The sequence below is a fragment of the Vibrio sp. CCB-PB317 genome (assembly GCF_022808245.1).
Taxonomy (GTDB): domain Bacteria; phylum Pseudomonadota; class Gammaproteobacteria; order Enterobacterales; family Vibrionaceae; genus Vibrio; species Vibrio diabolicus.
The window spans coordinates 57,672-980,417 of record NZ_JALGNU010000001.1 but is presented as its reverse complement, the minus strand read 5'-3'; the positions used below and the strand labels follow the sequence as shown (position 1 = coordinate 980,417).

811 protein-coding genes, 42 tRNA genes, 10 rRNA genes, 2 other RNA genes, 3 pseudogenes, 2 riboswitches and 2 other annotated features (1 of these 872 cut by a window edge) are annotated in these 922,746 nt (G+C 45.3%); of the genes and pseudogenes, 377 read left to right on the top strand and 491 right to left on the bottom strand.

Annotated elements, in window-relative coordinates:
• The 6 genes from flgE to MTR11_RS04600 form a co-directional block, all read right to left on the bottom strand.
• Window positions 1-715, bottom strand: partial view of a flagellar hook protein FlgE gene (gene flgE / locus MTR11_RS04625; protein ID WP_005393123.1) — the 5' portion only. 599 nt of this gene lie to the left of the window's left edge; the window shows 715 of its 1,314 coding nt (coding positions 1-715); it begins with the start codon at window positions 713-715; the stop codon falls past the left edge of the window.
• Window positions 716-745: 30 nt separating this feature from the next.
• Window positions 746-1,456 carry a flagellar hook assembly protein FlgD gene (flgD, locus tag MTR11_RS04620; protein ID WP_005393125.1) on the bottom strand — a complete coding sequence of 237 codons (711 nt, stop codon included), beginning with the start codon at window positions 1,454-1,456 and terminating at the stop codon, window positions 746-748.
• A 17-nt stretch (window positions 1,457-1,473) separates the two neighbouring features.
• Window positions 1,474-1,887: a flagellar basal body rod protein FlgC gene (flgC, locus tag MTR11_RS04615; protein WP_005393132.1), complete on the bottom strand. Its 414-nt coding sequence runs from the start codon at window positions 1,885-1,887 to the stop codon at window positions 1,474-1,476.
• A 5-nt stretch (window positions 1,888-1,892) separates the two neighbouring features.
• Window positions 1,893-2,288: a flagellar basal body rod protein FlgB gene (gene flgB, locus MTR11_RS04610; protein ID WP_005382026.1), complete on the bottom strand. Its 396-nt coding sequence runs from the start codon at window positions 2,286-2,288 to the stop codon at window positions 1,893-1,895.
• Window positions 2,289-2,595: 307 nt separating this feature from the next.
• Window positions 2,596-3,423, bottom strand: a complete 828-nt coding sequence (locus MTR11_RS04605; protein ID WP_005393137.1) for a protein-glutamate O-methyltransferase — start codon at window positions 3,421-3,423, stop codon at window positions 2,596-2,598.
• An 11-nt stretch (window positions 3,424-3,434) separates the two neighbouring features.
• Window positions 3,435-4,361, bottom strand: coding sequence for a chemotaxis protein CheV (locus MTR11_RS04600; protein WP_005382022.1), 927 nt, complete (start codon window positions 4,359-4,361; stop codon window positions 3,435-3,437).
• A gap of 76 nt (window positions 4,362-4,437) precedes the next feature.
• On the opposite strand from MTR11_RS04600, the gene flgA reads away from it, so the two are divergent.
• From flgA to MTR11_RS04585, 3 genes are all read left to right on the top strand, one after another.
• Window positions 4,438-5,184: a flagellar basal body P-ring formation chaperone FlgA gene (flgA, locus tag MTR11_RS04595; RefSeq protein WP_005393139.1), complete on the top strand. Its 747-nt coding sequence runs from the start codon at window positions 4,438-4,440 to the stop codon at window positions 5,182-5,184.
• Window positions 5,185-5,300: 116 nt separating this feature from the next.
• On the top strand, window positions 5,301-5,615 hold the full coding sequence (gene flgM, locus MTR11_RS04590) for a flagellar biosynthesis anti-sigma factor FlgM (RefSeq protein ID WP_243327068.1): 315 nt from the start codon (window positions 5,301-5,303) through the stop codon (window positions 5,613-5,615).
• A 27-nt stretch (window positions 5,616-5,642) separates the two neighbouring features.
• A complete protein-coding gene (locus MTR11_RS04585; RefSeq protein ID WP_046874280.1) occupies window positions 5,643-6,068 on the top strand; it encodes a flagella synthesis protein FlgN in 426 nt (141 codons plus the stop codon).
• A 112-nt stretch (window positions 6,069-6,180) separates the two neighbouring features.
• Here MTR11_RS04585 and flgP read toward each other — a convergent pair whose 3' ends face one another.
• Window positions 6,181-6,612 (bottom strand): flagellar assembly lipoprotein FlgP, encoded by a 432-nt coding sequence (gene flgP / locus MTR11_RS04580; RefSeq protein WP_005382014.1) that lies wholly within the window; start codon window positions 6,610-6,612, stop codon window positions 6,181-6,183.
• 9 nt (window positions 6,613-6,621) lie between these two features.
• Window positions 6,622-7,260, bottom strand: a complete 639-nt coding sequence (locus MTR11_RS04575; RefSeq protein ID WP_005382013.1) for a FlgO family outer membrane protein — start codon at window positions 7,258-7,260, stop codon at window positions 6,622-6,624.
• A gap of 169 nt (window positions 7,261-7,429) precedes the next feature.
• Here MTR11_RS04575 and MTR11_RS04570 point away from each other — a divergent pair, with 169 nt between their 5' ends.
• From MTR11_RS04570 to MTR11_RS04560, 3 genes are all read left to right on the top strand, one after another.
• The gene (locus MTR11_RS04570; RefSeq protein WP_048626114.1) at window positions 7,430-8,563 is read left to right on the top strand and encodes a flagellar assembly protein FlgT; all 1,134 of its coding nucleotides are present in this window, start codon (window positions 7,430-7,432) and stop codon (window positions 8,561-8,563) included.
• A gap of 177 nt (window positions 8,564-8,740) precedes the next feature.
• A tRNA-Arg gene (locus tag MTR11_RS04565) sits at window positions 8,741-8,817 on the top strand.
• A 277-nt stretch (window positions 8,818-9,094) separates the two neighbouring features.
• Window positions 9,095-9,601, top strand: coding sequence for a hypothetical protein (locus MTR11_RS04560; protein WP_031780328.1), 507 nt, complete (start codon window positions 9,095-9,097; stop codon window positions 9,599-9,601).
• A 113-nt stretch (window positions 9,602-9,714) separates the two neighbouring features.
• On the opposite strand, the gene MTR11_RS04555 is transcribed toward MTR11_RS04560, so the two are convergent.
• The 4 genes from MTR11_RS04555 to chiP form a co-directional block, all read right to left on the bottom strand.
• Window positions 9,715-10,677 (bottom strand): OmpA family protein, encoded by a 963-nt coding sequence (locus tag MTR11_RS04555; protein WP_006743033.1) that lies wholly within the window; start codon window positions 10,675-10,677, stop codon window positions 9,715-9,717.
• A 640-nt stretch (window positions 10,678-11,317) separates the two neighbouring features.
• Window positions 11,318-12,745 (bottom strand): glutamate--tRNA ligase, encoded by a 1,428-nt coding sequence (gltX, locus tag MTR11_RS04550; protein WP_046874282.1) that lies wholly within the window; start codon window positions 12,743-12,745, stop codon window positions 11,318-11,320.
• Window positions 12,746-12,923: 178 nt separating this feature from the next.
• The gene (locus MTR11_RS04545; protein ID WP_243327067.1) at window positions 12,924-13,517 is read right to left on the bottom strand and encodes a DUF2057 domain-containing protein; all 594 of its coding nucleotides are present in this window, start codon (window positions 13,515-13,517) and stop codon (window positions 12,924-12,926) included.
• 125 nt (window positions 13,518-13,642) lie between these two features.
• Window positions 13,643-14,764, bottom strand: a complete 1,122-nt coding sequence (chiP, locus tag MTR11_RS04540) for a chitoporin (protein ID WP_006743034.1) — start codon at window positions 14,762-14,764, stop codon at window positions 13,643-13,645.
• A 479-nt stretch (window positions 14,765-15,243) separates the two neighbouring features.
• Here chiP and MTR11_RS04535 point away from each other — a divergent pair, with 479 nt between their 5' ends.
• Window positions 15,244-17,973 (top strand): heavy metal translocating P-type ATPase, encoded by a 2,730-nt coding sequence (locus MTR11_RS04535; protein ID WP_243327066.1) that lies wholly within the window; start codon window positions 15,244-15,246, stop codon window positions 17,971-17,973.
• Between the two features lie 21 nt (window positions 17,974-17,994).
• Complete coding sequence (locus MTR11_RS04530; protein WP_243327065.1) at window positions 17,995-18,444, top strand: DUF411 domain-containing protein; 450 nt, start codon at window positions 17,995-17,997, stop codon at window positions 18,442-18,444.
• Between the two features lie 55 nt (window positions 18,445-18,499).
• On the opposite strand, the gene MTR11_RS04525 is transcribed toward MTR11_RS04530, so the two are convergent.
• Together MTR11_RS04525 and MTR11_RS04520 are read right to left on the bottom strand one after the other, a co-directional pair.
• Complete coding sequence (locus MTR11_RS04525; RefSeq protein WP_005382004.1) at window positions 18,500-19,192, bottom strand: oligogalacturonate-specific porin KdgM family protein; 693 nt, start codon at window positions 19,190-19,192, stop codon at window positions 18,500-18,502.
• A gap of 438 nt (window positions 19,193-19,630) precedes the next feature.
• Complete coding sequence (locus tag MTR11_RS04520; protein WP_243327064.1) at window positions 19,631-22,282, bottom strand: beta-N-acetylhexosaminidase; 2,652 nt, start codon at window positions 22,280-22,282, stop codon at window positions 19,631-19,633.
• Between the two features lie 495 nt (window positions 22,283-22,777).
• Between MTR11_RS04520 and MTR11_RS04515 the strand changes: the two genes are divergently transcribed.
• Together MTR11_RS04515 and MTR11_RS04510 are read left to right on the top strand one after the other, a co-directional pair.
• Window positions 22,778-23,650, top strand: coding sequence for a TraB/GumN family protein (locus MTR11_RS04515; protein ID WP_243327063.1), 873 nt, complete (start codon window positions 22,778-22,780; stop codon window positions 23,648-23,650).
• 127 nt (window positions 23,651-23,777) lie between these two features.
• Window positions 23,778-24,200 carry a hypothetical protein gene (locus MTR11_RS04510; RefSeq protein WP_065645201.1) on the top strand — a complete coding sequence of 141 codons (423 nt, stop codon included), beginning with the start codon at window positions 23,778-23,780 and terminating at the stop codon, window positions 24,198-24,200.
• Between the two features lie 303 nt (window positions 24,201-24,503).
• On the opposite strand, the gene MTR11_RS04505 is transcribed toward MTR11_RS04510, so the two are convergent.
• Window positions 24,504-24,580: transfer RNA gene (locus tag MTR11_RS04505), tRNA-Pro, on the bottom strand.
• Between the two features lie 260 nt (window positions 24,581-24,840).
• Between MTR11_RS04505 and MTR11_RS04500 the strand changes: the two genes are divergently transcribed.
• The 3 genes from MTR11_RS04500 (at window position 24,841) to rluF (ending at window position 26,927) form a co-directional block, all read left to right on the top strand.
• Window positions 24,841-24,981 (top strand): DUF3149 domain-containing protein, encoded by a 141-nt coding sequence (locus MTR11_RS04500; RefSeq protein WP_005382236.1) that lies wholly within the window; start codon window positions 24,841-24,843, stop codon window positions 24,979-24,981.
• 132 nt (window positions 24,982-25,113) lie between these two features.
• Complete coding sequence (gene smrA, locus MTR11_RS04495; RefSeq protein ID WP_005393162.1) at window positions 25,114-25,695, top strand: DNA endonuclease SmrA; 582 nt, start codon at window positions 25,114-25,116, stop codon at window positions 25,693-25,695.
• A 95-nt stretch (window positions 25,696-25,790) separates the two neighbouring features.
• Window positions 25,791-26,927, top strand: a complete 1,137-nt coding sequence (gene rluF / locus MTR11_RS04490) for a 23S rRNA pseudouridine(2604) synthase RluF (RefSeq protein ID WP_243327062.1) — start codon at window positions 25,791-25,793, stop codon at window positions 26,925-26,927.
• 63 nt (window positions 26,928-26,990) lie between these two features.
• Here the strand turns inward: rluF and ybaK are convergent, their stop codons facing one another.
• The 8 genes from ybaK to hemA all read right to left on the bottom strand — a co-directional run bounded on the left by ybaK (window position 26,991) and on the right by hemA (window position 34,778).
• A complete protein-coding gene (gene ybaK, locus MTR11_RS04485) occupies window positions 26,991-27,464 on the bottom strand; it encodes a Cys-tRNA(Pro) deacylase (protein WP_237308555.1) in 474 nt (157 codons plus the stop codon).
• A 102-nt stretch (window positions 27,465-27,566) separates the two neighbouring features.
• On the bottom strand, window positions 27,567-29,249 hold the full coding sequence (gene ushA, locus MTR11_RS04480) for a bifunctional UDP-sugar hydrolase/5'-nucleotidase UshA (protein WP_203346573.1): 1,683 nt from the start codon (window positions 29,247-29,249) through the stop codon (window positions 27,567-27,569).
• A gap of 151 nt (window positions 29,250-29,400) precedes the next feature.
• A complete protein-coding gene (kdsA, locus tag MTR11_RS04475; RefSeq protein WP_005384095.1) occupies window positions 29,401-30,252 on the bottom strand; it encodes a 3-deoxy-8-phosphooctulonate synthase in 852 nt (283 codons plus the stop codon).
• Between the two features lie 53 nt (window positions 30,253-30,305).
• Window positions 30,306-31,115: a SirB1 family protein gene (locus tag MTR11_RS04470; RefSeq protein ID WP_005384098.1), complete on the bottom strand. Its 810-nt coding sequence runs from the start codon at window positions 31,113-31,115 to the stop codon at window positions 30,306-30,308.
• 6 nt (window positions 31,116-31,121) lie between these two features.
• The gene (locus MTR11_RS04465) at window positions 31,122-31,505 is read right to left on the bottom strand and encodes a SirB2 family protein (RefSeq protein WP_005382225.1); all 384 of its coding nucleotides are present in this window, start codon (window positions 31,503-31,505) and stop codon (window positions 31,122-31,124) included.
• Window positions 31,506-31,545: 40 nt separating this feature from the next.
• On the bottom strand, window positions 31,546-32,400 hold the full coding sequence (prmC, locus tag MTR11_RS04460) for a peptide chain release factor N(5)-glutamine methyltransferase (RefSeq protein WP_074190989.1): 855 nt from the start codon (window positions 32,398-32,400) through the stop codon (window positions 31,546-31,548).
• 3 nt (window positions 32,401-32,403) lie between these two features.
• Window positions 32,404-33,492, bottom strand: a complete 1,089-nt coding sequence (gene prfA, locus MTR11_RS04455) for a peptide chain release factor 1 (protein ID WP_006743330.1) — start codon at window positions 33,490-33,492, stop codon at window positions 32,404-32,406.
• Window positions 33,493-33,521: 29 nt separating this feature from the next.
• Window positions 33,522-34,778 carry a glutamyl-tRNA reductase gene (hemA, locus tag MTR11_RS04450; RefSeq protein ID WP_005384104.1) on the bottom strand — a complete coding sequence of 419 codons (1,257 nt, stop codon included), beginning with the start codon at window positions 34,776-34,778 and terminating at the stop codon, window positions 33,522-33,524.
• Window positions 34,779-34,939: 161 nt separating this feature from the next.
• Between hemA and lolB the strand changes: the two genes are divergently transcribed.
• From lolB to MTR11_RS04325, 25 genes are all read left to right on the top strand, one after another.
• Window positions 34,940-35,551 (top strand): lipoprotein insertase outer membrane protein LolB, encoded by a 612-nt coding sequence (gene lolB, locus MTR11_RS04445; RefSeq protein ID WP_164666689.1) that lies wholly within the window; start codon window positions 34,940-34,942, stop codon window positions 35,549-35,551.
• On the top strand, window positions 35,548-36,420 hold the full coding sequence (gene ispE, locus MTR11_RS04440) for a 4-(cytidine 5'-diphospho)-2-C-methyl-D-erythritol kinase (RefSeq protein WP_042524125.1): 873 nt from the start codon (window positions 35,548-35,550) through the stop codon (window positions 36,418-36,420). Before lolB ends, ispE begins: the two co-directional genes overlap by 4 nt.
• 27 nt (window positions 36,421-36,447) lie before the next feature.
• Window positions 36,448-37,392, top strand: a complete 945-nt coding sequence (locus tag MTR11_RS04435; RefSeq protein WP_005393176.1) for a ribose-phosphate pyrophosphokinase — start codon at window positions 36,448-36,450, stop codon at window positions 37,390-37,392.
• Window positions 37,393-37,543: 151 nt separating this feature from the next.
• On the top strand, window positions 37,544-38,134 hold the full coding sequence (pth, locus tag MTR11_RS04430; protein ID WP_005384112.1) for an aminoacyl-tRNA hydrolase: 591 nt from the start codon (window positions 37,544-37,546) through the stop codon (window positions 38,132-38,134).
• A gap of 10 nt (window positions 38,135-38,144) precedes the next feature.
• Window positions 38,145-39,236 carry a redox-regulated ATPase YchF gene (ychF, locus tag MTR11_RS04425; protein WP_005393178.1) on the top strand — a complete coding sequence of 364 codons (1,092 nt, stop codon included), beginning with the start codon at window positions 38,145-38,147 and terminating at the stop codon, window positions 39,234-39,236.
• A gap of 284 nt (window positions 39,237-39,520) precedes the next feature.
• Window positions 39,521-39,597: transfer RNA gene (locus MTR11_RS04420), tRNA-Met, on the top strand.
• Window positions 39,598-39,637: 40 nt separating this feature from the next.
• A tRNA-Leu gene (locus MTR11_RS04415) sits at window positions 39,638-39,722 on the top strand.
• Window positions 39,723-39,754: 32 nt separating this feature from the next.
• Window positions 39,755-39,829 (top strand) — tRNA-Gln (locus tag MTR11_RS04410).
• Window positions 39,830-39,906: 77 nt separating this feature from the next.
• A tRNA-Met gene (locus MTR11_RS04405) sits at window positions 39,907-39,983 on the top strand.
• 54 nt (window positions 39,984-40,037) lie between these two features.
• A tRNA-Leu gene (locus MTR11_RS04400) sits at window positions 40,038-40,122 on the top strand.
• 31 nt (window positions 40,123-40,153) lie between these two features.
• Window positions 40,154-40,228 (top strand) — tRNA-Gln (locus MTR11_RS04395).
• 53 nt (window positions 40,229-40,281) lie between these two features.
• Window positions 40,282-40,366 (top strand) — tRNA-Leu (locus MTR11_RS04390).
• 30 nt (window positions 40,367-40,396) lie between these two features.
• Window positions 40,397-40,471, top strand: a tRNA-Gln gene (locus MTR11_RS04385).
• 69 nt (window positions 40,472-40,540) lie between these two features.
• A tRNA-Leu gene (locus MTR11_RS04380) sits at window positions 40,541-40,625 on the top strand.
• Between the two features lie 30 nt (window positions 40,626-40,655).
• Window positions 40,656-40,730, top strand: a tRNA-Gln gene (locus MTR11_RS04375).
• A 53-nt stretch (window positions 40,731-40,783) separates the two neighbouring features.
• Window positions 40,784-40,868, top strand: a tRNA-Leu gene (locus MTR11_RS04370).
• Between the two features lie 22 nt (window positions 40,869-40,890).
• Window positions 40,891-40,967 (top strand) — tRNA-Met (locus MTR11_RS04365).
• A 54-nt stretch (window positions 40,968-41,021) separates the two neighbouring features.
• A tRNA-Leu gene (locus MTR11_RS04360) sits at window positions 41,022-41,106 on the top strand.
• 30 nt (window positions 41,107-41,136) lie between these two features.
• Window positions 41,137-41,211: transfer RNA gene (locus tag MTR11_RS04355), tRNA-Gln, on the top strand.
• 53 nt (window positions 41,212-41,264) lie between these two features.
• A tRNA-Leu gene (locus MTR11_RS04350) sits at window positions 41,265-41,349 on the top strand.
• Window positions 41,350-41,371: 22 nt separating this feature from the next.
• Window positions 41,372-41,448, top strand: a tRNA-Met gene (locus MTR11_RS04345).
• Window positions 41,449-41,494: 46 nt separating this feature from the next.
• Window positions 41,495-41,579, top strand: a tRNA-Leu gene (locus MTR11_RS04340).
• Between the two features lie 29 nt (window positions 41,580-41,608).
• Window positions 41,609-41,693, top strand: a tRNA-Leu gene (locus tag MTR11_RS04335).
• Between the two features lie 50 nt (window positions 41,694-41,743).
• Window positions 41,744-41,818 (top strand) — tRNA-Gln (locus MTR11_RS04330).
• A 53-nt stretch (window positions 41,819-41,871) separates the two neighbouring features.
• Window positions 41,872-41,956 (top strand) — tRNA-Leu (locus MTR11_RS04325).
• Between the two features lie 135 nt (window positions 41,957-42,091).
• On the opposite strand, the gene MTR11_RS04320 is transcribed toward MTR11_RS04325, so the two are convergent.
• Entirely contained in the window at window positions 42,092-43,270 is a 1,179-nt protein-coding gene (locus MTR11_RS04320; protein WP_243327061.1) for a 2-octaprenyl-3-methyl-6-methoxy-1,4-benzoquinol hydroxylase, read from the bottom strand.
• 257 nt (window positions 43,271-43,527) lie between these two features.
• On the opposite strand from MTR11_RS04320, the gene miaB reads away from it, so the two are divergent.
• From miaB to lnt, 5 genes are all read left to right on the top strand, one after another.
• Window positions 43,528-44,952 (top strand): tRNA (N6-isopentenyl adenosine(37)-C2)-methylthiotransferase MiaB, encoded by a 1,425-nt coding sequence (miaB, locus tag MTR11_RS04315; protein WP_005391310.1) that lies wholly within the window; start codon window positions 43,528-43,530, stop codon window positions 44,950-44,952.
• A gap of 73 nt (window positions 44,953-45,025) precedes the next feature.
• Window positions 45,026-46,123, top strand: coding sequence for a PhoH family protein (locus MTR11_RS04310; RefSeq protein WP_005373033.1), 1,098 nt, complete (start codon window positions 45,026-45,028; stop codon window positions 46,121-46,123).
• A 2-nt stretch (window positions 46,124-46,125) separates the two neighbouring features.
• The gene (gene ybeY / locus MTR11_RS04305; protein ID WP_005391311.1) at window positions 46,126-46,590 is read left to right on the top strand and encodes an rRNA maturation RNase YbeY; all 465 of its coding nucleotides are present in this window, start codon (window positions 46,126-46,128) and stop codon (window positions 46,588-46,590) included.
• A gap of 105 nt (window positions 46,591-46,695) precedes the next feature.
• Complete coding sequence (corC, locus tag MTR11_RS04300; RefSeq protein ID WP_005384118.1) at window positions 46,696-47,595, top strand: CNNM family magnesium/cobalt transport protein CorC; 900 nt, start codon at window positions 46,696-46,698, stop codon at window positions 47,593-47,595.
• Window positions 47,596-47,628: 33 nt separating this feature from the next.
• A complete protein-coding gene (gene lnt, locus MTR11_RS04295; RefSeq protein WP_041852981.1) occupies window positions 47,629-49,146 on the top strand; it encodes an apolipoprotein N-acyltransferase in 1,518 nt (505 codons plus the stop codon).
• A gap of 84 nt (window positions 49,147-49,230) precedes the next feature.
• Here the strand turns inward: lnt and MTR11_RS04290 are convergent, their stop codons facing one another.
• Window positions 49,231-49,701, bottom strand: coding sequence for a zinc ribbon-containing protein (locus tag MTR11_RS04290; protein WP_005373024.1), 471 nt, complete (start codon window positions 49,699-49,701; stop codon window positions 49,231-49,233).
• A 153-nt stretch (window positions 49,702-49,854) separates the two neighbouring features.
• On the opposite strand from MTR11_RS04290, the gene leuS reads away from it, so the two are divergent.
• The 12 genes from leuS to lipA all read left to right on the top strand — a co-directional run bounded on the left by leuS (window position 49,855) and on the right by lipA (window position 62,387).
• The gene (gene leuS / locus MTR11_RS04285; RefSeq protein ID WP_243327060.1) at window positions 49,855-52,428 is read left to right on the top strand and encodes a leucine--tRNA ligase; all 2,574 of its coding nucleotides are present in this window, start codon (window positions 49,855-49,857) and stop codon (window positions 52,426-52,428) included.
• 152 nt (window positions 52,429-52,580) lie between these two features.
• Window positions 52,581-53,120, top strand: a complete 540-nt coding sequence (gene lptE / locus MTR11_RS04280; protein WP_005373019.1) for an LPS assembly lipoprotein LptE — start codon at window positions 52,581-52,583, stop codon at window positions 53,118-53,120.
• 5 nt (window positions 53,121-53,125) lie between these two features.
• Window positions 53,126-54,145: a DNA polymerase III subunit delta gene (gene holA / locus MTR11_RS04275; protein ID WP_243327059.1), complete on the top strand. Its 1,020-nt coding sequence runs from the start codon at window positions 53,126-53,128 to the stop codon at window positions 54,143-54,145.
• A gap of 88 nt (window positions 54,146-54,233) precedes the next feature.
• The gene (gene rsfS / locus MTR11_RS04270; RefSeq protein ID WP_243327058.1) at window positions 54,234-54,551 is read left to right on the top strand and encodes a ribosome silencing factor; all 318 of its coding nucleotides are present in this window, start codon (window positions 54,234-54,236) and stop codon (window positions 54,549-54,551) included.
• Between the two features lie 4 nt (window positions 54,552-54,555).
• Window positions 54,556-55,026: a 23S rRNA (pseudouridine(1915)-N(3))-methyltransferase RlmH gene (gene rlmH / locus MTR11_RS04265; RefSeq protein WP_017821762.1), complete on the top strand. Its 471-nt coding sequence runs from the start codon at window positions 54,556-54,558 to the stop codon at window positions 55,024-55,026.
• Between the two features lie 29 nt (window positions 55,027-55,055).
• Window positions 55,056-56,972, top strand: a complete 1,917-nt coding sequence (gene mrdA, locus MTR11_RS04260; protein ID WP_005391316.1) for a penicillin-binding protein 2 — start codon at window positions 55,056-55,058, stop codon at window positions 56,970-56,972.
• On the top strand, window positions 56,972-58,093 hold the full coding sequence (rodA, locus tag MTR11_RS04255; RefSeq protein ID WP_005391317.1) for a rod shape-determining protein RodA: 1,122 nt from the start codon (window positions 56,972-56,974) through the stop codon (window positions 58,091-58,093). The genes mrdA and rodA overlap by 1 nt, the downstream gene beginning before the upstream one ends.
• A gap of 2 nt (window positions 58,094-58,095) precedes the next feature.
• Entirely contained in the window at window positions 58,096-58,899 is an 804-nt protein-coding gene (locus tag MTR11_RS04250; protein WP_046874297.1) for a septal ring lytic transglycosylase RlpA family protein, read from the top strand.
• 90 nt (window positions 58,900-58,989) lie between these two features.
• A complete protein-coding gene (locus tag MTR11_RS04245; protein ID WP_012842069.1) occupies window positions 58,990-60,168 on the top strand; it encodes a serine hydrolase in 1,179 nt (392 codons plus the stop codon).
• 139 nt (window positions 60,169-60,307) lie between these two features.
• A complete protein-coding gene (ybeD, locus tag MTR11_RS04240) occupies window positions 60,308-60,586 on the top strand; it encodes a DUF493 family protein YbeD (protein WP_005384135.1) in 279 nt (92 codons plus the stop codon).
• A gap of 176 nt (window positions 60,587-60,762) precedes the next feature.
• A complete protein-coding gene (gene lipB, locus MTR11_RS04235; protein WP_005391320.1) occupies window positions 60,763-61,425 on the top strand; it encodes a lipoyl(octanoyl) transferase LipB in 663 nt (220 codons plus the stop codon).
• Window positions 61,422-62,387 carry a lipoyl synthase gene (gene lipA, locus MTR11_RS04230; protein WP_005391329.1) on the top strand — a complete coding sequence of 322 codons (966 nt, stop codon included), beginning with the start codon at window positions 61,422-61,424 and terminating at the stop codon, window positions 62,385-62,387. Before lipB ends, lipA begins: the two co-directional genes overlap by 4 nt.
• Before the next feature lie 446 nt (window positions 62,388-62,833).
• Here lipA and glyA read toward each other — a convergent pair whose 3' ends face one another.
• Window positions 62,834-64,084, bottom strand: a complete 1,251-nt coding sequence (glyA, locus tag MTR11_RS04225) for a serine hydroxymethyltransferase (RefSeq protein ID WP_005391333.1) — start codon at window positions 64,082-64,084, stop codon at window positions 62,834-62,836.
• A gap of 347 nt (window positions 64,085-64,431) precedes the next feature.
• Between glyA and MTR11_RS04220 the strand changes: the two genes are divergently transcribed.
• The 3 genes from MTR11_RS04220 to MTR11_RS04210 all read left to right on the top strand — a co-directional run bounded on the left by MTR11_RS04220 (window position 64,432) and on the right by MTR11_RS04210 (window position 67,676).
• Window positions 64,432-65,034: a YitT family protein gene (locus MTR11_RS04220; protein ID WP_031780204.1), complete on the top strand. Its 603-nt coding sequence runs from the start codon at window positions 64,432-64,434 to the stop codon at window positions 65,032-65,034.
• 90 nt (window positions 65,035-65,124) lie between these two features.
• A complete protein-coding gene (locus MTR11_RS04215) occupies window positions 65,125-66,645 on the top strand; it encodes a winged helix-turn-helix domain-containing protein (protein WP_243327057.1) in 1,521 nt (506 codons plus the stop codon).
• A gap of 131 nt (window positions 66,646-66,776) precedes the next feature.
• Complete coding sequence (locus MTR11_RS04210) at window positions 66,777-67,676, top strand: hypothetical protein (protein ID WP_243327056.1); 900 nt, start codon at window positions 66,777-66,779, stop codon at window positions 67,674-67,676.
• Window positions 67,677-67,777: 101 nt separating this feature from the next.
• On the opposite strand, the gene treC is transcribed toward MTR11_RS04210, so the two are convergent.
• The 4 genes from treC to gmhB all read right to left on the bottom strand — a co-directional run bounded on the left by treC (window position 67,778) and on the right by gmhB (window position 72,756).
• The gene (gene treC / locus MTR11_RS04205; RefSeq protein ID WP_243327055.1) at window positions 67,778-69,463 is read right to left on the bottom strand and encodes an alpha,alpha-phosphotrehalase; all 1,686 of its coding nucleotides are present in this window, start codon (window positions 69,461-69,463) and stop codon (window positions 67,778-67,780) included.
• 87 nt (window positions 69,464-69,550) lie between these two features.
• Complete coding sequence (gene treB / locus MTR11_RS04200; RefSeq protein ID WP_046874302.1) at window positions 69,551-70,975, bottom strand: PTS trehalose transporter subunit IIBC; 1,425 nt, start codon at window positions 70,973-70,975, stop codon at window positions 69,551-69,553.
• A 178-nt stretch (window positions 70,976-71,153) separates the two neighbouring features.
• Complete coding sequence (gene treR / locus MTR11_RS04195; RefSeq protein WP_170892518.1) at window positions 71,154-72,101, bottom strand: trehalose operon repressor TreR; 948 nt, start codon at window positions 72,099-72,101, stop codon at window positions 71,154-71,156.
• A 103-nt stretch (window positions 72,102-72,204) separates the two neighbouring features.
• Window positions 72,205-72,756 carry a D-glycero-beta-D-manno-heptose 1,7-bisphosphate 7-phosphatase gene (gene gmhB / locus MTR11_RS04190; protein WP_005391350.1) on the bottom strand — a complete coding sequence of 184 codons (552 nt, stop codon included), beginning with the start codon at window positions 72,754-72,756 and terminating at the stop codon, window positions 72,205-72,207.
• 341 nt (window positions 72,757-73,097) lie between these two features.
• On the opposite strand from gmhB, the gene metN reads away from it, so the two are divergent.
• Genes metN through MTR11_RS04175 form a run of 3 tightly spaced genes read left to right on the top strand, consistent with a single transcriptional unit; the run spans window position 73,098 to window position 75,641 of the window.
• Window positions 73,098-74,132, top strand: a complete 1,035-nt coding sequence (metN, locus tag MTR11_RS04185; RefSeq protein WP_150916396.1) for a methionine ABC transporter ATP-binding protein MetN — start codon at window positions 73,098-73,100, stop codon at window positions 74,130-74,132.
• The gene (locus MTR11_RS04180; protein ID WP_243327054.1) at window positions 74,122-74,799 is read left to right on the top strand and encodes a methionine ABC transporter permease; all 678 of its coding nucleotides are present in this window, start codon (window positions 74,122-74,124) and stop codon (window positions 74,797-74,799) included. The genes metN and MTR11_RS04180 overlap by 11 nt, the downstream gene beginning before the upstream one ends.
• A gap of 32 nt (window positions 74,800-74,831) precedes the next feature.
• Window positions 74,832-75,641, top strand: a complete 810-nt coding sequence (locus tag MTR11_RS04175) for a MetQ/NlpA family lipoprotein (RefSeq protein WP_005391357.1) — start codon at window positions 74,832-74,834, stop codon at window positions 75,639-75,641.
• A gap of 111 nt (window positions 75,642-75,752) precedes the next feature.
• On the opposite strand, the gene MTR11_RS04170 is transcribed toward MTR11_RS04175, so the two are convergent.
• Both MTR11_RS04170 and syd read right to left on the bottom strand, forming a co-directional pair.
• Window positions 75,753-76,529 carry a Zn-ribbon-containing protein gene (locus MTR11_RS04170; RefSeq protein WP_048626099.1) on the bottom strand — a complete coding sequence of 259 codons (777 nt, stop codon included), beginning with the start codon at window positions 76,527-76,529 and terminating at the stop codon, window positions 75,753-75,755.
• A gap of 2 nt (window positions 76,530-76,531) precedes the next feature.
• Window positions 76,532-77,077, bottom strand: coding sequence for a SecY-interacting protein (syd, locus tag MTR11_RS04165; protein WP_124008585.1), 546 nt, complete (start codon window positions 77,075-77,077; stop codon window positions 76,532-76,534).
• A gap of 108 nt (window positions 77,078-77,185) precedes the next feature.
• Between syd and queF the strand changes: the two genes are divergently transcribed.
• The 5 genes from queF to xni all read left to right on the top strand — a co-directional run bounded on the left by queF (window position 77,186) and on the right by xni (window position 84,651).
• Window positions 77,186-78,031 (top strand): NADPH-dependent 7-cyano-7-deazaguanine reductase QueF, encoded by an 846-nt coding sequence (gene queF, locus MTR11_RS04160; RefSeq protein WP_243327053.1) that lies wholly within the window; start codon window positions 77,186-77,188, stop codon window positions 78,029-78,031.
• Window positions 78,032-78,196: 165 nt separating this feature from the next.
• Window positions 78,197-80,479 carry a tetratricopeptide repeat protein gene (locus MTR11_RS04155; RefSeq protein WP_134647928.1) on the top strand — a complete coding sequence of 761 codons (2,283 nt, stop codon included), beginning with the start codon at window positions 78,197-78,199 and terminating at the stop codon, window positions 80,477-80,479.
• A 98-nt stretch (window positions 80,480-80,577) separates the two neighbouring features.
• A complete protein-coding gene (locus MTR11_RS04150; RefSeq protein WP_243327052.1) occupies window positions 80,578-82,143 on the top strand; it encodes a sensor domain-containing diguanylate cyclase in 1,566 nt (521 codons plus the stop codon).
• A 290-nt stretch (window positions 82,144-82,433) separates the two neighbouring features.
• A complete protein-coding gene (gene ppnN / locus MTR11_RS04145) occupies window positions 82,434-83,810 on the top strand; it encodes a nucleotide 5'-monophosphate nucleosidase PpnN (protein ID WP_005391372.1) in 1,377 nt (458 codons plus the stop codon).
• A 58-nt stretch (window positions 83,811-83,868) separates the two neighbouring features.
• Window positions 83,869-84,651, top strand: a complete 783-nt coding sequence (gene xni, locus MTR11_RS04140; RefSeq protein WP_005391374.1) for a flap endonuclease Xni — start codon at window positions 83,869-83,871, stop codon at window positions 84,649-84,651.
• A 108-nt stretch (window positions 84,652-84,759) separates the two neighbouring features.
• Here xni and rlmM read toward each other — a convergent pair whose 3' ends face one another.
• The 7 genes from rlmM to pomA all read right to left on the bottom strand — a co-directional run bounded on the left by rlmM (window position 84,760) and on the right by pomA (window position 91,655).
• On the bottom strand, window positions 84,760-85,851 hold the full coding sequence (gene rlmM / locus MTR11_RS04135; RefSeq protein WP_053808741.1) for a 23S rRNA (cytidine(2498)-2'-O)-methyltransferase RlmM: 1,092 nt from the start codon (window positions 85,849-85,851) through the stop codon (window positions 84,760-84,762).
• The gene (locus tag MTR11_RS04130; protein WP_005391376.1) at window positions 85,848-86,246 is read right to left on the bottom strand and encodes a DUF423 domain-containing protein; all 399 of its coding nucleotides are present in this window, start codon (window positions 86,244-86,246) and stop codon (window positions 85,848-85,850) included. The genes rlmM and MTR11_RS04130 overlap by 4 nt, the downstream gene beginning before the upstream one ends.
• Entirely contained in the window at window positions 86,236-86,859 is a 624-nt protein-coding gene (locus MTR11_RS04125) for an alpha/beta fold hydrolase (RefSeq protein ID WP_243327051.1), read from the bottom strand. The genes MTR11_RS04130 and MTR11_RS04125 overlap by 11 nt, the downstream gene beginning before the upstream one ends.
• Complete coding sequence (locus tag MTR11_RS04120) at window positions 86,840-87,760, bottom strand: transcriptional regulator GcvA (RefSeq protein ID WP_005391378.1); 921 nt, start codon at window positions 87,758-87,760, stop codon at window positions 86,840-86,842. Before MTR11_RS04120 ends, MTR11_RS04125 begins: the two co-directional genes overlap by 20 nt.
• 511 nt (window positions 87,761-88,271) lie before the next feature.
• Entirely contained in the window at window positions 88,272-89,720 is a 1,449-nt protein-coding gene (gene thiI, locus MTR11_RS04115) for a tRNA uracil 4-sulfurtransferase ThiI (RefSeq protein WP_031780206.1), read from the bottom strand.
• A gap of 211 nt (window positions 89,721-89,931) precedes the next feature.
• On the bottom strand, window positions 89,932-90,879 hold the full coding sequence (locus MTR11_RS04110) for a flagellar motor protein MotB (RefSeq protein ID WP_006741833.1): 948 nt from the start codon (window positions 90,877-90,879) through the stop codon (window positions 89,932-89,934).
• A 14-nt stretch (window positions 90,880-90,893) separates the two neighbouring features.
• Entirely contained in the window at window positions 90,894-91,655 is a 762-nt protein-coding gene (gene pomA, locus MTR11_RS04105; RefSeq protein WP_005381564.1) for a flagellar motor protein PomA, read from the bottom strand.
• 263 nt (window positions 91,656-91,918) lie between these two features.
• Here pomA and xseB point away from each other — a divergent pair, with 263 nt between their 5' ends.
• From xseB to dxs, 3 genes are read left to right on the top strand one after another with little or no spacing between them, the layout of a single operon-like run.
• Entirely contained in the window at window positions 91,919-92,161 is a 243-nt protein-coding gene (gene xseB, locus MTR11_RS04100) for an exodeoxyribonuclease VII small subunit (RefSeq protein ID WP_005381566.1), read from the top strand.
• 21 nt (window positions 92,162-92,182) lie between these two features.
• On the top strand, window positions 92,183-93,067 hold the full coding sequence (gene ispA, locus MTR11_RS04095; RefSeq protein ID WP_005391389.1) for a (2E,6E)-farnesyl diphosphate synthase: 885 nt from the start codon (window positions 92,183-92,185) through the stop codon (window positions 93,065-93,067).
• Window positions 93,068-93,087: 20 nt separating this feature from the next.
• The gene (gene dxs / locus MTR11_RS04090; RefSeq protein WP_047010153.1) at window positions 93,088-94,953 is read left to right on the top strand and encodes a 1-deoxy-D-xylulose-5-phosphate synthase; all 1,866 of its coding nucleotides are present in this window, start codon (window positions 93,088-93,090) and stop codon (window positions 94,951-94,953) included.
• A 46-nt stretch (window positions 94,954-94,999) separates the two neighbouring features.
• Here the strand turns inward: dxs and pgpA are convergent, their stop codons facing one another.
• The 14 genes from pgpA to MTR11_RS04020 all read right to left on the bottom strand — a co-directional run bounded on the left by pgpA (window position 95,000) and on the right by MTR11_RS04020 (window position 107,877).
• Window positions 95,000-95,506 carry a phosphatidylglycerophosphatase A gene (gene pgpA, locus MTR11_RS04085; protein ID WP_243327050.1) on the bottom strand — a complete coding sequence of 169 codons (507 nt, stop codon included), beginning with the start codon at window positions 95,504-95,506 and terminating at the stop codon, window positions 95,000-95,002.
• A 91-nt stretch (window positions 95,507-95,597) separates the two neighbouring features.
• Window positions 95,598-96,563, bottom strand: a complete 966-nt coding sequence (gene thiL / locus MTR11_RS04080) for a thiamine-phosphate kinase (RefSeq protein WP_176320457.1) — start codon at window positions 96,561-96,563, stop codon at window positions 95,598-95,600.
• Between the two features lie 78 nt (window positions 96,564-96,641).
• Window positions 96,642-97,109, bottom strand: coding sequence for a transcription antitermination factor NusB (nusB, locus tag MTR11_RS04075; protein WP_005381571.1), 468 nt, complete (start codon window positions 97,107-97,109; stop codon window positions 96,642-96,644).
• On the bottom strand, window positions 97,109-97,579 hold the full coding sequence (ribE, locus tag MTR11_RS04070) for a 6,7-dimethyl-8-ribityllumazine synthase (protein ID WP_005381572.1): 471 nt from the start codon (window positions 97,577-97,579) through the stop codon (window positions 97,109-97,111). The genes nusB and ribE overlap by 1 nt, the downstream gene beginning before the upstream one ends.
• A 169-nt stretch (window positions 97,580-97,748) precedes the next feature.
• Entirely contained in the window at window positions 97,749-98,858 is a 1,110-nt protein-coding gene (ribBA, locus tag MTR11_RS04065) for a bifunctional 3,4-dihydroxy-2-butanone-4-phosphate synthase/GTP cyclohydrolase II (protein ID WP_114323819.1), read from the bottom strand.
• A gap of 173 nt (window positions 98,859-99,031) precedes the next feature.
• Entirely contained in the window at window positions 99,032-99,685 is a 654-nt protein-coding gene (locus tag MTR11_RS04060) for a riboflavin synthase (protein WP_053811835.1), read from the bottom strand.
• A gap of 8 nt (window positions 99,686-99,693) precedes the next feature.
• Window positions 99,694-100,821 carry a bifunctional diaminohydroxyphosphoribosylaminopyrimidine deaminase/5-amino-6-(5-phosphoribosylamino)uracil reductase RibD gene (gene ribD / locus MTR11_RS04055; RefSeq protein WP_243327049.1) on the bottom strand — a complete coding sequence of 376 codons (1,128 nt, stop codon included), beginning with the start codon at window positions 100,819-100,821 and terminating at the stop codon, window positions 99,694-99,696.
• Between the two features lie 7 nt (window positions 100,822-100,828).
• Window positions 100,829-101,278 carry a transcriptional regulator NrdR gene (gene nrdR, locus MTR11_RS04050; RefSeq protein ID WP_005381578.1) on the bottom strand — a complete coding sequence of 150 codons (450 nt, stop codon included), beginning with the start codon at window positions 101,276-101,278 and terminating at the stop codon, window positions 100,829-100,831.
• Between the two features lie 206 nt (window positions 101,279-101,484).
• Window positions 101,485-102,735, bottom strand: coding sequence for a glutamate-5-semialdehyde dehydrogenase (locus MTR11_RS04045; protein ID WP_124008578.1), 1,251 nt, complete (start codon window positions 102,733-102,735; stop codon window positions 101,485-101,487).
• Between the two features lie 17 nt (window positions 102,736-102,752).
• Window positions 102,753-103,892, bottom strand: coding sequence for a glutamate 5-kinase (gene proB, locus MTR11_RS04040; protein WP_005391413.1), 1,140 nt, complete (start codon window positions 103,890-103,892; stop codon window positions 102,753-102,755).
• Between the two features lie 121 nt (window positions 103,893-104,013).
• Window positions 104,014-104,403 (bottom strand): sigma factor-binding protein Crl, encoded by a 390-nt coding sequence (crl, locus tag MTR11_RS04035; RefSeq protein WP_005391414.1) that lies wholly within the window; start codon window positions 104,401-104,403, stop codon window positions 104,014-104,016.
• A gap of 115 nt (window positions 104,404-104,518) precedes the next feature.
• A complete protein-coding gene (frsA, locus tag MTR11_RS04030) occupies window positions 104,519-105,766 on the bottom strand; it encodes an esterase FrsA (RefSeq protein ID WP_005391416.1) in 1,248 nt (415 codons plus the stop codon).
• A gap of 91 nt (window positions 105,767-105,857) precedes the next feature.
• Entirely contained in the window at window positions 105,858-106,322 is a 465-nt protein-coding gene (gene tet(34) / locus MTR11_RS04025) for an oxytetracycline resistance phosphoribosyltransferase domain-containing protein Tet(34) (RefSeq protein WP_005391418.1), read from the bottom strand.
• Between the two features lie 265 nt (window positions 106,323-106,587).
• Window positions 106,588-107,877: an NCS2 family permease gene (locus MTR11_RS04020; RefSeq protein WP_006741838.1), complete on the bottom strand. Its 1,290-nt coding sequence runs from the start codon at window positions 107,875-107,877 to the stop codon at window positions 106,588-106,590.
• A 1,025-nt stretch (window positions 107,878-108,902) separates the two neighbouring features.
• Here MTR11_RS04020 and MTR11_RS04015 point away from each other — a divergent pair.
• Window positions 108,903-110,375, top strand: a complete 1,473-nt coding sequence (locus MTR11_RS04015; RefSeq protein ID WP_145532397.1) for an aminoacyl-histidine dipeptidase — start codon at window positions 108,903-108,905, stop codon at window positions 110,373-110,375.
• A 62-nt stretch (window positions 110,376-110,437) separates the two neighbouring features.
• Here MTR11_RS04015 and MTR11_RS04010 read toward each other — a convergent pair whose 3' ends face one another.
• Entirely contained in the window at window positions 110,438-110,977 is a 540-nt protein-coding gene (locus MTR11_RS04010; protein WP_005391424.1) for a DUF3332 domain-containing protein, read from the bottom strand.
• A gap of 329 nt (window positions 110,978-111,306) precedes the next feature.
• On the opposite strand from MTR11_RS04010, the gene MTR11_RS04005 reads away from it, so the two are divergent.
• The 3 genes from MTR11_RS04005 to MTR11_RS03995 all read left to right on the top strand — a co-directional run bounded on the left by MTR11_RS04005 (window position 111,307) and on the right by MTR11_RS03995 (window position 115,384).
• The gene (locus MTR11_RS04005) at window positions 111,307-112,374 is read left to right on the top strand and encodes a succinylglutamate desuccinylase/aspartoacylase family protein (protein ID WP_005391426.1); all 1,068 of its coding nucleotides are present in this window, start codon (window positions 111,307-111,309) and stop codon (window positions 112,372-112,374) included.
• Between the two features lie 264 nt (window positions 112,375-112,638).
• Entirely contained in the window at window positions 112,639-114,825 is a 2,187-nt protein-coding gene (locus MTR11_RS04000; RefSeq protein ID WP_243327048.1) for a TonB-dependent receptor domain-containing protein, read from the top strand.
• Window positions 114,826-114,943: 118 nt separating this feature from the next.
• A complete protein-coding gene (locus MTR11_RS03995; protein WP_176320252.1) occupies window positions 114,944-115,384 on the top strand; it encodes a DNA-directed RNA polymerase subunit beta in 441 nt (146 codons plus the stop codon).
• Window positions 115,385-115,474: 90 nt separating this feature from the next.
• On the opposite strand, the gene MTR11_RS03990 is transcribed toward MTR11_RS03995, so the two are convergent.
• Window positions 115,475-115,783 (bottom strand): DUF3622 domain-containing protein, encoded by a 309-nt coding sequence (locus tag MTR11_RS03990; RefSeq protein ID WP_005391432.1) that lies wholly within the window; start codon window positions 115,781-115,783, stop codon window positions 115,475-115,477.
• 295 nt (window positions 115,784-116,078) lie between these two features.
• Complete coding sequence (gene purL / locus MTR11_RS03985) at window positions 116,079-119,972, bottom strand: phosphoribosylformylglycinamidine synthase (protein WP_243327356.1); 3,894 nt, start codon at window positions 119,970-119,972, stop codon at window positions 116,079-116,081.
• A gap of 299 nt (window positions 119,973-120,271) precedes the next feature.
• Between purL and mltF the strand changes: the two genes are divergently transcribed.
• The gene (mltF, locus tag MTR11_RS03980) at window positions 120,272-121,849 is read left to right on the top strand and encodes a membrane-bound lytic murein transglycosylase MltF (RefSeq protein WP_012842083.1); all 1,578 of its coding nucleotides are present in this window, start codon (window positions 120,272-120,274) and stop codon (window positions 121,847-121,849) included.
• A gap of 586 nt (window positions 121,850-122,435) precedes the next feature.
• Here the strand turns inward: mltF and tadA are convergent.
• From tadA to MTR11_RS03950, 6 genes are all read right to left on the bottom strand, one after another.
• On the bottom strand, window positions 122,436-122,945 hold the full coding sequence (gene tadA / locus MTR11_RS03975) for a tRNA adenosine(34) deaminase TadA (RefSeq protein ID WP_373925403.1): 510 nt from the start codon (window positions 122,943-122,945) through the stop codon (window positions 122,436-122,438).
• A 239-nt stretch (window positions 122,946-123,184) separates the two neighbouring features.
• Window positions 123,185-124,744, bottom strand: coding sequence for an AbgT family transporter (locus tag MTR11_RS03970; protein ID WP_243327047.1), 1,560 nt, complete (start codon window positions 124,742-124,744; stop codon window positions 123,185-123,187).
• Window positions 124,745-125,032: 288 nt separating this feature from the next.
• Window positions 125,033-125,443, bottom strand: coding sequence for a prepilin-type N-terminal cleavage/methylation domain-containing protein (locus MTR11_RS03965; RefSeq protein ID WP_005381606.1), 411 nt, complete (start codon window positions 125,441-125,443; stop codon window positions 125,033-125,035).
• The gene (locus MTR11_RS03960; RefSeq protein ID WP_243327046.1) at window positions 125,433-126,686 is read right to left on the bottom strand and encodes a hypothetical protein; all 1,254 of its coding nucleotides are present in this window, start codon (window positions 126,684-126,686) and stop codon (window positions 125,433-125,435) included. The genes MTR11_RS03965 and MTR11_RS03960 overlap by 11 nt, the downstream gene beginning before the upstream one ends.
• Window positions 126,683-127,300: a PilW family protein gene (locus MTR11_RS03955; RefSeq protein ID WP_074190963.1), complete on the bottom strand. Its 618-nt coding sequence runs from the start codon at window positions 127,298-127,300 to the stop codon at window positions 126,683-126,685. The genes MTR11_RS03960 and MTR11_RS03955 overlap by 4 nt, the downstream gene beginning before the upstream one ends.
• Entirely contained in the window at window positions 127,281-127,790 is a 510-nt protein-coding gene (locus tag MTR11_RS03950; RefSeq protein WP_047010169.1) for a GspH/FimT family pseudopilin, read from the bottom strand. The genes MTR11_RS03955 and MTR11_RS03950 overlap by 20 nt, the downstream gene beginning before the upstream one ends.
• 103 nt (window positions 127,791-127,893) lie before the next feature.
• Here MTR11_RS03950 and MTR11_RS03945 point away from each other — a divergent pair, with 103 nt between their 5' ends.
• Window positions 127,894-128,325: a type IV pilin protein gene (locus MTR11_RS03945; protein WP_176320256.1), complete on the top strand. Its 432-nt coding sequence runs from the start codon at window positions 127,894-127,896 to the stop codon at window positions 128,323-128,325.
• Between the two features lie 69 nt (window positions 128,326-128,394).
• Here MTR11_RS03945 and dnaJ read toward each other — a convergent pair whose 3' ends face one another.
• The 4 genes from dnaJ to grpE all read right to left on the bottom strand — a co-directional run bounded on the left by dnaJ (window position 128,395) and on the right by grpE (window position 134,298).
• Complete coding sequence (gene dnaJ, locus MTR11_RS03940; RefSeq protein ID WP_005391453.1) at window positions 128,395-129,543, bottom strand: molecular chaperone DnaJ; 1,149 nt, start codon at window positions 129,541-129,543, stop codon at window positions 128,395-128,397.
• A gap of 204 nt (window positions 129,544-129,747) precedes the next feature.
• The gene (gene dnaK / locus MTR11_RS03935; RefSeq protein WP_048626076.1) at window positions 129,748-131,661 is read right to left on the bottom strand and encodes a molecular chaperone DnaK; all 1,914 of its coding nucleotides are present in this window, start codon (window positions 131,659-131,661) and stop codon (window positions 129,748-129,750) included.
• Between the two features lie 348 nt (window positions 131,662-132,009).
• Window positions 132,010-133,284 (bottom strand): dicarboxylate/amino acid:cation symporter, encoded by a 1,275-nt coding sequence (locus tag MTR11_RS03930; protein ID WP_012842090.1) that lies wholly within the window; start codon window positions 133,282-133,284, stop codon window positions 132,010-132,012.
• Between the two features lie 417 nt (window positions 133,285-133,701).
• Complete coding sequence (gene grpE / locus MTR11_RS03925; RefSeq protein ID WP_012842091.1) at window positions 133,702-134,298, bottom strand: nucleotide exchange factor GrpE; 597 nt, start codon at window positions 134,296-134,298, stop codon at window positions 133,702-133,704.
• A gap of 146 nt (window positions 134,299-134,444) precedes the next feature.
• On the opposite strand from grpE, the gene nadK reads away from it, so the two are divergent.
• The 4 genes from nadK (at window position 134,445) to bamE (ending at window position 139,307) form a co-directional block, all read left to right on the top strand.
• Window positions 134,445-135,329 carry an NAD(+) kinase gene (nadK, locus tag MTR11_RS03920; protein WP_005391462.1) on the top strand — a complete coding sequence of 295 codons (885 nt, stop codon included), beginning with the start codon at window positions 134,445-134,447 and terminating at the stop codon, window positions 135,327-135,329.
• Window positions 135,330-135,594: 265 nt separating this feature from the next.
• On the top strand, window positions 135,595-136,785 hold the full coding sequence (locus MTR11_RS03915) for a DUF3103 domain-containing protein (protein ID WP_243327045.1): 1,191 nt from the start codon (window positions 135,595-135,597) through the stop codon (window positions 136,783-136,785).
• 167 nt (window positions 136,786-136,952) lie between these two features.
• Window positions 136,953-138,617, top strand: a complete 1,665-nt coding sequence (recN, locus tag MTR11_RS03910) for a DNA repair protein RecN (protein ID WP_104969114.1) — start codon at window positions 136,953-136,955, stop codon at window positions 138,615-138,617.
• Between the two features lie 330 nt (window positions 138,618-138,947).
• The gene (gene bamE, locus MTR11_RS03905; protein ID WP_005391468.1) at window positions 138,948-139,307 is read left to right on the top strand and encodes an outer membrane protein assembly factor BamE; all 360 of its coding nucleotides are present in this window, start codon (window positions 138,948-138,950) and stop codon (window positions 139,305-139,307) included.
• Between the two features lie 105 nt (window positions 139,308-139,412).
• Here bamE and MTR11_RS03900 read toward each other — a convergent pair whose 3' ends face one another.
• Window positions 139,413-139,766, bottom strand: coding sequence for an RnfH family protein (locus MTR11_RS03900; protein ID WP_005391471.1), 354 nt, complete (start codon window positions 139,764-139,766; stop codon window positions 139,413-139,415).
• A complete protein-coding gene (locus MTR11_RS03895) occupies window positions 139,756-140,199 on the bottom strand; it encodes an SRPBCC family protein (RefSeq protein WP_005391473.1) in 444 nt (147 codons plus the stop codon). The genes MTR11_RS03900 and MTR11_RS03895 overlap by 11 nt, the downstream gene beginning before the upstream one ends.
• A 118-nt stretch (window positions 140,200-140,317) precedes the next feature.
• Between MTR11_RS03895 and smpB the strand changes: the two genes are divergently transcribed.
• The 5 genes from smpB (at window position 140,318) to MTR11_RS03870 (ending at window position 145,878) form a co-directional block, all read left to right on the top strand.
• On the top strand, window positions 140,318-140,803 hold the full coding sequence (gene smpB, locus MTR11_RS03890; RefSeq protein WP_005391476.1) for an SsrA-binding protein SmpB: 486 nt from the start codon (window positions 140,318-140,320) through the stop codon (window positions 140,801-140,803).
• A 66-nt stretch (window positions 140,804-140,869) separates the two neighbouring features.
• Window positions 140,870-141,237, top strand: a transfer-messenger RNA (tmRNA) gene (gene ssrA / locus MTR11_RS03885).
• 183 nt (window positions 141,238-141,420) lie between these two features.
• Window positions 141,421-142,647 (top strand): integrase domain-containing protein, encoded by a 1,227-nt coding sequence (locus tag MTR11_RS03880; RefSeq protein WP_243327044.1) that lies wholly within the window; start codon window positions 141,421-141,423, stop codon window positions 142,645-142,647.
• Window positions 142,648-143,044: 397 nt separating this feature from the next.
• Complete coding sequence (locus MTR11_RS03875; protein ID WP_000115789.1) at window positions 143,045-143,323, top strand: helix-turn-helix transcriptional regulator; 279 nt, start codon at window positions 143,045-143,047, stop codon at window positions 143,321-143,323.
• A gap of 137 nt (window positions 143,324-143,460) precedes the next feature.
• The gene (locus tag MTR11_RS03870) at window positions 143,461-145,878 is read left to right on the top strand and encodes a DEAD/DEAH box helicase (protein WP_140382952.1); all 2,418 of its coding nucleotides are present in this window, start codon (window positions 143,461-143,463) and stop codon (window positions 145,876-145,878) included.
• 53 nt (window positions 145,879-145,931) lie between these two features.
• On the opposite strand, the gene dcm is transcribed toward MTR11_RS03870, so the two are convergent.
• The gene (gene dcm / locus MTR11_RS03865; RefSeq protein WP_243327043.1) at window positions 145,932-147,644 is read right to left on the bottom strand and encodes a DNA (cytosine-5-)-methyltransferase; all 1,713 of its coding nucleotides are present in this window, start codon (window positions 147,642-147,644) and stop codon (window positions 145,932-145,934) included.
• Between the two features lie 154 nt (window positions 147,645-147,798).
• Between dcm and MTR11_RS03860 the strand changes: the two genes are divergently transcribed.
• Window positions 147,799-149,001, top strand: a complete 1,203-nt coding sequence (locus MTR11_RS03860; protein ID WP_140382950.1) for a type II restriction endonuclease — start codon at window positions 147,799-147,801, stop codon at window positions 148,999-149,001.
• A gap of 1,184 nt (window positions 149,002-150,185) precedes the next feature.
• On the opposite strand, the gene MTR11_RS03855 is transcribed toward MTR11_RS03860, so the two are convergent.
• Together MTR11_RS03855 and MTR11_RS03850 are read right to left on the bottom strand one after the other, a co-directional pair.
• Window positions 150,186-150,776: a recombinase family protein gene (locus tag MTR11_RS03855; RefSeq protein ID WP_243327355.1), complete on the bottom strand. Its 591-nt coding sequence runs from the start codon at window positions 150,774-150,776 to the stop codon at window positions 150,186-150,188.
• Between the two features lie 633 nt (window positions 150,777-151,409).
• The gene (locus MTR11_RS03850; protein ID WP_043854181.1) at window positions 151,410-151,697 is read right to left on the bottom strand and encodes a hypothetical protein; all 288 of its coding nucleotides are present in this window, start codon (window positions 151,695-151,697) and stop codon (window positions 151,410-151,412) included.
• A 686-nt stretch (window positions 151,698-152,383) separates the two neighbouring features.
• Between MTR11_RS03850 and abiEi the strand changes: the two genes are divergently transcribed.
• From abiEi to MTR11_RS03835, 3 genes are all read left to right on the top strand, one after another.
• Window positions 152,384-152,923: a type IV toxin-antitoxin system AbiEi family antitoxin gene (abiEi, locus tag MTR11_RS03845; protein ID WP_243327042.1), complete on the top strand. Its 540-nt coding sequence runs from the start codon at window positions 152,384-152,386 to the stop codon at window positions 152,921-152,923.
• A gap of 440 nt (window positions 152,924-153,363) precedes the next feature.
• Window positions 153,364-153,645, top strand: a complete 282-nt coding sequence (locus MTR11_RS03840) for a hypothetical protein (protein WP_140147544.1) — start codon at window positions 153,364-153,366, stop codon at window positions 153,643-153,645.
• Window positions 153,646-153,692: 47 nt separating this feature from the next.
• Window positions 153,693-154,637, top strand: coding sequence for a hypothetical protein (locus MTR11_RS03835; protein WP_203488658.1), 945 nt, complete (start codon window positions 153,693-153,695; stop codon window positions 154,635-154,637).
• Window positions 154,638-154,927: 290 nt separating this feature from the next.
• Here the strand turns inward: MTR11_RS03835 and MTR11_RS03830 are convergent, their stop codons facing one another.
• Window positions 154,928-157,525, bottom strand: a complete 2,598-nt coding sequence (locus MTR11_RS03830; protein ID WP_243327041.1) for a DEAD/DEAH box helicase — start codon at window positions 157,523-157,525, stop codon at window positions 154,928-154,930.
• Window positions 157,526-157,689: 164 nt separating this feature from the next.
• On the opposite strand from MTR11_RS03830, the gene MTR11_RS03825 reads away from it, so the two are divergent.
• Complete coding sequence (locus MTR11_RS03825) at window positions 157,690-158,076, top strand: transcriptional regulator (RefSeq protein WP_243327040.1); 387 nt, start codon at window positions 157,690-157,692, stop codon at window positions 158,074-158,076.
• 79 nt (window positions 158,077-158,155) lie between these two features.
• Here the strand turns inward: MTR11_RS03825 and MTR11_RS03820 are convergent, their stop codons facing one another.
• Window positions 158,156-158,377 (bottom strand): hypothetical protein, encoded by a 222-nt coding sequence (locus MTR11_RS03820; RefSeq protein WP_243327039.1) that lies wholly within the window; start codon window positions 158,375-158,377, stop codon window positions 158,156-158,158.
• A 319-nt stretch (window positions 158,378-158,696) separates the two neighbouring features.
• Between MTR11_RS03820 and MTR11_RS03815 the strand changes: the two genes are divergently transcribed.
• From MTR11_RS03815 to MTR11_RS03795, 5 genes are all read left to right on the top strand, one after another.
• The gene (locus MTR11_RS03815; protein ID WP_243327038.1) at window positions 158,697-159,479 is read left to right on the top strand and encodes a metallophosphoesterase; all 783 of its coding nucleotides are present in this window, start codon (window positions 158,697-158,699) and stop codon (window positions 159,477-159,479) included.
• Between the two features lie 457 nt (window positions 159,480-159,936).
• Entirely contained in the window at window positions 159,937-161,298 is a 1,362-nt protein-coding gene (locus MTR11_RS03810; RefSeq protein WP_062851242.1) for a type II toxin-antitoxin system HipA family toxin, read from the top strand.
• Window positions 161,283-161,765 (top strand): helix-turn-helix transcriptional regulator, encoded by a 483-nt coding sequence (locus MTR11_RS03805; protein ID WP_045604471.1) that lies wholly within the window; start codon window positions 161,283-161,285, stop codon window positions 161,763-161,765. Before MTR11_RS03810 ends, MTR11_RS03805 begins: the two co-directional genes overlap by 16 nt.
• 1,029 nt (window positions 161,766-162,794) lie before the next feature.
• The gene (locus MTR11_RS03800) at window positions 162,795-163,346 is read left to right on the top strand and encodes a DUF6795 domain-containing protein (RefSeq protein ID WP_225462117.1); all 552 of its coding nucleotides are present in this window, start codon (window positions 162,795-162,797) and stop codon (window positions 163,344-163,346) included.
• A 3-nt stretch (window positions 163,347-163,349) separates the two neighbouring features.
• A complete protein-coding gene (locus MTR11_RS03795; RefSeq protein ID WP_243327037.1) occupies window positions 163,350-164,489 on the top strand; it encodes a lipase family protein in 1,140 nt (379 codons plus the stop codon).
• Between the two features lie 121 nt (window positions 164,490-164,610).
• Here the strand turns inward: MTR11_RS03795 and MTR11_RS03790 are convergent, their stop codons facing one another.
• Window positions 164,611-165,174, bottom strand: a complete 564-nt coding sequence (locus tag MTR11_RS03790) for a porin family protein (protein WP_005391484.1) — start codon at window positions 165,172-165,174, stop codon at window positions 164,611-164,613.
• A gap of 424 nt (window positions 165,175-165,598) precedes the next feature.
• Between MTR11_RS03790 and MTR11_RS03785 the strand changes: the two genes are divergently transcribed.
• The 4 genes from MTR11_RS03785 to MTR11_RS03770 all read left to right on the top strand — a co-directional run bounded on the left by MTR11_RS03785 (window position 165,599) and on the right by MTR11_RS03770 (window position 170,476).
• Window positions 165,599-166,480 carry a LysR family transcriptional regulator gene (locus MTR11_RS03785; protein WP_243327036.1) on the top strand — a complete coding sequence of 294 codons (882 nt, stop codon included), beginning with the start codon at window positions 165,599-165,601 and terminating at the stop codon, window positions 166,478-166,480.
• Window positions 166,481-166,600: 120 nt separating this feature from the next.
• Window positions 166,601-168,136 (top strand): bifunctional GNAT family N-acetyltransferase/carbon-nitrogen hydrolase family protein, encoded by a 1,536-nt coding sequence (locus tag MTR11_RS03780; protein WP_005391488.1) that lies wholly within the window; start codon window positions 166,601-166,603, stop codon window positions 168,134-168,136.
• 204 nt (window positions 168,137-168,340) lie between these two features.
• Window positions 168,341-168,928, top strand: a complete 588-nt coding sequence (locus MTR11_RS03775) for a DedA family protein (RefSeq protein ID WP_005391489.1) — start codon at window positions 168,341-168,343, stop codon at window positions 168,926-168,928.
• Between the two features lie 180 nt (window positions 168,929-169,108).
• Complete coding sequence (locus MTR11_RS03770) at window positions 169,109-170,476, top strand: Na+/H+ antiporter NhaC family protein (RefSeq protein WP_243327354.1); 1,368 nt, start codon at window positions 169,109-169,111, stop codon at window positions 170,474-170,476.
• 79 nt (window positions 170,477-170,555) lie between these two features.
• Here MTR11_RS03770 and MTR11_RS03765 read toward each other — a convergent pair whose 3' ends face one another.
• The 3 genes from MTR11_RS03765 to MTR11_RS03755 form a co-directional block, all read right to left on the bottom strand.
• On the bottom strand, window positions 170,556-171,395 hold the full coding sequence (locus tag MTR11_RS03765) for a 3-keto-5-aminohexanoate cleavage protein (protein ID WP_243327035.1): 840 nt from the start codon (window positions 171,393-171,395) through the stop codon (window positions 170,556-170,558).
• Window positions 171,386-172,717: an aspartate aminotransferase family protein gene (locus MTR11_RS03760; protein WP_243327034.1), complete on the bottom strand. Its 1,332-nt coding sequence runs from the start codon at window positions 172,715-172,717 to the stop codon at window positions 171,386-171,388. Before MTR11_RS03760 ends, MTR11_RS03765 begins: the two co-directional genes overlap by 10 nt.
• A gap of 207 nt (window positions 172,718-172,924) precedes the next feature.
• Window positions 172,925-174,193, bottom strand: coding sequence for an O-acetylhomoserine aminocarboxypropyltransferase/cysteine synthase family protein (locus tag MTR11_RS03755; RefSeq protein ID WP_047010179.1), 1,269 nt, complete (start codon window positions 174,191-174,193; stop codon window positions 172,925-172,927).
• A 289-nt stretch (window positions 174,194-174,482) separates the two neighbouring features.
• On the opposite strand from MTR11_RS03755, the gene MTR11_RS03750 reads away from it, so the two are divergent.
• Window positions 174,483-176,228 carry an amidohydrolase gene (locus MTR11_RS03750; protein WP_243327033.1) on the top strand — a complete coding sequence of 582 codons (1,746 nt, stop codon included), beginning with the start codon at window positions 174,483-174,485 and terminating at the stop codon, window positions 176,226-176,228.
• 63 nt (window positions 176,229-176,291) lie between these two features.
• Here MTR11_RS03750 and MTR11_RS03745 read toward each other — a convergent pair whose 3' ends face one another.
• The gene (locus MTR11_RS03745) at window positions 176,292-177,209 is read right to left on the bottom strand and encodes a LysR substrate-binding domain-containing protein (protein ID WP_243327032.1); all 918 of its coding nucleotides are present in this window, start codon (window positions 177,207-177,209) and stop codon (window positions 176,292-176,294) included.
• A 106-nt stretch (window positions 177,210-177,315) separates the two neighbouring features.
• On the opposite strand from MTR11_RS03745, the gene MTR11_RS03740 reads away from it, so the two are divergent.
• Together MTR11_RS03740 and MTR11_RS03735 are read left to right on the top strand one after the other, a co-directional pair.
• Entirely contained in the window at window positions 177,316-178,572 is a 1,257-nt protein-coding gene (locus MTR11_RS03740) for a D-amino acid dehydrogenase (RefSeq protein WP_170892538.1), read from the top strand.
• Between the two features lie 307 nt (window positions 178,573-178,879).
• Entirely contained in the window at window positions 178,880-180,427 is a 1,548-nt protein-coding gene (locus tag MTR11_RS03735) for an alanine/glycine:cation symporter family protein (protein WP_012842106.1), read from the top strand.
• 99 nt (window positions 180,428-180,526) lie between these two features.
• Here MTR11_RS03735 and MTR11_RS03730 read toward each other — a convergent pair whose 3' ends face one another.
• From MTR11_RS03730 to guaB, 5 genes are all read right to left on the bottom strand, one after another.
• Window positions 180,527-181,117 carry an acetate uptake transporter gene (locus MTR11_RS03730; RefSeq protein ID WP_243327031.1) on the bottom strand — a complete coding sequence of 197 codons (591 nt, stop codon included), beginning with the start codon at window positions 181,115-181,117 and terminating at the stop codon, window positions 180,527-180,529.
• Between the two features lie 182 nt (window positions 181,118-181,299).
• A complete protein-coding gene (locus MTR11_RS03725; RefSeq protein WP_243327030.1) occupies window positions 181,300-183,003 on the bottom strand; it encodes a chitinase in 1,704 nt (567 codons plus the stop codon).
• Between the two features lie 212 nt (window positions 183,004-183,215).
• Window positions 183,216-184,739, bottom strand: a complete 1,524-nt coding sequence (locus MTR11_RS03720; RefSeq protein ID WP_243327029.1) for a Na+/H+ antiporter NhaC family protein — start codon at window positions 184,737-184,739, stop codon at window positions 183,216-183,218.
• Between the two features lie 165 nt (window positions 184,740-184,904).
• Window positions 184,905-186,458, bottom strand: a complete 1,554-nt coding sequence (gene guaA, locus MTR11_RS03715) for a glutamine-hydrolyzing GMP synthase (RefSeq protein ID WP_005391523.1) — start codon at window positions 186,456-186,458, stop codon at window positions 184,905-184,907.
• Window positions 186,459-186,557: 99 nt separating this feature from the next.
• On the bottom strand, window positions 186,558-188,024 hold the full coding sequence (gene guaB, locus MTR11_RS03710; protein WP_005391524.1) for an IMP dehydrogenase: 1,467 nt from the start codon (window positions 188,022-188,024) through the stop codon (window positions 186,558-186,560).
• A gap of 231 nt (window positions 188,025-188,255) precedes the next feature.
• Here guaB and xseA point away from each other — a divergent pair, with 231 nt between their 5' ends.
• Window positions 188,256-189,587 carry an exodeoxyribonuclease VII large subunit gene (xseA, locus tag MTR11_RS03705; RefSeq protein ID WP_243327028.1) on the top strand — a complete coding sequence of 444 codons (1,332 nt, stop codon included), beginning with the start codon at window positions 188,256-188,258 and terminating at the stop codon, window positions 189,585-189,587.
• A gap of 13 nt (window positions 189,588-189,600) precedes the next feature.
• On the opposite strand, the gene MTR11_RS03700 is transcribed toward xseA, so the two are convergent.
• The 20 genes from MTR11_RS03700 to trmJ all read right to left on the bottom strand — a co-directional run bounded on the left by MTR11_RS03700 (window position 189,601) and on the right by trmJ (window position 208,386).
• Window positions 189,601-189,825: a zinc ribbon domain-containing protein gene (locus tag MTR11_RS03700; RefSeq protein ID WP_047010185.1), complete on the bottom strand. Its 225-nt coding sequence runs from the start codon at window positions 189,823-189,825 to the stop codon at window positions 189,601-189,603.
• A gap of 309 nt (window positions 189,826-190,134) precedes the next feature.
• A complete protein-coding gene (locus tag MTR11_RS03695) occupies window positions 190,135-191,010 on the bottom strand; it encodes an alanyl-tRNA editing protein (protein ID WP_170903111.1) in 876 nt (291 codons plus the stop codon).
• A gap of 59 nt (window positions 191,011-191,069) precedes the next feature.
• On the bottom strand, window positions 191,070-192,566 hold the full coding sequence (gene der / locus MTR11_RS03690) for a ribosome biogenesis GTPase Der (protein ID WP_005391527.1): 1,497 nt from the start codon (window positions 192,564-192,566) through the stop codon (window positions 191,070-191,072).
• 167 nt (window positions 192,567-192,733) lie between these two features.
• Window positions 192,734-193,894 carry an outer membrane protein assembly factor BamB gene (gene bamB / locus MTR11_RS03685; protein WP_005391528.1) on the bottom strand — a complete coding sequence of 387 codons (1,161 nt, stop codon included), beginning with the start codon at window positions 193,892-193,894 and terminating at the stop codon, window positions 192,734-192,736.
• A gap of 12 nt (window positions 193,895-193,906) precedes the next feature.
• Window positions 193,907-194,521, bottom strand: coding sequence for a YfgM family protein (locus tag MTR11_RS03680; RefSeq protein ID WP_182036886.1), 615 nt, complete (start codon window positions 194,519-194,521; stop codon window positions 193,907-193,909).
• Window positions 194,522-194,647: 126 nt separating this feature from the next.
• On the bottom strand, window positions 194,648-195,916 hold the full coding sequence (hisS, locus tag MTR11_RS03675; RefSeq protein WP_046874336.1) for a histidine--tRNA ligase: 1,269 nt from the start codon (window positions 195,914-195,916) through the stop codon (window positions 194,648-194,650).
• A 26-nt stretch (window positions 195,917-195,942) separates the two neighbouring features.
• Window positions 195,943-197,061, bottom strand: coding sequence for a flavodoxin-dependent (E)-4-hydroxy-3-methylbut-2-enyl-diphosphate synthase (ispG, locus tag MTR11_RS03670; RefSeq protein ID WP_005391537.1), 1,119 nt, complete (start codon window positions 197,059-197,061; stop codon window positions 195,943-195,945).
• Window positions 197,062-197,067: 6 nt separating this feature from the next.
• Complete coding sequence (rodZ, locus tag MTR11_RS03665; RefSeq protein ID WP_243327027.1) at window positions 197,068-198,018, bottom strand: cytoskeleton protein RodZ; 951 nt, start codon at window positions 198,016-198,018, stop codon at window positions 197,068-197,070.
• A gap of 435 nt (window positions 198,019-198,453) precedes the next feature.
• Window positions 198,454-199,581 carry a bifunctional tRNA (adenosine(37)-C2)-methyltransferase TrmG/ribosomal RNA large subunit methyltransferase RlmN gene (locus tag MTR11_RS03660; RefSeq protein WP_005391540.1) on the bottom strand — a complete coding sequence of 376 codons (1,128 nt, stop codon included), beginning with the start codon at window positions 199,579-199,581 and terminating at the stop codon, window positions 198,454-198,456.
• Window positions 199,582-199,959: 378 nt separating this feature from the next.
• On the bottom strand, window positions 199,960-200,385 hold the full coding sequence (gene ndk, locus MTR11_RS03655) for a nucleoside-diphosphate kinase (protein WP_005391542.1): 426 nt from the start codon (window positions 200,383-200,385) through the stop codon (window positions 199,960-199,962).
• Between the two features lie 94 nt (window positions 200,386-200,479).
• Window positions 200,480-201,778 carry an aminopeptidase PepB gene (pepB, locus tag MTR11_RS03650; protein WP_005391544.1) on the bottom strand — a complete coding sequence of 433 codons (1,299 nt, stop codon included), beginning with the start codon at window positions 201,776-201,778 and terminating at the stop codon, window positions 200,480-200,482.
• A gap of 161 nt (window positions 201,779-201,939) precedes the next feature.
• On the bottom strand, window positions 201,940-202,134 hold the full coding sequence (iscX, locus tag MTR11_RS03645; RefSeq protein WP_005391546.1) for a Fe-S cluster assembly protein IscX: 195 nt from the start codon (window positions 202,132-202,134) through the stop codon (window positions 201,940-201,942).
• A gap of 43 nt (window positions 202,135-202,177) precedes the next feature.
• Complete coding sequence (gene fdx, locus MTR11_RS03640; protein WP_005391548.1) at window positions 202,178-202,516, bottom strand: ISC system 2Fe-2S type ferredoxin; 339 nt, start codon at window positions 202,514-202,516, stop codon at window positions 202,178-202,180.
• Window positions 202,517-202,529: 13 nt separating this feature from the next.
• Complete coding sequence (hscA, locus tag MTR11_RS03635) at window positions 202,530-204,383, bottom strand: Fe-S protein assembly chaperone HscA (RefSeq protein WP_243327026.1); 1,854 nt, start codon at window positions 204,381-204,383, stop codon at window positions 202,530-202,532.
• Window positions 204,384-204,404: 21 nt separating this feature from the next.
• Window positions 204,405-204,920 (bottom strand): co-chaperone HscB, encoded by a 516-nt coding sequence (hscB, locus tag MTR11_RS03630; RefSeq protein WP_012842113.1) that lies wholly within the window; start codon window positions 204,918-204,920, stop codon window positions 204,405-204,407.
• A 55-nt stretch (window positions 204,921-204,975) separates the two neighbouring features.
• Window positions 204,976-205,299, bottom strand: coding sequence for an iron-sulfur cluster assembly protein IscA (gene iscA, locus MTR11_RS03625; protein WP_005391554.1), 324 nt, complete (start codon window positions 205,297-205,299; stop codon window positions 204,976-204,978).
• Between the two features lie 70 nt (window positions 205,300-205,369).
• Window positions 205,370-205,753 carry a Fe-S cluster assembly scaffold IscU gene (gene iscU, locus MTR11_RS03620; protein ID WP_005381718.1) on the bottom strand — a complete coding sequence of 128 codons (384 nt, stop codon included), beginning with the start codon at window positions 205,751-205,753 and terminating at the stop codon, window positions 205,370-205,372.
• Between the two features lie 38 nt (window positions 205,754-205,791).
• Window positions 205,792-207,006 (bottom strand): IscS subfamily cysteine desulfurase, encoded by a 1,215-nt coding sequence (locus tag MTR11_RS03615; RefSeq protein WP_005391556.1) that lies wholly within the window; start codon window positions 207,004-207,006, stop codon window positions 205,792-205,794.
• A gap of 28 nt (window positions 207,007-207,034) precedes the next feature.
• On the bottom strand, window positions 207,035-207,541 hold the full coding sequence (iscR, locus tag MTR11_RS03610; protein ID WP_005381720.1) for a Fe-S cluster assembly transcriptional regulator IscR: 507 nt from the start codon (window positions 207,539-207,541) through the stop codon (window positions 207,035-207,037).
• 125 nt (window positions 207,542-207,666) lie between these two features.
• Window positions 207,667-208,386: a tRNA (cytosine(32)/uridine(32)-2'-O)-methyltransferase TrmJ gene (trmJ, locus tag MTR11_RS03605; RefSeq protein ID WP_006741887.1), complete on the bottom strand. Its 720-nt coding sequence runs from the start codon at window positions 208,384-208,386 to the stop codon at window positions 207,667-207,669.
• Between the two features lie 231 nt (window positions 208,387-208,617).
• Between trmJ and suhB the strand changes: the two genes are divergently transcribed.
• Window positions 208,618-209,421, top strand: a complete 804-nt coding sequence (gene suhB / locus MTR11_RS03600) for an inositol-1-monophosphatase (RefSeq protein ID WP_012842115.1) — start codon at window positions 208,618-208,620, stop codon at window positions 209,419-209,421.
• Between the two features lie 209 nt (window positions 209,422-209,630).
• Here the strand turns inward: suhB and secF are convergent, their stop codons facing one another.
• The 6 genes from secF to MTR11_RS03570 all read right to left on the bottom strand — a co-directional run bounded on the left by secF (window position 209,631) and on the right by MTR11_RS03570 (window position 216,755).
• On the bottom strand, window positions 209,631-210,578 hold the full coding sequence (gene secF / locus MTR11_RS03595; protein ID WP_005391572.1) for a protein translocase subunit SecF: 948 nt from the start codon (window positions 210,576-210,578) through the stop codon (window positions 209,631-209,633).
• A gap of 14 nt (window positions 210,579-210,592) precedes the next feature.
• The gene (secD, locus tag MTR11_RS03590; protein ID WP_006741889.1) at window positions 210,593-212,449 is read right to left on the bottom strand and encodes a protein translocase subunit SecD; all 1,857 of its coding nucleotides are present in this window, start codon (window positions 212,447-212,449) and stop codon (window positions 210,593-210,595) included.
• Window positions 212,450-212,470: 21 nt separating this feature from the next.
• Window positions 212,471-212,800 (bottom strand): preprotein translocase subunit YajC, encoded by a 330-nt coding sequence (gene yajC, locus MTR11_RS03585; protein ID WP_005381725.1) that lies wholly within the window; start codon window positions 212,798-212,800, stop codon window positions 212,471-212,473.
• Between the two features lie 166 nt (window positions 212,801-212,966).
• Window positions 212,967-214,115, bottom strand: a complete 1,149-nt coding sequence (tgt, locus tag MTR11_RS03580) for a tRNA guanosine(34) transglycosylase Tgt (protein ID WP_005391577.1) — start codon at window positions 214,113-214,115, stop codon at window positions 212,967-212,969.
• Between the two features lie 150 nt (window positions 214,116-214,265).
• Entirely contained in the window at window positions 214,266-215,318 is a 1,053-nt protein-coding gene (gene queA / locus MTR11_RS03575; RefSeq protein ID WP_046874341.1) for a tRNA preQ1(34) S-adenosylmethionine ribosyltransferase-isomerase QueA, read from the bottom strand.
• 270 nt (window positions 215,319-215,588) lie between these two features.
• Complete coding sequence (locus tag MTR11_RS03570) at window positions 215,589-216,755, bottom strand: S1 family peptidase (RefSeq protein ID WP_243327025.1); 1,167 nt, start codon at window positions 216,753-216,755, stop codon at window positions 215,589-215,591.
• A 323-nt stretch (window positions 216,756-217,078) separates the two neighbouring features.
• Here MTR11_RS03570 and MTR11_RS03565 point away from each other — a divergent pair, with 323 nt between their 5' ends.
• On the top strand, window positions 217,079-217,528 hold the full coding sequence (locus MTR11_RS03565; protein ID WP_005391583.1) for a CBS domain-containing protein: 450 nt from the start codon (window positions 217,079-217,081) through the stop codon (window positions 217,526-217,528).
• A 124-nt stretch (window positions 217,529-217,652) separates the two neighbouring features.
• On the opposite strand, the gene aceA is transcribed toward MTR11_RS03565, so the two are convergent.
• From aceA to MTR11_RS03550, 3 genes are all read right to left on the bottom strand, one after another.
• Window positions 217,653-218,966, bottom strand: coding sequence for an isocitrate lyase (gene aceA, locus MTR11_RS03560; protein ID WP_005391585.1), 1,314 nt, complete (start codon window positions 218,964-218,966; stop codon window positions 217,653-217,655).
• A gap of 120 nt (window positions 218,967-219,086) precedes the next feature.
• The gene (gene aceB / locus MTR11_RS03555) at window positions 219,087-220,715 is read right to left on the bottom strand and encodes a malate synthase A (protein WP_054868178.1); all 1,629 of its coding nucleotides are present in this window, start codon (window positions 220,713-220,715) and stop codon (window positions 219,087-219,089) included.
• A 606-nt stretch (window positions 220,716-221,321) separates the two neighbouring features.
• Window positions 221,322-222,227, bottom strand: coding sequence for a hydrogen peroxide-inducible genes activator (locus tag MTR11_RS03550; protein ID WP_005383681.1), 906 nt, complete (start codon window positions 222,225-222,227; stop codon window positions 221,322-221,324).
• A 199-nt stretch (window positions 222,228-222,426) separates the two neighbouring features.
• On the opposite strand from MTR11_RS03550, the gene MTR11_RS03545 reads away from it, so the two are divergent.
• The 3 genes from MTR11_RS03545 to ppk2 all read left to right on the top strand — a co-directional run bounded on the left by MTR11_RS03545 (window position 222,427) and on the right by ppk2 (window position 224,912).
• Window positions 222,427-223,038, top strand: coding sequence for a peroxiredoxin C (locus tag MTR11_RS03545; RefSeq protein ID WP_005381738.1), 612 nt, complete (start codon window positions 222,427-222,429; stop codon window positions 223,036-223,038).
• Between the two features lie 283 nt (window positions 223,039-223,321).
• Complete coding sequence (locus MTR11_RS03540) at window positions 223,322-224,065, top strand: copper homeostasis protein CutC (RefSeq protein ID WP_109170053.1); 744 nt, start codon at window positions 223,322-223,324, stop codon at window positions 224,063-224,065.
• A 70-nt stretch (window positions 224,066-224,135) separates the two neighbouring features.
• Entirely contained in the window at window positions 224,136-224,912 is a 777-nt protein-coding gene (ppk2, locus tag MTR11_RS03535) for a polyphosphate kinase 2 (protein ID WP_047010197.1), read from the top strand.
• A 62-nt stretch (window positions 224,913-224,974) separates the two neighbouring features.
• Here ppk2 and phoU read toward each other — a convergent pair whose 3' ends face one another.
• From phoU to MTR11_RS03515, 5 genes and pseudogenes are all read right to left on the bottom strand, one after another.
• Window positions 224,975-225,673 carry a phosphate signaling complex protein PhoU gene (gene phoU / locus MTR11_RS03530; protein WP_005381744.1) on the bottom strand — a complete coding sequence of 233 codons (699 nt, stop codon included), beginning with the start codon at window positions 225,671-225,673 and terminating at the stop codon, window positions 224,975-224,977.
• Window positions 225,674-225,703: 30 nt separating this feature from the next.
• Complete coding sequence (gene pstB / locus MTR11_RS03525) at window positions 225,704-226,522, bottom strand: phosphate ABC transporter ATP-binding protein PstB (RefSeq protein ID WP_005381745.1); 819 nt, start codon at window positions 226,520-226,522, stop codon at window positions 225,704-225,706.
• Window positions 226,523-226,524: 2 nt separating this feature from the next.
• Window positions 226,525-227,901, bottom strand: a pseudogene (pstA, locus tag MTR11_RS03520) (phosphate ABC transporter permease PstA); the annotation flags it as partial.
• Between the two features lie 65 nt (window positions 227,902-227,966).
• Window positions 227,967-228,198, bottom strand: a pseudogene (locus MTR11_RS24210) (phosphate ABC transporter, permease protein PstA); the annotation flags it as partial.
• 30 nt (window positions 228,199-228,228) lie between these two features.
• Window positions 228,229-230,433, bottom strand: coding sequence for an ABC transporter permease subunit (locus MTR11_RS03515; protein ID WP_243327023.1), 2,205 nt, complete (start codon window positions 230,431-230,433; stop codon window positions 228,229-228,231).
• Between the two features lie 207 nt (window positions 230,434-230,640).
• Between MTR11_RS03515 and ppk1 the strand changes: the two genes are divergently transcribed.
• Together ppk1 and ppx are read left to right on the top strand one after the other, a co-directional pair.
• On the top strand, window positions 230,641-232,731 hold the full coding sequence (gene ppk1, locus MTR11_RS03510; protein WP_243327022.1) for a polyphosphate kinase 1: 2,091 nt from the start codon (window positions 230,641-230,643) through the stop codon (window positions 232,729-232,731).
• A complete protein-coding gene (gene ppx, locus MTR11_RS03505; RefSeq protein ID WP_243327021.1) occupies window positions 232,715-234,220 on the top strand; it encodes an exopolyphosphatase in 1,506 nt (501 codons plus the stop codon). The genes ppk1 and ppx overlap by 17 nt, the downstream gene beginning before the upstream one ends.
• 34 nt (window positions 234,221-234,254) lie before the next feature.
• Here ppx and MTR11_RS03500 read toward each other — a convergent pair whose 3' ends face one another.
• The 3 genes from MTR11_RS03500 to phoB are packed head-to-tail and all read right to left on the bottom strand — an operon-like array spanning window position 234,255 to window position 237,242.
• Window positions 234,255-235,214, bottom strand: coding sequence for a PstS family phosphate ABC transporter substrate-binding protein (locus MTR11_RS03500; protein WP_237312538.1), 960 nt, complete (start codon window positions 235,212-235,214; stop codon window positions 234,255-234,257).
• Window positions 235,214-236,512 carry a phosphate regulon sensor histidine kinase PhoR gene (gene phoR, locus MTR11_RS03495; RefSeq protein WP_048626037.1) on the bottom strand — a complete coding sequence of 433 codons (1,299 nt, stop codon included), beginning with the start codon at window positions 236,510-236,512 and terminating at the stop codon, window positions 235,214-235,216. The genes MTR11_RS03500 and phoR overlap by 1 nt, the downstream gene beginning before the upstream one ends.
• Before the next feature lie 40 nt (window positions 236,513-236,552).
• On the bottom strand, window positions 236,553-237,242 hold the full coding sequence (gene phoB / locus MTR11_RS03490; protein WP_005381752.1) for a phosphate regulon transcriptional regulator PhoB: 690 nt from the start codon (window positions 237,240-237,242) through the stop codon (window positions 236,553-236,555).
• A 224-nt stretch (window positions 237,243-237,466) separates the two neighbouring features.
• Between phoB and rdgC the strand changes: the two genes are divergently transcribed.
• From rdgC to MTR11_RS03475, 3 genes are all read left to right on the top strand, one after another.
• The gene (rdgC, locus tag MTR11_RS03485) at window positions 237,467-238,381 is read left to right on the top strand and encodes a recombination-associated protein RdgC (RefSeq protein ID WP_005391604.1); all 915 of its coding nucleotides are present in this window, start codon (window positions 237,467-237,469) and stop codon (window positions 238,379-238,381) included.
• Between the two features lie 165 nt (window positions 238,382-238,546).
• Window positions 238,547-239,947 carry a tRNA 5-hydroxyuridine modification protein YegQ gene (gene yegQ / locus MTR11_RS03480; protein ID WP_006741904.1) on the top strand — a complete coding sequence of 467 codons (1,401 nt, stop codon included), beginning with the start codon at window positions 238,547-238,549 and terminating at the stop codon, window positions 239,945-239,947.
• A 2-nt stretch (window positions 239,948-239,949) separates the two neighbouring features.
• Window positions 239,950-240,204: a YfhL family 4Fe-4S dicluster ferredoxin gene (locus MTR11_RS03475; protein ID WP_031780214.1), complete on the top strand. Its 255-nt coding sequence runs from the start codon at window positions 239,950-239,952 to the stop codon at window positions 240,202-240,204.
• Between the two features lie 42 nt (window positions 240,205-240,246).
• Here the strand turns inward: MTR11_RS03475 and MTR11_RS03470 are convergent, their stop codons facing one another.
• From MTR11_RS03470 to rluD, 13 genes are all read right to left on the bottom strand, one after another.
• Window positions 240,247-240,555, bottom strand: coding sequence for a hypothetical protein (locus MTR11_RS03470; RefSeq protein WP_005391608.1), 309 nt, complete (start codon window positions 240,553-240,555; stop codon window positions 240,247-240,249).
• Window positions 240,556-240,877: 322 nt separating this feature from the next.
• Window positions 240,878-241,714 (bottom strand): penicillin-insensitive murein endopeptidase, encoded by an 837-nt coding sequence (gene mepA, locus MTR11_RS03465; protein ID WP_065646336.1) that lies wholly within the window; start codon window positions 241,712-241,714, stop codon window positions 240,878-240,880.
• Between the two features lie 12 nt (window positions 241,715-241,726).
• Window positions 241,727-242,059, bottom strand: a complete 333-nt coding sequence (locus MTR11_RS03460) for a DUF1904 domain-containing protein (RefSeq protein WP_005391613.1) — start codon at window positions 242,057-242,059, stop codon at window positions 241,727-241,729.
• 336 nt (window positions 242,060-242,395) lie between these two features.
• Window positions 242,396-242,472, bottom strand: a tRNA-Trp gene (locus tag MTR11_RS03455).
• Window positions 242,473-242,507: 35 nt separating this feature from the next.
• A tRNA-Asp gene (locus MTR11_RS03450) sits at window positions 242,508-242,584 on the bottom strand.
• Window positions 242,585-242,630: 46 nt separating this feature from the next.
• Window positions 242,631-242,747 (bottom strand): 5S ribosomal RNA (rrf, locus tag MTR11_RS03445).
• Between the two features lie 93 nt (window positions 242,748-242,840).
• A 23S ribosomal RNA gene (locus MTR11_RS03440) occupies window positions 242,841-245,730 on the bottom strand.
• A gap of 264 nt (window positions 245,731-245,994) precedes the next feature.
• Window positions 245,995-246,070 (bottom strand) — tRNA-Ala (locus tag MTR11_RS03435).
• 45 nt (window positions 246,071-246,115) lie between these two features.
• Window positions 246,116-246,192: transfer RNA gene (locus MTR11_RS03430), tRNA-Ile, on the bottom strand.
• A gap of 66 nt (window positions 246,193-246,258) precedes the next feature.
• A 16S ribosomal RNA gene (locus tag MTR11_RS03425) occupies window positions 246,259-247,811 on the bottom strand.
• A 520-nt stretch (window positions 247,812-248,331) separates the two neighbouring features.
• A complete protein-coding gene (clpB, locus tag MTR11_RS03420; RefSeq protein ID WP_005397478.1) occupies window positions 248,332-250,905 on the bottom strand; it encodes an ATP-dependent chaperone ClpB in 2,574 nt (857 codons plus the stop codon).
• A 144-nt stretch (window positions 250,906-251,049) separates the two neighbouring features.
• Window positions 251,050-251,778 carry a peptidoglycan editing factor PgeF gene (gene pgeF, locus MTR11_RS03415; protein ID WP_243327020.1) on the bottom strand — a complete coding sequence of 243 codons (729 nt, stop codon included), beginning with the start codon at window positions 251,776-251,778 and terminating at the stop codon, window positions 251,050-251,052.
• Between the two features lies 1 nt (window position 251,779).
• Window positions 251,780-252,757 (bottom strand): 23S rRNA pseudouridine(1911/1915/1917) synthase RluD, encoded by a 978-nt coding sequence (gene rluD, locus MTR11_RS03410; protein WP_005385913.1) that lies wholly within the window; start codon window positions 252,755-252,757, stop codon window positions 251,780-251,782.
• Between the two features lie 136 nt (window positions 252,758-252,893).
• On the opposite strand from rluD, the gene MTR11_RS03405 reads away from it, so the two are divergent.
• The 5 genes from MTR11_RS03405 to yjjX all read left to right on the top strand — a co-directional run bounded on the left by MTR11_RS03405 (window position 252,894) and on the right by yjjX (window position 257,879).
• Window positions 252,894-253,622, top strand: a complete 729-nt coding sequence (locus MTR11_RS03405; protein ID WP_006743118.1) for an outer membrane protein assembly factor BamD — start codon at window positions 252,894-252,896, stop codon at window positions 253,620-253,622.
• Between the two features lie 171 nt (window positions 253,623-253,793).
• A complete protein-coding gene (locus tag MTR11_RS03400; protein WP_243327353.1) occupies window positions 253,794-255,248 on the top strand; it encodes a lytic transglycosylase F in 1,455 nt (484 codons plus the stop codon).
• 325 nt (window positions 255,249-255,573) lie between these two features.
• Window positions 255,574-255,900: a ribosome hibernation-promoting factor, HPF/YfiA family gene (gene hpf, locus MTR11_RS03395; protein ID WP_005397484.1), complete on the top strand. Its 327-nt coding sequence runs from the start codon at window positions 255,574-255,576 to the stop codon at window positions 255,898-255,900.
• A gap of 108 nt (window positions 255,901-256,008) precedes the next feature.
• Window positions 256,009-256,130, top strand: a sequence feature (Phe leader region).
• Between the two features lie 12 nt (window positions 256,131-256,142).
• Entirely contained in the window at window positions 256,143-257,321 is a 1,179-nt protein-coding gene (gene pheA, locus MTR11_RS03390; protein WP_031781005.1) for a prephenate dehydratase, read from the top strand.
• Window positions 257,322-257,345: 24 nt separating this feature from the next.
• Window positions 257,346-257,879 (top strand): inosine/xanthosine triphosphatase, encoded by a 534-nt coding sequence (gene yjjX, locus MTR11_RS03385; RefSeq protein WP_243327019.1) that lies wholly within the window; start codon window positions 257,346-257,348, stop codon window positions 257,877-257,879.
• Between the two features lie 110 nt (window positions 257,880-257,989).
• Here yjjX and trpR read toward each other — a convergent pair whose 3' ends face one another.
• Both trpR and sltY read right to left on the bottom strand, forming a co-directional pair.
• Entirely contained in the window at window positions 257,990-258,298 is a 309-nt protein-coding gene (gene trpR, locus MTR11_RS03380) for a trp operon repressor (RefSeq protein ID WP_012842123.1), read from the bottom strand.
• A 13-nt stretch (window positions 258,299-258,311) separates the two neighbouring features.
• Window positions 258,312-260,258 carry a murein transglycosylase gene (gene sltY, locus MTR11_RS03375; RefSeq protein ID WP_413777591.1) on the bottom strand — a complete coding sequence of 649 codons (1,947 nt, stop codon included), beginning with the start codon at window positions 260,256-260,258 and terminating at the stop codon, window positions 258,312-258,314.
• Between the two features lie 364 nt (window positions 260,259-260,622).
• Here sltY and ettA point away from each other — a divergent pair, with 364 nt between their 5' ends.
• The 3 genes from ettA (at window position 260,623) to MTR11_RS03360 (ending at window position 263,920) form a co-directional block, all read left to right on the top strand.
• Window positions 260,623-262,290, top strand: coding sequence for an energy-dependent translational throttle protein EttA (gene ettA / locus MTR11_RS03370; protein WP_243327017.1), 1,668 nt, complete (start codon window positions 260,623-260,625; stop codon window positions 262,288-262,290).
• A gap of 231 nt (window positions 262,291-262,521) precedes the next feature.
• The gene (locus MTR11_RS03365; protein WP_053808612.1) at window positions 262,522-262,890 is read left to right on the top strand and encodes a PilZ domain-containing protein; all 369 of its coding nucleotides are present in this window, start codon (window positions 262,522-262,524) and stop codon (window positions 262,888-262,890) included.
• A gap of 28 nt (window positions 262,891-262,918) precedes the next feature.
• Window positions 262,919-263,920: a M23 family metallopeptidase gene (locus MTR11_RS03360; RefSeq protein WP_005397491.1), complete on the top strand. Its 1,002-nt coding sequence runs from the start codon at window positions 262,919-262,921 to the stop codon at window positions 263,918-263,920.
• Window positions 263,921-263,996: 76 nt separating this feature from the next.
• On the opposite strand, the gene tyrA is transcribed toward MTR11_RS03360, so the two are convergent.
• From tyrA to nagZ, 3 genes are all read right to left on the bottom strand, one after another.
• Complete coding sequence (gene tyrA, locus MTR11_RS03355) at window positions 263,997-265,124, bottom strand: bifunctional chorismate mutase/prephenate dehydrogenase (protein ID WP_225461799.1); 1,128 nt, start codon at window positions 265,122-265,124, stop codon at window positions 263,997-263,999.
• A gap of 21 nt (window positions 265,125-265,145) precedes the next feature.
• Complete coding sequence (locus MTR11_RS03350) at window positions 265,146-266,222, bottom strand: 3-deoxy-7-phosphoheptulonate synthase (RefSeq protein WP_005397501.1); 1,077 nt, start codon at window positions 266,220-266,222, stop codon at window positions 265,146-265,148.
• Between the two features lie 207 nt (window positions 266,223-266,429).
• Window positions 266,430-267,413 carry a beta-N-acetylhexosaminidase gene (gene nagZ, locus MTR11_RS03345; RefSeq protein ID WP_243327016.1) on the bottom strand — a complete coding sequence of 328 codons (984 nt, stop codon included), beginning with the start codon at window positions 267,411-267,413 and terminating at the stop codon, window positions 266,430-266,432.
• A gap of 99 nt (window positions 267,414-267,512) precedes the next feature.
• On the opposite strand from nagZ, the gene MTR11_RS03340 reads away from it, so the two are divergent.
• Window positions 267,513-268,625 (top strand): anhydro-N-acetylmuramic acid kinase, encoded by a 1,113-nt coding sequence (locus MTR11_RS03340; RefSeq protein WP_243327015.1) that lies wholly within the window; start codon window positions 267,513-267,515, stop codon window positions 268,623-268,625.
• A 20-nt stretch (window positions 268,626-268,645) separates the two neighbouring features.
• On the top strand, window positions 268,646-269,575 hold the full coding sequence (gene murQ / locus MTR11_RS03335; RefSeq protein ID WP_193447661.1) for an N-acetylmuramic acid 6-phosphate etherase: 930 nt from the start codon (window positions 268,646-268,648) through the stop codon (window positions 269,573-269,575).
• Window positions 269,576-269,626: 51 nt separating this feature from the next.
• Here the strand turns inward: murQ and MTR11_RS03330 are convergent, their stop codons facing one another.
• Both MTR11_RS03330 and MTR11_RS03325 read right to left on the bottom strand, forming a co-directional pair.
• Complete coding sequence (locus MTR11_RS03330; RefSeq protein ID WP_243327014.1) at window positions 269,627-269,899, bottom strand: hypothetical protein; 273 nt, start codon at window positions 269,897-269,899, stop codon at window positions 269,627-269,629.
• A 113-nt stretch (window positions 269,900-270,012) separates the two neighbouring features.
• Window positions 270,013-270,354 carry a DUF2799 domain-containing protein gene (locus MTR11_RS03325; RefSeq protein WP_243327013.1) on the bottom strand — a complete coding sequence of 114 codons (342 nt, stop codon included), beginning with the start codon at window positions 270,352-270,354 and terminating at the stop codon, window positions 270,013-270,015.
• 280 nt (window positions 270,355-270,634) lie between these two features.
• Here MTR11_RS03325 and MTR11_RS03320 point away from each other — a divergent pair, with 280 nt between their 5' ends.
• The 4 genes from MTR11_RS03320 (at window position 270,635) to MTR11_RS03305 (ending at window position 275,288) form a co-directional block, all read left to right on the top strand.
• The gene (locus MTR11_RS03320) at window positions 270,635-272,119 is read left to right on the top strand and encodes a carbon starvation protein A (protein WP_005381914.1); all 1,485 of its coding nucleotides are present in this window, start codon (window positions 270,635-270,637) and stop codon (window positions 272,117-272,119) included.
• A gap of 193 nt (window positions 272,120-272,312) precedes the next feature.
• A complete protein-coding gene (locus MTR11_RS03315) occupies window positions 272,313-273,983 on the top strand; it encodes a sensor histidine kinase (protein ID WP_046873944.1) in 1,671 nt (556 codons plus the stop codon).
• Window positions 273,984-274,014: 31 nt separating this feature from the next.
• Window positions 274,015-274,743 carry a two-component system response regulator BtsR gene (gene btsR, locus MTR11_RS03310; protein WP_006743107.1) on the top strand — a complete coding sequence of 243 codons (729 nt, stop codon included), beginning with the start codon at window positions 274,015-274,017 and terminating at the stop codon, window positions 274,741-274,743.
• Between the two features lie 71 nt (window positions 274,744-274,814).
• Window positions 274,815-275,288 (top strand): low molecular weight phosphatase family protein, encoded by a 474-nt coding sequence (locus MTR11_RS03305; RefSeq protein ID WP_193447659.1) that lies wholly within the window; start codon window positions 274,815-274,817, stop codon window positions 275,286-275,288.
• 46 nt (window positions 275,289-275,334) lie between these two features.
• Here MTR11_RS03305 and ispH read toward each other — a convergent pair whose 3' ends face one another.
• The 6 genes from ispH to murJ form a co-directional block, all read right to left on the bottom strand.
• Window positions 275,335-276,300: a 4-hydroxy-3-methylbut-2-enyl diphosphate reductase gene (gene ispH / locus MTR11_RS03300; RefSeq protein WP_047009110.1), complete on the bottom strand. Its 966-nt coding sequence runs from the start codon at window positions 276,298-276,300 to the stop codon at window positions 275,335-275,337.
• A gap of 23 nt (window positions 276,301-276,323) precedes the next feature.
• Window positions 276,324-276,755 (bottom strand): FKBP-type peptidyl-prolyl cis-trans isomerase, encoded by a 432-nt coding sequence (fkpB, locus tag MTR11_RS03295; RefSeq protein WP_012842130.1) that lies wholly within the window; start codon window positions 276,753-276,755, stop codon window positions 276,324-276,326.
• 156 nt (window positions 276,756-276,911) lie between these two features.
• Window positions 276,912-277,421: a signal peptidase II gene (gene lspA, locus MTR11_RS03290; protein WP_243327012.1), complete on the bottom strand. Its 510-nt coding sequence runs from the start codon at window positions 277,419-277,421 to the stop codon at window positions 276,912-276,914.
• Between the two features lie 73 nt (window positions 277,422-277,494).
• The gene (ileS, locus tag MTR11_RS03285; RefSeq protein WP_243327011.1) at window positions 277,495-280,323 is read right to left on the bottom strand and encodes an isoleucine--tRNA ligase; all 2,829 of its coding nucleotides are present in this window, start codon (window positions 280,321-280,323) and stop codon (window positions 277,495-277,497) included.
• A gap of 64 nt (window positions 280,324-280,387) precedes the next feature.
• Window positions 280,388-281,323, bottom strand: coding sequence for a bifunctional riboflavin kinase/FAD synthetase (ribF, locus tag MTR11_RS03280; protein ID WP_243327010.1), 936 nt, complete (start codon window positions 281,321-281,323; stop codon window positions 280,388-280,390).
• Window positions 281,324-281,393: 70 nt separating this feature from the next.
• Window positions 281,394-282,956, bottom strand: a complete 1,563-nt coding sequence (gene murJ, locus MTR11_RS03275; protein WP_074192056.1) for a murein biosynthesis integral membrane protein MurJ — start codon at window positions 282,954-282,956, stop codon at window positions 281,394-281,396.
• 305 nt (window positions 282,957-283,261) lie between these two features.
• Here murJ and rpsT point away from each other — a divergent pair, with 305 nt between their 5' ends.
• Window positions 283,262-283,522 carry a 30S ribosomal protein S20 gene (rpsT, locus tag MTR11_RS03270; protein ID WP_005381938.1) on the top strand — a complete coding sequence of 87 codons (261 nt, stop codon included), beginning with the start codon at window positions 283,262-283,264 and terminating at the stop codon, window positions 283,520-283,522.
• Window positions 283,523-283,827: 305 nt separating this feature from the next.
• On the opposite strand, the gene MTR11_RS03265 is transcribed toward rpsT, so the two are convergent.
• Together MTR11_RS03265 and nhaR are read right to left on the bottom strand one after the other, a co-directional pair.
• Complete coding sequence (locus MTR11_RS03265; protein ID WP_005397309.1) at window positions 283,828-284,130, bottom strand: ArsR/SmtB family transcription factor; 303 nt, start codon at window positions 284,128-284,130, stop codon at window positions 283,828-283,830.
• Window positions 284,131-284,419: 289 nt separating this feature from the next.
• Window positions 284,420-285,310: a transcriptional activator NhaR gene (gene nhaR, locus MTR11_RS03260; protein WP_005381942.1), complete on the bottom strand. Its 891-nt coding sequence runs from the start codon at window positions 285,308-285,310 to the stop codon at window positions 284,420-284,422.
• A 386-nt stretch (window positions 285,311-285,696) separates the two neighbouring features.
• On the opposite strand from nhaR, the gene MTR11_RS03255 reads away from it, so the two are divergent.
• Together MTR11_RS03255 and MTR11_RS03250 are read left to right on the top strand one after the other, a co-directional pair.
• The gene (locus MTR11_RS03255) at window positions 285,697-286,842 is read left to right on the top strand and encodes a Na/Pi symporter (protein WP_031780616.1); all 1,146 of its coding nucleotides are present in this window, start codon (window positions 285,697-285,699) and stop codon (window positions 286,840-286,842) included.
• Window positions 286,843-286,990: 148 nt separating this feature from the next.
• Window positions 286,991-288,133 (top strand): flavohemoglobin expression-modulating QEGLA motif protein, encoded by a 1,143-nt coding sequence (locus MTR11_RS03250; RefSeq protein ID WP_243327009.1) that lies wholly within the window; start codon window positions 286,991-286,993, stop codon window positions 288,131-288,133.
• A 71-nt stretch (window positions 288,134-288,204) separates the two neighbouring features.
• Here the strand turns inward: MTR11_RS03250 and MTR11_RS03245 are convergent, their stop codons facing one another.
• The 5 genes from MTR11_RS03245 to rppH all read right to left on the bottom strand — a co-directional run bounded on the left by MTR11_RS03245 (window position 288,205) and on the right by rppH (window position 293,543).
• A complete protein-coding gene (locus MTR11_RS03245) occupies window positions 288,205-289,056 on the bottom strand; it encodes a thymidylate synthase (RefSeq protein ID WP_158157243.1) in 852 nt (283 codons plus the stop codon).
• Between the two features lie 9 nt (window positions 289,057-289,065).
• A complete protein-coding gene (gene lgt / locus MTR11_RS03240) occupies window positions 289,066-289,887 on the bottom strand; it encodes a prolipoprotein diacylglyceryl transferase (RefSeq protein ID WP_005381948.1) in 822 nt (273 codons plus the stop codon).
• A gap of 87 nt (window positions 289,888-289,974) precedes the next feature.
• Window positions 289,975-290,766, bottom strand: a complete 792-nt coding sequence (locus MTR11_RS03235) for a sulfite exporter TauE/SafE family protein (RefSeq protein ID WP_006743341.1) — start codon at window positions 290,764-290,766, stop codon at window positions 289,975-289,977.
• Window positions 290,767-290,772: 6 nt separating this feature from the next.
• The gene (ptsP, locus tag MTR11_RS03230) at window positions 290,773-293,019 is read right to left on the bottom strand and encodes a phosphoenolpyruvate--protein phosphotransferase (RefSeq protein WP_243327008.1); all 2,247 of its coding nucleotides are present in this window, start codon (window positions 293,017-293,019) and stop codon (window positions 290,773-290,775) included.
• 2 nt (window positions 293,020-293,021) lie between these two features.
• On the bottom strand, window positions 293,022-293,543 hold the full coding sequence (gene rppH / locus MTR11_RS03225; RefSeq protein ID WP_005381953.1) for an RNA pyrophosphohydrolase: 522 nt from the start codon (window positions 293,541-293,543) through the stop codon (window positions 293,022-293,024).
• Between the two features lie 619 nt (window positions 293,544-294,162).
• Here rppH and mutH point away from each other — a divergent pair.
• Entirely contained in the window at window positions 294,163-294,843 is a 681-nt protein-coding gene (mutH, locus tag MTR11_RS03220) for a DNA mismatch repair endonuclease MutH (RefSeq protein ID WP_145473141.1), read from the top strand.
• 15 nt (window positions 294,844-294,858) lie between these two features.
• Here the strand turns inward: mutH and MTR11_RS03215 are convergent, their stop codons facing one another.
• Window positions 294,859-295,170, bottom strand: a complete 312-nt coding sequence (locus MTR11_RS03215; RefSeq protein WP_005397320.1) for a DUF6482 family protein — start codon at window positions 295,168-295,170, stop codon at window positions 294,859-294,861.
• Window positions 295,171-295,324: 154 nt separating this feature from the next.
• Here MTR11_RS03215 and MTR11_RS03210 point away from each other — a divergent pair, with 154 nt between their 5' ends.
• A complete protein-coding gene (locus tag MTR11_RS03210) occupies window positions 295,325-296,359 on the top strand; it encodes an NADP(H)-dependent aldo-keto reductase (protein ID WP_109168799.1) in 1,035 nt (344 codons plus the stop codon).
• 134 nt (window positions 296,360-296,493) lie between these two features.
• Here MTR11_RS03210 and MTR11_RS03205 read toward each other — a convergent pair whose 3' ends face one another.
• From MTR11_RS03205 to xerD, 7 genes are all read right to left on the bottom strand, one after another.
• On the bottom strand, window positions 296,494-296,745 hold the full coding sequence (locus MTR11_RS03205; protein WP_085343981.1) for a DUF1127 domain-containing protein: 252 nt from the start codon (window positions 296,743-296,745) through the stop codon (window positions 296,494-296,496).
• A 528-nt stretch (window positions 296,746-297,273) separates the two neighbouring features.
• Entirely contained in the window at window positions 297,274-298,608 is a 1,335-nt protein-coding gene (gene vpsR / locus MTR11_RS03200) for a cyclic-di-GMP-binding transcriptional regulator VpsR (protein WP_243327007.1), read from the bottom strand.
• A gap of 244 nt (window positions 298,609-298,852) precedes the next feature.
• Window positions 298,853-300,370, bottom strand: coding sequence for a lysine--tRNA ligase (gene lysS, locus MTR11_RS03195; RefSeq protein WP_005397328.1), 1,518 nt, complete (start codon window positions 300,368-300,370; stop codon window positions 298,853-298,855).
• Window positions 300,371-300,404: 34 nt separating this feature from the next.
• Window positions 300,405-301,503 (bottom strand): peptide chain release factor 2 gene (gene prfB, locus MTR11_RS03190; protein WP_100068604.1). Its coding sequence is split into 2 segments (ribosomal slippage): window positions 300,405-301,427 and window positions 301,429-301,503, totalling 1,098 coding nucleotides; the frame shifts between segments, so codons are not numbered across the junction.
• A gap of 173 nt (window positions 301,504-301,676) precedes the next feature.
• Window positions 301,677-303,416, bottom strand: coding sequence for a single-stranded-DNA-specific exonuclease RecJ (gene recJ / locus MTR11_RS03185; protein ID WP_243327006.1), 1,740 nt, complete (start codon window positions 303,414-303,416; stop codon window positions 301,677-301,679).
• Between the two features lie 44 nt (window positions 303,417-303,460).
• Window positions 303,461-304,249 (bottom strand): bifunctional protein-disulfide isomerase/oxidoreductase DsbC, encoded by a 789-nt coding sequence (gene dsbC, locus MTR11_RS03180; RefSeq protein ID WP_012842135.1) that lies wholly within the window; start codon window positions 304,247-304,249, stop codon window positions 303,461-303,463.
• A gap of 59 nt (window positions 304,250-304,308) precedes the next feature.
• On the bottom strand, window positions 304,309-305,226 hold the full coding sequence (gene xerD / locus MTR11_RS03175) for a site-specific tyrosine recombinase XerD (protein WP_005397336.1): 918 nt from the start codon (window positions 305,224-305,226) through the stop codon (window positions 304,309-304,311).
• Between the two features lie 158 nt (window positions 305,227-305,384).
• Between xerD and fldB the strand changes: the two genes are divergently transcribed.
• Entirely contained in the window at window positions 305,385-305,903 is a 519-nt protein-coding gene (gene fldB / locus MTR11_RS03170) for a flavodoxin FldB (protein WP_005397338.1), read from the top strand.
• A gap of 85 nt (window positions 305,904-305,988) precedes the next feature.
• On the opposite strand, the gene brnQ is transcribed toward fldB, so the two are convergent.
• Window positions 305,989-307,299: a branched-chain amino acid transport system II carrier protein gene (gene brnQ, locus MTR11_RS03165; protein WP_006742676.1), complete on the bottom strand. Its 1,311-nt coding sequence runs from the start codon at window positions 307,297-307,299 to the stop codon at window positions 305,989-305,991.
• 330 nt (window positions 307,300-307,629) lie between these two features.
• Between brnQ and MTR11_RS03160 the strand changes: the two genes are divergently transcribed.
• Window positions 307,630-308,349: a tRNA1(Val) (adenine(37)-N6)-methyltransferase gene (locus MTR11_RS03160; protein ID WP_243327005.1), complete on the top strand. Its 720-nt coding sequence runs from the start codon at window positions 307,630-307,632 to the stop codon at window positions 308,347-308,349.
• A gap of 107 nt (window positions 308,350-308,456) precedes the next feature.
• Window positions 308,457-309,680, top strand: a complete 1,224-nt coding sequence (gene srmB, locus MTR11_RS03155; protein ID WP_005396291.1) for an ATP-dependent RNA helicase SrmB — start codon at window positions 308,457-308,459, stop codon at window positions 309,678-309,680.
• A gap of 109 nt (window positions 309,681-309,789) precedes the next feature.
• Here the strand turns inward: srmB and yaaA are convergent, their stop codons facing one another.
• Window positions 309,790-310,566, bottom strand: coding sequence for a peroxide stress protein YaaA (gene yaaA, locus MTR11_RS03150; RefSeq protein ID WP_012842137.1), 777 nt, complete (start codon window positions 310,564-310,566; stop codon window positions 309,790-309,792).
• Between the two features lie 111 nt (window positions 310,567-310,677).
• Window positions 310,678-312,111 (bottom strand): alanine/glycine:cation symporter family protein, encoded by a 1,434-nt coding sequence (locus MTR11_RS03145; protein ID WP_005396293.1) that lies wholly within the window; start codon window positions 312,109-312,111, stop codon window positions 310,678-310,680.
• A 721-nt stretch (window positions 312,112-312,832) separates the two neighbouring features.
• On the opposite strand from MTR11_RS03145, the gene MTR11_RS03140 reads away from it, so the two are divergent.
• Complete coding sequence (locus tag MTR11_RS03140) at window positions 312,833-313,018, top strand: DUF3545 family protein (RefSeq protein WP_005396294.1); 186 nt, start codon at window positions 312,833-312,835, stop codon at window positions 313,016-313,018.
• Window positions 313,019-313,252: 234 nt separating this feature from the next.
• Here MTR11_RS03140 and MTR11_RS03135 read toward each other — a convergent pair whose 3' ends face one another.
• From MTR11_RS03135 to nfo, 3 genes are all read right to left on the bottom strand, one after another.
• Window positions 313,253-313,804: a hemerythrin domain-containing protein gene (locus MTR11_RS03135; RefSeq protein WP_005396296.1), complete on the bottom strand. Its 552-nt coding sequence runs from the start codon at window positions 313,802-313,804 to the stop codon at window positions 313,253-313,255.
• A 112-nt stretch (window positions 313,805-313,916) separates the two neighbouring features.
• Window positions 313,917-314,597, bottom strand: coding sequence for a uracil-DNA glycosylase (ung, locus tag MTR11_RS03130; RefSeq protein WP_005396298.1), 681 nt, complete (start codon window positions 314,595-314,597; stop codon window positions 313,917-313,919).
• A 283-nt stretch (window positions 314,598-314,880) separates the two neighbouring features.
• Window positions 314,881-315,768 (bottom strand): deoxyribonuclease IV, encoded by an 888-nt coding sequence (nfo, locus tag MTR11_RS03125; RefSeq protein WP_046873969.1) that lies wholly within the window; start codon window positions 315,766-315,768, stop codon window positions 314,881-314,883.
• 327 nt (window positions 315,769-316,095) lie between these two features.
• Here nfo and grcA point away from each other — a divergent pair, with 327 nt between their 5' ends.
• Window positions 316,096-316,473, top strand: coding sequence for an autonomous glycyl radical cofactor GrcA (gene grcA / locus MTR11_RS03120; protein ID WP_243327004.1), 378 nt, complete (start codon window positions 316,096-316,098; stop codon window positions 316,471-316,473).
• Window positions 316,474-316,565: 92 nt separating this feature from the next.
• Here grcA and MTR11_RS03115 read toward each other — a convergent pair whose 3' ends face one another.
• The 5 genes from MTR11_RS03115 to thrL all read right to left on the bottom strand — a co-directional run bounded on the left by MTR11_RS03115 (window position 316,566) and on the right by thrL (window position 322,240).
• A complete protein-coding gene (locus tag MTR11_RS03115; protein ID WP_243327003.1) occupies window positions 316,566-317,225 on the bottom strand; it encodes an NADPH-dependent FMN reductase in 660 nt (219 codons plus the stop codon).
• Window positions 317,226-317,340: 115 nt separating this feature from the next.
• Window positions 317,341-318,621 (bottom strand): threonine synthase, encoded by a 1,281-nt coding sequence (gene thrC, locus MTR11_RS03110; protein WP_243327002.1) that lies wholly within the window; start codon window positions 318,619-318,621, stop codon window positions 317,341-317,343.
• Window positions 318,618-319,574 (bottom strand): homoserine kinase, encoded by a 957-nt coding sequence (gene thrB, locus MTR11_RS03105; protein WP_243327352.1) that lies wholly within the window; start codon window positions 319,572-319,574, stop codon window positions 318,618-318,620. Before thrB ends, thrC begins: the two co-directional genes overlap by 4 nt.
• A 20-nt stretch (window positions 319,575-319,594) precedes the next feature.
• Complete coding sequence (gene thrA, locus MTR11_RS03100) at window positions 319,595-322,054, bottom strand: bifunctional aspartate kinase/homoserine dehydrogenase I (protein ID WP_074192050.1); 2,460 nt, start codon at window positions 322,052-322,054, stop codon at window positions 319,595-319,597.
• Window positions 322,055-322,107: 53 nt separating this feature from the next.
• Window positions 322,108-322,227: a sequence feature (Thr leader region), on the bottom strand.
• Window positions 322,163-322,240, bottom strand: coding sequence for a thr operon leader peptide (gene thrL / locus MTR11_RS03095; protein ID WP_074192076.1), 78 nt, complete (start codon window positions 322,238-322,240; stop codon window positions 322,163-322,165). Its footprint overlaps the feature before it by 65 nt.
• A gap of 425 nt (window positions 322,241-322,665) precedes the next feature.
• On the opposite strand from thrL, the gene MTR11_RS03090 reads away from it, so the two are divergent.
• A complete protein-coding gene (locus MTR11_RS03090) occupies window positions 322,666-323,136 on the top strand; it encodes a hypothetical protein (RefSeq protein ID WP_047009097.1) in 471 nt (156 codons plus the stop codon).
• On the opposite strand, the gene MTR11_RS03085 is transcribed toward MTR11_RS03090, so the two are convergent.
• Together MTR11_RS03085 and MTR11_RS03080 are read right to left on the bottom strand one after the other, a co-directional pair.
• Window positions 323,133-323,615 (bottom strand): putative 4-hydroxy-4-methyl-2-oxoglutarate aldolase, encoded by a 483-nt coding sequence (locus MTR11_RS03085; protein WP_243327001.1) that lies wholly within the window; start codon window positions 323,613-323,615, stop codon window positions 323,133-323,135. The two genes, MTR11_RS03090 and MTR11_RS03085, sit on opposite strands and share 4 nt — an antisense overlap.
• A gap of 55 nt (window positions 323,616-323,670) precedes the next feature.
• Window positions 323,671-324,078: a DUF3293 domain-containing protein gene (locus MTR11_RS03080; RefSeq protein ID WP_031780532.1), complete on the bottom strand. Its 408-nt coding sequence runs from the start codon at window positions 324,076-324,078 to the stop codon at window positions 323,671-323,673.
• A gap of 361 nt (window positions 324,079-324,439) precedes the next feature.
• Between MTR11_RS03080 and arcA the strand changes: the two genes are divergently transcribed.
• Entirely contained in the window at window positions 324,440-325,156 is a 717-nt protein-coding gene (arcA, locus tag MTR11_RS03075) for a two-component system response regulator ArcA (RefSeq protein WP_005381824.1), read from the top strand.
• An 83-nt stretch (window positions 325,157-325,239) separates the two neighbouring features.
• On the opposite strand, the gene MTR11_RS03070 is transcribed toward arcA, so the two are convergent.
• The 4 genes from MTR11_RS03070 to MTR11_RS03055 all read right to left on the bottom strand — a co-directional run bounded on the left by MTR11_RS03070 (window position 325,240) and on the right by MTR11_RS03055 (window position 331,030).
• Window positions 325,240-325,689 (bottom strand): hypothetical protein, encoded by a 450-nt coding sequence (locus tag MTR11_RS03070; RefSeq protein WP_006742686.1) that lies wholly within the window; start codon window positions 325,687-325,689, stop codon window positions 325,240-325,242.
• Window position 325,690: 1 nt separating this feature from the next.
• Window positions 325,691-328,045: an aerobic respiration two-component sensor histidine kinase ArcB gene (gene arcB, locus MTR11_RS03065; protein ID WP_005396314.1), complete on the bottom strand. Its 2,355-nt coding sequence runs from the start codon at window positions 328,043-328,045 to the stop codon at window positions 325,691-325,693.
• Window positions 328,046-328,286: 241 nt separating this feature from the next.
• The gene (locus MTR11_RS03060; RefSeq protein ID WP_243327000.1) at window positions 328,287-330,035 is read right to left on the bottom strand and encodes a diguanylate cyclase domain-containing protein; all 1,749 of its coding nucleotides are present in this window, start codon (window positions 330,033-330,035) and stop codon (window positions 328,287-328,289) included.
• Between the two features lie 35 nt (window positions 330,036-330,070).
• Window positions 330,071-331,030, bottom strand: a complete 960-nt coding sequence (locus tag MTR11_RS03055; RefSeq protein WP_134647764.1) for a TIGR01212 family radical SAM protein — start codon at window positions 331,028-331,030, stop codon at window positions 330,071-330,073.
• A 551-nt stretch (window positions 331,031-331,581) separates the two neighbouring features.
• Here MTR11_RS03055 and gltB (MTR11_RS03050) point away from each other — a divergent pair.
• From gltB (MTR11_RS03050) to MTR11_RS03005, 10 genes are all read left to right on the top strand, one after another.
• Window positions 331,582-336,132, top strand: coding sequence for a glutamate synthase large subunit (gene gltB, locus MTR11_RS03050; RefSeq protein WP_243326999.1), 4,551 nt, complete (start codon window positions 331,582-331,584; stop codon window positions 336,130-336,132).
• A complete protein-coding gene (locus MTR11_RS03045) occupies window positions 336,132-337,601 on the top strand; it encodes a glutamate synthase subunit beta (protein ID WP_243326998.1) in 1,470 nt (489 codons plus the stop codon). The genes gltB (MTR11_RS03050) and MTR11_RS03045 overlap by 1 nt, the downstream gene beginning before the upstream one ends.
• A gap of 450 nt (window positions 337,602-338,051) precedes the next feature.
• Window positions 338,052-342,515, top strand: a complete 4,464-nt coding sequence (gene gltB, locus MTR11_RS03040; protein WP_243326997.1) for a glutamate synthase large subunit — start codon at window positions 338,052-338,054, stop codon at window positions 342,513-342,515.
• A 20-nt stretch (window positions 342,516-342,535) separates the two neighbouring features.
• Complete coding sequence (locus MTR11_RS03035; RefSeq protein WP_005396322.1) at window positions 342,536-343,948, top strand: FAD-dependent oxidoreductase; 1,413 nt, start codon at window positions 342,536-342,538, stop codon at window positions 343,946-343,948.
• A gap of 91 nt (window positions 343,949-344,039) precedes the next feature.
• Window positions 344,040-344,468, top strand: coding sequence for a DUF1499 domain-containing protein (locus tag MTR11_RS03030; RefSeq protein WP_243326996.1), 429 nt, complete (start codon window positions 344,040-344,042; stop codon window positions 344,466-344,468).
• Window positions 344,469-344,531: 63 nt separating this feature from the next.
• The gene (mtnN, locus tag MTR11_RS03025) at window positions 344,532-345,227 is read left to right on the top strand and encodes a 5'-methylthioadenosine/S-adenosylhomocysteine nucleosidase (protein WP_005396324.1); all 696 of its coding nucleotides are present in this window, start codon (window positions 344,532-344,534) and stop codon (window positions 345,225-345,227) included.
• An 11-nt stretch (window positions 345,228-345,238) separates the two neighbouring features.
• On the top strand, window positions 345,239-346,192 hold the full coding sequence (locus MTR11_RS03020) for a cobalamin biosynthesis family protein (protein ID WP_243326995.1): 954 nt from the start codon (window positions 345,239-345,241) through the stop codon (window positions 346,190-346,192).
• A complete protein-coding gene (gene btuF, locus MTR11_RS03015; RefSeq protein WP_243327351.1) occupies window positions 346,192-347,016 on the top strand; it encodes a vitamin B12 ABC transporter substrate-binding protein BtuF in 825 nt (274 codons plus the stop codon). The genes MTR11_RS03020 and btuF overlap by 1 nt, the downstream gene beginning before the upstream one ends.
• A 69-nt stretch (window positions 347,017-347,085) precedes the next feature.
• Window positions 347,086-347,706, top strand: coding sequence for a TRIC cation channel family protein (locus tag MTR11_RS03010; protein ID WP_005387377.1), 621 nt, complete (start codon window positions 347,086-347,088; stop codon window positions 347,704-347,706).
• Window positions 347,707-347,835: 129 nt separating this feature from the next.
• Window positions 347,836-348,720, top strand: a complete 885-nt coding sequence (locus tag MTR11_RS03005) for a LysR family transcriptional regulator (protein WP_243326994.1) — start codon at window positions 347,836-347,838, stop codon at window positions 348,718-348,720.
• Window positions 348,721-348,752: 32 nt separating this feature from the next.
• On the opposite strand, the gene MTR11_RS03000 is transcribed toward MTR11_RS03005, so the two are convergent.
• From MTR11_RS03000 to carA, 5 genes are all read right to left on the bottom strand, one after another.
• The gene (locus tag MTR11_RS03000) at window positions 348,753-349,172 is read right to left on the bottom strand and encodes a hypothetical protein (protein ID WP_046873988.1); all 420 of its coding nucleotides are present in this window, start codon (window positions 349,170-349,172) and stop codon (window positions 348,753-348,755) included.
• Window positions 349,169-349,993 carry a hypothetical protein gene (locus MTR11_RS02995; protein WP_046873989.1) on the bottom strand — a complete coding sequence of 275 codons (825 nt, stop codon included), beginning with the start codon at window positions 349,991-349,993 and terminating at the stop codon, window positions 349,169-349,171. Before MTR11_RS02995 ends, MTR11_RS03000 begins: the two co-directional genes overlap by 4 nt.
• A gap of 136 nt (window positions 349,994-350,129) precedes the next feature.
• Complete coding sequence (locus MTR11_RS02990; RefSeq protein ID WP_005396424.1) at window positions 350,130-350,909, bottom strand: TSUP family transporter; 780 nt, start codon at window positions 350,907-350,909, stop codon at window positions 350,130-350,132.
• Between the two features lie 917 nt (window positions 350,910-351,826).
• A complete protein-coding gene (gene carB / locus MTR11_RS02985; protein ID WP_047009081.1) occupies window positions 351,827-355,060 on the bottom strand; it encodes a carbamoyl-phosphate synthase large subunit in 3,234 nt (1,077 codons plus the stop codon).
• A 16-nt stretch (window positions 355,061-355,076) separates the two neighbouring features.
• Entirely contained in the window at window positions 355,077-356,216 is a 1,140-nt protein-coding gene (carA, locus tag MTR11_RS02980; RefSeq protein WP_005396428.1) for a glutamine-hydrolyzing carbamoyl-phosphate synthase small subunit, read from the bottom strand.
• Between the two features lie 245 nt (window positions 356,217-356,461).
• On the opposite strand from carA, the gene MTR11_RS02975 reads away from it, so the two are divergent.
• Entirely contained in the window at window positions 356,462-356,689 is a 228-nt protein-coding gene (locus tag MTR11_RS02975; RefSeq protein WP_243326993.1) for a hypothetical protein, read from the top strand.
• A gap of 8 nt (window positions 356,690-356,697) precedes the next feature.
• Here MTR11_RS02975 and dapB read toward each other — a convergent pair whose 3' ends face one another.
• The 3 genes from dapB to secA form a co-directional block, all read right to left on the bottom strand.
• The gene (dapB, locus tag MTR11_RS02970; protein WP_006742699.1) at window positions 356,698-357,507 is read right to left on the bottom strand and encodes a 4-hydroxy-tetrahydrodipicolinate reductase; all 810 of its coding nucleotides are present in this window, start codon (window positions 357,505-357,507) and stop codon (window positions 356,698-356,700) included.
• 110 nt (window positions 357,508-357,617) lie between these two features.
• Complete coding sequence (mutT, locus tag MTR11_RS02965; RefSeq protein WP_005396433.1) at window positions 357,618-358,016, bottom strand: 8-oxo-dGTP diphosphatase MutT; 399 nt, start codon at window positions 358,014-358,016, stop codon at window positions 357,618-357,620.
• A gap of 166 nt (window positions 358,017-358,182) precedes the next feature.
• The gene (gene secA, locus MTR11_RS02960) at window positions 358,183-360,912 is read right to left on the bottom strand and encodes a preprotein translocase subunit SecA (protein WP_005396435.1); all 2,730 of its coding nucleotides are present in this window, start codon (window positions 360,910-360,912) and stop codon (window positions 358,183-358,185) included.
• Between the two features lie 408 nt (window positions 360,913-361,320).
• On the opposite strand from secA, the gene MTR11_RS02955 reads away from it, so the two are divergent.
• Window positions 361,321-361,779, top strand: a complete 459-nt coding sequence (locus MTR11_RS02955; protein WP_012842148.1) for a DUF721 domain-containing protein — start codon at window positions 361,321-361,323, stop codon at window positions 361,777-361,779.
• 113 nt (window positions 361,780-361,892) lie between these two features.
• Here MTR11_RS02955 and lpxC read toward each other — a convergent pair whose 3' ends face one another.
• The 16 genes from lpxC to rsmI form a co-directional block, all read right to left on the bottom strand.
• Window positions 361,893-362,810, bottom strand: coding sequence for a UDP-3-O-acyl-N-acetylglucosamine deacetylase (gene lpxC / locus MTR11_RS02950; protein ID WP_005381871.1), 918 nt, complete (start codon window positions 362,808-362,810; stop codon window positions 361,893-361,895).
• A 101-nt stretch (window positions 362,811-362,911) separates the two neighbouring features.
• A complete protein-coding gene (gene ftsZ, locus MTR11_RS02945) occupies window positions 362,912-364,150 on the bottom strand; it encodes a cell division protein FtsZ (protein WP_012842149.1) in 1,239 nt (412 codons plus the stop codon).
• Between the two features lie 30 nt (window positions 364,151-364,180).
• On the bottom strand, window positions 364,181-365,443 hold the full coding sequence (gene ftsA, locus MTR11_RS02940) for a cell division protein FtsA (protein WP_012842150.1): 1,263 nt from the start codon (window positions 365,441-365,443) through the stop codon (window positions 364,181-364,183).
• Window positions 365,436-366,218, bottom strand: a complete 783-nt coding sequence (locus MTR11_RS02935) for a cell division protein FtsQ/DivIB (protein ID WP_012842151.1) — start codon at window positions 366,216-366,218, stop codon at window positions 365,436-365,438. The genes ftsA and MTR11_RS02935 overlap by 8 nt, the downstream gene beginning before the upstream one ends.
• Window positions 366,219-366,410: 192 nt before the next feature.
• Window positions 366,411-367,868, bottom strand: a complete 1,458-nt coding sequence (gene murC, locus MTR11_RS02930; RefSeq protein ID WP_182019249.1) for a UDP-N-acetylmuramate--L-alanine ligase — start codon at window positions 367,866-367,868, stop codon at window positions 366,411-366,413.
• A gap of 22 nt (window positions 367,869-367,890) precedes the next feature.
• Entirely contained in the window at window positions 367,891-368,958 is a 1,068-nt protein-coding gene (murG, locus tag MTR11_RS02925) for an undecaprenyldiphospho-muramoylpentapeptide beta-N-acetylglucosaminyltransferase (protein WP_243326992.1), read from the bottom strand.
• Window positions 368,945-370,141, bottom strand: a complete 1,197-nt coding sequence (gene ftsW / locus MTR11_RS02920; protein ID WP_005396444.1) for a cell division protein FtsW — start codon at window positions 370,139-370,141, stop codon at window positions 368,945-368,947. The genes murG and ftsW overlap by 14 nt, the downstream gene beginning before the upstream one ends.
• 18 nt (window positions 370,142-370,159) lie before the next feature.
• Complete coding sequence (gene murD / locus MTR11_RS02915) at window positions 370,160-371,473, bottom strand: UDP-N-acetylmuramoyl-L-alanine--D-glutamate ligase (RefSeq protein ID WP_243326991.1); 1,314 nt, start codon at window positions 371,471-371,473, stop codon at window positions 370,160-370,162.
• 39 nt (window positions 371,474-371,512) lie between these two features.
• A complete protein-coding gene (gene mraY, locus MTR11_RS02910) occupies window positions 371,513-372,595 on the bottom strand; it encodes a phospho-N-acetylmuramoyl-pentapeptide-transferase (protein ID WP_005372931.1) in 1,083 nt (360 codons plus the stop codon).
• Window positions 372,595-373,959 carry a UDP-N-acetylmuramoyl-tripeptide--D-alanyl-D-alanine ligase gene (locus MTR11_RS02905; protein ID WP_243326990.1) on the bottom strand — a complete coding sequence of 455 codons (1,365 nt, stop codon included), beginning with the start codon at window positions 373,957-373,959 and terminating at the stop codon, window positions 372,595-372,597. The genes mraY and MTR11_RS02905 overlap by 1 nt, the downstream gene beginning before the upstream one ends.
• Window positions 373,956-375,437, bottom strand: coding sequence for a UDP-N-acetylmuramoyl-L-alanyl-D-glutamate--2,6-diaminopimelate ligase (gene murE, locus MTR11_RS02900; protein ID WP_243326989.1), 1,482 nt, complete (start codon window positions 375,435-375,437; stop codon window positions 373,956-373,958). Before murE ends, MTR11_RS02905 begins: the two co-directional genes overlap by 4 nt.
• Before the next feature lie 62 nt (window positions 375,438-375,499).
• Window positions 375,500-377,293: a penicillin-binding transpeptidase domain-containing protein gene (locus tag MTR11_RS02895; protein ID WP_006743237.1), complete on the bottom strand. Its 1,794-nt coding sequence runs from the start codon at window positions 377,291-377,293 to the stop codon at window positions 375,500-375,502.
• On the bottom strand, window positions 377,290-377,607 hold the full coding sequence (gene ftsL, locus MTR11_RS02890; RefSeq protein WP_012842154.1) for a cell division protein FtsL: 318 nt from the start codon (window positions 377,605-377,607) through the stop codon (window positions 377,290-377,292). Before ftsL ends, MTR11_RS02895 begins: the two co-directional genes overlap by 4 nt.
• A 5-nt stretch (window positions 377,608-377,612) precedes the next feature.
• Window positions 377,613-378,563 (bottom strand): 16S rRNA (cytosine(1402)-N(4))-methyltransferase RsmH, encoded by a 951-nt coding sequence (gene rsmH / locus MTR11_RS02885; RefSeq protein WP_005396452.1) that lies wholly within the window; start codon window positions 378,561-378,563, stop codon window positions 377,613-377,615.
• Window positions 378,564-378,792: 229 nt separating this feature from the next.
• An RNA gene (rnpB, locus tag MTR11_RS02880) (RNase P RNA component class A) lies at window positions 378,793-379,220 on the bottom strand.
• A 167-nt stretch (window positions 379,221-379,387) separates the two neighbouring features.
• Window positions 379,388-380,251 (bottom strand): 16S rRNA (cytidine(1402)-2'-O)-methyltransferase, encoded by an 864-nt coding sequence (gene rsmI / locus MTR11_RS02875; RefSeq protein ID WP_005396454.1) that lies wholly within the window; start codon window positions 380,249-380,251, stop codon window positions 379,388-379,390.
• A 68-nt stretch (window positions 380,252-380,319) separates the two neighbouring features.
• Between rsmI and MTR11_RS02870 the strand changes: the two genes are divergently transcribed.
• The 4 genes from MTR11_RS02870 to MTR11_RS02855 are packed head-to-tail and all read left to right on the top strand — an operon-like array spanning window position 380,320 to window position 383,767.
• Window positions 380,320-382,131 (top strand): penicillin-binding protein activator, encoded by a 1,812-nt coding sequence (locus MTR11_RS02870; RefSeq protein WP_237309078.1) that lies wholly within the window; start codon window positions 380,320-380,322, stop codon window positions 382,129-382,131.
• Window positions 382,118-382,486, top strand: coding sequence for a YraN family protein (locus MTR11_RS02865; RefSeq protein WP_046873997.1), 369 nt, complete (start codon window positions 382,118-382,120; stop codon window positions 382,484-382,486). Before MTR11_RS02870 ends, MTR11_RS02865 begins: the two co-directional genes overlap by 14 nt.
• Before the next feature lie 3 nt (window positions 382,487-382,489).
• On the top strand, window positions 382,490-383,080 hold the full coding sequence (locus MTR11_RS02860; protein WP_005372901.1) for a phosphoheptose isomerase: 591 nt from the start codon (window positions 382,490-382,492) through the stop codon (window positions 383,078-383,080).
• A 21-nt stretch (window positions 383,081-383,101) separates the two neighbouring features.
• Entirely contained in the window at window positions 383,102-383,767 is a 666-nt protein-coding gene (locus tag MTR11_RS02855) for a BON domain-containing protein (protein WP_243326988.1), read from the top strand.
• Between the two features lie 70 nt (window positions 383,768-383,837).
• On the opposite strand, the gene sspB is transcribed toward MTR11_RS02855, so the two are convergent.
• From sspB to zapE, 8 genes are all read right to left on the bottom strand, one after another.
• Entirely contained in the window at window positions 383,838-384,323 is a 486-nt protein-coding gene (gene sspB / locus MTR11_RS02850; RefSeq protein ID WP_031780550.1) for a ClpXP protease specificity-enhancing factor, read from the bottom strand.
• A 17-nt stretch (window positions 384,324-384,340) separates the two neighbouring features.
• Window positions 384,341-384,976, bottom strand: a complete 636-nt coding sequence (sspA, locus tag MTR11_RS02845; RefSeq protein WP_005372897.1) for a stringent starvation protein SspA — start codon at window positions 384,974-384,976, stop codon at window positions 384,341-384,343.
• Window positions 384,977-385,072: 96 nt separating this feature from the next.
• Window positions 385,073-385,810, bottom strand: coding sequence for a cytochrome c1 (locus tag MTR11_RS02840; RefSeq protein ID WP_005372881.1), 738 nt, complete (start codon window positions 385,808-385,810; stop codon window positions 385,073-385,075).
• The gene (locus MTR11_RS02835; protein WP_005372880.1) at window positions 385,807-387,072 is read right to left on the bottom strand and encodes a cytochrome b; all 1,266 of its coding nucleotides are present in this window, start codon (window positions 387,070-387,072) and stop codon (window positions 385,807-385,809) included. Before MTR11_RS02835 ends, MTR11_RS02840 begins: the two co-directional genes overlap by 4 nt.
• Window positions 387,072-387,662, bottom strand: a complete 591-nt coding sequence (gene petA / locus MTR11_RS02830) for a ubiquinol-cytochrome c reductase iron-sulfur subunit (protein ID WP_005396462.1) — start codon at window positions 387,660-387,662, stop codon at window positions 387,072-387,074. Before petA ends, MTR11_RS02835 begins: the two co-directional genes overlap by 1 nt.
• Window positions 387,663-388,280: 618 nt before the next feature.
• Complete coding sequence (gene rpsI, locus MTR11_RS02825; protein WP_005372876.1) at window positions 388,281-388,673, bottom strand: 30S ribosomal protein S9; 393 nt, start codon at window positions 388,671-388,673, stop codon at window positions 388,281-388,283.
• Between the two features lie 15 nt (window positions 388,674-388,688).
• Window positions 388,689-389,117 (bottom strand): 50S ribosomal protein L13, encoded by a 429-nt coding sequence (gene rplM / locus MTR11_RS02820; RefSeq protein WP_012842158.1) that lies wholly within the window; start codon window positions 389,115-389,117, stop codon window positions 388,689-388,691.
• A gap of 250 nt (window positions 389,118-389,367) precedes the next feature.
• The gene (gene zapE, locus MTR11_RS02815; protein ID WP_243326987.1) at window positions 389,368-390,471 is read right to left on the bottom strand and encodes a cell division protein ZapE; all 1,104 of its coding nucleotides are present in this window, start codon (window positions 390,469-390,471) and stop codon (window positions 389,368-389,370) included.
• 195 nt (window positions 390,472-390,666) lie between these two features.
• Here zapE and zapG point away from each other — a divergent pair, with 195 nt between their 5' ends.
• The 3 genes from zapG (at window position 390,667) to degS (ending at window position 393,935) form a co-directional block, all read left to right on the top strand.
• Entirely contained in the window at window positions 390,667-391,110 is a 444-nt protein-coding gene (gene zapG, locus MTR11_RS02810) for a Z-ring associated protein ZapG (protein ID WP_005395919.1), read from the top strand.
• A 203-nt stretch (window positions 391,111-391,313) separates the two neighbouring features.
• Entirely contained in the window at window positions 391,314-392,681 is a 1,368-nt protein-coding gene (locus MTR11_RS02805; RefSeq protein ID WP_005395920.1) for a Do family serine endopeptidase, read from the top strand.
• A gap of 189 nt (window positions 392,682-392,870) precedes the next feature.
• Complete coding sequence (gene degS, locus MTR11_RS02800; RefSeq protein ID WP_005395921.1) at window positions 392,871-393,935, top strand: outer membrane-stress sensor serine endopeptidase DegS; 1,065 nt, start codon at window positions 392,871-392,873, stop codon at window positions 393,933-393,935.
• A 38-nt stretch (window positions 393,936-393,973) separates the two neighbouring features.
• Here degS and parC read toward each other — a convergent pair whose 3' ends face one another.
• The 6 genes from parC to nudF form a co-directional block, all read right to left on the bottom strand.
• Window positions 393,974-396,259 carry a DNA topoisomerase IV subunit A gene (gene parC / locus MTR11_RS02795; protein ID WP_243326986.1) on the bottom strand — a complete coding sequence of 762 codons (2,286 nt, stop codon included), beginning with the start codon at window positions 396,257-396,259 and terminating at the stop codon, window positions 393,974-393,976.
• A gap of 3 nt (window positions 396,260-396,262) precedes the next feature.
• Window positions 396,263-398,143 carry a DNA topoisomerase IV subunit B gene (parE, locus tag MTR11_RS02790; protein ID WP_005395924.1) on the bottom strand — a complete coding sequence of 627 codons (1,881 nt, stop codon included), beginning with the start codon at window positions 398,141-398,143 and terminating at the stop codon, window positions 396,263-396,265.
• A gap of 249 nt (window positions 398,144-398,392) precedes the next feature.
• A complete protein-coding gene (gene yqiA / locus MTR11_RS02785) occupies window positions 398,393-398,977 on the bottom strand; it encodes an esterase YqiA (RefSeq protein ID WP_012842162.1) in 585 nt (194 codons plus the stop codon).
• 47 nt (window positions 398,978-399,024) lie between these two features.
• Window positions 399,025-399,831: a 3',5'-cyclic-AMP phosphodiesterase gene (cpdA, locus tag MTR11_RS02780; protein WP_243326985.1), complete on the bottom strand. Its 807-nt coding sequence runs from the start codon at window positions 399,829-399,831 to the stop codon at window positions 399,025-399,027.
• 61 nt (window positions 399,832-399,892) lie between these two features.
• Entirely contained in the window at window positions 399,893-400,336 is a 444-nt protein-coding gene (locus tag MTR11_RS02775) for a DUF1249 family protein (RefSeq protein WP_005395930.1), read from the bottom strand.
• Window positions 400,336-400,986 carry an ADP-ribose diphosphatase gene (gene nudF, locus MTR11_RS02770; protein ID WP_012842164.1) on the bottom strand — a complete coding sequence of 217 codons (651 nt, stop codon included), beginning with the start codon at window positions 400,984-400,986 and terminating at the stop codon, window positions 400,336-400,338. The genes MTR11_RS02775 and nudF overlap by 1 nt, the downstream gene beginning before the upstream one ends.
• Before the next feature lie 229 nt (window positions 400,987-401,215).
• On the opposite strand from nudF, the gene tolC reads away from it, so the two are divergent.
• Window positions 401,216-402,544, top strand: coding sequence for an outer membrane channel protein TolC (gene tolC / locus MTR11_RS02765; protein WP_243326984.1), 1,329 nt, complete (start codon window positions 401,216-401,218; stop codon window positions 402,542-402,544).
• 178 nt (window positions 402,545-402,722) lie between these two features.
• On the opposite strand, the gene hldE is transcribed toward tolC, so the two are convergent.
• From hldE to MTR11_RS02750, 3 genes are all read right to left on the bottom strand, one after another.
• Window positions 402,723-404,153 carry a bifunctional D-glycero-beta-D-manno-heptose-7-phosphate kinase/D-glycero-beta-D-manno-heptose 1-phosphate adenylyltransferase HldE gene (hldE, locus tag MTR11_RS02760; RefSeq protein ID WP_012842166.1) on the bottom strand — a complete coding sequence of 477 codons (1,431 nt, stop codon included), beginning with the start codon at window positions 404,151-404,153 and terminating at the stop codon, window positions 402,723-402,725.
• A gap of 67 nt (window positions 404,154-404,220) precedes the next feature.
• A complete protein-coding gene (gene glnE, locus MTR11_RS02755) occupies window positions 404,221-407,064 on the bottom strand; it encodes a bifunctional [glutamate--ammonia ligase]-adenylyl-L-tyrosine phosphorylase/[glutamate--ammonia-ligase] adenylyltransferase (RefSeq protein ID WP_104971252.1) in 2,844 nt (947 codons plus the stop codon).
• 113 nt (window positions 407,065-407,177) lie between these two features.
• Window positions 407,178-408,434 carry a methyl-accepting chemotaxis protein gene (locus MTR11_RS02750; RefSeq protein ID WP_243326983.1) on the bottom strand — a complete coding sequence of 419 codons (1,257 nt, stop codon included), beginning with the start codon at window positions 408,432-408,434 and terminating at the stop codon, window positions 407,178-407,180.
• Window positions 408,435-408,539: 105 nt separating this feature from the next.
• Between MTR11_RS02750 and MTR11_RS02745 the strand changes: the two genes are divergently transcribed.
• Window positions 408,540-409,313 carry a potassium channel family protein gene (locus MTR11_RS02745; protein WP_145533419.1) on the top strand — a complete coding sequence of 258 codons (774 nt, stop codon included), beginning with the start codon at window positions 408,540-408,542 and terminating at the stop codon, window positions 409,311-409,313.
• A gap of 40 nt (window positions 409,314-409,353) precedes the next feature.
• On the opposite strand, the gene MTR11_RS02740 is transcribed toward MTR11_RS02745, so the two are convergent.
• A complete protein-coding gene (locus MTR11_RS02740) occupies window positions 409,354-410,886 on the bottom strand; it encodes an inorganic triphosphatase (protein ID WP_005395946.1) in 1,533 nt (510 codons plus the stop codon).
• Between the two features lie 212 nt (window positions 410,887-411,098).
• Between MTR11_RS02740 and MTR11_RS02735 the strand changes: the two genes are divergently transcribed.
• The 3 genes from MTR11_RS02735 (at window position 411,099) to MTR11_RS02725 (ending at window position 413,960) form a co-directional block, all read left to right on the top strand.
• Window positions 411,099-411,779: a TIGR00153 family protein gene (locus MTR11_RS02735; protein WP_031780508.1), complete on the top strand. Its 681-nt coding sequence runs from the start codon at window positions 411,099-411,101 to the stop codon at window positions 411,777-411,779.
• Window positions 411,780-411,910: 131 nt separating this feature from the next.
• On the top strand, window positions 411,911-413,170 hold the full coding sequence (locus tag MTR11_RS02730; protein ID WP_005395948.1) for an inorganic phosphate transporter: 1,260 nt from the start codon (window positions 411,911-411,913) through the stop codon (window positions 413,168-413,170).
• 178 nt (window positions 413,171-413,348) lie between these two features.
• The gene (locus MTR11_RS02725) at window positions 413,349-413,960 is read left to right on the top strand and encodes a TIGR04211 family SH3 domain-containing protein (protein WP_031780509.1); all 612 of its coding nucleotides are present in this window, start codon (window positions 413,349-413,351) and stop codon (window positions 413,958-413,960) included.
• A 91-nt stretch (window positions 413,961-414,051) separates the two neighbouring features.
• On the opposite strand, the gene ggt (MTR11_RS02720) is transcribed toward MTR11_RS02725, so the two are convergent.
• The 3 genes from ggt (MTR11_RS02720) to MTR11_RS02710 form a co-directional block, all read right to left on the bottom strand.
• Window positions 414,052-415,782 carry a gamma-glutamyltransferase gene (gene ggt, locus MTR11_RS02720; protein WP_243326982.1) on the bottom strand — a complete coding sequence of 577 codons (1,731 nt, stop codon included), beginning with the start codon at window positions 415,780-415,782 and terminating at the stop codon, window positions 414,052-414,054.
• Between the two features lie 279 nt (window positions 415,783-416,061).
• The gene (locus MTR11_RS02715) at window positions 416,062-416,745 is read right to left on the bottom strand and encodes a general secretion pathway protein GspB (RefSeq protein ID WP_005395951.1); all 684 of its coding nucleotides are present in this window, start codon (window positions 416,743-416,745) and stop codon (window positions 416,062-416,064) included.
• Window positions 416,745-418,361: an ExeA family protein gene (locus MTR11_RS02710; RefSeq protein ID WP_243326981.1), complete on the bottom strand. Its 1,617-nt coding sequence runs from the start codon at window positions 418,359-418,361 to the stop codon at window positions 416,745-416,747. Before MTR11_RS02710 ends, MTR11_RS02715 begins: the two co-directional genes overlap by 1 nt.
• A gap of 138 nt (window positions 418,362-418,499) precedes the next feature.
• On the opposite strand from MTR11_RS02710, the gene MTR11_RS02705 reads away from it, so the two are divergent.
• Window positions 418,500-419,720: a multifunctional CCA addition/repair protein gene (locus tag MTR11_RS02705; protein WP_243326980.1), complete on the top strand. Its 1,221-nt coding sequence runs from the start codon at window positions 418,500-418,502 to the stop codon at window positions 419,718-419,720.
• A gap of 228 nt (window positions 419,721-419,948) precedes the next feature.
• Here the strand turns inward: MTR11_RS02705 and MTR11_RS02700 are convergent, their stop codons facing one another.
• From MTR11_RS02700 to folB, 3 genes are read right to left on the bottom strand one after another with little or no spacing between them, the layout of a single operon-like run.
• A complete protein-coding gene (locus MTR11_RS02700; RefSeq protein ID WP_006743204.1) occupies window positions 419,949-420,752 on the bottom strand; it encodes an undecaprenyl-diphosphate phosphatase in 804 nt (267 codons plus the stop codon).
• A gap of 9 nt (window positions 420,753-420,761) precedes the next feature.
• Complete coding sequence (gene folK / locus MTR11_RS02695) at window positions 420,762-421,250, bottom strand: 2-amino-4-hydroxy-6-hydroxymethyldihydropteridine diphosphokinase (protein ID WP_005395976.1); 489 nt, start codon at window positions 421,248-421,250, stop codon at window positions 420,762-420,764.
• On the bottom strand, window positions 421,247-421,606 hold the full coding sequence (gene folB, locus MTR11_RS02690) for a bifunctional dihydroneopterin aldolase/7,8-dihydroneopterin epimerase (RefSeq protein ID WP_005395977.1): 360 nt from the start codon (window positions 421,604-421,606) through the stop codon (window positions 421,247-421,249). Before folB ends, folK begins: the two co-directional genes overlap by 4 nt.
• 250 nt (window positions 421,607-421,856) lie before the next feature.
• Between folB and plsY the strand changes: the two genes are divergently transcribed.
• Window positions 421,857-422,468: a glycerol-3-phosphate 1-O-acyltransferase PlsY gene (gene plsY, locus MTR11_RS02685; protein ID WP_005379857.1), complete on the top strand. Its 612-nt coding sequence runs from the start codon at window positions 421,857-421,859 to the stop codon at window positions 422,466-422,468.
• Between the two features lie 34 nt (window positions 422,469-422,502).
• On the opposite strand, the gene MTR11_RS02680 is transcribed toward plsY, so the two are convergent.
• Both MTR11_RS02680 and tsaD read right to left on the bottom strand, forming a co-directional pair.
• Entirely contained in the window at window positions 422,503-423,318 is an 816-nt protein-coding gene (locus tag MTR11_RS02680; protein WP_124008970.1) for an alpha/beta fold hydrolase, read from the bottom strand.
• 175 nt (window positions 423,319-423,493) lie between these two features.
• Window positions 423,494-424,510 carry a tRNA (adenosine(37)-N6)-threonylcarbamoyltransferase complex transferase subunit TsaD gene (tsaD, locus tag MTR11_RS02675; protein WP_046874179.1) on the bottom strand — a complete coding sequence of 339 codons (1,017 nt, stop codon included), beginning with the start codon at window positions 424,508-424,510 and terminating at the stop codon, window positions 423,494-423,496.
• A gap of 230 nt (window positions 424,511-424,740) precedes the next feature.
• On the opposite strand from tsaD, the gene rpsU reads away from it, so the two are divergent.
• From rpsU to MTR11_RS02645, 6 genes are all read left to right on the top strand, one after another.
• The gene (gene rpsU / locus MTR11_RS02670; protein ID WP_001145625.1) at window positions 424,741-424,956 is read left to right on the top strand and encodes a 30S ribosomal protein S21; all 216 of its coding nucleotides are present in this window, start codon (window positions 424,741-424,743) and stop codon (window positions 424,954-424,956) included.
• Between the two features lie 27 nt (window positions 424,957-424,983).
• Window positions 424,984-425,427, top strand: coding sequence for a GatB/YqeY domain-containing protein (locus MTR11_RS02665; RefSeq protein ID WP_005395984.1), 444 nt, complete (start codon window positions 424,984-424,986; stop codon window positions 425,425-425,427).
• A 149-nt stretch (window positions 425,428-425,576) separates the two neighbouring features.
• Entirely contained in the window at window positions 425,577-427,343 is a 1,767-nt protein-coding gene (dnaG, locus tag MTR11_RS02660) for a DNA primase (protein ID WP_005379719.1), read from the top strand.
• 99 nt (window positions 427,344-427,442) lie between these two features.
• On the top strand, window positions 427,443-429,305 hold the full coding sequence (gene rpoD, locus MTR11_RS02655) for an RNA polymerase sigma factor RpoD (protein WP_005395986.1): 1,863 nt from the start codon (window positions 427,443-427,445) through the stop codon (window positions 429,303-429,305).
• 155 nt (window positions 429,306-429,460) lie between these two features.
• Window positions 429,461-429,536, top strand: a tRNA-Ile gene (locus MTR11_RS02650).
• A 283-nt stretch (window positions 429,537-429,819) separates the two neighbouring features.
• Complete coding sequence (locus MTR11_RS02645) at window positions 429,820-430,623, top strand: MetQ/NlpA family ABC transporter substrate-binding protein (protein ID WP_006742753.1); 804 nt, start codon at window positions 429,820-429,822, stop codon at window positions 430,621-430,623.
• 93 nt (window positions 430,624-430,716) lie between these two features.
• Here MTR11_RS02645 and MTR11_RS02640 read toward each other — a convergent pair whose 3' ends face one another.
• Entirely contained in the window at window positions 430,717-430,992 is a 276-nt protein-coding gene (locus tag MTR11_RS02640) for a hypothetical protein (protein WP_012841145.1), read from the bottom strand.
• Between the two features lie 229 nt (window positions 430,993-431,221).
• Between MTR11_RS02640 and MTR11_RS02635 the strand changes: the two genes are divergently transcribed.
• Window positions 431,222-432,271, top strand: a complete 1,050-nt coding sequence (locus MTR11_RS02635) for a DUF4382 domain-containing protein (protein ID WP_243326979.1) — start codon at window positions 431,222-431,224, stop codon at window positions 432,269-432,271.
• A 43-nt stretch (window positions 432,272-432,314) separates the two neighbouring features.
• Here MTR11_RS02635 and MTR11_RS02630 read toward each other — a convergent pair whose 3' ends face one another.
• Entirely contained in the window at window positions 432,315-433,034 is a 720-nt protein-coding gene (locus MTR11_RS02630) for an SIMPL domain-containing protein (protein ID WP_005392213.1), read from the bottom strand.
• A 163-nt stretch (window positions 433,035-433,197) separates the two neighbouring features.
• On the opposite strand from MTR11_RS02630, the gene MTR11_RS02625 reads away from it, so the two are divergent.
• From MTR11_RS02625 to dhaR, 6 genes are all read left to right on the top strand, one after another.
• On the top strand, window positions 433,198-433,464 hold the full coding sequence (locus MTR11_RS02625; protein ID WP_171058425.1) for a hypothetical protein: 267 nt from the start codon (window positions 433,198-433,200) through the stop codon (window positions 433,462-433,464).
• 137 nt (window positions 433,465-433,601) lie between these two features.
• On the top strand, window positions 433,602-435,350 hold the full coding sequence (locus tag MTR11_RS02620) for a lysophospholipid acyltransferase family protein (RefSeq protein WP_243326978.1): 1,749 nt from the start codon (window positions 433,602-433,604) through the stop codon (window positions 435,348-435,350).
• Between the two features lie 603 nt (window positions 435,351-435,953).
• Window positions 435,954-437,906, top strand: a complete 1,953-nt coding sequence (locus MTR11_RS02615) for a PTS mannitol transporter subunit IICBA (RefSeq protein WP_104971241.1) — start codon at window positions 435,954-435,956, stop codon at window positions 437,904-437,906.
• 112 nt (window positions 437,907-438,018) lie between these two features.
• On the top strand, window positions 438,019-439,167 hold the full coding sequence (locus MTR11_RS02610) for a mannitol-1-phosphate 5-dehydrogenase (protein ID WP_243326977.1): 1,149 nt from the start codon (window positions 438,019-438,021) through the stop codon (window positions 439,165-439,167).
• A gap of 57 nt (window positions 439,168-439,224) precedes the next feature.
• Window positions 439,225-439,755: an MltR family transcriptional regulator gene (locus tag MTR11_RS02605; RefSeq protein ID WP_012841150.1), complete on the top strand. Its 531-nt coding sequence runs from the start codon at window positions 439,225-439,227 to the stop codon at window positions 439,753-439,755.
• Between the two features lie 148 nt (window positions 439,756-439,903).
• Entirely contained in the window at window positions 439,904-441,829 is a 1,926-nt protein-coding gene (gene dhaR, locus MTR11_RS02600; protein WP_176319002.1) for a dihydroxyacetone kinase operon transcriptional regulator DhaR, read from the top strand.
• A gap of 78 nt (window positions 441,830-441,907) precedes the next feature.
• Here dhaR and ptsP (MTR11_RS02595) read toward each other — a convergent pair whose 3' ends face one another.
• The 3 genes from ptsP (MTR11_RS02595) to dhaK are packed head-to-tail and all read right to left on the bottom strand — an operon-like array spanning window position 441,908 to window position 446,018.
• Window positions 441,908-444,307, bottom strand: a complete 2,400-nt coding sequence (gene ptsP / locus MTR11_RS02595; protein WP_243326976.1) for a phosphoenolpyruvate--protein phosphotransferase — start codon at window positions 444,305-444,307, stop codon at window positions 441,908-441,910.
• Between the two features lies 1 nt (window position 444,308).
• Window positions 444,309-444,944: a dihydroxyacetone kinase subunit DhaL gene (gene dhaL, locus MTR11_RS02590; protein ID WP_005379705.1), complete on the bottom strand. Its 636-nt coding sequence runs from the start codon at window positions 444,942-444,944 to the stop codon at window positions 444,309-444,311.
• A gap of 15 nt (window positions 444,945-444,959) precedes the next feature.
• A complete protein-coding gene (dhaK, locus tag MTR11_RS02585) occupies window positions 444,960-446,018 on the bottom strand; it encodes a dihydroxyacetone kinase subunit DhaK (RefSeq protein ID WP_005383055.1) in 1,059 nt (352 codons plus the stop codon).
• A 353-nt stretch (window positions 446,019-446,371) separates the two neighbouring features.
• On the opposite strand from dhaK, the gene MTR11_RS02580 reads away from it, so the two are divergent.
• Window positions 446,372-447,454: a glycerol dehydrogenase gene (locus tag MTR11_RS02580; protein ID WP_006742744.1), complete on the top strand. Its 1,083-nt coding sequence runs from the start codon at window positions 446,372-446,374 to the stop codon at window positions 447,452-447,454.
• Between the two features lie 50 nt (window positions 447,455-447,504).
• On the opposite strand, the gene MTR11_RS02575 is transcribed toward MTR11_RS02580, so the two are convergent.
• From MTR11_RS02575 to MTR11_RS02555, 5 genes are all read right to left on the bottom strand, one after another.
• Window positions 447,505-448,890, bottom strand: a complete 1,386-nt coding sequence (locus MTR11_RS02575) for a heavy metal sensor histidine kinase (protein WP_243326975.1) — start codon at window positions 448,888-448,890, stop codon at window positions 447,505-447,507.
• Window positions 448,883-449,575 carry a heavy metal response regulator transcription factor gene (locus MTR11_RS02570; RefSeq protein ID WP_005392236.1) on the bottom strand — a complete coding sequence of 231 codons (693 nt, stop codon included), beginning with the start codon at window positions 449,573-449,575 and terminating at the stop codon, window positions 448,883-448,885. The genes MTR11_RS02575 and MTR11_RS02570 overlap by 8 nt, the downstream gene beginning before the upstream one ends.
• 102 nt (window positions 449,576-449,677) lie before the next feature.
• On the bottom strand, window positions 449,678-450,055 hold the full coding sequence (locus MTR11_RS02565; RefSeq protein WP_005496993.1) for a DUF3316 domain-containing protein: 378 nt from the start codon (window positions 450,053-450,055) through the stop codon (window positions 449,678-449,680).
• A gap of 204 nt (window positions 450,056-450,259) precedes the next feature.
• The gene (gene glmS / locus MTR11_RS02560; protein WP_005392238.1) at window positions 450,260-452,092 is read right to left on the bottom strand and encodes a glutamine--fructose-6-phosphate transaminase (isomerizing); all 1,833 of its coding nucleotides are present in this window, start codon (window positions 452,090-452,092) and stop codon (window positions 450,260-450,262) included.
• 114 nt (window positions 452,093-452,206) lie between these two features.
• Window positions 452,207-452,968 (bottom strand): DeoR/GlpR family DNA-binding transcription regulator, encoded by a 762-nt coding sequence (locus MTR11_RS02555; RefSeq protein WP_005392240.1) that lies wholly within the window; start codon window positions 452,966-452,968, stop codon window positions 452,207-452,209.
• A 433-nt stretch (window positions 452,969-453,401) separates the two neighbouring features.
• On the opposite strand from MTR11_RS02555, the gene pykF reads away from it, so the two are divergent.
• Complete coding sequence (gene pykF, locus MTR11_RS02550) at window positions 453,402-454,814, top strand: pyruvate kinase PykF (protein WP_005392243.1); 1,413 nt, start codon at window positions 453,402-453,404, stop codon at window positions 454,812-454,814.
• A gap of 157 nt (window positions 454,815-454,971) precedes the next feature.
• Window positions 454,972-455,658, top strand: a complete 687-nt coding sequence (locus MTR11_RS02545; protein ID WP_082240136.1) for a GntR family transcriptional regulator — start codon at window positions 454,972-454,974, stop codon at window positions 455,656-455,658.
• A 64-nt stretch (window positions 455,659-455,722) separates the two neighbouring features.
• Here the strand turns inward: MTR11_RS02545 and MTR11_RS02540 are convergent, their stop codons facing one another.
• From MTR11_RS02540 to MTR11_RS02505, 8 genes are all read right to left on the bottom strand, one after another.
• Window positions 455,723-457,603, bottom strand: a complete 1,881-nt coding sequence (locus MTR11_RS02540; protein ID WP_005392251.1) for a GGDEF domain-containing protein — start codon at window positions 457,601-457,603, stop codon at window positions 455,723-455,725.
• A gap of 109 nt (window positions 457,604-457,712) precedes the next feature.
• Complete coding sequence (gene ilvN, locus MTR11_RS02535) at window positions 457,713-458,207, bottom strand: acetolactate synthase small subunit (RefSeq protein WP_005392253.1); 495 nt, start codon at window positions 458,205-458,207, stop codon at window positions 457,713-457,715.
• A gap of 1 nt (window position 458,208) precedes the next feature.
• A complete protein-coding gene (locus tag MTR11_RS02530; RefSeq protein ID WP_005392255.1) occupies window positions 458,209-459,933 on the bottom strand; it encodes an acetolactate synthase 3 large subunit in 1,725 nt (574 codons plus the stop codon).
• A 449-nt stretch (window positions 459,934-460,382) separates the two neighbouring features.
• Entirely contained in the window at window positions 460,383-462,191 is a 1,809-nt protein-coding gene (locus tag MTR11_RS02525; protein WP_243326974.1) for an AMP-dependent synthetase/ligase, read from the bottom strand.
• Between the two features lie 295 nt (window positions 462,192-462,486).
• Window positions 462,487-463,446 carry a LysR family transcriptional regulator CalR gene (calR, locus tag MTR11_RS02520; protein ID WP_243326973.1) on the bottom strand — a complete coding sequence of 320 codons (960 nt, stop codon included), beginning with the start codon at window positions 463,444-463,446 and terminating at the stop codon, window positions 462,487-462,489.
• A gap of 556 nt (window positions 463,447-464,002) precedes the next feature.
• Window positions 464,003-465,049: an MJ1255/VC2487 family glycosyltransferase gene (locus MTR11_RS02515; RefSeq protein ID WP_243326972.1), complete on the bottom strand. Its 1,047-nt coding sequence runs from the start codon at window positions 465,047-465,049 to the stop codon at window positions 464,003-464,005.
• 3 nt (window positions 465,050-465,052) lie between these two features.
• Window positions 465,053-465,601 (bottom strand): phosphatase PAP2 family protein, encoded by a 549-nt coding sequence (locus tag MTR11_RS02510; protein WP_005379690.1) that lies wholly within the window; start codon window positions 465,599-465,601, stop codon window positions 465,053-465,055.
• 152 nt (window positions 465,602-465,753) lie between these two features.
• Window positions 465,754-466,551 (bottom strand): SH3 domain-containing protein, encoded by a 798-nt coding sequence (locus tag MTR11_RS02505; protein ID WP_047009047.1) that lies wholly within the window; start codon window positions 466,549-466,551, stop codon window positions 465,754-465,756.
• 514 nt (window positions 466,552-467,065) lie between these two features.
• On the opposite strand from MTR11_RS02505, the gene leuA reads away from it, so the two are divergent.
• From leuA to MTR11_RS02480, 5 genes are all read left to right on the top strand, one after another.
• Entirely contained in the window at window positions 467,066-468,613 is a 1,548-nt protein-coding gene (gene leuA, locus MTR11_RS02500; protein WP_006742733.1) for a 2-isopropylmalate synthase, read from the top strand.
• An 82-nt stretch (window positions 468,614-468,695) separates the two neighbouring features.
• The gene (gene leuB / locus MTR11_RS02495) at window positions 468,696-469,787 is read left to right on the top strand and encodes a 3-isopropylmalate dehydrogenase (protein WP_006742732.1); all 1,092 of its coding nucleotides are present in this window, start codon (window positions 468,696-468,698) and stop codon (window positions 469,785-469,787) included.
• 110 nt (window positions 469,788-469,897) lie between these two features.
• Window positions 469,898-471,298 (top strand): 3-isopropylmalate dehydratase large subunit, encoded by a 1,401-nt coding sequence (gene leuC, locus MTR11_RS02490; protein WP_243326971.1) that lies wholly within the window; start codon window positions 469,898-469,900, stop codon window positions 471,296-471,298.
• Between the two features lie 11 nt (window positions 471,299-471,309).
• Entirely contained in the window at window positions 471,310-471,912 is a 603-nt protein-coding gene (gene leuD / locus MTR11_RS02485; protein WP_005379679.1) for a 3-isopropylmalate dehydratase small subunit, read from the top strand.
• A 356-nt stretch (window positions 471,913-472,268) separates the two neighbouring features.
• A complete protein-coding gene (locus tag MTR11_RS02480; RefSeq protein WP_243326970.1) occupies window positions 472,269-473,051 on the top strand; it encodes a DUF547 domain-containing protein in 783 nt (260 codons plus the stop codon).
• A 100-nt stretch (window positions 473,052-473,151) separates the two neighbouring features.
• Here MTR11_RS02480 and djlA read toward each other — a convergent pair whose 3' ends face one another.
• Window positions 473,152-474,006, bottom strand: coding sequence for a co-chaperone DjlA (gene djlA, locus MTR11_RS02475; RefSeq protein WP_005383076.1), 855 nt, complete (start codon window positions 474,004-474,006; stop codon window positions 473,152-473,154).
• A gap of 266 nt (window positions 474,007-474,272) precedes the next feature.
• Here djlA and lptD point away from each other — a divergent pair, with 266 nt between their 5' ends.
• The 6 genes from lptD to MTR11_RS02445 all read left to right on the top strand — a co-directional run bounded on the left by lptD (window position 474,273) and on the right by MTR11_RS02445 (window position 481,034).
• Window positions 474,273-476,618 carry an LPS assembly protein LptD gene (gene lptD, locus MTR11_RS02470; RefSeq protein WP_006742729.1) on the top strand — a complete coding sequence of 782 codons (2,346 nt, stop codon included), beginning with the start codon at window positions 474,273-474,275 and terminating at the stop codon, window positions 476,616-476,618.
• Window positions 476,619-476,678: 60 nt separating this feature from the next.
• Window positions 476,679-477,962, top strand: a complete 1,284-nt coding sequence (surA, locus tag MTR11_RS02465; RefSeq protein WP_006742728.1) for a peptidylprolyl isomerase SurA — start codon at window positions 476,679-476,681, stop codon at window positions 477,960-477,962.
• Window positions 477,952-478,950, top strand: coding sequence for a 4-hydroxythreonine-4-phosphate dehydrogenase PdxA (gene pdxA, locus MTR11_RS02460; protein WP_193447942.1), 999 nt, complete (start codon window positions 477,952-477,954; stop codon window positions 478,948-478,950). Before surA ends, pdxA begins: the two co-directional genes overlap by 11 nt.
• Window positions 478,947-479,756, top strand: a complete 810-nt coding sequence (gene rsmA, locus MTR11_RS02455; protein ID WP_005379669.1) for a 16S rRNA (adenine(1518)-N(6)/adenine(1519)-N(6))-dimethyltransferase RsmA — start codon at window positions 478,947-478,949, stop codon at window positions 479,754-479,756. The genes pdxA and rsmA overlap by 4 nt, the downstream gene beginning before the upstream one ends.
• A 75-nt stretch (window positions 479,757-479,831) precedes the next feature.
• On the top strand, window positions 479,832-480,212 hold the full coding sequence (gene apaG, locus MTR11_RS02450; RefSeq protein WP_005379668.1) for a Co2+/Mg2+ efflux protein ApaG: 381 nt from the start codon (window positions 479,832-479,834) through the stop codon (window positions 480,210-480,212).
• 15 nt (window positions 480,213-480,227) lie between these two features.
• On the top strand, window positions 480,228-481,034 hold the full coding sequence (locus MTR11_RS02445; RefSeq protein ID WP_226421523.1) for a symmetrical bis(5'-nucleosyl)-tetraphosphatase: 807 nt from the start codon (window positions 480,228-480,230) through the stop codon (window positions 481,032-481,034).
• 268 nt (window positions 481,035-481,302) lie between these two features.
• Here the strand turns inward: MTR11_RS02445 and folA are convergent, their stop codons facing one another.
• The 6 genes from folA to rplU all read right to left on the bottom strand — a co-directional run bounded on the left by folA (window position 481,303) and on the right by rplU (window position 485,232).
• On the bottom strand, window positions 481,303-481,782 hold the full coding sequence (gene folA, locus MTR11_RS02440) for a type 3 dihydrofolate reductase (RefSeq protein WP_243326969.1): 480 nt from the start codon (window positions 481,780-481,782) through the stop codon (window positions 481,303-481,305).
• 9 nt (window positions 481,783-481,791) lie between these two features.
• Window positions 481,792-482,265: a threonine/serine exporter family protein gene (locus tag MTR11_RS02435; RefSeq protein WP_005392295.1), complete on the bottom strand. Its 474-nt coding sequence runs from the start codon at window positions 482,263-482,265 to the stop codon at window positions 481,792-481,794.
• Window positions 482,265-483,065: a threonine/serine exporter family protein gene (locus MTR11_RS02430; protein WP_005392296.1), complete on the bottom strand. Its 801-nt coding sequence runs from the start codon at window positions 483,063-483,065 to the stop codon at window positions 482,265-482,267. Before MTR11_RS02430 ends, MTR11_RS02435 begins: the two co-directional genes overlap by 1 nt.
• A gap of 195 nt (window positions 483,066-483,260) precedes the next feature.
• A complete protein-coding gene (gene cgtA / locus MTR11_RS02425) occupies window positions 483,261-484,436 on the bottom strand; it encodes an Obg family GTPase CgtA (protein ID WP_005383091.1) in 1,176 nt (391 codons plus the stop codon).
• Window positions 484,437-484,642: 206 nt separating this feature from the next.
• On the bottom strand, window positions 484,643-484,900 hold the full coding sequence (gene rpmA, locus MTR11_RS02420; protein ID WP_005383095.1) for a 50S ribosomal protein L27: 258 nt from the start codon (window positions 484,898-484,900) through the stop codon (window positions 484,643-484,645).
• A gap of 20 nt (window positions 484,901-484,920) precedes the next feature.
• Window positions 484,921-485,232, bottom strand: coding sequence for a 50S ribosomal protein L21 (gene rplU, locus MTR11_RS02415; RefSeq protein WP_005383096.1), 312 nt, complete (start codon window positions 485,230-485,232; stop codon window positions 484,921-484,923).
• 256 nt (window positions 485,233-485,488) lie between these two features.
• On the opposite strand from rplU, the gene ispB reads away from it, so the two are divergent.
• Window positions 485,489-486,460 (top strand): octaprenyl diphosphate synthase, encoded by a 972-nt coding sequence (ispB, locus tag MTR11_RS02410; RefSeq protein WP_005392297.1) that lies wholly within the window; start codon window positions 485,489-485,491, stop codon window positions 486,458-486,460.
• Between the two features lie 89 nt (window positions 486,461-486,549).
• On the opposite strand, the gene MTR11_RS02405 is transcribed toward ispB, so the two are convergent.
• Window positions 486,550-486,741, bottom strand: a complete 192-nt coding sequence (locus MTR11_RS02405; RefSeq protein ID WP_005392299.1) for a hypothetical protein — start codon at window positions 486,739-486,741, stop codon at window positions 486,550-486,552.
• A gap of 113 nt (window positions 486,742-486,854) precedes the next feature.
• Window positions 486,855-487,790: a malate dehydrogenase gene (gene mdh, locus MTR11_RS02400; protein ID WP_005392300.1), complete on the bottom strand. Its 936-nt coding sequence runs from the start codon at window positions 487,788-487,790 to the stop codon at window positions 486,855-486,857.
• A 359-nt stretch (window positions 487,791-488,149) separates the two neighbouring features.
• Between mdh and argR the strand changes: the two genes are divergently transcribed.
• The 4 genes from argR (at window position 488,150) to MTR11_RS02380 (ending at window position 493,349) form a co-directional block, all read left to right on the top strand.
• A complete protein-coding gene (gene argR / locus MTR11_RS02395; protein WP_031780246.1) occupies window positions 488,150-488,620 on the top strand; it encodes a transcriptional regulator ArgR in 471 nt (156 codons plus the stop codon).
• 405 nt (window positions 488,621-489,025) lie between these two features.
• Window positions 489,026-489,994 carry a TAXI family TRAP transporter solute-binding subunit gene (locus MTR11_RS02390; protein WP_005392302.1) on the top strand — a complete coding sequence of 323 codons (969 nt, stop codon included), beginning with the start codon at window positions 489,026-489,028 and terminating at the stop codon, window positions 489,992-489,994.
• 295 nt (window positions 489,995-490,289) lie between these two features.
• Window positions 490,290-492,869, top strand: a complete 2,580-nt coding sequence (locus MTR11_RS02385) for a TRAP transporter permease (RefSeq protein ID WP_243326968.1) — start codon at window positions 490,290-490,292, stop codon at window positions 492,867-492,869.
• Window positions 492,870-492,911: 42 nt separating this feature from the next.
• Window positions 492,912-493,349: a universal stress protein gene (locus MTR11_RS02380; protein WP_005392306.1), complete on the top strand. Its 438-nt coding sequence runs from the start codon at window positions 492,912-492,914 to the stop codon at window positions 493,347-493,349.
• 63 nt (window positions 493,350-493,412) lie between these two features.
• Here MTR11_RS02380 and MTR11_RS02375 read toward each other — a convergent pair whose 3' ends face one another.
• Window positions 493,413-494,489 carry an alkene reductase gene (locus MTR11_RS02375; RefSeq protein WP_005392308.1) on the bottom strand — a complete coding sequence of 359 codons (1,077 nt, stop codon included), beginning with the start codon at window positions 494,487-494,489 and terminating at the stop codon, window positions 493,413-493,415.
• A 92-nt stretch (window positions 494,490-494,581) separates the two neighbouring features.
• Here MTR11_RS02375 and MTR11_RS02370 point away from each other — a divergent pair, with 92 nt between their 5' ends.
• A complete protein-coding gene (locus tag MTR11_RS02370; protein ID WP_104974545.1) occupies window positions 494,582-495,529 on the top strand; it encodes a LysR family transcriptional regulator in 948 nt (315 codons plus the stop codon).
• A gap of 18 nt (window positions 495,530-495,547) precedes the next feature.
• Here the strand turns inward: MTR11_RS02370 and thiQ are convergent, their stop codons facing one another.
• The 5 genes from thiQ to mpl form a co-directional block, all read right to left on the bottom strand.
• Window positions 495,548-496,252, bottom strand: coding sequence for a thiamine ABC transporter ATP-binding protein (gene thiQ / locus MTR11_RS02365; protein WP_046874040.1), 705 nt, complete (start codon window positions 496,250-496,252; stop codon window positions 495,548-495,550).
• The gene (thiP, locus tag MTR11_RS02360; protein ID WP_104974546.1) at window positions 496,252-497,838 is read right to left on the bottom strand and encodes a thiamine/thiamine pyrophosphate ABC transporter permease ThiP; all 1,587 of its coding nucleotides are present in this window, start codon (window positions 497,836-497,838) and stop codon (window positions 496,252-496,254) included. The genes thiQ and thiP overlap by 1 nt, the downstream gene beginning before the upstream one ends.
• Before the next feature lie 41 nt (window positions 497,839-497,879).
• Window positions 497,880-498,872: a thiamine ABC transporter substrate binding subunit gene (thiB, locus tag MTR11_RS02355; protein WP_006742963.1), complete on the bottom strand. Its 993-nt coding sequence runs from the start codon at window positions 498,870-498,872 to the stop codon at window positions 497,880-497,882.
• Between the two features lie 71 nt (window positions 498,873-498,943).
• A riboswitch (TPP riboswitch) is annotated at window positions 498,944-499,080 on the bottom strand.
• 37 nt (window positions 499,081-499,117) lie between these two features.
• Window positions 499,118-499,753, bottom strand: coding sequence for a flavin prenyltransferase UbiX (locus tag MTR11_RS02350; RefSeq protein ID WP_006742964.1), 636 nt, complete (start codon window positions 499,751-499,753; stop codon window positions 499,118-499,120).
• Window positions 499,754-499,757: 4 nt separating this feature from the next.
• A complete protein-coding gene (gene mpl / locus MTR11_RS02345) occupies window positions 499,758-501,116 on the bottom strand; it encodes a UDP-N-acetylmuramate:L-alanyl-gamma-D-glutamyl-meso-diaminopimelate ligase (protein ID WP_124007403.1) in 1,359 nt (452 codons plus the stop codon).
• Between the two features lie 312 nt (window positions 501,117-501,428).
• Here mpl and fbp point away from each other — a divergent pair, with 312 nt between their 5' ends.
• Window positions 501,429-502,445 (top strand): class 1 fructose-bisphosphatase, encoded by a 1,017-nt coding sequence (fbp, locus tag MTR11_RS02340; RefSeq protein WP_005392321.1) that lies wholly within the window; start codon window positions 501,429-501,431, stop codon window positions 502,443-502,445.
• Between the two features lie 127 nt (window positions 502,446-502,572).
• The gene (gene ppa, locus MTR11_RS02335; protein ID WP_046874044.1) at window positions 502,573-503,103 is read left to right on the top strand and encodes an inorganic diphosphatase; all 531 of its coding nucleotides are present in this window, start codon (window positions 502,573-502,575) and stop codon (window positions 503,101-503,103) included.
• 74 nt (window positions 503,104-503,177) lie between these two features.
• On the opposite strand, the gene MTR11_RS02330 is transcribed toward ppa, so the two are convergent.
• Genes MTR11_RS02330 through MTR11_RS02315 form a run of 4 tightly spaced genes read right to left on the bottom strand, consistent with a single transcriptional unit; the run spans window position 503,178 to window position 509,456 of the window.
• Window positions 503,178-503,540, bottom strand: coding sequence for a DUF2799 domain-containing protein (locus MTR11_RS02330; protein ID WP_047009036.1), 363 nt, complete (start codon window positions 503,538-503,540; stop codon window positions 503,178-503,180).
• 49 nt (window positions 503,541-503,589) lie between these two features.
• The gene (locus MTR11_RS02325) at window positions 503,590-503,937 is read right to left on the bottom strand and encodes a gamma-glutamylcyclotransferase (RefSeq protein WP_012841162.1); all 348 of its coding nucleotides are present in this window, start codon (window positions 503,935-503,937) and stop codon (window positions 503,590-503,592) included.
• 45 nt (window positions 503,938-503,982) lie between these two features.
• Complete coding sequence (locus MTR11_RS02320; protein WP_243326967.1) at window positions 503,983-507,747, bottom strand: translocation/assembly module TamB domain-containing protein; 3,765 nt, start codon at window positions 507,745-507,747, stop codon at window positions 503,983-503,985.
• A complete protein-coding gene (locus tag MTR11_RS02315) occupies window positions 507,744-509,456 on the bottom strand; it encodes an autotransporter assembly complex protein TamA (protein WP_046874047.1) in 1,713 nt (570 codons plus the stop codon). The genes MTR11_RS02320 and MTR11_RS02315 overlap by 4 nt, the downstream gene beginning before the upstream one ends.
• Window positions 509,457-509,623: 167 nt before the next feature.
• Between MTR11_RS02315 and msrA the strand changes: the two genes are divergently transcribed.
• The gene (gene msrA, locus MTR11_RS02310; protein ID WP_243326966.1) at window positions 509,624-510,262 is read left to right on the top strand and encodes a peptide-methionine (S)-S-oxide reductase MsrA; all 639 of its coding nucleotides are present in this window, start codon (window positions 509,624-509,626) and stop codon (window positions 510,260-510,262) included.
• 86 nt (window positions 510,263-510,348) lie between these two features.
• On the opposite strand, the gene MTR11_RS02305 is transcribed toward msrA, so the two are convergent.
• Window positions 510,349-510,549: a DUF1107 domain-containing protein gene (locus MTR11_RS02305; RefSeq protein WP_012841164.1), complete on the bottom strand. Its 201-nt coding sequence runs from the start codon at window positions 510,547-510,549 to the stop codon at window positions 510,349-510,351.
• A gap of 214 nt (window positions 510,550-510,763) precedes the next feature.
• Between MTR11_RS02305 and MTR11_RS02300 the strand changes: the two genes are divergently transcribed.
• From MTR11_RS02300 to MTR11_RS02270, 7 genes are all read left to right on the top strand, one after another.
• Window positions 510,764-511,315 carry a YtfJ family protein gene (locus MTR11_RS02300; RefSeq protein ID WP_243326965.1) on the top strand — a complete coding sequence of 184 codons (552 nt, stop codon included), beginning with the start codon at window positions 510,764-510,766 and terminating at the stop codon, window positions 511,313-511,315.
• A gap of 236 nt (window positions 511,316-511,551) precedes the next feature.
• Entirely contained in the window at window positions 511,552-511,851 is a 300-nt protein-coding gene (locus tag MTR11_RS02295) for a DUF2607 family protein (protein WP_243326964.1), read from the top strand.
• 134 nt (window positions 511,852-511,985) lie between these two features.
• Complete coding sequence (gene zrgA, locus MTR11_RS02290) at window positions 511,986-512,663, top strand: zinc uptake protein ZrgA (protein ID WP_243326963.1); 678 nt, start codon at window positions 511,986-511,988, stop codon at window positions 512,661-512,663.
• 52 nt (window positions 512,664-512,715) lie between these two features.
• Window positions 512,716-513,444, top strand: a complete 729-nt coding sequence (locus tag MTR11_RS02285; RefSeq protein ID WP_139060154.1) for an ABC transporter ATP-binding protein — start codon at window positions 512,716-512,718, stop codon at window positions 513,442-513,444.
• On the top strand, window positions 513,441-514,700 hold the full coding sequence (locus tag MTR11_RS02280; RefSeq protein ID WP_047009029.1) for an ABC transporter permease: 1,260 nt from the start codon (window positions 513,441-513,443) through the stop codon (window positions 514,698-514,700). Before MTR11_RS02285 ends, MTR11_RS02280 begins: the two co-directional genes overlap by 4 nt.
• A gap of 4 nt (window positions 514,701-514,704) precedes the next feature.
• A complete protein-coding gene (locus tag MTR11_RS02275; RefSeq protein WP_206946795.1) occupies window positions 514,705-515,199 on the top strand; it encodes a DUF3299 domain-containing protein in 495 nt (164 codons plus the stop codon).
• Window positions 515,200-515,521: 322 nt separating this feature from the next.
• Window positions 515,522-516,427, top strand: a complete 906-nt coding sequence (locus MTR11_RS02270) for a TIGR03899 family protein (protein ID WP_243326962.1) — start codon at window positions 515,522-515,524, stop codon at window positions 516,425-516,427.
• Window positions 516,428-516,516: 89 nt separating this feature from the next.
• On the opposite strand, the gene cysC is transcribed toward MTR11_RS02270, so the two are convergent.
• The 5 genes from cysC to cobA all read right to left on the bottom strand — a co-directional run bounded on the left by cysC (window position 516,517) and on the right by cobA (window position 522,428).
• Window positions 516,517-517,134 (bottom strand): adenylyl-sulfate kinase, encoded by a 618-nt coding sequence (gene cysC / locus MTR11_RS02265; protein WP_005392350.1) that lies wholly within the window; start codon window positions 517,132-517,134, stop codon window positions 516,517-516,519.
• A 24-nt stretch (window positions 517,135-517,158) separates the two neighbouring features.
• Window positions 517,159-518,883, bottom strand: a complete 1,725-nt coding sequence (locus MTR11_RS02260) for an SLC13 family permease (protein ID WP_005392351.1) — start codon at window positions 518,881-518,883, stop codon at window positions 517,159-517,161.
• 252 nt (window positions 518,884-519,135) lie between these two features.
• Entirely contained in the window at window positions 519,136-520,566 is a 1,431-nt protein-coding gene (gene cysN / locus MTR11_RS02255) for a sulfate adenylyltransferase subunit CysN (RefSeq protein WP_046874053.1), read from the bottom strand.
• 18 nt (window positions 520,567-520,584) lie between these two features.
• A complete protein-coding gene (gene cysD / locus MTR11_RS02250) occupies window positions 520,585-521,493 on the bottom strand; it encodes a sulfate adenylyltransferase subunit CysD (RefSeq protein ID WP_005379592.1) in 909 nt (302 codons plus the stop codon).
• A 59-nt stretch (window positions 521,494-521,552) separates the two neighbouring features.
• Window positions 521,553-522,428, bottom strand: coding sequence for a uroporphyrinogen-III C-methyltransferase (gene cobA, locus MTR11_RS02245; RefSeq protein WP_048626585.1), 876 nt, complete (start codon window positions 522,426-522,428; stop codon window positions 521,553-521,555).
• Between the two features lie 275 nt (window positions 522,429-522,703).
• Between cobA and cpdB the strand changes: the two genes are divergently transcribed.
• Both cpdB and MTR11_RS02235 read left to right on the top strand, forming a co-directional pair.
• Window positions 522,704-524,665, top strand: a complete 1,962-nt coding sequence (gene cpdB, locus MTR11_RS02240; protein ID WP_243326961.1) for a 2',3'-cyclic-nucleotide 2'-phosphodiesterase — start codon at window positions 522,704-522,706, stop codon at window positions 524,663-524,665.
• 97 nt (window positions 524,666-524,762) lie between these two features.
• Window positions 524,763-525,341 carry a Crp/Fnr family transcriptional regulator gene (locus MTR11_RS02235; RefSeq protein WP_047009024.1) on the top strand — a complete coding sequence of 193 codons (579 nt, stop codon included), beginning with the start codon at window positions 524,763-524,765 and terminating at the stop codon, window positions 525,339-525,341.
• Window positions 525,342-525,384: 43 nt separating this feature from the next.
• Here the strand turns inward: MTR11_RS02235 and dbpA are convergent, their stop codons facing one another.
• On the bottom strand, window positions 525,385-526,764 hold the full coding sequence (gene dbpA, locus MTR11_RS02230; RefSeq protein ID WP_047009023.1) for an ATP-dependent RNA helicase DbpA: 1,380 nt from the start codon (window positions 526,762-526,764) through the stop codon (window positions 525,385-525,387).
• Between the two features lie 142 nt (window positions 526,765-526,906).
• Between dbpA and MTR11_RS02225 the strand changes: the two genes are divergently transcribed.
• Window positions 526,907-527,368 (top strand): GNAT family N-acetyltransferase, encoded by a 462-nt coding sequence (locus tag MTR11_RS02225; RefSeq protein ID WP_046874180.1) that lies wholly within the window; start codon window positions 526,907-526,909, stop codon window positions 527,366-527,368.
• An 81-nt stretch (window positions 527,369-527,449) separates the two neighbouring features.
• On the opposite strand, the gene MTR11_RS02220 is transcribed toward MTR11_RS02225, so the two are convergent.
• On the bottom strand, window positions 527,450-528,046 hold the full coding sequence (locus MTR11_RS02220) for a LysM-like peptidoglycan-binding domain-containing protein (protein ID WP_046874056.1): 597 nt from the start codon (window positions 528,044-528,046) through the stop codon (window positions 527,450-527,452).
• Between the two features lie 232 nt (window positions 528,047-528,278).
• On the opposite strand from MTR11_RS02220, the gene MTR11_RS02215 reads away from it, so the two are divergent.
• Both MTR11_RS02215 and MTR11_RS02210 read left to right on the top strand, forming a co-directional pair.
• Window positions 528,279-528,899 carry an FKBP-type peptidyl-prolyl cis-trans isomerase gene (locus MTR11_RS02215; protein ID WP_005392370.1) on the top strand — a complete coding sequence of 207 codons (621 nt, stop codon included), beginning with the start codon at window positions 528,279-528,281 and terminating at the stop codon, window positions 528,897-528,899.
• Between the two features lie 154 nt (window positions 528,900-529,053).
• The gene (locus tag MTR11_RS02210; protein ID WP_048626581.1) at window positions 529,054-529,533 is read left to right on the top strand and encodes a DUF2780 domain-containing protein; all 480 of its coding nucleotides are present in this window, start codon (window positions 529,054-529,056) and stop codon (window positions 529,531-529,533) included.
• A gap of 135 nt (window positions 529,534-529,668) precedes the next feature.
• Here the strand turns inward: MTR11_RS02210 and rplQ are convergent, their stop codons facing one another.
• From rplQ to rpmE, 29 genes are all read right to left on the bottom strand, one after another.
• Window positions 529,669-530,049: a 50S ribosomal protein L17 gene (rplQ, locus tag MTR11_RS02205; protein WP_005383141.1), complete on the bottom strand. Its 381-nt coding sequence runs from the start codon at window positions 530,047-530,049 to the stop codon at window positions 529,669-529,671.
• 26 nt (window positions 530,050-530,075) lie between these two features.
• On the bottom strand, window positions 530,076-531,068 hold the full coding sequence (locus MTR11_RS02200) for a DNA-directed RNA polymerase subunit alpha (RefSeq protein ID WP_005383143.1): 993 nt from the start codon (window positions 531,066-531,068) through the stop codon (window positions 530,076-530,078).
• 24 nt (window positions 531,069-531,092) lie between these two features.
• Window positions 531,093-531,713 carry a 30S ribosomal protein S4 gene (gene rpsD, locus MTR11_RS02195; RefSeq protein WP_005383146.1) on the bottom strand — a complete coding sequence of 207 codons (621 nt, stop codon included), beginning with the start codon at window positions 531,711-531,713 and terminating at the stop codon, window positions 531,093-531,095.
• A 27-nt stretch (window positions 531,714-531,740) separates the two neighbouring features.
• Window positions 531,741-532,130, bottom strand: coding sequence for a 30S ribosomal protein S11 (rpsK, locus tag MTR11_RS02190; protein WP_001118870.1), 390 nt, complete (start codon window positions 532,128-532,130; stop codon window positions 531,741-531,743).
• An 18-nt stretch (window positions 532,131-532,148) separates the two neighbouring features.
• On the bottom strand, window positions 532,149-532,505 hold the full coding sequence (gene rpsM / locus MTR11_RS02185; RefSeq protein ID WP_005383154.1) for a 30S ribosomal protein S13: 357 nt from the start codon (window positions 532,503-532,505) through the stop codon (window positions 532,149-532,151).
• A gap of 149 nt (window positions 532,506-532,654) precedes the next feature.
• A complete protein-coding gene (rpmJ, locus tag MTR11_RS02180) occupies window positions 532,655-532,768 on the bottom strand; it encodes a 50S ribosomal protein L36 (RefSeq protein WP_000868186.1) in 114 nt (37 codons plus the stop codon).
• 38 nt (window positions 532,769-532,806) lie between these two features.
• Window positions 532,807-534,141, bottom strand: a complete 1,335-nt coding sequence (gene secY, locus MTR11_RS02175; protein ID WP_005379562.1) for a preprotein translocase subunit SecY — start codon at window positions 534,139-534,141, stop codon at window positions 532,807-532,809.
• Window positions 534,142-534,161: 20 nt separating this feature from the next.
• Window positions 534,162-534,596: a 50S ribosomal protein L15 gene (gene rplO, locus MTR11_RS02170; RefSeq protein WP_005383155.1), complete on the bottom strand. Its 435-nt coding sequence runs from the start codon at window positions 534,594-534,596 to the stop codon at window positions 534,162-534,164.
• A 5-nt stretch (window positions 534,597-534,601) separates the two neighbouring features.
• Entirely contained in the window at window positions 534,602-534,778 is a 177-nt protein-coding gene (rpmD, locus tag MTR11_RS02165; protein WP_005379565.1) for a 50S ribosomal protein L30, read from the bottom strand.
• A 7-nt stretch (window positions 534,779-534,785) separates the two neighbouring features.
• A complete protein-coding gene (gene rpsE, locus MTR11_RS02160; protein WP_004745894.1) occupies window positions 534,786-535,289 on the bottom strand; it encodes a 30S ribosomal protein S5 in 504 nt (167 codons plus the stop codon).
• 14 nt (window positions 535,290-535,303) lie between these two features.
• The gene (gene rplR / locus MTR11_RS02155) at window positions 535,304-535,657 is read right to left on the bottom strand and encodes a 50S ribosomal protein L18 (protein WP_005379568.1); all 354 of its coding nucleotides are present in this window, start codon (window positions 535,655-535,657) and stop codon (window positions 535,304-535,306) included.
• A gap of 9 nt (window positions 535,658-535,666) precedes the next feature.
• Window positions 535,667-536,200: a 50S ribosomal protein L6 gene (gene rplF / locus MTR11_RS02150; protein WP_005392377.1), complete on the bottom strand. Its 534-nt coding sequence runs from the start codon at window positions 536,198-536,200 to the stop codon at window positions 535,667-535,669.
• 13 nt (window positions 536,201-536,213) lie between these two features.
• Window positions 536,214-536,606, bottom strand: a complete 393-nt coding sequence (gene rpsH / locus MTR11_RS02145) for a 30S ribosomal protein S8 (RefSeq protein ID WP_005379572.1) — start codon at window positions 536,604-536,606, stop codon at window positions 536,214-536,216.
• Between the two features lie 29 nt (window positions 536,607-536,635).
• Window positions 536,636-536,941: a 30S ribosomal protein S14 gene (gene rpsN / locus MTR11_RS02140; protein WP_012841173.1), complete on the bottom strand. Its 306-nt coding sequence runs from the start codon at window positions 536,939-536,941 to the stop codon at window positions 536,636-536,638.
• Window positions 536,942-536,958: 17 nt separating this feature from the next.
• A complete protein-coding gene (gene rplE, locus MTR11_RS02135) occupies window positions 536,959-537,498 on the bottom strand; it encodes a 50S ribosomal protein L5 (RefSeq protein WP_005379573.1) in 540 nt (179 codons plus the stop codon).
• Window positions 537,499-537,521: 23 nt separating this feature from the next.
• Entirely contained in the window at window positions 537,522-537,839 is a 318-nt protein-coding gene (gene rplX, locus MTR11_RS02130) for a 50S ribosomal protein L24 (RefSeq protein ID WP_005379574.1), read from the bottom strand.
• A gap of 13 nt (window positions 537,840-537,852) precedes the next feature.
• Window positions 537,853-538,224 carry a 50S ribosomal protein L14 gene (gene rplN, locus MTR11_RS02125; RefSeq protein ID WP_004410450.1) on the bottom strand — a complete coding sequence of 124 codons (372 nt, stop codon included), beginning with the start codon at window positions 538,222-538,224 and terminating at the stop codon, window positions 537,853-537,855.
• A gap of 162 nt (window positions 538,225-538,386) precedes the next feature.
• The gene (gene rpsQ / locus MTR11_RS02120) at window positions 538,387-538,641 is read right to left on the bottom strand and encodes a 30S ribosomal protein S17 (protein ID WP_005379575.1); all 255 of its coding nucleotides are present in this window, start codon (window positions 538,639-538,641) and stop codon (window positions 538,387-538,389) included.
• Window positions 538,641-538,832 carry a 50S ribosomal protein L29 gene (rpmC, locus tag MTR11_RS02115; RefSeq protein ID WP_005379576.1) on the bottom strand — a complete coding sequence of 64 codons (192 nt, stop codon included), beginning with the start codon at window positions 538,830-538,832 and terminating at the stop codon, window positions 538,641-538,643. Before rpmC ends, rpsQ begins: the two co-directional genes overlap by 1 nt.
• Window positions 538,832-539,242, bottom strand: coding sequence for a 50S ribosomal protein L16 (rplP, locus tag MTR11_RS02110; RefSeq protein ID WP_005379577.1), 411 nt, complete (start codon window positions 539,240-539,242; stop codon window positions 538,832-538,834). The genes rpmC and rplP overlap by 1 nt, the downstream gene beginning before the upstream one ends.
• Window positions 539,243-539,253: 11 nt before the next feature.
• Window positions 539,254-539,952, bottom strand: a complete 699-nt coding sequence (gene rpsC, locus MTR11_RS02105; RefSeq protein ID WP_005383161.1) for a 30S ribosomal protein S3 — start codon at window positions 539,950-539,952, stop codon at window positions 539,254-539,256.
• Between the two features lie 18 nt (window positions 539,953-539,970).
• Window positions 539,971-540,303, bottom strand: coding sequence for a 50S ribosomal protein L22 (gene rplV / locus MTR11_RS02100; RefSeq protein ID WP_005383164.1), 333 nt, complete (start codon window positions 540,301-540,303; stop codon window positions 539,971-539,973).
• 10 nt (window positions 540,304-540,313) lie between these two features.
• Window positions 540,314-540,592: a 30S ribosomal protein S19 gene (rpsS, locus tag MTR11_RS02095; protein ID WP_004394525.1), complete on the bottom strand. Its 279-nt coding sequence runs from the start codon at window positions 540,590-540,592 to the stop codon at window positions 540,314-540,316.
• A gap of 21 nt (window positions 540,593-540,613) precedes the next feature.
• A complete protein-coding gene (gene rplB / locus MTR11_RS02090) occupies window positions 540,614-541,438 on the bottom strand; it encodes a 50S ribosomal protein L2 (protein WP_005383168.1) in 825 nt (274 codons plus the stop codon).
• A gap of 15 nt (window positions 541,439-541,453) precedes the next feature.
• Complete coding sequence (rplW, locus tag MTR11_RS02085; protein WP_004398471.1) at window positions 541,454-541,756, bottom strand: 50S ribosomal protein L23; 303 nt, start codon at window positions 541,754-541,756, stop codon at window positions 541,454-541,456.
• Window positions 541,753-542,355 (bottom strand): 50S ribosomal protein L4, encoded by a 603-nt coding sequence (gene rplD / locus MTR11_RS02080; RefSeq protein WP_005379556.1) that lies wholly within the window; start codon window positions 542,353-542,355, stop codon window positions 541,753-541,755. The genes rplW and rplD overlap by 4 nt, the downstream gene beginning before the upstream one ends.
• Before the next feature lie 17 nt (window positions 542,356-542,372).
• On the bottom strand, window positions 542,373-543,002 hold the full coding sequence (gene rplC, locus MTR11_RS02075) for a 50S ribosomal protein L3 (protein WP_005379555.1): 630 nt from the start codon (window positions 543,000-543,002) through the stop codon (window positions 542,373-542,375).
• Between the two features lie 14 nt (window positions 543,003-543,016).
• Entirely contained in the window at window positions 543,017-543,328 is a 312-nt protein-coding gene (gene rpsJ / locus MTR11_RS02070) for a 30S ribosomal protein S10 (protein WP_004410492.1), read from the bottom strand.
• A 455-nt stretch (window positions 543,329-543,783) separates the two neighbouring features.
• The gene (gene rpmE / locus MTR11_RS02065) at window positions 543,784-544,005 is read right to left on the bottom strand and encodes a 50S ribosomal protein L31 (protein ID WP_005379546.1); all 222 of its coding nucleotides are present in this window, start codon (window positions 544,003-544,005) and stop codon (window positions 543,784-543,786) included.
• Window positions 544,006-544,300: 295 nt separating this feature from the next.
• Between rpmE and priA the strand changes: the two genes are divergently transcribed.
• The 7 genes from priA (at window position 544,301) to rraA (ending at window position 552,770) form a co-directional block, all read left to right on the top strand.
• Window positions 544,301-546,502, top strand: coding sequence for a primosomal protein N' (priA, locus tag MTR11_RS02060; protein ID WP_134647691.1), 2,202 nt, complete (start codon window positions 544,301-544,303; stop codon window positions 546,500-546,502).
• A gap of 304 nt (window positions 546,503-546,806) precedes the next feature.
• Window positions 546,807-547,835: a DNA-binding transcriptional regulator CytR gene (gene cytR, locus MTR11_RS02055; RefSeq protein ID WP_254901949.1), complete on the top strand. Its 1,029-nt coding sequence runs from the start codon at window positions 546,807-546,809 to the stop codon at window positions 547,833-547,835.
• A 224-nt stretch (window positions 547,836-548,059) separates the two neighbouring features.
• Window positions 548,060-548,608 (top strand): cell division protein FtsN, encoded by a 549-nt coding sequence (gene ftsN / locus MTR11_RS02050; protein WP_017820300.1) that lies wholly within the window; start codon window positions 548,060-548,062, stop codon window positions 548,606-548,608.
• A gap of 115 nt (window positions 548,609-548,723) precedes the next feature.
• Window positions 548,724-549,275, top strand: coding sequence for an ATP-dependent protease subunit HslV (gene hslV, locus MTR11_RS02045; protein ID WP_005383176.1), 552 nt, complete (start codon window positions 548,724-548,726; stop codon window positions 549,273-549,275).
• A 23-nt stretch (window positions 549,276-549,298) separates the two neighbouring features.
• Entirely contained in the window at window positions 549,299-550,630 is a 1,332-nt protein-coding gene (gene hslU / locus MTR11_RS02040) for an HslU--HslV peptidase ATPase subunit (protein ID WP_006742475.1), read from the top strand.
• 639 nt (window positions 550,631-551,269) lie between these two features.
• On the top strand, window positions 551,270-552,187 hold the full coding sequence (locus tag MTR11_RS02035) for a 1,4-dihydroxy-2-naphthoate polyprenyltransferase (protein WP_005397953.1): 918 nt from the start codon (window positions 551,270-551,272) through the stop codon (window positions 552,185-552,187).
• A 76-nt stretch (window positions 552,188-552,263) separates the two neighbouring features.
• Complete coding sequence (gene rraA, locus MTR11_RS02030) at window positions 552,264-552,770, top strand: ribonuclease E activity regulator RraA (RefSeq protein ID WP_005397954.1); 507 nt, start codon at window positions 552,264-552,266, stop codon at window positions 552,768-552,770.
• Between the two features lie 135 nt (window positions 552,771-552,905).
• Here the strand turns inward: rraA and zapB are convergent, their stop codons facing one another.
• A complete protein-coding gene (zapB, locus tag MTR11_RS02025) occupies window positions 552,906-553,148 on the bottom strand; it encodes a cell division protein ZapB (protein ID WP_005379536.1) in 243 nt (80 codons plus the stop codon).
• Window positions 553,149-553,496: 348 nt separating this feature from the next.
• On the opposite strand from zapB, the gene glpX reads away from it, so the two are divergent.
• The 3 genes from glpX (at window position 553,497) to MTR11_RS02010 (ending at window position 556,186) form a co-directional block, all read left to right on the top strand.
• On the top strand, window positions 553,497-554,504 hold the full coding sequence (gene glpX / locus MTR11_RS02020) for a class II fructose-bisphosphatase (RefSeq protein WP_005383180.1): 1,008 nt from the start codon (window positions 553,497-553,499) through the stop codon (window positions 554,502-554,504).
• 550 nt (window positions 554,505-555,054) lie between these two features.
• Window positions 555,055-555,675 carry a helix-turn-helix transcriptional regulator gene (locus MTR11_RS02015; RefSeq protein WP_048626579.1) on the top strand — a complete coding sequence of 207 codons (621 nt, stop codon included), beginning with the start codon at window positions 555,055-555,057 and terminating at the stop codon, window positions 555,673-555,675.
• 160 nt (window positions 555,676-555,835) lie between these two features.
• Entirely contained in the window at window positions 555,836-556,186 is a 351-nt protein-coding gene (locus tag MTR11_RS02010; protein WP_243326960.1) for a DUF3135 domain-containing protein, read from the top strand.
• On the opposite strand, the gene MTR11_RS02005 is transcribed toward MTR11_RS02010, so the two are convergent.
• From MTR11_RS02005 to MTR11_RS01995, 3 genes are all read right to left on the bottom strand, one after another.
• Window positions 556,180-556,446: a GIY-YIG nuclease family protein gene (locus MTR11_RS02005; RefSeq protein ID WP_371131107.1), complete on the bottom strand. Its 267-nt coding sequence runs from the start codon at window positions 556,444-556,446 to the stop codon at window positions 556,180-556,182. The genes MTR11_RS02010 and MTR11_RS02005 overlap by 7 nt on opposite strands.
• Window positions 556,447-557,524: 1,078 nt before the next feature.
• Complete coding sequence (locus tag MTR11_RS02000) at window positions 557,525-557,947, bottom strand: DUF805 domain-containing protein (protein WP_012841178.1); 423 nt, start codon at window positions 557,945-557,947, stop codon at window positions 557,525-557,527.
• A 205-nt stretch (window positions 557,948-558,152) separates the two neighbouring features.
• Window positions 558,153-558,500 carry a 5-carboxymethyl-2-hydroxymuconate Delta-isomerase gene (locus MTR11_RS01995; RefSeq protein WP_114323085.1) on the bottom strand — a complete coding sequence of 116 codons (348 nt, stop codon included), beginning with the start codon at window positions 558,498-558,500 and terminating at the stop codon, window positions 558,153-558,155.
• Window positions 558,501-558,769: 269 nt separating this feature from the next.
• On the opposite strand from MTR11_RS01995, the gene tpiA reads away from it, so the two are divergent.
• Window positions 558,770-559,540, top strand: a complete 771-nt coding sequence (gene tpiA, locus MTR11_RS01990; protein ID WP_005384863.1) for a triose-phosphate isomerase — start codon at window positions 558,770-558,772, stop codon at window positions 559,538-559,540.
• A gap of 100 nt (window positions 559,541-559,640) precedes the next feature.
• Here tpiA and galU read toward each other — a convergent pair whose 3' ends face one another.
• From galU to MTR11_RS01920, 14 genes are all read right to left on the bottom strand, one after another.
• Entirely contained in the window at window positions 559,641-560,519 is an 879-nt protein-coding gene (gene galU, locus MTR11_RS01985; RefSeq protein WP_005397961.1) for a UTP--glucose-1-phosphate uridylyltransferase GalU, read from the bottom strand.
• Window positions 560,520-560,587: 68 nt separating this feature from the next.
• A complete protein-coding gene (locus MTR11_RS01980) occupies window positions 560,588-561,754 on the bottom strand; it encodes a nucleotide sugar dehydrogenase (RefSeq protein ID WP_047732702.1) in 1,167 nt (388 codons plus the stop codon).
• Between the two features lie 177 nt (window positions 561,755-561,931).
• Window positions 561,932-564,034 carry a YjbH domain-containing protein gene (locus tag MTR11_RS01975; protein ID WP_243326959.1) on the bottom strand — a complete coding sequence of 701 codons (2,103 nt, stop codon included), beginning with the start codon at window positions 564,032-564,034 and terminating at the stop codon, window positions 561,932-561,934.
• 168 nt (window positions 564,035-564,202) lie between these two features.
• Complete coding sequence (locus MTR11_RS01970) at window positions 564,203-566,191, bottom strand: polysaccharide biosynthesis protein (RefSeq protein WP_199803671.1); 1,989 nt, start codon at window positions 566,189-566,191, stop codon at window positions 564,203-564,205.
• 280 nt (window positions 566,192-566,471) lie between these two features.
• Window positions 566,472-567,647: a DegT/DnrJ/EryC1/StrS family aminotransferase gene (locus tag MTR11_RS01965; protein ID WP_047009007.1), complete on the bottom strand. Its 1,176-nt coding sequence runs from the start codon at window positions 567,645-567,647 to the stop codon at window positions 566,472-566,474.
• Between the two features lie 15 nt (window positions 567,648-567,662).
• Window positions 567,663-568,667: an ATP-grasp domain-containing protein gene (locus tag MTR11_RS01960; protein ID WP_047732711.1), complete on the bottom strand. Its 1,005-nt coding sequence runs from the start codon at window positions 568,665-568,667 to the stop codon at window positions 567,663-567,665.
• Between the two features lie 2 nt (window positions 568,668-568,669).
• The gene (locus MTR11_RS01955) at window positions 568,670-569,194 is read right to left on the bottom strand and encodes a GNAT family N-acetyltransferase (RefSeq protein WP_069501351.1); all 525 of its coding nucleotides are present in this window, start codon (window positions 569,192-569,194) and stop codon (window positions 568,670-568,672) included.
• Window positions 569,187-570,107 carry a 1-aminocyclopropane-1-carboxylate deaminase/D-cysteine desulfhydrase gene (locus MTR11_RS01950; RefSeq protein WP_243326958.1) on the bottom strand — a complete coding sequence of 307 codons (921 nt, stop codon included), beginning with the start codon at window positions 570,105-570,107 and terminating at the stop codon, window positions 569,187-569,189. The genes MTR11_RS01955 and MTR11_RS01950 overlap by 8 nt, the downstream gene beginning before the upstream one ends.
• Complete coding sequence (locus MTR11_RS01945) at window positions 570,094-570,708, bottom strand: sugar transferase (protein WP_243326957.1); 615 nt, start codon at window positions 570,706-570,708, stop codon at window positions 570,094-570,096. Before MTR11_RS01945 ends, MTR11_RS01950 begins: the two co-directional genes overlap by 14 nt.
• Window positions 570,696-571,886 carry a glycosyltransferase family 4 protein gene (locus MTR11_RS01940; RefSeq protein ID WP_243326956.1) on the bottom strand — a complete coding sequence of 397 codons (1,191 nt, stop codon included), beginning with the start codon at window positions 571,884-571,886 and terminating at the stop codon, window positions 570,696-570,698. Before MTR11_RS01940 ends, MTR11_RS01945 begins: the two co-directional genes overlap by 13 nt.
• A gap of 10 nt (window positions 571,887-571,896) precedes the next feature.
• The gene (locus MTR11_RS01935) at window positions 571,897-572,985 is read right to left on the bottom strand and encodes a glycosyltransferase family 4 protein (RefSeq protein ID WP_243326955.1); all 1,089 of its coding nucleotides are present in this window, start codon (window positions 572,983-572,985) and stop codon (window positions 571,897-571,899) included.
• Window positions 572,982-574,136: an O-antigen ligase family protein gene (locus MTR11_RS01930; protein WP_243326954.1), complete on the bottom strand. Its 1,155-nt coding sequence runs from the start codon at window positions 574,134-574,136 to the stop codon at window positions 572,982-572,984. The genes MTR11_RS01935 and MTR11_RS01930 overlap by 4 nt, the downstream gene beginning before the upstream one ends.
• Window positions 574,133-575,368 (bottom strand): hypothetical protein, encoded by a 1,236-nt coding sequence (locus MTR11_RS01925; RefSeq protein ID WP_243326953.1) that lies wholly within the window; start codon window positions 575,366-575,368, stop codon window positions 574,133-574,135. The genes MTR11_RS01930 and MTR11_RS01925 overlap by 4 nt, the downstream gene beginning before the upstream one ends.
• A gap of 41 nt (window positions 575,369-575,409) precedes the next feature.
• Window positions 575,410-576,657, bottom strand: coding sequence for a nucleotide sugar dehydrogenase (locus MTR11_RS01920; RefSeq protein ID WP_243326952.1), 1,248 nt, complete (start codon window positions 576,655-576,657; stop codon window positions 575,410-575,412).
• Window positions 576,658-577,528: 871 nt separating this feature from the next.
• Between MTR11_RS01920 and MTR11_RS01915 the strand changes: the two genes are divergently transcribed.
• Both MTR11_RS01915 and wecA read left to right on the top strand, forming a co-directional pair.
• Window positions 577,529-578,854 carry an MBL fold metallo-hydrolase RNA specificity domain-containing protein gene (locus tag MTR11_RS01915; protein WP_243326951.1) on the top strand — a complete coding sequence of 442 codons (1,326 nt, stop codon included), beginning with the start codon at window positions 577,529-577,531 and terminating at the stop codon, window positions 578,852-578,854.
• Window positions 578,855-578,991: 137 nt separating this feature from the next.
• Window positions 578,992-580,089 (top strand): UDP-N-acetylglucosamine--undecaprenyl-phosphate N-acetylglucosaminephosphotransferase, encoded by a 1,098-nt coding sequence (wecA, locus tag MTR11_RS01910; RefSeq protein ID WP_243326950.1) that lies wholly within the window; start codon window positions 578,992-578,994, stop codon window positions 580,087-580,089.
• A gap of 340 nt (window positions 580,090-580,429) precedes the next feature.
• Here wecA and MTR11_RS24150 read toward each other — a convergent pair whose 3' ends face one another.
• The 11 genes from MTR11_RS24150 to MTR11_RS01855 form a co-directional block, all read right to left on the bottom strand.
• Window positions 580,430-582,313, bottom strand: a complete 1,884-nt coding sequence (locus MTR11_RS24150) for an acyltransferase family protein (RefSeq protein WP_243326949.1) — start codon at window positions 582,311-582,313, stop codon at window positions 580,430-580,432.
• Between the two features lie 115 nt (window positions 582,314-582,428).
• Window positions 582,429-583,550, bottom strand: coding sequence for a glycosyltransferase (locus tag MTR11_RS01900; protein WP_053057073.1), 1,122 nt, complete (start codon window positions 583,548-583,550; stop codon window positions 582,429-582,431).
• A gap of 3 nt (window positions 583,551-583,553) precedes the next feature.
• On the bottom strand, window positions 583,554-584,819 hold the full coding sequence (locus tag MTR11_RS01895; RefSeq protein ID WP_243326948.1) for an EpsG family protein: 1,266 nt from the start codon (window positions 584,817-584,819) through the stop codon (window positions 583,554-583,556).
• A 3-nt stretch (window positions 584,820-584,822) separates the two neighbouring features.
• A complete protein-coding gene (locus tag MTR11_RS01890; RefSeq protein ID WP_243326947.1) occupies window positions 584,823-585,698 on the bottom strand; it encodes a glycosyltransferase family 2 protein in 876 nt (291 codons plus the stop codon).
• An 80-nt stretch (window positions 585,699-585,778) separates the two neighbouring features.
• Window positions 585,779-586,561, bottom strand: a complete 783-nt coding sequence (locus MTR11_RS01885) for a glycosyltransferase family 2 protein (RefSeq protein WP_053057074.1) — start codon at window positions 586,559-586,561, stop codon at window positions 585,779-585,781.
• A gap of 44 nt (window positions 586,562-586,605) precedes the next feature.
• Window positions 586,606-587,736 carry a polysaccharide pyruvyl transferase family protein gene (locus MTR11_RS01880; RefSeq protein WP_243326946.1) on the bottom strand — a complete coding sequence of 377 codons (1,131 nt, stop codon included), beginning with the start codon at window positions 587,734-587,736 and terminating at the stop codon, window positions 586,606-586,608.
• Between the two features lies 1 nt (window position 587,737).
• Window positions 587,738-588,811 carry a nitroreductase family protein gene (locus MTR11_RS01875; RefSeq protein ID WP_243326945.1) on the bottom strand — a complete coding sequence of 358 codons (1,074 nt, stop codon included), beginning with the start codon at window positions 588,809-588,811 and terminating at the stop codon, window positions 587,738-587,740.
• 188 nt (window positions 588,812-588,999) lie between these two features.
• Window positions 589,000-589,965, bottom strand: coding sequence for a Wzz/FepE/Etk N-terminal domain-containing protein (locus MTR11_RS01870; protein ID WP_047732745.1), 966 nt, complete (start codon window positions 589,963-589,965; stop codon window positions 589,000-589,002).
• A 462-nt stretch (window positions 589,966-590,427) separates the two neighbouring features.
• Entirely contained in the window at window positions 590,428-591,723 is a 1,296-nt protein-coding gene (locus MTR11_RS01865; protein ID WP_140120142.1) for a flippase, read from the bottom strand.
• A gap of 390 nt (window positions 591,724-592,113) precedes the next feature.
• The gene (locus MTR11_RS01860; protein ID WP_243326944.1) at window positions 592,114-594,816 is read right to left on the bottom strand and encodes an SLBB domain-containing protein; all 2,703 of its coding nucleotides are present in this window, start codon (window positions 594,814-594,816) and stop codon (window positions 592,114-592,116) included.
• Window positions 594,817-594,880: 64 nt separating this feature from the next.
• The gene (locus MTR11_RS01855; protein WP_243326943.1) at window positions 594,881-595,399 is read right to left on the bottom strand and encodes an outer membrane beta-barrel protein; all 519 of its coding nucleotides are present in this window, start codon (window positions 595,397-595,399) and stop codon (window positions 594,881-594,883) included.
• A gap of 406 nt (window positions 595,400-595,805) precedes the next feature.
• On the opposite strand from MTR11_RS01855, the gene MTR11_RS01850 reads away from it, so the two are divergent.
• The 9 genes from MTR11_RS01850 (at window position 595,806) to MTR11_RS01810 (ending at window position 605,188) form a co-directional block, all read left to right on the top strand.
• Complete coding sequence (locus MTR11_RS01850) at window positions 595,806-596,027, top strand: hypothetical protein (RefSeq protein ID WP_005535462.1); 222 nt, start codon at window positions 595,806-595,808, stop codon at window positions 596,025-596,027.
• A gap of 68 nt (window positions 596,028-596,095) precedes the next feature.
• Entirely contained in the window at window positions 596,096-596,776 is a 681-nt protein-coding gene (locus tag MTR11_RS01845) for a YjbF family lipoprotein (RefSeq protein WP_243326942.1), read from the top strand.
• Window positions 596,773-597,531, top strand: a complete 759-nt coding sequence (locus MTR11_RS01840) for a capsule biosynthesis GfcC family protein (RefSeq protein ID WP_243326941.1) — start codon at window positions 596,773-596,775, stop codon at window positions 597,529-597,531. Before MTR11_RS01845 ends, MTR11_RS01840 begins: the two co-directional genes overlap by 4 nt.
• Complete coding sequence (locus MTR11_RS01835; RefSeq protein WP_243326940.1) at window positions 597,528-599,735, top strand: YjbH domain-containing protein; 2,208 nt, start codon at window positions 597,528-597,530, stop codon at window positions 599,733-599,735. Before MTR11_RS01840 ends, MTR11_RS01835 begins: the two co-directional genes overlap by 4 nt.
• Window positions 599,736-599,883: 148 nt before the next feature.
• A complete protein-coding gene (rfaD, locus tag MTR11_RS01830) occupies window positions 599,884-600,825 on the top strand; it encodes an ADP-glyceromanno-heptose 6-epimerase (protein WP_047732764.1) in 942 nt (313 codons plus the stop codon).
• 127 nt (window positions 600,826-600,952) lie between these two features.
• The gene (gene lpxM, locus MTR11_RS01825) at window positions 600,953-601,942 is read left to right on the top strand and encodes a lauroyl-Kdo(2)-lipid IV(A) myristoyltransferase (protein WP_047732767.1); all 990 of its coding nucleotides are present in this window, start codon (window positions 600,953-600,955) and stop codon (window positions 601,940-601,942) included.
• Window positions 601,939-602,997, top strand: coding sequence for a lipopolysaccharide heptosyltransferase II (gene waaF / locus MTR11_RS01820; protein ID WP_047732770.1), 1,059 nt, complete (start codon window positions 601,939-601,941; stop codon window positions 602,995-602,997). The genes lpxM and waaF overlap by 4 nt, the downstream gene beginning before the upstream one ends.
• A complete protein-coding gene (waaA, locus tag MTR11_RS01815) occupies window positions 602,991-604,256 on the top strand; it encodes a lipid IV(A) 3-deoxy-D-manno-octulosonic acid transferase (protein ID WP_047732773.1) in 1,266 nt (421 codons plus the stop codon). Before waaF ends, waaA begins: the two co-directional genes overlap by 7 nt.
• Window positions 604,256-605,188, top strand: a complete 933-nt coding sequence (locus MTR11_RS01810; protein WP_167427004.1) for a glycosyltransferase family 52 — start codon at window positions 604,256-604,258, stop codon at window positions 605,186-605,188. The genes waaA and MTR11_RS01810 overlap by 1 nt, the downstream gene beginning before the upstream one ends.
• 51 nt (window positions 605,189-605,239) lie before the next feature.
• On the opposite strand, the gene MTR11_RS01805 is transcribed toward MTR11_RS01810, so the two are convergent.
• From MTR11_RS01805 to MTR11_RS01740, 14 genes are all read right to left on the bottom strand, one after another.
• The gene (locus MTR11_RS01805; RefSeq protein ID WP_006742512.1) at window positions 605,240-605,932 is read right to left on the bottom strand and encodes a cytidylyltransferase domain-containing protein; all 693 of its coding nucleotides are present in this window, start codon (window positions 605,930-605,932) and stop codon (window positions 605,240-605,242) included.
• On the bottom strand, window positions 605,932-606,990 hold the full coding sequence (locus MTR11_RS01800) for a nucleotidyltransferase family protein (protein ID WP_243326939.1): 1,059 nt from the start codon (window positions 606,988-606,990) through the stop codon (window positions 605,932-605,934). Before MTR11_RS01800 ends, MTR11_RS01805 begins: the two co-directional genes overlap by 1 nt.
• Before the next feature lie 19 nt (window positions 606,991-607,009).
• Window positions 607,010-607,663, bottom strand: a complete 654-nt coding sequence (locus tag MTR11_RS01795) for an acetyltransferase (RefSeq protein ID WP_167427005.1) — start codon at window positions 607,661-607,663, stop codon at window positions 607,010-607,012.
• A complete protein-coding gene (neuB, locus tag MTR11_RS01790; protein ID WP_182033356.1) occupies window positions 607,656-608,729 on the bottom strand; it encodes an N-acetylneuraminate synthase in 1,074 nt (357 codons plus the stop codon). Before neuB ends, MTR11_RS01795 begins: the two co-directional genes overlap by 8 nt.
• A gap of 40 nt (window positions 608,730-608,769) precedes the next feature.
• Window positions 608,770-609,948, bottom strand: a complete 1,179-nt coding sequence (gene neuC / locus MTR11_RS01785; RefSeq protein WP_243326938.1) for a UDP-N-acetylglucosamine 2-epimerase — start codon at window positions 609,946-609,948, stop codon at window positions 608,770-608,772.
• A gap of 13 nt (window positions 609,949-609,961) precedes the next feature.
• Window positions 609,962-611,113, bottom strand: coding sequence for a LegC family aminotransferase (locus MTR11_RS01780; RefSeq protein WP_243327350.1), 1,152 nt, complete (start codon window positions 611,111-611,113; stop codon window positions 609,962-609,964).
• 12 nt (window positions 611,114-611,125) lie between these two features.
• The gene (locus tag MTR11_RS01775; protein WP_006742518.1) at window positions 611,126-612,316 is read right to left on the bottom strand and encodes a UDP-N-acetylglucosamine 4,6-dehydratase; all 1,191 of its coding nucleotides are present in this window, start codon (window positions 612,314-612,316) and stop codon (window positions 611,126-611,128) included.
• A gap of 27 nt (window positions 612,317-612,343) precedes the next feature.
• Complete coding sequence (locus MTR11_RS01770) at window positions 612,344-613,462, bottom strand: hypothetical protein (RefSeq protein WP_134647613.1); 1,119 nt, start codon at window positions 613,460-613,462, stop codon at window positions 612,344-612,346.
• A gap of 2 nt (window positions 613,463-613,464) precedes the next feature.
• The gene (rffA, locus tag MTR11_RS01765; protein ID WP_006742520.1) at window positions 613,465-614,607 is read right to left on the bottom strand and encodes a dTDP-4-amino-4,6-dideoxygalactose transaminase; all 1,143 of its coding nucleotides are present in this window, start codon (window positions 614,605-614,607) and stop codon (window positions 613,465-613,467) included.
• A gap of 24 nt (window positions 614,608-614,631) precedes the next feature.
• Window positions 614,632-615,525 (bottom strand): formyltransferase family protein, encoded by an 894-nt coding sequence (locus MTR11_RS01760; protein ID WP_031818724.1) that lies wholly within the window; start codon window positions 615,523-615,525, stop codon window positions 614,632-614,634.
• A 41-nt stretch (window positions 615,526-615,566) separates the two neighbouring features.
• On the bottom strand, window positions 615,567-616,448 hold the full coding sequence (gene rfbA, locus MTR11_RS01755) for a glucose-1-phosphate thymidylyltransferase RfbA (protein ID WP_243326937.1): 882 nt from the start codon (window positions 616,446-616,448) through the stop codon (window positions 615,567-615,569).
• On the bottom strand, window positions 616,448-617,512 hold the full coding sequence (gene rfbB, locus MTR11_RS01750) for a dTDP-glucose 4,6-dehydratase (protein WP_167427010.1): 1,065 nt from the start codon (window positions 617,510-617,512) through the stop codon (window positions 616,448-616,450). The genes rfbA and rfbB overlap by 1 nt, the downstream gene beginning before the upstream one ends.
• A 144-nt stretch (window positions 617,513-617,656) precedes the next feature.
• Window positions 617,657-618,367: a 3-deoxy-D-manno-octulosonic acid kinase gene (locus tag MTR11_RS01745; protein WP_243326936.1), complete on the bottom strand. Its 711-nt coding sequence runs from the start codon at window positions 618,365-618,367 to the stop codon at window positions 617,657-617,659.
• 11 nt (window positions 618,368-618,378) lie between these two features.
• On the bottom strand, window positions 618,379-618,786 hold the full coding sequence (locus MTR11_RS01740) for a diacylglycerol kinase (protein ID WP_243326935.1): 408 nt from the start codon (window positions 618,784-618,786) through the stop codon (window positions 618,379-618,381).
• A gap of 107 nt (window positions 618,787-618,893) precedes the next feature.
• Here MTR11_RS01740 and MTR11_RS01735 point away from each other — a divergent pair, with 107 nt between their 5' ends.
• Genes MTR11_RS01735 through MTR11_RS01715 form a run of 5 tightly spaced genes read left to right on the top strand, consistent with a single transcriptional unit; the run spans window position 618,894 to window position 622,974 of the window.
• Entirely contained in the window at window positions 618,894-619,949 is a 1,056-nt protein-coding gene (locus MTR11_RS01735) for a glycosyltransferase family 9 protein (RefSeq protein WP_243326934.1), read from the top strand.
• A 35-nt stretch (window positions 619,950-619,984) separates the two neighbouring features.
• The gene (locus MTR11_RS01730) at window positions 619,985-620,752 is read left to right on the top strand and encodes a glycosyltransferase family 2 protein (RefSeq protein ID WP_054867810.1); all 768 of its coding nucleotides are present in this window, start codon (window positions 619,985-619,987) and stop codon (window positions 620,750-620,752) included.
• Window positions 620,749-621,552 carry a glycosyltransferase family 2 protein gene (locus MTR11_RS01725; protein WP_054867809.1) on the top strand — a complete coding sequence of 268 codons (804 nt, stop codon included), beginning with the start codon at window positions 620,749-620,751 and terminating at the stop codon, window positions 621,550-621,552. Before MTR11_RS01730 ends, MTR11_RS01725 begins: the two co-directional genes overlap by 4 nt.
• The gene (gene coaD / locus MTR11_RS01720) at window positions 621,545-622,030 is read left to right on the top strand and encodes a pantetheine-phosphate adenylyltransferase (RefSeq protein WP_012841191.1); all 486 of its coding nucleotides are present in this window, start codon (window positions 621,545-621,547) and stop codon (window positions 622,028-622,030) included. The genes MTR11_RS01725 and coaD overlap by 8 nt, the downstream gene beginning before the upstream one ends.
• Window positions 622,027-622,974 carry a glycosyl transferase family 90 gene (locus MTR11_RS01715; protein ID WP_006742527.1) on the top strand — a complete coding sequence of 316 codons (948 nt, stop codon included), beginning with the start codon at window positions 622,027-622,029 and terminating at the stop codon, window positions 622,972-622,974. The genes coaD and MTR11_RS01715 overlap by 4 nt, the downstream gene beginning before the upstream one ends.
• A 24-nt stretch (window positions 622,975-622,998) precedes the next feature.
• On the opposite strand, the gene MTR11_RS01710 is transcribed toward MTR11_RS01715, so the two are convergent.
• The 7 genes from MTR11_RS01710 to MTR11_RS01680 all read right to left on the bottom strand — a co-directional run bounded on the left by MTR11_RS01710 (window position 622,999) and on the right by MTR11_RS01680 (window position 628,657).
• Entirely contained in the window at window positions 622,999-623,697 is a 699-nt protein-coding gene (locus tag MTR11_RS01710) for a glycosyltransferase family 25 protein (RefSeq protein WP_154647399.1), read from the bottom strand.
• 109 nt (window positions 623,698-623,806) lie between these two features.
• Complete coding sequence (gene mutM / locus MTR11_RS01705; protein ID WP_134647600.1) at window positions 623,807-624,616, bottom strand: bifunctional DNA-formamidopyrimidine glycosylase/DNA-(apurinic or apyrimidinic site) lyase; 810 nt, start codon at window positions 624,614-624,616, stop codon at window positions 623,807-623,809.
• 102 nt (window positions 624,617-624,718) lie between these two features.
• Window positions 624,719-625,195, bottom strand: coding sequence for a hypothetical protein (locus tag MTR11_RS01700; protein ID WP_243326933.1), 477 nt, complete (start codon window positions 625,193-625,195; stop codon window positions 624,719-624,721).
• A gap of 276 nt (window positions 625,196-625,471) precedes the next feature.
• On the bottom strand, window positions 625,472-625,642 hold the full coding sequence (gene rpmG / locus MTR11_RS01695; protein WP_004410866.1) for a 50S ribosomal protein L33: 171 nt from the start codon (window positions 625,640-625,642) through the stop codon (window positions 625,472-625,474).
• Window positions 625,643-625,655: 13 nt separating this feature from the next.
• On the bottom strand, window positions 625,656-625,892 hold the full coding sequence (gene rpmB, locus MTR11_RS01690; protein ID WP_005384783.1) for a 50S ribosomal protein L28: 237 nt from the start codon (window positions 625,890-625,892) through the stop codon (window positions 625,656-625,658).
• Between the two features lie 302 nt (window positions 625,893-626,194).
• The gene (gene radC / locus MTR11_RS01685; RefSeq protein WP_243326932.1) at window positions 626,195-626,869 is read right to left on the bottom strand and encodes a RadC family protein; all 675 of its coding nucleotides are present in this window, start codon (window positions 626,867-626,869) and stop codon (window positions 626,195-626,197) included.
• 114 nt (window positions 626,870-626,983) lie between these two features.
• Complete coding sequence (locus MTR11_RS01680; RefSeq protein WP_243326931.1) at window positions 626,984-628,657, bottom strand: methyl-accepting chemotaxis protein; 1,674 nt, start codon at window positions 628,655-628,657, stop codon at window positions 626,984-626,986.
• Window positions 628,658-628,850: 193 nt separating this feature from the next.
• Here MTR11_RS01680 and coaBC point away from each other — a divergent pair, with 193 nt between their 5' ends.
• From coaBC to MTR11_RS01665, 3 genes are all read left to right on the top strand, one after another.
• Window positions 628,851-630,050 carry a bifunctional phosphopantothenoylcysteine decarboxylase/phosphopantothenate--cysteine ligase CoaBC gene (gene coaBC / locus MTR11_RS01675; protein ID WP_243326930.1) on the top strand — a complete coding sequence of 400 codons (1,200 nt, stop codon included), beginning with the start codon at window positions 628,851-628,853 and terminating at the stop codon, window positions 630,048-630,050.
• 171 nt (window positions 630,051-630,221) lie between these two features.
• On the top strand, window positions 630,222-630,812 hold the full coding sequence (slmA, locus tag MTR11_RS01670; RefSeq protein ID WP_005395778.1) for a nucleoid occlusion factor SlmA: 591 nt from the start codon (window positions 630,222-630,224) through the stop codon (window positions 630,810-630,812).
• A gap of 6 nt (window positions 630,813-630,818) precedes the next feature.
• A complete protein-coding gene (locus MTR11_RS01665; protein ID WP_012841196.1) occupies window positions 630,819-631,769 on the top strand; it encodes a Kdo(2)-lipid IV(A) acyltransferase in 951 nt (316 codons plus the stop codon).
• Between the two features lie 84 nt (window positions 631,770-631,853).
• On the opposite strand, the gene pyrE is transcribed toward MTR11_RS01665, so the two are convergent.
• On the bottom strand, window positions 631,854-632,495 hold the full coding sequence (gene pyrE, locus MTR11_RS01660; protein ID WP_006741831.1) for an orotate phosphoribosyltransferase: 642 nt from the start codon (window positions 632,493-632,495) through the stop codon (window positions 631,854-631,856).
• 100 nt (window positions 632,496-632,595) lie between these two features.
• Complete coding sequence (rph, locus tag MTR11_RS01655; protein ID WP_064353526.1) at window positions 632,596-633,312, bottom strand: ribonuclease PH; 717 nt, start codon at window positions 633,310-633,312, stop codon at window positions 632,596-632,598.
• A gap of 184 nt (window positions 633,313-633,496) precedes the next feature.
• Here rph and MTR11_RS01650 point away from each other — a divergent pair, with 184 nt between their 5' ends.
• Window positions 633,497-634,363, top strand: a complete 867-nt coding sequence (locus tag MTR11_RS01650) for a YicC/YloC family endoribonuclease (RefSeq protein ID WP_005379378.1) — start codon at window positions 633,497-633,499, stop codon at window positions 634,361-634,363.
• A 224-nt stretch (window positions 634,364-634,587) separates the two neighbouring features.
• On the opposite strand, the gene MTR11_RS01645 is transcribed toward MTR11_RS01650, so the two are convergent.
• The 3 genes from MTR11_RS01645 to MTR11_RS01635 all read right to left on the bottom strand — a co-directional run bounded on the left by MTR11_RS01645 (window position 634,588) and on the right by MTR11_RS01635 (window position 638,491).
• Window positions 634,588-635,871 (bottom strand): NAD(P)/FAD-dependent oxidoreductase, encoded by a 1,284-nt coding sequence (locus MTR11_RS01645; protein ID WP_243326929.1) that lies wholly within the window; start codon window positions 635,869-635,871, stop codon window positions 634,588-634,590.
• 41 nt (window positions 635,872-635,912) lie between these two features.
• Window positions 635,913-637,397 (bottom strand): Na+/H+ antiporter NhaC, encoded by a 1,485-nt coding sequence (gene nhaC / locus MTR11_RS01640; RefSeq protein WP_243326928.1) that lies wholly within the window; start codon window positions 637,395-637,397, stop codon window positions 635,913-635,915.
• 134 nt (window positions 637,398-637,531) lie between these two features.
• Entirely contained in the window at window positions 637,532-638,491 is a 960-nt protein-coding gene (locus MTR11_RS01635; RefSeq protein ID WP_243326927.1) for an ornithine cyclodeaminase family protein, read from the bottom strand.
• A 168-nt stretch (window positions 638,492-638,659) separates the two neighbouring features.
• On the opposite strand from MTR11_RS01635, the gene MTR11_RS01630 reads away from it, so the two are divergent.
• A complete protein-coding gene (locus MTR11_RS01630) occupies window positions 638,660-639,442 on the top strand; it encodes an AraC family transcriptional regulator (RefSeq protein WP_243326926.1) in 783 nt (260 codons plus the stop codon).
• 40 nt (window positions 639,443-639,482) lie between these two features.
• Here the strand turns inward: MTR11_RS01630 and MTR11_RS01625 are convergent.
• From MTR11_RS01625 to MTR11_RS01595, 7 genes and pseudogenes are all read right to left on the bottom strand, one after another.
• Window positions 639,483-639,569 (bottom strand): annotated as a pseudogene (locus MTR11_RS01625) (transcription elongation factor GreB); the annotation flags it as partial.
• A 248-nt stretch (window positions 639,570-639,817) separates the two neighbouring features.
• The gene (locus MTR11_RS01620; RefSeq protein ID WP_243326925.1) at window positions 639,818-640,243 is read right to left on the bottom strand and encodes a phosphate-starvation-inducible protein PsiE; all 426 of its coding nucleotides are present in this window, start codon (window positions 640,241-640,243) and stop codon (window positions 639,818-639,820) included.
• A gap of 166 nt (window positions 640,244-640,409) precedes the next feature.
• Window positions 640,410-641,249, bottom strand: coding sequence for an ABC transporter ATP-binding protein (locus MTR11_RS01615; RefSeq protein ID WP_243326924.1), 840 nt, complete (start codon window positions 641,247-641,249; stop codon window positions 640,410-640,412).
• A 35-nt stretch (window positions 641,250-641,284) separates the two neighbouring features.
• Window positions 641,285-642,142 (bottom strand): ABC transporter ATP-binding protein, encoded by an 858-nt coding sequence (locus MTR11_RS01610; RefSeq protein ID WP_005394932.1) that lies wholly within the window; start codon window positions 642,140-642,142, stop codon window positions 641,285-641,287.
• 9 nt (window positions 642,143-642,151) lie between these two features.
• The gene (locus MTR11_RS01605) at window positions 642,152-643,978 is read right to left on the bottom strand and encodes an extracellular solute-binding protein (protein ID WP_005394933.1); all 1,827 of its coding nucleotides are present in this window, start codon (window positions 643,976-643,978) and stop codon (window positions 642,152-642,154) included.
• A gap of 38 nt (window positions 643,979-644,016) precedes the next feature.
• Window positions 644,017-645,060: an ABC transporter permease gene (locus MTR11_RS01600; protein WP_005394934.1), complete on the bottom strand. Its 1,044-nt coding sequence runs from the start codon at window positions 645,058-645,060 to the stop codon at window positions 644,017-644,019.
• Window position 645,061: 1 nt separating this feature from the next.
• Window positions 645,062-646,087, bottom strand: a complete 1,026-nt coding sequence (locus MTR11_RS01595) for an ABC transporter permease subunit (protein WP_005394935.1) — start codon at window positions 646,085-646,087, stop codon at window positions 645,062-645,064.
• An 820-nt stretch (window positions 646,088-646,907) separates the two neighbouring features.
• On the opposite strand from MTR11_RS01595, the gene MTR11_RS01590 reads away from it, so the two are divergent.
• The 13 genes from MTR11_RS01590 (at window position 646,908) to MTR11_RS01530 (ending at window position 662,759) form a co-directional block, all read left to right on the top strand.
• Window positions 646,908-649,508 (top strand): TonB-dependent receptor plug domain-containing protein, encoded by a 2,601-nt coding sequence (locus MTR11_RS01590; RefSeq protein ID WP_053808674.1) that lies wholly within the window; start codon window positions 646,908-646,910, stop codon window positions 649,506-649,508.
• 65 nt (window positions 649,509-649,573) lie between these two features.
• Window positions 649,574-650,338: a DUF3450 domain-containing protein gene (locus MTR11_RS01585; RefSeq protein WP_104971145.1), complete on the top strand. Its 765-nt coding sequence runs from the start codon at window positions 649,574-649,576 to the stop codon at window positions 650,336-650,338.
• 3 nt (window positions 650,339-650,341) lie between these two features.
• Window positions 650,342-651,703, top strand: coding sequence for a MotA/TolQ/ExbB proton channel family protein (locus tag MTR11_RS01580; protein WP_005394940.1), 1,362 nt, complete (start codon window positions 650,342-650,344; stop codon window positions 651,701-651,703).
• A gap of 9 nt (window positions 651,704-651,712) precedes the next feature.
• Window positions 651,713-652,240: a MotA/TolQ/ExbB proton channel family protein gene (locus tag MTR11_RS01575; protein ID WP_047103760.1), complete on the top strand. Its 528-nt coding sequence runs from the start codon at window positions 651,713-651,715 to the stop codon at window positions 652,238-652,240.
• A gap of 25 nt (window positions 652,241-652,265) precedes the next feature.
• Complete coding sequence (locus tag MTR11_RS01570; RefSeq protein WP_005379359.1) at window positions 652,266-652,673, top strand: ExbD/TolR family protein; 408 nt, start codon at window positions 652,266-652,268, stop codon at window positions 652,671-652,673.
• Window positions 652,674-652,677: 4 nt separating this feature from the next.
• Complete coding sequence (locus MTR11_RS01565) at window positions 652,678-653,310, top strand: energy transducer TonB (RefSeq protein WP_006741809.1); 633 nt, start codon at window positions 652,678-652,680, stop codon at window positions 653,308-653,310.
• A 9-nt stretch (window positions 653,311-653,319) separates the two neighbouring features.
• Window positions 653,320-654,543, top strand: coding sequence for a tetratricopeptide repeat protein (locus tag MTR11_RS01560; RefSeq protein ID WP_114323045.1), 1,224 nt, complete (start codon window positions 653,320-653,322; stop codon window positions 654,541-654,543).
• Window positions 654,544-654,828: 285 nt separating this feature from the next.
• Entirely contained in the window at window positions 654,829-655,452 is a 624-nt protein-coding gene (gene gmk, locus MTR11_RS01555) for a guanylate kinase (RefSeq protein WP_005394946.1), read from the top strand.
• 181 nt (window positions 655,453-655,633) lie between these two features.
• Window positions 655,634-655,906 carry a DNA-directed RNA polymerase subunit omega gene (gene rpoZ / locus MTR11_RS01550; protein ID WP_005379346.1) on the top strand — a complete coding sequence of 91 codons (273 nt, stop codon included), beginning with the start codon at window positions 655,634-655,636 and terminating at the stop codon, window positions 655,904-655,906.
• 39 nt (window positions 655,907-655,945) lie between these two features.
• Window positions 655,946-658,066: a bifunctional GTP diphosphokinase/guanosine-3',5'-bis pyrophosphate 3'-pyrophosphohydrolase gene (gene spoT, locus MTR11_RS01545; protein ID WP_005394948.1), complete on the top strand. Its 2,121-nt coding sequence runs from the start codon at window positions 655,946-655,948 to the stop codon at window positions 658,064-658,066.
• A gap of 52 nt (window positions 658,067-658,118) precedes the next feature.
• On the top strand, window positions 658,119-658,802 hold the full coding sequence (gene trmH / locus MTR11_RS01540) for a tRNA (guanosine(18)-2'-O)-methyltransferase TrmH (protein ID WP_243326923.1): 684 nt from the start codon (window positions 658,119-658,121) through the stop codon (window positions 658,800-658,802).
• Window positions 658,803-659,055: 253 nt separating this feature from the next.
• Entirely contained in the window at window positions 659,056-661,137 is a 2,082-nt protein-coding gene (recG, locus tag MTR11_RS01535; protein ID WP_243326922.1) for an ATP-dependent DNA helicase RecG, read from the top strand.
• A 233-nt stretch (window positions 661,138-661,370) separates the two neighbouring features.
• Window positions 661,371-662,759, top strand: a complete 1,389-nt coding sequence (locus MTR11_RS01530; protein ID WP_047009401.1) for a uracil-xanthine permease family protein — start codon at window positions 661,371-661,373, stop codon at window positions 662,757-662,759.
• 73 nt (window positions 662,760-662,832) lie between these two features.
• Here MTR11_RS01530 and envZ read toward each other — a convergent pair whose 3' ends face one another.
• From envZ to MTR11_RS01505, 5 genes are all read right to left on the bottom strand, one after another.
• Entirely contained in the window at window positions 662,833-664,125 is a 1,293-nt protein-coding gene (envZ, locus tag MTR11_RS01525; RefSeq protein ID WP_243326921.1) for a two-component system sensor histidine kinase EnvZ, read from the bottom strand.
• A 102-nt stretch (window positions 664,126-664,227) separates the two neighbouring features.
• Entirely contained in the window at window positions 664,228-664,947 is a 720-nt protein-coding gene (ompR, locus tag MTR11_RS01520) for a two-component system response regulator OmpR (RefSeq protein ID WP_005394960.1), read from the bottom strand.
• Window positions 664,948-665,076: 129 nt separating this feature from the next.
• Window positions 665,077-665,472, bottom strand: coding sequence for a DUF1090 domain-containing protein (locus MTR11_RS01515; protein ID WP_005394961.1), 396 nt, complete (start codon window positions 665,470-665,472; stop codon window positions 665,077-665,079).
• A gap of 105 nt (window positions 665,473-665,577) precedes the next feature.
• A complete protein-coding gene (greB, locus tag MTR11_RS01510) occupies window positions 665,578-666,069 on the bottom strand; it encodes a transcription elongation factor GreB (protein WP_005394962.1) in 492 nt (163 codons plus the stop codon).
• 117 nt (window positions 666,070-666,186) lie between these two features.
• Window positions 666,187-668,067: an ATP-dependent zinc protease gene (locus MTR11_RS01505; protein WP_104971142.1), complete on the bottom strand. Its 1,881-nt coding sequence runs from the start codon at window positions 668,065-668,067 to the stop codon at window positions 666,187-666,189.
• A 229-nt stretch (window positions 668,068-668,296) separates the two neighbouring features.
• Between MTR11_RS01505 and MTR11_RS01500 the strand changes: the two genes are divergently transcribed.
• Window positions 668,297-670,618: a Tex family protein gene (locus MTR11_RS01500; protein ID WP_074191898.1), complete on the top strand. Its 2,322-nt coding sequence runs from the start codon at window positions 668,297-668,299 to the stop codon at window positions 670,616-670,618.
• Between the two features lie 104 nt (window positions 670,619-670,722).
• Here MTR11_RS01500 and MTR11_RS01495 read toward each other — a convergent pair whose 3' ends face one another.
• Entirely contained in the window at window positions 670,723-671,187 is a 465-nt protein-coding gene (locus MTR11_RS01495) for a hypothetical protein (protein WP_005379316.1), read from the bottom strand.
• A gap of 124 nt (window positions 671,188-671,311) precedes the next feature.
• Entirely contained in the window at window positions 671,312-672,079 is a 768-nt protein-coding gene (gene bioH, locus MTR11_RS01490; RefSeq protein WP_182019147.1) for a pimeloyl-ACP methyl ester esterase BioH, read from the bottom strand.
• An 84-nt stretch (window positions 672,080-672,163) separates the two neighbouring features.
• Here bioH and MTR11_RS01485 point away from each other — a divergent pair, with 84 nt between their 5' ends.
• The 4 genes from MTR11_RS01485 (at window position 672,164) to cysQ (ending at window position 675,189) form a co-directional block, all read left to right on the top strand.
• Window positions 672,164-672,889: a ComF family protein gene (locus MTR11_RS01485; RefSeq protein ID WP_243326920.1), complete on the top strand. Its 726-nt coding sequence runs from the start codon at window positions 672,164-672,166 to the stop codon at window positions 672,887-672,889.
• Window positions 672,890-672,986: 97 nt separating this feature from the next.
• Window positions 672,987-673,571 carry a Fe-S biogenesis protein NfuA gene (gene nfuA / locus MTR11_RS01480; RefSeq protein WP_005394968.1) on the top strand — a complete coding sequence of 195 codons (585 nt, stop codon included), beginning with the start codon at window positions 672,987-672,989 and terminating at the stop codon, window positions 673,569-673,571.
• 176 nt (window positions 673,572-673,747) lie between these two features.
• Window positions 673,748-674,317, top strand: coding sequence for an ADP compounds hydrolase NudE (gene nudE / locus MTR11_RS01475; protein WP_005394971.1), 570 nt, complete (start codon window positions 673,748-673,750; stop codon window positions 674,315-674,317).
• Between the two features lie 44 nt (window positions 674,318-674,361).
• Complete coding sequence (gene cysQ / locus MTR11_RS01470) at window positions 674,362-675,189, top strand: 3'(2'),5'-bisphosphate nucleotidase CysQ (RefSeq protein ID WP_054867792.1); 828 nt, start codon at window positions 674,362-674,364, stop codon at window positions 675,187-675,189.
• A 301-nt stretch (window positions 675,190-675,490) separates the two neighbouring features.
• Here the strand turns inward: cysQ and MTR11_RS01465 are convergent, their stop codons facing one another.
• Genes MTR11_RS01465 through gspC form a run of 12 tightly spaced genes read right to left on the bottom strand, consistent with a single transcriptional unit; the run spans window position 675,491 to window position 686,800 of the window.
• Window positions 675,491-676,252, bottom strand: coding sequence for a type II secretion system protein N (locus MTR11_RS01465; RefSeq protein ID WP_054867791.1), 762 nt, complete (start codon window positions 676,250-676,252; stop codon window positions 675,491-675,493).
• 1 nt (window position 676,253) lies between these two features.
• On the bottom strand, window positions 676,254-676,745 hold the full coding sequence (locus MTR11_RS01460; protein ID WP_012841219.1) for a type II secretion system protein M: 492 nt from the start codon (window positions 676,743-676,745) through the stop codon (window positions 676,254-676,256).
• 7 nt (window positions 676,746-676,752) lie between these two features.
• Window positions 676,753-677,955, bottom strand: coding sequence for a type II secretion system protein GspL (gspL, locus tag MTR11_RS01455; RefSeq protein ID WP_243326919.1), 1,203 nt, complete (start codon window positions 677,953-677,955; stop codon window positions 676,753-676,755).
• Entirely contained in the window at window positions 677,924-678,934 is a 1,011-nt protein-coding gene (gspK, locus tag MTR11_RS01450) for a type II secretion system minor pseudopilin GspK (protein WP_243326917.1), read from the bottom strand. The genes gspL and gspK overlap by 32 nt, the downstream gene beginning before the upstream one ends.
• Window positions 678,927-679,604, bottom strand: a complete 678-nt coding sequence (gene gspJ, locus MTR11_RS01445; RefSeq protein WP_047009392.1) for a type II secretion system minor pseudopilin GspJ — start codon at window positions 679,602-679,604, stop codon at window positions 678,927-678,929. The genes gspK and gspJ overlap by 8 nt, the downstream gene beginning before the upstream one ends.
• A complete protein-coding gene (gene gspI / locus MTR11_RS01440; RefSeq protein WP_031780439.1) occupies window positions 679,591-679,986 on the bottom strand; it encodes a type II secretion system minor pseudopilin GspI in 396 nt (131 codons plus the stop codon). Before gspI ends, gspJ begins: the two co-directional genes overlap by 14 nt.
• On the bottom strand, window positions 679,967-680,569 hold the full coding sequence (gene gspH, locus MTR11_RS01435) for a type II secretion system minor pseudopilin GspH (protein ID WP_046874189.1): 603 nt from the start codon (window positions 680,567-680,569) through the stop codon (window positions 679,967-679,969). The genes gspI and gspH overlap by 20 nt, the downstream gene beginning before the upstream one ends.
• Window positions 680,570-680,599: 30 nt before the next feature.
• On the bottom strand, window positions 680,600-681,043 hold the full coding sequence (gene gspG / locus MTR11_RS01430) for a type II secretion system major pseudopilin GspG (RefSeq protein WP_005394985.1): 444 nt from the start codon (window positions 681,041-681,043) through the stop codon (window positions 680,600-680,602).
• Between the two features lie 59 nt (window positions 681,044-681,102).
• Entirely contained in the window at window positions 681,103-682,320 is a 1,218-nt protein-coding gene (gspF, locus tag MTR11_RS01425) for a type II secretion system inner membrane protein GspF (protein WP_005394987.1), read from the bottom strand.
• Window positions 682,320-683,822 (bottom strand): type II secretion system ATPase GspE, encoded by a 1,503-nt coding sequence (gspE, locus tag MTR11_RS01420; protein WP_005394994.1) that lies wholly within the window; start codon window positions 683,820-683,822, stop codon window positions 682,320-682,322. The genes gspF and gspE overlap by 1 nt, the downstream gene beginning before the upstream one ends.
• Entirely contained in the window at window positions 683,822-685,840 is a 2,019-nt protein-coding gene (gspD, locus tag MTR11_RS01415; RefSeq protein WP_005394995.1) for a type II secretion system secretin GspD, read from the bottom strand. The genes gspE and gspD overlap by 1 nt, the downstream gene beginning before the upstream one ends.
• A gap of 36 nt (window positions 685,841-685,876) precedes the next feature.
• Window positions 685,877-686,800: a type II secretion system protein GspC gene (gene gspC / locus MTR11_RS01410; protein WP_005394996.1), complete on the bottom strand. Its 924-nt coding sequence runs from the start codon at window positions 686,798-686,800 to the stop codon at window positions 685,877-685,879.
• A 253-nt stretch (window positions 686,801-687,053) separates the two neighbouring features.
• Here gspC and hslR point away from each other — a divergent pair, with 253 nt between their 5' ends.
• The 4 genes from hslR to MTR11_RS01390 all read left to right on the top strand — a co-directional run bounded on the left by hslR (window position 687,054) and on the right by MTR11_RS01390 (window position 692,600).
• A complete protein-coding gene (gene hslR / locus MTR11_RS01405) occupies window positions 687,054-687,440 on the top strand; it encodes a ribosome-associated heat shock protein Hsp15 (RefSeq protein WP_031780440.1) in 387 nt (128 codons plus the stop codon).
• Window positions 687,441-687,471: 31 nt separating this feature from the next.
• Entirely contained in the window at window positions 687,472-688,347 is an 876-nt protein-coding gene (gene hslO, locus MTR11_RS01400) for an Hsp33 family molecular chaperone HslO (protein ID WP_012841222.1), read from the top strand.
• 337 nt (window positions 688,348-688,684) lie between these two features.
• The gene (gene pckA, locus MTR11_RS01395) at window positions 688,685-690,313 is read left to right on the top strand and encodes a phosphoenolpyruvate carboxykinase (ATP) (protein ID WP_047009389.1); all 1,629 of its coding nucleotides are present in this window, start codon (window positions 688,685-688,687) and stop codon (window positions 690,311-690,313) included.
• Window positions 690,314-690,506: 193 nt separating this feature from the next.
• On the top strand, window positions 690,507-692,600 hold the full coding sequence (locus tag MTR11_RS01390; RefSeq protein ID WP_243326915.1) for an AsmA family protein: 2,094 nt from the start codon (window positions 690,507-690,509) through the stop codon (window positions 692,598-692,600).
• Between the two features lie 13 nt (window positions 692,601-692,613).
• On the opposite strand, the gene MTR11_RS01385 is transcribed toward MTR11_RS01390, so the two are convergent.
• The 3 genes from MTR11_RS01385 to MTR11_RS01375 form a co-directional block, all read right to left on the bottom strand.
• Window positions 692,614-693,531, bottom strand: coding sequence for a bifunctional GNAT family N-acetyltransferase/hotdog fold thioesterase (locus MTR11_RS01385; RefSeq protein WP_005395003.1), 918 nt, complete (start codon window positions 693,529-693,531; stop codon window positions 692,614-692,616).
• Window positions 693,532-693,637: 106 nt separating this feature from the next.
• Entirely contained in the window at window positions 693,638-694,072 is a 435-nt protein-coding gene (dtd, locus tag MTR11_RS01380) for a D-aminoacyl-tRNA deacylase (RefSeq protein WP_012841223.1), read from the bottom strand.
• Entirely contained in the window at window positions 694,044-694,988 is a 945-nt protein-coding gene (locus MTR11_RS01375; RefSeq protein WP_005379281.1) for a virulence factor BrkB family protein, read from the bottom strand. The genes dtd and MTR11_RS01375 overlap by 29 nt, the downstream gene beginning before the upstream one ends.
• A gap of 34 nt (window positions 694,989-695,022) precedes the next feature.
• Between MTR11_RS01375 and MTR11_RS01370 the strand changes: the two genes are divergently transcribed.
• Window positions 695,023-695,664 (top strand): DUF2959 domain-containing protein, encoded by a 642-nt coding sequence (locus MTR11_RS01370; protein ID WP_031780441.1) that lies wholly within the window; start codon window positions 695,023-695,025, stop codon window positions 695,662-695,664.
• A gap of 31 nt (window positions 695,665-695,695) precedes the next feature.
• Here MTR11_RS01370 and MTR11_RS01365 read toward each other — a convergent pair whose 3' ends face one another.
• Both MTR11_RS01365 and typA read right to left on the bottom strand, forming a co-directional pair.
• The gene (locus MTR11_RS01365) at window positions 695,696-696,238 is read right to left on the bottom strand and encodes an AAA family ATPase (protein WP_053808522.1); all 543 of its coding nucleotides are present in this window, start codon (window positions 696,236-696,238) and stop codon (window positions 695,696-695,698) included.
• A gap of 80 nt (window positions 696,239-696,318) precedes the next feature.
• A complete protein-coding gene (gene typA / locus MTR11_RS01360) occupies window positions 696,319-698,148 on the bottom strand; it encodes a translational GTPase TypA (protein ID WP_243326913.1) in 1,830 nt (609 codons plus the stop codon).
• Between the two features lie 531 nt (window positions 698,149-698,679).
• Between typA and glnA the strand changes: the two genes are divergently transcribed.
• The 6 genes from glnA (at window position 698,680) to add (ending at window position 707,309) form a co-directional block, all read left to right on the top strand.
• Window positions 698,680-700,089 carry a glutamate--ammonia ligase gene (gene glnA / locus MTR11_RS01355; RefSeq protein WP_005395023.1) on the top strand — a complete coding sequence of 470 codons (1,410 nt, stop codon included), beginning with the start codon at window positions 698,680-698,682 and terminating at the stop codon, window positions 700,087-700,089.
• A gap of 197 nt (window positions 700,090-700,286) precedes the next feature.
• Window positions 700,287-700,868 (top strand): DUF4124 domain-containing protein, encoded by a 582-nt coding sequence (locus MTR11_RS01350; RefSeq protein ID WP_243326912.1) that lies wholly within the window; start codon window positions 700,287-700,289, stop codon window positions 700,866-700,868.
• Between the two features lie 132 nt (window positions 700,869-701,000).
• Complete coding sequence (gene glnL / locus MTR11_RS01345; RefSeq protein ID WP_012841226.1) at window positions 701,001-702,047, top strand: nitrogen regulation protein NR(II); 1,047 nt, start codon at window positions 701,001-701,003, stop codon at window positions 702,045-702,047.
• A gap of 57 nt (window positions 702,048-702,104) precedes the next feature.
• The gene (gene glnG / locus MTR11_RS01340) at window positions 702,105-703,508 is read left to right on the top strand and encodes a nitrogen regulation protein NR(I) (protein ID WP_005395036.1); all 1,404 of its coding nucleotides are present in this window, start codon (window positions 702,105-702,107) and stop codon (window positions 703,506-703,508) included.
• A gap of 102 nt (window positions 703,509-703,610) precedes the next feature.
• Window positions 703,611-706,157, top strand: a complete 2,547-nt coding sequence (locus MTR11_RS01335) for an EAL domain-containing protein (protein WP_243326910.1) — start codon at window positions 703,611-703,613, stop codon at window positions 706,155-706,157.
• A 147-nt stretch (window positions 706,158-706,304) separates the two neighbouring features.
• Entirely contained in the window at window positions 706,305-707,309 is a 1,005-nt protein-coding gene (gene add, locus MTR11_RS01330; protein WP_005395038.1) for an adenosine deaminase, read from the top strand.
• A 70-nt stretch (window positions 707,310-707,379) separates the two neighbouring features.
• Here the strand turns inward: add and hemN are convergent, their stop codons facing one another.
• From hemN to MTR11_RS01305, 5 genes are all read right to left on the bottom strand, one after another.
• Window positions 707,380-708,771, bottom strand: a complete 1,392-nt coding sequence (gene hemN, locus MTR11_RS01325; RefSeq protein WP_005394456.1) for an oxygen-independent coproporphyrinogen III oxidase — start codon at window positions 708,769-708,771, stop codon at window positions 707,380-707,382.
• Between the two features lie 184 nt (window positions 708,772-708,955).
• On the bottom strand, window positions 708,956-709,444 hold the full coding sequence (locus MTR11_RS01320) for a DUF2489 domain-containing protein (RefSeq protein ID WP_005379254.1): 489 nt from the start codon (window positions 709,442-709,444) through the stop codon (window positions 708,956-708,958).
• A 7-nt stretch (window positions 709,445-709,451) separates the two neighbouring features.
• Window positions 709,452-709,994 (bottom strand): Der GTPase-activating protein YihI, encoded by a 543-nt coding sequence (yihI, locus tag MTR11_RS01315; protein WP_109168672.1) that lies wholly within the window; start codon window positions 709,992-709,994, stop codon window positions 709,452-709,454.
• A complete protein-coding gene (locus tag MTR11_RS01310; protein WP_170902479.1) occupies window positions 709,994-710,632 on the bottom strand; it encodes a class I SAM-dependent methyltransferase in 639 nt (212 codons plus the stop codon). The genes yihI and MTR11_RS01310 overlap by 1 nt, the downstream gene beginning before the upstream one ends.
• An 839-nt stretch (window positions 710,633-711,471) precedes the next feature.
• Entirely contained in the window at window positions 711,472-712,089 is a 618-nt protein-coding gene (locus tag MTR11_RS01305; RefSeq protein WP_005379248.1) for a c-type cytochrome, read from the bottom strand.
• 159 nt (window positions 712,090-712,248) lie between these two features.
• On the opposite strand from MTR11_RS01305, the gene yihA reads away from it, so the two are divergent.
• Window positions 712,249-712,908, top strand: coding sequence for a ribosome biogenesis GTP-binding protein YihA/YsxC (yihA, locus tag MTR11_RS01300; RefSeq protein ID WP_005394452.1), 660 nt, complete (start codon window positions 712,249-712,251; stop codon window positions 712,906-712,908).
• Window positions 712,909-713,656: 748 nt separating this feature from the next.
• Here yihA and polA read toward each other — a convergent pair.
• From polA to hemB, 3 genes are all read right to left on the bottom strand, one after another.
• Window positions 713,657-716,443, bottom strand: a complete 2,787-nt coding sequence (gene polA, locus MTR11_RS01295) for a DNA polymerase I (protein WP_006741776.1) — start codon at window positions 716,441-716,443, stop codon at window positions 713,657-713,659.
• A gap of 620 nt (window positions 716,444-717,063) precedes the next feature.
• Window positions 717,064-717,498, bottom strand: coding sequence for a GNAT family N-acetyltransferase (locus MTR11_RS01290; RefSeq protein WP_012841227.1), 435 nt, complete (start codon window positions 717,496-717,498; stop codon window positions 717,064-717,066).
• A gap of 127 nt (window positions 717,499-717,625) precedes the next feature.
• Window positions 717,626-718,687, bottom strand: a complete 1,062-nt coding sequence (gene hemB / locus MTR11_RS01285; RefSeq protein ID WP_031777176.1) for a porphobilinogen synthase — start codon at window positions 718,685-718,687, stop codon at window positions 717,626-717,628.
• 184 nt (window positions 718,688-718,871) lie between these two features.
• On the opposite strand from hemB, the gene MTR11_RS01280 reads away from it, so the two are divergent.
• Window positions 718,872-719,633: a TatD family hydrolase gene (locus tag MTR11_RS01280; RefSeq protein ID WP_006741775.1), complete on the top strand. Its 762-nt coding sequence runs from the start codon at window positions 718,872-718,874 to the stop codon at window positions 719,631-719,633.
• A gap of 461 nt (window positions 719,634-720,094) precedes the next feature.
• Here MTR11_RS01280 and tatC read toward each other — a convergent pair whose 3' ends face one another.
• From tatC to rmuC, 7 genes are all read right to left on the bottom strand, one after another.
• Window positions 720,095-720,841, bottom strand: coding sequence for a twin-arginine translocase subunit TatC (tatC, locus tag MTR11_RS01275; protein ID WP_243326909.1), 747 nt, complete (start codon window positions 720,839-720,841; stop codon window positions 720,095-720,097).
• Between the two features lie 68 nt (window positions 720,842-720,909).
• The gene (gene tatB, locus MTR11_RS01270) at window positions 720,910-721,308 is read right to left on the bottom strand and encodes a Sec-independent protein translocase protein TatB (RefSeq protein ID WP_005382959.1); all 399 of its coding nucleotides are present in this window, start codon (window positions 721,306-721,308) and stop codon (window positions 720,910-720,912) included.
• A gap of 3 nt (window positions 721,309-721,311) precedes the next feature.
• Window positions 721,312-721,557 carry a Sec-independent protein translocase subunit TatA gene (gene tatA / locus MTR11_RS01265; protein WP_005382958.1) on the bottom strand — a complete coding sequence of 82 codons (246 nt, stop codon included), beginning with the start codon at window positions 721,555-721,557 and terminating at the stop codon, window positions 721,312-721,314.
• A 52-nt stretch (window positions 721,558-721,609) separates the two neighbouring features.
• Window positions 721,610-723,244: a ubiquinone biosynthesis regulatory protein kinase UbiB gene (gene ubiB / locus MTR11_RS01260; protein WP_104974618.1), complete on the bottom strand. Its 1,635-nt coding sequence runs from the start codon at window positions 723,242-723,244 to the stop codon at window positions 721,610-721,612.
• Window positions 723,241-723,876, bottom strand: a complete 636-nt coding sequence (locus tag MTR11_RS01255; RefSeq protein WP_005394440.1) for an SCP2 domain-containing protein — start codon at window positions 723,874-723,876, stop codon at window positions 723,241-723,243. The genes ubiB and MTR11_RS01255 overlap by 4 nt, the downstream gene beginning before the upstream one ends.
• An 11-nt stretch (window positions 723,877-723,887) precedes the next feature.
• Window positions 723,888-724,667 carry a bifunctional demethylmenaquinone methyltransferase/2-methoxy-6-polyprenyl-1,4-benzoquinol methylase UbiE gene (ubiE, locus tag MTR11_RS01250; RefSeq protein WP_005394436.1) on the bottom strand — a complete coding sequence of 260 codons (780 nt, stop codon included), beginning with the start codon at window positions 724,665-724,667 and terminating at the stop codon, window positions 723,888-723,890.
• A gap of 78 nt (window positions 724,668-724,745) precedes the next feature.
• Window positions 724,746-726,278, bottom strand: a complete 1,533-nt coding sequence (gene rmuC / locus MTR11_RS01245; RefSeq protein ID WP_006741771.1) for a DNA recombination protein RmuC — start codon at window positions 726,276-726,278, stop codon at window positions 724,746-724,748.
• Between the two features lie 168 nt (window positions 726,279-726,446).
• Between rmuC and MTR11_RS01240 the strand changes: the two genes are divergently transcribed.
• The gene (locus MTR11_RS01240) at window positions 726,447-727,355 is read left to right on the top strand and encodes a DMT family transporter (RefSeq protein ID WP_170902480.1); all 909 of its coding nucleotides are present in this window, start codon (window positions 726,447-726,449) and stop codon (window positions 727,353-727,355) included.
• A 191-nt stretch (window positions 727,356-727,546) separates the two neighbouring features.
• A complete protein-coding gene (locus tag MTR11_RS01235; RefSeq protein WP_243326908.1) occupies window positions 727,547-729,994 on the top strand; it encodes a bifunctional diguanylate cyclase/phosphodiesterase in 2,448 nt (815 codons plus the stop codon).
• 18 nt (window positions 729,995-730,012) lie between these two features.
• On the opposite strand, the gene MTR11_RS01230 is transcribed toward MTR11_RS01235, so the two are convergent.
• From MTR11_RS01230 to MTR11_RS01215, 4 genes are read right to left on the bottom strand one after another with little or no spacing between them, the layout of a single operon-like run.
• On the bottom strand, window positions 730,013-731,083 hold the full coding sequence (locus tag MTR11_RS01230; protein ID WP_243326907.1) for an AI-2E family transporter: 1,071 nt from the start codon (window positions 731,081-731,083) through the stop codon (window positions 730,013-730,015).
• A gap of 43 nt (window positions 731,084-731,126) precedes the next feature.
• Window positions 731,127-731,522, bottom strand: a complete 396-nt coding sequence (locus MTR11_RS01225) for a hypothetical protein (RefSeq protein ID WP_225480720.1) — start codon at window positions 731,520-731,522, stop codon at window positions 731,127-731,129.
• A complete protein-coding gene (locus tag MTR11_RS01220; protein ID WP_104970021.1) occupies window positions 731,467-731,979 on the bottom strand; it encodes a hypothetical protein in 513 nt (170 codons plus the stop codon). Before MTR11_RS01220 ends, MTR11_RS01225 begins: the two co-directional genes overlap by 56 nt.
• A 46-nt stretch (window positions 731,980-732,025) precedes the next feature.
• Window positions 732,026-732,274, bottom strand: a complete 249-nt coding sequence (locus MTR11_RS01215) for a hypothetical protein (protein WP_005394426.1) — start codon at window positions 732,272-732,274, stop codon at window positions 732,026-732,028.
• Between the two features lie 363 nt (window positions 732,275-732,637).
• Here MTR11_RS01215 and MTR11_RS01210 point away from each other — a divergent pair, with 363 nt between their 5' ends.
• Window positions 732,638-733,075 (top strand): DUF2383 domain-containing protein, encoded by a 438-nt coding sequence (locus MTR11_RS01210; protein WP_243326906.1) that lies wholly within the window; start codon window positions 732,638-732,640, stop codon window positions 733,073-733,075.
• 155 nt (window positions 733,076-733,230) lie between these two features.
• The gene (locus tag MTR11_RS01205) at window positions 733,231-733,629 is read left to right on the top strand and encodes a hypothetical protein (protein WP_005379193.1); all 399 of its coding nucleotides are present in this window, start codon (window positions 733,231-733,233) and stop codon (window positions 733,627-733,629) included.
• Window positions 733,630-733,833: 204 nt separating this feature from the next.
• Here the strand turns inward: MTR11_RS01205 and MTR11_RS01200 are convergent, their stop codons facing one another.
• The 5 genes from MTR11_RS01200 to MTR11_RS01180 all read right to left on the bottom strand — a co-directional run bounded on the left by MTR11_RS01200 (window position 733,834) and on the right by MTR11_RS01180 (window position 737,149).
• The gene (locus tag MTR11_RS01200) at window positions 733,834-735,492 is read right to left on the bottom strand and encodes a diacylglycerol kinase family protein (protein ID WP_243326905.1); all 1,659 of its coding nucleotides are present in this window, start codon (window positions 735,490-735,492) and stop codon (window positions 733,834-733,836) included.
• Window positions 735,493-735,634: 142 nt separating this feature from the next.
• The gene (locus tag MTR11_RS01195) at window positions 735,635-736,066 is read right to left on the bottom strand and encodes a hemerythrin domain-containing protein (protein ID WP_193448006.1); all 432 of its coding nucleotides are present in this window, start codon (window positions 736,064-736,066) and stop codon (window positions 735,635-735,637) included.
• A 103-nt stretch (window positions 736,067-736,169) separates the two neighbouring features.
• Window positions 736,170-736,367: a hypothetical protein gene (locus MTR11_RS01190; RefSeq protein ID WP_048624594.1), complete on the bottom strand. Its 198-nt coding sequence runs from the start codon at window positions 736,365-736,367 to the stop codon at window positions 736,170-736,172.
• 8 nt (window positions 736,368-736,375) lie between these two features.
• Complete coding sequence (locus tag MTR11_RS01185; protein WP_012841233.1) at window positions 736,376-736,552, bottom strand: DUF1328 family protein; 177 nt, start codon at window positions 736,550-736,552, stop codon at window positions 736,376-736,378.
• Between the two features lie 45 nt (window positions 736,553-736,597).
• Window positions 736,598-737,149 (bottom strand): BON domain-containing protein, encoded by a 552-nt coding sequence (locus MTR11_RS01180; protein WP_047009372.1) that lies wholly within the window; start codon window positions 737,147-737,149, stop codon window positions 736,598-736,600.
• Window positions 737,150-737,584: 435 nt separating this feature from the next.
• On the opposite strand from MTR11_RS01180, the gene MTR11_RS01175 reads away from it, so the two are divergent.
• A complete protein-coding gene (locus MTR11_RS01175; protein ID WP_243326904.1) occupies window positions 737,585-738,928 on the top strand; it encodes a sigma-54 interaction domain-containing protein in 1,344 nt (447 codons plus the stop codon).
• 87 nt (window positions 738,929-739,015) lie between these two features.
• On the opposite strand, the gene MTR11_RS01170 is transcribed toward MTR11_RS01175, so the two are convergent.
• From MTR11_RS01170 to ftnA, 3 genes are all read right to left on the bottom strand, one after another.
• Window positions 739,016-740,209: an NAD(P)/FAD-dependent oxidoreductase gene (locus MTR11_RS01170; RefSeq protein ID WP_243326902.1), complete on the bottom strand. Its 1,194-nt coding sequence runs from the start codon at window positions 740,207-740,209 to the stop codon at window positions 739,016-739,018.
• A 180-nt stretch (window positions 740,210-740,389) separates the two neighbouring features.
• Complete coding sequence (gene uspB / locus MTR11_RS01165) at window positions 740,390-740,713, bottom strand: universal stress protein UspB (protein WP_005394407.1); 324 nt, start codon at window positions 740,711-740,713, stop codon at window positions 740,390-740,392.
• Window positions 740,714-740,804: 91 nt separating this feature from the next.
• Window positions 740,805-741,332 carry a non-heme ferritin gene (gene ftnA, locus MTR11_RS01160; protein WP_005379167.1) on the bottom strand — a complete coding sequence of 176 codons (528 nt, stop codon included), beginning with the start codon at window positions 741,330-741,332 and terminating at the stop codon, window positions 740,805-740,807.
• Window positions 741,333-741,613: 281 nt separating this feature from the next.
• On the opposite strand from ftnA, the gene uspA reads away from it, so the two are divergent.
• Together uspA and MTR11_RS01150 are read left to right on the top strand one after the other, a co-directional pair.
• Complete coding sequence (gene uspA, locus MTR11_RS01155; RefSeq protein WP_005379165.1) at window positions 741,614-742,039, top strand: universal stress protein UspA; 426 nt, start codon at window positions 741,614-741,616, stop codon at window positions 742,037-742,039.
• A gap of 64 nt (window positions 742,040-742,103) precedes the next feature.
• A complete protein-coding gene (locus MTR11_RS01150; protein WP_006741764.1) occupies window positions 742,104-742,982 on the top strand; it encodes a carboxylate/amino acid/amine transporter in 879 nt (292 codons plus the stop codon).
• Between the two features lie 72 nt (window positions 742,983-743,054).
• Here the strand turns inward: MTR11_RS01150 and MTR11_RS01145 are convergent, their stop codons facing one another.
• From MTR11_RS01145 to MTR11_RS01135, 3 genes are all read right to left on the bottom strand, one after another.
• Window positions 743,055-743,627, bottom strand: coding sequence for a hypothetical protein (locus tag MTR11_RS01145; RefSeq protein ID WP_243326900.1), 573 nt, complete (start codon window positions 743,625-743,627; stop codon window positions 743,055-743,057).
• 186 nt (window positions 743,628-743,813) lie between these two features.
• Window positions 743,814-744,593: a class I SAM-dependent methyltransferase gene (locus MTR11_RS01140; protein WP_243326899.1), complete on the bottom strand. Its 780-nt coding sequence runs from the start codon at window positions 744,591-744,593 to the stop codon at window positions 743,814-743,816.
• Window positions 744,594-744,683: 90 nt separating this feature from the next.
• Window positions 744,684-747,809 carry an EAL domain-containing protein gene (locus MTR11_RS01135; protein WP_243326898.1) on the bottom strand — a complete coding sequence of 1,042 codons (3,126 nt, stop codon included), beginning with the start codon at window positions 747,807-747,809 and terminating at the stop codon, window positions 744,684-744,686.
• A 113-nt stretch (window positions 747,810-747,922) separates the two neighbouring features.
• Between MTR11_RS01135 and asnC the strand changes: the two genes are divergently transcribed.
• Window positions 747,923-748,387: a transcriptional regulator AsnC gene (gene asnC, locus MTR11_RS01130; RefSeq protein WP_005394393.1), complete on the top strand. Its 465-nt coding sequence runs from the start codon at window positions 747,923-747,925 to the stop codon at window positions 748,385-748,387.
• 75 nt (window positions 748,388-748,462) lie between these two features.
• Here asnC and prlC read toward each other — a convergent pair whose 3' ends face one another.
• Window positions 748,463-750,505: an oligopeptidase A gene (gene prlC / locus MTR11_RS01125; protein WP_243326897.1), complete on the bottom strand. Its 2,043-nt coding sequence runs from the start codon at window positions 750,503-750,505 to the stop codon at window positions 748,463-748,465.
• Between the two features lie 395 nt (window positions 750,506-750,900).
• On the opposite strand from prlC, the gene MTR11_RS01120 reads away from it, so the two are divergent.
• Both MTR11_RS01120 and gorA read left to right on the top strand, forming a co-directional pair.
• Window positions 750,901-751,740 (top strand): 23S rRNA (adenine(2030)-N(6))-methyltransferase RlmJ, encoded by an 840-nt coding sequence (locus MTR11_RS01120; protein ID WP_243326896.1) that lies wholly within the window; start codon window positions 750,901-750,903, stop codon window positions 751,738-751,740.
• A 259-nt stretch (window positions 751,741-751,999) separates the two neighbouring features.
• A complete protein-coding gene (gene gorA / locus MTR11_RS01115; RefSeq protein ID WP_031818769.1) occupies window positions 752,000-753,355 on the top strand; it encodes a glutathione-disulfide reductase in 1,356 nt (451 codons plus the stop codon).
• 81 nt (window positions 753,356-753,436) lie between these two features.
• Here the strand turns inward: gorA and MTR11_RS01110 are convergent, their stop codons facing one another.
• Complete coding sequence (locus MTR11_RS01110; protein ID WP_025622053.1) at window positions 753,437-754,342, bottom strand: LysR family transcriptional regulator; 906 nt, start codon at window positions 754,340-754,342, stop codon at window positions 753,437-753,439.
• 120 nt (window positions 754,343-754,462) lie between these two features.
• Between MTR11_RS01110 and xapA the strand changes: the two genes are divergently transcribed.
• A complete protein-coding gene (xapA, locus tag MTR11_RS01105; protein WP_005379149.1) occupies window positions 754,463-755,287 on the top strand; it encodes a xanthosine phosphorylase in 825 nt (274 codons plus the stop codon).
• 105 nt (window positions 755,288-755,392) lie between these two features.
• Here the strand turns inward: xapA and MTR11_RS01100 are convergent, their stop codons facing one another.
• Together MTR11_RS01100 and MTR11_RS01095 are read right to left on the bottom strand one after the other, a co-directional pair.
• On the bottom strand, window positions 755,393-756,004 hold the full coding sequence (locus MTR11_RS01100; protein WP_005379148.1) for a bifunctional 4-hydroxy-2-oxoglutarate aldolase/2-dehydro-3-deoxy-phosphogluconate aldolase: 612 nt from the start codon (window positions 756,002-756,004) through the stop codon (window positions 755,393-755,395).
• Window positions 756,005-756,013: 9 nt separating this feature from the next.
• Window positions 756,014-757,390, bottom strand: a complete 1,377-nt coding sequence (locus MTR11_RS01095) for a GntP family permease (RefSeq protein ID WP_005478622.1) — start codon at window positions 757,388-757,390, stop codon at window positions 756,014-756,016.
• A 153-nt stretch (window positions 757,391-757,543) separates the two neighbouring features.
• On the opposite strand from MTR11_RS01095, the gene MTR11_RS01090 reads away from it, so the two are divergent.
• Together MTR11_RS01090 and edd are read left to right on the top strand one after the other, a co-directional pair.
• Window positions 757,544-758,068: a gluconokinase gene (locus MTR11_RS01090; RefSeq protein WP_005467756.1), complete on the top strand. Its 525-nt coding sequence runs from the start codon at window positions 757,544-757,546 to the stop codon at window positions 758,066-758,068.
• Window positions 758,068-759,864 carry a phosphogluconate dehydratase gene (gene edd / locus MTR11_RS01085; RefSeq protein ID WP_023583851.1) on the top strand — a complete coding sequence of 599 codons (1,797 nt, stop codon included), beginning with the start codon at window positions 758,068-758,070 and terminating at the stop codon, window positions 759,862-759,864. Before MTR11_RS01090 ends, edd begins: the two co-directional genes overlap by 1 nt.
• Window positions 759,865-760,406: 542 nt before the next feature.
• Here the strand turns inward: edd and MTR11_RS01080 are convergent.
• The 4 genes from MTR11_RS01080 to MTR11_RS01065 form a co-directional block, all read right to left on the bottom strand.
• Entirely contained in the window at window positions 760,407-760,736 is a 330-nt protein-coding gene (locus tag MTR11_RS01080) for an SMR family transporter (RefSeq protein WP_053807555.1), read from the bottom strand.
• Entirely contained in the window at window positions 760,733-761,137 is a 405-nt protein-coding gene (locus MTR11_RS01075; RefSeq protein WP_012841241.1) for an SMR family transporter, read from the bottom strand. Before MTR11_RS01075 ends, MTR11_RS01080 begins: the two co-directional genes overlap by 4 nt.
• A 271-nt stretch (window positions 761,138-761,408) precedes the next feature.
• Window positions 761,409-762,344, bottom strand: a complete 936-nt coding sequence (locus MTR11_RS01070) for a LysR family transcriptional regulator (RefSeq protein WP_048624586.1) — start codon at window positions 762,342-762,344, stop codon at window positions 761,409-761,411.
• A 55-nt stretch (window positions 762,345-762,399) separates the two neighbouring features.
• The gene (locus MTR11_RS01065) at window positions 762,400-763,407 is read right to left on the bottom strand and encodes a LacI family DNA-binding transcriptional regulator (RefSeq protein ID WP_005394370.1); all 1,008 of its coding nucleotides are present in this window, start codon (window positions 763,405-763,407) and stop codon (window positions 762,400-762,402) included.
• A 219-nt stretch (window positions 763,408-763,626) separates the two neighbouring features.
• Here MTR11_RS01065 and MTR11_RS01060 point away from each other — a divergent pair, with 219 nt between their 5' ends.
• From MTR11_RS01060 to MTR11_RS01035, 6 genes are all read left to right on the top strand, one after another.
• Window positions 763,627-764,979, top strand: a complete 1,353-nt coding sequence (locus MTR11_RS01060) for a serine/threonine-protein kinase (protein ID WP_053808533.1) — start codon at window positions 763,627-763,629, stop codon at window positions 764,977-764,979.
• 13 nt (window positions 764,980-764,992) lie between these two features.
• The gene (locus tag MTR11_RS01055) at window positions 764,993-766,465 is read left to right on the top strand and encodes a chromosome partitioning protein ParA (RefSeq protein ID WP_243326895.1); all 1,473 of its coding nucleotides are present in this window, start codon (window positions 764,993-764,995) and stop codon (window positions 766,463-766,465) included.
• A 2-nt stretch (window positions 766,466-766,467) separates the two neighbouring features.
• Window positions 766,468-767,040: a sigma-70 family RNA polymerase sigma factor gene (locus tag MTR11_RS01050; RefSeq protein ID WP_005394366.1), complete on the top strand. Its 573-nt coding sequence runs from the start codon at window positions 766,468-766,470 to the stop codon at window positions 767,038-767,040.
• Between the two features lie 2 nt (window positions 767,041-767,042).
• The gene (locus MTR11_RS01045) at window positions 767,043-768,602 is read left to right on the top strand and encodes a hypothetical protein (RefSeq protein ID WP_243327349.1); all 1,560 of its coding nucleotides are present in this window, start codon (window positions 767,043-767,045) and stop codon (window positions 768,600-768,602) included.
• A 262-nt stretch (window positions 768,603-768,864) separates the two neighbouring features.
• Window positions 768,865-771,186 (top strand): acid phosphatase, encoded by a 2,322-nt coding sequence (locus MTR11_RS01040; RefSeq protein ID WP_243326893.1) that lies wholly within the window; start codon window positions 768,865-768,867, stop codon window positions 771,184-771,186.
• Window positions 771,176-771,319 carry a hypothetical protein gene (locus tag MTR11_RS01035; protein ID WP_012841245.1) on the top strand — a complete coding sequence of 48 codons (144 nt, stop codon included), beginning with the start codon at window positions 771,176-771,178 and terminating at the stop codon, window positions 771,317-771,319. The genes MTR11_RS01040 and MTR11_RS01035 overlap by 11 nt, the downstream gene beginning before the upstream one ends.
• A 75-nt stretch (window positions 771,320-771,394) precedes the next feature.
• On the opposite strand, the gene MTR11_RS01030 is transcribed toward MTR11_RS01035, so the two are convergent.
• The 5 genes from MTR11_RS01030 to MTR11_RS01010 all read right to left on the bottom strand — a co-directional run bounded on the left by MTR11_RS01030 (window position 771,395) and on the right by MTR11_RS01010 (window position 778,009).
• The gene (locus MTR11_RS01030) at window positions 771,395-772,408 is read right to left on the bottom strand and encodes an SPOR domain-containing protein (protein WP_243326892.1); all 1,014 of its coding nucleotides are present in this window, start codon (window positions 772,406-772,408) and stop codon (window positions 771,395-771,397) included.
• Window positions 772,409-772,565: 157 nt separating this feature from the next.
• On the bottom strand, window positions 772,566-773,522 hold the full coding sequence (locus MTR11_RS01025) for an ABC transporter permease (protein ID WP_005394358.1): 957 nt from the start codon (window positions 773,520-773,522) through the stop codon (window positions 772,566-772,568).
• A 2-nt stretch (window positions 773,523-773,524) separates the two neighbouring features.
• Complete coding sequence (locus MTR11_RS01020) at window positions 773,525-774,502, bottom strand: ABC transporter permease (protein ID WP_031780394.1); 978 nt, start codon at window positions 774,500-774,502, stop codon at window positions 773,525-773,527.
• 145 nt (window positions 774,503-774,647) lie between these two features.
• Window positions 774,648-776,201, bottom strand: coding sequence for an ABC transporter substrate-binding protein (locus MTR11_RS01015; protein ID WP_243326891.1), 1,554 nt, complete (start codon window positions 776,199-776,201; stop codon window positions 774,648-774,650).
• Between the two features lie 92 nt (window positions 776,202-776,293).
• Window positions 776,294-778,009, bottom strand: a complete 1,716-nt coding sequence (locus MTR11_RS01010; RefSeq protein WP_005379108.1) for a dipeptide ABC transporter ATP-binding protein — start codon at window positions 778,007-778,009, stop codon at window positions 776,294-776,296.
• A gap of 662 nt (window positions 778,010-778,671) precedes the next feature.
• On the opposite strand from MTR11_RS01010, the gene MTR11_RS01005 reads away from it, so the two are divergent.
• On the top strand, window positions 778,672-779,397 hold the full coding sequence (locus tag MTR11_RS01005) for an HAD family hydrolase (RefSeq protein ID WP_109168650.1): 726 nt from the start codon (window positions 778,672-778,674) through the stop codon (window positions 779,395-779,397).
• Between the two features lie 338 nt (window positions 779,398-779,735).
• On the opposite strand, the gene MTR11_RS01000 is transcribed toward MTR11_RS01005, so the two are convergent.
• The 5 genes from MTR11_RS01000 to MTR11_RS00980 form a co-directional block, all read right to left on the bottom strand.
• Window positions 779,736-779,812 (bottom strand) — tRNA-Pro (locus MTR11_RS01000).
• A gap of 24 nt (window positions 779,813-779,836) precedes the next feature.
• Window positions 779,837-779,912, bottom strand: a tRNA-His gene (locus MTR11_RS00995).
• A gap of 46 nt (window positions 779,913-779,958) precedes the next feature.
• Window positions 779,959-780,035 (bottom strand) — tRNA-Pro (locus MTR11_RS00990).
• Window positions 780,036-780,104: 69 nt separating this feature from the next.
• A tRNA-His gene (locus MTR11_RS00985) sits at window positions 780,105-780,180 on the bottom strand.
• A 33-nt stretch (window positions 780,181-780,213) separates the two neighbouring features.
• Window positions 780,214-780,290 (bottom strand) — tRNA-Arg (locus tag MTR11_RS00980).
• A gap of 335 nt (window positions 780,291-780,625) precedes the next feature.
• Here MTR11_RS00980 and MTR11_RS00975 point away from each other — a divergent pair.
• Window positions 780,626-781,039, top strand: coding sequence for a c-type cytochrome (locus MTR11_RS00975; protein WP_012841248.1), 414 nt, complete (start codon window positions 780,626-780,628; stop codon window positions 781,037-781,039).
• Between the two features lie 73 nt (window positions 781,040-781,112).
• Here MTR11_RS00975 and rep read toward each other — a convergent pair whose 3' ends face one another.
• Window positions 781,113-783,128 (bottom strand): DNA helicase Rep, encoded by a 2,016-nt coding sequence (rep, locus tag MTR11_RS00970; RefSeq protein WP_005398170.1) that lies wholly within the window; start codon window positions 783,126-783,128, stop codon window positions 781,113-781,115.
• A 168-nt stretch (window positions 783,129-783,296) separates the two neighbouring features.
• Between rep and MTR11_RS00965 the strand changes: the two genes are divergently transcribed.
• From MTR11_RS00965 to ubiK, 4 genes are all read left to right on the top strand, one after another.
• Window positions 783,297-783,878 (top strand): TetR/AcrR family transcriptional regulator, encoded by a 582-nt coding sequence (locus tag MTR11_RS00965; protein ID WP_005398171.1) that lies wholly within the window; start codon window positions 783,297-783,299, stop codon window positions 783,876-783,878.
• Window positions 783,879-783,896: 18 nt separating this feature from the next.
• The gene (locus MTR11_RS00960) at window positions 783,897-785,000 is read left to right on the top strand and encodes an efflux RND transporter periplasmic adaptor subunit (RefSeq protein ID WP_243326890.1); all 1,104 of its coding nucleotides are present in this window, start codon (window positions 783,897-783,899) and stop codon (window positions 784,998-785,000) included.
• A 12-nt stretch (window positions 785,001-785,012) separates the two neighbouring features.
• Window positions 785,013-788,135, top strand: a complete 3,123-nt coding sequence (gene vmeD, locus MTR11_RS00955; RefSeq protein WP_006743289.1) for a multidrug efflux RND transporter permease subunit VmeD — start codon at window positions 785,013-785,015, stop codon at window positions 788,133-788,135.
• A 131-nt stretch (window positions 788,136-788,266) separates the two neighbouring features.
• Window positions 788,267-788,518: a ubiquinone biosynthesis accessory factor UbiK gene (gene ubiK / locus MTR11_RS00950; RefSeq protein WP_005398178.1), complete on the top strand. Its 252-nt coding sequence runs from the start codon at window positions 788,267-788,269 to the stop codon at window positions 788,516-788,518.
• Between the two features lie 182 nt (window positions 788,519-788,700).
• Here ubiK and ilvC read toward each other — a convergent pair whose 3' ends face one another.
• Window positions 788,701-790,185: a ketol-acid reductoisomerase gene (ilvC, locus tag MTR11_RS00945; RefSeq protein ID WP_005398179.1), complete on the bottom strand. Its 1,485-nt coding sequence runs from the start codon at window positions 790,183-790,185 to the stop codon at window positions 788,701-788,703.
• A 143-nt stretch (window positions 790,186-790,328) separates the two neighbouring features.
• Here ilvC and ilvY point away from each other — a divergent pair, with 143 nt between their 5' ends.
• Window positions 790,329-791,219 carry an HTH-type transcriptional activator IlvY gene (gene ilvY / locus MTR11_RS00940; RefSeq protein WP_243326889.1) on the top strand — a complete coding sequence of 297 codons (891 nt, stop codon included), beginning with the start codon at window positions 790,329-790,331 and terminating at the stop codon, window positions 791,217-791,219.
• Window positions 791,220-791,314: 95 nt separating this feature from the next.
• Here the strand turns inward: ilvY and rrf (MTR11_RS00935) are convergent.
• The 9 genes from rrf (MTR11_RS00935) to MTR11_RS00895 all read right to left on the bottom strand — a co-directional run bounded on the left by rrf (MTR11_RS00935) (window position 791,315) and on the right by MTR11_RS00895 (window position 799,765).
• Window positions 791,315-791,431 (bottom strand): 5S ribosomal RNA (rrf, locus tag MTR11_RS00935).
• 85 nt (window positions 791,432-791,516) lie between these two features.
• Window positions 791,517-794,406: ribosomal RNA gene (locus tag MTR11_RS00930) — 23S ribosomal RNA — on the bottom strand.
• A gap of 323 nt (window positions 794,407-794,729) precedes the next feature.
• Window positions 794,730-794,805 (bottom strand) — tRNA-Val (locus tag MTR11_RS00925).
• A 30-nt stretch (window positions 794,806-794,835) separates the two neighbouring features.
• Window positions 794,836-794,911, bottom strand: a tRNA-Lys gene (locus tag MTR11_RS00920).
• 2 nt (window positions 794,912-794,913) lie between these two features.
• Window positions 794,914-794,989: transfer RNA gene (locus MTR11_RS00915), tRNA-Glu, on the bottom strand.
• Window positions 794,990-795,079: 90 nt separating this feature from the next.
• Window positions 795,080-796,632: ribosomal RNA gene (locus MTR11_RS00910) — 16S ribosomal RNA — on the bottom strand.
• A gap of 468 nt (window positions 796,633-797,100) precedes the next feature.
• The gene (gene hemG, locus MTR11_RS00905) at window positions 797,101-797,628 is read right to left on the bottom strand and encodes a menaquinone-dependent protoporphyrinogen IX dehydrogenase (protein WP_012841253.1); all 528 of its coding nucleotides are present in this window, start codon (window positions 797,626-797,628) and stop codon (window positions 797,101-797,103) included.
• A gap of 9 nt (window positions 797,629-797,637) precedes the next feature.
• A complete protein-coding gene (locus MTR11_RS00900; protein ID WP_124008248.1) occupies window positions 797,638-799,095 on the bottom strand; it encodes a TrkH family potassium uptake protein in 1,458 nt (485 codons plus the stop codon).
• A 46-nt stretch (window positions 799,096-799,141) separates the two neighbouring features.
• Window positions 799,142-799,765, bottom strand: coding sequence for a YigZ family protein (locus MTR11_RS00895; protein ID WP_005378891.1), 624 nt, complete (start codon window positions 799,763-799,765; stop codon window positions 799,142-799,144).
• A gap of 261 nt (window positions 799,766-800,026) precedes the next feature.
• On the opposite strand from MTR11_RS00895, the gene fadB reads away from it, so the two are divergent.
• From fadB to MTR11_RS00880, 3 genes are all read left to right on the top strand, one after another.
• Window positions 800,027-802,198, top strand: a complete 2,172-nt coding sequence (gene fadB / locus MTR11_RS00890; protein WP_243326888.1) for a fatty acid oxidation complex subunit alpha FadB — start codon at window positions 800,027-800,029, stop codon at window positions 802,196-802,198.
• 14 nt (window positions 802,199-802,212) lie between these two features.
• Entirely contained in the window at window positions 802,213-803,388 is a 1,176-nt protein-coding gene (fadA, locus tag MTR11_RS00885; protein WP_006743176.1) for an acetyl-CoA C-acyltransferase FadA, read from the top strand.
• 281 nt (window positions 803,389-803,669) lie between these two features.
• Complete coding sequence (locus MTR11_RS00880) at window positions 803,670-804,650, top strand: MDR family oxidoreductase (protein ID WP_085344399.1); 981 nt, start codon at window positions 803,670-803,672, stop codon at window positions 804,648-804,650.
• A gap of 51 nt (window positions 804,651-804,701) precedes the next feature.
• Here the strand turns inward: MTR11_RS00880 and MTR11_RS00875 are convergent, their stop codons facing one another.
• Together MTR11_RS00875 and MTR11_RS00870 are read right to left on the bottom strand one after the other, a co-directional pair.
• On the bottom strand, window positions 804,702-805,646 hold the full coding sequence (locus MTR11_RS00875) for a LysR family transcriptional regulator (protein ID WP_005378881.1): 945 nt from the start codon (window positions 805,644-805,646) through the stop codon (window positions 804,702-804,704).
• 166 nt (window positions 805,647-805,812) lie between these two features.
• Window positions 805,813-805,995: a hypothetical protein gene (locus MTR11_RS00870; protein WP_005394131.1), complete on the bottom strand. Its 183-nt coding sequence runs from the start codon at window positions 805,993-805,995 to the stop codon at window positions 805,813-805,815.
• Window positions 805,996-806,128: 133 nt separating this feature from the next.
• On the opposite strand from MTR11_RS00870, the gene tusA reads away from it, so the two are divergent.
• Window positions 806,129-806,377: a sulfurtransferase TusA gene (gene tusA, locus MTR11_RS00865; protein WP_005394130.1), complete on the top strand. Its 249-nt coding sequence runs from the start codon at window positions 806,129-806,131 to the stop codon at window positions 806,375-806,377.
• A 42-nt stretch (window positions 806,378-806,419) separates the two neighbouring features.
• On the opposite strand, the gene MTR11_RS00860 is transcribed toward tusA, so the two are convergent.
• Together MTR11_RS00860 and MTR11_RS00855 are read right to left on the bottom strand one after the other, a co-directional pair.
• Entirely contained in the window at window positions 806,420-806,680 is a 261-nt protein-coding gene (locus MTR11_RS00860; RefSeq protein WP_031780377.1) for a hypothetical protein, read from the bottom strand.
• Between the two features lie 205 nt (window positions 806,681-806,885).
• Window positions 806,886-807,440, bottom strand: a complete 555-nt coding sequence (locus MTR11_RS00855) for a TMEM165/GDT1 family protein (RefSeq protein ID WP_012841256.1) — start codon at window positions 807,438-807,440, stop codon at window positions 806,886-806,888.
• Between the two features lie 484 nt (window positions 807,441-807,924).
• Here MTR11_RS00855 and glyQ point away from each other — a divergent pair, with 484 nt between their 5' ends.
• The 4 genes from glyQ to MTR11_RS00835 all read left to right on the top strand — a co-directional run bounded on the left by glyQ (window position 807,925) and on the right by MTR11_RS00835 (window position 814,699).
• A complete protein-coding gene (gene glyQ / locus MTR11_RS00850) occupies window positions 807,925-808,842 on the top strand; it encodes a glycine--tRNA ligase subunit alpha (protein WP_006743179.1) in 918 nt (305 codons plus the stop codon).
• Between the two features lie 12 nt (window positions 808,843-808,854).
• On the top strand, window positions 808,855-810,921 hold the full coding sequence (gene glyS / locus MTR11_RS00845; RefSeq protein WP_243326887.1) for a glycine--tRNA ligase subunit beta: 2,067 nt from the start codon (window positions 808,855-808,857) through the stop codon (window positions 810,919-810,921).
• Window positions 810,922-811,139: 218 nt separating this feature from the next.
• A complete protein-coding gene (locus MTR11_RS00840) occupies window positions 811,140-813,224 on the top strand; it encodes an alpha-amylase (RefSeq protein WP_193448139.1) in 2,085 nt (694 codons plus the stop codon).
• Between the two features lie 221 nt (window positions 813,225-813,445).
• On the top strand, window positions 813,446-814,699 hold the full coding sequence (locus MTR11_RS00835; protein ID WP_243326886.1) for a valine--pyruvate transaminase: 1,254 nt from the start codon (window positions 813,446-813,448) through the stop codon (window positions 814,697-814,699).
• A gap of 84 nt (window positions 814,700-814,783) precedes the next feature.
• Here the strand turns inward: MTR11_RS00835 and MTR11_RS00830 are convergent, their stop codons facing one another.
• From MTR11_RS00830 to dnaA, 6 genes are all read right to left on the bottom strand, one after another.
• Window positions 814,784-815,221 (bottom strand): Hsp20 family protein, encoded by a 438-nt coding sequence (locus MTR11_RS00830; protein WP_104969981.1) that lies wholly within the window; start codon window positions 815,219-815,221, stop codon window positions 814,784-814,786.
• Window positions 815,222-815,753: 532 nt separating this feature from the next.
• The gene (locus MTR11_RS00825) at window positions 815,754-816,170 is read right to left on the bottom strand and encodes a GreA/GreB family elongation factor (protein ID WP_025768940.1); all 417 of its coding nucleotides are present in this window, start codon (window positions 816,168-816,170) and stop codon (window positions 815,754-815,756) included.
• A 346-nt stretch (window positions 816,171-816,516) separates the two neighbouring features.
• Window positions 816,517-818,934, bottom strand: a complete 2,418-nt coding sequence (gene gyrB, locus MTR11_RS00820; protein ID WP_005394109.1) for a DNA topoisomerase (ATP-hydrolyzing) subunit B — start codon at window positions 818,932-818,934, stop codon at window positions 816,517-816,519.
• Between the two features lie 13 nt (window positions 818,935-818,947).
• Complete coding sequence (recF, locus tag MTR11_RS00815; protein ID WP_005394107.1) at window positions 818,948-820,027, bottom strand: DNA replication/repair protein RecF; 1,080 nt, start codon at window positions 820,025-820,027, stop codon at window positions 818,948-818,950.
• A 9-nt stretch (window positions 820,028-820,036) separates the two neighbouring features.
• Window positions 820,037-821,137 (bottom strand): DNA polymerase III subunit beta, encoded by a 1,101-nt coding sequence (gene dnaN, locus MTR11_RS00810; protein ID WP_005394106.1) that lies wholly within the window; start codon window positions 821,135-821,137, stop codon window positions 820,037-820,039.
• 63 nt (window positions 821,138-821,200) lie between these two features.
• Entirely contained in the window at window positions 821,201-822,607 is a 1,407-nt protein-coding gene (gene dnaA, locus MTR11_RS00805) for a chromosomal replication initiator protein DnaA (RefSeq protein ID WP_005378835.1), read from the bottom strand.
• Window positions 822,608-823,019: 412 nt separating this feature from the next.
• On the opposite strand from dnaA, the gene MTR11_RS00800 reads away from it, so the two are divergent.
• From MTR11_RS00800 to glmU, 23 genes are all read left to right on the top strand, one after another.
• Window positions 823,020-823,766 (top strand): amino acid ABC transporter substrate-binding protein, encoded by a 747-nt coding sequence (locus MTR11_RS00800; protein ID WP_005378831.1) that lies wholly within the window; start codon window positions 823,020-823,022, stop codon window positions 823,764-823,766.
• Between the two features lie 114 nt (window positions 823,767-823,880).
• Window positions 823,881-824,552 carry an amino acid ABC transporter permease gene (locus tag MTR11_RS00795; RefSeq protein ID WP_005378829.1) on the top strand — a complete coding sequence of 224 codons (672 nt, stop codon included), beginning with the start codon at window positions 823,881-823,883 and terminating at the stop codon, window positions 824,550-824,552.
• Window positions 824,549-825,286, top strand: coding sequence for an amino acid ABC transporter ATP-binding protein (locus tag MTR11_RS00790; RefSeq protein WP_046874587.1), 738 nt, complete (start codon window positions 824,549-824,551; stop codon window positions 825,284-825,286). The genes MTR11_RS00795 and MTR11_RS00790 overlap by 4 nt, the downstream gene beginning before the upstream one ends.
• A gap of 242 nt (window positions 825,287-825,528) precedes the next feature.
• Window positions 825,529-825,663, top strand: coding sequence for a 50S ribosomal protein L34 (gene rpmH / locus MTR11_RS00785; RefSeq protein WP_005378825.1), 135 nt, complete (start codon window positions 825,529-825,531; stop codon window positions 825,661-825,663).
• A 46-nt stretch (window positions 825,664-825,709) separates the two neighbouring features.
• On the top strand, window positions 825,710-826,033 hold the full coding sequence (gene rnpA / locus MTR11_RS00780) for a ribonuclease P protein component (protein ID WP_005394102.1): 324 nt from the start codon (window positions 825,710-825,712) through the stop codon (window positions 826,031-826,033).
• On the top strand, window positions 826,000-826,257 hold the full coding sequence (gene yidD / locus MTR11_RS00775) for a membrane protein insertion efficiency factor YidD (RefSeq protein WP_005378822.1): 258 nt from the start codon (window positions 826,000-826,002) through the stop codon (window positions 826,255-826,257). Before rnpA ends, yidD begins: the two co-directional genes overlap by 34 nt.
• A 2-nt stretch (window positions 826,258-826,259) precedes the next feature.
• Window positions 826,260-827,882, top strand: coding sequence for a membrane protein insertase YidC (yidC, locus tag MTR11_RS00770; RefSeq protein WP_243326885.1), 1,623 nt, complete (start codon window positions 826,260-826,262; stop codon window positions 827,880-827,882).
• A 117-nt stretch (window positions 827,883-827,999) separates the two neighbouring features.
• Complete coding sequence (mnmE, locus tag MTR11_RS00765) at window positions 828,000-829,361, top strand: tRNA uridine-5-carboxymethylaminomethyl(34) synthesis GTPase MnmE (protein WP_012841264.1); 1,362 nt, start codon at window positions 828,000-828,002, stop codon at window positions 829,359-829,361.
• A gap of 100 nt (window positions 829,362-829,461) precedes the next feature.
• Window positions 829,462-829,896: an FMN-binding protein MioC gene (mioC, locus tag MTR11_RS00760; RefSeq protein ID WP_065646893.1), complete on the top strand. Its 435-nt coding sequence runs from the start codon at window positions 829,462-829,464 to the stop codon at window positions 829,894-829,896.
• A 477-nt stretch (window positions 829,897-830,373) separates the two neighbouring features.
• Window positions 830,374-832,269, top strand: a complete 1,896-nt coding sequence (gene mnmG / locus MTR11_RS00755; RefSeq protein WP_047010278.1) for a tRNA uridine-5-carboxymethylaminomethyl(34) synthesis enzyme MnmG — start codon at window positions 830,374-830,376, stop codon at window positions 832,267-832,269.
• Window position 832,270: 1 nt separating this feature from the next.
• The gene (rsmG, locus tag MTR11_RS00750; protein ID WP_243326884.1) at window positions 832,271-832,906 is read left to right on the top strand and encodes a 16S rRNA (guanine(527)-N(7))-methyltransferase RsmG; all 636 of its coding nucleotides are present in this window, start codon (window positions 832,271-832,273) and stop codon (window positions 832,904-832,906) included.
• 10 nt (window positions 832,907-832,916) lie between these two features.
• A complete protein-coding gene (locus MTR11_RS00745; protein ID WP_005383838.1) occupies window positions 832,917-833,690 on the top strand; it encodes a ParA family protein in 774 nt (257 codons plus the stop codon).
• 24 nt (window positions 833,691-833,714) lie between these two features.
• On the top strand, window positions 833,715-834,596 hold the full coding sequence (locus tag MTR11_RS00740) for a ParB/RepB/Spo0J family partition protein (RefSeq protein WP_046874588.1): 882 nt from the start codon (window positions 833,715-833,717) through the stop codon (window positions 834,594-834,596).
• Window positions 834,597-834,785: 189 nt separating this feature from the next.
• Entirely contained in the window at window positions 834,786-835,175 is a 390-nt protein-coding gene (locus MTR11_RS00735; protein ID WP_005378921.1) for a F0F1 ATP synthase subunit I, read from the top strand.
• A gap of 8 nt (window positions 835,176-835,183) precedes the next feature.
• A complete protein-coding gene (gene atpB / locus MTR11_RS00730) occupies window positions 835,184-835,996 on the top strand; it encodes a F0F1 ATP synthase subunit A (RefSeq protein ID WP_005378922.1) in 813 nt (270 codons plus the stop codon).
• 58 nt (window positions 835,997-836,054) lie between these two features.
• The gene (gene atpE, locus MTR11_RS00725; RefSeq protein ID WP_002540812.1) at window positions 836,055-836,309 is read left to right on the top strand and encodes a F0F1 ATP synthase subunit C; all 255 of its coding nucleotides are present in this window, start codon (window positions 836,055-836,057) and stop codon (window positions 836,307-836,309) included.
• Between the two features lie 74 nt (window positions 836,310-836,383).
• On the top strand, window positions 836,384-836,854 hold the full coding sequence (gene atpF / locus MTR11_RS00720; protein ID WP_031780375.1) for a F0F1 ATP synthase subunit B: 471 nt from the start codon (window positions 836,384-836,386) through the stop codon (window positions 836,852-836,854).
• A gap of 14 nt (window positions 836,855-836,868) precedes the next feature.
• Window positions 836,869-837,402, top strand: coding sequence for a F0F1 ATP synthase subunit delta (gene atpH, locus MTR11_RS00715; RefSeq protein WP_005394085.1), 534 nt, complete (start codon window positions 836,869-836,871; stop codon window positions 837,400-837,402).
• A gap of 13 nt (window positions 837,403-837,415) precedes the next feature.
• Window positions 837,416-838,957: a F0F1 ATP synthase subunit alpha gene (gene atpA, locus MTR11_RS00710; RefSeq protein ID WP_005394084.1), complete on the top strand. Its 1,542-nt coding sequence runs from the start codon at window positions 837,416-837,418 to the stop codon at window positions 838,955-838,957.
• Between the two features lie 44 nt (window positions 838,958-839,001).
• A complete protein-coding gene (atpG, locus tag MTR11_RS00705) occupies window positions 839,002-839,868 on the top strand; it encodes a F0F1 ATP synthase subunit gamma (protein ID WP_005394082.1) in 867 nt (288 codons plus the stop codon).
• 35 nt (window positions 839,869-839,903) lie between these two features.
• Complete coding sequence (gene atpD, locus MTR11_RS00700; RefSeq protein WP_005383849.1) at window positions 839,904-841,307, top strand: F0F1 ATP synthase subunit beta; 1,404 nt, start codon at window positions 839,904-839,906, stop codon at window positions 841,305-841,307.
• Window positions 841,308-841,325: 18 nt separating this feature from the next.
• The gene (locus MTR11_RS00695; protein ID WP_005378937.1) at window positions 841,326-841,748 is read left to right on the top strand and encodes a F0F1 ATP synthase subunit epsilon; all 423 of its coding nucleotides are present in this window, start codon (window positions 841,326-841,328) and stop codon (window positions 841,746-841,748) included.
• A 149-nt stretch (window positions 841,749-841,897) separates the two neighbouring features.
• Window positions 841,898-843,259 (top strand): bifunctional UDP-N-acetylglucosamine diphosphorylase/glucosamine-1-phosphate N-acetyltransferase GlmU, encoded by a 1,362-nt coding sequence (gene glmU / locus MTR11_RS00690; RefSeq protein ID WP_005394079.1) that lies wholly within the window; start codon window positions 841,898-841,900, stop codon window positions 843,257-843,259.
• An 81-nt stretch (window positions 843,260-843,340) separates the two neighbouring features.
• On the opposite strand, the gene MTR11_RS00685 is transcribed toward glmU, so the two are convergent.
• Entirely contained in the window at window positions 843,341-844,081 is a 741-nt protein-coding gene (locus tag MTR11_RS00685; protein WP_243326883.1) for an amino acid ABC transporter permease, read from the bottom strand.
• A gap of 115 nt (window positions 844,082-844,196) precedes the next feature.
• Between MTR11_RS00685 and MTR11_RS00680 the strand changes: the two genes are divergently transcribed.
• Window positions 844,197-844,973 (top strand): transporter substrate-binding domain-containing protein, encoded by a 777-nt coding sequence (locus MTR11_RS00680; RefSeq protein WP_243326882.1) that lies wholly within the window; start codon window positions 844,197-844,199, stop codon window positions 844,971-844,973.
• 45 nt (window positions 844,974-845,018) lie between these two features.
• On the opposite strand, the gene punC is transcribed toward MTR11_RS00680, so the two are convergent.
• Complete coding sequence (punC, locus tag MTR11_RS00675) at window positions 845,019-846,224, bottom strand: purine nucleoside transporter PunC (RefSeq protein WP_031780373.1); 1,206 nt, start codon at window positions 846,222-846,224, stop codon at window positions 845,019-845,021.
• 152 nt (window positions 846,225-846,376) lie between these two features.
• Here punC and punR point away from each other — a divergent pair, with 152 nt between their 5' ends.
• Window positions 846,377-847,279, top strand: coding sequence for a DNA-binding transcriptional activator PunR (gene punR, locus MTR11_RS00670; protein ID WP_005394068.1), 903 nt, complete (start codon window positions 846,377-846,379; stop codon window positions 847,277-847,279).
• Window positions 847,280-847,334: 55 nt separating this feature from the next.
• Here punR and ilvA read toward each other — a convergent pair whose 3' ends face one another.
• The 5 genes from ilvA to ilvG are packed head-to-tail and all read right to left on the bottom strand — an operon-like array spanning window position 847,335 to window position 853,633.
• On the bottom strand, window positions 847,335-848,882 hold the full coding sequence (ilvA, locus tag MTR11_RS00665) for a threonine ammonia-lyase, biosynthetic (RefSeq protein ID WP_243326881.1): 1,548 nt from the start codon (window positions 848,880-848,882) through the stop codon (window positions 847,335-847,337).
• 2 nt (window positions 848,883-848,884) lie between these two features.
• Window positions 848,885-850,726 (bottom strand): dihydroxy-acid dehydratase, encoded by a 1,842-nt coding sequence (ilvD, locus tag MTR11_RS00660; RefSeq protein ID WP_005394064.1) that lies wholly within the window; start codon window positions 850,724-850,726, stop codon window positions 848,885-848,887.
• A 13-nt stretch (window positions 850,727-850,739) separates the two neighbouring features.
• A complete protein-coding gene (gene ilvE / locus MTR11_RS00655) occupies window positions 850,740-851,678 on the bottom strand; it encodes a branched-chain-amino-acid transaminase (RefSeq protein ID WP_005378953.1) in 939 nt (312 codons plus the stop codon).
• Between the two features lie 12 nt (window positions 851,679-851,690).
• Window positions 851,691-851,975, bottom strand: a complete 285-nt coding sequence (gene ilvM, locus MTR11_RS00650) for an acetolactate synthase 2 small subunit (RefSeq protein ID WP_005378958.1) — start codon at window positions 851,973-851,975, stop codon at window positions 851,691-851,693.
• Between the two features lie 11 nt (window positions 851,976-851,986).
• On the bottom strand, window positions 851,987-853,633 hold the full coding sequence (gene ilvG / locus MTR11_RS00645) for an acetolactate synthase 2 catalytic subunit (RefSeq protein WP_005394061.1): 1,647 nt from the start codon (window positions 853,631-853,633) through the stop codon (window positions 851,987-851,989).
• A gap of 464 nt (window positions 853,634-854,097) precedes the next feature.
• On the opposite strand from ilvG, the gene MTR11_RS00640 reads away from it, so the two are divergent.
• Entirely contained in the window at window positions 854,098-855,621 is a 1,524-nt protein-coding gene (locus MTR11_RS00640; protein ID WP_145533242.1) for a YifB family Mg chelatase-like AAA ATPase, read from the top strand.
• A 57-nt stretch (window positions 855,622-855,678) separates the two neighbouring features.
• Here the strand turns inward: MTR11_RS00640 and MTR11_RS00635 are convergent, their stop codons facing one another.
• Window positions 855,679-856,635, bottom strand: a complete 957-nt coding sequence (locus tag MTR11_RS00635; RefSeq protein WP_170892806.1) for a DUF2860 domain-containing protein — start codon at window positions 856,633-856,635, stop codon at window positions 855,679-855,681.
• Between the two features lie 149 nt (window positions 856,636-856,784).
• Here MTR11_RS00635 and MTR11_RS00630 point away from each other — a divergent pair, with 149 nt between their 5' ends.
• A complete protein-coding gene (locus tag MTR11_RS00630; protein WP_046874593.1) occupies window positions 856,785-857,663 on the top strand; it encodes an acyltransferase in 879 nt (292 codons plus the stop codon).
• 46 nt (window positions 857,664-857,709) lie between these two features.
• On the opposite strand, the gene MTR11_RS00625 is transcribed toward MTR11_RS00630, so the two are convergent.
• The 5 genes from MTR11_RS00625 to MTR11_RS00605 all read right to left on the bottom strand — a co-directional run bounded on the left by MTR11_RS00625 (window position 857,710) and on the right by MTR11_RS00605 (window position 861,722).
• Complete coding sequence (locus MTR11_RS00625) at window positions 857,710-858,312, bottom strand: thiol:disulfide interchange protein DsbA/DsbL (RefSeq protein ID WP_005379036.1); 603 nt, start codon at window positions 858,310-858,312, stop codon at window positions 857,710-857,712.
• A gap of 34 nt (window positions 858,313-858,346) precedes the next feature.
• Window positions 858,347-859,333, bottom strand: coding sequence for a serine/threonine protein kinase (locus MTR11_RS00620; protein ID WP_041853008.1), 987 nt, complete (start codon window positions 859,331-859,333; stop codon window positions 858,347-858,349).
• A gap of 53 nt (window positions 859,334-859,386) precedes the next feature.
• Window positions 859,387-860,808: a cytochrome c oxidase accessory protein CcoG gene (gene ccoG, locus MTR11_RS00615; RefSeq protein WP_243326880.1), complete on the bottom strand. Its 1,422-nt coding sequence runs from the start codon at window positions 860,806-860,808 to the stop codon at window positions 859,387-859,389.
• 313 nt (window positions 860,809-861,121) lie between these two features.
• Window positions 861,122-861,388, bottom strand: a complete 267-nt coding sequence (locus tag MTR11_RS00610) for a YihD family protein (protein WP_005394048.1) — start codon at window positions 861,386-861,388, stop codon at window positions 861,122-861,124.
• Between the two features lie 166 nt (window positions 861,389-861,554).
• Entirely contained in the window at window positions 861,555-861,722 is a 168-nt protein-coding gene (locus tag MTR11_RS00605; protein ID WP_005379043.1) for a hypothetical protein, read from the bottom strand.
• Between the two features lie 296 nt (window positions 861,723-862,018).
• On the opposite strand from MTR11_RS00605, the gene MTR11_RS00600 reads away from it, so the two are divergent.
• The gene (locus MTR11_RS00600) at window positions 862,019-862,825 is read left to right on the top strand and encodes a sporulation protein (RefSeq protein ID WP_243326879.1); all 807 of its coding nucleotides are present in this window, start codon (window positions 862,019-862,021) and stop codon (window positions 862,823-862,825) included.
• Window positions 862,826-862,895: 70 nt separating this feature from the next.
• On the top strand, window positions 862,896-863,549 hold the full coding sequence (gene trhA / locus MTR11_RS00595) for a PAQR family membrane homeostasis protein TrhA (protein ID WP_005394044.1): 654 nt from the start codon (window positions 862,896-862,898) through the stop codon (window positions 863,547-863,549).
• A 38-nt stretch (window positions 863,550-863,587) separates the two neighbouring features.
• Here trhA and MTR11_RS00590 read toward each other — a convergent pair whose 3' ends face one another.
• The 6 genes from MTR11_RS00590 to def all read right to left on the bottom strand — a co-directional run bounded on the left by MTR11_RS00590 (window position 863,588) and on the right by def (window position 869,957).
• On the bottom strand, window positions 863,588-864,172 hold the full coding sequence (locus tag MTR11_RS00590; RefSeq protein WP_243326878.1) for a DUF3157 family protein: 585 nt from the start codon (window positions 864,170-864,172) through the stop codon (window positions 863,588-863,590).
• A 25-nt stretch (window positions 864,173-864,197) separates the two neighbouring features.
• Window positions 864,198-865,643 carry a TrkH family potassium uptake protein gene (locus tag MTR11_RS00585; protein WP_006742925.1) on the bottom strand — a complete coding sequence of 482 codons (1,446 nt, stop codon included), beginning with the start codon at window positions 865,641-865,643 and terminating at the stop codon, window positions 864,198-864,200.
• A gap of 9 nt (window positions 865,644-865,652) precedes the next feature.
• Window positions 865,653-867,029: a Trk system potassium transporter TrkA gene (trkA, locus tag MTR11_RS00580; RefSeq protein WP_243326877.1), complete on the bottom strand. Its 1,377-nt coding sequence runs from the start codon at window positions 867,027-867,029 to the stop codon at window positions 865,653-865,655.
• 64 nt (window positions 867,030-867,093) lie between these two features.
• Entirely contained in the window at window positions 867,094-868,377 is a 1,284-nt protein-coding gene (gene rsmB / locus MTR11_RS00575; protein ID WP_225462369.1) for a 16S rRNA (cytosine(967)-C(5))-methyltransferase RsmB, read from the bottom strand.
• Between the two features lie 80 nt (window positions 868,378-868,457).
• Complete coding sequence (gene fmt / locus MTR11_RS00570; protein ID WP_243326876.1) at window positions 868,458-869,405, bottom strand: methionyl-tRNA formyltransferase; 948 nt, start codon at window positions 869,403-869,405, stop codon at window positions 868,458-868,460.
• Between the two features lie 33 nt (window positions 869,406-869,438).
• Window positions 869,439-869,957: a peptide deformylase gene (def, locus tag MTR11_RS00565; protein ID WP_005379068.1), complete on the bottom strand. Its 519-nt coding sequence runs from the start codon at window positions 869,955-869,957 to the stop codon at window positions 869,439-869,441.
• 138 nt (window positions 869,958-870,095) lie between these two features.
• Here def and MTR11_RS00560 point away from each other — a divergent pair, with 138 nt between their 5' ends.
• The 4 genes from MTR11_RS00560 to MTR11_RS00545 all read left to right on the top strand — a co-directional run bounded on the left by MTR11_RS00560 (window position 870,096) and on the right by MTR11_RS00545 (window position 873,413).
• On the top strand, window positions 870,096-871,190 hold the full coding sequence (locus MTR11_RS00560; protein ID WP_243326875.1) for a LysM peptidoglycan-binding domain-containing protein: 1,095 nt from the start codon (window positions 870,096-870,098) through the stop codon (window positions 871,188-871,190).
• Entirely contained in the window at window positions 871,174-872,283 is a 1,110-nt protein-coding gene (dprA, locus tag MTR11_RS00555; protein WP_145533255.1) for a DNA-processing protein DprA, read from the top strand. The genes MTR11_RS00560 and dprA overlap by 17 nt, the downstream gene beginning before the upstream one ends.
• Window positions 872,284-872,285: 2 nt before the next feature.
• Window positions 872,286-872,765: a DUF494 family protein gene (locus MTR11_RS00550; protein ID WP_005379074.1), complete on the top strand. Its 480-nt coding sequence runs from the start codon at window positions 872,286-872,288 to the stop codon at window positions 872,763-872,765.
• A 78-nt stretch (window positions 872,766-872,843) separates the two neighbouring features.
• Window positions 872,844-873,413 carry a type I DNA topoisomerase gene (locus tag MTR11_RS00545; protein WP_005386647.1) on the top strand — a complete coding sequence of 190 codons (570 nt, stop codon included), beginning with the start codon at window positions 872,844-872,846 and terminating at the stop codon, window positions 873,411-873,413.
• A gap of 69 nt (window positions 873,414-873,482) precedes the next feature.
• Here the strand turns inward: MTR11_RS00545 and MTR11_RS00540 are convergent, their stop codons facing one another.
• Window positions 873,483-874,610, bottom strand: coding sequence for a 5-(carboxyamino)imidazole ribonucleotide synthase (locus MTR11_RS00540; protein WP_243326874.1), 1,128 nt, complete (start codon window positions 874,608-874,610; stop codon window positions 873,483-873,485).
• A 4-nt stretch (window positions 874,611-874,614) separates the two neighbouring features.
• Window positions 874,615-875,100 carry a 5-(carboxyamino)imidazole ribonucleotide mutase gene (purE, locus tag MTR11_RS00535; RefSeq protein WP_046874601.1) on the bottom strand — a complete coding sequence of 162 codons (486 nt, stop codon included), beginning with the start codon at window positions 875,098-875,100 and terminating at the stop codon, window positions 874,615-874,617.
• 199 nt (window positions 875,101-875,299) lie between these two features.
• Between purE and MTR11_RS00530 the strand changes: the two genes are divergently transcribed.
• From MTR11_RS00530 to MTR11_RS00515, 4 genes are all read left to right on the top strand, one after another.
• On the top strand, window positions 875,300-875,857 hold the full coding sequence (locus MTR11_RS00530; RefSeq protein ID WP_005461456.1) for an L-threonylcarbamoyladenylate synthase: 558 nt from the start codon (window positions 875,300-875,302) through the stop codon (window positions 875,855-875,857).
• Between the two features lie 47 nt (window positions 875,858-875,904).
• Window positions 875,905-876,822, top strand: a complete 918-nt coding sequence (gene hemF, locus MTR11_RS00525; RefSeq protein WP_243326873.1) for an oxygen-dependent coproporphyrinogen oxidase — start codon at window positions 875,905-875,907, stop codon at window positions 876,820-876,822.
• A gap of 101 nt (window positions 876,823-876,923) precedes the next feature.
• The gene (gene aroE, locus MTR11_RS00520; protein WP_243326872.1) at window positions 876,924-877,757 is read left to right on the top strand and encodes a shikimate dehydrogenase; all 834 of its coding nucleotides are present in this window, start codon (window positions 876,924-876,926) and stop codon (window positions 877,755-877,757) included.
• A gap of 3 nt (window positions 877,758-877,760) precedes the next feature.
• The gene (locus MTR11_RS00515) at window positions 877,761-878,024 is read left to right on the top strand and encodes a DUF1488 domain-containing protein (protein WP_005461429.1); all 264 of its coding nucleotides are present in this window, start codon (window positions 877,761-877,763) and stop codon (window positions 878,022-878,024) included.
• A 7-nt stretch (window positions 878,025-878,031) separates the two neighbouring features.
• Here the strand turns inward: MTR11_RS00515 and MTR11_RS00510 are convergent, their stop codons facing one another.
• Window positions 878,032-878,580, bottom strand: a complete 549-nt coding sequence (locus tag MTR11_RS00510) for a gamma carbonic anhydrase family protein (RefSeq protein ID WP_005461433.1) — start codon at window positions 878,578-878,580, stop codon at window positions 878,032-878,034.
• 496 nt (window positions 878,581-879,076) lie between these two features.
• Here MTR11_RS00510 and MTR11_RS00505 point away from each other — a divergent pair.
• The 17 genes from MTR11_RS00505 (at window position 879,077) to thiH (ending at window position 893,483) form a co-directional block, all read left to right on the top strand.
• A 16S ribosomal RNA gene (locus tag MTR11_RS00505) occupies window positions 879,077-880,629 on the top strand.
• Between the two features lie 90 nt (window positions 880,630-880,719).
• Window positions 880,720-880,795: transfer RNA gene (locus tag MTR11_RS00500), tRNA-Glu, on the top strand.
• A 2-nt stretch (window positions 880,796-880,797) separates the two neighbouring features.
• A tRNA-Lys gene (locus tag MTR11_RS00495) sits at window positions 880,798-880,873 on the top strand.
• A gap of 32 nt (window positions 880,874-880,905) precedes the next feature.
• Window positions 880,906-880,981: transfer RNA gene (locus tag MTR11_RS00490), tRNA-Ala, on the top strand.
• Window positions 880,982-880,995: 14 nt separating this feature from the next.
• Window positions 880,996-881,071: transfer RNA gene (locus MTR11_RS00485), tRNA-Val, on the top strand.
• A gap of 263 nt (window positions 881,072-881,334) precedes the next feature.
• Window positions 881,335-884,224: ribosomal RNA gene (locus MTR11_RS00480) — 23S ribosomal RNA — on the top strand.
• Between the two features lie 93 nt (window positions 884,225-884,317).
• Window positions 884,318-884,434 (top strand): 5S ribosomal RNA (rrf, locus tag MTR11_RS00475).
• Window positions 884,435-884,480: 46 nt separating this feature from the next.
• Window positions 884,481-884,557 (top strand) — tRNA-Asp (locus tag MTR11_RS00470).
• A gap of 61 nt (window positions 884,558-884,618) precedes the next feature.
• Window positions 884,619-884,695 (top strand) — tRNA-Trp (locus MTR11_RS00465).
• A 248-nt stretch (window positions 884,696-884,943) separates the two neighbouring features.
• Complete coding sequence (locus tag MTR11_RS00460) at window positions 884,944-886,323, top strand: multicopper oxidase family protein (RefSeq protein WP_243326871.1); 1,380 nt, start codon at window positions 884,944-884,946, stop codon at window positions 886,321-886,323.
• A gap of 124 nt (window positions 886,324-886,447) precedes the next feature.
• Window positions 886,448-886,831, top strand: coding sequence for a fluoride efflux transporter CrcB (crcB, locus tag MTR11_RS00455; protein WP_182035053.1), 384 nt, complete (start codon window positions 886,448-886,450; stop codon window positions 886,829-886,831).
• A 60-nt stretch (window positions 886,832-886,891) separates the two neighbouring features.
• Window positions 886,892-886,990, top strand: a riboswitch (TPP riboswitch).
• Window positions 886,991-887,154: 164 nt separating this feature from the next.
• On the top strand, window positions 887,155-889,095 hold the full coding sequence (gene thiC, locus MTR11_RS00450) for a phosphomethylpyrimidine synthase ThiC (protein WP_243326870.1): 1,941 nt from the start codon (window positions 887,155-887,157) through the stop codon (window positions 889,093-889,095).
• The gene (locus tag MTR11_RS00445) at window positions 889,095-890,510 is read left to right on the top strand and encodes a thiamine phosphate synthase (RefSeq protein ID WP_243326869.1); all 1,416 of its coding nucleotides are present in this window, start codon (window positions 889,095-889,097) and stop codon (window positions 890,508-890,510) included. The genes thiC and MTR11_RS00445 overlap by 1 nt, the downstream gene beginning before the upstream one ends.
• Complete coding sequence (thiF, locus tag MTR11_RS00440; protein WP_243326868.1) at window positions 890,497-891,270, top strand: thiazole biosynthesis adenylyltransferase ThiF; 774 nt, start codon at window positions 890,497-890,499, stop codon at window positions 891,268-891,270. The genes MTR11_RS00445 and thiF overlap by 14 nt, the downstream gene beginning before the upstream one ends.
• Window positions 891,271-891,308: 38 nt before the next feature.
• Window positions 891,309-891,563 carry a sulfur carrier protein ThiS gene (thiS, locus tag MTR11_RS00435; protein WP_038868600.1) on the top strand — a complete coding sequence of 85 codons (255 nt, stop codon included), beginning with the start codon at window positions 891,309-891,311 and terminating at the stop codon, window positions 891,561-891,563.
• Window positions 891,564-891,568: 5 nt separating this feature from the next.
• Window positions 891,569-892,336, top strand: coding sequence for a thiazole synthase (locus MTR11_RS00430; protein WP_005397059.1), 768 nt, complete (start codon window positions 891,569-891,571; stop codon window positions 892,334-892,336).
• Window positions 892,337-892,370: 34 nt separating this feature from the next.
• On the top strand, window positions 892,371-893,483 hold the full coding sequence (gene thiH / locus MTR11_RS00425; protein WP_048626808.1) for a 2-iminoacetate synthase ThiH: 1,113 nt from the start codon (window positions 892,371-892,373) through the stop codon (window positions 893,481-893,483).
• A 120-nt stretch (window positions 893,484-893,603) separates the two neighbouring features.
• On the opposite strand, the gene MTR11_RS00420 is transcribed toward thiH, so the two are convergent.
• Window positions 893,604-895,394, bottom strand: a complete 1,791-nt coding sequence (locus tag MTR11_RS00420; RefSeq protein ID WP_243326867.1) for an aminopeptidase P family protein — start codon at window positions 895,392-895,394, stop codon at window positions 893,604-893,606.
• A 202-nt stretch (window positions 895,395-895,596) separates the two neighbouring features.
• A complete protein-coding gene (locus MTR11_RS00415) occupies window positions 895,597-896,538 on the bottom strand; it encodes a LysR family transcriptional regulator (protein ID WP_005397044.1) in 942 nt (313 codons plus the stop codon).
• Between the two features lie 140 nt (window positions 896,539-896,678).
• On the opposite strand from MTR11_RS00415, the gene MTR11_RS00410 reads away from it, so the two are divergent.
• Window positions 896,679-897,839 (top strand): multidrug effflux MFS transporter, encoded by a 1,161-nt coding sequence (locus tag MTR11_RS00410; protein ID WP_264762557.1) that lies wholly within the window; start codon window positions 896,679-896,681, stop codon window positions 897,837-897,839.
• Window positions 897,840-897,930: 91 nt separating this feature from the next.
• Window positions 897,931-898,215, top strand: coding sequence for a hypothetical protein (locus MTR11_RS00405; protein WP_005397034.1), 285 nt, complete (start codon window positions 897,931-897,933; stop codon window positions 898,213-898,215).
• A 27-nt stretch (window positions 898,216-898,242) separates the two neighbouring features.
• On the opposite strand, the gene MTR11_RS00400 is transcribed toward MTR11_RS00405, so the two are convergent.
• The 4 genes from MTR11_RS00400 to MTR11_RS00385 all read right to left on the bottom strand — a co-directional run bounded on the left by MTR11_RS00400 (window position 898,243) and on the right by MTR11_RS00385 (window position 900,676).
• Entirely contained in the window at window positions 898,243-898,698 is a 456-nt protein-coding gene (locus tag MTR11_RS00400) for a DoxX family protein (protein ID WP_012841278.1), read from the bottom strand.
• 10 nt (window positions 898,699-898,708) lie between these two features.
• On the bottom strand, window positions 898,709-899,467 hold the full coding sequence (locus tag MTR11_RS00395; RefSeq protein WP_243326865.1) for a DNA-binding domain-containing protein: 759 nt from the start codon (window positions 899,465-899,467) through the stop codon (window positions 898,709-898,711).
• The gene (locus MTR11_RS00390; RefSeq protein WP_237309980.1) at window positions 899,464-900,333 is read right to left on the bottom strand and encodes a DUF692 domain-containing protein; all 870 of its coding nucleotides are present in this window, start codon (window positions 900,331-900,333) and stop codon (window positions 899,464-899,466) included. Before MTR11_RS00390 ends, MTR11_RS00395 begins: the two co-directional genes overlap by 4 nt.
• A gap of 82 nt (window positions 900,334-900,415) precedes the next feature.
• Complete coding sequence (locus MTR11_RS00385; protein ID WP_031780600.1) at window positions 900,416-900,676, bottom strand: DUF2282 domain-containing protein; 261 nt, start codon at window positions 900,674-900,676, stop codon at window positions 900,416-900,418.
• A 280-nt stretch (window positions 900,677-900,956) separates the two neighbouring features.
• Here MTR11_RS00385 and uvrD point away from each other — a divergent pair, with 280 nt between their 5' ends.
• Window positions 900,957-903,131: a DNA helicase II gene (gene uvrD / locus MTR11_RS00380; RefSeq protein WP_046874565.1), complete on the top strand. Its 2,175-nt coding sequence runs from the start codon at window positions 900,957-900,959 to the stop codon at window positions 903,129-903,131.
• A 759-nt stretch (window positions 903,132-903,890) separates the two neighbouring features.
• Here the strand turns inward: uvrD and ggt (MTR11_RS00375) are convergent.
• From ggt (MTR11_RS00375) to rarD, 4 genes are all read right to left on the bottom strand, one after another.
• Window positions 903,891-905,657 carry a gamma-glutamyltransferase gene (gene ggt, locus MTR11_RS00375; RefSeq protein WP_243326864.1) on the bottom strand — a complete coding sequence of 589 codons (1,767 nt, stop codon included), beginning with the start codon at window positions 905,655-905,657 and terminating at the stop codon, window positions 903,891-903,893.
• Between the two features lie 98 nt (window positions 905,658-905,755).
• Window positions 905,756-906,427, bottom strand: a complete 672-nt coding sequence (locus tag MTR11_RS00370) for a LysE family translocator (protein ID WP_005397021.1) — start codon at window positions 906,425-906,427, stop codon at window positions 905,756-905,758.
• A gap of 101 nt (window positions 906,428-906,528) precedes the next feature.
• Entirely contained in the window at window positions 906,529-907,326 is a 798-nt protein-coding gene (locus MTR11_RS00365) for an AraC family transcriptional regulator (RefSeq protein ID WP_006743074.1), read from the bottom strand.
• 73 nt (window positions 907,327-907,399) lie between these two features.
• Window positions 907,400-908,317, bottom strand: a complete 918-nt coding sequence (gene rarD / locus MTR11_RS00360; protein WP_243326863.1) for an EamA family transporter RarD — start codon at window positions 908,315-908,317, stop codon at window positions 907,400-907,402.
• Window positions 908,318-908,491: 174 nt separating this feature from the next.
• On the opposite strand from rarD, the gene recQ reads away from it, so the two are divergent.
• The 3 genes from recQ (at window position 908,492) to MTR11_RS00345 (ending at window position 911,593) form a co-directional block, all read left to right on the top strand.
• The gene (gene recQ / locus MTR11_RS00355; protein ID WP_243326862.1) at window positions 908,492-910,327 is read left to right on the top strand and encodes an ATP-dependent DNA helicase RecQ; all 1,836 of its coding nucleotides are present in this window, start codon (window positions 908,492-908,494) and stop codon (window positions 910,325-910,327) included.
• A 9-nt stretch (window positions 910,328-910,336) separates the two neighbouring features.
• Window positions 910,337-910,642 (top strand): DUF3630 family protein, encoded by a 306-nt coding sequence (locus tag MTR11_RS00350; RefSeq protein ID WP_104969960.1) that lies wholly within the window; start codon window positions 910,337-910,339, stop codon window positions 910,640-910,642.
• Between the two features lie 282 nt (window positions 910,643-910,924).
• Window positions 910,925-911,593, top strand: coding sequence for a 7-cyano-7-deazaguanine/7-aminomethyl-7-deazaguanine transporter (locus tag MTR11_RS00345; protein WP_005397008.1), 669 nt, complete (start codon window positions 910,925-910,927; stop codon window positions 911,591-911,593).
• 180 nt (window positions 911,594-911,773) lie between these two features.
• Here the strand turns inward: MTR11_RS00345 and gppA are convergent, their stop codons facing one another.
• Together gppA and rhlB are read right to left on the bottom strand one after the other, a co-directional pair.
• Window positions 911,774-913,267: a guanosine-5'-triphosphate,3'-diphosphate diphosphatase gene (gene gppA / locus MTR11_RS00340; RefSeq protein ID WP_046874560.1), complete on the bottom strand. Its 1,494-nt coding sequence runs from the start codon at window positions 913,265-913,267 to the stop codon at window positions 911,774-911,776.
• A 19-nt stretch (window positions 913,268-913,286) separates the two neighbouring features.
• Window positions 913,287-914,606 carry an ATP-dependent RNA helicase RhlB gene (rhlB, locus tag MTR11_RS00335; RefSeq protein WP_005397003.1) on the bottom strand — a complete coding sequence of 440 codons (1,320 nt, stop codon included), beginning with the start codon at window positions 914,604-914,606 and terminating at the stop codon, window positions 913,287-913,289.
• 111 nt (window positions 914,607-914,717) lie between these two features.
• Between rhlB and trxA the strand changes: the two genes are divergently transcribed.
• The 8 genes from trxA (at window position 914,718) to MTR11_RS00295 (ending at window position 922,704) form a co-directional block, all read left to right on the top strand.
• Window positions 914,718-915,044: a thioredoxin TrxA gene (gene trxA, locus MTR11_RS00330; RefSeq protein ID WP_004745500.1), complete on the top strand. Its 327-nt coding sequence runs from the start codon at window positions 914,718-914,720 to the stop codon at window positions 915,042-915,044.
• Window positions 915,045-915,240: 196 nt separating this feature from the next.
• A complete protein-coding gene (gene rho, locus MTR11_RS00325) occupies window positions 915,241-916,500 on the top strand; it encodes a transcription termination factor Rho (protein ID WP_005378757.1) in 1,260 nt (419 codons plus the stop codon).
• A gap of 105 nt (window positions 916,501-916,605) precedes the next feature.
• Entirely contained in the window at window positions 916,606-917,598 is a 993-nt protein-coding gene (locus MTR11_RS00320) for a hypothetical protein (protein ID WP_243326861.1), read from the top strand.
• 92 nt (window positions 917,599-917,690) lie between these two features.
• The gene (ubiD, locus tag MTR11_RS00315) at window positions 917,691-919,544 is read left to right on the top strand and encodes a 4-hydroxy-3-polyprenylbenzoate decarboxylase (protein WP_243326860.1); all 1,854 of its coding nucleotides are present in this window, start codon (window positions 917,691-917,693) and stop codon (window positions 919,542-919,544) included.
• Window positions 919,541-919,810: a 2Fe-2S iron-sulfur cluster-binding protein gene (locus MTR11_RS00310; protein ID WP_012841284.1), complete on the top strand. Its 270-nt coding sequence runs from the start codon at window positions 919,541-919,543 to the stop codon at window positions 919,808-919,810. Before ubiD ends, MTR11_RS00310 begins: the two co-directional genes overlap by 4 nt.
• A gap of 14 nt (window positions 919,811-919,824) precedes the next feature.
• On the top strand, window positions 919,825-920,538 hold the full coding sequence (gene fre, locus MTR11_RS00305) for an NAD(P)H-flavin reductase (RefSeq protein WP_005398442.1): 714 nt from the start codon (window positions 919,825-919,827) through the stop codon (window positions 920,536-920,538).
• A 470-nt stretch (window positions 920,539-921,008) separates the two neighbouring features.
• Window positions 921,009-922,561: ribosomal RNA gene (locus tag MTR11_RS00300) — 16S ribosomal RNA — on the top strand.
• 66 nt (window positions 922,562-922,627) lie between these two features.
• Window positions 922,628-922,704: transfer RNA gene (locus tag MTR11_RS00295), tRNA-Ile, on the top strand.
• The last annotated feature ends 42 nt before the right edge of the window (window positions 922,705-922,746 follow it).

The window sequence follows — 922,746 nt, the reverse complement described above, 5'->3', positions numbered from 1 at the left end:
CACCTGCCGCAACATTTAAAGGCTTTTCGCCTTCTTTATCTGTCACGGTGTAGTAAGTGTTCCAAGTGTTTGGCTGAGTCTGATCTTTCAAGTAGTAGGTCGTTAGCTTGTAAGACTGACCCATCGAGTCATAAATAGTCGAAGAAGTTGAACGGTTGTATGTATCTGGGTCTGAAAAATCAAACTGAGTTGGATCTTTCAAATCGCCGTTTGCTGGCAAGTTCACGCCCACTTCAATGTTTGCTGTTTGCTTTGGCTTACCAAATTCAGCAGGAATATTGATAGGTTGTGGCTCGTATGAAGAAACCTCACCAGAGCTTGGATCAACTTGGTAACCTAATAAGAACTCATCGTTCGCGGTCACCATGTAGTTTTCTTTATTTAAATGGAATGCACCATTACGTGTCAGTTCATTCTGTTGTGGAGTCAGACGCTCCTTCGCCACGGCGAAGAAACCTGTACCCGAAACACGCAGATCCATTGGGTTGTTGGTGTAAATGCTTGAGCCTTCATGGAACTGCTGCGCCACTTGGCTTGCTTGCGCACCACCACCCGGTGTGGTTTTTGCGTTAGTAAATAAAGAGTTAGAGTAAACATCAGCAAACTCAGCACGGGACTCTTTAAAGCCGTACGTGTTGGCGTTCGCAATGTTGTTACTGGTGGTGTTCAAATCCAGTTGTGCGGCGGACAAACCGCTTAAAGATACATATGACATTCCAAAATCTCCTAATCTAGCGAGCTATGACTACGCTTTGCCAACTTCCAATACTTCTGCAAGTCGAACTGGCGATTCAAAACCAGCCAGATTGAGTAATACGTTTCCGTCACCTTTGCCGAGCAATACGCTATTTACGTTGGCATATGTCGATACTGGGAACTCTTGCGACTCCCCTTCAACCAAGCCAGACGCTTTCACTTTGTATTTGCCAGCAGGCAGTGGATTTCCGCTTTCATCTTTACCGTCCCAAAGCACACGCGTGTCGCCGGCTGGTTTCGCTCCTACCTCAAAAGTACGAACCAGTTGGCCAGCTTCATCCTCTACACGAACAAACAGATTATCGATAGATTGTGAAAGCTTAACCATTGCCGCCATTGGCGCGTCGTCCTGCTTCACACCTGCCGCTCCTGGGACCAATACGTCACGTCCTACCAAAGAGGAAGCTTGTAACGCTTGGTTTGATGTCATTGACGAATTCAAACTCTCAAACTGAGTGTTCATCTTGCCAATGCCATCAACGGTCGCAAATGAAGCCATTTGCGCAATCATCTGGTCATTACTTACCGGCTTAAAAGGGTCCTGTTGAGACAATTGCTTCGTGAGCAATGATAAGAAGTCTTCCTGCTTTAGGTCCTGCTTACCCGTGCTCTCTTCCGTCTTCTTGTTACTCTCTTGTAGACTTTTAAGCTGGTCGATATAGGACAAGCCGCTTTGACCAACGTTGTTAATTCCGGCCATACGCTACCTCCTTATCCTTATTGACCCATCTGCAGCGTACGCAGCAGCATTTGTTTACTAGAATCAGCCACTTGCACATTAGTTTGGTATGCGCGAGAAGCTGAAATCATGTTCGCCATTTCTTCCATTACATTCACGTTCGGCTTGTAGATGTAGCCTTCTTCGTTTGCAAGGGGATGGTCTGGGTTGTACTCCGCACTCAGCGGTTTATCGCTTTCTACAATACCCATCACTTTCACTGGCACCGTATCACCGCCACGCATGGCGTTACTTAACTCAGCACCAAACACAGCATGGCGCGCTTTATAAGTGTCTTTCGCAGAGCTGCTGACACTGTCGGCGTTCGCCAAGTTGCTTGAGGTAGTGTTCAGACGAACGGATTCAGCGCTCATTGCGGAACCTGTCACATTGAAAACGTTAAATAAGCTCATCTAAATTATTCCCCTTTGATTGCTTTGGTTAAGTTCTTGAATTTGCTGCCTAGAAAATCGAGTGATGCTTGGTGTCTGATTTGGTTTTGCATAAACAAGTTACGCTCTAAATCCAAGTCTACCGTGTTGCCATCACCCGTATCAGGCTGCGTAGGAAGACGATATAGCTTGTCCCCGACCAACGTTGTAGTGGCAGGAATATGCCGACCATCCGTACGACTAAGACCAATGCTTGCCCCAGATGTTGCCGCTTGCAATTCCTTCGCAAAGTCTAAACCTCTTGCTTTGTAACCAGGCGTGTTGGCTTGTGCAATGTTGGTGGAAATCACCTCAGCATTGCGCTCACGTACGCCCACCGTGTGCTGGTGGATGCCTAGTGCATTGTCAAAAGATATAGCCATGTTTGCCTCTACAATTAAGAACTGACCGTGATTGATAACCAAAAAGCAATTAGCATGCCAAAAACATAAAGCGCTCTATCTACTTAATAGCTATCACCCATTGGAATAGCAATAAGTGAGCCAAAGTGACTGGAATGTCATGTCGTTTCACTTTGTTCACTTAATAAAGATACACCGTGATGAGGGAACAAAGCAAAATCGCGCTTCAATTTAGCAAGTGAAAACGTGGAAACACTCGAAGTCAGGAAACCAGCAAACAAAAAAAGCCTGACACTAGGTCAGGCTTTTTATCAATGAAGAGATACCGCTATTTAAGCTTGTAAATGATACCCGGATTACAGCGCACCATTTCAAATTTATCAGTCAGACCAGTTAGCGACTCTGATGCCCCTAACAGCAGATAACCACCTGGGTTTAAGCTGCTCGCCATTTGGTTAAGCACTTTTGATTTCATTTCCGGTGAGAAGTAAATCAGCACGTTGCGACAAAAAATAATGTCGAACTTACCCATCAGTGCATAACTGTCCATCAAGTTTTGTGGACGAAAGTTCACCAAACGTTTGACGTTGTCTTTGACTTTCATACGGCCACCGTCCGCATCCTCAAAGAAGGTGCGGCGACGTTCAGGTGAAAGTCCGCGCCCTAGAGCCAAATTGTCATACACACCTGCACGACACATCTCGAGCATACTTGCTGAAATGTCTGTTGCTGTAATAGACACGTTTGGTAACAAACCCGGCTTGCGCTGTTGCGTTTCCAGAATCGTCATTGCAATAGAATACGGCTCTTGGCCCGATGAACTGGCTGCAGACCAGATCTTGATTGGGCGCTTGCTTGCCGCTACTTCTGGCAATAATTTGTCAGCTAAAACTGTGAACGGATAAGTATCTCGAAACCACAATGTTTCGTTAGTCGTCATCGCGTCCACAGCGGCCACTCGTAATTCACGATTACGCCCTGTAACAACATCACGTAGCAAATCTGATAACGATGCGAGCTTAAACTTCGTCACTAAAGGACTCAGTCGGCTACGCACAAGGTATTGCTTGCTATCACCTAACACGATGCCACATTGCGATTCTAGAAAACGGCTAAAGTCACGATACTCTTGATCACTGATTGTAATAGCAGTCATTAATGTCTCTTTTATTGTGTTAATGCAGATTTAACCGCGTTACCCAATTCATCTGGGTTAAATTTCGCAATGAAGGTATTGGCACCTACACGCTCAACCATAGCCTGGTTGAATACACCACTTAATGAAGAATGGAGGATAACATAAAGGTCTTTCAAATCGGCATGTCTGCGAATTTCAGCCGTTAAGGTATAGCCGTCCATTTCTGGCATTTCAATATCGGAAATAACCAACGAAATTTGATCGTAGATATTGCCTTCTTGAGCCATTTCAATCAACTTATTGTACGCTTCTTTGCCATCTTTGACAGATACGACCTCGAAACCGATTGATGTAATCGCACGCTCTACCTGTTTACGCGCGACAGTCGAGTCATCAGCAATCAATATACGGCGTACAATAGGCTTTTCTTGTTCTGCTTGCGCGATTTCTTCACCGATAGCGGAATCCATCGTTTCATCAACCGGCGCAATCTCTGCCAGGATTTTTTCAACGTCAAGGATTTCAACCAGCTCGTTGTCGATGTTTGTCACTGCGGTCAAGTAGTGCGCTTTACCCGCACCGTCTGGCGGTGGCAAAATCGCTTCCCAATGCATATTGATAATACGCTCAACCGATGATACCAAAAATGCTTGGATCGTACGGTTAAATTCTGCGATAACAACAAAACATTTATCCAGATCAGTGGTTGGGCGGCCACCAATTGCCAGGCTCAAATCAATAACGGACACGGTATGGCCGCGGATATGAGCGATACCTTTTACCAGCGGGTGTAGATTTGGCATTGAAGTCAGCTTAGGGCACTGCAGTACTTCTTTCACTTTGAATACGTTAATGCCGTAGCGCTGTCGGCCCATCAGTCGAAAGGTCAATAATTCCAATCGGTTCTGACCGACGAGTTGCGTACGCTGATTCACCGAGTCAAGAATCCCCGTCATATGCTCATCTCCATCTCAAACTTTTTGTTTTTAAATGATACTCTACCACTGGCAAGCACGATACCAGGGAGACAGTATGGCGTATTTCACTTTCACTTCGACACCATTGACTATGACAATATGTAGAGCGCTAATTACAAAGTACGCTAAGTCTATCGGCATTTTGCTCAGTATGTTTAGCTTTTTTGTTCATTCAGCTTCAGATAATCAGATCGAGCAAATAAAAACGGCAGCAGAACAACATATTCTTGCTACAGTTGATCAGCCTGATGGTGGCGAGCTATCTGTTAATGCGGCAGATATCGACTCGAGAATAAAAGCAACGGATTGCCCAGTGCCCCTGGATACGTCAGCTTCTTCCACCAGCAGTACTCGAAGCAACATCAATGTTCTAGTGGAATGCCCACCGGATGACTGGAAAGTCTATGTGCCTGTAAGGATCTCTGTATCGGTGCCAATGATCGTCGCAACACGAACACTAGGGAGAGGAGAAATCGTCAGCGCGTCGGATGTCACCACTTCTATGATCGAGCTGCAGCGCTTTCGCAAAGATGGCTTTTCTAACTACGATCAAGTGGTTGGCGCAAAGCTAAAACGCAACGTTCGCCTAGGTGATGTTGTTGAACGTAATGATGTCTGTGTCGTTTGCCGGAATGAAAAGGTCACAATTAAAGCGGTGAATTCTGGCATGACGATCACCACGCAAGGCACAGCATTGCAAGATGGTGCGGCTGGCGATCAAGTAAGAGTGAAAAATGACAAGTCACAGCGTATAATAGAAGGCATAGTGACTGGCATTGCGGAAATCACTGTTAATTTTTAATACCCACTGGTAGCGTGTTTAAACTGATCAATAAAAATGCAAAAAATGACTAAAGTTATTTTTGCACTGGTCGATAGTCTGGATACCAGTATTACGATACAAGGCAAAGGTTAAACATGGCAGGTATAGATAATATACGTTCAGGGCAAGTGATGACGACGACAAGTCGTGCACCTGCGCGTAACGATTCCAATGCTACCGGCACGACTGAATCGAAAAAAGCACCCGCACAACAAGACGCTGTATCACTCAGCCAGCAAAGCAAAGCCGTTAGCAAACTCCAAAAAGATATGGCAGCTTCTCCGGCCTATGACAGCGCCAAAGTGGCGGCAATCAAAGAAGCAATCACAAACGGTTCATACAAAGTCGATCCTGAAAAATTGGCCGACAACATGATTAAGTTTGAAAACGAATTGCAAGGCAAAAGCTAACTGACTTAGGCCGAAGGTAAGTATTTTATGGCAGCATTAGTCGATCTCGTCAATTTCCAACTAGAAAATGCTAAGGCACTTTCTGCTGTTTTGCGTCAAGAAACACAAGCGATAACTGCGCGTGTCTCTACCGAGATTGAGAGTATTGCCAAACAGAAGATGACACTCATTGATCAGCTTAGAACGACTGATCAGCGAATCGCCTCTCACCCGCACGTCAATCAACTTACTGAAGATGAGCACCTAAGTCAGGTTGTTGCTCAAATCCAATCGATCGTCCTCGACTGTCAACAAGTCAACAAAGTAAATGGTGAATCGCTTAGTCGCGCACAGCTGAGTTTCAATAAACTCAATAACATGCTTCAGCGAACTCATGGCAAAGTGGGCATGACCTACAATGCCGGTGGCAAAACCCATACTATTTCGACACTTGGCACCAATATAAAAGCCTAAACGTCACTCCTGTCCCACCATCTCCAGAATGTAGATATAAAAAAGCGACTCATTGTTGCCAATCAGCCGCGGGAAAGATTATCTGGTCTTCTGAAGTAATGCGCTTAGTGCATTAGAACAAGGTTTGTTGACGCTTCTCAGGCACCTGTTGAACTTCCCCGTAATCACGCAACTTATCCATTTTACGAATATCCAGACGCAGCTCTGTCACGTAACTGTCTTCAACAAGATAACTACGCACAACTTCTGCACCGCGAATCACACCATCAACCGCACCAGTGGTACTTTCAATACCCAAACGCTGGTCTTGCAGTTCGGCACGTCCACTAACGCGCATGCCATACACTTGTTCTGCGAGCTCACGGTACGCATCAATTTTTGATGCGCGCATCGCTCGTACACGCTTCTCTTCAACAGTACGACCTGTTTGCTCACTGACACTCGCATAACCCACTGCCACTAAGATTTCATCTTGACGCATCTGTTGTAATGGCTGACACCCCACCAATATCAGTGTGGCAACAATAAATAATAACTTCTTCATGCTTCTATCCTATGGACGCAGAATCACAGTGTACGGCTGACGAATGGTTGGGTCTGAGCGAATCAACACGCCATCTTGCGTACGGATACTGTTTAACGTATCTAAGTCACGACCAATACGGTCAGCCGGAAGGAAACCCTGCGCCGTTGCTACGACCACACGGCTCTGCATACCGACCACACGTGCATTGACCAGCACCCCGCCCTCTTGGCGAAGCATCGTGCCGGTCAGTACATACTGAATTTGTTGCTCTTGCGCCAGATCTTGCCAATCACGGCTTAAAGCAAAATCGCCCTGCTGCGTCACTTGGATAGAGCCCGTAGTTTTGAAATCAACCACTTTAAACCCTCGGCGCTGGAACTGATGGATAAAACCTTCCGAGACCGAGTTGCCTAACCAGTTTGTTGCATCCATATTTTGTAGATCAACAAACGAGGTAATCGCAATCGGTGTCCGCGCAGATACCGCCACGTTAGAAACCATCAGGTCTTCGGTCATGCTTTCAATGAAAAAGTCCATCGTATGACGCGGACTATCCATAAGCATGAACTGGCTTCCCGAGTACGGTTCTTTACCATTGTAAATCGGTGAGTACGCGCACGATGTCAGAAGCGTCATCATCGATGCGGCGACAAGCCACTTTTTCATGGTTTGATTCTCCAGATAATCTTAGGTGATACCGTTCTTGATTAATTCCTTTCTAAGAAAGTGAATATTGGAACAGTCTTTGCTTTTCTTTGTTTGCCTAACGAAGAAAAATCCACCAAACTTCACTGAAGTTGTTAAAGCAATATTTATACCCGAACGGTTGTAATCAATGAAAAAAATATTAAACAGTCTGTTTTCAATCACTTTAGTGATGCTTGTGCCTTTTAAAGTAATGGCATCTTGGTATGAAGTAACAGGCGTTGCCACTATCGTTTCTTCAGAAGAGACGGCAAGGCTCCATGCGTTGGAAGACGCGCTGTTCAAAGCCGTCAATTTTTCGGGCGCAGATATTGGCAGTATTAGCAATTTGATGCCGCTACTAGAAGAAAGCCGTAACGAGTACCAGTTTACCAACCATGAAGTCCGTTACATTTTGGTCGAGTCTGAACGTAAACGTAGAGGTAAAGTCGAGGTAAAAATTCGCGTCGATATTTATCCATCGGCAACGGGTTGCCACACCGATCAATACAAAAAGACGATCCTTGTCGGCAATATTGAGGTTGCCTCACCACAACAAGCGGTGATGGGACAGATTTACCAAGTGGGTGACGATTTTAGCCGCGTGGTGAATCGCCAGCTGGATCAAACCTCTCGCAGCTTTGTATCTGTGGGTACAACGGACTATTCAATTAGCAGTAACTATCCCGCTCGTACTCAAATGATTGCACAAGACAACGGCGCACAATACATCATTGGGGGAGTCATTACCGATCTCACAGCAACGGTCGAATCTCAACTACTGCAAGATGACATCATCAATCGTCAGTTTGCGTTAGAGATGAAAGTATTTGATGGTAAAACTGGCCATGAAGTCTTCAACAAAGCCTACCGTGAAGTGGCGCGTTGGCCATTTGCCAAAACGAGCCAAGTGGATACTCGCAGCGCGCGCTTTTGGGCGTCTACCTATGGCGAGATGATGCTACGCGTTAGTCGCAATATAATGCTGGATCTAGAGTCAGAGCTGTCTTGCAAAATTACGCTGCCAGAGGTCGTTGCTGTCTTCGGCAATACAGTAACGATGGATCTCGGCCGTATGCATGGCGTAAAAGAGGGAGACAAATTGCAGCTTTGGCACACCGCATCATTTATCGACCAAAACGGATTACCAAGAAATAAAGTATCGCAAAGTGAAATTACATTGACGGTATCTCGTATATACGAACACGAAGCCGAGCTGACGATTGATCAGCCAAATTTAGCCTCTAGTGTTCAAATTGGCGACGTAATGAACAAGATCCTATAAAAGCAAACATTAAGTCTTGAGATATGCTCACTTTTGAATATCATAGGCAGCGCATCTTATTTGATTATACCAATGACCGTAGTGAGTCGTTCAAAGTGATACTGATAAAGACCTAAACAAAGTTGCTAGGTTTGCATTCAGTAAAACGGTTCAATGAACTGCAACTATTGGTATTACGCCCCCATGGCACAGCTGGATAGCGCAGTCCCCTCCTAAGGGACAGGTCGTAGGTTCGAATCCTACTGGGGGCGCCATATCATAGCCTTAGCTCCCACTTGAGCTAAGGCTTTTTTGTATCCACTATTTCGAGCTTCACAGAGCGTTTCCAAGTAACGTGTGAAACAATTTCTTCAGTAATCAATATGATCGTCTCACTCCTTTACTCGACGAGATAAAACCTTTTACTGTTCCGACCTCTTCCCCTTGAAATCATTTCAACAAGCCCTATTTACAGTTTTGTATTTTATTACTTTAATTATCTATGAGTTTTGCTTACCCTTTTAGCTATTAATAAAATTATTAGTTAGCACTATGTCTAAGAGCAATTTAATAACTAACACTGGACACCGCTTTATTTCTAAAGGCAAGACTGCCTTTAAGATTCATATCCATACCCCCGAGGACACGGTACTGCACCGCTCGGTTGGGTTTGTTCGTATTGGAGAAAAGAAAGGCTTACAAAAAGCCATTAAGCTGAGAAACGAATTAGGCCGACAAATGTGGGGCAAATTTTGGCGACGTCTTTTGAAGGATCCTTACCTCATGACCAGACTCCCACACAGCGTTGAGCCAAAAATTGTTCACAAGCCTAACCCCACTCTTGAAAACCCAGATAACCGAGATACGTGTTACATCGCTAAGTGGCGAGAGTTCAATGATGACGGTGACTACAAATACAAAACGGTGGTTCGCTCTATTAGTAAATACGGCAAGCTTGCCGCCTACATGCAAACCAAAAAAGCGTTGCTAGAAGCACATAAAGACAACTTGGAAATTCTAACGTTCATGGGGCGCTTAAACAGCATTGACCTCAAGTGATGTTTACCGTTTTTAACTTTTCAGTCCGTTTCAAATAGAAATGAAAAAGCCCCAAAGAGCGAACTCTTTGGGGCTTTCAGCTTCAGTCTTCTATACTACGGTCGGATAGGAGCTTATTGCTGAACTTGGTATTCAAATTCTGGAACAACGATTTCTACGCGACGGTTTTGCTGACGACCTTCACGAGTGTCGTTTGAAGCGATTGGGTTGTTTTCACCTTCGCCACGCGCTTGAATACGTGATGAATCAATGCCTTTTTCAACAAGTGCGTTAGCTACAGATTCAGCGCGTTTCTCAGAAACTTTTAGGTTGTAAGCTGCTGGGCCAGAAGTATCTGTGTAACCTACAACTTCAACGTTCGCTTGTGGGTGCTCGTTTAGGAAAGCAACTAGGTTATCAAGTTTTGCAGCGCTCTCTGGTTTTAGAGTTGTGCTGTTTAGATCAAAGCTACCAGTGCCGATTGTTTGAGTTTCGAATGTTTTCGTTACAACTACTGGCTCTTCTACGACTTCTTCTACAACCACTTCTTCAACAACAACTGGCTCTTCTACGATTACTGGCTCATCGTTGCCACCGAATTTGAAAGAAACACCCAGTGTTGCTGTGTTACCTGTCGCACGAGTTACATCGTTGCTGATATCAGTCAGAGTTTGGTATTCCGCACGAGCAGTTACGTTTTGGCTTAGGTTGAACTCAAGGCCAGCTGCGCCTAGGTAAGAGTAATCATCTTTGCCATCAAACATTACGTAAGCGCCACCCACTTTACCGTAAAGTGCGATGTCTTCAGTGATTGGTAGGCTGAATTTAGGTGCAAGAGTGATTGCTTCTACATGGCCACCGAAAGAAGTTTGGTTAAAATCACCGATGTTGTCGAAACCTGCTTCTACTGCGAAGTATTTATTCATTTCGTAACCAACAAAAGCGCCAAGAGTAGAGTCGTCTTTGTCACAAGCCTGGCCCGCTACACACGCGTCTTCCATCCATGACTTACCCATCTTACCACCAACGTATACTTCTGCTTGTGCTGCTGAAGCCATAAGTAGAGACGCTGAAATTACCGCTGCTAATTTTTTCATTATTGATTCCTCTAAAGAAGTTCTTTTGTTAGATGCCGAAATGCGCCGTCTGACTGACGTTGTATTTCAATTCTTTTTATTCATTCCTTGAGTGAGATACTTAGTCAGCTTCTTTTTATGCACATGCATTTTTTTTATGGAAGCTACTTACGTACATTTCCTGTTCAGTGATACATATCGCCATCTCGGTATCACTGACGGGGTGAACTATAACGCTAAGAAATCGCGAGAAAAATCCCAATTCTGTCAATTTATTGTCATCAAAAATCTCAACAACATGTGATCTTAAGCAAAAAAATCCCCACACAATCACGACGCAAACGTTTGCTTTATTTTCTGGAACACTACAACTTAAGCAAAGTTTTTTCTTAAAAATGAGACAATAAAAATGGAACTTTAAGGAGAGTGGATAAAAATCAATCAGATATTTGATATATAATCGCTCGTTTTTTATTCATGCCAACGATATTTGGATTAAAAAATCTTATCCATACCTAGGTGAATTACGGTCCTAAATACCACATCCTTAACCGACATATGAGAAGGTTTCTCATTATCTAGGATTCAGATACAAAAAAGCCGCGGGTGTTTACCGCGGCTTTGTGACTATTTATTCAAAAGAACCTTTAGTTCAAAGCAATTATGCGTTTGCTTCACGCTCAGCAATGAACTCAAGCGCCATCTTAATACGAGCAACACAACGCTCTTTGCCAACCAGTTCCATTACTGCATCGACAGAAGGAGATTGACCGCCGCCTGTTACAGCAACACGTAATGGCATACCGATTTTGCCCATGCCAATTTCTAGCTCTTCACAGACTGCTGCGATAACGCCATCTTTGATGTTTGCTGTTGTCCACTCGGTCAGTGCTTCAGCTTTCGCTAGAGCAAGCTCTAGAGGCTCTTTAGCCACACCGCGTAAGTGTTTCTTCGCTGCGCCCGCTTCAAACTCAGAGAAATCTTCGTAGAAGTAACGGATTTGCTCAGCTAGCTCAACCAGCGTGTTGCAACGCTCACCAACTAGCTTGATCACGTCAGTGATAGCAGGACCATTCGTTACGTCTAGTTTTTGTTGATCTAGGTGCCATTGTAGGTGCTCTGCAACGTACGCAGGATCTGAGTTTTTGATGTAATGGTTGTTCAACCATTGCAGTTTGTCCGTGTTGAAGGCAGACGCTGACTTAGATACTGCATTTAGGCTGAATAGATTGATCATCTCTTCTTGAGAGAAGATTTCTTGGTCGCCATGAGACCAACCTAGACGCACTAAGTAGTTATTTAGTGCCGCAGGCAGGTAACCCATATCGCGATATTGCATGACCGATACAGCACCATGACGCTTAGACAGTTTCGCACCGTCATCACCCAAGATCATTGCACAGTGCGCAAACGTTGGTACTGGCGCACCTAGTGCTTCGTAGATGTTGATTTGACGAGGCGTATTGTTGATGTGGTCTTCACCACGAACAACGTGAGTGATACCCATGTCCCAGTCATCCACTACTACACAGAAGTTGTAAGTAGGTGAACCGTCAGTACGACGAATGATTAGGTCATCCATTTGATCGTTGCGGATTTCGATACGGCCACGGATTTGATCATCAAATACTACGCTGCCTTCTTTCGGGTTACGGAAACGGATAACACATGGATCGCCATCTTTTGCCGCTTCGTTTGCTGCTTTGATTTTTGGATGGTTAGCATCGTAGCGAGGCATTTCTTTATTTGCTTCTTGCTCTGCACGGATTTCATCTAGCAGCTCTTTAGACGCGTAACATTTGTAAGCTTTGTCTTCAGCAAGAAGCTTATCAACCATTTCGTTGTAACGATCAAAACGTTGAGTTTGGTAGTAAGGACCTTCATCCCACTCCAAGCCTAGCCATTCCATGCCTTCAAGAATTGCATCAACCGCTTCCTGAGAGTTACGCTCAAGGTCTGTATCTTCGATACGTAGAACGAATTCACCACCTTGGTTTTTAGCGTATAGCCAAGAGTAAAGTGCAGTACGCGCACCACCAACGTGTAGATAGCCAGTTGGGCTAGGAGCAAAACGAGTTTTAACCGTCATTTGAGTTCCTTAGGGGTAATGAGCAACGAGAGATCTCTCGTTGTAATGTCAAGGATAAAAGTGGCGACATTTTACCACCGTAAGTCAATTCTACAATCGGTTTGACACCAGAAATACAAACAGGGCAGCACCAATAAAGGTACTGCCCTCCTATTTACTGTTAAAGTGCAGAACGAAATTACTTCAGGTTACGCATCGCCCATTGCATAAATTCTTGCTGCTCTTCACGGCTTAACTCATTAAACGATGCTTTGATTGTTTTGGTTTCCGCCGGAGAAGACGCAATGCTTGCCTTGGTCGATTCTTTGTTCATTGCATTGTTATAGTCAGCCACTTCTCGCTCGTAATCACGAAAACCTTGCAAACCACCTTTACGAAGTTGAACCATAGAGAATGCCACTTCTTTTCCGTGTTTGTCTTTCAATACCACTTTTGGATCGAGTTCAAAAGCTTTCGCTTCTTCGATGGTACGGAACGCTTTGTAAGTCAGCGATAGTTCGGCGTCTTTTTCTGCTTCAAACTCTAATACCAGTGGCTGCGAATCGAACTTACGGCGCTTGCCATCTTCAAAGACAATTTGTCCAACCGTCACCGCCAACTGATTTTCCCCGTCCTTCAGCTCGATGCTGTTATTTTTGGAAATCCACTCAGGGTACACGAACTCACCGTTGAGAACGCGAGGAACCAGTTCAGCTTGCAGAGTCAGTTGAGCAGCAAAAGCAGGCGCAGAAAGCATTGCGCAAAGTCCGAGAAGTATCGTTGTTTTTTTCATCGTGGTTTCTCACTTTATACCAATTTAGATAAGCCTCTGAAACTTACAGGCCTGTCATTCCAAAGGCTTATTTGAATCAGTATCAAGACAAAAAGGGCGTTTCCGCCCTTTTAGCTGCTTCTTTATTAGAAGTAGTATTCAACACCCACAGAGAACTCATCGTAGTCCGCAGATTTCCAACGCGCTTCTGTTGGTTTATCCAGTTGATATGCACCGTCGCCAAAGTCTAGAGTACGAGCACGTACGTAAAGCACTGCCGATGGGTCTACGAAGTACATAACTTGTGCAGATAGTACATCGTCTGCTGTATCGTTAATGGTCTTACCGTCACGCTCTAGATCGAAGTTCGCTGCGTAAGCCAGTTTGTATTGCCAATCACCTGTGGTGTACATGATAGCGGCAGACATTGCGTCTTGCTTCTCACTCACGCCGTTGCTTGCGTCAGCTTCCATGTATTTGTATTGCGCGAAGAAAGAAATACCGTTATCAAACCAGCCTTGAGCACCCACCAAGTATGTGTTGTTTTCCCACGTTTGGCCTTCCATCTTAATGTTACGGTTACCCTCGTATGCGGCATCTAACTGAATTGGACCAATTTTGTAGTGCGCTGCGATACCACCCCAGTAGTCATCACCTTCACCCAGACCCGCTTTGTCACCTGCACCTGCCGCGATATCTAGAGAGAATTTGTCCGCATACATTGGCGAGTCCCAACGAATGGTGTTTGATTGACGGTCTTGATACTTAGCACCACCGATTGCACCACCCCAGTCGTAAACATCACCGAGACCCGGGTTAGATGCAGGCCAGTCAACCAATTCGTACATCGGTGTTAATACACGACCTAAACGAACTTGACCCCAAGATGCACTTTCAAAACCGACGAATGTGTCACGTTCACCAAGACCTGCACCCTCGCCGCCAAAGCTAGGGTCAACGTAACCACCTTCGATTTGCCAAATAAAAGTAGGACCGAAGTTAGCAAATTGTTTTTTACCACGGAAACCGATGCGAGATTCATTGTTTAGCTGCATGCCACCTAGATCATCGTCCGTTGCTTTGTTGCCAGAATCGTAATCGCGGTACGCGGCCTGCATCGCGATGATCCCGTAAACTTCATAAGAGAATGAATCTTTGGTTAGGAACTCTTTTGCTGCGTCACTGTTTGCACCATCAGCAAATGCAGCACCACTGAACATCATGCCTGTGATTGCCGTAGCAAGTAGGCTTTTCTTTAGGTAAGACATTTTTAACCCCTATATTTTTTAGTTTTTTCCATTTTCAAATTCGCTAACTAGGACATGGCAGGAACTTGAAACAATGTTTGGACGGGGCAAATATGACAAACTTCTTTCGCACTAAAAAACTTTCCCTACAGCAATCTGAGCGACTTCAAAATGAGAAGATCAAAAATAATATAATCAATTAAAAATCAAAAACTTAAATTTAAATATAAAAAATCAAAAACGTTAAAAGCACTTTTTGACACTGAACTGACATTGAGAGCATCTTAAAAGCGTGAGCGACTTCATTCATCTTTTAGGTGTTTTAACGGAACTTTATATTCAGAGAGAAAAAACCTTGAGATCACTCGCAAGTAAAATGGCAGTGAACTTGTGTGATTCAAGCGATTTTGACGAAATTGTTGAGAGCAAAAAATGGGTATTGACCTTACCCTTGCAGGAAGGTTTAAACTCAATATATCACTATTATTGAGGTGCAGATTATGTATCAGTTTGTTATACCTTTATCAGGGCTCAACTGCATGGGCTGTGCGAGAAAAGTTGAGAAGGCTTTACATGCGAATCACGATGTAGAGATCCTCACTTTGTCCCCAACGCAAGTCGAGGTCAAAACCGAGTCCTCGCTTAAAGAGCTTGTTTCATCAATTGAATCTCTTGGTTACCAAGCAGGAAATCAGTACGAGTTAAGCCTTTCAGGCTTAAGCTGTGGCGGCTGCGTGAAAAAACTCTCGTCTTTATTAGACTCTCATCAAGACGTTATTTCTTTCGAGGCTTCAACGACGCACTTAGAGATTCGTACCCTACTCTCCGAGCAACAAGTCATTGAGCTAGTTGCCAGCTTGGGCTATACGGCCAACAATAGCGCTGTTACTGATAACTCAGTTGCTGAAGAGCACAAGGCAATCACTCCCGATCAACGCCAAAGCCAGACACATCAAAGCGAAAAAGGCGACCAAGCAGCGCCTGACGAGCAACCAGCAGGCACGGCTCAACTACAGATGTTGATTCAAGGTATGACCTGTGCAAGCTGTGTCGCATCAGTAGAAAAAGCCCTTACTAATGTACAAGGGGTTGAAAAAGCTCAGGTAAACCTCGCAGAACAAAGCGCACTGGTGTTTGTGACTGAAGACTCAGATTCGTTACATCAATCTATTTTGCAATCTGTCAAACAAGCGGGTTACCAAGGCGAGGTTTTACAAGACGCCGCGACACAGCAAGAAAAGCAAGCGCAGCAACAACGTCAACAGCAAAAACGTTTTAAGTTGGATGCAATTGCTGGCCTTGTTGTGGGTGCCCCTTTGATGATTTGGGGTGTTGCTGGTGGCAACATGATGATTCGCAACACCAATGACCAATTGGTTTGGGGCGCGGTCGGTATTGTGTGTTTGCTGCTGCTTGCCACTGCCGGAAAGCAGTTCTTTAGTAACGCTTGGTTAGCGGCCACTCACAAGCGCGCCACGATGGATACCTTAGTTGCGCTCGGTACTGGCGCAGCGTGGTTCTATTCTATGCTTGTGGTGATTTTCCCAGATTGGTTCCCAATGGCATCTCGTCATGTTTACTTCGAAGCCAGCGCGATGATCATTGGTTTGATTTCACTTGGTCACTATATAGAAGCCAAAGCGAAAGCAAATACAACTCGCTCGCTTCAGGCTTTGGTGAACTTACAGCCTCAACAAGCGACCGTCATCACTGAGAAAGGTGATAAACAAATCGCGGTAGAAGAAATCACTCTAGGAATGAAGTTACGTATCAAGCCGGGAGAGAAAGTGCCCGTCGACGGTACGGTAATCAATGGTGAATCGTATATCGATGAGTCCATGCTAACTGGTGAACCCGTTCCTGTATTAAAAGCACAAGAGGCTCATGTATCCGCAGGGACATTGAATACCGACGGCTCTCTCACTATAGAGGCTACCGGAATCGGCGCTAATACGATGCTCGCACGTATTATTCGTATGGTGCGCAGCGCTCAGAGCAGTAAGCCTGCCATCGCGAAATTGGCAGACCAGATTTCATCGGTGTTTGTCCCTGTCGTTGTAGGCATAGCAATATTGGCAGCGCTTGTTTGGTTTGCCGTTGGCCCAGAGCCAAAAGCGAGCTATATGCTGGTGGTCACCACAACCGTACTTATCATCGCCTGCCCTTGTGCTCTAGGCTTAGCAACCCCACTTTCTGTCACGGTGGGAGTGGGTAAAGCCGCAGAACTCGGCATTTTGATCAAAGATGCTGATGCCCTGCAGCTAGCGAGTAAAATAGATACGGTTGTGTTCGATAAAACAGGCACGCTTACCCAAGGTAAACCGAGTGTGCAGCAAGTGTTTACTCAGACCACCAGCCAAGAAGAGCTGTTGGGGTTAGCGTACGCCGCCGAGCGTCAGTCAGAGCACCCACTAGCAAAAGCGGTATGCGATTTTGCTAATCAGCACGACACGCAAGAAGTGACCCTCGATAAATTTGAAAACGTTCGTGGACGCGGCATTTTGGCAACGTATCAAGGTAAACCGCTGCTTATTGGCTCGCTTCAATTTATGCAAGCGGAAAACGTTGCAACAGAGGCTCTTCAGGATGCAATTGACGAATGCGCTCAGAACGCATGGACTCCGGTTGCCGTTGCGCTCGATGGTGAGTTAGTCGGTCTGATCGCCATTGCTGACCCAATCAAATCAGATGCAAAACAAGCGCTCTCTGCATTAAAATCGCAAGGCATCAAAACGGTAATGCTAACGGGTGACAACCAACACGTAGCCAACGCTATCGGTCAAGAACTTGGTATTGATGAAGTAATCGCTCAAGTAATGCCAGATGAGAAAGCTCAGCACATTGAGCAACTTCAATCCCAAGGCCATGTCGTGGCAATGGTGGGGGATGGCATTAACGACGCCCCTGCTCTCGCGTTGGCCAACCTTGGTATTGCAATGGGTAGCGGCAGTAATGTCGCCATTGAAAGTTCGCAAATGACCATCCTGAACACGTCACCAATGGCGGTGGTACATGCGATTGAACTGTCGCGCGCTACACTTAAAAACATGAAGCAAAACCTATTTGGTGCCTTTGTTTATAACTCACTGGGGATCCCTGTTGCCGCAGGCGTACTTTATCCTGCATTTGGATTTTTGCTCAGCCCAGTTGTCGCAGGTGCGGCAATGGCGCTGTCATCTATTACTGTCGTTAGTAATGCAAATCGACTACGACTTTTTTCAGTAAAATAACCACTTATATTTGAGGCTATTATGAAGTTGAAATTATTGACCTTTGCAATGCTTGCGACCGCATCCGCCAACGTATTGGCAGCTGATGTCATTAACCACAAATCGCCATACTGCGGCTGCTGTGGTGAATGGACAAAACACATGGAAGAGAACGGATTTACGGTCGAAGAGAAATTGCACGATGACATGAACGCCATAAAACGCGATCTAGGCATCAAGAACGAACAGCTTTACTCTTGCCACACAGCAAAAATCAACGGCTATGTGTTCGAAGGTCACATTCCAGCCGAAGACATTAAAGCATTCTTAGAAAATCCACCACGTAACGCAAAAGGGCTCTCGGTACCGGGTATGCCAATGGGTTCCCCAGGTATGGAGTATGGCGATAAAAAAGACAGCTACACTGTTTACGCCTTTAACGAAAAAGGCCAAGTGTTCGAATATAGCCACCACGAAGGCAACGACAAATAACAAGAAAGCCCAGCAAATCAATTGCTGGGCTTTTTCTTAATGGACAAATATAAGATTAGAAGCCGTAAGAGGCACCAAATACAAACGCATTGTTAACTAGGCTATCACCACTTGCGTTTTCTGCACCGTGTGCTTGGCTACGGAACTCAAAGTAAGGCTGAACACCTTTACGTGTCCACGTTGCGCGAAGCTCGTGGTCCATGGTTTCCGCTTCAATCATGTAGACGTTGTTGTAGCTTAGCGTCACATCTTCATTCATCACGTAACCAATACGGTTATCCATGCGGTAATCTGTATCCGCATCTGCGTCTGTCGCATCAATATGCGCACGAGTACGGTTACTTAAGGAGATACCGTTATCGAAGTTGTAACCGATCTTAACCAATGGACGGTACTGTACGTTCTCGCCAGCAGAGAACAAATGTTGGTAACCCGCTGCAACCCATAAATGATCGGTAATGTTAAATGACTGCTCACCACCCACAGTGATTGCTGGTGTTGTGTTACCCGCGCCACCGTTTTCTGTTTCCAGTTTACCCAGCTGAATACCATCAAACTCGGTGTAAACCGTAAAGCCACCAAATTGGTTATCAAAAGTATGACCAGCTTCCAGTGTAGACGTAACGTCCGAACCATGGATTCGACCATCATCGTGGAATTGAACATTACCTGTTACGTAAGAAGAACCAGCAAAAGCGCTAGAAGCGAAAGCGAGAGAAAGAGCACTCAGTGCAAAAATGTTTTTCATAATTACTGCCTTTATTTATTCACGTTATGCGACGGTTTTAAAGGGCTTCTCTTCCCTTTTATCGCAAACTTTGGAATGTGCCTCCTTGGCGATCGCAATATTGTTCCAATTAATTCGCGATGGAAAATAAAACATTTTAAAAAGTGATCTTGTTCAAACCGACGCTCAACAATCCTGATAAAAGTATGGCAAATACAGGCACTTACCGTATTTTTCTATAATAATTCAAAAAATAGAAGTGTGATCATAAACAGGTAATTTATTGACATTTAGCAGATTAAGTCGATCCAGTTCACAATAACCCTGACCATTACAAGCTAAAACTTATTTATCAATGAAAAATAATCAGACATTGGTCACACTTAATTTCCCTTAAAAATAAAGAAACCCTCAACATGACATTGAGGGTTTGCTTAAATTTAGCTGAGAAGATTAAGGTTATTTCACGCTAGTTACGCGGCTTGCTCTTTCCCCTGTCGCCGATACAGAGCGGATAAACACTTCTCCTTTCACACTTGGACGAGCATTGTCTGCGTAAGTCAGCCAGTTTTGACCGTCTAACGAGTATTGCAGTTCAACGCCAGGGAACTGAACGTTCATAGCTAGCTTGCCGTTTTCTACTTTCGCACCAGGAATTGGAAGACGGTAGTCGATACCAGATTTTTCTAGCTTAGCCAGTTCACGTTGGCCAAGTACGTTCGCAAAGCGGTTGTAGTCTTGGTTTAGCGATGCTTTATCAACTAGGTTAGAGTTTTGCGAGTACTCAACACCGACTTTGTAGTCATTCTCCCAATCTGCACGGTGCCATGCACGCTCTGCGGCTGCTAGTACGCGAGGAAATACCATGTACTCGTATTGCTCGTCGTTACGTACTGTCTCAGACCAAAGCTGTGCTGATAGGCCGTAGAAAGGTTTCGCTTCGATTTCACCTTTACCAGTAAAGCCGTTGCCATCGCGGTCTACAGAGGTTTCTGCGTTCTGAGGCATGTTCTCTGGTGCAAAACCAAACATCTTACGAGTGTCTGTTGCACGTGTTGCCCAGTAGTAACCACGCTCTTTCGGATCAACTTCGTATGGCATGTCCATGTACACATAGTCAGGGTTAGAAACGATCACGTCGTAACCTTTCTCAGACCACTCGTACACTGATGATGTACCACCCCAGTAAAGAACGTCCCAGAAGTTAACACGCGTATTTTCTGTTGCGAATGCTTTCTCACCTTCGCTGTATTTCAAACCATCTTGCCATGCTTGGAAGTTTGGAATGCCTTTCTCAGCAACTAATTTTGATACTTCTTGTGCAAAATGACTCGGTAGGTGAGCAAAATCGCTCACTGTGCCGTCTGCGATTAACGCCTGACACTGTGGAGATTGCGCGAATGGCTTGTCTTGTTTCGACAGATCAATCGTGCCCTTCCAGCTAACTTTGTCTTGCGCGTTCACGTCTTGGAAACCAGCGCCAAGCTTGATGTTCTTCGCTTCATCGCCACCAAAGTGCCATGTCGTTAGCGGTGCCCCAGCTTCAGCGTGCATTGCTGCCACTTCTGAAATCACTTTATCTACAAAGCGAGTGGAAGATTCCATACACGGGTTGATAAAGCTTTGCTTATCGTAGAACTGAACCGTAGTGACATTAGAAGCATCTTGAGGATCCATCAGGCGGTATTTGTTCGCTTCAGCTTCCTTACCTTCTTCCATCAGGCGGTCGTAACGTGCTTCCATTGATACTACCGCTGCACGCGCGTGTGCTGGCATATCGATTTCGGGAATAACTTCAATGTTACGCGCTTTCGCGTATTTCAAGATTTCCACGTAGTCTGTTTTACTGAAGTAGCCAGAGCCAAAGTTGTCTGTCGTTGGACCGGAACCAAGCTGAGGCAGTACGCAGCTTTTCTCTTGTGTATCGAAACAACGATTAGCGCCAACCTCTGTCAACTCAGGTAGGCCTGGGATTTCTAAACGCCAGCCTTCATCATCGGTTAGGTGAAGGTGAAGTTTGTTCATCTTGTACGCTGCCATTTGGTCTAGCGTTGCAAGAATGGCGTCTTTAGAGTGGAAGTTACGAGCCACATCCACCATCACACCACGGTAATCAAAACGAGGTGCATCTTGAATAGACAGTTGTGGTAGAGAATCAGCATTTTGGCTATCTACCAGGCCAAAGATAGATTGTACTGCGTAGAAAGCACCTGCTTGGTCAAACGCTTTAATCGCAATACCATCGCCCTTGATGCTCATCTCGTAAGCACCAGATTTTGCCAGTTCACCGGTGAAGTCTGCAGGAACAACAGTGATGCTTACAGGAAGATCACCACGAACGTCCACACCTACCACTTCTGCACGATCTTGAATTGCTGCGAATTGAGTCGCATCGAATGCGTCTTTAGGCAGCGCAATACCCGCCGCGATATCTACTGTACCTTTGCCTGCTTCAACAGACATTGGCGTTGGTAGTAACGTGGTTGATACATCTTGTTTTGCTAGGTCTTCGTTCTTCTCGAAGCGAGACACAGCGTTTGCAAATACGTTGTTGTCATCTGGCGTACGTTTTAGGTTGTTACCCTCAAGGCCAGTCACGAAAGACGCAACGTCTTCTGTGTTAAGAGAAGCGATCATCTTAGGTTCTGTGTTTGGTGCAGCCACGAAAGCACCTGGCATAAAGTCGGTTTCAAATAACTGCCAGTATTCGCCAATTAGTGGAAGTACCACTTCTTCGCCCGCCGCAAAGCCATCAAACTTATCTGTTGGTTCCAGTTTGTGTAGGTCACCCGTTACACGAGAAATTTTGAACTGCTCATTATCTACATCCAAAATCAGACGAATGCTGTGGAAGTAGATAGCCCAATCTTTAGAGTTAACCGCTTCACCTTGGTTAACTAGCGTCATGTTCACCTTGTTACAAGAAGCCCACTCAGCCCCTAAATCCTGACAAGCAAGACCTTCGTTTGCACCGTGGTTAGTCAACACTTCATATTGGATATCAAGGTTATTAGCCAGTGAATTTACAGCTTGTTGCTCAGAGCTTTGCAGAGCAGAGCAACCTGCTAATGTGGTGATAACAGAAACAGCAATCAGACTAGGTTTAAACATCTTACTTCCCCAAAAAAGTCAGTGGTTCAAAACGACAATGATAAAAATCGCGGCTCCTCAAATGCGAGGGGCCTAACAGTTGCATTCAACATACAACCAGTTATTTCTAAGCGTAAAATAAATAGAAATAGGAAGTGATCTAGTTCAAAAAATGATACTCAGCAAAAACCATAAAAACTTAACTTTCATGGAGTTACAAGCTACGTCAAAATCGAATAACTTGTTTTGACGAGTTTGCTGCGATCTAGGTCACTCATATTCATGAGTTACGACTGATTTTGTAAGGTTTGGATCACGCCTAATTATTTTGTGAACCATTAGTAAGCGAATGACCTATTTATCTTTCGTGAAGTGACTCTCATTTATTCATCGTCAAAACTCGTCAATATTTTTAGAAATGACGATTTTGTCGAATATCCCCACTAGAGAAATTGCACTTAACCTCAAGCATTTTTGCGTATAAAGTTTAAAGGTATCTTACCTGAGGACCATTCTATGTTTCGTCTCTTGACACTCATATCATCCCTACTTGTTGCCTTTGCTCCCTTTTCCTCTTATGCAGAACCGCAACATTGGTTAGCAAAAAAAGGGGAAACCGAGCTGATGATCATTGGCTCTGTGCATGTGGGCGATAAAACGATGTACCCGCTCCCTAAAACTATTACTCAGCACTTAAGCCAAAGCGCTGGATTGATTATCGAAGCTGATGTCAGAAACTCTGAAGGCTTGGTTTACCCACAAACAACCATTCTTTCTAAAGATGTTTTAGACAAGGCTCAACGTCGCCACTTAGTCGAGATAGCACAAGATTTAGGGTTGCCAGAAACTCAACTTTTGAATTCTCCACCATGGACGGCTGCATTAACCATCCAACTCGCTTTAGTCAACAAACTGGGGTATGTCTCTGATAAAGGGGTCGACATGCACTTAATAGGACTCGCTGATAAAAAACAAATCCCGGTCATTCCACTGGAGTCCGTGCAATTCCAAATTGATTTAATAGCAGGTCAATCAGAAGGCGGTAAAGAGATGCTCCTCTCGTCAATTGAAGAATATGACGGTGGGGAAGAATTGGTTCAGTGTTTGATAGAAAGCTGGAAGAGCGGTGATGGTAGTATGTTGGTTGAGGCATCATTAACCGATCAAGCAACAGAAGATTTTAATCATGCTTTCTTATATGAGCGCAATCGAGATTGGGCAAAAAAACTTGATACTGGCAGTGTCCTACCTCAACGTTCGGGTCGCTATACCGTTGTTGTCGGCAGTTTGCATCTAGTTGGTAAAGATAATCTGATTGAGCTGCTTAAAAAAAGGGGCTTTGACATAAAACCACTCGGTAAAACCCGCCAAGCTAGGTGCCATATTTAGAAATTTATTTGAAGGCAGCCGGCCTCATCAATGATGAATAGCAAGGCATCACGCTAACACGATCACTGACAATGGTTTACTCCTCTGCTAAAACGACTCTAACCTATGCGGATACATAATAACTCATATGAAATTTAAAGCTTTATTCCTATGCGTGAGCAGCATGATGCTCACTTCATCGCTTGCTTATGCTAAACCGTCATGTAACGTAGAAAATTTTCAAGCTATTGATATAACCCCAGAAGCAAAAGGCGGGGTATTAGATAAAGAGAGTGGCCAGTTTCTTATTACCGAAAAACCAATGATGCGTTGTGCGAACATCACTTTTTCCACTAACCATACCCGAAATCGCGTCGCACATATGATGAATCAAGGCTTTGAAGCTGTTTACTTTGATGGAAGTACGAGCAAATCTCACTCTGTCACGTTTGATGAAGACGAACTAAAAGCAGGTTACATCAAAGTTGGTCCAAACCATCCAAAGACCGCTTATGTTTGCTTCACAACTTCTGAAACTCCTATCAGCACTATCTCGTGTGACATCAAGTAATAAATTTACTCGCTCTAAAAAATGAAAAGGCCCTACATCTCTGTAGAGCCTTCCTCTCAATACGTGTCGGTGAAGTGCCATATTCTAACGTCAGGTGAACCCATTTGGCTCGATACTATTGAAGTCTAAAATTACTAGCGCTAAAAACGACGAAAGCCTGCTCATTGAGCAGGCTTTCTAAAAGTGGTCGGTGAAGTAGGGATTCGATTGGACTGGCATTCCAGACCCCGACCCTCTGGCTCCAAATAAATATCACCAAATACGAAAAAGGCTCTACATTTCTGTAGAGCCTTTTTCTCAATATGGTCGGTGAAGAGGGATTCGAACCCCCGACCCTCTGGTCCCAAACCAGATGCGCTACCAAACTGCGCTATTCACCGAGATGTTTAACTGAGGACTTGTCCCCGTCAACGAATGCGTATATTACGGATTCTGGACTGTGACGCAAGTGCTTTTTACAAAAAAACCTTAGGTCTTAATTCGTTTGATGAATAACTGAACACTAGCACGTAAAATGTGACTGATAACTCACAACAAAATACAGTTTATTAACCTTAGCAACATAATTGATCCAGATCAGTGTGCAACAAGGCACTGCCATTTAGTTTTATGCCTGTCGGGAACATCTTGGAGGAAACGTATGGACTTTTGGCTTGATCTCCTATTTGGTAATGCAGTGGGTCTATCGTCAATGATAGTAATCTTTGGGGCAATTGGTCTGATGTTATTTTACGGCGGTTTCTTCATATACAAGATCATGAACGACAAATCTCCTCACTAGATCTCGCTTAGCTCTAGAAACGCTTTGCACCGGAGTCGGTTACTTGCCTACTCCGGTTTTTTATTTGATCTCAATGCACCACTCATTGATATAATCCTATTATTCCTCCCTGTTCTTAATGAGATTACTACTATGTCTCACGATGACGATTTTGATCTGTTCCAACAGATGATGGGCGATGTAAAGCCGATCACTCAAGACACCGCCGAACACAAAAAAGTACACCAAGTAACCGAAGCACAGCTCGCCAAGAGAGAAGCAGCAATCTGGCTAACAGAAGATGACCCAGAATACCTGTCACTTGATCACGCAGAAATGCTGAAACCAGAGGACTTTGTTGAGTTTAAACGTGATGGCGTACAAGACGGGGTTTACCGGAAGCTTCGTCTTGGCAAATATCCAATCCAAGCACGCCTAGATCTGCATCGTAAAACATTGAAAGAAGCTCGTGATGAAGTCGTAAAGTTTTTAAAACAGTGCCTATCAATGGACATACGAACGGTCGTTATTGTCCACGGCCGAGGAGAACGCTCAAATCCACCAGCACTAATGAAAAGTTTTGTTAGCAGCTGGCTACAACAAATCAGGGAAGTTCAGTGCGTGCATAGTGCGCAACGCTTTCACGGTGGAACCGGAGCCGTTTACGTTCTACTTAGAAAAAGTGCGGAAAAGAAATTAGAAACTCGCGAACGTCACCAAAAACGGTTGGGCTAAATTTCACCCTAATGCTAGAATGCCCGCCCTTATTCTTCCTTCCCTTTCACGGGAAGGAAACTTCATTCGCCGTTGTGAAACGTTAGGAGACAAAAATGTCACAAGACAACGCTAAACGATTAAATAAATTCATCAGTGAAACTGGCTTTTGTTCACGCCGTGAGGCAGACAGACTAATTGAACAAGGTCGTGTCACCATTAATGGAAACAAGCCTGAAATGGGTACAAAAGTGCTACCTGGTGATGATGTTTGTGTGGATGGTAAGCCAGTTGCAGCAAAAGAGAAGCCGATTTATATCGCTCTCAATAAACCAACAGGCATCACCTGTACAACAGAACGAGATGTACCTGGAAACATCGTTGATTTTATCGGTCACAAAAAACGTATCTTTCCGATCGGCCGCTTGGATAAACCCTCTGATGGTCTGATTTTTTTGACCAACGATGGCGACATCGTTAACAAAATCCTCCGTGCTGGCAACAGCCACGAAAAAGAGTACGTTGTGCGCGTGGACAAACCGATTACAGGTGAGTTTCTCAAACAGATGTCGAGCGGCGTTAAGATTCTCGATACCGTCACTCTACCTTGTAAGATAACGAAAGAGACTAAGTTCTCTTTCCGTATTGTGCTCACTCAAGGACTTAACCGCCAAATCCGTCGTATGTGTGAAGCACTAGGTTACGAAGTCTTTAAGCTTCGTCGTGTTCGAATCATGAATATCTCTCTTGACGGTATTCCGAACGGAAAATGGCGTTACTTAACTGACGATGAAGTCGCTGAGATTCTTGCTATGTGCGATGGTTCGGTGGGTACAGAAGAGGCATCTCGTGTTGACTCAAAAGGCCGCAATATTCGTAAAGCGACCGACGCGAAGTTATATGACAGCCGTGAAGAAAACCAAGACTCGGTATCTCGACGAAATCAAAAGCCACGTACCTACCGCGGAAATAACGCAGACGATTTTCGTCATGCTCCAAATTCGAAAAAAGGTCAACAAAAGCGCCGTCAGCGTGAAGACGAAGGCGGACGTCCAGCAAAAGAACATTACAAAACGAGACCGCAAGGCGAGCATGGTAAATCACACCGTAAACCAGATGCATCGAGCAATACGCACTCAGCAAACAAGCCTCAATCACCGAGTAAGCCTAAGCAGCATTACATGAACCCAAATGCCGCGAAGCCAAGCAAACCAGCTAAACGCACCGGTGGTACATTGAGCCTGAAGAAGTAACGCTTCACTGACAGGCAAGATCAAAAAGGACGCTCATGAGCGTCCTTTTTATTTGTCATGAGTTTACAAACAAAGAGGTGCAAACTGACCACGAGTTAATCCAAGCAAATCTCTCGGGGCGAGTTCAATCTCTAATCCTCTCTTCCCTGCGCTTACACAGATTGTGTCTTGCTCTGCTGCGCTTTCGTGCAAAAAAGTAGGTAAGGCTTTCTTCTGCCCCAGTGGGCTAATCCCACCAACAACATAACCTGTGATCTTTTGCGCGATTTCCGGATCAGCCATATCGGCCTTTTTGCCCTTCGCTGCTTTCGCTGCCAGTTTTAGGTTCAGCTTTTGATCAACAGGGATAATCGCAACCGCAAGGTTCTTTGGCTCGCCGTTCAAGCAGAACAGCAAGGTTTTAAATACTGTTTTCGGATCCTGCCCCAGTACTTCAGCAGCCTCCAAGCCATAACTATCGGCTCTAGGGTCGTGCTCATACTGATGAATCGTGTGTGGAATTTTTTTCTTTTTCGCAAGATTAATGGCCGGAGTCATCAAGATTCTCCTCATAAAAACAAAAAGCGCAGATTGAATTGGATCTGCGCTTTTAGTTAATGATATCAGCGAGTTTGAGTCAATCGCTTTTTCTCTGTTGGGTTACTGATCAATCGCCGTATCAACTAAATACGTGATTTCACCTGAAGGGGCATACTCATTAACATCAATAGGGCTGTGTGTTTCTAAATAATCCTTCAAAACCTCAGCATCGGTAAAACCTGTATTTACATACCCTGGATGATCGTCGATTTTAGGGTAACCATCACCACCAGCAGCATTATAGCTTGGTACGGTAAATCGGTAATTACCATCTAAGCGAAGTTGCTTATTACCAATGAACACATTGGTTACCTCACCATTATTGATACTCATCGCAATACCCGCAAACTGCGCGTAAGCTCCAGAGTCGACAGGCTTAGTTGCAACGACATTTAGGTAATCCAATACTTCTTTGCCCGTCATATCAACGTAAGAGACCATATTGCCAAATGGCTGAACAGTCAGCACATCTTTGTAGGTAATGTCACCTGCTGCAATCGAATCGCGAACGCCGCCAGAATTCATTACGGCGAAATCTGCTTTTGCACGTTCCATGTGAGCCGTTGCAATTAGTCGACCTAAGTTTGTTTGCTGGTAACGAACCACACTGCGGTCACCCTCAAGCTTACCGTTAGATTCTGCAATCTTCACATTTAGCTTGCCCTGACCTTTTTCTTGATAAGGACGAAGAAACTCAAGCATCGCTTCGTCTTGTTCAATCTCTTCTTGGATCAAAACTCGTTGAGACTGGCCATCAACTTTAATTTTCTTTTTCAAGTTTACTGGGATCAGATCGTAGCTCACCATCGAGAGTTCACCATTACGAAACTCGTAATCGGCGCGTCCCACATATTTCCCCCACTCATGTGCCTGAACAATATAAGCACCATTTTGTTGATCAGGCTGACATTCATCACCCGGTTTAAAGCTCTTTTTGATGACATTTGGACCTTCCATACAAACCGGCTCTTGTGAGTGACCACCAACAATCATATCCAGATCACCTTCATTCAAATAACGAGCTAACGCTACATCACCAGGTGCATTGATGCCTCTATTGCCATTCTCATAGTGTCCCATATGTGTGACAGCAAAAATAAGGTCTGGGTACTCCGTTTCTTTCAGCTCAGCAATTAGATTCTTGGCTTCTTCTTTTGGGTCACGGAAGTCAATTTGTTCAATGAATTCAGGGTTGCCAAGTTTCGCTGTATCTTCGGTTGTAAGACCAATTACTGCAATCTTAATACCCTGTTTGTTAAACATCGCGTACGGTTGGAATAGGCGCTTGCCAGTATTTTTATCGTAAATATTGGCAGACAACATCGGAAAACTTGCCCACTCTTGCTGCTTGAAAAGCACATCCAATGGATTATCAAACTCATGATTACCTAGCGCCATCGCATCGTAACCAATTTTGCTCATGCCTTTAAAATCTGGCTCGGCATCTTGTAAATCAGACTCAGGTACTCCAGTGTTGATGTCTCCACCAGAAAGCAGTAACACACTGCCCCCCTCTGCTTGTATTTCTTCACGCAAATCATCTATTAACGTTTTACGTGCCGCCATACCGTACTCGCCGTATCGATTTTGCCAAAAACGACCGTGATGATCGTTAGTGTGTAGCACGGTCAATTTATAGGTTGTATCTGCATTCCATTCTGGTGCAGGTTGCGTAGCACACCCAGCTAACGAGGCCAAAATAGCGGCACTCAACGCAGTTTTAATAATCAGACGCTGCTTCATTTATTTACCTTTTTTCTTATTGGGAGTCACTGATGCACATTCCCAGCGGCCTAGAGCCTTTACAGCAAGAAGCTGAGAATGATGCGCCATCTGATAAAAAAATAGCCAACACGAGGTTGGCTATTGCATTTGATCACCAGTCATCTGGCGTTTACTTGATATCGATATCTGCAAAGCTCTTGATCAGATCATCAAGAGATTTCATTTGCGCTAGGAACGGTTCTAACTTGTCTAGCGGCAGTGCAGATGGGCCATCACAGCGTGCTTGGTCTGGGTTTGGATGCGCCTCGATAAATAGACCTGCGATGCCTGTTGCTAGACCCGCTTTCGCAAGTTCAACTGTCTGCTCACGACGACCGCCAGATGCCGCACCTGACGGATCACGCATCTGTAGTGAGTGCGTTACGTCAAAGATGATTGGGCTGCCTTTCGATGCATTTTTCATCACACCAAAGCCAAGCATGTCTACGACGAGGTTATCGTAACCGTGGCAAGAGCCGCGCTCACATAGGATGATCTTGTCGTTACCGCATTCCGCGAACTTCTCAACGATGTTACCCACTTGACCTGGGCTCATAAATTGAGGTTTCTTCACGTTGATAACCGCACCTGTTTTGGCCATAGCTTCAACAAGGTCAGTTTGACGAGCTAGGAATGCAGGAAGCTGAATAACGTCTACCACGTCAGCGACAGGTTGAGCTTGCGCTTCAGTGTGAACGTCAGTGATGATCTTCACACCAAATGTGTCTTTTAGCTCTTGGAAGATTTTCATACCTTCTTCAAGGCCTGGGCCACGGTATGAATGAACAGAACTGCGGTTTGCTTTGTCAAACGACGCCTTAAATACGTAAGGAATGCCAAGTTTTTCCGTTACTTTTACGTAGTGCTCACAGATCTGCATCGCAAGATCACGAGACTCAAGAACGTTCATGCCTGCAAATAGGGTGAATGGCTTGTCGTTAGCAACCTGAATGTCGCCGATATTAACGATTTTCTGTTCCATTTTGATTCTCTTTTTCTGTCCACGATACGCCACAGTTCGGCACATCGATAAAATTAGTGAAGTGTGACGTGCGTTTCACTCATCACATTAACTTGTGATTTTAGTAGCTCAGAAGCCGGATCGTCAGGGCATTGGTCAATAAAGTACTGAAAATCTGACACCGCCACTTGAGGGCACTCTAGCTGTTGGAAAATAAAACCACGGTCACGAATCTCGTATGGGTCATCTGGCACAAAGGTTAACGCAAGGTTCGTACAACGCAACGCCAGCGTGTAGTGCTCTTCACGTAACATCGCGCTTTTGATCAACGCTAACCAGCGACCAATGATTGTTGGATTGTCAGCTTCTTCAAAGTGTTCTGGCTTTAACTGAGCCAACGGTCCTTCTTGGCCAATAAGCCAAGCTTGGAGAATTCTTTCCCCCACATACTCACCATTAAATGGGTTAATGTAGTCTGGCTTTTTATGCATCCAATCGACTTTTAGCAGAAACTGAGTAGGGAAAGTGACTCCCTTCAACGGGAAACCCAGCTTTTTGCCTAGATATAATAAAATCGAACCTAAACTAACCGGAATACCTTTTCGGCGCTCCAACACTTTATCGATAAAGCTGTTGTCCGAAATAAAGTATTCCTGCTCGTCGCCTTTGAATCCCCACTCATGGAAAAACAGTCGTAGGAATGCATCAAATCGTTGCTCTTCATCGGTTTCATGAACAAGCGTGGCTTCTGCATCTTTGTAAAGACGCTCTAACTCTTGTTTCGCCCAATGTACTTTGGTTTCTGGGTTGATCGCTTTGTTTAGCTCAAGCGCACCTTCCACCAACGGTATATTGTCAAAATCTTCGTCAAAAAACTCTAACATGACGTCTTATCCAAATAACGTAGGGCTCTTAGACACAGCAATGTTTGCAGCCATGACCAACCAACCTAATGCGCCGAAAAAGCCAAATATCTTCAGTAGGTTGTTTTTCGCAAGCTTCAACGAGAAGAAACCGAGTGCAATGTACGCCAGTACGCAGGTGATTTTGTTTGTTAACCACGGTGCGGCATCAGTAAACGGGATGAAACCAGTAATGAAAATAAGCGCGATACCTGACACTAGCAATGCAGTATCAACGATGTGGGGAAACACTTTCAAAAAGCGATTATTTCGCTTCGGTGAGTTCATCATCATTAACACGAATCGGATCGATAATAGTGTCGCGCTGAGCGCAATCGTCACTAAGTGTATGTGTTTTAGAGCTACGTACATTTTTCTTCTCTTTTTAGTTAGTGTTTGCTGACTTCCGTGATTAACAGGCAAAACAACCGAGCGTTACTCGATCGTTACCGCCGTAATCTTTTTCCGTGGCAACTTGTTGGTAACCAAAACCACGCATTATCTCACGTACGGCATCACCCTGATCATAACCATGTTCGAATGCCAGCCAACCGCCCACTTCAAGATACTGACGAGCAAGATCCGAGATATGGCGGATATCGGCTAAACCATTCTCCTTAGCAACTAATGCAGATTTTGGCTCAAAGCGCACATCACCTTGGGATAAATGTGGATCTTTTTCATCAATATACGGCGGATTGGAGACAATTAAAGCAAACTTCGTACCCTCTGCAATAGGCTCGAACCAACTGCCTTGAGCAAAGGTCACATTTTTGATGTTTAGCTGCTCAGCATTGTACTCTGCAAGTGCTTTCGCTTCTTGCTTGAGATCTACGCCCATCACTTGACGTTTTGGCATTTCAGATGCGAGTGCGATAGCAATTGCCCCCGTCCCCGTTCCAAGATCTAAAATAGGTCCTGTTTGCTCATAGGTCTTATCGAGTGCAACTTCGACCAAACGTTCTGTATCCGGTCTTGGGATCAAGGTGGAGGGAGAAACTTTGAACGGTAGAGACCAAAACTCTCGTTCACCAATAATATAAGCGACGGGTTCACCAGTTAAACGTCGTTCGAGTAGAGCGTCGAATTTTGCTTGTTGCTCTGCTTCTAATGCTTTTTCTGGCCAGGTCAGTAGATAAGTTCGTGGTTTGCCAAGGATATGGCAGAGGAGTACAGCTGCATCGAGAGAAGGCGACTCTTTGCCGCCTTCTGCCAGTTTCGCCGTCGCACTTTTCAGTGCTTGCTCAATTGATTGAACTTGGCTCATCGATTAGCCGTTCTCTGCGAGCGCCGCAAGTTGGTCTGCTTGGTGCTCTTGAATCACAGGATCAATCAAGCTCTGCAGGTCACCTTCCATCACTTCGTTCAAACGATAGATGGTTAGGTTGATACGATGATCAGACACACGACCTTGTGGGTAGTTGTAGGTACGAATACGGTCACTGCGGTCACCAGAACCTAGAAGGTTACGACGTGTATCAGACACTTCTGCGGCACGACGTTCTTCTTCCGCTTGAACGATACGAGCAGCAAGAACTGCCATCGCTTTCGCTTTGTTCTTGTGCTGTGAACGCTCGTCCTGACACTCTACTACCGTACCCGTTGGTAAGTGGGTAATACGGATTGCAGAATCCGTGGTGTTAACGTGCTGACCACCCGCGCCAGACGCACGGAACGTATCGATTTTCAGGTCTGCTGCTTTGATTTCTGGCAGATCCGCCTCTGGGATTTCCGCCATCACCGCTACGGTACATGCAGAAGTATGCACACGGCCTTGGGATTCAGTTGCAGGAACACGTTGCACACGGTGACCACCAGACTCAAACTTCAGTACGCCGTACGCACCGTCGCCGCTCACTTTTGCGATCATCTCTTTGTAACCACCGTGTTCAGCTTCGTTTGAAGACATCACCTCGATGCGCCAGCCACGCTTTTCTGCGTACTTGCTGTACATACGGAATAAGTCACCCGCGAAAATACCCGCTTCGTCGCCACCCGCACCTGCGCGAATTTCTAGGAAACAGTTACGATCATCGTTCGGATCTTTTGGCAGAAGAAGAATCTGTAGCTCATCAGTAAGACGCTCAATAGTCGCTTTCGCTTCTTTGATTTCTTCTTGCGCCATTTCACGCATTTCTTCGTCGTCTTCGTTTGCCATCTCTTCAGCGGCGACAAGATCTTCTTGCGCTTGTTGATAAGCTTGGAAGCACTTGGTTACTTCTTCTAGCTGAGAGTACTCTCTTGATAGAGCACGGAATTTGTCCTGATCTCCAATAACATCAGGATCACCAAGAAGATGTTGAACTTCTTCGTAACGTTCTACTAGCGTTTCTAGCTTAGTCAGAATAGAGGCTTTCATAGTGTCGTTTTCTTAATAAAAAGCGTGAGTTATAGATCATCCAAGCCGAGTGTCTGGCGGATAATCGTTAATTTTGCTGGTTCGCCTTGCTCTGCCGCACTTTGCAGTGCGCGAGTTGGGGCGTGAATCAGTTTGTTGGTGAGTTTATTACTCAGCTCGCGCAGCACTTTCTCCGGATCTGCGCCCGCCGCTAAAGATTGCAAACTTTTGCTCAGTAACTCTTCACGAATTTCGTTGGCTGATTTGCGATAGTCGCGAATACTATCGACGGCTTGCAGTGAACGCAACCATGTCATAAACGCAGCGCTTTCTTCACTAACAATCGCTTCAGCTTGAATCGCTTCGACTTTACGCTGCTCAATGTTGCTGTCGATGATAGATTGCAAGTCATCAACAGAATACAGATATGCGTCGTTCAGTTCACCGACTTCCGACTCTACATCTCGCGGCACCGCAATATCGACTAACAAGATAGGTTGATGTCGGCGCTGCTTCAGAGCCGTTTCGACCATACCTTTGCCAATAATAGGCAATGGGCTCGCCGTTGAGCTAATCACGATATCCGCTTTCGCCAAATGTTCAGGAATTTCGTTCAAACTGATCACTTCTGCGCCAAATTGATCCGCTAAGCCTTGCGCACGCTCTTTAGTGCGGTTCGCGACAATCATTTTTGTGCAGCCGTTGGATGCTAAATGCTTTGCGACCAGTTCAATCGTCTCTCCCGCACCAACCAAAAGCACGGTTGAATCAGATAACGACTCAAAAATATGTTTTGCCAATGTACATGCGGCATAAGCCACGGACACAGCATTACCGCCGATATCTGTTTCTGTTCTCACACGCTTGGCGACTGAGAACGTCTTTTGAAACAGTTTATCAATTGAAGCATCGACGGCTTGATGATCTCGCGAGTCAGAAAATGCTTGCTTTACCTGCCCCAAAATTTGAGGCTCACCCAACACCAGAGAGTCAAGGCCGCACGATACGCGCATCAAATGCTTTATTGCAGCTTGTTCTTCATGCACATACAAACTCGGCATTAAATCTTCGCGGCTCACTTGATGAAATTGAGCAAGCCAATCGATCAACTTGTTTCGCGCTCCTTGCTTAACATCGCAGTACAACTCAGTTCGGTTACAGGTTGAAACAATCACACTGCCGTTAACCGCTTCGTGCTCTCTAAGTTGCTCGAGTGCAGGGCCGAGTTTATCCGGACCAAACGCCACCTTCTCTCGCAAGTCGACAGACGCTGTATTGTGATTGATTCCAATAGCAAGCAAGGACATCTAACGTGGTATCTCTGGGATAGGTTATAAAATAGGTCCAGAATTTTACTGTAAGCACGCATTTATTGAAAGGGTAAGCCGGATTTGTTTTCCTAACTGCGACTTTTCAATGCTATAGTTGTGAGCGATTCCCGACGAAACTGATTAATAAGCCATCAAACATGACGTTACGCTCCTTTATTCTTTTTTTCTTGTCGAGCTTACTGCTCGCTGGTTGTTCCTCCGTTCCTGAAAGTGTTACCAGCGTTGAATGGCAAGCTCATGAGCAACGACTCGAGACCATCCAAGATTTTCAAGCAACGGGAAAACTTGGTTATATTGGCCCAGACCAAAGACAAAATTTAAATTTCTACTGGAAACATTCTTCAGCACTCAGTCAACTACGTTTAACTACGATTCTCGGACAAACGGCATTAAAGCTCACCATCACCCCACAAGGTGCCACAGTAGAAACTTACGACGATCAGGTCCTTTCCTCTCGCAGTGCAAACCAGCTAATTTACCGTCTTACGGGGTTAATGATGCCCGTTGAACACATGCCTGACTGGCTATTAGGCCTACCGACCGATGCCGACAAATTCCAATTGTCCTCAACCAATACACTGCAAGCGTTAAACAAACAAATTGGTTTAAATGATTGGAGTATTGCTTATCAACGGTATGGCGACGTTCAATGGCATGAGCAGTCTCTACCACTGCCAAATAAGCTGAAACTCACCACTGCTGACGTAAAAATAAATCTAGTGATCACAAAATGGAACATCACCCAATGATTGAACTTTCAACACGCTGGCCATCACCAGCGAAATTGAATCTCTTTCTATATATCAACGGTCGCACAGAAAATGGCTACCACGAGTTACAAACCTTATTCCAATTCGTCGATCACGGCGATGAGCTCACCATTCAAGCAAACCATTCTGGTGATATTACGATTTCTCCAGATATAGAAGGTGTGCCTCTTCAAGACAATTTAATTTGGAAAGCAGCAACCGCGCTTCAAGCTTACTCAAACTGCCCTTTTGGCGCGCATATTGAGCTACAGAAAGTGCTGCCTATGGGTGGGGGCATTGGTGGGGGCTCATCGAATGCAGCTACAGCACTAGTGGCACTGAACTACTTGTGGCAACTGAATCTAACTGACGATGAACTGGCTGAAATTGGTTTAAAGTTGGGCGCAGACGTGCCCGTATTTGTGCGCGGATTTGCAGCTTTCGCTGAAGGTGTTGGCGAGAAACTCTCCCCCGCTTATCCAGAAGAAAAGTGGTATTTAGTCGTCAGACCGAATGTTTCTATCGCAACCGTCGACGTTTTTTGTCATCCAGATCTAACGCGAAACACCCCAAAACGAGATCTAGAAACACTTTTAAATACGCCAAGCGTAAACGATTGCGAAAAAATTGTACGAATGCTCTACCCAGAGGTTGATAAGCAACTTTCTTGGCTGCTACAATACGCGCCGTCAAGATTGACGGGGACAGGATCTTGCGTTTTTGCTGAATTTTCGAGCAAATCTGAAGCAGAAACTATCCTTGCACAACTCTCTGATAAAGTCTCGGCATTTGTCGCTCAAGGGCGCAATATTTCGCCATTAAAAGAGACTTTGGCTGAATACCAATCAGCCTCACACCGACCTATTTAAACTGGACGCAAACCCGAGGTTTCCACCGTGCCTGATATGAAGCTATTTGCTGGTAACGCAACACCTGAACTAGCCCAACGTATTGCTGATCGTCTTTACATCTCTCTTGGTGATGCATCTGTTTCTCGCTTTTCTGATGGCGAAGTTGCAGTTCAAATCAATGAGAATGTTCGTGGTAGCGATGTTTTCATCATTCAATCCACTTGTGCACCGACTAACGACAACCTAATGGAATTGGTTGTTATGATTGATGCAATGCGCCGTGCTTCAGCAGGCCGTATCACTGCAGTTATCCCTTACTTCGGCTACGCTCGCCAAGACCGTCGTGTACGTTCTGCGCGTGTGCCAATTACTGCAAAAGTTGTTGCTGATTTCCTATCTAACGTTGGTGTTGACCGCGTTCTAACTATCGACCTACACGCAGAGCAAATTCAAGGCTTCTTCGATGTACCTGTAGACAACATCTTCGGCACGCCAGTGCTACTTGAAGATATGCAGGCTCGCGGTCTAGATAACCCTGTTGTGGTATCTCCTGACCTAGGTGGCGTTGTTCGTGCTCGCGCAACAGCAAAAGCACTAGGCGACATCGACATCGCAATCGTAGATAAGCGTCGTCCACGTGCAAACGTTTCTGAAGTAATGAACCTAATCGGTGATGTTGAAGGTCGTGACTGTGTGATCGTTGATGACATGATCGACACAGGTGGCACACTATGTAAAGCAGCTGAAGCACTAAAAGAGCGCGGTGCTAAGCGTGTATTCGCTTACGCTACTCACGCTGTATTCTCAGGCAACGCTGCGGACAACATCAAGAACTCAGTTCTTGACCAAGTTATCGTAACTGACTCTATCTCTCTATCTAAAGAGATGGCTGCAACAGGCAAAGTGACAACACTAAGCCTATCTCGCATGTTGGCTGAAGCGATTCGTCGTATCAGCAACGAAGAGTCAATCTCTGCAATGTTCAACTAATCCGAACATTTCAGTTACACTGATTTCAAAAGCACCCCTCTTTGGGGTGTTTTTTTATTTGTACTGATAACCAGAAAATCCCTTGGTCGCCCACTGTGAGAATTCTGTGCTATCATACTGCGCTTTTTGAGATTCCAGAGAGATCCTAACCTTGAGTCAACAAATCAAACTTCTTGTTGGTCTTGCTAATCCAGGACCAGAATACGCCAGAACTCGTCACAATGCGGGCGCTTGGGTTGTAGAAGAATTAGCACGCGTTCACAACGTTACACTGAAGAACGAACCAAAGTTTTTTGGTCTAACAGGACGCATTATGGTCAATGGCCAGGATCTCCGTTTGCTTATCCCAACCACCTTCATGAATCTATCAGGTAAATCGATCGCAGCGCTTGCGAAATTTTATCAAATTAAACCTGAAGAGATCATGGTTGCTCATGACGAGCTAGACTTACCGCCAGGTGTCGCTAAGTTTAAAAAAGGTGGGGGTCACGGTGGACACAATGGTCTGCGTGACACCATTAGCAAACTGGGCAATAACAAAGATTTTTATCGTCTTCGCATTGGCATTGGTCATCCGGGACACAAAGATAAAGTGGCGGGTTTTGTATTAGGTAAAGCGCCAGCTAAAGAGCAAGAGCTTTTAGATGCAGCAGCTGATGAGGCTGTTCGTTGTCTAGATATCCTGATTAAGGATGGCCTATCTAAAGCACAAAATCGCCTCCACACGTTCAAAGCTGAATAAGGTTACTATCATGGGTTTTAAATGTGGCATCGTTGGTCTACCTAACGTAGGTAAATCAACTCTGTTCAACGCACTAACTAAAGCGGGTATCGAAGCAGCAAACTTCCCGTTCTGTACCATTGAACCAAACACTGGTGTGGTTCCTGTGCCAGATCTACGTCTAGACGCACTAGCTAAGATCGTTAACCCACAGAGAGTTCTTCCAACGACGATGGAGTTCGTGGACATCGCTGGTCTTGTTGCTGGTGCATCACGTGGTGAAGGTTTAGGTAACAAATTCCTAGCTAACATCCGTGAAACAGACGCGATTGGCCACGTTGTACGTTGTTTTGAAAACGAAAACATTGTTCATGTTTCAGGTAAAGTTTCACCTATCGAAGATATCGAAGTGATCAACCTTGAACTTGCAATGGCTGACCTTGATTCTTGTGAGCGCGCGATTCAACGTAACGCGAAGAAGGCAAAAGGCGGCGATAAAGACGCCAAATTTGAACTAACAGTACTAGAAAAACTGTTACCAGTACTAACTGAAGGCGGCATGGCACGCACAGTTGAGCTATCTAAAGAAGAGTTAGCAGCAATCGGCTACCTAAACTTCCTTACACTGAAGCCAACTATGTACATTGCAAACGTAAACGAAGATGGTTTCGAAAATAACCCATATCTAGATGCGGTTCGCGAGTTCGCAGAAAAAGAAAACAACGTCGTTGTACCTGTATGTGCAGCTATCGAATCTGAACTATCTGAACTAGAAGATGAAGATCGCGAAGAATTCCTAGCGGATATGGGGATCGAAGAACCGGGGCTGAACCGTGTAATTCGCTCTGGTTACGAGCTACTGACTCTTCACACCTACTTCACGGCAGGTGTTAAAGAAGTACGTGCGTGGACAATCCCTGTTGGTGCAACTGCGCCTCAGGCTGCAGGTAAGATCCACACTGACTTCGAGAAAGGCTTTATTCGTGCAGAAGTAGTCGGTTACGACGATTTCATCCAATTCAATGGTGAAAATGGCGCAAAAGACGCAGGTAAATGGCGTCTAGAAGGTAAAGACTACATCGTAAAAGATGGTGATGTTGTACACTTCCGCTTCAATGTTTAATTAAATGAATGAATTTTAAACACTTCATTTACACTAAAAGCCAGCTGCTAAGCTGGCTTTTTTAATACCTTAAGTAAATGAGCAAAAATAAATTACCTAACTGCGAGCTAATTTATTTCCAGTTTTAGATCATAAACACGCCTCTTTGTTTAAAAAGGAAGCGAACGAGGTTTTTTCCGAAATTTATTAAAAAAAACTGTTGACGGATCTCACTCAACTTCGCATAATGCGCGCCGTTCCCAACGACAAGGCAACGAAGCGTTGAGAGCAAAAAATATGGTTTTGGCTACGTAGCTCAGCTGGTTAGAGCACATCACTCATAATGATGGGGTCACAGGTTCGAATCCCGTCGTAGCCACCATTCCTAAGTGTTCTTTTTATCAGAGCAATTAGGAATAGATGCGGAGGTGGCGGAATTGGTAGACGCACCAGATTTAGGTTCTGGCGCCGCAAGGTGTGAGAGTTCAAGTCTCTCCTTCCGCACCATATTTTGAATAGTCATTGTGACTATTGCCTGCAGGTCTATCGCCAAGCGGTAAGGCAGCGGCTTTTGATGCCGCCATTCCCTGGTTCGAATCCAGGTAGACCTGCCATTATTCAAGTGAGATTCCTTTATAAAAGGGGTTGTCACTGAGAGCGTGAAGGTTTATATTGTCTCGCTCCAAAAGATGGCTACGTAGCTCAGCTGGTTAGAGCACATCACTCATAATGATGGGGTCACAGGTTCGAATCCCGTCGTAGCCACCATGAACAACGTTATTTAGGTTTTTACCAATTACCTTGATAACTACAGAATAAGTTGCGGAAGTGGCGGAATTGGTAGACGCACCAGATTTAGGTTCTGGCGCCGCAAGGTGTGAGAGTTCAAGTCTCTCCTTCCGCACCATTATTTAAGTCTCTTTTATTAAGAGCAATGTAGGGCTATCGCCAAGCGGTAAGGCAGCGGCTTTTGATGCCGCCATTCCCTGGTTCGAATCCAGGTAGCCCTGCCATATACAATGATATTGAGATTTTACCAATTATCTTGATATCTACAGATCAAGTTGCGGAAGTGGCGGAATTGGTAGACGCACCAGATTTAGGTTCTGGCGCCGCAAGGTGTGAGAGTTCAAGTCTCTCCTTCCGCACCATTATTAAAGTCTCTTTTATTAGAGCAATGTAGGGCTATCGCCAAGCGGTAAGGCAGCGGCTTTTGATGCCGCCATTCCCTGGTTCGAATCCAGGTAGCCCTGCCATTATTTTCCTTGAAATAGAGGAACGATATTGAGATTTTACCAATTATCTTGATATCTACAGAATAAGTTGCGGAAGTGGCGGAATTGGTAGACGCACCAGATTTAGGTTCTGGCGCCGCAAGGTGTGAGAGTTCAAGTCTCTCCTTCCGCACCATTATTTAAGTCTCTTTTATTAGAGCAATGTAGGGCTATCGCCAAGCGGTAAGGCAGCGGCTTTTGATGCCGCCATTCCCTGGTTCGAATCCAGGTAGCCCTGCCATATACAATGACATTGAGATTTTACCAATTATCTTAATATCTACAGATCAAGTTGCGGAAGTGGCGGAATTGGTAGACGCACCAGATTTAGGTTCTGGCGCCGCAAGGTGTGAGAGTTCAAGTCTCTCCTTCCGCACCATTCTTGATCAAAAGTTTAAAATGGCTACGTAGCTCAGCTGGTTAGAGCACATCACTCATAATGATGGGGTCACAGGTTCGAATCCCGTCGTAGCCACCATAAACAACGTTATTTAGGTTTTTACCAATTACCTTGATAACTACAGAATAAGTTGCGGAAGTGGCGGAATTGGTAGACGCACCAGATTTAGGTTCTGGCGCCGCAAGGTGTGAGAGTTCAAGTCTCTCCTTCCGCACCATTATTGAAGTCTCTTTTATTAGAGCAATGTAGGGCTATCGCCAAGCGGTAAGGCAGCGGCTTTTGATGCCGCCATTCCCTGGTTCGAATCCAGGTAGCCCTGCCACATACAATGATATTAAGATTTTACCAATTATCTTGATATCTACAGATCAAGTTGCGGAAGTGGCGGAATTGGTAGACGCACCAGATTTAGGTTCTGGCGCCGCAAGGTGTGAGAGTTCAAGTCTCTCCTTCCGCACCATTCTTGGTCGAAGTTTTAAAATGGCTACGTAGCTCAGCTGGTTAGAGCACATCACTCATAATGATGGGGTCACAGGTTCGAATCCCGTCGTAGCCACCATTGATTGGATTGCTAGCATAAGCTATCAGTCACGTAGATTTAAGATGCGGAAGTGGCGGAATTGGTAGACGCACCAGATTTAGGTTCTGGCGCCGCAAGGTGTGAGAGTTCAAGTCTCTCCTTCCGCACCATCTTAAATTAATCTACACTATCAGAATACGCGGAAGTGGCGGAATTGGTAGACGCACCAGATTTAGGTTCTGGCGCCGTAAGGTGTGAGAGTTCAAGTCTCTCCTTCCGCACCATTCTTTCTCTCGATAAGAGAGCTTAAGTAGTCTTTGGCTATTTACACTGTAGGGCTATCGCCAAGCGGTAAGGCAGCGGCTTTTGATGCCGCCATTCCCTGGTTCGAATCCAGGTAGCCCTGCCATATACAACGATATTGAGATTTTACCAATTATCTTGACATCTATAGATTAAGTTGCGGAAGTGGCGGAATTGGTAGACGCACCAGATTTAGGTTCTGGCGCCGCAAGGTGTGAGAGTTCAAGTCTCTCCTTCCGCACCATTATCGGAAAACCCAGCATGACTTTGCTGGGTTTTTTCTTTTTTTGGTTCTGGACTCGGGAAATCATTAGATTTGCCGAATTAAAAAAGCGAGCTCATGGCTCGCTTTTTTTCTATCTGTGATTTGAGTAGCTTACTACATACCTAACGCGTATTTCAGTACTTGAGCCTTAATTGGCCCTGAGTTTTCAGCAAGCTTCAATGCAGCATTACGTACGAACTTCAATGGCCCAAGATCGTTGCTAAAACCTTTATAGAAAAAGTCCATGCCCGTCTGCATGAGTAAGTTGTCAGGTCGACGTGCGCGTTCGTATTTCGCGAGTAAGGTATCTTCCAGCTTTTCTTGGTGTTCTGTTACCGAAAGGAGAACGTCTACATCTTTGAAGCCTAAGTTTACCCCTTGCCCTGCAAGCGGGTTAATCGTATGGGCAGAGTCACCCACTAACACGCAATTTTTGCTTGAGTAGCTTTGCGCATGACGACGAGTGAGTGGGAATGAGCCAAACTGTAAAACTTCAATATCGCCCAATTCAGCAGGGAAATGACGTAAGATTTCTTCCCTTAGTTGAGGTTTACCCATCGCACACAGTTGTTTAATGCGTTTTGGCGAGTCATACCAAACCAACGAACCTTGGCCTACTTCTTGACCGTCTTCATTAGTCAAAGAGCACAAAGGTAAAAATGAACGCGGGCCTGAAGGAGTAAATTGTTGCCAAGTGATATCTTGCTGTGGCAATTCTGTTTTCACGTTAATCAACATGCAGTGTTGTCGGTAATCCCACGCAGTCACACCAATTCCAGCCAATTGACGAACTTTAGAGTTTGCACCATCAGCACCAATTACCCAGTTAGCTTCAAACTGCACCCCACTTTCTAGTGTCACAAGGTTTACATCTGCAAACTCAATGTCTTTTAATCGCTCGGGACACATCACGGTTAGATTGTCATACTGAGAGAAGACTTGCCAAAGACCTAATTGGATTAGGCGGTTTTCAACGATATAACCTAGCTGCTCCAATGACAGTTCATCAGAGTGAAAACGAGTACGGCACTCCGGGTGCTCCCAAGTTTCTAAACGCCGATAAGGGCAAACTCGCATACTTTTAATTTCTGACCATGCGCCGAGTGAATCAAGTAACTCCACCGACTGGTGCGAAATCGCAGATACGCGAATATCCATCGCCTGAGCGGCATCAAAAGCTTTGGGTTTTGCACCTTCAACCAAGACAACGCTTCTGCCCTGCTTGGCAAATCCAACAGCGACGGCTGCCCCAACCATACCGCCACCGATCACGGCGATGTCATACTTGTTCATTTTTTACTCTTCATCGTGCTGATTAATTGGCGTTTTTTATTGTACTTTCCATGGCTATTTTTACAAAATTGTTTAACAAAAAACCTTGTTCTGCATAGGGCGAAAAACTAGATTTCATCAGGCTTTGCAGAGAATTAGCCAGATCACTAGTCAGGTGCTTTTTAAAGCAGTACAATACGCCGCTTACCGCCGTGATGGCGGCTATAATTTGAGCAATAGCTCTCCAATTTAAGTACAACTGAACGAGCGAAAGTGAGATGAGTAAGAAACTGCTAATTAAAACCTGGGGCTGCCAGATGAACGAATACGATTCATCAAAAATGGCCGACCTGCTTAATGCTGCAAACGGCTACGAGCTGACGGAAGAGCCAGAGGAAGCAGACGTACTTCTACTTAACACCTGTTCGATCCGTGAAAAAGCGCAAGAGAAAGTTTTCCACCAGCTAGGCCGTTGGAAAACACTAAAAGATAAAAAACCTGGCGTAGTTATCGGTGTAGGTGGTTGTGTAGCAACGCAAGAAGGTGACCATATTCGTGAACGTGCACCATACGTCGACGTTATTTTTGGCCCACAAACTCTGCACCGCCTACCTGAGATGATCAAACAATCTCAGTCGGATGACGCACCAGTTATGGACATTTCGTTCCCAGAGATCGAAAAGTTCGACCGCCTACCAGAGCCTCGTGCGGAAGGCGCGACAGCATTCGTTTCTATTATGGAAGGCTGCTCGAAGTACTGTACTTACTGTGTCGTACCGTACACTCGTGGTGAAGAAGTAAGCCGTCCAATGGATGACGTGCTGTTCGAAATCGCACAGCTTGCTGAACAAGGCGTACGTGAAGTAAACCTACTGGGTCAAAACGTAAACGCGTACCGCGGTCCAACACACGACGGTGAAATCTGTTCATTTGCAGAACTGCTTCGTTTGGTTGCGTCCATCGATGGTATCGACCGTATTCGTTTCACAACGAGCCACCCGCTAGAATTCACTGACGACATCATCGCGGTTTACGAAGATACGCCTGAGCTTGTGAGTTTCCTGCACTTACCGGTGCAAAGTGGTAGTGACCGTATCCTAACTATGATGAAACGCCCTCACACCGCTATCGAGTACAAGTCGATCATCCGTAAACTGCGTAAAGCTCGTCCTGATATTCAAATCAGTTCAGACTTTATTGTTGGTTTCCCTGGTGAGACAGACAAAGACTTCCAAGACACAATGAAGCTAATCAAAGATGTAGACTTTGACATGAGCTTCAGCTTCATCTTCTCTCCACGTCCAGGTACGCCAGCAGCGGATTACCCTTGTGATGTATCAGAACAAGTGAAGAAAGAGCGCCTTTACGAACTACAGCAAACTATCAATGCTCAAGCGATGCGTTACTCTCGCTTAATGCTTGGCACAGAACAACGTGTTCTAGTTGAAGGTCCTTCGAAGAAAAACCTAATGGAACTGCGCGCTCGTACAGAAAACAACCGTGTAGTAAACTTTGAAGGTAGTGCAGACCTAATTGGTCAGTTCGTTGATGTGAAGATCGTAGACGTATTTGCGAACTCACTGCGTGGTGAGCTAGTACGTACTGAAAAAGACATGGATCTTCGTAGTGTGATTTCCCCAACGCAGATGATGGCGAAAACACGTCGCGAAGATGAGCTGGGTGTAGCTACTTTTACGCCATAAGCTCGTATAAATAGCCATGGAGAGCCTGGTCGTTATCAGGCTCTCATTAAGTGGCAAAAAATGAGAGGCAACATTGAGTAATAAAATCGTAACTCTAGAAATTAACCTAGAACCTTCCGACAACCGCCGACTTGCTAGCCTGTGCGGTCCATTCGATGACAACATCAAGCATTTAGAACGTCGTCTAGGCGTTGAAATTAACCACCGTAGTGACCATTTTACAATTGTCGGTAAACCTCATACCGCATCAGCTGCGCTGGATATCCTGAAAACTCTGTATGTTGATACCGCACCTGTACGAGGTGAGATCCCAGACATTGAGCCTGAACAGATCCATTTAGCGATTAAAGAGTCTGGTGTTCTTGAGCAGAATACTGAGTCTAATATCGAGCATGGTAAAGAAGTCTTCGTCAAAACCAAGAAAGGCGTGATCAAACCACGTACGCCAAACCAAGCTCAGTACTTGGTTAATATGGTCACGCATGATATTTCTTTTGGTATTGGCCCAGCTGGTACAGGTAAAACTTATCTTGCTGTTGCAGCAGCAGTTGACGCACTAGAGCGCCAAGAGATCCGTCGTATTCTATTGACGCGCCCTGCGGTTGAAGCCGGTGAGAAACTGGGCTTCCTACCTGGTGACTTAAGCCAGAAAGTCGACCCATACCTACGTCCGCTATACGATGCCCTATTTGAAATGTTGGGCTTTGAGCGCGTAGAGAAGCTGATTGAACGTAACGTGATTGAGGTAGCCCCTCTTGCTTACATGCGTGGTCGTACTCTAAACGACGCTTTCATCATTCTTGATGAGAGTCAGAACACCACGGTTGAGCAGATGAAGATGTTCCTAACGCGTATTGGTTTTAACTCTCGCGCAGTTATCACTGGTGACGTCACGCAAATCGACTTACCTCGTGGTGCAAAATCGGGTCTTCGTCATGCTATTGAAGTACTAAGCGAAGTCGACGACATCAGCTTTAACTTCTTTTTAGCAGACGACGTTGTACGTCACCCAGTGGTTGCTCGTATCGTTAACGCGTATGAGAAGTGGGAAGCACAAGACCAGAAAGAGCGTAAAGAGTTCGAGAAGCGTCGTCGTGAAGAACGCGATGCGAAGTTATTAGAAGCAGCGAAAGCCGAACTGAATGCACAAGTTGCTTCCACTAAGGAATAATCATGGCGATTGAACTTGATCTGCAACTGGCAGTCGAAAATGAAGAAGGGCTGCCTTCGCAGCAAGATTTCCAATTGTGGCTAGATAAGACGATTCCTCTCTTCCAGCCACAAGCCGAAGTCACCATTCGCATTGTGGATGAACAAGAAAGTCACACGCTTAACCATGAGTATCGTGGTAAAGATAAACCGACCAATGTGTTGTCTTTTCCATTTGAAGCCCCTCCAGGTATGGAAATAGATTTACTTGGCGACTTAATTATTTGCCGCCAAGTCGTTGAAAAAGAGGCAATTGAACAGAACAAGCCTCTGTTAGCACATTGGGCGCATATGGTTGTACATGGCAGCTTGCATCTGCTAGGTTATGATCATATTGAGGATGACGAAGCCGAAGAGATGGAGTCCCTCGAAACCGAAATCATGCAAGGTATGGGCTATGAAGACCCTTACATTGCTGAAAAAGAGTAGCCATTGGCTATTCAGCAGGGAAAGGCGAACCACCAAAATGATTCTCGTGTTCGCCTCTCTATGTGTGCTATCACACTTCTGATAGCGTTACTTAATTGAGAAACAATGAACGAAGATAATTCTCCCTCTTCTAACGAAGATAAGAAAGAAAAGGCAGAAGGTCCGAGTAGAAAGTCCTTCTTTGAACGTCTAGGTCAATTATTTCAGGGCGAACCAAAAGATCGCCAAGAGCTTGTGGATGTTATCCGTGACTCTGAAGTCAATGACCTGATTGACCATGACACCCGCGATATGCTTGAAGGTGTTATGGAAATCTCCGAAATGCGCGTGCGTGACATTATGATCCCGCGTTCGCAAATGGTTACGGTTGAGCGTACTCACGACCTTGATACCTTGGTTGCCTTGATTACCGATGCTCAACACTCTCGCTACCCTGTGATCAGCGAAGATAAAGACCATGTGGAAGGCATTCTTCTTGCGAAGGACTTACTTAAATACTTAGGCTCAGGCAGTAATCCATTTGATATCGAAGAAGTTATTCGACCAGCCGTTGTGGTACCGGAAAGTAAACGCGTTGATCGACTGCTGAAAGAGTTCCGTGAAGAACGTTATCATATGGCCATTGTTGTCGATGAATTCGGTGGTGTTTCTGGTCTTGTGACCATTGAAGATATCCTTGAAGAAATCGTCGGGGATATCGAAGATGAATTCGATGAAAGCGAAGAGACAGACATTCGTAAGCTTAGCAAGCATACGTTTGCTGTCAGAGCGCTGACAACCATCGAAGAGTTTAATGAGACATTTGGAACTAACTTCAGCGATGAGGAAGTAGATACCGTTGGTGGCATGGTCATGACTGCCTTTGGTCACTTACCTTCCCGTGGTGAACTGGTTGAAATTGAAGGTTACAACTTCAAAGTCACCGCTGCCGATAACCGTCGTGTCATTCAACTCCAAGTGACGATCCCAGACGAAGAAACCCTGGTTGAAGCCACTCAAGAGTAACGCGATACCCATTGGGAATCTCAGAAAATTATAATGATGAATGAACTCTTTCATCGCCTCAAGCGGCCCTTAGTGGCCGCTTTTGTTGGCGCCTCTACTACGCTCGCTTTTGCACCTTACCAGTTGTGGCCTGTTGCCATTCTTAGCCCAGCTATTCTACTGATTCTTCTTGCTAACCAAACTCCGAAACGTGCACTGTGGATTGGCTATGCTTGGGGGTTGGGTCAATTTGCAACTGGCGTTAGCTGGGTGTACGTCAGTATCTCCGGCTTTGGTGGCATGCCACTGATTGCCAATTTATTTTTAATGGGCTTGCTTGTCGCCTACTTGGCTGTTTATTCAGGCTTATTTGCTTGGCTTAACAACAAGCTATTTCCTCAATTCACACTCACAAAAGCGCTTCTCGCTGCGCCCGCTTTATGGCTAATCAGTGATTGGTTGCGTGGTTGGGTGATGACCGGCTTCCCGTGGCTATGGCTAGGCTACAGCCAGATTGATGCTCCACTAGCAAGCTTTGCGCCTATCGGTGGCGTGGAACTGCTCACTCTGTTTATCCTTATTAGTGCGGGGGCATTAGCCTATGCTTGGGTTCATAAACAGTGGCTGATGGTGATTATTCCTGCGGTACTACTCAGCACAGGCTTTGGGATTCGAAACTACGATTGGGTAACACCTCGGCCAGAAGACACGACTAAGCTCGCGCTGATTCAAGGTAACGTTGACCAAAACCTTAAGTGGCTGCCAAGCCAACGTTGGCCAACCATCATGAAATACGCCGATCTTACTCGTGAAAACTGGGACGCTGATATTATCGTCTGGCCAGAAGCTGCAATTCCTGCTTTTGAAATTGAAGTGCCTTCATTTTTGAGCAATATCGACAGTGCAGCAAAAATGAATAACAGCGCAATCATCACTGGTGTCGTCAACCAAGCTGAAGATCGACAGTTCTACAACAGTATCCTGTCCCTTGGCATCACACCATACGGTGACTACAGTTTCGACTTGAGCGAACGCTACCATAAGCATCACCTATTACCGTTTGGTGAGTTTGTACCATTTGAAGATATTTTGCGCCCATTAGCGCCATTCTTTAACTTACCGATGTCGTCGTTTAGCCGTGGGGCTTTTGTGCAGCCCAACATCGTTGCGAATGGCATGCACATGGCACCAGCGCTTTGCTATGAGATCATCTTTAATGAGCAAGTGCGTCAAAATGTGACTGACGAAACAGACTTCATTCTAACGCTATCGAACGACGCATGGTTTGGTCACTCTATCGGCCCTCTTCAGCATATGGAGATCGCCCGTATGCGTGCCTTAGAATTAGGTAAACCGCTCATCCGCTCGACTAACAACGGATTAACAGCGGTAACCGATCACAAGGGTAAAATCGTTGAGCAAGTACCGCAGTTTGAAACTGCAGTACTGCGCGCAGAGCTCACCCCAACCAATGGACAAACGCCATATCGAATCGTTGGTACTTGGCCATTGTATATTTGGGTTGGGTTAAGTTTAGCGCTGGCTTTCGGTTTAAGAAGAAAACAGAGCTGATAACAGCTTGAAAGTAGAAAAGACAAAAAAGAGGCGACCAAGCCTCTTTTTTATTCATAGCACTATACAGTCGTTACGCGCCATTTATGGCTTTAATGACTGACGAGTAAAGCCTTTGTGACCACATTTAATACACGGAATGATTACAGTTGGGTGGTTATACGTTGTCTTGTGGCCACACTCATCACAGACCAAGGTGCCTAAGCCTATCACCTCTCCTGCTTCATATAGCCCTTGATGCTCTAAGTCATCGAACAACTCAACCCACTCAACTTTAGTTCGGTCTGTAATCTCTAACAGCCCTTGCCATATCGAATCCGCAATCGTTAAGTAAAACGGGCCGCTTTTGCTATCCTCGTAACTCTCTGAAAACTCTTTTAAGTCTGCTTTAAGGTACGCTTTGATTAAAGCCAATTCATCTTTGGTCAAGTCATTAGCAGCATCCACCACTTTGCCTGACGTCTCAATCGCTTTGTTAACTTCTTCCGGACTGTGCTTCAAGGTTTCAATCACATCCTCGAGCATTTCCTCATAACCTGTTTTACGTTTAGGCATAACTGACCTCCATCTTTCTCCTACCTGCGTCACTTAAGGGCGCATGGGTACAGATTGGCTATTGTTGTGATCCCTAGCTTTAGGTATTCTATGACGATCTATTTAAGTCTGTTCTAACCGAACTCACAAATTCCAAGATAACGGATACCATCGATGCAAGAACAATACAACCCACAAGATATTGAACAAAAAGTTCAAAAGCACTGGGATGACAACAAAACCTTTGTTGTAAGTGAAGACCCAAATAAAGAAAAATTCTACTGTCTATCCATGTTCCCATACCCAAGTGGTCGACTGCACATGGGTCACGTGCGCAACTACACTATCGGTGATGTAGTATCTCGTTTCCAACGCCTACAAGGTAAAAACGTGATGCAACCAATCGGCTGGGACGCATTCGGTCTACCTGCAGAAAACGCAGCAGTAAAAAACAAAACTGCACCAGCACCTTGGACTTACGAAAACATCGAATACATGAAGAACCAACTTAAGCTTCTAGGCTTTGGTTACGATTGGAACCGTGAATTCGCAACATGTACGCCTGAGTACTACCGCTGGGAACAAGAGTTCTTCACTAAACTTTACGAGAAAGGTTTAGTTTACAAAAAGACTTCTTCTGTTAACTGGTGTCCTAACGACCAAACTGTTCTTGCAAACGAGCAGGTTGAAGACGGTTGCTGCTGGCGTTGTGATACGCCTGTAGAGCAAAAAGAAATCCCTCAATGGTTCATCAAAATCACTGAATACGCTCAAGAGCTACTAGACGACCTAGACAAGCTTGAAGGTTGGCCTGAAATGGTGAAAACCATGCAGCGCAACTGGATTGGCCGCTCTGAAGGCGTTGAGCTGAAGTTTGAAGTTAAGGGTCAACAAGACCTAGAAGTTTACACGACACGTCCAGATACGCTAATGGGTGTGACTTACGTGGGCATCGCAGCCGGCCACCCTCTTGCAGCTCTTGCTGCAGAGAACAACCCAGAGCTTGCAGCGTTTATCGACGAGTGCAAGAACAACAAGGTTGCAGAAGCTGAGCTAGCGACAATGGAGAAGAAAGGTATGGCAACTGGCCTTACTGCTATTCATCCATTGAACGGCCGTGAAGTACCAGTATACGTAGCAAACTTCGTATTGATGGACTACGGTACAGGCGCGGTAATGGCAGTACCTGCACACGACCAACGTGACTACGAGTTCGCAACGAAGTACGGTCTAGACATCGTGCCAGTTATCAAGCCTGCTGATGGCAGCGAGCTAGACATCTCTGAAGCGGCATACACAGAGAAAGGTGTACTGTTCGATTCAAGTGAATTCGACGGCCTAGAATTCCAAGCGGCGTTCGATGCAATTGCAGCGAAGCTAGAAGCAGAAGGCAAAGGCACTAAGACTGTAAACTTCCGTCTACGCGACTGGGGTGTATCTCGTCAACGTTACTGGGGCGCACCAATCCCAATGGTAACGACTGAAGACGGTGAAGTTCACCCAGTACCTGCTGACCAACTACCAGTGATTCTTCCAGAAGACGTGGTAATGGACGGCGTAACCAGCCCAATCAAAGCAGATAAAGAATGGGCGAAGACCACATTCAACGGCGAACCTGCTCTACGTGAGACAGATACGTTCGATACGTTCATGGAATCTTCTTGGTACTACGCGCGTTACTGTTCACCACAAGCAGACGACATCCTAGATCCAGAAAAAGCAAACTACTGGCTACCAGTAGACCAGTACATCGGCGGTATCGAGCACGCTTGTATGCACCTACTGTACTCACGCTTCTTCCACAAGTTGCTACGTGACGCGGGCTACGTAACGTCTGACGAACCGTTCAAGCAACTACTGTGTCAAGGCATGGTACTAGCTGATGCGTTCTACTTCGAGAACGAGAAAGGCGGCAAAGAGTGGGTAGCTCCAACAGACGTAGCCGTTGAACGTGATGGTAAAGGCCGCATTACTTCTGCTAAAGACACTGAAGGTCGCGATGTAACGCACTCAGGCATGATCAAGATGTCTAAGTCTAAGAACAACGGTATCGACCCTCAAGAAATGGTAGATAAGTACGGCGCTGACACAGTACGTTTATTCATGATGTTCGCGTCTCCAGCGGACATGACACTTGAATGGCAAGAGTCTGGCGTAGAAGGTGCGAACCGCTTCCTAAAACGTGTTTGGAAACTAGTGAAAGAGCACACAGCGAAAGGCGCAGCAGAAGCAGTAGATACCGCAGCGCTTTCTGGTGATCAAAAAGCACTTCGCCGTGACGTTCACAAAACTATCGCGAAAGTGACGGACGATATCGCTCGTCGTCAAACATTCAACACCGCGATCGCAGCGATCATGGAGCTGATGAACAAACTAGCGAAAGCGCCTCAAGAATCTGCGCAAGATCGTGCAATCCTTGACGAAGCACTGAAAGCTATTGTTGTCATGCTTTACCCTATCACTCCGCATATCTCATACGAGCTATGGGCAGCACTAGGTGAAACAGACATTGATAACGCAGCATGGCCGACGTTTGACGAAAAAGCGCTAGTTGAAGACGAAAAAACTATCGTTGTTCAAGTTAACGGTAAGCTACGTGCGAAGCTAACAGTCCCAGCGGATATCTCTAAAGACGATATCGAACAGCTTGGTCTAAACGACGAAAACGTGGTTAAGTTCACTGATGGCCTGACTATTCGTAAAGTCATTTACGTTCCAGGTAAACTGCTGAACATCGTTGCAAACTAATCACAGCTTGCAATTTGTCTCTGTTTAGCGAACTTATTTGTTAACCAAGAGTCATTAAACAGGGTAGTTCGCTACCCTGTTTATTTACCTCAAACCATTCACATGAGTGGTTTAAGGTAAATAACCCCTTCAATTTAGGATGAATACAATCAATGCGCTTTTTCTCTTTGATTAAACTACCAGTGGTATTGGTATTAGCGGGGCTTCTTTCTGCCTGTGGTTTTCACCTTCGCGGCGAGTATTCCGTACCGGAAGAGCTGCACACTATGTCTTTCTCCAGCTACGATGAATACAGTGAATTAACTCGCTATGTTCGCTCTCAACTCGAACTGAACAAAGTTGAACTTGTTCAACCATCATCGACTGTACCCAACCTTCATTTGACGGAAGCGACTATCGATGAGCGTACACTGTCTCTGTATCAAAATAGCCGTGCAGCAGAAAAAGAGCTGACATACGTAGTAAAATACCGTGTGACGATTCCTGGCTATGGCTCTAAAAACTTTACGACAACAGTAAACCGCAACTACCTAGACAACCCGTTGACGGCACTTGCAAAATCTGTTGAACGTGACGTAATTGAAGACGAGATGCGCTTGCAAGCTGCAAAACAGATGATGCGCCAGTTGGGCCGTATTCGTGCCGAATATGAAGCAGGACAAATCTCTGAGCCAGCGAACACAAACTCTTAATCACTATGCGAATTTATGCCGATAAATTAACGGATCATTTAACTAAACACGTTAAACAAGTTTACCTAATCTTTGGTAATGAGCCGTTACTGATTCAAGAGAGCCGCCAAGCAATCCAAAAGGCAGCGTTTCAACAAGGTTTTGAGGAAAAACACCGTTTTGCGGTAGACGCAAGTATCGACTGGAATCAAGTTTACGATTGCTTCCAAGCGATGAGCCTGTTCTCAAACCGTCAATTGCTCGAGCTTGAAATTCCAGAAAGTGGCGTGACAACCGCCGTCAGCAAAGAGCTGCAAACACTGTGTGATATGCTGCATGATGACATCATGCTCGTCATTGTTGGTAGCAAACTGACCAAAGCCCAAGAAAATGCGAAATGGTTCAAAGCATTAAGCTCAAAAGGCGACTGGGTAAGCTGTTTGTCGCCAGATCTACAACGCTTACCTATGTTCATTCAGGCACGTTGCCGCACGTTGGGCCTAAAACCCGATCAACAATCACTGCAAATGTTGGCTCAATGGCATGAAGGTAACCTCTTTGCATTGACACAAAGCTTAGAGAAATTGGCCCTACTCTACCCGGATGGTGAGCTGACCATCATACGTTTAGAGGAAGCCCTAAGTCGCCATAATCACTTTACTACGTTTAACTGGATCGACGCCTTACTGGCAGGTAAAACAAACCGTGCACAACGTATTCTTCGCCAACTTGAGGCGGAAGGGGTCGAGACCGTGATCTTGATTCGAAGTGTACAAAAAGAGTTGAGCCAACTTTTAAATATGCATCAAGACTTAACTCAAATGGGAATGAACCAGGTATTTGAGAAATATCGAGTTTGGCAAAACAAGCGTCCACTCTATAACGCAGCACTGACCCGCTTATCGGCGAGTCGTATTTGTGCATTGCTCTCCTTGTTGGCTCAAGCAGAGATAAAAGCCAAAACTCAATATGACGAGTCTGTATGGCCAACTATTCATCAGTTGAGCTTAGAAACCTGCTCTCCTGATATTAAGCTGGCAATTTAAAAATCAAAGCGTGATATAGTGCGCGACCTGTTTTGCAAGCAAGAATGTAAAACACTGTAGAGATAAGAGACAAACCGAGGAAAACCGAGTGCTTCGCGAAGAACTGAAAGACTTTTTAGCTGATAAAGCCGACGACATGAAAGCGGAAGACATTATCGTCCTAAACGTGGACGATAAATCAAGCGTGACAGATTACATGATCATCTGTACTGGCACATCCAAACGCCACGTTTCATCCATCGCTGACCACGTTGCAACAGAAGTGAAAAAAGCCGGTCTTGAGCCACTAGGAATGGAAGGTGAAAACGAAGGTGAATGGGTAGTCCTAGATATGGGCGACGCCATGCTTCACGTGATGCAAGAAGAGCACCGCGAACTCTACCAGCTAGAAAAACTCTGGGGTTAATCTTTTGAAAATTCAACTAATTGCTGTTGGCACAAAAATGCCAAAATGGGTTGAGGAAGGCTTTCAAGAATATCGTCGCCGTTTCCCACATGATATGCCATTGGAGTTGATTGAAATCTCTGCTGGCAAACGTGGAAAAAATGCCGATATCGCTCGCATCCTGCAAAAAGAAGGGGAAGCGATGCTCGCTGCGGTACCAAAAGGCAACCGTATCGTCACGTTAGATATCCCAGGTAAAAAATGGGACACTCCTCAACTTGCTGAGCAGTTAGAAGCTTGGAAATTAGATGGCCGTGATGTATCAATCTTAATCGGCGGTCCTGAAGGACTCGCTCCTGCATGCAAAGCTGCAGCAGACCAAAGCTGGTCATTGTCTGCCTTAACGCTACCCCACCCTTTAGTGCGTATCGTAATGGCAGAAAGCTTATACCGAGCGTGGAGCATCACCGCGAACCATCCTTACCACCGCGAATAATCGTTGTTTAACTTTAGAGCCAAGCGTTAATGATTCGTAAGCGCCGCAGTCAAATCCGAGATTATCAAGCCGAAGCGCGTCTGTTTGCCAGCCGCGCTATTGTCGCTTTTATCGGCATTGTTCTCTTGATGGGAGCTCTGGTCGCCAACATGTACAACATTCAGGTGAACCAGTTTCAAGATTATCAAACCCGCTCGAACGATAACCGTATCAAAGTGGTTCCTATCGCGCCCAACCGAGGTCTGATTTATGACCGAAATGGTGTTTTACTGGCAGAGAACCGTCCCGTCTTTAACTTAGAACTGACTCCAGAAAAAATTAAAGACATTGATGCAACCATCCAAGAACTACAAACCATTCTGGAAATTACCCCAGATCAGATTGAACGTTTCCACCAAGAGCGTAAACGGACTCGTCGATTTAAGTCAGTCCCACTGCTGACCCAACTGAACGAAAAACAAGTAGCGGTATTCTCCGTCAATCAGTACCGCTTTCCTGGTGTAGAAATAAGTGCGACCTTAAAGCGCTATTACCCTTTCAGCGAAGTCTTAACCCACGTGATTGGTTACGTTTCTCGAATCAATGATCGCGACATGCAGCGCCTGATCCGAGAAGAAAAAGATGCAAACTATCAAGCCACTCGCGACATTGGTAAGCTGGGTATCGAAAAATACTACGAAGACCTCTTACACGGTACGGCCGGATATCAAGAAGTCGAGGTAAACAGCCGCGGCCGAGTAATTCGTACGTTAAAGTACGTTCCACCTGTACCCGGAAAAGACATCGTTTTAAACCTTGATATCAACTTGCAGCTGTACGTACACCAATTATTGGATGGCCGCAGAGGCAGTGCTGTAGTGATCGATCCTAGAGACAACGGCGTACTGGCTATGGTTTCAAGCCCTAGCTACGATCCTAACTCGTTCGTGCACGGAATCTCAGGTAAAGACTATCGCGCCCTTTTGAACGATAAAAACCGTCCTTTGGTCAACCGTACCACACTTGGCATTTACCCACCTGCGTCTACCATCAAACCATTTATGGCAGTAGCCGCGCTACAAGAAGGTGTCGTCACACCGAACACTACGCGAAATGATCCAGGTTATTGGCGCATACCAAACTCCAACACTCGCCCATTCCGTGACTGGTTGCGTTGGGGACACGGACGCGTCGATATCATTAAGTCGATCGAAGAGTCTGTTGATACCTTCTACTATCAAATCGCTTATGACATGGGTATTGACCGTATTTCGAATTGGATGATGATGTTCGGTTTTGGTGATTACACTGGCATCGATATCTACGAAGAAAGTAAGGCGAATATGCCGACTCGTGACTGGAAAATGTCTCGCCATAAAACCCCGTGGTACAAAGGCGATACGATCCCTGTGGGTATCGGCCAAGGTTATTGGACAGCAACGCCAATGCAAATCGCCAAAGCGACCTCCGTATTAGTAAATGAGGGAGAAGTGATTGCACCTCACTTACTAAAAGCGACGATAGAGAACGGCAACGACTTCGAAGAACAACAAACAACAGAATACGTGACTTACCCGCCAATCAAGAATGTACCGAAAAAGTACTGGGATATGGCGAAAGAAGGCATGCGTCGTGTAAACCATGGCACGCGCGGAACAGCTCGCCGATCATTCTACAAAATGAGTTATCAAACAGCGGGTAAATCAGGTACTGCGCAAGTCTTCGGTCTGGGTGAAAACGAAGAGTACAACGCAGATGAGATCGCCGAGCACTTACGTGACCATGCGTTATTTACTGGCTTCGCACCATTTGATGATCCTAAAGTGGTCGTCACTGTAGTACTAGAAAACGCCGGCGGTGGTTCTAGCAACGGTGCCCCAGTAGTAAGGAAAATTTTTGACCGAGTCGTTCTTGGCCCAGAAGAAATTGAGCCTGAAAACAATGCGAAGAAAGAGGTAAAACAGTAATGAAGATGGATCCCTCTACAGGTAAAAATCGCGCCCTGTTTGAACGCTTCCATATCGACTTACCACTCCTACTTGGCATATTGGCCCTGATGGGGTTTGGCCTCGTGATCATGTACAGCGCTAGTGGCCAAAGTTTACTGATGATGGATCGCCAAGCTATGCGGATGGTGCTTTCACTCGTTGTGATGATCGTTCTTGCGCAGCTTTCTCCACGAACCTACGAGAGCCTGGCACCTTTGATGTTCGTCGGCGGCGTCATACTGCTCTTTGGCGTGCTGTTTTTCGGTGAAGCATCTAAAGGCGCACAGCGTTGGCTTAACCTCGGTTTTGTGCGCTTTCAACCTTCCGAGTTATTGAAGCTCGCGGTGCCATTAATGGTGGCACGCTATGTAGGTCGACAACCCCTTCCGCCAACGCTAAAAACACTCATCGTTGCACTGATTATGGTCTGCTTGCCAACCATCCTCATTGCAAAACAGCCTGACTTAGGGACCTCTATTCTAATCGCCGCTTCCGGTATTTTTGTTATCTTCCTCGCGGGCATTAGTTGGAAAATCATCGCTGGTGCTGCAATTGCACTGGGTGGTTTCATTCCGATTTTGTGGTTTTTCTTGATGCGTGAGTATCAAAAAGTACGAGTTCGTACTCTGTTTAATCCAGAGTCAGATCCGCTTGGTGCGGGCTACCACATTATTCAGAGTAAAATTGCGATTGGCTCCGGTGGTATTTCCGGTAAAGGCTGGTTGCAAGGTACTCAGTCACAACTGGAATTTCTTCCTGAACGACACACTGACTTTATCTTTGCAGTAATTGCTGAAGAATGGGGTATGATTGGCTTCCTTTGCCTTTTAGCCATCTATCTATTTATTATTGGACGAGGTTTATACCTCGCCAGCCAAGCGCAAACCGCATTTGGACGAATGATGGCAGGCAGTATTGTACTCAGCTTCTTCGTGTATATTTTTGTAAATATTGGCATGGTAAGTGGCATCCTACCTGTAGTAGGTGTACCGTTGCCACTCATTAGTTATGGCGGCACATCAATGGTAACCTTGATGGCTGGCTTTGGTATTCTGATGTCAATTCATACGCACCGAAAAGCATTCTCTAAGGCGACCTAGACATGCAAAAACGCGCTTTATATTCCTTGGTTTTCTCTGCTCTTATTTTGGCAGGCTGTTCATCAACTAGCCAAAAAGAACAAGAAGGCCGTTACGAACTCGAATCCGATGTTGCACCGGATACACCGCTTTCAGTCGAACACATCGAGGATGCGCACCCTAAATATGAACCGTACAGCCTAGGTGGGAACAAAGATTACCACTTGCGTGGCAAAGACTACAAAATAGTTCGCGATGCCAAAGGCTTTAAAGAAAAAGGCCGCGCATCTTGGTATGGGAAGAAGTTCCAAGGTCATTTGACTTCTAATGGCGAAATCTATGACATGTACTCAATGACAGCGGCTCATAAAACGCTACCGTTACCGAGTTACGTAAAAGTCACCAACACTGACAACGGCAAAACTACCGTAGTACGAGTTAATGACCGAGGTCCGTTTCACGATGGCCGTATTATCGATTTAAGCTATGCCGCAGCACATAAGTTAGATGTGATAAAAACAGGTACAGCTAACGTGGAAATTGAAGTAATCAGTATCAATCAGCCCACGGATAAAAAATCTTTAGAAGCGCACCCTAAGTACGTTATTCAGGTGGCATCATCAAAAAATGAAGAACGCGCACGAACTTTAGGGACAGAGCTTGGTCAAAAACTGGATACAGAAACTTTCCTAGAAAATGCGAAAGAGTCTTATCGCTTGTTGTTAGGGCCATTTACTGACTATTCCCTGACGCAAGCCACTCTAGATAAAGTAAAGTTGCTCGGCTATTCGTCTGCATTTATTAAAAAACACAACACTGCCAAATGACCTAGTGTCATGAATTTCTCCTCGATCCCCTCTTACATAGCTGGGGATTCTGATAAGATGTCCGCAGTTAACCCAAAAATTTGAATTACCATGAATAAAAATAAGTTTGTGAAATCTATTCTCGTTTCTTCGGTTGCCCTTTCTGCAACTTTCGCTCAATCTGCTCTTGCATCACCTATCGTTGTTCCAGATGCCCCTCAAATCGCTGCGAAGGGCTACGTTCTGATGGATTACCATTCAGGTAAAGTACTGGCAGAGAAAGAGATGAACACAAAGTTGTCTCCAGCCAGTCTGACTAAGATGATGACCAGCTACGTAATCGGCCAAGAACTAGCGCGTGGTAATATCTCAGAAGATGACGATGTCACCATCAGTAAAAATGCATGGGCGAAAAACTTCCCTGAATCATCAAAAATGTTCATTGAAGTGGGCACAACTGTAAAAGTACGTGACCTAAACCGCGGTATCATCGTCCAGTCTGGTAACGATGCCTGTGTAGCAATGGCTGAACACATTGCAGGCTCAGAAGATGCGTTTGTTGACCTAATGAACGCTTGGGCCAACACACTAGGTATGACGAACTCGCACTTTGCCAACGTTCATGGTCTAGATAACGCCGAGCTGTACTCGACACCATACGACATGGCATTGCTAGGTAAAGCCCTGATCCGTGACGTACCAAATGAGTACCGCGTGTACTCAGAGAAGAAATTTACTTACAACGGCATCACCCAATACAACCGTAACGGTCTACTTTGGGACAAGAGTATGAACGTTGATGGCATCAAAACGGGTCACACAAGCAATGCAGGTTACAGCCTAGTAAGTTCAGCAACTGAAGGCCAAATGCGTTTGGTTGCGGTCGTAATGGGCACTAAAGATGCCAATGCTCGTAAGTCAGAAAGCAAAAAGCTACTAAGCTACGGCTTCCGTTTCTTCGAAACAGTAGCGCCGCACAAAGCAGGTGAAACGTTCGTTGAAGAAAAAGTGTGGATGGGCAACAAAGACACTGTAGCGTTGGGCCTTGACCAAGATACTTACGTAACACTACCACGTGGTGAAGCGAAAAACCTAAAAGCCAGCTTCGTCCTTGAAAAAGAGCTAGAAGCCCCAATTAATAAAGGTGATGTAGTTGGTAAGCTATACTATCAGATCGATGGTGAAGATATTGCCGAATACCCACTAATGGCACTAGAAACCGTAGAGCAAGGTAGTCTATTTAGCCGCATGTGGGATTACATCGTATTGTTATTCAAGAGCTTCTTCTAAGAAGAACGTTAGAGTAGCAAACTTATTCGCAAAGCCGCCTGAAAGGGCGGCTTTTTAAGTTTGAGATCCTCGTCTTGAGTTCCCCCTAATTTGACTGTACTATTTCGCACCGCAACGAATATCTACTGGAGTTATCGATATGCTAACCATCAACTCTGATGCAAAATTAAAAGACCTGCTTGAGTTCCCTTGTTCATTTACTTACAAGGTAATGGGTCATGCAAAGCCTGAACTTCCAGAGCTTGTTCTTGAAGTTATTCAGCGCCATGCTCCAGGTGACTACAGCCCGACCGTTAAACCAAGTGCTAAGGGCAACTACCACTCGGTATCAATCAACATCACTGCAACGTCTATCGAGCAAGTTGAGACGCTATACAAAGAGTTAGGTGAAATTGACATCGTGCGCATGGTTCTATAATTTTTTGATAGATTAAATTTTTTTTGAAAGCAGCTTCGGCTGCTTTCTTTTTATTTATCAATCAGATAACAAAACTTTACATCGCTTTCAGTTAAAAATCTGTTACTCAGCGGTAGAGCATCAGGGTTATCCGGTTTATAATCCAAAAACTTTATATATTAGCAACAGGAATTCCCATGCAACACCAACTTGTTGTAAAACGACTTGGCCGCCAAGACTATGAGCCTGTATGGAAGGCGATGCATGAGTTCACCGACCAACGCACAGAAGAAACCCCTGATGAAGTCTGGTTGGTAGAACATAACCCAGTATTTACGCAAGGTCAGGCAGGTAAAGCTGAGCACCTTATTAACACTGGTGACATTCCTGTTGTACAAAGTGATCGCGGAGGCCAGGTTACGTATCATGGCCCTGGTCAGTTGGTCGCCTATTTCTTGATCAACTTACGCCGCAAAAAATTAGGTGTACGAGATCTCGTTACCACTATCGAGAACCTCGTGATCAACACGCTAAAAGCATACAATATCGATTCGGCCGCGCGACCTGACGCACCAGGCGTTTACGTTGACGGTAAAAAAATATGCTCTCTCGGTTTACGCATTCGTAAAGGATGCTCGTTTCATGGCTTAGCCTTGAACGTAAATATGGATTTAACACCGTTTCTGCGTATTAACCCTTGTGGTTATGAAGGTATGGAAATGGTTCAGGTCAGCCAATTTGGCGGCCCAGACAATGTAGAAGCCGTAGAAAAACAATTAATAGAAGAACTCGTTACTTTGCTCGACTATGAGCAAGTAGAATTCAGCACAGAAGCACCTTCTCAAGGTAATAAAGCATGAGCAAACCAATCCAGATGGAAAAAGGCGTTAAATATCGTGACGCCGATAAAATGGCATTGATTCCCGTAAAGAACATGCCTACAGAGCAGAAAGAAGTGCTGCGTAAGCCTGATTGGATGAAGATCAAGCTACCAGCCGACAGCCAACGAATTCAAGACATCAAGGCGGCGATGCGCAAGAATAAACTTCACTCCGTATGTGAAGAAGCATCTTGCCCTAACCTAGCGGAATGTTTTAACCACGGTACAGCTACCTTCATGATCTTAGGTGCTATTTGTACTCGTCGTTGTCCTTTCTGTGACGTTGCTCATGGCCGCCCATTACCACCGGAAGCAGAAGAGCCTCAAAAGCTGGCGAAAACCATCGCCGATATGAAGCTGAAATACGTAGTAATCACTTCTGTTGACCGTGACGATCTGCGTGATGGTGGTGCACAGCACTTTGCCGACTGTAACCGCGAGATCCGTGCATTAAACCCGCATATTAAGATTGAAACTCTGGTTCCTGACTTCCGAGGTCGTATGGATGTAGCGCTTGATCTAATGAAAGACAATCCGCCAGATGTCTTCAACCACAACTTAGAAACAGCACCACGTCTTTACCGTAAAGCTCGCCCAGGTGCGAACTACAAATGGTCACTTGAGCTTCTTAAGAAGTTCAAAGAGCAGCATCCAGATGTACCGACCAAATCTGGTTTGATGATGGGTCTTGGTGAAACCAAAGAAGAAATCATCGAAGTACTGAAAGATCTACGCGCACACGGCGTAACGATGCTGACTCTAGGTCAGTACTTAGCGCCAAGCCGTCACCACTTGCCAGTAGAGCGTTACGTTCCGCCATCAGAGTTTGACGAGCTAAAAGAAGTTGCACTAGAGCTTGGCTTCACGCACGCAGCGTGTGGTCCATTTGTTCGCTCTTCTTACCATGCCGATATGCAGGCTCAAGGCATCGAGATTAAATAAGCACTCGCTTATTTTGAAGAGAAAAGGTTGGCTCAGTGCCAACCTTTTTTGTATCTGTCAAATGGTGATAAAAAGCCATTCTACCTCCGTCATTCTGAACAGCGAGGAACGAGCGTGATTGAGAATCAGTTTCCAACGTACTGATGATTTTTTGGGAAACGCTGAGTAAAAGAGTGTGCCTCAACAAGATTCCTGATCTCGCCTAGGCTCGTCGGAATGACGCGGTTTGGATATATTGAAAGGGACAGTGTTGGTAGCCATCCCCTTATCACACACTCTCGCTATATCTCATTCCAAACGCCAGACAAACAAAAAGGCCCTCAATTGAGGACCTTTAGTATATCAATGTTCAAAATAGACGAGTCGAGTTCTAGGAGAACACACGGAGTTTGCGCGAGCAAATGAGTATGTTCGACACCGAAATCGACTCATTCTATGAAGAATAGTTAGGCGTAAACCGGTAGACGCTTACAAATTTCGAGCACTTTCTGTTTAGTCGCTTCGATAACTTCTTCGTTGCCGATGTTATCTAGAACGTCACACATCCAGTTTGCTAGCTCTTTTGCATCTTCTTCAGTGAAGCCACGGCGAGTGATCGCTGGCGTACCTACACGGATACCAGACGTTACGAATGGGCTGCGTGGGTCATTTGGTACCGAGTTTTTGTTCACTGTGATGTTTGCTGCACCTAGTGCCGCGTCTGCGTCTTTACCAGTGATGTCTTTGTCGATCAGGTCCACTAGGAACAAGTGGTTTTCTGTGCCGTTAGACACGATTTTGTAGCCACGCTCTTGGAATTGACCAACCATTGCTTTTGCGTTTTTCACTACGCGAGCTTGGTAAGCTTTGAACTCTGGCTCCATCGCCTCTTTGAACGCTACTGCTTTACCAGCGATAACGTGCATTAGAGGGCCACCTTGACCACCAGGGAACACTGCTGAGTTCAATTTCTTGTACATATCTTCGCCAGCATTTGACAAGATAAGACCACCGCGAGGACCTGCTAGTGTTTTGTGCGTCGTTGTTGTTACCACGTGAGCGTGTGGAACAGGTGTTGGGTATTCGCCTGCTGCGATAAGACCCGCTACGTGCGCCATATCAACGAAAAGGTAAGCATCTACTTTGTCAGCGATTTCACGCATGCGCTTCCAATCAACGATTTGCGAGTAAGCAGAGAAACCACCGATGATCATCTTAGGCTTGTGCTCAAGCGCTAGCTGTTCCATCTCATCGTAGTTAATTTGACCCGCTTCATCGATACCGTAAGGGATAACGTTGTAGTGCTTACCAGAGAAGTTAACTGGAGAACCGTGAGTCAGGTGACCACCGTGCGCTAGGCTCATGCCTAGAACTGTATCGCCTGGGTTAAGAAGCGCCATGTAAACCGCGCTGTTTGCTTGAGAACCTGAGTGAGGCTGTACGTTCGCGTATTCACAACCGAACAGTTTGCATGCACGGTCGATAGCAAGTTGTTCCGCTTTATCTACGTACTCACAACCGCCGTAGTAACGCTTGCCTGGGTAGCCTTCAGCGTATTTGTTCGTTAGCTGAGAACCTTGCGCCTCCATTACACGTGGGCTTGTGTAGTTTTCAGAAGCGATAAGTTCAATGTGTTCTTCCTGGCGAAGAGTTTCTTCCTGGATAGCTGCGAACAGTTCCGCATCGTAATCTGCGATGTTCATATCACGCTTAAGCATCTGTATCTCCTGACTCAGATTAGTACTGAAAGTTGCAAAAAAACTGTTGAATGACCCTACGCAAACGTTTTCGTCACCCTAATGGCGCGCATTCTACATAATTTGATCTGGGTCATAAAGAGAAATTTACAATTTTTCTCATGCAGTTTTTTCATGATGGCAAGCAATCTGTATCACGCCCGCATTGCAATTGCATAACGACGATCTATTGCCTGTCAATTTTGTGCTTTACACCCTGTAAAACAGCAATTACATAGGTTTACCGTAAATTTTACCCTCTAGCTACCGAAAAGATCATCTTTTTACTACTATGCACGCCTTATTTATCACTAATGACTGCAACATTGATGGAAAAACACTCATTAAAAGAAGACTGGATAGCGATTCTCACGGGTACTTTTTTGGTAGCTCAAGGCGTTTTCTTTCTCCAATCCGCAAACCTCCTAACAGGGGGGACGACAGGATTGGCTCTGCTTATTAGCCAATTTACACCTTTTACGTTTGGTGTGCTGTACTTTTTAGCAAACAGTCCCTTTTACTTGCTAGCATGGAAACGCTTCGGCCGTCATTTCGCCATTAATAGTGCCATTTCTGGCGCTTTGGTTTCTATCTTTGCCGATCATCTTTATTTGCTAATCTCGCTCGAATCGGTAAATGAAGTTTATTGTGCCGTCGCAGGTGGGCTTTTAATGGGACTCGGTATGCTGATCTTGTTCCGACATCGCTCCAGCTTAGGTGGCTTTAACGTGCTGTGTTTATTTATTCAGGACAAATTTGGCATTTCAGTTGGCAAAAGCCAAATGGCAATCGATGCGTGCATCCTGTTTGCGTCATTCTTCTTTGTCACTCCAGAAGTAATTGGTCTTTCGATTTTGGGCGCGTTTGCACTGAATGTCGTGTTAGCGATGAACCACAAGCCTCATCGCTACTCCGTGACCTACGGCTCATAAACTTTTGATGATAATTGGAGCGCAATTTATAAGATTTCGCGCTCCAATCGCTATATAATATTTCGCCATTTCCAAATAACGCGGTGCGGTATGCGCGATTTTTTGCAACAAGCCAAACAAACTCACAGTTGTATTACGATTGGCGAGTTGGTCTATAATCCGAAGACACAAACTCTTCATCAAGACACTGTCGCGATTGATCTCGAACCTCGTACCATTGAGTTATTAGAGCTGCTGCTAACCAGCGTGGGACATCCGCTTTCTGCCGATACCATTATCGAAACTATTTGGCAGAGCAAATTCATCTCTAAGAATGTACTCACTAACCGCATTAGCACCTTACGTGCGCTGCTACAACAGCATCTCCCCGAGTACGATGCGACTAAGCTCTTGGTCACTTATCCTCGCAAAGGTTACTTTCTAAACCCAGCGAATATCCGTTTAGTGCCACCAGCGAAAAACCATCGACGCGTTATCACAGCTCAAGTTACGAACCGTAAGAACATCAAGCTGATTTTTGCTTATAGCTTATGTGCCGTACTTACGGTTTGTAGCGTGACGCTCGCAAGCTTGTTATGGCAACGCCAAGAGATTTCAACGCAACAAACACGTCATCAGTTACTTATCCCCAAAGTCGAACTGCTGCTCAACCGTGTCGATGCGATTGGCTCCCAAGCAAGAAAGTATCGCATACTGGTCAAAGCCATCTTGCTGCAACAACAGGTCGAATATCCATACACCGACATCGCCAACCAAGACGCTCCCAGTTACTTTCTTGATCCTATCGGTCATACGCCGTATTTCCCTGGCGCGCGAAACATGCAGACCAGTGATTACGAACTCAACATAGAGTTAAAAGACGGCGCAGAGCAAGGCACCTTGAAAGCTCAGATGAACCTTATTTATCCTGCGACAGGGAAACTGGCGTTTCGCAACGAATACACACTGCGCTTATCCGACCTACAATCGGATATCTTCCAAATTCACTCAGATGTCGCGCAATACTTCAACTTGCCTGCACCTTCGGCAAGCACATGGCAGCTGTCAGACGTTCACCAAAAAATGCTGTTTGAGAATGTCTTTTCTAACCAACCTCTCCAACAAGCTGATGAGTTTGCAGCGATCACAACCGCAAGGCATCTCGCTTTGTACGAGCAAGAACCTCAAAAGCTGGAAGCGTATTTGACGCAAGTGCAGTCGTCGTTCGATGTTTTGCCAGATGAGCTAAGCCTCTGGTTGGGCGTATTGCATTTCAAACTAGGTAACCTAGACCGAGCAAAAGTTCTGCTGACCACTCCAGATGGCGACTCTCGTATTCAAAACGCGCTGATTTATACGTTTGTGTCTCACATCGCTTATAAACAAAACAAACTCGAACAGTTCCGTCTCAACTACATGGAATCACTGGTGGCACTGCTGCGCGTTTTACCGTCCGAGACATTGTTTGAACGTCTTTCTCAATCTGAATCGAAAGAGACTTGCCTTCAACCATGGAAAACGTTGCATGTCAGTTTGACCGATCAAGAAATTATCAGCCGATGGAAAGCGCTCATCAACGAGTATTGCACCAACGTAGCTAACGAAATAAGCCCAAATAAAACAAAGACCTAAATATAAAATTAAGCTTTCGTTAAGCCCTATTAGCTTTTGTTTTTTGCCCTTTTTAGCTCACTAAACTTAGCATGCTCGCATTCAAGCAACGGCCCAACATGAAGCGGCCTAATCAATCAGGAATGTAAACCATGCTAAACAAAATGACGCTTATCGCAGCAGCAACTCTGGCTCTTTACGGCTGTGGCGGCGGTTCATCTTCTGGCAGTGCTAATCCAAACAAAGTGCCTCAAGAAAGTTTCGACATCGCGATTCAAAACTCAATCTTCGCTCCCACGCCAAGCACACAACTAAACTACGCGTTTAGCCTGGATGGCCAACCTGAAGGCGAGATGAAACTGAGTTTCCAAGCGATGGATAACGAGCAATTGTTGGCAGCATTGGCACAAATCCCAAACAGCGAAGCAATGGTCCAGTTGGTTAATGACTTGGTGAACTACGGCGCCAAACAGTTCTACTATTCTGACGAACAGTACAACGACGATGAAGAGGGCAATACGCTTTATTTTGCAGGCTCTGATGGCGCACTTCATGAAGTCACCGACGCTTATTCCATTAACCAGCAGTTTGTTGCCATGCTGATGCACAGCAGCCCTATTTTCCGTCTCAACGGTGACGACGTAAAAGAGAAAAGCCCGAACATTGATATCGGTGAAGAGACCATATCTCTGCAAACCACTCTAACAGGCTACGCAGTTCACAACCTACTAGACAGTTTTGAAGATCATGAGTGGGTGCAAAACCTGCCAATGACAGCATCTTGCCAAGTGGTTTGGCAACAGCAAATCCGAGAGACTGGCGTACGTAAAACGTTCTCGATTTCAAGCAAGAAAATTGAAGCGGCGTACCTGACGGAAAAAAATACTTACAACCTAAACTGCGATGATATGGACTCAATGGAGTTCGCCACTTCGGCAGAACGTTGGTTTAACCCGAGCTTAGGTCTGATTGAGCAAATCGAGCTGCTAAAAGTACAACAAGTACAAATCAATGAAGAGAAAGTGCTGCTAACAGCAATTGAAACAAAATAAGCCTGTACTCCACAAGTATCTCGCATCTCAATAAAAAAGGCTTTGGGGAGCACACCAAAGCCTTTATCTCGAACATCAATCTTAGGGGGTGACACCCGAGTTTATTCTTCTATCAATAAAATACGAGTTTCGTAAGGTCGTAATACTTGATGGTTTGACGCGACTGCACTCGCTGAGTTTTGATAGTTGGATAGCAAGTTTTTCGCTTTATTCATATCAAAACGCTCTGGCAGAACGCATTCCTCCTCTTCAGCGTAGTAGTTGTTGATACACAGCAGCGTTTGTTTGTCGTTCTGGCGAGCGTAAGCAAAAATGCGTTTATGCTCTGGCAATAAATCTTCATAACGGCCATCGGTGATCACCGAAACCTGTTTACGTAGCTCAATCAAACGTTTGTAGAAGTAGAACACCGAGTTCAAATCAGCAACCGCTGCTTCTGCGTTGATTTCAGAGTAGTTCTGCGCCACTTCAAGCCACGGTGTGCCTTCGGTAAAACCAGCGTGCTTTTGGCTATTCCATTGCATTGGCGTACGTGAGTTATCACGCGACTTCTGCGCCAAAATCGCCATCATCTCCTCGTGTGATACGCCATCACGGTTGACCATGATGTCGTACATGTTGGTGCTTTCTACGTCGCGGTACTGGCTGATCTCAGTGTAACCTGGGTTGGTCATACCAATCTCTTCACCTTGGTAAACATACGGTGTGCCTTGCATCATGTGTACAGACGCCGCCAACATTTTGGCTGATTCGACGCGGTATTGTTTATCATCGCCTAAGCGGCTGACCACACGAGGTTGGTCGTGGTTACACCAGAACAGCGCCCCCCACCCTTTGCCATTTAAGCCCGTTTGCCAATGGTTGAAGATCTGCTTTAACTGAATGAAATCAAATGGCGCTTTGGTCCATTTTTCACCATTCGGATAATCGACTTTCAGATGATGAAAGTTGAACACCATGGATAGCTCTTTGCCGTCTAGCGAAGAGTATTGCTGGCAGTGATCTAGCGTGGTCGAAGACATTTCTCCCACCGTCACGCTGCCGTATTTTTGAAACACGGCTTCGCTAATCTCTTGCAGATATTCGTGCACGCGAGGACCATCAGTATAGAAACGACGGCCATCGCCAATATCATCGCTTGGGAAGTCTTGCTGTTTAGAAATCAGATTGATGACGTCGAGACGGAAACCATCCACGCCTTTGTCTGCCCAGAAGCTGATGACTTCTTTGACTTCTTCGCGCACCACTGGGTTTTCCCAGTTCAAATCCGCCTGCTCTTTAGCAAAAAGGTGCAAGTAGTACTGCCCTGTCGCTTCATCCAATTCCCAAGCATTGCCTCCAAACTTCGATTGCCAGTTGTTGGGCTCTGCGCCATCAATCGGATCTTTCCAGATGTAGTAATCACGGTAAGGGCTGTTTTTGTCCCCTAACGCCGATTGGAACCACTTGTGTTCTGTCGAAGTATGGTTGACCACGATGTCCATGATGATTCGAATGCCCAGCTGATGAGCCTCTGCCAACAGGGTATCGAAATCTTCCATAGTGCCGAACTCTGGATTGATCGCGTAGTAATCAGAGATATCGTAACCGTTATCAACCATTGGAGACTGATACACTGGCGTCAGCCAAATCGCATCCACACCGAGATGTTTTAGATAATCCAGTTTAGAAATGATCCCTTTAATATCGCCCGTGCCTTTACTGCCGCTGTCACAAAAGCTTTTTGGGTAAATTTGATAGATGGTTGCGGTTTTCCACCAGCTCTCATCATGCTTGGTCATAGCCATTTCTAACACTCACTTACCAGTAATCGGAAACTTAAAATTTGAAAAGAAAAATAAGAGGAGGCAGCCAAGTCACTGCCTCAAATTGAATTACGCGTTTGCCGCCTCAAGCTCACCTTTGGCTTGTGCACGCTTATAAAGAATTAATGTTAATGCGGCAGGTACCACCATCGCGACTAACATCGCCAGAGCAAAGATGCCCCAGAACTGCGGCTGGATAGATAAGATACCCGGCAAGCCGCCCACACCGATACCGTTCGCCATGACGCCCGCACTACCACAGATAGCAGCAGCACATGCACTACCGATCATCGCACTCAACATTGGGAACTTGTATTTCAAGTTGATGCCGTACATCGCCGGCTCTGTTACGCCAAGGTAGGCGGAAATCGCCGCAGGCACTGAGATTTCACGCTCATCCTGCTTTTTACTGATGATAATGATGCCAACCACTGCCGATGCTTGAGCAATGTTCGATAGTGCAATCAAAGGCCAAATCGGCGTACCACCCAATTCTTGCATCAACTGCAAGTCAACGGCGTTAGTTGTGTGGTGGATACCTGTGATCACAAGTGGCGCGTATAAGAAGCCGAAGATGGTTGAGCCAATCATCGCGAAGTCACCCGTCATGGCTGCTTTTGCTGCGAAAGCAACGCCGTCACCCAACATACGACCGAATGGGCCAATGATAGAGTGCGCAAGAATCACAGACACAATGATAGAAACAAACGGTACTACTACTAGGTAAAGGTAAGATGGAATGATGCGTTTTAAGCGTGTTTCGATAAACGCTAGTGCGATACCTGCTAACATCGCGGGAATCACCTGCGCTTGGTAACCGACTTTCTCAATCGCAAACAACCCAAAGTCCCACACTTCAGGTACTTGCTTACCAATCAGGTAGGCGTTCATTAACTGAGGCGAAACCAATGTCACGCCAAGCGTGATACCCAGAATCGGTGTACCACCGAGCTTTTTCACGGTCGACCAACACACACCAACGGGTAGGAAGAAGAAAATCGCTTCACCAATTAACCATAGGAATGAGTGAACAGTCGCCCAAAACTGACTGATTTCCGTTAGGGTTTGACCATCAAACATTTTGATGTCGCCAATCACATTACGGAAACCAAGAATCAAACCACCAGTAATGATCGCAGGCAACAGTGGTACAAAGATTTCTGCAAGGTGGGAAATACCACGCTCAACGATATTCATGTTTTGACGAGCAGCATTCTTGGATTCGTCTTTGCTCGCTTCACTTTTACCGCTTAGCTCGATCAGTACTTTGTAAACCTCATCAACTTCAGTGCCGATGACGACTTGGAATTGACCTGCGTTGGTAAAGCAGCCCTTCACCATCGGTAATGCTTCTAACTGTTTTGTGTCTGCTTTGTCCGTATCGTTTAGAACAAAACGCAAGCGAGTTAAACAGTGGCTTACACTGGCAATATTGTCCGGCCCCCCGACCAGCTCAATAAGACGCTCCACGTCTTTACGCGCAATCTTACTCATAACTTTGTCCACCCTGTATTGGATACATTCGATTCATCATTTTATTTTTTTATAAATGGGAACATTCCCATTTCTTAATTTTAATATTGCCACTCAAAGACAAAAAACAAAATGGGAACAGTCCCATTAATTGAGAATGATCACAGTATAATTCTAGAGCAAATCGTTATAGTGTGGATTAGCGGCAAATAGGTTGTTGAGTGAAGTGAACGACTTCTTCATCGCCATTTAATTGATTAATCAGCATTTTAGCGGACTTTTCACCCGCAAGGGTATAACCAGGATCGACACTAAATACTTTAGGGAAAAGGAAAGAAAGCAACTCGTTACCACCCACGCCTGTCACGACCACGTCTTCACGACCTAACTCTTGAAGACGCTTGATTACGCCCAATGCAATGGTATCGCTGGCACACACAATGGCTTGCGTGTCTGCTTTCAGAACGTGGTCCACCAGCTGATAAGCACTTTCATGGCTAAGCTTACCGGTTTGGAAGCAAGGCGTAAGTTGCTTGCGCTGACACCAAGCTTTGTAAGCATTTAAACGCGCTAAGCCTGTAGTTTTATCTTCGGGATCAACACCAATATAAGCAATCCGAGATAAAGATTGCTGCTCAAGGTGAGACAAAGCCATGTCTATCACACCTTGGTTGTCGTAGTTGATCGAAGAAACCATTTGCGTGTCCATCGCGATCACGACGATACGATTCCCCCACTCCGCCAATGCTTGCTCATCACATCCAGTAAAGCCAAACACGATCACCCCATCGACATTGCGACGTTTAAGCACATCCAAATGCTCATTAGTTTTATCGCGATCGAATTGGCTCTCCATGATCACCACGTCGTACCCTGCTGAGTACAAAGCGTTGAGCATGGTCCCAACAGCGCGGTTTTCTGATGGTGAATCTAAACGAGAGATGATCACGCCGATCACCTTTTGACTGCCACCGCGCATTGATTGCGCAGATTTGGACGGTACATAACCAGATTCACGAATGATTTGCTCTACTTTCTCTCGCGTTTGAGGTTTCACTTTTGGATCGTTGGTAAGCACACGGCTTACTGTTGATTTGCCAACGCCTGCCAATTTCGCGATATCAAGAATGGTGAGTTTTTTGCTCATAAGTGATCAAACTAGAATGGATGAATGCTTAGGTGACTGAACTTTAACAGTAATAAGAGAAAAGGGAAGCAAACGCTTCCCTTAAATATGCGAATTGTGCAGATTATTTCTTTAGATATGCAGGCACGTCAGCAACACTATCAAGCACAACCGTTGCTAATGCTTCACCTTGCTCGGTGATTGGCTTACCTGTGCGAACCAGAATCTTAGTGCCAACACCTGCGGCTTCTGCTGCCATCATGTCTTCGGCTTTATCACCAATCATCACTGATTTTTCCATGTCGATTTTCAAGAAGTCGCGAGCAGAGATAAACATACCAGGTTTAGGCTTGCGGCAATCACAATCTTGCTTGTAATCCCCAATGCCATGTTCAGGGTGATGTGGACAGTAGTAGATACCATCAAACTCAACACCATGATCAACAAAGTTCCAGTCCATCCATTGAGTCAGAGACAAGAAACGGTCTTCACTGAATTTACCACGTGCGATGCCCGATTGATTCGTCACTAGCACTAAGAGGTAACCTTGATCTTTCAGCGCTTTCGTCGCTTCAAACACACCATCAATGTACTCAAAATCATGTTCGTCATGAACGTAGCCGTGGTCAACGTTTATCACGCCATCACGATCGATAAAAACAGCAGGTTTTGCCAAAACGTATTTCTCTATTAACTCGGTTTAATCAGATTATTACATACCTTATAAACTTCAACACTATCTAATTCATTCTAGGCCTCGACAAAACAGTTGATTTGTTGGGCAAGAATCGGTAATTCTGAGTGGGCTCTCCACTTATCTTCTCCTCGTAACTTACTCCTCATTCTTTTCAAAACAGAACATCCATACATTTAGACGTCTAGACGTAAAAATATCTATTGACTTCATTCTGGTTAACTCATAGCATCAACTGAGAAGTGAGATAAAGCTCAACATTAAGTTCTGTCAAATGCCGTTTTTGACAGCGAAGTTCCCCGTATCTTTGGGCAGGTTGAAACATGATAGAAATAAAAAACGTTAATAAAGTGTTCTACCAAGGCAGTAAGGAAATCCTTGCCCTGAAAGACATTAACCTACACATCGCCAAGGGCACCATCTTCGGTGTTATCGGTTCATCTGGTGCTGGTAAAAGTACGCTGATCCGCTGCGTAAACATGTTAGAAGCACCAACATCTGGCTCCATCATCGTTGATGGCATTGATTTAACAAAACTCAGCAAAAAGCAGTTGGTCGAAACGCGCCGTAACATCGGCATGATCTTCCAGCATTTTAATCTGCTCTCGTCTCGTACTGTGTTTGATAACGTGGCGCTACCACTGGAACTGGCAGGCAAAGGCAAATCGCAAATCACAACAAAAGTCACTGAGTTACTAAAACTTGTTGGCTTAGCCGACAAACACGAAAGCTATCCGTCCAACCTAAGTGGCGGTCAAAAACAACGTGTGGCTATTGCTCGCGCATTGGCATCCGATCCAAGCGTACTACTGTGTGACGAAGCCACTAGCGCACTGGATCCTGCAACAACTCAATCTATCCTTGAGCTATTGAAAGAGATCAACCGCAAACTCAACATCACGATTCTACTGATCACCCACGAAATGGAAGTGGTAAAAAGCATCTGTCACGAAGTGGCGATCATCGGTGGTGGTGAGTTGGTGGAGAAAGGCACCGTTGGCGATATTTTCGCGCACCCTAAAACGGAGCTGGCGCACCAATTCATTCGCTCAACGCTGGATCTATCCATTCCTGAAGATTACCAAGCACGTCTGCAAGCAGAGCGTGTTGATGGCAGCTACCCGTTGGTTCGCTTAGAGTTTACTGGCGCAACCGTCGATGCACCGTTAATGTCGCAAATTTCTCGTAAATACAATATTGATGTGAGTATTTTGAGCTCCGATCTTGATTACGCTGGCGGCGTGAAATTCGGCATGATGGTCGCAGAGCTATTTGGTAACGAAGAAGATGATAACGCAGCATTGGAATACCTGCGTAAGCACAACGTAAAAGTAGAGGTACTTGGTTATGTCCTTTAACACAATTTCTGAATGGCTGAGTTTAAACAGCAAACTACTTTTAGGTGCAACGTGGGAAACGCTTTACATGGTTGCGGTTGCCGGATTAGTCGGCTTTGCCGTGGGTATTCCATTAGGCGTAATCCTCCATATTACTAAGAAAGGCGGCCTACTTGAAAACACCAAACTAAATAGCAGCTTAGGCGCTGTCGTTAACATTGGTCGTTCTGTGCCATTCCTCGTCCTGATGGTTGCGATTATTCCAGTGACAAAAATACTAGTTGGAACCTTTATCGGTACAACCGCAGCAATCGTCCCACTGACTATTGGTGCCATTCCGTTTGTTGCCCGTCTTATTGAAGGTGCTTTGTTAGAGGTACCAACAGGCTTGGTGGAAGCGGCGCAATCAATGGGGGCGACACCAACACAGATCATCACAAAAGTTCTACTACCTGAAGCAATGCCGACTATTGTTAACTCAGTAACGATCACCTTAGTCACTCTCGTTAGCTACTCGGCCATGGCGGGTACGGTAGGCGGCGGCGGCCTCGGCGACGTAGCCATCCGTTACGGTTTCCACCGCTACGATGTAACTATCATGGCTGTGACTGTCGTGATGCTGATTGTTCTAGTACAGATTATTCAGTCTATCGGTGACGCAGTGGTGCGCCGTGTAGACCACAGATAAGCATTGAAAATACAAATTATAAGGAGATAAAGATGAAATTTAGCCTTAAAGGTCTTTTGACTGTAGCAACGGCCGCTTCTGCTCTTGTTCTAGCGGGTTGTGGCGACAAAGAAGTAGACGTAAATAAAGTAAAAGTTGGCGTTATTGCTGGTGCTGAAGCACAAGTTGCCGAAGTTGCAGCTAAAGTAGCAAAAGAAAAGTACAACCTAGACGTTGAATTAGTAACATTTACCGATTACGTAACGCCAAATGCCGCTCTGGATGATGGTTCAGTAGACGCGAATGCGTTCCAACATAAACCATACCTAGACCAACAAGTGAAAGACCGCGGCTACAAACTGGCTATCGCGGGTAACTCATTCGTTTACCCTATTGCTGGTTACTCTAAGCAAGTGAAGTCAATCGATGAAATCCAAGATGGCGCACGCATCGCAGTTCCAAACGATCCAACGAACCTAGGTCGCTCACTACTGCTTCTTGAGCAACAAGGTTTGATTACGCTGCGTGATGGCGTTGGTCTACTCGCTACAGTACGTGACATCGTAGGCAACCCTAAAAATATCGAAATCATTGAGTTAGAAGCGCCACAACTTCCACGTTCATTGGATGACGTAACGCTATCTATCATCAACACCACTTACGCAAGCTCTATCGACCTATCGCCAGAGCGTGACGGTGTGTTTGTTGAAGATAAAGACTCACCATACGTAAACCTAATTGTTGCTCGCGAAGAAAATGTTAATGCGCAAAACGTACAAAACTTCGTAAAAGCTTACCAAACGGAAGAAGTTTACGAAGCGGCAAAAGAGCTATTCAAAGGCGGCGTAGTGAAAGGTTGGTAATCCCACTTTTCTAAACCGTACTGAAAATAATAGTCTGAACATAAAAGGGCTGATGTGAAAACATCAGCCCTTTTTATTTCTCTATCCACCCATTTAAGTAACTTCAATTCGCTACTTAAGGTGGTCCCAAGAGATGTTCGACACGATTCGGCAGTCATCACACTTAAAATGAAATATGTCATGTAGTGGCTCATCGAGTAGCCACTCTCCACCGCATTTTGGGCACTTGCGCGCTTTCTCGCTCTCCAGCGACTGACCGCCCACGCGATACTGGTAATAGTATGTTGGAACCTTGGTGATGTATTCGATACGACCTCGCAAATCCCAACCGCGGCGGAACAACACGCTGTCTACATCGCAAATCTCGTGCAGCGCCGCATGCTCTGCGCGGCACCCGCCAGCCATTTGGATTTCATCGCACGCTTGCCATTCTGTCTGCCATTTGATGACGGCTTTATGGTCACCATTTAGCGTCGGCTCATTGCGATACAAAGGAATCGGCAACAACGTTTCCCCACTGCGCAAAGGCGAACACGTATGAACATAAGTCGTGTACAACACTTGCCAGCTAGGTGTCTCTTCTTCGGCGGCTTGTTCTGAATTTAAATCACGGCCAAGCATACGCATTTTCGGTGCAAGCAAAGACGCGTCTGACAAACGGTTCATGCACACTTTGACAAAATCTGAGTGATAACGTGGATGCAAACTGTCTTGCTCTGGGCAAACGACACGAACATAAAACTCGCCATCTCCCATCACTATCGGGAATTCTCGGCCTAGTACTTGGCCGTTATAACGCAACGCATCCATCAAGCCATTAATAGCTTTGTCTACCGCGCTGACGGTGGTGTTATCAAAACACTCAAACTGCAACTCAACAACGTACATATTTAGACAGTGGCCTCTAACTTGCTCAAGAACTCAGCCAATGAATCCGCCAGAACATCACGTTTAGACGTACCTAAACGCTCTAAAATCACATTACCAGTGAGGTTACAAATCGAGATCACATCCATTTCCTCATCTGTCGCCGCGATAAATACCGTTGGTTTAAGTTTCAGGCGACGTTGCGTCACCAAATGACCAAGAATATTTTCTTGTAGGCGCACAAAATCATCATCGCTCCACACTTGCAGTAGCGTCAACGAATTACCTTGCCAAGTTGCCTCCATATCGGCGCTGTATTGAGAACCATAAAAGGCTTTTACATCATCTTGCAGTGACAACTCAATAGCATTTTCCACATTAGTGAAATCGGCCATTTCATCACGTGCGACCGCTTTCCAAAGCACCTTTCCATCACGCTTCTCTTCGACACAAGGAGAAACAAGATCTGCAAGCTCTTCACTGCTTGGCAACTCATTATATTTAGCTTGCCAAGCTTGTTGGTAGCGCAGGCTGAACTCTTGTAACGCCTGAGTAACGTTTTGGGTCATGAAGGTCTCCTCATTCCTTATTTATCAGATAGCCGTGTTTGCCGGATGGCAATTGACCAGCGGATTCAGTAAAATTCTCGCCATTCTAATCGAAAACGACCACAAAGTATGAGCAAATATTCTGACGCTAAAGAGCTTGCTGGCCTAACATTAGGTAAAAAGACCGAGTATGCGAACCAATACGACCCAAGCTTGCTGCAACCAGTTCCTCGTAGCCTAAACCGAGATGACCTTCAGTTAGGCGACAGCCTTCCTTTTATGGGCCACGACATTTGGACGCTGTACGAACTCTCTTGGTTAAATAGTAAAGGCTTACCACAAGTGGCCGTTGGCGAAGTATACATTCCAGCCACCAGTGCAAACTTGATTGAGTCGAAGTCTTTCAAACTGTACTTAAACAGCTATAACCAAACCCGCTTTGCAAGCTGGGAAGAAGTTGAAGAGCGTTTAACGCAAGACCTATCTGAATGTGCCGGTGAAAAGGTGTTGGTCGAGGTGAACCCGGTTACTCACTACACCAATCAGCCTATTGTGACAATGGAAGGCGAATGCATTGATGACCAAGACATTGACATCACCAGTTACGATTTTGATGCCGATTTGCTTGAAGGCGCAGCAGGTGAAGAGCAAGTGGAAGAAATCCTACATAGCCACCTATTGAAATCAAACTGTTTGATCACTAACCAACCTGACTGGGGCAGTGTAGAAATTCGCTACCAAGGTGCGAAAATAGATCGCGAGAAACTGCTGCGTTACTTGGTATCTTTCCGCGAGCACAACGAATTTCACGAACAGTGTGTTGAGCGTATTTTTACGGATCTAATGAAATACTGCCAACCAAACAAACTGACCGTATTTGCCCGCTACACACGCCGTGGTGGCTTGGACATCAACCCGTACCGCTCAACGGAACAAGACAAGCCAGATCACAACCACCGCATGGCTCGTCAGTAATCGCGTTAGTGACAGAAATAAGTTCGGTAATCTAAAGGGTTACCGGACGTTTTTATTGTCCAAGCATGTTACTATATCAAATGGCTTCAACCTGCATTTAAGGGGCTTGTTGAGGTCTTTTACCGTTATCCGCCATATCTAAAAACAGTTCGAGGGAACGAAAGGATGTTTTGGGACAGTTCGCGTCTATTCAAGTTGATTGGCTTTCTTTGCTTGCTGTTTGTACAGCCGCTTCATGCGACCATTTTATCGTCCGCGTTACTCAACGAAGCACAACAATTGGCGGAAATAGAGCCATCACAAGCAAAACAAGCGGCAACCAACTACTTGTCACAACGTGAGCTAACGGAACGCAAAGAGAGTGACAGCCCTTCTGCGATGTCTCGTGACGAGACCGATCGTAGCGTTCGCACACCAAGCAGCACCATCGAAGCACACAAGATTATCGCTCAGGCAGACTACGCCATGGGTAACGTTCGTTCGGCTATCGAACACCTAAACAAAGCCGAGCGCTTAGCGCAAGAATATCAATTGCCGTACATGGACTTAGATCTCCAGCTGATGCGCAACCAAATGATTTGGATGTACGACAAAAACTATTCAAAAGCGGAAGATACGCTTGACCAAATTGAGCAGCAACTCGATGAAGCTGATGCGGTATTGCAACGTACCGACAGCGTTCGCTATCGATTAGTGATGCAAAGAGCGCTCCTCGCTTCACATAGTGGCGATCTGATTAAAGCGGAAAGTTTGTATTCTCAAGCCAAAACTATGCTTGAAGACAGCCGATCTGACTTAGCCTTGATCGACTATTACACAGCCGTCGGCGAGTTTTATCTGAATAGCAAGAAATACAATTTGGCTTTGTCGGAACTGCTTTACGGTTATTGGCAATCTATTGAGAGTGACAGTGGCGCAAGGTTAGCAAAAGTTAATCGCCTGTTGGCGAGGCTCTTCCAAGAGCGCCGAGTTTACGACAAAGCGATCGAATACTTATCTCAAGCCGCAGACTTCTATGACTCCTACCCTAGCTCTCCCATCCTAGCGGATGTCCTTGAGCAAATGGGTGACATTTATTTTTACCAAGGCAAGTTTAACCTTGCCTTAGTGCACTACTTCAACGTGCTGGACCATGAAAGCACCAGTAAGAACATTAATCGGATCATTAAGATTCGCTTAAGCTTGGCGGCTACCTATCTGCAACTCTATAACTACGCGCTAGCTGAACAATACCTAGACCGTTCTAAAGAGCTTTTAGAATACACTGACATTCCTAAGCTTGAAGCAAAGGCAGCGTTGCTTCAGTCAGGTTTGGCTTATCATCAAAACGACAGTAAAAACGTCATTACCAATGCAAAGCTGGCGTTAGCACTTGCTGAAAAGTCACCTGAAAATAACAACTTCATTAAGCAGCAGTCTTACCGCTTACTCGGGCTTGGTTACGAACAGGCAGGCGAATACCAACTTTCTCTGCAGGCTTATAAGAAATACACCAACCTTGTGCGTTTAGAGCAAAAGCAGCTCAACCAAATCAGTGAGGATGCATTCCGCCAACAAAAAGAGTTTGCTGAACAAACCATCCACTATATCGGCCAATCGGAACGCCTTGAGCAAGTGGAAAGGGAACACCGCAAATTCCAGAAAATCTCATTCGCATTGTTTATTACTGTGTTGGTGATGTTTTTGTTCATTATGCGCCGCGGCGTGATCATGCAGCGCCAAGCAAGTGAAATCGAAAAACTGCGTAATGATCTCTTCACTCACTCTCGTTCCCGTTTACGTAACTTGCGTATGCTGAACGTGAAGCTGTCTCGCTCATTGAAAAAGTCGAGCGAAACTTTCGAGCAATGGCAAATGGGCGAATTGATCCACGAGCCACTTAACGATCGCCTGCGCTTTGTCATGATCGACTTGCCATTCCTACGAAGCATGTACGTCCACAACGGTTATAAAGCAGGCCTGGAGCTGGAGCGCGCATTTGGTGACTTCCTAGCGGAAAAGATAGAAAAACCGTCGCGTCTTTACCATTTCTCAGATGCAAACCTACTCTATATCGAGCCGAACGCTGACCGTGATGCTTCTGCCGAAGTCATGTTCGAGAAATTCCAGACTTGGGTGGATGAGTTCGCTCAGCAGCACAACGTCAACCGCATTATTCGCATGGGTATCAGCGATTATCCGTTCTTACCACGAGCCTACACTGCAATTAACGACGAGGAATTACTCGATCTGTTGCTGCTTGCGACTCACATTGCGCGAGAAGTCAGCTTGAAGGATAAGCAAAGCCACTGGGTTTTCTTGAAAGCCATCGATAACGCACCCGCCGCGAGCTTTGCAACGGGTAACATAAGAACCGCCTGTCAGCATGCCATTAGCCAAGGCCTGATTAAGATCCATTCGTCCTACAAGAATGAGGACGACATCAAGAAAATATTAAAAAATGGATAATTAAACGCCTGTTAGACATAATAACTAATGACGCTATAACGTTTTTTGTTATTATCGGATAATTGTCAGTAGTACATGGACTTAACCGTAGTCACTTCATGGGAATCTTGGAATCCGATATTCAGTCGCAGCTTCATCAGCTGAGTTGTCAACTTGACCAACTCAGACTGACACATCGTGATACTTCACTCAAATTCAAACGTGAACAACAAGTTCTTAAACGCGTTGTGGCATCATTGTCTTCAGCTTGCCAGGGTTCGAATACCCAGGTATCCAATTACCTGTTTGAAATCCAACAAGAGCTGCAACATCAAAAAGATATCAGTACTCTTATCCCACGTTTAGCGGTATTAGAGAGAATGCTCAAACAGCAGTCGAAGACGATGGACAAACAGAACGGCTACCTAGACGAACAAATCAAACACAGTGGTGAAACACTCCAACGTGTCACAGGTTTACCTGCGCAGTTAAAACGTGAACTACGGAACCTGATGAGTTTCTCTGAAGTGCACACCAGCAATAAAGCTGATCAAGCCACTAAGCTACTGAGTATTTACGAACGCGCTCTGAAAATCATCACTTCCAACTCGCGTTTGCATCTCAGTGAGTTTGAGAATAATCCTGATAAGTCTCAACTTGAGTGCTTAGCCAGCGATCTACAACATACCATCACCGAGCTGGATTTTGAGGGAGAAACGGGAGATAGGTTGCTTGATATTCGGGCTAAGCTGCTTCTTGGCGTGAGTGCAGAGTCTCTCATTGAGCTTACGCTCTCAACTCTGAAATTGGTTGTCGAAGCAACAAAGTTCGAGCGCGAAGCGTCTAGCCAATTCCTTGATCAGCTGAACACTTCTCTCGCAAGTAACCTAAAAACCGTTCATCAGAACGTCGACCAACATCATACCTACTTTGAGCACCGTCAAGAGCTCAACACAGAAATGAACAGTCTGGTTGAATTGAGTCAACTATCGCTCGACCAAGCTCAAGATCTAGCGGATGTAAAAAAAGAAGTCGCCCCGTTACTTGCGAAAATGGCGTCGCTGACAGAGCGACTTAAAATGACGGAAGAACGAGAACAAGCGCTGCAAGAGCGTTTGAATTACAGTAAGAACCAGCTCGAAGCCGTGTTTGAAACCACCCAAGACCATCGTCGACGCTTAGATGACCAAGCTCAGCGCATGTTGCTCGACCCTCTGACTAAAGTCTATAACCGCACCGCATTTAATGATCGACTGGAGCTAGAGTATCGCCGTTGGATTCGCTCTCAACAGAACCTGCGTGTAGTGTTGTTTGACGTTGATAACTTCAAAGCGGTGAATGACAGCTATGGCTATACGGCAGGTGATAAAGCGTTGAAGATCATCGCTCGCACCATTAATAAACGCGTATCAGAAACTGAAACGGTAGCTCGCTTTGGTGGCGAAGAGTTTATTTTACTCGTTCCAGAACAATCTGAAGAATACACACTGGATCTCATTAAACATATCCAGCGTGATATTAGCCAATTGCCATTTAAGTTCCGTGAGCAAAATATCATGATCACTCTAGCGGCTGTGTCGACCTCTTTTAAAGAGTCCGATACGCCAGAGTATGTACTCGATCGACTCGGCAAGATGCTTGCGGACGCTAAAAAACGTGGAACAAATCAGCTTAACTGGAGCTAGATTTCGTACAAAAAGCGAACAAACAAACCAGAATTGGCGCAATTTACGCTTTATAACCACCCATTTTCAACGAGTTATCACATTTCTTCCCTTTCAGTCTGCTAAGCTGTAAAAACCCAAGTCACTTCAAGATGATGCATTTACAGAACGCGAATGTACCATCTTGAGGTTGCTTGGGAGTCAATAACCATAAAACCAAATCGGCCAACTGCCTTTCATCAAACCATACGTATAACCCAAAAAGGTGAGTTGGTACTTTCCCTCAAAATAATGCAACACAAGGAGGCGTTATGATTACCCATATAAGCCCCGCTGGTAGCATGGACTTGCTATCTCAATTAGAAGTAGAGCGCTTAAAAAACACGGCCTCGAGTGAACTTTATCAACTGTACCGCAACTGCACGTTAGCGGTGTTGAACTCCGGCAGTCATACCGATAACTCGAAAGAGCTGCTCGATAAACACCAGTCGTTTGATGTCAACGTAGTGCGCCGCGAGCGTGGTATTAAGCTTGAGCTGACTAACCCACCTGAGCACGCCTTTGTCGATGGCGAGATAATTAAAGGTATCCAAGAGCATCTGTTCTCCGTGTTACGCGATATCGTTTATGTCAATATGCATTTAGCAGACGCACAACGACTCAACCTGACGAACCCAATTCACATCACTAACCTCGTGTTCGGTATTCTGCGTAATGCCAGAGCACTCACACCAGGTATCGAGCCAAACCTCGTCGTGTGTTGGGGTGGTCACTCTATCAATGGCGTGGAATATCAATACACACGTGAAGTCGGTAACGAGCTTGGCTTGCGTGAACTTAATATCTGCACGGGTTGTGGCCCTGGTGCGATGGAAGGACCAATGAAAGGTGCCGCTATCGGACATGCGAAGCAGCGTTATACTCAGCAACGTTATCTTGGTTTAACCGAGCCTTCGATTATTGCAGCCGAGCCACCAAACCCAATCGTGAATGAGCTGGTTATCATGCCGGACATCGAAAAGCGTTTGGAAGCCTTTGTACGTATGGCGCATGGCATTGTGATTTTCCCTGGTGGTCCGGGCACTGCAGAAGAGTTGCTGTATATTCTTGGCATTATGATGCACCCAGACAACGCCGATCAGCCAATGCCTATCGTGTTAACTGGACCAAAAGAGAGTGAAGAGTACTTCCGCTCTATCGACGAGTTTGTTCGCGATACACTTGGCGAAGAAGGTCAAAAGCATTACGAGATCGTCATTGACGATCCGGCAGAAGTGGCACGTATCATGAAGCGCTCAATGGACTCTGTACGCCTTCACCGAAAAGAAAAAGGCGATGCTTATAGCTTTAACTGGTCATTAAAAATCGAGCCTAACTTCCAGTTACCATTCGATCCAACTCATGAGTCGATGGAGCAATTGGATTTAAGCTTAGATCAAGAACCTCAAGTCTTAGCGGCCAACCTGCGCCAAGCCTTCTCCGGTATCGTGGCTGGTAACGTGAAAGCCGAAGGAATTCGAGAAATCGAACGTCGAGGCCCTTTCACCATTCACGGTGATCCTGTGCTAATGAAAAAGCTCGATAAGTTACTACAAGACTTTGTCGAACAACACCGAATGAAATTACCTGGCGGTTCAGACTACGAACCGTGTTATCGCATCGCTCACCCAGAAATTGGTGGTCGATAGTCAGGCTAGCATTCGTTACACTAGGGGCATTACGCCCCTTTTTTATTGCTAAGTCATTATGTCTATTCATCTTGTTATTATTGATGCCCTAAACCTGATCCGCCGTGTTCACTCTGCACAACCGGATCCAACCGACATAGCAAGAACCATCACCACGACACAAAGAACCCTCACTCGCATTCTGTCAGAAGCCAACCCGACACACATCATCGCGGTTTTCGATCACCATGAACAAGACAGAGGATGGCGAGCTGAGATTCTCCCAGACTATAAGCAAAATCGAAAACCAATGCCGGAACCGCTGATGCAAGGTCTAGATGCGATTCAGCAAGCATGGTGGGAACAAGGTATTGATTCATTGCTTTCTGAAGGCGATGAAGCGGACGACTTGGTTGCTACTCTCGCGACGAAAGTGGCCAGTCATGGTGAAAAAGTCACCATCGTTTCTACGGATAAAGGCTACTGTCAGCTGCTTTCTCCTACCCTACAGATCCGTGATTACTTCCAACATCGTTGGTTAGATGAACCGTTTATCGAAAAAGAGTTCGGCGTAAAACCGAGCCAACTGGCCGATTATTGGGGGTTAACGGGGATCAGCTCTAGCCAAGTGCCGGGGGTTCCGGGCATTGGACCAAAAGCGGCGAAAGAGATTCTTACTCAGTTTGAGAATATTGAAGCAGCCTACGCCAGTGAAGACCTCGCACCGAAATACCGTAAAAAATTAGACGAGCACATTGAGTCTGCACGCTTATGTAAACGCGTCGCGGCTTTAAAGTGCGACATTGAACTCGGCTTTAACTTACAGGACATTCGCTTTACAGGACCAAATAAAGCGGAATAGTGTCTGATGATGGTTTCAAACCATAAAGCTCTCAGACAATAAAAAAGCGCCATTTGAAGGCGCTTTTTTCTATTCTCGGGACTATCCCCAAATGACTCGGAGATAGAATTAGTACGGCGAAATGTTCGATAGACACTGGATATGAATCGTGATTTCTTCACGATCATGATACAAATGCTTAGCTTGTAGTCTGAACTTTACCTTATTATCAATCAGGAACTGCTTCAGGTTTTCAAGGTCTTGCAGCACCTCGTCATAGCGGCCTTTCATTGGCAGCTTAAGGTTAAAGATTGCCTCTTTCGCCCAACCTTTTAACAGCCACTGGCCCATAAGGTGAGCAACACGAGCTGGCTTTTCTACCATGTCACAAACAATCCATGTTACGTTCTTACGGTCTGGTTCGAATTTAAAACCATCCACCATATGATGCTTGATCTGGCCGGTTTCCATCAAGCTGTCTGCCATCATGCCGTTATCGACACAGTGAACGAACATCGAGCGCTTCACCAATTGGTACGTCCAACCGCCTGGACATGCCCCTAAATCGACCCCCCACATTCCTGGAGCCAAACGCTCATCCCACTCTTCACGTGGAATAAAGACGTGAAATGCTTCTTCCAGTTTAAGCGTTGAACGACTTGGGGCGTCTGCTGGGAACTTAAGGCGAGGAATACCCATGAAGAACTGAGAGTTATTGTCTGTGTAAGAATAACCGACATAACAGTGACCAGGCTCCACAAAACAAATGTGCAGTACTGGCTTCTTCGCGTTGTCTTTGTTCAACATTAAACCTTTACCGCGCAACGCTTGACGCATTGGGACAGTAAATTTACGGCAGAATTTCAGTAGTTCTTTCGCTTCATTCGTATCCGGAGTTTCAATTCTCAAATCCCCACAGCGAGGAAACGCTTCAATGTCTGCTAGCTCGTTCAAAATTGGGCTAATGCGGTCATCACTTGGCAGCGATTGAAACTCAGCCGCTACCGCAAACATTTGGCGAGCGAAGATTAACGACTTGAAGTCCAAACCTCTCGCAAGTTTGTCCGCATCTCCATCTTGGTAACACTCGAAGACAACATAACCTGAGTTTCTCTTCACACGAGGGAAGCCATACACTTCCAACTGTGTCGCTTTGTCCTGAATTTCACCAGCACACTCTTTCTCAAAGCCAGCACGGCAATAGAGCATTAGTTGTTTCACTTGGAGACCTCTTTGATATTGAACGCAGCAAAAAAGAACAGACACCAACCAATCATGAACAGCAATCCTCCCATTGGAGTAATCGGCCCAAACCACTTAATGCCTGTCAGCGCCAGCGCGTAAAGACTGCCGCTAAAACAAAAGATGCCGATGATAAAGCAAATCGCTGCAATGAAAAAATATTTTTGTGCTTTTTGTCCCAAATTCAATAGCAATAAAACCGCACAAAACACAATCGCCAGCGTGTGAATAAATTGGTACAACACTCCAGTCTCAAATACGCCAAGTAAATACGGAGCCAGCTGAGCTTTTAGCCCATGTGCAGCAAAGGCACCTAGAGCGACAGAAACCAGCCCAGACAGACCAGAAAATGAGAGTAACCACTTACTTTTCACGGTACACCTCTTTGATAAACGCCACTAACTGCTCTACCGCGAGCTCGATGTTACCCGCCTCGGTATGGCCTGAGCTCTTGCGCGGTTTAAAGCTGTGGTCACCATCGGGTAAAAAACTCACCTTAACTTGCGATGAAAGGACAAAGTCATCGAATTCCTCACGCTTACCAAAGGTGTCTCGCTCCCCTTGTAGAATCAGCGTAGGTTTCTCGATATTCGCTAAGTGATCGCCTTTGAACTTTTCTGGCTTTCCCGGTGGGTGAAATGGAAACCCTAAACAGGCAATGCCCGCCACCAGCTCATTTTCAGCCAGTAAACTCGACATGCGGCCACCCATTGACTTACCACCAATGACAATAGGTTGAGAGGTAAAGTGAGCAATCACTTCTTCATAGGCTTCCAGCAGTTTTGGCGCACGATCTGGTGGACGCTTTTTCCCATCTTCCGCTCGCTTAATCATATACGGGAAGTTAAATCGCACCACGCGAATTCCTTGCTCAACTAATCCTTTGGCAACGGCGGCCATGAAATCATGTTCCATCCCCGCTCCAGCGCCATGGGCAAAGATAAATAGAGGACCGCTTTCAGGTCCCTCAACTATCCATTGGCTCATCTAATACTTCCTCTTGCTCTTTTCTCGCGGTCGCTAACATCCAGTCTCTAAACGTTGCGATTCGGCCCATATCTGCCTGCTGTTCATGACACACCACGTAGAATGCATTCTTGGAGATCAACACCTCGTCGAATGGCGCGATGAGTCGTCCAGCTTCCATTTCTGGCTTGGCGAGTACATTGTTACCAAGCGCGACCCCCTGACCATGCGCAGCAGCCTGTAGCACCATCGTCGAGTGGCTGAAGATAGGACCGTGGTTTACATTGATACCTTCGATGTTGTAATGACGCGCAAACTGCTTCCAGTCTTTACGCGAAGTATCATGTAACAAAGTGTGTAATTTGAGGTCACTTAGAGATTCTAATGGTTTGTTGCCTAAAAGTAACGAAGGTGAACAAAGTGGGATCAGAAACTCTTGGTACAATTTATCCGCTCGCAAACCCGGCCAATTCCCACGGCCATAGTAGATAGCCACATCTACATCATCAGTCAGTGAACCTTCATCCATATCCACAGCTTTAATACGTACATCGATATCTGGCTCTTGAGCATTAAAATCGGCCAAACGAGGCACCAACCATTGGATAGCAAAACTCGGCGGTAGACTGATCGTCAATGCCCCTTTTTCACTACGTTCCAATACCTTATCTGTCGCCTCGGCAATCGAGGTGAAAATATCTTTGATGTCGAGAAAGTAACTTTGTCCTTCTTCTGTCAACAATAGCGAACGATTACGGCGACGAAAGAGCTTCAACGATAAGAACTCTTCGAGTGCTTTAATCTGGTGACTGACCGCGGCTTGAGTAACAAACAACTCTTCTGCCGCTCGCGTAAAACTGAGATGGCGAGCAGCCGCTTCGAAGACTCGAAGCGAATTTAATGGAGGCAATCTGCGAGACATATGGGACCTCAAATAGGATTAGTTTTTTTAATCTGAAACATTATAAAATGTCCGTTGTCGAACAGCCAGATAAATTCTATATTTCACCCCGCAACACGAGCCTGAACGGCTTGATTTCTTTGGAAATCAATTGGCTTCGTTGTTGCGATGTTGTGTTTGCAAACTCGTATTTCGAGTTAGGTAGATTTCTACCATAATGTTTTGTCCACACTCCCTGTGACAAAACATATACTTCCTGTATTTATTTTTGACCTGTCTGTCAAATTTGTTACACCGCCTAAATTAGGCGGTGTTTTTTTATCTATCGAAAATCTCATCCGTATATCTGGCAGCAACATCACTTTATTACTCTTCTTTCGGATTAATTATCGTTATATCAACACAAAGTGTATGGCTTTGCGATAAGCCTCAACATTATGCTAAGTAATGATTAGCTGTAACGCGATCAAAAACAAAAAAGGCGCAAATTGATGTCTCAATTTGCGCCTTTTAACGTCTTTTTATCAGTCAACTATGGGCGGTAAACTTTTACGTTATTGAAGCCTTGCTCTTGCAAGTAAAGTGCTTGCAGACGGCTCATCACACCACGGTCACAGTACAATAGATATGTCTTAGATTGGTCTAAATCACCAAACTGTGTACCCAACTTGTAGAATGGGATATGTTTCACATCCACACCTTCGATTTCGAGCGGGTTATCGTCTTCCTCTTCAGGACTACGAATATCTAGCACAACCGCGTGCTCTTCTACCGCTTCAACCTGCTCGACTTCTGGTGCTGCTTGCTCAGACTCTTTCGCGATATCACGAATGTCCATCATGCGTGCATCACGAACTACTTGCTCAAGAATGCTAAAGTCAAACTTCTCTTCTTCCGCTTCTAGCTTCGCTTTAATCGCTTTTACTGTCGGCTTCTTAGAAATAACACCACAATACTCTGGCATAGTCTTCGCAAAGTCTTCCGTGCCGATTTCGCGTGCTAGGTTAATGATGTCTTCTTTATCCCAGTTGATAAGTGGGCGCAGAATCAACGTGTCCGTTACGTTATCGATATGGCGGAGGTTAGTTAGCGTTTGGCTCGATACCTGACCGAGCGCTTCGCCTGTTACCAATGCTTCGATCTTCATCTTCTGAGCGATCATGCCTGCTGCACGCATGAACATACGCTTCAAGATAACCCCCATTTGGCCGTCATCGACTTTCTCTAGGATTTCCGCAACCACAGGTTCGAAATCAACTGAGATGAAACGTACTTTTGCTGAAGAGCCGTATTTGTTCCATAGGTAGTGAGAAACCTGCTTAACGCCGATTTCATGCGCTGGACCACCTAGGTTAAAGAAACAGTAGTGTACTTTTGAGCCACGTTTGATGTGTAGATAGCTAGAAACACCAGAGTCAAAACCACCAGAGATCAAGCTCAACACGTCTTCTTGCGTACCCAGTGGGAAGCCGCCTAGACCTTTATGACGAGCCAGCACTTGGTTTAGCTTATCGTTCGAGACTTCCACCTTGATCGTCACGTCTGGGTTTTGCAGCTTAACTCTTGCGCTCTCAATCGCTTGGTTTAAACCACCGCCGACATAACGCTCTAGTTCGATAGAGGTAAAGTCGTGCTTACCGCGACGCTTCGCACGTACAACAAAGGTTTTATTTTCGAGTGCAGAGCGATTTAGCTCCAGTACTTGTTCGAAGATATCGTGCAAATCTTTAAATTCGGTCTGCTTCACTTCCAGTACGTGGTGAATGCCTGGTGTATGAGTCAAAACCTCAAGAACTTCAGCGTGGAATTCGTTACTCTCAGAGGTCACTTCAATGTGATCACGACGGTTGAATACCGCGACAGATTCCGTGCGGCTCTTAATGATGTTACGAATGTTGCACTCTAAAATCTTTGTGAAGCGCTTACGCACAGATTCACTTTTTACAAAAATTTCTGGATGGGGCTTTACAATAAATTTCATAGTCTAATTCGCAGGTTAGTTTCGCAATCAACAAAGAGTGACACTCAACTTCAATACTTCATACGCAGTAAAACCGCGTTTCAGTCACAAAAAGTAGTCTGAGCTCACTTTTAAGGCGCAAGATTATACACCCAAGCGGATTGGAAAAACAAAAAAAGCGAGCAATCTGCTCGCTTTCTTATCTCTCTACTGACTTAAAACCAAAGTCTAGTTATTGAATTACAGGCACTTCTTCACTGTATAGTGGCTCGCCTTGCATGATGCTGATTTCAACCCGCCGGTTAAGCGCGCGATTTTCATCAGAATCATTCGGCAACAATGGTTCAGTATCTGCCATGCCTCGCACTCTCAAACGTTGATGAGAGAAACCTCTCACCTTCTCCATCTCTTGTGCGACCGATACGGCGCGCTGAGAGGAAAGATCCCAGTTAGAACGATAAAGCTCAGAGTCCAACGGTCGGTTGTCCGTATGACCAGATACTCGCACAATGCCTGGCACGTCTTTTACTAACTCTGCAATTTGTCGAACTAAAGGGCGGAATTTAGGCTGCAAGAAGGCCGAACCTTCAGGGAATGCACCTTTTTCACGCATGCGTATAACAATCTGTTGGCCAAGATTTTCAACTTCAATCGCACCTTGTTCAATCTCTCGCTCTAAAGCTTTCTTGATGCTTTCCATCAAGGTTTCCATCTCTTGCGACATCTCTTCAGATTGCTGCTGTTGCATGTCCGCTTCTGCAGATTGATTGTTTTGCGTTGACGTTTCTGGCGATTGACCACCGGTTAACTTGCCTTCATCACGCTTTGTGCCACCAGCTCGGTCAGACTCCCCTTCATGAAACTCGAGCGTCTGCTGAGTGATGTCCATGGTTTGCTGCATGATGACATCAATCGGCGTTGGTTCTGGTCGGCCCGGTCGAAACTCTTGAGCAATGATGCTAGTACCTTTGGGAATGTCTTTCACTTCAAGTTGATTTTGTACACCAAAGGCAAATTTCATTGATCCCGCAATCTGTTTGAACTTCAGTACGTCCATTTCAGAAAACGAGAGCAGAAGAACAAAGAAACACATCAGTAGAGACATTAAATCCGCGAATGTCCCCATCCATAACGGGAGACCGGGTGGCGGACAATCGCATTTGTTATCTTCATCATCCATCACTACTCTCCAAGTTACTCGTCAATCTCAAGGGCACGTTTACCTTCGTTGAGGTAGTTCTTCAAGTAACTATCAATCACTCGCGGGTTTTGACCATCTTGAATCGCTAATACACCATCCATGATCAAACGGCGGTTTAGCGTTTCTTGGTCACGGCGCAGAGAAAGCTTATCCGCAATAGGGAAAAACACCATATTGGACAGGATCGCGCCATACAATGTTGTTAAGAGTGCAACCGCCATTGCTGGTCCAATCGCTTTTGGATCATCCATGTTTGAAAGCATCGCAACAAGACCAACCAAGGTACCAATCATTCCCATCGCAGGAGCAACGTCACCAAAGGCGCGAAATACGCCAGTGCCTTGAGTATGTCGTTCATCCGTAAGCGCGATGTCTTTTTTTAAGGCTGCTCTTACCACGTCGGCATCATGGCCATCAACAAGCAAATCAATGCCTTTTTGCATAAAAGTGTTATTAATTTCCATCTCTTCAAGAGCAAGAAAACCACCTTTACGTGCCGCATCGGCCATTTCCACAATTTTTGCGATCAAGTCTTCCGGTTCATCCGCTTTAAACATGAAGGCTTTGCCTGCGATCTTTGTTGCACCAAAGAACTGTCCCATTGTGAACTTCATCAGTACTACAAATATTGAGCCACCAACGACAATAAGGATCGACGTGACATCGACAAACATGCCGATGCTGCCACCAAGCACCATCGCCATAATGACGAATGCAAAACCACCAATCAAACCTAATAGGGTTGCTAAATCCACAAAGCACTCCTCACGCTATACTCAAATACTGCCATTGGGCGGATTATTACCTGTATCGACAACTCGCGCAGAATTTTTAGAAAAATCTTAGCTAATGGATCACAAATTAGACTTAACAACCTTAACCAAAATATGGGGTTTCAGCGCTTAGGCTCGTTTAACGCTAATTTTGTGACAATTATATAAGGTTAAATTTGACCAAGTTACTAGGCTAAGGTAACTTTCGTGCATCTTCTCCAAGGCTTGATTAAGGCAGAAAAAAGATGGCGGTCAAGAAACCAGAAAACATGACCTTCGAAGCAACCATTGAAGAGCTTGATAGCTTGGTTGATCAATTAGAAAATGGCGATCTTGCCCTAGATGATGCTCTACGTAAGTTTGAACGAGGCATTGCCTTAGCTCGTGCCGGCCAAACTAAACTTAGCGACGCCGAACAGCGCGTAAGTATTCTTCTTAGCGAAGATGATGAAGCACCACTGAGTGACTTCAAACCAGATTCAGAATAACCATCAGTAGTGAGCAATGTGATGCAACAGACATTGACGTCTTTTCAACAAAGAAACAATCAGCAATTGAACTTGTGGCTCGATCAGCTTCCATATCAAGAGCAGCCATTGATTCAAGCAATGAAATACGGCCTTTTGCTAGGTGGAAAACGCGTTCGCCCTTTTCTTGTTTACATCACAGGTCAAATGCTCGGCTGTAAACCAGAAGACTTAGACACTCCTGCCGCTGCTATCGAATGTATACATGCCTACTCACTCATTCATGATGATCTGCCAGCCATGGACGATGATGAACTGCGTCGAGGTCAACCAACTTGTCACATTAAGTTTGATGAAGCAACCGCAATACTGACAGGTGATGCACTACAAACTCTCGCCTTCACCATTATTGCCGATGGTCAATTAAACCCGGCGGCAGAAACTCAACGCATCAACATGATCAAAGCGTTGGCGCATTCTTCTGGCGCCAACGGCATGTGTGTTGGACAAGCTTTAGATTTAGGCGCAGAAAATCGCCAAGTTTCTCTTGAAGAAATGGAAGAGATACACCGTAAAAAAACCGGAGCTCTGATTGATTGTGCGGTAAAATTAGGTGCATTAGCTGCTGGTGAGAAAGGTATCGAGGTTCTACCTCACTTGGAGCGCTACTCAAAAGCAATTGGTTTGGCGTTTCAGGTTCAAGACGATATTCTTGATATCATCAGTGACACAGAAACACTGGGTAAGCCTCAAGGTTCCGACCAAGGTCTGAATAAGAGCACTTATCCTTCCCTGCTGGGTTTAGAGGGAGCCATAGAGAAAGCTCACACTCTGTTACAGGAAGCACTTCAAGCATTGGAAGCTATCCCATACAATACTCAGTTACTCGAAGAGTTCGCCCGATATGTCATCGAGCGCAAAAATTAACACTATAAGCGCGCATTTATATGACTCTTGATATTTCAAAGTACCCAACACTGGCGTTAGCAAATACACCGGAAGAATTACGTCTCCTTCCGAAAGAAACATTACCAAATCTGTGTGATGAACTGCGAACGTATCTGCTAAATTCAGTGAGCCAATCTAGCGGACACTTAGCGTCTGGCTTAGGCACCGTGGAGCTAACTGTCGCTCTGCATTATGTTTACAACACCCCTATCGACAAATTGATCTGGGATGTTGGTCATCAGGCTTACCCGCATAAAATCCTCACCGGACGTCGCGATAAAATGCCAACAATTCGCCAAAAGGATGGTCTACACCCTTTCCCTTGGCGTGAAGAAAGTGAATATGACACCTTATCTGTCGGTCACTCTTCGACATCGATTAGTGCAGGTCTTGGCATGGCCATCAGCGCACAAAAAGAAGGCAAAGGTCGTAAAATTGTCAGTGTGATTGGCGATGGCGCAATTACAGCAGGCATGGCATTCGAAGCCATGAACCACGCTGGCGACGTTCATCCTGATATGTTGGTGATTTTGAACGACAACGAAATGTCGATTTCAGAAAACGTCGGCGCGCTGAATAACCACCTTGCTAAGGTACTTTCTGGCAGCTTGTACACTTCTATCCGTGAAGGCGGTAAGAAAGTGCTGTCTGGTGTTCCACCTATTAAAGAGTTGGTTCGCCGTACGGAAGAGCACCTCAAAGGCATGGTAGTGCCTGGTACTCTGTTCGAAGAGTTCGGCTTTAATTACATTGGCCCGATTGATGGGCACGACGTCAATGAACTCGTCAAAACGCTAAAAAACATGCGTGAGCTCAAAGGTCCTCAGTTCCTGCACATCATGACCAAGAAAGGCAAAGGTTATGAGCCTGCCGAGAAAGATCCTATCGGCTACCATGGTGTTCCTAAATTCGATCCAACGCATAACTGTCTACCGAAAAGCAGTGGCGGTAAGCCGACTTATTCAAAGATCTTTGGTGATTTTTTATGTGACATGGCGGCCCAAGATCCTAAGCTAATGGCAATTACGCCAGCGATGCGCGAAGGCTCGGGTATGGTGCGTTTCTCGAAAGAGTACCCAGACCAATACTTTGACGTGGCGATTGCTGAGCAACACGCTGTGACACTTGCAACAGGTATGGCAATTGCTGGCGATCATCCAATCGTAGCTATCTATTCGACTTTCTTGCAACGTGGTTATGACCAACTGATCCACGATATCGCGATCATGGATTTACCAGTAATGTTCGCTATCGACCGTGCAGGTCTCGTTGGCGCAGACGGCCAAACTCACCAAGGCGCATTCGATCTAAGCTTTATGCGCTGTATTCCGAACATGGTGATCATGGCGCCAAGTGACGAAAACGAATGTCGACAAATGCTTTACACTGGCCATAAACATACTGGCCCTAGTGCGGTTCGATACCCTCGCGGTAGCGGGATGGGCGTAGAAATCGAAACTGAGTTTACGGCGTTAGAAATCGGTAAAGGACGCATGGTTCGCCAAGGTGAAAAAGTTGCTATTCTGAACTTTGGTACTTTCTTGGGTAACGCGCTAGAAGCGGCAGAATACCTTAACGCCACTGTTGCTGATATGCGCTTTGTGAAGCCGCTCGATGAAGCATTAATTCGTCAATTAGCCGCAGATCATGACGTGCTCGTGACGTTAGAAGAAAATGTTATCGCAGGTGGTGCAGGTGCAGGTGTCGTTGAGTTCATGATGAAAGATAAAATCATTAAGCCAGTCTTAAACCTAGGCTTACCCGATGAGTTTATTCATCAAGGAACACAAGATGAACTGCATGAAGAGCTTGGTCTCGATGCAAAAGGGATTGAAAAATCCATCTTGGATTATTTAGCAAAATAGCATGTAAAAAGGGATGCTCATTGCATCCCTTTTTTACGTCCAACGTTTAATTCATCCAGCCGGCGTATTTTGCGACTAGAAACAGGGCCACACCAGCCATAATTCCCGCCACGATATCATCAACCATAATACCCAGCCCACCGTGAACTCGCTTATCTAGCCACCCAATTGGCCACGGTTTTACCATATCGAAAAAACGGAACAAGATGAAGCCAGTGAGCAACCACTTCCACTCGGTTAACGGAATATTTAGCGCAGGGACGATGCTCATCGTAATCCAAAAACCCGCAAATTCATCCCATACAATTGAACCATGATCATGTACTTTCATGTCTGCAGACGTCACTTGGCAGATTTGAATACCGATCACACACGAAATCAGAACAACAATGACATACGCCGTAAATGGCAATTGTGCCAACAACAAAAAGAGAGGCACGGCCGCCAGTGTGCCCATTGTTCCTGGGATAAACGGGGATAATCCGCTGCCAAAACCCGTCGCCAATAGATGCCACGGGTTCTTTAATGAAATCAGAGAAAGAGGGTTGGTCATATCCTTAAACCTATACTGCTAGTTTGGTTTCAATCGTCACGCCTGCGAGTTGCTCAATAGTGACAGGCTCTTGGCTAGAGCTTAGCTCAGATCATTTAAAGTGGTCGAAGCCACTTAAGTCCCAATCAAGTGGTTGATTGTTATCATGCAGCTCGAAAGTTCCATTTGGTCGGATTTGACCAATACATGTGACCTTACAGCCAGTATGAGATAAAGCGCTTTGTAACGAGCCTCGATTTTGCTCCGGCACGGTAAAACACAACTCGTATTCTTCGCCACTTGCTAAAGCATACTGCTGCGCGCTGATCTTATCATCTAAAAACTGGACTAATTCTGAAGAGATCGGTAACTGAGAGACATCAATACTCACCCCAACCTGAGATCGCTGTAAAATGTGCTTAATATCAGAGATTAAACCATCTGAGATATCAATCGCCGACGAGGCTAAGCCAACCAGAGCCTGACCAGCGAGCACACGAGGCGAACTAAGGTAATGAGCTCGCTCTAGTGCTTCCGCGCCAGCTCTGCTGCGTAGAGAGCCATCTAGAATCACATCTAAGCCAGCTTTTGCATCGCCAAGGTTCCCCGTTACATACACCCAGTCCCCTGGCTTTGCTCCGGAACGTGTGAGTGCTTTACCTTCAGGAACAAAACCTTGCACCGTCAGAGTCAGACACAATGGCCCTTTTGTGGTATCACCGCCTATTAACTGAATACCATAGTAATCAGCCAGTTCGAAAAATGCATCACAGAAAGGTGCAAGCCATTCTTCATCTGGCTCGGGCATCGTTAATGCAAAGCTCACCCACGCAGGCGTTGCGCCCATCGCAGCCAAATCACTGATGTTAGAAGCCAATGCTTTGTGTGCGACCCATGCTGGGTTCGCGTCGGCTAAGAAATGCGTTCCAGCTACCAATGTATCCATGCTAATCGCAATCTGAACATTAGCTGGCGCTTTGACCAAAGCGCAATCATCACCAGCGGCTAGATGGACATCTTTACGTTGGCTCTGACGACCGACGAAGTATTTGTCTATCAGATTAAATTCACCAGACATAATTCACTTACTTTTTGATGTAAAAGCTTTTGATACAAAAAAGGTCAGCATGTGCTGACCTTTTCATTGAAGAAATCGTTATTTCTTACGAATGTGAGGTGCTGCTTTATCAAGTACACCGTTCACAAACTTGTGGCTATCTTCTGCTGCGAAGACTTTTGCAAGTTCAATCGCTTCATTGATAACAACTTTGTAAGGAACATCTTCGCGACGAGTCATCTCGTACATAGCAAGGCGAAGAAGAGCAAGTTCCATCATATCTAAATCCTGCATAGGACGAGAGATGTATGGACGAATTTTGCTATCTAGCTCAGCGTGGCTAAGTACAACACCGCTTAGTAGTTCACGGAAGTAAGCTACGTCTGTTTCTGGAGCAGCAAGCGCTGGCTCAGATGCATGAAGTTCTTCTTCATCGTATTTGTCGCCAGACAAAAACTGTTCTTCAATCTTGGCAACATTCTCTTTAGTAATTTGCCATGAGTAGATCGCCTGTAGAGCGAATTGACGTGCGTTACGACGTGCGGCTGGTTTCACACTGGCCCCCATTAGGAATCAATTTCAGATAGTACATTAATCATTTCAAGTGCGCTTAGTGCAGCCTCTGCACCTTTATTACCAGCCTTGGTTCCTGCGCGTTCAATCGCTTGATCGATCGTATCAACAGTCAAAACACCAAATGCTACTGGAATGCTGAATTCCATAGACACTTGTGCTAGACCTTTGTTCATTTCACTACAAACATAGTCAAAGTGAGGCGTTCCACCGCGAATAACAGACCCTAGAGAAACAATAGCGTCGAATTTGCCAGTTTTAGCAACACGCTGAGCTACTAGAGGTAGTTCTACGGCACCTGGACAACGCACAACCGTGATGTTGTCTTCGCTTACTTGTCCGTGACGCTTTAGTGTATCGATCGCACCAGAAAGTAGGCTTTCGTTAATAAAACTGTTGAAACGAGAAATAACGATAGCAATTTTTGCATTTGGCGCTGGGAAGCCACCCTCGATCACTTTCATAAGCTTTCCTTTAACTCTATTTATAAGTGAAATATGTTCATCAAGTGAGAATCGCCGGATTCTAGCACAAATTTGTGAGCAATATCTAATGGAAATTGGAGGCAAATCACCGGTTCCTAGCCATTGACGAGTTGAGTGCGTAAAAGACTAGGAACTTATTGTTCGGTTGTTACTCGCAGACGTACTCAACCACGTTCAGACCAAAACCACCTAATGCGTGGTACTTTTTGTTGGTCGATGACAGAAGGCGCATATCATGTACACCGAGATCCGCAAGAATCTGTGAGCCCACACCAACACGGCGAGACGTGCCCTGTTTCTTAGCAAGCGTTGGTGCTTCACCTTTGTCTTGCGCTTCAAACATCTTCACACGATGAATAAGTAGATCGGTCGAATCTTCATGGCCAAGAACAACCAGCACACCACCTTCTTCACCAATGCGTTTCATTGCCTTATCTAGTGTCCAACTGCGCTCTGCGTTGCGATCGCTACGTAATAAATCAGTAAAGACATCTTGGAGGTGAACGCGAACCAATGGCGCTTTTTCTTTCAAATCGCCCTTGCACATTGCGTAATGCACTTGGTTATCAATGGTGTCTTTGTACGTGACTAACGTGAACTCGCCAAACTCTGTCGGTAACTTGCACTCTGCCACACGTTCAATCGTTGTCTCAGTGTTATTGCGGTACTCAATTAGGTCGGCAATAGTGCCCAATTTAATACCGTGCTTCTCTGCGAAGATCTCTAGATCAGGGCGACGAGCCATAGTGCCGTCGTCATTTAAGATCTCAACAATAACCGATGCTGGCTCTAAACCAGCAAGGCGAGCCAAATCACAGCCAGCTTCAGTGTGACCTGCGCGAGTCAGTACACCGCCGTCTTGAGCTGCGAGAGGGAAGATGTGACCAGGCTGCACCAAATCCGCAGCTTTGGCGTTTGGCGCGACTGCCGCTTGAACCGTACGTGCGCGATCCGCGGCTGAAATACCCGTCGTTACCCCTTCTGCCGCCTCAATAGAAACGGTAAAGTTGGTTGTGTATTGCGCATTATTGTCTTGCACCATTGGTGGCAGACCTAGGCTTTCGCAACGATCTTTGGTCATGGTTAAACAAATCAGGCCACGGCCATAGGTTGCCATAAAGTTGATGGCTTCCGGCGTAATATGCTCGGCAGCCATGATCAAGTCACCTTCATTCTCGCGGTCTTCATCATCCATTAGGATGACCATTTTGCCTGCGCGAATATCATCAATAATTTCTTGTGGCGTACTGATTGGCATAGTCTGTTATCCCGTTATTCTAAATTTGTTATTGCGACAGCAATGAAAAATCATGTTGCAGTGAATGCTAGTTAGGTCAATAGTTTGAGCTTTGCACCAAGCAAGTCAATGAATCTCGCGGTGTTCTGTGAGTCTGCTCTTTATCGCATGCCTCACGCAGCCACTCCCAAGACTTATGCAAAACCGTTTTGCTGTAAAAAGTCCATCGTGATACGAGACTCGGCCTTATCTTCTTGCTGTCCTTGCAGTAAACGCTCCATATAACGAGCAAGTACATCAACTTCTAAGTTTACTTTACGTCCCACTTGAAACTGGTCAATCGTAGTTTCTTCACTCGTATGAGGAACGATCGTCAGCTTAAAAGCATTTTTACGTAAGTCGTTGACGGTTAGGCTAATACCATCAACAGTAATCGAGCCTTTCTCTGCAACGTACTTGCTAATTTCCGCTGGCATTGCAACCCAAAACTCTATCGCACGGCCAACTAAATTGCGTTCGACAATTTCACCAACCCCATCGACATGGCCAGAAACGATATGTCCACCCAATCGCGTTGTTGGTAACATGGCTTTTTCTAGATTCACCTTATCGCCCACTTGGTATTCGGCAAACCCAGTTTTCTTCAAGGTTTCTAATGACAGATCAGCACTGTAATAGTGGCTTCCGAAGTCAACTACCGTTAAGCAAACACCATTGGTCGCAATGCTATCGCCTAACTTAACGTCTGACATATCAAGCGTCCCCGTTTCAACCGTGACGGTGATGTCTTCGCCCTTCGGCGTAATCGCAGCTAACTTGCCAACTGCTTCTACTATTCCTGTAAACATACTATTTCTTATCTAAGTTCATTACGTTTTATGGTGGCGGTGATGCGAATGTCTACCCCAACCATACGAACGTCTGTAATGTTTAAATCTATGACGTCAGCCATAGCGCTTAATCCTAAAGCACCGATAAGCCCCCAACCATCGCTGCCCATGAGTTTTGGCGCAAGGTAAACAATGAGCTCATCTACAAGATTAGCCTTTATCATCGCACTCGCTAGCGTAGCTCCAGCTTCAACCCATAAGTGATTGATGTGGTGCTCATCCGAGATACGCTTTAATGTTGTTGATAAGTCAATTTGGTCAGCGCTGTCCAATAGAGGGATACATTCTCCATCTGGGCTAACAATAACTCGCTCTCCATCGGTGTGGAACAGCTTGAGCGCATCCGTTAAATGGTTCTGACGGTCTAAGATTACACGTACTGGTTGACGAAGTTCTTCTCGTAAATACTGCGCTTGAACACTGGTAGGTAAGTCATCCCAACGCACATTGAGTGACGCATTATCATCAATCACCGTTTTGCTGGTAGAGAGAATGCCACCACTCATCGCTCTATAACGCTGCACATCTTGGCGGGCCGCAGGGGAGGTGATCCATTGGCTCTGCCCATTGCTAAGTGCACTTTGCCCATCCAAACTGGCCGCCATTTTTAATTGAACAAACGGCATGCCTGTACGCATATACTTTATAAAACCAGGGTTAAGGGCAAGGGCATCTTGCTCTAACAAGCCGATTTGTACTTCAACTCCGGCATCACGCAACATCTGGATGCCCCGCCCCGCAACTTTAGGGTTTGGGTCTACCATTGCGCAAACCACACGTGCCACTTTGGCTTTAATCAGCCCTTCGGCACATGGAGGTGTACGGCCGTAATGAGAGCAAGGTTCTAGCGTCACATAAGCGGTTGCACCAACTGCTTTTTCACCCGCCATGCGCATCGCGTGCACTTCGGCATGCGGCTCACCAGCGCGGTGGTGATAGCCCTCACCAACAATTTCTTCATCACGAACGATGACGCACCCCACATTTGGATTTGGGGCGGTGGTATAAATGCCACGTCTCGCTAACTTAATAGCTCGTGACATCATGGCGAAATCTAAATCAGAAAACGCTCTTTCAGGAGTATGTTGAGTCATGAGCTACTCAGTCTTCTAGGCGGGCAATCTCTTCGCCAAACTCGCGAATGTCTTCAAAGCTGCGGTAAACTGAGGCGAAACGGATATAAGCGACCTTGTCGAGCTCTTTGAGTTGGTCCATGACTAAATTACCAATCATTTCACTCGGAACCTCTCGCTCACCCGTCGCACGCAGTTGTGATTTGATCATACTGATCGCTAACTCTATAGAATCAGCACTCACTGGGCGTTTCTCTAAAGCGCGTTGAATACCGCCAACCATTTTATCTTCATCAAATGGTTCACGGTTGCCATTCGATTTGATCACTTTAGGCATCACTAACTCTGCGCTTTCAAACGTAGTAAAACGCTCGCTACACGCCAAGCACTGACGGCGACGTCGAACTTGATGGCCATCAGCCACTAAGCGGGAATCAATAACTTTGGTATCGTTCTCGGAACAAAAAGGACAATGCATATCACCTCCATATCTATACCAAAATAACCTCATGAGCAATCACGGATAACCACGCGTTCGTGGTTATACGAACTCTATTAAAGCTATTTGGGTATAACGCTTTCAAACCGAAATAAAAGCTCATGTAGTGTAGCGGAATTGGTATGTTAGACAAAACAAAAAGGGGCCCAAAGGCCCCTTTTTCACTCAAGATCTCGTTGAATGTGTTAACTGCGTGCTAAGTAATTCGCTTTACCAACCCACTTGTAGCTAGTTAGCTCTTCTAAGCCCATTGGACCACGGGCATGTAGCTTTTGCGTGGATACTGCGACTTCTGCGCCAAGGCCAAATTGCGCACCGTCTGTAAAGCGCGTTGAAGCATTCACATAAACCGCCGCCGAACCGACAGAATTGATGAACAGTTCTGAGTTTTCCAAACTATTGGTCATGATCGCATCTGAGTGGCTCGCGTTATGAACACGCATATGATCAATGGCATCTTTCACATCAGACACGACTTTTACACCAAGGGTGTAGCTCAACCATTCCGTATCAAAGTCACCTTCAACAGCATCGCGTACTTGTTTCGCTTGCTCCATGAGTTCTTTTGCTTTTGGCTCTGCCACGAACGTCACTTTTTCGTCCATACGCTCAACGATCATTGGTAGAAACTGTGCTGCAATTTTTTCATGCACGAGCAGCGTATCTAGTGAGTTACATGCTGATGGGCGTTGAACTTTCGAGTTTTCAACCACATTCAGGGATTTCTCTAGATCAGCGGATTCGTCGACAAAGATATGGCTAATACCAAAGCCGCCAATAATCACCGGAATCGTGCTGTTTTCTTTACACATTTTGTGTAGGCCAGCACCACCGCGTGGAATGATCATGTCGACGTAATCGTCCAGTTTAAGCAGTTGAGAGACTAGCTCACGATCTGGCTTTTCAATGTACTGAACCGAAGCGGCAGGAAGGTTCGCCTTTGCTAGCGCAGACTGAATAACCTTTACCAATTCCATATTCGAGAAAAATGTCTCTTTGCCGCCACGCAAAATGCTTGCGTTGCCGGTTTTCAAGCACAGCGCCGCAATATCAATAGTTACGTTAGGACGCGCTTCATAAATTACGCCCACAACACCCAGTGGTACGCGGCGGCGAGACAATGACATCCCATTTTCCAGTACCTTACTGTCGATTTCGCTGCCCACAGGATCGTTCAAGCTAATGACGTTGCGAACATCATTCGCAATTGCAGTCAATCGTTCTTCATTCAGCAAAAGGCGATCGAGCAGCGCATCGGTTAAACCCGCTTCACGGCCAAGTTCGATGTCTTTAGCGTTTGCCGCCAAAATAGCAGCGGAGTTTGCTTCTAGCTCATCAGCGATGATCGCTAAAGCTTGGTTCTTTTGCGCAGTTGACGCTGTCGCTAATTCGAAAGCTGCATCTTTAGCAGCTTTACCCATATTCGTTAAATCCACTTTGCTTCCCTCTAATTCTATTCCTGAATGACGACCAAATCATCGCGATGAATCACCTCAGAGCCATAATCATGCCCCAAAATAGAGATGATATCTTTACTGTGCTTACCAGTAATTTTAGTTAGGTCATCACTTGAGTAGGCGCTGATGCCACGAGCCACCAACTTACCGTGAGAATTTGTTACACGCGCCACTTCACCTCGAGCAAAGTCACCACTTACTTTGATTACCCCTTTAGCAAGTAGGCTACTGCCCTTACCGACCACAGCATTTACCGCACCGTCATCAATAATGATGTCGCCCGATGCCGCAGGTCCCGCCAGAATCCAGCGTTTACGGTTTTCTAAAGCTTCAGCGCAAGGTAGGAAGCGTGTGCCTTGTGGCTCTGCACTCAAAGAGTCAAAGATAACATTCGGTGCACTACCGGCAGCAATAATAACCTCGATACCAGCGCGGCGAGCGATGTCTGCGGCTTGCAGCTTCGTTGCCATACCGCCTGTACCCAATGTTGTACCACTTCCTCCTGCGATTTTACGCAGCGTATCGTCGATGGTTTTTACTTCCTTGATCAGCTCTGCGTTCGGGTCTTTACGAGGGTCAGCAGTAAACAGACCTTTTTGGTCAGTTAAAAGCAAGAGCTTATCTGCGCCACACAAAATGCCCACCAAAGCGGAAAGGTTGTCGTTATCGCCCACTTTAATCTCACTGGTCGCAACGGCATCATTTTCGTTTACGATAGGAATAATATCGTTCGCAACGAGCGCATTGATGGTGTCACGTGCGTTTAGGAATCGCTCGCGATCTTCTAAATCAGCACGAGTTAGTAGCATTTGGCCGATCTTGATACCGTAAATACCAAACAAAGACTCCCATGTTTGAATCAAGCGACTTTGCCCCACCGCCGCAAGTAATTGTTTACTCGCCATCTCGTTGGGCAATGCGGGGTAACCAAGATGCTCACGGCCTGCTGCAATAGCACCAGACGAAACCATTACCACTGAATGGCCTTGTTTTTTAAGCTCAGCACACTGGCGCGCTAACTCAACCATGTGAGCACGGTCGAGTGCCAGAGTGCCGCCTGTCAGCACACTTGTACCCAGTTTCACAACGACAGTTTGTGGTTGTGAAACAACTGCATTTTGTTGATTCGTTGTCATGATGTCTTCTGAAGTGAAAAACAAATAAAGAGAGGATGTTTTAACAATCAAAGAGGGAATTAACAAGAGAAAAGGTGCGTTTTCGCACCTTTTTGTTTGGTATTAAATGAAAACAACCAAATTAAGCGAAATCGAAAGACTCCGTGTGATATTCGACTTCTAATTTGAAGTGTTCTTCTAAAGTATCAACCAGCTTTTGATGGAATGTGCTCTGCGTCAGATACACTTCCTCTACCGCTTTTTTAGGCAGGGCTTCAGATACCCATTGCCCTTCTTTGTTGTACTTGCCGATATGATATTTGGCAGTAAAGCCTCCTTCGATGGATTCTAAATCCATCCACCAGCCCCAAAATTCACGCTTCTCAGGCGATTTTTTGTCGTCTACACAAACAGATAGACAATCAAAATAATAGCGCCCTTCTTGCGATTGTGGTTCGCGCAGGTAAGGCCCTATCGCCTTCAACTTTGACATCAAGCGAAAGTGAGTCGGGCCCTGAGTCGTCTCTGACATATGAATCTCCGTTTTCATAGTTAAAAGTAAACACCCAAGAATGATTATTATTTTTAATTATCATGAGCTTATTTTTTGCTCAGATATATCACTTTTAACTAATTTAGGAGAATTGTCACCCTAATAATTCATCTTCTAGCCACTTTATGGCTAAATCGAGGGATTGCTCATATCCTTTTGTAATCGTTTTGGAACTGATTTTTTTCGCTCTGCCATACTGGCTAAACAGCGCGACGAGTTGGTTATCACTGTGTGGAGACACCGGATCGCCTTCAAGGCTCAAAGCTAAAATAGGTACTTTAGTTTTTCTACTGCTCAAGAAGCCCTGAACCTTCAATGACCAGGCCATCATCTGGCCCGCCATGCTATTAATATCAACCGCGCTTTTCCCTAAGCGAGAAGCCAACAGATCCAGATACATCTTCGGCATTTTTTGCAGCTTCTCAGGGGAAGTAAAAATATCATGTACGGGTGCGCCGAGGGCTACACAAGCTTTGATCTTCTCTTGCTCAACAAAAGAGAGTCGGATCATGGCATTACCACCAAAACGAAATCCAACTAACCCCACTTTGTGATGATCCACCCAAGGCAATGAATACAGCTCATTTAGTACCGCTTGGTGCAGACAGCTTGAGTTCTCAGTCAAAGGCCAGTGAGAACTGTGCCCCACCGAAGGCATGTCGACCGTCAACATTGCAATATCTCGCGGTGCAAGATGATTGCGGAACAAACGCCACATGTCGGTTTGTAACGTATCGAGACCAGCGCTCACCATCACCACAGGCAGTTGCTTGTCGGTTCTTGGCAAATGAAGGTTCGCGATGATTTTGCGATTTTGGTAAGGCACTTCAATTTGCTTGATGGTGTACTTGGTCTTCTCTGCGCCGTCAGAGTACGCTTTGTTTGCCAGCACTTGAGCCTGCAAGGCCAAATTATCATTCTTCAGATGTGGGTAGCCTGCGATACTAAAACACAAAGAAGCAGTGAAGAGTTCATCGGCGGCCTCCTCACCTTGCATTTCATTTGAACGCTTCTGATGCTCCATGCCGAGCTTAATCCACTCAAATGTCCAGTTGCCGTTGTGGTATCCCATTACGGTGTCTAACCAATCATCATTGGTTCGAGAGTGGGAAGAAGAAGCGATTTTAGAAAGCACACCTTCCATCTCTATCGGAGACAACCCTTGCCAAGCCCATTGCAAGCGGCGCAAATGACGATACCAAGCACGATCACCCTGCGCCTCTCGCTCATCAAGTATTTTTTGACTGGTCGGCATGTACTGGGTAAGCGCAGAGGTTTCTTTTGCTTGCTTATGTTTCACGAACAAAGTTTCGGAAAGATTTTTACTGACGTCTTCAGACATAGGAAGAACCTTAGGCTATTAGCATGAGTTGTTATGATAATAAAAAAAATGCCCCTATACAGGGGCATTTCTCAATATTCTTTAATAGCGTTTATTTTTGCTTGCGGTTTACAGGCTCAGCGTACTGGATTGACATATCCCAAGGTTGTTCAATCCAAGTGTCTTGCGCGATATCTACCACATAATCATCTAGCAACGCTTTGCCTGAAGGTTTTGCACACACAGCGATCATCTTCGCTTTTGGATACATCTCACGTAGTTTGCGCGCCGTATCACCACTGTCTACTAGGTCTTCAACGATTAGGTAACCTTCACCATCGCCTTCAGGTGCTTTTAGTACCGTCATATCGCGCTGATGATCATGGTCGTAGCTTGAAATACAGATTGTATCAACGTAACGAATACCCAGTTCACGAGCCAAGATAGCGCCAGGAACCAAACCACCGCGGCTTACCGCCCAAATCCCTTTCCATTGCTCAGCTGGCATTTGTTTTTCAGCCAGTTCACGGCAGTAAGTCTGCATTGCATCCCAAGTGATAATGAATTTTTTACTCATTGTAATAACCTAATAATTTGAAAATATGCATCCTCAAAATCTAGTGAACTCACTCAAAAGCGGAATGCTCACTGACCTCTCCAAAAACGTATGGAGATGAGGATTTCAAGCTGCGCAAACGATTATTCTACCGAAACACACCGCTAATACCAACGGTGATATCAAAATTCTCTGCCTATTCCGCAGAAAAACCGTCTTAAGTGAACAACGTGAAAAAAGAAAAAGCCAGCGTGAATAAATCCACACTGGCTTTTTGCTCGAGAAATTAACCGACGAGGTATTTGACGATGAAGATGGCAGACATCACCCACACACTCATCGACACTTCACGGCCCTTGCCGCTGAATAATTTGATCGCCGAGTACGCGATAAAGCCTAACGTAATACCCTCTGCAATCGAGAACGTTAACGGCATCACCAAACAAGTCACAACAACTGGTGATGCTTCCGTTAGGTCACGCCAATCAATGCTTACCAGCCCAGACAACATCAAAATCGCGACATAGAACAGAGCGCCGGATGTTGCATAAGCAGGGATCATTCCTGCTAGTGGTGAAAACAATAGAGCAAGTAGGAAGAGCACACCAACAACCACTGCTGTTAGACCAGTACGACCACCAGCCGCCACACCAGAAACACTCTCAATGTAAGATGTGGTGTTTGAGGTACCAAGTAGTGCACCTACTGACGTTGCCGTTGAGTCTGCAAGTAACGCTTTGTTTAAACGCGGGATGTTGCCATTCTCATCCGTGAGGCCTGCTTTTTGAGAAACGCCAACTAGCGTACCTGCGGTATCAAACAAATCGACAAATAGGAAAGCAAACACAACGGAAATCATGCCAACTTCAAACAAACCAGAGAAATCCAGTTGCATGAAAGTGGGTGCAATGCTTGGTGGCGTTGACATAATGCCGCTCCACTGCACATCACCAAATAGAAGGCCAAGCGCTGTAACACCAAGAATGGCGATCATCACCGCACCTTTCACACCACGGTGAACAAGCGCGATAGTAAGGAAGAAACCAATCGCAGCCAATACAGATGGCAATGATGTGATGTCTCCCATAGAAACTAATGTCGCGGGGTTATCAACGACGATGCCTGCATTTTTTAATGCGATAAATGCTAAGAAAAGACCGATACCGGCTGAAATACCAGTTCGAAGAGAATGCGGGATCGAGTTAATAATCCACTCACGGATCTTAAATATACTCAAAAGAATAAACAGCAGGCCTGAAACAAACACCGCCGCTAACGCAACTTGCCACGTATAGCCCATTCCCAACACAACAGAGTAAGTGAAAAATGCGTTCAGCCCCATTCCTGGTGCTTGTGCAATTGGGTAGTTGGCAACAAATCCCATGATGAAACAGCCGATAGCGGCCGCAAGACAAGTTGCAACAAAAATGGCACCACGGTCCATACCGGTATCCGACAGGATCGCTGGGTTTACAAAAATAATGTAAGCCATGGTTAGGAAGGTGGTAACACCTGCAATGATCTCAGTGCGCACATTTGTGCCATTGTCACTGAGCTTAAAAAGCCTCTCGAGCATGATCGAATCCTGTAAAGGTAAAAAGTAAACGGTTGCGTAATCGATTGGCGGGAATTATAAAGTTATCAAATAGCAAATTCTAGATAGAATCTTCACTCTAATGCGATTTTTTTCTTTGGATATGAAACCCATTCGCTAATTCTTAAAAGCAAAACAGAAAATATATTCTTATAAAACAACAACTAATAATTATTGCTCAGAACCCAACAACAGAATAAAAACTGAACAATGTACTAAACTTTCAAATAGAAACTGGGCGTTTTAAGCGTCATATCTAGGTGGATTTGACGGGGAAGTCGATAAAACTGAAGAACAGAGAATAGAACCCAGCCTTGATGGCAGAAAATGTGTCAGAAAGAAAAAGTGGAGATAAAAAAACGCCACCCAATTTGGGTGGCGGCGAATCATGTCAGCACTATCACTGAAAAAAAATTCCAATTTATAGGGGTGAACAAACTGTTCGAGTCACATGCGTTGACTTCACTTAGTAGCCAAAGCTTGTTGGGTATACAAAGTTGCCGGTGTAAACAGACTTGCTATTCCAGAACATTGTACTTGGTAAACCTTTCATAACTATCACCTTTTAAATCAATTAAACATTCGTTGATTTCTCGGTTCCTTGGAGGCGATAAAACGGACTCATCCTTTGAGCATTTCATTCTTCTCTCAGAAGCTGGTTACAAATATACCACCAAGAAATTTAATTACAAGCATTTTAGTGACTAGAATCACAAAAAATATATAAATTGACCTTCATCAAAGTTTAAATGTAATTAAATTACAGCTTTGTGAATTAAAAAATAAAGCCACTTTCAGAATGTATGATAAAGAACACATAGTGCCTGTTATTGTGTTCACAAACTGTGACAGTTCTGAGAGAAATCCTTGTGCACGCGACTACTCGTACTCCTTATCTGGTGGTATGCTAAACGGCAATTTGAAGGCCAAATCGTCTAGCATTTAATGCTATCTCGACAATATTTTTACGGTATATATTTGGCAAAGCACATCAAAAGGAGTCCTCCGTGTCTGAGTTCCATTCTGAGATCAGTACCTTATCACCTGCTCCACTTTGGCAGTTTTTCGATAAGATTTGTTCTATCCCTCACCCATCTAAACATGAAGAAGCATTAGCACAGTACATTATCAACTGGGCAACAGAGCAAGGCTTTGACGTTCGCCGTGATCCAACCGGTAACGTGTTCATCAAAAAGCCCGCGACACCTGGAATGGAAAATAAGAAAGCTGTTGTACTTCAAGCACACATCGACATGGTGCCGCAGAAAAACGAAGACACCGAACACGACTTCACCAAAGATCCAATCCAACCTTACATCGATGGCGAATGGGTAACGGCGAAAGGCACGACGCTTGGTGCAGATAACGGGATTGGTATGGCTTCTTGCCTTGCTGTATTGGCATCTAAAGACATTAAGCACGGCCCAATCGAAGTTCTGCTGACGATTGATGAAGAAGCAGGCATGACTGGCGCATTTGGTCTTGAGGCTGGTTGGTTAGAAGGTGAGATCCTTCTAAACACAGACTCTGAACAAGAAGGCGAAGTCTACATGGGTTGCGCCGGTGGTGTTGATGGCACCATGACTTTCGATATTTCTCGAGAAGCAACACCTGCAGGTTTCGTAACACGCCAACTGACGCTGAAAGGCCTAAAAGGTGGTCACTCAGGTTGTGACATTCACACAGGTCGCGGTAATGCCAACAAATTACTTGGTCGTTTCCTCGCCGGTCATGCGCAAGAGCTTGATTTACGTTTGGTAGAATTCCGTGGTGGTAGCTTACGTAATGCAATCCCTCGCGAAGCGTTTGTCACTGTCGCTCTTCCTGCTGAAAACCAAGACAAACTTTCAGAGTTGTTCGATCACTACACTGATCTGCTTAAAACTGAGCTGGGTAAAATCGAAACAGGTATCGTAACCTTTAATGAATTGCTTGCTAGTGACGCACAAGTATTTTCAATCGCCGATCAGCAACGCTTCATTGCCGCACTTAACGCTTGTCCAAATGGTGTCATGCGCATGAGCGACGAAATTGAAGGTGTGGTCGAAACGTCACTGAACGTTGGCGTGATCACTACTGAAGAAAATAAAGTGACAGTTTTGTGTCTGATTCGCTCTTTGATTGACTCTGGCCGCAGCCAAGTTGAGAGTATGCTACGTTCAATTGCTGAATTAGCAGGCGCACAAATTCAGTTCTCAGGTGCTTACCCTGGCTGGAAGCCAGATGCAGATTCCGAGATCATGGCAATTTTCCGTGATATGTATGAAGGCATTTACGGTCATAAGCCGAACATCATGGTCATCCATGCTGGTCTTGAGTGTGGCCTATTTAAAGAACCATACCCACACATGGATATGGTTTCTTTCGGTCCAACAATAAAATTCCCTCACTCACCAGATGAGAAAGTGAAGATTGATACTGTTCAGTTGTACTGGGATCAGATGGTAGCGCTTCTAGAGGCAATTCCAGAGAAAGCGTAATTCAATCACGAAATACAACAAAGGGTGCTTTACGGCACCCTTTTTTGTTTGGCTGGACCAATTTACACGCGATTTTGCGTATAAGCAGCTAGCTCATCCATTGAGGTTTGTGCAACGACCTCGCCATCAATGTAGTAAGTGACAAACTCACCATCGCGCACACCCATGAGTGTCGCCTTCTCGCCGTTATTGTAAGTAATATCCATTTGAACAGTATTCTCATCGATTTGCTGCATATGGCCCTGCTCAATAACACGGTTATTCGCTAACGGTGCAATTGGCGCCGTCGTTAACGATTTATCTAACTGGTGGTTTACATCAATGTAAGTATCCATCTTTGTATCGAAGATATGTGGCTTACCATTTAAAGGGTTCTTACCCGTCCAAAACTCTAGAGAGTTAAACACGATGTAGTCCGCTGCGATTGCGACACCATAAACAGGTGCTAAAAGCATGTTTAGACCACCTCGAGCGTAACGGTTATCTACAGCTTTCAAGTTAAACCCCATGACATAACCTGTCACGGCATTACTGCCAACGCAACCTGAAAGTGAAACTGCTACAGCAGTCAATGCACCAATTTTAGCAATTGCCTTTTTCATCAAAACCTCTAGTTAGAAATGTTAGACCTCAAATTCGGCGCGGATATTATCGGATAAAAAGTAGGGTTAAAAGTCCGTTTTTTTGTCCCTCATTATCAGTATTATTTTTAATACAGTCACATTTTTTAAGCCTATGATTGCTCTTCCTTCTGTACCTCTCGTTATGTATTAAACTGATAGAAAAGATCATATTGAAAACAAAAACTTCACACATGCTGAGGTTTCGCGCATGACGATTAAAGTAATTTGTCGTGTCCTTAATGAGAATGATTAGTGCGATTTTGCAGCAATTGTTACATTGCTGATAACGCATTTGACAGAGATGGTTTATGGCCAGAAGTAAAAAAAGCAAAGTGTTTGAGCTCTTAGGGCATCAAATACAACCAGGACAACGATTAGAGATCGAATTTGAAGCAGCGAAGCTATACACACATTCGCCTTTATCTATTCCCGTGGAAATCATCCATGGGAAACAAGAAGGGCCTGTGTTAATGGTGAATGCTGCTATCCATGGTGATGAGCTTAATGGCGTAGAAATCGTTCGTCAGATCATTAACCAACTGGATCCACAAAAACTGAAAGGCACTGTCATTGCAGTACCTATCGTTAACGTTTTTGGTTTCATCCATAAATCACGGTACTTGCCCGATCGACGAGATCTCAACCGTTGTTTTCCTGGCAGTGAAAAAGGCGCGCTTGCATCTCGAATGGCACACGGCTTCTTTAACAACATAGCCAAACGTTGTGACTACATTTTGGATCTGCACACTGGGGCCATTCACCGCACGAACTTGCCACAGATTCGCGCAAACTTAAGCAACCCAGAAACTCTGCGTATTGCTCAGGCGTTTGCGACGCCAGTGATTGTTGATTCAGCATTGCGTGATGGCTCTTTACGCAGTGAAGCAGAAAAATGTGATATCCCCGTGCTAACCTACGAGGCTGGCGAAGCATTGCGTTTTGATCCACTGTCAATCAGCGCTGGTGTACTCGGGGTTCGGCGTGTAATGCAAGCCATTGGCATGCTGCGCGCTAGCCGAAAAAAGCTGCCTGAGCCTATCATAGCGAAGTCCACCAGCTGGGTTCGTGCGTCAGGTAACGGTATTTTGCGTACTGTCGTTAATCTGGGAGACAAAGTGGAACAGGGTGAAACTCTCGCCTATATCAGCTCTCCTCTTGGACATGATGAGGTAGAGCTCAAAGCGCCAAAGCGTGGCTTGGTGATCGGTCAACAAACTTTGCCACTGGTTAATGAAGGCGATGCGATCTTCCACCTCGCTTACTTCAACCAAGGTGATGATTCGGTAGAACAAGCCGTTGAAAGTTACATTGAAGGACTGACCGAGTTCGATGTCGAGCCACTGACTACCGGACAGATCCCGTTAGAAACTCAGTAATTCCTACCAAGTACGCACTTGATTAGCTCGAAAGGAGCAACAGTGCTCGCACCATCTTGTTTAAAAGCCAATGAGCTCAGCGTCCATGATGCTGGGCTTTTTGTTTTCTGTAAGCTAACGATACTCATCGTAGTTTCCACGAATGGATAAAAAACTTTACAAGCCATCGCAAAAACACATTTGATAATTAATCTCATTATCATTTATTAATCGTAATAATGTTCTTATAATCCGAGCTTCATAAAAACACTATAAATCATCAATATGAAACGATTAAAAAGTCATCCATTCAAAGTAAATCTCATTTCACTAACTTTGCTCTTCCCTCTTTATTCATATGCCGAGACAACGCCAAATGAAGAACTTGAAGTCATCGGTGTGCGTTATGCCAAACCTATTACCATTGCTGAGCCTGCGCAAACCACCATTGATTGGTCAGAGATTGAAGAGCAACAGTACTCTAATTTTGCCTCAATGATCGATGCCGTTCCGGGCGCATCATTAGATGGTGGCGGTCGTTCTGGTGGCGAACGTATTAACATTCGTGGTTTTGATGATCCAAGCGATATCGCCGTATTTGTCGATGGCGCTCCTATTGGCTTTCAACAATACCGCTACGGAACTTTCTTTTTTGATCCGTTCTTGATTGGTGAAGCAGAAATTATCAAGGGCGCGCACGACTATCGAGCACTCAACGGAAAGTTTGGTGGCTCAATTCGTATTAAAACCAAGAGTGTCGATGACCTACTGTACGGCAATAGAAACTTTGGTGCTCGCATCTCAAGTGCATATAACACCAACGGCGATGAGAATGCTTACACGCTAACACTCTATGGTAAAAACGATGCTGGTTTTTATTTTCTAGCGAATGGCTCTGTAAAAGATTCTGATGACATTAAAGTCGGTGGTGGTGAAACGCTGGATTACTCAGGTTACGAGCAAGAAAACATGCTCGTAAAAGTCGGTTATGAAAACAACGATCACGAGTTTGAAATTAGCCACACTCGCTACAAAGATGAAGGTCGTAAACCTTGGGCTAACCGCCGCGGAAAAATGCCTAACATCACTGAGTACAACATCAAGAAATACGGATCATTAGAAAAAGCCAAATACGCATACACCGTCGATAATAAATACACGGATAACACCACGACCATCTCTTACCACTACATGCCGACTAACCCGTATATTGATTTCAATATCAAAATGGCACGTTCTGAAAACGATCGTCACTGGGTTCGCCCTGACGTGGCATTCGAGAAAATGTTCGTTTCTGTTGGCAGTTACGGTCACGAGTCTTGGTTGAGTTACGAGCGTGACTATGTTGATGTGTTTAACCAAGCGCAGTTCGGAGACCACACTCTAGTGACAGGGCTTCAATATCAAAAAACCGATAGAGACTCATTAGTATTCAACGCATCATACGACAGTAATGAAGCCAAAAACTACGGTTGGTATACCCCTTACTACGAACCATCTGGCACTCAGTCAATTTATGCGGCTTACATTGCTGATCACTATCAAGCAACAGACCGTTTAACCATCACACCTTCTCTGCGTTACGAATACATCAAGAGTGAAGGAAAAGGGAACGCCGCGCCGGATTATAATGATCCAGCCGCCGGACATGACTACGGTGAAACGACGCATAAAGGCTTTAGCCCACGTTTGGATATCGACTTTGATGCGACCAATAATACGCGTTTAAACGCATCCTACGCCTACGCTTTAAAAGCACCAACCGTTGATAACATCTACTCAGTGCAATATGCGCGAGCTACCGCTACGGCTACTGCTTTGAATCTGGACGTGTCTCGTATCCATGCTTATCAAGCAAGCGTTATCAACTTAACGGAAGGGCTGGTGAACTCTCGCGATAACCTCGCAACAGAGTTAACTTTGTTCTATAACGATGTTAGCGACACAGTTGATATACGAACGGGCGAAAACCTCGACAAAAATACTACTGAGTTACAAAGCTGGAATACAAACCTAGATGGCTTTAAAAACTACGGCTTTGAGCTAATTTCACAATACCGGATTGAAGATTTCTACAGTAATTTCTCAGCAAGTTACATTCGCGGCAAAAACAAAGGCAGTCTATCTGACTCCACAGGTTCAGATGATGATCACCCTGATGTACCGCCATTAAACATTAATCTGGGTTTAGGTTACGAATGGATTCCTGGTTTACGTACTGGCTGGGAAGTCCGTTGGTATGATGCGCAAACCAAAACCAAGGCAAGCGGTAACAATTTAAAAGTGAAATCGCCAAGTGAGCAATACACGCTACAAAACGCTTACGTGGTTTGGGAAATACAACAAGTCGAAGGCTTGAGCGTTGGCGCGGTTGTGAAAAACTTAACTGATCGTTACTACGAAGCATACCTGTCTAATGGCGTGCCTTCGCCTGGTCGCGAAGTCAAACTGCACCTCACTTATCAATACTAACCATACCTAAAAGATGCAGGGCAGACATTAACTGCCCTGTTATATCGTATCCAATGGCCATAATTGCACGCCGTTTTATTTATCAGTATTATCATTTCCTTTTGCTTGCATACACATTATGAACAATCTAAAAACACGGCTTCTTCTGATTTGCCTCTTCCCTGTAGGTAGCCTAGCGCAAGCTTCTGAGAACATTGCAGACTACTTACAAGAACAAAGCAGGCACCAAGTTTCAGAAGATTTTTACGCACAGCCAACAGCAAATAACTTGAATCTAGATGCAAAAACTAACTCTTTAACTTGGCACGAAGATGGTAAGCTGGATCACTGCCGTTACGCCAAGCAGCCCAAAGACGTCGCAACACATTTCGACTACGGTGAAGCAAACGATCTATCTGACGGCTTACAACACTTTGATTTACCAGAGAGACATTCTGCAAAGGTCAAATCAACACATCGCACTTATGCTAATAACCCTCACCTTCTTCCTGGCAATAAACAATTTGCAGCCCCTGAAGACGGTACGTTTAGCCTGTCCGTATCGTCGGATTGTTTTTAAGTCGATACAATAAAAAATGCCCTGAGACAAAGCTCAGGGCATTTTCACTTTTTGTTTGATGGGTGACGTAACCATCTCACCGACTTGAATCTATTCTTCGTCAGCGTCTACTTCAGCGTCACGTGCTTTGCGGGCTTCTTCTTTACGAACTTTTGCCGCTAGTTGTTCTGCTTCACGCTCTTGACGTTGCGCTGCTTTACGCTCGTTACGAACCACTTGGTTTTGGATAAAACCAGCCAGTTCTTGTTCAGCCCAAGCTTGTGCTTTCTCTTCGCTGTCAAAGCCAGTTTCACGCTTTGATACTACAGTCTTACGAGATGTCACTTGGCGAGTGATTTCTGCGCTCCAGCCGTTACGTTTTTCAGTGACGCGGATAGCAAATTTTGGATTCTTAGACATTTCTTTCATTTCCTAAGGGATTTAGGGATCAATCAGGGATTCGGTCAACTTGATAACTCCATCTAAGCTGAGCTGTTTAACACCATCCCTTGGTAAGCGCGGTATTAGAGCATAAAAGTAATCTAAACGCTGCAAGTTTTTTATGCGAGATAATAGATGACAAAGAAGAGACAGAACAAAGCAACGTTTCGCCTAGTCACGAGAAAGAGCGACGAAGAAAAAAGAGTGATAAGAAAAAAGAAAGCGCTGGTCTCTCAACCAACGCTTTACTTAAGCTAGATTAACCTTTGGTTAATTAACCGATATTCTTACGGGCATTTTGGAACATACGCATCCAAGCGCCATTTTCACCCCAACCTTCCGGAGCCCAAGAGTTTGCAACTGTGCGGAATACGCGCTCTGGGTGAGGCATCATGATAGTTACGCGACCGTCTGCTGTTGTTAAACCGGTAATCGCGTTTGGCGAACCGTTCGGGTTGTTCGGGTATTGTTGTGTTGGGTTGCCGAGGTTATCCACGTAACGAACCGCAACCGTACCTGATGCCTCGATCGCTGCTAGGTGCTCTGCATCACGTACTTCTACACGCCCTTCTCCGTGGGAAACCGCGATTGGCATGCGCGAACCTGCCATACCGTCAAAGAATACAGAATCAGATTTCTGCACTTCAACTAGGCTAAATCGCGCTTCAAAACGCTCAGATTCGTTGCGCACAAAACGTGGCCACAAGTCTGCACCCGGGATAAGTTCTTTCAGGTTTGATAGCATCTGACAACCGTTACATACACCTAAAGAGAACGTCTCTTCACGGTTGAAGAAGGCTTGGAACTGTTCACGAGCTTGTGCGTTAAACAGGATAGACTTAGCCCAGCCTTCACCCGCACCTAGTACGTCGCCGTAAGAGAAGCCACCACAAGCTACTAGGCCATGGTATTCATCCAGAACGGCTTGACCCGTTAGGATATCACTCATATGAATGTCGGTTGCTTCAAAACCTGCGCGGTCAAACGCTGCTGCCATTTCAACGTGGGAGTTAACACCCTGCTCACGTAGAATCGCCATCTTAGGTTTAGCACCTTTCGCAATGTACGGTGCTGCAACGTCTTCATTTACGTCGAAGCTGAGCTTAACGTTTAGACCCGGGTCAGAGTTGTCTTTCTTAGCTTCGTGCTCTTGGTCAGCACACGCTGGGTTATCACGTAGACCTTGCATCTTATGCGTTGTTTCAGCCCAGATAACGCGTAGTTCGGTACGTGAGCGTTCAAGCACAACTGCATCACCAGAAGAGATAATAAAGTCGTCTGAAGCGTTAACTGAACCAATCACATGTGAACATGCCTCTAAGCCGTTTGCCGCCAGAGTAGATAGAACTGAATCCAGATCATCATTCTTAACTTGAACAACCGCACCTAGCTCTTCGTTAAATAGAACGGCTAGCGCATCATCACCCAGCTCTGCGATGTTCGCTTTTACGCCACAGTGACCCGCGAACGCCATCTCAGCCAGTGTAACAAATAGACCGCCGTCGCCCTTATCGTGGTAAGCCACTAGCTTGTCATCACGTACTAACGCTTGCATTGCATCAAAGAAGCCTTTTAGCTGCTCAGCGTTATCTACGTCAGCAGGTTTGTCACCCAGCTGTTTGTATACTTGTGCCAATGCTGTCGCACCTAAGCGGTTTTTGCCGTTACCCAAGTCAACAAGAACTAGAGAAGTATCGCCTTTGTCAGAGCGTAGTTGTGGAGTCACGGTCTTACGTACGTCTTCCACACGACCAAATGCCGTGATAACTAGCGACAGTGGAGAAGTGACTTCTTTACTCTCGCCGTTCTCTTCCCACTTGGTTTTCATCGACATGGAGTCTTTACCAACTGGGATAGTCAAACCTAATGCAGGACAGAGCTCTTCACCCACCGCTTTGACTGCTTCATAAAGACCTGCATCTTCACCTGGGTGACCCGCTGGCGACATCCAGTTCGCAGACAGTTTAATGTGTTTAATATCACCGATGTCTGTTGCCGCAATGTTCGTTAGTGACTCACCAACCGCTAGGCGAGCCGATGCACCAAAGTCTAGTAATGCCACTGGCGTGCGCTCACCCATCGACATTGCTTCGCCGTGGTAAGTGTCATAGCTTGCCGCTGTTACTGCACAGTTTGCTACTGGTACCTGCCAAGGGCCAACCATTTGATCACGAGCAACCAGACCCGTTACTGTTCGGTCACCGATAGTAATTAGGAATGTTTTTTCTGCAACCGCTGGAAGACGAAGTACGCGATCCACCGCTTCATTAAGCTCAATACCATCACGAACAATGGCAGGGCTTTCCACCTTTAGTGTGGTTGCGTCGCGGTGCATCTTCGGTGGCTTACCAAGCAGGATATCCATTGGCATATCGATTGGCGTATTGTCGAAGTGAGAATCTTCTAGCGTTAGATGACGCTCTTCAGTTGCCACACCCACCACTGCATATGGTGCGCGTTCACGCTTACAGATTGCATCGAATGCTTCCATGTTTTCTGGCGCTACCGCAAGAACGTAACGTTCCTGTGATTCATTACACCAAATTTCTAGCGGACTCATGCCCGGCTCATCGTTTGGTACATCGCGTAATTGGAACTGACCGCCACGCTCACCGTCGTCGACAAGTTCAGGCAATGCGTTAGAGATACCGCCCGCACCCACATCGTGGATAAATGCGATTGGGTTGTCGTCGCCTAGCTGCCAACAACGGTCGATCACTTCCTGACAGCGACGCTCCATCTCTGGGTTTTCACGCTGTACTGAAGCAAAGTCCAGATCTTCTGCTGACTGACCAGACGCCATTGAGGACGCCGCGCCACCACCAAGACCGATGTTCATTGCCGGACCACCAAGTACGATTAAACTCGCACCCACTGGAATTTCTTTCTTCTGCACGTGTTCGTCACGAATGTTACCCATACCACCAGCAATCATGATTGGTTTGTGGTAACCACGGATTTCTTCACCCGCGTGAGAGGTCACTTTTTCTTCGTAAGTACGGAAGTAACCCAATAGATTTGGACGACCAAATTCGTTGTTGAATGCCGCGCCGCCTAGAGGACCTTCAAGCATGATTTCTAGCGCGTTAACAATACGACCTGGCTTGCCAAAGTCAGTTTCCCACGGCTGTTCAAAACCAGGAATACGTAAGTTAGAGGTTGTAAAACCAACCAGACCCGCTTTTGGCTTACCGCCGATACCCGTCGCACCTTCGTCACGGATCTCACCGCCTGAACCAGTCGATGCGCCCGGCCATGGAGAGATTGCCGTTGGGTGGTTGTGCGTCTCTACCTTCATCAAGATGTGTGCATCTTCATGGTGGTAAGTGTATTGACGAGATTTAGGGTCTGGGAAGAAACGACCCGCTTTAGAGCCCGTCATAACGGCCGCGTTGTCTTTGTATGCAGACAGCACATAGTCAGGTGTCGTTTCGAACGTGTTTTTGATCATTTTGAACAGAGACTTAGGTTGATCTACCCCGTCGATAGTCCAATCTGCGTTAAAAATTTTGTGGCGACAGTGCTCTGAGTTCGCCTGAGCAAACATCATCAATTCAATGTCGTTTGGGTTACGCCCAAGCTTAGTAAAGTTCTCTACTAAGTAATCAATTTCATCTTCTGCGAGTGCCAAGCCAAGGGAAACGTTTGCTTCTTCAAGCGCAAGACGACCGCCCGCTAAGATATCAACATGCGCCACTGGCTTAGGCTCTGCGACTGTAAACAGCGCTGACGCAGCTTCAAATTCTGTAAAGACCGTTTCCATCATGCGGTCATGAATTAACGCTTTGACAGCGCCAACTTGAGCTTCTGATAGAACAACTGAAGATTCGACATAATAAGCCGTACCGCGCTCTAGACGTTTCACTTTATCCAAGCCACAGTTAACAGCGATATCGGTAGATTTAGAAGACCAAGGCGAGATAGTGCCTGGACGAGGCGTAACAAGAAGTAGAAGACCTTCTGGCTCATGCTCTTCGATGGTTGGGCCGTAAGTTAGTAACTTTTCAAGTTTTTCTAACTCTTGGTCATCAAGGTCAGACTTTAGATCGGCAAAGTGCATAAACTCGGCATAAATGCCAGTTACAGGCAGATCTTGTTCACGACAAAGTTCCAGTAGTTTATTAACACGAAACTCAGAAAGAGCTGGGGAGCCACGCAAAATTCTCATGTGCTTAGGTCTCTTATGCAATTGATTAAGGTGATATTGGAATAAATTCAGACACTTAAAATAAGCCCTGTCGAACCTATGCCGATTCCACCTCGTCATTGCGAGCGCATTATATAGCAATTGTTTTTGTGATGTAACATCAAAAGCAACCGTTTGCGTCATTTTTTTTGTCAAATTTGAATTACGACTAAAATGTCGATAAAACACACAATGTCACGCTATAAGTGTGTGATTCACTTTGCCCCATGAGCTCGCTTTGATATAAAGGCAAATAGAAATTTCCTAAGATGTACCTATTAATGCAAATAAGCCAGCTCAACCGACTCAAGCGCAGCGCCCTAATTTTTGTTTCTGTGCTACTACTCTCTGCCTGCCAGATTGAGTCGGAACCCAAAAGTGAATTCGAAAAAATTCAGGAACGTGGCGTGCTTCGTGTTGGCACGCTAAACAATCAGCTTTCCTATTATATTGGTCCCGATGGTCCCGCTGGGTTGGATTACGAATTGGCGCGTCAGTTTGCGGAGCAGCTCGGCGTCAAGCTCGAGATTAAACCTGCCTTTCGCCAAGCCGAGCTTTTTCCTGCTCTTAAGAAAGGAGATATTGATCTCATCGCTACGGGCTTAAATCAAACGTCACAAGCGGTAAAACGCTTTAGACCGGGCCCTGCTTATTATTATGTAAGCCAACAAGTTGTGTATAAAAAGGGGCAACTTCGACCACGTGATATCGAACAGCTGATTGAATACCAAGCATCGAAAGACAGCGAATCAGACGAAGATACAAATGCTGGCGCGCAAACATTAAAGATCGTCGAACAATCGCAATATGTTCCGACCCTAACCGCATTAAAGAAGCAATACCCAGAGCTGCAGTTTGAAATTGTTGGCGATGCTGACACGAGAGACTTACTTAAATATGTATCCACTGGTGAGTTGCGTTTTACTGTGACTGACTCTGTGGAGCTTTCCCTAGCTCAGCGCCTTTACCCCGATCTTGCGCTCGCGTTTGAACTTACAGAAGATCAACCAGTATCGTGGTTTACTCGACGCTCTGAAGACGAAAGTTTGTATGCGATGCTGATAGAGTTTTTCGGTAACATTAAACAATCAGGAGAACTGTCCACTCTCGAAGAGAAGTACATTGGTCATATTGAAGCATTTGACTACGTTGATACTCGCGCATTCATTCGAGCTCTGGATGACAAATTGCCTAAGTGGGCACCTTTATTCCAAAAATACAGCGAAGAGTTCGACTGGCGATTAATTGCAGCATTGGCGTATCAAGAATCACACTGGAAGCCAGCGGCAAAATCGCCAACAGGTGTTAGAGGGATGATGATGCTTACTCTGCCAACAGCGAAAAGCGTCGGGGTAACAAACCGTTTAGACCCTGAGCAATCTGTTCGTGGTGGTGTCGAGTACTTACGTCGCATTGTAGGTCGCGTGCCTGATAGCATCAACGAGCATGAAAAAATATGGTTTGCCCTGGCTTCATACAACATTGGCTACGGCCACATGATGGACGCACGGCGACTTACTAAAGCGCAAGGTGGCGATCCAAACGCTTGGGCAGATGTAAAAGACAGATTGCCTTTACTGCGTCAGAAGCGTTACTACAGTCAAACTCGCTATGGGTACGCCAGAGGTGATGAAGCGCGTAATTACGTAGAAAATATTCGACGTTATTATCAATCCATCATTGGTCATGTCAGCCAAAGACCAGCGATTGATGAGAATAGCGATGACTTACAAGTGATTCCGCCGCTCAACCCTGACATTTTGATATCAGGAGCAGTAGAGACCGTTGTAGAGCAAATATCTGGCGCTTCTGACGTCACGGTTGAAGAAGACACCGAACAAGAAAGCCTTGAAGAATAGACCCGCTGTAAACTAGAAAATGACGAGCTCATGAGCTCGTCATTTTTGTTGAGTCCTAGCGAAAACTTATCTAGAATCCAAGACTCTGAGTGACACCAACCACACTCAACCATTCCTTTGGTTGGTCGCCTTTTTTCACCGTTAGTTAAACTGATTGCTTTGTAACAGATTGCTTCGCAACCACATGGTTTAGCTCAGTTGATGAAGCGGCGCTATCGGCTACGCTCTGCCGAAATAACGTCACTCATATTATTAAGCACCGTATTGAAATTGTTTGCTGGCTCTGTGCAATGCAGAAGTCAAATGAAGAACGTTTAAACCATACAGCGTTTAGTGCGATTATCGAGTCTATTGTAAAGCATCGATGAACCGCTATTTACTGGTATAAGTCTTGTCTGCAGGAGGTTTTGAATATGAGAAGACGTAGAGTGCAGTCAAAGCGTTTAAATAACACAGTAGCTGCTATCCGACGTAAACGTAAACTGACATGTATGAAAAAGAAAGTAAGTTCACGTAATCGTGTTTTTGTACACTTAGTCAATCACTAGTACGTTCAGGCAAACATCTACCCCGTAGTAGATGTTTGCTAACTCTGACTATTTCCATAGTTTTGTCCACTCTCTCCATTTTCTAATGCTTTTTGTGCTTGTTTCTTCGCTTTAATTTCCTTTCGGCGACGCTTAAAAAACGCTTGTAGCTGAGTGCGGCACTCATCTTCTAGCAGCCCCTTTTCAACTAAGGCGTAATGGTAAGCGGCTTGGCTTTCAAACAAATTAAGCACTGTTCCTGCTGCTCCCGCTTTTAAGTCTGGCGCTCCAAAAACGACCCGCTTAACGCGGCTATGCAGTAAGGCTCCGGCACACATTGGACATGGCTCAAGTGTTACATACAAAGTCGTATCCAGAAGGCGGTAATTTTCTATCTTTTGGCCTGCTTTACGCAGTGTTTGAATCTCAGCATGTGCGGTAGCGTCATTAGTACCAATAGAGCGATTCCACCCCTCAGCGATAATTTCACCATCTTTGACAAGCACTGCGCCGACAGGTACTTCCCCCTCAGCTTCTGCTTGCTCAGCAAGCACCATCGCTCTGCGCATAAACAATTCATCTTGAGGGGTAAACGGATGGTTAGACAAAGGAGGCTCCAAAGAAACAAAAAACGATTGAAGTCAGGAATTTTATCACCAACTTCGGTTTCACTACAGCAACACATCACGAGACAAAGTTTGCAACTCCAAAAAACCTAGTTACAAGACCTATCGATGTTCGTTTTGCGAGAACAAAAAAGCGCAGATCGAAGACCTGCGCTTTTCGGCTGCCAATTACCTACACGTTTTTACATTGTGTAAGTGTAAGGAGCTTGAATGCCTAGCGGGATACCTACCATCCAATAAGCAACTAGGAAGATAGACCAACCGATCAACATTGCAATCGAGAATGGCATCATTAGTGACGCAAGCGTACCGATACCAGCCGACTTCACATAACGCTGACAGTAAACCACTACAAGAGGGAAAAATACCATTAGAGGAGAAATGATGTTCGATACAGAGTCACCCACACGGTAAGCCGCTTGAGACAGCTCAGGCGAGATACCAACCGCCATTAGCATTGGCACTAAGATTGGACCAATTAAAGCCCATTTTGCCGATGCCGAACCAATAAGTAGGTTTACAGACGCGGTTAGAAGGATCATACCGATGATGGTCACTTCACCTGGTAAGTTCATCGCTTTCAGACCTTCTGCGCCATATAGCGCCAGCATCGTACCAATGTTCGATTGAGCAAACGCAGACAAGAACTGGGCACAGAAGAATGACATCACAATGTAAGCGCCCATGGTTGACATGGTGTCAGCCATTGCTTTGATAATGTCGTTGCTGGTCTTGAACGTACCTGACACTTTACCGTAAACGTAACCAGGAATGATAAACAGAATAAAGATCAACGGCACGATAGACTTCATTATCGGTGCTGAGAAGGCCGTAATTTCACCTTCAGGCGAGCGAAGTGCTGATGTTTCTGGAATTAACGCTGCAACAAGTAAAGCAATACCCGCCATCATTGCCCAACCTGCATAACGGAATGCTTTTGATTCCAGTTCAGTAAATGAACCTAGGTTTGGCGCGGTTTCCGCATCGTCATCAATTGGCATTTTTGACAAACGAGGCTCGATGATTTTCTCTGTCACGTACCAACCAATCGCTACAATAATGATGGAAGATAGGCCAGTAAAGAAGATGTTCGCTAATGGGTTAACCACGTATTCAGGATCAAGAACCTGCGCCGCGGTTTGTGTAAAGCCAGCTAGTAGTGGATCGATACCTGAAGGAATAAAGTTTGCAGAGAAGCCACCAGATACACCTGCAAATGCTGCCGCAATACCCGCTAGAGGGTGACGACCTGCCGCATGGAAGATAATACCGCCTAGAGGAATAACCAGAACATAGCCTGCATCTGCCGCAGTATGCGACACAATAGCAACCAAAATCAGCATTGGAGTAAGAAGCTTAGCTGGCGTGAAGTTCAGCATCTTCTTAAGACCAGTCGTAATAAAGCCCGAAGAATCTGCAACACCCACACCTAGCATTGCGACAAGTACGATACCCAGTGGCGCAAAGCCAGTAAACGTCGTCACCATGTTAGCAAGGAAACTTGCTAGCGCTTCGCCCGTAAGTAAGTTGGTGACAGTAAGAGCTTCGCCCGTTCGAGGGTTTGGAAGATCGAATGATACATTCGATAAAAGTGCTGACGCCGCCCAAGTAATGATCAATGCCCAGAAGAACAAAATCGCAGGATCAGGGATTTTGTTACCTGTCCTCTCGATAAAGTTTAAAAAGCGCTCCATCCCGCTCGGCTTCGATGATGGTGCCTTATTTACAGCTTGGTTACTCATGGTAACTCCATAGTGAATGATGTTGGTGCCAAGGCCTATTTGAATAATTATAACGGCCTACTATCCAACGAGTATTCTAGTAAACACTAATGGAGAAAGCACAAGGTTCTATATTTTTTTTCATAATTGGAGACATATTTTGCAAAAACACCACTTCAATTAAACATAATAAAAACAGTAGCACATCAACTCAATTAACAGTTCAAAAACCATTTATTAACCGTGACAAATCCGGTATCAAACAGGAATTACACCCGCATTTGTCTCAGCCCATGTATGCAATTGAACTTAGTTTTCGAATTCACTGTATTGTGAGATCATCGTTTTAAGCTGAACTGATCGCGTCTCGCCGATTCTATCCTTCCAGCTAGAGGTAATAGTGATAGTTTTCAGTGTTCCTGAAACCGTGGCAGCTGGAACTTCCCACTCGACGACATAAGATCCAGTAACAGAAGAGCCTGTTGCAATAGAAGCAAAATTTGCAGGTGTGATGGTAGACATCGCCGCAGAAGCACCACGCGTCCGGAACCATTCGAGCTGGTTTTCTGCTAGACGCAGTGCTTCAATACTTTTTATGGCATATTCGGATTCGCGTTCGAGATACACGTTTAGCTTTGTTAAACCTAGAGCCCCAACACCGATAAGCAGAAAAGAAATTAGAACTTCAAGAAGGTTAAAACCTTTTTGTTTAGAGATCATTCCAAGAGCCCTTCTTCCATCTAGGAATTGCATGCGCATTCCTTGAATTGTCTATCACATCTTTATTGTATCTAAAGTCCAAAGAATCGAAGAAAACCGCTGCCTGATCTTCACTATCAAAATATTGACCACCAGATACCGTAAAAGAACCATGCTGATAATAAGAAGCTATTGTCCTGTATGAGTCTTCTACAACACTTGGCACATGATTTAGGTGAGCATTGGCTTCGAACCCAACCCAATCCGCTGTTGCCGGAGCATAGTCATGATTGAAATGAAACAAGACCCCTTTAAACTTATTTGATGTAGCGCCGGAGCTCGGTGATCCCATCACGGAGAAAAGACCATCATGAATGAGCACTGTTACGCCATTGGTCGATGACGTAGCATTCACCAAATCATTGTATTCCGATTGCTTGATTTCACAGCTCCCTTCAACCCATAAATGATGCTTCCCTGACTGAATTTCTGCTGTTAAAGCAGCACCACAATTAGGTATGCCACCAGCCACTGAGCCCGTCATAACATGAAATACACCATTATCTCGGACATCGTTATGCTCTTCAGCCTTTACTCCAAAGAAGGATTCAAATGGCTTTAAATCTGTATCTTGAGTAAAATCATCACCAGCACCAACCCCGCCAACACTAGATGAGAGATGACGGTTTGCCGTCGTGTTTGCACAATCTTTATTTGTAGGGTTGTTAAAATCGGCATAGGGAGACTCTCCATGAATTACGCCTTTATTATCAACTGAAGAGGAGTAAAAGCGCTTTTTATACCTTAACGCAATACACTCCCACCCATCGCTGCTCAATTCCCCTGGATCTGGAGTAGAAAACGTTGCACTAGAATGAAAATAAATGTCGGCACTAGACTGCATTGCACCATAGCTCAAGTTACCTCCCAAAATAATCTCCTTACTAATGCTTGTAAATCCAACATTAGAAGTAACCAAATACCCATTGGAAGTACTCGTAAAATTAGGAACCGTCCAAAGCCCTGAGCCACAATCTGTTATTACTGCAGGTACAATGTTACTAACTCTAAATTGCGCCCATGCACATTCAACACCTCCTTCAGCTAACCAATGTGCTTGTCGAGATTTTATTTCGTTTTGCGCAACTTTTATTTGAAAAAATACACCTTTGGATGATGCTAATGATGCAATTAAAGCAAGTAATAAAAGTATAGAAGTCACAAGCAAAGTGGTATAACCGGAATAGTTATATTTAGATGTCATTGCCAATTCCTTTGTTTGATAGAAAACTCCGCGACTTCACTAAAGACTCCATCAATCGTTTGCAAACCTAACTTAACGTTCGTGACCGAACTTACATTTCCTCCATTAGTCACTGTTTCTGAACTAACGGTGAATTGGGTAACTTGGAAAATATCATCATCAAATAGAGAACGACAAAAATCTATACCATCAAAAGATAATATTTGTGTTTGAGACACAACGCCTTTTTCACATATAAAAAACCGAGTATCTCTCTTCTCATACTTAATATTTCGATAGTCTTCATTGGCAGCTGAGTCTTCTTTAAAATACACAAAACCAACAGAAGAGGCGCCGCTCAGCATTATGGTTCCTGTAGCTCCGGATAATTTGAGTGAACTACCGTTCCCACCATCATAACCTGCTCTTTGAATATCTTCTTTCATAACAGATAAAGTGATATTAAGACCTTGCAATAAATTTAGCTCTAAGCTTTTTTCTTTTGCTGTTTTTTGTAAAGTCAAGAATATAGAGCCCACTACACTAAGAACAATTAACCCAATTAAAGAACTAATCATTAATTCAATTAAAGAGCTACCTATTTGATAGCGTTTGTTAGCACTGATGGTAATCATATAACTTCGCTCCAGAATTACTACAAATCTTAATCCTCCCAGGAGGGTTTGAGAGCTTTGCTTGTAGTTTTATGTTTTGAGCATTGGTTGGGAAAAACTCTATATTTCCTCCTTGGGGCCGTCCACGGACCTCATCGAAGCTTATTTTTTGATTATCGTAACTGTGCTTCAAAGATAATTCAGAGTATGCGGAGCCGGAAAGGTTTAAGATTACTCCCCCTGAGCCGCTAGATGAGTCAGTTAACTGTAGAGACCATGCACCTTGACTGACAACAACGTTTTTAGCCATTGAGAAATGTATATATAACTTTTGATTTCTCATTACCGCCTCTGACTTACTTTGGCTTAGAAAACCAGCTAATTCAGTTGCCAATCGCTGCATTTGCACAGTTTGTGAAACACGGCTAAAGCTTGGAGCTGCAAACGCCAATATAATACTCAGTACAGCAACAGTAATAAGAAGCTCCAACAACGTAAACCCGCGAGGCATTTCCCAAATTCCTATGTAAACGGCAAAAGGGCCGTAATTCATCTTGCACAGATGCTATCACCTGCCAAAAATAGGCGGAAAAGTGAAAAGGAAACTACTCGTGATGATTCGAATTTCTCGCTGTAACAGCTACAAAAAAAGATTGGGAGGGATGACATTGATCGAATTACTGATAGCCGTAGTGATTGTCGGGATCATTGCGGCTGTCGCCTACCCTTCTTACACCAATCATGTGCTCAAGTCTCATAGGACGGTTGCCTTGAGCGATCTTAGTCGAATTCAGCTAGAGCTAGAGACATCTTATGATGGTGGGTACGACTGGAGTCATATTATCTCTGGAGGCACATGCACTCTATGCGATTCAGACACAGATAGATTTTCTTTCAATATTGCGAGCTCTGCAAGTACGGCTTATACCATTACAGCAACAGCAAAATCGGCTCTGGGACAAGACGACGACGAGTGCTTGACTGGCGCTAAAACGATTACTTTAACGTCAAAAAATGTCGAAGAACCAAGTGATTGCTGGAATTAGAAAGAACACCGAGATGCAAAAAGGCCTGCATTTTAGCAGGCCTTTGTATTTGTGCTTTTCACTAACGTCTTAGCTGGTTAAATCATCAAAGAACTTTTTCACACCGTTGAAAAAGCCTTCTGATTTAGGCTTGTGCTTTGTCGCCGCTTCACCACCACAAGACTCTTCAAACTCTTTGAGCAGTTCTTTTTGGCGTGAGCTTAGGTTTACTGGTGTTTCAACAACCAACTTAACAATCAAGTCACCGATACCGCCACCGCGAACGCCTTTCACACCTTTACCACGCATGCGGAACATACGACCTGTTTGCGTTTCTGAAGGCACTTTTAGGCTTACGCGACCATCTAGAGTTGGCACTTCAACTTCACCACCTAGAGCCGCCATCGCAAAGCTTACAGGCACTTCACAGTATAGGTTGTTACCATCACGTTCGAAGATATGGTGCTCTTTCACGTGCACTTGTACATACAAGTCACCCGCTGGAGCTCCCATCTCTCCCGCTTCACCTTCGCCAGATAGACGAATACGGTCGCCTGTATCAACACCTGCAGGGATCTTAACGTTAAGTGTTTTGGTTTTCTGTTTACGACCTTGACCATGACACTCATTACAAGGGTCTTTAATGATCTTGCCTTTACCGTGACAGGTTGGACAGGTTTGTTGCACTGCGAAGAAGCCTTGGCGCATTTGTACTTGACCATGACCATGACAGGTACCACATGTTTCAGCAGATGAGCCTTTCTTCGCGCCACTACCATCGCAGGTATCACAGTGTACGAGTGTTGGTACTTCGATCTCTTTCGTTACACCACGAACCGCCTCTTCTAGCGTCAGTTCCATGTTGTAACGTAAGTCCGCACCACGTTGAGCACGGTGACCACCACCGCCACGACGACCACCACCAAAAATGTCGCCGAATACATCGCCAAAGATGTCGCCGAAATCAGCGCCGCCGCCGCCAAAGCCACCGCCACCGAAACCACCGCCGCCTTGTTCAAAAGCAGCATGACCGTACTGGTCGTACGCCGCTTTCTTCTGAGGGTCGGTCAGAACTTCGTACGCTTCTTTTACTTCTTTAAACTTGTCCGCCGCAGACTCATCACCCTGGTTTCGGTCTGGGTGGAATTTCATCGCTAGACGCTTATACGCCTTTTTGATATCGCGCTCTGAGGCATCACGGCTTACGCCTAATACTTCGTAAAAATCACGTTTTGACATGTTCTTCGTCACCAGTTAATTACTACAAACGGCATCGATTCACCGCTTGGTGTTTGTATCGTTCTAGGTAAGTGCACTTATCCGCAACATACTTAACTAGAAAGACAGCGTTTACAAACAGACGGGCGTAAGAGTTGCCCCAAACGCCCGCACACGAAGTCTTATCGACCCCAGATGGCTTTGCAGCCATCTGGTTAAGAAATATTATTTCTTGTCGTCTTTAACTTCTTCGAACTCAGCATCTACAACGTCGTCTTCTTTAGACTGTGCACCTGCGTCAGCACCTTGTGCTTGCTGCGCTTGAGCTTGTTGTTGAGCGATTTCCATCAGTTTTTGAGAAGCTGTCATTAGTGCTTGAACTTTAGCATCGATAGCTTCTTTGTCTTCGCCTTTGCGCGCTGTTTCTAGCTCAGAAATTGCTGCCTCAATCTTCTCTTTCTCTTCTGCAGGTAGTGCTTCACCAGCTTCTTCTACTTGCTTACGAGTACCGTGAATCATTTGGTCAGCTTGGTTACGTGCAGTCGCTAGCTCTTCGAACTTTTTGTCCGCTTCTTTGTTAGCTTCTGCTTCTTGAACCATTTTCTCGATGTCTTCATCGCTTAGACCGCCAGAAGCTTGGATAGTGATCTTCTGCTCTTTACCAGTCTGCTTGTCTTTCGCTGACACGTGTAGGATACCGTCCGCATCAAGGTCAAAAGTAACCTCGATTTGTGGCATACCACGTGGTGCAGGCTGGATGCCTTCTAGGTTGAATTGACCTAGAGACTTGTTGTACATCGCTTGCTTACGCTCACCTTGTAGAACGTGGATAGTAACCGCGCTCTGGTTGTCTTCCGCTGTAGAGAAAACTTGGTTCGCTTTAGTTGGGATAGTTGTGTTCTTCTCAACTAACTTAGTCATTACGCCACCCATTGTCTCGATACCTAGAGACAGTGGAGTTACGTCTAGTAGTAGTACGTCTTTAACGTCACCAGCAAGTACACCACCTTGAACTGCAGCACCCATTGCTACTGCTTCGTCAGGGTTTACGTCACGGCGCGCTTCTTTACCAAAGAACTCAGCAACTTTCGCTTGAACCATTGGCATACGAGTCTGACCACCAACTAGGATTACGTCAGTGATGTCGTTTACTGATAGATCAGCGTCAGCTAGAGCTACTTTTAGTGGCTCAAGAGAGCGTTGTACTAGGTCTTCAACTAGAGATTCTAGTTTTGCACGAGTCACTTTAATGTTCATGTGCTTAGGACCAGTTGCATCTGCAGTAACGTAAGGTAGGTTTACGTCAGTTTGAGAAGTAGAAGAAAGCTCGATTTTCGCTTTTTCTGCTGCTTCTTTAACACGCTGCATTGCTAGTGGATCGTTCTTAAGATCGATACCTTGCTCTTTCTTAAACTCGTCTACTAAGTAGTTGATTAGGCGGTTATCAAAGTCTTCACCACCAAGGTGGGTATCACCGTTAGTCGCTAGAACTTCGAATGTTTTCTCGCCTTCAACTTCATCGATTTCGATGATAGAGATATCGAATGTACCACCACCAAGGTCGTATACCGCGATAGTGCGATCGCCGCCTTTCTTATCAAGACCGTAAGCTAGCGCTGCTGCTGTTGGTTCGTTGATGATACGTTTAACTTCTAGACCTGCGATACGGCCAGCATCTTTTGTAGCTTGACGCTGAGCATCGTTAAAGTAAGCAGGTACTGTGATAACTGCGCCAGTTACTTCCTCACCAAGGAAATCTTCAGCAGTTTTCTTCATTTTCTTAAGAACTTCAGCAGAAACCTGAGGAGCCGCCATTTTTTGGCCTTTTGCTTCTACCCAAGCGTCACCGTTGTCAGCCTTAACAATTTTGTAAGGCATGATTTGGATGTCACGCTGAACTTCTTCGTCTTCAAAACGACGACCGATTAGACGCTTAATTGCAAATAGCGTGTTTTCTGGGTTAGTTACTGCTTGACGTTTCGCAGGTTGACCTACTAGCGTCTCACCGTCAGTGTAAGCAATAACCGATGCAGTAGTACGTTCGCCCTCTGCGTTTTCAATTACACGTGGTTTGTCGCCGTCTAATACAGCAACACATGAGTTAGTAGTACCTAAGTCAATACCAATGATTTTACCCATCTGGCTATCTCCGAATAAATTCTATTTTCGTTTGGTTATAACCCCAATGTGGGGGGAGGAGAATCGGGTTTCAACCCTTGCTCACAAACAAAAATAATCAATGTTTGCTTCTCTATGCCACATAGATAAGGGCGGCAAAATGCTTTTCAAGGGCAGAATTAAAAAAAAGCGTCTTTTTTCGAAATTTATGTGTTTCTTTCTGATTAGTTGGGAACTCGTCACACTGCTGTAGCGCAACAAAACACCATTTCTCAGGTAAATGTATTTATGCCCGACTCTTCCTAAACAAAAAAACGAGCTCATAAGAGCTCGTTTCAATATTAGGGTTAAAATAAATGATTCAAGGCATTAAGCGTTCGCTTGAGCAGGCTCAGCGTCAACGCCTTCTTCTTTACCAATCTCACCTTCTGTTTTTGCCACAATGGTGTTCACTGCCGTGTCGCCCACAACGTTTGAAGACGTACAGAACATGTCATTAATACGGTCAACCGCAGCAATAATTGCCAAGCCTTCAGGTGGTAAGCCTAGTTGGTGAAGCAAAACGCCTACCATTACCACGCCGCCTCCAGGAACGCCACCAGCACCAATAGATAATAGAAGAATAGTTAAACCAAGCGTGAAGATGTCTGCGGTGTTAATTGGCTGGCCAAAAGCGTTCGCAACAAACATCGTTGCTAGAGCAATATAGATAGACACACCAGACATGTTCATCGTTGCGCCCAGTGGTACACCGAAGCCAGCAACCGATTTAGAGACCTGAAGCTTTTCTGTCAGTGTACGCATCGTTACCGGGATAGTCGCGTTTGAGCTCGCGGTAGATAGAGAGAACAGAATCTGCTCACGAGTTGCACGTAGGAAAGTCTTTGGAGAGGTCCCTGTCGCAAGACTTACTGCCATTGGATAGAAGAAGAAGATCCAGAACACCAACATCGCAACCACCAAGGCCACATAACCAGCCACGGACATCAATGTATTGGCGTTTAGCGTTGCACCCAATTGAATCATTAGTGCGAACACACCATATGGCGCAAGACTCATCACTAACCCAACCAGTTTCATCATGATTTCATTTGCCATTTTGAACGTGCGGATGGCAGGACCACCACGAGAATCCAAAGCTTGAATTGCAAGACCTGTCAGAATTGCCATGAAGATGATTTGCAGCATGTCGCCGTTAGCAAACGCTTGTACTGGGTTGCTAGGAACAATGTTAACAACTAGAGAGAAAATGTCCGGCGTTTCTGTCGTCGTCAGCTGTACGGCCTCAGATACCGTTCCTGCCAGATTAGCACCCGCTCCTGGCTGGAAAATCAAACCAACAGTCAAAGCCGCCGTAATCGCAATGATGGTGTTAAGAATGTAGAGGGTAAAAGTTTTTCCACCAAGACGACCAAATGCACTGATGTCTTTCAAGTCAACAATGCCGCATACGATTGAAACGTAAACTAAAGGAACAACAAGCAATTTGATCAGCGAGACAAACATGCCGCCAACGCCTTCTGCTGCTCCAAGTAGGTATGTATCAAAAATCGCAATACCGCTAAATAAGTACTGAATTGCTGTTCCCAGCACAAGGCCGGCAAACAAGCCTATAAAAATCTTACTAGAAAGCGATTTATCCATTATAAATCTCCGATATGTTGTGTTTGCTATTTACATCTTTGTAGTTATATATGCTTACTTTTAAAGCATTAGTCGCAAATCATACACACGAAGGTTACAAAATAAAGTGACAATTTACATTTTTGTTAACGGAATTGTTGTAGAAAAAATGACTATCTTTACATTCCTATGCAGGAAAAACATTCACACAACGAATGATTACAATTACTTATAGCCCTCTTCGTTCATAAACACGCAGTGAGATGAGAAGAAATCTCCTATAGGAAAATAATTAACCAATAAGAAAAAATATGAAGGGGATCAAACTTCCATTTTATCGATATACAATGAAGCTCATTACAACAACTTACGTTTAAAACAAAAAAGCGCCCATCAAAAAATGATGGGCGCTTTATATTTGAAAACAGGCAGTTAAGGTTATTTAGCAACCATTACCATTGCCGGACGAATCACACGGCCGTTTAGTTCGTAGCCTTTTTGCATAACAAACATAACTGTGTTTGATTCATGATCAGGGCTCTCCTGAATCGACATCGCTTGATGGAACTCTGGGTTAAATGCTTCACCTTCAGGGTTGATTGCTTTCAAGCCAAATTTCGCTACAACGTCTACAAACGTTTTATGTGTTAACTCAACACCTTCTAGGAACGGCTTAACCGTTTCATTCTCTGTATCTGCCGCTTGAATTGCACGCTCTAGGTTATCAATAACAGGAAGCAACTCTTCGGCAAACTTGTTCAACGCAAACTTACGTGCTTTATCGATTTCTTGCTCGGTACGACGACGCATGTTTTCTACTTCAGCTTTAGAACGCAACACCGCATCTTGCTGCTCTTTTACTTTTGCCTCGCTAGACAATAGTGCCGCTTCTAGTTGAGCAATCTTAGCGTCTGTCTCATCACCAATTTCTTCAAGCTCAGCTTCTACTTCTTGTGCTTCAGCTTCTACTTTTTCAGCCTCTTCGATGATTTGATCAAGCTCTTCTTCTGTAACTTTGTTTTCTTCGTTGCTCATGATATCTCCAGAATTCAACATAATGCCCTTAAAGCCATGCGCGTTTTTGCGGGCTTTAACCACATAAAAATTCGCATATTTAGGTGACTTGCCATTATTATGGGGATGAAGATTCCTGATTCAAGCCTCTTTAATGCGGAAATGCTATGAAAAATCCATGTAACGTGATCGCGATTATCGGAAAACCAAGAGATCAACAAGCAATTCAAACTCATAAAGAGTTGTACCAATGGCTGACCTCTGAAGGCTATAAAGTATTTATTGACGATCGCCTTGCCGCAATACTGGATGATATCCCGCAGAGTCAATTTGCCAGTTTAGTTGAACTAGGAAAAAATGCCGATCTAGCCATTGTGGTTGGTGGGGATGGCAACATGCTAGGCGCGGCAAGAATTTTATCCCGATTTGATGTTCCAGTCATAGGGGTGAACCGTGGAAACCTAGGCTTCTTAACTGACTTAAACCCAGACGAGTTCCAAGCGTCTCTGCAAGCGGTACTCGACGGTGAGTATATTGAAGAAGAGCGCTTTCTCTTAGAAGCGGAAGTACACCGTCACGGGCAAATTAAAAGCCACAACGCTGCGCTAAATGAAGCTGTACTTCACCCAGGGCAAATTGCCCATATGATTGAATTTGAAGTGTACATTGATGAAAGCTTCGCCTTCTCTTTACGAGCAGATGGTTTGATTGTCTCTACACCAACGGGCTCGACCGCATATTCGCTTTCTGGCGGCGGTCCAATTCTTTCGCCGAGCTTGAATGCCATTTCACTCGTGCCAATGTTCCCTCATACCTTGTCGAGTCGACCTTTGGTGGTTGATGGAAAGCGTCGAATTAAATTGGTGGTGTCACCAGAAAACCGAGGAACACAAGAAGTTAGCTGTGATGGACAAGTGTCTCTCCCTGTTTCTCCAGGAGACGAAATCCACATCTATCAAAGTCCAAATGTGCTCAAACTCATCCATCCCAAAGACTACAGCTACTATCACGTTTTACGTAACAAGCTTGGTTGGTCTAGTAAATTATTCTAACACTTGTTACTCAGGGAAATGACTTCAATAAAAAAGCCAGCAGCTTAATTGCCACTGGCTTTTGGCTTTCTTAGACAAGAAATAGACACAAAGTAGTGAGGCGACACGATATTTGCTGTCATTAAAGAGAAGTTTATAAATTTTGATCCTGTGGGCAAAGTTTACACAAAAGATAGAAAAGCAAATTCAATGATCTATGTCCGGTGATATTCTCACCATGAATAGAGTATTAACTCTATTTCATAAAATCAATAAAGGACATATTATGAAGAAAACCATCATTCTGTCTGTTCTCAGTACATTAGCACTTATTGGCTGCCAATCAGAGGAAACGCAAGTCAACAGTGTATCCAACGCAAAAGCGGAAGATATCACTAAGACGAAGCGTGCCCTCGCTCAACAATTGAGTGAGAACTATGCTGCCATTGAACCCATGTTGAGAAGAGATATTACTCCACAACAGACTAGCGTCTCTGTATCAGCATTTGTTCAACAAAACCCCAACTCCGAGTTTAGCCGTCAGCTTGTACAAGCTGACACTCAAATTCGTAGCTGGAAAGGTATTTCTGAATACTCAGATCAGTTGCTGGAAGTTCGTTTAGCGAATGAGAGCATGATAACAGCATGGCAAAGTGGCGAGGTCGAGCCATTATTTGCATTTGAACCAAGTGGTGATGATGAGAATTGGCAATATATCGAAGCATTTGATGTGTATGGCAACATCCATCAACTCGATGTTTACCAACTCCCTGAGATACCTGTACTCGTTGTTGATAACAACAGCTCTGCAGAGCTAAAAGCAGGCTTGCAAGCTATGCAAGCTGAGATGAAAAAACTCGGTCAGCCAGCTTTAGTTCAACCATATATTGCTGATGAACAACGCCAAAATGCACCGCTATTGTCAAGTAGCACAGTGGGCGAAGCGGCTCCAATTCAAACAACGCAGTTGAAAAAGATCCGTCTAGCCGATGACAAAGAACCTTGGATCTCTGGCAAGGCAGAAATCTACGCTATCGTAACGGGCGTTAATCCAAGTCGTGATGAACCGACTCTCGATTTAGTAGAGCTTCCATACTTAGACTACGATAACCAAGATTACTACCCAAATCAGATCATTATTCACTGGTCTCGTTACCGCTGGGGCGCTGCGGATATCGTGCTCATGGAACAAGATGATGGTACAGACTATAAACAGTTGGCAAAACTCCTTGTTCAAGTTGCCGAAGAAGTATTGAAAGCGATTCCAGATCCAGAAGTTCAGGCTTACGCGATTATTCCGCAAATCACGAATAAGATCATCGACACTATCCCTGACGGCGTCCTAACGAATGATGATGACTTCGTCGACGTTTACTACACACTAATGCAAGACACATCATACGTGGATCATCCAGGTGCTGGTGTGAATGCAGTAGTCACATTAGAGCCGCTCACGATTAACCCAACTCGTCCGTAACCTGTTCAATTTTAATGAGTCGTTGTAATCACTTCGGCTCATTTTTCCCACTTCATCACAAAAAAGCACCCCACACAGAAATTTTTTCTCACCTGTCTTTACTGTATAAAGAAACAGTATATACTGTTCTCTTATACAGTGTTGTTCAGTTATACAGGTAAATAAAAATGCTGGCTCATCTAAGTGTTAATAATTTTGCGATTGTTAAGTCTTTACAACTCGAGCTGTCTAAGGGCATGACCACCATCACAGGTGAAACAGGCGCGGGTAAATCCATTGCTATCGATGCACTTGGGCTCTGCTTAGGCGGACGAGCCGAAGCTGGCATGGTTCGACAAGGTGAAGAAAAAACCGAAGTTAGTGCCGCTTTTTTACTGGACAACAACCTACATGCAACGCGTTGGCTAGAAGATAACGATCTGCTTGATGGCAGTGAATGTATTTTGCGTCGCATCATCACAAAAGAAGGTCGCTCAAGAGCCTTCATTAATGGCAGTCCTGTCCCACTATCACAACTCAAATCTCTAGGGCAACTGCTGATCAATATCCATGGGCAACACGCTCATCATCAATTGATGAAAAGCGAACACCAAATGGCTATGCTCGACCAATATGCAGGTCATCTGAACCTACTAAAAAGCACACGAAGTGCTTACCAACATTGGCGTCAGGCAGACAATAACCTCAAGCAACTAAAAGAAAATAGCCAGCAAAACCAGGCGCAAAAACAGTTGCTTGAATACCAAATCAAAGAACTAAATGAGTTATCGCTAGGTGAAGAAGAATTTGCAGAGCTCGAGCAAGAGCACAAACGACTATCCAATAGTGGTGAACTCGCCACTACCTGTCAGCAAGCCATCGAACTTATTTACGAAGGTGAAGAAGTCAATGCGCTTGGTATTTTGCAATCGGCCAATCACTCCCTAATTCAACTAGCTGAGTTAGATGAAAAGCTATCTGAGCTACCCAACATGTTGTCAGAAGCGATGATTCAACTGGAAGAAACGAAGAATGAATTACGCAGTTATCTAGATGGCATCGATGTGGATCCTGCTCGTATGGCTTATGTAGAAGAACGTTTTTCTAAAGTGATGTCTGTTGCTCGCAAACACCACGTGATGCCAGAAGAACTATACCAACATCACCAAGATCTTCTGGCCCAAGTAGAAGCGTTAGATTGCTCTGATGAACGTTTAGATGAACTCGCGCAAGAAGTGGAACAAAAGTACCAAAGCTTCCTAAACCAAGCAGAAAAACTACACAAATCACGCAGCCGTTACGCTAAAGAGCTGAATAAGCTGATCACGCAAAGCATGCACGAATTGAGCATGGAAAAAGCGGTATTCAATATCGAAGTCAGCAATGAAAACACACACCCATCACCACTTGGCATGGACAGTGTGTGCTTCTTAGTATCGACCAACCCAGGACAGCCATTGCAACCTATAGCAAAAGTTGCGTCAGGCGGTGAGCTATCACGCATCTCATTAGCTATCCAAGTGATTACCGCTCAGAAAGTGGATACACCAAGCTTGATCTTCGATGAGGTGGATGTCGGTATTAGTGGTCCAACAGCAGCTGTAGTCGGCAAAATGCTACGCAAGCTTGGCGAGTCTACTCAGGTATTGTGTGTCACTCACCTCCCTCAAGTTGCGGGTTGTGGCCATCAACAAATGTTCGTGGCTAAACAAACAAAAGCTGGCCAAACCGAAACACAAATGCACGCATTAGATGAACAACAACGTGTGGCAGAATTAGCTCGCCTACTTGGAGGTAGCCAAATTACAGATTCTACCCTTGCAAACGCCAAAGAGCTCCTCATCGCCGCTTAGCCATGCTCTTCCAAAGATAGAGTCACGAACACTGCTCCGTGACTCTACCTCCCCCATCACCATATCAAAGTGCTTGGGTGCTGATTCCCTTTCGAAATAATGGTCAGTGCCACCCCGTAGCTCAATAACTTGGCTATTTGTCATTAGTTACCGCTTAAACTGGATAGAAAACCGCTCATCGACATAAACATACATGTGAGAGAATCAATAAATGCAACTCAACTCAAAATTCGTTGTCAGATTTCCTATCATACGACGCATAGCTTTTTACATCTGCGTCGAGCTTGTTTATTATCAGCGCAGTATTTTAAAGGTTACTAAGAAATTATTATGCAATTAAAGAAGTGGTTAGTTGCCGTACCATTAGCAATGACATTGCTGACAGGATGTTCGGTATTGGAAAAACTGGTTTATCGCATTGATATCAACCAAGGCAACTATGTAGAACAAAGTGCGGTAGATAAATTAAAGTTTGGGATGACTAAAGCACAGGTTCGCTTCGTACTAGGGTCGCCAATGCTTATTGAAAACGGCTACCCAAACACTTGGTACTACATTTATCACCATACTCCTGGTCACGGTGATCCAGTGCAAAAAGACCTGATCGTTAACTTTAACGACCAAGGCACGCTCGCAGATATCAGTGGTGACTTCCCAAAAAGTGACGCATTTTACGAGCAGATTCAGTAAACGACTTTTGCAAAAAACCTCTCACATGAGAGGTTTTTTATTATCTAGATATCGCGCAATCACACTTTGAATCAATGACGCCATCCATTGGGATTGATATCAAGTCTACTTATTCTTACGTACAGAGCTAGGCTTACCACCGGTGACTGGGTCTGCATTCCCCTCGGCTTTAGCCTGCTCCGCCCGCTTACGACGAATCTCTTTCGGGTCTGCGAGTAACGGACGATATATCTCTATTCGATCTCGATCTCGAACGGTCGCATCTAACTTCACATTACGACTAAACACACCCACTTTATTCTTAGATAAATCAATTTCAGGGTATAACTCTAACACGCCAGATTGTCGAATGATCTCTTCTACCGTTGCGTGATTATTCACCACTAAATTAAATACACGCTGTTCATGAGGAAGAGCATAGACAACCTCTACGTGAATCATATCTGACTCAATACTCATAACACTCGTAGACCTGTTTTGCGCGTTTAGTGAATGCATTTACCATGTTACTGGTAAGCTCGTTAAAAACCTTACCGAAGGCCATCTCAATCATTTTACTTGAGAATTCAAACTCAAGCTTTAGCTCAACCTTGCAAGCTTGCTCATCTAGCGCGGTAAAAATCCAACCACCACGCAATGTCTTAAACGGACCATCCACCAAATTCATCATAATTGCTTGGCCTGGGATCAGCTCATTTGAAGTAGTAAACGTTTTGCTGATACCAGCCTTCGCCACATCGACAGAAGCCACCATACCATTACCCGAAGACTCAATGATTCTAGAGCCCGAGCAACCAGGCAGAAACTCAGGGTATTTAGCAACATCGTTAACCAGATTGAACATCTGTTCAGCACTAAAAGACACAAGCGCAGAACGGCTGACTTGCTTCATACATACTCCTATCGATACATGTACAGATTTAAAGCTCCTGCCAATTTTACTTTTATTCCACGATTGCGCAAATAAAAGGATTTCCTATCCGATATCCAACCCGTATAATGTCGCTATTATGGCAAAGAAAAAAACGAAACAAAAAGCGGGTAGCAATACTATCGCGCTGAATAAAAAAGCTCGCCACGAGTATTTCATCGATGATGAAATCGAAGCTGGCTTGGAGCTCCAAGGTTGGGAAGTGAAAGCCCTTCGCCAAGGTAAAGCCAATATTTCTGAAAGTTACGTATTTATGCGTGACGGTGAAGCCTTTGTGAGTGGCATGACAATCACTCCTTTAAATCAGGCATCGACACACGTTGTGGCGAACCCCACACGTGTGCGTAAACTACTAATGAGTCGTCGTGAACTAGACAACCTATTCGGACGTGTGAACCGTGAAGGTATGACATTAACGGCGCTCTCTCTGTACTGGTCTCGCTCTTGGGTGAAACTAAAAATTGGCGTAGCAAAAGGTAAAAAGCTGCACGATAAACGTACGGATTTAAAAGAAAAAGACTGGGCAAGAGAGAAAGCACGTGTAATGAAGAGTACACTGCGTTAATCTTGACCAATTAAACGCATAGTACTGGACAGTCAATGCTTTTCTGTTACTATGCGAATATTACCTGGGGCTGATTTAGGATTCGACGGGAATTCAGAAGTCTGAGGTGCATGCCGAGGTGCGGTAGGCCTCGTTAACAAACCGCAAAAAAATAGTCGCAAACGACGAAAACTACGCACTAGCAGCTTAATAACCTGCTCAGAGCTCTCTCGCCCTAGCTTCCGCACGTAAGACGGGGAATAACGAGGGATCAAACCCAAACGCGCTAGCCCGGATTCTCCCGCCTGAGAGATGAACGGCGAATTTTAATTCAGGCTAGTCATTCATTAGCGTGTCGGTTCGCAGGTGGGTGGCGAAATTAAAGATCGACTAAGCATGTAGTACCAATGATGAACGGTTTTCGGACGCGGGTTCAACTCCCGCCAGCTCCACCAATCACTAGTAACGGGACGTCTCAGGACGTCCCGTTTTATTTTCTAAACCCTTGTCCCATCTAGCTTTAAGTGGTTCAGGGCGTCTCATCAAGATTCACTTAATCTCAGTCATTTAGTAACATTCTGCGTAACACTAACCAATAACAACACAAATTGGTGTTACATCAGAAAGGAACCATTAAAATGGCTAAGCAAATCAAGCCTTTATCACCAACTCAAGTAACCAAAGCTAAGCCCTTAGAGAAAGAATATTCGCTTGCCGATGGCAACGGTCTGTACTTACGTATAAAGCCCAATGGCGCAAAACTTTGGATTTTCAACTACATCCACCCAACAACTAAAAAACGTAAGAACATCAGCCTTGGTGCATTTCCCGACATAACTCTCGCGTCCGCGAGAGAAAAAACAAGAGAGATGCGCCAACAGGTCGCTGAAGGTATTGATCCAAAAACTCACAGGGATAACCAACTCATTACCGCACAGATAGCTCAGTCATCAACTCTTAAATCAGTTGCCGAAGAATGGTTTGAAGTAAAAAAGCATGACGTTTCGGAAGACTATGCCAACGATATCTGGCGATCTCTGGAGCTACATATCTTTCCCAACCTCGGTAACATGCCGATAAGTGAGCTAACTGCCCCAATTGTGATTCAAGTTTTACGACCAGTAGAAGCAAAGGGCGCATTAGAGACAGTTAAACGAGTATGTCAGCGAATAAATGAAGTGATGAACTACGCAGTGAATTGCGGAAAGATTCAGTCCAACCCATTATTCGGGATAAAGCATGCATTTAAAAAGTCGAAAGCTGATCACATGAGTACTATCAGCCCAGACGAACTTCATACTCTTATGCAAGCGATGTCGTTAGCCAATATTAAGCTTGCTACCCGCTGCGCTTTTGAATTCCAACTCCACACCCTCACCCGTCCTGTTGAGTGTGCCGCTGCTGAATGGAGTGAAATTGATTTCGAAAACAAACTTTGGGTCATTGGCAAAGAGAAAATGAAAATGAAGCGCGACCACAGAATCCCTCTTTCAGATGCTTCTATTCAGCTTTTAAACTTTATGAAGCCCATCTCCTACGGACAACGCTATGTCTTCCCCAGTTCAAAGTCAGTTGACCAGCACATGAACAGTCAGAGCGTCAACGCAGCTCTAAAACGTGCAGGAATGAAAGGAAAGCTGGTAAGTCACGGTATGCGTTCCATCGGCAGTACAGCGCTCAACGAACAGGGCTTCAACAAAGATGCTATTGAGCTGTGTCTAGCACACGTAGACAAGAACACGATTCGTGACATCTACAACAATGCTGAATATCTGGAAGAGCGACGAAAGATCATGGATTGGTGGAGCAATTTCATACTTGATGCTTCTAAAAACGCCAACACTATAGCAAAATCCGAAACTTAAGTGACTAACATCACATTTTTAATGATGTGTGGGTGATTTTGTATTGACGATGAGAATCATCCACATTATTTTAAATCGCGTCTAAATATTTAATTTTCACTTAGGAAACAGACATTTAAAGTCCGCTCCGCGGCAACAGCCTTATGCTCGTTAAACTTCGGTTTAACTATTTTTTATTGTTTTAGCACTAACTTAATTTTCTGAGTCTTTTTTAAGACTTCTTTATTTTATTACATACACAACACCATCCCTCCTGTTGCGAAGGGTGAGGCTGTTACCAACATAAAGGTTTCAGTCCTAGGTTATTATTGCTTTGCTGAAGTTAAATTTCAGTGGGTCAGTGTAAGTATTAGAATATGAAGGCGGTGCTAGACATGAATTAACATAGGTTATCGTTATGTCTGTAAATACAACTCCTCTTCTAAAAATCGTACGTAAATCTGACGTTCTACAACGCGTACCCTTCTCAAGAGCGACTCTCCACCGCAAAATTAACGATGGAACATTCCCACCTTCAATTCCCCTTGGTGCAAACTCTGTTGGTTTCTTGTCTCATGAGGTCGATGCAATTATCGCAGCCATGGCACTAGGCAAAGATCTACAGCAAACTGTTTCTCATCTTGTTGAGCAAAGACAGTCTCTTTTCGACAACAGTCTCTATGCATTAGCCGCATAACTAAAAACTCTCACTAAGCACAAATAAATCAATTGTTTACTGCATGCTTTAGCATGCTGGTAAAAGTGCAGAGTTCTTTAGTTATATATATTACTTAGAAACTTTGCACTTTTACGTTCTACTAGGAATAAGAATAAATGAACGTTATCGCGCAATCTCAAGCCTCAGAACATACACTGGTTCGTTCAACAGAGTCCTGCTCAGTCGCCATTCTTAACGGCGAGTCTCTAAGCTTCGATCATGACAAGTACAGGGTCGTTGCTGTTCGCAACGACAAAAACAACCTGGCTGAAGTTATCCGCTATTACCGTGATGCTGGCTTCAATAACATCAAGTTAATCATTGATTCAAAAAAGCTCCCTGCTCAAGCTGTGGATTTCATGATGATTAATTATCGCGACGCTAGGTGTGATCTTTATGATTTAGCATCAAAGCGACTCTACAGTCTGAAAGACTACAACGATACAATCCAGTATCTATCTCTTTGCTATCAGTTGACGAATTGCGGCATGCTGGGTGACGAAATCATTGACTGGCTAGCTAAAAAATTAGTCCGTACAATTCCTCTGATCTGTTCCGATGCTCAATCATGCTTGAGGACTTACCGCCTCTATCTTCACAAAGACAGTAATTTCCTAAGCAAAGTTTTAGATTGCCTTGAACTACAGCTACACCACTACCATTCGTCAGTTCAAGATTTTATGAAGCTTAGAACGCCGACGAAAACAATCCGTACTTCAACTCTCGACTGTCCAGAAGTGTGCGAAGCGCTAGCCAATGAGCGAACCCTTGCGATTAAATCTGCAACAGGGACTGGTAAAACGAAACACGTCTTTGGCCCTATTACTCAGCTAGCTGAGCAAAACAATAAATCAGTGGTATATCTTTCTCACCTGATGGCTTTAGTAGAACAATACTGCATTCAAAATCATGCGGTCAGCTATACCACTCAAAACTTAACTCAGCTTGAACAGTCGAAAGCGATGGGATTAGTCGTCAATAGTGTGTGGAAAGCGCATATCCAAGCATATTGCCACAATGCTGATACCTTGATTATCGATGAGTTTGAGAAAGTAATTTCAACAGTTGTGTGCTCGGAGCATTCACTACAAATGCCCAAACAACGCGTCTTTCATTGCTTGTCTGATATTATTCGCTCCATTCCACAAGTCATTGTGGGGGATGCTGATCTTTCCGATATTAGTTTAGGCTTCTTGAAGGATTTACGAGGTGACGTGACTTTAATCCACTGCGACAAAAACCCATACATGGGAATTGAAGCAGTTATCACAGATAAAAATCAGTACCTTTATAGTCAGGGTGATCTCAAGTCCAAACTATTGGAGGACAAGGTGTTTCTTTTTGACTCACTAGTGACGCTTCGAGGCGTTGTTAAACAACTTGGTTATGAGGACAAGCAAGGTTTAGATAGTGAGACTGCGGCTCTAAACGATGGTGTGCTAGTCATTCACGGGGAGAATAAAGGAATGGACGCACAACGTGCTTTTCTGGCTAACCCGAATGAAGAAATCTCCAAATACAAAGCGATTATCGCTTCTCCCTGTCTAGGGTCAGGCTTCTCAATCGTCAAAGATTTCGCTAATAGAGTTATCGTATTCTGTGACAAAACACTAAATCCATTTGAACTAGTTAACTTCGCACGTCGATTCCGCAAAGCAAAGGAGATTTGGTTTACTGTAGATGCCCATCAAGACTTCTTCTGCCGACCGACAAGAGAAAGAGTCTACAATGCGAATATTCACTCAGCGCCCACAGACAACCTAGAGATTGCATTCGGTAACGTGAAATCACAGTTCACCGCACCTCTGGGACTACATCTATGGATCACATTGAAGGAACTCGGCTTTCATGTAGATTCGCTGCCATCCTCTGTGTACTCACAGAGCTGTGGGTCTAAAACGAACAAGCAATATTTAAAAGCTTACAGAGAGGCGTTAGTCAACGCCATTATGCAAGCTGTCGATTTAAACCAGCATGATATCAAACGGCTTATGAAGGCAGATAAGCGCACAGCTAGTGACAACGCAGCCATCTCGAAGCATACAATCAAAAGCTACTATCAGCTGACTGAAGTCACGAAAGAAGATGTCGAGTTTCATTTCCTGTTTTCTAAGAACAGAAAGCTCTTCGACAAGCTATTTTCTGTTCCAGCGCCGAACGAAGATAACAGCACACACTCAAAATATCGCCGCTTGGCGAATTTAATCAGTGAGAGTCTGTTCAACGGACATCAGTTTAATTCTCAATCTCCTTCTATCATGGTCCATAGGGAGCAGGTTTTAGGGTTTATTAATCTGATGATCGAGAGTCGGGACTTAGTCAATTGGACACTGCACAAAGATACTCACATCCCCCTATCACTCAACAAAAACAGCACGACAAATAAAAAGATGCTGTATTTTGGACAACTCATGAAGTCTCTGGGTTTTGAAATCGGTAGATTTAGCGGAACAACAAATAAAGCGAAGCTATCTCTTTCCCAAAGAACATCTAACTACGCAAAACTAGACGGCTTTAGAGACAGTGAAAGCTAAAGAATTGAGAATTGGCAGCATATATATGCTGCCAATTGGACTAACAATAGAAGTTATATGGCAAGCTTACTTTCAGTACACTCTTCTGGATTAGATTCCTTTTCTTGCATAATGAATGGAACTAATAGTTCAGCAACAGCTGTAAAGACAGGAACAACTACCGAGTTGCCAAACTGCTTATAAGCACTAGTATCTGCACATACAATATTGAAATCCACATCGCCTTCACAGCGCAGCTCTTCTGGCTTCTCAAACCCCATTAACCTTGCACACTCTTTAGGAGAAAGGCGTCTAGGTGTGCGATATTCTGGGTTAAACGAATCATAGCTAACATAACGCCCAAATCTTTCGTTATACTCTGACTCAGCTTCTTTTCTCAGTTCAGACAACTTTGCATTTGTTGCTTTAGGTTCACTCTGTAAATACTCAGTTACCTTCTTATCGACATATGCATGTCTTTCTTGTATTTTTTGGATACACTCTGCTTTTCTGCTTTCTAAATAACTGGTTTCCAAACCATTATGGTTTATAAGTATCTCAGAGCCATCTTTATGGTAACGCGCAGATAAAGTACGCGTTACTGCGCTTTCATCATTAGGATCAACTAAACCAAAACCAAAACCATTGCCTTGAGTTTGATGTTTAAGAGCATAGTTATACAAATAATTCCATAAATTTGGAGTAAGTTTATAACGATCTAACTCTTCAGGTGATAACTCGCATAAAACATCCCGCAGAGTTAAACGCTTTTGCGGTTTAGGTAAGTTAACCAGAGAAAATTGATCATAAGTTAAATCTAAATCTTTTCTAAACCCAACCAGAACAACCCTTTCTCTATGCTGAGGGAGAAAGTCAGCGCCATCTATAACTACAGGTTCTTTTTTCCTTTTACGAACCCTCTCTATGGCAGCCTCTATATCATCTCCTTCATTAGTGATGTCAGCAATCCAATATCCAAGCTTATCCAAAGCTCTGACAATTACTGCAAAAGTATTACCTTTATCATGACTTTTTAAGTTCTTTACATTCTCTAAAACGAAGAACTTTGGCTTTCTAGCTTCTAGTATTTTTTCTACATCAAAGAACAGTGTTCCTTGAGTATCACAATCGAATCCATGGGAACGTCCCATAGAATTCTTTTTTGAAACTCCAGCTATTGAAAAAGGTTGACAAGGAAAACCTGCAAGTAACACATCATGTGCAGGAATGTGCTTGCGAATATGAGAAATTTTCTCTTCTTCCGTAGCCATTTTGTCAGCACTTAGTGTTATGTTGGTTATGTCCATATATTTCTGATTTTTATCAGGGTTCTCGTCTTCACTATCAATAAAGTATGGGAGTTCACTCTCACCTACATAGTGATTGGCTAGATACGTCTTTCTTGCTTTATCATCCCACTCAGAGGTAAATACACACTTCCCACCAACCTGTTCAAACCCTTTTCTCAATCCACCGATTCCAGCAAAAAGATCAACAAAGGTAAACTTGGGATTGTCCCAATGCTTTGGTTTAGGCGGTAGCAGTTTCTTAGAGATATATGCTCTCTCTTTTTCAGATAACAATAGTGGATGCTTATCAGGATCTTTCTTCCAGTTACTAAGCGCTTTCCTATCTGTTTTAAATCCAAGTTCGTTCAATTTACGAGCTAAGTTCTTTTGATCGTAGATCTCTATTAAGAGTTTGATTAATCTTGAACTAACATACTTGTCTTCTCGATGTAGCTTCTCATAAAGCTCATCGCCAAGTCTGATAACGTTATCAAGCATGGGAGGTTTGTGCTCACTTCTGGTACATGTTTGACCCATTGTACCAGGAGGTTGTGTTTTTATACAGTTGTAAGTGTACTAAAATAAAAAACTTTAAAGGCCAAATGTAACCATTTGATTTAAAATAAAATTAAACAAAAAGTAAGTTATGACTATGAATGATATAAAAACTTGGCTTCGGTCAAAAAGCTCTGATGACTGGTATTTTTACATTAAGAGGCTTTCAGCAAATGACACAGGTGCATCAGGAGCACATCAAGTAGGTGTCTACATACCCAAAGGTTACATGACGTTTCTGTTCCCATCCATTAATAGAATTGATACAAAAAATCCATCTCTTTATCTGACAGCAAAAACTAGCTCACATGACTTCTTAGAAAAGCAAGTAAGAGCTATCTATTACAATAATAAGTTTTTTGATGGGACACGTAATGAGATGAGAATCACTTCATGGGGAGGCTCTAAATCACCTCTACAAGACCATGAAAACACAGGTGCTATTGTAGTGCTTGCGTTCTGTAAAAATGAAGATTGTGATTCCAAGTTGATCGATGTATGGGTATGTAGAAGTTTAGAAGAAGAGAATTTTATAGAAACATTAACAGGAGAATTACTCCCTGGGCTTTCTATATTCACCGATGCTAATAAAGTAATATCAGGGAGTACTGTGAGCTATGACTGGAAATCGAAAGACTATCCAATACCAGAAGAATGGAACATTAAGTTCCCTAGCGGAACAGAAATAATAAATTACTTAACTCAGGTGTTTGATATTAAAGCTGATACCTCTGATAAAAAACTACTCCTTAGAAGGGAAGCAGAATACTCACTATTTAAAAAAATTGAAGAAGTCCATGTGCTTGAATTGATCAAGTCGGGATTCACTAGTGTCGATGACTTTATAGCTTTAGCAAACTCAATTAGTAATCGTAGAAAGTCTAGATCAGGGAAGTCGCTAGAATTACATTTAGAGCACATTTTTTTAGAAAATGGATTGACAGAGTTCGAAACACAAGCAAAAACCGAAAACAATAAAAAGCCTGACTTCCTATTTCCTTCAGCAAACGCTTACCATGATTTATCATATCCATCAGATAAACTTCGCATGCTGGCCGTAAAAACCACATGTAAAGATAGATGGAGACAAGTTCTAAATGAAGCCGATAGAATCAATGATGTCTATCTATTTACTCTACAAGAGGGCGTTTCTAAGAACCAATTTAAAGAAATGAAAGATTCAAACGTAAAACTTGTTGTCCCACGTCCCATCCATTCGAGTTTTCATAAAGATATACGGAATGAAATTTTATCACTTGAAGAGTTTATCGATAAAACTAAGTCACTAGTATTAGATTGAGTTTGTTGATCTATCCACAGCCAGCAACACACCAAGTAGATAAAGGTTCCTATCAAAAAACAGAACAACGTTCTCGGAGTATCATCGTTAGGCAGGTGTTATACATTGTAAACACTTGCTTAACATAGGTTAAAGGAGTTTCTATTTCATGACGACCGTGGAGAGAGGTGAGCAAAATCATAAGTATACCTAAGCAGAATACCGTTATATTCCTTGCATTTTTATGTGTTAATCGAATGCTCAATCTTTAGTTTTTGATGACTTGAGCGAGAACAGTGTTCTCGCAGTATCAACAGTCAGTGCACTAGCCCATTTCATAGTGACTTTCAACTAAGAGAAAACTGTTCTGATTTGAGAATAACCCTATTGTAGAACTTATAAAAACGTGAGAGGAACAAAATCTTGTCCTAATACGGATTTAGCCTAAATAGACTCATGGTATAAACATATTAATTACTAATTACCCAATTAAACAAGTTTTTATTATACATAAAAACTTTTTAGTCAAGTTGAAAAAACTCTTGATTAAGAAAAAACAATCTAATATATTAAATCCCATAGAAAGAAGAAGAGCTTCCATCTATAAAGTGGCTTAAAGAAATATTTAAAATAATATTACTTAACCTTTAAAAGTAAAAGTAATTTCTTCCACCTCACTGGTGGCTTAAAGAAAAATTAGTTTTAATACAAGTAAATGTATCACTATTTTATCCACTAATAGATGGTTACACTTCCGCGCCAACTGGCGGTTAAGCGTCGGATAAAAAGGTCGAGTTTATCTCGGCCTTTTTATTATTAATTGTAATACTGTTCTCAGAACTTTAAATTAATTCTGCAAGCTTAGCTTATTAAAAGGAAGATCCTCCTACTTATCATTCGGAACATTGTTCTTCCACACAGTTTTTTATTGATTAATCAAATACCAAATCTTTACTATTTTAAAGTTAGCATAAGAACATTGTTCTGAGTAAAGAGTCAGTTCACTCTCGATATGATTATCACGCATCAATTAGCTGCTTATTCAAAGCTAGCGAAAGGTAAGACTTCGACTGAATGTCGGCGAGAGAACTTGGTATTATTCGATAAGCTAAGCGAGAACAAGGTTCTTACAATATCGTTTAAACCTCTTAGCTAATAACTACCTCTGGTAGCTCTCCGCCTCTCAGTATCATGGAACATTGTTCTCATTGAGTACTTTCCGTTAGTTTCTTATTCCAATGGCGCTTAACCGTTGGGATCGAGATGCCAAGAGCATTTGCTGTCTTAGATTGACTCAGCCCTCTTGCCCTACATTCTTTGACTTTTTGAGTTGTGGTTAGTGCTTCTGGTCTACCAATCCGCTTACCTTCAGACTTAGCCCTAGCCTGCCCTTCTAGCGTCCGCTCCCGAATTCGATTTCGCTCAAACTCAGCAAATGCTGAGAACATTTGCAGCATCAACCGTCCCTCTGCTGAGCTTAGATCAGCGGTCGGCAGATCTAGAGATATTGGCGTTACACCTTTTTCTAACAGCATACTGATCGTATGCTGAACATCGATGTTATCTCTTCCGAGCCGATCAAGCTTTAGTACCACCAGTTTGTCCCCAGGCTCTAGTTTATGCTCAATCAACATTTTGAACTCACGTCGTTCTGTTGCAGGCACACTACCAGAAACTGTTTCATGTACAATTCGGTGTTCTTGAATATCGTAGCCAGCATTTCTGATAGCTAAGAGCTGATTTGACACAGTTTGCTCACTAGTCGATACACGACAATAAGCGAATGTCCGTCCCATACTCTCCACAATACTCTCCTTTTTGGTATCACAACTAGTATCATCAACCAGTTAGGCATCATAAAAACTAGCCCCCTACTTTATGAGACCGCAAACACTTCATTCCCGTCTGGTATCAGAAAACGGATGTTTGTTGATACTACCCTGGGATGTTTACATCTCGCTAAAGTTGACTACTTAAGTCAATAATTTTGACAAAGTACATTTGCCTTAAGAAAACCTAGAAAATAAATAAATATCCGTAAGTAACAAACATTACTCTAAATTTAAATCATCTATAATAAAAACAAAGTTACTATTAATTGCCCTTGGCAATAACGTTGACACATAAAAAATAAATTTTATTTTATTAATTTTTCATGTTATAACTATTATAACTGTTATAACTATTATAAAGTTATGACTTACTATAACGCTTGAACTTTAAAAAACAAAATTCATCGGATAAATTCATCAAAATTTGGGGGAAATTCTTCTGCCACTACTGGCACTTTCAACGCCAGCAATGGCGCATTGATTGCCAAGATTGGCAAATTCTCTTGCCACCTGCTTTAATGACGGAATTTTTAAGGCTTTTATCACTTGCCTTATACAAGCTCACAGGCTTTAACGCTGTGCAAAAAAAGAACAAAGTTAGAACACGTTGAATGTCTCATTTCTTCTTGACTTATAACGGTTACAACCATATAAACCAGGCACTCGGCATTCTTTCTCTTCCTTAATAGGTTGTCTTTTTAAACGAACTTGGGGAACATTGTTCTTTTCATCCAAATTAATAGAATTTGCTCTACGCAATGCTTCTTCATCGGAAATGTCGTTATAAACGACTTGAAATCTATTCGACTTAGTTTCACGTTCTTCTTTTGTAGATAGATAACTCATTTCACGATTACGTTTAGAATAAACCAAAACTTGAGACATATCGAAAACCCTTTTGATATATATAAATAAATTCAATGCCTATTATATTTATCAAGTAATATTATCTTTGTAAAGGACCTTTAACCACTATTTTAAAAATCACATTAACATTTAATTATTAAATAAAAACCGTTTGGTTTTTTAATTATTAAATTAGAAAAATAATAATTAGTTAAACTTCTACCTAAAAATGAAAAAGATCAGATTCTGGGCTATTAGTGATGCGATTTCTCTCCTCAAAGAACCACATATTCATCACCATGAATTCTCGGTTAGGATCCTAACCGAGAAAGAACATCGGATTCTAGCTACGATTAGTACTGCTATTTCCCCTAGCCTCATAGCAACCACGTCCATCACTACAAATTCCAAGTTAGGCTCCTAACCAAGAATGAACATCGAAGTCTGGCTGTGCGCTTAGTACTGCTATTTTCCTAGCCTAAAAGTAACCATATTCATCCCATAAATTCTCGGTTAGGATCCTAACCGAGAATAGAGAACAGATTCTGACTATTAGTGGCGCTATTCTCCCTCCTCAAAGAACCATAATCATCATAGATTTCGAGTTAGGATCCTAATTCGGACAAATAAGTCAGGAATCACTAGGGTATCAGCGACTACCGATGCTTTAACTTCAATCACAAGTGGACAAAAATATATGTCATACTTACTTTTTGTGACTATTTATGAGTATTGAAGTGAAAATCGAGACTGCATTAGAACGACTGCATAAGTTTGATAGACAAGGCATACATGTTTATCGAAAGAGTGATCTCAGGAGATTATTTTTTGATGATTCACTTACAGCATTCCAGCAAAGCTTGCTACGTTTAGTAAAAGCAGGAGTACTAGAGCGGGCGTGTAATGGTGTTTATATATTCTCATACAGCCGTCATAGGGGTGGTTATACTATTGAATACATTGCTAAATGCTTGCGACGGGGAGAGTACAATTACATCTCTCTAGAATCAGCACTCTCAGAATACAGCGTCATTTCCCAAGTGATGCTTGATCGAATCACTATCATGACAACAGGGCGTAAAGGGGAGTTTAGAACCCACTACGGAGTTATCGAGTTCACACATACAAAACGTGATGATATTGACATTATCAACAATACCATAACTTCAGATCGCCCCCTGCGGATTGCGAAAAAAGAAGCTGCGATTCGAGATTTGAAGAGGGTTGGCAGAAACACGCACTTGTTAGTGATGAATCATGATTAAGGCAGATTTGGAGACTCCCAAAAAACTGCACAACTCACTTCTGGACATAAATGAGTCAACCTGTCCCAAACTGCGTCACTTTTTCCCGCCAGTATATCACTGAACAAAGATGAGTTAACAACAATGAAATTGCTTATGTCATAAGAAAGCTAAAGGCCTTAAATGGTTGCACACCTCACTTTTACGAACGGAGTTTTTGTGTTTAAGTCGCGTGGTCATGAATATTTTTCTATAAAAAACAATACCTACAGCGATTAGAGGTTAAAATTATCAAATTCAAAGGCAAGTCTTTGATATGAATGTGATGTGATGATGATATTAACCCTGATTTATAAGAAAAGTTTTGCTAGAATCTGTGCAAATTTAATCCTAAACTCTTTACTTAGAGAACTATGTTGTCAATATGTAACCATAACACAAACAATAGTGAGAGAGATGTAATGAAATTCAGTCATTTACGCTCTACAGATCTACCTAGCATTGATGAAACGGCAAAGCGGTGTATCAACTCTGGTCAGTGGTTTTTATTTAAATCACCGACTATGTGCCAAACTAGAGCTGCAGCATATTGTTTAAAAGTAGACCAAGAGATTTACTCCCTTGATAGCTCTGGTAAACCGATTGGAATATTAAAGATTGAAACAGAGATTGTCATGGAAGAACTTTTCTACTTTGATGATATAGAAAGCCCTTCCTCACTAAGCAATCAACTAATAGCATAACAATAATTATGAGCTTAATTAACAGTAGCACTAAGTGGGTGCTATTTTTGGCTACGCATGAGGCTATGCCAGAAACTCGACATATTCATGATCTTGTTTTTGGTGTTATGTGCCTAGAACAGGCTGGTATTAATCCTGACGACATCTTCATTTATATAGACGGTGACAATAAATCTTCAATATCTTCAATCTTTAAAATGGGCACAACCCACTCTTATCCAATTAAAGATACTAACGATTTTTTTCAAGATCTAGAAACTTACTCGCATGACAACCTTGTAATGTTTGTAAGTGGGCACGGCAGCCTTGATGGCATTGCAGCATCTCCGAATATCAGCCCTCATAAGCTCACTGATGCTTTAAAACGTTCCCCTGACCTACAGCACTCCATTGTTTATCTTGGTCAGTGTTATGCTGGCATATTTAACTACATGAATGTTGCACCTTCGGAAGAGTCTCCCAATAGTGTGATATTTATTGGCGCGACTGGCTTGCATGAAAGCCTTAGCATCCCAACAAAGGAAGTATTTCTGGGAAGCACAGACGGATTTCCTTGGCTTGCAAACGTCTTTTTACTTCATATTTTTAAATGGATTTCAGCTCCTAAAGATGTTGATAATGATAGCAAATTGACCATTATAGACTCTTATAAATATGCGGGGGTTCATAGCAACATGAGCAGAAAAGATAGTAAATTATCTTCCTTTCATCATTTATCGAGATCATCGGTTGCTCTAGCCGAAGCAATCAAAGAGTTAGAATCGGCTCAAAAGGCTCATGAAAAGTGCCTTGAAAGGGTTCAGCTGGCTCCTACAGGTAGAGATGTACTCACCCATTTGACAGTTGCAAAGGGAACTTCTCAAGCTCTTATGATGGCTCAATTGAAATGCAGAGGTTGTGAACAACAGTATATTCAACAATCTAGCACATATAACGTTCACCAAGAATGCTGGATACTCAACTCAATACCAGCACAATCACTTGAACTCTAATTAAGCCTGTAGCATGAATTAGGGCTTAATTTTGAAATATCCTTAACCTAGAATGTTTGAGCTTAATGAGCAAGCTATTGATTAGATACCCAATCGATTGTAATTGTATTGGCATGTGAACGCTGCCTAATTTAAGTTGATAGTCACACTTAACAAATTTTGGGGCATCAGTGTGCGAGCAGTGACCGCTCTGGCACGTCTCTGGATAGAAACGAGCTAGAGTACAAAATCTAGCTCATTCTATTAATATTAGTGCTAACAACTACAGGCAAAATATGAACAAACATTGACTAAACAACTACTTCAAGTATCTTCGAAGCATTTTGACTCATAAGCATTTTTTTGATGCTTTCTACATCAAGTTGTTCAGTTATCAAGATATCAACAGCTTCAGATCTCCACACCAAGTCACCTGGCTCCTGAAAGGAAATCCTTAGCCTTCTGATTACATCTAAGACCTTTCTAGACCAATCTTTAAAATCACTTAAGCTCCAATACATGACTTCTGCCAAATGAGGATGCCCACCACTTTTCACTTTTGTTACTGGAGACAGTAATATTGGAATGATTTCTACCTTATCTGAACTACATGAATCAACGTTCGACCTTATCCAGTTGGGGTGAGTTGCTACTTGTCTTGCCTTAGTCGCATTTAATGTATCACTTTCAGCATTGGCGTGGTCTTCAAACACAAAACACAAATCAGCTAACTGCCACCATGGGTCAGGGGACGCATCGGCCTCGACTTTATGAGCATCAAACCCAATGTGCTCACCTAGCAACCTGTGTGCTTCTTCAAACTCTCTGTCAGAGTTCAAACCTTCCCTAATTTGTTTTTCCCTTTGAGACAACTTTCTATCATGCATACACCCAAAAGAATGTAATAATGACTCTATATTCTCGACTTGCTTCATAGTTAACAAGTTCTTAGCTTCATCGGCTGCCCCTTCGATAGTATTTGTATATCGACTTAAACCAACTAGCCAAGGGATGTCTTTTGCCGCTTTTTTCGCTCGTATAAAGTGTTCTCGCGCTTTAATTTGCGCGTCAGAATACCCATGCTCATTAGCAAGGTATGCAGCTGAACCAGCCAAGTATTCCCATAAAGCTCTATAACCTCGCAAATTTCCCGAAGCTAGAGTACCTAGTATTTTTTCCGCTTGGTTCAATGCTTCTTCGTAATCATATGACCAAAGAGCTTTAACATATTCGATTTCCGAAGGGACGCTACTTGCCAACTCAACAATTCCAGGGAAGTTGGTTTTCGATTTAGAAGCTCTGAGTTCAACGATTTCACCGTTTACTTCTTCCCAATCCTCACCATTCTCAATAAATATTGAAAAGTTTTCGAGTAGGTCTTCAAAAGTGCTATCTATCGATTGCTCGACACCGAACTCTAACTCAGCTTGAAGTTCTGGATGAAAGTAATTTCGGCGCGCAGGATCAGCCAAAAAGTCTACAAGTTCAGACCCATTTACAACAACTGCTGAGTAATCTTCCAATGATCGGGTGCATCGACCAATAGCCTGAATCACTCTAGTTTGTATTCTTTCATTGAAGAGAACGTTAGCACCAATCCTGGACATCAAGAACTGCTCTTGCAAGTTTACAGTTTTCGGCAGCCCTTCAATAACTAATAAGCGACATTCATCTCCTGGAAAATCAATACCATCATATCGATTAGCAACGACCGCTGTCGCACTTTTACTGCTAATAAAAATACTCTTTGAGTCTTCTATATCACTCGCTTCAAAGACTTTTAGAGTGGTTTGGTCATTAACGGTGTCTTTTATCACCTTTGCTTGTGCTTCACTTGGTACTAAAACCAAACTGCGTTCAGTTTGTTTGAGTAATTCCAGATCAAACTTCAAACAATCATCTTCAGCTAAAGAAAGTGATGGAAAAATAAAAAACCGACGACCAACACCCTGAGTATCCCACCCTTCAGGAGTAGCTAGTCGATAAATATTTTTTCGTCCTAAGAGCCTCTCTAGGTCACCTCCTTCACCCAATGTCGCTGACATAAATATACGTTGTTTAGCATTATCAAATGAAGGGTGAACCCAGGTCGGCGCAATCAAAGGGCGAAGCAAGAACCCCTTAGACGACATATATAGATGGCACGCATGAACATTTGATCTAAGCATTGACCAGGAGTATTTTAGCTTCGTACCGTCCGTGTGCTCATCCAGAACATCTACCAAATCATCCTTGATTTTATGTAGGATAGGCGTTGGTAACTTATCAACCCAGCCCTGATCATAAGGGCTTTCCCAACTACCCGCTAACCTTGAATAGCTTGTACCATCTAAATAAGGCCGAACTAGCGAACATAAAGCTTCGTGAACAACTTTGTGGTCATCATTAAACCTTTCAACCTCTAATGACCATAGCTTTGAAACATAGTTTTCTGCCGCATGTGCATCATCAACAATTATGATATCAGGGTCTTCAAAAAATGGATTAGTGTTGAAAACGCTACTGTATGTTGTAACAGCAACTGCCATTCCCTGCTTGTATTTTGCGACAGAACTAGGATCATAATTTGCTTTTTTGCCAGTAAAGCCTAAAACGGACAACCCATACTTGGTTTCTGCTTGTTCGACAACTTGATTTACTAATTGTTTAGTTGGGCAGAGATAGACAATTTTCTCGTTATTCTTTCGACGACGCCATTCAGCGATTAATAAACCTACTAATGTTTTTCCGCTGCCTGTTGGTAACTGTAAAGCGACATCACGGTGATTTTCAGCTTCTTCTGCATATCTTTGCATCATCGACTGCTGATGAGGAAGAACATCTGGATATTTGCGTCGAGGTAGCTCCCTAAATAACTGGTCAGGGCTTAACGAGGCTACATGACGCGCCCCACGCTTTTTAAAAGCCATAACTATTCCTTTTATGTTCTGAAATCTTTAATCTTACACTTAATATGCTCTAAGAAGATATGCACACGGTCACTAAAACAATGAAAGGATATCTATCCACTTTTTCTTTCAGAACAGCGTCGTATACACTAGGGTTCTATTACTTCGTTCTGAGAAGGATACTCATGAAAGCTCGCATTGGGGTTGCATCGGAAGATCTCATTCGTAGGCACATGATTAGTGTGGCCGCAGGCAACATTAGCCATTATAAGCATCTACCTACATTTTGGTTCACGTCACTAAATGAAGCTTCAAAGCTACTATGTAATGAGAATATCGAACTAATGCTGCTGATCAGTAGAGAAAAACCTGAAACTCTAGCTGATCTTGCGGAGATTAGCGGTCATCATATCCACGAACTGTCACGAAAAATCGACGCCTTATCATCAAAAGGATTTATCCAGTTCGAGGAGAAAGGGAATGCTTGCCGACCTATCACTCTATTTACTGACTTTGAGGTCCTTCTGGGCAAAGAATTGGAGATTACACTGCAAGAAAGCTATCTTGCATGATACCCACCACTCGTTACTGCGGCGCATGCCGCTTGGGTAACACAGCTTTATGCTGTGCAGACTCGAATGGTGATTGTTTTTAATACTTTCCGTCTAGGCCAACTTGGTAGTCACCGACGCTCTCTTCCAGTTCTATTTTGAGGGCTTCAGTTACTTCAACCAGCTTATCAGTATTGGTAGAGATAGCGTGATCAAGCAAACCAAGAAGTCCATTTAGCGTAACCTCACTATCCTTTGATTCGGCTTGCTCGTTATCACTTCTTGTAGCCTTAGCCTCGTTCTTCATATCAGCCTCGCTCATAAAAATGCCTGCCGTACACACGGCTGTAGCACAATTACACTCTCGCCAGCCTCTGAGAAGTTGCCTCAGCAAAGAACTTCAATAATTTTCAATAAAAATAATTAATTTCAAATGGTTATAAACCACTAAGATTTAGACACTAAAAGTTAGTGTCTAAATCTTAGTGCCGATAAATCAAACAAAGCGTCCAGTCATTACCCTGCATAGAAGCTCCACTTGAAGCTACTGGTGTTAAAATACTTAGCGTATATGCTCACTTCTCTAATCCAACTAACCAATGTACCATGGAGTAGTCAATCAATCTTAAGGCCATGATAGTTTGAAGTTTTACGTTGTTTCTGACCTACACCTAGATATTCACGGAATACGCCGCGATTTTTGGCATGACTTCGATAAAGAAGCCACGTTGGTCGTTGCTGGTGACACGGCAAACGGTCTATCAGGCATAGCATACGTAAAGAATGTACTTTGCCGCCACTTTAAGGCGGTCATCATGATTGCAGGAAACCATGAATGGTATAGCAATACGAGTAAATCCTACCGATATACAAGTGAGTGCGAATCTAGTACTAACTCAGGTTCTCTCAACGTTTCTAAGAGTTCAGTATTAGCAAAGCTTAAGGCTCATAGCGATACCACTGAAAACCTGTTCTTTTTGAATAATGAGTCGATTGAGTTGGACGGATACACTATCTTCGGTGGAACCCTTTGGTTTCCCATTCACACCTATTCGGTCGAGCTTGTAAATGCATATTCTGAGTTGATGAACGACACTAAGTTTATTGGCAGCTCTATGATTGAAGAGCAGCACAAAGCATTCATTAACAACTTTCCAGAGAAAGTTGATCTAGCAATATCTCACCACCTTCCCTCTAAAGAAGCTTTTGCTTTCGAGCAAAATGCCAGCAGCGATTATGCTCCGTATTATCATGCAGGGTTGAGTAATGAGTTGATCTCAAGAGCTAGGTATTGGGTTGCAGGGCATCAACATGATGCTGTAGAGAAAGTGATCGCTGACGGTAGTACCACATTCATTTCTAACCCCAAGGGTCCTGTCCGCTTAACCAGTGGATTACTTACTAATAAAGCTTATTACCTATAAGAGCTAGCCAACACTTCGGCATCTGAAAGTCCCCTAGGGCTTTCTCACTTCGCTCATTGCTCACCTTGTGAATAAGACCCTAGGAATTATGTACAGGTTCATCATCTATCTGCACAGCAAACAACACTTTTACGCGCATTAAAGTGTATTAACTGTATTTTTGTATGTAGCAGCCATTCTTAATCTCCTCATTCACTTTGTTCATTTAAGGCAACTGTTCATTTATTATGGACAACCTGCATAACTGAACAAACAATTAACGCCCCACTCCCTATAGCAGCTTTCATAGCTAAAATAATCCATTCTGCTCATCAACAATTTTGACTTACAAGCCATGCGTAATCATTTACTCATAAAGAGCCTCGCCACACATTAATGAGTAAATTTTTACTCATAACTTGAAAAAAAATGACTTTAAGAGTAAAGTTTTACTCATTGATAAGTAGAGGTGTTGTCGATGGAAGAACTAACCGTACAAGCTTTTATCAGAGGTGAATGGATAGATATTGGTATCATCTCATTCCCTAAAAGTAGCCAACATAATTTCCGAGTGACTGAACTCAACTACCTCAGCGACTATGCGCTAGAACATCACGATAAAGATGACTTTCACGCTGTTTCACTAAACCACCCTGTCTCATTCTTTTTTGATGACATGGGTAAACCTGGATGGTTAAAGTTTCTAGACGATATTATGCCTAGTGGCGCTAGTAGACGATACTGGGTCAAACACCTAGATATTGAAGACCTTAGTTCTGATGAACAAGACTATGTTTTGCTCAAGTTTGGCACAATGTCGCCTATTGGTAACTTAAGAATAAAAGACTCTCTTCCTGAGCGCTACGAAGTAGCAGACAACCTCTACTTCTCTGTTGATGATGTTAAAAATCGAGCAGGTGATTTCCTCGACTATGCACAGCAAAGAGGGGCAGCCGCAGGTGGTGCAACAGGGGCTGGAGGTGAAGCGCCAAAACTGATCCTCCGATGTGGTTTCGATCATGGATCTGGCAGCGAAAAAATATGGATTGACCCATACCAAGATGACAATAGCAACCACGACTTACATTACTTAGTAAAGTACCCTAGAGGCTCAAGAAGCACCATCGACTGTAATATTCTAAGAGCTGAGTTCTACTTCTACCACGAGCTAACTGAAATGGGAGTTGAAACGATCTCCACCGACGGTATGCGCTTGGAGGAAGGATTAAACTACCCTTCCTTGTGGCTTCCTCGATTTGATGTTCAAATTATTGAGCAACAAATAGAGAGATTTGGCATGGAATCTGTGTATTCCATTTTGAACAAAGGCGCTGGGGTCACTCTTGATCACGAAACAACAATCCGAACTCTCATAGAAAAAATTACTGAAAGCAATATGGTTAAACACCAAGGGTATAGGTTTGATACCCAAGCTTTCGTCATTGAATGGGTGAAGAGAGATCTACTCAACATCTTGTTTGGTAATAGTGATAACCATGGCAGAAACACTTCATTCTTAAAAGGTGATGGAGTCATAAAGCTTGCTCCCGTTTACGACTTCGCACCAATGAAAGCTGATCCTGAAGGCATTCCAAGAACAACAAAATGGAAAGCCCCACTAGAGGTTGGCGGAACTTACGACTTCGTAGGAATAGCGGACACCTTATCTGATCTCGTGCCAAAAGAAGTGTTATTACAAGAGCTAGAGGTTACTGCAAGTAAATGCATTGATTTAAAGCAGAGACTAGCATTACGAGGAGTACCAGAACAAATCTTAGAGATGCCAGCCGTTGGACTTAATCATATATCAGAAAAGCTCACTAAATGGGGGCTACTATGAATAAGCCAAGCAATAAAGAGTCCGTACAAGATACAGTTGCTCGTCTAAGAGCAAACCGAAATCAACATCAGCCCAAGACTGGGACGAACACAACTCATTCAACCAAAGAACGATCGCAACTTAATACTCCGACTAGATCGAAAACCTCAAAAAACGCCAAAGCAGTAAGTGCAGCAGAACGCAAAACCGAGGCAAACAAAATCATCAAACACTTATTGCTTGGAGAGCTAACACAAGGCCAAGCGTTGAAAAGTTTACGCATTAATATACTGGGACTCAAACAGGATGTGTTCGCAAGACTTGTCGATGTCTCAAGAAAAACACTCTCAGATATAGAGAATGATCGGGGCAGCTACAATACAGAGATTCTCAACAAGGTATTCAAACCATTTGGCTTAAAAGTCGGAATGCTACCGTCTTCTCCCGATGTGTTAAAATCGCTACTAATAGATGGTGAGGCTGGGTAAAATACTCAGTATCAGCGCTATTGCTTTAGATCAAATTGCTATAACAAGCTAGAATTTTTAAATAATTTAGGAATACATGGATGCGGGTTCAGTTCCTTTTGAAGCAGGAAATTGATGTAACATTTGATGCAACACCATATTGGCAACGTCGTTATAAGTTACTGAATTAATGAAAAATGAGAAACCATTTCAACTCCCGCCAGCTCCACCAAACGTTTGGAAAAGGCCACCTTCGGGTGGCCTTTTTTGTATCAACAATCCACTTTCCACATTGTCTTCTTGTCTCACGCACTCATGCTACCTGATAACTTTTCACGAGCATTGCTGCATAACTCTGAACGTACGCCGATTTAAAAACTCGTTGAGTATTAGGTAACAGACGATACGCTCATAAATACACAACCAAAAGCACATGGAAGTTCAGAAGAACTCATTCAAGGCCAAAAAGTGTGTACTATATGCTCTTCGATTTAAAGTGTTCTAAGTTTTTGGGGTATCAACAACTACGAGTGCTAAATCTAAGTTATAGAATTATGATGAGTTAAAGTTGAACAATTTGGGTTTATCACTAACCATCAAAAGATACTTAATAAGCCTTTTCTTTTGTTCTTGGTTATCACAATTGGCGGAAACATAAATTATCAAGTCAATCTAGCATTACGATGTAAATTAATAAAAACACCTCTTGACCAAGCGACTAATTAACTATTTTCAATATGATTTCATTGTCTGAAACCTAGTATTTATAGATATCTTTACCATTCGATAGCTCTCGTTTATTTTGCTTCCACATTACCTGATGAAAGCCTCAAAAATCCAATATAATATAACTACCTAAGATTAGCGAAGACTGAGTGTTCCAGATTTAAACTTTATTAATGCTAATAAAAATCGGTCAAGTAGATAAACATAAATCTAAAAATGTAATTTTCAAATTCACAAGTTACAAGGACAATGCAGTACGAATCACATAGTTAACATTAAATATTGTAAAAACACACAATACATATACATTTATAGATTTTTAAAATGAAAAAAATCGATGTGAAAAATTACTTAGTTGGATTTATTACAATCATATTGTTGAGCATTAATATGAGTTTTGGAGAGAGTATATTGAATAGCGATAAAGTTAACCAATACACACCACAAATCAATGGTGTGCTAACAAAAAAAGGGAAGCCGATTAATAACCAAAAGGTTAGTCTTAGTATTGGTTTAAGCGCTTCAGGAAAATCAATAGACTTATCAACATTTACTGACAGCAGTGGTCGGTTTGAATTTTCTCCTGTGTATGAGAACAAAGAGAGCGTTAAGATCCCGCTTATTGAACATTATGTAACTATTGTTTTAACCACAGAACTAGATATTGATGAAAGCGTTATTATTTGGGAAGGTTCGTTCGATGGCTATGAAATAGAGGATTACGTAAAAAACAATATGGCTAATCTAGTCTGTGATGCAGCAAACCCTCTTAAGTACTTTGCCTTTTCAATTGATGATGACGAAAACGATGACTACTACGTAAATAGTCAATGTGATTTATTTGGATATATTGACTCTGACTTATATGGAAATTAAAGAATGCAATCACTCTCACCAAAGCTATCATCTAGAATCGCAGAAATCCCTTATTCTGTATTCGCAACTAATGTTCGTAACGTTAGTGGTTATATAGCAAAGTTTTTTACATTTGATCTAAGGAATGATGTCAAAAAAGGAACGACAAGTGGCTTTATGGGATTTGGTGGAATGACATCAGATTTTGTAGCGATAGGTCGAGGTAAGGGCGAGTTTGCCGATACTTTAGTATTTTCCTTCCGAGGCACTCAAGCAAACATCGGCGACATTATGACCGATGGAAACATTGGGATATCAGGTACCTCATCCGGTTACAGGGTACATGCAGGTTTTGTAAATCTCTTCAATACGATAAAGCCACAACTTGCAGCATACATCGCTGGTTATTCGAAAAAGAACATGAAAGCACCGAAGGCAGTACACTGTGTAGGTCATAGTTTAGGTGGTGCTCTTGCTTCATTAGCGGCAGATTGGGTGAAGAGTCAGTACGGCTATAGCGTACACCTATATACTTTTGGCGCACCAAAAGTTGGCTTTAAACCATACTCAAGAAGGGAGTTAGATTCTTCATATCGCTGCACTCATGGTGCAGATCCAGTTCCGATGTCTCCTCTTTGGCCATTTACTCACGGTGGTATTGAGTATCGGCTAGATGGAAGTTCTGGCATCTACTTCTGCGCTCATGGACTAGGAAAAAAATCTGTTCCGGGTTATGTCAATACCGCTACAAGTAATGAGTGGTCGGCACTACAACCCAAATCTCAAACTTACCTAGAACGCAACGTATTTCTTGACTTCAACAATAGATATAATGCTCGAATGACTGATGGTTGGGTAAGTAAAATAGTCTCTTCAATTTTGACCTTACTAAGAATTTCAGGTCTGGGTCATATAATACAACAAATAGCAACCGTAGGCCTTACTGCTTGGGATCAACTAGCTAAAGCTATGGCATACATTTCAAAACTAAAAAACGAGTATACAGAACACGTCCGCGGTATTTTAGGTCACATGAATGTAATGTCAGGTAGCGCAGCGATCGACCTATCGAGTATTACTTATAGAGTGATAAAACTTTGTTTTTCGAGACTAGTAAGAAGGTTAGACAGTCATGTTAGAAATGCTCTAAATATAGTAGAGTGACAGTAAAAGACACTAACAATTATTCTAAAAACAGCTCTATTAGCCTCAACTAGATTGAGCTCAAAAAAAGCGAAGCTATTTAGGCTTCGCTTTTTATTAGGGCTTAGAGTTGTTAACAATATTAAAATCTATATTCCACACCTAGCGATGCTTGGTTAAAATCAGTTTTTGTGTTTGCACCATTCGCTACGTTCTCAGCATTCAGTTCTACGTCATACCACATATATTCTGCGTTAACTAAGAAGTTATCAGTAACTTTAAAACCAACACCGGCACCAGCGAATACACCTTCGTCATCTTTGTTGCCTTGGAAGCCCGCAACGTTGTAATCCGTCGAGTACCACATTTGACCGCCTTTTGCGTAAAGATCGACACGATCAGCAATAGGGGCTGTAACTTTTAGTGCTGCGGTGTAACCGTCTGTTTCGGCATTTGCTAAGTTATTACCATAGCTACCAAAATCAATGTAACCGCCCTCTAACGCTAAGTAAGGGTTAAAACGGTAACCAACCAAACCTTGAATAGCATCACTGTCATCATCAAAGTCATCTTGTCCATCAACTTTTAAGTAACCATAATTGGCGCCGACATAAACACCATGATCTTTGGAGTCCGCTGCGTGAGATAAAGTACTAAACGTTGCTAAAGAAAAAAGGCCAATCAAAGTAACAACATTGCTTTTCATTTCGTTCTCCTAATATAAGTGTCATTGAAAGTTCGAATTATACAAGGCAAATGCAATGCCAATTTTAATTTAATGAAAAAGACTTTCTACTTTATAAAAAATTGACATTATTTTGAAATTAGAACAACAAAACTAAAAGTTATACCGTTTTATTTACCTTGAGAAAACAATATTAGATTTCTGTAAATACTAATGATGTAAAACATTCTATTTTATTTGTAGTTTTTTCAAAAGATAGGAGAAATCAATAAACAAACCCCAATCATCAATTATTTACATACCCATTATATTTAGGATTCTTAATTTTTGGTCTGGATTCTTTATGAACGAGTAAGGAAGGTAATCACACATCGGCTTTTTCTCTCTTTGCTTCAATAGGTAAATCTCCTACTCTGTGAAGAGGCTATCTCCATGGGACTGAAGTATGTTAAAAGGCAGTGAGTACCCTTCTATCCGAGCATTAAGGACGTTTGTCGCGGTTGCAAATTACCTCAGCTTCTCTAAAGCGGCGGATGCCCTATGCATTACACAAAGCGCAGTAAGCAAACAAATTGCCGCGCTTGAACAACTAGTGGGTTTACCTTTAATACAAAGAGGCTCGAATGGTATTGAGTTAACAGAGGAAGGACAACGCTACCTACCGCAAGTCACAGAAGCACTAGAACTTATTCAGAATGCAACCGCCAACTTAATCCAATCAGATTCAAAGCAAGAATTGCTCACCGTGGATGTTACTCCTTCTTTCGCTAGCCTTTGGTTGGTACCTCATATTGATGACTTCCACCAGCGACATCCCAATATCCGTGTAAGAATCTGTACCGGAGATGGGAACGTCAAAGGTTCAAGCGGTGAAAGCGACCTGCATATTCGTTGCCTTCCATTGTCCACGCATTATGAATACAGCCACTTACTATGCGAAGAAATACTACTATTGGTCGGTTGTACTAACGCTCCTGCACTCAAGAATGTGCACGCTGTTAGCGACTATCCGTTGATACCTCAAATCACTCGTCCTCAGTTGTGGGAGCAATTTAAGGCTGCACATGCAGTAGAATCAACCGTTAGCTATCACTCTGTAGGCTTTGAACATTTTTACCTAGCTTACGAAGCCGTCAAAATGGGAAAAGGACTCGCCTTACTTCCTGATTTTATGGCGCAGAATTCTATTTTAAGAGGGGATATCCAACGTATTCTCAACCTATCTTTACAGAGTGGTTATGGTTATTACGTGATGCTCCCAAATTATCGCCTATCGGCTAAGAAAGTGGCGGCGTTTTACGAATGGTTGAAGAGCAAACTAAGCTAATATTGTTTTCTTGAAATGCTTTTGGTAACCCAAAACAACTCAAAGACTTCAGTATCTGTCTGCTCCAAATTGTGGCATTCTCATTAACACTGTTTCAAAAGGATAAATGGATTGAAAGATATGGACAGCAATTCGCCCAAACTCTCATTACGTACCATTGAGCCAACGGATTACCCTGAGCTTGCAGAACTAATGGACTTAGTGTTTCCTGATGTTGGCGGCTCATGGCCACGGCTAACTATTATGGATCTCATTCATCAGTTTCCTGATGGCCAAATCTGTATTGAGGATAACGGCAAAATAGTCGGTGCAGCATTAACCATTAAAGTGGACTACAACCGCTTTTCTCTTCCTCACCTGTATACCGACATCATTACCGAAAACAACGTCATACAGAATCAAGTAACCGGTGATGCAATGTATGGTCTCGATGTATTTGTCCACCCAGACTATCGAGGGCTACGTTTAGGTCGCCGTTTATATGATGCGCGTAAAGAGCTTTGCCGCAGTAAGAACTTCAAAGCCATTTTAGCCGGTGGTCGCATTCCTAATTACCACCAATACGCAGATGAACTGAGCGTTGCAGAGTACATCGACAAAGTAAAACGCCGTGAGCTTCATGACCCTATTTTGTCTTTTCAGCTTGCTAACGACTTCGATGTAAAACGAATCATGCGCGGCTACTTACCAGAGGATAGCGCTTCTAAAGGTTACGCGACACTGCTGGAGTGGGATAACTTTTTCTACGAAGAGGATATTCAATCCGTACACGATGTAGAAAAAACACTGATTCGGATTGGTGTCGTCCAGTGGCAAATGCGCGCGATGAATGACCTAGAGGATTTGCTCGATCAGGCTGAGTTCTTCATCTCTTCTCTTGCGAACTATAAAGCCGATTTCGCCCTATTCCCTGAGTTCTTTAACGCACCGCTGATGGGCTTGCAAAACGACAAAAATTCCGTTGAAGCAATCCGCTTTTTGGCTAGCTTTACAGAAGAGATCAAAAACCGTTTCTCGCAGATGGCGGTCACCTACAACATCAACATTATTGCAGGCAGTATGCCCGTTATCGAAGATGGCAAACTGTATAATGTGGCCTACTTGCTGCAACGAGATGGTGAAATTAACGCTCAATATAAAATCCACATCACGCCTCATGAACAAAGAGACTGGGTGATCGACGGTGGTGACAATGTTCAAGTGTTCGAAACCGATGCGGGCAAAGTCGGCATACTGATTTGTTATGACAGCGAATTCCCTGAATTGGGAAGAATGTTAGCAGAACAAGGCGCACAAATTGTATTCGTTCCTTTCTGGACGGACACAAAAAATGGCTATCAACGAGTACGAATTTGTTCCCAATCTCGTGCCATTGAAAACGAATGCTATGTTGCAATTGGTGGCAGTGTTGGTAACTTACCTCGTGTTGATAACGTGGACATCCAGTACGCGCAATCTGCCGTATTCTCACCGTCGGATATCTACTTCCCTCACGATGCAACCTTGACAGAAGCAAGCGCCAACACCGAAATGATGATCTTCGCCGATGTTGATTTGACTAAGTTGAAGCAACTTAATACCGAGGGTTCAGTAACCAACTTACGTCACCGACGTCTTGATTTGTATGGCGCATTTACTAAAGCTAAAGAGTCATAATGGTGTGCCTTATTCGCCGCCACACGGGAGCGTGGCGGCGAATAAAACAAGCAGCAGATTTATTCCGCACAATAATCAGAGGCATGTCAGTTTTTCTCAGCGGTGAGAAACAAGAATTGACCCAGTAGGACATTCGGAGTATCACTCCAACTTCGTTCCGCTTTTATTAGGGGAAAGCTTTTGGAACACATTAACGAACTTCTCATGTCAATGAAGCCTTTGCTCGAGCAATACGGCTACTTGGCGCTGATTGTCAGTATATTTCTAGAAGGGATAGGTGTACCGATGCCTGGTCAATCGCTGATGATCGCGGCATCTTTGCTCTCTTCAGAACAAGTCATGAACCTAAGTATGGTTATGATGGTATCGTGGCTAAGCTGCTTTTTTGGGAATACCTGTGGTTACCTAATCGGTTATTACTTTGAAGGCTGGTTGGATAAAAAAGGCTATATCTCTGGCCCGAAGATGCAAACACTTCAACTGACTATCCAGAAATACGGCCCTACGTGCTTGGTCGTCAGTCGCTTTATTGAAGGAATGAAGCAATTTATGCCTCTTGCATGCGGTATCGCGAAAATGCCACGTAGAGAGTTTTTGCTCGGTAACGCCCTCGCGGCAACGGTTTGGGTATTGGTATTCAGCTTGTTAACTCACTTTGCATTTGAACATTTAAGCGTGTTGAGCAACCTGTACACCGAATACAAATATCTGGTATGGGCATTTGCTGCTGTCTTATTTACGTGGATGGTTTTAGGTATTGTTAAACGCAAAAAAGCCAAATCAATGCAATAACGACAGTCTCTTCATTAGCGCATAACTAAAGCTCGTGGTATCAGTGAGATGCGTAATACGAGCTTTTATCTTTTTCTTTACGTGCAAAATTTAAACAGCCATTTAGACGTCTAGACGTTGACAATGCGTAAATGTGATATTAGTCTGCTCTTCTCTCTTATTATTAACATTGTCGTTTACATGTCCGGTTCCCAACAAACAACTAAAACAGTTGCACCTTCTGCGGTCGCACTGATCCCATTGATTGTATTCCTTGCGCTGTTTATTGGCGTAGGCACTTACTTATCTTTGCAAGGCGTTGAATTTGCCTTCTACCAGCTGCCTGCACCCATCGCGGTATTACCAGCCATCATCATTGCGTTTCTTTTAAGTAAAGAGAAACTTAACCGCTCAATCGAACACTTCATGCGTGGTGTTGGCCACCCAGACATCATCGCAATGTGTATGATCTATCTGCTTGCTGGTGCCTTTGCTGCTGTAGCAAAAGCCTCTGGCGGTGTTGATGCAACGGTGAACCTTGGTTTATCCGCAATTCCAACCAGTATGATTTTACCGGGCATTTTTCTGATTTCTGCTTTTATCGCAACAGCAATGGGCACTTCGATGGGTACCATCGCAGCCGTTGCACCCGTAGCGTTAGGCATTGCTGAATCAGCCGGGATGAGCTTACCGTTAACCGCAGGCGTTGTGCTGAGCGGCGCTATGTTTGGTGACAACCTTTCTATCATCTCTGACACCACGATCACGGCGACACGCTCTCAAGGTTGTGAGATGAAAGACAAGTTTAAAGAGAACATTCGTATTGCTTTGCCTGCGGCGTTGATCGCGATTGCAGTGTTCGCTTTCAACAGTACAGCGACTCAAGTGCCTGCAACTGGCGATATTGAGTGGCTAAAAGTCTTGCCGTACATCACTATTTTGATCCTAGCGGTATCTGGTGTGAATGTGTTTGTGGTTCTGTCGATTGGTATCCTTTTGGCTGGCGGCGTGAGCTTGGCATCGATTGACAATTACGGACTGACTAATCTAGCCCAAGACGTTTATAAAGGCTTTGGTAACATGCAAGAGATCTTCTTGTTGTCCATGCTAATTGGTGGTTTGAGTGAACTGATGCGTCGTCAAGGCGGCCTTGCTTTCCTAACCAATTTCGTTAGCAGCCTTATCCACGCGTTTGGCTCTAGCCACTCTAAGCATGCCAACAGCCGCGCGAGTGAGCTAGGTATCGCAGGCTTGGTGTCGATGGTCAATGGCTGTACGGCAAACAACACCGTAGCCATCATTGTATCGGGCAGCGTTGCTCGCCAACTGGCGGAAGAGAATAATGTCTCTCCTCGCCGCTCAGCAAGCTTGTTAGACATTTTCTCATGCGTGGTGCAAGGCGTGTTGCCTTACGGCGCTCAAGTGTTGCTGCTAGGTTCCGTATTCAACCTATCGCCAATTGAAGTGGTTGCTAATTCTTACTACTGCTTTGCATTAGCGATAGCTGCTGTTGTTGCGGTGTTTATCAAACACCCAGCACGCCAACCCGCAGTGCAAACCGAAAACTAACGACAAATACCGAAAATACCGAAAAGGCTCCGATGGAGCCTTTTTACTTTCTTCTTTATTTTCCTTACCGCGAACAAATTCACTTTAAAACTGAACGCAAACTTTGCGCACTGCGTAAAGGAATCGCGAAGCAATGCGCCACATCGCGTAGAGCTTCCACCTGAGCCGCGTTACTGATTGCAAATTCGCCTGCCACATCGAAGTGGTTATTTTCAAACCCAACTCTCACATCGAATCCAAGTAACATCGCACTCGCTAAACAATCTTGCTCTCGCGCGCCAAAAGCACAAATGGCACATCGAATTTCTTCCTCGACAAAACGCGCCAAATTCAAGCCTCGTAAATCCCATGGCGAAGACTGTTGAGCTTGGTGATAACGCCCTAACACCACTAATGCATGCTGATGCACTTTAGGTAACACACCTGCATCACGCAGTTGAAAATAACGTTCAATGTCGGTTGCATCGTAGAGAATAATTTGGCTCACGATGTTGTTTTTAGCCACCCAATGGAAAAAGGCATGCCCTTCTTTCTCACTTGCGCGATCGGGGATTAACTCCCTCAATGCGAAAGAAGCCGCTTCTGGTTTCACAGCTTTAACTAACGCCCTCTGTTGTGCCGGAGAATATAAACCCACCGCCTCTGTGGTGAGCTGAACCATCATGTTTTCTCCCACCGCTTCTTTCACGACATGGTAAATTGCCATGTTGTCGTCGATGTCTAGTGAATGACGTCCGTTAGCGTCCCTAGCATGCAAATGGATCATGGCAGCCCCTGCTGTTTGACAAGCGATAGCCTCTGCAACCAGTTCGTCTTTTGTCATGGGTAAGTTGGCGTGATCGTGTTTAGTTTTTCTAGCACCGTTTGGGGCCACGATAATGGCGATAGGTTCTCGCAAATATTGGTTTGCTACTTCCATGTCTCCGCCACCTCTTTTAACGTCAGTGAGAGTTTACCGATTAGTTCATCAATATGATGAGACTGAATAATGAATGGTGGTGCGAGCAAAATATGGTGCCCATTAACGCCATCAATCGTCCCACCCATTGGGTAGCACATTAAGCCATTTTCCATTGCTCGCTGTTTGATGCGTTTGTCTGCCAATGTGGCTTTACTCAGAGGCGACTTGCTTTCTTTATCCGCCACCAGCTCAATGCCAAAAAACAAGCCTTTACCACGAATGTCGCCAATGTACGGTAAATGGGCCAATGCAGAAGTAAGCTCATTACGCAGCAAAACACTTTGCCGATTCACCGCCGTTAATAAGTCATCTTGGAAGATGGTTTCAATGGTTGCCACGGCGGCAGCGCACGCCACAGGGTGCGCCATAAAAGTATGACCATGTTGGAAAAAACCGCTTCCATCAGCAATAGCTTGGTAGACTCGATCATTCGCCACCACCGCACCAATAGGTTGATAACCCGCACCAAGCCCTTTAGCCATACACACCAGATCGGGTTCTGCCTCTTCCTGCTCAAACGCAAAAAAACTGCCACTGCGTCCAACGCCACACATGACTTCATCCAAGATCAATAACACATCGTATTGGTCGCATATTTCGCGAATACGTTTGAAGTAACCTTGAGTCGCAGGCACAGCGCCAGCGGTGGCTCCCACAATAGGCTCGGCGACAAAAGCCATTACATTCTCAGCCCCCAGCTCAAGAATTTTTGCCTCTAGTTCATTCGCCGCTCGCAATGAGTAATCCAATTCCGACTCATGACTCTGCTGATAACGATAAGCATAGCAAGGGGCAATGTGATGACTCGGATGCAAGATGGGTTTGAACGGTTCACGTCGCCATTCATTACCACCGACCGCCAGAGCTCCCAACGTATTGCCGTGATAACTTTGCTGACGCGCGATGAATTGCTTTTTCTCTGGCTTACCTGATTCCACAAAATACTGCCGCGCCATTTTTAGTGCCGACTCCACCGCTTCTGATCCGCCACTGACTAAATACACATGGTTGAACTGCTCAGGCATTTGCTGACAAATCAATTCCGCTAGTCGCTCACTGCTGTCACTAGTAAAAAATCCAGTATGAGCAAACGGCACTCTCTCGAGCTGTTCCAACATGGCTTTTTTAACGGCTTGATGACTATGGCCAAGGTTTGATACCGCAGCGCCACCACAAGCATCGAGATACTGCTTTCCATGCTTATCGAATAGATAAACACCTTCACCTTTATCGATGATTGGCAGCGTGGCATGGCAATGACGGTAAAATACGTAAGACATTTGAGTCCCTTCCAATGTGTAAGATTTGCACACATCATCAGGAACAAACCCAAACGCGACAAGGGAATAAATTTCACCCACCATGAGCTTTTGGAATACCACAACCCAAAAACACTAAAGCCTTTGATATTTAAACAATAAAACAAAAACAGGCCAGCTTTTTTAAAGGCTGGCCTATGGGTAACCAAAAGCTAAAAACAGAATCGTTTACGCGTTTAGTGCCTGTTCTAAATCGGCTAGAATATCGTCAATATGCTCAATACCTACAGATAAACGAATCATCTCTGGTGACACACCAGCTTGTTTTTGTTCTGCTTCGCTCAACTGACGATGAGTCGTCGATGCTGGATGGCAAGCCAATGATTTTGCATCGCCAATGTTCACCAAACGCTTAAAGATTTTCAGAGCGTCATAAAAGCGCACACCTGCGTCATAGCCGTCTTTTAAACCAAACGACAAAATCGCAGAAGGCTTACCTTTCATGTATTTTTCGGCGAGATGGAAGTGATCAGAACTTGGCAATCCGGCATAACTCACCCAACTGACTTTGTCATTCTGTTCCAAGAACTCAGCCACTTTGAGAGTGTTCTCGGTATGGCGCTCCATACGCAGCGGTAACGTTTCTAGCCCTTGCATAAGCATAAATGCATTCATCGGTGATAATGCCGATCCGGTATTACGCAATGGTACGGTACGCGCACGCCCGATAAATGCCGCCTCACCAAACGCTTCGGTATACACCACGCCGTGGTAAGAAGGTTCTGGTTGGTTGAAAACGGGAAAGCGGTCTTTGTGCTGCGCCCAAGGGAATTTACCGGAATCCACAATCACGCCACCCAATGTGGTGCCATGCCCACCAACGTATTTAGTGAGAGAGTGAACGACGATATCCGCACCGAACTCGATGGGTTTGCACAGCACTGGCGTCGCGACGGTGTTATCCACAATCACAGGTACGCCTTGTGCGTGAGCAAGCTCCGCTACGCGTTCTAAATCAATGATATTACCGGCTGGGTTACCAATGCTCTCGCAGTACACCGCTTTGGTATTTTCATCAATTAACTCGGCCAAGCTTTCTGGCTTGTCATCTTTAGCAAACTTCACCTGAATACCTTGATTTGGCAGCATGTGCGCAAACAAGGTGTAAGTACCACCATAAAGTTGCGGCGTAGAAACGATGTTATCGCCCGCTTGCGCTAAGGTCAGAATCGCATAGTTAATCGCTGCACTCCCCGCACTCACGACCAACCCGGCAATGCCGCCTTCTAACGCCGCCATGCGTTTTTCCAGAACATCGTTAGTCGGATTCATGATGCGAGTGTAGATATTACCCGGCACTTCCAAGTTAAACAGATCAGCGCCGTGCTGCGCGTTATCAAACTCGTACGCGACCGTTTGATAAATCGGTGTCGCGACAGATTTAGTGGTAGGGTCAGTTTCGTAACCAAAATGGATGGATAGCGTTTCGTCTTTCATGTTCTTCCTTGAGCGTCATCGAGATAAATCGTGGACTTATCATGCCGACTTTTTAACCACAGAACCTCGTTATGGGTCACATTGCCCAAGTCCAGAAACGTTTATGAAATGGGAAAAGGTAACATTTTTGATATTCATCGATAGGTATAACTTGCGCTTGATTGAAAGTCTTTAATCTTGTTGATAATCCTCCTTCAATATGAACTAAAGTGAATTTGACCTATTGAGTTCTCAAACTCATTGAGATGGGAGCAATAGGCAAAAAACTTACTCTGTATGGAGATGACCGATGAACAAAAACTGGATCCCCATTGCCCTATCTGGGCTTGCTTTAACGGGGTGTTTTTCTGAAGAAGCGAAAGAAGTAGAAGCCGTCGCCGAGCCACTCAAAGTAACCGCCGCAGACAAAATTTATTATGGTGGCGAAATCCTAACCATGGCTAGCGATAAGCCAGAGTACGCCGAAGCCGTCGCGACATTAGGCGAGAAAATCATTTATGTCGGCAGCAAAGATGGAGCGATGGAACACAAGTTCGGTAAAACACAGTTGGTCGACTTAAAAGGCAAAACTATGTTGCCTGGCTTTGTTGATCCGCACAGTCATGTGTATGGTGTTGGTCTGCAAGCCATGGTCGCAAACGTGCTGCCATCTCCTGATGGCGAAGCCGATACCGTTGCGAAAATCATAGAAACTCTGAAAAATGCCGAGAACAATAATACGCAACGCCTATTCATTGAGAAAACCGGATGGATTTTAGGTTTTGGTTACGACGACGCCCAACTGGATTACTACCCTACCAAAGCGGATCTCGATAAAGTCAGCACAGATAAGCCTGTATTAATCATCCACACTTCGGGGCATTTGAGTGTCGCGAACAGTAAAGCGTTAAAGCTAGCAGGCATCACATCAGAATCGGAAGATCCAAAAGGTGGCATTATCCGCCGAATGGAAAATAGCCAAGAACCAAATGGTGTCCTAGAAGAAAACGCGCACTTTGCAATGCTGTTCAACCTCAATAAGTTGATTGATTCTGAACTTCAAGATCGCATGTTAGAAGCCTCGCAAGGTATGTACGCGAAATATGGCTATACCACGGCTCAAGAAGGACGAGCAACATCAGAAGGTTATGAAGCGATGAAACGCGCGTCGAAAAACGACAAGCTAATGATCGACTTGGTTGCTTACGCCGATATGGTATCGAGCAGTGATTTTATGGACTCGGAATACAACACGCCAGAGTACAAAAACCATTTCCGCATCGGTGGCGTAAAGCTGAACTTTGATGGCTCTCCACAAGGTAAAACGGCATGGCTAAGTCAGCCTTACTTCCACCCGCCACATGGACAAGATAAAGACTACGCTGGCTACCCAACCTTTGAAGATCAACAAGCTTACGATTACGTAGAAACGGCCTTTAAAAATGAATGGCAAGTGCTGACGCATGCCAATGGTGACGCTGCGATCGAGCAATTTATCAATGCGGTAACCAAAGCAAATGAAAAGCTAGGAAAGCAAGACCGCCGACCTGTACTCATTCACGGCCAAACCATGCGCCAAGACCAAGTAGATCGCTTAGCTGCGCAAGGCATCTTCCCTTCTCTATTCCCAATGCATACTTTCTATTGGGGTGACTGGCATGTGGACTCGGTACTCGGCCATCCTCGTGCCGATTTCATTTCACCAACTCAAGCGGTGAGAAAGGCGGGGTTAAAATTCAGTACACACCATGACGCACCTGTGGCGCTGCCAAGTTCATTCCGAGTATTGGATGCGACCGTCAATCGCACCACCAGAACCGATAAAGTACTGGGGCCAGATCAGCGCGTTGACACGTACACCGCGCTGCAAGCCATGACCATTTGGCCTGCTTACCAACACTTTGAGGAGTCGTATAAAGGTTCTATCGAGGTGGGTAAGAATGCGGATTTAATCATCCTCGATAACAACCCGATGAAGATTGAACCTAAGGCGCTAAAAGATCTCAACGTGGAAGAAACTATCAGCCGAGGCGAATCGGTTTATCAACGACAGTAATCCAAAATAAAACACCGCCGTTATCGAGGCGGTGTTTTCTATCTGACTCACCAAGCACTTTATCTATTTGCTCGCCACTTGCTGTAATAACCAAGTACGAAACTTGTTTGTGGACTGGCTTCGTGTGTTCATGATCAAGTAGTATCCTGCATTGGCAGGAACCGGCGGAAAGGGAGAAACTAAACGCTCTGTCGTCAATTCATCCTCAATCAGTGCCATTCGTGCCATCGCAATCCCAACTCCTGCTTCCGCCGCAGACATCGCCATATCCGTTCGATTAAAAAAGTGTCCAACATCGGTTTTAAAGTCTAATCCCATTGCTGACGCCCAATATAGCCACTCATAGTCACGCGTCGCTTTTTCCCATGGCATCGCATCGTGTAGTAGCGTCGCCTCCTGCCATTTCTTCACTGACATTAAGGATTCTTGTTCATCAAAAGGCACTTTTAGCCAACCATGATCCTCAAGGTACTTCGGACTCATTACGGGCAGCAGTTGCTCATCCAAAATCAACTCCGCGTTAGCATTTCGGTAAGGGTGAAGACCATAGTCTATCGCGACGTCATAGTCTTTTATCTCACTATTCACTAACGCCCCTTCCGCGAAGATTTGCACTTGGATATCCGGGTTCTCGTGATGAAAACTTTCCAGCTTTGGGACTAACCATTTAAAAGCAAAAGAAGGCGTTAATTTTAAGCGAATCTCATTGGTGTGCTTTTCTACTTTGAGCTCATCAAGCAGTTTGCTCAGCTCGGAAAAGTGAAACTGCGTCGCTTGGTGTAACTGAGTGCCTTTAGCGGTTAAACGAATACCGCGGGAATGGCGTTCAAATAAAGTAAAACCTAATAACGCTTCCAAATGAATAATTTGTTGGCTCACGGCTCCCGTAGTGAGGTGCAAAAACTTAGCCGCGCCAGTAAAGCTGCTGTGTTCCGCGACTTGGCTAAACAGACACAAGCCACTTATTAAATTACTTCTCATCCTTGAGCCTATAGTTTTTCTAAACGCTGTATGTAATTTATATCGATTGTTAACAAAAGGTAAAGAAAAGAAACTAACCACTCAGATAAATGTGTGGAGTACATCAATGGAAGTCATCGTATTAGGCAGCGGCGTCATCGGCTTAACCTCTGCTTGGTATTTATCTCAAGCAGGCTATCAAGTTACGGTTATTGACCGTCAACCAAGCAGTGCAATGGAAACAAGTTTCGCCAATGCTGGGCAGATCTCGTACGGCTATTCTTCGCCTTGGGCTGCGCCTGGTGTTCCTGTTAAAGCCATAAAGTGGTTAATGGAAGAGCATGCTCCACTCAAAATCAAACCAACCCTCAATGCCGATATGATCAGTTGGGCAAGTAAGATGGTGGCCAACTGCACCCTGTCTCGCTACCAAGTCAACAAAGCTCGCATGCTTTCGATAGCTAACCACAGTCGTATGTGTCTGGAACAATTACGTCAAGAACATGCCATTGAATATCAAGGTCGCCAGTTCGGCACCTTGCAAGTATTTCGAACGCCTCAACAGCTGCAAGCCATTGAAAAGGATATGCAGCTTCTAGAGCAAAGCGGGACTCGGTTTGAGTTGATGGACGTAGAACGCTGCATTGAACAAGAACCTGGACTGGATCTTGTGAAAGATAAACTGGTTGGTGGCTTGCATCTGCCAGATGACGAAACAGGCGATTGCTATCAGTTTTGCCAACAACTAACAGAGCTCGCTAAGGCCCATGGCGTGAGGTTCGAGTTCGACACCGAAGTAAGCAATTGGGTTACAGTAGGCAAAAAGATCATAGGTGTCCAAACGAATCGAGGACAGTTTAAAGCGGACCAATATGTGGTTGCCTCTGGCAGCTATTCTACAGCGCTACTCAAGCAACTCGACATTGAGATTCCTGTCTATCCAGTAAAAGGCTATTCGCTCACCATCCCAATGGAAGATGAGCACTTCTCTCCTCGCTCTACTGTGATGGATGAAACCTATAAAGTCGCCATGACTCGGTTTGATGACAGAATTCGCGTAGCGGGCACCGCAGAATTAGCAGGGTTTGATGCCTCCCTTCCGCAAAAACGAAAAAATACCATCGAAATGGTCATCCGTGATCTTTTCCCTCGCTGCGGCGACTTTAGCCAAGCCGAGTTTTGGAGTGGCTTTAGACCAATGACGCCTGATGGCACACCGATTATCGGCGCGACCAAATACGATAACCTTTTTACTAACACCGGACACGGCACTCTGGGTTGGACTATGGCTTGTGGTTCTGGCCACTTGCTAGCGAGCATTATGGTTGGTGAAAAAGCGAAAGTGATGGATGACACAGAGCTTAACCTTTGCCGTTATGCATAAGGGCATATCTGCATAAAAAACAAACAGGCCTTTACTCCACAAAATGCATAATATTTGGCATTTTCAACTCATCAAATATGCAGCACATTTTAATGACAATGTGCTGCATATTTAATCACCAGACAAATCTTCTACCCCAAAGGAGCAAATAAGCAACAAGAACTAAATTTTAACAATCACTCTCTATTCTGTGTTCACCATCACGCTACAAAGGATTTATAGCCAAAAAAGTTAACAATTGCATTACATAAAGGGTAATGTATTGTGTGAAAAACAACCACAAACACAACTAACAGGGAAAATACTCATGCAGTCATTAGTTGATTTTCTGAATGGAATTATTTGGAGCCCGGTACTGATCTATCTGTGCCTTGGCGCAGGTTTGTTCTATTCAATCATGACGCGTTTTGTACAAATTCGTCACTTCTTTGAGATGTGGCGCTTATTACTTTCAGGGAAGAGTTCAACAAAAGGGATATCGTCATTTCAGGCACTTGCCGTTTCACTATCTGGCCGTGTAGGTACAGGTAACATTGCTGGTGTTGCTGCCGCTATCGGTTTCGGTGGCCCAGGCGCCGTATTCTGGATGTGGGTCGTTGCCTTTTTTGGCGCGGCAACCGCATACGCAGAGTCGACACTTGCGCAAATCTATAAAGAAGAAGACGAAGGTGAATTCCGTGGTGGTCCTGCTTACTACATTGAAAAAGCAATGGGACAAAAGTGGTACGCTTGGATCTTCGCTATCGCGACCATCTTTGCATGTGGTGTTCTACTTCCTGGCGTTCAATCGAACAGCATCGGTAACGCAGTAGAAGCAGCATTTGGCTCAGGTGACATGATTGAAACCGCTATTGGTACCTTCAGTTTTGCTAAAATTTTCACTGGTACGGTTGTCTGTGTCATTCTGGCCTTCATCATCTTCGGTGGCGTAAAACGTATTGCGAACTTTACTCAAATCGTTGTGCCATTTATGGCGCTGGCTTACATCATCACTGCATTTGTCATCATCCTTCTAAACATTGGTGAGGTTCCACGTATTTTCGGCATGATCATTGGTGACGCGTTCACACCAATGGCAGGTGTTGGTGCGGCAATCGGTTGGGGTGTAAAACGTGGCGTTTACTCCAACGAAGCAGGTCAAGGTACAGGTCCTCACGCTGCAGCTGCAGCGAGTGTTGATCACCCAGCTCAGCAAGGTCTTGTTCAATCTTTCTCTATTTACATCGATACACTACTTGTGTGTTCAGCAACCGCGTTTATGATTCTTATCACTGGCGCGTACAACGTAAATGGTGCAGTTGAAGGTACGTTCCTAATTCAAAACCTACCAGCTGATATTGGTGCGAATGGTCCTGTATTTACGCAAATGGCGATCGAAAGTGCACTACCTGGCGTGGGTAAGCCATTCATCGCAATCGCACTCTTCTTCTTTGCGTTTACGACCATTCTGGCTTACTACTACATTGCAGAAACGAACATTGCTTACATTCGTCGTACATTCAAAGTAAATGGGCTGATGTTTATTCTGAAAGTCATCATTATTTCATCCGTGTTCTACGGAACCGTGAAAACCGCCAACTTAGCCTGGGCGATGGGTGATGTAGGTGTAGGTCTAATGGCATGGCTTAACATCGTCGGTATTTTGATCATCTTCTTTATGTCGAAACCAGCTCTCAAAGCATTGAACGATTACGAAGAACAACAAAAACGTGGTGTGACCGACTTTACATTCAACCCTGTAGCGCTAGGCATTAAAGGCGCAGATTACTGGGAAGATAAGTACAAGCGTAAAACGGGTAAGGCACCAACGGCAGACAACAGTACTACAGAAACTGTTGAACAACCATCAACATAGCCTTAACGCATAAACAAGAAAAAGCAGTGGTCCGTTTAAGGGCATAAAAAAGGGGATTAACCATTGGTTAATCCCCTTTTCTGCATTATGTGTAAAAGATTAAGCAGCGACAGCTTCAACTTTACGAGCGATTTTTGCTTTACCTACAGGTAGAACTTCACGACCAAATTCGTTGTTTAGTACTTGCGCCATTGCGAAGTAAATTGCACTTGCGCCACAGAAGATACCTTCGAAGCCAGCGATAGCACCGATCACTTCGCTACCAGTAAAGTCACGAGCAGCAAGCAAGAAGAACAGGATAGTTAGAGAACCAAATACCACTTGCTTCGCTGTTGGGTAGCATAGAGAACCAATGAACATGAAACCAGTGAAGATGCCCCAAAGCGCTAGGTACCAACCCATAAAGCTTGCTGGGCTTGCAGGAAGACCCATGTGAGGCATTACGATCAAGCCTACTAGTGTTAGCCAAAATAGACCGTAAGAAGTAAACGCAGTTGTGCCGAACGCGTCGCCGCGTTTAAAGCACATGATGCCAACGATTACTTGGCTAAGGCCACCGTAAAAGATGCCCATCGCTAGAATCATAGAGTCAATTGGGAAAAATCCTGCGTTATGAATATTGAGCAGAATAGTGGTCATACCGAAACCCATTAGACCTAGCGGTGCTGGGTTAGCCAGTTTTGTCGACATGTACAAATACCTTTTTTCAAAAATGTTGATAAAAAATGCGCGCGAATTTTAATGGGCCCCAGAACAAAAGAGAAAAACTGTTATTGAAAACTTAGATTCCATAAATAAGCAACCGCTCAAATAAAAAAAGACCCCGCTAAAAAGCAGAGTCTTTATAGATGGTTAGACTACTTTTCAATCAACTACAGGCAAGAGATCTCGTCCCAGAACCAGTTACTTTGCGTTGGGCTTTCCCACACTCCAGGGCCGTTTTTTGCGACAAAGCATTTGTTTTGGTACGTCACTTTATCGCCGTTAGCGACTTGCGTTACGCCCGGCTCCCACTGAATAAAATTACCTGTCACTGGTGGTTCTGGCTCGGTTACTGGTGGCTCCGGTTCTGTGACGGGCGGCTCTGGCTCAGTCACTGGTGGTTCAGGTTCCGTTGTAGGCGGCTCTGTCGGAGTGCCTGAGACCAGCTTCCACGGGTCGCCTTTCGTTGGCTCATTACCTTGTGACCACCATTTCGCTTCGTAAACAGCACCTTGGTAAGAGACTTGATCACCAGTGTTGTACACTTTGCTTGCATCCCAAGCTGCCACGCCACCTACAGGCGGATCGACCGGATCTACAGGATCTAACTTGTCAACCACACGAACTTCAGGCCAACCCGCATGAGATTGGTAGAAGTTAGTTACGCACTTCTCGTAATCACCCGCAACTAGCGCAGAGTAAGCCGTTTGGAAACCAACCAACTCACATTCAAACGAATGGCCTCCAGGGCGATCTGAGTAGTATTTCCAGTTACCATCCCAGTTGGTGTAAAGCACGTCTGTCGCACCATTTAGGTTCAGACTGCCGTAAGGCGTCTGCTGCCAACAAGTGTTTGTTTCATCAGCTTCAATTGGAATTTGATAATGGGCGGCAAGACCTTCCCAATAACGAATACGGTTAACAGGTTGACCTTTATCCTTGTTTTGCTCACCACACTCAATACCACCATTGATAACGTTGATGGTGGTACCAAAGCCGTAACCAATGCCAGCATCAAGCTCACGCTGTGAAGGCACCCAAGTACGGTCAATCACATGCAGCATTGCAGGTTTCGGTGCTTGTGGCGTTAGGAAGAACCAGATAGCCGATGCCAAGTTCAGCCATGAATCCGCAACCAAGCCTGGATTTTTTAGCAATACAGATGCATCACCATCAAACATCACTTCAGAGAACGCGCCATAGTTAAAATGGTAAGAAAGCTGTTTAGCACCACGTCCAAAGTAACCTTGTCCTGGTTCACATGGCCAACGCTTGTTTTGCCAGTCATTCTGACCACAACCTGTCGTGTAACCTTCTTGACCTTCTGACCAGCCCATTTCACGCACATGAACCAAAGCTTGCTGCCACTCTTCCAATCCAAGAGGGTTATCCGATACGTTATCAATCGAAATATGACCACCAGTTTCCTGCGCAAAGTGAGCAAAGGCTGTCACGATCGATTTTTTACAAATCGCATCCGAATCTCGACCATCCGTGTACTCACCACAGAATGCAGGGAACTTACCAATTGCACGTAGGAAACGCGTGTAAGTGTATTCAGGTGCCGCCATTTGAGTCAGGAAGTCCCACTCACTTTCAGGGAACACACGCTCTACACGCTTCACGTTTTCTGGATTGGTTGCCGCTCTTGGAACAATCGCCTCCACCACTGAGTTCGGGCGCGTCTCTAATGCTTGTGACCAAATGGCATACATAGGGTCAGAGGTTTTGCTTTGCTCTACGGCTTGAACGTCACCACGAGCAATGACATAACCGTTTGGATTCTGCGGATCGGGCTGGATATTCATACTCGCATTCGCTTGTGCAGCTAGGACACAACTCAATGCAAGAGGAAGATGTTTGAGTGCAAACATGTCTAGTCTCCGGATTTTAACAATACAATATACAAGGAATAACTAGACATATAGTGGATCATATATACAAAACGCCGAGCTAAGTGCGTTGATTCTGCGAGACAAAATGAATAAATAAGTCCTCGCACACATTTTGTCACAAGAAAAATGTTACCTTGACTCAAAAGAAAAGCGGAGACCCAATGAGCCTCCGCTTTATGATATTTCTATCTTTATTGTTCTGCCGAAACCACGTCTAGCTGCGCGGTTGATTTTTGTTTAGACAACACAAAATAAACCACACACTGGGCAACAATGGCGGCAAGCACAATCACTGGCGAGGCGTTGATTCCAGCTAAAAGGAAACATCCTAATGCAATCATTCCATTGAGTAATGCGTAAGGTAACTGAGTTCGGAAGTGCTCATACTGCTCACACCCAGCTCCTGTTGACGACAAAATCGTAGTTTCAGAGATTGGCGAGCAGTGATCGCCAAACAGGCCACCAGATAACACTGCACCAATACAAACTAACAAAGGGGCATCAATCGCGACGGCCGTTGGGATCACCAATGGCATCATGATGGCAAATGTCCCCCAAGATGATCCCGTAGCGAACGAAATAATACCAGCAAGCAAAAAGGCGACTGCTGGCAATAGCCAATACGGGAAACCGGCTTGAGCTTGTTCAGCAATGTATGCAGCTGCACCTAATTCTTTTCCAACCGAGCTAAGCGCCCAAGCCAATACCAAAATCACCGCCACTGACATCATGTTCGACATCCCTTTTAGGTAAACCTGAATGCCATCAGAGAGTTTTCTTACGCCATAAAACGCCATCAGCGCAATCAAAGTAAAGGCTGCGAAGAAATATGCCGAAGAAAGTGCAGCCCTGAACGTTGAGCCTGCTACTTTTTGAAATGGAAAACCGTGTGGTACGAGGATCGTACATAAAACCACCAGCATAACGAGCAAAGGTGCCCATACAAAACTAGATTTTGCATTTTTATGCGTAAACACATTCATGGACTCCTGCACTTTCCCAAAGTCGGAACCCTGCTCTGCTAGTTGTTCAGCCTTCGCCATCGGTCCGAAATCTAATTTGAAGAAAGAGACAATCGGCACAATCGCGATCGCAAGAATGGCGTAAAACTGATACGGGATCGCACCAATGAAAGCATCCCAATCACTCATAGTGACATTCAGGGCAGTAAACTCTTTTTGAATCAACCCCATGATGTAAACACCCCATCCGATAAAAGGAATCAAGATTGCGACCGGAGAGGAAGTCGAATCGATAATAAAAGCTAATTTTTGGCGTGATACTTTTAACTTATCAAATAAAGGGCGAAAAACAGGACCAACAATCAACGGTGTACCAAGGTCTGAGAAGAAAATAACAACGCCACCGAACCATGCGGACAGTTGAGCTTGGCACTTACTCGCCACCCATTGAGTGACCTTTTTAGCAAACGCTACACCACCGCCAGATTTCTCCATCAAGGCAACAAAGCCACCAATAAAGACCAAGAGCAAAATGACGCCCGCATTGTAGCTGTCAGTTAATTGCGGCAGTAGATAGCTTTTCATCAACGCACTAAACGAGTCTAGTGGCCCTTGTTCGACAAATGTCCCTTCAAGCATAGCGACGCCACTGACCACACCTGCGAATAAACCAACGACGACATTTCTCGTCGTCAGAGCGAGGAAAAGAGTAATAAGGATGGGAATGAGAGAGGTAACGTCAGCCTGTTCCATAGCAATACCATTTATAATATTCAAACAATTAAAATGAATATATATTTAATTTTACCGCATGTATATATCTCCTGTAAAAAAGTTGAGTCCCCTATTCACAAATTTGAAGCACAAAAAAACCAGCCCGGAGGCTGGTTCTTATAAACTCAACAGTCTAGAGGAAAATTATTCCCACTCGATTGTCGCTGGTGGCTTACCTGAAATATCGTAAACAACACGTGAGATGCCATCAACCTCGTTGATAATACGGTTAGATACCTTACCTAGGAAGTCGTATGGTAGATGCGCCCAGTGTGCCGTCATAAAGTCGATGGTTTCTACTGCACGCAGTGATACAACCCAGTCGTATTTACGGCCATCGCCCATTACACCTACAGAGCGAACTGGTAGGAATACCGTGAACGCTTGAGATACTTTGTCATATAGGTCTGCAGCGTGAAGCTCTTCAATGAAGATAGCATCAGCACGACGTAGCAAGTCACAGTATTCTTTCTTGATTTCACCAAGAACACGAACACCTAGACCTGGACCTGGGAATGGGTGGCGGTAAAGCATGTTATAAGGCAGGCCTAGCTCTAGACCAATCTTACGTACTTCATCTTTGAACAGCTCACGTAGTGGCTCAACAAGACCCATTTCCATTTCATCTGGTAGACCGCCCACATTGTGGTGTGATTTGATCACGTGCGCTTTACCAGTCTTAGATGCCGCAGACTCGATTACGTCTGGGTAGATGGTACCTTGCGCTAGCCATTTTGCATTTTTTAGCTTTTTCGACTCTTCATCGAATACATCTACGAATACGTGGCCGATTGTCTTACGCTTCTCTTCTGGGTCAGACTTGCCTTTCAGTGCTTCAAGGAAACGATCTTCTGCATCAACTTTAATAATGTTTAGGCCGAACTTATCGCCAAACATATCCATCACTTGTTGGCCTTCGTTTAAACGAAGTAGACCGTTATCGACAAATACACACGTTAGCTTGTCGCCAATTGCGCGGTGCACCAGCATCGCAACAACAGATGAATCCACACCACCAGATAAGCCTAGGATAACTTCGTCGTCACCCACTTGCTCTTTAATGCGAGCAACCGCGTCTTCGATGATAGATTCCGATGTCCATAGACGCTCACAGCCACATACGCCAAGAACAAAGTTCTCAAGCATTTGTAGGCCACCTTTTGTGTGTGTCACTTCTGGGTGGAACTGAACGCCGTAGTATTTCTTCTCTTCGTTCGCCATCGCAGCGTAAGGACAAGTGTCTGTCTCACCAACTTTTACGAAATCGGCTGGGATCTCTACTACTTTGTCGCCGTGGCTCATCCAAACGTCTTGAGTTGCTTCAAGATCTTTAAATAAGGCACATTCACCAGAAACTTTAACCTGAGCGTAGCCAAACTCACGTTCGTTAGAGCCTGCTACTTTGCCACCTAGTTGTTCCGCCATAGTTTGCATGCCGTAACATACGCCAAGTAAAGGAACACCAGAATCAAACACATATTGAGGCGCGCGTGGAGAGTTCTCTTCCGTTACGCTTTCTGGACCGCCAGATAGGATAATGCCATCTGGGTTGAATTCGCGAATATCCGCTTCTTCTACATCCCAGCTCCATAGTTCACAGTAAACGCCGATTTCACGTACGCGGCGTGCTACTAATTGAGTGTACTGAGAACCGAAGTCCAAGATCAGAATACGTTGGTCATGGATATTTTTAGTCATTTTGAGCAGTCTTTTTAAGGCTAAGTGATTAAAACCGAGGCGAGTGTACTCGCCTCTTCTTAATGCTTCAAGGAAAAAGCAAACGTTTCCGTTAGGTAATTAGTTCCCTAGACGGTAGTTCGGTGCTTCCTTAGTAATTTGAACATCGTGTACATGAGACTCTTGCATACCAGCACCAGAGATACGTACAAATTCAGCTTTCGTACGCATATCTTCGATAGTTGCAGAACCAGTTAGACCCATGCTTGAACGTAGACCACCCATTTGTTGGTGTACGATCTCTTTTAGACGGCCTTTGTATGCGATACGACCTTCGATACCTTCTGGTACTAGCTTGTCCGCTGCGTTGTCAGACTGGAAGTAACGGTCAGAAGAACCTTGAGACATTGCACCAAGAGAGCCCATGCCACGGTAAGACTTGTAAGAACGGCCGTTGTATAGAATCACTTCACCCGGCGCTTCTTCAGTACCTGCAAACATAGAACCAACCATCACACATGATGCGCCCGCTACGATTGCTTTACAGATATCACCTGAGAAACGGATACCACCGTCAGCGATAACTGGAATACCATAATCATTAGCCACTTCTGCCGCATCTGCGATTGCAGTGATTTGTGGAACCCCCACACCCGTTACAATACGAGTTGTACAGATAGAACCAGGGCCGATACCAACTTTCACTGCGCTTACGCCAGCTTCGATTAGTGCTTTAGCACCAGCACCTGTTGCTACGTTACCACCGATGATGTCTAGATCTGGGTAAGCTGCACGTGTTTCACGAATGCGGCTTAGAACACCTTCAGAATGACCGTGTGAAGAGTCGATAAGTAGAACGTCAACGCCAGCTTCAACTAGTGCAGCAACTCGCTCTTCGTTACCAGCACCAGCACCAACTGCTGCGCCAACACGTAGGCGACCACGCTCATCTTTACATGCGTTTGGTTTACGTTCTGCTTTGTGGAAGTCTTTCGCAGTAATCATACCGGTTAGTTGGAACTCATCATTCACAACCAATACTTTCTCTACGCGAGCTTCGTGCATTTTCTCTTGCACTTCTTCTCGTGTTGCACCTTCTTTAACTGCTGCCAACTTCTCTTTTGGCGTCATTACTGAAGATACTTTCTTAGAAAGGTCCGTCACAAAACGAACGTCACGACCAGTGATAATACCAACAAGCTCATTGCTCTCAGTGACAACAGGGAAACCTGCAAAACCATGCTTTTCAGTGAGTGCAACAACATCAGCGATGGTCGCGTCAGGGTTTACAGTAACCGCGTCAGTTACCATACCAGCTTCGAACTTCTTAACTTTACGAACTTCGGCTGCCTGCTGCTCAATAGACATGTTCTTGTGGATAAAGCCAATGCCACCCTCTTGCGCTAGCGCAATCGCTAGACGAGCTTCAGTAACAGTGTCCATAGACGCTGAAATCATTGGGATGTTTAGGGTGATGTTCTTAGTTAGCTGAGTGCGAAGATCAGCTGTGTTTGGGAGAACGGTGGAGTGTGCTGGCACAAGTAGTACGTCATCGAATGTCAGCGCTTCTTTGGCAATTCTTAGCATTTGCAATATCTCACAATTAGAGGAGTAAAAAGAACAATCCAATCTCATCGTTTCGCATAATGAGGGTAACCTGTGTTAGCAACAAGCTACATTTGGATTAGATATTGCGGAGGGATTATACGGTTAACGCAGTCGCTTGACCACAAATTTTTTAATTTTTTTCTTGCAATTACCCCCTTGCTATGTATTATATTGCCGCTAATTTCCATACTCACGTCTAAGAGATTAGCTGTGCTCTCCAAGACCAATCAAAACATCTTTACTGTTTCTCGTCTCAACGCAGAAGTTCGTTTACTCCTTGAAAACGAAATGGGGATCGTTTGGCTCGTCGGAGAGATATCCAACTTTTCAGCTCCAGTCTCTGGTCACTGGTACCTCACTCTTAAAGACTCTCGCGCTCAAGTTAAATGTGCCATGTTTCGTGGTAACAATCGCCGCGTTACTTTCAAGCCCGCTAACGGTAATCAAGTCCTAGTAAAAGCTCGTCTTTCTCTTTATGAGCCTCGCGGTGACTACCAATTGATCATCGAAAGCATGCAACCGGAAGGTGACGGCCGTCTTCAGCAAGAGTTTGAAGAGCTGAAAATGAAGCTTGCCGCAGAAGGGTTGTTCGCTCAAACCAATAAGCAACTTTTGCCTGAACACCCAAAACGTGTTGGCGTCATCACATCGAAAACTGGTGCCGCGCTTTACGATATCTTAGACGTATTGAAACGTCGTGATCCTTCCCTACCCGTTGTGATTTATCCGACAGTAGTACAAGGTGAGGACGCAGCCATTCAAATTGCACAAGCCATTGGTCGCGCTAACAGCCGTGATGAATGTGATGTGCTAATTGTGGGCCGAGGTGGTGGTTCATTAGAAGACTTATGGTGCTTTAACAACGAGATATTAGCTCGCACGATTGCAGCAAGCCAAATTCCTATTATTAGCGCCGTTGGACATGAAGTCGACGTGACAATAGCTGATTTTGTCGCCGACGTACGCGCGCCTACTCCATCAGCAGCCGCTGAGCTAGTAAGCCGTGATAACAGCCACAAAGATCAAGCTTTAGTTACCCGCCAGCATAAGTTAGCGAGCGCGATGCGTTACTACCTAGCACAACAAAAGCAGCAATCTGCGCAATTAATGCACCGTCTAGAGAGACAGCACCCAAGCTATCGCTTGCAACGTCAGACGCAACAGTTAGATGAGTTGGACATGCGCTTACAGCGAGCGATGAGTCGTTTTATTGCCTTGCGCCAACAGCGAATCGAGCGTCAACATTATCGGCTGCAATTGAATTCTCCTGTAACACGCCTTGGCGAGCAGAAGTCGAAGCTAGAACGTGTTGAGCAAAAGCTCATGGATGCAATGGATCGCAAATTACTGACTATGCGCCATCAACTCGCGATTGCTGCAGAGAAGTTAGACACCGTCAGCCCACTAGCGACATTGAAACGAGGTTACTCAATTACTCAAACTGAGCAAGGTAAAGTAATTACGCAATCTTCAGATGTTAAGTCGGGAGATGTATTGATTACTCGATTAGCCGAAGGCGACGTTCGTTCTACCGTTAACTGAATACAAACTCTGGTTAAGTGACTTTCTGGAACTCAAATCGGACACGTGATTTTGATTTGAGTTCATTACACACATTGCAAAAGTAACTCGCAGCACCGCATGCTTGCAGCTTCTCCAGCTCCGCCTCACAATCAGGGCAAAAACCTACTTTTTTAAAATCCGATTCACACTGTGCACAATGGTATTGTCCTGTCCATTCCAGTTCGACATTGCAAGTCGGGCAAATGTTCTGCTGCATATCCCGTCCCTCTCTCTAAACTAAGCAATTTCGAGTAACGCATGCTACTCAAAATAACGAACAAGTATGTTGATCTTCATCACCGCCCTAACAAGTTTCACGAGGCGATAATCATACTTGATACGTAGGATCTTATACTGATCGTCTGATATTTACTCCTTGATCAGCGATCACCCCTTAAAAGAATATTTATATAACCACACACCGAAAGCATAAGTTACATATTCTGCATTCCAATTTAATACAGAACAAAAATCCTTAAGTTAATTTAATTAAACAAAAAATTAGAATTTAATAAAAAGATCTTATTCAGAAAGCCGCGTTTACATTGGTGTGCATTTCGATAGTTTGAGCGTCGAGCTCAACGAGTTTAACTTGGATAAAAGCAAACTCATTTAAATGGCTCGCATGCGTTCCACCACAAGGGATTACCGCTAATTGACCTTCCCCTAAATCGCATTTCCAATAGCGAGAGTCAGTTAATCTATCGCCGTGGCATTCCATGGTGATCATCGCATCTCTTTGAAGCCATTCAACCAGTTGGCCATTCACTTTTTCTGCAATCGCCTGGAGGTCATTCAGCATATCTGCACTGTTTAATCCTCTTTTACGGAGTGTTTTGCCTAAACGGTACGTATCGAGGCACTTGTCTGGAGTGACATAACTCGTAACTTGCGCATAGCTATTAAAGTCATAATAACCATGCGGGTCTTTGCGGTCTGCGTCTTTTCGCCAATAGTCTTCCGCTAGTACTTTATTCAACGCCAAATACGCTAAGTGTCCTGCAGTGTGGCCTCGGCTCAAAGCATTTTGATAGTCTTTATCTACCGCTAATATTACCAAGTCATTAATTGCAAGTGATTCCGTACGTGATAAAACATGCACGACGACAAACACCCAACCTTCAGCATCACGCTTTACAGGGATGTCACTACCCACATACAAAGCACCACTCTCCTGCTCCACTGCTCCAACTTGGCAATCTACTACGTCATGCTCAGCCCCATTCACCTTCAACGTTCCTTTGTCTGCAGGGTGATCCGGCCATATGTGACTAACGGGATGGAACGGCGTGACATCTGTAATAACGTAAGTCACTTCTTCCGTAGATTGAACGAGCTGTATTTGTGCTTCTAATTGCCATGTTTGATGACAAAAACGAGTCTTTGTTGCTGTGATAGTCATTTTTACGATTACTTTTGATAAAAAAATACCCAAGTAGAAACTTGGGTATTCGAATTTCATTATTTATTGCGGTTTTTCACCATCGACATCATACGTTTGCGTTTACGCTCTTGTGATAGCGTAAGCTTATTCGTACGGTTCTCGTATGGGTTATCACTGTTGTGGAAGTTAATGCGAATCGGTGTTCCCATAATTTCCAGAGACTTACGGAAGTAGTTCATCAGATAACGTTTATACGAATCTGGCAATTCACGAACCATGTTACCGTGGATAACAACGATCGGTGGGTTGTAACCACCTGCGTGTGCGTATTTGAGTTTGATACGACGACCACGAACCATTGGCGGCTGGTGATCATCCACTGCCATCTTCATGATACGCGTCAGTACTGACGTACCCACACGCGTTGTCGCCGAGTTATATGCTTCTTGGATAGATTCAAACAAGTGACCAACGCCAGTACCGTGCAGCGCAGAGATAAAGTGGATACGCGCGAAGTCGACGAATCCTAAACGGCGGTCCAGTTCTTTCTTCACGCTTTCTTTCACGTCACTGTCTAGGCCATCCCACTTGTTAACGGCGATAACAATTGAACGTCCAGCATTCAGTGCAAAGCCAAGCAAGCTTAGGTCTTGATCTGAAATATTTTCACGTGCATCAATCACCAGTAGAACGACGTTTGCATCTTCTACCGCTTTCAGCGTCTTAACAACAGAGAACTTTTCAACCGTTTCATTGATACGACCACGACGACGAACACCTGCGGTATCAATTAGTACGTATTCGCGTCCATCACGCTCCATCGGGATGTAGATAGAATCACGCGTCGTACCAGGCATATCGTATACAACCACACGTTCTTCACCCAGAATACGGTTAGTCAGTGTCGATTTACCTACGTTAGGACGACCGATGATCGCCAACTTAATCGGCTGCTCTTGAAGGCGCTTGAATTCAGCTTCTGCGTCTTCTTCAGTGTAATCTTCAACAAGAGGCTCTTCGTCTTCGAATCCAGTCAGGTCTTCAATCTCACCTTCTTCAGATTCACTTGTTAATAGATCATCAAAGAATGGAGATAAAGCACGCTCAAGCAAAGCGGTCACACCACGGCCATGAGCGGCCGCAATCTGGTACATATCATCCACGCCGAGCTGCCAAAAATCAGCACACGCCGCATCGGCATCAATACCATCTATTTTGTTTACCACCAGCATCGCTGGCTTTTCAATTTTACGCAGATGCGCAGCAATTGCTGCATCTGAAGGTGTCAGACCAGCACGACCGTCAACAAGGAACAATACAACATCAGCCTCATCAATCGCGGCTAATGACTGTTCTGCCATCTTTGTTTCCACGCCTTCTTCTGTGCCATCAATACCGCCGGTATCAATCACAATGAATTCGTGCTCTTCACCAAGTCTCGCCTGGCCATACTTACGGTCTCGCGTTAGGCCTGGAAAGTCCGCAACCAACGCGTCACGAGTGCGTGTCAATCGGTTAAATAGTGTAGATTTACCTACGTTCGGACGCCCTACTAGAGCTACAACAGGTACCATAACAACCTCTACAATAATCTTTCTTCTGTAGTTATAGGTAACGACTTGCTCGATGCCAAATCAAACCAGCTTTTTACCTATAACCACGTCAGGGTTAATAAATTCAAACAACAAAACGGCTCCTAGCTGTCACCAGCCAGGAGCCGAATGTGAATTATATCACGATATTATTCGTTAATGGTTAGTTTCTTTACATCGCCGTTGCGAGTTGTAATCACATAACCATCCGACAATAACGTCGGGCCAACGGCCAAGCCGCTATCATCGATAAACTGCTGCGCAACAAATTCGCCCGTTGAACGATCCATCCAGTGAAGGTAACCAAGCGTGTCACCGACAACGAGATAATTGCCGACAATAACTGGCGCTGTAAGTTGTCGGTGCTCAAGCAAGCTGTTTTCCCACAACTCAGTCCCACTTCGTGAATCAACGGCAACAACATGATCTTTTTCCGTTATCACAAAGATGCGGCTACCATCTGTAGAAATGTCTGTTGCAGATGAGTAATTGCGCTTCCAAATCGGGTTCGCTGAACGCAAATCAATGGCGATAAGTTGACCATTGTATCCAATGGTGAAAAGAGTACCGCCTAGCACAATTGGCGATGAATCAACATCAACCAAACGATCAATTTCTGTCGCGCCTTTTGGCGTACCAACAGGCTGTTGCCAAATCAGCTGACCACGCTCAACGATAGCAGCTGCGAGTCGGCCATTTGCCGTTCCCCAAAATACACCGCCGCCAATTGCAGTCGGAGTACTATCGCCACGTAAAGTTAGGTTCGGCACTTCTGTACTCAATGCCCAGCGTTGCTCACCTGTACTCTCATTAAGGGCAATCAACATGCCTCGGCTAGTATTGATGATAATAAGGCCTGAATCTGCAACTGGCTTCGCCAGTACCTCACCACCAACTTTTACACGCCAAACAATTTCACCTGTTTCTTGGTCAAGAGAGATGACTTCACCATTCTCAGAGCCAATGTAAAGGTTTCCGTATGCTGCTGTGATACCACCAGAGAGACGAGCAATGACATCTTCTTCTAGGTCCGTTTGCCAACGTTGTTTACCGTTTTCAGGATCCAGCGCTTTTACTAAGCCATCGCGACTTGCCACGAACAATGTATCATTCGCAAATACAGGGGATAGCTTTGAAAAGTAATGACCAACACCATCGCCAACCGATGTACTCCACTCACTACTGGTTGTAAACTCACTGTCTACCTGAGGTAGTGGCGCCATTACAATGGTATCTTTCTCACCAGCACAACCGGCAAGAATTCCCATTGTTAACGCCCCTAACAAGGCTTTGTTAAAGACTCTTTTCATCCAATGCGGTCCTTATTTCGCCAGATCGTCCAATTTCATTTGTAGTGTCGGGCTTGCGTCTGCCGCTTGCTGAGCTTCAGTATACGCAGCGTATGCGGCATCTTTGTCACCTTGGCGAATCGCAATATCGCCACGAAGTTCAGCAATACGACCTGTCCATGCTGTATCAGTGACGTTACTTAGCTCTGCCGTTGCAGCTTCGAAGTTACCCATTTCCGTCTCAATACGCGCAATGCGGTAACTAATCAATGGTAACAGCGCAGCATCTTGAGTGTTGCTTTGCGCCCACTTCAATTGCTCTAATGCAGCAGAAAGATCTTGAGCTTCAACTTGTGCTTTAGCAAGTTGTAGCGCAGCCAATACTGAATATTCTTTTACTTCATTTGACTCAATGAAAGCTTTCACGTCAGCTTGAGCATCAGTACCTTTATCTTGCAAAGCATTCATTGCTGTCGTGTAGCTTTGAGAAGCTGCTTCACTCGCCTGAATCACAGAATCCTGGTAGTAACGCCAGCCAAATAAACCACCTAAGCCAACAACCGCACCGATGATGACGGCTTTGCCGTTTTCCTTCCACCAGTCTTTAATGGCTTCAACTTGTTGTTCTTCAGTATCGTAAAGTTCCACTTCCTGTCCTCTTAAAACATGTAAATGGCAGCTTAGCTGCCATTGTTCCTATTTCGTTTAAAGGCTCCACATTTGGGAGCCTTAGCTTACGAACTAGGATGTAATTTTGTTAGATTACTAAAAGACTTAAATCAGTGCTGCGATCTTTTCTGCAACTTCTGCTTGGTTGTAAGTCTCTTGCTCACCACCGGCCAAATCTTTCAGTACTACGGTATTATCCGCAACTTCGTTTTCACCCAGAACTAATGCTACAACAGCACCAACTTTGTCTGCGCGTTTAAACTGTTTCTTGAAGTTACCGCCACCGAAGTGATTCATCACACGAACGCCAGGGATAGACTCACGAAGCTGCTCTGCTAGCTTCATTCCTGCCATCATGGTGCCTTCGCCTGCTGTTACTACGTAAACATCCACACTGCGACGAACGTCTGTTAGTTCTAGTGTTTCTAGCATCAGAACAAGACGCTCTAGGCCCATTGCAAAGCCAACTGCTGGTGTTGGTTTACCACCTAATTGCTCTACAAGACCATCGTAACGTCCACCGCCACAAACGGTGCCTTGAGCACCTAGGCTTTCAGTGATCCATTCAAATACCGTGCGGTTGTAGTAATCCAGACCACGAACTAGACGTTCGTTAACTGTGTATTCGATACCTGCGGCGTCTAAAAGTTCACATAGACCTGCGAAGTGTGCTTTAGATTCTTCACCTAAGTAATCTGAAAGGCGAGGTGCATCACCTAAAATAGCTTGAACGTCAGGGTTCTTCGTATCCAGAACACGCAGTGGGTTCGTGTGCATGCGACGCTTACAATCTTCGTCTAGCACATCAATATGTTGCTCAAGGAACGCAACCAGTGCAGTACGGTAGTCTGCGCGGTCTTCTTGAGAACCGATAGAGTTCAGCTCAAGACGAACATGTTCATTGATACCTAGCTCACGCCATAGACGCGCCGTCATCATGATAAGCTCTGCATCAACATCTGGACCATTTAGACCAAACACCTCAACACCACACTGGTGGAATTGACGGTAACGACCTTTCTGCGGACGTTCATGGCGGAACATAGGCCCCATGTACCACAGACGCTGTTCGTCACGGTTGATCAGGCTGTTTTGAATACATGAACGTACACAACCCGCCGTACCTTCAGGGCGAAGTGTTAGGCTGTCTCCGTTACGATCATCAAAGGTGTACATTTCTTTTGAAACGACGTCTGTCTCTTCACCAACAGCGCGGCTGAATAGGTTTGTTTCTTCAACGATTGGCATGCGCACTTCGTTATAACCGTATGCGCTAATTACATTTTTCACTGTGTTTTCTAGTTTCTGCCACAGTGGAGACTGAGTTGGGAGGCAATCGTTCATGCCTCGAATTGCTTGAATTGTTTTTGCCACAATACTTACCGTAATTCTCGTTGAGATTAATCTTGTACTTTAACTTCGATGCGGTTTTCGCCATTCATCATGGCTGCTTTCGCACGGATCTTAGCTTCTAGCTGATTCACAAGGTCATCGTTATCAAAGCGTTCTTTCTGGCGTTTACCATCTTCGTAGAATGCGCTCTTCTTGTTACTACCTGCTAGACCTAAGTGAGAAACTTCTGCTTCACCAGGGCCGTTTACCACACAACCGATGATAGACACATCCATTGGCGTGATGATGTCTTCTAAACGCTGCTCAAGTGCGTTCACTGTGCCAATCACATCAAATTCTTGGCGCGAGCAACTTGGGCAAGCAATAAAGTTGATGCCTCGAGAGCGAATACGCAGAGATTTAAGAATGTCGAAACCGACTTTGATTTCTTCAACTGGATCGGCAGCCAAAGAGATACGCAGCGTATCACCGATCCCTTCAGATAACAGCATACCTAAGCCAACAGATGACTTAACAGCGCCAGCGCGAGCACCGCCCGCTTCTGTAATACCCAAGTGAAGCGGCTGATCGATTTTCTTTGCTAGTAGACGGTATGAATCCACCGCAAGAAAAACGTCTGAAGCTTTCACGCTAACTTTAAATTGGTCAAAGTTAAGACGATCGAGATGATCTACGTGACGCATCGCCGATTCAACCAAAGCTTCCGGCGTTGGTTCACCGTATTTCATCTGTAAATCTTTTTCCAAAGATCCACCGTTGACACCAATACGGATTGGGATGTTTTTATCGCGAGCACAGTCAACAACAGCGCGAATGCGCTCTTCATTGCCGATGTTACCTGGGTTGATACGTAAACAGTCAACACCGTACTCCGCCACTTTCAGCGCGATACGATAGTCGAAATGAATATCAGCCACTAATGGTACAGAAACTTGCTGTTTAATCAGTTTGAAAGCTTCTGCTGCGTCCATAGTAGGTACAGAAACTCGAACGATATCTGCACCGACTTTTTCTAGTGCTCGGATTTGAGCGACTGTCGCTTCTACGTCAGTCGTGCGAGTGTTAGTCATTGACTGTACGGCAATTGGCGCACCATCACCAATTGGCACATCACCCACATAAATACGCGTCGATTTACGACGAATAATTGGAGATTCGTGTTGCATAATTTTTTATAACGGTAGAGTGAATCTAGCTACTTTGCCTGAAGTATACCCAGAAAGGTCGACAGGTTCACTTGCAAATGTCATTGTAACCCCTTCCGGTGCGCCTAATATCACTTTAAACGGCGCTTTTCCGGTAAGTTCTACATCTTGTCCTAGTTTATGAGTACCACTTACCAGCGTTTTACCATTGGTGTCTTTTACTTGAATCCAACAGTCCGCTTTAAACTTCATAGTAAGAAGTGTCATGCCTTCAGGTACGACTGGCGCAGGCTGTTCCTCTTCCGCAGTTTCAATCACGGCAACAGGTTCTTCAGAATCTACGCTTGTTGTATTTTCAGTTTCAGCAAGCAGAGGATCGCTACCCTGCTCGACTGGTACTTCACTCGTTTCAACAACATCATTACTTGTTGAAACAACTTCTTCAGGAGTACTTGCGATTAACTCCTCAGCCGTCATTAAATCGATATCAGCTAACTCTTGCGCTGTGGGCTTCGGCGCTTCAACACTTGAATCCGTAACTTCCTTCGTTAGGCTATTCTCTTGCTGGTTTTGCCACCACCAAGCTGCAGAAATACCAATAATGACCAACCCGATAACCCAAGTCAGGAGCATGATACGGCTATTGTGCTTCTCATCTTTTGTTTTGCGAGAGAAGCTCTGCATTTCAATTTCTTGCTCTTGCGGCTGTACATCTGCTGTCTGCTCTAACGCAGTCAAAACCATCTTCTCATCAAGGCCCACGAACTTCGCGTAAGAACGCAAGTAACCACGCGTAAATGTCGCAACTTGTTGAGACTCAAATCGGTTATTTTCAATATCTTCAATAACAGAAACGCGAAGCCTCAGGCGATCAGCAACTTGCTTTTGACTCATCCCAAGAGATTCGCGTTTGTTTTTCAGTAATGTGCCAGCTTCAATAGAAAGTGGCACTTCATTCGTATTTTCGTGTTCTGTCATAATGGTGGTATTTAATCTGTTTTAGTGGCTAACGTGGTTATGTATTTTCGTTATTGTTCTTAAGCCTCTTTAAAAGATAGCTAGCCTAAACGCGTTAACCAAAATAATAATTTTAAGAAACTCTCAGCGATTTGAGTGTGAATACCCGTTTTGCAAAAATCAGCAAAGCGTATGTGAGAAAATGCTGAGAATTATCGGTGTCATCGTTAATGTCACATATCATGATAAGCGAATGTGTAACGAAGACAAAAACTCTTTACACTCAAACTAACAGATAGCTCAAGCTTTTGTCCAAACTTTGACAAAGGAATTCGAAATTATACCCAAATAACCTCGAGTTGGAGAGTTGTCGTCATAAATCTTGGCAGAAATGCTCTTATCGATAAACAAAATAGCCAGAGCAAATGGCTCTGGCTATTTTTGAATTCCGGTCGTTTATACCGCTTTTACTTCAATGGTATCAGCACCGCGCGACGCTTTTAACATTGCAGTACGTTTAGTTCGGTCAATCACATCACCGACTAACTGACCACACGCTGCATCAATGTCATCGCCACGAGTCTTACGAACCGTTACTGTATGCTCATATTGCATCAATGTTTTTTGGAAGCGATCAATACGTGAGTTACTTGGTTTCTTGTAAGGTGAACCTGGATACGGGTTAAACGGAATCAAGTTAATCTTACATGGTGTGTCTTTCATCAGCTCAGCCAGTTCACGAGCATGGTCCATGTCATCATTCACATGATCAAGAAGTACGTACTCAACCGTTACCTTACCGCGGTTTGCATTCGATGAAGCGATGTAACGACGAACTGATGCTAGGAAATCTTGAATATCCCAACGATCGTTAATTGGCATGATTTCACTACGCAACTTATCGTTTGGCGCATGAAGGGAAATTGCCAACGCGACATCGATTTTGCCTGTCATCTGATCAAGACCAGAAACCACACCTGATGTAGATACAGTCACACGACGTTTTGACAAACCAAAGCCAAGGTCGTCCAGCATTAGCTCTAATGCCGGGATCAAGTTCTTCATGTTTAGAAGCGGTTCACCCATCCCCATCATCACGACGTTAGTAATTGGGCGGCGACCTGTTTCTTTCTCAAGACCAATTTCACGTGCAGCGCGCCACACCTGACCGATGATCTCTGAAACTTTCAAGTTACGGTTAAAGCCTTGCTGTGCGGTTGAGCAGAACTTACATTCCAACGCACAACCTACTTGAGAAGACACACAAAGCGTTGCACGATCATCTTCTGGAATGTAAACCGTCTCCACATCCTGATCACCAACGTTCATCGCCCACTTGATTGTACCATCAGAAGAGTGCTGAGCTTCTGCGACTGTTGGTGCCTTGATTTCGCACTTGTGTAAAAGCTTTTCGCGCAGCTTCTTGTTAATGTTTGTCATTTTTTCGAAGTCATCTACACCGAAATGGTAGATCCACTTCATAACCTGATCGGCACGAAACGCTTTCTCGCCGAGTTCTTCTGCGAAAAACTGACGCATGCCTTTGCGATCAAAGTCGAGTAGATTGATTTTTTCAGTGGTCATGTTGCCTCTCAATGACTGAAACAAGAATAAGGGCGCGAATTGTACAGCCTTTATGCAGCCACAACAAGGGGTGTAAAACCCTGAGTTTGCTAAGGCATTAAATTCAAAATGATTAAATTTTAAGCACCCCTTACGCTATTAAGTGGCTATTACACTATCAAAAGTAAAAGCGTAGAAATCGTAAAGGGAAAAGACTAAAAATAACTCACGTTACTGGGCTTTAAAGTCCATTATATAGTCAGACTAGTTAGCGTCTAAGAGATCACTTATGCAGTCAACATTGCCACTCAACTTAGGTATATGAAATGAAAAAGCCTCGGAAAGTTCCGAGGCTTTTCTGTATCAGACCATCACTAACAAGTGAAGTATCACCCCTAATTAGCGAGAGAAAACCTCTGACTCAGGGAAGAAAAACTCAATTTCACGCGCTGCAGATTCAGGGCTATCGGAACCATGAACTGAATTGTGACGCATGCTAAGTGCGTAATCAGCACGCAAAGTGCCGCATGCCGCTTCCTCTGGGTTAGTTTTACCCATCAGCTCACGGTAACGTGCAATCGCATTTTCACCTTCCAGTACCTGAACCATAATAGGACCAGATGTCATGAACTCTTTTAGTGGAGGGAAAAACTCTTTGCCTTCATGCTCTGCATAAAAACCGCTTGCCTGATCTTCAGTCAGGTGGACCATTTTAGCAGCGACAATACGTAGGCCAGCCTTTTCAATACGGTTATAGATTTCACCAATCAGGTTTCGCTCTACCGCATCCGGCTTAATGATTGAAAATGTTCTTTCTAGAGCCATAAAATTTCCTTTCTGTACTTGTAATAATAGTTGTGTTTTTAAAGTGACTTACTGGGTAAGAGCGGCACTCAAACAAGGAGTGCCGCAATCAATCTTATTTACCAGCTTGCTCATTGAGGAAACGAGCAAGTGTACGAACGCCCATACCCGTAGCTCCCGCAGCCCATTTATCAGACGCGGCTTTACGGTATGTACCCGCACAGTCGAAGTGCAACCAGCCTTTTTTGTAGTCTTCTACGAAGTAAGACAAGAATGCTGCTGCTGTGCTTGCACCCGGAGAGTAGTCGCCAGAACTGATATTCGATAGGTCAGCAAAGTTTGACGGCAGCATTCCACGGTGGAAGTCAGCAAGTGGTAGCGGCCATAAACCTTCTTTTTCTTGGTTTGCCGCAGTGAGCGCTTGATGCGATAACTCGTCATCGAAACTCATTAGTGCGTGGTAATCATTACCCAACGCATTCTTCGCCGCACCTGTTAGTGTTGCACAATCAATGATTAACTCAGGTTTTTGTTCACTGGCGTAGATAAGGCCATCAGCAAGCACTAAACGACCTTCTGCATCGGTGTTCATGATTTCAACGGTTTTACCGTTTTTGTAGGTGATGATGTCGCCAAGCTTGAGTGCGCGACCAGAAACCATGTTCTCTGCACAACAAAGGATCAGTTTTACACGCTTGTTCAAACCACGAAGAATCGCCAGTGCAAGACCACCGGTGATGGTGCCTGAGCCACCCATGTCTGCTTTCATTGCGCTCATGAAGTTAGAAGGCTTCAAGCTGTAACCACCCGAATCAAAGGTGATACCTTTACCGACAAGACACGCGAATATTGGTGCGTTCTCGTCACCTGTCGGGTTGTAGTCTAGCTGGAGCATCGCAGAAGTACGCTCCGAACCACGGCCTACTGCGTAAATGCCTTCCCAACCTTCTGCCAACAAGTCTTTGTCTTTGACGATACGAGCTGTCACTGTGCCTTTAGGCGCAACAGATTTGATGAATTCAGCGGCCATTGTCGCTAGCTGACGAGGGGCAACTTCTTCTGCGGTTTTATTGATGATATCGCGGGTAAAATCAGTCGCAGTAATACGCGCTTGAAGCTCTGCTTGATCTTCTTCAGACAATGCAGACCACTCAACTGAGCCATGTTTTTTTGGGTTACGGTAACCTTGGTGGAAAGCCCAAACGCTCTCTAAATCCCAGTTATCACCGGAAAGAAAAATAGAACGAATTCCTTGGCCATCTAGCTGACGAGCTGCACGTTGAATTGCACCAAGATCGTGACCTTCACCTAAATGAATGGTTGCGCCGTTTTCAGCGAATGAAAGCAGTGCTTTTTCACCCCAATGTGGTGCTGCCGACTCTTGACTTAAAAATACAGACATCTGTGTAGACATGGTTTCTCCTTGTCTTATAGCAGCGTTGCCTACGCTGCTTCTTTTTAATAACTCACGGATGTTAGCATTATGTAGGGCAAAAATGTCAATTGGATAAAAAAACGGACCTAAAGGTCCGCTTTTTTTAGTAAGAATTGTTAACTAGGCTGTGTTTTACAGACTTAGTCTGCTTCGTCCATCCAGCACATGATAACGGCTTCCAGAATCTTTTCGTTACAATGGTTTGGGTCATCTTCAAACTCATCTAACTCCATGATCCATTGATGAAGATCGGTAAAACGCACCGTTTGCGGATCAACATCTGGAAACTTGTCACAAAGTTCAATCGCGATATCGCGAGAATCTGTCCATTTCATTGCTCATCTTCCTTTTGCTTCTTCCCTATATTGGGAAGATAGTTTAGTGATCTTCTGAAGCGTGGTTTAGCGTGTACTTAGGAATTTCTACCACTAAGTCTTCATCAGCAATTTTCGCCTGACACCCTAGACGTGATTCAGGCTCTAGACCCCACGCTTTATCCAGCATGTCGTCTTCCAGCTCTTCACTTTCTTCTAGCGAATCAAAACCTTCACGGATGATCACGTGGCAGGTGGTACAAGCACATGATTTTTCACACGCATGTTCAATACCGATACCATTTTTTAGCGCTACGTCCAGAACGGTTTCACCAGTGTTTGCTTCCAACACTGCGCCTTCTGGGCACAAATCGTCGTGTGGTAATACAATAATCTTAGGCATAACTACTTATCTCTTATATATCGTCTACTGATTGACCTGACAGCGCAGCTCGAATCGATTTATCCATACGGCGCGATGCGAAATCTTGGCTCGCTTTATCGGTATCTTTAATGCCTTGCTCAATCGCATCGGCATCATCACCATTACGCAGCTCAATCAAGGCTTCGATGGCTTTTATCAGGCCTTGTTTCTCTTGTTCTGATAGTAGTTCGTCACCATCAGCTTGCATCGCTGCAATCAAACCTTCTATCACACGGTCGGCCTCAACACGCTGCTCAGCTAGCGCACGAGCTTGCATGTCTTCTTTAGCGTGAGTCATTGAATCACGCAGCATATCCGCCACTTCATTATCGCTTAACCCGTAAGAAGGTTTTACTTGAATCTCTGACTGAACACCGGTGCTCTTTTCCATTGCCGTAACAGAAAGAAGGCCGTCAGCGTCAACTTGGTAAGTCACACGAATATGTGCCGCACCCGCCGCCATCGGTGGAATGCCTTTCAATGAGAAACGAGCCAGTGAACGACAATCATCAACCATTTCACGCTCACCTTGTACCACATGAACACTCATGGCCGTTTGGCCATCTTTGAATGTGGTAAATTCTTGCGCACGCGCAACAGGAATCGTGGTATTGCGAGGGATGATCTTCTCAACCAAACCACCCATGGTTTCAATACCAAGCGACAGTGGGATCACGTCAAGAAGTAACATTTCTGAATCAGGCTTGTTACCCGCTAGAATGTCGGCTTGGATACCCGCGCCGATTGCGACAACTTCATCAGGATTAATGCTTGTTAGCGGTGTGCGGCCAAAAAACTCGCCTACCATTTCACGAACCAGCAATGTGCGTGTTGAACCACCAACCATGACAACTTCGAGTACTTCGTCTGCGTTAACATCAGCATCTTTTAATGCACGACGACAAGACATTAGTGTTTTCTTCACTAATGGGCGAATCAGATCTTCGAACTGCTCACGAGTAACGGTGCCCTTCCAGCCAAACACGTCAACATCAACGCTGTCTTGCTCAGAGAAAGCAATCTTAGTCGCAGTAGCAATGTTCAGTAGCGTACGGTTTTTTTCAGCAGAAAGTGGGGCTTCGAGACCCGCTTGCTCCATTAGGTAATCCGCTAACAGATGGTCAAAGTCATCACCGCCTAAGGCAGAATCGCCACCTGTTGCTAATACTTCAAATACGCCTTTCGATAAACGTAGGATAGAGATATCAAAAGTACCGCCACCTAGATCGTAAACCGCAATCACACCTTCTTGGCCTGAGTCTAGGCCATAAGCAATTGCCGCGGCGGTTGGTTCGTTAAGCAGACGGAGAACATGAAGACCAGCTAATTTCGCGGCGTCTTTCGTACCTGCACGCTGAGCATCATCAAAGTAAGCAGGAACAGTGATCACAACACCCGCTAACTCCCCACCTAACGTTTCTTCTGCTCGCTTACCTAGCGCTTTTAGAATGTCCGCAGATACTTCAATCGGGTTTTTGTCACCTTGAGGCGTTTGCAGGATCGGAAGACCATTTTCACTCTCTCTAAAACGATAAGGAAGTGAAGAGTAACGGGACTGAATGTCCTTTAATGAACGACCGATCAAACGTTTTACAGAGATAATAGTGTTCTCTGGTTCAAGCTCTGCTTTGGCTTTGGCTTCGTGGCCAACCGTTAACGTTTCCTCAGTGTAATTAACGACTGAAGGTAAAATAGTACGGCCCTGCTCGTCCGCAAGTGGAGTTGCATCGCCGCTACGTACAGAAGCAACCAAAGAGTTGGTAGTACCTAAGTCGATACCCGCTGCTAACTTATGCTCATGAGGTGCCGAGCTTTGGCCCGGTTCTGCGATTTGAAGTAGTGCCATGATAGGTCCTTGTCACGCTAACTAGCCGAGGAGTTTGTCTTCGACTAGTTCAATTTCGTTCTTTAGTTTGGCAATGAATTTTAGCTTACGAACTCGGTCTGCGGCTTCAGCCCAAAGACCATCATCAAGCTCTTGCTCGACGCTTGCCAGATGCTGTTTGTACATTTTGCTGACCTTAGAATCGAAGTCAAAAAGCGCCGATTCAGGATCGGTGCTGTCAGCAATTTCTTCCAGTTCTTCGCGCAGCTCCATTTGCTCCATTAAGAACATTGGATCTTGCATTGTCTGCTGTTCACCTCGGATCTCAACTCCCTGCTCTGCGAGGATGTACTCGGCACGGGAGATAGGATTTTTCAGAACTTGATAGGCATCGTTGATTTGCGCTGCCTTTTGCACCGCCATCAAACGGTCACGTTCAGATCCCGTTGCAAAGTTATCCGGGTGGAAGCGTTTTTGTAGTTCTCGGAACTGAGAAGAAAGAAGGCTACCATCCAGCTTAAACTGACTTGGTAGCCCAAATAATTCAAAGTGATTCATTAAGTTCGGGTCCTAGTAAAGCCTTCCGGACTCGCTTGCCCAGAAGGACAATCAATTAGACGTTGAAGCTTTCACCACAACCACATTCACTTTTCGCGTTAGGGTTGTTGAATTCAAAACCTTCATTCAACCCTTCTTTCACGTAATCCAATTCGGTACCGTCTAGGTACACTAAGCTTTTTTTGTCGATGATGATTTTCACTCCAGAGAGTTCAAAAACTTCATCTTCTTCGTTAAGCTCATCAACAAACTCAAGTACATATGCCATGCCTGAACAACCAGTCGTCTTCACTCCAAGACGTAAACCGATACCTTTGCCTCGGTTATCTAGGAATGCTCTTACGCGACTTGCCGCTGATTCTGTCATTGTGATGGCCATACTGCACCTTAGTCTGTCTAAATTTCGATTGGAATGGGAGCGTCAAAGCTCCCATTATATTACGGAATAATTATTCTTGGTGTTTTTTCTTGTAGTCTGCAACCGCTGCTTTGATTGCATCTTCAGCAAGAATTGAACAGTGAACTTTCACTGGTGGAAGCTCTAGCTCTTCAGCAATTTCAGAGTTTTTAATTGCTGCTGCTTCATCAACTGACTTGCCTTTTACCCACTCAGTTACTAGTGAGCTTGATGCGATTGCACTACCACAACCGTATGTTTTGAACTTCGCATCTTCGATGATACCTTCAGGTGTCACTTTGATTTGAAGCTTCATTACGTCACCACAAGCTGGAGCGCCAACCATGCCGCTACCTACTGATGGGTCTTCTTTATCGAATGAACCAACGTTACGTGGGTTCTCGTAGTGATCAATTACTTTTTCGCTGTATGCCATGATAAATTACCTCGAATCCTCTATTTCAATCCCTGAGATTAATGGTGAGCCCATTCAACAGTGCTCAAATCAATCCCTTCTTTGTACATATCCCATAGAGGAGACATGTCGCGTAGCTTAGTCACTGCAACGCGGATTTGTTCAATTGCGTAATCAATTTCTTCTTCAGTCGTGAAACGACCAAACGAGAAACGAACCGAGCTGTGAGCCAATTCATCATCCATGCCTAGGGCACGAAGAACGTAAGAAGGCTCAAGGCTTGCAGACGTACAAGCACTACCAGAAGATACCGCTAGATCTTTAAGCGACATTAGTAGTGATTCACCTTCTACGAATGCGAAGCTGATGTTTAGGTTGTGTGGTACACGTTGCTCAAGGTCACCGTTTACCGTCACTGCTTCTAAGTCTTTCACGCCATCAAAAAGACGGTTACGAAGCGCTAAAGCGTGATCGTAATCTTTTTGCATGTCTTCTTTTGCAATGCGGAATGCTTCACCCATACCAACGATTTGGTGAGTAGGAAGTGTACCAGAGCGGAAACCACGCTCATGGCCGCCACCGTGCATTTGCGCTTCAAGACGAATACGAGGCTTACGACGAACGTAAAGTGCACCGATACCTTTAGGGCCATAAACTTTGTGAGCAGAAAGCGAAATTAGGTCAACTTTCATCTCTTGAACGTCGATTGGTAATTTACCTGCAGATTGCGCTGCATCCACGTGGAAAACAATTTTACGCTCACGACACAATTCGCCGATCGCTGTAATGTCTTGAACCACACCAATCTCGTTGTTTACGTGCATAATAGACACAAGCACTGTGTCATCACGCATTGCCGCTTTAAGCTTCTCTAGATCGATCAAGCCATTTGATTCTGGCTCAAGGTAAGTCACTTCAAAGCCTTCACGCTCAAGTTGACGACATGGGTCAAGAACGGCTTTGTGCTCTGTTTTACAAGTGATTACGTGCTTGCCTTTCTTCGAGTAAAAGTGCGCTGCACCTTTAATAGCAAGGTTGTCTGATTCTGTCGCACCAGATGTAAATACGATTTCGCGAGGATCTGCATTTAGAAGGTCAGCAATTTGCTCACGAGCAGTATCGACCGCTTCTTCTGCCTGCCAGCCGTAACGGTGCGAACGCGACGCTGGGTTGCCAAATGTGCCATCCATTGTCATGTACTGAACCATTTTTTCAGCAACACGTGGATCAACTGGACATGTAGCGGAATAATCAAGATAAATCGGCAGTTTCATTCTCTACTCCAATGTAAAAAGCTGACCGCTAAGAGCGGACGTTTACACCGATGGGCGCGGCGGTTGTATTTTTGTTTGATAGCCCATGGGTTACCGCCAGATCAATGTCCTGACGATCAGAAATTTCGAGGACTTCATTGTCTGTCATCAACTCACCAAGAGTGATGTTATTCAAGAAGTCACTAATGCGAGAGCTTAAGTCGCGCCATAGCGTGTGAGTAAGGCAACGTGTTCCGCCTTGGCAATCTCCTTTGCCCTGGCATTTGGTTGCATCGACTGACTCATCAACGGCTGCAATCACGGTACCAATAGCGATACTGTGTGCGTCGGCACCAAGTCGGTAACCACCACCAGGACCACGAACGCTGGCAACGAGACCTGCTTTACGCAATTTTGAAAATAGCTGCTCTAAGTAAGAGAGCGAGATCCCCTGACGCTCTGAGATGTCAGCAAGAGGTACAGGGTTTTGTTGCGAATGCAGTGCCACATCCAGCATGGCTGTCACCGCATATCTTCCTTTAGATGTAAGTTTCATACCACACCGTATCCACATGGTTTGTAATGGTTAAGATTTTTCCATACCTGAGTAATTTGGTCAAGTATTTATTTGACCATTTTACTCAGGTATTCATCCTTACACCTAAAGTGGTTATTCTTTATTCAGAACTTCTTTTCTATCGAGGTTAAAATGCCGCGTAGAATATTGAGCTCCTGGGTTTCTGGCCGAGCACGAGAGAACAAGCGACGCAATTTATTCATCACCTGTCCTGGTTGCTCTTTATTGATAAACTGGGTCTCAACCATCACCTTTTCAAGATGCTCGAAGAACATTTCGAGCTCTCTATGACGTGGGTACTCTTCCGGCTCATTTGGGGCAAACTGGCTTTGCTCTAAGTTCAAATGCGCAACTCGTACTTCGTAACTCAGAGTTTGTACGGCCATCGCTAGGTTAAGCGAGCTATATTCAGGGTTAGCAGGAATGCAAACATGGTAGTGACACCTTTGCAGCTCTTCATTTGTTAGACCAGTTCTTTCACGACCAAACACGAGCGCGACAGGGTGTTTTCTACCCTCAACCGCAAATTTCTCACCACATTCACGTGGCTCAAGCATTGGCCATTCTAATGTACGAGAGCGAGCACTGGAGCCCACCACGAGACTGCAATCTTCAACCGCTTCTTCTAATGTGCCGACAATCTTTGCATTTTGAGCAATATCACCAGCACCCGCAGCCAAAGCAAGAGTTTGTTCGTCCACTTCACATTGTGGATCGACTAATACTAGTTGGCTTAAACCCATCACTTTCATAGCTCGAGCTGCTGAGCCAATATTGCCTGAATGAGAGGTACCTACGAGTACAATTTTTACTTGATCCAACATCTGTGTTTGCTACCTAAATTAAAACCGCAGAATGTTACCATAGTTTTTTAACACTCCCTAGGGCGAAGCAGGCCTCTCTTCTCATTCTTGGTCATTGTTCTCGTTCGCCTCAAGCTAAATACAATAAAACCACTGACTTTAGAACAAAAAATAACCACTTCCCTTTTTACTGATCTCTGGTATACTCGCCGCCGCTTTCATTTGTTCTTTAACATCCGTTGGGAAATTCGTATGCATCCAATGCTAAACATTGCTATTCGCGCTGCGCGAAAGGCAGGCAATCATATTGCTAAATCATTAGAAAACACTGATAAAGTAGAATCTACTCTTAAAGGCACTAATGACTTTGTCACTAATGTAGATAAAGAAGCAGAATACATCATCATCGATACTATCAAGCAGTCTTACCCTGAGCACTGTATCGTTGCTGAAGAACAAGGTCTTATCGAAGGTAAAGATAAAGACGTACAATGGATCATCGACCCACTGGATGGCACCACTAACTTTGTAAAAGGTTACCCACACTTCGCGGTTTCTATCGCTGTTCGTATCAAAGGCAAAACTGAAGTTGCTTGTGTTTACGATCCAATGCAAAACGAGCTATTCACTGCACAACGTGGTGCTGGCGCTCAACTAAACAGTGCGCGTATTCGTGTTGCTCAACTAAAAGACCTTCAAGGTACTGTTCTAGCAACAGGCTTCCCATTCAAGCAGAAACAACACGCTGAGTCTTACATCAAGATCGTTGGTGCGCTATTCACTGAATGTGCTGATTTCCGTCGTAGCGGCTCTGCTGCTCTTGACCTATGTTACGTGGCTGCTGGCCGTGTTGATGGTTACTTCGAGCTAGGTCTAAAACCTTGGGATATGGCAGCAGGTGAGCTTATTGCTCGTGAAGCTGGCGCAATCCTAACTGACTTTGCTGGCGGCACTGAGTACATGAAGTCTGGTAACATTGTTGCTTCAAGCGCTCGTGGCGTAAAATCTATCCTTAAGCACATCCGCGAAAACGGTAACAGCGCGATCCTTAAGTAAGATTTGAAAGTCATATTTAGCCCGTCACGCTGATGACTTTAGAAAGCCCCACTCAATGAGCGGGGCTTTTTTGTATCTACTGAACCGTATCTACTTAGCTGTAATGTAAGGCTCTCCATACAGTGAGGTTCTGCAAGCATACGGCTCGATTCAGATACAAAAAAACCGCTGATTGCTCAGCGGTTTTTGTTTTCGATTCTCAACCTGCCTTATGGCATTTCGTCGAACTCTGCGCCTTCTTTTTCTACTTGAGGTGGCATCAAGTGCTCTTTCTGGATGCCCAGTTTTAGCGCTAGTGCTGATGCTACGTAGATAGAAGAGTAAGTACCTACAGTGATACCAAGTAGAAGTGCGGTTGCGAAGCCGTGAATCATCGCACCACCCTGCATGAACAGTGCAATTACCACGAACAATGTTGTACCCGAGGTAATCAACGTACGGCTCAACGTTTGGGTGATTGAAGCGTCCATGATATCGGCTGGCTCACCTTTACGCATCTTACGGAAGTTTTCACGGATACGGTCAAACACAACGATGGTATCGTTGAGCGAGTAACCGACTACCGTTAATAATGCCGCGACGATGGTTAGGTCAACTTCTATTTGTAGGAATGAGAAAACACCTAACGTGATAATGATATCGTGAGCCAATGCCATAACCGCACCAGCCGCTAGACGCCATTCAAATCGCATCGAGACATAAAGCAGGATACAGATCAGCGACACGAGGATCGCTAGACCGCCAGCTTCTGTTAGCTCATCACCAACGTTAGGACCTACGAATTCAATACGACGCATTTCTACGCTTTCGCCAGTACCATCTTTGATAGCACCAATGATTTGGTTGCCCAGCGTTTCACCAGAAACGTCGTCACGTGGACGAAGACGAACCATTACTTCACGAGCACTACCGAAGTTTTGTACTGTCGCATCACCAAAACCTTTCGCATCTAAAGCGGTTCGGATTTTTTCAAGGTTCGCAGGTTTTTCAAAGCCAACTTCAATTAGCGTACCGCCAGTGAAGTCTAGGCCCCAATTTAGCCACTTAGTTGACAAAGTGAAGATAGAAGCAGCAATCATAAAGATTGAAAAAACGAATGCTACTTTCGACCAACGCATAAAGCCGATCGTCTTCTCTGCTTTTAGAATTTGAAACATATTAATTCCCAGCCTTAGATCGACAATTTATCAACGCGTTTGCCACCGTAAATCAGGTTCACGATACAACGTGTACCAATAATGGCGGTGAACATTGAAGTTAAGATACCGATAGATAGAGTAACCGCGAAACCTTTCACTGCACCAGTACCGACTGCAAATAGGATAATTGCAGTAATCAGTGTCGTGATGTTCGCATCGGCAATCGTACTGAATGCATTCGCGTAACCTTGGTGAATCGCTTGTTGTGGACTACGCCCATCACGAAGCTCTTCACGGATACGCTCGAAGATCAGTACGTTCGCATCAACCGCCATACCGACCGTTAACACGATACCGGCAATCCCCGGAAGCGTCATGGTAGCGCCTGGAATCATCGACATAACACCAATGATCAACACTAAGTTAGCCATTAGAGCGATGTTGGCAATCAAGCCAAAGCCACGGTAGTAAAGCAGCGTAAACAGCATTACGGCAACCATACCCCAGATACACGCTTGGATACCCATATCGATGTTTTGCTGGCCCATTGATGGACCAATAGTACGCTCTTCAACGATAGAGATAGGTGCGATCAGTGCACCAGCACGTAATAGAAGTGCAAGGTTGTGCGCTTCAGCTGCGGAGTCTATACCCGTGATACGGAAGTTACGTCCAAGAGCCGATTGAATCGTCGCTTGGTTGATGACTTCTTCATGCTTATCTAGGATGACTTTGCCTTCTGGCGTACGACGACCACTGTCTTTGTACTCAGCAAACACGGTAGCCATTAGCTTACCGATGTTCTTCTTAGAGAACGCTGACATCTTGTTACCACCTTCGCTGTCTAGCGAGATGTTAACTTGTGGACGACCGTATTCATCGACACTTGAGCTTGCATCCGTAATGCTTTGACCACCAAGAATAACACGCTTCTTAAGCACAACCGGACGACCGTCTCGGTCCATTTTGATTTCACTGCCTGCTGGCGCACGACCATTTGCCGCCGCTGATAGGTCAGCTTTATCGTCAACTTCACGGAATTCTAGCGTTGCAGTCGCACCTAGAATCTCTTTTGCACGAGCAGTATCTTGAACACCAGGAAGCTCAACAACAATTCGACTTGCACCTTGACGTTGAACGAGAGGCTCTGCAACACCTAGCTCGTTTACACGGTTACGTAAAATCGTAATGTTTTGCTCAACAGCGTAGTTACGGATCTCTTGTAAACGTTGCTCGGTAAAGGTCGCAGTAAGAGCGTAACGGCCATTTGAATCAGATTCGACAAAGAGCATGTCCGGGTGATTCTTTTCTAGCATTGCTTTCGCTTCTGCTAATTGCTCTTCGTTACGTAGCAGAACTTCTACCGCTTCTTTGCCAGAAGGGCGGATAGCACGATAACGAATTTTTGCCTCACGAAGTTCGCTACGGAAAGCTTCTTCTTGCTGACCAACGAGCTTTTCCATCGCAGCGTCCATGTCTACTTCCATTAAGAAGTGGACACCACCACGAAGGTCAAGACCCAGCTTTAATGGTGACGCGCCAATCGCTTCTAGCCAATCGGGTGTAGAAGGAGCAAGGTTAAGTGCAACAATTGTGTCTTTGCCAAGCGCTTCGCTGATGACATCACGAGCACTGATTTGCGTGTCAGTGTCGTTAAAACGAACAAGAATTGATCCATTCTCTAAAGCAATGGATTTATGAGAGAGTTGCTCTTTATCAAGAGCAGTAGTGACAGCATCCAGCGTTGACATATCTACAGAGGCGCCACGCGCCCCTGTAACTTGAATAGCCGGATCTTCACCGTAGATATTTGGAAGTGCGTATAACGCAGCGGTGATGATGGCAAAAAATACCATCAAGTACTTCCATAATGGATAACGGTTTAGCACAGCGAGGATCCTTTAGCTGTTTTATAGAGACTTAAGCGTACCTTTTGGCAACACTGCAGTGATGAAGTCTTTCTTGATTACCACTTCATTGTTCGCGTTAAGCTCGATTGAAATGTAGTCATTGTCTTCAGCAATCTTAGTGATTTTACCCACTAGGCCACCGCTAGTTAGAACTTCGTCGCCTTTGCCCATAGAAGCCATTAGGTTCTTGTGCTCTTTTACACGTTTCGCTTGTGGGCGGTAAATCATGAAGTAAAAGATCACTGCGAACATGCCAAGCATGATTAGCATTTCAAAACCACCGCCTGCTGGCGCGCCTTCTGCTGCTGCGTGAGCCTGAGAAATAAACATTAAAACATCCTCATTATATTTTATTGATAATCCAACAAGTTGGGCTTTCGCATTTTAGATTCAAGTCTGAGAGTAACTAATAGCGATCACTCTCTCAAAAATAACGTGCGTTAGCCTACTTTATTAGCAAAAGCCTCTGGCGACATGCCAAAGGCTTTAATTCTTTTTAGTCCGTCAATGACTGTTCTTTTGCTAGTGGTGGCACTTCACGGCCACGACGCTCATAGAACTCGGTAACAAACTCATCAAAACGATCTTCATCAATCGCTTTACGAATACTTTCCATCAGACGCTGGTAGTAGCGTAGGTTGTGGATCGTATTCAGACGAGCACCCAGAATTTCATTACAACGCTCTAAGTGATGAAGGTACGATTTACTGTAGTTTTGACAAGTGTAACAGTCACAGTGCGGATCCAACGGGGTTGTATCCGTTTTATGTTTCGCATTACGGATCTTGATCACACCACCAGTCACAAACAGGTGACCATTACGCGCGTTACGCGTTGGCATTACACAGTCAAACATGTCGATACCACGGCGAACACCTTCAACCAAGTCTTCTGGTTTACCCACGCCCATTAGGTAGCGAGGCTTGTCTTCTGGAAGCTGCGGACAAGTGTGCTCAAGAATACGGTGCATATCTTCTTTAGGCTCGCCTACTGCCAAGCCACCAACCGCGTAACCGTCAAAACCGATTTCCGTTAGACCTTTTACCGACACATCACGTAGATCTTCGTAAACACCACCTTGAACAATACCAAACAGGTTGTTCGGGTTTTCTAGCTTCTCGAAGTGATCACGTGAGCGCTGTGCCCAACGTAGCGACATTTCCATCGATTTCTTCGCTTCATCGTGTGTCGCTGGGTATGGCGTACACTCGTCAAAAATCATGACGATATCAGAACCTAGGTCTTTTTGAATTTCCATCGACTTTTCTGCGTCCATGAAAATCTTGTCACCATTAACTGGGTTACGGAAGTGCACACCCTCTTCGGTAATAGTACGCATCTTGCCAAGGCTGAATACTTGGAAGCCGCCTGAATCAGTAAGAATAGGACCGTGCCAGTTCATAAAATCATGCAAGTCGCCGTGCATTTTCATGACTTCTTGACCTGGACGCAGCCAAAGGTGGAACGTGTTACCTAGTAGGATTTCTGCGCCCGTACCTTTCACTTCTTCTGGCGTCATGCCTTTAACCGTACCGTAAGTACCAACTGGCATAAACGCTGGGGTTTGAACAGTGCCACGTTCGAAAGTCAGTTGACCACGACGCGCATTGCCGTTTTTCTTCTTAAGATCGAATTTTAATTTCACGATGCCTCCGGGTGTCAGAGAAACAGTCTGACTGAGTGTTTAGGGCTCTACCCTACTTTAAGGAGCGGTCGCTTTTCCTTGCGAGAGATAAAGCAGAGGTTCTGCTCTATTTCCTAGCTTACTGCTAGCACTCGTAAATCTTATTTTTTACTAAATCGTTTTCTTCTTGATGAACATTGAATCACCATATGAGAAAAAGCGATATTTGTTTTCTACCGCATGCTTGTAAGCATTCATGGTGTTCTCATAACCTGCAAATGCACTCACCAACATGATCAGTGTGGATTCTGGCAAGTGGAAATTGGTAATCAAGCAATCCACAAGCTGATATTCGTAGCCAGGGAAAATAAAGATTTCTGTATCACCAAAGAATGGGACCAACTCAGTCCCTTTTTTCAATGCGTCTTGCGCTGCGCTTTCAAGTGAGCGTACCGATGTAGTACCAACAGCAATAATTCGTCCACCGCGCGCTTTCGTCGCTTTAATTGCTTCGACGACTTCTTGCGGTACTTCTACGTACTCAGCGTGCATATGGTGATCGTTGATGTTTTCTACTTTTACTGGCTGGAATGTACCAGCACCAACGTGCAAAGTGACGTAAGCAAACTCTGCGCCTTTCGCTTTAATTTTCTCTAGTAGAACATCATCAAAATGAAGACCCGCTGTCGGCGCCGCTACTGCGCCTGGCTTCTGGTTATATACGGTTTGGTAACGCTCTTTATCTGCATCTTCATCTGGGCGGTCAATGTAAGGAGGAAGCGGCATGTGGCCGATTTCTTCCAAAATTTCTAATACCGTCTTATCAGCGTTAAATTTCAGTTCAAATAGAGCGTCATGACGCGCCACCATTTCTGCTGAGTATTCATCATTCTCGCCAACAATGATGGTCGTACCTGGTTTTGGAGATTTAGAGCAGCGAACGTGCGCGAGGATGCTTTTCTCGTCAAGCATGCGCTCCACCAGCACCTCTAGCTTACCACCCGACTCTTTACGACCAAAAAGACGAGCAGGTATAACACGAGTATTATTAAACACCACGAGATCACCGGGTTGAACTTGGCCCAATACATCAGTAAATGTGCCATCAATTAGCTCTCCGGTATTGCCGTCCATTTGTAATAGTCGGCTAGCGGTACGCTCTGGCTGAGGGTAACGAGCGATAAGTTCATCTGGAAGGTCGAAATGGAAATCTGATACTTGCATGTTACTTGTCTTATATATTGGTCAAATCACGTCTAGGACGACGATAAAATTGCGACGAGTTTTTCGCAGCAGACTAGTATATGTTTACATGCTGCAATAGCAAGCAAATCCCCAGAATATCACTGTAAAAGCCATGATGAAGAGTGTAATAAAACGTGAAAAACCGCGATCACTTGGCATTATTTTTCAGTTTAAGTCGAAAGAAATGGAACATTAAAAAGCAAAGCAGCGCATAACGCTGCTTACTCGTTTGGTATTCAAATAGCCCTATCAAACCTCACGCCTTCGCCACCACGCCAAGGGTACGAATAGACCCAATAGCCACAGACCCAAACTGCCACCATCATCATCTGACCCTTTGAAATCACAGTTATTAGTTGCGATACCGTCGTGACACTCTTTATCTCCGCCGACTTCGTTATTAGCCTCTTTAATAAAGTTCGGTGCAATGATGTAGCTACTTGGTGGCGCATCGGCAGTAATGTAAGACTGTACCCAGTCGTAATATTGGCTCACCTTGGTGTAGAAACTTGGAATCGTCAAAGAGCCACAAGTCGGAAGAATGAGAGGTCCACCACTAACAATACCAATCTGTTTTCCCGTCGCCACATCGACCAGCGGCCCCCCACTGTCACCTTTACATGCAGAGTTGCCATATTGGGTGTGGCTATCCGGCTCTAATACTCGGTTTTTCGTTGGTAGCGTACAAATTTTGGTTTGGTTTTCTCTTGAGTCGATGATCCCCGGAAAACTGCTGCCAATTTCTAAACGCTCATAACATTTGTCGATGGGTAAAAATGTACTAATGGTGGTTTTGAGCGTATTGGAAGGTTCAGAAGCATCCGGCTGAGTGGTCCCCCACCCAAACACTTGCACATTTTCGACACGTTGATTGGTCAGGTAATTATCGTTCCAATCCACTGCCAAACGCGCTTCGATACTCTCCATGTCGGCTTTGTTTGCTAAATCAGCAAAGCTCGCGTTTGCCACTGGGCGCGTGAGATAGAGCAACGCGATGTCTGAGTCTAAACCGGTTTGGATAGGTTTCACGTTACCACTACTGTCAGTCTCAGCTTTTGAAATCCGCGTGTAATCAGGGTGAACCACAACGTGAGACACCGGATAGAAGTTATCAAGCCCTGCTGAATTAAGTTCATGCACATTCGCATTCACCGACAACTCGCCCGGCGGGGTCACATAGTAGCTTGCTTCGTTCGTTCCCTGCCCCATTACCACGCAGTGTGCCGCAGTCAACACCCACTGCTCCGTCAGCATGGTGCCGCCACACAGTGGGAACTCTGCCATATTACTTGCTCGTAAAGTAGCACGATCAACAGAGTCGGTTAGTTCATCTCCTAACACAATCGCCTGTGCTGATTGCACACTGAATGCTGCCACTGCCAGCGCAATGAGTTTGTTACACGTTGTTCTTTTCATTTAGGTTGCTGTCTTCAATTTGGTAAGCCTGAACGTATCTTCTTCGAGAGACGAATCTTGGAAAATCCAGCGAATAAAAATGTGCGATTCAATTCATTGGATTACCTTGGCGATCCATTCAATATCAATTAAAAATGCCAACTGACTCGCACACAAACCGACTTATTCAAATTAATAAAAACGTCGATAAGACACAGATTACGCAGACAAAAAGAAGCGCAAGTGTATTGTGCTATTTAATTGATGAAAAACGAGTTAGCTCCCAGATATACAGAAAAATATTCTCTATATTTAAGAGAAGGACAATGCCGCTGGAGGTCTCTATGATCAAGGTTGAAGACATGATGACTCGTAATCCTCATACCTTACTGCGCACGCACACCTTGCGTGATGCAAAAAGCATGATGGATGCGCTTGATATTCGACATATTCCGGTTGTTGATGCCAATAACCACTTACAAGGCTTGGTGACTCAACGCGACATTCTTGCTGCTCAAGAATCGAGCTTGCACCCAGATGAGGCTGAACAATCTTTTACTCTAGATACACCGCTCTACGAAATGATGCACACCAACATCATGACGGCCGAACCCATCGCGGGGCTTAAAGAGAGCGCTATCTATATGCAAAAGCACAAAGTTGGCTGTTTACCTGTTGTCACCAAGGGTCGATTGGTAGGCATCATTACTGACAGTGACTTTGTGACCATTGCGATTAACTTATTGGAACTGCAAGAAGAAGTGGAACCCGAAGAAATCGAGCCAGAAGAATAATACGCAAACGCTTTATCTTGGGTGTAAATTTCGTTTCTTAAACGTTTTAAACGAAAAAAGAGCGGCAGGGTTGCCGCTCAAAATGCCATTACTGACGCTGATTAAGGAAGTGTTTCTCTGCCAATTAGAATTGGTCTTCTTCGGTCGAACCTGTCAATGCGGTCACTGAAGAGTTACCACCTTGGATAGTATTGGTCATTCTATCGAAGTAACCTGTACCTACTTCTTGTTGGTGTGCAACAAATGTATAGCCTTTTTCTGCCGCCTGGAATTCAGGACGCTGAACTTTCTCAACATAATGACGCATACCTTCACCTTGAGCATAAGCGTGTGCCAGTTCGAACATGTTGAACCACATGTTGTGAATACCTGCTAGCGTGATGAATTGGTACTTGTAGCCCATGTCTGCCAGCTCTTGTTGGAACTTAGCAATAGTTTCGGCATCTAGGTTCTTCTCCCAGTTGAAGGACGGCGAACAGTTGTATGCCAACAATTGATCTGGGTATTCAGCGTGAATCGCTTCTGCAAACTTACGTGCTTCTTCCAAACATGGCGTCGCTGTTTCACACCAGATCAAATCTGCATACGGTGCGTAAGCTAGGCCGCGAGAGATGGCTTGGTCGATACCTGCGCGAACGCGGTAGAAACCTTCTTGAGTACGCTCACCTTCAATAAAGTCTTTATCGTATGGGTCGCAATCTGAAGTAATGAGATCTGCCGCATTCGCATCAGTACGAGCAATAACCAAGGTTGTTGTACCCGCTACATCAGCAGCTAAACGAGCAGCAACCAGTTTTTGTACCGCTTCTTGCGTTGGAACTAATACCTTGCCGCCCATGTGGCCACACTTTTTCACCGATGCTAGCTGGTCTTCAAAGTGAACGCCCGCTGCGCCTGCTTCGATCATCGACTTCATGAGCTCGTAAGCGTTAAGCACACCACCAAAGCCCGCTTCAGCATCCGCTACGATTGGTAGGAAGTAGTCAATACCGCCTTCATCTTCAGGCGATTTACCTGCAGACCATTGGATTTGGTCTGCACGACGGAACGAGTTATTGATGCGTTTTACTACTGACGGTACAGAATCGACTGGATATAGAGACTGGTCAGGGTACATCGTTGAAGCGGTGTTGTTGTCCGCCGCTACCTGCCAACCAGATAGGTAAATCGCTTCAATACCAGCCTTAGCTTGTTGAACAGCTTGGCCACCAGTTAACGCACCAAGACAGTTTACGTAACCTTTTTTCGCGCTACCGTTGACCAGTGACCAAAGTTTGTCTGCACCACGTTGTGCAATTGTGTTGGCTGGTACCATAGAACCACGCAGTTCCACCACTTCCTCGGCAGTATATGTACGCTTTACATTTTTCCAGCGCGGGTTAGTTGCCCAGTCTTTTTCCAGAGCTTCAATTTGTTGGCGGCGAGTTAAGTTAGTCATTGGTCTATCCCTCTTTATAATTTGCACTTTATGCGTGTGCGTTGAGTTTCCGTTCTCAGGCAGTACTTCCCTATCTGCCTTGAAAATCCTTCACGTTATTGGTGTTACAGTTATTCTTTATTAATCCAGGTAGTCATAACCAGGAACTGTTAAAAAGTTGGTCAGCTCATCGCTCGTAGTGAGCCTTGCCATCAAGTCTGCCGCTTCTTCAAATCGACCCGCTTGGTAGCGCTGCTCGCCAATTTCTTGTTTCACGACTTCAATCTCTTCTTTTAGATAGAGCTCGAACAGATCCTTAGTGACCTTCAATCCGTTATCTAGCGACTTGCCGTGTTGAATCCATTGCCAGATAGAAGCGCGAGAGATTTCAGCTGTCGCCGCATCTTCCATCAAGCCATAAATCGGTACACAACCATTACCAGAAATCCAAGCTTCGATGTATTGCAGCGCAACACGAATATTGTGGCGCATTCCGGCTTCTGTACGCTCGCCTTCACAAGGCTCGAGTAGTTCAGCCGCTGTAATAGGTGCATCCTCTGAACGACTCACATCCAATTGGTTGGTGCGCTCGCCCAGTACAGCACTAAAAACTTCCATCGCGGTGTCAGCCAAACCTGGATGAGCTACCCAAGTACCGTCGTGACCATTGTTTGCTTCTAGCGATTTGTCAGTCTGGATCTTGTCTAATACTTTTTGATTCTCTTGCGGGTCTTTCGCTGGGATAAAGGCGGCCATTCCTCCCATCGCGAAAGCACCTCGTTTATGACAAGTACGCACCAATAATCGCGAGTAAGCGTTCAAGAATGGCTTGTCCATAGTGACCACTTGGCGATCTGGCAGTACGCGTTCAGGGTGCTTCTTCAAGGTTTTGATGTAGCTAAAGATGTAATCCCAGCGACCACAGTTCAAACCAACGATGTGTTCTTTAAGTGAGAACAGAATCTCATCCATTTCGAATACGGCTGGTAAAGTTTCAATCAGCACAGTCGCTTTGATGGTGCCTGTATCAAGACCGAAATAGTCTTCCGTGAAATGGAACACTTCGCTCCACCACTTCGCTTCGTGATGCGATTGCAGTTTTGGAATGTAGAAATAAGGGCCGCTGCCTTTTTGAAGTAACGCTTTGTAGTTGTTATAGAAGTACAGAGCGAAATCAAATAGCGCACCTGGAATGATCTGACCGTGCCACGTAACGTGTTTTTCTTTTAAATGAAGGCCGCGAACACGGCAGATCAACACCGCTGGGTCATCTTCCAGCTGATAATGCTTGCCATTGCCAGGGTTGGTGTAACTGATGGTGCCATTCACGGCATCGCGTAAATTCACTTGCCCATCCAGCACTTTACTCCATGCTGGAGACATTGAATCTTCGAAGTCTGCCATAAACACTTTCACATTCGCATTCAGTGCGTTAATCACCATCTTGCGATCAGTTGGTCCGGTAATCTCCACACGGCGATCTTGCAGATCTTGTGGGATTCCCAGGATCTTCCAGCTTCCTTCACGGATGTCTTGTGTCTCTGGTAAAAAGTCTGGCAGCTCACCTGCATCGATACGCGCTTGCTTCTCTTCTCGTGCTTCCAGCAACTGCTCAACACGTCCGGCAAATTTTTCACACAGTAGAGATAAAAAGGTTTGGGCTTCAACAGGGAAAATTGCTTGATGCTCTGGAGCAACGACTCCATTCACCTCAAGCATGCCTTGGGTTTGCTTTAGTTGTTGTGTTTTTTGTTCTGTCTGAGCAAGCATAATCATTCATCCTTAACGTGCTTTATCCATCTTGGGCAGTCAGCGTAAAGCTACATTTGTAAGTTATGAACAACAAATTACATCCTTTAACTTTGTGTTCAACTCGTCTAGCCATGTCGATAGATTGCGTAATGTTATGTGTATTTTCAATCTAGACATAAGTCTTATCGGCCTTTAAATAAGCTATCTCAACAAAGGGTTTAACGAAACCCCCAAGATAAACAAAAAAGAAAATTCGAAGTTTTATTCGGCAGGGTAAAAACCGCCTATCGAACACCTATTTTTGTAAGTTATTACGTAATTAAATTACATTAATTTTAAGGTCGATTTATCATTTCAAACGAGTGTATGAATATAGACTGGCAAACAAACACCTTGTATTCACAAGGGCTGGCAAGGTGGATTCAAACAAGGGTCAAACAAGACATACAAGGTTTTGTGTAAAATTAACATTGTGAAATTTCACTATTTTATGAAAGCTTCATCAAAGAAGAGCTGTAAAATTTTACAAGTCAAAGTTCACCAACAGAATAAAATACTAGAAAGCGCACTGTTTTCAGTGCGCTTTTAGATAAATAATGGAGATGTAGAGGCTAATACTAATAGCTAAAGCAGTTCGGAAACGACTTCTGCAAGCTGATTAAATGTTTTCGTTCTTGATGAACTCGGACGCCAAACTAAGCCAATTTCGCGATAGGCTTGCTTTCCTGGGGGATCGATCACGACTAAATTCTGGTTATGCAGTAGGCCGTGGTCGATAGCCATTTGAGGAATGAACGTTGTTCCCAAACCATTCGCAACCATTTGCACCAAAGTATGAAGGCTGGTTGCTGTAAACGGATTAATTTTTTCTTTATCTGTTAATTTACACGCAGATACCGCGTGTTCCGTTAAGCAATGCTCTTTCTCTAATAAAAAGACGGATTCGTCAGGTAAATCTGCGTAACGAATCGGCACAGGCACCGATTGGGCTTGATTCGCACTAATAACCATTCGAAACGGATCCTTACCCACCACTCGGCTTTCCATACCGTCAATTTCGACTGGCAACGCTAAAATGAGTACATCCAGCTCACCGTGTCTAAGCGCTTGAAGTAAGTTTGTTGTCGTGTCTTCTCTTAATAAAAGATTCAGTTGTGGGAAACGGTAGTTAACCTCTTGCACCAAATCACACAGTAAAAACGGAGCAATTGTTGGTATGCATCCCACTTTTAGCTGGCCTTGCATATCGTCGCCTTGGCACATACGTCCAAGCTCGACCAAATCTTGCCCTTTTGCTAACAGCTCTCGCCCCTGCTTTACTACCATTTCTCCTGTTTGGGTAAAAACCAGTGGACTTTTCTTGTCTTTCTTTTCATATAATGGACAACCAATCAATTCCTCTAAGTTTTGAATACCTTTACTTAAAGTCGACTGACTGACAAAACAACGCTCTGCAGCGTCACTAAAATGTCTTGTTTCATGCAGTGTGACTAAGTAGTGCAACTGCTTCAAACTGGGCCATTTATTCATAATTGTATTTGTATCTACCGCCGTTCCAGTGATCGAGTTAAGAGTTTTGCTATTATCGTTTTTTTCGATTAACTCAATCTATTTATTTCGCTTTTTTCAATACTACAATCTGTACTATAGTTTGTCTCGTACAAACACGGACCAAACCGACACAACTGAATTCGGTTTGGAACTAACCATACTTTTTAGGAGCAAAAAAATGGTACTAGTAGGTCGTCAAGCCCCTGATTTTACTGCAGCAGCTGTTCTAGGTAACGGTGAAATCGTTGAAAACTTCAACTTTGCAGAGTTCACTAAAGGTAAGAAAGCAGTAGTATTCTTCTACCCACTAGATTTCACTTTCGTTTGCCCATCTGAGCTAATCGCATTCGACAACCGTCTAGCTGATTTCCAAGCTAAAGGTGTTGAAGTAATCGGTGTTTCTATCGATTCTCAGTTCTCTCACAACGCATGGCGTAACACTGCTATCGAAGATGGCGGTATCGGTCAAGTTAAGTACCCACTAGTTGCTGACGTTAAGCACGAAATCTGTAAAGCTTACGACGTTGAGCACCCAGAAGCAGGCGTTGCTTTCCGTGGTTCTTTCCTAATCGACGAAGAAGGCGTTGTACGTCACCAAGTAGTTAACGACCTACCACTAGGCCGTAACATCGACGAAATGCTACGCATGGTTGACGCTCTTAACTTCCACCAGAAGCACGGCGAAGTATGTCCTGCACAATGGGAAGAAGGTAAAGCAGGTATGGACGCATCTCCAAAAGGTGTTGCAGCGTTCCTATCTGAGCACGCAGCTGACCTAGGCAAAAAATAATAGACCTTCACCCTAGCTCAACGGGTGTGATGGTTGGATGTATATAAAGCAAAAAGCTAATGCGGAAAACCGCAAACGCCAATCAGTCTAAGTAAAGTCCTATCAAAGCCCAGAGCAAATGCTCTGGGCTTTCTTTTACCTTCAGATAAACCGCCAAAATGAGGTAACGCTGCAGCGTAAACTTTACCTCTATTTCTCATGCCCTCCATACAGATTCTGCTTACTGGCCCTGTTAATATCTTAGCCACAACACTTATTTGTAACGTTAGCAGGATAAATGAACGTGGTTACTCACCTAGAAGTCTGTATCGATAATATTGAATCTCTGCACTACGCCATTGCTGGCGGCGCCACTCGGATTGAGCTTTGCTCCTCTTTGGCTTTAGGCGGACTAACACCCAGTTATGGCTTTATGCAGCAAGCGGCTAAGCTTTCTAGTGTTCCAGTTTATGCCATGATCCGCCCACGCCAAGGTGACTTCTTCTACAATGAAGAAGAGATCGAAATGATGCGGTGGGATATTGAAGCGGCTCACCAATCGGGCTTGGATGGTGTGGTTTTAGGTGTACTCACTCAAGAGGGGGATATTCACATGCCCTTTGCAACAGCACTGTGCGAATTCGCACAGGAATTAGGGCTGGGCATAACGTTCCATCGTGCTTTTGATCAATGTAGAAACGCTCAATCAGCATTGGAAGAGGTCATCAGTTTGGGCTGCGAACGCATTCTCACTTCAGGGCTCGCACCTTCTGCGCCAGCAGGCCAGAAAGTACTTAAATCTCTTGTTGAACAAGCCCAAGGACGCATTGCAATCATGGCGGGTGCTGGCGTTAATGCGAGTAACGTACGTGCATTAGTAGAAGACACTCAGGTTCCTGAAATCCATTTGTCAGGGAAAACGACTCGACCGAGTAAAATGACCTTTATTGCTGAACAAAGCAAAATGGGCGCAACTGATGTCGATGATTTCTTAATCCCCATCACAAGTACACAAGCCATTACCGATGTCGTAGCAACTCTCAAATAGACCACCGCAACCTCACACGCATAGCTTTTGAGTGCTAACATATTGTTTATCAAGGAGTGAGGAAAGATGTATGTCTAAATTGAAGAAAAAGGAATACGAAAAGGAGCTCAAAAACCTTCAAGTTGAGCTCGTAAAACTTCAAGAGTGGGTCAAACACAAAGGGTTAAAAGTGGTGGTTCTGTTTGAAGGCCGTGATGCTGCGGGCAAAGGCGGGGTGATAAAGCGAATTACAGAAAAGCTAAACCCGCGTGTTTGTCGCGTAGTGGCTCTGCCTGCACCGACAGAAAAAGAAAAAACGCAATGGTACTTCCAACGTTACGTCGCTCATTTGCCATCTGCTGGTGAAATCGTTTTATTTGACCGAAGTTGGTATAACCGAGCGGGTGTCGAAAAAGTCATGGGGTTCTGTACTCCAGACGAATACGAGGAGTTTTTACGCTCTTGCCCTGAATTCGAGAGAATGTTGCAACGCTCTGGGATTATTCTGATTAAGTATTGGTTTTCGGTTTCAGACGAAGAGCAGGAAAAACGTTTTCTAGGTCGAATTAATACGCCGATTAAACGTTGGAAATTCAGCCCAATGGATTTGGAGTCACGTCATCGCTGGGTCGAGTATTCTGAGGCAAAAGATAAAATGTTCGCTTACACAGATACGAAGAGCTGTCCTTGGTGGGTCGTGCCCTCTGACTCGAAAAAGAAAGCGCGCTTGAACTGCATCAGTCATTTACTTAGCCAGATTGATTACAAAGCACTTGAGTACTCACCCATCGAATTACCTGAACTCAATAAAGAAGGTTACGTCAGAGCGCCCATTGATGATCAGACCTTCGTTCCTGATAAATATTGACGTGCTTTCCCTCTCCCTAATAAATAGACCAGCCTAAAAGCTGGTCTATTTATTGAAATCAGTTACTTCAGTACGTCATCAATGCTTTGATCACCTAGATGGCGTACATCTTTCCCTTTCACGAAGTAAATAATGTATTCACAGATGTTCTGGCAACGGTCCCCCACGCGTTCAATCGCGCGTGCAGACCACATCACTTGCAGAATGTTGGGAATATTTTTTGGGTCTTCCATCATGTAGGTCATCAACTGACGAATTACCGCTTCATATTCGGCATCTAGCTTGTCATCTTGTTTGTGCACCTCTGCTGCCGCTTCCACATCCATGCGGGCGAACGCATCTAAAACCTGATGCAGCATATTAATAGCCTGACGGCAGAGAGGCTCTAACGACACTTGGAACTGTCGTTCTTTTGATGATGGGCTTTCAATGGCAACGTAAGCAATGCGTGTCGCCACGTCACCGATACGTTCTAAATCAGTGATCGTTTTGATGATAGCCATGATTAAGCGCAAGTCTTTTGCCGTTGGCTGACGCTTAGCAATAATGCGTGTGCAGGCGTCATCGATCGAGACTTCCATCGCATTCACTTTATGATCGTCACGCACAACCTTACGCGCCAGTTCGATGTCTTCTTTATGCAAGGCTTGAATAGCATACGAAAGCTGCTGTTCTACCAAGCCACCCATGGTCAATACATGAGTACGAATCGATTCTAGCTCTACGTTAAACTGCCCTGAAATATGACGTCCAAAGTGCATGATGTTCCTTATTCCGTATAGAGTCGCGACTTAACCGTATCGACCCGTAATGTAATCTTCGGTCTGTTTCTTCATTGGCGAGGTGAAGATCGAGTCCGCGTCAGAGTATTCAATTAACTTACCCATATGAATGAATGCGGTGTGATCACTCACTCGCGCCGCTTGCTGCATGTTATGGGTAACGATAACGACAGTATATTGAGTCTTAAGCTCATTGATAAGCTCTTCAATAGTTAAAGTTGAGATTGGATCCAACGCTGATGTCGGCTCATCCAATAACAGGACTTCCGGCTCAATCGCCACCGCGCGCGCAATGACCAAGCGCTGTTGCTGACCACCAGATAAACCAAATGCGTTCTCATGCAAGCGGTCTTTGACCTCATCCCACAACGCCGCCGAGCGCAAGGATCGCTCCACTGCGTCATCTAAACTGCGGCTGTTTTTTACACCTTGTAAGCGTAAGCCATAAACTACGTTTTCATAAATAGACTTAGGAAATGGATTGGGTCTTTGAAACACCATCCCCACTCGGCGTCGAAGTGTCGCAACATCGACATTGGGATGATAAACATTCTTGCCATGTAGACGCACTTTGCCTGTGACTCGACACCCTTCCACTAAGTCGTTCATGCGATTGATGCAACGTAATAACGTCGACTTTCCACACCCTGAAGGACCGATAAAAGCGGTGACTCGCCCTTTGGGAATTCGCATCGAAATATCATGCAGCGCCTGAGTTTGACCATAGAACAGATTAAGGTTCTCGATTGAGATGGCTGTTTGTTCATCCGTTAAATTATGAACGTCCAATGGTGGCTCATAACCTAATGTACTATCAAAATTAAACATACTTAATCTTGTCCTAACGTTCTGTATTTTTCTCGTAAATTATTGCGAATACTGATTGCTGTTAAGTTTAGCCCGACAATCACTGTCACGAGTAAGAAAGAGGTGGCATAAACTAATGGTCGCGCAGCTTCGATGTTGGAGGTTTGAAAGCCAACATCGTAAATGTGAAAACCTAAATGCATGAACTTTCTATCCAAATGCACATAAGGGAATTGCCCGTCAACCGGTAAACTGGATGCCAATTTCACGACCCCCACCAGCATCAGTGGCGCTACTTCGCCAGCTGCACGCGCAATCGCAAGGATGAGCCCTGTGATAATAGCTGGCGTCGCCATAGGCAAAACCACACGCCATAGTGTTTCGAACTGAGTTGCACCAAGCGCCAGAGAACCATGTCGTACTGAGCTCGGAATACGAGTTAAACCTTCTTCTGTCGTCACAATCACAACTGGAAGCGTCAGCACGGCAAGAGTTAGTGCAGACCATAACAAACCCGGCGTACCAAAGGTTGGTGCCGGTAGCTTCTCCGCATAGAATACGTTGTCGATAGAGGCACCTATCGTATAAACGAAGAAGCCTAAACCAAACACGCCATAAACAATCGATGGAACACCCGCTAGGTTTATAACTGCAATACGAATAACCCTGGTTAGAGCGTTATTCTTAGCGTATTCATGCAGATAGATAGCGGCGATCACCCCAAGTGGCATCACAATGATCGACATGATAAGTACTAAGAAAACCGTACCAAATATCGCAGGGAACACGCCTCCCTCGGAGTTAGACTCTCTTGGATCTTCAGATAAAAACTTCCAAACCTGCTTCCCCCAGTGCATGACTTTATCAGGCAGTGACATTTGGTTTGGGTACCAGTAGTCCAAAATGTCTTCGAGCGGAATCGATACTTGTGAGCCCGTCATATCCTCGACAATCAGGGCATAGCCAGAAAGCTGTAATCGTAAGCCATCAAGCTGTAAATCTAACGTCGCCAGAGCTTTCTCTATCCGCTCTTTTTTCGTCTGGTTTTCCTTTAAGAAGCTTTCTGTCAGCGTGTCATTCAACTCATGCTTGCGCTTTTCTAATCGCAACTGCTCTAGCTTCCAACCAAGCTCTTTAAGCTGATCGACAACCAAAGAGTCAATCTCATGGCGCAGAGTTTCTGCATCATCAAGTTTTTTGTTCAAGATTGATTGAATATCGTTGGTGTATATATTATCGCCATCTTGAAACGCCACCAGCTTACCAAAGAAATAACCACCGCTACTGCGCTCTATCACCGCCCACTCTTTTGGCGTCGTTGGGTCATCCAACTGCATTTGCAATACGGAGATAAAATCAGCAGGATACAACTCTCGGTTGGCGATTTTGATACTGAGTCGCGTAGCAAAGTCTTCATCGTCTTCTAATTGCTGCGCCGCGCTTTCAGGCAGATAACTCTTCGGTACAAAACTGCGTTCATACACTTGACCAATCAGAATAGTATTTTCATGTAGCACTTCGCCTTGCACAGGAGTCAGCGCTGCAACATTCCACTGATACAAGGGTGCTGGCCAAAAGTAAGTCAGGCCTTTCCAGCCGATAAGGAGTAACAACCCTAATACCGACAACAAACTGATGCTGACTGCACCGCCTGTTAGCCATATCCACGGTGCGCCAGAACGAATCCAATTTAACACGTCATTACTCGCTCTTTATTCAAACCATTATTACAACGCACGGTACTTGTCTCTCAGTCTCTGACGAACCCACTCCGCAAGCGCGTTTACTGCAAACGTAAACACAAACAAAATCAATGCAGCTAGGAACAGCAGGCGATAATGCGAACTTCCAACTTCCGACTCTGGCAACTCAACGGCGATGGTCGCCGACAGGCTGCGCAATCCTTCCAAAAGATTCCAATCCATTAATGGCGTATTGCCCGTTGCCATTAACACAATCATGGTTTCACCAACAGCGCGTCCCAGGCCCATCATAATGGCAGAAAAAATACCTGGGCTTGCGGTAAGCAAGACAACATAGATTAAAGTTTGCCAAGGCGTGGCCCCTAATGCCAAAGAACCATCCGATAAATGTTTCGGTACAGAGAAAATGGCATCTTCGGCGATGGTAAAAATCGTCGGGATAACAGCAAACCCCATCGCTAACCCCACCACCAATGCATTGCGTTGATCGTAACCAATACCATGCTCGGTTAAGAATAAGCGCATATCGCCACCAAAGAACGTCTGCTCAATCGTAGGCGAAATCCACACGCCAAGCCCAATCAGTACCAATATGACAGGCATGAGCACTAAAGCATGCCAACCATTAGGCAGACGATTACGCAAAGGTTGCGGTATTAATGCCCATAGCCCGCCCATAATCATGGTGCTCAAGGGCAAAACAAACAGCATGACGACGATCGTAATCAGGTGATCTTCGACAATAGGCGCGAACCACAGCCCCGCTAGGAAACCAATGATCACCGTCGGCAGTGCTTCCATTAGCTCAATCGACGGTTTTACGACACGACGCATGCGTGGCGACATAAAGTACGCCGTATAAATAGCACCTAGCACTGCGAGCGGTACTGAGAACAGCATCGCAAACATTGCCGCTTTTATCGTCCCGAACGCAATAGGTACTAGGCTGAACTTAGCCTCAAAGTTATCGCTCGCCGAGGTCGATTGCCACACAAATTCAGGCTCAGGATACCCTTCGTACCACACTTCTTGCCATAATGAGGACAAGGAAATTTCCGGATAGGCATTGTCCACTTCCGCAACATTTAACTCATTACTTTGCCAAGTGATTAAGTAGCGTTCATTGTTGGACATTGCTGCGATTGCGGGCGCTTGATTGTAAGCACGCTTAAACAACACCAGTTTTTCACTGGTTGTATAATGGCTTTGCAACGTGCCGTTGGTGTAAAAGCTATAAAATCCTTTTCGATGAGAATCCGGCAACAAATACTTAAGCTCTGATGCCAATTTAAAATCACGAATATGCGTTAACGTGCGTCTCTCTTCTTGCAGCGTATCAAACCATTGCGACACCCGACCATCGTTGTGTGTCACCAAAAGCGAGTAAGCACCAGCCAGTAGGTCCATTGTACGAACGGAGTGCTTCTTATCACCTTGAGTGAGGTCGACCACCTCTCGCACAGCAAATTTACGTGCGGTTTTCTTCAACACGATCAGCTCAGAGCCATCGCGCAAATAAAGCGTTTCACCATCAGGTGTCAATAACATTTGCTGAGGTGCATCAAAGCCTGAAGAGAACGTAAAATCGATCGTTGTCGGAGGTGTACCCAAAGACGAAGCCACTTGCCAACGAGCCTTCACTTCACCGCTTTGTGTCTGCCAAACAATTGTTGGTAAGGGCGTTGAAGCTGCAAACACAAACTGAGTCACAGGATCTTGAGGCGTACTCAGCGTCAGATCCATGCTGGTGTCTAGCTCAATCACTTCCGGAGGACGTGTATTTTCTCTCAACGTGGCATTAAATTCAGGCTTGAAAAGGTGCGCTTTACCCTGCCCATCAACATACCCATACCAACCTAGTCCAGGAGCAGATTGAGAGAAAGCGACGGGTTCCTGGACGATTTGCTGTTTATACACCGCAGGTTTCGTAGGATCGTCCATCGACAAATATTGAATCTCACCACTTTGGGTTAGAACGAACGCGAGCTGAGCGTAATCATCCACCGAAATCGCCAGTGGTGTTTCAATATGAGTAGCTCGAATGGCTTGGTTGGTTTTGATCTCCGCATCAGAAAAAAGCGGAATGATCACCATGGCGAGGTAGACAAAGATCAAAATAAGCGCCGCGAGTACGCCGACGCCACCGGATGTCACTGCAAGTCGAACTAAACGATCTTTTATCAGTCGTTTCTTATCTTTTTCCTGCAATGAAAACTCGGCTTGTGCCATTTAAATCTCTACCTTTTTTGACTTAGTACTAGAATATGTCGTTAAGATGACAATTATATTACAGATCACATTAAACACCTGAAAAGAATACAACTCTTATGCAATGCGTGGTATGAAATAAATCTGTAATGAAAATCTCATAATGTTCTCACTCATCCATTTTTCCAAGATGAGTACGTATTACTTCACTTTTGGCTAGGTAAGGTTATGAGCGCAGAAAAACTATATATAGAAAAAGAACTGAGTTGGTTGTCTTTCAACGAACGAGTATTACAAGAAGCTGCCGATAAAACCGTCCCTTTGATCGAACGTATTCGCTTTCTTGGGATCTTTTCCAACAATTTAGATGAATTTTACAAAGTACGCTTTGCGGACGTGAAGCGCAGAATCCTAATCAGCCAAGAGCGCGGTGGTAGTGATAGCCCTAAACGACTGTTAACCAAAATGCAGTCGAAAGCACTAAAGCTTAACGAACAATTTGATGAGCTTTACAGCGAATTGATTCGAGAAATGGCGCGACGTCGCATTTTCTTGGTCAACGAACAACAACTGGATGAATCGCAACAAAAGTGGATCGCGAAATACTTCCGTAGAGAGGTCATGCCGCATATCACTCCCCTCCTAATGAAAGACGAGATCGATGTTCTGCAATTTCTCAAAGACGAGTACGCTTACATCGCCGTAGAACTGCGTAAAGAAGAACATTATCAGTACGCTCTGATCGAAATTCCGACCGATCACCTTCCCCGCTTTGTGATGGTACCAGAACAGAAAGGAAAGCGTCGAAAAACCATCATCTTACTTGATAATATTATCCGCCACTGTTTGGATGAGCTGTTCAAAGGCTTTTTTGATTATGATGAGCTTAGCGGCTATGCGATGAAAATGACGCGTGACGCCGAATACGATTTACGCAACGAAATCGAATACAGCTTGCTCGAACAAATGTCGGAAGGTGTCAATCAGCGACTGACAGCAAAGCCCGTTCGCTTCGTCTACGAACGTGATATGCCGCCCCAAATGCTAGAGTTTCTTTGTAACAAGCTCAATATCTCTAATTACGATAACCTTATCCCCGGCGGCCGCTATCACAATTTTAAAGACTTCATTGCTTTTCCAAATGTTGGGCGAGAGTACCTTGAAAATAAACCGCTTCCGCCAATGAAATGCGCCGATTTCGAAGGTTACGCTAACAGCTTTGATGCGATTAAAGCGAAAGATATTCTACTCTATTACCCCTACCACACTTTTGACCACATTAGTGAGTTGGTGCGCCAAGCCTCCTTCGATCCGAAAGTACTTAGTATCAAGATTAACATTTACCGTGTCGCGAAAGATTCTCGCTTGATGAACTCATTAATTGATGCGGTGCACAACGGCAAAAATGTCACAGTGGTCGTGGAGCTGCAGGCTCGCTTTGATGAAGAAGCCAATATCGAATGGTCAAAAGTGTTGACCGAAGCTGGTGTGCACGTCATCTTCGGAGCGCCTGGCCTTAAGATTCACTCAAAGCTACTGATGATCAGTCGCCGTGAAGGTGGAGAAATTATTCGCTACGCGCACATCGGCACAGGCAACTTCCATGAGAAGACGGCACGAATTTATACCGACTTCTCTCTCCTTACCGCAGATCAAGAAATCACTAACGAAGTTCGTAATGTCTTCGGTTACATTGAGAATCCATATCGCCCAGTGAAGTTCAACCACCTCATGGTATCTCCACGTAATTCTCGTACCCAAATCTACCGCCTGATCGATAATGAAATTGCGAATGCCAAGCTCGGCAAGAAAGCCGCCCTTACGATCAAGGTCAATAACCTAGTCGATAAAGGCATCGTCAATAAGCTATATGGAGCAAGTACGGCGGGAGTGAAGATAAATATGATCATTCGCGGCATGTGCTCCTTAGTACCAGGCATTGAGGGAATCAGCGACAACATTCGGATCATCAGTATTGTTGACCGCTTTTTGGAACACCCACGCGTGGTGATTACCCATAACGATGGCGATCCGCAAGTCTATATCTCCTCTGCTGACTGGATGACAAGAAATATCGATCACCGCATTGAGGTGGCGGCGCCAGTCCGTGATCCACGTTTGAAACAGAGAATTATTGATATAACGAATATCCATTTTACCGATACAGTAAAGGCTCGTTTTATAGATAAGGAAATGAGTAACGCTTACGTACCACGAGGTAATCGCAAAAAAGTTCGTTCTCAAATCGCTATCTATGACTATCTTAAAAATATAGAAAAGCAAACTAGAAAACAAAATTCAGATGCCTCAAATACTTGAACAAGATACTCGCTACATTGCCGCGATAGACCTCGGCTCAAACAGTTTCCACATGGTGGTGGCCAAGGTTGTAGGCAGTGACTTACAACTGGTTAGCCGTCATAAACAGCGTGTTCGCTTAGCATCAGGACTCGACAGTGAATTGAACTTAAGTCATTCCGCGATGGAACGTGCGTTAGAGTGCTTAGCCATGTTCGCTGAGAGACTGCAAGGGCTTGATGAGTCGAATGTGCGTATCGCCGCGACACACACACTAAGACGCGCTAAAAATGCTCATCTATTCATTGAGCGTGCGAAAGAAGTGATGCCCTTCCCAATAGAAATCATCCCAGGGGAAGAAGAAGCCCGCTTGATTTACTTAGGTGTCGCTCATACTCAAGTAGAGTCAAACTCCAAGTTGGTCGTTGATATTGGCGGCGGCAGTACCGAAATGATCATTGGACAAGAGTTTGAACCTGAGCTTCTCAACAGTAAACAGATGGGATGCGTCAGCTTTACAGAGCAATATTTTAAAAACGGCAAACTGTCTGGGAAAAACTTTAATAAAGCGATGTTAGCCGCCGAGCAAAAACTCGAGTCCATCGCTTCAGCATACCGTAAAAAAGGCTGGGATATCGCTCTCGGCTCATCAGGAACCATCAAAGCGATTCAAGAAGTGCTAGTAGGATTAGGTTTTGAAGATGGCCTGATCACCGCGAAGAGACTGGACACGCTTATTGAAACTCTGTGTAATTTTGATTCAATTGAAGAGATTGAACTGACAGGTTTAACAGAAGAACGTAAGCCCGTATTCGCGGCAGGCGTGGCGATTTTGTCCGCAATTTTCAAAGCACTTCGTATTGAGCAGATGTTTTTCTCCGATGGTGCTCTGCGCGAAGGTCTGTTGTACGAAATGGAAGAGCGTTTTGCGCGCTCCGATATACGTATGCGCACAACTGAAAATTTAGCCAACAAACACCGGGTTGACTTAGAGCATGCTGCTCGTGTTAAAGGCCATGCACGTGAGATGTTATGTCAGGTGCGCTCTGAACTAGGCATTAAGAAAAAGAGTGAGTTATTTGACTTACTAGAATGGGCAGCATTGCTTCATGAAGTCGGATTAAGTATCAACTTACGTAGCTTCCATCGTCACTCTTTCTATATTCTGTTGCATTCCACTCTACAAGGCTTCAACCGTGAACAGCAATTAGTGCTCGCAACATTAGCCCGCTTCCAACGCAAAGCACTTAAACTGCAAGAACTGCCAGTTTTCAACCTCTACAAACAAAGTGACGTGATAAGCCTCATCAAAATATTACGACTTTCTATCGTATTAAATGGACAGCGTAACGAAGATCCATTGCCTGACATCACTTTATCCATCAAAAATGATGAATGGATTCTTACGTGCACAGATAAAGCATGGCTAGAAAACAACAAATTGCTTCATGCTGATTTACAGGAAGAACAAGAACGATGGAGCAGCGCGAAGTGGACACTCACTTTCTGATCTCACACTGTTCACGCCTAAACAAAAAGTCGGCTTATAGGCCGACTTTTTTTAATTCTTCTTCTGCAAAATCTGCTGTAATGGGTACATAGCCATCTTTCTCAACCAACGCTTGTCCCTGAGCGGAGAAAATAAAGCGAATAAACTCGGCTTCTATTGGTGTTAATGGGTAATCCGGGTGCTTATTCACATATACATATAAGTAACGTGATAGTGGGTACTTACCACTAACAATATGTTCTCGCGTTGGCGTCACATAGTCATTCCCCGTTTTTGCCACCGGAACTAAGCGTACGCCTGCTACTCGATAACCAACACCGGAATAACCAATTCCACTGATGGTTGACGCAACAGCTTGCACAACTGACGCGGAGCCTGGCTGCTCGTTAACTCGGGTTTTAAAGTCGCCGCCACATAAGGCATTGCTTTTGAAGTAACCATAAGTTCCAGAAACGGAGTTACGACCAAACAACTGTACGTTTCGCTTTGCCCACTGTGATTCAAGACCGAGTTGCTGCCAGTTTGTGACAAATTGACTTTCACCACAGCGCAGAGTTGCAGAAAACAAAGCATCTAACTGACTAAAGTTGAGCCCTTGAATTGGATTGTCTTGATGGACAAAAATACCGATAGCATCGATCGCAACCCTAAGCGCCGTTGGCTTGTAACCATGTTCACGTTCAAACGCTTCAACCTCTCTTAAACGCATCGGGCGACTCATGGGACCAAACTGAGCTGTTTGTTCGGTCAATGCTGGGGGCGCCGTGGAAGAGCCAGACGCTTGGACTTGCGCATTAATATTCGGGTAAATGGATTTAAACTCTTCAACCCAAAGTGTTGTCATGCCCGCAAGCGTATCGGAGCCGACAGAGAGCAAATTCCCGACAATCCCAGTCGTTTTATGATAATTCGGCAATGGTTTATCTTGAGCAACAGCCATACCGGAGCAAGCAAGAACCAGTAGACTGAACACTTTTGCGACTCTTAATGCCATTATTTCACCACCAAACGTTCAGGCAATACAAAAGAAAACTTACTGCCCACGCCCACTTCACTGTGAATTTCCAAATGAGAATCATGGTGGCTCAGCGCATGTTTCACAATAGCCAACCCTAACCCACTCCCTCCGGTATCGCGTGATCTTGCTTTATCGACGCGATAAAAACGCTCAGTAAGTCGATGGAGGTGCTGAGGCTCTATACCATCACCACTATCCTCCACCTCTAAGCATGCGCCTTGAGATGTCTGGAACCAACGAACATTAATGTTCGCGCCAGGCGGTGTGTATTTGACAGCATTATAAACGAGGTTAGAGATAGCACTACGTAACTGGTCATCATCGCCCAGTACACGTAGGCTAGCATCAACATCAAATTTCAATTTATGTTGGTTGTCCCCACTTAGGCTGACCGCCTCTTTTTCTAGTACTTCTAGCATCGCAGGTACATTCACGACATCTTCAAGCTCATGCATAGGTGCCGCTTCAATTTTAGATAGCGTCAGTAGTTGGTTCACCAAACTGTTCATGCGGTTGAGCTGCTCCGTCATAACACCATGCGCTTTGCTCCACATTGGGCCCACAACCATGTCAGGATCTTCTGTCATCTCCAAATAACCTTGCAGCACCGTCATTGGTGTACGAAGTTCATGAGAAACGTTAGCAAAGAAGTTGCGGCGCATTCCCTCAAGTTGTTTTAACTGGCTAACATCACGCACCACCATCAAATGTTCACCTTCGGTATACGGTACGATACGTAGTTCTAGCATGCGTTCGACATTGAGTGGTGAGCGCATTTCCAATGGCTCAGAGAAGTCTTTCTTGTTGAGGTACTTGATAAAATCAGGCGTACGAATGAGGTTGGAGATAGGTTGACCAGAGTCTTCCGGCCAATGGAAACCCAATAAGTGTTGAGCCAGTTTGTTACACCAAACGATATTGCCTTCAGCACGGAACACCACGACGGCATCGGGTAACGATTCCGCACCATTTCTGAATCGGCGAATGAGATTAGTAAGCTCTTTGCGTTTACGGCGTTGGCGCTGCTGTAAGCGATACAAGCCATTGAACAAAGATTCCCAGTTACCGCTACCAGACGGTGGCGTAAGGCGCTTTTCATCCCATAACCAAGAAGATAAACGTACTTGGTTATGCAAATGCCACACAAGCTGCAATGCCGTAGCTGCCAAAAGCAACCACGGCATATAACCGAATATCCAACCTACTATCACCCATGGGGTGTAAAAAAAAGCCAGCTCCCAGGCCAGCTTTTTCCACGTTAATCTTTCAACCACTCATAACTCCAGAAATGGTACCGATAAGCTGCGTGTTAATTTATGCCTTTGTCGAGAAGCGGTATCCAGCACCACGAACAGTTTGGATCAGCTTATCATGACCTGCGGCTTCCAATGCTTTACGCAGGCGGCGAATATGAACATCGACCGTACGATCTTCGACATACACGTTAGTACCCCAAACATTGTTTAATAGCTGCTCACGGCTGTACACACGCTCTTGATGCGTCATGAAAAAATGCAGCATTTTAAATTCTGTTGGGCCCATATCTAATGGTGCATCATTAGCCGTGACACGGTGTGATACAGGATCAAGCTTCAATCCCTGCACATCAATTACGTCTTCCAGTGCGGTCGGGGTTACACGACGAATCACCGCTTTTAAACGGGCAACCAACTCTTTAGGAGAAAATGGCTTAGTAATGTAGTCATCCGCACCGACTTCTAAACCGCGCACTTTATCTTCTTCTTCACCACGAGCGGTAAGCATCACAACTGGAATGTTGCGCGTTAATTCCTCTCGCTTCATATGCTTGATGAAGTTAATGCCGCTGCCGCCTGGTAACATCCAATCCAGTAAAACTAAATCAGGGAAGGGTTCAGCCAGTTTGGTTACTGCAGTATCGTAATCTTCCGCTTCTACCGCTTGGTAACCTTTCTGCTCAAGTACGAAGCACAGCATTTCGCGAATAGGAGCTTCGTCTTCAACAACCAGAATCCTTCTAGACATAATTGAGTAACCTTATGTTCGTTGAGCTAATGAATTTAAGAGACAAAGCGCCCCTCTATGCATAAGCATTATCACTACCAATTATGACACTTTTGTGACCTTTGAAAACAAATTTTCATATAACTTTCTTTTGAGGTTCATTCGGATATTTTTCATTTCTATTAAGACATCAGCACAAAAATTCCCTATGATTAGTCCCTTGTCATCAAGCCTAGAGAAGATTTATGTGGTTTAAAAACTGTCTGGTATACCGCGTTAACCGCGAGGTTACTTTCAACGCCGAACAACTAGAAACTCAACTGTCTGAATTCCGATTCACCCCATGTGGCAGTCAAGATAAACAGAAATTTGGCTGGGTCAGTGCAATGGGTAGACATGGCGACATGATGACTCACGTGTCAGAAAACCGCATTCTGATTTGCGCCAAGAAAGAAGAGAAAATGCTACCTGCCTCAGTGATCAAAGAGTCATTGAATGCAAAAGTAGAAGCAATGGAAGCGCAAGAAGGTCGTCCTCTGAAGAAGAAAGAGAAAGACAACCTGAAAGATGACATCGTAATGGATTTACTGCCTCGCGCATTTAGCCGCAGCAGCCACACTCACGTGCTCATCATGCCAAAAGAAGGGTTCATCCTTGTTGACGCAAGCAGCTACAAAAAAGCGGAAGACGTATTAGCACTACTTCGTAAAACCATGGGTAGTTTACCTGTTGTTCCTGCCATTCCAGAAGTAGCGATTGAAACAACGCTAACCGAGTGGGTGAAAACGGGCGACACACCTCAAGGTATCACCATGATGGACGAAGCTGAGCTAAAATCCGTGCTTGAAGAAGGTGGCGTGATTCGTTGTAAGAAGCAAGAGCTGACCACAGATGAAATCCGCAACCACATCGCAGCAGATAAAGTCGTAACGAAGCTTGCACTTAATTGGCAAGATCGTATTGAATTCATCATGACAGAAGATGCGGGTATTAAGCGTCTAAAATTCTCTGATGAATTGAAAGATCAAAATGACGATATTCCACGTGAAGATCAAGCAGCTCGATTTGATGCAGACTTCTCTCTGATGTGTGGGGAGTTCAGTGCTTTCCTACCCAACCTATACGATGCGCTAGGCGGCTTACCAAATCCCAACGCTTAATATTGTATAAAGGTTAACCATAACGCCCTCACTTTTTTTGAGGGCGTTTTTCTATCTGAAGCACAATTACCCTAGTCACAGTTCACATTTTGACGTAAAATTTGCGCCCCATTTCCATTAGGTGGAATTGGCCTGACTTGTGATCAGATAAAAGAGAATTGAGCAATGACAACTGAGAAAGCATTCGTACCTGAGCTACTGTCTCCTGCGGGAAGCCTGAAAAACATGCGTTACGCATTCGCCTACGGCGCAGATGCAGTTTACGCTGGCCAACCTCGCTACAGCCTCCGCGTACGTAACAATGAGTTTAACCACGAAAACCTAAAAATCGGTATCGATGAAGCACATGCTCTAGGCAAAAAGCTTTATGTGGTATGTAACATTCAACCACACAACTCGAAGCTAAAAACCTTCATCCGTGATCTTAAACCAATCGTAGAAATGGGTCCTGACGCATTGATCATGTCAGATCCAGGCCTAATCATGATGGTTCGTGAAGCTTTCCCAGAAATGCCAATTCACCTTTCTGTACAAGCAAATGCTGTAAACTGGGCGACTGTTAAGTTCTGGGCAGCGAATGGCGTGGAACGAGTGATCGTTTCTCGCGAGCTATCTCTAGAAGAAATCGAAGAAATTCGTGAGCATTGTCCTGAAACTGAACTTGAAGTATTCGTTCACGGTGCATTATGCATGGCTTATTCTGGTCGTTGCCTACTTTCTGGTTACATAAACAAACGTGATCCTAACCAAGGCACTTGCACCAACGCGTGCCGTTGGGAATACAAAGTGGAAGAAGGCAAAGAAAACGACGCTGGTGATATTGTAGAGAAGTTTGACCCATCTGAAGCACAGCCTGTCGAAGTACAAGACGAACGCCCTGAAACCACAATTGGTCGTGGTAAACCAACGGATGAAGTCGTTCTACTTTCTGAAGCGCACCGTCCAGAAGAAAAAATGGCAGCGTACGAAGATGAACATGGTACTTACATCATGAACTCTAAAGACCTACGTGCGGTACAGCATGTTGAGCGCTTAACTAAGATGGGTGTGCACTCGCTGAAAATCGAAGGTCGTACTAAATCATTCTATTACTGTGCTCGTACTGCACAGGTTTACCGTAAAGCGATTGATGATGCTGTAGCAGGCCGACCATTTGATGAAAGCCTAATGGGCACACTAGAGAGCCTAGCTCACCGTGGCTATACCGAAGGCTTCCTACGTCGTCATACTCACGACACCTACCAGAATTACGATTACGGCTACTCAGTCTCTGATGCTCAACAGTTTGTCGGTGAGTTCACTGGTAAACGTCGTGGCGATATGGCTGAAGTAGAAGTGAAAAATAAGTTCCTTGTCGGTGATAGTCTTGAGCTAATGACGCCAAAAGGTAATGTTGTTTTCACGCTAGAAGCAATGGAAAACCGTAAGTCAGAGTCTATCGAGGATGCCAAAGGGAATGGTCACTTCGTCTTCATTCCAGTACCAGCAGATCTAGATTTAGAATACGGTCTATTGATGCGTAACTTAAACTCAGGGCAGGACACCCGTAACCCGACTGGTAAGTAATCATGGCCTTGCTCATTACTGACAAATGCATCAACTGCGACATGTGCGATCCCGAATGCCCCAATGGGGCAATCAGCATGGGAGAAAGCATTTTCGAGATTGACCCAGCTCTATGTACAGAGTGTAAGGGACATTACGAAAAGCCGACCTGTCAGTCAGTGTGTCCGATTACAAAATGCATCATCACAGACCCGGATCATGTAGAAACAGAAGAGCAGTTACTGGAGAAGTTTGTGATTATTCAAGGGTTAGCATAAGAACAAGTGGGTTCAACTTTGGAGACAAAGTTGAACCTTTTTTTAACCCGACTTTTCAATAGGATAGATATTACAAAACAACTCTTTTTCAAAATGAGACTCTAACCGATCTCGCCAATTTTCAGCTTGGGAAACCGGCACAAGATAAAAGTTTTCTCGGCTCGTGTCCGTAACGAAAGCCATTCCATATTGCATCAGCTCGTAATGCACATCATTAACAAATCCGGGATCAAGACGCTGACGTCCTGTCAGGTGGTTTACATCAACCCGAGTCAATAAGACCCCTTTCGTTTCACTGCTAAATCTGTGTCTTAACCACTCTGCAAATTCTTTTGCACAAATCATAGTCATGGTTTTATCCTTGATTTACTCTTCTAGCAGGAGAAGTATCCATTCCCGCCTCACACACTTGTCTGCCTTGTTATTGCTTCGCTAGCCAACTGACAGACATATTGCTAAGAAACCAAAGTATCGTGACGAAAGATCTTTCTAAACAGAGAAGTTACGACTTATCTATACTACAACTCTTTGTTTAATTTAGATTTCTATATTATGTCACCAAAACTAATTAGGTTAGTTTTTGTATTGGTATTATTCACTGTAGACAAAAGTATGATGTTTCTCCAGTTTCATAAAAGAGATACGTAAGGGAATATAAACCTGTAGAGTCACTCTAGTTAGTAGAGATAAGTGATTGGCATTGCGGTGGAATCGCTTTTTTTCGCTTGGGCTTAGCAATAACTTTCGCAGACGGAGGCTTATCGATAGGCTTAACTTTCGGTCCCCAACTAGCAAGCTCTACCCCACAACCATCACCAGCGGGAGGCAGAGCTTGTTCAACACAATAGCCACTCGACTCAGGACAAGATAACCTGACGTGGAAGTGGTAATGATGCCCCCACCAAGGGCGAACTTTACGTAACCAAGAACGTTCTTTGCCTTCTTCTTGCGAGCAAAGCTGCTCCTTAATGACAGGATGTACAAAAATTCGTGCAACATCCTCACTCTGTGCAGCATATCGAATCAGCCTAAAGTGCCTATCTTCCCAGCGATGGTTAAGTATGGAATACCCTTTTAAGTCCACCACACTCATTGGCTTAGGGAGTTGTAATTCGTTATAAGAAAGCGGTTGGTCAGCGAGTCTTAACCAGATATCAATATCTAACCCAGTTTGGTGACTAGAATGGCCAGAAGAAAACCTTCCTCCTCGTGGTAAAGACAGGTCACCTATAAGCAGCGTTGTATTGAGATTTTGATGAGCTTGAAGCGCTAGGTTTTCAATAAACTCTATCGTTTTAGGGTGCCCATAGTAGCGTTTCGTTTTACTGCGTAAAACTTGATAACCAACGCCATCAAGAGGCAAAGGTAATGCGCCATCCAAACAACCGTTGGCATAACTACCAATAGAGGAAGAAGAGTTTCGGGTAGGGTTAGCAACAGACTCCCAAGGAGTAGAGTATACAGAAGCTGAGAAACATAAACCCAAAGATACAATGAAACTCAGCTTCATAGCTTTTAGCCTTTAGTAGTGTTCGCCATTATCGTAATAAGCTTTAGGGGATAAAGCTGAAAAGATAACTGCAACATCAATATCCGCACCAGCAATACCACGAACTTGCTGTGTAATAAGCTTAGCAACTTTATCTTGTACTTCCTGACCACGATCAAACCAAAGCACTTCGACAAAAGGATATGCAGCACTCACCTCGCCCTCATTGAAAAACGTAGTGTAGATATACTCAAAAGTAAAATCCTCACGCGGACAGTCCATCAGAGGCTGAAGTTCATCCGTCAGAGGCTTTGATAGTGCCTGAACAGCTTGCGGCTCTACAGCACGGAATCGAAAATGTGGCATAAACTTACTTCCTAATTATTAGCATTAACTCATGATAATAACAGGAACCAAGTCACTAATCATCCAAGCCAATGTAACCACTAACCTTTTCTATACACGTCATATAGATCAAGTAGTAAATCAACTAGCTCACTAACGAAGAGTAATAGGAGTATGAAGAGAAGTAAGAAAGGGTAAAACGATACACCGAAGCTTAGTGACGCAATCTATTGCAAGGGAAAATAGAATGGCTTAAGTCACCGATGTAATATGTTCTTAAGATCGATGTGTCTCAGATGTCGACAACTACTCGTTAGAAACGAAAAAGGCTCTGACCTAAGTCAGAGCCTTGATATATGGCAGGGGTGGAGAGATTCGAACTCCCAACACGCGGATTTGGAATCCGCTGCTCTGCCAATTGGAGCTACACCCCTGCAGTTCGTGTTTAATGAGACGACTCTCAAATAAGTGGCGGAGTGGACGGGACTCGAACCCGCGACCCCCGGCGTGACAGGCCGGTATTCTAACCAACTGAACTACCACTCCGCAGTGGTATCACTCGCTTGTAATCAGCAAGTGTCCAAAATTTAAAGCCTGGCGATGTCCTACTCTCACATGGGGAAGCCCCACACTACCATCGGCGCTATTTCGTTTCACTTCTGAGTTCGGCATGGAAATCAGGTGGGTCCAAAACGCTATGGTCGCCAAGCAAATTCTTTAATTCGGAAAGCTGTTTCTTAATTCTCGTTCTTACACATTCAACGTTCTTTCATTGAGTCCATCAAAACCCCTTGGGTGTTGTATGGTTAAGCCTCACGGGCAATTAGTACAGGTTAGCTCAACGCCTCACAACGCTTACACACCCTGCCTATCAACGTCGTAGTCTACGACAACCCTTTAGGATACTTAAAGTATCAGGGAGAACTCATCTCAAGGCTCGCTTCCCGCTTAGATGCTTTCAGCGGTTATCGATCCCGAACTTAGCTACCGGGCAATGCGTCTGGCGACACAACCCGAACACCAGAGGTTCGTCCACTCCGGTCCTCTCGTACTAGGAGCAGCCCCTTTCAATTCTCCAACGCCCACGGCAGATAGGGACCGAACTGTCTCACGACGTTCTAAACCCAGCTCGCGTACCACTTTAAATGGCGAACAGCCATACCCTTGGGACCGACTTCAGCCCCAGGATGTGATGAGCCGACATCGAGGTGCCAAACACCGCCGTCGATATGAACTCTTGGGCGGTATCAGCCTGTTATCCCCGGAGTACCTTTTATCCGTTGAGCGATGGCCCTTCCATTCAGAACCACCGGATCACTATGACCTGCTTTCGCACCTGCTCGAATTGTCATTCTCGCAGTCAAGCGGGCTTATGCCATTGCACTAACCTCACGATGTCCAACCGTGATTAGCCCACCTTCGTGCTCCTCCGTTACGCTTTGGGAGGAGACCGCCCCAGTCAAACTACCCACCAGGCACTGTCCGCAACCCCGATAAGGGGTCGACGTTAGAACATCAACACTACAAGGGTGGTATTTCAAGGACGGCTCCACGCAATCTAGCGACTGCGCTTCAAAGCCTCCCACCTATCCTACACATGTAGGGTCAATGTTCAGTGCCAAGCTGTAGTAAAGGTTCACGGGGTCTTTCCGTCTAGCCGCGGGTACACTGCATCTTCACAGCGATTTCAATTTCACTGAGTCTCGGGTGGAGACAGCGTGGCCATCATTACGCCATTCGTGCAGGTCGGAACTTACCCGACAAGGAATTTCGCTACCTTAGGACCGTTATAGTTACGGCCGCCGTTTACCGGGGCTTCGATCAAGAGCTTCGACCGAAGTCTAACCCCATCAATTAACCTTCCGGCACCGGGCAGGCGTCACACCGTATACGTCATCTTGCGATTTTGCACAGTGCTGTGTTTTTAATAAACAGTTGCAGCCACCTGGTATCTGCGACTCTCAATAGCTCCATCCGCGAGGGACTTCACCGTCGAGAGCGTACCTTCTCCCGAAGTTACGGTACCATTTTGCCTAGTTCCTTCACCCGAGTTCTCTCAAGCGCCTTGGTATTCTCTACCCGACCACCTGTGTCGGTTTGGGGTACGATTCCTTACAATCTGAAGCTTAGAGGCTTTTCCTGGAAGCATGGCATCAATGACTTCACATCCGTAGATGCTCGACGTCGTGTCTCAGCCTTAAGAAGAGCCGGATTTACCTAACTCTTCAGCCTACGCACTTGAACCTGGACAACCGTCGCCAGGCCCACCTAGCCTTCTCCGTCCCCCCATCGCAATTGTAAGAAGTACGGGAATATTAACCCGTTTCCCATCGACTACGCCTTTCGGCCTCGCCTTAGGGGTCGACTTACCCTGCCCCGATTAACGTTGGACAGGAACCCTTGGTCTTCCGGCGAGGAGGTTTTTCACCCCCTTTATCGTTACTCATGTCAGCATTCGCACTTCTGATACGTCCAGCATGCGTTACCACACACCTTCAACCGCTTACAGAACGCTCCCCTACCCAATGCACTAAAGTGCATTGCCGCAGCTTCGGTTTACTACTTAGCCCCGTTACATCTTCCGCGCAGGCCGACTCGACCAGTGAGCTATTACGCTTTCTTTAAATGATGGCTGCTTCTAAGCCAACATCCTGGCTGTCTGAGCCTTCCCACATCGTTTCCCACTTAGTAGTAATTTGGGACCTTAGCTGGCGGTCTGGGTTGTTTCCCTCTCCACGACGGACGTTAGCACCCGCCGTGTGTCTCCCGGATAGTACTTACTGGTATTCGGAGTTTGCAAAGGGTTGGTAAGTCGGGATGACCCCCTAGCCTTAACAGTGCTCTACCCCCAGTAGTATTCGTCCGAGGCGCTACCTAAATAGCTTTCGGGGAGAACCAGCTATCTCCAGGTTTGATTGGCCTTTCACCCCTAGCCACAAGTCATCCGCTAATTTTTCAACATTAGTCGGTTCGGTCCTCCAGTTGATGTTACTCAACCTTCAACCTGCCCATGGCTAGATCACCTGGTTTCGGGTCTATATCCAGAGACTGAACGCCCAGTTAAGACTCGGTTTCCCTACGGCTCCCCTAGATGGTTAACCTTGCCACTGAATATAAGTCGCTGACCCATTATACAAAAGGTACGCAGTCACAGGACAAGCCTGCTCCTACTGCTTGTACGTACACGGTTTCAGGTTCTATTTCACTCCCCTCACAGGGGTTCTTTTCGCCTTTCCCTCACGGTACTGGTTCACTATCGGTCAGTCAGTAGTATTTAGCCTTGGAGGATGGTCCCCCCATATTCAGACAGGATATCACGTGTCCCGCCCTACTCGATTTCACTGAATATGCGTCGTCAGTTACGGGGCTATCACCCTGTATCGCCAAGCTTTCCAGCTTGTTCACCTAACGCCTATAAAGCTTAAGGGCTAGTCCAATTTCGCTCGCCGCTACTTTCGGAATCTCGGTTGATTTCTTTTCCTCGGGGTACTTAGATGTTTCAGTTCCCCCGGTTCGCCTCGTTATGCTATGTATTCACATAACGATACTTACTTATGTAAGTGGGTTTCCCCATTCGGAAATCCCAGACTCAAGTGGTTTTTACTACCTAATCTGGGCTTATCGCAAGTTAATACGTCCTTCATCGCCTCTGACTGCCAAGGCATCCACCGTGTACGCTTAGTCACTTAACCATACAACCCGAAGGAGTTTCGAGTTGATGTTCAAATCACCAAAGTTGTCTCTCATTATTTGAATGAGCGAGAGACATATCGATTTTGCCGGACTCAAATTCCAAGAACACTTGAATGTGTTTTTAGTTGTATTCATAAATGAATACTTTGAGAACTTTACAAACAACAATAAATTGTTGTTTTGTCAGCTTTCCAAATTGTTAAAGAGCTAGATTTTCTGATGAAAACCATTTTTAAAGATTCTTTTTCAAGAACACTTAAAGATGGTGGAGCTATGCGGGATCGAACCGCAGACCTCCTGCGTGCAAGGCAGGCGCTCTCCCAGCTGAGCTATAGCCCCATCAAGGTGTGTCGATACTGTATTCCAATTCCTTGGGAAGGAAATTGGTGGGTCTGAGTGGACTCGAACCACCGACCTCTCGCTTATCAGGCGAACGCTCTAACCACCTGAGCTACAGACCCAGTATCGTCTCTTTACTTTATAAACCGTATCAATCTGTGTGAACACTCATCGCAATAATCATCGTTTAAGGAGGTGATCCAGCGCCAGGTTCCCCTAGCGCTACCTTGTTACGACTTCACCCCAGTCATGAACCACAAAGTGGTAAGCGTCCCCCCGAAGGTTAAACTACCTACTTCTTTTGCAGCCCACTCCCATGGTGTGACGGGCGGTGTGTACAAGGCCCGGGAACGTATTCACCGTGGCATTCTGATCCACGATTACTAGCGATTCCGACTTCATGGAGTCGAGTTGCAGACTCCAATCCGGACTACGACGCACTTTTTGGGATTCGCTCACTTTCGCAAGTTGGCCGCCCTCTGTATGCGCCATTGTAGCACGTGTGTAGCCCTACTCGTAAGGGCCATGATGACTTGACGTCGTCCCCACCTTCCTCCGGTTTATCACCGGCAGTCTCCCTGGAGTTCCCGACATTACTCGCTGGCAAACAAGGATAAGGGTTGCGCTCGTTGCGGGACTTAACCCAACATTTCACAACACGAGCTGACGACAGCCATGCAGCACCTGTCTCAGAGTTCCCGAAGGCACCAATCCATCTCTGGAAAGTTCTCTGGATGTCAAGAGTAGGTAAGGTTCTTCGCGTTGCATCGAATTAAACCACATGCTCCACCGCTTGTGCGGGCCCCCGTCAATTCATTTGAGTTTTAATCTTGCGACCGTACTCCCCAGGCGGTCTACTTAACGCGTTAGCTCCGAAAGCCACGGCTCAAGGCCACAACCTCCAAGTAGACATCGTTTACGGCGTGGACTACCAGGGTATCTAATCCTGTTTGCTCCCCACGCTTTCGCATCTGAGTGTCAGTATCTGTCCAGGGGGCCGCCTTCGCCACCGGTATTCCTTCAGATCTCTACGCATTTCACCGCTACACCTGAAATTCTACCCCCCTCTACAGTACTCTAGTCTGCCAGTTTCAAATGCTATTCCGAGGTTGAGCCCCGGGCTTTCACATCTGACTTAACAAACCACCTGCATGCGCTTTACGCCCAGTAATTCCGATTAACGCTCGCACCCTCCGTATTACCGCGGCTGCTGGCACGGAGTTAGCCGGTGCTTCTTCTGTCGCTAACGTCAAATAATGCAGCTATTAACTACACTACCTTCCTCACGACTGAAAGTGCTTTACAACCCGAAGGCCTTCTTCACACACGCGGCATGGCTGCATCAGGCTTGCGCCCATTGTGCAATATTCCCCACTGCTGCCTCCCGTAGGAGTCTGGACCGTGTCTCAGTTCCAGTGTGGCTGATCATCCTCTCAGACCAGCTAGGGATCGTCGCCTTGGTGAGCCCTTACCTCACCAACTAGCTAATCCCACCTAGGCATATCCTGACGCGAGAGGCCCGAAGGTCCCCCTCTTTGGCCCGTAGGCATCATGCGGTATTAGCCATCGTTTCCAATGGTTATCCCCCACATCAGGGCAATTTCCTAGGCATTACTCACCCGTCCGCCGCTCGACGCCGTTATCGTTCCCCGAAGGTTCAGATAACTCGTTTCCGCTCGACTTGCATGTGTTAGGCCTGCCGCCAGCGTTCAATCTGAGCCATGATCAAACTCTTCAATTTAAGATTTTGTTCGGCTCAATGAATACTGAACATTACATAAGTAATGTTTGAATTGACTGTGCTGAATCCGAAGATTCAATGGTCACTTCGTTTCATTGAAACCTAATTTGAAACCCCTCTTTATTTAGAGAAATTTCTAATTGGATTATCATCAACGAGTGCCCACACAGATTGATAGGTTTATATTTTTAAAGAGCACACTTTGAACTTCTCTTCAAAGTGGACGGCCATTTTAGCTAGATAACTTATCGTGTCAAACACTTTTTTAAGTTATTTATCTGCGAGTTAATTCTTAACTCACTGGCCTTGTTGTCTAGACGTCGCTTAACTTGCTTTCCCTTGACAACGGAGGCGCATTATAGGGCGTTCATTAAGGAACACAAGTGCATTTTTTAAAAAAACTCACCTTTTTAGTTCATTCGTACAGAAAACAGGCAAGAGGCTCTAAAACATTATAGAAAAGGGGCCAAATGGCCCCTTGAATGTGATTTTTATCTCATTTCTTATTGTATCCGTGCAATTACTGATGGGCACGAATTTGGTCATTAGTAACGATTAGCTGCACTTTCTTGTCTGGAACAATTTCACCAGAAAGAATCGATTTGGCTAATGGGTTCTCAACATTCTGTTGAATTGCGCGTTTTAAAGGACGCGCACCATATACAGGGTCGAAACCAACTTGAGCGATCAAATCGAGTGCTTTGTCAGAAACCTCTAGTTGATATCCTTTTTCTTCTAGTCGTTTCGCCAAACGTTCTAATTGAATTGAAGCGATGGACTTGATGTGTTCTTGACCAAGTGGATGGAACACCACGATTTCGTCAACACGGTTCAAGAACTCAGGACGGAAGTGTTTGCTAACCACATCCATTACTTCACTCTTGATACCTTGATAGTCTAATGTTGCGAAATTCTCTTGGATACGAGATGAACCCAAGTTCGATGTCATGATCACAACCGTATTACGGAAGTCAACAGTACGACCTTGACCATCCGTTAAACGCCCATCATCGAGAACTTGCAGCAGAATGTTAAATACATCCGGATGCGCTTTCTCTACTTCATCTAACAAAATTACCGAATACGGCTTGCGACGAACCGCTTCCGTTAAGTAACCGCCCTCTTCATATCCGACATAGCCTGGAGGCGCACCCACCAATCTTGCCACTGAGTGTTTCTCCATGAACTCAGACATGTCGATACGGACCATCGCATCTTCGCTGTCGAACATAAAGCTCGCAAGTGTCTTACAAAGCTCTGTTTTACCTACACCTGTTGGACCTAAGAATAAGAAGGAGCCAATTGGTCGGTTTGGATCAGAAAGCCCAGCTCGACTACGACGAATGGCATTCGATACAACAGAGACCGCTTCGCTTTGCCCTACCACACGATTATGCAGTACGTCTTCCATACGAAGTAGTTTCTCTTTTTCCGCTTCTAGCATCTTGGATACTGGGATGCCAGTTTGCTTAGAAAGTACTTCTGCAATCTCGTTGTCGGTTACTTTATTACGCAATAGTGTCATTTCCTGCATTTCCGCTTGGGTTGCAAGATCTAACTGCTTCTCAAGTTCAGGAATACGACCATATTGAAGTTCCGACATGCGGTTTAGATCACCAGCTCGGCGAGCAAACTCCATATCCATACGAGCTTGTTCAAGCTCAGACTTAATATGTTGAGTGCCAGAAAGTGCGGCTTTTTCTGTATTCCAAACCTCTTCTAGTTCAGCGTACTCACGTTCTTTTTCATTGAGTTCTTCATTAAGCGCTTTCAAACGCTTTTCACTCGCTTCGTCGTGCTCGTTACTAAGCGCCTGTTGCTCAATCTTAAGTTGGATGATTTTACGTTCAAGCTTATCTAATGACTCTGGCTTAGAGTCAATTTGTAAACGAATGCTTGAAGCCGCTTCGTCGATTAAGTCGATCGCTTTATCTGGCAGTTGACGGTCAGAAACATAACGATGTGACAAACTCGCCGCTGCAACAATCGCTGGGTCAGTAATTTCAACGTGATGATGAAGCTCATAACGCTCCTTCAAGCCACGTAAAATCGCCACGGTATCCTCAACGGTCGGCTCATCCACCAGCACTTTTTGGAAACGACGTTCTAACGCCGCATCTTTTTCGATGTACTGACGATATTCATCCAGTGTTGTTGCGCCAACACAGTGCAGTTCACCACGGGCTAAAGCAGGTTTGAGCATGTTCCCCGCATCCATTGAGCCTTCACCTTTACCCGCACCAACCATAGTGTGGAGCTCGTCGATAAACAGAATGACATTACCTTCTTCTTTAGCGAGTTCATTCAATACCGACTTCAAGCGCTCTTCAAATTCACCACGGTACTTAGCACCAGCAACCAGTGCGCCCATATCTAATGACAGCACGCGGCGACCACGCAAACCTTCTGGCACTTCATTGTTGACAATGCGCTGAGCTAAGCCTTCAACAATTGCGGTCTTACCTACGCCAGGTTCACCGATGATCACAGGGTTGTTTTTAGTACGGCGCTGCAATACTTGGATGGTACGGCGAATTTCATCATCACGGCCGATAACCGGATCCAGTTTGCCCTGTTCTGCTCGCTCGGTAAGGTCAATGGTGAACTTTTCCAATGCTTGGCGAAGCTCTTCTGCATTCGGATCATTAACCTTTTGACCACCTCTGATCTTTTCGATTGCTTGGCTAACTTTTTGCTCTGTTAAACCGATCTCTTTGAGTAATTGCCCCAATGGTCCGCGATCTTCTAAAGCAGCAAGCAGGAAGATTTCAGACGAGATATAGGAGTCTTGACGCTTTTGCGCCACTTTGTCACACAGGTTAAACAACGTGCCCATCGAACTAGAGAGCTGAACATCCCCACCGATGCCACTGACTTTTGGTAATCGATCTAGCATTTCACTCAATTTAGAGCGTAAATGCGTTACGTCCACATCCAGCATAGTAAGCAATGGACGGATTGGACTGCCATTTTGGTCAAGCAAAGCCACCATGAGGTGAACTGGCTCGATATATTGATGATCGCGCCCTAACGCTAGTGATTGAGCATCAGAGATAGCGATTTGAAACTTACTTGTGAATCGATCAAGACGCATATCTACCTTCCTAACCTCAACTAAAGGAAATTCTTTTGACAGTTAGAAAGATGGATACTCTGAGGAGGAATTTCAAGGGAGTGAATGAATAAAGATAGCTTTGCAAAAATAGCACTATGCATCTTGGCACTTTAGTGCTTATAACTAATCTTCAATCCAAATAAAGGTTGCTTGTCGACCAGTTTTACCATCACGGCGATACGAATAAAAAGAGGCTTTATCTTGGTGAGTACAAAGTCCAGAGTCAAACACTTGTGTCACTCCAGCTCGATTTAGACGTTGCGTTGCCAGCACCGACATGTCAGCAAACCATTTGCCGTCGATATCGCGTGGGGTGAATGCTTGATGCGCCTGTGAGTCAAAATCAACAAAAGCTTGCAGAACATCTTCACCCACTTCAAAGGCTTGAGATCCAATGGCAGGGCCAAGCCACGCTATCGCTTCACCTGAAAATAACGCTAATGCATTTTCGACAATACCATTTGCTAAGCCGCGCCAACCTGCATGAACGGCGGCTACCTGAGTGCCTTGTGTATTAGTCAATAATACAGATAGACAATCGGCGGTCATCGCTGAACAAACAACATGACTTGAAGAAGTAAATACACCGTCCGCATCAAGCACTTGTGTTGTTGGTTCATTTGCTTGAGCCACAACAGTCGAATGTGTTTGGTTTAACCAGATTGGCGCATTGGGCATGTTCGCCTGCTGCGCCAACCAAGCTCGGTTCTTCTCTACTAAAGACAAATCATCCCCAACGTGAGTACCTAAATTTAGCCCTTGGTAAGGGCCTGTCGAAAAACCGCCTATGCGTGTTGAAGCAAAAGCTTTGACATTTTTAGGCGCACGCCAATTCGGAATGATTGTCTTCATCTTAGAACTCTTCCGGTAAACCGTGCTCTTCCGTATCTTGACGAAGCGCTTCAGTCATCGCCACCATGTCATCAGGCACAGGGGCATGGAACTCAAGTACTTCTCCCGTAATTGGATGTTCAAAGCGTAGCATTACGGCGTGCAATGCTTGGCGATCGAAGCCACGGATCATTGCCGTTAGCTCTTCAGAAGCACCTGTCGGGATGCGAGCACGTCCACCATATGCAATATCACCGAGCAGCGGATGCTGGAGGTAAGACATGTGCACACGGATCTGGTGCGTACGACCCGTTTCAAGACGCAGACGGATACGTGTGTGTTCGCGGAAACGTTCAGCGACACGGTAGTGCGTTACCGCTGGTTTACCCATTGGTGCTACCGCCATAAGCGTGCGCTTGGTAGAATGACGACCAATAGGTTGGTCCACTTTACCGCCCGCTGTCATACGACCAATAGCGATCGCTTCGTACTCTCGAGTAATATTACGTTTTTGCAGTGCGCGAACCAGACGAGTTTGTGCAGGAACGGTTTTCGCCACCACCATCAGACCCGTTGTGTCTTTATCCAGACGGTGCACAATACCTGCACGAGGTACTTCTGCGATATCAGGGTAATGATGCAACAACGCATTAAGTACCGTACCATCTGGCGTACCGGCACCTGGGTGAACCACAAAGTCACGAGGCTTATTGATAACGATAATATCGTCATCTTCAAAAACGATATCTAACGGAATATCTTGCGCTTCCCAGCGTTCTTCATCTTCTAACTCGGCTTGCAATGTAATTTCCTCGCCACCCATTACTTTGGTGCGAGGTTTGGTGACAACTTCACCATTAACTTGAACTTTCCCATCAAGCAGCCACTCTTTCAGGCGCGAGCGAGAGAAGTCCGCGAATAATTCGGCGATAGCTTGGTCTAAACGTTGACCTAACTGGCTATCTTTTACGGTATTTGTTAATACAATCTGCTGAGCCATATCGAACTTTTTTAAAAACTGTGAGACTAATGCTCACGACTGTGAAAAAATAGACTATTACGTCATTGTATCTGTTACTGGAAAGAAAGTAACGGCAGCTTAAGAAATATTTAGATTCAAGGAACAGACTCCTGATATGAAACGTCAGACTTTAACAGGCCTTTTAGCGGTATCCCTTCTGTTTGGATGTGCAAGCAAAGAAGAAATCGTTCCTGATGTGCCGCCTTCGGAACTGTATGCAGACGCACAGATTTCTCTTCAAAGTGGTAATTGGCTTTCTGCAATTGAGAAACTGGAAGCATTAGACTCACGTTACCCATTCGGTGCCTACTCAGAACAGGTGCAGCTTGACCTAATCTATGCGTACTACAAAAACGACGACCTTGCTTTGGGCTTGGCAACCATTTCTCGCTTTATGCGTTTAAACCCAACCCATGAAAAAATGGACTGGGTACTGTACATGCGCGGCCTAAGCCATATGGCGCAAGATCGTAACTTTATGCATGATCTGTTCAGCGTAGATCGAAGCGATCGCGATCCTGAGCCAGTAAAAAAAGCGTTTGATGACTTCAAAAAGCTGCTTCAACGCTACCCGAACAGTCCATACGCAGAAGATTCACAAAAACGCATGGTTGCGCTGAAAAACCGCCTAGCGAACTATGATTTAGCGACGGCTGACTTCTATCTCCGCCGTGAAGCCTGGGTAGCTGCAATTAATCGCAGTCAAGAGCTACAAAAAGCATTCCCAGACACCGAAGCGGCACGTAAGTCACTGACTATCCAGCTAGAGGCCTACAAGCAACTCGGTTTGGAAGACGCCGTAGCAAGAACTGAAAAGCTTATCGAGCTCAACCCTGTGAAGTAACTGAGCCGCTTCAAACTAAACCGCCACCGTTTTTACCGTGGCGGTTTTTTATTACCCGCAATAGCGTGTTCTGCCCTTGCTTGATGATCTACGGGGCTCTACATATGCTTAAAGTTCCCCTCCCCTTTATAAAAGGATGTGAACGTGACGATACCTAAGCTATGCGCAGTTATGCTGCTCTTATTGTCTGCTTCCGTTTGCGCACTGCAAATATCACCACTCAAGCAACCTCCTTACACTGGGGATCTCGATGTTATTAAAGAGAAGAATGTTTTACGTGTCCTCGTTTCTGCTGATCTAGGCTTCTATTACATTGAGGGCGGTACACCAAAAGGAATAGGTGCAGAACTCCTGGCGCATTTCGAAAAAGACCTTCGTAAGCTCAAACCGAAACTTAACGTACAAATTATTCCTCTAGCCCGTGACCAACTTCTGCCAGCCTTAGAAAATGGCTCCGGTGATCTAGTCGTCGCCAATCTGACCATTACCAACACACGTAAACAGAAAGTCGATTTTAGTTCACCCATTCTTACTGGTATTGACGAGTGGATAGTCACGAACAAAAACACACCAGCCATGACTAACATTGAGCAACTGAGCGGCAAAGAGGTTTGGGTACGTGCCAGTTCTAGCTACTTTGAGAGTATTCAAGCACTAAATAAGAAGCTAAATAAAAAAGGCTTACCACCCGTTGTCGTACATTTTATTGAAGAAACACTGCAAGACTACGAACTGGTTGGGATGCTCAATAACGGCTACGTCAAAGCCATTGTTCTCGATAGTCATAAAGCCAAACTTTGGCTTAAAGTGATGGATGATATTCGAGCTCACCCAGAAATCCCTATTCGTGAAAATGGTAAAATCGCTTGGGCAATGCGGGAAAACAGCCCAAGTTTGAAAGCCGTCGTGAACAAGTTTATTCAGAAATCTCGTTCTGGGACACTGCTCGGTAACGTCATTTACGGAAAATACATCGATAACACAGGTTGGCTAAACAAAGCCCTTAACCCCAACAAAATTGCTCAACTAGAAAAGCTTGCTACGTTGTTTTCACGCTATGGTGAGAAGTACGATATCGACTATCTACTGATCGCAGCCGTCGCTTATAAAGAGTCCGGCTTTAATAACGACCTCGTTGGAAGTCGAGGTGCAGTCGGCATAATGCAAGTTCTACCCAGCACGGCTCGAGACCCTAATATCAATATCAAAAACGTTCGGCAGCTAGAAAACAATATTCATGCTGGCGTGAAGTATTTAGCATTTTTGCGTAAACAGTACTTCAGTGATCCTGCTATTACGGCGGAAAATAAACTCTACTTTACCTTAGCGGCTTACAATGCTGGCCCCGGGAATGTAGAACGAATTCGTAAACGTGCAGCCCAGCAAGGCTACGATCCTAATATTTGGTTCAATAACGTGGAAGTCGTTATGCGGAAAAGTTTAAGCTCAACGGTTGGGTACGTCACAAGCATTAATCGCTATTACGTTATATACAAACAGCTAGAAAGTTTGGACCAAGTCAAAAGTCTAGAGCGGGTATCACTGGCTCCAAAGGATCCCTTCTTCATGATACCGCTACGAAAAGTCAGTCAAACGCCAGACACAAAAAAGCCGCTTGTACAATAAGCGGCTTTGTAAATAAATTCGTCTGAGAGACTCAGTGACTGTCATCACACTTTACGTATAGTTAAATTTTAACCACCTCTAATATTAGGCCGTAAAACTTCCCTAAAAACGAAGACGTTTTCAGCTGAGTACTCTATCCAATCTACGGATTTACTAACCGATAACAAGCAATTTCACGATAAATCTCAGCAGATCTTGAGTGAGATCACATTCATTTTTCATCATAAAAAACCCGAACAAAATAATGATCTGAGTCACATTTTTTTATACTTAAAGCGGTAATCTGAACTCAACCCATGAGGGATGCAACAGAGGAAAAACACTTATGACAATGAATATCACTGGCAAAAACATCGAAATCACCTCTGCAATCCGAGCTCATATTGAGAGCAAGTTTAAAAAACTGGAGAAATGGCAAGTAGACCTAATTGGTTGCCAAGCAACTTTCAGTGAGGAACCAAACAAACAGAAGAAATTCGAAGCGGTTATTAAAGTTCCTAAAGGCCAGCTCATTGCCTCAGCAACTCACGAAGATCTTTACGCAGCTATCAACGAAGTGGAGCAAAAACTAGAACGACAATTGAACAAGCTGACCCACAAACCTGAAGCTCGACGTGCAAATAAGCCTGAGCTAGTGGAAGAAGAAGAGTAAACTGACCAGATTGAGGAAATAGCGCCGAAAGGCGCTATTTTTTTGCTTGACGCTCTCCCCTGCCTTGCTTATTGTGTTTAAACACTCATAAATTAAGCACTATTTATGCATTTAACCTCACTGTTTATTTTTGACTTCTTTTTCCTCCCATAGTCGGAGGGGCGAACTCGTTTGTGAAAGAAAAGTCAAAAACAAACAGAAAGCCTCCCAAATCGGGAGGCTTTTTTATAAGGAAAGAATTGATGACTGACCAACCTATTTCCCTCGAAGAAATTCGTTTGCGCTTGAATGAGCTGGATGACCAACTTCTCAGCTTATTGTCTGAGCGCCGTAAACTCAGCATTGAAGTAGCCAAAAGCAAAGTACAAACCTCAAAACCCGTTCGTGATGCCGTTCGAGAACAACAACTATTAGTTAAGCTGATTTCTAATGGCCGAGATAAATACGAACTCGACGCGCAGTACATCACTAAACTATTCCATACCATCATTGAAGACTCAGTGCTTCTTCAGCAAAGTTACCTGCAAAACCTCGTTAACCCGCAACAAAGTCGTAAGCCACTTGCTCGCGTCGCTTTCTTAGGAGCCAAAGGCTCTTACTCGCACTTGGCAAGCCGCGAATACTTCAGCCGTAAAAATACAGAACTTATCGAGCTCAACTGCGAACACTTCAAAGAAGTGACTCAAACAGTAGAATCGGGCCATGCTGATTATGGTGTTCTGCCTATCGAAAACACCAGTTCAGGCTCTATTAATGAAGTGTACGACCTACTACAACACACGACGCTGTACATCGTTGGAGAGCTAACTCAACCAATCGAGCACTGCTTGGTTGCGAAAAAAGACATTCGTCTGGAAAACATTAAAACGCTGTATTCACATCCTCAGCCACACCAACAGTGCAGTGAGTTTTTAAGCCGTATGAAAGGTGTAAAACTGGAGTCTTGCGCCAGCACAGCAGATGCAATGCAGAAAGTTCAAGAGATGGATCGTGATGATGTTGCTGCAATTGGTAATGCATCAAGCGGTAAGCTATACGGCTTGCAAGCAATTCAAGGCAACATCGCAAACCAAACTGAGAACCATACTCGTTTTATCGTGGTTGCTCGCAAACCAGTTGAGGTTTCAACTCAGATTCCAGCAAAAACTACCTTGATCATGTCGACCTCCCAAGAGGCTGGCTCATTGGTTGAAACACTATTAGTGCTGCAACGTTACAGCATCAATATGACCAAGCTAGAATCACGTCCAATTATGGGGAACCCATGGGAAGAGATGTTCTACGTAGACTTGGAATCTCATCTTGCTTCGACAGAAATGCAACAGGCACTAGAAGAGCTAACAAAAATCACTAAACACTTGAAAGTATTAGGCTGTTACCCTAGTGAGAACGTAAAGCCTACCCAAGTAAAATTGAGTTAATAGACACCAGTGAGTAAAAAGATCATGGCAACCCAAAAAGTCGTAATCGCATCGCTAAACCCAGCTAAAATTAATGCCGTTCAAAGTGCATTTAACAGTGCATTTCCGCACCAAGAGTTCAACTTCGTTGGCGTCAGTGTACCTAGTGAAGTCGCAGATCAACCTATGACTGATGAAGAAACTCATCGCGGTGCACTAAACCGCGTTAAAAACGCTAAAGTAGAGATGCCAAACGCGGATTACTATGTCGGACTTGAAGCGGGAATTGAAACAAACGTGACGTTTGCGTGGATGGTGATTGAATCGAATACTCACCGTGGTGAATCTCGCTCTGCGAGCTTAATGCTGCCGCCTAAAGTATTGGAAAAACTCGAGCATGCGAATGAGCTGGGAGATGTCATGGATGAGGTGTTTGGTACCGAGAACATCAAACAGAAAGGTGGTGCCATCAGCCTGCTCACCCAAAACCAGCTGACTCGAAGTTCGGTTTACCATCAAGCCTTGATTCTGGCTCTGATTCCATTCATAAACCCTGAGCACTTCCCTTCAAATTTATAACGCTCACCCTATTTGCTAGGTACTAAAAAGGGCGGATATTTCCGCCCTTTTTAACACGTTATCTTAACCGCTTGTGATACCAATACCTAAAGGCGAATTGGAATCACTGACTACTTAGATACCGCAACTTGCTCTAACAAAACCTTGAGTTTGTCTTTCTCTTCATCAGATTTAGACTTTAACTCGTTAGAACCACGAGTAATAGTGGCAATACCCACGCCAAGCATCTGGCTGATCTGACGTTGAGATAATTCTCCTTTAAGAAGCTCGTTAATAATATTAACGCGTGATATTAATGATTCTCTCTCATCACGTGACATCAGCATGGTTAACAGCATGTCATCTTGCTCACTGTCCATGCTAGTTCGAATTAGCTCAATAATCTGTTGCCAGTCTTTGTACTCGGGTTCGTGCGACATCAAGTTACCTCACTCAATACTTGGTATTGATCTCATGTTGATTCAAGAACGCGCCATCGATACCCAAAAGATCACGGTAATATGTTTCAAACATCAGGATGTTTTGTACATAACCGCGTGTCTCTCTAAATGGAATTGCCTCAATAAAGGCATAAGCATCCACTTTTCCTTGGGTACGCTCTCGCCACGTTTTTACTCTGTTAGGACCTGCATTATAAGCAGCAAGAGCAAAAATACGATTATTATCGTAATCCTCTAATAAGCCTTGCAAATAATGGCTACCAATTTCGATATTTTTGCCCACATTGTAGAGGTCCTGCGTACCTTGATAACTCAACTTATATTTACGTGCTGTGTACTTTGCTGTAGCGGGCATGATCTGCATAAGACCACGAGCACCAACTGGAGAACGGGCTTCGACATCCAACGCACTTTCCTGTCGAGCCAGGGACATCATCGTAACGGGATCTATGTTGTGTTTTTTTGCATAAAAGTTAAACCACCAGCGATGTGCAATCGGGAACCTCAGTTCGATATTATCCCACATCTGCGCTTGAATACTCGCGGTCACCGTTAGGTTATGCCAACGCTTAGAAGACGCATAAGCCGCCAACATCGCCTTTTCATCTTTCCCTACGCGGCGCAATAAATGTGCCCATTCACTTTTCGCTGCTGCGATTTTATCCGTCGCGATTAACTCTTCAATACGAGCTAACGAATCTTGATAGGGTTGAACCACTCGCTTATCAAACTTAACCGTATGCGTAGGGTATTTGATTGATTGTCCAATCGCATTGGCGGCTGCCACACTATAGAAGTTTCGCTGCCCGACCAAAGTCGCTAAACGCTGTTTCCCTGCGATGTCATCACCTAACGCAATTTCACTTCGTCCAAGCCAGTATTGCCAGCGAAGCGACGCTTGCTCTTCTTTATTGAGAACGGCAATCCACTCTTGTACGCCCTTCCAATCCGCGTTCTGAATCGCTAAGCGAATGCGAGTTTCAATGAGCGGTAAGTACTGGCTGGTTTTCGTTTTATCATCGCGCCACTTCGCTAGTGACTCAGACTCCGTACGGGTCAATCGAAATGCGATATAGTCAGCCAGGGCTTGCGCCTTTTCTGGAGAAAACTTCTGCCCTTTAATGACGGCATCATACGCACTCTGCGCTTGACTGGTATTCATGCGAGCTAGCTTTTCCAACGCATATTCGCTTTGCGCTCGATTAAAATCATTAGCCGGTTTTTTCTTCGCGAACTCCGCAACACTTGAAGGGTTATCAAACAACGCCTTCATTTCTTTCGCTTGTTGCCTTGCCTGCGAGGATTTAGGCAGTTTAAGTAAATAACTCATCAAACTGCCATTACGAGCATCAAACGCCAGTAGCATACGCTGGAGAATTAATTCATCAGTACGTTCACCTACCTTGTCCCATGCTGCGAATAATGGATCGCACTCATCGGCAATACTTCTGCCACGCAACCACATATGCTCAGCCCCTTTAAACGCAGCGACTGTCTTACCTTGCTCTAACTGAGCCACGTAGAAAATACATTGGTAACGCTCGCCACTTGGAATGACTTTTTGAAACTCAGTAATGGTTTTCCAATCTTTTTGCTTATAAAGATGGTTGAGGTATGGAGCGCGCACACGACGAGAAAAAGGAAACGACTCGTGCTCCGAAATAAATTCGTTCACCTGCTGTGGCGATTTTTCCGGTAACTGTCTAATAAACGTTCGGTAGTCCACATAAGGCGTCAGTGGATAGTCAGAAATTTTAGGACGGATCGAAAGGTATCCGTCGATGTCATTTTTATCTAATAAATCTTGAGCTTGCTCATAAACTTCACGCTGCTTTTCCAAGCTCAGCGCGGCATTAGCACTCAAACTCATCGCACACAGCGCGGCGGCGCAGCATACGTTTTTAGCCAATTCAGATACGTTGAATCTCATTTGTGTCATTTTCCCCAGACATATACTGCCCCAAAGCCTCGTTTTGTTAGCGTTCATGTGATGTTAAGGCAATTTTCACACATGCATCTATTTACACAGAATGCAGATGTCCATGTAAAGCAACTTAGTGTATTAAAAATTGTACTCGTGAAACTTTTAAGACGATGGAGACAAGGAGTTCCTAACTTGTGCAGAAAGCACTTCGTCATTTATAACGAATAACAAAAGTGTATACCCTAACCGTGTAAGTTTCCGGTCAGCTCAAAATAAGAAATCCATTCGAAAGGGAAATTCTTGCAATGCGGTAACAAAAACAAAGCACTTGGTATAAAATGATGGGTTTGAATGACAGTTAATTTAGGAACGATCGGCAATGGCTGAATACGTATATACCATGTCGCGGGTGAGCAAGATTGTGCCACCTAAGCGTCAAATTCTTAAAGACATCTCTCTGAGCTTCTTCCCTGGTGCGAAAATCGGTGTTTTAGGTCTGAACGGTGCAGGTAAATCCACACTGCTACGTATCATGGCAGGTATCGACACGGATATCGACGGTGAAGCGCGTCCACAACCTGGTCTAAACGTAGGCTACCTACCCCAGGAGCCAGTATTAGACGAATCAAAAACCGTTCGTGAAGTTGTTGAAGAAGCGGTTGCTGACGTTGCTGACGCACTGAAACGTTTGGATGCGGTCTATGCGGCTTACGCAGAACCAGATGCAGACTTCGACGCACTTGCAAAAGAGCAAGGCGAACTTGAAGCTCTGATCCAAGCGAAAGATGGTCACAACCTAGAAAACGCACTTGAGCGAGCTGCAAACGCACTTCGTTTACCTGAATGGGACCAAAAAATTGCGCACCTATCAGGTGGTGAACGCCGCCGTGTCGCTATTTGTCGCCTGCTACTTTCTAAGCCAGACATGCTGCTGCTTGATGAGCCTACCAACCACCTAGATGCAGAATCTGTCGCTTGGCTAGAGCGCTTCTTAGTGGATTACACAGGTACTGTAGTCGCTATCACCCACGACCGTTACTTCCTAGATAACGCCGCGGGTTGGATCTTAGAGCTTGACCGTGGTGAAGGTATCCCATGGGAAGGTAACTACACCTCATGGTTGGAGCAAAAAGACGCTCGTCTACAACAAGAAGCATCTCAAGAAAGTGCTCGTCAAAAAACCATCGAGAAAGAACTTGAGTGGGTACGTAAAAACCCTAAAGGTCGTCAAGCGAAATCAAAAGCACGTATGGCACGCTTTGAAGAACTGCAAAGCTCTGATCATCAAAAACGTAACGAAACCAATGAACTGTTTATCCCACCAGGTGAGCGTCTAGGTGATAAAGTTATTGAAGTGAAGAACCTAACGAAGTCATTTGACGGCCGTGTTCTCATTGATGACCTATCATTCAGCATCCCTAAAGGTGCGATTGTTGGTATCATCGGTGCGAACGGCGCAGGTAAATCGACCCTATTCAAGATGTTAAGTGGTACTGAACAACCAGATTCAGGCACAATTGAAATGGGTGATACAGTAAAACTAGCATCGGTCGATCAGTTCCGTGACAGCATGGACGATTCTAAAACCGTATTCCAAGAGATTTCTGAAGGCGCTGATATCATTAAGATCAACAACTTCGAAATCCCAGCTCGCGCATACTGTTCACGCTTTAACTTTAAAGGCAGCGACCAACAAAAAATCATTGGTGAGCTATCAGGTGGTGAGCGTAACCGTGTCCACCTTGCGAAACTGCTTAAAGCGGGCGGTAACGTGTTACTACTCGACGAACCGACCAACGACCTTGACGTGGAAACACTGCGTGCTCTAGAAGAAGCACTACTAGAGTTCCCTGGTTGTGCATTGGTTATCTCGCACGACCGTTGGTTCCTTGACCGTATCGCGACCCACATCATTGACTACCGTGACGAAGGCCAAGTTAACTTCTACGAAGGTAACTACACCGAGTACATGGACTGGTTGAAGAAAACGTTGGGCCCTGAAGCCGCAGAACCACACCGCATCAAATACAAGCGTATTGCGAAGTAATCGCAACCCGCAAAGTTTGTTTGTAATTTGTACAAAGGCCGCTATCATAGTGGCCTTTGTTTTCTTTGTTATAAAAAAGAGCTCATTAGCCCGTCTCGTTCGTTAAGAACATGACATTGCACTTACGTCACTCTGTAGCGACCTCGACACTTTTCAAACAGCAATCGAACATTTTTTGTTCGCATTGATATACTATTCAATTCTGTTTGAAGACATGACGAGAAAATGCACATGGCAGAGAGACGACGCTTTTCACGCATTCTCCATCAAGCGCCAGCGAAGGTAGAACAACGTGACTTGGCAATTGAAGCTAGGATTCAAGATCTTTCCTTACATGGTTTACTCATGAAAGTGGAAGAGACTGAGGCTTTGGATCCAGCCCTTCCAACCCATGTTACTTTTTCATTTGATCAATCCGAACAAGTGATTACGTTAAAAGCGCAAATTGTGGATGTTTCTAAGTGTGAGATTAGGTTAAAGATCATCAAGATAGACATCGAGAGCATTAGCCAACTAAAACGATTTATAGAATTGAATGTAGGCAATAACGACCTTCTGAACCGAGAGTTAGAACATCTCTCTGATTTAGGAGAAAAATAAATGAACGCCTATTTAAGTAACAATAACTATGTCTAAAAAAATCATCATGCAGATCCCGACGAAAGACGGCGATCAGCAGTTCTATTTGGGCCGCAGTTCGGTCCTAGCAGTATTTGCTTCGGTATTGGCATTACCCGCCGTCGTTGGTGGCGCGTGGTATCTCAATCAACAGCAGATACACAATAAAGACGAACTAACACAAACCATCGCCAAACTAGAAAGTGAAAAGGCCGAAATCACCGCGCTTTATGAAGAGCAGCTTGATACCAACCACTCGCTTTCTCAGTCATTGACCGATAAGAACAATCAAATTCAGCTATTAGGAAAACGGGTATTCGACGTCGAATCGGTTCTAGGTCTCGCTGACGAAGAGCTGATGATCGATGAAAACAACATGGCGTTAGAAGAGCGAATTGATGCAGCAGCTATCGATTCCGCAGTTCGAGCAACCATGTTTCGTTTGATTCCAAATGATAGCCCAGTGACATACCAACGTATTTCTTCTTCCTACGGCAGTCGCATTAATCCTATTTCAGGTAAACGACACGTTCATACTGGTATCGATCTTACCTGTAAACGAGGAGAAGAAATCCTCGCACCTGCAGACGGAGTGGTGGAAACCGTTCGCCCGAGTAATCGTGGCTATGGCAACTATGTCACTATTCGTCACTCATTTGGTTTTATGAGCTCCTTTGCTCACTTACAACGCTTTAAAGTGAAAAGCGGCCAATTTGTCAGTAAAGGCGATGTGATTGCTCAATGTGGTAGTTCAGGTAATTCCACTGGCCCGCACCTGCATTACGAGGTACGCTTTCTCGGGCGAGCACTCAACCCTCAATACTTGATGGAGTGGACGCCAGAAAACTTCAATTATGTATTTGAAAAAGAGAAAAAAGTGAAATGGGGCCCTTTAGTTCAATTGATTGATAATGTCGTGCGTCTGCAAGTCAATTTAACCAACTCCCCCTATCGCGACACCAGTATCAATACAGTATCAAGTGAAGATACCAGCAATACTGCGACTAACTGATTTATCTCTCGACAAAAAAAGAGCAGCGTAAGCTGCTCTTTTCGTTTCGGGCTCCACACTGATAGATAACCCGCGATTAACCGCGATGAATATTATCATTCGCCTGTTTGAGTAAGTTTTGGCTCTCATTCATAAATTGTTGTGAATAATCACCAAACCACTCACTCACCTGCTCAAAGCTTTCGACAAATTTGGCTTTATCGTTGCTATCCAAAATCGCAAGTGCTTCACCGAAGCGTTGGTGGAATCGCTTAATCATGTCGATGTTTTCTTGCGATGAGAGAATAATGTCACCGTAGAGGTTTGGATCCTGACCAAACAGACGCCCTACCATCGCCAACTCTAGGCGGTAGATTGGTGAGCTCAACTTTAACAGTTGCTCAATGTTCGGGTTCTCTTTGCTTAGATGCATGCCGTAAGCAAATGAGGTAAAGTGACGCAGCGCTTGGATTAACGTCATGCCATGATCGTGCTCTTGCGCATCAATCTGACACAAGCTCGCGCCCCAAATACCAAACTGTTGCAGCAACCATTGGTATTGATCATTTCCACGGCCATCACAGTACACAATAACCTGCTTGGCAAGGCTCGGAACATCTGGGCCAAACATTGGGTGCAAACCAACCACCGGTCCTTGGTGCACATTCAACATTGCTTGCAGTGGCTTAGATTTGATAGAAGTCAGGTCACACAGAATGCAGTCTTGTGGCAGATTACCTAGCTTTTCAATCACACCTTCTGTTAGGTGAATTGGCACAGTAACCACCACCAGGCCCGCATCTTTTAGGATGTCATCCGCACGATCCCAGTCTTTGCTACCAAGCACTTTGACTTGATAACCAGATAGCTTGAACATACGTCCAAACAGGCCGCCTAACTGGCCATTACCACCAATAATGACCACTGAGCGTAATTCAGGGTTCAAACACTTAAAACCGGAGTCTTTTTCACTGGCATAAGACTCACGCATGGTACGACGCAGAATATCTTCAATAAGCTGTGGAGGAATTCCCATTTTCTCAGCTTCTGCTCGGCGAGAAGCCAGCATCGCCGCTTCACGATCAGGGGCATAAATAGGCAAACCATGTTCGCTTTTTACTTCCCCAACTTTCTCTACGAGCGCCAAACGCTGAGCTAATAGCTCCAACATTTGCTTGTCGACTGCATCAATCTGATCGCGTAATGCGTTAAGTTCAACTGCCATTGATGTTCCTTAAATCCTGTATTAATTAGCCTTTAGACGATTTTCTAAGAAAGGCACTAGCTCTTCATGTGCATGACGTAATAGTGCCTCAGTTGAATCCCAATTGATACATGCGTCAGTGATAGATACACCGTATTTCATCTCTTCAAGAGCTAAGTCAGAAGATTGATTTCCTTCATTGATATGGCTTTCAATCATAAGGCCGATAATGGACTTATTACCTTCACGGATTTGGTGAATAACATCTTCTGCGACTAATGGCTGGCGACGGTAATCTTTACGTGAGTTAGCGTGACTACAATCCACCATTAATGATGCATCAAGGCCAGATTTCGCCATTTCTTGCTCACACTCAGTAACTGACACTGAGTCGTAGTTAGTTTGCTTGCCGCCACGTAAGATCACATGCCCATTAGCATTACCCTGAGTGGTCAATAGCGCTACTTGTCCCTCACGGTTAATTCCCATAAAACGGTGGCTAGAAGACGCAGCTTGCATCGCATTGATTGCGGTTGCCAAACTGCCATCCGTGCCATTTTTAAAACCGATTGGCATAGACAGGCCACTTGCCATTTCACGGTGAGTTTGTGACTCTGTAGTACGTGCGCCGATCGCAGCCCAACTAAAAGTATCCGCCAAGTATTGTGGGCTAATTGGGTCCAGAGCTTCAGTCGCGAGCGGGATTTCCATCTCTGCCAATTCCACTAGCAGTTCGCGTCCAACATGCAGACCATGTTCAATATCGAAGCTGCCATCGAGGTGCGGATCGTTAATCAGCCCTTTCCAGCCGACCGTGGTGCGTGGTTTTTCAAAGTAAACACGCATAACAATATACAGTTGGTCACTTAGTTGTTCAGAGAGCGCTTTAAGACGTTTTGCGTAATCCTTCGCCGCTTCCACGTCGTGGATAGAACATGGACCACATACAACCAGCAGGCGATGATCCTTTTTATGAATAATATTAGCGATAGTTTGGCGAGACTCTTGAATAAAGCGGCGCGCTTTTTCACTCAAAGGAAGCTTGGTTTTTAGCTCCTCTGGGGTAATAAGAACCTGCTCTTCGCTAATATTAATATTGCTCAACTCACTTTTCTGCATAACTCTAACCTGTATATTTATTTTTACACCCAACCAAATCCTTGGTGAGACAACTAAGCTTTAACGACAAGATAACAGGCTAAAAAAGAAAAACAAGCGTACACAATAAAAAACATTTGATGTAAATTATTATTTACAGTCAAATAAAAAGCCAAAGTATAATTAACTTTGGCTTCTAATCGGTGTTTTGAATCGTTTACAAGAGGTTTAGCTGGTCAAGCGTTTCATCGCTTCACTCGCCGCTTTCCACTCTTGAGATAACTTGAGATCGCTTAGAGAAAACGACTGTTTTTTCAGTAACGCATCCGCCAGTGGCACTGTTGATACTGGCAAGTTATCCAACACCTCAATGTGTGCTTCACGCTTATTACACATCAATAGCATATCGCAACCGGCTTTCAAGGCTTGAACCCCACGCTCGGCAGGACTACCCATGATTGCAGCGCCTTCCATCGTCAGATCATCGGAGAAAACCAAGCCTTTAAAACCGAGTTGCTGTCGCAAAACTTGTTTCAACCAGTATTCTGAACCACTCGCAGGCTGAGAGTCGTAGTTCGGAAAAATCACGTGAGCAGGCATCATGGCATCTAAAATACCGGCATCAATTTGCGCTTTAAAGATAGCCATGTCTTGTTCAAAAATGTCGCTGCGCTTGTCGTATGGCGTTTCTAAGTGTGAGTCAGCAATCACACCACCGTGACCCGGGAAGTGTTTGCCTGTTGTTGCCATTCCAACACTCTTCATGCCCTGCATGTAAGCGGTGCTAAATCGAAGAATGGTATCGGCATCTTCGCCAAATGCTCGGTTACCGATCGCTTTACATTGATGACCTTTATCGAGCACGGGTGCAAAGCTTAAATCAATGTCGTGTGCTATCAACTCCGCTGCCATTAGCCAACCGCCCATACGTGCTAGCTCTTCGCCATTTTGATGTTTGGCGTATTCTTCGGCTGCAGGGATCAACGAGAAACCTTCACGGAAGCGTTGTACTCGCCCCCCTTCTTGATCCACACCGATCAAAATCGGGCGCTTGGCAGCCTTGCGGATTGATTGAGTAAGTGCTTGAAGCTGTTCACTATCATGATAGTTGCGAGCAAATAGAATTAAGCCACCAACCGTAGGATGTTCCAGAATTTCTTTGTCTTCAGCGGTCAGTTCATAACCCGCGACGTCAACCCATAACGGTCCCATGTTTTCTCCTCAAAATCGGTTGAATATCTCGTATTCGATGAGGTTATTCGCTTCAGATTTGCTTTACAATAAGTGAAGGAAGAATTGACGAGATCGGCTATGAAATTTAACGAACTGTACATTGGTGTGATGTCTGGAACGAGTATGGACGGCGTTGATACCGCTCTGGTTGAAATAAGTGATGAGCACGTTCGTCTGGTTGCGCACGACGATTACCCAATGCCAACTGCACTGAAAGAAATGCTGTTATCTGTTTGTACCGGTCAAGCCACAAATTTAAAAGCCATAGGTGAATTGGATCACCAACTTGGCCACCTCTTCGCTGACGCCGTTTTACAACTGCTCAATAAGTCTGGTTACGTCGAGGAACAAATTCGTGCGATTGGTAATCACGGTCAAACGGTATTCCACCAACCTACTGGAGAGTTACCCTTTACCACTCAGTTGGGTGATGCCAACATCATCGCAGTGAAAACAGGGATTGATACGGTTGCAGATTTTCGACGTAAAGATATGGCGCTAGGTGGTCAAGGTGCACCACTGGTTCCCGCTTTTCATAAAAGTATCTTTGCCATGCAAGATTCCACTACCGTGGTGCTGAACATCGGTGGCATAGCCAACATCTCTGTACTGCATCCCGAGCAACCAGTCATTGGCTATGACACTGGTCCGGGCAACATGTTGATGGACGCGTGGTGTGCGCTGCACACTGGGCAAAGCTTCGACAAAGATGCACAATTTGCACTGAAAGGAACGGTAAACGCTACTTTGTTGACTCAATTACTTAAAGAAGCTTACCTCGCCATGCCAGCACCTAAAAGTACCGGGCGAGAACTGTTCAATATTGACTGGCTGCATCAGCAACTGGCTCATTACAATTTACCAACCGAAGACGTACAGCGTACACTCTGCGAATATTCTGCGATTACCATTGCCAACGAAGTCGACAAGTTTTCTCATGGCATCACGCCTCAACTATTGGTCTGTGGCGGTGGAGCAAGAAACCCACTTTTAATGCAGCGATTGACTAAGTTATTGCCACAATGGCACGTTGCGACAACGGCAGAAAAAGGCGTTGATGGTGACTACATGGAAGCCATGGCATTTGCTTGGCTTGCGCAGCGCTATATTCATAGCCTCCCTAGCAATTTACCGGAAGTCACAGGGGCAAGTCGTCTCGCTTCACTGGGTGTACTCTATTCAAAAAATTAATCACGAAGGCTTAAATTACTATGACAAATGACGCGCTTATTGCGGCTCTTTCTCACCTTGTCTCTGAAGGTCGAAATCCTGAAACAATGGATATCGATCTTCTTCCTTCATTCGATATTGTGCAGCGTTTAAACCAACAAGATAAACTTGTCCCAATTGCGGTCGAGAAAGTGCTACCAGAGATCGCTCAAGCCGTTGATAAGATCACGGAAGCATTTAAGATCGGAGGTCGGTTGTTTTACATCGGTGCGGGCACCAGTGGTCGGCTCGGCGTCTTGGACGCTTCAGAATGCCCACCAACTTTTGGCACGGATCCAGAGATGGTCGTTGGTATTATTGCGGGTGGAAAAGAGGCAATGTTCCGCGCGAAAGAGGGGGCAGAGGACGACCCTGCACTAGGCGAGCAAGATCTTAAAGAGAATGCGCTAACACAACGCGATGTCGTCGTTGGTATTGCGGCAAGTGGACGGACACCGTACGTGATTGGTGGCTTAGAGTATGCGAACGAACTTGGTGCCACCACTGTAGCACTATCTTGTAACCCTGACTCTCCGATTGCAGATATTGCCGATATTGCGATCAGCCCCGTTGTTGGACCTGAAGCGTTAACGGGATCCACTCGCTTAAAATCAGGGACGGCGCAAAAGCTCGTCCTGAACATGCTCACTACTGCAAGCATGATTCGCCTAGGCAAAAGTTATCAGAACTTGATGGTAGATGTGAAAGCGACAAATGCAAAGCTAGTTGCAAGAGCGGCTCGTATTGTTATGCAAGCAACAGATTGTACTAACCAAGAGGCTAAAACTGCGCTCAAAGAAACAGACTACGACGCCAAGTTAGCTATTTTGATGATTTTAACCGGGCTGGATAAAGAAAGCGCGACTGAGCAACTGAAAGCCAAACAAGGATATTTAAGAAAAGTCGTGATCGATCAAGCGAATCAATCTTAATCAATAAAGCGCCTCACTTATTTAAAAGTCAGGCGCCTTTTATGGCTTAATTTAGTAGTTCAATCGTTCAATGTGAGTAATACCGACTTTACCTTCAAGGTCGCTGAACATATGAACCATTGCTGGGTATGGTTGTGCTCCAGGGTAGACAACTTCTGCATTACAGAAAAACGCATAGTTTTGTCCGGCTACGACTTGAGTAGCCACAACCAAAGGGGAATATTTGACGCCGACAACCCCCTCGATACCTTTAGCAAATACTTCTTTATCCTCTGCTTTGAGTTCATTAAATGGACTCCAGCCACCAGCCATTTGCGTTGACATAATGTGATTCCTTTTTTCTGTACTCACTATTAAGCAATATGAACATAGTTTAATAATGGGAATTTTGCCACAATTATGTTTTGCGGACGGTATCACAACGGCTTTATTGACTATTAATTTGAGTACTCATTCCAGCCACGCTGCCATTCCATACGGAATTTTTGTGCTTGCTCAGTACCCTCACAAACCCCTTCATAATACTGACCAGATAGCCCCATTTGATACGCAAAAGCAGGGTTGCAGTATTCACGTAGCCCCTCTAAATAACCTTGGTCGTAATCACTTTGCTTAACGCTACCCAACTCACGCAGCTCGCTCATCGTGCGTGATGTATGTCCGGCTACACCATCTTGATATCCGATCTGATGCCAATCTCCTGACTCGGCAAGATCTTCAGTCGTTGCAGCGCATCCTGCAAGTAAAGCCAGCGCCAAACCTAACGTTGCCTTTTTCATGGTTCTTCCTTAAGTAATTGTTTTCAAAAATAAGCTTACCACTAATTATTGGCGTTTGCCGCTTAGCTTGCAGATTAAGCCACTGACGCCTCGAATCAACCGCTCACTACTGCAATCAACCGTTCGCCAATTTTAAAAACCGCTCAAGCAGTATATCGACCACTCAGTGCTCTATTCGACCACTCATCTACTAACCGAATGCATTTAACACAAGTGACGCATAACATGCATCCTGAGATTAAAAAATTACCCTACCCAACTAAGACCAAGGACAATTGCTATGATGTGGTTTCTAACCTGTGTCGCAGCCCTAATCGGCGGATACTTCATCTACGGCGCTTTCGTCGAGAAGATTTTCGGCATCAATGAAAAACGCCAAACGCCTGCTCACACCAAATCGGACGGTGTTGACTTCGTTCCAATGTCAACAAAGAAAGTTTATCTAGTTCAGCTACTTAACATCGCTGGTGTTGGTCCAATTTTCGGCCCAATCATGGGTGCACTATACGGTCCAGCGGCAATGCTTTGGATTGTTGTCGGTTGTATTTTTGCTGGCGCAGTACACGATTACTTCTCTGGCATGCTTTCAGTGCGTAACGGCGGCGCATCTGTACCTACTATCACAGGTCGCTACCTAGGTAATGGCGCAAAACACTTTATGAATATTTTTGCCATTGTCCTACTGCTTCTTGTTGGCGTAGTGTTCGTTTCTGCTCCTGCAGGCATGATTACTAACCTCATCAATGATCAAACAAGCTTGAGCGTAAGCATGACTACAATGGTTATCGCTATCTTCGCTTACTACATCATTGCGACGATTGTTCCTGTCGATAAAATCATTGGCCGCTTCTACCCACTGTTTGGCGCTCTACTTATCTTTATGTCTGTTGGTCTAATGACAGCCGTTGCGTTTTCTAGCGAACATACAGTAATGGGTGACTTCCAAGTTTCAGACATGTTCTCGAACCTTAACCCAAATGATATGCCACTATGGCCAGCACTGTTCATCACTATCGCATGTGGCGCGATCTCTGGCTTCCACGCGACTCAGTCTCCACTGATGGCGCGTTGTATGGAAAACGAGAAAAACGGTCGTTTCGTTTTCTACGGAGCAATGATTGGTGAAGGTGTTATCGCGCTAATCTGGTGTGCTATCGCTCTGTCTTTCTTCGGCTCTCTAGACGCACTATCAGAAGCTGTGAAAAACGGTGGTCCTGGTAACGTGGTATACAGCGCATCATTTGGTCTGCTTGGTGTGTTCGGTGGTATCCTTGCGTTCCTAGGTGTGGTTATCCTACCAATTACGTCTGGCGATACAGCATTCCGTTCAAGCCGTCTGATCCTTGCTGAATACTTCAACATGGAACAAAAGACGCTACGTAACCGCCTACTGATGGCACTTCCACTGTTCGTTATCGGCGGTATCTTAACTCAAGTAGACTTCGGCATTATCTGGCGCTACTTCGGTTTTGCTAACCAAACAACAGCAGTAATGATGCTTTGGACTGCGTCCGCTTACCTACTACGTCACAACAAGCTGCACTGGATTACCACTATCCCTGCTATCTTCATGACCACGGTATGTGTCACGTTCATCTTAAACAACAGCTCGCTAGGTTTTGGCCTGCCAATGCAACTATCAACTATCGTCGGTATTGTGTTTGCCCTAGCTGTGACTGGTTACGTTATCAAAACCTCTAAGGGTAAAGGTGAAACTGAACTGGCTGACGAAGAGAAACCACAAGCCGTATCAGAAACAGCGTAATACTCGTCACATCCGAGTGACTAAGATAAGAGCCTGCCAATTGCAGGCTCTTTTTGTTTTATACCCAAGTCACTTTAAGATTCAGAAAGCACAGCGCAGCATCATTTACTTAGCTGTTCTTATCTCTCTGAGCCAAGCATCTTAAGGTTACTTAGGTATACAATAACAACATTGATTCTAGGTTAGGTTCACTATGGAACTGGTCATCTCCCTTTTACAACAGATGTGTGTGTACTTAGTTTTGGCTTACATGCTAAGTAAAACGCCAATCATCTTACCTTTGCTGAGTATTTCTTCGCGCTTAAGCCACCGCCTAATTTGTTACGTACTTTTCTCTGGCTTTTGTATTCTCGGCACCTATTTCGGTCTGCATATCAACGACGCTATTGCCAATACTCGTGCGATCGGCGCGGTCATGGGCGGGCTGTTTGGTGGCCCAGTGGTGGGTTTCGCCGTCGGATTTACTGGTGGCATCCATCGATACTCTCTTGGTGGCTTTACTGACCTCGCCTGCGCAATTTCAACCACCGCCGAGGGTGTAATTGGTGGCTTGCTCCACGTTTACCTTATCAAGCGAAATAAAGGCGCATTGCTGTTTAATCCAAGCGTCGTATTCAGCGTCACGTTTGTTGCAGAAGTGGTGCAAATGATTTTGCTGCTCGCCGTCGCTAAACCTTTTGATCAAGCCTATGAACTGGTGTCTGCCATTGCAGCACCGATGATCATCGCGAACTCATTTGGTGCGGCATTGTTCATGAGTATCCTGCAAGACAGAAAAGCGATCTTTGAAAAGTTTTCTGCGACGTTTTCGCGTCGAGCACTCACCATTGCTGATCGCTCAGTGGGAATTCTAAGCAACGGCTTCAACACCGAAAACGCTGAGAAAATCGCGCGTATTATTTATGAAGAAACCAAAGTGGGCGCTGTCGCGATTACCGACCAAGAAAAAATCTTGGCGTTTGTGGGCATTGGCGATGATCACCATAAACCGAACACGCCGATTTCATCGCAAAGCACATTAGACTCCATGGAGAAAAACGACATCATTTATCTTGATGGCGCAGAACGTCCATACCAATGTTCCATCGCAAAAGACTGCAAACTTGGCTCCGCGCTGATCATCCCACTGCGTGCGGGAAAAGAGGTCATTGGTACCATTAAGCTCTATGAACCGAAGCGTAAATTGTTCTCTACGGCCAACATGTCAATGGCGGAAGGGATAGCGCAGCTTCTCTCTAGCCAAATCTTGTATGGCGACTACCAACAACAACAAGCCTTACTCGCTCAAGCAGAAATCAAACTGCTTCACGCTCAGGTGAATCCACACTTTTTGTTTAATGCACTCAATACCATTAGTGCGATTACTCGTCGTGATCCTGATAAAGCACGTGAGTTGATCCAAAATTTATCGCACTTTTTCCGTAGCAATTTAAAGCAAAACATTAATACCGTGACGCTAAAAGAAGAGCTAGCGCATGTGAACTCGTACTTGAGCATCGAGAAAGCTCGTTTTACGGACCGCTTAGAGGTTGAAATCGATATTCAGCCTGAATTGCTGGACATCAAATTGCCAAGCTTTACACTCCAGCCTTTGGTTGAGAATGCCATTAAGCACGGCATTTCAAACATGCTTGAAGGTGGTAAAGTTCATATATACAGCGAAGCCCACCCACAAGGTCATTTGATTACTGTCGAAGACAATGCAGGCAGTTTTGAACCGCCAAAAGAAAACCACTCCGGGCTAGGTTTAGAAATTGTCGACAAACGTCTCACTAATCAATTTGGGCGTGATGCATCGCTAAAAATTACGTGCGAGCCACATCAATTTACTAAAATGAGCTTTATCATTCCCCCAAAATCATAAAAGCACTCTGAAGCAATAAAGGTAATGTTGGATGTTAACCGCACTCGTCATTGATGATGAACAGTTTGCTCGTGAAGAGCTGACAGAGTTATTGGATGAAACAGGCCAAGTTGAAGTGGTGGGCAATGCCTCAAACGCGATCCTTGGTCTAAAAAAAATCAATGAGCTCAAACCTGATGTGGTGTTTCTCGATATCCAAATGCCTCAAGTTACTGGGATTGAACTACTTGGAATGCTTGATCCAGAAACCATGCCTTATGTGGTTTTTGTCACGGCTTACGACCAGTATGCAATTCAAGCGTTTGAAGACAACGCCTTTGATTACTTGCTCAAACCTGTCGACCCATGCCGTTTAACCAAAACGGTCAAACGGCTAAATAAAGTCATTAGTCAATCCGCCCTAACTCAACAACTGTCTGCTATTACGCCCGACACTTTAGATCAGATTCCGTGCATCGGGCACAACCGTATCGTCATCATGGCCACCGACACGGTAGAATGTGCATACAGTGACATCAGCGGCGTGCATGTACGCTCCACCAGCCAAGCCGCGAGCACTCAACTAACATTAAAAACGCTAGAAGAGAAAACCCCACTGGTACGCTGTCATCGCCAATACTTAGTCAGTATTAAGGCCATCAGCGAAATCAAATTACTCGAAAACGGATTAGCAGAAATCATCACCAAAACTGGCTTTGAGATACCAGTAAGCCGCCGCTACCTTAAAGTGCTCAAAGAGATGCTGGGCATTAGCCACTAACACAAAAAGTTCACACATCACCGCTGAGTTTCCGCTAGCGTATAAATAAGACGCTCCGAAAAGACGAGGCGATGATGTATAAAGTTTTATTCATATGTAAGCACAATGCTGGACGAAGTGTGCTCGCTGAGTCGATCGCAACCCATATCCTGCCAGCAGATTTTAGTGTCGCCAGCGGTGGGTCTCATCCCACAGGCACAGTTCACCCGGTAGTGCAAAAATATTTAGATGACCACCAACTTCCCATTCCACATATCCACACCCACTCATGGGAAGAGCGAACTCAGTTTCTTCCTGACATCGTGATTATTCTCTGTGACTCTTTACATCAAGAGGCAGCTCCTCAGTGGCTTGCGGGTGGCGTTCGAGTAAACTGGCAAGTCGATGCCTTTCCAACTGAAGGTTCTGATGAAGAGGTGTACGCACATTGCGAAAGGGTTGCTCAGTCGCTTGAGCGAAGAATCACGAAGATGTCCGATATGATTATCGATGGCTTAGGGAAAGACCAAATTCGTGATTACCTAAATGAACTGAGAGAGATGTAAAAAAGGCGACCCACTGGTCGCCTTTTGAATATTCGATAAAAGGAGATTAATCCACTTGCTTGATTTGCAGTTCTTTGGGTACTTCAAAGAACATATTCTCTTCACGACCAAGTACTTCATCGACCGCTTCGGCACCGACGAGTTCTTTGATTCGCTCTAGAATCTGATTAACGAGCTCTTCCGGAGCAGATGCCCCCGCAGTCACGCCGACCTTTGTTTTGCCTTCGAACCACTCAGGTTTGATATCTTCCGGACAGTCAGTTAAGTAGCCTGGTGTCCCTAGCTTTTCAGCTAGCTCTTTAAGGCGTGTAGAGTTTGATGAGTTTTTTGAACCCACAACAACCATCACATCTACGTCACCCGCTAATTCACGTACGGCATCTTGGCGATTTTGTGTCGCGTAACAGATATCGTCTTTACGTGGTCCTTGGATATCTGGGAAGACGCGGCGTAGCTCTTCGATAACATCGGCAGTTTCATCTACAGAAAGTGTCGTTTGGCTTACGTAATGAAGATCAGATGGATCTTTCACGATCGACTTCAGTTTCTCAACATCGGCCGGGGTTTCAACCAAGTACATACCACCGGTTTCACTCGCGTACTGCCCCATTGTGCCTTCGACTTCAGGGTGACCTGCGTGACCAATCAGAACCACTTCCATATTGCGGCGGCTTGCTCGCGCTACTTCCATATGCACTTTGGTTACCAACGGGCAAGTCGCGTCAAATACCGTCAAGTCTCGCTGCTTGGCTTCCTGACGAACCGCCTGCGATACACCATGAGCAGAAAAAATCACAATGTTGTTGTCTGGCACTTCATGCAGCTCTTCAACGAAGACAGCGCCACGTTGTTTTAGCCCTTCAACCACAAAACGGTTATGCACCACCTCATGACGAACATAAATCGGTGGCTGATACATCTCTAGCGCACGCTCTACGATGCTAATCGCACGGTCTACACCAGCACAAAAGCCGCGTGGGTTAGCTAATAGGATTTTCATTTCATTGCTCATGGAAATTATCTTTATTGGGTTCGCTATTCTACTGACAAAATTTCAACTTCGAAAGTCACGTCTTGTCCCGCTAGAGGATGGTTGAAGTCCACAGTGACTGAATCGCCAGCAATCTCTGTAATAATGCCCGGGATTTCCATACCATCAGGACCACTGAACGCCATGATTGTACCCACTTCTACTTCTGCATCACCTACAAACTTAGTGCGATCCATATGGTGTACATGGTCTGGGTTTGGCATGCCAAACGCGTCTTCTGCTTTTAGCTCAATCGCTTTTTGGGCGCCTGTTTCTAAGCCTATTAAGCACTGCTCAAAGTTTTCACTCAAGCTGCCATCACCCATAACAAATTTCGCTGGTTTACCCATGTTATGAGTACTATCCGCAACCGATCCATCTTTCATTTTAATCGTAAAGTGAAGGGTTACTACAGATTCATTGGTTATTGTTGTCACGTTACTGCTTCCTTGTTCTTGGGTTATTACGCTGTCAGCTTGGTCTTTTTATACATTGATATGCTGATTGGCGCTCCAACATAATAAAAAGCGTCGCTCGAATCAACGGGCGACGCTTAGGGTTATTCAACTTTTCACAATATACACTGCCACTACTTAGGCTTTCGTCTCGTCTTTCTTTCGAAAGCCGTCAAGAATAATCATCGCGGCACCAATACAGATCGCCATGTCTGCAAGGTTGAACGCTGGCCAGTGATAATTACCCCAGAAAAAGTCCAAATAATCCACGACAAACCCATGTATTACTCGGTCGAATACGTTACCTACTGCGCCACCAATAATCATGGCATAAGCAATATTATTCCATTTCTCTTTCGCTGGTAGTTTACTCATCCAGTAAGTCAAAAGACCTGTAACGATAAAAGCAATACCTGTAAATAACCAACGTTGCCAGCCCGCTTGATCACTCAAAAAGCTAAAAGCAGCACCATAGTTATGCACGTACAAAAGATTAAAGAATGGCAAAATTTCTATGCGGTTTGCCCAGCCATATCCCATGTTGTTCATTACAACATACTTAATGCCAATATCAGCTAAAAAGATAACCACCGCTAACCATAACCAGCGAATACCAGATTGCTTTAAAGACAGTGCTTTTTCACTCATTACTTTACCTACAAACAGCCCCAGTAAATACTGGGGCTGTTAATTTTAAAAAAAGTTCAGTCGTTCTAGACAATTACGCGAATTTACGTACTTCACCTTCGCCTTCTACGTTAGACACACAACGACCACAGATTTTCTCGTGACCTTCAATTGTGCCTACGTCTGGCGTGTGGTGCCAACAACGATCACACTTCTCGCCTTCAGCTGCTGCTACTTCAACAAACAAGCCTTCGATATCCGTGGCTTGTGCTGCATCAGTCTTCTCACCTAGAGGCTTAACTGTCGCCGCAGAGGTTAGTAGAACAAAGCGCAGTTCATCTTCAAGTTTGTTGATCTTCGCCGCTAAAGCGTCATCAGCAAATAGAGTCACTTCAGCTTGTAGTGCACCACCGATGGTTTTCTCTTTACGCGCATCTTCTAGAAGTTTGTTTACTGCACCACGAACCGCTTGGATCTCAGCCCAGAATTCATTGTTCAGCTCTTCACCTTCAGCAAGGCCGAATAGACCGTCGAACCACTCACCAGTGAATACGAACTTGTCGCGCTCGCCTGGCATTTCGTTCCAAATTTCATCTGCAGTGAACGACATGATAGGCGCCATCCAACGAACAAGCGCTTCAACAATGTAGTAAAGCGCAGTCTGACAGCTACGTTGAGCGTTGCCGCCACGTTTTGCTGTGTACTGACGGTCTTTAATTACGTCTAGGTAGAAAGAGCCCATTTCGATCGAACAGAATTGCATTAGACGCTGAGTCACACCGTGTGTGTTGTACTCTTCGTATGCTTTAACAATCTCTTCTTGTGCTGCTAGCGCACGACCAACTGCCCAGCGATCTAGCGCAACCATCTCTTCAACAGGAACGATGTCTGTTTCAGGGTTGAAGCCGCTTAGGTTAGCAAGGAAGAAACGCGCTGTGTTACGGATACGACGGTAAGCATCTGCGCTACGTTTTAGGATTTCATCAGAAACCGCAACTTCACCAGTGTAGTCTGTTGAAGCAACCCATAGACGAAGAATATCAGCACCTAGCTTGTTAGTTACGTCTTTTGGCGCAACCACGTTACCGATAGATTTAGACATCTTACGACCCTGACCATCAACCACGAAACCGTGTGTCAGTACTTGTTTGTAAGGCGCTTCGTCTTTCATCGCGATAGAAGAAATTAGAGAAGACTGGAACCAACCACGGTGTTGGTCAGAACCTTCTAGGTATAGGTCTGCACTGTTGCCGTTGTACTCTTCACGAGCATCAACAACGGAGAAGTGAGTGACACCTGAATCGAACCATACGTCTAGCGTATCTAGTACTTTTTCGTATTGGTCAGCGTCAGCACCGAGTAGTTCAGCGGCATCTACATCCCACCATGCTTGGATGCCTTTCTCTTCAACCAGCTTAGCGACTTTCTCGATCAACTCTAGCGTGTTTGGATGAAGTTCTGCTGTTTCTTTATGAACAAACAGAGCAATTGGCACACCCCAAGTACGTTGACGAGAGATACACCACTCAGGGCGACCTTCGATCATGCCTTCGATGCGGCTTTGACCCCACTCAGGCATCCACTCTACGTTCTTGATTGACTCTAATGCTTTAGCACGTAGGCCAGCTTGGTCCATAGAAACGAACCATTGAGGTGTAGCACGGAAGATGATTGGAGTCTTATGACGCCAACAGTGTGGGTAGCTGTGCTCGTAAGCGTGGTGGTGTAGTAGTGCACCTTTTTCTTTCAGTACTTCAACTACTGCATCGTTCGCTTTAAATACGTGCTGACCAGCAAATAGCTCTGTATCTGGTAGGTAAACACCGTTTGAGCCAACTGGGTTTGCTACTTCTAGGTTGTACTTGTTACCAACCGCGAAGTCTTCTTGACCGTGACCCGGTGCAGTGTGAACAACACCAGTACCTGAATCAGTCGTAACGTGATCACCAAGGATCGCAGGTACAGTGAAATCGTAGAATGGGTGTTGGAATTGAGAAAGCTCTAGATCCGCACCTTTAGCAAAGCCAAGATTGTGGAAGTGCTCGATACCAGCACGGTCCATTACGTCTTTCGCCAGCTCAGCAGCAACGATGATACGCTCAGCGTTGTCGCCTTCTGTTTGGATAAGTACGTACTCTAGATCATCACGTAGACATACTGCGCGGTTTGCTGGCAGTGTCCAAGGTGTTGTTGTCCAGATAACGATAGACACGTCACCTTGGCCTTCATGACCTTCAGTCAGCTCAAACTTAGACAACAGTGCCGCTTCGTCAGCCGCTTTAAAACGAACGTCGATAGATGGCGATACTTTATCTTTGTATTCGACTTCCGCTTCAGCAAGAGCAGAACCACAGTCTGTACACCAGTGAACAGGTTTGAAACCTTTTAGCAGGTGACCATTGCTTGCGATCTTACCAAGAGCACGAATAATGTTTGCTTCAGTTGCAAAATCCATGGTGCGGTATGGTTTGTCCCACTCACCCATGATACCAAGACGTTTGAAGCTCTCTTTCTGACCTTCAACCTGACCTGCAGCGTATTCGCGACATTTCTCGCGGAATTCTGCTGCCGTCACTTTTTGGCCTGGCTTGCCTACTTTTTTCTCTACCATTAATTCAATAGGTAGACCGTGGCAGTCCCAGCCAGGAATGTAAGGTGCGTCAAAACCTGAAAGTGTTTTGGATTTAATAATAATGTCTTTAAGAATCTTGTTTAGTGCGTGACCAATATGAATGTCACCATTTGCGTAAGGAGGGCCATCGTGCAATACGAATGACTTTTTGCCTTTCTTAGCTTTACGGATTTCACCGTAAAGATCTTCTTTGTACCAACGCTTAAGCATTTCTGGCTCACGATTGGCCAGATTGCCGCGCATTGGAAACCCTGTTTCAGGTAAGTTCAGGGTATCTTTATACTCACTCATCGATTCTTAATTCCGTTATATTGGGCGAAAATTAGACATTATGTTGAACGGTGGAATAAACCGCTCAACGCTTAAGCTGACGCAGCCACACCCTTGCTGCTTCAGCATCCAATTCGATTTGTTGTTTAAGTGCTTCAAACGACTCAAACTTTTGCTCATCTCGAAGTTTATGCAAAAGTTCCACTTCTAGTTGCTTGCCATATAAATTGGCATGAAAGTCGAATAAGTGTACTTCTAACTGCTGGCGAACGCCATTGACAGTCGGTCTTTGACCAATATTAGCGACACCACCAATTGGCTTATTTCCTAAGCCAAGCGCTTGAACAACATAGACTCCAGAGACCGGAGAAACACAGCGTTTCAAAGGAATATTCGCAGTAGGAAAACCTATCGTTCTTCCCAGCTTTCTTCCGTGAGAAACACGACCGCTGATGCTGTAGTTTCTTCCCAGCATCTGTTGAGCGGAATGCAAATCGTCACGCGCCAGCGCTTGACGGATAGCCGTACTGCTGACACGTAATTGTTGTAAACAAAAGCTCTGGGTACTCACGACATCAAAACCGTACTTTTCCCCTGCTTCCTTCAACATGGCAAAGTTGCCAGTTCGGCCTTTGCCAAAGCAGAAATCATCACCAACGACAAGAAACTTAACACCCAAACGCTCGACCAACAAGTCACGGATAAATTCTTCCGCGGTTAAACTTGCAAAATGACGATTGAAATTGACGCAGAGCAAGCGATCAATATCGAGCTTACTCAATTGCACGAACTTATCGCGTAATCGCGTCAACCGTGCAGGTGCCTTGTCTTTGGCAAACAGCTCCATCGGCTGAGGTTCAAAGGTCATCACAACAGAAGGCAATGATAGCCTGTCCGCTTGCTCAGACACTTGCTGCAATACTTGTTGATGGCCTTTATGGACACCATCGAAATTGCCAATAGTCAGCACGCAACCATGATGTCGCGGGGTGATATTGTGAATGCCTCTAATCAGTTCCATTGGATACTGCTTTCTGCCTCTGTTTTTACTTTACACTGTGTGAAACTGACGGATTATATACTAATCACCCTTAGTCTGTCCCAGCTTTTAGGTCTTTTAAGCGTGCACCAGTTAAAAATAGAACCACTAGGTAAACCACGGCTCCTAGAGCGATCAACATTCCTAGTACACCGCTGCGGTGAGCAAAGCTCCAATCGAGCCACACTGACATGTCTTCCAATTGCCATAAGATCGCAGCCACCATCGCCGCACCTGCAATAACCAAACGTATAATAAAGAAGACGGTTCGTTTGGTGATTTGGTATACCCCTGCGATATGTAGACCACGATACAGCAATGCCATATTCACAAACGCCGAAAGTGCCGTCGCGATAGCCAAACCAACGTAACCATAAAAGTACGCAAAAATTGCGTTAAATACCATGTTGGTCACCATCGCAATGATGCCGTACTTTACTGGCGTTTTAGTATCTTGACGCGAGTAATAACCTGGCGCGAGCACCTTAATCAGCATGAAGTTCAACAAACCTGAAGCGTAGGCAAAAAGCGACAATGATGCTTGATGTACGTCTTGAGGAGAAAATTCACCTCGCATAAACAGAACCATGAGCATAGGTTTTGCCAGTACCATCAGACCAAGCATTGCAGGAAGGCCAAGCAAGATCACCATGCGCACCCCCCAATCCATGGTTTGCGCGAAGCCTTCACTTTGTGCGTCAACGTGCTTACGTGAAAGCGCGGGTAAAATCACAGTCGCAATCGCAATACCAAACAAGCCTAAAGGAAATTCCAATAAACGGTCTGAGTAATACAGCCAGCTGATCGAACCGGTTTGCAAAAAACTGGCGATGAACGTATCAAACAACAGGTTAATCTGACTGACCGATACGCCAAATAAAGCGGGGATCATCAAAGTACGGATTTTCACTACACCCGGATCGCGCCAGCCCCATTTTGGCTTAACCATGACGCCTGCTTTAATAAGGAAGGGAATTTGGAATAAGAACTGGACCAAACCACCTAAGAAAACACCAATAGAAAGCCCTATTTCTGGCATTTCCATTTGCGGCGAGATAAACCACGCCGCCAAAATAATCATCACATTGAGGAAAACAGGGGTAAAGGAGGAGACCGCAAATTTACCTAATGTATTGAGGATAGCGCCCGATAGAGCGACAAAGGTAATGAACCATAAATAGGGAAAGGTGATTTTGAGCATCACGCTAGCAAGCTCAAACTTTGCTGCAGCCGGGCCACCATGCATCCAGTCAAGGAACCAACCAAAACCAAACACTGCAGTGACCACGCCGGAGCCTAGGACACCTAAAATGGTAACAATCGAGACTATCACCCCTAACGTACCCGCAGCTCTAGCAATCAGTTCCCGAGTTTTGTCCATGTCACCTTGAGCATGACTTTCCGTTAAAACAGGTACAAACGCTTGGGAAAAAGCTCCTTCAGCAAACAAACGTCGTAAAAAGTTAGGGATTTTATTGGCGAAGAAAAAGACGTCTGCGCTTGCTCCTGCCCCCATTAAATTTGCCACTACAACATCACGAACTAGGCCAAGAACGCGGGAAATAAATGTCATAGCACTGACGATCATGCCAGACTTGAGTAGTCGTTTACTCACTGTAACCTCGGAATATCACCATAAGACAGCTAACCCTATACTGTTTCTCTGACAGGTGCTGTAAATAGACGTCAAAAATCTATCCGCGGGTTGTAAGGAATAAGTGTGCCTTTCGCGGATAATTATTAGCATTGGTATAAAAATGCTGTTAGAATCCCCGCCATCTTAACCGCGATAACCTCTCTTACCAAAATTTGTTTTGGCTTAGATCGGTTTTTGCACAAATCATTTGACATTTAAGCGCAAATGAGGGATATTCCTCGCCCTTAAATTGTCACAGAACTAAGTTTTTGGGAGTTAGACCCTTGGCAAATAGTAAATCTGCTAAGAAGCGCGCTATCCAAGCTGAGAAACGTCGTCAGCACAATGCTAGCCGTCGCTCAATGATGCGTACTTACATGAAGAAAACTGTTGCTGCTATCGAAGCAGGCGACAAAGAAGCTGCAACTGCTGCATTCGCTGTAGTTACACCTATCCTAGACCGCATGGCAACTAAAGGCCTTATTCACAAGAATAAAGCAGCTCGCCATAAGTCTCGTTTCGCTGCACAAATCAAAGCTCTTTAATAGAGCCCTGATTTTACAGTGAAGAAAAAACCGACCTTGTGTCGGTTTTTTTATATCTACAAAATTTTCTTAATAAAAAAGCTGGCAATGCCAGCTTTTCTTTTTCTGCACGCCTATTCAAAGGCATCAGCTTATTTACCTTATAAAGCTCAAACTGGAAAGCACCAATAAAACACTTGAGAACAAAGCAAATTGGTCGATGCGCAGCAACTCTACCATCAAAAGTTTAACGCCACTCTCAAATATTCCAACGAGTTAGACTCACAGCCTAAAATGAACGATATATTAGGTATATGTAATTAACGCTAAGCGCTTTCAGCACAATAAAGACTATGCAGTGTTTTTATTAACGCTTTCACTTCATCACTCTTTAATGTGTAGTACACGGTTTGTGCTTCTTTCCTTGTCGTGACTAGCTCATCACGGCGAAGCCAAGCAAGATGCTGAGATAATGCCGACTGGCTTAGCTCTAACTTTGCACACAGCTCTCCCACGGACAGCTCTTGGTTATGCAGCATACAAAGGATTTGTAGGCGTCTCTCGTTTGCCATCGCTTTGAGCAACACGACGGCTTTTGCGGAGTTCTGCTCCATTTCTTGTAGATTCATGTGTTGGACCTCTAGCTACAACTTACTTATTCCAACCCTGGCCAGCTTGTTGTGTTGCACTGATTTATATATCTAAGAAAATCAAGATACACTTCCAGAGTCTTCATTATTAGAACCTCTAATTTAGTTGTTAGTGATACACCAATATTATCCACCAAAGTGGAGAATTGATGCGCCATCAATAATTAATAGTTTTGCTCACTAAAACAAGTATCTTGAGTTACTTAGGTATTATTTAGAATTATATTTTTATTGATAGTAATCTATTTATTTGCGCAACGATACGGGTTTACTCAAACATTTGACTGAAATCAGCATCACAAACATTTTTTACCGCTGGGTGTTGGATCATTCGTTCCGCAAAAATCACGTAGTACTCTTCTTTTAACCCATCGACATGACCAATTAGCTGTAGATTTCGGTCGTCCTCAATCTCCGACATGTATACGGTCGGCGCTAAGAAAATCACATCATCGTGATACCGTGCGAAAGCCTTCATCAACGCAACATCATCAAATTCTCCCAACACATTAGGCTGAAGACCTTGACGATCAAACCACTGAATAACCTTACGCCCCATTGCTGTTCGGCTTGCAGGAATCAAAAGCTTTTTCTGTTCCAGAATCTCAGGGAAACGCACATTTTCAATTTCAGAAGAGGCGAAAAAGCTCATGCTGCTCTCACCTAGCTTTTTGCTATAAAGGCCAGGGCTTTGAGTTGAGTCAACGGGACAATCCGAGAGGATCATATCCAGCTTGTGCTGAGACAGTCGTTCAAGTAGCAATTCGTGGGTTGACTCATAACAGCGTAAATGAATACTGTTATCTTCCGGGACAGTCGTCATTAGTACTTTACTGACCAAGCGCTTAGATAACGCATCGGCTACGCCAACTTCAAACAGAATGTTCGAGTGCTGACTGTAATTGACGATATCTAACATCTCATAACTCAAACCAAACATTCGGTCGGCGTACTTAAAAACAAGTTGCCCTAACTCAGTTGGCTCAACTGTACGACCATTTCGTTTGGTTAACTTTCCTTTCATGCGTTCTTCAAGCGCTTTAATCTGCCCTGTCACGGTTTGCGGTGTTAGGAAAAGCGCATCGGCCGCTTTAGTTACAGAGCCCTGTTTGCACACCATCCAGAAATAATATAGATGGTTGTAGTTTAGATGTGACATGATCAAGTCCCGAAAAGAAAGTGATGCTTTTTATACCAAATGTGACAGAGACAAACAATAAACTCGACAAAACCATACAATACATTACAAAAACATAAGTTTTACCGAATATATAAAATTAATACTGTCATAAAAGTTGAACTGAGGCGCATTTTCTTTCTAAAGAAAACGCAATAACCACACAAAACGAAAGCCAAATTTATTCATTAAATTCAAACAGTTAAAAACCTTCATTTTTCCCTACTCACACCACTATCAAAAAGAACAATAAAAATTACTCACAGCAAGAAATCTGTAATATTACTGAAATATTTGTTCTCTAACATCGCCCGCAGTTTCAACTACAGACCGAAAAATGAACTGAAAGGTCAACGGAGAAAATTATGATGAACCAAGCTACTTCAACAGTGGCGCCAATTTCGAGCACTGCTCGTTGGTTACGCTGGGCTAACTTGGCATTCATGTTGTATCTGCTTCTTCTAGCAGTATCTATGGTTGGTAGTGGCTTCAAATGGGCAACTGGCGATCAAGCTAAGGTGCTATTTGAGTTTGCCGCTCACCCTGTTGCAGGTCTAATGATCGGCTTGGTGGCAACAGCCTTAATTCAGTCCTCAAGTACTGTAACGTCTATTATTGTAGGTTTGGTTGCAGGTGGCTTACCAGTAGAAACCGCGATTCCAATGGTGATGGGTGCCAATATTGGTACCACAGTGACCAATACGCTTGTTTCTCTTGGTCACGTACGTTGTAAAGAAGAGTTCAAACGTGCATTTGCAAGCGCAACTATTCACGACTTCTTCAACTTACTTGCTGTTGCTATTTTCCTTCCGTTGGAAATGATGTTCGGCATTTTAGAGAAAGTTTCTCATTGGCTTGTTTCTCCACTACTTGCTACTGGCGATATGAGCATTAAAGGCTTCAACTTCATTAAGCCAATAACAAAACCAGTTGTGGGTGCAATCAAAGAGCCACTTTCAACATTCGGTGATACTGTTGGTGGCATCATGCTTATCGTTTTGGGTATTGCGACAATCTTCGTTGCAATTACGGTAATGGGTAAGCTAATGAAGAGCCTAATGGTTGGCCGCGCACGTGAAATTTTGAAAAACGCGATTGGTCGTGGCCCTATTCACGGTATTGTATCGGGTTCAATCGTGACTGTGTTGGTACAATCTTCATCAACAACAACTAGCTTGATGGTTCCACTTGTGGGTACAGGCGTTCTTAAAGTTCGTGATATTTACCCATTCACGCTAGGTGCAAACATTGGTACTTGTATTACGGCGCTACTAGCAGCAACAGCCGTATCGGGTGAGTTTGCGGTATTCGCGCTTCAAATCGCTCTGGTACACCTAGTATTTAATATCATGGCAACGCTGTTTATCTTTGGTATTCCGTTCCTACGTGAAATTCCAGTGAAAGGCGCTGAGATGATTTCTGAAATGGCTATCAAGAACAAAGCTGTTGTCGGTGGCTACCTAATGTCTGTATTCGTTATTTTACCAGGCGCGATCTTAGCCCTAACGACATAACAATAACTTACATACCATCGCTTATTGTTTAGGCTCCACATTGTGGGGCCTTTTTTGCGTTAATGACGCTGTTCAAATTCGTTGTCTGGTGATAATTTGAGCCATACCAGCATACTTATGCTGAGCTACCTCATTTGGAGTCGACAACATGACGCAGCTTAATGGCACTATTTCTGATCAGCTACTCGCAATAGACGAAAACCTAACTCAACTGGTTGCTGATATTGATATCCTCAGTAGCGTGAATCCTCTCAATTATGCTCAGGAAAGAGAGCGCTTTATTAAGAACAAATACTCTCAAGAGCCTAACTTCCAATACTCAACTACCAATCTAGATACTCACAGCGCAAAGCGACGTTTGTATGAACTGCCTTTAGAAAATATTCAAGACACCCAATTACAAAAGCTGTACGCGGATGTGATTCAGTCTTACGCAGATAAATTGGATCAAGTGAATACTATCGGTACACAAGAGTTTCTTTATAACTCCTTGCGCTATTACGGAGAGCCGAGCGCCAAAGATATTGCCAACGCCCATTTCATTTTACACCTTCCCACGGAAGAAGAGAGCAAACCGCAGCATGATAGCCGTGCGATAGCACACTTCATGCAAAACTTTGCTCAACGTAATGGATATGAGTGTGAAATACAGGTGTTGGATGGGATGTTAGCAAACGCACTCGTTTCGGGGTCTCGAGTCAAAATTAACCACGCAGCATACATCACGACCGATGAGTTAGAGGCTCTCGCACATCATGAAATGGGTGTACACCTTCTTACTACGCTTAATGGTCGTCAACAACCGCTAAAGGTCCTGAGCTTAGGGTGCCCAGCCAATACCAACACCCAAGAAGGGCTGGCTATATTGTGTGAATATCTGTCAGGACATTTCAGTATCAAACGCCTAAGAACCTTAGCCTTACGAGTCCTGGCGGTAGAGTCGATGATCAAGGAACGAGATTTCCGCCATACGTTCATGCTATTAAAAGAACAGTATAAAACGTCTGACCTTCAAGCATTTACAACGACTGCTCGTGTGTATCGAGGAGGCGGTTTGACGAAGGATTACTTGTACCTCAGAGGGTTCCGAGAGGTGCTCAATGCCTACGATAAACTGGGCAATGACTTTTCATTGTTGCTATGTGGGAAAACAGAACTGAAGTATTTTGAGCTTATTGACTCATTAGTGAGCAAACAAATATTCACCCAACCCAAGTTTATTAGCCCGGCACTGTCTGCACCGAAGCAGACCAACCCTATTCACCGCTATATTGTCAGTGCACTCAAGTAATATCTTCAAAGTACGAAAAAGCAAAAAAGCTCCATTCGGAGCTTTTTTCATATCTTGAAGAACAACACTGGTTACACTGAGAATGGGTAACGAATAGGGTCGTGATGCTCGTATCCTTCAACCCAAAAGTCATCCAGTGTGACCCATGTTTCCAGATCTTCTAGAGATTTAATCTCTGGATTGATGTGGAACGTCGGCGCTTTTAATGGTTCACGCTTCAACTGAACATCACGCATCAGTTCAAGCTGATCTTCATAAATGTGCGCATTCACAATCTTATGAAATGCCTGACCAGGTTTCTTGCCCGTGATTTGCGCCATGATCGCCAAGAACACGTAAACTTGAACCATATTGAAGTTTAAGCCAAGCGGTACATCACACGAACGCTGAGTACTGTTCAGGTAAAGCGTATCATCCAGCAATGAAAAATGGTGGCTATACATGCAAGGACGCAAGCACCCCATGTGGAATTCACCCGGGTTGTAGAAGTTCAAGATTTCACCGCGATCATCAACACCACGCGTTAAGTCATCCACTATCTTGCGTAATTGGTCAACATGCCCGCCATCAGGCTTCGCCCATGCGCGCCCTTGGACGCCGTAGACACGGCCCATGTCGTCTTCACCTTTACGGTATGGATTATTTAACCAAGCATCATTTAGGTTGGCATTGGCATCCCAGGTTTTCGTGCCCAGATTACGAAAATCTTCCGCATTATCGTAACCACGAATGTACCCTAGTAGCTCTGCAACGGCCGCTTTCCAAAAACTTTTACGTGTGGTTACCAACGGAAATTGATTGTTCGCAACATCGTAGGTTAAATCCGCGTTGATTACGGTCAGGCAGCGCTTGCCTGTACGCTCATTTTCAACCCAAACACCTTGGTCAACGATGCGTTGACACAAATCTAAATACTGTTTCACACCAATACCTTACTTCGTCTTTTGTGGTAACTCGTCTTTGTAATGACCACGTTTGTATGCCCAAACCATCATTAGGACACCGATAACCACCATTGGCAGGGATAGAATCTGTCCCATGGAAATAAAGCCACCGAATAAACCCAAATGAGCGTCTGGTTCGCGCACGTACTCAACTAGGAAGCGGAATGTACCATATCCAGCTAAAAATAGCCCTGAAACAGAACCTAGAGGACGAGGTTTCTTGATGAACCAATTCAAGATGAAGAAAAGTACGATACCTTCAAGCGCCATTTCATAAAGCTGCGATGGATGACGCGGCAGTGGGCCGCCATTTGGAAAAACGATCGCCCAAGGCACATCCGTTACTCGGCCCCATAGTTCGCTGTTCATGAAGTTACCCAAACGCCCCATACCTAAACCAAATGGCACAAGCGGCGCGATAAAGTCGGCAACACCGAAGAAAGTTCGCCCGTTTTTGTGTGCATACCAGAACATCGCGGTAATCACACCCAGTAAGCCCCCGTGGAAAGACATACCACCGGTCCACACTTTAAACAGATACAAAGGGTCAGCCAGGAAGAGCTCAAAATTGTAGAAAAGCACGTAGCCTACACGGCCACCAATCACCACGCCAAGGAAGCCTGCGAACAACAAATCAGAAACCTGTTCTCGTGTCCAACCACTTCCCGGCTTATCCGCACGTCGGTTCGCCAACCATAGGGCGAACATAAAGCCCACAAGGTACATCAAACCGTACCAACGAACCGAAACAGGACCAATAGAGATTAAAACCGGATCAATATTGGGAAATTCAATATATCCCTGAGACATAAATCATTCTCTTCTTATCACAACAAAATAAATATACCCAAGTAACCTCTAGATGCTTGGTTCAGCGAGAATGACTTGGGTACAAACTTAGAGCAGCATGGTCGCTGCTACAAACATTAAGAACACCGCGAATATCTTTTTTAATACCGCAGTTGGAAGGTTAGTTGCCAGCTTTGCGCCCACTTTTGTTGTGAGCATCGAGGCCATGGCAATCGCTAATAAAGCGGGAAGATAAACATAGCCAATACTGTATGAAGGTAAGCCTTCCACTTTATAGCCATGTAAGATGAAACCGATCATACCAGAAATAGCAATCACGCAACCACAAACGGAAGATGAACCTACCGCTTTACGCATTTCTATCCCGTGTTTATTTAAAAATGGGACCGACAGTGAACCACCACCAATACCAGCAAGGCTTGATACGACGCCAATCCCCGTGCCATACGCAACGGTCACCGGGCTGCTCGGCATAGGTTTACTGCTCGTAACTTTAATGGAACGGAACATTTGTACTGACAGGCAAAGAACAATGACACCAAATACTTTCGGCAAGTAGTGCGTAGGGATCCACTCAGCAATATTGGCACCGACAAAACCACCTATAACCACACCTGGCATCAACCATTTTACGACGAACATATCGACATTGCCGAGCTTAAGGTGATTCATCGCCGATGAGCCTGACGTGACAATAATACTCGCTAACGAAGTGGCTAGGGCCATGTGCATACTCATTTCTGGAGAGATTCCAGCAAGAGGAAGCAAATACAACAAGGCAGGAACAACAATCAAACCACCACCGATACCGAGTAACCCCGCCATCACACCCACAAAAGCGCCTAGCGCCAACAATAACAAAAATAAAGAGACGGTCACGATTTCCTACTTTTTACCTGCACGGATAAAGCCCGCAAAGCCCTGTTGAATGAAGAAGTCATGCATCATTTGATGGATGTCCTCCCCGTAGGATTTTGTCATTGCTTGCTCCGCTAATTTTTCTAATTCTTCTTGTTGACTATGACGAATCAAATATTTCACCTTAGCCACGTTGGAGGTGTTCATACTCAAACTGGTATACCCTAACCCAAGTAAGAGAAGAGCGCCAAATGGATCACCCGCTAGCTCACCACAAATACACACGGGCACCTGATATTTATCACACACCTCATGGATTTGCTTAAGCGCTAACAGTACCGCAGGATGCATAGATTCATAGACATCCGCTACGCGCGAATTGTTCCTATCTACCGCTAATAAATACTGAGTTAAATCGTTTGTCCCGACAGAAACAAAATCAACACGGTGAGCAATCGTTGGCAATAAATACACCATTGATGGCACTTCGATCATGACCCCAACTTGTGGGAACTGAATTCTATCATCAAGCAACACGGCTTCGCTGTGAGCTTGATTAATCAAGCTAATGGCATCGTCTAGCTCTTTTACCCCTGACACCATTGGCAATAAGATACTTAAGTTTCCGCTTTCTGCACTCGCTCTTAACATTGCACGCAGCTGGATCAAGAAAATGTCTGGATGATCCAATGTAAAACGAATGCCACGCCAGCCTAGAAACGGATTATCTTCTTCGATGGGCAAATACGGCAAAGGTTTATCACCACCAATATCCAAAGTACGCATCACCACTCGTTGATTCGGATAGCTTTTAAGTATTGCTTGGTATTGATGATACTGCTCATCTTCCGACGGAAAGTGATGCTGAAGTAAAAATGCAATCTCAGTTCGGTACAACCCAACACCATCAACACCTGTATTGATGGCAATATTACTGTCTGCACTGAGTCCCGCGTTCAGCATAATTTCGATATGGTGATTATCTTGCGTAACCGCAGGGAGTGCGAGGTCCTTGTTTACCATGGCAAACAATTCAGACTCTTCGCTTACTAAGCTGCGATACTCTCGCAACAACTGGCGGTTTGGCTCTAAGAAGATCTCACCCGTATAGCCGTCGACTATCCCTAGTTTGCCATTGACCACATCCGGGTTAATGTTGGCGCCCATGACAGCGGGAACTCCAAGTGCGCGAGACAAAATAGCCGCATGAGAGTTCGCGCCACCTTCTAGTGACACGACGGCTAACAAAAACTCTTTAGGTACAGACGCGAGCAAGGTGGCTGTGAGTTCATTCGCCACCAAAATAATGGGACGATCAATTGCAGAATTTTCTTGCTCACTGTTATGTAGAAAATAGAGCAGCCTTTGCCCTAACTCTCGGATGTCTTGCGCTCTCTCGCGCATGTAGACATCCGACATTCTGGCAAATCGATTCGAGTATGATTCTACCACTTGGCGTAACGCCCAGTCTGCCCTATCTCCTTTTTCAATCTGCTTCTTCAAATCACCGCGAAGCATCGGGTCATTGAGTAAGTGCGTAAACAGATCGAAGATCGCCAGCGCATCTTTGTTGATTTCACTGTCCAGCTTTTTCCGCATACGGCGAAAATCATTTAACGCTCGCTCTATGGCCACCAGCAATGTCTCGTGCTCACGTTCCTTATCTAACGTGGACGATGGGAAAACATCCGATAAACTCGGTTGGGTATTGTCGAACCAAAACTCTCCAATCGCGACACCAGTAGATGCAGGCAAACCTTTTAATACCGTGGGTTTAGATGCCAACTGCCAATGCCCAAGATTCTGCGCATGCGCAATAAGCACTGCTAGCTGAGCGGACAACGTGACAAGAAACGACTCTTCCATTTCACTGAACAAGCGCGGTGTTTTTTGCTGGATCACCAACACACCTAAAACTTGTTTTCGATGAATGATTGGAGTGGCTAAAAAGGAGTGGTAAATCTGTTCGCCGAGTTGAGGGAAGAATTTAAACTCGGGATGTTTTGAGGCTTCGGCAAGGTTGAGTGGCTCTGCGCTTCGTTTAACCAACCCAACCAAGCCTTCATTGAAGTTGATATGAATACTATCACCTTCAAAAATAAGGCCTTGAGTTGCCATTAACTCAAGGCGCTGCATTTCTTCATTAGCAAGATAGATAGTACAGCACTCAGTGCGAAGGGCAGCACAAGTCTCTTTCACCAATATATCGAGTGCCAGATGCACATCATCGACCCTGGAGACTTTCTCAACTATTTCCCTTAGCTGACTGAGCATGATTATCCTCTACGTTGCTTTTTTCTTTTCCCTTTCGCTTTTCTCTCTCGAAAAGGCATGGCTAAGGATGCAAACTCTTTCATCGCTCGTCGATAAACATCTCGCTTGAAAGAAACAACTTGCCTAACTGGATACCAGTAACTCACCCAGCGCCAACCATCAAATTCAGGGGATTTTCCGCGTTGCATATTAATACGAGATTCATCGCATTCTAATCTCAGCAGAAACCATTTCTGTTTTTGGCCGATACAAACAGGCTTGGAGTCCCAACGCACCAATCGCTTTGGTAGCTTATATCTTAACCAATGACGACTTGTTGCAATGATCTTAACGTCTTTTTTCGTTAAACCGACTTCTTCGTATAACTCCCTAAACATGGCTTGTTCAGGGGTTTCACCTTCGTCAATCCCACCTTGTGGAAATTGCCATGAGTGTTGCCCGTATCGTTTAGCCCAGAAGACCTGACCATGGTTATTACATATCACAATACCAACATTAAGTCGGTAACCATCGCCATCTATCACTGGCTAACCTCTATGAATAAATTTTTTATTACCGTGATTTTTCCACATATCCCCATTACTAGCAAACTTACTGATGTGATATGAGCAAGATTTATTACCTTTTCACCATATTTGGATATCTTTTAATCAAATCATACCTTATCAACACAAGAGTGAGACATTGCCCACATTTATTCACCTTTTCTGTGAATAACTTTGTGAAGAATTCAATTAAAATGAATAATTCTGTTCAACCCCATCACAAGCAAAACAAATAAAGAAACAGAAAAACAAACATAAAACATTGATAAAAAAGTCTTTATTTTAAAAAATAGCGATAAATCGATCTTCAGTTTCTTGATGATCTTTTCACCAAACCCAGATCGGTCAAAGATCCACCAACCGGCTATTTATCCACACTCACCTGCTCTTCGTTTAGATGATTACAACAAAATCAACCCTAAAAATGCATTTTAGCCCCTGTTTATTCATACAGACCTCGTCAGGATCTTATCAACACCTCCTCTACCTGTGGATAAGTTATGAATTGATCGTTCTTACACCGCCTCGGTGAAATCTTAAACAGTAGATTTGGCCGGAGTTTGATAAACTATATTTTTTGTAATACCACCTTGTGACTATGAAACCAGAACCACAAACAGAAGCAGAGCTATTGGAACGAGCGCATGATATGGCAGGACTCAGTTTTGCTGAGTTGGCCGCCGAGGCGAATATGATTGTTCCTGAAAACTTAAAACGTGATAAAGGTTGGGTGGGTCAATTACTCGAATGGCACTTGGGCGCTCCGGCTGGCAGTAAACCTCAACAAGATTTCGCAAAACTAGGGATCGAGTTGAAAAGTATTCCGATCAGTTACTCTGGCAAACCTTTAGAAACAACCTTTGTTTCTGTGGCTCCCCTCACTGGTGTTCATGGTCTTACATGGGAAACAAGTCATGTTCGAAACAAGCTATCTCGTGTGCTTTGGGTACCAGTGGAAGGGGAACGAGAAATTCCACTTGCAGAAAGACGTGTTGGTAGCCCACTGATTTGGTCACCAGACGACGAAGAAGAGCGTATTTTACGAAACGACTGGGAAGAGCTAATGGAGATGATCGTCTTGGGGAAATTTGATCAAATTTCCGCCAGACACGGAGAAGCGCTGCATCTTCGCCCTAAAGCCGCGAATGCAAAAGCACTCACCGAAGCATACAGCTCAAATGGCAAGCCGATAAAAACTCTGCCCCGAGGTTTTTACCTCAGAACACAGTTTACTGAACAGATCTTACTCAAGCACTACATCAACACGCAATCTGAGTAATGTTGTTTCCGCCATTTAGTGCGTCACGAGCGATAACTCGATATCACAGTACGAGGCTGCCTCTTCAGTGCCACATTCGTCATACGCATTGTGCAGCCTTAAGTACGCTTTATCTACCCCTAACCTCAGCAGCTCTTCTTTCACCAAATCTAGCGAACCGAAATGTATCGGATCTTCACCGTCTTTAATTGGCTCAAGTTGATGCTTGTACTCCACTGCTAGCAAATAGTCAGAGACATCAGAACACCCAATCACAAATACTTTGGGAGTTTTATAAGTATCTTTATGGGGACCGTGTAACCACATGTCCAATTGATGCTTCTGCATAACGTACCTCCTTCACACGATCATTTAAGTGTAGTTAGGCTATGTATAGCTTTCGAGTTTGGTCTTCCTTTATACGTAAATCATTTGCGATAGCGGTTAAAAATCCCCTATATTGGAATCACTTATTTAGTCGGTAACTCTTCAAGGACGTGATATGCAATACACAAAACTACCGCACTCATCACTTGAGATCAGTAAAATCTGCCTCGGAACCATGACGTTTGGCGAGCAAAATACAGAAAAGGACGCCTTTGAACAGCTCGACTTTGCCCTTGATCATGGGGTGAATTTCATTGATACCGCAGAGATGTACCCTGTACCTCCCAAAGCGGAAACGCAAGGACTCACCGAGCAATACATCGGTAATTGGTTAGCAAAGAGCGGCAAACGTGAAAAAGTTGTGCTGGCAACAAAAGTGGCTGGCCCTCGTGGTGTCCCTCACATCCGAGACAACATGAGCCTTAATCGTCGCCACATCCATACAGCAATTGATGACAGCCTTAACCGCCTGCAAACGGATTATGTCGATTTATACCAATTACATTGGCCTCAACGTCAAACTAACTGCTTTGGTCAACTCAACTACCCATACCCTGACAAACAAGAAGAAGTCACGTTAATTGAAACATTGGAAGCGCTTACAGAATTAGTGAATGCAGGCAAAGTACGCTATATCGGCGTATCAAACGAGACGCCGTGGGGTGTGATGTCGCTACTGCGTTTGGCAGAGAAACACGATTTGCCAAGAATTGTCTCCATTCAAAACCCATATAACTTATTGAACCGCAGCTTCGAAGTTGGCTTGTCTGAAATCAGCCATTACGAAGGCGTTCAGTTACTTGCTTACTCTCCTTTGGCATTTGGCTGCCTGAGTGGTAAATACCTAAACGGGGCAAAACCTGAAGGCGCTCGATGCACTAAGTGGGAGCGTTTTGCGCGCTACTTCACTCCACAAGGTGTTAAAGCGACCGAAGCTTACGTCAATTTAGCCCAAGAGCATGGTTTGGATCCTGCACAAATGGCACTTGCATTTGTCAATCAGCGCCCATTTGTAGCATCTAATATTATCGGCGCGACCAACCTTGACCAATTAAAAGCCAACATCGACAGTATCGATCTAAAACTAAGCGATGAGCTCCTGACTGAGATTCAAGCAATTGGTACAACCTACTCGAATCCATGCCCTTAACAGTAAAGCTCCCCTCAAACGAAAACAGCTGACCTTCAAGGTCAGCTGTTTATCAAATGAAGTATGACTTCATATCGCACGTTAAGCGTGTTGAATGACTCGATAGCAACTCAGTCAGTCCAACACGCTAACGATTACGTCATTATTCGCGACGTTAAAACTCGACGAAGGTGACGAACTCGACGTTCAACTTTTACTGCATCCGGAACATTGGCGCGTGTGGAACGACCATCGCTATCTAAACCAATATCTCTCAATAAATGAACATTCGTCCATGGAACATCATGAGCAGTGCGGCGTATGGTTCGCTGCCATTCCTTTTCTTCGCGTTTAAGGTCTGCTTTCAATAGCAAAGTTGCCAGTTGTAGGTAAATAGAGTGACGCATAATATTTTCTCCGATTATCGATGTATTCGACTGGGAAAAATAGTGCGTAAAATGAACAGAGGTGTTCTGTTGATACTAAGCCGCTACTTTTCCGCAGCCTAGTAATAAATAAGATAGGTTACGGATTAATTTTTATCTTGTGAGCCAGTGGTATTGGTATCATCCGACTTAAGAGTCATCGGAGCGATAGGCATACGATCAGCGCAAGCAGTGGTGTTAACAACGTAATGTTTCATCTTGCGCCTCCTAGCTAAAAATTAATCCGTTTATGAAAGGTATAACTCATTGAGTTACGGTTAAATTGTAAGCTTTGATGAATATATATCAAACACTTTTTGTCTTTTTGATTAAAAACAAACCAATACACCGCAATTCAGTTTCATATACTTTTCTATATAACATATTCACCTAGAGAATATATGAAATTACGGATTTTATAAATCAAACTAAATACAAAACAAAAAGAGCGTCTTTGTAGCCGCTCCTTCACTGATATTCATTCACCAATTTAACTTCAGAAAGAACAAATTACATGGCTTGATCAGAAATCAAATTATGTTTGTTCAGTAGTCGATACATCGTCGCGCGTGAAACACCAAGCTCCTTCGCCGCATTCGAAACTTGACCAGAATGAGATTCCAAAACAACCAGTAACGCGTCACGCTCACTCTTCTCACGAATCGATTTCAAACTACGCTTTGAGTCATTACGCTGAGGCAAATCTAGGTGATGCTCTTCAATCATTACGCTGTCAGACATCAGAACCGCTCGTTTCACTTGGTTCATCAATTCACGTACGTTACCTGGCCAGAAATAACGTGTCAGTGCCTTGAGTGCATCCTCAGAAAAGCTTTTTGCTTGCGAGTTATACTCTTTAGAAAACTCTTGTAAGTAATAGCGCGCTAACAAAGGAATATCGCTCGCGCGCTCTTTTAAGCTCGGGACATTAATGCGTAATACGTTAATGTAGTGATAAAGCTCTTCATTAAAATCTCCGTCAATCAAGGCTTTTTCTACATCTGACGAGTTAGCAGCAAGGATGCGCACATTGACCGCTTTTACACCATCTTTGGTATCAATGGTGCCTTCTTGCAAGAATCTCAGCAGATTCATTTGCTGCTCTTTTGAGATAGTAAGAATGTCATTAAACAGCACCGTACCGCCATCCGCTTGTTCGAGCATGCATGCTTCCATATCTTCATCGGCATTGATACCAAACACTTCCGCCTGGAAACGTTGCTCATTGAGTGCGCGACAGTTAATTGCCATAAACGGTTTATGAGAACGTGAAGAGACTTTGTGGATAGCGCGAGCAACCGCTTCTTTACCTGTACCACTTTCCCCAGAAATCAGAATACTGACGTCCGTCGGACCGATTCTCTTTACTTGATCGCGTAAACGCTTCATCGGGATAGATTCACCGATCAGCCCCATGTCTAAGCTGCTACCAAAACTAGGCCAAACTTTTTTCTCCAACTTGAGCATACCAAGCTGGTGACCAATCGTGCTTAAAAGCTGGGCATCCGGGATTGGCGCAGTGAAAAAGTCGATACAAAAGTTAACAATGAACTGGCATATAGTGTCAGTGCCAAGCTGAGATTCACGAATAAACGCTAACCAACGCACGTGTTTGTGAGAACTGACTAAGTTCGCCAAACCGTTCAAGCTGAATTCGTCATGGCTGAGATCGACAATACCGATACATGGACCAATATCCTCTAACAACGTATTAGCTTTGCGTAAGTCACCCACTTGGTGACACTTCCAGCCCACTTGCTCAAGTACTGATAACCAAGGCTCATAAGTACCGCCAACTACCACAAGCGATCCCGGGATGGAATCCATCTTAAACTGCCCAGCCATTCTCTAACCCTTTTTCATTGTTAATAGAAATTTTGCGCCACAAACCTATCTTTGCGAGCGGGTAACATTATCGAGACTCCGCGCCCCCACGTCTGTCTCAGTATTAAGACTATGCAATAGATTGAGATTTGGCGAATGTTTATTTGCATATCCTATTAAAAAGCAAATGCAACAACTTGAACTTATTTAACTAAAAGGCATAAAAAAACCACCCGAAGGTGGTTTTTTTGATCATCCTGCCAAATTACGCTTGTGGGCGCATTGCTGGGAATAGGATCACGTCACGGATAGTGTGCGTGTTAGTCAGTAGCATAACCAGACGGTCGATACCGATACCTTGGCCTGCCGTTGGTGGTAGGCCGTGCTCTAGTGCAGTGATGTAATCTGCATCGTAGAACATAGCTTCGTCATCACCAGACTCTTTAGCTTCAACCTGTGCTTTAAAGCGCGCGTCTTGATCTTCTGCATCGTTAAGCTCTGAGAAGCCATTCGCCACTTCACGACCGCCGATGAAAAATTCAAAGCGGTCTGTAAAGAACGGGTTGTCATCGCTACGGCGAGCCAATGGAGAGATGTCCGCTGGGTAGCCAGTGATGAACGTTGGCTGCATTAGCTTAGGTTCTGCTGTTTCACCGAAGATTTCTTCTAGAAGCTGACCACATGTCCAGAAGTCTTCTACTTCAACATGTACTGATTTCGCGATAGAAACCATCAGCTCACGGTTTTGTAGATCTTCTTCGGTTAGCGCTTGGATTTGCGCGTGATCTGGGTTGTACTGCTTGATTGCTTCAAACATGCTCATACGAGTGTAAGTGCCACCAAATTCAACCGTTTCATCACCGTAAGGCATTGATGTTGAACCTAGAACTTCTTGCGCTACCGAGCTTAGTAGTTCTTCAGTAAAGTCCATCAGATCTTTGTAATCCGCGTACGCCATGTAGAATTCCATCATAGTGAATTCTGGGTTATGACGTGGAGAAAGACCTTCGTTACGGAAGTTACGGTTAATTTCGAATACGCGATCGAAGCCACCAACCACTAGACGCTTCAGGTACAACTCAGGTGCAATACGTAGGTACATTGGCATGTCTAGCGCGTTGTGATGCGTGATGAATGGGCGTGCACTTGCACCACCAGGGATCACGTGCATCATCGGCGTTTCTACTTCCATGAACTGTTTTGAGATCATGAAGTTACGAATTGCAGACATTACTTTAGAACGTACAATAAATGCTTTACGTGAATCTTCGTTCACAATCAGATCAACGTAACGCTGACGGTAACGCATTTCTTGGTCAGTAAGACCGTGGAACTTCTCAGGAAGTGGACGAAGTGCTTTAGTTAGCAACTCGTATTCTTCCATGTTCACGTATAGGTCACCCTTACCAGATTTGTGCAGCGCACCTTTAACACCGATGATGTCACCGATATCAAGACCTTGGTATTTCTCTTTTAGCTCTTTTTGTACGTCTTTAGCAGCGTAAGCTTGGATACGGCCAGATGTTTCTTGAATTACTAGGAATGGACCACGCTTAGCCATAATACGGCCAGCAATTGCAACCACGTGGTTAAGCTCTTCTAGCTCTTCCTTCGTCTTTTCACCGAACTCTTTTTGAAGGTCGCCCGCTAGTGCGTCACGACGGAAGTCGTTTGGGTGGCCGTTTGCTTTGCAGCTCTTTCGGATTTCATCCAGTTTAGCGCGGCGTTCAGCAATCAGCTTATTTTCTTCTAGTACAGTTTCGTTTTGAACAGCATCAGTCATTTTCGATGTATCCTGTTTTTGTCGGTGAAAAGCTTTATAGGCCTGATTTCAGGCTAGCTTCAATAAATTTGTCCAGATCGCCATCAAGAACCGCTTGAGTATTACGGTTTTCAATGCCCGTACGGAGGTCCTTAATACGTGAGTCATCCAATACGTAAGAACGGATCTGGCTACCCCAGCCAATGTCAGACTTAGCGTCTTCATTAGCTTGTTTTTCCGCGTTTTGCTTTTGCAATTCAAGCTCAAATAGCTTCGCTCGAAGCTGTTTCATTGCCTGATCTTTGTTCTTATGTTGAGAACGGTCATTCTGACACTGAACCACAGTGTTCGTTGGTACGTGCGTAATACGTACCGCAGATTCTGTGGTGTTGACGTGCTGACCACCTGCGCCTGACGCACGGTAAACGTCGATGCGTAGGTCAGAAGGATTAATGTCGATGTCGATGTTTTCATCAATCTCTGGATAGATGAACGCAGACGCAAATGACGTATGGCGACGGCCGCCTGAATCGAACGGAGATTTACGAACAAGACGATGAACGCCCGTTTCAGTGCGCAACCAACCGTACGCATACTCACCAGAGATGCGAACTGTTGCCGACTTAAGACCCGCGACTTCACCTTCAGAGACTTCAATCACTTCAGCTTTGAAGCCCTTCGCCTCTGCCCAGCGTAGGTACATACGCAGCAGCATGTTGGTCCAGTCTTGTGCTTCCGTACCACCAGAGCCAGCTTGCAAATCGATGTAGCAATCTGAACTATCATGGTCACCCGAGAACATACGACGGAATTCAAGCTTTTCTAGCTTCTCTTCCAACTCAGCAAGTTCTGGTTCAATTTCGTCAAATGTTTCTTGATCTTCTTCTTCTACAGCCAGCTCAAGAAGACCTTCTACGTCTTCTACACCTTGCTCTAGTTGATCAATAGTTTCAACAACCGCTTCTAGCGATGCACGCTCTTTACCCAGTGCTTGTGCACGTTCAGGTTCGTTCCATACATCAGGTTGTTCAAGCTCTGCGTTGACTTCTTCTAGACGCTCTTTCTTCGCGTCATAGTCAAAGATACCCCCTCAGGACATTTGTGCGCTGAGACACGTCCTGCAGACGGTTTTTAATTGGATTGATTTCAAACATGTTTACTCAACATTTTAGAATAGAATTTAACCGAGAAATTCTACTGAAAAATGTGACCGAGATACAGGAAAATTTCGGATGAGAAATCAGATTGCGGTTAGAGAGAGCACGGTCATAAAATTTTACACCCTCTTAGGGGCAACCGTACTCTATAAGAAAGGTTAATCTAGATATTACTTAGCTTCGATATGATCGATCATCAATTGCAGTGATTGATTACCACGAAATTCATTCACATCCAATTTGTAAGCTAAACGTACCGTTTTAACTGATGCATCCGGCCAGCGACGCAAATCGATATTAAATGCAATGCCGTCGATCATCACATTGGTAGGGTGACCTTTGTAAAGCGGCTCTAACATCAATTTAAGATGCTTCTCACCCACCAGCTTTTGATGCAACACTTTAAACTCACCATCAAAGATTGGTTCAGGGAAGGCTTGTCCAAAAGGGCCACCAGACCGCAGCTGTTCAGCGACATGCATAGAGAATTCTTCAGGCTTAAGTTCACCATCTGACATGATCACGCCTTTTAGCGCCGCTTCATCGAGTTCCTTTTTTACCACTTCATCAAATAAACGGCTGAAACGTTCGAAATCCTGCTCTTTAATTGTTAAGCCTGCCGCCATCGCGTGACCACCAAATTTGATGATCAAACTTGGGTTTTGCGTGTCGATGAAATCCAACGCATCACGCATGTGTAACCCCGGAATAGAACGACACGAGCCCTTAATTGTCCCTTCTCCGCCATCAGCAAATGCGATGACTGGACGGTGAAACTTCTCTTTGATGCGCGAGGCCAAAATACCAATCACACCTTGGTGCCAATCACGTTGGAACAAGGCTAATCCGTAAGGAAGCTCACTGCCTTCACCAAACTGGAGACGCTCGCAGAAAGCCATCGCTTCTTGCTTCATGCCTTCTTCAATCTCTTTACGAGTTTGGTTCAAACCATCCAGTTCACTTGCCATACGACGAGCGGCGTGAATGTTGTTACACATCAACAGTTCAACACCAAATGACATATCATCAAGGCGACCTGCAGCATTGATACGAGGACCTAAAGCAAAACCAAAATCGGACGCCACCAAACGACGCGCATCGCGCTTCGCGACCTCAATCAATGCTTGAATGCCAGGGCGCGCTTTGCCCGCACGAATACGCTGAAGGCCTTGGTGCACAAGAATGCGGTTGTTTTCATCCAGTGGGACAACGTCGGCGACGGTACCCAGTGCAACAAGGTCAATCAGTTCCATCAACTTAGGCTCTTGCATGCCCTGCTCAGCAAACCAATTGTGTTTTCGCATATGAACGCATAGTGCCATCATGAGATAAAATGCGACCCCGACACCAGCGAGCGCTTTAGACGGAAAATGACAGCTCTCAAGGTTTGGGTTCACCATTGCATCTACATCAGGCAACACTTGTCCCGGTAAATGGTGGTCGGTAACGAGCACGGTAATACCGTTTTCTTTTGCGTAACGCACGCCTTCGATTGATGACACACCGTTATCTACCGTCATGATCATCTCAGCGCCAAGCTCTAATGCTTGGTCAACGACTTCTGGGCTTAACCCATAACCGTCTTCAAAACGATTCGGTACTAGGTAGTCCACATTGTGACTACCAAGCATACGCAGCGCGAGCACCGACAATGCAGAGCTCGTCGCACCATCAGCGTCAAAATCACCGACAACGATGATGCGTTTTTGTTCTTTTATTGCCTGAAACAAAAGCTCGACAGCTTGCTCAATCCCCCCGAGTTTTTGGTAAGAATGCAAACCACGAGCTGACGTTTCTAGTTGCGCAGGATCCGTAATCCCACGGTTGATGTAGATACGTTTGAGAATCGGAGGAATGGAATCAGGAAGAAGGGAAAGATCAGGTTCAGGATGTCGTTGAATTTCTATCATGCTTGAAAAGAGCCGGCGACTTTGCCGGCTCTGCTCCTAAAGGATTATTGTTGCTTTAAACGTTTCAATAGCTCTGCAGGTGGTAGGTAACCGCCAACCATTTCGCCATTCGGTAAGAAGATCGCTGGCGTACCAGAAATTCCCAATTGGCGACCTAGATTGTAATGTGATTGGATGGTTTCTTTACACTGTTTTAAGTCTTTCGCAGGGTTATCAAACGTACGATTCACTTTCGCGTTGTGCATTGCCGACTTTGGATCTTCAGCACACCAAATCGTCGCCATTTGCTCTGCCACTGGGCCAGTAGCACCTTGGCGAGGGTAAGCCATGTAACGCACTGTAATGCCTAGATCGTTATAGCCTTGCATTTGGCTGTGCAGACGCACACAGTAACCACAAGTGATATCAGTAAATACCGTCACTGCATATTTTTCATCGTCGGCTTTGTATTCAATCATGCTATCGGAGAACTGCGCGATTTTCTCCGCATTAAGCGGCGCTTGGCGCTCTGCAATGACATCTTTGTAACTACCATCGTCGTTGATGGCATAAAGCGTACCGGCGATAAAATGGCTACCATCATTTGAAGCAAACAAGATCCCGCCATTAGTTTGGATTTCCAATAAACCAGCAACTTCTGATGGCTGAATATCAACGATAGATAAACCAAGCTTTGAGAACTTAGTTTTTAATGCTGCTTCATCAAAACTGCTTTGCGCAGCTGGTGCCACTTGCTGTGCAGGAGTGTCCGTTTTAGCCTGACTTTCTTCTGCACCACACGCGGTAACAAAAAATGGTAAAGTCAGCAGAGTTAGTCGGCGTAATACGCTCATGAAATTCACCTTAATATAAAATCGTTTTTCCAAGAAGACATGGATGAATCTAACCATTGTTATGCTCTTGGGTGGTGTTGACTGTGGATCTGCTTCAATCGTTCAGTCGCCACGTGAGTATAAATTTGCGTGGTCGATAAGTCACTATGTCCTAATAGCATCTGTACGACCCTGAGATCTGCGCCATAGTTCAATAAATGCGTGGCAAAGGCATGACGCAGTACGTGCGGCGACAACTGTTCAGTGTCAATCCCTGCTATCAAAGCATAGTACTTAATACGGTGCCAAAACGTCTGACGAGTCATTTGCCTTGCGCGTTTGCTAGGAAAAACAATATCAGATGATGTATCACCAAGTAACGCAGGGCGCCCTTGTTGAATAAACGTCTCGATCCAATCTACCGCGTTCTCCCCCATTGGCACTAAGCGCTCTTTACCGCCTTTACCTGTGACACGCACAACACCTTGACGCAAACTTATGTTTTCCATAGTTAAACTGACCAATTCCGTCACACGCAAACCAGTCGCATACAGCAGTTCCAGCATCGCTTTATCCCGCAATTCCACAGGATCATTCGGGTCTGGCGCTTCGAGCAAGGCGTCCACTTGCTCTTCACTAATATCTTTGGGCAAGCGTTGTGGCAGTTTAGGACTGACCAAGAGCGCACTCGGATCATCAGCACGTACTTTCTCACGATGCAGATATTGGAATAAACGGCGAATTGCCGACAACATACGCGCACGGGACGTCTGCTTGTAATCCAAGTCTACAAGGTAGCTTTGGTATTCTTGCAAGCCAGACAAACTAATGAAATCAAGACGGTAGCGATGTTTCTCCATCCACGTGAGCAGTTTCATCAAATCATTTCGATAGGAAGCCAACGTGTTCTCTGATAGCCCACGCTCCATCCACATCGCATCTAAGAATTGCTCAACAAGCGAAAAGTCTTGTTGATTGACAGGCTGTTGTGCCGTCATGAACGCTTCCTTATCTGTTTATATTTACAGTATTTAGATTAAGGCACCTACCGATCCAATACCATAAAAAAATCATCCCGCTTAGGATATTCGCTGCAATCTTCCTCAATTTATGGTTAGAATCTTCCACAACAGCAACACAAATAACGATGAATATAATGAAAATCGGACTCTTTTACGGCTCAACGACCTGCTACACCGAAATGGCAGCAGAGAAAATTCGTACCATTATTGGTGAAGACCTTGTCGACATTCACAATGTGAAAGAGACACCGTTATCACTAATGGCGGACTACGACTTATTACTCCTTGGCATCTCAACTTGGGACTTTGGTGAAATTCAAGAAGATTGGAACGCGATTTGGCAAGACATCGCCACAACACCATTAAAAGGTAAAGTTGTCGCGCTGTTTGGTCTGGGTGACCAAGAAGGCTACGGTGAGTGGTATTTGGACGCGATGGGCTTACTTCACGATGAATTACAAGCAACCGGCGCAACCTTTATCGGTTACTGGCCAAATGAAGGCTACGAATTTGAAGCATCGAAAGCACTGATTGAAGATGGCAGCAAGTTTGTTGGACTAGCGTTAGATGAAGACTCGCAGTACGAACTGAGTGATGAGCGCATCGAAAAATGGTGTGAACAAGTTCTTGTGGAGTTCCACGACACACTTTAATAGTGTGAACGCTTCAAAGATAAAAAATAAAAAGCCCGATGAAGTCATTCATCGGGCTTTTTAATATCTTGATAGTGCGAAGTTATTACGCTGTTTCTTGTGCTAGCTCTGGACGAGGTTTCGCGATGAAGAACATGCACACAATAGCCGCAAATGTTGGAAGCACCCAACCCATGCCCACTTCGAATAGTGGCAACATGTTAAACGCAGAAACATCAACACCCGATACTTTTGCCGCATCAACCAACGCAAACAGCAAAGATACAAGCAGTACCGCGCGGTAAGCAAAACGTGGATTTGGCAGTTTGCTGCGTACAAATGTTAGTGCAACCAACGCAATCGCCACAGGGTACAGCGCAAACAATACTGGCACTGACAGAGAAATCAGTTGTGCAAGGCCGACATTCGCAACCAACGCACAAACAGAACCGTTAATCAGTACCCATTGCTTGTATGACAGTGGCGTTTTCGAGCTGAAGAAGTCTGAACACGCAGAAATCAAGCCAATAGCCGTTGTCAAACACGCTAGTAATACAATGACAGACAGAACGATTTGACCGTATGGACCAAACAGCGCTTGAACGTATTGGCTAAGTACCAGACCACCGTTATCTGCACCAGCAGCAACAGTTGCACTCGTCGCGCCCAAGTAGAATAGTGAGATGTAAACAAACGCAAGACCGGCAGCGGCAATACAACCTGCATAGATCAGATACTTAGTGGTTGCAGAACGCTCAGTAATGCCTTTACCGCGCAGTGCATCAACCATCAGCATGCCAAACATCAATGACGCGAACGTATCCATTGTGTTGTAGCCTTCTAAGAAGCCTTTGGTCAATGGTTGCGTTAAGTACTCACCGTGCGCGCCCAGCATGTCACCTTGAGGATCAATAAATACCGCGACAGCAAGAATGATCAAACCCACGAACAATGCCGGCGTCAGTACTTTACCGATAAGATCAATCAAACGGCCTTGGAACCATGAGAACATCATCGCCGCAATAAAGAAGATCACTGAAAATGCAGTGAGATGCGTTTGTGACGCTTCGAGGAAGAAAGGTTTCACCGCCATCTCGTAAGCCACTAGGCCAGTACGAGGCGCAGCAAACGCAGGACCGATGATGATGAAGATCAACGCAGCCATAATAACCGCTGCTTTTTTCGGAAGGTCTTGCGTTAAGTGATCCCAAGAACCACCAGCAACAGCAATAGCAACGATAGTAATAAGAGGTAGACCTACCGCTGTTAGCAAGAAACCAAACATCGCTGGCATTAAGTTTTCACCGGCTAGCTGACCCGCTAGAGGTGGAAAGATGATATTGCCCGCACCTAAAAAGAACGCAAATAGCATAAAGCCTACTGCGATAATATCTGTTAGTTTTAACGTCTGCTTCACAGATAACCCTTGTCTTTTAATTAATGAATGTTGTGTATGCTTAGACCACTTTTTGTATACCTAAAGTCAATAAGTATACGTGGTTCAATCTATAAAATTTTCGCCGCATAATGACGAAAGACTCATCATTTGGCAACCTTTAAGAAAAAAACACCATATTAATTTAGTTTTCAAACTTAAAAGCAGTGGATATAACCAGATCTAAATAACAGACCAGTTCTTTATCTCGATCAATTAACAATACAATTTAATAACCAACAAAACAACAATCTATACAATTAAGAAACAATAGAGAAATTCACTTAATTATTGAGCAAACATAAAACAATCATGAAGAGCAAAAAACTGAAAACTAAAGGCTTCAATTTTAAGCAATTTTGTATTGAGGGCGGCGAGAGTGGTATGCCCGTCAGCACTGATGGGGTCATGCTTGGTGCTTGGATTCAAAGCCCGAACAACGCTCAAATTCTCGATATTGGCACTGGCACCGGGTTGCTTGCCCTGATGTGTGCCCAACGCTTTACAGAAGCTCAAATAACCGCGGTCGATATTGAATTAACAGCCATTGAAGCTGCGCAAAAAAATGTGGTTCAGTCGCCTTGGTCAGATCGTGTGAGTGTGCATCATTCCGACATACTAGACTTTACGCCGACGCATCCATTCCAACGCATCATTTGTAATCCGCCCTACTTCAACAGCGGCGAGCAATCGAAACACAGTCAACGTGCAACCGCGAGGCACACTGATACGCTACGCCACAACGCATTGCTACAACGTTGCTATCAGTTGCTTGATGAACAAGGGAAAGCTAATTTTGTGTTACCAATCACCGAAGGCGAACGGTTTATTGAACTAGCATTACACCAAGGTTGGCATCTATCGCGAGTCTGTCGTGTACAGCCATCAGAAAAGAAACTGCTACATCGACTGTTATTTGAACTGGCGAAGCAGCCTTGCGATACTCAAGAATCACATTTAATAATTCATTCGCATGACGGTTACAGTGACGATTTCGTCCAATTAACCCGCGAGTTTTATCTTAAGATGTGAAATAACATGTGATCCTTATCACCAATCACTTTATAATGTGCGACCTTTTTGTATTCTATGCTGTTGTGGCGAACCATTAACCAAGCTTTGCTTGTGGAGAACTCATTGTGATCAGAACCTTTGCTGAACTTGATCTAGACCAAAACCTACTTGAAGCCATTGAAGAGATGGGTTACGAACGCCCAACAAAAATTCAGGCAGAAGCGATTCCACAAGCGTTGGATGGTCGTGACATTCTAGCGTCAGCGCCAACAGGTACTGGTAAAACGGCAGCCTTCGTTCTGCCAGCATTGCAATACTTGCAAGACTTCCCTCGTCGCAAGCCTGGACCTGCGCGTATTTTGATCCTAACGCCGACGCGCGAATTGGCGATGCAAATCGCTGATCAAGCACGAGCTTTGGCAAAAAACACTAAACTGAACATTTTCACCATCACAGGTGGTGTTCAATACCAAGAGCACGCCGATATCCTTGCGACAACACAAGACATTGTGGTTGCAACGCCTGGCCGTTTAAAAGAATACATTGATGCAGAACGTTTTGATTGTCGTGCAATCGAATGGTTAATTCTGGATGAAGCAGACCGTATGCTAGATATGGGTTTTGCTCCTACTGTCGATCGCCTATCTAACGAATGTCGCTGGCGTAAGCAAACCCTTCTGTTCTCAGCAACGTTAGAAGGGAAAGGCGTAGAAGGCTTTACCGCTGATCTGTTGAATGATCCAGCAGAGATCGATGCAAAATCGCCACTGCGTGAGCGTAAGAAGATTGCTCAGTGGTACCACCGTGCTGATGATGCAGAACACAAGCTTGAATTACTAAAACACATTATTACTCAGCAAGCAGAACGCACCATCGTCTTCTTGAAGACACGTGAGCGTTTGGCAGAGCTACGAGCGCAGCTTGAGAGCGCACAGATTCCATGTTCTTGGATTCAAGGTGAAATGCCTCAAGATCGTCGTAACAATGCGATTTCTCGCTTCCGCGATGGTACTGTGAACGTGCTGCTCGCAACGGACGTCGCCGCACGCGGTATCGATCTTCCGGATGTGTCACACGTTATTAACTACGACATGCCACGCACGGCTGATGTTTACCTTCACCGTATTGGCCGTACGGCTCGTGCGGGTAAGAAAGGTAATGCTATCTCTATCGTAGAAGCACACGACCAACCAATGATGGATCGCGTTGCACGTTACGTGAAAGAAGACATCAAAGAGCGTTTCGTGAAAGAGATGCGTCCAAAACACAAAAAACCTGTGTTTAAGAAGAAAAAGAAAAAAGAAGACAAGAAGAAGCCAGCGAAAAAGAAAACCGCTAAGAAGAAGTAATCTTGTTTGGGCGAAATAGCCTAAGCTAAAACATAACAAAGGGTTGGCACTGCCAACCCTTTTTCGTTTGTGTTTATTGAGATTAACGTAGACTACGTCTCAATCAGTTTTAGTTTTGCTCTTCGCGTTTAAATACTAACTCTGTTGGTGTCGATTCATCTTCAACAAAGTAGTAACCCGCCGTATCAAACTTAGTCAGGTCTGCCACGCTCTCAATACGGTTTTCGATGATGTAACGCGCCATCATGCCGCGCGCTTTCTTCGCGTAGAAGCTGATGACCTTGTATTGGCCATTCTTACAATCTTTGAATACTGGCGTGATCACTTGCGCATCTAAGTTCTTTGGCTTCACCGCTTTAAAGTATTCATTTGATGCCAGGTTGATAAGCACATTATCACCTTGAGCAGAAATCGCTTCGTTAAGCTTATCCGTAATCACATTGCCCCAAAACTGGTACAAGTTTGTGCCCTTGTCGTTTGCAAGCTTGGTACCCATTTCAAGACGGTATGGCTGCATCAAATCGAGTGGTTTTAGTAAACCATAGAGACCAGACAACATGCGCAAATGATCTTGGGCATACTCGAAGTCCGCCTCAGATAAGGTTTCGGCGTCTAGTCCTGTGTAAACATCACCTTTAAACGCTAGGATCGCTTGTCGTGAGTTTTCTGTGGTAAACGTTTCACTCCACTCTTGAAATCGCCCAACATTCAAATCGGCAATCTTGTCGCTCACTTTCATTAAAGAGGCAACATCAGCAGGAGTCAGTTTGCGGCAAACATCGATAAGCTCTTTTGAGTATTCGACCAACTCAGGTTGAGTAAATTTTTCTGTCGCTAACGGAGACTCGTAATCAAGAGTCTTCGCTGGAGAAACTACGATAAGCATGACTTTCCCTTCTCTAATTCTGTTTTTTAATAGGGTACAAAAAAAGCCATGCATTGTCTGCATGGCTTTTTACATCGTACTAATAGCTTTCAACTATGAGTGATAGCTCACTTAGTCTTTTTTATCGTTGTACCAAATGCCTTCTTCAAGCTGAGATTTCAGCTCAGGGAAGTCATTCGCATCAAACGTTGGTACTTTACCTTCACCAAGTTGGCGGTTGTAATCTTTTGCTAGCTTAATCACGATGCCAGATAGCAAGATGATTGCCACCAAGTTGACTATCGCCATCAGCCCCATCGAAACATCAGCAAGTGACCATACGACTGGGAGCGAAGCAAGTGCACCAAACATCACCATACCAAGAACAACAACGCGGAAAATGCTTAGGCCCGCCTTATGGTTGTGCTCTAGGAAGATTAGGTTCGTTTCAGCGTACGAGTAGTTCGCGATGATTGATGTAAATGCAAAGAAGAAGATTGCCACGGCAACAAAGATGCCACCCCAATCACCAACTTGCGAGCTCAATGCACGCTGAGTTAGCTCGATACCCGTCACTTCTGTTGCTTGACCGACATACTCACCTGACATCAGGATGATAGCCACTGTCGCTGAACAGATAACGATCGTATCCATAAATACACCTAGCATCTGAACATAACCTTGAGATGCAGGGTGTGGTGGGTAAGGCGTTGCTGAAGCCGCCGCGTTTGGCGCAGAACCCATACCCGCTTCGTTCGAGAATAGACCGCGTTTAATACCGTTAATCATTGCCTGTGCAATCGCGTAGCCAAGACCACCAGCCGCCGCTTCTTGCAGACCAAATGCACTCTTAAAGATAAGCATTAATACATCAGGTAGCTTCTCTAGATTAGAGAACATGATGAACAGTGCTAGAGCCAAGTAAAGCAGCGCCATGATCGGAACGATCATCTCTGCGACTTTTGCGATACGCTTGATACCACCGAAAATTACAATCGCAGACAGTACTACAACCGCGATACCAACGTACAGGTCACTCCAACCAAATGCGGTGCTCATTGCATTTGCAATTGAGTTAGCTTGTACGGCGTTGAATACCAAACCAAAAGCGATGATTAGGAAAACTGAGAACAATACGCCCATCCAACGCATGCCCAGGCCTTTTTCCATGTAGTAGGCAGGACCACCACGGTAGTTGCCATCATCATCTTTGGTTTTGTATAGCTGCGCCAGAGTACTCTCTGCAAACGACGTTGCCATACCAAGCATTGCGATCAGCCACATCCAGAAGATCGCGCCAGGACCACCTGCAGTCAATGCAACTGCAACGCCCGCCATGTTACCTGTACCAACACGTGCAGCAAGACTAGTACAAAGCGCTTGGAAAGAAGAAATACCAGCTTTGTCTGCTTTACGACTGTTCTTAAGAACAGAGAACATGTGGCCGAAATGGCGGAACTGAATGAACCCTAATCGAACGGTGAAGTAAATACCAACACCAACAAGAAGATAAACCAGAATCGAACCCCAAAGGAGATCGTTCATCAAATTGATTAAGTCTGTCATGTGTACCTCAAAGTGAGTTGCGCCGGTCTATGCGTCCAAGCCATCCACCAAATTGCCTGCTAAGTGTCAAAGTGTGCTTAGCTTTTTAAGTAATGTTTATGGGCAATCTAGAATCGTAAACGTCGCTTCATGCATCCATTTTACGTACCAGCGTATTTTTTGACGGGCGGATAATGCAACCTAGGAGCGCAAAAATCAATATGCAATCATGATAATAACATTGTTATTTTTCACTATAAAGTCACCAAAAAATAACATAAATGGAAGACTTAACACCCATAAACCGCAACATTTCAATTACCAAATGCCAACATAAATAATTATCGCCCACCAAACAGAACGGAGACCCATATAATTAAGACCAAGCTAGTATTCACAAGGTGTTACATAAATTTGCTCTAGTGCCTTACCATCTAATTGAACACTATTTCATCAAACTGGTTTTATGCAACTTTGACCTTTGCACTGTCCCCCCACTCGTCAAATCGAATTAACATTGAAAATCTCTCTATTTAATCGTTTTCTTGAGATCGTTTGTGCATTTTTTAGCCATCACATTGCAATGAAAAGTGTGATTTTGAGAATATTTTTGCACGAAAATGTCATGCTACCGACACAAATGCGAAATATATCATGGTTATTCTCACGGCTATTGTGGTACTTAAAAAACTCCACAAGGACTGGTTACAACAGTTTAGCTTAAGAAAGGTAAAGGTGGCTTATGGAAGGCTTTCAACTAGATGACATTTTTAATCTGGATACTACCTCAACAACCAAATCTCGTGCCAAACCAGTAAAGCGAAAGTGGCGTGAAATAGAAGAGATGAACGACAGGCGCAATTTGCTTAAAGAGCTACGCGAACTTGATGCCTGTACCGACTACAACTTGGAAGACATTAAACTCTAATTCAAACAAAAGGCACCTTAAGGGTGCCTTTTGTTTTTGTTTACAGTAACGGTAAACGACTTGAGTTTAAGCGCCAGGATTTGAGTATGAGTACCGTTATTACTCAATAGGAATTTTCCTGTCTTTTGGTTGAGAAGCGCAAAAGATAAATTTGCGTCCAATTCTCAATAAATAAGAAATGCAGCTAACAAACCCGAGTGATACTTTCGCTCACTCAGGTTTTATCGCACACACTTAAACATACTCAGCATCACTTTGACGCACACGTTCAGCTAACTGTTTATAACGATCGGCAATAGTGTCACCAAAAACTGGGTCATCTTCGCTGACGCTCCATAAGCTTTCAACATGCTGCCAATCTTCGGTAGTGAACAGCTCCTCAATGAGAGGCAGGATTTTTCGCTCCTCTAACTCCAAGTGGCGTCTTTGTGATTCAATGAAGTCCTCTAGGTGGGCCACAAACATGTCTTGAGGCACAACAGCATCCTGCAGGATCATCTCTATCAAGGAAGCAAACTCTTTGGTTTTACTTGCTAACTCTTGGTGTTCTTTCTCTAAGTTTTCCATGGTCTGTTGCTTACCATAGTGCTCAAGAAAGTGGTGATAGAGAATATCTTCTTTCGGATGGTGAACTTTTTCTGAATGATTAGAGAGGTAATCAACTATCTCGCTTACTAATGCGTAGTTGATCGCACGTTCTTCTTTTATCTCATTAAGTTTATGTCGCAGTATCGCCAACAGACGAACCATATAACCGTGTTCGCGTCGAATTCTTTCGATCATCATAGCGTCTCTCCTTAACACCTACTTTTAATAAGTGTACATGAGAAATTTGCCATCAGCCTCGAGCGTGCTCAAAAAAACAGCGATAATGGCAGCATTATCGCTGTCTCTTCTTTTATACAGTTAATGGCAAATGCCAGTTGATTGGTGCTTTTCCTTGCGAGGCAAGTAACTGGTTTGCTTGAGAGAAATGCTTACAACCAAAAAAGCCTCGGTGTGCTGAGAGTGGTGATGGATGTGGTGCGGCTAACACATGATGTTTATTGCGATCAATAAAGCGCCCTTTCTTCTGAGCGTGAGAGCCCCACAATAAAAACACCACGCCTTCCTGATGCTGGTTTATCGCTTCAATCACTCTGTCAGTGAACGTTTCCCACCCCGTTTTTGAATGTGAATGCGCTTTACCTTGCTCAACCGTCAATACTGTATTGAGCAACAATACACCTTGCTCTGCCCAGCTTTGTAAGAATCCATGCTGAGGGATCTGGAATCCTTCAATATCTTGAGCCAGCTCTTTATACATATTAACGAGTGACGGTGGCGTTTTGATTCCAGGAAGAACGGAAAAGCACAAACCATGCGCCTGATTTGGACCATGGTATGGGTCTTGTCCCAGAATCACTACTTTAACATCGTTAAACTCGGTAAAACGAAACGCATTAAAGACATCTTTCGCTGGCGGGAAAATCGCTTTGCCTGCGGCGCGTTCTGCTTCTACAAAATTCAAAGTGTCTACAAAGTAGCTCTGTTTTTTCTCTTCGCCGATCACATCGTGCCAAGTGGGTGACTGATTCATGGAAAGTTCCTGTCCTAAATTTTGCTTCTATTCTAACGAGCGAAACCCAAACAAACAAAAACTTACCACGAACTTGAGAACAGTAATAAAAGACTAATGCTTCTGTGGCGTTCGAAAATGCCCCTGTCCGGTAATGTGACGATTAGGCATCGGCAAACGAAGCACGCGGCGGCTATATGCGTAAGAAGCAAAAGAGAGTGGTCGAGACATAGTGGCATCCTTCTTTCTTAATTCAAATTGACTTAAGTGACTAAGAAAGAAAGGTGCCAACTCTGTGATCACATCATTGGTTATCTATCGCCGCTAGATGAAACTGACGCAGTGCGTTGATTTCTTGCTGCCAGATGTCCGGATCAATTGTTTCTAAAATCAGAGGGATGCCATCAAATCGAGGGTCTTTCGCGATGTACTCAAAGCAATCCCACCCGATCTCTCCTTTGCCTAATGAGTGGTGGCGATCCACTTTGCTGGCAAACTCAACTTTTGAATCATTTAGATGCATTGCTCTTAAATAGTGCATCCCAACAATACGGTCGAATTCAGCAAAGGTATGCTCACAATCCTCTTTAGTACGCAGATCGTAACCGGCGGTAAACGTGTGGCAAGTATCGAGACATACACCAACACGTTCTTTGTCTTCCACTTGATCGATGATTTCAGCAAGATGCTCAAACTTCCAACCTAGGTTTGTACCCTGACCTGCCGTATTCTCGATTACCGCGATCACATTCGGCACCGCTTTGTGCGCAAGATTGATCGACTCAGCGATCGTCGCTAAGCACTCCTGTTCCGAGACTTTCTTTAAGTGGCTCCCAGGGTGAAAGTTCAGCAACGTTAAACCCAATTGATTACAACGCTCCATCTCATCGATGAATGCAGCGCGTGACTTATCCAACTTATCCGCTTCTGGTGCACCTAAGTTAATTAGATAAGAGTCATGGGGAAGAATATGTTCTGCGCCGAAACCCAGCATTTTACAGTTCGCTTTAAACGCACTGATGGTTTTTGCTTCTAAAGGCTTCGCCACCCACTGGCGTTGGTTTTTTGTAAATAGTGCGAACGCATTCGCGCCAATTTCGCGAGCTCTCAACGGCGCTTGATCGACCCCACCAGCAGCAGAGACATGTGCACCAATGAGTTTATTCCCAAGCTTGTTTTTCATGTTTGTCATTTAATCACTTTAGACTTTCAGTATTGCTACCTAAATACAGATAGTTGCGTTAATTAGTTTAAACTTTAAGCTCAATTTGTAGTAAATTTACAACAAAATGAGTTATTAAATATTTTTTTATATTATCAAATAAATTGTAATTAGTTTGTTTTCAAAGGATTTATTGATTTAACTCAACAAAATCACCTTAATAAAAATAATGTTTTTGGTTGTTTTTTGACTTAAATCAATATTAAAATAGTGGATATTAGCTATATAATACTCAGCTCAACGAAAATTCGAAAATTAACACCAATAATCACCACGTAAGTGGTCTAGGAGATAGTGATGATCCAAGGTATCCAAATTACAAAAGCGGCAAACGACGACCTACTAAACTCTATCTGGCTATTAGATAGCGAAAAAAATGAAGCTCGTTGTGTTGCTGCAACTGCTGGCTACGAAGCAGACCAAGTTATCGCAATCAGAGATCTAGGTGAATACGAAAGCCGTGAAGTAGCAATCGAAACAACTCCTCGCATCGAAGGCGGTCAACACCTAAACGTGAACGTGCTTAAACGCGAAACACTAGAAGATGCAGTTGCACACCCAGAGAAATACCCACAGCTAACAATCCGTGTTTCTGGTTACGCAGTACGTTTCAACTCGCTAACTCCAGAGCAACAACGTGATGTCATCGCTCGTACTTTTACTGAGACGCTATAATCTCAATAAAATCGACTTACTCACATTTAAAAAGCTTGGTCTCAATGGCCAAGCTTTTTTTGTTTTTCCATGCATCTAACCGTTCTGTTCCTTTACGGAGCATTTCTCTGTGACGGTTCCTTCTTAAACACTTCAGCCAATGAGGTTGGGTCAAGCCTTTCTCTTTGCAACGACGCTCCTTCTGCCCACCAAATCAATTGATGTATGGTGCGATTCATATAGCTGTCCCACTGCGTCTGCTGCAATTCATCCGCAACGACACCCTGTTCGTCAAACACTTCTTGCGCTTTCGGAATGTGAATCATCGCCGAGACAGGTAAACATCCAAGTTCAGATAAGAAGGTACGCATCGACACTGCAGCTCGAACACCACCCCATTGTCCAGCAGAATAGGTCACGATAGCACTTGGCTTATAAGAAAACAGCGAACTACCAAAATGGTTAAGCATATTAGCCAAGGCAGGACTCATCGAATGGTTATATTCCGGACTGACCATCACGTACCCATCGGCACTTTTAATTTTGTCTGCCAGTTCTCTCAAGTGGGCTGGTACTTTAGCGCGATGGTAAGCAAACTCAGGCTTAAACACGTCGTCAAAGTCGTAGTTCAATGGGTCAATGATTTCGACGGTATGTTGCGAATACTGATTCTTAAACAACGTTTCACAAGCTCTACTCACTCGCATGCCCGAGCGGGCTGGTCGTGGCGGTGTGCTGTCCCTTACTGAGCCTAGAAAAATCAAAAAATGCATGCTTCTATTTCCATCTTTAAGTTCGTTTCTCAATCATAAAGAGAATCGAGACTTACCGACAATAAAAAAGGCGAATGATTGCTCATTCACCTTTCGTCGTTCATCATTTTAATAATTACTGTACGCGGCGCAGCACTTGTTTCAATGCATCAAAGTCTGCGTCTAGCTCTTCCGATAGCAGTTCCATCGCTGCGTGCTTCGCTAGCGGTGCAGGAAGCTCGATGTCTGATTCTAGAATATCATCCACCACTTCTTTGAACTTCGCAGGGTGAGCAGTACATAGGAACAGACCGGTTTCACCTTCTTGCAGTTGCTCTTCAAGAACGCGGTAAGCAATCGCACCGTGCGGTTCACATAGGTAGCCCAATGAGTACAAGTCTTTCACAGATTGTGCGCTTTGCTCATCTGAAACCGCGCCTTTACCTAGTGTCTCTAGGCCCCACTCTTTCACTCGGCAGAGCTCTTCAATACGCGGCCAGTTGTTCGGTTGACTTACATCCATTGCGTTCGATGTCGTTGCAACCGTTGGTTTTGGCTCCCACTTACCTGTTTCTAGATAGCGCGGAACCGTGTCATTAGCGTTAGTTGCAGCGATAAAGCGTTTGATCGGCAGACCCAGCGCTTTTGCCAGTAGACCTGCCGTCAGGTTACCGAAGTTACCACTTGGTACAGACACTACTAGGTTTTCACGCTCTTCCTTACTCATTTGCGCGGCTGCTTCAAAGTAGTAACAGATTTGCGCCATCAAACGGCTGATGTTGATTGAGTTTGCAGAGTTCAGGCCGATCTCTTCACGCAGTGCGGAATCATCGAAAGCTTGCTTAACCAGTGCCTGGCACGCATCGAAGTCGCCATCGATCGCGACAGTGTGAATGTTCTTGCCTAGCGTACAGAATAGCTTCTCTTGCAGTGGGCTAATCTTGCCTTTCGGGTAAAGAATCACAACGTTGATGTCTTCCATACCATAGAAAGCGTGCGCAACGGCTGCGCCAGTATCGCCAGAAGTCGCAGTCAGAATGGTGATCTTGCCACCGTCCGATACCGCCGCAAGAGATTGCGCCATAAAGCGACCGCCAAAATCTTTAAATGCCAGCGTTGGACCATGGAAGAGCTCTAACGCGTAAACACCGTCTTTGACTTGATTGATTGGCGCCGGGAATTGGAACGCTGCGTCCACAAGCGCGTTGACTTGCTCTTCCGCCAGCTCATCACCGATAAACGCTGATAAAATCTTAGTGCTACGAGAAACAAAGTCTTCTGCCAGTAGCGCATCAACGTCTTCAAACTTTGGTAATTCCGATGGGAAAAATAGACCTTGGTTACGGCCTAACCCTTGGCGAACGGCTTGGCCAAAGGAAACTTGTTCATCATTTTCTTTTATATTGTAAAGCTTCATAGCTCACTTCCTGTTACTTTCGAACCCTGCTTATCTAGACGACAAACGTGGACGAATCCTTCTTCGTTTTGTACGTAGTTCTGTTCTAACCAGCGAGCAACTCGCTCAGCGACATCTTTCTCTTTGCAAATACTGAACAGTGTTGGACCACTGCCAGAAATACCGGTTGCTAACGCACCTGCTGATGCAGCGTATTGACGTGCATTCGCAAAGCCCGGAAGCAGTTTCTCACGATACGGTTCTGCGATCACGTCTTTGATCATTTTTGCAGCTAGCTCTGGCTGACCAGAATGACACGCATGAATAAAGCCCGCAAGGTGACGACCATGAGCGATGATATCTTGTCGGCGGTATTGAGATGGTAGGATCTCACGCGCTTCTGCTGTTGATACTTTGATACCCGGATACGCCATCACCCAGTACCAATCATCAAAACAAGGCACTTCTTGACTGATGATATCAAGCTCTTCAAGCATCAATTGCACACCGCCAAGGTAACACGGCGCGACGTTATCGTAGTGAATACCACCCGAGATTTTGCCTTCCATTTCCCCCATCAGTGCTAGCAGCTCAGTCTCATTCAGCGGTTGAGCATGGAATCGGTTTAAGGCATCCAGCGCCGCCACGATAGAACATGCACTTGAGCCTAGACCTGAGCCTATTGGCATGTTCTTTTCTAGCGTCATTTCAAGTGGTTTTAGCTCAACACCTTTTTTGTCTAGTTCGCGAGCAAACACCACCCAACAATCGTAAACGATGTTTTCTTTTGGCTCTGTAGGCAACTTAGAGACAAAATTACCCGCAGTTTTCAGACTGAACGGCTCAGTCCCTGCCTTAACTTGCACTCTGTCACCTAGCAAGGTTCCATCCACTGGGGACACCGCCGCCCCCAATACATCAAAACCAACACTTACATTACCAATTGATGCTGGGGCATAAACCACTACATCCATATCACTTGAACTCATTCTTGTTATACCCCTAGTTTCCAACCTAAAGTACGCATCACGTCAGAGAATACACCCGCAGCCGTTACCTCAGTACCTGCGCCATAGCCACGCAACACAAGTGGGATTGGCTGGTAGTAACGGCTGTAAAATGCCAGTGCGTTTTCACCGTCTTTGATTTTATACATCGGATCGTTTTCATCCACCGCAGCGATGCTTACTGTGCACTTGCCTTCGTTAATTTCACCAACGTAACGCAGTACTTTGCCTTCTTCTGCTGCTTTAGCCGATAACTCTTTGAAGTAAGCGTCCGCTTCTGGGAGACGCGCCATAAACTCATCAACACTGCCTGAATCATCAAAGCCTGGCGGTAGCGCTTGGTCAACAACAACGTCTTCAAGCTCTAGTGACATGCCCGCTTCACGAGCCAGGATCAACAGCTTACGCGCGACATCCATACCAGACAGATCATCACGAGGATCTGGTTCAGTAAAGCCATTTTCTTTTGCGATATTCGTCGCTTCACTTAAGCTCATTCCTTCATCTAACTTACCGAAAATATAAGAAAGAGAACCCGAAAGAATACCGCTGAAACGCTCCAGTTCATCGCCTGCAGAAATTAGGTTTTGCAGGTTTTCAATAACCGGTAGGCCTGCACCTACGGTTGTTTCATACATCAATTTACGACGGGAGCTACGAGCCACATCGCGAAGCTGATGGTAGTACGCCATGCTTGCTGTGTTTGCTTTTTTGTTTGGTGTTACAACATGAAAACCTGCCGCTAGGAAGTCGGCGTATTGTTTAGCAATGTCTTCACTGGAAGTACAATCAACCAATACTGGGTTGATAATATGATTGCGTTGTACCAAAGAAATCAGACGCGCTAGGCTGAACTCTTCTGTTGCTGCTGACATACGATCACGCCAGTGCTCGAGCGGCAAGCCTTCGCTATCAAGCAAAAGACCTTTGCTATTTGCTAAACCACAAACTCGAATCACAATGCCTTTCTCAGCAAGTTTGACTTGTTGGCGTTCGATCTGATCCACCAGCTCGCCACCCACACCACCAACACCAACAACGAACACATCGAGGAAGTGTTTCGAGTTGAATAGGTTTTCGTGACACGCTTTGATCGCCTCAGAAATTTTGTCTTCTGGAATAACGGCAGAAATCGCACGTTCTGATGAGCCTTGTGCTATCGCCACGATATTCACGTTCACTTCAGCAAGAGAAGAGAAGAAGCGAGAAGCCACACCACGCGATGTGCGCATACCGTCACCAACAAGCGTAATGATTGAAACATTATCAATAAACTCGACCGGTTCTAGTAAGCCATCTTTCAGTTCTAGCTCGAACGCATCTGCCAGCACTTGCTGCGCTTTCGCTTTATCTTCAGCCTCAATACAGAAGCTGATGCTGTATTCAGAAGAAGACTGAGTGATCAGAACAATAGATACACCAGCAGAAGACATCGCACCAAATACACGGCTCGCCATACCTACCATCCCTTTCATACCAGGGCCTGATACGTTAACCATGGTTAGGTCGTTAAGTGTTGTTATACCTTTGATCGCAAGATTATCTTCACCAGTATCTTGGCCGATAAGAGTACCTGCACCTTGAGGGTTAAAGCTGTTTTTGATCAGACATGGAATGTGGAATTGAGCAATAGGGGCGATGGTTTTCGGGTGCAGAACGGAAGCACCAAAATAAGAAAGCTCCATCGCTTCTTGGTAGCTTAGTGATTTAAGTAGGCGAGCATCTTCGACTAAACGTGGGTCACAGTTGTATACACCATCAACGTCGGTCCAGATTTCACAGCAGTCTGCGCGTAAACAAGCTGCAAGAACCGCTGCCGAGTAGTCAGAGCCATTACGACCCAGCGTGACAAGCTCTCCTTTTTCGTTGCCAGCTGTAAAGCCCGGCATAATGTTCACGTGGCCCTGAGGAAGGGGGTTTTGACGGAAGTTTTGCGTTGAAATATCCACATCAACCATAGCTTCAAGATGATCACCTTGGGCATACAGATACTCGACAGGATCGATCAAGCTCGCTTGTTGTCCCTTCGCCTCCAAGACGGCTTTCATCAACTGAATGGAAACACGCTCACCTTTACTGATAATGCGTGCATTTACGTTGTTTGGGCACATACCTAATAGATTGATGCCGTGAACAAATTGACGTAATTGAGATAGCGAGGTTTTCACTTGGTTATCGAAAGCTGAACCATCAATATTGGGTAGTACTGCTTGGATTTGAGTGAATAGCGTTTTAAACGATTCATCCAACTCTTTGATTTGCAGCTCTGCTTCACCATTGCGCAACGCGCCTTCAATGACCGCAACCAACTTATTTGTTGTTTTACCTGGGGCTGAAAGAACAACCGCCACTTCTTCTTGTTGAGCGTTATTGGCAATGATGTCTGCCGCTCTTAAAAAGCGATCTGCATCAGCTAGTGATGAACCGCCAAACTTCAATACTCGCATCCCTTCCTCCGGTATATCTTCTCAAACTTGTCTAAATTCTGGATAAAAAAGCATAAAAAAAGGCCTGTATCTTGTTGGATACAGGCCTTTTTTGTGAATTTCTTTCGCTCAGCAGCCTGCCCCAACATGTGTCGTGTCGGTAATAATAATGGTCGTGGTCATTACTACTAGGCTGTTAGATGGCATAAATAAATATTCAACGTTAATTGTGTTTGCTTAACTCTACGTTTACCGAGTTTCCGATTCATAGTCAACAAAAAATTGTTTGTTTTTCAGTCTTACAGCGATTTCTGCTAAGCAATCTTATTGATATTTAAAGCTAAATGGATGTTATTGCTCGTTAGGAAATCTGTCGCTTATTTTTGTAGGGGGCTCATCCCATCGTCATCAGTCTCACTTTTTACTCCATAACTAGTCTGATCTTCGTCATAAAGCGTAAGATCAAATTATGAAAGGGAGTTGTTGACACTTAACAACAACTTAATTGTGACCTATGTTCACAGGATCGAATTATTTAGAAAATAGGTGAGCTAGCTTTCATATTCTATGCTTTAATAGTGAGAAGCTTTGGGCACATACTAATAAAAAAGTTGACACAAGGAGTGGTGAGCATGAAAAGAGGGCTTTTTCTGTTGCTGTTTTTTGTGTCTGGCGTTTGTCTAGCAAACGAGCTTCCGCCTCTTCCAGGCAAAGCATCCCCTTCTCCTCATAAACTATTTATTTCCAGCGACAGCTATCAATCTGACAGTTTCGATGTTTGGAATATCGACACGGGTTATGCGTACGAACTCTTTGACTCAGTAGACGTTTACGTCGGTGCACGAGTCAACAACTCTCCAACCCAAAACCAAAGCGGTTTTTTGAGTGGGATCAGCTATCACTTCAATGATCGTGTCACACTAAAAAGTACGGTTCGCTCTTACAAGAATGAGACTGCGGAAGGTATTCGCCAAGAAGACAGCAGCCTCGCAGCTGAAGTTTCAAGTCGCGTAAAAATCACCGATAAACTGGATCTTCACGCGACTCTTGATTACCAAGATTGGCAACAAGGTATTGAGGTAGGTTTAGGCTTTCGTTTTTAGAAGTCTAATTTTTGCTTTGAAATCAACACACCATTCCAATCAGCGTACACATAATGCTTCGGCTGCACGATTTGGTTTTGCATCGTTAAAGTCACATTGACCTCTCCCATACCTCGCTTCTCTGTCTTAAACGGATTGGTACCAAGTGCTTGCACGCCAATGTCCATCTGAGATATTTGTGCTACGTCGCGTATTGCACCATAGACAATAATGCCTTCCCACCCATTTTCTATTCCGAGTATTGCTAATTGATCGCCAAGCAATGCTTTCTGACACGAACCATGTCCGTCAACAATCAATACTTTCCCCGTTCCATCTTCGCCCAGTACTTCACGTACTTTTGAGTTGTCGTGATAGCAACGCACTGTGATAATTTCTCCGTAAAAAGCGGTGCGTTGACCAAAGTTCTGCAGTGGCAAAGTAAGCAGGGTAACTTGGTCTTCAAATTGGTCACAAATATCGGGTGTAATGTCTCTCATATTTCCTCCGTGAATTTTCTCACCCAAGCAGTGCTTCGGTGAGTAGTATCCTTTCCTATACGAGTCGAGGCTTAAGGGAGCCTAACTTATGCAACACTTTCGGCTGTGAGCACGCAATAAGGTAAAGTTGATCATCAATGACGTAGTAAATCGCGTTTTGTTGAAAGTCATTCGCCAATGCGACCGCCGCCTCTGGTGATAACTCGACGGCAAAGCTTTCCTCATACCATGTAAAAGAGCTGTCACCTACTGTGATAGGCGCGTAATTAACGTGCTGTAGCAGTGTTTCTAATGCTTGATTGCTTATGCAGTTCTCTTCTTTGGACCGCAAATTACTGTATGGGTTCCAAGCGGTTATCACAGCGTAGTTTGAAACGCACCACTCGGCCTCGAATCTGAAAAAAGATTCTGAATAAGCATTCCATAACGATGCGTCTATGTTCGTATTACTTTTTTCTATCATAAGTCTTAAACGATTAATAACAGTTACATTTCATCAATTGATATAAATCAACAAACTGAATGGAATTAACATTTGAGCATTGTTAGCATGCTGTTAACAATATAAAATCCGCTCCATATCTTAGGGTGTTTACGTTTCAGGCCCCACAGAAAGCAGGAAATGAAAGGTAAACAAGCCCTTTAGAATAAACGTCGCCATTGGATACTGGTGAGTTGGCAAAATTCCATGGAGGGCGGATAACTGAAAGAAGTGTTTTTTTGATCAACTTGATTTATTATCAAAATCACATTACCTGTATGTTATATTTTTGCCTAGAATTTATTCTATTAGCACAATTTTGTCACAAATTTAGGTACCGCCAATGCAAACCCCGCAGATTCTTATCGTTGAAGATGAGCAAGTAACTCGTAACACTCTTAAGAGTATTTTTGAAGCAGAGGGATACGCTGTTTTTGAAGCCAGTGACGGTGAAGAGATGCACCAAGTGTTGTCTGACAACTCAGTCAACTTGGTTATTATGGACATTAATCTTCCAGGCAAGAATGGCCTTCTGTTAGCGCGTGAACTACGCGAACAAGCGAACATTGCTTTAATGTTCCTGACAGGCCGTGACAATGAAGTGGACAAGATCCTAGGTCTTGAGATTGGTGCAGATGACTACATCACTAAACCATTCAACCCACGTGAACTGACTATTCGTGCTCGCAACCTACTTAGCCGCTCAATGAGCTCTAACGCGGTGCAAGAAGAGAAACGCTCAGTAGAAAAGTATGAATTCAATGGTTGGGTACTGGACATCAACAGCCGCTCTCTAGTAAGCCCTGCTGGTGATAGCTACAAGCTCCCTCGCTCTGAGTTCCGAGCTCTACTGCACTTCTGTGAGAACCCAGGTAAGATTCAAACTCGTGCCGATCTTCTTAAGAAGATGACTGGCCGTGAACTTAAGCCGCATGACCGTACTGTAGACGTAACGATTCGTCGTATTCGTAAACACTTTGAGTCTGTTTCAGGTACTCCTGAAATCATCGCGACTATCCACGGCGAAGGTTACCGCTTCTGTGGCGATCTAGAAGACTAATTGAATCGCTAATACGCAAAGGGCTTGCTCATTGAGCAAGCCCTTTTATTTTGGGTTTAGCAATTAGCGGATAATCACTGAATCTAATAAACCTTGTTAATCTTCACGTACTTTTCCACTAACCAGCGCTGTTTACCTGCGTCGTCTAAAAGTACCGCGATATCAACCGACTTTTCTGTGTCCGCGTCTACCTGAGACGTGAAGGCTACTTCCCATTGGCTCTCACTATGAGTTCGAGTTTCTAAAGAGTCTTCATCCACCCACCACTCTTTTTCTCCTTGCTTGATGATAAGCGCTTCGGCAGTCAGGTTGGCTGGGAGTAACTGGTCTCCTTCAAGGTAAAGTGATCCTTGAATGCTTTGCTCTTGTACTTCCCCAACAGTCGGCATCAGGTTCACCCATAAGTTACTTTTTAGCTCGACATTCACCTGGTTAATCGTAATCTGACTGTTTTGTTGCCAGTTCACACTTGGAACGGAACTGCAGCCTGCCATCAATGCTATAACCAACGCCAACGGTGCGATTTTTTTCATGTTATTTCCTTTGTTCCAACCAACTTTTGAGGACTTGAATATCGTTTTGGTATTCATTTTTGATCTCTTCAACCCAGTCTGAAATGTTTTCCCACCATGCTGGCATATCGGGAGATTGCGCTTTCTGCGCCACACTTTGGATACGTTTGAGGCCAATCGAACCTGCAGCGCCTTTAATTTTATGCGCTTCAGAAACAATCCCATCTTGATCTTTTGCCGTCATGTTTGAGTCTAAGACATCAATATAGTCTGGCATCATGTCTTCAAACATTTTTATGCTGTCGTAGACCGGCTTGGCACCAACAATGTCGACGTAAGACTCTAACATATCCATATCGAGCAAGTGTGTCTCAATCACAGGAGAAGGAGTCGGCTCTTCCACTGTTTCTGGAATGCTCTCAGGTTGCTCTTGCGGCTCTACCTGATGCGCGAAGAACTTATCAATTACAGACTGAATGGCATTCACAGCAAGCGGTTTGCTGATGGCATCATCCATGCCGTTATCTAAATATTCACGACGATCTTTCATCACATTAGCTGTTAGGGCGACCAATGGAGGCAGATTGTTATAATGCTCGCGATAATAATTTGCGACATCAAACCCCGTCATATCAGGCAACTGAATATCCAACAACGCCAAGTCATATTTTTCCGGCACAAAGTTCACGAGCGCTTCTTGTCCCGTCATTGCCACGGTAACGGAGTGCCCTAAGCTCTCAAGCAACGATTTGGCCACGGTGACGTTAAGCTCAATGTCTTCGACCATAAAGATGTTGAGATGCACATTATCGCGTTTTGCATCAATGACAGGTTCTTCGAGTTCCACAATAGGAACGTGAATCGATACGGTAAAAGTACTACCAAAACCCTCTTCACTAGCGACAGTAATGTCACCATCCATCATATTGATCAGCTGTTTTGACACCGCCAGGCCTATACCAGTCCCGACAGCATGTAGGTTGTCTTTACCTGATTTCACTTGGTAATACATGGCAAAGATTTTATCGAGCTCGTCTTCTGGTATGCCAATACCCGTGTCTTCCACCTCCATAATAATGGTCGCAAAATCGTCTTCGACATCCGCGCTCACCGTCATCACAACGCCACCTTCTTTGGTAAACTTCATTGCGTTGCTGACCAAGTTCCAAATTACCTGACGCAAACGGGTCGCATCCACTTCAATTGCTTTTGGTAAATCACTCAAACGTTCTAAGTCAAAACGCAGCCCTTTTTGCTCCGCCATCAAAGCAGAGATGCTTTCAATCTCAGCGACGAAGTCTTCGAAGTTAAGTGGCGCAGGTAATAGTTCTAGCTTGCGGCGATCAAACTTATCCATATCGATAATATCGTTGAAGATGTTACCTAGCGTAATCGCACTCACATTGATGGTCTGCATGTGTTTGCGCTGCTCTTCTGTCAACGGACTATCGAGAAGCATGCGACTTAAGCCCACAATGCCATTTAGTGGCGTTCGCAGTTCATGACTGATGGTTGAGATGAAAGTAGTTTTATCACGGCTTGCTTTCTCTAATGACTCTTCATGACGTTTACGTTCAGTGATATCACGGCCAAAACCTACCAATCCAAGGTGACGACCATCTTTGCTGTAAAACGGCACTTTACGCAGTTCAAAGTAGTGCTTGCGTCCATCAGGATACTCTAGCCACTGCTCGTAAGTGATGGCTTGATTATCGGCGAAGACCTTTTGGTCAGTATCAACGATGTGCTCAGCGATTTCTTTGCTATAAACATCCCAAGGGCTTAATCCGACTAACTGGTGCTCTTTTTTGCCCGTTAGCTCTTCCATTGCCCGGTTACAACCGGAGAACACACCATCGGCATTGCGGTAGTAAATTAAGTCTGGCGAGGCATCAATAAATGAACGCAGTAGTGCAGTGCGTTCCGCAAGCTCTAACTGAGTACGCTCTCGTTGGAACACCTCGTTTTCGAGATCTTGCATCGCCTCTTCACGAGCTTCTTCTGCTTTAATGCGCTCTTCAATTTCTTGGTTGAGCTTTTCGATGTTTTGTTGCAATTGATAATTCAGTTCTTGGTCTCGCGAGCGCATGTCTTTCAGTTTGGACACCAACTTGGTTAAACGCTGGCGAGACTCTTCTAGCTGATCAACAACAACAGAAAGAAAATAAACCGCCCAAGGTGTAATCAAGAGACCAAAAAACACTGAACGGACAATGTCGATATCGTCGACTCGCCCCTTGAGAGCTAAAGTAATCCCCACCTGTACCACAACGGCTAATGCCACCAGCGCAAGGGCCAGCAAAATCGAGAAACGAACAATCCCCAGTTTGACTAGCAAGTCGACATAATACTGGGCGAGATTTTTCATGGGTTTCATTAACTACTCCATGGTGCTGGCTAGATGTTGCCCTTCAATGATAAAAAACGAGCAGACATATTCGGCCTAACGCAATTTAGGTCTGTGTGATTAGTGAAAAATACGTAGTGCGAACTGTGCTTGCTAAACAAGATAAAAAGATAAGTTAACCAACGAACGCACAGGCTTAGGTAAGTTTAACGTGTTTGATACGGCGATTTAAACAATCAGCTATCAACTTAGAGCAAGCGGTCACAAAGCGTTAGCAAGAACTTGGGTGAATACAGGTGCGATTACGTCCATCCGCTTTGGCTTGGTATAGCGCACTGTCAGCCATGGCAATACCCATTTCCGGTTCATCACCATGTTGAGGAATATAAGAGACAAGACCGATACTGACCGTGAGACGTTCCGATGCTTCTGAGCTGTCGTGCTCCATATCGAGTTGTCGAATTTTTTCATGAATACGCTGCGCTACATTGCTCGCACCTTCCGTTGTGGTATTCGGCAGGATAAAACCAAACTCCTCACCACCATAACGCGCAACACAATCCGAAGAGCGATTGATGACTTTTGTGAATACGGTAGCAACACTGACCAATGCTTCATCACCTTGCTGATGGCCGTAACAGTCGTTGTAATCTTTGAAAAAGTCGATGTCACACAACATGATAGTGAGCGGCAGCTTTTCGCGGGCATGGTGGTACCATAGTACCTGCAGTTGTTCATCGAAGCGGCGTCGGTTCGATACCTGAGTTAAGCTATCCATAAAGCTCAACTTTTCTAACTCTAAATTGGCTCTCTCCAACTTTTGTTCGGCAAGGTAACGTTCAGAAATATCACGCGCCATGATCAACACACCATTCGTTCCTGAAGCTTTATCTTTAAAGGGCGATTTCACCACATCAAACCACGTACTTTTGCCATCACTGCTAACGACTTTATCTATGTATCGGACAGGTTCTGACTGACGCAATGCATCTAAATCACTAGCAGCTAAGCGAGCGTACATCTCTTCAGGAATGACATCTTGAAGGCGCTTACCAATCAAATCAGACACGTCTGAAATACCTAATGCATTAACGAACGGTTTATTACACGCTTGATAGACCATATTCTCATTGAAGATACCGATAGAGTCAGGGCTAGCGTCAAGAATAGTCTGTAAGATGGTATCCCTTTGCGCCAACGCAACTTCTGTATCTTTACGGCGCTCCATTTCATCTCTCAGGTTCTGCTGCATTTTGTGCCACTCGGTCACATCATGACTAATGGATAATGTACCGATCAGCTCACCACTCGGTGACACAAGGGAATTTTGATTCACTTCCAATAAGCAACTGCGACCTTGTGGATCCGTCGTCCACTTGCGCTCACTCTTTCTGCTAGCCTCACCCATGGAAACCTTTGATGCGCAGGCTTCTTCCCTTCGCCCTTCCCAAAATTGATCAAATGCTCGGTTCGTCGTTAATAAATTCCCTTGGCGATCTTGGGTACAAATTAACTCAGAGAGTGAGTCTAGTGCCGAACGAGCAATCGTTAATTGCGCAAGCTCTTGTTGCTGCTCTTGATGAGTGGCTTGATATGGCTGCGCGTAGATGATCCAAACACGGTGATTGCGCAGCAAACTCTTTCTTCCTGACAACTCCACCTTGATAGATTCGCTTTCAGATAAGCGCCAATCAAATACCTGCTGGCTAAAATGACGACTAGAGACACTGTCGAGAAACGACTCAAGCTCACGAATATCGAATAAAGCGGGATACAAATATCCCGTACCTAAAGAGCGAATACCTAATAACTGCATCGCAGCTTGGTTAGATAACAAGATCTGAGCATGGCCACTATCCAGCACTATGACTGGATAGGGTGAATCCGTTACGAGTTGCTTAAGTGATGTTTGAAAGTGCAAATAGATCAGTGCTAACGCGCACACGCTAGCAATTAATAACAAGACGACATAGCCATAACCGCCTTGACCATCCCAAAGCCAATTGAGTAACTGATCCATCGTTTAAACCTTTAAAGAAAACTGGTTAAAATATATCAGTTATTTATTGAGCGATCTGCTATTAATTCCGGTTTAGTATAGATAAAAGCGTTTCCCGTTAGGCTTCCTTGAGCACCATGTTCACTGAGGGCTCGACCAATTTCAGTCATCGCCAGCCAGCGATTTTCACACCACAGTGGCGATAATAAGGTAGGTCTACGAGCTGCTGATGAAACGCGATGGTAAATCACGTCCGGTGGCGTCATACGAATCATCTCACTGGCAATTGCGACATATTCTTCTAGCTCTGGCGCCTCTAACCGTCCTGCACGCCACGCTTTCGCCATGGTGCTGCCTTCCACAATATGCAAGCCATGTAACTTAATGCCATCCGTGCCCACGGCTAACACTTTTTGCAGCGTCTCAATATTATCGTCGCGGCTTTCTTTCGGTAATCCAACAATTAAATGAGTACAAACCTTGATTCCGAGTGTTCGCGCGCGCTTAGTGATTTCGGCATAACATTCGAAATCATGACCGCGATTGATGCGCTTAAGGGTGTCGTTATTAGCGGTTTGAAGTCCTAACTCTAGCCAAATTTCATAACCTTGCTGTACATAGTCAGACAGCAAATCTAATACGGCATCAGGCACGCAATCTGGACGAGTCCCGACACACAATCCCACAATATCAGCCGCTTTTAGTGCTTCTTCATACATATTTTTCAGCACTTGCACTTCCGCATAAGTACTGGTGTAAGCCTGAAAATAAGCGAGATACTTCTTCGCTCGATGAATTTCGCCCGCACGATCTTTCAACTGATCGTGAATACTCTTTATCTGTACTTCTTCATCCGCAAACGAAGCCACATTACAAAAAGTACATCCTCCCCGACCAATAGTGCCATCTCGGTTAGGGCAACTAAATCCACCGTGCAACGTTAGTTTATGGACTTTTTCACCGTATCGACGCTGAAGATCTTGGCCGATTGTATTGACCAACTCATGTAACTGCATAAATTCTCACCAACAATGAACCGTAATCAATCTCACTACGATCTGTGTAAATAAATTACATCCCTGCAAGAAAAAACACACAATACTAGTCAATTCAAACAAACATCATACGGCTCAAAATCAATAAACCTGCATAAATACAGATAAAAAACGTTCATGTTGCGTAAATGTTAAACTAAAAATGCATAATTAAACGAAAAATTGGGTCACAACGTCGACTTTTTCATTGCATTCTGAAGTGACAAAATTGTAGGATACTTACACAACCCCGTTATTTTTGTGACTTTTATTACAAAGTACACTGCGGGATTTGTCGGTGTTATCCCACTCCTACCTATATAAATCACTAAATAGTGGCAATAAATAAAGGGATACCACCAAGGATTGTTTTTCTCGCAAAACTTTTCCTGCGAGATACGGAAAGGAATCAAGATCGGTCAACCTAGATCGGTGGCGATAATAAATATAAAGGACAAGACGTAATCAATGGTCTAGGTGGCATTTGCCTGCCTGGTGCTTTTGCGTCGACATTGAACTGGAAGGATGTATCTATGGTAGATAGAGAGCAAAATCCACAGGGTCTATATACTCCTGAATTGGAGCATGACGCGTGTGGTATCGGTTTTGTTGCTCACCTTAAAAACCGTAAATCTCATGAAGTAGTGACTCAAGCATTGGATATGCTAGCTCGCATGGAGCACCGTGGTGGTCAAGGTTGTGATCCATGCAGCGGTGATGGTGCGGGTATCTTGCTACAAAAACCTCATGAATTCCTATTAGAAGAGGCCGTTAAGCTCGGCATTAAACTACCTTCATTTGAAAAGTATGGTGTGGGTGTCGTACTTTTCCCGAAAGACGAATACAAACGCGAGCAATGCCGTGACATTCTAGAACGCAACGCTCAGCGTCTAGACCTTGAAGTTATTGGCTACCGCGTATTGCCAACCGATAACTCAATGATCGGTGCCGACCCGCTAAGCACAGAGCCTCAGTTTGAGCATGTGTTTATCTCTGGTGGTCCAGGTATTACACCTGAAGAGCTAGAGCGCAAACTGTACGTACTTCGTAACTACACTGTACGTGTTTGCCTAGAAAGCGTTTCGAACATTGGTGATGACTTCTATATTAACTCTATGTCTTACAAGACATTGGTGTACAAAGGTCAGTTAACGACCGAGCAAGTACCTCAGTACTTCCTTGATCTGCAAAACCCGACCATGGTGACCGCACTGGCACTGGTACACTCTCGCTTCTCTACCAACACCTTCCCGAAATGGCGTCTTGCACAGCCTTTCCGTTACATTGCCCACAACGGCGAAATCAACACCGTTCGCGGTAACTTGAACTGGATGAAAGCCCGTGAGGCGATCATTGAATCCGATCTATTTACCCAAGCTGAAATCGACATGTTGCTTCCTATTTGTCAGGAAGGCAGTTCGGATTCATCTAACTTTGACATGGCACTTGAGCTCCTAGTTCTTTCTGGTCGTAGCCTGCCGCACGCATTGATGATGATGATCCCGGAAGCATGGCAAGAAAACAAAAACATGGATCCTAAGCGTCGCGCGTTCTATCAGTACCACGCGAACATCATGGAACCATGGGATGGTCCGGCTTCAGTATGTTTTACTGATGGTGTTCAAGTTGGTGCGACACTCGACCGTAACGGTCTGCGCCCTTCTCGCTACACAGTGACCAAAGATAACTTCCTAGTAATGGCATCAGAATCTGGTGTTGTGGATATTGAGCCAGAGAACGTTGAGTTCCGCGGTCGTCTACAACCAGGTCGCATCTTCGTTGCAGACTTAGAGCAAGGTCGCATCATCTCTGATGAAGAAGTGAAAGACACCATCGCAACGGCACAGCCTTACGAAAAGTGGGTAGAAGAAAACCTACTAAGCTTGAAGAAGCTGCCAGATGCGAGCAACCAATTCAGCCAACCTAAGCCAGAACATCTTCTACACCGCCAACAAGCGTTTGGCGTAAGTACTGAAGAAGTGAACGAAATCATCGTTCCAATGGCAAATGAAGGTAAAGAGCCATTATCAGCAATGGGTGCCGACTGGCCTCTTGCAGTGCTATCTCATCAGTCGCAACATCTTTCAAACTACTTCAAGCAGCTGTTTGCACAGGTAACTAACCCACCGATCGATCCGATCCGTGAGCGTATGGTGATGTCGCTGAACACTTACTTGGGTAAAGACCAAAACCTTCTGACTGAAACACCACTTCACTGTCAGAAAGTCGAATTGGAATCGCCTGTTCTTGCGAACTCTGAGCTTGAGAAACTGCGTGCTATTGACAACGAGCATCTTCAGGCGAAGACACTGGATATCGTATTCCAAGCCAGTGAAGACCAAGGCAAGCTTGAGCGCGCACTAAAACGTATCTGCCAATACGCAGAAGACGCGGTTATTGATGGTTACTCAATCATCCTGCTAACTGACCGCGCAGTGAACTCAAACCACGCGGCGATCCCAGCAATGCTGGCAGTTGGTGCAGTGCATCACCACTTGATCCGCAAAGGTCTACGTGCGAAGTGTGACATTGTGGTTGAAACCGGTGACGCGCGTGAAACGCACCACTTTGCAACCCTTATTGGCTATGGTGCAAATGCGGTTAACCCTTACCTAGTTATCGAAACTATCATTGAACTACAACGCACGAAGAAGCTGGATCCAGAAGCGAACCCTCGTGATCTGTTCAACAACTACCGTAAAGCGATCAATGGCGGTCTTCTGAAGATCTTCTCGAAGATGGGTATCTCAACCCTGCAGTCGTACCACGGTGCGCAAATCTTCGAAGCCTTAGGTATTCATAAGTCAGTGGTAGACAAGTACTTCACAGGTACAGTTTCTCGTATCCAAGGTCTCACCCTTGACGATATTGCTAAAGAAGTGCTCGTTCGTCACCGCATCGGTTACCCACAACGCGAAATCCCAATTCAAATGCTGGATGTGGGTGGTGTGTACCAATGGAAACAGCGTGGCGAGAAGCACCTATTCAACCCAGAAACCATTTCTCTACTGCAAGAGTCTACACGCAACAAGAACTACGATCAGTTCAAGCAGTACGCGACAGCAGTCGATAAACAAGGTGACAACGCGGTAACGCTACGTAGCCAGCTAGAATTCATTAAGAACCCAGCTGGTTCTATCTCTATCGACGAAGTCGAACCAATTGAAAGCATCGTGAAACGCTTCGCGACCGGTGCTATGTCTTTCGGTTCTATTTCTTACGAAGCACACTCCACATTGGCTGTTGCGATGAACCGCCTTGGCGCAAAATCGAACTCTGGTGAAGGTGGTGAAGACCCAATGCGTTTCGAGCGCAAAGAGAACGGCGATTGGGAACGCTCTGCAATCAAGCAGGTAGCTTCGGGTCGTTTCGGCGTAACCTCTTACTACCTAACCAACGCTGATGAGCTACAAATCAAGATGGCTCAAGGTGCGAAACCAGGTGAAGGTGGTCAGCTACCAGGCGATAAAGTAGATAACTGGATCGGTGCTACACGTCACTCAACTCCGGGCGTCGGTCTTATCTCGCCGCCACCACACCACGATATCTACTCAATCGAAGATTTGGCTCAGCTTATCTACGATTTGAAGAACGCGAACCGCGCGGGCCGTGTAAACGTGAAGCTGGTATCGGAAGCTGGCGTAGGTACGATCGCTTCCGGTGTAGCGAAAGCGAAAGCGGACGTTGTACTAATCGCAGGTTTCGACGGTGGTACTGGTGCATCCCCAATGTCTTCAATCCGTCATACTGGTCTTCCTTGGGAACTTGGCTTGGCAGAAACGCACCAAACGCTACTGAAGAACGGTCTACGTAACCGTATCGTGGTTCAAGCGGACGGTCAGATGAAGACACCTCGTGACCTTGCTGTGGCAACACTACTAGGTGCAGAAGAATGGGGCGTGGCAACCGCAGCCTTGGTGGTTGAAGGTTGTATCATGATGCGTAAGTGTCATAAGAACACCTGCCCTGTTGGTATCGCAACTCAGAACAAGACGCTTCGCGAGCGCTTTGATGGTCGCGTAGAAGACGTCGTAACCTTCTTCCAATACATGGCACAAGGTCTACGTGAAATCATGGCTGAACTTGGCTTCCGCACTATCGATGAGATGGTCGGTCAAGGCCAGAAACTGCGTGTTCGCCAAGACGTTTCTCACTGGAAATACAAGAACCTAGATCTGTCTCCTGTTCTACACGTTGAACAGCCACGTGAGTCAGACGGTATCCATAACCAAACGCAACAGAACCACAATCTTGAATCGGTACTAGACCGTAAGCTGATTCAAGCAGCGATTCCTGCACTCGAGAAAGGCGAAGCGGTGAATGCCGAGTTCCCTATCGTCAACACGGACCGCTCTGCAGGTACCATGTTGTCGAACGAAATCTCGAAAGTGTACAAAGACCAAGGTCTACCTCAACCAATGAACGTGAAGTTCAAAGGTTCAGCGGGTCAGTCATTCGGCGCATTCCTAGCTAAGGGCGTGAAGTTCGAAGTAGAAGGCGACGCGAACGACTACTGGGGTAAAGGCTTATCTGGCGGTACGTTAGTACTTTACCCAGACGCAAAATCAAGCATTGTCGCGGAAGACAACATCGTGGTTGGTAACGTGTGTTTCTACGGTGCTACTTCGGGTGAGTCTTTCATTCGCGGTATGGCTGGTGAACGTTTCTGTGTTCGTAACTCAGGTGCGAAAGTAGTAGTAGAAGGCGTCGGTGACCACGGTTGTGAATACATGACGGGCGGTGCAGCAATTATCCTTGGTTCAACAGGTCGTAACTTTGCCGCAGGTATGAGTGGCGGCGTGGCTTACGTATGGGATAAATCAGGTGACTTTGAGTCAAAACTGAACCCAGAGTTAGTAGACCTAGATCCAATCGAGCAAGAAGACAGAGATCTATTACTCGACATGCTAACTAAGCATGTTCAATTCACAGGAAGTGAAGTCGCTCAGTCTTTCCTAGACAACTTTGAAGCAAGCCTAGCCTCTATGGTTAAGGTAATGCCGCGTGACTACAAAGCGGTGCTTCAAAAGCGTAAAGCTGAAGCACAGTCTCAAGGAAACGAAACTCAAGTGGAGGCCGTATAATGGGTAAGCCTACTGGATTTTTAGAGCATGGTCGTGAACTACCACAGAAGATCGACCCAGCTGAACGCATCAAGAACAACAAAGAGTTCGTTCTGAACGAGGAATTTGGTGACAAGATCAATACTCAAGCGTCTCGTTGTATGGATTGTGGTGTGCCGTTTTGTCATAACGGCTGCCCTATCGGTAACATCATCCCAGAGTTTAACGATGCTGTTTATCGTGATAGCTGGGAAGAAGCATGGAACATTCTAAGCTCAACCAATAACTTCCCTGAGTTTACTGGTCGTGTTTGCCCAGCTCCATGTGAAAGTGCTTGTGTACTTGGCATCAACCAAGACCCTATCACCATCTGTAACATCGAGAAAACCATCGTAGAAACGGCGTATCGTGAAGGGTATGCCAAGCCAAAAACGCCACGTTCTCGCACTGGCAAAACCGTTGCGATCATTGGATCTGGACCTGCTGGTCTTGCGGCTGCTGAGCAGCTAAACAGCGCAGGCCATACTGTGACGGTATTCGAGCGAGACGAGAAAGTGGGCGGTCTGCTACGTTTTGGTATCCCAGACTTTAAACTGAGCATGGAAGTCATTGATCGTAAGATCAATCTAATGGCAGAAGCTGGCATTGAGTTTAAAGTAAACCAACACGTCGGTGTTGATGTAAATGCTCAGCAATTGCGTCAAGAGTTCGATGTGGTTCTACTAACCGGTGGCTCAACGGTTCCACGTGATTTGCCCGTTCCGGGTCGTGAACTAAAAGGCGTTCACTTCGCAATGGAATTCCTAGGTCAAAACAACCGTCGCGCCAATAACATGGACCTGAAAACAGAAGAAATTCACGCTGCGGGTAAACATGTTGTGGTTATCGGTGGTGGTGATACTGGTTCAGACTGTGTAGGTACGTCAAACCGTCACGGCGCAGCAAGCGTAACTCAAGTGGAAATCATGCCGATTCCACCAGAGAAGCGCCCAGCCAATATGCCTTGGCCTCAATACCCAATGATCCTACGTACTTCGACCTCTCATGAAGAAGGTGTCGATCGTCACTGGAACATCCTGACCAAAGAGTTCATCGGAAATGACAAAGGTGAAGTCACTGGCCTTCGTCTTGCTGATATCGTTTGGCAAGATGCAAAACCAGGCGAGCGCCCAAGTTTCAAAGAAGTAGAAGGCAGCGAGCGAGTGCTCCCATGTGATATGGCATTCCTAGCAATGGGCTTCTTACACCCAGAACCTACAGGCGTGCTTGCTCAACTGGATATCGCGCTAGATGATCGCGGTAACGTAGCAACTCAAGGTTTTGCTACTAACCAAGAAGGCGTATTTGCTGCTGGTGATATGCGAACAGGCCAATCTTTGGTGGTTCGTTGTATCAACGAAGGTCGCGAATGTGCTCGTGCTATCGATGACTACCTAATGGATGGCACAAACCTAGAAGCAAAAGCAGATTCACTGATGCTTTCTGCTTAACGGAAGTATTCACGCTTCCCTCTTTCAATGCCATAAATAGCCATCAGCGATATCGATGGCTATTAGCAAAGAAAGAAAACAATTCCTTCCAATCTTTCTATTTTGACCAGCATTTTATGCTGGTCTTTTTTATTTCCCACAGAATCAAATGTTACTTTTTTGTAACAATCAATTTTCTATCTATTTGAAATCATTAAACTATTTTAGCTTATTAAATGGTAAATCGCATATTCACGTGATTATCCACTAATAACTTGACCTTTTTTACAATAAGCTATAGCTTGTGAAGTTGATGAAAATAAAACACTCAAAAAATGTTAAATATTTCACAGCTTTTATTGAATAAATATACATAAAACCATAAAGATGACGCATATTCAGTCATCACTATCAACGTAAGCAGTGTTGATATATCTGTCGGGATGACGGATAAGCAAAGGGAGAATTGCAATGGCTCTTTATGATCCAAGTCTTGAGAAAGACAACTGTGGATTTGGCTTGATCGCGCATATGGAAGGCGAACAAAGCCACAAGCTGGTTCGTACAGCAATTTCTGCACTTGACCGAATGACCCACCGTGGTGGTATTGCCGCCGATGGTAAAACCGGTGATGGTTGTGGTCTTCTATTACAAAAGCCCGATTCCTATTTACGTCTTATTGCCGAAGAAAATGGTTTCAACCTTGGCAAGCAATACGCCGTAGGGATGATTTTCTTCAACCAAGATCCGGTCAAAGCTCAACTCGCTAAAGACATCGTCAACAGAGAACTTGCGCAAGAGACGCTAACAGTGGCCGGTTGGCGTGAAGTTCCAACCAATTCAGAAGTGCTCGGTCCAATTGCGGCTAACTCGCTTCCAAATATTCAGCAAGTCTTTATCTCTGCACCGGCTGGTTGGCGAGAGCGTGACATTGAACGCCGTCTCTACATCGCACGCCGTCGCATCGAGAAACAAATCACCGAAGATCCTGATTTCTACATCTGTAGCTTGTCGACTCAAGTTTTGGTGTACAAAGGCCTGTGCATGCCTGCGGACTTGCCTCGCTTCTACCTTGATCTTGCTGATCTACGCATGGAATCCGCTATCTGTCTGTTCCACCAGCGTTTTTCTACCAATACTCAACCGCGTTGGCCATTGGCTCAGCCGTTCCGCTATCTTGCTCATAACGGTGAGATCAACACCATTGAAGGTAACCGCCAATGGGCGCGCGCGCGCGCTTACAAGTTCTCGTCACCACTGCTGCCCGATCTTCAAACTGCAGCACCATTTGTGAACGAGACAGGTTCAGACTCCTCTAGCTTGGATAATATGCTGGATCTCTTCTTAGCTGGTGGCATGGATATCTTCCGCGCCATGCGTATGCTTGTGCCGCCTGCATGGCAAAACCATCCAGATATGGATCCGGATCTGCGGGCGTTTTACGATTTCAACTCCAAGCACATGGAACCATGGGATGGCCCAGCAGGTATCGTACTGTCCGATGGTCGTTATGCTGCTTGTAATCTAGACCGAAATGGTCTGCGTCCTGCACGTTATGTAATTACCAAAGACAAGTTGATCACTCTGGCATCTGAGGTAGGGATTTGGAATTACGCCCCAGATGAAGTTGCCGAAAAAGGGCGTGTAGGTCCGGGTGAATTGCTCGTCATCGACACTCGTAAAGGTAAGCTTTGGCAGTCTAGCGAGATCGATAATGATCTGAAATCTCGTCACCCTTATCGCGAATGGATGGAAAACAACGTTCGCAAACTCACACCATTTTCTCAGCTACCTGAGGATCAAGTAGGCGAGCGCAGCTTTGATGAAGACTTACTTAAGACTTATCAAAAGCAATTCGCGATGACGAACGAAGAAGTCGACCAAGTTCTGCGTGTACTCGGAGAAATGGGCCAAGAAGCCGTTGGTTCTATGGGTGACGATACTCCAATGGCAGTGCTCTCCTCAAAAGAGCGCTTGGTAACTGACTACTTCCGCCAGAAGTTCGCTCAGGTCACCAATCCACCGATCGATCCACTGCGTGAAAAACACGTGATGTCACTGGCGACCAGTATCGGTAAGGAAATGAATGTCTTCTGTGAAACCGATGGCCACGCGCATCGCGTAACATTTGATTCGCCTGTACTGCTTTATTCAGACATGCAGCAACTGCTCGAGCTTGGTGACGATCACTACCGTAATACCATTCTAGATATCAACTACGACCCACAAGAGAAAGATCTTAAACAAGCCATTAATGATCTCTGTGAGCAAGCAGAGCAAGTCGTACGTGAAGGCACGGTTTTAGTGGTACTTTCAGATCGCGCTTTGGTCAAAGGCAAGTTACCAATTCCAGCGGCAATGGCAGTCGGCGCCGTTCAAACTCGTTTGATTGATGCGAACTTACGTTGCGATGCCAACATTGTAGTCGAAACCGCAACTGCACGTGACCCACACCAATTTGCTGTCTTGCTTGGCTTTGGTGCGACTGCAGTTTACCCATACCTTGCTTATGAAGCGTTAGGTAAACTGATTGATGATAAGGCACTAGAGAAAGACTATCGCGATGTGATGCAGAACTACCAATACGGCATCAACAAGGGCCTGTATAAAATCATGTCAAAGATGGGGATCTCAACCATCGCCTCTTACCGCTGCTCACAACTGTTTGAAGCAGTTGGCTTGAACCAAGATGTGGTCGACCAGTGTTTTAAAGGCGTCACAACTCGTATTGAAGGCGCAAATTTTGACGACTTCCAGCAAGATCTTACAAACTTATCTCGCAAAGCATGGGCGAAACGTAAATCGATTGATCATGGCGGCTTGTTAAAGTATGTCCATGGAGGTGAGTATCATGCTTACAACCCGGATGTTGTCGGCACGCTGCAACAGGCCGTTAAATCTGGCGAAAGTAACGACTATCAGAGCTTTGCTAAGCAGGTAAACCAACGCCCTGTTGCCATGCTGCGTGACTTAATGTCGCTGAAAAAATCAGACTCACCGCTGCCACTAGAGCAAATAGAACCACGCACTGAACTGTTCAAACGCTTCGACTCTGCGGCCATGTCCATTGGCGCACTTAGCCCTGAAGCGCATGAAGCACTCGCGACTGCGATGAACCGTCTTGGTGGCTATTCAAACTCCGGTGAAGGTGGTGAAGATCCTCGCCGTTTCGGCACTGAACGTAACTCGCGCATCAAGCAAATTGCTTCAGGCCGATTTGGTGTCACGCCTCATTACCTTACTAATGCGGATGTACTACAAATCAAGGTAGCGCAAGGAGCTAAACCGGGTGAAGGTGGTCAGCTACCGGGACACAAAGTCACCGCAGAAATCGCCAAGCTACGTTACTCCGTGCAAGGGGTGACGTTAATCTCTCCTCCTCCACACCACGATATTTATTCTATTGAAGATTTGGCCCAGCTGATCTTCGACCTTAAACAAGTCAACCCGAATGCGCTGGTTTCGGTAAAACTCGTCTCCGAGCCAGGTGTCGGCACCATCGCAACGGGCGTAGCAAAGGCTTACGCTGATCTTATTACCATCTCGGGTTACGACGGTGGTACTGCAGCAAGCCCATTAACTTCGGTAAAATACGCAGGTAGTCCATGGGAATTAGGTCTAGCAGAGACGCAACAAGCACTGGTTGCTAATGGTCTGCGTCATAAGATCCGCCTACAGGTAGACGGTGGTCTAAAGACTGGTCTAGACGTGGTTAAGGCCGCGATTCTTGGTGCGGAAAGCTTCGGATTTGGTACCGCGCCAATGGTTGCTATGGGTTGTAAGTTCCTGCGAATTTGTCACCTCAATAACTGTGCAACAGGGGTTGCGACTCAAGACGAAACGCTGCGTAAAGAGTACTTCAAAGGCTTACCTGAAATGGTGATGAACTACTTCACCGGACTGGCAGAAGAAGTGCGCGAGCTGCTTTCTGAGCTAGGAGTTGAAAAACTGACGGACTTGATTGGTCGTACCGATTTACTTGAAGCAGTAGAAGGCTTTACCGCGAAGCAAACCAAATTGGATCTATCCAACATTCTAGAAGCTCCCGTCTCGCCTGAAGGTCATCCGCTGTTTTGGACAGAGCCAAACAAACCGTTTGATAAAGCTGAGCTCAATCAAAAGATCATTGATGATGCCATGCATGCGGTAGAAAACAACCAATCAGCAAGTTTCTTCTACAATGTCATCAACACTGATCGTTCTGTGGGTGCTCGCTTATCTGGCGAAATAGCGAAGCGCTATGGCAACCAAGGATTGGCGGCTTCCCCTATCAAAATCTATCTTGACGGCACTGCCGGCCAGTCGTTTGGCGTTTGGAATGCGGGTGGCGTAGAGCTTTACCTCACAGGTGATGCGAATGACTACGTAGGGAAAGGCATGGCAGGCGGCAAGATCGCCATTAAACCTCACTTAGGTACAGCGTTCAAGTGTCATGAAGCCACCATTATTGGTAACACGTGTTTGTACGGCGCAACGGGCGGTAAACTGTTCGCGGCAGGTAAAGCGGGTGAGCGTTTTGGGGTACGTAACTCAGGTACGATTGCCGTCATTGAAGGTGCGGGAGATAACGCTTGTGAGTACATGACAGGCGGTATTGTTGCCATTCTAGGTGCAACAGGCGTGAACTTTGGTGCAGGTATGACCGGAGGCTTTGCCTATGTTCTGGATGAAAACCAAAGCTTTGAAGGTCGAGTCAATACTGAATCTGTCGAAGCCATTTCATTGTCCGATCTATACATCCACCAAGAGCATTTGCGCGGCCTGATTGCGGAACACCTTGAAGAAACAGGGTCGAGCCACGCAGAAAATATTTTGGCGAACTTTGATGAATGGATTCCAAAGTTCTATTTGGTGAAACCACAAGCGGCAGATCTTCGCACGCTACTTGGTCACCAGAGCCGCAGTGCCGCTGAGCTGCGCGTTCAAGCCCAGTAATCATGGAGGATGTTTGAATCATGAGTCAGAACGTTTATCAATTTATCGATGTTCAACGCGTAGATCCTGCGAAGAAGCCGATCAAAGTTCGTAAGATCGAGTTCGTTGAAATCTACGAGCCGTTTACTAAGCAACAAGCCACTGCGCAAGCAGACCGCTGTTTAGATTGCGGTAACCCATATTGTGAATGGAAGTGCCCAGTACACAACTACATCCCTCAATGGCTAAAACTGGCAAATGAGGGACGTATTCTTGAAGCTGTTGAGCTATCGCATCAAACCAATAGTTTACCTGAAGTATGTGGACGCGTTTGTCCTCAAGACCGTCTATGTGAAGGTTCATGCACGCTTAATGATGACTTTGGTGCCGTCACCATCGGTAATATAGAAAAGTACATTACCGACAAAGCCTTTGAAATGGGCTGGAAGCCAGATATGTCCAAGGTGGAGTGGACCGATAAAAAAGTCGCAATCATTGGAGCTGGCCCAGCAGGCTTGGCAGCCGCTGATATCCTAGTGCGCAATGGCGTTAAGCCAGTCGTGTTTGACCGCTACCCAGAAATCGGCGGACTACTGACTTTCGGTATCCCTTCGTTCAAGCTTGAAAAAGGGGTAATGGAAAATCGTCGCCGTGTGTTCACTGAAATGGGCGTCGAGTTCCGCATGAACGTGGAAGTCGGTAAAGATGTACAAATGCAAGATCTAATCGATGAGTACGATGCCATTTTCTTAGGCGTTGGCACCTATAAATACATGCGTGCAGGACTAGAAAATGAGGATGCGCCGGGTGTGTATGACGCGCTGCCATTTTTAATTTCGAATACCTACAAAGTCATGGAGCTTGAGAACAACCAACCTTTTATCGACATGGCAGGAAAGAAAGTGGTCGTGCTTGGTGGTGGCGATACCGCAATGGACTGTGTACGAACCTCTATTCGCCAAGGAGCCTCCAATGTGATTTGTGCTTATCGTCGTGACGAAGCCAACATGCCAGGTTCACGTCGAGAAGTAAAAAACGCTAAAGAGGAAGGCGTGAAGTTTATGTTTAACCTGCAACCACTCGGTGTGGAGGTCGACGCTTCAGGTAACGTATCGGGCGTTAAAGTGGTAAAAACCGCTTTAGGTGAGCCCGATGATGCAGGTCGTCGCAGACCAGAACCAGTGGAAGGCAGTGAACATGTATTGCCTGCAGATGCCGTGATCATGGCATTTGGTTTCCAGCCACACAAAATGGACTGGTTAGAACCGTATGGTGTCGATTTAGATCAATGGGGACGTATCAAGGCACCTGTTGAGCAAGCGTTCATGTACCAAACCAGCAATGCGAAAATCTTCGCTGGCGGTGATGCGGTCCGTGGCTCAGACCTCGTCGTAACCGCCATTGATGAAGGGCGAAAAGCGGCAGAAGGCATTCTTGATTACCTAGAAGTCTAATCACAGCTAACATCACAAAAAGGATCCTATTATTGGATCCTTTTTCTTTTGTATCCATATAATTAGAAACAAAATTATAAGAGTAAATACAATGAAAAAAGCCGCTCTCCTTTCCATCACTTTACTCAGCCTTACAGCCTGCTGCCAAGGAGTCACCAGTATGCCAGATCGTTCTCAATCACCTTGTGGTGACAAACCAAATTGCGTTTCAACTCAGGACTCAAGAGACAAGTTTCAATTAGCACCTTTTTTGCTCACTGAATCCGCAACGTTAGATGCCATTGAGCAAGCTGCGCTTCAACTTCCTGGCGCAAAAACCGCGGTAAAAGAGGGCGATTACCTTCGGATAGAATGCACATCTAAAATCATGCGCTTCGTGGATGACCTCGAATTAAAAGTAGCAGGAGACAAACTGATTGTTCGCTCAGAGTCACGTGTGGGCTATTCTGACTTTGGCGTAAACAGAAAGCGCGCCGAACAATTACGAGAAAAGCTCACTCAAGCTAAGCTCATCAAATAGAAAACTGCTCACGGGGAGTGCTATACTCTCGGCCAACTAAAATATTTACCGAAAGAGAGTGTTATGAAAGTTGGTATCATCGGTGCGATGGAACAAGAAGTGACCATCCTGAAAGAAGCAATCACAAACTGCAAAACCGTAAATAAAGCAGGTTGTACGTTTTTCTCTGGTCAAATTAATGATGTAGAAGTAGTCGTACTACAATCAGGTATCGGTAAAGTTGCAGCTGCAGTAGGCACTACCATTCTTCTTGATGAATACCAGCCAGATGTTGTGATTAACACAGGCTCTGCTGGTGGCTTCGATTCAAGCCTAAATCTAGGTGATGTTGTTATCTCAACAGAAGTTCGTCATCACGATGCAGACGTGACCGCTTTTGGTTATGAAATTGGCCAAATGGCTGGCCAGCCTGCTGCATTCAAAGCGGATGAAAAGCTAATGGATTTAGCAGAAAAGGCACTAGCGCAAATGGAAAACACTCATGCAGTTCGCGGCCTGATCTGTACTGGTGATGCATTTGTTTGCACCGCTGAACGCCAAGAGTTTATTCGTAAGCACTTCCCATCCGTTATCGCGGTAGAAATGGAAGCATCTGCTATCGCTCAAACTTGTCACCAATTCAACACGCCGTTTGTTGTTGTGCGTGCAATCTCTGATGTCGCTGATAAAGAGTCACCAATGAGCTTTGATGAGTTCCTACCGCTAGCAGCAAAAAGCTCTTCTGAAATGGTATTCAAAATGCTGGAACTCATTAAGTAAACGACTCATTCATGGAAGAAGTTTTTCAGTTATTTTATGCCAACGGTGCGCTCCTTATTATGTGGGGCGCACTGCTCTTTCACCTTCTTTTACCAATCTCCCGTTCATCGCATCCCATCACTTTATGGCGAAAGTTAGCTGAGCAGCTCGCCAACAAAGTGAACAATAATCACAGTTACTCACAGAGCCTGACCTCCGGCAGTCTTGCATTGGGCTTGATGCTATTGCCTTGCTTGATCTTGCTGATTGCAGTGGAGCCATTTGTTTGGCAAGTGCCTTTATACGAATTAGTGCTATTGATCATTGCTTTGGACTGGCGCAACAGCGAAGCCTTAACAAAACAACTCGTCACAAGTATGTCGAGAGAAGACAAAGCCCAGTGCCGACAATTACTGAGACCATATCTTAATCGCGATACTGACAGCCTCTCGATCATCGGCATAGGTAAAGCAAGCTCAGAAGCTGTGATTATGGGATACAGCCGCAACGTAATCGGTGTGTTATTTTGGTACGCACTAGCAGGTGGTATTGGTGCGTTAATGTATCGACTAACCACAGAGTTAGCTCGAGTTTGGTCCCCTAGCCGACGCCAATATTTGCCCTTTGGTAAACCTGCCGTTCAGCTGGTTGCCGCTCTGGATATTATTCCACTTCGTCTCTTTGCCATACTTTTAGCTGTAGGAAAGAACGTAAGCAATGTGCTTTCTGGTGTACAGCAACAAGCTAACTCTTGGCTACTACCCGGGCCTGCCTGGGTGTTGTGTACCATCGGACACAAACTACAACTCTCTTTATGCGGCCCTGCTATCTATCAAGGTATACGTGCGGAACGCGCAAAAATCGGTGGACGAATCGCCCCATCAGCTATTCACCTTTCACAAATACATACGCTGCTCGTTTGGCGAGTCTTCGTTTGGATAGCTATCCAAAGTCTGCTTTTAGGAATGATTTATCAAGGATTATGATGAATAAACTATGCTTCGCATTAACGCTGTTTGTTTCGACAGCGACCTTCGCTCAAACACCAGCGCAACGCATTGTAAGTTTAGCTCCGCATGCCACTGAAATTGCCTTTGCGGCAGGGCTAGGAGACAAGCTTGTTGCTGTCAGCGAAATGAGTGATTATCCAGAGCGGGCAAAGCAGCTGGAAAGAGTCTCTAATTACCAAGGAATTAAATTAGAGCGCATTATTGCTCTTCAACCGGATTTAGTCATCGCTTGGCCGGCAGGAAACCCGGCAAAAGAGCTGGAGAAAATTAAACAGTTCGGCATTCCTATCTATTATTCCACTACAGGTTCACTGGAAGATATCGCCAATAATATCGAGCAGCTAAGCCAATACAGCGAAACCCCGCAAATAGGACAAAAGGCCGCTGAAGATTTTAGAACGCAACTGAATACACTAAAAGAGAAGTACAACACGCACGAGAAAGTTCGTTACTTTTATCAGTTGAGTGAAAAGCCTATCATCACCGTCGCCGGGAAGAACTGGCCAAGTGAAGTCTTTAGTTTTTGCGGTGGTGAAAACATTTTCGCAGCATCCAGCGCGCCTTATCCTCAGGTCAGCATCGAGCAGGTCATCACTCGCCAACCAGAGGTTATTTTTACTTCTCGTCACGCAATGAGTAATGATGGTATGTGGGCAGAGTGGAGCAATGAGCTTCCCGCGCTTAGAAATAAACACATCTGGTCTCTAAACTCAGATTGGATTAACCGCCCAACCCCACGCACACTAAATGCGATCACAGAAGTGTGTGAGCACTTTAAAAGCGTTCGTCAAAAACGCTAACGATTTCGTGGCAAATACCGTACAATTTCCGCCCATTTTTTCTCACACTATATAAAGGTACTAAGTAACATGGACTCCATGCTGCTTTATATGATCGATTTGTTCGGTACCGCTGTTTTCGCTATCTCTGGCGTGTTACTGGCGGGCCGTTTAAAAATGGATCCATTCGGCGTTATCGTTCTCGGCAGTGTGACTGCTATTGGTGGCGGAACAATCCGAGACATGGCGCTAGGTGCCACTCCTGTATTTTGGATAACAGATACGACGTACTTATGGGTGATATTTGTTACGTGTCTACTAACCATGCTTGTTATTCGAAGACCCAAGCGACTCTCATGGTGGGTCTTACCCGTTTGTGATGCGATCGGCCTTGCAGTATTTGTAGGAATAGGTGTAGAGAAAGCCCTCGCTTACAACGCGTCTGGGATGGTCGCAGTGATCATGGGAGTCATTACTGGTTGTGGTGGTGGCATTATACGAGATGTGCTGGCTCGCGAAGTTCCTATGGTATTAAGAAGCGAAGTCTACGCTACGGCATGTATTATTGGCGGCATCTTCCATACGATGGCGGTAAACATGGGTTATGACCACTCAACGGCTTTACTCGCTGGTGTAATCTCAACGCTCATTATACGTCTCGGTGCTATTCGTTGGCATCTATCCCTGCCAACTTTCGCAATTAATCGTTAAACACAAATTACATGATTCGGTCATGGAGTCGACTGAGTGTCGGCTCCTCTCATTTATACTCATTTGATTCGCCAATTCTTGTACAATTCGCTAAATTATTTCAACCATTCCTAACTTTCATTAATTATTATGTTGCTTGAAGGTATTGAGACGTTACTTGTCCTCAGTAAAGAAAAAACCATGAGCCGTACGGGCAGCCAACTCTATATTAGTCAATCTGCGGTGAGTAAGCGCATTTCGAATCTAGAGAAGAAGTTAGGAAAAAAATTGATTGAGCCAAGTGGTCGGCACATAAAGCTGACCTCCGATGGCCATGCGCTCATCGACACGATCGAGCCAACGTTCAATGAGTTAAGAGGTCAGATCTATGATCAGCAAGAAATAGAAGATACTTCTTTGATCAAGATAGACTGCTCTGAAACCTTAGTCGCTGGATACCTTAGTGTGATCATGGCAGAACGCTTTGCCCATGACCAATACATACGAATATCGACCAATCATACACCACGCATTATTGAGAACGTCAAATCAGGTAAAGCGACACTGGGATTCTGTGCTGGTTATTTACCGCCTCATCATGGATTAATGAGCCTTCACCTCGCTGATGAACCTTTTTCAATCGTCAGTAGATACCCACTTTCGCAACTACCCAAAGCCATTTTGACCAATGACTTAACCAATCCTGCCAACACTTACCAACAGGCTATTTTGTCAAAATACGGAATTGAGCCTTTGATGGAAATGGATTCATACACTGCGGCAGCACAACTGGCTTTGGGCGGAATGGCTCCTGCTTTAATTCCTAAATCTATCCTGAAGACACTTAATATCACACCCAAATTCTGCTATGACTTTGAAGAACTAGGACAGTTAATTCGACCAATACATATCTGCTTGCGCCACAGCACATATCGCAGCAAACGAGTTAAAGCACTGACAGAAGCCATTGCTGATGTTGTTGCCAAAGAAGTTTCGTTGCCATTAGCATCGACATCACAACAACTAGACAATTGAAGTAGAGTATAATGTAAAAGTGTATTTCATAGTCATTTTACAAAAACATAGTACTCACTTAAGAACCATCGAGAACTAAGTTCCTCAGAATAATGGTATCCATGACTTTCAGCATAAGACAGCAGCCACTCATTAAACATATAAGAAAACAAAAAACTAGAAACTAATAAAACAAAACATAATTTAAAAAGCTTTTTAAGTTTTTCTTTATTTGGCTTTCTCTTAGTAGAAACAGTATAAATAGAAACATAAGAAAGCAAAGCAAATAAAAAACCGGATGAAAATAACTGAATATTCTGACCACCTAAGGATAAACTTTCCTGATCGGATGAAATTGCTCCAAAAAAGTCCAACAAATCAGATACCGGAAGATAAATCATAAAATATGTACATATAGGAAATAGAATTGAACCTATAATAAATGTGCTATAATCTATTTCTTCATTTTTCATAATGAAAAACCACTATTTTTAAAGCTCTGCATCGCTCGGTATTGGTTTATTTTATCTTTCATCTCCCATTTTTCCACCTCTTCCTTTTGAGACCAAAATAGCATAATTTCCTTTTGGAACCTCTTTGTGAGGTTAAATTCTTCATCTATTTTACTAGCTGCAAAGCTGGCAACAACACCGACAAAAACAACCACAAACAGAGCTGCTGAACCACCAGCAGCGACAACACCTACAGAAACCATCGTTTTTAATGTTATACTAGCAACTAAAGCAGCCAAACCCACTTTAATAATGTCACTTGCTATAACTCCGAATAATTTAGCCAATACTCTTTTATTTGACTCTTTAAAGAAATACTCAGCTATTCTATAAGATGTGACAAAGATAACAGTAATAATTGCACCTTGCTTAACCGTCTGTAATGCCTTTTCTTTTCCTATAGCAAAACTTACGGCCATCGGTGGCGAAATCTTACCAGACAAAGCCATAACTTTTCTTTGTAAACTAGGTGTTCCTTTAATTACAATATGATTAAAACCACCATACTTCTCAACTGCAATAGGAGCTGCGCTACCTGACAAGGCTACAGCAACTCTACCTAAATATGCCAAATCATCTACAGTTGCATAGTAGTTTGCAATAAATTCTAACTTATCCTTTAAACTATTCCACCGAAGTTGTTCATGCTTAGGGATAAATTTACTAACCAATTTATCAAATTCATTGATAGAAAATGCATAGCATTCTCTTTTTGACTGGGTATTATCTCGAGATATAATAGGATACATATAACCAACAATTAAATATTCTAAACTTAGCATTCTAACTTTATTAAATAAAAATTGTTTATTACTTTTTCATTTTAAGTACGATATCACATTATAATGAAATCATAGATATATCAGTATTTCTTTACATATAATTCATGAGTAGGCGTAGTTGAACGTAGAGAACGAGTTATAATACTGACAAAATCCATTGCTGATGTTGTTGCCAAAGAAGTTTCGTTGCCATGAGCATCGACATCACAATAACTAGAGGACGAATCCATTTTTGCCCTTTACTTACCACGACCTTCGCCCCTAACTGAGCACCAAGAAAACCGCCAACAGCCATGGTTAAGCCAAGCTTCCACACTGGCAACCCGGCTAAGATAAAAAAGAGTAGTGCCGCTATGTTTGACGTGAAATTGAGGATTTTTGTTCTAGCAGTGGCTTCGACCAAAGAAAAGTGACCCAGTGCAACAAAACAAACAGTAAAAATAGATCCAGTCCCAGGGCCAAAAAAGCCATCATAGAAACCGATCCCACCACCAATGCATAGCGCAAACATCGCTTCAGATAACTTTGGTTCTCCATCTATTTTACGTGTACTTGGCGCGAGTAAAAAATAGAGGGAAATGGCAATCAAAAGAACAGGAATCAAACTGGTGAGTACGCTAGCATCAATAAACTGCACAGCCTCGGCACCGATCGCTGCACCGATAAAAGTGCAAAGTATCGCGAAACGCATTTCCTTTAGGCTGACAATACCGTTACGCACGAAATACCAGCTAGCAGAGAAACTGCCAAACGAACTTTGTAACTTGTTGGTTGCTAGAGCTTGAGTCGGACTCAACCCCGCTGCCAAAAGCGCAGGGAGCGTAATGAGCCCTCCCCCACCAGCCATCGCATCAATAAAGCCTGCGGCAGTCGCAACAAAAAATAGAGCCAACAAAATCTCAACCGTGATTTCCACTACACATCCTTTTTATTTAAAGAGGCATCAAAGAGGAAAAACGGTAGCACTTATTCACAAAACCACCAATGGAAAGTCAAGACACCAATCTATTCCTAATTTTCATCATTTAAATAAATCTAGAAAATGACACATTAAAAACATCAATCACAACCAAATATAGAGCCTCACCTCAAGAGCCTCTTAATATTTTGATAGAAAAGGAAAGCGCTGTCTTAATAGGGAACGTCTAATCTGATAAAAACGAAAATAATGGATAACTTACTGACTCGACCATCCAGAAAAACAACAATTACACTCAAAAATCGAACAAATAGTGAACATTAATCAGCTATTCAACGTTATTGGCTCTAAACCCAAGACGAGCGGTTATTCGGGAGAGCTAAGAAATCTTACAATTGGAATCTATGAGGAATTGAAAGTTGAATACTAAATCAATTAGCATAGCGAACATCTCAATAAGTGTATGTTTATACTTGGCATTGACTATTGGCCTGACTATTAGCTTAAGCATTTGGAATGACTGGTTTTCTTTCACTCAACACATTGATCTAGATACGTACCTTCTTACATTGGGAGCTATTACGGTTGTTGTTGTATGCATTCCAAACATCCTGACAATAAGCAAAGGATTAAGTATTGCTGCAAAAATAAACTTAATCACTATCTCTTTTATCATTCTTACCTGCAGTATCAACTTTGTTGTAGCAAGTGGTAGTACTATTTCTTCATCTTTAGGAACATTGCTTGCCATAATTAGCTTGATGATCTTCAAAAGCGAAGCATACCAATCGTTCCTAGCACATTTTAATACTCTTCATTTTTGAAAAACCTCAATATAAAAAAGCCCGCTCAAATGAGCGGGCAATGAGGTTGTCATGTAAGCCCTGATTAACGAGCTTACTGATTTTTATCTGTTACGCGTCTAGACTCGCTTTCACTTTAGCGTGTAACTCTTGAACCGAAGTTACTGACGCTTTTGCGTCTGCAGTATGAGACATACATGTAGCGAACGCTGCGTTCAGTGTCGTTGTGTAGTTCACTTTTTCTGCCAGTGCACCGCGGCGTAGAACTTTCGAATCTTCAATCGCTTGACGACCAGCAGCCGTGTTTACGATGTAGGTGTATTCGTTGTTCTTGATACGGTCAAGAATGTGTGGACGACCTTCGTGTACTTTGTTTACCAAACGTGGGTTGATACCCGCTTCGCCCAGAATCACAGCAGTACCATGTGTCGCATCCAGTTGGTAACCCAGTTTCACTAACTTAGAGGCCAGGTCAACAACACGCTCTTTATCACCTTCACGTACTGACAGTAGCGCACGACCACCTTCAGGGTAAACCGCACCACAACCTAACTCTGCTTTCGCGTAAGCTTCTGCGAATGTTGCGCCAACGCCCATTACTTCACCTGTTGAGCGCATTTCTGGGCCCAATAGCGGGTCAACGCCAGGGAACTTGTTGAACGGCAGAACCACTTCTTTCACTGAGTAGTAAGGAGGGATAATCTCTTTAGTAAAGCCTTGTGACTCTAGAGATTGACCCGCCATTACACGTGCAGCGATTTTCGCTAGAGGTGCACCTGTCGCTTTCGATACGAATGGAACCGTACGAGCAGCACGAGGGTTCACTTCGATTAGGTAAACATCGTTGTCTTTCACAGCAAACTGCGTGTTCATCAAACCGCGTACACCGAGTTCGAACGCCAGCTTCTCAACTTGCTCACGCATCTTGTCTTGAATTTCCTGACTTAGCGTATATGCAGGCAGTGAACATGCAGAGTCACCAGAGTGAACACCGGCTTGTTCGATGTGTTCCATGATACCGCCGATAACAACGCGTTCACCGTCACAGATAGCATCAATATCAACTTCGGTCGCGTCATCTAGGAAACGGTCTAGTAGAACTGGAGACTCGTTCGATACGCTTACTGCTTCGTTGAAGTAGCGACGCAGGTCTTGCTCGTCGTATACGATTTCCATCGCACGACCACCGAGTACATAAGATGGACGAACAACTAATGGGAAGCCAATTTCTTTCGACTTCTCAACCGCTTGCTCCATCGTTGTTACTGTCGCGTTTTCTGGCTGAAGTAGACCTAAACGGTCAACAGCGGCTTGGAAGCGTTCACGGTCTTCCGCACGGTCGATAGCATCTGGGCTCGTACCAATGATTGGCACACCGGCCGCTTCTAGAGCACGAGCCAGTTTAAGTGGCGTTTGACCACCGTACTGAACAATCACACCTTTTGGTTTTTCAACGCGAGCGATAGACAGTACATCTTCCAGAGTTACTGGTTCGAAGTACAGACGATCAGACGTATCATAGTCAGTAGATACCGTTTCTGGGTTACAGTTAACCATAATGGTTTCGTAACCGTCTTCACGCAGCGCAAGTGATGCGTGTACACAACAGTAATCAAATTCAATGCCTTGGCCGATACGATTTGGACCACCACCAAGAACCATGATCTTGTCTTTGTCTGTTGGGTTGGCTTCACACTCTTCATCGTAAGATGAGTACATGTAAGCCGTGTCAGAAGAAAACTCTGCGGCACACGTATCCACACGTTTGTAAACCGGGTGAATATCAAACTGCTCACGAGCACGGCGAATTTCACTTTCAGCGACACCTAGCAGTTTAGACAAGCGCGCATCAGAGAAGCCTTTACGTTTCATCTGGCGAAGAACTTCTTTGGTCAAACCTGCGTAGCCGCCCGCCTTGACTTGCTCTTCGAGTTTTACGATTTCTTCGATTTGAACCAGGAACCAACGGTCGATTTGAGTCAAGTTGAACACGCCGTCAACTGACATGCCAGCTCGGAATGCATCGGCGATGTACCAGATACGCTCAGCACCTGCTTCTTTAAGTTCGTGACGAATCTTAGTCAGTGCATCTGGTGCTTCTAAATCGACCATCTCGTCAAAACCAGTTGCGCCAACTTCTAGGCCACGAAGTGCTTTGTGAAGAGATTCTTGTTGGTTACGACCAATTGCCATTACCTCACCAACCGATTTCATCTGAGTAGTCAGACGGTCGTTTGCGCCAGCAAATTTCTCGAAGTTAAAGCGAGGAATCTTAGTTACGACGTAGTCGATAGTTGGCTCGAATGATGCTGGTGTTGCACCGCCCGTGATGTCGTTTTGTAGTTCGTCTAGAGTAAAGCCAACAGCAAGCTTCGCGGCAATCTTAGCGATTGGGAAACCTGTTGCTTTTGACGCTAACGCAGAAGAGCGAGATACACGTGGGTTCATCTCGATGATAACCATACGGCCATCTTTCGGGTTGATACCAAACTGTACGTTTGAACCACCTGTTTCAACACCAATTTCACGTAGAACGGCTAGCGATGCATTACGCATTAGCTGGTATTCTTTGTCAGTCAGTGTCTGTGCTGGTGCTACTGTGATGGAGTCACCCGTGTGGATACCCATTGGATCAAAGTTTTCGATTGAACATACGATGATACAGTTGTCCGCTTTGTCACGAACGACTTCCATTTCGTACTCTTTCCAACCGATTAGTGACTCATCGATAAGAAGTTCGTTGGTCGGAGATAAGTCCAGACCGCGACGACAGATTTCTTCGAACTCTTCTTTGTTGTACGCGATACCACCACCAGTGCCGCCCATGGTGAACGATGGACGGATGATACAAGGGAAGCCAACCATATCTAAAACTTTGTAAGCTTCTTCCATGCTCTTCGCTGTATCTGCGCGAGGACACTCAAGGCCGATAGACTTCATCGCTTTATCAAAACGAGAACGGTCTTCCGCTTTGTCGATTGCATCAGCCGTTGCACCAATCATCTCTACGCCGAATTCTTCTAGTACGCCGTGTTTCTCTAAGTCTAACGCACAGTTAAGTGCAGTCTGGCCACCCATGGTTGGCAAAACTGCATCTGGACGCTCTTTTTCAATGATCTTGCGTACCACTTCCCATTGGATTGGCTCGATGTAAGTCGCATCAGCCATCTCTGGGTCAGTCATGATCGTTGCTGGGTTCGAGTTAACCAGAATAACTCGGTAGCCTTCTTCACGAAGTGCTTTACAGGCTTGTGCGCCAGAGTAGTCAAACTCACATGCCTGACCGATAACAATCGGACCAGCACCAAGAATTAGAATACTTTGAATGTCAGTACGTTTTGGCATTATCTACTACTCCGAATTAAGCGCTGTGTTTTTTGATTAGTTCGATAAAGTGGTCAAATAGCGGTGCCGCGTCATGTGGACCTGGGCTCGCTTCTGGGTGACCTTGGAAGCTAAATGCTGGCTTGTCTGTGCGGTGAATACCTTGCAAAGAGCCATCAAATAACGATACGTGAGTAGCACGTAAGTTTTCCGGTAACGTTGCTTCATCTGCCGCAAAGCCGTGGTTTTGCGAAGTGATCATAACAACGTTACGGTCTAAATCTTTTACTGGGTGGTTTGCACCATGGTGACCAAACTTCATTTTCACGGTTTGTGCACCTGACGCTAACGCAAGGATTTGGTGACCTAAACAGATACCGAAGATAGGTAAGCCTTTTTCTAGGAACACTTTTGTCGCTTCAATCGCGTAAGTACATGGTTCTGGATCACCAGGGCCATTTGATAGGAAAACACCGTCCGGGTTCATCGCAAGCACTTCTTCCGCTGACGTTTCAGCAGGAACAACCGTTAAGCGGCAACCGCGGTCAACCAACATTCGTAGGATGTTGCGTTTTGCGCCGAAGTCGTAAGCAACGACGTGGTATGGCAGCTCGCTGTCATCTTTCGCCTCTGGAAGTCCACCTTCAAGCGTCCACGAACCTTGTTTCCATTGATACGCTTCTTTCGTTGTAACTTCTTTCGCAAGGTCCATTCCTTTTAAGCCTGGGAATTCTTTTGCTTTCGCTAAAGCCAAAGCTTCATCTAGGTTATTACCCGCAACAATACAACCGTTTTGAGCACCTTTTTCACGCAAGATACGAGTGAGCTTTCGCGTATCAATATCAGCGATGCCAACGATATTTTGAGACTTAAGGTAATCAGAGAGGGATTGTTCATTACGGAAGTTAGAAGCGATAAGAGGAAGATCGCGAATCACAAGGCCTTGTGCATGAATGGAAGAGGATTCTTCATCTTCGGAAGTGGTTCCGGTATTGCCAATGTGAGGATAAGTAAGGGTGACGATTTGCTGAGAATAGGAAGGATCAGTGAGGATTTCTTGATACCCCGTCATCGAGGTATTAAAAACGACTTCACCAACGGAAATACCATCTGCCCCTATGGACACTCCGTGGAACACTGTCCCATCTTCTAGGACTAACAGTGCTAATTTACCCAAGACAACCTCCAGAATAAAAATGCAAAAAAAATAAATCAAACTGCAAACATGCCTTCCTTTACCTATAAAATCTACATAAATAGGTATTTCAGACAAATTGGCGGTATTCTAAAGTTGGACTGGAAACCTGTCAACCTACAATCAAAAATAAATTATCAATTTCTAGCGAGTAAGGTCATTTCGAATCAGTAAGGCTCAAAAAGACAACTTTTGAATGCTATTACATAGGGAGGGATAGAGGTTTAATGAATTTTACAAATTTGAACTTTTTAGGGATCACAAAAAATTATGAGTTTTTAACGCAAACGTTCACCATGACAAAAATAGGAACACTTTTAGCGGTTACACCCAAAAACAAAGCTAAAATAGATAAAAACACAACAAAAGTAAGTGCTAAAATCTTCTCTATCAGAATCATTTTATTTACAAATAATTCTATAGATATAAAAAAGCCGGCTAACGCCGGCGAATAATTATGTATTTAGAGTTCATTCAATCCCAAAACATCTGTCATGGTATAAAAGCCCGCAGGTTTAGCACTCAACCAAACTGCAGCCTTTACGGCTCCATTAGCAAACGTCATGCGATCAGTCGCTTTGTGCGTTATTTCAACTCGTTCCCCGATATCAGCAAACATAGCCGTATGCTCACCGACGATATCGCCAGCGCGAATCGTAGCAAAGCCGATCTCATCTTTTGTTCGTTCACCAGTAATGCCTTCTCGAGCATAGACAGCTACATCATTCAGCTTATTACCCATCGCACCAGCAATAGCTTCTCCCATTCCGATAGCGGTACCAGAGGGGGCATCAACTTTATGGCGATGGTGTGCTTCAACAATCTCGATATCACAGTAATCCCCCATTACTTTGGCCGCTTTCTCAAGAAGCTTAAAGACAAGGTTTACGCCTACAGAATAATTTGGCGCCATCACAACAGGCACTTGCTTGGCTGCTTCATCAATAAGATCACGCTCTGCATCGCTGAAGCCAGTCGTCCCAATCACAATGCTCTTGCCGTATTTCTTACACAACTCGAGATTCGCTAATGTGCTTACTGGAGCGGTGAAATCGATGATTACATCAAAATTATCGACGTCTTTAGCAAGATCATCCGTTAAGAGCACATCGAATTTACCTTCACCACAAAGTTCACCGATATCGACACCGACAAGTGAAGACTCAGGTCGTTCTGATCCCGCGCTCACTGTCGCTTCAGGATTAAGGTGTGAAGCTTTAACCAAATTACGGCCCATTCGGCCAGCTGCTCCTGCGATTGCAATACGAACCATTGCGCTTTCTCTCCTTCTCTGGATAACGAGGTTTGCTCTCGTTCTCTCGTTTTGCTTAATCTGTTTAAACTAACAACATACTATGGTTACCACAAGCAAGTTCATCGAGCTTAAGCAAACTCTTTTACAACACGCTCCAAGATAGGTACGTTCGCTTCAGGAAAGGTATAGTCGCCCAATTCGCTGATTTCAACCCAGCATCCTTCTTGACCTTCTCGACCGTAAGGCTCATTACTGAATTGAGATACTGTAATAAAATCAAACTTGAGTGATTTGTCTGGATAGTCGTATTCCAAATGTTCAAAAGGGGCTTGCTCAATAACTTCAATTCCTACTTCTTCTTCGAGTTCTCTTGTAATAGCAAGCTCAATGCTTTCTCCCGGCTCGACTTTGCCACCCGGAAACTCCCAAAACCCGCCTTTGTGCTTATCATCAGGACGCTTTGTAATAAAGATCTTTGATTTGTCTTGGTTAAAAATAATTGCCGCGACTATGTGAATTCTTTTCATGGGGATTCCTAACTCTCAAGACCGTTGTACTTTTCTATTGTGACAACGAGCTTCTACACCTCAAAAACTTGCTGACCTATCAAACTTATGGAATTTGATAGCCAAAGAATTTATTTAAAAAAAGAGTCGCCTAAGCGACTCTTTGAGAAATAATCTGACTAACAGATTAGTCGATTTTGCCGTGGCACTGTTTGTACTTCTTGCCACTGCCACAAGGGCAAGGTTCATTACGACCTACTTTACGTTCATCACGTACCATTGGTTGATTTGAACCTTCTTCAGATTCTTCGCCTTCAGAAAGCGGATTTTGTGCTGCAGCGTGTTGCGCTTGTGCACGACGAGCGGCTTCTTCAGCTTGCGCACGACGCTGTTCTTCCATACGTTCAACTTCTTCTTGTTGCTGAACGCGAACACGAGATAGAACAGTAATAACGTCTGTTTTCAGCGCTTCTAGTAGGCCCTCAAACAGTTCAAACGACTCACGCTTGTATTCTTGTTTTGGGTTCTTCTGTGCGTAACCGCGTAAATGGATACCTTGACGCAAGTGATCCATCGCAGCCAAATGCTCTTTCCAAAGCGTATCCAGAGTCTGAAGCATGACCGATTTTTCGAAGTTGCGAAGCACTTGTGCACCCACTACTTCCTCTTTCTCTTTGTACACTTCAACGGCTAGGTTGATGATCTTTTCACGTAATGCTTCTTCGTAAAGCTTGTCGTCTTCTTCAAGCCATTGTTTCACTGGCGCATCAAGATCGAAGTCCGCTTTCAAGCGCTCTTGTAGACCTTCAACATCCCACATATCTTCTAGTGACTGTGGTGGAATGTACTCATCAATAACCGCTGTTAGCACATCTTCACGGTTTTGCTCGATCATGCCGCTGATGTCTTCAACGTTCATTAACTCGTCACGCAGTTCGTAGACAACCTTACGTTGATCGTTCGCTACATCATCGTATTCAAGCAGCTGCTTACGGATATCAAAGTTACGACCTTCCACTTTGCGCTGTGCTTTTTCAATTGAGCGAGAAAGCATTTTCGATTCAATAGCTTCACCTTCTTCCATACCACTTTGAATAAGGCTCGCCATACGATCAGAAGTGAAAATACGTAGCAAAGAGTCTTCCATAGATAGGTAGAAGCGCGATGAACCCGCATCACCTTGACGACCAGAACGACCACGTAGCTGGTTATCAATACGGCGAGATTCGTGTCGCTCAGTACCAATGATATGTAGACCACCAGCTTCTAGCACTTGGTCATGCACCACTTTCCACTCTGCTTTAATCGCATCGATTTGCTCTTGAGTTGGGTTCTCTAAAGCTTCAACTTTTGATTGCCAGCTACCGCCAAGCACAATGTCCGTACCACGACCGGCCATGTTGGTCGCGATAGTTACCGCACCAGGCATACCCGCTTCAGCAACAATTTCCGCTTCTTTCTCATGGAATTTCGCGTTCAATACGTTGTGTTTGATCTTAGCCTTCTTCAATGCGTTAGAAAGAAGTTCTGACTTTTCAATCGACACAGTACCAACAAGCGTTGGCTGCCCTTTGGCAACACGCTCTTTAATATCTTCAATGATTGCCGCAAACTTCTCTGCTTCAGTACGGTAAACCACATCTGGCATATCGTTACGAATCATCGGCTTGTTGGTTGGGATAACCACCGTTTCCAAACCATAGATAGACTGGAATTCGAACGCTTCAGTATCCGCTGTACCTGTCATACCTGACAGTTTTTCGTATAAACGGAAGTAGTTCTGGAAGGTAATAGAAGCCAAAGTTTGGTTTTCGTTTTGGATCTTAACGCCTTCTTTCGCTTCTACTGCTTGGTGAAGACCTTCAGACCAACGACGACCTGGCATTGTACGACCAGTGTGTTCATCAACGATGACCACTTCGCCTTCATCAGTAACGATGTAATCAACGTTACGCTCGAATAACACATGAGCACGCAAAGCAGCATTCACGTGATGCAACATGCTGATGTTAGCCGGAGAGTAAAGTGTATCACCTTCCTCCATCAGACCGTTTTTCACCAACAGTTCTTCAACGTATTCTTGACCCGTTTCAGTTAGGTATACTTGCTTTGATTTTTCATCAACAGTGTAGTGACCATCACCACGATATTCTTCAGAGTCTTCTTTATCTTGCTTTTTCAGATGCGGGATCAAAAGGTTGATTCGAGTGTATAGCTCAGAGCTATCTTCAGCAGGACCAGAAATGATCAAAGGAGTACGAGCTTCATCAATTAGGATTGAGTCCACCTCATCGACAACTGCAAAGAAGCGATCACGCTGTACACGGTCTTCGCTACGGAAAGCCATATTGTCACGAAGGTAGTCAAAACCAAATTCATTGTTGGTTCCGTATAGAATGTCAGCTTGGTACGCTTCTTTTTTCTCTTGAGGAGGCATGTTTGGCACGTTTACGCCAACGGTCATACCTAAAAATTCAAATAGAGGGCGGTTCGTCTCAGCATCACGTTTAGCTAGATAATCGTTCACTGTTACGATGTGAACGCCTTTACCAGCAAGAGCATTTAAGTAAGCTGGAAGCGTTGCAGTCAGCGTTTTACCTTCACCTGTACGCATCTCCGCAATTTGACCCGCATTTAGAACCATACCACCGATAAGCTGAACGTCGAAGTGACGCATGCCGTAGACACGCTTAGATGCTTCACGAACCGTAGCAAAAGCTTCAGGAAGTAGTTTATCAAGAGTTTCACCTTTCTCTAGGCGCTCACGGAACTCAACCGTCTTTGCTTTTAACTCTTCATCACTTAGAGCTTCGAATGTTGGCTCGTAGTTATTAATTTCTTTTACAATTTTTCTAAGGCGGCGCAGTGTTCGGTCGTTGCGACTGCCAATCACTTTTGTCAGTAGCTTAGTTATCATTTTTCGTGAATCTCTCTTTAATCAGACCGTTCCCGATCTACTCATAATGCCTTCAGTCTCTGCCAGTTTGGAACTAAGAATACTGAGATAAATCATTTATCAAAGATATTGAGTTCAAACATCCATATTTCAAGGCTAAGTTTCGAAACAATGTGGCTTAGTGTAAGGATTTTTCATCGATACAACCATAAATAGACGTATTTGTTTGAAGCACTCTGAAGTTTTTACTTAAAGTGGTGACTGATTAGACGATATTGCATACCACAATATGTGTAATCTATTCAGAGCAGACTTTGCTTTTTACCTTGCTACATTGTAAAACTGAAGCGAAAGACGTTAATGTAAACTATACCTTGATAGAAAGCTGCTCTAGAATAGCTGATATCTCAACAAAATTAGATTTTACCTATGCGTGATCACCGTCCAACCTCGACTGAAGATGTTATTGCTGAATCACAGTTCAAGCAGATTCAAGAACATGCTGGAGAAATCTTACAGCTTAACCAAGCTTTGCAAGAGATCTTACCCACTGGGACGGCCGATCATTGCCGGGTGGCGAATGTTCGTAACGGCCACCTATTGATCGATGTTTCTAGTGCCGCGATCAAAATGAAGATCGATTACGATCGCCTCATGATCCTAAATAAACTTCGTACTCAAGGCTTTGCCAAACTGATGAGCGTTGAAGTGAGGATCAATCCATCATTATACAGAAATCGTTTCGAACAAGACGACAGACCTAAACGTCCACCATTAACAGAATCTGCAGCAAAGTCATTGATGACGATTGCCGACATGGCACCGCCTAAAATTCAAGAGCGTTTAAAGCGATTGGCCGATATGGCAGAAAAGAAAGACCGTAAGTGATCGTTATTTCAATATGCTGAAAAGCTCGAATGCTATTAATAAGCCCAAGATTAAAGCCAAATAGCAAAAAACCAGGCATAAGCCTGGTTTTTATTAATTTTAATGCCGAGTATTTACGCAAGCACCATATTTGGTTCAGCGAATGCTACTGGTGAGCCGACTTCTTCTTCGAATGTAGTCCACTCCCACGCTTCCTGATCAGCAAGAACTGCTCGCAGAAGTTGGTTGTTCAAACCGTGACCCGATTTAAAGGCGCGAAATTCACCGATGATTGGGTGACCACACATGTAAAGATCACCAATCGCATCCAACACTTTGTGAGTCACAAACTCATTTTCAAAGCGTAGACCTTCTTCGTTAAGAATACGGTAATCATCCAATACGATAGCATTGTCGAAACTACCACCCAATACTAGGTTTTGAGATTGTAGATATTCGATATCACGCATAAAGCCAAACGTACGTGCACGAGAAATTTCACGAACGAAGCCTTTTGAAGAGAAATCAAACAGCAAGCGCTGTTCGTCTGACTCAATAGCAGGGTGATTAAATTCAATTTCGAAGTCCATGCGGAAGCCGTTAAATGGTACAAACTCTGCCCATTTATCGCCATCTTCAAAACGAACTGGCTTTTTAATACGGATGAAACGTTTTGGCGCATTTTGCGTTTCGATACCTGCTTGTTGTAGCAAGTATACAAATGGGCTAGCACTACCATCCATAATTGGAATTTCAGGTGCGTCTACTTCGACAACAATGTTGTCGATGCCCATACCAGCAAGTGCCGCATTCAAGTGCTCTACAGTTGAAATACGCACACCTTCGTCGTTTACCAAAGCAGTACATAGCATGGTGTCACGAACAGAAGCTGGATCAGCTGGAAAATCTACAGGTGGGTTTACATCTGTACGACGGTAAATGATACCTGTATTTGCAGCAGCCGGGCGCAGAGTAAGCGTGACTTTACGACCAGAGTGGAGGCCCACACCAGTTGTTTTCACTATTTCTTTCAGAGTACGTTGTCTGATCATCTGCTTGCCTCTCAAAAATTTGCTACAAAACACGGCCGTCTGTAACGTCGACCGTGAATGCTACCATAATTTTGAGCCATGTCAAATTTATGGATTAAAGATTAATCAGCCTGACGACGCAAAAATGCCGGGATATCTAAATAACCACTTTCCTTCTCTTGCTTCGGAGCCGCAGAGCTTTGGCTCGACGATGCTGGAGAAGAAGAAACTGTATTTGTAGGCTGAGGAGTTACCTGTGGCTTCTCTTGCACTTGATTATTTTGCAAGGTTTGTGCCGGTTTCTCTTCAGCTTGCGTTGCCGCCGCTTGCTGTTGTGGTTGAGCCTGCGGCGTCGGAGCCACTTTCGCTTTACCACCCGCAACTAGCGTGATATCTGGTTTTTTCTCATTGCCAATACCTGTCGCTACAACTGTTACGCGGATTTCGTCCGTCATATCTGGGTCTAGAGAAGTACCGATAACAACAGTTGCATTGTCAGAAGCAAATGCTTTCACTGTATTACCAACCGTCTCAAACTCGTCAAGACGCATATCCAGACCTGCAGTAATATTGACAAGAACACCACGAGCGCCCGCTAGATCGATGTCTTCCAGAAGTGGGCTAGAAATTGCCATTTCAGCCGCTTCTTCAGCACGATCTTCGCCTTTAGCAATACCGCTGCCCATCATCGCGTGACCCATTTCAGACATTACTGTTCTTACGTCCGCAAAGTCGACGTTGATCATGCCAGGGCGAGTAATTAGCTCTGCAATGCCTTGAACTGCGTTCTTAAGAACGTCGTTCGCACTTGCAAAAGCTTCTAGTAGCGTGACACCACGGCCAAGTACTTTAAGCAGCTTTTCGTTTGGAATCGTAATCAAAGAGTCAACGTGCTTAGACAGCTCATCGATACCTTGCTCAGCGAACGCCAAACGCTTTTTGCCTTCAAAGCTGAACGGTTTTGTCACTACCGCGACAGTTAGAATGCCAAGCTCTTTAGCTACTTCAGCAATAACCGGTGCTGCACCAGTACCTGTACCGCCACCCATACCAGCTGCGATAAACACCATATCGGCGCCAGTTAGGGAATCTTTAATTCTATCTCTGTCTTCGAGAGCTGCGTCACGGCCAACCTGTGGATTAGCACCTGCACCCAGACCTTTGGTGATATCGCCACCGATCTGAATAACATTGCCAACGCTTGTCTTACGAAGTGCTTGCGCATCAGTGTTGACGCTGATGAATTCCACACCTTCGATGGATTCACGCACCATGTGTTCAACGGCGTTACCACCGCCGCCACCAACCCCAACGACCTTGATTACTGCATCGTCAGACATTTCCATCATCGGTTCAAACATGTGTTGTCTCCGTTTATCCTGCAACTCAGGTTAAAACTCTTTTTGTATCCAGTTACGCAATTTATCGAAAAAGCCAGTAACAGATGAGCGTTTAGGTTCATTATAATCGCTATCGTCGCTAGACTGCATGTCTCTTGCGTAATGAAGTAATCCAACTGCCGTAGAATGGTACGGCTCTTTTACATAGTCAGTTAATCCGCTGACTTCGAGCGGTTTGCCGACCCTTACTTGATTGCGGAATACGCGTTCCGCACATTCTATCACTCCGTCCATTTGCGCAGCACCGCCGGTGAGTACAACTCCCGCAGCTAGATGGTGCTTTATACCCTCTTCGCGCAATTTCGCTTGTACAGAGTCAATAGTTTGGTTAACCAGTCCCATAAGCTCAGAGTAGCGTGGCTCAATCACTTCTGACAACGTTTGACGTTGCAGACTACGTGATGGTCGCCCACCTACGCTTGGTACATTAACCGTGTCATCCTTACTGACCAGTTCACTCAAAGCACAGCCATATTTGACTTTTATTTCTTCAGCATCGCTCACTGGCGTACCAAAAGCAAAAGCAATATCGCTGGTTACAGCATTTCCTGCGTACGAAAATACTTCTGTGTGACGTAACGCACCGCCAGTCCAGATGGCCACATCCATCGTGCCGGCGCCAATATCCACCACACAAACTCCAAGCTCTCTTTCATCCTCGGTGATTACTGCATTACTTGCAGCAAGCCCAGAAAATACGAGTTGCTCTACTTTAAGGCCGCATCGTTCTACCGCCTTAATAATATTGCGTGCCATGTCATTATGGCATGAGATAAGGTGGACACTTACTTCCATTCTTACCCCAGATAAACCAAGCGGATTTTTGATTCCCTCTTGGTAATCAATGGTGAACTCTTGCGGAATCACATGAAGGATTCGCTGTTCATCACCGATTTTAATCGATTTTGCGGTATGGATAGCGCGATCCATGTCTTCTTGAGACACTTCTTCATCTGAAATCGTGCCCATACCTTTTTCAATTCGGCTTGCGATATGCTTACCAGACAACGAAATGAAGACTCGGCTGATCTGGCACTCGGCCATCAATTCAGCTTGATCAATTGCACGTTGTACTGATTTTACAACCGACTCCAAGTCATTCACGCCACCTTTATCCATGCCACGTGAAGGGCTACTACCTGCGCCAATAATATTAATTTGACCGTCTGGTAGAACCTCACCCACTAGAGCCGATACGGTTGCAGTGCCTATATCAAGACCAACAATAATGTTGTCATCAGCGGCCTTAGTCATCTGTACTCTCTTCTAACTCTTGTTCAGGAAACCAACCAACTGCGGCTCCTGTATCGTACCTAAGATCGATATAACTGATTCTTTGCGTGTCACTGCCAAGCTTGTTATAGAGCTTAAAAAATCGCTCTATACGCTCAAGAAGAGACTCTTTACCGAGCTCTAATCGAATACCGTTATCAAGGATGATTTGCCAAGCTCGTCGCTCGTTTAATACCAGAGACGATATCGCTAAACCCAATTGCTGAAACTTAGGACTCAAATCACGGTAAGTCTGTAAGACTTCTGGTCCGCTGTCTTTGGGTCCGTACAGTTTCACTTTTTCTTCTTGTAACAGAGCCACATCGCCATCAAAAACAAACCCGTTTTTATCTAACAGTTCGTTGCCATTCCAAATGGCTTCAGGTTGATGCTCTGTCAAAAAAACTTTTACTGTATCCGGCCACTGCTTTCGGATTGCGGCATGCGCCACCCACGGCAGAGCTTCGACACTTTGCTGTAATACATCAATATCCTGAGACATAAATGTACCGATGTGATCTATTCGACTAAATGCAGCCTGCACATCGTCAGCTTGGACATACTCCAGTTTTCCCTGAAGTACTATTTTGGAGAGAGGTAACCTTTGGTCATCCCACATCCAACTGATCGCCGAGTACAAAACAGAACTAATTAAGGTCACAACCACAACGAAAAATAACGCACCCAAGATTTTCTCTTGGCGACCACGGTTATTATCCGTGTTTGGTCGCTCGTCATTCAGTGCAATATTCAACAACGTCTTCGTTTCCTGACTTTTGTCGTGTACTTTTTACCCACATAATTACGCAGAGGTAAAAGTCTTGACTTTAACCTTGGGATTATACTGAGCTCTTGTAAACTATCAAACACTGATAGCAATAAATCACAATGATATTGACGCAAAATCGAGATCTGAGTCTTTATCTGTCCTTCGCGCCAACAATCTGTGTTAACCAAGCATCTTGTTTATATTTAATTCAAGACCAGCCAGTTGTTTCGCCACTTTACCAACATCACCCGCACCTTGCGTTAAGATTAGGTCGCCGTCTTGTATAACGTTAGCTAAAACTGAAGGTAATTGCTCGATTTCTGGAACAAAAATCGGATCTACCTTACCTCGGCTGCGAATTGTGCGACACAATGAACGTCCATCAGCTCCTGAAATTGGCTTTTCACCTGCGGCATAAACATCCAACATGATTAATACATCAACTTGCTCTAGAACATTCGCAAAGTCATCGTATAGATCACGAGTACGGCTATAACGGTGTGGTTGGAAAATCATAACGAGACGTTTATCTTGCCAACCGCTTCGCGCAGCATTAATGGTCACATCAACTTCTGTTGGGTGGTGTCCGTAATCATCCACTAACATGGCATGACCATTACCGGTATCAAACTCGCCAAGGTGATCAAAACGTCGTCCCGTGCCTTGCGTTCCGGCCATTGCTTTTAGAATTGCATCGTCTTCAATGTCATCTTCGGTAGCCACTGCAATCGCAGCCGACGCATTAAGTGCATTGTGACGACCTGGAATGTTCAGAGTGATATCTAGGTTGGCACGCCCTTTACGTACTACCGTAAATTTGCCTTGCTGACCTTCTTGACGATAGTTTTCAATGCGTACGTCAGCATCTGCGGAGAAGCCGTAAGTAATCACTTGACGACTAATACGTGGGATTAACTCTCGAACCACAGGATCATCAATACAAACAATAGCTTGGCCGTAGAACGGTAGATTGTGTAGAAAATCAATGAAGGTTTGCTTTAACGTTTCAAAGTCACCCCCATAAGTATCCATATGATCGGCTTCAATATTAGTGACGATACTTACCATTGGTTGCAGGTGCAGGAATGACGCGTCGCTCTCATCCGCCTCAGCAATTAGAATACGACTCGAGCCTAAACGAGCATTTGTACCTGCGCTTTTCACCAAGCCGCCGTTTACAAACGTTGGATCAAGGCCTGCTTCAGAATAGATTTGTGTCACGAGTGCCGTCGTCGTCGTTTTACCGTGCGTGCCCGCAACGGCAATACCATGACGGAAGCGCATCAACTCAGCGAGCATCTCAGCACGACGTACAATAGGGATACGTAACTCACGTGCCGCCATCACTTCTGGGTTTTCTTCGTTGATAGCGGTTGAAACCACAACCACACTGGCTTTTTCAACATTGCTAGCTTGGTGCCCGATAAATACCGTCGCACCTTTTGATACTAAACGCTCTGTCACAGGGTTTTCTGATAGGTCAGAACCCGTGATTTGATAGCCTTCATTCAACAGCACTTCTGCAATGCCGCTCATGCCCGCACCACCAATACCGATGAAGTGGATGGATTTCACGCGGCGCATCTCTGGCACCATGGCGCGAATCTGAGCTAAGTCTTGTGTATGTTGGATTGTCATCAATTCTATTCTCAATAATTCGTTAACGCTTTTCGGTCAAAGCGACAATGGCTTGTGCGACAACTCGGTCGGCATTCAATTTAGCAGCGCCACGCGCTTGCTCAGCCATCGTAAGTAAAGCTTGGCGATCCAATTGTTGGATCTGCTGAGTCAAAGACTCAACGGTTAAATCTGGTTGTTCAATCATTTTCGCTGCGCCGCATTCTACTAGATGATCGGCATTCAGTGCTTGTTGGCGATCTTTATGCATAAAAGGAATAAAGATCGCACCAACGCCAGCAGCAGAAACTTCAGAAACGGTTAACGCCCCTGAACGACAAGCTAAAAGGTCAGCCCATGCATAAGCCTCTGCTACGTCGTCAATGAACTCTGTGACTTCTGCATTTACCACACCATTAGCTTGGTATGCTGCGTTCACTTCTTCGGCGGAACCTTTGCCCGCTTGATGACGAATACAGTAATCACCGCCCAACTTTGCCATCACTTCTGGCAGAGTTTGGTTAAGAATGCGTGCACCTTGGCTACCGCCCATCACCAGAATACGAATTGGGCCTTGGCGATCTTGCATTCGCTCTGCAGGCGCTTCTAATCTTGTTAGGTCTTCACGAACTGGGTTACCGACTACCTCAGCATTAGGGAACGCGCCAGGAAAGGCCTGAAAGACTTTCTTAGCAATTTTTGATAGCCATTGATTTGTCAAACCCGCAACCGCGTTTTGTTCGTGCAGAACAACAGGAATACCGCTCAACCAAGCCGCAATACCACCGGGACCACTCACATAACCACCCATACCTAACACGGCATCGGGCTTCCAATGCTTCATGTGCGCCCGAGCTTGCATGATGGCATTAATAATTTGAAATGGAGCTGCAAGCAGACGCTTTACGCCTTGACCTCGTAACCCTTTCACTTTGATAAAATCGATTTCAATGCCATGTTTTGGCACCAAATCCGCTTCCATTCGATCCGCCGTGCCTAACCAACGGATCTCCCAGCCTTGCTCTTGCAGCTGTTTTGCTACAGCTAACCCTGGGAATACGTGACCGCCAGTACCACCAGCCATCACCATCAAACGTTTATTTTGTTTCATTAGTTTGTTGTTCTGATTGTTGTTGCTCGCGTTTCAAGCGGCATTCGTAATCGATACGCAGCAATATGGACACTGCGACGGACATAATAATCAGACTGGAACCACCATAACTGATTAGCGGGAGTGTTAAACCTTTGGTTGGTACGATACCGGCTGCAGCACCAACGTTAACCAAGGTCTGGAACGCAAACCAAATACCGATACCGAAAGCCAGATAACCGCCGAACATTTCGCCTTCTTCAAACGCACGCTTGCCTATGTAAACCGCTTTTAGCACTAAGCTAAAAATCAACATTAAGACCAACACAACGCCCACGAAACCAAGCTCTTCAGCAAGTACCGCAAACACAAAGTCGGTATGCGCTTCTGGTAGATATTCCAGTTTTTGAATTGAGTTACCGAGACCTTGACCGAACCATTCACCACGACCAAACGCCATCAAAGATTGAGTCAACTGATAGCCACTACCAAATGGGTCTTCCCACGGGTCAAGGAAGGAGGTTACTCGTCGCATACGATATGGCTCGACTAAAATCAAACCTACCACAGCGCCGATACCTGCCACCATCAACGCGAGAAACTGAGTCAGTTTTGCGCCTGCGATAAAAAGCATGCCAAACAGCGTGACCAACATTACGACGACCGTCCCCAAGTCTGGCTGACCAAGTAGCAATACTGCGAAGAAGGCAAACACCATGATTGGCTTCATAAAGCCACCAAAGAAGGTTTGTCGTACTTCGTCTTGCTTTCGAACTAAGTAACCAGACATGAAGATAAACAGCGATAGCTTCGCGACCTCTGCTGGCTGAAGGTTAAACAGCCCAAGGGGAATCCAACGAGACGCACCATTAACCGACTTACCCGCCAAGAGCACGATGATCAACAGTGCGAAAGAAGCCCAAAGTAAGTAGTGGCTTTTCTTAAACCACTCTTGCAAAGGCACTTGCAAAATAACAGCGGATGTCCCTAGCGCCAGCACAAGAAACGTCGCGTGACGAAACATAAAGTGAAACGGCTGTTCGGTTAATCGTGAGCTGATCGGAAATGATGCAGAGGTTACCATCACCAACCCCGTCAACATCAAACCCAGTGCAATCCACACTAGCTGACGATCAAACATCGCCTCCGGGGCTGGATGCTTGAGCCAATTGCCAATACTGCGTTTAACGTTACCTAAACCCACGAAGTGTGTAACCTTTAATTATGCATATTTCTGAGCAAGAGCAGCGAAGGCATCGCCTCTTGCCATAAAGTTGTCGAATTGATCAAAGCTAGCACATGCTGGAGACAGCATCACCATATCACCTGGTTTTAACTGCGAAGATACTTGTTGAATCACATCTTCCATGGTGTCGAAACGTATTGCAGATTCATGCAGTGGCATAAAGTCATCGCCATCAGCGCCAAAGCAGCACAGTTGCAAGTTAAGCGTCGCGAAGATCGGTTTTAATGGCGAGAAGTCAGCACCTTTGCCAACACCACCAACGAGCAAGTAGAGCTTACCTGTCGACTCCAAACCAGATAGCGCAGCCATAGTGCTCGCAATATTAGTTGCTTTAGAGTCATTCACCCATTTTACGCCTTGATTATCCGCAACCACCTGGCATCGGTGTGTCAGTCCTGTGTAATTTTTAAGTGCATTCAATGCGTTGTGATAGTTTACGTCCGCAGCTTTTAATAGCGCTAAAGCAACCAGAGCATTAGATAAGTTGTGCTTACCAACCAACTTAAGCTCATCACTTGCGACAACTCGTTGACCGTGATCGAGCAGCCAAGTACGGTTGCCATCCACCTCGAGACCAAAGTCCTGATTGTCGCTGCCAAATGTCACCAATGGCATCTCTGCGTCTGGGAAGGTTTCTTGATCATCACGGTTCACGACTGCAAGAGCAGCATGGTTAAAAATACGCAACTTAGCTTGTCGATAGTCAGACATGCCTTGATAACGATCCATATGATCTTCAGAAAGATTCAGAAACGCAGCGGCTTTGAGCTTTAAGCTTGACGTCGTTTCTAACTGGAAGCTCGAAAGTTCGAGTACATATAGGTCTGCGTCTTGTTCTAACAAATCCAGTGCAGGCACACCGATGTTACCACCAACACCAACATCCAAACCTGCAGCCTTAGCCATCACACCTGTGAGGTCGGTTACTGTGCTCTTACCGTTTGAGCCCGTAATCGCAATCACCGGTTTCTGCACCGCCCAAGCGAATAACTCGATATCACCTACTACTGCCGTACCTTTTGCTAATACGGCTTGGATCTCTGGTGTCGCTAGCGCAATACCAGGGTTGGTCACGATAAGATCCGCGTCAGAAAGCCAGTCTGTATTCCAACCACCACTATGCAGTTGAACACTTTCCGGCAAGCGCTCTGCACCTGGAGGGTTTACACGAGTATCAATGACTTTGACCACAAGTTGTGGCTGATTTTTTCTTAGGTGTTTAACGACAGAGAGCCCGGTAATACCGAGCCCTACGACGACAACACTATGTATGTTTTGCCAACGTTCCATATTTGATCACACTGTAAATCTTGTTCTTGGAAAGCGCGATTAACGCACTTTCAATGTCGCAAGACCAATCAGAACAAGAACCATAGAAATAATCCAGAAGCGCACGATTACGCGAGGTTCTGGCCAACCTTTCAATTCGTAGTGGTGGTGAATTGGTGCCATACGGAAAATGCGCTGACCACGTAATTTGTAAGAACCTACCTGCAGGATGACTGATAGCGTTTCCATTACAAATACGCCACCCATGATCACCAACACCAACTCTTGACGAACTAGAACAGCAATGGTGCCCAATGCACCGCCAAGCGCTAGTGAGCCCACATCGCCCATGAACACTTGTGCTGGGTACGTGTTAAACCACAAGAAACCAAGGCCTGCACCTACGATTGCTGTACATACGACAACTAACTCAGAAGCATGTGGTAAGTATGGTATATGAAGGTATTCAGAGAAGTTAACGTTACCGGTCGCCCATGCAATAACCGCGAAGCCTGCTGCAACAAGAACCGTTGGCATGATTGCCAAACCGTCTAGACCATCAGTCAGGTTGACCGCGTTACTTGTACCTACAATGACAAAGTAAGTCAGAATGATATACATCAAACCAAGCTGCGGCATGATGTCTTTAAAGAATGGCACCACTAGCTGAGTTGCTGCTGTGTCTTTACCGTAAGCATACAATGCGAAAGCGACGACAAACGCGATCAACGACTGCCAGAAGTACTTCCAACGCGCGATCAAGCCATCGGTATTTTTGCGTACCACTTTACGATAATCATCAACAAATCCGACCGCACCGTAGCCAAGTAAGACTGTCAGTACCGCCCATACGTAAGGGTTGGATAAGTCTGTCCATAGCAAAATCGTGATTGAGATGGCCGCTAAGATCATGATACCGCCCATTGTTGGGGTACCACGCTTACTAAAGTGAGATTCAGGACCTTCGTTACGCACTACCTGACCAATTTGCAGCATTTGCAAACGCTTGATCATGATTGGTCCCATCCATAATGACAGACCTAGAGCGGTTAATACGCTTAGGATTGCTCGAAAAGACAAGTATTCAAACAATCGGAAAAAAGACAGGTATGGCTGTAGCAGCTCGGCAAGCCAAATAATCATTAATAATACTCCTTCAAAGCAGCAGCGACTTCAAACATACGTGCACCGTTCGCTCCTTTCACCAATATCGTATGGTTTTCAGGAACGGCTTGGTCTAGATGCTGCTTGATGTATTCAATCATCTCTTGGTGCGTCTCAAAATGAATGCCTTGGCAAAGATCACTGATCACCTTGGCGTCTGCACCATATGTGAGAACATGTTCAAATTTTTGTGGGGCAGCATGTTCCCCGACTTGACGATGAAGTGCAAGACTTTCCTCGCCCAATTCCGCCATATTACCTAAAATCAGCCAGCGTTGACCTGGGAAAGCGGCCAATAAATCAACTGCCGCTTTCATGGCTGGCACGCTCGCGTTGTAGCTGTCGTCAATCAATTTTATCTTTTCGCTCAGCGCTTCAACCTCGACGCGACCTTTCACTTTGTTCAAATGTTTAAGGCCAGCGCGAACCTCTTCTAATGTGGCGCCCATTTGTAACGCAATAATAGAAGCAGCGATCGCATTCGCAACGTTGTGTTGACCTATAATACCCAGAGACAGTTCAATTTCTTGTGAGCTTGCTGCGATATGTAAGTCAAAGCTTGCTTCACCTGCGGCGTTCAATACGATGTTAGAAGCGAAGAAGTCTGCATCAGTATTACGTTGTGAAAAAGTAATGACTTTCTTATCTGCTAACACTTCATCCCACTTGGCTTCACCATTGCTGTCTAGGTTAACAATCGCAATACCACCAGCTGAAAGGCCTTGGTAGATTTCACCTTTGGCTTGTTTCACGCCATCGATAGAACCAAAGCCTTCAAGGTGAGCGGCGGCTACATTGTTCACTAACGCGATATCTGGTTTTACTAACTGAGTCGTGTAAGCAATTTCACCTATATGATTAGCACCAAGCTCAATCACGGCATAATCATCATCCTGCTGTGAGCGTAATAATGTCAACGGAACACCAATATCATTATTGAAGTTACCCGCCGTGAATAACACTTTGCCTTTCAATTGCAGGATACTCGCAACCATTTCTTTTACGGTCGTTTTACCGCAACTTCCGGTGATGGCAACGGTAGGTGTTTTGCATGCTTGATGCACCCAAGAAGCAAACTCACCCAATGCAAGTTTGGTATCCGACACCACAATTTGCGGCACATTCACATCTAAGCGTTTTTCTACGAGTAAAGCACCGGCACCTGCATCTACCGCTTGTTGGCAAAAGTTGTGCGCATCAAAGCGCTCCCCTACTAACGCCACAAATAGAGCCCCACGCTCAATCGCTCGTGTATCAGTAGAAACCGCGTCGATAAGTAGATCGTCGCCGAATCGCTCGCCACGAGTGATGTCTGCAATTTGAGATAACGTTACTTTGATCATGAGGTCAATCCTAAAAGTTGCATTGCGGACTCGCGGTCGGAGTAATGAATCGTTTCGCCATTACGAATCTGATAATCTTCATGACCCTTCCCAGCTAACAAGATAATGTCGTTTGGCGAAGCATTTTCAATGGCATAATACAGTGCTTTGAAGCGGTCATGCTGAACAATCGCTTCAGCAGGTTTTGACAGCCCAGCTAACATGTCTTTCACAATCTGAACCGGGTCTTCGCTGCGTGGGTTATCGTCAGTCAACACCACTCTGTCGCCTAGACGCTCTGCAATTTCCGCCATCATTGGGCGCTTACCTGCATCGCGATCGCCACCGCAGCCAAAAATAGCCCACAGCTGGCCTTCACAATGAACTCGTAAAGCTTGCAGCGCTTTTTCTAAAGCATCAGGAGTATGGGCATAATCAACCACGACTTTGGCACGATCCTCAGTTTGGAATAACTCCATTCGGCCGAGTACAGGTTGCAGTTGACCTGCGGTTTCGAGTAACGCTTGTTTCTCTTTACCTAAGCTTAATAAGGTCGCAAAAGCGAGCATTAAGTTGGTTGCATTAAACTCACCAATCAATGGCGCGTGCAATTTACCTGAGCCAAATTTACCATCGAACTTAATAGTAATCCCTGACTCCGCGTAACTGACTTCCGTCGCCCAAATTGCGCTTTCAAATTCAGTGTTCGCCTTGAGCGAAACAGCGATCGCATTACTTAACTGCGACGCCCATTGATGACCTACTTCATCATCAACATTGATAATGGCACGTTCACATTGGTGTTGCGTGAACAACCCAAGCTTTGCATTGGCATACTCTTCCATCGTGCCATGATAATCTAAGTGGTCACGACTTAAGTTAGTAAACACGCCCGCCGCAAATGATAATGCTTTGACACGACCTTGCGTCAGGCCATGAGAAGATACTTCTAGCGCGGTGTATGTGGCTTGTTGATTTGCGAGAGAGGAGAGCGTTTTCTGAATTTCAACGGCATTCCCCGTTGTATTCGCAGCTTGTTGCAAGTTATTGAGGAAGCCATTTCCTGTTGTTCCCATTACCGCCGCTTTATGGTCAAGCAGTTCTAGCCATTGCGCTATTAACTGGGTAATGGTGGTTTTGCCGTTGGTGCCGGTGACACCAATCAAATCCATATCAGGGTAAGCATAGATCTTTCCAGCAATTGCGGATAAACGTTGGTCCAACCTATCAATGTAAATGACGGGAACATCATCAATGATTTCCACCGTACCATGTGTTTTGACATCGCAGGCTTGCGCCAGGGCTGCATTTGCACCTTGCTCAATTGCAGAGGCAATGAATTTACGCCCATCCACAACATGGCCAATCACTGCTACAAACGTGGTTCCAGGTTGAACTCTTCGGCTGTCGAGCTCCAATTCAGAAACAAGAACGGACGATAAGCTAGGGCAATCCACCCAAGGGGAAAGCAGCACGTCCATACTGATGGCTTTAGTCATATTTGTTCTCCGAGCTTTGGCTCAGGTTTTCTTAATTTTGTTTGCTCAGTAAACCACAGGGCTTACTGTTGGAATTTGTTTTCGTCAGGTGCAACATTGAGTATTTGTAGCGCGCCTTTCATGATTTCAGAGAAGACAGGAGACGCTACCGAACCACCATAATAGTCATCGCCTTGAGGCTCATTTACGATCACTACTAAAGCAATTCGCGGATCGCTAACCGGAGCAAGCCCAGCCGTGTAGGTGATGTACTCATCGCTGTACCCACCAGCAGAAGCTTTACGTGATGTACCTGTTTTCGCTCCCACTCGATAACCAGGAACTGCCGCTCTGCGAGCCGAGCCCCCTTTTTGAGTTACGGTTTCCAACATGTCTAATACTTGACGCGCATACTTCGCACTCACCACTTGACGTGACATGTCATGATCATTGCTTTCAATAATATGAATAGGCTCGTATTTGCCAAGGTTTCCAAGCGTCGCATAAGCATGGGCTAGCTGGATTGGTGTAATTGATAGACCGTAACCAAACGCAATCGTGGCGCGTTCAATTGGCGACCAACGAGTTCGTGTAGGAAAAATACCCGTCACTTCCCCAACTAGGTTTAGGCCAGAAAGCTCACCAAAACCCACTGAACTGTACAGCCCAAGAAGCGCCTCTACCGGCATTTGCATTGCTAGCTTCGTCACACCGATATTACTCGACTTTTTAAGGATCGTGGTCAAGCTCGCTTTGCCTACGCGAGAGACATCTCTGACTCGACTACCACCTAAACGAAGTACACCATTACCGGTATCTACGATGGTATCTTTATCGGCTACCCCATTTTCTAAGGCGGCTAAAATAACGAAAGGCTTAATGGTGGAGCCTGGCTCCATCGAGTCCGTGATCACTCGGTTACGCATTTTATAGCTTTGCCAGTCGCTACGATTGTTAGGGTTGTAGGAAGGCGCATTCACCATGGCCAATACGGCGCCGGTTTTCACGTCCAACATAACAACGGAGCCTGACGTAGCGCGATGGTCCGCAACGGCTTGTTTAATCGCACGATAAGCAATCGCCTGTAGGCGCTGGTCGATTGTCAACTGGAGTGACTTACCTTCTTGCTTGTCTTGCCACGCAATGTTTTCTACGACGCGACCATAACGGTCTTTACGAATGGTTTTCTTACCTGCGGCGCCAGTAAGCCATTCATCGTAGCTACGCTCAACACCCTCTAGACCATGCCCATCAATCCCCGTCACCCCAACTAAGTGAGCACTAACCTCACCGGCAGGATAGTAACGACGAGATTCTGACTTAAGACCCACACCAGGCAGCTTTAGCTCACGAATATAGTTCGCCATGGCTGGACTCACTTGGCGCTGCAAGTAAATAAAGCGGCGCTTTTCATTGTGCTTGATCTTGTCTATCAACCCTTGTCGGTCAACACCAAGAACATCCGCTAATGCATACCAACTCTTGGTCTGGCTTAAGGCATTTTCTTTAAATATCGTCGCGGGATCCGCCCAAACGGCCTCAACAGGCACACTGACAGCGAGCGGCTCACCATTTCGGTCCGAAATAATACCGCGTGCAGAAGGAATGGATTTCACACGAACCGAGCGTAGGTCACCTTGTTTAATCAGGTTATCCGGTTCAATGATTTGAATATAGGCTACGCGCGCCACCAAAAGTGCAAATGCACAAAAGACAAAAAACAGTAATAGATGGAAGCGCCAACGAATCAGAAAGGATTCTTCAACCGCCACTTTCACTGCTTTTTTCTCGGTTTTCGTATCCCCCGAAGCGTTTTTTTCTTTCGCGACAGGTTTACGCTTGTTGCTTGGTTTCGTGTTGGTTTTCTTTCTAATCATTTGAGCGTGACAACCACTTCTTTATCGCCATCAGGTCGTTTCATTTCAAGTTCTTTTTTGGCAAGGTCTTGAACACGACTGTGTTCCGCGAGGGCCGTTTCTTCCAACATCAGGTTGCGCCATTCGCTATCTAAACGCTCTCGTTCAACCAAAGTGTGATCTTTTTCGGTGATCGCTTGACGCGCATGGTGGGTAGCAAATACCACTCCCATTGCCGATGCCACGATCAATAGCAACAACAGTAATGGCCAGCGACCAACGGTGATAAGATCCGTTGCAATCAACTTAGCAAGGTTAGGAGTGGGTTTCGTCATAATAATTAAAGCTTTTCTGCAATTCTTAGCACAGAGCTGCGCGAACGAGGGTTCATTTCAATTTCTTGTTTGCTTGGCTTAATCGCTTTGCTCACCGCTTTCATATTCGCACTACCAAGAGCACGAATTTGCTCTTCAGTCATTGGAATGCCATGTGGCACTTCAGGTCCTTTGCTCTCTTTACGGATAAAACGTTTGACCATACGGTCTTCCAGAGAGTGGAAACTGATGACAGATAAACGACCTTCAGGAGCCAGAATGCTTGCCGCGCCTTTTAGTGCCGTATCAATTTCTTCTAACTCACTGTTGATGTAAATACGAAATGCCTGGAACGCACGAGTCGCAGGGTGTTTTTTCTCTTTAAAGCTTTTGGGTGCAGCATCTGAGATCAGCTTCGCGAGCTGGCCAGTACGTACCAGTGGTTCATTTTCTTCGTCTTCACGGTAGGCAACAATCGCTTTGGCAATGCGGCGCGCGTGTTTGTCTTCACCAAACTCACGAATCACCCAAGTAATATCATCTAAGTCAGCTTCCATTAGCCATTGAGATACGGGAATACCTGATGTTGGGTCCATACGCATATCTAGCGGGCCGTCTTTCATAAAGCTAAAGCCACGCTCTGCGTCGTCTAACTGCGGAGAAGAAACACCTAAATCCAGTAGAACGCCATCAACTTTGCCAACCAAGTCATACTCTTTAGCATACTCAGCAATACCAGAAAATGGACCATGAATGATGGTGAAGCGAGGATCATTGATTTTGCCTGCTTCAGCTATCGCTTGAGGGTCACGATCGATACTGTACAGTCGGCCGTTTTCGCCGAGTTTAGATAGAATAGTCCGGCTGTGACCGCCACGGCCAAATGTTCCATCGATATAGATACCGTCTGGTTTGATAGCTAAGCCATCAATGGATTCATTTAATAACACGGAAATATGTTGGAAGGTTTCGGTCATAGCTTTCTCGTTGAATGATCTTGAAGCGATTTTAAGATATGTTGCTCTCTCATGCTGAATATTTATAGCAAAAGATCAACCTACCATAGTGTACTGATTTCCCACATCATCGCCACCTCAAGTCTAAAGTCAGACGTGATTTAACGCCAAGTTTATTGGTAATGACAGGGTTTGCGTCAATAAAATGCAAAAAACCCATCACTACAAAAAGTAGTGATGGGTCTCGAATAGTTGGAGTCGACACATAAGCCGGGTTCTGTTCCGCTTGCGCGGCGGTAGCCATTCGTCTAGGCCAGCAATCGCTCACTGGCTCAAGCAACCTACCCGCCTCCTTACGCGAGCAACGCAATGTGGAGGCCTATTTGGTCTTGCTCCGGGTGGAGTTTACCCTGCAACGAACTATTGCTAGTCGTCCGGTGCGCTCTTACCGCACCCTTTCACCCTTACCTGTGCCCTAGGGCCATCGGCGGTCTTCTCTCTGCTGCACTTGTCGTAGGCTTGCGCCTCCCAGGCGTTACCTGGCACCCTGCTCTATGGAGCCCGGACTTTCCTCCCCTTTACCAGTCTCCCGAAGGACGTCAACGTCAGTCTCCCAAAGGACTTCAACGTCAGTCTCCCGAAGGACATCAGTAAAGCAGCGACTACCCAGTCAACTCCGAGGGCGGATTGTATAGAGTTATCTACTCAGAGTCTAGTGAGATCACAGATATGATGAAATGAATGCACTAAGTGATGACTTTTTAGTCAAAGCGCCAAAAATAGATAATAAAAAGGCCGATGCCTAAACATCAGCCCTCATTGACCATTTATATCGCTAGCAGCACTTAGTCTAAGTTTTCTAAGCCCCATTTATATAACGCATTCTTCTTCAAGTTATGTATTTCTGCCACCAAAGCCGCTGCTTTTTTCAAAGGCAGCTCTTTGGTTAAAATCCCTAATGTACGCAAGGCATCATCTGGCAATGAATCGTCCGCGGTTTCGCGATGACCATGTACCAATAATACCATTTCGCCACGCTGTTGGTTATCGTCACTTTTCACCCACTCAATTAACTCACCTAATGGCATACCTTGAATGGTTTCAAAAGTTTTCGTTAGTTCTCTCGCCAACACGACTTCTCTATCTGGGCCAAGAACGTCTAACATGTCTTGTAAAGAGTCCAAAATACGGTGCGGTGACTCGTAAAAAATACACGTACGCTCTACCGAAGCAATCTCTAGGAATTTATCCTTACGGCCTTTGCTTTTCGGTGGTAAAAAGCCTTCGAAGCTAAAGCGATCGGATGGCAAGCCTGATGCACTTAACGCCGTAATGACCGCGCAAGCACCAGGAAGCGGCACAACTCTAACGCCCGCTTGACGACATTTTGTCACCAAATGGTATCCTGGGTCGCTGATAAGTGGCGTACCAGCGTCAGAAACTAACGCGATAGACTGACCGGAAAGCAGCTTTTCTACCAAAACCTGTGCTTTTTGCTGCTCATTATGATCATGCAGAGCAAAAGTTTTGGTTTGAATATTGAAGTGAGACAGTAATTTACCCGTATGTCGAGTATCCTCAGCAGCAATGATGTCCACCGTCGACAGAATTTCGATAGCACGTTGGGTGATATCCGCTAAATTTCCGATTGGAGTCGGTACGATATAGAGAGTTGGCCCCTCATTCGGCAACTTATTTTTATCTGTCATTTGTTTACCATCACTTCAACGATTAATATAGAGACAATTTTGTACAAAATTATAGAGAACTCACGGCAATGATTAACCATAAGAGACTCAGTGTACCACGCATACTTACTCCTGTTGCACTAGCAATTACGCTCGCCGCCTGTTCTTCAGGTCCAAGACAGCCTGATGGCGTTGATGTAACACTTGAGCCTACTCAGTCTGTTCAGAACTATATGATCCAAGCTGATAGCACGGAAGGCAGTTTACAAAATGACTGGTTGATCATGGCAACCAAAGCCGCTATTCAAGCGAACCAGCTTGATCAAGCAGAACTGTTGATCAAACGTCTGGCTCGACAACAGTTGACCGAAGTTCAGCAAGCGGAGTGGCAACTGGCGCGTGCGACCATACAGCAAAAGCAAGGTAATTACTCGCAGTTGCTGCAATTGTTAAACTTTAAACCTTGGTGGAAATTGCCAAACGAGCAATGGAAAGACTATTACTTGATGCGTGCCGACGCTTATCAAGGCCTTAACCAAGCGTTTGAAGCAAACCGCCAGCTGGTTGCATTTGGTCAATACGCCTCGTCAGCAGAGCAGAGGGAAATCTCTAGCCGTATTTGGATGAACTTTGGCAGCTACTCAGAATATGAACTCACCTCATTAGAAACAGAGCCGAATGAGGATGTTCTAGACGGCTGGCTGCAGCTGGCTGTTTATGCAAAAACGCTATCGGGCAACCTGTCCCAACTTAAAAATACGCTAGAGCGCTGGTTAAGCGAAAACCCTTCGCACCCTGCTGCTATCTACACACCAGAAGAGATTCAAAACATTCTCTCTCTTGATATCGTGAAGCCAAACAATACTGCTTTATTGCTACCGCTGACGGGTAAGTTCTCGCCACAAGCACAATTAATTCGTGATGGTTTTGTGTTTGCGATGATGAATGATCGTAATCGCGATCCAAGTGCAACACTTACGGTGATTGACACCAATGCGTATAACGCTGACCAAATTAAACAACGCTTGATCAATGAAAACATCGATTTTGTTGTTGGCCCTCTAGAAAAAGAGAACGTGGAGTTGTTGCACACAACCATGGATGGCTCAGCAAATGGCCCTACCATTCCAGCCCTTGCGCTAAATATCCCCGAGGATGTGCAACCAGATAGCAATATTTGCTACTTGGCATTATCACCGGAACAAGAAGCCGCACAAGCTGCAAAACACTTGTTCAGCGAAGGCTACAACTTCCCTCTTATTCTTGCACCAAAAGGCAGCTTTGGAGAGCGTGTAACTGAGGCTTTCAACAAAGAATGGCGAAAGTACAGCTCTAACAAAGTCGCAGCAAGTTACTTTGGTGACAAGCGCCAACTTCAAAAAGACATCAATGAAGTATTTGGCCTGCAAGAGAGCAAGCAGCGTATCGCCCAGATGCAATCATTAATGCGAATTAAGCTTGAAACACAGCCACGTAGCCGTCGTGATGTTGATGCGGTTTATATCGTAGCTAGAAGCACTGAGCTGACTTTGATCAAGCCGTTTATCGAAGTAGCGATTAACCCTGATGCGAAAGCACCACAAATCTTCTCTAGTTCGCGTAGCAACAGTGGCGGCGCGACATACGAAGATCTAACAGGCATCATCTACAGCGACATTCCATTGCTGATTGACCCAGATCCTAGCGTGACCGCTGAAATGAACGAGCTTTGGTCAGAGCAATCTAACATGGAAAAACGTTTGAAAGCACTCGGTATGGATGCATATAAATTGATCGGTGAACTTCCACAAATGAAGGTCGTTCCTGGTTACTCAGTCGGTGGCCAAACCGGTATTTTAAGTATCGACAACAACTGTGTTGTACAGCGTGAATTGAGCTGGGCTGAGCGTGGGGCTCTTTAGTAAGCGCCAAATCGGAAATCAATATGAAGCTCTGGCGAAGCACTATTTGCAACGCCAGGGCTTGCGCTTTATTGAACAAAATTTCCTGACCAAGGTCGGTGAGATTGATTTAATCTTCCAACAAGGTGAAACTATCGTGTTTGTTGAAGTCAAATATCGTAAGAACGATCACTTTGGCTCAGCAGCAGAAATGGTAACGCACGCAAAAAGGCGCAAGCTAATCAAAACTGCACAAGTTTGGCTTAGCCAACAAAAGCGCTTAAAACACAATATCGATTATCGGTTTGATGTCATCGCTATTCATGACAATGGGCGAGATATCAACTGGATAGAAAACGCAATCTCTGAAGGATAAGCGATGCTAGACAGCATTAAAGACAGCTTTACAGAAAGTATTCAAATTCAAATCGCAGCAGCAGAGGCGCTGCCCGATGCCATTACTCACGCGGCCCAAGCGATGGTCTCAAGCTTGCTCAATGGCAACAAAATTTTATGTTGTGGTAATGGCGGCAGTGCTTCAAACGCTCAACAATTTGTTTCTTGTCTTTTAAACCGTTTTGAAACTGAGCGCCCTAGCCTACCTGCAATGGCCTTAACAGCCGATAATACAACCCTGACCGCTGTTGCAAACGACTACCACTACCAGGAAATTTTCTCAAAACAGGTACGAGCGTTTGGCCAGCCAGGCGACATTCTGCTTGCCATGTCGACTAGCGGTAACAGCAAAAATATTATCAAAGCGATGGAAGCGGCCGTAACTCGAGACATGACGATTATCGCGCTAACAGGAAAAGATGGCGGTGAGATGGCAGGGCTGCTTGGTGAGAACGACGTCGAAATTCGCATTCCATCACACCGCACTGCACGTATTCACGAAGTACATATGGTGACACTCCATTGTCTTTGTGATCTTATTGACCAGGTGCTTTTCCCTGCTCATGAAGAGTAACCAAGACTGAGGGTCAGAATTATGATACGTAGCCTCGTTATCTTATTAACAGCATTGAGTTTAAGTGGTTGCGCTGGCTTGTTTATCGCTGGCGCTGCAACCACAGCAAATATTGTCACGGACACACGCAGTACAAAACAAATTTGGCAGGACAACAACATCGAATTCGAAGTTGCGGCGATCGGGAATAAGGCGCCGTTTAAAGGTGAGGTTCGTGTGGTTGCCAGCTCCTATAACGGTACGGTTGTTCTTATGGGTCAGGCTCCAACGCAAGACCTTATCCATGCTTTAGAGCGAAGAGCTCGAGAAGTTAGTGGTGTGAAAGTCATACACAATCAAATCAAACAAAAAGAGCCACTCACTGTCACTCAAATTAGCAACGACAGCTGGATCACAACCAAAGTAAAATCAGCCTTGCTTACCGACTCTGAGCTCAATGGCGTTAAGGTTAAAGTGATCACTGAAGACGGCGACGTTTTTCTGTTTGGTTATGTCACACCAGAGCAAGGCGAGCGAGCGATAGAAATCGCGCGTAATATCTCTGGCGTAAAACAAGTCATTAAAGGGTTCCAATATGGCGAAATGGAACCTGTTGAAGTGGACTTACCGAGTGACGGTGTACAAACAATAGAAAGTGAGACAAACGCGGAAAATGAAGCCAACGTCGAAGCATTTACGATTGAGTAATTGCGAAACATCACTTGAAAACACGTCAAGACACTAAAAAGAAAAAAAGCAGCGTTACGCTGCTTTTTTATTATTTAATCACTCTTAAGCTTGGTTTGCCTTTTGGTCGAGGAGCATCGTCCTCTTCGGCATCCGAATCAGAGGCTAACTCAGAAGGCTCATCGCTAACCGTTGTAAACGATGGGGATGATTCTTCCTCGGTCATCGCTTCTTCTTCGATGTGAGTGTACGCTTCTTCTGGTTCAAACATAGTACCAGCACCATTCTCACGCGCATAAATAGCTTGGACAGCATACACAGGCACAATTACTGAGTGTGGACGACCGCTAAAGCGAGCATGGAAGGTAATCGCATCATTACCTAACTCAAGATTACCCACCGCACGTGGTGCAATATTCAAAATAATTTGACCATCTTGAATAAACTCAACCGGTACACGTACGCCCGGCATCGTTGCATCCACCACCAAGTGAGGAGTCAAGTCATTGTCTACTAGCCAATCGTAAAATGCACGAAGCATATACGGACGGCGAGCAGTCATTTTTGCAATATCCATAACGTGTTCTAAATCGCTTAGCGAACTAGGCGCATTTCACGTTCAGCTTCAGTTAAAGAAGCAAGGAACGAATCACGTTCAAATACGCGGTTCATGTACACCTTGATTTCTTTTGAACCAGGGCCAACCAGATCGATACCAAGTTGAGGCAAACGCCACAATAGTGGAGCCAGGTAACAATCGATCAAGCTGAATTCTTCGCTCATGAAGTACTCATATTCAGCAAAAATTGGCGCTAACGTCAGAAGATCATTACGCAGCTTTGTGCGTGCTTTTTCTGATTCTTCTGCATTACCTTTCATCACTTTTTCAGCGAGTGAATACCAGTTGCGTTCGATACGGTACATCATCAAGCGGCTGTTGCCACGAGCAACAGGGTAAACCGGCATTAGAGGTGGATGAGGGAAACGCTCGTCCAAGTACTCCATGATGATTTTTGAATCGTAAAGAGCTAGCTCACGGTCAACAAGAGTTGGCACTGATTTATATGGGTTTAGCTCAACAAGCTCAGCAGGAAGGTTTGCTTCGTCAACAAGCTCAACTTCAACACTTACGCCTTTTTCAGCTAGTACAATGCGAACCTGATGGCTATACAAATCTGATGCACTTGAGAAAAGAGTCATCACAGAACGTTTATTGGCAGCTACAGCCATGGAGCCCTCCAGTACACTTACAAATAAAAACAATGGAGGCTAAGCCTCCATTGTACATCAATTAAAATTGGGAATTAGCACGGTATTTTAGCACAATTAATGCACATCGCGCCAATACTCTTTCTTGAGCATCACGACAACGATGGTTAGAAGCACTAAGAAGCCCATTACCCACCAACCTAAAGCATGACGCTCAAGCTGCACTGGGTCACCTGAATAAACCAAGAAGTTCACTAGGTCACCAACCGCTTTGTCGTATTCGCCCTCGCTCAGCTCACCCGTACCGTCTGTTTCAGTACCAACAACAACTTGTACTTCTTCGCCATCTACGATTTTCGTATCGTAAATCGGCGTCGGGATACCTTGTAGCTCTTCGAGCACATGTGGCATACCAACACTCGGGAAGACAATGTTGTTCACGCCGAATGGACGAGATGGATCAACATAGAAAGAGCGTAAGTAAGTGTATAACCAATCAGCACCACGAACTCGTGCAACCAACGTAAGATCTGGTGGTGGAGCACCAAACCAGTTTGCCGCTTGCTTCGGTGGCATTGCATTGACCATTAGATCACCGATTTTCGCTTCAGGATTGAAAATCAGGTTTTCTTTCATTAAGTCTGTTGGAATTTCCAAGTCTGTTGCTACACGCTCATAACGCTGATACTGCGTTGAGTGACAAGCAAAACAGTAGTTCATGAACAACTTCGCACCGTTTTGTAGCGAAGCTTTATCCGTTAGGTCAACATTCGCTTTATCAAGCGGAACGTTAGCCCCCGCTGCCATCGCTAGTGATGGCAACATAGCAAATAGAATTACAATCCACTTCTTCATTTGAATGTCACCCTCTCTGGTAATGGTTTGGTTGCTTCATTTTTGCTGTAGAAGAACAGCAACACAAAGAACATGAAGTAACACAAGCTAAAGATCTGAGATAGTAGTGTGTACGTTGGTGTTGCAGGTAACGCACCTAAAATACCCAGAGCGATAAAGGCGATAGTGAACTGTACAATATTCAACAGATGAAGTTTGCTACGGTAACGGTATGAACGAACTTTACAACGATCCAACCAAGGTAGAACAAACAGCACTGCAATTGACGCACCCATTAGGATAACACCTAATAGTTTGTCTGGAACCGCACGTAAAATTGCGTAAAACGGCGTGAAGTACCATACAGGAGCAATGTGCTCTGGTGTCTTCAGTGGGTTGGCCGCTTCAAAGTTAGGCGGTTCAAGGAAGTATCCTCCCATTTCTGGGTTAAAGAACAGCACGTAACAGAAGAAGAACAAGAAACCAGCCACACCAACTAAGTCCTTAACCGTACCGTATGGGTGGAAAGGAATAGAGTCGATAATGTCGTATTTCTTCGTGTAGTAATCGTGGAACTTGAACTGTGTCTTGTAATCATCGCCCATTGAACCTTTTGGTAGCTTAGTTTCGATACCATCAGGGTTGTTTGAGCCGACTTCGTGCAGCGCCAATACGTGCAGAACCACAAGAAGAAGTAGAACGATAGGCAGTGCAATAACGTGTAGTGCGAAGAAACGGTTTAACGTTGCACCAGAGATGATGTAGTCACCACGGATCCAAAGCGTTAGGTCATCACCGATAACAGGAATCGCACCAAACAAAGAAATGATTACCTGCGCACCCCAGTATGACATCTGACCCCATGGCAGTAGGTAACCCATGAATGCTTCAGCCATTAGAACGAGGAAGATCAACATACCGAAGATCCACAGTAGTTCACGAGGTTTTTGGTATGAGCCGTAGATCAGGCCACGGAACATGTGCAAGTACACAACAACGAAAAACGCAGATGCGCCAGTTGAGTGCATGTAACGTAGAAGCCAACCGTACTCTACATCACGCATGATGTACTCGATAGAAGCAAACGCACCGTCACCAGAAGGAACGTAGTTCATCGTTAGCCAGATACCCGTTAGGATTTGGTTAACCAGAACCAGCATCGCCAGAGAACCGAAAAGGTACCAAAAGTTGAAGTTCTTAGGCATTGGGTATTCAGACAAATGCTTTTTATAAGCATTCATTGCAGGAATACGCTTTTCAACCCAGTCTAACATTGCTTGCATTATGCATCCCCCTCATCAACACCCACAATGAGCTTGGTGTCGCTCAAATACATGTGCTTAGGAACGACAAGGTTCAATGGAGCAGGTACCCCTTGGAACACTCGACCAGCCATATCGAACTTAGAACCATGACAAGGACAGAAGAAGCCAGATCTTACGCCCTGGACCTGCTCTGAGAAAGAGTCTGGTAGATAGGTTGGTGAACAACCTAGGTGAGTACAGAAACCAACAGCGACAAAAAACTCTTCCTTAATCGAACGAAACTCATTCTGAGCGTACTCAGGCTGCTGTTCCATTTCAGATTGCGGATCACGAAGCTTATCGCCGATCGTTTTTAAGTTATCTAGAACGCTTTGAGTGCGGCGAACAATCCATACAGGTTTCCCCTGCCACTCGACACGAACCAGCTGACCTGGTTCAATTTTACTTATATCCACTTCCACCGGTGCACCTGCCGCTTTGGCTTTAGCACTCGGATTCCATGATTTGATAAAAGGCACGGCGACGGCGACTGCCCCTAACCCACCAACAACTGCCGTTGTAGCGGTTAGAAAACGCCTGCGACCGTTATTTAAAGGCGCGTTGCTCATCCAAACATTCTCCCATTTGCTCCCTTTGGATCGTTATTATTCCGCTTATAAGAGCATGGCTAACAAATAATGAATTTAGTTCTATTTATTGGAGGGAAATGATAAAGAAAACCCTACTTTTTGACAAGATAAAGCTACCTTTTTGTAACATTTGTGAGGCAAATCGCTCGCGTCGTCACAAAAGCGGCAGAATTATAAAAAATTGATGTGATTTGTAACAAGAAAGCACAACATGGAAGTTCTGCTGAAAGCTATTCAAACCTTTTATCTTGGTAGTTTTCAGTTAATTACACAGCAAAATATTTCTTAGTGCGCATTCAACTTACGTTGTTTGTATTTTCACTTTTGTAGCACGCCGCATACGCAAAAAAGACGAGTAGGCATTTTAAAACATGTTGCAGGGATATTAAGACGTAAAGGCATCCACAGCAGATAAATAAGCTTATAACGTATGGTAAGGAAGAAGCTTTACTCTGAGCCTAGTTATAAGTGAATACAAATGGATATTGATAGGCAGGTATTATTTCTTTAAAAACAAAAAAGCCCGGCATAGAGCCGAGCTTTTGGTACACAGTTTCCAGAGTAACTCTGAAAAGCAGAATTTCCAATAAGAGGAAATTAACGCTTAGAGAACTGTGGACGACGACGTGCTTTACGTAGACCAACTTTCTTACGTTCAACGCAACGAGCGTCACGAGTAACGTAGCCAGCTGCGCGTAGAGCAGGACGTAGAGACTCATCGTATTCCATAAGCGCGCGAGTGATACCGTGACGGATAGCACCAGCTTGACCAGAAATACCGCCGCCTTTAACTGTTACGTAAAGGTCTAGCTTTTCAGTTAGTTCAACAAGTTCTAGAGGTTGTTGTACAACCATGCGAGCTGTTGGACGACCGAAGTATTCGTCAAGGTTACGCTTGTTTACTACAATGTTGCCGCTGCCTGGTTTAATAAAAACACGTGCAGCTGAGCTTTTGCGACGGCCAGTGCCGTAGTATTGATTCTCTGCCATTTTCGAAATCCCCAATTAGATGTCTAGTACTTGTGGTTGTTGAGCAACATGGTTGTGCTCAGCGCCTGCGTAAACTTTAAGCTTACGGTACATAGCACGGCCTAGAGGACCACGTGGAAGCATGCCTTTAACTGCAAGCTCAAGAACCATCTCAGGTTTACGATCGATCAACTTTTCAAAAGTGATAGATTTTAGACCACCTGGGAACTCAGAGTGACGGTAGTACACTTTGTTCTTAGCTTTGTTACCAGTTACAGCAACTTTCTCAGCGTTGATAACGATGATGTAGTCACCAGCGTCAACGTGAGGAGTGTATTCAGCTTTATGTTTGCCACGTAGGCGAGATGCAATTTCACTTGCTAGACGACCAAGAGTTTTACCTTCAGCGTCTACAACGTACCAGTCGCGTTTTACAGTTTCTGGTTTAGCAACGAAAGTTTTCATGCTAATAATAACCCGTTAATTAAAATTTAAACTTTAAGGAACACCGTTCTGGTGCTCCCACACTGTCTAAGAGCCCAGTCATCACCCCTTCGAGTCGTTGGTACTCTCGACCTTCAATTTCGAAATAACTTCGATAATCCGGTCTGCAGTAACGGTGGGTCGCAGGATTATAGAGAAGAGCGAAGAAAAAATCACCTTTTTTTGCGCCAAATCACTAATTTTTTCTTCACTTTTTAAGAACACACTAGATTTAGGCCAAATGCTCACGCGCGAGGTACTCATGACTTTGCATCTCAGTGAGCCGAGACAAACAGCGCTTAAATTCAAACTCGAGCTGCCCCTCAGTATATAAGTCTTCCATTGGCACTTCAGCAGAAATAATCAACTTCACATTGCGCTCGTAAAACTCATCGACCAGTGCGATAAAACGCCTCGCAGCGTCATCTATTTTTCGGTTCATCTGTTGAACGTCCGCCAATAATACCGTGTGATAAATTCGGGACAGCTCAATGTAGTCATTTTGACTGCGAGCGGTTTGGCATAACTGAGCAAAAGACGCATGCAGAACCCCATCACTCGCTTCAATTACCTCAAGCTGACGGTGATTAACTTCGATTTGATGAGCGACGATCTGACGTTCGCCCGTCAGCTGCTGATAATACTTGTTGAGGTTAATGTTGGCCTGTTCATCAAGTGGATAATGGTATATTTCGGCCTGTTCAAGCGTTCTTAAGCGATAATCAACGCCACTATCAACATTCAACACGTCACAGCGTGCCAAAATCATATCAATTGCAGGCAAAAAGCGCGCTCTTTGTAAGCCATTACGATATAAGTTCTGTGGCTCGATGTTTGAAGTCGCGACTAGGATCATCTGCCGCTTGAACATCTCTTGGAGTAACGTTGCAAGGATCATCGCATCCGTAATGTCAGAGACAAAAAATTCATCAAAGCAAACCACATCCGCTTCTTCTTTGAATTTATCCGCTACTTTTGCTAGCGGATTTTCGACATCACCTAACAGCTTCAACTCATCATGTACTCGATACATGAAGCGGTGAAAGTGTACGCGCATTTTTCTTTGGGTTGGTAAAGCATCAAAAAACGCATCCATGAGGTACGTTTTACCGCGTCCGACTCCTCCCCAAAAGTAAAGACCTTTTGGGGGCTCAGGCATGTCGATTTTTTTTCCCATGAGCTTTTGCCATTTGGAAAGCTGGGGCACAGGAGCTGACTGAAATTCAACGATAGCATGGTAAAGCTTATCTAATGCAACGACCGCTTGATACTGAGCTTCATCACGCTGAAACCCGTGTTCTGCTATGTCTTTTTTATATTGTTGTAGTGGTGTCATCGTATTAAGTCGTATAGAGGTACTGGGAAAAGGGTTACCTCGGGGTCAACTTTGAGAATAGAGAGAAGTAGTTATCAGTCCCCGAAGACATACTGCTATTTTTCTTTATCGGCTGTTCAAGCCATAGTAACATGGACTAGCACCGCGTGTAACTAAGTAGTAAAAGACTTGTTAAAACAACTATAAGGAGCAGTTATGCCTTGGATTTATGCCATTGTGGGTTTGCTGGTCGGTACAATCGTAGGCGTAGTCATTAGTAGACTAACCACCCCTGAATACAAGAAACAAAAGTCTGTGCAGAAAGAACTTGAAGCGGCCAAGTTTGAACTAGAGCAACAACGTCAAGAGCTCGTCGATCATTTTGCACAAACCGCAGAAATGTTGGATACACTAGGTAAAGATTACACCAAGCTGTACCAACATATGGCTAAGACCTCTTCTGAGCTTTTGCCAAACTTGCCAGAGCAAGACAACCCGTTTGATAAGAAAACGGCAATGTCTTCTGAAGCTATTGCAGAAGATCAACCAGAGTTTAACGAACAGCCAAAAGACTACGCCAATGGCGCAACGGGTCTTTTAAAGGATCAAGAGAAAGAAATCATTAATGCTCCCGAAGCGGTAACCGCAAAAGCATCATAACCTTCTCTTACCTCTACCTACTAGGGCCGATACATTTGTATCGGCCCTTTTTTGAACTTTTTCTTCTTACCTTTGCTCTAACTTGGATGTGAACTGCCTCCCCCTTTGATTATCCGAACTAGGCCCTATATTAGTTATTAACAAAGTGAACTAACCGTTCGGATATTTCTTTTTGGCAGACATGTTTCAAGAGGAGTTATTGGATGAAAAAACCACTGCTTGCGCTCACCGTTCTATCTCTGAGTTTGGGCTCTATTATTGCGCCAGTTCAAGCCACCGCCGCATTACCTTTAAATGTGGATGGCCAACAGTTACCTAGCTTGGCGCCCATGCTTGAGAAAGTAACCCCTGCTGTTGTGAGTATTGCTGTAGAAGGCAAACAAGTACAAACCAGCCGTATTCCCGAACAATTTCAATTCTTCTTTGGACCGGACTTTCCGATGGAGCAAAGGCGCGAGCGCCCGTTCAGAGGTTTAGGTTCTGGTGTCATTATTGATGCGAAAAAAGGGCATATCGTCACTAACTACCACGTAATCAAGGGCGCGGATGAGATTCGAGTTCGCCTCTATGATGGTCGCGAGTATGACGCTACGCTCGTTGGCGGCGATGAGATGGCCGATGTTGCGTTGCTTAAATTAGAAAAAGCGAAAAACTTAACGCAAATTAAAGTCGCAGATTCCGACAAACTTCGCGTAGGTGACTTTACGGTTGCGATTGGTAACCCATTCGGACTCGGTCAAACCGTGACGTCGGGCATCGTCTCAGCGTTAGGCCGTAGTGGCTTAAACGTTGAAAACTTCGAAAACTTCATCCAAACCGATGCCGCAATTAACAGCGGTAACTCTGGTGGTGCATTGGTCAACCTTAATGGTGAGCTGATCGGTATTAATACTGCGATTTTAGGCCCTAACGGCGGTAACGTGGGGATTGGCTTTGCGATTCCGTCCAACATGATGAAAAACCTCACCGAGCAAATTCTAGAGTTTGGTGAAGTCAAACGCGGCATGTTGGGTGTACAGGGCGGTGAAGTAACCTCTGAGCTGGCTGATGCCTTGGGTTACGAGTCGAGTAAAGGAGCCTTTATTGGCCAAGTCGTACCAGACAGCGCAGCCGATAAAGCTGGATTGAAAGCCGGTGATGTAATTGTATCGGTAAACGGCAAAGCGATTAATACTTTCTCAGAGCTCCGCGCAAAAGTAGCAACGCTGGGCGCAGGAAAAGAAATCACATTAGGTGTGGTTCGAGATGGTAAGAATAAAACCTTTGATGTAACGCTTGGCGAATCTACAAATATGAAAGCCAAAGCCGAAACATTACACGAAGGGCTCAAGGGTGCGGAATTAAGCAATACGACACCAAGTGATGCAATTCAAGGCGTTAAAGTATCGAGCGTTGCAGATAACTCTCCGGCTGCTCAATATCAATTACAGCAAGGTGACATCATTATCGGTGTGAACCGCCAGCGCGTGAAAAACCTTGCTGAGCTTCGTGCAATAGTGGATAAACACAAAGGCGTATTGGCTCTGAATATTCAGCGTGGCGAACGTACTATTTATCTTGTTATTCGTTAGTCACTTTCAAAGTGATAGGAAATAAGGTTTTCGATGCATAGCACCGATAATAAGCCTCAAATACTTTTCCTTATCGCTCAATAGCTAATGAAAAGGGCAGCACGATTCCGTGCTGCCCTTTTGTTATTTTTCAATGTAATGCTATTCTTCATCTTCTATGCCATTTTGGCGCTCATGCATGGAGAGGATATGCTCAGCTTTTTATTACGTTCTGTCTTTTTAGGCTTGGCTACTGCCGCAGTGGTATTACTGGCGGTGCCATCTTTGCGCAACAACGTAATTCCTGCCGCGCTAGATCCGCAACCAGTTAATATCGCGTCCGTTGAGTTGACATTTAATCAGGCGGTGCGAAGAGCAGCACCTGCCGTAGTAAACATCTACAGCCGTAAATATGTTGAAAATGATCGTAGTAAACTCTCGACTCAAGGTCTGGGTTCAGGTGTTATTGTCAGTGAGAAAGGCTACATCATTACCAACTACCACGTGGTTGCTCAAGCAGACCAAATTGTTGTCGCACTACAAGACGGTAGAGCCGCGGCAGCTCAGCTAGTTGGCACGGATAAACGCACAGATATTGCCGTACTTCGTGTCGAAGGTTCGAACTTACCTGTTATTCCTCTGAACTCTAATTACAAGCCACAAGTGGGTGATGTGGTCCTAGCCATCGGTAACCCATACAACCTTGGTCAAACCACAACGTTCGGCATTATTTCAGCAACAGGACGCTCATCTATTAGCGACGGTCGCCAAGCATTTATTCAAACCGATGCCGCCATCAATGAGGGGAACTCTGGCGGTGCTCTAGTGAACACACAAGGTGAGCTCGTCGGCATCAATACCGCCTCTTTCCAACAAGCGACTGATTTAGAAACTTACGGTATTTCCTTTGCGATCCCTGCGCCACTAGCCAGCAAGATCATGCAGAAAATCATCGCTGATGGTCGCGTGATTCGTGGTTATATTGGAATCGACGGCCAAGACATTAATGCGGTCACTGCTCGCCTACTTGGAAATGAACACATAGGTGGTATTGTCGTGCTTGGTATTGATCCAAATGGTCCAGCCAATGCAGCAGGCTTCCAAAAGCAGGACATCATTATCAGTATTGATGGCAATAAAGTGCAAGGGCGTCAGAGCGTCATGGATATCGTCACCGATTTACGTCCTGGCACCACCGTAGACGTCGGCATCATTCGCAAAGGAAAAGAGATGAGCTTGAAAGTCACCATTGCCGAAGACAAGCAAGAAGCATAAAAAATCCCAGCCATTGGCTGGGATTTTTTATTTGTGCGTTACTCGCTATCGCTCGGTGCTTCCGTCGTATCGGAATCATCCAGCTCAACTTCTATACGAGTAACTCGCTGCAAACCTCTTGGTAATAACCCACCTCGGCGACCACGTTCGCCACGGAAGTTATCAAGGTCAGACGGTTTAAGACCCAACTTTCGCTTACCCGCGTACAACGTTAACGATGCACCTTTTGGTAAAGACATTAAGTGAGATAGTACTTCTTCTCGCTCTTTTGCTTTAGCAGCAGGAATATTGATGATCTTATTCCCTTTACCTTTCGCCAGTTGTGGCAGGTCTTTGATTGGGAACAGCAGCATGCGACCTTGGTTAGTAATTGCTAAGATTTCATCAGAATCTAAATCTTCAATCGCTTTTGGCGTCATGACCTCAGAGTTAGCCGGCAAAGTGACCAGCGCTTTACCACTGCGGTTTTTAGACAGCAAGTCAGCGCCTTTACATACAAAGCCGTAACCTGCATCAGAGCCCACCAGCCACAGCTGATCTTCTTCACTCATGATCACTTGGCGAATACTGCTACCAGCCGTAATATTCAAACGACCGGTAATCGGCTCACCTTGACTACGAGCAGAAGGCAGCGAGTGCGATTCCAGAGAGTAACTTCGACCGTCACTACCTAGGAATACTGCAGGCTGATTACTCTTACCTCGCGCATGCGCTAAGTATTTATCACCCGACTTATAGTTCAACCCTTCTGCATCCACGTCATGGCCTTTCGCGTGACGAATCCAACCTTTCTCAGAAAGCACAACCGTGATTGGTTCGCTTGGAACAAGATCACGTTCAGTAAGCGCTTTTGCTTCTGCACGCTCAACCAATGGAGATCGACGGTCATCACCGTATTTCTCAGCATCCGCTTTGATTTCTTTTTTCAGTAGTGTGTTTAGACGACGCTCAGAACCGAGTAGCAGTTCTAGCTTCTCACGCTCTTTCTCTAGCTCGTCTTGCTCACCACGGATCTTCATCTCTTCTAGTTTGGCTAGGTGACGAAGTTTGGTGTCTAGAATCGCATCCGCTTGGATATCGGTAATACCAAAACGTGCCATCAATACCGCTTTAGGATCATCTTCAGTACGGATGATCTCAATCACTTCATCTAGGTTTAGGTAAGCAACCAACAAACCTTCCAAAATGTGTAAGCGAGCCATGACTTTGTCTAGGCGGTGTTGTAGACGGCGACGTACGGTCGTGCGACGGAACTCAATCCACTCTGACAGAATTTGCACCAGACCTTTAACTTGAGGACGATTATCCAAACCAATCATGTTCAAGTTAACGCGGTAGCTGCGCTCAAGATCCGTTGATGCGAACAAGTGGTTCATCAACAAATCACAGTCGACGCGGTTTGACTTAGGTACCACAACGATACGCGTTGGGTTCTCGTGATCCGACTCGTCACGAAGATCGTCAACCATTGGTAGCTTCTTCGCACGCATCTGGTTGGCGATTTGCTCAAGCAGTTTTGCACCCGATACTTGGTGTGGCAGAGAGGTGATAACGATATCAGAACCTTCTTTGTGCCATACCGCGCGCATCTTGATGCTGCCGCGACCGTTGCGGTAAATCTTCTCAATATCCGCTTGCGGCGAGATGATTTCTGCTTCTGTTGGGTAATCCGGACCTTTAACATATTGCATCACGTCCGGCAGTTCTGCTTTCGGGTTGTCGATCAAATGAATAGCCGCATCTGCGATTTCACGAACGTTATGCGGTGGGATATCTGTTGCCATACCAACCGCAATACCGGTTACACCGTTAAGCAGGATATGAGGCAGACGTGCTGGCAACATTTGTGGCTCTTTCATTGTGCCATCAAAGTTAGGTTGCCATTCAACCGTGCCCTGGCCAAGTTCGCCCAGCAACACTTCAGCAAACTTAGACAGTTTTGCTTCGGTATAACGCATTGCCGCGAATGATTTCGGGTCATCTGGCGCACCCCAGTTACCTTGACCATCCACTAATGGATAGCGGTAAGAGAATGGCTGAGCCATCAATACCATCGCTTCGTAACACGCTGAATCACCGTGCGGATGGTATTTACCTAGCACGTCACCAACGGTACGTGCAGATTTTTTGTATTTTGCTGATGCAGAGAGACCAAGCTCTGACATCGCATAAATGATGCGTCGTTGAACCGGCTTTAAGCCATCACCAATGTATGGCAAGGCGCGGTCCATGATTACGTACATCGAGTAGTTCAGATAAGCGTCTTCAGTGAACTTGCGCATTGGCAACTGTTCGACGCCATCGTAGGTAATTTCTGTAGACATCCGTTACACCTCTGCCAAGTCGCCGTTGTTTTGTAGCCAAGAACGACGGTCATCTGCACGCTTTTTGCCCAGCAGCATGTCCATCATTTCCATGGTCGCCGTAGAGTCGTCAATGGTTAGCTGCACTAAGCGACGCGTGTTCGGATCCATGGTGGTTTCACGCAACTGAAGTGGGTTCATCTCACCCAGACCTTTGAATCGTTGCACGTTGATTTTGGCTTTCTTCTTCGACAAGCGCTCTAAAATGCCATCTTTTTCATCGTCATCGAGGGCGTAGAACACTTCTTTCCCGCAATCGATTCGATACAGAGGCGGCATCGCCACATAGATATGGCCCGCTTCAACCAGTGCACGGAAGTGACGAGTGAACAGTGCACAAAGCAGCGTTGCGATGTGAAGACCATCCGAGTCCGCATCGGCAAGGATACAGATCTTACCGTAACGAAGACCATCAAGGTTATCGCTGTCAGGATCAATCCCCAAAGCCACTGAAATATCGTGTACTTCTTGAGATGCTAATACTTGGTCAGCAGAGACTTCCCACGTGTTCAAGATCTTACCACGCAGTGGCATCACAGCTTGGAACTCACGGTCACGTGCCTGTTTTGCCGAGCCACCCGCAGAGTCACCCTCCACAAAGAAGATTTCAGTGCGACTTAAATCCTGTGCTGAACAGTCGGTCAACTTACCTGGCAGTGCCGGGCCGGACGCCACTTTCTTACGTACGACTTTTTTCGCTGCACGCATACGACGGTGCGCATTAGCGATACAGACTTCTGCCAATTGCTCTGCTAGCTGAGGCTTTTCGTTCAACCAAAGACTGAACGCATCTTTTACTACGCCAGAGACAAATGCCGCAGTTTGACGAGAGGACAGACGTTCTTTGGTCTGGCCTGCAAATTGCGGATCTTGAATTTTAACCGACAACACGTAAGAACAGCGGTCGAAAACGTCATCACCCGTTAGCTTCACGCCACGAGGTAATAGATTACGGAACTCACAGAATTCGCGCATCGCTTCTAACAAGCCTTGGCGTAGACCATTAACGTGCGTACCACCTTGAGCGGTTGGGATCAGGTTAACGTAGCTTTCGGTGATCATCTCACCGCCTTCTGGCTGCCAAATTACCGCCCAGTTTGCCGCTTCGGTATCCGCCAAGAACTCACCAGTAAATGGTTCTTCAGGAATAACTGGGTAGCCTTTTACGCCTTCCGCAAGATAGTCTTTAAGACCGTCTTCGTAGTACCACTTATAGTCTTTACCATTAACTTTGTCGGTTAATGTAATTTCTAAACCCGGACACAAAACCGCTTTTGCGCGCAGATTATTGACTAGGCGCGTAACAGAGAAGTTAGCCGAATCGAAGTACTTCGCATCAGGCCAGAAATGCACGCTGGTACCGCGATTGCGACGACCACATGTGCCGGTTACGGTCAGGTCAGAGACTTTATCACCGTGCTCAAATGCAATTTCATACACTTGGCCATCACGACGAACGGTTACTTCAACGCGTTTTGACAACGCGTTTACTACCGAAATACCTACCCCGTGCAAACCACCAGAGAATTGGTAGTTTTTGTTAGAGAACTTACCACCTGCGTGCAGCTTGCATAGGATTAACTCTACGCCTGACACTTTCTCTTCAGGGTGGATATCAACAGGCATGCCTCGACCATCATCGATCACTTCTAGTGATTGGTCGGCATGTAGGATGACTTGTACTTTTGAGGCATGTCCGGCTAGCGCTTCATCGACACTATTGTCGATAACTTCTTGGCCCAAATGGTTTGGGCGCGCTGTATCCGTATACATCCCTGGTCGGCGACGTACTGGCTCTAAGCCATTCAGTACTTCAATGGCACCAGCATTATATTGTTCAGTCATAATACGGAATTATTCTCAAAGTTTACTTGTTACCTGAATATCACCAATGGGTGAACCCATACTCAGGAAACGAAAAAGCCACCCTGTTCACATCACTAAGTGCTTGTAAACATGATGCATAACAAAGTAGCCAGGGTCCTCGACCCTTAAGATCTTTTGGCAAAACATAGTCGGAAAGCATACCGCCCATGTCAAGAAACGGTTGGATATATCAATAAAAACTATGAGCCTTTTCCAATCGCTTTCGAATTACAGTTCTAGAAATTCGATAATCTGTGCAGGATAACGCTCAAAGCCTACAAAACTGTGATCACCGCCTTGTTCTACTGTTTGCTTAGCGTCTGCAAACTTATCTACCGCTTGTCGATAGTCTAAAACCTCATCTTCTGTCTGCTGTAACAACCAGAAAGAATGTGGCGACGCGATGCTTTGTACATCAAGAGCTTTTAACTCGTCAATATGACAAGCTTCAAGTGTATAGGTTTCGTGCGTATAAGGGTTAGTTTGCTCACCCAAATAATCTACTAACAACTCATAGGGCTTAACCGCGGGGTTGACCACAACCGCTTTAAATCCAAACTTGTCATTTAGCCACATTGACATAAAGCCGCCTAATGAGCTGCCCACCAGACCAATGTTATAGTCGTCTTTATATTGCTCGATGATATCCAACAACAATTTCGCCGCTTGTTGAGGATAACAAGGTAATTGGGGAACAATCACTTTGATATCAGGACGATGCTGCTCGCAGTATGCTCTCATCACATTGGCTTTCATTGAGAGTGGAGAACTGTTAAAGCCATGGATATACAGAAGAAGTGAAGGTTTACTCATAGATATCTCGCACAAAAAAGCGAGCCCGAACATAGAGCTCGGGCGCGTTAGTATCCGTTAGAAGAGAAGTCTGGTTGGAACTGGCCATCAGGAAGTCGGCCCACTTGAGTCGTAATATCACCACAAGCGTGCAGCTGCAGTTCACGCCAACCAGGCGAAGTCGTATCGAGGGCAAAATCATCCGAGTTAGGCTTAAACTGAACACACGTCGAGGGTGTTGCCATCACTCGAATGCCATTATGAAGCACATTCATGTCTTGATGAACATGACCACAGAGAATGCCTTTCACGTTATCAAAACGATCGACAACCTGCCAGAACGCTTCGGCATCTTTTAAGGTATGTTGATCAAGCCACGCGCTTCCCACCAATAATGGATGGTGATGCAGCAACACAAGTGTGTGCCTTTCTGAGTGTTCTGCTAACTTTTCTTCGAGTAACGCTAACTGCTGGTCACTCAAGCGTCCGTGGGGAACGCCAACAACTTGCGAGTCTAAAAGAACCAACTGCCAATGCGCGCCAAGCAATACATGCTCTGCCGCTTTGATTTGTTGCGAAGGTAATACACTGCCCATATTGGGCTTGTAGTCATGATTACCAGGCAGCCAAAAGCAGTCTTTCTCTAGCGGTTCAATGCCTTCGGCAAAGCGCTGGTAAGATTCTGCACTATGGTCTTGGGAAATATCCCCTGTCGCCAAGATGTAATCAAACGTCACGTTGCGGCGTAAAACATCAGCAACAACAGCGTTAAAGCTATCGGCCGTTTTTACGCTCAGCAAACTTCCCTCATCGGCAGCAAACAGATGAGTATCCGTAATTTGTAAAAGTTTGATGCTGTCACTAGATGATTGCAAAATGAAAACCTGATTCGTCCACTATATCGTTATTTGTTATTTTCCTTTAGTGACGTGACGATCAATTGAAGGCAAGTGGTGTTCTACTGATACCACTTCGTAAACAAAACGTCAGCCATTCACCGAGGAATGTGTTTAGTTGATGCTTTTCATCTTTCTGCATCAGTTGGTCGTTGGGATAATCATACTTAGCTTTTATGCGAGAGAACTCTCCGCTTGAGCATACTTCGGCTACTCTCGCATCGTGATAAAGCCTGACAGACATCGTCGGTAAAGGAAACACTGGCGTTTCATCACTCTGACATATCTCAACAACTGTGGTGTATTTTGTGATTTCATTCACGGTCAGTTGGTAAACCATGTTCGCCGCTTGATAGCAGCGTACATCCCCAACTTCAGCAGAAGCAGGCAATAAGGCGTTCAATTTAGCGTAGTTGGTCTCATAGGTTCTCATTAGACCCGCTAAATCAACATGATACCTCTGTTTTTCAGCCACTTGTGCCATTACTTACTCTCCACCATTTGGGGTTGCCCCCACTGTGACTTCAACTCTTGATGGTTTAATTGCAACCATTGCAACGCAATAATCGACGCACCATTTTCAAATTTTCCGTCTTTCACCCATTGATATGCTTGCTCACGACTCAAAACATGTACGCGAATATCTTCATTCTCATAGTCTAAACCATGAATGCCGTGCGCTTTAGATGCGTCCACTTCACCAACAAATACGTCCAACTTTTCCGAGCAACCGCCAGCAGAAGGATAATAAGAGGTGACTGGCGCAACACGCCCCACTTGTATCCCCGCCTCTTCGACAGCTTCTCGGCGAATGACGGCTTCGGCTGATTCATCACGGTCAATCATACCCGCGACAATCTCTAGCTGCCATGGGTGTTGATGCTCTAAGGCTCCTACTCGAATCTGTTCAATGATAACCACTTGATCCGTATTTGGATCATAAGGAAGCATCGCTGCAGCATGACCACGCTCGAACATTTCTCGTTCGACAACCTCGCTCCAACCTCCAGCAAATAGCTTATGCTGAAAGCGATATTTCACCATTTTGAAAAAGCCTTCAAATAAGGTTTCTTTCGAGATGACTTTTACATCTTGCGAAGTAAAATCCTTTTGTTGTTTGTCACACTGTTGCATTCGACACCTCTCTGAGTGAATCTTGTAGTTTACTCATTGTTATTCGCTTGCTCAAAGGACTTGGCTCAACTTTTTGTACAATAGTTACAAATTAATTTAAGTCTTTGGTGAAAATTTATTGCACGACTGGATAATTACGTGTAAAAAAGTGCAAACTTTAGAGTAAATATCGTGCAAATTGAGTTAAACTACTGAGAATTAACCAATCTATTGACCGCGGGAATAGAAAATGAAAAAATTGCTTCCACTATTTATCAGTGCAGCGCTAGGTAGCATGAGTACGTCTGCGTTCGCAGACTCTTTGGCTGAAATCTACGACTTAGCAAAACAAAATGATCCACAATTGCTCAGTGTAGCAGCACAACGTGACCAAGCTTTCGAAGCAATCACCTCAAGCCGTAGTGCTCTATTACCACAAATTAACCTAACAGCAGGTTACAACTTAACTCGTGGTGATACTGAATACGACTCAAATCTAGTCAATGACGTATCAAACGATGCCAACGCTCTAACCGCTGGTGTTAGCTTTTCACAAGCACTTTACAACCGCGCATCTTGGATCTCGCTAGATACCGCTGAGAAAAGTGCTCGCCAAGCAGACGCAACTTACGCAGCGACTCAACAAGCACTAATTCTTCGTGTTTCACAAGCGTATTTTGAAGTTCTACGCGCACAAGACAACCTTGTTTTCGTCCGTGCAGAAAAAGCCGCAGTGGGTCGTCAACTAGAACAAACAAAACAGCGTTTTGAAGTAGGTTTATCTGCGATCACTGACGTACACGACGCGCAAGCTCAGTACGACCAAGTACTGGCGGATGAAGTGTTAGCAGAAAACGCACTGACTAACAGCTACGAGTCATTACGTGAAATCACCGGTCAAGAACACAAAGATCTCAACATCTTGGACACTCGCCGCTTCACTGCTAGCCCATCGGCCGTGCCTGCTGAATCACTAATTGACGAAGCAAAAACCAAAAACCTGACCTTGCTATCTTCACGTATTCTTCAAGATATCGCACGTGACAATATTTCACTAGCAAGTTCTGGTCATCTACCAACGCTGTCTCTAGACGGTGGTTACAACTACGGTGATACGTCTCATAGCTCTCGTGACAACACCACAGACAACTTCAATATCGGTGTGAACCTTGCGGTGCCGCTATACACGGGTGGTAACGTCACCTCTCAAACCAAACAGGCTGAATACGCGTACGTGGCTGCAAGTGAAGATCTTGAAGCACAATACCGTAGCGTAGTAAAAGATGTTCGCGCACAAAACAACAACATTAACGCCTCTATCGGCGCACTACGTGCTTATGAGCAAGCCGTTATTTCTGCGCGCTCTGCACTAGAAGCAACAGAAGCAGGTTTTGATGTGGGTACTCGTACTATCGTTGACGTGCTCGACGCAACTCGTCGTCTATACGATGCGAATAAAAACCTATCGAACGCTCGTTACGACTACATCTTAAGTGTTCTTCAGCTACGCCAAGCCGTTGGTACGCTAAGCGAACAAGACATCTTAGACGTTGATGCAGGTTTGAAAGCAGCAAAATAATTGCTGACTGAATGCTTCAGTTCTCAATAAATAAAAACGCCAGTTGATTTATCAGCTGGCGTTTTTTATTGCTTGCAGTTAAGAGACGAAGAGTATCTCAGAACATCAAGTATCAAAAAGGCCGCACTTGGCGACCTTTTACAAACAAATAGCGTTTCAATGCCAACAAATCGTAGGCTTAGCCCTTACCGCCTTTGATTGCATTGATGATTTCACTGGTTGAGCAACCATCCTCAAAGTTCAATACACGAACTTCGCCACCTGCAGCAATGACTTCTTTACCACCAGCAATCTCTTCTGGTTTGTAGTCACCACCTTTTACTAGCAAGCTTGGCAAAACTTCCGAGATCAAACGTTGCGGCGTATCTTCACTAAATGGTACTACCCAATCCACAGCGCCCAAACCTGCCAATACCGCCATGCGGCGATCGGTTGGGTTCACAGGACGACCAGGCCCTTTAAGACGCTTCACTGATTCATCGGTATTCACCGCAACAATCAGGCGATCACCAAGTTCTGCAGCGTGATTGAGGTAAGAAACATGCCCAGCGTGAAGAATATCAAAGCAGCCGTTTGTCATAACGACTTTCTCGCCACGTGCACGTGCTTTTTTCACTGCTTCAATCAGCGCTTTTTCTGAAATCACACCGTAATCCGTGTCTTGGCTGCCATGTACCGCTTCTGCCAGTTCAATTTCAGACAAGGTCGAGGTACCAAGCTTGCCAACAACAACGCCTGCCGCCGCATTCGCTAGTGCACACGCTTCTTCGAAGGATTTACCCGCCGCAACTGAAGCTGCAAGTACAGAAATCACCGTGTCACCAGCACCTGTCACGTCGTACACTTCTTTCGCTTGAGTCGGAAGGTGGAATGGCTCCTGACCACGGCGGATCAACGTCATGCCGTTTTCACTACGCGTAACCAGTAGCGCTTCAAAATCAAACTCTTCAACAAGCTGAAGTGCTTTTTCAACCAGCTCTTGGTCTGATTTTACTTTGCCAACGACATCTTCAAACTCTTTCATGTTTGGTGTTAAGAGTGTCGCGCCGCGGTAGCGTTCAAAATCCGCACCTTTAGGGTCAATGAAAACTGGAATGTTTGCTGCGCGCGCTTTTTGGATGTATGCCTGAACATGCTCTAACGAGCCTTTTGCGTAGTCAGACATAATCACGGCTTTAACGTTTGGCAGAGCGGCATCCATACGCGATAGCACAGGTGCAGAATCCGTGTTTTCAAACTTATCTTCGAAGTCGAGACGAATAAGCTGTTGTCCACGGCTCATTACGCGAAGCTTCGTAATCGTTGGGTAATCCGGCAGTGCAACGAAATCGCATTTCACATTGAGTGAGCTCAGCGTCTCCGTCAGCACTTTTGCAGGCTCATCTTCCCCTGTTAGACCAACAATGTGAGCATGGCCACCTAGTGATGCGATGTTCATCGCAACGTTCGCAGCACCACCAGGACGCTCTTCATTGTTTTCTACTTTTACAACAGGAACCGGCGCTTCAGGAGAAATGCGTCCGGTTGGGCCATACCAGTAACGATCTAGCATGACATCACCGATGATGAGCACACCAGCGCTGTTGTAATCAGGTAGAATTGGTTTCATTATTGGTCTCCAAAAATTAAATCGAAGTGAGTTTATCACAGCCCTTATCGAGGCTAAATATATGGTCTTAACTGAACCACTGATTCCAAGCCTGTTTTACCCACTCCCTTTCGGCAACAAACTTATCTTCCACCACATCAGCATCTAAATTGAGTAGATTTCTCCGGTGTATTTCGTTTCGCATTGTCGTGTAGGCACGTATCAACTGCATTGCCTGGTCTTCGTCCATGACATTTTGTGCAATGAGCGTTTCAAAGATGCGCACATTATCACACCAACGCGTTAATTTCGGCTTATCGTGACTATAGTTGAGCACTAAGTACTGAGCGAGAAATTCGATATCGGTAATCCCTCCCACATCTTGCTTGAGCATAAAACGGCCGGGCTTTTTCCCCCCAAGATGACCGCGCATTTTCTCTCTCATTTCGACAACGGCTTTTTTCAGTTCCGCCCGATCGCGCGCTTTGCACAACACATCATGTCGCGTATTGTGAAATGCAATGGCAAGGGGTTCATCGCCGTAAATCAAGCGCGCGCGCACAAGTGCTTGATGCTCCCATGTCCAGGCTTCTTGATGCTGATAATCGTCAAACGCATCGGTTGGGCTAACCAACAAACCTGACGCGCCAGATGGGCGCAAGCGGGTATCGACTTCGTACAAAATGCCGGAAGCGGTGCGAGTCGAGAAAATATGGATGATGCGCTGCGCTAGGCGAAGGTAGAACTGACGACCGTCGATTTCCTTTTTTCCATCTGTATAGACATTGACTGGGCAGTCATGCATGAAGACGATATCCAAGTCGGAGTTATAGCCGAGTTCCCAGCCACCGACTTTGCCATAACCAATGACGGCAAAACCCTTGCCTTCACGATCTTTCACATGCGTTGGCTCGCCGTATTTTTCGGACACTTGCAACCAAGCCTGACTGACCACCGCATCAACGATAGCTTCCGCCAAATAGGTTAAGTGATCACTCACTTTCATCACCGGCAACGCACCAGCAATATCCGCCGCCGCAATACGTAAAATGCAGATTTGCTTAAACTGGCGCAACGCTTCCATTTGCTGCTCCATATCATCTTCTGGAATACGGGCCAGATAGTCACGCAGCTCTGTACGGTAACTGTCTAATGGGATTGGATTGTACAACTGTGCAGGGTCGATCAACTCATCGAGTAAGATCGGATACCGAGATAGCTGCTCTGAAATCATTGGGCTTGCGGTACACAAACGCACGAGCTGTACTAGAGCCGCTGGATGCTCATCCAATAACTCCAGATAAGTCGTACGAGTGCAGATATTGTGCAGTAAATGCAGCACTCGCGGTAAACCAAACTGTGCATCAGGGTGGGCAAACACCGCATCAAACACCTTCGGCATCAAACGGTTTAACACTTCGCGTCCACGCGGTCCTAACGTTTTTTTAGCCAGATCGGTTTTAAAGTTGATGATGGTTTTCGCGCATGAAGCAAAGTCTTCAACCTGAATATCCTGCTGCAAGATATGTTCAAGCACATCTTGTTTGTTCGCCATATCCCATAACTCATGAAAATGACGAGCAACCGTAGTACCCTCGTCTTCTTCATCATCACCAATTAACGACTCAAATACTTGATGGACATTCGCCATGTGCTGCTGAGTTTGCTCAATCAGTTGGTCCCAAGAGGTCATTTGCATCGCGGTAGCGAGCTTTAAGCGTTCGGTTTCGCAATCAGGCAGCGTCTGGGTTTGCTTGTCCGCCATCGCTTGCAACAAGTTTTCTAATTGACGCAAATACTTGTATGCGACTTCTAGACTGCTGACTTCTTGCGAAGTGAGTAACGCCAGCTCTTCAATGCCTTGAAGCGTTTCCAACAACCCTCGATTACGAAGAGAAGGCTCGCGCCCCCCTCGAATTAATTGAAAAACTTGGGCGATAAATTCAATTTCTCGGATGCCACCTGCGCCTAACTTAATGTTGTTGTTCAAGCCTCGGCGGCGAACCTCACTACTGATCATCGATTTCATCCGACGCAAAGACTGAATCGCACTGAAATCAATATAGCGACGAAAAACAAAAGGACGCAGCATTTGGCGTAGCTCTTGGTATTGCGGGTACATTTCGCACCCCATCACTCGAGCTTTGATCATCGCGTAACGCTCCCAGTCACGTCCCTGTTCTTGATAGTAATCCTCTAGTGCCGCATAGCTCATGACTAATGGACCACTCTCACCAAACGGACGCAAACGCATATCTACGCGGTAGCAGAAGCCATCGAAGGTTTGTTGGTCGAGCGCTTTGATGATGCGTTGACCAAGACGAGTAAAGAACTGGGCATTGGCAATGCTGCGGCGAGCGCCTTGGGTTTCGCCATTCTCTGGATACGTGAAAATCAGATCGATATCGGAAGAAAAGTTTAGCTCGCCACCACCCAGTTTCCCCATGCCGATAATCAACATCGGCTGAACTTCACCTTCCTCACTCGTCGGCGTTCCCCACTCCTGACAACACGCTTGATATTGCCATTGATAGGTTTCAAAAATCATCGCTTCAGCCAACTCGGATAAGTGGCTTAAAGACGTTTCTAGCGACCATGCATGCGTGAAATCCTTCCACGCAATGTACACCATTTCTCGGTTGCGAAACTGACGCAACACGCGATGACCAGACATCTCATCCGGGCATTGTCCCAATAGTTCAGCAAGACGTGAACGGTAAGATTCCTGACGACTTGGTTGCGCTAACATGCTTGGCAACTCACGCGCTAGGACTTCATCGCGATGAATGGCTTCGGTGATAAACTGGCTTAAGCCCGCCACATAGCGAAATTGCTGCGCAATCTCATCTGGCCAAAGAGGAAAATAACCTGCCTCTTGAGCATTTTGTACGGCAGATTCAGCGATAGAAATCAGTGGCGAAGGCAGCTGCATTTTTCTTCCTTGTTTGAAAAGCACGGTAACTCATTCTTTATACCAGACTTAAAGCAAATAAAAACGCCCACAAAAGGTTTGTGGGCGTTTTATCAAAAGTTCTGGATGGAATATTAAACTTGGAAAGATTTGATCTTCTTGTCTAACTCGCCAGCATTATTTTGCATCATTTCAGAAGTTTCTAGCAGCTCTGTCACAACCACAACCGAGGCTTCTACCAGCTCACGTACATTGGTGAGGTTTTGACTCATCTCTTCTGCAACACTACTTTGCTGACCAGACGCCGTCGCGATCTGGAAGTTCATGTCATTAATTTGCGTCACTTGCCCAACAATACCATCGAGCTCAGATCCAGCATTAGAAACCAGCTCGTTTCCATCGGCCGCTTCCACTACGCTTTTCTCCATGAGTTCTACAGCAGATTCTGCACTGGTTTGCAACTGAGCAATCATCTCTTGAATTTCTACCGTCGCTTGTTGTGTACGCTGTGCAAGGTTACGAACTTCATCTGCAACCACCGCAAAACCACGACCCGCCTCGCCAGCTCGCGCAGCTTCAATAGCCGCATTCAGTGCAAGCAGGTTAGTTTGTTCAGAGATACCTTGAATCGTACCCACAACACTACCAATGGATTCAACACGTTCTTCGACCTGGTTAACCGCCTGCGCCGATGAAGCGATGTCCGACGAGAGTTCACTCATTTTCGCCATCGTACTTTGCAAGAACTGTTGACCAGAAATCGCTTGTGCGGAAGTTTGCTCTGTAAGAGAAGACGCCGTCTGAGCATGTTCTGCGACGGTTTGTACCGTCGACGACATTTCACTCATCGCCGTCGCAAGTTGGTCAATTTCGTTAAACTCTTCTTGCGCCGATTCCTTCGTTTCCGACATGCTCAGCGTCATCACTTCCGTGAGTGTGGATAACTCATCAGAAGCATTAATTTGCATTTGAATCACATCGTGCAATTGGCGACGTGTCTTTTCTAATTCACGTGCCACGTCTCCGTATTCATCTTTACAATCCATACCAAATGGCACGGAGAGGTTCTTGCTCGCCATCAGTTTGATCGCGTCGCTCAGATACTGTGTTTGACGCAGCATCACTCTAGCCGCCGCTAATAAGAGCACGACAAAAACCACAATCAATAAGGCAGTTTGCCAAGCAACTTGCGTTAAATATGCTTCGTAATGCTGTTGGGCAACTTGCGCGTTTTGTGTCGCCGCTAAAAGTGAATCGTAAAAGGTGTTCGCGTCCCACAGTTGTTTTGCCACTATCAGGACAGTACTGAAGACCATCAACATGACCATTTTAGGAACCAGTCGAATGTCGGATATGACCCTTTCCCATGGCTTAAATGCCAGCTTTTCCATTGTCAGTTCTCCACCGAGTCTTATATAGTCTTTATCTATAATCTTTATATTACTTATAGTTATGTTCGCGTTTAGCGTGGTTACGCGATTTATTTCGAGCTTCGTATGAAAAACAATGATATCAAAGACAGCACACGACCGATGGGCCTGTTGTCACTAATATTGTCTTTTATGGCACTATTTGTGATCTCTGGCTTGTTGTTTTTCCCGATCGATCACGAAACCCGTCAAGTTCTTATCGGTCTGGATTTCATAATCTGTAGTATTTTTCTATTACAGCTCACCATTGATTTGATCCGGTCCACAGATCGGTGGTTATTTCTTAAACGTCATTGGATAGATTTCGTGGCGAGCATCCCATTAATAGAGCCACTGCGCTTTGCTCGTATCTTTCATATTCTTCGAGTGGTATTAGTACTGCGCTCATCGAAGTTCATTTTGCATCAGCTCAAAGAAAACCGCCGCGAAACCACGGTCGCCTCAATATTACTGTTGATGGTGATCCTCATTACGCTCGGTTCTAGTGCAATGCTGTTTATCGAAGCGAAAAACCCAGAAGCGAATATTCGCACTGGCGCCGATGCTTTGTGGTGGGTATTCGTAACGATCTCAACCGTTGGTTACGGCGATCATTATCCGGTGACCTCAATAGGAAAGTTTTTAGCCGTCATCATCATTGTTTGTGGTGTGGGGATCTTTGGTATGATTTCGGGTCTTATCACCTCTATCCTTACTGCCCCGACAAAACAACAGACGCACAGCTCAATCAATAAAGAACGTATGCTCGAGCAGCTCCTAAGCCAACAAGCGCAAATACTAGAACGACTCGATTTCATGGAAAAAGAGCTACAACAACGTAAAACAGAGACAAAAAAATAGGACCATGCGGTCCTATTTTTTGTCCTTATCACCAGAACGATCATTCACGCCAATAAGGCTGCACTTCTACACTGATCGCTCGGGTTTGATCCATTGCATGCAAAATTGAACGCTCTTGACGGTGCAACCAGCGTTCTAACTGCTCTTTTTCTGCGTCTTCCAACATATCAACCAACGGAAGTAAGTGGTTCAGCATTAGCAGATCATCAATACCATGCACCAGATCCGCCCATGGCAAACGGAAGCTGTTACGCTCATCCGAGTTATATAGACTCGCGAAACCAATACCGGTATAGAGATTACGCAGCAAACGATAGCGCTGATCAACGTACTCTTGCGCCGTCAGGTCGCGCTCTGCAGGGAAAGCTTCCATTAGTTCTGCCCAAGTGCGATCGAGCTGAGTGACTGAAAACGGCATGATATTACTTGCCATTTTTTCGCGCGCTTTTTCATCAAGAAACGGCTGCCAGCCACGCGCTAAGATCCAGCGACTAAGATCCAGCAATAACCCGGTGTAACGCGCGGAATTGAGCAGCCCTAGCACTTCTTCACGGCTTGGCAGCTCTTGTAGCTGCTGAGTCAACTCAGATACTAAGAACTTACGCGCATCCAACTTACGTAGCACGTTGCCTTTGTCATCCAAAAGTTCTTCAAGATGCGCGTGCTCATCCAACCAACTCAGCTCTTCTTCCAACCATTTGAGCTCTTGGCGCAGGATAGCGCTAGCACGACGAGGGACAACACCACCAAAAATGGTCAATGTTTGACGAATAAAACGAATGGCATTGCTGATTTCACGTAGCGCTTCCACATTGTCACGCTCAGCATAAATTTGCTCGTGATAATGCCAGTGAGATAGGGCGTGTTCTAAAGAGTTGATCAAGCAGTATTCAACGGTATCCGTCGGGCTACTGTCCACAAGCGCCAACGATTTTACTTCATCACCTGCATAGCCACTTGCAAGTCGATAGCCTTTCGCCGCCTTACTCAAGTTACCCAAACGCATGCCACCTTGCTCGCAAAAGCTACGTGCTAGTGTAAATAGGGCATCGGTTTGGCCCGATTTAAGTTCCAGTTCAACTTCGCAAATCGGTTCTTGTTTCTCTTCCCCATCTTCACCTTTGGCTACGACCATACCTTGGTCAAACGCCACTTCTATTTGGCTACCATCTGGCATGCCAATCAGCCACTGTTCACGTGTGAAGTTGGTCGAGAATAACGGCATAAGCTCAGATTGCAGCGTTGCTGCGTCTTTACCTGGCGGCCAAATGTCTACAGGATGAAGCGACAGATTAGGCTCGTCGCTAGTGTGCTCAGCATTGTATTCTGGTCTTTGATGTAAGCCTGCGACGACGCGTCCTGCTGTCTTTACGGTTTGGACGAATACATCATCAAAACGGCGAATTCTTAAACCAATGTCGTGCTTTCTCAGCCATTTATCGGCGGTATCAAAGTAGGTGTTACCCAAGTCACGACAACTATGCTGAAGTACTTTTGTCTCAGAAATTTTTTCTTTTAAAGTTTCTGAAAATTCAGGAGAAACAAAAAACTTCAGTTCTATTTCGGTTTCCATAGCTATACCTTTCAAAGCAGATAGAAACAGGATATTGCGTAATTTCTCGCACGGCAAGAGAGAAATATCGCCGGAATGATGATCTAAAACAGTTTTAATGAGCGATTTAATGCGTTACCATGCGCGCCTTTATAGCCATCGTTCAACATTTCGCCAAGCACTCAGAAATGGTGTATGTTTTTTTAAGGTTATAGTTATTAGGTTGAATGACCATGCCAGTAAATACAATTATGGGGTTATTTGCAAAGTCCCCAATTAAGCCTTTGCAACGCCACGTTGTGTGTGTCAACGAATGTTGTTCACACTTGGTGAAATTCTTTGAAGTATCTTCAAAGGGTGACTGGGAAAAAGCATCTGAAATCCGTGCACAAATTTCTCACCTAGAGAAAGAAGCGGACGTGCTGAAACGTGAAATCCGTCTAAAACTGCCTCGCGGTTTGTTCATGCCAGTAGACCGTACTGACATGCTTGAGCTTCTGACTCAGCAGGACAAACTTGCAAACCTGGCAAAAGACATTGCTGGCCGTGTATATGGTCGTCAACTTGTCATTCCTGAGGCTCTCCAACCAAACTTCCTCGCTTACGTTCAACGTTGTCTTGATGCGGCCGATCAGGCGCAAAAGGTAATCAATGAACTTGATGAATTGCTAGAAACCGGCTTCAAAGGTCGTGAAGTGACGCTCGTCGCTGAAATGATTCATCAATTAGATGTCATCGAAGATGATACCGATGCTATGCAGATTGAACTTCGTCAACAGTTGATGGCGATTGAGTCTGACATGAACCCTATCGATGTCATGTTCTTGTACAAGATTCTTGAATGGGTAGGTGGTATTGCCGACCAAGCGCAGCGCGTAGGTGCTCGTTTGGAAGTCATGCTATCTCGATCTTAAAACATAAAGTTAACGACATAACGAAGAGCATAATGAACACGTGTCATAGGGACGATGACTATTTTCATCGTCTTATGGTTTGGCGCGCGTAAAATTTTGTTCCGCTTGTTATAAAACAACTAGGTATTACGATGGATATCCTTGCGAACTACGGCACTGTCCTGATTATTGTTGCAGCGATTTTTGGTTTCATGATGGCGATTGGTATTGGCGCGAACGACGTTGCTAATGCGATGGGTACATCAGTAGGTTCAAAAGCGCTAACCGTAAAACAAGCTATCATCATTGCGATGATCTTCGAATTTGCAGGTGCTTACCTTGCAGGCGGTGAAGTAACCGACACTATCCGTAAAGGTGTAATCGAAACTTCTTTATTTGCTAGTCAACCTGACGTTCTTGTCTACGGTATGATGTCTGCTCTTTTGGCTGCGGGTACATGGTTACTTCTTGCCTCTTACATGGGCTGGCCAGTATCTACGACTCACTCAATCATCGGTGCAATCATTGGTTTTGCATGCGTATCAGTAGGTACTGAAGCGGTTGACTGGGGCAGCGTTCAAGGCATTGTTGGTAGCTGGATTATTACACCTGTTATTTCAGGTTTCTTTGCTTACGTTATCTTTGTCAGCGCACAACGTCTGATTTTTGATACTGAGAACCCGTTATTCAACGCCAAACGTTTTGTTCCTGTTTACATGTTCATCACAACAATGGTGATTGCACTTGTAACTATCAAAAAAGGTCTAAAACACGTTGGTCTTCACCTCACCAATGGCGAAGCTTGGATGTGGGCAGCAGCAGTTTCAGCACTCGTGATGGTTGGCGGCTACGTATACATCCAGAAAAAATTCGCTAATCGCGAAGAAGACCGCAGCTTTTCTGGCGTGGAAGGTATCTTCAGCGTTCTGATGGTTATCACCGCTTGTGCAATGGCATTTGCACACGGTTCAAACGACGTTGCAAACGCCATTGGTCCACTGTCTGCTGTAGTATCGACTGTTGAACACATGGGCGAAATCAGCACGAAAAGCACCATCGCTTGGTGGATTCTACCTCTTGGTGGTATTGGTATCGTGGTCGGTCTTGCTACACTGGGTCACAAAGTAATGGCAACCGTTGGTACAGGTATCACTGAGCTAACTCCTAGCCGTGGTTTTGCAGCTCAGCTAGCAACCGCTTGTACTGTTGTTCTAGCTTCTGGTACTGGTCTGCCAATCTCAACCACTCAAACATTGGTTGGTGCGGTTCTCGGTGTTGGCTTTGCTCGTGGTATCGCGGCACTAAACCTAGGCGTGGTTCGTAACATCGTGGCATCATGGATCGTTACACTACCAGCAGGTGCGCTATTGGCCGTTGTATTCTTCTACGGACTTCAAGCGATGTTCGCTTAAGACACTCGTCAATAGAATGTAAGCGCTTTGTCATTATTGACTCAAACGCACAGAAAGGGAGGCTTTGCCTCCCTTCTTTGTTGCACCGAAGTTTGAAACTGCATACTATTCGTCTATTTCCGGCTCCAATCATTCGGTGCCAACGCTGTCTCCAAGAAAAATCGTTAAGGGATTTACTGTGAAAAAACTAATCATCACGGTTTTGTTTACTTTGCTAGCAGCGCCAGCGGCCCTAGCAGCAGACCGTTATATTTCTGATGACCTCTTCACTTTTATGCACTCAGGTCCAAATAACACCTACCGTATTATTGGTAGTGTTAACGCCGGTTCTAAAGTACAACTGATTAAAACCAACCGAGATACTGGCTATACGCAAGTTCGTGATGACCGCGGTCGTACTGGTTGGGTACAAAGCAAGTTTGTGACAAACCAAGAAAGCATGGCGATTCGCCTTCCTCGCATTGAGAAAGAGCTAGCAGAAGTGAAAGAGCAGCTTGCTAACGCTCGTAAAACTTCTGATGCAGAGAAAGCCGGCCTTGTTACCTCTCTAGAAACGCGTAACCAACAAATTTCCGATCTTGAGAATAAATACTCTGAGATCAGCGACCAGCTTACTTCTGTTGAAACAGAAAACCGCGAGCTGCGCGCTAAACTGGATACACAAAAAGACGACATGCTGCTTAAGTACTTCACTTATGGCGGCGGTGTTGCAGGTTTAGGTTTGCTATTTGGTTTGATTCTTCCGCATGTCATGCCTCGTAGAAAACGTTCACCTGCGGGTTGGGCATAAGTCCTTCGCCCTTTTATCTATAAAAAAGAATGCAAAAGCCAGTCGATATTCGACTGGCTTTTTTGTTTGCTTAGTTTTACGGAAATCTGCACTACTCCCCCATTGAACTAGACGCTCGACGACGATCCGTTGCGCCATAAAGCTTGCCATCTTTTAGCTCAATTGCATTCAAACCACTTACCACTGGAATAACGTGTACTGGGTAACCAAGCGCCATAAACTCCGGCACCAACATTTCTGCGAAGGTTTTCTTCTCCACTAGCAAGCCAGTCGGGTCATAAGACTTGGTGCGGTCTATCTTGGTACCGTACTGGATGTTTGGTAAGTCAATAGCCTCTTGCGCTGATAAGTTCCAATCCAGCACGCCAACCACGGTTTTGAGTACATACCCCGGGATTTGCGAACTTCCTGGTGAACCGACAACCAAACGCAAGTTATCATCACTGTCCATCACCATTAATGGCGTAATGGCTGAGCGGGGACGCTTGCCCGCTTCAATTGAGTTTTGAGTAGGCTTACCGTTAACCGTTGGTTGAGGTGAAAAGTTTGCCATTTGTGCATTCAAGATAACGCCATCAACCATGACACCAGATCCCATTCCCGTGCCAACGGTGCTGGTCATAGCAATCGCATTACCTTCCCTATCAACGATAGAAATGTGCCCTGTATCTTTGCTCTCGAAGCCTTGATATTGCGCATACTGAGTTTGCGTTATCTGTCCGGCTTTTGGATTCTCTTTCGAGGTGCCATTATCAGGGATTAAATCACGTCTCTGGTCCAAATAGGTTTTAGATAACAATTGTTCAACTGGTGCTTCCACATAATCCGGATCTCCTGCATACGCAATACGATCGGCTTTTGCTAAGCGCATCGCCTCGGTCATTAAACGCCAAGGCTCTACATCCGTTTTCGCCATATGGGCAATGTCATAGGGTGCAAGCAGTTCAAGACTCTGAGCGACCATCACACCGCCAGAAGCTGGGTAACCAAAAGAGACGATTTTATTCCCACGATAGTCGCTCTCGATGATGTCACGCTGCTTCACTTGGTAATGTTTAAAATCTTCTAAAGACAACTTCTCGTGTTGGTCGCCAATACGACTATTGACCGTCTCTACGATGTGCTGACCAAGCTCACCACCATAAAGGTAACTATCGCCTTGTTGCGCGATCTTCCTCAGCGTCTCAGCCATTTTAGGGTTCTTCATTAACGTCCCTGTTGGCTTCACTTCATCATCTTGCCAATACAAGGCTTTAATTTCTGGATCGCGAGCCAAACGGGATTGCTCTCGCACGACGATATCATAGGTATAGCTGTTCATCGCGTACCCATCACGCGCGAGCTTAATCGCAGGTTGAACCAACTCAGACCATGGTAATTTGCCGTATTGCTCATGAGTGGAATAAAGCAGACGTAAGGTGCCCGGCACTGCAACGGAGCGAGGCCCCAAAATTTCATCGCGGCTGAGTGCTTTCCCATTTTCAATAAACATCTCAGGGTGAGCGCTAGACGGCGCTTCATCTCGCCCATCAAGGGCTAAAAACTTCTGCTTGTCATGTTGATAAAACAGCACGAAAGTACCGCCTCCAATTCCCGTCATATCCGGTTCAACCACAGACATCACCATCTGCATCGCGACCATGGCATCAACGGCGTTCCCGCCCTCTTTCAATATTGAATAACCAGTGCTGCTCACGTAAGGGTTGGTCGCACTGACCATAAAATCTTGTCCGTTATTATCTGGTGTTATAGGGAAAGGGGTCGGCTTTGCTGCGTAACTTAACGACGCAACAACACTTAAAGAAAAAATCAGAATACGCATGTGTCTCTGTGTAGACTCCTATTATTTCATGGGGTCTAACGTGGACCTGGTCGTGATGACGAAGTTCGTCGATATGGCGTTTTTTTACACAACGCTGACTGGAGTCATTCTACTAATACATGACTGATATTGATGTAATTTAAACAACTGAGAAAAGCTATATTTAGCTTGTGTGAGTCCCTAAAAATCATCACTCAAATAGATGAAAAAAGACCTTATGAGAAACAAAAAAGCCAGCGACATGACCTCGCTGGCTTGATGATTTACTATAAAAAACGGCTACCCTTTCCACTCATACAACGCTGGGATACGAATTTGCTCACCTTGGAACTCGACAATCACCGCTTGCGGTTGTATTTCTCTTAATGTGACCTGCCCATCAACAACATCTCCTTGATGATATTCAACATTGTTAATTTTCACCCAGCGGCGATTTTCATCACTGGCGTACATGTGAGTTTGCAAATTGAGCGCAGGTAAACGCCCTTGCCATTGGTGAGCGTTGCGCTCTAAATCGTTCACGCGCACCGTTTGTGGTGAAGGCGCATCATCTCGGGATAACGCATTTTCGACCTTTCGCGCTAAATCAGGAGATAATGAGGACAAGTCAAGATCATCCAGAGACAAACCTAGGTCCTCTTCAACCACTGAAGTGCCTTGAGTTGATACAGATGTTTCTATCTCGTCTTTGTTTGCTGTATTACTCACGTATTCATCAGATGTTGCAAACGTACCAAAATCACGAGACAGCTCTGCACTTGGCCACTCTCTTGGCAATTGCGCCAACTGAGTAGTTTCAGGATAGTCCAATGCTTTGAACGGTTGTTCCGCTTCCATCTTAGCCTTAGGGGCGGAAGTACTAGCTTCAGCATGAGGCGTAAGGAGATCTAAATACCAAGCAACTCCGATTGCAGCAACGGTGATTGGCAGCAAGAACAGACCTATATGTTTCATGGCTGACATTATGCGTCCTCCTTCTCGATTCGTGCCAATTGAGGCGCATCTGGCTGCACGTTTTGTTGAAGACGATCTAGCGTCCGCTTACCTGCAATGCCGTCGACCCCAATACCTTGCCAACGTTGGAATAACTCAACTCGCTCTTTCATCGCACCATCAAAAATAGACGTTTCAAGCAGTGGCTCACTTACCGCTTCTGCTAATAGTCGGTCTAATACTTCGATCGCAGGGCCTTCCATGTCTAAACGTAATGTCTCTTTCAACGGCGCTTGCCACAGTTCAATGATATTGCCTTGCCACATCGGCTTTAGCCACGAAATAGGCAGACGCAGACGCTGCTTGCCATTGAGCACTTCGACTTTGTCATTGCCGACGGCGTACAAAATGACATACCCAACATCACCTTGATAATTCAACTCCAAAATCACAGGGCGATTTTGTTGCATCAGCAGCGGCCAGGTCGCCATTTTACGCTCACAACGCATGGTCGATTGGGGCTCTGATAAACAAAGATTGTCGCGAACCGATGCTTGATAACCCCACAAACGATACAAATCATTCACGGCGAGATTCGACTGTTTTTGTGCTAACAATAAGTCACGCTGATCATCTGTCAATTGTTGGTTGACGATTATTGGCGTTGGCTCCTCTCTTGGTGCGGTCACTTTCGCTAACACTGACGTTGCTTGAGCTGGCATATAATTCACGACCGCCCACCCCGTACCTAATGCAGCAATAAGACCCACCGTGACAGAGCCCCAAGCAGGCCAGCGGAAAGTACGGCGCTCTTTTTTATCTTGCTGATAAATATCTGCCTGAAACTGCATCACCTCTTCACAGGCCTGCTGAACGGTTTGCTTATCCACCACCACATTACCTTGGTGATAACTGATGTTGAGAGATTTATCACAGATAAGATTAATCAAGCGCGGGATGCCGTGACTGTATTTGGCAATGAGTTTACAAGAAGCACGATTAAACAGTTGCTGGTCACCACCTGCCGTATGTAATCGAAACGCGATGTAATCTTCTGTCTCTTTTTCATCCAACGGCAACAAGTGATAACGCCCAGTAATGCGCTGAGCGAGCTGGCGTAGTTGCGTCGTTTGTAATAACCGCTGTAATTCAGGCTGTCCGACCAACAACACTTTGAGCAGTTTTCTGGTATCGGTTTCCAAGTTGGTCAACAAACGTAGCTGCTCTAAAACGTCGGCAGCAAGGTGTTGAGCCTCATCAATGACCAGCAATGTCTGCCAGCCTGAACGATAATTACGCAGCAAGTATTTGTGAATCACTTGGTTTAGCTGTTTGAGGTTTGCATCTGGCGGGTAAGTAATTTTGAATTCATCGCAAATAGCTTCGAGCAAGTCTCGACTCGAAAACGTGGGATTTAGGATCAGACCCGCTTTGGTGTTATCACCTAAATTCGCCAGCATCGCTTTTGCGACGGTCGTTTTGCCTGTACCCACTTCGCCAGTAAGCATAGCAAAACCACCGCCATCGCCTAGCCCGGCTTGGAGATGTGTGATTGCCTCTTTGTGACGTTGGCTTAAATACAAATAACGCGAGTTTGGAACAATCGAAAATGGTTGTTCTACAAACCCAAAAAAGTCCTTATACATTAGGCTCTCCAGCTAAAAAACCACCAGGGAATAGTCAGATATAATATAAACATAGCTGCATCTACTCTCGGGAGTAAAGAAAAGTACCATTGCTTGCTACAATGTCCAACGGCATATCAATAAATTAAGAGGTAATTCGTGCAAGTTTATTTAGTAGGTGGCGCAGTTCGAGATAAATTGCTCGGAATTGATAGTTATGACAACGACTGGGTGGTCGTAGGTGCGACTCCCGAGATGATGCTGTCCCAAGGGTACACCGCCGTTGGTAAAGACTTTCCTGTATTTTTGCACCCAAAAAGTAAAGAAGAACATGCACTTGCGCGAACAGAAAGAAAATCAGGCTCTGGTTACACTGGCTTTGAGTGCTTCTTTGATCAAAGTGTCACCTTAGAAGAGGATTTAATTCGTCGTGATTTAACCATTAATGCAATGGCAATGGATGATGCAGGTAAGCTCCATGATCCTTACGGCGGCCAGAAAGATCTCAATAATAAACTCCTACGCCATGTCTCAGACGCCTTTGTCGAAGACCCTCTACGCGTTTTACGTGTCGCTCGCTTCGCAGCAAAGCTTGCTGATCTAAACTTTACGGTTGCCGACGAAACCATGCGCTTAATGCGCCACATGGCAGAGTCTGGGGAGCTGAGCACACTGACTCCCGAGCGTGTTTGGCAAGAATGGCATAAGTCCCTCTCCACCCCTCGCCCTGATATCTTCTTATCGATTCTAAGAGATTGTGGTGCATTGGCCGTTGTTTTACCTGAAATTGATGCACTATTTGGCGTACCTCAACCAGAAAAATGGCATCCAGAAATCGATACGGGCATCCATACTTTGATGGTAGCAAAGCAAGCTGCGAGACTGAGTGACTCACTCCCCGTCAGATTTGCCGCCCAAGTGCATGATTTGGGCAAAGGGGTGACACCAGAGAGCGAATGGCCAAGCCACAAAATGCATTGTCATACAGGGTTAAAACTGATCAAAAAGCTGTGCGAGCGTGTCCGGGTGCCGAATGAGTTTCGTGATTTAGCCTTGATGGTGTGCGAACAGCACTCCAATATCCATCGCGCAGCAGAGTTAAAGCCGCAAACCATCATAAAAATACTCAACAAATTCGATGTGTGGCGCAAAGCTGAACGCTTAGAAGATATTTTAATATGCTGTCAGGCTGACCATGCAGGTCGAAAAGGGTTAGAAGAGAAGCCTTATCCTCAAGCTGAGATTTTTACCCGCGCTTATCAAGCCGCAGCCGCCGTAGATGTTCAGAGCATCATTAAGGATGGATTTAAAGGCCCGGCAATACGTGATGAACAAGAAAAGAGACGGATTGAAGCGGTAAGAGTCGCTTTGAATAAGTGATCTGAGCTCAGCTTAATTAACCGAATTGTATTCATGCCAGGTCATTCCAGCGAGCCTTAGCGAGACTAGGAATATAATATCAGCACGCAGGGAAGTTTTAGAAATGGCCAACGCTACAAGAAACTCGGAGAGAAGGTTCTGAACCTCGCCCCTTCGTCGCTGTTCAGAATGACGTTGTGGTTTAGGTATGCAGCTTGCGGTTAAGCAAGCTGCCAATCCGTCGCGTTATCAGGCGCTAAGCAAGAACGCAAACAAACCGAAACCTAGAATCAGACGGTAAATCACAAACGGTGTCATGCCCATGCGTGAAATCATCTTTAAGAAAAAGTGGATACAAATATATGCACTGATAAACGATGTGATGATACCAGTCAGCAAGAAGCCAATATGGACAGGTTCACCACTGGTCACTAGCTTCATGCCTAAGTAGCTACCAGCTAATGTAATGATCGGGATCGACATTAAAAATGAAAAGCGCGCAGCCGCTTCTCGAGTAAAGCCTAGGTAAAGTGCAGCCGTAATGGTCGCCCCTGAACGCGACGTTCCAGGAATCATCGCTAAGGCTTGGGCAATACCGATAAACACGGCTTTCTTCCAACCCGTTTGGTATTCATCCGCAACCAACTTAGCGTTTTTGTCTACCCACCAAAGCAACAAACCAAATACGATCGTTGTGGTCGCGATGACATAAGCGCTACGTAGATACACTTCAATGATGTCTTTCATCAACAAGCCAAACACACAAGCTGGAATCGTAGCGATCACGATCATCCAAGCAAGTTTTGCTTCTTTACTCCGATCTCCTTTAAAGATCGAAGCAAATAATGCCTGGAACAGAGTGATCACTTCATGGCGAAAATAGATCACTACCGCCATTAATGTACCGACGTGAACAGCAACATCAAAAGCTAGACCTTGGTCTTCCCATCCCAAAATGGCGGAGGGCAGGATCAAATGGGCAGAGCTCGAAATAGGCAAAAACTCTGTCAGACCCTGAATCAGAGCCAGAATAAAGGCTTCAAAATAACTCATGTAAACAACTCAAATTAAAAATGAAAAAGAAACAGGTTTGAGTGAATCGACTGGCTGCATTGCATGCCAAATATCTGCGACTGTGCGTCCATCGCCTGGGATCACTAATTGAGGTTCGAGATCATACAGAGGCTTTGTGACAAAAGGATATTTGTAGATATCACTGCGAGGTAGCTCAGGTTTTTTCGTGGAGACGCATTCACCGAACAACACTATATCGAGATCCAGTGTTCGATCCTGATACTTTTGCGCATTTTCTTCGCGTCCCCACTTAAATTCAATCTCACGTAGCTGATGACTCAACTCTTCTAATGACAACTCGGTACGCATTGCAACGACAAAGTTGTAGAAGTTCTGGCTGCTAAAGCCAATAGGTTCACATTCATATACCGGCGATACGAGGAGACTTTCTCCAAGCTGTAGCAGCTCCTGATACGCAGCGAGCGCATGTTGCTCTCTTTCTACATTCGTACCAACACCGATATAGGTGGTGATCATGCTTGACCTCGCTCAATCACGACACCAACAGCGCGTGCTTGTGGCACGGCACCAGGTTTTGCTAAACGGATTTTCACCCAAGGCACAGAGAAACGCTGCATGATAAGCTCTGCCACTTCTTCGGCTACACGTTCAACCAACAGAAAACGACCATTTTCAATATGGCTCAGTACCGCCTCACTCACTTGCGAGTAATCCAACGCATCTTGCACATCATCACTTTTACCCGCAGGCTTATTGTCGTGCGCCATTTCGATATCCAGAACCAACTTTTGTTTAATTTGTTGTTCCCAGTCGTACACGCCAATCGTGGTGATTACTTCTAATTGTTCAATAAAAACTTTATCCAGAGCCATCTTATGTCCTTCTATTACAGAGGTCGGATACCCGTGAGGGGTAATTTGATCGTAGTATTCTATACCTAAGTAACATTTACTTGGGTCATCACAATGTTACTTAGGTATAAACTGCGAAAGCATCTTTATATACAAGAAATCACATAATGCAAGCTCTATCACAGTGAGGATTTCTGCATTATGTGAATTCGAGGTATGATAGCAACTACGCGGGAACCGAGCATTAAATTCCAATCCATCAAGGACTTCTATGGACGCACTGGCACTGATAATGACAATGGCCGCCTATTTACTGGGTTCGGTTTCCAGTGCGGTTTTGATCTGTCGACTCTTAAAACTGCCAGATCCACGCAGTGTAGGCTCCAACAACCCTGGAGCAACGAACGTATTGCGTATTGGCGGACGAGGAGCCGCTGTTTCAGTCTTGTTGTGCGATATGCTCAAAGGCACCATCCCCGTGTGGGGCGGATACTTTCTTGGTATCGACCCTATCATTCTTGGCGTCATCGCCATTGCTGCCTGTCTTGGGCACATGTACCCCATCTTTTTCCACTTTAAAGGCGGAAAAGGTGTCGCAACCGCGCTTGGCGCTATCGCTCCGATTGGTTTGGACTTAACAGGATTAGTGATGTTAACTTGGCTGTCAGTCGCCGCGCTATTCCGCTATTCATCCTTAGCGGCTCTCGTCACGGTTTTGGTCACTCCGTTTTATACCTGGATGTTTAAACCGCAATACACGTTACCTGTTGCTATGCTGTGTTGCTTAATCGTATTTAAGCATCATCAAAATATTCGGCGGCTTTTGTCTGGCGACGAGCCAAAAATCGGCGAGAAGAAACTGACACAAAAAAACTCGGCTTAATGCCGAGTTTTTCGTTTAAAGAGGGATGCATTGGTTATGCATGAACTCGATTCAGGAAGTTCAACAACATTTGGTTGACGAACTCCGGCTGTTCTAAACAACTGATGTGTCCCGCTTGCGGAATTTCTACCAACTCACTGCCCGTGATACAGTCTTTCATTAAATACGATTCGAAAACCGGGCGAGGCTTATCTTCACAGCCCACCGCAATTAACGTCGGCAGAGCGAATTTTTCCGAATCTTCAATAACATCACGGCGACCAAACACCATGCGACCAATGCGAGCCACTTCAACCGCACGCTCACCACTCAGGCTTTCTAAACTGCGTTTGAATGCAGCGACCAACTCAGGATTCACCTGCTCAGCGTTATTAGCAAAAAACAATGGCACGACAGCTTCAATAATTGGCGCAGGCACCGCTTGGACTTGGCTAATGGTATCAAGCATTGCAAAGTACTTTTTATACGTAACTTCTGGCTCCCAGCCAATGAAGGTATCCATCAATACCAGTGATTTCACACGTTGCGGTGCTTGAGCCGTCAGTTCCGCTCCCCACATGCCGCCAACAGATAAGCCCACCACAGAAAACTCTTCAATATCCAAATGATCCATCAACGCCAACATATGTTGTGCATAATCAACTAATGACTCTGTCGATGCAGGGGCCGCTTCTGACTCACCATGTGCCCACAAATCTGGCACAATACAACGATATGACTGGCTTAAAACTTCAATTTGTGGCGCCCACATTTGGCTATCCCACAAATAACTGTGACCAAACAGTAATGCTGGACCATCACCTTTATCAAGGTAAGCAAGTTGCTGACCTTCAATTTCAAACTTATTCATTGTTATATCCATTTCTTATTCTTCCGCATCATCCTATCACTGAAACGATACCGAACTGCTCGCATCAGTCAGAATGTAAACGAAGCTTTTCATTGAATAGCTAAAAATAAAGGCCTCTGATGAACAGAGACCTTTATCGTAGTGAATCTATTTCAAACCTACCGCATAAGTTTGATTAAGCGACTGGCGTCAGTTGGTCAATCGGCCAACGTGGGCGAGCCTCTACCGACATATCGGCCACTTCGCCATTCTTCAAACGCTGCATACCAGCGTAAGCGATCATCGCACCATTATCCGTACAGAACTCAGTTCGTGGGTAGTAAACCTCACCGCCAACTTTCTTCGCTAGCTTCTCTAACTCTGCACGTAAACGACGGTTAGCACTTACACCACCAGCAATAACAATACGTTTCATGCCTGTTTGCTCAAGCGCGCGTTTACATTTAATCGCCAATGTTGCACACACGGCTTCTTCAAATGCCAGAGCGATGTCTGCGCGAGTTTGCTCGTCATCGCCATTCGCAGCAATCGTATTTGCTGTAAAGGTTTTCAGGCCAGAGAAACTCATATCCAAGCCAGGGCGATCAGTCATTGGGCGCGGGAACTTAAAGCGACCCGGCGTGCCTTTTTCTGCCAGTTTAGACAACAGCGGGCCGCCTGGGTAATCCAACCCCATTAGCTTCGCTGTTTTATCAAACGCTTCGCCCGCCGCATCATCAATCGACTCACCCAAAATTTTGTACTCACCGATGCCTCTCACTTCGACCATCATCGAGTGACCACCCGACACCAACACTGCCACAAACGGGAATGGCGGTGGGTTATCTTCCAGCATTGGAGCCAACAGGTGACCTTCCATATGATGAACAGGTACCGCTGGCACTCCCCAAGCATAAGCAATACTGCGACCAATAGTAGCGCCCACTAATAGTGCACCAACGAGACCCGGCCCCGCGGTGTACGCGACACCATCAATGTCTTTCGAAGTTAAGTTCGCTTCTTTTAGTGCCTCTTTAATAAGAGGAATGGTTTTCTTTACATGGTCACGTGAAGCCAACTCAGGCACCACACCACCGTAATCTGCGTGCAGTTTTACTTGGCTGTAAAGCTTGTGTGACAGCAGACCTTTTTCATCGTCATAAATCGCGATGCCAGTCTCGTCACAAGAGGTTTCAATACCGATAATGCGCATGGTTTTCTCAGTATGCTTTCTGTATAGAGGAAATTTGGGCGTCATATTACCTCGCCTTGGTGCTGCAAACAAATTTTGTACAGACAATAATCGACAAAAGGCTTTACAAAGTAGTTGTGATCGGATTAAAATTCCGCACCATTTTTGATCAAGCTGGTAAGAGACCAAACAATTGTGATTTGGTCTGTTGAATACCAGCGTTAACGAATAACCCCTGAGGTGAAAGGCATATGCCAGTAGTTAAAGTACGTGAAAACGAACCGTTCGACGTTGCTCTACGTCGTTTCAAGCGCTCTTGCGAAAAAGCAGGTATCCTTTCTGAAGTGCGTCGTCGTGAGCACTACGAAAAACCAACTACAGTTCGCAAACGCGCTAAAGCAGCAGCTCAAAAGCGTCACGCTAAGAAGCTAGCTCGCGAAAACGCTCGTCGCGTTCGCCTGTACTAATAACTGAGCTCCAAAAGGAATTTAGTTATGGCTCTGATTGATCAACTCAAAGAAGAGCAAAAATTAGCGATGAAAGCCAAGGACAAATTGCGCCTTGGTACTATTCGTTTAGCCCTATCAGCAATCAAGCAACGTGAAGTTGACGAGCAGATCACTCTGAACGATGACGACATTCTTGCAGTATTGACCAAAATGGTTAAACAACGTCGCGACTCTGTAGCGCAGTATGAAGCAGCGGGTCGTCAAGATCTTGCTGATGCGGAACAAGCAGAAATTACCGTTCTTGAGGACTTTATGCCTCAACCACTGACAGACGAAGAAGTAGCGGCTCTTATCGAGAACGCGATTGCTGAATCTGGCGCAGCTGGCATGCAAGACATGGGCAAAGTAATGGGCGTTCTGAAACCGCAAATTCAAGGGCGCGCAGATATGGGTAAAGTAAGCGGTTTAGTTCGCGCTAAACTGGCTTAAGATACCCCACCCAATTGCAGCAAGCCGTGCTATCCTTTGGAACGCACGGCTTGTTTGTATCTGGATGAATGGAATGAAATAAGTGAGCAACACGCTTATTCTTTTAAAGCATTCACTCCACTCATCATCTTCTTTTTTTGTTAGGTTTTATGGCTGGACACATCCCTCGCAGTTTTATCGATGACCTTCTAGCTCGACTTGATATTGTCGATATCATCGACGCACGTGTGAAACTTAAGAAAAAAGGCAAAAACTACGGCGCATGCTGCCCGTTCCACAACGAAAAGACGCCGTCATTCAGCGTCAGTCAAGAAAAGCAGTTCTACCATTGTTTTGGTTGTGGTGCGCACGGAAATGCCATCGACTTCTTGATGGAATTCGACCGGCTAGAATTCGTCGAAGCCATTGAAGAACTCGCTTCATACTTGGGCTTAGATGTTCCTCGCGAACAACGTAGCGGCGGTAATGGTTCGTTCCAGTCAGGCCCACAAGCAAGCAGCAGTGAAAAACGTAATCTATACGACTTAATGGGCAGCATTGCTCAATTTTATCGTAACCAACTCAAGCAGCCAGCAAGTAAAGTGGCAATTGAGTATCTAAAAGATCGCGGCCTGTCTGGTGAAATCGTCCAGAAGTTTGGCATCGGCTATGTGGCTGATGAATGGGATTTAGTTCGTAAGAACTTTGGCCAGAATAAAGAAAACCAAGACATGCTCGTCACAGGCGGCATGTTGATTGAAAACGATAAAGGCAACCGCTACGACCGATTCCGTGGTCGAGTGATGTTTCCTATTCGAGACAGACGCGGCCGAGTGATAGGCTTTGGGGGTCGAGTATTAGGTGATGGGACACCGAAATATCTCAACTCACCCGAAACCCCGATATTTCATAAAGGTAAAGAGTTATATGGCCTTTATGAAGTACTACAAGCGTACCGTGAGCCACCACAAATTTTAGTGGTTGAAGGCTATATGGATGTTGTCGCGCTTGCTCAATATGGCGTAGATTATTCCGTTGCCTCATTGGGTACCTCTACAACGGGCGATCACTTGCAAGTATTATTCAGGCAAACAAGCACTGTCGTATGTTGTTACGACGGTGACCGCGCAGGTCGTGAAGCCGCGTGGCGTGCCATGGAAAATGCATTGCCTTACCTAACTGATGGTCGCCAGTTAAAATTCATGTTTTTGCCGGATGGAGAAGATCCCGACTCTTATATCCGACAAAACGGAAAACAAGCATTTGAACAACAAGTGTCTAATGCGATGCCCTTGTCTGAATTCATGTTCAGCTCATTGACTCAGCAAGTCGATATGAGCACGAAAGAAGGCATGGCAAAGCTGAGTACCCTTGCTGTTCCTCTCATTGACAAAGTCCCTGGCGGCACTTTAAGACTATACTTGAGAGAACTGCTTGGCCGCCGTTTGGGTTTGGTTGATGAACGCCAACTACAGCAGCTAATTTCAAAACAAGGTAAAGAGGATAAAAGGCCTCAACCTCATAAAGAAATCAAGCGAACGCCGATGCGAGAAGTGATCGCGTTACTGATTCAAAACCCACAATACGTAAGTATGGTGCCAGATCTAACTAGCGTTAGAGATTTACCCATTCCTGGTCTAAGTTTATTTGTTGATGTACTTGATAAATGCCAAGCGCATCCCCATATCAACACAGGCCAATTATTAGAGCATTGGCGAAACAGCCAAAATGAGACCCTTCTGTCTCGTCTCGCGAGTTGGGACATTCCACTCGATGAGGACAACCAAGAAGAAATATTTTTAGACTCACTGGATAAAATTATTGCCCAGTGCGTAGAAAAACAAATTGAAAACCTGCAGGCCAAAGCAAGAAGTGTCGGTTTATCAGCCGAAGAGAAAAGGGAGCTGCTAGCACTTATGCTAGATTTAAAAGCGTAACCCTGTTTAATTAGTCAGCAACGATTTAATTTGTTATAGTAAGTGGTTTGCATTTCGCATACTGATTCCTTCACCAGATTACGAAGTTGGATACCGTCTATGGATCACAATCCGCAGTCACAGCTAAAGTCACTTGTTATTAAAGGCAAGGAACAAGGCTATCTGACCTACGCCGAAGTAAATGACCACCTACCTGCTGAAATCGTAGATTCAGAACAGGTAGAAGACATCATTCAGATGATCAACGACATGGGCATTAAGGTAGTAGAAACTGCTCCTGATGCTGATGATTTAGCACTGAACGATGACACAAATATTACCGATGAAGATGCAGCCGAAGCTGCAGCCGCTGCACTGTCTAGCGTAGAGAGTGAGATTGGTCGTACCACAGACCCAGTACGTATGTACATGCGTGAAATGGGTACTGTCGAACTTCTAACTCGCGAAGGCGAAATCGACATCGCAAAACGTATTGAAGAAGGTATTAACCAAGTTCAATCGTCTGTTGCTGAATACCCAGGTACGATTCCGTACATTCTTGAGCAATTTGACAAAGTTCAAGCTGAAGAACTACGTCTTACTGACCTTATTTCAGGTTTTGTAGACCCAGATGCTGACGACACCGCTGCACCAACGGCAACACACATCGGTTCTGAACTGACTGAATCTCAGTTAGAAGAAGAAGACGATGAAGACGTTGATGACGACGAAGATAGCGATGACGATTCAGATGATTCTGAAGAAGATGTAGGTATCGATCCAGAGTTAGCGCTAGAGAAATTCAACCAACTACGCAGCACCTATCAAAATCTTCAATTAGCAATCAACGAGTACGGCTATAACAGCCCGAAAGCAACCGTTGCTAATGAAATGATGCTAGACGTATTCCGCGAGTTTCGTCTAACGCCTAAACAGTTTGATCACCTAGTGAATGAGCTGCGTACCGCTATGGATCGCGTTCGTACTCAAGAACGCCTGATCATGAAGTCTGTGGTTGAATACGGCAAAATGCCGAAGAAATCATTCATCGCGCTGTTCACTGGTAATGAATCAAGTGAAGCTTGGTTGGATGAAGTTCTTGCTTCAGACAAGCCATACGCTGAAAAGATCAAACGTAACGAAGAAGAAATCCGTCGCTCAATCGCTAAGCTAAAAATGATTGAAGAAGAGACTTCTCTGAACGTTCAAAACATTAAAGACATCAGCCGTCGTATGTCTATCGGTGAAGCAAAAGCTCGCCGTGCGAAGAAAGAGATGGTTGAAGCGAACTTGCGTCTTGTAATTTCTATCGCGAAGAAATACACCAACCGTGGCCTACAGTTCTTGGATCTTATCCAGGAAGGTAACATCGGTCTGATGAAAGCGGTAGATAAGTTCGAATACCGTCGTGGTTACAAGTTCTCGACTTACGCAACGTGGTGGATCCGTCAGGCAATCACTCGTTCAATCGCGGACCAAGCACGTACGATTCGTATCCCGGTACACATGATCGAAACGATCAACAAGCTAAACCGTATCTCTCGTCAAATGCTGCAAGAGATGGGTCGTGAGCCACTACCGGAAGAACTGGCTGAGCGCATGCAGATGCCAGAAGACAAGATTCGCAAAGTTCTGAAAATCGCTAAAGAGCCTATCTCAATGGAGACACCAATCGGTGACGACGAAGATTCGCATCTAGGTGATTTTATCGAAGATACAACGCTAGAACTGCCGCTAGATTCTGCAACTGCAACTAGCCTTAAAGTGGCGACAAAAGACGTGCTTGCAGGTCTAACGCCACGTGAAGCGAAAGTACTTCGTATGCGCTTTGGTATTGACATGAACACTGACCATACTCTAGAAGAAGTTGGTAAGCAGTTCGACGTTACTCGTGAGCGTATCCGTCAGATCGAAGCAAAAGCACTACGTAAACTTCGTCACCCAAGCCGCTCAGAGACTCTGCGCAGCTTCCTAGACGAATAATCGCAGCGCATATAAGCTTTTAGAAATCAAAAAAGGTGACTTTAGGTCACCTTTTTTATTATCTACTGTGCTAAGTGGATAAAAACTAAGCGCAATTGCCCTAGTTGGTATCTAGACACCTTGCAACGCTTCCCCTATAATCGTTGTCCTATTAAGGCCCCTTAGCTCAGTGGTTAGAGCAGTCGACTCATAATCGATTGGTCCGCAGTTCAAGTCTGCGAGGGGCCACCAAATTTCGAAAGGCGTAGCAGGTTAGTACCTACTACGCCTTTTTTGTGTCTGCTGACTTTGGGTACAGTTGTGGGTGTAGTAATTCGTTGCTCATCTCATCAACAACTTCAAACTTATCATATTCCTCGATTCTACCCTCTCTTTCTTTTCGCTTATTACCAAGCTTTCTATATAGTCGTGGAAACAAAATGTCTGCTCGCTATTTAAACCATTGACCCTTTTTCGACTTCTGATAGGATGGACATGTAAACGTATGGACGTCTAAAATGAAAATGGAGTTACAATGAAAAGTATTCGTCACCTAAAGAAACTAGCTTTGGTTCTCACGGCAGTAGTTGGCTTAAGCGCTTGTGGAGAAAAAGATGACTCTGTCATTAAAGTGGGAGCAACCGTAGGACCTCATGCTCAAGTAGTTGAAGCAGTAGCGAAGGAAGCAGCGAAGCAAGGCTTGAATGTAGAAGTCATCGAGTTTTCTGATTACGTAACACCCAATGCCGCGCTTAGTGATGGTAGCATCGACATTAACAGCTATCAGCACCAACCATTTTTAGACAACTTCAACAATAGTCATGACGCCCAATTAGTGTCGATTGGTCAATCCATTCTGATGCGCATGGGGCTTTATTCTAACAAGTATCGCTCATTACAAGAGCTTCCAAACAATGCACGCATAGCAATTCCAAACGATCCAACCAATGGTGGTCGTGGTCTATTGCTACTCGCCGATGCAGGTTTAATTGAGCTTAAACAAGGTGTTGGCCACAAAGCAGCCTTAACTGATATTACAAAAAATGCAAAGTCGTTTGAATTTGTCGAGGTAGATGCCGCCCAGTTACCACGAACATTGGATGATGTAGACGCGGCTGCGATTACAATGAACTACGTAATGTCTTCTGGTTTAGATCCGAAGAAACAAAGTATCTATCTTGAAGCAAAAGACGCACCGCTGGCCGTCATGGTCATCGCTACTCGTGACGCAGACAAAAATAATGAAGCGTATAAAAAGTTCGTTTCTATTTACCAATCTCAAGCAATTCGTGATTATCTCGATCGTACGTTCAAAGGCACAATAGAAGCAGCTTTTTAATCAATAAAGCAACGAATACTTTGCTCACTAATCAGATAGGAAAGAGGCTGATGTTTCTCATAGCCTCTTCTTTTCACTCCTCACTCAATCGGCTTATTGTCGACTTTCAGCCTCTAATTTCATTGCTAAATAAGCTTGGTCCGCAGAAACCAATTCAGGGCGGTTAATCAACTTCCAAAGGAAGTATGGTGGGATTAAAAATACGACAAAGTAGAGAGATTCATGGAAGAATACATCGGCTATCGCTTGCTGATGCTCCCAGAGTGCCGTCAGTGCAAAGAGCTCTAACATCACACCTAAAACTCCAAAGACGACAGAGACAACAATCGCTAAACCCAGTAGTTCTCTAATAAAGTGCTTGTATGCCATGATACTAATTCCTTCTAGCAGTAAGTCATACTAACTTACGCTCATAAGAAACAAGCCAGCTTGACTATTATCAAACTCCCCTCATCACAGTTAAGAACTTAGTTTTATAAAAAAGGACTTGTATATAACGCCATTGAAGATTGACCTCTCTATCACAATACAATGACATCATTTCTCGACTTTGAGACTAGCCTTTTACATTTATCAGCAGTGTAAACAAGAGGTCATAATGAAAAAATATACCTACCCTTTACTTGCCATCTCAGGCGGTCTTTTATTGACGGGCTGTGGTAGCGACGACTCTTCATCCGATACAGAAGCAGCCACTTTTTCTCTCAGCGTTTCCGATGCGCCTGTCGACGATGCCAACAAAGTCGTCTTAGCGTTTAAAGATGTTGTCCTTGTACCATTTGACCCAGAAACTGGCGAACAAACTGGAGAACATATTCTGTTAGATGTTAGTGACAATGGAGCACTACACCAAGTTGATCTAATGGAATATCAGGGAAGTAACGCTAAAACGATCATTCACGAACAGGACATCTCTCCTGGTGATTATGCTATGTGTGTGTACGCTAAAGACGGCAAACAATTAAACGATACAACGCTGTCATACGTAGAGAAGACAGACGGCAACATCAAAGGCTTAGTTGTGCCTAGCCGAGGCAGCTGTTTTGATTTTAAACCAGATACGAGCGATCAAGGTCGCTTGAAGTTTTCGCAAAAAGGTCAGTATGTAAAAGTTCATACTGGTCATAATAGCTATGTTGTCGAGTTTGATTTGCGTAAAGGCCTGGCAGATCCAACGAGCAAAGATTACATGAACATGAACTCTAATGCGGTAAGCTTAGTAAACGCATCAGAATCAGGTCATATTGGTGGTGAAGTCAGTGAAATTCAGTACCAAGCGTGTGAAGCAGACAGTGCAGCATCAAATGCTATAAATGACGTTCCTGCCGTTCACTCAGTCTATCTTTACGCAGGTTCGATGGATCGCTCAACCATGGGCGATATGGGCGCGATGGAACCACTCCAAGCGCCAGTTGCAGTAGCTAACGTGAATGAATCGCAAGACGAAGAAGGTAATACAACCTACAGCTACGAGTTTGGTTACATCGGCCCGGGTACTTACAGCATTGGCTACACATGTACTGCGTATATTGATACGCCAGACGCTCATGAAACTTCAGAAGACGGTTTCTTGATTTACCAGCACTACACGCCAGTTGATGTTGTCGAGGCAGAGCTGACAACTCAGGACATTAATCCAATTCTTTAAGTCACCATATTAAAAAAGCCGCTCGCACTGAGCGGCTTTTTACTTAGTCAGAAAGGTAATATTGAACCGTCGATACCACTCGTACTTTCTTAATGTAAGGCGTGTTGCTATCTCGGTCATAAATCGAGAACTGCCCTTGCGTGGCACGTTTGATCTTACCCAGTGAACTCTGTGAGTCTTTGGCAAACTTTTGCGCCACTTCGCGGGCGTTTTTCGTCGCCTCTTCGATCATGTCTGGCTTTACATCATTTAGCTTAGTAAAGCTGTACTCAATGCGGTTCGCGTACGGGTCCTGATTCAGCAGTACACCTTGTTTTCCTAGCTCACCAATCTCATTAATTGCCGCTCGAACCACATCGACACTTTGACTATAAACCGTAACCGTCCGCGAGGCTAAATAACGAAACTCGATATCTTGCTCACTCCCGTATTGCTGTGCTTTTCGGTCAATGACAGCAGGAGAAGAAAGGGAAACGCTCGTTTCAGGGAGCCCTTTAGCACTTAAGAAATCCAGAATCAAACGCGTTTGCTGATCGATGTCATCAAACATAGCCCCCATATCATTACTCGCTAAGGTGAACTGAATTGGCCAGATCACTGTATCGGCAGAGTACTCTCGTTCAGACAATCCCTTCACCGTTACCACTCGCTCATAGGCTTTGTATTTGACTGCCGTTTGCTGAATAAAAAAGCCCAATACTCCTAAACCAATTATCAGACACAGCCCGAGCCATATTGACGCTTTATTGGAAATCTTCTCCATTCATCCTCCTAATTTCGCCAAAAGTAACAATTCGTCGTATCGATAACATAGCTCAACTATGGCCAGAAAATGGCGACCTAAAGCCAAGTTTTTGTCATGTCGTTCGAAATGGTGAATAGAATAAATTACAATTGAACAGTGTTTTATTGTGGTTTTTAAGATTATGTTGAAAATAAAATGGCTGGTAGTTCTGAGCGGATTATTTGTCTCAACGGCTTGTTTGAGTACTGACGACTTAGTAATGGATGACAACTCAACACAAGCCCCCCAAGCGGGTATATGCGATGAAGATCAATGCGAAGGGAAAAGCTTTGATGGTCGAATTCTGCTAGATAATGAGCCGACCAAACAGGTCTTGAGCTCACTAGAAAGTCTCAGTGAAACGCTCAACTCTCTGAGTATCCTGATGTTTGCTGGCGACAAAACGTAACGCTAAAGCTGTCCTATCCTCTTCGCCTTTGGTCAACAAAGCTTCACCAGTTTGTCACCAAAGGCTCATGGATTTGCCTCTGAACTGTCATCTGTAATTTCTACTATCCGATCAGCCACTTGTACGCTGAGGTAAATATGGATAGTTCGACCCCTTTTCGTCTCCCTCGTAAAACGCCGTTTGGCATTGGTGAAAACGTTGCAGAATGGGCAACAGGTTTAAGTCAGCTCGATAAATTCTACGCCCAACGCCCCGTGAATGCGGATACCAAAACTTTCTTGCGATTTACGCTGGATATTTTGGGGATCGACTATCGCATTGCCCATGGTTCGCTCGACGCAGTGCCAAAGCAAGGCGCAACCGTCATTGTGGCGAATCACCCTCTCGGTTGTGTTGAAGGCGTGATTCTCGCCGAGCTACTATTGATGATACGAGACGATATCCAAATTTTAGCGAATCAGTACCTAAAAACCGTACCAGAGCTCGACCAACTTTTTATTGGTGTCGACGTATTCGAAGGCAAAGACGCCGTCAAATCGAATATGAAGGCCCTCAGAGCAGCCAACAAACACCTTGCGAATGGCGGCTTGTTATTGGTTTTCCCTGCGGGTGAAGTGTCGCAGTTAGTGGATGCCAAACAACAGCGTTTAGAAGACAAAGAATGGAGCCGCAGTGTCAGTGCGTTAATTCGTAAGAACAAAGCCGCCACTGTTCCCGTCTTCATTCGTGGGCAGAACTCAAAACGCTTCTACATGGCAGGTAAAATCCACCCTCTTTTACGCACCTTGATGTTAGGAAGAGAGCTGCTCAACAAGAGCGCAAAAACCATTGAGTTGTCCTTTGGGCAAGCAATCAAGTTTAAAGAACTCAATAACCTCAATGATGATCAGATCGTCAATTATCTGAGGCTTAACACCTACCTGCTTAACCGCGATGTAAGTGCCACTCAGCAAACGGTCTCAGACAATGCTCTCTTACCTATTGCGGCAGGGTTACCCATAGGCCAATTGCTTGAAGAGCTGCACAGCTTACCGTCAGAAACCCAATTGCTTCAAAGTGGCGAGTTCGACGTATATTGCGCCAGCGCGCAGCAGATCCCATCTCTCCTGCATGAAATTGGCCGCTTGCGAGAACATAATTTCCGTCAAGTTGGCGAAGGGACCGGGCAAGCGATAGACATCGATCATTTCGATCATGATTACCTGCACCTATTTGTGTGGGATCGTGAGAACCAATGCATGGTAGGTGCTTACCGTCTTGGATTAGTTGATCAATTATTGGCGAAATATGGCGTAGAAGGATTGTATTCGCGCACATTATTCAACTATGACCAAGGCTTTCTCGATCAAATGGGCAAGTCGATTGAAATGGGTCGTTCTGTGATTGCCGAGCAATATCAAAAAAGCATGAGTGCCCTACTCTTACTCTGGAAAGGCATAGCGACTTTTGTCCATCAACATCCCGAATACACGCACTTATTTGGCCCAGTGAGCATCAGCAACGATTACAGCCATACCGCGCGTCAATTGCTGGCACAATCGATGACCCTACACCACTACGACAACGACTGCGCCGAATACGTCACTCCGTCAAACCCACTGCCAGAAACCAACTTAAACTGGAATACCAGCATGCTAACCGCATTGGGAGATTTACAGTTGCTATCTCGCGTGATCGCTCGAATTGACGAAGGCAAAGGCGTTCCGGTATTACTGCGCCAATATTTGAGTTTGAATGGTAAGTTGGTGTGCTTTAACGTCGATCCGGCGTTTAACAACGCACTGGATGGATTGATTATGGTGGATTTACGCGATGTGCCTGAGAAAACGCTTGCACGTTACATGGGCAGTGGAAACGCGCGCGAGTATTTAGCTCTGAACCATTAACCGTCGTCGGAGGTATCGCGCTGCTCAAAATCGCTCTAAACAACACAACGCGAGCAGCGTGATGCGTTATTTACCCATAAGACATTAAAAACAAAGTGTTTAGTTAAACTCATCGCAAAAAGGCCAGTCATCTCAAGCTTTAATCCACAAAACGCCAACATCGCACAAACGTTCACGTTATAAACTTTCACAAAACCTCAAAATGGTCATAGATCACATTTTTAATCAAACCTGACGTCAAACAAAATGTGATATTGATCATCTTGAGCATTTAATTTGAATTGAAAAAGAAATTAAAGGTGATCTTAATCACAATGAATTTTGATTTTATATTTGTCAGAAGATCGAATTGATCACTAATATTTTTATTGACAGATTTGAAAGTCATTTTTTGTTATTAAGTTACATATCAATTAATTGATCATCATCACTTAAAAAATGCTTTTCATCCGAAGAAATGCGGGGGTTGATCACGAAAAACCCGTCGTCAGTTCCAATTGGAAAATGTGTGGTAAATTGATTGGGTACTAAGCAATCAAACAAGCGGTTTTGGCGAACCGTTTACGACAACATATTCATCAGAACATCGAACGGGGAATTGTTATGATATCACCAGATGCCAAGATCAAGATACAAAATTTTGGTCGTTTTCTGTCAAACATGGTAATGCCTAACATCGGCGCGTTTATCGCGTGGGGCTTTATCACTGCTCTATTTATCCCAACCGGATGGCTACCAAATGAGACGTTAGCTTCCATGGTTGGTCCTATGATCACTTACTTGCTGCCACTACTGATCGGTTACACCGGTGGTAAATTAGTGGGCGGCGATCGCGGCGCGGTCGTTGGTGCAATCACTACCATGGGTGTGATTGTCGGTACCGACATCCCAATGTTTATGGGTGCAATGATGGTCGGCCCAATGGGCGGCTGGGCAATCAAAAAATTCGATAACTACATCGACGGTAAAGTAAAAAGCGGCTTCGAGATGTTGGTGAACAACTTCTCTGCGGGCATCATTGGTATGCTGTGCGCCATTTTGGCTTTCTTCCTTATCGGTCCATTTGTCAAAGTGCTTTCAGGCGCATTGGCAGCAGGCGTAAACTTCCTTGTTTCAGCGCACCTTCTGCCACTGACTTCTATTTTTGTTGAGCCAGCGAAGATCCTGTTCCTAAACAACGCGATCAACCACGGCATCTTCTCTCCACTGGGTATTCAGCAAGCGTCTGAAACTGGTCAATCGATCTTCTTCTTGATCGAAGCGAACCCAGGTCCTGGTCTAGGTATTCTGCTGGCTTACATGGTGTTTGGTAAAGGTACGGCTCGTCAAACGGCAGGTGGTGCATCCATCATCCACTTCTTCGGCGGTATCCACGAGATTTACTTCCCTTACATCCTAATGAACCCTCGCCTAATCCTTGCGGCTATCGCAGGTGGTATGACGGGCGTATTCGTTCTAACTATGTTTAACGCAGGTATCGTTTCTCCAGCATCACCAGGCTCAATCTTCGCAATCTTGTTGATGACTCAGAAAGGTTCAATCGTTGGTGTTCTAGCGTCTATCGCAGCCGCAACAGGTGTGTCATTCGCCGTAGCAGCACTGCTAATGAAGACACAAACGTCAACAGAAGAAGACGGTGATGAAGTAGCACTAGAAAAAGCAACATCACAAATGAAAGACATGAAATCTGCATCTAAAAACGATGCGGTGGTAAACAGCCAAAGCAAAGGTGACGTAGACCTAGCGACAGTACAAAGCATCATTGTCGCTTGTGATGCGGGCATGGGCTCGAGTGCAATGGGCGCGAGCATGCTACGCAAAAAGGTTCAAGACGCAGGTCTGAACATCCACGTAACTAACCTTGCCATTAACAGCTTACCAGAGAGTGCAGATATCGTGATTACTCATAAAGACTTAACGGGTCGTGCACGTAAGCATGCTCCAAACGCACACCACATTTCATTGACGAACTTCCTAGACAGCGAAATGTACAACCAGCTAGTCACCAAGTTACTAGCAGCACAAAACCAATCCGCAGCCAATGACGACCAAATGGTAAAAGTGTCAGTCATGGCGGCGAACGACGACAGCTTTGAGCCACAACAACCATCGGTATTCCAAATCCAGCGTGAGAACATTCACCTAGGTTTGAAAGCAGCCAACAAAGAAGAAGCCATTCGCTTTGCAGGCAACAAATTGGTTGAACTTGGCTACGCAGAACCAGAATACGTAGACGCGATGTTTGAGCGTGAAGCGTTGGTTCCAACTTACCTAGGCGAATCTATCGCAGTACCTCACGGTACGGTAGAAGCGAAAGATCGCGTGAAGAAAACCGGCATTGTAATCTGCCAATACCCATCGGGTATCCAATTTACTGAAGATGACGACGATGTCGCGAAACTGGTTATCGGCATTGCCGCTAAGAACGATGAGCACATCCAGGTGATCACAACCATTACGAACGCGCTCGATGAGCCGGAAGCAATTGAGAAGCTAACCAGCACCAACGATGTAGAAGAAATTCTAAACATCCTTGGCGGCCAGCAAGCGGCTTAATCACTCCTTTAATTTGCTCCTGAGGCAAACGAGGTCAGCTGTCACCCCCTATGCGGTTGGCCTCACCCTAGTTTCGTAAGTCAACATTTTCAGATATTGGTAGGTAAGAATTATGAAAAACGCAGTTCATTTTGGTGCAGGTAACATCGGTCGTGGTTTCATCGGTAAACTCTTAGCAGACGCAGAAGTCGAGGTCACTTTCGCTGACGTTGATGTACCGCTAGTAGACCAGCTCAGCCACAAACAAGAATACAAAGTAAAAGTGGTCGGTACTGAGTGTCAAATCGACACCGTTACCCATGTCACAGCGGTAAACTCAGCCAGTGAAGACGTGATTGATCGCATGGTCAAAACCGATTTAGTCACCACAGCAGTTGGTCCAAACGTATTAGACATCATCGCGAAAACCATCGCGAAAGGCATCGCCAAACGTTTTGAAGCTGGCAATGACGCGCCACTTAACATCATCGCCTGTGAAAATATGGTGCGTGGCACAACGCACCTAAAAGGTGAAGTGTACAAACACTTGGATGAATCACTGCACGCAAAGGCAGACGAGTTGGTTGGCTTTGTTGATTCAGCGGTAGATCGCATCGTGCCACCAGCAGAAGCGGCGAACGATGACCCACTAGAAGTGACGGTAGAAAGCTTTAGCGAATGGATTGTCGATGAGCAGCAATTCAAGGGCGAAATCCCTGACATAGCTGGCATGGAAAGAACCAACAACCTAATGGCCTTTGTCGAACGTAAGCTGTTCACCCTAAACACAGGTCACTGTATTACCGCTTATTTAGGCTGTTTGAAAGGCCATCGCACCATTCGTGAAGCAATTGAAGACCCAAGCATTCATGCTGAAGTAAAACAAGCAATGCACGAAAGCGGAGAAGTACTGATCAAGCGCTACGGTTTTGATCGCGACATGCACAACGCTTACATCGAAAAGATCCTAGGACGCTTTGCCAGCCCATATTTAGTGGATGAAGTGGATCGCGTTGGACGACAACCAATTCGTAAATTGGGTGCAAATGATAGATTAGTGAAGCCATTACTCGGTACAATCGAGTATGGCACTGAAAATCAAACACTTTTGAAAGGGATCGCGGCAGCGTTGAAATACACCAACGACACCGACCCACAAGCGGTGGAACTACAAACCTCATTAAAAGCCGTGGGCGTAAAGAAAACGCTAGCAACGTACACTGGCCTGGCTAAAGACAGTGTTGAAGTGGCTCAAATCGAAGTGATTTACCACCAGCTTTAATCGAATCAAGGGGAGCTCTGCTCCCCATAAATATAATTTTAAACAGTTACTCAGTATATGGCAGATAACATCAACGAAACCGAGATCATTGAACGATTAAACAGCGCGCCATCGGTACGAGGCTTCTTTATTGCAGCAGTCGATGTGTTCAACGATTCCATCGACGGGCTAATACAAAGGATCTTTCGTAAAGATAACTTCGCCGTGCAATCGGTTGTTGGTCCCCTACTGCAAGACTCCGGACCGCTGGGCGATCTCTCCGTTCGTTTGAAACTCCTATTTGGCTTAGGCGTACTCCCAGACGATATTTATCATGATATTGAAGACATCATTAAGCTTAAAAACCGACTCAATAGCGATGCATCGGACTACGAGTTCACTGATCCAAATATTCTAGAGCCAATCAAAAAGCTGCATCTGGTAAAGAAAATGGGCATGGTGCAATTAGAAGTCAACGAACCTGATGACGACATCGACCTTGAGTTTTATCAACTCCAACTTCAACGCCAGCAACAAATAATAAAATCAGGTCTCTCGCTCGCCATTGTCGAAATTTGCAATGAACTGGGCAAGGACAGCCCTTTTTAACCCAACCTCCGGCAAGGAACGCCTTCTCTACTAGCCTCTTTTCTTTGCGTATCCTTTCTGTATGACGTGCGTGAAAGCCATCACAGTCCATATTCGTATGTCTCTGTAATATCAGACCAATCTATCGCTGGTATTGAAACGGTATGGCATGCTTTCAATCGAAGACACTAAAACCAAATGGGAGTTTTTCCAGAAACACCATTGGGTATCTCCAGAATTTTCCCGCACTCCCGTACTTGAGTCGTGGGAGCGTTGCATAAAGCAATGCAGTCCTTACACCTGGTCAAAGCCACATATTGCCTCTGGCTTTACCTTCTCATCTCTGATGAAACGCAACGAGCACCTCATCGAATGCGCCACGACCGTACTTGAAGACACTTACGACATGCTAGGGGACGAAGACCTGCTATTGATGGTGACTGACGGCAACGGCTGCGTTCTATCTGTTGTGGGACATGACTCAATGCAGCAAGAGATGCAGGCGCTCGGTATTAAACAAGGCTGTTTTCTGTCTGAAGGGAAAATTGGCACAAATGCGGTCAATCTCTGTATTAGTACTCATATCCCGTGTGAAGTGTTCGCAGCAGAACATTTCAATCGCCACTTACATCCTTATGCCTCTGTAGCTGCGCCTGTTTTCGACCAGTTTGGCAAGTTACGCGGCACAACATGCCTTCTCAAAAAAGCAGAGAGCTATAAGAAAGAAAACTTGGTCATCATCGCGTCGAGCGCGAAAGAAGTCAGTTTGCAAATCCATATTCAGTCGGAACAAGAAAACATTAACCGCCTCACTTGTGCGCACAACGCAACGTTAGAATGCATGGATGACGGCCTTCTGGCCTGGGATGAAGAAAGCCGTATCACCATGGTAAATCACCAATCAGAGCGCTTGTTAAACATTGAAGCCAGTCAGGTCTTGGATAAAGAAGTCTTTTCGGTTTTACGTTTCCCGCCAAATGTCCTCAATAGTATTGAGTCGGGTGCAAGCATCAACCGCAAACTCACAACGGTAGAGGTTCGTGGCGAGTTTGTTGAAGCGATAATTACCTTGCGTCCACTCAACGACGGCACACACTTATTGTTCTTGCACCCTATCGATAAAATTCGCGAACTTGCTCAACAACAAATAGGTGGCAGTGCGCGCTATACATTCAGCACTTTGCCTGTCATTTCACGAAAAATGAAGCACGTCATTACCGTGGCAAAGCGGGCCATAAAGTCCAAATCACCGATTCTAATTACGGGTGAAGAAGGCGTAGGAAAAGCTACTCTCGCCATGGCGATTCATAACGAAAGCACCTACAAAGAAGGGCCGTTCATTACGCTCAACTGCCGCTCCATCAATACAGAGCAACTGGTCAAAGAAACCCTGGGATACGACGAGGGACAAGGCATGCCCTCTAAGTTTGAACTCGCCCATGGCGGTACGCTCTTTTTGGAAAAGGTGGAATATCTGTCGCCCGATTTACAAGCCGTGCTACTTAAGTTGTTAAAAACTGGGCTCGTCAGCCGCAGCGACAGTTTGCGATTAATCCCCGTAGACTTTCAACTTATTACGAGCACCGCTTCAGAGATCAGCGAGTATGTCACTCAGCGCTCATTTGGTCGGCAACTTTATTATGAAATCTCCTCGAACGAGCTGCATATTCCACCACTACGAAAGCGTAAAGAAGACATTGAATTTCTCGTCCAGCAGCTTATCAGCCATTATGAACGCCGACACAATGTCACAATCTCGATAGAGCCAGTCGCACTGGAAGCGTTGATGAATTTTCGTTGGTCAGGCAACAACTCTGAACTAAGAAACCGAACTGAGCGAATTTTGCTGAACCGCAGTTCCAACTTAATCAAGCTGAACGATATTCCTGAAGACATTAAACTGAATTCTCGCCATACCGCAGAAAATACGCCAGTAATCACGTTAGAAGAAGCCGAGAGAAGAGCGATTGTTCAGGCTTGGAATCAGTGTGATGGCAAAATGCATGATATGGCGAAAGCATTGCAAATTGGCCGCACGACCTTATGGAGAAAAATTAATAAGTTTGGGCTGCAGGAGCAAATGAAGCTGTATTAAGCCAAGAAGTGGCGTTCCTACAAAAGTAAAACCGGCGTAAGCACGCCGGTATACGTGTACTAACGATAAAGGTATCGATTAAACATCGACAGACAACTGACGAATCTGCGCTTTTAGTCCCGGTAGCAGACTAGAACTGGCGCTGAATTTTCGTAACCCCACGCGAAGCAATGTTTCTGTAGCATTTGGATCGCCAGCCATCTCACCACACATACTGACCGGTATGCCCGCGCGATCGCCTGCTGCACACGTGAGTTCAATGGCTTTTAGTACCGATGGTTCAAAGTAGTTCACCAATTCGGCAACGGCGGCGTTGCCTCGATCAGCTGCCATAACATATTGAGTCAAATCATTGGTGCCAATAGAGAAAAAGTCGACTTCTTGGGCTAACGCATCTGCATTTAATACCGCGGCGGGTACCTCAATCATAATACCAACAGGCAAATGAGTCGCATCCAAGCCGAGTTGGGTTGCTTGATGTGCCAACAGCGCTTTTACTTTTCTCACTTCTTCAACCTGAGCCACCATCGGTATCATCAATTGAATATTCGGTTGCTCGTGAAAAGCTCTCAGAATGGCTCGAAGTTGGGCGGTAAACAATGACTCATGTTGAAGGCACAACCGCACCCCTCTCAAACCTAAAAATGGATTATCTTCCGATGGCATAGGGTAAGCGGCTAAAGGCTTATCACCGCCAACATCTAGACTACGAATCGTAAGTGGCTTATCACCAAGTGCGGCGGCAATATCACGATACACTTGGTATTGCGCTTCCTCAGTCGGCAACTCATCACTGTTTTGAAACAGAAACTCAGTCCGGAATAGACCAACCCCCTCAGCTCCTGATGTTAGTGCATCATCAATATCTTTCGGTCCACCAATATTGGCGAATACTGGAATATGGACGCCATCACAGGTGACTGCGGCTTGCTGAGCACTCGCTAGCGCACTTTGTCGGGAGATTTGCCACTCAATTTGTTGCGCTTCTAATTCCTGCTGTACGGAATCCGAAGGAGAGAACCATAAATGTCCTCGGAAGCCATCAATAGTCACCACTTGACCAGCACGCACAGCATCAAGGCAGCCCTGAGCTTTAACGATGGCAGGAATCCCCATCGCACGAGCAAGAATCGCACTGTGAGAGGTTTTCCCTCCTTCACTCAAACAGATACCAAGCACTTTCGATTTATCAAGCCCGGCCACATCAGAAGGCATCAGGTCGCGGGCCAACAAAATACTCGGTTCCTGAATGTCGATGGCATTAGGCGTTACGCCTGTCATTTCGACCATAACTTGGCGTGCGATATCATGCACATCTGCTTCGCGTTCCCGCATGTACTGACTTTCTGCCTGGCGAAACTCTTCGGCCAACGTTTGCAGTGATTCTACCCAAGCTTGCTCGGCTATCATGCCCGTTTGAATTCGCGACTCGACCGATGCCCATAATTCTGGGTCACTGACCATCATGCTATGAGCGGAAAATATTTCCCCTTTCGGCAGCTTCGCTTGCTCCTGCAAATGTTGAACAACCACGCCTATCGCACGCTTAACCCTTTCAATTTCATCTTGTTCACTTTGGAAATCACGTTCAGGCACTGCTGGCATTTCATGAGTAAAAAGGACAGCTGGAGCAGTTGCGATACCGTCATTGACTCGAATACCAACAACAGCACCTTCAATCTGACTTGAGGCGATATCATCGAACAGAATATCCGTGCTCTCTTCAGGCTCGATAATGCCTTGCTCAACCGCCTCTTTTTCTCCGAAGTGCTCATGAGCTAAGGCTTCAAATGCCTGAATTGCTTCACTAGATTGAGCTCCGAGTGCGCACAGCGTGATCGTCTCTTGGCTACGAACGCCAAGTTTAGCAATGCTGTTTAAGCTTTTCGCGTTCACACGGCGCTCGCCTTTTTTCAACCATAATTGGCAGTCAAAAGGCGCGAGTGCACCAACAATGGCCGCTGCGGGACGAGCATGTAATCCATGCGGATTTTGCACTACCCAATCAAATGTCCGCTCGTGTTCAAAGTTCTCTAATACTGGCGCTATCTCAGCGGATGTTAGTGGCTGATCGCCAAGGTGCTCTCGTTTTACGCTTAACGCATTCTGTGCCTCTTCGACTACCGTCGATAAAGGTAGTCCAGCGGCAGCAGCCACCGACGCCGCCATGGTCCCTTCAACAATGGGGGCCGAGATAAGGGTGACATTTTCCCTCACGTGATCATCAATCAGATCCAGAGCCATTTCCGTGCTAAGCAGGGCGCTGCCAAGATCCATCAACACAACAACCCCTTGTTGATCATGTACCTGCTCAATCGCTTCCATCACGGCAATGGCATCGGTTCCGATCGGGTTCTCTGGATCATCAATCCCAGCCGCAATCGCCAGCTTGGCTTTGCCTTGCGTCATTTGGGTGGCAAGTTCGGCCACCCCTTCCGCAAGGCGACGACTATGAGATACAACTACAATTCCCACCATCTTAATTACCTGCTATTGCCTGCTGTAGTGCTTTAATCATTAACAAAGAAGAGGTTGCGCCGGGGTCTTGGTGACCAATACTGCGCTCACCTAAATAGCTGGCTCGCCCTTTTTTCGCCAACATTTCAATCGTGGCAACCGCGTTCGTTTCTGCTAGCTCAACCATTTCATTCAATAAATGGTCAGCGCTCATGCCATTTTCTAACGACGCCTTCACGCTAACTAAAACGGGTAACCAAACATCACACATGGTTTTATCACCCAGTTCCGCTTTACCACGAGACACCACACCATCCACACCGCTTTTTAGTGCATCCACTAACTCTTCAAACGTTAATTGCTCTCGAGTTCCGACAGCGGCAGCCGTGCGAATAAACAGCGTGCCATAAAGCGGGCCACTTGCCCCACCGACACTAGAAAGCAAGGTCATGCCCGTATTCTTGAGAATGCTGCCGATATTTTGGTCCGCAAATTGCGGCAGTTTTTCCGCGACTTTTTTAAAGCCTCGGTTCATATTGAGACCATGGTCTGCGTCACCAATATCACGATCAAGGTCGGTCAGAAAATCTTGATTCTCTTGATACGTTTTTGCACATAGCTCTAACCAGTGAACGATATGTTGTTTTTCAATTTGCATGTTTGCTCCCCCCTGTTACCACTTGATCGCGGCCGTATCGACAGGAGCATCAAACAGCTCCAACATCTCTTTATCTGCTTTCAGCAACGTAATTGAAACGCCTTCCATATCGAGTGACGTACAGAAGTTACCAACCATATTACGCACGATACGGAACCCTGCTTGCTCACAGTTATGAGCAAGACGGCGGTACACTCCGTAAAGCTCTGAAGTTGGCGTACCGCCCATACCATTCACCATCACAATGTAGTCGTGTTCAGCAGCAAAAGGCTCAATGCTGGATTCCACTTCATCCCATTCACCTTCGTCACGATTCCAAATACGCAAAGTGCGCTGATAAGGTGTGTTTTCAGCAACTTCAGCAAACATTTCATCCACTAGCGTATCGACGTCGGTGTATTTCACTCGCTTGATACCTGGTTCACCATGGATACCAACACCAAACTCCACTTCATCATCTTCCAGAACAAAAGATGGTTTACCCGCCGCTGGCACAACACAAGCATTAAGCGCCACGCCAAATGAGCGACAGTGATTATTAACGCGACGAGCCAGTGCTTCACATTGCTCCAGCGAATAACCTTTGTTCGCGGCAGCACCAACTAACTTCTCAACCAATACCGTTCCAGCGACGCCACGGCGACCAGCGGTATACAGGCTGTCTTTGACTGCAACATCGTCATCCACCAACACCGACCCAACTTTGATGCCATCGGTATGAAGGAGCTCCACGGCCGTTTCAAAGTTCAACACGTCGCCGGTGTAGTTTTTAATGATAAACAGCACGCCCTCACCAGTATTCACTTGGTTACCACATTCGTACATTTGATCAGGCGTAGGTGAAGTAAATACCTCACCAGGGCAGGCACCTGTCAGCATGCCTTTACCAATAAAACCTGCGTGCAAAGGTTCATGACCACAGCCACCACCAGAAACCAATGCCACTTGCCCCGGCGTTTCCTCGTGCCACATGTAACGAGGTTCGTAGTTGGCTTTTAGCTCAGGGCGGGACAATGCCAGGCCCTCCATTTGCTGCAATACAACATCATCGACTTGGTTAATTAACTTTTTCATCGTTCTATCTCATTCCATTTATATTTTTATGTAGGGTATGAATTCATCTTAAACAGAGAAAAAACGTGCTCAACAAAAATCAATCCGTTTCATATTGAAACAACGACTTCGGTATTTTCGTTTCAATATGAAACGAAAAACGACGAATTTGCTTGAATAGTGATCGGCGCCATAAAGCATACTAATGCTTATTACTTCTGACAGTCGGTTTGACACCGAGGTCATAAAAGCATGGAACAAAACCAGAGAGATCCTTCACCACTTACCTCACCAAACCTAATATAAACCTTATCGCTACAATGGATTTTCATTGCAGTCCAAAACACACATAAAAAAGGTTAAAGGTTTGAATTATGGACAAAATTATTATCAGCCCAAGCAAATACGTCCAAGGTGAACAAGTACTTACATCTATCGCTCACTATGTGAAAACATTAGGTGAACGTCCGTTAGTCATTGCCGATGAGTTCGTGACTAACCTGGTTGGTGATGACGTCAAACAAAGCTTTGCTGACGAAAAGCTTCCACTCACTATGAACATTTTTGGTGGCGAATGTTCGCGCGTTGAGATTGAACGCATCACGGACATTTGTGCCACTCAAAAACACGATGTCATTGTCGGTATTGGTGGCGGTAAAACGTTAGATACAGCAAAGGCCGTTGCGTTTTACACCAAAATTCCTGTCGTGGTGGTTCCTACGATTGCCTCGACGGATGCGCCAACCTCAGCACTTGCGGTGATTTACACACCTGAAGGTGAATTTGCAGAATATTTGATGATCCCAAAAAACCCAGACATGGTCATCATGGATACATCAGTCATCGCCAAAGCCCCTGTTCGCTTACTTGTATCGGGGATGGGCGACGCGCTTTCCACCTACTTTGAAGCCAGAGCCAACATGACCTCTGGTAAGGCAACAATGGCTGGTGGTTTAGCGACACGTTCAGCGCAAGCTCTTGCGAAACTTTGCTATGAAACCTTGCTTGAAGATGGTGTAAAAGCAAAAGCTGCGGTAGAAAATGGTGTGAGCACCAAAGCGGTAGAAAATATTATTGAAGCCAATACATACCTAAGCGGTATCGGTTTTGAAAGCAGTGGCCTAGCAGGCGCTCACGCTATTCATAACGGCCTAACCAAGCTCGAAGAGTGTCATCATCTCTATCATGGTGAGAAAGTCGCGTTCGGCACACTTGTTCAACTGGTGCTAGAAAACGCAGCGATGGAAGAGATTAATACGGTTCTCGCCTTCTGCCGATCGGTAGGTCTACCAACCAACTTGTTTGATATGGGCGTTAAAGAGCTTAATCACGATAAATTGCGCGAGGTCGCCGAAGCTTCAACGGCCGAGGGAGAAACCATCCACAATATGCCATTCCCAGTGACGGCAGAAAATGTCTACTCTGCAATTCTAACCGCTCATCAACTGGGCCAATAACCCAAATAAAAACGAGTTTGAGTCTCAAAAGGCAAGCCAAGGTTTGCCTTTTATGCTTCAACGGACTTATCACTTCCATTGACACCTGCCGATGGCAACATCAAAACAAACCGCGTCTTGTCTTTATCTGATGTTACTTTTATCTGTCCTTCATACGCTTGCACGATAGATTGGGTAATCGACAAACCTAGCCCTGCACCGACGCTACCTACATGTTGGCGAGATTTATCTGCGCGATAAAATCGGTCGAAAAGGTACGGTAAGTTTTGCTCGGCAATGGTGTCACCTTGGTTGCTGACCGATATCGTAACCTGTTCATCAACCTCTTGAACGTCAATCACAATGGTTGAATCAGCATACGCATGACGAATCGCGTTGGAGAGCAAATTGCCCACTGCACGCTCAAACATGTTTTTGTCCATATAGAGCTGACCGTCGCCTGAGCTCACGATTTGCACATCGGCATCTTCGGCCAATATTTCAAAATACGCGACCAAACGGTCGATTTCCTCCTGCACCGCAAACACTTCGTCATGGCGATGAATGAGCTTGTTTTCAGCCTTGGCAATGTAGAGCAAATCGTTGATGGTTTTCGTGATGCGGTTGAGTTCTTCCAACGTTGAGGCAATCGCATCCTGATACTCTTCAGGCGTTCGACACGCACCTAAAATGACCTGATTTTGCGTAGTAATGTTGGTGAGTGGCGTTTTTAACTCATGTGCTATATCAGAAGAAAACTCGCTCAAGCGGCGAAAACCAGTTTGCAACCTATCGAGCATCGCGTTGTGTTTGTTGGCTAACTCGCGCAGTTCTATTGGCAACGAATCGGGGTCGAGACGAATGCCCATTTGCTCTGGTGATATCTGTTGAATGTGCTGATTCAATCCCACAATCGGCTTCAACCCACGTTTTACCATCCAACCGCTCAACGCGGAAGAAATCACAAACGCCAAACCGAGCGCCCAAAACAAAATCCAGTCGAGTTTATCCAAAAACAAAATATGGTGGTTGATACTCATGCCGAGCACCACCTGATACTCCCCAGCTTGAAACGCAAACGCGCGAATATTCAGCGAGTCCTCACTCCATTCGATGGCACGCTCGTGATTTAAAACCTGAGGCGAGCTAATGCTGTAGGCTCGGTTCTGAGGAATCGTCAGGCTCGAATTCTGATACACGTTCTGCTTGCCTTCAAACACCCACATGTAGAGCGTGCTGTTATTCGCTTGCTTGAACACATCCTCTGGCGAGCGTTTTAACGCTTTCTCAATGGCATTGAACTTACTGGAAATATAGCTGAAATCTTGCGAATAAAAGTGGCGCTCAATGGCGTACTGTAGGATGAAAGCCAAAGAAAAATAGGTCACGAACGTCATGCTAACAAACATCAGCACGAGCTTATTTTTCATGGAAAAAGGGAGCGAAAACTTAGGCATCACAACTCTCTTCGAGTTTGTAGCCCATCCCTCTGACAGTGTGAATCAGTGGTTTATCGAACGGTTTGTCCACTTTGCTACGCAGACGTTTGACCGCCACATCAATCACATTGGTATCGCTGTCAAAGTTCATATCCCACACTAACGACGCAATAGTGGTACGTGAAAGCACTTGGCCAGTTTTGCGCATCAACAACTCAAGCAGGGCATATTCTTTGGCGGTAAGCGACATCGACTGCCCCGCGCGCGTGGCAACGCGTTTGATCATATCAAGTTCTAAATCTGCCACACGTAATGTTTGCGGCGATGCGACCACTTGCGCGGAAATATGATGACGAAATACGTTTTGAATACGCGCCAGTAGCTCCGCAAACGCGTAAGGTTTTACGACATAGTCATTGGCACCCAGCTCAAAACCGCGCACGCGATCTTCCACTTGCTCCTTCGCTGTCAGCATGATCACTGGGGTGTGAATCCCACTACTGCGCAATGTATTAAGCACCTGCCAACCATCGAGTTTAGGCAACATAATGTCGAGGAGGATTAAGTCATATTCTTCACTGGTAGCGTGATACAGCCCATCGACCCCATCATGTACTAAATCCACCACATACCCAGATTCAATCAAACCTTTTTGCAGATATTCTCCGGCTTTGTGCTCATCTTCGACGATCAATATTTTCAAGTTCACTTACCTAGTGTGTTAGCGGGAGGATGAGAACCCAGTATAAAGCTCGAAAAAGAGCATGATGTGAACCACACCATACTCTTTCCCATTGGTAAACCATTATCGATTGTTATCGCGTTCGGCATAATGCACTTTGACATTCACTTTACCCAAATATTCCAACTGACCATCTTCATTCATGCGTTCTTGCACGGTCACGAAGCCACCATCTTTTAAATGCGTACTACGAGACTTCACATTAAACGTCAGGATATTGAGCTCTTTATTCAGTTCACGAGCCGTCATGGTTTTAAGTGAATTGAGTTCAGACAGAGCCTGTTGATAAGCCTCATCTGACGTTGCTGTCGGGGTAACTGAGATGGTTTTCATCTCTTCGCGGCTCACGTAGTTGCCACCAGTGAAAAGTGGTTGAGCGAATGCAGATGCGCTAGTCATTGCCATTACCGTTACAAAAAGAGCAGTTTTGATTGCGTTCATGTTGTTAACCTTTGAGTGCTTGTTTTCAATGAGGTCATTATTGAACACCGCCTCTGACACCACCCTTTCAACAAAATGACATTTTTGTCATGAAAGCAACTTACTGGCGAAAGCGCTTGAGCGCTCCATCACGCTTAGAACAAAACAAAAAAAACGACACATACTCTCGCATGTGCCGCTTAGGATTTTTGCTGTTAAGCGTAATTACTCAACCGTTACCGCTTTCGCTAGGTTACGTGGTTGGTCTACGTCCGTACCTTTGATCAGTGCTACGTAGTAAGACAGCAACTGCATTGGGATGGTGTAGTAGATCGCCGCCGTGATTTCACTAACGTGAGGCATCGTGATGATCTTCATTGTTTCATCACCTTCGAAGCCTGCGTCTGCATCTGCGAATACGTATAGAAGGCCGCCACGTGCACGCACTTCTTCAACGTTTGATTTTAGCTTTTCAAGTAGGTCGTTGCTTGGTGCAACCACAACAACAGGCATGTCAGCGTCAATCAGAGCTAGAGGGCCATGTTTCAGTTCACCCGCCGCGTACGCTTCTGCGTGGATGTAAGAGATCTCTTTCAATTTTAGAGACGCTTCCATAGCGATTGGGTAGAATTCACCACGACCTAGGAACAGTGTGTGGTGCTTGTCTGCGAAATCCGTCGCTAGTGCTTCAATGTCTTTCTCGAAAGAGAGTGCCGCGTTGATTTGCTTAGGAAGTGCGTGCAGCGCTTCAACAATCTCTTTTTCTTTCTCTTTGCTGACGCGACCTTGCTCTTTACCTAGTGCCGTTACCAGCATCAATAGTGCAGAAAGCTGAGTCGTGAACGCTTTGGTTGAAGCGACACCGATTTCAACACCAGCGCGAGTCATGAACGCAAAATCTGATTCACGAACCAAAGAAGAACCTGCTACGTTACAAATGGTCATCGCCGCCATGTAACCTTTTTCTTTCGCAAGACGAAGTGCTGCTAGCGTATCGGCGGTTTCACCAGACTGAGACAACGTGATCAATAGGCTGTTTGGACGAGTCACAAACTTGCGGTAACGGAATTCAGACGCAATTTCTACATCACAGCTCACGCCAGCAATGTCTTCAAACCAGTAACGCGCTGTCATACCTGCGTTGTAAGACGTACCACACGCAACGATTTGTACGTGTTCTACTTTGCTTAGAATGTCAGCCGCATGCACACCGATCGCATCAGTTACAACGGAGTCTGCCGTGATACGGCCTTCCATTGTGTTGATCAACGCTTTAGGTTGCTCATAGATTTCTTTTTGCATGAAGTGGCGGTATTGGCCTTTATCGCCAGCATCATGTTCTGCGTTAGATTCTACGATTTCACGCTCAACCAGCTCGCCCGTTGCGTCAAAGACAGTAACTTCACGGCGAGTGATTTCTGCCACATCACCTTCTTCTAGGTACATGAAACGGCGCGTTACATTCAGTAGCGCAAGTTGGTCAGAAGCCAGGAAGTTTTCACCCACACCAAAACCAATTACGATCGGGCTGCCTGAACGTGCAACTACGATGCGTGAAGGATCTTTGCGATCCAACGCTACCGTGCCGTATGCGCCTTCAAGTTGTTTTGCTGTTTTTTGTACTGCTTCTAGTAGCGTTTCTGAAGTGCGAAGTTCCCACTCAACCATGTGTGCGATAACTTCTGTATCCGTTTGAGATTCAAACACGTAACCACGAGATTGAAGCAATTCACGAAGCTCTTCGTGGTTTTCGATAATACCGTTATGTACAACAGCAATATCGCCAGACATATGTGGGTGTGCATTAACTTCAGATGGTTCACCGTGCGTCGCCCAGCGAGTGTGTGCAATACCCGTTCCGCCGATCACTTTTGCTTCTTCTACTGCATCAGCCAGTTCTTGCACTTTACCCAAGCGACGAACGCGCGTTAGGTTTGACTCGCCATCAACAACAGCAACGCCAGCAGAGTCGTAACCGCGGTACTCTAAGCGGCGTAGACCTTCAACCAAAATTTCTGCAACATCTCGTTGTGCTACTGCACCTACGATTCCACACATGTGTTTATCTCCGTTTGTAGTTTTGTTCTTCCCTAGCCATGTTTCAGATAGAGGCAGCAAGCAAAGGCCTGTATTCAGAGGGAAGTGAAATATGAAACTGATTACATTATTAGGTTAGGCACAAATAACTTTCACGCCATGTTGTTCAATCTGTATTTTGTGTTCTTGCTGAATATCAGCATCCGTCACTAGCACATCAATTTGATGCCAAGCGAGCTCTAAATTCGGGATCTTACGACCGATTTTTTCCGATTCGATCATGACGATCACTTCGCGCGACACTTCCGCCATCACCTTACTCAAACCAACCAATTCATTAAATGTTGTGGTGCCGCGTTCGAGATCGATGCCATCCGCACCGATAAATAGCTGGTCAAAATCGTAAGCTCGTAATACAGATTCGGCTACTTTGCCTTGAAAAGATTCTGAGTGCGTATCCCAAGTCCCACCAGTCATCAGCAGTGTTGGTTCGCTCTCTAATTCATTAAGGGCGTTAGCAACATGCAACGAGTTGGTCATGACAACTAAGCCACGTTTGTCATTCAACTGTTGAATCAACGCAGCCGTCGTACTGCCACTGTCGATCACGATGCGATTATGGTCTCGAATCAGTGATGCCGCTGCTTTTGCCAAGTTTAGCTTTCGAGTCGAAACATTAGCGCTCAATTCTTCGTGAATGACTTCGGTTGGGATAGCAATCGCACCGCCGTAGCGGCGTAGAAGTTGGCCATTTTTCTCTAAAGAAGCTAAATCCTTTCTAATCGTGACCTCTGAGGTTTCGAATTTCTGAGCGAGTTCGTCAACGCTGACTTCTCCTAGCTCAGAAACCAAGTTAGAAATGGCGTGTCTTCTTAGTTGAGTGTTTCGTTTCGACATTTACGTTTTGAATTTAAGTTTCGATTTGAAACTTATTATAGTCAAACCGAAACTTTCAAGTCCATTTATTTCGATCCAAAAAATTAATATTTCTCGATAAAACCTTGTCCTAAGACAATTCTTAAACAGTGATATTGGATTCATTCAGTGGTAGAATTCGCCACCGAAAAGAAAAAAAATTACAGAATTGAAGGCTATTTTTTTGCAACTTTCTGCATATAAAGTGGGATTAGTCACAAAAAGGTAACCAAAATCGCCGATCTTTTAGTCATAAAATGACTAAACTTGGTGAAAGACTTTCAGAATCTGAAGTACTGATAATGAGGCGAAAAATCGGTGGGTGACAGGCACTAAATGTCATCAATAACGCCCTAACTTCAGAGTAAACAACCGACTTTCAAATTGTAACTATACTTACCGGAGAGTATCTTCCATGAAAAAGACCAAAATCGTATGTACGATTGGCCCTAAAACTGAATCTGTAGAGAAGCTAACTGAGCTAGTGAACGCAGGCATGAACGTAATGCGTCTTAACTTCTCTCACGGTGACTACGAAGAACACGGCACTCGTATCGCGAACTTCCGTAAAGTAATGGAAGCTACTGGCAAACCACTAGCAATTCTTCTAGATACTAAAGGTCCAGAAATCCGCACTATTAAGCTAGAAGGCGGTAACGACGTTGATCTAGTAGCTGGTCAAGAATTCACTTTCACAACTGACACTTCAGTTGTAGGTAACAAAGATAAAGTTGCAGTAACTTACGCTGGTTTCGCAGCAGACCTAAACGTAGGTAACACTATCCTAGTCGACGACGGTCTAATCGAGATGGAAGTTATCTCTAAGACTGAAACAGAAGTTAAATGTAAAGTACTTAACAACGGTGCACTAGGCGAGAACAAAGGTGTTAACCTTCCTGGCGTTTCTGTAAACCTACCTGCTCTATCTGAAAAAGATAAGAACGACCTTAAATTCGGTTGTGAGCAAGGCGTTGACTTCGTAGCTGCTTCTTTCATCCGTAAAGCTTCTGACGTTCAAGAAATCCGTGAAGTACTTGCTGCAAACGGCGGCGAGAACATCCACATCATCTCTAAGATCGAAAACCAAGAAGGTGTTGATAACTTCGACGAGATCCTAGAGCTTTCTGACGGCATCATGGTTGCTCGTGGTGACCTAGGTGTTGAAATCCCAGCTGAAGAAGTAATCTTCGCTCAGAAAATGATGATCGAGAAGTGTAACCGTGCACGTAAGATGGTTATCACTGCAACTCAGATGCTTGATTCTATGATCAACAACCCACGTCCTACTCGTGCGGAAGCAGGCGACGTTGCTAACGCGGTAATGGACGGTACTGACGCAGTAATGCTTTCTGGTGAAACGGCTAAAGGTAAGTACCCTGTTGAAGCGGTAACTATCATGGCTCAAATCGCGAACCGTACTGATTCAGCGCTAAAAGCTGAGCTAGGTTCTCGTCTAGACAGCCCACGTCTTCGCATCACTGAAGCAGTATGTAAAGGCGCGGTAGACACAGCTGAAAAACTGGCTGCTCCACTTATCGTTGTTGCAACTGAAGGTGGTAAATCTGCACGTTCAGTACGTAAATACTTCCCAACTGCAAACATCCTAGCACTAACAACGAACAAGAAAACAGCAGCACAACTTGTTCTAACTAAAGGTGTGACGCCAGTTGTTGTTGATTCTATCGAAAGCACTGACGCATTCTACGTAGCAGGTAAAGAGCTTGCTCTAGAATCTGGTCTAGGTAACAAAGGCGACATCGTAGTGATGGTTTCTGGTGCTCTAGTCGCTTCAGGTACTACGAACACAGCTTCTGTACACGTACTATAAGACTGAACTTCTCATACTTCAGTTGATTGATAAAGAGGGCTTATGCCCTCTTTTTTTATATGGCTTTCTTGCTCTAATAATAGCCTAACTGTATCATTCACCATGCGCAGAATTGCGTACTGTTTAATTTTGTCGTCACGATTAAAATTTCTATGAGGTGTATGTGTCCAGTCCCACTCTTACCGACAAAGTATCAAAAATGATCCGTCAGGATATTCTCGATGGCGTGCTTAAACCGGGTCAAAAACTCGTGGTTGCGGAACTCAAAGAGAAGTACAACGTAGGAGCGTCACCCATTCGCGAAGCTTTGGTGCTGTTATCGTGGAGCAAATACGTCAAACTTGAGCCGCAAAAAGGCTGCTGGGTTGCACCTGTATGTAAAGATGAGTTGAATGACTTGTACGAGAGCCTACAAATGGTCTCTGCATGCCTACTAAATAAAGCAATTGTGATTGGCGATGAAAATTGGGAACTGGACGTCCTAACCGCTTATCACAAGTTATCCCGCTCTAAATCTGGCGAAAGCTTTTGCTGGAAGGAATGGGAAGAGCGCCATAATCAGTTTCTTACTGCGCTGTTTGAAGGCGCTGGCTCTGCCAATATGTTTGGTTTTTTCCGCGATCTACTCACGCAAATTAAGCGTTACCAATATTTTGCTATGCAAATGTTAGGTACTGGAAACCCAGGGCACTGTAATATCGATGAGCAAGAAATGCTGATGAAGACGTCGTTAGATAAAAAGAGCCAGGATGCTTTAGGTTATCTAGAGCGTTATTTGAGACAGTCAATGCAGTGTATCGAAGCGGCCATCGACAACCAATATCGCATACTGGCTAGCGAATAACGCTGAGGCTAAAATAAGCATAAAAATCGGGGTCTATCCCCGATTTTTTGTTTTTGAAAAAGAGCTAAGCAATATCATCGAAACTATGACATAGTGATACGCAGTTACGCCCTGCACTTTTGGATTCATACAAGGCAATATCAGCACATTTATAAGTGCGCGTGCGATCGGAGGTTAAATCACTATACCCGGCGCTAACGGTAATAGCTCTATCACTGCGCAGTTGAACCGCCACACGTAACCGGTTCAATACAACTTCTGCTTCTTCGAGCGTGGTGTGCGGCATGATCACCGCAAACTCCTCACCACCGACACGAGACACAAAGTCAGTACTGCGCACCTCTTTAAGAAGAGTCTCAGCGACACTGCAAATCACTTTGTCCCCTTCATCGTGCCCAAGTTCATCGTTAATGCGCTTAAAGTGGTCAATATCAAACAACGCCAAACATGCAGGGGGACTGTCAGGATAACGCTCAATAATCCCGGCATATTGCGCTAATTGCTCTTCAAATTTTCGACGGTTCCACAAGCCCGTCAAACCGTCTTTTTCACTGAGGTTGCGTAGCTTTTCTTCCAGCTCTTTTTGCTCGGAAATATCCACCAGCGACGTGATGTAATAGCTTACTTTACCTGACTTGGTTAAGTTTGCCTGAATGCGCATAATGGCGGTAAATACGTGATTAAACTTGGTTCGACAACGAACCTCACCTTCCCAAACGTGCTCGTTCGCAAGCTTATTCCAAATATTGAGGGTCGACTCGAGATCTTCCGGTAAGAAAATTAGATTATGCGCATTCCAGCCTTGAGTATGCTTGGTTGAATAGCCCATCATGTTTTCAAACTCTTGGTTCACCATAATGATTCGATGCGACGCATCTGAGATCATCACCGCAGTCATGCCATCAAGTGCAGCCCGAGCTAACTTCGATTCCATACTATGACGTCGATAGTGCAGGGCCAACGCGGTCGTTGGTAAAGTAAAACCAAACACCAAACTTAATACAAAAAACGCTTCTTGGATTAAGTCATCAATATCTCGCTGAGATCGAGATAGTAATTGCTCATTCGTGAGATCAATCACTAGATGAAGTGGTTCACTAGAAACAAATTGGATCGTGCTATACGCTATCAAATTCGAGCCGTTGTACTCATAGCCCGAAACTTCTGAGATCATCGTGCGCCAAATGTTGGGGTACATCCGGCCAAAATTAAATTGAGAACGAGCTGGGATAATATTGCCGTACAAGCGTGATGACTTAGGACTCGCGATATAAAAGCCATCACTTTTAATTAACTCAATATGAAAATCCCGCACCGGTGAGTAGTTGAGTCGAGAAGATAAATACTCAATATCAACATTAAGAACAAGATACCCTTCGCGTTTCCCATTGAGAGAAATCGGCATCAGAATACGCAATGAAGGGCTATAAGGGTAAACAAGCTCACCATTTTCCCGCTCCAGTTCAATCCCCCACGACGCAATTTCATCATTACCTAAACCTTGCGCGTAATGAAAATAATCCCGCTCTGACTTGTCATGTAATTTGAGGGCGGGTGCAGCGATACCCGTTTTGAAATCGTAATTAATCCGTGCTTTTTCCTGACCGGTAATATCAAGAAAACGAATTTGTTTATATAGCTTTTGGTTGATCGCAACCGAGATCCACATATCTTCTAAGATAGAAAGGTTGACCCGGTTCGGCTGACGTAGATAGTCGTAAAGACTTTGGCTGTGACCGAGAAGATCGCTGATCGTCTCAATTTGATCCTGAATATTGTTGTATTCGCGACCAGTATAAGCCAGTTGGTGTAATGCTTCTTGAGCGGTATTCTCAACGTTACTCTCTAATAACGTCAGATATTTCTGATAATAGTAAACTGCAGTGAGCGCACTAAAAAATAGTGCTGTCGCCAACAATGTGCCGACTCGCTTAGGTATTTTCACGCGTCTACTGCCTATAATGCTTACTAAAACGACAATTATATCATTAATTGTTATTTTCTAAACAAAAAGCCACTTAGATTAAGTGGCTTTTCTATATGCAATTAGACAATTACGGTTTGAGTGCGCGCTCACCTCGGGCAATGCCCACTACCCCACTACGAGCAACTTCGACGACTTCAGTTACTTCAGATATCGCTTGAATGAAGGCATCCAACTTTTCACTCGTGCCCGCAAGTTGTACCGTGTATTGAGCAGCAGTGACATCCACGATCTGGCCACGGAAGATGTCCGCTGTCCGTTTCACTTCTGCTCGCGCAAAACCGCTGGCTTTCACTTTCACCATCATCAGTTCACGTTCGATGTGTTCATACTCGGTGACTTCTTGTACTTTCAGCACATCGATCAATTTGTGTAACTGCTTCTGAATTTGCTCCAACTGCATCTCATCAGACGTCGTGGTAATGTTCATTCGCGACAGCGTTTCATCATCTGTCGGTGATACCGTCAAAGATTCAATGTTGTAACCACGTTGAGAGAACAAACCAACAACACGAGACAACGCACCCGGTTGGTTTTCCAATAGCAGTGAAATAATGTGTCTCATATTAAGTTCTCTCCGTTTTGCTTAGCCACATTTTATCCATACCCTCACCTTTGATTTGCATCGGGTATACGTGTTCGGTTTCGTCTACGTTGATGTCCACAAACACCAGACGATCTTTCATATCCAACGCTTTTTGTAGCCCTTCTTCGAGCTGATCAGGCGTTTCGATACGAATACCGACGTGACCATAAGCTTCTGCAATCGCTGCAAAATCAGGAACAGAACTCATGTAAGAATTAGAGTGACGACCTTGATAAATAATGTCTTGCCACTGTTTTACCATGCCTAAGAATCGGTTGTTTAGGTTGATGATCTTCACTGGAATGTCGTATTGCATGGCTGTCGAAAGCTCTTGGATATTCATTTGAATACTGCCATCCCCCGTAACAACTACGACTTCTTCTTGTGGCATGGCAAACTTAACACCCATACCAGCCGGAAGGCCAAATCCCATAGTGCCCAATCCACCCGAGTTGATCCAACGGCGTGGTTTGTTAAATGGGTAGTAAAGTGCTGCAAACATCTGGTGCTGACCCACATCAGAAGCAACATACGCATCACCATTGGTCAGCTTGTGCAAGGTTTCAATCACTTGCTGTGGTTTAATTCGCTCTGGTGACTTCTCATAAGCCAAACAATTTCGGTCACGCCACACCTGAATGTCATCCCACCATGCGGTGATGGCATCTTCATCGTTCCCACCTTCTTGCTCTGCCAGCAGGCCAAGCATGGTTGTAAGCACTTTTTCCGCAGAGCCTACGATAGGTAAATCCACCTTCACGTTTTTCGATATCGATGATGGATCGATATCAATATGCATGACTTTTGCGTTTGGGCAGTATTTTTCAAGGTTGTTCGTCGTGCGATCATCAAAACGCACACCGATACCAAAAATGAGATCCGCTTCATGCATCGCCATATTGGCTTCGTAAGTACCGTGCATACCCAGCATGCCCAGTGAGTTTTTGTGCGTTCCAGGGAATGCGCCTAGTCCCATCAACGTACTGACTACTGGAAGGTTCAGCTTGTCGGAGAGCTCTAAAATATGTTCATGAGCGCCAGAAATCACCGCCCCACCACCGATATAAAGCACTGGTTTTTTCGCTTCTAACAGCGATTTAAGGGCTTTTTTAATCTGGCCTTTATGACCCGACGTCGTCGGCTTGTAAGAACGCATAGAAAGGGTTTCTGGGTATTGGTAAGGCAGTTTGATTTGCGGATTCATTACATCTTTCGGCAAGTCAATCACTACTGGACCAGGTCGACCTGTGGTCGCGATATAAAACGCTTTCTTGATCGTTTCAGGAATATCTTCCGCTTTTTTCACTAAAAAGCTGTGCTTGACCACTGGGCGAGAGACACCAACGATGTCACATTCTTGGAAAGCATCATTACCAATTAGGCTATTAGGTACGTTACCCGAGATAACGATCATTGGGATGGAATCCATATAAGCCGTGGCAATACCAGTAATGGTATTGGTCGCGCCCGGACCTGAACATACCAGTACGACACCCGGTTTACCGGTAGCGCGAGCGTAACCATCTGCCATATGAGTGGCGGCTTGCTCATGCCTTACAAGTACGTGTTTGATTTGATCGGTTTTGGCATGCAGTGCATCGTAGATATCCAAAACAGAGCCACCTGGGTAGCCAAAGATCTGCTCTACGTGCTCTTCTATCAGAGATTGAACCACCATCTCTGCGCCTGACAACATTGCTGTCATAATTGCTCTCCTTAGCCAGTTTCCTCACCGTAAGGTCAACGGATTGGTCTGGTTTTACATAGTCTAGGTCTTATTCGTAGCCTAATCGAAATACTTCCACGTTTTCGGCTATGTCTTGCGTTCGTCATAACATCCCGCAAGGTTACCCAACAAATGTAACGTTTTATTATCAACGGGTCTAATGAGAGGTTGGTCTACTTTTTAAACAAGATGCTAGTAATTAGAATGTTAGTAGGAATAGCAGCCACACATACCTTATTTCACAGTACAACCTAAAAACTTAACGTTTAAAAAAAGAACATTATTTCAGAACCTTTTAAGTATAGGGTGCTAAATAGCTGTATTTGGTGAGCAAAATAGAAAGAATCAACACAAACAAAAATCCCCAGTAATGCGCAATCACATCACTGAGGATTTTTTCATCAATATAAAATCTAAGTCAGCTTAAGTTACTTTTTCTCTGACTTTTCCTTATACATTTCTTCAATTTCATCTTGGTATTTGTCATTGATGACTTTACGACGCAGTTTTTGAGTTGGCGTTAACTCACCATCATCCATAGAGAAAGCTCTTGGTAACAGTTTAAACTTCTTCACCTGTTCAAACTTTGCCAACTCTTTTTGGAGATCGTTAACACGCTTTTCAAGCATTTCGACCACTTGGTGATGCTTAATCAATTCAACGCGATCGTGATACTTGATATTCAGCTCTTTCGCATACTCTTCAAGAGAATCAAAACACGGCACAATCAGCGCCGAGACAAACTTACGCGTGTCCGCGATAACCGCGATTTGCTCGATGAAGTGGTCTTTACCAATCGCACCTTCAATCATTTGTGGAGCGATGTATTTACCACCTGAAGTTTTCATCAACTCTTTGATACGATCAGTGATGAACAGGTTGCCATTTTCATCAATGTAACCCGCATCGCCAGTTTTTAGGAAACCGTGCTCATCAAAGGTCTTTTCGGTCTCTTCTGGCATTTTGTAATAGCCACGCATCACCATTGGACCACGCACCAGAATCTCGTTGTTCTCACCGATCTTCACTTGCGCGCCAGGCATCGACATACCAATAGAGTCTGGGTTAAAGCACTTATCATCCCAACACGATACTGTCGCCGTGGTTTCAGTCATGCCGTAACCTAACTTCACATTGATACCAATCGCGTGGAAGAATCGGCCTATGGTTTCATCTAACTTTGCACCGCCACACGGCATAAAGTTGATTTGTCCACCAAGTAACGCTCGCAGCTTGCTCAGAACCAATTTATCCGCCAGGGCATATGACTTGCGCAGCATGAGCGATGGCTGACGTTTTTCTTGATGACAAGCGGCCATTTTTGCGCCCATGTTCACAGCCCAAGTAAACATGATCTTGCGATGAATTGGCGCGCGAGACACTTTCTCGTGAATCGCAGAGAAGATCTTCTCATAGAAACGCGGCACGGCACACATCACGGTAGGTTGCACTTGGCTCAGTGCATCACGCACCTGCATGGTGTCTTGCAAATAGCAGTTGGTCGCCCCTTTGTACAACACATAAAAGGTCCAAGCGCGTTCAAATACGTGTGACAGCGGAAGAAAACACAGTGACACATCACTTTGAGAAAGGCTCAAGCGTTGATCGTGCCCTTCCAATTGCGCCGCAATGTTTGCGTAGTCCAACATGACACCCTTTGGCTGGCCTGTTGTGCCCGAGGTGTAGATCAGCGTGAGTAGATCATCTTCCTTTGCTTGCTCTAAACGTGCGTCCAATTCAACTTGGTATGTGGTATCGCCTTTGGCGACAAATGCTTGCCAAGAGATAACGAAATCATGCTCGCCAAGTTCGATATCATCAGACATGGCAACAATGAGCTCTAACTGCTCGCACTGGTCGAAAATGCTCACTGCTGCGTCAAATTGTGGCTGCTCACCAACAAACAACACTTTGACGTCTGCGTTGTCAATGATGTACGCCGACTGACCGGCGGTATTGGTTGGGTAAATAGGTACTGTTACGCCGCGTAGTTGTAGCGCTGCAATATCAGCAATCGTCCATTGCGGCATGTTGTTCGAGAAAATGCCGATTTTATCTTGGACTCCTAATCCCTGAGCCAAAAGTGCAAGTGATAAAGCATCAACTTGCTGACCAAATTGCGTCCACGTAATACCTTGCCATTCCTCACCCACTTTATGCTTGAGTGCAACGCGTGTACCACCGTTCGCAATTTGTTCACGAATACGTTTAACGATATGAAAATCTAACTTGGCCATTCTTTTACTTACCTTTTGGCTTACAGGCGTAAGCTAATTGAGCGAACAAGTGTACTCACGGCTTGCTAAAACGCAACTGACCAGTATCAAACTTATCACTAATAAGAGACAACTATCACTTATACGTCGCGAACATACCCAAAACTGCTGAATGATTACTCTATTTAACTTACTGTTTCGATTGTTGATTGCTAAAACAAAAAGCCCCGAGAGACAAAAAATCTCTCGGGGACCAATGAATTGTAAAAATTGATGATTACCAATATGGTCTTAACCGATAAGACCAAACGTCATCTTATTTTGCGGCAACCACTTCACCACAAGTGATCATCAGTTGATCGCGCAGCCAAATGTGGCCTTTATCTTTTTCACTTGATTCATGCCAACTTAAGAAGCCGCTGATTTCCTTGTTTGCAAATGGGAAGTCTAGAATTTGCAGCTGCTCGCTGTTTACCGCATTTTCTGCCATCCAACGTGGCGCGATAGTCACAAGCTCAGATTGACCCACCACATATAGTAGGTTGCTTAGACTAGAGCCTTCGTACGCGGCTTGGCAATCCAGTTCACGATATGCTTGTTCTGAGAAACTGCGTTGACCGTGCACTTTCGATAACTTCGCATGTTTTTCGTTAAGCAGTTGCTCAGCCGTTACACCACCTTGAATGCGTGGGTGTATTTTTGACGCGATAACCACTAATTCATCTTTGAAGATTTCAGTACTTGAGAAACCTTGCTCATCAAAGCGAGCATAATCGATCACGAAATCAATTTCTTGATAGCGCATACGCTCAGACAACAGACGGTCAAATTCTGCATCTAGGTGAAGCTGAACGTTTGGGGCTTGTTGATTCACTTTTGCCATGATCTTCGGAGCAAAACGCATGTCACAAGGGCTGCAAATCGCCAGCTTAAATAAGCGAGTCGAAGATTCTGGTTGGAATACGGAGCTAGGAAGTTCATTACGAATCAGCTGTAATGCTTGGCGAATTGGGCCAAACAATTGACGAGCACGTTGCGTTGGCTGAATACCACGGCCCTGACGCATAAACAGCTCGTCGTTAAACATCACTTTTAGACGTGCCACGGCATTACTTACTGCCGGCTGAGACATGCCTAAGTTATGTGCTGCACGAGTAATATTTTGCTCTTGCATCACAGCATCAAATACAGTCAGTAGGTTTAAATCTACACCACGCAAAGTGCTTTCCATACGGTAGCTAGCAATTGCGCTCATCGCATCTTTCTTCTCTAACATTGAGTGCGCCTCTTTTGTAATCGTCAACTTTGTTCATTAAATTCATAACGAATAGAATCCCATCTCGCACAAAAGACGGCGGCTGGATTCGAATCATTTTACGAATAGATAACCTAACTTTTTATTATATTTGCTGTCCGGATACTTCCGGCTCGAACTGTACTATCAACTAATCGATTGCGGTTTCGCAACTAGATTGATATTTAATCAGTAAATTTTAGCCGATTAGGTATTTACTCTTTAAATAACAACAGCTTGATAAAAACATAAAAAACTATAAAACACGTAAAAGCGCATTCTTTGAGGAAGTATTTAGCAAATTGATGAGACGGATGGTCACCACACGCATGCATTTACCTCAGTTATTGGTCGAGAGCAAACCAACAGATGACGACTATATCTCTGAGTAAAATTTGCACTTATCAGTCAAATTATCAGCAAATACACATTGAATAGAAATGAAAGAGAAAGAATAAAAATGCAGCCTTCTAGATTGAAAGGCTGCAACAAAATCGTGTCAAAAATAGGAAGGAACAATGTACTTAGAACAACGTACTTAAATGTTCGACACGTAACTTGGGAAATCAACTTGCTCCCACAACTGTTTGGATAACTCCGCTTGTGAATCCCACGCGCCTTGTAATACCCAATGAACAATGGCCTGAGCAACGTCTGGATATTTCACACTTTCGGCTTGCTGCTCCTTTAGCCACTGGCGTACTGCGGAAATGTCTAAGCTCTCCATCGACATCGCAAGTCCTAAGTCTTCTAAGGTCGCGACATTGCTTTGTTGCTCAAACTGACCTGCGAGTGGCTTAAGCAATAATTTTTTCCCTAGAGACAGAGCTTCCGAAGGGAGCTCAAATCCACCATTGGCAATGACACCACTACACCGATGCAAATGATGCTGAAAGTTGCTGTGGCATAAAGGGCGTAATTCTATGTTTTCCACTTGCTCATATTCGATCACATCGGGGTGATAACAGATGAACGCTTGCTGGTTAAAATGGAACAGTAAATCCGAGATGTCTTCAATGGATTCGAACGGTAGATACACCAAAACAAAATCATCATTTTCTGCTTGGCTATCGACGGTATGCACTATCGGTGGTAGCAAAGGTTGATCAAAATGATGCCAATGCAAACCAAGGTGGTGTTGAGAAGGCGCAAAGTATTCAATGACGGATTTGTCTAACCAACTCGCTCCCTTTAACGGCACTGGATAACGGAAAGCATTTTGATGACTGATACCAATCGACGGCTTATTTTGTTGTTTTGCCGCCCATGCCGTAACAGGCTCGAAATCATTGAGCACGAGATCATAGGACGACAAATCAAGCTGTTTAACTTCTTTGCAAAATTGCACTAAATTGTTACTCAATGCTGTTTTCGCATAGTTCACTGAACCTTTTTCAGTGATAAAGGTGAAGCCTCGGCGAGTCTGATAATCGCCAAACGCTTCCATTGAAAAGTACTTTTCAGGCGCTCGTCCAGAAAACAAAAAATCGACCTCAACATCGTGCTCTTTAAACGCATGACTCATCGCCCTCGCACGCGCAATATGTCCGTTTCCTGTACCTTGAACACCGTATAAGATTTTCATCAATTAGCCTCCCAGCATCGCAATCGCTAACCCACCACAAAGGCTACCTAGCAGCGCACCAATGATGACATCGGTAAAAAAGTGCACCCCCAATAAGATTCGCGCGGTTCCGATTAAACTTGCCCAAAAGAATGCAGCAACGCCTAGGCTCGGATAGAAATGATCAATCAGCGTCGCCATGACAAACGCAGCGGCAGTGTGTCCTGAAGGAAGACTGTAGCGATCAGAGGGGGTAATAAAAGCAGGAAGGAGTGCACTGAGTTCTTCAGGGCGACGACGCTTAAAACTGTTTTTCAGCGTCCAATAAATTGGCAACTCGATGGCAAAAGCAAGTAAACCCGCCAGTAAAAACCAGACTCCCTGCTCTTTATCTAAATACCAAGCTAATAAACCTAGCACCAAGTACAGATGTCCGTCACCACTGTGGGAGACTCCTTTACTGATGTTGGCAACTTGCTGATTAAAACGGTGCTTAAGACAAACACTAGAGAGCGCTAAATCAAACTTAGCAATGGTTGCAATTGGCTGTGTAATTGTCTCTATGGTTCGCATGTGGCCTTTCCTTACTTTGACAACGCCGTTGTGTGAAAAGTAGGAGGTTTAGGTGACAACTGCATGACGGGAGTTTGGACAATTAATGACAAATGCCAAATTAGAGTGTGCCCAATAATCTATCTATTGAGCACAATCGCAGGAGAGAACGATTAAGAAGGGTTTGCTTGCTGCGGTTGAGGCGTATCGATGTACCAGACTTTTCTCTTCTTACGACAGGCGCGCAAAGAGCCCATCGTCATGTCGCCATCTTTTGTCAGCTCGTAGCTAAGGGAGCGGCAAGTGTAATTTCCTGACAGTTCATGCTCTATGCCCGTTTGCTCAGTTGTGCTCGAAGCAGACTCTAAAAGAGGATTAGGCTGTGTAGAAAGAATGTCACGATTTACCACATTGCTGCGCGCATAATCCTTATGGACGTAACCTTTTATCACGCCTTTCTGTTCAACGAGAAACCAAGGTTGATCCACCACTTTTGCCAACACATTAAAAACTTCCCCTTTAGATAACACGCCAAGCTTTTCTCCTTCTAGGCTCGGCTTGGATCGCAAGTTTAATGTGGTCTTAGAGCGATAGGAGACATCCATAAACTCAACTGGGTTTGAGGTATCCACACCGTCAGCTGTTGGTCGGAAGACTTCCGCTTGTTGTTTCTCACTAGGTTGCACTCGGATCTTCCACCACGAATAGGTTTCCGGATCTTTGCCTTTAAATTTATCTCGACTGTCCGACTCAAGAGCAACGAGCATTTGATTCAAAAACGACTCGCGTCCCTCGTAGCTCAAGAATCGATCCATTTGATCATTAATCACCATGACACTCTGAGAGTGATCATTAATAGCAACAGGGGAAATCTCTGCCATATAGGTTTGAGATTGAAACAGCTGACAACCCGATAAGCTGACCAGAGTAAATACTGCGGCTGAACGTCCAAATTGTTTTGCTAACCTCATTATTCCTTAACCCTTCTTTTTACCTAGTGCAACTGCACTACTATAAATGGTCATTCAAAACTTTTGCCAAACAATTCGGGCCTTTGTGTGACAAGTCGCAATCCCAATGTTTGTTTTGGTAATGAAACGTCGCAAACTTGATGAGAACTTGCCTCTTCTAGCACGTTTCTATCGCACCATGCAGTTTCACTTAGCGCATCATTTTTCTCGAGTAAATGAAAAGACTCATCCGATATGAATAAAAAATCGACTTTAGGGTTGACGCGCTCCATGGAGTGCGGTACTAATTTGTTAACTTAATTATGTGGAAAGCTTAACAACTATGTCAGCTCATTTTTCTATTCTGCTTAGCCTCCTCCTGATCGTGACCAGTTCGCGCGGGTAGGCTGTGGAAGAAAAATAACCACACCAATTTCTAAGAACCCGCATGAGAATGCGGGTTTTTTTATATCTAAATACTGGAAGTAAACGATTAACTTGCACGTAAAGTGCAGAAATCAGGAAGGAAGCAAACATGAACGATCAGGTCATTATATTCGACACCACATTGCGTGATGGCGAGCAAGCGTTGTCAGCAAGCTTGACGGTTAAAGAAAAACTGCAAATTGCCTATGCGCTGGAAAGACTCGGCGTTGATGTTATCGAAGCTGGCTTCCCAATCTCTTCACCTGGTGATTTCGAGTCGGTACAAACCATTGCAAAAAACATCAAAAACAGTCGAGTTTGTGCCCTTTCACGTGCCGTTGCGAAAGATATTGATGCCGCCGCTGAAGCATTAAAAGTGGCCGACCAATTCCGTATTCACACGTTTTTAGCCACTTCCACCATTCACGTAGAAGACAAACTACGCCGCAGCTACGACGATGTACTTGAAATGGCGGTCAACGCCGTTAAACATGCGCGTAACTACACCGATGATGTCGAGTTTTCTTGTGAAGATGCAGGTCGTACTCCTATCGACAACCTATGTCGCATGGTAGAAGCTGCCATCAATGCAGGTGCGAGCACAATCAACATTCCAGATACCGTTGGCTACACAGTACCAAGCGAGTTTGGTGGCATTATTCAAACCCTTTTCAACCGCGTTCCAAACATTGATAAAGCGATCATCTCCGTTCACTGTCACGACGACTTGGGGATGTCAGTTGCCAACTCTATTGCCGCCGTTCAAGCCGGCGCGCGTCAGATAGAAGGCACCATCAATGGCATTGGTGAGCGAGCGGGAAACTGTTCACTTGAAGAGATCGCAATGATCATCAAGACGCGTCAAGAGTTCTTGGGCGTTCACACTGGCATTAAACATGATGAAATTCACCGCACCAGTAAATTGGTGAGCCAGTTATGCAACATGCCAATTCAGAGCAACAAAGCGATTGTGGGCGCGAATGCCTTTAGCCACTCTTCAGGTATCCACCAGGATGGCATGTTAAAGAATAAGAATACCTACGAAATCATGACCCCTGAGTCGATTGGCCTTAAAAACCAAGCACTAAACTTAACCAGCCGTAGTGGTCGCGCAGCCGTGAAGAGCCACATGGACACCATGGGATACAACGAGGACGAGTACAACCTAGACGCTCTATACGCGGACTTCTTGAAACTTGCCGACCGCAAAGGCCAAGTGTTCGATTACGATCTAGAGGCCCTAATGCACTTCTCGAACCTGCGTGAAGAAGATGACTTCTACAAACTGAACTACCTAAGCGTGCAATCGGGCAGCGTAATGGCCACCACCAGCATCAAAATGCAATGTGGCGATGAAGAAATGTGTGAAGCGGCAGTCGGTAATGGCCCAGTTGATGCGCTATACCAATGTATCTACCGCGTGACAGGCTACGACATCGTACTGGATAAATTCGACCTAACCGCGAAAGGCGAAGGTGAAGATGGTTTGGGTCAAGCTGACATCATTGCCAACTACAAAGGTCGTAAATACCACGGTACAGGCGTTTCCACCGATATCGTTGAAGCTTCCGGCCAAGCACTATTGCACGTTATTAATAGCATCCACCGTGCAGACAAAATCGAAGAAATGAAGCAGAAAAAGATTGCGACTGTGTAATAACAACCGAGCTACATGGCTCAGGAAAGAACACGCTCGTTGAAATAATTAAGCTCAAAATTAGAAAACTTAAAGGATTAACATGACAGACAAATCATACAAAATTGCCGTCCTACCCGGTGACGGCATCGGCCCGGAAGTAATGGCGCAAGCACACAAGGTATTGGATGCTATCGAAAAGAAGCACGGTATTGCGTTTGAGCGTGACGAACATGATGTAGGCGGCATCGCGATCGATAATCACGGCTCTCCACTTCCAGAAAGCACAGTAAAAGCGTGTGAAGAGTCTGATGCAGTCCTATTTGGCTCGGTTGGCGGTCCGAAGTGGGAACACTTGCCACCAAATGACCAACCTGAACGCGGTGCCCTACTACCACTACGCAAACACTTCCAACTGTTTTGTAACCTACGCCCAGCGCAAATCCACGCAGGCCTGGAAGCTTTCTCACCACTTCGTGCTGACATCTCAGGCCGTGGCTTTGACATCGTGGTGGTCCGTGAACTGACTGGTGGTATCTATTTCGGCCAACCGAAAGGTCGTGAAGGTGAAGGCGCAACAGAAAAAGCATTTGATACTGAGGTGTACCACCGCTTTGAGATCGAACGTATTGCAAAAATCGCTTTTGAGTCTGCTCGTCTACGTCGCAAGAAAGTGTGCTCTATCGACAAAGCGAACGTTCTACAAAGCTCTATCTTATGGCGTGAAGTAGTCGAAGAAATCGCAAAAGATTACCCAGATGTCGAGCTATCACACATGTACATCGACAACGCAACCATGCAGCTTATCAAAGACCCAGCACAGTTCGACGTAATGCTGTGTTCGAACATCTTCGGCGACATCATTTCTGATGAGTGCGCGATGATCACTGGCTCAATGGGTATGCTGCCTTCAGCAAGCCTTAACGAAAGTAAGTTCGGTCTGTACGAGCCAGCAGGCGGCAGCGCACCAGATATCGCAGGTAAGAACATCGCCAACCCAGTAGCACAAATCCTATCGGCAGCACTGATGTTACGTTATAGCCTTGGCGAAGAAGCCGCAGCACAAGACATCGAAGCAGCGGTGTCGAAAGCACTTTCAGCTGGCGAGCTAACAGGCGACCTTGCAGGCAACAACCCGGCACTTACAACATCAGAGATGGGCGATAAGATCGCTGAGTACATCTTAAACTCGTAATACAGAACAGATTCATAATAAATACTAAATCCTCTATCCACCAATGACTTACCTCTAAGTCATTGGTGCTAAAACAAAGCAACAAGGATAACGAGGAAAGGAAGCAAACAATGGGCAAAACACTATACGAAAAAGTCTACGACGCACACGTTGTCGTCGCAGCAGAAGGGGAAAACCCTATCTTGTACATCGACCGTCACTTGGTACATGAAGTGACGTCTCCGCAGGCTTTTGATGGCTTGCGTGAAAAAGGTCGCAAAGTGCGTCAGGTCAGCAAAACTTTTGCCACCATGGACCACAACGTTTCGACAACCACCAAAGATATCAACGCATCCGGTGAGATGGCGCGTATCCAGATGGAAACGCTATCAAAAAACTGTGAAGAGTTTGGCGTTACGCTTTACGACATCAACCATAAATACCAAGGTATTGTGCACGTTATGGGCCCAGAGCTTGGTATTACCCTACCGGGCATGACGATTGTTTGTGGTGACTCGCACACGGCTACACACGGTGCATTTGGCTCGCTAGCATTTGGTATTGGTACCTCTGAAGTTGAGCACGTATTAGCAACTCAAACTCTAAAACAAGCGCGCGCTAAAACGATGAAGATCGAAGTGAAAGGCAAAGTGGCTCCGGGCATCACGGCTAAAGATATCGTGCTAGCGATCATCGGTGAAACAACAGCTGCTGGCGGTACCGGTTACGTAGTTGAATTCTGTGGTGAAGCGATCACAGACCTTTCAATGGAAGGCCGCATGACCGTATGTAACATGGCAATTGAGCTAGGTGCAAAAGCCGGTTTGATTGCGCCAGATGAAACTACATTCGAATACATCAAAGGCCGTAAGTTCTCACCTCAAGGTGCGGATTTTGATGCCGCTGTAGAATATTGGAAGACATTAAAAACTGACGATGATTCCCAGTTTGATGCTGTCGTGACACTAAACGCAGCGGATATCAAACCACAAGTCACTTGGGGTACTAACCCAGGTCAGGTTATCGCGGTAGACCAACCGATCCCAGCACCAGAAAGCTTTGCTGACCCAGTAGAAAAAGCATCGGCAGAAAAAGCTCTGGCTTACATGGGTCTAGAAGCAGGCAAGTCATTGTCTGATTACAACGTCGATAAAGTCTTCGTTGGCTCTTGTACTAACTCACGTATCGAAGACATGCGCGCAGCGGCGGAAGTCGCGAAAGGTCGCAAAGTCGCGTCTCACGTTCAAGCGCTTATCGTTCCTGGCTCTGAGCAAGTAAAAGCGCAAGCGGAAGCAGAAGGCCTAGATGTCATCTTTAAAGAGGCGGGCTTTGAGTGGCGCCTACCAGGTTGCTCGATGTGTCTAGCAATGAACAACGACCGTTTGGGTCCACATGAACGTTGTGCGTCTACTTCAAACCGTAACTTTGAAGGCCGCCAAGGTCGTGATGGCCGTACCCACCTAGTGAGCCCTGCGATGGCAGCGGCAGCAGCAATTGCTGGTCACTTTGTAGATATTCGTGAACTAGACTAAGGAGCAAACAAATGTCAGGCTTTAAACAACATACAGGCTTAGTTGTTCCTCTAGATGCAGCGAACGTTGATACTGATGCCATCATTCCAAAACAGTTCCTACAAAAGGTGTCTCGCCTAGGCTTTGGTAAACACTTGTTCCATGACTGGCGCTTCCTAGATGATGCTGGCGAACAGCCAAATCCAGAGTTCGTGATGAACGCCCCACGCTACCAAGGCGCTTCCATCTTGCTGGCTCGTGAAAACTTCGGTTGTGGCTCATCCCGCGAACACGCACCGTGGGCACTGGCGGATTACGGCATAAAAGCGATGATCGCACCTAGCTTTGCCGATATTTTTTACGGCAACTCGATCAACAACCAAATGGTGCCAGTTCGTTTGACTGAGCAAGAAGTGGATGAGATCTTCCAGTTTGTTGAGGCGAATGAAGGCGCAGAAGTCGAGGTCGATTTAGAAGCGAATGTGGTTCGTGCCAACGGCAAAGAGTACAGCTTTGAAATCGATTCGTTCCGTCGTCATTGCTTGCTAAACGGTTTGGACAACATTGGCCTAACCCTTCAGCATGAAGATAAGATTGCCGAGTACGAAGCGAATATTCCAAGCTTCTTGCGTTAAGACGCGTTAGTAAATACACAAATCAAGGGCTGGCAATTGTCGGCCCTTTTAATGTTTTGGGTAACTGATCTCATATCACTTTGCTTACGGAATACCGAACGCCTCTGTTGAAATTCGTCACCCTGAACAGCGACGAAGGAGCGTAATTCAGGACCTACTGCCAGAATGTACTGTGCAGATTCATACGTTCTTTACTCAAGCGTTTGTGGGGATTAGATTCCTGCTGTCGCTTATGCTCCTCGGAATGACGGAGAATAAAGGCAACTGATTACTGATTACTGATTACTGATTACTGAAAGAAAACAAGCACTAAACAGGTCTACACTATCAACAATATCTCATTCAAAGGTATCTCTATGAAGCGTCTGTTATTGCTATTGTGTGCTCTGGTTTCTTTCTCAGCGTTCGCTGCTCCTAAATCTGACTTGTGGCCGTATTGGCAACAATCGAATCAGGCCAACCAAACACACATTTCCCACCAGGAATGGCAACAACTGCTCGATACTTATTTAGTTGAACAAGGCGAGAATACCTTGTTTCGTTATAGCCAAGTTACCTCAGTCGATAAAACTAAGCTGAAACAATACATCCAGCGTTTGGCAAAACTAGACCCTCTACAATACAATCAAGCAGAGCAATACGCCTACTGGGTGAACCTTTACAACGCCATCACGGTAGATCTTATTTTGGATAACTATCCAGTCGAATCAATCACCAAGCTAGGTGGTTTATTTAGCTTTGGTCCTTGGGGAGACGATGTGGTTGTGGTCAACGGGAAGGATCTAACTTTAAACGATATTGAACATCGAATTTTGCGTCCAATTTGGAATGACCCAAGAACGCATTACGCCGTAAATTGTGCAAGTTTGGGATGCCCTAACCTACAAGCTCAAGCATTCTCTGCCGAAAACACCGAAGCCTTACTTGAAAGTGCTGCCAAAGCATTTATCAACAGCAACAAAGGCGTATCTATCCAAGGAAACACGGCACAGCTGTCTTCCATTTATGATTGGTTTGCAGCGGACTTTGGTGGAGAAAAACAAGTCTTCAACCACATCGCGAAGTACGCGCCACAGTACAAAGACTTCTCTGGAAAAGTGAAGTACGAATACGATTGGAGTTTGAATCAAGCTGACTAATTTATCGCCACCGTTCAGCTTGCAACGCTTTTGGTCACCCGTAACCCAAAAGCTAAAAAGGGCACCAAGTGCCCTTTTTACTTTCTAGATTTTGACAAAATCACTTAAAGCCTTTGACCTTTTTAATCAGATCGTAAGCGTTTTGAATCTCTTGAGATTTTTCTTTCGCTACGTTCATCATCTCTGGTGGTAGACCTTTAGCCATCAATTTGTCTGGGTGGTGCTCGTTCATCAGTTTACGATAAGCACGCTTGACGGTTTTACTGTCGGCATCTGAAGACACATCCAGAATTTTGTACGCGTCAGCCAGTTGATCCGCTTGTGAAGCTTGTTGCCAGCTACCACCAGAAGATTGGCCTTGATGCTGACCATGAAAACCTCCTTGGCTTTGGAAACGGAATGCGGCTTCTTGCATTTGCAAGCGACGCTCTAGCTGCTCAGAAGAGAAACCCAAACCACGTGCAATCTTGTGTAGTACATTTCGTTCACTCGGGTGGATTGAGCCATCTGCAAAGGCCGCCGAGATTTGTAATTCAAGGAAAAATTGCAACAAGTCAAAGCGGCCTGCTGTCGAAATTTTCACACGAACAAGAACGTCTTCTAACGGAAAGTCACTGTCTTTACCTTCACGAAACGCATCTTGCGCAGCGCGGCGCTGTTCGCCATGCAAATTCATGCGATCCATCATGGCAGAAGCCAGTTGGATTTCCTCTTTGGTGACTTGGCCTTTCGCTTTTGCCACATGTCCCATTACCGCAAACGCCGCTTTAAAAAATTCTTCTTGGCGCTGAGCTTGGCTCGGCCCTTTTCCAAAGCCGCCAGTAGAGAACCCGGCTTGACTCAAGCGACGTGCTTTATCGAATTGATGGCCAATAAATAAGCCAAAGAGTAAACCTAGCGGCCCGCCAAGTAACAAGCCAAAAAAGGCACCCAGAATTTTGCCAAAAATATGCATTATGTGTTCTCTATCAATGAATTTTTATCGACGACGGCGGTCTTATAGTGCCGGATGCAACGATTTCCTTTATGATAATGGAATTAGTTTTATTTCGGCTAGGCCATTTCGCCTGCTTATCTTTGCAGCTATTTTGTCGTCATTATGCCACAGTGAATCAATACGCTGGGATAAATGCGACTATAGTTGATTCATTTGGCTATTACGCTAGGGTACAACAAGCCCTATAGCCATCGAGTAGTAGTGACACAGGAAAGTTCAATTCAATGCAACATTTCTCCCGCACATGTTTAGCGGCCTCTATCAGCACCGCCTTGTTTGTACCCACCACTCAAGCTGAAGCGAATATCCATGATAGTGTGCAGGAAATGCCCGCCACAGATCAATGTTTGGTCGATACCAGTGGCGAGGAGGACGCTCTTAATACCCCAGTAGTGGTAGAAGCTGACACCCTGCAAGCCATCAATGGTGACAAAGCTCAGTACTCAGGTAATGTACAAGTCACCCAAGGCCAGAAGAAAATCACCGCAGATAGCGTAACGCTGCACCAACAAGATAACGTCGTGGTTGCCGAAGGCAACGTGACTTTCAATGACGGCCAAGTCAAAGCTCGATCTGATCGTGTTACTAATGACATCAACCAAGACACGTTTTCACTGGAGAACACCGATTATCAGTTCCTTTGCCAACAAGGTCGAGGCACAGCAGCATACATCGCGCGTACAGGTCAGTCGGTTTATGAACTCGAAGATGGTTCTATTACATCATGTCCTCAAGGCGACAATTCATGGCGTTTAGTGGCATCAGGTATTGACGTTGACCAAGATGAAGAGACGGCGACGCTGCACCATCCTCGATTTGAAGTGTTAGACGTTCCTGTTTTCTATGTGCCGTATCTAACCATGCCAATTGGAGATACGCGTAAAACGGGTTTCCTCTTCCCTTCTTTATCGTATGGTTCTAGCGATGGTATGGAAGTCGAGGTGCCATTCTATTGGAACATCGCACCTCAATATGACATGACGCTCACCACGCTCTACATGCAGCAGCGCGGAACAAAACTCGATACTGATTTCCGCTACCTAACGGATGGTTGGGGGAATGGTGAAATCAAAGGCGAATACCTCAATAGCGATCGCAAATATCAAGACGAGTCTCGTTGGGGCTACCAAGTTAAACACGACGGTATTATCAATAAACAGTGGATAGTCAAAGTCGATTACTCAAAAGTGAGTGATATTGATTACTTCCTCGATCTCGACTCCGATATTGGTAACCGTGAAGATGGTCAACTGGTTCAAGAAGGACAAGTACAATATCGTTCTGATTTCTGGGATGCTTCGTTAACCGTTCGTGACTTCCAAATCTTATTGAAAGAAGAGAACCGCCCTTATCGCCTGCTTCCTCAGTTAGACTTGAACTACTACACGCCATTGTGGGGAGATTACCTCAACTTTGACGTGAAGAGCCAAGTGAGCCGCTTCGATACGAGCGATGCTGCGCGACCAAATGCGACCCGTGTTCATATTGAACCAGGGCTTACATTGCCGCTTTCAAATTCATGGGCAACGTGGACAACGGAAGCTCGCGTGCTTTCCACGTACTACTCTCAAGACTTAACGGGTCTGACAGATGTAAACTTACAAAACCAGTTAGATGACGAAGTTTCTCGTGTTATCCCCGAGTTCCGTACGCATGCGCAACTTTACTTAGAGCGAGACACGAGTTGGATCAAGGGCTACACACAAACACTGGAACCTCAGCTACAGTACTTGTACGTACCTGAAGAAGATCAAACCAATATCTACAACTACGATACCACCTTGCTACAAACCGACTACTACGGGCTATTCCGCAGTCGTAAGTACAGTGGCATTGATAAAATCGCCTCTGCGAACCAGTTAAGCTACGGTGCAAGTACGCGCTTCTTTGATGATGACTATAAAGAGCGTCTTAACGTTTCATTTGGTCAGATTTACTACTTCGATAAAAAGACCAAACTGAGCAACAGCCCAAATCTTCCGGATGAGACCACCAACTACTCATCATGGGCGATTGAAGCTGATTTCAACTACAACGATTACTTGTTCTATCACGGTGGAATTCAATACGATATCGATTTGAGCTCCATGCAGTTGGCGAACAGTACCTTAGAGTACCAATTTAACGGTGGCTTTATTCAGGGTAACTATCGTTACGTCACGCGTGAATACATCGAAGATACGATCATTCTCGAAAACCTAGACACAATTACTCGTAAAGGCATTTCACAAGCAGGTATTGTAGCGGCCTACGAGTTCAACCCGAACTGGTCTGCAAGTGGTCAATACTACTACGACCTAAATGAAAATGCGGACCTAGAATGGCTAGCGAGCCTGCGTTACCAGTCTGACTGTTGGTACATTGGTGTGACTTACGCCAACCAATTGCTTGGTTGGGAAAACCAAACTATCGGCAGCACTGGCGCATCACCTGAATACGAAAATAACTTTAGCGTTAACTTCGGTATTCAAGGCTTTGCGACCAATCAGCGTGAAGACACTGCAGTCAAAGAACTGGATGGTTCTGACAACGCGATTAAGTACGGCCGCCCATTCTATCTGAACAATTAATCGAAATAGGCGTCTTAAATGAATAAGACGCCTATTCAAAAAATACTGACGGAATTTTAAATGAAAATTTGGAAATCAATCTTATTCACGACCCTACTCTCTTGCGGAGCGGTTGCAGCACCAGTAGAGATCGATAAGGTTGCGGTCATCGTGAACGACGGTGTAATTCTACAAAGCGACATCGAAACAGCGATGAAAACGCTGCAAGCCAACGCACGTCAAAGCGGAAAGAGCTTACCTTCTGCTAGCGTGTTAAAAGAACAAGTTGTTGAAAAGCTGATTATTGACACGTTGCAAGGCCAAGAAGCAGACCGTATCGGTGTGCGTATTGACGATAACCGCTTAAACCAAGCGATTGCGGAGATCGCACGTAATAATGAACAATCTGTAGAACAACTCGCCGCGTCTGTAGAAAGTGAAGGCTTGAGTTACCCAGAATTCCGCGAACAAATTCGTAAGGAAATCGCCGCTTCAGAAGCCCGTAATGCACTGGTTCGTCGCCGTATTAATATCCTTCCAGCAGAAGTCGACAGCCTTGCTGAGCAACTATCACAAGAAACCAATGCGACCGTTCAATACAAAATTGGACACATTCAACTGCGCTTCTCTGATGACAAAGAAAAGTCTGCTGTAGAAGCAGAAGCAAAAGCGCTGGCGAAAAAGCTAAACGAAGGTGCAGACTTTACGGAGATGGCCTACACCTACTCAAAAGGTCCTAAAGCTTTACAAGGTGGCGACTGGGGCTGGATGCGTAAAGAAGAAATGCCAACCATCTTTGCCGATCAGATCAAAATGCAAAACAAAGGCAGCATCATTGGTCCATTTCGCAGTGGCGTCGGTTTCCACATCCTAAAAATTGAGGATGTAAAAGGCCTAGAAACGGTTGCGGTAACGGAAGTAAATGCGCGTCATATTTTGATTAAACCAACCGTGATTCTGAGTGATGAAGGGGCGAAGAAGCAACTGAATGAGTTTGTACGCCGCATCAAAGCTGGCGAAGCCACTTTCGCTCAATTGGCAACGCAGTACAGCCAAGACCCTGGCTCGGCAGCGCAAGACGGCGAGCTAGGTTATCAAACGCCAGATCTGTACGTGCCAGAATTTAAACACCAAGTAGAAACTCTGCCTGTTGGCTCAATCAGCGAACCGTTCAAAACCGTTCATGGCTGGCATATCGTTGAAGTGTTGGATCGTCGCCAAGTTGACCGCACTGACTCAGCGATGAAGAATAAGGCTTACCGTATTCTATTTAACCGTAAATTTAATGAAGAAGCGGGCGCATGGATGCAAGAGCTACGCGCAAGTGCGTTTGTTGAAATCGTGGATGACAACAATGACAACTAATACAATTCGTAGAATTGTCGTAACCGCAGGGGAACCTGCGGGCATCGGCCCAGACTTAGTGCTTGCCTTATCGAAGGAAGATTGGGCACACCAAATTGTCGTCTGCGCCGATAAAAATATGCTGATGGACAGAGCCAAGCAGCTTGGCATTGAAGTCCAACTGTCTGATTACAATCCAGAAGAAGCGCCTAAAGCACAAAAAGCAGGCACGCTTATCGTTGATCATATCCAAATATCGGAACCTGCGGTCGCAGGCGAGCTCAACGAAGCGAATGGTCACTATGTACTAAAAACGCTAGAAAGAGCCGCTTTAGGCTGTATGAATGATGAATTTGATGCTATTGTCACCGGCCCTGTTCATAAGGGGGTGATTAATCGCGCAGGTGTTGCATTCAGTGGTCATACTGAGTTTTTCGCCGAGAAGTCACAAACGCCGCTAGTCGTCATGATGCTAGCAACGGAAGGATTACGCGTGGCGCTAGTCACAACACATATTCCTTTAGCGTATGTGTCCAAAGCGGTCACCGAAGAGCGATTAGAAAAAATCATCGATATTCTTCATAAAGACCTTGTAGAAAAGTTTGCTATCGCGCAACCAAACATCTACGTTTGCGGGCTTAACCCTCATGCTGGCGAAGATGGCTGCTTAGGTCGTGAAGAGATCGAAACCATCACTCCGACACTGGAAAAGATTCGACAAGAAAAAGGTATCAACCTGATCGGCCCTTTGCCGGCAGATACCATTTTCAATGAAAAATATTTAAATGATGCTGATGCTGTTTTAGGCATGTACCACGACCAAGTGTTGCCAGTATTAAAATACAAAGGCTTTGGTCGTTCAGTAAACATTACTCTTGGTCTACCTTTTATTAGAACATCGGTGGATCACGGTACTGCATTAGATCTGGCAGGGACAGGTCAAGCGGATACAGGGAGTTTCCGAACAGCGCTCACGCATGCGATAGATTTGGTAGAGAAGAAACAATGAGAAATGATGTCCATTTAGGACACAAAGCGCGTAAACGTTTTGGTCAAAACTTCCTGAACGATCCATACATTATTGATGGAATCGTATCAGCGATTAACCCAAAACCAGGTCAAAACCTGGTTGAAATCGGTCCTGGTCTTGGTGCAATCACTGAGCCGGTAGGTCGTGAAGTGGATAAGTTCACAGTTATCGAATTAGACCGCGATCTGGCAGAACGCCTACGTACTCACCCTGAACTAGCGGATAAGTTGACCATCCATGAGGGTGACGCTATGCGTTTTGACTTCACTCAATTAGTGAAGCCAAACAACAAGCTACGCATTTTCGGTAACTTGCCGTACAACATCTCTACACCATTGATGTTCCACCTTTTTGAATTCCATAAAGACATTCAAGACATGCACTTTATGCTGCAAAAAGAAGTGGTAAACCGCTTAGCTGCCGGTCCTGGCAGCAAAGCTTACGGCCGTTTAACGGTAATGGCTCAGTACTACTGTAAAGTGGTACCAGTACTGGAAGTGCCGCCAACGGCATTCGTTCCACCACCGAAAGTGGACTCTGCTGTCGTTCGTCTAGTGCCATACGAAGAGCTACCATGCCCTGCGAAAGATCTGCGTTTGCTGGATCGCGTTTGTCGTGAAGGCTTTAACCAACGTCGCAAAACAGTTCGTAACTGCTACAAATCGTTGTTAAGTACAGAAGTACTAGAAGAGCTAGGTGTTAATCCAAGCATGCGTCCAGAGAACCTGACGCTAGAACAATTCGTCGCGATGGCGAACTGGCTTGCGGATAACCCGCAGCACTAAGAACTCAAACGATAAGCCAAACCCTTGCCGGTTTGGCTTATTATTATTGGGATATTACGTTTCTGAGGAGTGCACATGGACGTCATTCAACCTTGCATCAAAATTCAAGTTCACACCAAATACATCGAAGAACAGTCCAATCCTGAGCTACAACGCTACGTTTTCGCCTATATCATCACCATCAAAAACCTTAGCCAACAAACCGTGCAGTTAGTGAGCCGTCGCTGGTTAATCACAGACTCGAATGGCAAGCAAATGACGGTTGAAGGTGACGGTGTGGTGGGTCAACAACCTTTTATTCCAAGCAATGATGAATACACGTACAGTAGCGGAACCGCGTTAGAAACCCCTGTCGGCGTTATGCAAGGGCACTACAAAATGCTGGATGAAAAAGGACAGGAGTTCATCACCGAAATTGAACCATTTCGTCTTGCTGTTCCAAATGTTTTAAATTAGTAAATTGGAGATTCAGTGGCTACTTATATTGTTGGTGATATTCAAGGCTGTTTTGATGAATTGCAGCGACTACTAGAACAAGTCTCTTTCTCTGCGAAAAAAGACCAACTTTGGCTCGCTGGTGATTTGGTCGCCAGAGGGCCTAAATCACTAGAAACTTTACGCTTTGTGAAGTCACTTGGCACAAGCGCAACAGTGGTGCTTGGTAATCACGACCTTCACCTGCTAGCCGTTGCTCACGGGATAAAAAAGGTCAAAGACAAAGATAAAACCGCGCCTATTTTCACAGCACCCGACAAAGAAGATCTATTAGCATGGCTAGCTCAGCAACCTCTTATGGCTGAGCATGACGAGTTCGTGATGTGTCACGCTGGTATATCACCGCAGTGGAATCTAAAAACCGCAAGAAAATGTGCCCGCGAAGTTGAACGCATCATCCAAAGTGAAGAGCTGCCTTGGCTCTTAAAAAACATGTACAGTAATCAACCTGATTCCTGGGATGACTCTCTACAGGGTTTGGACCGATACCGTTATATTATCAATGCTTTTACGCGGATGCGCTTTTGTTTCCCCGATGGTCGTTTGGATATGGATTGTAAACTACCACCACAACAAGTTTCCGGTAACGAACTTATTCCATGGTTTGATGTACCTCAGCGCGTTCACCTCAATAAAACGGTGTTATTTGGTCACTGGGCTGCACTACAAGGCCATGTAGACGAAGAGATCATCGGTCTGGATACTGGCTGTGTTTGGGGCGGAAGCCTAACCATGATCCGTTGGGACGATAAGAAAATCTTTACTCAGGATGCGTTAAGTTAAACACGGAATAATAGTCGATAATCCATCGTAGGGAGAATGCCTGTCACCTAACATCTCCTGTAGGGTCATTCCAGCGAGCCTTAGCGAGACTAGGAATCTAATATCCGCACGCTGCGGGTAGATAGAGATACCTTTGACAACAAAGTACTCGTATAGAAGATCCTGAATCACGCTCCTCCGTCGCTTTCAGGATGATGGCAGGCCGGGATGGCCGCTCGCTGTTATACGAACGGCATTATCGTATTAACTACGCTGTATTAATCTCGAATTACTTTTCTAACACAGTAAAGCGCATGTTGTAGGCGTTCTTCTCATCGGCTTGATACTTTTCTGAGTAAGTTTCCTTAAACTCGTCTCCCCAATCTGGGAACTGAGTATCACCATCAATCGCGGCTTCAATGTGTGTTACATATAGTTTATTGGCCATCGGTAGGCAAGCTGCGTAAATCGCACCACCACCAATGATCATCACTTCTTCCACGTCACCAGCAACTTCTAAAGCTTGCTCAATCGATGTTACGGTAGTAACGCCTTCGATCTTTAGTGTCTCATCACGGCTGATAACAATATTCAAGCGACCAGGTAAAGGGCGACCAATAGACTCATAGGTTTTGCGTCCCATCACAACCGGTTTTCCCATGGTACAACGCTTAAACCAAGCGAAATCGGCGGGAAGATGCCAAGGCATTTGATTGTCTTTGCCAATGATGCGATTGTCGGCCATCGCGGCAATCATACTAATGATCATGTTAGGTCCTTATACAATTGGTCTGCGGCGATAGAATAACAGCCCTGGAACAGCAAGACCAACAGCTAAACCTGCAATAATAAACATGGCCTTAAGAAAGTTCTCCATACAAGTTGCAACGAGCTCAGGTGAATAACCGATATGGTTGATCTCAACCATGGCTATCATTGCTTTGTAAGCAAACACGCCAGGTACCATCGGGATCAAAGCTGCCACAGTGAACACTTTTGGGTGCGCGAGAAAGCGGCGAGACCAGTATACCCCGATCATTCCAACTAGCGTCGCGGCAAAAAAGGTCGCCCATTCAATGGGAATACCAAACTGCATCATCAAATAACGGCTGCCGTGTCCAATCGCGCCGCCAACAGCGCAATACACTAAAGCTCTTTGTGGCACGTTAAAAACCAGTGCAAATCCAACTGCGGGAATCGCAGCGAAAAACATGTCATTCAGCAGTCCAAGCATCAAATCAAACAAACTCATTAGATTGCCCACCCCCAAATTCCAGTAACGCTCATCGCAGCAACGATGCCCAAACACGTCGCCAACGTCAGTAAGCTGGCCATCACAAACCGGGCAATACCCATGTTAATGTGCCCTTTCAGCATGTCTGCCACCGAGTTAATCAACGGGAAACCCGGCACGAGCATTAATACCGACGATGCCATTGCAACGGTGGGCAGATTGCCGATTTGGTAGATTTCAGCTTGCGCAGAAATTAAGGTCGTGACAAAGGCGGTCGCTGCAAAGTTCAGTAACGGATTAAAGTGACGATGACCAATTTCTTGGCGAACGATCATGCCACCAGCTGATGCTAAAAAGGTCATAACAAATACCCCCCAATCGCCACCAGCCAGATGACTGAATGCCGCACATGACAAGCCAATCATAAACACCACCAGCCAGCGGTTATAACGCTCTGGACTGATGGCGTTCAGCTTTTTCTGCGCCATGGTTGCATCGAGCAGCCCACGCTCCATCATGATGCAGATACGTTGAATTTGCGTAATAACGCGCATATTAATGCCACGATCGGCACAACTTCGGGTGGTGGTGATGCAGTGTCCATCCATTACCGTCGTTACAACCAGTGCATTGGCTGATAGCGCAACCGCAACTTCATTAACCCCACAAGCAAGGCCAATACGGCGCATAATATCGCTCACCAGAGTACTTTCAGCACCATGAGCGAGTAGCATTTGCCCGGCTTGGGCAACAAGGCGAGAAATAGATCGTTGAGTGGATACCGCCAACTCTCCAGACGGTATGGTTTCTAGAGTCATAAATAAGTCTAATTCCTTTTAGGGTGTTGCTCATTCATACGCGAGAGGTCCAAACTAGCCCTCAAAAATCACGACGTATCGGCTATTGTGCCGTAAATCACACCATCTAAATATGATTTAGATACAAAAAAAGCCGCAATAAATAATTGCGGCTTAATGAATTATAGACAAACAGGCATTATTTGACGGTTCTGATTAGTCACGAACGTAGACAACGTGACCGTCATCTTCTTCATCGTCCCAGTCATCCCAATCGTCGTCGTCATCTTCAGTGATAACGTCTTTACCCGCCATCGCATCTTTATGGTAGTCATCCCACATGAAGTTAACTTTATCTTCTTCAGCCACCTCTTCCTCTTCGCGAGGTAGATTATCCATAAAGTCAGCCAGTTTGTAACAAAGCTCTTTAGTACCGTTGCGGTTGATCGCCGAGATCTTAAAGTACTCGTCTTCCCAGCCTAGTGCGTCTAAGATTTCTTGGATCTTCTCATTCGCTTCTTCTTCAGGCATTAAATCAACTTTGTTGAATACTAACCAGCGTGGCTTGCTTGCCAGTTTTTCACTGTATTGCTCTAGCTCATCAATGATCGTTAGTGCATTTTGCACCGGATCAGACTGATCAATTGGCATAATATCGATCATGTGCAGCAACACTCGGCAACGCTCTAAGTGCTTCAAGAATCGAATACCAAGACCAGCGCCATCTGCTGCACCTTCGATAAGACCTGGAATGTCTGCAACAACAAAGCTTTTCTCTGGTACGACACTCACTACGCCCAAGCTTGGGATCAACGTCGTGAATGGGTAATCAGCGACTTTTGGTTTTGCTGCTGAGACTGCGCGGATAAAGGTTGATTTACCTGCATTAGGTAGACCAAGCATACCAACGTCAGCAAGAAGCAATAGTTCAAGGCGAATTTCACGTACTTCACCTTTTGTGCCTAATGTTCTTTGACGAGGCGCGCGGTTTACTGAAGATTTGAAACGCGTGTTACCTAGACCATGCCAACCGCCTTTTGCGATCATCACTTTCTTACCGTGTTCAGCAACTTCTGCCACGATTTCATTTGTGTGGATATCCACTGCGCGCGTACCTACAGGCACACGAAGAACGATGTCTTTGCCACGTTTACCAGTACAGTTACCACCGCGGCCATTCTCACCACGCTCCGCTTCGTAGAAGCGCTGGAAACGATAATCAATCAGAGTGTTAAGGTTTTCATCGGCTTGGATATAAACATCACCACCGTCGCCACCATCACCGCCATCAGGGCCACCTTTAGTGATGAATTTTTCACGCCAGAAACTGACAACGCCGCTACCGCCGTCGCCAGCCTGAACTTTTACTACCGCTTCATCTACGAACTTCATCTTTTACTCCGACTACTTCGTGCGTGGATTAAATCTACTTTGTCATCTGACAATTTTAGCAGATGACAGATCTAAGCTCCCAGCCCACAAATAACGTGGAAACGAGAAACTTCGATATGTCGACTGCCATAAATAAAAAACCCCGCCGATTCGGCAGGGCTTTTGAATTCAGCTTAAAGCTATTAAGTAACTTGGTAAAAACCTAATTACTCAGCTTCGATGCTTACAAACTTACGGTTCTTAGGACCTTTCACTTCGAACTTCACTTTACCTTCAGTAAGAGCGAATAGAGTGTGGTCTTTACCGATACCTACGTTGTTACCAGCGTGGAACTTAGTACCACGTTGACGAACGATGATGTTACCTGCAAGTACAGATTCACCACCGAAACGCTTAACACCTAGACGTTTGCTTTCTGAATCGCGGCCGTTACGAGTAGAACCACCAGCTTTTTTGTGTGCCATTGTTAAACTCTCCTAATAGATTAAGCGTTGATACCAGTGATCTTCACTTCAGTGAACCACTGACGGTGACCCTGTTGCTTACGAGAGTGCTTACGACGACGGAACTTAACGATTTTAACTTTATCGCCACGACCGTGTTGTACAACTTCAGCAACAATTTTGCCGCCCTCTACAAGAGGAGCACCAACTTTGATGTCTTCGCCGTTAGCAACAAGAAGAACTTTATCAAATTCTACAGTTGCACCAGTTTCAACGTCTAATTTCTCTAAACGAAGAGTTTGACCTTCGCTTACACGGTGTTGTTTACCACCAGATTGGAAAACAGCGTACATATTTTACTCCGCTTTTTCCGCACAGCCTTTCTTGAGGGTGTGCGCTAAACTAATCATCAATAGGGCGCAGATTCTACAGAATAGATGCTCCTATGACAAGCCATATTTTGAAAAAATTGGCGAAAAGCTAATCGCCAAAGAAAAGTGCGGCAATCATGCCCTTTAGTAATGTATTAATCAACGTTTTTTAGTGTATTATTCGACAATTATATAAATCGAATAAGCCTTGCAGGGTCTAACTTCAGCCGGATATACGATGGATTTTAAAACTATCCAAGCGCTTACTGCCGATGACATGGCAAAAGTGAATGAAACAATTCAAGCCCAACTTAATTCTGATGTCTCTTTAATCAACCAGCTCGGTTTTTATATCGTGAGTGGTGGAGGCAAACGTCTGAGACCGCTTTTAGCGATACTGTCAGCCCGCGCACTTGGTTACCAAGGCAACGGTCATACAATGGCAGCTGCGTTTATTGAGTTCATCCATACAGCGACTTTGCTGCATGATGACGTGGTCGACGAATCAGACATGCGCCGCGGTAAAGCAACTGCGAATGCTGCATTTGGCAATGCTGCTAGCGTGTTAGTTGGGGACTTTATCTATACTCGCTCATTCCAAATGATGACGGAGCTAGGATCCATGAAGATCCTTAAGCTAATGAGCAACGCCGTAAACGTGATCGCCGAAGGTGAAGTTCAGCAGTTGATGAACTGTAACGATCCTGACACGACAGAAGAAAGCTACATGCAAGTCATCTACTCTAAGACGGCACGCTTATTTGAGTCTGCAACTCAAATTGGCGCAATCTTAAACGATGCTCCTGAGCATGTTGAAATCGCAATGCAAAATTACGGTAAGTATTTGGGTACTGCGTTTCAGCTTATTGATGACGTCATGGATTACACCTCTGATGGCGAAGACATGGGTAAAAATGTGGGGGATGATTTGGCTGAAGGCAAGCCAACTTTGCCTCTACTTCACGCTATGCGTAATACCACGCCAGACAATGCCCTCATGATTCGCGAAGCAATTGAGAAGGCCAATGGCATGGATCGCTTAGAAGAAATTCTCGCGGTGATGAAAGAGGCCGGATCTCTGGAATACACGACGCAAAAAGCACTAGAAGAAGCAGACAAAGCAATCGAAGAACTATCAGTATTGCCGGAATCTGAATACAAGCAAGCGCTTATTACTCTGGCTCATGTCGCGGTACAACGCACGAAGTAATCATAGCAACCCATAACGCAAGACTTAAAACAAAAAGGAAGAGCAAGCTCTTCCTTTTTTGTATCTGATACCTAATGCCGTGATAGGCGCTAGTAATATCTGTCACTACCGCCATGCAGTTGTGGGTCATCTTCTATTTCATCAAAGCTAACCGCAATCTGCTGATCAGAGCCTTGTTTCGACAACAGTACAGTCTCTGCTTCACGGTCGACCACCAATATCGTACCTACGCCCTGCTGGCACTCAACAACCATGCCTTTACGGATTCGACTTGCTTCCATCATCTTCTCCTTCACCACGTTGTTTTGATCAAGTAATCTTACGAAGCAGAGAAGCCAAAGATCAAAAAAGCCGATCATTTTGATCGGCTTTCTTCTTATTCGAGCTTTCTAGATTACTTTGCGAATTCAACACCAATGTTGATGTCGCCATTTAGTGTTTCTAGCATACCGTCTAGTGCAGACTTTTCGTAGTCGCTGAGTTTGCCGTAGCTTAGTACTTCTTCTACGCCTTCTTTACCCAGTTTCACAGGCTGTGCGAAGTAAGTCGCATGTTCACCGTCGCCTTCAACGTATGCACATTCAACTACGCCTTCTTCACCTTGAAGAGCACGAACTAGAGACAGACCAAAGCGACATGCAGCTTGGCCCATTGATAGTGTTGCACTACCACCACCCGCTTTCGCTTCTACAACTTCGGTACCTGCGTTTTGAATACGTTTCGTTAATGCTTCTACTTCTTCAGCTGTAAACTCAACGCCTTCTACTTGAGACAGTAGAGGTAAGATCGTTACGCCAGAGTGACCACCGATAACAGGTACGCGAATGTCACCTGGATCTTTGTCTTTTAGCTCTGCAACGAATGTTTCTGAACGGATAACGTCAAGTGTTGTTACACCGAACAAGCGACGCTTATCGTAAACACCCGCTTTCTTAAGTACTTCAGCGGCAATTGGCACTGTTGTATTTACCGGGTTTGTGATGATACCAACACAAGCTTTCGGACAAACAACCGCAATCTTCTCCGCTAGCGACTTAACGATACCAGCATTTACATTGAATAGATCCGCGCGATCCATACCAGGCTTACGAGCAACACCTGCAGAAATCAGCACAACATCCGCACCTTCTAGTGCTGGAGTAGGATCTTCACCCGCGTAACCTTTGATAGAAACTGGCGTCGGGATGTGGCTAAGATCAGCAGCCACACCAGGAGTTACTGGAGCAATATCGTATAGGGCTAAATCAGAACCAGCAGGAAGACGGTTCTTAAGTAGAAGGGCCAGGGCTTGACCGATGCCACCAGCGGCACCAATAACGGCTACTTTCATGTAGTTCTCCTTGAGAGTATTTCTCTTATAAACGTATTCGTAGGGTAGTTTGTAACCAACTTAAATAAAGCTATCGGAATCACAACTTGATTACAATCAATTAACGCTAGCTTTGCGACCTCGCGCAACTCGCTGTTACCGTGCTACAAATGGGGCTTGGATTATTCTTTTATTCTGTTGAAATGACAAGGAATTCAAGAAAACAAAAACAGCCCTACTTCATATAGTTAAAGAATTCCATGTGGTATATAGTTTACAGTGACGTAACTAACATAATACTGGGACTCTTTGGCACCGCATGAATATATATGCGAGAATATGCAAAATTGCTGACCCGTAATAAGAGATTCGTAATGACTATGCGCAATTCAGAAAAACAAGACAACTTAGTCCGCGCCTTTAAAGCCCTGTTAAAAGAAGAGAGCTTTGGCTCACAGGGTGAGATTGTTGATGCTCTCAAACAACAAGGATTTGAAAGCATTAACCAATCGAAAGTATCACGCATGCTGACTAAATTTGGCGCCGTCCGCACACGCAATGCAAAAATGGAAATGGTTTACTGCCTTCCTGCTGAGCTAGGCGTACCAACTGTAAGCAGCTCTTTGCGTGAACTGGTGCTAGACATTGACCATAACGCGGCATTAGTTGTTATCCATACTGGCCCTGGTGCAGCGCAGTTGATTGCTCGCTTGCTTGACTCACTGGGTAAATCCGAAGGTATTCTTGGTGTTGTTGCAGGTGATGACACTATCTTTATCACTCCAACGATGGCGATTACGACTGAACAGTTGTTCAAATCAGTGTGTGAACTGTTCGAATACACTGGCTAAGTTCTTTCACATTTAGATCAGCTAACTCTTTGTGGGCTATAAAAGAAATCTCATTTTGTAGCCCATGATTTATGTAAATTTTTTGCTTATCCAGACCATTATTTAACCACCTATTTTGTGATTAACATCACGCAATTGATCTTTTTCACTTCGTTCACTTAATACTTATTAAGTGTTTGTTATAAAAAGAATTAAATCACAAATCTAACACTATCCTCCTGCACAAGATTCAGACTTATCAACTATAACATTTAACAATTGGATAATTTTCTGCCAATTTTTTGTTATGATTCGCTCGCTTTTTCAAACGATTGGATTGGAAAAGATGCCGTTTCCAAATAGGAAACTCCAGAAGTGATTTATGGTTATTTCCGGGTAAATAATGAATATAAGGAAGGGAAATTCATGGCATTTAACAAACTTCTCAAAGTAGGCGCTATCGCTGCAGCAGTAATGGGTGCAGGCGCAGTTAACGCTCAAGAGTTTATTACTATCGGTACTGGCTCTGTTACAGGTGTTTACTACCCTACTGGTGGTGCTATCTGTAAATTGGTCAATAAAGGTCGTAAAGAACACAACATTCGTTGTTCAGTAGAATCGACTGGCGGCTCTATTTACAACGTTAACACTATCCGTGCTGGCGAGTTAGATTTTGGTATCGTGCAATCGGATTGGCAGTACCACGGCTACAATGGTACGAGTAAGTTTGCGGAACAAGGCCCGTACAAAAAGCTACGTGCAATGTTCTCTCTTCATACAGAACCTTTCAACATCATTGCTCGTGCAGATTCAGGTATCGAAAACGTTGAAGACCTAAAAGGTAAGCGCGTAAACATCGGTAACCCTGGCTCAGGTGACCGTGCAACCATGGGCGTTGTTATGGAAGCGATGGGCTGGACAAACGACAGCTTCAAATTGGCCTCTGAGCTAAAGGGCTCTGAGCGTTCTCAAGCACTTTGTGACAACAAAATTGACGCATTCATTTACATGGTGGGTCACCCGAACGGTTCAATCAAAGAAGCAACAACATCATGTGATGCTAAGCTAGTTTCTGCAACAGGCCCGAAAATCGATAAGATTGTTGCTGATAACCCATACTACGCCTTTAGCTCAGTGCCAGCTGGCATGTATCGTGGCACAGACAAAGACGTAAACAGCTTTGGTGTTGCAGCAACGATGGTTACAACAGCAGACGTTTCAGACGATGTCGCTTACAACGTTGCAAAAGCCGTGTTTGAAAACTTCGATACGTTCAAACGTCTACACCCTGCGTTTGCAAACCTGAAAAAAGAAGACATGGTGAAAGCGGGTCTATCTATCCCTCTTCACCCAGGTGCAGAAAAATACTACAAAGAAGTGGGTCTACTTAAGTAACTTCCTCAGACTCCAAACTCACAGGCAGGAAAAGATGGTTTTCTGCCTGTTTGAGCATGCAGGTTGTAGCACGTGCTAACTGCATGCTTCATTCGCCAGTTTTCTTCCGAAAATTGCGAGTTCATACCCAAGAAAAACTTAAACGCCGCCTAGCAGAGTCTCCAAAATTCAACACTTTGAGTTCAGGCAGCAAAATACTCGAAAGCAAACTTCGCTCCATTCGCTACACTGATAAAGGCGAAGTGTGGTTCTCGATAAAAATCCGACAGGACCATCAATAATAAGGAAAAAGTACATGGCGACGAATCAAGCTCCGTCACAAGATGTGCAAGAAATGGTGGCTCAGGCAGACACAGGTGCACGTAGCCCCTCGGGAATGCAAGGACGAATCCTTTGGTTTGTTCCTCTGTGTTGGTCACTATTTCAATTATGGTACGCATCTCCGCTACCATTTATTTTTAATTTCGGCGTACTGAACGACACGGAAGCGCGATCAATCCACCTCACTTTCGCGATCTTCTTGGCTTTCACTGCTTATCCAGCGATGAAAAATTCCCCTCGCGATCATATCCCTCTTGTCGATTGGATATTGGCGCTAGCAGGTAGTTTTTCTGCGGCATATATTTACCTTTTTTATACCGAGCTAGCTGGACGTTCCGGTGCACCAACAACGGTAGATATCGTCGTTGCTGTCATCGGTATGGTTCTCCTTTTAGAAGCAACACGCCGAGCGCTCGGTCCACCACTGATGGTGGTTGCTGCTATCTTCCTTACTTACACCTTTGCCGGCCCTTACATGCCCGATGTCATCGCGCATAAAGGAGCGAGCTTAAACAAGGCTATGTCTCACTTATGGCTAACAACGGAAGGTGTATTCGGTGTCGCATTAGGCGTTTCAACCTCTTTTGTGTTCTTGTTTGTATTGTTTGGCGCCATGCTGGAACGCGCTGGCGCAGGTGCTTACTTCATTAAAGTCGCCTTTTCTTTACTGGGTCATATGAAAGGTGGTCCTGCAAAAGCGGCCGTTGTTGCATCTGGTTTATCCGGGCTTGTTTCTGGCTCTTCAATCGCAAACGTGGTAACCACTGGTACCTTTACCATCCCATTGATGAAACGTGTCGGTTTTCCGGGCACCAAAGCGGGAGCCGTTGAAGTTGCTGCCTCAACCAATGGTCAGTTAACGCCACCAATCATGGGCGCGGCGGCATTCTTGATGGTGGAATATGTCGGTATCTCCTACGTTGAAGTGATTAAGGCTGCCCTACTTCCGGCACTTATCTCTTACATCGCTTTGATTTACATCGTTCACCTTGAGGCGTGTAAAGCGGGTATGACAGGTCTTCCTCGTCGCCACAACCCAACGTTAGTACAAAGTTTGCTTTCCTTTACTGGCACAATCTTAGGACTGTGTGTGATCAGCGCATTGGTTTACTACGGAGTGGGTTGGACGAAAGATGTCTTTGGTGATGCCGCGACGCCAATTGTTACGGTTGCCCTGTTAATTGCGTACGTTGGCTTGGTGAAGATCTCAGCAAATCACGTGCAAGATGGCGCAATTGAGATTGATGCAGAGTTAACAGAAGTACCTGATCCTGGCCCAACGGTTAAATCTGGTTTGCACTATCTACTGCCTATCGTTGTATTGGTTTGGTGTCTGACTGTAGAGCGCTTCTCGCCAGGTCTTTCAGCATTCTGGGCAACGGTGTTCATGATTTTCATTTTGCTGACTCAGCGTCCATTGATTGCTCTGTTATCAAAGCAAGGTGACATGATGCAGCAAACCAAAGATGGCTTCGTCGATCTGGCTGAGAGCTTAGTTGCTGGCGCTCGTAACATGATTGGTATCGGCGTTGCAACGGCAGCGGCAGGTACCGTGGTTGGTGTTGTCACGCTGACGGGTATCGGCCTAGTGATGACCGACTTCGTCGAGTTTATCTCTGGCGGTAGCATCATTCTTATGCTGCTGTTTACTGCAATAATCAGCTTGGTTCTTGGGATGGGTCTACCGACAACGGCGAACTACATCGTCGTCTCTACGTTGATGGCACCGGTTATTGTCACGCTAGGTGCGGCACATGGCTTGATCATCCCACTCATTGCGGTGCACTTGTTCGTGTTCTACTTTGGTATTTTGGCCGACGACACCCCACCCGTAGGTCTTGCGGCATTTGCGGCGGCTGCGATTGCTAAATCAGACCCAATTCGTACAGGTATCCAAGGCTTTACTTACGATATTCGAACCGCCATTTTGCCATTCATGTTTGTGTTCAATACCCAGCTACTGTTGATGGGGATAGACTCTTGGTGGCATTTAGCACTCACTGTCATCTCATCGATCATTGCGATGCTGATCTTCTCCGCCGCAACACAAGGATGGTGGTTCACGCGTAACAAGTGGTGGGAAACCGTTCTATTATTAGTACTGACATTTTCGTTTTTCCGTCCTGGTTTTTGGTGGGACATGCTGTATCCAGCGAAAGTTCTTTCTCCTGGCGTTGAGGTAGCTCAAATCACGGAAACGCTAAATGTAGGAGAATCATTGGAGCTACGTGTTGCCGGCGAAAACCTTGAGGGCGACTACATCGAGAAAACGGTTCGTCTTCCATTCGAAGACAGTGCGACAACAGCGGAAGCACGTATTTCGTCTATGGGTCTGATGCTGACCGAAAGCGACAACAAAATGATTGTCGATATGGTCGAGTTTGGTAGCCCGGCAGAGTCTGCAGGTATCGACTTTGATTGGGAGATCAAGTGGGTTATCCAAGATGCAGAACGTCCGATGAAAGAATGGGTATTTGTGCCATGCTTAATGATTTTGCTGGTGCTTGCCATGAACCAAAAACGTCGTGCTCGTAAGGAACAATTGAGCGCATAACCGATTTGGCCCCGAGGAAGGGGCCTTAGTGAGAGACATTGAATGTACAAACAAATTCTTGTTCCGGTTGATCTAAATGACCAAGGCTTTTCAGACCGAGCGGTTGAACTAGCGGTTTGGCAGGCAAAGCAAGCGAATGCACAAATCCACCTTCTAACAGTATTACCTGGTATTCACATGTCGATGGTTGCTACATACTTCCCAAAAGATGCAGCAGCCAAAATGAAGCAAGACGTGAAGCAGCAATTAAAAGCTTTCGCCAATAAGCATATTGCTGAAGATGTTGTGTACCAAGTGCATGTTGCTGAGGGCAAAGCCTACGCGACGATTCTTGATTATGCAGAGCGCTTGGGCGCTGATCTCATCATTATGCCAAGTCACAAGCGTTCTAAAATCAATAAAGTAATGCTTGGCTCTGTCGCAAGTAAGGTCGTGGAATATTCTCCAATCAATGTGATGGTCGTGAAACCGCAAGGTTAAACAACTAAAGAAACGAAAAAGGACGCTAACATTAGCGTCCTTTTTATATTGAACAAGTAAGGATTATGCCATTACTGGGTAATCGGTATAACCTTCTGCTCCACCTAAATAAAAGTGCTCAGGTTTTGCCTCATTAAGAGGTGCATTTTTCTTAAATCGCTCAACTAAATCAGGGTTGGCGATAAATGGAACGCCAAATGCGACCACATCAACTTGATTTTCTGCAATTGCCGTTGTCGCTTCTTGTGCACTGTAGCCCACGTTGGCCATTAGGTAACCTTGATAGTTTTCGCGTGCTGGCTTGAGAACATCTGCTTTTTGTACGCCCTTTAGATCCGCACGCATCACGTGCCAATAAGCAAGATCGAAAGCATTAAGTTGCTTAGCTAAGTAACGAACCAAGCCAACCGGATCGCTGTCTTTCATGTCATTAAATCCATTTAATGGTGATGTGCGCAGCCCTACTCTTCCAGGTCCCCATACCTCGACCACTTCTTTAACTATCTCAAGTAAGAAACGAGCACGATTTTCGACCGAGCCACCGTACTCATCAGTACGTAAATTCGAACCATCACGAAGAAAGTTATCGATAAGATAACCATTGGCGCCATGTATCTCCACACCATCAAAGCCTGCTTTCTTGGCGTTTTCCGCACCTTGCTTAAACGCCGCCACAATAGAAGCTATCTCATCCACTTCGAGTGCTCGTGGTACCGTATATGCTTGCTTACCGGAAGGGGTATGGACTAACTCATCACGAATGGCTAGTGCGCTCGCTGCAACAGGCGTTTTCCCATCATTCAGTTCAGGATGACAAGCGCGTCCCGCATGCCAAATTTGCAATACGATCTTACCGCCTCTCTCATGAACCGCATCCGTTACCTTTTTCCAAGCTGCAATTTGTTCTTCGTTATAAATGCCCGGTTCTGCCATAAAAGCAGACGTTCCTTCCATCACCATGGTGCATTCAGCAATGATAAGTCCAGCACTCGCGCGTTGAGCATAGTACTCAACCATAAGGTCATTCGGGATATGATCTGCGCTGGCACGAGCGCGCGTTAAAGGGGCCATAATGGCACGGTTATCTAATGCTAATTGACCGAGTTCGATAGGAGAAAATAAGTCTACAGAGTTGGACATGTTGTTTACCTCAAATGACAATAACTTGATGGCTAAGGATGAAGAGCCAGACTATAATCAGATCAATATTGAAACAATATGGATAATTGAAAGTGATTGTTCGAAATTTAGAAACAATTGACTTTAGGACGCTCTCTATCTTTGTCACAAGCTGTCGACTACTGAGCTTAACCAAGTGTGCGGCGGAGTTAAACCTACCAAAATCTACTGTTAGTAAAGCCATAACCAAACTCGAACAACACTTTGAAGCCAAGCTCCTAGAGCGCACGACCCGAAAGTTGGTGATTACCGAAGCTGGTCAAATGGTTTTAGAGCGTGCTGCAAGCTTAGTTGAGGAATTTCACTCGATTGGTCAAGACGTTCAGGAAATGGAACAGCAGATCCAAGGTCGGCTTCGCATTGCTGCGCCGCCAGCCTTGGATGCGTATATGGCTGAGCACATCTTTTTACCATTTTTAAAACAATGGCCAAAAGTACAAATTGCGTTAGAAGCATCGAACGATTTTGTTGATCTGTTTTCACACGGTTTTGATATGGCAATTCGAGTCGGCCAGATCGTCGATGATCGACTGATTGCTAAAAAATTGGGTTACACCACCCGAGTATTGGCCGCCAGTCCTGAGTATTTAGCTGAGTGTGGCGTACCTAAAACGCCAGAAGATCTGACAACACACAACTGTTTGAGATATCAGTATGTTTCAGAGATAGGCCCTTGGACGTTGATTTCGCAGGACAACACGGTCAACGTCTCAGTAAGCAGTAACTTCTCTAGCACCACCGTAGAAGCGGTATTAAAAGGCGCGCTCAAAGGATTGGGAATCGCTAACTTACCTATGCAAAACATGACGCAAGAGCTGGAAAATGGCTCCTTAGTCAGAGTCTTACCTCAATGGCACACGGTACCAATGCCCATTTATTTAGTCTATCGTCCTGGCGCAAACCGAACGCGACGAGTACAAGCGATGATTGACCATATCATGAGCCTAAGATCTCAATTTGAATTTGGTCCTCGACATGGTTTGTGTTGCGGAGAAGCATAACCCAGCCACCATTGAGCATTAGCGTGCGGCTCGGATAAATGCCGCAAGCTTCTCACTAGCATGCTGCTCACTCAATGCAGACATACTATCCGCCGCTTCCACTTTGCCATCAGCCACAAACACAAAGTGGCTGGCAATGGCTTTGGCATCGCTTAAATGGTGCGTGACCATCAATACGGTTATTCCCCGCTCTGCCGCCAGTTTTTTTACCAAGCTCAGCATCTCTTCACGTAAAACCGGATCAAGCGCCGAGAAAGGCTCATCCAACAGCCACATGGGATGAGGCTGAACAAAACAACGCGCCAAGGCAACACGTTGACGCTGCCCTCCAGAAAGGTGCTCAGGCAAACGGTCGAGGTACTCTGCAACGCCAACTTGCTGCGCAGCTTGTTCAACCTGACGTTTTTGGTCTACCGTGAGCTTTAGCCCTGGGTGTAAACCTAAGCCAATGTTGTCACGCACCGACAAGTGAGAAAACAAGTTATGCTCTTGGAACAGCATGGAGAAAGGACGCTGATAAGGCTCTTTACGCACAATAGACTCACCATCAACCCGAATGTCACCTTGGTCAGGATGGATAAACCCAGCCACCAACGCTAGCAACGTCGATTTTCCAGCCCCACTTGGTCCCATCAGCGACACTATCTGACCTTGCTCAATCGTTAAGTCAAAACGAAACAGTTCACGTTGGTAGGTGTACTGCACATCATCCAACACTAACATTACGCTCTCTCCTTCGTTTTCAATACTTTCTCAATCAAGGCAAAACAGCCCACACTCAACAACAATAGGGTCACCGATACCACCGCTGCTGCGTCCATCTGATAACTGCCAAGCAACTGGAACAAATACAGAGGTAAGGTACGAAACTCTTGTCCACCAAACAGTGCGATGGCACTTAAATCCCCTATTGCAAACATAAAGCTAATCGCAAACGCATGTGCAAACGGCTTGCGTAGCGCCTGCCACTCCACCACTTTAAAGCGTTGCCAACCACGCATGCCTAAGCTGGCACATACATACTGATACTGTTGCTCAATGTGCAGCATCGGTTGCGCTAGCGTTTTGATCACGTAAGGCAAAGCCATCAAACCGTTCACCAAAATCACGACAAAAAATGCCAAGCTAAAAACATCGGTAAATGCGCGCAGTAGTAAGAATAAACCGGTGCTAATCACCAGACCTGGAGTCACCAAAATAATGGTGCCGATTAACTCAATCTGATCGGCTCGCGTGTTTTTGTACTGCAACCGCCAACGGCGACTGGTCAATAGTATGGACACCCCTGCAGCGACCGCAAGCGCACTGGCTAACCCTGCCACTTTGAGTGAGTTAGATAACGCAGACCAAAAACGTTCATCGGTTAACACCGTCCAAACTTGTTGGTTGATGCCACTCAGTAACACCATCAATAACGGTGGTATCACCAGTAAAAAGGCACCTATGATCCAAAAGCTATCCCAAGCTTTTGACCACCCATGATCCTTCGTTAAATATTGCTGTACCGATGTGCTGCCAGCACTGATAGAAACAGGCTTTGTTAACTTCTGCACTCCAATCGCAAGCAGTCCACATAACAGCATCTGCCACAGCGCCAATAACGCCCCAGCTTGTAAATCAAAATCAAACTTAATCGCTTGGTAAATTGCCAATTCAATGGTGGTGGATTTTGGCCCGCCCCCCAATGCCATTACAGTGGCGAAACTGGTAAAACACAGCATAAATACCAAACCACAAACGTGGGGAAGTTGCTGTCTTAAACGCGGCCATTCCACCCAACGAAACTTATTCCAATGGTTCATACCTAAATGCGCACACAGCTTATGTTGCTCGGCAGGAATAGATTCTAATGCTTGCAACAGCAAGCGCGCCGCGTAAGGTAAATTAAAGAACACATGGGCGAGTAAAATGCCGTTCAAACCGTAAATAGAAAATGGCAGTTTGCTATCGAAACTCTGTAGCCACTGCGCTAACAAACCGCTGTTGCCATAAATCGCTAATAGCCCGAAAACACCAACCAAAACAGGCAAAACTAGCGTCGATGCAAACAGCTTAAGCAGTAATGACTTACCCCAAAATTGGCGACGTGAAAGCGCGTGCGCAACTGGAATGGCAAAGCCAACACTGAGCAATGTGGAAAGAAAAGCTTGGTAGAAGCTGAACTTGGTGACATGTTGATAATACGGGTCGTCCCATACCACTGACACATCAAGTGAAGGGGCTTGAACAATCAAAGCACCTAGCGCAGAAACAACAAAGGTCGCGATGATCATCGCGACCCCTAAACCTATTTTTGGAACAGAATTCAAAGGTAAAACCTATCTCATTCAAATGAGGGGTGGAACGTCAGCTAAAACGTCAGTGCGCTTTGCCATTCGCGAATCCAAGACTTACGCATTTTTGCCACTTCATCAGCACTAAAGCTCAACGACTTGTTTGGAACGCTCAAGGTTTCAAAACCTTTAGGTAACTCAACGTCTGTAACAGGGTACATCCAGTTACCCGTTGGCATCGCTGACTGGAACTCATCACTTAAAATGAAATTCATAAATTGATCAGCAAGTTCTGAATTTTTTGCCCCTTTCACTTTAGCGGCGACTTCAACTTGCATGTAGTGACCTTCAGCAAAATTCGCCGTCGCAAACTTTGAATCGTTTTCCGCAATTAAGTGGTACGCAGGTGACGTAGTGTAAGAAAGCACTAAGTCCGACTCGCCGTTAAGGAACATGGAATACGCTTCTGACCAACCTTTCGTGACCGTTACGGTTTTGCTCGCTAGCTTCTGCCACGCTTGCGTCACATCGTCGCCATAAATGGATTTCATCCACAGCATCAAGCCTTGGCCCGGCGTTGACGTACGCGGATCTTGATAAATCACTTTCAAATCGTCGCGCGTTTCCACCAGCTCTTTCATGCTTTTCGGCGGATTAGCCAGTTTCTCTGTGTTGTACACAAACGCGAAGTAGCCGTAATCGTACGGTACAAACGTCGTGTCGCTCCAACCATTTGGTAACACTGTGTTAGCCGTATCCACATTGTGCTCGGTAAGCAGACCGGTTTTCTTCGCTTCTGCCATCAGATTGTTATCCAAACCTAACACGATGTCGGCTTTGCTATTACCGCCTTCAAGACGAAGACGATTCAGGATCGACACACCATCGTCCAACGCCACGAAGTTAACGTCACAGCCACATTTTGCTTCAAAAGCTTGCTCGATTTTAGGACCTGGTCCCCAATCTGCGGCAAAAGAATCGTAGGTATAAATAGTTAATGGGTTTTCAGCAGCAAACGCTGAAGTTGAAGTAATTGCAGCTAAGGCAATCAGACTTGAAGTGGTTTTCACTGCTCGCTCTCCATGAGTATTTCAGAGAAATAAGTTGAGCGGCACAGGGTTGAGGCGGCTATTAAGGACTTCCAATATCCAGACTCAATTCCTACGCCAGCATTATCTGGTTCAGGTAATACGGGTCCCTAGTAAAGCACTTAGGTCTCAGCGCCCAAATGCATTGATTGACTCAATGCTAAATGGGTTTGCTCCCCGATGAGTTGGATGGATTGTAAAGGTATTTGAGTGGTTACACAATCAGCTCACGAACGCTGGTCATAACCCCAACGAGGCACTAAACCTTGCTCAATACCTAAGTGGTCGAGAATTCTCGCCACCATAAAATCCACTAAGTCTTCAATGCTCTTTGGCTGATGGTAGAAACCCGGAGCCGCTGGCATGATGGTGACGCCCATTTGCGATAGCTTGTGCATGTTCTCCAGATGCAGCGTTGAAAATGGTGTTTCGCGAACAACGAGCAACAACTGCCCACGCTCTTTCATCACCACGTCAGCGGCGCGCTCAATCAAGTTATCCGACATACCATGCGCGATCGCCGCAACACTTCCTGCTGAACATGGGCAGACCACCATTTGCTTGGGTGCCGCAGAGCCAGACGCTACCGGTGAGAACCAGTCATCTTTACCGCAAACGGTGATGTTATTTGGATCACAGTTGAGATGCTCCACCAACGCTTGCTTTGCGGCTTCAGGCCCACTTGGCAACTTAAGGTTGTGTTCGGTTGCCATCACGACACGAGCCGCTGAAGAGATCAGAACGTAGACATGATAATCCGCCGCGACCAAACATTCTAAAAGGCGCAGACCATAAGGCGCACCAGATGCTCCAGTTAACGCTAAAGTGATGGCTTTTTCTGCTTGCTGCTGTTTGTTTTGCATAAAATCAGGCTTTTTGTTTAAGTTGCTCGAGGATCTTGCCGTGAATACCGCCAAAGCCACCATTACTCATCACGAGGATTTGGTCACCTGGCTGCGCACGTTCAACGATTTTCGCTACAAAGTTATCGATGTCAGCGTCAACAAAAGCAGGTTGCTGACATTGTTCCGCGATATCTTGCACCGACCATTCGATGTTGTCTGGTTGGAATAAGAACACTTCATCTGCGCTGTGTAGCGAATCCGCGAGTGTGTTTTTGTGCACGCCGCGCTTCATAGTGGCAGAACGAGGTTCCAACACGGCAAGAATGCGTTTTTCGCCTACCTTGTTACGCAAACCACCGACGGTGAGTTCAATTGCCGTTGGGTGATGCGCAAAATCATCGTAAACCGTCACACCTTGCTCTTCACCTTTTAACTCAAGACGGCGCTTGGTGTTAATGAAACGGCCCAGAGCCTGACACGCAAGCTCCGGCGTTACGCCAACGTGTCGCGCCGCGGCAATCGCCATTAACGCATTATCAACGTTATGATCACCCACCAAATCCCATTCGACGGTACCGACCTTCTCGCCTTGTAGAGCAACTTCAAATTTTGAGCCATCGACCACTAATTTGTGCGCCTGCCAGTCGCCATCAACACCTGAAAACTGCTTTTCTGTCCAGCAACCACGCTCTAATACATCCGCCAAAGCTTGGTCTTGCTTCGGAGCTAAGATTAAGCCATTGCCGGGAACCGTTCGCACTAAATGATGGAATTGGCGCTTGATCGCCTCTAGATCATCGAAGATGTCTGCATGATCAAACTCAAGGTTGTTCATGATTAAGGTTCGAGGATGGTAGTGCACAAACTTAGAACGCTTATCGAAAAAAGCACTGTCATATTCGTCCGCTTCAACGACAAAAAACATGCTTTCACCCAAACGAGCAGAGACTCCAAAGTTACCAAGTACTCCACCAACTAGGAAACCAGGTTGATAACCGCAGTCTTCGAGTATCCAAGCCAGCATGCTCGACGTAGTCGTTTTACCGTGTGTACCCGATACCGCCAATACCCAGCGATCGTGCAGCAAAAACTCGTTGAGCCACTGCGGACCAGAGGTGTAGCGCATGTTGGTATTGAGCACATGTTCAACACATGGGTTACCACGGCTCATGGCATTACCAATCACCACAAGGTCTGGTTGAGGGTCGAGTTGAGACGGGTCGAAGCCTTCAATAATTTCAATACCTTGAGACTCAAGCAACGTGCTCATCGGTGGGTAAACGTTGGCATCAGAACCAGTGACTTTATGCCCTAATTGGCGCGCTAAAATCGCAGCGCCGCCCATAAATGTGCCACAGATACCCAAGATATGAATGTGCATAAACTAAACCTTGTAATGCGTTCTTTAATGCTTTCATTATCGCGATCACAACCAGAAAAGCGAGAGACTTTAGCCTTCTTCTTGCAGTCCCTTTCACAAATATGACAAGGTTGAACACAGACTGTACAACCTCTTGCTTACTGATGAATCCCTCAAACAAGTCTACAAATAAATTGAGATCTCAAACAGTTACTTCATTACCATTAAAAAGATCTGCGACTTAAACTTACATCCAGCGCAATCGTTTAACATCCATAAAGAGATGCTCACTTGCGCACTACCCCCAATGAAATGAAAATGTAAGGATTAACCATGTCAGGACTGCGCACCCTAGGCGAGTTCATTGTCGAAAAACAAGCGGATTTCCCCCACGCTAGCGGTGATCTATCATCCCTTTTAGCCTCCATTCGTTTAGCTGCAAAAATCGTTAACCGCGAAATCAACGCAGCGGGTCTCGGTGATATCACTGGTGCTGTAGGCACGGAAAATGTCCAAGGTGAAGACCAGCAAAAGCTCGATGTTTACGCGAACGATAAGTTCAAAGCCGCGCTTGAAGCTCGTGACCAAGTGTGTGGCGTTGCCAGTGAGGAAGAAGACGAAGCGGTTGCTTTCAACAAAGAGCTCAACCAAAACGCCAAATATGTGGTACTGATGGACCCACTTGATGGTTCTTCTAACATCGATGTGAACGTCTCTGTCGGTACTATCTTCTCTATTTATCGCCGTGTTTCACCTATTGGCACACCAGCGACAGAAGAAGATTTCCTTCAGCCTGGTCATAAGCAAGTTGCCGCTGGTTACGTGATTTACGGTTCATCAACCATGTTGGTTTACACCACGGGTAACGGCGTAAACGGCTTTACTTACGACCCATCTATCGGCAGCTTCTGCTTATCGCACGAAAACATGATGATTCCAGAAGAAGGCAAGATTTATTCGATCAACGAAGGTAACTACATTCGCTTCCCTCAAGGGGTGAAGAAGTACATCAAGTACTGCCAAGAGAATGTGCCAGAAGACGGTCGTCCATACACTTCTCGCTACATTGGGTCATTGGTTGCAGATTTCCACCGCAACTTACTGAAAGGTGGTATCTACCTTTACCCTAGTACGCAAAGCCATCCACAGGGCAAACTGCGTCTACTTTATGAATGTAACCCAATGGCGTTCTTAATTGAGCAAGCGGGCGGTATTGCATCAGACGGCGTCAATCGCATCATGGATATCAAACCAACCGAACTGCACCAACGTGTGCCTTTCTTTGTTGGTTCTAAGAACATGGTTCGCAAAGTTGAAGAGTTCCTTGAACTGCACCGCGACGAAGAATAATTTCAGACCTTTGTCCAACGCGGCAGGTGTTTACCTGCCGCGTTTTTGTCGCTAAAGTGAAACGCGAATTTATCATCAGATGAAGCCGCTTCTGTGTGACTCATCGTTAATGAAAAGGAATATTCTAATGAGCTTAAACCATGTGCCAGCAGGCAAGTCGCTGCCTGAAGACATCTATGTCGTGATCGAAATTCCTGCAAATGCAGATCCAATCAAGTACGAAGTAGATAAAGACTCTGGTGCGGTATTTGTCGACCGTTTCATGTCTGCACCGATGTTCTACCCATGTAACTATGGCTACGTGAACAATACGCTGTCTCTTGATGGCGACCCAGTCGACGTACTGGTACCAACACCATACCCACTCATGCCAGGTTCAGTGATTCGCTGCCGTCCTGTTGGCGTTTTGAAGATGACGGATGAGTCAGGTGAAGACGCAAAAGTGTTTGCGGTTCCCCACACCAAAATCTCGAAAGAGTACGATCACATCCAAAATGTGGACGATATCCCAGAACTACTGAAAGCGCAGATCACGCAATTCTTTGAGCGTTACAAAGAGCTTGAAGCGGGCAAATGGGTGAAAGTGGATGGTTGGGCAGATGTTGCTGCCGCTAAAGCTGAGATCCTAGAATCTTACGAGCGCGCTCAGAAAAAATAAGCATCACGGCTGATACAAAATTAAAAAGAGCTGCTTTAGGGCAGCTCTTTTGCTTTTCATCTTGTGTAAGTCAACTAGATAGGCGCGCCTGCAGAAGACATTCGGCCGGCGTCATAGTCATGCTGAAAGAAAGGGTCTAGGTCATCACAAATACCAAAATACGGACGCCCGATAACACCAAGCATATACGCGCTTTGTTCACAATACTCTTGCTTCCCTTGCTGATAACCCGTTTGATAGGCCATGATCAGTTCAGGCGTAGCATGATTAGTACCATCCAGTGCAGCGATGCGATCTTCAGATAAAACTCTTAATCCATCTAAGGCAGACTGCTTACCAAACGCTTGCCAGTCGGTAACATTACTCGAGGTCGGCAGGGTTGTTTGCGCGCATGCGGCAAGAATCAACGCCATTGATCCAATTACGAATACCTTCATCATGACTCCTTAGTGACCAGCTCGTCGCTATTGATAATGTCAGTATAGCTCACACCTTTTGACACCAATCTCCGGAAGCGATTTCTTCGGTCAGTTGTTCAGTATCTTGATACAAGTAGATCCAAGCTTGGCCAAACGGCGTGACGATACTCTCTCGACGATACTCTACTGGCACATCTTCCAACTTATCTAGCTCGGATAAGGTTTCATCATCAATCAGATACACTTCACCTTGTATCGAGCGCTGCCCGACAGACAACGCGGGATAAGGACCTAAGTCATACAGTGCGAACTGAGCATCCGTTTCATGCTGACCAAGAAACTGGGCCGAGCTTAGAAAGTGATGATTACACTCTCCTTTACGTAAGGTCCCATATACAAAAACTAAATGCTGCATAACCACTCCTTAGTCATGAACTTTATGTACGCAGACGAACAAGCTCTAATCGAACTCAAATTGATAGAGTAGGTCAACCGCACTATCTACACCAGAAACCGCCTCTAAATACAGATCTTGCATCAATCGATAACGCACGGTGAACTCGCCTAGTGAGTTAAAGATGCCGACGCCGTATTTCACCTGTAATCCCGGCAGAATGTAACCACTGACGGTCACTTGAGAATCATCGCCCGACCCCGCCGTATCCAATTGTAAATCTTGAACCCCAAAGGCTTCACCGATTTCACCAACCACGCGTCCACTCTTTGCCAAACTTAGGCCGATCAACGTGGTGGTCATAGCATTGCCTCCCGCTTCGCCATCAATGTCTTGACCGCGAAGTAGGTAAGAGAGCGCATTCGCTTGAGGCATCGCTGGCTCAGAGAATATCTCCACATTTGGATCCGATGCTGGTCCTGTTACACGCACACCAGCAATCACGTCATCTTGGGTATTATCTGGATTTCGAATCGCCTTAATAGAAACGTACGGCTGATCTGCCGGGCCATTCATTAAGATCTTACCCTCTTCAATCACCAAATCCTGACCAAAAGAGCGGTAAGAACCGTCGACGATATTAACCTCACCAACGATGAACGGACCTTTATCTTTCTGTGTCACATTGAGGTTACCTTTCAGACCACCTTTCAAGCCAAAGGCGGCCAGTTGGAAGTCATCACCGATTTTAATGTTGATATCCGTTTCAACATCAAATGGCATTGGCTCAATATCACTCACAGGCTGTAAGTTCTGGTCCAAAATCACAGTGTCGCTTGAAACACCAACCGCACTTGGTGGCAGCTCTTCAACCACTACTCGTCCCCAAGGCAAATTAATATTACCTTCGACCTTAGCAAGCTGTGGTGTGACATCAATAGTCATGTCCGGCTCAACTTTGATTTTTACCATTGGTGGAAGATCCACCTGAAGCTCTTTCGCAAATACGCGCGCTTTGGTATGCCAATTTTGTAGATCCTGCCAATCGGCCTCACCGGTCACTTCCAACTCACCATCTGGCGTCATGATACCCGCATCAAGATCCGCTTGGTGACCTTTAAAGTTGATCGCGACCTGACCGGAGTTAATGTCTATCGGCGTGACTTCACCTTGTAGCTTCATTTGATCAATCAAGAACTGACCGTTGACTTTAGGGTGCATAACATCACCAGATATCGCCAAATCAGTATTCATATTCGCTTTGAATAGGCTGTACTCACCTATCAACGGCGCTAAGAAATCCAGATGGAATGTCGATAGCGAGACCTTACCGTCAATCTCAGGCTGCTCAGACGTTACATCGACCAAAGAAACCTGACCAGATAAGTCACCGTTGTCTCTCACATCAAATAACCACTCAGCATCTAACTTGTCTTTTGCCAGCGCCGCTTTAAAGCTAAAGCTTTCCCAACCAAGTGTTATCGGCTGCTCTAGTGCTTGCTCTACTTGACCTTTAGGCATATCAACGTTCACCGTGACTTCCGGCTTCATCTCTGGTGCCCATTTTGCTGTTGCTTGCGCGTTGACCGACCCTTGTAATTTCGTCTCTGGCGGCAGGAACTGCTTGATTTGTTCAAAGTCAAAGTCGTTCACGGCTAACTTGGCTTCGCCACTTTGACCAACACTAATATCTTCGGTCAAACAAACACTCGAATTGGCTTGTAGCCAACAATGTGCTTGAACATCAGCGAGTTGTTTATCGATGTTGACTTTAACCGCCGTCGATTTCTGCAACGCCCACGGTCCCTGCGGCGTGCTCAAAGTAAGACGACGCAATGCACCATCCCAGATCATTTGCGGCTTCTGTATGAATGAGCCTTCAATTTCTAAGCTGGTTGATACAATGTCAGACACCACATCTAGCGTCAGTTGGTGCAGTTTTTCATCCCCAGAAACTTCAAGGTCTGCACTATCAACTTTAATGTCGTCGTAGGTAATGTTGTTAGCAATGAGGCTTAAGTTAGCTTTCGGTGCTGGCAGAGGCGTCACATCTCCCTTCAAGGTTATGTTTTCAACGTTCGCTTGCTGCTGCCAGTTCACTTGATTTAGCGCTAGGTCTAATTTGATGTCAGGCTCTTTCAAGCTACCACGCAGCGCCACATTGCCCTGCATCTTACCCGCTAGATCCGGAACACTTTTCGCAAAATCGGGGAAGTTAACCTCAACATCCATTAATATCTGTTTATCAATCTTACCCTTGGCACTCAATTGGTTAGGGCCATGAGAAAGCGCTAAACCTTGCGTGGTAAGCTGAATGTCTTCACCTCTGCCATTCTTATCAGACGCTTCAAGTTGACCTTCCACATTCAGCGGATAACCGCGCAAAATGCCATCGATATCTAACTTAGGTAAACTGACTTGCCAACCGCCTTGTTCTGTTAAAGAACCTGAAGTCGAGAGGCTGCCACTGATATCGCCTTCCGCCTCTTCCCATTGAAGCCCTGGTTGAATATGTTGCAAATTAAGGTCAGCTTGCCAGTTGATTGGCGCAGCCCAATTCGCCATCACCTGACCGGATAGCTCACCGCCCAATGTTTTGACTACCAGGCTTTCAAGATCGATTTGCTCTAATGTGCCTTTGCCGTTTAGTGCAACATCTACAGCAGGAATATCTTTACCCGAAGCTTGTGTTTCTAGTGCCACAGTGTATCCGTCCAGGGAACCTTTTGCAGATAAACTTGGTACCGATACTTGATAATCACTTTGACCGATTAACGGCCATTGCGCTTGCACATTTTTGATTGCAACATCAAAGGGTAACTGCGCTTTCAGGGGCTGAAGTTCACCTTTGATCTCCGCTTCGACTAGTTCAGATAAGGTCGCAGTGAGAGAAAGATCTCCCACCGAACCTTCAGCTGACAGCGACAGCTTTTGCCCTTTCGCATCCGCTTGCTTCACCAGCGCATCGAGCTGAGCTTTGAGAGGATAGTCGGCAGAAAGCGTTACTTGCGTGCTTAACTTACCTTCCACTTCAGGCATATCGAGCTCTAATGTTTTCACATCAACACGGTCGCCCCCCGCTTTCGCTACAGCACCAAGGTGGTGAACGATCACCGGCTTCTCACCTGCAAGCTTGAAGTTATGAATATCGAGGCGTCTTGCTTCCACAGTGAGTGGAATCCACACCTCAGGTAACACAATATCTTGCGGCGGAGCGTCAGCGTCTTTCGGCTCGTCTGTGGCCGCTTCAGGTTCAGCTTCACTTGGAGCCAGTGCGACATTGATGTCTTTTAATGCCGTCGGCGCAATCACCAAACGGTCGCCTTGCATAGAAAGTCCGGTAGAGAAATCTTGCCAATCAATTTGGTTGCCTAAAATGTTTAAGTTAATGTCATCAAAACTGACCTTATTAACAAAAATAGGGACTGGTGTACTGACTGTACGTAATGGTGGTGTCTCCTCTGGCTCTTCGCCTGCCGGAGGGAGCTCTGGCATCTGAAAGTTAACACCTTGCAGGGTTAGCTCATCGACACAGACTTTAGGATCAAAGAAACAACGGAAGTTAACCGCTAACGCTAAACGATCGACTTTTGCGTCGATGTTCAAAGATTCGTCGACAAAACTGACGTTCTGTAGCTCAAAACGAGGAAATAATGAACCCTGAACTTGCTCTATCTGTAGTTGCGGTAAAGCCTTTTCTGCTCCCCACAACGCGAGCTTAAGACCAGGGTGAGTAAATAGCACTGTCGCAACAAAAATGATGAGCAACAGCAATAGACCAATCAAACTTAGCGACAGCCATTTGGTCCACTTAAACATCATTTTGATCATAACTCAGGCCCCAATGAGAAGTGGATGCGGAACTCTCTTTCTGGTTTTTCATCCAGTCCCCACGCAAAATCAAAGCTAACCGGTCCAACCGGAGACGCCCAACGGATACCCACACCAGCACCCGATTTCCATTCAGGTGTTTCGTTAAATGCATCACCAATATCGTAGAAGGTGGCTGCCCACCAGTTTCCATACACGCGATATTGATACTCTAATGTGCTGCTGACGATGTATTTACCACCCGTCAAGGCACCACTTTCATCCACAGGTGAAATAGATTCGTATCCATAACCACGAATGTTGTTATCACCACCAGCGAAGAAACGCAGGGAAGGTGAAAGCTTTTCAAATTCGTCGGTGATGTTCGCACCACCTTCTAAACGGAACAAACCACGATGATTATCACCGATCCCGCGGATCCAAGATGATCGCCCTAATAGGCGCAATACTCGCGTTTCTGAAAGCAAAGCAGGATCACCATATTCGATCGTTACACTTTGCTTATCCCCCCACATTGGCATGTTGCCACCACGGACACGAGTTCGTGAAAAAGTGGCTCCGGGTAACACAAATTGCACCCCATCATCTTGCAGACCTTGAGAGAAGTTTTCGTACAAGTGACGAACATAAATGGTTTTATGCCAGCCGCCATCAGTTAGCCAATGTCGTTCAACTGCCAGGTTGGATTCCAAACTCTCCGTATCTCGGTTATCAAGGTGCTTTAAACCAAATTGCAGTTGGTAGTATTCACGCAACACATCATCAAGCGGGATTTTGTATCCTGCCGTGATCGTCTGTTCTGGCTTTGATAGTGATAACGCCGTATTAAAGCTGTGACCACGTGAACTAACCCATGGTTTTTTCCATTTTAACGTGCCACGCACACCAGTATCGGTCGAGTAACCAAGGCCGGTTTCTATTTGGTTTTTTGACGCTGGCGCGAGCGAGACCTTAATTGGCAATTCGCGTCCCTCATCCAATTTACTTAAATCAGGCTCAACAAAAACCGATGAAAACCAATCGGTATTAGACAGGTTTTGGTTGTACTCTCCCACTTGCGAAACCAAGTAAGGTTCACCAATTTCAAAAGGTCGCATTGACTCAACACGGTTTTCCCAAATCTGACTACCAGTAATGTTAATCGGACCAAAGTGATAACGAATACCACTGTCATAATGCAAACGCACGTTCGCTTCATTGAAGTCAGGAATCACTTCAAGTTTGCTGAGCTTGTAATCACCATTGAAATAACCACGCTGCAACGCCAAGTTACGAATACCCGATTTCAGGCTATCGTATTCGCCTTGATTCAATACTTTGCCGACTTTAAGCGGTGAACGTTCAATAAGTTTGGCGAACTCTTCATCGTCTTTTGCTTCACCTGTGATCACCACATCCATGACTTTCACTTTCACAGGTAAACCCGGCTTGATGCTGACGATCAACTCATCATTCCCTTCCGGAATAGAGTATGAAATTTTTGCATGATAATACCCAAGCGCATTAAGAGCTTCAGTGATACTTTGATCTAATCTCGCTTGAAAGCGCAGAGAAGTGGAGTAGTCCTTCGCTGGAATGGACGACAGGTACGCACTGACATTCTCTTCTAAAGCGCCATCGATGCCTTTTAAAGTCAAAGAAACATCGGCATAGGCACCATGAGAAAAGGCAAACAGGCCAACAATGGTGAGGAGAGCTTTTTTTATCATGCTTTTTTGGCTGAATGAGGTTAAGTAAACGTAAATAATGATAACGCCAATTAAAGTCTAAGTCTGTAATATTAATAGGTTTAACGCGGTCTATGTCATCACAGCATCAGATACAGACGAAATGAAAAAGTTCGCAAATTTAAGACACGTATTGAAGGACAAATACCATGCTCAACAAACAAACATTGATCAGTATAGAAGATGCCTTGCCAGGTAGAGATCAACCGATGCAGGTTGAAGATCATCATTTTGTAAATAAATCTAACTTAAAGGCACCATTGGAGCCGCATCAACAACAAATTCTGCTGGGAATGGGCTGCTTTTGGGGCGCTGAGCGCGTATTTTGGCAACTGGATGGGGTTATCTCCACTTCGGTTGGCTACGCCGGTGGATATACGCCCAATCCTACTTATGAAGAGGTGTGTACGGGTAAAACAGGCCATACAGAGGTAGTACGAGTCGTCTTCGATGAACGCGTGATTTCCTTAGAAAAACTACTGGCCGTTTTTTGGGAGAAACATGACCCAACCCAGGGGATGCGTCAAGGTAACGATTTGGGCACACAATACCGTTCGGCTATTTATACTTATTCCGCGAAGCAGCAAGAGAGCGCAGAAAAATCGAAGCTCTTGTATCAAAAAGCACTGCAAGAGGAACTACGCGCGAACATCACCACTGAGATACAGCCAGCGGGCCCGTATTATTTTGCCGAAACTTACCACCAGCAATATCTGGCTAAAAAACCTGACGGTTACTGCGGTATCGGTGGCACAGGTGTTTGCTTTCCACCCAGCTTACAAAGTTAGTTCCTACGACTAACTCAAACCAAAAAGAGCGACCGAATAGGTCGCTCTTTTTTGAAATCGAAAACTAAATTCAAGCCAACGGGCTCTTAAACAGACAGCGAAGCAATCACTTGGTTGACTTCTTTAAAGATGGTGAGTCTTTTCTGATCGTTGACGTCAGGGAGCAAAACTTTGCCATTGTCGAACTGAAAACATCCAACCCCAGCAATAAAGAATTGACCTTTGAACAACGTTTTAACGAAACGTGCCACTTGTAATGGTCGGTATACAGCAAACTCACGTAGCATAACTCACCTCAATTCCTTTGAGAAAACACGGATTGCTTATTTATCCTCTGCAATCTTGATGCGCAATCTGCGACGAGGTTCATTTTAGCAAATTCTAAATATAACGCAATATTACACCACCCCATACGTTAAATAAATGTTATCAACAGTTCTACAAATTTCCTAGATCTGGATATATACTGGAAAACTTCCAACTCGTACGGAATATAACAATATGAAAACTAAGACTCTCCTACCTCTACTATTGGCTATAACGCCAAGCTTTGCGTTTGCACACAACCTATCTGTCGGTGAGACCGTTCCTTCTGCCAAGGTCGCGGCTTATGGCGAGATTGTTTTGCAAGGTGAGGGCGTGGCATACCAACCATGGGCAACCCAGCATATGCAGGGTAAGGTTCGTGTTATTCAAGCAATCGCAGGTCGTAGCAGTTCAAAAGAAATGAACGCCCCTTTGATGTCAGCAATAACCGCCGCGCAATTCCCGCAAGAAAGCTACCAAACAACTACGATCATTAACCAAGATGATACAATCTGGGGGACAGGTTCGTTCGTGAAATCTTCAGCCCAAGACAGCAAAAAAGAGTTTCCTTGGTCATCTATGGTTCTGGATGAAAATGGCGTAGTCGCCAACACTTGGGATCTTAAAGAAGAAAGCTCTGCCATTATTGTTCAAGACAAAACAGGCAAAGTGCTGTTTGTAAAAGAAGGCGCACTTGAGCAAGATGAAATTGCAAAGGTGATCGAGCTAATTAAACAGAACATCTAGTCTCGTTGCTTGGCTTCTTAATATCCGTAGTACGCAGTATAAGGAGCCATGCGACCAAACTTAAAGCTTGAGATTTCTGTTGCCCCTAGTTTAACGCTCAGTGATTCCACCAAGGAGACTGTCTCAGATTCGGCGACATCACATGTGTTGACGTAAATTTTCCCACTAGCCAACAAAAGAGTGAACTTTTACTCATTATGGGTGTTATATTATAACAGTCAGTAAGAGGAGCTCAGATGTACCACCACCAGCAAAAGATACGGAAGCATTGGCATCGCACTGTTTTATTTTTCAGTGTCGCGTTGCTGATCGCTTGGAACTTTGCGGTAATCCTTCATCAAGTTGATCTGACTCCCGAACACCACACACACCATCATTGCCAGCTATTTTCTGGGGTTCAGCACGGCATAGCCAAAGCTCAACCGACCCTATCGACGCCAACATTTACGCGCATCCAATACCATGATGTCTTTCAGCGCCTTGTTAATAGTGAAGACATTTGTGGTGCAGCTCGTGCCCCGCCTTATTTTGCTTAATTTCCAAACTATTCCACACTCAACATAATTTGTGCGTATTCCTGCACCTAACGTGTCAGCGAGTCGCACCTTAGTAAATACAAATCTGATCCGGTATTGCTCGGGTTAGTGCCAGCAAAATTAGGAAACACAAAATGTCATCGAAACATGTTTTAGCGCTTGTCATTGGTCTCTCTTTATCGACAGCAGCAAATGCGGACGAATACCGTCAGCACGGTGCTCATGTGCATGGTCACGTCGAATTTAATATCGCCCAAGATGGAAAGGATCTGTTAGTGGAGATTACTGCTCCCGGAGCCGATGTGGTCGGTTTCGAGCATGCTCCAGAAAATGAACAGCAAGAGCAAGCACTTAAACAAGCAATTGCTACCCTAGAAGACAGCAACACACTGTTTGCTATTAACGCGCAAGCCAATTGTGATATTGAAGAAGCTTACGTAAACCATAACCTCAGCACCCCTCATGAAGACCATGATCATAGCGAGCACGACCATGATGACCATGCAAATCACGATCATGAAGGGCACGAACACCATGATCACCACAATGAACATCATGATGAACATCATGATGAACATGAGCACCATGACGGTCACGATGCTCACCATGAGGAGCATGAAAATGGCGGACATGGTGAGTTTTCGGTGCAATATCGCTTCAGCTGTGACCAAGTTAACCAACTCAGTAACATTCAAACCGACTGGTTTAATCAATTTCCAACGACTGAGTCAATCAACGTCAATATATTCACTGACACCATGCAATCAGCCATCAAACTGAGCAAAGATAACTCCCAAATCGTAATCAAATAACACGAGTGGCGTGTAAGTACACACTTACACGCCAATGCTTTGGTGATTTAGTATGACTGAAATCATGTCAAACGTTGTTGAGCTAAATAATGCCCAGTTTGTCTGGCCCGGTTCAACACACGCAACCATTCATATTCCACAGTTACATATTGCCCAAGGTGAGCACGTATTTATCAAAGGTCCCAGTGGCTGCGGTAAATCTACGCTGCTTGCCCTACTAACTGGCATCAACACGTTAACATCAGGCTCTCTATCCGTACTGAATACTGACCTTGTTAGTTTAAGTGCAAGTCAAAGAGACAAATTTCGCGCCGATCACATTGGCTATATCTTTCAGCAGTTCAATTTATTACCTTATTTAAACGTACTTGAAAACGTACTACTGCCTTGCCAATTCAGTCAAACACGACGTGGCCGCGCTCATTCAAGAGTGCCATCTCAAACGTTAGAAGAGCAAGCTCAAGCTCTGCTTGAAAGACTCCACCTACCCAGCGAGCTTCATGCGCGTCCTGTATCGGAACTGAGCATTGGCCAACAACAACGTGTTGCGGCTGCACGAGCACTCATTGGGTATCCGGGGTTAGTGATTGCTGACGAGCCAACCTCCGCTTTAGACCATGATAACCGTAAAGCGTTTATTGAACTCCTGATGGAGCAAACGAATCAAGCCAACGCTACGCTGATCTTCGTCAGTCACGATCCAACGCTTGAGCCCTTATTTGACCGCACACTTAACCTACCAGATATTAACCAAGCATCTGACCTAGGAGCCGCATCATGAGCGCTGTTGCAAAGCTCGCGTGGAAGAGCTTAATCAATCGTAAGGCGACGGCAATATTAACCATCATGACAGTCGCGATTTCTGTCGTACTCCTTTTAGGAGTAGAGCGCATTCGTACTCAGGCAAAAGATAGCTTCGCCAATACAATTTCAGGCACCGACCTCATCATTGGTGGCCGTTCTGGACAAGTGAACTTGCTGCTCTACTCTGTGTTTCGCATTGGCAATGCCACCAACAACATTGACTGGAAGAGCTACCAAGAGTTTGCCAATCATCGAGCAGTAGATTGGGCGATTCCAATCTCACTTGGCGACTCGCACAAAGGGTTCCGAGTCATGGGAACCAACCACAGCTATTTTGAACACTATAAATTCGGAAGTAAGCAATCACTAACATTTTCAGAAGGCCGAGAATTCAATGGTTTATTTGAAACCGTGCTTGGTTCTGATGTCGCAAAACAGCTGGGTTATCACGTCGGTAGTGAAATCATCATTGCCCACGGCATTAGTGATGTAGGCTTTAGCCGACATGACAACCTGCCATTCAAAGTTGTCGGGATTCTTGCGCCCACTGGCACGCCAGTCGACAAAACCGTCCATGTCTCGCTAGAAGCCATCGAAGCCATCCACGTCGGATGGGAAAGCGGTGCACGTTTAGGCCCAACACCCAAGGCACAAGACCTCAAAAACAGAGACTTTCAGCCCAAGCAAATTACCGCGATGCTGGTCGGTTTGAAATCTCGTATTCAGACTTTCGCCCTACAAAGGCAAATCAACACTTATCCCAAAGAACCGCTTAGCGCGATTATGCCCGGGGTTGCGTTGCATGAATTGTGGGGAATGATGTCTGTTGCCGAGCAAGCCTTAATGGCAGTGTCTGGCTTTGTGGTGATTGCAGGATTACTCGGCATGCTAAGCAGCTTATTAACCAGCTTACAGGAGCGCCGCCGTGAAATGGCGATTTTGCGCGCTATGGGGGCAAGACCTCGTCATGTTTTCTCATTATTGATCAGCGAAGCCAGTCTACTTACTGCTGCCGGAATTGTGACTGGAGTGGCAGGGCTGTATGCCATTCTCGCCATCGTGCAACCCATCATTCAACAGCATTATGGAATACATCTGACTTTAAGCCTCTTATCGCCCTATGAATGGATGCTATTAGGTTTCGTACAATGCGCTGGAATTGTAATTGGTTTCATCCCGGCTTTTCGCGCCTACCGACAGTCACTAAGTGACGGAATGACAATAAGGATTTAATAAAATGTGGAGAAAAATACTCGCAAGTTGCTTGCTGATCGTCTCATTTATAGCGCCAGTACTCGCAAGCGAGGAGCCATTAACGCTCGACTGGATTGATCTAGTACCTGAGAAAGAACGCAAACTGTTCGACAGTGTGGGCATGCCAGCTTCTGATCACAGTGGCGGCGCAGCGCAACAGTCTAAAATTGGTAACGTTCGACCAGAGCTAAATGGAAGCCAAGTTAAAATCCCGGGCTTTGTCATCCCGCTTGAAGGTGACGCGAATACCGTCACCGAGTTTTTGTTGGTGCCATACTTTGGAGCTTGTATCCACGTACCACCACCGCCACCAAACCAAATCATTTACGTGAAGTTTCCCAAAGGCGCACCCGTTCAAGAACTGTGGGATGTCATATATGTGATTGGAGAGTTGAAAACCGAAACGATAAGCCACGAGCTGGCTGAAACGGCTTACGTTATTGAGGGATCGAAAATAGAAGCCTACGACGATATGTAGTTTAAGTCGTTGACATGCATCGGTACACCTAAGGCGTCACATCGGCGCCTTTTTTAGTTCTGTGTTACACGATATAACGAGACAAATACGCTAATACGCCAACATAAGTAACCAAAAGAAACGCTATCGACAGGTGCTTTTTTAATTTACCTGCTTCTGAGAACTTCATTGTCCCTCCAAAATAACGATAACAATTTTAACAACTCATTATCATTTTGGATAGCCCTATTCGTTCAAAAACTGAGAACTCCTATCTGGTCGCCTGGTTAGATAAGGTGTAAATTTAAACAAGCGAACAGCGCAGTTCTTGGTAGGAAAATTAATGGCAGAACCGACAAAGCAACCTGTTGTCATCGAACATCAGTCAAACGCACAAAAAAATACGCAACAAGAAAAGAAGCAGGGCTACATCAAAGACAGTGCCAGCAAGGTAAAAACCATTGCCCAAATACACGGTCTTGATGCCTTACTACAAACCGATCCACCAGCCAAATCCGCGCTTGAAAGAGCCCAACTGCGTGAACAGAGACGCCAAGAACAGCGACAAAAAAACCTAGAGCAGATTTTAAAGCTAGCACACAGTTCATGCCGAGATGAAACTGCCGGAGAGCCTGACCAAGACTGGTTGTATCGTTTTTTTGAAATGGCTCAAGACATCCATAACAGCGCGATGCAAAAGTTATGGGCTCAAGTGATGAAGCGTGAAGTGACAAACCCAGGCTCGACGTCTATGAAAGCGCTCAAAGTCCTCAAAGATATGTCACCAAAAGAAGCGCAAACTCTGCAAAGAGCCGCCTCTCTGGCGTGCAGTTTTGGAGGGGATCACAGTCGCAAGCTGTTAATTGGTTATAAAGCGCAAGGAGGAATATTTAGCTTCGGCAAACGAGGCATCGCCAACAGCTTAAACATGGGAAGTTTTCAGCTGCCCTATTCAAGTTTGTTGCTGTTGATTGAACTAGGGTTACTGCATAGTACCGAGCTTGAATCTGGCGAAATTGGTATCGAGACGCCATTGATCCTCACCTACCAAGGTAAAAACTTGTCGCTGAACGTGAACAGCAAAGGCGTCCGTCTTTTATATTACCGCTTCACGCCAACAGGCAATGAGCTCTGTACCTTGCTCGGTAACAAACCTCATGCCGACTACTACGACCAAATGCTTGCGCTTTTAAATCATAGGTTTAGTGTCCATAGTGACGCTAAAAGTACGGTTCATCATACCGTGTAGGCAGTTTGAGAAGCATTTGACCACCCATGATCCAAATGCTTCTTAAGCCGTTCAAAGAGCTTGAGGTCACCAATGATCCAAATGCTTATTTATCGGATCACTGCACGCGACTTAAGCGCTTCCAAGCACAAGTCCACCAGCTCATCGACGCTTTTTTCGCCCGCTGGTAAATCGACTTCCGGATTCTTCGGTGCTTGATATTCAGAATCAATACCAGTGAAGTTAGGAATTTCTCCCGCACGTGCTTTGCGGTACAAACCTTTAGGATCGCGACCTTCGCAGACTTCTAGAGATGCATTGACGAACACTTCGATAAACTCACCTTCTGGCAATAAGTCGCGTACTAGCTGTCGCTCTGCACGATGCGGTGAAATGAACGCCGACAACACAATTAAGCCTGCATCCGCCATCAGTTTAGCCAGTTCACCAATACGACGAATGTTCTCGCGACGATCCTGTTCAGAAAAGCCCAAATCACTACACAGGCCATGTCGCACATTGTCACCATCCAATAAATAGGTGTGGTAACCCAATGCTGCAAGGCGATTTTCCAACGCCCCCGCTACGGTTGATTTACCCGCTCCAGATAAGCCAGTAAACCACAATACGGCAGGTTTTTGCTTCTTTAATTCAGCACGAAACTGTTTATCGACCGAATGCTGGTGCCAAACAATGTTTTCATCTTTTACCGTCGTTTCGGCAGTCATAACGTATCCTTGTAAATATCGGAATTAAAACGGGAAGAAGACCGGAATCAAAGTAAGCACTAATACAGAGTACACAATCGAAATCGGCACACCAATTCTCACATAGTCGGTCAATTTGTAATTTCCTACGCTGTACACCAGCAAGTTGGTTTGATAACCGTAGGGAGAAATAAAGCTCGCACTGGCGCCAAACAAGACCGCCATAATGAATGGCATCGGATCAACGCCATAACCGACCGCCATGCTATAGCCAATAGGAAAAGAAAGCGCAGCCGCGGCATTATTCGTCACCAGTTCAGTAAGAACTAATGTCATGATGTAAGTTGCGACCAAGGCTCCAAACACGCCCCAGCCATTGAACGCTTCAATAAACATCGCTCCCATTCTCTCTGACAAGCCGGAAGAGATCATCAATTGAGCGATGGACAAAGCAGAGCCGACAATCACGACGATATCGATCGGAAAACGGCGGCGCAGTTCTGATATCTGTACAATACCAAACGCGATAAGTGCAATAAGATACGCGGCAAGGCCTTTAATAATCGGTACTAGTTCTAATAGCGCACACCCAATTACGGCAGCAAAACCCAGTAGCACGATAGAGGATTTATTCGTATCAAGCCGAGCGCTAGAGTCCAAATCATGCACTAAAACAAACTCTTTACGATGAGCTCGGCGTTCAGACTCAAAACGCTTCCCCGGAACCAGAACTAACGTGTCACCTGGCGCTAAGGTAATGCTACCCAAACCGCCCTCTAAGCGCTCATGGCCACGACGAATAGCGACAACAACGGCATCAAAGCGGTCACGGAATCGGCTCTCTTTAAGTGTTTTATAGCAAAACGTCGCGGATGAGCTCACCACAACTTCAATAAAATTTTGCCCATTCAAGTGCTGCTGACCAAAAAGCTTGAGGCCCGGAATTTCTTGCAGAGTCGCGACGCTCTCAACATCACCACAAAACAACAAACGGTCTTTCGCATTGAGTACAAAATCCGGTCCTACAGAGGAAACCGTCACACCATCTCGTACAACCTCCGCAAGAAACAGTTTGCGCAGCGCACGTAAATTATTCTCGCTGACCGTGCGCCCAACTAACGGTGAACCAGGCTCTACGCGAGACTCGAGAAAGTACGGTAAATCTTCTTGGCTTTGATCATCGTAGTTCGGCAGTAAGTAACTGAGCGGGATAAGAATCAGCATTCCTCCCACCAACACCGCCAAGCCAATCATCGTGGGTGTAAAAAAGCTCAGGCTCGGCAAACCGGCATCTTCAACAAAGCTGTTGATGATTAAGTTAGTCGACGTACCTATCAAAGTTAATGTGCCACCAAAAATGGCCGCGTAAGACAGCGGGATGAGTAATTTCGAAGGCGCATGCTGCTGATTACGCTTAATCGCCCCAATCAATGAGACAACCACGGCGGTATTATTCGTGAATGAAGAGAGCAAGGCCGTTGATACACCAAGCTTAGCGATCACACTGCCTAACTGGCCTTCAGAAATACTACGGCTCACCCAACTGATTAGTAACGTTTTTTCTAAAGCACACGATGCAAGAATCAACAGAACCAGAGTCAATAACGAAGAGTTGGTAAAGTTGGATGCGATCGTGGCTGAATCCATCATTCCCGCCATAAATGCAATAAAAGCGGCACCCGCAAAGACATAACTAGGCTTAATTTTTGTGACAAGCAAACAAGTGATAATGCCAAGCAAAATCGCTAATACAAACCCTTGTTCCCACATAGCCTTTCCTTACCAAATCGCCCAAAGGGCACAACAACGGCTCATTTATCCGTGAGACACCAGACAAACGAGTAAACAGACCAAAATCAGCGCAAGCGAAAAGAACATCAGAATGCTCGGTTTTCTTGGGCTTCACCGAAGCATTCTGGTATTAGGAGAATAACCTAACTGCATTTCGCAACTCAGTTAGGCAGCGACGCCCCAAGCACAACAAGAGATAGAATCAGAGCTTATCGTGCTCGGGCGCGCCAATTACTTTTTCAGCAATTGGCTGACGTCTTTTGCTTCCCAGTGTGGGAAGTGTTTACGCACAAGTGCATTCAGCTCAACTTCAAACGCAGAGATGTCCGTCAAGTCGCGCTCAACCACCGCGAGGCTTTCTTTGACCATGCCAGCACCAACCGTCACATTCGTCAGACGATCGATAATGATGAAGCCGCCGGTATCAGCACAATCTTGGTAATTGTCCAGCGCAACTGACTCATTGAGAGACCATTCACACAAGCCAATACCATTCAATGGCAGCTCTGCCGCACTATGAGTCGATAGGTTGTTGATATCATATTGGTGACGAATCGCTTCAACATGGCCCACAGTTTTCTTACCCGCGATTTTGATGTCGTAGTCACGACCCGGTTGCAGAGGTTGCTCTGTCATCCATACCACATCGGCAAGCAAGTGGTTTGTGGTTTCCACTTGAGCATTGTCTAGGACAATCAAATCGCCACGGCTAATATCGATCTCATCGCTTAAAGTCAGAGTGACCGCCAACCCAGCACGAGCTTCCTCAATATCACCATCAAACGTAACAATGCGTGCCACAGTTGACGTTTTCCCCGATGGCAATGCTTTGATGGCATCACCGACTTTGATCGAACCTGAAGAAATCGTCCCCGCAAAACCACGGAAATCGAGGTTAGGACGGTTAACGTATTGCACAGGGAAGCGGAACTCACCCGCACCTTTTTCTTGATCCACATCGACCGTTTCAAGAAGTTCAAGCAATGACGGGCCTTTAAACCAGCTTAGGTTTTGCCCTTTATCCACCACATTGTCACCTTCAAGCGCCGAAATCGGGATGATTTGAATATCAATATCCCCGGTCAGATTCTCAGAAAACTTAAGATACTCATCGCGGATTTCTTCAAAGCGCTCTTGAGAGTAATCCACTAAATCCATCTTGTTGATCGCCACAACAAAGTGTTTTAAACCCAGTAGGTTGGAAATAAAAGAGTGACGACGAGTTTGATCAAGAATGCCTTTGCGTGCGTCGACTAAGATCACCGCTAAGTCACACGTCGATGCGCCTGTTGCCATATTACGCGTGTACTGCTCGTGCCCAGGAGTATCGGCGATGATGAACTTACGTTTCTGCGTCGAGAAATAGCGGTAAGCCACATCAATCGTGATCCCCTGCTCGCGCTCAGCTTGTAAGCCATCTACCAACAACGCAAGGTCAGGCTTTTCACCCGTGGTGCCCACACGTTGGCTGTCTGAGTGCACTGCCGCTAGCTGATCTTCATAAATTTGTTTTGAGTCATGGAGTAAGCGACCGATTAGTGTACTTTTACCGTCATCTACCGAGCCACAAGTCAAGAATCTAAGTAACGACTTGTACTGGTGTTGTGTTAAATAGCCTTCGATACCAAGCTCGGCTAATTGAGCTTCAACTGCACTGTTCATTATCTTTCCTTAGATCCTTTAGAAGTAACCTTGACGTTTTTTAAGCTCCATCGATCCTGACTGATCGTGGTCGATCGCTCGACCTTGGCGCTCACTCGACGTTGCCACCAGCATCTCTTCGATAATGCCGGTCAAAGTATTCGCTTCAGACTCGATAGCCCCAGTTAATGGATAACAACCAAGAGTACGGAAACGCACACTCTTCTCTTCGATCACTTCACCCGGTTGAAGCTCCATACGATCATCATCAACCATGATTAGCATGCCGTCGCGTTCAACAACTGGACGTTTGTCAGCGAGATAAAGCGGTACGATCTCGATGTTTTCTAAATAGATGTATTGCCAAATATCAAGCTCCGTCCAGTTCGAAAGTGGGAATACACGAATGCTCTCCCCTTTATTGACCTGACCGTTGTACGTCTTCCACAGCTCTGGACGTTGATTTTTAGGGTCCCAGGTATGGTTCTTGTCACGGAACGAATACACTCGCTCTTTTGCGCGTGATTTCTCTTCATCACGACGAGCGCCACCAAAAGCAGCATCGAAGCCATATTTGTTTAGCGCCTGCTTAAGACCTTGCGTTTTCATGATGTCCGTATGCTTTGACGAGCCATGAACAAACGGACTGCAGCCCATTGCTAGACCTTCTGGGTTCTTATGTACCAAAAGCTCAAAGCCGTATTTGGCAGCGGTGCGATCGCGAAACTCAATCATCTCGCGGAATTTCCAGTCCGTATCGACATGCAAAAGTGGGAATGGAATTTTGCCCGGATAAAACGCTTTACGCGCTAGGTGCAGCATCACTGATGAGTCTTTACCAATCGAATACATCATGACTGGGTTATCAAACTCAGCCGCAACTTCGCGGATAATATGGATACTCTCCGCTTCGAGTTGTTTAAGGTGAGTTAAACGTTGTTGGTCCATGTTTTGTATTTCCTTTTTAAGCTTGAAGGCGCATTACGTCTCTAATCTTTGGTCTGAAATTATATGGAGTTGGCAATAGCACTTTTGTTGAATTCAGTACTAGACAAAAACCAGTCTAACTTTTGAGACAGTCGCACTACCTCTCCGACAACAATCAAAGATGGCGATTGAGCTTCCTTCGATAAATCAGAGAGTTGGGAGAGCTCTCCCGTAAATACTTTTTGTTGAATCTGCGTACCACGCTCAATAATGGCAATCGGAGTCGACGCAGAACGACCATGCTTAATGAGTTGATTCTGAATATAGTGTGATTTCATCAGCCCCATGTAGATCACTAAAGTCTGATTCCCACGCGCCAACGTGGACCAATCCATCTCATCACTTTCTTCTTTCAAGTGGCCAGTCACAAAGATGGCCGATTGCGCATAATCACGATGAGTCAGTGGAATACCAGCATAAGCGGTTGCGCCAGCTGCTGCGGTAATGCCAGGGACAACTTGAAAACGAACGCCAGCATCAGCAAGCACTTCTAACTCTTCACCACCACGACCGAATACAAACGGATCACCACCTTTAATGCGCACTACTTTGTAGCCCTGCTTGGCAAAATCCACCAAAAGCTGATTCGTCTTCTCCTGCGGCACACTGTGATGCCCAGCTCGCTTCCCAACGCACACCAAAATCGTATCGCTTGGAATCAATGCCATGATTTCTTCTGACACCAAGTAGTCGTACAAAACCACATCGGCTTGCTGCAAACAGTTCAATGCTTTCACTGTCAAAAGTTCAGGATCACCCGGCCCCGCCCCCACTAAGGCGACTTCACCAGGCTGTAGCGATTGCTTTGCAAAACGAGTAACACCAGCTACTGAGTTGTCAGAAACTAACCGGGGCTTTGGTTTAGGAAAAGAAGTGACTGAATCGTTCGTTGCCATGTGCTTGCTCATCGTCCATTGATATCGTTATGCAAGCATTATGGCGGGGCGTTTATATTACCTGAAATTCTAAAATTTCATTTTTTATTCAAAAATCTGCTAAGAAGTTTTTGTTTGGTCTCATTCAAAAGCGTGAAAAAGTCGGCGGTTAATATGAATAAGGTTCAGTAAACTGATTTCTGTTCACAGTTTTCTGTATCTTTATCATTAAGTTGCACCAGCGTTTGATACATTACGCGGTACGATTCCCCCTTCCCATTGAATTGGAGCACCAAATGAAAGTGGCAGTTCACCCTATTTCCCTCGCAGTGTTAAGTGGCATGCTAACGCTTGCTGGTCCTGCGATGGCCGATACCATCAAGCTTCGTATCATCGAAACCACCGACATTCATACCAACGTGATGGATTACGATTACTACAAAGACCAACCATCACAGCAAATTGGTTTAAGTCGCGCTGCGACCATAGTGAAACAGGCTAAGTCCGAGGCAGAAAACACGGTATTAGTAGATAACGGCGATTTAATTCAGGGCAGCCCAATGGGCGATTACATGGCGGCGAAAGGGATTAACGCTGGCGATGTCCACCCAGTCTACAAGGCGATGAACCAACTAGACTACGATGTGGGCAACATTGGCAATCATGAGTTCAACTATGGCTTAGATTTCCTACAAAAGACGTTGAAGGGTGCAAACTTCCCTTACATCAACGCAAACGTATTTGATAAACAAACCGGTGAGCATTACTTCAAGCCTTACCTGATCAAAACCCACACCTTTAAAGACACAAACGGCGAAGCGCATCAAATAAAAGTGGGTTACATCGGCTTTGTACCACCACAAATTATGGTGTGGGATAAGAAGAACTTAGAAGGCAAAGTCTTTGCTAAAGACATTAAGGAAACTGCAAAGAAACTGATTCCTCAAATGAAGAAAGAAGGCGCAGACGTGATTGTGGCGATTCCACACTCGGGCATTTCTACTGATCCATACAAACTAGGCGCTGAAAACTCAGTTTACTACCTCACAGAAGTTGAAGGTATTGATGCCATTGCTTTTGGCCACTCTCACGCGGTCTTCCCAGGGAAAGACTTCGCAAACCTACCTGGTGTTGATACCGAGAAAGGGACCATCAATGGTGTGACGTCAGTGATGCCTGGTCGCTGGGGAAGTCATGTAGGTGTGATGGACTTGATGCTGAAAGAGGAAGACGGCAGATGGCAAGTAGTTGAAGGCCAAGCAGAAGCACGCCCTATCTTCGATAAAGTAAATAAGAAGTCATTAGCTAAAGCCGATGAAGGTATTGTGAAAGCGTTAGAAGAGGATCACAAAGGCACTCGTGAATTTGTAAACCAACCAATCGGCAAAGCAAATGATGTCATGTATAGCTTCTTGGCATTGGTGCAGGACGACCCAACCATTCAGATCGTTAACCTTGCTCAGAAAGATTACGTGGAACGCTTTATTCAAGGCGACCCAGATCTCGCTGACATTCCAGTATTGAGTGCCGCAGCACCATTTAAAGTCGGGGGGCGTAAGAACGATCCGAATAACTTTACAGAAGTCGAATCCGGTCAGCTCACCTTCCGTAATGCTGCCGATCTTTATTTATATCCCAACACCTTGGTCGCGATGAAAGTGAAAGGTAAAGAGGTTCGCGAATGGCTAGAGTGCAGCGCGGGTCAATTCAACCACATCGACATCAACAATCCTGAACCACAATCTTTGATTGATTGGGATAATTTCCGTACGTACAACTTCGATGTCATTGATGGGGTGAACTACCAGATCGATATCACCCAACCGCCCAAATACGATGCGAGCTGCAAAGTGATTAATCCAGATTCTCAGCGTATTGTGAATCTGACATTCAATGGTAAGCCAGTTGATCCAAAACAAGACTTCATCATCGCAACTAATAACTACCGTGCTTATAGCAATACCTTCCCTGGTACGGGCCCAGACTTTATTGCGTTTGACGCACCAGATGAAAGCCGCTCTGTCGTCGCCGCTTATATTTCTCGCGTGAGTGAAGAAAAAGGTGAAGTGACACCAAGCGCTGACAACAACTGGTCTTTCGCACCGATTAAATCCGATAAAAAGCTAGATATTCGCTTCGAAACATCTCCTAGCGATAAAGCGGCGCAATTCATTAAAGATAAAGGTCAATACCCAATGAAACGTGTCGCGACTGACGACATTGGTTTCGCGATTTACCAAATCGATCTGAATAAGTAAGGCTGATTTGACAACAACGCTAAGCGGCTCTCATGAGCCGCTTTTTTGTTATCAATAAAACCCGTTAGAATAAAGAAAACCGTTTCTGAGTTATCACATGCACAGCGATCTTTTTTCAGACTTAGTCAATCATGGCTTCTTAGACACAGAAGCAAACCAACTTATCGAAAATGGTGAGTTACTCGAACTGCCTACACGCCACATTCTTAACCACCAAGGAGAGTTTAGCTCGCACCTTTACTTCATTATTGAAGGGTTATGCCATGCAAGCTATCTCACTGAGCAGGGCAAAGAGTTCAGTAAAGAATTTTATTGGGAGAAAGACTGGGTTATCGGCTTTGAGAGCATAATTAAGAACCAACCTTCGCCTTACTTATTGGAAACGCTGAGCGCTTGTCAGCTATTTTGCTTACCAATTGAAACGCTGCATCAATGGCGAGCAGAAAAACACGCCATTTACTTAAAGCTACTCGAAAACCAACTGGTTAATAAAGAGAACAAAGAACGCTTTATGCTGCTCTACTCCCCAGAGGAACGATATCAACTATTTTGCGCCCATTACCCAGACTTAAAGCTACGTATTACCGATAGCCAAATAGCTGCTTATCTTGGGATCACGCCTATCAGTTTGAGCCGAATTAAAGCGCGCTTAACTAAAGATCACACTCTCAAATAAACTCGAAAAAGAAAAGGCTCTTCAAACGAAGAGCCTTTCTATGCTATTTAAGAAGCCGCGCTCGGAACTGACGCCCTTTCATCTTGCCATTACTAATGGTTTGTAGAGCCTTTTTGGCAGCTGACTTCTCGACCGCAACGTAGGCGCGCATCGGGAAAAGGTGAATCTTGCCAACTTGAGAGCCTGGGATACCATTTTTTCCAGTCAGACATCCTAAGATATCACCCGGTCGTACTTTCTGTTTCTTACCGCCATCAATGTTAATCGTCACCATCTTCGCTTGGTATGGCTGCTGATTTGATTTGGCAGGCAATGTTGCTGGTACCACGTCCATGTCCAGGTATTCTTCAATACGAGCTACACGCAAACCGTCTTTCTCTCCAAAGAAGCTGAACGCCAAACCTTTACTACCTGCACGGCCTGTACGACCGATACGGTGTACATGAACCTCAGGATCGCGCGATAGCTCAAAGTTAAAGACTGCATCAAGGTTATCTACGTCCAAACCACGCGCCGCGACGTCTGTTGCGACAAGGATAGAAACACTCTTGTTAGCAAACTGCACCAATGCTTGATCGCGTTCACGCTGTTCTAAGTCCCCATGGATATCGATAACGCTGAACCCTTTGCGATGCAACTCATCTGCGACACTTTGCACTTCTTTTTTGGTATTGCAAAAAACCACAGCGGACTCTGGTTGGTGAGTCAGTAGCAAGTTCGCCAACGCTTCATCACGCGCTTCCGAACCTTCAACTTTGTAGAAATGCTGAGCAATGCTTGAGGTATCATGAGTCGATTCCACCTTAATGACTTCAGGCGTCTGCATAATACGCTGCGCAATTTGCTCAATTTTCTCTGGGAAAGTAGCACTGAAAAGTAGAGTTTGACGCTGCTTTGGCGCTGCATCAATAATCGCATCTAATGCGTCTTGGAAACCCATGTCCAACATGCGATCAGCTTCATCTAGCACCAAGGTATTCAGCTCGCTCAGGTTAATTCGGCCTTTCTCAAGGTGATCCAAAATACGGCCAGGTGTGCCGACTAAGATATGCGCGCCATGCTCCAGAGAACCAATTTGTGGCCCCATTGGCATCCCACCGCAGAGAGTAAGCACTTTAATATTATGAATGCCACGACCTAAAGTACGAATTTCCTTCGCGACTTGATCCGCAAGCTCACGAGTTGGACACAATACTAATGACTGGACACGAAAGCGTTTGACGTTAAGGTTCGATAAAACACCCAAACCAAATGCAGCGGTTTTACCTGAGCCCGTTTTACCCTGCCCGATGACATCACGATGTTTTAGGATTGCAGGCAAACTCAAAGCTTGAATTGGCGTCATGTGGGTGTAGTTCAGGGAATCAAGTGTGGCGAGTAACGCTGGGTTTAGCCCGACTTGATCAAAAGTTTGTTTGCTCACGGGAATATCCTCAGGTGAGATGAAAAGAGGGCACATTATCACCAGATTTGGTGGGAAAACCAGTGATAATTAACCTTTGTTAATGAGTATGAGTACAAAACAAAGTAAAGTCAGTCACTCTACTCTCATGACGGATGACAACATGCTCACTTGGATTACTTTGCCCTTTGCTCAACTGACAACCACACAATTGTATACAATGATGAAATTACGTGTGGATGTATTCGTCGTTGAACAAACCTGCCCTTATCCTGAACTGGATGGCAAAGACACACTGGAAGGTGTTTATCATCTAATAGGTTACCACGGTGATGAACTTGTTGCTTGCGCACGATTGCTACCCGCTGGCACGACGTATGACAATGTGAGCATTGGTCGAGTCGTCACCAAACAAACTGCGCGTGGTGATGGTCTGGGACATAAGTTGCTGAAAGAGGCATTAACACAGTGTGAAATATTGTGGCCAGGACAGACGATTGATATAGGAGCTCAAGAGCATCTCATCCAGTTTTATGCGAGTCATGGATTCAAAGTTATTTCTGATCGCTACCTAGAGGATGGTATTCCTCATGTGGATATGCGAAAAGAAGCCGTAGCGATATAACGCGTTCATTGCTAGGTTAACTAATTTATAGATAAACTAAAAAGACGCGATACCTTCGCGTCTTTAGTTCATTTGAAGCATCTACTTGTTGCGCCCAAAGGTCCCATCCGATAAGCGGAAAAACATGACGGACCGGCCGCTTTTTTCTAATTGCAGCATATCCAACTCGCCTTCATCGCTAAGCTTAAAGCGAATCAATTGTCCTTGTTTAATTTGGCTCAGCGGCTTATCACTGCCTTCGATTTTTACTAGAGCGCTAAGATCCGCCATCGAGAGCTGATTACTTCTGAAAACCTGCGCTAACGTGTCGCCATTTTTAACCGTGTACTCTTTCCAGTCTTCGGATTTCGGCCCAGAATTCTGAGAGGTTCTTTGCTGGCTTAAACTCTGTGCGTTCAGCTGAATCGCTACGCGCTGATGATCGACCTCAGCTTGCTCAACTGATTGTTCTGTTTTATTCGGCAAAGGAATAACAAGGAGTACCAGAATCAATGGTACTAAAACCATCAAAGCTCGTTGATGGAATTTCGGTAGGCGCAGCCAAAACTGCTTAACAGGCTGTATACGCTCCAACCACTGCTCTTTGTTGAACGGCTGCTTCCAGTCGATAGCAGCGAATTTTTGTTTAACCAATTCGACATAGTCGACTTGCTGCTTTTTCTTTCTGCGACGATTCATTTTAATGAGTCCCTTAATACTTCTACTGCCAGTATAAAAATACCGACGCGGAGAGTATATGTTTTTCACTAAACTAAAATGGAATTTGGATTAAATTAGCAGAAATTTCACTTGGAGTAAGAGATAAGTCACACCCTGGCCGCCTCAATTAAGCATTCAGTCGCAATCATTTAAACCTAAGCTCGAAACTGATATCCTGTTGCCTTTATCACTCCTAACAAGAGCGACATTCATGTCTGAAATTAAATTTGAAACTGCAGAACAAAAAGCAAGCTACGGCATTGGTCTGCAAATGGGTCAGCAACTTGCAGGTTCTGGTCTTGAAGGTCTTAGCGTTGATGCTATCGCAGCGGGTATTGCAACAGCACTAACTGGTGACATGCCATCAATCGAAATTGATGAAATCAACAAAGCACTACAAGAACTTCACACTCGTGCAGAAACCGCTCGCCAAGAAGCAGCGAAAATTGCAGCAGCAGAAGGCGAAGCGTTCCTAAAAGACAACGCACTACGCCCTGAAGTTAACGTTCTAGACTCTGGCCTTCAGTACGAAATCATTTCTGAAGGTACTGGTGCAGTTCCAACAGCAGAAAGCTCAGTTCGCGTTCACTACCACGGTGAGCTAACTGACGGTACTGTATTCGATAGCTCTGTATCTCGCGGTCAGCCAGCTGAATTCCCTGTTACAGGCGTAATCAAAGGCTGGGTAGAAGCACTACAACTAATGCCTGTTGGTTCTAAGTGGAAACTATACGTACCACAAGACCTTGCGTACGGTGAGCGTGGCGCTGGTGCAGCTATCCCTCCATTCGCAGCACTAGTTTTCGAAGTAGAACTACTAGATATTCTTTAATTGAAACCATTTTCAATTATGATTTAATAAAACGGCGCATTAGCGCCGTTTTTTTTGTCTAAACTGAATAGACTTTCTCACCTCTAAACCTTTCATTCTGATAGCCTTTAAAACAATAAAATCACGTTAAAAACGCTCAACCTTCGGAGGTACTATGCGTAAAACACTCCTGACTCTGGCACTATTATCAATGAACATTGGTAGTGCACACGCATTCTTAGATTCCGTCACGCAAAAAAGTAAAGAAAGTGGCCTAATGGATATGGTAGGTAGTAGCCTGAACACTGAATCATCTCCATTGACAGACATGCTAACTAGCCAATTACCTGTATCTACAGAACAAGCGGCTGGAGGTAGTGGCGCACTACTCGCTTTGGCTCAAAGCCAGCTTTCACAAGAAAATAGCAGTGAATTACAGTCTTTGATTCCTGGGCTTTCAAACTTGCAAGGAGCACAAAGCTTACTGGGGAATATTGAGAATATCAGTGCAGTAAAAAGTGCATTCGATACGTTGGGTTTAGACCCCTCTATGATCAGTCAGTTTGCTCCAGTAATCTTGGATTACTTGAACAAACAAGGCGCCAGCGAGGGACTTCTAAGTTCGTTGGGCGGGTTGTGGAATAGTAGTAAATAAGCGCAAGTGATAATCACTTTTTAAATTGCCAGTCTGCATGGAGTAAAATAAATGCAGGCTGGATATAAAGATTTACTGAATCGCAGATACAAAAAAGCCGAGCTAACGCTCGGCTTTCTCGTTCTTACGAACTGATTACTCAGCAGCTTCTTCAGCAGCTGGGCGATCTACAAGCTCAATGTAAGCCATTGGAGCTTTATCACCAGCACGGAAGCCAGCTTTTAGGATACGAGTGTAACCGCCCTGACGAGCAGCAAAACGTGGACCTAGTTCGTTAAATAGTTTTGCAACTACTTCGTTGTCACGAGTACGTGCAAATGCTAGACGACGGTTAGCAACACTGTCAGTCTTAGCTAGTGTAATCAAAGGCTCAACTACGCGACGTAGCTCTTTTGCTTTTGGCAAAGTAGTCTTGATAACTTCATGACGTACTAGAGAGCTAGCCATGTTGCTGAACATCGCTTTGCGATGTGAGCTGTTGCGGTTGAGTTGACGACCACTCTTACGATGGCGCATGACCTAATCCTTCTAACTAGTATCGATTAATCTTCAGCGATTGATGCAGGTGGCCAGTTTTCTAGGCGCATGCCCAGAGACAGACCACGTGACGCAAGTACGTCTTTAATCTCAGTAAGAGACTTTTTACCAAGGTTAGGCGTTTTAAGTAGCTCAACCTCAGTACGTTGTACTAGATCACCGATGTAGTGAATCGCTTCTGCTTTCAGACAGTTAGCAGAGCGAACTGTTAGTTCAAGATCGTCTACAGGACGCAGTAGGATCGGATCGAATTCTGGCTTCTCTTCTTTCTCCTCAGGAACTCGTACATCACGAAGATCTACGAATGCATCCAATTGTTCAGCTAGGATTGTAGCTGCACGACGGATTGCTTCCTCAGGTTCTAGAGTACCGTTTGTTTCCATATCGATAACAAGCTTGTCTAGATCAGTGCGCTGTTCTACACGAGCTGCTTCTACAGCGTAGGCAATTTTGTCTACTGGGCTGTAAGTAGCATCTACTAGTAGGCGACCGATTGGACGCTCGTCTTCTTCGTTATGGATACGCGCAGAAGCTGGAACATAACCACGACCACGTTCTACTTTAATACGCATTGCGATTTCAGCGTTGTCATCCGTTAGGTGACAAATAACGTGTTCAGGGTTAGCGATCTCTACATCACCATCATGGGTGATGTCACCTGCAACCACAGGGCCCGAGCCTGATTTGTTCAAAGTAATGAACACTTCATCTTTGCCTTCAGCAACACGCACTGCCAAACCTTTAAGGTTTAGAAGGATTTCAAGAATATCTTCTTGTACACCTTCTTTAGTGCTGTACTCGTGAAGTACGCCTTCAATTTCTACTTCTGTCACTGCACAACCAGGCATAGAAGATAGAAGAATGCGGCGAAGTGCATTACCCAGAGTATGACCAAAGCCACGCTCTAATGGCTCAAGAGTTACTTTTGCGTGAGTCGAGCTGATTTGTTCGATGTCAACTAGACGTGGCTTAAGAAATTCTGTTACAGAACCCTGCATTGTGTCCTCTCTTTAGTTTAAACCTTACTTAGAGTAAAGCTCGACGATCAATTGTTCGTTGATGTCAGCTGATAGATCAGAACGCTCAGGCATACGCTTGAATGTACCTTCCATCTTGCCACCATCTACTTCAATCCAAGTTGGTTTTTCACGTTGTTCAGCAACTTCTAGAGCAGCTTTAATACGAGCTTGCTGTTTAGCTTTCTCGCGAATAGAAACAACGTCATTAGCCGCTACTTTGAAAGAAGGAACGTTTACAACTTTACCGTTTACTAGGATAGCTTTGTGGCTAACTAGCTGACGTGCTTCTGCGCGAGTTGCACCAAAGCCCATGCGGTAAACTACGTTATCAAGACGACCTTCAAGAAGCTGAAGTAGGTTTTCACCAGTGTTGCCTTTTAGGCGAGCAGCTTCTTTGTAGTAGTTACGGAATTGTTTTTCTAGAACGCCGTACATACGACGTACTTTTTGCTTCTCACGAAGCTGAACGCCATACTCAGATAGACGACCGCGACGAGCGCCGTGTACACCTGGTGCGTTATCAATTTTACACTTGGTATCGATCGCGCGAACACCAGACTTAAGGAATAAGTCAGTGCCTTCACGACGGCTAAGCTTCAGCTTAGGACCCAAATATCTTGCCATGATTCTTCTCCAATTGTCCTAGAAACGTTATACGCGACGTTTCTTAGGTGGACGACAACCGTTATGAGGGATTGGTGTAGCATCAACGATGTTTGTGATGCGGAAACCAGCGGCGTTTAGTGCACGAACAGTAGATTCGCGACCTGGACCAGGACCCTTAACCATAACTTCCAAGTTCTTTAGGCCGTATTCTTTAGCCATTTCAGCACAACGCTCAGCAGCAACCTGTGCAGCGAACGGAGTAGACTTACGAGAACCACGGAAACCAGAACCACCTGCAGTAGCCCATGCAAGAGCGTTACCTTGACGGTCAGTAATGGTTACGATTGTGTTATTGAAAGAAGCATGGATGTGCGCAACGCCATCTGCAACTTGCTTGCGTACGCGCTTACGAGCGCGAGTTGGTTGTTTAGCCATTGTACTCTACCTTCCCGATTATTTCTTGATCGGCTTACGCGGACCCTTACGGGTGCGAGCGTTGGTTTTAGTACGCTGTCCACGTAGTGGTAGACTGCGACGATGACGAAGACCACGGTAACAGCCAAGGTCCATAAGACGCTTGATGTTCATAGATACTTCACGACGTAGATCACCTTCTACAGTGTACTTAGCTACACCATCACGCAGTTGATCGATCTGCTCTTCAGTTAGTTCACTGATCTTAACATTTTCAGCAATACCCACTTCAGCTAGGATAGCTTGAGAGCGAGTTTTACCGATGCCGTAGATCGCTGTTAGAGCGATTACTGCATGTTTCTGATCAGGAATGTTAATGCCTGCTATACGGGCCATTATTCACTCCTAAGTGTTTCTATAAAAGAATTAGCCGCAGCAAAGCCCGTTATGGATACGCTGCGGAATACTACTTCTTTTGCACGCAAAAGGTAGGCCGAGGAATATACTCGACCCAACCTTCATTTTCAAGTAAAAATTTCTGCTAATTAGCCTTGGCGCTGTTTGTGCTTTGGCTCACTGCAAATCACGCGAACGACACCGTTACGCTTGATTACTTTACAGTTACGGCAGATTTTTTTAACGGAAGCACGAACTTTCATTGCTAAACTCCGTAAATGAAACTGAGTCTACCGCCGGATTAACGGCCGTAGCCTTTCAGATTCGCTTTCTTCAACACAGAATCATACTGTTGAGACATCAGATGAGTCTGTACCTGTGCCATAAAGTCCATAATTACAACAACTACGATTAGTAGCGATGTACCGCCGAAGTAGAAACGTACGTTCCACGCGACCATCATGAACTCGGGAATCAGACAGATAAAGGTAATGTACAGTGCACCAGCAAGGGTTAAACGTGTCATTACTTTATCAATGTACTTCGCTGTCTGCTCACCTGGGCGGATACCGGGTACGAATGCACCAGACTTCTTCAAGTTATCTGCTGTTTCACGCGGGTTGAAAACCAACGCCGTGTAGAAAAAACAGAAGAAGATAATTGCTGCTGCATAAAGCATTACATACAACGGTTGACCAGGGCTAAGAGCCAAAGACACGTCAGTTAACCAACCGAACGCGCTGCTCTCGCCGTTTTGACCAAACCACTGAGCCAATGTTCCTGGGAACAAGATAATGCTTGATGCAAAAATCGCTGGAATAACACCTGCCATGTTAATTTTAAGAGGCAGATGCGAGCTTTGTGCAGCAAATACTTTACGACCTTGTTGACGCTTCGCGTAGTTAACGACGATTCGGCGTTGACCACGTTCCATGAAAACAACGAAGTAAATGACTGCAAAAGCTAATACCGCGATTAGCAACAGAAGAAGTACATGCAATTCACCTTGACGCGCTTGCTCGATTGTTTGACCGATTGCAGAAGGCAATCCAGCAACAATACCTGCAAAAATCAGTATCGAAATACCGTTACCAATTCCTCGCTCTGTAATTTGTTCACCTAACCACATTAAGAACATGGTACCGGTTACTAAACTTACGGTAGCAATTAGCGTAAACATGGTTTGGTTGATAACAACCAGATTGTCGACCATGTTTGGTAGGCCAGTTGCAATACCTATAGCTTGGAAGGTTGCAAGTACAAGCGTGCCGTAGCGTGTGTATTGGCTGATCTTACGACGGCCTGCTTCACCCTCTTTTTTGAGTTCAGCTAACGCTGGATGAACTACAGTTAGCAATTGGACAACAATAGATGCCGAAATATACGGCATGATGCCCAATGCTAATATAGATGCACGCTCAAGAGCACCACCGGAGAACATGTTAAACATTTCAACGATGGTACCTTTTTGCTGTTCGAACAAATCGGCAAGTACAGCAGCGTCAATACCAGGAATCGGCACAAAGGAGCCGGCTCGGAATACTAAAAGTGCACCAATTACGAATAACAAGCGCGACTTTAGTTCACTTAAGCCGCTCTGAGCACTACGAAAATCTTGTCCTGGTTTCTTAGCCATCTGTACCTCGTTCCTCGAGATTATTCCTCGATTTTACCGCCTGCAGCTTCGATTGCAGCTTTAGCGCCTTTAGTCACACGTAGACCTTTCACAGTCACTGCTTTGTTGATTTCACCAGAAAGAACAACTTTTACAAATTCGATGTTCTTAGTGATGATGTTAGCAGCTTTAAGACTGTTTAGATCAACTACGTCACCAGAAACTTTCGCTAGCTCAGCTAGACGAACTTCAGCAGACACTAGGCTCTTACGAGAAGTGAAACCGAATTTTGGTAGACGTTGTTTCAGAGGCATCTGACCGCCTTCGAAACCTGGACGAACACTGCCGCCAGAACGTGATTTTTGACCTTTGTGACCACGGCCACCAGTTTTACCTAGGCCTGAACCGATACCACGACCTACTCGCTTCGCAGAAGTTTTCGCGCCAGCAGCCGGTGCTAGAGTATTCAAACGCATTCTGATTACTCCTCAACTTTAACCATGTAGTAAACCTTGTTGATCATACCGCGAATACACGGAGTATCTTCAAGTTCTACTGTGTGGTTGATTTTACGAAGACCTAGACCGCGCAAAGTAGCTTTGTGCTTTGGCAGACGACCAATTGAGCTTTTAGTTTGAGTTACTTTAATAGTTGCCATGGTGTTCTTACTCCGAAATAGATTCAACAGTTAGACCACGTTTAGCAGCAACCATTTCTGGTGACTTCATGCTACCTAGTGCATCGATCGTTGCACGAACGATGTTGATAGGGTTCGTAGAACCGTACGCTTTAGATAGTACGTTGTGTACACCAGCAACTTCTAGTACTGCACGCATCGCACCACCTGCGATAACACCAGTACCTTCTGCAGCAGGCTGCATGTAAACTTTAGAGCCCGAATGGCGACCTTTCACTGGGTGGTGAAGAGTGCCTTCGTTTAGAGCGATCGTAGTCATGTTACGACGCGCTTTTTCCATTGCTTTTTGAATCGCTGCAGGTACTTCACGAGCTTTGCCGTAACCGAAACCTACACGACCATTACCGTCACCAACTACTGTTAGTGCAGTGAAGCTCATGATTCGACCGCCTTTAACCGTCTTAGATACGCGGTTAACTGCGATTAGCTTTTCTTGCAAATCATTCGCTTGAACTTGTTGTTCTTTAGCCATCTTCCAACCCTACCTTAGAATTTCAGACCAGCTTCGCGAGCAGATTCTGCTAGCGCCGCTACTCGACCGTGGTATTGGAAACCAGAACGATCAAATGCAACTGCAGTTACACCCTTCTCAAGAGCGCGCTCAGCAATAGCTTTACCCACTGCTTTAGCTGCATCAACGTTACCAGTGTATTTCACTTGCTCACGGATCGCTTTTTCTACAGTAGAAGCTGCTGCGATAACCTCAGAGCCGTTAGCCGCGATAACCTGTGCGTACACGTGACGAGGAGTACGGTGTACAACTAGGCGAGTCGCACCCAGTTCTGCAATCTTACGACGTGCACGTGTAGCACGACGGATGCGAGATGCTTTCTTATCCATAGTGTTACCTTACTTCTTCTTAGCTTCTTTAGTACGCACATTTTCATCTGCGTAACGAACACCTTTGCCTTTGTATGGCTCAGGCTCACGGTAAGAACGAATGTCAGCCGCAACTTGACCAACTAGTTGCTTGTCAGCACCAGTGATCACGATTTCAGTTTGGCTTGGACATTCAGCTTTAATACCCGCTGGCAACTCGTGCTCAACTGGGTGTGAGAAGCCTAGTGTTAGACCTACAGCGTTGCCTTTGATAGCAGCACGGTAACCTACACCTTTAAGAGTTAGCTTCTTAGTAAAGCCTTCAGTAACACCAACAACCATGTTGTTAACTAGAGCGCGAGCAGTACCTGCTTGAGCCCATGCGTTAGCAACACCTTCTTTAGGACCGAAAGTCAGGTTATTTTCTTCCTGAGCGATTACAACTGCATCGTTAAGAACGCGAGTTAGTTCGCCTTTCGCACCTTTTACAGTGATTTCTTGGCCGTTTAGTTTCACCTCTACGCCAGCTGGAATAGCGACAGGTGCTTTTGCAACACGAGACATAGTCTACTCCTTATTAAGCTACGTAAGCGATGATTTCACCACCAAGACCTGCTTTACGTGCAGCGCGGTCTGACATAAGACCCTTGGAAGTTGAAACGATAGCAATACCAAGACCACCCATTACAGAAGGAAGTTCATCTTTCTTCTTGTAAACACGTAGACCTGGACGAGAAACACGTTTAAGTTGCTCGATTACTGGTTTAGCTTGGAAGTACTTAAGTGTAACTTCTAGCTCAGGTTTTGCTTCGCCTTCAACAGCGAAGTCAACGATGTAACCTTCAGCTTTTAGTAGTGCAGCAATTGCAACTTTAAGCTTTGAAGAAGGCATTTTTACAGCAACTTTGTTTGCTGCCTGACCGTTACGAACGCGGGTCAGCATATCCGAAATCGGATCTTGCATGCTCATATGATTTACTCCAAATGATTAAGTGGCAATTACCAGCTAGCCTTACGAAGACCCGGAATCTCGCCTTTCATGCAAGCTTCACGAACCTTAATACGGCTTAGACCGAACTTACGTAGGTAACCGTGTGGACGACCAGTTTGGTTGCAACGGTTGCGCTGACGTGATGCACTTGAATCACGTGGAAGAGATTGCAGTGTAAGAACCGCGTTCCAACGATCTTCTTCAGATGCGTTTACATCGCTGATGATAGCTTTTAGCGCTGCACGCTTTTCAGCGAACTTAGCTACTAGCTGTGCACGTTTAGCTTCACGTGCTTTCATTGATTGTTTAGCCATAACAGTAACCCTTCACCTTACTTACGGAATGGGAAGTTAAAGGCAGCCAGCAGAGCACGGCCTTCCTCATCAGTACCAGCAGACGTCGTAATAGTGATGTCTAAACCGCGTACACGATCAACTTTATCAAAGTCGATTTCCGGGAAGATGATTTGCTCGCGAACGCCCATGCTGTAGTTACCGCGACCGTCAAAAGACTTAGCGCTAACACCACGGAAGTCACGTACACGTGGAAGAGCGATGTTAATTAAACGCTCAAGAAAATCCCACATACGTTCGCCACGCAAGGTTACTTTACAACCGATAGGGTAGCCTTCACGGATTTTGAAACCTGCAACAGATTTGCGCGCTTTTGTGATAAGTGGCTTTTGACCAGAGATCGTTGCCATATCAGACGCTGCATTTTCTAGCAGTTTCTTATCGTTGATTGCTTCACCAACACCCATGTTTAGGGTGATTTTCTCGATTCTAGGGACTTGCATGACGCTTGTGTAACCGAACTGTTTGGTCAGTTCAGCGACTACAGACGACTTGTAGTAATCATGCAGTTTCGCCATAGTAGAACTCCAAATTACTTCTATTAGTTAGAAACGGTTTCGCCGTTAGACTTGAAGAAACGAACTTTTTTGCCGTCTTCAAAACGGAAACCGATACGGTCAGCTTTACCAGTAGCTGCGTTGAAAATCGCCACGTTAGAAACGTCGATTGCTGCTTCTTGCTCTACGATACCGCCTTGGATACCCATAGCTGGAACAGGTTTCTGATGCTTCTTAACTAGGTTGATACCTTCAACGATAACTTTACCAGTTGCTAGAACCTTAGTTACTTTACCTTTCTTGCCTTTGTCTTTACCAGCAAGAACGATTACTTCGTCATTACGACGGATTTTAGCTGCCATTTCTACGTGCTCCTTACAGAACTTCTGGAGCCAGTGAAACGATCTTCATGAACTTATCGCCACGAAGTTCGCGTGTCACAGGACCAAAGATACGTGTACCGATTGGTTGCTCAGTATTGTCGTTTAGCAATACGCAAGCATTTCGGTCGAAGCGAATGACAGAACCGTCAGGACGACGTACGCCTTTACGGGTGCGCACTACCACCGCCTTCAGAACATCACCTTTTTTAACTTTACCGCGAGGGATTGCTTCCTTCACAGTAACTTTGATGACGTCACCGATATGTGCATAACGGCGGTGAGAGCCACCCAGAACCTTAATACACATTACGCTGCGTGCGCCTGAGTTATCAGCTGCGTCCAGCATACTTTGCATTTGGATCATGTTAGTGCTCCGCTAAATATTAATAACTAGACCCATCACGGGTCGGGCTGCCTCTTTAAAAGGGACGCGAATTGTACCACCCTTTTTTGTGATTGGGTAGTCAAAAAATAAACGGCTCCAAAAATATTTTGGAGCCGCTTTAGTTTCATAGAATTAACGAGATTAAATCTTCGCCTTTTCTAGAACTTTTACCAAAGTCCAAGACTTAGTCTTAGACAGTGGACGACACTCTGCGATTTCAACTGTGTCGCCTAGGCCACACTCGTTGTTCTCGTCATGTGCGTGTACTTTAGTCGTACGTTTTACGTATTTACCGTAGATTGGGTGTTTTACGAAACGTTCGATAGCAACAGTGATAGACTTGTCCATCTTATCGCTAACAACACGACCTTGTTGAGTACGTTTTACTTCGCTCATTATGCGCCTGCCTTCTCAGTCAAAACAGTTTTCACACGTGCGATATCACGGCGTACAGCTTTCAGAGTATGAGTTTGCTGTAGTTGACCAGTCGCAGCTTGCATGCGCAAGTTGAACTGTTCACGTAGCAAATTCATTAGCTCAGCGTTAAGCTCTTCAACGCTTTTCTCGCGTAGATCTTGTGCTTTCATCACATCACCTGCTTAGTTACAAATGTAGTTTTGAAAGGCAGTTTACGTGCCGCAAGACGGAACGCTTCACGTGCCAATTCTTCAGGTACACCACCCATTTCGTACATAACCTTACCAGGTTGGATTTGGGCTACCCAGTACTCAACGTTACCTTTACCCTTACCTTGACGAACTTCAAGTGGTTTTTCTGTGATTGGTTTGTCTGGGAACACACGGATCCAGATTTTACCTTGACGCTTAACGTGACGTGTCATTGCACGACGTGCCGCTTCGATTTGACGAGCAGTTAGACGACCACGGCCAACAGCTTTAAGACCGAATTCGCCGAAGCTTACATCAGTACCTTTAGCTAGACCACGGTTACGACCAGTCTGAACCTTACGGAACTTAGTACGTTTAGGTTGTAGCATCTGTCGACTCCTTACTTACGGCCTTTACGCTGCTTCTTAGGCTTGTCGCCTTTAGGCTCTACAGCGTTAGCTGCTGGCATACCACCTAGGATTTCACCTTTGAAGATCCAAGTTTTAATGCCGATCACACCGTATTGAGTGTGAGCCGAAGAAGTTGCGTAATCAATGTCAGCACGTAGAGTGTGTAGAGGCACACGGCCTTCACGGTACCACTCTGAACGTGCGATTTCAGCGCCGCCTAGACGACCGCTTACTTCCACTTTGATACCTTTAGCGCCTAGGCGCATTGCGTTTTGTACTGCGCGCTTCATAGCACGACGGAACATAACACGACGCTCTAGCTGAGACGCGATGCTGTCACCAACAAGTTGCGCATCTAGTTCAGGCTTACGTACTTCAGCGATGTTAATTTGCGCTGGTACACCTGCAATTTTAGCTACAGCTGCGCGTAGCTTCTCAACGTCTTCACCTTTCTTACCGATAACAACGCCTGGACGAGCAGTGTGAATAGTCACACGGATGCTCTTAGCAGGACGCTCGATAACGATACGTGATAGAGACGCTTTTTTCAGTTCACTTGTAAGGAACTGACGTACCTTGAAGTCGCCGTCTAGGTTGTCAGCGAAATCTTTGGTGTTAGCAAACCATGTAGCATTCCAAGGCTTAACGATGCCTAGACGAATACCATTTGGATGTACTTTTTGACCCATTGCTTACTCTCCTAGTCTCTAGCGATCTGCTACAACAACAGTGATGTGGCTTGAACGCTTCAAGATACGATCCGCACGACCTTTAGCACGAGGCATAATACGCTTCATGGTTGGGCCTTCATCTACAAAGATTTTTGCGACATTCAGATCGTCAATATCTGCACCTTCGTTGTGCTCCGCGTTAGCGATAGCAGACTCTAGAACTTTCTTAACTAGTGCAGCAGCTTTTTTGTTGCTGAACGTTAGGATTTCTAGAGCTTGGTCAACAGATTTACCACGGATTAGATCCGCAACTAAGCGAGCTTTCTGAGGCGAAATGCGAGCAAAGTTATGTTTAGCAATTGCTTCCATTATTTACTCCTTAGCGCTTCTTAGCTTTCTTATCCGCAGCGTGACCGCGGTAAGTACGTGTTGGTGCGAATTCACCCAGTTTGTGACCGATCATTTCATCAGTTACAAATACTGGTACGTGCTGACGACCATTATGGACAGCGATGGTCAAACCGATCATCGTAGGGATGATCATTGAACGACGGGACCAAGTCTTAATAGGCTTTTTGTCTCCGCTTTCCACCGCTTTCTCTACCTTCTTCAGCAAGTGTAGGTCAATAAAAGGACCTTTCTTGAGAGAACGTGGCATGGCGATTCCTCTTTATATAGATTACTTGTTACGACGACGTACGATGTACTTGTCAGTGCGTTTGTTCTTACGAGTCTTGAAGCCTTTAGTAGGCATACCCCAAGGAGATACTGGGTGACGACCACCAGAAGTACGGCCTTCACCACCACCGTGTGGGTGGTCAATCGGGTTCATTACAACACCACGAACCGTTGGACGGATACCGCGATGACGTGATGCACCTGCTTTACCAAGTTCACGTAGCATGTGCTCAGAGTTACCAACTTCACCGATTGTTGCACGGCCTTCAGAAAGAACTTTGCGCATCTCGCCAGAACGTAGACGGATAGTTACGTACGCACCGTCGCGAGCAACGATTTGAGCGTAAGCACCAGCCGAACGAGCTAGCTGACCACCTTTACCAGGCTTAAGTTCAACGTTATGTACTGTTGAACCTACTGGGATATTACGCATTGGTAGAGTGTTACCAGCTTTGATTGGTGCATCAACACCAGACTGAATAACATCACCAGCTACAACACCTTTAGGTGCTAGGATGTAGCGACGCTCACCGTCTTTGTAAAGAACTAGAGCAATGTTTGCGCTACGGTTTGGATCGTATTCAAGACGCTCAACTGTCGCTGGAATACCATCTTTAGTACGTTTGAAGTCAACTACACGGTAGTGGTGCTTGTGACCACCGCCGATGTGACGTACTGTGATACGACCCTTGTTGTTACGACCACCGTTCTTAGAGTTTTTCTCTAGAAGAGGTGCGTATGGCTTGCCCTTGTGTAGGTCAGCGTTAACAACTTTAACAACGTGACGACGACCAGGGGAAGTCGGCTTACATTTAACAATAGCCATTTTTAACTACTCCTGTTATTCCGCGCCGCCAACGAAGTCAAGATCTTGACCTTCTTTCAAAGTAACGTACGCTTTCTTAACGTCGCTGCGGCGACCTTGGCGTAGACCTTGACGTTTGGTCTTACCCTTAGTGATAAGAGTATTTACAGACTTAACTTCAACTTCAAATAGCTTTTCTACAGCTGCTTTGATCTCTTTTTTAGTCGCATCTTTCGCTACTTTGAAAACGATAGTGTTCGCTTTCTCAGCTGCCATAGTTGCTTTTTCAGAGATGTGCGGTGCACGTAGAACTTTTAGGATACGCTCTTCAGTGATCATGCTAGCATTTCCTCTACTTGCTTAACTGCTTCTGCAGTCATTACAACTTTGTCAAACGCGATTAGAGATACTGGATCGATACCAGCAACATCACGTGCGTCAACTTTGTATAGGTTACGAGCAGCTAGGAATAGATTCTCATCTACTTCGCTAGTCACGATTAGAGCGTCAGTTAGCTCAAGCTCTTTAAGCTTAGCAACTAGCTCTTTAGTCTTTGGTGCTTCAACTGAGAAGTTATCAACAACGATTAGACGCTCTTGACGAACAAGCTCAGAAAGAATGCTCTTCATAGCACCACGGTACATTTTTTTGTTTACTTTTTGGCTGTGATCTTGTGGTTTCGCAGCAAAAGTAACACCACCTGTACGCCAGATTGGGCTACGGATTGTACCAGCACGCGCACGGCCAGTACCTTTTTGACGCCATGGCTTAGCGCCACCGCCAGAAACTTCTGAACGTGTTTTTTGAGCACGAGTACCTTGACGAGCACCTGCTGCGTACGCAACAACTACTTGGTGTACAAGAGCTTCGTTAAACTCACGTCCGAAAGTAGTTTCGGAAACAGTTAGTGCATCGGCACCTTTAACCATTAGTTCCATTACTTACTCCTGAGACGTTATGCTTTAACAGCTGGTTTAACGATCACGTTGCCGCCAGTTGCGCCTGGGACTGCACCTTTAATAAGAAGCAGGTTGCGCTCAGCGTCAACACGTACGATCTCTAGGTTTTGAGTCGTTACACGCTCAGCACCCATGTGACCTGCCATTTTCTTGCCTTTAAATACGCGACCTGGAGTCTGACATTGACCGATAGAACCAGGAGCACGGTGAGACAATGAGTTACCGTGAGTCATATCTTGAGTACGGAAGTTCCAACGCTTAACAGCGCCTTGGAAACCTTTACCCTTAGATGTACCAGTAACGTCTACTTTCTTAGTTTCGTTGAATAGTTCAACAGTTAGTTCTGAACCAACTTCGAACTCTTCGCCGTTTTCTAAACGGAATTCCCAAAGACCGCGACCAGCTTCAACGCCAGCTTTAGCAAAGTGACCTGCTTCAGCTTTGTTTACGCGGTTAGCTTTCTTAGAACCAGCTGTAACCTGGATTGCTGCGTAGCCGTCAGTTTCAAGAGTTTTCACTTGAGAAACACGGTTAGCTTCAACCTCAACAACAGTTACTGGGATAGAAACGCCTTCTTCAGTAAATACGCGGGTCATGCCCACTTTACGACCGATTAGACCAATCATACTTCTAATCTCCCTTAACCTAGGCTAATTTGAACGTCAACGCCCGCAGCAAGGTCTAGACGCATTAGAGCATCAACAGTCTTGTCTGTTGGCTCAACGATGTCGATTAGACGCTTGTGAGTACGGATTTCGTACTGGTCACGTGCTTTCTTGTTAACGTGTGGAGAGATAAGAACTGTGAAACGCTCTTTACGAGTTGGCAGTGGGATTGGACCACGAACCTGTGCGCCAGTGCGCTTAGCTGTTTCAACGATTTCCGCTGTAGAAGCATCGATTAGTTTGTAATCGAAAGCTTTTAGGCGGATACGGATACGTTGGTTCTGCATGAGACAGAGCTCCAAATTTAATAAATTACACAAACAATATCGCCACTCAAACTCGTCAAGACGAGAGAATGCCGATTGATTTATGTGAAACCGTAGCATCCAAGATTAGGACGCATTGTCAGTTAATTTTCGATTAACTATCCCTATATGCCAAAGTCACCTTTGAGGATAGTTTTTCCGAAGAAAAGATAGCTAATTGTATTAACCGCGAACATAAGCTGAGTATACATTACCTCGCAAATCCTTAGATTTGCTCGCTCCTCACTGCTCATTGGTTCACAACTGGCTTAACCAGTGCGCTGCATTATACAGATCACACTTTAGGTTGCAAGCGCTGAGTGAAAAATAATCGGGAATATTCCAAACCCTATACATCCCTCTTCGCTTGGTAGCCATTAAACAAAAAGGACGCCGAAGCGTCCTTTTCTAAACTGTAATCGTAATAGCGGCTGCTATTATTTCTTACCGCTTGATAGTGCACCGAAACGCTTGTTGAAGCGATCAACACGGCCGCCTGTATCAACGATACGTTGCTTACCAGTGTAGAATGGGTGACACTTGTCACATACGTCTAGGTGGATAGACTCTTTACCTAGAGTAGAGTTGAACTCAAAAGAGTTGCCGCAAGAACAAGTCGCTTTTACTGCTTTGTATTCTGGGTGGATACCAGCTTTCATGGGATAACCTCAATAGTAGGCCGTGTCGCTATACGAATCTAAGCCGCACACCACACGCAATTAATAATAAAATGGGATACCGCATCAACTAATTGCCGAAGCCATATCTCAAGGCGCGATATAGTAAAGAATCACATTGCTCGGATCAACACATTTGGCAACTTTTTCGCCACTTTTTTAGCCAGACTAATCATAGAGGCACGATTCACGCTGAATCACATAGCTTTACTCGAATTTCCATACCGATTTTAATAGACTCTCATTTCCTTTCCCTCTTTTTAATAGCTAAGAATTTATGCGTCCAACCATTGCTAGAGTGGCATTACCCGTTCCGCTCGACAAACAATTTGATTACGCCATTCCGGGGCACCTGTTTCCGATCATTGGTGGACGCGTTTCCGTACCTTTTGGACGCCAAACCTTAGTCGGCATCGTCACCGCAATGGTGAACGACTCCGACTTTCCTAAAGATCAACTTAAGCCAATCAAAGCGGTATTAGACTCCCAACCGATATGGCCAGAGACGCTTTATTCTCTGCTAAATTGGTGCAGCCAGTTCTATCAGTACCCTCTAGGTGACACTCTACACAATGCAATGCCTGCCGCGCTGAGGAAAGGCAAACCGGCCGACTTTGCAACGCTACAAGAATGGCAACTGACAGAAGCAGGAAGAAATAAGCTCATGCAAGGGCTTGGACGTGCGATAAAACAACAGCGTGCACTCCAAATGATGATCAACGGCCCAATCTCGCATCAAGAGCTCTTGGATCAAGAAGTAAACTCGACCATCTTAAAAAATCTCGAAGAAAAAGGTTGGGTCGAGCGCATCGAGAAAAAGCCGACCATTACGAAATGGAGTCAAAATGTAGAGTGTGCGGTAGAGAAACCAAAGCTTAACCATGAACAAGCACTCGCGATTGCCAGCGTAAATAGCCAAACGGGCTTTGCTTGCTATTTATTAGAAGGGGTCACGGGATCCGGTAAAACCGAAGTTTACTTAAACCTTATCAAGCCCGTTCTAGAGCAAGGGAAACAAGCATTAGTTTTAGTACCTGAGATCGGTCTAACGCCCCAAACCATCAACCGCTTTAAACATCGATTTAATGTCCCAGTAGATGTGATTCATTCCGGTTTGAATGAAACAGAGCGTTTGAACGCCTGGTTATCGGCTCGCGATAAAGCCGCGGGGATCATCATTGGTACGCGCTCAGCCCTACTGACACCTTTTGCTGATTTGGGGATTATTATCGTTGATGAAGAGCATGACTCCTCTTATAAGCAACAAGACAGCTTGCGTTACCACGCTCGTGATGTTGCTGTCATGCGCGCCCATAAAGAGCAAGTGCCGATTGTCCTTGGCTCAGCGACGCCAGCGTTAGAAACCCTACATAATGCGCTGTCTGGTAAATATCACCATTTAACACTCACCCAACGAGCTGGCTCTGCCGTGCCAACCACCAATAAAGTGTTAGATGTAAAAGGTCAGTATTTAGAAAGTGGCTTATCCGCCCAACTGATTGCCGAAATGCGCAAACACTTAAAAATGGGCAATCAGGTTATGTTGTTTCTTAACCGCCGAGGTTTCTCGCCCGCTTTGATGTGCCATGAATGTGGTTGGATTGCAGAATGTAAACGCTGTGATGCGTACTATACGTTCCACCATTACAGCAACGAAATACGCTGCCATCACTGCGGCTCACAACAACCTGTCATTCATCAGTGTCAGGGATGTGGTTCAACTCAACTGGTTACCGTCGGCGTAGGAACGGAACAGCTCGAACAACAATTGGCTCAGTTGTTTCCAGAATACAACGCCATTCGCATCGACAGAGATAGCACACGTCGCAAAGGTAGCTTGGAAGATGCCCTTGAGTCGATTCGTAAAGGTGAATACCAAATACTGATAGGCACTCAAATGCTGGCTAAGGGGCACCACTTTCCAAATGTAACGCTCGTAGCTCTTTTGGATGTTGATGGCTCTTTGTATAGTAGTGACTTCCGCGCTTCGGAGCGATTAGCTCAGCTGTTTATTCAGGTCGCAGGTCGTGCTGGCCGAGCAAGTAAACCTGGCGAAGTGATCCTGCAAACTCACCATCCTGAGCACAGCTTGCTGCAAGCCCTACTTCAAAAAGACTATCGTCACTTTGCTATGACAGCTCTGGAAGAACGTAAGCTCGCCCAGCTTCCGCCTTATAGTTTCTTGACTCTGTTTAAAGCAGAAGCAAACCAAAGTGAAGTGGTTGAAGACTTCTTACGTCAGGTTCGCTTTACCTTAGAATCGCATCCTTTATTTGACGACACTTGCATGGTGCTGGGTCCAACACCATCACCTCTCGCCAAACGTGCAGGCAAATACCGCTGGCAGCTGTTACTTCAAACCCAGCATCGTTCATTGATGCAAAAGTTATTAACCAGTGCCAAACCTGCTATTGAGTTGTTGCCAAATGCCAAGAAAGTTCGCTGGAATTTAGACATAGAGCCACAAGATCTCAGCTAGCAAACGTTTAACTATGTAATGAATTACCATTTAATGTGACGAGCATCACAACGGGATTGCAATTTTTGTTAAACAGACCGTAACTTTCACTTTAGAAATGAATAGACTATCCAAATTAGAAAAGTCTAAAGTGACTTGTTCGCACAGGCTTAGATTAAAACAATGACTATTCCCACAAATTGATGTCGCAGTGAAGAATCCATTTTTCCACTTGTTAACACGAACTGAGCGAAGAGCAAACGCTGCTCTAACTCAGCGTGATTACTATGATTTCAAACCGGAATAACGTCATCTTGGCAAAAAAATAAACGAGAGGTTAAAAACTATGGCGACAATGAAGGATGTTGCCCAGCTTGCGGGAGTGTCTACGGCTACGGTATCTCGAGCATTAATGAACCCAGAGAAGGTCTCTTCTTCAACGAGAAAAAGAGTAGAAGATGCCGTACTTGAAGCGGGTTATTCTCCAAACTCATTAGCGCGTAACTTACGTAGAAACGAATCAAAAACCATTGTCACTATCGTTCCCGACATCTGTGATCCTTATTTTTCTGAAATTATTCGCGGCATTGAAGATGCTGCCATGGAACATGGCTATCTAGTCCTGCTGGGCGATAGCGGACAACAGAAGAAACGCGAAAGTTCTTTCGTTAACCTCGTATTTACTAAGCAGGCGGATGGAATGCTACTGCTTGGCACAGATCTACCGTTCGATGTCAGTAAGCCAGAACAAAAGAACTTACCTCCGATGGTAATGGCGTGTGAATTTGCGCCAGAGTTAGAACTTCCAACAGTACATATTGATAACCTGACCTCAGCATTTGAAGCGGTGAATTACCTAACCCAACTAGGTCATAAACGCATCGCGCAAATCTCGGGTCCAGATACGGCAATATTGTGTCAGTTCCGCCAGCAAGGTTATCAACAAGCCTTGCGCCGTGCAGGCATCAATAAAGACCCTCAATATAGTGTCATTACTGAGTTCTCTTTTGATGGCGGAGCAAAAGCCGTTCGTAAACTGCTCGAATTACCTGAGCCACCAACAGCTATTTTCTGTCACTGTGACACAATGGCCATCGGCGCAATTCAAGAAGCGAAAAAGCTTGGCTTACGAGTACCGCAAGATCTCTCCGTTGTGGGCTTTGATGACATTAACTTCGCTCAGTACTGCGATCCACCGTTGACCACCATCTCTCAGCCTCGCTATGAGATTGGTCGACAAGCGATGCTAATGATGCTTGAGATGTTAAAAGGACACGACGTGCATTCAGGCTCGCGCCTACTTGAAACTAACCTCGTCATTCGCGGAAGTGCAGCGCCACCACAGCGCCCTTAACCTAAAGATTAGGTATTCATACCCAAAGCGGTGCTAAGGCGCCGCTTTTTATTTGCCCCTCCTGCTTTTTGTGTATCCCCGAATAAATATAAGCAAGAACGGAAACACACTCCTACACTCGGGCGTTGTCGCGCTTTAGCTATCAAGATTCTATCAATAGGGTGTTTTCTCAACTCGTTCTGGATTAACATATTTGCAAGAATCCTTGATGACCAGAAATAACCGTGGCAAATAGAGATTATGTAAGACGGGGGCGAGGCGCCCCAAAAAAGTCGACAAAAAAACAGCCGCCGAGAAGAAAAAAACCTTGGCGTAGTGGCCTGCTCGCTATCTTGCTCGTGGGTGGTTTTGGCTATGGTCTTTACCTTTTGAGTAGCGACCCAGAACCCAAACAACCTGTCGTGAAGCAGCCAACAACCACTGTAAGCAAACCAAAGCCGAAAAAAGACTTGCCGCCACCACCAGAAGAAAAGTGGGAATATGTTGAGTCACTACCGAAACGTGAAGTTGAAGTTGTGGCCAAAGAAATTGAAGTTTCTAAAATTCCTTACATCATGCAGTGTGGCGCGTACAAAACCCAGGCACAAGCGGAAGAGCGCAAGCTTGCAATCGCGTTCCAAGGGATGTCGAGCAAGATTCGTAAGAAAGAAGGCAGTTCATGGTATCGCGTGGTGCTAGGTCCGTATAAGTTCAAACGTGATGCAGAACGTGACCGTCATAAACTGCAACGCGCGAAAATCGAGCCATGTGCGATTTGGAAAGAAAATCTTTAAACTCAGGCCCTAGGAGCTAAGATCCTAGGGCCTTTCTTTTTGCCCCCTTGAATCCCTATTTCCCCTCCCCCATATACTGAATTAAATCCAAAGAGAAATAATCAAGAGGTCGACTGTGACTACCATTGTATCTGTACGTCGAAATAATAAAGTCGTCATCGCGGGTGATGGCCAAGTATCTCTAGGCAATACCGTAATGAAAGGTAATGCGCGCAAAGTTCGCCGCCTATACAACAACCAAGTACTAGCGGGCTTTGCTGGCGGCACTGCAGATGCCTTCACCCTTTTTGAGCGCTTCGAAAGCAAGCTGCAAATGCACCAAGGCCACCTAACTAAGGCTGCGGTTGAGCTAGCCAAAGACTGGCGTAGCGATCGTGCTCTGCGCAAGCTCGAAGCCTTGCTTGCCGTTGCCGACGAAACCGCATCGTTAATCATTACCGGTAATGGTGATGTCGTACAGCCAGAACACGACCTGATTGCGATTGGCTCTGGTGGTGCTTACGCACAAGCAGCCGCAACCGCCCTACTAGAAAACACAGATCTAGATGCTCGTGAGATCGCGGAAAAAGCTCTCAATATCGCGGGTGATATTTGTGTCTTCACCAACCACCACCACACAGTAGAAGAGCTAGACTCAACGGTAGAGCCTGAAAAACCAACCGCGTAATCGTAACGAAGTAAGGAAAGAATATGTCTGAAATGACGCCTCGCGAAATCGTTCATGAATTGAACCGCCACATTATCGGTCAAGAAAAAGCCAAGCGTTCGGTTGCGATTGCACTTCGTAACCGCTGGCGCCGTATGCAGCTTGAAGAAAGTTTGCGTGCCGAAGTGACGCCAAAAAACATTTTGATGATTGGTCCTACGGGTGTTGGTAAGACTGAAATAGCACGCCGCCTAGCAAAACTGGCAAATGCACCATTCATCAAAGTTGAAGCGACAAAATTCACAGAAGTGGGTTACGTTGGTAAAGAAGTTGAAACCATCATCCGTGACCTGACTGATGTCGCGGTAAAAATGACGCATCAACAAGCGATGGAAAAAGTAAAATTCCGCGCTGAAGAGCAAGCGGAAGAACGCATTCTTGATGCGCTACTGCCACCAGCACGTGATAGCTGGGGTCAAGCAGAGCAAACGGAAGAGTCTTCTCACACTCGCCAGATTTTCCGTAAAAAACTGCGTGAAGGCCAACTAGACGATAAAGAAATTGAAATCGACGTAGCCGCACCACAAATGGGCGTAGAGATCATGGCGCCCCCTGGTATGGAAGAGATGACAAATCAGCTGCAAGGCATGTTCCAAAACCTAGCTGGCGATACTAAGAAAAAGCGTAAGCTGAAAATCAAAGACGCGATGAAAGCGCTAGCGGAAGAAGAAGCAGCGAAATTGGTTAACCAAGAAGAGCTAAAAGAAGCAGCGATTTTCAACGTTGAAAACAACGGCATCGTATTTATCGATGAGATTGACAAGATCTGTAAACGCGGTGAGAGCTCAGGCCCAGACGTTTCACGCGAAGGTGTTCAGCGCGACCTGCTTCCATTGATTGAAGGCAGCACAGTATCAACCAAGCACGGCATGGTAAAAACAGACCACATTCTGTTTGTTGCATCTGGTGCATTCCAAGTGGCAAAACCATCTGACTTGATCCCAGAATTGCAAGGTCGTCTACCAATTCGCGTTGAGCTAGAAGCACTAAGCAGCAACGACTTCAAACGCATTCTGACAGAGCCAAAAGCCTCTCTAACAGAGCAGTACGTTGCGTTGATGAAAACGGAAGATGTGGACATCGAGTTCACAGAAGATGGCATCACGCAAATCGCGGAAGCGGCATGGACGGTCAACGAAAGCACAGAAAACATCGGTGCTCGTCGCTTGCATACCGTTATGGAGCGCTTAATGGATGAAATCTCTTACGATGCAGCAGAACAATCTGGCGCGAAGTTTGTTATCGATGCCGCTTATGTGAAAGAGCGCCTAGGCGACACGATTGAAGATGAAGATCTAAGCCGCTTTATTCTTTAATCGCAATCTATTTTACCAAAGCCCAGAACCTTGTTTCTGGGCTTTTTGTTTAGAATGACGATTACTGTGACAACACCTAAATCAATAGTTCTGGCCATTCTAGCGAGCTCAGGCGAGGCTAAGAATCTGGTAACAGCACACCCTATTCTTTCCCACTAACCTTAACCACCACAATCGGATGATAGATTCTGAATCACACTCGTTCCTCGTTGTTCAGAATGACGGTCACTTAAACAACATCTAAATCAAAAGATCTGGTCATTCTAGCGAGCTCAAGCGAGACTAAGAATCTGCTAACAGCAGACGCTTACTCTTCATCTCTCACCTTAACCACCGCACAACCAGACGATAGATTCTGAATCACACTCGTTCCTCGTTGTTCAGAATGGCGGTGACTTTGACAACATCTAAATCAAAAGATCTCGTCATTCTAGCGAGCTCAAGCGAGACTAAGAATCTAATAGCAGCGTTCTCCGTACCCTCCACTTTCCAAAAAGAGGGCTATTTTATCGCCTCAAATATCGAAACTGCTTTCCTTCTACTTCACCCTTTGACTTTTAGTTGAGTTGTTTTAGGTCAATAGCGTATCTGCCTCTTTGTGCTTATACTGGGCACATTGGTTACTAGCACGAAATTTCCATGAAACAATCTTTACAGATCTGGCTTGAAGCCGCTCGCCCAAAAACACTACCTCTGGCGTTAGTCTCTATCTTAACGGGTAGCGTACTCGCCTACTCGGCGGGTCATTTTTCACTGACAATTGCCATCATGGCTTTCGTAACCGCGACGTTACTGCAAATTCTGTCCAACCTTGCGAACGACTATGGCGATGCCGTTCAAGGTACAGATAACGACAAACGCCTTGGCCCATTACGAGCGATGCAGTCTGGCGCGGTAAGTGCGAAACAAATGAAACAGGCGATTATCTTTAACATCGTTCTGACCGCCATTTCTGGCTTAGTGTTAGTTTTCTATTCACTAAGCTCACTGGAAAGCATTGTGACGTTTATCGGGCTGGGAATTTTAGCCATCCTCGCGGCGATTGCTTACACCATGGGTAGCAAACCATACGGTTACGTGGGGCTTGGCGATATATCAGTGTTCTTGTTTTTTGGTTTACTCGGCGTATCCGGTACCTATTTCTTGCATACTGGTCACGTAGATACCACGCTATTCTTACCTGCTCTAGGCTGCGGTTTACTCGCCGTTGCAGTACTCAACATCAACAATATGCGTGATATCGAGAACGACCGAGAGTGTGGTAAACGCACGGTCGCAGTGCGTTTGGGTCAACGCAAAGCCAAGCAGTACCACTTTGTTTTACTTGGCGGTGCTATTCTTGCCTTTGCGGCTTACTTGTTAATTCAAGACAAACCCGTTTGGATTAGCTTGCCATTTTTACTTAGTATTTATTTCGTGGCCGATCATGGTAAAGCGGTTTGGCATACACAAAAGCCCGCTCAGATAGCACCAATGATGCCAGTCATCGTGAAATGCTCTTTAGTCACCAACGTTTTGTTTGCAACAATTGTGGTAGCTCAAACTCTAGTAAGTTAAAAAAGGATTGTCATTGCATTGACTTAATGCCTAGATATACTCAAAGACAACCAATTTCTGTTTAGAAAGGTACGCTATGGAATACAATACCTCAGCACTCTGTGATATCTACCTCGATCAGGTAGATGTGGTTGAACCAATGTTCAGTAATTTTGGCGGTCGCGCTTCATTTGCCGGGCAAATCACCACCATCAAGTGTTTTGAAGATAATTCGTTGATCCGCGAGACATTAGAGCAAGATGGACTTGGTCGCGTTTTGTTAATTGACGGTGGCGGTTCCCTACGTAAAGCCCTTATCGATGCAGAAATCGCAACTATTGCGGAAGAAAACGAGTGGGAAGGCATTGTCGTTTACGGCTGTGTTCGTGAAGTAGATGAACTTGAAGATATGAACTTAGGCATTCAAGCCCTCGCTTCTATTCCTGTTGGAGCGACCAGCCAGGGTATCGGCGAATTAGATGTACCAGTCAACTTTGGCGGCGTCAGCTTCTTACCTGAAGATTATATTTATGCTGATAGCACTGGGATCATCCTGTCGCCTGAGCCATTGAATATTGATTTAGAGTTGGATGAAGAAGAATAACGAGTCTTAGGTACCTAAGTTATAGGACCTTATCTTGGCTATCAGAATCGAGCTTGTCCTAACGATTTTCAACTTGCCCAAAACACAAACACCCGCTTAACGCGGGTGTTTTTAATTTAGAATGAAGAAGCCGGATTATTCCACTTCGTCCATTTTGCCAAGTAGTGCACGAATGCGCTCTTGCCATTGCGCGTGCTCTTGTTGTGCTTGCTGTGCTTTTTGCTCTAGCTCTTCACGTTGAGAGCGAAGCTCGTTCGCTTCTTCCGCAAGTTTTGCTTTATCTTCTTTCAGCTCTTCGACTTCCATCTGAAGAAGAGTGATTGTGTCAACTGCAGTTTGAATTTTAGATTCTAGTTGTTCTAGTACTTCAAAAGACATCTTGGCCTACCTATGTTATTCCGTTGGGACGATGTGCGAGATTGATGCACACCTAACCTATATAAGGTTCATTCTACTCAGCGTCGCGATGAGAAACACTCACTATATTCGATATTTCGCATCATTCGGTCAAAAAATCGGCGCAATCTCACTAAACGCTGACTTTTCTTATCGCCGAAGCATTTTTGAGCAAGGATTTTGCCTCCCGCCACGCTGAAAATCGCCCTAAGTATTGATCAAATTCAAGTTAGATAAAGTAAAAGCTCCGCAAAAAGGCAAACGTTTACCCTACGTTGTGATAGAATCGCCGCGCAAATTCTTCTTCCCTCTTGCTTACTTGGAGACATCATGAAACGCGATTTAGCAATGGCATTTTCCCGTGTGACTGAAGGTGCAGCTTTGGCTGGTTACAAATGGCTTGGCCGTGGCGATAAAAATGCAGCCGATGGCGCAGCTGTTGAAGTTATGCGCACCCTACTGAACAAAACAGATATCAGTGGTGAAATTGTCATTGGTGAGGGTGAAATCGATGATGCGCCAATGCTATACATTGGTGAGCAAGTGGGTATTGGTGGTGATGAAGTAGATATTGCAGTCGACCCGATTGAAGGGACGCGTATGACGGCAATGGGACAGTCAAACGCACTAGCCGTACTTGCCGCAGGTGAGAAAGGCAGCTTTCTTAAAGCGCCAGATATGTACATGGAAAAACTGGTTGTTGGCCCTGGTGCAAAAGGCGTAATTGATTTAGAAAAGCCGTTAAAAGAGAACCTAGAGAACGTAGCAAAAGCCCTGAACAAACCACTTGATACCTTAGTCGTTATTACCCTTGCGAAGCCTCGCCACGATGACGTTATTGCAGAAATGCAAGCAATGGGCGTACGTGTCTTTGCGGTGCCTGATGGTGACGTGGCTGCCTCTATTCTGACTTGTATGCCAGACAGTGAAGTGGACATGATGTACTGTATTGGCGGCGCGCCAGAAGGGGTCGTATCAGCCGCGGTGATTCGAGCGCTAGACGGTGACATGCACGGTCGTCTACTTCCTCGTCATGAAGTAAAAGGCGATACTGAAGAAAACCGCATTTACGGCGCAGACGAACTAAAACGCTGCGATGAAATGGGCGTAAAAGCGAATGTTGTCCTCAAAATGGAAGACATGGCCCGTAGCGACAATGTGGTATTCTCAGCAACAGGCATTACTAAAGGTGACTTGCTAGAAGGCATCTCTCGCCAAGGCAATATCGCAACCACAGAAACGCTGCTCGTGCGTGGTCGATGCCGTACTATTCGTCGTATTAAGTCGACTCACTACCTAGATCGTAAAGATCCAGAAGTGCGTGATATTATTCTTTAAGCATTTCTCGAGGCTCTCGCTCAATCTGAGTGTGAGCCTTTCTTTCCGCACAGCCGGACAATAGATTCTGAATCACCTCGTTCCTCGTTGTTCAGAATGACGGTGACTTTAATTAGCTCTAAATCAAAAGAGTTCGTCACTCTCGCGAGCTCCAGCGAGACTAAAAAATCCAGTAACAGCAAACTCCTATTCTCCCTCTCACCATAACCCCTACACAGCCGGACGATAGATTCTGAATCACACTCGTTCCTCGTTGTTTAGAATGACGGTGACTTTAATAAGCTCTAAATCAAAAGAGCTCGTCATTCTAGCGAGCTCCAGCGAGACTAAGAATCTAGTAGTAACAAGCTCCTATTCTTTCCTGCTCGCCTTAACCGCTGCACAATCGGACGATAGATTCTGAATCACCTCGTTCCTCGCTGTTCAGAATGACGACGTATATTGGTTCGCATGAACATAGACCCAACAGATCCCCACTCAAACTAAGTCAACACTTTTCTTTACTAACCCTATCGCGCATAATATGTACTGACGTATAAATGGTGGGTATATGAAGACTGTAGATAGGATATTGCAAATCGTTAAGCGTGATGGTTCCGTCACTGCAAAACAACTCTCTTCTGAGCTGGGTATGACAACTATGGGGGCACGTCAGCACCTTCAGAGTTTAGAAGATGATGGCATCCTGTCTATTCATGACGTCAAAGTCAAAGTGGGTCGCCCCGCTCGCCATTGGTCTCTCACTCAAAAAGGTCATGAGCAATTTGCTGACCGTCACGGTGAGTTGACCATTCAATTTATAGAAGCTGTCGAACATATCTTTGGCAAAGATGGACTGGACAAAGTCACATCAGAAAGGGAAAAACTCACATTACAAAGTTATCGTCAGCATCTTGAGCAATGTAACTCTCTGCAAAGCAAACTAGAAACTCTTGTGACACTAAGAGAACAAGAAGGCTATATGGCCGAGCTTGAGCAAGATGAGAACGGATTTATCTTGATCGAAAATCACTGCCCGATTTGTAAAGCCGCAACTCGCTGCCCAAGCTTGTGCCAATCGGAATTGAGCGTCTTTCAGTCTTTGCTTGGACGTGACACCAAAATAGAGCGCACCGAGCATATCATCAGCGGCCAACGACGCTGCGTTTACCGCATCCAACAACTGCAGTAACCACCACAACCAAACATCGACATGCCGCACTTATTCAATCTCAAGCTTAAAAGCTTCTCTTATAAGTGAGACGGCTGAAGAATTCATCCTCTCTCCTCTTTCTAATGGTATAGGCTTTTAGTAACTAAAGGCAATTTCCATAAGGATTTGGAGAACATTGATGTCTACTCTACGTCACTACTCTTCTCAAATGCTTCCGCCATTCGATGAAATGGTTCGAATGGCAGAGCGAGATCCAGAAGCTTTTGAGCAATTTCGTCATGACATGGCAAAAGAGATGATCGAAAGCGCATCAGAAAACATGCAAGAAAGGCTGTGGGCTCAGCAAAGCCACATCGATAGGGTCATCAGCACGTGTAAAAACCCTCACCACACCAATGTGGTATTGATGAACGAATTACAAAAACAGGTCGTGAAGTTCAGAGCGGCGCTACAAGGGGAAACGGCACCGACTCAAAAAGCGGATGTGGTTAGTTTAGAGGCATTTAAAGGTAGGGATGATTTTTACTGATACTCAGTAGATAGATCGAGAAAGTTAGGGTTCGTTTCTCTTACCAAGGCTAACTTCCACTCACGCTTCCACTGCTTGAGCTGCTTTTCTCGGTTTATGGCAGTTGCCATATCTTCGAATAACTCAAAGTAAACGAGCTTATGAACGTTGTATTTCTTGGTAAATCCCTCAACTACTCCGTTTTTATGCTGCCATATTCTTTGAGGCAGCTGACTGGTAACACCAATGTAAAGAACGGCGTTGTTGTTTGACGTTAGGATATAAACGCAAGGTGTCCTATCGATGATTCATTCTCCTTCATGATTCGCTGTTACTTTTCCATTGTAATTCAATCGCTCAGTTCAAACTCGGAGCGCTCTGGGCGTAAATTCTGAATCACACTCGTGCCTCGCTGTTCAGAATGACGGTTAATTTAACTTGCTACTAAATAAGAGAAAGTCGTCATTCTAGCGAGACTCAGCAAGACTAAGAGTCTGGGAACAGCAAACTCCCATTCTTTCCCACTCAGCTTAACCACTGTACAACCGGACAATAGATTCGGATCCCACTCGTTCCTCGCTGTTCAGAATGACGATGACTTTAACAGCCTCTAAAACAAAGGAGATCGTCATTCTAGCGAGCTCAAGCGAGACTAAGAATCAAGTAACAGCAAACTCCTATTCTTTCCCACTCACCTTAGCCACTGCTCAAGCGGACGATAGATTCTGAATCATGCTCGTCCCTCACTGTTCAGAATGACGGTTAAAATAGCAAGCTCTAGATCAAAAAAGCTCGTCATTCTAGCGAGACCCAGCGAGACTAAGAATCAAGTAACAGCAAACTCCTATTCTTTCCCACTCACCTTAGCTACTGCTCAACCGGACGATAGATTCTGAATCACGCTCGTACCTCGTTGTTCAGAATGACGGGTACAATAGCAAGCTCTAGATCAAAAAAGCTCGTCATTCTAGCGAGACCCAGCGAGACTAAGAATCAAGTAACAGCAAACTCCTATTCTTTCCCACTCACCTTAGCTACTGCTCAACCGGACGATAGATTCTGAATCACGCTCGTACCTCGTTGTTCAGAATGACGGGTACAATAGCAAGCTCTAGATCAAAAGAGCTCGTCATTCTAGCGAGCTCCAGCGAGACTAAGAATCAAGTAACAGCAAACTCCTATTCTTTCCCTCTCACCTTAGCCACTGCTCAAGCGGACGATAGATTCTGAATCACACTCGTTCCTCGTTGTTCAGAATGACGGGTACAATAGCAAGCTCTAGATCAAAAGAGATCGTCATTCTAGCGAGCCTCGGCGAGACTCAGAATCTACTTTCAGCGCGCACGTTACTTAAAGCGATTACTCAGGCTCAGGGCCATATTGGTTTGGTCCTGATGTCCCCTTTAAGAAGCCACATTCAATTAGAATCCATAAACCACAAATCAGAGAAATGGATGCAACGAACATTTGCGGTGTCGACGGCTCTTGTGCGACAGGGCTGGTCATTGGCGTGGCGATTCGTCCGATAATCAGCGGAATATTCAGTGCTAGCCAATAGATTGATTTGTTGCGGTCATGCCAACGCTTGGTGGTGATCGCCAAATCAGGGATTAACAAAATCACCAAGAAAATAGGGAGAAGTAAATAGGAGAAAGTAGGAAATAGCTTACTGATTCCAGCCCCAAAACCTAGAATAGAGACATAGTAAATGACGTTCCAAATCCAGTAGGTTTTACGGTTTATACGTCCTTGAAAAGAAAACAGTAACTCTTTAGTCGACATCAAATTTTACCCCAAAATAGAAAGGTTATAGATTAGCCGAGTCGATATGGCTTGGAAAGTACACCTGCAGTGTAGGCGCCAACAACGCCGTTATAACAAGCAGAACGAGCAACGATAAACGCTCGATAAGGCCTATTAGCTTTCAGTACCCTTGCATCTAACGATGCTTAACCCTGCTCACTGCTCTCAAGAAACTCGGTTCAACCTAATTCACTACCTTCTGGAAGCTTTCTACGTCCATGTCTCGGATGTTGACCGTTAAGCTGTGCACGTGACTGGCTTGCTCTTGAAGTGTCGCCATCAAGGCTCGTGACAGTTCCCGCTTCTGCTCTTGGGAACGGCCAGATAGCAAATCAAAGTTGATATGGATAAAGTCGAGGCTATCGCCCTCTTCCCCAATTAACCAATTGTGGCACCTGAGCGTTCTAGATTTCACTGACGCGAGTTCAAAAAGGCCACTCTCTAACGCCGTTTTATGTAAATCCTCCAGCAACCCCTGAACATTGACGCGTTCTTCCACCGAGTTTGAATACTCTAAAACGAGATTTGGCATTTTGATTCCTTTCTACAACAATTAACTCCAGCGCGTAGTAATACCAATCTCAGCAGCAATTTCCGAGGAATGAACTATCATTCTGTCTACGTGATCACCAATCGATTGCTTTTGACAAAAATAACAGGATCGATGCTTGGTCGAATCAGTAAAGAAAGCCGGACAAGACATGACGCCAATCATGATCTGTTCACATTATTCTGTTATATTCCTACGTAGATTTTTTACATTAATTGACTATTTACATTAAAGATAAGGGAGATATTCCTATGCGTCGTCCTGTAGTGATGGGTAACTGGAAACTAAACGGCAGCAAAGCAATGGTAACTGAGCTGCTAACTGGTCTTAACGCTGAGCTTGAAGGCGTTGAAGGTGTTGACGTAGCAGTCGCTCCACCAGCACTTTACATCGACCTAGCAGAGCGCGTAATCGCTGAAGGCGGTAACAAGATCATCCTAGGTGCTCAAAACACTGACCTAAACAACAGCGGTGCGTTCACTGGCGATATGTCTCCAGAAATGCTGAAAGATTTCGGTGCTACTCACATCATCATCGGTCACTCAGAGCGTCGTGAATACCACAACGAATCTGACGAGTTTATCGCTAAGAAATTCAACTTCCTAAAAGAAAACGGCCTAACACCTGTTTTCTGTATCGGTGAATCTGAAGCGCAAAACGAAGCTGGCGAAACTGAAGCTGTATGTGCACGTCAAATCAACGCAGTTATCGACACTTACGGTGTTGAAGCTCTAAACGGCGCAATCATCGCTTACGAACCAATCTGGGCTATCGGTACTGGTAAAGCAGCAACCGCTGAAGATGCACAACGCATCCACGCTTCTATCCGCGCACTTATCGCTGCGAAAGACGAAGCAGTTGCAGCACAAGTAATCATCCAATACGGTGGTTCTGTTAAGCCAGAAAACGCTGAAGCTTACTTCTCACAACCAGACATCGACGGTGCTCTAGTTGGCGGCGCTTCTCTAGACGCTAAGAGCTTCGCAGCAATCGCTAAAGCAGCGGCGAAAGCAAAAGCTTAATCTCGTTTTTACTCAGAGTAGAAATAACAAAGGGATGCATCATGCATCCCTTTTTGTTTGCGTGTTATCCACTCGGAGTACACCGATAGGAAGTTCTGAATTATGCTGGCTCAGCAATTTTCACGGTTGGTTTTTTCGCGAGCTCCGCACTGGAATCCTTCTTATAAAGGTTCTCGTAGCAGTAATTTGTTGCTTCAATGTAGCCTTCTACACTACCGCAATCAAAGCGCTGACCTTTAAATTTGTATGCCAAAACACAACCAGATTGAGCTTGTTGCATCAGCGCATCGGTGATTTGAATCTCGCCACCTTTGCCCGGCTCTGTATTTTCAATCAGTTCAAAGATATCAGGTGTCAGAATGTAGCGACCAATAATCGCTAGATTGCTAGGTGCAGTGCCTGGCTCTGGCTTTTCAACCATGTTATCAATGCGGAAGATATCATCTTTGATCATCTCGCCAGCAATCACACCGTATTTATGCGTTTCTGATTCCGGCACTTCTTGTACCGCAACGATTGAACAGCGGAATTGTTTGTACAGCTCAACCATTTGCGCTAGAACGCCTTTGTCCTCATTCACACAAAGGTCATCCGCAAGCACTACAGCAAACGGTTCATCACCGACCAATTCACGTCCCGTAAGAATAGCGTGACCTAAGCCTTTCATTTCACGCTGACGGATGTAAGTGTAACTCGCAGAATCAATCAAAGAACGAATATCATCAAGCAGCGCTTCTTTACTTGTACCGCTAATTTGATGCTCTAGCTCGTAGTTTTTATCAAAGTGATCCATTAACGAGTGCTTACCACGACCAGTGACGATGCACATACCGTCCATACCGGCTTCAATCGCTTCTTCAACACCGTATTCAATCAATGGCTTGTTCACCACTGGCATCATTTCTTTCGGCATCGACTTAGTTGCAGGAAGGAAACGTGTACCGTAACCCGCTGCAGGGAATAAACATTTTTTAATCATAACCATTACCAACTAAAAAAAGGCTCCTCTGAGGGAGCCTGTTATATTATTTTGAATATAAAGACTAATTAATCGCTACCAAACAGGTCGCGGGTGTAAACTTTATCAGCCACATCAGCTAGTTCCTCAACCATGCGGTTAGAAACAATGACATCTGACATTTGTTTGAACTCTTCAATATCGCGGATAACAGCAGAATGGAAGAACTCTTCTTCCTGAAGTACTGGCTCATACACCACGACTTCGATGCCTTTTGCCTTTATACGCTTCATAATACCTTGAATAGACGAAGCGCGGAAGTTGTCGGAGCCAGCCTTCATAATTAAGCGGTAAATGCCCACAACTTTTGGTTCTCGCTTGAGAATAGACTCTGCGACAAAATCTTTACGAGTGCGGTTTGCATCAACAATCGCTCCGATAATGTTATTTGGAACATCTTGGTAGTTTGCTAGCAATTGCTTTGTATCTTTCGGTAAGCAGTAACCACCATAACCGAATGAAGGGTTGTTGTAGTGATTGCCAATACGAGGGTCTAAGCCGACACCTTCAATAATTTGGCGAGCATCAAGGTTATGTGCTTCAGCATAAGAATCTAATTCATTGAAATAAGCCACGCGCATCGCAAGATACGTGTTTGAAAACAGCTTAACCGCTTCCGCTTCTGTAGAGTCAGTAAACAGAACCGAGATTTCTTCTTTTACCGCGCCTTCAACCAAAAGGTTAGCGAACTTCTCTGCACGTTCGCTGCGTTCCCCAACGATGATGCGAGACGGGTGTAGGTTATCGTAAAGTGCTTTACCTTCGCGAAGAAACTCTGGAGAGAACATGACATTCTGACAACCGAGTTCTTCTTTAATACGCGCTGTGTAACCTACTGGTACAGTCGACTTAATAACCATAACCGCATCTGGGTTAATTGACATCACATCTTTAATCACTGCTTCAACTGAAGAGGTGTTAAAGTAGTTTGTTTGAGGATCGTAATCCGTTGGTGTAGCAATGACAACAAACTCTGCGTCTTTGTAAGCAAGTTCTTTATCTAACGTTGCGACAAAGTTTAACTCTTTGTTTGTTAAAAAATCCTCAATTTCGGCATCCGCAATTGGAGATTGCTTGTTATTCAACAAATCCACTTTACCTTGGATAATGTCAACTGCTACCACCTGATGATTTTGAGCTAAAAGCATAGCATTGGACAGACCTACGTAGCCGGTACCTGCAACTGCAACTTTCATTTTTTATTATTCCTAAAAGTGTAAAACTGTTCGTAGGATAACAAAACATCAAACTACAGGGTAGAGCGATAAAGACGCGAAACAAATTTGCATTTTTGATATGTTCCACATTCGATACTTAGATAAAATAAAAGCGGCTCGTTGGCCGCTTTTTGCAAATAGTATTACTCTATGGGTTTAGTCTAACTGAGTTGATAGGTAACGCAGGTAGGCATTACGTAAGCGAATCTTATTCTCTTCAAAGTAATCACTACCATAGCGGCCGTGGTTGAAGTAACGACGTAGCATGCTGTTGTCCATGATAAGCTCATCACCTTGTCCATCACTTAAGTAATTCACATCATTGCCTACTCGTGTCATCACATTAAAGTCATAGGCCTCGTTGCCTCGAACCTGCAACAAACCAGGAGACATATCGCGCCAAGGTGTTAATGGTAGCTTGACTGAAACAGCCACAAACTGCTCTTCATCAGTATCTTTGTACTTAGTAACCTGATAAGTAGCGGAAACCTCAATATCCTCAAACCAATGAGAGGTTGTTAGCTTGGCACCGACATCACCCCGCCAAAACTCACCCGCTGTCGCGTTAAACTGCCAATCCCATTCAGGCATTGAGAAAGTATAGCGAGCTAGCGAAGTTTGACGATCGAGAGTCTCGTAGCCATTTTCATCTTTCTCATCAACGTGCTGGAAATAACTCATTTCTAAGCTAAAGGCATGCGCACCGGACTGAGAAAACCATGTTGATTCACTTCTCGCGCCAATATAATCTGTTTTCGCCAAACCGACGGATACTTGGTTCGCGATATCAACATAAGGCAAACGGAAGAATTGATGCAACATTGCACGCTCGATATCATTCTCGTACGCGCTATCTTCAAAGTATCCCCATTTTTCATAATCGTCACTTTCTGCTAACGGCAGAATATGGCGAACATCAACAGCCCCACCAGACCAAAGATACGTATATAAGTTGCTCGACATGGCAAAAGAGTAGTCATAGACACCAAACTCTGTCGCAACGGCATGGCGAACCATTGGTGAAAAAACAAGTTGAGAGTCTAGTGCACCGCTATTTACGCGCTCTGTTTTCCAATTAACCAGCTCAAGTTTCTCGGCTAAATCTCGTGTCGTGAACTTAATATCCTCGCACGCAGCAGAACCATTGATAAAACGTTGATAACAAAACGAATTCGCTTGCACACTAACAACAGGCTTTTGGTTTGCGAGCATAATTAGCTCAATGCGCTCCGACTCGCCGCCCACTTCTGATACGGCATTTTGACCTAGGTGACTAGAAATGATCCCCATAGCAACACCTAAACCGTCAACTTGGTTATGGTTATAACGACGGTTCTCTAGCGCAACTACCGTCGTTTGGTTCAACAGACCAATTTGAATATTCACGAAGCCTTCATTACGAAGCGTGCTCACCAAAGTAGAGATAGAAGCCTCTTTGGCTTTCTTCTGCTCCAAAGACAACCTTTCCATCAACGTGACATTATTACGAGAGTAATCGCGAGAACGTGTGTACCCGGTGACTAACGGTACTGAAAGTGCCGCATTCCAGATATTTTGCTCATCTGTATTATGGCCTGAATATAGCTGATAACTGAGTGAAGCTGTCACATCATAAGGCAGTGTGCCTTGTGGGGTAAAAAGTTTTACCGATGAGTTGAACTCCACAGCATCGTATTCACCACTGACCTGTAAAAAGCTCAATGGTTGATACTCAATACCACCGAATGGGCCGTCCATCACACCCAACTCGATATCAGAGAGCCCGTAACCTGCCGACACTCGAACTGGAGCAAAGTCGAAAGAGTAGTCCGCGACCGCATATTTAGTGCTGAACTGATTGGCCGAACCACCTAGATCCTGAATACCTAAAGCAAAATCGAGATTCTCTGATCCCCAAAAGTTAGGAACCTGATATTTGAAAGACATCGATAGGTCTCTTATACCACACCCACTTTTTACAAATGAGTTACAGCTATAAGTTTTGGTAACAATCCTTCCATACGCCTCAAAACCATCAAATAAACCAAACGACAAATTAAGAGCATCTAACTCATCAATTTTGTGATTTAGAGGTAAACCTTGAGCATACGTAAAAGAAAAATCACCGTAGTTTAACGACTGCGCATTAGGGGTAAAAGTCAAGCCCGTAAAGCTTTGGTTGGAAGGTAACTTTTCCAACTCGTGAGCGGTAAGGGAGGTACTTACCAGTAGCGGCAGCGATAAAGCTGCTATCCCTGTTTTAATCGTTTTCTGTGCCATCAGTTTTAGCCACTGTTAATGTATTGAATACAGAAAAAGGCACTCAGAAGTGCCTTTTTGAGATTGCAATATGCCGATACTGGGCTCGCCATAGGTAAACCACCACAGCGAGCATAACGAAAGCATATTTTATTAATTTTTCTATTATTTACCAATCAAACAAAAGCATCAAGTTTCACTTGCATTACTTTGCTTTGGTTCAAAAGTATATAACTCCGCAGTGCGAGTATTTTGCTTCCATACAAGATCTTCAATGCCATCTACTGGGTTAAAACCTGTAGGGGCCTCGAGCAGTAAACGACGAATCACTTCGTGTTGGAAGTTGTGGCAAGCAACATCGAGCTTGTCGATCAAAGTCTCATACTCTTTCAATGGCAAGTAACTTTCTTGGGCTGTCATAATGCGAGCATGTGCCGTTTCGGAAACATTATCATCCCCAATCAACAGCTCTTCATATAACTTCTCTCCAGGCCTCAAACCAGTGAAGAGAATTTCTATATCGCCATGAGGATTGTTTTCATCTTTGACTTCAAGGCCAGACAAGTAAACCAAATTCTTCGCTAGATCGACAATCTTAACTGGCTCCCCCATATCGAGAACAAATACATCGCCACCTTTACCCATTGCCCCAGCTTGAATGACCAACTGAGCAGCTTCCGGGATCGTCATAAAGTATCGGGTAATGTCTTTATGAGTGACCGTAATAGGCTCTCGCTTTTCAATTTGTCTTTTGAATACAGGAATTACCGAGCCTGACGAACCCAGTACATTACCAAAGCGCACCATACAAAAGCGCGTGCCAAGGTTTGGGTTGCTCTCACGAATTCGATTTTGTTGCTCCGCCAACGCTTGTAAACCCAACTCAGCCATGCGTTTAGTCGCACCCATCACGTTCGTTGGTCTAACGGCTTTATCAGTAGAAATGAGAACGAAATTCTTCACACCAGCATCAATCGCGGCTTGCGCTGTGTAGTAAGTGCCAAATACGTTGTTTCGCACACCTTCAACAACGTTATACTCCACCAGAGGAACATGTTTGTACGCTGCAGCATGGTAAACTGTGTCCACTTCAAACGCCTTCATGGTTGTTTCTAAGCGATTTTGTCGCTGTACAGAGCCAACTAGAGGCACAACCACAATGTTTAGCTTCTTAGCCTTGATGATTTGGCTTAGCTCACTATGAACCTGATACAAGGCAAACTCAGACAGCTCAAATAAGATCAATGACTTTGGTGAGTAGTTCAAAATCTGACGACATAACTCAGAACCAATTGAGCCACCAGCTCCCGTCACCATGACCACTTGGTTCTTGATGTTTGCTTCCATCAAAACTTGTTGCGGCTGAACAGGATCACGACCTAACAAATCACCAATCGGAACCTCTTTCAGTTCATCAATTTTCGCCTTACCCGTAAGGATATCTTTCATATCAGGAACGGTTTGGATTTCAACCGGAAGTTTAGAGATTCGATCCAAAACCTCCTTACGGCGTTTATTCGAAGCGCTAGGAATGGCAAGTAAGATTTTTTTCACTTCATGCTTTCTGATCGCCTTTATCGCATTATCTGCGGTATAGACTCGATAACCCATTAACATTGTGTTTTGCAGGGTTTTATCTTCATCCACAAAGCCGATAACTCGGTAGGTTTCTGATTGTCGCAGCGCAAACGCAAGCTCACGACCAGCACTACCTGCACCATAAATGAGGACTGGATCTCCGGCCTTATGTACCGATTGAGCAACCAAACTTCTTACTAACAGACGGCTAGTCCCTACCCCTATTGCTAGAAAAGCGGCATAAATAAAAGGAATCGAGCGTGGTAATTGAGCATCGAATGCGAAAGCAAAACTGGCCACACAAAGCGCAGATAGAATAGTACCCAACCCGACGACTGCCAGCACATGAAAGCCTAAATAGCGTAATACCGCTCGGTAGAGGCCAAACGCGACAAAGACAGCAAGGGTACAAACAACGGTGGCAAGCAATACGTAGTGACTGCTTGTATCTGGAAGTGGACGGAACTCACCGATGCGAGACCAATAAGCAAACATAAAAGCAGCAGAGATAATAAAGAAATCCACTCCGATACTAATAAGGCGCTTTTGATATCTCGGTAAAGACCAAATGACGTTAAGTTTGGAATTATTTTCAATCATGACAGTATGTAAGCCTCATTACCCCAAGTTTATTTTTTAAGAGTTTGGTGGTAATGCTAGTTAATGTTATGAGATAGCCTGAGCAAAGATTATACAACCTGATGATTATGTATAGAACCATTATTTGCATATTATCTCGCTGCATCGCATCTTTTAAGCAATATGCGTAACAAACGTTTTACATTTTTCATCAAGTGGTGGGACGCATTGGTAGGAAAAATTATAGATAACGATGCGTTAAAGCATTGTTATTTATGCGTCCCACTCAGACTGAACAGGTTTACTTCTGCGCCTCTAACAACACTTCACGGATCACGCAGCTGGTTTTAGCAACTTCTTCTGGTGTTAATGTCGGATGGACCAAAAACATCAAACTAGTCTCACCTAACTGCACCGCATTTGGTAGGCGTTTTTCTGGTCGCCATGGCGTATTATCAAATGCTTTTTCTAAATACACCTCAGAACAGCTCCCCTGATAAGCCGGAACGCCACGTTCTACAATGGTTTCCACAATGCGATCTCTCGTCCAGCCCTCTGCCAAATGTTCAGGCTCAACAAATAGGTAGTGTTTGTATTCTGCGTGCTGCGAATGCTCAGGCACGTGAACACGGCGAACGATATTGAGATCTGCAACTGCCTCATCGAGTTGTGCCGCATTGGCTTGACGTTTTTCCGTCCATTCTGACATGCGAGTCAATTGAATACGACCAACCACGGCTTGTAGCTCAGTCATACGCCAGTTGGTTCCAAAGCTGTCGTGCAACCAGCGAAAGCCCGGTGGATGTTGACGGTTATAAATCGCGTCATAGTTTTTACCATGATCTTTGTAAGACCACATTTTTGACCACAAATCTTTATCATTTGTGGTCACCATGCCACCTTCACCGCCTGTGGTCATGATCTTATCTTGACAGAAAGACCAAGCACCAATGTGACCAATTGTGCCTACACTGCGCCCTTTGTATTTTGCGCCATGTGCTTGGGCACAATCTTCAATAACATAAAAACCATGTTTTTCTGAAAGTGCCATAATGGCATCCATTTCTGCAGGCATGCCAGCTAAATGAACAACGATGACTGCTTTCGTCTTAGGGGTTAGCACCGCTTCAATTGACTCTGCCGTGATGGCTTGGCTATTGAGATCCACATCCGCGAACACAGGGTTGGCGCCAGCCGTAACAATAGAAGACGCAGAAGCAAGAAACGTTCTAGGCGTCGTAATAACCTCGTCCCCTTCACCAATCGCTAACGCTTTAAGCGCGACATCGAGTGCAAGGGTACCGTTGCTTAGTGCAACAGCATGATCACATCCAACCCAAGCTGCGAATTCTTTTTCGAACTCACGGCACTCACTACCCGTCCAGTAGTTTACTTTGTTTGACAGTAGTACACGACTAACTGCATCGGCTTCTTCTTGAGTAAAAGAAGGCCATGGAGAAAATGGAGTATTAAGCATTGTGATTTTTACCGATCATTGTTTGGCTGGTACTATCGTGTCGCACTTAGAAAACGTTAGTCCGCTATCGTAAGAAATATTGATTTCATCATTACGTCCCAATAGCGAAAGTAGCAAACATTTTACAAGGTTTGCCCCTGCCTCATGAGAGAATGGATATCCACCACCGAAGCGCGGATTAAGCTCTAACATAAGTAGTTCTCCTTCTTTTTCCATGAAATCACAATCTAGGTTTCCAATATGACCTAGCTTGCGTCCAATGGTACCGACTGACTTAGAAAATCTAACCGGATCCACCGTTGTAGCTTTATCAGTCTCCCCAGCTCTCATTGATAGTTTTTGTTTGGCGACAAAGCCATAATAAGTAGTATCTAAACCGTTAAAAATATCCACACCATACTCAATACCTTGAATAAATTCTTGTATAATGACATCTTCAGTAGATTGCTGGAACTTAGAAAGGTACGAATCAACTAAATTGGAATGGCATTGTTCAAATGATTCTTGAAGCTCAAGAATGGAGTTAACCACATATAAACCAAATGAAGCAGACCCCCACCTGGGCTTAACGATTAAAGGAAATTTCAGTATATCTTCATCAATATCTGAAAGGGCAGAGTCAAGGTTGATATACGTTTTAGGAACGGGTATGTTATGTTTCAGACCAAACTCATAAGTCTTATATTTATCAGAGCATATATCTATTACGTTTTTATTTGAAATTATCAGCTTAACACCAATTTCTAAAAACTTATTTTCGTGCTCAATTAGAATAGGAAGCTCCATATCATTTAATGAAATTAAAGCTTTAACATCCTCTATTTTGCATATTTCAATAAGTTTATCTATATAACTTTCATCATAAATGCTAGGAACAATATGCCACTTATCACATGAGTGTAATGCTGGTGCTGAATTGGACATGTCCGCACCGACAATTTTATTTATCAACTCGGTTTCATTTTTAAAATAGTCGATCAAATATTTCCTTCGACCAACACATGTAAATAGTAAATTCATTATTATTGTTCCTTAATACTAGCCATATAAAAACAGTCTTTATATTCACCCTTATGGAAAAAATGTTTTTTAAGATAACCTTCTTCTTGGTAACCACATTTTATATATAGTGATCTAGCTTTTAAATTATGAGCCAAAGTAGTTAAAAATATACGATTTAAATTAAGATTATTAAAACCGAACTCAGTCAAAAATTTTACAACTTTATAACCATAGCCACGACCTTGATAACTTGCCTCTCCGATTGTAATAAAAAGCTCTGCTCTCTTGTTAATCGTATCTATATTTACAAACCCACCAAAACCTATAGGTATATACTTGTCATTCTCTTTAACAAAAAAAATCAAGTTAACTTTTGTAGGATCAGACTTTATATTATCAAACCAACGTTCCGTTGATTCTAACGTTACTGGTGTTCTAAAAGTTAAGGTATCATTGATGTCAGGATTATTAATCCAAGAAACTCTCTTCGCCAAGTCTTCTCTTTTAAGATATCTGTAATATAATGTATCATCAATATTAATCATCACTAACACCTTTAGATGCCTGCAGGTTTAACAAACCACCGGTGTGCCAAAAGAGAACTTTACTATTTTCTTCAATTTCTCTTTTATCTGCTTCAGAAATCATCCCAAGAAATGCTTTGCCTGTATAAACAGGATCCAGAGGGATCGCGAAGTTTTTTATTGTATCTCTTATGAATTGAACTAAAGCGTTATTATAATTACTATATCCACCAAAACGATATCCATCTAACAATTCAATGTCAGAAAAGTCATAAGGAATGAAATGCTTTTTACACAGGGGGTTATATATTTCATATATAGCCTTTGACCCTCTTTGAGTATCTCTAGCTACAGAGATACCTATAACTTTTGTATCCCAGCCTCTGCGCTTTACTCCTGCAACAATCCCGGCTTGTGTAGCTCCCGTTCCACTAGCGAAGAATATATAGTCAGGCTCAAAATCAAGTTCGTCTATAGCATACATATATGCTTCCGCACCTTCCAAAGAATGGGCTCCTCCTGGGATCACTTCTACGCTTTTACCAAGAGACTGATAATAATCTCTTTGTTTGTTGATCTCTTTTGATATTTCAGAAGGCTCAACGTAACTAACGTTAGCTTCTGCACTAGAAATTAAAAAATCATTTCCGTTATAGAAATCAGAACACGGCTTATTTCCATGAAGAACTAGGTGACATTGCATACCTAATCTACTTGCCATTAGCGCACATACTCTTGCATGGTTAGACTCGGAACCACCATTAGTGATTATAACATCGGGCAGTACGTTCATGGAGTTTATTATATATGAATTTTTTCTAACTTTATTACCACCAAAGTAATCTGGAATAAGGTCATCTCGTTTGACATAAAAGTCTATTCCTTTGGAATTTCTGAAAAGCTTATATGTTGGAGAAAATCTATTTATATTCATTTCTTTCTTCGCTTAATTTTCCAAACTTTGTAGAAGGAACAACAACAACATCTTCTTTTCTGATGACTTTAATAAAAGTTTTATAAAGTATTTTCATATCCAAAATAAAGCTCTTATTATTAACGTAATCAATATCTATTTTTAAACGCTTATCCCAAGATAAATTATTTCTTCCCGATACCTGTGCCAAACCAGTTAAACCAGGAGGAACGGAGTGTCTTATTTTTTCTTCTTCTGTGTAATAATCTAAATACTCCACAAGTAAAGGTCTAGGCCCAACAAAAGACATATCACCTTTTAAAATATTAAATAGGCTTGGTAGTTCATCTAAACTGGACTTTCTCAAAAATGATCCTAGCTTAGTTATTCTCTCTCGGTCGGGTAGAAGGTTTCCATTTAAGTCTCTATTGTCAGTCATAGTTCTGAACTTTTTCAAACCAAAGACCTTACTGTTTAAGCCTGGCCTTTGCTGGCAAAATATAATTGGAGACCCGAGATTAAGCCGAACAACAATGCTGATAATTATTAGTATAGGAAGTAAAAATACAATAAGTATAGAACTAAGTATCAAATCAAAAAAACGTTTTATTAAAGAATACATTTTTTAAGCTTCCTATATAATCTATCTCTATTGAATTCATCATCGCCAAGTTTTTCAGAATTATTTTTAGCAGTCAACATAACATCATCATTAGTAATAAAGTTATACAATTCATCATATGCTTCTTGGTTTGCAACTTCAGGTAAAGCTATACCACACTTATTATTTTCAATTATATCTTTTATCCACCCACCATGATTTATCATCAGTGGTGTTCCTGATGCAAAGGCGTCAAAGACCTTATTTGCAGAGTTGGCATAAAGCTCTTTAATTGGTAAAACCGTAGAAATTGCCATGTCAAACAGATTATGTGGTATATAAAGCTGTTCTTTATTTATTCGCCCAACAAAATATATTGTCTTATCAAGCACTCCTAAACTTTTAGCTAATATTTTGAGTTCAATTTCTTCTTTTCCACCACCAATGATAACAATAGCCAATTCTCCTTTAGAAAAAGTTGCCAACTTAATTAAATATTTAAGATTATTAACTAAACCAAATGTTCCTGTATAAAATAACACTTTATTATGACGCTCTTTTATAGAGTTAAGTTTTAAATAAATAGGATCATTTTTATTGACGGATCTATTCCTAAAAATAGAAACATCAGCGGCATTTGGAATTACTTCTATATTATCTAATTTGTATCTAGATTCTATGCTACTTCTCATATCTGGTGATAACGCAATAATATTTCGTGCGTTCTTATATGCTAGTCTCTCAAGGAAGTAGGCCGATTTCTTTAAAAAAGAATTTTTAATCACCCCCAACGCTATTGGCACTTCTGGCCAAACATCCCGCACCTCGAATACATAAGGCACCTTTTTTATTTTTTTATATATAATAGCAGGAATTACTATGGTTAAGGGAGTGCTGGTAGCATATACTAAATCTGATTTTATCTTTAACATATGAAACGAAGCTAAAAGTATAAATTTTAAGAATGATAATATTCGTTGAACAAAGCCAAACTTGTTGTCATATTTAACAGATACCCAATGAATTTCAATCCCATCATACTCTTCTATTTTCCAACCTTTAAAATAATTAGCTGTATCGCTTGTGATCATTATGACTTTGTGTCCATCAGAAACCATTCTTTTTGCTTGTTCAAAAGAACGAACACCACCAGACATTTTGGGTAACTTAAAATATTGATGTATATATATAATTTTCATACTCAAACCCTTAAAATATATTCAAATATAATTTCTCTAGTTCAGAACATGTATTATTCCAACTAAATTTCTTTGATTCAGAAACTAATTTTTTACTATTAAATTTTTTATTTAATATTAACTTTAGTTTTTTACTGATATCCACCGAATCATAGGGATTGACAGAAAATCCAACCTCACCTTCAGGAAACCAACCATCGAAGCCCTGACCTTTCGAATACAAAATTGGTGTACCACATGATAAGGCCTCGAGATAAACAAGCCCAAAAGTCTCATGATATGAAGCCAAAACCATACATTTAGCTTCACAATAAATACTCTGTAGTTCATTAAAATCAGTAATTTTTCCCATATATGTTATCTTTAAATCACTATCATCTAAATGTGGGTAGCTTTCTTTTTTTATACCAACAGCGACGAGCTCGTAAGACGAAAAAAACTCAATATCTTTTCTTAAAGCTTCAATAATAGATTCAAAATTTTTATTTCTTGTGGCATTTCCAACAAAAAGAATTTTATTCTTTCTATCTATATTACTACTAGTATTAAGTAACCACTGGTCACTAACACCATTAGGTATAACAACTAATTTAGAACGATCTAAGAATACAGATGGAAATGCTTCTATAGCTTGATATTTATACGAATGAGAAATAAAAACGACTTTTTCTGAGCTTTCAATTATTTTTCTTGCTAAAAATTTAGTCCACGGCATTTTTTTCAAATAAGTATTTAAATCAGTATTTCTAACTGTAACTATATACTTTATACCCAAAAACTTATTACATAACCATGCCAATACTCCATCAGAAAATAATGTATGAGCATGAATCAAACTATACTCTTTTAGGTTAATAGCTTTTGAGGCAAAAAATAAACTATATAGACCTTTTAAAAGAGGGAAAGTGCCTATTAATTTCGGTAAAACTTGTACATCTAAAATTTTATTACTCGAAACATCTTGAACTTTTCGGTTTTTATCACCAAGCTTAGATAAAATAACTACGTCAAATTTTATTTTTTCTGTATTAAAATGATTACAGATCTCTTCATAAACTTTTGATCCAAAGTAATAAGAGCATAGGTGTAATATTCTCATGATTTTCTATTCCTACAAAAGACAAAAGGTAATATTATAAAGAAAAATAATAATCGATGATCTATAAGCGCATTAGATTTCAGAGCATTAATCAAGAAATAAATCAACCCTAAAAAAGAAATTAGAAGTTCATTGTTATTATGAGCATAGTTCTTTAATATATAAAAAAACACATACAAAAGAATTAGTAATAAAATCACGACCCCTATTAAACCGAGCTCAAAAAACACCTCAAAAAATATATTATGTGGATATATTCGACTATCATCAGAGAATACTACAGCACCATAACTCCCATAACCATAACCGAAGAAAATATTTTCATTGATATATTTAACAGCTTCTTCTATGTATATTATCCTTGTATTTATTGAAGCGCCTTTATCATCAGAAAAAAGAAAAGACAATCTATACATTGTTCTTTCGATGAGTACATCAAACTCGCTAAAACTTATTAAAAGATAAAATGCCAATATGGAAAAAGCACCTATATATAATAAATTTCTAAAACTAAATACCTTATAAAAACCAAATATAAGATAAAGACCAGAGAGAGACAAAGAAATTATAAGAGGGCCTCTAGCTCCTGAAAAGAACAAACAAGATGTTAGAACAATAAATCCGATTAGATACAACAAGGAACCACGATTAAAATAGGAAACAAATGAAGCAACGGATATAAAACCTGTAAGTAACCCAAAGTTAAGATAAATAGTATTAAATGACTCACTATTTTTTACATCTAAATTTCCAGAAAGAAAACTACTGTATGATGATATGTACAATATCCCAATAATAACATTGAATACGATGCATATATCTATAGTTTTTCTCACATCATATTTATCTAAATAAAATATCAAAATGAATGGGATTAATATATTTACCGTCTTGATTAGCTTGATGTATACATAGCCTGTTGATTCAGTATAAAAAGTAGTAAATATAATCCACATGATGAAAAATGACATCAAACCAATTAATATCAATGTACTTTTTTCAGCTATAGCTTTTCTTGAAAACACCAATAACAATAATAAAGAGCTTATAGCTAACCAACTAACATTAAATAATACACCTAGCTTGATATATAGTAGTCCTGTTATTAGTGGGGAAATCAAAGCTAAAGCTAACATTATTGGTATAATCATATTTTTATCAACTTTCTTCTAACCATATTAATATATTGCAAGTACAAAAATAGAAAAGACAAGGATAAACTATAAACAAACCATGTAATATCCAGCTCTATAATAAAAAAGATTAAGAATAAAATCGTGAGTAATGAAACTCTAGAAAGCTCCCAATAAAACATTGACTTTATGTGAGATGCTAAGTTTAGTGTTTGCATTATGGGAATAAAGGTAAATCTAATAAAAAAATAAATAATACATGGCAGCAGTATCGGCTGAGAAAAAGACCATTCATTACCAAAAATAGCGACGAAGTTTAAAGATAAAACAAAACCTAAAACTAGATACCCAGCTCCTCCTACCAGAAATGCACTTATTATATACTTATACATTATTCTCAATACTTGATAATAATTATGCTCTCTTATTTTTCCACCAACTTCAGATATATATATCTGTGAAGCTATGTTTGAGACTAAAGATACTGGTCCGCCAATTATCCTTGACAATAGAAAAAATGCAGCTGCATACTTTTCCTCAAACACAAAAAACATACCATAACTAACCCCATGAATACTGGAGGAGTTTATCAAGTTATTCGCCACTGAATTTAAACAATACACTCTTTCTCGAAAAACAAACTTCACCGTTCTTTTTATAGAATAAGGTTTTATATCTCCTTTGATAAAAATAATAGAAGATATAAAATACCCTAAAAAGTATAAGAAAATGATAACATTAGAAGATGCGAAATTTAAACCAATGATTAACGAGAAAAAGAAAATTACTATTGATGAGACTAAAGACTGGATAAGTTTAAATACTCCAAGCTCTCTTAGCTTTTTACTCCTAATGAGCCTTGATTGAACTAGTGATGATAAGCCAACTGAGTAAAATGCAAATGCAACAACGATAATAAAGTAGTAATTAATTGATGTAACAAACTCATTGTTGACAAACTCAAATAACCACAACAGTATCAGAACTATAATCGTATTATAAGCTAATATACTGACACCATATCTTGAAATTTTTTTTAATAATACACTTTTCTTTATTTGATATATTAAACCTGTATTTAATATTGTAAGCGATGTTACCCAAGCTATTGCACTAGAAACTTTACCAAAATCACTAAACACCTCAACATTTAATTTTCTAGATAAAAACCATATTAAAAAAAATGAAAAAAGTTGAGATACAAAATTGAGCGCTAGCAAGCTTATCTTATTTTTATTTTTCAAATTCATTTCTGCCCTCCTCCAATTTATGGAGGAGGCCTTCTGTGATATTAATTTAGGAAACCTTTAAAATCATAAATGAAATCATATTTCAAACTAATTTCTTTTCTTTTAATTTCTTCTACAATACAATCATGTCCAACCATTAACATTGCAACATCATACTCCCCAGCCAGTTGACTCTTAATGTATATTCCATACTCTTTTTCAACTTCTTTTGGGTCTACCCATGGGTCATATACGTCTACATCAAAGCCTAAACTAACCAATTCTTTGTATAGATCAAAAATTTTGGTATTTCTTAGATCAGGGCAATTTTCTTTGAATGAAAATCCTAATATTACAACCTTGAGATTAATTGGATTAATTTTTTCTTTTATAATTGATTTCATAAAATTAGTAGCAATGTAATCAACCATTCCATTATTAATTTCTCGTGCAGTTCTCATCAAATCGGGTACATACCCTGTCGTTTCCGATTTATGCAGCAAATAATAAGGATCAACACCAATACAATGCCCCCCCACAAGGCCAGGCATCAGTTTCATGAAGTTCCATTTAGTCGCGGCCGCCTCAATGACCTCTTTGGTATCGATACCTAAACGCTCAAAAATTTGATGGAGCTCATTGATTAAAGCAATGTTCACATCACGTTGCACATTTTCAATAACCTTTGATGCTTCTGCTACTTTAATTGAACTAGCTCTATGCGTTCCTGCTGAGATTATTGAGTTGTATAGCTCATCAACAAAATTCGACACTTCCTCCGTAGAACCTGAAGTCACTTTCTTAATGGTTGTTAGCCTATTTTCTTTATCACCCGGGTTGATTCGCTCTGGAGAGTAGCCTGCGAAAAAGTCTTGGTTAAACTTAAGGCCAGAAACACGCTCAACAACGGGAATACAATCTTCTTCTGTTGCACCTGGGTATACGGTTGATTCATAAATGATGATATCGCCCTGATTTACTACTGTACCCAACGCTTCTGAAGCTTTAATAAGAGGCGTTAAATCCGGTTGTTTGTGTTCGTCAATTGGAGTAGGAACGGTAACAATGTAAACATTGCACTCTTTGAGTTCTTGAAGAGAGGAAGTATAAGAAAGGTATTTTGCTTCTGCTAATTCATTATCGCTGCATTCTAGTGTGCTATCGCGTCCAGCAGAGAGTTCATCGATACGGTCTTGGTTGATATCGAAGCCAATCGTTGGTGACTTTTTGCCAAATTCCACTGCGAGTGGTAAACCAACGTAACCTAAGCCAATGATGCCAACTCTGGCGTTTTCTAATGAAAAGTTCATTTTTAGTTCCTAGCAAGTTTAGATTTTTAGAACGCCTTTAGGTCTGGTTAGGGTAACCAAAGGCGTAGATAGACGAAGGACGCACAGGGCATCCCTTGAGAAATTCTTAATACTTGTAAGAGTGATTTGTATTCGAATAGCGAATATGGATGTTTTAGGCATGCCGTAGACACGTTGATAGAGCACATGAGTATATGTGCAACGAGAACACTCTACGGAACTAGATACGTGGACGGTAAATAGAAGGGAGGAACCTTATGCCTAGCCAATTATCACTCAAAAACTGTCATCGCAGCTTTGAATTGCCCCTCTGACGTAATGGGACATTTAGTTAATTATTTGTTTAGGCGCACTTTTTATAAAAGCCGACCTTGCCAGAAATGCAACTATGTGCTTAATTGTATTTATATTTATCTGGTGACATTTTTATGTCACTTAGAGAGCTTTGTTTTGCTTTTTGGCACGCTACCGCCCTTAGGTCTGGCTCCTAAAGGCAATGCATTTGGTTTTTTATCATTTGTGCTCAAGGCAAAGGATTGTATAGCAAACAGGTTGCAACGAAAAGTACAAGACTGACAAAAAAATGGCTTTTTTATGACAACCAACCAAGATATAAGGTGTCAGTTTAATCAGAAAATCGTAAATTCTGCCTACCTAAAGCGCGTTTTATAATACGCATTTATTCGTTTATATTTATTACAAAATGCAAAAAGTTGCCTATGTGGAATATGCATCACAATTTAATGCAACTTAAAACACCGTTTAACACTCCCCTAGCATTTTGACTCCTACTTTCGTGTTTATCTGGTCGGTTACCCTCCCTCTTCTCTCTTCGATTCATTACATTGATACCTATGGAAAGGAGATAGCTATGAAAGTACTTCATCATGGTGGGAAGGATACGGTGACAGGCTCTTGTCACGAACTGCGACTTGAGCAAGGGAGCATTTTGATCGACTGCGGGTTATTTCAAGGTAAAGATGCATTGGTAGGTCGTCATGATCGTTCGCTGGCGATAGAGTTTTCTTTAACCAAGGTAAAAACGCTGGTACTGACCCATGCTCATATTGACCATATAGGCCGATTACCATGGTTACTCGCTGCTGGTTTTAAAGGCAAAATCTACTGCACACAAGCAACTGCTGAGTTGGTCCCTCTTATGTTAGAGGACGGATTAAAGCTACAGCTGGGTTTAGGCAAACATCAACGGCAACATATATTAAATCTAATTAAACAACGATTGGTGCCATGTCAGTACAATACATGGCTTCCTCTTAAGGGGTTGGCTTATATACGCTTTCAACCTGCGGGCCATATTTTAGGTTCTGCTTATTTGGAATTTAAACTCTCAAATAATGACGTAGTGGTATTTTCTGGTGATCTCGGTCCAAGTGATACGCCTTTACTCCCAGATCCGAAACCTCCTGAAAAAGCAGACTATTTGTTTATTGAGTCGACCTATGGTGATAAGCACCATGAAAGCGTAAAAAATAGAAGCACTCGATTGCTCTCTATTATCGAACATGCGCTGGAAGATGGTGGTGTGATTGTTATTCCTGCTTTTAGTGTCGGTAGGACACAAGAACTGTTATTCGATATCGAACAGCTTCTTCACCAGGAGTCTTTACATGGTGCCCTACCAATTATTCTTGATTCGCCTTTAGCACGAAAAGTGACAAAGACTTATCGGCGCTTTAAAAAGCTTTGGGGTAAAGAAGCAAAAAGGCGTTTGGAGCAACATCGTCATCCTCTCGGGTTTGAACAATGTATTACGATTGAGACTCATGCTGAACATATGAGATTGGTGAATCGTCTGGCGAGCACTTCTGAACCGGCTATTGTGGTTGCTGCTTCTGGGATGTGCGAAGGTGGTCGAGTGGTGAATTACCTCAATGCGTTGTTACCAGATAGTCGTAATGATGTGCTGTTTGCTGGCTATCAAGCTGAGGGAACGCTAGGGAGAGAAATTCAAGAGGGTGCGAGTGAGGTTGATATCGAAGGAAAGAAAATTAAAGTGAAAGCTCAAATACATACGATGTCTGGCTATTCTGCTCATGCAGATCAATCAGATCTAATTTGCTTTGTAGAAGGAATTAATCCACCACCAAAAGAAGTGCATTTAATTCATGGTGAAAGTGTTGCAAAAGCAGAGCTGTATCAACATTTTGCCAGGAAAAAAATGAACGTTGTGCTTTAATTTACTGATAAGAAAATCAGGAGAAATTGGGTAAAAGTATCGTTTTGCTACCATTCTGTTACTTATTTTCTCCTTGAGATAGTTACCTTGTCGGTTAAAATAGCCGTCGAATAATTACAATGGCAGTTGGCACTATTATGTTTCTGGAACTTCTATTTATCTTCTTTTCTTCGTTTGCCACTTTGTTTCTCATGCGTAAGGTCGCTAAGTCGGTAGGCTTAGTTGATAAACCAAACGAAAGGAAGTTACATGACGGTGCTGTTCCACTCATCGGTGGGATCTCTATCTGTATTGTCCTTATCCAATTTCTGACCTTTAAACCAGAAGTTATCGAATATAGTTGGCTGTATGTATGTTCTATCGCACTCTTAACGCTTATCGGTGCAATTGACGATAAGATCGACTTGAGTTTCAAAATACGCATGGGAGTTCAAGCTGGGTTATCTTTGGTGATGGTTCATATTGCCGGTATTGAATTGCACAGCTTAGGTAACATGTTCGGCTTTGGGGATATAAATTTAGGTTGGACTGGTATCGCTATCACAGTGCTAGCGGTCATCGGTGCAATCAATGCTTTTAATATGGTAGATGGTATTGATGGTCTGCTAGGTGGGCTTTCTATTGTAACCTTTGGCGCTCTTGCCTATTTATTAAGAGTAGACGCCCAACACGGCTTGGCTTATCTCTGTGTGGTTATTATTGTTGCGATGCTGCCTTATATTTTCATGAACTTGGGGATATTGGGACGCGCTCGAAAAATATTTATGGGTGACGCAGGCAGCATGATGATTGGTTTTACTGTTATCTGGCTATTGCTGGGTGTTAGCCAAGCAGAGAGTAAACCTCTGATGCGCCCAGTGACGGCATTATGGCTAATTGCGGTTCCGTTGATGGATATGGCTGCAATCATGATTCGTCGAGTTCGCCGAGGGGATTCGCCATTCAAACCCGATCGTGAACACTTGCATCATATTTTCCAACGTATGGGTTTAAGCCCTAGGCAAACCCTAGTAGCAATCTGCGGTATCGCAACTCTTTACGCTGCTTTTGGTATTTATGGTGAGTTGGCAGGTATTTCTGAACCAGTTATGTTCTATACCTTCATTACCTGCTTTGTTGTGTATGCCATTGTACTCGCGTATATTTGGCGAATTACAAGCTTCTTGCGTGGTAAGCTCGTAAAGAGTACTCAAACCCAAGACTCAAATGCTTCCTGCTCCTACAAATCAAGCTAATAACAAACGAACAATAGCCTAGAAAAAAATTTTTTGTGATCCAGCAGAGAGCAAGGAGTGCCTCTAAAATGCAATTTTTTAGAGGCATTTGACGGGTAATTGTTACCACAGAAATGACTTTTCAATCCCTCCACCTCAAATCTATCTTCAAATATTTTAACTCGAATATAAGCTTCTACCAATTGGTGGACTAATAGTGACTCGCTTCCAATTAAATCGATGCTTCCTCTGAAAACCCTCATCATTACCGAGGTTAGGCACGATGAAGATAAGCATAATGCATTCAAAATGATATGAAATAGATGTTAAAAAGCGCATGGTTACATGCGCTTTATGATGTTCAGAACTGACGTTTAATACTACTAGCTACAAATTCTGTCGCAGCCTTGGATAGATGCCTATCATCGCTGAAGTATGACCACTGCCCATCATTGGTAACACAATCTTTATTGCAAAAGGTGGTATATGGATTAATTGCAACTACCTTTTCTGGTTGGTTAATATTGTTGAAGAACTCAACAGAGTCAGCCAAATCAGATTTATTAGTTACTTTAATCTTAGTTAATGCTTCTGCTAGTAACTCTTTGTTTAGAGCTAATGAAGGCTGAATAGCATAAGTTCCTTCAACTCTAGGGTGAGCACCAATAATAATCACCTTATCAGCCATCGAAAGAAAATGCTCGACGGTAGGCGTTATAAACTTGTTCCACTTTTCAATACCCTCAGCGCCAGAATCAAAATTCGTCACTGCCGCACTATACGATCCCCACTCTTGAGAAAAGACAATAAGATCATAATGCTTATCTAAGCTATAGACTTGCTCACGAAGGTCATCACAAGGGATATCAGAGTATCGGTCGTTAAATCCAACACCTTTCAATAACACACATCCCCCTCGGGTAATGGTATCAACCTCGTCATTACGAATATTTAACGCCGCATTCATAGGCACGACATAGTGCTGAAGAACCGAATCTCCGACATAGAGCACTTTTTTGGGAGTATTGTTATCAACGTTAAAACCCCGTTTAAAATTCACATGAAATGTCGTCGCATGCTCTTGACTAACTTCCAATGCGAATGGGTTCAATAACTGAAAACGTTGCTCTAGGCCATTGGTTTTAGCGACAACTAATCCCAACGTGGAAAATAAGGGAATTGTTGAGACCAGAATACCCAAAACAGCTGTACTTCCTAAGCTATTTTGAGACGCCATTTTGCGAATAGGAATCTCAATAAACCTATACGTTAACCAAGCTAACAATGATGCCACCAGAGAGACATAAAAGAATAATTCTATCGGCGAAAGATTCAAGTCTAAGAAGTAGCTGAATGAAATCAGTGGCTGATGGTAGAGGTACAGGGGATATGAGATAAGCCCAAAAAACACAAACGCTTTTGAAGAAAGAAGCTTGTAAACCCAACCGTTACTAGGGAAGTAGATAATCAACGCCGCACCTATACATGGGAATAGAGCGTTTAAACCAGGAAATGACGAACTTGCATCTAGAACAAAGATTGGCGCAACAATTAAAGCGAGCCCTAAGATCACTAGCAAATTGGCGGTACTCTCCTTTACTTCCACTCTACGTTCAAACATAAGTAGGGCAATAATAACGCCGACAAGCAACTCGAATGCGCGATAGTGAAGTAGGAAATACCCTTTCGTAAGTTCTATAGATACTGCATATACTGATAAAGATAAGGACAGAATAAACAATATAACGGCTGTTATTGTTACTGCCTTACTTGATACCTTGTATGCCAATAGCAATATAATTGGCCAAAAAAGATAAAACTGTTCTTCAACACCTAGTGACCATAGGTGAATCAAAGGTTGATAAGCTTCGTCTTTAGCAAAGTAGTTAACACCCTGAGCAAAGAGGATATTTGCAGCACCAAAGGAGGAGAAAAACAGCTCCTTACCTAAGTTATCAAATACGCTATTATTATAAAAAACAAAGCCAAATAAGAACACACCGACAAGGGTTATTGAAAGAGCTGGTAACAGTCTAGCGGCTCGTCTTTTATAGAACTTCAAAAAAGAGAAACTACCTTCCTGAGCCTCTTTGTAAATCAGTGTTGTAATTAAATAGCCACTAATCACAAAGAAGACATCAACCCCTACATAGCCACCAGAGAATAAATCTAAACCTGCATGAAAAGCTATTACTGCAAAGACTGAAACTGTCCTTAAGCCATCAATATCACTTCTATATTTCACAATTACTCCAACATACTAAGGAATGCACAGTAAATCTCCCTTAGCGAAATCCGGACATAAAGCTCCGCTTTAAAATCTATACGTTGTTATATAACCGAGTAAATACTCGCACTCATCACTGCTGTTTATTCTTTGCATTTACTCCGCAATTGAGTATATAGGCAAGAAATGCTGATGACTTATCCTTATCAGAAAAATGATGACAAGCATATTCTCTTGAAGAACGTCTAAGTTTTACTAAGTTATCAGGAACCAAAGCGTGTTCAGTCAATGCAGCCATCGCTTGAATATCACCAAACGGCGCAAGATAGCCATTTTCATTGTCTTGGATAGCATCTTCACATCCAGGCACTTTAAAACAGATGCTTGGAACCCCCATCGCACTGGCCTCCATAACACAAACAGGAAACCCTTCACGTCTAGAAGGTAGAAGTAGTACATCAGCTTTGTCATACCAAGCTCGAGGATCATTTACGTAACCAGCAAAGGTAAGCCGTTCACCAAACTCCTTCTTCAATTTACTAATGTCATCATTTGAAAAAGAGCTGGGGTTATTAGGATAAATGTCTCCAACCATAACTAAATTCACATCATCTCGATGCTGGCATAACGTTTTGAATACTGAAATAGCATCATAAGCACCTTTATCGCCAATAAGCCTGCCTACATACAACAGTGTGAATGACGAAGGCGATTCCTCTACACGCTTAGCTTGCGGAAGAAAGGAATCGATATCAACACCGATACCACCAGCAACCCAATCATCTGGCTGCCCAACTAATTCTCGCTCATTACTATTACAGAATATCCGGACAACGTTCTTTCGATTAATCATTTTAATAATCAAACGACTAAGAAGGCTATTTTCTTTATACAGAGAACCCAAGCCTTCAATGGACAAAAACACCTGTTTATTGAAAGGAATAAGACTGAAAAAAGTACTCAGATAAGTTACCAAAAAATGGCAAACAAACAACTTATTCTCGCCAGAAAAACGTTGCTGAAGAATATGAAAGTTCATCACAAGAACAGCGACTATCTTTCTAACTAAATTGGTAGGGGTAAGTATATTGGGAATGTCACACCCCATAGCAATCAGCTTATCATACGATGTTGGACAGTCATTGGGGGCTATAATGACCACCTTTCCTTCTTGTTCCAAAAATTTTCTTATATAATTCGCTCGAAATAAGCAAGTAGTTTTAATTGAGTTTTGAATTATAACTAATTTCTTCATATATTAATTCTTATATTGTTCTAAAAGCTCAATTGAGTATCGAGGCATTAACGCTCTATTATGCCAACCAGCACTTTCGCTTATACTTTCCAAATAGTAAAAAGCACTGTGACCTACTGGTTCGAACCGGAAGAATAAACCATCATTCAGTATTAGACGAAGAACTATAAAGTTAAAGCATATTAAATAGAACAAGTGCCCATTAATTATTTTATTATTTTGACACAAGTACAAATAGAATAGGTAACCAACAAGAATATTACTAATTGGGTATATTAATCGGTTAAATGACGGGAACAGACCAACTGTAAACATGAAAGCAACAATTGGAATAAGGTTATCATAACGAACGTCTTTTCCAGAAAACTGCTTAACAAAAAATAGAAAAAGGAAAAGCAGTAAAACATTTAAGTTGTTTTTAAATGACAGTAATAGAACAGAACCAATACTTTCAAATTTATAGTAAGCAACAAGCAGCTTCATCAATAATGGATTAGACGAAGCCAGCCCACTCAAAAGCACGAGCACGACCATTAAAACGCCACTACCAGCGATCAGCATAAAGACGAATTTTCGGCGTAATCCTGGATCATCATTCTTGATAAGAAAGTTAACTAGGGGAAACACAATGATTGAGGTGATGTGGAAGCATGCGGCTAAGACAACAAATATTAGCTTAGATAACTTACTGCGAGAAAAAACGGCTAGTACAACAAAGAAGCTTGCATACCCTTGCCTTAAAATATGGAAAGAATAACCATACTCATAAAAAACCAAAACCAATGTGAACAGCAATATAAATGCACTAACGGAAAGTCTATAATACTTCCCTATAACCACAACACACAAAAATAAAAGAAAAGTCTGCAGGATAACGTGCGCGGCTTTATATATATAAGGCTGCTCACCAATAAAAGTAGCGAATAAGTAGTTTAAAGCGGTTAACCCAGGCTCAATGACAACGTTACCACCATAAGATCTCGTATCCCCTTCCTGCTTAATAAAATCTAGGAAGTAGTTATAGTAATAAACGAAGTCATCATTATTGAATATAAGCTGAGCACGGCTCAACTCAACCAATAATAGAGAGACAAAATAAAGAGCAAGAAAAGGCACAAAGATTGTTAATTTCCGCTCTAGATTCGAACCAGCCAAAAACAAGAAAAATATAGGTAAAAAAGCAAACGCAAAAATTGGCGCATATGCTAATGACACCAAAGTGCAAAATAATCCCGTAAATATGAGAGGTTGGGTATAGCTTTTCTGCATGTTCTATTTGTTCCAAAGCCTAGTCAGAACATATCGAATCACACAACTAACAAGAGACAAATAACCTACTTTATGGTGTCGTGCAAGCTCAAGCCACTTAGAGAGTGATTGGGTCTTCAGCGAAGGGCCGAATAACTGAACCACTAAAAAGTTTCGCAGGGTTACACGGTCAAAGTGACATGCATAATGGCTAAGAAACAGAGAGCTATTTTCAATGCTCCATTTCTTATTTACATCCGTCGTTCGTGATTTGATGTAATACGACAAAACCTGGTCACAAACTTTAAAGCGACAACCACTATTTTCAAGCGAGAAGACCAATTGAAAATCTTGGTGGCGTCCAAGGCGTTCATCATAGCCGCCCGAACGCTCAAAATCAGACTTGTACAACATAATCGTTGATGTTTGTAATACCAAGTTATGTCGCAAAGCACCAAAGAGGTTAAGGCTTACATTGAGTTCCGGTTTATATTCACTAACAACATTCTCCTCCCCACCTTCACGGAGCTGTACTTTAGATGCACAGGAAACCACGATGCCAGGTTCTAGCATGCTTAGTTGAGTAGTTAGCTTATTTGGATGCCATAAGTCATCGGCATCAAGAAAGGCAATCACATTACCGGAGCTAAGAGCGACACCTTTGTTTCGAGCTACCGCACCGTTACCTTTCTGCTCTAGGCGATACAATTTAACTCTCTGATCATCAAGTTCGGCTATTAACTTTTCTAGTTCAGAGTAATCATCGGACCAATCATCAACGATAATAATCTCAAAGTCAGTCATAGACTGGTTGAGCACACTTTCAATCGTTGATTTGATATAAGCTGACGCATTAAACGCCGGAATGACGACCGAAACTTTGACTTCTCTGTTATTCATTGCAATCTACATTTCATCTAGTAGCGCCGATTTAAAGACGGCTATAATATTTTTGATGGGATTTTAGCTTAGCGAAGCGATTATGCGCTGCCTTTCATCAAGCGCATCACATCCTTAAAAGTAATAACGTCACGATAAGCATAAATAATCTCTAACATGCTGTAAGCGCAGTGCTTAAAGTTATTAGCATTCAAAAATCGGTTGAAATCCAGCACGACGTTCAAGCGAGTCCTACGAACTGACTTGGACTTAATCTTAGTCAGACTGTTGTTACTACAAGTTACACAATAAATTGAGTCACTTGTTGAATCGATAGTTCGAGCAAACACACCGGCCTTTGCAGAGAACATTACATCATTCGACGCAATAACCTCATCAAATTGAAGCTGATTTTTTTCGATAAAAGACCGAAGATATAATTTGCTCCAAGGGACATGGAAACGAGTTTTGATCATGTCCATATTCTGCTTTTTAATTAGCTTTTCGTAATACAGGTGGCGCTTCGAAGGGCTATCGGTTCCTTCCACAATACTTTGTGGTGAGAAGTAAATGATATCTTTACCGACTTTATACTTATCAATGATACTGAAAGCATCAGGTAAAAAGTAATCGTCAGAGTCAGCAAACAGAACATATTCCCCTTTAGCTTTACTTAAGCCAAGGTTACGGCAGCTACCAGCGCCTTTTTTTCCTGTAGTGTTGCTAAGCATAACGACTTCCCTGTCCTGAGGTACGACTGGCGCTTCTGAACTATTGTCGTCAATGACAATAATCTCAACCCCCTCAGAAGGGATAGAATCTATTAACCTCTTCAGTTTATCACCACTGTTGAAGTTAGGAATAATGACGGATATTAAGCTCATTAAAAATCAGCCACCGAGACACTCTCGGTGGCTCCTTTCAGTAATTAACCTATAACTGAGAAGACCTTGTCCCAGGCTTCCTCAGCTTTCTGCTTCTCTGTTTTGCCGTTTGTAAGGATTTTTTCCTTAACCAGATCGTATTTTTCTTGATCTAATAGCTCAGATAAACGCTCACGGGCTTCTTCTGAAGATTCCTTAACTAGGAATTCACTACAGCCGTAACCATCCATCAGCATTTGATATTTGTGGCTCCAACCAGTAGCAATGCAAGGTTTTCCTTGGCTCAACGAACTAACTAGACCATGGAAGCGAGAGCTAACTGTTAAATTGGCGTGTCCAATAACACCTTTGATATGAAGAGGGTCTTGGTACTGCAGTAGCTCTACTTTTGTTTCCAATAGATTATTAATTTCCTGAGACAGCTCTAGGTCCTTCTTACCTTCATGCAACAAAATAAAAGGTTTTCGGCCATGTTGCTGCGCAAGGGTGATCAAGCTAGCCATAGACTGAGCATAGTTAGTACCAGTGCTACTGTCCGTCATTTCGATCATTTTAGCGTTTGGAATAAAGCAAACATCCAACTCTTTTCTATTTAGCTCTGGAGGTAAAACCCCATGACACAGGTTGGTGTAATCTGGCGCTTCGATGATCTTCCCTTGGTTCTTTTTATCGCTAGCCTTTAGATACTTCAGAGACTCACCGTCACGAGCACAGATCAAGTCTGCGTGCTCAAACAAGGTTTCCAGTTCTTTATCAAAGCCAGGTTTAGTGAATGGGCCAAAGGCTTGAGGTAGCAAAATAACTTTTTTGCCTTCTTGCTTCCATTTAGGTAGGTAACGAGTCACACGCTGGCGCAGTTTATTTACTCCCCACTGATCACCGTATGCAAAGCCCGAAGCATCAACAATAATATCAATCTCTGAGTCCAGTACGATACCAAATTTCTGGCGAAATTTTTTAGGGATAAAATTGCCTAAAAAGCCAATCTGTACACCTCTAACCGTAAACCAAAATTTTTGAAGTACACCGTGAGGGGCACGATCCAGATAGTTACTGTACGGCTCAAGAACAAACTGAGCATCAGGATAACGCTCAGAGATCTTATTCTTTAGCGCGGTTAACATAAGTTCAGCGCCTTTATTCGGAGCACCGATACCAATTACTTCAAAAATCATATTAATCAACTACCTTCATCAAAATTGAGCTATCTTTTTTCTGGGAGTATGGGATACCCCCTTCTGGGTCAGCGTAGCCAACCGACAGTAACATAATGGTTCTTTCGTACTTATTCAGCCCCAACTCTGCATCTAACATTTTTTCACGAGCTTCAATATCAGGCCAGTTGATAGGGCACGTTGAAAGCCCAAGAGTTTCTAGCGCTAACATAAACTGCATAGTAAACAGTGAGCCATCGATATAAATCACATGGCGATCTCGTTCAAATGGATAAGCTGACAAATCACCAACCACCGCAATGATCGCCGGTAAATTATGTGCAAAGCCTGCTGTGCCCATGGCACATTCTGCAACCTTGAGAACTTTCTCTTTATTGGTCACAACATGCAGTTTAAATGGCTGGCGATTACAGGCAGAAGGAGCCTGAGTCGCAATATTGATAGCTTTTTCAATTGCAGAAAGGTCGATCTCTTTATCTTCGTACCAACGCACTGAACGGCGCTGATTAAATAAGACAGACAACTGTTCAAAATCGATATCACTTGTTGTCAGATCTTTTCTTAAATAAGGAACCTTCTTTACAGACTCAGCTTGAGTACATTGAGGAATCGTAATGTCGTTAAACTTCGCTTTAGCTTGGTCAACAACTGTATCTTCCGCCACAACGTCAAAGTACTGTTGTAAAACATGAGTACACCACTGTTGTTCATCACTACTTAGAGCTTGTTGCTGAATAGCCAGAGCATAAGTATCAACGGTTTCACCGATAAACGCTTTACCAAAAACAGGGCGTCGAGGGCGCATAATCAAGCCTTTCTCGAGGCGGTGAATATTGCGACGTAGCAGGACACATGAGTTCTCTATATTTTCTAGAGATGCGCGGTACTGGATTCGTCCCTGCAATACAGACTGATGCTCGCGCCCGAAGCTACGATTAAACAACATATAGTAAATACTGGAAGTCAAACGACTACGAGAGCAACTCCAAAGCAAGCTTCTATCAATGCTATCCTGCATGCCACGCAGCGCAGTACGCAGAGAACTTGGAATGATTTTTTTTAAAATTGATTTCATATTTTCTATTACTAGCCTAGTGGCCTTAACAGCCCTAAATCAAATGCTCAAAGAGCGTAATCTAAATTAATATCAACGGAGATATACATCAAAACTTCAGCTTGTTCTTTCTGAAATCAACATAACGTTAACACCGCCATTTAGCGGTGCGCTTATAAAGCAAAGTGAAGTCAAAAATTTAGAGCCTACTATTCAGGCTCCTTACGGAAAGAGTATCTTAACAGAACGATCATCACCCCAAGCATCCCACCAAGAATTGTACCCAAGACACAGATAAGTGCACGTTTAGGTGATGAGCGCTCTTCTGGTACAACAGCAGGGTCAACTGTTGTGAATACGTATTCTTCACGGACATTGGCAAACATGATGGTTTTCTGAGCCTGCTCCATCAATTGATAAAGCACCGTACGCATATCAGCGACATTGGTCTGATTTAATTGCTGTTCAAGAAAAGCTTGTCCGCGTTTGGCTTCCTCTACGTCACGCTGCTTCATCACTTTATTGATGTCCGCAACTAGCCATACTACCCACTGCTGAGCGACAGTTGGGGATAAGTGCTCAACAGAGACGGTCACCATTCCTGTCTCTTTGGCATTGCTAACAATAAAGATTTCACGAAACTTCTTATAAGCTTCCTGAACAGAAGGCTTGGGTTTAAATGGAGCTGGAACATCACGAACCCACTCCTTTGTATCTGGGTGATAGATGGCAGGATCATAAATAATTGAATCCGAAGTCATATCCCAGCTTTCTGCCGCCATAAGATCCGGAAGAATGTCATGATTAAGAATAAAATCGCCGATGAAGCGTCTCGATTTCATGACCTCAATCGCTAACTGCGTTTTATCATTGTTACTACTGCCTAGGTTGATACCTGCCATGCTAGCCAGTCCACCAAACTGCCCAGCCAATGCAGCCAACCCATTTGCACCATTGTCACTTTCAGCAGGAGCTAAAAGAGCTTCAGAGGTGTAGATGTTTGGACGAGTCAATGCAAAAATAACGGCCCCGACAGCGAATACAGTTGTAATCGCAATAATCAGCCATTTTCCTTGCCATATCGCAGAAAATAGCTCTCGCAAATCAAATTCGTTTTGGCGATCCATGGGAGGAAACTGTGCGTCCTTGTAATTGGGTTGGATTTGGTTGTTCATAATTCAAGCTTCTGAGTGTTGGCTTCCTGAACGACGGGCAGGCCCGCTATGGTATTTTAATCAGTAATAGGTACATATAGGCGACAAAACGTCCCGGCAATATTCTGCACGCCAAAATCATACCTTCCAGTGTACTTTCGTTACGTTTATTGCAACGTTCTCGCTGTTGGTTTATGCGCTGTTTTATTACAAAAAGCTCATAATTTACCAAAGCACCTGAATCTAATTCCCTAACAAGTAGAGAGACAGGAAGTTCTAGATCAGCGCGAGAGTATAGCAAAAAACAGCAATCTATTCTGCTTAAATATGGAGCAAATACGTGATGCTATGCTCTTATGAGAGAGAGATGTTTAATATGCATAATGTGAATGAAAGAGTTGTTACCCGTATATTTTTATCTTTACAGGTAACACCCTTTCAATAGCTAGGCAGCATAAGCAATGTAAAGAACCAAGCCGCTTATTATCGAGCTCGCTCAAACATTACCCTAATTGGCAGTATTAGAGATTTTGCCATCAATACAGCAAATGGACGAGTCTTCCGGAAAGGAAGCAGCGCAAAGAAAGACGCGGTAGCATAAGACACTAGCGTGGCCATCGCAGCCCCCTGACCTCCCCACAGCGGAATCCACCATAAGTTCAGAACAAGGTTCATAATAGCCCCTGCTCCGTGGGTGATAAGTGAGTACTTAGTGATATCTTCGACCAAGATCCACTTACTGAACAAGGCTCGCATGAAAATGAATACCGCAGCCCAAATATGGATCTGCAATATACCGCCAGCCTCATAATAGATATCACCAAACACTAACCCCATAAGAGGTTTAGCAATTAGCGTCATGATTATAGCGATAGCAATAGCACACCAAGCTAACAGGTCGCAAAGCTTCTGTAATCGTTTTAGGTAAGCCGGGTGATCCTCTTTGTGAGCTTTAATTAGTGAAGGAAACCAAGTTGCCGCGAGAATACCAGGGAATATATACCAAACCTCAGATAAGCGTGCGGCAAGGCTATACCCTGCGACTTCAGCTTTGCTTGCCAAAGAACCGAGCATAACGATATCAATCTTCAAGTAGACTACGGCCGCAATGCCTGACAATACCAACCAACCTGCCCGACTCAGCAAAGCTTTGGCTTGCTCGAAGCAAAAACTCAACTTAAAGAACTTTTTCTCTGTTAAGCGGAATACTAGGAACCAACCAATGGCCAAAATCAGCCACTCGACAGCGGTAATCATTAATACGCCAGTCAGGCTACCCTGCCACCATATCCAACCAAGTTTAAGCCCCATAAACAGAAAGCCATTGCAGGTACGTAGTAACGCAGATACCCATGATTGAACTCTGGATTCAAAGTAAAAATCGAAAACAGAAAACCCATGTGCCAATTGCGCTCCGAGCAGAATAAAGAAAGCCATCTGATGCTCAGGAGAAACAAGAAACAAACCCACTATAGCCATAAAAAGGCCTGAAATTGCAGCCCCCATCACGCGTAAAGTTAGAGCAGTCCCCAATATTTGCCCTGTTCCATCTCTTTTTAGCACCAGCTCACGACTAACTAATGAGTTCAAGCCTAATGCTGAAAAAGGCGCGAGCAACGCAACTAAGGCGATCAAATATTGAAACTCACCTAAAACTTCGGGGCTCCAACTGCGTGCTAACAGCATAGTAAACAGGAAGCCAAGTCCCAAAAGCAGGACTTTTTCCAGCATTAGGCTCAGAGCATTACGTCCCTGTTCCGAGTTAAATTTTTTAAGCATAGTTCGCAGCAAAGGCAGGTTGCCTATAATAGGGATGTGGGTTGATTTGGATGGATTCACACGATGTTCTTTTGGTGGGGAAAGGTCACATTGGTCGATTTTATAGCACTTAAGATTATTAGCGTCAATTTCACTATAAAAACCTTGTTCTTCTATCCAATCAATTTATTAATAACATCGAAGAAGAACAGATAAAAATGCATGAGTGATAATAGCTAAAGACTGAAAGCTAAATATGAATACAGCTATTAAACCGTCAGTTCAATAGCTGTATTTATCATTGAAAGCTTTAGGATAACGCTGAAAAGTAAAAGCATTTGCTATTTATTTGCGCAATTCAGCAGGAGAAATGCACTCCCCACTGAATTGCTCAAGTATTAGCCAAGTTTATTACTTCAATGCATTGATTGCTACACCTGTTTGATAGAGGATCTGTGTTGCCGCTGTCCATGTGCTCAGAGCGTCACGGTAATCGGTATCAATTGGCACAACAATGGTGTCACCAGCTTTTAACCCTTCTTTGTTATTTCCAAACCAATAGCCAGAGGAAGGCTTGTAAACCGAACCATCTGCACGAACTACGAAGATACGGTCTTCATCGGCTTGCTTCTTAGCGCCGCCCGCTTTATTCAGGTAATCATTGACATCGAGTTTGTTATCCAACAAGTAGGTAATTGGAACCTGAACTTCACCCATGATTGAAACAGTATTGCGGAAGGTCGGTACAAAGAGGAAGTCACCGTCTTCTAACATAAAATCTGCTGAACGCTCACCCTTTAAGATACGATTTAACTGTACCACCATACGGCCAAGTGCTTTGCTGCGACTAGCCTCCTCTACAAATGCTAACGTTTTTTCTGGGTCTGAAATTACAGAACCTATATTGCTATCTGCTCGGAACGTTTTCTTCGCGGTTTCTTTACGCATATCCGCTGCATATTGATTCAACAGTTTCTGCTCTTGTAAGCGCAATGCTTCACGCGTAAATATTGCTCCTTGAGGGTGAGCAAATTCGGTTAGGCCGCCCGCTCGGTCCAATAACTCACTTAAGGTTTCACCTTGGCGAACAGTATAGGTGCCAGGGAACCGAACTTCACCCTGTAAAGTGACTGTACTTTGTAGCTTCACATTTGGCTTTTCTAGGATGTTCAAGCGATCTCTGCCTACGATAATTGCATCGTCCGAAGCACTGCCTTGGATTGCTTTACGCAAATCAATACGTTCAACATCAATATACGCACGCTCATCCGCACTATTAATCGCGGTTCGCGCTAGTTCTGCATTAATTGTGAATGCGTTGTAAGTCAAGCCACCAGCTGCTTCAATAAGCGTTGATACCGTCATTCTTGGAGTGATCGGGTAACGTCCTGGGTGCTTCACTTCACCAAAGACTTCAGCAATTTGAGGGGCCAGCCCCAAACGAGACTGTTGCTGAAGTTGTAACAACACTGGGGCAAGTAAAGTGCGACGAGTATTTTGCTTCAGCTTTTCAAAGTCTTCCTCTGTAATCTCTTTACCACGGAAAATGATTTTAGCTGGTTTCGTCTGCCCTGTAGTGTTCTGGTTGTCCAGCGTACCTTTTGCTGAATGCGACACGGCAACAGAAGAGCTCATCACTTCTTGCTCTTTCTGTTGTTCCAGCTCAGCTTGCTCTTGCGCTTGCTCTAATGTTTTTGCTTTTGAAACAGCCTCTTGTGTTGCCAATGTATCCAAGTCTTCGTTATTAAAGCGGTTGAAAACCAATATACGATCTCGTGATTGTAACTGGAGGTTGTCTTGACTACCTGGTGATAGAATTGCGTTGGCTAAACTTAGTTGGAACACTTCAATATCACGCTGTGGATTAACCTCTCTTACCACAACAGCATAGTTAACATCAGCTGTAGAATTAAAAGCTGAGTCAACAGATTTGAAAAGATCGGCAACACGAAGGCCATTGTGCCATTCCACATAGCCAGGATGATGAACATCCCCCTCTATCTGCACGTAACGAGTAAGCTCTTCGCTTTTTTTCAAGATCTTGATGGCGTCGCCATTTTTAACTTTACTCTGTCGATCTTGCGTTTTATTGAAATCAAGCGTCAAAGCCTCACGAGCGCCATGTGAAGCGTAGCGTTTTATCTCCAACTGCTCGACATGAGCATTCGCAGTAAAACCACCTGCCATCTGAACAAGTTGTTGGTAAGTTTCACCGGCCTTGACTTCATAAATTGCCGGACGGTTGATCTCGCCTTCTATAGACACTGTATCGTTAACAGAACCAATTAAAACAACATCATCCGGTAGTAAGCGCACGTCATTACTTGAATCACCTTTCAGTAACAAGTCATACATATCCAACTTACGAATAATTTTCCCATCACGCTTTAGCTGAATATCTCGCAGCGCCCCACTTTCACCAAAGCCGCCGCTGTAATAGATAGCTTGTGAAATTGTCGTCAATGCGCTAACCGTGTAGGCTCCTGGTTTATATGCATCACCCATGACAAACACTTGCATGGTGCGCAATTCACCCAATGAGATATCACTGCGCACACCAATCATTTGTTCTTTTACACGTTGCGTAAGAGAGTCTCGAACATCAGAAAAGTACATGCCAGCAACATTTACTGGCCCAAGTGAAGGGAAGTTGATTGTGCCTGCGCGATTTACACGTAAGCGATGTGTCTCGTTCTCCTTACCAAACAACTGCACAATGATTTCATCACCAGCCCCCACAGTGTAATTTGCCGGTACAGGAACATCACTGATCGGAGCAAACGTGCTTGGAGAACCAGCAAAAAGATCTAAACCAAAGCGTTTGAGCTCTGCCTGCTCACCTTTTTTGAGCCATTGCTCTTCGATATTGGAAGATACAGCGCCACTAGATTCTGCTCTAGGTTTGATGACTTGCGGGTTTTCGTAAGGAGACTTGTTTGAAGATGAACTAGAAGGAATGGAGAAACCATATTTACTCGCCAAGGCTTTTTGTTGGTTGGCGGGTAGATTTTGAAACATTTTTACTTGTTCTGGAGTAGGTGTTTGTGCCATCGAATAAGACGCAAACGTACTTGCCAATATAAAAGCGGCAATAGAGAAATATCCTTTAAACATGGTATGTCACTATAATAATTGAATAAAAGACCCTAGCCCCAAGTTTGAGCTCTAGGTATTTAAATTAAAATCGGTGCTGAAAACCCAGTGTAATCGAGTTAAGGCGAACTTGGTCTTCAGAGACGTTATCAACGAACTCAAATATCACCGCGCTTTGGTTATTTAAAGCGTAGTGCATACCTAACCCAAAACTAAATCCTTGTTCTTTGTGAGAACCTACATTTTGTAGATCAAGCTGAACGCTTGAATACCCAGCTAAACCATAAAGTGCAACTCGCTCTGAAACTGGTATATTTAACTTAACAAAACCGCTCAACACGCTATCAACGGCAAGACCACTGTCACGTTGAGCTGATGTCCCATAACGTCCTTCGAGACCTATGTAGTCATTAAAGAAGTACCCTGCTTGCGCACTAAGAAGAAAAGGGCTTCCCTCTTTCACGGACTCAGAAGACGAGCTTTTCAATTCTGCATTTGAGTAGCTCACTAACGCACCAGCATAAAAATCGGCTGACGCTGAAAAAGAACTCAGGCTCAAACCCAGTGCACTAAGTATTCCCAAACAATGCTGCTTTTTTATCACGTAAAAGTTCCTAGTACTGGTAACAATATGGGCTGCCAAAGCAAAGTTAAGAGTGCTATGCAGACCATTAAATACTGAAGAATTGGCACGCTACCGCCCCGAGGCGTTGAGCGTGAGCCACTGTATCGCTTTCTATATGATGGTGTAAGTAAAACGACCTATTGACTCCAAACCTCTAGTTCTGAATGAAATAGGCCGACAAATTATGCACTCTTGATAGTTTATCAGCAAGCAAGGGAGCAAGATAACCGCACAATGTCACGCTGGTGTTAGAAATGAGATCGTAAGCCATAGCAAAATAAGAAACTATTTACATGCTAAGGCTTTTTTATCTAGAATATAATTTGGAGCATTTTTTATGCTACCAAACATCGATGTTTTTATACCGGATATACAAGGATTAATAATGAAGAATACAGCTCTAGCTATTCTTATGGCTCTAAGCGCATCAACTGCATTTGCAGCAGAAGAAGCAGGTTCAGCAGGCGCAGCTTCTGCCTCTGCAACAGGCACAACAGCTGTAGCAGTAGGTGCGGCAGCAGCAGTAACTGTAGTAGCAGTTGCAGCGTCAGATAGTGACTCAACATCTACTTCAACATCTACTTCAACTTCTACTTCTACAAACTAATTTCGTTTTGTAGATAGAAGATAATCGCCCTGAATGACTCAGGGCGATTTTATTTGTAAGAGGGAATAATGAATATCTTCCGAACGTCTAAATGGATACGCCCACTTCTCACTCTTCCGCTATTCGCCTTACTCTTTGGTTGTACACAAAAGTTCAATGATGTATCAGCCACAGTCCAAGAAGCCTACGGTAACTACATCGATATAGAGATGACCCCAGAAGAAATAAATGCAGTTCCTTATGCCAGCGCCTATTTAAAACTTGGGAGTCAAAAACAGGTCTTTGTTGTTTTAGCTTTTGCAGAACGAAACCCTCTCAATGGAAAAATACAGCTGAAGTGGGTAAGCGCTGACAAAGCTATGATCGTTACGGAGAATGGGCATATCGTCAAAACGATAGGTCTACAAAATGGGGACTTAGCGGGTGTTTATGGTGACGTGCCAGCTTTTTCTTCAGATTCAGCCTCCATGAGCTACACACTCTCATATGATTGGGCAAAACAGTATCGTTATGGTTTTCTAGCAAATGTGAACCGTTTTTATGCAGGTAAAGAAACGTTAACGACACCAATTTCTAGCGCGATGACCAGTATATATAAAGAAGTCGTTGAGTTTAGTAGCCTTTCTCAATCGGTCGAAAACCTTTATTGGGTTAATGAAAAAGGTCAGGTTGTCAAAACCTTACAATACTTAGGACCGAAGATGATTCCGGTTGAGTTAACCATTTTAAAAGGGTATAGCAAATCATGAGCAAGCGACTACTTACATTATTCAGTTTGGTCATGCCGCTTTTGAGCACACATGGCTTCGCTCAAACAGAAGCCTCTACTATACAGCCGTTAAATGTTGAGTTGCAGGAGGTAGGCAAACAGCTACAATTCCAAGGTTCAGCTCGTTTAGAAAGTGTGTTAGCACTTGCTAAGGAGCAAAGCGCCTCTCTGCAATACTCTCTTGGTACGACTTTGTTTGACAAATCGGATCGTGCCGAGAAAACCTCTACCGCTCTAAAGAACTCGGTACTCAATCAAATGATTCAACACAATTTGATTGCACATCCATTCTACAAATTTATTCAGAAGCAAAACTTTGCACCACGCTTACTATCTGCGATCGATGTTGATAAAATTCGACTAAACAAATTTGACAATCCGCTTTTGCATGGCAATGTCCTTCTAGCAAGCCCTCTACGCGAAGAAAAAGTGTATTACTTGGGAAACCTAAATAGCGTGTATTCCGTTAAGGACCAGGCAGGCATCCCTTTGCAGAGACAAATAGAGAACTTGAAAAGTAACATTGGTACGTTATCAACGCCGCCAGTGTTGATCTACCCAGATGGTCATGTAGTTAAACCGCATCACGGAGCTTGGTTAACAACACAATATTATTTACCACCTCTGACATTGGTATATGTCCCGTTTGGTGATCTTGAATACTCCGAAATGGACCAAGATATTGTCCGACTACTCACTCAACTGATACCAAATTCCACAAAGAGACCACAATGATGCCAATTAGAAAAAGCTTAACCCTTTCTTTAATGGGCCCAGCATTGGTTTGGGCTCAAGACATGCCCTTTGAGGCTCCTGCTTTACAGCCGTCTCAATCAGACTTTGGTGGTATTGGCTTAATGCAGATGCCAACCGGACGTATGGCTCCAGAAGGGGAATTCAACTTTTCTGTCACAGGCAGTGATGAGTACCTTTTTTACAATGTAACTCTGCAACTTATGCCTTGGTTAGAAACTACTTTACGCTATACTATCGTTCACGACGTTCTTTACAGTGACCAACCAAGCTTTTCAGGTGACAGTGATTACACAGATAAAGGCATCGACTTTAAAGTTCGCCTATTAGAAGAATCCAAATACTTACCTGAGTTGTCTTTCGGCATCCGTGACTTTGCAGGCACTGGCTTATTTGATGCAGAATTTATTGCAGCAACCAAACGTTACTCAAACCCAAACTTAGGCACTTTTGATTTTACTCTTGGTATGGGCTGGGGGTACTTAGGTACTCGAGACAACATTTCCAACCCGGTCTGTAAAGTATCAGACAGATACTGCGAACGCCCGTCCGATTTTAAAAATAATGGTGGCAGCGTGGATTTTGAACGTATGTTTAAAGGCCCAGCAGCATTGTTTGGTGGTATTGAATACCAAACCTTACACGCCCCCCTTCGCTTTAAGCTGGAATATGACAGTAATGATTATAGTGAAGACTTTCCGGTTAACTCCTCTTGGGCGAAAACGAAAGTAGACATGACTCCCCACACACCATGGAACTTTGGTGTGCTCTACCGTCTAGGCATGGCCGATTTTCGTTTAAGTTATGAACGCGGAGACACGTTGGTCGCGGGCTTAACGCTAAACACTAATTTCAATGACATGCCATCATTCTGGCGAGACACACCAACACCAGAAATCGAAGATAGCCAGCCTGAAGAACTGTCTGATGTTGATTGGGAACGTGTAACAGAAGATTTAGACAAAATTGCTGGTTACCAAAACACGCGTATTTATGTTGATGACAATACAGTAACTGTCGTTGGTGAGCAGAAGAAATATCGTGACCGTACAGAGGCACACGAAAAAGCTGCGGCTGTACTTCACAATGAAATGCCTGACGATATTGATACCTATGCGATCAATGAACGCAGCCGAGGCTTAGTCGGCGAACAAACGACTATTTCCAAAGAGAAATATCGCGACTTTGCCCAAGTTAATTACATCAATCCGAAAATAGAAGATGCAATCTCAAGGGCTACTACTAAGCCAACGGGAGAATCTGTCTATGATGGTTTTGAACGTTTTGATTGGGGCTTTGCACCTAAACTTGTTCAAACTCTTGGAAACGCTGAAGATTTCTATCTCTTTAGTGTAGGGCTAAGCGGTAATGCCTCATACTGGCTAACGGACAACCTTGAAATTGGCGGTTCGTTATACTGGGATTGGTATAACAACTACGATAAGTTTATCTATGTCACTCCACCTGATGGCACTACCGTTCCTCGTGTTCGCACCATGTTCCGCGCTTACCAAAATGAACATGCTGTAACCATGTCAAACCTACAATTGACTTGGTTCCAAGAGTATTCCAATACCATGGATCAGCAATTCTACGCGGGTTATCTGGAGAGCATGTTTGCTGGAGTCGGTACCGAGTTTCTTTACCGACCACAAGGAGCTAACTGGGCGATTGGCGCTGACGTCAACGTAATTTCTCAACGTGATCCACAAAGTTACTTCGGTGTTTACGATGAGAAATGGCAAAACGTACCAGAATATGGACGTCCGTTCCAAGTTATTGATAAAGGCTTCACTGGTTTTGTATCTGGTTACTACTACCCTCAATGGGAATTCCTACAAGATTTGATGATCCAAGTTGATGTCGGGCAGTTCTTAGCTGGCGATGTTGGTACACAAATCAATATTTCTAAGCAGTTCAAGAGTGGCGTAATTGCTGGCGCCTTTGCCTCATTTACAGACTTGTCTGCAGATGAATTTGGTGAAGGTAGCTTTACCAAAGGTTTCTACTTGTCGATTCCGTTTGACATCATGACCGTTAAGCCAAGTAACAATCGTGCGAACTTTAGTTGGCAGCCTCTTACTCGTGACGGAGGGCAGAAGCTCGGCCGTAAATACAGCTTAATTGAGTTAACCGACGAACGAAATCCTTGGTACCAAAGACCTAACCGTTCGGATGTGGAATAATAAAATAATCAAGGGAGCTGCGGCTCCCTTTTTCATATATAGATACTGAGTCATAGAAGACTAAAACCTATCTTCCTGCTTCCAATAGCGCTACTTTTCGTTTCTTGCTAGAATTCCTGAGAAAATTTTAATCTATGGTGGAAGTTCTATGATCATCGTAACTGGTGGCGCTGGCATGATCGGCAGCAACATTGTTAAAGCACTAAACGAAGCTGGTATTAACGATATCCTGGTTGTCGACAACCTAAAAAATGGCAAAAAGTTTAAGAACTTAGTTGATCTGGACATCACAGATTACATGGATCGTGACGACTTTCTGACCCAAATTATGGCGGGCGATGATTTTGGTCCGATTGAGGCAATTTTCCACGAAGGTGCTTGTTCTGCAACGACTGAGTGGGACGGTAAGTACATGATGCTAAACAACTACGAGTACTCTAAAGAGCTGCTTCATTACTGTTTAGATCGCGAGATTCCATTCCTATACGCTTCTTCAGCAGCCACTTACGGCGATACAGATACTTTCGTTGAAGAACGCGAATACGAAGGCGCACTGAATGTATACGGTTACTCGAAACAGCAGTTTGATAACTACGTTCGTCGCCTATGGCAAGACGCTGAAGAACATGGTGAGACCCTTTCTCAAATCACCGGCTTCCGCTACTTCAACGTATATGGCCCACGTGAAGACCACAAAGGTAGCATGGCATCAGTTGCGTTCCACCTAAACAACCAACTTAACGCAGGTGAAAATCCTAAATTGTTCGCGGGCAGCGAATCATTCAAACGCGACTTCGTTTACGTTGGTGATGTCTGTAAAGTAAACCTGTGGTTCTTAGAAAACGGCGTATCAGGCATTTTTAACTGTGGTACTGGCCGTGCTGAATCTTTTGAAGAGGTAGCAAAAGCAGTTATCAAACATCATGGCAAAGGCCAAATTGAAACCATCCCATTCCCTGAGCACCTAAAAGGCGCTTACCAAGAATTCACACAGGCGGATCTAACCAAACTGCGCACCGCAGGCTGTGATGTTGAATTCAAGACGGTTGCAGAAGGCGTTGCCGAATACTTAACTATCCAAAACCGTTAAGCACCACAAGGTGGCAGAACCATAACCTGCCACCTTTACTCAAGTGTAATAGCCTGTATCATTCCTTAATATCTTTTTTCTCATTTAAACCACTTCGCCAGTACACGAATAGGTAACTAGACACGCCATGACCATAAAACGTGATGACTTCGACCCTAAAGCATATAACCCTGAGTTTAAGCGCCACTTCCTGTCGCCTAAGTACTGGGGCACGTGGTTAGGTGTTATCTTATTTTTACCTTTATCATTAATGCCACTGGGTTTACAAAAGTGGTTGGCGAAAACCGTAGCCAAAAAACTATCTAAATCCCACAAAGGCCCTGCTCACCGAGCGAGGGTTAACTTTGAGCTGTGTTTTCCGGAAAAGTCGTTCCAAGAACGTGAAGCTTTAATAGAAAAAACACTCTACACAGCAGCCATGTTCTTTTTTCGCTTCGGGTTACTAAGTTTACGCTCACCAAAATGGCTTCAGAGCCGTTGCCAAATTCGCGGCCTAGACATTTTACGACAGCACATTGATAACAACGAAAATGTGATTTTAATGGTTCCCCACTCTTGGGCAATTGATGTGCCTGCTACCTTGCTCGCTTCAATGGGAATGCCAGTTTCTGCAATGGCGAAGAAACAAAAGAATGATGTTGCTGACTGGCTGATGCACAAGCAAAGAGTTCAATACGGTGGTCGTGTTTATGAACGCTCAGGTGGCATTAAGCCTTTTCTGAAATCCATTCGAGATGGCTATGTAGGGTATTATCTACCCGATCAAGATCACGGCCCAGAACATAGTGTGTTTGTCGACTTTTTCGCCACCCGTAAAGCAACGCTCCCTGGATTGGGTAAAATTGCTAAACTATCACGTTCCAAAGTATTACCTCTGTTCGCTTCAATGAACACCGAAGATGGAACATTCGATATCGAAATTTTGCCTGCATTTGACTTAGACAAAGGCGAAGAGCAAGACGCTCGTACCTGTAATGAAGCCATTGAATATTTTGTCGGTGATAAACCCGAACAATATATGTGGGTACTGCAGTTGCTGCACTCTCAAGAAGACGGCAATAACTATTACAATATCTTTAAGCCTAGATATGATACTGATTGGCAAGTAAATAAATGAAAAAGATTTTAATTATTGGCCCTGCGTGGGTCGGCGATATGGTAATGTCGCAATCGTTATATATCGTATTAAAGCAACGTCATCCAGATAGCCAAATTGAAGTTATCGCTCCAGGATGGTGTAAACCGATTCTTGAGCGTATGCCAGAAATCCACCAAGCGATTGAAATGCCTATCGGTCATGGTGAATTTAACTTATTAGGCCGCAGGGAAATTGGTAAATCATTACGTGAAAAGCAATATGACCACGCCTATATCTTGCCTAAATCAGCGAAATCAGCACTGATTCCATGGTTTGCCAACATTCCTCTTCGTACTGGCTGGAAGGGAGAAATGCGCTATGGTTTATTGAATGACTTACGCCCCAACATGAAGTCTTTTCAATACATGGTAGAACGCTATGTAGCATTAGCTTATCCAAAAGCAGAGATGGTGGACTCCAACTCCCTTGGCGGGCTTGAAATCTTGCCCCGCCCACGCCTTGCAATCAACGCGGCTGAGCAACAAGCCACGCTCAAAAAGTTCAACTTAACGCAAGACCAACCAATCATTGGACTGTGCCCAGGAGCAGAGTTTGGTCCTGCCAAAAAATGGCCCGAAACACACTACGCTGAAGTTGCGACGCAAATGGCTCGATCTGGGCATCAAATCTGGTTGTTTGGTTCTCAAAAAGACTTAGAGACTTGTAACAATATCCGCGCACTTGTCCCGACGCAATTCCATGAGAACATTCATGTTCTAGCCGGCCAAACCAGCTTAATTGAAGCGGTCGATCTACTTGCTGCATGCAAGACTGTTGTCGCGAATGACTCAGGCTTAATGCATGTGGCTGCTGCGGTTGGTTGTAATGTTGTTGCCGTGTATGGCTCAACTTCACCGAAGTACACCCCCCCACTCGCAGAAAAAGTGGAGATTGTTCATACCGATATTGATTGTCGCCCTTGTTTCCAGCGTGAATGTCAATACAAACACCTTAAGTGCTTGACAGAACTTTCGCCTAAGCAAGTGCTAGATAGTATCCAAAAACTTGACGCCATTACGATAAGCTCATGTTAGTTCGTATTGTTTATACCTTACTACTCGCTCTAGCGTCACCGCTGCTTTTATTTGGTTTGTACAAGAGCAAACCAAATAAGCCTAAGTTCGGCTCTCGCTGGAAAGAGCACTTTGGCATAACTCCCAAGCTAAAAAGCAACGACAAACCTATTTGGATACATGCCGTATCTGTTGGTGAAAGCATAGCAGCAACACCTTTAATCAAAGCCCTTAAGGAACAAAACCCCGAACAATCTATTCTAGTTACTACAACAACAAGTACCGGAGCTGAACAGATTGCTAAGTTGGGTGATTTAGTTGAACACCGCTATATGCCAATTGACTTTGGGTTCGCTATCAAAGGTTTTCTTAAAGCAGTGCAACCAAAACAGATGTTGATCATTGAGACTGAGCTGTGGCCAAACACGCTTCACAATGTTCACAAAGCGGGTATCCCTATAACTGTCGTGAATGCGCGCCTATCTGAAAAATCGTGTAAGAACTACGCCAAAATACAGCGGCTTTTTAACCAACTTCATCCATGCCTAACTCAAGTACTCTGCCAAACAGCTTCAGATGCAGAGCGCTTTGAACGCTTAGGCGTCGAGAAAAAGAAACTATCCGTTACCGGTTCTATTAAGTTCGATATTCAAATATCAGAGCAAGTGAAACAGCAAGGACAGCAGCTTCGAGCCCAGCTTGGAGACGATCGTCCGATTTGGATTGCCGCTAGCACCCACAAAGGCGAGGACGAACAGGTATTAGATGCACATAGACAAGTTTTAAAATCTCATCCAAATGCTTTACTCGTTTTGGTTCCTCGCCATCCAGAGCGATTTGATGATGTATTCACGCTTTGCCAACAGCAAGGCTTTAACACTGTGCGTCGTACGTCAACGCATGCAGTAGAGACAAATACTCAAGTATATCTCGGCGATACTATGGGTGAGATGCTAACTTTGATGGGTGCAGCAGACATCTGCTTTATGGGTGGCAGTCTAATCGGAGATAAAGTCGGTGGACACAATGTGTTAGAGCCAGCAGCTCTGGGAGTACCTGTAATCACCGGACCAAGTTATTACAATTTTACAGAAATTGTTAATCTTCTTAAAAAACATTCGTTCTGCAATATCATTACAAAAGTTAACGAACTCAGTAACTTGATAGATAATCACTTTTCATTAAGTACAAACTCTATAAGTTTGCATAGTGCAAATTTCATCGCTAATTATACAAATGTTGTGAATAAAATAGTAACAATAATCTTTGAGAAAAAATAATGAAAAACATCATTACGTATAAGAGAATTCAATCTAATTATGAGAACGTATGTTACGTAAACTCAATTTTCGCACTTTTTTTATACTTATATATTAATAAAGGGGGCCATAATACACTGTTCGTTAGCCATATTGACTTCCAGGCTCTGTTAGCGAATAGTAAGTTAGATAACGTAGTCATTGTTAACACTAAGCTCAACAAAAATTGGGACTCTTTTCTTTACAAAATGGGACTTCTACAATATGACATTACAACTCTAATTAAAAAGAAAAAGTTTTTTGGTCACGATCACCTAACCTATGCGTTTCTATTCGATTTATCTCATGGCTCAGTTCTAGAAGATGGTGCTGGAAACTATAATGGCCCAATACCATTCAAAAAAAGAGTAAAACGCGCTTTAAAAGGCAGAGTTGTCTCTCCTTTGGGCTATGGAAATAAAATAACTAGCATCTATTTATCAAAACCAGAACTTGTAGACTCTCAATTACAAAGCAAAACAAAAGTCTTCGATGTTGTTGATATGTTGGACTACACCAGAAATTTTAGTTTGCAGATGATCCTAACGCACAGCTTCGAGTCTCTTAGTGGAAAAAACATTTTATTTACTCAACCTATCAGCGATCTGGTGACGGAAGATGGAAAAATAGAGCTGTACAAAGAAATTGCTGAGAAATATAACATTACAGTAATAAAGCCACATCCTCGCGAATGTACAGATTATACTAAGCACTTTTCTTGTTTGGTTCTAGATAAATTTATACCAGCTGAAGTTCTTATTTCTCCAGATGATAAAAATATTCATCTTTATACTTTGAACTCAACCTCTGTACTGAACCTAAAAGAGGTCAATGATAATATACAAGTTGATTTACTTGCACAGGATCTACACGATTTCCTTACTCAATGGAAAACAGACAAAAACCTGAAATAAGAAAATTTGAACCATTAAGTAATATAATGCCTTGTAACAAGGCATTATATATCAGTTCGTTTTGCCCATAAAAAACTCAGCCAATTCAAAATCCAACTTCTGATCGATATCAAAAGAGACTCGGTTATCCATGACATAGGCGTATGACTTAGCGGTATAATGAATTTTTTTTTGTTCCAGCAGATCTCTGGCATCAAAAATGTATATCGCTCCATTTAGTCGGTAAAACTCTCCGAGGTCTTGTGAACGATTAAGTGCTTCTGGCCTCAAAAATCCCCCCATCGAACCATCTTCCGGAAGCGTGTTCGACCATAGCGGGGAGTGCTCACATGGTGTAACAGAAACCACTGACAAAGCTTGCTTTTCTATGAACAACTCCAAAGCTTCATTAATGTGCTGAGTGGTGCGTAAAGGGGATGTCGGTTGTAACAAGACAAGTATCTCATCACCTTTACCAAACTTTTCAAGCGTGTAAATCAACACACTTTCTGTTTTCGCTGTATCAGAAGCCAAATGTTCCGGCCGCAATTCAGGAACTTCAGCCCCGAATTGTAATGCAATATCTGCGATTTCTTGATCATCAGTACTCACCAAGACTTTGTCGATGTATGGGCAATTATTCGCAGCATCAATAGACCAAGCAATTAAAGGTTTACCGTTTAGCGGTAACACATTTTTTCTAGGCAAGCGCTTACTACCCCCACGAGCAGGAATGAGCGCAATTACTTTTTTACCATCGATCACTACAGTACACCTAACGTATGAATATCTGCTTGAGCGCGATTAAAATCATCCATTCTACCAATGTCAAGCCAGTACTCGTGAATTGGAAACATGAGTACATTTTCACGTTCATTCATATGTTGCTCAAGTAAAGTCGGCATATCAATATGATGATTTTTCGGTACGGATTGGATGACTCTCGGAGATACAACGTATATTCCGGCATTAACAAAAAAACGTTGGATTGGTTTTTCTACCATGCTGATAATTCTATTGCCATCGCCATTGATGACACCATACGGGATCTGATAATCATATTCACGGACACACATCGTTGCATCAGCTTGATTTTCTGTATGGAACTCCAGAAGTCTCTGAAAATCAACTTTCGTTAAGACATCGCCATTCATCATTATTAATGGCAGGTCTGCTGGTAAGTCCTTAGGTAGCAAACCCAAAGCACCGCCAGTACCTAACGGAGACTCTTCATAAACGTAGGTGATATTTACCCCGAGCTTAGAGCCATCACCAAAATACTGCTCAATCTGCTCCGGCATGTAATGAGTAGAAATATAGAAATTAACAAAACCAGCCTTAATGAAGCTTCGAATAACCGTTTCTAAAATAGGCTTACCACCAATTTTGAGCATTGGCTTAGGACATGTATCAGTCAGAGGTTTCAACCGAGTCCCGAAACCACCAGCCATGAGAAAAACGGGATTTTGATAGGTTGGTTGGCGTAGCGCACCGTGCAAAGTTTCTAAACCAACCACTTTTCCGTTTTTTATCAATGGAATAGAAAGAACGCTACGGCTCTCCATTGCTGAAATTAACTCTTCACGAGGGGTGTTAATATTAGCCGTCAATGGGTTAGTGTTCATCACTTGCGCTACATCAGCAGTCAAAGGCAAGTTTTTAAGCAACCCACGACGAATATCACCATCCGTAACGACCCCCAAAAGATGGTCATTATCGTCAACAACTAGCACAACTCTCAACGCTTCATTGTTTATAATTTCTAACGCATCAAGTAATGAACTGGTTGGCTTAATTAAAACATTTTTCCAACAATGACTCATGCTTAACCTATTTTCTAAATCATTTAAAACTTTTCATTGTTACCCTATATGGGTAACAGATCGTATCCATTGGCACATTTTGAGTGATTGTCGCTCCAGCACCTACAATAGAGTTTGTATCTATTCGGACGTTTTGAATCACCGTAGCCCCAGCTCCAATATAAACATTATCGCCAGTCAGAACTTGACCACACAGTGTTGAACGAGGGGCCAAATGGTTAAAAGATCCAATATCACAGTCATGCTCAACTATAACGCCAGTATTCACTATTGTATGGCGACCAATTCTGGCTCCGGCTTGAATAATGGCACTGGAAAGAATTTGCCCCCCCATATGAACTTCCGCAAAAGGAGATACTTGAGCAGAAGAGGCAATCACTGTTTCGAACTGGTACCCACTCGCTGTATAAAACTGAGTTAGCTTGCTTCTTAAGCCCGATTTGGGGAGAGCACCAATGCCATTGACTAGCAAAACTTCGTTACAATCAAACCTAAAGACATCTTCGTCTTTGCGAAAATGGGGTAGCTCGTTAAAAATGCCGCGCTCACTCAGCTCATCCGGGCAAATAACCGCCAAGATCTCTCTTTGCTGCTGTAGAAGTACATCCACTAGTACACTAGCGTGACCACCTCCACCAATAATGACGAGAGGCTTCAAGCTCTTTTTATTCAAAGATTAAATCTCCTGCTTGATAAGCCTTACTGGCTGGCTTATCCAGTAGTTCCCAAAATTTATAAGGAGAAAGGCCCGTGCCAGGGCGTTTTATAGTCAGGTTATCCTGAGTAAAAACTTCACCTACAGCGATGTTCGTCGCTGCAATCAAGCTCTTCCTAGCTACCGCTTTGTTCTTTACCTCAGAAACCGTTGGGCTTTTCACTCCAACACCTAACGCAACTTCCACCTGACGAATAGCTGAAACCATTGCAGTCAACTCGTTCGGCTCGAGCGAAGCTTTATGATCTGGCCCTTCCATATTCTTATCTAAAGTAAAGTGTTTCTCTATTAGTACCGCTCCGCGAGCAACAGCCGCAATTGGGATTGTGATACCTTCACTATGGTCAGAATAGCCAGCGGGTAGTTCAAAGGCGTTAGCAAGAGTATCCATAGCCTTAAGGTTTATCTCTTCCATTGGTGCAGGGTATTCTGTCGTACAATGCAGTAGCGTCACTTTTGCTTTTAAGGCTTTTTGCCCCACTTCAGAGGCATAAGCTTTTTGAAAATTTAGCTCACTTGGCGTGGCATTTTGATCAGCAGTGTAACCAAAAGCAATCACTCCCAAAACAGCTTCTATTTCCGAGAGTGTAGCCATTCCTGTAGAAACAATGAGATCACAACCTGTACGTGCATGTTCTAAAACTAGAGGGGCGTTAGTAATCTCGCCCGACGGTATTTTTAATCGGGTGAGATTCAAATCGTTAACAAGGAAATCTAGACTCTCAGAGTCAAAAGCTGTCGATAGAAACTCAATACCGATTGACTGACAATGCTCTACTAGTTGGTGATGAACATCATAAGAAAGTTCTAACCGACTAAGCATCGCAAGTTGAGACTCTTGCTTTTGCGTATTTGCTACTTGATATTCAGCTTGTTTTGCTTCAGCTGTAACTAAGTTTTTAGCTTTAAAAGTTTGAAACTTAACAATATCAGCACCAGCTTTATGCGCCGCATTGACTAGCTCAAATGCCAACGTCTCATCACCATTGTGATTTACACCAGCTTCAGCAATTATTAATGTCATAGAGTCTCTTTATATCGTCTTTAAATCTACAATGGGATAATTATACATTATCAAAATCTAGGTCGAAAAAGGCTTTACTCGGCTCAAAACGCAAAGTCTTAATCATGTCAATCACCTGCCCGCTTGTATCGCCTTGCCCATAAGGATTTAAGACAACCTCGTTGCTATCGCTTTTGTAAGCTCTCTGCACAGCCGCACTTATTGAAGCAGAAATATCTATATGATTAGGCTTACAATTTAGGACACTCTTGGCGGCCAAACGCCCTTTTTGTCTTGAACCAATATTAACGGTAGGTACATCAAAAGCAGGCACTTCGATAATCCCACTCGAAGAATTACCAATCACAGCAGCTGCATGCTTTACCGCACTCAAGTAACGTACTTGCCCAAGAGATGGAATAGCTAATACACGTTGTGGGTTAGCTTGAGCATATTGTTCCAAAATAGGGATAATACATCGTCCTCCATCATCAGCATTCGGATAAGTAAGGATTACTTGATGATTGGGAAATTCATCTAATGCGCCTAAAAGCGCTTGAAAGCTTGCCTCAGGCTTCTCATCACCTAAGGTCACGGGGTGATATGTAACCACAAAAAATGGTTGAGTTAGGTTAAAGGCAAGTGACTTAGCAAGCTCATCTACCGTCATAAACGTTGCGCGTTTTAGGTGGTCTAGACCGATAGCACCCACATTTTTTACTCGGTCGGGCGACTCACCTAACTGAATAACACGCTGCCTGTAATCCTCTGTGGACGTAGCATGCAAATAGCTTAATTTGGTAATGGCATGGCGTATTGCATCATCATACGCTCCTTCAGTGATCTCCCCACCGTGCAAGTGAACAATAGGGATACGCAGTATCATTGCCGTTTGTGCTGCGGCAAGAGCTTCAAATCGGTCGCCTAAAATGACCAATACATCAGGTTGCAGTCTTGAAAGGGCATCAGCAAAGCCAAGTACTCCTAGTCCCATACTTTTCGCGGTCCCAACTGCCGAATCGGATGAAAGTAGAATCTCAATTTTTTCATCAATGACAAAGCCATCTTGCTCTATTTGATGATAAGTTTCGCCAAACTCTGGCGAAAGGTGCATACCAGACACCAAAAGCTGAAGTTTCAACTCAGGATCATCTTGAATATCCTTTAGAAGCCAGTAAAGCAGCCCGTACTCTGCTCTCGTCCCGGTAAACACGGCGACTTTCTTTTGCTGCTGTGTCATGTTTAATCTTGCCTTAACGATTTAGTGCAACTGGAGTGCTTGGTAAGTTAATTAAATGCGCCTCGATGAACTCTGAGTTACTTAAATCACCACGCAGTGCATTTTCAAACATCGGCAAACGATGCATCAACTTCCAAATTGGACGAGTCATCACGCCCGCGGCATTAGTCTCTTGTAATATCGCTTCTCGCGATTCGATATCCGGACAAATGATCGCATTGAGCCAGTAGTTTGAGTGTGCGTACTCAGGCTCAGTCACAAACTGAACATCGCTACCAGAGAAGAAAGCTTGATACTGCTTTGCTAACTCACGCTTTTGTGCCAAGTACGTTTCTATCACTTCCATCTGCGCACAGCCAAGTGCAGCATTTAGATTTGGCATACGATAGTTAAACCCAGGTTCATCGTGATAAAACTCATAAGGATGAGGTACTTTCGCGGTCGTAGTCACATGCTTAGTGTGTTGGCCTAACTCTTTGGTCTTACACAACACTATACCACCACCACCTGTCGTAATAATCTTATTGCCATTAAAGCTAACCGCACCAAAATCACCAATCGTTCCAGTGTGTTGACCTTTATAAAAAGATCCTAAGCTTTCTGCCGCATCTTCAACCAAATTAAGCTGCCACTTGTGACAAATCGCAATCAATTCATCTAACTCAACGGGATGACCAAACGTATGCATGGGCACAACAGCCCTAATGCGTTGACCCGTTGTTTGATGAAAACACCCTTCCTCTGTAAGCTTTGCGTGTTCCATTAAGTAAGCATCAACCGCTTTAGGGCACAAACCAAGGCTAACTTTTGAAACATCAACAAAAATAGGCTCGGCCCCCATATGATAAAGGGCATTGCAGGTAGCCACAAAAGTGAGGGCCTGAGTGATCACCAAATCACCACGTTGCACACCTGCCATATACAGCGCAGCATGCAATGCAGCAGTACCATTAACAGTTGCTACCGCTTTTTCACTGCCAGTGTATTGCTCTATTTTCTGTTCGAATTGATCAACAAACTTACCGACGCTTGATACAAAAGTACTGTCAATAGTCTCCATCACATACGCTTTTTCATTGCCTTGGAAAGCTGGCGCGTGTAATGGAATAAAGTCTTCGGTTTTATACGTATCTTGCACAAATTCAACAATCGATGTTGGATTCATCATTCGCTCCGCTTACATCTTGCTGTCTAGGTATTTTCCCGTTTCTTTGTGGCCAAAGTCGGGAATCATGGTAAAGAACAATTCTACAATTTGCTCCTTGCTCCACTCACGTTTATCTTTCATCTCAGCAATGCTTTGCTCGAACAAAGTCAAAAGAGCTTGTTCGAAAAGAGGTTCATTTTTGATGATGCCTAAGTTTTCAAAGCGTTCCATATCAAGGACTTCTTTATCCGTGAAGAACTCCTCAAAATCTTTCTCGCCCGTAGTATCACTTTCTGTAAACAAGCAAGGCCATTTACCTTGCTCAGGTAAAGTTTTCGCCAGTTCACGAGCCTCATCTTCACTGCTACAGAGATATGGTTCATAACCCAATTGCTCTAGATATTTCACTGCAATATCAGCAAATGAAATTAAGTGAAGCGCTTCACTCAATTTAGGGAAAAAGATGTCTCGGTTTTCACCAAAAATACAAGACATCAGGCAGAGCTCACCCGACTCTTGTGGCGTTACGAAATAGCGCTTTATGTCATTAGGAGCAACAATAGGTTGACGCTTTTGAATACGTTGATTGAAGCCGTGCAGTAAAGAGCCGTCAGAAAATGCGACATTGGCAAAGCGAGCGGTTGAAATCGACATTTGCTTACTTCTACGCATCAAGAACATCTCCATAATGCGCTTAGACGCTCCCATCATATTGACTGGATTTGCCGCTTTGTCTGTCGATACACAGAAATATTTCTTCGCTCCAGACTCTATTGATTGCTGGATGGTCTTATCTGTATTGAATACATTCACGTCGATCATACGCATAAGTGTGAAAGGATCTTTTTCACTGCGCACGTGTTTCAGCGCTGACAAGTTCAGCACGTAGTCAAACTGCCCATCCGATTTGATAAACGCATCGTACTCAATGGAACCAATATCCAATGCGAATGTTTGAAAATCGCCATCAATGTAACCAAAAGAGCTACGAATATCACGAACCAACTCAACCATATTATTTTCACTAATATCAACAACATGAAGTTTCTTTGGGTTACGTTTAAAAATCTCTTTCGTGACCGCTTGACCAATAGAGCCCGCCCCACCTAAGACAAGAAAGCGAGATTCAGAGACAATCTTTGACAATTCAACTTCTTGATTTGAGATGTCTTGAGTGAATAAAGCATCGGTACGACCGATAAGAGAGAGAATATTGCTCATATTTAGCCTTGAAAATCTGGGTGTGGCCTAGCTATAAAGTGTAGCTAGCTCTTGAAGTGAACGTTGCTCTTCTGCATTTATTTTAGAGGCATTAGCTTTAACATCAATCTGTTTTCCTAAACTGCTCGCTAGCTCATCAAATGTAGAAAAACTACAGAGTTCAACATTTTGTGCATCTTTAAAGAACAGTTCATTGTGGCTTCCTTTCGCCACATAAACCTTACCTTGCCCCCACTTCATCAGTTGACGGGCGGTACTAGCTCCGCCTCTAGGTTGAAGCACAAGATGGGTGCACGACATCACAACAGCCGTGTAAGCTAGTGGGGGAAGTGAAGTTATGACAGACACATCGACTGTTTGCTTCTTTATCTTTTGCAAATAGGTTAAATAAAGATCTAAAAGAAGACGTTTTCGCCACTGCTTTACAGGCCACATCACAACAAACTTGTATTCCGTGTGCACTCCAGCTTTTATGAATGCACGCAACATCGCTTTAATGTTTTGATATTTAAATGCATTAGGTTTAGTACCTAAAAGGATACTTTTTTTCTTATTTTTTTCGTCTGCATAAACAGAAATCGCCAGAGTCTCAGCAGATTTAGTGGGTAATGTGTCGAAGACAACACTAGAATCAACAAGACAAAAATCACACCTTTCTAATACTTGGCTCAACTTCTCACGAAACGCACTATTTAAAGCAATAAACTGCTCTTGTTGACTTAAAACCCAAAGATCATTCTCTGTAATGTTAAGCTTAACATCTGCAACTAAGCGTCCATGTTTATCTTTGCACCAAAGCCACCTGTCAACCTCATCATCCGTGATAAACATATAACACTTGCTCTTCATTTGTGGACTAAGCTCGAGAACCTCTCGAATTTGAGCAGAGTTAAGTGCACTCAGAGAGAAATAAGTTATCGTTGAAGCGTTCAAAAAAATAGAGTTGTTCACCTTCTCGTAAGAAAAGTAAGTGACTCCATCAATTTTCTTAGGGTACTGAGATTCAATATCACCACATCCGAAAATGACGACACCTAACGTCTCGTGATTAATGCCAGCTTTCTCAATTAAGGCATCAATAAACAGAGGGGAAAAGTAGTCTGTGCTAGACACTAAAAAAATATGTTTAATCTCGTTGCTTTGCATTTTTACAATTCCATGCGCCCTAAAACATTTTTTATAGCATTAATAACATAAGACTGCTCACTATCACTCATATTGAAGTACAGTGGTAGTCTTACCAAGCGCTCACTTTCTTGTGTCGTATATATATCACTGCCGACAAACCGACCAAACTGTTGGCCAGCTGGTGAGCTATGCAATGGAATATAGTGAAACGCAGAAACTATGCCCTCTTCACGAAGCATTTCAATAAACTGGCTTCTCAATTCCAGATTTTCCAGTTTCAAGTAGAACATATGCGCATTGTGCTGACATTCAAAAGGAACAGTTGGCACTTCTATATTGTGTTTTGCGGCAAGAGGCGTAAGCTCATCTAGATATTTCCGCCAAATTTGTAGCCGTCTTTGGTTAATCCCTTCAGCTTCTTCAAGCTGTCCCCAAAGGTATGCTGCTTGTATCTCACTTGGAAGCAAACTACTACCAAGATCAACCCAAGTATATTTGTCTACCATGCCACGGAAGAACAAGCTTCGGTTCGTCCCCTTCTCTCTGACAATTTCTGCACGCTCAACAAAAGATTGGTCATTAATAAGAAGTAGTCCACCTTCACCACCGGACGTATAATTTTTCGTCTCATGAAAACTATATGCACCTAGATGGCCAATTGCCCCCAACGCTTTCCCTTTGTAAGTAGACATCACACCTTGAGCCGCATCTTCAATAACAATGAGTTTATACTTCTCTGCAATACTCATGATCGTGTCCATCTCACAAGCAACACCAGCATAATGTACAGGTACAATAGCAACCGTTTTTTCAGTGATTGCAGCCTCAATTTTGGTTTCATCAATGTTCATCGTATCTGGACGAATATCAACAAACACCACTTTTGCACCACGCAGTACAAATGCATTCGCAGTGCTAACAAAAGTGTAGCTTGGCATAATCACTTCATCACCAGGCTGAATATCGATCAGCAAAGCGGCAAGTTCAAGCGCATGGGTACATGAAGGCGTTAACAAAGTCTTAATACAGCTCGCTCTGTTTTCAAACCAACTCTCGCATCGTTCAGAAAGTGGCCCATCTCCCGAGAGTTTACTTCCTTGGATAGCTTGCTCAATAAAGCTAAGCTCTTTACCTACAACTGGGGGCTTATTAAATGGAATCATTAATCTATCTCTCTGGGGTTACAATCAATAGAATTTCATTCTAAATTTATTGATCGGCAAGAAATCTCGAGCTTGGTTTTCTTCCTTCACTACTGCTTTGGTGATTTTCAACAAGCCTTTACCACAAATTACAACGGGGCAGCCATTTTCAACAAATATCACTTTACCAACATGCCTATGCTCACAAACCACATCCTGTACTACTTCAGCATCCAAGACTACCACTTTATTCTCATCAACATTAGTAATAGCTCCAGAATATGGGTACCCTACAGAATCAATAAATCGTTTAATGTATGTAGAACTTTGATTCCAATCGATCTCATAATCAGATTCGTCTCGCCATATTGAATATGTCGCTAATGACTCATCTTGTTGTGAGGATTTTATTTCTCTTCCGGAATGTAAACTATTAAATATCAAATCTGCCAGTTTTATATAATTGAGGTTATTCACTTCAATTGCATCAGATAATTTTATTGGATAGTCAATAAATGAAGTAGCTTGTGCAATAATATCACCTTTATCATACTCATCTGAACCAAATAGAGCTGTAACACCAATTTCATGCTCACCATTAATTAAACTATTCACTAGCGGAGCAAAGCCTCTATATCGAGGTAAAATAGAGTCATGGAAAACAATTAACTTGCTATCTTCGATACTTCTAATCATCCAGCGCCATGACACTGCTAACACATAGGATTCTTGAGGTATTGTGTAAGTGTCATTATGATAATAATACTGAACACCGTAGTTGATAGCTAATTGTCTCAAATTTTCACTATAATCATCTTTAATATTTTTATCTTTTCCTATAACAAGGAAATCAACAATTTCTCGATATTTTTCAAATAAAAGGGTAGCAACTTCATACCCTTTTTTAGTCATCGCATGTAATACTATTTTTTTACACATAACAATACCTGAAGCTTGGACTCGTTTTGGGTAATCTCTATTTAGCTTGGTGAGCAATCATCACAAATAATTTTATTTAAGTATTGTCCGTAGTCATTTTTTAACATTGGTTGAGCAAATTGGATAACTTGAGAAGTTGATAACCACCCATTGCGCCACGCAATCTCTTCTAAACAGGCAACTTTAAGACCTTGAACATTTTCAATGGTTTGAACAAACGAAGAGGCTTCATGCAGGCTTTCATGTGTTCCAGTATCTAACCAAGCAAAGCCGCGCCCTAGTAATTGAACATTCAGGTCACCTTGCTCAAGGTACATTTGGTTTAGCGTCGAAATCTCTAACTCACCACGAGATGAAGGTTTGACTTTTTTTGCCAATTCGACGACTCGGTTATCATAAAAATATAGCCCAGTGACAGCATAATTGGATTTAGGCTTTACTGGTTTTTCTTCAATCGAAATCGCCTGCATATTGGCATCAAATTCTACAACGCCAAATCGCTCTGGATCTTTAACCTGATAACCGAATACCGTCGCACCACGGCTCTTCATCGCAGCTTGCTGAAGAATAGGAGTGAACCCTTGTCCATAAAAGATGTTGTCACCCAGCACTAAACATACTGAGTCATCGCCAATGAACTCTTCGCCAATGATGAACGCTTGAGCTAAGCCATCTGGACTTGGTTGAATCGCGTATTGCAACTCAATGCCAAACTCTGAGCCATCACCTAATAGGCGCTGAAAACCCTCCTGGTCTTCTAGCGTGGTGATGATTAAGATTTCACGAATGCCCGCAAGCATGAGTACCGACAACGGGTAGTAAATCATTGGTTTGTCATAAACCGGCAGCAACTGCTTAGAGACACCACGTGTAATAGGGTAAAGGCGAGTGCCCGAGCCGCCTGCTAAAATAATGCCTTTCATTATTCGCCCGCTCCTAGTCGCTCAAGACTGTATGAGCCATCAAGCACACGCTGCCACCATTGTGGATTATTGAGGTACCATTCCACGGTTTTGCGAATACCGCTTTCAAACGTTTCTTCTGGCGTCCAGCCAAGCTCTTGAGCGATCTTGGTGGCATCAATTGCGTAACGCACATCATGACCAGGTCGATCTTTGACATAAGTGATCAAAGATTCATAAGACTCGACCCCGGCCGGCTTGTCTGGTCGCAACTCTTCAAGCAAAGCACAAATGGTTTTCACCACTTCGATGTTTGCTTTTTCGTTATGGCCACCAATGTTGTAGGTTTCACCGACTTCACCTTCGCAGACCACTTTGTACAGCGCGCGAGCATGATCTTCCACAAACAGCCAATCTCGGATTTGCATACCATCGCCATACACAGGCAACGGCTTGCCGTCGAGGGCATTTAAAATCATCAGAGGGATCAACTTCTCTGGGAAGTGGTACGGGCCATAGTTGTTGGAGCAATTAGTGATAAGTGTTGGTAAACCATAAGTACGTTGCCAAGCGCGAACCAGATGATCGCTCGACGCTTTAGATGCGGAATATGGGCTGCTCGGCGCGTATGAAGTGGTTTCGGTGAACAAATCATCCGTCCCCTCTAAATCGCCGTACACTTCATCCGTAGAAATATGATGAAAACGGAATGCTGATTGGCGCGCTTCATCTAGGTTCGACCAATATTGACGCGCCGCTTCAAGCAAATGGTAAGTGCCCATCACGTTGGTCTCAATAAAAGCAGCAGGACCATCAATAGAACGATCGACATGAGATTCGGCGGCCAAATGCATCACCATATCGGGTTGATGCTCTGAAAAAACGCGGTCTAGTTCAGCTCGGTCACAGATATCCACTTGCTCGAAGTAGTAACGTTCACTCTCTGAGACATCAACCAGTGACTCTAGATTCCCTGCGTAGGTCAGTTTATCTAAATTGATAACGGTATCTTGGGTGTCACGAATGATATGTCGGACAACAGCTGACCCAATGAAGCCTGCTCCACCGGTTACTAATATTTTCATTACAAATGTTACCTACGTTAATTTGTGTGCTATCAGATACACATGAATACTTTATGATTATTGTAGTTTATAGACTCACTCGAGCATCGTTAGACTCAAGAGGGCTTACTTAGAGCAATTAATGCAAAATAATAAAAAACTCAATTAAGATTGAGAAGCATAACCGTCCTGCAAATGCTCAAAATCGGATTCTTGCCAAATAATCTGTCGCTTTAAACGCTCTTTATTAAATGAACGCAGAAGTCTATTTAGATTTTGGTGCTTCCAGTCACCAGAAGTTTCAAAACGGCACTTATCAAAATCGATAATCCATACCTTATCTTTGTCGTCGATCAAGATATTGTGGATATTCAAGTCGGTATGGTTAACGCCAACCTGATGCATCTTGGCAATTTCTTGCCCTATTTTCTGATACATTTCTGCCGATAACGATTGTTCTTGCAAGATATTGACCAGATCTCTGGCGTTCGGGATTCGCTCACTTAATAAATCAGCGTGATAGAAGAATCCTGACTTTACGGCTCTTGCTCCAATTGGACGAGGAACGTGCACCCCAGCCTCGATTAGCGCCAATAAAAGCTGAAACTCTTGCGCACAACGGGTGTTATCCCAGCCAGAGAACCAATAATGATCGTTAACCAACTTCCCAAACAAACCGCCACGACGGTAATGACGCAGTGCTGCTTGCATGTTCTCTAGTTGGATAAACCATGTCGTGCCTCGCCCCGTCGCACTGCCAACCACCTTGTCTAAGGACTGCCAATATTCCGCATCAAATATCGGTTGGCTAGGGTCTGTAAGGATCTCGTCATCAAACCAGATCATTTGGTTGTTGTTTTGATACTGTTGAGTCACGCGCTTACCCCCTAGCCTAAATATCGGCAGGCTAATATATACAACCAAGTAAATCCGGCGAACACCAATGCAACCATAACGGCAGCTGAGCCTATGTCTTTAGCTCGACCACTGAGTTCATGCCGCTCAATACCGATACGATCAACCACAGCCTCAATAGCTGAATTCACAAGCTCTACAATCAAGACTAACACCACGACCCCGATCATTAAGATACGCTCAACCATGCCGACATCCACTAGCCAAGCCAAAATCACAGCGAAACTCAACAGAGCCAACTCTTGTCGAATGGCAGCTTCATGCTTAAAAGCCGCTTTTAATCCTTGGATCGAATAACCCGTCGCTTTAACGATGCGCTTTAGTCCGGTATTACCCGGCTTGCCAGATTCTTGCGATTGATGTGGTGTTATCTTTGACATTGCAGAACACTTATCAGTACTTAGCTATATTCGAGCCGTGTATTTTACATTTATTGGGGATGTCTGCATAATTTACCTGCCTCTATTCATCGAATCAGACAATAATTATGTTCACTTCTGCCCCATCGTCACTATGCGTCTTGCGTTTGTCCGCTATTGGAGACGTTTGCAATACCATCACCACCGTTCAAGCTATTCAGAAACACTGGCCTTCGACCCAGATTACTTGGATAACGGGTAAACTTGAAGCCCAGTTATTAGCCGCCATCGATGGTGTAGAAGTGATTGTTTTTGATAAAAAAGCGGGACTTGATGGCTACAAATCGCTTTGGCGACAGCTGAAAGGCAGAGAGTTTGATGCGCTATTGCATATGCAGTACGCGATTCGAGCGAGTGTCGCGACGTTGGGCATTAAAGCAAAATACAAACTTGGTTTCTCTTCTGATAGAAGCCAAGATTTTCAGACGCTATTTACCAATGTCAAAGTGCCTTCCCCGCAATCTCTGCATGTCGCAGATGGCTTAATGGCCTTTGCCCATCAAATTGGGGTACCAAAGGCAGAACTGGACTGGGTACTTTCTTATTCAGACCACGACCAAGCTTGGGCAGAGTCTCATATTTCTCGTAGTAAACCTAACCTGCTGATTGTGCCTGGTGCGAGCAAAGCTTATAAAAACTGGAACGCGGAAGGTTATGTGGATGTGATTCATCACGCCAGAGCTAAAGGCTGGAACGTGATTCTGGCAGGTAGCCCAGCTCAGGTAGAATTGGATCTGGCAGAAGCCATTCAATCTCGCTTGGAAGAACCGTGTCTAAATTTAGTTGGACAAAGCTCAATTCTGCAAATGCTTGCGTTAATAGATAAGGTTGAAATGGTCATCGCCCCCGATACCGGACCAGCACACATGGCGAATGCAATGAAAACGCCAATCATCGGGCTCTATGCACACCATAATCCGCTGCGAGTAGGACCTTACCGTTATCTAAAATACGTTGTCTCAGTGTATGAAGAAACGATCTTTGCGGAAACAGGCAAAAACAGTCACGAGTTAAGCTGGCGAACTCGCGCTAAAGATGAAACGGCAATGAACCGCATTACTAACACTCAAGTAATGAGCATGTTCGATCAAGTCTTAGAAGATTTGTATCCTCAATACCAGTAAACTTACTGTCTTGATTTGTTAAGAAGGAAATGACCTTGTCCAAACCAACCTTAGCCGTTGCCTTAATTGTAAAAAATGAAGAGAAGCACTTACAAGCTTGTCTAGACACAGTAAAAGATTGGGTCGATGAGATTGTCCTTCTAGATTCGGGCAGCACTGATCGTACCGAAGAAATCGCCCGACAATACACAGATAAGTTTTACACCAACCTAGATTGGCCGGGATTCGGTAAACAGCGCCAACTTGCGCAGCAATACGTTACGGCAGACTACGTTTTATGGCTTGATGCAGACGAACAAGTCACTCCAGAGCTAAAAGAAAGTATCTTACACGCGGTATCAGCCAATAAGCCGAACGTTTTATACAAGCTTAACCGACTAAGCTCAGCGTTTGGTAAGTTCATCTACCATTCTGGTTGGTCTCCAGACTGGATTGTGCGCTTATATCGCACCGAATATACGCAATATAATGATTCGCTCGTTCATGAAAAAGTTGATGAGAAAAACTATCAAACTGAAAAACTGGATGGTCGACTGCATCACTACACTTACGAGCACCTTCATCATTACATCAATAAAACCACTGGCTACCTCAAGGCCTGGACGGATGAACGTGAAGGTAAAAAGAAATCCGGCTTAACCACTGCAATTGTTCACGCTCTTGCTAGCTTTTTGAAGATGTATGTTCTCAAACGAGGCTTCCTTGATGGCAAACATGGTTTCATTCTAGCTTGGCTAAGCATGCACTCTACTTTTGTAAAATATATCGATCTCTACTTACGTGAACAGGCAAAAAAATCATGAAAACGACTTTAATTATCACCACTTACAACTGGAAAGAAGCATTAAAAGCGGTGTTAGAAAGCGTGAAACGTCAAACCGTTTTGCCTGATGAAGTCATTGTTGCAGATGACGGTTCTCGAGACGATACCAAAGCAATGATCGACCAACTTCGTGACGGCTTTCCCGTGCCACTTATCCATAGCTGGCACGAAGATAATGGCTTTCAACTTTCGATGAGCCGCAACCGTGCTATCGCAAAAGCATCAGGTGACTACCTCATCATGATTGATGGCGACATGGTATTGTCTCAAACGTTTATTGAATCACATAAGCAAGTCGCAAAGCCAAATTGGTTTGTACAGGGTGGACGTGTGTTAACGGATGAAAACTGCAGCAAGGCCATCATGGAAAACGGCTTAGTACCTTCTATCTTCAGCAAAGGCATTCGCAATCGTAAAAACTGCATCACCAACGCTTTGCTATCGAAATGGTTCTCTTACGAGCGCAATAACGATAAAGCCACTCGCGGTTGCAACATGGCGTTTTGGCGACAAGATGTCATCGAGGTGAATGGCTTCAACCAAGATTTTGTTGGATGGGGACGCGAAGACAGCGAGTTTGTTCATCGCATGTTGAATGCGGGTAAGTCACGTCTTTACCTAAAATTCGCAGGTGTAGGCTACCACTTGTACCACGTAGAAAACTCTCGTGCGTCACTCGGACAAAATGACGAGATTTTAGAGAACACCATTAAAAACAAGCTTAAACGCTGTGAGAATGGTGTTGATCAGTTTATTTCAGAGGATTGCAGCGATGAATAAAAAGGTTATCTATCCTGGAACTTTCGATCCAATTACCAATGGCCATTTAGATTTAATCGAACGCACAGCAAAAATGTTCGACTCAGTAACAATTGGAGTTGCAGCTAGCCCTTCGAAAAACACCATGTTCTCATTGGATGAGCGTGTAGAACTGGTCCACCAATGCTGTCAACACTTAAGCAATGTCAGCGTTGTCGGCTTTAGTGGTTTACTTGTGGATTTCGCCAAAGAACAACAAGCTTCGATCCTAATCAGAGGACTTCGCACAACAATGGACTTTGAGTACGAGTTTGGTTTGACGAGTATGTACCGTAAGTTACTACCCGGACTAGAAAGTATTTTTCTTACCCCTTCAGAAGAGTTCGCGTTCTTGTCCTCAACAATAGTAAGAGAAGTAGCGATTCATGGTGGAAATGTCGCCCAATTCGTTCCGAGCCCTGTAAACACAGCCATCTTAGAAAAACTACGTTCAGCATGAAAAAGTTAAAGTATTACTTATCTAACGGAATACTCGCTTATTTACCTTCTTTTTTGTTTCGTTATTCCGCAAAAAAACTATTAGCACAAGCCCCAAGTTATGATGAAGAGTACTTGCGTGAACGCGTTAATTATTACAATAAACATACCACGAGCTTCGAACTGACTCCTCCAGACCTTACGAAAGTAAAAGACTTTAAAAAAACGGGCGGCAGCGCTTATTACTATGATCTATTGAAGGTTATTAAATGCTTCCCCAAAAAGGCTGTCTTCAAATATGTCAATGGCGATGTCATTGATGTACCAAACGAGCCGAGTTTTTTAAAAAGTCGACCTATTAAAGGAGAGAACACCAACTCGGTCCTACTAAAGCTAAACGCCGTTAGACACTACTTTTTTGTGGACAAAGACAAGCCGTACCAAACTAAAAAAGACATGATTGTATGGCGTGGGACGGGATTTCGACCAAATCGAAGAAAACTACTTTCTCGTCATTTCCATAATCCTCGCTGTAATATCGGTCGAGTGGATACGCAGGATAAAGATCCAGAACAACTGAGCTACGTGACCCCTTCAATGAGTATCTCAGAACAACTTGAGTACAAATTCATTTTGAGCTTGGAGGGAATGGACGTCGCAACCAATCTTAAGTGGATCATGTCCTCCAACTCTTTGTGCTTCACCCCTAAGCTGCGCTATGAAACATGGTTTATGGAAGGAAAACTAAAAGCGGGTGTGCACTTTGTTCAAGTCAAAGATGATTTTTCTGACCTAGATGAAAAAATGGACTACTACTTAGAACACCCTGACAAGGCAGAAGAAATTATACAGAATGCTCATCAGTGGGTTGAGCAATTTAAAGACACCAAACGAGAAAGGTTGATTTCTCTATTGGTCGCAGAGAAGTATTTTAATCTTGCAGAAACGAAGAAAAGGGTTACCTAAATCTATTAGGTAACCCTGAAATAACTAGTAGTTATACTTAATTTTATTGATAACACGCTGAATCATGTTAAGGGGATTAAAAGTCTTTTTCCCCTTACGTTTATTAGCAATACTAGTCAGGTTATCTTCTCTTTTCGCTACCACTATTGGGCTGATGTAACCATAACAACCACTTAATTTGGGAATCGCTAACCACTTGTCAATTGGCACAGCATAAGCCGTTTTTCTCATGCTGCTTAATAGATCTCTAGCTCTTAATGGTGTAATGCCATAACACACGGTTGGAAACGGCTTCTTTTCTTTTACATCTGATATTTTAAAAGGTTTTTCTGGGTCTAAAATGTAGCAGAAGTTAGTAAAATTCACTAAGCCACAACTTTGGATATAAGATAGTACGTCATCAGCAAGTAATCTTGATGCTTCACCGATGAACTCAATATTGTCTTCAAGAACAATCGCAGGCGTTCCAGACGCAACAATCAATTCCCATGCTTGAGAGTGTGTCTTAAAACAACCAATCTCTCCAGCCATGATCGCTTTTTGGCGAAACTTATGAGAGTAACTTTCATACTCTTTCTCTAGCTTAAGAAGATCATCATAAGAATCTGAGTAAACAAATTCAAAATCGATACCCTTTAGGTAATTTTGAATGCGATTTACTCGCTCTTCATTTCCAGTTGTAATAACAAACACTTTCAATGGTGTATTACTGCTTAGTTCCACCGTTAAACCCTCAGCTGATTTAGTGCAGCTCAATATAGTATCTACCCCTATAATTATTAGCAAGGATACTCATTGTTGAGCGTGAACTATCAATAACTCTCCAAGCCTATTATTTCTGACACTCACTACAAAAGAAGGTATTACGCTGCCCTATTTTTAGCTCTTGAAGTCGTTCGCCGCATTCTGGGCATGGCTCTCCGGCTTTTCCGTAAACTAATAACTCTTGTGCAAAGTAACCCGGCTTTCCATCGGCTTGCGCAAAGTCTTTCAGCGTAGTTCCACCTTGCGTAATGGCAATCTCAAGTGTCATTTTGATATTTTCAACAAGTAACCCCCACTCTTGAGAAGTTAGCTTACCTGCAGGCCTTGAAGGGTGAATTCGAGATTTAAACAACGACTCATTCGCGTAGATGTTCCCGACACCAACCACGACTTTATTGTCCATGATGAACTGCTTGACGGCGACACGCTTATTTTTAGCTTTCTCCGCTACATATTCCGCATTGAACTCTTCAGTTAAAGGCTCAGGCCCCATGTTTGCTAGTACAGCATGTGACTCGCCAGGAGCACACCACAGCCATGCCCCAAAACGACGCGGATCGTTATAACGCAGTATTTTTCCACTGCTTAGTTTGAGATCTACATGATCGTGCTTTGCTGGCGGAAAGTCGGCATCTAGGACACGTAAAGACCCAGACATGCCCAAGTGAACAATGGCTGTACCTGTGTTTGTCTCGATCAGTAAGTATTTCGCACGACGGCTAATCGCACGGATCACCTGCCCTTCCAATTTTTTAAGCTCTATAGGAATATCCCAGCGCAATTTAGGCGTTCGAAAAGTAAACGACTGGATCGTTTGTCCAACCATGTGGGGGCTAATCCCCATACGACTGACTTCAACTTCTGGCAACTCAGGCATTAGATTCTCCAATTCACCGGCTAATAGTTCTCGCTGCTAGCATAATCGAAAAGAAAAACGATAAATAGGAAAGCTTGTTAGGGGTATAGGCGCAAAAAGGCTCTACTCTGGCATAAGGTAGTTTTCATCGACGGAGATAGCGACCCATTTGTCTTGCCAGGTTTTAAATAGCCAGAAATCAGGTAAACGAAAGAAAGTCACCCGCTGCGGCTCTTCGAGATCCTGATACCAGACTTCTACCGTTTCAGGTGCCGTCAGGTTAGGTTTTAAATGATCGTACTGTTCTGAGGTAAGCTCGGTCCCTTCCAATGATTGCCAACGTGATACAAGTTCACTGATCGGTGCGTCGACTTTGATGTTGGATTGCCATCGTCCATCATGCAGTTCGAACTCCCAGCCACTATAGTACAAAGACTCCACCGTATAGTCGGAGCGAAGTACATTTGGGTAAGGGTCTGCTTGGTCTGTTAATAGGTAAGTTTTGATCCACATCGGCGCATTTAAGATCACTATAAACGCGATAATGCCCAGAATAAGAATATTGTTCCATCGGCGGCGACGAGCCGGACTCACACGCATAACCATCTCTACTCTCTTATAGTTATGAGTAAACTACCAAAGAGTATTGAGCTTGACTAGAACAACGGTGTGCAAGTGTGTAGAGAATTGGTGGCAAAGCGGTAGAGAGCGATAAATCAAAAATTCTAGTGTAGCGTCGGACCGATAAAATGACTTCAGCAGTGCTTTATTATCCGATAACGTACTGAACACTTTTTTCAGCACTTTTTTATTCAGGTAATAAAAAACCCAACTCGAAAGTTGGGTTTTTCAATTCATCAAAGAGACTGAAACCAATTATTTGATTTTTGCTTCTTTGTACATAACGTGCTGGCGAACTACTGGATCAAACTTTTTGATCTCAAATTTGCCTGGCATGTTACGCTTGTTCTTATCAGTTGTGTAGAAGTGGCCTGTACCTGCAGAAGATACTAGACGGATTTTCTCACGAACGCCTTTCTTTGCCATTGCTTATTTCCTCTTAAACGTTTTCGCCACGTGCACGCATGTCTGCAAGAACAGTATCAATACCTTTCTTGTCGATGATGCGCATACCTTTAGCAGATAGACGTAGTTTAACAAAACGTTTTTCGCTCTCTACCCAGAAACGATGAGTTTGTAGGTTCGGCAGAAAACGACGCTTAGTAGCATTTCGTGCGTGTGAACGGTTGTTACCCGTTACTGGACGCTTACCAGTTACTTGGCATACTCGTGACATGAATGTCTTCTCCAAAATCGTTTCAGCTCGATATCAACCTTGGTGGCCGAACCTCTCTATCTCTCGAAAAGAAGTTAGAGGTTAAGAACCGCTATGGAAAATCCATACAAGGCTATCAAAGGTCGCGCATTATACTAACTTGATATGCATTGCTCAAGACCCGAACAGATCCTTTTTACAGGTTTTCGTGATCTTTTTTTAGACAGCAGATTTTTTTAGCAGTCCAAGCTGAATTCAGTTAAAAATTTAGTGGCGTGGATGATAGCAGATTTTTAGCAACTAACAACCTAAAAAACGCACAGTTATATCCAGCCTCTTTCAGCAAAAGAGACACTTTCCCCATCTCCGATGACGAAATGGTCCAAAATACGAATATCCACCAATGCTAATGCGTCGGTGAGACGCCTTGTAATCCTTCTGTCAGCTTGGCTCGGCTCAGCAACGCCTGAAGGATGATTGTGCGCCAAAATCAAAGCCGCCGCATTATAATGCAGAGCTCGCTTGACGACTTCTCTCGGATAAACCGACGCGGCATCCAACGTTCCTTCAAATAAAATTTCATCTTTTATCACTCGGTGCTGGTTATCGAGAAAAAGAATATAAAAAGCCTCTCTTTGCCGATCCCTTAAAATAGAAGACAGATATAACTTAGTTTGGTCGGGACTGGTTAAGGCGTCACCACGCTTTAGCGTTTCCGCTAAATAGCGCTGCGTCATTTCTAGTACCGCTTGCAACTGAACATACTTGGCTTGTCCCAACCCTTTATGACGACAAAACTCTTGCTCTGATGCTGAAAATAGTTGTCTTAGCGAACCAAAGTCTTGAATAAGGAAGTCTGCAAGTTCAATTACGTTCATTCCGTGGGTGCCCGTGCGCAAGAAAATAGCCAGTAGCTCAGCATCGGTCAATGCTTGCGGTCCTCGTTGCAGCAGCTTCTCCCTGGGCATGGACTCAGTTGGCATAGCTTTCAGTATCATCTGATGTCTCTTTATATGGAAAGTGCCCCTATTCCACAAAACAAAAAGCGAAAGTCGAGTATGACTTTCGCTTTCTTCGTACCATCAGTGCTTTCAATGCAACTTAACAGTTCATCAGAGTTTAAAGTTGCCAACCAAGCCGTGAATTTCTGTTCCAGATTGTGATAGCTGCGTGCTGATTGACTCGGCATGCTGCAACGTCTCATTAATGTTGTTCACGATCTGTTGAATAGCCACTAAGTTTTGGTTGATGTCTTCTGCAACCGCACTTTGCTCTTCGGCGGCAGACGCGGTTTGAATACCCATATCTCGAATTGTTCCGATAGAATGATGAACACCAGAAAGAGATTGCTGAATGAGCGCCGATTCTTCCGCCGTTTTTACACCTCGTTTTTGGCTCACCGACATTGTACTGACCGCTCTTGATACACCATTTTGCAGCTGCTTAAGCATGTCACCAATTTCATGAGTACTATTTTGCGTACGACTGGCTAACGAGCGAACTTCATCCGCAACGACGGCAAACCCTCGGCCTTGCTCACCCGCTCTAGCCGCTTCAATCGCCGCATTTAGGGCCAACAAATTCGTTTGCTCGGCTATCTCGCCAATCACATCCAGCACTTTGGTTATTTTTTCGGTTTGTAAACTCAACTCAGAAATTGCATCTGACGTACTGTCTATCTCCCTCACTAGCTCGGTAATGCCTTCAATTGCTTGTTCCACTTCACGCTGAGCTTCGGTAACTTGACTGTTGGCATCCTCAATCGCCTGTGCAGTCGCATTGGTATTGCTGGCTACTTCTTTGGCTGTCATGCTCATTTGTGTCACCGCAGTCACGACTTTGTCCGTCTCTAAACAGTGGTCCTGCATTTGACCGCTCGCTTGGCTGGTCTGAGTGTTCAGGCTTTGAGAAACGGTCTGTACTGTCGTCGCAGAGCGGTGGATATCCTGCATCAGTGGGTGCAGCTTATCCATAAACTCATTAAACGCGGCCGCCACTTCACCGACTTCATCCTGACTTTCGACTTTTAAACGAGCCGTTAAGTCACCACCGCCTGCGGCAACATCTTTTAATGAAGCCGCGACATGTTGTAATGGCTGAATACCTTTAGACACCACGATACTGGTGAGAACACTGGTAATGATCAATCCAATAACGGAAATCAACACGGCAGATAACGTATGCTCTTTTAGCTCTTGAGTCTTTAACTCTCTGTGCATCGCAACTTGCTGGTCGATGTCATCAATATAAACGCCAGTACCTAAAACCCAGTCCCATTTCGATAGATATTCTGCATAGCCCAACTTAGGCGCTTGTGCGTCAATGGTCGGTTTATGCCACGAGAAATAGAGGAACCCATCCCCTTTTTGAGAAGCATCAATCAAGCCCGCAATAACTGCGACCCCATTTTCATCTTTTAAGTCGTAAAGGTTTTTACCCTCTAATGCAGGTTTGATGGCGTGCAACGTATTCACACCTTGAGAGTCGTAGGCAAAAAAGTAGCCATCGCTTTCAAAGCGCATGGCTTTCAGAATTTCTTTTGCTGCCTCTTTATTACTTCCATTTACATCCGTGTCGTATAACGGTTTTATCGCCGTCACACCCATCATCATATAGGCTTGTAACTCTTTCTTTTTCGTTTCGATGAGCTCTTGCCTGTCTCTTGCCAGCTCCGCTTCCAAACTTTTACTGCTGTTGATGTAATACACCACTGAGATCAACGTAGTGATCAACAACAACGGAATTAGGGTTATCAGCAGCAATTTGTTTCGACTTTTCAACACCATGGTTTCCAGTACCTCTTTTTCTTTTCAGACTTGCAAACTCCGCGCAACTTGTCTGTGAGGTAGGCGAGAATTTTCCCTTCCTCGGTCAGATTAATACTCTGGAGTTTGATGTGAATTATCTTCTCGTTATATATGCTCGGGCGGTCAGACTTTGAATTGTGTTAAAATCCGGTCATCAAATTGGAGATCTCACATGCAAACACTAGCAGGAAAGAAAATTCTACTCGGCATCAGTGGCGGTATTGCTGCGTATAAATGTGCGGAGCTAACCCGTCGCCTCATAGAGAGAGGAGCACAAGTTCAAGTTGTAATGACGAAAGCAGCAAAAGAGTTCATTACCCCTTTAACCATGCAAGCCGTTTCGGGCCGTCCTGTCTCGGACAGTTTATTAGACCCAGCAGCAGAAGCCTCTATGGGCCATATTGAATTGGCCAAATGGGCAGATTTAGTACTACTAGCGCCAGCGACTGCGGACTTAATCGCGCGCATGTCTGCAGGTATGGGGAACGATTTGCTTACCACGCTCGTGCTCGCGACGGATTCCCCTGTTGCTGTTTCTCCTGCGATGAATCAACAGATGTATCGCAATATCGCAACCCAAGAGAACATCGCAACATTAGCGCGTCGCGGTATGCACATCTGGGGCCCCGCTGCAGGAGAGCAAGCCTGTGGCGATGTGGGCCCAGGTCGAATGCTGGAACCAATGCAGCTAGTGCATCTATGTGAACAGTTCTTTCAGCCAAAATTGCTAGAAGGTAAGTCGATACTCATCACCGCAGGCCCAACTCGCGAAGCGATTGACCCAGTGCGTTACATTACGAATCATAGCTCAGGGAAAATGGGCTATGCATTGGCGAGCGCCGCAGCGCAGATGGGAGCAAAAGTCACCCTCGTGAGCGGTCCTGTCAGTTTAAATACGCCCGTAGGTGTTGAGCGCATTAATGTTTCCAGTGCACAAGAGATGCACGAAGCCGTTATGACACACGCAAACCAGCATGATGCGTTTATTAGCTGCGCTGCTGTTGCCGACTACCGCCCACAAACGATCGCGTCTCAAAAGTTGAAAAAGACGGAAGACAATGACGAAATGGTCATTAATATGGTCAAAAATCCTGATATTGTTGCTTCTGTAGCAGCAATGACGGAGAAGCGTCCGTTTACCGTCGGTTTTGCGGCTGAAACCAATGATGTAGAGACCTATGCTCGAGGCAAGTTAACAAAGAAAAACCTCGATATGATCTGTGCGAATGACGTTTCGGTTGCAGGGCAAGGATTTAACAGCAACGACAACGCGATTACCCTGTACTGGCCTGAGGGTGAACTTGCGCTCGCTTTAGAATCAAAAGAAGCATTGAGCTTTAAAATTCTCGAAAAAATGCATCACTTGATGTAACTAACGTTTGAAAACCCTGCCAACTTTTCACAAAAGCTGGCATAAATTTGGTACAAACATGACAACTAAGGGTGTTAAATCTCCCATTCCACCCTTAGTGGTCTAGTTTGAGGCGAAATAGCGTCTTATAATCCCCTCCGCTCAACTTTGTATTTTGAAAGGAAGTAACTAATGGCCGGCAGTAAAAAATCCAACCGTCGTGAAGAGATCTTACAAGCATTAGCAGAAATGCTTGAATCAACAGAAGGCGCTTCACGCATTACTACGGCAAAACTGGCCAAGCAAGTCGGCGTTTCAGAAGCCGCGCTGTATCGTCATTTCCCAAGTAAAGCGCGCATGTTCGAAGGGTTGATTGAGTTCATTGAAGAAGCCTTGATGACACGTATCAACCGTATTCTAGACGACGAAAAAGATACTCTAGAGCGTATTCGTATGGTGATGCACCTGATTTTGGCGTTCTCTGAACGTAACCCTGGTCTGACACGCATTTTGTCGGGCCATGCTCTAATGTTTGAAAATGAACGCCTACGTGAACGCATCAATCAACTCTTTGAGCGCATAGAAACACAATTACGCCAGATCCTGCGTGAACGTAAGATTCGTGAAGGGAAGTCTTTCCCTGTCGAAGAGCGCATCCTAGCCGCGCAAATTCTGGGACAAGTTGAGGGTAGCCTAAACCGCTTTGTGCGTAGCGACTTTAAATACCAGCCGACTGCAAACTTTGACGAGTACTGGGCGCTTTTGAGTGCACAAATAAAGTAAAAGATTATGAGTAAAGACAAATACACGCAGCCCGAGTTTTCTCTTTCACTTCTTCACCCTCGTAACTGGGGCGTATGGCTTGGTTTTGGTCTGTTGGCCATCCTCGTCAATATTCTTCCTTATCGGCTGCTGCTTTCATTAGGTCGTTCACTCGGTAAACTTGGCATGCGCTACGGTAAAAAGCGTGTCCACGTTGCTCAACGTAACTTAGAATTGGCCTTTCCAGACAAAACACCTGAAGAGATTCAACATATTGTTGAAGAGAACTTCAAAAATACCGGTATGGCACTCATAGAAACCGGAATCACTTGGTTCTGGCCGACTTGGCGCTTTAAAAAACTTATCGTCGAGAAAGATCTCGGCGCACTGCGTGAAAAAGCCAAAGAAGGTAAAGGCGTCCTACTTTGTTGTGTCCATGCTCTTAATCTAGAGATCACTGCGCGTGCTTTCGCCGTGCTCGGCGTGGCCGGGTACGGCGCGTTTCGTCCGCATAATAATCCTGCTTATAACTTTATCCAGTATTGGGGACGGACACATAACGGCAATAAACTGATTGATCGTAAAGATGTGAAAAAGATGATTCGTGTATTACGCAGTGGTGAGCGTCTGTTCTATTTACCGGATCACGATTACGGTCGCAAAAAATCAGTATTTGTGCCCTTCTTTGCCGTAGACGATGCGTGTACGACAACAGGCACGAGCATTCTGGCGTATACCTCAAAATGTGCGATCATCCCAGGCTCAGGGTTTCGCAATGGTGAAGGGAAATACGACATCATCGCCGATAAGTGCATTGAAGCCGACTATCCACAAAAAGACGAAGTCGCCGCTGCTGCTTATATGAACAAGTATGTGGAAGAGGTCATTCTACGCGCTCCAGAGCAATGGATGTGGCTCCATAAACGCTACAAAACCATGCAAGATGAGCATGTCGAGAAAGGCATTCGCTATAAGTAAGTGGTCAAGGCGATAAATCCAAAAACAAAAAAGGGCAGATGGATATCCATCTGCCCTTTTTACTTTTTCAGAAAAAGTAACAAATTAAATGCCGTATTCCGAGCGATAGGCTTTAACTGCTTCCAAGTGCTCAGCAGCGTCACCTTTCTCTTCTAAGTAAGTCACAAGATCACCCAAACTTACAATTGAAATCACGGCACAACCAAAGTCACGCTCAACTTCTTGAATCGCAGAAAGCTCGCCCTTGCCCTTCTCTTGGCGGTCGATAGCAACCAACACACCCGCAAGATCAGCGCCATTTGCTTTAATAATTTCCATCGATTCACGGATTGCCGTACCTGCTGTGATTACGTCATCCACTAGCATGATTCGACCTTCAAGCGCAGAGCCTACAAGGTTACCGCCTTCGCCGTGATCTTTCGCTTCTTTACGGTTGAAGCAGTAAGGCGTGTCGATATCGTGGTGATCCGCCAGCGCGACTGCTGTTGTCGTCGCAATTGGGATACCTTTGTACGCCGGGCCAAACAGCACATCAAACTCAATGCCTGAATCTGCAAGCGCTGCTGCGTAAAAACGACCAAGACGCGCTAGGTCACGACCAGTATTGAAAAGACCAGCGTTAAAGAAGTACGGGCTTTTACGGCCAGATTTCAAAGTAAACTCACCAAACTTAAGAACTTCTTTCTCAAGTGCAAACTCAATAAACTCACGCTGGTATGCTTTCATGGATTTCTCTCAATTTTCTTTTCGTGTGGGGATCAGATCCTAGGACCTAGTAATATGCAAAAAAATAGCTTCCTTTCGGGGAAGCTATTTAAATAAATCATTAATTTTGTAACGCAGCCTTCTGCGCTGCGACAATTTCCGTAATGCCGATTTTCGCCGACTCGAGCAATGCCATCAGCTGTTCGTGACTGAACGGTTCACCTTCTGCGGTGCCCTGAATTTCAATCATCTTACCTTCTTCTGTCATTACAACGTTCATGTCTGTGTCTGCCGCTGAATCTTCAACGTACTCAAGGTCACACAGAACATCATCGCCTAGCAAACCAACTGAAACTGCCGCTACGTGGCCTTTCATTGGATTCGCTTTTAGCTTACCGCTATCCACTAGGTGTTGGAACGCATCGGCCATTGCGACACTTGCGCCGCTGATAGATGCAGTACGGGTACCACCGTCAGCTTGGATAACGTCACAGTCAACGGTGATCATGAACTCACCCATGGCTTTTAGATCGACAACAGCACGTAGGCTTCGTGCAATAAGACGCTGAATTTCCATCGTACGGCCGCCTTGTTTGCCACTTGCCGCTTCACGACGAGTACGAGAATGTGTTGCTCGAGGTAGCATGCCGTATTCAGCTGTAACCCAGCCTTTACCTTGACCTTTTAGCCAACGTGGCACAGATTCTTCGACGGTCGCATTACACAACACTTTGGTGTTACCGAACTCAACTAGCACTGACCCTTCAGCGTAAGCTGTGTAGTTACGAGTAATTTTGATAGGGCGAACTTGATCCGCCTTGCGATCGTTTGGACGCATGGGCATCTACCTTAAATATGAGGAGAAGACGATTTGGTTGGGCGAAGATTATAACGGAATCGATTCCGGATTCATAGGTTACGCCGCTGGCACAACATAAACAATCCATACATCCCGCGCACCTATCGACGCAGCGTGATACACTCTTGAAGTAATTTTCAAAAAATGAAGACAGGAAAATTCGATGATTTACAGTATGACAGCGTATGCACGCAAAGAAGTAAAAGGCGACTGGGGTTCTGCGGTATGGGAAATCCGCAGCGTGAACCAGCGTTATTTAGAAACATACTTCCGCATGCCAGAACAATTTCGCGGATTAGAGCCCGTTTTACGCGAGCGTTTTCGTAAGCGCTTAGCGCGAGGCAAAGTGGAATGTAATCTGCGTTTTGAAGCAAACCCTGCCGCAAAAGGTGAGCTTAGCATCAATGAAGCGCTTGCTAGCCAGGTAATTAAAGCCGCTGAACAAGTCATGCACATGACTGGTGAACTGAGCCGAATCAATCCATTTCAAGTCATGCAATGGCCGGGGGTAATGGAAACGCCAGAGCAAGACATGGATGCGGTAAATAAAGTGCTACTAGAAGCGTTTGATGGCGCAATGGATGAATTTATTGAAGCGCGCGCTCGTGAAGGCGAGAACATGAAGGCGCTGATTGAGCAACGCCTAGAAGCGATCACATCAGAAGTTGTGAAAGTGCGCGCACGCATGCCAGAAATTTTAGAATGGCAACGTGAGCGACTATTCTCGAAGTTCGAAGACGCTAAAGTGGAACTGGATCCGTCTCGTATCGAGCAAGAGTTGATTTTGCTAGCGCAAAAATCGGATGTTGCTGAAGAGCTCGATCGCTTGGACTCTCACGTAAAAGAAACCACAAACATTCTGAAAAAAGGTGGCGCAGTGGGTCGTCGTCTGGACTTCATGATGCAAGAGTTCAACCGTGAATCGAACACGTTAGCGTCGAAATCCATCAGCACCGACATCACCGCATCGGGCGTTGAACTGAAAGTTCTGATTGAGCAGATGCGTGAGCAGATCCAGAATATAGAATAGACTCCAACCAGTTCCATGCCCATGTATAAAGCCCTTAATTAAAAGGGCTTTCTTATTTCGCTCTTCTATACACATCCATGGAGTTCATCATCAACCACGAATCTGCGGGGAGTAATCAGGCGCAGGCAAGTGGCAATATATCAATGAGTGCCAGTGTGAATCGACATGTGAGATCTTCGTTCGACGTGCTTTTTTATCACGCTACTATCTGCTGTCTGTGGGTCTTAAAATCGGTCTACCCGATACGGCTTCACGTCAAACTCAGGCTCCACTTGGCGCAATAAGCTAATAACCAACTCAGCACCAATGGCGGCTTGAGTCAGCCCCAAGTGCTGATTTCCAAAGGCAAACAATAACCGTGGATGACGCGGGTGCTGGTCTATCACTGGCAACGAATCCGACAGAGTCGGTCTATGTCCCATCCATTCACTCACTTTAAGATCAGGGTTGTTTAATCGTGGCAATAGTTGCCTACTGTGATGGCGCAGCACATTAAACCTGCGAGCAAACTCAGGTAAACGCAAGCCACCTATTTCAGTGATCCCAACCACCCTTAAGCCAGACGCCAAAGGGCTCATCACAAATTTACGCTCCGCAGAGCCAATCGGATGTTGGAGTGGCGGCGTCTCCATGTCGGCAGTCTCTATCGTCAGGTGGTACCCGCGTTCCGCTTCAAGTGGAACAGATATCCCTGTTTGTTCTAACAGAGGCTTACCCCAAGCGCCGGTGCAAAGTACCACGTGCTCGAACTTATTTTGACTCTTCGCTGTGACCACCCCAACAGCATTCTCTTGCGGAAGAATTTCACTCACTTCTGTTTGTTCAAAACGCCCACCGCGCGCTTGAAAAACCGCAAACAGTTGTTTCGACAGTAAGTAAGGATCTTTCACTCGACACGCATTAGGGAAAAACAGAGCGTGACTGACAGTCTCAGCCAGCTCTGGCTCTTTTTCCCTCAGTTGTGCACCTTGCACTAGGACACTTTCGATGTCCCATTGAGCAAGGTAAGCTGCATGCGTTTTGGCCTCGTCTAACTTATTTTCCGACTCCCATACCAACAGGTAACCTGACGGAACAAGATATTCTTCGGCCCCTATATCAGCCAAGCAGCGTTGCCAAGCAGGAACGGCCGCTTGATTGAGCTGGTAGAGCGCTTGTCGACTGGCCTCCACTCGCGCAGAAGAAGCAGAGCGAACAAAACGCGCCAACCAAGGCAGGGCTTGGGGTAAATACTTCCAAGGAAGGGCCAACGGCCCCTTGGGATCCATCCACATCCTTGGCGCGGCAGCCAGTGTCTTTTTCGTTGCCAGAGGATCAATCAGTTCTGTTGCTAAATAGCCAGCATTACCAAACGAAGCGCCTTCACCCGGCAAACCCTTGTCAAACAAAGTGACTTGAAAGCCATGACGCTGTGCTTCTAGGGCGGTACAAAGCCCCACCACTCCAGCCCCCACTACCGCAACGGTGGGCTTGTCGTTAAAAGGGGTATGTTTCGCGGATTGTGTCATGTTCTACCTACTGGCTTAGCTAAAGAATGATTGGATACGGTTTAATGGGTGCTGCTACTCGCTGGTGAGACAGGCTCTGTGCTTGCCGGCGCCTCTTGCTCCACACGCTTTGAGAACCAGCCTGTCTGGGCGTATAAAATGCCAATCGCTGGTGATAACCAACAAGCAAACGCCAACGGTGCATACAACAAAGCACTGTAATCGCCTGGTGCAACAATCAGCCCCAAGGTTCCCATCACAAATGCACCACCCGCATTCCAAGGGATCAATGGCGAGACTAAGGTCCCTCCTTCTTCAATCGCCCTGGACAGATTGAGTCGGCTATAGCCCAACTTGTCATATTGCGGCCCAAACATACGCCCAGGTAAAGCAATCGAGAGGTACACATCACCCGACACGGCGTTGGTCGCAACGGAAGTAAGAATGGCATTCGTTTGTAACCCTTTGAAACCTCGTGTCGACTTCATCACGGCATTCACGACTGACTCCAAACACCCAGTTCGCTCCAGTGCACCACCAAATGCCAACGCAAACATCATCAAAGTGATCACCCAAGTCATAGAGGTAACGCCACCGCGATTTAGCAAATTATCCAGCGCGTCCGATCCGGTTTCTATCTTGTACCCACTGTGGGCAAACGTGAGAATGTCATTCAGGTTGTAATCGTAATTATGAACCGCGACACCAGCGCCGAGAACAAAGCCAATAAACAGGGCTGGGATCGGTGCTATTTTGTAAAACGCCAATAGCATCACCACAAAGAGCGGCAGTAAAGGCAACAAACCGAGTAAGAAATGACTCTCCATGCCCGATTGAATCGCGGTGATTTGTTGTAGCTGTTGTTGAGCGTCAGAGGTCGCATCCCCCATCACTACACCACCAAGAATCGAGTACAGCGTCAAAGCGATCAGCATAGCTGGAATGGTTGTCGGCATCATATTACGAATATGAGCGAATACATTGGTTTCTGTTACGGCGGCAGCAAGGTTAGTGGTATCCGACAACGGTGAGATCTTGTCGCCGAAAAAAGCGCCTGAGACAACGGCACCCGCCGTCCAATATGCTGGAATACCAAACGCAAAACCGATTCCAACCAACGCCAGGCCGACCGTGCCCACGGTTGTCCAACTCGAACCAATCGAAAGAGATACCAAAGAGCACAACAGCATGGTGGCTGCCAAAAACCACTCCGGCTCAATCAAGACTAAGCCGTAATAAATAAGGGTTGGCACCGTGCCACTGGCTATCCACGTACTTACCAGCATCCCTACTACAATAAGGGTCGCAATGGAGGGCATCGCCACGTGTAAGACACGAAATGCGCCGGATTCGATGTCCTGCCAACGCAGCCCTTGGTACCAGCCAACTAACGCGGTAATAGCAAAACCAATCGCTAACGCGATATGTGGAGTAAAGTCGTCATAATAAAAAATCTGTGTCGCTAACAAGCCAATGGTGAGGATAATCGGTACGACAGCCAAGCCTAGTGGTGGTGGCGCCGTATAATCTGAGTTCTTTTTAGTCATAGGTCTTTTTCCAAATCACGTCGCGAGGGACCGCACCTGAAAAGGTGCGGCGCGCATGGAAAGCCTGATAGCGGATAACAAAGCCGCAAGCAGGGCAAAAGAAAAGCCAAGATATGCGTCGGCCTGATTACGATTTACGCACCCTGCACTGACTGATAAGCCAGAATCGCGCCCGCCAGATCTTCACGAGAGTCGCCAACCGATTTAAACAACGTGATCGCCGTTTCTGGTTCGTCGAGCTCTGCACGTCCTGCATGTTGGCCACTACACAACACCGAAAAGTCCGCTAAAATCTTCTCTTCGGTAATCGCCCCGTCACGGATAGGCATGATCAACTCGCCCGTTTCAACCAGTGCCGCCGCCTTCACATCCACGAATACATTCGCTCTCTGTAACGCTTCGTTGTCGGTCTCGCGCATTGTCGGCGTAAAGCTCCCCACCAAATCTAAGTGCGTGCCCGGCTTCAGCCACTCACCTTTAATTAGGGGCTCGGTTGAAAGCGTGGCACAGCTAATGAGATCGGCTTCACGCGCGACCGTTTCTAGTTGCTCATCGGAGCATACAATGGCATCAACGCCCTCATCACGCAATTCTGTCGCCAATTGCTCTGCCGCAGCCGGATTAATATCCCACACATGAACAGTTTCAATTGGACGTACACTGATATGAGCTGGTACTAGGCGTCGTGCAACGCGTCCTGCCCCAACCATCAACATTTTGCTGGCCGTTTCACGCGAGAGGTAACGAGAAGCCAGTGCCGAGGCCGCCGCAGTTCTGCGCGCGGTGAGCTCATTGCCATCGATCTGAGCCAGCATTTGCCCTGTCTGACCACAACTCAGTAAATAGTGACTGCTGAGTCCAGGTTGATTACGCGCAGAATTCCCCGGAAAGACATTCACCTGTTTTACGCCCAAGTACTCACCTTCAATCCATGCCGGCATTAATAACAAGGTCGCGCTAGGGTCTTGCGGCACATTCATCGTGTGATGGTGACGAATAGGCGCCGTTACATCACGGGTAAAAATATCTTTTAAAGCGTCGACCAATGGTAGCCAAGCTAGTGCATCGCGAACCTGTTGCTGGTTAAGTTGCATGTCATTCTTCCTTCCTTGTTAATATATTGTTATTTTATCTATTAATAGCGCTATTCATTTGCCCGAGACTCTGCGGTATTTAACCCAGACTCCGGAACTGAAAAACTTTGGGAAAGGAAAAGCTACATTGGGCAAACTAAGCGCGCGGATACAAGTAGGAAACTCACTGTGAATCAAACTCAGATAAGAAGAAATGTTATTGCCAGACGCCAGGGCCAACACCTGCACAGCTACGCTCAGGTATTGTTAGGCTGGCGAGGCACAATGGCGTGCGAGTTTGAACGCGAAAGTGGAAATATAGGCCATGGCACAGTGGCGATAGTGCCCGATAATGCCCCCCATTTTTATAATGGCTTAAGTGAAGATAGTGAGTTATTAGTCATCGACTTAGCGCCGGCTGACCCTTACATCCAAGCGCTGGAACAAGCGTGTAACTTGTCATTAAAGGAATCGGTATTTCAGCAGCCTTACTTCCTAGACTTGGGTACAGAAAGTCAGATATTGCTGGATTTTGCTGCGCAGAAAGTCAGTCAGGGGCAAATGTCACCACAGATAAACTGCCAGCTCGTGTCATTATTTTTAACGCAGCTTGGGCAAATGTCATCCAATGTCACACCACCAGCCCCGCATCGTCGCTTAGAAGCCAGCCATTTGAATACGTATATCGATCAAAACATTTCGACTGCGTTAACCAATGCTCAGCTAGCTCAGGCGATGCACCTCAGCGAAAGCCATTTTTACTGCTTATGCCAAAGGCAGTTTGGAGTGACACCACAAAAATACGTGATGCAGAGACGCATGCAAAAAGCACAATTTTTGCTGCGTAACAGCCATATGCCTATGACAGAACTTGCCGCCGAAGTCGGGTTTGCGCAGCTGTCGAGTTTTTCTCGTGCCTACAAACGCAGCTTTCAGCATTCGCCTAGTGACGTACGCCGAAAGTCGCGCTAAACGTATGCACTAGGCCTAACTACAGGCTGAACAACGTCATTTATGAGTAGTGAATGGCGTTCACAAACCACTCTTTGTAACCTTCTGGGTTTTTGACGCTAAACTCATCGTCGACTTCTATTTTTAGTCTTAGACCCCTCATGGGCATTGCCCCTGTGTATCTATCCATGAACAGGCCACCAGCGTTAACAAACAGTTTTCTCGTCTCACTTTTCTAGTGTCTAAACTGATTCAAAAAGTCTTCAAATATGAATAAAAAGCTTAATGTTTTTTTTAATAAAAACACACGCTCAAAAAGACAGTTCCAAAACATTGAATGATCTAAAAGTCATCGAGTATTGAAACAAAAAAGCCCCGCTAGTGCGGGACTTTCTTTTATTCATCTTTTTCCAAGGTTCTGTTATCAACGTAGGGCCAATAATGATGCCCGACTCTGATGAGCAACGTTGCCGCAGCTAAGATAAACGCTGCCAGAGATAACCACACAACCAAAACCGCATCCAGCTCTTTCATTCCGAGTGTGATATAGCGGGCGATCGCCATCATCGCGATATAGATAGGATAGCGTACTGGAATTTTTCCGTTCATCACGAACTGCTGCACCATGGCGAGCACTTCCAGATAGATAAACATCAAAAGAATATCCGTGAGTAAGACACGCTTCTCGACAAATACGTGTACAAACTCTTGCATCATGGCGTACAACGTCGCCAAGGTAATAGAGACTAATAATACCGCCTCCAAAATATGGAAGACTTTCAGGAACGGTCGACTAAAGGATTTCGGTAAATTCGACGGCATGGTCCATTATCCAGACAAAGAAGATAGGCCTTGAGTTTAGCATGCAACGATCTTCAATCAATCATAATACTCAGGCGTCAATCAACACCAAGACCTAACATAGACCTATAAAAATGCTCCGCTTATTTGGCGGAGCGTTTTTGTGTTATAGGACCTGTGGCATCACTTACGCCACTTGCTGCTTTTTTTCAGCCAGGCGCTTTTTCTTCCGATATTTAGGGTGGGTGATCGGAATCGCAGATAGGAGTTTCTTGGTGTACTCGTTTTGCGGGTTTGCATAAATTTCTTTCGCGCTGCCTGCTTCTACCACTTTACCAAAATACATCACGGCAACTTTGTCAGAGACGTGTTTCACCACAGAGAGATCGTGAGAGATAAAGATGATCGCCAAGTTCATCTCTTGTTGCAGTTGTAGTAATAGGTTCAAGATTTGTGCCTGTACCGACACATCTAACGCAGATACCGATTCATCACAAATCAGTAATTTAGGCTTCAATGCTATCGCGCGAGCAATACCGATACGCTGACGTTGGCCGCCTGAAAACTCATGTGGATAGCGGTTGACTGCCGTTTCTGGCAAACCCACCTTTATTAAAAGCTCTTTTACCCACTGTTTGCGCTCGGCTGGCGTACCGATTTTATGAATAACAAACGGTTCTTCTAGAATCATACCGATGGTATGACGCTGATTGAGTGATTCCATTGGGTCTTGAAAGACGATTTGCATGTCTTTACGCAGCGATCGCATCTCTTTGATAGACAGTTTAGTGATGTCTTTACCTTCAAAGAAAATCTTACCTTCCGTTGGCTCGTATAACTTTAAGATCGTGCGACCAAGGGTGCTTTTACCACAACCTGACTCACCAACTAGCCCCAGTGTTTCACCTTCAGAAACAGACAGTGAAACCCCGTCTACCGCTTTGATGGTGTAGCCTTTCTTGAACAGCCCTTTACCAGAAACAAAGTGCTGCTTAAGATTTTCAATTCTTAATACTTCTTTTGCCATAACATCCTCTTTTATGACTCGTTCACTTTGCTCAGTTAACTAGCAAACATACTGGCATCAATAGGCTTGATATCGATCATCTGCTTCGGCTCATTATCTAAGCTCGGCATCAACCCCATCAAACGCTCTGTGTATGGGTGCTGCGGGTTATCAAACAACTCAAAAATTTCTGCTTTTTCGACAATACGTCCACCATACATCACGGCAACATCATCACACACTTCTGCCACAACCCCGAGGTCGTGAGTAATGAAGATCATCGCCATGCCCGTTTCTTCCTGAAGCTCGTTCATCAGTTCAAGGATAGACGCCTGAACCGTAACATCCAACGCCGTAGTCGGTTCATCACAAATCAGAATATCCGGCTTACAGGCCAACGCCATCGCGATCATTACACGCTGGCGCATACCGCCAGATAGGTTATGGGGATACTCATTCAATCGTTTCTCTGGCATTGGGATTTTGACTTTTGCCAGCATCTCGATCGAGAAAGCCTCCCGCTCCTTTTTGTCGAGCTCAGGTCGATGAAGTTCAAGCACTTCACATATTTGACGACCAATAGTGTGTACTGGATTGAGCGCCGTCATCGGATCTTGGAAGATGATCGAAATGCGATCGCCACGCATGGCGTACATCTCTTCCGCAGGCAAATCAACTAGGTTGGTGCCGCGATAATTCACTTCACCTTTGATGATGTTGCCATATGGCTTAGGCAGTAGCCCCATGATCGACATTGAGGTTACGCTCTTCCCACTGCCTGACTCTCCCACCAGACCGAGTGTACGTCCAGCTCTCACATCAAAGTTCACACCATGCAGCACCTTCACTGGTCCATCATCGGTGGTGAATTCAACTTCGAGATCTTTAACACTTAGGATTACATCGTTTTCCATAACCAATCCTTACAGCTTATAAGTGTCATCTACGACGACGACAGGTTCAAAAGCTTTGCCTGATTTCATCGCTTGTTTGGTTTCTTTCTTGATATCGCTATCAATCCAGTAAGTGCCATCCCCTATGATGCCACCACTGAACAACGCCTCTGTCATGCGATTCATTGGCTTATCAGGAAACTTTAGCCAGCGCCAGTGACCGTAGCGGACATAAGGAATCATGTAGCCTGTTACGATAACGTGCGCATCAATGATGTCACGCTGAATCTCATGACCTAGCTGGATCTTTTTATCCATATCCATGCTAAAACGATACTCGATGATCTTTTCATCCAGCTCTGGCGTGCTGTAGTTTGTGAAAGAGTTAGTTTGCGGCTTATTTGCATTGACTGAATGGAAGTACTCCCAATACGTTGGGATCTCGGACGTACCCATATCTAAGAAAGCCAAATCGTGCTTTTTCTCACGGACGTATTTGAACATGGATGAGCCATCAACCAACTTGAGCTCAATATCCAACCCTGCTAGCTTGGCTTGCTCACGCAAAAAAGCAATACGAGGAGTATGAACAGGTGTTCCGTAGGTCAGCTCGAAGCTTAAACGCTCACCTTTATCATTGACACGAATACCATCGGAACCAATTTTGTTAAAGCCTGCGGCTTCGAATGCCTCGGCCGCTTTTGCGGGGTCAAATTTCGGTGCTTTCGCGTCTGGTAGGGTGTATTTACCATGGCCATAACCCGTCGGGTTTGGCTTACGGGAGTAGTCACCACGCATGATATTCTCAATCATGCCATCAAAATCAATTGCGTAAGTAATGCCCTTGCGAACGTTTAAATCATCCAGTAAAGGCATCGCGGTGTTCATCCATACGCCGCCCGCACCGACTGGAAATTGGTTGTAACCCCAGAACTTTTGAATGTAGCCTTTTTGGTACGGTTCTGTGTTCGATTTATCGTGCCATAGACTTGGCAGAACCAGACCAAATGCATCCAACTTACCCTTTTCAAAATGCTTCATCGCAATATCGCTATCGCGGATCACCGTGATGCGAATCTTGTCGACATTGTAGCGATTTTGGTAGTACTTATTGCTGTAACCCCACCAATCTTCACCAACATGTTTGAAAGTCACACTTCTACCTTTTTTGATATCATCTAGGTAGTACGCACTGGTCGTTGGTTCACTTTTAAAGTTGTAGTAACGGACAAAGTTGTCGTGAATACCATCACCATTTTCGTCCTTTGAAGGATTGGCATAAAAGTGTGCGGGACGTGGGCGTAAAGCCCCCATTCTTAGCAACAATTCTTCCGGATTGAACTCTTTCGCGGCCTTAACAGCAAACGTATGAGCGTCGTACTTAATAACGTCCGCAATGGTTTTGTTGTAATAATCGTTGTACCAAGGCTCTAGGATATCCTTAGAACGATAAAACTTAAGCATGAATACAAAATCGTCGGCAGTCACAGGCTTGCCGTCCGACCATTTAGCTTCTGGGTTGAGTTTGAAATAGACGGTTTTATTGTCGCCAGCTAACGCCCACTCATTAGCAAGTTCAGGGATGAACTCTAAAGTGTCTGGGTGGCGAACCACCAATCCAGGGGTTTCATCCAAGATAAAGGAACGCAACCCCGCATTAGCGTCTGGGCCAACACTACGTAACGTCTGTGGAAAACTTGACATGAAGGTGCGATAGGTCCCTCCACGTTTCGCTTCAGGCGAACCATATTGAGGCTCATCCCAGTTTGTTTGCCAGTTTAAGTCCGTCGGAAGCGTTGCTGACATTGCACCAAAACTCAGGGCGCTCAGCGTGGACGCTAAAAATAATTTCTTCATAAAACTTCCCTTTTTTATGTTTTGCTCACAATGCTCGCTTAAACATAGCGTGTGAATTTTTTCGGGTCGAAGGCCGCTCGAATGGCTTCACCAATAAAGGTCACCATTACCAACACGAGTACAATTGACGTCACCACTGAGGCAACAATCCATGGCGAGTCTAGGTTAGATTTACCTTGTTGTAGCAGTTCCCCCCAACTTGGCGTTGGTGGCATCAGACCTAAACCTAGATAATCCAAAGCGGTCAGCGCAGTGATGTTTGCTGCAATAGTGAACGGCGCCAATGTCACAATCATTACCATCGTATTCGGTAGGATGTGATTAAACAAAATACGTCCCGTCGATGCCCCTAAAGCACGTGCCGCCATTACGTATTCTCGTGCCGCTTCTTTATAAGTCATGGTCCGCATGTACCATGTCATGCCCATCCAGGTGAAAAGCACGTTAATAGCGACAAAGAGAGCGAACGTCGGTTGAACGATTGAGACAAGAATCATAATGACGTACAAAAACGGTACCATTGACCAGATTTCGATAAGTCGCTGTACAAACAAGTCAAATTTACCGCCCCAAAAACCCATAGCACAACCAACTGCGGTACCGATCGCGTAGGAAATTGCCATGGTGAGCAACGCAAATCCCATTGCCGTTCTGAATCCGTAGACAAGTCGTGCCAAAATATCGCGACCTATCACATCTGTACCTAAATAATGCTTGTTTTCGGCACTAGGCGCTGTTGGCGGGAAATCACCACTAAAATCCTGTTCATATGGGTTCCATGGCACAAGCGGCAAAATAACAAAGTTGTCGCTCCCTTCGGCCTCAAACGCTTTTTGCAGTACGCGATAATCCGCTTCGCTGGATGACTCTTGGCCGAATTCACTGCCTAAACGGACATCACTGACAACAGGAAAATAGTAGCTACCATCGTACTTGACGACTAGCGCTTTACTATTAATCAGAAGTTCAGCAAAGAGCGACAGGATCAACATGATTGAGAGAATGACAAACGACCAATAACCTCGTTTGATCTCTTTAAAGTGGCGAATTTTCTTTTGAGTTAATGGACTAACTTTAATCATGTTACGCTCCAAACTTCACACGTGGGTCGACTAAAGCAACACAAATATCTGAAATAATGTTACCAATGAGCAGCAACAGCGCATTAATGGCGACAATACCCATAACAACAGGGTAATCACGCTCCATGATTGATTCGTAACCCAATAAACCAATGCCATCAATATTGAAGATAACTTCAATCAGGAAGGCACCGGTCATGAAGAACAACAAAGAGTTACCAAAGTGACTCGCGATTGGAATTAAGCTGTTACGCAACGCGTGCTTACGAACCGCCTTTTTGAAAGGTAAGCCCTTCGCGATAGCTGTACGGATATAGTCTGAAGAAAGGTTTTCCATCAGGTTGTTTTTCATCGTCATTGTCAGTGTTGCAAAGTCGCCAATGAGGTAACAGATTAAAGGCAACACCGCGTGCCACATGATGTCCTTGGCGCGTTCAAAGAAAGTTTCGTAATCGTCGAAGTCATCGCCGACAAAGCCTCCCATCGGAAACCATTCCAAGTGATAACTAAATAGCGTGATGAGCAATACACCCACCACATAGCCAGGCAAGGCATAGCCCACAAAGATGAGTATTGAAGAAGCGGAATCAAACACAGAGCCGTGCTTGAGCGCCTTGTAATAACCAAGAGGGATCGAGATAAAATAACTGATAAAAAAGGTCATGCCGCCATAAAATAACGACACAGGTAAACGCTCTGCAATCATGTCAGAGACAGGCTCGTAGTAACGTGTTGACTCACCAAGGTCTAGCACGACCAAGCGACTTAGCCACTCCACATACGCTTCTGTCACTGGCTTATCCAGACCGTAAAACGCATTTAGCTCAGCGATTTGATCATCTGAAAGGGCGGTATTGCCACCAGCAGACGTCATTGATGCGGCACCATCCCCTTGAGACTGCATTTGTGACAACATGCGTTCAACAGGTCCGCCCGGCACGAAACGAGTGATAGCAAAGATAAGAATAGTTATCCCGAGAAACGTTGGTATCACCAACGCCAAACGGCGTAAAAAGTACGACAGCATATACAACTTGCTCCTTGTCTACTGTCCAGTTCAGGCGGAGTGAAAGAGGAAGTTCCCCGCCCAAAGTGGTGCATATTTATCTCGTAGTAACTAAAACTGTTGAAACACACTCCCTGCGTTTCAAGAACCAGACTTTTCTACTACTGCAATAATTTCAGCGTCATATTTATCTTGAATCCACATCAGCTTCAAGTGTTTGAAACCAAAACATGACAAACTTCCTCCGAAGTCGAAAAACAGAAATGTTTTTGTAAAAAATTATAAAAAACCACAAAAATAATTCACACAGAATATCAATCTAGGCTGTTTAGAGCCAAAACCCTACATAAAAATGCAAATACATGGAATAAATAGACATATCCACCACATGTATATTTGACCTAAAAATACGAGTGAGCCCTTTTACAGCAATGGGTATCATATTTTGATACCACCCTATAAGTTCGAGTCACCAAAGTATGGATTCGATATAAAACTCATCTCAGAACAATTCACTGGAAAAATATCTTTTTTCAGATTCAATTACCCACTAAAAAACCATAGGCAAGATAAGTCATTAAAGTTTATAAGAAACACAAAATACGGTGTTTTATTGAAATTTGATGTCGCCTTGGTAAGGCTATTTAGTTTTTTATTCCGCGTTTTAAACCAACCCTGGTTATTTACATCTTTTTTACATTTAAGCATCCCCGTTTACCACTGGTTTGACTTCCTTTTTTCATCTCGGTTATACATTGGCCGAACGTTAACGAAATATTAACGTCACAATTGGCCGCTATGCGGCCAGACATAGGAAATAATAATAATCGGAGCAACAAGGATGTATAAAAACACAACCGCTTTATCTGTTGCGATAAGCCTTGCGTTGGGGACAGCAGCAGTCGTAGCCCCAGCAACAGCACTGGCAGAAGAGCAACAAGTTGAAAAACTTCAAAAGATGAAAGTTACTGGTTCGCGTATCTCCACGACGGATATGGAAGGCCCTTCACCAGTTACTGTTATTAATAGTAAAGATATTGAATCTAAAGGTTTTAACAGCGCGCAAGACGTGTTGAACAGTTTGACTCAAAACACCGGTGGTGTAATGGCTCAAACGAACTCTTTCTCATTCACACCTGCAGCACAGTCAGTCAACTTACGTGGTCTTGGCGCTTCACGTACATTGATTCTTATCGATGGTCGTCGCCTTCCTCAATACCCACTGGCTCAAGATGGCACATCTAACTTCCAAGACATTGGTCAAATCCCTGTTGCCGCTATCGAGCGTGTTGAAGTAATGACTGATTCAGGTTCCGCTATCTACGGCTCCGACGCGATCGGCGGTGTCGTAAACTTCATTTTAAAGAAAGACTTTGATGGCGTTTCTGTAAAAGTACGAGCGGGTGACGCAACAGATGGTGGCTACCAAAATGGCCGTTTAGACGTTGTTGCCGGTAAAGATTTTGACGATAAACGTATTCTCTTCGTTGGCCAATTTGCGGGCAACGAAATGCTTAAGCAATCTGACCGAGATGATTGGGCTGGCGATGACGGTTCTAGCCGTTCTCAGCTAAGTGGTTACTCTAGCTACGGTGCAAACTTTGAAGGCGCAAACGGAACACTTCTAACACCAGCTGATGCTGGTTCTTCATGTAAAGAAGTCGTTGGTGATGCCGCTATTGAACGAGCGGATGGCAAGTGTGGTGTTAACCGCTCTGCATACCGAACGTTGAAACCAGAAAATAAACAAGTAGACCTGCTTTTACGTGGTGAAATGGACATTAACGACAATGTCACTGCCATGGCAGAAGCCCGTTTTGGCTACAAGTCTACAGAATCTGAATTCGAACCTAACCCTTACAGCGTAGAAGTTGATGCCACTCACTTCCGCGGCGAAGGTGAATACACTCGCCGTATGGTCGAATTTGGCCCACGCGAAAGTAACACTGAAGCCGATTCTTTTGGCTTAACCTTAGGCTTGAACGGCCTGCTTGCCGATGCGTATGATTGGGACCTATCAGCTGGTTACTCAGAGCAAAGCGTTGAAACAAGCAACCCAGCAATCTTCCTAACTCTTGATCAAGCCGTACAAGATGGCGACGTCGATCTTCTAGGGCCTATCTCTCAAGACGTTGTAAACAAATACAGCGGCACATCAAGCAAAGAAGCCTACTCAAAGCTTTACTCTGTTAACGGCTCACTGGCCGGTGATTTGGTTGAACTGCCTGCTGGTATGTCTGGCTTTGCTGTTTATGGTGAATGGAACCGTACTGACTACAACGAAACGATTGATGCGACAACAGCGGCTGGTGGTTTCTCTGGTCTAGGCGGAACATCAGGTGGCGGTGACCGTGATCAGATTGGTCTTGGTGTCGAAGCCCTAATTCCTATCATTGAAGATTTGGAAATGACTGTCGCTGGTCGTTATGACCACTACTTCGACGACTCGGCAACAGGCGGAGCCTTCACTCCTAAAGTAGCACTAGCATACCGTCCTACTGACACTCTATTGCTTCGTGGTAGCTACGGTCTAGGTTTCCGAGCTCCTGACTTGAAACGACTATTTGGCGATCAAACTCGAGGCTTTGGTTCTGGTTTTGACCCTGTGCTTTGTGCCAACGCTGGTGGTAGCGGCCCACAAGATAAAGATAAGTACCCAGAGTGTGATACTCAATACTTCGATACGCTTAACGGCCCTAACTCTGAGCTGAAAGAAGAAACAAGTACAAACATTAACTTGGGTCTAGCGTGGGAACCTGTGGATGACCTTGGCGTAACCGTTGACTGGTACCACATCAAGATGGAAGACGTCGTAACAGCACCAACTTACCAAGACGTAATTAACGATCCAGGTAAATACCCAGGCACAGAAGTAGTTCGTAATACAGACGGTACAATCAAGTCCGTATCTTACGGCCCAGTCAACCAGTCATATGAAGAGCGTTCTGGTGTTGACCTTGCTGTGAAATATGCTTACGACACTAATGAGTTCGGTTCATTCAATACGCGCGTAGCTGTAACTAAGATCTTGATTGCTGAATATCAAGAAAACGACAGTGAGCCAGTAACGGATGAAAGAGATTTCATGCCTGAATACACCGCAACGTTAAACCTTGGCTGGGCATACGAAGATGTCGCTATCAACCTATTTGGTAAATACCGTGACCGTATGTGTTCAAGCTATGCGAACCGTTACTACTTTGATGACTGTGACTCTGCTAAGAAAGCTGGTTACAAAGCAGAAATCGCGAGCATGACAACATGGAACCTAACGGCTTCTTACCAATTCAACGAGAGTGGTCGTGTAACTCTTGGTGCTATCAACATGTTTGACAAGGTACCGCCTGCCGATCCTCTAAATGATACCTCTCCATTCTATGCAACTGGATATGACGATCCAATCGGCCGTCAGCTTTACATCGAGGCATCATACGACTTCTAAAAAATATTTGGCGCGGGTTTTCCGCGCCCTTTTCGACTGACTAAAACACTGACAAGGATGCAACCATGAAATTCAAGGAATTTGGTCTCAGTGCCATAGCTGCAGCATTGCTTACTATCAGTAGTAGCTCTGTAGCGGCCAACTCTGGTGCTGTCGTTTCCACACAAGCAAAAGCAAATCAATCTTCAGAAGCTTCACAACAAAAAATCGACAACTATGCCGAAAGCACTGAAGGCATGTTGGCAGAATACAAAGGCTTACTTCGTCAAATCGACAGTATGAAAGTCTACAACGAGCAAATTAACCGTATGGTTCAATCGCAGCAAGGCGAGTTGGACTCATTAAATAACCAAATTGCTCAAATCGATCAAACGGCAACAGAAGTGGTGCCACTTACATTAAAAATGATCGATGCACTCGACGAATTTGTGACTCTCGATCTGCCTTTCCAGAAAAAAGAGCGTAATAAGCGAGTTCAAGAACTGCGTCGTCTCATGGATCGCGCCGACGTAACAACTTCAGAGAAATTCCGTAAAGTGATGGAAGCGTACCAAATTGAAGAAGGCTTCTCTCGCTCAATCGAATCTTACAAAGCTAGCCTAGACCGAAATGGTGAAACCGTGACTTACGATTTCCTACGTATTGGTCGCACAGCACTTCTATTCCAATCTCCAGACGGTGGTGAGACAGGTATGTGGAACCAACAAACACGTCAGTGGGAAACATTACCGGAAAGCTACCGCATCGCGGTACAGCAAGGCCTTCGTATCGCGAAGAAGCAAGCGCCACCAGCGCTAATCAAACTGCCTGTATTTGCTGGGGAGGAATAAGAGATGAAAGGATTCAAAACTCTAGCCGCTGGCCTACTAGCGAGCTTATTTATGGTTTCTGGCGTACAAGCAGAAGCGCCTAAAAACTTATCTGAACTACTTAAAAACGTAAAATCAGAAAGCATCGTTGAGTCGAAAGAGAACAAAGCCCGTGAAGCTGAGTTCAAGAACAACCGCGATAAGCAAGCGGCATTATTGCAACAAGCTCGCGAAGAGTTAGCTGCGCAGCAAGCTCTGGGCGATCAACTTAAAGCAACCTTTGATGAAAACGATAAGCAGCTAACTGAACTAACAGAAACCCTACGTGTTCGCTCTGGTACTTTGGGCGAAATGTTTGGTGTGGTCCGCCAGTATGCGGGAGAGTTTAAGGGCTTATTTGCAGCCTCTCAAAACGCTGTTCAGTTCCCAGAGCGTGACGCTCTACTAACGAAACTGGCTGAAAGCAAAGAACTGCCGTCAACACAAGAGCTAGAAGCTTTCTGGCATACCATTCTTCAACAAGTGGTTGCTTCTGGCGAAACTGCAACAACCCAAGCAACGGTTGTTTATGGCGAAGGTAAAGAAGCGGTTCGCGATGTCACTCTCGTCGGTGAGTTTAACGCGATTGCCGATGGTAAGTACGTCACTTATGTACCTCAAACAGGTAAGTTCGAAGAACTCTCTCGACAGCCTCGCACCAATATTACACGTCATGTTGCAGGATTTGAGTCAGCGTCAAACAGCTATGAACCACTGTTTATTGACCCATCCCGTGGCGTCATTTTGTCTCTACTTGTGCAAAGTCCTACCGTTCAAGAACGTATTGATCAAGGTGGCATCGTAGGCTACGTCATTCTAGGTATGGGTGCAGTTGGCGCTATCATTGCTCTAATTTGCTTCCTACGCCTTCAAGTGATTGGCGGCAAAATGCGTAAGCAAGCAAAATCAGAAACCGTGATTCCTGGCAACCCATTGGGTGAAGTTATCCAAGCTTACCAAGAGCACAAAGGTGACAACCTTGAAGATCTGGAAGCGAAGCTGGACGAAATCATTCTACGTAATGCTCCAAGCATTGAACGCTTCATCAGCTCAATCAAGCTATTTGCTTCTGTAGCGCCTCTACTTGGTCTACTGGGTACGGTAATGGGTATGATCGGCACATTCCAAGCCATTACTCTGTTCGGTACCGGCGATCCTAAACTGATGGCTGGCGGTATTTCTGAAGCTCTTGTTACCACTATGCTAGGTCTGGTTGTCGCAATTCCATTGCTGTTCCTTTACACCATCGTACACAGCAAAGGTCGTCGTTTGGTTCAAACTCTTGAAGAACAGAGTGCAGGCTTCATCGCTCGCTATCAGGAAAAACTGCATAAAGCCGAAAGCTAAGGAGGCGTTATGTGGTGGTTAGTTGGAGAACTTGAATCAATTAGGCGCTTCTTGGGAATGGGTGGCGATGTACTCGTCGCCATCTTCATCCTCAGCTTTATGCTGTGGGCAGTATTGTTAGAACGTTGGTTCTATTTTGCTGCCGTCGCTCCAAAAGCCATGAAAAAAGCCGTTGGCTCATGGCAAGAGCGCTCAGAGCATCAAAGTTGGAACGCTAAGATGATCCGACAAGAAATCGTTTCTCGTCAGGATATTGAGAATAAAAAGGGACTACCAATCGTGAAAGTGTTGATTGCACTTTGTCCCCTACTGGGTCTACTCGGCACCGTTGTCGGCATGATCCAAGTATTCGACATCTTAGCGGTAACAGGAACAGGAAGCCCTCGAGCAATGGCCTCGGGGATCTCAAAGGCAACAATCCCAACTTTAGCCGGGATGGTGGCTTCTCTATCAGGACTGTTCTTTAGTTCACGTCTTGATCATTTAGCCAAAGTCACAACGCAAAAGCTGGAAGATAAGCTAAAGCATATTGCCTGAGTAAATGGAATTAGAGGTATAGGTCATGAAAAGACGCTATAGCAGTGATAGCAGTGATGAAACCGCTATCGATATGACACCGATGCTCGACATCGTATTTATCATGTTGATCTTCTTTATCGTAACAACATCGTTCGTAAAAGAAGCAGGTCTGGAAGTAAACCGTCCGACGGCAAGCTCAGCGCAAACCGTTAAGAAAGGTAACATCATGGTCGCAGTTGGTGCGGCGGGTGATGTTTGGGTTGATAAACGCCGCATCGAAGTGGACGCGGTTCGTGCGAATATTGAACGTCTTCGTGCAGAAAGTCCTGATGGCGCAGTTGTTATCCAAGCCGACACTGAAGCAAATGCTGGCGTAGTCGTGAAGGTTATGGACCAGATCAAAATGGCAGGTGTAGAAAGCATCTCCATTGCCGCAACCAATAAGGATTAAGCTTATGCGGTATCTGGCCTCAATTGCACTGGCGCTCATTGTCTCCCTCGGGTTGTTCTGGGGGATGGACAAGCTAGTAAACAAAGAGCGCCACGAGTTAGTGTCGAATGATGACCTGCGTATGGTCGAGTTTATTCGCATTAAACCAGAAGAAAAAATACAGGAGAAAAAACGCGAACTTCCAAAACCACCACCACCTAAACGTCCGCCGCCGCCGCCAGAAATGAAAGTGACAGCGACAGTAAAACCGGTGATGGAGCAGACCCCAATGGACATGCCAAAACTTGACCTACCCGTAAATGTTACAGGTGGCTCGGTGCTTGGACATTATAGCCAGGGTGGAGGTGCACAATTAGCGGGTAGCGGAGGTCCGACCCCTCTTGCAACATTCCAGCCTCAAATGCCTAGAAAGGCTGCGAAAGCCGGAATTGAAAAAGGGGTTGTCTTACTAGAGTTTACTGTAAATGCACGTGGTGCCGTAGAGGACATCAAAGTTCTTAAAGAGCAACCACGACGCTTAGGCCTCGGTCGAGCGGCAAGAAAAACAGTCTCTAAATGGACATTTAAACCAAAATTGGTTGACGGGAAACCTGTTAGCTCGCGCCTATCGCAAGAAATAGAGTTCTCAACCAATTAAGGAGTCACGATGAAAAGTTTATGGAAAAGCAAAGTGGCTTCTTTAATTCTCTTCGCAGGAGTGGCAATGGCCGCTCCTACGATGGCAAAAGAAGCTCCTCAGTTATCAGATCGGACATTTCGAACCGTCAACAAAGTGCAAGAGTTGATCGCAACTGAAAAATATTCAGCGGCGAAAGAAAAACTAGCAAGCGCTTTAGAAAGCACAAGTTCGAAAAAATACGACCGAGCAGTTTTACTTCAGCAAACGGGCTTTTTGTATTCGCTACAAGACAATTATGTGCAAGCCGCGAAATACTTTGCCGAAGCATTAAAGCTCGATGCGCTTCCCGTTCCAGTCGCTCAACAAGTTCGCTACAGCTTGGCTCAACTTTACCTAGCTGAAGAGAAGTACACGTTGTCTGTGAAAACGATGAAGGAATGGTTCAAAGTTGCAGAAACAACCAAAGAGAAGCCTCAAGCTCATGCTTATATCACGTTAGCAAGCGCTTATGTCCAGTTGGAAGATTACAGAAATGCAATCCCACCAACCAAAAAAGCAATTGCGATGAGCAAGAGCCCAAGTGAGTCTTGGTACTTAATTCTCGTTGCCTCTCACTACGAGTTAGGACAGCTGAAAAGCGTTGCCAGTGTGCTTAAAACCCTTACTTCAAAGTACCCTCAGAAAAAGCGTTACTGGATGCAACTTTCTGGCGTTTATATGGAGTTGGGTCAAGAGCAAAACTCTTTAGCAACCTTAGAAATGGTTTACAAAATGGGGAAACTGGAAGGAGAGAAAGAGTACTTACGTTTTGTAAACTTCTTAGCTTACCAAGGTATTCCATATAAAGCGGCCAAAACTCTTGAGAAGGAGATGGCATCTGGAAACATTGAAAAGACGAAGGAAAACTATGATCGCTTGGCCAGCTTCTGGCAGCAAGCTAAAGAGCTAGATAAATCGATTCTCGCTTATAAAAAGTCATATAACATCGCTCCTTCTGCTAAAACGCAAATTCAGATTGCTCGCTTAATGGTACAAGACAAGCAGTATTCTGAAGCGACTCGCTTTGTAGAAAACGCAGCATCGAATGCCTCTAAAGAGCAAAAGGCAGAACTTGAATACATTCGCGGAATGGCCTATTTCGAGCTTAAGCAGCCACAAAAGGCCTTACAGGCAATGAAAGGCGCGGCTCAATCGCCAAAATTTAGGTCTACCGTTAGCCCTTGGATAAATTTCCTAGAATCCCAAGGATAATTTGAAGATTAAGTGTGAGTCAGTCGCACGCCTGGGGAAGTGAAAGCTTCCCCTTTTTTCGTTTGTTTTTGCGCATGCGAGCTCTTTTCAACATTTAAGTAAGACGAAAAGATCAACTGGTAACAAAATAGAGATCATGATACTCTTCGCCTCCATTTTTCTGGCGGGATTATCACCAATATCCATCCCTTTGGTGGTTGATTTATCATTGCCAGTGCTATCGTTATAAGAATGTCGGACTTTCCTTCGGCACTCAATCAATCCAATCAAAAGTGGAACAGTACAATGGGCAAAGGTACTCTCTATATCGTATCTGCACCTAGCGGCGCAGGTAAATCTAGCTTGATCTCAGCGATGTTGGAACGCAATCCAACCTACGCAATGAAAGTGTCTGTGTCTCATACCACGCGTAACATGCGACCTGGTGAAGAAAATGGTGTCCACTACCATTTTGTAGCGAAAGATGAGTTTGAAGCCCTGATCGCTAAAGGTGATTTCCTAGAATACGCTGAAGTGTTTGGTAATTATTACGGCACCTCTCGTGTGTGGATTGAAGAAACGCTAAATAAAGGTATCGACGTTTTTCTAGATATCGACTGGCAAGGCGCACGCCAAATCCGTGAGCAAATGCCAGAAGCCAAAAGCATCTTCATTCTACCACCATCAAACGGTGAACTAGAGCGTCGCTTGAACACTCGTGGTCAAGATAGCGATGAAGTGATCGCAAAACGTATGGCTGAAGCCAAGTCAGAAATCTCTCATTACAGCGAATACGACTACGTGATCGTAAACGACGATTTTGATACCGCTTTGATGGACTTTAAAGCCATCTTGCGTGCAGAGAGATTGAAGGAAGAAAAGCAAGCTGCTAAATATAAAGGTATGCTTGACGCGTTGTTAGCAGAGTAACTTCAAAAAAGTCACGCTGTAAAACATAAAGAATTTCTCGTTTTTTGCTCAGTGCGAAAAACACAATAAACTACCTGAGAAAGTCCACAAACGGTGGCTTGTCTAATTGCTAGTAAATAAAGTAGTTAGGTTGTATACTTTCTCGTCATTCTAAAATTTTAGTTAACTATTTGGAGTCCTCATGGCACGCGTAACTGTTCAAGACGCTGTTGAAAAAGTTGGCAACCGTTTCGACCTAGTACTGATTGCGGCTCGCCGCGCTCGTCAAATGCAAACTGGCGGTAAAGATGCACTAGTGCCAGAAGAGAACGATAAGCCAACGGTTATCGCTCTACGCGAAATCGAAGAAGGTTTAATTACTAAAGAAGTTCTAGACGCTCGTGAACGTCAAGAACAGCAAGAGCAAGAAGCGGCAGAGCTAGCGGCAGTAAGCAGCATCGCTCACAACCGTTAATTCTGACTTTAGAATTCAACAACCTCCCGGGCCTATAATTTGTATCTATTCGATAGCCTCAAAGACGTTGCCCAAGAATACCTAACAGAGCCTCAGATTGAGGCTCTGCGTCAATCTTATGTGGTAGCGAGAGATGCCCATGAAGGGCAAACCCGCTCTAGCGGTGAACCATACATCATCCACCCTGTCGCTGTGGCTCGTATCTTGGCCGAAATGCGCCTTGATATCGAAACCCTCCAAGCTGCTTTGCTGCATGACGTCATTGAAGACTGTGATGTAACTAAAGAAGATCTCGAAGAGAAATTCGGCAACACTGTCGCAGAGTTGGTTGATGGTGTATCTAAACTGGACAAACTCAAATTCCGCGATAGGAAAGAGGCTCAGGCCGAGAACTTTCGTAAGATGGTTCTGGCCATGGTGCAAGATATCCGCGTCATTCTGATCAAACTGGCTGACCGCACGCACAACATGCGTACGCTTGGCGCGCTTCGACCAGATAAAAAGCGTCGTATTGCTCGTGAAACGTTAGAGATTTACGCGCCACTCGCTCATCGTCTTGGTATTCACAATATCAAAACCGAACTCGAAGAGCTGGGCTTTGAAGCGCTATATCCCAACCGCTACCGCGTACTAAAAGAAGTGGTAAAAGCGGCACGCGGCAATCGTAAAGAGATGATCCAACGTATTCACAGCGAAATAGAAGGCCGTCTGCAAGATTTCGGCTTGAATGCTCGCGTCGTTGGTCGTGAGAAAAACCTGTTCTCTATCTACAACAAGATGAAAACCAAAGAACAGCGCTTTCACACCATCATGGATATCTATGCGTTCCGAGTCGTTGTTGATACCGCTGATACTTGTTATCGCGTTTTAGGCCAAGTACACAGCTTGTATAAGCCACGTCCTGGTCGCATGAAAGATTACATCGCGGTACCAAAGGCAAACGGCTATCAATCGCTACACACTTCCATGGTTGGCCCACACGGCGTACCTGTTGAAGTTCAGATCCGTACTGAAGATATGGATCAAATGGCGGACAAAGGTGTCGCGGCGCACTGGTCTTATAAAGACAAAGGCGACAAGTCTGGCACCACTGCGCAAGTGAAAGCTCAGCGTTGGATGCAAAGCCTGTTAGAGCTACAACAAAGCGCGGGTAACTCATTCGAATTCATTGAAAACGTAAAATCCGATCTTTTCCCAGATGAGATTTACGTCTTCACACCAAAAGGTCGTATCGTTGAATTACCTTTAGGCGCAACGGCTGTCGACTTTGCCTATGCCGTACATACCGATGTAGGCAACTCTTGTGTTGGTGCTCGTGTTGATCGTAACCCTTACCCATTGAGTAAGGCATTGAAAAACGGTCAGACGGTGGAAATTATCAGTGCCCCTGGTGCGCGTCCGAATGCGGCATGGCTAAACTATGTCGTGACTTCTCGTGCCCGCACTAAGATTCGACAAGTACTGAAAACGATGCGTCGTGAAGAGTCGATTACTTTAGGTCGTCGCCTACTTAATCACGCACTTGGCCGTCACTCGATTGATTCAATTTATCCAGAAAATATCCAAGAAGTCTTGAATGATCTTCGCCTAGAAAGCATCGATGATTTATTGGCTGCTATTGGATTGGGTGAGTTGATGAGCATTGTGATCGCACGTCGTCTCCTTGGTGATACCGAAGAGCTCACGACAACAAGCTCAATCCCAACGGACTCGAAGAAGAAGCTTCCGATTCGTGGCGCAGAAGGCTTATTGCTGACGTTTGCAAATTGTTGTCATCCTATCCCAGATGATCACATTATTGCTCACGTATCGCCTGGTCGTGGTTTGGTTGTTCACCGAGAAACATGTCCGAACGTTCGTGGTTATCAGAAAGAGCCAGACCGTTATATGGCTGTCGCTTGGTCTGACGACTACGACAAAGAGTTTATTGCTGAACTTAAAGTCGACATGCTGAACAACCAAGGTGCTCTTGCAGAACTGACCAACGTGATCTCGAAAACAGGGTCAAACATTCATGGTCTTTCAACGGAAGAACGTGATGGTCGTTTGTACACTGTGACTGTGCTGTTGACGACGAAAGATCGCGTCCACCTTGCTGGTATCATGCGTAAGATTAAGGCAATGCCTCAAGCAACCCGAGTCAGACGCAGAAAGAACTAACCTCTATCGCCACCTACCCTGTTAGGTGGCGATTTTTTATACCTCAATAAATATGAACCTAGAACGTTACAACCGCATTCACCAAGTCCTAAAAACTCGCCAAACTGATCTGACACTTTGTCTCGAAGAAGTACATAAGCCAAACAACGTCTCTGCCGTGATCCGTACCGCTGACGCGACAGGTTTACACAAAGTTCATGCCATTTGGCCTGACAAAATGCGTACGCTGAGCCATACCTCAGCTGGCGCGCGTAACTGGGTTGAAGTTGATACTCACGATTCAATTGAAACTGCGATTACCGAGCTCAAAGCGCAAGGTATGCAGGTTTTGGTGACTAATCTTTCAGACACCGCCGTCGATTTTCGCGAAATCGACTACACCAAACCAACTGCCATCATTTTAGGCAGTGAAAAAGTTGGCGCTTCAGATCAAGCCAAACAACTTGCCGATCAAGACATAATTATCCCGATGATAGGCATGGTGCAGTCACTAAACGTATCGGTTGCCAGTGCTGTAATTTTGTATGAAGCGCAACGTCAACGTGAAGCCGCAGGCATGTACGACCGAGAAGAAAGCGCTCTGCCTAAAGAGACAATCAACCGTATTCTCTTTGAACGTGGTCACCCAGTGCTGGCAAAGGTCGCGAAACGCAAAAGGCTCGTTTACCCACCACTCGATGAAGAAGGTCAAATCATCGCCGATGACGCGTGGTGGCAAGAGATGCAAAGCAAGTAACAGACTTTCGTCATCCTGAACAGCGGCGAAGGGGCGTGATTCAAGATCTAATTCTGGAGTATACAGATGCTGGTAGTGTTAACTTCAGCGACATACTTGTTGGAAATAGAATCCTGATGTCGCTAAAGCTCCTCGGAATGATAGGTTATCAGTCAAATCATGACACTAACTAAAGCATGACTATTTTTTCCTGTACAAAAACACAGCTCCATGGTTAACATACTGCTATGTTAACCATTTTCTTGAGCCCTCTATGTCCGCCCAAATGTTATCTGCCGTCCCATTAACCTCCCTTTCTGGTGTTGGCGCGAAAGTCGCAGAAAAACTCGCCAAAGTTGGCTTACATAGCGTTCAAGATTTGCTGTTTCACCTTCCGTTACGATACGAAGATCGTACCCGTATTTACCCTATTGCCAAACTGCATGCTGGCCTTTGGGCGGCCGTGCAAGGCAAGGTCATGGCAGTCGACACCATCTTCGGTAAGCGCAAAATGCTAACGGTAAAAATCAGCGATGGTAATGGCACTATCACGCTGCGCTTTTTCAACTTTACCGCGGCCATGAAGAACAATTTCACACAAGGTAAGTTAGTACATGCTTACGGTGAAATTAAGCGCGGTGGCATGGGCTTGGAAATTGTTCATCCTGACTACAAGTTTTACGTCAGCGATCAAAAGCCCGATGTAGAACAGAACTTAACCCCTGTTTATCCCACTACAGATGGTTTACGCCAAATCACATTGCGCAACCTTACCGAACAAGCTTTAGCCCTGCTTGATAAAACCGCAGTGCAGGAATTACTTCCAGCTGGGTTGTATGACCATCAAATCACGATGTCGCAAGCTCTGCACACCATTCATCGCCCACCACCAACCATTAATTTAGATGAGTTTGACGAAGGCAAACATCCTGCTCAAATCCGCTTGATCATGGAAGAGTTGGTCGCACAAAACTTATCGATGCTGGCGGTTCGTAGCAAAGGCCAGAAGGATTCAGCGTTACGTCTCGGTCCTTGCAATAAACTAAAAACGCAGCTTTTAGCCCAACTGCCTTTCTCTCCTACGAATGCTCAAACCCGAGTAGTACAAGAGATTGAAGCCGATCTAGAAAAACCGCACCCAATGATGCGATTAGTGCAAGGTGATGTGGGATCGGGGAAGACGTTGGTTGCCGCTCTGGCCGCCGTTCGTGCCATTGAGCACGGCTATCAGGTGGCACTCATGGCACCAACCGAACTATTGGCTGAGCAACACGCGATCAACTTCGCCAACTGGTTTGCAACAATGGGCATTCAAGTCGGTTGGTTAGCGGGCAAACTCAAAGGTAAAGCAAAGGAAGCCGAGCTAGCTCGTATTGCCAGTGGTGAAGCGCAAATGATAGTGGGTACTCACGCGCTATTCCAAGAGCACGTTGAATTTCATCACCTTGCTTTGGTCATCATTGATGAACAGCACCGCTTTGGTGTCCATCAGCGATTAGAGTTACGTGAAAAAGGTGCTAAACAAGGCGCCTACCCACATCAGTTGATCATGACGGCAACGCCCATTCCTCGCACATTAGCGATGACCGCATACGCTGACCTGGAAACTTCCGTGATTGACGAACTGCCTCCGGGTCGAACGCCGATTCAAACCGTCGCCATTCCTGACACAAAACGTGACGACATCGTCGAGCGTGTCCAAAATGCCTGCTTAAACGAAGGTAAGCAGGCATATTGGGTGTGTACTCTGATTGATGAGTCGGAAGTATTAGAAGCACAAGCCGCGGCTGATACCGCTGAAGAGCTTCAACGTAAGCTACCGGACGTAAAAATTGGTCTAGTACACGGCCGAATGAAGCCAGCAGAGAAACAAGCGGTGATGCAAGATTTCAAAGACAATAAACTACATTTGCTGGTCGCAACGACCGTGATAGAAGTGGGCGTGGATGTGCCAAACTCTAGCTTGATGATCATCGAAAACCCCGAACGTCTCGGTTTAGCACAATTACACCAGCTAAGAGGTCGCGTGGGCCGAGGTTCCGTTGCTAGCCATTGTGTGCTGCTGTACCACTCTCCACTGTCGAAAACCGCGCAAAAACGTCTCGGAGTACTACGTGAAAGTAACGATGGCTTCGTCATTGCACAGAAAGACCTAGAAATTCGTGGCCCGGGCGAACTATTGGGTACAAAACAGACTGGTCTTGCTGATTTCAAAATCGCAGACTTAGTTCGAGATCAACGTCTGATTCCCGAAGTTCAGCGCATTGCGCGTCATATTCATGACAATTACCCGAATAACGCAACAGCAATTATTGATCGCTGGTTGGGTGAGCGGGATATTTACTCCAAAGCATAGTGATTAAAAGCGAGCCAAATGGCTCGTTTTTTAATACACTAAAAACCAAAGCAATCGTTTGCTTTTTAGGTAAATCTCTCTATAATCGCGCACAAATTTTTAAGTGTGTTGCATCACACTCCACCAACCTGAGTTGACTCTGATTAACAGCAATCACAGGTAACGACGTCAACTCCACCCTGCTCTCCCATTCAGCGAGATCTGGGAATATATTGCGACTAGCGAGACAAACAATGACAACTTCAAACCGATCTTCGGAACTGGTCTATCAACTCAATGATCGACCACCTTTGCCTCAAACCATTTTTGCCGCACTTCAGCACTTATTGGCGATGTTCGTCGCGGTTATCACTCCGTCACTGATCATCTGTCAGTCTTTGGGTGTACCAGCAGACCAAACGAATACCATCATCAGCATGTCTTTATTTGCGTCAGGCGTGTCTTCGTTTATTCAAATTCGCACCTTTGGCCCAATTGGCTCTGGTTTACTCTCTGTTCAAGGCACCAGCTTTAACTTTTTAGGTCCTATTATTGGTGCAGGCCTATCGCTGAAAGCAGGTGGAGCAGACATCAGCACCATGATGGCAGCCATTTTTGGTACGATTTTAGTGGCATCATTTGCAGAGATTTTCCTATCTCGCGTATTAGAGCATGCCCGTCGCATTATCACTCCGCTCGTTTCAGGCATTGTCGTCACTCTTATCGGTCTCACACTGATTCAAGTCGGCTTGGTATCAATGGGGGGTGGCTACGCGGCATTAAATGAAGGAACATTCGGCAGCTTAGACAAACTGGCGCTCGCTGGAACGGTACTTGGCTTGATTGTGATATTAAACCGCTCGAAAAACCCATACATCCGTGTGGCTTCGATTGTGATTGCGATGCTGGTTGGCTACATCATGGCGTATTTTATGGGGATGGTAGATACTTCTCAGCTAGGCACAACCGAGCTTGTAGCACTACCGGTACCAATGCAATATGGCTTATCGTTTGACTGGTCTCTGTTCATTCCGCTGGTACTGATTTTCTTTATTACCGCACTAGAAGCCATCGGCGATATTACCGCCACATCCGAAGTGTCTGGCGAGCCAGTCAAAGGCCCTGTGTACATGAAACGCATTAAGGGGGGTGTACTAGCAGACGGCTTAAACTCTGCAATCGCAGCCGTGTTTAACAGTTTCCCGAACTCCACCTTTAGCCAGAATAACGGCATCATTATGCTAACAGGGGTTGCGAGTCGTTACGTGGGTTACTTTATTTCTGGCATGTTAGTGATTCTTGGCTTGTTTCCTGGTGTCGCTAGCTTTGTTCAGCTGATTCCTGAGCCAGTACTTGGCGGCGCAACGATTGTCATGTTTGGTACGATTGCTGCCGCTGGTGTGCGTATTATCTCTCGTGTTGAGCTCGATCGCCGCGCAATTCTGATCATGGCCTTATCCTTCTCAATGGGGCTTGGTATCGCGCAAAAACCAGAGATTCTGCAATTCATGCCAGAATTTATTAAGAGTATTTTCTCCACTGGCGTTGCTGCAGGTGGTATCACAGCGATCATTTTAAACCTACTTCTGCCAGAGAAACTGGAAGACGAAGATGAACTTCCTCAAGAAGTGAAAGAGTCTTAATAAGATTGTAGAGAAAAACAAAGCCCAAACGGTTTAGGTTGGGCTTTTTGTTTTAAATGGTACAGTCACCGACTTACTTGGTAGGAAAGCTGATTTGAGCGATTAAACCGCCTTCACTGCGATTACGCATCACCACAGAGCCTGAATGCTGGCTGATTATACGCTTCACAATCGCCAACCCGAGCCCAGTGCCTTCACTACCGCGAGCTGTATCACCACGCGTAAAGGGTTCAAATAACCTCGCGATTTGAGAATGCTCGATACCCGGTCCGTTGTCCTCTACTGAAATCCACACTAGCTGCTTATCTGCTGTCACACCAGTGCTGATTTTGACCCAGCCATTGCCATAACGTAGCGCATTCACAACTAAATTACTGATCGCCCGCTTAATCGCAATCGCACTTCCTTTGGCTGGTGGCAAGTTAAGATTAAGATCCGTTTCAATTTCAGCCTCATAGCCACCTTCAGAACTGGCTACGTCACTGGCAATCGTACTGATATCAACCGCTTCAAACGATTCTTTGTTCACCGGTTTGAGGTAGTCCATAAACTGACTAATGATCTCATTACATTCTTCCGTATCGCTAATGATCCCTTCAGCAAGGTAGCTATCCTCGGGAGACATCATTTCTGTCGCTAAGCGAATGCGCGTCAGCGGTGTTCGCAAGTCATGGCTAATCCCCGCCATTAATAGGGCGCGATCTTCTTCGAGCTCCTGAATGCCTTTGGACATTTGATTAAACGCTCGGGTTACAGAGCGAATCTCCGATGCGCCTTTTTCTGCCAACGGTGGCGGGATTTCACCTCGACCGACGTCTTTCGCGGCTCTCTCTAAAGCCAAAAGTGGGCGGTTTTGTAAACGAATAAACAACCAACCACCAGCAATGATCAGCAGCGCCATAATCAAGCTGTTACGAAACAGCGGTGCAAAATCTTCTTCTTGCAGCTCAGATAAAGGAATACGAATGATGGAGTTCGGCAACTTTTCGATGTGCATCCACAAGATGTAACTTTCATCGCCAAGCAATAAGCGCACTTCGGTGGGCGAGCCTAGCTCTTGGCTCATTTCTTCAGACATCAAATCAATCGACATCGCGTGATGAAATTCAACCGCTTTATCGCTGTCGAGGCTGTGAACCGTCACCCCCAGCCTTTCTAATAATTGACGTCTCAGCGGTGCATCAGATTTTAATGGCCCTTCATCATCAAGCACCAAATTAAGCTCATGGGCGAGAATTTTATTGAACTGCTGCAAACTCGGCATCAACGCGTAGTTAAAAACGGCGTAGTAAGAGAAAACTTGGCTAGCGAGAAGCAAAGAGATGAACAGCAGAATAGATTGTGTCAGTGAACTTCGGATGCGCATGGAACGTTCCTGGTGGTCCTAATCGCGAAATTTCAGCCTTCGAAGGGAAGGACTTGAAGGCTGAAGTTGCTATAGCCAAGTGCTGGCTATGGAGTGAGGAGATTACACCTCTTTACCGTCTGGGACGAAAACGTAACCTAAGCCCCACACGGTTTGAATGTAGCGTGGCTTGCTTGGATCGTCTTCTAACATGCGACGCAAACGTGAGATTTGCACGTCAATAGAACGTTCCATCGCAGAATATTCACGGCCACGTGCCATGTTCATCAATTTGTCTCGTGACATCGGCTCTCGCGCATTCGTCACAAGCGCTTTCAGGACAGCAAACTCTCCTGAGGTCAGTGGCATTGCCTCGTCACCGCGGAACATCTCGCGAGTGCCTAGATTGAGTCGGAACTCACCAAACTCCACTACTTTTTCTTCGGTGCTTGGCGCGCCCGGCAACTCTACGGTTTGACGGCGTAATACGGCTTTAATGCGAGCAAGTAATTCACGTGGGTTAAATGGTTTTGGCAAATAATCATCCGCCCCCACCTCCAGACCCACAATGCGGTCCACTTCATCACCTTTCGCGGTGAGCATTAAGATTGGCAGCATATTGTTTGCATGACGTAGACGACGACAAATCGACAAACCGTCTTCACCTGGCAACATTAGGTCCAGCACCATTAAGTGAAAGTTTTCGCGCGTTAGTAGGCGATCCATCTGTTCACCATTGGCGACACTTCGGACCTGAAAACCTTGCTCAGAAAGGTAACGCTCCAATAGAGCACGTAAACGAGCATCGTCATCAACCACTAAAATTTTATGATTTTCTTGCATTGAAACATCCTTTCAGAAGCATCTATTGTCGAAAATGTATCACTGTTTTTCCTAACGTGCTCAAGCAAATTGTTACTCTTTTTATCTTAAGCGCTTTATTCTCTCTCTAGCAGGTATTTTCGGCACCTACTATTGACCATAATTCCATTCCAGTTCACGTTTGGCCTCAAGCAGCTCTTGCTGTGCCTCAGCCAATTTGTGACGTTTTTTCTCGATTTTGTCTGCTTTCCCTGAACGCTGCGCTTCCGCTAATTCTTGCTCACGCTCCTCAACGTCTCGCGCCTTTTCGTCCACTTCCGCTTGCAGTTCTTGACGCAGTTCACCTTCCGAACATTCATTCTGAATAGCGGTAAGTGCCTGTTCTAAGCCTTTAATTCGATGTTCATTACCTTGTGCTTTCGCATACTCAAGCTGCTGTTCTACCGCTAACTCTTTGGCGTCACAGCCTTTCACTTCATCTTGAGCAAAAACTGAGAGTGAGAATCCTATTGTTAGTGCAGCGCTACACATGACTGCTTTGTTCATTTTACTTCTCCGATAAAGGCACCATGCCTTTGTATCCAATAAGCTGACGTTGAGACTCAAGTCACTTCCAGTGAACTTCAAGAGACTTGAATCAGTGATAAAGCCTCAGTCTTCCAAGGCTGGTTTGTTGTATTCAATCGAGTTAATGAACCACTCTTTTTCACCTTCTGGGGTGCGTACCGTGAATTCTTCATCCACTTGCTTTTTCAACATCGCTCGCGCCATAGGTGAATCGATAGAGATGTAGTCTTTCGCATCTCCATAAATCTCTTCAGGCCCAACAATGCGGAACTTCTTCACCTCTCCTGCCTCATTTTCTATTTCAACCCAAGCACCAAAAAAGACTTTGCCTTCTTGCTGCGGAGAATAGTCAACGATCGTGACTTCAGGCAGAAACTTGCGAAGAAATCGAACACGACGGTCGATCTGACGAAGCAGACGTTTATTGAAGGTGTAATCCGCATTTTCTGAGCGATCGCCCAGGCTCGCCGCCCAGGTGACAATTTTGGTGATTTCAGGACGCTTTTCATTCCAAAGGTAATCATGCTCTTGTTTGAGTTTGTTATAACCTTCACGGGTAATCAGCTTAGTTTTCAAGTTAACTCCTATCTCAACTAAAAAATGCCGCTCTTGAGCAGCATTAAGGAGATGATATACCCAAAGCCCTGGCTTCGTTCGGGCTTTGGGTATCAAGATAATAAGGCGGCCAGAGTGCTACTTTTCGTAATCTGGTTTTTGCGTCACGATGTAATTCGTATCACTCGAAACAACCGCGCCATGTTTTAGGAAGTTTTTACCTAAAATCATGCTGTAATGGAAGCGACCTCGGTCTTGCAAATTGACTCGGATCTTCTTCTCTAACTCGCCAAGTTTAACGTGCATTTCTACTACCGGCCGTTCGTTGGCCTTTTCTCCTTTTTTGGCCGTTATACGCATGACATCCACCACCTCACGGGTAAACGCCTTGGTCATGCCTAGATCGTTTTCATAAGTAAAGCTCACCATATCTTTACCGTCTTTTTGAAAGCGCTTGATGTCCTTGGCATTAATCGAGCTCACGTCAGCACCAGTGTCCAATTTAACAGGGAAAGACATCCCTTCCACTTCAGCCACTTCGATATGACCGGCTTTGAAAAGCGGTCTTGCATCTAGTAAATGGTCGGCGCGAGTATTCAGCAGCACACCGCCTTTGGCGATGTCATGACCAAAAACGAAAAATGGTTGCGTCTCGTCTTCATCTAGCACATCGAGTGCAAATTCCATTGATGTCTCTTTGCTACCGAAAAGGAAATCGCCATCAACAACGGGACGCACAGTGCTACCCACTTTGAGTTTTTTCACCACAGGCTTGGTAATTTTTTCTTCTTTGCCCTCATCGTTCATTAAATAAAACGTGACGGATTCATCCTTACCTTTTTCTGTTACTTCAAAGCCATTTACACGCAGTAATGGCGTTTTCACCGTAAACGTGGGGTAAGCAGGAACGGTATAACCATCAATGGTGACTTGTTCTTCCGGTGAAATCACGAGGGGCTTTGACTTGAGTGCGCTCTTGAACGTTTTTTCAACACCGCCCAATAGGTTTTCTCTGTCGGTATCAATCACAAAGTGTTGGCTCGCGACATCCTGACCCAAGCGAATTTGTGAACTGAACTTACTGCGGTCACGCAAATAGACTAACCAACGTTGGGTTTCGTTTTCGTCAATTTTCACTGGTAAGTAGACCAACGGACGCTCGCTTTTGGTGGTTTTCAGCATGCGTACCAAAGGTAACGTCATTGGGTGGCGCTTGCCGTTTTCACCTTCTAGCGTGAAAGAAACTGCATTGTTCTTTTTATCAACCTTGATATCCAGTGCGTGAACGTTGGTGTAGCGGCTGGTGGTTGATATGCTGATCTTGTATGGCACGCCCTCGACTTCCACCGTCTCTTTTTTGCCGATCATTTTTGCGCTTGGTTGCTCTTGAAGATAGTCGTAGCCAGCGAATACCCACGCATTGTTATCGAGATAGGTTTTACCAATCAAGATAGGAGAAGAGAATTGCGTGCGCTTGGTCAGATTCACTTCTGTATCAACGGTATGGCCTGCAATCGTCATCGGCATTTTTATCGTCGGGCGTAAAATAGGCTTTTTGCTTGTTCGACTACGAATGGCGCTCACTCGCTCCAGATCATCGGTAATCTGTATTTCTTTTCCTGTGTAAGGATGAGGAACCGTAAAGCTCACCTTCACTTGATATGGTTTAAAAGTATCGGCATCCCACTTCGCCTTCGTCCCACCTAAATCATCGACAATCGCCCACAACAACTCGTTGTCTTTCAAGTTCTGGTAGTCAGGATGAGAGCTACTGACATGGATGTTCTCTGCATGCATAGACGTGGTGTCAGCACCAGTATCAATCTTGCCAATAAATGGTACCGCTTTTAGCTCTGGAATATCACTGTAGTAAACGCTCTCCACTCGTCCAAGCACCAACTTGTCATCAAGCTGATATACAGGGTCTTGTGTGGTTGCTGATATGGATTGTGCCCAACTAAGCGGGGCGACAAGTAAGGCACTCGTAAGCGCTAACGCCAAAGACATTTTTTTCATCATGATTATCCGTATAAGCCGAGGTACATTTAGTTATATCAATAACCGTGGATATAGGTTAGTCGATAGTTGCGGATATAAGTTCTCAATTTAATTACAGTTTTGACACAAATCTGACTGATGTCCACCAGCGCCCGGTAAATTTTTGTCTCGTTAATTTAAAACATTGCAAATTCTTCGAACGACCCCAATGTTCTATACAACCCAAACCGAATTGAAAGAGAAAACACGGATGAGCCAAGCTATCTGTCGTATGATTGCTCAAGAACTGAATGTTCGCCCTGAGCAAGTCAACGCCGCTGTCACCCTAATTGATGACGGTAACACCGTCCCTTTTATTGCACGTTACCGCAAAGAGGTGACGGGTGGCCTTGATGATACCCAACTGCGTACTCTGGACAGCCGTCTGTCTTACCTTCGTGAAATGGATGACCGCCGTCAAACCATTCTCAAATCGATCCAAGAGCAAGGCAAACTGACGCCTGAGCTTGAGCAAGAAATTATTCAAGCCGATAGCAAGACTCGTCTTGAAGACCTTTACTTACCTTACAAACCTAAACGCCGCACTAAAGGCCAAATCGCCATTGAAGCCGGCCTAGAACCGCTAGCTGACATGCTGTGGAATCATCCGCAAACCGAGCCAGAAAGCGAAGCAAGTAAATATCTTGATGCCGACAAAGGCATCACAGATACCAAAGCCGCCCTAGACGGTGCCCGTGCGATCATCATGGAACGCATTGCTGAAGACGCAAACTTACTGGAAAAAATCCGTAACCACTTAAATCGTAATGCGGAACTTGTCTCACGAGTCGTTGAAGGAAAAGAGCAAGAAGGTGAGAAGTTCAAAGATTACTTCAATCACAACGAACCGCTGAGCAAAGTCCCTTCTCACCGTGCACTTGCGATGTTGCGCGGCCGCAATGAAGGCTTCCTGACTTTAGCCATGAACGCTGACCCAGAGCAGGAAGAAGGTGCTCGCCAATCTTACTGTGAAACCATCATTGCCGACCATTATGGCGTGACGTTAAGTAGCGCACCAGCAGATGCATGGCGCAAACAAGTGATCAGCTGGGCATGGCGCATCAAAGTATCGATGCACATGGAAACCGAGCTAATGGGCGCAATGAAAGAGCGTGCTGAAATTGAAGCGATTGAAGTATTTGCGACTAACCTAAAAGATTTGTTAATGGCGGCGCCAGCAGGTCCTCGTGCAACACTTGGTCTCGATCCTGGTCTGCGTACCGGTTCAAAAATCGCGGTTGTCGATTCAACGGGTAAAGTTCTGGCTACAGAAACCATCTACCCTCACCCTCCGCAAAAACAATACGACAAATCAGCGCAAATCGTTGACCAGTTAGTGCGTAAGTACAACGTGGATTTAATTGCGATTGGTAACGGCACGGCTTCTCGTGAAACCGATAGCTTTGTCGCAGACGTAATCAAACGCGGCAACCTAAAAGTTCAGAAAATCATCGTCAGCGAAGCAGGCGCATCAGTGTACTCGGCCTCTGAACTCGCAGCGAAAGAGTTCCCGAATATGGACGTATCACTGCGTGGTGCAGTGTCGATTGCGCGTCGTTTGCAAGATCCATTGGCTGAGCTCGTGAAAATCGATCCGAAATCGATCGGTGTGGGTCAATACCAGCACGATGTAAGCCAATCTATGTTGGCAAAACGCCTAGATGCGATTGTGGAAGACTGTGTAAACGCGGTTGGCGTTGATGTGAACACGGCTTCTGCCGCACTATTAACGCGCGTAGCAGGCTTATCAAGCACCATCGCGCAGAACATTGTCGACTTCCGCGACGAAAATGGCCGCTTCGAAGCACGTACGACGTTGAAGAAAGTACCTCGCTTGGGTCCTAAAGCGTTCGAACAGTGTGCTGGCTTCCTACGTATTATGGACGGCAAGAACCCACTTGATGCTTCAGCGGTCCACCCGGAAGCGTACCCAGTAGTCAAAGCAATTGCTGAGAAAAACAGCAAAGACATCAAGGCACTGATTGGTGACTCAGCATTCCTTAAAGGCTTACACGCTGTGGATTATACCGATGAACACTTTGGTGTCCCAACGGTTACCGATATCATCAAAGAACTGGATAAACCGGGTCGTGACCCACGTCCTGAATTCAAGACCGCTACGTTTGCAGAAGGCGTAAATTCAGTTTCTGATCTAGAACCGGGTATGATACTAGAAGGCGTGGTCTCGAACGTAGCCAACTTTGGTGCCTTCGTCGATATCGGTGTTCACCAAGATGGTCTGGTCCACATTTCTGCGCTGACTGACCGCTATGTTTCTGATCCACGTGAAGTCGTGAAAGCAGGTGACATCGTCAAGGTAAAAGTGATGGAAGTGGACGTACAGCGTAAGCGTATTGGTCTATCGATGCGTTTGAACGACGAGCCGGGTCAAGATAACCGTAGCCAACGCTCATCAGCAGCGCCACGTCGTAATGACCAAGCACAACGTCGTCAGCCTCGCCGCGATGAGTCTTCATCGAACAGTGCAATGGGCGGTGCTTTTGCGGCGGCGTTTGCTAAAGCGAAAAAGTAATCTCGCCTAGGCTCACCGCTAACGAGCTTTCATAGCTAAAAAGAAAACGCTCCAATCAGTTCAATCTGCTTGGAGCGTTTTTGTTTGAGTAGGATATTGAGTCGTCATAATACTGCTATCACTTCTGACGGGGTATGGGGAGCGACTGCATGACCATAATGAAACTTGATCACCTTCCTGCGCTTTTCCATTAATCCTTCATTGATCGCAGCATCCAAAATGCGCTTTGGTAAGCGAAAACGAATTGCGTAGCCCTTACCTTGGTCTTCACTGTACGACTTGAGCGCAAGCAAACTAAAAAGCCGTTCTAGTGTATCTTCCGGCTCTTCTTGATAACGCGTGTCGACTTCTGTTTCCATGTCATAATCAGGATGCTCTGAAGGATCCCAAGAAGACTGACGTCGGCGCTTGTCATCGCCTTTTACTTTTCGCTCTGCATTGGTTTTGGCCAATGCGACCGTTGGCGTCACAGGCTCTCGGACTTTATTGTCGCGAGCTGCTTGTTCCGTCTGCACATTCACGGATGGGGCGATCAGTGGCACACTTACGTTGGTCGGTGACACAATCATTGCGAACCCTCCTCAGAGTCGCCCAACTCGTCAATATGGCTTAGCTTTATTGGCTAATAAAACCTCACCAACCTTTATATCGACCACTTTTTAAACAGCTTGAGCTTTTTCCGCTTGTATTTGACTAATCGTGAGCAAACTCTCGAATTTGGGCACAAAACTCGTCATGTTCGGTCATAAAGGGCGCATGAGAGGACTGATTGAAAACAAACTGCTGAGTATGAGGTAACTGTTCACTTAAATCATTCGCCACTTTAATCGGCACCAATCCATCCAAACGACCATAAAGACGCAGCATTGGTACAGAAAGAGACGTCAATGCATCGCGCAGATCCACATCAGCAAGGATGTTTAGTCCAACCAACAGCGACTCAGGGTTTGGCTGAGGGCGCGACAGTACCGCTTGCTTGAGTTGTTTCACATCTTTGCGTGCAGATGGACTGCCCATCGCTTGTAACGCCATAAAGCGCTCAATGGTCAGTGAAAAATCGTCTAACAACTGAGAGGTGAACGCGCTCAGTACATTCGGTTGAATGCCGCGCCACGGTTTTTCTGCGGCGAATTTTGGTGAACTGGCTACGGTGATCAACTTAGTCACACGCTCGGGCATGTTTAATGCGACATGCGTCGCCACTAAGCCTCCGAGGGACCAGCCAAGCCAAATCGCTTTCTTTGGCGCACTTTGCGCGACCAAGTTAGCAATATGGTCTAAATCTTCACCATGATGCTCGGCACTGTGTCCATAGCCCGGAAGGTCAACAACATGAACACGGAAATCAGTTTGAAGTGATTCGACGGTTTGCTGCCAAACCGCGCCATTCATACCCCAACCATGTAACAACACCAGATCTGGTCCTTCACCAAACGACTGCCAATGTAATTTCGTGCTCATGCTCTCAATCTCTCCCACTAATTTTATTCCCTACGCCATCAGCCAAGCGTTAGGCTGAGTAAAATATCACCATGAATAAGCGCTATGTTATCTCATCACTGGCAAAACATCATGCATCGCGTGTTGAGCAGTCAATGCGGTCTGTGTCGATTCCCGATTCAAACACCAAACCACACAAATACTCTGCGCTGGTGCGAGCACTGTTTAAAATACCTAACTCCGGTAAAACGATGTCAACGCTGCGGTTTATCATTACAGAAAGAAGAAATGAGTACGGATAGTATTTGTGGTAAATGTCTTTCAGAGCCACCGCCATGGCAAAGGCTATACACGTTAGGCGATTACGACTTTCCCCTTTCACGGGAAGTACAACGCTTTAAAGATCACGGAGAGTCTTGGCATGTAAAAGCATTAACCGAGCAACTGGCACAGCGCATCACCACGCCAGCTCCAATCATTACCAGTGTGCCATTGCACTGGCAGCGTTACCTGCGCCGGGGCTTTAATCAAAGTGATGTTTTAGCCCGACACCTCGCCAAGCAATTGCAGACCAATTTCGACGCGAAGGTCTTTCGCCGGGTCAGAGTCGCCCAATCACAGCGCGGCAATACCAAAGCGAGCCGTGAACAAAACTTAAAAGGCGCATTTGTTCTCAATAAGCGACCACCATCTTCCCACGTTGCCATCGTCGATGATGTGGTCACCACAGGCAGTACCGTCCGACAATTATGTCATTTACTACTTGAAGTTGGCGTAGAAAGCATCGATATTTACTGCATCTGCAGAACACCTGCTCCTCGTTCTCTCTAGATCGCTTCGCCATGCCTTAGCATCAAAAAGACTAGACCCATACGTCAACAAGAGTAGAATAGCAGCAGTAACCTACAAATTTACTCGGGTATTCGTCGTGTCAAATATTACTATTACAGAAACTGCGCAAACGCATTTCGCTAACCTTTTAGGTCAACAGCCTGAAGGGACTAACATTCGTATTTTCGTTGTGAACCCAGGTACACAAAACGCTGAGTGTGGCGTGTCTTACTGCCCACCAGAAGCAGTAGAAGCGACCGACACTGAAATCCCTTACAGCGGTTTTTCAGCTTACGTGGATGAGCTAAGTCTGCCATTCCTTGAAGACGCTGAAATCGATTTTGTTACCGATAAAATGGGCTCTCAGCTAACGCTAAAAGCTCCGAACGCTAAAATGCGTAAAGTTGCGGACGACGCGCCACTGGTTGAGCGCGTTGAATACGTTATCCAAACTCAAGTCAACCCACAGCTTGCTGGCCACGGTGGTCACGTAAACTTGGTTGAGATCACTGAAGACGGCATTGCTATTGTTGCATTTGGTGGCGGCTGTAATGGCTGTTCTATGGTTGACGTAACACTAAAAGAAGGCATCGAGAAAGAACTGCTAAACCAATTCGTTGGTGAACTAACCGCAGTTCGTGATGCTACAGAACATGACCGTGGTGATCACTCTTACTACTAAGAGTAAATACGGTCAGAAAATGGGAGGCTTCGGTCTCCCATTTTTGTATCGATACTGAGGTAACCTTGAGATGCTTAGTTCTGCCCGCAAAATCCGCTAGAAACTCAGGCGGAGTTCTCATATATTAAGAATCTTACGCATCTCGTAAACGCCAACGACACCAAGGAGCCAGCGCCATGTCGAAACGGACCCCACCAGAGATACTCTCATGCCAAACAGTCGCAAAATCCAAACTGTTTGCCGTGGAAGCGCTCGACCTTCGTTTTTCCAATGGTGAACACCGTACTTATGAACGCATGAAGCCAAGTGGACGCGATGCGGTGATGGTGGTTCCTGTGACTGAGCAAGGCGATTTATTACTGGTACGTGAATACGCCGCTGGGACTGAACGCTACGAGTTGGGCTTCCCGAAGGGGTTGATTGATCCAGGTGAAACCCCACACCAAGCTGCGGATCGAGAATTAAAAGAAGAAATCGGCTTTGGCTGCAATCAGCTGACTCCGTTGAAACAAGTTATCCTCGCGCCGTCTTACTTTTCGAGCAAAATGACTCTATTTTTAGGACAGGCGCTTTATCCAGAGAAGCAAGAAGGCGATGAGCCTGAGCCACTGGAAATTGTGCGTTGGCCACTTGCGCAAGCCGAAGAGTTATTAACTCACATGGATTTCTGTGAAGCACGAAGCATCACCGCGCTAATGTTGGCACTGAAACACTTACCAAACACCACTCACAAACATAACCAATAACGGTCATGAGAACCGAATAATACTGTGAGTAAGGACTATCACTTATGCCAATGACAAAAGATCTATCTCACCTGCTTCCTCAAGTCATCGAAATTGCCCGTAGTGCCGGGCAAATGATCCTCGAAATATATGAAAAAAAACAGTACGAGGCCTACACAAAAAGTGACGAGACTCCGGTAACGAGCGCAGATATCGCGGCTCACAAGCTCATCACAGAACGCTTGAGTGAACTCACACCCGACATTCCCGTATTGTCAGAAGAAGACGCAGACATCAGCCTCCAGCAACGAGCTCAGTGGGAACGGTATTGGTTAGTCGACCCTCTCGATGGTACTCAAGAATTCATCGCTCGCAGCGGCGACTTTGCGACTATTATTGCACTGGTCGACAACAACAAACCAACCATGGGGGTCGTTTATGGCCCTGTCTCTGGCGTGACTTATTACGCTTATAGTGGCAAAGGTGCTTGGAAAATTCCCGACATGTCGGACAGCGTAAAAATCCATACGCACAAACACGAGCAGCCAGGGCAAAGCATCGCGATTGCTATTAGCCGCCGTCAAGACATCAATCGCATCACTAGCCGCATGAGCAGTGCTTGGAATTACGATTTAATTCCGCTCGGCTCTGCGGCATTAAAAGCGTGTCTTGTTGCAGAAGGCGCTGTGGATTGCTATCTCAGACTAGGCCCAACAGGTGAGTGGGACACCGCCGCGACACAGTGCATTGTTGAAGAAGCGGGCGGTCGCATTCTCAGCACGCAATTGGAGCCGCTGTCATATAACGAGCGGGAAACGCTAGAGAACCCAAACTTTATTGTGCTTGGTGACGCGGATTTACCTTGGAATGAGATTTTACAACGCAAAGATTAAGCGCTCTATCCGTAAAGTTAGCGCCTAAGTACTAGCAATTGAAAGGCCACGGATATGTTCGTGGCCTTTTCTTTTTTTACCTGTTTGTACAGCGTTAGGAGCATTTGGCCTACTATGTTCCAATCGCTTAAAGTGCTGAACACAAGAAAACAAACCCCTTAGAATCATAACCTTATAATTAAATCTCATTATCACCACGATCTTTGTACAGCGAATAGAGGGTTTCGCCTACTATGATCCAAAAGCAAAAAGAGCTGCACAATCGCAGCTCTTTGAGAGTTTTGGTTTTTGTCATGATAGGTTAGAAGCGACCTTGGTAATTAAACTCGTATTGACCTTGAGGGTTCGGCTTGCCCAACCATTTCAGTTGCTCACTCATGCTGGATGGGAACTCAGCTCCTGGCTTAAACCAAGCTTTGGTTGAGTATCGCTGATTAGGCATCAGCTCTGCCGAAAACGCCGCTGAGACTTGTTTGCTGCTTTGCTCACCAGTCGCTGTCAACACACTGTCCTGACAGTTTAGATCGGCAATCACAGGACCGAGTTCAAGGCTACCAACAGGGCTTTGAATACCACTGGCATTCCATACCAAAGTGCCTTCACCATTCTTACACCAAGGCGCGGCATAAGTCGCATGACGAATATTTAACTCAAGTTGCCCATCAACGCCGACGGGCACAGGGAGACGTGCTTGCTCAACAACTTTTACTGCTGGGATCGAGGCAACTAAGTTTTTGGCATAAGGACCACCACTCAAGCTATAGCCAACAAAACCGCGACCACGAACGTCCATTTCACTACCACGACCAAAGCGTACGGCAAACTCAGCTTTACCAGTTAGTAGACTCGACCATTGGAAATCCCAATTAACTTCTCCAAGGTTCTGGCGCTGCCAACGAACACTAGAAGCTTGACCTTGCCATACAGAGCCATTGGCTCCCTGAATGTCTAGTCCTCTCACGGTTGGTGCTTGCTGTAACACCCAAGAAACGGGTAATCCCATTAAAAGACTGACTGAAAAAAAGACGATAAAGATAACAACGTAAAGTACTGCTCGCTTCACCTTAACCTCGCTTAAACTGAAGGCGGTTCACATCAATCATGCCCGCTTGATCCGTTCGGTCGATATCTAAAAATTCGACTTCAATACCCTGTTGCTCTTTCAAGTAACGTAACCAATCCACCAGCTGATTAAACGCGAGTGGTTTGATCCACACCTGAACACTCTCATTGCGAGGTTGTACTCGAATCAACTCAACTTTATAACGACGGGCTGAAGAAGAAACCAGTTGATTCAACGGTTGGCTAGAGTAGCTCACACCGCTGCTTTTGCGCAGTGCAGTAATGCCATCCGCTTTATCTTGTACCCAAGCCAGCAACTGTTTTTCACTTTGAATACGTGATTGAGCTAGCTCCGCCCGTTGGCTCATTGGCTGTAGCAATCCCCAATAGATAATACCGATAACGGCAATAGCGCCACATCCCATGACCAAACGCTGCTCACGCTGTGAGATGCTGCTCCACCAAGCCTGAGCTTGAGAAATTAAGTTTTTCATCATCACCTCACAAACGCTTCAAAACAAAGCTGCCAACCACAACGTTATCGCTACGGTTCAGCTGTCCTTGCTCAACATTAAACTTCTCTGCCAATTTCACACGAGCCTGCTCAAAAGGTTGGAAGTCTGAACTGCGAGCTTGAATTCGCACTTCGCCACGTTGACCATCATATTTAAAGCTGGTGATTTCCAAATCGCTGACCTGACCAAGTGTCGCGGGCAGTGCCGCCAACCAAGACAACATCGCCTGCTGACCGCCACCACCAGATAAGCGGCGCTCTTCATCATCCATTTGTCGTTTGAGATAACTAACGGTAGGAATTCGTCGTTTATTCGGGAACACCTGGCGGAAAATACGCTCACTCTCCTTACGATACGCTTGTGCTTGTGCTTCGTACTTGTGGACGACGAGCAACTGCTGCGCAACCATGACGACGATAAGCACGCCCGCAGCAATGGTGGCTTTTTGCCAGAGCTTCCAGTATTTACCCCAAGAAGATTTAGGCTTGAAGATCCCGGTCAGCAAATTGACTTTGCTTTCTGTAACCCCCTTCGCCAGTAACCCCATGGTCATTTCTTCTGGCTGCGGCTCCCATACTTCAGGTAACGCAGATTCAGGGACTGAGCTATAGCAATCGAGCTTCCAACCTTCATGATTTTGTAGATAAGAAGAGAGGTAAAGGTCTAACCAAGAAGCATCGACAACCGCACCCTCTGTCGCTGAGTGACGAATCAACCATTGATCACCAAGCATCGCGGCACTGCTATGCTCTCCCTGAACAGGTAGCGCAAGCACATCTGGCAAGATGCGTTTGATGGTGATGCCTTGGCTTGAAAAACGCTGCAATACGGTCTGAATCCAAGCGCGTTCAACAGCGCACACTTGCGCTTTATCCGCTTGTTTACCTAACACGGTAAAGTGAAGGCCATCAACGTCCTGCGCGACTTCATCTTCCACGAGGTACGGTAACATCGCGTCGAACTGACGTGTTGCGCCTGGCGGTATATCCACTTGCGTCAAGACCACATCATTACTCGCCAATAGCGCCACAACTTGGCGCTGACCTGCATAAGAGATCAACTCATCTAAGTGTTCCCATCCGGCGATTTCACCGCTGGCAATCACTTCCTGTTGATCTGTCGACCACACCACCCAAGGAATGGTACTTTGTTGTTCGCTACTCAGCCGAACGGTCAGAAACTCGCTCACTGATCCCTCCAAAACGACGGCGAACTACGGTCACCGTCTCTCTATTTGTACTTTGCAAAAGGCTTCGGATACGTACACGTGATTCATCCACCAACACTTGTGCATCCAATTCAAAAAAGGCGCTATCCACACCCAAATAGCCTTTGGCGTTTTTCTTTACATCTTCACTTAAGCCAGCGATCTCTGACTCAGCTAAAAACTCATCAATACTATCCCACCCATCAAACGGGCGTTTTTCTATTAGCTGAATAGCATCACTACTGCTTAAGCTTGGTGAGAACATCGCCACCAAAATCGGAGCTTGCTCGACTTCAATCGTATTTACGTTTAAACGCCAATCATCACTAGGCAATGCGCAGATTAGCGGTTCCAATTTTTGGAAAATCTCACCACTCACCTGATAAACCGCTCGCAACTCGGTGGCATCTGCCATCCAGCCATTTGACGCTAAATACGCGGGTTTCATCGCTTCATATGTGCTGTCTTCGACCCCGGTTGTGGAGCGAACGGTGTCATCAGCATCAATGTATTCCCAGGTAGAGTCTGCAATGATTTCTGCCTGATACGATTCAACATCCGATTCTTCCAATAAACGCTGCAGCACATTGACTAAATAAGGTCTTGCGATTTGCTGTCCCGTCGGTTGCACACGGCTCAATACATTGAGGTTAAAGCACGCTTGTTTGTCTCTAATTCGTCCCGTCGCTTGACCATAATCTAGCGGATAGACTTGTTCTTTTATTGCCCACGGCTGACTCATATTGATCGTATCGGTGTCTTTGTAGCTTTGCTCGATACCGACTTTTGCCAACGCCTCTACCCCAAGGCTATACCAATACGCTTGCTGGTAGTTAACTTGATTGGAGCCCCGCTGAAACTGCAAAAACAAACGCTCCGACATACTGGCGGCAACTGTCGCCATAATCGCCAGTAACATCAGCACAATAATCAAAGCGACACCGCGCTGACGATTAACCATTATTGCTGCCTCCTGAACTTCCTTCTTTCTGACTCAATGTGCCATCAGGAGTCAGATAGGTGCGGGCAATCTCTCCATAATCTTTGAGAGTAAGGATCACAGAAACCGCTTTCGGTAGCGATTTTTCGTCATCCCACTCTTTTTTCCATTGTTTACCATCGTAAAAACGCATATCAAACGATTCGACCTGCGTTAGTAATGGGGTAACGATGCCTTGTTGACCCACTGGCGTGTCAGGGTAGCGCCACCATACTCGTTGTAATGTTTCTTCTTTTAAACGATAGCCAACCTTGGTGACCTCCCCTCGGGGAAACTGCTGTTGAGGGTTGTGCCATCCTAAACGAGCAAACATTAGCCCTTTAGTGTCGGAGTCGAGCAAGTAATCTGACCAAAAAATCAGTTGGCTCGCGGGCTCTTCACCATTTGTCCGCGTTTGGCGCATCGCCATTTGACGAAAGTCATTATCCATCATCACCATGGCGCGCTGAATTTCATTTAAGCGCTGAGTTCGCTCTTGTGATAGCGCATTGCTGCGCTGCACTTGCGATACCACTTGATACGCGGCGACACTTAAACTGGCAAAGATGGCAATCGAGACCAACACTTCAATAAGTGTAAAACCTTTTACCAGTTGGCGCTTACTTGCGCGTGGATTCTTATTGCGCCACATAACTTCGTACCGTCACGACTGGGCTCGCGTTTTTCTCGAGCGCGACACTCACATCAAATGCTTTCAGCAATGGCTGCGTGGTGGCAACAGGCGTGATTTTCCAGTACCAAGTGCGCCCCGCCAGCTCTTCTGTGCCGTTCTTTACTTTAAGTTCACTGGTACTCAACATCACGTTGGCCATCTGATTATCCACAACCATAGCTGCAAACATTTTTTCTTCTAAATAACTGATCGTATTAATATGCTGGCTCACCGAGCGAATGACGCTGATGGCAGCGGTGGCGAAAATAGCCAGTGCGACTAATACTTCCAGTAGTGTCATGCCTCTCGTCCGGCGATGACTCCAATGTGGGCGAGCTTGCTTAGAATTGCGCATTCTCATCCTCTTTCACTTCTTCGCCCGGCGCTAGTAACAAGATTTGTCCACTTTCTTTTCCGATGACTCGCCACCCGTCATTAAAGGCGTCACCATTTTGCGGAAAAAAAGACAGAGTAAATGGCGTAACTTCTGCACTGGAAAAGATAAACACTTGCGGTGGCTTAACTTTCTTTTCGTCGTCGTCTTCTTCAGCAAACATGTCTTCATCAAAAAGAGAGCCCGGTTTGAATAGGCGATCATCATTATCCCAAGCACCGCCACCTAGCTCGAGCAGTAGCGTAATGTCATCTTCCAACTTGGTTTTGCTCGGAATCTGCTTTAACTCCAGAGGCTGCCAACCTTCCGCGGTCAAACTCAGTAGAGCGTACGTTGATTTAGCGTCATCCACACGAACGCCAAAGTCTTTACCGCTTAGTACGGCTTCTTCGTTAAGTAGCTGTAAACGCTGAAAAAAGCTTTGAGCATACTGTTTGGAAAGATCTTTTTGGCTGGTCGGTAATGTCGTGATCACGGCCACTGCCGTGAGGGATAGCAAAACCAGCACCAATAGAATTTCTATCAATGTAAAACCGTTGTGTTTTCGCATTTGCTTCATTAGTGCTGGCTTAAGCTCTATTTATTGGAAATCTTGCATGTTCCAGTTGCCAATATCTGCAGCTGGACCTTCTCCACCCTCTTGGCCATCTGCGCCTAGAGTGAAGATGTCAATCGTACCGTTATCACCTGGGCTTAGGTACTGGTACTGGTTACCCCAAGGGTCATTAGGAAGACGTTTGATGTAACCGCCATCACGGTAGTTACGAGGCTCTGGGTTAGAAGGCTTGCTAACTAATGCTTCCAGGCCTTGGTCTGTCGTTGGGTAAACGCTGTTATCCAACTTGTACATATCTAGGGCATTTTCCAGCGCTACGATGTCCGTAATCGCTTTTTGTTGGTCAGCCTTCTCTTTGTTACCCAATAGGTTTGGAACAACGAAACTTGCCAAAATACCAAGGATAACGACAACAACCATCACTTCTAAAAGTGTGAAACCGTGTTGTTTACTACGCTTAAATTTCATTTTTTTCTCCGAAAGTTAGATTCAAGCCATGCCGTAAGTAGACACGTCTTAATTCGAATTTATCCGCTCATCAAGTTATTCATTTCTAGCATTGGCATCAAGGTCGCCATCACAATAAACAACACTAATCCAGCCATTAAGGCAATTAATGCCGGAGTGAATACGCCTAACGCAATATTGACTGTAGATTCAAAGTTTTGATCTTGGTTATCGGCAGCACGCGTCAACATGCTCTCCAATTCACCACTTTGCTCACCACTGGCGATCATGTGTAGCATCATTGGTGGAAACAGACGAGTTTGATCTAACGCCTTACGCAGGCTGGCACCTTCTCGAACGTTATCTGCAGCAAGTAACACTTGCTGCTTCACATAGCGATTAGACATAACATCCACCGCGACACGCATGCCTTCTAGAATTGGAATCGCACTGGAAGTACAAATCGAAAGTGTTCGTGCGAATCGTGCGGTATTCAAACCTCGAGAGATTTTGCCCAATAGCGGTAGACTCAAGATTTTTCTATCCCAGGCTAAGCGAAAGTCTGGTTTTTGCAACGCCAGTTTGAGCCCATAGAAAAACACCACCAGCACGACGAAGATGATAAGCCCCCAATCTTGCACAAACTCACTGGCTGCCAGTAAGAACTGTGTTGACTGAGGTAACTCTTGTCCCATCTGAATGATTGGCTCAATGATTTTGGGTACCACTGTCGCTAATAAGAAAGAAACAATAACAACCGCAAACACCACTAAAACCACCGGGTAAATCATGGCTTGAAGCAGTTTGGAACGCATCTTCTGACGGTTTTCGACGTAGTCCGCCAAACGCTCTAATACCGTATCAAGATGGCCTGACTTTTCACCCGCCGCAACCATGGAGCGATAGAGCTCATCAAACACGTGGGGGTAATCAGCAAAACTGTCGGCGAGCGGATAACCCTCGGTTACTTTCGAGCGAACCGCAGCCAGCATAGAACGAATTCTCGGCTTTTCAGCCTGCTCAGAGACCGCGCGCAAACATTCTTCCAGAGGCATACCTGATTGGACTAACGTGGACAATTGACGTGTGATTAGTGCCAGCTCAGATGTTGAGATGCCGCGCTTAAAGCTGACTGAGCCTGAAGACTTAGCCGATTTAGCTTTCGTCTCAACCACTTCAATCGGGATCATCCCTTGCTCTTTGAGTCGCTGGCGCACTTGTCGGGCGTTGTCCCCTTCTATCGTGCCTTTTTTATGCTTGCCTTTTGCATCTAGCGCTTTGTACTCAAATGCCGCCATTAGGTTTCCTTCGTCACTCGCATCACTTCTTCAAGTGACGTAATACCACGACGTACTTTGCTTAGACCATCACTGCGAATACTTGGCGTATGGGCGCGAACGGCTCTCTCAATTTCTTGCTCACCAGACTCTCGGTGAATCAATTCTTGCACTTGCTCATCGACCATAATGAGCTCGTGGATACCTGTTCGACCTCGGTAGCCTTTTTGGTTACACGCTTCGCAGCCTTTAGCACGGTGTAGCTCTAGTGGTTCATGCGCTTCCATACCAAACAGTTTCTTCTGTTCAGCATCGGCTTCATACGGTTCTTTGCAACTCGGGCAAAGCGTACGAACCAAGCGCTGTGCTAACACACCCAATAACGATGAAGAAATAAGGAATGGTTCAATGCCCATATCGCGTAGACGCGTGATCGCACCAACAGCGGTGTTGGTGTGAAGGGTCGACATTACTAAGTGACCCGTTAAGGACGCTTGCACTGCAATTTGTGCGGTTTCTAAGTCACGGATCTCACCGACCATCACCACGTCAGGGTCCTGACGCAGAATGGCACGCAAGCCACGCGCAAAAGTCATGTCGACCTTCGGGTTCACCTGAGTCTGACCGATGCCATCAATGTCAAATTCGATCGGGTCTTCAACCGTTAAGATATTGCGTTCGTTACTGTTGATCTCTTGCAAGCCAGCGTACAAAGTCGTCGACTTACCAGAACCTGTCGGGCCGGTGACCAAGATGATACCGTGAGGACGCTGAATAAGATGACGGAAATTGTCGTGTACGGACGGCGTCATACCTAAGCTATGCAAATCGAGACGCGTCGCGTTTTTATCCAACAGACGCATAACTACTCGCTCGCCATGTGACGACGGCATTGTAGAAACACGCACATCAACCGCACGACCACCAATACGCAGTGAGATACGACCATCTTGAGGTACACGCTTTTCTGCAATATCCAGCTTCGCCATGACCTTCACTCGCGACACTAACAGTGGTGCAAGCTTACGACTTGGTGTGAGCACTTCACGCAATACGCCATCGACACGGAAACGAATCGAAAGGGTTTTCTCGAAAGTTTCGATATGAATATCCGACGCCCCTTCTTTAATTGCTTCACCCAACATCGCATTGATCAACTTAATGATTGGTGCATCGTCTTCTGACTCTAGCAAGTCTTCATCATGCGGCAGCTCTTCAGCCAATGAGAAAAAGTCGTCGCTATCGGCACCGATGTCTTCCATCAATTGACGCGCTTCAGACGAGTCACGTTGATATGCTTCGGTCAGCTTTTTATCAAAGGCTTCTTTATCGATAGGCTGCGGTACGAAGCTTTTCTTCAGCACACGACGGACTTCAACCAGAGCCGCTGGGTTGAGCGGCTCGACATAGTAAAGAATGGGCGGACGCTCAGGATGCTCTGTCTCCAGCACCAGTTTAAAGCGATTGGCAAAACTGAATGGCAGACGACGCATACTTGGCGCTGTGTCTAACATATCAACCATTAGTTATTTTCCATTTGATCAATAAACGCTTGTATCTCAGTTGGGTGCTGACGCTCCTGGCCAAAGGCTGGCATGACTGGGATCTTCTCGTCAGCCATCAACTTCAATCCTTGATCCGCTTTGTAGAGTTGCTCTGCGCGAATAAAGTTGTATTTGCGCTGTGTAATGCCGTCTGCGGTCATACCATCACGAATAATCGTCGGCTTGATGAACACCATCAAGTTACGCTTTTCTGTTTGCGTGCTGGTTGATTTGAACAAATGACCAAGCACTGGGATGTCACCCAGTAGCGGTACTTTTGACTCACTTTCAAGTGCACGTTCATCAACCAAACCACCAAGAACCAGCATCTGACCATCTTGGATCATGACTGAGGTATTTAGCTGACGCTTAGCAAATCGAACGTCAACCGCACCGTTTGCACCCAACACATTGGACACTTCTTGCTCGATATTTAACTGAACAGAGTCACCTTCGTTAATTTGTGGCACAACCTTAAGCTTGATGCCCACTTCTTTACGATCAACCGTTTGGAATGGATTGTCGTTGTTTGAGCCAGCCGTAGAGCCTGTGATAACAGGCACTTCTTCACCAACAATAAATGATGCTTCACCATTATCCATTACCGTGATACTTGGAGAAGATAGAATGTTTGAGTTGGAGTCGGTCGCTACTGCACTGACCAAAGCAGTCCAGTCACCCATCACGATGCTCATCGCAGCGCCGTTAACACCGCTCAGTGCTGATGCAAGAGTAGAATAGTCACCAGATTCAGTAACATCATATGGCGTTCGTTCGCCATTCGCATTTGTGTAGTATTCAGTTCGAGTTTGATCTTTTGCTTCTTCTAGACCAACCATTACCTGACCAATCGGTGCACCAGAGTTACCGTACTGAATCACCGCACCGGTTTCCAGTGAGCCCCACTGAACACCTAAGTTAATGCCGTCACCTTCTGACATTTCAACGATCAGCGCCTCAATCAAGACTTGAGCACGACGAATATCAAGCTGAGCAATAACATCTTGTAGCGCATTCATGATATCTGGTGGAGCCGTTAATACTAAGGCGTTGGTCGCTGCGTGCGCAGCAATCACCACTTCACCACGCTGGGCACCTGACGCTTTCTGGCCGACTTGCTTTTCAGCTTGTAGGTTATCGGAGACACCTTTTAGTACATCCACCAAATCTTCAGCTTTCGCGTTCTTCAGGTAAACCACGCGGTTGTTACCTTTGGTCGCCATTTCAACGTCAAGTTGACGAATCAATCGCTTCAGACGCGCACGTACTTTAGGATCGCCAGAAATCAAAATCGCGTTGGTGCGTTCATCGGCAACAATTTTAGGCTCAAGGAACTCAGGCGTGCTCTTCTGATTGGTGCTTTTATTCAGTGCTTCAACAATACGCACCATTTCGGCAGCAGAAGCATTGCGCAGTTCCACCAGCTCAATTTCTTTATCACCCGCTTGGTCAACACGCTTAATGATTTCTGCTAAGCGATTTACGACCGCCGCACGACCTGTGATTAAGATGATGTTCGCAGGATCGTAGTGAACTACGTTACCAGCACCAGCATTATCAATCAGTTGACGAAGTAGAGGAGACAACTCACGAACCGACACATTACGCACCGCAACAACTCGAGTGATAACGCTGTCGCCTTGCGCGCTGCCATCACCTAATACAGGGATTGCTGACGTTTTTGAGTCTTTCGCTTTGATAACCTTAAGTACACCGTTGTCCATTTCTACGACGGCGTAGCCGTATACTTCGAGTACGTTAAGGAAAAAGCTGTAGTATTGCTCTTCGTTAAGCACATCATAGCTGCGGACATCGATTTTACCGCGCACTGAAGGGTCAACAATGATGGTCTTTTCGAGATTACGACCCACTATGTTGATGAATTCTTGAATATCAGTGCCTTTAAAGCTGGCACTAAATTCGTTTGCTATTGCACCTGGGACGCAGAGTAAACTTCCTGCTAGTAGCCAAGCACTTTTGCTGAACCAATGTTTCACGTATGTCTCCCTGAACTTACGCCGGTTGCCTAAGTCTTACAATTGGATATAGATATCGTACTGTTGGCCGTCGCGCTCAACAGTTAAATTTAATTCTTGCGGATCGCTCATCACTTGCATCAGTTGTACTGAAGAAGACGGGTCACTTAAATCGATCCCATTAAGCTGCACCGCAATATCACCAGGTTCTAGACCCACATCATTAAACAGCGCGGCATCACGACCAGGTGACACTCGATAACCAACAATGCCCCCGTCTCTTTTGACGGGTGAAATGGTGATGTATTTGAAAACGCTTTGTGGATCTTTCGCAATTTCCTCTCGGATTTGCTCTAATTTTTCTCCAACGTCAGACGCTGATTCTGCTCGTTGAGATTGGGCTCTGGCTATCTGCGGCGATTCAGATAGCTTCTTATATTCTATACCCTGCATCATTAAGGTCTCGTCTCGACCTTGGTTATCAATGATGACGCGATCCACTAATACGGCTTTTAGTGTCGCACGCGTACCTTCAATTTCTTCACCTAAACCATACGTTGCTTGCTTGCCACGGTTGGCAATGACAGCAAGGCTGGTATTCGCATCACTGCTTGCAACCGCGCCAACCAGTGTAAGGTTAAGGCGCGTCTTCGGAGCGTCTTTAACAACAGGTTGTTCTACAACTGCAGGCTTTTGTTCAGTGAATTTACCGAATAGGTTGGCATTCTGAAGGGCATTAAAATCTATCGCGTCGCCTTTATTGCTCGCAACAACGCTGCTCGTCGATGGACGCCATTGCGGCACTTCCGACGATTGAGGTATGGCTAACCATACAATTTTGCCAAGTATCCATCCGGTTATCGCAATAAACAGACAGGTGAGCAACAAGCTAAGTTTGGCTTGAATTGTATAATTATTGGACTTGATCTGAGCCAGTAGCGGTCTGCTTGATAATCCTGCACTTAGCTCTAAACGTTTCACTGAATGGATTCCTTTATTCTAACGTTCGTCATTTAAGCTATAACAATAGCTATCGACTTTAAATTGCTAAATTTGCAATAAAATTATTACTCAACAAAGAGCAGTGAACTATATCACAAGTTGTCTTTCATACCTTTTTCTTATGCAGTTTTTGCCAACTCCCTTGAAAAAAATACGCCTTGACTCCATCTGTAGGTGAATAATCCATCACTCATTGCCATATTCGGGCAGTGATTAGATAGCGTAGTGTTCTATGAGTTCCCTAAATGAAGCCGTTAGGCTAGATAAATGGCTATGGGCCGCAAGATTTTATAAAACCCGCTCTATCGCTCGTAACATGGTCGATGGTGGTAAAGTCCACTATAATGGCCAACGAAGCAAACCGAGTAAAATCGTTGAAGTGGGCGCCGAAGTAAGACTTCGTCAAGGCAACGAAGAAAAAACGGTGATCATCGAAAAAATTTCTGATCAACGCCGAGGCGCTCCCATCGCACAGACCTTGTATCGCGAAACTAATGAAAGTATAGCGAAACGTGAGGAACACGCGACTCAACGTAAGCTTAATGCCCACAACCCAAGTCCAGAACGCCGCCCAGATAAAAAGCAGCGCAGAGACATCATTAAGTTCAAACACCAATAAAAGCCGGAATTACCAACGAGGAAAGCACTCCATGGCAAATAATGTTTTAAACCGCTATCTATTCGAAGATCTTTCAGTACGTGGCGAGTTGGTACAATTGGATGAAGCGTACCAACGTGTTATCTCCAGCAAGGAATATCCGGCAGCAATAGAGAAACTGCTGGGTGAGCTACTCGTTTCAACCACTCTTTTAACCGCCACTCTTAAGTTCGAAGGCTCAATCACCATTCAGCTACAAGGCGACGGCCCTGTATCTCTTGCCGTTATCAACGGTGACCACAAGCAACGCGTTCGTGGCGTGGCTCGCTGGGAAGGCGATATTGCCGATGATGCAAACCTCCACGATCTCATGGGCAAAGGTTACCTCGTTATCACTATCGAACCGAAAAACGGTGAGCGTTACCAAGGTGTCGTTGGATTAGAAGGTGATACTCTAGCCGACGTACTAGAAGGCTACTTCGCAAACTCAGAGCAGCTAAAAACGCGCCTATGGATCCGCACGGGCGAGCATGAAGGTAAAGCCCACGCAGCAGGTATGTTGATTCAAGTAATCCCTGATGGCACTGGTTCACCAGATGATTTCGAGCATCTAGAGCAACTGACTGACACGGTAAAAGATGAAGAGCTATTTGGTCTAGAAGCTAACGAACTACTATACCGCCTATATAACCAAGACAAAGTGCGCCTTTACGAACCGCAACCTGTCGAATTCCATTGTGGCTGTTCTCGTGATCGTAGTGGTGCCGCTATCATCACCGTTGAGAAAGCTGAAATTTATGACATTTTGGCTGAAGTAGGATCCGTTTCTTTACATTGTGATTACTGTGGCACGACCTATACGTTCGACGAAGCAGAAGTCACCGAGCTGTATGCACAAGCTTCTGCGGACAAGAAAACCCTGCATTAATTTACATAGCTTAGCAAGCACGTAATTTACCCTACAAAATGCCAGCTTAATGCTGGCATTTTTGTGATCAATCCCTCGTAATACCTCGCTTCAAGCGTAATAAAACAACTGCTTAATTTTAAACAATTAATAATGATTTTGCCCTAGCGCAAAGGATTGCGTGCACGATAAACTATTCCCACCAATATGTGACGGGTTACCTAAAACCTTATTGAAATCATGGATAAATTTTGAGCTATCTCCCTGTTTTCTCCCCGCCCCGTTGCTAGCATGGTGAGCAGATTAAAATTAAAACATTCTTACAAAATCCCTACAAAAATCCTTATAAGGAGCACCTATGACCGTTATGGAACATACTAAGGCTGCAACACTTGATCTAACCAAGCACGGACTGCATAACGTTAAAGAGGTTATTCGTAACCCTAGCTACGAAATGTTGTTTGAGGAAGAAACGCGTGAAGACCTAACAGGTTATGAGCGTGGCGTGGTTACTGAACTAGGTGCGGTTGCCGTTGACACTGGCATCTTTACTGGTCGCTCACCAAAAGATAAATACATCGTCAAAGACGCTACGACAGAAGAGCATATGTGGTGGACGTCTGATCAAGTAAAAAATGACAACAAACCAATCACTCCAGAAGTGTGGGACGAGCTGAAAGAACTGGTCACAAACCAGCTTTCTAACAAACGCTTGTTTGTTGTTGACGGTTACTGTGGTGCAAACCCAGATACGCGTTTGAGCATTCGTGTTATCACGGAAGTCGCATGGCAAGCGCACTTCGTTAAAAACATGTTTATCCGCCCAACAGAAGAAGAATTGACAACATTTGAACCAGACTTCGTGGTAATGAATGGCGCAAAATGCACTAACCCAAAATGGGAAGAGCAAGGTCTGAACTCAGAAAACTTCACCGTATTTAACCTAACCGAGCGCATGCAACTTATCGGTGGTACTTGGTACGGCGGTGAGATGAAGAAAGGCATGTTCGCAATGATGAACTACTTCCTTCCATTAAAAGACATCGCATCAATGCACTGTAGCGCTAACATGGGCAAAGACGGCGACGTAGCGGTATTCTTTGGTCTCTCTGGTACCGGTAAAACCACACTATCAACTGACCCTAAACGTGCGCTAATTGGTGATGATGAGCACGGTTGGGATGATGACGGCGTCTTCAACTTCGAAGGTGGTTGTTACGCGAAAACCATCAAGCTATCGAAAGAAGCGGAGCCAGACATCTACAACGCAATTCGCCGTGATGCACTGCTAGAAAACGTAACGGTACGTAGCGATGGTTCTATCGACTTTGATGATGGTTCGAAAACAGAAAACACTCGTGTTTCTTACCCTATCTACCATATCGACAACATCGTTAAGCCAGTATCAAAAGGCGGTCACGCGAATAAAGTGATCTTCCTATCAGCGGACGCATTTGGTGTGCTACCTCCAGTGTCTAAATTGACACCTGAGCAAACTAAGTACCACTTCCTATCTGGCTTTACTGCAAAACTGGCAGGAACAGAGCGTGGTATTACTGAGCCAACGCCAACCTTCTCTGCATGTTTTGGCGCAGCGTTCCTAACGCTTCACCCAACTAAATACGCAGAAGTACTGGTTAAACGTATGGAAGCAGCAGGCGCTGAGGCTTACCTAGTGAACACAGGTTGGAACGGCACTGGCAAACGTATCTCGATTCAAGATACGCGCGGAATTATTGATGCGATCCTTGATGGTTCGATTGAAGATGCACCAACTAAGCACATTCCTATCTTCAACCTTGAAGTACCAACTTCACTACCAGGTGTGGATCCAAGCATTCTAGACCCTCGTGACACGTACGTTGATCCACTTCAGTGGGAAAGCAAAGCGAAAGACTTGGCTGAACGCTTTATCAATAACTTTGATAAATACACGGACAATGCGGAAGGTAAATCTCTGGTTGCCGCTGGCCCTCAGATTGATTAAGTCGAGTAACAACGACGTCGCGTAAACCACAGTGATAAGTGGGCAGCCACTTATCACTTTTACGTAGACCAAGTTACAAAAAACCGCTTCAAGCCCCCTCTTTTGAGGGGCTTTTTATTGAATACCGCAGAATATTGATACAAGCTAAAGCCTATCTAGTTTTATTTAATAGCAAACGTAGGTTCTAGCAGGGATGAAAACAGCGCGTCGAGCTCTAATTCTGTTACTGGTTATCTTAGTTGCCATTCCGGCCACTACGATTGCGCTGTTAACAACATCTTACGCCGATGCAACTTGGCGTCTGCTATCAAACAGCATTTCCTTGCCCTTTCAAGCAGAAAGCGTGCGTTACGATTTTCCCTACCACCTAACTTTACAGGGTGTGAACACAAACGTAGACGACGCTTCTTATATCGAGCAAGTCGATTTATGGATGAATCCCGATGTTTATCGCGATGGTAAATGGATCGTTGATAGCTTATTGATTGATGGACTTAATTTGCAGTATGGCGCGCCAAAGCTCCCGCCTTTAGATAACGTTTTGTTCCATCAAATCGCGCTCAAAAATATTGATTACGCCGACGAGCAGTTTTCTGGTAATGGCATTGACCTTCAAATTCAATCACCACTGTGGAATGGCCAGTTAATACCATATGGCGAGGTTCAACTTGCAGCCGACCAGATCTATTGGAATGGCGAAGCCTTTAATCAGGTCTTGGTCGACATGGACTACAAACCGCAAGACAGTACGCTCTATGGCACCTCATTTAACTGGCGTAACAGTCAAATTTCAGGGCAAGGCGAGCAGTATCCACAAGGCTGGTCTTTAGTGAATGTGACCATCAATAAGTTGCAACTCAATCATATCCAGCTCCAATCACTGCTTGCTAAGCCTTGGCAAGCAATGCCATTCCAGATTAATCACATTAATAGCTTAGACTTACTGAACGCCGATATTAAATGGGGCGATTGGCACTGGCAAAACTTAGAGCTCTCCGTAGAAAACGCCACACTGCCGTTGTCTCCCTGGGAGACAACGGCTCAAGTTTCATTGCAGGCGGATAGCGTCCGATTCCAACAGCAAACCGCAATAGAGCCACGTTTAAGTGCTGTTATCAAGCCTGGAAAAATCCAACTCAACGAGCTCAGCTTAGATTGGCAGCAAGGTCGTGTGCAGGTCTCTGGGGTGTTCACTCCAACGCAATGGCAACTCGAAGAAGCCTCCATTCAAGGCCTCAAGTGGGCAATACAACCTGAAGATAACCAAAACTGGTGGCACGCCGCCATCAGTAAGTTAGATCATGTCACAGTCCAACGACTCGACATCGAGCGCAGCCAAATCATTCAGCTATCTCACGAACCTTATTGGCAGTTCTCCGGTTTAAACATCGAAGGGCAACAGCTTGATCTTAAACAGGTCAATCAACGTTGGGGCCTTTGGCATGGGGAGCTGGAAGCTAGCGTAGTCAACGCCAGTTATAACCAAGTGCTCACGTCTCATGCTGCACTTGCCATGCAAAGTGAGAATGGCTTTTGGCAACTGACACGCCTTTTTGCACCACTCGAGCAAGGCTACGTAGAAGGCGTCGGACAGATAAACCTAAGTACTCCGAGCCAGCCTTGGGCACTCAACCTCAATGCCGATGGCATTCCCTTATCACTCTTCCACGATTATTTACCCAACACACTGGCCATTGATGGTTTTTCCGATCTCAGCCTCGATCTACAAGGGTTATCAGGTGATCGCAACATGCTGGCCTACAGCTTATCGGGTGAAGTGGAAGCCAACCTACGAGATACCCGTTTAAAATCCCAAGCGGATCATTCGCTCAAAGCCATTACCTTAAGTCCGCTGCGTTTAACCGCGCAACGAGGGGAAGTCGCCATAGAACCAGTCACCATTTCTGGGAAAGCCATGAGTGGTAAGGTTTGGGGCGAGTTTGATATGGCCAACAACCCGCTAAGTGGCATTGCTTATCAATTGAAAGAGTCGTGCGGGAGCGTTGAAGGTGATCTACTCAATGGCGAAACCCATCATAACGAGTGTTTAAAAGCACCAGCATCAAAAGCACCGGCTGATGTTGAAAGCACTCCACAAACAAGTGAATCAGCCATGGAGCTGCCAACTGCGATTGATAACATCAATGTGGAGATTCAAGAGGAAGAATTTTCCGAAGAAATTGTCGAAGAAGACGAAGCATCTGTCACTGATCCCACCACAGAGGAACAAATCCTCCCACCGACAGAGCGAGAAAACGAAACAGATAAGCGCCCTACAGATCAGTAAGGCGCCCTCTCAATTAACAGCTGAGTAATTGCGAATAGTTCGGTATCAGCATATAGGTACCAACAAAATCTACGGCTGGCGTGTCGCCACTATAAATCACCACGTGAATGACGATGCGTGCTTTACGCCCTGACTCCAATCGATCTAGGTCACCACTGATCCCATCTAACGAAGTACTTGCCACGGGGTTTTGTTCGACTGGTTGACGATAACGAATCGAGCTGTCGGCCAACACAATATCACCATGCAAACCGCGCTCTTTAAGCAGCAGCCACGTCATACCCCACCCCGTCAAGGTAGCTAAAGTAAAAGCCGACCCCGCAAACATGGTGTTATGCGGATTAAGGTTTGGATTAAGTTGCGCGCAGCATTCAAACTGGTAACCCGTGTACTGGTTAATTTTTATCCCCATTTTGTCACTAATTGGGATCTGTTGCTCCCAGCGCTGCTGAAGTTCAGTGCACCATTCTGGGCGACGCAACACATTCGCCATCGGATCCAATGGTTTCACCATTTGCTGGTGACGCACAGGACCGCGCTCGTCGGTCAGTTCACCGCGACGCTCAAAGCCATTTTTCTCGTAAAAGGCGATGGCATCTTCACGGGCATTACACACCAAGCGCTTCGCCCCTTCTTGGCGTGCTAACGACTCTAGCGCGACCAGAACCAGCGAGCCCATCCCCTTACTGCGGCGATTATTTTTAACCGCCATATAGCGGATTTGGCCATCATTATCCGGCGTAATGTATAAACGACCGATCGCCATAGGACGCCCTCGACCATCAACAATCATACGGTGATGGCTCATTTCATCGTATTCATCGCGTTCAGAGCCAATTGGCATACGCCATGGCTCACGAAGCAGTTGCCAGCGAAACTGATAATACTTGTTTATCTGATTATCGGTTTTGGGAGTAATGAGTTTGAACATATCAATCCTTTGAAAGCACAACACTAATAAATGTCGGGAAAATCACTCCAAGCCAATTCCATGAGCTTGGAGTTAAAGCTTAGACCATGGCACTGGTGTTACCAGACTAGACCTGCAACCAAAACGTCACCGGACCGTCATTCACTAAGGACACTTTCATATCGGCAGCGAAGCGGCCACGCTGTGTGGGTAAAACTTGTTCACACAAATCAGAAAAGTAATCATACAAGCGCTCAGCATCAGCAGGATGCGCACCGCGAGAAAAGCCAGCACGAGTGCCTTTTTTTGTATCCGCAGGTAACGTAAATTGAGAAACCACCAGCACTTTGCCTTCTACCTGTTTGACGTTCAGGTTCATCTTACCTTCATCATCTTCGAACACGCGGTAGGTCGTAACACGCTCCATCAAGCGTTTTGCTTTGGCCTCATCGTCGTCTTTCTCTACTCCTAATAAGACCAGCAGACCACGATCAATTTCCCCTACGACTTCACCATCCACACGGACGGCAGCTTCACTGACTCGTTGAATTAGCGCTATCACTACTCTCGCTTCCTTCATCTGTTAACTGAGATTCAGCGGTCGAGTGTATCATGTCTAAATCTTCACTCCAGTGCTCTCTCTCACCAAGCGCAGCTGTGACTTCCGCACCCAATAACACGATCATCCAGCATAAATACACCCAAACAAACAAGATAGGAATCGCGGCTAACGCGCCGTAAATGAGCTGATAAGACGGGAACTGCGTGATGTAGAGTGCAAAGCCCTTTTTACTTAATTCGAACAGTATCGCAGCGACTGCTGCCCCCATCGCGCCATGAGCCAGGTGCACTTTTTTATTCGGCACCAGAATATATAAGCCAAGGAAAGCGAAAAAAGACAACAACAGCGGTAACCAACGTAAAAACAGATTAAACGCACCAGATAATGTCTCGTTCTCTAAAATTTGCAGTGAGGTCACGTACGACGTCGCCGCAATACTCGCACCGACCATGATCGGCCCTAACGTGAGTACCATCCAATACATAGAGAATGAAAAGACTAAACGGCGCTTGTCTTTAACTCGCCAAATGTAGTTTAAGTTCTTATCAATGTTCGAAATCAGCATGACTGCAGCAATGAATAAAAACCCACCGCCAACCGCGCTCATTTTACCCGTATTCGCCACAAATTCCTGCAATGCCGTATGTACAGCTTCCCCAGATGCCGGAACAAAATTCTCAATAATGTAGCCTTGCAACACCTCACCGACGTTCGCAAAAACGGGAAATTTCGACAATATTGATAACAATACCGTCAGCATTGGCACGATGGATAACAAGGTAATGTAGGCAAGATAGCCCGCGTTCACATTGACGCGATCATGCGTTAATCGCTTAAGAAGATACTTAAAAAACGCGACGCAACTTGGCAGTAGATTGATTAATCTTGCCTTGTAACTCTCTGATAACTGGTTCATAGTTCATCCCATAATTAGCGTCGAGGACATAAGAATGCCTTATTTATTAGCAATTGTACTATCAATTTTCACTTTAACAGGGTGTCAATCTGCTTATTACTCAGCGATGGAGCAAGTTGGGTACCATAAACGAGATATTATGGTCGACCGCGTTGAAGATGCCAAAGAATCTCAACAAGATGCACAAGAAGAATTCACCAGTGCACTCGAGGCCTTATCTGCGATCACTAATTTTGATGGTGGTGAGCTAGAAAGTGTCTACAACAAAATCAATGACAAGTACGAAGACAGCGAAAAAGCGGCGCAAGACGTTCGTGACCGCATTGCTGCGATTGAAGACGTTTCCGGCGCACTGTTTGATGAATGGCAAGACGAACTAGAGCTGTACTCGAGCGCGAAATTGCGCCGTTCAAGCGAACAAAAGCTACGTGAAACCAAAGCTTCGTACAAAACCATGCTTAGCGCAATGAAGCGTGCAGAGAAAAAGATGACGCCTGTACTAAATACACTGCGCGACAACACGTTGTACTTGAAACACAACCTTAACGCGAGTGCGATTGGCTCTCTACAAGGTGAATTTTCTAGTCTAGAGAAAGACATTCAGTTTGCCATCAAACAGATGAACGAAGCGATTGCAGAGTCTGATAAGTTCCTGCAAAAGCTCAATCAAAAGTAAATGATTCAAGCCTCCTCCTAGCGAGGAGGTTTTAGTCTGCGACCTCATCAACTAAACCGATGACTCTTCGAACAAAACCTACTCGTTCTAGCACACTGCCCCATGGCACTTCTACCACTTCGTAACCTAATTCAGCATAGATATCCACTAAGGATTGATGAATCTCCAATGCTTCTTCAAAGCTGTGTGGACGCACTTCATCTTGCACGTAAATGGATGCTTCAGGTCGACAAGTAAACACCTGACTATGGTACCCAGCACTTTCAGTTAAGAAAGCTTGGTCAACCTTACAACCGCCCACTTGTAAGTAAGCAATGATGTCTGGGATGGCGCGATCAACAAACGCAACGTCATGACAACGCGCATCACTCTTTTGCTTGCTCATCAAGTCGAGACACAATTGAGCAAACTCAGGCAGGTTCGTCCACGGCAAGATACCGTCGTCTAACTGGTTTTGCTGTTCAATCAGCGTACGAGAGCTCTCTGCAAACGTCGCATACCCTTGCCGCTCTAATGCATTCAGTAGGGTGGTTTTCCCCGCACCTGGGCCACCAGTAATCACTATTGGCTTCATGCTGATATGTTCATTCTCTAGATACAAAAAACCCTGAGCATAACTCAGGGCTTCTTCTTAATTGAATCGCTTAACGAAAATTATTTCGCGCCACGAGAAGCACGTTTACGATCGCTTTCCGTTAGGAATTTCTTACGGATACGGATGCTTTCAGGTGTTACTTCTACTAGCTCGTCGTCATCGATGAACTCAAGCGCTTGCTCTAGTGTCATGATGATTGGCGGAGTTAGAACCTGTGCGTCATCTGTACCAGATGCACGAACGTTGGTTAGCTGCTTACCTTTCAGTGCGTTTACTGTTAGGTCGTTGTCGCGGCTGTGAATACCGATAACCATGCCTTCGTAAACTTCCACACCGTGACCGATAAATAGACGACCACGTTCTTGAAGGTTGAACAGTGCGTTAGTTAGCGCTTTACCCGCAGCGTTAGCAATCAGAACACCGTTGATACGCTGACCGATGTTACCGCCTTTGTGTGGGCCGTAGTGGTCAAACGTATGGTATAGAAGACCAGAACCAGAAGTCAGTGTCATGAATTCCGTTTGGAAGCCGATCAGACCACGAGATGGCATGATGAAGTCCATACGTACACGGCCTTTACCGTCTGGAGCCATATCTTTCAGCTCACCTTTACGTAGGCCGATATTCTCCATGATACCGCCTTGGTGCTCTTCCATTACGTCGATAGTTACCGTTTCAAACGGTTCCATTAGCTGACCATCTTCTTCTTTGATGATTACTTCTGGACGAGATACGGCAAGCTCGAAGCCTTCACGACGCATGTTTTCGATCAGGATAGACAGGTGAAGCTCACCACGGCCTGATACGCGGAATTTGTCTGGATCGTCTGTTTGTTCAACGCGCAGTGCAACGTTGTGTACCAGTTCCTTCTCTAGACGCTCAAGGATGTTACGTGAAGTGACGAACTTACCTTCTTTACCAGCGAATGGAGACGTGTTTACTTGGAACGTCATGGTTACTGTTGGTTCATCAACAGACAGTGCTGGTAGTGCTTCTACTGCGTTTTGTGCACAGATAGTGTCAGAGATTTTAAGCTCGCCAAGACCAGTGATTGCAATGATATCACCCGCGTTAGCTTGCTCAACTTCGTGACGCTCTAGGCCTAGGTAGCCCATTACTGTGCCCACTTTACCGTTGCGAGTTTTGCCGTCTGCACCAACAACCGTTACTTGCTGGTTTGGCTTAACGCTACCACGAGTTACACGGCCAACGCCGATAACGCCAACGTAAGAGCTGTAATCCAACTGAGAGATTTGCATCTGTAGTGGACCATCTAGGTCAACTTCTGGTGCAGCTACTTCGCCAACGATAGTTTCGAATAGCGGTTCCATGTTATCGCCAGTTTCGCCTTCTTCTAGAGAAGCCCAACCGTTAAGAGCAGAAGCGTAAACCACTTTAAAGTCTAACTGTTCGTCAGAAGCACCTAGGTTGTCGAATAGGTCGAACACTTGGTCCATAACCCAATCAGGACGTGCACCAGGGCGGTCAATCTTGTTGATAACAACGATTGGTTTTAGACCATGAGCAAACGCTTTTTGTGTTACGAAACGCGTTTGAGGCATTGGACCATCAACCGCGTCAACGATAAGTAGTACAGAGTCTACCATCGACATGATACGTTCAACTTCGCCACCGAAGTCCGCGTGTCCCGGAGTATCTACGATGTTGATACGGTAATCGTTCCAGTCGATTGCTGTGTTTTTAGCAAGAATGGTAATACCGCGCTCTTTCTCGATGTCGTTCGAGTCCATGACTCGCTCTTCAGCTTCACCGCGAGACTCAAGCGTGCCTGATTGTTGTAGCAGCTTGTCAACCAACGTGGTTTTACCGTGGTCAACGTGCGCGATGATCGCGATATTTCTTAATTTATCAATCTGTGGAGTAGCCATGGATATTGATTCACTTAGATAGATGAAATGCCCCCACGCTGAGAACGGGTGCTCTCTGGCGACATTTGCTGATTAAAAAAACGGCCATAATGTACCAGATTTTAGCAAAAAGCCTAGAAATATGTGATCTACTCCCGAGCATTTCTGCGATTTTTACGCTTAATGCCCATTTTCTTCCTCAGAACGAATTGATTAAACGCAACTTTATTCCAATCGATGCATAATTCAAATTGACTCTTGCTCAAAAACTGGGCTGAATAAGCAATGCGCCTGTCACATTATGGTGCAATAATTATTTTCCGCACCACAATAGTGCAAGTAAAGATCATTTTGGTGCAATCATCTGCACCAAGCTAGCGCCAAAAAAACACAATTGCTTGAAATTAATGGAATATTTTTTTTGGCACGGTTTTGGCTTTAGTTAAAACAGCATCGATTAATGAAAAGTCAAATTGATTAATCAATGCCAGGTTTCATGAATAATTCATAAATCGAGCTTTTACCGCTTATTAACACTGGAGGTTATCCAAGATGTCAGTAGAAAACGTTCTATCGCTGATCCAAGAAAACGAAGTTAAGTTTGTTGACCTACGCTTCACTGATACAAAAGGTAAAGAGCAGCACATTTCGATCCCTGCTCACCAAATCGACGCAGACTTCTTCGAAGAAGGTAAAATGTTCGATGGTTCATCAGTTGCTGGCTGGAAAGGTATCAACGAATCAGACATGGTAATGATGCCTGACGCATCTTCTGCTGTGCTTGACCCATTCACGGAAGACGCAACACTAAACATCCGTTGTGACATCTTAGAGCCGGCAACAATGCAAGGCTACGACCGTGACCCACGTTCTATCGCAAAACGCGCTGAAGACTTCATGCGCTCTACTGGCGTTGCAGATACTGTACTTATCGGTCCTGAGCCAGAATTCTTCCTATTTGACGACGTGAAATTCGCGACTGACATGTCAGGCTCTTTCTTCAAGATCGATGACGTAGAAGCAGCATGGAACACAGGTTCTGATTACGAAGAAGGTAACAAAGGTCACCGTCCAGGCGTTAAAGGTGGTTACTTCCCTGTAGCTCCAGTGGATTCATCTCAAGACATCCGTTCTGCTATGTGTCTAGTCATGGAAGAAATGGGTCTTGTTGTTGAAGCGCACCACCACGAAGTGGCAACAGCGGGTCAAAACGAAATCGCAACTCGTTTCAACACGCTAACAACCAAAGCTGACGAAATCCAAATCTACAAGTACGTTGTACACAACGTTGCTCACGCGTTTGGTAAAACGGCAACATTCATGCCTAAACCACTTGTTGGTGACAACGGTAGCGGTATGCACGTTCACCAATCTCTAGCGAAAGATGGAGTAAACCTATTTGCTGGTGACAAGTACGGCGGTCTATCTGAAATGGCGCTTTACTACATTGGCGGTATCATCAAACACGCTCGTGCAATCAACGCATTTGCTAACCCATCAACAAACTCGTACAAACGTCTTGTACCAGGCTTCGAAGCGCCAGTTATGCTTGCTTACTCTGCACGTAACCGCTCTGCTTCAATCCGTATCCCTGTGGTACCAAGCCCGAAAGCACGTCGTATCGAAGTTCGCTTTGGTGACCCAGCGGCTAACCCATACCTATGCTTTGCATCAATGCTAATGGCTGGTCTTGACGGTATTAAGAACAAGATCCACCCAGGCGAAGCAATGGATAAAGACCTTTACGATCTACCAGCAGAAGAAGCAGCAGAAATCCCAACGGTTGCATACTCACTGAAAGACGCACTAGCAGAGCTAGATGCTGACCGTGAATTCCTAACAGCGGGTGGTGTATTCTCTGACGACTTCATCGACTCTTACATCGAGCTGAAATCTCAGGACGTAGAGCGCGTGAACATGACAACTCACCCAGTTGAGTTCGAACTTTACTACTCTGTATAAGGTCGACACTGTGTAAAATGTAAACACAGCAACAAAATATTAGGCTCGCCTCGCAGGCGGGCCTTTTTTGTATTCGTCAGTCAAGATTCGACGTTTAACATGAGGGGATAATAAAAATACGCTTGGACTTTTTACCTTGTAGGTCAAAGAGCTAAGCCATTGAAACGTGAAATCATCGATTAAAAAGAAGGTGAGCAATGAAAGTTCAGCTTATTCCATCGCTATGTGCTCTCAGCGGATTGTTAATCGCCTCCATCGCATCAGCGCAGGTTGCTTATACATGGGTAGATAAAAATGGCGTGGTTCATTTTAGTGATACGCCAAACCAAGGTGCAAAAACCATCGCGCTGCCAAACCTTGAAGCCAGCGCACCCGCTCCTAAGGTAGAAAGCACGGAATCACTCGCCCCTCAGACCAAGCCATCGAAAGAGCCACAAGACAAGCCGGAAAAGAAAACCGATAAACCTCTCCCATTAAAGCTCTCGATGCTGACTCCTCAACATAACGAAACCATCCGCAGCAACCGAGGCATCATCAATATTCAACTGGAAACCAATCGCAAGCTTGGTATCGGCGAACAGTTGCAACTGCTGCTCGACGGAAAACCTTATGGTGCGCCACAAAGCCATATGATGTGGCAGTTAAACAATATTGACCGAGGCACCCACACACTGGCCGTGCACGCGAAAAGAAGCGGCAAGCTTATTGCATCTACTAGCCCTATAACGGTGCATTTACATAGAGCAAGTGTTAAGCCGACCGTAAAAGGGGCAAAATAGAATATCTGGTGAAAAAAATAGCATCACTGCGGTGCTTTTCACTTTTTCTTCTGAGATTTATTCGCCATACTTAACGTTCAATTGCACCATTATTGTGCAACGCACAATCTTAAAGCAAAACAAGGACGTAATGTGGATACCAGTCTTCCTAGTGCCATTCTCAACAACATGGTGACAGCAACGCTGATTCTTGATGATGGATTGGCTATCCGTTATGCCAATCCGGCTGCCGAGTTGCTGTTTTCTCAAAGCGCGAAACGTATTGTTGAACAATCGCTTTCTCAATTGATTCAACATGCGTCGCTGGATCTCGCGCTGCTCACTCAACCATTGCAAAGTGGCCAAAGCATCACCGACAGTGACGTCACTTTCGTTGTTGATGGCCGCCCCTTAATGCTAGAGGTGACAGTTAGCCCAATCACTTGGCAAAAACAACTGATGTTACTCGTCGAGATGCGCAAAATTGATCAACAGCGCCGACTCTCTCAAGAACTGAACCAGCACGCCCAGCAACAAGCGGCGAAACTGTTAGTCCGAGGGCTTGCACATGAGATCAAAAACCCGCTAGGTGGATTACGTGGTGCAGCGCAATTGCTAGAAAAAATGCTGCCAGATCCCTCTCTCACCGAGTATACGCACATCATTATTGAGCAAGCCGATCGTTTAAGAGCGCTCGTTGATCGATTACTCGGGCCACAAAAGCCAGGTAAGAAGACACAAGAAAACTTGCATCAAATTCTGGAAAAGGTCCGCCAGTTGGTTGAATTAGAATCGCAACGTTCAATCGTGATTGAACGCGATTACGACCCGAGCTTGCCAGAAATTTTGATGGATGCGGACCAAATCGAACAGGCGATGCTTAATATCGTCAGTAATGCGGCGCAAATTCTTAGCCATCAAGAACACGGTAAAATCACAATTCGCACCAGAACGGTGCATCAAGCTAATATTCACGGCAAACGCTGTAAACTCGCTGCGCGTGTCGAAATCACAGACAACGGCCCTGGCATTCCACCGGAATTACAAGACACGCTGTTCTATCCCATGGTCAGTGGCCGCGAGGGAGGAACTGGCTTAGGGCTGTCTATTTCACAAAATTTGATCGACCAGCACAATGGAAAAATAGACGTAGAAAGCTGGCCTGGTCACACAACATTTACTATTTATTTGCCGATCTGATTGCGCTAATGGACTTCAAGTCGCATCAGTTTTTCGGTTTGCTGCAAGGATTACTACATGAGTAAAGGATATGTTTGGGTCGTTGATGACGACAGTTCGATTCGCTGGGTGATGGAGAAAACGCTCTCCTCTGCCAACATAAAATGCGAAACCTATGCCGATGGGGAAAGCGTTTTGATGGCGCTCGAACGCGAAGTACCAGATGTGCTGGTATCGGACATTCGCATGCCGGGCATTGATGGATTAGAGCTGCTAAAACAAGTACAGCGCGATTACCCAGACCTTCCCGTGATTATCATGACCGCCCACTCAGATTTGGATGCGGCAGTGAATGCGTACCAAAAAGGCGCCTTTGAATACTTACCAAAACCTTTTGATATCGATGAAACCTTAACTCTGGTTGAACGAGCGATTGCACACAGTCACGAAAATAAACGTGAGCAACTCTCTCCAGAAGACATTCCTGCGGAAACGCCAGAAATCATCGGTGAAGCGCCAGCCATGCAAGAAGTATTTCGAGCCATTGGTCGTCTTTCTCGCTCCTCAATTTCAGTATTGATTAACGGTGAATCGGGCACGGGTAAAGAGCTCGTTGCTCATGCGTTGCACCGCCATAGTCCTCGCGCCAACAAACCTTTTATTGCACTCAATATGGCGGCGATTCCCAAAGATCTGATTGAGTCAGAGTTGTTTGGTCATGAAAAAGGGGCATTTACCGGGGCGAACAATGTTCGTCAGGGTCGATTCGAACAAGCCAATGGCGGCACCCTATTTTTAGACGAAATCGGTGACATGCCGTTAGATATTCAAACCCGTTTGCTGCGTGTTCTGGCCGACGGACAGTTTTATCGAGTGGGCGGTCACTCCCCAATCAGCGTCGACGTAAGGATTGTCGCGGCAACACACCAGAATTTAGAAAAGCTGGTGCATGAAGGCGATTTCCGTGAAGACTTATTCCATCGCTTGAACGTGATTCGAGTGCAGATTCCGGCATTGCGTGAACGTAAGCAGGACATCGAAAAACTTACGCAGCATTTTCTTATCCGAGCGGCTGATGAGCTGGGGGTCGAAACCAAAACTCTGCATCCGTCGACCGTTGAAATTCTTAACCGCCTTGATTGGCCGGGCAACGTGCGTCAATTAGAGAATATTTGCCGTTGGTTAACCGTCATGGCCAGTGGTAGCGAGGTATTGCCCAACGACTTACCAAGCGAACTGCTCGAAGAGAAAAAATCCATTTCGGACTCTGAGCATGGCAGCTGGCAAGAACAATTGGCGGATTGGGCACGTCAATCACTCGCGGCAGGAGATAAAGAACTGCTTTCTTATGCTTTACCAGAATTTGAGCGCATTTTATTAGAGGCCGCTTTGGAGCACACTAAAGGTCACAAGCAAGATGCCGCTAAAGTATTAGGCTGGGGGCGAAACACGCTTACCAGAAAATTAAAAGAATTGTACTGACAATCACTTACGTGGTGCGTTAACAACGAGGGTCGTTTGTCACTCGATATTAACAAAAATATCAGTACAATTATGGCGCACCACCATCTATGTGATTAGGCAATGTCTACTGCTACGACTCAAATTACACTGCGTACCGCTGTTCTCATTCCATTTGTCATGATCTTCTTACTGGCGATCGGTGTCATTGTCTACGTCCAAAAGCAAAGCTACGAAGAAGTGGTCACAGATATCAGCGACAAACAACTTTCCGTGTTAACCGAAAGTGTCCACGACCACCTTAATAGCTATCTGCGCAAGCCGTTTACTGCGGTTATGGCTCTCGCGCATAACGTCAGCTATCACAACCTTTATCACCCTCACGACACCTCAGATATTCAAAGCTACCTGCTGAGTGCATTCAAAAACCTTTACCAATCGATACCGCAGTTGGATGTCATCGCATTTGGTTCAGAAAGCGGTGACTTTGCCGGGTTCCGCCGCGAGCTTTCCGACGATTACACCTTAATGGTTCAAGATCGATATACCGATGGTGATCTGATTATTTATGGCACCAACCATGTGAGTAATAGCATTCGAACGGTTATCTCTCCATACGATCCTCGCACTCGCCCATGGTATACGCCCGTCGCTGAGACTCAAACCTCGATGTGGTCTGAGATTTATACGAATGCCGATGAACGCCAGGATATTACGCTGTCAGCCATGACACCGGTGTATAAACACGACCAATTTGCTGGCGTTTTGGTGACAGACATTCGTATCAATACATTCAACGAATTTCTGCGCGAGTTAAAATACAACACCAAAGCTTCGGTCTACATCATGGACCCAGATCATCGTTTAATCGCTCACTCAGGCCCGGGAAGCGTCATCTCATGGGGCACAAAGTTTTCTGATAAAGGGCAGCGTTTGTTTGCGGCTGAAAACGCAGATCCGATCATCAAAATCAGTGCGAGCCGCGTTCGGTCGTTTGATCTCAACAATACTAAGCAACCTTACACCTTTTCATTTGAGCATGACGGCCAACGTATTTTCAGCCGACTAACCCCATACCGAGATCAAAACGGTTTAACATGGTTTATTGGCACCTCTATATCTGAATCCGAGTTGCTGGGTACATTGCCGAAAAGCCAACAAAAGAGTTGGCTAGTCGGGTTTATCGTCAGCCTATTTGGTATCGCCATCAGTTGGATCATTTTCAACCGAGTCACCAGACCGATTAACGCGACGGCTGACGCCGCCCAACACCTTGCGAATGGCGATTGGGACAGCAGTATGCCAAAACCTGGTTATGTGTATGAGACAACGGTACTTGTGCATGCCTTTAATGAGATGACGAGTAACCTCAGAGCCTCATTTAAAGCGTTGCGTGAACAGTTGGTTTATGACTCTCTGACACGCTTATACAGTCGTCAGGGCTTGGTCGAAATCTGTGAGAACCAATCTCACCTGTGCCACGGCAGTTTATTTTTACTTGGTATCAACAAATTTAGAGATATCAACGACAGTGTGGGTCATCATAACGGTGATCAACTGTTGGTCAGCATCGCAGAAAGGCTAAAACAAGAGTTTAGTGATAACGCGTTACTGGCTCGGATTGGTGGTGATGAGTTCGCAGTGTTTCTCTCAAACGCCGATACTGAAGCCAAAGTTAAACAAACCGAGCGTCGATTACAGCAACTCTTTTCCACCCCATTTATGGTGGAAGGTGAGAATGTAGTGATGAAGATTTCACTTGGCATTGTGCAAACCCAACCAAATGAAACCATGCCGCTGTGGCTTCGCAACGCCAGCATCGCATTAAGCTACGCCAAGCAAGATTCACTGACCGGTGTCTGTCATTACAGCCCTGAACTGGCAAGCGCTTCAAAGTTCCGCACCCAAATGCTGACTAAGATTCAAACTGGCATCGAAAACCGAGAGTTTATCCCTCATTATCAACCTATTGTGGATCTCGCTAGTGGTAATGTGTGTGGCGCAGAAGCGCTGGCGCGCTGGCACAGTGACTCAGGAATGGTGTCACCATTAGATTTTATTCCAATCGCAGAAGAAAGCGGCATGATCAAAGCCATTGGCCAACAAATTCTGTTACAAGCTTGCCGCGATACATACCAAGCCATTCAAAGTAATCAGTGGCCATCAGACTTCCAACTGCATGTGAACATCTCCGTTAATCAACTGTCCTGCCCTGATTTTGTCGATACAGTGACCAACGTGTTGGATATCACAAAATTACCCGCCAGTAACCTAACACTGGAGATCACCGAGTCGCGCATTATTGATAGCGCACCAACCACACTGGAAAATATGACCAAACTGCGTGATATGGGGATTGGTATCGCGATCGATGATTTCGGTACCGGTTACTCATCACTGGGTTATCTTCACTCACTGCCATTTACTTGTTTGAAGATTGATCGCACCTTCATCAATCAACTCACGCAAGAAAACTTAGACAGTTCGGTCGTTGCTGCGGTCATCAATATCACCGCGGGCCTCAAAACCAATGTCGTCGCAGAAGGCGTAGAGGATAGCAATCAAGCACAATTACTGCGCTCTTTAGGCTGCAACCAAGTGCAAGGCTTCTATTACAGCCGTCCAATGCCGCTAGAAGAGTGGCCAACACATTTGGTTAACATGAAGTAGAAAAGAGCGAGAATCGTTGATTTCCTAGTCATCCTCTACTGACAATCTACCTAACTGTTATTTATACTTAACTGCAAATCTTACCCATGTATTGTCACAGATGATGTTTGGGCCCTGTTCCAGTTCATAACTATCCGGATCGACATAATGATAACGAAGAACCTTCCTCTTACTGATTTGCACCGCCACCTTGACGGTAACATTCGTACTAAAACGATTCTTGAGCTTGGCCAAAAATTTGGTATTGCTCTGCCAGCGTACGATATTGAGTCTCTAACTCCTCACGTTCAAATTGTCGAAGCGGAACCCTCTCTTGTAGCTTTCCTTTCTAAGCTCGACTGGGGTGTTGCGGTACTGGGCGACCTAGATGCGTGTCGTCGTGTGGCGTACGAAAACGTGGAAGACGCACTAAACGCTCAAATCGATTATGCTGAACTGCGTTTCTCACCATACTACATGGCAATGAAACACAAGTTACCAGTAGCGGGTGTTGTTGAAGCAGTCGTGGACGGTGTGCAAGCGGGTATGCGCGATTTTGGCGTGAAAGCCAACCTGATCGGCATAATGAGTCGCACATTTGGCACCGACGCATGCCAACAAGAACTGGACGGCATTCTGAGCCAAAAAGATCACATCGTTGCCGTCGACTTGGCGGGTGACGAACTGGGCCAACCGGGGGATCGCTTTGTTTCTCACTTCAAGCAAGTACGAGATGCTGGCCTTGGGGTAACGGTTCACGCTGGTGAAGCAGCAGGTGCAGAGAGCATGTGGCAAGCAATCAATGAGCTAGGCGCAACTCGTATCGGTCACGGCGTAAAAGCGATCCACGATCCAAAACTGATGGATTACCTAGCAGAAAACCGCATTGGTATTGAGTCTTGCCTAACATCAAACTATCAAACAAGCACGGTAGAAACGTTAGAAAACCACCCTCTCAAACAGTTCCTAGAGCATGGCGTTCTTGCGTGTCTGAACACTGACGACCCAGCGGTTGAAGGTATCGAGCTGCCATACGAATACGAAGTAGCGGCACCAGCAGCTGGTCTGAGCCAAGACCAGATTCGCCAAGCACAAATCAATGGTCTTGAGATTGCATTCCTTTCAGAAGCAGAAAAAGCGGAACTGAAAGCAAAAGTAAAAGATCGCGCTTAAATCCAGCGAAAACATAAAAAAATGCCAGCATCTGCTGGCATTTTTTTATATCTTGAATCGGCGTCTATGATTAGATAACACGAGAGAATTGTTGCTGACGCGCCTTCGCTCGCAGGTACTTATCGAAGCTCATACAAATATTACGGATCAGCAAACGACCTCGCAGCGTCACACGAATTTCATTGTCATCCACTTCCACCAGCTCATCGTTGATGAAGGTCTGAAGTAGCTGCAAGTCTTCTTTAAAGTACTGATCAAACTTCACTTTAAACTCAGACTCGATCGCTTTCTTGTCTAGTTTAAAATTACAAATCAGCTGCTTGATCACTTCGCGACGTAGCAAATCATCAGAGTCCAGCGAGACCCCTTTCCACAGTGCGTGGCGAAGTTCGTTGACTTGAGCGTAGTATTTCTTCAGCTCTTTCTGGTTTTGCGCGTATGCATCGCCGATCATCGAGATTGCAGAGACACCAAAGCCAACCAAATCACATTCACCTTGTGTGGTGTAGCCTTGGAAGTTGCGATGCAAAATACCTTCGCGCTGAGCAACGGCAAGTTCGTCATCAGGCAATGCAAAATGGTCCATACCGATGAACTGGTAGCCAGCACCAGTCAGTGTCGCGATGGTGTCTTGCAGAATCGCCATCTTCTCTTCTGCTTTAGGCAGATCTTCGTCTTTAATCTTACGCTGCGCTGCAAATAGCTGTGGCATGTGCGCGTAGTTAAACACGGACAGACGGCCCGGCTGCATTTCCAGTACTTGTTCTAACGTCTTGGCAAAAGAGGCTTTGGTTTGCTTTGGCAAGCCGTAGATCAAATCTAGGTTTGTCGAACGGAAACCCAACTCTTTTGCGCGCGCAACCATCGCAAAGATGAACTCTTCATCTTGCTCACGGTTCACCAGTTTTTGCACTTCTTTGTTGAAGTCCTGAACACCGATGCTCAAGCGGTTAAAGCCTTCACTACGCAGGTGATCCAGCATGGTGATCTGAATTTCACGCGGGTCAACTTCGATACTGATTTCAGCATCACTGCTAAAGGTAAACTCTTGGCGCAACAGGCTCATTACGCGTGTAATTTGCTTTTCAGAAAGGAACGTTGGCGTACCACCACCAAAGTGCAATTGCGTTACCGTTCTGCCCACCAATAAGGCTGCACGTTGACGAATCTCATGCTCAAGCACATCGAGGTATTCGTCCGCTTTGTGCGAGTGGCGCGTGATGACTTTATTACAACCACAGTAGTAACAAAGCTTGTGACAGAACGGAATGTGTACGTACAGCGATAATGGGCGGTCTGGGTACTGAGTGCATGCCATATCATAATCAGAAATGGTGAACGCTTCATGGAACTCCAGCGCCGTTGGGTACGACGTGTAGCGAGGACCGGAATAGTTGTACTTATCCAATACCGCTTGATCCCAGACGATTTGCTGCTTCGATTCAGTGTGTTGATTCGACATGGTGGTACTTTCCGTTAAATGCTAGGGCAACGAAAGCCGTCACCCGATATTCAGAGCCGCTATTTTGCCATACGACGATGACAAGCGTGGCAACGCCGACTGGCTTTTTAATTATAAAACTAAAGAAGTGCTAGCGTGATCACGATACCCCCAGCAGTCATAAGGAAACCATTGGGGGTAACTATTAAATCATCTGAATATTGATTTGATTATTCAGTGGCTGGACGTTTTTCTGCAACACTTTGAGCTCTTCAATGATCGCATCAGTGAGGCGGCTTTCCGCTTTATGACGCGTCAAGTTCTGTTGCATACGCTCTTTCTTGGCAAGTTGTTGGCGTTCTTCACCACGCGCCATATCTTTCACGATATGGTAAAGCTCAGAAATTGCTGGGTACGTTTTATCAAAATCGACACGGTCTTCACCTTGTACATAATCCATGATGTTATACACACGAATACTGATTTCAGATAAATCGCATTGGCCTTGAATACCCGCCTGACACAAGGTATGCACATTCTCAAAAATGTTGGCGTTACGTTTATCTATCGCCAATTTTTGATGCTTTAGCTGCAATTCCTTTTGCTTTTTCAATTGAAGCAGAAGGTAACCTGCATAAGAAGCAAGTGCGATGATAATCACAACACCAGCAATAGCTAATAAGGTTACATTCATAGCTTAATTATCCTTTGTAGTCGTCGAAGTTAATGTCGTCGAAATCTGCCAGCAAGTCATCATCATTGCGCGTGCTTTTCTCAGCAGGAGCAGTGAAGTCTTCCTCTTCTTCAGGTTCCAACAAACCTAGTTGGTCCATTAGCTTCTCAATGCGGTCGAGCTTCTCATCGACGTATTTCTGTAGACCTGTGCCTAGGTTTTCACCCGCTTCAATACGGTCTAGCAACACGTTCAATTGCGCATCATTTTCTAGCATCTCTAGTTCTTGCTCTGCCGACAAACGACGCTCTTGCTTCGTCATTTTCCTCGCAGGCTCAACAACCAGAGGAATTTTCTTTTTACTGCCTAAACGCGGGTCGCGGTTTTGTGCAGCAGCTTGCTTTTTCTGCTCGTTAACCTCTGAGTTACGGTTACCCGTTTTCAAGCCTTTGCGCTTTTTAGCACGCTTGCGTAGGCGGCCTTCCACATCAGATTCTGTACGGTTACGAGTTACAACAAACTCAGGTGCGCCAGCGGCACCTGGCTTTCTAGATTTTTTACTACGGCTCATTACTGGGGTTTCCTCAGTAAAATTACATCATTACCAATAAATTCGAGTTCGAGCTTATCCCGCTCTGCTAGGAACTGGAACGTGTCACGACTAAAGAACACTACATGAGTGAGATCGTTCTTATAATGCCATGATTTGAAAGCCTCCACGTCGATGACCATTTTCGTCATCAGGCCTATCCAGCCCCCTGGCTTAACTAAATTCAACCATTGCTTCCACACCAAATCTGGGTGGTAGAGGTGCTCTATCACCTCTGTTGCTGTCATGAAGTCATACGTTTTTTCTAAAACCGACGTATCAGGGTGGTAGTAGAGGTCGTACAACGCCATGTTGTGCCCCGCCTCTTCCAGCATTAAGGAGAGCGTTGGGCCAGGACCACAACCAAAGTCGATACCATTTGATTGTGGAGAAATTCGCTCTGTGATCGGGTCAGCAATACGCGACAAAAAGCCTCGGTAACCTAAATCTTCAGGGTTGTTCTCATGCAAATCATAGTGAGCTTTTTCGGTTTCCGCATCCAAACGTTGGTCTGGATTCACAAACACCAAACTGCACTGCTCACATTGAAGATATTCACGTCGCTTATCTTCAAAATAGTGGTGAGTACGCTGATTTTGGCATAAAGGACAGGTATGCATGCTGACTTCCTCAAACAGGGATGCGAAACATACCAGAAAGTGAACTCAGATTGGAGTGTTACTGAGCATTTTTTCAGCAATTTTTGTTAAAAAACTTTGTTTACAACCCATCGAAGTAAATAAGTGCAGTAATCGTAATTCAGATTGCGACTTACCAAGGGAAAAGAATATAAAAAAAGCGACAGTCAGACTGTCGCTTTCTAAGTGCCATCAATTGGCGAAACTGTGTTGCACGCATTTGGTGCATCAATGTTCCCTTTGTTTTTCGAGCTTTCCCTGCCAAAAAGAGTTGTTTTTCATCTTCCTGATGAGTTTTGGCTATCCGTTTACTTCCTGTCTACTGAGCAACTTCCTGTGCCTGATCCGTTTCACTGTCTTAACCGTCAGACGAGATGACCATCCTTATCAGATAGGCTCCCTACCTATCTAAATCCCTTTCTAAATCACCAAGCATCCGAGCTACATCCTTGGAGACCTAAACCGTGGTCTTAAATCCTTACATTCACCCCCTGTGAACAACTTCTACTTTACGCCATCCCGCGGTGCTCACAAGTAATGGGTTGAAAAAATAATCCGCCTATTTTTCTAAAACATCAAAATTATCATTTAATCAAAAACTTAAAAACACCAACAAGAAAAAGCCAACATCAAGTATGGCAAATGTCTCACAAACTGCCGAGCTAACTATCGCTTTCGAACTCAAAGTCGACTGTGATATTTGTCACGAACAAAAATGCCCTAGCGAATTCACTAGGGCATTTTTGTATAAGTTGCTCGAACGATGTAGGGACATCTACCCAATAAACTCAAGATGCAGGATCTTGAGCGATTTAGGTATATTAGTGCAGACCGCCAACGTATTTAGACAGCACTTCGATATCTTCGTCTGTCATTTTCTTCGCGATGTCGCGCATCATGGCATTCATATCATTACCACGGTCGCCATCACGGAATTTTTCTAGCTGAGCTTTGATGTAGTCAGCATGCTGACCAGAAATTTTCGGGAAACCTGAAAGCTCAGTACCATTGCCACGAGGACCATGACATGCAATACATGCGGTTAGGCCACGCTCGGCATCACCAGCGGTATAAAGCGTTTTGCCTTTTGCTACCACATCTTCAGGTGTTGAGTTTTCTGAAACTGGTAGCGAAGCGTAGTAAGCAGATAGGTCTGCGATATCTTCATCGCTCAGTGGCATTGCCATACCACTCATTACAGGATCGTAACGACCTTGTTTACCACCACTTGTCATGCCTAGCTTAAGTTCTTTTAACTGCTTCTCAAGATACTTAGCGTGTTGGCCTGCGAGTTTCGGGTACGTTGTTATTGCACTGTTGCCATCTGCTCCGTGACAGGCGACACAGGTTTGTGATTTTGCTTTACCAGCCTCAATATTACCTTGGGCCCATACTGAGCAACTGGCTAAAAGACTCAAAATTAGCGCTAATTTCTTCATGACATTCCATTATAATTATCAAGCTTCCAGTACCACGGAATGTGAACATACCGCGTACACTCATGGTACAATAGGCGACCTTATGCCGAGCACGGTTATTTTACACATTTTCACAAAAAAGTAATCAATCGACTACACAAAGTCGAGATGGAGTTAACAGTGAGCGTAAAAATTCATTACCAAAATACGCATTTCATCACCAGCGCACCCGATATTCGTCACCTACCGGAAGACGAAGGTGTCGAAATTGCGTTTGCAGGACGCTCAAACGCTGGTAAATCGAGTGCACTTAACCGTCTAACTAATCAAAAAAGCTTAGCCAAGACATCAAAGACACCTGGTCGTACGCAATTAATCAACCTTTTCAAAGTAGAAGAAGGTTGTCACATTGTCGATCTACCTGGATACGGTTTTGCTCAAGTACCGGTAGAGATGAAAAACAAATGGCAGAAATCTTTAGGTGAATACCTACAGAAACGCGAGTGCCTAAAAGGCTTAGTGGTTCTGATGGACATTCGTCATCCAATGAAAGATCTCGACCAGCAAATGATTTTCTGGGCCATCGATAGCCACATTCCTGTGCAAGTTTTGCTAACCAAAGCAGATAAACTAAAAAGTGGCGCACGCAAACAAACCCTGCTGAAAGTTCGCAAACAAGTGGAAACTTTCGGTGGCGACGTTTCCGTTGATGTGTTCTCTTCCCTTAAAGGGTTAGGCGTTGATCAGCTGCGCGCAAAACTGGATACCTGGTTTGCACCGGCGCTCGCACACCTGATAGAAGAAGGCGAACTGGATACCCCAGCAAGCGACGAAGAATAATTAACAATATTTGTTAAATCTTTTCGATACGGCCCTACCATTTGGTGGGGCTTTTGTTTATCTGAGCTAAATAACAGGCAATAAAAATCCCCACCTTCCTGGCAGGGATAACGGGAGAGAAAAATTGGTAATTATTGTTATGTGACGAAGCATTGCTGAACTATCGGATGATTTCAATAGCTTAAAAAGCCGCCTAACTTTAGCTTTCGCTTAATCAACTCACAACCATAGCCAATAAAGAAAATACAATTCAACAAGTTAGACAGAAACCTACCCATTTTCCCGTCAACTTAGTTTCCTTCAAGAAAAAATCATAGTGTGATTGGCATAAATTTACAGACTGAATAGTTTGCGAGTTTTTGAAGAAAATTGGAGTGTAGACAATAGGTTAAAGGTGGGAGAAATATAAAGACAAGTCGTTACCAACCCAACACATTGAACAAAAAGAAAAATTTTCTTTCGCCCAATAAAAAACGCCCCAGTCAAAAGCTGACTGGGGCGGCTGAATCAGCCTAATCCAATAACGTGAAACAAAAGGTCTGAAAGATAGAACATCTTACCTCTGTACCCTACGAGTATTAATGTACAACAATTGGTCAGAATTGCAAAGAATTTTTGTAGTTTTTTTTCATGAAATTTTTATTAAGCAACATCAAAGTTAACTTTGCGCTAGCTTTTTTAATCGCAAAAAAAAGCCAGCGTTTGTGCGCTGGCTCATAATTAATGGGTTATTTTGGTCTAAAAGTGACTAATGAGCTTGATCCCAGTTGTCACCGTGCCCTGCTTCTGCAACCAACGGTACTTTTAGCTCTGCTGCAGATTCCATCAATTTCTGTACTTTACTTTCAATTTCGGACAATGATGACTCTTCAACTTCAAAGACCAATTCATCGTGTACTTGCATTAACAACTTCACACGGCCATTGCCTTCTTCCTGAATCCACTGATCAACCAACAGCATCGCTTTCTTAATGATGTCCGCAGCCGTACCTTGCATCGGTGCGTTGATTGCCGCACGTTCAGCAGCTTTACGACGCATCCCGTTGCGCGATTTGATTTCTGGTAAATGCAAACGTCGACCAAAAATCGTTTCGACATAGCCCTTATCTGCAGCCGTGCTGCGCGTGTCTTCCATGTACTGCATAACGCCAGGGTAACGCTCAAAGTATTTATCCATGTAGGCTTGTGCTTCGCCGCGAGGGATACCAAGCTGCTTCGCCAAACCAAATGCACTCATGCCATAGATAAGCCCGAAGTTAACGGCTTTAGCACGACGACGCTGCTCGCTCGATACTTGTTCAATATCCAGACCCATAATTTCTGCCGCAGTTGCCGCGTGAATGTCTTTACCATCACGGAAGGCATCTAATAACGCTTGGTCGCCAGAAAGGTGCGCCATGATGCGCAGTTCGATTTGCGAGTAGTCGACCGCTAAGATCTTATGCCCAGATGGTGCGACAAACGCTTGGCGAATACGACGGCCGGCTTCGTTACGAATTGGAATGTTTTGTAAGTTCGGATCGGTAGAAGATAGACGACCTGTTGCGGTTACTGCTTGATGGTAAGAAGTATGCACACGCCCTGTTGTTGGGTTGATCATCTTCGGCAGCTTATCCGTGTACGTCGATTTAAGCTTCGCCAAACCGCGATATTCCAAAATCAATTTTGGCAGTGGGTAATCTAGCGCGAGTTCTTGCAGAACTTCTTCATTCGTCGATGGTGTACCTGATGGCGTTTTCTTCACCACCGGTAAACCCATTTTTTCAAATAGGATGGCTTGTAATTGCTTTGGCGAGTTCATGTTGAACTCTTGCTCTGCAATTTCATACGCTTTCTTTTCAAGCTCATCAAGGCGAGCGGTAATCTCGACCGACTGCGCACTCAGCTTCATTTCGTCAATAAAGACCCCGGTGCGTTCAATGCGCGAAAGAACTGGCACCAACGGCATTTCAATCTCTTCGTACACTGTCTTCAGGCTTTCATCCTGCTCGATATTCGCAAACAAGCGATTGTGCAGACGAAGGGTCACATCCGCATCTTCTGCCGCGTATGGCGATGCTTGTTCCAACTCGATTTGGTTAAACGTAAGCTGATTTTTGCCTTTACCTGCAATTTGCTCAAAAGAAATGCAACTATGTTGTAGGAAGCGAAGCGCCAAGCTGTCCATATCGTGTTTACCGCCGACACTGTTGTAAATGTACGATTCCAACATCGTGTCGTGCTTGATACCTTTTAGCTCAATGTCATAACGAGCCAATACAGACGCATCATACTTTAAGTTTTGACCAACTTTTGCTTTCGCTGCATCTTCAAGAATTGGCTTAAGCTGTTCTAGAACCCAATCACGATCAAGCTGTTCAGGTGCATCTAGGTAGTCATGTGCAACAGGCACATAAGCGGCAATACCTTCATCGACAGCGAATGACAAACCAACTAGGTTCGCTAGCATGTAATCTAGGTTGTCGGTTTCCGTATCAAACGCAAACAACTCGGCCGTTTGAAGTTTGTCTAGCCACGCATTGAAGGTTTCTTCATCCAGAATCGTTTCATATTGGCTGCGGTCGATTGTCACTGCGGAAGTTTCCATCTCGGCATGAGAAGCAGAGGCTTGAGCAGAGCCAGCAAGCTCAACAGCTTCTACCGACCCAGAACCACCTTCAAGTAGCTCGTTCAACCAAGATTTAAACGTCAGTTGACCATACAACTTCACTAGTTCGTCTTTATTTGGTTCCGCTTTCAGCAGTGACTCTGGCGTTTCTTCAAGTTCAACATCCAATTTAATGGTCGCGAGCTCGTACGACAGCATGGCATTTTCTTTGTTATCGATGAGCTTCTTCGCCATGGTTTTAGAACCACGGAAACCGAGCGCAGCAATGTCATCGAGATTTTCATACAGCTTAGTCAGACCGCCAATACCTTGCAGTAGTGCGGTCGCTGTTTTGTCACCCACGCCTGGTACACCAGGGATGTTATCTACTTTATCGCCCATCAGCGCTAGGTAGTCGATGATTAACTCAGGTGGAATGCCAAACTTTTCAACCACACCTTCACGATCCATCACGACGTTCGTCATGGTGTTGATCAGGGTAATATTATCATCCACCAACTGCGCCATGTCTTTATCACCAGTACTGATCAATACAGGCATGCCCTTTTGTGATGCTTGATGCGCCAACGTACCAATGACGTCATCCGCTTCGACACCAGGAACACAGATCAGTGGTAAACCCATCGCGCGAATAACATTGTGCAATGGTTCAATTTGGCAACGCAGATCATCCGGCATTGGCGGACGATTAGCTTTGTATTCTGCATACATATCATCACGGAAGGTTTTTCCCTTCGCATCGAAAACCACCGCGATGCGCTCAGACGCAAACTGACGCATCATGCTGCGTAACATGTTCACGACACCGTAAACGGCATTAGTTGGAATTTCACCATTGCTCATGGTGCCCGGGTAGGCGTGAAAAGCGCGATATAGGTAAGAAGAGCCGTCGATAAGGATCAACGGATTTTCAGGAATACTTGCCATAATTGTCTGTATCCAATTCAGTACTTGAGAGATCTGCCTAGGATGCCATGACTGCTGATCCGAATCTATCTTGTTCGCTCGATCTAGGTCGCGTAAATTTTTCGATTTTATTCACGAAGATAACCTCACCCTGTGGATAACTCTGTTTATAGAAATTATCCACTGGTTATCCAATGATAGAAAACACAAAAAACACGCACGTTAAGTTATTGTTTTTAAATGTTTATTTTATAAAACGGCGAGAAGTTCAACGATCCTTAAATGATCATCGTGTGTGGAAAAAATACGAATAGTGACGTCAAATAGAAATCGTAGAAAAGAAAAAAGCGACCCGAATGGGGTCGCCTAGCAGAAGTGGTAAAGCAAATTCTGTAAATAGAGCAGCTTAACCAAGAAGCTATAAATTACACTGGAAGCAATGTGAGCAATGTCGTGTCAAAAAGAATTCGTGCAAGTTCTCGGAAAAATGTTTCATCACTTCTCAACTTTCAGTTAATCAACTTCTGTTAATAAGTCATTCAACGTCCTTGTGAACTCTTCCTCATTCCCTAAGACAGGTTTAATAATAATGATTCTCATTTCGTAGTCAACAGTTAAATGAGAAAAAATCTCATTTATTTTCACATCGCTTTAATGAAATGAACTCGAGATTCACGAAGGTTGATTTTTTCTTCAAATTTTTCAATGATATATCCATTTCTCAATAACAATCGAAGCATAGCTGGAAACTGATTTCGAGATTTCACTTTTAACGTGTTATAGCCTTGCTCAGCCGCCCAATCTTCTTGTGCTTCCAAAAGTAATTGTGCCACGCCTTCATTTCGAGCCTCAGGAACGACACCACCTAACCAGCTATAGAAAACACCATCCTCTAATTCGTAACCTATTTTGAAGCCGACAATCGTGCCATTTTTTTCTGCAACGAGGATTAAACTGTTTTTCTCTTCTAAACGTTGAGTCATGGAGTCTACCGTTTCTCCTTTCGAAAATTCGGTAACACGTGCCACAACTTGAAGTGCTTCTTCCAATGTGCCTTCACGAATCAGCATTGTCATTGTTCTCTTCTCCAAAATAAAAATACCCAAGCACCTTGGATTGTTACTGTTGTAATCCGCCTGAGGTTACTTGGGTATATACAGACGAACAACTCTTGTTGGTCTGGTGTTTCTCACTGAGCGATAATTACTCTTCAGTCGCTTCCGGAGTACGATTTAGGTGTTGAGCAGTTTGTGCATTCTCTTCTGCCAACCACTCAGCCACATCTTTCGCAAAGTACGTTAAGATGCCGTCAGCACCTGCACGTTTGAAGCATAGTAGTGATTCCATCACAATTTCGCGCTCTTTGAGCCAGCCATTCATGATCGCCGCTTTATGCATCGCGTACTCGCCAGATACTTGATAAGCAAATGTCGGTACTTGAAGTTCAGTTTTTACTCGGCGAACTACATCTAAGTATGGCATACCAGGTTTAACCATCACCATGTCCGCACCTTCATTGATGTCTAGCGCCACTTCGTGAATCGCTTCGTCAATGTTTGCTGGGTCCATTTGGTAGTTTTTCTTGTTGCCGCCTTTTAGATTTGAAGAAGAGCCAACAGCATCACGGAATGGTCCGTAGTAGTTCGACGCGTACTTAGCCGAGTAAGCCATGATTTGTGTATGAATGTAGCCCGCATTTTCTAATGCTTCGCGGATCTTACCAATACGGCCATCCATCATGTCTGAAGGCGCGACTACGTCAGCACCCGCTTCTGCATGAGACAAAGCCTGCTTAACCAGTACTTCCGTGGTTTCATCATTCATTACGTAGCCATCTTCATCGATGATGCCGTCTTGGCCGTGCGTCGTGAATGGGTCAAGTGCCACGTCTGTGATCACACCGATTTGAGGAATATGTTCTTTAAGCGCACGTACTGCTCGCTGGACCAAACCTTCTGGGTTGTAGGCTTCAGTAGCACATAAGCTTTTAGCGTCTTGGTTTACGACAGGGAAAAGCGCGATTGCTGGAACGCCTAGATTTGCGAGGTATTGCGCTTCTTCTAGCATTAAATCAATCGACAAACGCTCTACACCCGGCATGGACTCCACGCTCTCACGACGATCTTTACCCATTAGGATGAACATTGGGTAAATCAGATCATTAACAGAAAGTTGGTTCTCAGCCATCAAACGACGACTAAAATCGTGCTTACGTAAACGACGCATACGGCGTGCAGGGAATGGACCTTGAATTGATACAGACACCATTTTCTCCTTGTCTGGACGGTTATGATGATCAAATCATCTGGTGAACAAAATCATATCACTCTTGATGCATGTTGCGAGTGACAATCTGGAAAAAGGTAATGAAAAAAACTGAAAATGACCCAGCACTCACACTCAAGTATACTTCGAATACGAAACCAATCATGAAGCACAGAGAGTAACGATGATCGATACCCACGCGCACATCTATGCCAGCGAATTTGATAACGACCGCGATGAAGTAGTACAACGCGCCTTAGCGCAAGGCATTAATAAGATCCTGTTGCCAAACATCGATCTGGACTCTATTGAGCCCATGCTACAAACCGAAGCGGCATATCCTGACGTGTGCCACTCAATGATGGGACTCCACCCTTGCTATGTGGATAACAACGTTGAGCAAACGTTGGAAATCATCCGCGGCTGGTTTGAGAAACACAAGTTTATTGCGGTGGGCGAAATTGGTATCGACCTGTATTGGGACAAAACCTATCGCGCCGAGCAAGAGATGGCATTTGTGACTCAGCTAAACTGGGCAAAAGAGATGGATTTACCAGTCGTTATCCACACTCGTGATTCGATTGAAGAAACACTCACCTTGCTAAGACAAGAGCAAGATGGTCGTCTGCGTGGTGTATTCCACTGTTTTGGAGGCAGCTTAGAAGAAGCGCAAGCAATCAATGAGCTAGGCTTCCACTTAGGCTTGGGTGGCGTATCGACCTTTAAGAATGGCGGGATGGATAAAGTCATTCCACATTTGGATATGCAGTGGGTCATTTTAGAAACCGATTGTCCATACTTAGCGCCAGTACCGCACCGTGGTAAGCGTAATGAACCAGCCTACACTTCTCTCGTTGCACAACGTGTTGCCGACTTGCGTGATGTCGATGTCGCAACTATCGATGCCATAACGACTGAAAATGCCAAAAAGCTGTTTAATATTTAATTCACGAAAATTGAAAAAAGCGACGAAATCAACGTCGCTTTTTTATTACCTAAACTATTGAATGAATGATTCAACCTATTGAAATAATAGAACAACCCACACAAAGTTATTGATAAACATAATAATTAACTAGCAACTCTACTTACCTCTCATATCGCCACTTTACTTCGTCTGTTTTGCAAAACTGTCGACAATTAGACATATTCTTTTTCTATACTGCTTTATGCCCATTAATTAGCACAAATGTAAAACAGCATGAATATGGAAGTTGAAGTGTGTACACATGGTGCTTACTTACAACGCGTACCGCGCAGTTTTTTTCAAAAGCTGCTGGGCATCAAGGAAGTATACGTATGCACAAAGTGTGGTTACGTCATGAAAGTTAAGTAGTTAGCCCAAGAAACAAACCAACCGCAAAAAAAGCGGCTCAATTGAGCCGCTTTTTTACATCTACAGTAAACTTATTCTTCGGTTTCCGCCTCTTCGCCTCGACGCGTATAAAAACGCGCAAAGAACAAACCGACTTCAAACAGTAAACACATCGGAATAGCGAGTAAGGTTTGCGAGATCATGTCTGGTGGCGTTAACACCATACCTACGACAAACGCCGCCACAATGATATAAGGCCGTTTCTGTCTTAGATCTTCTGGTGTGGTGGCCCCAGTCCAACACAACAAAATAATCGCAACAGGCACCTCGAATGCGATACCAAACGCCATAAATAGCGCCAGTACAAAATCGAGATAGCTAGAAATGTCGGTCGCAAACTCTACACCACCCAATGAGATAGCAGTAAAGAAGCCAAACACTAGTGGAAACACCACAAAATACGCAAATGCCACACCGCAATAAAACAGCAGTGAGCTGGAAAACAGCAACGGCATAATCAAACGACGCTCATGTTTGTATAAGCCAGGAGCAACAAAGGCCCAAACTTGATACAAAATAAACGGCACCGCAATAAATACCGAAGCGATTAACGTCAACTTCAGTGGCGTGAAAAAGGGTGAAGCCACATCCGTAGCAATCATGGTTGCGCCTTCAGGTAGACGCTCTACTAAAGGTGCGGAAACAAACTCGTAAATGTGGTTAGAGAAATAAATTAGTCCGACAAACACCACCAACACTGCCAAAATTGAGCGCAGTAGTCGGTTGCGAAGCTCCAACAAATGACTAATTAAAGGTTGTGTCTGCTCGACGGTAGACATGGCAAACCTCTTATTAAAAACCAGATCAAAAAGGAGCTACCAATCACTAGTAGCTCCTCCTAATGAGACTATTCGGCTTTCTTATCTGCCGCTGTAACCTTGCTCTCTTCCGCTTTCTCTACCTTTTCTGCTGCTGGCTCTGTTTTTACAGGCTCAGCCTCTGAATCGGTGTTCTTTGCGTAAGGACGATTTACAGATTGCGCTGCCTTCTTCAATTCTTCGACTGAAGATTTCAACTCAGGAGACAAATCATCCATCCCCATTTGCTCTGCTTTGCGCAAGTTTTCTTGCAGCTCTTGGACTTTCAGCTCGTGTGACAATTCGTCTTTGACGCTATTTGCCATACTCTTAGCGGCACCGATAAAGCGAGACACGCTGCGAATAGCATGAGGCAAACGCTCCGGCCCAAGAACGACCAGACCAACAACAGATATTAATACCAGTTCCCAAAAACCGATATCAAACACGTTTTATGCCTGCTCTTTATCTTTTTTCGTTTCAGGAGCAGCTTCTTTTTTCTGCTGCTCTTCTAAACTTTTTGGTTCGAAGTCTGCGTCTTTGTCATTTTTCGCAGGTTCATCTTCGCTCATCGCTTTTTTGAAGCCCTTAACGGCACCACCCAGATCGCCACCGATACCGCGTAGTTTCTTAGTTCCGAATAGCAATACAACAATTACAGCAATGATTAGAAGTTGCCAAACACTGATACCACCCATTCTCTTTACCTCGGGTCTTTAAATAAACAAAAATATTTCAAGAGTTTAACGTCTATTGACGATAAGCTCGCCAACTAAGCAGCCAAAATGTGACACCTGCGATACCGCTGGCCAACGAAAGCTGCTCAAAAGCATTGTTCACCAATATTGCCGAGCATACGACTAAAGTGGCGCCAACGCCAAATAAAAACTTTCCTGTCGCCTGCTGGCGCTTGCTCTGACGATACCCTTGATAAAGCTGATCCATGCGTTGGTTCATCGCTTTACCTTGTTTCAGGCTATCGTAAAGCAGCTCTGGCAGTTCCGGTAACTTCTCCGCCCAAAATGGTGCGCGATCTTTAATTGCATTCACCAAAGCTTGCGGCCCAACTTGATTCATCATCCATTCTTCAAGGAATGGTTTTGCGGTCTCCCACAAATCAAGCTGAGGGTACAGCTGCCTACCAAGCCCTTCCACGTACAGCAGCGTTTTTTGCAGCAATACAAGCTGTGGCTGAACCTCCATGTTGAATCGACGTGCCGTGTTGAACAAATTCAACAGCACATGACCAAAGGAGATTTCGCACAGCGGCTTAGCAAAAATAGGCTCACACACAATACGAATCGCGAACTCAAACTCATCGACATTGGTATCGGCAGGCACCCATCCTGAGTCCACATGTAACTCCGCCACTCGGCGGTAGTCTCGATTGAAAAACGCCAGGAAGTTTTCCGCCAGATAACGCTTGTCTTCACTATTAAGTGTACCAACGATTCCGCAATCTAGCCCGATCCACATTGGGTTCTCTGGGTGTTCTGGTTTGACGAACACGTTCCCCGGATGCATATCGGCATGGAAGAAGCTGTCTCGGAACACCTGAGTGAAGAACACACTCACGCCGCGCTCCGCGAGCAATTTCATATTGGTGCCATTTGCTTTCAAGCCTTCAATATCAGAGACTTGAATGCCATATATTCGCTCAGAAACCATGACAGTTTCATTACTGAAGTCAGGAAAAACTTCAGGAACATACAATTCTTCGCTGCCTTCAAAGTTGCGGCGCAACTGAATGGCATTCGCCGCTTCACGTCGTAAGTCGAGTTCATCAAGCAATGTTTTCTCGTACTCACGTACAACTTCAACTGGTTTCAAACGACGTGCTTCAGGCATCGCTCCGGCGACTATACGCGCCATTCGGTGCATCAGTTTTAGATCTGAATCAATGACCGGGCGAATATCTGGGCGGATAACCTTTAATACCACTTCTTGGTTAGAGTCTTTTAAACGCGCAGTATGCACCTGAGCAATCGATGCTGACGCCAGTGGTTTGATATCAAACTCGGTAAACCAGTTTTCTAACGGGCCACCTAATGCTTGCTCCATCTGCTTTTTTGCTAGCTCACCATCAAATGGCGCGACTTGGTCTTGAAGCAAAGCCAGGGGATCAGCAATGTGCGGAGGAAATAAGTCACGGCGCGTTGACATCATCTGACCGAACTTAATCCAAACTGGCCCCAGCTCTTGCAACGCTAAACGCAGGCGCTCACCGAGTGGTTTTTCTGGATGCTTGTTCTTAATCCAGAACAAGCTTTTGCGCAGTAATAACGGAGCTTTGGTCAGTTGGTGATCGGGAAGCAGCTCATCTAAGCCGTATTCCAGTTGTACTTTGGCGATGTGGTATAAGCGCTTTAGTTCTGCTGGCGTCATGGTTTCTCCAATGCAGGCTTATCTGCATCCAGCTTATTCAGCAAAGCAGTCAAGCGAGCTTCAACGCGAGAAGCCTGGCTGCGAACCTCATCAACCTGGTCGCAAAAATACGCCACTTCTAGAGGAGCAGGTGCCAACTTCCACTCTTCAGTCACTACTTGCGCAAGATGACGCTGGTGTTTCTCTGCTTGAGATGCGAGGAAGTTGCCTATGTTTTTTGAACCTTGCACAAAGGTATGTGCGGCGACATCGCCAGTCACGCGAGACAACCACTCTTCAACATCTGGCTTGCAATCCACCATCAACTGAGAGAATTTCTGCGCCAATTGAATATCGCCTTCAAGCTCAAGTTTATCTTGTTTAATAAGGCGAGTGATGTTGGCCTGGTCACGCAGCTCTGGCAACACGCTCAAGTTGAGCGATAAGTAGCAGTTTGGCTGTCCTTCATAATGACCGAGCACATCAATTTGCTGACTAAAAACGAACGTCAGTGTTTTATTGATCTCTTTCAGGTGAACTTGAATAACTTGACCTTTTAGACGCGCTAAACGACGGCCCAATGCAGGGTCGTCTTTGATCAGTGTATTCAGTGACGTTTCAATCACAGCGGTGATAAGTGGTTCAAATGGCATGCCGTTAACCCTTAGAATTTATAACCGCGATGCAAAGCCACAATACCACCAGTTAAGTTGTAGTATTTGGTGTTTTCAAAACCTGCGTCTTGCATCATGCCTTCCAGCGTTTCTTGGTCTGGATGCATACGGATTGACTCCGCTAGGTAGCGGTAACTCTCTGAGTCATTCGCAACTAGCTCACCGATTCTCGGCAACAAGTGGAATGAATATGCGTCGTATACTTTCGATAACGGCTCTAGCACTGGTTTTGAAAATTCCAACACCAATAGACGGCCGCCTGGCTTCAGTACGCGGAACATTGAACGAAGCGCTTTGTCTTTGTCAGTCACATTACGCAAACAAAAACTGATGGTGATGGCATCAAAATAATCATCTGGGAACGGCAGTTCTTCTGCGTTGGCTTGAACGTAATGCACGTTACCCACAATTCCGTTATCGCGCAGTTTATCGCGACCAACATTAAGCATTGAGTTATTGATATCGGCAAGGATGACATGGCCTTCATCACCAACAATACGCGAGAATTTCGCCGTTAAATCACCCGTACCACCACCTAGGTCAAGAATACGTTGGCCAGGGCGAGCGCCACTACAATCGATAGTGAAGCGCTTCCAAAGGCGGTGAATACCACCAGACATCAGGTCATTCATGATGTCGTATTTTGTTGCCACGGAGTGGAATACTTCGGCAACCTTAGTCACTTTTTCGTCTTTTGCCACTGTAGAGAAACCAAAGTGAGTGGTTTCATTCTCTAACGCTGTATTGGATTGCAAACTTGTGTCCGTCATTCTAATTCCTCTTAGGCAGCGCTTTCTCTCTGCGGGGCGTTTGCTGACAAATAAAATCGCCCACTGCACTGCGGGCGATTAGTTTACTTTATCCTCAGCCGGATGTCTTTCTACTAACGGGTCATTTTCTGAAAATGAATCACTCTGCGCTAACTGTGCGAGGTCAGAAGAAATTGGTCGTTTGATTTCAACCCCAAGGTGCTTAAAGCTTTCGGCTTGACGAATCACATTCCCGCGCCCTGTGGCAAGCTTGTTCATTGCGCCTTGATAGCTTTGATTCGCCTTATCCAGCGCACCGCCGAGCCCTTCCATGTCGTCCACAAACAATCGTAATTTGTCGTAGAGTTTTGTCGCGCGCTGCGCAATCATTTTGGCGTTTTCATTCTGCCGTTCATTGCGCCATAGATTATCAATGGTGCGCAGTGCCACCAGCAACGTTGTTGGGCTCACCAAAATGATGTTTTGCTCCATCGCGTCTTTGATCAAGCTCGGATCGGCTTGAATCGCAACTTGGAACGCAGGCTCAACCGGAATAAACATCAGCACATAGTCCAAACTCTGAATACCTTTGAGTTTGTGGTAGTCCTTCATGCTTAAACCCTTAATGTGAGCACGCAGTGCGGCTAAGTGCGCACTCAAAGCCTGGTCTCGATCGGCATCAGTTTCGGCGTTGAAATAGCGCTCATAGGCGACCAGCGCCATTTTGGAATCCACAACCACTTGTTTGTTTTGTGGGAGATGAACAATCACATCAGGTTGGTAGCGCTTGCCTGCTTCATTTTGCAAATTCACCTGAGTCTGATATTCGTGCCCTTCACGTAAGCCAGACTCGGCAAGCACCCTAGCGAGCACCACTTCGCCCCAGTTACCTTGCTGCTTGTTGTCCCCTTTCAACGCTTGGGTCAAATTAACCGCTTCGCGCGTCATTTGCTCATTCAAACGTTGCAGGTTTTTCAGCTCATGCACTAAGGTATGGCGCTCTTTAGCTTCTTGGCTAAAGCTGTCATTAACGTGCTTTTTGAATCCTTCTAGCTGCTCTCGGAGCGGTGACAACAAACCCTCCAAACTCTGACGGTTTTGCAAGTCGACCTTCGCGGTTTTTTCTTCAAACAGTTGGTTGGCCAAGTGCTCAAATTGCTGTTTCAGGCGCGCTTCCGCTTGCTCTAGAATTTGCAGTTTTTCGGCATTGGCTTGGTTGATTTGCTCATGACGTGCTTGCTGCTCACGCAGTTGCGTTTCTAGACGTGATTTGTGCTCACGCATCTGACCAAGCTCATCAAAGTATTGCTGGCGCTCTTGCTTTACGGCCTCGAAGTAACGCAGTTTTTCCATTGCTGCCATCAGCTTTCCATGTGTTTGGCGTACTTCAAACGCGGCTTTATCGCGCTCATCATCTAATTCATCCAACTCTTGCTGGGCATCGGCAAGGCTTTGTTTAACCTGTTCAAGCTGCTGTTGGTGAAGCTGCTTTTCTGAAACAAGTTGTTGTTCGAGAAGCTGAGTTTGGGTGATAAAACGCTGTTTAACCCACCAACCGACGGCGACACCACTAAGCGTGGCAGCACAAAGAGAAGAGAGAATGAGAGATTGGTACTCAAGAATCCATTGCATAATAGCGAGTTAGCCTGTGTTTTGTATCTATAACAATGGTATTTAGACACTGGATAAATGTCCAGTTTGTTGGATGAAAAATCCTCGCATACACTAGGCCTTCCTATAATATTCTTTCTTCCGCTCAAATTAACTGAACCGAGCGGCACATCATCACGCAGAGGCATCATGAACGAGCGTCGCGCCCTAGGATTTGGGCTCTCAGCAGTATTACTTTGGTCTACCGTTGCAACCGCATTTAAACTCACGTTGGCAGAATTTACGCCAATCCAAATGCTGTGCATTGCCAGTATCGTCTCTGCGCTTGCGCTGACGATAATCTGTGGTGTGCAAGGCAAGTTGGGCCAGTTAAGTGCCACCTTCCTCTCAAACCCTTGGTATTACCTACTGCTTGGGTTGATTAACCCCTTGGCGTATTACGTCATTCTCTTTAAAGCGTATGACTTGCTGCCTGCATCCCAAGCCCAAGCGATCAACTACAGCTGGGCCATTACCTTGACGCTAATGGCTGCTGTTTTCTTAGGGCAGAAGATCCGAGCTAAAGATTGGCTCGCTTGCGGTTTTAGTTATGTAGGCGTGATTGTGATTGCCACACAAGGCAATGTTCTCGGCATGCAATTCGAGAGCCCGTTGGGCGTGGGACTGGCGCTGCTATCGACACTGTTGTGGGCTGGTTACTGGATTTTAAACACCAAAAATAAGGCCGACCCTGTGGTTGGTGTATTACTTGGTTTTTTGGTCGCTATTCCATTTGCCATTGGTTTAAGTATTTATGAAGGTGCGAGCTGGCAGGCAATCTCAATTAAAGGCTGGGCAGCGGTGACGTATGTCGGGCTATTTGAAATGGGGATCACTTTCGTCCTATGGCTGAGCGCCCTCAAATCGACGCAAAACACAGCCCGCATCAGTAATCTGATCTTTGCTTCGCCATTCATCTCACTGATGCTATTGGCAACCATCATTGGTGAAGAAATTCATCCATCAACCTTGATTGGTTTAATACTGATCATCAGTGGATTAGTGGTCCAACAAGTATCGTGGGGTAAAAAAAACAAAGCCATGAGCACTTCTCAATGATGAACAAAAAACCTCAATAAACGATGCAATGAGTTGGATAAAAAAGAGATATAGCTAACAGTTTAATGATAGAAAGCGCCTTACGCTGCTGGGAATTACCTAAGCGTTGGATACGATACCAACACGGCCCAATAGCTTAAGCTAGATTCTAATACCACTATCTTTGGGCGCTTCAGGACACGTTATTAATTATGTTTCGCTTCGCTATTCCTTCGCCTTTGATGGCAGACTGGCAACAGGCTCTGCAACAATGCTGTGATGCTACTCAAGCTCAGGGACAACTTTATACTCTGAGCGATACCCAGCAGTGGCTATCAACTGAGGTGTCCACCTCGGTTCAAAATCATTGCGCTATCGTCGAAGTGGTAGTGCAAGTTGCCGCTCAATTTACACCGACAGACTTGACGATAAGCCACATATCCTTTGGACAGCAAACCTTGAGTATAGGTCCGATTTGGCTACCAAATGGCGATCTGTTTGCCGTATTAGCGCTGACTCACCCTGACGATCAAATCACAGTAGTCTCTGCTTGGCTGAGTGCATTAGTGGGAAGAATGAGCTTTGATATCAGCTCACACTACCAGCAAGAACGAACACGCCATCAAACTACAGCGACCACACCATTACCGACGCTGCAAGAGTTTATCGACTGTCTTGAAGACCATATTTGGATAAAAGGCATGGATGGTCTTTATTCGATGACCAATCGAAGCGTAGAAAATGCGTGGCAAAAGACCAACAGTGAGATCATCGGCAAAGATGATTTCGCACTATTTAGCCACGAGCGAGCAGAGAAGTTCATTGAGGCCGATAACTTGGTCGTGGCGACAGGCACGCTGAACATCGTCGAAGAATGCCGCCAAATTGATGAAAACAATAACCCAACTTGGCTAGAAACCATTAAGTCTCCTGTTCGTGATAATGACGGAAACTTAATTGGTATTCTGGGCATGACGCGCAACATCACACGCCGGAAAATGGTCGAAACGCAACTCTCATTGGCGTCCAAAATTTTTAATAATTCACAAGAAGGCATGGTCATTACTGATCGCAATGCCAACATCATTGATGTAAACACAGCCTTTACTCAAATCACCGGCTATCGCTCTGAAGAGGTGATTGGAAAGAACCCCAGAATTCTGCGCTCAGGTCATCATGACCAAGGCTTCTATAAACAGTTGTGGCATCAACTCGAAACCAAAGGTCAATGGAAAGGCGAGTTCATCAACCGAAAGAAAGATGGCAGCATTTACCCGCAGTTAGCGACCATTAGTGCCGTAATGGACGATAAAAATCATCTCATTAACTACATCTGTGTATTTGAAGATATTTCCGTGCGTAAAGCGCACGAAGAAAAACTGCAGCGCATGGCCTTTTATGATCCGTTAACGAATCTGCCTAATCGCACCCATTTACTTAGCTTGCTTGAGCAACACATTGAAACCGGGCACAAGAACCAACAGACGTTTGCCACCCTATTTCTAGATATCGACCATTTCAAACACATCAACGATAGCATGGGTCACTTTTGTGGTGATCAGTTGCTGTCTAAGTTGGCTATCCGTCTGCAAGATATTCTTCACTTAAATGCGCATGTGGCTCGCATTGGCGGCGATGAGTTCGTGATCATTTTGCCGGACGTCCACAGTGATGTGGCTTTGCTGGAAACTGTCGGCGATATTCTCAGCGTTTTCCAACAACCGTTCGACTTGGCAAATCACGACTCATTGCGCGTCTCGACCAGTATTGGCATAGCCTTATACCCAAGAGACGGCCAAGACAGCGAAACCTTACTCAAAAACGCAGATACGGCGATGTACTTAGCGAAGAAAAATGGGCGCAACGGCTACGCATTTTACTCACCAGATTTAACCGATAAATCGGTATCCCATGTGCGCATTCAATCTGCTTTGCATCAAGCGATAGAAAAGCAGCAACTTCGATTAGAGTTCCAGCCACAATATAACTTGGAGCAACATGCGATTGTTGGCGTTGAAACCTTATTACGCTGGCAGCACCCCGAATTTGGCCTTGTACCACCAGCCGACTTTATTCCAATTGCAGAAAAAACGGGGCTTATCCAAAGCATTGGCGAGTGGGTCTTGCTACACGCTTGTCAGCAAGGAAATGCTTGGCTGAAACAAGGCGTTGAGTTTGGCAGAATTGCGGTTAATGTGTCGGCATTACAGCTTCAGCAATCGAATTTCATTCAGAGATTGAGCGATATCCTCAATCAAACCGGTTTTCCTGCTCAACGGCTGGATTTGGAGATCACCGAGAGCTTTTTACTGATCGACCCTCAACAAGCCATAGCGTCGTTAAATCAACTAAGAAGCTTAGGCATCGAGATTTCTCTGGATGATTTCGGCACAGGCTATTCGTCTTTGTCTTATTTGAAAGGTTTACCCATCAATAAGCTGAAAATAGATCGTTCGTTTGTCAGTGATGTACCCAGCAATAGCGATAGCAATGCGATTGTGAATGCGATTATCGCCATGGGAAAAACACTGTCATTGAAAGTCGTAGCGGAAGGAATAGAAACTCAGGAGCAAGCCGATTACTTGTTCGAAAAAGGCTGTGTTTACGGTCAAGGGTATCTTTTTAGCCGACCAGTAAGTGCGGAAAAACTTTTTCGTTGAGCCAGCTTGTAGCCCAAGTCATTCTCGTGGAGCCACATCCTCGGGGATGGTTTGGCTTGGTTGACTTTGAGTTGATTGACACAGCTCTAGACGTTCAACCAAAATATTAATGCAGACCAATAGCGGTACACCGATTAAGAGCCCCATACCGCCCCAAAGCCAACCCCAGAACACGAGCCAAACGAAGATCACTAACGGATTTAAGTTGAACCTTTTCCCTAATAACGTTGGCGTGACAAACTGGCTTTCAATCAAGTTGATCAACAAATAGATAGACACCACAGTGAGCATAAAACTGACCGACTCCAACTGCAGATAAGCCACAAAACCGAAACTCACCATGGAGATGACTGGGCCGAGATACGGCGCAAAATTCATCACGCCAGCAAACGCGCCCCACAAGAACGGATCCTCAAGGCCTAAAACAAAAAACACCGCCCCAACACTCAACCCAAGTCCCGCATTCACTAACGTGATAGTGCCAATGTATCGAGATAGGTCTTTCTGTAGTGCTTTGACCAGTTCAATCGCTTGGCGCTGCTTGGCAAACCCATGCAAGTACGACACTGACTTTCGAAATAAGCTGCGTCCGTGATTGAGCATAAAATAAACCATAAACAGCACGATCATCGCTTGTGTCAAAATGGTCGGCGTCGTGGTCGCGAGTGCCTTCACCAAAGAAAATACGGTATTGTTCCCGACTTCATCCATACCCATATCGCTGGCAATATTCAGCGGCGTATTAAGGTGATCCGCCGAGGCTTGAGTCACTTCACTCACTTCTTGCGACACATTTTTCACGATACTGGGCAGTTCAGACCACCACTGCTTAGCAGGCTCCGACATGGCAGCAAGGCCAATAATTGAAGCACCAACCAAGAATGACAGAGTCACCACGACGGTAATCGCGCGCGGTAAACCTTTGTCTTCAAGATAGTTAATGAAAGGACTGCATAACAGCGAAATAAAGGTACTAAGCACAATAGGTAACAAGATTGGCTTAGCAAAATACAGCCCAGGAACGAGCAATAAGACAAGAAGGGTTGCACCAATCGCGGTGTTGGCAGGGATGTTCAATTTCGCTGTCATAAAAAGGCTCAAGGTCGGTAGGAATCATTATCGGCGAAAGCCGTTATTGGGGTTGTTCGACTTCTGTTTCTGTCGCGGTCTCTTCTGTCGAAGCAGTATTGCTTGCTTGTGGTTCAGCATTTTGACCTTGTTCTACGCCCGACTGGTTAGAAGACGCTGCCATAACTGGCTTGGCAAGCGAATCCGTCAGTTCGGAGACACTACTCGCCAATAGCCCCATGGAAGAGATAGAGGAAGTCAATCGAGACAATCGACCCGCTTTGGCAGCGGTAACGGCAACGACAGCACTAATACCTAGCGTCGTCCAAGGATTTTCTTTCACAAACTTCTTAGTGGTAAACGTGAACATTTCCATCGACAAGCAGCATTGCTCTAAAGATGCCTTACCTTCCATCCGCTTGATTCGCATGGCTCGATTGAGCTTTTGTAGCGAGCGCATCCCACCCCTCCTGCAACTGTTCTGTCGTATTTTTGAATCCAAGGAAACCAACTAAACGCTTCTGCCACCAAGCTAAAGACAGTAATGCCAAACCTAAGGACGCAATAAATACGCCCACGGCAACATACACGTTAGCGGTCAGCTGATAAGCCACCACACCAGAGGCAAGGCACAAACTGAACACGAACAATACCGACAATAAGGTAAAAACAATGGTGCACAGCAAAATCTGTCGCGCTGCGGACGCATTAATTTTCACCTCCAAGAGGAACAAATCCAACGTTGAACCCGACCACGCTTTCAGCGATTGAGTCAATTGGTCCAGTTGTGAAAGAATACTGCTCAAACCATTGATGGTTTGTTGGATATCCTGCTCTTGTGCCCCACTTGGGGCTCGACCGCTGTCTGCTGCGGCCGAGCCTGGTTGCTGGTTGGTGACTTGTCCGGAGTTATTCATTGGAACCCTCGCCTTCTGTTATGTGGCTTAATTCGTTGGACCGTGATTATTTGATCAGCTTCGAAACCGCCCAACCCGCAAGGAAGGCACAACCAATGCTCAGCAATGGACGCTCCTTGATAACGTTCTCTGCCGACTTGGTCGCCTGCTGAACGTGTTCCGCGCCCACATCAAATTTCTCTTTAGCTTGGTCTTTCATTGCGCCGACGGCTTCCGTCGTGGCTTGCTCCGCTAAGTGATATGCTTCTTCTAACTGCTCTTGAGGTTTTACTGTGCTTTCTTTTGTTGTAGCCATAACTAGCCTCCGTTGATGAGTTGAGTAGTAAATCAAGTGAAACAACTTTTGAACTCACTTACTCACAACAAAGCCATATCCGTGCCAAAACTATAAGCATTTGTTTTTATTTGATTTTTATTTTGTTTCACGACAAACCCTTATCTGTACGTGTAATTCTTTCCAGACTTCCCCAACATTCTTGTAATTTTTTCTTAGCGCCTCATCTGCAACCCTCCAATTCTTGCGCAATAAACTCATAACCAATTGATTAATAGAAAAATAACATTCATTGGCATACAACCTGCAACTAAAGATGAAACATCTGTGTTTGTTCCCCATACGTACAAACACTCCCATCACCAACCAAATCAGGAGTGAGATATGAAAAATGAAAATATCGCCTCAATCATTGAGCTTATCGAGAGCGGAAATGACATTTACAACAAGGCCATTGAGAACATTGACAACACTTCTTTGAATAATGTGTTGGTAGAACTGCTTAGAGTACGTCAGCGAGCGGTGCTTGAGCTTACTCCCTACACATTGGCAAATAACCAGGAAGACTCTGCCGACGACACTCCGGTTTCCTACACCATTAAAGCGCGTGAGGTATACAGCGATGTGATGAAGGAGGTGTCTTCTGACAAAGAGTCCATGTATTTGGAACAGCTCGAAGGTGTTGAAAGCAAGGTGCTCAAAGAGATCGAAAACCTAATTACTAGCCACCCAGAGCAAGCGGATAATTCGGTTCTACTGAAAGTTCGCAGTGATATCAAAAGCTGTAAAGAAAAGCTCAGCAGCATCAGCCTTATCAGCTGATCCATAGTGGTCGCCTTTGCAATCAAGCGCTGGCAGAGAAAATGGCCAACTCGTTTTGGCCATTTCTGATAAGACCACTGGCACCTCAATACAACCAAAACTAGAAAACACTAAACCGAGTAATCAACACGGTAGTCATAAATAAAGAGGTCAGTATGACATTGGATAATAATCGAGTAAGGGAGCTACTCGTAAAAATGACACACCATCGCCAAACGTGTTTGCCTCTCGTTAATCCGCAATCGCATATGACACTCGCAAGAGCGGCGTATCGATTCGTTAAAATAGAAAAAGTGATGATCAAAAAGATGGCGAAGTTGTTCTTCGACCAAGATGGTGAACAATTCATTGCAGAAAATGCCACCGAATACGGCGTTGCCGAATTAGGTAATTACAAAGAAATGCATTTCATGAACAAGTTGTTGTTAGATGATTTAAAAGCGCTACTCAGAGCCATTGACGACACCAACTTAACGGCGCTTGTTTCTTACTGGTTAGCTGCTTTACAAGTCGAAAACGATGAAATTGAAAAGCACTTACCCCAAGGTGAGTAGTCATACTCACCCCCTTCTTCCTTTCACTGCGAGAACGATAAATAGACGCTCTCTCAGATACAAAAAATGCCGATATAAAAAAGCCGCTGCACCTACGCAGCGACCTTATTGGTTCCCTCAAAACTATGACTAAACCGGTAAACAAAGGCGCGCAATAAAGCACTAGGCAAATGGCGCGTTATCCACTGCTTATCTGTTTTAAAGCTAAGCCGATTTACTTCTCCCGCTTGGGACAAATACATTCAACGATTTTGGACGAAGCTTAATCGCTAATTGCTCATCAGAATAAAGCTCACCATCAATCACATACTCAATCGGTTTGTTCGCAGAAATAGTGACATTCTGAGCCGTCGCGTATTGAAAATGAGTCGATTCCTCCTGCGCACCTACGCTGGTTAATGTCAGATCAGACAATGCGATGAGGCGTCCACCTAAAGATTCGGTGTTATCTAAATACGTGATATGCAGCTTGCCATCGTCAGGCTGCGGAGCACCACCACCTTGCGCGAGCAACGTACTAAAAGGAGCGATGTTCGCAACGACAAAGCTATGAACTTCTAGCGTTTGTGATCCATTTTCGCGGTTTCCATCTTCAAATGGCGCATCCATCGCAACAGTCAACGTCTGCGTCTCTTCCGCCACCACCGCGTTAAAAAAGCCCGTTAAGTAGGCCAATTGTCCAAAGGTGTTTTTCTCTTCTCGCTGCGCATGCTCGATCATTTTCTGCTCTAGGCCAATACCTAGGACTAACAATATAAGCCTCTGATTACACTCCGCCGTATCAATACGCTGGCAGTGACCTGCTAGCAATGCTTCACACGCTTTTTCGACTGGTGAGAATTTTGCGCCAACGCCATAGATCACATGACATAACGCATTGGCGGTTCCGAGCGGAACAATGCCGAGTTTGATGTCGGTACCCACCAACTGGCTCGCCACTTCCGTCACTGTGCCATCGCCACCCGCTACGATGATTTGCTTAGCCCCACTTTCTTTTGCCTGTTGTGTTAGCTGCTCGGCGCTGAGATTTGTGGTGGTTTGATGAATACTCAAGCGATATTTTTTGGTTAGTTCACGAATCAAGTGCTGTTCGTTTTCCTCCCATTTGCCGCCACCTGCAACAGGGTTGACCACCATCCAAGTGGACTGATCCAGACCCAGTACGCCTTTTTCACTTATCGCTCGTAACGTTTTGATCTGCAATTTATTCAATCTCGCGGTACTGCGCACGTCATTGATTTTTTTCATCACAGATTCAACCGTCAGCGACGGATCTTTGCTCAGTAGATACGCCGCAACAACAAACACCGAACGACCGCGCCCTAACGCACAATGCACAACCACAGCTCGCGAGCACGAGATTTGCGTATCAATCCAGTTAATCGCATGACGCAAGCGTTCCAACGTTGGGGCTTTGTGGTCGAGTACCGGAATCGAAAGGTAGTGAAACTGCTTGTCGGTCATCGCACTTTCAAGCCCAGCAAATTCTGCGGTGACATCGACAATACAAGAGATGTCATTGGATTCGAGAAAATCTAAGTCACTCTGAAATAGCCGACGGGAGAGGTATAAATTATCGCTGACTTTTTGGATTGGAGGCACAGTATCGCGCCGTCTTTCCCAGGCATTATACGCTCTAGCGCCCAGCAAAAAGGGGATGAATGCCCAGCGGATCCACCTGACAATCTTACCGTCTTGGTTTTTTCTAAAAATGGAGGGAATGTCGAAAACGTAGGCTACGCTGACTAATGCTAAAGAAAGAGATACCCACAAGAACAACAGGCTAACCATGATTTGGGGAATATAAATAGCGGCCAATAAACTGATCAGAGCGCCAAGAATATAATATTTGATGATAAACATTCGCTCTCCTTGCCTTCAGCGAGTGCGCTTTTTTAGTGAAAGTGAGAATAAGCTGGTTCTAGTTTAGGCTAACTAGCTTGGTAAACGCTTTGATTGGGCCCCTTCCCGTGCCGAAATGGCACGAAAAGGACCAATACTCCACCTAACTAGCCATTTCTTCGACGTAGCTATCCGCTAGTTTCATTTTCTGCTGATCGGTCATCACCTTACCGGCCAATTGGAAAAAACGATGCTCTTCTTCTTCGAGGTGGTGCAATACTTTGTGACGCAAAGTTTTCATGAGGTTGAGCCATCCTGGCGAGCTCATGTCGGTTGCATCAAGCTGTGCAATCACTTTATCAATCTCGTGGTGCTCTGCGATGCCATGACGAGTAAGATCGATGGTTTTATCACTCTCGATTAAAGGCGCGTAGAAAAAGCGCTCTTCTGCGGCGGCGTGCTGTTCGAGTTCATCCTTAAGATTGTGATAAAACTCTTCGCGTGCAGGGGAATCTCCAGACGTTTCCATCAGAGCATCGAGTAAAAGGCGTTGCTTTTCATGACTCTCTTTTAGTACATCAAATATGTTTTTCATCTTTGACTCCTCATCTGATTGTAAACACTTGGGATAAAAGGAAGGGCGGTGATTGACCGCCCTTCTCTTACATTGCTGTGAACAAAAAGCTGACCTGACTCGACTAACAATCTTGGTCTTCTGCGTTCAAGTTCTCTTTAATATTTTCACACTCATCTTCAATCGCGTTTTGAGTTTCTTCGGCGGCTTCATCTATCTTCTTGCCTGCCTGTTCCATTGGCCCTTCTTCACTACAAGCAGCCAGTGCGAACACCAAACCAAATACTGCGGCGATACGGTAAATTAATGACGTAAGTCGCATGAAATCTCCTATCTATTTACGTTTTTTCTTCCTAGCAGAACAATCACTATTGATACAATTAATGACAACAGGAATAGGTAAAATATCACTTGCGCGATAGAGGCCGCCGCCCCTGCAATACCAGTAAAACCTAGTAGTGCAGAAACCAGTGCCAAAGCCAGAAAAATAAACATCCAACGAACCATAGTGTTACCTCCTAATAAAATTGGGTTAGGTCACTCGGCTCGTTATTATTGAACCACTTCTAGCTTATCAATCACCTTATTTACATCATTGGTATTATTTGCAATTGAAAGTGCAAGATCATGCTCCGCATCTGAATTAACCTTACCTGCCAACGTTACCGTTTTACGTTCCGTCGTTACATCAATGTCCGTACCACTTACATTGGTATCCATCAGTAGGCGAGTTTTAACTATAGTCGTGATTTTAGAGTCGGTCAGTGTGGCTAATGCCTCTGAATCGGTTTCTTTCTTACCTTCATTCACCACTGACAATTCGTTATTTACTTCTTTCACACCATCAAGACCTGTTACAAGCTCTTCGGCCAGCGATTTTTCAAGGTCATTGTTTACCGAACCAGAAAGGGTAACTACCTGATTTTCAACATCGGTGTTGATATCAAAAGAGTTAAGGTTACTGTTTAGCAGCAGCGTCGTTTCAGCTTTACCATCTAGCCAAGCGTCCATGGATTCTTTTTCCCATTTATCACTCGCTAAGACTGCTGTAGATGAAGTAGCAAGAACTGACGTAAGTACAATTTTAGCTGCGATGTTATTCATGGTAATTCTCCTTTATTGACGTTGTATTTCCATAGGAGCAAACCATGTGCCAAGTTTGTAACTTATTATTTTTAAAGGAATAATAAAAACAAGAGATAAAAATAAGACGAATAAGAAAATATAAGTATGAATTATTTACACAGAAGAAATGTAATTTTTAATCGTTAATAATTTCGCAATCAATTACATAATACGCCAATAAAAGATGAGACATTATTTCTTCGACTTCACTTAATCGCAGAATTATTATTTAAAATGTGAGACACCCGAATAAAGAAGCAATATTTATCAGAATTATTACTGATATATACCAAGAGAGGATCAACAACATTAAAATAGCCTACAGACCCTTAAATCTCTGCTGACAATATTTTGTCTTGTGCACTTAGAATAATCCACGTACATTGTTTCTGTCATAGTAAAGAGGACATTTCTATGTCGTTGCCAAGCCTGTTTCTACGAATACAAGACCCGACACTTAAAGATGCTATTGCCTCTTGCCAGGAACTGAACAAATTTCGTCTGCATAATACCGATGCCGCAGATAGTTGGATTGAAGATTTCCTACAACTCAAACCGGAAGTTGCGATTGTTGAAGTCGCCCACTTTACTAGCGCAGATTACCAGCGCCTTTCTAATATCGAAGACATCTACGATATGGACTTGATCATCATTAGCTCTGGTGCTCCAAACGAAAATTTGGATAAGCTAATGAACTTAGGTGCAATTTTTCACTACAGAAAACCCGTAGATATTGCCATTTTGACGGACACCCTAAGCGAAGTCAGCCAGTACTATCAGCAAAAACAAGATCAAGGACGTAAAGTGTCCACTAGCGATCTCGACCAATTTGGCCTTTTGGTGGGTTCCTCATCGCCAATGCATCAGCTCTATCGCATGATCCGACGCGTCGCAAAAACAGAAGCCAACGTCCTCATTGTCGGTGAAAGCGGCTCGGGTAAAGAGTTAGTCGCACAGACCATTCATTTAGCTAGCGATCGCAAGCAACAACCCTTTATCGCGATTAACTGTGGTGCGATTAGCCCAGAGTTGGTCGATAGTGAACTGTTTGGCCATGAAAAAGGCGCCTTTACCGGAGCGAATAAAACTCACCAAGGTGTATTTAAACAGGCAGAAGGCGGCACGCTGTTTTTAGATGAAATCACCGAGATGCCTATCGAGCATCAAGTGAAGCTATTGCGTGTGTTGGAAACCGGAGAGTATCGCCCAGTAGGTAGTAATACGGTGCATATCGCCAACACTCGCATCATTGCCGCCACCAACCGTGATCCTAAAGTCGCCATTGAAGAGCAGTTCCTGCGTGAAGATCTGTTTTTCCGTTTATCGCACTTCCCATTAACGATACCGCCACTGCGAGATCGAGGCAGTGACATCGTCGGTCTGGCTAAGCACTTTATCGCGCACCGCAACGCAAATGAGGCTAAAACCAAAACCATTCTTGATTCTGCCATCCAAAAAATCGCCGTGCACGATTGGCCAGGTAATGTCCGTGAGCTCAAACACACGATCGAGCGCGCGTTTATTTTGGCTGATGACACCATCCGAGATGAACACCTGATCTTCGATACGCCACCATTGGAAACAGGCACCAGCATCGAAGACCTTGTTCCAGCGGGCGTTTCGCTAGAAGAGCTAGAAAAAGCCGCTATTCTCAATACCCTTGAAGAGAATCAAGGCAATAAAACGGAATCAGCGCAGGAGTTAGGCATTAGCGTTAAAACGCTCTACAACAAACTCGAAAAGTATCAAGACGAGTAACTCGCTGTGGAACTACAAAAAAGAGCACTGAATCGTATTCCGTGCTCTTTTTTTATCTTATCTTTTATGCGGATGTGTAGTGTTTGATTACACCCACTGACCCGCGACAAAGCCGCTCGACCAGCACCACTGAAAATTATAGCCCCCTAACCAGCCAGTCACATCCATCACTTCGCCAATGAAGTACAGCCCTTTGATGTTTTTGCATTCCATGGTTTTCGAAGATAAGTGATCGGTATCCACACCGCCTAGTGTCACTTCCGCGGTTCGGTAGCCTTCAGTGCCATTCGGGGCGATATCCCAATGCTCTAAACGATCCACAATCGCCGCAAGCTCCTTTTGATTGAACTGCTTTAGCGGTTTATCGACCAGCTCTTTACGTTCAATCAAGACTTCAACCAAGCGCTTTGGTAGCACTTTAGCGAGCGTATTTTTGAGCGACTGATTCGGATGCTTTTCACGGCTGCGTTCTAATAACTCGGCAACATCATCGTTTGGCACCAGATTAATCGACACCTTTTGCCCCGCTCGCCAGAATGATGAAATCTGTAAAACGGCTGGGCCAGATAAACCACGATGCGTGAACAACAGGGCTTCTTTGAACATGGTGCCATCTTCAGCTGTAATTTCCGCAGGTACCGCGATACCAGATAATTCAGCAAAGTCTTCTTTGTCTTCTTTATGCAACGTAAATGGCACCAGCCCTGCCGTAGTTGGGATAACTCGAAGACCAAATTGTTCCGCGACTTTATAGCCAAATGGTGTCGCCCCCAGTTTTGGCATCGACAAGCCACCTGTTGCGATAACTAAAGACTCACACTCGACAATTTCAGTGCCAGCATGCAAACGAAAGCCTTCATCGATTTTCTCAATTGAGTGAACATCGCATTGGTAACGCTGCTCGATATTCGGCATATCACATTCAGCCAGCAGCATCTTCACGATGTCTTTCGCCGTAAACGCATCGACACAAAACAGCTGACCGTGATCGCGCTCTTCAAATTCAATACCATGCTTACACACCATCGAGATAAAATCCCAGTTGGTGTATTGAGAAAGCGCCGACTTAACGAAATGCGGGTTTTGGCATAGGTAGTTGCTGGCTGAGACGTCGTAATTAGTGAAGTTACAACGGCCACCGCCTGAGATAAGGATTTTACGTCCTGGCTTTTTAGCATGATCGAGCACCAAAACACGGCGGCCTCGCTTGCCGGCTTCTGCAGCACACATCAAACCCGCTGCACCTGCGCCAATTACAACAACATCAAATTTCTTACTCATCGGTAGCTCTTAGACTGATTGGGATCGAATCGAAATAAAAAAGGATGTGCACATTGCACATCCTTGCTTTCTAGGCGCGACATTCTACCGACAAATCTCGAAGGGGAAAAGCGCTTAAACGGTAAGCGCTATGCATGCCCGTACAATCTTAGGAGATTAACTCGCTAGATTATTGATTCTTTAAAGAATGAAGGCCGCGAGTAGGGTAACACCGAGCAAAGCGGTCGATAAAACAAATAGCTCACGCACCCTTTCGCACTTACCAGTAAAAATCTCATCGTGGTGATGGTGATATTCTTTACTTTTGATGTAGTGGAACAAACGCACCTGTTTGGTGACATTTCCATGGGTGGTAAAAAAGCCATTGCCATCAACTTGCTGATATAATAACGGATGCGCTTCACGCATGATGTAAATTAGAGAACGAAGAGCGGTGAGATACCGGATCATGTTGACTCCAGTTACCACCATTAGCGCAAATAAGATTGTGTCTCCACTGATCATCTTTTCCTCCCTACATCTTCAACAATGCTCAAGAGAAAAAGACGATCAATGCTTCGTCTTTACCCGCTACTTATAGCGTCAAAAAACGCGTTTACGCAGCTGGAGCATCCATGATTGAAGATGAACCTTCTTTCGCCATTTGTGCTAGATCTTTGTCGATGAAGAACAATGCTTTACCATCTTCACCTACTAATTCGATCTTATCTAAAATCCCTTTAAACAACTTCTCTTCTTCGTGTTGTTCAGACACGTACCACTGTAGGAAGTTAAACGTTGAGTAGTCTTGGCTAGTAAATGCAACATGTGCCAATTTATTGATTTTTTCCGTGATCATTTGCTCATGTTCGAAGGTCTCGCGGAAAACATCACCTAAGCTAGCAAAATCATGCTTTGGTGCATCAATAGCGCCCAAAATTGGCATTGAGCCAGTTTCACTTACGTAGGTGAATAGGCGTTGCATGTGCTCCATTTCTTCTACGGCGTGAGCGCGTAAAAATTCAGCCGCACCTTCAAAACCTTTGTCTTCACACCAAGCACTCATTTGTAAGTATAGATTGGATGAGAAAAATTCTAGGTTAATTTGCTCATTCAATTGTTCGACCATAGTTTGAGACAGCATGTTAACTCCTATTAATGTGCATGCAATATACCCAAGTAACCTCGATATAAACGACGCCGCGAGATTGACTTGCTCTACATCAGAGGCAAGGTTTTACTTGAACTATAGTCAGTAACAGAGCGCTGAACTCCGCATCTCAAAGTCACTTGGGTATAACGCCACTATAACATGATTACTGAGACAAGACTTTGTACCTACGACACTGATATGAGATCACTTCAGCAAATTTTTTTGGGGGTTAGTGCTAATCTAAAACTATGACCTTACAAGGAGATAGCAATATGAGTTACAAACACATACTTGTGGCAGTCGACCTGTCAGACGACAGTAAAGTGTTGATTAAAAAAGCCGTATCACTGGCTAAACCTCTGGATGCGAAAGTCTCTTTTATTCACATCGACGTGAACTACGCAGAGCTCTACACCGGGCTTATCGACATCAATATGGCAGAAGCGCAACATCAAGCAATGGAAGCGTCGCGCACACAATTGGCGAATTTCGCAGAATATGCGCAATACCCAATAGCCCATACTTTGGTCGGTAGTGGCGATTTGAGTAATGAGCTGTGCGATACCATTCAAGATTACAGTATCGACTTGGTGGTTTGTGGTCATCACCAAGATTTCTGGAGCAAGATTCTGTCTTCGACTCGACAACTGATTAACTGCTCTCCAGTCGATATGCTGGTCGTACCGCTAAAAGACTGATTGGCGCGACGTTAAAACTTGGTTAGACTGCGGGCACATTTGTTGTTGATAAAGATTCTCATCCATGGCTTATCTATCCGCAGTTACCCTACTTTGGGCATTCTCATTTAGCCTGATCGGCGTTTACCTCGCTGGTCAGGTTGATTCTTGGTTCTCGGTGTTCATGCGCGTGGCACTGGCGAGTCTGGTTTTCATTCCCTTTTTAAAATTCCGTGGCGTTAGCAAATCCTTAATCGCGAAACTGATGACGGTCGGTGGCTTTCAGCTTGGTCTGATGTACTGCTTCTACTACCAATCTTTTTTGCTCCTTTCCGTGCCAGAAGTATTGCTGTTCACCGTATTCACACCCATTTACGTCACGCTGATCTATGACTTCTTGAAAGGTCGCTTTTCACCTTGGTATTTGGTTACCGCGGCGATTGCTGTATTTGGCGCAGCCTGGATTAAGTTTGCAGGCATTAATGAAGACTTCCTGCTGGGCTTTTTGGTCGTACAAGGAGCAAACCTCTGTTTTGCCATTGGTCAGGTAGGCTACAAATACATCATGGAAAGTGAGCCGGTTGATTTGCCCCAACACACCGTGTTTGGTTACTTCTACTTAGGTGCGCTTTGTGTAGCAACCGTGGCTTTCGCTCTGATGGGCAACCTCGACAAACTACCCACCACCGCAACGCAATGGGGCATTCTGACGTACCTTGGTTTAATTGCTTCCGGTTTTGGTTACTTCGCGTGGAACAAAGGCGCAACCATGGTAAACGCAGGAGCACTTGCAGTAATGAACAACGCATTGGTTCCGGCGGGTTTGATTGTGAATATTGTGATTTGGAACCGCGATGTTGATGTCATGCGACTCGCCATTGGCGGTGCGATCATCATGCTATCGCTATGGATTAACGAAACCTGGGTGAAAAAGCGCGTCGAAATGAGCTACGCCAAGAAGTAAAGCGACCGCTCCCAACACACATACCGACAATAAAAAACGCTCTCCAACTGGAGAGCGTTTTTTTGGATTAGATTAATGCACTTTGACTTGCGAGCTTGTGCTCATCAACGCATTAGGTGGCGTTGATAGCAACACCTCTAGCTTGGCATTGCGCGCTTCAAGCTTGCGCTGACGCTTAAGTAACTTTTGTTGTTTTTTCGCTACTTTTAACAACTTCTTCTGCTGCTTATAATGCTTTTTCAGTGCTTTTTTCGCTTTCTTAAGCGATTTTTTATCCGCTAAATCAAACCATACTGGTGCGTCGGCTCTTACTGGCTCCAGGGATTTTTCGGCTTGCTTTTTCTCTTTCACGCGCTCAACAACACGCTTCACAATCGCTGCTTTTTCGTTGCTTTGTTTTGTTGTCATAGGAATCGGTTGTACTGGCAGCGCTTCAGCCAATAAGCCACATGATTGTTGCTCGTTCAATGGCTTGTCTTGGCATTTTTGCGGCGGAATAGCGGCTGGCTTACACAGGGTATCTTTGGCCGCTGAAGAACGTGCGCAAGAGCGACAAACAAACTTTGGTGCGACAACTAAACGATGGATGTCACCAAGCTCCGCCGCGATCTGTTTACGACTCATTTTACATAAGCGTTTAGCCATTCTACTACTCCAGCTTCCCAATTATCGACCGCATCACAACAAGTGAAATAATAATAATTCTTAGTTAGATATACAGTCAGGGAGGAGAATTAGCAAGAGAAAACTATCAGTAACGATTCAGAAAGAGAGGCTTGATCACAGCACGATACACCGTACTGTGACAAGAAAAGTTGAGCGGTCAGGAAGTTATGCCATTGAGGCTTTAACATAGACATCAAAGCGATTTTTTTTGGTTTCAATCGCCATGGTCGGCTTTTGCTCCTTCAGCCAGTTTGCATAGTCTGGGCGCTTCACCACCACGCGTTTTGTGGCTAACGCCATGGCAGGATCTAGCAAACCATCGGCGTCCAAATCGGCGCCAACCAACGATTGGAAAACGCGCATCTCTTTTTTTACGAGCGCCGATTTCTTCTTGTTTTCTGGGTGCGGATACATAGGGTCGAGATACACCACATCTGGCTGAACAAAGTCTTCATCTTGTGCCAGCTGTTCCAATGCATCATGACTGGAGGCATGGATCAGCGACATACGCTCTGATACCCAAGTTCCAATTTCAGGGTCTTGTTTCGCACGCGCTAAGCCGTCATCCAGCAACGCTGCGACTACCGGGTGTCGCTCCACCATCTGTACCTTACAGCCGAGCGAAGCCAAAACGAACGCATCACGTCCCAGCCCCGCCGTGCCGTCTAGAACGGTTGGCGTTGCCCCTTTGTTCAAACCTGCGGCTTTTGCGATGGCTTGGCCCTTACCACCACCAAATTTTCGGCGATGTCCCACTGCGCCACCAATTAAATCGACAAAAATAGCGCCCAACTTTGGCTCATCCACTTTACGCAGCTCTAAACGCTCGGTGGTCAGCACCAAAGCAAAATCGCTCTCGTCAGTGTGAGAAAGCTGCCAGCGCGCAGCCAGTTCATCCAGATGAGGTTGTTGAGACGGGTCTTCACAGATCAATTGCAGTTGCAAAAGGAGGCTCCAATAAAAAATCGCGGTAACTGGCGCTGAGTGTATACCTAAGTTACCTCTCAATGCTAGGTTGAGCTTGATATGACAAGACTACTCAGCCGTCAGTCGCTCAACTAACTCAGAAAGCGGTTGAGGATGTCCAATACCGTAGCCTTGGCCATAATCCACACCAAGATCGATCAAATGCTGCATGACTTGTTCGTTTTCGACAAACTCCGCCACCGTCACTTTACCTAGCTGTTTTGCCAGATCATTGATCGAGCGAACCATCACACGGTCCATTTCATTTACGTTGATATCTCGCACGAAAAGACCATCAATTTTCACGATATCAACGGGAAGTTTCTTTAAGTAACCAAATGAAGACAAGCCCGAACCAAAGTCATCCAATGCAATCATGCAACCCAGCGCTTTGAGCTTGGTGAAGAGCTCAATGGCTTGCTCAAGATTACTCATCGCTGCTGTCTCGGTGATTTCTAGACAGATTTTTTCACACGGCATGGACGAACGTTCCAATCGCTCCAATAAGAAATCGATAAACTCTTGATTCCCCATAGATTGACCTGAAAGGTTTATCGAACAACGGCCGAGTTTTTCAACCACCTCTGGGCGTTGCTCAAACCATTCTAGCGTTTGAGTAATGACCTGTTTATCAATCCAATGCGCAATGTTGTAGCGCTCGGAAGCCGGAATAAACAGTGCAGGAGAAACATAATCACCATATCCATTGCGAATGCGCACTAAAATCTCAAAATACATCTGAGCATCGTGCTTTTGTAAGCTTTTGATCGGTTGAGCAAATAACTCTAAACGCTGATTCGACAATGCCTCATGCACCAGATTGACGCTCTGCATTTCCATCTGGCGACGTTGTAGCTCTTCGTTATCTAAGCTGAACAGATTGTAGCGGTTACGGCCTTGCTCCTTGGCGGCATGACACGCAGAGTCTGCTTGAGCATGCACCATTTGCGGCGTCTCTGCCGTATGGTCGATGATACGAATACCAATAGAACAACTGATGAACAAGCGTGTATCTTCCCAAATAAAGAGATGTTCACTCAACGTCGAGATGATCAGTTTAGCGATATTAATCGCGCCGTATTCGTCGCAATCTTTGAGTAGTACCGCAAACTCATCGCCTCCCATTCGAGCCAAGATGGAATTGTATGGCAGCACTTCCTCTAACATGCTGGCGCAAAATTGAATCGCCGCGTCACCCGCATCATGCCCAACCGTATCATTGAGGACTTTTAGCTGATCTAAGTCGAGGTACAGCATGGCGTGAACGCGACGATGGCTGTCCACCTCACGCAGTGCGGTCTTGAGCTCTAGTTCAAAGTGGTTTCTGTTATAAGTCCCTGTCAGTAAGTCATAGCGCGCTTGATATTCCAGTTTCTCGGAAAGCTGTTTAGTTTCTGTAATATCTTCACCCACAATCAACAGCTGATCAGATTCACTTAGTGGACGAATGTTCTCACGTACCCAAACACGATGACCATTTGCATGGCGATACTCGACTTCCCGTCGCCAGACCCCATGCACCTGTTGATTGGGTTGCAATAGCACTTGGCGAGGAAACAGTACCTTGTCATCAAAATAAAACTCCCTTAGGCGGTGTCCGAGCATGTCCATCGGTTTGTAGCCGAGGAGTAGCTGAGCAAATCGATTCACTTCTTGAATGCGGTTATTGCTGTCGAGCGTCACCATCATGACAGGCTGTTGCTCATAATAGTTACGCAGGGTTGATTCGCGTTGATAGAGCTTATCTTCCATCAACTTACGACTAGTGATATCGCGCGCTTCAAACAAGTATTGCTTTTGATTTCCTACTTGCTGAGAAAAAGGCTTGAGTGAAATTTCCAACACCAATGTACCGTGCTCTTTACTCCAAATTTCAGCCTCAAACGTCGACACTTGATGGTGAGGCGCGTGGAAATACGCCTCAAGCAACGCTTGCGCTTTCTCACTCCAATTGGGATGAAACCAAAGTGGTCGATCTAAACGCAGCCCTTGGTGATACAGCAAAGATTGCAGGTGATCGTTGCCCGATTTAAGTACACCGTTGGCATCCAAAATGCCCATATACTGCATGCTCTGATCAAAAATCGATTCTAAGATGGCTTGGCTTTCTCGCGCGGCACTCTCACTGCGACGCATCCGCTGTAAATAGTAACCCATCAACAAAATGACCACCGACATCACCACAAATAGGCTACCAAACAAGCGAATTTCTTTGGCAAAACGCTCAGAAAACTTCATCGGTTTATTAAAAAACACCGCAGAGACCTCTTGCTCAGCACCCAGCCCCCAGCGTACTACAGCTTGATAATCGAGCTTGATTTCAGAATCACTTTTCTTCACGGCTGGCAGAGCTTGGTCAGGGTTATCCAATACAAACTCAAGTATCTCAGCGCTCTCAATGCCATGCCGATAACCACTCTGGATCACGCCACCAACCGCACCGTGCCCTAAGCCAATGTCGTGCACCATAAACAGCGGCGCATTTGAGGCTCTGTTAACGCCAATCCAGTCACGTTCACTGCCAACCACACCCTGTTTATCTCGGTAATAAGTCCAAAACAGGACGACTTTATCTTTATTCAGCTTCGCCACTTGTTGCTTTAAGTCAATGATACTGTCGGGAATAACTTGCACAATTTTGTCGCGATATTGCGGATGTTCATGTACAAAATCGTCGATTTGATAGCGTAATACCTCTCCCGTTACGGAATGGTCACTGACAATAAGAATTTGGGTGTAATCAGGGTGTAGTCGCTCTATGAGGGCTAAATTTGCCTCCAAATCGACATCTTCTGTTACTCCTGTTGCGTTCAGAGATTGGTGCAAAGAAGGATGATAATTGTTGATGCCGTTAAATATAACCGGGGTGTCTTTGATGATTGGCGCCAAACGCTGCATCAGTTCAAGCGCGTTGTTATCACTCACTAAAATGGCATCGAATCGTTCTTTGCTTAATTTCGTACGATATAAGGATTCAAGCTGAGCGAAAAACTGCTCACTCTGGTTACGTTTCGAGTCTAAATAGAGCACACGCATATCCAGCGATCGATCACCCAATTGCTGCTCGATACCTCGCTGTATGGAATCCGTCCAGAAAAAACCTTGATGATAGGAGTGCACGACCAAAACTTTCGGATCTGAGGCCGCGGCAAACGCGCTCCAACATAGCGCGACAATAACCAGAAAACGCTGCACATTATCTCCATAGCTCGGAGTTAACCCGCAGTTACTCCTGCCAAACCTTGTGAATCCTATCCGCTATGAGTATAAAAGGGAGGTAAAACTCTATCCCTAACGGAAATAATAGTATGAATGCGAGCCTGCCGAAACTCGACGACCTTGACCGCGCAATATTAAAAACACTGATGGCTGACGCCAGAACGCCCTACGCAGAAATGGCAAAGCAGTTCGATGTCAGCCCTGCCACTATCCATGTGCGTATTGAGAAGATGAAATCGGCTGACATCATCGAAGGAACGGAGGTGATCGTAAATACCAAAAAGCTCGGCTACGATGTGTGCTGCTTCATTGGTATTAACCTAAACGCAGCTCGTGATTACCATTCCGCGCTAGAAAAACTCAACGCGCTCGACGAAGTCGTTGAAGCTTACTACACCACGGGCGCGTATAACATATTCGTCAAATTGATGTGCAAATCGATTGAAGAACTGCAATTTGTGCTGATTGATAAACTGCAAGCCATTGATGAGGTTCAGTCTACGGAGACATTAATATCGCTGCAGAACCCAATTAACCGCAGTGTGAATCCGTGAATTTTTTATAAAAAATGGACAAAAAAAGGCCAACCGAATGGTTGGCCTTAGTATTTTTGGAAAGACAGCGTGCGCTTACGCTGCAATACCAGAATGGCGCAATAGCGCATCAATTTGTGGTTCACGACCACGGAAGCGCTTAAACAGCTCCATTGGTTCTTCGCTACCACCCATTTCTAGGATGTTATTCAGGAAGCTTTGACCCGTTTCTTTGTTGAAGATACCTTCTTCTTCAAAGCGAGAATAAGCGTCTGACGACAGCACTTCAGCCCACAGATAGCTGTAGTAACCCGCGCTGTAACCACCAGCGAAGATGTGACCGAAGCTGTGCGAGAAGCGCGCCCACTCAACTGCTGGAACCACCGCAACTTTCTCTTTCACTTTCGCCAGAGTTTCCAGTACACGCGCACCCACTTCTGGGTCGTATTCGGTGTGCAGAGTAAAGTCGAACAAACCGAATTCTAGCTGACGCAAAATGCCCATCGCCGACTGGAAGTTCTTCGCCGCGAGCATCTTATCTAGCATCGCTTTTGGCAACGGCTCGCCTGTCTCATAGTGACCAGAAATGAACGCCAGTGCGTCCTCTTCCCAACACCAGTTTTCCAGGAACTGACTTGGCAATTCAACCGCATCCCAAGGTACGCCATTAATGCCTGATACCGCGCCAGTTTCGACTTGCGTCAGCATGTGGTGGATGCCGTGACCAAATTCATGGAAAAGTGTCACAACTTCATCGTGCGTAAACAGTGCTGGCTTGTCGCCCACTGGACGGTTGAAGTTACACGTTAGGTAAGCCACCGGCGTTTGCAGTTCGCCAGAGAGCGTAATACGACGACCACGACAGTCATCCATCCACGCACCACCACGTTTGTGCTCACGTGCATAGAGATCTAGGTAGAAACTGCCACGGAGTGTGCCTTCAGCATCAAAGATATCGAAATAGCGCACGGACTCATGCCAAGTGTCTACGCCTTCGCGCTCTTTTACTGTCATACCAAACACGCGGTTTAGCACTTCAAACAGACCGCTCACGACTTTTGACTCTGGGAAGTATGGGCGCAGTTCTTCATCCGAAATTTGGAACAGGTGCTGCTTTTGTTTCTCGCTGTAGTAAGCGATATCCCAAACGTTCAGCTCTTCAACACCAAACTCACTTTTTGCAAACTGACGTAACTCTTCGACTTCACGTTCACCTTGCGGTTTCGCTCGTGTCGCTAGGTCATTCAGGAAGCCCAGCACTTGATCCGGCGTTTCAGCCATCTTTGTTGCTAACGACTTTTCACTGTAAGTATTGAAACCCAACATGCGTGAAATTTCGTGACGCAGTCTCAGTTGCTCAGTAATGATTTCTGAGTTGTCCCACTTACCAGCATTTGGACCGCGATCAGAGGCGCGCGTCACATACGCTTCGTACACTTCTTTACGCAACTCTTGGTTGTCGCAGTACGTCATGACAGGTAGGTAAGATGGGATATCCAGCGTAATGAGGTAACCATCTAACTCTTTTGCTTCTGCCGCGGCTTTCGCTGCTGCCAGCGCCGATTCTGGCATGCCAGCAAGGTCTTTCTCATCCGTGATGTGCTTGGTCCAACCCATGGTGGCATCCAGTACATTGTTAGAGAATTTAGAGCTGAGCTCAGACATGCGCTTGCTGATTTCGCCGTAACGGTGCTGCTCATCGGATGGTAAACCAATACCCGATAGCTCAAAGTCTCGTAACGCATCGGTGATGGTTTTTTGTTGAGCGCGAGTCAGCGTTGCGAATGCATCACTGGCTTTAATTGCTTTGTAGGCTTCGTACAGGCCTTTGTGCTGACCAACCCAAGTGCCGTACTCTGACAAAATTGGCAAACAACTTTCGTACGCTTCACGCAGATCTTCGCTGTTCACCACGGAGTTCATGTGACCCACTGGCGACCAAATGCGGCTTAAGCGGTCATCCGCTTCTTCAATTGGCGCAATCACACTGTCCCAAGTTGGGTGAGCATTATCTTTTAGAACTTCATCGATTTTCGCTCGGCATTCAGCAATCGCTTGTTCAACGGCAGGCTTGATGTGTTCTGGTTTAATTTGAGAAAACGGAGGTAAGTCCGTAAACGTCAGAAGAGGATTAGACATGAATAATTCCTTTTGTGTTTTGACTCTGTGATTGCCTGTCTATTTTGTGTAGATAGGCCAACTCAATGTACAGACGAGCCAGCAACATGGATAGGGGGAGCTCCGTTCCCTTTCTCTATGCTGCGATGACCATATAGTCAACGAGCGCTACTCTGTCCTTGAGTCTTGTTATACCTAAATGAGATTTCACACTCTTTGAGCACGAGAAACTCACCTAGTTCAATTCGATTACCAATAGTAAGTGTGGGTGACTTAAAGAAATTTCAATAGTGAGCCCCTATTAGAGGAACGGATTTGATTGGAAGTTCTACATCTTTAAGTTACTTGAGTATAATACCGCCATAGAGTGAAAATCACAGACCACACTCAACCAAAGAGTGTTTCGAGAGTTTAATTTGTTAAGTTACCGCCACAGCTTCCACGCCGGAAACCATGCCGACGTGGTCAAACACATCGTTCAAAGCCTCATTCTTGATGCGCTGAAACAAAAAGATAAACCATTCGTTTATCACGATACCCACTCGGGTGTGGGCCGTTACGATCTGACTCACGAATGGTCTGAAAAAACGGGCGAATACAAACAAGGCATCGCGCGTATTTGGGACAACCCAAACATTACTGAAGACATCAAAAGCTACATCGATGCCATCAAAGTGCTCAACAACGGCGAGAAGCTGCGTTACTACCCAGGCTCACCACGTGTAGCGCGCGCGCAAATCCGCCCACAAGATCGCATGGTGCTGACGGAGCTGCACCCAGCCGATCACCCGTTGTTAGAGCAAGAATTCCATCGCGATCGCCAAGTGAGTATCTTCAAAGAGGACGGGTTCCAGCGTCTAAAAGCAAGCTTACCGCCACAAGAGCGTCGTGGTTTGGTGCTGATTGACCCACCATACGAACTCGCGAAAGAGTACCGCGATGTGGTGCGCGCGATTCATCAGAGCCATAAGCGTTGGGCAACCGGTATCTACGCGATTTGGTACCCAGTGGTAAACCGTCACGACATCGAAGATATGATCGAAGGCCTGGAAGCACTGGGCATTCGTAAAATTCTGCAAATCGAGTTAGGTGTCGCACCCGACACCAACGAGCGCGGCATGACGGCATCCGGCATGATTGTGATTAACCCGCCGTGGAAACTGGAAAGCCAGATGAAAGAGATTCTGCCATTCCTGCAAGACGCGATCGCACCAGCCACCGGCCACTGGAAAGTGGACTGGATTGTGCCAGAGTAAGCTCATCTGCACCGAAACCTCTCAGCGCAACGACATTTTCGTTGCGCTTTTTTATACTCTCAACTTTGCCCTCTCATCGCGCTTATTCTTCTTTTTGTACCTCTCATCGCTATTTGTCATAAGCAATGTCACTTTTTCCCATTTAGGAATTCGTTACATTCGATTTATGATAGTGGGATAACGGTGGCATTGAGTTCAGGCAAGGTCATCCCAATCTATCTATGTACCAGATAAAATTTATAAGCTCTTGGAGAAAGTAATGGCGACTCATTTTGACTATATCTGTATCGGTGGCGGCAGTGGCGGCATCGCATCTGCAAACCGTGCGGCGATGTACGGCGCGAAAGTTGCGCTAATCGAAGCTCAAGATCTCGGTGGTACCTGTGTCAACGTAGGTTGTGTACCGAAGAAAGTGATGTGGCACGGCGCACAAATCGCAGAAGCAATGAACCTGTACGCAGAAGATTACGGTTTTGATGTCGACGTGAAAGGTTTCGACTGGAGCAAACTGGTTGAGAGCCGTCAGGCGTACATTGGTCGTATTCACCAATCTTACGATCGCGTTCTTGGCAACAACAAAGTAAACGTAATTAAAGGCTTTGCTAAGTTTGTTGACGAGAAAACCGTAGAAGTAAACGGTGAACATTATACTGCGGATCACATTCTGATCGCGGTTGGTGGTCGTCCTACTATTCCAAACATTCCAGGCGCTGAATACGGCATCGATTCAAACGGCTTCTTCGACCTAGCAGAGCAACCAAAACGCGTTGCGGTTGTGGGCGCAGGCTACATCGCAGTTGAAATTGCTGGCGTGCTGCACGCACTAGGTACAGAAACACACCTGTTCGTACGTAAAGAGTCACCACTGCGTAGCTTCGATCCAATGATCATCGATACGTTGGTTGAAGTGATGGACGCAGAAGGTCCAACACTGCACACTCACTCTGTACCAAAAGAAGTGGTAAAAGAAGCCGATGGCAGCCTAACTCTGCACCTAGAAAACGGTGAGAGCCAAAACGTTGACCAACTGATTTGGGCAATCGGTCGTCACCCAGCAACAGACGCAATCAACCTAGCATCAACTGGCGTGGCAACGAACGAAAAAGGCTACATTAAGGTAGACGAATACCAAGAAACCAACGTGAAAGGCATCTACTGTGTGGGTGACATCATGGAAGGCGGCATCGAGCTAACGCCAGTAGCCGTGAAAGCGGGTCGTCAACTTTCTGAGCGTTTGTTCAACAATAAACCAAACGCGAAGATGGACTACGATTTGGTACCAACTGTGGTATTTAGCCACCCACCAATCGGCACTATCGGTCTTACAACGCAAGAAGCGGAAGAGAAGTACGGCAAAGACAACATCAAAGTCTACACATCTGGCTTTACTGCGATGTACACCGCCGTTACTAAGCACCGTCAACCATGTAAGATGAAGCTTGTATGTGCGGGCGAAGAAGAAACGGTTGTTGGTCTACACGGCATCGGTTTCACGGTAGATGAAATGATCCAAGGCTTCGGCGTAGCAATGAAGATGGGCGCAACCAAAGCAGACTTCGACTCTGTTGTGGCTATCCACCCAACGGGCTCTGAAGAGTTCGTAACGATGCGTTAATTACGCGCTAATCGCATTGCTGATTTCAGCGAATCATTCGAAAAGGTCACCTTAGGGTGACCTTTTTTTGTTAGCCCATGCTTAACTCGCATTCTCCAATAACGTGCGAATAAACTCGGCTTTGATAGCACTCTCCTGCTTACCATCATGAATCAGACACAAGTCTGCACGCAGTGACTCTTTCAGCTTGATAAAACGAATCCCATGCCAATGATGCTGAGAAAACGTCGACGGCACCAACGTCACGGTATTGCTGTTTGCTACATATGCCATCAAGGTGCTTGGCTCCACCACTTGTTTGCCAATATGGGGTGAAAAGCCTTCTTGCAGACAGGCATTGATGATGAAGTTTGCCGAGGCAGAATTCGCCAAACTCATAAACGCAAACTCACACGCCTTTAAATCTTGGAGCCGCAGCAAAGATTTGCTGGCTAACTCATGTTGCTCCGACACCGCCACCACAAACACATCTTTGCCCAAAGACACCGACTGATACGGATAAATGTTGAGTGCATCGGCAAAACGTACAATGCCCACGTCGATTTTCTTCTCACTCAGATGCTTCTTTTGCGTCTCTGGGTTAAGGTCAAAAATGTCGGCGTGATAAGTGCTATGCTCAGCATGGAAGCGCTGTAACAAACGATCAAATCCGCCCCAAAATGCACTACTTACCACACCAACTCGCAAGATATTTCTCTGGTTCAAACCCACTTGCTGCACTTGATTGAGTGAGACATCCAAGGTCTGAAAAATCAGTTGGCATTTGGACTCCAACAATCGCCCGGCCTCCGTCAGCATGACGTTTCTTGAATCACGCTCAAACAGTTTGACGTTAAGCACTTCTTCCAACTCTTTGATGCGATTGCTCAACGGCGAATTGGTGATATTGAGATTCTCGGCGGCCTTAGTGAAATGCTTGGTTTGTGCGACCTCGTAAAAATAACGCAGCATCTTCAGCGTCACGCGCTCAAATGGTTCTGACTTCATAATTGAGTCCTAGCGAATTTCATCATCCTCTTTTTAAGGATGATAGTAGCGAATAAAGCAAAGATAACCAGCACAGAAAGTCACACAATGGAATCAACACACAACCAGAAGGTGACTAACATGAATCACGATCCAGTAATCGGCGCACTACAAACCATTCGCGAACGCAAACCAAACTTCCAACCTAAAGCGGCGTTTATTTTAGGCTCTGGCTTAGGCGTATTGGCAGACGAGCTACAAGACAAAGTGGTCATTCCATACGAAGAGCTCGAAGGCTTTCCGGTTAGCACCGTGCAAGGCCACTCTGGTGAGTTGGTACTTGGTACCATGGGCGGCGTAGACGTAGTGTGCATGAAAGGTCGCGGCCACTACTACGAACACGGCTCAATGAAGGTCATGACCACGCCCGTGCGCACCTTTAAAAAGCTGGGCTGTGAGTTTTTACTCGTCACCAACGCGGCAGGCTCACTTCGCCCTGAACGCATCGATGTCGGTTCTCTGGTGGTATTTCATGACCACATCAATACCATGCCTGAATCACCAATGATCGGTCCGAATGATGAAGAGTACGGCCCGAGGTTCTTCAGCCTCGCCAATGCGTACGACAAAGACCTACGCGCAGAAGCGTTTGAAGTCGGCAAAGCCAATGGCATTCACCTGAATGAAGGCGTGTTTGTCTCTTACACCGGCCCCAACTTTGAGACCGCAGCCGAAATCCGCATGATGCAAATCATCGGTGGTGATGTAGTGGGCATGTCGGTCGTGCCAGAGGTGATTTCTGCGGCGCATTGCGGCTTACCCGTATTGGCAGTGTGTGCGATCACCAACATGGCAGAAGGCTTGGGAGATGTAGAATTGTCTCACGCCCAAACATTGAAGTGCGCGAAGCTAGCCGAAGCAGATTTCATTCGCTTTATTAAGCGCTTTATGAAGCATCACTTCTAAAGCTGCTTTATTCCAAAAAGCAAAAGGGTCATCAAGTAACTTGATGACCCTTTTTCGTATCACGTTTCCCAACGTTCGTGGGCATTTCAGAGCCGTTTGTGCGTTTTACTTAACTGCGCGAACCAATTCAGCAATGCCTTCCCAATCGCCGTTGTCCATCATTGCGGTTGGCACCATCCACGTACCGCCACAAGCCACAACCGATTTCAACGCTAGGTAATCTTCCACGTTAGATGGGCTTACGCCACCTGTTGGCATGAATTCCACTGGGTAAACCGCCGTGAGTGCTTTCAGCATGCTTACGCCGCCTGATGGCTCAGCAGGGAAGAACTTCAACGTACGCAGACCCATCTCCATCGCTTGCTCAACCAAGCTTGGGTTGTTTACACCCGGTACGATAGTCACGCCACGTTGCTGACAGTATTTCACTGTGGTTGGGTTGAAGCCTGGGCTAACGATAAAGTCCACGCCCGCTTCGATTGCGATATCCACTTGTTCTGTGGTCAGAACGGTGCCCGCGCCAATCAACAGTTCTGGGTACGCTTCACGCATGATGCGAATCGACTCCGCCGCCGCTTCGGTGCGGAATGTTACTTCAGCACATGGTAAACCGTTTTCTACCAACACTTTTGCCAGTGGCAGAGCGTGTGCTACGTCGTTGATTGCGATAACTGGGACGATTTTGATTTCTCTTAATCGTTGTTCAAGTGTTGTCATGGGGAACCTCTAAAGAATAAAGCTTAATGTTGCGACGATAATAAACGCGATACCGCCAAGTAACGTTTCCATTACCGTCCAAGTTTTTAATGTGGTTTTCTCATCCATCTCAAGCAGACGAGAGACCAACCAGAAACCAGAGTCATTGAAGTGAGACAGTACCGTTGCACCACCCGCAATCGCGATTACGATAAAGCAAAGGTCTAGTTCACTCAAACCTGTTGATGCTGCCACAACTGGCGCGATAAGAGCCGCCGTCGTGGTTAGCGCTACGGTTGCCGAGCCTTGAGCAACACGCAGACAGGTTGAAATCACAAACGCCGCCACAATCACAGGCATACCTGTGTCTGTAAGAACGTCAGCCAGTGCATCACCAATGCCGCTTGAGCGCAGTACGCCGCCAAACATGCCACCTGCACCCGTTACAAGGATAACGCCACAGATTGGAGCCAATGACTCACCACACAATTTTTCTAGTTTTGCCATGCCGTAGTCTTTGGCAAACACAGCCAGACAGACAATCAACGTAATCAGCAACGCGACTGGGGTTTTACCTAGCATACGTAGGAACTCAACCAGTGCCGTTTTGCCATCAATCAAACCTGCAACCGCCAGTGTGTTCAATACCGTATCCAAACAGATTAGCAGGACTGGCAGCACAAGGATGGTCATAACCGTGCCAAATTTTGGTGCGTTGCGCTCATCCACCATCGCTTCACCATTAAAGAAGGCTTTAGATAGTGGGATATCGAATTTTTTGCCCGCGTACAAACCAAATAGGTAAGCGCCAAGGTACCAAGTTGGAATAGCAACCAGAATACCCACCACCAATAGCAGACCGATGTTTGCGCCAAGGAATTCTGCCGCTGCAACCGGACCTGGGTGTGGTGGAACAAACGCGTGCATAACCGCAAAAGCACCAGCTGCAGGCAACGCGTATTTAATTGGTGAGCCACCAAAACGAGCCGCCACACTTAGGATGATTGGCATCATCACTACAAGGCCAGCATCGAAGAAGATTGGGAAGCCAAACAGTAATGAAGCGACGCCCAAAGCAAATGGTGCGCGCTCTTTACCAAAGCGACCAATCAAAGTGTCTGCCAGCACTTTCGCACCGCCAGTCACTTCAAGAATTTTACCGATCATCGCACCAAGACCAACCAGCAATGCCACGGAAGCCAGTGTGCCGCCGAAGCCGCCCATCATGGTCGATACGACTTTCTCAGAAGGAACGCCAGTGGCGATTGCTGTGCCTAAACTCACCATAGTAAGGGAAGCAAAAGCATGGACTTTCAGTTTAATGATCAGAACGAGTAACGCTGCAATGGCAAGGCCTGCAATCGTCAGTAGGAACGTAGGATCTGGGGCTTGGGTTAATTGCTCCATAGGTTCACCTTTAAGAATTATTGTTTGTGTTATGGTTCACATTTATTTCAGTTACCGGTAACATGTTACCGATAACATGAATAAGATAAACCCATATTTTAAAGTGAATTCAAAAATTGAGATCACGCGCAAATTTGGTTATGAGGATAAGTTATGGCTGGTAGTAGTGTCATCGTTATGGGCGTTTGTGCTAGTGGTAAAAGCACAATTGGTGAGCATCTAGCGAAAAAGCTAGGGCGTAAATTCATTGATGGTGATGATCTTCATCCACGAGCGAACATTCAGAAAATGGCATCGGGCCAGCCTCTGAACGATGATGATCGCAAGCCATGGCTAGAACGCATTCGTGATGCGGCGTACAGCCTAGAAAGCAAAAACGAACACGGCATCATTGTTTGTTCAGCACTGAAAAAGATTTACCGCGATCAGATCCGCGAAGGTAACGACAACGTGACCTTCCTGTTCCTTGATGGCGATATGGAGTTGATCCTTAACCGCATGCGTATGCGCAAAGGCCACTTCATGAAAGAAAACATGGTGAAAAGCCAATTCGAGACGCTAGAGCGCCCAGACAACGAGCCTCAAACTCTGATCGTCAGTATCGACGGAGACATCAGCGACGTGGTGGAACGCTCTGCCGCTGAGCTAATCAAAATGCAAGCGATCGAGGTGGCATAATGACTCACTCTGTTGTTCTTGAGGTCACACAACGTTTGACCGAGCGCAGCCGTGAAGCGCGCGCTGCGTTTCTTGCTCGCACCGAAGTGCAAGCCGAAGCTGGCAAAGGCCGTGTTGGTTTATCTTGTGGTAACTTAGCCCATGCAGTCGCCGCTTCTTGCTCTTCTGAAAAGAAAAATATTCTCGATTTTACTCATGCCAATGTCGCGCTGATCAGCGCCTACAACGACATGTTGAGCGCCCACCAGCCGTACCAAGACTACCCAGCGCAAATCAAACAAGTGCTGGCGGACTACGGCCATACAGCGCAAGTCGCAGGTTGTGTGCCAGCGATGTGCGATGGAGTGACTCAAGGTCAAGCCGGCATGGATATGTCGCTGTTTTCGCGTGACTTAATTGCGCAATCAACGGCGTTGTCTTTGAGCCACAATGTCTTTGATGCCACATTACTGCTTGGCATCTGTGACAAAATCGCCCCGGGGCAACTGATGGGCGCACTGTCTTACGCGCACCTACCGACTGCGTTTGTACCAGCGGGTCTGATGGCAACAGGCATCAGCAACGAAGAGAAAGTCGACGTGCGCCAAAAATACGCAGCGGGTGAAGTCGGCAAAGACGCTCTGCTGGATATGGAGTGTCGCGCTTACCACTCTGCGGGTACGTGCACGTTTTACGGCACCGCCAACACCAACCAGTTGGTGTTCGAAGCCATGGGCTTGATGCTGCCAGGTTCGGCATTCATTCATCCCCATACCCAACTGCGTAAAGCGTTAACCGATCACGCTGCTCTGAAAATCGCCTCAATGACGGCGGGTTCTGCACACTTCCGTCCGCTGGCCGAGGTGGTCACAGAAAAGAGCTTGGTCAACGGCATCATCGCTCTACTTGCATCTGGCGGCAGCACCAATCACACCATTCATATGATCGCCGTGGCGCGTGCTGCTGGCATCTTGCTCACATGGCAAGACATCAGCGATCTGTCGGATGTGGTTCCTTTGTTAGCTCGCGTTTACCCGAACGGCCCAGCCGATATGAACGCGTTCCAAGACGCGGGTGGCGTGCCTGCATTATTGCACCGCTTGAACGAATCCGAGCTTTTGCATCGCGATGTGAAACCCGTGTTTGGTGAATTTGAAGACCAAATGACGCTGCCGAGCCTTGTCGATGGCCAACTGACTTGGACGCCGTGCCAAGGCAGCCAAGACGGTGACGTGATCGCCAAACCAGACGCCACTTTCCAAAACACCGGCGGCACTCGCGTACTGACTGGCAACTTGGGTAAAGCCGTGGTGAAAGTGTCTGCGGTGAAAGAAGAGCAACGCGTGATTGTTGCACCTGCGATCGTATTCCAATGCCAACATGAAGTGGAAGCTGCGTACAAACGTGGTGAGCTGAACAAAGATTGTATCGTTGTGGTCACACACAACGGCCCAGCGGCAAACGGCATGCCTGAACTGCACAAACTGATGCCAATTTTAGGTAACGTGCAAAAAGCGGGCTTTAAAGTGGCGCTGGTTACTGACGGTCGTTTATCTGGCGCTTCAGGTAAAATTCCGTCTGCGATTCATGTTTCTCCAGAAGCCATTCGTGGTGGCGCGATTGGTTTGGTGCGCAACGGCGATTTGATTCGTCTGGATTGCCAAACGGGCGAACTGAACAACTTAAGCGATACCACTGGTCGCGAGTTGATTCATTTCGACACCGAATCTACCCAACAAACATGGGGACGAGGCTTGTTTAGCGTGATCCGCCAAAACGTCTCTAGTGCAGAAGAAGGCGCAAGCTTTATTGTTTAAGGCGAGAAGAAAGACCTCGTCGTTCCGACGAGCCCAAGCAAGATCAGGAATTTAATATCAACGTGCTGTGAAGCCAGAGAAACCCCTCTGCCACAGCACTTTTTTGTTAGTAGATTCTGAATCACGCTCGTCCCTCGCTGTTCAGAATGACGAGTAATGACGAGTTTTGGGATTGGTCATTTTTCTTTTTAAATAAACGAATGAATCCGTCATTCCGACGAGCCTAGGCGAGATCAGGAATCTACTATCAACGTGCTGTGAAGCCAGAGAAAACACCTCTGCCACAGCACTTTTTGTTGGTAGGTTCTGAACCTTGCTCGTCCCTCGCTGTTCAGAATGACAAACTTTGGGGGTTGGTCACGGTTCTTTCTAAAAAATGAATCCGTCATTCCGACGAGCCTAGGCAAGATCAGGAATCTACTATCAAGGTGCTGTAAAGCTAGAGAAAACAACTCTGTCACAGCACTTTTTGTTGGTAGGTTCTGAATCACGCTCGTCCCTCGATGTTCCGAATGAAGATATCTGGGGCTCAGAGGATTGCATTAAGCGGTTTTCATCACCACGACTGCAGCAATCACCACAAAGATACCAAACCAGCCGATTGGCTTGAGTTTTTGCTTAAACAGTAAGGCACCACCCACTGCGGTACCTAAGATACCGATCGCGCCCCAAGAGGCGTAAGCAATGGCTAAGTCGATCTCTTTCACCGCTTGCGCCAACAGCGTGAACGCAGCCAGTACCAACACAATCGCGGTAATGCCCCAGCCTTTGTATTTAAAGCCGTGAGAACGTGTGAGCGCCATGTTCGCCACGATATCGACCAAGGCAGCCATCACGACAAATCCAAATGACATCGTAAAAAATTGACTCATGATTCACACCTTACACTTGTAGAAAATGAACGTTCTTTTGCCAGTTTATCGGCGTTTTTCTTGGTGTTAGATTGACCGTGTGACTCACCTAAAGTCACACAAACGATGCCGATGACAGCTAACATCAAACCAAGCAGCTCTTGGGTATTTAAGTCAGAATCAAACAACACGATCGAAACAACCGTGATCAATGAGATACCCAATCCTTCCCAAACAGCGTATGCCACGCCGATAGAAATCTTTTTCGCAGCAATCGAGAGGAAGTAGTACGACACCGCAATCAATACGTACATCACGATGTAGCCCAACCATCCATGACCTTGTCCGATAAAAGACATGGTGCTGGTGCCTGCTACTTCGGCAACGATGGCGAGCAATAAAAATAGACGTGCAACTAGCATGATGAATCCTCCATCAGAAATTAAAAAACTGCATAACGGAGAATGGTGAATGTCACGCATCTGTATCGACATTCAAAAAGTTAAAAAGATAAAAATGAGCCACTTCTCCTGACTATTTGAGATAAGGTTAGCGCTGAGCAGGAAAAAGAGACAGGTAATTGAGATATTCATTTTTGAATATCTATAGGATCGAGTTGTCTATGTAATCACACATTTTCTTCATGGTTAAATTGTGCAGAGAATCTCGTTGACGAGAGACAATAATCAGTCGTCACTGTGCGAAAATTAATGGCGTCTTCAGAGTTTGGCGTACCACTTTATGTAAGTGTCGGTGCAAAGGATGGTTGCGATTGGTTTGTAAGAAACCGCCAGAGACGACAAACTGGCTAAACTCACGGTTGACCAAAGGCATCGCGTAAGAGTCCAGCTCCGGCATCAATACTGCTGAGCTTTGACTGGCATACATAATCGCGTCGGTTTCTTGCAGCATTTGGCAAGCCACGCGCAAATTATAGGATTTCAATAACACCACAGGCTCATAGCCCATGCGGCGATACTCAGACTCCACGGTACAAAGTGGTTTATACGAAGCGGGCGCAGGCAGAGACACCAGAGGCAGTTTGGACACCGTGTCCCAATCATTACTGACTTTCGATAACGTCGGGTGGTTTTTACGTGCCAAAATCACCCGTTTTTCAACAAACAACGGACGCATATAAATGTCTTTCGACAGCTCGGTCTCTTGGTCAAGAATGCAGTAATCGTGCTCGCCCTCTAGCATTTCATCGTGCGAGTAACTGTTCCAACTGGAAAAGGCAAAGTGCGCTTTGGGAAAGGCTCGATGACAGCCAGTTAGCAATCGCTGCCCTTGCTCATCCATCAAATAAGGGTCGGTCACAATCGCGATCTGCCCTTGGTATTGCAGTGGGTCGAACACTTCAAACTCTTGCACCACTTTTTCCAGTGGTGCAATCATGTTGTCGAACTCGGCGGCGAGACGTATCGCCATCGGTGACGGCTCAACCCCATGCGCTTTACGCACAAACAGCGGGTCATCAAACACTTGTTTGAGCTTCATCACGCCGCGACTGGCGCTCGGTTGAGAAATGCCCAGCTGCATTGCGGCCAGCTTGATGCTGCGGTTTTCCACCACTGCCTTTAATAAACGCATTAAGTTGAGATCCAATGCATCCAGCTGATGTGCCATACCCTAACCTGCCAATACCATTGATGAGCGAATACAGAGAGCGGTTAACTGCGAGTTAAACACTCTCTCCTGAGGTAATTTGATACCCCATATCAACCACTTTTTCTTCTTGCGCTTCACCTTTCAGACGCGCGATCAAAAGTTCTGCGCTCTTTTCACCGATTTTGAAACGCGGTGTATCGACGCTAGTCAGTTTCGGGCTGATGGTTTGACCAATATCCAGCGCGTTATAGCCCACAACCGCCAGCTGCTGCGGAACTTGAATGCCACGTTGTTGCGCGCTCAGCATGGTCCCTATCGCGATGTCGTCGTTGGTACAGAATACGCCATCAAGCGTTGGGTGAGTTTCTAGCGCGCGTTCAAGCAAATCATGCGCTAAAGAAAAGCTAGAGTGATCACCCGTTAATACGTGCTTAGGCTCTAGCCCTGCTTCCGTCATCGCGCGATCATAACCTTGCATACGCAGCTTGGTTCGCGTATCCAAACGCGCCCCAAAATAAACGATTGTACGCTTACCTGAATCTAGCATCTGCTTAACCGCCGTGTACGAGGCATCTTCATGATCTAGCCCAACCGCCATATCAATCGGCTTTGGTGGTAGTTCCATGGTTTCCACTACAGGGATCCCTGCATTTTTTATCATTTGCAATGTACGCGGCGTGTGATGGCTTTCAGTGAGAATAAGTCCATCGACCTGATAAGAGAGTAATGACGCGATCTTGCGTTCTTCTTCAAGCTCATCGTAGCTAAAATGCGCTAAAAGCGTCTCATAGCCATTGGCTTTGGTCACCATCTCGATGCCCTGAACAAAGGAAGCAAAAATTTGGTTGGACAATGAGGGCAGTAAAATACCAATGGCTTTACTGGACGACTTTGACAACATAGCGGGGGCGCGGTTTTCGATGTATCCCATCTCTTCAATCGCAGTCGCAATCTTGGCCCGAGTCTTTTCTGCCACCGATTCAGGGTTACGCATATAACGTGAAACCGTCATCTTCGTGACGCCAACTTGGTCTGCGACATCCTGCAATGTCGTGCGAGTTTTCTTATTCTGTTGAGCCATAAATATGTGATTTATCAGTAATGTTACAAGTAACATTATGACGAATAGACTCTCTGTCGACAAGCTCAGTAAAAATAATTCGCAAAATCATGACGTTATTATTCTATTAGCCACCAAATTGCGTTTCATACATTGTGAGTCAAAGCCGAATAAATAAATGACATTTATATCAAAGTTCTTATAAAATGCCGTACCTAAAAGAATAAGACATTAGGCACAGTGCAGTTAGGCTCTAGCGAAACCCAGATTTACTATCACTTGCTTGATCTGGACGACTCCCAAAAGCAGCAATACCTCCAAGCATTGCAACAAAGTCAACCTGAGCTGTATCAACAACTCGTTCCTCTTTTAGCCCACGAGACACCTGAAGAACAACTAACGCAGTTACTTTACTTTGGTGCTCACCAGGCTACGAACCGAGACGTCGATCTAAGCGGAGAAGTCATCAGTAAGTATCGCCTAACTCATGAGTTGGGTCGCGGTGGCATGGGTGTCGTTTACGCCGCCCTACGTGCAGATGAAACGTTCGAACAAGATCTAGCTATCAAGTTTATTCAAAGCAATTTGAGTAATGTGCTGGGACAACGTGCACTCTTCGATGAGGCACAACTGCTCGCGCGTCTAAACCATCCGTACATAGCGAAAGTGTTTGATGGCGGTCTTCATCAAGATTCAGTTTACATCGTGATGGAGCGGGTATTTGGTCAAACCTTAGATGAATACCTGTCAGAAAATAAGCTGGAAAAGACGGAAAAACTGCTGCTGTTTAAGCAGATTTGTCAGGCGATGGAGCACGCCCACCAGCATCATGTTTTGCATGCCGATCTAAAACCAGAAAATATACTGATCGATCGTAGCAAACGACCCAAACTGCTCGACTTCAACTTGACTCAAAAAGCGCACTCCACCCGAGAGGGCTCACCCTCGGCACTGATTGCGTTTAGCCAAAATTTTGCCAGCCCTGAGCAGCAGGCTGGACAAGTACTGACAGAGCAAAGCGATGTTTATTCATTGGGCAAAATCCTCGCTTTGATGTTTCCGTCACCAGCGGTTTGGTCTGATGTGTATTGGGTGATAAGACGGGCGACGCGTCCAGCCACCCAAGTGCGATACCCAGATGTGCGAGCGCTACGCATTGATATCGAGCGAATTATCGAACGTCGCCCTATCGAGCAGAAAAAACACTGGCCTTTGTATAGCGCCTTTCGCTTGGTGCAACGGCGCCCTCTTGCTTCTGCATTGTCAGGCATCATCGTGCTATCAGGTGTGCTATTTGGCAGCGCCATGATGCAAAAGAATATCCAACTGCAACAAGAAAAGAAGATTGCAGAAGATATGATGTACGAAATGACTCGCCTTATCTTCCACGCGAAGGGGCAGAATGTCGAACACCTCTCGGTGAGCTCCATGATGGAGTTAACACGAAGGCGGATACTCTCTAATCCAGATATCCCCAAACATATAAAACAAAAAATGTTGTTGGCGATGATGACACCGGTGCCAAAGAAGCACCTAACTACTCCAATGAGTTGTCAGCCAAATTGTGCGTCTGAGGACAGCACCAACCAATAAGGCTTAAAACAAGATGTATACACGTTCAGTGATATTTTGGCTGTCTGCATTGACGGCTACCTCCACGTTAGCAGCAGACACTTCTGCTGCCACTTCACACCCGCCCACTTCAACCTTGAAGCAAGGCTACTTTATCGATGCGCCAGTGACTGGCTTGTATTACAAAACCAGTTCCAATATCACTGGCGTCACTCAGCAAGGGGCATTTCACTACCAACCTGGTGATGTGATTAGTTTCTTCCTTGGCAACGATGATAAAGGTTATCTGCTGACAACCTTATCGAGCCAAGAAGTGCTTACACCGACGATGGCAACAACCAAACCCAGTCGTAGCATCAATATGACGCGCCTGCTGCTCTCTCTCGACAGTACGCCTGAGAATCGTAAGGAAATTGTCTTAGCCAACCGCGTGTTGTCTGATGCTCGCTTTCAAAACCAGCTCAAGGGCCTTGACCTCAATTATCTGGATGACGCCAAACGCCACCTCAATCTCGACTGGGTGTCTGTCGATGAGGCAATTGAGCACTTAAACGAAAGCCAGCAGTACATTGAGAAAAACTTTGCCTCTGATGAGATCATCTTCGAACCTAGCGGCATGACGTTCAAAAACATCGTGATCAAAAAGAAAGATTGGCAAGGCCGAGCTTGTGCTTACGACTTACGTTATCAACATCATCCTAAATATCGCCCTCCGTTTGGTGAAACTCGATTCACCATCACCAAAGATTCATTGATTGAGCATCCAAGCATTGGCGATCATTTTCAAGGTTGCTTCCTCTCGATGAAGCGCCCTATCACGGAAGACATTGTCGAGCCGATAAGCAAATTTGCGGATTGGTTTAATATCGTCGGTTGCTCAATCACAGGGTGCACCCGCAACGATTTGAATGGCTTCTCTCTCGAAGACTTTGATGATGAAGGCGACTGGAAATACCGCTCCGTTGCACTCAACTTTGATCCAAGCACTGAGCTACTGATGGAAAAAGTACAAGGCCTTGGGCGTAAAAAAAACATCCACCACCACAATCGTACAGAAATGCTGTGGTTTACCTACCCCAACACGAACGAACACGACATCGACTACCTCGGGGTATGGCAGCAGACCCAATACCACCAGCAGTCCATGACACAATCGTGCCTATTGATGAGCCACCAACAAGTCATGCGACTGCCGCACAATGCAGACACCTGTCCAACCGACGCAAGCCTATACACACAAGATGTCACCCAAGAGTATGCGGACATGTGGTGGGTCAACAATGACGAACCCAAAGCCGAGCTTGCGCAAATGAATGTCATGGTACGTTGGTCAACGACCCCTGCCGAAATCAATTACACCACTTGGGAATATCTGCCCGCTGGCGCAACTTGGGAACAAGGCATTTTATATCGCTATCAACAAGATGTTCTCCGCAACCGAGACGGCTCTGATCGCATTGAAACCCACACCATTTCTGAATTTGTCAAAGTGAGCGAGGATGTATAACCATGGCAACAGCAGTAGCACTGACACAAATCATTCAACAATGGCAATCTGGTGATAAACAAGCCGAGAGTGAGCTTTACCAATTTGCGTATTTGCAGTTACGTAAGATCGCCCAACACGAGCGTGAACGAAACGCGGAAAAGTACGGCACCGACAACAAGGTATTGGCCGATAGCGTCAACAGCACCACGGCATTAATTCATGATGCTTACCTGAAGATGTCCAACTGCGACATGAGTGAAATTGAAACAAAACGTGATTTCTTTTTGATGGCCGCCAAAGTGATGCGTCAAATCTTGATCGATAACGCACGCTCACACCAAGCGCAAAAGCGCCAACACATTACGTTGATGAGAGATGAAGAAGATCGCTTCGAACAATTGATCATCATGGATAAAGCTCTGGATAACTTTAGTAGCCGTTACCCACGCCAATCAAGTGCACTCAAACTCAAGTATTTAATGGGAATGAAAAACCAAGAAATCAGTGAACTACTCGAGTGCAGCGCGAGCTTAATAGAGAAAGACCTAAAATTCTCTCGCAGTTGGTTGCAATCACGAATGGCGCACGCGTAATGATAAGCAAAAAGTTTTGGATAATCGGCGCAATCTGCGTCGGTTTGCTCGGCGTATACTGCATGTCAGACGAATCCAGCTTGGCATCCGCGGCGGACTCATCAGACAGCACGAGCCAATCAACCACGCGAACACATCGTCAATATGAGCGCACATCTTTAGTTGAAGTAAAGCAAGCGTTGACAGGTTCTGCGTTGGAGAACGCCCACAAAAAAGACGGTGATGACGCCTTCAACTCTGCCATTTTAGGACAACCAGGGCCAGTTACGAACCCATTTCATACTACAGAAGACGGCTCTTTTTACGACTCGTCTGTGGGTTATGAAGACAGCCGCTCAAAAGAGGACCCATCAGAGAACAATAAACCCATCATCAACCTCACGGTGGAACAACAGCTACAAACCATTATTTATGCTTGGGAGCTCAACCAAAACTCTCCGATTAGCTATTCGCTCAATCTTAACCAACTGTTTGAAGACCCGGATGGTGATCTCCTCACCACTCGGATTTGGCTCGAAAACGCCAATGGATTAAGGGTGCTAAACCAAGGACAAATGATGGTACTAGGTGCACCAGAGAACATTAAAACCACCACATACCTGGCGGTAGCGGCGCGTGATGATTACCACGGCGACAGCGACCATGCGTGGGTCACAACACGTTTTGAGTTGCCTGTTGTCACTCCAGGTCACAATGACACGGAACACCCGTTAATTGGCGACATTGTCTATCGCTTGGAGACGACGCAAAATCTTGGCGGTACCGCGTACGCGTATGAAGTGGTGTATTGCGAAGCGTTTCAGTTTGAGGATGACGAGGTACGTTATGCCGCCTCAAGCAACAAACACCAGTGTCCTGAAGAGGGAGACTTAAAAAAGGTGGGTGAGTACAAAATCAGTGATGACTCGTTGATTGTTTATGTCCACGGCGTACGCCAAATTTGGACCACCAAAAAGGTATACGCATCTCAGGTTCATAAAGAGACTCAGAACTATTTCACCACCGTATTTGATGGCAAACAATTCGAAAGCTACACCATGCAAAAAAACAAGCAATCGATGGAAAAACGCATCAATGTCCACACTGGTGAGTACGAATATCAAGGAACGTTGTTTGACTACCTCTTTCCCATTTCAGGAGGGGGTTACATAAACGGGACTGCTAGCAACTACATATTTGATAGAAGTGTTCAGGGTAACGAACCAGTGCACAAGCTGGACTCTGATCTCAATATGAAATCAAACCAACATGACCTATTTTGTCATGATTATTTATTTTACTGGTACAGCTCTATCGTAGCGGGGCGAGGAGAGTTTGCCGATATTATCTCTAGCTCAATGGATTTTGACGGCATAACTCCAATACATTGTGCTGAATGGCCAGATGATTACTGGCAACGAACATTTATGTTTTACAATCTTGAATACACAGATTACGACATATTCATTCCAGGCGAAGTCTACAGTTATGTGCTTAAACCTCATCCTCAATTTGCTGATCGCGTTGAGGAATTTAAGATCAACATGATTTATCACGCCCCTGTCCTTAGCGATACCCAATAAACATTTCTTTACAGATGGTTATTTTGACAAAACAATCATCCCCAAAACAAAACTGGAACCGTGATCAAATTATCAATTTTCCATCATAGACAAAAAATAGAAATAAATTTTACGGGTTTTGTGCGGTTTTTCGTGTCTTGAACCTAGGCTCAATAGTCATTAAAAAGACACCACTCTCTTCAATCTCACTAGTGAGATTGAAAGATAAAAACAATAAAAAAGCGACTTTCTCATTCGGAAACGAAACAAGGACAAATGAATAATGAATAAGGTGAGTTTATTAGCAGCGTCAGTGGCTATCGCTCTTACTGGCTGTGGCGGTTCAGATGGTGGTTCAAGCAGTGCTAACAACGGTGTTGTGATCACAGGCTTTGACGGCTACTTCAAACATGCAGTTGTTTTTGAAGATACGAACAACAACGGCCAATGGGACACTCAAGAAACATTCCTTGGTCTGACCGATGAGAAAGGTCAGCTTAAATTGGATGCCAAACCAGAAAGCACTCTAGCGCTGCAGACCATTACACCAAACGGTGCAAAGCAGAAACAACTTATCGCTTTAGATGCTAAAGAGTACGCTGGCAAATACACGGTTGATATGGATCATCCAGGCCAAGCCATGGCCCACGAAGTCGTGTTCCGTGCACCAACATCGTCAAACGTGATTTCACCTATCACAGACCTTGTTGCGATTGAAATGGCAAAAGATCCATCCATTAGTGAAGAAGACGCAAAAGCCAAGGTAAACCAAGCGCTAGGAGGCTCAGAAGAAGCACCAATTGATCTGTACAGTGATTTTGTTGAAGGTGCGACAAAAAACGCCGAACTACATAAAACCGCTCAGATTCTGACCGACTCAAAAGCGCAAAACCCAGCTAACTACGAGAAAAAGGCCACTGAATTTGCTCAAGCGGCAAACCAAGAAGTCGATCGTCTTATCGCATCCGGCGAAAACATCAATGATGCAAGCCTACGCCCAATCATCACTGACGCGACCCCAAATAGCGACAACTTAGCACCTGAAACGGCAATCAATAACAAGCTAACCGTAAACGAAACCGTCGAAGAGGCTGCTAAAGATAAGCTTGGCAAATTACCAAAAATCGTACAAGGCGCAGGCTTTGATGGCGTTGAACTAAACATCGAAGGTCTTTTCACAGACAAAGACCAAAACCTTGTGACAACCAAACTGACGCACAACTTAGCAGGCACAGGCATTGAAGTTGCGCAAACTGGCAACCTGATTGTGCTATATCCGACTGCTATCGTAGAAAAAGCTGGAGATTTTGAGATCGTCCTAACGGCGCAAGACATTGATTCTTCAGGTAAGGTTTTGGGTACGGTCAGCACCGTATTTAAGTTCGAAATCGAATCGGCAAACTTACCACCAATGGTTGTAGAAACAGAACAAGCGCATCTACAGTCCATCGTTGATGGTTGGTACCTACAACAAGGTGAAGTATTTGAACAAACGCTCGATATTTCTAGCTTGTTCCAAGATAAAGACGGTCATATCACCGACTACTCAGCGGACTATGTGGACATTGAAGGTCTAACAGTATCTGAGGATGGTAATGCGATTGTCACCATTAAAGGCACACCGACAAAAGCGAGCGAAGCTGGTGCAGCACTTGCGATTAGCGCAACAGATGGCCATACCGCGGTACAGATTGCGCTTAGCATGCCAACGGTTATCGAAGGCGTAACGCCACCACCAGTAGTACCAACTTTGGGCTTCACTCACGAGCACTTCAACGGTCAAGAGTGGAAAATGGGTAGCTTTGCACAAAAAGACGGTGAAATTGGCTATGCCATGTTGATGCAAGACTCTGAAGGCCTACTATTCTGCTGGGGCTCAAACCATGATGAGATGAATCAAGAGTACAAAGCGAGCATCAGCGACTTCCTAGAAAACACATGGGAACACGATGCCTACGCTATTCTTGCCGATCTGGACCAACAAACTGGTTACGCGGAATACCACAGTAAAGACTGTGAAGACGTCGAGCTGAAAGACGGCAAGCTATACAACAGCTACGGCGAAGAGTATGAAATGCTGTACCAGCACACAACCGAGCATAACGGCACTCAGATGATCGTTAAAATCTCAGATGATGAGCTGTTCTGGATGGATTCAAGCAATACACCATTCGCAGAATCACTTTCGGTTGCAGAACACATCAAACACGGCACGGTAGAGCATGACTTGATGGTAGAAAGTAAAGGCTCGGGCGACGACAAAGTCCTGAAATACTCGTCAGGTACGTACGAGTACAACGCTGATACTTACAACTACACGTCGTTCATGCCAACAGGATTCCAAACTCCAGGTAATTGGGAAATCCAGAATGATGAAGGCCGTGAGCTGCTGATTCTAAAAGAAACAGGCTCAGAGTCAGATTACAAAACTCGTCATCGTTACATCAACCGTGATTTTGGTGACTTCTACATCGGTATTCGTTGGAGTAAAGAGCAAAACGGTCATGAATCCGCGCCGGAATATGGTCTGTACTCTCACAACAAAGAAGCCATGACAAGCATCGCGAGTTCACTCCCGATTTTGGAGCCTGGCGATGATGACTAAAGCAACCATCGTTAACCCTTGCTGTGATAGCGTGCATTTGCGTAGAAGACGCAGAACGCTTTGGGAACGCTTGGTCGGCATCAAAGAAGTGTATATCTGCTCCAACTGTCACAAAGAAACGCCACTCAAATAGCGATAATATTTGAGACCGCAAAAAAGCCCCGAACTCGGGGCTTTCTTCTATCTTTTGACCGCAATATTTGAGTCGTTATTTCACGCACACTACGTTCAATAATGAGGTTCCGGTGAGCTGGTTTGGCTCACGATCTGCGAACAAACCTTTCTTATCTTTGCCCCAATACGGCAGTTGCAGTGGCCATTGATTTTTTTCCATCACACCAGACGCCCTCAACACTTTGAATTCTGCAGGGCTGGCTAAGCTCATACCCAGTTGCTGACATACTTTTTGCGAGTTTTCGTAGTTGAGACGATTCCACGGCTTGCCGTATTCCATGTAAAACTGATTGTGGTGATCGAGTAAATATGGCACCACGTACGTTTTGCCTTGTAAGGAGGTTCTCAACCGAACTTCAATGTCATCATTCCCGCTCCCAACTGGCTTCGCTTTGGTCTTAGCAACAGGCTTGGGCGAAGAATTATCACGTGTATTTTTTGCCTTGGTCTTTGACTTCTCTGCCGGCGCTGTAAAGGCGTCGGTATCAGCTCGCACGGCAGGAACTGGCGCGGATTTCGGGGTCACCGTCGGTGTTGGCTTAACCGAAGATGCGGCTGATTTCGACGGCACAGCGGGTTTAGATGGTGTCGTAGACTGTTTATTCTCTTTTCCAACCACGCGGATGAAAGCCTCTTTGTAATTCGACAAGGTTTTGACTCCCCGCAAATCTCCCCTCGCATCAGACAGATCTTTGTAAGGCCCAATCAAACAGCGATAACCTTTGGACTCCGGCTTCATCCACACGTCAGTCGTAATCTTGCTGTAAAGCGGCTTTGCTTTCGCGAGTGACATTGGCTTTGGTAGTAATCCGCATTGAATCCAGTAGAGGTAGTTGCCTCCTTGCGGCACTTTCTTTCCCCATACTCCGTTACCAATTGGGCACGTTTTCTCAAGCATCGGCAGTTCTTTCTCGCTGGCTTGAGTAGCTTGACAAAGGAACTCCTCCGCCGATACTGGGCTAGAAAACTGGGCGCATACCAGCAACAAGCCGAAAGCTAGGCTTACTTGGAAGATACGAGATGGGTGTTGTGCCTTCTTCATTTCCATACACTTCACTCTAAATTAGTGGGTAAGGTCATTATGGCGGCAAAGCGCCAAAAAAATGTGAACAAAGAATAACTAGCAAAAAAAGAGCCGGAATTTGCATCCGGCTCTCAGTTTAGGAAGGAATTAAGCGAATTTACAACGCTTGGCGGGAAAATTCTTAACCTTTGTACAGTTTCGGGTTGAATACATCTCGTAACCAGTCACCCAATAAGTTGATAACCAGAACCAGTGTAACCAACACGATGCCTGGGAAGGCAGTAATCCACCACGCACCTGAGAAGATGTAGTTAAAGCCGATGCTGATCAGCGCACCTAGTGACGGCTGATCAACAGGAAGACCCAAACCTAGGAATGACAGTGCCGCTTCCGACATGATCGCATTCGCTACCTGTACCGTCGAGATAACCAAGATTGGTGATAAACAGTTCGGCAGGATGTGACGGAACATGATGCGTGGCGCTTTAAAGCCCATCACGCGTGCCGCTTCTACGTATTCTTTCTTCTTCTCAGCCAGTACTGAAGCACGAATGGTACGTGCGTATTGCGGCCATTCAGCCACACCGATGATCACCACCAGCATCACCACCGCATATTGGCTGTAAAAATCGCTGCCAAAGCTGGCTTTGAAAATGGCCGATACGATGATCGCCACCATCATGGTTGAGAACGATAGTTGAACATCCGCAAAGCGCATCAAGAAGCTATCGATACGACCACCGAAGTAACCCGCCGACAAACCGATGATGATACCCAAAATCAACTGAAGACCGACGGCTAAAAAGCCGATCGTCAAAGACAGACGAGAACCGTAAAGAATGGTCGATAAAATATCACGGCCTTGCTCATCAGTACCAAGAACAAAACGCTCATCGCCCTCTTCCATCCAAGACGGGGGTAGCTCTGAATCCATGATATCAATAGACGTCAGATCATACGGGTCAGTCGGAGCTAGAATTGGCGCAGCTAATGCCAACACTAAGAACATCATAAAGACCGTAAAACTTGCCATCGCCACTTTATCGCGCTTGAAGTAATACAAAAAGTCCGACTCTTTAAAACGCTGCCATGCAGATGGAGCGGCTTCAGGAGCTGGTGTTACATTTGATTGGCTCATGATTAAGCTCCTTTTCCAGTTAAGTTCACAGTTGGGTTGATAATTCCGTACAGCAAATCAACGATGGTATTGGTTACCACGAAAATCAGACCAACAAAGATAACGTAAGCTGTGATCAACGGTGTATCTACACGGTTGATTGCCTCTAGGAAAAGAAAGCCTGTACCCGGCCACTGGAATACGGTTTCGGTTAGGATGGTGTAAGCCACCATGGTACCAATCTGTACGCCACCTACCGTCAGTACTGGCAGCATGGTGTTCTTAAGTGCATGTTGGTAATAAATCTTTTGTAAGTTCAAACCTTTTGCTTTGGCGAACTTAATGTATTCCGAGCTCAGTACTTCCAGCATTTCTGAACGTACCAGACGGATGAACAACGGCAGCATGATAGACGCTAGCGCAATACACGGCAGGATAAGGTGCTTAATACCATCGATGGTAAAGAAACCAGATTCCCAACCGAGCACGTTAGCGGTTTCACCTCGCCCGTAGGAAGGCAGCCAGCCGAGTTCGATGGAGAAGACGTACATCAGCATGATTGCGGTTAGGAACACCGGAATCGAGATGCCGACACTACTCATCGCCATAACAAATTTGGTAAAGACACTCTTCGGGTGAATCGCGGAATACACCCCGAGTGGTATAGAGAAAACGATAATGATGAGCGTCGCGCCAAACACGAGCTCTAATGTTGCCACCAGCTTATCGAGGATCACCTCAACCGCAGGTCGCTTGAAAAAGTATGATGTACCCAAATCACCTTGCAGTGCATTACCCACAAAGCGCGTGTACTTTGTGATAAAGGGATCGTTCAGGCCCAATTCGTCGCGTAGCGCTTGGCGCTCCGATTCCGAAACCGACTGACCTACAAGCTCACGCAGCGGATCACCCAGGTTGTCCTGAATGGCAAACGCCACCAAACTGATCACAAACATCACTATCAGTGCCTGAAACAGGCGCTTGACCAGAAACGAAAACATTCCTTGCCCCTTAACTATCCATAGATCTCTAAACTTAGAGAGAAAATTCAGTCTGTAAAACTGGCTCAATCCGACTGAAATAAACCGAGCCAAGTGTCGAAAACAGAGAAGGACTGGCGCCCCTCTCTGTCATGACTAAGTATGATTACTCGACAACTAGGTCGCCAAAGTAAGGCATTACCATTGGGTTCACGATGTCTGCGGCTTTCACGTTAGACTTCGCACCCCACGCTTCACTTTGCCAGTGTAGCGGTACGAAGGCAGCATCGTTGTATAGCGTCGCTTCAACGCCTTTCAGCATTGCTGCACGTTTCGCAGGGTCCGTCTCTACGTTTGCAGCTTCAACCACTTTGTCCATTTCTGGGTTTGAGTAGTGACCACAGTTGTACTGACCACGACCGGTTTCTTCGTTACGAGTCATGGTTAGGAACTCGTTGAAGTTTGCCGAGTCCTCTGTATCCGAGTGCCAACCAATCATCAGCATGTCTGCCGCACACTTATCAAACTCAGGCCAGTATTGCGCTTTTGGCATAGTTTTCAGATCAACCTTGATGCCAATCTTAGACAACATTGCCGCCGCCGCTTGCGCTACTTTCGCATCGTTTACGTAGCGGTTGTTTGGCGCAATCATAGTTAGCGTCAGGCCGTTCTCGTAACCCGCTTCTTTCATCAGTTGTTTTGCTTTCTTCAGATCGTAGCGAGGTACTAGCTTGTCATCGTGACCAACGTAACCAGTTGGACTCTGCTGACCAGCTGCAGTAGCGAAGCCTTTCATGATTTTCTTCACGATACCTTCGTTGTTGATTGCGTGAACAATCGCTTGGCGAACGCGAACGTCTTTCAGTGCTTCGTTGCTGTTTTGGTTTAGTTGGAACGTGATGATACGAGTACCTGGTAGCGTTACTAGATCGATGCCGTCTGCGTCTTTCACACGTTTGTGATCGTTTGGTGCTACCGGGTGAATCATGTCAACGCCGCCAGAAAGTAGCGCAGCTACACGAGTCGCGTCTTCTTTGATTGGTACAAGCGTTAGCTTATCAACGTTACCTTTCGACTCTTTGTCCCAGTAATCTTTAAAGCGTTCAAATTCCACTTTTACGCCCTGTTCACGTGAAGTCACAATGAATGGACCCGTGCCAGATACGTTAGTCGATGCAAATGAGTTACCGTGCTTCACTAGCTCAGACTTGTCTTTGCCGTCTGCGGTTTTACCCGTGTAGAACTTGCTGTCCATAGGGAAAATGTACGTTGCAGTTTGCAGCACAAGTGGGTAAGGACCTTTGGTTACAAGATCGAACGTGTTGTCGTCCACTTTGACGATTTTCTCGTACGGGTCGAAAATGTTTTTAAAATCAGGAGAACTTTGTAGACGCTCAAACGTCCATACAACGTCGTCAGCCGTTAGGATATTACCAGAGTGAAATTTCACACCTTCACTCAATTTAAAACGAACGGTAGTGTCGTTAATGCGCTCCCAGCTCTCTGCTAGACGAGGTTCGAAATCCATTTTTTGAGTAAAGCGAACCAACGGATCAAATACCATGTGTGACATTTGCAGTGTGCCACCTGATAGCTGCTCATGTGGGTCAAGCGATACTGGGTCAGCTGCGTAGCCAACTTTGATATCTGCTGCCAGTGCATTAAAGCTTAGGCCCGCCGCCATTAGCGCCACTGCTAATTTGCTTTTCATGGTTTTCATTTGCATAACTCCTTCATGCGGGGATACGGATCCCTTGTTGTTGTGTTTGCGTCTTTGTTATGACTAAAGGTTAGCCAAGCGAGGTGCTTGGTTTATGCCGTTTCGATCTCTTCTCGCAAGCCTGTAAATTCAGGCATCAGAGAAATCAATTTTTTGCTGTATTCGTGTTGAGGTGCCGTGAATAACTGTTCTGTTGGTGCCACTTCTAACAGTGTACCCATTTGCATCACACCTACTCGGTCACACATCTGGCGAATAACAGGTAAATCGTGGCTGATAAACAACATAGTCAAGTTCAGCTCACTTTGCAGATCTTTCAGCAAGTTTAAAATTTGTGCCTGTACCGATACGTCCAGTGCCGATGTCGGTTCATCACAAATCAAAAGTCGAGGACGAGTCGCCAACGCACGCGCAATAGAAATACGCTGACGCTGACCACCGGAGAATTCATGAGGGTACTTAAGCCCAGCCATGCGACCCAAACCAACATGATCGAGAAGGTCATTCACGATTTGGCGAGTTTCCGACTCGTTTTTCGTCAGTTTATGAAAGCGGATTGGCTCAGCAATAATATCGAATACCTTCATACGAGGGTTCATTGAGGTATACGGGTTTTGGAACACCATCTGCATTTGACGACGCATTGGGCGGCGTTCTTTCTCAGAGGTTAAAGCTGTCAGGTCAATACCCTCAAACTTCACCTGACCAGAGTTAGGTTGGTATAAACCAGCAATAACTCGCGCAATGGTTGATTTACCAGAGCCAGACTCACCCACCAAACCAAAGGTTTCGCCTTCATGCACTTCAAAGCTCACATTATTGGATGCCTGCACGTATTCGCGACGGCTTTCAAATAAAGAGTCTTTGGTGACAAAGCGCAGATTAACGTTCTTCACGTCCAAAAGCGGGCCTGTGTACTCGCGCTCATCCTGGCTTTGTCCTAGCCAGTGATTCTTGATGTCGAGTGGCTCCATTTCTGCCGCTTCTTCGATGTAGCTGACCAAAGGGAAGCGATCGAGCTTCCTGTCTGAACGTGGAACGGCTGAAATTAGGCTGCGAGTATAGGAGTGATCAGGATCGCCCAACACTTTGGCTGTTGGTCCAAACTCCACCAAGTCACCACGATACATTACCGCGACGCGGTCAGTGACGTTGGAGACCACACCCATATCGTGAGTAACCAGCATACAGCCGACATTATTCTTGATACACAATTCTCGGATCAAGTTGAGGATTTGGTCTTGGATTGATACGTCCAGTGCCGTGGTTGGCTCATCGGCGATGATCAGATCTGGCTCACCAGCCAAAGCAATCGCAATGACGACACGCTGACGCATACCACCAGAGAATTGGTGTGGGTATTGTTTTAAGCGGTTTTCTGGCTGCGGGATGCCAACTTGCTGCATTAGAGAAAGCGCACGCTGATACGCCTCTTCATCAGAGACTTTCATGTTGGCGTGGATCGTCTCTTTCAGTTGCTGCTCAACCGTAAAAAGTGGGTTAAGTGAGGTCATTGGATCTTGGAAAATAAAACCAATCTTCGATCCGCGAACCTTACGCATCGCTTCTGGTGATAAACCAGAAATTTTTTCTCCATCCAAGAAAACATCGCCGCTAGCAACGCGACCTGGAGGGCTAAGCAAATCAATAACGGCGTTACCAACGGTGGATTTACCCGCACCTGATTCGCCAACAACACCCACGATTTCACCACGTTCAATATGAAAAGAAAGTGACTTCACGGCAGCGTGAACGCCGTGTCGGGATGGGTATTCAATACGAAGGTTTTTCACTTCTAATAGTGACATTTCAGACCTCTACTGCCTTGTCTGTGGTATCGAATCGCGCCAAAGGCACCATTCATCACCTGAATGAATCCGTTCAAATTCAGAATAATACTCTGAAATCTTAATGCGGAAACAATTTGGCAAAAATCACACAAAAAAGCAACAATTAAAGTATATTCCGCCGAGAAAACATTAAATAAACGCACAATGAGCGAATAAAAATGCATTAACAAGTATTTAACCATTTTCATATCACACTATTTTTGTGCGCCATGCACCAATAAAACTAGAAAAATGCTCTAAAAATAAGCACGAGCCAACCAGGACCATTAACCATACTATTCATGTGCAATTATTAACATTTAACAAACAATATCGTATGCGAAAAGCAATTTTTCAACATAAAAAACTATTAATAAAATAGTCGGCAAATATAAAAAGCCAAACTTAGAAAGAGAAAGGATAGGCTAAAACGTGAACACAACAGCAAAACCACACAAATCCTCTGTCGACGACGATTATGCGCCGCTTAAGCGGTTTGTTGACTAAACAAAAGAAAGTGCGGTTACCATCAATCTCCCATTGTAGGTGAAACACGTCGGTTTTAACCCTTTACGGAACAATTCAGAGTGGGATAATAGATAATCAATGTTAGAGCCAAGCTGTAAATGAAAGGAGCCCCTGTGCTTAAAGCGATTTTTTTTGATATGGACGAGACTTTATGTGCGACGTCACAAGCCGATAAAGTTGCAGGACAAAAGTTTACGACTTGGATTCATAAGACTTACCCGCAAGTTACCGAACCACAAGCTTTTTTACAGCGCTACTTACAGGGTGTGTACAAGAAGCTGAATGCGGAATTCCCTCACCTTGTGGCTCTGCTACCTGATGAAAACGCGTTCCGTTGTGGCCTGATCCAAAACATATTGGCGGAGCACGGAGTCAGCATTAATGCCGAAGAGGCTCAACAAGCTCAAGACTACTTTGACTCTGCACGTATGGGCGCGTTCACTTTCTTCCCTGGTGTAAAAGAAATGCTCAGCGACCTTCGTCAGCATTATAAACTCGTCGTGATCACTAACGGCCCGATTTTTTCTCAACACCCTAAACTCAGCGCGACACAGATGAGCGACTGGGTGGACCATATTATTGTGGGGGGAGAAGAGCCTGAAGAGAAGCCCGCTGCGAGCATTTTCCAAAAAGCGCTCGACTTGGTCGAAGTAAAACCAGAAGAAGCCCTACACATTGGCGACTCTTTACCAGCAGATATAGCAGGCGCTAACAATATGGGCATTTTGAGTGTGTGGGTAAATGCGACAGGCGCAAGTAACTCAACAAATATAACGCCAAATTTTGAAATCCAAGAAACGGTAGAGCTGAGAGAAATCCTTAAAACACTCGCCCAATAAAAGTAGTGGATTAGAAAAACACAAAACCCCAGACGTCGTTCTGGGGTTTATTTTGTCAGCTCGAAAAGCATTTGGATCATAGGTGGTCAAAAGCCCCTAGAGCTGTACACTTTTGGTGAAATTGAAATCGAATGCAGATTCTTTCTAAGAGGATAGATGCAAAAAAGCCCCAGTCTTTCGACTGGGGCTCTAAATAGCGGTCGGTGAAGAGCCGAATTCTAACTTCAGGCGAACCCCTTGGGTTCAAATCCATTGATACGTTGCCGACTAATACAGTCCAAGCGAGATCATAAACTCTAAAACGACGAAAGCCTGCTAAAAAGCAGGCTTTCTAATAGTGGTCGGTGAAGAGGGATTCGAACCCCCGACCCTCTGGTCCCAAACCAGATGCGCTACCAAACTGCGCTATTCACCGAGCATATATTCTTTAAATAAAGAATGGGGTGGCTAACGAGACTTGAACTCGCGACAACCGGAATCACAATCCGGGGCTCTACCAACTGAGCTATAGCCACCATCAAATTGTCATGTTTACCGCTATCTCAGCCATAAACTAAATAGTGGTCGGTGAAGAGGGATTCGAACCCCCGACCCTCTGGTCCCAAACCAGATGCGCTACCAAACTGCGCTATTCACCGACGATGTTTTATCTTGATTTAATCAAGATTGGGAACAATGCTACCGCATTCAATCTAAAAAAGAAAGAATGGGGTGGCTAACGAGACTTGAACTCGCGACAACCGGAATCACAATCCGGGGCTCTACCAACTGAGCTATAGCCACCACTGATTTTTACCGATGTATCCTCCGAGGCAATGGTACGCCCGAAAGGATTCGAACCTTCGACCTTTGGCTCCGGAGGCCAACGCTCTATCCAACTGAGCTACGGGCGCATGCCCTATCGGCGGAGTGGAATAATACGGATATCACACTATGCCGTCTAGTACTTTTTTTACTTTTTTTATCGTTTGGTCTCTTTTTCGACAGTTATCTTCCTTTAAACTGAATTTTTGATGTGATTCACGCCCTGTCATGGATAACTTGTTGTTTATTGCAACAAGTTATCGGGATATAATCACCCATTATTTACATTGATTTAACAGCTGCAACCAAGTTGTCTAATCATTCTATGCCATTCAGTGGAATTTAGTGATTTCTCTGCTCGGCATTAATACTCTAACTATATAAATAGGTAAGTCACTTACCTCGGGAATGTGAAGTGGGTTTAATGGATATGTCTCGACAAATGATTAGCGTTTTGTTCGCTGCCTTAACGTTTTCTACGGCAGCTTTAGCTTCTGACATCAGCCAAACTGAATACGATGCGATCGCAGAACGCATCCAACCTGTCGGTGATGTTTATCTAGCGGGTTCTGAGCCAGTGAAAGAAGAACCAACCGGTCCACGTGATGGCGCCACAGTTTATGGTACTTTTTGTATTGCTTGTCACGCATCTGGCGTAAACGGCGCACCTAAAACAGGTAATGCCGATGACTGGGCACCGCGTATTGCACAAGGCAAAGAGACGTTAGTGAAGCACGCGTTAGAAGGCTTCAATGCGATGCCTGCCAAAGGAACCTGTATGGACTGTTCTGACGATGAAATCATCGCAGCAATCGACCACATGATTGAAGGTCTATAAGTAAAGACATCAACGAAAAAGGCTTGCCAACTGGCAAGCCTTTTTGTTTTTAGTCAGTGAGAACAAGGTTACTCTACTTCTTAAACATTGCTCGAATATTGGCAATGTGTGCCTGACCTTTCGCCATACGCTCTTCTGCTGATACTGGCTTTTTGTTTACTTCCCATTCAACGTCATCAAATGGCAACTCATCCAAAAAGCGGCTTTGCGTCGGTTTGATCAACTCGCCGAACTGTCGACGCTCTTTGCACATAGTGAAAGTCAGTTCACGCTGCGCACGGGTAATGCCAACATACATCAGACGACGCTCTTCTTCGACGTTATCTTCATCAATACTGGTTTGGTGCGGTAAAATACCTTCTTCAGACCCAATTAAGTATACATATGGGAACTCAAGGCCTTTTGATGCATGCAGCGTCATCAGTTGTACTGCATCGCTGTCTTCATCTTCTTCGCCACGTTCCATCATGTCACGCAAGGTCAAACGCTGAACGACTTCTTTTAACGTTTTCTCTTCTTGATCGTAGTTGTCACCTTCTAGGTCCGCCACTATCCAGGAGTAAAGATCAGAAACGTTCTTCATTCGCATTTCAGCGGCTTTCGGGCTTGCTGAAGTTTCGTATAACCAATCTTCGTAATGGATATCGCGAACCAAGGAGCGAACCGCTTCGACGGTATCGCCACGCTCAGCTTGGTCAGCAATCGCCACTAACCATTGGGTGAAACGACGTAAGTTTTCCAGGCCGCGTCCCGTTAAGTGCTGTTCGAGCCCCATTTCAAAACTCGACTCAAACAGGCTCTTCCCACGCATATTGGCATAACTGCCTAGCTTTTCTAAAGTTACTGGGCCAATTTCACGTCGTGGTGTATTCACAATGCGTAAGAATGCATTGTCGTCATCTGGGTTAACCAAAACGCGCAAATACGCCATGATGTCTTTAATTTCTGCTCGTGCAAAAAACGAGGTGCCACCAGAAATTTTATACGGCACACGGTTTTGCATTAGAGACTTTTCAATTAAGCGTGATTGGTGGTTACCACGGTACAAAATTGCGTAATCACGATAGTCGGTTCGATTCAAGAATTTGTGTGCAATCAACTCCCCCGTGACACGCTCAGCCTCATGCTCTTCATTTTTAGCCAACAACACTTTGAGTTTTTCACCGTCAGGAATTTCTGAAAATAAGGACTTCTCATAGACGTGAGGGTTGTTGGCTATCAAAATGTTGGCCGCACGCAGGATTCGACTCGTAGAGCGGTAATTTTGCTCCAACTTAATCAATCGCAAATTCGGGTAATCTTCACCCAGCAAGACTAGGTTCTGAGGCTTCGCACCACGCCATGAATAAATGGACTGGTCATCATCTCCTACGACCGTCAATCGCCCACGTTCACCGACGATTAATTTCACCAACTCATATTGACTCGTGTTGGTATCTTGGTACTCATCGACCAGTAGATAACGGATGCGGTTCTGCCAACGTTGACGAACGTCTTCATGATTGCGCAAAAGTAAAACGGGCATCAAAATTAGGTCATCAAAATCGAGCGCGTTATAGGCTTTCATTTGCTTTTGGTACATATCAAAGCAGAACGCAAACAATTGTTGCTGCTCACCTTGCGCACGCGCTTTGGCTTGCTCTGGCGTCAACATGTCGTTTTTCCAATTGGAAATACAACTCAGAAGCTGACGTAGCAGATCTTTATCACCATCAAGCTGCTTTTCGGTAAGTTCCTTGAGTAGCGCCAGTTGGTCTTGGTCATCAAACAGTGAAAAGCCCGCTTTCAACCCTAAATGCTTGTATTCGCGTTTGATGATGTTTAATCCCAAGGTGTGGAACGTTGATACCATCAAACCTTTAGACTCGGCTTTCCCCAACGTTTGGCCGACACGTTCTTTCATTTCACGCGCCGCTTTGTTGGTAAACGTCACCGCTGCAATATTACGCGCTTTGTAGCCACATTGCTGAACCAGATAAGCGATTTTATTGGTAATAACACGAGTTTTGCCCGAGCCAGCACCAGCTAGCACTAGGCATGGACCAGACACGTATTTCACGGCTTCATCTTGACTAGGGTTCAGCTTCATAGAAATTCTCTGCGGGTGATAAATGTGGCGCCTATGATAAAGGGGTGGCCTCGTGAAAGCTACGCTGATTTCTTGTAATTTTCATACCAACAAGCGCAACATTCTGTTGCATAAAAGGCGGGTATTTGAGCTATAATGAATGAACGTTCATTCACTAGTGGTAGGATTATGAAGGATAACCCTGCTGTAGATAAGCGAGAACAAATCTTAGTCGCTGCAGAGCAACTCATTGCTGAATCGGGCTTTCAAGGGCTTTCCATGCAAAAGCTCGCCAATGAAGCAGGTGTCGCAGCAGGAACGATTTATCGTTATTTCTCAGATAAAGAACATCTTTTGGAGGAGTTACGCCTTAACGTTGCAAAGCGTGTCGCTACGGCTGTGCAACTGGGCGTGAGTGAAGAGATGCCTTTAAAACAGCGATATCGAACCATGTGGCTCAATATTTGGAATCTAGCGAGCTCGAATTTAAATGCGCTCAGCAATCGAGTTCAATATGAGTCTCTACCCTGTTCAAATAGTAGCAAAGCTCGGGAACTTGAAAGACAAATGTTTGCCCAAGTAGATCTTCTTTTTAATCAGGGGAAAGAAGAGGGCGTATTCAAGCCTCTCGATAACGAAGTGCTTTCTGGATTGAGTTTTGAGGCAAGTGTTGCACTTGCTAGGAAACACGCTTTGGGATTTTATCAGCTGGATAAGGCGGCATTAGAAGCTGCTATTGAAGCCAGTTGGGATGCAATTATTAAACACTAACTTGGAGTTCTTAATAGAATGAAAAAGTGGATTTTGATGCTATCAATTGTTTTATTACTTTTTGGTAGTGTTGTGACATACAGGCTAATTGATATCAAAGACAAAATGGAACAGTTTGCCAATCGCCCTGAACCAGCATTCCCAGTAACCGTAACTGAAGTACAAGCGGTTGATTGGGTTCCTGCTATAGAGGCAATTGGCTTTATTGAACCAAACCAAGGGGTTACCGTTGCTAATGAAACTAGCGGTGTTATCGACAAAATCGCATTTGATTCCGGTACTCAAGTCAAAGCAGGCCAGCCATTAGTACTGCTTGACTCTGACGTTGAGAAAGCGAATTTAAAGAGCTCGCAAGCCAAGTTGCCAGCAGCAGAAGCGAAATACAAACGCTACCAAGGGCTATTTAAAAAAGGCTCTATTTCTAAAGAAGCGTATGACGAAGCAGAAGCGAACTACTTCTCCTTAAAAGCGGACATTGAAAGCTTGAAAGCGACCATCGACCGACGCGAAATCAAAGCGCCATTTGATGGTGTAGTAGGTATTCGTAACGTGTACCTAGGTCAGTACCTACAAGCGGGTACTGATATTGTTCGCCTGGAAGACACCAGCGTGATGCGCTTACGCTTTACCGTGCCGCAAACCGATATTTCACGTATCAATATCGACCAAGAAGTGGATATCTTCGTGGATGCCTACCCAGATCAGCCTTTCAAAGGTTCAATTTCTGCAATTGAGCCTGCGGTTAACGTACAAAGTGGCTTGATTCAGGTTCAAGCAGATATCCCTAACAGTGATGGCAAACTGCGTAGTGGTATGTTCGCACGTGCAAACATCATTCTGCCTAAATTAGAAAATCAGGTCACTCTGCCTCAAACTGCGATCACGTTTACGCTATACGGCGACAATGTTTACATCGTAACGGAAGAAGATGGCGAGAAACGCGTTAAGCAGCATGTGGTAAAAGTTGGCGAACGCTCTAAAGATATCGCACACATTCTAGAAGGCGTGAAGCCAGGTGATGTAGTGGTGACATCGGGTCAAGTCCGTTTAAGTAACCACGCAAAAGTAAGCATTGTCGAAAGCGATGCAACTACCCCACCTGCTGAAACACCAATGCTTTAAGTTGGAGGCATCATGCGCTTTACAGATGTTTTTATAAAACGTCCAGTTTTAGCGGTATCGATCAGTTTTTTGATTGCATTGCTTGGTTTGCAAGCCGTGTTCAAAATGCAAGTTCGTGAATACCCTGAAATGACGAATACAGTGGTCACCGTGACCACCAGTTACTACGGTGCAAGTGCCAACTTGATCCAGGGCTTTATTACTCAGCCATTGGAGCAAGCGGTGGCGCAAGCCGATAATATTGATTATATGACCTCGCAATCGGTGTTAGGTAAATCTACCATTACCGTCAACATGAAGTTGAATACCGACCCGAACGCGGCATTGGCTGACATCTTAGCGAAAACTAACTCGGTACGTTCCCAGCTTCCAAAAGAAGCCGAAGACCCAACCGTAACGATGTCGACTGGTTCAACTACCGCGGTATTGTATATTGGTTTTACCAGTGACGAGTTGTCTTCCAGCCAGATCACCGACTACCTTGAGCGTGTAATCAACCCACAGCTATTCACTGTAAATGGTGTATCAAAAGTCGACCTTTACGGTGGTATGAAATACGCGCTGCGCGTATGGCTAGATCCAGCCAAAATGGGCGCATTAAAGCTGACTGCAACGGATGTGATGAGCGTTCTTAACGCCAACAACTACCAATCTGCGACGGGTCAAGCGACGGGTGAGTTCGTGCTTTATAACGGTAGCGCGGATACTCAGGTATCAAACGTTGCTGAACTTGAAGCGTTGGTCGTAAAAACGGGTGAAGGGGACGTTATTCGCTTAGGTGATATCGCGAAGGTAACACTTGAGAAGAGTCACGACGTTTACCGTGCAAGTGCAAACGGCCAAGAAGCCGTGGTTGCTGCAATCAACGCCGCGCCAAGTGCCAACCCAATCAACATCGCTGCTGATGTGCTTGAATTATTACCTCAACTTGAGCGCAACTTACCAAGTAACATCAAAATGAACGTGATGTACGACTCTACCATTGCGATCAACGAGTCAATTCACGAAGTAGTGAAAACGATTCTTGAAGCGGCAATTATCGTACTTGTAGTGATTACACTGTTCCTAGGTTCGTTCCGTGCGGTCATCATTCCTATCGTCACTATTCCACTCTCTTTGATTGGTGTGGCAATGGTTATGCAGGCAATGGGCTTCTCTTGGAACTTAATGACACTACTAGCGATGGTACTTGCCATCGGCCTGGTGGTGGATGACGCGATCGTGGTGCTAGAAAACGTGGACCGTCATATCAAAGAAGGCGAGTCACCATTCCGTGCAGCAATCATTGGTACGCGCGAAATTGCTGTGCCAGTTATTGCGATGACATTAACGCTAGGTGCGGTATACGCACCAATCGCGTTGATGGGCGGTATTACGGGCTCGTTGTTCAAAGAGTTCGCTTTAACGCTAGCAGGTTCGGTATTTGTGTCCGGTATCATCGCTTTAACGCTATCACCTATGATGTGTTCAAAGATGCTGAAGGCGAACGAAAAGCCGAGCAAGTTTGAGCAAAAAGTTCACCATATCCTTGATGGCATGACTAATCGCTACGCAAATATGTTAAAAGCAGTAATGGCGAGCCGACCAGTGGTGATCGTATTTGCCATTATTGTATTTGCAAGCCTACCTGTTTTATTCAAGTTTATTCCTAGTGAACTAGCTCCTTCTGAAGATAAAGGTGTTGTTGTGCTCATAGGGACCGCACCATCGAATTCGAATTTGGACTACATCCAAAACACCATGGATGATGTGAATAAGATTCTCTCTGATCAACCAGAAGTAGAATACGCTCAGGTATTTAACGGTGTTCCGGATTCTAATCAAGCGTTTGGTTTAGCTACACTCAAACCATGGGGCGAACGAGAAGCGAGCCAAGCAGAAATCAAACAGCGTGTTGGTGGGCTTGTTTCGAGCATTCCGGGAATGTCTATTGCTGCCTACGAAATGCCGGAGCTACCAGGTGCTGGTTCAGGCCTTCCTGTACAGTTCGTAATTACAACACCAAACAACTTTGAAAGTTTGTTTACCGTTGCAAATGACATTCTGTCAGAAGTAGCAAGCAGTCCAATGTTTGTCTATTCCGATCTGGATCTGAAATATGATTCTGCAACGATGAAGATCAAGATCGATAAAGACAAAGCGGGTGCCTACGGTGTGACTATGCAAGACATTGGTATCACCCTCAGTACGATGATGGCAGATGGCTATGTAAACCGTATCGACCTAAATGGCCGTTCTTATGAGGTAATTCCTCAGGTTGAGCGTAAATGGCGTCTAAACCCAGAATCGATGAAGAACTACTATGTACGCTCTGTAGATGGTAAAGCGGTTCCATTAGGTAGTCTGATTACCATCGATGTGGTGGCCGAGCCTCGCTCTTTGCCACACTTCAACCAGTTAAACTCAGCGACTGTAGGTGCAGTTACTGGCCCTGGTGTCTCGATGGGAGATGCAGTTAATTGGTTTGAAAATATCGCACAAACCAAACTGCCTGCAGGCTATAACCACGATTACATGGGCGAATCTCGTCAGTTTGTGACAGAAGGTAGTGCCTTGTATGCAACCTTTGGCCTTGCACTTGCGATCATCTTCCTCGTTCTGGCGATTCAATTTGAATCACTCCGCGACCCTATTGTCATCATGGTATCTGTACCGCTAGCAATATGTGGTGCCTTGATCGCGTTGGCGTGGGGTACGGCCTCAATGAACATCTACTCACAGGTTGGTTTGATCACGCTGGTCGGCCTGATCACCAAGCACGGTATCTTGATCTGTGAAGTAGCCAAAGAAGAGCAGTTACATAATAAACTGTCTCGTATTGATGCGGTGATGGAGGCTGCGAAAGTGCGTCTTCGCCCTATCCTAATGACAACCGCAGCAATGATCGCAGGTCTGATCCCGCTGATGTACGCAACAGGTGCAGGCGCCGCACAACGTTTCAGTATCGGTATCGTCATCGTTGCTGGTCTAGCAATTGGTACATTGTTCACACTATTCGTACTACCTGTGATTTACAGCTACCTAGCAGAAAAACACAAACCACTGCCAGTATTTGTTGAAGACAAAGACTTGGAGAAATTGGCACGAGTTGATGAAGCGAAAGCAGCCCACCGTGAATTAGCGGATAACAGATAAGCTTTTAAGGCATTCAAAAAGGTCACTTCGGTGACCTTTTTTATTGCCGCTCTCTTTTTTGCCATCTAAATGGCGACTTTCACGTATCATTTACTTAAAATGAGGACAAATCAAAAGGAGTTTTAGCCACTATGTTTGACCCAAAGAAATTAGAGCAAATTGCTAAACAGATTCACGACTCAATGCCTCAACCTGTAAAAGAGTTAGGCTCTGATGTTGATCAGAAGGTTCGCCAAGTAATCCAAGGCCAACTGAATAAGTTAGATGTCGTAAGCCGCGAAGAGTTTGATGTTCAAACTCAAGTTTTACTGCGCACGCGTCAAAAGCTGACAGAAATGGAACAGAAATTGGCGGAGCTTGAAGAGAAGCTTGCAGAAAAATAAGTGTTAAAACGCTCCTCATAAAGGAGCGTTTTTCTTATCGGCGCGCAGATAAATCGGCTAAAAATAAAAAGGCTTGGTCAACGGCGACCAAGCCTTTTGATTAGATGTTGTGTTTTTGTATTTATCGACTCCAGTCTGGCCAGAGTTCATTTAATATTTTCTCTACTTTGAAGCAAAGAAAATTAGCCACCAACCGCGATGCGCTTCATATCTGTCATATAACCACGTAGTTCTTCACCGATATATTCTACAGGGTGGTTGCGGATTGTTTCATTCACAGCGATAAGAGTCGCGTTATCCACTTGGTTAGAAGTTTCACCTAGACCTTTACCAATGACGTCTGTACTAACAGAAGGCATGAATTTTTCACGCAGTAGCGGCGTTGCTACATTAGCAAATAGGTAGTTACCATATTCAGCCGTATCAGAGATAACCACGTTCATCTCGTATAAACGCTTACGTGCGATAGTGTTTGCGATAAGTGGCAGCTCGTGTAGAGACTCGTAGTAAGCAGACTCATCGATGATGCCAGAAGCGGTCATCGCTTCAAATGCTAGCTCAACACCCGCACGAACCATAGCAACCATCAGGATACCGTTATCGAAGTACTCCTGCTCAGAAATTTCTACGTCAGTTTCTGGGTAGTTTTCGAAAGCAGTTTCACCCGTTTCTGCACGCCAGCCTAGTAGGTTTGCATCGTCGTTTGCCCAGTCAGCCATCATCGTGCTAGAGAAGTGACCTGTGATGATGTCATCCATGTGCTTGTTGTATAGCGGACGCATCAGCTCTTTTAGCTCTTCAGAAAGTTCAAATGCTTTTACTTTCGCAGGGTTAGTTAGGCGATCCATCATATGAGTGATACCACCAAACTTCAGAGCTTCCGTGATCGTTTCCCAGCCGTATTGAAGAAGCTTGCCTGCGTAGCCAGGTTCGATACCGTCAGCAATCATCTTCTCGTAACATACGATAGAACCAGCCTGCAACATGCCACAAAGGATAGTTTGCTCACCCATTAGGTCAGATTTCACCTCAGCAACAAAAGAAGACTCTAGACAGCCTGCACGGTGACCACCTGTTGCTGCAGCCCAAGCTTTCGCGATATCCCAACCTTCACCTTTTGGGTCGTTCTCTGGGTGAACAGCGATAAGAGTCGGTACACCGAAACCACGCTTGTATTCTTCACGAACTTCCGTACCCGGACATTTAGGTGCAACCATTACTACCGTTAGGTCTTTACGGATTTGCATGCCTTCTTCAACAACGTTGAAACCGTGTGAGTAACCTAGCGCTGCGCCTTCTTTCATTAGCGGCATTATCGTCTCAACAACGTTTGTGTGCTGCTTATCTGGAGTAAGGTTTACTACTAGGTCAGCTTGCGGAATTAGCGTTTCGTAGCTACCAACCTCAAAACCGTTGTCTTTTGCGTTTTTGAATGACTGGCGTTGCTCATCAATCGCTGCTTGGCGAAGCGCATAAGCAACGTCTAGACCAGAGTCACGCATATTCAGACCTTGGTTAAGACCTTGAGCACCACAACCTACGATGACCACTTTCTTGCCTTTTAAGTAATCCGCTTCTGAAGCAAATTCGCTACGGTCCATAAAGCGACAACGACCTAATTGGTCCAACTGCTCGCGCAAGTTTAAGGTATTGAAATAATTAGCCATCTGGGTGCTCCTTTGAGATTCTTCCATTGAGGTCGGTAATTGCCTTACCGAATAACTTCATACTAAAACAGACATTAAATTGCTTAAAGTGATATATTCACAATTAGTTATTGCAATTTGTGCAACATGGAAATGAAGATTTAATGAATATCAAAAGCCTGCAACTTTTTATTCATCTGTGTGAGAGTAAAAGTTTCGCTAAGACCGCAGCAGCGATGCATGTAAGTCCTTCAGCCTTGAGCAGACAAGTACAAAAGCTAGAGGAAGAAACTAGCCAACAATTATTTTTGCGGGACAATCGCAGCGTTGATTTAACGAGCCAAGGCAAAAAACTGGTTCCTGTCGCCTTAAAAATTCTTGGCGAATGGCAGCAGTACCAAAGTCACCTAAAAGGAGCAGAGGACGAGTTGAAAGGAGAAATCCGTCTCTTTTGTTCGGTTACTGCAAGCTACAGCCACCTGCCAGAGTTAATCTCTGATTTTCGTCTGCAGCATCCTTTTATCGAATTTAAGCTATCAACCGGCGACCCGGCTCAAGCAATCGACAAAATTCTAGCAGATGAAGCCGATATTGCCATCTCAGCCAAATCTGAGCAGATGCCAAGCAAAATCGCATTTGAAACGATCAGTGAAATACCGCTTTCTGTCATCGCTCCTGTCGGCGTGAGTTCATTTGCGGAGGAGCTACAAAAAGAAAGACCAAACTGGTCAGTCATTCCATTCATTCTCCCAGAAGCAGGGACAGCAAGAGATAGAGCCAATACTTGGCTCAAACAAATGAAAATAAAGCCGAATATCTACGCGCAAACGTCAGGGCATGAAGCCATCGTAAGTATGGTTGCACTAGGATGCGGTGTAGGTATCGCACCTGATGTCGTGATCAACAATAGCCCGGTGAGAGAGAAGATAAATCGCTTAAAAGTGTTGCCAATTAAGCCTTTTGAACTTGGTGTCTGCTGCAACAAAAATCAGTTAGAGAATCCATTAGTGAAGGCTTTTTGGAAAGTGGCAGAGAGTAAATACATTACACCTTAACGATAGATGTTTTGAGTTCTGAGTGCTTAGGTAATTTTCAAAACCCAGAAACGCAAAAAAGCCCACTCTTTCGAGTGGGCTTTTTCAAATTTAAAGCCTGGCGATGTCCTACTCTCACATGGGGAAGCCCCACACTACCATCGGCGCTATTTCGTTTCACTTCTGAGTTCGGCATGGAAGTCAGGTGGGTCCAAAACGCTATGGTCGCCAAGCAAATTCTTTAATTCGGAAAGCTGTTTTCGTTCTTACACATTCAATGTTCTTTCATTGAGTCCATCAAAACCCCTTGGGTGTTGTATGGTTAAGCCTCACGGGCAATTAGTACAGGTTAGCTCAACGCCTCACAACGCTTACACACCCTGCCTATCAACGTCGTAGTCTACGACAACCCTTTAGGATACTTAAAGTATCAGGGAGAACTCATCTCAAGGCTCGCTTCCCGCTTAGATGCTTTCAGCGGTTATCGATCCCGAACTTAGCTACCGGGCAATGCGTCTGGCGACACAACCCGAACACCAGAGGTTCGTCCACTCCGGTCCTCTCGTACTAGGAGCAGCCCCTTTCAATTCTCCAACGCCCACGGCAGATAGGGACCGAACTGTCTCACGACGTTCTAAACCCAGCTCGCGTACCACTTTAAATGGCGAACAGCCATACCCTTGGGACCGACTTCAGCCCCAGGATGTGATGAGCCGACATCGAGGTGCCAAACACCGCCGTCGATATGAACTCTTGGGCGGTATCAGCCTGTTATCCCCGGAGTACCTTTTATCCGTTGAGCGATGGCCCTTCCATTCAGAACCACCGGATCACTATGACCTGCTTTCGCACCTGCTCGAATTGTCATTCTCGCAGTCAAGCGGGCTTATGCCATTGCACTAACCTCACGATGTCCAACCGTGATTAGCCCACCTTCGTGCTCCTCCGTTACGCTTTGGGAGGAGACCGCCCCAGTCAAACTACCCACCAGGCACTGTCCGCAACCCCGATAAGGGGTCGACGTTAGAACATCAACACTACAAGGGTGGTATTTCAAGGACGGCTCCACGCAATCTAGCGACTGCGCTTCAAAGCCTCCCACCTATCCTACACATGTAGGGTCAATGTTCAGTGCCAAGCTGTAGTAAAGGTTCACGGGGTCTTTCCGTCTAGCCGCGGGTACACTGCATCTTCACAGCGATTTCAATTTCACTGAGTCTCGGGTGGAGACAGCGTGGCCATCATTACGCCATTCGTGCAGGTCGGAACTTACCCGACAAGGAATTTCGCTACCTTAGGACCGTTATAGTTACGGCCGCCGTTTACCGGGGCTTCGATCAAGAGCTTCGACCGAAGTCTAACCCCATCAATTAACCTTCCGGCACCGGGCAGGCGTCACACCGTATACGTCATCTTGCGATTTTGCACAGTGCTGTGTTTTTAATAAACAGTTGCAGCCACCTGGTATCTGCGACTCTCAATAGCTCCATCCGCGAGGGACTTCACCGTCGAGAGCGTACCTTCTCCCGAAGTTACGGTACCATTTTGCCTAGTTCCTTCACCCGAGTTCTCTCAAGCGCCTTGGTATTCTCTACCCGACCACCTGTGTCGGTTTGGGGTACGATTCCTTACAATCTGAAGCTTAGAGGCTTTTCCTGGAAGCATGGCATCAATGACTTCACATCCGTAGATGCTCGACGTCGTGTCTCAGCCTTAAGAAGAGCCGGATTTACCTAACTCTTCAGCCTACGCACTTGAACCTGGACAACCGTCGCCAGGCCCACCTAGCCTTCTCCGTCCCCCCATCGCAATTGTAAGAAGTACGGGAATATTAACCCGTTTCCCATCGACTACGCCTTTCGGCCTCGCCTTAGGGGTCGACTTACCCTGCCCCGATTAACGTTGGACAGGAACCCTTGGTCTTCCGGCGAGGAGGTTTTTCACCCCCTTTATCGTTACTCATGTCAGCATTCGCACTTCTGATACGTCCAGCATGCGTTACCACACACCTTCAACCGCTTACAGAACGCTCCCCTACCCAATGCACTAAAGTGCATTGCCGCAGCTTCGGTTTACTACTTAGCCCCGTTACATCTTCCGCGCAGGCCGACTCGACCAGTGAGCTATTACGCTTTCTTTAAATGATGGCTGCTTCTAAGCCAACATCCTGGCTGTCTGAGCCTTCCCACATCGTTTCCCACTTAGTAGTAATTTGGGACCTTAGCTGGCGGTCTGGGTTGTTTCCCTCTCCACGACGGACGTTAGCACCCGCCGTGTGTCTCCCGGATAGTACTTACTGGTATTCGGAGTTTGCAAAGGGTTGGTAAGTCGGGATGACCCCCTAGCCTTAACAGTGCTCTACCCCCAGTAGTATTCGTCCGAGGCGCTACCTAAATAGCTTTCGGGGAGAACCAGCTATCTCCAGGTTTGATTGGCCTTTCACCCCTAGCCACAAGTCATCCGCTAATTTTTCAACATTAGTCGGTTCGGTCCTCCAGTTGATGTTACTCAACCTTCAACCTGCCCATGGCTAGATCACCTGGTTTCGGGTCTATATCCAGAGACTGAACGCCCAGTTAAGACTCGGTTTCCCTACGGCTCCCCTAGATGGTTAACCTTGCCACTGAATATAAGTCGCTGACCCATTATACAAAAGGTACGCAGTCACAGGACAAGCCTGCTCCTACTGCTTGTACGTACACGGTTTCAGGTTCTATTTCACTCCCCTCACAGGGGTTCTTTTCGCCTTTCCCTCACGGTACTGGTTCACTATCGGTCAGTCAGTAGTATTTAGCCTTGGAGGATGGTCCCCCCATATTCAGACAGGATATCACGTGTCCCGCCCTACTCGATTTCACTGAATATGCGTCGTCAGTTACGGGGCTATCACCCTGTATCGCCAAGCTTTCCAGCTTGTTCACCTAACGCCTATAAAGCTTAAGGGCTAGTCCAATTTCGCTCGCCGCTACTTTCGGAATCTCGGTTGATTTCTTTTCCTCGGGGTACTTAGATGTTTCAGTTCCCCCGGTTCGCCTCGTTATGCTATGTATTCACATAACGATACTTACTTATGTAAGTGGGTTTCCCCATTCGGAAATCCCAGACTCAAGTGGTTTTTACTACCTAATCTGGGCTTATCGCAAGTTAATACGTCCTTCATCGCCTCTGACTGCCAAGGCATCCACCGTGTACGCTTAGTCACTTAACCATACAACCCGAAGGAGTTTCGAGTTGATGTTCAAATCACCAAAGTTGTCTCTCATTATTTGAATGAGCGAGAGACATATCGATTTTGCCGGACTCAAATTCCAAGAACACTTGAATGTGTTTTTAGTTGTATTCATAAATGAATACTTTGAGAACTTTACAAACAACAATAAATTGTTGTTTTGTCAGCTTTCCAAATTGTTAAAGAGCTATGTTGCTTCACAAGGAAGTTACATTTTCTAAAGACTTTCAGAGTCAAAAATGCCAACCAGTATCAATTGCTTGTTCTGGTTTGGACGTTTTATTCCAAAAATACTTAGAGAATGGTGGGCGATACCGGGCTCGAACCAGTGACCCCCTGCTTGTAAGGCAGGTGCTCTCCCAACTGAGCTAATCGCCCACATAAGTTTTAATTCTTCGTGGAGAAGAATGGTGGGTCGTGCAGGATTCGAACCTGCGACCAATTGATTAAAAGTCAACTGCTCTACCAACTGAGCTAACGACCCAATGGTATCCCGTAGGGGAGTCGAACCCCTGTTACCGCCGTGAAAGGGCGGTGTCCTAGGCCTCTAGACGAACGGGACACTAAGTTGAACATCTTGGGGGATGTTCTATCTCTTAAACTTCATAAACCATATCAATCTGTGTGAACACTCATCGCAATAATCATCGTATAAGGAGGTGATCCAGCGCCAGGTTCCCCTAGCGCTACCTTGTTACGACTTCACCCCAGTCATGAACCACAAAGTGGTAAGCGTCCCCCCGAAGGTTAAACTACCTACTTCTTTTGCAGCCCACTCCCATGGTGTGACGGGCGGTGTGTACAAGGCCCGGGAACGTATTCACCGTGGCATTCTGATCCACGATTACTAGCGATTCCGACTTCATGGAGTCGAGTTGCAGACTCCAATCCGGACTACGACGCACTTTTTGGGATTCGCTCACTTTCGCAAGTTGGCCGCCCTCTGTATGCGCCATTGTAGCACGTGTGTAGCCCTACTCGTAAGGGCCATGATGACTTGACGTCGTCCCCACCTTCCTCCGGTTTATCACCGGCAGTCTCCCTGGAGTTCCCGACATTACTCGCTGGCAAACAAGGATAAGGGTTGCGCTCGTTGCGGGACTTAACCCAACATTTCACAACACGAGCTGACGACAGCCATGCAGCACCTGTCTCAGAGTTCCCGAAGGCACCAATCCATCTCTGGAAAGTTCTCTGGATGTCAAGAGTAGGTAAGGTTCTTCGCGTTGCATCGAATTAAACCACATGCTCCACCGCTTGTGCGGGCCCCCGTCAATTCATTTGAGTTTTAATCTTGCGACCGTACTCCCCAGGCGGTCTACTTAACGCGTTAGCTCCGAAAGCCACGGCTCAAGGCCACAACCTCCAAGTAGACATCGTTTACGGCGTGGACTACCAGGGTATCTAATCCTGTTTGCTCCCCACGCTTTCGCATCTGAGTGTCAGTATCTGTCCAGGGGGCCGCCTTCGCCACCGGTATTCCTTCAGATCTCTACGCATTTCACCGCTACACCTGAAATTCTACCCCCCTCTACAGTACTCTAGTCTGCCAGTTTCAAATGCTATTCCGAGGTTGAGCCCCGGGCTTTCACATCTGACTTAACAAACCACCTGCATGCGCTTTACGCCCAGTAATTCCGATTAACGCTCGCACCCTCCGTATTACCGCGGCTGCTGGCACGGAGTTAGCCGGTGCTTCTTCTGTCGCTAACGTCAAACAACGCCGCTATTAACGACGCCGCCTTCCTCACGACTGAAAGTACTTTACAACCCGAAGGCCTTCTTCATACACGCGGCATGGCTGCATCAGGCTTGCGCCCATTGTGCAATATTCCCCACTGCTGCCTCCCGTAGGAGTCTGGACCGTGTCTCAGTTCCAGTGTGGCTGATCATCCTCTCAGACCAGCTAGGGATCGTCGCCTTGGTGAGCCCTTACCTCACCAACTAGCTAATCCCACCTAGGCATATCCTGACGCGAGAGGCCCGAAGGTCCCCCTCTTTGGCCCGTAGGCATCATGCGGTATTAGCCATCGTTTCCAATGGTTATCCCCCACATCAGGGCAATTTCCTAGGCATTACTCACCCGTCCGCCGCTCGACGCCGTTATCGTTCCCCGAAGGTTCAGATAACTCGTTTCCGCTCGACTTGCATGTGTTAGGCCTGCCGCCAGCGTTCAATCTGAGCCATGATCAAACTCTTCAATTTAAGATTTTGTTCGGCTCAATGAATACTGAACATTACATAAGTAATGTTTGAATTGACTGTGCTGAATCCGAAGATTCAATGGTCACTTCGTTTCATTGAAACCTAATTTGAAACCGCTCTTTATTAAGAGAAATTTCTAATTGGATTATCATCAACGAGTGCCCACACAGATTGATAGGTCTATATTGTTAAAGAGCTTTTCCTGTTGAGCTTCGCTCAAAACAGGACGGCCATTTTAGCGAGTTAAAGTTTAGTGTCAATCACTTTTTTCAAACTTTCTTCAAGCGTTTCCGTTTGGCTAATTTGGCTTGCTCACCTCGACTTCGTTTCTTTCGAAGCGTTGCCGTGTCAGCGAGGTGGCATTATAGAGATTGCGATCACATTGGCAAGCCCTTTTTCTCGTTTTTTTTGATTTTTTTATCGTTCGGATAAATTTGCATCAAAAGCGGTCAAAAGAGCACGTTATTTCTACAGTTCTCTGAATTTATCTGCGAAAAGAGCCACTTTTTCCCAATTGGTGTATTCCACTTCTTTGGTCGTATCAGTTTCGCCACCTGTCATCGACATAATGAACCTAATCATAGTTCTGTCGAACCAGCTGTAACGTGGGTAATAAAGTGCACCAGCAAAAACACCGATTAGCGTTGGTTTCCAAGGCGACTTAATTAGAAACTTGCGAATGTAAGCACTACCTTCAGGTGTATCCTTTCCTTGGTCCTCTTTACGAGCGGTTAGGTTTACGCAGAAAAATGCCACTTTATTTTGCTCCAATTGATTGAGATTTCGCTCAATAAACTGGTATAGCTTTTTATTAAGATGACCATAACGAATAGAGGCACCTATCAACACTCTGTCGTATTGACTGAAGTCAATCGTCTCGACATTATGTAAATCCACCAGCTCACACTCGAAGTCTGGAAGTTGTTCATCTATATAGTGGAGAATTTTTTTAGTCTGCCCTTCGCGGGAAGAGTATAGAAATAATGCTTTTGCCACGATTTCCCCTTAGCTACGCCAAAACGTCGGCGTAAGTAGAATAAGTAAGGTAAAGATTTCCAAACGACCAAACAGCATAGAAACTATCAATACCCATTTTGCTTTGTCGTTAACATCACCAAAGTGAAGCGCCACTTCTCCCAAACCAGGACCGAGGTTGTTCAGAGTCGCAGCCACCGCAGAGAACGCACTGAGCTCATCCATTCCTGTTGCAATCAACCCCAACATACAAACCACAAATACCAATGCGTATGCGGAGAAGAAGCCCCAAACCGCATCGACAACACGTTGCGGTAGGGCACTGCCACCTACTTTGATGGTGTAAACCGCGCGCGGATGGACTAAACGTTTTAGTTCACGCGCACCTTGTAAGGTAAGAAGCAGGATACGAATCACTTTCATGCCGCCGCCTGTTGAACCAGCACAACCACCGATAAAAGAGGAGAACAATAGCAGTACAGGTAAGAAGAGCGGCCAGTCCGCAAAACCCGTCGTCGTAAAGCCCGCTGTTGTCGAAATTGACACGGTTTGGAACAGAGCCTGATCGAAAGCATCGTATGTCGATGTGTAAGAGTGGTGTTTCAGTAATAATAGGAAACAAACGACAAATAGCAGCACTTGAATAAACAAGAAAGCGCGAAACTCAGGATCTTTCCAGTAATACTTGGGATGCACACCACCTGATGCAAATGCAGCAAAGTGCAGCGTGTAGTTACATGCAGATATAAGCAGAAAAACCACCGTAATCAGGTTAATCGCGTAACTATCAAAGTATCCGATGCTGGCATCGTGGGTAGAGAAGCCACCAATGGCAATGGTTGAAAAGCTGTGACTGATGGCGTCAAATGGCGTCATACCAGCTAACCAAAAAGCCGAAGCACAGGCGATAGTCAGACTCAAATAGATGTACCAAAGCGCTTTAGCGGTTTCTGCTATGCGCGGCGTCACTTTAGTGTCCTTTACTGGGCCAGGGATCTCAGCGCGGTAAAGCTGCATACCACCAATGCCAAGTACTGGCAAAATCGCCACCGCTAATACGATGATTCCCATACCGCCGAACCACTGCAATAACTGTCGATAGAATAGAATTGCTTTAGGTAACTCATCCAAACCAACAATAACGGTCGCCCCAGTCGTCGTGAGAGCAGAAAACGATTCAAAAAACGCATCTGTCACTGAGACGTTCGGGTTGTCAGCAATTAGAAAGGGGATCGAGCCTGCGCTGCCAAGTACTGTCCAGAACAGAACGACAATAAGAAAGCCATCTCGAGCTTTAAGCTCGTGCTTATACCTGCGGTTTGGGTACCAACAAACGGCCCCACAAAACAGCAGAACAAAAAATGTCGTGACAAAAGGCACACCTGCACCATCTCGATAGATCAGCGCAACGAGTGCTGGCGCAAGCATAGTGACACTAAAGAGTGCGAGCAGTAGCCCGACGATTCGAATAATTGAACGAAATTGCATGGATAAATTGACTAGCGAAGCTGTCCCTGTTGCTTCCTGTTTTTCATTATTGTCCGTCTAGCGGAGTGACAATTGCCTTTGCCCCGCTTTTATTGATGATTGCTTGGGTAAACGCGCTCACTTCTCGAAGCTCAATTTCCACCACTAATACCACCTGATCGCTGTATTCAGCCTCGACTTCTATCGCACCAAATTGCGGCATGATTGACTGTGCGATCGGCATAAACCCATAGTCTAACGTTAGTCTGAGCTTTGTGGTTATTTTTTTCTCAATAGTTTGAAGCAGCTTGAGCGCTTGTTGTACCCCACCCCCATACGCTTTAACCAAGCCGCCTGTACCTAACTTGATTCCACCAGAGTATCGCGTGACCACTGCCGTGATCTCCCCCACCCCAGAGCCAGACAGCTGCGCCAAGATCGGTTTGCCTGCAGTTCCGGACGGCTCCCCATCATCACTAAAGCCCCATTTCATTGAATCTTCCGGGCGACCTGCAACAAAGCCCCAACAGTTATGTCTGGCATCAGCGTGTTTAGCTTTGATTTGATCAACAAATGCTTTTGCAGCTTCGATACTTGGCGTGTGTGCCAAATAAGTAATGAAGACGCTCTTTTTAATTTCTTCTTCAAATTGAGCGGGCTCTGCTGGAATCAGATAAGGCTTGTCATTCATAGGATTATGGATTCAGGTCTATTTGCCTGAAGTCTATCACGAGTGTGATTTACCCGTCGCATAAGATCTGCCACAGCGCACAATGTTAAACACTTGTTTAAAAAATGTATTGAAATTAGACAATCCACGATCCAAACTAACTTTACTGGTCAAACCAGAACAAAAATAAAACGACTTCCTCGATACCTATTTGCCGAGGTACACGGCGTCGTTGAAATAGGTATACAGACAATCCACGATTGTATGTCATGGAGATAGACAATGATTTACCAAGCCGAAACCCTACAGGTAAAGGAAATACAAGATGGTATTGCAGAGCTAAGCTTCTGCTCTCCAAAATCCGTCAACAAACTCGACCTAGCGACATTGGAATCGCTAGATAAAGCTCTTGATGCGCTCATTGCCCATCAAGGCCTCAAGGGGTTGTTGCTCACTTCAGATAAAGACGCATTCATTGTAGGCGCAGACATTACCGAGTTTTTAGGTCTGTTTGCTAAAACGGATGCCGAGCTCGACCAATGGCTGCAATTTGCTAACAGCATCTTTAACAAATTAGAAGACTTACCCGTTCCGACCATCTCAGTGATCAAAGGCCACGCTCTTGGTGGCGGTTGTGAATGTGTACTAGCAACAGACATGCGTATTGGTGACAAAACCACCAGCATCGGCCTACCAGAAACGAAACTGGGAATCATGCCAGGCTTTGGTGGTTGTGTACGCTTACCTCGCGTTATTGGCGCAGACAGCGCAATGGAAATCATCACCCAAGGCAAAGCATGCCGAGCTGATGAAGCATTGAAAATTGGCTTACTCGATGCTGTTGTAGAGACTGATGCTTTATACGAATCAGCACTACAAACTCTTAACTCTGCAATTAACGAGAAACTTGACTGGCAAGCACGCCGAGCACAGAAAACATCTCCGCTAACGCTGAGTAAGCTTGAATCAATGATGAGCTTCACCATGGCGAAGGGTCTGGTGGCACAAAAAGCAGGTCCTCATTACCCTGCCCCAATGACAGCCGTTATCACGATTGAAGAAGGTGCTCGCTTTGCACGTAATGAAGCGTTAGACATTGAACGTAAGCACTTCGTGAAATTGGCTAAGTCGGAAGAAGCAAAATCACTCGTTGGCCTATTCCTTAACGATCAATACATCAAAGGCATTGCGAAAAAAGCAGCGAAGTCAGCAAGTAAAGACACGCAACGTGCAGCCGTATTAGGTGCAGGTATCATGGGTGGCGGCATTGCTTACCAATCAGCGCTAAAAGGTGTGCCTGTCTTAATGAAAGACATCGCGCAAGCGTCGCTCGACCTAGGCATGACTGAAGCATCTAAGCTGCTGAATAAACGCTTATCTCGCGGTCGCATTGATGGCTTTAAGATGGCGGGTATTTTAGCGTCAATCACACCGAGCCTACATTACGCAGGTATTGAAAACTCTGATGTGATTGTTGAAGCTGTCGTTGAAAACCCGAAAGTAAAAGCGGCGGTTTTGAGTGAAGTTGAATCCCATGTCGGTGACGACACCGTTATCACCTCAAACACCTCGACGATTCCTATCAACCTATTGGCAAAATCACTAAAACGCCCAGAAAACTTCTGTGGTATGCACTTCTTCAACCCAGTGCATCGTATGCCTCTTGTTGAGATCATCCGTGGTGAGCACACCTCTGATGAAACCATCAATCGTGTTGTGGCGTATGCTGCGAAAATGGGCAAATCACCAATTGTCGTTAATGACTGCCCAGGGTTCTTCGTTAACCGCGTATTGTTCCCATACTTTGGCGGCTTCAGCATGCTACTTCGTGATGGTGCTGACTTTACGAAAATCGACAAAGTCATGGAGCGTAAGTTTGGCTGGCCGATGGGACCGGCGTACTTGCTTGACGTAGTCGGCATTGATACCGCGCACCACGCACAAGCTGTGATGGCAGAGGGTTTCCCTGAGCGTATGGGTAAACAAGGTCGTGATGCGATTGATGCACTATTCGAAGCAGACAAATATGGTCAGAAGAATGGTAATGGCTTCTACAGCTACACCATAGATAAAAAAGGTAAGCCGAAGAAAACCTTCTCTGAAGAGATCTTGCCGGTGCTCGCTGACGTTTGTGCCGATAAGCAGGACTTTGACGATGAGATCATCATTCAACGTATGATGATTCCAATGATCAACGAAGTTGTGCTGTGCCTTCAAGAAGGCATCATCGCGACTCCGCAGGAAGCAGACATGGCATTGGTTTATGGTCTTGGTTTCCCTCCATTCCGCGGTGGCGTATTCCGCTATCTAGACAGCGTGGGTATTGCTGAATACGTTGAAATGGCAAAACAACACGCCGAGCTAGGTGCGATGTACCAAGTACCGCAAATGTTGATTGATATGGCGGCGAAAGGTGAAAGCTTTTACGGTGCACAACAGCAAGGTTCTATCTAAGGAGGGATTCTAAAATGACTAATCAAACAAGAAATGTTGTCGTAGTCGATTGTCTACGTACTCCAATGGGTCGCTCTAAAGGTGGTGCTTTCCGTCATACACGAGCAGAAGATCTATCTGCGCGTCTAATGAAAGGCATTCTTGCACGTAACCCACAAGTGAACCCAAGCGAGATTGAAGACATCTACTGGGGCTGTGTACAGCAAACACTAGAGCAAGGCTTTAACGTTGCACGTAATGCCGCGCTACTCGCGGGCCTGCCGATTGAAATTGGCGCTGTAACGGTTAACCGTTTGTGTGGCTCATCCATGCAAGCGCTGCATGACGGCACACGTGCCATCATGACTGGCGATGCTGAAATCTGCCTAATTGGTGGCGTTGAGCACATGGGGCATGTGCCAATGAACCACGGTGTAGACTTTCACCCTGGTATGTCAAAGAACGTAGCAAAAGCTGCGGGCATGATGGGCTTAACGGCTGAAATGCTTGGTAAATTACATGGCATTAGCCGTGAGCAACAAGACGAGTTTGCCGCGCGCTCTCACGCTCGTGCGCACGCAGCAACCGTAGAGGGTCGCTTTAAAAACGAAATCCTACCAATTGAAGGCCATGCGGCTGACGGTACACTGTTTACTCTCGACTATGATGAAGTGATTCGCCCTGAAACATCCGTTGAAGGTCTATCTCAACTTCGCCCAGTGTTCGACCCTGCAAACGGTACAGTAACAGCCGGTACTTCATCGGCGCTGTCCGATGGTGCATCAGCGATGTTGATCATGAGTGAAGAGAAAGCCAATGAGCTTGGCTTGAAGATTCGTGCACGTATTAAAGGCATGGCCATTGCGGGCTGCGATCCTTCTATTATGGGTTACGGTCCTGTACCGGCGACGAAAAAAGCGCTCAAGCGTGCCGGTCTTTCAATTGAAGACATGGATGTGGTTGAGCTAAACGAAGCATTTGCAGCGCAGTCTCTGCCGTGTGCTAAAGACTTAGGCCTGCTTGATGTGATGGATGAGAAGGTCAACCTTAACGGTGGTGCGATAGCATTGGGTCATCCACTAGGCTGTTCTGGTTCACGCATCTCAACAACGTTGATCAACCTAATGGAAGCGAAAGATGCGAAATATGGTCTAGCCACTATGTGTATCGGTTTGGGTCAGGGTATAGCGACCGTATTTGAGAGGCCTTAACGCTTGGGGTGAAGTAGGATCAAAACGACGATGGTCGTAGTGATCTACTCAACAACCAGCATGAAATGAATAAATACTAAAATAATTTAGTATTACACTTAAGGGCGACATCAGATGTCGCCCTTTGTTTTACGCCAAACACAGTAAATATGCATACAAAGCATACATAAAATGAGTAACTTTCATTTTATTCATAGATAGAGAAGACATAGACTTATAGACAGTTAATATCTTGCTGTATGTGGCAACTGAGTCACGCTAACGCAATTTCGGAGAACCTTATGTTTAATGCTCTAGTTCTAAACCAAGAAGACAAACGCACTATCGCTAGTATCGAGCAAATCGATGAAACACAACTGCCGGAAGGTGACGTTCTGGTTGAAGTCGATTACTCATCGTTGAATTACAAAGATGGTTTGGCGATCACAGGTAAAGGTAAAATCATCCGTAACTTCCCGATGGTACCTGGCATTGATCTAGCGGGTACGGTTGTAAGTTCTGAAGATTCGCGTTACCAAGCTGGTGACAAAGTGGTCTTAACTGGCTGGGGCGTGGGTGAAAACCATTGGGGTGGCATGGCTCAACGTGCTCGTCTAAAAGCGGATTGGCTCGTGCCACTACCAAAAGGTCTAGACAGCAAGAAAGCAATGATGGTTGGTACTGCTGGCTTCACTGGTATGCTATGTGTTCAAGCACTGCTTGATGCAGGCATCAAACCTGAAGCTGGTGAAATCCTAGTAACGGGCGCAAGTGGCGGCGTAGGCTCGGTTGCAGTAACGCTCCTAGCACAGCTTGGCTACAAAGTTGCTGCAGTGACAGGACGTGTAGAGACAAACGGCCCGCTACTTGAAAAACTAGGTGCTAGCCGCATCATCGACCGTACTGAATTTGAGGAACCAGCACGTCCACTTGAAAAGCAAGTATGGGCAGGTGCGGTAGATACCGTCGGCAGCAAAGTACTAGCAAAAGTACTGGCGCAAATGGATTACAACAGTGCAGTCGCCGCTTGTGGTCTTGCAGGTGGTTTTGATCTACCAACTACAGTGATGCCGTTCATCCTACGTAACGTTCGTCTACAAGGTGTGGACTCAGTAATGTGTCCAACAGAGAAACGCATCGCAGCATGGGAAAAACTGGTTGAACTACTACCAGACAGCTATTTCGAGCAAGCATGTACTGAAGTAGAACTAGCAGAAGCACCAAAATACGCAGAAGACATCACCAACGGTCAAGTAACAGGTCGTGTGGTTATCAAGCTATAAACACTGACTCAGCGTAAACAGACGAAGAGCCGGCATTGCTGGCTCTTTTTGTTAGCAGTTTAGTCCCATATCTTCGATACGCTTAGCTATTAGACGGCTACATTCTTCACGCACAATCGTTCTTAACCATTCTTGAGCAGGGGAATGCTCGCAACGCGCATGCCAAATCATCGAGTATTCAAATGGAGTAAATTGGAATGGTAATGGTTTCACCACCAAGTCATAACGCTCGGCAACCAGATACGCCAAGTCCGCTGGCACTGTGATGATAATTGGCAAGGTATCCATGATCGCCAATGCGGCTTCTAAATGATAAGCCCGCAGAACCATTTTACGCTTAGGTTTCTCCATCAAAGCTTGTTCGATCAGTGCCTTAACACCATCACTGATGGCGATCATGGCATGTGGATGACTCAGATAATCATCCAAGCTCATTTCTTTATCCGCTAATGGATGCTGTTTTGAAAGCATACACAGCACCCCCACTCGCCCCAACACTTCACTGCGTAGAGGCTCCACCGGGCCTGTCGGGCGACAAATCGCTAAGTCTGCACCTTCATAAGTGAGCTGATCTGATAAACGGTCGTGTTGCAGTGGTAAGAAGTTGAAAGACACGTTTGGCGCTTCTTGGTAAATTCTCGGCAAAGCGAACGGTAAGATCGTTTGCATGGCATAGTCGGTGGTCACGATGTTGAAAGTCTGCACGCATTGCAATGGGTCAAACTCAACCGGAGATAACAACTGACGTAAAGACTCTAATGGCTCGCCCAATGAGCGATCGATCTCTAACGCTTTCTGAGTTGGGATCAAATGCTGTCCCTGACGAGTAAACAGCGGATCTCCCAATAAGTCACGCAGACGACCAAGCACACGACTCATTGCCGATTGACTCAAGTTCAGACGTGTTGCTGCCTTACTGACACTGTTTTCCTCTATCAGTACTCGCAACGCAACCAGTAAATTTAAATCTCGGCGATAGATGTCTTCCAGTTCCACGAATTAGCCACTTATTTTGTATGTGTTTGGGTAAATTGTACTCTTCAGGCAAAAAAAATCCCGCCTTTCAGCGGGGAAGCCCAAGAAAAATGGGGATAGTGTCGGAATGAAGTGTCGGTAAAAATAGGTGAGCGTTATTAAAGTATTCTGATCGAAGCAAAAAGCGCTAATTTTCTTGCTCAGATGCACCTGACCATTTGCGCATCTCGATCCAAATCCCAATAATAGTGGCAACCATGCCTACAAGAGGCATCAAAGAGGTGTCAGCTGGCGTTCTGAGTACCAAAGCACAAAACGAGATAAAACAAAGTACGGAGTAAATCGTAAGTCTGTCTAACGCTGTTAACATTGCCTCTTCCTTGCCAGTTGTTACCAAATTGTTAATTTAAGGTAAAACAAAAAATTCCGTTTGCCAAGTGGTTATTGAATATTTTTTCAACGAACGTAGAATTCACCGCTAAGTTAGTTACGAGAATCACACTATGAGCTTTAATCCTGAACTGGCAACAAAGACATTAGAGGCGGAAGGACTGCGCTGCCCAGAGCCAGTGATGATGGTCAGGAAGACAATTCGCAACATGCAAGATGGTGAGATTTTGCTGGTCAAAGCAGATGACCCATCCACGACTCGAGACATTCCGAGTTTCTGCCGTTTTATGGATCACCAATTAATTGCAGCACAAACGGAGCAAGTTCCGTATCAGTACCTGATCAAGAAAGGATTGGAGTAATCTGGTCGAATTAAAAACGGCAGCCGATTGGCTGCCGTTTGTTTATTCATCGTATTCGAGTGTGCGAACTTCTGATTGGAGCTTGTTGAGTTGTTTTTTCATTGCCCGCATCTCTTCATGCATAGGAATGATGTGGGCTACGCGAATCCACGCCTCTACTGTTAATCCAGTAAGAACGAACGATCCTGCCACAATCGGCAACCACATATCAGTCAGTACCATCGCTAACAAGCACAGCGCCAAACCAAAGGTGAATAAATAACTCTGACTCTTTGGGGTCATCCCCATGTAACGTGTAAGCATAAACTTGCCCTCTCGCTATCATTCACACCATTAAACTACCATGACAAGTATGACACTAATATGTCATCCGTCACGCTACGGAGCGATTTTAAGTCAGAGTTTGAGCTACGCCACTAATTCGCTAGTTATTGATTATTTGCATCATTTTAACGATTGTTCGCGGATAACATTTTCCATTTTCAGGCTGCGTTATCCGCCTAAAACATTAAAAGAAGGCCGCACCAATCGCCAACAACACGAACAAAATAGCGGTGACTTTACGAATCAAACCCAGAGGCATCTTGTCTGCTGAAAGCTTACCAATTAACACCACAGGCACGTTAGCCAACAACATACCAATGGTCGTACCAAGTATGACCCAACTCAGCGCATCCGCGTATTGCGCGCCTAGGATAGAAGTGGCGATCTGAGTTTTATCACCAATCTCAGCCACAAAGAAAGCAATAAAGCTGGCAATGAAAGGACCTCGGTTTGAAATCTGTTCGTCATCATCCAACTTATCAGGAATCAACACCCAAGCCGCCATCGCGACAAAACTGACCACCAGCACCCACTTTAAAATATCAGGTGATAAATAGTCAGCAACAACCACACCTAACCATGCAGCCAAAGCGTGGTTGGCAATGGTTGCCAAAAAGATTGCTGCAATAATTGGTATTGGTTTGCGGTAACGACTTGCGAGTAATAGAGATAGCAATTGGGTCTTATCGCCAATTTCTGCTAACGCTACAGTAGTAATTGAAATAGCTAAAACGCTCACGACATGCTCATTGGGGCAGGGATTATTATATTTAACCAAAGACAAACCTCACGCCCCTACCCCGGTTCGTGATGATTTGTCTAAGGTCTTGCTAAACTTGAAAGGCTTCAAGTCTCGAACGCCATGGTGATTTTGCACCAATTATGTTGACGGACGAACCAGATGAAACAGAAACTTCATCAGGTAAGCTACTCCCCAAAGACAGGCGCAATTCTAGCCACCTTTGTTGCGCTTCTCAAGAGCCAAAGCAGGCAAAAACTCCCTTTTAAGAAAAATACAGCAGATAACGCGGTAAAAATTCATTAAAGGAGAAAATCGCCCACGAATTAATCAAGATTAGCTCTACTCCCATGCTCAATATCTGGTTATACTAGATTGTTAATTTATTCAACCGTAATTACTCTTTATCGCCGTTGTTAGAGTTGAAAAACTCGGCATAGATGACGAATTAACGAGTAACAAGAGAATCGCGCGAACCTGACTTATGCAAAAATACGATATCAAAACCTTCCAGGGAATGATCCTCGCGCTGCAGGATTATTGGGCTCAAAATGGTTGTACCATTGTTCAACCGCTAGATATGGAAGTGGGTGCGGGTACCTCTCACCCAATGACCTGTCTACGAGCGCTTGGCCCAGAGCCAATGTCGACAGCTTACGTACAACCTTCACGTCGTCCTACTGATGGCCGTTACGGTGAAAACCCTAACCGTCTTCAGCACTACTACCAATTCCAAGTAGCGCTAAAACCATCGCCTGACAATATTCAAGAGTTGTACCTTGGCTCCCTTGAAGTTCTTGGTATTGACCCTCTTGTACACGACATCCGTTTCGTAGAAGACAACTGGGAAAACCCAACACTAGGCGCATGGGGTCTAGGCTGGGAAGTTTGGCTAAACGGCATGGAAGTGACTCAGTTTACTTACTTCCAACAAGTTGGCGGCCTTGAGTGTAAACCAGTCACTGGTGAGATCACTTACGGTATCGAACGTCTAGCAATGTACATCCAAGAAGTAGACTCGGTTTACGACCTAACTTGGAACATCGCGCCAGACGGCAGCAAAGTGACTTACGGTGATATCTTCCACCAAAACGAAGTAGAGCAATCGACTTACAACTTCGAGCACGCAGACGTTGAATTCCTATTTGGTTTCTTCGAGCAGTGTGAGAAAGAGTGTAAAGAGTTGCTTGAGCTTGAAAAGCCACTGCCATTACCTGCTTACGAGCGCATCCTAAAAGCAGGTCACGCATTCAACCTACTAGACGCGCGTAAAGCGATCTCAGTAACTGAGCGTCAGCGTTACATCCTGCGCATTCGCGATCTGACTAAGTCAGTAGCAGAAGCATACTACGCATCGCGTGAAGCTCTTGGCTTCCCAATGTGTAAGAAAGAACAAGCGTAAGGGGTAGAGAACATGGCAAAAGAATTTCTAATCGAGCTAGGTACAGAAGAGCTACCACCAACGCAACTTCGTACGCTAGCTGAAGCATTCGCAGCAAACTTCGAAGCAGAACTAAAAAGCGCTGAGCTTGCTCACGAAGGCGTGAAATGGTTTGCGGCTCCTCGTCGTCTTGCACTTAAAGTCGCGGCACTAGCAGAAAGCCAGTCTGACAAAGTGGTTGAAAAGCGTGGTCCTGCGGTTTCTGCAGCGTTTGACGCGGAAGGCAACCCAACCAAAGCAGCTCAAGGCTGGGCACGCGGTTGTGGTATTTCTGTTGACCAAGCAGAGCGCATGGTTACAGACAAAGGCGAATGGCTACTGTTCAAACAAGAAGTGAAAGGTCAGCCAACGTCTGAGATCGTTGTTGAACTTGCAGCGAAAGCACTAGCAAACCTACCTATCGCAAAACCAATGCGTTGGGGTAACAAAACGACTCAATTTATCCGTCCAGTTAAGACGCTAACCATGCTAATGGGCAGCGACCTAATCGAAGGCGAGATCCTTGGTGTCGCTTCTGACCGCACTATCCGTGGTCACCGCTTCATGGGTGAGCAAGAGTTCACTATCGATTCTGCTGAGCAATACCCTGCGATTCTAGAAGAGCGCGGTAAAGTAATGGCAGATTACGAAGCGCGTAAAGCCATCATCCTAGCTGACGCACAAAAAGCGGCAGCAGCGGTTGGCGGTATCGCTGACCTAGAAGATGACCTAGTAGAAGAAGTCACGTCTCTGGTTGAATGGCCAGTAGTACTTACAGCGAAGTTTGAAGAAGAGTTCCTAAAAGTGCCTTCTGAAGCGTTGGTTTACACCATGAAAGGTGACCAGAAGTACTTCCCTGTTTATGACGAAAACAAGAAGCTACTACCTAACTTCATCTTCGTATCGAACATCGAATCAAAAGAGCCTCGTTACGTAATCGAAGGTAATGAGAAAGTGGTTCGTCCTCGTCTTGCTGACGCAGAATTCTTCTTCAACACAGACCGTAAGCGTCCGCTTATCGACCGTCTGCCTGAGCTAGAACAAGCGATCTTCCAAAAGCAACTGGGCACGATCAAAGACAAAACAGACCGCATCACAGAGCTTGCTGGCTACATTGCTGAGCAAATCGGTGCTGACGTTGAGAAATCAAAGCGTGCTGGTCTACTAGCAAAATGTGACCTAATGACCTCAATGGTATTCGAATTCACGGATACTCAAGGTGTGATGGGTATGCACTACGCTCGCCACGACGGTGAAGCAGAAGAAGTTGCAGTCGCACTGAACGAGCAATACATGCCTCGTTTCGCAGGTGATGAACTGCCATCAAACGGCGTTTCAACCGCAGTTGCAATGGCAGACAAGCTAGACACTATCGTAGGTATCTTCGGTATTGGTCAAGCGCCTAAAGGCAGCGACCCATTCGCACTACGCCGCGCATCTCTAGGTGTACTACGTATCATCGTTGAATACGGCTACAACCTAGATCTTGTTGACCTAGTAGCGAAAGCGAAGTCACTGTTTGGCGACCGCCTAACCAACGACAACGTTGAACAAGACGTTATCGAGTTCATGCTTGGTCGTTTCCGCGCTTGGTACCAAGACGAAGGCTTCAGCGTAGACATCATTCAAGCAGTTCTAGCGCGTCGCCCGACTAAACCAGCAGACTTCGACCAACGAGTTAAAGCGGTTTCTCACTTCCGTGAACTGGAAGCGGCAGAGTCTCTAGCAGCAGCGAACAAACGTGTTGGTAACATCCTAGCGAAATTCGACGGCGAACTAGCAGCAGACATCGACCTAGCATTGCTACAAGAAGACGCAGAGAAAGCACTAGCAGAAAGCGTTGAAGTAATGACGGAAGCACTAGAGCCTGCATTTGCGACCGGTAACTACCAAGAAGCCCTAAGCAAGCTAGCAGATCTACGTGAGCCAGTGGATGCGTTCTTCGATAACGTAATGGTAATGGCAGACGACGAAGCACTTAAGAAGAACCGTCTGACATTGCTGAACAACCTGCGTAACCTGTTCTTACAGGTCGCAGATATCTCTGTCCTTCAAAAGTAATTCATTACTGATTCAGAAGTGATTAAGAGATAAGTAAAGGGAAGCGTCGGCTTCCCTTTTTTGTTGTCTTTAAACGGAGATAATCGGTTCTTATTATTCATTTTGTGAACAAGGCAAAAATTTGTAGGGTGAGACACGTTTAACTTGTTGGTGCAGAGCTCGGATTGTAGAGGCTCAGTTTTGCTATAACTGGACTGTTTATTCGGGGGAAGGACACAATGAAAAAAACAATTCTCGCACTCTCTATTGGACTATTGAGCGCCTGCAGCCAGATTCCAGAAAATGCTATCGTACTGAGCGTTGGAGACGATACAGCCGTCTTCGAACCAAACTCTAACGGCTTACTTGTCGCCGAGCAAAAACTCGAAAAAGGCAGCTACACCTTTACCATTGCCGACAGTAATCAAAGCTGTGGAAGTAGTTTTGCTTTGGCAGAAGAAAGCCGCATCAAATTCAATCGTCCATTAAAAATGGATAATTGCGCCACAGATGCCCAAATGCCGCTGCGCATCTTCAAAGCCAACACCTATCAATTTACGCTCAACCCAACCACTAACGAGCTAACTGTTAGGCTCAAACCCAAAAAGAATCAAGACATCACCTACTCTTGCCCTGTCGCAACCAATACGCCAAAAACCATCAACGTTGAGCAAACCTTTAATGATGGCACTGTCGTTCGCGATGCCTTAACCGGACAAGAAACTATAGTTACAGATGGCAGCGTAACCATGCAGCCGGGCCCTATGAGCCAAGGTCTGTTGTTACTAGAAGAGGTTGAGCAACAAGCAGAAAAACCTTTCAGTTGGGACAACGCGACGGTGTACTTCGTCATGACTGACCGCTTCTATAACGGCAACCCAGACAACGACAACAGCTACGGTCGCAGCAAAGACGGGAAATACGAGATTGGTACCTTCCATGGTGGTGACTTAGCGGGTCTGACGAAAAAACTCGATTACATCGAATCACTTGGTGTCAATGCTATCTGGATAACCTCACCACTGGAACAAATCCACGGCTGGGTTGGCGGCGGCGATAAAGGCGACTTTAAGCACTACGGCTACCACGGCTACTACCATCAAGACTGGACCAAGCTTGATGCCAACATGGGTACCGAAGATGAACTCAGAACCTTCGTCGATACCGCTCACAAGAAAGGCATCCGCGTGATTTGGGATGTAGTCATGAACCACACAGGTTATGCGACATTAGCAGACATGCAGGAATTCGGCTTTGGTCAGCTTTACCTTGATGACCAAGAAGCCAAAGAAGTCCTTGGTGAAAAATGGACCGACTGGCAGCCGAAATCAGGACAAAGCTGGCACAGCTTCAACGACTACATCAAATACGGTGATAGCGAAGCGTGGGATAAATGGTGGGGCAAAGATTGGATCCGCACCGACATTGGTGACTACGATGCTCCGGGCTACAACGACATCACCATGTCTTTGAACTACCTACCGGATCTAAAAACCGAATCGACTCAGAAAACCGGACTACCAAACTTCTTCCGCAATAAAGACACCAATGCGCAAGATGAGCTACAAACCCCACGTGAACATCTGATTACGTGGTTATCCGACTGGGTACGCGACTACGGCATTGATGGCTTCCGCGTTGACACGGCCAAACACGTTGAAATGGAAGCGTGGGCAGATCTGAAAGCCAGCACCACTCAAGCGCTTGCCCAGTGGAAACAAAACAACCCAGACAAAGCCTTGGATGACCTACCTTTCTGGATGACGGGTGAAGTATGGGCGCACAGCGTGGTGAAAAGCCCGTATTTCGATAACGGCTTCGATTCCATCATCAACTTCGAGTTCCAATCTGATGTAGCACCCAAAGCGCTGAAATGCTTTGCGCAACTCGATAGCGATTATCGCCGCTACGCGGAACGTATTAACTCCGATCCTGAGTTCAACGTGTTGAGTTACCTGTCTTCGCACGATACTCAACTGTTTTGGTCGGCACGCAGCCGCAGCTTCGATGACCAAGCACGCGCTGCCAATGCACTAATGCTGACGCCGGGTGCAGTGCAAATCTATTACGGCGATGAGATTGCTCGTGATTTTGGTATTACCGGTTCCGACCCTACTCAAGGTACTCGCTCTGATATGCCATGGGATAAGATTCATGGCGAACGTGAAGACTTGCTGCAACATTGGCAAAAACTCGGCGAGTTCCGTCAACGCCACCCAGCGGTTGCGCAAGGCAAACACATCACTCGCAATCAAGAAGAGTATTACGCGTTCGAGCGCCAATACCACGACGACAAAGTGCTGATCGTCTACACTGGCGAATAGCCGATTCACTCCACCAGCAAGGGAAGCATTTCGCTTCCCTTTTTTATTCACTGCTCATATCCCCATCATCTGGTCTGATGACAAACTTTTTTCTTCTTCGAGTAAATTCACACTTTGCGTCGTAATAACATTAGGGTAAGGTCAAGTATTACTCTATAAGCTGATGTTTCATCAGCATTCAATACACATAAGCAATCACAATGAATTAGGTATCAGTCAGCATGCAGTTCTCAAAGTTTGGTGAAAAATTTAATCAGTATTCAGGTATCACGCAGTTAATGGACGATTTGAATGATGGTCTACGCACACCAGGTGCCATCATGCTCGGTGGAGGCAACCCAGCCGCCATTCCTGCCATGCTCGATTATTTTCACCAAGCCAGTGAGGAAATGCTCGCCAGTGGAGAGCTCGTCGCCGCCCTAGCCAACTACGATGGCCCACAGGGTAAAGATGCGTTCGTGAAAGCGCTGGCTCAGTTATTCCGTGAAACTTACGGTTGGGACATTTCAGAGAAGAACATCAGCCTAACTAACGGCAGCCAAAGTGGCTTCTTCTACTTGTTCAACTTACTCGCAGGTAAACAGCCTGACGGTTCGCATAAGAGGGTGCTACTGCCTATCGCGCCTGAGTACATCGGCTATGGTGATGCTGGCATTGATGAAGATATTTTTGTCTCTTACCACCCAGAAATCGAGCTGTTAGATAACGGATTGTTTAAATACCACGTCGATTTTGAACAGCTAACCGTCGACGATTCTGTTGCGGCAATCTGCGCATCTCGCCCAACCAACCCAACGGGTAACGTACTGACAGACGAAGAAGTGCGTAAACTGGACAAACTCGCACGTGAAAACAACATCCCACTGATCATCGATAACGCCTACGGCTTGCCGTTCCCGAACATCATCTTTGAAGATGTCGAACCATTCTGGAATGAAAACACCATCTTGTGCATGAGCCTATCCAAACTTGGCTTGCCTGGCGTGCGTTGCGGGATTGTGATTGCGAGTGAAGAAATCACTCAAGCGTTAACCAATATGAACGGCATCATCAGCCTAGCACCAGGCAGTGTGGGTCCAGCGCTGGCAAACCACATCATCGCTAAAGGCGACCTGCTTAAACTGAGTTCAGAGGTGATTAAGCCGTTTTACAAGCAGAAGTCGCAACGTGCGGTTGAACTGCTACAACAGGCGATTACCGATGAGCGCTTCCGTATCCACAAACCTGAAGGGGCGATCTTCTTGTGGTTATGGTTTGATGAGTTGCCAATTACGACAATGGAGTTGTACCAACGCTTGAAAGCGCGTGGTGTATTGATTGTTCCGGGTGAGTACTTCTTTATTGGCCAGAAAGACGAATGGGACCACGCTCATCAGTGCTTACGCATGAACTACGTTCAAGACGATGAGATGATGCAGAAAGGTATCGCGATTATCGCGGAAGAAGTCGAAAAGGCTTACCAACAAGGTCAGTAAAGCAAACTCCCACATCAAAGACACAAATTAAAAAGAGCGCCAACTGGCGCTCTTTCTCACTCTATAGGGCAAATAACTTACTGATTAGTTGTTTTCTAACAGGTTGTTGCCACCGATAGCAATTTTACGTGGTTGCATTGCTTCTGGAATTTCACGAATCAAATCAATATGTAATAAGCCGTTTTCCATTGATGCGCCTGTCACTTTGACGTAATCCGCTAGCTGGAATTTACGTTCGAAGTCGCGCTCAGCAATGCCTTGGTACACGTAGTTTTTGCCTTCTTCTGCTTTGCGTTCGCCCTTCACAATCAACATGTTTTCGTTTTGAGTCAGATCGAGTTGGTCTTCAGAGAAGCCAGCAACTGCCATAGTAATACGGTAGTTATGCTCGTCTTTTTGCTCAATGTTGTACGGAGGGTAACCGCCAGAAGTATTTTTCGCTGTATTCGCTTCCATCAGGTTTAGCAGACGATCAAAGCCAATTGCATTACGGTATAGTGGTGAGAAATCTACGTTACGCATAAATCTATCCTCTTAATTAAGCAATAGTCTTAGCTCAGATGACCTTCATCTCACAGGCGTGTTTATGCAAAAACCAACGCCGAGCTAAGAGATTCTTATCATTCCGCAGGCCATCATTTGGCTCGGAGACATGATAGGAAATCTAAAGGTTTAAGTTGTGTGCTAAAACGCCATATCCTCTTTTGAGCGATCTCGTTTTAGCGATTCCAGAGGGCTGTCTTCTAGTCTCTAGCAAGCCAGTCATCCTCTTCCCAACTAGATATAAGGTCGTCAAAAATGACTTTCAAGGGAAAAAATAAAAAATTTTAAGTGCGCTCGCTATCTCCCCAGAAAGGTCAGTTTACCCTCGCTTTGCAATCGGTATTAAAAAGCCCACCTTTCTGGTGGGCTCAATCTGCACTCTACTTGCGGGAGGATTTACGCGCTTTTACAACGCTCTTTTCTGCTGCTTTTTCCTGTTTTAACTTACGCTTTTCTTTCAGACTCAACTGTGGTTGTTTTTTGTCTTTCTTACTCATGACTTCACCTCTATTTATTGGCACAACAGACAACCACACAGCATTTTCTGAGCTGGTGGCTGCGATTGATGAACAATTTCAGTAATCACAAAGCAGCGTCGCTGATTAAAAATTTCCACTTCGAGCGCATCATTTTTAGCTCGACCTAACAATCGAGACCCCAAATAAGAATCGACCGCGAGCATACCTGTCATCGGTTGCCCCTTGCGCGAGCTAACTAACGTCATGCGATATTGATAGGCGCGTTCAACATCCACTAAGCGAACCGTGTCCCCAACCGCAATACGAGCTCGGTTACGGCAATGGGCCTGTTGCTCGCAGGTTTCAAATAGCGATAACAACCTTAGTGGTGATTGATAGGTTAAAAAGCGACTGGTTAACCACCAAGTTCGCAGCGCCAAACAGTACGCCGAGAACCAGCGTTCAAACATGATTATTTCCTTCTTAATGCCTTGTCTTACAAATAAATTCAGTGCATTGAACCGGAAGTGCATCACCTCCGGCTTAGTTCAGGAAAGTCATCACCATTTTCTCAACCTCCTTATTCATCAGCTCTTCAGCACTATAGCGAGCAGAAAAAAGAAAGCAAAAGCGCCCAAGCGAACAAAATGGCGAGAAAAAAAGAAAACAGAAATAAAATGGCAAGCTTGATCAGGTTATTGGCAATTAGCACCAGAAAAACCAAAGTCTTGGCAGAAAGTGGCGATTTTCATTGGTGGTTAAAACAAAAAAAAGCAGCGATTTCTCGCTGCTTTTTTCTATTAAGATAAGTTGTCGTTACACGTCTAAGTTCGCTACTTTCAGCGCGTTTTCTTCGATGAAGTTACGACGAGGTTCTACTTGGTCACCCATCAGTGTTGTGAACAATTGGTCTGCGCCTACCGCATCCTCAATCGTTACTTGCATCATGCGACGCGTTTCTGGGTCCATAGTCGTTTCCCACAGCTGATCTGGGTTCATCTCACCTAGACCTTTGTAACGCTGACGGCTCAGACCACGCATTGACTCTTTAACCAACCAATCAAGCGCTTCTGCAAAGCTTGCTACTGGCATCGTACGCTCACCACGTTTGATGTACGCACCTTCTTCCAGAAGCCCATCCAGTGCTTCTGATAGATCAGCCAACTTGCCGTACTCTTTCGAGTTTAGGAAGTCGATGCTAATTGCATGTTCGTGCGTCACGCCGTGAGTACGAACCACGATCTTAGGCAAGTTTAAGCCTAGTTCTTCGTGCTGTTCAACTTCGTAGCTGTATTGGCTCGCACCCACTTCTTTCGCATTCAGCTGCTCAATAAGCTGCTTCGTCCACGCTTCAACAACTGATGCGTCATGGCATTGCTCAGGAGTTAGACGAGGAGTGTAAATCAGCTCGTTTACCAAAGCACTTGGGTAACGACGGCTCATACGTTCCGCCAGTTTAATACCCGCATTGTACTGTTGAACAAGCTTCTCTAGTGCTTCACCTGCCAATGCTGGTGCTTCTGCGTTTACGTGTAGCGATGCATTATCCAGAGCCAATGATACTTGGTATTGGTTCATCGCTTCTTCGTCTTTGATGTACTGCTCTTGTTTGCCTTTTTTCACTTTGTAAAGTGGTGGCTGAGCGATGTACACGTAACCACGCTCGATAAGCTCTGGCATTTGACGGTAGAAGAAGGTCAATAGTAGCGTACGGATGTGCGAACCATCGACATCGGCATCGGTCATGATGATGATGTTGTGGTAACGCAACTTGTCCGGGTTGTACTCGTCACGACCGATACCACAACCAAGTGCAGTGATCAGAGTGGCCACTTCTTGCGAAGACAGCATCTTGTCGAAACGTGCTTTTTCTACGTTAAGAATCTTACCTTTTAGCGGTAGGATTGCTTGGTTCTTACGGTTACGGCCTTGTTTTGCGGAGCCGCCTGCCGAATCACCCTCCACTATGTATAGTTCAGAGAGTGCCGGATCTTTTTCCTGACAGTCTGCAAGTTTACCTGGAAGGCCAGCCAGGTCTAGTGCACCTTTACGGCGCGTCATTTCACGAGCTTTACGCGCTGCTTCACGTGCACGTGCTGCATCGATGATTTTCGAACAAACCATCTTCGCTTCTGTCGGGTTCTCAATCAGGAACTCAGACAGTTTTTCACCCATTGCAGACTCAACAGCTGATTTCACTTCAGAAGAAACCAGTTTGTCTTTAGTTTGGCTTGAGAACTTAGGATCTGGCACTTTCACCGAAACAACCGCAGTTAGACCTTCACGCGCATCGTCGCCTGAAGTCGCTGTTTTCGCTTTCTTCGAGAAACCTTCTTTATCCATAAAGCTGTTCAATGTACGTGTTAGCGCAGCACGGAAACCAGCAAGGTGAGTACCACCATCACGCTGTGGGATATTGTTGGTAAAGCAGAAGATGTTCTCTTGGAAACCATCGTTCCATTGCATCGCCACTTCAACTGAAATGCCGTCTTCACGCTCAGAGTTAAAGTGGAAGATTTTTTCGATGATTGGCGTTTTGTTGGTGTTTAGGTGATCAACGAACGCTTGAATACCACCTTCATACATGAAGTGATCATGTTTGTCCGCTTCACGTTCATCAACCAATTTGATCGACACACCAGAGTTCAGGAATGACAGTTCACGCAGGCGTTTCGCCAGAATGTCATAGTGGAACTCAGTGTTAGAGAACGTCTCGGCACTTGGCCAGAAACGAATTTGTGTACCGGTTTTATCCGTATCACCTACAACGGCTAGTGGCGCTTGAGGCTCACCATGGCGGTAGGTTTGCGTATGGATATGGCCACCACGATGAATCGTTAGCTCAACTTTCTCTGATAGTGCGTTTACTACTGAAACACCTACCCCGTGAAGACCACCCGATACTTTGTATGAGTTATCGTCGAACTTACCACCCGCGTGAAGAACCGTCATGATTACTTCTGCTGCAGAGACATTTTCCTCTGAGTGGATTTCTGTTGGAATGCCACGACCATCATCGCTAACGGAAACCGAGTTATCCTCATGAATTGTCACAACGATGTCTTTACAGTGACCTGCCAACGCTTCATCAATTGAGTTATCCACCACCTCGAAAACCATGTGGTGAAGGCCGGTGCCGTCGTCCGTATCGCCGATGTACATTCCTGGACGCTTACGTACCGCATCCAGACCCTTCAGTACCTTAATACTCGATGAATCGTAATTTTCAGACATGAGTTTCTCTCTTCTAGTTTGACTCTATCCTGCCATGTTCCACATGAAACAATTTACCGTTATCGTCCAACATATCGGCGATTTGGCTTTCAGTGATAGAGCTTACAAATACTTGTGCGCCCGTCTCTTTTAAGCAGTCAGCAAGACGCTTGCGACGTTGGCTATCTAATTCCGACGCAAAGTCGTCAATTAGGTAAATGCATTGTTTACCGGTCATCTCTGTCAGGTGTTGCCCTTGCGCGACACGCAATGCACACACCATGAGTTTTAATTGACCGCGTGACAGAACATCTTCAACGGGCGTTCCGTTCACTTTAATGCGCAAATCAGCTTTGTTTGGGCCACTAAAGGTGTATCCCAATGCCTGATCACGCTCAAAATTCTTTTCTAGTATCTCGTGGTATGGGGTGTCTTTATCCCAGCCACGATAATACTTCAATTGGATCTCAAATTCTGGCAAAAATGTCTGACAGATAGTTTCTGCGACGGTTTTCATCTGCTCGATGTAACTTGCTCGCCATTGGCTGATGTTTTCAGCCAACCCTGCCATTTCCTGATCCCAATAACTGAGCTCACGATAACTATTGGCGGTTTTCAACAACGCGTTGCGCTGCTTGTTCAGGCGCTTGAACCTTCCCCATGCTTGATAAAAAGCGGGCTCGGTATGAAACACGCCCCAATCAATAAACGCACGACGATGTTTAGGGCCATCTGTCAGTAAATCAAACCCTTCTGGGTGTATCAACTGCAGAGGCAGAACTTGTGCCAACTGCGCTAATTTTTGTCCAGATTGACCGCCTATTTTAACCTCTGTTGAGCCATCACGCTGCTTATTAATGCCGATAGGTAGCTCAAATTGATCCGAGTTCAAAAAACGACCATGAACAAACAGTTCGTCACACTCATTTTGTATCACTCGTCCGGTGAGAGAGCTCTTGAATGAGCGGCCATGCCCGAGCAGGTAAACCGCTTCTAAGACACTGGTTTTACCGCTGCCGTTCGGCCCGATAAGAAAGTTAAAGCCTGCTGATAACTCAATATCACAGGCTTTAATGTTTCGAAACTGCTGAATGATGAGACGAGAAAGAGGCATTCAGTTGGCTTATAGACGAATTGGCATCACCACGTACATGGCACTGTCATCGTCGGCATTTTCAATCAATGCGCTAGCGTTAGCATCCGACATCGACACACGTACATTTTCACAACGCAACGTGTTCAGAACATCAAGCACATAGCTTACGTTAAAGCCGATTTCGATGGCGTCACCTTCAAAGGTTACATCAAGCATCTCTTCCGCTTCTTCTTGTTCTGGGTTATTCGCGGTTATGCGCATTTCAGTATCAGCCAGATTCACACGCACGCCACGGAATTTTTCGTTGGAAAGAATCGCAGCACGAGAGAAGGCTTGGCGCAACTCGTCACAACTTGCTATTAGGGTCTTATTGGTGCTCTGAGGCAATACGCGGCGGTAGTCAGGGAAACGACCATCAACCAACTTAGAGGTAAAAGTAAAGTTATTCACCTCAGCACGAACATTGGAGCTACCGATCTGAAGTACTACAGGTTGCTCTGGCGCGTCCATCAACTTCACTAATTCTTGCACACCTTTGCGTGGCACGATGATTTGCTTCTGCGCAAAATCCGCACCCAGCTGAGTTTGCGATACCGCCATACGGTGGCCGTCCGTCGCCACGCTGCGTAGCGTGGTACCGTCAATTTCAAACAACATGCCGTTGAGGTAGTAACGAACGTCTTGATTCGCCATCGAGAACTGAGTTTTGTCGATCAGCGTACGTAGATCGGCTTGGCTCAGTGATACTTCCACTTCACTTTGCCAATCTTCAATATTAGGGAAATCGTTCGCAGGAAGCGTTGCCAATGAGAAACGGCTGCGACCAGAGCGAACTTGTACGCGATCACCTTCTAATACAAATGTGATGATCGCATCGTCCGGTAAACCACGGCAGATATCGAGAAACTTACGCGAAGGAACGGTAATGCTGCCCGCTTCAAAATCACCTTCTAGCGTCACTTTGCTTACTAACTCTACTTCAAGATCGGTTGCCGTCATCGACAATACGTTCTCTTCTACTTTAAGAAGTAGGTTACCCAGGATTGGCAGAGTTGGTCGGCCACCTAAAGCGCCCGAAACCTGCTGTAGCGGTTTGATTAAATGACTACGTTCAATGGTAAATTTCATGCTTGGCTCTTTACGCTGTCAGCTCAATAAATGATTTGCTTAGAATACCGTTATTCTAACCGATTACGAGGACAGGGTGCGAATCAAGTTAGAGTAATCTTCTTTAATATCGTGGCTCTCTTCACGCAGCTGCTCAATCTTGCGACACGCATGAAGTACGGTCGTATGATCGCGACCACCAAATGCATCACCGATTTCTGGCAAGCTGTGGTTGGTTAACTCTTTTGCTAACGCCATGGCCAGCTGACGAGGACGCGCTACAGAACGAGAGCGACGTTTAGACAGCAAGTCCGCCACTTTAATCTTGTAGTATTCCGCCACGGTCTTTTGAATGTTATCGATCGTCACCAGCTTCTCTTGTAGAGCAAGCAGATCGCGCAGCGCTTCACGAACAAAATCAATCGTAATTGGGCGGCCAGTAAAGTTCGCGTTAGCGATAACGCGGTTCAGTGCACCTTCTAGCTCACGGACGTTCGAACGCAGACGCTTGGCAATGAAGAATGCCACTTCATCAGCAAGGTGGATTTGGTGATCTTCGGCTTTTTTCATCAAGATCGCCACACGCGTTTCAAGCTCAGGCGGCTCGATCGCAACAGTAAGACCCCAACCAAAGCGAGATTTAAGACGATCTTCAACGCCATTAATCTCTTTAGGATAACGGTCAGACGTTAAGATGATCTGCTGGTTACCTTCCAATAGTGCGTTGAAGGTATGGAAGAATTCTTCTTGCGAACGTTCTTTATTAGCAAAGAATTGGATGTCATCGATAAGGAGTGCATCCACACTGCGGTAGTAGCGTTTGAATTCTTCAATCGCATTGTTTTGCAGCGCTTTCACCATGTCTTGCACAAAACGCTCTGAGTGCATGTAGACCACTTTCGCGTTCGGGTTGTTATCCACAATCGCGTTACCCACCGCATGCAATAAGTGGGTTTTACCCAAACCCGTGCCGCCGTATAGGAATAGTGGGTTGTAAGCTGCACCAGGGTTATCCGATACCTGACGCGCCGCAGCCAAACCCAGTTGGTTCGACTTACCTTCAACAAAGTTGTCGAACTTGTGTTTTGGGTTCATGTTTGAGCGGTGATTGATCGCCGCAATCGCTTGAGCGTCGTCATCCCAGGTTTTGTGTACTGGCTTACGCGCCTGTAATTGCGCAGGTGCAGATGACTCCGCAGCCACATCTGCAGGCGTACGTGTCGGCGCTGGTTTTGGAGCAGAGACAGGTCGACTCCCCACTTCAAAGCGTAAGTTAGGAATGTCGCCACCACAGTATTCCTGTAGTAAACGAGTAATATTGTTCAGATACTTATCACGCACCCAGTCCAACACAAAGCGGTTTGGCGCGAATAGAGTGAGAGTATTGTCATTGAGCTCCGCTTGTAGCGGACGAACCCACATGCTGAATTCTGTAGCTGGTAGCTCTTCTTGAAGCTGCTGCAAACATTGCAGCCAAAGCGAAGATGACACGGTGCCCCCACTGAGTAATTGAATTATCGGAAAAGACTGGCAATTTTACCTGTTGATAACCAAGATCGCCAGCGATTGATCGACGATCCAGTGAATAAGATCCAAGTTATTCACAATTATTTCTGCAAACTTGATGAGATCAACACACCTTGCCCCAAATTTGCCCACACAACGATCCACAATTGGGCAAAATTCACAAGATCGAGTGATTGGTGATAAGTCTGTGTATTATTTTATTCCCAATGCTGATTTTGTCGATCATTTCCCCTGGTTCAGTTCGCATTTTCGTCACATTTAACATTCTTCTTCTATTATCTAATAACTCACAGGTCTAGGTTATTGCTCTTGGTTATTTATTTAATTGAGCTAACTAACAGTAGTATTTCCAACCATAAAATTATGGAGATGTATTATGAAAAACTGGATTAAGGTTGCCGTTGCAGCCATTGCACTGTCGGCAGCAACCGTACAAGCCGCTACTGAAGTCAAAGTTGGTATGTCAGGTCGCTACTTCCCGTTTACTTTTGTAAAGCAAGATAAGCTACAAGGCTTTGAAGTCGACATGTGGGATGAAATCGGCAAACGCAACGATTACAAAATCGAATACGTAACCGCTAACTTCTCTGGTTTATTTGGTCTGCTAGAAACCGGTCGCATCGATACGATCTCCAACCAAATCACCATGACTGATGAGCGTAAAGCCAAATACCTATTTGCTGACCCTTACGTTGTAGATGGCGCACAAATTACCGTGCGTAAAGGCAACGACAGCATCAAAGGTGTTGACGATCTTGCGGGCAAAACCGTTGCTGTGAATCTAGGATCTAACTTCGAGCAACTGCTTCGTCAGTACGACAAAGACGGCAAGATCAACATTAAAACGTACGACACAGGTATCGAACATGACGTGGCGCTCGGTCGTGCAGATGCATTTGTAATGGATCGTCTTTCTGCGTTAGAGCTGATTAAGAAAACCGGTCTTCCTTTGGAATTGGCGGGCGAACCGTTTGAAACCATTCAAAACGCATGGCCTTTCGTGGACAACGAGAAAGGTCGTAAGCTGCAAGAAGAAGTAAACAAAGCACTGGCTGAGATGCGCGCAGATGGTACAGTAGAGAAAATTTCCGTGAAGTGGTTTGGCGCTGACATCACGAAATAAGAACTCTTTGTACTTTAGGCCGCAAAGTGGTATCACTCTCGGACTAAAATAAACTTACGTAAAGGTGGAACTTGTTTTCCACCTTTTCTTTTCTCTAGCCTTTAGGTAAGCCGTATGGGATTTGACTTTAATTACATGTTGGAACTGCTGCCGATATTGCTGAAATATCTTGGCACTACCATGGAAATGGCGACATGGGGATTGGTGTTTTCACTGATTTTATCCGTCATTTTAGCCAATATTCGCGTATTTAAACTGCCAGTTCTGGATCAATTAAGCCAACTGTACATCAGCTTCTTCCGTGGCACCCCTCTCTTAGTTCAGCTTTTCCTGCTTTATTACGGCTTACCACAAATTTTCCCATTGATGGTGGGTATTGATGCCTTCTCAGCAGCGGTGATCGGTTTAACGCTGCACTTTGCCGCTTATATGGCGGAAAGTATTCGTGCCGCCATTATTGGTATTGATCGTAGCCAGATGGAAGCGAGCTTGTCGGTGGGCATGACAACATCTCAGGCGATGCGCCGCGTCATTTTACCTCAAGCAACGCGTGTCGCACTGCCTTCATTGATGAACTATTTCATCGATATGATCAAGTCAACGTCTCTCGCCTTTACGCTTGGTGTGGCTGAAATCATGGCCAAAGCACAGATGGAAGCCTCATCAAGTTTCCGTTTCTTTGAAGCTTTCCTTGCGGTTGCTCTTATTTACTGGGGCGTGGTGGTGATTCTGACTCGCGTACAAATCTGGGCAGAAGCAAAACTGAATAAGGCGTACGTACGATGATTAAGTTAGAAAATATTCACAAACGTTTTGGTGAGACTGAAGTGCTGAAAGGCATCAACCTCGATATTAAGCAAGGTGAGATCATCGTGATTATCGGCTCAAGTGGCACGGGTAAATCAACCTTGCTGCGTACGGTGAACTTTCTAGAACAAGCAGATGAAGGTCGTATCACGATAGATGACATCTCCGTTGATACTCAAAAACACACTAAAGCCGAAGTATTAGCGCTGCGTCGTCGAACTGGCTTTGTGTTCCAAAACTATGCCCTGTTTGCCCATATGAATGCGCGCCAGAACATTGCCGAAGGTCTAGTGACCGTTCGAGGTTGGAAAAAAGCCGATGCTCTCAAACGAGCGCAACAAATTCTGGATGACATCGGTCTTGGGGATAAAGGCGATAGTTATCCAGCGGCATTGTCTGGCGGCCAACAACAACGTGTGGGTATCGGCCGAGCGATGGCGCTGCAACCAGAACTGCTGTTGTTTGACGAACCAACTTCTGCGCTGGATCCTGAATGGGTCGGTGAAGTTCTCTCATTAATGAAGAAGTTAGCTAATCAGCATCAAACCATGCTGGTGGTGACGCACGAGATGCAATTCGCGAAAGAAGTCGCTGATAGAGTGATCTTCATGGCGGAAGGCAATATCGTAGAGCAAGGTTCTCCACAGGATATCTTCGATAATCCACAAGATCCTCGTTTGAAAAAATTCCTTAACCAAGTAGGAATAGAGTAACGATCAAGCATCAGGATCGATTGATCCTTGAGATTTTACTCACACTACGTATAATCGCCCGGCCGGAATTTCGTACTCATTGAGTCATTGACACATTATGTGAGTGTGATTACAATTCCGCCTCTTTGTTGAGAGGCGTCGGTTGTCCTTCTCTATATAAAGAGCTTCTTTATATAAGAAAGCAAATACCCACGCCGGGTTTAACAAGAACCTAAAACTACTGATCAGTAAAGGTAATTATCATGAAACGCACTTTTCAACCTACAGTTCTAAAGCGCAAGCGTACTCACGGCTTCCGTGCTCGCATGGCAACTAAGAACGGTCGTAAAGTTATCAACGCACGTCGTGCAAAAGGCCGTGCGCGCCTATCAAAATAATCGCTAGTTTATTTTGAACACGTACGCGTTTAATCGGGAGTTACGTTTGTTAACTCCCGAGCATTATCAAAACGTCTTCCAGCAAGCTCATCGAGCTGGCTCGCCTCATTTCACCATCATTGCTCGCAATAACAAACTTTCTCACCCACGATTAGGTTTAGCGGTTCCCAAAAAGCAAATCAAAACGGCTGTCGGTCGTAACCGATTTAAGCGTTTGGCTCGTGAAAGCTTTCGTAACAATCAACATCAGCTTCCAAACAAAGATTTTGTTGTGATTGCGAAGAAAAGCGCGCAAGATTTAAGCAATGAGGAAATTTTTAAGTTGTTTGATAAGCTATGGCAACGCCTGTCTCGCCCTTCACGTGGATAGCCATTGGGCTCGTTTATCTGTATCGCTGGTTTATCAGCCCTTTGATTGGTCCTCGTTGCCGGTTCACACCAACCTGTTCCACTTACGCGCTAGAAGCTTTGAGAGCTCACGGTTTTGTAAAAGGATGTTGGTTATCAGGCAAACGTCTATTAAAATGCCACCCTTTGAATGAAGGGGGGTATGACCCCGTTCCACCAGTCCAAAAACAAGACAGAGATAACTAACGATGGATTCTCAACGTAATATCCTGCTCATCGGTTTGGCCCTGGTTTCTTTTTTGCTGTTTCAACAATGGCAAGTTGCAAAGAATCCAGAACCTCAAGCAGTTGAACAGGCTCAATCAAGCAGCACTCTACCTGCACCATCTTTTGCTGATGAACTTGACCCAGTTCCTGGCCAACAGCAAGCTTCTGCAAAAACTATCACAGTAACGACTGATGTTTTAACTCTGTCGATCGACACCGTTGGTGGCGATGTGGTACATGCCAACCTTAACGAATACTCTGCTGAGTTAGATTCATCAGATTCTTTTGTTCTGCTTAAAGACGCTCAAGGTCACCAATTTATCGCTCAAAGCGGTCTAGTGGGTCCTCAAGGTATCGACTTGAGCAGCACAAATCGCCCTCACTACAACGTAAGTGCAGACAGCTTCACTCTAGCTGACGGTCAAGATGAACTTCGTGTTCCGATGACATTCACTACAAACGGCATCGAATACACCAAAACTTACATCTTTAAACGCGGCAGCTACGCGCTTAATGTTGAATACGATGTAGTGAACAACTCAGGCAATAACGCAACATTTGGTATGTACGCTCACCTACGTCAAAACCTAATGGACGATGGTGGTAGCATCACAATGCCTACTTACCGTGGTGGCGCATACTCAACAGAAGATACGCGTTACAAGAAGTACAGCTTTGATGATATGCAGGATCGCAACCTGTCTCTAAACCTAGCCGATGGCCAAGGTTGGGCAGCAATGATTCAGCACTACTTTGCCGCAGCTTGGATCCCACGTAACGAACCAGGTACCAACCTATACACTCGTGTAATTGGCAACCTAGGCGACATCGGCGTTCGTATGCCGAACAAAACTATCGCAACAGGCGATCAGGCTAAATTTGAAGCAACACTTTGGGTTGGTCCAAAACTGCAAGATGAAATGGCAGAAGTGGCGCCTAACCTAGACCTAGTAGTGGACTACGGCTGGTTATGGTTCATTGCGAAGCCTCTTCATATGTTGCTTTCATTCATCCAGAGCTTTGTTGGTAACTGGGGTGTGGCAATCATCTGTCTGACCTTCATCGTTCGTGGTGCTATGTACCCACTAACAAAAGCGCAATACACGTCTATGGCGAAAATGCGTATGCTTCAGCCTAAGCTGCAAGCTATGCGTGAGCGCATCGGTGATGACCGCCAACGTATGAGCCAAGAAATGATGGAACTGTACAAGAAAGAGAAAGTGAACCCACTAGGTGGCTGTTTACCTCTTATCCTACAGATGCCTATCTTCATCGCACTATACTGGGCGCTAATGGAATCGGTAGAGCTTCGTCACTCACCATTCTTTGGTTGGATTCACGACTTGTCAGCGCAGGACCCTTACTACATCCTGCCGCTATTGATGGGTGCGTCTATGTTCCTAATCCAGAAGATGAGCCCGACAACGGTAACGGATCCAATGCAGCAGAAGATCATGACCTTTATGCCGGTTATGTTTACCTTCTTCTTCTTGTTCTTCCCATCAGGTCTCGTTCTGTACTGGTTGGTGTCGAACATCGTAACGCTTATCCAGCAAACTCTGATCTACAAAGGGTTAGAGAAAAAAGGCTTACACAGCAAGTAACCTTTTAGGAAATGATTGAGAAAGGCGGCCAAAAGGTCGCCTTTTTGTTTTTGGCTGATTACAATTCAGCTAACTAAAGTTATGGCTCAATTTGAGCCCAGCTCAAAAGGCAAAATTATGACTACAGATACGATTGTCGCTCAAGCGACCGCGCCTGGTCGTGGCGGTGTCGGTATTATTCGAGTATCAGGCCCTAAAGCCAACCAAGTGGCGTTAGAAGTCACGGGTAAGACACTAAAGCCCCGCTATGCAGAGTACCTGCCGTTTAAGTCAGAAGATGGCACTGTGCTTGATCAGGGCATCGCTCTGTACTTCCCTAACCCGCACTCATTTACAGGTGAAGACGTACTTGAGCTGCAAGGCCATGGCGGCCCCGTCGTGATGGATATGCTGATAAAACGCATTCTAGGTATTGATGGTATTCGAGCAGCTCGCCCTGGTGAGTTCTCTGAACGCGCGTTCCTGAACGATAAACTCGACCTCGCTCAAGCAGAAGCAATTGCAGACCTCATTGATGCAAGTTCTGAAGAAGCAGCAAAATCGGCGTTGCAATCCTTACAGGGCGCCTTTTCAGGGCGCATTAATACCTTAGTTGAGTCGCTGATTCATTTGCGTATCTATGTTGAGGCAGCCATCGACTTCCCAGAAGAAGAAATCGACTTTTTGGCCGACGGTAAAGTGGCTGGTGACCTACAAGCCATCATCGACAACCTAGATGCGGTGCGTAAAGAAGCCAACCAAGGCGCGATCATGCGTGAAGGGATGAAAGTCGTGATTGCAGGCCGTCCAAATGCGGGCAAATCAAGCCTACTGAACGCGCTATCAGGCAAAGAGTCTGCAATCGTAACCGACATCGCAGGTACCACGCGTGACGTCCTGCGTGAGCATATCCACATTGATGGAATGCCACTGCACATCATTGATACAGCAGGTCTGCGTGATGCCTCCGACGAAGTCGAGAAAATCGGTATCGAGCGCGCGTGGGATGAAATCGCTCAAGCAGACCGCGTCTTGTTCATGGTGGATGGCACCACAACCGATGCCACCGATCCGAAAGATATCTGGCCAGACTTTGTGGATCGCCTACCCGACAATATCGGCATAACCGTGATCCGAAACAAAGCGGATCAAACGGGTGAAGAAATGGGGATCTGCCACGTCAATAACCCTACCCTCATCCGCTTGTCAGCGAAAACTGGTGCAGGAGTTGAAGCTCTGCGTGAACACCTCAAAGAATGCATGGGCTTCTCTGGCAACAGTGAGGGTGGCTTTATGGCTCGTCGCCGTCACCTCGATGCGTTGGAACGCGCCGCACAGCACCTTCAAATAGGCCAAGAACAGCTTGAAGGCTATATGGCTGGTGAGATACTGGCAGAAGAGCTGCGCATCACCCAACAGCATCTCAACGAGATTACCGGCGAGTTCAGTTCTGACGACTTACTGGGCCGAATCTTCTCTTCATTCTGTATCGGGAAGTAAATAATCGAACGCGCGGTGCTGAGCTTAACTCACACCGCGTTTCTTTTTGTACGGCAAGCCATCCATGAGCTTTAGCCGTCGCATTCAATAAGGAAGAAGTATGATCCACATTATTACAGGCAGCACGCTAGGTGGCGCAGAATACGTAGGGGATCACCTGAGTGATCTACTCAACGAGAATGGATTTGAAACAACGATCCACAATCAGCCATCCCTTGATGAGATCGAAAATCAAGGAACGTGGTTGGTGATCACCTCAACCCATGGGGCTGGTGAGTACCCTGATAATATTCAACCTTTTATCGCGGCATTACAAAATACCCCGCCGAAAATGACCGACGTAAAGTTCGCAGTGATTGCGATTGGTGATTCAAGCTATGATACGTTCTGCGCCGCTGGTCAACACGCTTATGATTTACTAGAGGACATTGGTGCCACACCGCTCGCTGATTGTCTTAAGATTGATGTACTAAGCCATGCTGTACCCGAAGACGCCGCAGAGGCATGGTTAAAAGAAAATATCGGACGCTTTTAAGCTCCCCGCTTTCCCTTCAACAGAGTCGAAATTCGGCTCTGTTTTCCCCAATGTGAATAACTCCCGTCAAATTATTTTGTTTAACTGCTCAAAAACCAACCAAACAAGCTGTGGATAACTACGATAAGATCCAGTGATTTTCCTTTAGTTATCCCAATAACAACTTTGATCAATTTTACCCCCTGTGTATAACTACCACTTTTGATCCCAGGTAATCCTCGATCTGATCCAATCATGATCACAAGATATGATCCAAAGAAGATCCATGATCTTGTTGATCATTTTTAGGTTATCCACAGAAACAGTCGATCCTAATAGTAGATCTAATAAAAGATCATATATATAGATCTTATATATATTTATCTTGAAGCTTAAAACGGATAAAACGAGAAAACGTTTTTCTCTGTGGCATAAAGCAGGTAAAATACTGCTCCTTTATCTGTCCATTAAATCCCTTTGAATACCTGAGGTCAGTTCATGCTTTATCACGAAAACTTTGACGTCATTGTTGTCGGTGGCGGACACGCAGGAACGGAAGCCGCGCTCGCATCTGCACGCACAGGACAAAAAACGCTTCTCCTTACCCATAACATCGATACATTAGGCCAGATGTCTTGTAACCCGGCGATTGGTGGTATTGGTAAAGGTCACTTAGTAAAAGAAGTGGATGCTATGGGCGGTTTGATGGCTGAAGCCATCGACCATGCAGGTATTCAATTCCGTACACTAAATGCCTCCAAAGGTCCTGCAGTTCGAGCGACTCGAGCTCAAGCGGATCGTGCTCTGTACAAAGCGTACGTCCGTAACGCATTAGAAAATGCACCTAACTTAACGCTGTTCCAGCAGTCAGTGGATGATCTGATTGTTGAGCAAGACCGCGCGGTTGGCGTGGTGACTCAAATGGGACTTCGCTTCCATGCGAAAGCCGTCGTACTAACGGTAGGTACGTTTCTTGGTGGTAAGATCCACATTGGCATGGAGAGCTCTTCAGGCGGACGTGCAGGAGATCCACCGTCGATCGCATTAGCGGATCGATTACGTGAACTGCCATTCCGTGTGGATCGTTTAAAAACGGGTACCCCACCGCGCATTGATGCTCGCACCGTTGATTTTTCAGTGCTTGAAGCTCAGCACGGTGATAACCCTACCCCTGTATTTTCATTCATGGGTAAACGCGAACAACACCCGCGTCAGATCCCATGTTTTATTACGCACACCAATGAGCAAACGCACGACGTGATCCGTAGCAACTTGGATCGCAGTCCGATGTACGCGGGTGTGATTGAAGGCATTGGTCCGCGTTACTGCCCGTCGATTGAAGACAAAGTGATGCGTTTTGCGGATAAAAATAGCCACCAAATCTTCATTGAGCCAGAAGGTTTAACGACGCACGAGCTATACCCTAACGGTATCTCGACTAGCTTGCCATTTGATGTGCAAGTACAAATCGTTCGCTCAATGAAAGGTTTTGAAAATGCGCATATCGTTCGTCCTGGTTATGCGATTGAATACGATTTCTTCGATCCACGTGATTTGAAGCAAACGTACGAAACCAAGTTTATTCATGGTCTGTTCTTTGCTGGTCAGATTAATGGTACGACTGGCTACGAAGAAGCCGCAGCGCAAGGCTTGATGGCCGGTCTAAACGCAAGCTTGTACAGCCAAGACAAAGAAGGCTGGAGCCCACGTCGTGACCAAGCTTACATGGGCGTATTGATTGATGATTTATCGACCATGGGTACCAAAGAACCTTACCGCATGTTCACTTCTCGTGCGGAATACCGCTTGTTGCTACGTGAAGATAACGCCGATTTACGTTTAACGGAAAAAGCACGCGAGTTAGGCTTGATTGACGATGTTCGTTGGGCTCGCTTTAACGAGAAACTCAATAACATGGAAACGGAACGTCAGCGTTTGAAATCAACGTGGATGAATCCGAAATCAGAAGGCGTTGATGAGCTGAACAAGCTGCTGAAAACCCCAATGGCACGTGAAGCGAGTGGTGAGGATCTTCTGCGTCGTCCAGAGATCACTTATTCGCAACTGACGCAACTTGAAGCGTTTGCTCCTGCACTTGAAGATCAGCAAGCGGCGGAGCAAGTTGAAATTCAAGTAAAATACGATGGTTACATCAAGCGTCAGCAGGAAGAGATCGAAAAATCATTGCGTCACGAAAATACCAAGTTACCTGCTGATTTGGATTACCGCGATGTAAAAGGTTTATCAAACGAAGTCGTTGCTAAATTGAGTGAGGCCAAACCAGAGAGCATCGGTATTGCATCGCGCATTTCTGGTATTACGCCTGCAGCAATCTCTATTCTTCTTGTTCACTTGAAAAAGCATGGTTTGCTGAAGAAAGGTGAGGAAGAATAAAATGAGCGCATTGCGAACAAAACTGGATTCACTGATCGCGAAAACCGATTTAGAAGTGTCAGAGCAACAAAGAGAGCAATTGGTCGGTTACGTCGAACTGCTCGACAAGTGGAACAAAGCGTACAACTTAACGTCGGTGCGCGATCCGCTTGATATGTTAGTGAAACATATTCTTGATAGCATCGTGGTGAGCACACACCTGCCCGGTGAGCGCTTTATTGATGTTGGTACTGGTCCGGGCTTACCGGGCATACCTTTGGCAATCATGAACCCTGAGAAGACCTTCTTCTTGCTCGACAGTCTTGGCAAACGCATCCGTTTTATCAAGCAAGTCGTGCACACATTAGGGCTGAAAAACGTGATACCAATTCAAAGTCGCGTCGAAGAATTCCAACCTGAAGAAAAATTTGATGGCGTTTTGAGTCGAGCTTTTGCTTCAATGACAGACATGGTGGAATGGTGCCACCATTTGCCGAAACAAGAGCATGGGGTGTTTCTAGCGCTGAAAGGACAGCACCCTAAAGATGAAATGGATCAGCTTCCTGAATGGTGCAGTGTGACAGAGATCATATCTTTAGCTGTTCCTGAGTTGGAAGGTGATCGTCATCTAGTAATCTTATCGCGCAAGGAAAATTAGCGAGGTAATCGTGGGTAAAATTGTAGCAATCGCCAACCAGAAAGGTGGGGTCGGCAAAACAACAACGTGCATTAACTTAGCGGCTTCGATGGCGGCAACAAAGCGCAAGGTTTTGGTGATCGATCTCGACCCGCAAGGCAATGCTACGATGGCCAGTGGCGTGGATAAATATATGGTCGATGCCACCGCATACGATCTTTTGGTCGAAGATACACCGTTCGATCAAGTCGTTTGTACCCAAACCACAGGGAAGTATGATTTGATCGCGGCGAACGGAGACGTAACCGCGGCAGAGATCAAATTGATGGAAGTGTTCGCTCGCGAAGTGCGTTTAAAAAATGCATTGTCGTCAGTTCGCGATAACTATGATTTCATCTTTATTGATTGTCCTCCTTCTCTAAACCTTCTTACAATCAATGCGATGGCGGCAGCTGATTCTGTGCTGGTGCCGATGCAATGTGAATACTTTGCGTTAGAAGGTTTAACTGCTCTTATGGACACAATCAGCAAGTTAGCGGCTGTGGTTAATGAAAACCTCAAAATCGAAGGTTTACTGCGTACTATGTACGACCCGCGCAACCGCCTATCGAATGAAGTGTCCGATCAACTTAAAAAACACTTTGGCAATAAAGTTTACCGTACCGTCATTCCGCGTAATGTGCGTTTGGCTGAAGCGCCAAGTCACGGTAAACCAGCGATGTACTACGATAAGTACTCTGCAGGGGCCAAAGCGTATCTTGCTCTAGCGGGCGAAATGCTCCGCCGCGAAGAAATCCCAGTTTAACTCTAACCTAAGGAATTCAATCCCATGTCTAAGCGTGGTCTCGGAAAAGGACTGGATGCGTTATTGTCGACCAGTTCGTTTGCTCGTGAAAAACAGCATATTGCATCGCATAGCCAAGAATTATCGGCAGACGGTGAGTTAACCGACTTAGCGATTGGTCAATTGCAACCGGGCGTATACCAACCGCGTAAAGATATGGCGCCTGAAGCGCTAGAAGAATTAGCGGCTTCGATTCAGTCACAAGGCATTATTCAGCCAATCGTGGTTCGCCAGGTTGAAAGTGGTCAGTTTGAGATCATCGCGGGTGAGCGCCGCTGGCGTGCGGCAAGGCAGGCTGGTTTAAAACGTGTGCCGTGTTTGGTGAAGAAAGTCGAAGATCGCGCGGCGATTGCCATGGCGTTGATTGAGAACATTCAACGTGAAGACTTGAATGTGATTGAAGAAGCACAAGCGCTTGAGCGCTTACAAGACGAATTTACGCTTACGCATCAACAAGTCGCAGAAGTGATTGGTAAGTCGAGAACGACGGTCAGTAACTTGTTACGTTTAAACCAGCTTGAGTCCGATGTGAAAAGCTTGGTTGCGGATAAATTGCTAGAAATGGGTCATGCGCGAGCGCTATTGGCCTTGCAGGGTGAGAAGCAGGTTGAGGTTGCTCAACAAGTCGCGAAAAAGCAAATGACTGTTCGCCAAACCGAACAGTTAGTAAAAAAGTGCTTAGCCCCACAAAATGAGCAAAAAGGGCAACAAGAAGATACCGAAGCTGAGCAAATGTCGCATAAATTGAGTCAGCTGCTTGATGCAAAAGTTTCTCTGACCCGTTCTGCAAACGGAAAAGCGAAATTAACGATAAGTATTGATGAGCCTCACAAATTGGACCAACTAATTGCCAAGCTTGAGGCCTAGATGAGATAATTGATTTAGGTCAATTAATCTAATTAATCGAATTTTGTGCGAAAGTTGTCGTTTTGTAAACAAAACTGTAAGTTTTTGATGCAATCGAATTGCTTTACGTTGAACTGAACGTATAATTTTCGCCAATTTCCCAGCACAGAGAGTTTAGTGCGAAGTGGATATTACTAGAGGTACGAATACATGGTAGCTGCGTTAGCTAGACCAGGACGAGAGCTCGCAAGGCAATTGTTAATGATCCAGTCTGGCGCGGTTATTTTTGTGGCAGCAGGAATGGCGGTAGCCATAAATCCTGACTGGGGATTTTCAGCGCTGATTGGCGGAGGCATTTTTGTTGTTGCCAATGCAGTATTCGCGCTGTGTGCTTTCATGTTTAGTGGGGCTCGCGCTGCCAAGCGCATCGCGGCTTCCTTCTATACGGGTGAAGTACTGAAAATTCTCATCACGGTTGCACTGTTCTATGTTGCCTACATGTATATGCAGGTGGAACTTGTTCCCCTCAAACTAACCTATTTGCTGGTACTAGGTATTAATATCTGTGCACCAGTGCTATTCATTAACAACAAAAAATAGGATGAGTTATGGCTGCGCCAGGTGAAGCGCTAACATCGTCCGGTTACATTGCCCACCACCTTTCTAACCTATCGCTGTATAAGTTGGGTTTAGTAGGGTCGGAGACAAGTTTCTGGAACGTACATATCGATAGCCTGTTTTTTTCTTGGTTTACTGGTTTAATCTTCCTCGGAATTTTTTACAAAGTAGCGAAGAGAACAACAGCGGGTGTACCGGGTAAGCTTCAGTGTGCTGTAGAAATGATCGTTGAATTTGTCGCCGATAACGTCAAAGACACGTTCCATGGACGCAACCCACTGATCGCGCCTTTAGCACTGACTATCTTTTGTTGGGTATTTTTGATGAACGTGATGGACTTAGTTCCTATCGACTTCTTACCGTACCCAGCAGAACATTGGCTAGGTATCCCTTACCTTAAGGTTGTACCGTCTGCTGATGTGAATATCACCATGGCTATGGCTCTAGGCGTTTTTGCATTGATGATTTACTACAGCATCAAAGTGAAAGGTCTAGGTGGATTCGCAAAAGAACTTGCACTACATCCATTCAATCACCCACTTATGATTCCGTTTAACCTACTGATTGAAGTGGTATCGCTATTGGCGAAACCTCTATCACTTGGTATGCGTCTATTCGGTAACATGTTCGCGGGTGAGGTTGTATTCATTCTTTGTGCGGCAATGCTACCATGGTACTTACAATGGATGGGTTCACTACCGTGGGCAATCTTCCATATCTTGGTTATTACGATTCAAGCCTTCGTATTCATGATGTTGACAATTGTTTACCTGTCAATGGCACACGAAGATCCTGATCATTAATTTTTTTTAAAGCTTTTTATTTGGGCACTAAGCCAACAACTATAAATTGGAGATAGTAATGGAAACTTTACTGAGCTTTTCTGCAATCGCCGTAGGTATTATCGTCGGTCTTGCTTCTCTTGGTACAGCGATTGGTTTCGCACTGCTAGGTGGTAAATTCCTAGAAGGTGCTGCACGTCAACCAGAAATGGCTCCTATGCTACAAGTTAAGATGTTCATCATCGCGGGTCTACTTGATGCGGTTCCAATGATCGGTATCGTAATCGCGCTACTATTCACTTTCGCAAACCCATTCGTTGGTCAACTAGGTTAATCACCTTTAACTCGGGACGAGCGATTAGCGCTTGTCACTGATTAACACTAAGTCCAAATAGAGGGGTAGCTGTTGTGAACATAAACGCAACTCTGCTAGGTCAAGCAATCTCGTTTGCACTATTTGTGTGGTTCTGCATGAAGTATGTATGGCCACCATTGATGAAAGCGATCGAAGAGCGTCAGAAGAAAATTGCTGATGGCCTTCAAGCAGCAGAACGTGCTGCGAAAGACTTGGATCTAGCACAAGCCAACGCTTCTGATCAATTGAAAGAAGCGAAGCGCACAGCAACTGAGATCATCGAACAAGCGAACAAGCGCAAGTCTCAAATTCTTGATGAAGCTCGCGAGGAAGCTCAGGCAGAACGCCAGAAAATCCTAGCGCAAGCAGAAGCAGAACTTGAAGCTGAACGCAATCGTGCGCGCGATGACCTGCGCAAACAAGTTGCTACTCTGGCTGTAGCTGGTGCTGAGAAAATCCTTGAGCGTTCTATCGATAAAGATGCGCAAAAAGATATTCTCGACAACATTACTGCAAAACTTTAAGTCTGGGGGCGCATATGTCTGATTTGACTACTATCGCACGCCCCTATGCTAAAGCAGCCTTCGACTTTGCTTTAGAGAAAGACCAGTTGGACCAATGGGGCCAAATGTTATCTTTTGCTGCTGAAGTGGCCAAAAACGAACAAATGAACGAACTTCTAACCGGTTCGGTTTCTGCTGATAAAATGGCAGAGATTTTTGTTGCAGTTTGCGGCGAACAAGTTGATACGCACGGTCAAAACCTTTTGAAGGTGATGGCTGAGAATGGTCGTTTAGCGGCCCTTCCTGATGTTTGCACAGAGTTTTACACTCTGAAGAAAGAGCATGAGAAAGAAATCGATGTTGAAGTCATTTCAGCAACAGAACTTTCTGATGAGCAACTTGCAAACATTGGCAGCAAACTTGAAAAGCGTCTTGAACGCAAAGTGAAGCTGAATTGCAGTGTAGATGAGACCCTACTTGGTGGGGTTATTATTCGAGCCGGAGACCTAGTCATCGATGACTCAGCGCGTGGTCGTTTGAACCGCCTGAGCGATGCATTGCAGTCTTAATGGGGATTGGAGCATGCAACTTAATTCCACGGAAATTAGCGATCTAATCAAACAACGCATCGAATCTTTCGAAGTTGTTAGTGAAGCTCGCAACGAGGGTACTATCGTATCGGTAAGCGATGGTATCATCCGCATCCACGGCCTAGCGGACGTGATGCAAGGTGAAATGATTGAATTACCGGGTGGCCGTTATGCACTGGCACTTAACCTTGAGCGTGACTCGGTTGGTGCGGTTGTAATGGGCCCATATGCTGACCTTAAGGAAGGCATGAAAGTTACAGGTACTGGCCGCATTCTTGAAGTGCCAGTTGGTCCAGAGCTACTAGGCCGCGTAGTAAACACGCTGGGTGAGCCTATCGATGGTAAAGGTCCAATCGAAGCGAAAATGACTTCGCCTGTAGAAGTGATCGCACCAGGTGTAATCGACCGTAAATCGGTAGACCAACCTGTGCAAACTGGTTATAAGTCAGTTGACTCAATGATCCCAATCGGTCGTGGTCAGCGTGAGCTTATTATCGGTGACCGTCAGATTGGTAAAACAGCACTGGCGATCGATGCGATCATCAACCAGAAAGACTCTGGTATTTTCTCTATCTACGTAGCAATTGGTCAGAAAGCATCGACTATCGCTAACGTAGTTCGCAAACTAGAAGAGCACGGCGCACTACAAAACACTATCGTTGTAGTTGCATCAGCTTCTGAATCTGCAGCGCTGCAATACCTAGCGCCATACGCAGGTTGTGCGATGGGTGAATACTTCCGCGATCGCGGTGAAGACGCACTGATTGTTTACGATGACCTATCTAAGCAAGCGGTAGCTTACCGTCAGATCTCTCTACTACTTAAACGTCCACCAGGCCGTGAGGCATTCCCAGGTGACGTATTCTACTTACACTCGCGTCTACTAGAGCGTGCAGCTCGTGTAAACGAAGAGTACGTAGAGCGTTTCACTAACGGTGAAGTGAAAGGTAAGACTGGTTCATTGACTGCTCTTCCTATCATCGAAACTCAAGCAGGTGACGTTTCAGCATTCGTACCGACTAACGTAATCTCGATTACCGATGGTCAGATCTTCCTACAAACTGAGCTATTCAACGCCGGTGTTCGTCCAGCTGTTGACCCAGGTATCTCAGTATCTCGTGTAGGTGGTTCAGCTCAGACGAAAATCATCAAGAAACTATCAGGTGGTATCCGTACAGCACTAGCTGCGTACCGCGAACTAGCTGCATTTGCTCAGTTCTCTTCTGACCTTGATGAAGCAACGAAGAAACAGCTAGACCATGGTCAAAAAGTAACAGAACTAATGAAGCAGAAGCAGTACGCTCCAATGTCTGTATTTGACCAAGCTCTAACTATCTTCGCGGCAGAGCGCGGTTACCTTGATGATGTAGAACTTAACAAAGTTCTAGATTTCGAGGCGGCTCTACTATCGTACGCTCGCGGTCAATACGCTGAACTAGCAGCTGAGATCGACAAGTCTGGCGCTTACAACGATGAAATCGAAGCTCAGTTGAAGAAACTGACTGACGACTTCAAAGCAACCCAAACTTGGTAATTAGGTCGGTGGCAGTTTCTGCCACCAACTAACGGAGAGTAACGATGGCCGGCGCAAAAGAGATACGTAATAAAATCGGTAGTGTTAAAAGCACGCAGAAAATTACGAAAGCGATGGAAATGGTAGCAGCTTCAAAAATGCGTCGTTCTCAAGATGCAATGGAAGCTTCTCGTCCATACGCTGAAACAATGCGTAAAGTGATCGGTCATGTGGCTAACGCAAACCTAGAGTACCGTCATCCGTACCTAGAAGAGCGTGAAGCTAAACGTGTTGGTTACATCATCGTTTCGACAGACCGTGGTCTGTGTGGTGGTTTGAACATTAACGTGTTCAAAAAAGCCGTTACAGACATGCAAGCATGGAGAGAGAAAGGTGCTGAGATTGAGCTTGCCGTTGTTGGCTCAAAAGCAACAGCTTTCTTTAAACATGGTGGCGCAAAAGTTGCGGCACAGGTTTCTGGCCTGGGTGATAACCCAAGCTTAGAAGACCTAATCGGTTCTGTTGGCGTAATGCTGAAGAAATACGATGAAGGTGAACTGGACCGTCTATACGTAGTATTCAACAAGTTTGTAAATACTATGGTTCAGCAACCAACGATCGATCAATTGCTACCTTTGCCTAAATCGGACAGCGAAGAGATGCAGCGTGAGCACTCATGGGACTACATCTATGAGCCTGAGCCAAAACCTCTACTGGATACGCTACTAGTGCGTTACGTAGAGTCTCAGGTATACCAAGGTGTGGTTGAGAACCTTGCTTGTGAACAAGCGGCTCGAATGATTGCGATGAAGGCTGCAACGGATAACGCAACCAACTTGATTGACGATTTGGAACTTGTGTACAACAAAGCCCGTCAGGCTGCGATCACACAAGAACTATCGGAAATCGTTGGTGGTGCAGCTGCGGTTTAAGCTTAGGTAAAACGAAATAGTTTAGAGGATTAACGATGGCTACAGGTAAGATCGTACAGATCATCGGTGCGGTAGTCGACGTAGAGTTCCCACAGAGCAATGTACCTAGTGTATATGACGCTCTAAACGTAACGGACTCAAAAGAGCGTCTAGTTCTTGAAGTTCAACAACAGCTAGGCGGTGGCGTAGTTCGTTGTATCGTAATGGGTAGCTCTGATGGTTTACGTCGTGGAGTTGAAGTGGTTAACACTGGCGCTCCAATTTCAGTACCAGTCGGTACTAAAACTCTAGGTCGTATCATGAACGTCCTAGGTGACGCGATTGATGAGCGTGGTGAAGTGGGCGCGGAAGAGGTTTACTCTATCCACCGCAGCGCACCAAGCTACGAAGAACAATCAAACGAGATCGCACTTCTAGAAACGGGCGTTAAAGTAATCGACCTAATTTGTCCATTCGCTAAGGGTGGTAAAATCGGTCTATTCGGTGGTGCTGGTGTAGGTAAGACCGTTAACATGATGGAACTTATCAACAACATCGCACTACAGCACTCAGGTCTATCCGTATTTGCGGGTGTTGGTGAGCGTACTCGTGAAGGTAACGATTTCTACTACGAGATGCAGGAAGCGGGCGTTGTAAACGTTGAGAAGCCTGAAGAATCTAAAGTAGCAATGGTTTACGGTCAGATGAACGAGCCACCAGGTAACCGTCTACGTGTTGCACTGACTGGTCTAACAATGGCAGAACGTTTCCGTGACGAAGGTCGTGACGTACTACTGTTCATTGATAACATCTACCGTTACACACTTGCAGGTACAGAGGTATCGGCACTGCTAGGTCGTATGCCTTCTGCGGTAGGTTACCAGCCAACTCTTGCAGAAGAGATGGGTGTACTTCAGGAGCGTATCACGTCAACGAAATCAGGTTCTATCACGTCTGTACAGGCGGTATACGTACCTGCGGATGACTTGACTGACCCGTCTCCAGCGACAACGTTCGCGCACTTGGATGCAACGGTTGTACTTAACCGTAACATCGCTGCAATGGGTCTATACCCTGCGATCGACCCACTAGATTCAACATCTCGTATGCTTGATCCACTAGTAGTTGGTCAAGATCACTACGAAGTTGCTCGTGGCGTTCAGCAGACACTTCAGCGCTACAAAGAGCTGAAAGACATCATTGCTATCCTAGGTATGGACGAGCTATCTGAAGAAGATAAGCAAGTTGTATCTCGTGCACGTAAGATTGAGCGTTTCCTAACTCAGCCTTACCACGTAGCAGAAGTATTTACAGGTGACCCTGGTATTTACGTACCTCTAAAAGAGACTCTACGTGGCTTTAAAGGTCTACTAGCTGGTGAATACGACGACATTCCTGAGCAGGCATTCATGTACTGCGGTAGCATCGACGATGCTATTGAGAATGCGAAGAAGCTATAAGGCTAACTAGGAGGCGATATGGCAGCAATAACCTTTCACCTAGACGTAGTAAGCGCTGAGAAGAAAATCTTCTCTGGTCGTGTTGAAACGTTTCAGGTGACCGGTAGCGAAGGTGAACTTGGTATTTTCCATGGTCACACACCGCTGCTGACCGCTATCAAGCCTGGTATGGTGCGTATTGTGAAACAGCACGGCCACGAAGAAATCATTTATGTTTCTGGTGGTATGGTAGAGATTCAGCCTGGTACAGCGACTGTACTGGCTGATACCGCTATCCGTGGTGAAGAGCTAGACGCAGCGAAGGCAGAAGAAGCCAAGCGCCGCGCTGAGGAGCAAATCCAGAATCAGCATGGTGACATGGACTTCGCACAAGCGGCCAGTGAACTGGCTAAAGCCATTGCTCAGCTACGAGTTATCGAGCTGACAAAAAAGCGTCGCTAAGCTCAATTAGCAACGTTGCATGACAAAAGGCGGCCAAATGGTCGCCTTTTTGATTAATTTTAGTTGGAAATTTACCTTACTCCATTAACTATTTTAAAAGAGCTGTTTAAAATAACGGCCAATTAACATAAAACGTCAATAGGTTATCAATGAAATTCAGTGCTGTGATTCTTGCTGCGGGTAAAGGTACCCGTATGCATTCGAACATGCCTAAAGTGCTACACACTTTGGCAGGGAAGCCAATGGCAAAACATGTGATTGATACATGTACTGGTCTTGGTGCACAAAATATTCACTTAGTATTTGGTCACGGTGGTGATCAAATGCAAACCACTCTTGCTGAAGAGCCAGTAAACTGGGTGCTGCAAGCGGATCAGTTGGGGACTGGCCATGCAGTTGACCAAGCATCTCCTCGCTTCGAAGACGATGAGAAAATCCTCGTGCTTTATGGTGATGTGCCATTAATCTCAGCTGAAACCATCGAGAACTTGTTGGATGCTCAACCAACTGGTGGTATTGCACTGCTTACAGTGATGCTTGATAACCCAACAGGTTATGGTCGTATTATTCGTAAAAATGGTCCTGTTGTTGCGATCGTTGAGCAAAAAGATGCAACGGAAGAACAAAAACAAATTAAAGAGATCAACACGGGTGTCATGGTTGCGACCGGTGGGGATCTTAAGCGTTGGTTGTCTGGCTTAAACAACAACAACGCGCAAGGCGAGTACTACCTAACTGACGTTATTGCAGCCGCACACGATGAAGGTCGCGCCGTTGAAGCAGTACACCCAGTCAATGCCATTGAGGTGGAAGGGGTCAACGACCGCGCACAGCTTGCTCGTTTAGAGCGTGCTTTCCAATCAATGCAAGCTCAGAAGCTACTAGAGCAAGGTGTGATGCTACGCGACCCAGCACGCTTTGATTTGCGTGGTGAGTTGCAGTGCGGTATGGACTGTGAAATTGACGTGAATGTTATCATCGAAGGTAAAGTATCACTCGGTGATAACGTGGTTATCGGTGCTGGCTGTGTACTGAAGGATTGCGAAATCGACGACAACACCATCGTTCGCCCTTACAGTGTAATTGAAGGTGCAACGGTTGGTGAAGAATGTACCGTTGGTCCATTTACTCGCCTTCGTCCTGGTGCTGAGATGCGTAACGATTCCCATGTGGGTAACTTCGTAGAAGTGAAAAATGCGCGTATCGGAGAAGGCTCAAAAGCGAACCATCTAACTTACCTTGGTGATGCTGAAATAGGTCAACGTACGAACATCGGTGCCGGCACTATCACTTGTAACTACGATGGTGCGAACAAGTTTAAGACCATCATCGGTAATGATGTATTTGTTGGTTCTGATAGCCAGCTGGTGGCTCCCGTCACTATCGCTGATGGCGCAACCATCGGTGCAGGCACGACGCTGACAAAAGATGTTGAAGAAGGCGAGTTAGTGATTACTCGCGTCAAAGAGCGCAAAATTAATGGCTGGCAACGCCCTGTAAAACAGAAATAAGCAGTACCTGCACTCTGTCGCTATATTGTCAAAGCCGCTCAACAAGAGCGGCTTTGTTGTTTCTAGCTAAAGGCTTCATCGTTAGTAACTGGGAATGGCGATGCGTTTTTCGAGCCAACGAACGGCTTGGGATACGAATAGAATGAGCAACAAGTACTCCAAAACGAGGAAGGTATAAATCTCTAGGGGTAAGTACTCATTTACCACTAGCTCATTGGCACGGCGAGTGAGATCGCTTAAACCAATCACACTGACTAAAGAGCTCATCTTGAGGATGTAGACAAATTGATTGCCCAATGGTGGGAGAATTTGTCGAAACGCTTGGGGAAGAATTACCAAGCGCATCTTTTGCCAATGGCTTAAGCCCAAAGATTCAGCCGCTTCATGCTGGCCACGACTGATGGCTTGGATTCCGCCGCGAAACACCTCCGCCATAAACGCACTCTCAGCAATGGTCAGGGCGATAACACCCGCCCAAAAGTGATTGAGTGAGACATCCAACAGCGTTGGCATGCCGTAATACACCCAAAGTAGTAAGACTAAAACAGGCACTGAACGGACTACCTCGACATAAATGCGGTTGATCCACTTCAAGTAGGGGGAGTTCGACAGAGCCGGTAGGGCGATGATTAAACCTAAGGTCATCGCAAATAACATACTGAGGAGTGATACTTGGATGGTGTCACTAAATCCGGCGATTAAAAACTTCAGATTGGTGAGTCCTTGCTCCGTAGAGGGATCGAGCACATACCAGCCCCATTGATAATCTGAGCAACCTGTGAGCAACAGCAGCGAAATCAGCCATAGAGTTCGAAAGGTCACATTTACTCCCTGAATTAACTAAAAAACTTCCATTGTTGCTGCTATGTTATCAATAGAGCTTTAATAAAGGTTAATCATTAAACCGTATAAGGTCATTATTTTTAAGGGAATAAAAATGAAAAAGATTTTACTAGCGCTAGGAATGTGTTTGCTTGCTTCGACTCAAGTCGCTCACGCTGAAAGCCGTCTTCAATCCATTTTAGACAGTGGTGTACTCCGTGTTGGAACGACGGGAGATTGGAATCCGATGACGATGAAAGACCCTGCAACCAACAGTTATCGTGGCTTTGATATCGACGTAACGACAGAGCTTGCTAAAGATCTCGGTGTAAAAGTAGAGTATGTAGCCACGGATTGGAAGACGCTAGTCAATGGCATTACCGCCAACAAATACGATATTACTGGCAGCGCGTCCCTGAATATGTCGCGCGCGAAAGTCGCTGGATACAGCCAACCGTATTTCTACCTTGCCTTTGTACCTGTTGTGCAAAAGAAAGATCTCGCCAAATTCTCTGATTGGGCAGATTTTAATACGCCTGATGTGAAAGTCGCGGCGACACTAGGAACGGTGCAAGAAAAAATGGTGAGAGAGTTTTTCCCGCTGGCTCAACACATTGTGATTGAAGCGCCAGCGCGCGACTTCCAAGAATTACTAGCTCGCAGGGCCGATGTATCGGTGACGTCCAATGTGGAAGCAGCGACGTTGGTGGACAAGTTTAAACAACTGGCGATAGTACCAGTGACCGCTCCGCGTAAACCGACACCAATTGCGATGCTGTTGCCGCAAGACGATCAAGTATGGATTAATTACATCAACCATTGGGTTGAGCTGAAAAAGACCCAAGGCTTTTTCAAGCTGACTGCCAAGAAGTGGGGGTTGAAAAGCTTATAAACCAAAAGAGCCGCATTACGCGGCTCTTTTTTATTATCTGAACAATTAAAGTTCGTCTTCACTCACTACACGAGCATTGTCTGGAGTCGTGAAGTGCTGAGACAATTCACGGTTAGATAAGATGTAACCCATCCAAAGACCACCCATACAGATGATGATTGCAACGCCCGTTACCATTTGAGCTTGGCTTGCCATTGCAGCAACTAATGCGCTTGATAGACTGCTCACAGTAATTTGTAAGCTGTTTTGCAGGCCTGCAGCTGTTGCAGGGCTTTGCTTAGCACTTGCCAACGCGCGGTTTACTACGATTGGGTATAGCGCACCATTGGCTACCGCAATTAAACAGAAAGGCGCTAGAATTGGCCAGATAGAAGACAGTTCCCATTGTGAGGCAATGAATATCATTATTGCCGCGACACTAAATAGTCCAATCAATTGACGTAGAACTTTTTCATCACCAAATTTACGAACGCCGACTTTACCCAAGTAACCACCAGCCATAAACGCGATAGTTTGTGGGATAAAGCTCAAACCAATATCTTTTGCTTCATAGCCTAGTTGCGCCATGATTTCTGGCATACCAGTTAGGTAAGCAAAGAATGCAGCCGAAGCCGTCGCAAACATAAACACGTTGCCAAGGTATTTTTTAGAACTCAGCAGCGCTTTGATGTCGGCAGACATACTGGTTTGTTTGATTTCTGCTTTCTCGTCTTTTTGGGCCATTGTCGCAAAGACCAAGAAGACACCAACTAGTGTCAGCGTAATAAAGATACTGTGCCAGCCGAAGTTATCTGCCAACACTACCCCTAATTGAGGTGCTAGTGCTGGTGATAGCGCGACTAACGGCATGATCGTTGCGAAAATTTGCTGACTGCTGCTTGAGTAGCGTTTAATGACCATGGCTTGCCAGATCACGGCTGGTGCACATACACCGATAGCTTGGATAAAGCGCAGTGTCAGTAGTTGCCATACTTGGTCACAGAAAGCCAAACCGAATGACGCGATAGTAAACAGCACTAACCCGGCCGCGAGTGTATTGCGGTGGCCAAATTTATCGGATGCCAATCCCCACATTAGCTGGCCAACCGCCATACCAACTAGGAATACTGTTAAAGAGAGCGCTATTTGCTCAGGGCCTGTTGCAAAGTCGATTTCCATCGCTTTGAATGCTGGCAGATACATATCGGTAGCAACGAAGCCAAGCATCGATAATGCTGCCAGATAAATGAGCTGTAGTTTTGATATTTTCATGATTCAACCAGTCAAATTATTTAATCATTTTTTAATCAACATCAGTTGGCGCCAACCCTGATTTATTTACCTTATTATTCTATTTTTCGATTTTAAGAAAATAAAACGCTAAAATTGTTGGTTATCAATCAAATTTTTTGAAAGGTTAAATCATGTTCTCTAAAGCGTCTCTGGAAATGCTGGATACGGTTGCCCGTTTAGGCAGTTTCACCGCTGCGGCTGAGGTGCTGCATAAAGTCCCTTCAGCCATCAGTTATGGAGTAAGGCAGGTCGAGCAAGATTTAGATGTGGTGCTGTTTCGACGCTTACCGAGGAAAGTGGAGTTAACTCCAGCAGGTGAGCTTTTTATGGCTGAGGCTCGCTCTTTGCTGCGTCAAATGGAAGAGGTGAAAGCACAAACACGCCGAGCAGCTCAGGGATGGAAGAGCACGTTAAAGCTGACCTTAGATAACGTGGTGAAGTTAGAAAAACTCAAACCTTTGGTGGAAGACTTTTATCGCGAGTTTGAATTTGCTGAATTGCAGATCAATATGGAAGTATTTAATGGCTCTTGGGAAGCCATAGCACAAGGTAGAGCCGACATTGTCGTTGGCGCCACGTCTGCGGTTCCCGTTGGTGGAGATTTTGAAGTCAAAGATATGGGCGTATTGGATTGGGCATTTGTAATGTCTCCCGCTCATCCCTGTGTTCGCCAACAAGTGCTTACTGAAGAGTTTGTGAGTCAATTTCCGGCGATCTGCCTTGATGATACTTCGAACGTGCTGCCAAAGCGCCATACTGGCCATTACCCGCAACAACGCCGATTGTTACTACCCAACTGGTACAGTGCAATTGAATGTTTGAAAAATGGAGTTGGCGTGGGTTACATGCCACGTCATATTGCAACGCCACTGATCAATGATGGTGTGCTGGTGGAGAAGGTTATGCCAGATGATAAGCCGCTCAGTCATTGTTGCTTGGTCTGGCGCAAAGATGATAATCATAAATTGATCCAATGGATGGTGGATTACCTAGGATCGCCTAATCAACTACATCAAGATTGGTTACAGTCATAAAAAAACACCTCGCAATAGCGAGGTGTTTTATTTGATATGTTTGGAGCGTGGCGTTTTATGACAGGAAGAACTTGTAAGACGGGTTGTCTGTTTCGTCTTTGCATTGATAGCCAAGTTCGCGCAAATGTGCCGAAAACTGAGCTAAATCTCCTTCATCTAACTCGAAACCACATAAAACGCGTCCGTAGTCTGCGCCGTGGTTACGGTAGTTGAACAAGCTAATATTCCAATGGGTACCAAGAGTGCTTAAGAATTTCAGCAAGGCACCTGGGTACTCTGGAAATTCAAAGCTGTAGAGTCGCTCTTTGAGTTGCTTCGATGGCTTCCCGCCGATCATGTAGCGAACGTGTAGCTTCGCCATTTCATCGTCAGAAAGGTCAACCACCGGATAGCCACCTTCACGTAGATCGTGAATGATGTTTTCCAACTCTTCTTGACCGCCTTGCAGACGGACACCGACAAAGATATTAGCGAGTTCGTCATCGTTATAACGATAGTTAAACTCCGTAACTGCACGGCCGCCAATCAAGTTACAGAACTCAAAGAACGCTCCTTGGCGTTCAGGGATCGTCACTGCCAATAAACCTTCACGTTTTTCACCTAGCTCGCAACGTTCTGACACATAGCGTAACCCGTGGAAGTTGGTGTTTGCGCCAGACAGTACCGTGCCTAGGTTTTTGTCTTTCAGATTGTTCTGTTCAGCAAACTTTTTTAGCCCCGCCAGAGCAAGCGCACCCGAAGGTTCAGCAATCGCACGGGTATCTTCAAAGATGTCTTTTACTGCTGCGCAGATTTCATCACTGGACACTGCAATATGGCCATCAATGTACTTCTGGCACAGACGGAAAGTCTCTTCACCAATGCGCTTTACTGCAACGCCATCGGCAAACATGCTGACTTGGTCTAGTACGACAGGTTCACCTGCATCTAGCGCGGCTTTCAGACAAGATGAGTCTTCCGGCTCTACGGCAATGACTTTTATTTCTGGCATTAACTGCTTCACGAGTACCGCAACACCAGCGGCCAAACCGCCGCCACCGACAGGAACGAAGATGTAATCAAGATGACCATTTTGCTGCAGCATTTCCATACCAATGGTGCCTTGACCTGCGATCACCAGTGGGTGATCAAAGGGGGGCACAAAAGTATAGCCATATTGCTCTGACAAACGTTCGGCTTCTGCTTTTGCTTCATCAAAGTTGCTGCCGTGTAGTACCACATTGCCACCAAAGCTGCGTACGGCGTCGACTTTGATATCCGGCGTGGTCTTTGGCATCACGATGGTGGTTTTGATGCCCAGCTTAGTGCCAGACAGCGCCATGCCTTGAGCGTGATTACCTGCCGATGCTGCAATCACCCCCGCTGCTTTCTGTGCTTCAGTTAGGCTTGCCACCATGTTGTACGCACCGCGTAATTTAAATGAGTGCACGGGTTGGCGATCTTCGCGCTTGATCTGCACATTATTCCCGATACGTGCAGATAAACGAGGCATTTCTTGCAGTGGCGTCACTGTTGCGACTTCATACACCGGAGCGCGGAGGATTTGGCGCAGATAGTCTGCGCCAGTTTGATTTACTTTCTTTTCGGGTTGAGATTCCATCATTGCTAGCCCTCTAGCTTCGACTTGTCTCGTACTGCACCCTTGTCAGCACTGGTGGCCATGCTCGCGTACGCTTTAAGTGCAAAGGAAACTTCTCTTTGACGATCAACAGGTTTCCAGCCAAGTTCGTCTTGTTTTGCACGGCGCTCTGCAAGTTCCTGTTCAGACACTTCGAGTGAAATTGAACGGTTCGGAATATCAATCGCGATCATATCGCCCGGTTTCACCAGTCCAATAGCACCGCCGTTAGCGGCTTCAGGAGAAGCATGGCCGATAGAGAGTCCTGATGTACCACCAGAGAAGCGACCGTCAGTCAGCAGTGCACATTCTTTACCAAGGCCCATCGATTTTAGGTAAGTGGTTGGGTAAAGCATTTCTTGCATGCCCGGACCACCTTTAGGGCCCTCGTAACGGATAACAACCACATCACCTGCTTTGACTTTGCCACCCAAGATGCCTTCCACCGCATCTTCTTGGCTCTCAAATACCACCGCTGGACCAGTGAACTTAAGAATGCTCTCATCGACACCGGCTGTCTTAACGATACAGCCATCCAATGCGATGTTGCCTGATAGAACGGCTAGGCCACCTTCTTGGCTGAAGGCGTTGTCTTTCGCGCGAATACAACCTTCAGCGCGGTCGTCATCAAGGCGATCCCAGCGGCAATCTTGTGAGAACGCTTGAGTGGTACGAATACCCGCAGGGCCTGCGCGGTAGAACTTAAGTACTTCTTCGTCTTCAGTTTGGATAATGTCGTATTTTGCCAGTTGCTCTTTCATCGAAAGGCCAAGTACGGTGCGCGCATCATTGTGCAGTAGACCTGCACGGTCAAGCTCACCAAGAATCGCCATTACGCCACCAGCGCGGTGTACGTCTTCCATATGATATTTCTGGGTAGATGGTGCCACTTTACATAGGTGTGGCACTTGGCGAGACAGGCGATCGATATCTTCCATATCGAAATCCACTTCACCTTCTTGCGCTGCAGCTAACAGGTGCAAAATGGTGTTGGTTGAACCACCCATGGCAATATCCAGTGCCATTGCATTTTCGAAGGCATCATAAGTTGCGATGTTGCGTGGCAACGCGGATTCGTCATCTTGCTCGTAGTAACGACGAGTCAGTTCAACAATGCGACGACCTGCATTAAGAAACAGTTGTTCACGGTCTGCGTGCGTCGCCAGCATAGAACCGTTGCCCGGCTGAGAAAGACCCAGCGCTTCCGTTAGACAGTTCATCGAGTTTGCCGTGAACATGCCTGAACACGATCCACAGGTTGGACATGCGCTGCGTTCGATCTGCTCACTTTGCTCATCAGATACTTTTGGATCCGCACCTTGGATCATTGCATCAACAAGGTCTAGTTTGATGATCTGATCAGAAAGCTTGGTTTTACCCGCTTCCATTGGGCCACCAGAAACAAAGATAACCGGGATGTTGAGACGCATGGATGCCATCAACATTCCCGGAGTGATTTTGTCACAGTTAGAGATACATACCATGGCATCGGCACAGTGCGCATTGACCATGTACTCTACAGAGTCTGCGATAAGTTCGCGTGAAGGCAGTGAGTACAGCATGCCGCCGTGACCCATTGCGATACCATCATCAACCGCGATGGTGTTGAATTCTTTTGCGATGCCGCCGGCTTTTTCGATTTCACGTGCGACAAGCTGACCCATGTCTTTAAGATGTACGTGACCCGGAACAAATTGAGTAAACGAGTTCACCACGGCGATGATTGGTTTACCGAAGTCTTCTTCTTTCACACCCGTTGCACGCCACAGTGCACGTGCACCCGCCATGTTACGACCATGTGTGGTGGTAGCTGATCTATATTTTGGCATTTCCTAATCCTTCTTACTTCTGTTCTGGGTACACATAGTCTAACCAGCCCCACTTATCTTCCGTGGTGCCGTCAAATAGGCCAAAGTAGGCTGCTTGTAGTTCTTTAGTGATAGGGCCGCGCTTACCAGTGCCCACTTCAATTTTGTCGATGGTTGCCACTGGCACAATTTCAGCCGCAGTACCTGTCATGAAGACTTCATCGGCAAGGTAAAGGGCTTCACGAGCAATGTTGGCTTCACGTACTTCGTAGCCTTTATCGCGTGCAATGGTCATGATTGAATCACGAGTAATGCCCGGCAGAATCGCGCTGGTTGCTGGTGGTGTGGTGATCACGCCATCTTTGATAACGAAGATGTTTTCGCCAGCCCCTTCTGATAGGTAACCATCAACGCTCAGTGCGATACCTTCGTCGTATCCGTGACGACGGGCTTCACCACCAACCAGTAGTGAAGATAGGTAGTTACCGCCGGCCTTAGCTGCTGTCGGGATGGTGTTTGGTGCCGCGCGGTTCCAGCTTGAAATCATCGCATCCACGCCTTTCTCTAGCGCTTCTTCGCCTAAGTAAGAGCCCCAAGGGAATGCCGCAATGATTAGATCCATTTCAGTGCCAACTGGTGGGCACACGCCCAAACCAACATTACCGACAAAACCTAATGGACGAATGTAAGCGCTGTCGAGTTTGTTTTGGCGCAGTGTCTCGCGGGTCGCTTCCATGATTTCTTCTACAGAGAAAGGGATCGGAAAGCGGTAAATCTTGGCGGAATCTTTTAAACGTTGTGCATGCTCACGGTGACGGAAGACAATTGGGCCTTTTGGTGTGTTATAACAGCGCACGCCTTCAAACACGGATGTACCATAGTGCATTGCGTGAGTCAGAACGTGAACGTTCGCCTCTGCCCATGGAACCATCTCACCATTAAACCAAATGAAATCTGCAGTTTTCGTTGCCATTTGTTGCCTTCCTTATGCACTTACGTGTTGTTGTAAGTTGTGATTTGGCAGTTCATCGTTGCGGATTTTTAGCACCTCAACCTTACGAACGTCCCACAACTTCTCTATTTGATTGATCAAAAACGAGATTGGTCGATCGCTGTCGACGATGATCTCGACGCTGGCTACTTTACTTTCATGGTTTTGCGTAGCAGCGACTTGTTTGATCACGAAGCCTCGGTGACGAATCACACGTAGAACGCGCTCCAACAGTACCGGTTTGTCATCGGCTTTGATGTCGAGTAAATATCTGTCCATGCGATTGTCTCCTATGTATTTTCCAACATATCACTGTTTGATGCGCCAGGTGGCACCAATGGCCACACGTTTTCTTCTTCATCAATCAAAACGTGAAGCATGTAAGAAGTTTCGCTCGCTAGCATCTCTTTGAGAGCAGGTTCGACTTCTTCTTTCTTGGTGATGGTTTTGCCCGGGATATCGAACGCTTTGGCAAGCATCACGAAGTCTGGGTTGTCATCAAGAATGGTTTCACTGTGGCGACCGTCGAAAAACAGCGACTGCCATTGGCGAACCATGCCAAGACGTTGGTTATTAAGAAGGACAATCTTCACTGGAATCTGACGACGCTTCAGCGTGCCCAATTCCTGCACGTTCATCATAAATGAACCGTCACCTGTAATAAGGATAGACTGATCATCAGGACGTGCGACTGCTGCACCCATCGCTGCTGGCAAGCCAAAGCCCATGGTGCCAAGGCCAGCAGAAGTGATGAAATTTTGTGGTTCGCGTGGCTGGATATGTTGCGCTGCCCACATCTGGTGCTGACCTACATCAGTCGAGACAATTGAGCTGTCTGGCATCATGTCTGACAGTTGTTTAAGCAATAGCGGTGCGTAGATTAACTCGCCCGGGTGGTCGTAACGCCACTTAAAGCCGCTACGCAGACTTTCACTGTGATGTACCCACGGTGAGATATCTTGAGTCAGCTCTAGCTGAGGAAGAATGGTGTTGATGTCGCCACGCAATGGTGCGTTGGCGTGACGCAGTTTATGAATCTCCGCAGCATCAATGTCGATGTGAATCACTTTCGCATTTGGTGCAAACGTGTCGAGCTTACCCGTCACACGGTCATCAAAGCGTGCGCCAACCACGATCAATAGATCGGCTTCTTGAACCACTAGGTTAGCGGCTTTGGTGCCGTGCATGCCCAACATACCAAGATAGTGAGGGTCATGGCGTTCAATGGTACCGAGGCCTTTTAGTGTGCTAACTGCTGGCATTGGGTTTAAGCGAAGGAATTCGCGTACTGCATCGGTTGCTTTAGCGAGTTGCACGCCACCACCAACATACAACACTGGGCGAGTTGAGGCTGCCAGTACATCTTGTGCGCGCTTAATGTCTTCAGCGCTGACATCTTCGATTGCAGGCGCTACGTATGGAGGCAGTAGATCTGTTGGGGTTTGAGCCAGTTGAACGTCTTTGGCGATATCGACAATGACTGGACCCGGACGACCCGTTTTGGCCACTTCAAACGCTTCGGCTAGCGTTGGCGCTAGGTCTTCAATTTCGGTCACGAGATAGCTGTGCTTAGTACAGGCTAGGGACATTCCGATCACATCCATTTCTTGGAATGCATCGGTACCGATATGAGAGCTAGCAACCTGGCCTGTGATGGCAACTAGAGGTACGGAGTCAAGGAAAGCGTCGGCAAGGCCGGTAACAAGGTTAGTGGCCCCTGGGCCGGAAGTTGCCATGCATACAGCAACGTCTTGAGTGGAACGAGCCATACCAATTGCGGCCATGGCGGCCCCTTGCTCATGACGGCATAGGATGTGTTCCACCCCTCCGTCATACAAAGCATCGTAGATTGGCATGATGGCCCCGCCAGGGTAGCCAAAAACGGTTTCGATGCCTTGCTGTCTTAAAGCGGCTACGACAAGTTGTGCACCAGTCATCGTAAACCTCCTTTGCTACGTTGTGGCTCGTAGCGATTGCCATATTTATTGCACTTCATGTGCACTCCCATTCTTCCCGTTAAACTGTCCGAGGGTTAGACAGATGACAACTTGTAGTTGTAAAAAAACCCCCGGACTTTTCAGTGCGGGGGTTTTTTGTAATTTGTGGTTACCTTTCGCCCACAATACCCCGCGCGGTGCCAATAATGACCACGATAATCAGGGCTAGCAGTGCGTTGATATGAGCGAAAAGGTTCATCTGTCTGTCGTTCTTTTTTCGTTAAAAAATGTTGTGTAATGTTCTACGAAATTGTTTGCGTCATTAGTGGTATCACACAATTCCGCTGCATGACAAGCAAAAAGTCATTCTTTTTTCACATTAACTCTCAATTGGGACGCGGTATATAACATAACCAACTAGATAAAACATTTGTTTACAGAGTGTTCAATAAATTGAGGAACGTATGGGGCTGGCAATCATTCATAGTCGAGCAAGCGTCGGGGTGCAAGCGCCATCGGTTAGTGTAGAAGTTCATATTAGCAATGGTATGCCCGGGTTTACCTTGGTAGGGCTACCAGAGACGACGGTAAAAGAGTCCAAAGATCGCGTTCGTAGCGCGATCATTAATTCTAATTTTCAGTTTCCAGCTAAGCGGATCACCGTGAACTTGGCTCCGGCAGATCTACCCAAGGAGGGAGGGCGTTTTGATCTTCCTATTGCATTGGGAATTTTGGCCGCTTCGGAGCAAATCGCGACAGATAAGCTTAAAAACTACGAATTTGTTGGCGAGTTAGCGCTATCTGGTGGTTTGAGACCTGTAAAAGGTGTGCTGCCTGCTGCGCTGGAAGCCAGTAAGATTCAACGTCATTTAGTGGTCCCACATGTGAATGGCGATCAGGCGGCGCTGGTGGGGAAGGAACAACATAAATCGGCCCAATCATTACTGGAAGTATGTGCTGAGCTTTGTGGTCAACATCGACTGAATCTTTTTCAAACGCCTAAGCGAAAAACGATCGAAAAACATGGTCGAGACTTACAAGATATTATTGGCCAACAACAAGGTAAGCGCGCACTGGAGATTGCTGCCGCTGGAAACCACAACTTACTTTTCCTTGGCCCGCCAGGTACCGGGAAAACCATGTTGGCTTCGCGCTTGTGTGACTTATTACCGGAAATGAGTGACGAAGAAGCAATGGAAACCGCTTCGGTGGCATCGCTGACACAAAGTGAAATTAATGAGCATAATTGGAAGTCGCGTCCGTTTCGTTCGCCGCATCATTCAAGTTCAATGGCGGCATTAGTTGGCGGTGGCTCGGTACCCAGACCCGGGGAGATCTCTTTAGCCCACAACGGCTTGTTGTTTCTCGACGAAATGCCCGAATTTGACCGAAAGGTGCTGGACTCGTTACGCGAACCGCTCGAATCTGGTGAGATCATTATCTCTCGGGCGCAAGGTAAAACACGTTTTCCGGCTCGCTTCCAATTAGTTGGTGCACTGAACCCAAGTCCGACAGGATATTACGAAGGCAATCAAGCTCGCACCAATCCACAAGCCATTTTGCGTTACCTTGGTCGATTATCTGGACCACTGTTAGATCGCTTTGATATGTCTTTAGAAATCCCTGCTCTGCCCAAAGGGACATTAGCAGAAGGTGGTGATCGCGGCGAGCCGACCGCTATCGTTAAAGAACGTGTGAATCATGCGCGTACCAATATGTTGAACCGCAGCGGTAAGGTAAATGCTTTGTTAGGCAGTCGAGAAATCGAGGCGTTTTGCCCCTTACACAAAAGTGATGCGGAGTTTCTTGAAACCGCTTTGCATCGTTTGGGGCTTTCGATTCGCGCGTATCATCGCATTATCAAAGTGGCGCGAACAATCGCCGATCTTGATGGGGCGGAGCAGATTGAACGAGCGCACTTAGCCGAGGCGCTTGGGTATCGAGCGATGGATCGCTTACTGAAACAACTCACGGCGCAAGCGGTATAGAGACGTGTAAATATCACCGCAACAAGTGTTGTAAGTGCCTTGTTGCGATGAAGGACGTTAGAAGGTGTAGTTGAGACCAAGAGACAACAGGTACTCTTTCTCATCATAGAACGTGATATTGGATTCCGTTTGGCTGTAGCCAGCTAAAGAGATGAACGACCAGTTTTGCCAGTCAAATACGTTTTGATATTCATAGGCTGCAAATAGGCTGACGGTGTCGTCATTTCGTGTTTTAGCAAAAGTTTGGCTAGCGGCTTGATAGTCTTTCCATGCATAACCTGCGGTGAGGGCCAACCGATGGCGGTTGATAAATTTAAACCAACTGATGTCAAACCCGTACGAATCAAATGATTCCGCCTTACCGTCGGCATCTTGATTAATGTAGGTAAACGCCGGTTGCAACATGGATGTTTGATTAAGTGAAATCCGATAGTCACCTTTAACGTAGTAAAGGCTCGCATCGCGAGCGAGTGAACGGTCCGTTACTTCTTCTTGCTCAATGTCTTTATCAGCATAAGCGAGATCAAGGTTGAAGTTTTTATCAATCAATCCCTTGATTTGAAAGCGATAGGCATTGCCGTCCACATCCGTTTCTTGACGGGCGATTCCGACTTGATATGGGTTACGCCAAGTTTCGCTTTTGAGCACGGTCGGTAGATAGGAAATATCGAGCACGGTGCCGGATGGCAACTCGTGTTGATAGCCCAGCTGAAAAGCGAGTGTACCAACCGCGACATCGGAACGTGTGGTACCCGCGTACACTTGGTGATTGAGTCGGTTACCAAAAGTGTAAGTAATGCTTCCTAGCGGCGCAGCGATAACGGAGCTGTCACTATCGGCGCGCTTATCGAGAGAATCGATGGTGTTACTATTTTCCGTATTGAAGTTGGATTCTGATGATACAAATCCGGCATTCAGCGAAATTTCACCGCCAAAACCTGCGGTTTCAGCGAGTTGAGCCTGAGCAGAACTGACGACAAAGGCCAAAGGCAAGAGAATTAGCCTTGGTTTCATTCGTTATCTCCTTATTGTCGAATGAGTGGTGCAAATATTGGTTGAGGTAACAAATCTGACCATTCCCACGCATATTCCAATGTGGCAAAGGCGCAGTATAATTACACGCTGTTTTATTCTTCACACATTATCACTGTTGTTTGACTATCATGTTGGCATATTTGTTATTTTTTTTTAACGCTTCTTTTGTGATTCTCAATTCTGCGCTGTGTTCACTCGCAATTTGTATTATCGCTGTGTTTAAAGTATTGCTTCCAAGCGTGGAGCTAAAAGCGAAAGCGACCGCTTGTGCCAACAAGGTGATGTGGTTATGGGCTACCGTTAATGCGGGCATTCTGGCGGTTTCTAACCGTGTTGACTGGGATGTTCAGGGCGGTGAGGCGCTGAAAAAAGACGGGTGGTATCTGCTGATCAGTAATCATCTCAGTTGGACCGATATTGTGGTGCTTTGCTGCGTGTTTAAAGACCGCATACCTATGCCGAAGTTTTTCCTCAAACAACAACTGTTGTATGTGCCTTTCATTGGGATGGCGTGTTGGGCGCTCGACATGCCATTTATGCGTCGTTATTCGCGAGAGTATCTGATCCGCAACCCGCACAAACGAGGTCAAGATTTAGAGACGACACGTCGCTCGTGCGCCAAGTTCAAACATGCACCAACCACAGTGGTTAATTATGTCGAAGGCACTCGATTTACCGAAGAAAAACAGCGTAAGAGCAAGACGAGCTACCAATATTTGCTGCAACCAAAATCGGGCGGGATCGCATACACGTTAGCGGCAATGGGGGAGCAGTTCGAGAACATTATCGATGTGACGCTGGCGTACCCAGAAAATACAAATAAGCCATTCAAGGATTTATTAATGGGCCGAATGGGCAAGGTTGTTGTGCGTGTGAATGTGTTGCCCGTCGATGAACGAGTGCTTGGTGATTACTTTAACGATAAGCCCTATAAGCGACAATTTCAGCAGTGGTTGGGTGATGTGTGGCAAGAAAAAGATCGGTTACTACAAGAGATTTACAAATAAACAAAAGGGGAGCGATGTGCTCCCCTTTTGATTGATATCGATGTGCTTATTTTAGTGTCAGCAAGTAGTTCACCAGAGAGAAGTACTCATCCATTGTTTTGATGCTTTGTGCTTGAACTAGGTATTTGTTGTTAACGATAACCGCAGGAACGCCGGTTAGACCGCTGTTTTCAAATTGCTTGTCCATACGGCGAACCATGGAATCAACCGCAAAGCCTTTGAATGCAGAGTCGAATTTCTTCGCGTCTACACCTTCATCAAGGAAGATTTGGCGAAGCTCTTCATCGTTACGTGGCGCCTTCTTTAGATTGTGGATGCGGTTAAACATCACTGGCACCATTTTGTCTTCCACTTTTAGTGCAACCATGGTCGCGTAGGCTTTGCTCATTGATGGGCCCATGTTGCCACCCATGAAAGAAACGTGGTTTTTTAGTAGTTTAGTGCCTTCTGGCAACTGCTTTTTCAGTTGCTGGATAACAGGTTCAAAGCTATTACAGTGCGGGCAGTAGAAAGAGAAAAACTCCGTCACAAGAGGTTTTTTTGATGCCTCAAGATCCAATACTTTGTAATGTTCACCTTCTTTGAATTGCGCTGCATGTGCCGACAGGCTTAGCATCAGCATAGAAAACAGTGCGAACAGTTTTTTCATCGAAATATCTCCATTTTTGAATTTGTGGCCTGACTTACCATTGAGGCATTAAAGACAGCGGTGCTTCTTCTAAAGCGGCGATCTGCTCTTTAAATGCAAGGACCTGACCTTCCCAGTATTTTGGCTCATTAAACCATGGAAAAGCGAGAGGAAACGCAGGGTCATGCCAACGTTTTGCTAGCCATGCCATATAGTGCACCATTCGTAGACCGCGAAGTGGCTCAATTAGTTTCAATTCTGCGGGGTTAAAGTCGCAAAACTCTTGATAAGCTTCTAAAACAATATCCAGCTGCATCAGTTTGTCTTGGCGTTCACCGTTCAGTAGCATCCATAAGTCTTGTACTGCAGGGCCGTTACGAGCGTCATCCAAATCAACAAACATAGGGCCATCTCGCCACAAAATATTGCCTGGGTGGCAATCGCCATGCAAACGAATGATATTGAAGCCTTCTTGCCAGTGGCTTTCAATTGATTTGATCAGCATATCCAAGTCATTGAAGAAGCTGTTCTCCAAGTGCATTGGAATCATGTTGGCGTTTTGCAGAATCTCTCTTGGTTGATACAGGTATTCTTGCAAGCCAATCGTTGGTCGATGTTGGAAGGCTTGGCGGCTACCCACTTTGTGGATGCGCCCAAGGAAACGCCCTACACCTTCGAGCTGATCTAAGTTGTCAACCTCGTACTGGCGACCACCCACGCTCTCAAACAGCGCAAAGGCATAGCCTTGATAGTGATGCAGGGTTTCACCGTTGATGCGCACAGGTGGTGCGACGGGGATTTCGTTTCCAATTAGTTCTAAAGTGAAGTCGTGCTCCTCTTGGATCTGTTCATTGCTCCAACGTTCAGGACGGTAAAACTTGACGACATAACGACGACGCTCTTCGTCAGTGAATTGATAAACACGGTTTTCGTAGCTATTGAGGGGAAGAAAACCTGATTCTGCGCGAACGCCGATGCTTTCTAACGCGTACCACATAAAATCTGGGGTAAGGGCGTCAAAGTTAAACATACTTTGGGACATATAAACAAAAAGGCTCATTACTGAGCCTTTTTCCGTTAGTCACTGAAGTAGCGCTATAGTTTTTTAATAAAACGGCTTTCTACTTCAATGGTGAATTCGTTGCTCTTATCGGTGAGTATAAACTGAATTGTCGTAATCGCAGAGTTTAGCTTGTCAGGATCGGCGCCAAGACTCATTGGTAAGTTCAATACCTCACCTGGCTGTACCTGAATTGTCTGCTTACCATACCAGCTTACATCGGATAGCCCTTCAACATCCAACGAGTACTCTTGCACTTGCTGGGTTTTGTTGATTACTTTGAGGGTGTAGGTGTTTTCTACTTCGCCCGAGCTATTAACGCGGAACAGTTGGTTACGGTCGCGAATAACACTCATGCCGGCTGGGTCTACCGCTGCGATTTGGGCAAAGAACAGACCAATCATGACCAGTAGCACAGCTCCATAGCCCAGCAGCTTCGGACGCATGACTTTGGTACTCTTACCCGATAAGCGGTGCTCGGTGGTGTAGCTGATTAGTCCTTTCTCGTAACCCATGCGATCCATGGTGTTGTCACATGCATCAATACAGGCGCCACAGTTGATACATTCATACTGCAAACCGTCACGAATATCGATACCTGTTGGGCACACCTGCACACACAAATCACAATCAATACAATCACCCAAACCAAGTTGCTTTGGATCGGCTTTGCGCGGACGTGGGCCACGCTTTTCCCCACGTTTTGCATCGTAGCCAACAATGAAGGTGTCTTTATCAAACATAGCAGACTGGAAGCGCGCGTAAGGACACATGTGAATACACATGATGGAACGCATCCAACCAGCATTACCATAAGTACAAATGGCAAAGAACATTATCCAAAAGACGGGCCAGAAGTTGGCGTTAAAAGTGAAAAAGTCGATAACCAATTGCTTCATTGGAACGAAGTAGCCAACAAAAGTAAAACCAGTGGCGAGCGCAATGGCAAACCAAGCGATATGTTTGATGGTTTTGCGCATCGCTAAATTCGCCGTTAGCTTATTGGAGTCCTGCTTACGACGCTTATTGGCGCTGCCCTCTAGCTTCTCTTCAAACCAGATATACATGAAGGTCCAGACGGTTTGTGGGCAGAGATAGCCACACCAAACTCGACCTAAGAAGGTGGTAATAAAGAACAACCCAAATGCCGCGATCACAAATAGCAAGGCGAGTAGGGTAAGATCTTGCGGATACAACGTGGTACCGAAAAAGTTGAACTGCTGGTTGCCAATATCGAGCAAGATCGCTTGACGTTCACCGTAAGGGATCCACGGTATTAAAGTGAAGAGAAGCAGTAAGAACCAACCACCGTAACGACGCAGTTTCTGGTAAGTCCCTTTGCTTTCGCGTACATAGATGCGATTACTTGGGTTGAATCGATCCCCATTCCCTTTATGAGTCTTGGGGTTGTAGGTTTTAGGAGTCACATCTTTGATATCGATCTTATCCTGACTCATGCACTCATCCTTCTTAGGCTTTTATAATGTACGGCGTCATTTCTATTGATGTCGCTCGATGACATTGCTACTTCGTCCTTATCATAAATCATGACCGGACATAATTATTTTAGTAAATACTGATGAACGGCGATTATACAATCAATAACAATTCCTTTTCTTTAACGCAGTCAACGTTTAACAACAAAAGTCAGTACAGTTAACCTGATAATTGGCTGAACAGTTATAACCAATTGTGGGACTAAAAATTTTAGTTATAAAAAAGCGACTCACTTGAGGGAGTCGCTTAAAGAATACTGGGTTGTTGAGCCGGTTATTTGATGATGCCACGAGCGCGCAGAATCGCAGTTTTAAAATCATCTTCTTGGTCTTTCTTAAGACCTGGGATCATTTCGTCTTTGCTGCTGTTACGCATTTTAAGGTGGTAGATCAGCACGTCGTCGGTCAGATCTTCTAGCTTGCCTTCGTAGCCTGCTTCTTTCGCTAGCTTCACGATGAACTGTATTAGGTTCATTTCTTGGTCTTTATGCCATTCAGGCTCTAGTAGCTCAAGCAGCTCTTCAATGCGATGACACTTCATTTCTTTCTCCACAGAATTTATAGGTGTAATTAGCTGTAAAGGTACCAAATTGCTTTGCGAAGACCAAATAGGAAAAACTATCTATTTCACTGTGTTTTGTTCTAAGTCGTTGAGGTGGTTTGAGTCGCGTGCAAAGAAAAAAGCGCAGCTGGCGCCGCGCTTTTGATTAAGCTGCTTTGATAACTTTGGCCGGAACACTCGACATCATTGCTGTCTTCTCAACCAATGTCATTGCTGGCGCAACTTGCTTTGCCTTTGGTGCAGTAGTAAAGCCACTGCGGCGGCGCATTGCACTAGTATTAGTGTGTGCGAACCTGACTGTTGTTGGGCGCATTAATTTACCTAACTGTCAGGCATATCCATTGCCGATGTAATGGCCTGAATCATTATGAGCTAGGCTCCAACAAGATTGAAGAATCACTCTTCTGGCTCTCGCCAATCCAGTTAATGAATCAGGAATACCGATATGCATGCATATCACGTATAAGATTAGCATCCTTGTAATAATTGGTCGATAGTTGAGCAATTGAATTGTTTAGATTTTGTCATTTTGTCGCGATGATCGAGGCAATTTTTGTTTGATCCCTCGATCAGCAGTAGTAGTATGAGATCTCGACGAAGGAGGTGCCTATGTCATTTTTGAAGAAGACACTTGCCAGCTTTGGGATTGGGAGCGCTAAGGTTGACTCAATCCTAAATCAAGACGTGCTATATCCTGGTCAAAGTGTGGATGTGTCTATCCATGTTTATGGTGGTGCCACTGAACAAGCGATCGACAACATCGATTTAAAACTGTGTTGTCGCTATATCGCGGAAGCTCCTGATGACCGTGGTGCGCGAGAAGGACACAGCATGCGCCGAGTACCTCAGACTCATGTGCTTGCTAAGTGGAGCCTCCCTTATGCGTTTACCATCCATTCCGGCGAAGATCGTACCTTCGATGTTCAGCTCGATGTGCCTTGGAATACGCCTGTCACCATTGGTGACGCCAAAGTGTGGCTCGAAACCGGCTTGGACGTTGCTGCTGCTTTAGACCCGACCGATAAAGACATCCTCACCGTTCGACCTGATCCACTAATGGATGCGGTGTTATCCGCATTTGAAGCGCAAGGTTTGCGTATTCGCCAAGTGGAGTGTGAGGAAGTAAAAGGGTTCGACCTGCCATTTGTGCAAGAATTTGAGATGGTGCCGACTGACGGGCCATACCATGGCGTGTGGCGTGAGTTAGAATTTGTCGCTCATCGTAGCGAGCAAGAACTCAAATTATGGTTTGAAGTTGACCGCACACGCAAGGGCGAGGGTGGCATGCTCGCAAGCTTACTGGGTAGCGGAAAACTCAAACGAGAGTTGACCATTCCAGCCACGACTAAGCTTGATCAAGTGGGCGAGCTTGTACTTAATTATCTCGATCAAACCACGGCCGTTCATGAGTCTTAATTTAAGCTTACACGTGTAAGCCTAATGTGCCATACTAGAGCAAATTTCAAACTCTAGTATAGGCGCATTGATGTCTGAACTGCAGAAACCTCAATACAGTCAACGCGAAGAACTGGCCAATACCATCACTCATGGCATTGGGATGATTTTTGGTATTGTTGGCTTGATACTGCTGCTAATCAAAGCCATAGACCAGCAAGCTGATACGCTGACGCTGGCCAGTATGGCTGTCTATGGTGCGAGTATTATCGTGCTATTTTTGGCTTCGACGCTGTATCATGCAATTCCGCACCCCAACGCCAAACGCTGGCTAAAAACTTTCGATCACTGCGCCATTTATCTGCTCATTGCTGGCAGTTACACGCCTTTTTTGTTGGTGAGTTTACGTACGCCGCTCGCGTTTGGTTTGATGATTGTTATCTGGACCATTGCTCTACTCGGCATCATTATGAAAGTCGCGTTTGTTTACCGATTTAAAAAGCTTTCCTTGATGACGTATTTGGTCATGGGCTGGCTGTCGTTGATTGTGATTTATCAGTTGGCGATCAACTTGGATATTGGCGGACTGACATTACTCGCAGCTGGTGGGATTGTGTATTCACTGGGGGTGATTTTCTACGTTGCGAAGCGTATTCCATTCAATCATGCGATTTGGCACGGCTTCGTTTTAGCGGGTTGTGTGTGTCACTTTTTCGCAATTTATTATTTTGTCGAGCCTATCTAACGGATAGATATGAACTCGACAAAACATGTGTTATCACATTAACGAGTTTTCACTTCTAACACTTTGGCTGAAAACTGGTATTGCTGAGACTGCGGCACTGCCAGTTTGATGCTTTTACCCTGTTCTGCTTGTTGTGGTCGCAGGTAAGTATCCGCCATTCGCTTGATGGATTGCCAAACTGTGACTTTTTCTTTCGCCAGTTGCTGGCCAGACATATCAAATACCAGAACTTCCACTTCAACTTGAATCACCGATTGTGAGCTTTGATTGGTAATGGACGTTGGCAGTACGAGCTCACCATCTTGATAGCTCGCGGAGCCAATCAGTACGTCGACACCAGAGTCAGACAGCTGCATGGTTGGCTTTTTGGCGTTTACCACCACAGTAGTGCCAACAGTTTTCTTCACAACTGGAATTGTCGCAATTGCGGGAGCTGCGATCGTTTCAACCGCGCCTATTGTCGCTTGCGTCTCTGTTGCTTGCTGCGCAGGTTTTTTCATGACGTATTCCCAAGTAAAGTCATCGTTTAACTTCACTTCTCGACCATCGGCTAAAGTGATGACTTCAGCGGCGTATGTGGATGAGGCGGCAAGTAGGGTCGCCAGAGTGATCCATGTTTTCATTGTTATACCTTTTATTTGTGTCTGCTTAACGGCGCCAAAACGCAGGGAAGAACAGTACAAGAATAGTCAGAATTTCCAAGCGGCCCATCAACATGCCAAAGCTCAGAAGCCACTTGGCGGTATCTGGCAGAGGCGCGAAGTTACCCGTCGGTCCAATCACGCTTCCCATACCTGGGCCGACGTTGGCTACCGCAGTGATGGCACCAGAGATGCTAGTGATGGGGTCTAAACCCAGCGCACTCAAGCAACCCGCGATAAAGATGATGGTGATAAAGAACATCAAGCCAAACGCGACCACTGAGCGAACAATGTCATCATTCACTGGGCGTTGGTTGTAGCGCTGTACAAACACACCTGAAGGGTGAATCAATTTCATCATTTGTTTGTTCAGCAGTGTCATTGCGATTTGGAAACGGAAGATTTTGATCCCACCAGACGTTGACCCCGAACATGCGCCCGCCATCATTAAGAAGGCAAAAAGAGTTGTGGGTAATGCGCCCCACGCGGTGAAGTCCTCTAAGCCAAAGCCGGTTGTGGTGACGACAGAGACGATATTAAACATCGACACTCGTAGCGCATCCAAAATGGTGTATCCGTCTCGAATCACTAACCAAGCTGAAATCACTAAGCTTGAGAAAACGAACAGGTACGCGAATCCTCGAACTTGAGCGTCGTTAACCAACACATCAATACGGCGTTTACGTAACGCGGCGATGAAGAGCAAAAATGGTAAGCCACCTAAGAACATAAAGGTAGTGGCCACCCAGTGTGCGCCATTAGAGAAGTGGTTCATCGACCCGTCGGATGTAGAGTATCCGCCCGTTGATAGCGTGGTAAAGGCGTGATTGATCGCTTCAAACAGGTTCATGCCTGTGACCAAGTAGCCCACAATGCATAAGCCAGTAAGCATCAAATAAACTGCTACGATGTTTTTGGCGACCGTTTTTGCTCTCGGGCTACTTTTATCCGACCAGTCGGATGATTCGGTTTGGAATAGTTTCATACCACCGACATTGAGCATAGGTAGCACCGCCACCGCCATTACGATAAAACCAATCCCCCCAAGCCACTGTAAGATAGAACGCCACAACAAAATACTTGGCGCCATGTTGTCTAAACCGCTGAGCACAGTGGAACCAGTGGTAGTAATGCCTGACATGGTTTCAAAGTAGGCGTCGGTGAAGCTGATGTGGTTGATAAACACAAATGGCAAGGCGGCAAACGCACTGGCGATGGTCCAAACCAGACTGGTGATGAGGAACATATCGCGTACGCTGAGTTTGAACTTAGCGGTTCGACCGATCGTCAAACAAATGAAAGCGGCAAGGTGCGTGATCACAACAGCTTGGGCGAAATCGAGAAATCCCCCCGTACCAGTGAAGAAAGCGACCAAAGTCGGCACGTACATAAACAGGGCCAGTTTGGATAAAACCAGCCCGATAACAAACAGTACGGGACGTAAGTTGACCATAGGAAAATCCTAGAGGAAGAATGGACTCGGCTGGAATAGCGCTTCGACGTCTGATACGTATTTTTTGTTGACCAGGAACATCACCACATGGTCATCCTGCTCGATGACCGTACGGTCGTGGGCAATAAGGACTTCTTCGCCACGAACGATAGCACCAATGGTGGTCCCAGGTGGGAGCTTAATATCTCCAATCGCACGTCCAACAACTTTGGATGTACTTTCATCACCGTGAGCGACGGCTTCAATTGCTTCCGCAGCGCCGCGGCGAAGTGAGGATACGTTCACGATATCAGCGCGACGAACGTGCGTCAGCAAGGCGGAAATAGTCGCTTGTTGTGGTGAGATAGCCACATCAATTACGCCGCCTTGTACCAGATCTACATAAGCGCCACGTTGGATCAGCACCATTACTTTTTTCGCGCCCATGCGTTTTGCCAACATCGCAGACATGATGTTGGTTTCATCTTCGTTGGTCAGCGCGATGAAGACGTCGACTTGGTCGATGTTCTCTTCCGAGAGAAGCTCTTGGTCTGCCGCGTCGCCGCAGAACACGATGGTGTTTTCTAGCTCTTCTGACAGTTTTTCTGCACGTTGGTAGTTACGTTCAATCAGCTTCACGCTGTAGTTTTGTTCTAAGCGCTTTGCGAGACTGGCACCAATGTTACCCCCGCCAACAATCATGATGCGGCGGTACGGTTTTTCTAGACGCTGAAGCTCACTCATCACTGAGCGAATATGATTACTTGCTGCAACGAAGAACACTTCATCGTCGGCTTCAATAATCGTGGTGCCTTGTGGGCGAATCGGGCGACCCTGGCGGAAAATCGCCGCCACACGGGTATCGATGTGCGGCATGTGCTCACGCAAAGCAGACAGCGCATTACCCACCAGCGGGCCACCATAGTAGGCTTTCACCGCCACTAGGCTGACTTTCTGTTCAGCAAAGCTCACCACCTGCAGCGCGCCTGGGTATTGGATCAGACGTTCGATGTAGCTCGTAACGAGTTCTTCTGGTGCGATAAGGTGATCAACAGGAATGGCGCCAGATTTAAACAGGGCTTCTTTTTCGGTCAGATATTCTGGAGATCGAATACGCGCAACGCGGTTTGGGGTGTTGAATAGAGTGAACGCGACCTGACAGGCGGCCATGTTGGTTTCATCAGTGTTGGTCACCGCGACGAGCATATCGGCGTCTTGTGCGCCCGCTTCGTGCAGCACGTCGGGGTGGCTCGCATGGCCATTGACCACACGCAGGTCGTATTTGTCCTGTAATTCGCGCAGTCGGTCGGCATTGTTGTCGACGATGGTGATGTCGTTGTTTTCACCCACTAGGTTTTCTGCCAGTGTGCCGCCAACCTGACCTGCACCAAGAATAATGATCTTCATACTCTTTTCTCGTTATCTGAAAAAGGCGATTGAAATCACTCCAATCGCCCTATTTAGCATGCTGTTACGCGTGTGTTTTGGTTAGCACTGCGTAGTAGAAACCATCCATGTCTTCTTCGCCTGGTAGAATTTGACGACCAGGCTGGTCGGGATCAGAATCCAGCAGTTGCGCATCCGCGGTACGTGCTAAAAACGCTTTTACTTGCTCCACGTTTTCTTGCGGTGTGATTGAACAAGTCGCGTAAACCATGGTGCCGCCGGGCTTCAGTTGCGTCCACATGGCATCAAAAATTTCACTTTGTAGCTCTGCTAATGCGTCGATGTCGTCTGCACGACGTAGCCATTTGATGTCTGGGTGACGACGAATCACGCCAGTCGCAGAACATGGGGCATCCAGCAAAATGCGATCAAATTGCTCGCCTTGCCACCATTCTTGTGGATTACGCGCATCACCGCAAACCACTTTTGCCTGAAGGTTGAGACGCTTCAGGTTTTCATGCACACGTTTCAAGCGTGTGTCGTCGCAGTCAATCGCGACCACTTCACTGCCCGACGTGCGCTCTAGAATGTGCGCAGTCTTGCCACCTGGCGCTGCACAGCAATCTAAAATCAGTTCGCCGTCTTGTGGTTTTAGATAGTTGATCGAGAGCTGCGCCGCCGCATCTTGGACCGAAACCCAACCTTTCTCAAAACCAGGTAGCTTCATCACATCACATGGTGCGGCCAATTTTATGGCGTCCATTGCTTCTGTGTGTGGCGTGCTATCAATGTTTTCATTTTTGAGTAGCGCAAGGTATTCATCACGAGTGTGGTGCTGATGGTTCACACGCAGCCACATTGGTGCTTTTTGGTTGTTCGCTTCAACAATGCTTTCCCATTGCTGTGGGTAGGCCTCTTGCAGCAGTTTTAGTAACCAGCTTGGGTGACCGTACTTGCCAGCGTTGTTGCTGACGGCCATTTGGTCGAGTTCTTCTTGGTTGCGTTGGTAGTTACGCAATACAGCGTTAATCAAACCACGCAGACGAGGACCTTTCAGCTCTTTAGTGCCTTCAACCGTTTCTCCGACTGCTGCGTGCGCAGGAATACGCATGAAGCTCAGTTGGTAAATACCAACCAGAATTAGGTGATGGAATACACGTTGTTTGCCTTTGAGCGGCTTATCCATCAACTGGTTTGCGATCATTTCTAGGCGAGGTAGGTAACGTAGCGCACCGTAACAGATCTCTTGTAGCAGAGCGTGGTCACGAGGTCGTACCGTTTGTTGAGCCGCTGGAAGAGCGCTTGAAAGTGAGTGGCCCTTGTCGACGACAAGATACAGGACGTTAGCAGCCGCAGCGCGAACATTCATGATGAGTACCTTAAAGTAAAGGAGGGCATCTCTGCCCTCTAAAAGTTCGTATTATTGGGGATAATAACCCCTAGTATGGCTTAAACCAGCAGAGTGCCGACTTCAAACCAAGCTGCACGTGAGTTTAGAATATCCTGAACTGACATGGCTTTTTTGCCAGGAACTTGCAGTTGCTCTAGCATCAGTACGCCGTTGCCTGTCGCAACATAAATACCGGTTTTATCTGCTTGCACGATGGTGCCGGCTGGCTTGTCACTGGTTTGCTCTGCCACACGGCTTTGCCATACTTTGATGCTGTTTTCTGCCACCTCAAAGTGGCTCATTGGCCATGGGTTAAATGCACGAACGCAGCGCTCAATGTGCGCCGCATCGTCGTTCCAGTTGATGCGTGCTTCTTCTTTGCTGAGTTTTTTCGCATAGTTCGCTAGCTCATCGTCTTGCTTCACTGGCACTGCTTTACCCGCAGCAATGTCTGCTAGGCAGTCGATCAGGGCTTCTGGGCCAAGCTCAGCCAATTTTTCGTACATTGAAGCGCTGGTATCTGTCGCTTCGATTGGCAGAGTTGCAATCTTCAGCATATCACCAGTGTCTAGACCGATGTCCATCTGCATGATGGTCACGCCAGTTTCTGCATCGCCCGCCCAAATAGAGCGTTGGATTGGAGCCGCACCACGCCAACGAGGTAGGATAGAACCATGTACGTTGATACAACCCAGTTTAGGGGTATCAAGAACCGCTTGTGGCAGTAGCATACCGTATGCCACGACAACCATGAGATCGGCGTTCAGGTCGGCAAGTTCTTGTTTCGCTTCGTCGGACTTAAAGCTTTCAGGTTGGTAAACCGGGATGTTGTGTTCCAGCGCCAGTTGTTTTACCGGTGGCGCAGCCAATTTCTTGCCACGACCCGCTGGACGATCTGGGTTTGTGTAAACCGCGATTACTTCATGCTCCGAAGACAACAACGCCGCCAAGTGACGGGCGGCGAAATCCGGAGTACCTGCAAAGACAATACGTAAAGACTGACTCAAGGTAGACTTCCTTCTAATTGGGATGGTTCGAGATTAAGCGTTTTGCTGCTTCTCGTTAAAGCGTTTGATTTTTGCTAGCTTGTCCTGAATGCGTTTGCGTTTCAGTGGCGATAGGTAATCCACGAATAGCTTACCTTGTAGGTGATCAAGCTCGTGTTGAACACAAATCGCTAGCAGGTCGTCGGCTTCGAAGGTGAACTCTTTGCCATCACGATCCAGTGCTTTAACGGTAACTTCTGCAGCGCGAGGCACAAGTGCGCGTGCACCTGGTACCGACAGACAGCCTTCTTCGATGCCATCTTCGCCACGCTTTTCCAGAATCTCAGGGTTGATTAGCACCATCGGCTCATCGCGAGTTTCTGAAATATCAATCACTACGATACGTTTGTGGATATCAACCTGCGTTGCAGCAAGGCCAATACCTTCTTCGTCGTACATGGTTTCAATCATGTCATCGACGATTTTTTGAATCTCAGGCGTCACCGCTTCAACAGGCTTTGCGACTGTGCGCAGGCGATCATCCGGGAATGTTAATACTTGTAATACAGACATATTCACTCGAAATATTGAACTGTGCCGAAACAGCACAAACCTTGTTGGCTCAATTCTAGACATTTTATAGCCTAAATGACAGCATCCTTGCACCAATTTCCATTCTGGTTCCTGCTTAATAGACCAAGGACGAGGGTCATGAATCGAATTTTCCGCAACGTTGCCAGTGTTACGTTGCCGTTACTTTTCTCTTTCAACGCTGTAGCAAATGTGGATGCAAACCCACTGACTGTTAAAGATGATGCGCCACAAACATATGTAGTCGTGAAGGGCGATACGCTATGGGATATTTCGGCCATGTACTTGGATAGCCCGTGGTTGTGGCCTCGTTTATGGCAAGTAAACCCGGAAATCGACAACCCTCATTTAATTTATCCCGGTGACAAGCTGTCTTTGGTGTGGATTAACGGTCAGCCCGTATTGAGCCTAAAACCGGTTAAGAAGCTGAGCCCGAAAGCACGTATCACGGAAAAGAAAGCGGTACCAACGGTCGCGGAAGGTTTGGTGATGCCTTACCTCAAATCGGATCGGTTGCTGGATCAAGATGCGTTGAACAGTGCAGCAAAAGTGATGGGTAGCAGCAAAGGCAGTAAGTATCTGACTGCAGAAGATGTGCTGTATATCAATGGTAATCAGACCGCGACAGGTTGGGCTATTTACCGACCAGTAGCTACCTTTTCGCGTGACGATGTGTCCGAAGAGATTACCGCGCTGCGTTTGATTGCCAAAGGCGAGCTCGTTGAAGCTTCGAGCGATTATTCTGGTTTGAAGATCACGTCTCAATTGCAAGAAATCCTGCGTAACGATATCGCATTGCCAAATCAATCGGTTGAGAACACTGACTTCACAACAACGTTCTACCCGCTGCCGTCGCCACGAGGCAGCTCTGCAAAGTTGCTAGGTAATATCGAAGGTATTCGCTTTAGTTCAACTAACCAAGTCGTGGTGATTGATAAAGGCACGTCAGACAATCTGAAACAAGGCAGTGTGTTTGATTTAAAAGAAGATGCGCACCCAGTTTACAAAGACGGCGATGAGTTCAAGAAAGAGTTTGGCGTGCTTGATAAGAAAATTACTCTGCCACAGAGTAAAGTTGGCGAATTGCTTGTGATTCGTCCGTATCAGTACTTTAGCTTGGCACTGATCACTAACAGTACTAAACCCATTAACCAAGATGTTTCGGTGGTGTCACCGTTGGCGAACGAATTAACCATCGATGAATCGAAGAAATAACGATGATCTCGCTGCCTGGTTAAAACTGAGTTGTTTACCAGGCATCGGTGGGGTCAAAATGAATAAGCTACTGGCAAGAGACACGCCGCGTAACATCGTAAACTTCTCTCCCGAACAGCTACAACAACTTGGGTTAACAACTAAGCAAATTCAAGCTTGGGCTTCAACAGATAAAGAAGTTGATGCCTGTTTAAGTTGGTTTGAGGCTTCTACAAATCATCATATCCTGACACTGACTGACCCGCTTTATCCACCTCAACTCAAACAAATCGTTGCGCCGCCTCCGTTGTTATTTGTTGAGGGGAGTCCCACCTTTTTATCGCAACCACAAATTGCCATGGTGGGTAGCCGAAATGCGAGTATTGATGGCTTACAGCATGCACGCCACTTTGCCGCAGAATTTGTTCAGCACGATTTTATTGTCACCAGTGGTCTCGCTTTAGGCATTGATGGCCATGCGCACGATGGTGCGTTGCAAGCAAAAGGTAAGACGATTGCGGTGCTGGGATCTGGCTTAGAAAATATTTATCCGGCACGTCATCGTGGTTTAGCGCAACGTGTTATTGAACATGGGGCTTTGGTGTCTGAGTTTCGCCCCAACGCCAAGCCGCGCCCGGAAAACTTCCCGCGTCGAAACCGCATTATTAGCGGATTATCGCTAGGTGTGTTAGTTGTGGAAGCGGCGGAAAGGAGTGGCTCGTTAATTACTGCTCGTTACGCGCTTGAGCAAGGTCGAGAAGTGTTTGCGCTGCCAGCTTCGATAAATGCCCCTAATGCCAGCGGTGGCAACCAGTTGATACGTCATGGTGCTTGCCTCGTAGAAAAGACGAAAGATGTCTTAGATGAAATACAGTCTTTGCTTGATTGGTCTATTAATCAGAGTACCGATTTATTTTCTACGTTAAATGATGAAGAAGAATTGCCATTTCCTCAGCTGTTAGCTAACGTAGGAAGTGAAGCTACACCGGTTGATATTCTTGCAAACAGGACCAATATACCTGTCCAGGAAGTCATGATGCAGCTCTTAGAGTTAGAACTCTCTGGGCATGTCGTTGCGGTTTCAGGTGGCTATATTCGAAAGGGGAGGGGCTAGCTATGATGATGGATATACTGATGTATCTATTCGAAACCTACATCCATAGCGATGCAGAGTTACAGGTCGAACAAGACGAGTTGGAAGAAGAGCTGCTCCGTGCAGGCTTCCAACAAAAAGATATCTACAAAGCCCTTGTCTGGTTAGAAGAGCTTGCCGCATTGCAGCAAAGTGACACTTCTTCTGCAATCTCGACTTGCATGGCTTCGTCATCAACTCGTATCTACACAGCGAAAGAGATGCAGCGTTTAGATTTGGAATGCCGAGGGTTTTTATTGTTTCTCGAGCAAATCAATGTTTTAACCACAGAAACTCGCGAAATGGTGATTGACCGAGTGATGGGGCTAGAAACGAGTGAGTTTGAGCTTGAAGACCTCAAATGGATCATTTTGATGGTGCTGTTTAATGTGCCTGGTAATGAAAACGCTTATACGCTAATGGAAGAGCTGTTGTACACCAAGGAACAAGGGATTCTTCACTAACCCAATCTAGGCAAGTTCGAGTTTAGCTAGCAAGAACGCGAGCTTGTCTTTTGGTGTGTTTTTCACGAAACGGTAAGTATGAGTAGTAAAATCGACAACACCCTTTTCTCTGCCCATGAACACGCATTGGAACACGAGCCGTGTCCTAAATGTGGCAGCGAGTTGACCCTCAAACATGGCAAACACGGTCCCTTTCTTGGCTGTAGCCACTATCCAAGCTGTGATTACATCAAAGCCCTGCACAACAATGATGGACACATCGTCAAAGAGCTTGGCGTTCCTTGTCCAGATTGTGGTAACGAGTTGGTATTACGCCAAGGGCGTTATGGGATGTTTGTTGGTTGCAGTAACTATCCGGCGTGCCATCATATTGAGTCGATTAATCAACCAGAGCCAGAAAAGCAGTCGCAAGAGCACCACGCGTGTCCTGAATGCGGTAAAGGTCATTTAGTTGAACGTAAGACGCGTTTTGGTAAAACTTTCTACGCATGTGATAACTACCCTAAATGTAAATTTGCAGTGAATCTCCCTCCGGTAAAGGGGAGGTGCGAAGAATGTGGTTTTACTCTGTTGGTGGAGAAGAAACTCGCCAGTGGTGTGAAATTGCAATGTGCCAACCGTAAGTGCCAGCACACTCAGCAAGGGTAAATACATCAAAGGAATTAAAAAGGGTCGCATCGTGCGACCCTTTGTGGTTTTTGGGGCTAGATTTTAGAGTTATGCTTGTTTCGCAAACTCGTGCACGGCTGGGAATGCCATTGGATCTAAGGCATCCGCGAGAGCGCACAACCTACGGTGCAATTCTCCTGGGTAGTCGCCACACACGTTGATATGTCCCATCTTGCGACCTGCACGTTTCTCTTTGCCATACCAATGAATGTGGCAACCATCCATTGATAACAATGCTTCTGGTAGTGTGTCTTCACCAAGAATATTAATCATTGACGTTTCACGAACCAATTTCGTACTGCCTAATGGTAAGCCGCACACTGCGCGCAGATGGTTTTCAAACTGACACGTTTCTGCACCTTGCTGTGTCCAGTGACCAGAGTTGTGCACGCGTGGAGCAATCTCATTCACTAAAAGTGCCCCATCGACATCAAAGAACTCAAGCGCTAATACGCCAACGTAATCTAGGCTATCTGCGACTGCCGTGAACATTTGCTTTGCTTGTTCCTGTAACCCTAGCGCATCAATCGCAGTAGAAAGACTCAATACACCGTTGGTGTGAATATTCTCTGCCAGAGGGTACACTTCCACATTTCCATCTTTGCTTCGAGCACCAACTAGTGATACTTCGCGGTTAAAAGGAACAAACTCTTCAGCAACAATCGCTTGAGTTGGTGTTGCCGCGATGCACTCTGCCATCTCAGTCCAAATGTCGTCGACTTGAGAAGCTTCTTTTAAGCGCCATTGACCTTTACCATCGTAACCACCCAATGCACTTTTCAGAACCATTGGCATACCAACGTGTTCAATTGCGCGCTCAAAGTCTTCACGAGTTTCAATGACGTAGTATTTTGCGTTGCGCACGCCAGCATCATCAAGCAGTGCTTTTTCAATACGGCGATCACCACCTGCTTTGATGGCTTGCGTACTTGGTAGGAACTTGCCGCTCGCTTCGCAAACCTTGAGCACGTCATGTGGAATATGCTCGAACTCGGCAGTAATCACATCAACTTGCGTAATCGCATTTTCCAAGCCATGGCCAAGTACCTGTTGAGTTAAAGGGTGAACGACATCACCGCTGCTGACATCGTAAGCTGAAATTTGAATATTCAGTGGCGCACCAGCCAGAGACATCATACGAGCCAACTGACCCGCACCAAGAACCAGTACATGCATCTGATTAATCCTCTGCAGGGTTTGGATTTGCGAGAACTGTTTCCGTTTGCTCATTACGGAATGCTTCTACCTTCGCCATGATGTTTTCATCATGAGTGCCTAGGATTTGCGCTGCTAGGATACCGGCGTTTGCTGCGCCCGCTTCGCCAATCGCTAACGTACCGACGGCAATGCCTTTTGGCATTTGTACAATAGATAGCAGAGAGTCCATGCCTTTTAGTGCGCGAGACTGAACTGGAACACCGAGTACAGGAATGCTAGTAAATGCAGCTGCCATACCTGGTAGGTGAGCTGCACCGCCTGCACCGGCGATGATCACTTTGATACCACGTTCTTTCGCGCTGCTGGCGTAGTCCGCCAGTAATTGAGGAGTTCGGTGTGCTGACACGACTTTTGTTTCGTAAGGTACGCCAAATTGGTCTAGCATGTCTGCTGCTAGTTTCATGGTTGGCCAATCGGATTTAGAACCCATGATGATACCGACTTTCATCTCAAACTCCTTCAAGCTGCAAAATTAGGTGAGCTGATAAATTTGTGCGCATTATACGGGGATTTTTATCTCAAGCAAACGTTTGCGTCTTGTTGTTGACGCTATTGATACATTTTATAAAAAAATTGCTTTAGTGTCTGAGAATGAATATTTGTACACTTAGTGAAAATAATACAGTCAGACAATCAGGAAGTAATCGGTGGATAACTTTGAACAAGTGCTCAACGCACTACAACAAGGCGAAGTGATTGCCTACCCAACAGAAGGGGTTTTTGGTGTCGGATGCGATCCAGATAACCCAGACGCAATTCAAAAACTACTGGATCTCAAGCAGCGTCCGGTGGAAAAAGGGCTGATTCTGATCGCCGCAAGTTATGAGCAGCTCTTGCCATATATTGATGAATCTCAACTGACTCCAGAACAATTAGCGACCGTTCATGCAACTTGGCCTGGCCCATACACTTGGATCATGCCAGCGAGCGATAAAGTCTCCAATTGGGTTTCAGGACAGTTTGATTCAATTGCAGTTCGTGTGACTGATCATCCTTTGGTTCAAAAGATGTGTAATGCATTTGGAAAGCCGTTAACCTCTACCAGCGCGAATCTTTCTGGCTTGCCACCGTGTATGACCACGGAAGAGGTAGAGCAGCAATTAGGTGACAAGCTGGTGGCCATTCTTCGTGGTGAAACCAGCGGCCGTGATAAACCCAGCGAGATTCGTGACGCCAAAACTTCACAAATATTAAGACAGGGCTAACCCTGCTTGCCAGCCATCAATAGGTATCACGTAATAGGTAATAACGTATGTCAGCAATCGATAAGTACGCCGTAAAGCAGTTCCTGATGTCACTTCAGGACTCCATTTGTCAGCAGTTAGAACAAGAAGATGGAAAGGCCGTCTTTGTCGAAGATGCATGGCATCGTGAACCGGGCGAACGTCTTGGTGGCGGTGGGCGCTCACGTGTTCTGCGTGATGGCCTTGTTTTCGAGCAAGGTGGGGTGAACTTCTCGCATGTGGAAGGGAAAGAAATGCCAGCATCTGCGACGGCTCATCGTCCAGAGCTAGCTGGTCGCCGCTTTGAAGCGATGGGGGTCTCTTTGGTTATCCATCCCAAAAACCCTTACGTCCCAACTTCTCATGCGAATGTGCGTTTTTTTATCGCCGAGAAAGAGGGCGAAGAACCAATTTGGTGGTTTGGTGGTGGTTTCGACCTGACTCCTTTCTATCCTTTCGAAGAAGATTGTCAGTCATGGCACGACACAGCTAAGGCCATCTGTGCCCCATTTGGTGAAGGTGTTTATGCCGAGCACAAAGCGTGGTGTGATAAGTACTTCTTCTTGCCACATCGAAACGAAACTCGTGGTGTCGGTGGTTTGTTCTTTGATGACTTGAATCACTGGGAGTTCGATAAGTGTTTCGATTACATCAAAGCGGTGGGTGAAGGCTATTGCCAAGCTTACTTGCCGATCGTGTCTCGTCGTAAAGACATCGAATATGGCGAGCGTGAACGTGAATTCCAACTTTACCGTCGTGGTCGTTATGTTGAGTTCAACTTAGTGTACGACCGTGGCACTTTATTCGGTTTACAAAGTGGTGGGCGTACCGAGTCGATTCTGATGTCGATGCCGCCGTTAGCGCGATGGGAGTACCGCTACGAACCAGAAGCAGGAACGCCTGAAGCCGAACTTTACGATCGATACCTGAAACCACGCGAATGGTAAGCACGGAATCTCCTTTTCTATATAGATAGATAGTGATAGGGTCATCTGTAATCAGATGGCCCTGTTTTCTCTATATCTAAGTAAGGAATAAAGGTAAGGAAATGACCCTGCAAATCGATCGTTACGCCGTGTTTGGTAACCCTATCGGGCACAGCAAGTCGCCATTTATCCATACACTCTTTGCTCGTCAAACTAATCAGTCCCTAACATACACCGCAGAATGTGCGCCTGTGGGTGGATTTATCGAGGCGGCGAAAGCATTTTTTGCTGACGGCGGCAAAGGCTGTAACGTGACCTTGCCTTTTAAAGAAGACGCCTATCAATTTGCCAGCCGTTTGACCGAGCGTGCTCAGCTTGCTGGAGCTGTGAATACACTTAAGAAGCTTGATGATGGTGAAATCATTGGTGATAACACTGATGGTGCAGGTTTAGTGCAGGACTTGTTGCAACATCAAGTCGTGTTAGAAGGTGCACGTATCTTGATCATAGGAGCTGGTGGTGCCGCTCGAGGTGTGATTAAACCATTGCTCGATCAAAAACCAACATCTCTAACGATAACTAATCGTACATTTTCCAAAGCCGAAGAATTGGCAGAATTGTTTTCTGCATATGGCCCTGTTACAGCAAACGAGATGAATACCATTGCTGAAGAGTTCGATGTCGTAATCAACTCCACGTCTGCATCATTGAGTGGTGAGTTACCTGCGATCTCTTCCTCTGTGTTCGCCGCCAATAGTACAAGCTACGACATGATGTATGGCAAAGGTGATACCACATTTAACCAATGGGCTAAGCAACACGGTGCGGCACATGCTTATGATGGTTTAGGTATGTTAGTTGGCCAAGCTGCTGAGAGTTTTATGTTATGGCGCGGTCTTCGTCCAGGCGCCAAACAGATTTTGTGTGAATTAAGAAAGAACCTTGAAGGTCAATAAGCGATGAATCAATCCATTTTATTCCCAGACATGCAATCATGGGATGAAGTATCACAATCAGTAAACTTTGCTGCGCAACAATCTGGTGCGCTAATAGAATGCTTTGTGACGAAACAAAAGTTAGAAAAGTTATCTGGCTCAGAGTTAGATACGGAGCAGGCCGTGATCTCTGCTTTTATTGACTACCGATTTGATCTGGAAGAAATAGCAGAAGAGTTAATAGAAGATGAAGCCTTCAATGAAGAAGGCCATATCATCATTGGTTAACAGACCTTTAGTTCAAGTCTTCTACTTCATGTAAGTAGTCGTTTTTGTTTTGAACATAGTTATTGGCAGACTTTTGCAAAAAAGCTCGTTCTGTCTCTGATAGAGGGCGAGCTTGTTTCACTGGACTACCGACATAAAGATAACCGCTTTCTAATCTCTTTCCTGGCGGTACTAAACTGCCCGCTCCAATCATCACCTCTGATTCAATAACGACAGCATCTAAAACAATCGCCCCCATACCAACCAATACACGATCGTGTATCTCACAACCGTGCAGCATCACTTTGTGGCCAATCGTAACGTCATTGCCAATAATAAGTGGATAGCCGTTTGGGTTTTCAGAGTTCTTATGGGTGACATGCAAAACACTGCCATCTTGAATATTAGTTCGATCACCAATGTGAATGTGGTTCACATCGCCTCGTGCCGCTACTAATGGCCAAATGCTAGAATCGTCCCCAATACGGATATCTCCGACTAACACTGAGGTTGAGTCAACGTAAACACGCTCACCAAGTTGGGGCTTTATACCTTTGTAGCTTCTAATTGAGCTCATCTTTTCTCCTTATTAGGGGCGATTACTGGGGATATGGAGGTAGAATAGTAGTGAAAACTCGCCTTTTAGAATAAAAAACACCCAAACGATAAAAAAATCAAAAAAAACGTGAAAAAGGGCTTGCCAATGTGATCGCAATCTCTATAATGCCACCTCGCTGACACGGCAACGCTTCGAAAGAAACGAAAGCCAAGTTAGCAAGCCAAATTAGCCAAGCGGAAACGCTTGAATAAAGTTTGAAAAAAGTGATTGACACTAAACTTTAACTCGCTAAAATGGCCGTCCTGTTTTGAGCAAAGCTCAACAGGAAAAGCTCTTTAACAATATAGACCTATCAATCTGTGTGGGCACTCGTTGATGATAATCCAATTAGAAACTTCGGTTTCAAATTAGGTTTCAATGAAACGAAGTGACCATTGAATCTTCGGATTCAGCACAGTCAATTCAAACATTACTTTATGTAATGTTCAGTATTCATTGAGCCGAACAAAATCTTAAATTGAAGAGTTTGATCATGGCTCAGATTGAACGCTGGCGGCAGGCCTAACACATGCAAGTCGAGCGGAAACGAGTTATCTGAACCTTCGGGGAACGATAACGGCGTCGAGCGGCGGACGGGTGAGTAATGCCTAGGAAATTGCCCTGATGTGGGGGATAACCATTGGAAACGATGGCTAATACCGCATGATGCCTACGGGCCAAAGAGGGGGACCTTCGGGCCTCTCGCGTCAGGATATGCCTAGGTGGGATTAGCTAGTTGGTGAGGTAAGGGCTCACCAAGGCGACGATCCCTAGCTGGTCTGAGAGGATGATCAGCCACACTGGAACTGAGACACGGTCCAGACTCCTACGGGAGGCAGCAGTGGGGAATATTGCACAATGGGCGCAAGCCTGATGCAGCCATGCCGCGTGTGTGAAGAAGGCCTTCGGGTTGTAAAGCACTTTCAGTCGTGAGGAAGGCGTTGTCGTTAATAGCGGCATCGTTTGACGTTAGCGACAGAAGAAGCACCGGCTAACTCCGTGCCAGCAGCCGCGGTAATACGGAGGGTGCGAGCGTTAATCGGAATTACTGGGCGTAAAGCGCATGCAGGTGGTTTGTTAAGTCAGATGTGAAAGCCCGGGGCTCAACCTCGGAATAGCATTTGAAACTGGCAGACTAGAGTACTGTAGAGGGGGGTAGAATTTCAGGTGTAGCGGTGAAATGCGTAGAGATCTGAAGGAATACCGGTGGCGAAGGCGGCCCCCTGGACAGATACTGACACTCAGATGCGAAAGCGTGGGGAGCAAACAGGATTAGATACCCTGGTAGTCCACGCCGTAAACGATGTCTACTTGGAGGTTGTGGCCTTGAGCCGTGGCTTTCGGAGCTAACGCGTTAAGTAGACCGCCTGGGGAGTACGGTCGCAAGATTAAAACTCAAATGAATTGACGGGGGCCCGCACAAGCGGTGGAGCATGTGGTTTAATTCGATGCAACGCGAAGAACCTTACCTACTCTTGACATCCAGAGAACTTTCCAGAGATGGATTGGTGCCTTCGGGAACTCTGAGACAGGTGCTGCATGGCTGTCGTCAGCTCGTGTTGTGAAATGTTGGGTTAAGTCCCGCAACGAGCGCAACCCTTATCCTTGTTTGCCAGCGAGTAATGTCGGGAACTCCAGGGAGACTGCCGGTGATAAACCGGAGGAAGGTGGGGACGACGTCAAGTCATCATGGCCCTTACGAGTAGGGCTACACACGTGCTACAATGGCGCATACAGAGGGCGGCCAACTTGCGAAAGTGAGCGAATCCCAAAAAGTGCGTCGTAGTCCGGATTGGAGTCTGCAACTCGACTCCATGAAGTCGGAATCGCTAGTAATCGTGGATCAGAATGCCACGGTGAATACGTTCCCGGGCCTTGTACACACCGCCCGTCACACCATGGGAGTGGGCTGCAAAAGAAGTAGGTAGTTTAACCTTCGGGGGGACGCTTACCACTTTGTGGTTCATGACTGGGGTGAAGTCGTAACAAGGTAGCGCTAGGGGAACCTGGCGCTGGATCACCTCCTTATACGATGATTATTGCGATGAGTGTTCACACAGATTGATATGGTTTATGAAGTTTAAGAGATAGAACATCCCCCAAGATGTTCAACTTAGTGTCCCGTTCGTCTAGAGGCCTAGGACACCGCCCTTTCACGGCGGTAACAGGGGTTCGACTCCCCTACGGGATACCATTGGGTCGTTAGCTCAGTTGGTAGAGCAGTTGACTTTTAATCAATTGGTCGCAGGTTCGAATCCTGCACGACCCACCATTCCTTCCATTAGGAATTAAAACTCAAAATATGGGGCTATAGCTCAGCTGGGAGAGCGCCTGCCTTGCACGCAGGAGGTCTGCGGTTCGATCCCGCATAGCTCCACCATATTTTGAAATAATGGGCGATTAGCTCAGTTGGGAGAGCACCTGCCTTACAAGCAGGGGGTCACTGGTTCGAGCCCGGTATCGCCCACCATCTTTAAGCGCATTCGATGAGTGCTTTTAAAAATGGTTTTCATCAGAAAATCTAGCTCTTTAACAATTTGGAAAGCTGACAAAACAACAATTTATTGTTGTTTGTAAAGTTCTCAAAGTATTCATTTATGAATACAACTAAAAACACATTCAAGTGTTCTTGGAATTTGAGTCCGGCAAAATCGATATGTCTCTCGCTCATTCAAATAATGAGAGACAACTTTGGTGATTTGAACATCAACTCGAAACTCCTTCGGGTTGTATGGTTAAGTGACTAAGCGTACACGGTGGATGCCTTGGCAGTCAGAGGCGATGAAGGACGTATTAACTTGCGATAAGCCCAGATTAGGTAGTAAAAACCACTTGAGTCTGGGATTTCCGAATGGGGAAACCCACTTACATAAGTAAGTATCGTTATGTGAATACATAGCATAACGAGGCGAACCGGGGGAACTGAAACATCTAAGTACCCCGAGGAAAAGAAATCAACCGAGATTCCGAAAGTAGCGGCGAGCGAAATTGGACTAGCCCTTAAGCTTTATAGGCGTTAGGTGAACAAGCTGGAAAGCTTGGCGATACAGGGTGATAGCCCCGTAACTGACGACGCATATTCAGTGAAATCGAGTAGGGCGGGACACGTGATATCCTGTCTGAATATGGGGGGACCATCCTCCAAGGCTAAATACTACTGACTGACCGATAGTGAACCAGTACCGTGAGGGAAAGGCGAAAAGAACCCCTGTGAGGGGAGTGAAATAGAACCTGAAACCGTGTACGTACAAGCAGTAGGAGCAGGCTTGTCCTGTGACTGCGTACCTTTTGTATAATGGGTCAGCGACTTATATTCAGTGGCAAGGTTAACCATCTAGGGGAGCCGTAGGGAAACCGAGTCTTAACTGGGCGTTCAGTCTCTGGATATAGACCCGAAACCAGGTGATCTAGCCATGGGCAGGTTGAAGGTTGAGTAACATCAACTGGAGGACCGAACCGACTAATGTTGAAAAATTAGCGGATGACTTGTGGCTAGGGGTGAAAGGCCAATCAAACCTGGAGATAGCTGGTTCTCCCCGAAAGCTATTTAGGTAGCGCCTCGGACGAATACTACTGGGGGTAGAGCACTGTTAAGGCTAGGGGGTCATCCCGACTTACCAACCCTTTGCAAACTCCGAATACCAGTAAGTACTATCCGGGAGACACACGGCGGGTGCTAACGTCCGTCGTGGAGAGGGAAACAACCCAGACCGCCAGCTAAGGTCCCAAATTACTACTAAGTGGGAAACGATGTGGGAAGGCTCAGACAGCCAGGATGTTGGCTTAGAAGCAGCCATCATTTAAAGAAAGCGTAATAGCTCACTGGTCGAGTCGGCCTGCGCGGAAGATGTAACGGGGCTAAGTAGTAAACCGAAGCTGCGGCAATGCACTTTAGTGCATTGGGTAGGGGAGCGTTCTGTAAGCGGTTGAAGGTGTGTGGTAACGCATGCTGGACGTATCAGAAGTGCGAATGCTGACATGAGTAACGATAAAGGGGGTGAAAAACCTCCTCGCCGGAAGACCAAGGGTTCCTGTCCAACGTTAATCGGGGCAGGGTAAGTCGACCCCTAAGGCGAGGCCGAAAGGCGTAGTCGATGGGAAACGGGTTAATATTCCCGTACTTCTTACAATTGCGATGGGGGGACGGAGAAGGCTAGGTGGGCCTGGCGACGGTTGTCCAGGTTCAAGTGCGTAGGCTGAAGAGTTAGGTAAATCCGGCTCTTCTTAAGGCTGAGACACGACGTCGAGCATCTACGGATGTGAAGTCATTGATGCCATGCTTCCAGGAAAAGCCTCTAAGCTTCAGATTGTAAGGAATCGTACCCCAAACCGACACAGGTGGTCGGGTAGAGAATACCAAGGCGCTTGAGAGAACTCGGGTGAAGGAACTAGGCAAAATGGTACCGTAACTTCGGGAGAAGGTACGCTCTCGACGGTGAAGTCCCTCGCGGATGGAGCTATTGAGAGTCGCAGATACCAGGTGGCTGCAACTGTTTATTAAAAACACAGCACTGTGCAAAATCGCAAGATGACGTATACGGTGTGACGCCTGCCCGGTGCCGGAAGGTTAATTGATGGGGTTAGACTTCGGTCGAAGCTCTTGATCGAAGCCCCGGTAAACGGCGGCCGTAACTATAACGGTCCTAAGGTAGCGAAATTCCTTGTCGGGTAAGTTCCGACCTGCACGAATGGCGTAATGATGGCCACGCTGTCTCCACCCGAGACTCAGTGAAATTGAAATCGCTGTGAAGATGCAGTGTACCCGCGGCTAGACGGAAAGACCCCGTGAACCTTTACTACAGCTTGGCACTGAACATTGACCCTACATGTGTAGGATAGGTGGGAGGCTTTGAAGCGCAGTCGCTAGATTGCGTGGAGCCGTCCTTGAAATACCACCCTTGTAGTGTTGATGTTCTAACGTCGACCCCTTATCGGGGTTGCGGACAGTGCCTGGTGGGTAGTTTGACTGGGGCGGTCTCCTCCCAAAGCGTAACGGAGGAGCACGAAGGTGGGCTAATCACGGTTGGACATCGTGAGGTTAGTGCAATGGCATAAGCCCGCTTGACTGCGAGAATGACAATTCGAGCAGGTGCGAAAGCAGGTCATAGTGATCCGGTGGTTCTGAATGGAAGGGCCATCGCTCAACGGATAAAAGGTACTCCGGGGATAACAGGCTGATACCGCCCAAGAGTTCATATCGACGGCGGTGTTTGGCACCTCGATGTCGGCTCATCACATCCTGGGGCTGAAGTCGGTCCCAAGGGTATGGCTGTTCGCCATTTAAAGTGGTACGCGAGCTGGGTTTAGAACGTCGTGAGACAGTTCGGTCCCTATCTGCCGTGGGCGTTGGAGAATTGAAAGGGGCTGCTCCTAGTACGAGAGGACCGGAGTGGACGAACCTCTGGTGTTCGGGTTGTGTCGCCAGACGCATTGCCCGGTAGCTAAGTTCGGGATCGATAACCGCTGAAAGCATCTAAGCGGGAAGCGAGCCTTGAGATGAGTTCTCCCTGATACTTTAAGTATCCTAAAGGGTTGTCGTAGACTACGACGTTGATAGGCAGGGTGTGTAAGCGTTGTGAGGCGTTGAGCTAACCTGTACTAATTGCCCGTGAGGCTTAACCATACAACACCCAAGGGGTTTTGATGGGCTCAATGAAAGAACATTGAATGTGTAGTAACGAGAATTAAGAAACAGCTTTCCGAATTAAAGAATTTGCTTGGCGACCATAGCGTTTTGGACCCACCTGATTTCCATGCCGAACTCAGAAGTGAAACGAAATAGCGCCGATGGTAGTGTGGGGCTTCCCCATGTGAGAGTAGGACATCGCCAGGCTTTAAATTTTGGACACTTGCTGATTGTAAGCGGGTGATACCACTGCGGAGTGGTAGTTCAGTTGGTTAGAATACCGGCCTGTCACGCCGGGGGTCGCGGGTTCGAGTCCCGTCCACTCCGCCACTTAATATCGACAACCTCGCCCATGCGAGGTTTTGTCAAATCTAGAATATAAGAATTCTACAGGGGTGTAGCTCCAATTGGCAGAGCAGCGGATTCCAAATCCGCGTGTTGGGAGTTCGAATCTCTCCACCCCTGCCATATATCAAGGCTCTGACTTAGGTCAGAGCCTTTTTTGTATCTGCTTGCCACTATGCATGTGTCCTCTCATCCCACCTATATGACTTTTTGCTGCCTGCTGCTCTTTGTAAGTATTTATTAGCTACTCGAACTCACCAACCTATTAGACTAGTCGTTATAACCAAGTGCTCCGAAATGTTAGTAATAATTGAGAATCATTATTTATATTTAGTTACACTCAACCGATCTGGATTAATGGGTAACTATGTATGGATATATCTCGTCGACGCTTCCTTCAATCATCCTTAGCAATCTCCGCGCTTACCGTTCTTCCTGCATGTTCTCTATCTCGGAGTACTAATAAGGGGCAACATATATACGATATCACTGCAGAGCCTTCTACGGCTGAACTAGTGCCCGGTTTCAATACTGAGGTATTAGCTTTTAATGGGCGTATACCTGCACCGATAATTCGTTGCCGACAAGGGGAAAAGGTAACAATCAACTTCATCAATAAGCTATCAGAGCCGACGACGATTCATTGGCATGGCTTGAGGATTCCTATTGAAATGGATGGAGTTCCGTTTTTAAGCCAGGCTCCTATCATGCCCGGAGAGACTTTTACGTATGAGTTTATTCCGCCAGATGCAGGTACGTTTTGGTATCACCCACACATGAACAGCGTTAAGCAGCTTGGTATGGGGTTGGTTGGGCTAATAATTGTTGAAGAGGCTGAGCCTGTTCAGTTTGATGAAGAGCATGAAGTCGTCCTCAAGCATTGGCATTTAGACAAGCAAGGACAGTGGAAGAATCTAATGGTGCCGCGCTTGAGTGCACGTATGGGAACGCCAGGAGAGTGGAGTAGCGTCAATGGTATTCATGAGCCTCTTTATACGCTGAAGCAGAACGCGACTACGCGATTAAGAATTGCTAATGTCGATAACACCATTACCTATCCGATCGCGATTGAAGGCACAGAGGCTTGGGTTATTGCTATCGATGGCAATCCAGTTAAAACGCCTTATAGGCTCACTCAACACAAAATTGGCCCGGGAATGAGATTGGATATCGGATTGATTGCTCCGAAGGCTGGAGAGCGTGTTTATGTGCGTCAAATGAAAGGGCGCTTCCCATTCTCTTTGTGTGAGTTTGAAGTTGTTGAGTCTGAACTGCCAAGCAACAAGAAACTGCCTTTATTGCCTCTCAACCCTGTGCCTGATCTTGATTTGGAAAATGCGGAGCAAATCGATTATGTGTTTGAATGGGAGGGGGCGATCACTCCTGTCGATAAATCGGGCAAAGCGATACCTAAATTCTGGCTGATGAACAAACGGGCTTGGGAGGGAATGAGCATAGATAATATCCCTGCGCCACTTTCAACATTGGAGCTTGGAAAAACCTATATCTTCAATTTGAAGAACGTTACTCAATATCATCATCCTATTCATCTTCATGGGCATACATTTACTGTTCTTGAGTTAGATGGAAAAAAACTCGACGAACCGTTCCATACCGATACGGTTTTACTTGGAAAAAATGGCAGTGCCAAAGCTGCCTTTGTTGCTAACAACCCTGGACGTTGGATGTATCACTGCCATGTTATTGAGCATATGAAAACCGGTTTGATGGGGTATATTGAAGTAAAGTGACTCCTGTAACTTTTTTAATCTCAGCGTGTTTTAAATGCAATACGTTGTCGAATTCTAAAATTTCACCATCAATATCGCTTTAGTTTTGGTTACAATATCGTCATCAATAGTGTTGGGGGGAATTATGGGGCAGTTTTCCATTCTTGGTTTTATTGCGCTAGGTGGTGCTTTTGGTGCGTGTTCTCGTTACTTGATATCTGAACTGTGTATCATTTTATTGGGGCGTGGTTTTCCATACGGTACGTTAACCGTTAATGTGGTTGGTTCATTTATAATGGGCTTGTTGATTGCTGCGTTCGACAATGAACTGTTGGCGACAGAACCTTGGCGACAAGTGATTGGTTTGGGATTTTTAGGGGCACTGACGACGTTTTCCACCTTTTCTATGGATAATGTCTTACTTATGCAACAAGGTGCATTTCTTAAGATGGGGTTAAATATTTTATTAAATGTGGTGCTGAGCATCTCTGCTGCGTGGTTCGGTTTCCAATTATTGATGCGCAGCTAGCAAAGTAGTTAAAAATTAAACAGGTCGGCTTGGTTTAACCAGGCCGTTTTTATATACTGATATCACTTGTCGGAGTGCCATAAGGCTGAGACCGTTAATTCGGGATCCGTTGAACCTGATCAGATTAGAATCTGCGAAGGGAACAAGAGAAGATATTTATACCGGAGTTCTTTCTGGTTGACCTATCAAATAGTCGAATGTTGTTACAGGCAAATTACTTAAGCTTTATTTAGCCTTAATTTGACTCCTCTTGTCGCATCTATCCGCCAAGCATTTTTATCCAATTACTTTTTATCTAGTATAACAAAGCAAGGAAAAATGCTATGTCGAGTCGCAAACAAGCGAGACTGGAAGCAAAACAGTTTATTGAAACACTCTCGGTACAGCCGTACCCAAATTCCACAAAAGTATATGTAGAAGGTTCACGTCCAGATGTTCGTGTACCTATGCGTGAAATAGCGCTAGCAGATAGTCTGATTGGTGGCACAAAAGAAGCGCCTATTTTCGAGCTGAATGAAGCCGTCCGAGTCTACGATACGTCAGGTGTTTATACTGATCCGAACTACGATATTGACCTTTATAGCGGCTTACCAAAGCTAAGAGAAAGCTGGATTGAAGAGCGTGGTGACACAGAGTTACTTGATGAAGTAAGTTCGGTATACACTAAAGAACGTTTAGAGGATGAGACGTTAGACGACCTGCGTTACGGTAACCTGCCACGTATTCGACGCGCTAAAGATGGGCAGTGCGTCACTCAGCTGCACTATGCTCGCAAAGGCATTATTACCCCAGAAATGGAATATATCGCGCTGCGTGAAAACATGGGTCGTGCCAAGTACCGTGATGATGTACTGAATCAACAGCATCCTGGTCAAAGCTTTGGAGCGAATCTTCCAAAAGACATTACCGCCGAGTTTGTGCGTAAAGAAGTCGCCGAAGGTCGCGCGATTATCCCTTCCAATATCAACCACCCAGAATCCGAACCAATGATCATTGGACGTAACTTTTTGGTCAAAGTGAACGCCAATATCGGTAACTCATCGGTGACGTCTTCGATTGAGGAAGAAGTTGAGAAGCTCGTTTGGGCGACACGCTGGGGTGGGGATACCGTTATGGATCTCTCTACTGGACGTAACATCCACGAAACTCGCGAGTGGATTCTGCGTAACAGCCCGGTTCCGATCGGTACTGTACCTATGTATCAAGCGCTTGAGAAAGTGAATGGAGTTGCCGAAAACCTTAACTGGGAAGTGATGCGCGATACTCTGATTGAGCAAGCAGAACAGGGCGTTGATTACTTCACTATCCATGCCGGTTTACTACTTCGCTATGTGCCAATGACTGCAAAGCGTGTTACTGGCATCGTCTCTCGTGGTGGTTCTATCATCGCGAAATGGTGTTTAGCGCATCACCAAGAAAGCTTCTTATACACCCACTTCCGAGAGATCTGTGAAATCTGTGCCAAGTATGATGTGGCACTTTCTCTCGGTGATGGTCTGCGCCCTGGTTCGGTTGCCGATGCTAATGACGAAGCGCAATTTGCGGAGCTTCGTACTCTTGGTGAGTTGACTAAGGTTGCGTGGGAATACGACGTACAGGTGATTATCGAAGGTCCTGGCCATGTTCCAATGCACATGATCAAAGAGAACATGGAAGAGCAGCTAGAGCACTGCCATGAAGCTCCGTTCTACACGCTTGGTCCACTGACGACAGACGTCGCTCCTGGTTACGACCATATTACGTCAGGAATTGGCGCTGCCATGATTGGCTGGTATGGCTGTGCGATGCTTTGTTACGTAACACCTAAAGAGCATCTTGGCTTACCAAACAAAGAAGACGTGAAGGTAGGCATGATCACTTACAAGCTTGCTGCTCACGCTGCTGATTTGGCGAAAGGGCATCCAGGCGCACAAGTTCGTGATAACGCGCTTTCTAAAGCTCGCTTCGAGTTCCGCTGGGAAGACCAATTCAACTTGTCACTCGACCCAGAAACCGCTCGCGCTTTCCATGATGAAACCTTGCCTCAAGAGTCGGGAAAAGTTGCTCACTTCTGTTCGATGTGCGGACCAAAGTTCTGCTCGATGAAGATTTCGCAAGAGGTTCGAGAATACGCGAAAGACACTGAGCAAGTCGCTGCGGACCAAGCTATCTCGATCAAAATGCTTGATGATCCTCTTGAGGGGATGCGTCAGAAATCGCAAGAATTTAGAGAGTCAGGTTCTGAGTTATACCACCCAGCAGCACATGCCGAGGTAAGTGATTAATGAGCAAAATCCTTATTCCGTCATCATTGATTGAACTAACAGGTTTAGTTCAGCAATGTTTGTTGTTGGCGAAAGAACAGGGTTTTAGCATTGAAGACATTGAGTTGGGTGTGAGCCCAACTCAATCTATTCAGCTTGTTCGCGACCAACAGACTACAAATATAACGACTGATCTTATTGATGGACATAACTCTGAGCATGAGAGTTCATTCGTGCTTTATTACCATTCTTCTTTATCGGTAGAAGCGTGCGCAAAGCAACCGTCGAAAGCGATTTACATTGGTATTGCTGATACTCAAGTTTCCGATGAAAATGAGAAAGTGCTTCAGCTTGATATCTGGCGTCACCCACTTAACGACGAAGTGAGAGCGCTTTCCGTTAAGTCCAAACCCAACGCAATGTTCGATCCCGAACATCATCTTGCTTGGACAGTAACGCTGACAGTACTCGACTTTCCTATCGAAGATGCGTTAACACTTGCTCGAGGAATGCTAACTCAACAAGCGAATGTTTCACGTGAAACACTATTGAATGATAACCTTGATGAGGGACGATCTACTAAGTGGGCTGACCAATTTGATGATTTCCCGACACCTGTACTGGAAGATAACCGACTCGGTATTCAAGTTGGTTGGTCAGCACAAGGAGAGAGCGTTAACTTTCCAACTCTAACTAAGCAAAGTCTAGGGCTCTATCCAGTCGTTGATGATGTTGCTTGGATTGAGCGTCTACTGCCTTTAGGCATCAACACTATTCAACTACGAATCAAGAACCCACAACAAGCCGATGTGGAACAACAGATCATTCGAGCAATTGAGCTAGGTCGTCAATATCAAGCACAAGTGTTCATCAATGACTATTGGCAGTTGGCAATCAAGCATGACGCTTATGGCGTTCACCTAGGACAAGAAGACATAGAAGAGTCGAATTTGGCTCAGCTAACCAAAGCCGGCATTCGTCTTGGTCTTTCTACGCATGGTTATTACGAACTACTGCGCATCGTACAAATTCATCCTAGCTACATCGCGCTAGGGCATATTTTCCCAACCACCACAAAACAGATGCCATCGAAACCACAAGGTTTGGTGCGCTTGGCACTGTATCAAAAACTGATTGATAGCATTCCTTATGGAAACACAGAGTCGGTTTTCCGTCCTGCAAAAGACAAAGCAGGTAGTGACTATGTACTTGGCTTTCCGACGGTCGCGATTGGTGGCATTGACCAATCTAATGCAGACCAAGTTTGGCAAACAGGTGTTTCTAGTTTGGCAGTTGTGCGAGCTATTACGTTGGCGGAATCGCCTCAGTCCGTCATCGAGTTCTTTGCACAACTGATGAAGGAAAGACAACTAACGCTTACTGATCAGAATAGTGAATTGGCGGATACCAAGAGAGGCGAGCATGCTCACGGATAAGCAGTTCCTTCGCTATCAACGCCAAGTCGCTCTGCCCGAAATTGCTGAAGGTGGGCAAGAGCGTTTGAGCAAATCGCATGTGCTGATCATCGGTTGTGGCGGGTTAGGGAGCGCAGCGAGTTTGTACTTGGCATCAGCGGGCGTTGGTAAATTGGTTGTGGTTGATGATGATGAGGTTGATAGCAGTAACCTACAACGTCAGATCATTTATCGTGAACAAGACCTCCAAGTTGCGAAAACAGAAGCGACTGTAAAGCAACTCAATGAACTTAATTCTATGGTTCAAGTTCGTGCTCTCAATAAACGATTAGACAAAGCACAGCTGCAGCTTGAGGTGATGCTAGCGGATGTGGTGTTGGACTGCACCGATAACATGCCAACACGCCAGTTAATTAACCAAGTTTGTTTCGAGCAAAATACGCCGCTCATCTCAGCGGCAGCAATTGGTTGGCAAGGGCAATTCGCTGTCTTTGATTACCAAACACCAAGTGAACAAGAAGCGCAGAGTAAAGCCTGTTACCGCTGTTTGTATCCGTTCGACGAATTACCGCAAAAGCAAAAGTGCAGTGAGAGCGGTGTCGTTGGTCCGGTGGTGGGCACACTTGGCAACTACCAAGCGATAGCAGCAATTCAAAAACTGGCGACGGGAAAGTTTCATGTTGAGACTGCCAAGTTGCATCTGTTTGATGGGTTGAAACTGCAATGGCAAACCATGGCGATAAGCAAAGACAAACAGTGCCAAGTGTGTGCTCAGGTTTAGCTTACGAATAATGGGTAGAATTAAGAGAGTTGGAAGCAATGACATTATCAGAACAACAAGCAACACAAATGACCGCTGCTGACTTAGATATGATCACTATTGTCATCAATGACCAGTCACATCAAGTTGCCAGTGAGTCGAATCTACAGCAAATCATTAGTCAATTTGCGCTGCCTGAAATGGGCTGTGTTTTTGCAATTAATAACAATGTTGTGCCGCGCAGTGAGTGGGCTAGCACAGTTCTTTCACAAGGAGATAGCATCTCTTTGTTTCAAGCGATCGCAGGGGGTTAAAGTCGATGCTTAAAATTGGTGATAAACAATTCGAATCAAGACTGTTCACGGGAACAGGGAAGTTTGCCAACAGCCGATTAATGGCAGAAGCGATTCAAGTATCGGGTTCTCAACTTGCGACCATGGCGTTGAAGCGTGTGGATGTGAACGACCAACAAGACGATATTTTGCTGCCGCTAGTACAAGCGGGCGTGAACTTATTGCCGAACACCTCAGGTGCAAAGAATGCTAAAGATGCTGTGTTTGCAGCACAATTGGCGAGAGAAGCGTTAGGTACAAACTGGCTAAAACTTGAAATTCACCCAGACCCGAAGTACTTGATGCCCGATCCAATTGAGACACTTGCGGCCGCTGAACAACTGGTTCGTGAAGGCTTTATTGTCCTTCCTTACTGTCATGCTGACCCGGTTCTGTGTAAACGATTGGAAGAAGTAGGTTGTGCTGCGGTCATGCCATTAGGTGCGCCGATCGGTTCTAACAAAGGGATAGTTTCTCACGACTTCCTAGAGATCATTATCGACCAAGCTAATGTTCCTGTCGTTGTTGATGCGGGTATTGGTGCTCCTTCACATGCGGCGCGTGCGATGGAAATGGGCGCGGATGCCGTGCTCGTCAATACTGCGATTGCAGCTTCGAGCGATCCCGTTGCGATGGCGAAAGCATTTAAGTTGGCGGTAGAGTCGGGGCGTATGGCTTATGAAGCCGGACTTGCGGGTAAGGTTTCTCATGCGGTTGCGTCGAGTCCACTGACGTCATTCCTAGATGAGCTTTAGTCCTAGATTGATTTAGCTATTAAGCGAGGAAAACATGAGCTTCGTTGAGCAATTTAAGCAGCTTAATTGGGATGACATCTCGATGTCGATCTACGCGAAAACGGCACAAGATGTCGAGCGAGCATTGAATAAACCCAAGCGTGATTTGGAAGACTTTAAAGCGCTAATTTCACCAGCGGCTGAAGCGTACTTAGAGCAAATGGCGCAGTTGTCATACTCGGCAACTCGCAAGCGGTTTGGCAACACCATGTCGCTTTACATTCCATTGTATCTTTCCAACTTGTGTGCCAATGCTTGTACTTATTGTGGCTTCTCAATGGAGAACAAGATCAAGCGTCGTACCTTGAATAGGGACGAAGTGGCAGCAGAAGTTGAAGCCATTAAACGCATGAAGTTTGATAGCGTATTGCTGGTGACTGGCGAACACGAAACCAAAGTGGGCATGAAATACTTCCGCGAAATGGTTCCGATGATTAAGCAACGCTTTAATTATTTGGCGATGGAAGTGCAGCCGCTAGATCAAGACGAATACGCAGAGCTCAAGACATTGGGTTTGGATGCGGTGATGGTTTATCAAGAAACGTATCATCCTTCGACTTATGCTGAGCACCATTTACGTGGCAATAAGATGGATTTCGAATACCGATTGGATACACCCGATCGTCTTGCAAAAGCGGGCATCGATAAGATCGGTATTGGCGCTTTGATAGGGTTGGAAGAGTGGCGTACAGATTGTTTTTATGTGGCAGCGCACTTGGACTATCTTGAGCGCACGTATTGGCAGACTCGTTACTCAATTTCTTTCCCACGTTTGCGTCCTTGTGAGGGCGCGCTCCAACCCAAATCAGTAATGACGGATAAGCAGCTTGTTCAGTTGATTTGCGCTTATCGTTTGTTGAATCCAGAAGTGGAGTTGTCATTATCGACTCGTGAGTCACCGAAGTTTAGAGACAACGCATTGGCTTTAGGCATTACCAGTATATCTGCAGCATCGAAAACTCAGCCGGGTGGTTATGCGATGGATGATGTTGAGCTCGAGCAGTTTGAGATCAGTGATGAGCGAAGTGCTAGTTCTGTGGAAGATATGATTAGAGCCAAAGGCTTTGACCCTGTATGGCGAGATTGGCACTCGGCGTATTCTGGATAAGCAACAAATAAAGCCACTGATCATCGCTATGTTTCACGTGAAACATAGGAAAAGAAAGAGGGTTGATGCAAAACATCAACCCTCTATTTTTTCTAGCTTCTAGCTTCTAGCTTCTAGCTTCTAGCTGTGTGCTACAGGTAGCGTTGCCTGACGAAGCCACTCTTTCACATCACCTTCAACCAGCGGGCTGATCTCATCCCATACTTTCTGGTGGTAATCATTCAGCCAAGCAAGTTCTGGACGAGTTAACATATCAACATTGATGTTGCGTTTGTCGATTGGGCAGCGTGTTAGTGACTCAAATGACAGAACAGGGAAGTCACCGTTAGTTGGGGTTTCAACAACAAGCTCTAGGTTTTCAATACGGATACCAAACGCATCTGCACGGTAGTAACCTGGCTCGTTGGATAGCACCATACCTTCTGTTAGAGGCACGTCGATTTGCTTTTTCGAAATGCTCGCTGGACCTTCATGAACACTTAGGAAGTGACCAACACCGTGACCAGTACCGTGATCGTAATCGTAGCCTTCCGCCCATAGGTGCTGACGAGCTAGTGTATCGATTTGGTAGCCACGTGTGCCTTTCGGGAAACGAGCTCGAGCAACGCCAATATGACCTTTCAGCGCCAACGTAAATTGCTTCTTCATTTCTGCAGAAGGTTGACCAATCGCGATAGTACGCGTGATGTCGGTAGTGCCATCTAGGTACTGACCGCCTGAATCCACTAGGTAAAGTGTGTTCAGCTCTAGCTTGCCTGGTTCAGGTTGGTTTTCGTGGTTGTAGTGACACATTGCCGCGTTGCCACCTGCTGCCGAAATGGTATCGAAGCTGAGATCTATTAGCGTAGGGTCTTCGCTACGAAATGCTTCCAGTTTGTCTGCTAATGTCGCTTCGTCATGCAGGTTACCAGCAGCAACTTCCGCATCTAACCAGCATAGGAACTTGCTCATTGCCACGCCATCGCGGATATGACACGCCTTCATACCGGCAATTTCAACCGAGTTCTTCGCCGCTTTTGGCATCAGACATGGGTCTGCTGCTGCAATCACGGACGCACCAGAGTTTTGTAGTACTAGCTTAAACCAAGCGTTACTGATTGCAGAGTCAACTAATACCTTTTTACCTGTCATGGCTTCAAGGCGAGATTGAAGTGCTTCTGGGTGGTGAACGGTCACACCGGTGCCTACGTGAGCGTCAAAATCAGCAGGTAGACGAGAAGGATCGAGGAAGTATTCCACGCTTGAATCTGAGTGCAGAATCGCGTGAGAAAGCAGAACTGGTAGGCGTGATACATCCAAACCACGTACATTCAGCAGCCAACAAATAGAATCTAATGCTGTGATCACAGCGCTATCTGCACCCGCTTTTTTTACCAGTTGGGCGATCTCTTGACGCTTACTCTCACTTGATTGACCGACGGCTTCTGTTGGCATCAGGCGAACATCAGAGACAACAGGCGCTGGGCGGTCACGCCACAACTCATCAATTGGGTTATTGGTCAGAATATTTAGCTCAAGCTTTCCAGCCAGTTTAGCTTGTGCCATGTCTAGCCAAGCTGAGCTGTGCATACGAGGATCAATTGCGACAGATGCGTTTGTTGGCAGGTTGTCTAGAACCCAATCTAAAGCTGGTTCTTCAATAAGGTGACGATATTCAAATAGGTCACCAGGGACTTGTTTGGTGACTTGAACGGTATAGCGGCCATCAACAAAGATAGCGGCTTTGTCTTTGGTGATTACCGCAGCACCAGCAGAACCAGTAAAGCCCGTTAACCAATGTAAGCGCTCGTTGTGCGCTGGGACGTATTCACCCAAATACTCATCCTCGTGCGGAACCAGTAGGGCATTAATATTATGTTGTATAAGCCATTCGCGAATCGCATTCACGCGGCTGAGAGTTTCGTTGTGCATCTGTTTTATTCCTTCAAATTACCGCTCCTTCATGCTCAGGTGTGGGAGCTGTTTCCTTCTGCTTCATGCAGTTTATGATCAACGCAAGTTTGCAATGACTTAGGTTGAGTCGGAGTACAACTAGGCCATAGATGAGCCAAAAAGGACTACGACAGTTAAGCTACTCATTTTACCCGCTAAGCGCAAATTGAGAGCGGTATTTTTATCTAAGGTGATCGGTTTTTTGTGTGATCATCGCACGTAGCCAACCCAATGCAGGGTCGTTTTCTCTGTCTCGGTGCCAGAATAAAGTGTAAGCCATAGGTGGAAATTCTAGCGGGAGTGGTAGTACGACCAAATCAAGCTGTTTAGCAGCGAGCTGCACAAAATGGCTTGGGGCGGTAAAAATAAAGTCAGTGTAGGAACATAAACTTGCGGCACTATTAAAGTCCGGAACGGTGACGGCAATATCGCGGTCGGCTCCAATATCGGCAAGGCGATAATCTAACAGCCAACGGTCGTTGCCGTCACAACGCACTTGTACGTGACGCAGGGCGAGATACGCTTCGAGGTTCCAAGGCTGTTTTAATGCTGGGTGATTTTTGCGAATAATACACATCTGGTGATCTCGATAAATTTCCAGTTCGCATATGTCATCGGGTGGCAGCAGAGTCAGCTTGGCATCATTAATATCGATATCTTTTCCAGTTAAGCCTAAGTCTAGCTCTCCACGTTGCAGCATTTTAAAAGTATTATCGGACCAAGGGTGAGTGCTGATCGTTACCCCAGGGGCTTGCTGAAAAATCGCCGGTAAGAAATGGGGTAGAATCAGAGGGTAAACACTTTCAACCGCTGCTATTTGAAAACGGTATTCGCTACTTTGTGGAGAGAACTCTTCTGGTTGAGTCAGTACTTCTAACTGGTTTATCAACAGATCCAGTTTAGGTTTAAGAAACAAAGCGCGCGGTGTTGGTGTTAATCCATGCGAGTTTCGGGTGAAAAGCGGGTCATCAAATTGGATGCGCAGTTTAGCCAGTGATTTGCTCACGGCAGACTGACTCAAGCACAGTCGGTGGGCGGCTCGGGTGACATTTAACTCTTCTATCAAAACTTTAAAACAGACCAATAGATTTAAATCGATACGAGCCAGTTTTTCGACGTTCACGGTGAATTTCCTCTAAGGAATAATGCTCATGATTATACATCATTTCCATTCATATCATCAGATGATTAAGCTCTATCCAAAGTTCTTTATCCAATTCGGAGTGTTGTGTGCCTAGCCAGTTTTCTAATAGTAAAAAACAGATGGCGTTATTGACCCTTTTGGTTCTTTTCAGTCCTCTTGCGATTGATATTTATCTACCTGCTTTACCTCTTATTGCTTCCACTTTTCAGGTCGATAATGCGCTAGCACAAGACACGATCACTTGGTTCTTATTTGCGATGGGTGTCGGGCAACTGTTTGCTGGCCCTTTGGCAGATAAACTCGGACGTCGAACTGTTGCATTGGGCGGTATCACTATCTATGCGATGAGCGCTTTATTGGCGTGGAGTGCTCAAAATATTGAGTGGATGTTGGTTTCCCGACTGCTACAAGGCTTAGGTGCGTGTGCGACATCGGTAGCAGCCTTTGCAACAGTTCGCGATATCTTTGGCCCGGAAAAAAGCGGCAAAATGATCAGCTACCTTAACGGTGCGATTTGTTTTATTCCGGCATTAGCTCCAATTCTAGGTAGCTGGTTAACTCAGCAATTTGATTGGCGAGCTAACTTCAGCTTTATGGCTGGCTTTGCCGTTGTGTCCGGTTCATTGATGTTTTTCATGATGAAAGAGACCAACCCAACAACGGAAAAGCAAGCCGTGTTTAAGCTCAGCCGTTATTGGGCAGTGCTTAGTACGCCATCTTTTGTCTTCCATGCTTCACTGTGTTTAATGGCAATGGCGGTTATTCTCGCGTATGTCACCTCGGCGCCATCGGTATTGATGACAGGGATGGGGTTGTCGATGAATGAGTTCACCTTCTGGTTTGGTGTAAATGCAGTGATCAATATTGCGGCTTGTATGCTTGCGCCTAAGTTTATGGAGCGCGTTGGCACGCACAACACTTTGGTTACGGGGATCTCGACTCTGGGCCTCGCAGGTGTGATCATGCTAGTGATGAATGGTCAGAATACCGCGCTTTCTTTTATGCTACCTATTTTCATGTCGTCAGTGGGTTTTGCATTCATTCTGGGTGCAGCAGCAGGGAAAGCATTGGAACCGTTTGGTGACAAAGCGGGTACGGCTGCGGCACTGCTTGGGTTGTTCCAAATGAGTGGCTCTGGTTTGTTGGTTGGTACGTTGCAGCGTTTATCTTTGGAACCTCAGACACTGATCGCAATACATATGTGGGTTCTGTTGCCTGCGTTGGTGGTTCTGTTTACAAAAGCAGGTAAGAACTGGCATTCAAGCTTTGCGAAAGCGTAAATCAGTGTAATTTAGTATTTTCCAATGTAAGTAAGGCGTGTATATTTGTCGTTCAGACTTTTCCTGACACCATAACGGAACTCAAAAAGTAATGTCGTTAACCACGTATGAAATGGCTCGTATTCTAGAGCAAATGGAAGATTCACCAGAAAAGGTGATGTTTGGCAAGTTGCTTAATGAGCTGGGTAATCAAAGCTCCGAGCGTATTCGTAGTGCGGCTAAACAAGTACCTCTGCCAATTTTGCGTGATATCGTGTACCAATTCCAGCAAGTGATTGAGTCGCGCAAAGGTGAACAAGTTGAGCTGTTGGCAAAAGATCTTGCTCAACAGGGCATCTCAGCTGATGAGCTTCTTGCTTACTTAAATAAACAATAAAAAGTCCCCGCCACTGCGGGGATTTTTTTATCGCGTCAACTTGTTCTTTATAACATGGTCAATAGAGATAACTCCCGGTCCCCATACGATGACCACTAAAATCATGAATCCCCACAATTGATGGTCATAGAACCCTTTTTCCCACAATACCGGGTAAGAGATGACCGCTATGATATTAAACACAAATAGAATCGCAGCCATCGGGCGGGTTATTAATCCCAACGCTAAAAATACTGGCAGAATCAACTCGGCAGCCGTTCCCATGTAGGCCGCTAACTCCCAAGGCAAAAGTGGTACTTGGTATTCCAATTCGAATAGATACAGCGTGCTATCCCAAGAAGAAACTTTGATTAACCCTGAATTGAAGAACACCCATGCAACCCATAAGCGACAAAAGAGAAGTAGTAAAGGGACAAAGCCAGCTTGTAAGGTATTGATCAAGTCGTCGTACCGATTGACTAAGTTTTTAACCGTATTCGTCATAGAGTGCTCCTTAGATTGATTTCAATGTAAAGCCGTCAACGAGATCGAGTGCCATGATGCCATTAAGGTGAACGAGCAAAGCTTCGGGTATTTCGCTCAAACTCTGCTTCTGCTCTAAACATTGCAGCAGTTGAAAAACATCGGTATCGAGTGCGTGACATTGAGCTTCTCCATTAGCTTGAATCGAGATGACACCTCGCTGTAATTGATTGATATTGAGCTGTTCAAACTCTTGGTGTTGAATCGCATGAAAGAGATCAAATACGGCGTAGTTTGAGTCAAAGCTGCGGCTGCCAGTGCGCAAATGAAACACCAAATGAGGTTGTTGTTCTTCCGTCACTTGGGCAAGTGCAGATAAAGGGATTCGATTTGGTTTTTCGACTTTCTCATTCTGTATTTGTCGAGCTAAGTCCATATGCCATTCAAACCTTGCGACTTCAGGAGTGTACGGGGCTTGGGTCATGACCTGACTAAACTGCATAATCGTATCTTGAAAGCCAGCACCATAATGTACGACATTACCTTCTGCTAAGGGGTGAGAAAGAACGTGTTGGCGAGCAATTTGATCGAAGCACTCTTTTCCAACTAAGGCTTCAACCATTGGGTAGGTCGCTGCCAATACCTCACTCAAGCTGATGATAAAGTTATTGCGGTAAATCTGTATGCGTTCATCTGCGGTAAACTTGTCACTCACAATGTCGCATTCTTCACCGAGCGCTTGATAATGTAGGGCTTTAGCAAATTGACTCTGCAAGGTCGCAAGATTCATGACGCTTTCCTTTTGCTCTTTTGGTCAATCAAATGGTTTTTCTGCAATAGTGAGGATGCTTTTTCTGCTTCGCCAAGGAGGATTTCTGGTGCTGGAATATCCAAATCCCATTCAATCAGCGTATGACGATGGCCATGTTTTTGCGTCCAACTGGCGAACAGCTGCCATACTTCATCACTGACGGTCCGGCTGTGAGTATCAATCCAAATCTCACCTTTATCCAACGGCTTAATAGTAAAACCTGCCAAATGAATCTCGTCGACTTTGTCGGCTGGAATCGCATCTAGGTATGTGTCGCAATCAAAACCGTGATTGAAGGCGGAAACATATACGTTATTTAAGTCGAGTAATAAACGACAGTCGGTGCGCTTTTGCACTTCGGTAAGAAAGTCCCATTCACTGATGGTTGAATGGTGAAACTTCACATAACTAGATGGGTTCTCAATTAAGATTTCACGTTGTAGATATTCTTGCACTTCAAGCACGTTACGAGTGAAGACTTGCAGCGCTTCTTCCGTGTAAGGCAAGGGAAGTAGATCATTGAAGTAGTGACCACCATTTTCACTCCAACTTAAATGGTCAGAAACGAAGAGCGGGTCAACTGTATTTATCAATGCTTTTAGTTGCGCTAAATGTTTCGGATTCACACGTTCCACCGAACCCAGCGACAAACCAATACCGTGGCAACTAATTTGGTAGTGCTCGCGTAATGCTTGCAGTTGATGGCGCTCTACTGAGTTGGGCTGAAAGTAGTTCTCGCTGTGGATTTCTAGCCACGACAGCTCAGGTTTGTGTTGGCTAAAATAATCGAGATGAGGGGAACGTAATCCGACGCCAGCAAGAGGATGGAAAGAGTGATGTTTCACGTGAAACTCCTTTTCTGATTGGCGAGTAACTGGGGGCGTTGGTTAAAGTGCAACGCGCCCCACAGAAACTTGTGATGTTGAGTTATGAGCCGCTGGTGCTACCGCCAGCCAATTTGTCACACAATCCTTTAGGAACGACAACAAAAGCATCTTTTTGGTTGTCTTCTTTAGAGGTGCCCGCGCAAGAGCTGTTTTTCGTTGCGCAGTCATTTTTACCGGCTTTCGCCACGCCATAACACTTTTCTTTTTCTGCTGCGACAGCAGGGGCTGCGGTGAGCATGGTGCCACCAAGAGCAAGAAGGCCAGTAACAGCAGCAGTAACAGCAAGATTCGATTTTTTCATCATAATTTCCTCTGAGTGATTTCCTTTTACTTTCATTCGGCAAGTCGATTCGCCGTTTGGCGTACAACCTTTATCCACTTGCTTAAATTAAAAGATAGAGATGAGGCAGAAAAACTTTCATAAAAATAACTCTCGCGAATGGTTTTGGGGTGATTACCTTCGTTAACTCTTTGAATGAAAGATTAAAAAAACAACGAATTTTTTATCAAGTTTTGTCTAAACAGCACCCAGCTGTTTAGGTTATAATCGGTTTTTATGTATAAATAACCAGTAGCTCATCATGATGGATCCATCTCTATTACTCGACGGTCTAAACGATAAACAGCGTGAAGCCGTTGCAGCTCCTCTAGAAAACTTACTTGTCCTTGCTGGTGCAGGGAGTGGTAAGACTCGCGTTCTTGTTCACCGTATCGCTTGGCTTATGTCAGTCGAGCAAGCTTCTCCTTTCTCGATCATGTCGGTCACCTTCACCAATAAAGCGGCAGCAGAAATGCGTGGTCGTATTGAAGAGTTGATGATGGGCAGTGCATCTGGCATGTGGAATGGGACTTTCCACGGTATCTGTCACCGCATTTTGCGTGCACACTATCTTGATGCCAAGCTACCGGAAGATTTCCAAATCATAGACAGCGATGATCAGCAGCGCTTGTTAAAGCGTTTGATCAAAGCGCAAAACTTGGATGAAAAGCAGTGGCCTGCACGCCAAGTTTCATGGTGGATTAATGGTAAGAAGGACGAAGGATTACGCCCATCGCATATCGACGCTTATCACGATCCAGTGACCAAAACTTATTTGCAGCTGTATACCGCTTACCAAGAAGCGTGTGATCGTGCTGGCTTAGTGGACTTTGCGGAAATTTTGCTGCGCGCGCATGAGCTACTGCGTGACAACAAGTTTGTGCGTGAACACTACCAAGCACGCTTTAAGCATATCTTGGTTGACGAATTCCAAGACACCAACAACATTCAATACGCTTGGCTACGCATGATGGCTGGCCCAGATTGTCACGTGATGATTGTAGGTGACGACGACCAGTCAATTTATGGTTGGCGCGGTGCAAAAGTCGAGAACATTGAGAAGTTCACGCTGGAGTTTCCGAGCGTGAACACCATCCGTCTCGAACAAAACTATCGTTCGACGAAGACGATTCTTGAAGCGTCCAATACCTTGATTGCGAACAACACTGAACGCATGGGTAAAGAGCTGTGGACGGATGGCAATGTGGGAGAGCCGATCTCGGTTTACAGCGCTTATAACGAACTTGATGAAGCGCGCTTTGCGGTCAATAAAATCAAAGAGTGGCAAGAGAATGGCGGCGCATTGAATGATGCTGCGATGCTGTATCGTAACAACGCGCAATCTCGTGTTTTGGAAGAAGCATTAATTCAGGCAGGCTTACCGTACCGTATTTACGGAGGCATGCGATTCTTCGAGCGTCAAGAAATCAGAGATGCGTTGAGCTACTTGCGTTTGATGGCGAATCGCAACGATGATGCCGCGTTTGAACGTGTCGTGAATACCCCAACACGTGGTCTGGGCGATAAGACGCTAGAGACTATCCGTCGTGCAGCTCGTGATAGAGGGTGCACTATGTGGGAAGCCAGTCTGGCAATGCTCGATGAGCAAGTATTACCGGGTCGAGCAGCTGGTGCGTTAAGTCGTTTTGTCGAATTAATCACCGCGCTGGAAGACGATACACTAGAAATGCCATTGCACGAGCAAACGGACCACGTGATCAAGTACTCGGGTTTGTTTGCGATGTATGAGCAAGAGAAGGGCGAAAAGTCTAAAGCTCGCATAGAAAACTTGGAGGAGCTGGTTACCGCCACTCGCCAATTCGAAAAACCAGAAGAAGCGGAAGAAATGTCTCTGCTGACGGCATTTTTAACACATGCGGCTCTAGAAGCGGGCGAAGGTCAGGCGGACGAATTTGAAGATGCAGTCCAACTGATGACGCTTCACAGTGCGAAAGGTTTGGAATTCCCATTGGTATTCATGGTCGGTGTGGAAGAAGGTATGTTCCCAAGCCAGATGTCCGCTGAAGAGGCAGGGCGTTTGGAAGAAGAGCGCCGTCTGTGTTATGTGGGTATGACGCGCGCGATGCAAAAGCTCTACATTACTTACGCGGAAATGCGTCGCCTATATGGCCAGGATAAATACCACAAACCATCACGCTTTATTCGTGAATTACCAGAAACGTGTTTGGATGAAGTGCGTATGAAGGCGCAAGTGAGTCGCCCTTCAAGTAGTGGACGTTTTAGCCAAACCGCAGTAAAAGAAAACTTCAATGAGACTGGTTTTTCACTAGGTTCTCGTGTGATGCATCCGAAATTTGGAGAAGGAACGATCATCAACTTTGAGGGCAGTGGCCCACAAAGCCGAGTGCAGATTGCTTTCAATGGTGAAGGCATTAAATGGTTAGTCACCGCTTACGCGAGACTGGAGAAGCTGTAGGGCTTTGTGAAAAAATGAACATAAGAGCTGCTTCGGTGGCTCTTTCTGTTTTGGCTGTTTGGAATCAACAAAATGCTGAAAGATAGGGAGCTAAATGACGCTATTCGAAAAGGCTCTTGGTCTAAATCGCTTATCTTTAGACAAAGAAAAACCCCGAGGGCTTACGCCCGTCGGGGTTATAGTCTTACTCGCAGCAATCCAGCTACTAAAAGTGCTCCATGCATCAAATCCTTGATAGCGTGCTGCATTCCTTCAGCTTAATCCTTTCGTCGCCTTCCTAGCGGTGTCCTTGACCTTATCCTGGTCTGCTAACCATCCTCGTTAGCTCTCATCACTTGTTCCCTGAGCGGTGTCCATGACATCATCCTGATGTTCAGTCCTTTCCTCGTCCAGAGGTGTCCATTTCCCGTCCTTAGTAGCAACCGTCCTAGTTGCTATTGATTCCGTTCAATGTCCAGTTTTGCAATCCATGCCCGACTATTCATCCTGAATACCCGTTTCTTCTTCCTGAAGTTCACCAAATCCGTGGTGTTTCCTGTTCCGTGTCAGCATCCTTCCGACAAGGTTCATATTACGCTCTTCACGATTCTCAACAATGGTCGAAGCCCACATTTTCCTCAATCAAAAGCGTTTGAAAAATAAACATATTTATATTATTCAATGCCTTATGGTTATTTGTGGGCTGTTTTACCATTAAAAAAGAGAGGTTTGCTCCACTCCTTGTGAGAGATCTCGCACAAGGAGTCGAGCAAAACAGGCCTATTTTCCGATTGCTGCTCCTTCTCGACGAGGATCTGCGGCACCTTCTAGTCCATCTTTTGTTATGCGTATCGCATGCAGTCCAGAATTCAAATCACGAACATTGGTTTTAAAGCCCATCTTCTCCAGCTCTGGCTGTAAGCCTTCTGCAGCGGTACCTTGCTCAATATCTAAGGTGCCAAAACGGTCGAGTAATCGTGGTTGATTGATAGCTTGTTGGATATTCATATCCCATTGCGTGTGGGCAATGATGGTTTGCGCCACGTAACCGATGATTCGACTGCCCCCCGGAGAACCTATCGCCATGTAAGGTTTGTTATCTTTCATCATAATGGTCGGGGCCATTGAAGATCGTGGACGCTTGCCTGGTTCTATGCGGTTGGCGATTGGGATTCCGTCGTTATGAGTACGGAAAGAAAAATCGGTCAGTTCATTATTGAGCAAGAAGCCACGCACCATTAAGCGCGAGCCAAACGCATTCTCAATGGTGGTCGTCATTGAAACCACATTGCCTTGCTTATCGACGATATTGAAATGGCTGGTGGAAGGGAGTTCAATGGACTCGTCCATGCTTAAGTTTATTGCGTGCGACCACGGAGGATTGCCCGCTTCAACTTTGCTTAGTGCTTTGCCGACTTGGATCAGCTCTGCTCGCTGCTGGAGGTAGCTTTTATCAAGCAAGCCTTGCGTTGGCATCGGCACGTAATCTTGGTCTGCCATGTATTTACCACGGTCAGCAAACGCTAGACGCGATGCATCGGCGAGTACTTGCCAAGATTTAATGCTGTTAGCACCCCAGCCTTTGAGATCGTACTGTTCAGTGATCGCCAAAATCTGACCAATGGTGAGCGCGCCAGAGCTTGGTGGTCCCATGCCGCAAATGTCATAGCTTTGGTATGCTGCACAAACTGGCTCACGTTGTCTGATTTGGTAGGTATCAAAGTCGGGTTGGGCTAATACGCCGGGGTTACCCGGCGCGTTTTGTACCGTCTTGATAATGTCTCTGGCGATATCCCCGTGGTAGAAGGCTTGAGCACCTTGCTTAGCAATAGCACTTAGTGTTTGTGCGTATTCAGGGTTTTTTAATAGCGTACCTTCGGTTTTTGGCGAGCCATCCGAGTTAAAGAAATAGGCTATTGTGACTGGAAAGCGTGATAAACGCTCGGCGTCTTTTTCTATCAAGCTTGCTAGGCGAGGACTGACTTTGAATCCTTGCTCAGCAAGCGAGATAACAGGTTGAATGATCTTTTTCCATTCCAGCTTGCCGTATTTCTGGTGGGTATCCCACAATAGTTTCACGGTGCCTGGTGTTGCGACAGAGCGTCCACCAACCACGGCATCGTAGAATTGCAATGGCTGACCGTTCTCATCTAAAAATAGCTTTGGCGTTACGGCGAGGGGGGCGGTTTCACGCCCGTCGTAAGTGGTCAGTTTTTGCTTTTCGCTATCCCAATACACTAAGAACGCACCGCCACCAATACCTGATGACTGGGGCTCAACTAAGCCAAGCATCAATTGCACCGCGACCATGGCATCTATCGCATTCCCGCCTTGCTCAAGTACGTCTGCACCCGCTTGGGTCGCCAGTGGGTTAGCAGCGGTAACCATATAATCTTTAGCTTTGACCAGCTGCTTTTGCTCAATGCCAGTGCTGTGCTCTGGTGCGACCGAATCTGCAGCTTGGTTAGCGAAGGCTTGTCCAGTGAAGGTGAAAGGGGAAGTAAGAAAAAGACCCGAGAGTACGAGTCGGTTAAATGTCCATTGCATGATGACTCTCCATGTTGCCAACTAAGGTCATTCAGCTTGGCAGCCACGGAGATAGTCGTCGAGTTTCCTATTAAAGAAATGTCGAGTGTGCGACGCTTTTAAATCAGAGAGTTATCGAGAAATGAGCGGAAGGTTTGCACTAAAATACTGCTGCCAACTAGGGTAAATACCACACCACATAAACCATCTATATAAATACCGGCTTGCTGTAATCTTGTTTGCAAGCGCTGCGTTGACAGCATCCATGCAAGGCTAGAAAACCAGAGTAGCGACAAACCAAACAAAATCACCAGAGCAATTCCTTTTCCTGTCACCGACATGCCCACTGGGACAAGGCTCGACATTAAACTCACAAAAAATACTAAGGCTTTGGGGTTGAGAATATTAGTTGCGAACCCCTTGGTAAACGCCTGACGTTTATTACCGATCACAAGGTTACTGTTTTTGCTTGGCTGATCAGAAAGTGGGTTTTTGATCGTCGCGATCACGCCGCGCAGTGCACCGATACCCAAATACAACAGATAGCTGCCCCCAAGCAATTGTAAGACGGAGTAGAGCAGAGGATGCTGGTGAACTAAATAGCTCACACCCGTTATGCTGAATAAAGAATGCAGCAAAATACCGACTGATAAGCCAAGCGCAATGTATAAGCCAGTTTGACGGCCATGACGGGTGGCATTTTGTACCACAAGCGCAAAATCCGGACCTGGGCTCATTAAGGCAATGAAGTGGATACTGGCAAGCGTTAAAAGGATAGTCGATTCATTCATAACACATCTCAAAACATAGTGGATATGAGCTATTGTCGTGATTCTTATTCGGTAGTGCTTGTAAAAAACTAGCAGTACTGAATACCACCGCGTATGAGATATTAGCGTGCCACTTGTGAAGGCGAGACGCCATAGGTTTGTTTAAACGCTTTACTAAAGTGGGCCTGATCATAAAAGCCCACTTGATAGGCGACGTCCGTACCACACCATCCTGCTTGGAGTAGTTTCATTCCTTGCTCTAATCGCAAGCGAGCAAACCAAGCGTAGGGAGTCATCCCCGTTTGCGCTTTGAAATGGCGTTGAAACTGCGTGGGGCTCAGTTGGCAGAGCTCTGATAGTGCATCTAAACGAACTGTTTGGTCGAGATTCGCCATTAAGTAATCTTTTAAGGTATGCAAAGACTGTTTTCCAAGCGGAACCACTTTTTGCCTCGCGAGTGATCCGTAGCGATCAAAAAGTTGATTAAATCCTTCAAAAGGAAGGCAATCTTTGGTGAGTTGGCTGAGGTTCTCGCGGCGAAGAAGAGCATGCAAGTTACTGAGTTGTGAAAATATCTGTGGATCGGAGATGATCAATTCATTAAAGCGGATTATTTGACCATTTTGACTAAGATCGGCAAGATCGCTGAGTAGGTGCGGCTCGATCGCAAATACATTCACTTCATAGCCACTTTCGAGCTTAGAGTGCCCGTCGTGCAGTTCATCTGGCGGCATAATTACGATTTGCCCATGACCCACTTGATGGCTACAGCCTTGATATTGGAACTTTTGCGTGCCATGCGTGATCAGACCGAGGTGAAAGTCCAGATGATAGTGCCTTTGGAAGGCAAACTTCTGGTATTTCGCCTCGATCAGGCTCAGCTGATCATGGTCGGTTGCGTAGTATTGAATCTGTTCCATTACATACAAAAAAGCTTGGTCACATTATGACCAAGCTTATCTGGCAATTTCTAACTTGTCTTGTAAAAAACGATCACTGTGGCTGAACGATTCGGCGTGAGCGACGGTTGTTGCGCAGTCCATCAAAGCTAAATACGACTAGCGCTCCCCAAATAAAGGCAAAGGTAATCGCTTTATCCATGGTAAAGGGTTCGCCATACATCAGTACTGCCAGTAAGAACATCAAGCTTGGGCCGATGTACTGGAAAAAGCCCAACGTTGATAATTTGAGTCTTGTTGCTGCACCCGTAAAACAAAGCAGGGGCAGTGTGGTAATCACACCTGCTGCAATCAACAAGCTATTTAATGCTAACGGGTTAGTGAGCATATTCGACGTTGGGGTTTCTGCAATAAACAGCAGATACACGGCGGCGACAGGCAGAAGGAGTAATGTTTCGATAAACAATCCTGTTTTTGCATCGACACTGACTTTCTTCCTTAAGAGGCCATAGAAGCCGAAACTCATTGCTAACGCCATCGCAACAACGGGCACGGAGCCGAATACAATCAATTGGACCAGTACACCACAGCCCGCTAATACGACAGCAAGCCATTGCAACTTACGAAGTCGCTCTCCCAAAAAGACCATGCCGAGCAAGACATTGATTAATGGGTTAATGTAATAGCCTAAGCTCGCGTCAAGCATATGATTGGAATTGACCGCCCAGATGAAAATCAGCCAGTTTCCGCCAATTAATACAGAACTTGCGATCAGGTAAGCGATCTTCGTTTTGTCTTTCGCGATGTAGTAAACCGAGCGCCAGTGACGGCCAAAGTGAAGGAGTGCGGCAAGCAAAAAGAAAGACCAAATCACCCGGTGGCTCAGAATCTCCAAAGGGGATACTTGTGCGATGGATTTAAAATACATCGGCGCAATGCCCCACATGGTATAGGCACCAATCGCCAGCAAGATACCTTGCCGAGCGCGTTGTTGTTCGTCTTCTGGTGTCATGAGGTGTCACCTAATTGTGTGTTTATAGAGCAGAAAATCAGTATACGAGTCGTGATGCGAAACACCTAGCAATTTGCGGTTTTATTCACCACGAAACCCCATTACAATGTGCCCTCACTTTGTGTGCCTGGGCATGCAAAAGCATTTCTACGATCACTCAATCTGAGATTATTCATGACCTCAACCTTGCTAGCCGAACAATCAGATACGCCTGTAACGCCTCAACGTGTGTTGGAGGAAGTCTTCGGTTACCAGACGTTTCGTGATGGTCAGCAAGAAGTTATTGAAGCCGCTATCGAAGGCAAAGACAGCTTAGTCATCATGCCGACGGGTGGCGGTAAATCTCTCTGTTACCAAATTCCGGCGTTAGTGCGCTCAGGGATTACCTTGGTGATTTCACCGCTGATTTCATTGATGAAAGACCAAGTTGATCAACTGAAAGCCAATGGTGTAGCAGCGGAGTGTGTGAACTCGACCATGAATCGAGAAGAGCTACTGAGTGTGTATAATCGCATGCACTCTGGTCAGCTTAAGCTAGTGTATGTCTCGCCAGAGCGCGTGTTAATGCGTGACTTTATTGAGCGTTTAGAAAACTTATCCTTATCTATGATCGCCGTGGATGAAGCACATTGTATCTCTCAGTGGGGACATGATTTTCGCCCAGAATACGCGGCGTTAGGTCAGTTAAAGCAACACTTTTCGCATGTGCCCTTTATGGCACTCACTGCCACTGCCGATGATGCGACGCGTCGTGATATTCTAGAACGCTTACGCTTACATGAGCCTCAGGTGTATCTAGGAAGCTTTGATCGTCCCAACATTCGTTACACCTTGGTAGAAAAGCACAAACCGGTTTCTCAAATCATTCGCTATCTAGCCACCCAAAAGGGAAGCTGCGGCATTATTTATTGCGGCAGTCGTAAGAAAGTTGAAATGGTGACCGAGAAGTTATGCAACAACCATATCCGCGCTGCTGGTTATCATGCAGGGATGGATACTGAAGAGCGAGCTTACGTTCAGGAAGCTTTTCAACGTGATGACATTCAAATCGTCGTTGCGACGGTTGCATTCGGCATGGGTATCAATAAGCCAAACGTGCGCTTTGTTGTGCATTTTGATATTCCACGTAACATCGAGTCCTATTATCAGGAAACTGGTCGAGCAGGGCGAGATGGCCTGCCTGCCGAGGCGATGATGTTGTATGACCCAGCCGACATCAGTTGGTTGCGTCGTATGTTGGATGAAAAAGATGATGGACCGCAGAAGCAGGTAGAAAGCCACAAACTCAATGCGATGAGTGCTTTTGCGGAAGCGCAAACCTGTCGTCGTCAGGTACTGCTCAACTATTTTGGAGAGTATCGCGAAAAGCCGTGTGGTAACTGTGATATCTGCCTGGACCCACCAAAACACTTTGATGCGACCGAAGAAGCGCGTAAAGCGTTGTCGTGTGTTTACCGCGTTAACCAAAGTTTTGGTATGACGTATGTGGTTGAGGTGCTGCGTGGGATGCAAAACATTCGTGTGCGCGAACACGGCCACGATAAAATTTCGACTTACGGCATTGGTCGTGATCACAGCCATGATTACTGGGTGAGCATCTTCCGCCAGTTAATTCATAAAGGGCTGCTATTTCAAAACATCACTCGTAACTCGACGTTGCAATTAACCGAAGAAGCACGCCCATTACTACGTGGTGATGTGTCTTTAGAACTTGCAGTTCCACGTTTAGATACCGCTGCACGTGCCGCGAAGTCGGATAAACTGACCAGCAAAAACTACGATAAGAAGTTGTTTGCCAAACTACGTAAGCTACGTAAGTCGATCGCCGATGAAGATGGTTTACCACCATATGTGGTATTCAGTGATGCGACCTTGATTGATATGGCAGAAATGCTGCCAACGTCATACGGCGAAATGTTAGCGGTTAGTGGCGTTGGTCAACGTAAACTAGAAAAATACGCCGATCCATTCTTGGATCTGATCCAAGAACACATTACTCACCACGGATAAGGAATCCATATGCACAAGGAATTTGGTCTCGCTGATTACATTGTTGAAGAAGGGCGTCTTATTATTACCGCTCCAAGCTTCGACCTCGATACTTTTCCGGCATTGGGTGAGCATTTGGTAGGATTGTTATCTGCGTCAGTGGTAGAAAAACAGTGGGATGCGGATATTCACTCTTGGTTGATCGATTTTGAAGGCTGCCGCTTATTTATGAAAGCGGAGCACTACAGCGAAGCGATTTGGTTTGAAGCGCTAACAATAGAAGAGAGTAGGGAAGAGCTCGACTATTTAGCCGGATTGTTCCAACGCGGCTTCTAAATTCAAGTTATCTATTCTTTAAAGGGTGTTTCACATGAAACACCCTTTCTTATTTTTGCATCAAAGCCCTTGGTTTTGACGTGATGTTCGCGATGAAACGTTTGCGTATAAAACACCGCTTGTGAGTAAAATTGGTTAATGTATAATCGCCCACCGCTTTACTCTGAATGAGTTAAGTTAGTTTAATCGTCATTTTTTACATTGTTGGTAAGAGTGCTTTTCTCTGTAGAAAACGCTCGATTTGGGTTCCCTCGCCCCCAAACCAAACTAAAAAGGTATCGCATGAGTAACTTTACCCCTGCGCAGCAGCGCAACGCCCTTATCTATCTGGTTTTATTTCATCTAGTCATTATTGCATCCAGCAATTACCTAGTTCAGCTACCGTTTACTATCTTTGGCTTACATACCACCTGGGGGGCATTCACCTTCCCATTTATTTTCCTTGCGACGGATTTAACCGTACGTATTTTCGGTGCTCAGTTGGCGCGTAAGATCATTTTCTTAGTAATGTTGCCTGCTTTGGCTGTCTCTTACTTCTTATCGGTGGTGTTCTTCGAGGGGCAGTTCCAAGGTTTTGGTCACTTAGGGGAATTTAACTTATTCGTTGCTCGTATCGCGATTGCTAGCTTCATGGCGTATCTACTTGGTCAGATTATGGATGTGCACGTGTTCAACCGCCTACGCCAAATGAAACAGTGGTGGGTGGCCCCAACATGTTCAACGCTTTTTGGTAATGCACTGGATACCATCGCCTTCTTCGCGATTGCGTTCTACCAAAGTCCAGATCCATTTATGGCGGAGCATTGGACGGAAATCGCGCTGGTGGACTACGGCTTTAAGTTAGTGATTAGTCTTGGTCTGTTTGTGCCTATGTACGGCGTACTACTGAATTACTTAATTAAGAAGCTAACGGCAGTGAACCCTAACTTTAAAGTTACGACGACGGCATAGTTTTCATCAGTTAATAGCAACAAAGCCGCTTTTGATAGCGGCTTTGTTGTTTCTAAAGCAAATGTACAGCGAAATGAGTATTTAGATCATCGGTGTCTCAAAACTCTATGAGTTGTACATAGGATAATAACGGGTATTAAAAAGGCTCCAGAAGGAGCCTTTGTCATGGGATAACAACCATTAATCAGAGGTAATCGTTAATGGCCAACCGATATCAGTTTGACGGTTGGATTCGATTTCTAGCTCAGCGGCGGTCAACGGGTTGGCCGCTAGCCACTGTGCATCAATGTTTAAGGTTAGGTTGTCACCTTCAGCCGTTAATACGACGTTTGGCTCTAAGTTTTGGTTGCGACGGTGAGTCAACAACACCGCTAAGCGCAACAACCGCAGTACGCGCTTGGCACTTGAGCCTGATAACGCGTGTTGCTCAGGCAGTGAGGTGAGTTGTTCTCGATAACGACGGGCAATCTCACCAATAAAGAACTTCTGCGCGCGAGTGTAGCCAGGTAAATCCAAATTCTGGAGTAGGTAAGCACTGTGCTCACCGCCTTTTTTGAAATCGATCGTTAAGCCGATTTCATGCAGCTTTGCGGCGGTTTCAAGCAATATCTTGCCTTGAGGTTCCGTAATCCACTCATCGCCACCGGCTTGCTCCAACAGTTTGCTTGCCAGTGTCGCAACTTGTTCACCGTATTGGTGATCGAGCTGATAACGATTTTGTACGCTGGCAATTGTGCGAGCACGGATGTCTTCTTGACGTAGCTCTTCAACCATCTCGTAGACTAAGCCTTCACGTAGTGCGCCGCCCGCTAGTGTCATCGCGTCGATTTCCAGTAATTCAAAAACGGCAATCAAAATAGATAGGCCGCTAGGGAACACTAATGCACGCTCAAGCGTTAAGCCTTCAATGTCGAGCTCTTCTAAATGATCGGCTAACATGGCTTGCTTCTGCAGGCGTTTCAATTTGGAGTGAGTGATTACTTCGTCCATACCTTGCGCTAGCATTATCTCTTGCAATGCCTGAACGGTGCCTGATGCGCCAACGCACACATCCCAACCGATTTCTGTATAGCGCTCTAGAATTGGCTGGATTGTCTGCTTCGCGCCTTCAATTGCTGCGTCAAAGTTACGCGCATTCAACTGGCGATCTTTAAAGAAGTTTTCCAGCCAAGTCACACAACCCATTTTTAAACTGGTCAGTGCTTTGGCTTCGAAACCTTCACCGATGATGAGTTCTGTACTTGCGCCACCGATATCGACAACAAGACGGCGACCGCTGCCTCCAGAAGTGTGTGCGACACCTTTATAGATAGTGGCCGCTTCTTCTTCACCGGAGATAACGTCGATTGGTTGACCAAGAATCTGGTTCGCTTTCTCCAGAAACACATCTACATTCGTGGCGGTACGTAAAGTGGCTGTGCCGACAATACGAATGTTTTGTTTAGGAATATCCTGCAAGCGTTCCGCAAATAGACTTAAGCAGTCCCATCCTCGCTGCATAGCTTCCATACTAAGAGAATTATGTTCATCTAGGCCCGCGGCTAGACGAACCTTGCGCTTAATTTTAGCCATTGTTTGAACGCTGCCATCGATATGACGCACAACGAGCATGTGAAAACTGTTCGACCCGAGGTCGATGGCGGCGTATAGCGGCGATGATCCTGCTTGACTCATAAACGAACTCAGTTTCCTTTTACGATTGTTTTGGTGCCGATTGACGCGGTTGGCGTGGACGACGTCCTTGCGGCTTGCGGTTACCTGAACCTGAACGAGTACCGCCAGTATTCGTACGACGCTGTTGGTTGCGTGGCGCACGCATACGAATTGGCGCTGGCAGATCTTGGATCAACGCTGACGAATCGTATTCTGAAACTGGGATAGTGTGCTCAATGTATTCTTCGATTGCAGGCAGGTTAATTGCGTACTCTTCACAAGCAAAACTGATTGAGTGGCCGCTTGCACCAGCACGACCTGTACGGCCAATACGGTGAACGTAATCTTCACAGTCGTCAGGAAGGTCGTAGTTGAAAACATGCGTCACTTGAGGAATGTGCAGACCACGCGCAGCAACGTCAGTTGCAACAAGAATGTCGACATCACCTTTGGTGAATTGCTCAAGAATCTTTTCACGTTTCTTCTGCGGTACATCACCAGTAAGAAGACCGACACGGTGTCCATCGGCCGCCAAGTGACCCCAAACCGATTCACACTTGTGTTTCGTGTTCGCAAAAATGATGGCGCGATCTGGCCATTCTTCTTCAATCAAAGTTTGAAGGAGGGCCATTTTATCTTCGTTAGAAGGGTAGAAAAGTTCTTCCTGAATGCGGTGACCAGTTTTCTGTTCTGGCTCTACCACAACATGCTCAGGAGTGTTCATGTGCTCAAATGCCAGTTCTTGAACACGGTAAGAAAGCGTCGCTGAGAACAGCATGTTCAAACGCTCTTTTGGTTCAGGCATACGACGGAACAAGAAGCGAATGTCTTTAATAAAGCCAAGATCGAACATGCGGTCGGCTTCATCCAGAACAACGGCTTGAATGTTGTTAAGGTTGAATACGCGCTGTTTGTAGAAATCGATGATACGACCTGTCGTACCAATCAGAATATCGACACCATCTTGCAGCTTATTCAATTGCTTATCGTAGCTTTCACCACCGTAAGCCAAAGCGGTTTTTAGACCAGTGCTTTCAGTTAATGCTTCTGCATCATTGTAAATCTGAATAGCAAGCTCACGTGTTGGCGCCATAATGATTGCGCGTGGCTGCGTAGGTTTACGACCTTCATGCTCTGGTGTCGTCAAAAGGTGGTTGAATGTAGCAGTAAGAAACGCGAGCGTTTTACCAGTACCCGTTTGGGCCTGGCCTGCGATGTCTTGGCCGGTGAGCAGGACCGGCAACGCCAAGGCTTGGATAGGGGTACAAAATTCGAACCCTTTTTTGTCCAATCCTTCAATAACTTGGGGCTTTAAGCCCAAATCGGCGAACTTTTGCTCTGTGATATGCGTCTTTTTCATGGCTATAGAATATCAGCTAAAGCTTGCAATACGAAAGTAAATACATTCCAATAGGGCATCTAATTACTGGTTATCATCCAACCAGTTTCGAAAAACACATTGGAGTGGAAGATGAGTGATAAGATTTTGCAGCTAACTGATGACGGTTTTGAAAACGATGTAATCAACGCTGCAGGCCCGGTTCTAGTGGATTTCTGGGCAGAATGGTGTGGTCCTTGTAAAATGATCGCTCCTATTCTGGACGAAATCGCAGACGAGTACGAAGGCAAACTCACTATCGGTAAACTAAACATCGACCATAACGCAGGTACACCACCTAAGTTTGGTATTCGCGGCATTCCAACGCTACTGCTATTCAAAGACGGCAACGTAGCGGCAACGAAAGTTGGTGCTCTGTCTAAAACTCAACTAAAAGAGTTTTTGGACGCAAACTTATAATCACCAAGTGATTACAGATAAAACCGTGCAAAGTAACAACGCACGGTTTTGTTTTTCTAACTCTGGACTAGAATACTAATTAGTGCTAACTTATCGCGCGTTAATTGAACAAATTTCTCTTCTTGGTCGATCCTGAGACCAAATCCATCTTAACTAGAAAACAGATCTTATTTTGACTAAACAAGAATCCACCACCATGAACCTTACCGAACTGAAGAACAGACCTGTGTCTGACCTTGTAAAACTGGGCGAAAGCTTAGGATTAGAGAACCTAGCTCGCTTAAGAAAACAAGACATCATCTTCGCGATTTTAAAAGCGCACGCTAAAGGCGGCGAAGACATCTTTGGCGATGGGGTTCTGGAAATTCTGCAAGACGGCTTTGGTTTCCTACGCAGTGCAGATAGTTCATACCTTGCGGGTCCGGACGATATCTACGTATCACCAAGTCAGATTCGTCGCTTTAACCTACGTACTGGTGACTCTATCGCTGGTAAAATTCGTCCACCAAAAGACGGTGAACGCTACTTTGCCCTTCTAAAAGTCAATACCGTTAACGACGACAAACCAGACAACGCTCGTAACAAGATCCTATTTGAAAACCTTACCCCTCTGCATGCAAATGAACGCATGGTAATGGAGCGTGGTAACGGTTCTACAGAAGACATCACAGCACGTGTTTTAGATTTGGCATCGCCTATCGGTAAAGGTCAACGTGGTCTGATTGTTGCTCCGCCAAAAGCGGGTAAGACAATGCTTCTGCAAAATATTGCTCAAAGCATCGCATACAACCACCCTGAGTGTGAGTTGATGGTACTTCTTATCGACGAACGTCCAGAAGAAGTAACAGAGATGCAGCGTCTAGTTAAAGGTGAAGTAGTCGCGTCGACTTTCGATGAGCCAGCATCTCGTCACGTACAAGTAGCGGAAATGGTAATCGAGAAAGCGAAACGTCTTGTTGAACACAAGAAAGACGTGGTTATCCTGCTTGACTCTATCACTCGTCTCGCTCGTGCTTACAACACCGTAGTACCTTCATCAGGTAAAGTACTGACAGGTGGTGTGGATGCAAACGCACTACACCGTCCTAAGCGTTTCTTTGGTGCAGCACGTAATGTTGAAGAGGGCGGTAGCCTAACGATCATCGCAACGGCACTAGTAGATACTGGTTCTAAGATGGATGAAGTTATCTACGAAGAGTTCAAGGGTACAGGTAACATGGAACTGCACTTGAACCGTAAGATTGCTGAGAAGCGTGTATTCCCTGCGATTGACTTCAACCGTTCAGGTACACGTCGTGAAGAGCTACTGACGAAGACTGATGAACTACAGAAAATGTGGATTCTGCGTAAGATCGTTCACCCAATGGGCGAAATCGACGCGATGGAATTCCTCATTGATAAGCTAGCGATGACGAAGACCAACGATGAGTTCTTCGATGCGATGCGTCGTCAGTAATAGCTGAGTCCTTATTCTAAAAAAGCCACCGTTAACGGTGGCTTTTTTGTTGCTTTCTCCCGATGGAAGCATCAGAATGAGGAGAAATGTTATCGGGAGGTTAACATGCAACAAGGAATGTTGTCGTCATTACTCCTGAGCTTGTCACTTCTCACACTACCCGCGACGTTATCTGCCAAGGAAATGCAGGAGTCTGTAGTAGAACAGTGGCTTCAGGATACTCAAATACAGGCTAAAGTCTCTGAACTGCTTGATTACGTTGTCAGGGATGAGGTCGACTCGCTTAAATTTGCCCTTGATCGACTAGCTTTACCTCAACAAGAGGTCGTGCGTTTTCGGTTATTGGAAAAGCTTGAGAAGCAAGATGTGATTCTCACGCCTAGAATGGCTCTGTTTGTTGAGTCTCAGATCCGTATGACTCCTACTTATCAGGTTCTAGAGCGAGGGGACGGGTATGAGTTTAGTGTGCCTGCCTTTAACTTTCCTGCCATTGCGAGCCGCTTGATTAAGCGTTGGAAGCAAGACCAAAGTACCTTGGACTTTGTACTACAAGCTGAGCGAAAAGAGCTCGACTTAAAGCAATGGCTTACAGGGCAATCTCAACAAGCTCAAGCGCGTGAAGCACTCTTGATTCGAGAGTTGGACAGCTTATCACCGCATGCGCTTGCCGCATTAACCACTCAGTTGACCAAAGCGAATGTGACCAGTTGGCTACCATCGACAGCCGTGATCGTGAGATTAGCGCAAGTAAGTCAAGATGAGGAAGTGTACAACTTACTCTGGCGGATGAGAGCGGATTACAACAGCCAGTCCGAACTCGAGCGTTTAGCTACGGTTGGGGACGTTTTTTCAATTCAGCAATTGATGAACTCCACCGTCAATCCGTCACTCAAACCAGAAGCCATTAGTCTACTCACAAAATCCAACCCTTTATCTCCGCAAGTGAAACAGTTTCTAGTGAGCAAAATGGCACTATCGGAAGAAGCTACCATGGTCGCTCGAGAGCTGGCGCAGCAAGGGCATCAAACCTGGTTGGAAGAGTTAGTCTCTAACAACCATCAAGTGAAGACTCGGCAGATAGAGCAAGTATTAAAGTAATCTGGCTCACATACCCACACAAAATAGGAGGATCTTAGCGTCCTCCTATTTGTTATACTGCGGACAGTTTAATCAGCCAGTCATGAAGGCCTATGAGTTTTAAGGATTTACGCGAATTTATCGACCACCTAGAACAGAAAGGTCGACTTAAACGCATTGCTCACCCTGTCGATCCCGCTTACGAAATGACAGAAATCAGTGACCGCACCTTGCGTGCTGGTGGCCCTGCCTTGTTATTCGAGAATCCGATCGGCTACAACGTCCCCGTTCTGACTAACTTATTTGGTACGCCAGAGCGTGTCGCGATAGGTATGGGACGCGAAGACGTAAAAGAACTGCGCGAAGTTGGTAAACTGCTGGCTTATTTAAAAGAACCTGAGCCACCAAAAGGCTTCAAAGACGCATTGGAAAAATTGCCAGTGTTCAAGCAAGTATTGAACATGCCAGCCAAGCGTCTGCGCAAAGCGGCGTGCCAAGAGGTTGTTTGGCAGGGGGACGAAGTCGATTTGGATAAAGTCCCGGTAATGAGCTGTTGGGCAGAAGATGTTGCACCACTGCTCACGTGGGGCTTAACCGTGACCAAAGGTCCAAACAAGAAACGTCAGAACCTAGGTATTTACCGCCAACAGAAAATCGCCAAGAACAAAATCATCATGCGTTGGTTAGCTCACCGTGGTGGTGCGCTTGACCTGCGCGATTGGATGGAAACCAATCCAGGTAAACCTTTCCCAGTTTCGGTCGCGTTTGGTGCAGACCCAGCAACCATTCTTGGCGCAGTAACACCAGTGCCAGATACGCTATCGGAATACGCATTTGCAGGTTTGCTACGTGGCAGCAAAACTGAAGTCGTGAAGTCAGTCAGCAATGATTTAGAAGTGCCAGCAAGCGCGGAAATCGTCATGGAGGGCTTTATCGACCCGAACGAGTTTGCTGATGAAGGCCCATATGGTGATCACACTGGTTACTATAATGAAAAAGAAAAGCACCACGTGTTTACCATTACGCACATTACTATGCGTAAAGACCCAATCTATCACAGTACCTACACAGGTCGTCCGCCAGATGAACCTGCTGTATTGGGTGTGGCATTAAACGAAGTGTTTGTGCCGATTCTGCAAAAGCAGTTCCCAGAGATCGAAGACTTCTATCTACCGCCAGAAGGTTGTTCGTACCGAATGGCAGTCGTCACTATGAAGAAGCAGTACCCAGGACATGCCAAGCGCGTAATGATGGGTGTGTGGTCTTTCTTACGTCAATTCATGTACACCAAGTTTGTTATTGTGTGCGATGAATCGGTAAACGCGCGAGATTGGAATGATGTCGTTAAAGCCATGTCAGAGCATATGGATCCTGTACGTGATACCTTGATGATAGACAACACGCCAATCGACTCGCTCGACTTTGCTTCGCCAGTGGTTGGGCTTGGCTCTAAGATGGGCTTGGATGCGACCATTAAATGGGATGCTGAACTCGCGACACGAACCAAGGTTACTGAGCGTGACAATAAAGCGATTAACGAAGCGGATCTGGATGCATTAAAACAGCAACGTCCTGAGATTGTTGATGTCTATCTACCAGCCACAGCAAACAACCAATTTGCTGTTGTGACCATGAAGAAAGACCAAGCCGGTCAATCTCAAGAATTGATGGAATATTTATGGGGTTTCTTTGCTCAGTACGCGGATAACAAATTCATTATCTTGTGCGACGATGACGTCAATGCACGAGATTGGAATGACATCATTTGGGCTGTGACAACTCGAATGGACCCAGATAGAGACACAGCTCAAGTGCGTGGTAATACTGAGAGTTCATCCAAATTAGGATTGGATGCGACCAACAAGTTCGAATCTGAAGTCACGCGCGAGTGGGGTACGCCTATCAAAAAAGATCCTAAACTTGTGGCTAAAATCGATGAGATTTGGGACCAGTTAGGTATTCTATGAGTCATCAAGTCCACCTTCTACCAATGGACGTTACGTTTCCAGTAAAAGAAGGGGAGACGGTGTTGGAAGCTGCGCTCAACAACAATATTCGCTTCCCTCACCGTTGCCAAGTTGGCGCTTGCGCCATGTGCATGTGTAAAAAGCTAACGGGCGAGGTGAATTACCACCTCGAACCGATGCTAACCGAAAAAGAGCAACAGCAAGGTTGGATATTCCCTTGCCAAGCCTATACAGAAAGTAATTTAGTGCTTACTTTTGATGAGTAAGCGAGAGGAACACCATGACCATCCAATGTAAAGTAAAGTCTATTCAGCCGTTAGCTTGTAATACTTACCAAATCCTTCTTCACCCAGAATCACCAGTGCCTTTTAAAGCGGGTCAGTACCTGATGGTAGTGATGGGTGAAAAAGACAAACGTCCTTTCTCTATCGCGAGCAGCCCTTGCCGTCATGAAGGTGAACTTGAACTGCATATCGGTGCGGCGGAACACAACGCTTACGCTCAAGAAGTTGTCGAAGCAATGCAAGCGGCGCTTGAAACTGATGGTCAGATTGAAATTGATGCCCCGCATGGTGATGCTTGGGTTCAAGAAGAAAGTGAACGTCCACTATTATTAATTGCTGGTGGTACAGGTTTTAGTTACGTGCGCTCGATTCTGGATCACTGCGTCGCGCAGAATAAAACCAACCCTATCTATCTATATTGGGGTGCGCGCGATAACTGCCAACTTTATGCAAAAGAAGAACTGGTCGAGATCGCCGATAAGTTTACTAACGTTCACTTTGTTCCAGTAGTAGAAGAAGCACCTGCTGATTGGCAAGGTAAGGTTGGTAACGTGCTACAAGCGGTGAGTGAAGATTTCGAAAGCTTAGAAAACTACGATATCTATATTGCAGGTCGTTTCGAAATGGCTGGAGCAGCACGTGAACAGTTCACTCAGAACAAGAAAGCGAAGAGCGAACGTATGTTCGCAGACGCGTACGCATTCATTTAAATACGACTTTTGAGGCTGAAAAAGAGGGTTTTTTACCCTCTTTTTTGCTTTTTTGATGAAATAGTCATCGAACAGTCAGTTTTTTCCATTTTTTTCCAAAAAAGGGTTGCGAACGGATCTGAGTTCCCTATAATGCGCATCCACCGACACGGCAGACGCGATAAGGCTTCAGCAGAGTCGGAGAGGTAAAAGCTTCTACGAAAATAAAATTGAAAAAGTGTTTGACACTGTCAATTAAATCGCTAGAATGCACCTCCGCTTTGAGAGAAAAGCTTCTCGCAAAGCAAGCTCTTTAACAATATAGACCTATCAATCTGTGTGGGCACTCGTTGATGATAATCCAATTAGAAACTTCGGTTTCAAATTAGGTTTCAATGAAACGAAGTGACCATTGAATCTTCGGATTCAGCACAGTCAATTCAAACATTACTTATGTAATGTTCAGTATTCATTGAGCCGAACAAAATCTTAAATTGAAGAGTTTGATCATGGCTCAGATTGAACGCTGGCGGCAGGCCTAACACATGCAAGTCGAGCGGAAACGAGTTATCTGAACCTTCGGGGAACGATAACGGCGTCGAGCGGCGGACGGGTGAGTAATGCCTAGGAAATTGCCCTGATGTGGGGGATAACCATTGGAAACGATGGCTAATACCGCATGATGCCTACGGGCCAAAGAGGGGGACCTTCGGGCCTCTCGCGTCAGGATATGCCTAGGTGGGATTAGCTAGTTGGTGAGGTAAGGGCTCACCAAGGCGACGATCCCTAGCTGGTCTGAGAGGATGATCAGCCACACTGGAACTGAGACACGGTCCAGACTCCTACGGGAGGCAGCAGTGGGGAATATTGCACAATGGGCGCAAGCCTGATGCAGCCATGCCGCGTGTGTGAAGAAGGCCTTCGGGTTGTAAAGCACTTTCAGTCGTGAGGAAGGTAGTGTAGTTAATAGCTGCATTATTTGACGTTAGCGACAGAAGAAGCACCGGCTAACTCCGTGCCAGCAGCCGCGGTAATACGGAGGGTGCGAGCGTTAATCGGAATTACTGGGCGTAAAGCGCATGCAGGTGGTTTGTTAAGTCAGATGTGAAAGCCCGGGGCTCAACCTCGGAATAGCATTTGAAACTGGCAGACTAGAGTACTGTAGAGGGGGGTAGAATTTCAGGTGTAGCGGTGAAATGCGTAGAGATCTGAAGGAATACCGGTGGCGAAGGCGGCCCCCTGGACAGATACTGACACTCAGATGCGAAAGCGTGGGGAGCAAACAGGATTAGATACCCTGGTAGTCCACGCCGTAAACGATGTCTACTTGGAGGTTGTGGCCTTGAGCCGTGGCTTTCGGAGCTAACGCGTTAAGTAGACCGCCTGGGGAGTACGGTCGCAAGATTAAAACTCAAATGAATTGACGGGGGCCCGCACAAGCGGTGGAGCATGTGGTTTAATTCGATGCAACGCGAAGAACCTTACCTACTCTTGACATCCAGAGAACTTTCCAGAGATGGATTGGTGCCTTCGGGAACTCTGAGACAGGTGCTGCATGGCTGTCGTCAGCTCGTGTTGTGAAATGTTGGGTTAAGTCCCGCAACGAGCGCAACCCTTATCCTTGTTTGCCAGCGAGTAATGTCGGGAACTCCAGGGAGACTGCCGGTGATAAACCGGAGGAAGGTGGGGACGACGTCAAGTCATCATGGCCCTTACGAGTAGGGCTACACACGTGCTACAATGGCGCATACAGAGGGCGGCCAACTTGCGAAAGTGAGCGAATCCCAAAAAGTGCGTCGTAGTCCGGATTGGAGTCTGCAACTCGACTCCATGAAGTCGGAATCGCTAGTAATCGTGGATCAGAATGCCACGGTGAATACGTTCCCGGGCCTTGTACACACCGCCCGTCACACCATGGGAGTGGGCTGCAAAAGAAGTAGGTAGTTTAACCTTCGGGGGGACGCTTACCACTTTGTGGTTCATGACTGGGGTGAAGTCGTAACAAGGTAGCGCTAGGGGAACCTGGCGCTGGATCACCTCCTTATACGATGATTATTGCGATGAGTGTTCACACAGATTGATACGGTTTATAAAGTAAAGAGACGATACTGGGTCTGTAGCTCAGGTGGTTAGAGCGTTCGCCTGATAAGCGAGAGGTCGGTGGTTCGAGTCCACTCAGACCCACCAATTTCCTTCCCAAGGAATTGGCATACAGTATCGACACACCTT

What these genes read in the sequence shown, in the direction of transcription:
- MTR11_RS04110 (WP_006741833.1), bottom strand. Translation starts at nt 90,879, where the DNA reads ATGGATGATGAAGATAACAAATGCGATTGTCCGCCACCCGGTCTCCCG.
- atpG (WP_005394082.1), top strand. Translation starts at nt 839,002, where the DNA reads ATGGCCGGCGCAAAAGAGATACGTAATAAAATCGGTAGTGTTAAAAGC.
- MTR11_RS03020 (WP_243326995.1), top strand. Translation starts at nt 345,239, where the DNA reads ATGGAAGAAGTTTTTCAGTTATTTTATGCCAACGGTGCGCTCCTTATT.
- MTR11_RS04250 (WP_046874297.1), top strand. Translation starts at nt 58,096, where the DNA reads ATGCAAAAACGCGCTTTATATTCCTTGGTTTTCTCTGCTCTTATTTTG.
- thiL (WP_176320457.1), bottom strand. Translation starts at nt 96,563, where the DNA reads ATGTCTGGTGAATTTAATCTGATAGACAAATACTTCGTCGGTCGTCAG.
- mutM (WP_134647600.1), bottom strand. Translation starts at nt 624,616, where the DNA reads ATGCCTGAGTTGCCAGAAGTTGAAGTCAGTCGTATGGGGATTAGCCCC.
- msrA (WP_243326966.1), top strand. Translation starts at nt 509,624, where the DNA reads ATGCTCAACAAACAAACATTGATCAGTATAGAAGATGCCTTGCCAGGT.
- rsmG (WP_243326884.1), top strand. Translation starts at nt 832,271, where the DNA reads ATGAGCGCATTGCGAACAAAACTGGATTCACTGATCGCGAAAACCGAT.
- MTR11_RS00515 (WP_005461429.1), top strand. Translation starts at nt 877,761, where the DNA reads ATGAATCAATCCATTTTATTCCCAGACATGCAATCATGGGATGAAGTA.
- rsmB (WP_225462369.1), bottom strand. Translation starts at nt 868,377, where the DNA reads ATGAATGTTCGCGCTGCGGCTGCTAACGTCCTGTATCTTGTCGTCGAC.
- trmJ (WP_006741887.1), bottom strand. Translation starts at nt 208,386, where the DNA reads ATGTTGGATCAAGTAAAAATTGTACTCGTAGGTACCTCTCATTCAGGC.
- pdxA (WP_193447942.1), top strand. Translation starts at nt 477,952, where the DNA reads ATGACAACTAATACAATTCGTAGAATTGTCGTAACCGCAGGGGAACCT.
- ftsL (WP_012842154.1), bottom strand. Translation starts at nt 377,607, where the DNA reads ATGACGAAACCCACTCCTAACCTTGCTAAGTTGATTGCAACGGATCTT.
- smpB (WP_005391476.1), top strand. Translation starts at nt 140,318, where the DNA reads ATGGCAAAGAAAAAAACGAAACAAAAAGCGGGTAGCAATACTATCGCG.
- MTR11_RS02210 (WP_048626581.1), top strand. Translation starts at nt 529,054, where the DNA reads ATGCGTAAAACACTCCTGACTCTGGCACTATTATCAATGAACATTGGT.
- mioC (WP_065646893.1), top strand. Translation starts at nt 829,462, where the DNA reads ATGATCCACATTATTACAGGCAGCACGCTAGGTGGCGCAGAATACGTA.
- punC (WP_031780373.1), bottom strand. Translation starts at nt 846,224, where the DNA reads ATGAAAATATCAAAACTACAGCTCATTTATCTGGCAGCATTATCGATG.
- nudE (WP_005394971.1), top strand. Translation starts at nt 673,748, where the DNA reads ATGTCGAAACGGACCCCACCAGAGATACTCTCATGCCAAACAGTCGCA.
- MTR11_RS03840 (WP_140147544.1), top strand. Translation starts at nt 153,364, where the DNA reads ATGAAATTCAGTCATTTACGCTCTACAGATCTACCTAGCATTGATGAA.
- MTR11_RS00825 (WP_025768940.1), bottom strand. Translation starts at nt 816,170, where the DNA reads ATGTTTGAACGCTGGTTCTCGGCGTACTGTTTGGCGCTGCGAACTTGG.
- priA (WP_134647691.1), top strand. Translation starts at nt 544,301, where the DNA reads ATGCGTCCAACCATTGCTAGAGTGGCATTACCCGTTCCGCTCGACAAA.
- rep (WP_005398170.1), bottom strand. Translation starts at nt 783,128, where the DNA reads ATGAAGCTGAACCCTAGTCAAGATGAAGCCGTGAAATACGTGTCTGGT.
- MTR11_RS03790 (WP_005391484.1), bottom strand. Translation starts at nt 165,174, where the DNA reads ATGAAAAGCAATGTTGTTACTTTGATTGGCCTTTTTTCTTTAGCAACG.
- MTR11_RS03330 (WP_243327014.1), bottom strand. Translation starts at nt 269,899, where the DNA reads ATGTCAACGCAAATGGCTGGTGGCTGGAGTCCATTTAATGAACTCAAA.
- MTR11_RS01100 (WP_005379148.1), bottom strand. Translation starts at nt 756,004, where the DNA reads ATGACAACACTTGAACAACGATTAAGAGAAATCAAAATCGTCCCAGTT.
- iscR (WP_005381720.1), bottom strand. Translation starts at nt 207,541, where the DNA reads ATGAAACTTACATCTAAAGGAAGATATGCGGTGACAGCCATGCTGGAT.
- MTR11_RS03730 (WP_243327031.1), bottom strand. Translation starts at nt 181,117, where the DNA reads ATGTCGACAAAACTGGCTAACCCAGCACCGCTAGGTCTAATGGGTTTC.
- MTR11_RS01015 (WP_243326891.1), bottom strand. Translation starts at nt 776,201, where the DNA reads ATGAAAACCATGAAAAGCAAATTAGCAGTGGCGCTAATGGCGGCGGGC.
- ispB (WP_005392297.1), top strand. Translation starts at nt 485,489, where the DNA reads ATGGATTTTAAAACTATCCAAGCGCTTACTGCCGATGACATGGCAAAA.
- gspJ (WP_047009392.1), bottom strand. Translation starts at nt 679,604, where the DNA reads ATGTGGCGCAATAAGAATCCACGCGCAAGTAAGCGCCAACTGGTAAAA.
- MTR11_RS03960 (WP_243327046.1), bottom strand. Translation starts at nt 126,686, where the DNA reads ATGACATCTAAATATAACTATTCCGGTTATACCACTTTGCTTGTGACT.
- MTR11_RS02975 (WP_243326993.1), top strand. Translation starts at nt 356,462, where the DNA reads ATGAATTTTACAAATTTGAACTTTTTAGGGATCACAAAAAATTATGAG.
- MTR11_RS00960 (WP_243326890.1), top strand. Translation starts at nt 783,897, where the DNA reads ATGAAAAAGTGGATTTTGATGCTATCAATTGTTTTATTACTTTTTGGT.
- MTR11_RS02745 (WP_145533419.1), top strand. Translation starts at nt 408,540, where the DNA reads ATGAAAAACAATGATATCAAAGACAGCACACGACCGATGGGCCTGTTG.
- crcB (WP_182035053.1), top strand. Translation starts at nt 886,448, where the DNA reads ATGGGGCAGTTTTCCATTCTTGGTTTTATTGCGCTAGGTGGTGCTTTT.
- MTR11_RS04010 (WP_005391424.1), bottom strand. Translation starts at nt 110,977, where the DNA reads ATGAAAAAGGCAATTGCTAAAATTGGTGCATTGACTGCTGTAGCAGTT.
- pckA (WP_047009389.1), top strand. Translation starts at nt 688,685, where the DNA reads ATGACCGTTATGGAACATACTAAGGCTGCAACACTTGATCTAACCAAG.
- MTR11_RS02435 (WP_005392295.1), bottom strand. Translation starts at nt 482,265, where the DNA reads ATGAGTTTGTTTGATTTGATGCTTGGACTGCTGAATGACATGTTTTTC.
- MTR11_RS02525 (WP_243326974.1), bottom strand. Translation starts at nt 462,191, where the DNA reads ATGGCCAAGTTAGATTTTCATATCGTTAAACGTATTCGTGAACAAATT.
- MTR11_RS01845 (WP_243326942.1), top strand. Translation starts at nt 596,096, where the DNA reads ATGAATATCTTCCGAACGTCTAAATGGATACGCCCACTTCTCACTCTT.
- MTR11_RS01065 (WP_005394370.1), bottom strand. Translation starts at nt 763,407, where the DNA reads ATGGCTCAACAGAATAAGAAAACTCGCACGACATTGCAGGATGTCGCA.
- typA (WP_243326913.1), bottom strand. Translation starts at nt 698,148, where the DNA reads ATGGCTACTCCACAGATTGATAAATTAAGAAATATCGCGATCATCGCG.
- MTR11_RS00590 (WP_243326878.1), bottom strand. Translation starts at nt 864,172, where the DNA reads ATGAAAACATGGATCACTCTGGCGACCCTACTTGCCGCCTCATCCACA.
- add (WP_005395038.1), top strand. Translation starts at nt 706,305, where the DNA reads ATGATAACGAAGAACCTTCCTCTTACTGATTTGCACCGCCACCTTGAC.
- lnt (WP_041852981.1), top strand. Translation starts at nt 47,629, where the DNA reads ATGATGAATGAACTCTTTCATCGCCTCAAGCGGCCCTTAGTGGCCGCT.
- ilvM (WP_005378958.1), bottom strand. Translation starts at nt 851,975, where the DNA reads ATGGACAGATATTTACTCGACATCAAAGCCGATGACAAACCGGTACTG.
- MTR11_RS01600 (WP_005394934.1), bottom strand. Translation starts at nt 645,060, where the DNA reads ATGATTAAAGTTAGTCCATTAACTCAAAAGAAAATTCGCCACTTTAAA.
- MTR11_RS01055 (WP_243326895.1), top strand. Translation starts at nt 764,993, where the DNA reads ATGTATACACGTTCAGTGATATTTTGGCTGTCTGCATTGACGGCTACC.
- MTR11_RS01920 (WP_243326952.1), bottom strand. Translation starts at nt 576,657, where the DNA reads ATGAACTTTTCATTAGAAAACGCCAGAGTTGGCATCATTGGCTTAGGT.
- gspG (WP_005394985.1), bottom strand. Translation starts at nt 681,043, where the DNA reads ATGAAATTTAAGCGTAGTAAACAACACGGTTTCACACTTTTAGAAGTG.
- ubiE (WP_005394436.1), bottom strand. Translation starts at nt 724,667, where the DNA reads ATGACGGACACAAGTTTGCAATCCAATACAGCGTTAGAGAATGAAACC.
- MTR11_RS03070 (WP_006742686.1), bottom strand. Translation starts at nt 325,689, where the DNA reads ATGAAAAAAATCGCACCGTTGGCGTTGGTTATAGCATTGATGGCAGGC.
- gppA (WP_046874560.1), bottom strand. Translation starts at nt 913,267, where the DNA reads ATGAGTCAAGCAGGATCATCGCCGCTATACGCCGCCATCGACCTCGGG.
- MTR11_RS01500 (WP_074191898.1), top strand. Translation starts at nt 668,297, where the DNA reads ATGAGCCAAGCTATCTGTCGTATGATTGCTCAAGAACTGAATGTTCGC.
- MTR11_RS00895 (WP_005378891.1), bottom strand. Translation starts at nt 799,765, where the DNA reads ATGAATGACAAGCCTTATCTGATTCCAGCAGAGCCCGCTCAATTTGAA.
- ftsA (WP_012842150.1), bottom strand. Translation starts at nt 365,443, where the DNA reads ATGACTAAGGCCGCTGATGACAACATTATTGTTGGTCTTGATATAGGC.
- MTR11_RS02300 (WP_243326965.1), top strand. Translation starts at nt 510,764, where the DNA reads ATGAAAACTAAGACTCTCCTACCTCTACTATTGGCTATAACGCCAAGC.
- MTR11_RS04060 (WP_053811835.1), bottom strand. Translation starts at nt 99,685, where the DNA reads ATGTTTACAGGAATAGTAGAAGCAGTTGGCAAGTTAGCTGCGATTACG.
- kdsA (WP_005384095.1), bottom strand. Translation starts at nt 30,252, where the DNA reads ATGGAACAGAAAATCGTTAATATCGGCGACATTCAGGTTGCTAACGAC.
- MTR11_RS01890 (WP_243326947.1), bottom strand. Translation starts at nt 585,698, where the DNA reads ATGAATAACAGAGAAGTCAAAGTTTCGGTCGTCATTCCGGCGTTTAAT.
- MTR11_RS00410 (WP_264762557.1), top strand. Translation starts at nt 896,679, where the DNA reads ATGGCGTTATTGACCCTTTTGGTTCTTTTCAGTCCTCTTGCGATTGAT.
- ilvN (WP_005392253.1), bottom strand. Translation starts at nt 458,207, where the DNA reads ATGAGACACATTATTTCACTGCTATTGGAAAACCAACCGGGTGCGTTG.
- cpdB (WP_243326961.1), top strand. Translation starts at nt 522,704, where the DNA reads ATGAAAGTGGCAGTTCACCCTATTTCCCTCGCAGTGTTAAGTGGCATG.
- MTR11_RS03140 (WP_005396294.1), top strand. Translation starts at nt 312,833, where the DNA reads ATGGAAGGCTTTCAACTAGATGACATTTTTAATCTGGATACTACCTCA.
- uvrD (WP_046874565.1), top strand. Translation starts at nt 900,957, where the DNA reads ATGATGGATCCATCTCTATTACTCGACGGTCTAAACGATAAACAGCGT.
- btuF (WP_243327351.1), top strand. Translation starts at nt 346,192, where the DNA reads ATGAATAAACTATGCTTCGCATTAACGCTGTTTGTTTCGACAGCGACC.
- suhB (WP_012842115.1), top strand. Translation starts at nt 208,618, where the DNA reads ATGCATCCAATGCTAAACATTGCTATTCGCGCTGCGCGAAAGGCAGGC.
- MTR11_RS01515 (WP_005394961.1), bottom strand. Translation starts at nt 665,472, where the DNA reads ATGAACAAAGCAGTCATGTGTAGCGCTGCACTAACAATAGGATTCTCA.
- hscB (WP_012842113.1), bottom strand. Translation starts at nt 204,920, where the DNA reads ATGAATCACTTTGAATTATTTGGGCTACCAAGTCAGTTTAAGCTGGAT.
- atpE (WP_002540812.1), top strand. Translation starts at nt 836,055, where the DNA reads ATGGAAACTTTACTGAGCTTTTCTGCAATCGCCGTAGGTATTATCGTC.
- MTR11_RS03550 (WP_005383681.1), bottom strand. Translation starts at nt 222,227, where the DNA reads ATGAATAAATGGCCCAGTTTGAAGCAGTTGCACTACTTAGTCACACTG.
- MTR11_RS01180 (WP_047009372.1), bottom strand. Translation starts at nt 737,149, where the DNA reads ATGAATAACATCGCAGCTAAAATTGTACTTACGTCAGTTCTTGCTACT.
- MTR11_RS03695 (WP_170903111.1), bottom strand. Translation starts at nt 191,010, where the DNA reads ATGACTATCACAGCAACAAAGACTCGTTTTTGTCATCAAACATGGCAA.
- MTR11_RS01150 (WP_006741764.1), top strand. Translation starts at nt 742,104, where the DNA reads ATGGCTTATCTATCCGCAGTTACCCTACTTTGGGCATTCTCATTTAGC.
- MTR11_RS02275 (WP_206946795.1), top strand. Translation starts at nt 514,705, where the DNA reads ATGTGGAGAAAAATACTCGCAAGTTGCTTGCTGATCGTCTCATTTATA.
- thrB (WP_243327352.1), bottom strand. Translation starts at nt 319,574, where the DNA reads ATGGATGTAGTGGTTTATGCCCCAGCATCAATTGGTAATGTAAGTGTT.
- MTR11_RS01290 (WP_012841227.1), bottom strand. Translation starts at nt 717,498, where the DNA reads ATGACAATGCTGATTCGTGAAGGCACATTGGAAGAAGCACTTCAAGTT.
- ppx (WP_243327021.1), top strand. Translation starts at nt 232,715, where the DNA reads ATGCCTCAAATACTTGAACAAGATACTCGCTACATTGCCGCGATAGAC.
- MTR11_RS03800 (WP_225462117.1), top strand. Translation starts at nt 162,795, where the DNA reads ATGAAAAAAATCGATGTGAAAAATTACTTAGTTGGATTTATTACAATC.
- rodZ (WP_243327027.1), bottom strand. Translation starts at nt 198,018, where the DNA reads ATGACAGAACACGAAAATACGAATGAAGTGCCACTTTCTATTGAAGCT.
- xseB (WP_005381566.1), top strand. Translation starts at nt 91,919, where the DNA reads ATGGCGGTCAAGAAACCAGAAAACATGACCTTCGAAGCAACCATTGAA.
- MTR11_RS03820 (WP_243327039.1), bottom strand. Translation starts at nt 158,377, where the DNA reads ATGAGCGAGGCTGATATGAAGAACGAGGCTAAGGCTACAAGAAGTGAT.
- rplB (WP_005383168.1), bottom strand. Translation starts at nt 541,438, where the DNA reads ATGGCTATTGTTAAATGTAAGCCGACTTCCCCTGGTCGTCGTCACGTT.
- atpD (WP_005383849.1), top strand. Translation starts at nt 839,904, where the DNA reads ATGGCTACAGGTAAGATCGTACAGATCATCGGTGCGGTAGTCGACGTA.
- MTR11_RS00365 (WP_006743074.1), bottom strand. Translation starts at nt 907,326, where the DNA reads ATGGAACAGATTCAATACTACGCAACCGACCATGATCAGCTGAGCCTG.
- MTR11_RS00870 (WP_005394131.1), bottom strand. Translation starts at nt 805,995, where the DNA reads ATGTTAACAGCGTTAGACAGACTTACGATTTACTCCGTACTTTGTTTT.
- MTR11_RS00835 (WP_243326886.1), top strand. Translation starts at nt 813,446, where the DNA reads ATGCAGTTCTCAAAGTTTGGTGAAAAATTTAATCAGTATTCAGGTATC.
- MTR11_RS02530 (WP_005392255.1), bottom strand. Translation starts at nt 459,933, where the DNA reads ATGACAGCAATGTTGTCAGGCGCAGAGATGGTGGTTCAATCTCTGATA.
- fre (WP_005398442.1), top strand. Translation starts at nt 919,825, where the DNA reads ATGACCATCCAATGTAAAGTAAAGTCTATTCAGCCGTTAGCTTGTAAT.
- MTR11_RS04180 (WP_243327054.1), top strand. Translation starts at nt 74,122, where the DNA reads ATGTCCTTTAACACAATTTCTGAATGGCTGAGTTTAAACAGCAAACTA.
- bamE (WP_005391468.1), top strand. Translation starts at nt 138,948, where the DNA reads ATGCAATTAAAGAAGTGGTTAGTTGCCGTACCATTAGCAATGACATTG.
- rsmA (WP_005379669.1), top strand. Translation starts at nt 478,947, where the DNA reads ATGAGAAATGATGTCCATTTAGGACACAAAGCGCGTAAACGTTTTGGT.
- rplM (WP_012842158.1), bottom strand. Translation starts at nt 389,117, where the DNA reads ATGAAAACTTTCGTTGCTAAACCAGAAACTGTAAAACGCGACTGGTAC.
- trkA (WP_243326877.1), bottom strand. Translation starts at nt 867,029, where the DNA reads ATGAAGATCATTATTCTTGGTGCAGGTCAGGTTGGCGGCACACTGGCA.
- flgC (WP_005393132.1), bottom strand. Translation starts at nt 1,887, where the DNA reads ATGAGCTTATTTAACGTTTTCAATGTGACAGGTTCCGCAATGAGCGCT.
- thrA (WP_074192050.1), bottom strand. Translation starts at nt 322,054, where the DNA reads ATGCGAGTATTGAAGTTTGGCGGTTCATCACTAGCTGATGCAGATCGC.
- MTR11_RS03880 (WP_243327044.1), top strand. Translation starts at nt 141,421, where the DNA reads ATGGCTAAGCAAATCAAGCCTTTATCACCAACTCAAGTAACCAAAGCT.
- MTR11_RS01035 (WP_012841245.1), top strand. Translation starts at nt 771,176, where the DNA reads ATGATGACTAAAGCAACCATCGTTAACCCTTGCTGTGATAGCGTGCAT.
- ychF (WP_005393178.1), top strand. Translation starts at nt 38,145, where the DNA reads ATGGGTTTTAAATGTGGCATCGTTGGTCTACCTAACGTAGGTAAATCA.
- MTR11_RS02995 (WP_046873989.1), bottom strand. Translation starts at nt 349,993, where the DNA reads ATGCTAAGTTTAGAATATTTAATTGTTGGTTATATGTATCCTATTATA.
- syd (WP_124008585.1), bottom strand. Translation starts at nt 77,077, where the DNA reads ATGACCCAAAACGTTACTCAGGCGTTACAAGAGTTCAGCCTGCGCTAC.
- MTR11_RS03545 (WP_005381738.1), top strand. Translation starts at nt 222,427, where the DNA reads ATGGTACTAGTAGGTCGTCAAGCCCCTGATTTTACTGCAGCAGCTGTT.
- MTR11_RS01860 (WP_243326944.1), bottom strand. Translation starts at nt 594,816, where the DNA reads ATGTTTAAAGGATATTTCTCTATTGCCGCTTTTATATTGGCAAGTACG.
- MTR11_RS00605 (WP_005379043.1), bottom strand. Translation starts at nt 861,722, where the DNA reads ATGCGCCCAACAACAGTCAGGTTCGCACACACTAATACTAGTGCAATG.
- ispA (WP_005391389.1), top strand. Translation starts at nt 92,183, where the DNA reads ATGCAACAGACATTGACGTCTTTTCAACAAAGAAACAATCAGCAATTG.
- MTR11_RS01225 (WP_225480720.1), bottom strand. Translation starts at nt 731,522, where the DNA reads ATGCGCTCGCTACAAAAGCTCAATCGAGCCATGCGAATCAAGCGGATG.
- gorA (WP_031818769.1), top strand. Translation starts at nt 752,000, where the DNA reads ATGGCGACTCATTTTGACTATATCTGTATCGGTGGCGGCAGTGGCGGC.
- MTR11_RS02680 (WP_124008970.1), bottom strand. Translation starts at nt 423,318, where the DNA reads ATGAATAAGTTTGAAATTGAAGGTCAGCAACTTGCTTACCTTGATAAA.
- gyrB (WP_005394109.1), bottom strand. Translation starts at nt 818,934, where the DNA reads ATGTCTGAAAATTACGATTCATCGAGTATTAAGGTACTGAAGGGTCTG.
- neuB (WP_182033356.1), bottom strand. Translation starts at nt 608,729, where the DNA reads ATGACATTAATAATTGCTGAAGCTGGTGTAAATCACAATGGTGATGAG.
- rplP (WP_005379577.1), bottom strand. Translation starts at nt 539,242, where the DNA reads ATGCTACAACCTAAACGTACTAAGTTCCGTAAGGTTCAGACTGGTCGT.
- nagZ (WP_243327016.1), bottom strand. Translation starts at nt 267,413, where the DNA reads ATGGGACCGTTATGGGTTGACGTCGCGGGTTATGAACTGACCGCTGAA.
- MTR11_RS02855 (WP_243326988.1), top strand. Translation starts at nt 383,102, where the DNA reads ATGATACGTAGCCTCGTTATCTTATTAACAGCATTGAGTTTAAGTGGT.
- thiS (WP_038868600.1), top strand. Translation starts at nt 891,309, where the DNA reads ATGACATTATCAGAACAACAAGCAACACAAATGACCGCTGCTGACTTA.
- MTR11_RS01200 (WP_243326905.1), bottom strand. Translation starts at nt 735,492, where the DNA reads ATGTTTATCATCAAATATTATATTCTTGGCGCTCTGATCAGTTTATTG.
- bamB (WP_005391528.1), bottom strand. Translation starts at nt 193,894, where the DNA reads ATGAAAAGAGTCTTTAACAAAGCCTTGTTAGGGGCGTTAACAATGGGA.
- sspB (WP_031780550.1), bottom strand. Translation starts at nt 384,323, where the DNA reads ATGGATATTGCAAAAATGACTGCTCGCCGTCCGTATATGCTTCGTGCA.
- fbp (WP_005392321.1), top strand. Translation starts at nt 501,429, where the DNA reads ATGTCAGGACTGCGCACCCTAGGCGAGTTCATTGTCGAAAAACAAGCG.
- rpoZ (WP_005379346.1), top strand. Translation starts at nt 655,634, where the DNA reads ATGGCACGCGTAACTGTTCAAGACGCTGTTGAAAAAGTTGGCAACCGT.
- MTR11_RS00385 (WP_031780600.1), bottom strand. Translation starts at nt 900,676, where the DNA reads ATGAAAAAATCGAATCTTGCTGTTACTGCTGCTGTTACTGGCCTTCTT.
- vpsR (WP_243327007.1), bottom strand. Translation starts at nt 298,608, where the DNA reads ATGGCTGGGCAGTTTAAGATGGATTCCATCCCGGGATCGCTTGTGGTA.
- MTR11_RS01255 (WP_005394440.1), bottom strand. Translation starts at nt 723,876, where the DNA reads ATGCCATTTGAACCACTTATCACCGCTGTGATTGAAACGTCACTGAAT.
- ung (WP_005396298.1), bottom strand. Translation starts at nt 314,597, where the DNA reads ATGAATCAGTCACCCACTTGGCACGATGTGATCGGCGAAGAGAAAAAA.
- MTR11_RS03475 (WP_031780214.1), top strand. Translation starts at nt 239,950, where the DNA reads ATGGCCTTGCTCATTACTGACAAATGCATCAACTGCGACATGTGCGAT.
- rpmA (WP_005383095.1), bottom strand. Translation starts at nt 484,900, where the DNA reads ATGGCACACAAAAAAGCTGGTGGTTCTACTCGTAACGGCCGCGATTCA.
- MTR11_RS03775 (WP_005391489.1), top strand. Translation starts at nt 168,341, where the DNA reads ATGTCAATGAAGCCTTTGCTCGAGCAATACGGCTACTTGGCGCTGATT.
- MTR11_RS02740 (WP_005395946.1), bottom strand. Translation starts at nt 410,886, where the DNA reads ATGGAAACCGAAATAGAACTGAAGTTTTTTGTTTCTCCTGAATTTTCA.
- rplN (WP_004410450.1), bottom strand. Translation starts at nt 538,224, where the DNA reads ATGATCCAAATGCAAAGTATGCTGGACGCAGCTGATAACTCAGGCGCA.
- MTR11_RS03660 (WP_005391540.1), bottom strand. Translation starts at nt 199,581, where the DNA reads ATGACCACTGAAAAAATCAATCTACTCGACTTTGATCGCAAAGGCATG.
- trxA (WP_004745500.1), top strand. Translation starts at nt 914,718, where the DNA reads ATGAGTGATAAGATTTTGCAGCTAACTGATGACGGTTTTGAAAACGAT.
- MTR11_RS01390 (WP_243326915.1), top strand. Translation starts at nt 690,507, where the DNA reads ATGAAAACAGCGCGTCGAGCTCTAATTCTGTTACTGGTTATCTTAGTT.
- MTR11_RS01615 (WP_243326924.1), bottom strand. Translation starts at nt 641,249, where the DNA reads ATGGCAAAAGAAGTATTAAGAATTGAAAATCTTAAGCAGCACTTTGTT.
- MTR11_RS03565 (WP_005391583.1), top strand. Translation starts at nt 217,079, where the DNA reads ATGATCAAGGTTGAAGACATGATGACTCGTAATCCTCATACCTTACTG.
- MTR11_RS01020 (WP_031780394.1), bottom strand. Translation starts at nt 774,502, where the DNA reads ATGTTTTCGTTTCTGGTCAAGCGCCTGTTTCAGGCACTGATAGTGATG.
- MTR11_RS03400 (WP_243327353.1), top strand. Translation starts at nt 253,794, where the DNA reads ATGCTGCTCTTATTGTCTGCTTCCGTTTGCGCACTGCAAATATCACCA.
- ubiD (WP_243326860.1), top strand. Translation starts at nt 917,691, where the DNA reads ATGAGTTTTAAGGATTTACGCGAATTTATCGACCACCTAGAACAGAAA.
- MTR11_RS01170 (WP_243326902.1), bottom strand. Translation starts at nt 740,209, where the DNA reads ATGAGTAAGAAATTTGATGTTGTTGTAATTGGCGCAGGTGCAGCGGGT.
- frsA (WP_005391416.1), bottom strand. Translation starts at nt 105,766, where the DNA reads ATGTCTGAAGACGTCAGTAAAAATCTTTCCGAAACTTTGTTCGTGAAA.
- MTR11_RS02955 (WP_012842148.1), top strand. Translation starts at nt 361,321, where the DNA reads ATGCGTGATCACCGTCCAACCTCGACTGAAGATGTTATTGCTGAATCA.
- MTR11_RS04005 (WP_005391426.1), top strand. Translation starts at nt 111,307, where the DNA reads ATGGCCAGAAGTAAAAAAAGCAAAGTGTTTGAGCTCTTAGGGCATCAA.
- MTR11_RS03215 (WP_005397320.1), bottom strand. Translation starts at nt 295,170, where the DNA reads ATGCAGAAGCATCAATTGGACATGTGGTTACACGGTCCCCATAAAGAT.
- MTR11_RS04150 (WP_243327052.1), top strand. Translation starts at nt 80,578, where the DNA reads ATGGGAATCTTGGAATCCGATATTCAGTCGCAGCTTCATCAGCTGAGT.
- yihI (WP_109168672.1), bottom strand. Translation starts at nt 709,994, where the DNA reads ATGAGCCGTAGTAAAAAATCTAGAAAGCCAGGTGCCGCTGGCGCACCT.
- clpB (WP_005397478.1), bottom strand. Translation starts at nt 250,905, where the DNA reads ATGCGTCTTGATCGATTCACAAGTAAGTTTCAAATCGCTATCTCTGAT.
- MTR11_RS01320 (WP_005379254.1), bottom strand. Translation starts at nt 709,444, where the DNA reads ATGAATGTAACCTTATTAGCTATTGCTGGTGTTGTGATTATCATCGCA.
- ilvA (WP_243326881.1), bottom strand. Translation starts at nt 848,882, where the DNA reads ATGATGGAATCTCAACCCGAAAAGAAAGTAAATCAAACTGGCGCAGAC.
- MTR11_RS03750 (WP_243327033.1), top strand. Translation starts at nt 174,483, where the DNA reads ATGAACAAAAACTGGATCCCCATTGCCCTATCTGGGCTTGCTTTAACG.
- prmC (WP_074190989.1), bottom strand. Translation starts at nt 32,400, where the DNA reads ATGAGCCAAGTTCAATCAATTGAGCAAGCACTGAAAAGTGCGACGGCG.
- hpf (WP_005397484.1), top strand. Translation starts at nt 255,574, where the DNA reads ATGACAATGAATATCACTGGCAAAAACATCGAAATCACCTCTGCAATC.
- MTR11_RS01350 (WP_243326912.1), top strand. Translation starts at nt 700,287, where the DNA reads ATGAAAGTTCAGCTTATTCCATCGCTATGTGCTCTCAGCGGATTGTTA.
- MTR11_RS03615 (WP_005391556.1), bottom strand. Translation starts at nt 207,006, where the DNA reads ATGAAACTGCCGATTTATCTTGATTATTCCGCTACATGTCCAGTTGAT.
- slmA (WP_005395778.1), top strand. Translation starts at nt 630,222, where the DNA reads ATGGCCGGCAGTAAAAAATCCAACCGTCGTGAAGAGATCTTACAAGCA.
- nfo (WP_046873969.1), bottom strand. Translation starts at nt 315,768, where the DNA reads ATGACAAACATGAAAAACAAGCTTGGGAATAAACTCATTGGTGCACAT.
- MTR11_RS01025 (WP_005394358.1), bottom strand. Translation starts at nt 773,522, where the DNA reads ATGAGCCAATCAAATGTAACACCAGCTCCTGAAGCCGCTCCATCTGCA.
- rpmB (WP_005384783.1), bottom strand. Translation starts at nt 625,892, where the DNA reads ATGTCACGAGTATGCCAAGTAACTGGTAAGCGTCCAGTAACGGGTAAC.
- lolB (WP_164666689.1), top strand. Translation starts at nt 34,940, where the DNA reads ATGACGTTACGCTCCTTTATTCTTTTTTTCTTGTCGAGCTTACTGCTC.
- uspB (WP_005394407.1), bottom strand. Translation starts at nt 740,713, where the DNA reads ATGATCAGTGGAGACACAATCTTATTTGCGCTAATGGTGGTAACTGGA.
- MTR11_RS00510 (WP_005461433.1), bottom strand. Translation starts at nt 878,580, where the DNA reads ATGAGCTCAATTAGAAGCTACAAAGGTATAAAGCCCCAACTTGGTGAG.
- rodA (WP_005391317.1), top strand. Translation starts at nt 56,972, where the DNA reads ATGAAGATGGATCCCTCTACAGGTAAAAATCGCGCCCTGTTTGAACGC.
- MTR11_RS02775 (WP_005395930.1), bottom strand. Translation starts at nt 400,336, where the DNA reads ATGGCACAAGTGGCTGAAAAACAGAGGTATCATGTTGATTTAGCGGGT.
- def (WP_005379068.1), bottom strand. Translation starts at nt 869,957, where the DNA reads ATGTCTGTATTACAAGTATTAACATTCCCGGATGATCGCCTGCGCACA.
- MTR11_RS00800 (WP_005378831.1), top strand. Translation starts at nt 823,020, where the DNA reads ATGAAAAACTGGATTAAGGTTGCCGTTGCAGCCATTGCACTGTCGGCA.
- MTR11_RS00610 (WP_005394048.1), bottom strand. Translation starts at nt 861,388, where the DNA reads ATGAAGTGTCATCGCATTGAAGAGCTGCTTGAGCTACTAGAGCCTGAA.
- MTR11_RS00900 (WP_124008248.1), bottom strand. Translation starts at nt 799,095, where the DNA reads ATGCAATTTCGTTCAATTATTCGAATCGTCGGGCTACTGCTCGCACTC.
- leuS (WP_243327060.1), top strand. Translation starts at nt 49,855, where the DNA reads ATGCAAGAACAATACAACCCACAAGATATTGAACAAAAAGTTCAAAAG.
- MTR11_RS03990 (WP_005391432.1), bottom strand. Translation starts at nt 115,783, where the DNA reads ATGTCTAAGAATCCAAAATTTGCTATCCGCGTCACTGAAAAACGTAAC.
- MTR11_RS03325 (WP_243327013.1), bottom strand. Translation starts at nt 270,354, where the DNA reads ATGAAAAAGGCAACGTTAGGTTTGGCGCTGGCTTTACTTGCAGGATGC.
- grpE (WP_012842091.1), bottom strand. Translation starts at nt 134,298, where the DNA reads ATGAGCAACGAAGAAAACAAAGTTACAGAAGAAGAGCTTGATCAAATC.
- queF (WP_243327053.1), top strand. Translation starts at nt 77,186, where the DNA reads ATGAGCAAATATTCTGACGCTAAAGAGCTTGCTGGCCTAACATTAGGT.
- yidC (WP_243326885.1), top strand. Translation starts at nt 826,260, where the DNA reads ATGGATTCTCAACGTAATATCCTGCTCATCGGTTTGGCCCTGGTTTCT.
- plsY (WP_005379857.1), top strand. Translation starts at nt 421,857, where the DNA reads ATGGACGCACTGGCACTGATAATGACAATGGCCGCCTATTTACTGGGT.
- zapG (WP_005395919.1), top strand. Translation starts at nt 390,667, where the DNA reads ATGCCTTGGATTTATGCCATTGTGGGTTTGCTGGTCGGTACAATCGTA.
- parE (WP_005395924.1), bottom strand. Translation starts at nt 398,143, where the DNA reads ATGACTGAACAATATAATGCTGGTGCCATTGAAGTACTGAATGGCTTA.
- fadB (WP_243326888.1), top strand. Translation starts at nt 800,027, where the DNA reads ATGATTTACCAAGCCGAAACCCTACAGGTAAAGGAAATACAAGATGGT.
- tadA (WP_373925403.1), bottom strand. Translation starts at nt 122,945, where the DNA reads ATGCGCAGAGCGATGGTGCTTGCTGAGCAAGCAGAAGCTGAGGGGGAA.
- MTR11_RS02565 (WP_005496993.1), bottom strand. Translation starts at nt 450,055, where the DNA reads ATGAACGCAATCAAAACTGCTCTTTTTGTAACGGTAATGGCAATGACT.
- MTR11_RS03570 (WP_243327025.1), bottom strand. Translation starts at nt 216,755, where the DNA reads ATGAAAAGAACAACGTGTAACAAACTCATTGCGCTGGCAGTGGCAGCA.
- mtnN (WP_005396324.1), top strand. Translation starts at nt 344,532, where the DNA reads ATGAAAGTTGGTATCATCGGTGCGATGGAACAAGAAGTGACCATCCTG.
- ppa (WP_046874044.1), top strand. Translation starts at nt 502,573, where the DNA reads ATGAGCTTAAACCATGTGCCAGCAGGCAAGTCGCTGCCTGAAGACATC.
- MTR11_RS00585 (WP_006742925.1), bottom strand. Translation starts at nt 865,643, where the DNA reads ATGGTCAACTTACGTCCCGTACTGTTTGTTATCGGGCTGGTTTTATCC.
- MTR11_RS02010 (WP_243326960.1), top strand. Translation starts at nt 555,836, where the DNA reads ATGTCTACTCTACGTCACTACTCTTCTCAAATGCTTCCGCCATTCGAT.
- cobA (WP_048626585.1), bottom strand. Translation starts at nt 522,428, where the DNA reads ATGGCAACGAACGATTCAGTCACTTCTTTTCCTAAACCAAAGCCCCGG.
- MTR11_RS02620 (WP_243326978.1), top strand. Translation starts at nt 433,602, where the DNA reads ATGGATAGTTCGACCCCTTTTCGTCTCCCTCGTAAAACGCCGTTTGGC.
- edd (WP_023583851.1), top strand. Translation starts at nt 758,068, where the DNA reads ATGACTCACTCTGTTGTTCTTGAGGTCACACAACGTTTGACCGAGCGC.
- chiP (WP_006743034.1), bottom strand. Translation starts at nt 14,764, where the DNA reads ATGTCTTACCTAAAGAAAAGCCTACTTGCTACGGCAATCACAGGCATG.
- MTR11_RS02225 (WP_046874180.1), top strand. Translation starts at nt 526,907, where the DNA reads ATGCTCACTTGGATTACTTTGCCCTTTGCTCAACTGACAACCACACAA.
- glpX (WP_005383180.1), top strand. Translation starts at nt 553,497, where the DNA reads ATGAAACGCGATTTAGCAATGGCATTTTCCCGTGTGACTGAAGGTGCA.
- MTR11_RS04020 (WP_006741838.1), bottom strand. Translation starts at nt 107,877, where the DNA reads ATGCTCGAGAGGCTTTTTAAGCTCAGTGACAATGGCACAAATGTGCGC.
- nhaC (WP_243326928.1), bottom strand. Translation starts at nt 637,397, where the DNA reads ATGACTAAAAAGAACTCAGATTATACGGCGCCACCACCACTAGGCTTG.
- mpl (WP_124007403.1), bottom strand. Translation starts at nt 501,116, where the DNA reads ATGCACATTCATATCTTGGGTATCTGTGGCACATTTATGGGCGGCGCT.
- glnE (WP_104971252.1), bottom strand. Translation starts at nt 407,064, where the DNA reads ATGCAGCTGCCTTCGCCACTGATTTCTATCGCTGAATCTGCCGTACAA.
- MTR11_RS01335 (WP_243326910.1), top strand. Translation starts at nt 703,611, where the DNA reads ATGTCTACTGCTACGACTCAAATTACACTGCGTACCGCTGTTCTCATT.
- rpmJ (WP_000868186.1), bottom strand. Translation starts at nt 532,768, where the DNA reads ATGAAAGTTCGTGCTTCCGTTAAAAAAATCTGCCGTAACTGTAAAGTA.
- MTR11_RS01895 (WP_243326948.1), bottom strand. Translation starts at nt 584,819, where the DNA reads ATGCAGAAAAGCTATACCCAACCTCTCATATTTACGGGATTATTTTGC.
- dxs (WP_047010153.1), top strand. Translation starts at nt 93,088, where the DNA reads ATGACTCTTGATATTTCAAAGTACCCAACACTGGCGTTAGCAAATACA.
- MTR11_RS04500 (WP_005382236.1), top strand. Translation starts at nt 24,841, where the DNA reads ATGGACTTTTGGCTTGATCTCCTATTTGGTAATGCAGTGGGTCTATCG.
- MTR11_RS00620 (WP_041853008.1), bottom strand. Translation starts at nt 859,333, where the DNA reads ATGTCCCAAAGTATGTTTAACTTTGACGCCCTTACCCCAGATTTTATG.
- MTR11_RS03875 (WP_000115789.1), top strand. Translation starts at nt 143,045, where the DNA reads ATGTCTGTAAATACAACTCCTCTTCTAAAAATCGTACGTAAATCTGAC.
- MTR11_RS01880 (WP_243326946.1), bottom strand. Translation starts at nt 587,736, where the DNA reads ATGATTTTTGAAGTAATTGGTATCGGTGCTCCGAATAAAGGCGCTGAA.
- MTR11_RS00400 (WP_012841278.1), bottom strand. Translation starts at nt 898,698, where the DNA reads ATGACGAATACGGTTAAAAACTTAGTCAATCGGTACGACGACTTGATC.
- MTR11_RS01580 (WP_005394940.1), top strand. Translation starts at nt 650,342, where the DNA reads ATGAAAGGATTCAAAACTCTAGCCGCTGGCCTACTAGCGAGCTTATTT.
- lspA (WP_243327012.1), bottom strand. Translation starts at nt 277,421, where the DNA reads ATGAGTGAAAAAGCACTGTCTTTAAAGCAATCTGGTATTCGCTGGTTA.
- MTR11_RS01230 (WP_243326907.1), bottom strand. Translation starts at nt 731,083, where the DNA reads ATGACAGCGAAATTGAACATCCCTGCCAACACCGCGATTGGTGCAACC.
- pepB (WP_005391544.1), bottom strand. Translation starts at nt 201,778, where the DNA reads ATGTCTACACAGATGTCTGTATTTTTAAGTCAAGAGTCGGCAGCACCA.
- MTR11_RS02870 (WP_237309078.1), top strand. Translation starts at nt 380,320, where the DNA reads ATGATTAACCATAAGAGACTCAGTGTACCACGCATACTTACTCCTGTT.
- prfA (WP_006743330.1), bottom strand. Translation starts at nt 33,492, where the DNA reads ATGAAAGCCTCTATTCTGACTAAGCTAGAAACGCTAGTAGAACGTTAC.
- cysC (WP_005392350.1), bottom strand. Translation starts at nt 517,134, where the DNA reads ATGACTGCCGAAACGACGGTAAAAGATGAAAACATTGTTTGGCACCAG.
- MTR11_RS04175 (WP_005391357.1), top strand. Translation starts at nt 74,832, where the DNA reads ATGAAATTTAGCCTTAAAGGTCTTTTGACTGTAGCAACGGCCGCTTCT.
- MTR11_RS04320 (WP_243327061.1), bottom strand. Translation starts at nt 43,270, where the DNA reads ATGAACAAGTATGACATCGCCGTGATCGGTGGCGGTATGGTTGGGGCA.
- gspH (WP_046874189.1), bottom strand. Translation starts at nt 680,569, where the DNA reads ATGCGAAAACACAACGGTTTTACATTGATAGAAATTCTATTGGTGCTG.
- sspA (WP_005372897.1), bottom strand. Translation starts at nt 384,976, where the DNA reads ATGGCTGTAGCTGCCAATAAACGTTCTGTGATGACTCTTTTCTCAAGT.
- MTR11_RS02330 (WP_047009036.1), bottom strand. Translation starts at nt 503,540, where the DNA reads ATGAAGGTATTCGTAATTGGATCAATGGCGTTGATTCTTGCCGCATGC.
- MTR11_RS01195 (WP_193448006.1), bottom strand. Translation starts at nt 736,066, where the DNA reads ATGAAAAACATATTTGATGTACTAAAAGAGAGTCATGAAAAGCAACGC.
- recG (WP_243326922.1), top strand. Translation starts at nt 659,056, where the DNA reads ATGTCCGCCCAAATGTTATCTGCCGTCCCATTAACCTCCCTTTCTGGT.
- MTR11_RS04000 (WP_243327048.1), top strand. Translation starts at nt 112,639, where the DNA reads ATGAAACGATTAAAAAGTCATCCATTCAAAGTAAATCTCATTTCACTA.
- rpsE (WP_004745894.1), bottom strand. Translation starts at nt 535,289, where the DNA reads ATGGCTAAAGAACAACAAGTTCAAGCGAATGATTTGCAAGAAAAGCTA.
- MTR11_RS00630 (WP_046874593.1), top strand. Translation starts at nt 856,785, where the DNA reads ATGTTGGCATATTTGTTATTTTTTTTTAACGCTTCTTTTGTGATTCTC.
- rplE (WP_005379573.1), bottom strand. Translation starts at nt 537,498, where the DNA reads ATGGCGAAACTGCATGATTACTACAAGTCGTCTGTAGTCGCTGAACTG.
- rluD (WP_005385913.1), bottom strand. Translation starts at nt 252,757, where the DNA reads ATGGCTCAGCAGATTGTATTAACAAATACCGTAAAAGATAGCCAGTTA.
- arcA (WP_005381824.1), top strand. Translation starts at nt 324,440, where the DNA reads ATGCAAACCCCGCAGATTCTTATCGTTGAAGATGAGCAAGTAACTCGT.
- MTR11_RS02270 (WP_243326962.1), top strand. Translation starts at nt 515,522, where the DNA reads ATGGCAGAACCGACAAAGCAACCTGTTGTCATCGAACATCAGTCAAAC.
- MTR11_RS01570 (WP_005379359.1), top strand. Translation starts at nt 652,266, where the DNA reads ATGAAAAGACGCTATAGCAGTGATAGCAGTGATGAAACCGCTATCGAT.
- glnG (WP_005395036.1), top strand. Translation starts at nt 702,105, where the DNA reads ATGAGTAAAGGATATGTTTGGGTCGTTGATGACGACAGTTCGATTCGC.
- MTR11_RS03255 (WP_031780616.1), top strand. Translation starts at nt 285,697, where the DNA reads ATGAACCAAGCTACTTCAACAGTGGCGCCAATTTCGAGCACTGCTCGT.
- MTR11_RS04605 (WP_005393137.1), bottom strand. Translation starts at nt 3,423, where the DNA reads ATGACTGCTATTACAATCAGTGATCAAGAGTATCGTGACTTTAGCCGT.
- MTR11_RS02630 (WP_005392213.1), bottom strand. Translation starts at nt 433,034, where the DNA reads ATGGAGAAGATTTCCAATAAAGCGTCAATATGGCTCGGGCTGTGTCTG.
- MTR11_RS03765 (WP_243327035.1), bottom strand. Translation starts at nt 171,395, where the DNA reads ATGGAAGTAGCAAACCAATATTTGCGAGAACCTATCGCCATTATCGTG.
- MTR11_RS01485 (WP_243326920.1), top strand. Translation starts at nt 672,164, where the DNA reads ATGTTATCTCATCACTGGCAAAACATCATGCATCGCGTGTTGAGCAGT.
- MTR11_RS02320 (WP_243326967.1), bottom strand. Translation starts at nt 507,747, where the DNA reads ATGATCAAAATGATGTTTAAGTGGACCAAATGGCTGTCGCTAAGTTTG.
- MTR11_RS01310 (WP_170902479.1), bottom strand. Translation starts at nt 710,632, where the DNA reads ATGCATACCTGTCCTTTATGCCAAAATCAGCGTACTCACCACTATTTT.
- gspF (WP_005394987.1), bottom strand. Translation starts at nt 682,320, where the DNA reads ATGGCGGCATTTGAGTACAAAGCGCTAGATGCAAAAGGCAAGCATAAA.
- yajC (WP_005381725.1), bottom strand. Translation starts at nt 212,800, where the DNA reads ATGTTTATTTCTCAGGCTCACGCAGCAGCAGAAGGCGCGCCAGCAGGC.
- flgD (WP_005393125.1), bottom strand. Translation starts at nt 1,456, where the DNA reads ATGGCCGGAATTAACAACGTTGGTCAAAGCGGCTTGTCCTATATCGAC.
- cysQ (WP_054867792.1), top strand. Translation starts at nt 674,362, where the DNA reads ATGCCAATGACAAAAGATCTATCTCACCTGCTTCCTCAAGTCATCGAA.
- rmuC (WP_006741771.1), bottom strand. Translation starts at nt 726,278, where the DNA reads ATGCAATGGATTCTTGAGTACCAATCTCTCATTCTCTCTTCTCTTTGT.
- ndk (WP_005391542.1), bottom strand. Translation starts at nt 200,385, where the DNA reads ATGGCTCTAGAAAGAACATTTTCAATCATTAAGCCGGATGCGGTAGAG.
- ppk2 (WP_047010197.1), top strand. Translation starts at nt 224,136, where the DNA reads ATGTCTAAATTGAAGAAAAAGGAATACGAAAAGGAGCTCAAAAACCTT.
- dprA (WP_145533255.1), top strand. Translation starts at nt 871,174, where the DNA reads ATGAATCGAAGAAATAACGATGATCTCGCTGCCTGGTTAAAACTGAGT.
- thiC (WP_243326870.1), top strand. Translation starts at nt 887,155, where the DNA reads ATGTCGAGTCGCAAACAAGCGAGACTGGAAGCAAAACAGTTTATTGAA.
- rplU (WP_005383096.1), bottom strand. Translation starts at nt 485,232, where the DNA reads ATGTACGCTGTTTTCCAATCTGGTGGTAAACAACACCGTGTAAGCGAA.
- degS (WP_005395921.1), top strand. Translation starts at nt 392,871, where the DNA reads ATGCTCAGCTTTTTATTACGTTCTGTCTTTTTAGGCTTGGCTACTGCC.
- MTR11_RS04535 (WP_243327066.1), top strand. Translation starts at nt 15,244, where the DNA reads ATGTATCAGTTTGTTATACCTTTATCAGGGCTCAACTGCATGGGCTGT.
- MTR11_RS01955 (WP_069501351.1), bottom strand. Translation starts at nt 569,194, where the DNA reads ATGATTAATATTGATGATACATTATATTACAGATATCTTAAAAGAGAA.
- MTR11_RS03950 (WP_047010169.1), bottom strand. Translation starts at nt 127,790, where the DNA reads ATGCCTCGCGGGTTTACGTTGTTGGAGCTTCTTATTACTGTTGCTGTA.
- mrdA (WP_005391316.1), top strand. Translation starts at nt 55,056, where the DNA reads ATGATTCGTAAGCGCCGCAGTCAAATCCGAGATTATCAAGCCGAAGCG.
- MTR11_RS01725 (WP_054867809.1), top strand. Translation starts at nt 620,749, where the DNA reads ATGAAAACGACTTTAATTATCACCACTTACAACTGGAAAGAAGCATTA.
- bioH (WP_182019147.1), bottom strand. Translation starts at nt 672,079, where the DNA reads ATGAGCACGAAATTACATTGGCAGTCGTTTGGTGAAGGACCAGATCTG.
- zapB (WP_005379536.1), bottom strand. Translation starts at nt 553,148, where the DNA reads ATGTCTTTTGAAGTACTAGAACAACTAGAATCTAAAATTCAAACTGCA.
- MTR11_RS01145 (WP_243326900.1), bottom strand. Translation starts at nt 743,627, where the DNA reads ATGGCTAAACGCTTATGTAAAATGAGTCGTAAACAGATCGCGGCGGAG.
- recQ (WP_243326862.1), top strand. Translation starts at nt 908,492, where the DNA reads ATGACCTCAACCTTGCTAGCCGAACAATCAGATACGCCTGTAACGCCT.
- pstB (WP_005381745.1), bottom strand. Translation starts at nt 226,522, where the DNA reads ATGTTTAATTTTGATAGTACATTAGGTTATGAGCCACCATTGGACGTT.
- MTR11_RS04530 (WP_243327065.1), top strand. Translation starts at nt 17,995, where the DNA reads ATGAAGTTGAAATTATTGACCTTTGCAATGCTTGCGACCGCATCCGCC.
- rffA (WP_006742520.1), bottom strand. Translation starts at nt 614,607, where the DNA reads ATGATTCCATTTAATAAGCCCCCAGTTGTAGGTAAAGAGCTTAGCTTT.
- prlC (WP_243326897.1), bottom strand. Translation starts at nt 750,505, where the DNA reads ATGTCTAATCCTCTTCTGACGTTTACGGACTTACCTCCGTTTTCTCAA.
- ybeY (WP_005391311.1), top strand. Translation starts at nt 46,126, where the DNA reads ATGGCGATTGAACTTGATCTGCAACTGGCAGTCGAAAATGAAGAAGGG.
- MTR11_RS02615 (WP_104971241.1), top strand. Translation starts at nt 435,954, where the DNA reads ATGATATCACCAGATGCCAAGATCAAGATACAAAATTTTGGTCGTTTT.
- MTR11_RS02480 (WP_243326970.1), top strand. Translation starts at nt 472,269, where the DNA reads ATGAAGCGTCTGTTATTGCTATTGTGTGCTCTGGTTTCTTTCTCAGCG.
- folK (WP_005395976.1), bottom strand. Translation starts at nt 421,250, where the DNA reads ATGATCACCACCTATATCGGTGTTGGTACGAATGTAGAAAGAGAGCAA.
- MTR11_RS00860 (WP_031780377.1), bottom strand. Translation starts at nt 806,680, where the DNA reads ATGCTTACACGTTACATGGGGATGACCCCAAAGAGTCAGAGTTATTTA.
- yaaA (WP_012842137.1), bottom strand. Translation starts at nt 310,566, where the DNA reads ATGCTTATCGTAGTTTCTCCAGCGAAGACTCTTGATTACGAGTCTCCG.
- ileS (WP_243327011.1), bottom strand. Translation starts at nt 280,323, where the DNA reads ATGAGTGAGTATAAAGATACCCTGAACTTACCTGAAACAGGGTTTCCA.
- leuD (WP_005379679.1), top strand. Translation starts at nt 471,310, where the DNA reads ATGTCAGGCTTTAAACAACATACAGGCTTAGTTGTTCCTCTAGATGCA.
- MTR11_RS03010 (WP_005387377.1), top strand. Translation starts at nt 347,086, where the DNA reads ATGGACTCCATGCTGCTTTATATGATCGATTTGTTCGGTACCGCTGTT.
- gltB (WP_243326997.1), top strand. Translation starts at nt 338,052, where the DNA reads ATGGCTCTTTATGATCCAAGTCTTGAGAAAGACAACTGTGGATTTGGC.
- MTR11_RS03460 (WP_005391613.1), bottom strand. Translation starts at nt 242,059, where the DNA reads ATGCCACATTTTCGATTCCGTGCTGTAGAGCCGCAAGCTGTTCAGGCA.
- rfaD (WP_047732764.1), top strand. Translation starts at nt 599,884, where the DNA reads ATGATCATCGTAACTGGTGGCGCTGGCATGATCGGCAGCAACATTGTT.
- MTR11_RS03320 (WP_005381914.1), top strand. Translation starts at nt 270,635, where the DNA reads ATGATGTGGTTTCTAACCTGTGTCGCAGCCCTAATCGGCGGATACTTC.
- MTR11_RS02715 (WP_005395951.1), bottom strand. Translation starts at nt 416,745, where the DNA reads ATGTCAGCCATGAAACATATAGGTCTGTTCTTGCTGCCAATCACCGTT.
- MTR11_RS02625 (WP_171058425.1), top strand. Translation starts at nt 433,198, where the DNA reads ATGTTGAAAATAAAATGGCTGGTAGTTCTGAGCGGATTATTTGTCTCA.
- MTR11_RS02315 (WP_046874047.1), bottom strand. Translation starts at nt 509,456, where the DNA reads ATGATAAAAAAAGCTCTCCTCACCATTGTTGGCCTGTTTGCCTTTTCT.
- MTR11_RS04465 (WP_005382225.1), bottom strand. Translation starts at nt 31,505, where the DNA reads ATGTACGTAGCTCTAAAACACATACACTTAGTGACGATTGCGCTCAGC.
- MTR11_RS00735 (WP_005378921.1), top strand. Translation starts at nt 834,786, where the DNA reads ATGGTAGCTGCGTTAGCTAGACCAGGACGAGAGCTCGCAAGGCAATTG.
- MTR11_RS03780 (WP_005391488.1), top strand. Translation starts at nt 166,601, where the DNA reads ATGGACAGCAATTCGCCCAAACTCTCATTACGTACCATTGAGCCAACG.
- MTR11_RS00445 (WP_243326869.1), top strand. Translation starts at nt 889,095, where the DNA reads ATGAGCAAAATCCTTATTCCGTCATCATTGATTGAACTAACAGGTTTA.
- MTR11_RS01210 (WP_243326906.1), top strand. Translation starts at nt 732,638, where the DNA reads ATGAAAAATGAAAATATCGCCTCAATCATTGAGCTTATCGAGAGCGGA.
- iscX (WP_005391546.1), bottom strand. Translation starts at nt 202,134, where the DNA reads ATGAAATGGACAGATTCTCGCGATATCGCGATTGAACTTTGTGACAAG.
- MTR11_RS01175 (WP_243326904.1), top strand. Translation starts at nt 737,585, where the DNA reads ATGTCGTTGCCAAGCCTGTTTCTACGAATACAAGACCCGACACTTAAA.
- rpsH (WP_005379572.1), bottom strand. Translation starts at nt 536,606, where the DNA reads ATGAGCATGCAAGATCCGATTTCGGATATGCTGACCCGCGTTCGTAAC.
- MTR11_RS03970 (WP_243327047.1), bottom strand. Translation starts at nt 124,744, where the DNA reads ATGAGTAACCAAGCTGTAAATAAGGCACCATCATCGAAGCCGAGCGGG.
- nusB (WP_005381571.1), bottom strand. Translation starts at nt 97,109, where the DNA reads ATGGGGGCCAGTGTGAAACCAGCCGCACGTCGTAACGCACGTCAATTC.
- pykF (WP_005392243.1), top strand. Translation starts at nt 453,402, where the DNA reads ATGAAAAAGACCAAAATCGTATGTACGATTGGCCCTAAAACTGAATCT.
- MTR11_RS03315 (WP_046873944.1), top strand. Translation starts at nt 272,313, where the DNA reads ATGGAACTGGTCATCTCCCTTTTACAACAGATGTGTGTGTACTTAGTT.
- rpsD (WP_005383146.1), bottom strand. Translation starts at nt 531,713, where the DNA reads ATGGCAAGATATTTGGGTCCTAAGCTGAAGCTTAGCCGTCGTGAAGGC.
- MTR11_RS03945 (WP_176320256.1), top strand. Translation starts at nt 127,894, where the DNA reads ATGATTCGAATTTCTCGCTGTAACAGCTACAAAAAAAGATTGGGAGGG.
- arcB (WP_005396314.1), bottom strand. Translation starts at nt 328,045, where the DNA reads ATGAAACCCATGAAAAATCTCGCCCAGTATTATGTCGACTTGCTAGTC.
- ccoG (WP_243326880.1), bottom strand. Translation starts at nt 860,808, where the DNA reads ATGAGTCAGGATAAGATCGATATCAAAGATGTGACTCCTAAAACCTAC.
- rarD (WP_243326863.1), bottom strand. Translation starts at nt 908,317, where the DNA reads ATGACACCAGAAGACGAACAACAACGCGCTCGGCAAGGTATCTTGCTG.
- MTR11_RS00680 (WP_243326882.1), top strand. Translation starts at nt 844,197, where the DNA reads ATGAAAAAGATTTTACTAGCGCTAGGAATGTGTTTGCTTGCTTCGACT.
- MTR11_RS02280 (WP_047009029.1), top strand. Translation starts at nt 513,441, where the DNA reads ATGAGCGCTGTTGCAAAGCTCGCGTGGAAGAGCTTAATCAATCGTAAG.
- MTR11_RS04525 (WP_005382004.1), bottom strand. Translation starts at nt 19,192, where the DNA reads ATGAAAAACATTTTTGCACTGAGTGCTCTTTCTCTCGCTTTCGCTTCT.
- MTR11_RS01915 (WP_243326951.1), top strand. Translation starts at nt 577,529, where the DNA reads ATGAAAGTACTTCATCATGGTGGGAAGGATACGGTGACAGGCTCTTGT.
- MTR11_RS03825 (WP_243327040.1), top strand. Translation starts at nt 157,690, where the DNA reads ATGAAAGCTCGCATTGGGGTTGCATCGGAAGATCTCATTCGTAGGCAC.
- MTR11_RS04155 (WP_134647928.1), top strand. Translation starts at nt 78,197, where the DNA reads ATGTTTTGGGACAGTTCGCGTCTATTCAAGTTGATTGGCTTTCTTTGC.
- MTR11_RS03870 (WP_140382952.1), top strand. Translation starts at nt 143,461, where the DNA reads ATGAACGTTATCGCGCAATCTCAAGCCTCAGAACATACACTGGTTCGT.
- rplO (WP_005383155.1), bottom strand. Translation starts at nt 534,596, where the DNA reads ATGCGTTTGAATACTCTAGCACCGGCTGCTGGCGCGAAAACTTCTGCG.
- MTR11_RS03340 (WP_243327015.1), top strand. Translation starts at nt 267,513, where the DNA reads ATGAAATTTAACGAACTGTACATTGGTGTGATGTCTGGAACGAGTATG.
- MTR11_RS03995 (WP_176320252.1), top strand. Translation starts at nt 114,944, where the DNA reads ATGAACAATCTAAAAACACGGCTTCTTCTGATTTGCCTCTTCCCTGTA.
- ribBA (WP_114323819.1), bottom strand. Translation starts at nt 98,858, where the DNA reads ATGCCAATCAGTACGCCACAAGAAATTATTGATGATATTCGCGCAGGC.
- MTR11_RS03060 (WP_243327000.1), bottom strand. Translation starts at nt 330,035, where the DNA reads ATGGATCAGTTACTCAATTGGCTTTGGGATGGTCAAGGCGGTTATGGC.
- MTR11_RS03135 (WP_005396296.1), bottom strand. Translation starts at nt 313,804, where the DNA reads ATGATGATCGAAAGAATTCGACGCGAACACGGTTATATGGTTCGTCTG.
- ushA (WP_203346573.1), bottom strand. Translation starts at nt 29,249, where the DNA reads ATGAAGCAGCGTCTGATTATTAAAACTGCGTTGAGTGCCGCTATTTTG.
- MTR11_RS03250 (WP_243327009.1), top strand. Translation starts at nt 286,991, where the DNA reads ATGACGCAGCTTAATGGCACTATTTCTGATCAGCTACTCGCAATAGAC.
- mraY (WP_005372931.1), bottom strand. Translation starts at nt 372,595, where the DNA reads ATGATTATTTGGCTTGCCGAGCTGCTACAGCCATACCTGTCTTTTTTC.
- MTR11_RS01110 (WP_025622053.1), bottom strand. Translation starts at nt 754,342, where the DNA reads ATGAAGTCAGAACCATTTGAGCGCGTGACGCTGAAGATGCTGCGTTAT.
- tusA (WP_005394130.1), top strand. Translation starts at nt 806,129, where the DNA reads ATGAGCTTTAATCCTGAACTGGCAACAAAGACATTAGAGGCGGAAGGA.
- wecA (WP_243326950.1), top strand. Translation starts at nt 578,992, where the DNA reads ATGTTTCTGGAACTTCTATTTATCTTCTTTTCTTCGTTTGCCACTTTG.
- lptD (WP_006742729.1), top strand. Translation starts at nt 474,273, where the DNA reads ATGCAACATTTCTCCCGCACATGTTTAGCGGCCTCTATCAGCACCGCC.
- lpxC (WP_005381871.1), bottom strand. Translation starts at nt 362,810, where the DNA reads ATGATCAGACAACGTACTCTGAAAGAAATAGTGAAAACAACTGGTGTG.
- ilvC (WP_005398179.1), bottom strand. Translation starts at nt 790,185, where the DNA reads ATGGCTAATTATTTCAATACCTTAAACTTGCGCGAGCAGTTGGACCAA.
- rpmG (WP_004410866.1), bottom strand. Translation starts at nt 625,642, where the DNA reads ATGGCAAAGAAAGGCGTTCGTGAGAAAATCCGTCTAGTATCTTCTGCA.
- MTR11_RS01775 (WP_006742518.1), bottom strand. Translation starts at nt 612,316, where the DNA reads ATGAGCAATATTCTCTCTCTTATCGGTCGTACCGATGCTTTATTCACT.
- treB (WP_046874302.1), bottom strand. Translation starts at nt 70,975, where the DNA reads ATGAGTAAGATTGCGCGTAAAGACGTGGAGCGTCTTATTGAGCTGGTC.
- MTR11_RS01590 (WP_053808674.1), top strand. Translation starts at nt 646,908, where the DNA reads ATGTATAAAAACACAACCGCTTTATCTGTTGCGATAAGCCTTGCGTTG.
- flgM (WP_243327068.1), top strand. Translation starts at nt 5,301, where the DNA reads ATGGCAGGTATAGATAATATACGTTCAGGGCAAGTGATGACGACGACA.
- MTR11_RS02905 (WP_243326990.1), bottom strand. Translation starts at nt 373,959, where the DNA reads ATGATCAAAGTAACGTTATCTCAAATTGCAGACATCACTCGTGGCGAG.
- rluF (WP_243327062.1), top strand. Translation starts at nt 25,791, where the DNA reads ATGTCACAAGACAACGCTAAACGATTAAATAAATTCATCAGTGAAACT.
- MTR11_RS04515 (WP_243327063.1), top strand. Translation starts at nt 22,778, where the DNA reads ATGTTTCGTCTCTTGACACTCATATCATCCCTACTTGTTGCCTTTGCT.
- MTR11_RS03795 (WP_243327037.1), top strand. Translation starts at nt 163,350, where the DNA reads ATGCAATCACTCTCACCAAAGCTATCATCTAGAATCGCAGAAATCCCT.
- gspE (WP_005394994.1), bottom strand. Translation starts at nt 683,822, where the DNA reads ATGGTTGATATGTTAGACACAGCGCCAAGTATGCGTCGTCTGCCATTC.
- rhlB (WP_005397003.1), bottom strand. Translation starts at nt 914,606, where the DNA reads ATGAAAAAGACGCATATCACAGAGCAAAAGTTCGCCGATTTGGGCTTA.
- rho (WP_005378757.1), top strand. Translation starts at nt 915,241, where the DNA reads ATGAACCTTACCGAACTGAAGAACAGACCTGTGTCTGACCTTGTAAAA.
- MTR11_RS02505 (WP_047009047.1), bottom strand. Translation starts at nt 466,551, where the DNA reads ATGAGGTTAGCAAAACAATTTGGACGTTCAGCCGCAGTATTTACTCTG.
- MTR11_RS03895 (WP_005391473.1), bottom strand. Translation starts at nt 140,199, where the DNA reads ATGAAGCAAGTCAGCCGTTCTGCGCTTGTGTCTTTTAGTGCTGAACAG.
- asnC (WP_005394393.1), top strand. Translation starts at nt 747,923, where the DNA reads ATGAATGCGAGCCTGCCGAAACTCGACGACCTTGACCGCGCAATATTA.
- hemN (WP_005394456.1), bottom strand. Translation starts at nt 708,771, where the DNA reads ATGTCGAATCAACACACTGAATCGAAGCAGCAAATCGTCTGGGATCAA.
- corC (WP_005384118.1), top strand. Translation starts at nt 46,696, where the DNA reads ATGAACGAAGATAATTCTCCCTCTTCTAACGAAGATAAGAAAGAAAAG.
- zrgA (WP_243326963.1), top strand. Translation starts at nt 511,986, where the DNA reads ATGTCATCGAAACATGTTTTAGCGCTTGTCATTGGTCTCTCTTTATCG.
- hscA (WP_243327026.1), bottom strand. Translation starts at nt 204,383, where the DNA reads ATGGCACTACTTCAAATCGCAGAACCGGGCCAAAGCTCGGCACCTCAT.
- MTR11_RS02605 (WP_012841150.1), top strand. Translation starts at nt 439,225, where the DNA reads ATGGCAGATAACATCAACGAAACCGAGATCATTGAACGATTAAACAGC.
- MTR11_RS03745 (WP_243327032.1), bottom strand. Translation starts at nt 177,209, where the DNA reads ATGAGAAGTAATTTAATAAGTGGCTTGTGTCTGTTTAGCCAAGTCGCG.
- rpoD (WP_005395986.1), top strand. Translation starts at nt 427,443, where the DNA reads ATGGATCACAATCCGCAGTCACAGCTAAAGTCACTTGTTATTAAAGGC.
- MTR11_RS01460 (WP_012841219.1), bottom strand. Translation starts at nt 676,745, where the DNA reads ATGAAAAACTTAATTTCTCAAGCTCAGGCTTGGTGGAGCAGCATCTCA.
- MTR11_RS01215 (WP_005394426.1), bottom strand. Translation starts at nt 732,274, where the DNA reads ATGGCTACAACAAAAGAAAGCACAGTAAAACCTCAAGAGCAGTTAGAA.
- MTR11_RS02215 (WP_005392370.1), top strand. Translation starts at nt 528,279, where the DNA reads ATGTCTGAAATTAAATTTGAAACTGCAGAACAAAAAGCAAGCTACGGC.
- ribE (WP_005381572.1), bottom strand. Translation starts at nt 97,579, where the DNA reads ATGAAAGTGATCGAGGGTGGCTTCCCAGCGCCAAATGCAAAAATTGCT.
- ybeD (WP_005384135.1), top strand. Translation starts at nt 60,308, where the DNA reads ATGCTAACCATCAACTCTGATGCAAAATTAAAAGACCTGCTTGAGTTC.
- MTR11_RS01205 (WP_005379193.1), top strand. Translation starts at nt 733,231, where the DNA reads ATGACATTGGATAATAATCGAGTAAGGGAGCTACTCGTAAAAATGACA.
- rraA (WP_005397954.1), top strand. Translation starts at nt 552,264, where the DNA reads ATGGAATACAATACCTCAGCACTCTGTGATATCTACCTCGATCAGGTA.
- purE (WP_046874601.1), bottom strand. Translation starts at nt 875,100, where the DNA reads ATGAAAGTCGGTATCATCATGGGTTCTAAATCCGATTGGCCAACCATG.
- guaB (WP_005391524.1), bottom strand. Translation starts at nt 188,024, where the DNA reads ATGCTAAGAATTGCCAAAGAAGCGCTGACATTCGATGACGTACTACTT.
- iscA (WP_005391554.1), bottom strand. Translation starts at nt 205,299, where the DNA reads ATGGCCATCACAATGACAGAATCAGCGGCAAGTCGCGTAAGAGCATTC.
- MTR11_RS02325 (WP_012841162.1), bottom strand. Translation starts at nt 503,937, where the DNA reads ATGCAGCATTTAGTTTTTGTATATGGGACCTTACGTAAAGGAGAGTGT.
- MTR11_RS02285 (WP_139060154.1), top strand. Translation starts at nt 512,716, where the DNA reads ATGACTGAAATCATGTCAAACGTTGTTGAGCTAAATAATGCCCAGTTT.
- nudF (WP_012842164.1), bottom strand. Translation starts at nt 400,986, where the DNA reads ATGCAACAGTGTGACAAACAACAAAAGGATTTTACTTCGCAAGATGTA.
- crl (WP_005391414.1), bottom strand. Translation starts at nt 104,403, where the DNA reads ATGTCAGAGACGACTCAGGGCCCGACTCACTTTCGCTTGATGTCAAAG.
- MTR11_RS01365 (WP_053808522.1), bottom strand. Translation starts at nt 696,238, where the DNA reads ATGAAGCCAATAGTGATTACTGGTGGCCCAGGTGCGGGGAAAACCACC.
- MTR11_RS01840 (WP_243326941.1), top strand. Translation starts at nt 596,773, where the DNA reads ATGAGCAAGCGACTACTTACATTATTCAGTTTGGTCATGCCGCTTTTG.
- MTR11_RS02860 (WP_005372901.1), top strand. Translation starts at nt 382,490, where the DNA reads ATGCTAGACAGCATTAAAGACAGCTTTACAGAAAGTATTCAAATTCAA.
- MTR11_RS00880 (WP_085344399.1), top strand. Translation starts at nt 803,670, where the DNA reads ATGTTTAATGCTCTAGTTCTAAACCAAGAAGACAAACGCACTATCGCT.
- MTR11_RS01080 (WP_053807555.1), bottom strand. Translation starts at nt 760,736, where the DNA reads ATGAGTCAATTTTTTACGATGTCATTTGGATTTGTCGTGATGGCTGCC.
- flgA (WP_005393139.1), top strand. Translation starts at nt 4,438, where the DNA reads ATGGCGTATTTCACTTTCACTTCGACACCATTGACTATGACAATATGT.
- MTR11_RS01975 (WP_243326959.1), bottom strand. Translation starts at nt 564,034, where the DNA reads ATGGCACAGAAAACGATTAAAACAGGGATAGCAGCTTTATCGCTGCCG.
- ilvG (WP_005394061.1), bottom strand. Translation starts at nt 853,633, where the DNA reads ATGACTGGTGCACAACTTGTCGTAGCCGCTTTAAGACAGCAAGGCATC.
- MTR11_RS01935 (WP_243326955.1), bottom strand. Translation starts at nt 572,985, where the DNA reads ATGAGAATATTACACCTATGCTCTTATTACTTTGGATCAAAAGTTTAT.
- MTR11_RS02555 (WP_005392240.1), bottom strand. Translation starts at nt 452,968, where the DNA reads ATGTCGAAACGAAACACTCAACTAAGAAGACACGCCATTTCTAACTTG.
- MTR11_RS00310 (WP_012841284.1), top strand. Translation starts at nt 919,541, where the DNA reads ATGAGTCATCAAGTCCACCTTCTACCAATGGACGTTACGTTTCCAGTA.
- MTR11_RS01560 (WP_114323045.1), top strand. Translation starts at nt 653,320, where the DNA reads ATGAAAAGTTTATGGAAAAGCAAAGTGGCTTCTTTAATTCTCTTCGCA.
- MTR11_RS03955 (WP_074190963.1), bottom strand. Translation starts at nt 127,300, where the DNA reads ATGATTACCATCAGTGCTAACAAACGCTATCAAATAGGTAGCTCTTTA.
- miaB (WP_005391310.1), top strand. Translation starts at nt 43,528, where the DNA reads ATGAGTAAGAAACTGCTAATTAAAACCTGGGGCTGCCAGATGAACGAA.
- MTR11_RS00640 (WP_145533242.1), top strand. Translation starts at nt 854,098, where the DNA reads ATGGGGCTGGCAATCATTCATAGTCGAGCAAGCGTCGGGGTGCAAGCG.
- dhaL (WP_005379705.1), bottom strand. Translation starts at nt 444,944, where the DNA reads ATGCAAATTGAAAAACAACATATCGTTCACTGGTTAGAGCTATGTGCA.
- glyA (WP_005391333.1), bottom strand. Translation starts at nt 64,084, where the DNA reads ATGCTTAAGCGTGATATGAACATCGCAGATTACGATGCGGAACTGTTC.
- gspK (WP_243326917.1), bottom strand. Translation starts at nt 678,934, where the DNA reads ATGGTTAATCGTCAGCGCGGTGTCGCTTTGATTATTGTGCTGATGTTA.
- MTR11_RS02000 (WP_012841178.1), bottom strand. Translation starts at nt 557,947, where the DNA reads ATGTCGACTAAAGAGTTACTGTTTTCTTTTCAAGGACGTATAAACCGT.
- cgtA (WP_005383091.1), bottom strand. Translation starts at nt 484,436, where the DNA reads ATGAAGTTCGTAGATGAAGCGGTAGTAAAAGTTCAGGCTGGCGACGGC.
- rplQ (WP_005383141.1), bottom strand. Translation starts at nt 530,049, where the DNA reads ATGCGCCATCGTAAGAGTGGTCGTCAACTCAACCGCAACAGCTCACAT.
- rph (WP_064353526.1), bottom strand. Translation starts at nt 633,312, where the DNA reads ATGCGTCCAAACGATCGCAAGGCGGATCAAGTTCGCCCTATCAAAATT.
- MTR11_RS03720 (WP_243327029.1), bottom strand. Translation starts at nt 184,739, where the DNA reads ATGGAACAGGCTGACGTTACCTCTCTCATTCCCATCCTTATTACTCTT.
- thiF (WP_243326868.1), top strand. Translation starts at nt 890,497, where the DNA reads ATGCTCACGGATAAGCAGTTCCTTCGCTATCAACGCCAAGTCGCTCTG.
- MTR11_RS03810 (WP_062851242.1), top strand. Translation starts at nt 159,937, where the DNA reads ATGGAAGAACTAACCGTACAAGCTTTTATCAGAGGTGAATGGATAGAT.
- tpiA (WP_005384863.1), top strand. Translation starts at nt 558,770, where the DNA reads ATGCGTCGTCCTGTAGTGATGGGTAACTGGAAACTAAACGGCAGCAAA.
- waaA (WP_047732773.1), top strand. Translation starts at nt 602,991, where the DNA reads ATGTTAGTTCGTATTGTTTATACCTTACTACTCGCTCTAGCGTCACCG.
- MTR11_RS01950 (WP_243326958.1), bottom strand. Translation starts at nt 570,107, where the DNA reads ATGAATATAAATAGATTTTCTCCAACATATAAGCTTTTCAGAAATTCC.
- gspI (WP_031780439.1), bottom strand. Translation starts at nt 679,986, where the DNA reads ATGAGAATGCGCAATTCTAAGCAAGCTCGCCCACATTGGAGTCATCGC.
- glnA (WP_005395023.1), top strand. Translation starts at nt 698,680, where the DNA reads ATGTCAGTAGAAAACGTTCTATCGCTGATCCAAGAAAACGAAGTTAAG.
- MTR11_RS00540 (WP_243326874.1), bottom strand. Translation starts at nt 874,610, where the DNA reads ATGCATGTACTGGTTCTTGGTGCGGGTCAGTTGGCTCGTATGATGTCT.
- MTR11_RS02295 (WP_243326964.1), top strand. Translation starts at nt 511,552, where the DNA reads ATGTACCACCACCAGCAAAAGATACGGAAGCATTGGCATCGCACTGTT.
- ispE (WP_042524125.1), top strand. Translation starts at nt 35,548, where the DNA reads ATGATTGAACTTTCAACACGCTGGCCATCACCAGCGAAATTGAATCTC.
- ispG (WP_005391537.1), bottom strand. Translation starts at nt 197,061, where the DNA reads ATGCAACACGAATCTCCAATTATTCGTCGTAAATCGACGCGTATTTAT.
- ggt (WP_243326982.1), bottom strand. Translation starts at nt 415,782, where the DNA reads ATGCGTATTCTGATTTTTTCTTTAAGTGTTGTTGCGTCGTTAAGTTAC.
- atpH (WP_005394085.1), top strand. Translation starts at nt 836,869, where the DNA reads ATGTCTGATTTGACTACTATCGCACGCCCCTATGCTAAAGCAGCCTTC.
- MTR11_RS03090 (WP_047009097.1), top strand. Translation starts at nt 322,666, where the DNA reads ATGAAAAGAGGGCTTTTTCTGTTGCTGTTTTTTGTGTCTGGCGTTTGT.
- MTR11_RS02220 (WP_046874056.1), bottom strand. Translation starts at nt 528,046, where the DNA reads ATGAATCGTCGCAGAAAGAAAAAGCAGCAAGTCGACTATGTCGAATTG.
- MTR11_RS03855 (WP_243327355.1), bottom strand. Translation starts at nt 150,776, where the DNA reads ATGGGACGGACATTCGCTTATTGTCGTGTATCGACTAGTGAGCAAACT.
- petA (WP_005396462.1), bottom strand. Translation starts at nt 387,662, where the DNA reads ATGAGCAACGCGCCTTTAAATAACGGTCGCAGGCGTTTTCTAACCGCT.
- MTR11_RS00550 (WP_005379074.1), top strand. Translation starts at nt 872,286, where the DNA reads ATGATGATGGATATACTGATGTATCTATTCGAAACCTACATCCATAGC.
- MTR11_RS01095 (WP_005478622.1), bottom strand. Translation starts at nt 757,390, where the DNA reads ATGGAGCAATTAACCCAAGCCCCAGATCCTACGTTCCTACTGACGATT.
- zapE (WP_243326987.1), bottom strand. Translation starts at nt 390,471, where the DNA reads ATGACACCACTACAACAATATAAAAAAGACATAGCAGAACACGGGTTT.
- MTR11_RS01070 (WP_048624586.1), bottom strand. Translation starts at nt 762,344, where the DNA reads ATGGCACATCAGCTGGATGCATTGGATCTCAACTTAATGCGTTTATTA.
- MTR11_RS03000 (WP_046873988.1), bottom strand. Translation starts at nt 349,172, where the DNA reads ATGAAAAATGAAGAAATAGATTATAGCACATTTATTATAGGTTCAATT.
- lipA (WP_005391329.1), top strand. Translation starts at nt 61,422, where the DNA reads ATGAGCAAACCAATCCAGATGGAAAAAGGCGTTAAATATCGTGACGCC.
- MTR11_RS03005 (WP_243326994.1), top strand. Translation starts at nt 347,836, where the DNA reads ATGTTGCTTGAAGGTATTGAGACGTTACTTGTCCTCAGTAAAGAAAAA.
- flgP (WP_005382014.1), bottom strand. Translation starts at nt 6,612, where the DNA reads ATGAAGAAGTTATTATTTATTGTTGCCACACTGATATTGGTGGGGTGT.
- yegQ (WP_006741904.1), top strand. Translation starts at nt 238,547, where the DNA reads ATGACAACTGAGAAAGCATTCGTACCTGAGCTACTGTCTCCTGCGGGA.
- rpsU (WP_001145625.1), top strand. Translation starts at nt 424,741, where the DNA reads ATGCCAGTAGTTAAAGTACGTGAAAACGAACCGTTCGACGTTGCTCTA.
- MTR11_RS04585 (WP_046874280.1), top strand. Translation starts at nt 5,643, where the DNA reads ATGGCAGCATTAGTCGATCTCGTCAATTTCCAACTAGAAAATGCTAAG.
- MTR11_RS01305 (WP_005379248.1), bottom strand. Translation starts at nt 712,089, where the DNA reads ATGAAGAAATTAGCGCTAATTTTGAGTCTTTTAGCCAGTTGCTCAGTA.
- dhaK (WP_005383055.1), bottom strand. Translation starts at nt 446,018, where the DNA reads ATGAAAAAGTTAATTAACCAAGTCGATGATGTTGTATTGCAGCAAATG.
- nadK (WP_005391462.1), top strand. Translation starts at nt 134,445, where the DNA reads ATGAAAAATCCATGTAACGTGATCGCGATTATCGGAAAACCAAGAGAT.
- MTR11_RS03770 (WP_243327354.1), top strand. Translation starts at nt 169,109, where the DNA reads ATGTCCGGTTCCCAACAAACAACTAAAACAGTTGCACCTTCTGCGGTC.
- MTR11_RS01090 (WP_005467756.1), top strand. Translation starts at nt 757,544, where the DNA reads ATGGCTGGTAGTAGTGTCATCGTTATGGGCGTTTGTGCTAGTGGTAAA.
- tatA (WP_005382958.1), bottom strand. Translation starts at nt 721,557, where the DNA reads ATGGGTGGTATCAGTGTTTGGCAACTTCTAATCATTGCTGTAATTGTT.
- MTR11_RS01030 (WP_243326892.1), bottom strand. Translation starts at nt 772,408, where the DNA reads ATGGAAATGAAGAAGGCACAACACCCATCTCGTATCTTCCAAGTAAGC.
- xerD (WP_005397336.1), bottom strand. Translation starts at nt 305,226, where the DNA reads ATGACGGCACAACAGCCTGTCAATCAACAAGACTTTTCGCTTGTTGAG.
- holA (WP_243327059.1), top strand. Translation starts at nt 53,126, where the DNA reads ATGCGAATTTATGCCGATAAATTAACGGATCATTTAACTAAACACGTT.
- MTR11_RS00345 (WP_005397008.1), top strand. Translation starts at nt 910,925, where the DNA reads ATGAGTAACTTTACCCCTGCGCAGCAGCGCAACGCCCTTATCTATCTG.
- rpsK (WP_001118870.1), bottom strand. Translation starts at nt 532,130, where the DNA reads ATGGCTAAACAACCAACTCGCGCTCGTAAGCGCGTACGCAAGCAAGTT.
- MTR11_RS04555 (WP_006743033.1), bottom strand. Translation starts at nt 10,677, where the DNA reads ATGAAAAAATTAGCAGCGGTAATTTCAGCGTCTCTACTTATGGCTTCA.
- MTR11_RS03515 (WP_243327023.1), bottom strand. Translation starts at nt 230,433, where the DNA reads ATGGCACAAGCCGAGTTTTCATTGCAGGAAAAAGATAAGAAACGACTG.
- yidD (WP_005378822.1), top strand. Translation starts at nt 826,000, where the DNA reads ATGGCAACGCCTGTCTCGCCCTTCACGTGGATAGCCATTGGGCTCGTT.
- ribD (WP_243327049.1), bottom strand. Translation starts at nt 100,821, where the DNA reads ATGACTCAACATACTCCTGAAAGAGCGTTTTCTGATTTAGATTTCGCC.
- treC (WP_243327055.1), bottom strand. Translation starts at nt 69,463, where the DNA reads ATGGCTATGACCAAGCATGATGAGAGCTGGTGGAAAACCGCAACCATC.
- MTR11_RS00460 (WP_243326871.1), top strand. Translation starts at nt 884,944, where the DNA reads ATGGATATATCTCGTCGACGCTTCCTTCAATCATCCTTAGCAATCTCC.
- MTR11_RS02510 (WP_005379690.1), bottom strand. Translation starts at nt 465,601, where the DNA reads ATGCGAACCATAGAGACAATTACACAGCCAATTGCAACCATTGCTAAG.
- dnaN (WP_005394106.1), bottom strand. Translation starts at nt 821,137, where the DNA reads ATGAAATTTACCATTGAACGTAGTCATTTAATCAAACCGCTACAGCAG.
- rpmE (WP_005379546.1), bottom strand. Translation starts at nt 544,005, where the DNA reads ATGAAAGCTGGTATCCACCCAGAATACAAAGCAGTAAAAGCGACTTGT.
- neuC (WP_243326938.1), bottom strand. Translation starts at nt 609,948, where the DNA reads ATGACACAGCAGCAAAAGAAAGTCGCCGTGTTTACCGGGACGAGAGCA.
- MTR11_RS01940 (WP_243326956.1), bottom strand. Translation starts at nt 571,886, where the DNA reads ATGAAAATTATATATATACATCAATATTTTAAGTTACCCAAAATGTCT.
- tolC (WP_243326984.1), top strand. Translation starts at nt 401,216, where the DNA reads ATGAAAAAATTGCTTCCACTATTTATCAGTGCAGCGCTAGGTAGCATG.
- MTR11_RS01565 (WP_006741809.1), top strand. Translation starts at nt 652,678, where the DNA reads ATGCGGTATCTGGCCTCAATTGCACTGGCGCTCATTGTCTCCCTCGGG.
- MTR11_RS00790 (WP_046874587.1), top strand. Translation starts at nt 824,549, where the DNA reads ATGATTAAGTTAGAAAATATTCACAAACGTTTTGGTGAGACTGAAGTG.
- rpmC (WP_005379576.1), bottom strand. Translation starts at nt 538,832, where the DNA reads ATGAAAGCACAAGATCTACGCGAGAAAAGCGTTGAAGAGCTTAACGCT.
- secY (WP_005379562.1), bottom strand. Translation starts at nt 534,141, where the DNA reads ATGGCTAAGAAACCAGGACAAGATTTTCGTAGTGCTCAGAGCGGCTTA.
- fadA (WP_006743176.1), top strand. Translation starts at nt 802,213, where the DNA reads ATGACTAATCAAACAAGAAATGTTGTCGTAGTCGATTGTCTACGTACT.
- MTR11_RS00560 (WP_243326875.1), top strand. Translation starts at nt 870,096, where the DNA reads ATGAATCGAATTTTCCGCAACGTTGCCAGTGTTACGTTGCCGTTACTT.
- carB (WP_047009081.1), bottom strand. Translation starts at nt 355,060, where the DNA reads ATGCCAAAACGTACTGACATTCAAAGTATTCTAATTCTTGGTGCTGGT.
- thiQ (WP_046874040.1), bottom strand. Translation starts at nt 496,252, where the DNA reads ATGTTAGTGTTGGATGATGTGCAGTACACCTACCAACGTGAACTGTTT.
- trpR (WP_012842123.1), bottom strand. Translation starts at nt 258,298, where the DNA reads ATGTCGCACGAACCCGAGTACAAAGACTGGCAACAGATTATTGAGCTA.
- MTR11_RS03115 (WP_243327003.1), bottom strand. Translation starts at nt 317,225, where the DNA reads ATGCATTTTTTGATTTTTCTAGGCTCAGTAAGGGACAGCACACCGCCA.
- MTR11_RS03210 (WP_109168799.1), top strand. Translation starts at nt 295,325, where the DNA reads ATGCAATACACAAAACTACCGCACTCATCACTTGAGATCAGTAAAATC.
- MTR11_RS01885 (WP_053057074.1), bottom strand. Translation starts at nt 586,561, where the DNA reads ATGAGCTTAATATCCGTCATTATTCCTAACTTCAACAGTGGTGATAAA.
- MTR11_RS04570 (WP_048626114.1), top strand. Translation starts at nt 7,430, where the DNA reads ATGAAAAAAATATTAAACAGTCTGTTTTCAATCACTTTAGTGATGCTT.
- ispH (WP_047009110.1), bottom strand. Translation starts at nt 276,300, where the DNA reads ATGAGCAATGAAATGAAAATCCTATTAGCTAACCCACGCGGCTTTTGT.
- MTR11_RS00395 (WP_243326865.1), bottom strand. Translation starts at nt 899,467, where the DNA reads ATGAATCTTGCGACCTTGCAGAGTCAATTTGCTAAAGCCCTACATTAT.
- MTR11_RS01800 (WP_243326939.1), bottom strand. Translation starts at nt 606,990, where the DNA reads ATGAGTCATTGTTGGAAAAATGTTTTAATTAAGCCAACCAGTTCATTA.
- rpsM (WP_005383154.1), bottom strand. Translation starts at nt 532,505, where the DNA reads ATGGCCCGTATAGCAGGCATTAACATTCCTGATCAGAAACATGCAGTA.
- murG (WP_243326992.1), bottom strand. Translation starts at nt 368,958, where the DNA reads ATGAAACAAAATAAACGTTTGATGGTGATGGCTGGTGGTACTGGCGGT.
- folB (WP_005395977.1), bottom strand. Translation starts at nt 421,606, where the DNA reads ATGGCTCTGGATAAAGTTTTTATTGAACAATTAGAAGTAATCACCACG.
- ggt (WP_243326864.1), bottom strand. Translation starts at nt 905,657, where the DNA reads ATGCAATGGACATTTAACCGACTCGTACTCTCGGGTCTTTTTCTTACT.
- hemA (WP_005384104.1), bottom strand. Translation starts at nt 34,778, where the DNA reads ATGTCCTTGCTTGCTATTGGAATCAATCACAATACAGCGTCTGTCGAC.
- MTR11_RS03305 (WP_193447659.1), top strand. Translation starts at nt 274,815, where the DNA reads ATGATGTATAAAGTTTTATTCATATGTAAGCACAATGCTGGACGAAGT.
- MTR11_RS00420 (WP_243326867.1), bottom strand. Translation starts at nt 895,394, where the DNA reads ATGCACAACGAAACTCTCAGCCGCGTGAATGCGATTCGCGAATGGCTT.
- lpxM (WP_047732767.1), top strand. Translation starts at nt 600,953, where the DNA reads ATGACCATAAAACGTGATGACTTCGACCCTAAAGCATATAACCCTGAG.
- MTR11_RS04220 (WP_031780204.1), top strand. Translation starts at nt 64,432, where the DNA reads ATGGAAAAACACTCATTAAAAGAAGACTGGATAGCGATTCTCACGGGT.
- MTR11_RS01495 (WP_005379316.1), bottom strand. Translation starts at nt 671,187, where the DNA reads ATGATTGTGTCACCGACCAACGTAAGTGTGCCACTGATCGCCCCATCC.
- MTR11_RS01650 (WP_005379378.1), top strand. Translation starts at nt 633,497, where the DNA reads ATGATTTACAGTATGACAGCGTATGCACGCAAAGAAGTAAAAGGCGAC.
- phoB (WP_005381752.1), bottom strand. Translation starts at nt 237,242, where the DNA reads ATGTCTAGAAGGATTCTGGTTGTTGAAGACGAAGCTCCTATTCGCGAA.
- atpA (WP_005394084.1), top strand. Translation starts at nt 837,416, where the DNA reads ATGCAACTTAATTCCACGGAAATTAGCGATCTAATCAAACAACGCATC.
- MTR11_RS02350 (WP_006742964.1), bottom strand. Translation starts at nt 499,753, where the DNA reads ATGCAAAACAAACAGCAGCAAGCAGAAAAAGCCATCACTTTAGCGTTA.
- MTR11_RS03500 (WP_237312538.1), bottom strand. Translation starts at nt 235,214, where the DNA reads ATGGCATTAAGAGTCGCAAAAGTGTTCAGTCTACTGGTTCTTGCTTGC.
- dhaR (WP_176319002.1), top strand. Translation starts at nt 439,904, where the DNA reads ATGCTTTCAATCGAAGACACTAAAACCAAATGGGAGTTTTTCCAGAAA.
- mutH (WP_145473141.1), top strand. Translation starts at nt 294,163, where the DNA reads ATGAAACCAGAACCACAAACAGAAGCAGAGCTATTGGAACGAGCGCAT.
- btsR (WP_006743107.1), top strand. Translation starts at nt 274,015, where the DNA reads ATGTTAACCGCACTCGTCATTGATGATGAACAGTTTGCTCGTGAAGAG.
- MTR11_RS00430 (WP_005397059.1), top strand. Translation starts at nt 891,569, where the DNA reads ATGCTTAAAATTGGTGATAAACAATTCGAATCAAGACTGTTCACGGGA.
- MTR11_RS01240 (WP_170902480.1), top strand. Translation starts at nt 726,447, where the DNA reads ATGAACGAGCGTCGCGCCCTAGGATTTGGGCTCTCAGCAGTATTACTT.
- polA (WP_006741776.1), bottom strand. Translation starts at nt 716,443, where the DNA reads ATGGCAAGTATTCCTGAAAATCCGTTGATCCTTATCGACGGCTCTTCT.
- MTR11_RS03760 (WP_243327034.1), bottom strand. Translation starts at nt 172,717, where the DNA reads ATGTCTTACGTATTTTACCGTCATTGCCATGCCACGCTGCCAATCATC.
- MTR11_RS01585 (WP_104971145.1), top strand. Translation starts at nt 649,574, where the DNA reads ATGAAATTCAAGGAATTTGGTCTCAGTGCCATAGCTGCAGCATTGCTT.
- hldE (WP_012842166.1), bottom strand. Translation starts at nt 404,153, where the DNA reads ATGAAACCAATTCTACCTGATTACAACAGCGCTGGTGTGCTCATCATC.
- dcm (WP_243327043.1), bottom strand. Translation starts at nt 147,644, where the DNA reads ATGCTTGATAACGTTATCAGACTTGGCGATGAGCTTTATGAGAAGCTA.
- MTR11_RS03860 (WP_140382950.1), top strand. Translation starts at nt 147,799, where the DNA reads ATGAATGATATAAAAACTTGGCTTCGGTCAAAAAGCTCTGATGACTGG.
- hslR (WP_031780440.1), top strand. Translation starts at nt 687,054, where the DNA reads ATGAGTTCCCTAAATGAAGCCGTTAGGCTAGATAAATGGCTATGGGCC.
- cysN (WP_046874053.1), bottom strand. Translation starts at nt 520,566, where the DNA reads ATGAACAGTGCAGTTGAAGCTCAATTAGCCGAGCTTGGTATCGAAGGC.
- thrL (WP_074192076.1), bottom strand. Translation starts at nt 322,240, where the DNA reads ATGCCATCTAACAGCCTAGTAGTAATGACCACGACCATTATTATTACC.
- thrC (WP_243327002.1), bottom strand. Translation starts at nt 318,621, where the DNA reads ATGAAGCTTTACAATATAAAAGAAAATGATGAACAAGTTTCCTTTGGC.
- argR (WP_031780246.1), top strand. Translation starts at nt 488,150, where the DNA reads ATGCGCAATTCAGAAAAACAAGACAACTTAGTCCGCGCCTTTAAAGCC.
- radC (WP_243326932.1), bottom strand. Translation starts at nt 626,869, where the DNA reads ATGATACTGAAAGCTATGCCAACTGAGTCCATGCCCAGGGAGAAGCTG.
- MTR11_RS00405 (WP_005397034.1), top strand. Translation starts at nt 897,931, where the DNA reads ATGTCGTTAACCACGTATGAAATGGCTCGTATTCTAGAGCAAATGGAA.
- ubiK (WP_005398178.1), top strand. Translation starts at nt 788,267, where the DNA reads ATGTTTGACCCAAAGAAATTAGAGCAAATTGCTAAACAGATTCACGAC.
- xapA (WP_005379149.1), top strand. Translation starts at nt 754,463, where the DNA reads ATGAATCACGATCCAGTAATCGGCGCACTACAAACCATTCGCGAACGC.
- xni (WP_005391374.1), top strand. Translation starts at nt 83,869, where the DNA reads ATGTCTATTCATCTTGTTATTATTGATGCCCTAAACCTGATCCGCCGT.
- MTR11_RS01235 (WP_243326908.1), top strand. Translation starts at nt 727,547, where the DNA reads ATGTTTCGCTTCGCTATTCCTTCGCCTTTGATGGCAGACTGGCAACAG.
- grcA (WP_243327004.1), top strand. Translation starts at nt 316,096, where the DNA reads ATGATCCAAGGTATCCAAATTACAAAAGCGGCAAACGACGACCTACTA.
- MTR11_RS01960 (WP_047732711.1), bottom strand. Translation starts at nt 568,667, where the DNA reads ATGAATTTACTATTTACATGTGTTGGTCGAAGGAAATATTTGATCGAC.
- hslU (WP_006742475.1), top strand. Translation starts at nt 549,299, where the DNA reads ATGTCTGAAATGACGCCTCGCGAAATCGTTCATGAATTGAACCGCCAC.
- MTR11_RS04510 (WP_065645201.1), top strand. Translation starts at nt 23,778, where the DNA reads ATGAAATTTAAAGCTTTATTCCTATGCGTGAGCAGCATGATGCTCACT.
- ilvE (WP_005378953.1), bottom strand. Translation starts at nt 851,678, where the DNA reads ATGGCAACGAAAACTGCAGATTTCATTTGGTTTAATGGTGAGATGGTT.
- galU (WP_005397961.1), bottom strand. Translation starts at nt 560,519, where the DNA reads ATGATTAAAAAATGTTTATTCCCTGCAGCGGGTTACGGTACACGTTTC.
- rpsS (WP_004394525.1), bottom strand. Translation starts at nt 540,592, where the DNA reads ATGCCACGTTCTCTCAAGAAAGGTCCTTTTATTGACCTACACTTGCTG.
- MTR11_RS01185 (WP_012841233.1), bottom strand. Translation starts at nt 736,552, where the DNA reads ATGGTTCGTTGGATGTTTATTTTTCTGGCTTTGGCACTGGTTTCTGCA.
- MTR11_RS03405 (WP_006743118.1), top strand. Translation starts at nt 252,894, where the DNA reads ATGAAACGTCAGACTTTAACAGGCCTTTTAGCGGTATCCCTTCTGTTT.
- rplC (WP_005379555.1), bottom strand. Translation starts at nt 543,002, where the DNA reads ATGATTGGTCTAATCGGTCGTAAAGTGGGCATGACCCGCGTATTTACT.
- MTR11_RS01190 (WP_048624594.1), bottom strand. Translation starts at nt 736,367, where the DNA reads ATGCGACTTACGTCATTAATTTACCGTATCGCCGCAGTATTTGGTTTG.
- mnmE (WP_012841264.1), top strand. Translation starts at nt 828,000, where the DNA reads ATGACTACAGATACGATTGTCGCTCAAGCGACCGCGCCTGGTCGTGGC.
- murC (WP_182019249.1), bottom strand. Translation starts at nt 367,868, where the DNA reads ATGACAATCCAACATACACAAGACTTAGCTCAGATTCGCGCCATGGTG.
- waaF (WP_047732770.1), top strand. Translation starts at nt 601,939, where the DNA reads ATGAAAAAGATTTTAATTATTGGCCCTGCGTGGGTCGGCGATATGGTA.
- envZ (WP_243326921.1), bottom strand. Translation starts at nt 664,125, where the DNA reads ATGCGCATCCGAAGTTCACTGACACAATCTATTCTGCTGTTCATCTCT.
- MTR11_RS03055 (WP_134647764.1), bottom strand. Translation starts at nt 331,030, where the DNA reads ATGCAGTTACATGAGTTGGTCAATACAATCGGCCAAGATCTTCAGCGT.
- coaD (WP_012841191.1), top strand. Translation starts at nt 621,545, where the DNA reads ATGAATAAAAAGGTTATCTATCCTGGAACTTTCGATCCAATTACCAAT.
- MTR11_RS03740 (WP_170892538.1), top strand. Translation starts at nt 177,316, where the DNA reads ATGGAAGTCATCGTATTAGGCAGCGGCGTCATCGGCTTAACCTCTGCT.
- MTR11_RS01995 (WP_114323085.1), bottom strand. Translation starts at nt 558,500, where the DNA reads ATGCCAAATCTCGTTTTAGAGTATTCAAACTCGGTGGAAGAACGCGTC.
- lgt (WP_005381948.1), bottom strand. Translation starts at nt 289,887, where the DNA reads ATGTCTCAGGGATATATTGAATTTCCCAATATTGATCCGGTTTTAATC.
- MTR11_RS03030 (WP_243326996.1), top strand. Translation starts at nt 344,040, where the DNA reads ATGAAAAAAGCCGCTCTCCTTTCCATCACTTTACTCAGCCTTACAGCC.
- leuC (WP_243326971.1), top strand. Translation starts at nt 469,898, where the DNA reads ATGGGCAAAACACTATACGAAAAAGTCTACGACGCACACGTTGTCGTC.
- pgeF (WP_243327020.1), bottom strand. Translation starts at nt 251,778, where the DNA reads ATGAAGACAATCATTCCGAATTGGCGTGCGCCTAAAAATGTCAAAGCT.
- glyQ (WP_006743179.1), top strand. Translation starts at nt 807,925, where the DNA reads ATGCAAAAATACGATATCAAAACCTTCCAGGGAATGATCCTCGCGCTG.
- MTR11_RS02235 (WP_047009024.1), top strand. Translation starts at nt 524,763, where the DNA reads ATGCACAGCGATCTTTTTTCAGACTTAGTCAATCATGGCTTCTTAGAC.
- MTR11_RS02305 (WP_012841164.1), bottom strand. Translation starts at nt 510,549, where the DNA reads ATGCTACGTGAGTTTGCTGTATACCGACCATTACAAGTGGCACGTTTC.
- MTR11_RS01220 (WP_104970021.1), bottom strand. Translation starts at nt 731,979, where the DNA reads ATGAATAACTCCGGACAAGTCACCAACCAGCAACCAGGCTCGGCCGCA.
- MTR11_RS03470 (WP_005391608.1), bottom strand. Translation starts at nt 240,555, where the DNA reads ATGACTATGATTTGTGCAAAAGAATTTGCAGAGTGGTTAAGACACAGA.
- MTR11_RS01715 (WP_006742527.1), top strand. Translation starts at nt 622,027, where the DNA reads ATGAAAAAGTTAAAGTATTACTTATCTAACGGAATACTCGCTTATTTA.
- gltB (WP_243326999.1), top strand. Translation starts at nt 331,582, where the DNA reads ATGGTAGATAGAGAGCAAAATCCACAGGGTCTATATACTCCTGAATTG.
- MTR11_RS01645 (WP_243326929.1), bottom strand. Translation starts at nt 635,871, where the DNA reads ATGACACAATCCGCGAAACATACCCCTTTTAACGACAAGCCCACCGTT.
- tsaD (WP_046874179.1), bottom strand. Translation starts at nt 424,510, where the DNA reads ATGCGCATTATCGGTATTGAAACCTCTTGTGACGAGACTGGCATCGCG.
- MTR11_RS01595 (WP_005394935.1), bottom strand. Translation starts at nt 646,087, where the DNA reads ATGCTGTCGTACTTTTTACGCCGTTTGGCGTTGGTGATACCAACGTTT.
- MTR11_RS03160 (WP_243327005.1), top strand. Translation starts at nt 307,630, where the DNA reads ATGAAGAGCAAAAAACTGAAAACTAAAGGCTTCAATTTTAAGCAATTT.
- MTR11_RS04470 (WP_005384098.1), bottom strand. Translation starts at nt 31,115, where the DNA reads ATGTTAGAGTTTTTTGACGAAGATTTTGACAATATACCGTTGGTGGAA.
- MTR11_RS02635 (WP_243326979.1), top strand. Translation starts at nt 431,222, where the DNA reads ATGAAAAAATATACCTACCCTTTACTTGCCATCTCAGGCGGTCTTTTA.
- murQ (WP_193447661.1), top strand. Translation starts at nt 268,646, where the DNA reads ATGACAAATGACGCGCTTATTGCGGCTCTTTCTCACCTTGTCTCTGAA.
- MTR11_RS02710 (WP_243326981.1), bottom strand. Translation starts at nt 418,361, where the DNA reads ATGTATAAGGACTTTTTTGGGTTTGTAGAACAACCATTTTCGATTGTT.
- MTR11_RS01970 (WP_199803671.1), bottom strand. Translation starts at nt 566,191, where the DNA reads ATGATTGAAAATAATTCCAAACTTAACGTCATTTGGTCTTTACCGAGA.
- MTR11_RS01925 (WP_243326953.1), bottom strand. Translation starts at nt 575,368, where the DNA reads ATGAATTTGAAAAATAAAAATAAGATAAGCTTGCTAGCGCTCAATTTT.
- atpB (WP_005378922.1), top strand. Translation starts at nt 835,184, where the DNA reads ATGGCTGCGCCAGGTGAAGCGCTAACATCGTCCGGTTACATTGCCCAC.
- MTR11_RS03830 (WP_243327041.1), bottom strand. Translation starts at nt 157,525, where the DNA reads ATGGCTTTTAAAAAGCGTGGGGCGCGTCATGTAGCCTCGTTAAGCCCT.
- MTR11_RS01375 (WP_005379281.1), bottom strand. Translation starts at nt 694,988, where the DNA reads ATGAACCAGTTATCAGAGAGTTACAAGGCAAGATTAATCAATCTACTG.
- MTR11_RS01680 (WP_243326931.1), bottom strand. Translation starts at nt 628,657, where the DNA reads ATGGTGTTGAAAAGTCGAAACAAATTGCTGCTGATAACCCTAATTCCG.
- MTR11_RS01370 (WP_031780441.1), top strand. Translation starts at nt 695,023, where the DNA reads ATGCCTTATTTATTAGCAATTGTACTATCAATTTTCACTTTAACAGGG.
- rsmH (WP_005396452.1), bottom strand. Translation starts at nt 378,563, where the DNA reads ATGACCGAAACCTTCCAACATATTTCCGTGTTATTAAATGAATCCATT.
- trhA (WP_005394044.1), top strand. Translation starts at nt 862,896, where the DNA reads ATGTCTGAACTGCAGAAACCTCAATACAGTCAACGCGAAGAACTGGCC.
- ybaK (WP_237308555.1), bottom strand. Translation starts at nt 27,464, where the DNA reads ATGACTCCGGCCATTAATCTTGCGAAAAAGAAAAAAATTCCACACACG.
- dnaJ (WP_005391453.1), bottom strand. Translation starts at nt 129,543, where the DNA reads ATGTCAAAACGTGATTTTTACGAAGTATTAGGCGTAAGCCGTGATGCC.
- murD (WP_243326991.1), bottom strand. Translation starts at nt 371,473, where the DNA reads ATGGAACGTTGGCAAAACATACATAGTGTTGTCGTCGTAGGGCTCGGT.
- rplW (WP_004398471.1), bottom strand. Translation starts at nt 541,756, where the DNA reads ATGATCACTGAAGAGCGTATCCTAAAAGTTCTACGTGCACCGCACATC.
- MTR11_RS00600 (WP_243326879.1), top strand. Translation starts at nt 862,019, where the DNA reads ATGTCATTTTTGAAGAAGACACTTGCCAGCTTTGGGATTGGGAGCGCT.
- MTR11_RS04545 (WP_243327067.1), bottom strand. Translation starts at nt 13,517, where the DNA reads ATGAAAAAAACAACGATACTTCTCGGACTTTGCGCAATGCTTTCTGCG.
- MTR11_RS02665 (WP_005395984.1), top strand. Translation starts at nt 424,984, where the DNA reads ATGGCTCTGATTGATCAACTCAAAGAAGAGCAAAAATTAGCGATGAAA.
- MTR11_RS02730 (WP_005395948.1), top strand. Translation starts at nt 411,911, where the DNA reads ATGGATATCCTTGCGAACTACGGCACTGTCCTGATTATTGTTGCAGCG.
- tatC (WP_243326909.1), bottom strand. Translation starts at nt 720,841, where the DNA reads ATGTCTACCGTCGAGCAGACACAACCTTTAATTAGTCATTTGTTGGAG.
- rsmI (WP_005396454.1), bottom strand. Translation starts at nt 380,251, where the DNA reads ATGACAGATAAAAATAAGTTGCCGAATGAGGGGCCAACTCTCTATATC.
- mepA (WP_065646336.1), bottom strand. Translation starts at nt 241,714, where the DNA reads ATGAAGCTGAGTTTCATTGTATCTTTGGGTTTATGTTTCTCAGCTTCT.
- phoU (WP_005381744.1), bottom strand. Translation starts at nt 225,673, where the DNA reads ATGCACTTTGGACGTCATATTTCAGGGCAGTTTAACGTAGAGCTAGAA.
- rpsQ (WP_005379575.1), bottom strand. Translation starts at nt 538,641, where the DNA reads ATGAGCGAAGTAAAACGTACTCAACAAGGTCGTGTTGTTAGCGATAAG.
- metN (WP_150916396.1), top strand. Translation starts at nt 73,098, where the DNA reads ATGATAGAAATAAAAAACGTTAATAAAGTGTTCTACCAAGGCAGTAAG.
- MTR11_RS02515 (WP_243326972.1), bottom strand. Translation starts at nt 465,049, where the DNA reads ATGAAAATCTTATACGGTGTTCAAGGTACAGGAAACGGACATATTGCG.
- MTR11_RS02035 (WP_005397953.1), top strand. Translation starts at nt 551,270, where the DNA reads ATGAAACAATCTTTACAGATCTGGCTTGAAGCCGCTCGCCCAAAAACA.
- MTR11_RS01735 (WP_243326934.1), top strand. Translation starts at nt 618,894, where the DNA reads ATGTTCACTTCTGCCCCATCGTCACTATGCGTCTTGCGTTTGTCCGCT.
- MTR11_RS01810 (WP_167427004.1), top strand. Translation starts at nt 604,256, where the DNA reads ATGAAAAACATCATTACGTATAAGAGAATTCAATCTAATTATGAGAAC.
- pgpA (WP_243327050.1), bottom strand. Translation starts at nt 95,506, where the DNA reads ATGACCAACCCTCTTTCTCTGATTTCATTAAAGAACCCGTGGCATCTA.
- murE (WP_243326989.1), bottom strand. Translation starts at nt 375,437, where the DNA reads ATGACTAAAGCCATCAGTATGGACGTGCTGCTTTCCCCTTGGGTGGAT.
- MTR11_RS03755 (WP_047010179.1), bottom strand. Translation starts at nt 174,193, where the DNA reads ATGAAAGACGAAACGCTATCCATCCATTTTGGTTACGAAACTGACCCT.
- ilvY (WP_243326889.1), top strand. Translation starts at nt 790,329, where the DNA reads ATGAATATCAAAAGCCTGCAACTTTTTATTCATCTGTGTGAGAGTAAA.
- MTR11_RS04575 (WP_005382013.1), bottom strand. Translation starts at nt 7,260, where the DNA reads ATGAAAAAGTGGCTTGTCGCCGCATCGATGATGACGCTTCTGACATCG.
- mutT (WP_005396433.1), bottom strand. Translation starts at nt 358,016, where the DNA reads ATGAAAAGAATTCACATAGTCGCGGCAATTATTTTTAACCAAGACAAA.
- MTR11_RS04520 (WP_243327064.1), bottom strand. Translation starts at nt 22,282, where the DNA reads ATGTTTAAACCTAGTCTGATTGCTGTTTCTGTTATCACCACATTAGCA.
- MTR11_RS01865 (WP_140120142.1), bottom strand. Translation starts at nt 591,723, where the DNA reads ATGCTTAAAAAATTTAACTCGGAACAGGGACGTAATGCTCTGAGCCTA.
- dapB (WP_006742699.1), bottom strand. Translation starts at nt 357,507, where the DNA reads ATGGTTCGTATTGCAATCGCAGGAGCAGCTGGCCGAATGGGCCGTAAT.
- MTR11_RS02895 (WP_006743237.1), bottom strand. Translation starts at nt 377,293, where the DNA reads ATGATTAGAAAGAAAACCAACACGAAACCAAGCAACAAGCGTAAACCT.
- MTR11_RS03915 (WP_243327045.1), top strand. Translation starts at nt 135,595, where the DNA reads ATGAAGAAAACCATCATTCTGTCTGTTCTCAGTACATTAGCACTTATT.
- MTR11_RS03930 (WP_012842090.1), bottom strand. Translation starts at nt 133,284, where the DNA reads ATGGATAAATCGCTTTCTAGTAAGATTTTTATAGGCTTGTTTGCCGGC.
- MTR11_RS00320 (WP_243326861.1), top strand. Translation starts at nt 916,606, where the DNA reads ATGCAACAAGGAATGTTGTCGTCATTACTCCTGAGCTTGTCACTTCTC.
- rpmD (WP_005379565.1), bottom strand. Translation starts at nt 534,778, where the DNA reads ATGGCAACTATTAAAGTAACTCAAACTAAAAGCTCAATTGGTCGTCTG.
- MTR11_RS02015 (WP_048626579.1), top strand. Translation starts at nt 555,055, where the DNA reads ATGAAGACTGTAGATAGGATATTGCAAATCGTTAAGCGTGATGGTTCC.
- lysS (WP_005397328.1), bottom strand. Translation starts at nt 300,370, where the DNA reads ATGACTGATGCTGTTCAAAACGAAACTGTACTAGAAGAAAATAAGCTG.
- MTR11_RS01050 (WP_005394366.1), top strand. Translation starts at nt 766,468, where the DNA reads ATGGCAACAGCAGTAGCACTGACACAAATCATTCAACAATGGCAATCT.
- MTR11_RS03360 (WP_005397491.1), top strand. Translation starts at nt 262,919, where the DNA reads ATGTCTAAAAAAATCATCATGCAGATCCCGACGAAAGACGGCGATCAG.
- rfbB (WP_167427010.1), bottom strand. Translation starts at nt 617,512, where the DNA reads ATGAAAATATTAGTAACCGGTGGAGCAGGCTTCATTGGGTCAGCTGTT.
- hslO (WP_012841222.1), top strand. Translation starts at nt 687,472, where the DNA reads ATGGCAAATAATGTTTTAAACCGCTATCTATTCGAAGATCTTTCAGTA.
- mnmG (WP_047010278.1), top strand. Translation starts at nt 830,374, where the DNA reads ATGCTTTATCACGAAAACTTTGACGTCATTGTTGTCGGTGGCGGACAC.
- MTR11_RS01635 (WP_243326927.1), bottom strand. Translation starts at nt 638,491, where the DNA reads ATGCAACTTAACCAGCAACAGGTTCGCGATGCACTAGCTTGGCTACCA.
- glmU (WP_005394079.1), top strand. Translation starts at nt 841,898, where the DNA reads ATGAAATTCAGTGCTGTGATTCTTGCTGCGGGTAAAGGTACCCGTATG.
- pyrE (WP_006741831.1), bottom strand. Translation starts at nt 632,495, where the DNA reads ATGAAAGCATACCAGCGTGAGTTTATTGAGTTTGCACTTGAGAAAGAA.
- MTR11_RS04215 (WP_243327057.1), top strand. Translation starts at nt 65,125, where the DNA reads ATGCGCGATTTTTTGCAACAAGCCAAACAAACTCACAGTTGTATTACG.
- rpsI (WP_005372876.1), bottom strand. Translation starts at nt 388,673, where the DNA reads ATGGCAGAGAATCAATACTACGGCACTGGCCGTCGCAAAAGCTCAGCT.
- MTR11_RS02640 (WP_012841145.1), bottom strand. Translation starts at nt 430,992, where the DNA reads ATGGCATACAAGCACTTTATTAGAGAACTACTGGGTTTAGCGATTGTT.
- MTR11_RS03205 (WP_085343981.1), bottom strand. Translation starts at nt 296,745, where the DNA reads ATGCGTCACTCTATTTACCTACAACTGGCAACTTTGCTATTGAAAGCA.
- MTR11_RS04290 (WP_005373024.1), bottom strand. Translation starts at nt 49,701, where the DNA reads ATGCCTAAACGTAAAACAGGTTATGAGGAAATGCTCGAGGATGTGATT.
- recF (WP_005394107.1), bottom strand. Translation starts at nt 820,027, where the DNA reads ATGCCTCTTTCTCGTCTCATCATTCAGCAGTTTCGAAACATTAAAGCC.
- apaG (WP_005379668.1), top strand. Translation starts at nt 479,832, where the DNA reads ATGGACGTCATTCAACCTTGCATCAAAATTCAAGTTCACACCAAATAC.
- MTR11_RS00350 (WP_104969960.1), top strand. Translation starts at nt 910,337, where the DNA reads ATGCACAAGGAATTTGGTCTCGCTGATTACATTGTTGAAGAAGGGCGT.
- MTR11_RS02390 (WP_005392302.1), top strand. Translation starts at nt 489,026, where the DNA reads ATGGCATTTAACAAACTTCTCAAAGTAGGCGCTATCGCTGCAGCAGTA.
- leuB (WP_006742732.1), top strand. Translation starts at nt 468,696, where the DNA reads ATGACAGACAAATCATACAAAATTGCCGTCCTACCCGGTGACGGCATC.
- hemF (WP_243326873.1), top strand. Translation starts at nt 875,905, where the DNA reads ATGTCAGCAATCGATAAGTACGCCGTAAAGCAGTTCCTGATGTCACTT.
- MTR11_RS04600 (WP_005382022.1), bottom strand. Translation starts at nt 4,361, where the DNA reads ATGACGGGGATTCTTGACTCGGTGAATCAGCGTACGCAACTCGTCGGT.
- MTR11_RS02750 (WP_243326983.1), bottom strand. Translation starts at nt 408,434, where the DNA reads ATGGAAAAGCTGGCATTTAAGCCATGGGAAAGGGTCATATCCGACATT.
- ubiB (WP_104974618.1), bottom strand. Translation starts at nt 723,244, where the DNA reads ATGACGCCAGCAGAACTAAAGCGCTTATACCACATCGCCAAAGTACAA.
- MTR11_RS01605 (WP_005394933.1), bottom strand. Translation starts at nt 643,978, where the DNA reads ATGAAGAAATTATTTTTAGCGTCCACGCTGAGCGCCCTGAGTTTTGGT.
- MTR11_RS00625 (WP_005379036.1), bottom strand. Translation starts at nt 858,312, where the DNA reads ATGAAAAAACTGTTCGCACTGTTTTCTATGCTGATGCTAAGCCTGTCG.
- MTR11_RS01835 (WP_243326940.1), top strand. Translation starts at nt 597,528, where the DNA reads ATGATGCCAATTAGAAAAAGCTTAACCCTTTCTTTAATGGGCCCAGCA.
- MTR11_RS03080 (WP_031780532.1), bottom strand. Translation starts at nt 324,078, where the DNA reads ATGATAGAAAAAAGTAATACGAACATAGACGCATCGTTATGGAATGCT.
- tyrA (WP_225461799.1), bottom strand. Translation starts at nt 265,124, where the DNA reads ATGGCAGTTGAACTTAACGCATTACGCGATCAGATTGATGCAGTCGAC.
- pheA (WP_031781005.1), top strand. Translation starts at nt 256,143, where the DNA reads ATGACTGACCAACCTATTTCCCTCGAAGAAATTCGTTTGCGCTTGAAT.
- MTR11_RS02840 (WP_005372881.1), bottom strand. Translation starts at nt 385,810, where the DNA reads ATGAAGAAGTGGATTGTAATTCTATTTGCTATGTTGCCATCACTAGCG.
- rplD (WP_005379556.1), bottom strand. Translation starts at nt 542,355, where the DNA reads ATGGAACTAATGGTTAAAGGTGCCGATGCACTAACTGTTTCCGAAACT.
- MTR11_RS01505 (WP_104971142.1), bottom strand. Translation starts at nt 668,067, where the DNA reads ATGATGAAAAAAATGTCTTTGGCGTTAGCGCTTACGAGTGCCTTACTT.
- aceB (WP_054868178.1), bottom strand. Translation starts at nt 220,715, where the DNA reads ATGCTTGCTCAGACAGAACAAAAAACACAACAACTAAAGCAAACCCAA.
- MTR11_RS01530 (WP_047009401.1), top strand. Translation starts at nt 661,371, where the DNA reads ATGACAACTTCAAACCGATCTTCGGAACTGGTCTATCAACTCAATGAT.
- MTR11_RS00695 (WP_005378937.1), top strand. Translation starts at nt 841,326, where the DNA reads ATGGCAGCAATAACCTTTCACCTAGACGTAGTAAGCGCTGAGAAGAAA.
- MTR11_RS02200 (WP_005383143.1), bottom strand. Translation starts at nt 531,068, where the DNA reads ATGCAGGGTTCTGTAACAGAATTTCTTAAGCCACGTCTAGTTGACATC.
- MTR11_RS01280 (WP_006741775.1), top strand. Translation starts at nt 718,872, where the DNA reads ATGATCGATACCCACGCGCACATCTATGCCAGCGAATTTGATAACGAC.
- ptsP (WP_243326976.1), bottom strand. Translation starts at nt 444,307, where the DNA reads ATGGTGGGAATTGTAGTTGTATCTCATAGTCGTCGCCTTGCGGAAGGG.
- MTR11_RS02575 (WP_243326975.1), bottom strand. Translation starts at nt 448,890, where the DNA reads ATGCCTAAGTTTTCGCTCCCTTTTTCCATGAAAAATAAGCTCGTGCTG.
- MTR11_RS01700 (WP_243326933.1), bottom strand. Translation starts at nt 625,195, where the DNA reads ATGCGTGTGAGTCCGGCTCGTCGCCGCCGATGGAACAATATTCTTATT.
- calR (WP_243326973.1), bottom strand. Translation starts at nt 463,446, where the DNA reads ATGTTAGAGAAGAAAGATGCGATGAGCGCAATTGCTAGCTACCGTATG.
- dnaK (WP_048626076.1), bottom strand. Translation starts at nt 131,661, where the DNA reads ATGGGTAAAATCATTGGTATTGACTTAGGTACTACTAACTCATGTGTT.
- MTR11_RS03045 (WP_243326998.1), top strand. Translation starts at nt 336,132, where the DNA reads ATGGGTAAGCCTACTGGATTTTTAGAGCATGGTCGTGAACTACCACAG.
- gmk (WP_005394946.1), top strand. Translation starts at nt 654,829, where the DNA reads ATGGGCAAAGGTACTCTCTATATCGTATCTGCACCTAGCGGCGCAGGT.
- MTR11_RS03145 (WP_005396293.1), bottom strand. Translation starts at nt 312,111, where the DNA reads ATGACAGACTTAATCAATTTGATGAACGATCTCCTTTGGGGTTCGATT.
- MTR11_RS02805 (WP_005395920.1), top strand. Translation starts at nt 391,314, where the DNA reads ATGAAAAAACCACTGCTTGCGCTCACCGTTCTATCTCTGAGTTTGGGC.
- MTR11_RS01385 (WP_005395003.1), bottom strand. Translation starts at nt 693,531, where the DNA reads ATGTTCAAACTCATTACTCCCAAAACCGATAATCAGATAAACAAGTAT.
- MTR11_RS01980 (WP_047732702.1), bottom strand. Translation starts at nt 561,754, where the DNA reads ATGAAAGTTGCAGTTGCAGGTACCGGCTACGTAGGTCTGTCCAATGCT.
- MTR11_RS03085 (WP_243327001.1), bottom strand. Translation starts at nt 323,615, where the DNA reads ATGAGAGACATTACACCCGATATTTGTGACCAATTTGAAGACCAAGTT.
- MTR11_RS02580 (WP_006742744.1), top strand. Translation starts at nt 446,372, where the DNA reads ATGGACAAAATTATTATCAGCCCAAGCAAATACGTCCAAGGTGAACAA.
- MTR11_RS01665 (WP_012841196.1), top strand. Translation starts at nt 630,819, where the DNA reads ATGAGTAAAGACAAATACACGCAGCCCGAGTTTTCTCTTTCACTTCTT.
- rpsC (WP_005383161.1), bottom strand. Translation starts at nt 539,952, where the DNA reads ATGGGTCAAAAAGTACATCCAAATGGTATTCGTCTAGGCATCGTTAAG.
- vmeD (WP_006743289.1), top strand. Translation starts at nt 785,013, where the DNA reads ATGCGCTTTACAGATGTTTTTATAAAACGTCCAGTTTTAGCGGTATCG.
- coaBC (WP_243326930.1), top strand. Translation starts at nt 628,851, where the DNA reads ATGCAAACACTAGCAGGAAAGAAAATTCTACTCGGCATCAGTGGCGGT.
- MTR11_RS01945 (WP_243326957.1), bottom strand. Translation starts at nt 570,708, where the DNA reads ATGTATTCTTTAATAAAACGTTTTTTTGATTTGATACTTAGTTCTATA.
- ompR (WP_005394960.1), bottom strand. Translation starts at nt 664,947, where the DNA reads ATGCAAGAAAATCATAAAATTTTAGTGGTTGATGACGATGCTCGTTTA.
- uspA (WP_005379165.1), top strand. Translation starts at nt 741,614, where the DNA reads ATGAGTTACAAACACATACTTGTGGCAGTCGACCTGTCAGACGACAGT.
- thiH (WP_048626808.1), top strand. Translation starts at nt 892,371, where the DNA reads ATGAGCTTCGTTGAGCAATTTAAGCAGCTTAATTGGGATGACATCTCG.
- MTR11_RS01610 (WP_005394932.1), bottom strand. Translation starts at nt 642,142, where the DNA reads ATGGAAAACGATGTAATCCTAAGTGTTAAAGATCTCGAAGTTGAATTC.
- rpsN (WP_012841173.1), bottom strand. Translation starts at nt 536,941, where the DNA reads ATGGCTAAACAATCAATGAAAGCACGTGAAGCTAAACGTGCACAGCTA.
- MTR11_RS01575 (WP_047103760.1), top strand. Translation starts at nt 651,713, where the DNA reads ATGTGGTGGTTAGTTGGAGAACTTGAATCAATTAGGCGCTTCTTGGGA.
- MTR11_RS03265 (WP_005397309.1), bottom strand. Translation starts at nt 284,130, where the DNA reads ATGAATCTACAAGAAATGGAGCAGAACTCCGCAAAAGCCGTCGTGTTG.
- glmS (WP_005392238.1), bottom strand. Translation starts at nt 452,092, where the DNA reads ATGTGTGGAATCGTAGGTGCAGTAGCACAACGAGATGTTGCAGAAATT.
- MTR11_RS00370 (WP_005397021.1), bottom strand. Translation starts at nt 906,427, where the DNA reads ATGAATGAATCGACTATCCTTTTAACGCTTGCCAGTATCCACTTCATT.
- trmH (WP_243326923.1), top strand. Translation starts at nt 658,119, where the DNA reads ATGAACCTAGAACGTTACAACCGCATTCACCAAGTCCTAAAAACTCGC.
- MTR11_RS04120 (WP_005391378.1), bottom strand. Translation starts at nt 87,760, where the DNA reads ATGTCTCGCAGATTGCCTCCATTAAATTCGCTTCGAGTCTTCGAAGCG.
- MTR11_RS01850 (WP_005535462.1), top strand. Translation starts at nt 595,806, where the DNA reads ATGAAGAATACAGCTCTAGCTATTCTTATGGCTCTAAGCGCATCAACT.
- MTR11_RS03785 (WP_243327036.1), top strand. Translation starts at nt 165,599, where the DNA reads ATGTTAAAAGGCAGTGAGTACCCTTCTATCCGAGCATTAAGGACGTTT.
- MTR11_RS00975 (WP_012841248.1), top strand. Translation starts at nt 780,626, where the DNA reads ATGGATATGTCTCGACAAATGATTAGCGTTTTGTTCGCTGCCTTAACG.
- MTR11_RS02380 (WP_005392306.1), top strand. Translation starts at nt 492,912, where the DNA reads ATGTACAAACAAATTCTTGTTCCGGTTGATCTAAATGACCAAGGCTTT.
- MTR11_RS04210 (WP_243327056.1), top strand. Translation starts at nt 66,777, where the DNA reads ATGCTAAACAAAATGACGCTTATCGCAGCAGCAACTCTGGCTCTTTAC.
- leuA (WP_006742733.1), top strand. Translation starts at nt 467,066, where the DNA reads ATGAACGATCAGGTCATTATATTCGACACCACATTGCGTGATGGCGAG.
- ettA (WP_243327017.1), top strand. Translation starts at nt 260,623, where the DNA reads ATGGCTGAATACGTATATACCATGTCGCGGGTGAGCAAGATTGTGCCA.
- sltY (WP_413777591.1), bottom strand. Translation starts at nt 260,258, where the DNA reads ATGACACAAATGAGATTCAACGTATCTGAATTGGCTAAAAACGTATGC.
- der (WP_005391527.1), bottom strand. Translation starts at nt 192,566, where the DNA reads ATGGTACCTGTTGTAGCTCTAGTAGGGCGTCCGAACGTAGGTAAATCT.
- rplF (WP_005392377.1), bottom strand. Translation starts at nt 536,200, where the DNA reads ATGTCTCGTGTTGCAAAAGCACCTGTCGCTATTCCAGCTGGCGTAGAG.
- queA (WP_046874341.1), bottom strand. Translation starts at nt 215,318, where the DNA reads ATGCAAGTATCAGATTTCCATTTCGACCTTCCAGATGAACTTATCGCT.
- MTR11_RS01770 (WP_134647613.1), bottom strand. Translation starts at nt 613,462, where the DNA reads ATGCAAAGCAACGAGATTAAACATATTTTTTTAGTGTCTAGCACAGAC.
- MTR11_RS01870 (WP_047732745.1), bottom strand. Translation starts at nt 589,965, where the DNA reads ATGAACAACCAAATCCAACCCAATTACAAGGACGCACAGTTTCCTCCC.
- aroE (WP_243326872.1), top strand. Translation starts at nt 876,924, where the DNA reads ATGACCCTGCAAATCGATCGTTACGCCGTGTTTGGTAACCCTATCGGG.
- MTR11_RS03965 (WP_005381606.1), bottom strand. Translation starts at nt 125,443, where the DNA reads ATGATCTCTAAACAAAAAGGTTTTAACCTTCTTGAAGTTCTAATTTCT.
- ppk1 (WP_243327022.1), top strand. Translation starts at nt 230,641, where the DNA reads ATGAGCGCAGAAAAACTATATATAGAAAAAGAACTGAGTTGGTTGTCT.
- MTR11_RS03900 (WP_005391471.1), bottom strand. Translation starts at nt 139,766, where the DNA reads ATGAGTATTGAGTCAGATATGATTCACGTAGAGGTTGTCTATGCTCTT.
- iscU (WP_005381718.1), bottom strand. Translation starts at nt 205,753, where the DNA reads ATGGCATACAGCGAAAAAGTAATTGATCACTACGAGAACCCACGTAAC.
- MTR11_RS03350 (WP_005397501.1), bottom strand. Translation starts at nt 266,222, where the DNA reads ATGCAGAAAAGTGAGTTGAGCAATATTAATATTAGCGAAGAGCAGGTT.
- MTR11_RS00740 (WP_046874588.1), top strand. Translation starts at nt 833,715, where the DNA reads ATGTCTAAGCGTGGTCTCGGAAAAGGACTGGATGCGTTATTGTCGACC.
- abiEi (WP_243327042.1), top strand. Translation starts at nt 152,384, where the DNA reads ATGAGTATTGAAGTGAAAATCGAGACTGCATTAGAACGACTGCATAAG.
- flgB (WP_005382026.1), bottom strand. Translation starts at nt 2,288, where the DNA reads ATGGCTATATCTTTTGACAATGCACTAGGCATCCACCAGCACACGGTG.
- MTR11_RS03805 (WP_045604471.1), top strand. Translation starts at nt 161,283, where the DNA reads ATGGGGGCTACTATGAATAAGCCAAGCAATAAAGAGTCCGTACAAGAT.
- yjjX (WP_243327019.1), top strand. Translation starts at nt 257,346, where the DNA reads ATGGCAACCCAAAAAGTCGTAATCGCATCGCTAAACCCAGCTAAAATT.
- MTR11_RS01930 (WP_243326954.1), bottom strand. Translation starts at nt 574,136, where the DNA reads ATGATTATACCAATAATGTTAGCTTTAGCTTTGATTTCCCCACTAATA.
- MTR11_RS02645 (WP_006742753.1), top strand. Translation starts at nt 429,820, where the DNA reads ATGAAAAGTATTCGTCACCTAAAGAAACTAGCTTTGGTTCTCACGGCA.
- glyS (WP_243326887.1), top strand. Translation starts at nt 808,855, where the DNA reads ATGGCAAAAGAATTTCTAATCGAGCTAGGTACAGAAGAGCTACCACCA.
- MTR11_RS02430 (WP_005392296.1), bottom strand. Translation starts at nt 483,065, where the DNA reads ATGACTCTAGAAACCATACCGTCTGGAGAGTTGGCGGTATCCACTCAA.
- thiI (WP_031780206.1), bottom strand. Translation starts at nt 89,720, where the DNA reads ATGAAATTTATTGTAAAGCCCCATCCAGAAATTTTTGTAAAAAGTGAA.
- mltF (WP_012842083.1), top strand. Translation starts at nt 120,272, where the DNA reads ATGCAAATAAGCCAGCTCAACCGACTCAAGCGCAGCGCCCTAATTTTT.
- ilvD (WP_005394064.1), bottom strand. Translation starts at nt 850,726, where the DNA reads ATGCCAAAATATAGATCAGCTACCACCACACATGGTCGTAACATGGCG.
- MTR11_RS01620 (WP_243326925.1), bottom strand. Translation starts at nt 640,243, where the DNA reads ATGCCGTCGAATTTACCGAAATCCTTTAGTCGACCGTTCCTGAAAGTC.
- ftnA (WP_005379167.1), bottom strand. Translation starts at nt 741,332, where the DNA reads ATGCTGTCTCAAACTATGGTCGAACAATTGAATGAGCAAATTAACCTA.
- MTR11_RS04560 (WP_031780328.1), top strand. Translation starts at nt 9,095, where the DNA reads ATGTCTAAGAGCAATTTAATAACTAACACTGGACACCGCTTTATTTCT.
- MTR11_RS01040 (WP_243326893.1), top strand. Translation starts at nt 768,865, where the DNA reads ATGAATAAGGTGAGTTTATTAGCAGCGTCAGTGGCTATCGCTCTTACT.
- lptE (WP_005373019.1), top strand. Translation starts at nt 52,581, where the DNA reads ATGCGCTTTTTCTCTTTGATTAAACTACCAGTGGTATTGGTATTAGCG.
- gltX (WP_046874282.1), bottom strand. Translation starts at nt 12,745, where the DNA reads ATGACGGTTAAAACTCGTTTTGCTCCTAGCCCAACTGGCTATCTACAC.
- MTR11_RS01780 (WP_243327350.1), bottom strand. Translation starts at nt 611,113, where the DNA reads ATGAATCCAACATCGATTGTTGAATTTGTGCAAGATACGTATAAAACC.
- rplV (WP_005383164.1), bottom strand. Translation starts at nt 540,303, where the DNA reads ATGGAAGCAATTGCTAAACATAACTTTGCTCGCATTTCGCCTCAGAAA.
- MTR11_RS02260 (WP_005392351.1), bottom strand. Translation starts at nt 518,883, where the DNA reads ATGTGGGAACAAGGGTTTGTATTAGCGATTTTGCTTGGCATTATCACT.
- MTR11_RS01875 (WP_243326945.1), bottom strand. Translation starts at nt 588,811, where the DNA reads ATGAAATCAATTTTAAAAAAAATCATTCCAAGTTCTCTGCGTACTGCG.
- MTR11_RS04170 (WP_048626099.1), bottom strand. Translation starts at nt 76,529, where the DNA reads ATGTACGTTGTTGAGTTGCAGTTTGAGTGTTTTGATAACACCACCGTC.
- nhaR (WP_005381942.1), bottom strand. Translation starts at nt 285,310, where the DNA reads ATGTCACATCTAAACTACAACCATCTATATTATTTCTGGATGGTGTGC.
- MTR11_RS02835 (WP_005372880.1), bottom strand. Translation starts at nt 387,072, where the DNA reads ATGCAAGCAATGTTAGACTGGGTTGAAAAGCGTATTCCTGCAATGAAT.
- MTR11_RS04245 (WP_012842069.1), top strand. Translation starts at nt 58,990, where the DNA reads ATGAATAAAAATAAGTTTGTGAAATCTATTCTCGTTTCTTCGGTTGCC.
- rplR (WP_005379568.1), bottom strand. Translation starts at nt 535,657, where the DNA reads ATGGATAAGAAAGCATCTCGCATCCGTCGTGCTACACGTGCACGTCGT.
- smrA (WP_005393162.1), top strand. Translation starts at nt 25,114, where the DNA reads ATGTCTCACGATGACGATTTTGATCTGTTCCAACAGATGATGGGCGAT.
- MTR11_RS00840 (WP_193448139.1), top strand. Translation starts at nt 811,140, where the DNA reads ATGAAAAAAACAATTCTCGCACTCTCTATTGGACTATTGAGCGCCTGC.
- aceA (WP_005391585.1), bottom strand. Translation starts at nt 218,966, where the DNA reads ATGACTAACTTAACTCGCCGCCAACAAATTGAAGCTCTGGAAAAAGAC.
- rfbA (WP_243326937.1), bottom strand. Translation starts at nt 616,448, where the DNA reads ATGAAAGGCATTATTTTAGCAGGCGGCTCGGGCACTCGCCTTTACCCT.
- treR (WP_170892518.1), bottom strand. Translation starts at nt 72,101, where the DNA reads ATGAGCAAAAAACTCACCATTCTTGATATCGCGAAATTGGCAGGCGTT.
- ppnN (WP_005391372.1), top strand. Translation starts at nt 82,434, where the DNA reads ATGATTACCCATATAAGCCCCGCTGGTAGCATGGACTTGCTATCTCAA.
- MTR11_RS03700 (WP_047010185.1), bottom strand. Translation starts at nt 189,825, where the DNA reads ATGCAGCAGAACATTTGCCCGACTTGCAATGTCGAACTGGAATGGACA.
- MTR11_RS01010 (WP_005379108.1), bottom strand. Translation starts at nt 778,009, where the DNA reads ATGTCACTATTAGAAGTGAAAAACCTTCGTATTGAATACCCATCCCGA.
- MTR11_RS03365 (WP_053808612.1), top strand. Translation starts at nt 262,522, where the DNA reads ATGGCAGAGAGACGACGCTTTTCACGCATTCTCCATCAAGCGCCAGCG.
- mdh (WP_005392300.1), bottom strand. Translation starts at nt 487,790, where the DNA reads ATGAAAGTAGCCGTTATTGGTGCCGCTGGTGGCATCGGTCAAGCCCTG.
- MTR11_RS00545 (WP_005386647.1), top strand. Translation starts at nt 872,844, where the DNA reads ATGAGTAGTAAAATCGACAACACCCTTTTCTCTGCCCATGAACACGCA.
- recN (WP_104969114.1), top strand. Translation starts at nt 136,953, where the DNA reads ATGCTGGCTCATCTAAGTGTTAATAATTTTGCGATTGTTAAGTCTTTA.
- rplX (WP_005379574.1), bottom strand. Translation starts at nt 537,839, where the DNA reads ATGGCAGCTAAAATCCGTCGTAATGACGAAGTAATCGTTCTTGCTGGT.
- punR (WP_005394068.1), top strand. Translation starts at nt 846,377, where the DNA reads ATGTTCTCTAAAGCGTCTCTGGAAATGCTGGATACGGTTGCCCGTTTA.
- MTR11_RS03725 (WP_243327030.1), bottom strand. Translation starts at nt 183,003, where the DNA reads ATGTTTGCACTCAAACATCTTCCTCTTGCATTGAGTTGTGTCCTAGCT.
- recJ (WP_243327006.1), bottom strand. Translation starts at nt 303,416, where the DNA reads ATGATAGAAATTCAACGACATCCTGAACCTGATCTTTCCCTTCTTCCT.
- MTR11_RS02405 (WP_005392299.1), bottom strand. Translation starts at nt 486,741, where the DNA reads ATGGAAGCAAGTCGAATCCGTAAAGGCATGGTTGTTGAGTGCCAGCAG.
- MTR11_RS02375 (WP_005392308.1), bottom strand. Translation starts at nt 494,489, where the DNA reads ATGTCCAACTCTGTAGACTTATTTTCTCCTATCGAACTCGGTCAATTA.
- MTR11_RS02735 (WP_031780508.1), top strand. Translation starts at nt 411,099, where the DNA reads ATGCCAGTAAATACAATTATGGGGTTATTTGCAAAGTCCCCAATTAAG.
- nrdR (WP_005381578.1), bottom strand. Translation starts at nt 101,278, where the DNA reads ATGCATTGTCCTTTTTGTTCCGAGAACGATACCAAAGTTATTGATTCC.
- MTR11_RS01965 (WP_047009007.1), bottom strand. Translation starts at nt 567,647, where the DNA reads ATGCTTAATACTCCATTTTCTCCATGGCCTTCTTTTACTCAAGAAGAA.
- MTR11_RS01760 (WP_031818724.1), bottom strand. Translation starts at nt 615,525, where the DNA reads ATGTGTAAAAAAATAGTATTACATGCGATGACTAAAAAAGGGTATGAA.
- rdgC (WP_005391604.1), top strand. Translation starts at nt 237,467, where the DNA reads ATGTGGTTTAAAAACTGTCTGGTATACCGCGTTAACCGCGAGGTTACT.
- fldB (WP_005397338.1), top strand. Translation starts at nt 305,385, where the DNA reads ATGAAAATCGGACTCTTTTACGGCTCAACGACCTGCTACACCGAAATG.
- cysD (WP_005379592.1), bottom strand. Translation starts at nt 521,493, where the DNA reads ATGGACCAACAACGTTTAACTCACCTTAAACAACTCGAAGCGGAGAGT.
- guaA (WP_005391523.1), bottom strand. Translation starts at nt 186,458, where the DNA reads ATGACTAAAAATATCCATGACCAACGTATTCTGATCTTGGACTTCGGT.
- dnaG (WP_005379719.1), top strand. Translation starts at nt 425,577, where the DNA reads ATGGCTGGACACATCCCTCGCAGTTTTATCGATGACCTTCTAGCTCGA.
- ftsZ (WP_012842149.1), bottom strand. Translation starts at nt 364,150, where the DNA reads ATGTTTGAACCGATGATGGAAATGTCTGACGATGCAGTAATCAAGGTC.
- djlA (WP_005383076.1), bottom strand. Translation starts at nt 474,006, where the DNA reads ATGCATATTTTTGGCAAAATTCTGGGTGCCTTTTTTGGCTTGTTACTT.
- rpmH (WP_005378825.1), top strand. Translation starts at nt 825,529, where the DNA reads ATGAAACGCACTTTTCAACCTACAGTTCTAAAGCGCAAGCGTACTCAC.
- MTR11_RS04125 (WP_243327051.1), bottom strand. Translation starts at nt 86,859, where the DNA reads ATGAGCCAATGGATAGTTGAGGGACCTGAAAGCGGTCCTCTATTTATC.
- ptsP (WP_243327008.1), bottom strand. Translation starts at nt 293,019, where the DNA reads ATGCTCAGTCAGCTAAGGGAAATAGTTGAGAAAGTCTCCAGGGTCGAT.
- MTR11_RS03735 (WP_012842106.1), top strand. Translation starts at nt 178,880, where the DNA reads ATGCAGTCATTAGTTGATTTTCTGAATGGAATTATTTGGAGCCCGGTA.
- MTR11_RS01075 (WP_012841241.1), bottom strand. Translation starts at nt 761,137, where the DNA reads ATGCTAGTTGCACGTCTATTTTTATTGCTCGCCATCGTTGCCGAAGTA.
- MTR11_RS01740 (WP_243326935.1), bottom strand. Translation starts at nt 618,786, where the DNA reads ATGTCAAAGATAACACCACATCAATCGCAAGAATCTGGCAAGCCGGGT.
- dsbC (WP_012842135.1), bottom strand. Translation starts at nt 304,249, where the DNA reads ATGAGCGTATTACGCCGACTAACTCTGCTGACTTTACCATTTTTTGTT.
- folA (WP_243326969.1), bottom strand. Translation starts at nt 481,782, where the DNA reads ATGATCATTAGTATGATTGCCGCGATGGCCGACAATCGCATCATTGGC.
- MTR11_RS03850 (WP_043854181.1), bottom strand. Translation starts at nt 151,697, where the DNA reads ATGTCTCAAGTTTTGGTTTATTCTAAACGTAATCGTGAAATGAGTTAT.
- ribF (WP_243327010.1), bottom strand. Translation starts at nt 281,323, where the DNA reads ATGGAACTGATTAGAGGCATTCACAATATCACCCCGCGACATCATGGT.
- lipB (WP_005391320.1), top strand. Translation starts at nt 60,763, where the DNA reads ATGCAACACCAACTTGTTGTAAAACGACTTGGCCGCCAAGACTATGAG.
- MTR11_RS01900 (WP_053057073.1), bottom strand. Translation starts at nt 583,550, where the DNA reads ATGAAGAAATTAGTTATAATTCAAAACTCAATTAAAACTACTTGCTTA.
- secA (WP_005396435.1), bottom strand. Translation starts at nt 360,912, where the DNA reads ATGATAACTAAGCTACTGACAAAAGTGATTGGCAGTCGCAACGACCGA.
- purL (WP_243327356.1), bottom strand. Translation starts at nt 119,972, where the DNA reads ATGAGAATTTTGCGTGGCTCCCCAGCTCTTTCTGAGTTTCGTGTTAAT.
- MTR11_RS00795 (WP_005378829.1), top strand. Translation starts at nt 823,881, where the DNA reads ATGGGATTTGACTTTAATTACATGTTGGAACTGCTGCCGATATTGCTG.
- parC (WP_243326986.1), bottom strand. Translation starts at nt 396,259, where the DNA reads ATGTCTACAGAAATTACCTACGATGGCGTCGAACAGTTGCCAATGCGC.
- proB (WP_005391413.1), bottom strand. Translation starts at nt 103,892, where the DNA reads ATGACAACGAATCAACAAAATGCAGTTGTTTCACAACCACAAACTGTC.
- MTR11_RS03035 (WP_005396322.1), top strand. Translation starts at nt 342,536, where the DNA reads ATGAGTCAGAACGTTTATCAATTTATCGATGTTCAACGCGTAGATCCT.
- MTR11_RS02610 (WP_243326977.1), top strand. Translation starts at nt 438,019, where the DNA reads ATGAAAAACGCAGTTCATTTTGGTGCAGGTAACATCGGTCGTGGTTTC.
- MTR11_RS00830 (WP_104969981.1), bottom strand. Translation starts at nt 815,221, where the DNA reads ATGCGTAACGTAGATTTCTCACCACTATACCGTAATGCAATTGGCTTT.
- secF (WP_005391572.1), bottom strand. Translation starts at nt 210,578, where the DNA reads ATGTTTCAAATTCTAAAAGCAGAGAAGACGATCGGCTTTATGCGTTGG.
- MTR11_RS02700 (WP_006743204.1), bottom strand. Translation starts at nt 420,752, where the DNA reads ATGAGTTATTTTGAAGCCTTTATTCTGGCTCTGATTCAGGGTCTGACA.
- surA (WP_006742728.1), top strand. Translation starts at nt 476,679, where the DNA reads ATGAAAATTTGGAAATCAATCTTATTCACGACCCTACTCTCTTGCGGA.
- MTR11_RS00965 (WP_005398171.1), top strand. Translation starts at nt 783,297, where the DNA reads ATGAAGGATAACCCTGCTGTAGATAAGCGAGAACAAATCTTAGTCGCT.
- fdx (WP_005391548.1), bottom strand. Translation starts at nt 202,516, where the DNA reads ATGCCTAAGATTATTGTATTACCACACGACGATTTGTGCCCAGAAGGC.
- yqiA (WP_012842162.1), bottom strand. Translation starts at nt 398,977, where the DNA reads ATGAGTAAACCTTCACTTCTTCTGTATATCCATGGCTTTAACAGTTCT.
- MTR11_RS00635 (WP_170892806.1), bottom strand. Translation starts at nt 856,635, where the DNA reads ATGAAACCAAGGCTAATTCTCTTGCCTTTGGCCTTTGTCGTCAGTTCT.
- rpsJ (WP_004410492.1), bottom strand. Translation starts at nt 543,328, where the DNA reads ATGCAGAACCAACGTATCCGTATCCGCCTAAAAGCTTTCGATTACAAA.
- MTR11_RS02385 (WP_243326968.1), top strand. Translation starts at nt 490,290, where the DNA reads ATGGCGACGAATCAAGCTCCGTCACAAGATGTGCAAGAAATGGTGGCT.